802 protein-coding genes, 12 tRNA genes, 1 other RNA gene, 2 pseudogenes and 4 riboswitches (2 of these 821 running past the window's edge) are annotated in these 922,746 nt (G+C 32.5%); of the genes and pseudogenes, 340 read left to right on the forward strand and 477 right to left on the reverse strand.

The annotated features are described in order from the left end of the window. The 19 genes from neuC to ACYX4H_RS00365 form a co-directional block, all read right to left on the reverse strand. A protein-coding gene (gene neuC, locus ACYX4H_RS00275) for a UDP-N-acetylglucosamine 2-epimerase (RefSeq protein WP_476237241.1) crosses the window boundary here: on the reverse strand, positions 1 to 694 show its 5' portion. Its footprint begins 431 nt before the window's first position; only the first 694 of its 1,125 coding nucleotides appear in the window; its start codon is at positions 692 to 694; the stop codon falls past the left edge of the window. Between the two features lie 173 nt (positions 695 to 867). Next, positions 868 to 1,911 carry an N-acetylneuraminate synthase gene (gene neuB, locus ACYX4H_RS00280; protein ID WP_476237243.1) on the reverse strand — a complete coding sequence of 348 codons (1,044 nt, stop codon included), beginning with the start codon at positions 1,909 to 1,911 and terminating at the stop codon, positions 868 to 870. Positions 1,912 to 1,947: 36 nt separating this feature from the next. Beyond that, positions 1,948 to 2,616 (reverse strand): acylneuraminate cytidylyltransferase family protein, encoded by a 669-nt coding sequence (locus ACYX4H_RS00285; RefSeq protein WP_476237245.1) that lies wholly within the window; start codon positions 2,614 to 2,616, stop codon positions 1,948 to 1,950. A gap of 5 nt (positions 2,617 to 2,621) precedes the next feature. Continuing rightward, positions 2,622 to 3,527: an alpha-1,2-fucosyltransferase gene (locus tag ACYX4H_RS00290; protein WP_476237247.1), complete on the reverse strand. Its 906-nt coding sequence runs from the start codon at positions 3,525 to 3,527 to the stop codon at positions 2,622 to 2,624. A 19-nt stretch (positions 3,528 to 3,546) separates the two neighbouring features. Further along, positions 3,547 to 4,416, reverse strand: coding sequence for a glycosyltransferase family 2 protein (locus ACYX4H_RS00295; RefSeq protein WP_476237249.1), 870 nt, complete (start codon positions 4,414 to 4,416; stop codon positions 3,547 to 3,549). A 19-nt stretch (positions 4,417 to 4,435) separates the two neighbouring features. Further along, positions 4,436 to 5,335: a glycosyltransferase family 2 protein gene (locus ACYX4H_RS00300; RefSeq protein ID WP_476237251.1), complete on the reverse strand. Its 900-nt coding sequence runs from the start codon at positions 5,333 to 5,335 to the stop codon at positions 4,436 to 4,438. Between the two features lie 6 nt (positions 5,336 to 5,341). Beyond that, the gene (locus ACYX4H_RS00305) at positions 5,342 to 6,289 is read right to left on the reverse strand and encodes a glycosyltransferase (protein WP_476237253.1); all 948 of its coding nucleotides are present in this window, start codon (positions 6,287 to 6,289) and stop codon (positions 5,342 to 5,344) included. Between the two features lie 73 nt (positions 6,290 to 6,362). After that, positions 6,363 to 7,574, reverse strand: coding sequence for a glycosyltransferase family protein (locus ACYX4H_RS00310; RefSeq protein ID WP_476237255.1), 1,212 nt, complete (start codon positions 7,572 to 7,574; stop codon positions 6,363 to 6,365). Further along, positions 7,571 to 8,464, reverse strand: a complete 894-nt coding sequence (locus tag ACYX4H_RS00315; protein ID WP_476237257.1) for a glycosyltransferase — start codon at positions 8,462 to 8,464, stop codon at positions 7,571 to 7,573. The genes ACYX4H_RS00310 and ACYX4H_RS00315 overlap by 4 nt, the downstream gene beginning before the upstream one ends. A gap of 9 nt (positions 8,465 to 8,473) precedes the next feature. After that, on the reverse strand, positions 8,474 to 9,385 hold the full coding sequence (locus ACYX4H_RS00320; RefSeq protein WP_476237258.1) for a glycosyltransferase family 2 protein: 912 nt from the start codon (positions 9,383 to 9,385) through the stop codon (positions 8,474 to 8,476). Positions 9,386 to 9,388: 3 nt separating this feature from the next. After that, on the reverse strand, positions 9,389 to 10,177 hold the full coding sequence (locus ACYX4H_RS00325) for a glycosyltransferase family 32 protein (protein WP_476237259.1): 789 nt from the start codon (positions 10,175 to 10,177) through the stop codon (positions 9,389 to 9,391). Positions 10,178 to 10,184: 7 nt separating this feature from the next. Further along, positions 10,185 to 11,144 carry a glycosyltransferase family 2 protein gene (locus ACYX4H_RS00330; protein WP_476237260.1) on the reverse strand — a complete coding sequence of 320 codons (960 nt, stop codon included), beginning with the start codon at positions 11,142 to 11,144 and terminating at the stop codon, positions 10,185 to 10,187. Between the two features lie 182 nt (positions 11,145 to 11,326). Beyond that, positions 11,327 to 12,439, reverse strand: coding sequence for a glycosyltransferase family 4 protein (locus ACYX4H_RS00335; protein ID WP_476237261.1), 1,113 nt, complete (start codon positions 12,437 to 12,439; stop codon positions 11,327 to 11,329). Further along, entirely contained in the window at positions 12,436 to 13,137 is a 702-nt protein-coding gene (locus ACYX4H_RS00340; protein ID WP_476237262.1) for a class I SAM-dependent methyltransferase, read from the reverse strand. The genes ACYX4H_RS00335 and ACYX4H_RS00340 overlap by 4 nt, the downstream gene beginning before the upstream one ends. Positions 13,138 to 13,139: 2 nt before the next feature. Further along, entirely contained in the window at positions 13,140 to 13,904 is a 765-nt protein-coding gene (locus ACYX4H_RS00345) for a TylF/MycF/NovP-related O-methyltransferase (protein ID WP_476237263.1), read from the reverse strand. 2 nt (positions 13,905 to 13,906) lie between these two features. Further along, positions 13,907 to 15,175: an ABC transporter ATP-binding protein gene (locus ACYX4H_RS00350; RefSeq protein WP_476237264.1), complete on the reverse strand. Its 1,269-nt coding sequence runs from the start codon at positions 15,173 to 15,175 to the stop codon at positions 13,907 to 13,909. Between the two features lie 87 nt (positions 15,176 to 15,262). Then, complete coding sequence (locus ACYX4H_RS00355) at positions 15,263 to 16,126, reverse strand: ABC transporter permease (protein WP_476237265.1); 864 nt, start codon at positions 16,124 to 16,126, stop codon at positions 15,263 to 15,265. A 22-nt stretch (positions 16,127 to 16,148) separates the two neighbouring features. After that, the gene (locus ACYX4H_RS00360; RefSeq protein WP_476237266.1) at positions 16,149 to 18,620 is read right to left on the reverse strand and encodes an exopolysaccharide transport family protein; all 2,472 of its coding nucleotides are present in this window, start codon (positions 18,618 to 18,620) and stop codon (positions 16,149 to 16,151) included. Between the two features lie 9 nt (positions 18,621 to 18,629). Then, a complete protein-coding gene (locus tag ACYX4H_RS00365; protein ID WP_476237267.1) occupies positions 18,630 to 19,427 on the reverse strand; it encodes a polysaccharide biosynthesis/export family protein in 798 nt (265 codons plus the stop codon). Between the two features lie 105 nt (positions 19,428 to 19,532). Between ACYX4H_RS00365 and ACYX4H_RS00370 the strand changes: the two genes are divergently transcribed. The 7 genes from ACYX4H_RS00370 to ACYX4H_RS00400 all read left to right on the forward strand — a co-directional run bounded on the left by ACYX4H_RS00370 (position 19,533) and on the right by ACYX4H_RS00400 (position 28,090). Further along, the gene (locus tag ACYX4H_RS00370; protein ID WP_476237268.1) at positions 19,533 to 21,395 is read left to right on the forward strand and encodes an ABC-F family ATP-binding cassette domain-containing protein; all 1,863 of its coding nucleotides are present in this window, start codon (positions 19,533 to 19,535) and stop codon (positions 21,393 to 21,395) included. A 19-nt stretch (positions 21,396 to 21,414) separates the two neighbouring features. Further along, complete coding sequence (locus ACYX4H_RS00375) at positions 21,415 to 22,182, forward strand: O-methyltransferase (RefSeq protein WP_476237269.1); 768 nt, start codon at positions 21,415 to 21,417, stop codon at positions 22,180 to 22,182. An 86-nt stretch (positions 22,183 to 22,268) separates the two neighbouring features. Next, complete coding sequence (locus ACYX4H_RS00380) at positions 22,269 to 22,841, forward strand: cob(I)yrinic acid a,c-diamide adenosyltransferase (protein ID WP_476237270.1); 573 nt, start codon at positions 22,269 to 22,271, stop codon at positions 22,839 to 22,841. 161 nt (positions 22,842 to 23,002) lie between these two features. Next, a complete protein-coding gene (locus ACYX4H_RS00385) occupies positions 23,003 to 23,224 on the forward strand; it encodes a DUF2795 domain-containing protein (protein WP_019387375.1) in 222 nt (73 codons plus the stop codon). Between the two features lie 156 nt (positions 23,225 to 23,380). Further along, the gene (gene secA, locus ACYX4H_RS00390) at positions 23,381 to 26,731 is read left to right on the forward strand and encodes a preprotein translocase subunit SecA (RefSeq protein ID WP_476237272.1); all 3,351 of its coding nucleotides are present in this window, start codon (positions 23,381 to 23,383) and stop codon (positions 26,729 to 26,731) included. 113 nt (positions 26,732 to 26,844) lie between these two features. Next, complete coding sequence (locus ACYX4H_RS00395; protein ID WP_476237274.1) at positions 26,845 to 27,693, forward strand: metallophosphoesterase; 849 nt, start codon at positions 26,845 to 26,847, stop codon at positions 27,691 to 27,693. Between the two features lie 196 nt (positions 27,694 to 27,889). Then, on the forward strand, positions 27,890 to 28,090 hold the full coding sequence (locus tag ACYX4H_RS00400) for a YgaP family membrane protein (protein WP_476237275.1): 201 nt from the start codon (positions 27,890 to 27,892) through the stop codon (positions 28,088 to 28,090). Here the strand turns inward: ACYX4H_RS00400 and ACYX4H_RS00405 are convergent, their stop codons facing one another. Together ACYX4H_RS00405 and rimO are read right to left on the reverse strand one after the other, a co-directional pair. Beyond that, the gene (locus ACYX4H_RS00405) at positions 28,091 to 28,768 is read right to left on the reverse strand and encodes a peptidoglycan DD-metalloendopeptidase family protein (RefSeq protein WP_476237276.1); all 678 of its coding nucleotides are present in this window, start codon (positions 28,766 to 28,768) and stop codon (positions 28,091 to 28,093) included. Positions 28,769 to 28,777: 9 nt separating this feature from the next. Continuing rightward, positions 28,778 to 30,082: a 30S ribosomal protein S12 methylthiotransferase RimO gene (rimO, locus tag ACYX4H_RS00410; protein WP_476237278.1), complete on the reverse strand. Its 1,305-nt coding sequence runs from the start codon at positions 30,080 to 30,082 to the stop codon at positions 28,778 to 28,780. Positions 30,083 to 30,198: 116 nt separating this feature from the next. Here rimO and ACYX4H_RS00415 point away from each other — a divergent pair, with 116 nt between their 5' ends. Next, positions 30,199 to 31,281 carry a serine hydrolase domain-containing protein gene (locus ACYX4H_RS00415; protein WP_476237279.1) on the forward strand — a complete coding sequence of 361 codons (1,083 nt, stop codon included), beginning with the start codon at positions 30,199 to 30,201 and terminating at the stop codon, positions 31,279 to 31,281. A 40-nt stretch (positions 31,282 to 31,321) separates the two neighbouring features. Here ACYX4H_RS00415 and ftsY read toward each other — a convergent pair whose 3' ends face one another. The 12 genes from ftsY to recR all read right to left on the reverse strand — a co-directional run bounded on the left by ftsY (position 31,322) and on the right by recR (position 40,323). After that, entirely contained in the window at positions 31,322 to 32,275 is a 954-nt protein-coding gene (ftsY, locus tag ACYX4H_RS00420) for a signal recognition particle-docking protein FtsY (protein WP_475296831.1), read from the reverse strand. 280 nt (positions 32,276 to 32,555) lie between these two features. Then, positions 32,556 to 32,708 carry a DUF4295 domain-containing protein gene (locus ACYX4H_RS00425; protein WP_475296832.1) on the reverse strand — a complete coding sequence of 51 codons (153 nt, stop codon included), beginning with the start codon at positions 32,706 to 32,708 and terminating at the stop codon, positions 32,556 to 32,558. Between the two features lie 7 nt (positions 32,709 to 32,715). Next, positions 32,716 to 32,898, reverse strand: a complete 183-nt coding sequence (rpmG, locus tag ACYX4H_RS00430) for a 50S ribosomal protein L33 (RefSeq protein WP_133354867.1) — start codon at positions 32,896 to 32,898, stop codon at positions 32,716 to 32,718. 26 nt (positions 32,899 to 32,924) lie between these two features. After that, positions 32,925 to 33,161: a 50S ribosomal protein L28 gene (gene rpmB, locus ACYX4H_RS00435; protein WP_147134259.1), complete on the reverse strand. Its 237-nt coding sequence runs from the start codon at positions 33,159 to 33,161 to the stop codon at positions 32,925 to 32,927. A gap of 81 nt (positions 33,162 to 33,242) precedes the next feature. Beyond that, on the reverse strand, positions 33,243 to 34,496 hold the full coding sequence (locus tag ACYX4H_RS00440; protein ID WP_476237280.1) for a competence/damage-inducible protein A: 1,254 nt from the start codon (positions 34,494 to 34,496) through the stop codon (positions 33,243 to 33,245). Then, the gene (locus ACYX4H_RS00445) at positions 34,496 to 34,837 is read right to left on the reverse strand and encodes an Hpt domain-containing protein (protein ID WP_475296834.1); all 342 of its coding nucleotides are present in this window, start codon (positions 34,835 to 34,837) and stop codon (positions 34,496 to 34,498) included. Before ACYX4H_RS00445 ends, ACYX4H_RS00440 begins: the two co-directional genes overlap by 1 nt. Beyond that, positions 34,837 to 35,448, reverse strand: coding sequence for a fumarylacetoacetate hydrolase family protein (locus ACYX4H_RS00450; RefSeq protein ID WP_476237281.1), 612 nt, complete (start codon positions 35,446 to 35,448; stop codon positions 34,837 to 34,839). Before ACYX4H_RS00450 ends, ACYX4H_RS00445 begins: the two co-directional genes overlap by 1 nt. 49 nt (positions 35,449 to 35,497) lie before the next feature. Next, entirely contained in the window at positions 35,498 to 36,274 is a 777-nt protein-coding gene (locus ACYX4H_RS00455; protein WP_476237282.1) for an exonuclease domain-containing protein, read from the reverse strand. 18 nt (positions 36,275 to 36,292) lie between these two features. Continuing rightward, positions 36,293 to 37,099: a hypothetical protein gene (locus ACYX4H_RS00460; RefSeq protein WP_476237283.1), complete on the reverse strand. Its 807-nt coding sequence runs from the start codon at positions 37,097 to 37,099 to the stop codon at positions 36,293 to 36,295. Positions 37,100 to 37,173: 74 nt separating this feature from the next. Continuing rightward, the gene (locus tag ACYX4H_RS00465) at positions 37,174 to 38,511 is read right to left on the reverse strand and encodes a dihydrolipoamide acetyltransferase family protein (protein ID WP_476237284.1); all 1,338 of its coding nucleotides are present in this window, start codon (positions 38,509 to 38,511) and stop codon (positions 37,174 to 37,176) included. Between the two features lie 89 nt (positions 38,512 to 38,600). Next, complete coding sequence (locus ACYX4H_RS00470) at positions 38,601 to 39,695, reverse strand: glycosyltransferase family 2 protein (protein ID WP_476237285.1); 1,095 nt, start codon at positions 39,693 to 39,695, stop codon at positions 38,601 to 38,603. A 10-nt stretch (positions 39,696 to 39,705) separates the two neighbouring features. Beyond that, positions 39,706 to 40,323: a recombination mediator RecR gene (gene recR, locus ACYX4H_RS00475; RefSeq protein ID WP_475296839.1), complete on the reverse strand. Its 618-nt coding sequence runs from the start codon at positions 40,321 to 40,323 to the stop codon at positions 39,706 to 39,708. 75 nt (positions 40,324 to 40,398) lie between these two features. Between recR and ACYX4H_RS00480 the strand changes: the two genes are divergently transcribed. Further along, the gene (locus tag ACYX4H_RS00480; protein ID WP_476237286.1) at positions 40,399 to 41,847 is read left to right on the forward strand and encodes a sodium:solute symporter; all 1,449 of its coding nucleotides are present in this window, start codon (positions 40,399 to 40,401) and stop codon (positions 41,845 to 41,847) included. Here ACYX4H_RS00480 and ACYX4H_RS00485 read toward each other — a convergent pair. Beyond that, entirely contained in the window at positions 41,818 to 42,180 is a 363-nt protein-coding gene (locus tag ACYX4H_RS00485) for a CoA-binding protein (RefSeq protein ID WP_476237287.1), read from the reverse strand. The genes ACYX4H_RS00480 and ACYX4H_RS00485 overlap by 30 nt on opposite strands. Positions 42,181 to 42,313: 133 nt before the next feature. Here ACYX4H_RS00485 and ACYX4H_RS00490 point away from each other — a divergent pair, with 133 nt between their 5' ends. Next, complete coding sequence (locus ACYX4H_RS00490; protein WP_476237288.1) at positions 42,314 to 44,803, forward strand: TonB-dependent receptor; 2,490 nt, start codon at positions 42,314 to 42,316, stop codon at positions 44,801 to 44,803. A gap of 434 nt (positions 44,804 to 45,237) precedes the next feature. Here ACYX4H_RS00490 and ACYX4H_RS00495 read toward each other — a convergent pair whose 3' ends face one another. Beyond that, positions 45,238 to 46,248 carry a 3-oxoacyl-ACP synthase III family protein gene (locus ACYX4H_RS00495; protein ID WP_476237289.1) on the reverse strand — a complete coding sequence of 337 codons (1,011 nt, stop codon included), beginning with the start codon at positions 46,246 to 46,248 and terminating at the stop codon, positions 45,238 to 45,240. A 262-nt stretch (positions 46,249 to 46,510) separates the two neighbouring features. On the opposite strand from ACYX4H_RS00495, the gene htpG reads away from it, so the two are divergent. The 6 genes from htpG (at position 46,511) to ACYX4H_RS00525 (ending at position 51,846) form a co-directional block, all read left to right on the forward strand. Then, a complete protein-coding gene (htpG, locus tag ACYX4H_RS00500; protein WP_476237290.1) occupies positions 46,511 to 48,421 on the forward strand; it encodes a molecular chaperone HtpG in 1,911 nt (636 codons plus the stop codon). Positions 48,422 to 48,529: 108 nt separating this feature from the next. Beyond that, positions 48,530 to 48,754 (forward strand): hypothetical protein, encoded by a 225-nt coding sequence (locus ACYX4H_RS00505; RefSeq protein WP_476237291.1) that lies wholly within the window; start codon positions 48,530 to 48,532, stop codon positions 48,752 to 48,754. A 153-nt stretch (positions 48,755 to 48,907) separates the two neighbouring features. Beyond that, the gene (locus ACYX4H_RS00510; protein WP_476237292.1) at positions 48,908 to 49,282 is read left to right on the forward strand and encodes a VOC family protein; all 375 of its coding nucleotides are present in this window, start codon (positions 48,908 to 48,910) and stop codon (positions 49,280 to 49,282) included. A 148-nt stretch (positions 49,283 to 49,430) separates the two neighbouring features. Beyond that, positions 49,431 to 50,123 carry a helix-turn-helix transcriptional regulator gene (locus ACYX4H_RS00515; RefSeq protein WP_476237293.1) on the forward strand — a complete coding sequence of 231 codons (693 nt, stop codon included), beginning with the start codon at positions 49,431 to 49,433 and terminating at the stop codon, positions 50,121 to 50,123. A 75-nt stretch (positions 50,124 to 50,198) separates the two neighbouring features. After that, positions 50,199 to 50,831: an MOSC domain-containing protein gene (locus ACYX4H_RS00520; RefSeq protein WP_476237295.1), complete on the forward strand. Its 633-nt coding sequence runs from the start codon at positions 50,199 to 50,201 to the stop codon at positions 50,829 to 50,831. Between the two features lie 94 nt (positions 50,832 to 50,925). Continuing rightward, the gene (locus ACYX4H_RS00525; RefSeq protein WP_475296849.1) at positions 50,926 to 51,846 is read left to right on the forward strand and encodes a sterol desaturase family protein; all 921 of its coding nucleotides are present in this window, start codon (positions 50,926 to 50,928) and stop codon (positions 51,844 to 51,846) included. 4 nt (positions 51,847 to 51,850) lie between these two features. Here the strand turns inward: ACYX4H_RS00525 and ACYX4H_RS00530 are convergent, their stop codons facing one another. Then, entirely contained in the window at positions 51,851 to 52,516 is a 666-nt protein-coding gene (locus tag ACYX4H_RS00530; protein ID WP_476237296.1) for a M15 family metallopeptidase, read from the reverse strand. A gap of 539 nt (positions 52,517 to 53,055) precedes the next feature. On the opposite strand from ACYX4H_RS00530, the gene ACYX4H_RS00535 reads away from it, so the two are divergent. Beyond that, on the forward strand, positions 53,056 to 54,318 hold the full coding sequence (locus ACYX4H_RS00535) for a DUF819 family protein (protein ID WP_476237297.1): 1,263 nt from the start codon (positions 53,056 to 53,058) through the stop codon (positions 54,316 to 54,318). 52 nt (positions 54,319 to 54,370) lie between these two features. Next, on the forward strand, positions 54,371 to 55,072 hold the full coding sequence (locus tag ACYX4H_RS00540) for a DUF4369 domain-containing protein (protein ID WP_476237298.1): 702 nt from the start codon (positions 54,371 to 54,373) through the stop codon (positions 55,070 to 55,072). 138 nt (positions 55,073 to 55,210) lie between these two features. On the opposite strand, the gene ACYX4H_RS00545 is transcribed toward ACYX4H_RS00540, so the two are convergent. The 7 genes from ACYX4H_RS00545 to ACYX4H_RS00575 all read right to left on the reverse strand — a co-directional run bounded on the left by ACYX4H_RS00545 (position 55,211) and on the right by ACYX4H_RS00575 (position 73,342). After that, positions 55,211 to 55,284, reverse strand: a tRNA-Thr gene (locus ACYX4H_RS00545). A gap of 58 nt (positions 55,285 to 55,342) precedes the next feature. Next, complete coding sequence (locus ACYX4H_RS00550) at positions 55,343 to 55,609, reverse strand: hypothetical protein (RefSeq protein WP_475296853.1); 267 nt, start codon at positions 55,607 to 55,609, stop codon at positions 55,343 to 55,345. Positions 55,610 to 55,659: 50 nt separating this feature from the next. Further along, complete coding sequence (locus ACYX4H_RS00555) at positions 55,660 to 56,070, reverse strand: 6-pyruvoyl trahydropterin synthase family protein (RefSeq protein ID WP_476237299.1); 411 nt, start codon at positions 56,068 to 56,070, stop codon at positions 55,660 to 55,662. Then, positions 56,054 to 56,590, reverse strand: coding sequence for an isopentenyl-diphosphate Delta-isomerase (idi, locus tag ACYX4H_RS00560; RefSeq protein ID WP_476237300.1), 537 nt, complete (start codon positions 56,588 to 56,590; stop codon positions 56,054 to 56,056). The genes ACYX4H_RS00555 and idi overlap by 17 nt, the downstream gene beginning before the upstream one ends. Before the next feature lie 112 nt (positions 56,591 to 56,702). After that, positions 56,703 to 58,682: an OmpA family protein gene (locus tag ACYX4H_RS00565; RefSeq protein ID WP_476237301.1), complete on the reverse strand. Its 1,980-nt coding sequence runs from the start codon at positions 58,680 to 58,682 to the stop codon at positions 56,703 to 56,705. 12 nt (positions 58,683 to 58,694) lie between these two features. Then, positions 58,695 to 59,615: a PorP/SprF family type IX secretion system membrane protein gene (locus ACYX4H_RS00570; protein ID WP_476237302.1), complete on the reverse strand. Its 921-nt coding sequence runs from the start codon at positions 59,613 to 59,615 to the stop codon at positions 58,695 to 58,697. 53 nt (positions 59,616 to 59,668) lie between these two features. Then, the gene (locus ACYX4H_RS00575) at positions 59,669 to 73,342 is read right to left on the reverse strand and encodes a PKD domain-containing protein (protein ID WP_476237303.1); all 13,674 of its coding nucleotides are present in this window, start codon (positions 73,340 to 73,342) and stop codon (positions 59,669 to 59,671) included. 459 nt (positions 73,343 to 73,801) lie between these two features. Here ACYX4H_RS00575 and ACYX4H_RS00580 point away from each other — a divergent pair, with 459 nt between their 5' ends. Beyond that, a complete protein-coding gene (locus ACYX4H_RS00580) occupies positions 73,802 to 75,391 on the forward strand; it encodes a peptide chain release factor 3 (protein WP_475295247.1) in 1,590 nt (529 codons plus the stop codon). Between the two features lie 57 nt (positions 75,392 to 75,448). After that, complete coding sequence (locus ACYX4H_RS00585; protein WP_476237305.1) at positions 75,449 to 75,682, forward strand: (4Fe-4S)-binding protein; 234 nt, start codon at positions 75,449 to 75,451, stop codon at positions 75,680 to 75,682. 219 nt (positions 75,683 to 75,901) lie between these two features. Here the strand turns inward: ACYX4H_RS00585 and ACYX4H_RS00590 are convergent, their stop codons facing one another. The 24 genes from ACYX4H_RS00590 to ACYX4H_RS00705 form a co-directional block, all read right to left on the reverse strand. Next, on the reverse strand, positions 75,902 to 76,219 hold the full coding sequence (locus tag ACYX4H_RS00590; RefSeq protein ID WP_475295249.1) for a DUF3467 domain-containing protein: 318 nt from the start codon (positions 76,217 to 76,219) through the stop codon (positions 75,902 to 75,904). Between the two features lie 228 nt (positions 76,220 to 76,447). Next, positions 76,448 to 80,749 carry a DNA-directed RNA polymerase subunit beta' gene (gene rpoC, locus ACYX4H_RS00595; protein WP_475295250.1) on the reverse strand — a complete coding sequence of 1,434 codons (4,302 nt, stop codon included), beginning with the start codon at positions 80,747 to 80,749 and terminating at the stop codon, positions 76,448 to 76,450. A 75-nt stretch (positions 80,750 to 80,824) separates the two neighbouring features. Continuing rightward, positions 80,825 to 84,637, reverse strand: coding sequence for a DNA-directed RNA polymerase subunit beta (gene rpoB, locus ACYX4H_RS00600; protein ID WP_476238677.1), 3,813 nt, complete (start codon positions 84,635 to 84,637; stop codon positions 80,825 to 80,827). 125 nt (positions 84,638 to 84,762) lie between these two features. Next, positions 84,763 to 85,143 carry a 50S ribosomal protein L7/L12 gene (gene rplL / locus ACYX4H_RS00605; RefSeq protein ID WP_148540181.1) on the reverse strand — a complete coding sequence of 127 codons (381 nt, stop codon included), beginning with the start codon at positions 85,141 to 85,143 and terminating at the stop codon, positions 84,763 to 84,765. 63 nt (positions 85,144 to 85,206) lie between these two features. Beyond that, entirely contained in the window at positions 85,207 to 85,728 is a 522-nt protein-coding gene (rplJ, locus tag ACYX4H_RS00610) for a 50S ribosomal protein L10 (RefSeq protein ID WP_475295252.1), read from the reverse strand. A 23-nt stretch (positions 85,729 to 85,751) separates the two neighbouring features. Further along, a complete protein-coding gene (gene rplA / locus ACYX4H_RS00615; protein WP_475295253.1) occupies positions 85,752 to 86,441 on the reverse strand; it encodes a 50S ribosomal protein L1 in 690 nt (229 codons plus the stop codon). A gap of 18 nt (positions 86,442 to 86,459) precedes the next feature. Then, positions 86,460 to 86,897, reverse strand: coding sequence for a 50S ribosomal protein L11 (gene rplK, locus ACYX4H_RS00620; protein ID WP_147136403.1), 438 nt, complete (start codon positions 86,895 to 86,897; stop codon positions 86,460 to 86,462). A 76-nt stretch (positions 86,898 to 86,973) separates the two neighbouring features. Then, a complete protein-coding gene (gene nusG / locus ACYX4H_RS00625; RefSeq protein ID WP_475295254.1) occupies positions 86,974 to 87,528 on the reverse strand; it encodes a transcription termination/antitermination protein NusG in 555 nt (184 codons plus the stop codon). A 17-nt stretch (positions 87,529 to 87,545) separates the two neighbouring features. Continuing rightward, entirely contained in the window at positions 87,546 to 87,740 is a 195-nt protein-coding gene (gene secE, locus ACYX4H_RS00630) for a preprotein translocase subunit SecE (protein WP_475295255.1), read from the reverse strand. Between the two features lie 15 nt (positions 87,741 to 87,755). After that, positions 87,756 to 87,828 (reverse strand) — tRNA-Trp (locus ACYX4H_RS00635). 57 nt (positions 87,829 to 87,885) lie between these two features. After that, entirely contained in the window at positions 87,886 to 89,073 is a 1,188-nt protein-coding gene (gene tuf, locus ACYX4H_RS00640) for an elongation factor Tu (RefSeq protein ID WP_475295256.1), read from the reverse strand. Positions 89,074 to 89,139: 66 nt separating this feature from the next. Next, positions 89,140 to 89,211 (reverse strand) — tRNA-Thr (locus ACYX4H_RS00645). Positions 89,212 to 89,277: 66 nt separating this feature from the next. Beyond that, positions 89,278 to 89,350 (reverse strand) — tRNA-Gly (locus ACYX4H_RS00650). Positions 89,351 to 89,495: 145 nt separating this feature from the next. After that, positions 89,496 to 89,578, reverse strand: a tRNA-Tyr gene (locus ACYX4H_RS00655). 37 nt (positions 89,579 to 89,615) lie between these two features. After that, positions 89,616 to 89,689, reverse strand: a tRNA-Thr gene (locus ACYX4H_RS00660). A 114-nt stretch (positions 89,690 to 89,803) separates the two neighbouring features. Continuing rightward, positions 89,804 to 90,106, reverse strand: coding sequence for a ribosome hibernation-promoting factor, HPF/YfiA family (gene hpf / locus ACYX4H_RS00665; RefSeq protein ID WP_475295257.1), 303 nt, complete (start codon positions 90,104 to 90,106; stop codon positions 89,804 to 89,806). A 34-nt stretch (positions 90,107 to 90,140) separates the two neighbouring features. Then, positions 90,141 to 91,031, reverse strand: a complete 891-nt coding sequence (locus ACYX4H_RS00670) for a tyrosine-type recombinase/integrase (protein ID WP_476237306.1) — start codon at positions 91,029 to 91,031, stop codon at positions 90,141 to 90,143. Positions 91,032 to 91,132: 101 nt separating this feature from the next. Next, a complete protein-coding gene (gene rpsU, locus ACYX4H_RS00675) occupies positions 91,133 to 91,327 on the reverse strand; it encodes a 30S ribosomal protein S21 (RefSeq protein ID WP_475295259.1) in 195 nt (64 codons plus the stop codon). Between the two features lie 100 nt (positions 91,328 to 91,427). Further along, positions 91,428 to 92,594 (reverse strand): acyl-CoA dehydrogenase family protein, encoded by a 1,167-nt coding sequence (locus tag ACYX4H_RS00680; protein WP_476238679.1) that lies wholly within the window; start codon positions 92,592 to 92,594, stop codon positions 91,428 to 91,430. Positions 92,595 to 92,605: 11 nt separating this feature from the next. Beyond that, positions 92,606 to 93,472, reverse strand: a complete 867-nt coding sequence (locus ACYX4H_RS00685; protein WP_476237307.1) for a ComEA family DNA-binding protein — start codon at positions 93,470 to 93,472, stop codon at positions 92,606 to 92,608. 21 nt (positions 93,473 to 93,493) lie between these two features. After that, a complete protein-coding gene (locus ACYX4H_RS00690; RefSeq protein ID WP_476237308.1) occupies positions 93,494 to 95,116 on the reverse strand; it encodes an alanine/glycine:cation symporter family protein in 1,623 nt (540 codons plus the stop codon). A gap of 95 nt (positions 95,117 to 95,211) precedes the next feature. Next, entirely contained in the window at positions 95,212 to 96,243 is a 1,032-nt protein-coding gene (locus tag ACYX4H_RS00695; RefSeq protein WP_475295264.1) for a potassium channel family protein, read from the reverse strand. A 4-nt stretch (positions 96,244 to 96,247) separates the two neighbouring features. Next, positions 96,248 to 96,472 (reverse strand): PspC domain-containing protein, encoded by a 225-nt coding sequence (locus ACYX4H_RS00700; RefSeq protein WP_147136433.1) that lies wholly within the window; start codon positions 96,470 to 96,472, stop codon positions 96,248 to 96,250. A 37-nt stretch (positions 96,473 to 96,509) separates the two neighbouring features. Continuing rightward, positions 96,510 to 97,781, reverse strand: a complete 1,272-nt coding sequence (locus ACYX4H_RS00705; RefSeq protein WP_476237309.1) for a DUF2851 family protein — start codon at positions 97,779 to 97,781, stop codon at positions 96,510 to 96,512. Between the two features lie 116 nt (positions 97,782 to 97,897). Here ACYX4H_RS00705 and ACYX4H_RS00710 point away from each other — a divergent pair, with 116 nt between their 5' ends. The 3 genes from ACYX4H_RS00710 (at position 97,898) to ACYX4H_RS00720 (ending at position 102,648) form a co-directional block, all read left to right on the forward strand. Then, entirely contained in the window at positions 97,898 to 98,293 is a 396-nt protein-coding gene (locus ACYX4H_RS00710) for a DUF2721 domain-containing protein (RefSeq protein ID WP_476237310.1), read from the forward strand. 12 nt (positions 98,294 to 98,305) lie between these two features. Further along, entirely contained in the window at positions 98,306 to 98,668 is a 363-nt protein-coding gene (locus ACYX4H_RS00715) for a DUF2200 domain-containing protein (protein ID WP_476237311.1), read from the forward strand. A gap of 110 nt (positions 98,669 to 98,778) precedes the next feature. Then, a complete protein-coding gene (locus tag ACYX4H_RS00720; RefSeq protein WP_476237312.1) occupies positions 98,779 to 102,648 on the forward strand; it encodes a PAS domain-containing hybrid sensor histidine kinase/response regulator in 3,870 nt (1,289 codons plus the stop codon). Here the strand turns inward: ACYX4H_RS00720 and ACYX4H_RS00725 are convergent. After that, positions 102,645 to 103,880 (reverse strand): ABC transporter permease, encoded by a 1,236-nt coding sequence (locus tag ACYX4H_RS00725; protein ID WP_476237313.1) that lies wholly within the window; start codon positions 103,878 to 103,880, stop codon positions 102,645 to 102,647. The genes ACYX4H_RS00720 and ACYX4H_RS00725 overlap by 4 nt on opposite strands. Positions 103,881 to 103,886: 6 nt before the next feature. Between ACYX4H_RS00725 and ACYX4H_RS00730 the strand changes: the two genes are divergently transcribed. Continuing rightward, positions 103,887 to 105,143 carry an exo-beta-N-acetylmuramidase NamZ family protein gene (locus ACYX4H_RS00730; RefSeq protein ID WP_476237314.1) on the forward strand — a complete coding sequence of 419 codons (1,257 nt, stop codon included), beginning with the start codon at positions 103,887 to 103,889 and terminating at the stop codon, positions 105,141 to 105,143. A 43-nt stretch (positions 105,144 to 105,186) separates the two neighbouring features. Here the strand turns inward: ACYX4H_RS00730 and ACYX4H_RS00735 are convergent, their stop codons facing one another. From ACYX4H_RS00735 to ACYX4H_RS00745, 3 genes are read right to left on the reverse strand one after another with little or no spacing between them, the layout of a single operon-like run. Beyond that, entirely contained in the window at positions 105,187 to 106,011 is an 825-nt protein-coding gene (locus ACYX4H_RS00735) for a glycerophosphodiester phosphodiesterase family protein (RefSeq protein WP_476237315.1), read from the reverse strand. A gap of 31 nt (positions 106,012 to 106,042) precedes the next feature. Then, positions 106,043 to 106,876, reverse strand: coding sequence for a sterol desaturase family protein (locus ACYX4H_RS00740; RefSeq protein WP_476237316.1), 834 nt, complete (start codon positions 106,874 to 106,876; stop codon positions 106,043 to 106,045). Between the two features lie 57 nt (positions 106,877 to 106,933). Next, entirely contained in the window at positions 106,934 to 107,425 is a 492-nt protein-coding gene (locus tag ACYX4H_RS00745) for a YkgJ family cysteine cluster protein (RefSeq protein WP_476237317.1), read from the reverse strand. A gap of 167 nt (positions 107,426 to 107,592) precedes the next feature. Between ACYX4H_RS00745 and ACYX4H_RS00750 the strand changes: the two genes are divergently transcribed. Then, positions 107,593 to 108,294 (forward strand): class I SAM-dependent methyltransferase, encoded by a 702-nt coding sequence (locus tag ACYX4H_RS00750; protein WP_476237318.1) that lies wholly within the window; start codon positions 107,593 to 107,595, stop codon positions 108,292 to 108,294. A 66-nt stretch (positions 108,295 to 108,360) separates the two neighbouring features. Here the strand turns inward: ACYX4H_RS00750 and ACYX4H_RS00755 are convergent, their stop codons facing one another. Beyond that, the gene (locus ACYX4H_RS00755; RefSeq protein ID WP_476237319.1) at positions 108,361 to 110,088 is read right to left on the reverse strand and encodes a TonB-dependent receptor; all 1,728 of its coding nucleotides are present in this window, start codon (positions 110,086 to 110,088) and stop codon (positions 108,361 to 108,363) included. 47 nt (positions 110,089 to 110,135) lie between these two features. Beyond that, positions 110,136 to 113,165 (reverse strand): tetratricopeptide repeat protein, encoded by a 3,030-nt coding sequence (locus ACYX4H_RS00760; RefSeq protein WP_476237320.1) that lies wholly within the window; start codon positions 113,163 to 113,165, stop codon positions 110,136 to 110,138. Between the two features lie 267 nt (positions 113,166 to 113,432). Between ACYX4H_RS00760 and ACYX4H_RS00765 the strand changes: the two genes are divergently transcribed. After that, positions 113,433 to 114,116: a cell division ATP-binding protein FtsE gene (locus ACYX4H_RS00765; RefSeq protein WP_476237321.1), complete on the forward strand. Its 684-nt coding sequence runs from the start codon at positions 113,433 to 113,435 to the stop codon at positions 114,114 to 114,116. Between the two features lies 1 nt (position 114,117). On the opposite strand, the gene ACYX4H_RS00770 is transcribed toward ACYX4H_RS00765, so the two are convergent. Beyond that, positions 114,118 to 114,954 carry a 2OG-Fe(II) oxygenase gene (locus tag ACYX4H_RS00770; protein ID WP_476237322.1) on the reverse strand — a complete coding sequence of 279 codons (837 nt, stop codon included), beginning with the start codon at positions 114,952 to 114,954 and terminating at the stop codon, positions 114,118 to 114,120. A gap of 81 nt (positions 114,955 to 115,035) precedes the next feature. On the opposite strand from ACYX4H_RS00770, the gene ACYX4H_RS00775 reads away from it, so the two are divergent. Together ACYX4H_RS00775 and ACYX4H_RS00780 are read left to right on the forward strand one after the other, a co-directional pair. Then, positions 115,036 to 115,890, forward strand: a complete 855-nt coding sequence (locus ACYX4H_RS00775; protein WP_476237323.1) for a glycosyltransferase family 2 protein — start codon at positions 115,036 to 115,038, stop codon at positions 115,888 to 115,890. Then, positions 115,890 to 116,798 (forward strand): glycosyltransferase family 2 protein, encoded by a 909-nt coding sequence (locus ACYX4H_RS00780; protein WP_476237324.1) that lies wholly within the window; start codon positions 115,890 to 115,892, stop codon positions 116,796 to 116,798. Before ACYX4H_RS00775 ends, ACYX4H_RS00780 begins: the two co-directional genes overlap by 1 nt. Here the strand turns inward: ACYX4H_RS00780 and ACYX4H_RS00785 are convergent. The 6 genes from ACYX4H_RS00785 to typA form a co-directional block, all read right to left on the reverse strand. After that, the gene (locus ACYX4H_RS00785) at positions 116,765 to 117,829 is read right to left on the reverse strand and encodes a glycosyltransferase (RefSeq protein WP_476237325.1); all 1,065 of its coding nucleotides are present in this window, start codon (positions 117,827 to 117,829) and stop codon (positions 116,765 to 116,767) included. The genes ACYX4H_RS00780 and ACYX4H_RS00785 overlap by 34 nt on opposite strands. After that, positions 117,822 to 119,375 (reverse strand): phosphoethanolamine transferase, encoded by a 1,554-nt coding sequence (locus ACYX4H_RS00790; RefSeq protein WP_476237326.1) that lies wholly within the window; start codon positions 119,373 to 119,375, stop codon positions 117,822 to 117,824. Before ACYX4H_RS00790 ends, ACYX4H_RS00785 begins: the two co-directional genes overlap by 8 nt. Further along, complete coding sequence (locus tag ACYX4H_RS00795) at positions 119,368 to 120,657, reverse strand: O-antigen translocase (RefSeq protein WP_476237327.1); 1,290 nt, start codon at positions 120,655 to 120,657, stop codon at positions 119,368 to 119,370. Before ACYX4H_RS00795 ends, ACYX4H_RS00790 begins: the two co-directional genes overlap by 8 nt. Beyond that, positions 120,658 to 121,956, reverse strand: coding sequence for an O-antigen translocase (locus ACYX4H_RS00800; RefSeq protein WP_476237328.1), 1,299 nt, complete (start codon positions 121,954 to 121,956; stop codon positions 120,658 to 120,660). Between the two features lie 135 nt (positions 121,957 to 122,091). After that, a complete protein-coding gene (locus ACYX4H_RS00805; protein ID WP_476237329.1) occupies positions 122,092 to 122,325 on the reverse strand; it encodes a uroporphyrinogen decarboxylase in 234 nt (77 codons plus the stop codon). Then, positions 122,325 to 124,124: a translational GTPase TypA gene (gene typA, locus ACYX4H_RS00810; RefSeq protein WP_475295289.1), complete on the reverse strand. Its 1,800-nt coding sequence runs from the start codon at positions 124,122 to 124,124 to the stop codon at positions 122,325 to 122,327. Before typA ends, ACYX4H_RS00805 begins: the two co-directional genes overlap by 1 nt. A gap of 222 nt (positions 124,125 to 124,346) precedes the next feature. Here typA and kdsA point away from each other — a divergent pair, with 222 nt between their 5' ends. Together kdsA and ACYX4H_RS00820 are read left to right on the forward strand one after the other, a co-directional pair. Further along, the gene (gene kdsA, locus ACYX4H_RS00815; RefSeq protein ID WP_476237331.1) at positions 124,347 to 125,165 is read left to right on the forward strand and encodes a 3-deoxy-8-phosphooctulonate synthase; all 819 of its coding nucleotides are present in this window, start codon (positions 124,347 to 124,349) and stop codon (positions 125,163 to 125,165) included. A 94-nt stretch (positions 125,166 to 125,259) separates the two neighbouring features. After that, positions 125,260 to 126,105: a hypothetical protein gene (locus ACYX4H_RS00820; protein ID WP_476237332.1), complete on the forward strand. Its 846-nt coding sequence runs from the start codon at positions 125,260 to 125,262 to the stop codon at positions 126,103 to 126,105. Here the strand turns inward: ACYX4H_RS00820 and ACYX4H_RS00825 are convergent. Continuing rightward, a complete protein-coding gene (locus tag ACYX4H_RS00825) occupies positions 126,094 to 126,477 on the reverse strand; it encodes a DUF1801 domain-containing protein (protein ID WP_476237333.1) in 384 nt (127 codons plus the stop codon). The two genes, ACYX4H_RS00820 and ACYX4H_RS00825, sit on opposite strands and share 12 nt — an antisense overlap. Before the next feature lie 97 nt (positions 126,478 to 126,574). On the opposite strand from ACYX4H_RS00825, the gene ACYX4H_RS00830 reads away from it, so the two are divergent. The 5 genes from ACYX4H_RS00830 (at position 126,575) to ssrA (ending at position 130,139) form a co-directional block, all read left to right on the forward strand. After that, positions 126,575 to 127,180, forward strand: a complete 606-nt coding sequence (locus ACYX4H_RS00830) for a hypothetical protein (RefSeq protein WP_476237334.1) — start codon at positions 126,575 to 126,577, stop codon at positions 127,178 to 127,180. Between the two features lie 278 nt (positions 127,181 to 127,458). Next, positions 127,459 to 127,755, forward strand: coding sequence for a winged helix-turn-helix domain-containing protein (locus ACYX4H_RS00835; RefSeq protein ID WP_476237335.1), 297 nt, complete (start codon positions 127,459 to 127,461; stop codon positions 127,753 to 127,755). Between the two features lie 50 nt (positions 127,756 to 127,805). Further along, positions 127,806 to 129,179: a cell envelope integrity protein CreD gene (gene creD, locus ACYX4H_RS00840; protein WP_476237336.1), complete on the forward strand. Its 1,374-nt coding sequence runs from the start codon at positions 127,806 to 127,808 to the stop codon at positions 129,177 to 129,179. A gap of 28 nt (positions 129,180 to 129,207) precedes the next feature. After that, positions 129,208 to 129,594: a ribosomal maturation YjgA family protein gene (locus ACYX4H_RS00845; RefSeq protein ID WP_475295296.1), complete on the forward strand. Its 387-nt coding sequence runs from the start codon at positions 129,208 to 129,210 to the stop codon at positions 129,592 to 129,594. Between the two features lie 149 nt (positions 129,595 to 129,743). Then, positions 129,744 to 130,139, forward strand: a transfer-messenger RNA (tmRNA) gene (gene ssrA, locus ACYX4H_RS00850). A gap of 209 nt (positions 130,140 to 130,348) precedes the next feature. On the opposite strand, the gene ACYX4H_RS00855 is transcribed toward ssrA, so the two are convergent. From ACYX4H_RS00855 to ACYX4H_RS00890, 8 genes are all read right to left on the reverse strand, one after another. Continuing rightward, positions 130,349 to 131,026: a response regulator gene (locus tag ACYX4H_RS00855; protein ID WP_476237337.1), complete on the reverse strand. Its 678-nt coding sequence runs from the start codon at positions 131,024 to 131,026 to the stop codon at positions 130,349 to 130,351. Between the two features lie 8 nt (positions 131,027 to 131,034). Continuing rightward, entirely contained in the window at positions 131,035 to 133,020 is a 1,986-nt protein-coding gene (locus tag ACYX4H_RS00860; RefSeq protein ID WP_476237338.1) for an ATP-binding protein, read from the reverse strand. Between the two features lie 110 nt (positions 133,021 to 133,130). Next, a complete protein-coding gene (locus tag ACYX4H_RS00865) occupies positions 133,131 to 134,942 on the reverse strand; it encodes a hypothetical protein (RefSeq protein ID WP_476237339.1) in 1,812 nt (603 codons plus the stop codon). Between the two features lie 166 nt (positions 134,943 to 135,108). Next, a complete protein-coding gene (locus ACYX4H_RS00870; RefSeq protein WP_475295300.1) occupies positions 135,109 to 135,384 on the reverse strand; it encodes a hypothetical protein in 276 nt (91 codons plus the stop codon). Positions 135,385 to 135,562: 178 nt separating this feature from the next. Further along, a complete protein-coding gene (locus tag ACYX4H_RS00875) occupies positions 135,563 to 135,958 on the reverse strand; it encodes a rhodanese-like domain-containing protein (RefSeq protein WP_476237340.1) in 396 nt (131 codons plus the stop codon). 3 nt (positions 135,959 to 135,961) lie between these two features. After that, positions 135,962 to 136,279 carry a rhodanese-like domain-containing protein gene (locus ACYX4H_RS00880; protein ID WP_476237341.1) on the reverse strand — a complete coding sequence of 106 codons (318 nt, stop codon included), beginning with the start codon at positions 136,277 to 136,279 and terminating at the stop codon, positions 135,962 to 135,964. 103 nt (positions 136,280 to 136,382) lie between these two features. Continuing rightward, a complete protein-coding gene (locus tag ACYX4H_RS00885) occupies positions 136,383 to 137,003 on the reverse strand; it encodes a thioredoxin family protein (protein WP_476237342.1) in 621 nt (206 codons plus the stop codon). A 10-nt stretch (positions 137,004 to 137,013) separates the two neighbouring features. Beyond that, positions 137,014 to 137,553 carry a TlpA disulfide reductase family protein gene (locus tag ACYX4H_RS00890; protein ID WP_476237343.1) on the reverse strand — a complete coding sequence of 180 codons (540 nt, stop codon included), beginning with the start codon at positions 137,551 to 137,553 and terminating at the stop codon, positions 137,014 to 137,016. A 332-nt stretch (positions 137,554 to 137,885) separates the two neighbouring features. Between ACYX4H_RS00890 and ACYX4H_RS00895 the strand changes: the two genes are divergently transcribed. The 9 genes and pseudogenes from ACYX4H_RS00895 to ACYX4H_RS00935 all read left to right on the forward strand — a co-directional run bounded on the left by ACYX4H_RS00895 (position 137,886) and on the right by ACYX4H_RS00935 (position 146,631). After that, entirely contained in the window at positions 137,886 to 139,292 is a 1,407-nt protein-coding gene (locus tag ACYX4H_RS00895) for an anthranilate synthase component I family protein (protein ID WP_476237344.1), read from the forward strand. 84 nt (positions 139,293 to 139,376) lie between these two features. Further along, entirely contained in the window at positions 139,377 to 139,943 is a 567-nt protein-coding gene (locus ACYX4H_RS00900) for an anthranilate synthase component II (protein WP_476237345.1), read from the forward strand. Between the two features lie 46 nt (positions 139,944 to 139,989). Further along, complete coding sequence (trpD, locus tag ACYX4H_RS00905) at positions 139,990 to 140,982, forward strand: anthranilate phosphoribosyltransferase (protein ID WP_476237346.1); 993 nt, start codon at positions 139,990 to 139,992, stop codon at positions 140,980 to 140,982. A 298-nt stretch (positions 140,983 to 141,280) separates the two neighbouring features. Continuing rightward, complete coding sequence (gene trpC, locus ACYX4H_RS00910) at positions 141,281 to 142,066, forward strand: indole-3-glycerol phosphate synthase TrpC (protein ID WP_476237348.1); 786 nt, start codon at positions 141,281 to 141,283, stop codon at positions 142,064 to 142,066. A gap of 17 nt (positions 142,067 to 142,083) precedes the next feature. Beyond that, positions 142,084 to 142,668, forward strand: a pseudogene (locus tag ACYX4H_RS00915) (phosphoribosylanthranilate isomerase); the annotation flags it as partial. Positions 142,669 to 142,701: 33 nt separating this feature from the next. Beyond that, a complete protein-coding gene (trpB, locus tag ACYX4H_RS00920) occupies positions 142,702 to 143,889 on the forward strand; it encodes a tryptophan synthase subunit beta (protein WP_476238619.1) in 1,188 nt (395 codons plus the stop codon). Positions 143,890 to 144,122: 233 nt separating this feature from the next. Then, positions 144,123 to 144,887 carry a tryptophan synthase subunit alpha gene (gene trpA, locus ACYX4H_RS00925; protein ID WP_476237349.1) on the forward strand — a complete coding sequence of 255 codons (765 nt, stop codon included), beginning with the start codon at positions 144,123 to 144,125 and terminating at the stop codon, positions 144,885 to 144,887. A gap of 11 nt (positions 144,888 to 144,898) precedes the next feature. Continuing rightward, a complete protein-coding gene (locus tag ACYX4H_RS00930; protein WP_476237350.1) occupies positions 144,899 to 146,173 on the forward strand; it encodes an NAD(P)/FAD-dependent oxidoreductase in 1,275 nt (424 codons plus the stop codon). A gap of 2 nt (positions 146,174 to 146,175) precedes the next feature. Then, positions 146,176 to 146,631: a tRNA (cytidine(34)-2'-O)-methyltransferase gene (locus ACYX4H_RS00935; protein WP_476237351.1), complete on the forward strand. Its 456-nt coding sequence runs from the start codon at positions 146,176 to 146,178 to the stop codon at positions 146,629 to 146,631. Here ACYX4H_RS00935 and ACYX4H_RS00940 read toward each other — a convergent pair. The 3 genes from ACYX4H_RS00940 to ACYX4H_RS00950 form a co-directional block, all read right to left on the reverse strand. Then, entirely contained in the window at positions 146,620 to 147,528 is a 909-nt protein-coding gene (locus tag ACYX4H_RS00940; protein ID WP_476237352.1) for a TIGR01777 family oxidoreductase, read from the reverse strand. The genes ACYX4H_RS00935 and ACYX4H_RS00940 overlap by 12 nt on opposite strands. Before the next feature lie 188 nt (positions 147,529 to 147,716). Next, positions 147,717 to 148,400 (reverse strand): tRNA (5-methylaminomethyl-2-thiouridine)(34)-methyltransferase MnmC2, encoded by a 684-nt coding sequence (gene mnmC2, locus ACYX4H_RS00945; protein ID WP_476237354.1) that lies wholly within the window; start codon positions 148,398 to 148,400, stop codon positions 147,717 to 147,719. A gap of 9 nt (positions 148,401 to 148,409) precedes the next feature. After that, complete coding sequence (locus tag ACYX4H_RS00950) at positions 148,410 to 148,913, reverse strand: DUF4920 domain-containing protein (protein ID WP_475295314.1); 504 nt, start codon at positions 148,911 to 148,913, stop codon at positions 148,410 to 148,412. 92 nt (positions 148,914 to 149,005) lie between these two features. On the opposite strand from ACYX4H_RS00950, the gene ACYX4H_RS00955 reads away from it, so the two are divergent. Continuing rightward, positions 149,006 to 150,070: a branched-chain amino acid aminotransferase gene (locus ACYX4H_RS00955; RefSeq protein ID WP_475295315.1), complete on the forward strand. Its 1,065-nt coding sequence runs from the start codon at positions 149,006 to 149,008 to the stop codon at positions 150,068 to 150,070. A gap of 97 nt (positions 150,071 to 150,167) precedes the next feature. Here ACYX4H_RS00955 and ACYX4H_RS00960 read toward each other — a convergent pair whose 3' ends face one another. Then, positions 150,168 to 150,554 (reverse strand): pyrophosphohydrolase domain-containing protein, encoded by a 387-nt coding sequence (locus tag ACYX4H_RS00960; RefSeq protein ID WP_476237355.1) that lies wholly within the window; start codon positions 150,552 to 150,554, stop codon positions 150,168 to 150,170. Between the two features lie 447 nt (positions 150,555 to 151,001). Between ACYX4H_RS00960 and ACYX4H_RS00965 the strand changes: the two genes are divergently transcribed. From ACYX4H_RS00965 to ACYX4H_RS00985, 5 genes are all read left to right on the forward strand, one after another. Further along, a complete protein-coding gene (locus tag ACYX4H_RS00965; RefSeq protein ID WP_476237356.1) occupies positions 151,002 to 152,354 on the forward strand; it encodes a DUF5723 family protein in 1,353 nt (450 codons plus the stop codon). A 35-nt stretch (positions 152,355 to 152,389) separates the two neighbouring features. Beyond that, entirely contained in the window at positions 152,390 to 153,460 is a 1,071-nt protein-coding gene (locus ACYX4H_RS00970; RefSeq protein WP_476237357.1) for a hypothetical protein, read from the forward strand. A gap of 598 nt (positions 153,461 to 154,058) precedes the next feature. Beyond that, on the forward strand, positions 154,059 to 155,081 hold the full coding sequence (locus tag ACYX4H_RS00975; protein ID WP_476237358.1) for an SRPBCC family protein: 1,023 nt from the start codon (positions 154,059 to 154,061) through the stop codon (positions 155,079 to 155,081). A 2-nt stretch (positions 155,082 to 155,083) separates the two neighbouring features. Beyond that, positions 155,084 to 155,449, forward strand: coding sequence for a fluoride efflux transporter CrcB (crcB, locus tag ACYX4H_RS00980; RefSeq protein ID WP_476237359.1), 366 nt, complete (start codon positions 155,084 to 155,086; stop codon positions 155,447 to 155,449). Between the two features lie 129 nt (positions 155,450 to 155,578). Next, a complete protein-coding gene (locus ACYX4H_RS00985) occupies positions 155,579 to 157,045 on the forward strand; it encodes a potassium/proton antiporter (RefSeq protein ID WP_476237361.1) in 1,467 nt (488 codons plus the stop codon). Positions 157,046 to 157,048: 3 nt separating this feature from the next. Here ACYX4H_RS00985 and ACYX4H_RS00990 read toward each other — a convergent pair whose 3' ends face one another. Both ACYX4H_RS00990 and ACYX4H_RS00995 read right to left on the reverse strand, forming a co-directional pair. Next, positions 157,049 to 157,654, reverse strand: a complete 606-nt coding sequence (locus ACYX4H_RS00990) for a DUF1684 domain-containing protein (RefSeq protein ID WP_476237362.1) — start codon at positions 157,652 to 157,654, stop codon at positions 157,049 to 157,051. Next, the gene (locus ACYX4H_RS00995; protein ID WP_476237363.1) at positions 157,654 to 158,181 is read right to left on the reverse strand and encodes a DUF4252 domain-containing protein; all 528 of its coding nucleotides are present in this window, start codon (positions 158,179 to 158,181) and stop codon (positions 157,654 to 157,656) included. The genes ACYX4H_RS00990 and ACYX4H_RS00995 overlap by 1 nt, the downstream gene beginning before the upstream one ends. A 277-nt stretch (positions 158,182 to 158,458) precedes the next feature. Between ACYX4H_RS00995 and ACYX4H_RS01000 the strand changes: the two genes are divergently transcribed. Genes ACYX4H_RS01000 through ACYX4H_RS01010 form a run of 3 tightly spaced genes read left to right on the forward strand, consistent with a single transcriptional unit; the run spans position 158,459 to position 161,086 of the window. Next, positions 158,459 to 159,712, forward strand: coding sequence for an MFS transporter (locus ACYX4H_RS01000; RefSeq protein ID WP_476237364.1), 1,254 nt, complete (start codon positions 158,459 to 158,461; stop codon positions 159,710 to 159,712). Beyond that, positions 159,703 to 160,080, forward strand: coding sequence for a VOC family protein (locus ACYX4H_RS01005; protein ID WP_476237365.1), 378 nt, complete (start codon positions 159,703 to 159,705; stop codon positions 160,078 to 160,080). The genes ACYX4H_RS01000 and ACYX4H_RS01005 overlap by 10 nt, the downstream gene beginning before the upstream one ends. 10 nt (positions 160,081 to 160,090) lie before the next feature. Next, a complete protein-coding gene (locus tag ACYX4H_RS01010; RefSeq protein ID WP_476237366.1) occupies positions 160,091 to 161,086 on the forward strand; it encodes a YpdA family putative bacillithiol disulfide reductase in 996 nt (331 codons plus the stop codon). Between the two features lie 5 nt (positions 161,087 to 161,091). On the opposite strand, the gene ACYX4H_RS01015 is transcribed toward ACYX4H_RS01010, so the two are convergent. Further along, positions 161,092 to 161,532, reverse strand: a complete 441-nt coding sequence (locus ACYX4H_RS01015; RefSeq protein ID WP_147134447.1) for an Lrp/AsnC family transcriptional regulator — start codon at positions 161,530 to 161,532, stop codon at positions 161,092 to 161,094. Positions 161,533 to 161,616: 84 nt separating this feature from the next. Between ACYX4H_RS01015 and ACYX4H_RS01020 the strand changes: the two genes are divergently transcribed. Then, positions 161,617 to 162,051 carry a hypothetical protein gene (locus ACYX4H_RS01020; protein ID WP_476237367.1) on the forward strand — a complete coding sequence of 145 codons (435 nt, stop codon included), beginning with the start codon at positions 161,617 to 161,619 and terminating at the stop codon, positions 162,049 to 162,051. Here the strand turns inward: ACYX4H_RS01020 and ACYX4H_RS01025 are convergent. From ACYX4H_RS01025 to ACYX4H_RS01035, 3 genes are all read right to left on the reverse strand, one after another. Further along, positions 162,048 to 162,593 (reverse strand): sigma-70 family RNA polymerase sigma factor, encoded by a 546-nt coding sequence (locus ACYX4H_RS01025; protein WP_476237368.1) that lies wholly within the window; start codon positions 162,591 to 162,593, stop codon positions 162,048 to 162,050. The two genes, ACYX4H_RS01020 and ACYX4H_RS01025, sit on opposite strands and share 4 nt — an antisense overlap. A gap of 257 nt (positions 162,594 to 162,850) precedes the next feature. After that, the gene (locus tag ACYX4H_RS01030; RefSeq protein ID WP_476237369.1) at positions 162,851 to 163,336 is read right to left on the reverse strand and encodes a hypothetical protein; all 486 of its coding nucleotides are present in this window, start codon (positions 163,334 to 163,336) and stop codon (positions 162,851 to 162,853) included. A gap of 160 nt (positions 163,337 to 163,496) precedes the next feature. Continuing rightward, entirely contained in the window at positions 163,497 to 166,961 is a 3,465-nt protein-coding gene (locus tag ACYX4H_RS01035; protein WP_476237370.1) for a methylmalonyl-CoA mutase family protein, read from the reverse strand. Between the two features lie 148 nt (positions 166,962 to 167,109). Here ACYX4H_RS01035 and purU point away from each other — a divergent pair, with 148 nt between their 5' ends. Then, complete coding sequence (purU, locus tag ACYX4H_RS01040) at positions 167,110 to 167,964, forward strand: formyltetrahydrofolate deformylase (RefSeq protein ID WP_475295331.1); 855 nt, start codon at positions 167,110 to 167,112, stop codon at positions 167,962 to 167,964. 113 nt (positions 167,965 to 168,077) lie between these two features. After that, on the forward strand, positions 168,078 to 169,175 hold the full coding sequence (locus ACYX4H_RS01045; RefSeq protein WP_475295332.1) for an OmpA family protein: 1,098 nt from the start codon (positions 168,078 to 168,080) through the stop codon (positions 169,173 to 169,175). Between the two features lie 37 nt (positions 169,176 to 169,212). Here ACYX4H_RS01045 and ACYX4H_RS01050 read toward each other — a convergent pair whose 3' ends face one another. Next, a complete protein-coding gene (locus ACYX4H_RS01050) occupies positions 169,213 to 170,334 on the reverse strand; it encodes a TlpA family protein disulfide reductase (RefSeq protein WP_476237371.1) in 1,122 nt (373 codons plus the stop codon). A gap of 245 nt (positions 170,335 to 170,579) precedes the next feature. Between ACYX4H_RS01050 and ACYX4H_RS01055 the strand changes: the two genes are divergently transcribed. The 3 genes from ACYX4H_RS01055 (at position 170,580) to ACYX4H_RS01065 (ending at position 171,869) form a co-directional block, all read left to right on the forward strand. Then, positions 170,580 to 171,284: a DUF4197 domain-containing protein gene (locus tag ACYX4H_RS01055; RefSeq protein ID WP_476237372.1), complete on the forward strand. Its 705-nt coding sequence runs from the start codon at positions 170,580 to 170,582 to the stop codon at positions 171,282 to 171,284. Between the two features lie 160 nt (positions 171,285 to 171,444). Continuing rightward, positions 171,445 to 171,639, forward strand: a complete 195-nt coding sequence (locus tag ACYX4H_RS01060) for a Lacal_2735 family protein (RefSeq protein ID WP_475295335.1) — start codon at positions 171,445 to 171,447, stop codon at positions 171,637 to 171,639. A gap of 83 nt (positions 171,640 to 171,722) precedes the next feature. Then, entirely contained in the window at positions 171,723 to 171,869 is a 147-nt protein-coding gene (locus ACYX4H_RS01065) for a hypothetical protein (protein WP_186826888.1), read from the forward strand. Here ACYX4H_RS01065 and ACYX4H_RS01070 read toward each other — a convergent pair. The 7 genes from ACYX4H_RS01070 to ACYX4H_RS01100 all read right to left on the reverse strand — a co-directional run bounded on the left by ACYX4H_RS01070 (position 171,844) and on the right by ACYX4H_RS01100 (position 182,378). Beyond that, the gene (locus tag ACYX4H_RS01070) at positions 171,844 to 172,629 is read right to left on the reverse strand and encodes an ABC transporter substrate-binding protein (protein ID WP_476237373.1); all 786 of its coding nucleotides are present in this window, start codon (positions 172,627 to 172,629) and stop codon (positions 171,844 to 171,846) included. The two genes, ACYX4H_RS01065 and ACYX4H_RS01070, sit on opposite strands and share 26 nt — an antisense overlap. Before the next feature lie 61 nt (positions 172,630 to 172,690). Then, complete coding sequence (pyrF, locus tag ACYX4H_RS01075; protein ID WP_476237374.1) at positions 172,691 to 173,512, reverse strand: orotidine-5'-phosphate decarboxylase; 822 nt, start codon at positions 173,510 to 173,512, stop codon at positions 172,691 to 172,693. A 63-nt stretch (positions 173,513 to 173,575) separates the two neighbouring features. Then, positions 173,576 to 174,652: a peptide chain release factor 1 gene (gene prfA / locus ACYX4H_RS01080; RefSeq protein ID WP_475295338.1), complete on the reverse strand. Its 1,077-nt coding sequence runs from the start codon at positions 174,650 to 174,652 to the stop codon at positions 173,576 to 173,578. A gap of 486 nt (positions 174,653 to 175,138) precedes the next feature. After that, on the reverse strand, positions 175,139 to 177,700 hold the full coding sequence (locus ACYX4H_RS01085; RefSeq protein WP_476237375.1) for an adenosylcobalamin-dependent ribonucleoside-diphosphate reductase: 2,562 nt from the start codon (positions 177,698 to 177,700) through the stop codon (positions 175,139 to 175,141). A gap of 195 nt (positions 177,701 to 177,895) precedes the next feature. Continuing rightward, positions 177,896 to 178,855 carry a DUF3078 domain-containing protein gene (locus ACYX4H_RS01090; protein WP_476237376.1) on the reverse strand — a complete coding sequence of 320 codons (960 nt, stop codon included), beginning with the start codon at positions 178,853 to 178,855 and terminating at the stop codon, positions 177,896 to 177,898. Positions 178,856 to 178,930: 75 nt separating this feature from the next. Further along, the gene (locus tag ACYX4H_RS01095; RefSeq protein ID WP_476237377.1) at positions 178,931 to 180,109 is read right to left on the reverse strand and encodes an AIR synthase related protein; all 1,179 of its coding nucleotides are present in this window, start codon (positions 180,107 to 180,109) and stop codon (positions 178,931 to 178,933) included. Positions 180,110 to 180,191: 82 nt separating this feature from the next. Then, positions 180,192 to 182,378: a glutamine synthetase III family protein gene (locus ACYX4H_RS01100; protein ID WP_476237378.1), complete on the reverse strand. Its 2,187-nt coding sequence runs from the start codon at positions 182,376 to 182,378 to the stop codon at positions 180,192 to 180,194. Between the two features lie 251 nt (positions 182,379 to 182,629). On the opposite strand from ACYX4H_RS01100, the gene ACYX4H_RS01105 reads away from it, so the two are divergent. Continuing rightward, positions 182,630 to 183,652 (forward strand): glutamine synthetase beta-grasp domain-containing protein, encoded by a 1,023-nt coding sequence (locus ACYX4H_RS01105; RefSeq protein ID WP_476237379.1) that lies wholly within the window; start codon positions 182,630 to 182,632, stop codon positions 183,650 to 183,652. A 94-nt stretch (positions 183,653 to 183,746) separates the two neighbouring features. Here the strand turns inward: ACYX4H_RS01105 and ACYX4H_RS01110 are convergent, their stop codons facing one another. After that, a complete protein-coding gene (locus ACYX4H_RS01110) occupies positions 183,747 to 184,691 on the reverse strand; it encodes a calcium/sodium antiporter (RefSeq protein WP_475295344.1) in 945 nt (314 codons plus the stop codon). 517 nt (positions 184,692 to 185,208) lie between these two features. On the opposite strand from ACYX4H_RS01110, the gene ACYX4H_RS01115 reads away from it, so the two are divergent. Beyond that, positions 185,209 to 185,361 carry an SsrA-binding protein gene (locus ACYX4H_RS01115; protein WP_475295345.1) on the forward strand — a complete coding sequence of 51 codons (153 nt, stop codon included), beginning with the start codon at positions 185,209 to 185,211 and terminating at the stop codon, positions 185,359 to 185,361. On the opposite strand, the gene ACYX4H_RS01120 is transcribed toward ACYX4H_RS01115, so the two are convergent. From ACYX4H_RS01120 to ACYX4H_RS01250, 27 genes are all read right to left on the reverse strand, one after another. Next, on the reverse strand, positions 185,358 to 185,972 hold the full coding sequence (locus tag ACYX4H_RS01120; protein WP_476237380.1) for a nucleotidyltransferase family protein: 615 nt from the start codon (positions 185,970 to 185,972) through the stop codon (positions 185,358 to 185,360). The genes ACYX4H_RS01115 and ACYX4H_RS01120 overlap by 4 nt on opposite strands. Beyond that, positions 185,953 to 186,975, reverse strand: coding sequence for an XdhC family protein (locus ACYX4H_RS01125; RefSeq protein ID WP_476237381.1), 1,023 nt, complete (start codon positions 186,973 to 186,975; stop codon positions 185,953 to 185,955). Before ACYX4H_RS01125 ends, ACYX4H_RS01120 begins: the two co-directional genes overlap by 20 nt. A 43-nt stretch (positions 186,976 to 187,018) precedes the next feature. Continuing rightward, the gene (locus ACYX4H_RS01130; protein ID WP_476237382.1) at positions 187,019 to 188,146 is read right to left on the reverse strand and encodes a hypothetical protein; all 1,128 of its coding nucleotides are present in this window, start codon (positions 188,144 to 188,146) and stop codon (positions 187,019 to 187,021) included. Continuing rightward, positions 188,146 to 190,068 (reverse strand): FAD-dependent oxidoreductase, encoded by a 1,923-nt coding sequence (locus ACYX4H_RS01135; RefSeq protein WP_476237383.1) that lies wholly within the window; start codon positions 190,066 to 190,068, stop codon positions 188,146 to 188,148. Before ACYX4H_RS01135 ends, ACYX4H_RS01130 begins: the two co-directional genes overlap by 1 nt. Before the next feature lie 90 nt (positions 190,069 to 190,158). Next, entirely contained in the window at positions 190,159 to 191,793 is a 1,635-nt protein-coding gene (locus ACYX4H_RS01140) for a sulfatase (protein ID WP_476237384.1), read from the reverse strand. A gap of 8 nt (positions 191,794 to 191,801) precedes the next feature. Further along, positions 191,802 to 192,740: a family 16 glycosylhydrolase gene (locus tag ACYX4H_RS01145; protein WP_476237385.1), complete on the reverse strand. Its 939-nt coding sequence runs from the start codon at positions 192,738 to 192,740 to the stop codon at positions 191,802 to 191,804. Between the two features lie 18 nt (positions 192,741 to 192,758). After that, positions 192,759 to 195,140, reverse strand: a complete 2,382-nt coding sequence (locus ACYX4H_RS01150; RefSeq protein WP_476237386.1) for a beta-galactosidase — start codon at positions 195,138 to 195,140, stop codon at positions 192,759 to 192,761. Between the two features lie 48 nt (positions 195,141 to 195,188). Then, positions 195,189 to 196,214 carry an SMP-30/gluconolactonase/LRE family protein gene (locus ACYX4H_RS01155; RefSeq protein WP_476237387.1) on the reverse strand — a complete coding sequence of 342 codons (1,026 nt, stop codon included), beginning with the start codon at positions 196,212 to 196,214 and terminating at the stop codon, positions 195,189 to 195,191. A gap of 11 nt (positions 196,215 to 196,225) precedes the next feature. Next, entirely contained in the window at positions 196,226 to 198,076 is a 1,851-nt protein-coding gene (locus ACYX4H_RS01160) for a CRTAC1 family protein (RefSeq protein ID WP_476237388.1), read from the reverse strand. Positions 198,077 to 198,079: 3 nt separating this feature from the next. Continuing rightward, the gene (locus ACYX4H_RS01165; protein WP_476237389.1) at positions 198,080 to 199,717 is read right to left on the reverse strand and encodes a T9SS type A sorting domain-containing protein; all 1,638 of its coding nucleotides are present in this window, start codon (positions 199,715 to 199,717) and stop codon (positions 198,080 to 198,082) included. Between the two features lie 17 nt (positions 199,718 to 199,734). Then, positions 199,735 to 201,384, reverse strand: coding sequence for a sulfatase (locus tag ACYX4H_RS01170; protein WP_476237390.1), 1,650 nt, complete (start codon positions 201,382 to 201,384; stop codon positions 199,735 to 199,737). 147 nt (positions 201,385 to 201,531) lie between these two features. Continuing rightward, on the reverse strand, positions 201,532 to 204,066 hold the full coding sequence (locus ACYX4H_RS01175) for a glycoside hydrolase family 2 TIM barrel-domain containing protein (RefSeq protein ID WP_476237391.1): 2,535 nt from the start codon (positions 204,064 to 204,066) through the stop codon (positions 201,532 to 201,534). Between the two features lie 137 nt (positions 204,067 to 204,203). Continuing rightward, the gene (locus tag ACYX4H_RS01180) at positions 204,204 to 206,114 is read right to left on the reverse strand and encodes a CRTAC1 family protein (protein WP_476237392.1); all 1,911 of its coding nucleotides are present in this window, start codon (positions 206,112 to 206,114) and stop codon (positions 204,204 to 204,206) included. A gap of 227 nt (positions 206,115 to 206,341) precedes the next feature. Then, entirely contained in the window at positions 206,342 to 208,039 is a 1,698-nt protein-coding gene (locus ACYX4H_RS01185) for a RagB/SusD family nutrient uptake outer membrane protein (RefSeq protein ID WP_476237393.1), read from the reverse strand. A gap of 10 nt (positions 208,040 to 208,049) precedes the next feature. Next, a complete protein-coding gene (locus tag ACYX4H_RS01190) occupies positions 208,050 to 211,244 on the reverse strand; it encodes a SusC/RagA family TonB-linked outer membrane protein (protein WP_476237394.1) in 3,195 nt (1,064 codons plus the stop codon). A gap of 316 nt (positions 211,245 to 211,560) precedes the next feature. Then, positions 211,561 to 213,540, reverse strand: coding sequence for a glycoside hydrolase family 127 protein (locus tag ACYX4H_RS01195; RefSeq protein ID WP_476237395.1), 1,980 nt, complete (start codon positions 213,538 to 213,540; stop codon positions 211,561 to 211,563). Between the two features lie 35 nt (positions 213,541 to 213,575). After that, complete coding sequence (locus tag ACYX4H_RS01200; protein ID WP_476237396.1) at positions 213,576 to 214,997, reverse strand: sulfatase; 1,422 nt, start codon at positions 214,995 to 214,997, stop codon at positions 213,576 to 213,578. A 116-nt stretch (positions 214,998 to 215,113) separates the two neighbouring features. Continuing rightward, positions 215,114 to 216,892: an arylsulfatase gene (locus tag ACYX4H_RS01205; protein ID WP_476237397.1), complete on the reverse strand. Its 1,779-nt coding sequence runs from the start codon at positions 216,890 to 216,892 to the stop codon at positions 215,114 to 215,116. A gap of 24 nt (positions 216,893 to 216,916) precedes the next feature. After that, positions 216,917 to 218,077: a mandelate racemase/muconate lactonizing enzyme family protein gene (locus ACYX4H_RS01210; RefSeq protein WP_476237398.1), complete on the reverse strand. Its 1,161-nt coding sequence runs from the start codon at positions 218,075 to 218,077 to the stop codon at positions 216,917 to 216,919. Between the two features lie 98 nt (positions 218,078 to 218,175). After that, complete coding sequence (locus ACYX4H_RS01215) at positions 218,176 to 219,735, reverse strand: MFS transporter (RefSeq protein WP_476237399.1); 1,560 nt, start codon at positions 219,733 to 219,735, stop codon at positions 218,176 to 218,178. A 56-nt stretch (positions 219,736 to 219,791) separates the two neighbouring features. Further along, positions 219,792 to 220,556 (reverse strand): HpcH/HpaI aldolase family protein, encoded by a 765-nt coding sequence (locus ACYX4H_RS01220; protein ID WP_476237400.1) that lies wholly within the window; start codon positions 220,554 to 220,556, stop codon positions 219,792 to 219,794. A gap of 3 nt (positions 220,557 to 220,559) precedes the next feature. Continuing rightward, positions 220,560 to 222,014: an NAD-dependent succinate-semialdehyde dehydrogenase gene (locus ACYX4H_RS01225; RefSeq protein ID WP_476237401.1), complete on the reverse strand. Its 1,455-nt coding sequence runs from the start codon at positions 222,012 to 222,014 to the stop codon at positions 220,560 to 220,562. A gap of 10 nt (positions 222,015 to 222,024) precedes the next feature. Beyond that, a complete protein-coding gene (locus ACYX4H_RS01230) occupies positions 222,025 to 223,176 on the reverse strand; it encodes a mandelate racemase/muconate lactonizing enzyme family protein (protein ID WP_476237402.1) in 1,152 nt (383 codons plus the stop codon). Positions 223,177 to 223,408: 232 nt separating this feature from the next. Beyond that, complete coding sequence (locus ACYX4H_RS01235) at positions 223,409 to 224,878, reverse strand: sulfatase-like hydrolase/transferase (protein WP_476237403.1); 1,470 nt, start codon at positions 224,876 to 224,878, stop codon at positions 223,409 to 223,411. 16 nt (positions 224,879 to 224,894) lie between these two features. Next, complete coding sequence (locus ACYX4H_RS01240) at positions 224,895 to 225,233, reverse strand: hypothetical protein (protein WP_476237404.1); 339 nt, start codon at positions 225,231 to 225,233, stop codon at positions 224,895 to 224,897. 45 nt (positions 225,234 to 225,278) lie between these two features. Further along, positions 225,279 to 226,283 carry a family 16 glycosylhydrolase gene (locus ACYX4H_RS01245; RefSeq protein WP_476237405.1) on the reverse strand — a complete coding sequence of 335 codons (1,005 nt, stop codon included), beginning with the start codon at positions 226,281 to 226,283 and terminating at the stop codon, positions 225,279 to 225,281. A 124-nt stretch (positions 226,284 to 226,407) separates the two neighbouring features. Continuing rightward, positions 226,408 to 227,265, reverse strand: coding sequence for an AraC family transcriptional regulator (locus ACYX4H_RS01250; protein ID WP_476237406.1), 858 nt, complete (start codon positions 227,263 to 227,265; stop codon positions 226,408 to 226,410). A 264-nt stretch (positions 227,266 to 227,529) separates the two neighbouring features. Here ACYX4H_RS01250 and ACYX4H_RS01255 point away from each other — a divergent pair, with 264 nt between their 5' ends. Beyond that, positions 227,530 to 228,312, forward strand: coding sequence for a T9SS type A sorting domain-containing protein (locus tag ACYX4H_RS01255; RefSeq protein ID WP_476237407.1), 783 nt, complete (start codon positions 227,530 to 227,532; stop codon positions 228,310 to 228,312). A 392-nt stretch (positions 228,313 to 228,704) separates the two neighbouring features. Here the strand turns inward: ACYX4H_RS01255 and ACYX4H_RS01260 are convergent, their stop codons facing one another. From ACYX4H_RS01260 to ACYX4H_RS01280, 5 genes are all read right to left on the reverse strand, one after another. Continuing rightward, positions 228,705 to 229,109 carry a hypothetical protein gene (locus tag ACYX4H_RS01260; protein ID WP_475295375.1) on the reverse strand — a complete coding sequence of 135 codons (405 nt, stop codon included), beginning with the start codon at positions 229,107 to 229,109 and terminating at the stop codon, positions 228,705 to 228,707. A 10-nt stretch (positions 229,110 to 229,119) separates the two neighbouring features. Further along, positions 229,120 to 230,826 (reverse strand): hypothetical protein, encoded by a 1,707-nt coding sequence (locus ACYX4H_RS01265; RefSeq protein ID WP_476237408.1) that lies wholly within the window; start codon positions 230,824 to 230,826, stop codon positions 229,120 to 229,122. Positions 230,827 to 230,836: 10 nt separating this feature from the next. After that, entirely contained in the window at positions 230,837 to 232,606 is a 1,770-nt protein-coding gene (locus tag ACYX4H_RS01270) for a RagB/SusD family nutrient uptake outer membrane protein (protein WP_476237409.1), read from the reverse strand. A gap of 18 nt (positions 232,607 to 232,624) precedes the next feature. Beyond that, positions 232,625 to 235,726 carry a SusC/RagA family TonB-linked outer membrane protein gene (locus tag ACYX4H_RS01275; RefSeq protein ID WP_476237410.1) on the reverse strand — a complete coding sequence of 1,034 codons (3,102 nt, stop codon included), beginning with the start codon at positions 235,724 to 235,726 and terminating at the stop codon, positions 232,625 to 232,627. A 260-nt stretch (positions 235,727 to 235,986) separates the two neighbouring features. Further along, positions 235,987 to 238,950 carry a sulfatase-like hydrolase/transferase gene (locus tag ACYX4H_RS01280; RefSeq protein WP_476237411.1) on the reverse strand — a complete coding sequence of 988 codons (2,964 nt, stop codon included), beginning with the start codon at positions 238,948 to 238,950 and terminating at the stop codon, positions 235,987 to 235,989. 412 nt (positions 238,951 to 239,362) lie between these two features. Here ACYX4H_RS01280 and ACYX4H_RS01285 point away from each other — a divergent pair, with 412 nt between their 5' ends. The 4 genes from ACYX4H_RS01285 to ACYX4H_RS01300 all read left to right on the forward strand — a co-directional run bounded on the left by ACYX4H_RS01285 (position 239,363) and on the right by ACYX4H_RS01300 (position 250,261). Then, entirely contained in the window at positions 239,363 to 242,515 is a 3,153-nt protein-coding gene (locus tag ACYX4H_RS01285; protein WP_476237412.1) for a SusC/RagA family TonB-linked outer membrane protein, read from the forward strand. 68 nt (positions 242,516 to 242,583) lie between these two features. Then, positions 242,584 to 244,476 carry a RagB/SusD family nutrient uptake outer membrane protein gene (locus ACYX4H_RS01290; RefSeq protein WP_476237413.1) on the forward strand — a complete coding sequence of 631 codons (1,893 nt, stop codon included), beginning with the start codon at positions 242,584 to 242,586 and terminating at the stop codon, positions 244,474 to 244,476. Positions 244,477 to 244,510: 34 nt separating this feature from the next. Next, positions 244,511 to 246,160 (forward strand): hypothetical protein, encoded by a 1,650-nt coding sequence (locus ACYX4H_RS01295; protein WP_476237415.1) that lies wholly within the window; start codon positions 244,511 to 244,513, stop codon positions 246,158 to 246,160. Between the two features lie 93 nt (positions 246,161 to 246,253). Continuing rightward, on the forward strand, positions 246,254 to 250,261 hold the full coding sequence (locus tag ACYX4H_RS01300; protein ID WP_476237416.1) for an FG-GAP-like repeat-containing protein: 4,008 nt from the start codon (positions 246,254 to 246,256) through the stop codon (positions 250,259 to 250,261). Between the two features lie 62 nt (positions 250,262 to 250,323). Here the strand turns inward: ACYX4H_RS01300 and ACYX4H_RS01305 are convergent. After that, positions 250,324 to 250,397 (reverse strand) — tRNA-Arg (locus ACYX4H_RS01305). Between the two features lie 298 nt (positions 250,398 to 250,695). Here ACYX4H_RS01305 and ACYX4H_RS01310 point away from each other — a divergent pair. The 8 genes from ACYX4H_RS01310 to ACYX4H_RS01345 all read left to right on the forward strand — a co-directional run bounded on the left by ACYX4H_RS01310 (position 250,696) and on the right by ACYX4H_RS01345 (position 257,454). Beyond that, on the forward strand, positions 250,696 to 252,051 hold the full coding sequence (locus tag ACYX4H_RS01310) for a cytochrome ubiquinol oxidase subunit I (RefSeq protein WP_476237417.1): 1,356 nt from the start codon (positions 250,696 to 250,698) through the stop codon (positions 252,049 to 252,051). A gap of 10 nt (positions 252,052 to 252,061) precedes the next feature. Then, positions 252,062 to 253,099: a cytochrome d ubiquinol oxidase subunit II gene (cydB, locus tag ACYX4H_RS01315; RefSeq protein ID WP_476237418.1), complete on the forward strand. Its 1,038-nt coding sequence runs from the start codon at positions 252,062 to 252,064 to the stop codon at positions 253,097 to 253,099. Between the two features lie 113 nt (positions 253,100 to 253,212). Further along, positions 253,213 to 253,848, forward strand: a complete 636-nt coding sequence (locus ACYX4H_RS01320) for a Crp/Fnr family transcriptional regulator (protein WP_476237419.1) — start codon at positions 253,213 to 253,215, stop codon at positions 253,846 to 253,848. Between the two features lie 63 nt (positions 253,849 to 253,911). Further along, on the forward strand, positions 253,912 to 254,469 hold the full coding sequence (locus tag ACYX4H_RS01325; protein WP_476237420.1) for a YeeE/YedE family protein: 558 nt from the start codon (positions 253,912 to 253,914) through the stop codon (positions 254,467 to 254,469). 19 nt (positions 254,470 to 254,488) lie between these two features. Further along, positions 254,489 to 254,902, forward strand: a complete 414-nt coding sequence (locus tag ACYX4H_RS01330; RefSeq protein ID WP_476237421.1) for a DUF6691 family protein — start codon at positions 254,489 to 254,491, stop codon at positions 254,900 to 254,902. Between the two features lies 1 nt (position 254,903). Continuing rightward, on the forward strand, positions 254,904 to 255,704 hold the full coding sequence (locus ACYX4H_RS01335; protein WP_476237422.1) for a sulfite exporter TauE/SafE family protein: 801 nt from the start codon (positions 254,904 to 254,906) through the stop codon (positions 255,702 to 255,704). A gap of 68 nt (positions 255,705 to 255,772) precedes the next feature. Next, the gene (locus ACYX4H_RS01340) at positions 255,773 to 257,182 is read left to right on the forward strand and encodes an MBL fold metallo-hydrolase (RefSeq protein ID WP_476237423.1); all 1,410 of its coding nucleotides are present in this window, start codon (positions 255,773 to 255,775) and stop codon (positions 257,180 to 257,182) included. A 2-nt stretch (positions 257,183 to 257,184) separates the two neighbouring features. Continuing rightward, entirely contained in the window at positions 257,185 to 257,454 is a 270-nt protein-coding gene (locus tag ACYX4H_RS01345; RefSeq protein WP_476237424.1) for a heavy-metal-associated domain-containing protein, read from the forward strand. Here the strand turns inward: ACYX4H_RS01345 and ACYX4H_RS01350 are convergent, their stop codons facing one another. From ACYX4H_RS01350 to ACYX4H_RS01415, 14 genes are all read right to left on the reverse strand, one after another. After that, the gene (locus ACYX4H_RS01350) at positions 257,455 to 257,730 is read right to left on the reverse strand and encodes an ATP-dependent Clp protease adaptor ClpS (RefSeq protein ID WP_475295392.1); all 276 of its coding nucleotides are present in this window, start codon (positions 257,728 to 257,730) and stop codon (positions 257,455 to 257,457) included. A 27-nt stretch (positions 257,731 to 257,757) separates the two neighbouring features. After that, positions 257,758 to 258,804: a lactonase family protein gene (locus ACYX4H_RS01355; RefSeq protein ID WP_476237425.1), complete on the reverse strand. Its 1,047-nt coding sequence runs from the start codon at positions 258,802 to 258,804 to the stop codon at positions 257,758 to 257,760. 3 nt (positions 258,805 to 258,807) lie between these two features. Then, entirely contained in the window at positions 258,808 to 259,641 is an 834-nt protein-coding gene (gene prmA, locus ACYX4H_RS01360; RefSeq protein ID WP_476237426.1) for a 50S ribosomal protein L11 methyltransferase, read from the reverse strand. Between the two features lie 38 nt (positions 259,642 to 259,679). Then, on the reverse strand, positions 259,680 to 260,312 hold the full coding sequence (locus tag ACYX4H_RS01365; protein ID WP_476237428.1) for a response regulator: 633 nt from the start codon (positions 260,310 to 260,312) through the stop codon (positions 259,680 to 259,682). After that, complete coding sequence (locus tag ACYX4H_RS01370) at positions 260,302 to 262,203, reverse strand: tetratricopeptide repeat-containing sensor histidine kinase (protein ID WP_476237429.1); 1,902 nt, start codon at positions 262,201 to 262,203, stop codon at positions 260,302 to 260,304. Before ACYX4H_RS01370 ends, ACYX4H_RS01365 begins: the two co-directional genes overlap by 11 nt. 108 nt (positions 262,204 to 262,311) lie before the next feature. Next, positions 262,312 to 263,175 carry a hypothetical protein gene (locus ACYX4H_RS01375; RefSeq protein ID WP_476237430.1) on the reverse strand — a complete coding sequence of 288 codons (864 nt, stop codon included), beginning with the start codon at positions 263,173 to 263,175 and terminating at the stop codon, positions 262,312 to 262,314. Next, a complete protein-coding gene (locus tag ACYX4H_RS01380; protein ID WP_476237431.1) occupies positions 263,172 to 264,182 on the reverse strand; it encodes a LamG-like jellyroll fold domain-containing protein in 1,011 nt (336 codons plus the stop codon). Before ACYX4H_RS01380 ends, ACYX4H_RS01375 begins: the two co-directional genes overlap by 4 nt. Before the next feature lie 10 nt (positions 264,183 to 264,192). Beyond that, a complete protein-coding gene (locus ACYX4H_RS01385; protein ID WP_476237432.1) occupies positions 264,193 to 264,819 on the reverse strand; it encodes an outer membrane beta-barrel protein in 627 nt (208 codons plus the stop codon). A gap of 12 nt (positions 264,820 to 264,831) precedes the next feature. Then, a complete protein-coding gene (locus ACYX4H_RS01390; protein WP_476237433.1) occupies positions 264,832 to 266,202 on the reverse strand; it encodes a hypothetical protein in 1,371 nt (456 codons plus the stop codon). A 215-nt stretch (positions 266,203 to 266,417) separates the two neighbouring features. After that, positions 266,418 to 267,167 (reverse strand): triose-phosphate isomerase, encoded by a 750-nt coding sequence (tpiA, locus tag ACYX4H_RS01395; RefSeq protein WP_476237434.1) that lies wholly within the window; start codon positions 267,165 to 267,167, stop codon positions 266,418 to 266,420. Positions 267,168 to 267,249: 82 nt separating this feature from the next. Continuing rightward, a complete protein-coding gene (locus tag ACYX4H_RS01400; protein ID WP_476237435.1) occupies positions 267,250 to 267,741 on the reverse strand; it encodes a TlpA family protein disulfide reductase in 492 nt (163 codons plus the stop codon). Between the two features lie 48 nt (positions 267,742 to 267,789). Next, on the reverse strand, positions 267,790 to 268,866 hold the full coding sequence (locus ACYX4H_RS01405) for an ABC transporter permease (protein ID WP_476238620.1): 1,077 nt from the start codon (positions 268,864 to 268,866) through the stop codon (positions 267,790 to 267,792). Between the two features lie 6 nt (positions 268,867 to 268,872). Further along, entirely contained in the window at positions 268,873 to 270,204 is a 1,332-nt protein-coding gene (locus ACYX4H_RS01410; RefSeq protein WP_476237436.1) for a BT_3928 family protein, read from the reverse strand. Between the two features lie 23 nt (positions 270,205 to 270,227). Continuing rightward, entirely contained in the window at positions 270,228 to 270,764 is a 537-nt protein-coding gene (locus tag ACYX4H_RS01415) for a DUF1599 domain-containing protein (RefSeq protein WP_476237437.1), read from the reverse strand. A gap of 122 nt (positions 270,765 to 270,886) precedes the next feature. On the opposite strand from ACYX4H_RS01415, the gene folP reads away from it, so the two are divergent. From folP to ACYX4H_RS01435, 4 genes are read left to right on the forward strand one after another with little or no spacing between them, the layout of a single operon-like run. Then, positions 270,887 to 271,717, forward strand: coding sequence for a dihydropteroate synthase (gene folP / locus ACYX4H_RS01420; RefSeq protein ID WP_476237438.1), 831 nt, complete (start codon positions 270,887 to 270,889; stop codon positions 271,715 to 271,717). A gap of 5 nt (positions 271,718 to 271,722) precedes the next feature. Continuing rightward, positions 271,723 to 272,379 (forward strand): hypothetical protein, encoded by a 657-nt coding sequence (locus ACYX4H_RS01425; protein WP_476237439.1) that lies wholly within the window; start codon positions 271,723 to 271,725, stop codon positions 272,377 to 272,379. 36 nt (positions 272,380 to 272,415) lie between these two features. Then, complete coding sequence (locus ACYX4H_RS01430; RefSeq protein WP_475295401.1) at positions 272,416 to 273,201, forward strand: diadenylate cyclase; 786 nt, start codon at positions 272,416 to 272,418, stop codon at positions 273,199 to 273,201. Positions 273,202 to 273,207: 6 nt separating this feature from the next. Beyond that, positions 273,208 to 273,993 (forward strand): DUF3667 domain-containing protein, encoded by a 786-nt coding sequence (locus ACYX4H_RS01435; protein ID WP_476237440.1) that lies wholly within the window; start codon positions 273,208 to 273,210, stop codon positions 273,991 to 273,993. Between the two features lie 7 nt (positions 273,994 to 274,000). On the opposite strand, the gene ACYX4H_RS01440 is transcribed toward ACYX4H_RS01435, so the two are convergent. Both ACYX4H_RS01440 and truA read right to left on the reverse strand, forming a co-directional pair. Next, positions 274,001 to 275,767, reverse strand: a complete 1,767-nt coding sequence (locus ACYX4H_RS01440) for an ABC transporter ATP-binding protein (RefSeq protein ID WP_476237441.1) — start codon at positions 275,765 to 275,767, stop codon at positions 274,001 to 274,003. Then, on the reverse strand, positions 275,760 to 276,512 hold the full coding sequence (gene truA / locus ACYX4H_RS01445; RefSeq protein WP_476237442.1) for a tRNA pseudouridine(38-40) synthase TruA: 753 nt from the start codon (positions 276,510 to 276,512) through the stop codon (positions 275,760 to 275,762). The genes ACYX4H_RS01440 and truA overlap by 8 nt, the downstream gene beginning before the upstream one ends. A gap of 107 nt (positions 276,513 to 276,619) precedes the next feature. On the opposite strand from truA, the gene ACYX4H_RS01450 reads away from it, so the two are divergent. Beyond that, positions 276,620 to 277,114, forward strand: coding sequence for a metallophosphoesterase family protein (locus tag ACYX4H_RS01450; RefSeq protein WP_476237443.1), 495 nt, complete (start codon positions 276,620 to 276,622; stop codon positions 277,112 to 277,114). Positions 277,115 to 277,373: 259 nt separating this feature from the next. On the opposite strand, the gene ACYX4H_RS01455 is transcribed toward ACYX4H_RS01450, so the two are convergent. Further along, the gene (locus tag ACYX4H_RS01455) at positions 277,374 to 277,784 is read right to left on the reverse strand and encodes a DUF4293 domain-containing protein (RefSeq protein ID WP_476237444.1); all 411 of its coding nucleotides are present in this window, start codon (positions 277,782 to 277,784) and stop codon (positions 277,374 to 277,376) included. A 207-nt stretch (positions 277,785 to 277,991) separates the two neighbouring features. Here ACYX4H_RS01455 and rho point away from each other — a divergent pair, with 207 nt between their 5' ends. Then, positions 277,992 to 279,602 carry a transcription termination factor Rho gene (gene rho, locus ACYX4H_RS01460; RefSeq protein WP_476237445.1) on the forward strand — a complete coding sequence of 537 codons (1,611 nt, stop codon included), beginning with the start codon at positions 277,992 to 277,994 and terminating at the stop codon, positions 279,600 to 279,602. A 204-nt stretch (positions 279,603 to 279,806) separates the two neighbouring features. Continuing rightward, on the forward strand, positions 279,807 to 281,036 hold the full coding sequence (locus tag ACYX4H_RS01465) for a DUF481 domain-containing protein (protein ID WP_476237446.1): 1,230 nt from the start codon (positions 279,807 to 279,809) through the stop codon (positions 281,034 to 281,036). Positions 281,037 to 281,188: 152 nt separating this feature from the next. Here the strand turns inward: ACYX4H_RS01465 and rpsT are convergent, their stop codons facing one another. The 3 genes from rpsT to proS form a co-directional block, all read right to left on the reverse strand. Then, positions 281,189 to 281,440, reverse strand: coding sequence for a 30S ribosomal protein S20 (gene rpsT / locus ACYX4H_RS01470; protein WP_475295409.1), 252 nt, complete (start codon positions 281,438 to 281,440; stop codon positions 281,189 to 281,191). A 26-nt stretch (positions 281,441 to 281,466) separates the two neighbouring features. Continuing rightward, positions 281,467 to 281,538, reverse strand: a tRNA-Glu gene (locus ACYX4H_RS01475). Positions 281,539 to 281,654: 116 nt separating this feature from the next. Further along, the gene (gene proS, locus ACYX4H_RS01480; RefSeq protein WP_476237447.1) at positions 281,655 to 283,133 is read right to left on the reverse strand and encodes a proline--tRNA ligase; all 1,479 of its coding nucleotides are present in this window, start codon (positions 283,131 to 283,133) and stop codon (positions 281,655 to 281,657) included. A 73-nt stretch (positions 283,134 to 283,206) separates the two neighbouring features. Between proS and ACYX4H_RS01485 the strand changes: the two genes are divergently transcribed. From ACYX4H_RS01485 to arsB, 8 genes and pseudogenes are all read left to right on the forward strand, one after another. After that, entirely contained in the window at positions 283,207 to 284,460 is a 1,254-nt protein-coding gene (locus ACYX4H_RS01485; protein WP_476237448.1) for a hypothetical protein, read from the forward strand. Positions 284,461 to 284,492: 32 nt separating this feature from the next. Continuing rightward, a complete protein-coding gene (locus ACYX4H_RS01490) occupies positions 284,493 to 286,022 on the forward strand; it encodes an OmpP1/FadL family transporter (RefSeq protein WP_476237449.1) in 1,530 nt (509 codons plus the stop codon). A gap of 222 nt (positions 286,023 to 286,244) precedes the next feature. Continuing rightward, positions 286,245 to 286,922 (forward strand): GTP cyclohydrolase I FolE, encoded by a 678-nt coding sequence (gene folE / locus ACYX4H_RS01495; RefSeq protein WP_475295413.1) that lies wholly within the window; start codon positions 286,245 to 286,247, stop codon positions 286,920 to 286,922. A 43-nt stretch (positions 286,923 to 286,965) separates the two neighbouring features. Next, positions 286,966 to 288,447: a cysteine--tRNA ligase gene (gene cysS, locus ACYX4H_RS01500; protein WP_476237450.1), complete on the forward strand. Its 1,482-nt coding sequence runs from the start codon at positions 286,966 to 286,968 to the stop codon at positions 288,445 to 288,447. A 125-nt stretch (positions 288,448 to 288,572) separates the two neighbouring features. Beyond that, a complete protein-coding gene (yidD, locus tag ACYX4H_RS01505; RefSeq protein ID WP_475295415.1) occupies positions 288,573 to 288,797 on the forward strand; it encodes a membrane protein insertion efficiency factor YidD in 225 nt (74 codons plus the stop codon). Between the two features lie 86 nt (positions 288,798 to 288,883). After that, positions 288,884 to 290,419 (forward strand): sulfatase family protein, encoded by a 1,536-nt coding sequence (locus ACYX4H_RS01510; RefSeq protein WP_476237451.1) that lies wholly within the window; start codon positions 288,884 to 288,886, stop codon positions 290,417 to 290,419. Between the two features lie 110 nt (positions 290,420 to 290,529). Further along, positions 290,530 to 290,862 (forward strand): annotated as a pseudogene (locus ACYX4H_RS01515) (ArsR/SmtB family transcription factor). Positions 290,863 to 290,911: 49 nt separating this feature from the next. Further along, on the forward strand, positions 290,912 to 291,952 hold the full coding sequence (gene arsB / locus ACYX4H_RS01520) for an ACR3 family arsenite efflux transporter (RefSeq protein ID WP_476237452.1): 1,041 nt from the start codon (positions 290,912 to 290,914) through the stop codon (positions 291,950 to 291,952). Positions 291,953 to 292,025: 73 nt separating this feature from the next. Here arsB and ACYX4H_RS01525 read toward each other — a convergent pair whose 3' ends face one another. Beyond that, positions 292,026 to 293,486, reverse strand: a complete 1,461-nt coding sequence (locus tag ACYX4H_RS01525; RefSeq protein WP_476237453.1) for an aminoacyl-histidine dipeptidase — start codon at positions 293,484 to 293,486, stop codon at positions 292,026 to 292,028. Positions 293,487 to 293,687: 201 nt separating this feature from the next. Between ACYX4H_RS01525 and ACYX4H_RS01530 the strand changes: the two genes are divergently transcribed. The 3 genes from ACYX4H_RS01530 (at position 293,688) to ACYX4H_RS01540 (ending at position 299,083) form a co-directional block, all read left to right on the forward strand. Then, positions 293,688 to 294,746, forward strand: a complete 1,059-nt coding sequence (locus tag ACYX4H_RS01530; protein WP_476237454.1) for a DUF3810 domain-containing protein — start codon at positions 293,688 to 293,690, stop codon at positions 294,744 to 294,746. An 83-nt stretch (positions 294,747 to 294,829) separates the two neighbouring features. Next, positions 294,830 to 297,805, forward strand: a complete 2,976-nt coding sequence (locus ACYX4H_RS01535; RefSeq protein ID WP_476237456.1) for an amidohydrolase family protein — start codon at positions 294,830 to 294,832, stop codon at positions 297,803 to 297,805. 6 nt (positions 297,806 to 297,811) lie between these two features. Next, a complete protein-coding gene (locus ACYX4H_RS01540) occupies positions 297,812 to 299,083 on the forward strand; it encodes an amidohydrolase family protein (protein ID WP_476237457.1) in 1,272 nt (423 codons plus the stop codon). Positions 299,084 to 299,151: 68 nt separating this feature from the next. Here ACYX4H_RS01540 and ACYX4H_RS01545 read toward each other — a convergent pair whose 3' ends face one another. Continuing rightward, on the reverse strand, positions 299,152 to 299,955 hold the full coding sequence (locus tag ACYX4H_RS01545) for a DUF6503 family protein (RefSeq protein ID WP_476237459.1): 804 nt from the start codon (positions 299,953 to 299,955) through the stop codon (positions 299,152 to 299,154). Between the two features lie 78 nt (positions 299,956 to 300,033). Here ACYX4H_RS01545 and ACYX4H_RS01550 point away from each other — a divergent pair, with 78 nt between their 5' ends. The 4 genes from ACYX4H_RS01550 (at position 300,034) to ACYX4H_RS01565 (ending at position 305,229) form a co-directional block, all read left to right on the forward strand. Next, complete coding sequence (locus ACYX4H_RS01550) at positions 300,034 to 300,828, forward strand: TrmH family RNA methyltransferase (RefSeq protein WP_476237460.1); 795 nt, start codon at positions 300,034 to 300,036, stop codon at positions 300,826 to 300,828. Between the two features lie 85 nt (positions 300,829 to 300,913). Next, complete coding sequence (locus ACYX4H_RS01555) at positions 300,914 to 302,146, forward strand: M48 family metallopeptidase (RefSeq protein ID WP_476237461.1); 1,233 nt, start codon at positions 300,914 to 300,916, stop codon at positions 302,144 to 302,146. Positions 302,147 to 302,508: 362 nt separating this feature from the next. Continuing rightward, entirely contained in the window at positions 302,509 to 304,254 is a 1,746-nt protein-coding gene (locus ACYX4H_RS01560) for a DEAD/DEAH box helicase (RefSeq protein WP_476237462.1), read from the forward strand. A 198-nt stretch (positions 304,255 to 304,452) separates the two neighbouring features. After that, positions 304,453 to 305,229 carry a carboxypeptidase-like regulatory domain-containing protein gene (locus tag ACYX4H_RS01565; protein ID WP_476237463.1) on the forward strand — a complete coding sequence of 259 codons (777 nt, stop codon included), beginning with the start codon at positions 304,453 to 304,455 and terminating at the stop codon, positions 305,227 to 305,229. Positions 305,230 to 305,233: 4 nt separating this feature from the next. On the opposite strand, the gene ACYX4H_RS01570 is transcribed toward ACYX4H_RS01565, so the two are convergent. Together ACYX4H_RS01570 and ACYX4H_RS01575 are read right to left on the reverse strand one after the other, a co-directional pair. After that, entirely contained in the window at positions 305,234 to 305,761 is a 528-nt protein-coding gene (locus ACYX4H_RS01570; protein ID WP_476237464.1) for an SRPBCC family protein, read from the reverse strand. 39 nt (positions 305,762 to 305,800) lie between these two features. Further along, positions 305,801 to 306,457, reverse strand: a complete 657-nt coding sequence (locus ACYX4H_RS01575; protein WP_476237465.1) for a TrmH family RNA methyltransferase — start codon at positions 306,455 to 306,457, stop codon at positions 305,801 to 305,803. A gap of 71 nt (positions 306,458 to 306,528) precedes the next feature. Between ACYX4H_RS01575 and ACYX4H_RS01580 the strand changes: the two genes are divergently transcribed. After that, a complete protein-coding gene (locus tag ACYX4H_RS01580; protein ID WP_476237466.1) occupies positions 306,529 to 307,203 on the forward strand; it encodes an SIR2 family NAD-dependent protein deacylase in 675 nt (224 codons plus the stop codon). Here the strand turns inward: ACYX4H_RS01580 and ACYX4H_RS01585 are convergent. The 4 genes from ACYX4H_RS01585 to ACYX4H_RS01600 all read right to left on the reverse strand — a co-directional run bounded on the left by ACYX4H_RS01585 (position 307,200) and on the right by ACYX4H_RS01600 (position 309,962). Further along, on the reverse strand, positions 307,200 to 307,526 hold the full coding sequence (locus ACYX4H_RS01585) for a DMT family transporter (protein WP_476237467.1): 327 nt from the start codon (positions 307,524 to 307,526) through the stop codon (positions 307,200 to 307,202). The two genes, ACYX4H_RS01580 and ACYX4H_RS01585, sit on opposite strands and share 4 nt — an antisense overlap. Continuing rightward, positions 307,523 to 308,152, reverse strand: coding sequence for an alpha-ketoglutarate-dependent dioxygenase AlkB family protein (locus ACYX4H_RS01590; protein WP_476237468.1), 630 nt, complete (start codon positions 308,150 to 308,152; stop codon positions 307,523 to 307,525). The genes ACYX4H_RS01585 and ACYX4H_RS01590 overlap by 4 nt, the downstream gene beginning before the upstream one ends. Positions 308,153 to 308,156: 4 nt before the next feature. Next, positions 308,157 to 309,392 carry a glycosyltransferase gene (locus ACYX4H_RS01595; RefSeq protein WP_476237469.1) on the reverse strand — a complete coding sequence of 412 codons (1,236 nt, stop codon included), beginning with the start codon at positions 309,390 to 309,392 and terminating at the stop codon, positions 308,157 to 308,159. A 96-nt stretch (positions 309,393 to 309,488) separates the two neighbouring features. Continuing rightward, positions 309,489 to 309,962 carry a heme-binding domain-containing protein gene (locus ACYX4H_RS01600; RefSeq protein WP_476237470.1) on the reverse strand — a complete coding sequence of 158 codons (474 nt, stop codon included), beginning with the start codon at positions 309,960 to 309,962 and terminating at the stop codon, positions 309,489 to 309,491. A 39-nt stretch (positions 309,963 to 310,001) separates the two neighbouring features. Here ACYX4H_RS01600 and ACYX4H_RS01605 point away from each other — a divergent pair, with 39 nt between their 5' ends. The 3 genes from ACYX4H_RS01605 to ACYX4H_RS01615 all read left to right on the forward strand — a co-directional run bounded on the left by ACYX4H_RS01605 (position 310,002) and on the right by ACYX4H_RS01615 (position 312,217). After that, complete coding sequence (locus tag ACYX4H_RS01605; protein WP_476237471.1) at positions 310,002 to 310,559, forward strand: adenylosuccinate lyase; 558 nt, start codon at positions 310,002 to 310,004, stop codon at positions 310,557 to 310,559. Positions 310,560 to 310,662: 103 nt separating this feature from the next. Beyond that, positions 310,663 to 312,006: an adenylosuccinate lyase gene (purB, locus tag ACYX4H_RS01610; RefSeq protein ID WP_476237472.1), complete on the forward strand. Its 1,344-nt coding sequence runs from the start codon at positions 310,663 to 310,665 to the stop codon at positions 312,004 to 312,006. 13 nt (positions 312,007 to 312,019) lie between these two features. After that, entirely contained in the window at positions 312,020 to 312,217 is a 198-nt protein-coding gene (locus tag ACYX4H_RS01615) for a hypothetical protein (protein WP_475295440.1), read from the forward strand. A 51-nt stretch (positions 312,218 to 312,268) separates the two neighbouring features. Here the strand turns inward: ACYX4H_RS01615 and ACYX4H_RS01620 are convergent, their stop codons facing one another. The 4 genes from ACYX4H_RS01620 to ACYX4H_RS01635 are packed head-to-tail and all read right to left on the reverse strand — an operon-like array spanning position 312,269 to position 314,421. Then, positions 312,269 to 312,811, reverse strand: coding sequence for a DUF4252 domain-containing protein (locus ACYX4H_RS01620; RefSeq protein ID WP_476237473.1), 543 nt, complete (start codon positions 312,809 to 312,811; stop codon positions 312,269 to 312,271). Between the two features lie 23 nt (positions 312,812 to 312,834). Continuing rightward, positions 312,835 to 313,425 carry a DUF4252 domain-containing protein gene (locus ACYX4H_RS01625; protein WP_476237474.1) on the reverse strand — a complete coding sequence of 197 codons (591 nt, stop codon included), beginning with the start codon at positions 313,423 to 313,425 and terminating at the stop codon, positions 312,835 to 312,837. 14 nt (positions 313,426 to 313,439) lie between these two features. Further along, entirely contained in the window at positions 313,440 to 313,925 is a 486-nt protein-coding gene (locus ACYX4H_RS01630) for a hypothetical protein (RefSeq protein ID WP_475295443.1), read from the reverse strand. Then, positions 313,912 to 314,421 (reverse strand): RNA polymerase sigma factor, encoded by a 510-nt coding sequence (locus tag ACYX4H_RS01635; protein ID WP_476237475.1) that lies wholly within the window; start codon positions 314,419 to 314,421, stop codon positions 313,912 to 313,914. The genes ACYX4H_RS01630 and ACYX4H_RS01635 overlap by 14 nt, the downstream gene beginning before the upstream one ends. A gap of 239 nt (positions 314,422 to 314,660) precedes the next feature. Between ACYX4H_RS01635 and ACYX4H_RS01640 the strand changes: the two genes are divergently transcribed. Together ACYX4H_RS01640 and ACYX4H_RS01645 are read left to right on the forward strand one after the other, a co-directional pair. After that, complete coding sequence (locus tag ACYX4H_RS01640; RefSeq protein ID WP_476237476.1) at positions 314,661 to 316,100, forward strand: S41 family peptidase; 1,440 nt, start codon at positions 314,661 to 314,663, stop codon at positions 316,098 to 316,100. A gap of 9 nt (positions 316,101 to 316,109) precedes the next feature. Further along, complete coding sequence (locus tag ACYX4H_RS01645; RefSeq protein WP_476237477.1) at positions 316,110 to 316,832, forward strand: Dph6-related ATP pyrophosphatase; 723 nt, start codon at positions 316,110 to 316,112, stop codon at positions 316,830 to 316,832. Between the two features lie 9 nt (positions 316,833 to 316,841). Here the strand turns inward: ACYX4H_RS01645 and ACYX4H_RS01650 are convergent, their stop codons facing one another. Together ACYX4H_RS01650 and ACYX4H_RS01655 are read right to left on the reverse strand one after the other, a co-directional pair. Then, positions 316,842 to 317,414 (reverse strand): PAS domain-containing protein, encoded by a 573-nt coding sequence (locus ACYX4H_RS01650; protein ID WP_476237479.1) that lies wholly within the window; start codon positions 317,412 to 317,414, stop codon positions 316,842 to 316,844. 82 nt (positions 317,415 to 317,496) lie between these two features. Next, positions 317,497 to 319,368 (reverse strand): TonB-dependent receptor plug domain-containing protein, encoded by a 1,872-nt coding sequence (locus ACYX4H_RS01655; RefSeq protein ID WP_476237480.1) that lies wholly within the window; start codon positions 319,366 to 319,368, stop codon positions 317,497 to 317,499. Between the two features lie 69 nt (positions 319,369 to 319,437). Continuing rightward, positions 319,438 to 319,657, reverse strand: a riboswitch (cobalamin riboswitch). A gap of 174 nt (positions 319,658 to 319,831) precedes the next feature. Here ACYX4H_RS01655 and ACYX4H_RS01660 point away from each other — a divergent pair. From ACYX4H_RS01660 to ACYX4H_RS01695, 8 genes are all read left to right on the forward strand, one after another. Beyond that, positions 319,832 to 321,007, forward strand: coding sequence for an ABC transporter substrate-binding protein (locus ACYX4H_RS01660; protein ID WP_476237481.1), 1,176 nt, complete (start codon positions 319,832 to 319,834; stop codon positions 321,005 to 321,007). Then, the gene (locus ACYX4H_RS01665; protein ID WP_476237483.1) at positions 321,008 to 322,039 is read left to right on the forward strand and encodes a FecCD family ABC transporter permease; all 1,032 of its coding nucleotides are present in this window, start codon (positions 321,008 to 321,010) and stop codon (positions 322,037 to 322,039) included. A 23-nt stretch (positions 322,040 to 322,062) separates the two neighbouring features. Continuing rightward, complete coding sequence (locus ACYX4H_RS01670; protein WP_476237484.1) at positions 322,063 to 322,860, forward strand: ABC transporter ATP-binding protein; 798 nt, start codon at positions 322,063 to 322,065, stop codon at positions 322,858 to 322,860. 59 nt (positions 322,861 to 322,919) lie between these two features. Beyond that, a complete protein-coding gene (locus tag ACYX4H_RS01675) occupies positions 322,920 to 324,302 on the forward strand; it encodes a DNA recombination protein RmuC (RefSeq protein WP_476237485.1) in 1,383 nt (460 codons plus the stop codon). A gap of 161 nt (positions 324,303 to 324,463) precedes the next feature. Next, the gene (locus ACYX4H_RS01680; RefSeq protein ID WP_476237486.1) at positions 324,464 to 325,072 is read left to right on the forward strand and encodes a transcriptional regulator; all 609 of its coding nucleotides are present in this window, start codon (positions 324,464 to 324,466) and stop codon (positions 325,070 to 325,072) included. Next, entirely contained in the window at positions 325,069 to 325,773 is a 705-nt protein-coding gene (locus ACYX4H_RS01685) for a DUF3307 domain-containing protein (protein WP_476237488.1), read from the forward strand. Before ACYX4H_RS01680 ends, ACYX4H_RS01685 begins: the two co-directional genes overlap by 4 nt. 2 nt (positions 325,774 to 325,775) lie before the next feature. Next, entirely contained in the window at positions 325,776 to 326,312 is a 537-nt protein-coding gene (locus ACYX4H_RS01690) for an acyl-CoA thioesterase (RefSeq protein WP_475295455.1), read from the forward strand. Positions 326,313 to 326,335: 23 nt separating this feature from the next. Further along, positions 326,336 to 326,779: a hypothetical protein gene (locus tag ACYX4H_RS01695; RefSeq protein ID WP_476237489.1), complete on the forward strand. Its 444-nt coding sequence runs from the start codon at positions 326,336 to 326,338 to the stop codon at positions 326,777 to 326,779. 86 nt (positions 326,780 to 326,865) lie between these two features. Here the strand turns inward: ACYX4H_RS01695 and carB are convergent, their stop codons facing one another. Then, positions 326,866 to 329,718, reverse strand: coding sequence for a carbamoyl-phosphate synthase large subunit (gene carB / locus ACYX4H_RS01700; protein ID WP_475295457.1), 2,853 nt, complete (start codon positions 329,716 to 329,718; stop codon positions 326,866 to 326,868). Between the two features lie 113 nt (positions 329,719 to 329,831). Further along, positions 329,832 to 329,993 carry a 50S ribosomal protein L34 gene (gene rpmH, locus ACYX4H_RS01705; protein WP_129761309.1) on the reverse strand — a complete coding sequence of 54 codons (162 nt, stop codon included), beginning with the start codon at positions 329,991 to 329,993 and terminating at the stop codon, positions 329,832 to 329,834. A 207-nt stretch (positions 329,994 to 330,200) separates the two neighbouring features. Here rpmH and ACYX4H_RS01710 point away from each other — a divergent pair, with 207 nt between their 5' ends. Continuing rightward, complete coding sequence (locus ACYX4H_RS01710) at positions 330,201 to 330,779, forward strand: tetratricopeptide repeat protein (protein ID WP_475295458.1); 579 nt, start codon at positions 330,201 to 330,203, stop codon at positions 330,777 to 330,779. Between the two features lie 172 nt (positions 330,780 to 330,951). Beyond that, positions 330,952 to 332,079: a PepSY-associated TM helix domain-containing protein gene (locus tag ACYX4H_RS01715; protein WP_476237491.1), complete on the forward strand. Its 1,128-nt coding sequence runs from the start codon at positions 330,952 to 330,954 to the stop codon at positions 332,077 to 332,079. Here the strand turns inward: ACYX4H_RS01715 and cls are convergent. From cls to ACYX4H_RS01730, 3 genes are read right to left on the reverse strand one after another with little or no spacing between them, the layout of a single operon-like run. Then, on the reverse strand, positions 332,076 to 333,527 hold the full coding sequence (cls, locus tag ACYX4H_RS01720) for a cardiolipin synthase (protein WP_476237492.1): 1,452 nt from the start codon (positions 333,525 to 333,527) through the stop codon (positions 332,076 to 332,078). The two genes, ACYX4H_RS01715 and cls, sit on opposite strands and share 4 nt — an antisense overlap. Position 333,528: 1 nt before the next feature. Then, positions 333,529 to 334,452, reverse strand: a complete 924-nt coding sequence (locus ACYX4H_RS01725; RefSeq protein ID WP_476237493.1) for a lytic transglycosylase domain-containing protein — start codon at positions 334,450 to 334,452, stop codon at positions 333,529 to 333,531. A gap of 33 nt (positions 334,453 to 334,485) precedes the next feature. After that, positions 334,486 to 335,151 (reverse strand): alpha/beta hydrolase, encoded by a 666-nt coding sequence (locus tag ACYX4H_RS01730; RefSeq protein ID WP_476237494.1) that lies wholly within the window; start codon positions 335,149 to 335,151, stop codon positions 334,486 to 334,488. Positions 335,152 to 335,273: 122 nt separating this feature from the next. Here ACYX4H_RS01730 and ACYX4H_RS01735 point away from each other — a divergent pair, with 122 nt between their 5' ends. Then, complete coding sequence (locus tag ACYX4H_RS01735) at positions 335,274 to 335,570, forward strand: N-acetyltransferase (RefSeq protein ID WP_475295462.1); 297 nt, start codon at positions 335,274 to 335,276, stop codon at positions 335,568 to 335,570. A 61-nt stretch (positions 335,571 to 335,631) separates the two neighbouring features. On the opposite strand, the gene ACYX4H_RS01740 is transcribed toward ACYX4H_RS01735, so the two are convergent. Further along, positions 335,632 to 336,021, reverse strand: coding sequence for a hypothetical protein (locus tag ACYX4H_RS01740; protein WP_476237495.1), 390 nt, complete (start codon positions 336,019 to 336,021; stop codon positions 335,632 to 335,634). Positions 336,022 to 336,119: 98 nt separating this feature from the next. Continuing rightward, on the reverse strand, positions 336,120 to 337,442 hold the full coding sequence (mtaB, locus tag ACYX4H_RS01745; protein WP_476237497.1) for a tRNA (N(6)-L-threonylcarbamoyladenosine(37)-C(2))-methylthiotransferase MtaB: 1,323 nt from the start codon (positions 337,440 to 337,442) through the stop codon (positions 336,120 to 336,122). Positions 337,443 to 337,528: 86 nt separating this feature from the next. Here mtaB and ACYX4H_RS01750 point away from each other — a divergent pair, with 86 nt between their 5' ends. Further along, positions 337,529 to 339,157 (forward strand): ABC transporter substrate-binding protein, encoded by a 1,629-nt coding sequence (locus ACYX4H_RS01750; RefSeq protein WP_476237498.1) that lies wholly within the window; start codon positions 337,529 to 337,531, stop codon positions 339,155 to 339,157. Here the strand turns inward: ACYX4H_RS01750 and ACYX4H_RS01755 are convergent. The 3 genes from ACYX4H_RS01755 to ACYX4H_RS01765 all read right to left on the reverse strand — a co-directional run bounded on the left by ACYX4H_RS01755 (position 339,154) and on the right by ACYX4H_RS01765 (position 341,558). Then, positions 339,154 to 339,873: a lysoplasmalogenase family protein gene (locus tag ACYX4H_RS01755; protein ID WP_476237499.1), complete on the reverse strand. Its 720-nt coding sequence runs from the start codon at positions 339,871 to 339,873 to the stop codon at positions 339,154 to 339,156. The genes ACYX4H_RS01750 and ACYX4H_RS01755 overlap by 4 nt on opposite strands. 124 nt (positions 339,874 to 339,997) lie before the next feature. Next, a complete protein-coding gene (locus ACYX4H_RS01760; RefSeq protein WP_476237501.1) occupies positions 339,998 to 341,173 on the reverse strand; it encodes a GlmU family protein in 1,176 nt (391 codons plus the stop codon). Between the two features lie 133 nt (positions 341,174 to 341,306). Beyond that, a complete protein-coding gene (locus ACYX4H_RS01765) occupies positions 341,307 to 341,558 on the reverse strand; it encodes a type B 50S ribosomal protein L31 (protein ID WP_147135912.1) in 252 nt (83 codons plus the stop codon). Positions 341,559 to 341,719: 161 nt separating this feature from the next. Between ACYX4H_RS01765 and ACYX4H_RS01770 the strand changes: the two genes are divergently transcribed. From ACYX4H_RS01770 to ACYX4H_RS01800, 7 genes are all read left to right on the forward strand, one after another. After that, positions 341,720 to 342,253 (forward strand): DUF4199 domain-containing protein, encoded by a 534-nt coding sequence (locus tag ACYX4H_RS01770; protein WP_476237503.1) that lies wholly within the window; start codon positions 341,720 to 341,722, stop codon positions 342,251 to 342,253. 43 nt (positions 342,254 to 342,296) lie between these two features. Next, positions 342,297 to 343,244 carry a glycosyltransferase family 2 protein gene (locus tag ACYX4H_RS01775; RefSeq protein ID WP_476237505.1) on the forward strand — a complete coding sequence of 316 codons (948 nt, stop codon included), beginning with the start codon at positions 342,297 to 342,299 and terminating at the stop codon, positions 343,242 to 343,244. Positions 343,245 to 343,314: 70 nt separating this feature from the next. Next, a complete protein-coding gene (locus tag ACYX4H_RS01780; RefSeq protein WP_476237507.1) occupies positions 343,315 to 345,045 on the forward strand; it encodes a phospho-sugar mutase in 1,731 nt (576 codons plus the stop codon). Further along, the gene (locus ACYX4H_RS01785) at positions 345,045 to 346,868 is read left to right on the forward strand and encodes an ABC transporter ATP-binding protein (protein WP_476237508.1); all 1,824 of its coding nucleotides are present in this window, start codon (positions 345,045 to 345,047) and stop codon (positions 346,866 to 346,868) included. The genes ACYX4H_RS01780 and ACYX4H_RS01785 overlap by 1 nt, the downstream gene beginning before the upstream one ends. A gap of 291 nt (positions 346,869 to 347,159) precedes the next feature. Beyond that, entirely contained in the window at positions 347,160 to 347,702 is a 543-nt protein-coding gene (locus ACYX4H_RS01790) for an RNA polymerase sigma factor (protein WP_476238622.1), read from the forward strand. Positions 347,703 to 347,735: 33 nt separating this feature from the next. Then, positions 347,736 to 348,230 carry a hypothetical protein gene (locus ACYX4H_RS01795; protein ID WP_476237510.1) on the forward strand — a complete coding sequence of 165 codons (495 nt, stop codon included), beginning with the start codon at positions 347,736 to 347,738 and terminating at the stop codon, positions 348,228 to 348,230. A gap of 10 nt (positions 348,231 to 348,240) precedes the next feature. Continuing rightward, positions 348,241 to 348,684: a sensor of ECF-type sigma factor gene (locus tag ACYX4H_RS01800; RefSeq protein WP_476237511.1), complete on the forward strand. Its 444-nt coding sequence runs from the start codon at positions 348,241 to 348,243 to the stop codon at positions 348,682 to 348,684. Positions 348,685 to 348,718: 34 nt separating this feature from the next. Here ACYX4H_RS01800 and ACYX4H_RS01805 read toward each other — a convergent pair whose 3' ends face one another. Further along, entirely contained in the window at positions 348,719 to 349,765 is a 1,047-nt protein-coding gene (locus tag ACYX4H_RS01805) for a WD40/YVTN/BNR-like repeat-containing protein (RefSeq protein ID WP_476237512.1), read from the reverse strand. A 98-nt stretch (positions 349,766 to 349,863) separates the two neighbouring features. Between ACYX4H_RS01805 and ACYX4H_RS01810 the strand changes: the two genes are divergently transcribed. The 3 genes from ACYX4H_RS01810 to purL all read left to right on the forward strand — a co-directional run bounded on the left by ACYX4H_RS01810 (position 349,864) and on the right by purL (position 356,665). Then, entirely contained in the window at positions 349,864 to 351,075 is a 1,212-nt protein-coding gene (locus ACYX4H_RS01810; protein ID WP_476238623.1) for an RsmB/NOP family class I SAM-dependent RNA methyltransferase, read from the forward strand. Between the two features lie 9 nt (positions 351,076 to 351,084). Then, complete coding sequence (locus ACYX4H_RS01815; protein WP_476237513.1) at positions 351,085 to 352,881, forward strand: endonuclease; 1,797 nt, start codon at positions 351,085 to 351,087, stop codon at positions 352,879 to 352,881. A 121-nt stretch (positions 352,882 to 353,002) separates the two neighbouring features. After that, entirely contained in the window at positions 353,003 to 356,665 is a 3,663-nt protein-coding gene (purL, locus tag ACYX4H_RS01820) for a phosphoribosylformylglycinamidine synthase (RefSeq protein ID WP_476238624.1), read from the forward strand. 165 nt (positions 356,666 to 356,830) lie between these two features. Here the strand turns inward: purL and ACYX4H_RS01825 are convergent, their stop codons facing one another. Genes ACYX4H_RS01825 through pflB form a run of 3 tightly spaced genes read right to left on the reverse strand, consistent with a single transcriptional unit; the run spans position 356,831 to position 361,396 of the window. Beyond that, positions 356,831 to 358,333 (reverse strand): DUF3360 family protein, encoded by a 1,503-nt coding sequence (locus ACYX4H_RS01825; protein WP_476237514.1) that lies wholly within the window; start codon positions 358,331 to 358,333, stop codon positions 356,831 to 356,833. 12 nt (positions 358,334 to 358,345) lie between these two features. Then, on the reverse strand, positions 358,346 to 359,110 hold the full coding sequence (gene pflA, locus ACYX4H_RS01830; protein ID WP_476238625.1) for a pyruvate formate-lyase-activating protein: 765 nt from the start codon (positions 359,108 to 359,110) through the stop codon (positions 358,346 to 358,348). Between the two features lie 60 nt (positions 359,111 to 359,170). Continuing rightward, a complete protein-coding gene (gene pflB / locus ACYX4H_RS01835; RefSeq protein ID WP_476237515.1) occupies positions 359,171 to 361,396 on the reverse strand; it encodes a formate C-acetyltransferase in 2,226 nt (741 codons plus the stop codon). A 265-nt stretch (positions 361,397 to 361,661) separates the two neighbouring features. On the opposite strand from pflB, the gene ACYX4H_RS01840 reads away from it, so the two are divergent. The 5 genes from ACYX4H_RS01840 to ACYX4H_RS01860 all read left to right on the forward strand — a co-directional run bounded on the left by ACYX4H_RS01840 (position 361,662) and on the right by ACYX4H_RS01860 (position 369,500). Beyond that, positions 361,662 to 363,422, forward strand: a complete 1,761-nt coding sequence (locus ACYX4H_RS01840; protein WP_476237516.1) for an AMP-dependent synthetase/ligase — start codon at positions 361,662 to 361,664, stop codon at positions 363,420 to 363,422. 158 nt (positions 363,423 to 363,580) lie between these two features. Next, a complete protein-coding gene (locus tag ACYX4H_RS01845) occupies positions 363,581 to 364,021 on the forward strand; it encodes a MarR family winged helix-turn-helix transcriptional regulator (protein ID WP_475295481.1) in 441 nt (146 codons plus the stop codon). 15 nt (positions 364,022 to 364,036) lie between these two features. Next, positions 364,037 to 366,445, forward strand: a complete 2,409-nt coding sequence (locus ACYX4H_RS01850; RefSeq protein WP_476237517.1) for a 3-hydroxyacyl-CoA dehydrogenase NAD-binding domain-containing protein — start codon at positions 364,037 to 364,039, stop codon at positions 366,443 to 366,445. Between the two features lie 6 nt (positions 366,446 to 366,451). After that, on the forward strand, positions 366,452 to 367,642 hold the full coding sequence (locus ACYX4H_RS01855; protein WP_475295483.1) for an acetyl-CoA C-acyltransferase: 1,191 nt from the start codon (positions 366,452 to 366,454) through the stop codon (positions 367,640 to 367,642). A gap of 52 nt (positions 367,643 to 367,694) precedes the next feature. Continuing rightward, complete coding sequence (locus tag ACYX4H_RS01860; RefSeq protein WP_475295484.1) at positions 367,695 to 369,500, forward strand: acyl-CoA dehydrogenase family protein; 1,806 nt, start codon at positions 367,695 to 367,697, stop codon at positions 369,498 to 369,500. A gap of 87 nt (positions 369,501 to 369,587) precedes the next feature. Here the strand turns inward: ACYX4H_RS01860 and ACYX4H_RS01865 are convergent, their stop codons facing one another. Beyond that, positions 369,588 to 370,436 carry a GIN domain-containing protein gene (locus ACYX4H_RS01865; RefSeq protein ID WP_476237518.1) on the reverse strand — a complete coding sequence of 283 codons (849 nt, stop codon included), beginning with the start codon at positions 370,434 to 370,436 and terminating at the stop codon, positions 369,588 to 369,590. Between the two features lie 123 nt (positions 370,437 to 370,559). Here ACYX4H_RS01865 and ACYX4H_RS01870 point away from each other — a divergent pair, with 123 nt between their 5' ends. The 3 genes from ACYX4H_RS01870 to ACYX4H_RS01880 all read left to right on the forward strand — a co-directional run bounded on the left by ACYX4H_RS01870 (position 370,560) and on the right by ACYX4H_RS01880 (position 374,166). Continuing rightward, positions 370,560 to 371,894, forward strand: a complete 1,335-nt coding sequence (locus ACYX4H_RS01870; RefSeq protein ID WP_476237520.1) for a M28 family peptidase — start codon at positions 370,560 to 370,562, stop codon at positions 371,892 to 371,894. Between the two features lie 61 nt (positions 371,895 to 371,955). Then, complete coding sequence (locus ACYX4H_RS01875) at positions 371,956 to 373,596, forward strand: M1 family metallopeptidase (protein WP_476237521.1); 1,641 nt, start codon at positions 371,956 to 371,958, stop codon at positions 373,594 to 373,596. Between the two features lie 3 nt (positions 373,597 to 373,599). Then, complete coding sequence (locus ACYX4H_RS01880) at positions 373,600 to 374,166, forward strand: YdeI/OmpD-associated family protein (RefSeq protein ID WP_475295488.1); 567 nt, start codon at positions 373,600 to 373,602, stop codon at positions 374,164 to 374,166. Here the strand turns inward: ACYX4H_RS01880 and ACYX4H_RS01885 are convergent, their stop codons facing one another. The 9 genes from ACYX4H_RS01885 to ACYX4H_RS01925 all read right to left on the reverse strand — a co-directional run bounded on the left by ACYX4H_RS01885 (position 374,167) and on the right by ACYX4H_RS01925 (position 385,217). Next, a complete protein-coding gene (locus tag ACYX4H_RS01885; protein ID WP_476237522.1) occupies positions 374,167 to 375,054 on the reverse strand; it encodes a carbohydrate kinase family protein in 888 nt (295 codons plus the stop codon). A gap of 2 nt (positions 375,055 to 375,056) precedes the next feature. Then, entirely contained in the window at positions 375,057 to 376,331 is a 1,275-nt protein-coding gene (locus ACYX4H_RS01890) for a glycosyltransferase (protein ID WP_476237523.1), read from the reverse strand. Positions 376,332 to 376,343: 12 nt separating this feature from the next. Continuing rightward, on the reverse strand, positions 376,344 to 378,428 hold the full coding sequence (locus ACYX4H_RS01895) for an HAD-IIB family hydrolase (RefSeq protein ID WP_476237524.1): 2,085 nt from the start codon (positions 378,426 to 378,428) through the stop codon (positions 376,344 to 376,346). A 177-nt stretch (positions 378,429 to 378,605) separates the two neighbouring features. Continuing rightward, complete coding sequence (locus ACYX4H_RS01900) at positions 378,606 to 380,066, reverse strand: MoxR family ATPase (RefSeq protein ID WP_476237525.1); 1,461 nt, start codon at positions 380,064 to 380,066, stop codon at positions 378,606 to 378,608. Between the two features lie 32 nt (positions 380,067 to 380,098). Next, positions 380,099 to 381,226 carry a vWA domain-containing protein gene (locus ACYX4H_RS01905; protein WP_476237526.1) on the reverse strand — a complete coding sequence of 376 codons (1,128 nt, stop codon included), beginning with the start codon at positions 381,224 to 381,226 and terminating at the stop codon, positions 380,099 to 380,101. An 89-nt stretch (positions 381,227 to 381,315) separates the two neighbouring features. Then, on the reverse strand, positions 381,316 to 381,993 hold the full coding sequence (locus tag ACYX4H_RS01910) for a Crp/Fnr family transcriptional regulator (protein WP_476237527.1): 678 nt from the start codon (positions 381,991 to 381,993) through the stop codon (positions 381,316 to 381,318). A 33-nt stretch (positions 381,994 to 382,026) separates the two neighbouring features. Next, positions 382,027 to 382,830, reverse strand: coding sequence for a universal stress protein (locus ACYX4H_RS01915; RefSeq protein ID WP_476237528.1), 804 nt, complete (start codon positions 382,828 to 382,830; stop codon positions 382,027 to 382,029). A gap of 93 nt (positions 382,831 to 382,923) precedes the next feature. After that, a complete protein-coding gene (locus ACYX4H_RS01920; RefSeq protein WP_476237529.1) occupies positions 382,924 to 383,973 on the reverse strand; it encodes a response regulator in 1,050 nt (349 codons plus the stop codon). Continuing rightward, a complete protein-coding gene (locus tag ACYX4H_RS01925; protein WP_476237531.1) occupies positions 383,973 to 385,217 on the reverse strand; it encodes a PAS domain-containing sensor histidine kinase in 1,245 nt (414 codons plus the stop codon). The genes ACYX4H_RS01920 and ACYX4H_RS01925 overlap by 1 nt, the downstream gene beginning before the upstream one ends. A gap of 119 nt (positions 385,218 to 385,336) precedes the next feature. Here ACYX4H_RS01925 and ACYX4H_RS01930 point away from each other — a divergent pair, with 119 nt between their 5' ends. The 14 genes from ACYX4H_RS01930 to ACYX4H_RS01995 all read left to right on the forward strand — a co-directional run bounded on the left by ACYX4H_RS01930 (position 385,337) and on the right by ACYX4H_RS01995 (position 401,042). After that, complete coding sequence (locus ACYX4H_RS01930) at positions 385,337 to 387,715, forward strand: heavy metal translocating P-type ATPase (RefSeq protein WP_476237532.1); 2,379 nt, start codon at positions 385,337 to 385,339, stop codon at positions 387,713 to 387,715. A gap of 263 nt (positions 387,716 to 387,978) precedes the next feature. Further along, a complete protein-coding gene (gene ccoS, locus ACYX4H_RS01935) occupies positions 387,979 to 388,167 on the forward strand; it encodes a cbb3-type cytochrome oxidase assembly protein CcoS (RefSeq protein ID WP_475295499.1) in 189 nt (62 codons plus the stop codon). Between the two features lie 9 nt (positions 388,168 to 388,176). Next, complete coding sequence (ccoN, locus tag ACYX4H_RS01940; protein WP_476237534.1) at positions 388,177 to 390,375, forward strand: cytochrome-c oxidase, cbb3-type subunit I; 2,199 nt, start codon at positions 388,177 to 388,179, stop codon at positions 390,373 to 390,375. A 64-nt stretch (positions 390,376 to 390,439) separates the two neighbouring features. Then, positions 390,440 to 390,628: a CcoQ/FixQ family Cbb3-type cytochrome c oxidase assembly chaperone gene (locus ACYX4H_RS01945; RefSeq protein WP_475295501.1), complete on the forward strand. Its 189-nt coding sequence runs from the start codon at positions 390,440 to 390,442 to the stop codon at positions 390,626 to 390,628. After that, positions 390,625 to 391,518, forward strand: a complete 894-nt coding sequence (locus tag ACYX4H_RS01950) for a cbb3-type cytochrome c oxidase N-terminal domain-containing protein (RefSeq protein ID WP_475295502.1) — start codon at positions 390,625 to 390,627, stop codon at positions 391,516 to 391,518. Before ACYX4H_RS01945 ends, ACYX4H_RS01950 begins: the two co-directional genes overlap by 4 nt. A gap of 76 nt (positions 391,519 to 391,594) precedes the next feature. Beyond that, positions 391,595 to 393,019 carry a cytochrome c oxidase accessory protein CcoG gene (ccoG, locus tag ACYX4H_RS01955; protein WP_476237535.1) on the forward strand — a complete coding sequence of 475 codons (1,425 nt, stop codon included), beginning with the start codon at positions 391,595 to 391,597 and terminating at the stop codon, positions 393,017 to 393,019. Positions 393,020 to 393,248: 229 nt separating this feature from the next. Beyond that, the gene (locus ACYX4H_RS01960) at positions 393,249 to 393,695 is read left to right on the forward strand and encodes a FixH family protein (protein WP_475295504.1); all 447 of its coding nucleotides are present in this window, start codon (positions 393,249 to 393,251) and stop codon (positions 393,693 to 393,695) included. Between the two features lies 1 nt (position 393,696). Continuing rightward, positions 393,697 to 394,398: a sulfite exporter TauE/SafE family protein gene (locus ACYX4H_RS01965; protein WP_476237537.1), complete on the forward strand. Its 702-nt coding sequence runs from the start codon at positions 393,697 to 393,699 to the stop codon at positions 394,396 to 394,398. Positions 394,399 to 394,461: 63 nt separating this feature from the next. After that, a complete protein-coding gene (locus ACYX4H_RS01970; RefSeq protein WP_476237538.1) occupies positions 394,462 to 394,854 on the forward strand; it encodes a hypothetical protein in 393 nt (130 codons plus the stop codon). Positions 394,855 to 394,914: 60 nt separating this feature from the next. Then, positions 394,915 to 395,769 carry an HAEPLYID family protein gene (locus ACYX4H_RS01975; protein ID WP_476237539.1) on the forward strand — a complete coding sequence of 285 codons (855 nt, stop codon included), beginning with the start codon at positions 394,915 to 394,917 and terminating at the stop codon, positions 395,767 to 395,769. A 187-nt stretch (positions 395,770 to 395,956) separates the two neighbouring features. Then, a complete protein-coding gene (locus tag ACYX4H_RS01980) occupies positions 395,957 to 396,637 on the forward strand; it encodes a TetR/AcrR family transcriptional regulator (RefSeq protein ID WP_476237540.1) in 681 nt (226 codons plus the stop codon). Beyond that, positions 396,634 to 398,289 carry a peptidase domain-containing ABC transporter gene (locus ACYX4H_RS01985; protein ID WP_476237541.1) on the forward strand — a complete coding sequence of 552 codons (1,656 nt, stop codon included), beginning with the start codon at positions 396,634 to 396,636 and terminating at the stop codon, positions 398,287 to 398,289. The genes ACYX4H_RS01980 and ACYX4H_RS01985 overlap by 4 nt, the downstream gene beginning before the upstream one ends. Before the next feature lie 4 nt (positions 398,290 to 398,293). Then, the gene (locus ACYX4H_RS01990) at positions 398,294 to 399,640 is read left to right on the forward strand and encodes an HlyD family secretion protein (RefSeq protein ID WP_476237543.1); all 1,347 of its coding nucleotides are present in this window, start codon (positions 398,294 to 398,296) and stop codon (positions 399,638 to 399,640) included. Between the two features lie 4 nt (positions 399,641 to 399,644). Then, positions 399,645 to 401,042 carry a TolC family protein gene (locus tag ACYX4H_RS01995; protein WP_476237545.1) on the forward strand — a complete coding sequence of 466 codons (1,398 nt, stop codon included), beginning with the start codon at positions 399,645 to 399,647 and terminating at the stop codon, positions 401,040 to 401,042. 78 nt (positions 401,043 to 401,120) lie between these two features. Here the strand turns inward: ACYX4H_RS01995 and ACYX4H_RS02000 are convergent, their stop codons facing one another. Next, complete coding sequence (locus ACYX4H_RS02000) at positions 401,121 to 401,951, reverse strand: universal stress protein (protein WP_475295512.1); 831 nt, start codon at positions 401,949 to 401,951, stop codon at positions 401,121 to 401,123. 24 nt (positions 401,952 to 401,975) lie between these two features. Then, the gene (gene hemN / locus ACYX4H_RS02005) at positions 401,976 to 403,340 is read right to left on the reverse strand and encodes an oxygen-independent coproporphyrinogen III oxidase (protein ID WP_476237546.1); all 1,365 of its coding nucleotides are present in this window, start codon (positions 403,338 to 403,340) and stop codon (positions 401,976 to 401,978) included. A gap of 147 nt (positions 403,341 to 403,487) precedes the next feature. Here hemN and ACYX4H_RS02010 point away from each other — a divergent pair, with 147 nt between their 5' ends. The 4 genes from ACYX4H_RS02010 (at position 403,488) to ACYX4H_RS02025 (ending at position 406,701) form a co-directional block, all read left to right on the forward strand. Further along, a complete protein-coding gene (locus ACYX4H_RS02010) occupies positions 403,488 to 404,117 on the forward strand; it encodes a YceI family protein (RefSeq protein ID WP_476237547.1) in 630 nt (209 codons plus the stop codon). A 15-nt stretch (positions 404,118 to 404,132) separates the two neighbouring features. Further along, positions 404,133 to 405,290, forward strand: coding sequence for an acetylornithine deacetylase (argE, locus tag ACYX4H_RS02015; RefSeq protein ID WP_476237548.1), 1,158 nt, complete (start codon positions 404,133 to 404,135; stop codon positions 405,288 to 405,290). 79 nt (positions 405,291 to 405,369) lie between these two features. Beyond that, positions 405,370 to 405,900 (forward strand): RNA polymerase sigma factor, encoded by a 531-nt coding sequence (locus ACYX4H_RS02020; RefSeq protein ID WP_476237549.1) that lies wholly within the window; start codon positions 405,370 to 405,372, stop codon positions 405,898 to 405,900. Between the two features lie 3 nt (positions 405,901 to 405,903). Beyond that, entirely contained in the window at positions 405,904 to 406,701 is a 798-nt protein-coding gene (locus ACYX4H_RS02025) for an anti-sigma factor (RefSeq protein WP_476237551.1), read from the forward strand. 192 nt (positions 406,702 to 406,893) lie between these two features. Here the strand turns inward: ACYX4H_RS02025 and ACYX4H_RS02030 are convergent, their stop codons facing one another. From ACYX4H_RS02030 to ACYX4H_RS02045, 4 genes are all read right to left on the reverse strand, one after another. Beyond that, entirely contained in the window at positions 406,894 to 409,128 is a 2,235-nt protein-coding gene (locus tag ACYX4H_RS02030) for a TonB-dependent receptor (protein ID WP_476237553.1), read from the reverse strand. A gap of 2 nt (positions 409,129 to 409,130) precedes the next feature. Beyond that, positions 409,131 to 410,423 (reverse strand): tetratricopeptide repeat protein, encoded by a 1,293-nt coding sequence (locus tag ACYX4H_RS02035; RefSeq protein ID WP_476237554.1) that lies wholly within the window; start codon positions 410,421 to 410,423, stop codon positions 409,131 to 409,133. Positions 410,424 to 410,505: 82 nt separating this feature from the next. Further along, a complete protein-coding gene (locus ACYX4H_RS02040) occupies positions 410,506 to 411,060 on the reverse strand; it encodes a DUF4331 family protein (RefSeq protein ID WP_475295520.1) in 555 nt (184 codons plus the stop codon). 25 nt (positions 411,061 to 411,085) lie between these two features. Continuing rightward, positions 411,086 to 411,736 carry a DUF4331 family protein gene (locus tag ACYX4H_RS02045; RefSeq protein ID WP_476237556.1) on the reverse strand — a complete coding sequence of 217 codons (651 nt, stop codon included), beginning with the start codon at positions 411,734 to 411,736 and terminating at the stop codon, positions 411,086 to 411,088. Between the two features lie 148 nt (positions 411,737 to 411,884). On the opposite strand from ACYX4H_RS02045, the gene ACYX4H_RS02050 reads away from it, so the two are divergent. Both ACYX4H_RS02050 and ACYX4H_RS02055 read left to right on the forward strand, forming a co-directional pair. Continuing rightward, positions 411,885 to 413,057 carry an LETM1-related biofilm-associated protein gene (locus ACYX4H_RS02050; RefSeq protein WP_476237558.1) on the forward strand — a complete coding sequence of 391 codons (1,173 nt, stop codon included), beginning with the start codon at positions 411,885 to 411,887 and terminating at the stop codon, positions 413,055 to 413,057. A 49-nt stretch (positions 413,058 to 413,106) separates the two neighbouring features. Then, the gene (locus ACYX4H_RS02055) at positions 413,107 to 413,529 is read left to right on the forward strand and encodes a hypothetical protein (RefSeq protein ID WP_476237559.1); all 423 of its coding nucleotides are present in this window, start codon (positions 413,107 to 413,109) and stop codon (positions 413,527 to 413,529) included. Positions 413,530 to 413,543: 14 nt separating this feature from the next. Here ACYX4H_RS02055 and ACYX4H_RS02060 read toward each other — a convergent pair whose 3' ends face one another. The 6 genes from ACYX4H_RS02060 to ACYX4H_RS02085 form a co-directional block, all read right to left on the reverse strand. Further along, on the reverse strand, positions 413,544 to 414,299 hold the full coding sequence (locus ACYX4H_RS02060) for a LytR/AlgR family response regulator transcription factor (protein ID WP_475295524.1): 756 nt from the start codon (positions 414,297 to 414,299) through the stop codon (positions 413,544 to 413,546). A gap of 46 nt (positions 414,300 to 414,345) precedes the next feature. Next, positions 414,346 to 414,687, reverse strand: a complete 342-nt coding sequence (locus ACYX4H_RS02065) for a 2TM domain-containing protein (protein ID WP_476237560.1) — start codon at positions 414,685 to 414,687, stop codon at positions 414,346 to 414,348. A 1-nt stretch (position 414,688) separates the two neighbouring features. After that, on the reverse strand, positions 414,689 to 415,015 hold the full coding sequence (locus tag ACYX4H_RS02070) for a 2TM domain-containing protein (protein ID WP_476237562.1): 327 nt from the start codon (positions 415,013 to 415,015) through the stop codon (positions 414,689 to 414,691). An 11-nt stretch (positions 415,016 to 415,026) separates the two neighbouring features. After that, complete coding sequence (locus tag ACYX4H_RS02075) at positions 415,027 to 416,370, reverse strand: histidine kinase (RefSeq protein WP_476237563.1); 1,344 nt, start codon at positions 416,368 to 416,370, stop codon at positions 415,027 to 415,029. Positions 416,371 to 416,405: 35 nt separating this feature from the next. After that, a complete protein-coding gene (locus tag ACYX4H_RS02080) occupies positions 416,406 to 417,029 on the reverse strand; it encodes a hypothetical protein (protein ID WP_476237564.1) in 624 nt (207 codons plus the stop codon). A 227-nt stretch (positions 417,030 to 417,256) separates the two neighbouring features. Continuing rightward, a complete protein-coding gene (locus ACYX4H_RS02085; RefSeq protein WP_475295529.1) occupies positions 417,257 to 417,985 on the reverse strand; it encodes an energy transducer TonB in 729 nt (242 codons plus the stop codon). A gap of 123 nt (positions 417,986 to 418,108) precedes the next feature. Between ACYX4H_RS02085 and ACYX4H_RS02090 the strand changes: the two genes are divergently transcribed. Beyond that, a complete protein-coding gene (locus ACYX4H_RS02090) occupies positions 418,109 to 418,861 on the forward strand; it encodes a carbohydrate-binding family 9-like protein (protein WP_476237565.1) in 753 nt (250 codons plus the stop codon). Between the two features lies 1 nt (position 418,862). On the opposite strand, the gene ACYX4H_RS02095 is transcribed toward ACYX4H_RS02090, so the two are convergent. Both ACYX4H_RS02095 and ACYX4H_RS02100 read right to left on the reverse strand, forming a co-directional pair. Next, positions 418,863 to 419,867, reverse strand: a complete 1,005-nt coding sequence (locus tag ACYX4H_RS02095) for a sugar kinase (RefSeq protein ID WP_476237566.1) — start codon at positions 419,865 to 419,867, stop codon at positions 418,863 to 418,865. Between the two features lie 106 nt (positions 419,868 to 419,973). After that, the gene (locus ACYX4H_RS02100; protein ID WP_476237567.1) at positions 419,974 to 422,127 is read right to left on the reverse strand and encodes a TonB-dependent receptor; all 2,154 of its coding nucleotides are present in this window, start codon (positions 422,125 to 422,127) and stop codon (positions 419,974 to 419,976) included. A 187-nt stretch (positions 422,128 to 422,314) separates the two neighbouring features. Here ACYX4H_RS02100 and ACYX4H_RS02105 point away from each other — a divergent pair, with 187 nt between their 5' ends. After that, positions 422,315 to 422,809, forward strand: a complete 495-nt coding sequence (locus ACYX4H_RS02105) for an RNA polymerase sigma factor (protein ID WP_476237568.1) — start codon at positions 422,315 to 422,317, stop codon at positions 422,807 to 422,809. Positions 422,810 to 422,814: 5 nt separating this feature from the next. Beyond that, positions 422,815 to 423,435 carry a hypothetical protein gene (locus tag ACYX4H_RS02110; protein WP_476237569.1) on the forward strand — a complete coding sequence of 207 codons (621 nt, stop codon included), beginning with the start codon at positions 422,815 to 422,817 and terminating at the stop codon, positions 423,433 to 423,435. 54 nt (positions 423,436 to 423,489) lie between these two features. Here ACYX4H_RS02110 and ACYX4H_RS02115 read toward each other — a convergent pair whose 3' ends face one another. The 7 genes from ACYX4H_RS02115 to ACYX4H_RS02145 form a co-directional block, all read right to left on the reverse strand. Further along, the gene (locus tag ACYX4H_RS02115; RefSeq protein WP_476237570.1) at positions 423,490 to 424,071 is read right to left on the reverse strand and encodes a pseudouridine synthase; all 582 of its coding nucleotides are present in this window, start codon (positions 424,069 to 424,071) and stop codon (positions 423,490 to 423,492) included. Then, positions 424,071 to 426,362 carry a type IA DNA topoisomerase gene (locus ACYX4H_RS02120; protein WP_476237571.1) on the reverse strand — a complete coding sequence of 764 codons (2,292 nt, stop codon included), beginning with the start codon at positions 426,360 to 426,362 and terminating at the stop codon, positions 424,071 to 424,073. The genes ACYX4H_RS02115 and ACYX4H_RS02120 overlap by 1 nt, the downstream gene beginning before the upstream one ends. Before the next feature lie 82 nt (positions 426,363 to 426,444). Next, entirely contained in the window at positions 426,445 to 427,020 is a 576-nt protein-coding gene (locus tag ACYX4H_RS02125; protein WP_476237572.1) for a 2OG-Fe(II) oxygenase, read from the reverse strand. 127 nt (positions 427,021 to 427,147) lie between these two features. After that, positions 427,148 to 427,606: a hypothetical protein gene (locus ACYX4H_RS02130; protein WP_476237573.1), complete on the reverse strand. Its 459-nt coding sequence runs from the start codon at positions 427,604 to 427,606 to the stop codon at positions 427,148 to 427,150. A 9-nt stretch (positions 427,607 to 427,615) separates the two neighbouring features. After that, a complete protein-coding gene (locus ACYX4H_RS02135; protein WP_476237574.1) occupies positions 427,616 to 427,852 on the reverse strand; it encodes a hypothetical protein in 237 nt (78 codons plus the stop codon). A gap of 16 nt (positions 427,853 to 427,868) precedes the next feature. Further along, positions 427,869 to 428,666 (reverse strand): lysophospholipid acyltransferase family protein, encoded by a 798-nt coding sequence (locus ACYX4H_RS02140; RefSeq protein ID WP_475295540.1) that lies wholly within the window; start codon positions 428,664 to 428,666, stop codon positions 427,869 to 427,871. 50 nt (positions 428,667 to 428,716) lie between these two features. Then, positions 428,717 to 429,358 (reverse strand): NUDIX hydrolase, encoded by a 642-nt coding sequence (locus tag ACYX4H_RS02145; RefSeq protein ID WP_476237575.1) that lies wholly within the window; start codon positions 429,356 to 429,358, stop codon positions 428,717 to 428,719. A gap of 17 nt (positions 429,359 to 429,375) precedes the next feature. Here ACYX4H_RS02145 and ACYX4H_RS02150 point away from each other — a divergent pair, with 17 nt between their 5' ends. Continuing rightward, on the forward strand, positions 429,376 to 430,071 hold the full coding sequence (locus tag ACYX4H_RS02150; protein ID WP_476237576.1) for a peptidylprolyl isomerase: 696 nt from the start codon (positions 429,376 to 429,378) through the stop codon (positions 430,069 to 430,071). Positions 430,072 to 430,145: 74 nt separating this feature from the next. Here ACYX4H_RS02150 and ACYX4H_RS02155 read toward each other — a convergent pair whose 3' ends face one another. Both ACYX4H_RS02155 and ACYX4H_RS02160 read right to left on the reverse strand, forming a co-directional pair. Continuing rightward, the gene (locus ACYX4H_RS02155; protein ID WP_475295930.1) at positions 430,146 to 430,757 is read right to left on the reverse strand and encodes a trimeric intracellular cation channel family protein; all 612 of its coding nucleotides are present in this window, start codon (positions 430,755 to 430,757) and stop codon (positions 430,146 to 430,148) included. Positions 430,758 to 430,892: 135 nt separating this feature from the next. Beyond that, positions 430,893 to 431,639, reverse strand: a complete 747-nt coding sequence (locus tag ACYX4H_RS02160; protein ID WP_476237577.1) for an RDD family protein — start codon at positions 431,637 to 431,639, stop codon at positions 430,893 to 430,895. Positions 431,640 to 431,729: 90 nt separating this feature from the next. On the opposite strand from ACYX4H_RS02160, the gene ACYX4H_RS02165 reads away from it, so the two are divergent. From ACYX4H_RS02165 to ACYX4H_RS02190, 6 genes are read left to right on the forward strand one after another with little or no spacing between them, the layout of a single operon-like run. Continuing rightward, the gene (locus ACYX4H_RS02165; RefSeq protein WP_476237578.1) at positions 431,730 to 432,707 is read left to right on the forward strand and encodes a stage II sporulation protein M; all 978 of its coding nucleotides are present in this window, start codon (positions 431,730 to 431,732) and stop codon (positions 432,705 to 432,707) included. Next, positions 432,694 to 433,635: a hypothetical protein gene (locus ACYX4H_RS02170; protein ID WP_476237579.1), complete on the forward strand. Its 942-nt coding sequence runs from the start codon at positions 432,694 to 432,696 to the stop codon at positions 433,633 to 433,635. The genes ACYX4H_RS02165 and ACYX4H_RS02170 overlap by 14 nt, the downstream gene beginning before the upstream one ends. Continuing rightward, entirely contained in the window at positions 433,628 to 434,365 is a 738-nt protein-coding gene (locus ACYX4H_RS02175; RefSeq protein ID WP_476237580.1) for a DUF4129 domain-containing protein, read from the forward strand. Before ACYX4H_RS02170 ends, ACYX4H_RS02175 begins: the two co-directional genes overlap by 8 nt. Continuing rightward, on the forward strand, positions 434,362 to 435,561 hold the full coding sequence (locus tag ACYX4H_RS02180) for a DUF4350 domain-containing protein (protein ID WP_476237581.1): 1,200 nt from the start codon (positions 434,362 to 434,364) through the stop codon (positions 435,559 to 435,561). The genes ACYX4H_RS02175 and ACYX4H_RS02180 overlap by 4 nt, the downstream gene beginning before the upstream one ends. A gap of 2 nt (positions 435,562 to 435,563) precedes the next feature. Then, entirely contained in the window at positions 435,564 to 436,628 is a 1,065-nt protein-coding gene (locus ACYX4H_RS02185; RefSeq protein ID WP_476237582.1) for an AAA family ATPase, read from the forward strand. 29 nt (positions 436,629 to 436,657) lie between these two features. Continuing rightward, the gene (locus ACYX4H_RS02190) at positions 436,658 to 437,989 is read left to right on the forward strand and encodes a DUF58 domain-containing protein (RefSeq protein WP_476237583.1); all 1,332 of its coding nucleotides are present in this window, start codon (positions 436,658 to 436,660) and stop codon (positions 437,987 to 437,989) included. 60 nt (positions 437,990 to 438,049) lie between these two features. Here ACYX4H_RS02190 and ACYX4H_RS02195 read toward each other — a convergent pair whose 3' ends face one another. Beyond that, positions 438,050 to 438,529: a Dps family protein gene (locus ACYX4H_RS02195; RefSeq protein WP_476237584.1), complete on the reverse strand. Its 480-nt coding sequence runs from the start codon at positions 438,527 to 438,529 to the stop codon at positions 438,050 to 438,052. A gap of 104 nt (positions 438,530 to 438,633) precedes the next feature. Here ACYX4H_RS02195 and ACYX4H_RS02200 point away from each other — a divergent pair, with 104 nt between their 5' ends. Further along, entirely contained in the window at positions 438,634 to 439,572 is a 939-nt protein-coding gene (locus ACYX4H_RS02200; protein WP_475295550.1) for a LysR substrate-binding domain-containing protein, read from the forward strand. A 46-nt stretch (positions 439,573 to 439,618) separates the two neighbouring features. Here the strand turns inward: ACYX4H_RS02200 and ACYX4H_RS02205 are convergent, their stop codons facing one another. The 5 genes from ACYX4H_RS02205 to ACYX4H_RS02225 form a co-directional block, all read right to left on the reverse strand. After that, the gene (locus tag ACYX4H_RS02205) at positions 439,619 to 440,563 is read right to left on the reverse strand and encodes a transporter family protein (protein ID WP_476237586.1); all 945 of its coding nucleotides are present in this window, start codon (positions 440,561 to 440,563) and stop codon (positions 439,619 to 439,621) included. A 31-nt stretch (positions 440,564 to 440,594) separates the two neighbouring features. Continuing rightward, entirely contained in the window at positions 440,595 to 441,641 is a 1,047-nt protein-coding gene (locus ACYX4H_RS02210) for a cytochrome-c peroxidase (RefSeq protein ID WP_476237587.1), read from the reverse strand. Positions 441,642 to 441,713: 72 nt separating this feature from the next. Continuing rightward, a complete protein-coding gene (locus tag ACYX4H_RS02215) occupies positions 441,714 to 442,505 on the reverse strand; it encodes an MbnP family protein (protein ID WP_476237588.1) in 792 nt (263 codons plus the stop codon). Between the two features lie 125 nt (positions 442,506 to 442,630). After that, positions 442,631 to 442,963: a hypothetical protein gene (locus ACYX4H_RS02220; RefSeq protein WP_476237589.1), complete on the reverse strand. Its 333-nt coding sequence runs from the start codon at positions 442,961 to 442,963 to the stop codon at positions 442,631 to 442,633. Positions 442,964 to 443,104: 141 nt separating this feature from the next. Continuing rightward, positions 443,105 to 443,302 carry a hypothetical protein gene (locus ACYX4H_RS02225; RefSeq protein ID WP_475295555.1) on the reverse strand — a complete coding sequence of 66 codons (198 nt, stop codon included), beginning with the start codon at positions 443,300 to 443,302 and terminating at the stop codon, positions 443,105 to 443,107. Between the two features lie 477 nt (positions 443,303 to 443,779). Here ACYX4H_RS02225 and ACYX4H_RS02230 point away from each other — a divergent pair, with 477 nt between their 5' ends. Then, positions 443,780 to 446,794, forward strand: coding sequence for a T9SS type A sorting domain-containing protein (locus ACYX4H_RS02230; RefSeq protein ID WP_476237590.1), 3,015 nt, complete (start codon positions 443,780 to 443,782; stop codon positions 446,792 to 446,794). Between the two features lie 86 nt (positions 446,795 to 446,880). Here the strand turns inward: ACYX4H_RS02230 and ACYX4H_RS02235 are convergent, their stop codons facing one another. Both ACYX4H_RS02235 and ACYX4H_RS02240 read right to left on the reverse strand, forming a co-directional pair. Next, on the reverse strand, positions 446,881 to 447,681 hold the full coding sequence (locus ACYX4H_RS02235) for a TIGR00266 family protein (RefSeq protein ID WP_475295557.1): 801 nt from the start codon (positions 447,679 to 447,681) through the stop codon (positions 446,881 to 446,883). Positions 447,682 to 447,750: 69 nt separating this feature from the next. Then, positions 447,751 to 448,212, reverse strand: coding sequence for a DUF4442 domain-containing protein (locus ACYX4H_RS02240; RefSeq protein WP_476237591.1), 462 nt, complete (start codon positions 448,210 to 448,212; stop codon positions 447,751 to 447,753). 173 nt (positions 448,213 to 448,385) lie between these two features. On the opposite strand from ACYX4H_RS02240, the gene ACYX4H_RS02245 reads away from it, so the two are divergent. The 5 genes from ACYX4H_RS02245 to ACYX4H_RS02265 all read left to right on the forward strand — a co-directional run bounded on the left by ACYX4H_RS02245 (position 448,386) and on the right by ACYX4H_RS02265 (position 453,005). After that, complete coding sequence (locus tag ACYX4H_RS02245; protein WP_475295559.1) at positions 448,386 to 448,832, forward strand: DUF4870 domain-containing protein; 447 nt, start codon at positions 448,386 to 448,388, stop codon at positions 448,830 to 448,832. 167 nt (positions 448,833 to 448,999) lie between these two features. After that, positions 449,000 to 449,365 carry a PadR family transcriptional regulator gene (locus ACYX4H_RS02250; RefSeq protein ID WP_475295560.1) on the forward strand — a complete coding sequence of 122 codons (366 nt, stop codon included), beginning with the start codon at positions 449,000 to 449,002 and terminating at the stop codon, positions 449,363 to 449,365. Next, positions 449,358 to 451,181 carry a PspC domain-containing protein gene (locus ACYX4H_RS02255; protein WP_476237593.1) on the forward strand — a complete coding sequence of 608 codons (1,824 nt, stop codon included), beginning with the start codon at positions 449,358 to 449,360 and terminating at the stop codon, positions 451,179 to 451,181. Before ACYX4H_RS02250 ends, ACYX4H_RS02255 begins: the two co-directional genes overlap by 8 nt. Before the next feature lie 117 nt (positions 451,182 to 451,298). Then, positions 451,299 to 452,027 carry a head GIN domain-containing protein gene (locus ACYX4H_RS02260; RefSeq protein WP_476237594.1) on the forward strand — a complete coding sequence of 243 codons (729 nt, stop codon included), beginning with the start codon at positions 451,299 to 451,301 and terminating at the stop codon, positions 452,025 to 452,027. 141 nt (positions 452,028 to 452,168) lie between these two features. Next, positions 452,169 to 453,005, forward strand: coding sequence for a GIN domain-containing protein (locus tag ACYX4H_RS02265; protein WP_476237596.1), 837 nt, complete (start codon positions 452,169 to 452,171; stop codon positions 453,003 to 453,005). A 3-nt stretch (positions 453,006 to 453,008) separates the two neighbouring features. On the opposite strand, the gene ACYX4H_RS02270 is transcribed toward ACYX4H_RS02265, so the two are convergent. Together ACYX4H_RS02270 and ACYX4H_RS02275 are read right to left on the reverse strand one after the other, a co-directional pair. Continuing rightward, on the reverse strand, positions 453,009 to 453,980 hold the full coding sequence (locus ACYX4H_RS02270; RefSeq protein WP_476237597.1) for a type I phosphomannose isomerase catalytic subunit: 972 nt from the start codon (positions 453,978 to 453,980) through the stop codon (positions 453,009 to 453,011). A 60-nt stretch (positions 453,981 to 454,040) separates the two neighbouring features. Beyond that, complete coding sequence (locus ACYX4H_RS02275; protein ID WP_476237598.1) at positions 454,041 to 455,858, reverse strand: tetratricopeptide repeat protein; 1,818 nt, start codon at positions 455,856 to 455,858, stop codon at positions 454,041 to 454,043. Between the two features lie 225 nt (positions 455,859 to 456,083). On the opposite strand from ACYX4H_RS02275, the gene ACYX4H_RS02280 reads away from it, so the two are divergent. After that, positions 456,084 to 456,440, forward strand: a complete 357-nt coding sequence (locus tag ACYX4H_RS02280) for a c-type cytochrome (RefSeq protein ID WP_476237599.1) — start codon at positions 456,084 to 456,086, stop codon at positions 456,438 to 456,440. 107 nt (positions 456,441 to 456,547) lie between these two features. Then, entirely contained in the window at positions 456,548 to 457,738 is a 1,191-nt protein-coding gene (locus tag ACYX4H_RS02285; RefSeq protein ID WP_476237600.1) for an FG-GAP repeat domain-containing protein, read from the forward strand. A gap of 118 nt (positions 457,739 to 457,856) precedes the next feature. Here ACYX4H_RS02285 and ACYX4H_RS02290 read toward each other — a convergent pair whose 3' ends face one another. The 11 genes from ACYX4H_RS02290 to ACYX4H_RS02340 form a co-directional block, all read right to left on the reverse strand. Then, positions 457,857 to 458,723, reverse strand: a complete 867-nt coding sequence (locus ACYX4H_RS02290) for a BT_3987 domain-containing protein (RefSeq protein ID WP_476237602.1) — start codon at positions 458,721 to 458,723, stop codon at positions 457,857 to 457,859. Positions 458,724 to 458,763: 40 nt separating this feature from the next. Then, the gene (locus ACYX4H_RS02295) at positions 458,764 to 460,554 is read right to left on the reverse strand and encodes a RagB/SusD family nutrient uptake outer membrane protein (protein WP_476237604.1); all 1,791 of its coding nucleotides are present in this window, start codon (positions 460,552 to 460,554) and stop codon (positions 458,764 to 458,766) included. A gap of 20 nt (positions 460,555 to 460,574) precedes the next feature. Continuing rightward, positions 460,575 to 463,352 carry a SusC/RagA family TonB-linked outer membrane protein gene (locus ACYX4H_RS02300; RefSeq protein WP_476237605.1) on the reverse strand — a complete coding sequence of 926 codons (2,778 nt, stop codon included), beginning with the start codon at positions 463,350 to 463,352 and terminating at the stop codon, positions 460,575 to 460,577. A gap of 17 nt (positions 463,353 to 463,369) precedes the next feature. After that, on the reverse strand, positions 463,370 to 465,211 hold the full coding sequence (locus tag ACYX4H_RS02305) for a RagB/SusD family nutrient uptake outer membrane protein (RefSeq protein ID WP_476237606.1): 1,842 nt from the start codon (positions 465,209 to 465,211) through the stop codon (positions 463,370 to 463,372). Between the two features lie 30 nt (positions 465,212 to 465,241). Further along, a complete protein-coding gene (locus ACYX4H_RS02310; RefSeq protein WP_476237608.1) occupies positions 465,242 to 468,610 on the reverse strand; it encodes a TonB-dependent receptor in 3,369 nt (1,122 codons plus the stop codon). Between the two features lie 233 nt (positions 468,611 to 468,843). Further along, the gene (locus ACYX4H_RS02315) at positions 468,844 to 469,974 is read right to left on the reverse strand and encodes a FecR family protein (protein WP_476237609.1); all 1,131 of its coding nucleotides are present in this window, start codon (positions 469,972 to 469,974) and stop codon (positions 468,844 to 468,846) included. Positions 469,975 to 470,020: 46 nt separating this feature from the next. Beyond that, complete coding sequence (locus ACYX4H_RS02320) at positions 470,021 to 470,617, reverse strand: RNA polymerase sigma-70 factor (protein ID WP_476238626.1); 597 nt, start codon at positions 470,615 to 470,617, stop codon at positions 470,021 to 470,023. Positions 470,618 to 470,898: 281 nt separating this feature from the next. Further along, positions 470,899 to 470,973, reverse strand: a tRNA-Pro gene (locus ACYX4H_RS02325). Between the two features lie 109 nt (positions 470,974 to 471,082). Next, positions 471,083 to 472,063, reverse strand: a complete 981-nt coding sequence (gene trxB, locus ACYX4H_RS02330; RefSeq protein ID WP_476237611.1) for a thioredoxin-disulfide reductase — start codon at positions 472,061 to 472,063, stop codon at positions 471,083 to 471,085. Between the two features lie 176 nt (positions 472,064 to 472,239). Next, a complete protein-coding gene (locus ACYX4H_RS02335) occupies positions 472,240 to 473,562 on the reverse strand; it encodes a dicarboxylate/amino acid:cation symporter (RefSeq protein WP_476237612.1) in 1,323 nt (440 codons plus the stop codon). A 110-nt stretch (positions 473,563 to 473,672) separates the two neighbouring features. Further along, a tRNA-Pro gene (locus ACYX4H_RS02340) sits at positions 473,673 to 473,747 on the reverse strand. A gap of 123 nt (positions 473,748 to 473,870) precedes the next feature. Here ACYX4H_RS02340 and ACYX4H_RS02345 point away from each other — a divergent pair. From ACYX4H_RS02345 to ACYX4H_RS02415, 15 genes are all read left to right on the forward strand, one after another. After that, positions 473,871 to 476,162, forward strand: a complete 2,292-nt coding sequence (locus tag ACYX4H_RS02345) for a TonB-dependent receptor domain-containing protein (protein WP_476237614.1) — start codon at positions 473,871 to 473,873, stop codon at positions 476,160 to 476,162. Between the two features lie 2 nt (positions 476,163 to 476,164). Continuing rightward, positions 476,165 to 477,283: a PQQ-dependent sugar dehydrogenase gene (locus tag ACYX4H_RS02350; RefSeq protein WP_476237615.1), complete on the forward strand. Its 1,119-nt coding sequence runs from the start codon at positions 476,165 to 476,167 to the stop codon at positions 477,281 to 477,283. Between the two features lie 14 nt (positions 477,284 to 477,297). Continuing rightward, positions 477,298 to 477,699 (forward strand): c-type cytochrome, encoded by a 402-nt coding sequence (locus ACYX4H_RS02355; protein WP_476237617.1) that lies wholly within the window; start codon positions 477,298 to 477,300, stop codon positions 477,697 to 477,699. 136 nt (positions 477,700 to 477,835) lie between these two features. Next, positions 477,836 to 478,441: a uridine kinase gene (gene udk, locus ACYX4H_RS02360; protein WP_475295576.1), complete on the forward strand. Its 606-nt coding sequence runs from the start codon at positions 477,836 to 477,838 to the stop codon at positions 478,439 to 478,441. Then, positions 478,441 to 478,764 (forward strand): FtsB family cell division protein, encoded by a 324-nt coding sequence (locus ACYX4H_RS02365; RefSeq protein WP_476237618.1) that lies wholly within the window; start codon positions 478,441 to 478,443, stop codon positions 478,762 to 478,764. Before udk ends, ACYX4H_RS02365 begins: the two co-directional genes overlap by 1 nt. After that, positions 478,757 to 480,109, forward strand: coding sequence for a methylmalonyl-CoA mutase subunit beta (locus ACYX4H_RS02370; protein ID WP_476237620.1), 1,353 nt, complete (start codon positions 478,757 to 478,759; stop codon positions 480,107 to 480,109). Before ACYX4H_RS02365 ends, ACYX4H_RS02370 begins: the two co-directional genes overlap by 8 nt. Positions 480,110 to 480,133: 24 nt before the next feature. Then, positions 480,134 to 480,796 carry a hypothetical protein gene (locus tag ACYX4H_RS02375; RefSeq protein WP_476237621.1) on the forward strand — a complete coding sequence of 221 codons (663 nt, stop codon included), beginning with the start codon at positions 480,134 to 480,136 and terminating at the stop codon, positions 480,794 to 480,796. 14 nt (positions 480,797 to 480,810) lie between these two features. Beyond that, positions 480,811 to 482,928 (forward strand): methylmalonyl-CoA mutase, encoded by a 2,118-nt coding sequence (gene scpA, locus ACYX4H_RS02380; RefSeq protein WP_476237622.1) that lies wholly within the window; start codon positions 480,811 to 480,813, stop codon positions 482,926 to 482,928. 118 nt (positions 482,929 to 483,046) lie between these two features. After that, positions 483,047 to 483,811 carry a ParA family protein gene (locus ACYX4H_RS02385; RefSeq protein WP_475295581.1) on the forward strand — a complete coding sequence of 255 codons (765 nt, stop codon included), beginning with the start codon at positions 483,047 to 483,049 and terminating at the stop codon, positions 483,809 to 483,811. A 3-nt stretch (positions 483,812 to 483,814) separates the two neighbouring features. Then, on the forward strand, positions 483,815 to 484,729 hold the full coding sequence (locus ACYX4H_RS02390; protein WP_475295582.1) for a ParB/RepB/Spo0J family partition protein: 915 nt from the start codon (positions 483,815 to 483,817) through the stop codon (positions 484,727 to 484,729). Further along, entirely contained in the window at positions 484,719 to 485,336 is a 618-nt protein-coding gene (locus ACYX4H_RS02395) for a DUF5683 domain-containing protein (protein WP_476237623.1), read from the forward strand. The genes ACYX4H_RS02390 and ACYX4H_RS02395 overlap by 11 nt, the downstream gene beginning before the upstream one ends. A gap of 55 nt (positions 485,337 to 485,391) precedes the next feature. Beyond that, the gene (dapB, locus tag ACYX4H_RS02400; RefSeq protein ID WP_476237624.1) at positions 485,392 to 486,099 is read left to right on the forward strand and encodes a 4-hydroxy-tetrahydrodipicolinate reductase; all 708 of its coding nucleotides are present in this window, start codon (positions 485,392 to 485,394) and stop codon (positions 486,097 to 486,099) included. 129 nt (positions 486,100 to 486,228) lie between these two features. Next, a complete protein-coding gene (gene lepB, locus ACYX4H_RS02405) occupies positions 486,229 to 487,815 on the forward strand; it encodes a signal peptidase I (RefSeq protein WP_476237625.1) in 1,587 nt (528 codons plus the stop codon). Between the two features lie 17 nt (positions 487,816 to 487,832). After that, positions 487,833 to 488,459: a WbqC family protein gene (locus ACYX4H_RS02410; RefSeq protein ID WP_476237626.1), complete on the forward strand. Its 627-nt coding sequence runs from the start codon at positions 487,833 to 487,835 to the stop codon at positions 488,457 to 488,459. Further along, a complete protein-coding gene (locus ACYX4H_RS02415; RefSeq protein ID WP_476237627.1) occupies positions 488,459 to 488,770 on the forward strand; it encodes a DUF6122 family protein in 312 nt (103 codons plus the stop codon). The genes ACYX4H_RS02410 and ACYX4H_RS02415 overlap by 1 nt, the downstream gene beginning before the upstream one ends. Positions 488,771 to 488,775: 5 nt before the next feature. Here the strand turns inward: ACYX4H_RS02415 and ACYX4H_RS02420 are convergent, their stop codons facing one another. From ACYX4H_RS02420 to ACYX4H_RS02455, 8 genes are all read right to left on the reverse strand, one after another. After that, positions 488,776 to 489,804, reverse strand: coding sequence for an endonuclease/exonuclease/phosphatase family protein (locus ACYX4H_RS02420; protein WP_476237628.1), 1,029 nt, complete (start codon positions 489,802 to 489,804; stop codon positions 488,776 to 488,778). 32 nt (positions 489,805 to 489,836) lie between these two features. Beyond that, positions 489,837 to 490,688 (reverse strand): rhomboid family intramembrane serine protease, encoded by an 852-nt coding sequence (locus ACYX4H_RS02425; protein ID WP_476237629.1) that lies wholly within the window; start codon positions 490,686 to 490,688, stop codon positions 489,837 to 489,839. Beyond that, the gene (locus ACYX4H_RS02430) at positions 490,688 to 491,440 is read right to left on the reverse strand and encodes a rhomboid family intramembrane serine protease (protein WP_475295590.1); all 753 of its coding nucleotides are present in this window, start codon (positions 491,438 to 491,440) and stop codon (positions 490,688 to 490,690) included. Before ACYX4H_RS02430 ends, ACYX4H_RS02425 begins: the two co-directional genes overlap by 1 nt. A 3-nt stretch (positions 491,441 to 491,443) precedes the next feature. Further along, positions 491,444 to 493,312: a DNA mismatch repair endonuclease MutL gene (gene mutL / locus ACYX4H_RS02435; protein WP_476237630.1), complete on the reverse strand. Its 1,869-nt coding sequence runs from the start codon at positions 493,310 to 493,312 to the stop codon at positions 491,444 to 491,446. Positions 493,313 to 493,315: 3 nt separating this feature from the next. Continuing rightward, entirely contained in the window at positions 493,316 to 493,597 is a 282-nt protein-coding gene (locus ACYX4H_RS02440; protein ID WP_476237631.1) for a riboflavin synthase subunit beta, read from the reverse strand. A gap of 19 nt (positions 493,598 to 493,616) precedes the next feature. Next, positions 493,617 to 493,871: a hypothetical protein gene (locus ACYX4H_RS02445; protein ID WP_476237632.1), complete on the reverse strand. Its 255-nt coding sequence runs from the start codon at positions 493,869 to 493,871 to the stop codon at positions 493,617 to 493,619. Between the two features lie 74 nt (positions 493,872 to 493,945). Further along, on the reverse strand, positions 493,946 to 494,431 hold the full coding sequence (gene ribH, locus ACYX4H_RS02450) for a 6,7-dimethyl-8-ribityllumazine synthase (protein ID WP_475295594.1): 486 nt from the start codon (positions 494,429 to 494,431) through the stop codon (positions 493,946 to 493,948). Between the two features lie 54 nt (positions 494,432 to 494,485). Then, positions 494,486 to 495,256 carry a tetratricopeptide repeat protein gene (locus tag ACYX4H_RS02455; RefSeq protein WP_475295595.1) on the reverse strand — a complete coding sequence of 257 codons (771 nt, stop codon included), beginning with the start codon at positions 495,254 to 495,256 and terminating at the stop codon, positions 494,486 to 494,488. Between the two features lie 137 nt (positions 495,257 to 495,393). On the opposite strand from ACYX4H_RS02455, the gene recF reads away from it, so the two are divergent. The 3 genes from recF (at position 495,394) to ACYX4H_RS02470 (ending at position 497,233) form a co-directional block, all read left to right on the forward strand. Next, the gene (gene recF / locus ACYX4H_RS02460) at positions 495,394 to 496,473 is read left to right on the forward strand and encodes a DNA replication/repair protein RecF (protein ID WP_476237633.1); all 1,080 of its coding nucleotides are present in this window, start codon (positions 495,394 to 495,396) and stop codon (positions 496,471 to 496,473) included. A gap of 110 nt (positions 496,474 to 496,583) precedes the next feature. Next, positions 496,584 to 496,880, forward strand: coding sequence for a DciA family protein (locus ACYX4H_RS02465; RefSeq protein WP_476237634.1), 297 nt, complete (start codon positions 496,584 to 496,586; stop codon positions 496,878 to 496,880). Between the two features lie 161 nt (positions 496,881 to 497,041). Continuing rightward, positions 497,042 to 497,233: a cold-shock protein gene (locus ACYX4H_RS02470; RefSeq protein WP_147135520.1), complete on the forward strand. Its 192-nt coding sequence runs from the start codon at positions 497,042 to 497,044 to the stop codon at positions 497,231 to 497,233. A gap of 71 nt (positions 497,234 to 497,304) precedes the next feature. Here ACYX4H_RS02470 and ACYX4H_RS02475 read toward each other — a convergent pair whose 3' ends face one another. Continuing rightward, on the reverse strand, positions 497,305 to 497,724 hold the full coding sequence (locus ACYX4H_RS02475) for a nucleoside-diphosphate kinase (RefSeq protein ID WP_475295598.1): 420 nt from the start codon (positions 497,722 to 497,724) through the stop codon (positions 497,305 to 497,307). Positions 497,725 to 497,858: 134 nt separating this feature from the next. Between ACYX4H_RS02475 and ACYX4H_RS02480 the strand changes: the two genes are divergently transcribed. The 6 genes from ACYX4H_RS02480 to ACYX4H_RS02505 all read left to right on the forward strand — a co-directional run bounded on the left by ACYX4H_RS02480 (position 497,859) and on the right by ACYX4H_RS02505 (position 503,164). Further along, a complete protein-coding gene (locus ACYX4H_RS02480; protein ID WP_476237635.1) occupies positions 497,859 to 498,878 on the forward strand; it encodes a DHH family phosphoesterase in 1,020 nt (339 codons plus the stop codon). Then, positions 498,871 to 499,410, forward strand: coding sequence for a gliding motility-associated peptidyl-prolyl isomerase GldI (gene gldI, locus ACYX4H_RS02485; protein ID WP_476237636.1), 540 nt, complete (start codon positions 498,871 to 498,873; stop codon positions 499,408 to 499,410). Before ACYX4H_RS02480 ends, gldI begins: the two co-directional genes overlap by 8 nt. A 2-nt stretch (positions 499,411 to 499,412) precedes the next feature. Further along, positions 499,413 to 500,534 (forward strand): peptidylprolyl isomerase, encoded by a 1,122-nt coding sequence (locus ACYX4H_RS02490; RefSeq protein ID WP_476237637.1) that lies wholly within the window; start codon positions 499,413 to 499,415, stop codon positions 500,532 to 500,534. Between the two features lie 65 nt (positions 500,535 to 500,599). Next, positions 500,600 to 501,532, forward strand: coding sequence for a prolipoprotein diacylglyceryl transferase (lgt, locus tag ACYX4H_RS02495; protein ID WP_476237639.1), 933 nt, complete (start codon positions 500,600 to 500,602; stop codon positions 501,530 to 501,532). Continuing rightward, positions 501,532 to 502,002 carry a DUF192 domain-containing protein gene (locus tag ACYX4H_RS02500; protein WP_476237640.1) on the forward strand — a complete coding sequence of 157 codons (471 nt, stop codon included), beginning with the start codon at positions 501,532 to 501,534 and terminating at the stop codon, positions 502,000 to 502,002. Before lgt ends, ACYX4H_RS02500 begins: the two co-directional genes overlap by 1 nt. A 49-nt stretch (positions 502,003 to 502,051) precedes the next feature. Then, positions 502,052 to 503,164, forward strand: a complete 1,113-nt coding sequence (locus ACYX4H_RS02505) for an aldose epimerase family protein (RefSeq protein ID WP_476237641.1) — start codon at positions 502,052 to 502,054, stop codon at positions 503,162 to 503,164. An 80-nt stretch (positions 503,165 to 503,244) separates the two neighbouring features. Here ACYX4H_RS02505 and secDF read toward each other — a convergent pair whose 3' ends face one another. The 7 genes from secDF to ACYX4H_RS02540 all read right to left on the reverse strand — a co-directional run bounded on the left by secDF (position 503,245) and on the right by ACYX4H_RS02540 (position 513,420). Further along, entirely contained in the window at positions 503,245 to 506,241 is a 2,997-nt protein-coding gene (gene secDF, locus ACYX4H_RS02510) for a protein translocase subunit SecDF (protein WP_476237643.1), read from the reverse strand. A 160-nt stretch (positions 506,242 to 506,401) separates the two neighbouring features. After that, positions 506,402 to 507,007 carry a hypothetical protein gene (locus tag ACYX4H_RS02515; RefSeq protein ID WP_476237645.1) on the reverse strand — a complete coding sequence of 202 codons (606 nt, stop codon included), beginning with the start codon at positions 507,005 to 507,007 and terminating at the stop codon, positions 506,402 to 506,404. 71 nt (positions 507,008 to 507,078) lie between these two features. Continuing rightward, positions 507,079 to 508,011, reverse strand: a complete 933-nt coding sequence (mdh, locus tag ACYX4H_RS02520) for a malate dehydrogenase (protein WP_475295607.1) — start codon at positions 508,009 to 508,011, stop codon at positions 507,079 to 507,081. A gap of 255 nt (positions 508,012 to 508,266) precedes the next feature. Then, the gene (locus ACYX4H_RS02525) at positions 508,267 to 509,301 is read right to left on the reverse strand and encodes a DUF6588 family protein (RefSeq protein ID WP_476237646.1); all 1,035 of its coding nucleotides are present in this window, start codon (positions 509,299 to 509,301) and stop codon (positions 508,267 to 508,269) included. A gap of 95 nt (positions 509,302 to 509,396) precedes the next feature. Continuing rightward, positions 509,397 to 511,940, reverse strand: a complete 2,544-nt coding sequence (locus tag ACYX4H_RS02530) for a TonB-dependent receptor plug domain-containing protein (RefSeq protein ID WP_476237648.1) — start codon at positions 511,938 to 511,940, stop codon at positions 509,397 to 509,399. Further along, positions 511,927 to 512,838 carry a FecR family protein gene (locus ACYX4H_RS02535; RefSeq protein WP_476237650.1) on the reverse strand — a complete coding sequence of 304 codons (912 nt, stop codon included), beginning with the start codon at positions 512,836 to 512,838 and terminating at the stop codon, positions 511,927 to 511,929. The genes ACYX4H_RS02530 and ACYX4H_RS02535 overlap by 14 nt, the downstream gene beginning before the upstream one ends. Positions 512,839 to 512,898: 60 nt before the next feature. Then, on the reverse strand, positions 512,899 to 513,420 hold the full coding sequence (locus ACYX4H_RS02540; RefSeq protein WP_476237651.1) for an RNA polymerase sigma factor: 522 nt from the start codon (positions 513,418 to 513,420) through the stop codon (positions 512,899 to 512,901). Between the two features lie 281 nt (positions 513,421 to 513,701). On the opposite strand from ACYX4H_RS02540, the gene ACYX4H_RS02545 reads away from it, so the two are divergent. The 4 genes from ACYX4H_RS02545 (at position 513,702) to ACYX4H_RS02560 (ending at position 516,782) form a co-directional block, all read left to right on the forward strand. Continuing rightward, positions 513,702 to 514,754 carry a hypothetical protein gene (locus tag ACYX4H_RS02545; protein WP_476237652.1) on the forward strand — a complete coding sequence of 351 codons (1,053 nt, stop codon included), beginning with the start codon at positions 513,702 to 513,704 and terminating at the stop codon, positions 514,752 to 514,754. An 85-nt stretch (positions 514,755 to 514,839) separates the two neighbouring features. Next, complete coding sequence (locus ACYX4H_RS02550) at positions 514,840 to 515,613, forward strand: membrane metalloprotease (RefSeq protein WP_476237653.1); 774 nt, start codon at positions 514,840 to 514,842, stop codon at positions 515,611 to 515,613. A gap of 27 nt (positions 515,614 to 515,640) precedes the next feature. After that, positions 515,641 to 516,225 carry a porin family protein gene (locus ACYX4H_RS02555; RefSeq protein ID WP_476237655.1) on the forward strand — a complete coding sequence of 195 codons (585 nt, stop codon included), beginning with the start codon at positions 515,641 to 515,643 and terminating at the stop codon, positions 516,223 to 516,225. Positions 516,226 to 516,320: 95 nt separating this feature from the next. After that, a complete protein-coding gene (locus ACYX4H_RS02560; RefSeq protein WP_476237656.1) occupies positions 516,321 to 516,782 on the forward strand; it encodes a hypothetical protein in 462 nt (153 codons plus the stop codon). A gap of 81 nt (positions 516,783 to 516,863) precedes the next feature. On the opposite strand, the gene ACYX4H_RS02565 is transcribed toward ACYX4H_RS02560, so the two are convergent. Next, positions 516,864 to 518,189 carry a Gfo/Idh/MocA family protein gene (locus tag ACYX4H_RS02565; RefSeq protein ID WP_476237657.1) on the reverse strand — a complete coding sequence of 442 codons (1,326 nt, stop codon included), beginning with the start codon at positions 518,187 to 518,189 and terminating at the stop codon, positions 516,864 to 516,866. Between the two features lie 19 nt (positions 518,190 to 518,208). Beyond that, positions 518,209 to 519,612: a 3-keto-disaccharide hydrolase gene (locus tag ACYX4H_RS02570; RefSeq protein WP_476237658.1), complete on the reverse strand. Its 1,404-nt coding sequence runs from the start codon at positions 519,610 to 519,612 to the stop codon at positions 518,209 to 518,211. A gap of 142 nt (positions 519,613 to 519,754) precedes the next feature. On the opposite strand from ACYX4H_RS02570, the gene ACYX4H_RS02575 reads away from it, so the two are divergent. Beyond that, on the forward strand, positions 519,755 to 520,786 hold the full coding sequence (locus ACYX4H_RS02575) for a substrate-binding domain-containing protein (protein ID WP_476237659.1): 1,032 nt from the start codon (positions 519,755 to 519,757) through the stop codon (positions 520,784 to 520,786). 57 nt (positions 520,787 to 520,843) lie between these two features. Here the strand turns inward: ACYX4H_RS02575 and gyrB are convergent, their stop codons facing one another. Then, positions 520,844 to 522,784 carry a DNA topoisomerase (ATP-hydrolyzing) subunit B gene (gene gyrB / locus ACYX4H_RS02580; RefSeq protein WP_476237660.1) on the reverse strand — a complete coding sequence of 647 codons (1,941 nt, stop codon included), beginning with the start codon at positions 522,782 to 522,784 and terminating at the stop codon, positions 520,844 to 520,846. Between the two features lie 679 nt (positions 522,785 to 523,463). Here gyrB and ACYX4H_RS02585 point away from each other — a divergent pair. The 5 genes from ACYX4H_RS02585 (at position 523,464) to ACYX4H_RS02605 (ending at position 530,444) form a co-directional block, all read left to right on the forward strand. After that, positions 523,464 to 523,718 carry a hypothetical protein gene (locus ACYX4H_RS02585; protein WP_475295620.1) on the forward strand — a complete coding sequence of 85 codons (255 nt, stop codon included), beginning with the start codon at positions 523,464 to 523,466 and terminating at the stop codon, positions 523,716 to 523,718. 2 nt (positions 523,719 to 523,720) lie between these two features. Continuing rightward, positions 523,721 to 525,121 (forward strand): amidase family protein, encoded by a 1,401-nt coding sequence (locus tag ACYX4H_RS02590; RefSeq protein WP_476237661.1) that lies wholly within the window; start codon positions 523,721 to 523,723, stop codon positions 525,119 to 525,121. Further along, complete coding sequence (gatB/aspS, locus tag ACYX4H_RS02595) at positions 525,121 to 528,462, forward strand: bifunctional amidotransferase subunit GatB/aspartate--tRNA ligase AspS (protein ID WP_476237662.1); 3,342 nt, start codon at positions 525,121 to 525,123, stop codon at positions 528,460 to 528,462. The genes ACYX4H_RS02590 and gatB/aspS overlap by 1 nt, the downstream gene beginning before the upstream one ends. A 43-nt stretch (positions 528,463 to 528,505) precedes the next feature. Continuing rightward, on the forward strand, positions 528,506 to 529,783 hold the full coding sequence (locus tag ACYX4H_RS02600) for a YCF48-related protein (protein WP_476237664.1): 1,278 nt from the start codon (positions 528,506 to 528,508) through the stop codon (positions 529,781 to 529,783). Positions 529,784 to 529,898: 115 nt separating this feature from the next. Continuing rightward, positions 529,899 to 530,444: a DUF2911 domain-containing protein gene (locus ACYX4H_RS02605; protein ID WP_476237665.1), complete on the forward strand. Its 546-nt coding sequence runs from the start codon at positions 529,899 to 529,901 to the stop codon at positions 530,442 to 530,444. Positions 530,445 to 530,490: 46 nt separating this feature from the next. Here ACYX4H_RS02605 and ACYX4H_RS02610 read toward each other — a convergent pair whose 3' ends face one another. Together ACYX4H_RS02610 and ACYX4H_RS02615 are read right to left on the reverse strand one after the other, a co-directional pair. Continuing rightward, entirely contained in the window at positions 530,491 to 530,814 is a 324-nt protein-coding gene (locus tag ACYX4H_RS02610; protein WP_476237667.1) for a DUF202 domain-containing protein, read from the reverse strand. A gap of 10 nt (positions 530,815 to 530,824) precedes the next feature. Then, positions 530,825 to 531,454: a 7-carboxy-7-deazaguanine synthase QueE gene (locus tag ACYX4H_RS02615; protein WP_476237668.1), complete on the reverse strand. Its 630-nt coding sequence runs from the start codon at positions 531,452 to 531,454 to the stop codon at positions 530,825 to 530,827. A 120-nt stretch (positions 531,455 to 531,574) separates the two neighbouring features. On the opposite strand from ACYX4H_RS02615, the gene ACYX4H_RS02620 reads away from it, so the two are divergent. From ACYX4H_RS02620 to rluF, 6 genes are all read left to right on the forward strand, one after another. Further along, on the forward strand, positions 531,575 to 532,300 hold the full coding sequence (locus ACYX4H_RS02620) for a hypothetical protein (RefSeq protein ID WP_476237669.1): 726 nt from the start codon (positions 531,575 to 531,577) through the stop codon (positions 532,298 to 532,300). Between the two features lie 96 nt (positions 532,301 to 532,396). After that, complete coding sequence (locus ACYX4H_RS02625; RefSeq protein WP_476237670.1) at positions 532,397 to 533,947, forward strand: helicase HerA-like domain-containing protein; 1,551 nt, start codon at positions 532,397 to 532,399, stop codon at positions 533,945 to 533,947. 25 nt (positions 533,948 to 533,972) lie between these two features. Then, positions 533,973 to 534,530 carry a hypothetical protein gene (locus tag ACYX4H_RS02630; RefSeq protein ID WP_476237671.1) on the forward strand — a complete coding sequence of 186 codons (558 nt, stop codon included), beginning with the start codon at positions 533,973 to 533,975 and terminating at the stop codon, positions 534,528 to 534,530. Positions 534,531 to 534,539: 9 nt separating this feature from the next. Then, positions 534,540 to 534,902 carry a cupin domain-containing protein gene (locus ACYX4H_RS02635; RefSeq protein ID WP_476237673.1) on the forward strand — a complete coding sequence of 121 codons (363 nt, stop codon included), beginning with the start codon at positions 534,540 to 534,542 and terminating at the stop codon, positions 534,900 to 534,902. Between the two features lie 3 nt (positions 534,903 to 534,905). Then, entirely contained in the window at positions 534,906 to 535,745 is an 840-nt protein-coding gene (locus ACYX4H_RS02640) for an alpha/beta hydrolase (RefSeq protein ID WP_476237674.1), read from the forward strand. A gap of 3 nt (positions 535,746 to 535,748) precedes the next feature. Next, on the forward strand, positions 535,749 to 536,513 hold the full coding sequence (rluF, locus tag ACYX4H_RS02645; protein WP_476237675.1) for a 23S rRNA pseudouridine(2604) synthase RluF: 765 nt from the start codon (positions 535,749 to 535,751) through the stop codon (positions 536,511 to 536,513). Here rluF and folD read toward each other — a convergent pair. From folD to ACYX4H_RS02660, 3 genes are all read right to left on the reverse strand, one after another. Continuing rightward, the gene (gene folD, locus ACYX4H_RS02650; RefSeq protein WP_476237676.1) at positions 536,510 to 537,391 is read right to left on the reverse strand and encodes a bifunctional methylenetetrahydrofolate dehydrogenase/methenyltetrahydrofolate cyclohydrolase FolD; all 882 of its coding nucleotides are present in this window, start codon (positions 537,389 to 537,391) and stop codon (positions 536,510 to 536,512) included. The two genes, rluF and folD, sit on opposite strands and share 4 nt — an antisense overlap. 106 nt (positions 537,392 to 537,497) lie before the next feature. Further along, a complete protein-coding gene (gene ffh / locus ACYX4H_RS02655; protein WP_476237677.1) occupies positions 537,498 to 538,826 on the reverse strand; it encodes a signal recognition particle protein in 1,329 nt (442 codons plus the stop codon). A 162-nt stretch (positions 538,827 to 538,988) separates the two neighbouring features. After that, entirely contained in the window at positions 538,989 to 540,740 is a 1,752-nt protein-coding gene (locus ACYX4H_RS02660) for a hypothetical protein (protein WP_476237678.1), read from the reverse strand. A 158-nt stretch (positions 540,741 to 540,898) separates the two neighbouring features. Here ACYX4H_RS02660 and ACYX4H_RS02665 point away from each other — a divergent pair, with 158 nt between their 5' ends. From ACYX4H_RS02665 to ACYX4H_RS02690, 6 genes are all read left to right on the forward strand, one after another. Next, on the forward strand, positions 540,899 to 541,417 hold the full coding sequence (locus ACYX4H_RS02665; RefSeq protein ID WP_476237679.1) for an RNA polymerase sigma factor: 519 nt from the start codon (positions 540,899 to 540,901) through the stop codon (positions 541,415 to 541,417). A 93-nt stretch (positions 541,418 to 541,510) separates the two neighbouring features. Then, a complete protein-coding gene (locus ACYX4H_RS02670; RefSeq protein ID WP_476237680.1) occupies positions 541,511 to 542,425 on the forward strand; it encodes a FecR family protein in 915 nt (304 codons plus the stop codon). Positions 542,426 to 542,459: 34 nt separating this feature from the next. Further along, positions 542,460 to 544,730 (forward strand): TonB-dependent receptor plug domain-containing protein, encoded by a 2,271-nt coding sequence (locus tag ACYX4H_RS02675; protein ID WP_476237681.1) that lies wholly within the window; start codon positions 542,460 to 542,462, stop codon positions 544,728 to 544,730. A gap of 104 nt (positions 544,731 to 544,834) precedes the next feature. Next, entirely contained in the window at positions 544,835 to 546,472 is a 1,638-nt protein-coding gene (locus tag ACYX4H_RS02680) for a DUF1800 family protein (protein WP_476237682.1), read from the forward strand. A 6-nt stretch (positions 546,473 to 546,478) separates the two neighbouring features. Then, positions 546,479 to 548,101 (forward strand): DUF1501 domain-containing protein, encoded by a 1,623-nt coding sequence (locus ACYX4H_RS02685; RefSeq protein ID WP_476237683.1) that lies wholly within the window; start codon positions 546,479 to 546,481, stop codon positions 548,099 to 548,101. A gap of 186 nt (positions 548,102 to 548,287) precedes the next feature. Next, complete coding sequence (locus tag ACYX4H_RS02690) at positions 548,288 to 550,822, forward strand: glycoside hydrolase family 2 TIM barrel-domain containing protein (protein WP_476237684.1); 2,535 nt, start codon at positions 548,288 to 548,290, stop codon at positions 550,820 to 550,822. An 89-nt stretch (positions 550,823 to 550,911) separates the two neighbouring features. Here the strand turns inward: ACYX4H_RS02690 and argS are convergent, their stop codons facing one another. Next, a complete protein-coding gene (gene argS / locus ACYX4H_RS02695) occupies positions 550,912 to 552,684 on the reverse strand; it encodes an arginine--tRNA ligase (RefSeq protein ID WP_476237685.1) in 1,773 nt (590 codons plus the stop codon). 479 nt (positions 552,685 to 553,163) lie between these two features. On the opposite strand from argS, the gene ACYX4H_RS02700 reads away from it, so the two are divergent. Both ACYX4H_RS02700 and ACYX4H_RS02705 read left to right on the forward strand, forming a co-directional pair. Then, entirely contained in the window at positions 553,164 to 555,233 is a 2,070-nt protein-coding gene (locus tag ACYX4H_RS02700) for a tetratricopeptide repeat-containing sensor histidine kinase (RefSeq protein ID WP_476237686.1), read from the forward strand. Positions 555,234 to 555,255: 22 nt separating this feature from the next. Then, the gene (locus ACYX4H_RS02705; RefSeq protein WP_476237687.1) at positions 555,256 to 555,876 is read left to right on the forward strand and encodes a chromophore lyase CpcT/CpeT; all 621 of its coding nucleotides are present in this window, start codon (positions 555,256 to 555,258) and stop codon (positions 555,874 to 555,876) included. Here the strand turns inward: ACYX4H_RS02705 and ctlX are convergent, their stop codons facing one another. From ctlX to rpsL, 37 genes are all read right to left on the reverse strand, one after another. Continuing rightward, positions 555,877 to 556,812 carry a citrulline utilization hydrolase CtlX gene (gene ctlX, locus ACYX4H_RS02710; RefSeq protein ID WP_475295644.1) on the reverse strand — a complete coding sequence of 312 codons (936 nt, stop codon included), beginning with the start codon at positions 556,810 to 556,812 and terminating at the stop codon, positions 555,877 to 555,879. Between the two features lies 1 nt (position 556,813). Then, positions 556,814 to 557,725, reverse strand: a complete 912-nt coding sequence (locus ACYX4H_RS02715; protein ID WP_476237688.1) for a dimethylarginine dimethylaminohydrolase family protein — start codon at positions 557,723 to 557,725, stop codon at positions 556,814 to 556,816. A gap of 137 nt (positions 557,726 to 557,862) precedes the next feature. Continuing rightward, positions 557,863 to 559,149, reverse strand: a complete 1,287-nt coding sequence (locus ACYX4H_RS02720) for a citrate synthase (protein ID WP_476237689.1) — start codon at positions 559,147 to 559,149, stop codon at positions 557,863 to 557,865. A 167-nt stretch (positions 559,150 to 559,316) separates the two neighbouring features. Then, positions 559,317 to 560,609 carry a phosphopyruvate hydratase gene (gene eno, locus ACYX4H_RS02725; protein WP_475295647.1) on the reverse strand — a complete coding sequence of 431 codons (1,293 nt, stop codon included), beginning with the start codon at positions 560,607 to 560,609 and terminating at the stop codon, positions 559,317 to 559,319. A 158-nt stretch (positions 560,610 to 560,767) separates the two neighbouring features. After that, positions 560,768 to 561,871, reverse strand: coding sequence for a glutamine-hydrolyzing carbamoyl-phosphate synthase small subunit (gene carA, locus ACYX4H_RS02730; RefSeq protein WP_476237690.1), 1,104 nt, complete (start codon positions 561,869 to 561,871; stop codon positions 560,768 to 560,770). Positions 561,872 to 561,996: 125 nt separating this feature from the next. Then, positions 561,997 to 562,473 carry a 50S ribosomal protein L17 gene (gene rplQ / locus ACYX4H_RS02735; protein WP_475295649.1) on the reverse strand — a complete coding sequence of 159 codons (477 nt, stop codon included), beginning with the start codon at positions 562,471 to 562,473 and terminating at the stop codon, positions 561,997 to 561,999. 76 nt (positions 562,474 to 562,549) lie between these two features. After that, the gene (locus tag ACYX4H_RS02740; protein ID WP_476237691.1) at positions 562,550 to 563,542 is read right to left on the reverse strand and encodes a DNA-directed RNA polymerase subunit alpha; all 993 of its coding nucleotides are present in this window, start codon (positions 563,540 to 563,542) and stop codon (positions 562,550 to 562,552) included. A 99-nt stretch (positions 563,543 to 563,641) separates the two neighbouring features. After that, positions 563,642 to 564,247 (reverse strand): 30S ribosomal protein S4, encoded by a 606-nt coding sequence (gene rpsD, locus ACYX4H_RS02745; RefSeq protein WP_475295651.1) that lies wholly within the window; start codon positions 564,245 to 564,247, stop codon positions 563,642 to 563,644. A gap of 202 nt (positions 564,248 to 564,449) precedes the next feature. Further along, positions 564,450 to 564,833, reverse strand: coding sequence for a 30S ribosomal protein S11 (rpsK, locus tag ACYX4H_RS02750; protein ID WP_475295652.1), 384 nt, complete (start codon positions 564,831 to 564,833; stop codon positions 564,450 to 564,452). Positions 564,834 to 564,940: 107 nt separating this feature from the next. After that, positions 564,941 to 565,309 (reverse strand): 30S ribosomal protein S13, encoded by a 369-nt coding sequence (gene rpsM, locus ACYX4H_RS02755; RefSeq protein ID WP_475295653.1) that lies wholly within the window; start codon positions 565,307 to 565,309, stop codon positions 564,941 to 564,943. A 106-nt stretch (positions 565,310 to 565,415) separates the two neighbouring features. After that, the gene (ykgO, locus tag ACYX4H_RS02760; RefSeq protein ID WP_013305171.1) at positions 565,416 to 565,532 is read right to left on the reverse strand and encodes a type B 50S ribosomal protein L36; all 117 of its coding nucleotides are present in this window, start codon (positions 565,530 to 565,532) and stop codon (positions 565,416 to 565,418) included. A 94-nt stretch (positions 565,533 to 565,626) separates the two neighbouring features. Next, positions 565,627 to 565,842 carry a translation initiation factor IF-1 gene (infA, locus tag ACYX4H_RS02765; RefSeq protein ID WP_028289261.1) on the reverse strand — a complete coding sequence of 72 codons (216 nt, stop codon included), beginning with the start codon at positions 565,840 to 565,842 and terminating at the stop codon, positions 565,627 to 565,629. 13 nt (positions 565,843 to 565,855) lie between these two features. Then, positions 565,856 to 567,202, reverse strand: coding sequence for a preprotein translocase subunit SecY (gene secY / locus ACYX4H_RS02770; RefSeq protein ID WP_475295654.1), 1,347 nt, complete (start codon positions 567,200 to 567,202; stop codon positions 565,856 to 565,858). Between the two features lie 15 nt (positions 567,203 to 567,217). Beyond that, on the reverse strand, positions 567,218 to 567,670 hold the full coding sequence (gene rplO / locus ACYX4H_RS02775) for a 50S ribosomal protein L15 (protein WP_476237692.1): 453 nt from the start codon (positions 567,668 to 567,670) through the stop codon (positions 567,218 to 567,220). Positions 567,671 to 567,687: 17 nt separating this feature from the next. After that, positions 567,688 to 567,867, reverse strand: coding sequence for a 50S ribosomal protein L30 (gene rpmD / locus ACYX4H_RS02780; RefSeq protein WP_475295656.1), 180 nt, complete (start codon positions 567,865 to 567,867; stop codon positions 567,688 to 567,690). An 11-nt stretch (positions 567,868 to 567,878) separates the two neighbouring features. Then, entirely contained in the window at positions 567,879 to 568,403 is a 525-nt protein-coding gene (gene rpsE / locus ACYX4H_RS02785) for a 30S ribosomal protein S5 (RefSeq protein WP_475295657.1), read from the reverse strand. A gap of 6 nt (positions 568,404 to 568,409) precedes the next feature. Beyond that, the gene (rplR, locus tag ACYX4H_RS02790; RefSeq protein ID WP_475295658.1) at positions 568,410 to 568,766 is read right to left on the reverse strand and encodes a 50S ribosomal protein L18; all 357 of its coding nucleotides are present in this window, start codon (positions 568,764 to 568,766) and stop codon (positions 568,410 to 568,412) included. Positions 568,767 to 568,776: 10 nt separating this feature from the next. Beyond that, positions 568,777 to 569,319, reverse strand: coding sequence for a 50S ribosomal protein L6 (gene rplF, locus ACYX4H_RS02795; protein ID WP_475295659.1), 543 nt, complete (start codon positions 569,317 to 569,319; stop codon positions 568,777 to 568,779). Between the two features lie 21 nt (positions 569,320 to 569,340). Further along, positions 569,341 to 569,739 (reverse strand): 30S ribosomal protein S8, encoded by a 399-nt coding sequence (rpsH, locus tag ACYX4H_RS02800; protein ID WP_475295660.1) that lies wholly within the window; start codon positions 569,737 to 569,739, stop codon positions 569,341 to 569,343. A 71-nt stretch (positions 569,740 to 569,810) separates the two neighbouring features. Then, on the reverse strand, positions 569,811 to 570,080 hold the full coding sequence (rpsN, locus tag ACYX4H_RS02805; RefSeq protein WP_136480159.1) for a 30S ribosomal protein S14: 270 nt from the start codon (positions 570,078 to 570,080) through the stop codon (positions 569,811 to 569,813). Positions 570,081 to 570,083: 3 nt separating this feature from the next. Continuing rightward, positions 570,084 to 570,635: a 50S ribosomal protein L5 gene (gene rplE / locus ACYX4H_RS02810; RefSeq protein WP_475295661.1), complete on the reverse strand. Its 552-nt coding sequence runs from the start codon at positions 570,633 to 570,635 to the stop codon at positions 570,084 to 570,086. Between the two features lie 2 nt (positions 570,636 to 570,637). Then, the gene (rplX, locus tag ACYX4H_RS02815; protein ID WP_147135338.1) at positions 570,638 to 570,949 is read right to left on the reverse strand and encodes a 50S ribosomal protein L24; all 312 of its coding nucleotides are present in this window, start codon (positions 570,947 to 570,949) and stop codon (positions 570,638 to 570,640) included. A gap of 12 nt (positions 570,950 to 570,961) precedes the next feature. Beyond that, positions 570,962 to 571,330: a 50S ribosomal protein L14 gene (gene rplN, locus ACYX4H_RS02820; protein WP_147135335.1), complete on the reverse strand. Its 369-nt coding sequence runs from the start codon at positions 571,328 to 571,330 to the stop codon at positions 570,962 to 570,964. A 2-nt stretch (positions 571,331 to 571,332) separates the two neighbouring features. Continuing rightward, positions 571,333 to 571,590 (reverse strand): 30S ribosomal protein S17, encoded by a 258-nt coding sequence (gene rpsQ / locus ACYX4H_RS02825; protein WP_044626931.1) that lies wholly within the window; start codon positions 571,588 to 571,590, stop codon positions 571,333 to 571,335. A 12-nt stretch (positions 571,591 to 571,602) separates the two neighbouring features. Then, positions 571,603 to 571,794, reverse strand: coding sequence for a 50S ribosomal protein L29 (gene rpmC / locus ACYX4H_RS02830; RefSeq protein ID WP_475295662.1), 192 nt, complete (start codon positions 571,792 to 571,794; stop codon positions 571,603 to 571,605). A 13-nt stretch (positions 571,795 to 571,807) separates the two neighbouring features. Further along, positions 571,808 to 572,227, reverse strand: coding sequence for a 50S ribosomal protein L16 (rplP, locus tag ACYX4H_RS02835; RefSeq protein ID WP_147135329.1), 420 nt, complete (start codon positions 572,225 to 572,227; stop codon positions 571,808 to 571,810). 19 nt (positions 572,228 to 572,246) lie between these two features. Then, positions 572,247 to 572,966 carry a 30S ribosomal protein S3 gene (gene rpsC, locus ACYX4H_RS02840; protein WP_147135326.1) on the reverse strand — a complete coding sequence of 240 codons (720 nt, stop codon included), beginning with the start codon at positions 572,964 to 572,966 and terminating at the stop codon, positions 572,247 to 572,249. A 9-nt stretch (positions 572,967 to 572,975) separates the two neighbouring features. Beyond that, positions 572,976 to 573,383 (reverse strand): 50S ribosomal protein L22, encoded by a 408-nt coding sequence (gene rplV, locus ACYX4H_RS02845; protein WP_475295663.1) that lies wholly within the window; start codon positions 573,381 to 573,383, stop codon positions 572,976 to 572,978. A gap of 6 nt (positions 573,384 to 573,389) precedes the next feature. Then, the gene (rpsS, locus tag ACYX4H_RS02850; protein WP_013869040.1) at positions 573,390 to 573,668 is read right to left on the reverse strand and encodes a 30S ribosomal protein S19; all 279 of its coding nucleotides are present in this window, start codon (positions 573,666 to 573,668) and stop codon (positions 573,390 to 573,392) included. A gap of 3 nt (positions 573,669 to 573,671) precedes the next feature. Continuing rightward, the gene (rplB, locus tag ACYX4H_RS02855) at positions 573,672 to 574,499 is read right to left on the reverse strand and encodes a 50S ribosomal protein L2 (RefSeq protein WP_476237693.1); all 828 of its coding nucleotides are present in this window, start codon (positions 574,497 to 574,499) and stop codon (positions 573,672 to 573,674) included. A gap of 10 nt (positions 574,500 to 574,509) precedes the next feature. Further along, positions 574,510 to 574,800: a 50S ribosomal protein L23 gene (gene rplW / locus ACYX4H_RS02860; RefSeq protein WP_147135317.1), complete on the reverse strand. Its 291-nt coding sequence runs from the start codon at positions 574,798 to 574,800 to the stop codon at positions 574,510 to 574,512. 7 nt (positions 574,801 to 574,807) lie between these two features. Then, the gene (rplD, locus tag ACYX4H_RS02865) at positions 574,808 to 575,437 is read right to left on the reverse strand and encodes a 50S ribosomal protein L4 (protein ID WP_476237694.1); all 630 of its coding nucleotides are present in this window, start codon (positions 575,435 to 575,437) and stop codon (positions 574,808 to 574,810) included. Next, positions 575,437 to 576,054: a 50S ribosomal protein L3 gene (rplC, locus tag ACYX4H_RS02870; protein WP_475295666.1), complete on the reverse strand. Its 618-nt coding sequence runs from the start codon at positions 576,052 to 576,054 to the stop codon at positions 575,437 to 575,439. The genes rplD and rplC overlap by 1 nt, the downstream gene beginning before the upstream one ends. Before the next feature lie 144 nt (positions 576,055 to 576,198). Beyond that, the gene (gene rpsJ, locus ACYX4H_RS02875) at positions 576,199 to 576,504 is read right to left on the reverse strand and encodes a 30S ribosomal protein S10 (protein ID WP_007650482.1); all 306 of its coding nucleotides are present in this window, start codon (positions 576,502 to 576,504) and stop codon (positions 576,199 to 576,201) included. Positions 576,505 to 576,516: 12 nt separating this feature from the next. Next, complete coding sequence (gene fusA / locus ACYX4H_RS02880; RefSeq protein ID WP_475295667.1) at positions 576,517 to 578,643, reverse strand: elongation factor G; 2,127 nt, start codon at positions 578,641 to 578,643, stop codon at positions 576,517 to 576,519. Positions 578,644 to 578,648: 5 nt separating this feature from the next. Further along, the gene (rpsG, locus tag ACYX4H_RS02885; protein WP_475295668.1) at positions 578,649 to 579,125 is read right to left on the reverse strand and encodes a 30S ribosomal protein S7; all 477 of its coding nucleotides are present in this window, start codon (positions 579,123 to 579,125) and stop codon (positions 578,649 to 578,651) included. Positions 579,126 to 579,148: 23 nt separating this feature from the next. Then, positions 579,149 to 579,523 (reverse strand): 30S ribosomal protein S12, encoded by a 375-nt coding sequence (gene rpsL / locus ACYX4H_RS02890; protein ID WP_475295669.1) that lies wholly within the window; start codon positions 579,521 to 579,523, stop codon positions 579,149 to 579,151. A gap of 341 nt (positions 579,524 to 579,864) precedes the next feature. Between rpsL and ACYX4H_RS02895 the strand changes: the two genes are divergently transcribed. The 4 genes from ACYX4H_RS02895 to rlmB all read left to right on the forward strand — a co-directional run bounded on the left by ACYX4H_RS02895 (position 579,865) and on the right by rlmB (position 587,207). Continuing rightward, entirely contained in the window at positions 579,865 to 581,481 is a 1,617-nt protein-coding gene (locus tag ACYX4H_RS02895; protein WP_476237695.1) for a POTRA domain-containing protein, read from the forward strand. A 147-nt stretch (positions 581,482 to 581,628) separates the two neighbouring features. Beyond that, positions 581,629 to 584,841 carry a SusC/RagA family TonB-linked outer membrane protein gene (locus ACYX4H_RS02900; RefSeq protein WP_476237697.1) on the forward strand — a complete coding sequence of 1,071 codons (3,213 nt, stop codon included), beginning with the start codon at positions 581,629 to 581,631 and terminating at the stop codon, positions 584,839 to 584,841. A 10-nt stretch (positions 584,842 to 584,851) separates the two neighbouring features. Next, on the forward strand, positions 584,852 to 586,381 hold the full coding sequence (locus tag ACYX4H_RS02905; RefSeq protein ID WP_476237698.1) for a RagB/SusD family nutrient uptake outer membrane protein: 1,530 nt from the start codon (positions 584,852 to 584,854) through the stop codon (positions 586,379 to 586,381). A gap of 79 nt (positions 586,382 to 586,460) precedes the next feature. Further along, a complete protein-coding gene (gene rlmB, locus ACYX4H_RS02910) occupies positions 586,461 to 587,207 on the forward strand; it encodes a 23S rRNA (guanosine(2251)-2'-O)-methyltransferase RlmB (protein WP_476237699.1) in 747 nt (248 codons plus the stop codon). Positions 587,208 to 587,220: 13 nt separating this feature from the next. Here the strand turns inward: rlmB and ACYX4H_RS02915 are convergent, their stop codons facing one another. After that, on the reverse strand, positions 587,221 to 587,946 hold the full coding sequence (locus ACYX4H_RS02915; protein ID WP_476238627.1) for a rhomboid family intramembrane serine protease: 726 nt from the start codon (positions 587,944 to 587,946) through the stop codon (positions 587,221 to 587,223). 174 nt (positions 587,947 to 588,120) lie between these two features. On the opposite strand from ACYX4H_RS02915, the gene ACYX4H_RS02920 reads away from it, so the two are divergent. After that, positions 588,121 to 589,401, forward strand: coding sequence for a replication-associated recombination protein A (locus ACYX4H_RS02920; protein ID WP_476237700.1), 1,281 nt, complete (start codon positions 588,121 to 588,123; stop codon positions 589,399 to 589,401). A gap of 13 nt (positions 589,402 to 589,414) precedes the next feature. On the opposite strand, the gene ACYX4H_RS02925 is transcribed toward ACYX4H_RS02920, so the two are convergent. From ACYX4H_RS02925 to radC, 4 genes are read right to left on the reverse strand one after another with little or no spacing between them, the layout of a single operon-like run. Next, positions 589,415 to 590,272 carry a hypothetical protein gene (locus tag ACYX4H_RS02925; RefSeq protein ID WP_476237701.1) on the reverse strand — a complete coding sequence of 286 codons (858 nt, stop codon included), beginning with the start codon at positions 590,270 to 590,272 and terminating at the stop codon, positions 589,415 to 589,417. 42 nt (positions 590,273 to 590,314) lie between these two features. Continuing rightward, positions 590,315 to 591,001, reverse strand: a complete 687-nt coding sequence (locus ACYX4H_RS02930; protein ID WP_476237702.1) for a YjjG family noncanonical pyrimidine nucleotidase — start codon at positions 590,999 to 591,001, stop codon at positions 590,315 to 590,317. Beyond that, on the reverse strand, positions 590,994 to 592,295 hold the full coding sequence (locus tag ACYX4H_RS02935) for a polysaccharide deacetylase family protein (protein WP_476237703.1): 1,302 nt from the start codon (positions 592,293 to 592,295) through the stop codon (positions 590,994 to 590,996). Before ACYX4H_RS02935 ends, ACYX4H_RS02930 begins: the two co-directional genes overlap by 8 nt. A 26-nt stretch (positions 592,296 to 592,321) precedes the next feature. Beyond that, positions 592,322 to 593,020 carry a RadC family protein gene (radC, locus tag ACYX4H_RS02940; protein ID WP_476237704.1) on the reverse strand — a complete coding sequence of 233 codons (699 nt, stop codon included), beginning with the start codon at positions 593,018 to 593,020 and terminating at the stop codon, positions 592,322 to 592,324. A gap of 53 nt (positions 593,021 to 593,073) precedes the next feature. Here radC and ACYX4H_RS02945 point away from each other — a divergent pair, with 53 nt between their 5' ends. Beyond that, entirely contained in the window at positions 593,074 to 593,526 is a 453-nt protein-coding gene (locus tag ACYX4H_RS02945; RefSeq protein WP_476237706.1) for a DUF1569 domain-containing protein, read from the forward strand. A 9-nt stretch (positions 593,527 to 593,535) separates the two neighbouring features. On the opposite strand, the gene ACYX4H_RS02950 is transcribed toward ACYX4H_RS02945, so the two are convergent. Beyond that, positions 593,536 to 594,690 carry a hypothetical protein gene (locus ACYX4H_RS02950; RefSeq protein ID WP_476237707.1) on the reverse strand — a complete coding sequence of 385 codons (1,155 nt, stop codon included), beginning with the start codon at positions 594,688 to 594,690 and terminating at the stop codon, positions 593,536 to 593,538. 204 nt (positions 594,691 to 594,894) lie between these two features. On the opposite strand from ACYX4H_RS02950, the gene ACYX4H_RS02955 reads away from it, so the two are divergent. Next, a complete protein-coding gene (locus ACYX4H_RS02955) occupies positions 594,895 to 598,500 on the forward strand; it encodes a glycosyl hydrolase 115 family protein (RefSeq protein ID WP_476237708.1) in 3,606 nt (1,201 codons plus the stop codon). Here the strand turns inward: ACYX4H_RS02955 and ACYX4H_RS02960 are convergent. Then, entirely contained in the window at positions 598,497 to 599,852 is a 1,356-nt protein-coding gene (locus tag ACYX4H_RS02960) for a UDP-N-acetylmuramate--L-alanine ligase (protein WP_476237709.1), read from the reverse strand. The genes ACYX4H_RS02955 and ACYX4H_RS02960 overlap by 4 nt on opposite strands. Before the next feature lie 191 nt (positions 599,853 to 600,043). Then, positions 600,044 to 600,997: a tetratricopeptide repeat protein gene (locus ACYX4H_RS02965; protein ID WP_476237711.1), complete on the reverse strand. Its 954-nt coding sequence runs from the start codon at positions 600,995 to 600,997 to the stop codon at positions 600,044 to 600,046. A 169-nt stretch (positions 600,998 to 601,166) separates the two neighbouring features. Between ACYX4H_RS02965 and ACYX4H_RS02970 the strand changes: the two genes are divergently transcribed. From ACYX4H_RS02970 to ACYX4H_RS02980, 3 genes are all read left to right on the forward strand, one after another. Continuing rightward, entirely contained in the window at positions 601,167 to 607,568 is a 6,402-nt protein-coding gene (locus ACYX4H_RS02970; RefSeq protein WP_476237712.1) for an alpha-2-macroglobulin family protein, read from the forward strand. Between the two features lie 140 nt (positions 607,569 to 607,708). Continuing rightward, a complete protein-coding gene (locus tag ACYX4H_RS02975) occupies positions 607,709 to 608,158 on the forward strand; it encodes a hypothetical protein (RefSeq protein WP_476237713.1) in 450 nt (149 codons plus the stop codon). Then, complete coding sequence (locus tag ACYX4H_RS02980; RefSeq protein ID WP_476237714.1) at positions 608,155 to 609,573, forward strand: T9SS type A sorting domain-containing protein; 1,419 nt, start codon at positions 608,155 to 608,157, stop codon at positions 609,571 to 609,573. Before ACYX4H_RS02975 ends, ACYX4H_RS02980 begins: the two co-directional genes overlap by 4 nt. On the opposite strand, the gene ACYX4H_RS02985 is transcribed toward ACYX4H_RS02980, so the two are convergent. The 3 genes from ACYX4H_RS02985 to ACYX4H_RS02995 form a co-directional block, all read right to left on the reverse strand. Further along, the gene (locus ACYX4H_RS02985; protein ID WP_475295689.1) at positions 609,570 to 610,091 is read right to left on the reverse strand and encodes a DUF4136 domain-containing protein; all 522 of its coding nucleotides are present in this window, start codon (positions 610,089 to 610,091) and stop codon (positions 609,570 to 609,572) included. The two genes, ACYX4H_RS02980 and ACYX4H_RS02985, sit on opposite strands and share 4 nt — an antisense overlap. Positions 610,092 to 610,172: 81 nt before the next feature. After that, positions 610,173 to 611,171, reverse strand: a complete 999-nt coding sequence (gene obgE, locus ACYX4H_RS02990; RefSeq protein ID WP_475295690.1) for a GTPase ObgE — start codon at positions 611,169 to 611,171, stop codon at positions 610,173 to 610,175. A gap of 76 nt (positions 611,172 to 611,247) precedes the next feature. Beyond that, positions 611,248 to 612,357 (reverse strand): adenylate kinase, encoded by a 1,110-nt coding sequence (locus tag ACYX4H_RS02995; RefSeq protein WP_476237716.1) that lies wholly within the window; start codon positions 612,355 to 612,357, stop codon positions 611,248 to 611,250. Positions 612,358 to 612,495: 138 nt separating this feature from the next. Between ACYX4H_RS02995 and ACYX4H_RS03000 the strand changes: the two genes are divergently transcribed. The 5 genes from ACYX4H_RS03000 (at position 612,496) to ACYX4H_RS03020 (ending at position 617,303) form a co-directional block, all read left to right on the forward strand. Continuing rightward, positions 612,496 to 613,650, forward strand: a complete 1,155-nt coding sequence (locus ACYX4H_RS03000; RefSeq protein ID WP_476237717.1) for a 5-(carboxyamino)imidazole ribonucleotide synthase — start codon at positions 612,496 to 612,498, stop codon at positions 613,648 to 613,650. A gap of 66 nt (positions 613,651 to 613,716) precedes the next feature. Next, positions 613,717 to 614,196 (forward strand): 5-(carboxyamino)imidazole ribonucleotide mutase, encoded by a 480-nt coding sequence (purE, locus tag ACYX4H_RS03005; protein ID WP_475295693.1) that lies wholly within the window; start codon positions 613,717 to 613,719, stop codon positions 614,194 to 614,196. Positions 614,197 to 614,352: 156 nt separating this feature from the next. Next, positions 614,353 to 616,395: a M3 family metallopeptidase gene (locus ACYX4H_RS03010; RefSeq protein WP_476237719.1), complete on the forward strand. Its 2,043-nt coding sequence runs from the start codon at positions 614,353 to 614,355 to the stop codon at positions 616,393 to 616,395. Between the two features lie 84 nt (positions 616,396 to 616,479). Further along, the gene (locus ACYX4H_RS03015; protein WP_475295695.1) at positions 616,480 to 617,031 is read left to right on the forward strand and encodes a sigma-70 family RNA polymerase sigma factor; all 552 of its coding nucleotides are present in this window, start codon (positions 616,480 to 616,482) and stop codon (positions 617,029 to 617,031) included. Positions 617,032 to 617,042: 11 nt separating this feature from the next. Beyond that, on the forward strand, positions 617,043 to 617,303 hold the full coding sequence (locus ACYX4H_RS03020) for a hypothetical protein (RefSeq protein WP_476237720.1): 261 nt from the start codon (positions 617,043 to 617,045) through the stop codon (positions 617,301 to 617,303). Here the strand turns inward: ACYX4H_RS03020 and ACYX4H_RS03025 are convergent. Then, complete coding sequence (locus ACYX4H_RS03025; RefSeq protein ID WP_476237722.1) at positions 617,300 to 618,136, reverse strand: UbiA prenyltransferase family protein; 837 nt, start codon at positions 618,134 to 618,136, stop codon at positions 617,300 to 617,302. The two genes, ACYX4H_RS03020 and ACYX4H_RS03025, sit on opposite strands and share 4 nt — an antisense overlap. Positions 618,137 to 618,256: 120 nt before the next feature. Between ACYX4H_RS03025 and gcvP the strand changes: the two genes are divergently transcribed. From gcvP to ACYX4H_RS03045, 4 genes are all read left to right on the forward strand, one after another. Continuing rightward, positions 618,257 to 621,106 (forward strand): aminomethyl-transferring glycine dehydrogenase, encoded by a 2,850-nt coding sequence (gene gcvP / locus ACYX4H_RS03030; protein WP_476237723.1) that lies wholly within the window; start codon positions 618,257 to 618,259, stop codon positions 621,104 to 621,106. Positions 621,107 to 621,199: 93 nt separating this feature from the next. Beyond that, complete coding sequence (locus ACYX4H_RS03035; RefSeq protein WP_476237725.1) at positions 621,200 to 622,258, forward strand: 3-oxoacyl-ACP synthase III family protein; 1,059 nt, start codon at positions 621,200 to 621,202, stop codon at positions 622,256 to 622,258. 2 nt (positions 622,259 to 622,260) lie between these two features. Further along, positions 622,261 to 622,788 (forward strand): class I SAM-dependent methyltransferase, encoded by a 528-nt coding sequence (locus tag ACYX4H_RS03040; RefSeq protein ID WP_476237727.1) that lies wholly within the window; start codon positions 622,261 to 622,263, stop codon positions 622,786 to 622,788. A 49-nt stretch (positions 622,789 to 622,837) separates the two neighbouring features. Continuing rightward, a complete protein-coding gene (locus tag ACYX4H_RS03045; protein WP_476237729.1) occupies positions 622,838 to 623,686 on the forward strand; it encodes a glycosyltransferase family 2 protein in 849 nt (282 codons plus the stop codon). A gap of 60 nt (positions 623,687 to 623,746) precedes the next feature. Here the strand turns inward: ACYX4H_RS03045 and ACYX4H_RS03050 are convergent, their stop codons facing one another. After that, positions 623,747 to 624,553 (reverse strand): DNA/RNA non-specific endonuclease, encoded by an 807-nt coding sequence (locus ACYX4H_RS03050; RefSeq protein ID WP_476237731.1) that lies wholly within the window; start codon positions 624,551 to 624,553, stop codon positions 623,747 to 623,749. Position 624,554: 1 nt separating this feature from the next. Beyond that, positions 624,555 to 626,177: an alkaline phosphatase PafA gene (gene pafA / locus ACYX4H_RS03055; RefSeq protein ID WP_476237733.1), complete on the reverse strand. Its 1,623-nt coding sequence runs from the start codon at positions 626,175 to 626,177 to the stop codon at positions 624,555 to 624,557. Positions 626,178 to 626,290: 113 nt separating this feature from the next. Here pafA and ACYX4H_RS03060 point away from each other — a divergent pair, with 113 nt between their 5' ends. Both ACYX4H_RS03060 and ACYX4H_RS03065 read left to right on the forward strand, forming a co-directional pair. Beyond that, positions 626,291 to 627,028 (forward strand): MlaE family ABC transporter permease, encoded by a 738-nt coding sequence (locus ACYX4H_RS03060; RefSeq protein WP_475295704.1) that lies wholly within the window; start codon positions 626,291 to 626,293, stop codon positions 627,026 to 627,028. Further along, a complete protein-coding gene (locus tag ACYX4H_RS03065) occupies positions 627,028 to 627,795 on the forward strand; it encodes an ABC transporter ATP-binding protein (RefSeq protein ID WP_475295705.1) in 768 nt (255 codons plus the stop codon). The genes ACYX4H_RS03060 and ACYX4H_RS03065 overlap by 1 nt, the downstream gene beginning before the upstream one ends. 12 nt (positions 627,796 to 627,807) lie before the next feature. Here ACYX4H_RS03065 and ACYX4H_RS03070 read toward each other — a convergent pair whose 3' ends face one another. The 11 genes from ACYX4H_RS03070 to rsgA all read right to left on the reverse strand — a co-directional run bounded on the left by ACYX4H_RS03070 (position 627,808) and on the right by rsgA (position 640,229). Then, positions 627,808 to 630,219 (reverse strand): glycoside hydrolase family 88 protein, encoded by a 2,412-nt coding sequence (locus ACYX4H_RS03070; RefSeq protein ID WP_476237734.1) that lies wholly within the window; start codon positions 630,217 to 630,219, stop codon positions 627,808 to 627,810. Between the two features lie 102 nt (positions 630,220 to 630,321). Then, a complete protein-coding gene (locus ACYX4H_RS03075; protein WP_476237735.1) occupies positions 630,322 to 631,788 on the reverse strand; it encodes a DUF389 domain-containing protein in 1,467 nt (488 codons plus the stop codon). Between the two features lie 6 nt (positions 631,789 to 631,794). After that, on the reverse strand, positions 631,795 to 632,874 hold the full coding sequence (locus ACYX4H_RS03080) for a mannose-1-phosphate guanylyltransferase (RefSeq protein WP_476237736.1): 1,080 nt from the start codon (positions 632,872 to 632,874) through the stop codon (positions 631,795 to 631,797). Beyond that, positions 632,867 to 633,475, reverse strand: coding sequence for a SprT-like domain-containing protein (locus ACYX4H_RS03085; RefSeq protein ID WP_475295709.1), 609 nt, complete (start codon positions 633,473 to 633,475; stop codon positions 632,867 to 632,869). Before ACYX4H_RS03085 ends, ACYX4H_RS03080 begins: the two co-directional genes overlap by 8 nt. Positions 633,476 to 633,578: 103 nt before the next feature. Next, positions 633,579 to 634,556, reverse strand: coding sequence for a polyprenyl synthetase family protein (locus ACYX4H_RS03090; protein WP_475295710.1), 978 nt, complete (start codon positions 634,554 to 634,556; stop codon positions 633,579 to 633,581). Positions 634,557 to 634,670: 114 nt separating this feature from the next. After that, positions 634,671 to 635,714 (reverse strand): dual-specificity RNA methyltransferase RlmN, encoded by a 1,044-nt coding sequence (gene rlmN, locus ACYX4H_RS03095; RefSeq protein ID WP_475295711.1) that lies wholly within the window; start codon positions 635,712 to 635,714, stop codon positions 634,671 to 634,673. Between the two features lie 246 nt (positions 635,715 to 635,960). Next, a complete protein-coding gene (gene queA / locus ACYX4H_RS03100) occupies positions 635,961 to 637,010 on the reverse strand; it encodes a tRNA preQ1(34) S-adenosylmethionine ribosyltransferase-isomerase QueA (protein WP_475295712.1) in 1,050 nt (349 codons plus the stop codon). Between the two features lie 141 nt (positions 637,011 to 637,151). Then, a complete protein-coding gene (locus tag ACYX4H_RS03105; RefSeq protein ID WP_476237737.1) occupies positions 637,152 to 638,378 on the reverse strand; it encodes a 3-phosphoshikimate 1-carboxyvinyltransferase in 1,227 nt (408 codons plus the stop codon). A gap of 116 nt (positions 638,379 to 638,494) precedes the next feature. Next, positions 638,495 to 638,821 carry a nucleotide pyrophosphohydrolase gene (locus ACYX4H_RS03110; RefSeq protein ID WP_476237738.1) on the reverse strand — a complete coding sequence of 109 codons (327 nt, stop codon included), beginning with the start codon at positions 638,819 to 638,821 and terminating at the stop codon, positions 638,495 to 638,497. 4 nt (positions 638,822 to 638,825) lie between these two features. Further along, complete coding sequence (gene dtd, locus ACYX4H_RS03115) at positions 638,826 to 639,278, reverse strand: D-aminoacyl-tRNA deacylase (RefSeq protein WP_476237739.1); 453 nt, start codon at positions 639,276 to 639,278, stop codon at positions 638,826 to 638,828. Further along, positions 639,279 to 640,229 (reverse strand): ribosome small subunit-dependent GTPase A, encoded by a 951-nt coding sequence (gene rsgA / locus ACYX4H_RS03120; protein WP_476237740.1) that lies wholly within the window; start codon positions 640,227 to 640,229, stop codon positions 639,279 to 639,281. Positions 640,230 to 640,445: 216 nt separating this feature from the next. On the opposite strand from rsgA, the gene ACYX4H_RS03125 reads away from it, so the two are divergent. Next, complete coding sequence (locus ACYX4H_RS03125) at positions 640,446 to 640,898, forward strand: hypothetical protein (protein WP_476237741.1); 453 nt, start codon at positions 640,446 to 640,448, stop codon at positions 640,896 to 640,898. Positions 640,899 to 640,952: 54 nt separating this feature from the next. Here ACYX4H_RS03125 and ACYX4H_RS03130 read toward each other — a convergent pair whose 3' ends face one another. The 4 genes from ACYX4H_RS03130 to ACYX4H_RS03145 form a co-directional block, all read right to left on the reverse strand. Next, positions 640,953 to 642,035: a chorismate mutase gene (locus ACYX4H_RS03130; protein ID WP_475295720.1), complete on the reverse strand. Its 1,083-nt coding sequence runs from the start codon at positions 642,033 to 642,035 to the stop codon at positions 640,953 to 640,955. A 75-nt stretch (positions 642,036 to 642,110) separates the two neighbouring features. Beyond that, a complete protein-coding gene (locus ACYX4H_RS03135) occupies positions 642,111 to 642,962 on the reverse strand; it encodes a prephenate dehydrogenase (RefSeq protein ID WP_476237742.1) in 852 nt (283 codons plus the stop codon). A gap of 2 nt (positions 642,963 to 642,964) precedes the next feature. Further along, positions 642,965 to 644,110: a pyridoxal phosphate-dependent aminotransferase gene (locus ACYX4H_RS03140; protein ID WP_476237743.1), complete on the reverse strand. Its 1,146-nt coding sequence runs from the start codon at positions 644,108 to 644,110 to the stop codon at positions 642,965 to 642,967. Beyond that, a complete protein-coding gene (locus ACYX4H_RS03145; protein ID WP_476237744.1) occupies positions 644,107 to 644,934 on the reverse strand; it encodes a prephenate dehydratase in 828 nt (275 codons plus the stop codon). The genes ACYX4H_RS03140 and ACYX4H_RS03145 overlap by 4 nt, the downstream gene beginning before the upstream one ends. Before the next feature lie 376 nt (positions 644,935 to 645,310). Between ACYX4H_RS03145 and gldA the strand changes: the two genes are divergently transcribed. The 3 genes from gldA (at position 645,311) to ACYX4H_RS03160 (ending at position 649,653) form a co-directional block, all read left to right on the forward strand. Continuing rightward, a complete protein-coding gene (gene gldA / locus ACYX4H_RS03150) occupies positions 645,311 to 646,204 on the forward strand; it encodes a gliding motility-associated ABC transporter ATP-binding subunit GldA (RefSeq protein WP_476237745.1) in 894 nt (297 codons plus the stop codon). Between the two features lie 169 nt (positions 646,205 to 646,373). Further along, the gene (gene pta / locus ACYX4H_RS03155; RefSeq protein WP_476237746.1) at positions 646,374 to 648,461 is read left to right on the forward strand and encodes a phosphate acetyltransferase; all 2,088 of its coding nucleotides are present in this window, start codon (positions 646,374 to 646,376) and stop codon (positions 648,459 to 648,461) included. Between the two features lie 4 nt (positions 648,462 to 648,465). Continuing rightward, a complete protein-coding gene (locus ACYX4H_RS03160; RefSeq protein ID WP_476237747.1) occupies positions 648,466 to 649,653 on the forward strand; it encodes an acetate/propionate family kinase in 1,188 nt (395 codons plus the stop codon). Here ACYX4H_RS03160 and ACYX4H_RS03165 read toward each other — a convergent pair. The 22 genes from ACYX4H_RS03165 to ACYX4H_RS03270 form a co-directional block, all read right to left on the reverse strand. Continuing rightward, positions 649,639 to 650,385 carry a head GIN domain-containing protein gene (locus tag ACYX4H_RS03165; protein WP_476237748.1) on the reverse strand — a complete coding sequence of 249 codons (747 nt, stop codon included), beginning with the start codon at positions 650,383 to 650,385 and terminating at the stop codon, positions 649,639 to 649,641. The two genes, ACYX4H_RS03160 and ACYX4H_RS03165, sit on opposite strands and share 15 nt — an antisense overlap. Positions 650,386 to 650,400: 15 nt before the next feature. Further along, entirely contained in the window at positions 650,401 to 651,501 is a 1,101-nt protein-coding gene (locus ACYX4H_RS03170; RefSeq protein WP_476237749.1) for an acyloxyacyl hydrolase, read from the reverse strand. Between the two features lie 32 nt (positions 651,502 to 651,533). Continuing rightward, on the reverse strand, positions 651,534 to 652,487 hold the full coding sequence (locus ACYX4H_RS03175) for a methylenetetrahydrofolate reductase (protein ID WP_476237750.1): 954 nt from the start codon (positions 652,485 to 652,487) through the stop codon (positions 651,534 to 651,536). 147 nt (positions 652,488 to 652,634) lie between these two features. Further along, complete coding sequence (metH, locus tag ACYX4H_RS03180; protein WP_476237751.1) at positions 652,635 to 655,307, reverse strand: methionine synthase; 2,673 nt, start codon at positions 655,305 to 655,307, stop codon at positions 652,635 to 652,637. A gap of 13 nt (positions 655,308 to 655,320) precedes the next feature. Continuing rightward, on the reverse strand, positions 655,321 to 656,340 hold the full coding sequence (locus ACYX4H_RS03185; protein ID WP_476237752.1) for a homocysteine S-methyltransferase family protein: 1,020 nt from the start codon (positions 656,338 to 656,340) through the stop codon (positions 655,321 to 655,323). A 133-nt stretch (positions 656,341 to 656,473) separates the two neighbouring features. After that, a riboswitch (SAM riboswitch) is annotated at positions 656,474 to 656,579 on the reverse strand. Positions 656,580 to 656,661: 82 nt separating this feature from the next. Beyond that, a complete protein-coding gene (gene cysM, locus ACYX4H_RS03190) occupies positions 656,662 to 657,552 on the reverse strand; it encodes a cysteine synthase CysM (RefSeq protein WP_476237753.1) in 891 nt (296 codons plus the stop codon). Continuing rightward, positions 657,539 to 658,279, reverse strand: a complete 741-nt coding sequence (gene epsC, locus ACYX4H_RS03195; protein ID WP_475295732.1) for a serine O-acetyltransferase EpsC — start codon at positions 658,277 to 658,279, stop codon at positions 657,539 to 657,541. The genes cysM and epsC overlap by 14 nt, the downstream gene beginning before the upstream one ends. 101 nt (positions 658,280 to 658,380) lie before the next feature. Further along, a complete protein-coding gene (locus ACYX4H_RS03200) occupies positions 658,381 to 659,436 on the reverse strand; it encodes an NAD(P)/FAD-dependent oxidoreductase (RefSeq protein ID WP_476237755.1) in 1,056 nt (351 codons plus the stop codon). Next, positions 659,433 to 660,023, reverse strand: coding sequence for a precorrin-2 dehydrogenase/sirohydrochlorin ferrochelatase family protein (locus tag ACYX4H_RS03205; protein ID WP_476237756.1), 591 nt, complete (start codon positions 660,021 to 660,023; stop codon positions 659,433 to 659,435). The genes ACYX4H_RS03200 and ACYX4H_RS03205 overlap by 4 nt, the downstream gene beginning before the upstream one ends. Positions 660,024 to 660,026: 3 nt before the next feature. Next, the gene (gene cobA, locus ACYX4H_RS03210) at positions 660,027 to 660,788 is read right to left on the reverse strand and encodes a uroporphyrinogen-III C-methyltransferase (protein ID WP_476237757.1); all 762 of its coding nucleotides are present in this window, start codon (positions 660,786 to 660,788) and stop codon (positions 660,027 to 660,029) included. 13 nt (positions 660,789 to 660,801) lie between these two features. Continuing rightward, the gene (locus ACYX4H_RS03215; protein ID WP_476237758.1) at positions 660,802 to 662,895 is read right to left on the reverse strand and encodes a HEPN domain-containing protein; all 2,094 of its coding nucleotides are present in this window, start codon (positions 662,893 to 662,895) and stop codon (positions 660,802 to 660,804) included. A gap of 176 nt (positions 662,896 to 663,071) precedes the next feature. After that, on the reverse strand, positions 663,072 to 664,319 hold the full coding sequence (locus ACYX4H_RS03220) for a sulfate adenylyltransferase subunit 1 (protein WP_476237760.1): 1,248 nt from the start codon (positions 664,317 to 664,319) through the stop codon (positions 663,072 to 663,074). A gap of 119 nt (positions 664,320 to 664,438) precedes the next feature. Next, positions 664,439 to 665,344: a sulfate adenylyltransferase subunit CysD gene (cysD, locus tag ACYX4H_RS03225; RefSeq protein WP_475295738.1), complete on the reverse strand. Its 906-nt coding sequence runs from the start codon at positions 665,342 to 665,344 to the stop codon at positions 664,439 to 664,441. 12 nt (positions 665,345 to 665,356) lie between these two features. Next, positions 665,357 to 665,977: a phosphoadenosine phosphosulfate reductase domain-containing protein gene (locus tag ACYX4H_RS03230; protein WP_476237761.1), complete on the reverse strand. Its 621-nt coding sequence runs from the start codon at positions 665,975 to 665,977 to the stop codon at positions 665,357 to 665,359. 11 nt (positions 665,978 to 665,988) lie between these two features. Then, positions 665,989 to 666,246, reverse strand: coding sequence for a DUF2061 domain-containing protein (locus ACYX4H_RS03235; RefSeq protein WP_476237763.1), 258 nt, complete (start codon positions 666,244 to 666,246; stop codon positions 665,989 to 665,991). 166 nt (positions 666,247 to 666,412) lie between these two features. Beyond that, positions 666,413 to 666,826, reverse strand: a complete 414-nt coding sequence (locus ACYX4H_RS03240) for an RrF2 family transcriptional regulator (RefSeq protein WP_476237765.1) — start codon at positions 666,824 to 666,826, stop codon at positions 666,413 to 666,415. Positions 666,827 to 666,920: 94 nt separating this feature from the next. Continuing rightward, the gene (locus ACYX4H_RS03245; protein ID WP_476237766.1) at positions 666,921 to 667,391 is read right to left on the reverse strand and encodes an Hsp20/alpha crystallin family protein; all 471 of its coding nucleotides are present in this window, start codon (positions 667,389 to 667,391) and stop codon (positions 666,921 to 666,923) included. Positions 667,392 to 667,442: 51 nt separating this feature from the next. After that, a complete protein-coding gene (locus tag ACYX4H_RS03250; protein WP_476237767.1) occupies positions 667,443 to 667,829 on the reverse strand; it encodes a hypothetical protein in 387 nt (128 codons plus the stop codon). A 242-nt stretch (positions 667,830 to 668,071) separates the two neighbouring features. Further along, positions 668,072 to 669,244, reverse strand: a complete 1,173-nt coding sequence (locus tag ACYX4H_RS03255; RefSeq protein ID WP_476237768.1) for a trans-sulfuration enzyme family protein — start codon at positions 669,242 to 669,244, stop codon at positions 668,072 to 668,074. A 206-nt stretch (positions 669,245 to 669,450) separates the two neighbouring features. Further along, entirely contained in the window at positions 669,451 to 672,849 is a 3,399-nt protein-coding gene (gene thrA, locus ACYX4H_RS03260) for a bifunctional aspartate kinase/homoserine dehydrogenase I (RefSeq protein WP_476237769.1), read from the reverse strand. Positions 672,850 to 673,059: 210 nt separating this feature from the next. After that, the gene (locus tag ACYX4H_RS03265; protein ID WP_476237770.1) at positions 673,060 to 674,334 is read right to left on the reverse strand and encodes an O-acetylhomoserine aminocarboxypropyltransferase/cysteine synthase family protein; all 1,275 of its coding nucleotides are present in this window, start codon (positions 674,332 to 674,334) and stop codon (positions 673,060 to 673,062) included. Positions 674,335 to 674,453: 119 nt separating this feature from the next. Then, positions 674,454 to 674,579, reverse strand: a riboswitch (SAM riboswitch). Positions 674,580 to 674,664: 85 nt separating this feature from the next. Beyond that, on the reverse strand, positions 674,665 to 676,209 hold the full coding sequence (locus ACYX4H_RS03270) for a hypothetical protein (protein ID WP_476237772.1): 1,545 nt from the start codon (positions 676,207 to 676,209) through the stop codon (positions 674,665 to 674,667). A 149-nt stretch (positions 676,210 to 676,358) separates the two neighbouring features. On the opposite strand from ACYX4H_RS03270, the gene ACYX4H_RS03275 reads away from it, so the two are divergent. The 3 genes from ACYX4H_RS03275 to ACYX4H_RS03285 all read left to right on the forward strand — a co-directional run bounded on the left by ACYX4H_RS03275 (position 676,359) and on the right by ACYX4H_RS03285 (position 680,233). Beyond that, positions 676,359 to 677,534, forward strand: a complete 1,176-nt coding sequence (locus ACYX4H_RS03275) for a 2-isopropylmalate synthase (protein ID WP_475295748.1) — start codon at positions 676,359 to 676,361, stop codon at positions 677,532 to 677,534. 11 nt (positions 677,535 to 677,545) lie between these two features. After that, positions 677,546 to 678,655 (forward strand): 3-isopropylmalate dehydrogenase, encoded by a 1,110-nt coding sequence (gene leuB / locus ACYX4H_RS03280; protein ID WP_476237773.1) that lies wholly within the window; start codon positions 677,546 to 677,548, stop codon positions 678,653 to 678,655. 174 nt (positions 678,656 to 678,829) lie between these two features. Continuing rightward, positions 678,830 to 680,233, forward strand: a complete 1,404-nt coding sequence (locus ACYX4H_RS03285; protein WP_476237774.1) for an MptA/MptB family glycosyltransferase — start codon at positions 678,830 to 678,832, stop codon at positions 680,231 to 680,233. On the opposite strand, the gene ACYX4H_RS03290 is transcribed toward ACYX4H_RS03285, so the two are convergent. From ACYX4H_RS03290 to ACYX4H_RS03325, 8 genes are all read right to left on the reverse strand, one after another. Continuing rightward, a complete protein-coding gene (locus tag ACYX4H_RS03290; RefSeq protein ID WP_475295751.1) occupies positions 680,217 to 680,447 on the reverse strand; it encodes a hypothetical protein in 231 nt (76 codons plus the stop codon). The two genes, ACYX4H_RS03285 and ACYX4H_RS03290, sit on opposite strands and share 17 nt — an antisense overlap. Before the next feature lie 26 nt (positions 680,448 to 680,473). Continuing rightward, entirely contained in the window at positions 680,474 to 680,767 is a 294-nt protein-coding gene (locus tag ACYX4H_RS03295; RefSeq protein WP_475295752.1) for a hypothetical protein, read from the reverse strand. Between the two features lie 198 nt (positions 680,768 to 680,965). Further along, positions 680,966 to 681,778: a pseudouridine synthase gene (locus tag ACYX4H_RS03300; RefSeq protein WP_476237776.1), complete on the reverse strand. Its 813-nt coding sequence runs from the start codon at positions 681,776 to 681,778 to the stop codon at positions 680,966 to 680,968. 114 nt (positions 681,779 to 681,892) lie between these two features. Further along, positions 681,893 to 682,795: a geranylgeranylglycerol-phosphate geranylgeranyltransferase gene (locus ACYX4H_RS03305; RefSeq protein WP_476237778.1), complete on the reverse strand. Its 903-nt coding sequence runs from the start codon at positions 682,793 to 682,795 to the stop codon at positions 681,893 to 681,895. 48 nt (positions 682,796 to 682,843) lie between these two features. Beyond that, positions 682,844 to 683,773 carry a mevalonate kinase family protein gene (locus ACYX4H_RS03310; RefSeq protein ID WP_476237779.1) on the reverse strand — a complete coding sequence of 310 codons (930 nt, stop codon included), beginning with the start codon at positions 683,771 to 683,773 and terminating at the stop codon, positions 682,844 to 682,846. Positions 683,774 to 683,852: 79 nt separating this feature from the next. Further along, a complete protein-coding gene (locus ACYX4H_RS03315; protein WP_476237781.1) occupies positions 683,853 to 684,953 on the reverse strand; it encodes a diphosphomevalonate decarboxylase in 1,101 nt (366 codons plus the stop codon). A gap of 5 nt (positions 684,954 to 684,958) precedes the next feature. Next, positions 684,959 to 685,492 carry a DUF1697 domain-containing protein gene (locus ACYX4H_RS03320; protein WP_476237782.1) on the reverse strand — a complete coding sequence of 178 codons (534 nt, stop codon included), beginning with the start codon at positions 685,490 to 685,492 and terminating at the stop codon, positions 684,959 to 684,961. After that, the gene (locus ACYX4H_RS03325; RefSeq protein ID WP_476237784.1) at positions 685,493 to 686,698 is read right to left on the reverse strand and encodes a BaiN/RdsA family NAD(P)/FAD-dependent oxidoreductase; all 1,206 of its coding nucleotides are present in this window, start codon (positions 686,696 to 686,698) and stop codon (positions 685,493 to 685,495) included. Positions 686,699 to 686,805: 107 nt separating this feature from the next. On the opposite strand from ACYX4H_RS03325, the gene ACYX4H_RS03330 reads away from it, so the two are divergent. Next, on the forward strand, positions 686,806 to 687,615 hold the full coding sequence (locus ACYX4H_RS03330) for a hypothetical protein (RefSeq protein WP_476237785.1): 810 nt from the start codon (positions 686,806 to 686,808) through the stop codon (positions 687,613 to 687,615). Here the strand turns inward: ACYX4H_RS03330 and ACYX4H_RS03335 are convergent. The 4 genes from ACYX4H_RS03335 to msrB are packed head-to-tail and all read right to left on the reverse strand — an operon-like array spanning position 687,612 to position 693,576. Beyond that, positions 687,612 to 691,319 (reverse strand): metallophosphoesterase, encoded by a 3,708-nt coding sequence (locus ACYX4H_RS03335; protein WP_476237787.1) that lies wholly within the window; start codon positions 691,317 to 691,319, stop codon positions 687,612 to 687,614. The genes ACYX4H_RS03330 and ACYX4H_RS03335 overlap by 4 nt on opposite strands. 34 nt (positions 691,320 to 691,353) lie before the next feature. Then, entirely contained in the window at positions 691,354 to 692,577 is a 1,224-nt protein-coding gene (locus tag ACYX4H_RS03340; RefSeq protein WP_476237789.1) for a bifunctional alpha/beta hydrolase/OsmC family protein, read from the reverse strand. 11 nt (positions 692,578 to 692,588) lie between these two features. Beyond that, positions 692,589 to 693,125, reverse strand: coding sequence for a peptide-methionine (S)-S-oxide reductase MsrA (msrA, locus tag ACYX4H_RS03345; protein WP_476237790.1), 537 nt, complete (start codon positions 693,123 to 693,125; stop codon positions 692,589 to 692,591). Between the two features lies 1 nt (position 693,126). Continuing rightward, entirely contained in the window at positions 693,127 to 693,576 is a 450-nt protein-coding gene (gene msrB / locus ACYX4H_RS03350; RefSeq protein ID WP_476237792.1) for a peptide-methionine (R)-S-oxide reductase MsrB, read from the reverse strand. Between the two features lie 141 nt (positions 693,577 to 693,717). Between msrB and ACYX4H_RS03355 the strand changes: the two genes are divergently transcribed. Beyond that, complete coding sequence (locus ACYX4H_RS03355; protein WP_476237793.1) at positions 693,718 to 694,998, forward strand: Pycsar system effector family protein; 1,281 nt, start codon at positions 693,718 to 693,720, stop codon at positions 694,996 to 694,998. Here ACYX4H_RS03355 and ACYX4H_RS03360 read toward each other — a convergent pair. From ACYX4H_RS03360 to ACYX4H_RS03400, 9 genes are all read right to left on the reverse strand, one after another. Further along, entirely contained in the window at positions 694,995 to 697,373 is a 2,379-nt protein-coding gene (locus ACYX4H_RS03360; protein ID WP_476237794.1) for a GAF domain-containing protein, read from the reverse strand. The two genes, ACYX4H_RS03355 and ACYX4H_RS03360, sit on opposite strands and share 4 nt — an antisense overlap. Positions 697,374 to 697,492: 119 nt before the next feature. Next, a complete protein-coding gene (locus tag ACYX4H_RS03365; RefSeq protein ID WP_476237795.1) occupies positions 697,493 to 699,367 on the reverse strand; it encodes an alpha-amylase family protein in 1,875 nt (624 codons plus the stop codon). A 19-nt stretch (positions 699,368 to 699,386) separates the two neighbouring features. Continuing rightward, on the reverse strand, positions 699,387 to 700,343 hold the full coding sequence (locus ACYX4H_RS03370) for an alpha/beta hydrolase (RefSeq protein ID WP_476237796.1): 957 nt from the start codon (positions 700,341 to 700,343) through the stop codon (positions 699,387 to 699,389). 3 nt (positions 700,344 to 700,346) lie between these two features. After that, entirely contained in the window at positions 700,347 to 702,287 is a 1,941-nt protein-coding gene (locus ACYX4H_RS03375; protein WP_476237797.1) for a glycoside hydrolase family 13 protein, read from the reverse strand. Between the two features lie 8 nt (positions 702,288 to 702,295). Beyond that, entirely contained in the window at positions 702,296 to 704,410 is a 2,115-nt protein-coding gene (locus ACYX4H_RS03380) for a glycoside hydrolase family 97 protein (protein WP_476237798.1), read from the reverse strand. Between the two features lie 13 nt (positions 704,411 to 704,423). After that, on the reverse strand, positions 704,424 to 706,733 hold the full coding sequence (locus ACYX4H_RS03385; protein WP_476237799.1) for a glycoside hydrolase family 65 protein: 2,310 nt from the start codon (positions 706,731 to 706,733) through the stop codon (positions 704,424 to 704,426). A gap of 7 nt (positions 706,734 to 706,740) precedes the next feature. Then, the gene (pgmB, locus tag ACYX4H_RS03390) at positions 706,741 to 707,400 is read right to left on the reverse strand and encodes a beta-phosphoglucomutase (protein WP_476237800.1); all 660 of its coding nucleotides are present in this window, start codon (positions 707,398 to 707,400) and stop codon (positions 706,741 to 706,743) included. Continuing rightward, positions 707,393 to 708,769 (reverse strand): MFS transporter, encoded by a 1,377-nt coding sequence (locus ACYX4H_RS03395; protein ID WP_476237802.1) that lies wholly within the window; start codon positions 708,767 to 708,769, stop codon positions 707,393 to 707,395. Before ACYX4H_RS03395 ends, pgmB begins: the two co-directional genes overlap by 8 nt. A 132-nt stretch (positions 708,770 to 708,901) precedes the next feature. After that, complete coding sequence (locus ACYX4H_RS03400; protein WP_476237803.1) at positions 708,902 to 709,975, reverse strand: LacI family DNA-binding transcriptional regulator; 1,074 nt, start codon at positions 709,973 to 709,975, stop codon at positions 708,902 to 708,904. Positions 709,976 to 710,224: 249 nt separating this feature from the next. Here ACYX4H_RS03400 and ACYX4H_RS03405 point away from each other — a divergent pair, with 249 nt between their 5' ends. The 6 genes from ACYX4H_RS03405 (at position 710,225) to ACYX4H_RS03430 (ending at position 721,073) form a co-directional block, all read left to right on the forward strand. Continuing rightward, entirely contained in the window at positions 710,225 to 713,143 is a 2,919-nt protein-coding gene (locus ACYX4H_RS03405) for a SusC/RagA family TonB-linked outer membrane protein (protein ID WP_476237805.1), read from the forward strand. Positions 713,144 to 713,154: 11 nt separating this feature from the next. After that, positions 713,155 to 714,756, forward strand: coding sequence for a RagB/SusD family nutrient uptake outer membrane protein (locus ACYX4H_RS03410; protein WP_476237806.1), 1,602 nt, complete (start codon positions 713,155 to 713,157; stop codon positions 714,754 to 714,756). 15 nt (positions 714,757 to 714,771) lie between these two features. Continuing rightward, positions 714,772 to 715,872 (forward strand): SusE domain-containing protein, encoded by a 1,101-nt coding sequence (locus ACYX4H_RS03415; RefSeq protein ID WP_476237807.1) that lies wholly within the window; start codon positions 714,772 to 714,774, stop codon positions 715,870 to 715,872. Between the two features lie 19 nt (positions 715,873 to 715,891). Continuing rightward, positions 715,892 to 717,355 carry a SusE domain-containing protein gene (locus ACYX4H_RS03420; protein ID WP_476237809.1) on the forward strand — a complete coding sequence of 488 codons (1,464 nt, stop codon included), beginning with the start codon at positions 715,892 to 715,894 and terminating at the stop codon, positions 717,353 to 717,355. A gap of 66 nt (positions 717,356 to 717,421) precedes the next feature. Then, complete coding sequence (locus ACYX4H_RS03425) at positions 717,422 to 720,172, forward strand: alpha-amylase family glycosyl hydrolase (RefSeq protein ID WP_476237811.1); 2,751 nt, start codon at positions 717,422 to 717,424, stop codon at positions 720,170 to 720,172. Positions 720,173 to 720,179: 7 nt separating this feature from the next. Next, entirely contained in the window at positions 720,180 to 721,073 is an 894-nt protein-coding gene (locus ACYX4H_RS03430) for a polysaccharide deacetylase family protein (RefSeq protein ID WP_476237812.1), read from the forward strand. A 125-nt stretch (positions 721,074 to 721,198) separates the two neighbouring features. Here the strand turns inward: ACYX4H_RS03430 and fsa are convergent, their stop codons facing one another. Further along, entirely contained in the window at positions 721,199 to 721,852 is a 654-nt protein-coding gene (gene fsa / locus ACYX4H_RS03435) for a fructose-6-phosphate aldolase (protein ID WP_475295779.1), read from the reverse strand. An 18-nt stretch (positions 721,853 to 721,870) separates the two neighbouring features. After that, the gene (locus ACYX4H_RS03440) at positions 721,871 to 723,910 is read right to left on the reverse strand and encodes a transketolase family protein (RefSeq protein WP_476237814.1); all 2,040 of its coding nucleotides are present in this window, start codon (positions 723,908 to 723,910) and stop codon (positions 721,871 to 721,873) included. Positions 723,911 to 724,159: 249 nt separating this feature from the next. Here ACYX4H_RS03440 and ACYX4H_RS03445 point away from each other — a divergent pair, with 249 nt between their 5' ends. Further along, positions 724,160 to 725,257, forward strand: a complete 1,098-nt coding sequence (locus ACYX4H_RS03445) for an adenylate/guanylate cyclase domain-containing protein (RefSeq protein ID WP_476237815.1) — start codon at positions 724,160 to 724,162, stop codon at positions 725,255 to 725,257. 47 nt (positions 725,258 to 725,304) lie between these two features. Here ACYX4H_RS03445 and ACYX4H_RS03450 read toward each other — a convergent pair. After that, positions 725,305 to 725,386 (reverse strand) — tRNA-Leu (locus ACYX4H_RS03450). A gap of 118 nt (positions 725,387 to 725,504) precedes the next feature. Here ACYX4H_RS03450 and ACYX4H_RS03455 point away from each other — a divergent pair. The 10 genes from ACYX4H_RS03455 (at position 725,505) to ACYX4H_RS03500 (ending at position 739,992) form a co-directional block, all read left to right on the forward strand. Further along, the gene (locus ACYX4H_RS03455) at positions 725,505 to 726,893 is read left to right on the forward strand and encodes a dipeptidase (RefSeq protein WP_476237816.1); all 1,389 of its coding nucleotides are present in this window, start codon (positions 725,505 to 725,507) and stop codon (positions 726,891 to 726,893) included. Positions 726,894 to 727,016: 123 nt separating this feature from the next. Continuing rightward, entirely contained in the window at positions 727,017 to 727,874 is an 858-nt protein-coding gene (locus ACYX4H_RS03460; RefSeq protein WP_476237817.1) for a DMT family transporter, read from the forward strand. A gap of 85 nt (positions 727,875 to 727,959) precedes the next feature. After that, positions 727,960 to 728,547, forward strand: a complete 588-nt coding sequence (locus ACYX4H_RS03465) for an RNA polymerase sigma-70 factor (RefSeq protein ID WP_476237818.1) — start codon at positions 727,960 to 727,962, stop codon at positions 728,545 to 728,547. A gap of 140 nt (positions 728,548 to 728,687) precedes the next feature. After that, positions 728,688 to 729,809 carry a FecR family protein gene (locus tag ACYX4H_RS03470; RefSeq protein WP_476237819.1) on the forward strand — a complete coding sequence of 374 codons (1,122 nt, stop codon included), beginning with the start codon at positions 728,688 to 728,690 and terminating at the stop codon, positions 729,807 to 729,809. Positions 729,810 to 729,822: 13 nt separating this feature from the next. After that, positions 729,823 to 733,182, forward strand: a complete 3,360-nt coding sequence (locus ACYX4H_RS03475; protein ID WP_476237820.1) for a SusC/RagA family TonB-linked outer membrane protein — start codon at positions 729,823 to 729,825, stop codon at positions 733,180 to 733,182. Positions 733,183 to 733,186: 4 nt separating this feature from the next. Next, a complete protein-coding gene (locus ACYX4H_RS03480; RefSeq protein ID WP_476237821.1) occupies positions 733,187 to 734,665 on the forward strand; it encodes a RagB/SusD family nutrient uptake outer membrane protein in 1,479 nt (492 codons plus the stop codon). Beyond that, the gene (locus ACYX4H_RS03485; RefSeq protein ID WP_476237822.1) at positions 734,652 to 736,133 is read left to right on the forward strand and encodes a hypothetical protein; all 1,482 of its coding nucleotides are present in this window, start codon (positions 734,652 to 734,654) and stop codon (positions 736,131 to 736,133) included. The genes ACYX4H_RS03480 and ACYX4H_RS03485 overlap by 14 nt, the downstream gene beginning before the upstream one ends. A 4-nt stretch (positions 736,134 to 736,137) precedes the next feature. Further along, complete coding sequence (locus tag ACYX4H_RS03490; protein ID WP_476237823.1) at positions 736,138 to 737,283, forward strand: cytochrome-c peroxidase; 1,146 nt, start codon at positions 736,138 to 736,140, stop codon at positions 737,281 to 737,283. A 30-nt stretch (positions 737,284 to 737,313) separates the two neighbouring features. Beyond that, a complete protein-coding gene (locus tag ACYX4H_RS03495) occupies positions 737,314 to 738,732 on the forward strand; it encodes a T9SS type A sorting domain-containing protein (RefSeq protein ID WP_476237824.1) in 1,419 nt (472 codons plus the stop codon). Positions 738,733 to 738,891: 159 nt separating this feature from the next. Continuing rightward, the gene (locus ACYX4H_RS03500) at positions 738,892 to 739,992 is read left to right on the forward strand and encodes a DUF4407 domain-containing protein (RefSeq protein ID WP_476237825.1); all 1,101 of its coding nucleotides are present in this window, start codon (positions 738,892 to 738,894) and stop codon (positions 739,990 to 739,992) included. Between the two features lies 1 nt (position 739,993). On the opposite strand, the gene ACYX4H_RS03505 is transcribed toward ACYX4H_RS03500, so the two are convergent. Then, positions 739,994 to 740,272 (reverse strand): STAS domain-containing protein, encoded by a 279-nt coding sequence (locus ACYX4H_RS03505; protein ID WP_476237827.1) that lies wholly within the window; start codon positions 740,270 to 740,272, stop codon positions 739,994 to 739,996. A gap of 155 nt (positions 740,273 to 740,427) precedes the next feature. Further along, positions 740,428 to 740,706 (reverse strand): hypothetical protein, encoded by a 279-nt coding sequence (locus tag ACYX4H_RS03510; RefSeq protein WP_476237828.1) that lies wholly within the window; start codon positions 740,704 to 740,706, stop codon positions 740,428 to 740,430. Positions 740,707 to 740,910: 204 nt separating this feature from the next. Between ACYX4H_RS03510 and ACYX4H_RS03515 the strand changes: the two genes are divergently transcribed. Continuing rightward, entirely contained in the window at positions 740,911 to 741,348 is a 438-nt protein-coding gene (locus tag ACYX4H_RS03515; protein WP_476237829.1) for a YybH family protein, read from the forward strand. 60 nt (positions 741,349 to 741,408) lie between these two features. Here the strand turns inward: ACYX4H_RS03515 and ACYX4H_RS03520 are convergent, their stop codons facing one another. From ACYX4H_RS03520 to ACYX4H_RS03555, 8 genes are all read right to left on the reverse strand, one after another. Beyond that, a complete protein-coding gene (locus ACYX4H_RS03520; RefSeq protein ID WP_476237831.1) occupies positions 741,409 to 741,987 on the reverse strand; it encodes a PhnA domain-containing protein in 579 nt (192 codons plus the stop codon). Positions 741,988 to 742,017: 30 nt separating this feature from the next. Next, the gene (locus ACYX4H_RS03525) at positions 742,018 to 742,377 is read right to left on the reverse strand and encodes an MmcQ/YjbR family DNA-binding protein (RefSeq protein ID WP_476237832.1); all 360 of its coding nucleotides are present in this window, start codon (positions 742,375 to 742,377) and stop codon (positions 742,018 to 742,020) included. 9 nt (positions 742,378 to 742,386) lie between these two features. Beyond that, positions 742,387 to 742,785 (reverse strand): GNAT family N-acetyltransferase, encoded by a 399-nt coding sequence (locus ACYX4H_RS03530; RefSeq protein ID WP_476237833.1) that lies wholly within the window; start codon positions 742,783 to 742,785, stop codon positions 742,387 to 742,389. Beyond that, positions 742,782 to 743,393, reverse strand: a complete 612-nt coding sequence (locus ACYX4H_RS03535; protein ID WP_476237834.1) for a DUF4230 domain-containing protein — start codon at positions 743,391 to 743,393, stop codon at positions 742,782 to 742,784. The genes ACYX4H_RS03530 and ACYX4H_RS03535 overlap by 4 nt, the downstream gene beginning before the upstream one ends. A gap of 4 nt (positions 743,394 to 743,397) precedes the next feature. Then, positions 743,398 to 744,147: a cyclase family protein gene (locus ACYX4H_RS03540; RefSeq protein WP_476237836.1), complete on the reverse strand. Its 750-nt coding sequence runs from the start codon at positions 744,145 to 744,147 to the stop codon at positions 743,398 to 743,400. 61 nt (positions 744,148 to 744,208) lie between these two features. Next, positions 744,209 to 745,408: a radical SAM family heme chaperone HemW gene (hemW, locus tag ACYX4H_RS03545; RefSeq protein ID WP_476237837.1), complete on the reverse strand. Its 1,200-nt coding sequence runs from the start codon at positions 745,406 to 745,408 to the stop codon at positions 744,209 to 744,211. 46 nt (positions 745,409 to 745,454) lie between these two features. Beyond that, the gene (gene ruvC, locus ACYX4H_RS03550; protein ID WP_476237839.1) at positions 745,455 to 746,012 is read right to left on the reverse strand and encodes a crossover junction endodeoxyribonuclease RuvC; all 558 of its coding nucleotides are present in this window, start codon (positions 746,010 to 746,012) and stop codon (positions 745,455 to 745,457) included. Further along, positions 746,013 to 746,654, reverse strand: coding sequence for an outer membrane beta-barrel protein (locus ACYX4H_RS03555; RefSeq protein ID WP_476237840.1), 642 nt, complete (start codon positions 746,652 to 746,654; stop codon positions 746,013 to 746,015). It lies immediately after the preceding gene. 27 nt (positions 746,655 to 746,681) lie between these two features. On the opposite strand from ACYX4H_RS03555, the gene ACYX4H_RS03560 reads away from it, so the two are divergent. Both ACYX4H_RS03560 and ACYX4H_RS03565 read left to right on the forward strand, forming a co-directional pair. Continuing rightward, positions 746,682 to 747,638 carry a hypothetical protein gene (locus tag ACYX4H_RS03560; protein ID WP_476237841.1) on the forward strand — a complete coding sequence of 319 codons (957 nt, stop codon included), beginning with the start codon at positions 746,682 to 746,684 and terminating at the stop codon, positions 747,636 to 747,638. A 1-nt stretch (position 747,639) separates the two neighbouring features. Then, complete coding sequence (locus ACYX4H_RS03565; RefSeq protein ID WP_476237842.1) at positions 747,640 to 748,764, forward strand: glycosyltransferase family 2 protein; 1,125 nt, start codon at positions 747,640 to 747,642, stop codon at positions 748,762 to 748,764. Positions 748,765 to 748,774: 10 nt separating this feature from the next. Here the strand turns inward: ACYX4H_RS03565 and ACYX4H_RS03570 are convergent, their stop codons facing one another. Next, positions 748,775 to 749,251 carry a hypothetical protein gene (locus tag ACYX4H_RS03570; protein WP_476237843.1) on the reverse strand — a complete coding sequence of 159 codons (477 nt, stop codon included), beginning with the start codon at positions 749,249 to 749,251 and terminating at the stop codon, positions 748,775 to 748,777. A 113-nt stretch (positions 749,252 to 749,364) separates the two neighbouring features. Between ACYX4H_RS03570 and ACYX4H_RS03575 the strand changes: the two genes are divergently transcribed. Then, positions 749,365 to 749,865, forward strand: coding sequence for a DUF456 domain-containing protein (locus ACYX4H_RS03575; protein ID WP_476237844.1), 501 nt, complete (start codon positions 749,365 to 749,367; stop codon positions 749,863 to 749,865). A 274-nt stretch (positions 749,866 to 750,139) separates the two neighbouring features. Here the strand turns inward: ACYX4H_RS03575 and ACYX4H_RS03580 are convergent, their stop codons facing one another. The 4 genes from ACYX4H_RS03580 to ACYX4H_RS03595 form a co-directional block, all read right to left on the reverse strand. Further along, a complete protein-coding gene (locus ACYX4H_RS03580; protein WP_475295807.1) occupies positions 750,140 to 750,814 on the reverse strand; it encodes a response regulator in 675 nt (224 codons plus the stop codon). Between the two features lie 13 nt (positions 750,815 to 750,827). Continuing rightward, a complete protein-coding gene (locus ACYX4H_RS03585; protein WP_476237845.1) occupies positions 750,828 to 752,660 on the reverse strand; it encodes a tetratricopeptide repeat-containing sensor histidine kinase in 1,833 nt (610 codons plus the stop codon). Between the two features lie 116 nt (positions 752,661 to 752,776). After that, on the reverse strand, positions 752,777 to 752,923 hold the full coding sequence (locus ACYX4H_RS03590; protein WP_476237846.1) for a hypothetical protein: 147 nt from the start codon (positions 752,921 to 752,923) through the stop codon (positions 752,777 to 752,779). Positions 752,924 to 753,242: 319 nt separating this feature from the next. Then, the gene (locus tag ACYX4H_RS03595; RefSeq protein WP_475295810.1) at positions 753,243 to 754,247 is read right to left on the reverse strand and encodes a LacI family DNA-binding transcriptional regulator; all 1,005 of its coding nucleotides are present in this window, start codon (positions 754,245 to 754,247) and stop codon (positions 753,243 to 753,245) included. Between the two features lie 198 nt (positions 754,248 to 754,445). On the opposite strand from ACYX4H_RS03595, the gene ACYX4H_RS03600 reads away from it, so the two are divergent. Further along, positions 754,446 to 755,261 (forward strand): helix-turn-helix domain-containing protein, encoded by an 816-nt coding sequence (locus ACYX4H_RS03600; RefSeq protein WP_476237847.1) that lies wholly within the window; start codon positions 754,446 to 754,448, stop codon positions 755,259 to 755,261. Here ACYX4H_RS03600 and ACYX4H_RS03605 read toward each other — a convergent pair. After that, positions 755,258 to 755,824, reverse strand: coding sequence for an RNA polymerase sigma factor (locus ACYX4H_RS03605; protein WP_476237848.1), 567 nt, complete (start codon positions 755,822 to 755,824; stop codon positions 755,258 to 755,260). The two genes, ACYX4H_RS03600 and ACYX4H_RS03605, sit on opposite strands and share 4 nt — an antisense overlap. A gap of 137 nt (positions 755,825 to 755,961) precedes the next feature. On the opposite strand from ACYX4H_RS03605, the gene ACYX4H_RS03610 reads away from it, so the two are divergent. From ACYX4H_RS03610 to ACYX4H_RS03650, 9 genes are all read left to right on the forward strand, one after another. Further along, a complete protein-coding gene (locus ACYX4H_RS03610; RefSeq protein WP_476237849.1) occupies positions 755,962 to 757,104 on the forward strand; it encodes a FecR family protein in 1,143 nt (380 codons plus the stop codon). Between the two features lie 158 nt (positions 757,105 to 757,262). Further along, positions 757,263 to 760,901, forward strand: coding sequence for a SusC/RagA family TonB-linked outer membrane protein (locus tag ACYX4H_RS03615; RefSeq protein ID WP_476237850.1), 3,639 nt, complete (start codon positions 757,263 to 757,265; stop codon positions 760,899 to 760,901). A gap of 11 nt (positions 760,902 to 760,912) precedes the next feature. After that, positions 760,913 to 762,448, forward strand: a complete 1,536-nt coding sequence (locus ACYX4H_RS03620) for a RagB/SusD family nutrient uptake outer membrane protein (protein ID WP_476237851.1) — start codon at positions 760,913 to 760,915, stop codon at positions 762,446 to 762,448. A gap of 175 nt (positions 762,449 to 762,623) precedes the next feature. After that, a complete protein-coding gene (locus ACYX4H_RS03625; RefSeq protein ID WP_476237852.1) occupies positions 762,624 to 764,006 on the forward strand; it encodes a TlpA family protein disulfide reductase in 1,383 nt (460 codons plus the stop codon). Positions 764,007 to 764,008: 2 nt separating this feature from the next. After that, positions 764,009 to 765,211, forward strand: a complete 1,203-nt coding sequence (locus ACYX4H_RS03630) for a DUF4369 domain-containing protein (RefSeq protein WP_476237853.1) — start codon at positions 764,009 to 764,011, stop codon at positions 765,209 to 765,211. Positions 765,212 to 765,226: 15 nt separating this feature from the next. Further along, positions 765,227 to 766,429 (forward strand): DUF4369 domain-containing protein, encoded by a 1,203-nt coding sequence (locus ACYX4H_RS03635; RefSeq protein ID WP_476237854.1) that lies wholly within the window; start codon positions 765,227 to 765,229, stop codon positions 766,427 to 766,429. A 19-nt stretch (positions 766,430 to 766,448) separates the two neighbouring features. After that, a complete protein-coding gene (locus tag ACYX4H_RS03640; protein WP_476237855.1) occupies positions 766,449 to 767,633 on the forward strand; it encodes a redoxin family protein in 1,185 nt (394 codons plus the stop codon). 15 nt (positions 767,634 to 767,648) lie between these two features. Beyond that, a complete protein-coding gene (locus ACYX4H_RS03645) occupies positions 767,649 to 768,137 on the forward strand; it encodes a protein-disulfide reductase DsbD domain-containing protein (RefSeq protein ID WP_476237856.1) in 489 nt (162 codons plus the stop codon). Positions 768,138 to 768,140: 3 nt separating this feature from the next. Next, positions 768,141 to 769,628 carry a hypothetical protein gene (locus tag ACYX4H_RS03650; protein ID WP_476237857.1) on the forward strand — a complete coding sequence of 496 codons (1,488 nt, stop codon included), beginning with the start codon at positions 768,141 to 768,143 and terminating at the stop codon, positions 769,626 to 769,628. A gap of 245 nt (positions 769,629 to 769,873) precedes the next feature. Here ACYX4H_RS03650 and ACYX4H_RS03655 read toward each other — a convergent pair. From ACYX4H_RS03655 to ACYX4H_RS03685, 7 genes are all read right to left on the reverse strand, one after another. Then, positions 769,874 to 769,947, reverse strand: a tRNA-Asp gene (locus ACYX4H_RS03655). Between the two features lie 131 nt (positions 769,948 to 770,078). After that, positions 770,079 to 771,008 (reverse strand): DUF58 domain-containing protein, encoded by a 930-nt coding sequence (locus ACYX4H_RS03660; protein ID WP_476237858.1) that lies wholly within the window; start codon positions 771,006 to 771,008, stop codon positions 770,079 to 770,081. An 11-nt stretch (positions 771,009 to 771,019) separates the two neighbouring features. Continuing rightward, positions 771,020 to 771,565: a ClpP family protease gene (locus ACYX4H_RS03665; RefSeq protein WP_476237859.1), complete on the reverse strand. Its 546-nt coding sequence runs from the start codon at positions 771,563 to 771,565 to the stop codon at positions 771,020 to 771,022. Between the two features lie 93 nt (positions 771,566 to 771,658). Continuing rightward, positions 771,659 to 771,976 (reverse strand): thioredoxin, encoded by a 318-nt coding sequence (gene trxA / locus ACYX4H_RS03670; protein WP_475295824.1) that lies wholly within the window; start codon positions 771,974 to 771,976, stop codon positions 771,659 to 771,661. A gap of 136 nt (positions 771,977 to 772,112) precedes the next feature. Beyond that, entirely contained in the window at positions 772,113 to 776,498 is a 4,386-nt protein-coding gene (dnaE, locus tag ACYX4H_RS03675) for a DNA polymerase III subunit alpha (protein ID WP_476237860.1), read from the reverse strand. A 169-nt stretch (positions 776,499 to 776,667) separates the two neighbouring features. Beyond that, positions 776,668 to 777,117 (reverse strand): ferritin-like domain-containing protein, encoded by a 450-nt coding sequence (locus ACYX4H_RS03680; protein ID WP_476237862.1) that lies wholly within the window; start codon positions 777,115 to 777,117, stop codon positions 776,668 to 776,670. Positions 777,118 to 777,265: 148 nt separating this feature from the next. Next, on the reverse strand, positions 777,266 to 777,715 hold the full coding sequence (locus tag ACYX4H_RS03685; RefSeq protein ID WP_476237863.1) for a ferritin-like domain-containing protein: 450 nt from the start codon (positions 777,713 to 777,715) through the stop codon (positions 777,266 to 777,268). Positions 777,716 to 777,918: 203 nt separating this feature from the next. On the opposite strand from ACYX4H_RS03685, the gene ACYX4H_RS03690 reads away from it, so the two are divergent. The 3 genes from ACYX4H_RS03690 (at position 777,919) to rimM (ending at position 780,239) form a co-directional block, all read left to right on the forward strand. Next, on the forward strand, positions 777,919 to 778,989 hold the full coding sequence (locus ACYX4H_RS03690) for a lactonase family protein (protein ID WP_476237864.1): 1,071 nt from the start codon (positions 777,919 to 777,921) through the stop codon (positions 778,987 to 778,989). Between the two features lie 86 nt (positions 778,990 to 779,075). Continuing rightward, on the forward strand, positions 779,076 to 779,594 hold the full coding sequence (locus ACYX4H_RS03695; protein ID WP_475295829.1) for a 30S ribosomal protein S16: 519 nt from the start codon (positions 779,076 to 779,078) through the stop codon (positions 779,592 to 779,594). Positions 779,595 to 779,708: 114 nt separating this feature from the next. Continuing rightward, positions 779,709 to 780,239 carry a ribosome maturation factor RimM gene (gene rimM, locus ACYX4H_RS03700; protein WP_476237865.1) on the forward strand — a complete coding sequence of 177 codons (531 nt, stop codon included), beginning with the start codon at positions 779,709 to 779,711 and terminating at the stop codon, positions 780,237 to 780,239. On the opposite strand, the gene ACYX4H_RS03705 is transcribed toward rimM, so the two are convergent. Continuing rightward, the gene (locus ACYX4H_RS03705; protein WP_475295831.1) at positions 780,236 to 780,691 is read right to left on the reverse strand and encodes a hypothetical protein; all 456 of its coding nucleotides are present in this window, start codon (positions 780,689 to 780,691) and stop codon (positions 780,236 to 780,238) included. The two genes, rimM and ACYX4H_RS03705, sit on opposite strands and share 4 nt — an antisense overlap. Positions 780,692 to 780,824: 133 nt before the next feature. On the opposite strand from ACYX4H_RS03705, the gene ACYX4H_RS03710 reads away from it, so the two are divergent. From ACYX4H_RS03710 to ACYX4H_RS03760, 11 genes are all read left to right on the forward strand, one after another. Next, on the forward strand, positions 780,825 to 781,541 hold the full coding sequence (locus tag ACYX4H_RS03710; RefSeq protein WP_476237866.1) for a tRNA1(Val) (adenine(37)-N6)-methyltransferase: 717 nt from the start codon (positions 780,825 to 780,827) through the stop codon (positions 781,539 to 781,541). A 133-nt stretch (positions 781,542 to 781,674) separates the two neighbouring features. Next, positions 781,675 to 782,853: an acyl-CoA dehydrogenase family protein gene (locus tag ACYX4H_RS03715; RefSeq protein ID WP_476237868.1), complete on the forward strand. Its 1,179-nt coding sequence runs from the start codon at positions 781,675 to 781,677 to the stop codon at positions 782,851 to 782,853. A gap of 153 nt (positions 782,854 to 783,006) precedes the next feature. Continuing rightward, positions 783,007 to 786,459, forward strand: coding sequence for a PPi-type phosphoenolpyruvate carboxykinase family protein (locus tag ACYX4H_RS03720; protein ID WP_476237870.1), 3,453 nt, complete (start codon positions 783,007 to 783,009; stop codon positions 786,457 to 786,459). A gap of 127 nt (positions 786,460 to 786,586) precedes the next feature. Then, a complete protein-coding gene (locus ACYX4H_RS03725) occupies positions 786,587 to 787,159 on the forward strand; it encodes a Crp/Fnr family transcriptional regulator (RefSeq protein WP_476237872.1) in 573 nt (190 codons plus the stop codon). A 124-nt stretch (positions 787,160 to 787,283) separates the two neighbouring features. Next, complete coding sequence (locus ACYX4H_RS03730; RefSeq protein WP_475295836.1) at positions 787,284 to 787,772, forward strand: GlcG/HbpS family heme-binding protein; 489 nt, start codon at positions 787,284 to 787,286, stop codon at positions 787,770 to 787,772. A 26-nt stretch (positions 787,773 to 787,798) separates the two neighbouring features. Continuing rightward, positions 787,799 to 789,331 carry a Dabb family protein gene (locus tag ACYX4H_RS03735; RefSeq protein ID WP_476237874.1) on the forward strand — a complete coding sequence of 511 codons (1,533 nt, stop codon included), beginning with the start codon at positions 787,799 to 787,801 and terminating at the stop codon, positions 789,329 to 789,331. Between the two features lie 108 nt (positions 789,332 to 789,439). Next, a complete protein-coding gene (locus tag ACYX4H_RS03740; protein WP_476237875.1) occupies positions 789,440 to 790,606 on the forward strand; it encodes a carbohydrate porin in 1,167 nt (388 codons plus the stop codon). A gap of 67 nt (positions 790,607 to 790,673) precedes the next feature. Continuing rightward, positions 790,674 to 791,390, forward strand: coding sequence for a 3-ketoacyl-ACP reductase (locus ACYX4H_RS03745; protein WP_476237876.1), 717 nt, complete (start codon positions 790,674 to 790,676; stop codon positions 791,388 to 791,390). A gap of 99 nt (positions 791,391 to 791,489) precedes the next feature. Then, on the forward strand, positions 791,490 to 792,245 hold the full coding sequence (locus ACYX4H_RS03750) for an SGNH/GDSL hydrolase family protein (RefSeq protein WP_476237877.1): 756 nt from the start codon (positions 791,490 to 791,492) through the stop codon (positions 792,243 to 792,245). Positions 792,246 to 792,278: 33 nt separating this feature from the next. Continuing rightward, positions 792,279 to 793,175 carry a metallophosphoesterase gene (locus ACYX4H_RS03755; RefSeq protein ID WP_476237878.1) on the forward strand — a complete coding sequence of 299 codons (897 nt, stop codon included), beginning with the start codon at positions 792,279 to 792,281 and terminating at the stop codon, positions 793,173 to 793,175. Positions 793,176 to 793,177: 2 nt separating this feature from the next. After that, the gene (locus tag ACYX4H_RS03760) at positions 793,178 to 793,972 is read left to right on the forward strand and encodes a DUF1853 family protein (protein WP_476237879.1); all 795 of its coding nucleotides are present in this window, start codon (positions 793,178 to 793,180) and stop codon (positions 793,970 to 793,972) included. A gap of 38 nt (positions 793,973 to 794,010) precedes the next feature. Here ACYX4H_RS03760 and ACYX4H_RS03765 read toward each other — a convergent pair whose 3' ends face one another. From ACYX4H_RS03765 to trmB, 8 genes are all read right to left on the reverse strand, one after another. Then, positions 794,011 to 794,517 carry a ferritin gene (locus ACYX4H_RS03765; protein ID WP_475295843.1) on the reverse strand — a complete coding sequence of 169 codons (507 nt, stop codon included), beginning with the start codon at positions 794,515 to 794,517 and terminating at the stop codon, positions 794,011 to 794,013. 87 nt (positions 794,518 to 794,604) lie between these two features. Further along, complete coding sequence (locus tag ACYX4H_RS03770) at positions 794,605 to 794,901, reverse strand: hypothetical protein (RefSeq protein ID WP_476237880.1); 297 nt, start codon at positions 794,899 to 794,901, stop codon at positions 794,605 to 794,607. Between the two features lie 70 nt (positions 794,902 to 794,971). Further along, positions 794,972 to 795,301: a 2Fe-2S iron-sulfur cluster-binding family protein gene (locus ACYX4H_RS03775; protein ID WP_475295845.1), complete on the reverse strand. Its 330-nt coding sequence runs from the start codon at positions 795,299 to 795,301 to the stop codon at positions 794,972 to 794,974. Between the two features lie 160 nt (positions 795,302 to 795,461). Continuing rightward, complete coding sequence (locus ACYX4H_RS03780; RefSeq protein WP_147134793.1) at positions 795,462 to 795,704, reverse strand: NifU family protein; 243 nt, start codon at positions 795,702 to 795,704, stop codon at positions 795,462 to 795,464. 4 nt (positions 795,705 to 795,708) lie between these two features. After that, positions 795,709 to 796,845, reverse strand: a complete 1,137-nt coding sequence (locus ACYX4H_RS03785) for an Mrp/NBP35 family ATP-binding protein (RefSeq protein WP_476237881.1) — start codon at positions 796,843 to 796,845, stop codon at positions 795,709 to 795,711. A 139-nt stretch (positions 796,846 to 796,984) separates the two neighbouring features. Beyond that, entirely contained in the window at positions 796,985 to 797,314 is a 330-nt protein-coding gene (locus ACYX4H_RS03790; protein WP_476237883.1) for an MGMT family protein, read from the reverse strand. Between the two features lie 6 nt (positions 797,315 to 797,320). Continuing rightward, on the reverse strand, positions 797,321 to 797,950 hold the full coding sequence (locus ACYX4H_RS03795; protein ID WP_476237884.1) for a LysE family transporter: 630 nt from the start codon (positions 797,948 to 797,950) through the stop codon (positions 797,321 to 797,323). Positions 797,951 to 797,952: 2 nt separating this feature from the next. Next, complete coding sequence (trmB, locus tag ACYX4H_RS03800) at positions 797,953 to 798,627, reverse strand: tRNA (guanosine(46)-N7)-methyltransferase TrmB (RefSeq protein ID WP_476237886.1); 675 nt, start codon at positions 798,625 to 798,627, stop codon at positions 797,953 to 797,955. A 190-nt stretch (positions 798,628 to 798,817) separates the two neighbouring features. On the opposite strand from trmB, the gene ACYX4H_RS03805 reads away from it, so the two are divergent. Next, a complete protein-coding gene (locus ACYX4H_RS03805; protein ID WP_476237888.1) occupies positions 798,818 to 799,882 on the forward strand; it encodes a glycosyltransferase in 1,065 nt (354 codons plus the stop codon). Here the strand turns inward: ACYX4H_RS03805 and ACYX4H_RS03810 are convergent. Continuing rightward, complete coding sequence (locus ACYX4H_RS03810) at positions 799,856 to 800,905, reverse strand: sensor histidine kinase (RefSeq protein ID WP_476237889.1); 1,050 nt, start codon at positions 800,903 to 800,905, stop codon at positions 799,856 to 799,858. The two genes, ACYX4H_RS03805 and ACYX4H_RS03810, sit on opposite strands and share 27 nt — an antisense overlap. 10 nt (positions 800,906 to 800,915) lie before the next feature. Then, positions 800,916 to 801,596 carry a response regulator transcription factor gene (locus ACYX4H_RS03815; protein ID WP_147134773.1) on the reverse strand — a complete coding sequence of 227 codons (681 nt, stop codon included), beginning with the start codon at positions 801,594 to 801,596 and terminating at the stop codon, positions 800,916 to 800,918. Between the two features lie 190 nt (positions 801,597 to 801,786). Between ACYX4H_RS03815 and ACYX4H_RS03820 the strand changes: the two genes are divergently transcribed. The 3 genes from ACYX4H_RS03820 to ACYX4H_RS03830 all read left to right on the forward strand — a co-directional run bounded on the left by ACYX4H_RS03820 (position 801,787) and on the right by ACYX4H_RS03830 (position 804,087). Next, positions 801,787 to 802,131, forward strand: coding sequence for a T9SS type A sorting domain-containing protein (locus ACYX4H_RS03820; protein ID WP_476237890.1), 345 nt, complete (start codon positions 801,787 to 801,789; stop codon positions 802,129 to 802,131). A gap of 109 nt (positions 802,132 to 802,240) precedes the next feature. After that, positions 802,241 to 803,005, forward strand: a complete 765-nt coding sequence (locus ACYX4H_RS03825) for a T9SS type A sorting domain-containing protein (RefSeq protein ID WP_476237892.1) — start codon at positions 802,241 to 802,243, stop codon at positions 803,003 to 803,005. Positions 803,006 to 803,106: 101 nt separating this feature from the next. Further along, entirely contained in the window at positions 803,107 to 804,087 is a 981-nt protein-coding gene (locus ACYX4H_RS03830) for a LuxE/PaaK family acyltransferase (protein ID WP_476237893.1), read from the forward strand. A 130-nt stretch (positions 804,088 to 804,217) separates the two neighbouring features. On the opposite strand, the gene tyrS is transcribed toward ACYX4H_RS03830, so the two are convergent. Next, the gene (gene tyrS, locus ACYX4H_RS03835) at positions 804,218 to 805,513 is read right to left on the reverse strand and encodes a tyrosine--tRNA ligase (RefSeq protein ID WP_476237894.1); all 1,296 of its coding nucleotides are present in this window, start codon (positions 805,511 to 805,513) and stop codon (positions 804,218 to 804,220) included. Between the two features lie 120 nt (positions 805,514 to 805,633). On the opposite strand from tyrS, the gene ACYX4H_RS03840 reads away from it, so the two are divergent. Further along, positions 805,634 to 806,641, forward strand: a complete 1,008-nt coding sequence (locus ACYX4H_RS03840; protein WP_476237895.1) for an NAD-dependent epimerase/dehydratase family protein — start codon at positions 805,634 to 805,636, stop codon at positions 806,639 to 806,641. On the opposite strand, the gene ACYX4H_RS03845 is transcribed toward ACYX4H_RS03840, so the two are convergent. The 3 genes from ACYX4H_RS03845 to ACYX4H_RS03855 are packed head-to-tail and all read right to left on the reverse strand — an operon-like array spanning position 806,642 to position 809,238. Next, positions 806,642 to 807,148 carry a DUF4296 domain-containing protein gene (locus tag ACYX4H_RS03845; RefSeq protein WP_476237897.1) on the reverse strand — a complete coding sequence of 169 codons (507 nt, stop codon included), beginning with the start codon at positions 807,146 to 807,148 and terminating at the stop codon, positions 806,642 to 806,644. Then, positions 807,148 to 808,488 carry a dihydroorotase gene (locus ACYX4H_RS03850; RefSeq protein ID WP_476237898.1) on the reverse strand — a complete coding sequence of 447 codons (1,341 nt, stop codon included), beginning with the start codon at positions 808,486 to 808,488 and terminating at the stop codon, positions 807,148 to 807,150. The genes ACYX4H_RS03845 and ACYX4H_RS03850 overlap by 1 nt, the downstream gene beginning before the upstream one ends. Positions 808,489 to 808,515: 27 nt before the next feature. Next, complete coding sequence (locus tag ACYX4H_RS03855; RefSeq protein ID WP_476238629.1) at positions 808,516 to 809,238, reverse strand: polyprenol monophosphomannose synthase; 723 nt, start codon at positions 809,236 to 809,238, stop codon at positions 808,516 to 808,518. Positions 809,239 to 809,354: 116 nt separating this feature from the next. On the opposite strand from ACYX4H_RS03855, the gene ACYX4H_RS03860 reads away from it, so the two are divergent. Next, positions 809,355 to 809,999, forward strand: coding sequence for a DUF4271 domain-containing protein (locus tag ACYX4H_RS03860; RefSeq protein WP_476237899.1), 645 nt, complete (start codon positions 809,355 to 809,357; stop codon positions 809,997 to 809,999). Between the two features lie 23 nt (positions 810,000 to 810,022). Beyond that, positions 810,023 to 810,772, forward strand: coding sequence for a uroporphyrinogen-III synthase (locus tag ACYX4H_RS03865; protein ID WP_475295860.1), 750 nt, complete (start codon positions 810,023 to 810,025; stop codon positions 810,770 to 810,772). A gap of 71 nt (positions 810,773 to 810,843) precedes the next feature. Here the strand turns inward: ACYX4H_RS03865 and pckA are convergent, their stop codons facing one another. Further along, positions 810,844 to 812,460: a phosphoenolpyruvate carboxykinase (ATP) gene (gene pckA / locus ACYX4H_RS03870; protein ID WP_476237900.1), complete on the reverse strand. Its 1,617-nt coding sequence runs from the start codon at positions 812,458 to 812,460 to the stop codon at positions 810,844 to 810,846. A 69-nt stretch (positions 812,461 to 812,529) separates the two neighbouring features. Beyond that, the gene (locus ACYX4H_RS03875; protein WP_476237901.1) at positions 812,530 to 812,919 is read right to left on the reverse strand and encodes a DUF423 domain-containing protein; all 390 of its coding nucleotides are present in this window, start codon (positions 812,917 to 812,919) and stop codon (positions 812,530 to 812,532) included. Between the two features lie 135 nt (positions 812,920 to 813,054). On the opposite strand from ACYX4H_RS03875, the gene ACYX4H_RS03880 reads away from it, so the two are divergent. After that, a complete protein-coding gene (locus ACYX4H_RS03880; protein WP_147134731.1) occupies positions 813,055 to 813,525 on the forward strand; it encodes an Lrp/AsnC family transcriptional regulator in 471 nt (156 codons plus the stop codon). Between the two features lie 70 nt (positions 813,526 to 813,595). On the opposite strand, the gene ACYX4H_RS03885 is transcribed toward ACYX4H_RS03880, so the two are convergent. After that, positions 813,596 to 815,140, reverse strand: a complete 1,545-nt coding sequence (locus ACYX4H_RS03885; RefSeq protein WP_476237902.1) for a glycine--tRNA ligase — start codon at positions 815,138 to 815,140, stop codon at positions 813,596 to 813,598. A 130-nt stretch (positions 815,141 to 815,270) separates the two neighbouring features. Here ACYX4H_RS03885 and ACYX4H_RS03890 point away from each other — a divergent pair, with 130 nt between their 5' ends. Both ACYX4H_RS03890 and ACYX4H_RS03895 read left to right on the forward strand, forming a co-directional pair. Further along, positions 815,271 to 815,951 carry a ComF family protein gene (locus ACYX4H_RS03890; protein ID WP_476237903.1) on the forward strand — a complete coding sequence of 227 codons (681 nt, stop codon included), beginning with the start codon at positions 815,271 to 815,273 and terminating at the stop codon, positions 815,949 to 815,951. A gap of 53 nt (positions 815,952 to 816,004) precedes the next feature. Then, a complete protein-coding gene (locus ACYX4H_RS03895) occupies positions 816,005 to 817,621 on the forward strand; it encodes an Ig-like domain-containing protein (RefSeq protein ID WP_476237904.1) in 1,617 nt (538 codons plus the stop codon). Here the strand turns inward: ACYX4H_RS03895 and ACYX4H_RS03900 are convergent. The 8 genes from ACYX4H_RS03900 to ACYX4H_RS03935 form a co-directional block, all read right to left on the reverse strand. Next, positions 817,605 to 818,387 carry an amidohydrolase gene (locus ACYX4H_RS03900; protein ID WP_476237905.1) on the reverse strand — a complete coding sequence of 261 codons (783 nt, stop codon included), beginning with the start codon at positions 818,385 to 818,387 and terminating at the stop codon, positions 817,605 to 817,607. The two genes, ACYX4H_RS03895 and ACYX4H_RS03900, sit on opposite strands and share 17 nt — an antisense overlap. A gap of 53 nt (positions 818,388 to 818,440) precedes the next feature. Continuing rightward, on the reverse strand, positions 818,441 to 818,920 hold the full coding sequence (locus ACYX4H_RS03905; protein WP_476237906.1) for a hypothetical protein: 480 nt from the start codon (positions 818,918 to 818,920) through the stop codon (positions 818,441 to 818,443). Between the two features lie 120 nt (positions 818,921 to 819,040). Beyond that, on the reverse strand, positions 819,041 to 819,424 hold the full coding sequence (locus ACYX4H_RS03910) for a hypothetical protein (protein ID WP_476237907.1): 384 nt from the start codon (positions 819,422 to 819,424) through the stop codon (positions 819,041 to 819,043). A gap of 399 nt (positions 819,425 to 819,823) precedes the next feature. After that, positions 819,824 to 821,593: a MutS-related protein gene (locus ACYX4H_RS03915; protein ID WP_476237908.1), complete on the reverse strand. Its 1,770-nt coding sequence runs from the start codon at positions 821,591 to 821,593 to the stop codon at positions 819,824 to 819,826. 62 nt (positions 821,594 to 821,655) lie between these two features. Continuing rightward, positions 821,656 to 822,348, reverse strand: coding sequence for a zinc metallopeptidase (locus tag ACYX4H_RS03920; RefSeq protein ID WP_475295870.1), 693 nt, complete (start codon positions 822,346 to 822,348; stop codon positions 821,656 to 821,658). Between the two features lie 145 nt (positions 822,349 to 822,493). Further along, on the reverse strand, positions 822,494 to 823,594 hold the full coding sequence (gene ald / locus ACYX4H_RS03925; protein ID WP_475295871.1) for an alanine dehydrogenase: 1,101 nt from the start codon (positions 823,592 to 823,594) through the stop codon (positions 822,494 to 822,496). A gap of 221 nt (positions 823,595 to 823,815) precedes the next feature. Further along, complete coding sequence (locus ACYX4H_RS03930; RefSeq protein ID WP_476237909.1) at positions 823,816 to 824,091, reverse strand: SemiSWEET family sugar transporter; 276 nt, start codon at positions 824,089 to 824,091, stop codon at positions 823,816 to 823,818. Between the two features lie 26 nt (positions 824,092 to 824,117). Beyond that, positions 824,118 to 827,582, reverse strand: coding sequence for a leucine--tRNA ligase (locus tag ACYX4H_RS03935; RefSeq protein WP_476237910.1), 3,465 nt, complete (start codon positions 827,580 to 827,582; stop codon positions 824,118 to 824,120). 199 nt (positions 827,583 to 827,781) lie between these two features. Between ACYX4H_RS03935 and ACYX4H_RS03940 the strand changes: the two genes are divergently transcribed. Continuing rightward, positions 827,782 to 828,666: a cell division protein FtsX gene (locus ACYX4H_RS03940; protein WP_476237912.1), complete on the forward strand. Its 885-nt coding sequence runs from the start codon at positions 827,782 to 827,784 to the stop codon at positions 828,664 to 828,666. 66 nt (positions 828,667 to 828,732) lie between these two features. Next, positions 828,733 to 828,987 (forward strand): DUF3098 domain-containing protein, encoded by a 255-nt coding sequence (locus tag ACYX4H_RS03945; RefSeq protein ID WP_475295875.1) that lies wholly within the window; start codon positions 828,733 to 828,735, stop codon positions 828,985 to 828,987. Between the two features lie 75 nt (positions 828,988 to 829,062). Here the strand turns inward: ACYX4H_RS03945 and ACYX4H_RS03950 are convergent, their stop codons facing one another. The 4 genes from ACYX4H_RS03950 to ACYX4H_RS03965 form a co-directional block, all read right to left on the reverse strand. Further along, positions 829,063 to 830,202 (reverse strand): glycerate kinase, encoded by a 1,140-nt coding sequence (locus tag ACYX4H_RS03950; protein WP_476237913.1) that lies wholly within the window; start codon positions 830,200 to 830,202, stop codon positions 829,063 to 829,065. A 10-nt stretch (positions 830,203 to 830,212) separates the two neighbouring features. Beyond that, complete coding sequence (locus ACYX4H_RS03955; RefSeq protein WP_476237914.1) at positions 830,213 to 831,820, reverse strand: sodium:solute symporter family protein; 1,608 nt, start codon at positions 831,818 to 831,820, stop codon at positions 830,213 to 830,215. Positions 831,821 to 831,851: 31 nt separating this feature from the next. Next, on the reverse strand, positions 831,852 to 833,162 hold the full coding sequence (locus ACYX4H_RS03960) for an MGH1-like glycoside hydrolase domain-containing protein (RefSeq protein ID WP_476237915.1): 1,311 nt from the start codon (positions 833,160 to 833,162) through the stop codon (positions 831,852 to 831,854). A 131-nt stretch (positions 833,163 to 833,293) separates the two neighbouring features. Then, positions 833,294 to 835,969 carry a TonB-dependent receptor gene (locus ACYX4H_RS03965; RefSeq protein ID WP_476237916.1) on the reverse strand — a complete coding sequence of 892 codons (2,676 nt, stop codon included), beginning with the start codon at positions 835,967 to 835,969 and terminating at the stop codon, positions 833,294 to 833,296. A gap of 123 nt (positions 835,970 to 836,092) precedes the next feature. On the opposite strand from ACYX4H_RS03965, the gene ACYX4H_RS03970 reads away from it, so the two are divergent. The 4 genes from ACYX4H_RS03970 to ACYX4H_RS03985 are packed head-to-tail and all read left to right on the forward strand — an operon-like array spanning position 836,093 to position 839,457. Further along, on the forward strand, positions 836,093 to 837,115 hold the full coding sequence (locus ACYX4H_RS03970) for a LacI family DNA-binding transcriptional regulator (protein ID WP_476237917.1): 1,023 nt from the start codon (positions 836,093 to 836,095) through the stop codon (positions 837,113 to 837,115). 57 nt (positions 837,116 to 837,172) lie between these two features. Next, positions 837,173 to 837,967, forward strand: a complete 795-nt coding sequence (locus tag ACYX4H_RS03975; RefSeq protein WP_476237918.1) for an undecaprenyl-diphosphate phosphatase — start codon at positions 837,173 to 837,175, stop codon at positions 837,965 to 837,967. A gap of 4 nt (positions 837,968 to 837,971) precedes the next feature. Beyond that, positions 837,972 to 838,685, forward strand: coding sequence for a tRNA pseudouridine(55) synthase TruB (gene truB, locus ACYX4H_RS03980; protein WP_476237919.1), 714 nt, complete (start codon positions 837,972 to 837,974; stop codon positions 838,683 to 838,685). Between the two features lie 43 nt (positions 838,686 to 838,728). Beyond that, positions 838,729 to 839,457 carry a hypothetical protein gene (locus ACYX4H_RS03985; protein ID WP_476237920.1) on the forward strand — a complete coding sequence of 243 codons (729 nt, stop codon included), beginning with the start codon at positions 838,729 to 838,731 and terminating at the stop codon, positions 839,455 to 839,457. Here the strand turns inward: ACYX4H_RS03985 and ACYX4H_RS03990 are convergent. Continuing rightward, on the reverse strand, positions 839,441 to 840,058 hold the full coding sequence (locus tag ACYX4H_RS03990) for a thioredoxin family protein (protein WP_476237921.1): 618 nt from the start codon (positions 840,056 to 840,058) through the stop codon (positions 839,441 to 839,443). The two genes, ACYX4H_RS03985 and ACYX4H_RS03990, sit on opposite strands and share 17 nt — an antisense overlap. Positions 840,059 to 840,152: 94 nt before the next feature. Here ACYX4H_RS03990 and ACYX4H_RS03995 point away from each other — a divergent pair, with 94 nt between their 5' ends. Genes ACYX4H_RS03995 through ACYX4H_RS04005 form a run of 3 tightly spaced genes read left to right on the forward strand, consistent with a single transcriptional unit; the run spans position 840,153 to position 841,957 of the window. Then, positions 840,153 to 840,719 carry a DNA-3-methyladenine glycosylase I gene (locus tag ACYX4H_RS03995; protein ID WP_476237922.1) on the forward strand — a complete coding sequence of 189 codons (567 nt, stop codon included), beginning with the start codon at positions 840,153 to 840,155 and terminating at the stop codon, positions 840,717 to 840,719. Then, the gene (locus tag ACYX4H_RS04000) at positions 840,709 to 841,290 is read left to right on the forward strand and encodes a hypothetical protein (RefSeq protein ID WP_476237923.1); all 582 of its coding nucleotides are present in this window, start codon (positions 840,709 to 840,711) and stop codon (positions 841,288 to 841,290) included. Before ACYX4H_RS03995 ends, ACYX4H_RS04000 begins: the two co-directional genes overlap by 11 nt. Continuing rightward, positions 841,223 to 841,957 (forward strand): DUF2490 domain-containing protein, encoded by a 735-nt coding sequence (locus ACYX4H_RS04005; protein WP_476237924.1) that lies wholly within the window; start codon positions 841,223 to 841,225, stop codon positions 841,955 to 841,957. Before ACYX4H_RS04000 ends, ACYX4H_RS04005 begins: the two co-directional genes overlap by 68 nt. Here the strand turns inward: ACYX4H_RS04005 and aat are convergent. From aat to ACYX4H_RS04020, 3 genes are all read right to left on the reverse strand, one after another. Beyond that, the gene (gene aat, locus ACYX4H_RS04010; protein ID WP_476237926.1) at positions 841,947 to 842,582 is read right to left on the reverse strand and encodes a leucyl/phenylalanyl-tRNA--protein transferase; all 636 of its coding nucleotides are present in this window, start codon (positions 842,580 to 842,582) and stop codon (positions 841,947 to 841,949) included. The two genes, ACYX4H_RS04005 and aat, sit on opposite strands and share 11 nt — an antisense overlap. A 79-nt stretch (positions 842,583 to 842,661) precedes the next feature. Next, positions 842,662 to 843,042 (reverse strand): DUF3127 domain-containing protein, encoded by a 381-nt coding sequence (locus ACYX4H_RS04015; protein ID WP_147134641.1) that lies wholly within the window; start codon positions 843,040 to 843,042, stop codon positions 842,662 to 842,664. 19 nt (positions 843,043 to 843,061) lie between these two features. Further along, positions 843,062 to 843,940 (reverse strand): flavin reductase family protein, encoded by an 879-nt coding sequence (locus ACYX4H_RS04020; RefSeq protein WP_476237927.1) that lies wholly within the window; start codon positions 843,938 to 843,940, stop codon positions 843,062 to 843,064. Between the two features lie 120 nt (positions 843,941 to 844,060). Here ACYX4H_RS04020 and ACYX4H_RS04025 point away from each other — a divergent pair, with 120 nt between their 5' ends. Next, the gene (locus ACYX4H_RS04025; protein WP_476237928.1) at positions 844,061 to 845,212 is read left to right on the forward strand and encodes a sensor histidine kinase; all 1,152 of its coding nucleotides are present in this window, start codon (positions 844,061 to 844,063) and stop codon (positions 845,210 to 845,212) included. Positions 845,213 to 845,215: 3 nt separating this feature from the next. After that, the gene (locus ACYX4H_RS04030; RefSeq protein WP_476237929.1) at positions 845,216 to 845,578 is read left to right on the forward strand and encodes a hypothetical protein; all 363 of its coding nucleotides are present in this window, start codon (positions 845,216 to 845,218) and stop codon (positions 845,576 to 845,578) included. On the opposite strand, the gene ACYX4H_RS04035 is transcribed toward ACYX4H_RS04030, so the two are convergent. Together ACYX4H_RS04035 and greA are read right to left on the reverse strand one after the other, a co-directional pair. Beyond that, positions 845,556 to 845,951: an HIT family protein gene (locus ACYX4H_RS04035; protein WP_476237930.1), complete on the reverse strand. Its 396-nt coding sequence runs from the start codon at positions 845,949 to 845,951 to the stop codon at positions 845,556 to 845,558. The two genes, ACYX4H_RS04030 and ACYX4H_RS04035, sit on opposite strands and share 23 nt — an antisense overlap. Before the next feature lie 45 nt (positions 845,952 to 845,996). Beyond that, a complete protein-coding gene (gene greA, locus ACYX4H_RS04040) occupies positions 845,997 to 846,470 on the reverse strand; it encodes a transcription elongation factor GreA (RefSeq protein WP_475295893.1) in 474 nt (157 codons plus the stop codon). Between the two features lie 168 nt (positions 846,471 to 846,638). Here greA and ACYX4H_RS04045 point away from each other — a divergent pair, with 168 nt between their 5' ends. Continuing rightward, a complete protein-coding gene (locus ACYX4H_RS04045; protein WP_475295894.1) occupies positions 846,639 to 847,067 on the forward strand; it encodes a hypothetical protein in 429 nt (142 codons plus the stop codon). Here ACYX4H_RS04045 and ACYX4H_RS04050 read toward each other — a convergent pair. The 16 genes from ACYX4H_RS04050 to ACYX4H_RS04125 all read right to left on the reverse strand — a co-directional run bounded on the left by ACYX4H_RS04050 (position 847,064) and on the right by ACYX4H_RS04125 (position 862,077). Then, entirely contained in the window at positions 847,064 to 848,116 is a 1,053-nt protein-coding gene (locus ACYX4H_RS04050) for a ThiF family adenylyltransferase (RefSeq protein WP_476237931.1), read from the reverse strand. The two genes, ACYX4H_RS04045 and ACYX4H_RS04050, sit on opposite strands and share 4 nt — an antisense overlap. 6 nt (positions 848,117 to 848,122) lie before the next feature. Beyond that, positions 848,123 to 849,232: a 2-iminoacetate synthase ThiH gene (gene thiH / locus ACYX4H_RS04055; RefSeq protein ID WP_476237932.1), complete on the reverse strand. Its 1,110-nt coding sequence runs from the start codon at positions 849,230 to 849,232 to the stop codon at positions 848,123 to 848,125. A 9-nt stretch (positions 849,233 to 849,241) separates the two neighbouring features. Beyond that, on the reverse strand, positions 849,242 to 850,012 hold the full coding sequence (locus ACYX4H_RS04060) for a thiazole synthase (protein ID WP_476237933.1): 771 nt from the start codon (positions 850,010 to 850,012) through the stop codon (positions 849,242 to 849,244). 4 nt (positions 850,013 to 850,016) lie between these two features. Next, positions 850,017 to 850,661, reverse strand: coding sequence for a thiamine phosphate synthase (gene thiE / locus ACYX4H_RS04065; RefSeq protein WP_476237935.1), 645 nt, complete (start codon positions 850,659 to 850,661; stop codon positions 850,017 to 850,019). 19 nt (positions 850,662 to 850,680) lie between these two features. Beyond that, positions 850,681 to 851,436, reverse strand: coding sequence for a hydroxymethylpyrimidine/phosphomethylpyrimidine kinase (locus ACYX4H_RS04070; RefSeq protein WP_476237936.1), 756 nt, complete (start codon positions 851,434 to 851,436; stop codon positions 850,681 to 850,683). A 15-nt stretch (positions 851,437 to 851,451) separates the two neighbouring features. Then, positions 851,452 to 852,084, reverse strand: coding sequence for a beta/alpha barrel domain-containing protein (locus ACYX4H_RS04075; protein ID WP_476237937.1), 633 nt, complete (start codon positions 852,082 to 852,084; stop codon positions 851,452 to 851,454). 105 nt (positions 852,085 to 852,189) lie between these two features. After that, complete coding sequence (thiC, locus tag ACYX4H_RS04080; RefSeq protein WP_476237938.1) at positions 852,190 to 854,052, reverse strand: phosphomethylpyrimidine synthase ThiC; 1,863 nt, start codon at positions 854,050 to 854,052, stop codon at positions 852,190 to 852,192. Between the two features lie 100 nt (positions 854,053 to 854,152). After that, a complete protein-coding gene (gene thiS / locus ACYX4H_RS04085) occupies positions 854,153 to 854,356 on the reverse strand; it encodes a sulfur carrier protein ThiS (protein WP_476237939.1) in 204 nt (67 codons plus the stop codon). A gap of 85 nt (positions 854,357 to 854,441) precedes the next feature. After that, positions 854,442 to 854,554, reverse strand: a riboswitch (TPP riboswitch). Between the two features lie 118 nt (positions 854,555 to 854,672). Continuing rightward, on the reverse strand, positions 854,673 to 856,916 hold the full coding sequence (locus ACYX4H_RS04090; protein WP_476237940.1) for a TonB-dependent receptor: 2,244 nt from the start codon (positions 856,914 to 856,916) through the stop codon (positions 854,673 to 854,675). 339 nt (positions 856,917 to 857,255) lie between these two features. Then, positions 857,256 to 857,663: an alternative ribosome rescue aminoacyl-tRNA hydrolase ArfB gene (gene arfB, locus ACYX4H_RS04095; RefSeq protein WP_476237941.1), complete on the reverse strand. Its 408-nt coding sequence runs from the start codon at positions 857,661 to 857,663 to the stop codon at positions 857,256 to 857,258. Beyond that, a complete protein-coding gene (locus tag ACYX4H_RS04100) occupies positions 857,663 to 859,213 on the reverse strand; it encodes a DUF4301 family protein (protein WP_476237942.1) in 1,551 nt (516 codons plus the stop codon). The genes arfB and ACYX4H_RS04100 overlap by 1 nt, the downstream gene beginning before the upstream one ends. Next, a complete protein-coding gene (locus tag ACYX4H_RS04105; protein WP_476237943.1) occupies positions 859,213 to 859,782 on the reverse strand; it encodes an AAA family ATPase in 570 nt (189 codons plus the stop codon). Before ACYX4H_RS04105 ends, ACYX4H_RS04100 begins: the two co-directional genes overlap by 1 nt. Then, positions 859,743 to 860,375, reverse strand: coding sequence for a nicotinamide riboside transporter PnuC (gene pnuC, locus ACYX4H_RS04110; RefSeq protein WP_476237944.1), 633 nt, complete (start codon positions 860,373 to 860,375; stop codon positions 859,743 to 859,745). Before pnuC ends, ACYX4H_RS04105 begins: the two co-directional genes overlap by 40 nt. Continuing rightward, on the reverse strand, positions 860,359 to 860,619 hold the full coding sequence (locus ACYX4H_RS04115; protein ID WP_475295907.1) for a thiamine-binding protein: 261 nt from the start codon (positions 860,617 to 860,619) through the stop codon (positions 860,359 to 860,361). Before ACYX4H_RS04115 ends, pnuC begins: the two co-directional genes overlap by 17 nt. Before the next feature lie 104 nt (positions 860,620 to 860,723). Further along, positions 860,724 to 861,449: a phosphoglycerol geranylgeranyltransferase gene (locus tag ACYX4H_RS04120; protein WP_476237945.1), complete on the reverse strand. Its 726-nt coding sequence runs from the start codon at positions 861,447 to 861,449 to the stop codon at positions 860,724 to 860,726. Between the two features lies 1 nt (position 861,450). Beyond that, positions 861,451 to 862,077, reverse strand: coding sequence for a 4'-phosphopantetheinyl transferase family protein (locus ACYX4H_RS04125; RefSeq protein WP_476237946.1), 627 nt, complete (start codon positions 862,075 to 862,077; stop codon positions 861,451 to 861,453). Positions 862,078 to 862,143: 66 nt separating this feature from the next. On the opposite strand from ACYX4H_RS04125, the gene ahcY reads away from it, so the two are divergent. After that, a complete protein-coding gene (gene ahcY / locus ACYX4H_RS04130; protein ID WP_476237947.1) occupies positions 862,144 to 863,460 on the forward strand; it encodes an adenosylhomocysteinase in 1,317 nt (438 codons plus the stop codon). A gap of 291 nt (positions 863,461 to 863,751) precedes the next feature. Here ahcY and ACYX4H_RS04135 read toward each other — a convergent pair whose 3' ends face one another. From ACYX4H_RS04135 to ACYX4H_RS04165, 7 genes are all read right to left on the reverse strand, one after another. Then, positions 863,752 to 864,030: a hypothetical protein gene (locus ACYX4H_RS04135; protein WP_475295911.1), complete on the reverse strand. Its 279-nt coding sequence runs from the start codon at positions 864,028 to 864,030 to the stop codon at positions 863,752 to 863,754. A 114-nt stretch (positions 864,031 to 864,144) separates the two neighbouring features. Further along, positions 864,145 to 865,152 carry a phytase gene (locus ACYX4H_RS04140; RefSeq protein WP_476237948.1) on the reverse strand — a complete coding sequence of 336 codons (1,008 nt, stop codon included), beginning with the start codon at positions 865,150 to 865,152 and terminating at the stop codon, positions 864,145 to 864,147. A gap of 9 nt (positions 865,153 to 865,161) precedes the next feature. Further along, positions 865,162 to 867,996 carry a TonB-dependent receptor gene (locus ACYX4H_RS04145; RefSeq protein WP_476237949.1) on the reverse strand — a complete coding sequence of 945 codons (2,835 nt, stop codon included), beginning with the start codon at positions 867,994 to 867,996 and terminating at the stop codon, positions 865,162 to 865,164. 217 nt (positions 867,997 to 868,213) lie between these two features. Continuing rightward, positions 868,214 to 868,474 (reverse strand): 50S ribosomal protein L27, encoded by a 261-nt coding sequence (rpmA, locus tag ACYX4H_RS04150; protein WP_076698461.1) that lies wholly within the window; start codon positions 868,472 to 868,474, stop codon positions 868,214 to 868,216. Between the two features lie 42 nt (positions 868,475 to 868,516). Further along, positions 868,517 to 869,152: a 50S ribosomal protein L21 gene (gene rplU / locus ACYX4H_RS04155; protein WP_476237950.1), complete on the reverse strand. Its 636-nt coding sequence runs from the start codon at positions 869,150 to 869,152 to the stop codon at positions 868,517 to 868,519. Positions 869,153 to 869,251: 99 nt separating this feature from the next. Further along, positions 869,252 to 869,704, reverse strand: a complete 453-nt coding sequence (locus ACYX4H_RS04160) for a DUF4199 domain-containing protein (protein ID WP_475295915.1) — start codon at positions 869,702 to 869,704, stop codon at positions 869,252 to 869,254. A 68-nt stretch (positions 869,705 to 869,772) separates the two neighbouring features. Next, complete coding sequence (locus ACYX4H_RS04165; protein WP_476237952.1) at positions 869,773 to 870,657, reverse strand: DMT family transporter; 885 nt, start codon at positions 870,655 to 870,657, stop codon at positions 869,773 to 869,775. 159 nt (positions 870,658 to 870,816) lie between these two features. On the opposite strand from ACYX4H_RS04165, the gene ACYX4H_RS04170 reads away from it, so the two are divergent. Next, positions 870,817 to 871,203, forward strand: a complete 387-nt coding sequence (locus tag ACYX4H_RS04170; RefSeq protein ID WP_476237953.1) for a heavy-metal-associated domain-containing protein — start codon at positions 870,817 to 870,819, stop codon at positions 871,201 to 871,203. A gap of 46 nt (positions 871,204 to 871,249) precedes the next feature. Here ACYX4H_RS04170 and gldD read toward each other — a convergent pair whose 3' ends face one another. From gldD to mutY, 4 genes are all read right to left on the reverse strand, one after another. Then, positions 871,250 to 871,828 carry a gliding motility lipoprotein GldD gene (gldD, locus tag ACYX4H_RS04175; protein ID WP_476237954.1) on the reverse strand — a complete coding sequence of 193 codons (579 nt, stop codon included), beginning with the start codon at positions 871,826 to 871,828 and terminating at the stop codon, positions 871,250 to 871,252. Then, entirely contained in the window at positions 871,829 to 873,133 is a 1,305-nt protein-coding gene (locus ACYX4H_RS04180; RefSeq protein WP_476237955.1) for a gliding motility-associated protein GldE, read from the reverse strand. A 44-nt stretch (positions 873,134 to 873,177) separates the two neighbouring features. Beyond that, positions 873,178 to 873,633 carry a single-stranded DNA-binding protein gene (locus ACYX4H_RS04185; RefSeq protein WP_476237956.1) on the reverse strand — a complete coding sequence of 152 codons (456 nt, stop codon included), beginning with the start codon at positions 873,631 to 873,633 and terminating at the stop codon, positions 873,178 to 873,180. 80 nt (positions 873,634 to 873,713) lie between these two features. Continuing rightward, positions 873,714 to 874,757 (reverse strand): A/G-specific adenine glycosylase, encoded by a 1,044-nt coding sequence (gene mutY, locus ACYX4H_RS04190; RefSeq protein ID WP_476237957.1) that lies wholly within the window; start codon positions 874,755 to 874,757, stop codon positions 873,714 to 873,716. Between the two features lie 141 nt (positions 874,758 to 874,898). Between mutY and ACYX4H_RS04195 the strand changes: the two genes are divergently transcribed. The 5 genes from ACYX4H_RS04195 (at position 874,899) to ACYX4H_RS04215 (ending at position 887,806) form a co-directional block, all read left to right on the forward strand. Then, positions 874,899 to 875,189 carry an HU family DNA-binding protein gene (locus ACYX4H_RS04195; RefSeq protein WP_076698473.1) on the forward strand — a complete coding sequence of 97 codons (291 nt, stop codon included), beginning with the start codon at positions 874,899 to 874,901 and terminating at the stop codon, positions 875,187 to 875,189. 438 nt (positions 875,190 to 875,627) lie between these two features. Continuing rightward, positions 875,628 to 877,172: an Rne/Rng family ribonuclease gene (locus ACYX4H_RS04200; protein WP_476237958.1), complete on the forward strand. Its 1,545-nt coding sequence runs from the start codon at positions 875,628 to 875,630 to the stop codon at positions 877,170 to 877,172. Positions 877,173 to 877,386: 214 nt separating this feature from the next. Continuing rightward, entirely contained in the window at positions 877,387 to 884,541 is a 7,155-nt protein-coding gene (locus ACYX4H_RS04205; protein WP_476237959.1) for a BspA family leucine-rich repeat surface protein, read from the forward strand. A gap of 3 nt (positions 884,542 to 884,544) precedes the next feature. Beyond that, on the forward strand, positions 884,545 to 885,471 hold the full coding sequence (locus ACYX4H_RS04210; RefSeq protein WP_476237960.1) for a PorP/SprF family type IX secretion system membrane protein: 927 nt from the start codon (positions 884,545 to 884,547) through the stop codon (positions 885,469 to 885,471). Between the two features lie 79 nt (positions 885,472 to 885,550). Next, positions 885,551 to 887,806, forward strand: coding sequence for a response regulator (locus ACYX4H_RS04215; protein WP_476237961.1), 2,256 nt, complete (start codon positions 885,551 to 885,553; stop codon positions 887,804 to 887,806). A 59-nt stretch (positions 887,807 to 887,865) separates the two neighbouring features. On the opposite strand, the gene ACYX4H_RS04220 is transcribed toward ACYX4H_RS04215, so the two are convergent. The 3 genes from ACYX4H_RS04220 to ACYX4H_RS04230 form a co-directional block, all read right to left on the reverse strand. Then, positions 887,866 to 888,903 (reverse strand): aldo/keto reductase, encoded by a 1,038-nt coding sequence (locus ACYX4H_RS04220; RefSeq protein WP_476237962.1) that lies wholly within the window; start codon positions 888,901 to 888,903, stop codon positions 887,866 to 887,868. A gap of 222 nt (positions 888,904 to 889,125) precedes the next feature. Further along, entirely contained in the window at positions 889,126 to 890,085 is a 960-nt protein-coding gene (locus tag ACYX4H_RS04225; protein ID WP_476237963.1) for an OmpA family protein, read from the reverse strand. Positions 890,086 to 890,110: 25 nt separating this feature from the next. Next, positions 890,111 to 890,878: an exodeoxyribonuclease III gene (locus ACYX4H_RS04230; protein WP_476237964.1), complete on the reverse strand. Its 768-nt coding sequence runs from the start codon at positions 890,876 to 890,878 to the stop codon at positions 890,111 to 890,113. A 251-nt stretch (positions 890,879 to 891,129) separates the two neighbouring features. On the opposite strand from ACYX4H_RS04230, the gene ACYX4H_RS04235 reads away from it, so the two are divergent. The 4 genes from ACYX4H_RS04235 (at position 891,130) to ACYX4H_RS04250 (ending at position 900,535) form a co-directional block, all read left to right on the forward strand. Beyond that, positions 891,130 to 894,543, forward strand: a complete 3,414-nt coding sequence (locus ACYX4H_RS04235) for a hypothetical protein (protein ID WP_476237965.1) — start codon at positions 891,130 to 891,132, stop codon at positions 894,541 to 894,543. Between the two features lie 49 nt (positions 894,544 to 894,592). After that, positions 894,593 to 894,985, forward strand: a complete 393-nt coding sequence (locus ACYX4H_RS04240; RefSeq protein WP_476237967.1) for a hypothetical protein — start codon at positions 894,593 to 894,595, stop codon at positions 894,983 to 894,985. Positions 894,986 to 895,067: 82 nt separating this feature from the next. Further along, positions 895,068 to 899,381 (forward strand): CusA/CzcA family heavy metal efflux RND transporter, encoded by a 4,314-nt coding sequence (locus ACYX4H_RS04245; RefSeq protein ID WP_476237969.1) that lies wholly within the window; start codon positions 895,068 to 895,070, stop codon positions 899,379 to 899,381. Positions 899,382 to 899,383: 2 nt separating this feature from the next. Then, a complete protein-coding gene (locus ACYX4H_RS04250) occupies positions 899,384 to 900,535 on the forward strand; it encodes an efflux RND transporter periplasmic adaptor subunit (protein ID WP_476237970.1) in 1,152 nt (383 codons plus the stop codon). Between the two features lie 2 nt (positions 900,536 to 900,537). Here ACYX4H_RS04250 and ACYX4H_RS04255 read toward each other — a convergent pair whose 3' ends face one another. The 5 genes from ACYX4H_RS04255 to ACYX4H_RS04275 all read right to left on the reverse strand — a co-directional run bounded on the left by ACYX4H_RS04255 (position 900,538) and on the right by ACYX4H_RS04275 (position 907,014). Continuing rightward, complete coding sequence (locus ACYX4H_RS04255; RefSeq protein WP_476238630.1) at positions 900,538 to 901,458, reverse strand: M28 family peptidase; 921 nt, start codon at positions 901,456 to 901,458, stop codon at positions 900,538 to 900,540. Between the two features lie 77 nt (positions 901,459 to 901,535). Further along, on the reverse strand, positions 901,536 to 902,276 hold the full coding sequence (locus tag ACYX4H_RS04260) for a succinate dehydrogenase/fumarate reductase iron-sulfur subunit (RefSeq protein ID WP_475296940.1): 741 nt from the start codon (positions 902,274 to 902,276) through the stop codon (positions 901,536 to 901,538). A 22-nt stretch (positions 902,277 to 902,298) separates the two neighbouring features. After that, positions 902,299 to 904,314, reverse strand: coding sequence for a fumarate reductase/succinate dehydrogenase flavoprotein subunit (locus ACYX4H_RS04265; RefSeq protein WP_476237971.1), 2,016 nt, complete (start codon positions 904,312 to 904,314; stop codon positions 902,299 to 902,301). Positions 904,315 to 904,326: 12 nt separating this feature from the next. Further along, a complete protein-coding gene (locus tag ACYX4H_RS04270; protein ID WP_476237972.1) occupies positions 904,327 to 904,998 on the reverse strand; it encodes a succinate dehydrogenase cytochrome b subunit in 672 nt (223 codons plus the stop codon). A 195-nt stretch (positions 904,999 to 905,193) separates the two neighbouring features. Continuing rightward, entirely contained in the window at positions 905,194 to 907,014 is a 1,821-nt protein-coding gene (locus tag ACYX4H_RS04275; protein WP_476237973.1) for a T9SS type A sorting domain-containing protein, read from the reverse strand. Between the two features lie 113 nt (positions 907,015 to 907,127). Between ACYX4H_RS04275 and ACYX4H_RS04280 the strand changes: the two genes are divergently transcribed. Further along, the gene (locus ACYX4H_RS04280; RefSeq protein ID WP_476237974.1) at positions 907,128 to 908,420 is read left to right on the forward strand and encodes an aminopeptidase P family protein; all 1,293 of its coding nucleotides are present in this window, start codon (positions 907,128 to 907,130) and stop codon (positions 908,418 to 908,420) included. Positions 908,421 to 908,498: 78 nt separating this feature from the next. Here the strand turns inward: ACYX4H_RS04280 and ACYX4H_RS04285 are convergent, their stop codons facing one another. Then, complete coding sequence (locus ACYX4H_RS04285) at positions 908,499 to 909,821, reverse strand: aspartate kinase (RefSeq protein WP_476237975.1); 1,323 nt, start codon at positions 909,819 to 909,821, stop codon at positions 908,499 to 908,501. A 146-nt stretch (positions 909,822 to 909,967) separates the two neighbouring features. Between ACYX4H_RS04285 and ACYX4H_RS04290 the strand changes: the two genes are divergently transcribed. Continuing rightward, entirely contained in the window at positions 909,968 to 910,624 is a 657-nt protein-coding gene (locus tag ACYX4H_RS04290) for a hypothetical protein (RefSeq protein WP_475296882.1), read from the forward strand. Positions 910,625 to 910,636: 12 nt separating this feature from the next. Here the strand turns inward: ACYX4H_RS04290 and ACYX4H_RS04295 are convergent, their stop codons facing one another. Beyond that, positions 910,637 to 912,316 (reverse strand): FAD-dependent oxidoreductase, encoded by a 1,680-nt coding sequence (locus tag ACYX4H_RS04295; RefSeq protein WP_476237976.1) that lies wholly within the window; start codon positions 912,314 to 912,316, stop codon positions 910,637 to 910,639. A gap of 172 nt (positions 912,317 to 912,488) precedes the next feature. Between ACYX4H_RS04295 and ACYX4H_RS04300 the strand changes: the two genes are divergently transcribed. From ACYX4H_RS04300 to ACYX4H_RS04310, 3 genes are all read left to right on the forward strand, one after another. Then, on the forward strand, positions 912,489 to 913,268 hold the full coding sequence (locus ACYX4H_RS04300; protein WP_476237978.1) for an alpha/beta fold hydrolase: 780 nt from the start codon (positions 912,489 to 912,491) through the stop codon (positions 913,266 to 913,268). Between the two features lie 56 nt (positions 913,269 to 913,324). Further along, a complete protein-coding gene (locus ACYX4H_RS04305; protein WP_476237979.1) occupies positions 913,325 to 913,591 on the forward strand; it encodes a hypothetical protein in 267 nt (88 codons plus the stop codon). Between the two features lie 81 nt (positions 913,592 to 913,672). Beyond that, the gene (locus ACYX4H_RS04310) at positions 913,673 to 913,915 is read left to right on the forward strand and encodes a hypothetical protein (RefSeq protein WP_475296886.1); all 243 of its coding nucleotides are present in this window, start codon (positions 913,673 to 913,675) and stop codon (positions 913,913 to 913,915) included. On the opposite strand, the gene thiL is transcribed toward ACYX4H_RS04310, so the two are convergent. Then, on the reverse strand, positions 913,905 to 914,951 hold the full coding sequence (thiL, locus tag ACYX4H_RS04315; RefSeq protein ID WP_476237980.1) for a thiamine-phosphate kinase: 1,047 nt from the start codon (positions 914,949 to 914,951) through the stop codon (positions 913,905 to 913,907). The two genes, ACYX4H_RS04310 and thiL, sit on opposite strands and share 11 nt — an antisense overlap. Before the next feature lie 111 nt (positions 914,952 to 915,062). Between thiL and ACYX4H_RS04320 the strand changes: the two genes are divergently transcribed. The 8 genes from ACYX4H_RS04320 to sufD all read left to right on the forward strand — a co-directional run. Further along, positions 915,063 to 916,328 (forward strand): choice-of-anchor B family protein, encoded by a 1,266-nt coding sequence (locus ACYX4H_RS04320; protein WP_476237981.1) that lies wholly within the window; start codon positions 915,063 to 915,065, stop codon positions 916,326 to 916,328. Between the two features lie 6 nt (positions 916,329 to 916,334). After that, the gene (locus ACYX4H_RS04325; RefSeq protein WP_476237982.1) at positions 916,335 to 917,669 is read left to right on the forward strand and encodes a hypothetical protein; all 1,335 of its coding nucleotides are present in this window, start codon (positions 916,335 to 916,337) and stop codon (positions 917,667 to 917,669) included. A gap of 7 nt (positions 917,670 to 917,676) precedes the next feature. Continuing rightward, positions 917,677 to 918,441, forward strand: a complete 765-nt coding sequence (locus tag ACYX4H_RS04330) for an MbnP family protein (RefSeq protein ID WP_476237983.1) — start codon at positions 917,677 to 917,679, stop codon at positions 918,439 to 918,441. Between the two features lie 45 nt (positions 918,442 to 918,486). After that, positions 918,487 to 919,497, forward strand: a complete 1,011-nt coding sequence (locus ACYX4H_RS04335) for a cytochrome-c peroxidase (RefSeq protein ID WP_476237984.1) — start codon at positions 918,487 to 918,489, stop codon at positions 919,495 to 919,497. A gap of 394 nt (positions 919,498 to 919,891) precedes the next feature. Beyond that, positions 919,892 to 920,221, forward strand: coding sequence for a HesB/IscA family protein (locus ACYX4H_RS04340; RefSeq protein WP_475296892.1), 330 nt, complete (start codon positions 919,892 to 919,894; stop codon positions 920,219 to 920,221). Between the two features lie 53 nt (positions 920,222 to 920,274). Further along, positions 920,275 to 921,723 (forward strand): Fe-S cluster assembly protein SufB, encoded by a 1,449-nt coding sequence (sufB, locus tag ACYX4H_RS04345; protein WP_476237985.1) that lies wholly within the window; start codon positions 920,275 to 920,277, stop codon positions 921,721 to 921,723. A gap of 47 nt (positions 921,724 to 921,770) precedes the next feature. Continuing rightward, positions 921,771 to 922,520, forward strand: a complete 750-nt coding sequence (gene sufC / locus ACYX4H_RS04350) for a Fe-S cluster assembly ATPase SufC (protein ID WP_476237986.1) — start codon at positions 921,771 to 921,773, stop codon at positions 922,518 to 922,520. Positions 922,521 to 922,610: 90 nt separating this feature from the next. Beyond that, positions 922,611 to 922,746: the 5' portion of a Fe-S cluster assembly protein SufD gene (gene sufD / locus ACYX4H_RS04355; RefSeq protein WP_476237987.1), read on the forward strand. Its footprint extends 1,178 nt past the window's final position; 136 of the gene's 1,314 nt are visible here — the first part of the coding sequence; its start codon is at positions 922,611 to 922,613; its stop codon lies off the right edge, out of view.

The following is a 922,746-nucleotide window of genomic DNA, read 5'->3' on the forward strand; positions in this document are numbered from 1 at the left end:
TTTTATCACTTCTTAATAAAGCTTCTACAAAATTTTTAGCGTATTGTTCCATTTGCTGACGCTCTGTTGTAACCGGATGAAACATAGCAACAGCATAGTTTTTAAACGAAATATTGTAATATAACTTAACGGTTTCTAAATCTGGTAATGTATTTGAAAACATGATATCTACATCTGGAGACCCAATTACATAAATAGATTCAGGTAATTCTCCCATTTGTTCTAATAAAGTTTTTGCTTTTTCATTAGAAACAAAATGAATATGACTCATTTTACTAGTAGCATGACGTAAAAGTTCATCAATAGTTCCAGACAATTCTCCGCCTTCTACATGAGCTACTAAAACATTATTTAAACTACCAACTATAGCTCCAGCCATTGCTTCAACTCTATCACCGTGAATTACAATTAAATCGGGTTTTGTATTTTTAATAAATTCAGAAAAACCTGTAATGGTTTTAGCTAAAGTTAAATCCATACTGGCTTCGTTAGTATCGTTTCTAAAGGTAGTGATATTCTTAAAACCACAACGTTCTACCTCTATAAGAGTATACCCGTAAGTTTCTAAAAGATGCATTCCTGTAACAAAAATATGAGCTTCAAAACCAGACTGAGCTTCAGTAACTTCTATAAGTGGTTTCATTTTACCAAAGTCGGCTCTCGTACCAGTTAAAAATACTATTTTTTTTCGCATACTCTTCAATAGCTTTGACAAGATCTGTCTAACTAACTTTTATCTTATAATTATTTTATTTCACTTAGTCAGACTAAGCCTGTCTAAGTCCTTTTCAAAATCCTTTTAATTACCCCACTAATTATCGCTATTCATTAAAACCACTTCTCTTCAAACTAATACAGGCATTATTTTTATTCAATATCTTCCCAAGTTAATTGTTCATCATCTACAATATTTCTAGACGCTTTTTTTCCTAAAACACTTTCAAAATGTTCAGCTAAAATACCTCCTGTACCAGGTCGTTTTACCCAAATATTATCTTTTGTAAAAATAGTGCCTTTTTTAATATTAGAAATACTACAAACCGTTGCAAAAGCAAAATCTATAGTAACCTGTTCCTCTTTAGCAGGTGCTTTGGTTCCACCACGCATTAAAGCAATTTCTTTGCTATCTATAATAAGATTTTTACAACTAGCTTCGTCCATACTACAAACAATATCAGGCCCTTGGCGCTGCATTGTATCGGTAAAATGACGTTCTAAAATAGAAGCGCCTAAAGCCACAGCCCCTAAACAAGCATTATTATTGAGTGTATGATCACTTAACCCAAAAACCTTATCTGGAAAAGCTTTATGCAATTCCATCATAGCACCTAAACGAACCAAATGAATTGGTGTGGGATATAAATTGGTGGTATGAAGTAATGCTACAGGCACTTTATTTTTATCAAAAATAGCAACCGCTTTTTTTACACTTTCAATGGTGTTCATTCCCGTACTTAAAATCACTGGCTTTCCATATTGTGCTATATGCTCCAATAAAGGATAGTTATTGCATTCCCCTGAACCTATTTTATATGCAGGTATATCAAATCTTTTTAGTCGTTCCGCTGCGGCCCGCGAAAATGGGGTAGAAATAAAAATCATGCCTTTACGTTCTACATAATTTTTTAATTCCAATTCTTCTGCTTCATTTAAAGCGCAACGTTTCATAATGTCATAAATAGAAATATTGGCATTACCTGGAATAACTTGTTTTGCAACCCCACTCATTTCATCATCTACAATATGTGTTTGATGCTTTATAACCTCTACTCCTGCCCTAAATGCAGCATCAACCATATCTTTAGCTATTTGTAAAGACCCTTCATGGTTAATTCCTATTTCTGCTATAACTAAAGGCGGATAGTCTTGTCCTATTTTTCTACCTGCTATTTCTATAAATGGGTTACTCATTTTGTTTTCTTATTATTATCTACTCTTTTGAACCTGTCAGACTGAGCCTGTCGAAGTCCCCAACAAAAACTCTGCATACACAAAATCCTCCTCTGTATCAATATCAACCGAAGCAAAAGGATGATTTACAATTAATGGGTATACATTTTTTGTTATTATTTCATTTTCTAAAATATATTTTGATTTTGTTATATATAACAATCCATTTTCATAATATAAAGGCTCTAAATCTTGGCTACGTTGCCCTATCTTATAGTTATAGGGTGTAAATATATTTTTGCTTATTGTTCCGAATTTTTGATGATTTCTAGATACTGTAAATAAACTTTCACATGATTTCTCATTAAATATATGGAAGGCTTCTTTTAATAAATGTTTAGGACGTAATGGGTTTGTTGGTTGTAATAAAACCACAGTTTCTACGCTATACGCTACCGTCTCTAAAACATGTTTTAAGGCGGTTACAGTGGGCTCTAAATCACCAGACAACTCATGAGGTCTATCTATTACTGAAGCGCCATTTGCTAATGCTACATTTTTTATCGATTCACTATCAGTAGAAACATATACAGCATAAATAAAATCGTGCCGCTTTGCATAGTTAATACTATGTACTAACAGCGGTAAATTACCCAATAACTTAATGTTTTTATTTGGTAAACGTTTAGAGTTCCCTCGAGCAGGTATGATGGCTATGGTTTTCAATAGTTTTAATTTCTTCCTATAACTTTCTTAATAAATCGCTTAACTTCTTTAACTGAAAATCTATAATAATAAGAAATATTATCAATAACCTTTAATAATTCCCCTTTGCATATAAGCTTCCAATATTTTGGTTCTACCCTTTTACCTTCTGCGGTAAAAGCTATCCATCTGTCAGGAAAATAGTCTTTATCATCATTCTGGTTCTTAAACTTACCTCTAAAATTTTGTATTGGCCTAACAATTTTAGTTTCTTTTTTCTCACCTAACCAAGCTTGCCACCAAGAAAAAGTTGAATTACTGATTACAAAATCATCACATAAAGCCCCTAAAACAAGTTGTTCTATAGCACTTAATTTTTCTACAAATATAGCGTTTGGTAGAAACTTAAAAAGGTTTTTACAATAATCAATATCATCACTTGTAAAAATTAGATTTCTTTCTTTCCAATCTGGAAAATTTTTCATTATTCCTAATAAATAGTAACGATAATCTAGCTGAAAATAATAAGGATGATTTACAAAATCGCCTCGTCTAACTGAAATTAAAATAGTTTTTTTTGATAATGCTTCTTTATATTTCTCTTTAACTTGACTAACTAAATTAGATTGAAACTCAAAACATTGTTTTACAGCTTGTTTATCAAAGTAATTTTCAGACTGAAACCAACCATTTAAATCATAATACCCAGCTTCTATTTTAACTTCTGAATAATGAAAACCTACTTCTTTTAAAACTTGATAATTTTTGTTTGAATCTATGAAAGGAAAATTATAGTTAAAATAGGTAGCGTATTGCCATTTTGGAAAAGCATATTTATGACCATTTTTATTTGCTATACCAATAGTTGATGCTATTTGAAATAGCTGATTTCCTAAATTTCCTTTTTTACCTAATCTGGAATAAATTATCATAAAAATTATCAATTCAAATTTAAAACCAAAAAGCTAACAACTTCTTCTTTACTCTTTCTTTGAAAAAAAATGCTTTCGAATAAAACGACTTTAAAAATAGAAGAAATAATTTTCTAGTGGACAAAAAGCTTAAAGGGTTTTCTACTTTTTTTTTAAAATTATAATTCTCAAAGTATAAGTCGTAAACATTAGTTTCGATATATTTTTTGAAATGCTTATTAAAAATATATAATCTTGAGTTATACCCATAATCATTGTTTATCATTGATTGATTTAAAGAACGCTCTTTCACTCTATAATAAAATTGACATTTCTCTAATTTTTCAACTCTATCATTCCTTTGTAATAGATTAATCCAAAATTCCCAATCCTCTAAACCTGTTTTTAGCTTATTATCAAAACCTCCTATTTCTTCCCAATCTATTTTTCTGAAAACCGCCGAACAGTGTATCATATTCTTGTACATTAAATCTTCATATTTATAAACCCCCAAAGTCCATTGTTTTTTAGGGTTATTTAATAAATAGGAACTGCCATAAACAAGTTTAACATTCGGATTTGAATTAATAACTTTAAAACATTCCTCTAGATAATTTTCACTTATTTTATCATCTGCATCTAATGGCAAAATAAAGTTGCTTCGACTAAGTAATATGCCTTTATTCCTAGCTGAACTAACACCAGAATTTTCTTGATAATAGTATTTAAATCTAGAGTCTCTCTTTATCCAATTATTTATGACAATCTTTGAATCATCAGTACTTCCATCATCTATTATGATACACTCAAAATCTTTTAACGTTTGATATAAAACAGATTCTAATGCTTCAGAAACATATTCAGAATAATTATAACAAGTAACAATAACAGAAACTTTAGGTTTTTTCATATGATATCAAAGTTAATAATTAAGGGCTCCAATATATTTTAGTACTAGGGATGTTATTATACATTTCAAATTCATTATTTGATAATCTATTAACATGTTTTAATAAACGCGGAAAATTTATAACCAAATCGCCTAAAGCTTGTAAAATAGCTAATAAGGCTCTAAAATCGCCTTTAAAAACTTTTGTTTTTATTTGAATCCATAAGGTATATAAAAACCTTTTAGGAATGGTTTTTAAAGGATAAAATAAAACATACAAGTACCAACCAGATCGTAAAGACCGTCTTAAACGGATTCTATAATCTTTGCCTCTTTTTCGTCCTTTAATATCAACGCGGTGGTGTACTAAAATATCGGGAACATAGTGTACCTCCCAACCTGCTTTAAATAGCTGATAGCTAGCAAATTCTTCTTCGCCATAAAACACAAACCATTCGGGGTAATGGGGTATACTTCTCCAAGCCTCCATACGCCAAACATGACCACACCCTACAAAACCTTTAACACGCCTATTGGTTAACTGGTGGTTTAAGTTATTAGGTAAAGACATTCCCCAAAAAATTCTAAAGGCTATAACGGCACATCTTTTATGAGATTCAAAAAACACTTCAATGCTTTCTAATGTATTTTGTGATACTATATACGCATCATCATCTAAAGTAATGGCGTATTGAGCTTTAGTTAAATTAAGCAACTTATTTCTACTGTAAATAAGCCCCTTGCTTTTAGAGTTTTTAATTAATTGAATAGAAGGATACTGTGTTGCTATAAAATTTGAAGTACCATCGGTAGAACCATCATCACATATAATACATTCTACATGCTCTTGTTTTAGTAAATGAGCTATACTACTTAATGTTATTTTTAAATCAGTAAGCCTATTTTTAGTGGTTATTAATATGGAGAATATTGGATTCAAATTTAATTAATAATTTGGTGGTGTTTTTATCCTAAACACATGCTTTAATAACCTTTTTTTTATTTTATATTTAAGCTTACTTTTCTCCATATAATTTAATTTTGGAGTTAATTTTAATTGTGGAATTTTTATATCATTTTGAATACTATTTTTATAAAAATTGAAACTTTCAAATCCTTTTATATTATTACCGATATGCATGGCATGATTATTATAAGTAGATAAGCGTAATCCCCCACTTAAATCTATCGCTAAATCTACATAATTTCGCTCAGAATCGTTACCTACTTTCACAAAAGAGGGTTCTTTAGGTGTGTTGTTAAACAATACATCTCGTCTCAAAGTTAATATTTGATGATCACTCCCCATAATAGCTTTAACACTATTAGATTGAACAACAGGCCAAGGCCTTGAGTTAATAGTTTCTTTTTCCCAGTTAATACTTTCTAAAAAGTAATTATACTGCTTGAAATTCTCCTTTACACTAGTAAAGGTCAATGTTAGTTTCTTTTTTAAAATTGCTTCCTTAGTTGAAAATGTAAAATAGTTAAACCCTTTTCTAACAGGTATTGGAGATACAGATGAAACATTTTTAAATGCGTTAAAAACTTTAATAGTTTCGCTTACCCAAGATGGCTTAAAAAAAATATCACAATCTGTCAAAGTAACAAGCGGTTCTCTTGATGCTCTTGCTGCTCCAATTAAAGCATCTATTTTCCCTATATTTTGATTTAATAACTGCAAAGAATCAATGCTTTTATTTTTTAACAAGGTTATTAAATAATCTTGTACATCTTGACATGAACCATTATCTACAAGTGTTATTTTTGAGGTTTTAGGTATAGTATTTATTAGAGAATCTATAGATAGCTTAATAACATCAAACATTGCAGTATAATAACCCGTAAACTCTGGGATAAATATAACCATAACAATTCTATGGTTAGAATTCATTTTTATCTTAAAATCTTTTTTCTGTGGATTGCTACCTATTCGCATTTTAACTTTTATAAATTATAATTATATTTTATTTCAAAGAGTTTAATATTAAATCTAATTTCTGTTTAAATTTTTCATTACTAAAGTAATCTCCAAAGGGTTTAAATATCTCATCAGTAGTTAACCTATTATTAATTAAAACATTTAGTTTTTCTTTTATGTCTGCTATGTCATTCATATTTGCAATACACCTTTTATCTACTATAATGTTTCTCAATTCACTTTTCTCTGGTGAAATACATAATAAAGGTTTGTTGTAAGCTGCTAAAAATGGAGCTTTCCCCACTAAAATATTGCAATATATTGGACCATTTTCTAATATTATAACAATATCACTTTCATTAATTTGCTCGTTAAAAGCATTAGAGAAATTTAAGGTTTCTAAAATTTTGATATTTTTAGTTTCCTTAAATTTCTGTTTTAAATTTTCTATCCCTTCTCCTTTAACACGTAATACAAACTCTGTATGCTCTTTATAAATAGGGTTCTCATTTACCAAAGCCTTATATGCCATCAGCATGTTATCTGGGTTACGCCCAAACATAAACGCTCCATTATAAGACAATCTAACTTTTTTTGATTTTTTTATCACTTGGCTTGTATCTAAAAGGTCAAAAACATCAGCGTCAAACTGATGAGGTAAAGTATAAAACTTCTTTTTTGAAGCATATAAATGCTGAAGGTCTTGAGACATATAATTAGCTGTAGTAGCACATGTTTTTGCTTGATCTACAACCTCAATCATTTTATTTAGACGAAACAAATCTAATTTTGAAGGTTTTTTATCACTACCAACATACCATGATAATGGATAAGGGTCATGAAATACCAAAATAGCCTTTTTTAGAATTGGCAAGTTATGAGTTGCCAAAATAGTTTCATGTTCTAACCCTGAACTCGTTATAAAAATATGGTCATACACCTTGTAATCTAGTTTTTCTATAACTTTGGCATACTTTTTACGCACATAACGTTCATTTAACGATATATGGAATAACCTCCAATAAAAACGGTTTAAAAATATAATATGCCTGGGTACTTTTGTATTTACAATATGTTTTTTTATTGAGTTTACAGGTAGTAAATCTAATTGGTCTTCTGTATCTCTTTGAATTATATAATGCACATAAATTTTAGCTTCTGGGTAAACCTTGTGTAATTTTGCCAAAAAAGACCTCCTTCCAATACCTGCACTGGTTCCGCTAACGCGTAGGTCTTGAACAATAATTAAAAATTTCATAAAATACTTTGTTTAATCTTTATAAATAATGATAAAAACCTTGAATATTTAAAAAACACAATGTACAACCAAAATAATTTAAGCCACCGTAATGGTGTCTTTTTATTATTTAATTGAACTTTTTCAAGTCTATCAAACAACTTCTCTAATAACTCATTAGAATACTGTTTACCATACTTAGAAAGTAGGTAATTATAAAATTGAAACCAAGCCTTATTTTTTTCAATAGAATCGCCCTGACCTGTTATATTCTTTCCACTTAACCGAAAAAACACTAATGCATTATTTATAGTAAAAATAGGATTATTCCTTGAAAACTCAACAACAGCTAGTGTATCACTAGACCATGCTAAAGGAAAATCTTTAAATTTAATAGTCTGTATTTTATCTTTTTTAAATACATACTCACTTAACGAACTTCTTGTACCTCCTTTAAACTTTCTGAGTAAGAAATTGGTAGCTAATTCTGTTTTTGGATGTTGATATACTTTAGATACAACCTCTCCATGCTGATTAATAACCTGTGTAGCAAAACGCACTACTGTAGATTTTTCTTTCTCAATAAACCTTAAATTTTCATAAAATGACGCTACCACATTGGGGCCTAAAGTATCATCGTCACCCAAAATCATAACCCACACTTCATTTTGTACCATTTCTAAACAACGTTCCCATTGCTTTACAAGCGAAATCCCTCCTAAATTAGTTTCAAACCTAGTATAGTGAAAGTCTAATGTGTCTTTATAAAAATCTAATAGATTTTTAGGGTTTTCTGGACTTGCATCGTCTCCTATATAAACATGAAATCGTTTATCGGTTTGATTTGCTAAAGATTGTAACGTAGCTTTAAAAAAAGTTTGTTTATAATAAGGAATGACTATAGCTAGCATAAGCTCTTTTTAGTGTTTAGTTTTAAACTTTAATAAAATTGGAAATATGCGTCTAGATATTTTTAACAACCCTATTTTTTTAAGTATTTTCTTAATCATTAACCCAGTTTGATATGGTTTTGAAGCCTTAACCTTTCTTAACCTTTTTTTTATCTCTTCTTCAGACTTATAATATCTAGATATTAATGTTGTTGACAGTTTATAAAATTCATCTTCACTTAATAAACCTTTTAAATAAGCATAAGCTTTTATTTGATCATCATGCAAACTTTTAGTTTTTGTCATGCTCGAGTTATTGATTCTATAAAGAGCTAAAGGTTTATCTAAAAACAGCGCTTTATTTTGTTCTTCATAAAATAAACTCACCCACATAACCCAATCTTCTTTGGCTTTCAAATGTTCTGGAAAACGAAAATTTGTAAATAAATTACTTTTAAAAAAACCACAATGAATTGGTATAGAAAACCCCGCATCCCATTGGTATAAAACAGTCTGTAAATTAAATAATTCTTGATTTAAGTTGCTATAAGGAGGCTGCAACTTGTTAAGCGTTATAAAATGGTTGTAATTTGAAATTACAATATCCACACTCTTGTTAGTGATTAAATCTAATGATAGTTTAAGTTTATCTCGATGTAAACAATCATCTGCATCTAAAAACTGAATATAGTTTCCATTAGCCAAATCTAATCCTTTATTTCTAGCACTACTCAATCCTTTGTTGGGTTGATAGGTATATTTAAAACGTACATCTTTTGCTACCCATGTTTTAGCTATAATTTCTGTATTATCAGTACTGCCATCATTTACTATTATACATTCCCAATCTCGATAAGTTTGGTAAAATATAGAACTTAATGTTTCATTAAGGAATTGACCTTGATTATAACAGGGAATGATTATAGATACTAAACTTCTCAATTCTTAATCTTTTAACGATTCTTTTATACAAGAACCTATTTTTTTAATATAACTGAGTTTAAATCCTTTGTTTTTATAAATTACTTGCATCATTTTATTAAAGCCTTTTAGGTATTGTGCAGTTCTAAAATAATGATACTCTGAATATTCAATCCAAGACGCACTCCACAAGTGAATAGCATATGAATCTCTTGTTAAATAGGTTTTATAATTGTTTAAATCGCCTCTATTTTTATAAGGTAAAGCATAAAAATAGGAGGCAGGATATACTTTAATCCCGTCCTGAATAACCAATGAACTAAAATCATTATTAAAATTATAAAACTCATAAAATTTTTGAGTTATTATTTTAGGTATTGTTATTTTTCCACAATCATTTAACTCTTTAGTCTCTATACTCTTATAGGCATCACAACATTTTTTTATAAAAATATGTTTCGGTGTTGCTCCTATTATTCCTGCGCTAATAAAGTCTATACTTTCTGCACCAAAAAAACACTGGTTTTTCAAAAACTTATTAAAGTTTTTAAAGACCATCATATCAGTATCTAAATAAATTCCACCAAACTCATATATCTTTTGTAATCTCACATAATCTGCAACAAATGCCCACTTCTTTTTTTCATAAGCTTCTTTAACAAAGGGCTTCTTTAAATCTGAATTCTTTTCATTCCATTCAATAATTTTATAATCTGGTAAGTACCTCTTCCAAGATTTAATACAATCTCTTACTAGCTTAGGTTTTCTTTTTTTTCCATACCAACAATAATGTAAAATTTTTGGAATTTCCATAATGTTATTACCTGATTTTTTTCCTTATTAAATATTTATATACTCTATAGCTTTCTACATTAGTAATGGTCATAGCATTTAAAAGTAATATAACATCCAATAATCGTGGGTAGTTATAGAAAACTTGAATTATCCGTTTAGAAATATAAATTCTATTTTTTTTATGATTATATTTAAATGATTCAAAATAGAGCTTTATTAACAAATTGAAAAAAAAATCACATAATTGATAATCTTTTAAATTTAAGGCTCTTTCTAAATTAGCTGAATAAGTATATGCTAAAGACTCTTTAAAACTATTTACGTAAAGCTTATTTTTTTCACTTATTGTATTTATATGTTGTCTATATAAAAAAAGAGGGGTATTTACTATTGCATATTTATTACTTTTTAATTTAAAAAACAATCTGGAAAAGAATTCATTTTCTTGACCTCTAGTTAGAAACTCAAAAAATAATTTATTCTTATTTAGGCATTTCTTTCTAAATAAAACAGAATTAGTAATAACTTGAAAATTCCAAAGTACATAATCTTTAAAAAGATTATCGTTTATTTTTAAATCTAATTTTTCATTTCCTATCAACTTATCATCAACAATCAATCCCGAACAAAAAACTACTATTGTACTATCTTTAATTGCAATAACTTTTGTTTTTAAAAAATCTTCCAACATCACATCATCATCATCAAACCAATTCACATATTCGCCTTTACATAATTCAAAACCATAATTTCTGCATGCATTAGCACCTTTAGGCTTTTCTAACGGTCTTTTATGATACTGAAATCGGGCATCTTTAGCACAATACGCAGCCAAAACTTCTGGGGTGTTATCGGTGCTTCCATCATCTACAACAATACATTCCCAATTACTATAAGTTTGTGCTAATACACTATCTAAAGTTTCACCAATAAGGTGCGCACGATTGTAAGTAGGAATAATTATGGAAACTAAAGATTCTTGCATAAGGCAGACATATCACGCTAAAATAAAAATTAATATTAAAAACGTATCCTATAACAAGTAGAATATAAATTTAAATAAGGTAAAACTACTGTTCAAAATATCATTTTAATTATTTTCTATTGATTAGAAGTGAGCTAGTACATAAATTAAAATTAATACTCTAAAAATTACTACACTTTACTTTAAATATCATAACTCAAAACCTTCTGTAGCCTATCAATATGCCGCTTTAAACTAAAATGCGTTTTTATATGAATTTTCCCAGCGTTTCCCAATTGTTTAGCATAATCTAAATTATCTAACACCTTACACATATGAGCCGCCATGGTTTCAACATCGTGTTCCTCACTCAATAACCCTGTTTCTTCATGCTTGACAACATCAGAGATTCCTGCATGATAGGTCGAAATAACTGGCAAACCTGCTACACTAGCTTCTAAAACAGCTAAAGGTGTTCCTTCCATATCGCCGTTAGCCGCTGTAACAGAATGTTGCACAAAAGCTAAAGATTCACCTAACAAATCGGCATAAGCTTCTGGTGTTATAACGCCTAAAAATGTAACATTTTGAGTAATGTTTAAATAGTTTACTAAGTTTTTACAAGTATTGAGAAGCAAACCATCACCTGCCATTAACAGTGTAGCATCAGGATGTTTTTCTAAAACCTTATTAAATGCCATGATAGTATAATAGGGCGCTTTTTTATCGGTAAATCTACCAACTGCCAAAAATTGTTTTTTACTGTAACTGGGTGTAATACTTTCAAACACATCCTGTGGGCCATAAACATTTTTAACTAACTTATTTTCAGGACACCTCATATTCAACAAGACTTGTTTCATTACACTAGAAACGACCACTATGGCTTTTGAAAAACTAAAAACCTCTTTATAATAATTACAAGATTCTATAACACTATTAATACTAGCATCATAGCCATGAAAATGGACAACCGTAGGTAATTTTGAAATTTTTAAAACCTCTTGTAAATGATGCGCATGGGTACCATATTCAACCAACACAACATCAATTTTGTTTTTTTTTAAACTGTAAAGCAAACGCTTGTGCCATAAATACGCTTTTCCTTTTTTAAAAAGTTTTTCATAAATACGATAAAGCTTATAAAGACTAACAGGCATTAAACGCCCACCTCCTTCTAATTGAATATGCACCCCCATGCCGTAATAATAAAAAATACGCCCTTTTAAATGCTTTTTATGCGCTTGAATAAAGGTTTCAGAATAAGGATTCTGACTGGGAGTAAAAATGGCTATGTTTAATTGTTTTTGTTTCATTTTTTTGCAATACCATATAAACCTGTTACCATTTGCCCTTCTTTAAAATTGACTAACTCAGGCTTATCTAACTTAATTAAATAGCACATAAACGGTTTAATTAAAGCAGACAAAATACTTCTTTTAAAACTTGACATATCACTTCTTCTAACCCATAAACCTAACATTTGTGCCATTGAAGCATGCCAGCCACCAGTAGCTTTTATGTCTATATTTTTAAATCCAGCGTTTTTTAAATGACGCTCTAATGAAAACGGTGTATACCGATATTCATCATGTGGTACTTCATGTAAATTCCACAAAAAAGGTACGGTAAAAAAGAAAACTCCTCCTGGTTTTAAAACCCTAAAAACTTCATTTAAAACAGTTTCTGGTTCAGGACAATGCTCTAAAACCTCTGTTCCAAAGGCACAATCAAAACTTTCGTTTTCAAAAGGCATTGTTTTACCATCCCAAGTCTCATCTGGATTTATAGATTTATCGTATTCTAAAGCATTTTCAATATCCAGTCCAATATATGTTTTTACTTCAGAATGTTCTAAAATATAATTTTTATAAGGCATTTTACCACAACCAATATCTAGTAGATTTCCAGATAATTGAGGTATAGCTCTATTTAATGCTTTTAGTATAGAGGTTCTTATGTAATACCTATCTAAATTTTGCGATGTGAAATTTATACTTGTAAAATTTTCCATTATTAATTTTTAACACCCATTCTACAGGTATAATCAATACGGTTTAAAAATAATTTGATGTTATTATTATTTATATACTCTTCAACCGCTTTTCTACACCCTTCCCAATGTCCGTAATCATCAATAATTATAACACCTCCCGATACGAGTTTAGGATATAAATAATTTAACTCATGCAACGTAGACTCATACCAATCTGTATCTAACCTTAATAAAGCTATTTTATCTGGAATAGCTACCGTAGGTATAGTATCTTCTACCTTACCTTTTATGAAATGTAATTTATCTTGAGGGTACTTTACTTCTTGAATATTATTTTTAACTTCATCTAAAGCTGAAAAACATTCAATCCTATTCCATGTTTCATCTTTTTGATGAAAAGCAATTGTAGCAGACTCTCCTCTAACAGATTTATCTACTTCAGTAGGTTCACTCATACCTTCAAAAGTATCATATAAATAAATGTTTCTGTTAAAACTTTTCAAATTTGAAAGAGCTTTTAACACTGCCATTATGCTTCCTCCTTTCCAAACGCCACATTCTACAATACTACCTTCAATCTTGTTCTTTTCTATGTATTTAACAGCTCTAATTAAACTTACAATGCGCTCTTTGCTTGTTAATGTATATGGCATTACTTTTTTTAATATGTCACTTTCTTCTTTAGATATATCTGAATAATTAATATTTACAACAGATTGTTTATTATTAACATGAAACTCTTTAAAAAATTTATTATATATCTTCTTTTTTATTCTTTTAATCATAATCATACTTCTTTAATCACTGACCAAGTAGCTTCTTCTAAATATTTACAGGTTCCTTTGTACCATTTAAAATCTTGTCTTTCGGTTTTCATCATTTGTACTTTAAAACCACAAACAGATTCTAAAAAATGAAATCGCTCTTTAGTTTTAGAATCAGATAAATAAATTCGTAATGAATATTCACCCATATATAATTTAGGATTGCCTATTTCACATTTAAATTCATATAATCCTTCTTCTCTTTTTATATTGTTTTGAGAATCAATAATCCAAACATGAGTAATCGGGTTTTGAAACTCATCAATTATTTGAAAAGAAAGTGCTAAATTATTTACATTAAAAGGTAATGCTATCTTAAAAACAAAACTAATAGGTTTACCAAACTCGTGAACATTATTTGGCAAACTAGTATTTAAATAAACATGCGTCACTGTAGGTTTATTAATTTCTCCTAAAAACGAATAACTAACCTCATTAGATTCGCCTTTTAAGTATTCTTTTATCCCGAAGTCTGTGTCACCATCAAAATGTACCTTTCCATGCTTAAGAACAATTACACGTTGTGTTAGTATGGATATAGCATTCATATCATGACTAACAAAAAGTACCGTTCTACCTTCTCCTTTAGAAATATCTTGCATTTTCCCAATAGCTTTCTTTTGAAATTCGGCATCACCAACAGCCAAAACCTCATCAACAATCAAAATATCAGGTTCTAAAAAAGCGGCTACCGCAAAGGCTAACCTTACTGTCATACCTGATGAATACCGTTTTACTGGCGTATCAATATAACGTTCACAGCCGCTAAACTCTATAATCTCGTCTATTTTAGAGGCTATTTCCTTTTTGGTCATTCCTAAAATGGCTCCGTTAAGGTATATATTTTCTCTTCCCGTAAGCTCTCCGTGAAACCCTGTTCCAACTTCCAATAAAGAAGCTACAGTACCTTTAGATTTTACACAACCTGTTGTTGGACTTGTTATTTTAGAGAGTATTTTTAGCAAAGTAGATTTGCCTGCGCCGTTTTTACCAATAATACCTAATACTTCGCCCTGTTTAACTTCAAAATTAATATCCTTTAAAGCCCATACATAATTAGAATTAGCTTTGGCAGTTCTATCATTTTCTTCCCCTATCTTTTGAAACGGGTCTTGTTTACCTCGCACGCCATACCACCACCGTTTTAAATCATCTTTAACGGTACCCGTACCAATAACCCCTAAACGGTATTGCTTACTTAAATTTTCAACTTTTAATATAATATCACTCATTATTTAGTGAGTTGTATCACTACAAACTTTTTCTTGTTTTTTTATGCTAAACTAGCTTTAAATTTTATAATCCTTCACTTCTCATCATCAAACCGTATCAATAAAATTCTTTTCTGTTTTATTGAATATAATCATTCCTATAAAAAATATTACCAGAGTAACAGACAATGTATAAATAAACATTTCAACATTAAAACTACCCGAACTTAACAACATATACCTAACACTTTCAACAACAAAGGTTAACGGATTGTATTCTACTACCCACGCATAATCAGGAAGTTTTTCTTTGAAAAAAGAAACAGGATACATAACTGCAGAAATGTACATAAGTAATTGTAAACCAAAATTAATTAAAACCTTTAAATCTCTGTATTTAGTTATTAATGAAGAAATTACCATACCTAAACCCAAACCTAACATACCCATAATAATAATGATTACAGGAAATAAAAAGGTATGCTTATTTAATGAAATTTCTGCTCCTTTATTGTAATAATATATATAGAATACCGCAAAAACAAGTAGCTGAATACCAAATTTTAATAAGTTTGAAATAACCACCGATAATGGTACTATTATACGCGGAAAATACACCTTTCCGAAAATGCCTGCATTGGCAGAAAAAGTATTTGAAGTTGACATAAAACACACTTTAAAATAGTTCCAAATGGTAATACCCGCCAAATTAAACAAAAACGAAGGCACTGCTCCCGTTGAAATATTTGCTACATTATTAAAAATTAATGTAAAAATAACTGAGGTAAATAAAGGCTCTATTAAATACCACAAAGGCCCCAAAATGGTTTGCTTGTATACTGTTACAACATCACGCTTAACAAAAAGCATTAGTAAATCTCTGTACCTCCAAACTTCTTTTAAATTTAAATCTATTAATTTTCGTTTAGAAGATATTGTAAATAACCACTCGTTTGTTTGATGCTTGCCCAAAAAAATTAAATTATTAGTAGGTTTATTTTTTAATTATAGATTTTATTTTATCAATTAATCCTGTTTTTGCTTTAGCGGCTTCATGATATCCATTAGCATAGTTACCGTAACCATAGCCATAACCATAGCCGTAACCATAACCATAGCCGTATTTCGCTTTTTGGTCATAACCATTATAAACTATACTAATGTTTTGTATTTGCTTATTTCTATATTTTTCATTTATAAAATTAAGCATGCCTTTTTTTGTGTAATCTTGCCTAACCATGTAAATTGAGGTATCTACAAAATCAAATAACTCTAAAGCATCAGCTACCAAGCCCATAGGTGGTGTATCTAAAACAATGTAATCATACTGCTGTTTTAATTGTGTTATTAATTCATGTAGTTTAGGGCTAATTAATAACTCTGCAGGATTGGGCGGTATTGGTCCTGATGTAATAACATCTAAAAACTCAACCTCAGTTGTTTGTACTATGTCTTTTAAAGTATCTTGCCCTATTAAATAATTAACTACACCAACTTCATTTTTAATATTGAAGTCTCCAAAAATCTTTGGTTTTCTTAAATCTAAACCAACAAGTACCGTTTTTTTTCCGCTTAATGCAAAAACGGTGGCCATGTTTATTGAAGTAAACGTTTTACCTTCTCCACTAACTGATGATGTTACCAAAAGTGTTTTAGCACCTTCTAAATTTTTAGTTTTATAGAAGTATTGAAGATTTGAGCGTATTGCTCTAAAAGATTCTGCTACAGCCGATTTTGGTTTTCTGTGTACTATTAAATTATTATCTAACGGATTTTTCCCTACAACACCTAAAATAGGTATTTGAGATAGCTGTTCAACATCTAATGGGCTATGTATACTATTGTCTAATAGTGTAAAAATAAATGCCAGTATTAACGGAATAATTAATGCTATTAAAAACGCAAAAACATACCTAACATTTAAATTTCTGCCTAAAACTTGTGCGCCTGTATTTTTAGCAGAATCAATTACCAAAATATCAGATACATTTGATGCTTTTATAATTTCTGCTTCACCTCGTTTAGCTAAAAACACATTATATGTTTGCTCACTTAATGTATATTGGCGTTCTATGGTAATTAAACGCTGTTGGTCTTCGGGTAGTTTACTAAATTGAGATTCAACTTTACTTAACCTACTACTAACTAATTTTGATTCGCGTTTTAGCACATTGGTAGCCGCTTTAATATTTTCAAGTAATACATTTTTTAAACCTTCAATTTGCCTATTTAAATCATTAAAAATACTAGCATCATTACGTACTGAATATTGAAGTTTTGATTTTTGAACCGAAAGCTCATTAATTTTAGACACATTATTCAAAATATTAACATCATTTATACCTGCTATTGATGGCGCAGGAATATCAGTAAAAGTGCTACTTGTAGTTAAATACCCTTGTAAATTTGCGTAGTAATTTAGCTGTCTGTTTATACTTTCTTTTTCAGCATCTAAATCTGTAAGTTTTTCATTTAGTATTACGCTTTCATCATCTAAACTAAATATTTTATTCTTTTTTCGGTACTCATTTAAATCTTCAGCATTTTTACTTAACTCGCCTTTTACTCTTGATATTTGCTCATCAATAAACTTAATGGCATTAGTTGCATATTGGTTTTTTCTATTTAGTTGGTCTTCGCTTAAAACAGTTACTATTGTGTTTAAATAATCAACTATTTTACCGGTATTTTTATCTATTAACGATATATCAAGAATTGGTGAATTTGCAGGATTTGATACAGATGTTCTGCCTTTATAACTAGCCACAACACTATCAAAATTACTAAACTGAATATAATAACTTGTTTCTGGGCGCACTATTCTGTCTTCTGCTAAAACTAGGGTTCCTTTTAAAAATGGTAAATTTATAGGTGCACCTATTTTAAATTGTTTTGTAAAAACACCTGGAGTAACATCAATAGTTTTAATGTTTTTGGTAATGTAATTTTGCGCAGCTACGGTTGTTCCAGTAAAATCTACCTCTAACTCAAACGTATCACTGTTTAAAAAGGTAATTTTAACGGGTAAATTAATTAATTGATGTGCATTGTATTCATGATTAAACCTAAAAGGCGCTGCTTTGTAAATATCTTCTTTTCTAAAGCGCCCTTGGGTTAAATAACTTTTGTAAAACTCTAAGCGTTCAACTACTTTTTCATGGTGCGAACGCGATTTTAACGTAACAACCAAGGTTTGAACTTTTGCTGTTACGCCACCCCAATTAAAAGTTAAACTTGCGTTTGATGTGAATAGCGGATTACTATCATCTTCAATAGAAATTTTAGTGCCTAATCTATACGAGAATTCCTCTCTTACGTTTTTATAATGCACATAGTAAAAGCTAATGGCCAAAAGCAGTATAAACCATTTCCAGTAGCTTAAAGCTCTAAACAAAAACTTTTTTATATCAAATGCAGAGGCTGGTGTGGTGCCCGTATTTTCTAATATATCAAATTCATCATCCATAAATACAACTTACAAGTTTTTGGCTAAAAAGTACGTAGAAACTAATACTGAAAAAATTGACGCTACCGTTGTTAAAGTTTGCGTAGCAGTTTCGCCAGCCCCTAAAACCTTACGTTTTAAAGGTTTTACTAAAATCATATCATTAGGCTGAATGTAATAAAAAGGCGATTTCATAGCTGTAACATCTGTTAAATCTATGTGGTGTATTTTTTGTCCGTCTGGGTATTGCCTTATTACCAACACATCGGTTCTGTCTCCAGTGGTTTTAATATCACCCGCATTTGCTAAAGCTTCAATAATATTAACCCTATCTTGGTACAACGTATAAACACCTGTTCCTCCAGTTTCGCCTGTTACAGTGTAACGTAAACCAGCTAATTTTACAGTAACAAAAATTTCAGCAGTTTCTTTAAAATATTGTTTTAAAAGTTCTGTTTTAACTTTGGCTTCAATATCTTTAATTGTATAACCTAACACATTAATTTCGCCTAAAATAGGAAACTTTATATTGCCATGTAAATCAACAGTAAAACCCGTAAAGTATAAATTTGCTCCACCTACGTTTTGCCCAGAGTTTTCTTGAGATGTTGGATTAAAAATACTAACCAACTCTTCATCTAAAGCCTTAACATTTATATACAAAATGTCATTAATTTGAACTCTGTATGGTTTTGAAAGTTCTTTAATTTGAAGCGAATCACTTATTGATGTTCCTTTATCCTGCAAATACACCACATCTTTGTTTGTAATGCATGAGCTAAATAACACAGTAAAAAGCAATATAAGTAACCAATAACAATGTTTCATTAAAAATAGGTTGAGTAAACACAAATATAGGTTTTCAAAGGGAATAATAAAACTTCAATCGGATTTTATAGATATTTGCACGTTATTTGCAAAAAAAGCGGGTTTATGAATTATTTAACTGTTGAAAACATATCAAAATCTTACGGTGAAGTTGTGCTATTTGAAAACCTATCATTTAGCATTCATAAAGACCAAAAAATTGCCTTTGTTGCAAAAAATGGTACGGGTAAAACCTCTATTTTAAATATTCTTTCTGGTGATGACCAAGCCGATGCCGGTAATGTTATTTACCGCAAAGACATTAAAGTAGCCTTTCTTTCGCAAGACCCAAAATTTGATAAAAACCTAACGGTTGAAGAAACTATTTTTGCAAGCGAAAACCCTATTTTAAAGGTAATTCACAACTACGAACAAGCGCTTTTAAATCCTGAAGACACTGAAGCTTACCAAAAAGCTTTTGAAGCTATGGAACAACATAATGCTTGGGATTTTGAAACGCAATACAAACAAATACTTTTTCAATTAAAACTAGATAATTTAAACCAAAAAGTGGCGCTGCTTTCTGGTGGACAAAAAAAACGTCTTTCATTGGCTAATGCCTTAATAAACAAACCAGATTTACTTATTTTAGATGAGCCTACAAACCATTTAGATTTAGAAATGATTGAATGGCTTGAAGCCTTTTTTGCTAAAGAAAACATTACCCTTTTTATGGTAACGCATGATAGGTATTTTCTTGAGCGTGTTTGTAATGAAATTATAGAGTTAGATGGTGGCGAATTATACAATTATAAAGGCAATTATTCGTATTACTTAGAGAAAAAAGAAGCGCGCAAAGAGCGCGAAGCTATTGAGGCCGGTAAAACAAAACAACTATTTAAAAAAGAATTAGAATGGATGCGACGCCAACCTAAAGCGCGCACCACAAAATCTAAATCTAGAATAGACGATTTTTTTGAAATTAAACACAAAGCGCACCAACGCCGTAAAGAACACCAGGTACAATTAGAACTTAACATGGAGCGTTTGGGAAGTAAAATTCTTGAGTTTCATAAAGTTTCAAAAGCCTTTAAAGACAAAGTTATTTTAAAAAGCTTTGATTACACCTTTAAAAAAGGAGAACGCGTTGGTATTATTGGTAAAAACGGCACAGGTAAATCTACATTTCTTAATATTTTAACCCAAACCGCTCAACCCGATGCCGGTAAAATTGTAAAAGGCGAAACTGTAAAATTTGGCTACTACACCCAAAATGGTATTACCGTAAAACCCGAACAAAAAGTTATTGATGTTATTAAAGAGTTTGGTGACTATATACCTCTTAAAAAAGGTAAACAAATTAGCGCCCAACAATTGTTAGAACGTTTTCTTTTCAGCAGAAAAAAGCAATATGATTTTGTTGAAAAACTAAGTGGTGGGGAGCGTAAACGTTTGTATTTGTGCACGGTTTTAATTCAAAATCCAAACTTTTTAATTCTTGATGAGCCTACTAATGATTTAGATATTGTTACCCTAAATGTACTTGAAGAATTTTTATTAGATTTCCCTGGTTGCATTATAGTTGTATCGCATGACAGATATTTTATGGATAAAGTCATTGATCATCTTTTTGTATTTAAAGGAGAAGGCATCATTGAAGATTTCCCAGGAAATTACACTGATTATAGAGTTTATGAAGATAGCCTGCCTTCCATTTCAAAAGCTACGGAAGACAAAAAAGACAAATCTGCTTGGAAAGAAAACAAAGCAAGCAAACTTAGTTACAACGAAGAAAAAGAACTTAAAAACATTGAAAGTAAACTGAAATCTTTGGCATACGATAAAAAACAATTAGAAGACAAATTTTTGAATCCAGATTTAACACAAGAGCAAATAAACAAACTATCAGAAGAACTTCAAGGTATTATTAATACCATTGAAACTAAAGAAGAACGTTGGTTTGAACTATCTGAAAAACTAGAAAACTAGTGTTTTGAAGTTATAAAATATGTTATACCAAACCAAACAGTACATAAAATTTCTGTTAAAATCTACCAATCAACATGGTGTACACTCACCTTTTGTGTACAATTTGGTAACCAAGTGTTTTTATAACAAAACAACCTTTAAAGCTTACAATAGCCTAAAAAACTACCAAAAATCACTTCAAAAAAACAACACACGCATTTCGGTAATAGATTTAGGTCCGGGCTCAAAAAAAACAACTTCAAACCACCGAAAAGTAGCCGAAATAGCCAAAACAAGTGGCACTACATTAAAACGAGCAAAACTACTTTTTAGGCTTTCAAAATATTTAAACCCAAATAATGTTTTAGAGCTTGGTACTTCATTAGGTATTGCTACACACGCTATAGCTCTTGCAAACAACAACACCAACATTTTAAGTATTGAAGGTTGCCCAAATATTTCAGAACTTTCAAAAGAAAACTTAAAATACTTCAAAAATATTCAAATTGAAAATGGCGATTTTTCAACCATACTTCCTAAACTTAAAAATCAAAGTTTTGATCTTGTTTTTTTTGATGGCAATCATCAAAAAGAACCTACTTTACATTATTTTGAAACCCTTTTACCAACAGTAAACAACAACACCGTTTTTATTTTTGATGATATTTATTGGTCTAAACAAATGAGTGAAGCTTGGGAAATTATAAAAACACACCCAAAAGTTACTGTAACCATTAACACCTTTTTTTGGGGCTTTGTCTTTTTTAGAAAAGAGCAAGCTAAAGAACATTTTGTTATTAGAGTTTAATAATTCTACTTTACATACCATTTTAAACAAGCAGTAAAAACTTTTAACTTTTGCCTTTTCAGTTTTTTACTTTTAACTTTGAAAATATGAAAATTTACACAAAAACAGGCGATAAAGGCACTACTGCTCTATTTGGTGGTACACGCGTACCCAAACATCATATTCGTATTGAAAGTTACGGCACCGTTGATGAGTTAAACTCATACATTGGCTTAATTAGAGACCAAAACATACAAGAACAGTATAAAAATACACTCATAAAAATACAACATGAACTTTTTACTGTTGGCGCTATTTTAGCCACAGACCCTGAAAAAGCTGTTTTAAAAAACGGCAAAGAACGTTTGAATATTAATAAAATTTCAGACGAAGAAATAACGCGTTTAGAGCACGAAATGGATACCATGAATGCCGCTTTACCACCCATGACACACTTTGTACTCCCGGGTGGGCACCAAACCGTGTCATTCTGTCACGTTGCCCGTTGTGTGTGCCGTAGAGCCGAACGTTTAGCTACAGCCCTTAATGAAACAGAACCTGTTGAAACCAACGTTTTAAAATATTTAAACCGTCTTTCTGACTACCTTTTTGTATTGGCACGAAAGTTGACACACGATTTACAGGCAAATGAAGTAAAGTGGATTCCAGAAAAACACTAAAACCATTTGGCTAACCAAGTATTAACCTTGCAAAACGTAAAATTTTTACGCATTTGTAACGTAAAGAAAAACGCTCTTTTAATTAATGATTAAATAATGCACTTTTTTCTTGCACGTTTAAACTAAAAATTTATTTTTGCAAAAAATTAAACCTAGAAGAAATGTATTGGACTTTAGAACTAGCATCTTATTTAAGTGATGCCCCTTGGCCGGCTACAAAAGACGAGCTAATTGACTATGCTATTAGAACTGGAGCACCTTTAGAAGTTGTTGAAAATTTACAGTCTATTGAAGACGAAGGTGATTCATATGATTCTATTGAAGAAATCTGGTCTGATTATCCTACAGATGAAGATTATCTGTGGAATGAAGATGAATACTAAATAAAAAGCATAAAAATAGTTAAAAAGTCTCTTTTTTGAGGCTTTTTTTTATTCTTATAGCTACAAAAACATATAACATAATGTATCTTTGAAAGCACATCAAAAATACATTACAAACTACAGGGTAAACACCCTTAGTAAATATAAATACACATTATGAGTTTTTTAAATTCTGTCTTAAAAGTATTTGTAGGAGACAAATCAAAACAAGACGTTAAGGCTATTAAGCCAATTGTTGAAAAAATAAAATCTTTTGAGGCTGCTTTAGAAGCCTTATCACATGACGAATTACGAAATAAAACCGTAGAATTTAAAGCTAAAATAGCCGAAGCTTGTCAAGATTTAAACAACACAATAGCCACACTTACACAACAAGCCGAAAACACCGAAGATATTGATGAACGCGAAGATATTTACCTAGAAATAGATAAAATACATGACGATGTTTACGCAAAAACCGAAACCGTTTTAAATGATATTTTACCCGAAGCTTTTGCGGTAGTAAAAGAAACAGCAAAACGCTTTGTAAATAATACAAGTATTACCGTAAATGCCACTACTTTTGATCGTGAATTATCAGGCTCCAAAGATTATATAACTCTAGATGGCGATAACGCTACTTGGGCAAACTCATGGGACGCCGCAGGAAAACCAATTACTTGGGACATGATTCATTATGATGTGCAGTTAATTGGTGGTATAGCCATGCACCAAGGTAAAATTGCCGAAATGCAAACTGGTGAAGGTAAAACACTTGTTGCAACACTGCCCGTTTATTTAAATGCCTTAGCTGGCAAAGGTGTGCACCTTGTAACGGTTAACGATTATCTTGCAAAACGTGATAGTGCGTGGATGGCACCAATTTTTGAATTTCATGGCCTTAGTGTAGATTGTATTGATTACCATCAACCAAACTCTGACGCCCGAAGAAAAGCCTACAATGCCGATATTACTTACGGTACAAACAACGAATTTGGTTTTGATTACTTGCGCGATAACATGGCGCACGCACCAGAAGATTTAGTGCAACGTCCGCACCACTATGCTATTGTTGATGAGGTTGACTCTGTTTTAATTGACGACGCCCGTACACCATTAATTATTTCTGGCCCCATACCAAAAGGTGATCACCATGAATTTAACGAGCTAAAACCTAAAGTAGATAACATTGTTGGTGTACAGCGAAAATATTTAACAGGTGTTTTAGCCGAAGCCAAAAAACTAATTGCCTCTGGCGATACTAAAGAAGGTGGTTTTCAACTATTACGCGTATACCGCGGTATGCCAAAAAACAAAGCGCTTATTAAATTTTTAAGTGAAGAAGGCATAAAATTACTTTTACAAAAAACCGAAAACTTTTACATGCAAGACAACAACCGCGAAATGCACAAGGTTGATGCTGAATTGTACTATGTAATTGACGAAAAAAATAACCAAGTTGAATTAACCGATAAAGGCGTTGAATTTATTTCTGGTAAAGAAGATCCTAATTTCTTTGTGATGCCAGAAATAGGTATGGAAATTGCCAAAATTGAAAGCCAAGGTTTATCATCTGAAGAAGAAGCTAACTTAAAAGAAGATTTATATAAAGAATTTGGTGTAAAGTCTGAACGCATCCACACGTTAAACCAATTACTAAAAGCATACGCTTTGTTTGAAAAAGACACGCAATACGTGGTAATGGATAACAAAGTAATGATTGTAGATGAGCAAACGGGACGTATCATGGATGGTCGTCGTTATTCCGATGGTTTACACCAAGCTATTGAAGCCAAAGAAAACGTAAAGATTGAAGATGCTACCCAAACATTTGCAACAGTAACACTTCAAAATTACTTCAGAATGTACCGTAAACTTTCAGGTATGACGGGTACTGCCGTTACTGAAGCTGGTGAGTTCTGGGAAATTTACAAACTAGATGTTGTAGAAATTCCTACCAATAGACCCATTGCACGCGATGATCGTGAAGATTTAGTTTACAAAACTAAACGCGAAAAATATAACGCCGTAATTGATGAAGTAACACAATTATCAAAAGCTGGTCGCCCGGTATTAATTGGTACAACTTCCGTTGAAATATCAGAGTTGCTTGGTAAAATGCTTAGCATTCGTAAAATTCCGCATAATGTATTAAACGCAAAACAGCACAAAAAAGAAGCTGAAATTGTAGACCAAGCAGGTAGAAGCGGGCAAGTAACCATTGCTACAAATATGGCGGGTCGTGGTACCGATATTAAATTAAGTGATGAGGTTAAAAAAGCCGGCGGTTTAGCAATTGTTGGTACAGAGCGTCATGATTCACGTCGTGTAGACCGCCAATTACGTGGTCGTGCAGGACGTCAAGGTGATGTTGGTAGCTCACAATTCTACGTATCTTTAGAAGATAATTTAATGCGTCTTTTTGGAAGTGAACGTATAGCCAAAATGATGGATAGAATGGGCTTAAAAGAAGGTGAAGTAATTCAACATTCAATGATATCAAAATCTATTGAACGTGCACAGAAAAAAGTTGAAGAAAACAACTTTGGCGTGCGTAAACGTTTATTAGAATATGATGATGTAATGAATGCACAACGTGAGGTAGTTTACAAACGCCGCAAGCATGCCTTACATGGTGAACGCCTTCGTGTAGATTTAGCAAACATGATTTATGATACCTCTGAAGGTATTGCGCAAACAAACAAAGCGGCTAATGATTATAAAAACTTCGAGTTTGAATTGATTAGATATTTCTCAATGAGTTCTCCTATTTCAGAAACTGAATTTGGTAAACTTTCAGAGCAAGATATCACTTCAAAAATATATAAAGCTGCTTTTGATCATTACCGTGAAAAAATGGAACGCAATGCCGAAATTGCTTTCCCAGTTATTGAAAATGTATACGAAAATCAACGCGATAAATACAAACGCATTGTAGTACCATTTACCGATGGTGTAAAAAGTTTAAACGTTGTTACAGATCTTGAAAAAGCTTACCAAACAAATGGTAAACAACTAATTACAGATTTTGAAAAAAATATTACACTAGCCATAATTGATGATGCATGGAAAACGCATTTACGTAAAATGGATGAGTTAAAACAATCTGTTCAATTAGCTGTACACGAGCAAAAAGATCCGCTTTTAATTTATAAATTTGAAGCTTTTGAATTATTTAAAGACATGATTGACCAAGTAAATAAAGATGTTATTTCATTTTTATTTAAAGGTGAATTGCCGCAAGAAACGCAAGACAACATACAAGAAGCCAGAGCAAGAAAACAAGAAAAAGTACAAACTACTAAAGAAGAAATACCAAATCTTGATGAACGCTCAGCTCAAAATAGAGCTGCGAGCAATACGCAACAGCAGCAAGTTGTTGAAACCATTGTACGCGATAAACCAAAAATTGGCCGTAACGATCGAGTTACCATAAAAAATGTAATGAATGGCGAAAACAAAACCGTAAAATTCAAACAAGCTGAACCTCTATTAGCTAAAGGCGAATGGGTTATTGTTGAAGATTAAAATATTTTATCACTATAAAAAAATAAAATCCTGATAATTTTTATCAGGATTTTTTACTTTTCTATATTCGCTTTTAATCACCAATTATAAGCAAACCTCTAAATTTAGCTTTTTTGAAACGTAGAAAATTTATAAAAAAAAGTATTTATAGTACTATTGGTATTGGAGCAGTTGCGGGCTTATACGCGTGGCAACTTGAACCTTATTGGTTAGAATTTGTAAACCTACAAATGCCTATTAAAAACTTACCAAAACACTTAGTTGGTAAAACTATAATGCAAATAAGCGATATACATATTGGTAATCATGTTGATGATAATTATCTTATTAAAGCATTTAAAAAAGCTCAAGCTTTAAAACCAGACATTGTTGTTTATACAGGCGATTTTGTGCATTATGATAGCCCTGAACAATTCGAACAATTAAAAAAAGTAATGCAACATGCTGTAAAAGGAAACATGGGTACCTTGGGCGTTTTGGGCAACCATGATTACGGTGAAAATTGGGAAGAAAGCCATGTTGCAAATACCATTACTGATATTGTAAATACGTTTGGGATTAATGTACTTAGAAATGAATCTACTAATATTAATGGTTTAAACATTATTGGAATTGACGATTTTTGGGGTACTAATTTTAACCCAGAAAAAGCGCTTGCTAATTTTAATGCCATCAATGCTAACTTAACTTTATGCCATAACCCTGATGTGTGTGATTTAGATGTATGGAATAATTATAATAGTTGGATTTTGTCTGGACATACTCATGGCGGACAAGTAAAACCTCCGTTTTTAAAACCTCCTATTTTACCAGTTAAAAACAAATTATACTCGGCTGGTATTTTTAATTTATCAAACCATAGAACATTGTATATAAATAGAGCTTTAGGGCACCTATACCAAGTGCGTTTAAATGTAAGACCCGAAATAACTTGCTTTCAATTAGAAACTAAAATACTTTAAAAAATAACAATTTAATTAGACAAACGGTTTATAATCACTTATTTATTAAAAAATTGATGTAAAAAATTTGATTTTATAATAATTAAAATTTAATTTTATAAAAACACCTTCTAATACAGGCAATTAACTAATAATAAGTTGCCTATCTAATATTTAATAAAATAATGTTATGGGTTTATTTAAGATAAAAAAAAACATGGATATTATAGATAGATTACTACGAGGTGTTATTGCACTGGTTATTGTTATTTTATCTATAACTGGAGTTTTAACAGGAAATGCTAGCACAATATTGTTAATTTTAGCTGGAATATTTATACTAACAAGTATTACTGGAAATTGTCCTTTATATGTGTTATTTAAGGTTAATACTTGCAGAGTAAAACCAAAGAACTAACTACGTTAACTTTAAGATTATATTAGGATCTGGGCAATTTTCTAAATAAAAATTCAACTCATTTTTTGAACACACTCCTGGATAATCGCCAACACAACCTTGTAAATCTTTTATAATTTGAAAGTGTAAATGTGGTGGGTAATTTCCGTTAACAGTTTCATCTCCTAAAGTTGCTATTGGTTCGCCTTGAACAAATGTTTTACCTACTTCTATTTGTTTAATAGATTGTAAACTTAAATGACCATAGAGTGTATAAAAAGTTTGCTTTTCAACCGTATGTTCTAGTATAATTGTTGGCCCATAATCGCCAAAATTGGTATTATTTCTAAAGCTGTGTACTTTACCGTATAGAGGTGCAAAAATAGGCGTATTCGCATCAATCCATAAATCTATACCCAAATGGATATTACGCTCTTGCTCTGTGTTAAAAAAATGATTACTTCGTCTGTAAATTCCACGTGCTTCTCTATAACCACCAAATGCCACTAAAGCATTATTTTTTGCTTTAATTTGATTAATAAAATTCCCTAAATATTTAGGTGATGATACATCTACCTGTTTTAACGCATCATTATTTTCTGACAGGTTCAATGCAACATATTGAGATTTTAAAATAGCTTCACTTAAAACATCTAATGGCTTTGAACTAATAGAATTTAAAGTAGTGTGCAGCCCCATAAATTATAATTAATTTAAAACATCGGCATACAAATCAAAATCTTCAGCTTCGGTAATTTTAACTGTGGTGTATTCACCAGTTTTTAAATAGGTTTTTGTAGCATCAATTAAAACTTCGTTATCAACATCGGGAGAATCAAACTCGGTTCTTCCTATAAAATAATTACCTTCTTTTCTATCAATTATCACCTTAAACTCCTGCCCTATTTTAGCTTGATTTAGCTCCCAAGAAATTTGTGATTGTATCTCCATAATTTGGTTAGCACGATCTATTTTAACTTTTTCAGGTACGTTATCTTCTAAATTATATGCATGTGTGTTTTCTTCATGTGAATAAGTAAAACAGCCCAAACGCTCAAAACGCATTGTTTTTACCCACGCCTTTAATTCTTCAAAATCAGCTTCGGTTTCACCAGGATAACCAACAATTAAAGTAGTACGGATAGTCATTTCTGGAACAGCTTTCCTAAATTGTTCAATTAGTTTGGTAGTTTTTTCTTTGGTTGTACCACGGCGCATGCTTTTCAAAATACTATCAGAAATATGCTGTAACGGAATATCTAAATAGTTACAAATTTTAGGTTCGCGTTTCATAACATCAAGCACATCCATTGGAAAGCCCGTTGGAAATGCGTAGTGCAGCCTAATCCATTCAATACCTTCAACTTTTACTAAAGCTTCAAGAAGTTCAGCTAAATTTCGTTTTTTATATAAATCTAGTCCGTAATAGGTTAAATCTTGGGCAATAAGTATCAATTCTTTAACACCATTTGCTGCAAGTTTTTCAGCTTCAACAACTAAATCTTCAATAGGTGTACTACGGTGTTTACCACGCATAATAGGTATGGCGCAAAAACTACAAGGCCTATCGCATCCTTCAGCAATTTTTAAATAAGCGTAATTTTTTGGGGTGGTTGTTAAGCGCTCTCCAACAAGTTCGTGCTTATAATCGGCTCCCAAAGCTTTTAACAAACCAGGCAACTCTGTAGTACCAAAATATTGGTCTACATTTGGTATTTCCTTCTGTAAATCTGGTTTATAGCGTTCACTTAAACAGCCTGTTACAAAAACCTTATCAACATCACCTGCTTCCTTTTTTTGCATAAACTCTAAAATAGTATTTACACTTTCTTCTTTGGCATTGTTAATAAAACCACAAGTATTTATAACTACAATATTACCTTCTTCTTCATGAACAACGTCTTTACCACTTGCTTTAAGTTGCCCCATTAACACCTCGCTATCGTAAACATTTTTACTACAGCCTAGGGTTACTACATTTATCTTGTTCTTCTTTAATGTTTTTGTACGCATACTATTTTAAATATGGGTGCAAAGATACGGAATGATTTAAGATTTATAATTTTAAATTAGTTACTATTAAACCTTTAGTATATTTGAATGTCTTATTTATGAAATAACGCCAAATTATGAAAAACCAAACCTACTTATTTCTATTTTTAACAATAGTTTTTTTTAATTGTTCTACGGAAGAAACTACCACTAACACCAATGTTTTTGATGATGGTTCTATTTACTTTCCTGAAGCAAACACAACAACTTGGGAAACTACACCCATTGATAATTTAGGCTGGAACACCAATAAACTTGAGACATTATTACAGTTTTTAGAAACTAATAACACCAAAGGTTTTATAATGCTTCACAACGGAAAAATTGCTGTTGAAGCATATATGAATGGACATGATAGCAACAAGCTTTGGTATTGGGCCAGTGCAGGTAAAACACTTACTTCAACACTTTCTGGTATTGCTCAAAATGAAGGTTTAATTGATTTAAACCACAAAATTTCTGATTATTTAGGTAATGGGTGGACGCAAATGCCCTTTGAAAAAGAACAATTAATTACTTGTAAACATTTATTATCAATGAGTTCTGGTTTAGATGATAGCTTAGGAGACAAAACAAACCCTGAAAACCTGCAATATAAGGCCGATGCTGGCACACGTTGGGCATACCATAATGTTTATAAAAAAATGCAAGATGTTTTAGTTGAAGCTAGTGGCACGCCATTTAAAAACTATTTTAACACCAAATTAAGAGATAAAATTGGTATGAACAGTAACGGAAATTGGTTAGAACTAAACGATTTTAATGTTTATTGGAGTGATACGCGAAGTATGGCCCGTTTTGGATTATTAATTTATGCAAAAGGTAAGTGGAACAACGAGCAAATTGTTTCTGAAGCTTTTTTAAACGAAGCCACAAATACTTCACAAAATATGAATAAATCTTATGGTTATTTATGGTGGTTAAATGGAAAACAACAATACTTATTACCAGGAAGTCAATTACAATTTGCTGGTAGTTTAGTACCCAATGCACCCATTGATATGTTTGCCGCTTTAGGTAAAAATGATCAAAAAATTTATATAGTTCCTAGTAAAAAATTAGTAGTTGTAAGAATGGGAAATGCAGCTGAAAAAGAAACCTTTGCCCTTTCTAGTTTTGATAATGACTTATGGAAAAAAATTAATGATTTAACAAATTGATTGGTAAAAAAAATTACCGTAAAAACAGGAATTAAAGTTTTTATTTAAAGAAGGAATCTACAAATTCAAACTTATTAAACACTTGTAAATCATCAATACCTTCACCAACACCAATATACTTTACAGGAATTTTAAACTGATCTGAAATACCAATTACAACACCTCCTTTGGCTGTTCCATCTAATTTTGTAACAGCTAATGATGTAACCTCTGTAGCTGCTGTAAACTGTTTAGCCTGTTCAAAAGCATTTTGGCCAGTAGAACCATCTAACACCAAAAGCACATCGTTAGGTGTATCTGGTACAACTTTTTGCATAACGCGTTTTACTTTGGTTAACTCATTCATTAAATTAACCTTATTATGCAGTCTACCTGCGGTATCAACAATAACCACATCAGCATCTTGTGTAACAGCACTCTGTAACGTATCAAAAGCAACCGAAGCCGGATCACTACCCATACTTTGCTTTACTATTGGTACATCTACCCTGTCTGCCCATACTTGTAATTGATCTATTGCTGCAGCTCTAAAGGTATCGGCTGCTCCTAATACAACTTTTAAACCTTGCTTTTTAAATTGATTTGCTAACTTACCAATAGTTGTTGTTTTACCAACTCCATTAACACCTACCACCATAATTACATATGGTTTTTTATCTTTTGGAATGGTAAACTCTGTTTCTTCACCAATATTTGTTTCACTTAATAAGCTAGCAATTTCTTCTCTAAGAATAGTATTAAGCTCATCGGTACCAAGATATTTATCTTTGGCTACTCGTGCCTCTATGCGTTCAATAATTTTTAAAGTGGTATTTACACCAACATCACTACTTACAAGTACTTCTTCTAAATTATCTAAAACCTCATCGTCAACTTTAGATTTTCCTGCTACGGCCTTACTTAATTTACCAAAAAAACTGGTTTTAGATTTTTCTAAACCTTTGTCTAATGTTTCCTTTTTTTCAGAAGAAAATATTTTTTTAAAAAAACTCATTCTTTTGAATGTTTATGTGTTTATTGTTAGCTTGTTTACTTAATAGCTAAACATTACTTGTGCACTATTACACATTATTATATAACAAATATTTAGCCACTATTTTTTTCTGCAATAATAGCAGAATATTCTTTTTTTATAATATACCTTTTTAGGAATGTAAAATGAAAAACTACTTTTAACACAGGTTTTTTAGTAGTTTAACACGCCAAATATAAACATAAAAAAACTGCTTTCTTACTAAAAGAAAGCAGTTTAATATTTTGATAAGAAAGGCTTACTAATTTTTATTCAAAAAATCATTAACTTCTTCTGGAGACATAATAGCCTCAACAAAAGTATAAGCGCCTGTTTTAGGTGACTTTACCATTTTAATGGCTTTAGTTAACCTTTTAGATCCTGTTTGTAACGATGCTACTGCTTTTTTTGCCATGACTTAATTATTTTATCTCTTTATGAACTGTCATACGCTTAAGGATAGGGTTGAATTTTTTCAATTCCATTCTATCTGGCGTATTCTTTTTATTTTTTGTAGTAATGTATCTAGAAGTTCCTGGTTGACCAGAAGCTTTATGCTCTGTACATTCTAAAATTACTTGTATTCTGTTGCCTTTCTTTGCCATTTCTTAATACTTTTTAAACGCAGCTATTATTTTAAAAATCCTTTAGATTTAGCTTCTTTAATTGCTGCAGATATACCTATTTTGTTAATAGTTTTTAAAGCAGACGTAGAAACCTTTAAAGTTACCCACTTATCTTCTTCTGGAATATAAAAACGTTTTTTAACTAAGTTAGCATTGAATCTGCGCTTAGTTCTATTTAACGCGTGTGATACGTTGTTTCCAACCATTGCTTTCTTCCCGGTAAGTTCACAAACTCTTGACATTATTATATAACTTTAAATTTTTTTGTTGCTTAAAATCGAGGTGCAAATATACAAAATATTTACATTATGGCAATCTTATTTTTATCTATTTTTAAAAATTTCTTTAAGAAGTAATTCTAAAGCCTTATTTACAGCCCTATCTATAACCTTTATTCTGTGATTTCCTAAGCTAAACATTTGAGAAAAAACAGCGTTTTTTGTAGCTATAGCAATGTAAACGGTGCCAACTTCTGCATCAGAATCGCCTTTTGTTGGGCCTGCATTTCCTGTTGTTGCCACGGCAAAATCTGTATTAAAAAGTTTTAAAGCGTTACTAGCCATGGCTTCGGCTACTTGCGCGCTAACTACAGAATGTGCGTTAATTATATCTTTTGAAACGCCTAAAAGATTTATTTTAGATTGTGTTGAATACGTTACAACACCCCCTTTAAAATACGCTGATGCACCAGAATTTTTGGTAAACTGTTCGGCTAAAGTACCGCCTGTACAACTTTCTGCAATAGCTAATGTTTTACCTATTTTTGTTAATTGTTTGGCAATGATAACCTCGGCAGAACCATCTTCGTCTTCAAAACCAAAAAACTCTTCTTTTATAAGTGGTATTACTTTATCAACTTGGGCATCTACTCGAGCTTTTAAAACGGCTTCATCAAACCCTTTTGATGATAAGCGTAAACGCATTTTTCCTAAACTGGGTAAATATGCTAATTTCATATCGGTTGGTAATGCGTCTTCCCATTGCTCTATTTTTGCTGCCAAAGCACTTTCACCTAAACCATAAACTAAAAGTGTTTTATGAATTATATGTGGGCATTTGTACTTAGCTTGCAATTTTGGCACCACAGCATGTTGTATAAGTGTACTCATTTCATAAGGTACACCGGGTAATGAAATTATTGTTTTGTTTCCTTTATCAAACCACATGCCTGGTGCTGTACCAAGCTTGTTCATTAACACGGTTGATTTTGAAGGCACTAAGGCTTGATCTTTATTTACTTGCAATAGCTTACCGCCAACGTGTTTGCGCCACAATTGTTCTATATTTTGAAGTACCTCGGGACTTCTAACAAGTGTATCATTAAAATACTCGGCTATGGTTTTTTTGGTAATATCGTCTTTTGTAGGCCCTAATCCACCGGTTAAAATGATAATATCTGAATCTTTTTCAGCTTCGTTTAAAGCTTTTAGAATATGGTTTTTATCATCTTGAATAGACGTTATTTGATATACTGAAACTCCTATTTTATTTAGCTGTTTGGCTATAAAAGCAGAATTTGTATCAATTACCTGCCCTATGAGCAGTTCATCTCCAATGGTTATTACGTGGGCTAGCATTACAAATTAAAATCGTTCTTTATTTCTACAAGTGCATTTTCTACGGCAGTAGTTACAATTTGTAATTGCGCTGTGATATCTTCATCTGTTTTTGTGAATTTACCCCAATCTTGTACTTCTATTAAAGTATCTAGCACGCCAAGTTCAAATAAATCTACAGTTGGTTTCATTTTATGAGCCGCTTGGTATGCCTCATGATAATCTTTTTCTGCTACGGCAGTTTGAAGTCTTTCTAAATCTGGCGCTACTTCTTCTAAAAAAGCTTCGGCTAGTGTTTTAATAAAATCTTCATCATTATCAGCTAACTCGCGTACTCTAAATAATTTGTAATGTTGTTCCATTATTTTACTGTTATTGAAAACATTTCAGTGGTTTGTATAAAACCTGTTAATTTATCGTTAGCATTTACTTTTCCAACCCCTGCCGGAGTTCCTGTAAATATAACATCTCCTATCTTTAATGTGAAATATTTTGAAACATATTCAATTATTTCATCAATTTGCCATAACATGTGGCTTGTATTTCCTTTTTGCACAATATTATTGTTCTTTTTTAAAGAAAACTCAATTGTGTTAACATTGGCAAAGTTACTTTTAGGCAGCCACTTACCAATTACCGCAGATCCGTCAAAGGCTTTGGCTTTTTCCCAAGGTAAGCCTTTTTCTTTTAATTTGCTTTGCAAATCGCGTGCTGTGAAATCTATACCAAGCCCAATTTCATCGTAATACTTGTGGGCAAATTTTTTATCTATATATTTTCCTATTCTATTAATTTTAACCAAAACCTCAACTTCATAATGTACATCATTTGAAAAATCTGGTATAAAAAAAGGTTGTTTTTTAAGAAGAATTGCTGAATCTGGTTTTTGAAAAATAACAGGTTCTAGCGGCTTTTCGTTTTGCAATTCTTCAATATGCTCAGTATAATTTCTACCTATACAAATGAGTTTCATTTATGCTTTGTTTCAAAATTAATTAGACAATTAATGTATTAAAAAGTTATTAAAACAACTTATTATTAAAGCCTCTTAACTTTATATTTGTTAATACTTTTTTGGTGTATAATGGAAAATCTGCATTTAATAACCAACCAAAATATCCTGGTTCTTCAGCTAAAACATCTACTACTTTTTTTCCTTTATGTTTACCAAATGAGAAACATTCTTCACCATCTTTATTAAATACTATAAAACCTGCAAAATCTGCAAATTGTTTTCTAGAGCTAAACTCGGCTAAAAATTTGGTGTTATTTTCAACCTCTTGATATCTTTCAATTTGAGCTTTTAATACTTCGTATGTGGCTTTAGTATCAGCTTCGGCACTGTGAGCACCATCTAAGTTTTTATCGCAATAGAATTTGTATGCTGCACTTAATGTACGTTGTTCCATTTTATGAAAAATGGTTTGCACATCAATGGCCAAACGGTTTTTCATATCAAAATCTATATCTGCTCTCAACATTTCTTCGGCAAGTAACGGAATATCAAACCTGTTTGAATTGAATCCGCCTAAATCTGAATCTTTTATAAGGTTATAAATTTCTTTGGCCAATTCTTTAAAGGTTGGTTTATCTGCAACATCTTCATTTGAAATACCATGAATGGCTGTTACCTCTTTTGGTATATTCATTTCTGGGTTTACCAACCATGTTTTGGTGTCTTCTTTTCCGTTAGGAAACACTTTTAATATGGATATTTCAACAATTCTATCTTTTGAAATATTAATTCCTGTGGTTTCTAAATCGAAAAAACAAATGGGTTTTGTTAGGTTTAATTGCATTTTGCTTTATTGAAGTTATTATTTATCAAGGTTGGATAAAAATATTTTTTTATGTTTATTCCAGTTTTTTTTCAAAATTAAATCAGAATAACTAAACATACATTCATATTGATAAGTTGTAGAATAATCAACAAAAAAATCTCCATTTGGATGAATTATAACGTAACTAAATTTTTCGTTATTTCTAAAAAAAATTCTTTTAAAAATTTGACCATAATCTTTATACCACCTGTTTTTTTTTAACACATCTGGATGAGTATCTTTTTTATTGTAAAAATGTAAGACTAACACTTTTCCTTTACCTATTTTATTATGATATCTAGAGCATTTTCGTTGATTAATTAAAAAGCTTTTGTATTTGGTGAAATGTTTATGAGTAACTGCACTTACAGTGTTATATAAACTTTTAACAGTTACTTTATCTCCATGCTTAGGCATTTCAACCTCTTCTTGTTTATCATTATAATAAATTACTTTATTTCTTTTTGAAAAAGCATTCCTATTTCTTAATGAATCTAAATAATGAATAACTAAAGTTTTTGTTGTATCAATAGAATGCCTTTGTGATAGTAGTTTAAAAAGTTGATTCTTAGTTGAATTCTTTAATACTCCAAAGTTATACTTTGATTTTAAAGTATAACATACTAATGTATCTGAATTAAATAAAAAACTATCATATAATCCTTGTTTGAATTTTAATTGAAACTTTTCTTTACTGATTAAATCTTCATTAATGTTCACATAAATAGTGTCTTGTTTAACTTGAGAAAAAACCATCGATGTATAAGTAAAAATTAGACAACCAATTAGTTTAATGTTTCTCATTACAAGTAGTTTTTTACAAAAATAGAAAAACCCAACCACATAAGCAGTTGGGTTTTGTAAGTTTATTTTTATATCTATATTTCTCTGTTAGTGTCCCAAGCTTCTAAATAATCTTTTACAGCTTTTACAAACATACCTCCTAATGCGCCATTTACTACACGATGATCATAAGAATGCGATAAAAACATTTTATAGCGAATACCTATAAAATCGCCTTCAGGCGTTTCAATAACCGCAGGAACTTTTCTAATAGCACCCAATGCTAATATACCAACTTGGGGTTGGTTTATTATTGGTGTTCCCATAATACTTCCAAAAGACCCTACGTTTGTTACTGTGTAGGTGCCGTCTTGAATATCATCAGGACTTAACTTATTTACTCTTGCTTTGTTTGCTAAACTATTTACTTTTTTAGCCATTCCAACAAGGTTTAACTGGTCGGCGTTTTTTATAACTGGTACTATTAAATTACCGTCGGGTAATGCGGTGGCCATACCTAAATTTATATGCTTCTTTTTAATGATTTTACTATCGCCTTGCACAGAAATATTCATCATTGGATACTCCTTAACCGCTTTGGCTACAGCCTCCATAAAAATGGGTGTAAACGTTAATTTTTCGCCTTCACGCTTTTGAAACGCATCTTTATTTTTATTTCGCCAGTTCCAAATGTTTGTTACATCGGCTTCTATAAAACTTTGTACGTGAGCCGATGTTTGTATAGATTCTTTCATGTGATGCGCAATGAGTTTACCCATACGCGTCATTTCTATAATTTCATCTTCACCACTTGAAACAACTATTTCTTTTGAAGATTTTTCAACAGGTTTTTCTTCTTTTTTAGGAGCTACAGCTTTTGTTTCATTAACTACAGGTGCAGATGTTTTGCTTTCTGTATTTCCTTTATTCTCAATATAATTTAAAATATCATTTTTGGTAACTCTACCGTCTTTACCTGTTCCTGCAATAGCGTCTAATTCTTGTTGTGAAATACCTTCTTGCTTTGCTATATTTTTTACTAATGGCGAATAAAATCTATCTGCATTTGATACTACAGGCGCAACAGTTTCTTTAGCAGCAACAATGTTTTGTTCAATTTGAACAGCGGCTTGCTCAGGAGCTACCTCAACGGTTTCATCTGTATTAGCACTTGCTGTTTCAGGCAAACTACCTTCAGTTTCAATTACAGCAATTACTTGCCCAACTTGCACTACATCATCTGCATTAAAAAAGCGTTCAACCAAAACACCATCTACCTCACTTGGTACTTCACTATCTACTTTGTCTGTTGCTATTTCTACTATGGGTTCATCCATCTCAATAGTTTCACCTACTTCTTTTAACCACGATGTAATTGTTGCCTCAGCAACACTTTCTCCCATTTTAGGTAATTTAAGCTCAAACTTTGCCATATGTTTAATGTAATAGTTGTTTTCTATTTTCTGTTTGCAAAATTAATGAAAAATAGCCGATTTATTTAAAAATTCAACAATAAATTAAACTAAAACTGAATAACCTCACCTCTACAAAGCGGACTATTACTCCCCAAAATAAAATTTGATTTTCCTGGTAATATTTTGAACGTTAAGTTTTGGTTATTGTACGCTTCCATGATTGCTATTATTTCCTGGTAACTTAAGTGGTTTGCATCTAACACTATTTCATCGGCCTTTTGAAACTGTGTTATACCTGTCTTTAATATAGTTTTTTTGTTTAATACTTTACTTAATTTAGTATGATTGCAATTTGAAAACAATACGTACCTTTTAACTTTTTTTTGAGTTATTTTAGGGGTTCCTCTTAAAACATAAGCTATTTTAACACCTAACCACACAAAAGTATCAAACAAAATGTTTTGCTTAAAATGCTTCTTATAAAATATTTGCATAGCATCATAAAACCTTTTTGCATATAATTTATCTTTTAAGGTACTTTCTCCTTTAAAATGAACAACACTTACTTTACCATAATAATAATTTTTATAACCTGCGTTTGTAAGCTTGTAAGATAAATCTATGTCTTCGCCATACATAAAGTAATCTTCATCAAAACCACCAATACTATCATAAACACTACGTTTTAAAAACATAAATGCACCAACAAGTACGGGCACTTTACCAATATCATTTTCATTTATATGGTTTGCATAATATTGTTTGGCATTACCAATCATTTTTTTATAAGCTACTTTTACCAAAGGCAAATTACGCTTACTCTCAGGTAAAAAAGTACCAACACCATTAATTAACTTACAGCCAACTGCTCCTAAATTTTTAGTGTTTTCTGCAAAATCTAACAATTTTATAAAAACATTTTCAGGCACCACTGTATCTGGGTTTAACACACACACATACTCTCCCTTTGCTTGTTTAACACCTATATTATTACCTTTTGAAAAACCAAAATTTTTATTATTTTCAATAAGCTTTACGTCAGGAAAAATTGATTTAACCATGTTACAACTGGTATCATCAGAGTTATTATCAACTACTATAATTTCAGCATCAATGGTTTTAGTAGCGGCTTGTACACTTTTCAAACAAAGCTCTAAAAAGTACCTAACATTATAATTCAGTATTACTACAGAAAGTTTCAATATTGAGAGATTACGATTTTAATGAAGTTTCAAAAGGAATTCTATTAACAATACTTCTGCCCAAGGTAATTTCATCGGCATATTCTAATTCATCGCCTACTGAAATTCCTCGTGCTATGGTTGATGTTACCACATTATAATCTTGTATTTGTTTGTATATATAAAAGTTAGTTGTATCTCCTTCCATGGTTGAACTTAACGCAAATATTAATTCTTTTATTTTACCTTCCTTAACTTTATTTACCAACGTTTCAATATTTAAATCATGCGGCCCAATACCATCCATAGGTGAAATTTTTCCTCCTAAAACATGATATAACCCTTTAAAAGAACTGGTATTTTCAATAGCCATAACATCTCTTATATCTTCAACAACACAAACAATTTCAGAATTTCTGTTATTTGCTGAACATATTTCGCACAACGTATTATCACTAATATTATGGCATGATGTGCAAAATTTTATATCATTACGCATAGTTTGCAAAGCCTCAGTTAACGCTTGGGTTTGCTCTTTGGGTTGGCGTAATAAATGTAACACCAAACGCAACGCTGTACGTTTGCCAATACCTGGTAATTGTGATACTTCGTTCACGGCACGTTCAAGTATTTTTGAAGAAAATTCCATGGCTGCGAATTTACAATTTTAGATTTAACTTATGGATTGTTATTTGTATTTTGCCACTTATTTATTTTTAAAAACATGACTGCAGCTCAAATTCTATATCTTATTGCCGGCTATTTTGTAGTACTTATACTTATATCTTATTTTACAGGAAAAGAAGATAGTAATGATGCCTTTTTTAAAGCAAACAAATCTGCACCATGGTATTTAGTGGCTTTTGGCATGATTGGAGCCTCATTATCAGGCGTTACGTTTATATCAGTTCCTGGTGCTGTTGAAACCAAACAATTTGGGTATTTGCAAGTAGTTTTTGGCTATTTATTTGGATACATTGTTATTGCTTATGTACTGCTTCCTATTTATTACAAGCTTAATTTAACATCAATTTACACCTATTTAAAAGATAGGTTTGGTACTGTAAGTTACAAAACAGGTTCTGTAGCCTTTTTAGTTTCTCGGGTTGTTGGCGCATCTTTTAGGTTATTTTTGGTAGCAAAAGTACTTCAGCTTTTAGTTTTTAATCAATTTAATATTCCGTTTGCATTTACAGTAATAATAACCGTTATTTTAATTTGGCTTTACACATTTAAAGGCGGTATTAAAACCATTATTTTTACTGATACTTTACAAACACTTTTCATGTTAATTTCGGTTGTGGTTACTATATTCTTTTTAGCATCGGCCTTAAATTTGAATAGTGTTTCTGAAATTTATACTAGCGTAAAAAACAACGCAATGAGTAAAGTTTTCTTTTTTAATAATGTTAATGATGCCCAATATTTTATAAAAAGTTTTTTATCGGGCATGTTTATTACCATAACCATGACTGGTTTAGACCAAGATATGATGCAAAAAAACCTGACTTGTAAAAACTTAAAAGAAGCTCAAAAAAACATGATTTCTTTTAGTATAGTTTTAATTTTTGTGAATATTTTATTTTTAGTTTTAGGCTTAATGCTTTCTGAATATGCCAATGCTCATGGCATAACGGCTAAGAAAGATGAATTGTTTCCAACCATAGCTATGCTACCTGAAATTGGTATTTTAACATCTTCATTATTTATTCTTGGTTTGGTAGCTGCAGCATATTCTAGCGCAGATTCTGCTTTAACATCACTAACAACATCATTTTGTATTGATATTATTGAAATTGATAAAAAACCTAATAACACCCAGAAAAAAATTAGAAAACGCGTACACATTTTAATTAGCATTGTACTAGTTATTGTAATTATTTGTTTTGATGCAATTTTTAAAGATGTATCGGTTATTTGGGAATTATTTAAAGCTGCAGGTTACACCTATGGGCCACTTTTAGGTTTATTCGCTTTAGGTATTTTTACTAAAATTCAAATAAAAGATAAATATGTATGGGTAGTAGCTATTATTGCTCCGCTTATTTCATACTTTATAAATAAGTATTCTGTAAGTTTATTAAACGGTTATCAAATAGGTTTTGAAATTTTAATTATTAATGGCCTACTTACCTTTTTAGGTTTAATATTGATTGGTAGAAAGCAACACTAAAGTACAAGCAACTTCATAACCAATATTATTTTCTTTTAGAATAGTATAAAACTCCGGATTTTCGGTTCCAGGATTAAAAATGACACGTTCAGGCTTTAAACCCACTATATAATTATAATATTCTTTTTGGCGCATTGGGTTTAAGTACAATGTTACCGTGTGTACATTTTTGTAGTCTTGCAATTCTGTATCAATTTCAACGCCATTAATTTGGCCTTTACGTAAACCAAACGCAAGGGTTTCAAAGTTATTAACAGTTAATTTTTCAACAGCAATATTTGAGTATCTGTTAGGTTTTAATGAGGCTCCTAAAACCAATGTTTTCTTATTCATATAAAGTTTTTTTATTTAAATACATTCTAAATAAATAGTATTTTCTGTTTTTTTTTATAAATGCAGTAACATTATGTGAGTTCTTACGTCTCTTTGGTATCAAATCAATCTAAATCAATCAAAAAACAACAAAATGAAACATGCATTTTTTATGTGCATTTTTTTGCTTTCTCTAATAGCAAATGCACATACAGACCCTACAAAAAGCGCCGATAAAAAAGGTTCTATCATTGGTACTGTATTAGACGCAACTTTAAAACAACCCTTACCTTATGTAAACGTTATTATTAAAAATAGTAATAACCAAACCATTACTGGCGGTATTACTTTAGACGACGGAACATTTAAAATTGATAAAATTGTTGAAGGTAATGTAGTTGTTAGCATTCAATACATTGGCTACAAAACATACACAAAAAACGTTACTATTGGCAAAGGTAATTACAATGTAAATTTAGGTGATATTTTTTTAGAAGAAGAAGCCGAAAGCTTAGAAGCTGTTACCGTTATTGCAGAAAACTCCACCATACAACAAAAAGTAGATAGAAAAGTTATAACTATAGGTAAAGACCTAGCTGCAACCGGTACCGCATCTCAATTAATGGTGGGTATTCCATCGGTAAATGTTGATGCTCAAACAGGCGATATTAGCATGCGTGGTAACCAAAACGTACGCGTAATGGTAGATGGTAAATTATCAAACATACCAACAGCGCAATTGTTAAAACAAATTCCGTCAACAGCCATTAAATCTATTGAGTTAATTACAAATCCTTCAGCTAAATATAATCCTGAAGGCATGAGTGGCATTATTAATATTGTGTTACACAAAAATACCATGGTTGGTTTTAATGGTAATTTAAATGTTGGTGTTACACACGAAAAAGAAGCCAAATTTAACAGTGCTCTAAATATGAATTACCGCAACGGAAAATTCAATGTTTTTGGTAGTTACAGTAATAATATTTCAAAAAACAGAAACCTTGGTGAAGTTATCAGACCAGAAAACAACTCGTTTCAAAACTTTTCATTTTTAGATTCTCGAAAAAATCATCAATTTAAAGTGGGTTTAGATTTTTATTTAAATGAAAAAAATACCATTTCTGTTTTTACAAACCAAAACATTACAGACAATAGTACAATTGGAAAAACACTTGTTAATTTCATTGATAATGAAGCTTTTAATCAAAACCAAATTTTCACAAATATTGGCGAAAACACTTCAGAACAATACAATTTTAACTATAAACTAGATTTAGCTAAAGAAGGTGAAAATATTGAATTAGAAGTAGATTACAACACTTACGATGGCGAAAACCCTGTGTTTTTCAATCAAATTTTAGGTCCGTTAAGAGATTATACAGATTTTAATGAAACAGACAGAAAACGTACTACGGTAAATTTAGATTATGTAAATCCGTTATCTGAAACTGCAAAACTTGAAGTTGGCCTAGAAGCGCGTTTATTTAATACTGATATTAGCTACGCCTCAACAGGCGATTCTTATGACCAAACCGGATCACTAATACCAACACCAAGCACTAATTTTGATTATACACGTGATATTTACTCGGCTTATGTTAATTTCAACAAAAAAATTAATAAATGGACATACCAAATTGGTGTAAGAGCTGAAAATGTAAATGTAGAAACCTTAGCCGTACAACAAGATGTTACAACAAACAACATAACAAACATACCTTTTGATAATGATTATTTTGAATTGTACCCATCGGTTTTTATAACCTATGAAGCTTCAGAAAAAAACTCATATCAATTTAGCTATAGCCGACGTGTAGACAGACCAGGCATTGGGCAAGTTAATCCAATAAAAGAATGGAGTACGCCACTAATTTCATCATTTGGTAATCAGGCATTAGTGCCACAATTTACAAACTCTACTGAAGTTAATTATACACGTAACTTAAACAACCGCAAAGGTAGTGTTACTGCAGGTGTTTTTTACAGAGCTATTTCTAATGAAATTAACCGCGCTTTGTTTATTGATAGAAGTGATGTAACATCTGGTCGTGTTATTTTAACTCACGATAATTTTGATGACACCTCTGCTTTTGGTTTAGAACTTTCAACAAACTACAGAGCAACAAAATGGTGGTTTATTAATAGTAGTTTTGATTTATACTCGCAAACTCAAAAAGGTATTGCCGAAAATATAGTTGATGGCGTGCTTATTGAAAACGCTACCATTGCCGATATTGAAACACAAGTAACCGAAGTAGACAACGTAGCTTGGAATTTTAGAATGTTTAACAATTTTAGTTTAAGTAAAAACTTAACCTTTACAGCGTTTGGCTTTTACCGCGGAAAAAACAAAAACATACAATTTGACGTTAAACCTATGTACTTTGTAAACTTAGGCATGCGTTACAGTTTCTTAGAAAACAACAAAGCTACATTTGCATTTAACTTAAATGATATTTTTGATACCCAACGTTTTGCTTTTGATGGAGAAAGACCTTTTGTACAAAATGGCGAATTTAATTGGGAAAGCAACACATGGAACATAAGTTTAAGCTACCGCTTTGGCGGCGGAAAATACCGTGCTAAAGCGCGTAAAAAAAGAGATGACAATGTTAAATCTGGCGGTGGCGGTTTCCTGTAAAAAATTAAAATATTAATAGCCTGCATAATAAAATTGATGGTTAGTGTTACGTAAGGCTATTAAAAGAAACCCCAAGGTTTTATAAACTTTGGGGTTTTGTTTTATTTTTTTTAACTAACACACAATAAAACACATAGCTTTACGTTAAGTGCTATATACTGTCTAACCAATTACGAAAAAAATATAATTATTTAGAGTTAGTCGTCTTATACAATATTTTATTACTTCGTATAACAGGTGGGTATAAATAGGAAAAACTCGAAATTTAGGTTTCGGGTTTTTTCTCTTTTATGTTAAAAAAAGTTAAATAATATAATGCTATGCAATAAAGCAATAGGTTTTACGTCTAAGGTAATAGATTCTTCAACAGAGTGTTAGTTGAGTTGATTAATAGCTAGTTTAAACCCTGAAACATTAAGTTTCAGGGTTTATTTTTACCATTTTATTATTACACTGCCCCAAGTAAAGCCACTACCAAAGGCAGCTAAAACCACCGTATTACCTTCTTTAATTTTACCTTCTTCCCAAGCTTCGGTTAAAGCAATGGGTATAGATGCTGCAGTTGTGTTACCGTATTTTTGAATATTATTAAATACCTGATTATCATTTAAACCAAACTTCTTTTGTATAAATTGTGCAATACGCAAATTAGCTTGGTGTGGTATAAGCATGTCTATAGCTTCTTTTTGTAAATTATTTTTCATTAAACCTTCCATAATTACTTCGCTAAAACGTACAACGGCGTTTTTAAATACAAACTGCCCATTCATGTGCGGAAAATAACTTTCATCATTAGGGTCGTTATCATCTAAAATATCATTAACCCAACGTTTTCCCATACCTGGAGCTACTAAAACCAATTCTTCGGCATGTTCGCCTTGGCTATGCAAGTGGGTAGATAGAATACCTTTTTGTGTATTTTCCTCGCGTGTTAATACAGCTGCACCAGCACCATCACCAAAAATAACACTAACACTACGTCCGCGGGTAGTTTTATCTAAGCCATAAGAATGTAACTCACTACCTATAACCAGTATGTTTTTATACATGCCCGTTTTTATAAAATTATCGGCTACAGATATGGCATACACAAACCCAGAGCATTGGTTTCTAACATCTAAAGCCCCAACGGTTTTTATATTTAAAGCGTGCTGTACTTGCACACCCGGACCCGGAAAATACATATCAGGACTTAAGGTTGCAAAAATTATAAAATCAATATCGTCTTTATCAATTCCTGCGCGTTCAATAGCTATTTTAGCAGCTTTAACACCCATGGTTGCAGTGGTGTCTCCACTACCCTTTTTTACCCAACGGCGTTCTTTTATTCCTGTGCGTTCTTGTATCCATGCGTCATTGGTATCCATCATTTTAGACAAATCATCATTTGTAACCACATGATTGGGTACATACTTACCAAGACCTATTATTTTTGAATTATACATGTTAATATCTATTTTATTTGGCCTTTTACTTCAACATTAAAAGACTTTGTTTAGTTTTTCTTATTACAAATTACAAAATATAAAATTCAAATTACAACTTTTTAAATTTTAGACTTTGTTTTTCAATTTCTTTAAAGAAAAAATTGTGTCAGTTTGTCACTTTTTATGTCTTGGTATTTTTTTTGTCTACTTCAAACACATAAATAAACTATTAAATTAACTAGGTTTCCGCTACGCGGGAATAATAAATACACAATTTATCATGACAAAAGGAAGTATTAATGTTTCGGTAGAAAATATTTTTCCGTTAATTAAGAAATTCTTGTACAGTGACCACGAAATATTTTTACGTGAGTTAATTAGTAATGCCACTGATGCTACTTTAAAACTTAAACATTTAACAAACATTGGTGAAGCCAAAGTAGAATATGGCAATCCTAAAATTGAAATTAAAGTAGATAAAGACGCTAAAAAACTTCATATTATAGACCAAGGTTTAGGTATGACTGCGGAAGAGGTTGAAAAATACATAAACCAAGTAGCGTTTTCTGGTGCTGAAGAGTTTTTAGACAAATACAAAGATTCTGCTAAAGATTCTGGTATTATTGGTCATTTTGGATTAGGATTCTACTCTGCATTTATGGTTGCTGAAAAGGTTGAAATTATAACCAAATCTTTTAAAGATGAACCTGCTGCTCATTGGACTTGTGATGGATCGCCAGAGTTTACGCTTGAGCCACATGATAAAACCGAAAGAGGTACAGAAATTATTCTTCATATTGCTGAAGATTCTACAGAATTTCTAGAAGAACCACGTATTCGTGAGCTATTAAACAAGTACAACAAGTTTATGCCTGTGCCAATTAAATTTGGAACTAAGGAAATTAATGACCCTGAGCATGAACCTGCAACTATTACTGATAAAGACGGCAAAGAAACCAAAGAGCCACACAGACAAATTACGGTTGATGACATTATTAACAACCCAGACCCAGCGTGGACAAAACAGCCTACAGATTTAAAAGAAGACGATTATAAAAACTTTTACCGCGAATTGTACCCAATGCAATTTGAGGAGCCGTTATTCAACATACATTTAAATGTAGATTATCCTTTTAACTTAACTGGTATTCTGTATTTCCCTAAAATGGGACAAGACATGAATATTCAAAAAGATAGAATTCAGCTGTACCAAAATCAGGTTTTTGTAACCGATAATGTTGAAGGTATTGTACCAGAATTTTTAACCATGTTACGTGGTGTTATTGATTCTCCAGACATTCCATTAAACGTATCACGTTCTTACTTACAAGCCGATGGTGCTGTAAAAAAGATTTCATCATACATTACCAGAAAAGTTGCTGATAAATTAAAATCATTATTCAATAGTAATCGTGAAGATTTTGAAGCAAAATGGAACGATATTAAAGTGGTTATTGAATACGGTATGCTTTCTGAAGAAAAATTCTTTGAAAAAGCTGATGCTTTTGCGCTTTACCCAACCGTTGATGGTACGTATTACACTTACGAAGAATTATTCAACAAAATAAAAGCAAACCAAACTGATAAAGACAACAAGTTAGTTATTCTTTACGCTTCAGATAAAGATGCGCAACACAGCTACATTGAGTCTGCTAAAGCTAAAGGATACGAAGTATTGTTGTTAGATTCTCCTATAGTTTCACATTTAATTCAGAAATTAGAAACTTCAAAAGAAAACATATCTTTTGCGCGTGTTGATGGTGATCATATTGATAATTTAATTAAGAAAGATGACAACACCATTTCTAAATTAGATGAAGACCAAAAGAAAACGCTAGATGAACTTTTAAAAGACGTTATTCCTTCTGAAAAATTCACTATTCAGTTAGAAGCTATGGATAGCAGCGCCAACCCATTTATTATTACACAACCAGAGTTTATGCGCCGCATGAAAGAAATGCAAGCTACCGGCGGTGGCGGCATGAACATGTTTGGTAATATGCCAGAAATGTACAATTTGGTTGTTAATACAAACCACGATTTAATTAGCGATATTTTAAATACCGAAGCTAAAGAAGATAAAGAACGTTTAATAAACCAAAGTTTAGATTTGGCACGTTTATCTCAAGGTTTACTTAAAGGCGAAGCTTTAACAAACTTTATTAAGCGTAGTTATAATATGATTAAATAACCTCTTTATTACAGCACTTAATACAACTTTAAGTGTTAAAGTTTACAAAACCATTTTGCTTTTGCAAAGTGGTTTTTTTATATTAAAAAATCATAAATCATTAAACTAATGAAAAAAATAGCAAAAATTATAGTAGTAATTTGTTTATCATTAACAGTTACAAATTGTGCCACCATTTTAGGCGGCCCCATAAATTCACACCAAAAAACAAAACCAGCTCCTGGGCAACCACAACGTGATGTTAGAGTTGTTGCTTTAATTGCAGATATTGTTCTGTTTTTACCCGGTACAATTGTAGATTTTGCAACTGGTGCCATTTACAAGCCTCATTAAACATTATTTCTATAAACGTATTTTTAAAAACCACTTTGTTATTTCAGGGTGGTTTTTTAATTAAAACTTCAAAACAAAATAAACCCCTGACACATAACGGCATTAAGCCTATTAAATTTGCATGTAAGTTTAATTTAAAAATCAAAAAACAACATGAAACATGCAATTAACTGGTTTGAAATTCCTGTAACAAATTACGAGCGCGCAAAACAATTTTATGCTACGGTAACAAATGCTGAAATTAAAGATCATCACATGCCTGAACAAAACACAAAATATGGTGTATTTTCGCATGGTGATAAAGATAGTGTTGGTGGCGCTATTATTGAAGCTGAAAACCAAACACCATCAAACCAAGGCGCTACAATTTACCTTAACGGTGGTGATGATTTAAGCGTACCGTTAAATAAAGTTGAAAGTGCTGGTGGTAAAATAGTTATGCCTAAAACTGCTATTGGTGAAGATGGATTTATTGCGCAATTTATTGATAGCGAAGGTAACAGAGTAGCTTTCCATTCTTGGAATTAAATTGTTTATGCCTTCAGTAATTTAAAAAAAAGCATCAATCAAGCAAACGAATAGAAGGCGAATTGATTTAACAATTCGCTTTCTTTCATAAATTAAAATTTTAACTTTAATTTGATAAACACCAAACAACCCTATTATTTTTGTTAGCATGTCTCAATTAGCAAGACTCATATCAATTTTAACACTTTTACGGTCTAAACGCTTACTAACCGCGCCAGAATTGGCCAGTAAATACAACGTAAGCGTTCGCACAATTTACAGAGATATGAGAAAACTTGAAGAAGCTGGCGTGCCCGTTACAACTATTGAAGGCCGGGGCTATTCATTAATGGAAGGTTACCAAATTGCGCCCGTACAATTTACTGAAAAAGAAGCCAACGCATTAATTACCGCTCAACATTTAGTGAGCCAAACTAAAGATGCCCAATTTACAAAAGACTTTCAGGAGGCATTAACAAAAATAAAATCGGTTTTTAGATCTTCAATTCAAAAAAAGAGCGAAATTTTAGATCGTAATATTCGTGTTTTTGATTTCGATTTTGAAAACATTTCTAGCAACGCACTTTCTGATTTTCAATTAGCTATTACTAATTTAAATTATGTTGAAATTAACTACCAAAAGGCCAACGATACAAATATTAGCTTCAGAAAAATAGAACCTTACGCCTTTTACTCTTTCAATAATAAATGGATTTTAATTGCTTGGTGTTATTTACGTAATGATTATAGAGCTTTTAGAATTGATAGAATTAAACATTTTAAATTATTGCACGATACCTTTACAGATAGAAATTTCAATCTTCAAAAATATTTTGAAAACTGCCCCTACAAAGAAAATTAGTCTGTTTAAAATACTGTACTTTGTAATGTTTAATACTATTTTCGTCTAAAAGCTAATATCTATTAAATATTCATCATGAAAATTATAGCCACCAACATTGCAAAACCAACAACTATTATTTGGAATGATAAAGAAATAACCACAGGCATTTACAAAAAACCAACTGGTAGTCCTATTTACTTAGGAAAAACTGATGTTGAGAATGATGAAGTAACAGACCGCAAGCACCATGGCGGCACGTTTAAAGCTTGTTATTTGTTTTCTGCTGAAGAATATGATTATTGGAAAAACCTATACCCAAATTTAGATTGGAACTGGGGTATGTTTGGTGAAAACTTAACCGTAGAAGGTTTAAACGAAAAAACACTTATAATAGGCAATATTTATAAAATTGGTAATGCTTTAGTACAAGTAACGCAACCAAGAGAACCTTGTTTTAAATTTGGTGTTAAATTTGGTTCACAAGATGTTTTAATGCAATTTATAAACCGTGGTTTACCAGGAACATATATGCGTGTTTTACAGGAAGGTAGTGTACAAGCTGGAGACACGTTTGAGCTAGTTGAAACATCAAAAAACAGTTTAACAACAGCACAATTTTTCAAACTATTATATCAAAAAAATAAAGATAAAAAATTGGTGAATTTAGCTATAACAAACACTGCTTTACCAGAAAGCAAACGAAATAAAATGGCCAAATTTATATAAAAAGCTAGCATTTGTAGTTATACTTTAAAAAATCTGTTTATATTACCAAACACCCTAATAAAAACAGATTTACTAATATACACTACTTTTTTTAATGGATTTTACAAACCCGCTAGTTTACGGCGTACCTTGTTTTTTAGGCCTTATTTTAGTTGAACTTACATATAGCAAAGCACACAAACATAAACTTTATAATTGGAAAGACTTAGGCTCAAGCCTTTTTATGGGTATTGGCTCTGTTATTTTAGCGCCTTTAATTAAAACCATTTCGGCCATTGTTATTTTTAATTATTTGTATGAACTATGCAACCCCATTGTTAACGGAGTTAGAACCAATATATTAGGTTATGAATCTTTTGGGTATGCTTGGTACGTTTGGATAGCTTGCCAGTTTTTAGATGATTTTACTTATTATTGGTTTCACAGGCAAAACCACATGGTAAGGTTTTTATGGGCTGCTCACATTGTGCATCATTCTTCAGAAAATTTCAACTTAGGTACCGCTGTACGTAATGGTTGGTTTACCATTTTATATAAGCCATTATTTTATATGTGGCTTCCGGCAATAGGTTTTCCACCAGAAATGGTTGTGGTTTGTTTAGGTATTGAAGCTCTATGGCAATTTCAGTTGCACTCTGTATATATTCCAAAACTTGGTATAGTTGAAAAAATTTTTAACACACATACCATGCACCAAGTTCATCATGCAAAAAACTTAGAATATATGGATAAAAACCATGGCGGTTTTTTAAATATTTTTGATAAAATTTTTGGCACTTGGAAAGCGCTTGATGAAAATATAGATATTGAATATGGTGTTACTAAACCGCCAAACTCTTATAATCCGCTTGTAATATTAACACATGAATACAAAGACATTTGGAAAGACACCAAAAAAAGTTCTAATTGGTATCATAAATTCATGTACATATTTGGCCCACCAGGATGGAGCCATGACGGAAGCACCCTTACAATTAAACAAATACGAGCACAGCAATTACAAAAAAGTAAATAAGTTGTTATTCTATTGGAAAACTAAAATACGTTTTAGGAAAAGGCTCATTCCTTAAAGTAAAATGCCACCACTCTTTTGAGTAACCTCTAAAACCAAATTTAGCCATTACGTTTTGTAGTAATTGCCTATTTTCCTTTTGCTTTGGTGTAATATTACTGTAATTAACCCAAGATTGTTTGCCAAAAAAATCAAAGTGACTTCCCATATCTAATGGCACTCCTGTATTTCCATCTGTAATAGTTACATCAACAGTACTACCGCGGCTATGACCAGATTTTGATGCAATATAACCTTCATTAAAAAGATAGCGTTTCTTTACGCTTGGGTAAAATTGTTTTTTATTTAAAGTATCATTTAAATTTCTAGCCCAATTTACAAAATGATTAACAGCTGTTTGTGGTCTATAACCATCAAACACCATTAAACATAAATTTTTACTTTGTAAATAGTCTTGAACCTTTTTTAAAGCATTTGCTGCCTCTTTTGTTAAAATAAGCCTGTTTGTATTATAACCGCTTATAGGTTTACCAATAAAATTGTTTTTTGAAAAATATCTTAATTCAACATCTAAATCTGCTACAACTTCATCTACATACACAAAACCATCTGGTAATTGTGCAAAACAACAATTTAAACTAAAAATTATAATTATGTATTTAATAAGTGTCATTAGCAGCTAATATAATTAAAATTGTAACCAGAAAAGTTTAAAAACAAAAAAACCGAGTTCCCTCAAACCCGGTTCTTTCTTAATTTGCTTTTTTATTACGAAGTAGATTTAGGGAATCTATATCAACGACATAATGCAAATATTAATTAATTAATCCATTGAACTAAAAAGTATGTTATTTAGTACACCTCAAAGATAGTATTAGATTTGAATTACAACGTTTAAAAACATATAAAATCGACAAAACGCTTATTTTTTTAACATTTAAAGTCAAAATCATGCATTTCATCGACAAAAAGCAGCATTAAATATTTTCACAAAAGCCATTAAAAACAAAAAAGCATCTTTTACAAGATGCTTTTTACTAACTAACCAACCAAAAATATGAATTACAATTACTAAGTTTAAAGTACCACTCAATAAACTTTTAATAATTGAATGTATTTACTTTTTATATAACAATGTTCGTGCCAAACTAAAAATCATTCAAATTTTATTTTAATTATATTGTGCTCCTTTATTAAAAACTTCAAATTAATATGAAAAGCTCACCGCTGTTTACTAATGATACCATTGTTTTTGGCCTTTTAATGCTAATGCTAGCCATTGTTTTTTTTACATCATCAAAAAAAACAGGTTTTTGGGCTAAATTTTACAGTATTGTTCCTGCGCTATTAATGTGCTACTTATTACCTGCAATTTTAAATTCTTTACATATTATATCACCTAAAAATTCTGAAATTTACACCATTGCAAAAAATTATTTATTACCCGCAGCTATTGTTTTAATGACACTTAGTTTAGATTTAAAATCTGTATTTAATTTAGGCCCTAAGGCTTTAATAATGTTTTTTACAGGTACCGTAGGCATTATTATTGGTGGCCCAATTGCAATTTTATTAGTATCTATTTTTAGTCCAGAAACAGTTGGTGGTGTAGGTCCAGATGCCGTATGGCGAGGTTTATCAACCGTTGCAGGTAGCTGGATTGGTGGTGGCGCCAACCAAACCGCCATGTATGAAATTTTTAAATTCAACCCTGAAAAATACGGTAGCATGATTTTAATAGACATTGTTGTTGCGCAAATATGGATGGCTGTTTTACTTTTTGGTATTGGTAAAAAAGACAAAATAGACAGGTGGCTTAAAGCCGATAATTCAGCCATTGAGGCTCTTAAACAAAAAGTAATTAATTACGAAAAAAGCGTAATGAAAACACCTAACTTAACAGATTACATTATTATGCTAGGCATAGCTTTTTTTGCTGTAGGTGTTTCGCATTTAGGCGCCAATAATATTTCAACCTATTTATTAAATAATTTTGAAGTTTTTAATGATAAAACTTCAGCATTAGCTTCATTCACTTCTACATTTTTTTGGATGATAACAATTGCTACTATTATAGGTATTGCTCTATCTTTTACAAAAGCAAAAAAATATGAAGGAGCAGGTGCCGGTAAGCTAGGTAGTATTTTCATTTACATATTAGTGGCTAGTATTGGTATGAAAATGAATTTAGCATCAGTTTTTGAAAACCCAGGTCTTATTTTAGTTGGGTTAATTTGGATGTCTATACACGTTATGCTTTTAATAACCGTTGCTAAAATTATAAAAGCACCTTATTTCTTTTTAGCCGTTGGTAGTAAAGCCAACGTTGGCGGTGCAGCCTCGGCACCTGTTGTAGCAGCTGCGTTTCATCCATCATTAGCAACTGTTGGGGTTTTATTAGCTGTTGTTGGGTATGCAATTGGTACATTTTCGGCACTATTTTGTGCCAACTTAATGGAAATAGTGTCTCCGTAATACCACTTAAATAATATTTTAAAATATATTTGCCCACAAAATAAATTTCTGAATGAAAAAAATAGCATTATTATTTATTATTCTTTTTGCAATTGCTTGCGGAAAAGAAAAACATGATTTAGTAGTTAAAACCAATATTAAAGGATTAAAAAAAGGCACTGTTTATTTGAAAAAAGCCGAAGACACGTTAATTGTTACTGTAGATTCTATTGTAGTAAACGGTAATTCTGAATTTGAACTTTATAGTGATTTAGAATCTCCTGAAGTTTTCTATTTGTATTTAGATAAAAATAGTAAAGAAGAAGACAGAATTACATTTTTTGCTGATAAAGGTATTACCGAAATAAATACAACGCTTAAAAATTTTGCTTTTGATGCTAAAATAAATGGTAGCGAGCAACAAAAAACATTAGAAGAATACTTAAAAGTTATAGCTAAATTAAACAATAAAAATTTAGAATTAATTAAAGAAAATTTTGAAGCTCAAAAAACTGGTGATACAGCTAAACTTAATGACATTGAAAAACAATACAAGAACACTATAAAACGCAAATATTTATACACTGTAAATTTTGCTATAAATAATAAAGATAGTGAAGTTGCGCCTTATTTAGCTTTAACCGAAATTTACAATGCTAAACTTAATTTTTTAGATACCATAAACAAATCTTTAACCCCTGAGGTAAAACTTTCAAAATATGGTAAAGCGTTAAATCAATTTATTGAAGATATAAAAGCAAAAGAGACCAAATAGTCACAAAAATTATTTAACATAAAAAATCCTTTCAATTTAAAACTGAAAGGATTTTTTTATTTTATAGCAATAAAAACAATATTACACTAATTACTACATAAAAAAAACGCCTCATTTAAGAAGCGCTTTATTTTTTTGAGCCGATAGAGGGACTCGAACCCACGACCTGCTGATTACAAATCAGCTGCTCTAGCCAGCTGAGCTATATCGGCTTATGCGGGTGCAAATATAATATCAAATTTATAATATGCAACACCTTTTTAAAAAAAATTAAAGTTTATTTATTTTTTCTAATAAAGCGTTTCCTTTTGCCTCTAATTCTGCGTTTATAGATTTAAAATGTGCTTTTACATCATCAACATCTTTAGCGTTTACTTTTTCAATTAAATCATCAAATGTAGCAATGGCTTCATCTATAATTGCTTCACTCTCTTTTGTGTCTTTATCTGTATTATCAATTTCCCAAACGTATACTTCTTCAATAATATCTCCTAATACGTTATTAATATCTTTTTTTAAGTTTTTTACACTTGCCATTTTATACGGGTTTTAGTTTATTATAAATATAAGTAATTATTTCAATAAAATTAATTACCTGCGTAGGTTACAAAATTTCTTGGGGTTTCGTAAAGTGTTATTTCTAGCTCTAAATTTGGTTCTATTTTGGGTTTTATTTTGTTGTAAATAACAACTGCAATATTTTCGGCAGTTGGGTTTAAATCTTCAAACTCTGGCACTTGAAGGTTTAAATTTTTATGATCAAAAGCGTCTTCTACTTCAGCTTTAATAATATCTTTTAAAACTTTCATATCAACTACATAACCTGTTTCTTTATTTATTTCACCTGTAACACTTACAATAAGCTCATAGTTATGGCCATGAAAATATTGGTTGCTGCATTTGTCAAAAACTTGGTTATTTTTTTGGTCACTCCAATCTTTACGGTACAACCTATGGGCTGCGTTAAAATGGGCTTTTCTGCTAACGGTTACTTTCATTGTTTACATTTATGTGTTGGTAAAATTTATCAAAAATAACCTTAAACCATGCTGTATATGTGTCTGGGTTCAATGCTATATCTACTTTTACTGCTTCTAAAGGCATCCATTTCCAATTAGCAACTTCACTTGGGTTTATTGTTGGTGTGTTGTTGTAATTTCCTAATAAAATATGATCGTATTCATGTTCTGTTAGGCCATTATCAAAAGGGGCTTTGTATATAAATGAAATGGATTCTTTAAGCTCTGTAACAAAACCCATTTCTTCCATTAAACGGCGTTTTCCTGCTTCAATATTTGTTTCGCCGTTTCGTTGGTGACTACAGCAGGTGTTTGTCCATAACCCTGGAGAGTGATACTTATCTAAAGCACGTTGTTGCAGCATTAGTTCATTTTTATCATTAAAAACAAATACAGAAAACGCTCTGTGCAACAATGCTTTTTCATGAGCTTCCATTTTTGGCATTAGGCCAATTTGCTCATCGTTTTCATTTACTAAAATCACCTTTTCTTCTTCCATGTAGCAAAAATACAAACAAATTTATACTTGGTTGCTAAACTGTTCAAATAAAAAAAAAGCAGTTAAATTATTTTTAACTGCTTTTTTTTTGGTCTTTTAATAGGAATGCTTGCTACATTTTTATAATGATAAATTCTGACCTTCTATTAAGTTGATGCTCTCCTTCAGAACATTTAACGCCATCTTTACAACGGTTTATTAATTGTGTTTCTCCGTAACCTTTTGCACTTTCTATTCTGTTGCTTTCAATACCGTTACTTATTATATAATCTCTGGTTGATTTTGCTCTTCTATCTGAAAGGCTTAGGTTGTACTCATGTGTGTTTCTAGAATCTGTATGAGATTCTATTTTAATTACCATTTCTGGGTATTGTTTCATTAATAGCACTACTTTGTTAAGCTCTATTGAAGCATCATTTCTAATGAATGATTTATCTAAATCAAAATAAATAATGCCTATTTTAATTTTTAGTAGTCCGTTTTCTTCAACAATTAACTTGCTTAATGTTTCTAAACCTAAAGCAACTATAGTTTCACCTGGTTCATTTAGTGTTTTGGCTAATTTATCTTTTTTAGCATATCCTGTTTTTGTAGCTATTACTTGATATTTTGTATCACAGTTTAATACTTTTTTAAACTTATATGCGCCATTTACATCTGTTGTAGTAGTTTCTAATTCATTGCCATTATCAGATAATAAAACCATTTTTACATCGGGTATGCGCTCTCCGGTTACATTGTTAGACACATAGCCTTTTATGGCTTGGTTACATGTTGGTTCTGGTAATCTTACAAAAGAATAAATATCATCATCACCTTTACCAGATAGCCTATTTGAACAAACAAACCCTTTATTTTCTTCTTCTTTAATAATGAATGCAAAATCATCTAATTCACTATTTAGTGGTGCTCCTAAATTTGTTGGGGCACCAAAACTTTGGTCTGTAATGTTGCTTTTATAAACATCTAAACCACCAAGACCCAAATGACCATCGGAAGCAAAATATAAAGTATTGTTGGTTATAAACGGAAACATTTCTCTTCCGGCTGTATTTACTTTGTCTCCTAAATTTCTTGGTTTAGAATATGATATACTATCTTTTTCACTCAAAATATCAACCACAAAAATATCTGTTGCACCTATTGAACCAGGCATATCTGACACAAAATACAATAACTTACCATCAGCACTTATTGATGGATGCCCTACCGAATAATCTTCACTATTAAATGGTAACTCTTTTACGTTTTGCCACGTTAATTCGTTATCTTCATTATTCAATAAATCTGCACTATACAGTTTTAAATGGTTGGTACCTTTACTGTCTCTACCTAAATCTCCGTTATAGTTATTTCTTGTAAAATACACTTTGGTTTGATCTGGGTTAAAAGCTAATGTAGCTTCATGATACCTGGTATTTAGCTTTTTAGAGAACTCTCCTTCTTTTTTTAAATCAGATTCAATTTCATTTAAATTTCCTACATACATGTTTAAAAAAGGCTGTTCATTCCAGTGATAAATTCTGGTATGAAAGTTTGAAGAGTCTACTGCAGATGAATATATTAATTGGTCCTTGTAATACATTGGTCCAAAATCTGAATACTTTGTGTTTACAGATACGTTTTTAAGCGTAAACCTTGGTTCTATATTTAAAACATCTTCAACCGTAAGTTCTATTTGGTCCAAATGTTCAGCTCTATCATCTTCACTTTCTGTTCTTTTAGAAAACTCTTTCATCCAACGTTTAGCGTCTCTGTATTTACCTATACCTTCAAGCGCATGGGCATATCTAAATATATATTCTGGTTCAACACTTGAGAAAAATTCAGATACTAATTTATCATACCATATATAGGCATTTTCCATATCTGTATTAAAAAAATAGGCATCGCCAGTTCTTTGAAGTAAGGTTTTGTATTTACCCGCATCTTTTAAATCTTTATTCTCTAAAGACCTCGCTTTAGCCTCGTATAAAACAGCCGCTTCTTTGTACCATAATCTTTCAAATAATTTATCTGCTTTTTTTGTTTCACTTTGTGAAAAAACAAAATTAGCCACGCATAAAATTGTTATTAATAATATTTTCTTCATAGTTACTTAGGATTAAAAGAAACGAGGTGATTTTAATTGTTTTTCTTTAGATTTTAATTCGAAACGCAACATAATTTCATGTGTTCCGTTGTTAAAATTTTGAAGTTCGGTAGTAGTAAAATCATAGGCATAACCTACCATTAACTTTGGTCCTAATTGTAGGCCAACTAAACCACTAACAGAATCATCCCAACGGTATGCTACACCTAACCTTAACACTTCGCTAAACAAAAAATTCGCTGATAAATCTGCAATAATTGGGGCTCCTACAACAAACTTACCTAAAAAAGCTGGTTTAAATTTTACTGTTGGACTTAAATCAAACACTTTACCTGCAATTAAAAAATAGTGCAACCTTTCGGCAGCTACAGCATCTTGTACTTCATCATAATGCTCATCTGTTAAAAAATTTGGAACAGATAAACCTATATAACTATTATCACTATGCCAATAAATACCGGCTCCTACTGTTGGTAAAAACCTATTATTTATATTCTCAAAAACACCTTCTTGCTCTTGGTAATCTCCTTTGGTAAAATCTACATTTAACATTCTACCGCCTCCTTTTAAGCCAAATGATAATTTACTATCATTATCTAAATTAATTGTGTATGAAAAATTGGCATCAAAATAAAACTCATCTGATGGTCCCAATTTATCATTAACAATTGAGAAACCTAAACCCACGTTTTTACCTACGGGAGACTCTATACTAAAAGATTGGGTTTCAGGTGCACCATCTAAACCTACCCACTGGGTTCTATGTAACCCCGTGATTGCTAAGTGACCTCTAGACCCAGCATATGCAGAGTTTACTGTTAAAGTATTAAACATATAATCTGTATACTGCGGATCTTGTTGCCCATTACTAACATTAGTTAGCAACAGCGATAAAATTAACGCTACTATTGATAGGCTATGCTTTAGGTTCATATCTAAACTTTTATATTTTGTGAACATTTTAAATTTTAATTTTTTAATGATTTTTACCTAACTATGTATAACCAACCTGCTTTTGCTTTAGAACCATCGCCTAAATCTAGAACATAATAGTACGTACCTACAGGTAATTTTTCGTTTTTGTTTAACACTGATCTTCCGTTAGATATACCATCAAACGTATTATCATAACCTTCTTTTGTGTAAACTAGGTTACCCCATCTGTTGTAAATTTTTAAAGTATTATCTGGATAGTTGTTAATACAATCTATATAAAACACTTCGTTTTTACCATTTCCGTTAGGTGAAAATTCATTGTAAATTTTCAAACATTGAGGGTCAATAGTTGCTGTATCATCATCATTATTTTCATTAGAATCTATTTGATCTAAACCTTGTAATGATGCTGTGTTTAAGTAATCATTAATATCTAAAACAGTTACAGTAATTTCAAGTGTTTCGGTTAAACCAGCAGCTACTGTTGGTATTTGCCATATTCCTGTATTTTCACTGTACATTCCTGATGAAGCTGTTGCAGATTCAAATTGATAACCTTGAGGCAGTACATCTAATATTTCTACTGATGTAGCATCAATATTTCCTAAGTTTGAAGCTGATATTGTAAATGTTATTACATCTGCAATACTTGGGTTAGCATCACTCACAACTTTTACAACCTCAATATCTGCGGTTGGCGTATTAATTTGAGCACTGTCTTCATCATTTTCACTTTGATCACCGTCGTCATTATTTGGTGTACTATTTGGATCGTACTGATCTGCTGCAATAATTTGAGCAATGTTTAAATACTCGCCATCAACCAATGTTGGCATATTAACTGTAGCTTCATAAGTTATTGTTAAACCTGTTAATGGTACAGTTAAATTAGTCCAAATAATTTCATCATCATCTAACAAGCCACCGTTGCTAATGTTAGATATGTTACTGTAACCAATTGGTATTACATCTTCAACAGCAACACCTGTAGCTTCATTAGCACCAGCATTATCTATTTGAATTGTAAAGGTTACAACCTCACCTACGTTAGCATTTTCATTACTTACAGTTTTAGCTAAGCTTAAATCTGCTGTTTCGGTTAAAATTAGTATACCATCTTCATCATCTTCACTTTGATCTCCATCATCATTATTTGGTGCGCTATCTGGATCTAGAACATCACTTCCTGTAATCTCAGCCGTATTGAAATATTCACCATCTGTTCCTGTTGGTTCATTTATTAATACATCTATAAATAAGATTTGTGAACTTCCGCTAGGAACAGTTCCTACACTCCAAACACCTGTGCTTTCAGCATAAACACCTGATGTTGCACTGTAAAGAATAAAATCAAAACCTGATGGTAATACATCTGTTACTTCAACACCTGTTGCGGCATCTGGCCCATCATTGGTAACTGTAATTTGGAATGTAATTTCTTGACCAACATTTGGAGAAATATCATTATCCACCACAGTTTTTGTTAAACTTAAATCGGCCATTGCTTCTACTGGTGTAACAAGCACATTGTCTTCATCATCTTCACTTTGATCTCCATCATCGTTATTTGGTGTAGAATCGTTATCTAACACATCAGAACCTGTAATTTCAGCAACATTTAAATAATCGCCCGTACCATTTACAAGTACATCAATTAATAAAGTTTCTGTTGCGCCATTAGCAATGTTGCCTACATTCCAAACTCCTGTAGATTCATCATAAGTTCCAGATGTAGAACTGAATAATATGAAATCAAATCCTGATGGTAATAAATCTGTTACTTCAACACCTGTTGCATTTTCAGGACCATCGTTTGTAACTGTAATTATGAATGTAATTTCAGTACCTACTAACGGTGATGTATCTCCATCTACTACATCTTTTGTTAAACTTAAGTCTGCTACTGAAGCTACTGGTGTAATTACTTGACTATCTTCATCATCTTCACTTTGGTCTCCATCGTCGTTATTTGGTGTTGAATCATTATCTAAAACATCCGATGCTATTACTTCGGCAACATTTGTGTAGTTTCCTGAAGGATTAACTAATACATCAATTAACAAGGTTTCTGATGCGCCATTTGCAATGTTACCAACATTCCATATACCTGTAGTTTCATCATAAGTTCCAGCTGTAGAACTGAATAGTATGAAGTCAAACCCTGATGGTAATACATCTGCTACTTGAACACCTGTTGCTGCTTGTGGTCCATCATTAGTTACTGTAATTTGGAATGTGATTTCAGTACCAATTAATGGAGAAGTGTCACCATCTACTACTACTTTTTCTAATGAAAGATCTGCAACCGGTGTTACTGGTGTAACTATTGCGTTATCTTCATCATCTTCACTTTGGTCACCATCATCATTATTTGGCGTACTATCTACATCAAATACATCAGAGGCTGTAATTTCAGCAATGTTTAAGTAATCGCCTATTCCGTTTACTAAAACATCAATTAACAATGTTTCAGACTCGCCAGAATTAACAGTTCCTACAGTCCATATTCCAGTAGTTTCATCATATAACCCTGCTGTAGAACTATACAATATGAAGTCGTATCCAGAAGGTAACAAATCTGCAACTACAACACCTGTAGCGCTATTTGAACCGTCATTAGTTACTCTAATTTCAAATGTAATTTCAGAACCTACAAGTGGCGTAATATCACCATCAACAACTACTTTAGTCAATGATAAATCAGCTTGGGCTGGTGCTACTGTTAACACTGTTTCATCGTCATCTGCTATTCCATCTCCATTGTCATCTACGGTTTCATCTGTTGTTGGATCACTGTCTGGATCGTACTGATCTACTGCCGTGATTTGTGCGATATTAGTATACTCGCCTGCGGTTCCTGTTGGCGTATTTACGGTGGCTTCATAACGTAATGTGATTGTGCCATTATTGGCCGCTACTGTTAAACCTGCCCAACTTGCTGTGTTTCCTGTTGGTGTTCCGCCATCGTTTACTGCTGTTAAACTGTAACCTGATGGTAAAACATCTTCTACTGATACGCCCGTGGCTACATCTGGTCCAGCATTAGTAACTGTTAATGTAAATGTTACCGTATCGCCTACATTTGGTACACTGTTGTCTATTGTTTTTACAATACTTAAATCTGATTGTTGGATTACAACTCCTACACTGGCCTCATCATCATCGGCTATTCCATCGCCATTATCATCTACCGTAGCATCGCTGCTTGGATCACTGTCTGGATCATATTGATCGGCAGAGGTGATTTCAACCGTATTTAAATATTCATTGGCTGCTCCCGTCGGGGCTTCTACTACAGCATTAAACGTTAAGCTTACCGTGTCTGTACCTAATGGCACACTTAATCCTGTCCAATCGATTTGGTTGCCTGTGGCTACACCTGTGTTACTTATTGCTGTAATTGTGCTGTAACCTACTGGTAATACATCTTGTACTGATACGCCTGTGGCAGCTACACTACCCGCATTGCTTAAGCTTATCGTGAAGGTTACTACATCGCCTACATTGGGTGTGGCATCACTTACTGTTTTATTAATACTTAAATCTGAGGTTTGAGGTACAACAGTAAAACTGTCTTCGTCATTCTCACTTTGATCGCCATCATCATTATCTGGTGTACTGTTTGGATCGAATTGATCACTTCCCGTTACTTCAGCTACGTTTTGGTATTCGCCTAATGCGCCTGTTGGGGCTTCTACTGTTACTGTATAACTTAAAGTTATACTTGTGCCTGTTCCAATACTTAACCCGGTCCAATCGATTTGGTTGCCTGTGGCTAATCCTGTGTTGCTTATTGCTGTGATTGTACTGTAACCTGATGGTACAGCATCTCGTACTGATACGCCTGTGGCATCATCTGGACCATTGTTTGTTACTACTACTTCAAAAGTTACTGTATCACCTACATTTGGCGTGGCACTACTTCCTGCCGCTATGCCTTTGGATAACTCTAAATCTGCTTGGGTTGGTACTACCGTTGCTGCATCTTCATCGTCTTCACTTTGATCGCCATCATCGTTATCTGGTGTACTGTCTGGATCAAACTGATCGCTTCCTGTTACTTCAGCTACGTTTTGGTATTCATCCACTGCGCCTGTTGGGGCATTTACTGTTACTTGGTACGTTACTGTTAACCCTGTTAATGGCACGGTTAATCCATTCCATGTAATAGTTGTTGCTCCTGCATTGTATACCCCGCCATTATCGATACTTCCCGATACTAAACTGTAACCTATTGGTAAGATATCATTTATACTTACATTGGTTCCTGGGGATGTACCGCCATTGCTTATTGCTATGCTGAAGGTTAATACATCGCCTACGTTTAAATCGCCTCCATTATCATCTACAAAGGTTTTGGCTATGGATAAATCGGCCGTTTGTGGTACTACAGTAAAGTTTGTCTCATCATCATCTTCGCCTCCTGTGGATGGATCATTATCGCCATCGGCATTGTCTTCATCTACTGTATGATCTGTTGTTGGATCACTGTTTGGATCGTACTGATCACTACCTGTAATTTGTGCTCTATTTAAATACTCATCTACCGCGCCTGTTGGGGCGTTTACTGTGGCTTCGTAAGTCACTGTAATACTACTGTTTGATGGTACAAATAACCCTGTCCAACTTGCAGTATTACCTGTTGCTATTCCTGCATTATTTACTACACCTAAGCTATAACCTATTGGTAATACGTCTTCTAAACTTACATTGGTAGCATCATTTGGTCCGGCATTACTAATTACTAACTCAAAGGTTAACACATCGCCTACATTTGGTGTGGCACTGCCATTGGCTAAACCTTTTACTATTGATAAATCAGCTTGGGCTGGTGCTACTGTTAATTCCGTTTCATCGTCATCGGCTATTCCATCACCATTGTCATCTACGGTTTCATCTGTTGTTGGATCACTGTCTGGATCGTACTGATCTACTGCCGTGATTTGTGCGATATTAGTATACTCGCCTGCGGTTCCTGTTGGCGTATTTACGGTGGCTTCATAACGTAATGTGATTGTGCCATTATTGGCCGCTACTGTTAAACCTGCCCAACTTGCTGTGTTTCCTGTTGGTGTTCCGCCATCGTTTACTGCTGTTAAACTGTAACCTGATGGTAAAACATCTTCTACTGATACGCCCGTGGCTACATCTGGTCCAGCATTAGTAACTGTTAATGTAAATGTTACCGTATCGCCTACATTTGGTACACTGTTGTCTATTGTTTTTACAATACTTAAATCTGATTGTTGGATTACAACTCCTACACTGGCCTCATCATCATCGGCTATTCCATCGCCATTATCATCTACCGTAGCATCGCTGCTTGGATCACTGTCTGGATCATATTGATCGGCAGAGGTGATTTCAACCGTATTTAAATATTCATTGGCTGCTCCCGTTGGGGCTTCTACTACAGCATTAAACGTTAAGCTTACCGTGTCTGTGCCTAATGGTACACTTAATCCTGTCCAATCGATTTGGTTACCTGTGGCTACGCCTGAATTGCTTATTGCTGTGATTGTGCTATAGCCTACTGGTAATACATCTTGTACCGATACGCCTGTGGCAGCTACACTGCCCGCATTGCTTAAGCTTATCGTGAACGTTACTACATCGCCTACATTTGGTGTGGCATCACTTACCGTTTTATTAATACTTAAATCTGAAGTCTGGGGTACAACAGTAAAACTGTCTTCGTCATTCTCACTTTGATCGCCATCATCATTATCTGGTATACTGTTTGGATCGAATTGATCACTTCCCGTTACTTCAGCTACGTTTTGGTATTCACCTAATGCGCCTGTTGGGGCTTCTACTGTTACTGTATAACTTAAGGTTATACTAGCTCCATTGGCAATGCTAAGTCCGGTCCAATCGATTTGGTTGCCTGTGGCTAATCCTGTGTTGCTTATTGCTGTGATTGTGCTGTAGCCTGATGGTACAACATCTCGTACTGATACGCCTGTGGCATCATCTGGACCATTGTTTGTTACTACGACTTCAAAAGTTACTGTATCACCTACATTTGGCGTGGCACTACTTCCTGCAGCTATGCCTTTGGCTAACTCTAAATCTGCTTGGGTTGGTACTACCGTTGCTGCATCTTCATCATCTTCACTTTGATCGCCATCATCGTTATCTGGTGTACTGTCTGGATCAAACTGATCGCTTCCTGTTACTTCAGCTACGTTTTGGTATTCATCCACTGCGCCTGTTGGGGCATTTACTGTTACTTGGTACGTTACTGTTAACCCTGTTAATGGCACGGTTAATCCATTCCATGTAATAGTTGTTGCTCCTGCATTGTATACCCCGCCATTATCGATACTTCCCGATACTAAACTGTAACCTATTGGTAAGATATCATTTATACTTACATTGGTTCCTGGGGATGTACCGCCATTGCTTATTGCTATGCTGAAGGTTAATACATCGCCTACGTTTAAATCGCCTCCATTATCATCTACAAAGGTTTTGGCTATGGATAAATCGGCCGTTTGTGGTACTACAGTAAAGTTTGTCTCATCATCATCTTCGCCTCCTGTGGATGGATCATTATCGCCATCGGCATTGTCTTCATCTACTGTATGATCTGTTGTTGGATCACTGTTTGGATCGTACTGATCACTACCTGTAATTTGTGCTCTATTTAAATACTCATCTACCGCGCCTGTTGGGGCGTTTACTGTGGCTTCGTAAGTCACTGTAATACTACTGTTTGATGGTACAAATAACCCTGTCCAACTTGCAGTATTACCTGTTGCTATTCCTGCATTATTTACTACACCTAAGCTATAACCTATTGGTAATACGTCTTCTAAACTTACATTGGTAGCATCATTTGGTCCGGCATTACTAATTACTAACTCAAAGGTTAACACATCGCCTACATTTGGTGTGGCACTGCCATTGGCTAAACCTTTTACTATTGATAAATCAGCTTGGGCTGGTGCTACTGTTAATTCCGTTTCATCGTCATCGGCTATTCCATCACCATTGTCATCTACGGTTTCATCTGTTGTTGGATCACTGTCTGGATCGTACTGATCTACTGCCGTGATTTGTGCGATATTAGTATACTCGCCTGCGGTTCCTGTTGGCGTATTTACGGTGGCTTCATAACGTAATGTGATTGTGCCATTATTGGCCGCTACTGTTAAACCTGCCCAACTTGCTGTGTTTCCTGTTGGTGTTCCGCCATCGTTTACTGCTGTTAAACTGTAACCTGATGGTAAAACATCTTCTACTGATACGCCCGTGGCTACATCTGGTCCAGCATTAGTAACTGTTAATGTAAATGTTACCGTATCGCCTACATTTGGTACACTGTTGTCTATTGTTTTTACAATACTTAAATCTGATTGTTGGATTACAACTCCTACACTGGCCTCATCATCATCGGCTATTCCATCGCCATTATCATCTACCGTAGCATCGCTGCTTGGATCACTGTCTGGATCATATTGATCGGCAGAGGTGATTTCAACCGTATTTAAATATTCATTGGCTGCTCCCGTTGGGGCTTCTACTACAGCATTAAACGTTAAGCTTACCGTGTCTGTGCCTAATGGTACACTTAATCCTGTCCAATCGATTTGGTTACCTGTGGCTACGCCTGAATTGCTTATTGCTGTGATTGTGCTATAGCCTACTGGTAATACATCTTGTACCGATACGCCTGTGGCAGCTACACTGCCCGCATTGCTTAAGCTTATCGTGAAGGTTACTACATCGCCTACATTGGGTGTGGCATCACTTACTGTTTTATTAATACTTAAATCTGAGGTTTGAGGTACAACAGTAAAACTGTCTTCGTCATTCTCACTTTGATCGCCATCATCATTATCTGGTGTACTGTTTGGATCGAATTGATCACTTCCCGTTACTTCAGCTACGTTTTGGTATTCGCCTAATGCGCCTGTTGGGGCTTCTACTGTTACTGTATAACTTAAAGTTATACTTGTGCCTGTTCCAATACTTAACCCGGTCCAATCGATTTGGTTGCCTGTGGCTAATCCTGTGTTGCTTATTGCTGTGATTGTACTGTAACCTGATGGTACAGCATCTCGTACTGATACGCCTGTGGCATCATCTGGACCATTGTTTGTTACTACTACTTCAAAAGTTACTGTATCACCTACATTTGGCGTGGCACTACTTCCTGCCGCTATGCCTTTGGATAACTCTAAATCGGATTGTTGAATTGTAAATGTAGCATTATCTTCATCGTTTTCACTTTGATCTCCATCGTCGTTATCTGGTGTACTATTTGGATCCGCTAAATCACTATCCGTAATTTGAGCAATATTTGTATAATTTCCAGAATCATTAACAATTGCATCATATGTTAAGGTTCTTGACAAACCATTTCCTAAGGTTAAATCACTCCAAACTATAGATTTATTACCAACAATATAAATACCTGAATTAGAAACTGTTCCTGGCACTAAATCAAAACCAGATGGTAATAAATCTTCAATATCAACACCTGTTGCATCACCTGGTCCAAAATTTTCTAATAAAATAGAAAATGTAACTGTGTCTCCAACAGAACCCGACACTGGTGATACAGACTTTGTTATTTGTAAATCTGCTGTTTCTAAAGTTATTGTTGAAATAGCCTCATCGTCTTCACTTTGATCGCCGTCATCATTATTTGGTGTACTATCTGGATCTGCCTGATCCGAACTTGATATTTCGGCAACATTACTATACTCCCCTGCTGCTCCTGTTGGGGCATTTACTGTTACAGTAATATCAATAGATACAGGAGTAGATGTTGTTACTGAACCTACATTCCAAACACCTGTACCTGAATTATAATTTCCTCCAGAATCATCACTTTGATAAGTAAATCCTGTTGGTAATTGATCTTGAACTGTGACATTTGTAGCTGTATCAGGTCCTGCATTAGTTACCGTTAAGGTAAAAACTACAGTATCTCCCACACTAGCATCTGATATTGATGACGTTTTTTGAAGTGATAAATCTGCCGATTGAATTGACACTGTTTCACTATCTTCATCATCTTCACTTTGATCACCATCATCATTATTTGGTTCACTATCAGGATCTAAATTATCTGAAGCAATAATTTCTGCTGTATTTTGATAAGGTCCGGAGGCATTAACAGTTGCGTTAAATGTTAAGCTTAATGTTGAACCACTGGTTATACTTAAATTGGTCCATGTTAATGTTTGGGTTGCTACTTCAAAAGAACCTCCATTAGAAACCGAACCTGGTACTAACGAATAACCTAAAGGCAATACATCTTCTACACTAACGCCTGTTGCATCAGAATTTGTTGTGCTTGCATCATTATTAAAAATATCAATTGTAAATGTAACTACATCTCCTATGTTAACTGAGGAAGAAGAAACCGATTTTGTTAATTCTAAATCTGAAACTGGTGTTATATTTATAATTACTGTATCTGTAGCGTCTGGACAATTCCCGTTAGCTACCGTCCATCTAAACTCATAAGTTCCTACTACTGTATTTGTTACTGCTGTTGTAGGGTTTGTTGCATCAATAAAATTTGCAGTTGATGGGCCGGAAATTTGAGACCAACTTCCGTCTCCTGTACTAGCTGGTGTTGCACCTAAAGTTACAGAAGAAAATTCAGGCAACGTTTGATCTGGACCAGCATCGGCCGTTATAGGATCTGAATAAATTACAACCTGCATTGTATCTGCATTTGAACATCCTCCACCAACGGCAGTCCAAGTAAATTCATAAACACCCTCAGAAAGATCTAACACTAAAGAATTAGGGTTATTAGGAGCTGCTATTGTTGCTGGATTACCCCCTGTTTGTGTCCAAGTTCCTGTTCCAGAACTTAAAGGTGTTGCACTTAAAAATGTTTGCGTAGCATCACAATATTCTTGATCAGGTCCGGCCATGGCTTGTGATGGCGGTGCCCCAGTAAATGTTAATGTTACTGTATCTGTTTGTGGTGCACATGACCCAGAACCAAATGGTCCATTAGAGACCGTCCAGGTTAAAACATAAACATCATCTAAACCATCATTGTTTACATCGTCTGGAATATTTGACAATGTAGTTTGTGGATTATTAGGACTATCTATTACTACAAGCCCCCCCGATGGATCATCAGCAGGATTTGCAAAAGACCATTGTCCAATACCTACAGTTGGTGTAGTTGCATTTAATTGCGTATCTTCTTGACAAGCATTTGGCTGGTCTGGTCCTGCTTCAACAGGTGTTGGTGCTTCAAATACTTCTATTCTTACAATATCTGCATTATTTGTACAGAAATTTGAATCGAAATTTAATTCTATTATATAAAGACCTGCAACCGTTAATCCTGTAACATCAGTTGTTGTACTATTGTTAGGAGTTGTGAAACCAACAGTAGCTCCTCCCGGTTGAGACAGTAGCCTCCATTCTGAAGTAACATCTCCAGGAATTGAAGCGTTGCCAGCTGTTAATGTAGCTACATTGGTATCTGCTAAACAAATATCTTGATCTGCCCCTGCATCTGCATCTTCACTTGGGCCATTACTAACCACAACCTGAACATCATCTGAATTATTACAAGAAGATCCAGCTCCAGTATAATCTGTTGTATATCTAAAAACATATGTATTGCCTGGAACTACAGTAGCGTTAGCTGTATTACTATTACTTGGAGATTGCGTTGGTGTATGAATAGCTAGTTCTCCTGCAGTGGGTGCGTTACCATTAACTTGTACAACACTCCAAGTTCCTGTTGTTCCAGATGTAGCTTCTAAAAACACACTATTAACTTCACACAAATTTTGGTCTGACCCTGCACTTGCAGGTGCAAAAACATCTACACTTATTTCATCTGTAGAGCTAGGACATATTGTTGAAGCACTTGTTGTTGTCCATCTAAACACATAAGTACCAGTAGTTAAACCTGTAACATTTATAGAGTTATTTCCTGGATTGTCTATGTTTGGAGTATTTGGACCTGAAACGACGGTCCAGTTACCTGTTTCTTCATTTGGGTTATTTAAAGGATCTGCAGTAATTACAGTATTTGTAGCTGCACATATTACTTGATCACCCCCTTGTATATTAGCTTCTGTTGGAGGTATACCAACCTCTATAGATACTTGATCTGGTGTTGCTGCAGAGGTACAATTACCATATGTAACTTCCCATTCAAATACATATGTTCCATTCATTAAATCTGTAAAAGTGGCTGTTGGACTATTCACATCATCAACAGTATAACCTCCTAAACCAGAAACTAGCTTCCATTCTCCTACACCACCAGAAGAAGCAGGGTCTGTAGCATTCATTGTAAATGAAAGTGTGCTAGAATCTACACATAAACTTTGGTCTGGACCTGCACTTACAACATTAGATGTATTTGCTATTACAACTTCAACATTATCTGAAGTTGCAGGACATCCGTTTGGTGCTGGAGCAGTATAAGCTATTTCCCAATTAAACTCGTATTGACCATTTGTTAAACCCGTAACTTCGGTAGTTGGATCATTTGGATTTGTAAATGTAACTGTTGTGGGACCTGAAACTTGAGTCCAAGTTCCTGTTTCATCAGTATCTGGAGTATTTCCACTTAAACTAGGTATTGTTGTTGTTCCTGACCCAAGACACAAGTCTGCACCAGCATCTGCTTCAGTTGGAGATTCATCGTTGGTTGTTGTAATAGTTACGGTATCTGTTTCTTCTGCTCCACAATCTGGAAATCCAGGAGCTTCATCAACCGTCCAAGTTATTACATATGCTGTTCCTGGGTTAGAAAATCCTGTTGCAATGGTATTAGGGTCATTAACATCTTCAAATGTAATACCATCTGGAGAAGACCAAGTACCAACTTGACTATCTAAAAGGGCACTAGCTGCCAATTGAACAGGGGCATTAAAACAAACTGTTTGATCGCTACCCGCATCCATTGGTAAGTTACTAACAGGTGTTACAGTTATTTCTGTATCTGAAGTTGCCGGTGGTGTACAGTTAGGGCCCGCAGACACGGTATATCTAAACACATAAACACCAGGCACTAAATCTGCTAATGACGTTGTTTGCGCATAAATATCGTTTATAGTTGCTGTACTTGGTCCTGAAACCTGTGACCAAACAGATGTTTCTCCATCACTTATTGGACTCCCCGCTAGGTTACCATTAACTTGCCCACAAACAAACTGTTGTGGTGCACCTGCATTAGAACCGGAAATAGGGGTTGAAATAAAAATATTTATGGTGCTACTTGCTCTATCACAATCACCAACTAATAAATTACCACCTCGTCTTCTTGTAAATCTAACTGCATATGTTCCTGGCACATCAAAACTATTTATAGTTGCCGTACCATTGTTAGTACCTCCTAAATTAACAACACTTGTTGGAAATGTTAATGCAGAATCTGATGGCCCACTAAGAATTTGATATTCGGTTACATTACCACTTGAAGAGGTATATGGCACATCTATTGAGGTATCGCCACAGTCTCCAACTATATCATTATCTCCATTAGCTGAGATGCTAATGGGGTTTACATTGTATCTTACATTAACTATTGCAGATTCACTACAGCCTGTTACTGTATTTTCAATAGTGTACCTAAATTGATAGGCGTTTGATGCAGACAAACCAGTAACTCTGGTTGTACTACTATTTGGGTTTTCAATTGTTGCTGCTGGACCACTTGTTTGTTCCCAAAGCACTACTTCATTTGTATAATCAGGATCATTACCCACTAGAGTAGTTTCTGTTATAGAAGCATCGCAAAAACGTTGATTATTGTCTTGAACTGAAGCTTGTGTTACATCTTGAGTAGCCTCTGGTACTGTAATTGTAACAGTATCACTTCCTGTAACACAAGGCCCAACAACATCCCATCTTAAAACATACACACCTTCTATTAAACCACTAATACCAGTATTATTATTATTTGGATTACCAATATTTGGGTTAGATGGACCACTAACAAAAGTCCATGTTCCTTGTTGTCCGTTTATATTATTACCACCAAAACTTGCATTTAAATTGGTTGATTGCGTGGTTGTATAGCAATTATCTAAGGTTTGGTCTGGGCCCGCTTCAACAGGTATTTCACCTCCATAATTTGTTACTGTTATTTCATCAAATGTTTCACAAAATTGACCAGGAGCATAATCCTGCCCAGTAATTGTCCATCTTAAAGTAGTCGTTCCCGCACTTATGTCAGATAAACTAATAGTAGATGTTGCTGAATTTGCTTGATTTATGGTAACACCCGCACCATTAGCACCAACCACAGACCACAGCCCTGTTTCTCCTGGGTTGCTTGGAGCATTACCATTAATTATTAACGATCCGGAACTATCTGGACACGATGCAATATCTTCCCCAGCGTCTGCAATAGTAATAGGCTCTACACTAATAGAAACTGTTTGGCTTGGTGTGTCTCCATTAAAACAGACAGCGTAAAGCTCAAACTCATAAGTATTCCCTCCAGAAAAACCAGTTATTATTGGGTTATCTATTGAAGGATCACTAATACTAACAGATGGTCCTGAAATTTGCCTCCAGGTAGGTCCTTCTGCATACGTATCGGGAGTATTTCCATTAAGCTGAAATACTTCATTTTCACAAATTGTTTCGTTTACACCAGCATTTAAAGTACAAGATTGTGCATTTAAAGGGTTAAAACTAAAAAAGAACGAAATAAACAGTAAAAATATAAAAACATTATTTTTTCTGTTTTTTAATAGTTGGTTGTTAGTCATTAAAATAAATAATTGGTTAACTAAAAAACATTAACAAACTCACGTAAAGCAAGTTATAATTTAATTATTGCTAAAAATATACTACAGATTCTATAAAAACTAATTTTTAAGCACGTTTTATACATTAAAAAAAAATTAACAACACCTAAATTACTGGTTATTAACTATTTTATTTTCAAAAAATCCTATAGTTATAAAGTTTAGACCTCAATTTTAAAAAAAGTCACAATATTTAATATTTTTATTAAAAATTGAACCTTAATTTAAGCCAAAATATGTCAAAAAAAATAAATAAATGTGAAGACAAGCACTAAAGGAACATTATGCTTAGATGAGCAGCACTTATGTGTAGACGAATGGAAAACCAGTAAATCCTACATTTTAACAAAAAGTATTTATATTATTTTAAGGTAGCAAGTATGCTACTTATTTATATTTTTGCATACTTTAAGATAGAACATGGAATTTTTAAAAGAAATAAACCGCAGGCGAACATTTGGCATCATATCGCACCCCGATGCTGGTAAAACTACTTTAACAGAAAAACTGTTACTTTTTGGTGGCGCCATACAAGAAGCTGGTGCTGTAAAAAGTAATAAAATAAAAAAAGGAGCCACCAGTGACTTTATGGAAATTGAGCGCCAGCGTGGTATTTCGGTAGCCACATCGGTTTTAGCTTTTGAGTATAATAACATAAAAATTAATATTTTAGATACGCCTGGGCATAAAGATTTTGCCGAAGACACCTTTAGAACTTTAACGGCTGTAGATAGTGTTATCGTAGTTATTGATGTTGCAAAAGGTGTAGAGGAACAAACTGAAAAATTAGTTGAAGTTTGTAGAATGCGCAACATACCCATGATTGTTTTTATTAATAAACTAGATAGAGAAGGTAAAGATGCCTTTGATTTGCTTGATGAAGTAGAACAAAAACTAGGTTTAAAAGTAACACCGCTTAGTTTCCCAATTGGTATGGGTTATGAGTTTAAAGGTATATATAATATTTGGGAAAAAAACATTAACCTTTTTAGTGGTGATAGCCGCAAAAATATTGAAGAAACCATTAAAATATCAGATTTAGAATCTGCCGAATTAGACGAATTGGTTGGTGAAAAAGCTGCAAATACTTTAAGAGAAGAGTTAGAATTAGTTCAAGGTATTTATCCTGATTTTGATAAAGAAGCTTATAAAAAAGGTGAGCTTCAACCTGTATTTTTTGGTTCGGCATTAAATAACTTTGGTGTTAGAGAACTTCTTGATTGTTTTGTAAACATTGCGCCTACACCCAGAGCAAAACAAAGTGATACGCGCTTGGTAAAACCTGATGAAAAAAACTTTACAGGTTTTGTTTTTAAAATTCATGCCAACATGGATCCTAATCATAGAAACAGGTTAGCCTTCGTAAAAATTGTTTCTGGAGAATTTAAACGTAACACCCCTTATTTACATGTTAGAAATAATAAAAAAGTAAAATTTTCTAGTCCTAACGCCTTTTTTGCTGAAAAGAAAGAAATTGTAGATATATCATACCCTGGAGATATTGTTGGTTTACAAGATACAGGAAGCTTTAAAATAGGTGATACACTAACAGAAGGCGAAATTTTAAATTATAAAGGTATTCCTAGTTTTTCACCAGAACATTTTAGATATATAAATAACGCCGACCCTTTGAAATCTAAACAACTTTTTAAAGGCATTGACCAATTAATGGATGAAGGTGTAGCCCAATTATTTACACTAGAATTAAACGGAAGAAAAGTTATTGGAACCGTTGGTGCGCTTCAATATGAAGTTATTCAATATAGATTAGAGCATGAATACGGCGCTAAATGTACCTATGAAAACTTAAATGTTGCTAAAGCATGTTGGGTTGAACCCGAAGATGAAAAAAATGCCGAATTTAAAGAGTTTAAGCAAGTTAAGCAGCGTTTTTTAGCTAAAGACAAACAAGGGCAACTTGTGTTTTTAGCCGATTCTCAATTTTCATTACAAATGACACAACAAAAATACCCAAGTATAAAATTTCATTTTACTTCGGAGTTTGATTAAAACAAGAAACTATCGCATTTAAAAATTTTATAAATAATTACCCTAAAAAATCTACTAATGGAAGTAAATGCTAAAAAATTTAGTAATAAAGATATTACGGTTACTTATAACCCACAAAAGTGCATTCTATCTGGCATTTGTGCTAAAGAACTTTCAGAAGTTTTTAGCGACTCTATAATACCTTGGATTAATTTAGATAATACCGAAAACTCAAAAATTATAGCACAAATTAAACGCTGCCCATCTGGAGCCCTACAATATTTTAAAAAAAAGGAAGAAGCATTGGTTTAATATTAAAAATGCCCTTTATAAATATTTATAAAGGGCATTTTTTTGATAAAACACCAAAAAATTATTTTAAACACTTTTAAGAGTTAAATAAAAATCAAACAATGATTTGTATACTGAATGATTTAAAGTGAATTAAAACGCTTTTAAATAACCTATTCTGTATAAATTATATATATAAATAAATTAATATTCATAATATTAATTTATAGTTTTTATTTTTTAAGCTTCACCTGTAGGGCCAAAATTTAGCGGTATTGGTGGTTGTTCATAATCTTTAATTTCACCATGCGCATTTTCAAATCTGTTTACATTATCAGCCAACGCGTTAAGCAAGCGTTTAGCGTGTTGTGGTGTTAATATAATTCTAGATTTTACTTTATTTTTAGGTACACCAGGCATTATGTTTACAAAGTCTACCACAAATTCAGATACGGAATGGTTTATAATTGCCAAGTTAGAATACGTGCCTTCTGCAACTTTTTCATCTAACTCTATGTTTAATTGCCCTTGCTTAGGCTTGTTATTATCGTCTGCCATAGAAATTTTTATTTTTTAATTTCCACAAAAGTAGAAATATTATTAATAACTCAATTGTTTTACTTATACTTACAAGCTTAAAACCCTTGTATGAAATGCGTAATAAAAAAGCCTTCAAGTATTTTAATACATGAAGGCTTTTTGTTTTTATATTCCCGCCTTACTCATCGATACTTACCTTCATAATAAGGTATTCTTGAATCTTAGATTTCGCGAGGATAACAAATATTAGTTGTAGTTCAACTCTTGTTTTACTTGCATCATTTCATCAAATTCTTCTTTTGACCCCACAATAATGTTAGAGTAGCTTCTCATACCTGTACCTGCTGGTATTCTATGACCAACAATTACATTTTCTTTTAAGCCTTCTAACGTATCAACTTTACCAGCTACAGCTGCTTCGTTAAGTACTTTTGTAGTTTCCTGGAATGAAGCCGCAGAAATGAATGATTTAGTTTGAAGCGAAGCTCTTGTAATACCTTGTAGTATTGGCGTAGCTGTTGCAGGTTGCACATCTCTTGCTACTACAAGTTGTTTGTCTTCTCTTCTTAAAATTGAATTTTCATCTCTTAATTGACGTGGTGATACTATTTGACCTGCTTTAAGGTTTGTAGAATCACCTGCATCTTCAACAACTTTCATTCCGAAGATATCATCGTTTTCTTTAATGAAATCTGCTTTATGAACTAATTGATCTTCTAAGAAAATGGTATCACCAGAATCTATAATTCTAACTTTACGCATCATCTGTCTTACAACAACCTCAAAGTGTTTATCATTAATTTTCACACCCTGTAAACGGTATACTTCTTGTACTTCGTTTACTAAATATTGTTGTACTGCTGAAGGACCTTTAATATTTAAAATATCATTAGGCGTTATAGAACCATCAGATAATGGCATACCTGCTTTTACATAATCATTTTCTTGAACAAGAATTTGATTAGATAGTTTCACCAAGTATTTCTTAACATCACCTGTTTTAGATTCTACAATAATTTCACGGTTACCACGCTTAATTTTACCAAATGATACAACACCATCAATTTCACTTACTACTGCTGGGTTTGATGGGTTACGAGCTTCAAATAACTCGGTAACACGTGGTAAACCACCCGTAATATCACCTGCTTTAGCAGATTTACGAGGTATTTTAACCAACACCTTACCTACATTAATTTTCTCACCATCATCAATCATTAAGTGTGCACCAACTGGTAGGTTGTATGAACGGATTGTTTCACCATTACCATCTTCAATATGAATAGTTGGTATAAGCTTTTTATTTCTAGATTCTGAAATTACTTTTTCTTGGAAACCAGTTTGCTCATCAATTTCAACTTGGTATGTAATACCTTGTTCAATATTTTCATATTTAATTTTACCAGCAAACTCTGAGATGATTACACCGTTGTATGGATCCCAAGAACAAACAACATCTCCTTTACTTAATTTTTGTCCGTTTTTAATCATTAAATGCGAACCGTAAGGGATATTGTTAGTACTTAAAGTAATACCTGTTTTCTCGTCAATTAACTTAATTTCTGATGTTCTTGAAATAACAATATCAACTTCGTTACCATCGTTATCTGATCCTTTAACCGTTTTTAAGTCTTCAATTTCAGCAACACCATCAAATTTAACGGCTAATTTATTTTCTTCAGAAATGTTACCAGCAATACCACCTACGTGGAATGTACGTAATGTTAACTGCGTACCAGGTTCTCCAATTGATTGTGCTGCAACAACACCAACAGCTTCACCACGTTGTACCATTTTACCTGTTGCTAAGTTACGGCCGTAACATTTAGCACAGATACCTTGTAATGCCTCACAAGATAATGGCGAACGTACTTCAACACTTTCTATTGGCGTATCTCCAATAGCTTTTGCTATTTTGTCATCAATTAAATCACCCGCTTTAACTAGTAATTCATCTGTTAATGGGTTATGTACATCGTTTAATGAAACACGTCCAACAATTCTATCTTCAAGTGTTTCAACAATTTCATCATTTTTCTTTAATGGTTCAACTTCAACACCTCTTAAAGTACCACAATCTTCAGTGTTAATAATAACATCTTGTGATACGTCAACTAAACGACGTGTTAAGTAACCTGCATCGGCTGTTTTTAATGCCGTATCTGCAAGACCTTTACGAGCACCGTGTGTTGAGATAAAGTATTCTAAAATTGAAAGACCTTCTTTAAAGTTAGAAAGAATTGGGTTTTCAATAATTTCACCACCACCTGCGTTAGATTTTTTAGGCTTAGCCATTAATCCACGCATACCGGTTAACTGACGAATTTGTTCTTTAGAACCACGCGCACCAGAATCAAGCATCATAAACACCGAGTTGAAACCTTGCTGATCTTCACGAATACGTTTCATAGAAAGCTCGGTTAATTCAGCGTTGGTAGATGTCCAAATATCAATAACCTGGTTATAACGTTCGTTGTTGGTAATAAGTCCCATGTTATAGTTACCCATAATACCATCAACTAAACCATTGGCTTTATCTATCATTGTTTGTTTTTCAGCAGGAATAATAATATCTCCTAAACTGAATGATAAACCACCTTTAAATGCGAAGTTGAAACCTAGAGTTCTAATAGAATCAAGGAAATCTGCCGTTTCAGGTACCGATGTAACTTTAAGAATATTACCAATAATATCTCTTAATGATTTTTTAGTAAGTACCTGATTGATGTAACCTGCTGCTTGTGGTACGTGCTGATTGAATAATACACGCCCAACTGTAGTAGCAAGAACCATAGGTGCTAACTTACCATCTTCATTAATATCAATAACTCTTACCTTAATACCAGCATTTAAGTCTACACGCTTTTCGTTAAAAGCAATTTCTACTTCCTCTGGCGAATAGAATGTTAAACCTTCACCTTTAATAGGCACTTCAGGTGTAGATTTACGCTCTTTGGTCATGTAATAAAGACCAAGAACCATATCTTGAGATGGTACTGTTACTGGCGAACCATTGGCTGGGTTTAAGATGTTATGTGATGCCAACATTAATAATTGACACTCTAAAATGGCTTCTGGCCCTAATGGTAAGTGAACCGCCATTTGGTCACCATCAAAATCGGCATTAAATGCCGTACACACTAATGGGTGTAATTGAATTGCTTTACCCTCAATTAATTTAGGTTGAAAAGCTTGAATACCTAAACGGTGTAATGTAGGAGCACGGTTTAGTAATACTGGATGCCCTTTTAGAACATTTTCCAAGATATCCCAAACTACTGGCTCTCTTTTATCTATAATTTTCTTTGCAGATTTTACAGTTTTTACAATACCTCTTTCAATTAATTTTCTAATTACAAAAGGTTTGTAAAGTTCTGCTGCCATATTCTTTGGCAATCCGCACTCAAATAATTTTAATTCTGGACCTACAACAATTACAGAACGTGCTGAATAATCTACACGTTTACCAAGTAAGTTTTGACGGAAACGCCCTTGCTTACCTTTTAAACTATCTGATAATGATTTTAACGGACGGTTAGAATCTGTTTTTACTGCCGAAGATTTACGCGTGTTATCAAATAAAGAATCTACAGATTCTTGTAACATACGTTTTTCATTACGTAAAATTACCTCTGGTGCTTTTATTTCAACTAACCTTTTTAAACGGTTGTTACGTATAATTACACGACGGTATAAATCATTTAAATCTGAAGTAGCAAAACGGCCACCATCTAATGGTACTAACGGACGTAATTCTGGTGGAATTACTGGTACAACCTTCATAATCATCCATTCTGGACGGTTTTCACGGTTATTGTTAGATTCACGTAATGCTTCAACTACTTGTAAACGTTTTAATGCTTCAGTTTTACGTTGTTTAGATGTTTCTGTATTTGCTTTATGACGTAATTCGTATGATAACGTTTCTAAATCAATTCTGGCTAAAAGTTCAATTAAACATTCGGCCCCCATTTTTGCAATAAACTTTTCTGGGTCTGAATCATCTAAATATTGATTTTCTTGTGGAAGCGATTCTAGAATATTTAAGTATTCTTCTTCTGTTAAGAAATCCATTTTTTGTAATGGTTCACCTTCTTCATTTTTAGCATTACCTGGCTGAATTACTACATAGCGTTCGTAGTAAATAATCATATCTAATTTCTTAGACGGCAACCCTAATAAGTAACCAATTTTGTTTGGTAAAGAACGGAAATACCAAATGTGTGCAACAGGCACAACTAAATTTATGTGACCAACTCTGTCTCTACGAACTTTCTTTTCAGTAACTTCAACACCACAACGATCACAAACTATACCTTTATATCTAATACGCTTATACTTACCACAAGCACATTCATAATCTTTTACAGGACCAAAAATGCGCTCACAAAATAAACCATCGCGTTCTGGTTTATGTGTACGGTAATTAATAGTTTCTGGCTTTAAAACTTCACCTCTAGATTCTGCTAAAATAGATTCTGGAGAAGCTAAACCAATTGAGATTTTATTAAATCTCTTAACTGTATTTTTATCTTGTTTTCTTGCCATGTTTTTTTAAGTCTTCAGTATCCAGTTTTCAGTACGCAGTGTTTACGGCATACTGAAAACTGTGAACTATTAATTTTACTCTTCTAATCTAATGTCTAATCCTAAACCTTTTAATTCATGCATTAATACATTGAATGATTCTGGTAAGCCAGGATCTGGCATTGGTTCACCTTTAACAATACTTTCGTATGTTTTAGCTCTACCAATAACATCATCAGATTTTACAGTTAATATTTCGCGTAAAGTACTTGATGCACCGTATGCTTCAAGTGCCCAAACTTCCATCTCACCAAAACGCTGACCACCAAATTGTGCTTTACCACCAAGTGGTTGTTGCGTAATTAATGAGTAAGGCCCTATAGAACGTGCGTGCATTTTATCATCTACCATGTGGCCTAATTTAAGCATGTAAATTACCCCTACAGTAGCTGGCTGATCAAAACGTTCACCTGTTCCTCCATCATATAAATAGGTATGACCGAAACGTGGAATTCCTGCTTCGTCAGTCAATTCATTAATTTGATCTAATGATGCGCCATCAAAAATTGGTGTTGCAAATTTGCGTTCTAATTTTTGACCAGCCCAACCTAAAACGGTTTCATAAATTTGACCAATATTCATACGCGATGGTACACCTAATGGGTTTAATACAATATCAACTGGTGTTCCATCTTCTAAGAATGGCATATCTTCTTGACGAACAATACGTGCTACAATACCTTTATTACCGTGACGTCCTGCCATTTTATCACCCACTTTAAGTTTACGTTTTTTAGCTATGTAAACTTTAGCAAGTTTAATAATACCTGCTGGTAATTCATCACCAACAGAAATGGTAAACTTCTCACGGCGTAAAGCACCTTGTAAGTCGTTTTCTTTAATTTTATAATTGTGAATTAAATCTGCTACTAACTGGTTAGTGTGGTCATCTGTAGTCCATTTACCAGATACTAAGTGTGCATAATCATCAACAGCATTTAACATTTTTAATGTGAACTTTTTACCTTTTGGTAATACTTCTTCACCTAAATCATTATAAATACCTTGAGCTGTTTTACCATTTACAATAGCAAATAGTTTATCAACTAATACATCTTTTAATTCATCAAATTTTCTATCGTATTGTGCTTCTAAAGCTAAGATATCATCTTTATCTTGGGCACGTTTACGTTTATCTTTAACGGCTCTTGCAAATAATTTTTTATCAATTACCACACCGTTTAATGATGGTGATGCTTTTAATGATGCATCTTTTACATCACCAGCTTTATCACCAAAAATAGCACGTAATAATTTTTCTTCTGGAGTAGGATCAGATTCTCCTTTTGGTGTAATTTTTCCAATTAAAATATCACCTGGTTTTACCTCTGCACCTACACGAATCATTCCGTTTTCATCAAGATCTTTAGTTGCTTCTTCAGATACGTTAGGAATGTCATTAGTTAACTCTTCGTTACCTAATTTTGTATCTCTAACTTCTAATGAATACTCATCAATATGAATAGATGTGAAGATATCTTCACGAACAACTTTTTCAGAAATTACAATAGCATCCTCAAAGTTATAACCTTTCCAAGGCATGAAGGCTACTTTCATGTTTCTACCTAAAGCTAATTCACCTTGTTGGGTTGCATAACCTTCACATAACACTTGCCCTTTAGTTACTTTATCTCCTTTAACCACAATTGGTTTAAGGTTAATAGATGTACCTTGGTTGGTTTTTCTAAACTTAATTAATGGATATGTTTTAACATCAGAATCAAAGCTTACTTTAGCTTCATCTTCTGTTCTATCATATCTAATTTTTATTTCGTTTGCATCAACATATAAAACTTCACCAGTTCCTTCGGCATTAATTAATACCCTAGAATCTTTAGCTACTTGACGTTCTAAACCAGTTCCTACAATTGGAGAATCTACTCTTAATAAAGGTACTGCTTGACGCATCATGTTTGACCCCATTAATGCACGGTTTGCATCATCATGCTCTAGGAATGGGATTAACGATGCTGAAATTGACGAAATTTGGTTTGGTGCAACATCAGTGTAATGTAAATCAGATGGATCAATTACAGGGAAATCGCCTTCCATTCTAGCAATTACCTTATCGTGCAATATTTTACCATCGTCATCTACATTTACAGTAGCTTGTGCAATTAACTTCTCTTCTTCTTCTTCAGCACTTAAATATGTTGGTACATTTTTAATATCTACAACACCTTCTTCAACTTTTCTGTAAGGTGTTTCAATGAAGCCCATTGAGTTAACTTTAGCATATACAGAAAGTGACGAGATAAGACCAATGTTTGGTCCCTCTGGTGTTTCAATAGGACAAAGTCTTCCGTAGTGTGTATAATGAACGTCACGAACCTCAAAACCTGCTCTTTCACGAGAAAGACCACCAGGACCTAAAGCTGATAAACGACGTTTGTGAGTGATCTCAGCTAATGGATTTGTTTGATCCATAAATTGAGATAACTGGTTAGTACCAAAGAATGAATTAATTACAGACGATAATGTCTTTGCGTTAATTAAATCTATTGGTGTAAATACTTCGTTATCACGAACATTCATACGCTCACGAATGGTACGTGCCATACGTGCTAAACCAACACCAAATTGTTGAGATAATTGCTCACCAACTGTACGTACACGACGGTTAGATAAGTGATCAATATCATCAATCTCTGCTTTAGAGTTAATCAGCTCAATTAAATATTTTATAATAGTTATGATATCTTCTTTGGTAAGCACTTGCTTGTCCATACCGATATCTAACTGTAATTTTTTATTCATTCTATAACGACCAACTTCTCCTAAAGAGTAACGTTGATCTGAAAAGAATAACTTGTCAATTATACCACGAGCAGTTTCCTCATCTGGCGGTTCTGCATTACGTAATTGACGGTAAATATGTTCAACAGCTTCTTTTTCAGAGTTTGTTGGATCTTTTTGAAGCGTGTTATGAATGATGGCATAATCACCTTGTTCAGAACTTTCTTTGTGTAAAAGAATAGTTTTAACATCGGCTTCAATAATTTCTTCAATATTATCTTTATCTAAAATAGTATCACGATCAAGCACAATTTCGTTACGCTCAATTGACACTACTTCACCAGTATCTTCATCAACAAAATCTTCGTGCCATGTGTTAAGTACACGTGCCGCAAGTTTTCTACCTAAATACTTTTTTAATCCCGTTTTTGATACTTTTACTTCTTCAGCTAAATCAAAAATTTCTAAAATATCTTTATCGCGCTCAAAACCGATAGCACGGAAAAGCGTTGTAACAGGTAATTTTTTCTTTCTGTCAATGTAAGCATACATTACTTGGTTGATGTCTGTAGCAAACTCAATCCAAGAACCTTTGAAAGGAATTACCCTTGCTGAATATAATTTTGTTCCGTTAGCATGGAATGATTGTCCGAAAAACACACCTGGAGATCTGTGTAACTGAGACACAACAACACGTTCTGCACCGTTGATAACAAATGTACCACTAGGTGTCATGTAAGGAATAGTACCTAAATACACATCTTGAACAATGGTTTCAAAATCTTCATGTTCAGGGTCTGTACAATATAACTTTAACCTTGCTTTTAAAGGAACACTGTATGTTAGTCCTCTTTCAATACACTCATCAATAGCATACCTTGGTGGATCTATAAAGTAATCTAAAAATTCTAAAACAAATTGGTTTCTGGAATCTGTGATTGGAAAATTTTCCATGAAGGTGTTATAAAGGCCTTCATCACCGCGTTCTTCAGACTTTGTTTCTAATTGGAAAAAATCCTGGAAGGATTTGATTTGAATATCCAAGAAATCTGGATATTCTGTTCTATTTACAATAGACGAGAAATTTAATCTTTCAGCTTGTGTTGACAACATCAATGAACGGAATTTTGATTAAAAAAAAATTATAAAAACGTATATACTTTTATATACGCAAAATGGTTTAGGTCTTTGAGAGGCACTCTCAAGACCTAAACCTTTGTTCTGTTTGGTTGTTAAGCTTACTTAAGCTCAACCTCAGCTCCAGCCTCTTCTAAAGAAGATTTTAAGCCTTCAGCTTCATCTTTAGATACACCTTCTTTAATTGCGCTTGGTGCATCATCAACTAATCCTTTAGCTTCTTTTAAGCCTAAACCAGTTAATTCTTTAACTAATTTTACAACTGCTAATTTAGAACCACCAGCTGCTTTAAGGATTACGTCAAATTCAGTTTTTTCTTCAGCAGCTTCACCACCACCAGCAGCACCTCCACCAGCGGCAACAGCTACAGCTGCAGCAGCAGGCTCAATACCGTACTCATCTTTTAATATAGTAGCTAACTCATTAACTTCTTTTACTGTTAAGTTAACTAATTGTTCTGCGAAATCTTTTAAATCTGCCATTTTTCTATCGTTTTAATAATTTTTTAATTTAATATAATTGTAATAAGTGCGTACTGCTTTGAACTATCCTTCTTTTTCAGATAGTGTTTTAATAATACCAGCAAGTTTTCCACCACTTGATTGAAGTGCTGAAACAACGTTTTTAGCAGGTGATTGTAATAATGTAACAATTTCACCAATAAGTTCTTCTCTAGACTTAATATCTACTAATGCGTCTAACTGATTATCGCCAATGTAAATAGCTTCCTCAATAAAAGCACCTTTTAATAAAGGTTTTTCAGATTTTTTACGGAAGGTTTTAATTAACTTTGCTGGTGCATTACCTGTTTCAGAATACATCACAGATGTATTTCCTTTTAAAACAGTAGGAAGGTCTCCAAAATCTTTATCTGAAGCTTCCATTGCTTTTTCAAGTAATGTATTTTTTACTACAGCCATTTTTACGTTTGCTTTAAATGCAGCACGACGTAAATCTGAGGTTGTTCCTGCGTTTAGGCCACTAATATCAGTTAAATAGATATTTGTGTTATTAGCTAATTCACCAGTTAACTCCTCAATTACTTGTGATTTTTCTTCTCTTGTCATAATAAAAGTTTTAACGAGTTTTATTAACCAATTTTAGGATCAACAGCAACACTAGGACTCATTGTTGAAGACATAAAAATGCTTTTTACGTAAGTTCCTTTTGCAGCAGTTGGCTTAAGTTTCATTAATGTTTGTAATAATTCATTTGCATTACCTGCAATTTTATCAGCGCTAAATGATGCTTTACCAATAGCAGCGTGTACAATACCAGTTTTATCAACTTTAAAGTCAATTTTACCAGCTTTTACTTCTGTAACTGCTTTAGCAACATCCATAGTTACTGTTCCTGTTTTTGGGTTTGGCATTAAACCACGAGGACCTAACACACGTCCTAATGGACCTAATTTACCCATAACACTTGGCATAGTGATAATTACATCTACATCAGTCCAGCCACCTTTAATTTTATCAAGGTATTCATCTAAACCAACATAATCTGCACCAGCTTCTTTAGCTTCTGCTTCTTTATCTGGAGTAACTAATGCCAATACTTTCATATCTTTACCAGTACCGTGAGGTAATGAAACCACACCACGTACCATTTGATTTGCTTTTCTAGGATCTACACCTAAACGAACAGCAATATCAACTGATGCGTCAAACTTAGTATTGGTAATTTCTTTTATTAATGCTGAAGCTTCATCTACTGAATAAAGTCTTCCTTTTTCAATTTTCGCTACAGCTTCTTTTTGTTTTTTTGTTAATCTTGCCATTTTTTAATGTTTTAAAGATTAATTAGGGAATTGCCCTGTTACAGTTATTCCCATAGATCTTGCTGTACCAGCAACCATTTTCATAGCAGATTCAATTGTAAATGCATTTAAATCTTGCATTTTATCTTCTGCAATGGTTTTAATTTGATCCCAAGAAACTTTCGCTACTTTTTTTCTGTTTGGTTCACCAGAACCCTTTTTCACCTTGGCCGCTTCTAATAATTGTACTGCAGCTGGAGGGGTTTTAATAACAAAATCAAAAGATTTGTCTTTATAAACCGATATAACAACTGGTAATACTTTACCAGCTTTATCTTGGGTTCTAGCATTAAACTGCTTACAGAACTCCATGATGTTAACACCAGCAGCACCTAGAGCGGGTCCAACCGGTGGCGAAGGATTCGCTGCACCTCCCCTTACTTGTAGCTTAACTACTTTACTTAACTCTTTTGCCATTTTTAATAATTTATTTTGATACTAAATCTTAAATGTTGGAAGCTAAAGATTGTGTATCTATTTAGTGTAACAATTATTATACTTTTTCAACCTGCATATAACTTAACTCTAATGGTGTTTTTCTTCCAAATATTTTAACCATTACTTCAAGTTTACGCTTTTCTTCATTAATTTTTTCAATGGTACCATCAAATCCATTAAATGGACCATCAATAACTTTAACGGTTTCACCTTTTGTGTAAGGTATAGCCACGTTTGTTGTTTCTTCAACAGATAACTCATCGACCTTACCTAACATTCTGTTTACTTCAGATTGCCTTAAAGGCACAGGATCACCACCTTTAGTTTCACCTAAAAAACCTATTACGTTAGTAACAGATCTAATAATATGAGGAACCTCTCCTGATAAATTGGCTTGTATCATTATATAACCAGGAAAATAAACTTTTTCTTTGCTTATTTTTTTTCCGTTACGTATCTGAATAACCTTTTCTGTAGGCACCAATACTTGGTCAACATAATCTTGCATTCCTAATCGAGCAATTTCATTCTCAATATAGGTTTTGATTTTGTTTTCTTGACCACTTACAGCCCTAACTACATACCATTTTTTTTCACTTACTTCAGACATACTCACCTTACATTTAACTAGTTTATCAAATCAAAATAAGCCGAAATAACCTTACTAAAAACTGTATCTACTCCCCATATAGCTAATGAAAAGATTATAGAAAAAACAGCTACTAGAACTGTTAAGTTTTGAGCTTCTGCCCAAGTAGGCCAACTTACGTTAGTTTTAAGTTCGTTAAATGATTCTTTTATATAATTTACAAATCCTGCCATTTATATACTTATTTGCACGGGTTGCGAGACTCGAACTCACGACACCTGGTTTTGGAGACCAGTGCTCTACCAACTGAGCTAAACCCGTAAATATAAATCAAGATATTCCAAACAGGAATATCTTGATTTATTATATTTAACTGTATTAGTCTAAAATTTCTGTTACCTGACCAGCACCTACAGTTCTACCTCCTTCACGGATTGCGAAACGTAAACCTACGTTCATTGCAATTGGTTGAATTAATTCAACAGTAATAGTTAAGTTATCTCCAGGCATTACCATCTCAACACCATCTGGCAAAGAAATATTACCAGTTACGTCAGTTGTACGTACGTAGAACTGTGGACGGTAGTTATTATGGAATGGCGTGTGACGACCACCCTCTTCTTTTTTAAGGATATAAACCTCAGCCTTAAACTTAGAATGTGGAGTTACAGATCCTGGTTTAGTTATAACCATACCTCTTGAGATTTGAGTTTTCTCAATACCTCTTAATAAGATACCGGCGTTATCACCAGCTTCACCTCTATCTAATATTTGACGGAACATTTCAATACCTGTAATAGTAGAAGTTAATTTCTCAGCACCCATACCAATAATCTCTACAGGATCACCAGTTTGAGCAATACCAGTTTCTATTCTACCAGTAGCAACAGTACCACGACCTGTAATAGAGAATACATCTTCAATTGGCATTAAGAAAGGCTTATCCATATCACGAACAGGCTCTTCAATCCACTCATCACAAGCTTCCATTAATTCTAATACTGTATCTACCCATTTTTGCTCACCGTTAAGTGCACCTAAAGCAGAACCAGAAACTACAGGACCATTATCTCCGTCATATTCATAGAAAGATAATAAATCTCTAACTTCCATATCAACAAGCTCTAAAAGCTCTTCATCATCAACCATATCAACTTTGTTTAAGAAAACAACGATACGAGGAATACCTACTTGACGACCTAATAAGATGTGCTCGCGAGTTTGTGGCATTGGACCATCTGTTGCAGCAACAACTAATATAGCACCATCCATTTGAGCAGCACCAGTTACCATGTTCTTTACATAATCGGCGTGACCTGGACAGTCAACGTGTGCGTAGTGACGCTTTGCTGTTTGATACTCTACGTGCGAAGTATTAATAGTAATACCTCTTTCTTTTTCTTCAGGAGCATTATCAATCTGATCGAATGATCTTGCTTCAGAGAAACCTGCATCAGCTAATACTTTAGTAATAGCAGCTGTTAAAGTTGTTTTACCGTGATCTACGTGTCCAATAGTACCTATATTTAAATGTGGTTTTGAACGATCAAAAGTTCCTTTTGCCATGTTAAAATAATTTAATCTTAGTTATATAATAATATTAGTGTATCCTAATTAATTTTTCTTTTTTTGAGCCAATGACGGGATTTGAACCCGTGACCTCTTCCTTACCAAGGAAACGCTCTACCCCTGAGCTACACCGGCCTTTCATTTACGAATACCGATTTTTATTTTACGACTTTGTAATTTTCGTAATTCGTAACTTTTTTGAGCGGGAGACCGGGTTCGAACCGGCGACATTCAGCTTGGAAGGCTGACGCTCTACCAACTGAGCTACTCCCGCATTTTGCAAGCTTTAAAACTTGCTTAGTTTTATTAAGGATTCGCTCACTTTGTTCGCGCATCCTGTTCGGGTAACCCCGACATAAAATTTTATTAAAAAGTCTTACAAAAGCGAGCTTCTGACGACTTCTGAATAAAATTTCAAGTGGGAAGAGCAGGATTCGAACCTGCGAAGGTAAAAACCAACAGATTTACAGTCTGTCCTCGTTGGCCGCTTGAGTATCTTCCCAATTTTCCAATATTTTAAAGAACTTATTTTCTTTTTGAGCCGATAGAGGGACTCGAACCCACGACCTGCTGATTACAAATCAGCTGCTCTAGCCAGCTGAGCTATATCGGCGTTTTTTATACATTTTTTCGCATAAAAAAAGTCCGCTATTTCTAACGGACTGCAAATGTATTGATTTATTTCTTTATTCAAAACATTTTTTGAAAAATTTTACTTAATTATTTGTTATGAATATGCTCTTAATTTTTCTTTTCGTTTTTTTAATTGTCTTTCTAAGGATGATGCTGCCATATCTGCACCTTCTTCAAATGATTTACATTGCTTTTTTACAACGAAACTATCTCCTGGTACGCTTACTCTTGCTTCAAATACTTTGTTGACTTTGTCATTGGTATTTTCTAATTTTAAATAGACATCAGATTTAATGACTTTGTCATAAAACAAATCTAATTTATCCATTCTTTTTTGAATGAAGTCTATTAATTTTTTGTCTGCATTGAAGTTAACAGATTGTGTGTTTACTTTCATACTCTTTATTTTATGGTTAGACAATATTTTACTGTTATTTTTTGCTTCTTGGGTGTGCTTTTATATGTACTTTTTTAAGTTCTGCTATACTGTTATGTGTGTAAACTTGTGTAGCAGCTAAGCTAGAGTGACCCAAAAGTTCTTTTACAGCATTTATATTTGCACCTTGATTAAGTAAATGTGTTGCAAATGAGTGCCGCAGTATGTGAGGACTCTTTTTAACTTTTGAAGATGCCTTACTAAAATAGTTATTTATTATTCTGTAAACAAGTGTTTCGTAAATTTTAACGCCTTTTTTTGTTAAAAAAAAACTATTAACATCTTTTATTTCACTTAATTCATTTCTTAGCGTTATATATTTTTTTGCTGTTTGTTGTACTGTTTTTAATAACGGCACAAAACGCTCCTTATTTCTTTTACCTAATACTTTTACCGTTTTATTATTGAAGTTTATATTTTCTAACTTTAAATTTACTAGCTCTATTCTTCGTATTCCTGTTGAATAAAATAATTCTATTATGAGTTTATCTCTAACACTTTCAAAGTCTGTTTCATCATAAAAATCATCTAAAACTGTAGTTATTTCTTTTTCTGAAAAAGGTATTTGAACTTTTTTAGTTGTTTTTAGAGCTTTATGTTTTGCTAAAGGGTTACTATTAATAAGCCCCGTTTTTAAAAGAAATTTATAATAGGTGTTTAAGGCTGATATTTTCCTATTGACTGTTTGGTTTGATATTCCGTTTTCAACCAACTCAACTATCCAACGTCTAATTTGAGCATAATTTACCGTATCTATGCTAGAGTTTTTATATTCGTTAGACACGAAGGCAGAAAAACTTTCAATATCATTCTCATACGCATTTACTGTTAATTGCGAATAGTTTTTTTCTAATAATAAATAATCTGTAAATGCAGCTAAATTCATTTTAAAAAATAGTTGTTAGCTATGAATATACAAATACTAGTTTAATTTTAGGCAAAAAAAATCCCGCTTAGTTAAGCGGGATTTTTTTTATTAGTGTGCTGTTATACTTCTTCAGCATCTCTTAAGCCTTGTATATATTGCGCTTTTTGTACTTGCGCTCTACGAGCTACAGAAGGTTTTGTAAACTGCTTACGTGTTTGTAATGCGCGTTTTGTACCTGTTCTGTCAAACTTACGCTTGTAACGTTTTAACGCTCTATCTATATTTTCGCCTTCTTTAATAGGTATTATTAACATAGTATCTTAACCTCCTCTCTTTTAAAGATTTCCGTTTTTTTACGTAACGGGCTGCAAATGTAAAAATTATTTAATAAGTAACAACTAAAAAAATATTTTTTTAAGTAGCTGGTTTATAATCTTTACCGTCTATAATTATTTTTGAGAGTATTTCTCTTAAAATTTCTGAGGTTCCGCCACCAATTGGTCCTAATCTACTATCTCTAGAAAGTCTTGCCAACGGGTACTCTTCCATGTAGCCGTAACCACCTAAAAACTGTAAACATTGGTAGATTACATCATCGGCCATTTGTGTTGATTTTAATTTAGACATGGTAGCTTCTTTCACAACATACTCACCTCTATTTAATCTGTAGGTTACTACATAATTAAATTGTTTACACACCTCCATTTCAGTGTATAAATCTGCTAGTTTATGCCTTAATGCTTGAAACTTATCAATGGTTTTACCAAAAGCAGAACGTTCTGCCATATATTTTTGGGCGTATTCTAGTGCAAATTCTGCTCGTGCATGAGCATTTACTCCCATTATTAAGCGTTCTAATGAAAAATGCTGCATTATATATGAGAAGCCTTTATTTTCTTCGCCTAATAAATTAGTTGCTGGTACTTTTACGTTATCAAATGCAATTTCACCAGTATCAGATGCTCTCCAACCTAATTTATCTAGTTTTGTAGCGCTTATTCCGGGAGTATTTCTATCTAAAACAAAAATACTTATGCCTTTATTACCAAGCTCTGGGTTTGTTTTTGCTGCAACTATTAAATAATTACTGTAAACACCATTGGTAATGAATGTTTTTGAACCATTAAGCACGTATACATTGTCTTTTTTAACAGCCGTTGTACGCATGCCTGCTACATCACTTCCGCCAAAAGGTTCTGTTATACAAAGGCAACCAACTTTATCTCCAGAAATACTTGGTACTAAATATTGTTGTTTAATGGCCTCGTTCCCTTCGGCATTTAAATGCGTCATAGCTAGGTATATGTGAGCCCAAACAGCTGCTGCAAACCCTCCTGAATTAACTTTTTGAAGTTCTTCTAAGAGAATAACCATGTAAAACATATCTAAATTTAAACCGCCGTAGGTTTCAGGATAACTTATACCTAAAAAACCCATATCACCAAGTTTCTTCCAAATAGAAGTATCAATTTCCCCTGTTTTTTCCCATGTATTTACATGAGGAACTACTTCTTTTTGTAAAAAATCTTTTAAACTTTCGCGGAAGAGATTATGTTCTTCGCTGAAGTACATATTGTTCATTTGCATTTTTTTTAATAGAACGACAAATATAATTTAATTATATCGATTTTGTTTAACGGAAAGCTCTTAACTTTCAACAATTGTTCAAAATTTTTATAGCCTTCAAGTAAAGTTCGTTGCTCTATAATGTTATGAGCTACTTCATAATCTATATATTGAATAGTAACTAGCTCATTAACAGTGGCGGTATTTATATTTATTTTTTTTATTTGTCTTGGTGTTTTTACAGTAAACTTTTGCTTAATATTATTAATAACTTGGGGTGTTAAGCCATACACCTCTTGCAGTTGAATATCTGCAATAAAACCGCCTGCAAATTTATTTCTGTATTTAATAATACGTTTTGAAAGTACATTGCCTACCCCGTTTACGGTTTGCAATTGAATAGCAGTTGCTTTATTTAAATCTAGCTTTTGATTAGATGTTTTTACTGTTTTTTGTGGATATTTATGTAAATTACTTGAAGTTGCATTACGCTTCCACTCTGGGAATTTAAAATATGGTGAAATAATATTTAAAAGTGAATCTGAAACCAAGGTTACTTTTTGAAATTCTTCTGAAGAATTAACCCATTTATCTTGCTTTCGGTATGCCAATAGCCTGTCTATTTCTTCATTAGTCATTCCTAAAGTTTCCGCTTTAAAATCGGTTATAAAATTAGGATTAAATGGAAATATTTTGGGTTTTCTAGCTGCAAGTTCTGCTTGCTTTAAAGAATCTATTTCTTTTTGAAATGTATTATATAAATTTTTGTCAACCGCTATTGATTTTGCTGTATGCGGTATAAAAAAATAAACTGTTTGTAATGCGGCTATAATTAACAATAATAAAAAAATCCCATTTCGTTGTTTTTTTGTGAACGTGAAATGGGATTTCATAATATTTATAATTTAAATTAATTACATATGCTTTGTAAGATCTTCGGCACCTTCATCTAAAGCTTCTTCCTTTACATTAATGGCTTTCATGTACTTTTTCAATTCTTTACTAATTATTGGTGAAAGTACAATTACACCTATGATGTTTGGAACAACCATAGCGAATATCATGGCATCTGAAAAATCAACCACAGCACCTAAGCTAATTGATGCCCCTAAAACTACAAAAAGTAAGAATAAAATTTTATAAACTAAATCACTAATTTTTCCTTTTCCGAATAAAAATATCCAACCTTGCATGCCGTAATAAGACCATGAAATCATGGTTGAAAAAGCAAACAGTATAACAGCTATAGTTAACACAATTGAAAAATGTGGTATTACGGTATCAAAAGCAGTTGCCGTAAGTTCTACACCTTCTTTAATTGGCACACCGTACTCCATAAACTGACCATCAAAATTGGTAATTACAATAACTAAAGCCGTCATTGTACAAATAACTACAGTATCAACAAATGGCTCTAAAAGCGCTACAATACCTTCACTTGCTGGATATTTTGTTCTTACGGCAGAATGCGCTATAGCTGCACTACCTACACCCGCTTCATTTGAGAAAGCACCACGCCTAATTCCTTGAATCATGACACCAATTAAACCACCAGCAATACCTAAACCAGAAAAAGCACCTTCAAAAATAAGCCCAAAAGCATCATCAATTAAATGCCAATTAGCACCTAAAATTATTAAAGCAGCCAACACATAAATTCCTGCCATAAAAGGCACTACTTTTTCTGTTACTGAAGCAATACGCTTTATACCACCAATAATTACGATGGCCACTAAAAATGCCATTACAATACCAAAGTACATACCAGCATTAGAGTTTTCAAAATTAAAAAGCTTTGTAAACTGAGCAGCAGCTTGGTTGGCCTGAAACATATTACCGCCACCAAAAGAGCCTCCAATAACAAAAATGGCAAATAAAACAGCCAATACTTTACCAAAACCTTTCATACCCTTTTCACCAAAACCTTTGGTTAGGTAATACATTGGGCCTCCGTAAACGGTACCATCTTCACCAACATCTCTATATTTAACACCTAATGTACATTCTGCAAATTTAGAGGCCATACCTAATAAACCGGCAAGTATCATCCAAAAGGTAGCTCCAGGGCCACCAATTGATAATGCTACAGCTACACCAGCAATATTACCTAAGCCAACAGTGGCAGACAATGCTGCTGTTAGTGCTTGAAAGTGAGACACTTCACCATGGGCACTATCATCTCTTAATGTCTCTATTATATTATGATCTTCGTTTGGAGTTTGGTCACCATACAAAGTATCTGCACCATGTTTTTCTATATCTTCATATTTACCTTGAACCACTCTAATAGCGGTTCTAAAACCTGTTATATTAATAAACCTAAAGTATATTGTAAAAAAAAGGGCGCCACCTATTAAAACGATTAGCACCCACGGAATTTTGTATGTTTCAGAAAACGGAATTTCGTAAAAAATGGCTTCAACAAACCAACCTGTATAGTCTTTAAAAGCACTATCAATTTTTTCAGAAGTTGTTTCTTGTGCAAATGTTAATAATGGAAAAATAATTGAAGTTATTGTTAGAAGATATTTCTTCATTTGAGTATTATAATTAGTAAGTTTTTGTTAATAAATTGTTATTAATGGTAGCAAGATGCTAAAAATTATTGAATATTTAAAATAAGTAGCGTTAATTATGGTGCTTCAATGTCAATATCAAATGTTGAATTAAGCTCATTAATTTGTTCTGGGCGGCCTAAAACTATTATTTTAGAATTTGGTTCTAACACCATTTCTGCTTCAGGATTTACAGTATAAACTCCTTTTGAGTTTTTGTAACCTATTATATTACAGCCTGTTCTTTTCCTAATATCTAAATCTTTAATTGTTTTTGGTATTTTAGATTTATAAAGTTTTTCAATACTAACTTCTTCAATATTAATATTGGCTTCGCCTACTATAGATAAATTATCAATAAACTCCATTAAACCTGGTACAACTACTAAAGATGCCATGTGGTCTCCACCAATCATGTCTGGCAAAATAACATTATTTGCACCTGCAAGTTTTAATTTATTATATGATGATTCTTGCGATGCTCTACTTATTATATTAATATTTTTATTCATTTGACGAGCTGACAGAACTACAAATAAATTATCGGCATCATTGGGTAAGGCAGATATAAAGTTTGAAGCTCTATCTACACCTGCGAGCTGCAATATTTCATCTTCATTTGCATTGCCAATAACGTATGGAATATTATCTGCTCTTAATTTTTCTTCAATTTCTTTATCTTTTTCAATAACCACAAAAGATTTATTATGCACCATTAATTTTCTTGCAGCCTGTTTACCATTTCTTCCGTATCCGCAAATAACTACATGGTTTTTAAAACTATCAATTTGTTTTTGCATCTTTTTATGTTTTAGTTCTTCAACATCATTTTTGCTTAAAATATATTCAGTTATAATAGAAATGGCGTAACCAACAATTACTACACTTGCTAAAATTAAAAATATAGTGAATACTTTGGCTTGGTCATCTAATGGCACAACTTCACCAAAACCAACAGTAGTCATGGTAATAACCGTCATGTAAAGTGCATCTACCCATGTATAACCCGAAATAAATTTATAACCCACAACGCCTACCAACATTAAAATTAAAAGTAAAGTTAGTGCTGTGTATATTTTAGATCTGAAAAGTCTTATTAACGGATTCATACAATTATAAATCAAAAACCGATGAGCGTTTGGTATAAATTAAGTCTTTAATGCGCATCCAAAAGGCTAAAAACAAGTATAAAGCAAAACCAAAACCTACTGTTACAAAGGTTAAATACATAAAAGATAACCTTACTACTTTTGCCCTAATGCCTAACCTATCTGCAATACGTTGGCACACATAGTAACCATGTTTTTGAAAAAAATATAGTGGCTTGTACTTATTCATGCCTGCAATTTAAAATTTAGTTTACTAATTTAGAAGTTTATTTATTTAAAATTGAATTACCTATAGCACACTGCAAGCATTTATTTTTATTACAGTACTCTTTTTTAAGTTGTAATAGTGCCTGAGATTGTAGTGCAGATTTTGACACTTTTTTTAAATTATTAAATGCTGTAATAATACTATTCTTTTCTGAAGTTATGGCTAGAGCAATTTCAATAATTTCATCATTAATAACGTTGCCTTTTTGCTTAGCATAGCAAAACTTTATTGGTAAAATAGTATTTATTAATAGTAAGTCTATAAACGATTTTGTTAGTGCTTTTTTAGTTTCTTTTGATGTTTTTTGAAAGGTATAATGTGTTTTCCAAAATTCACTTGTTTCTACTGAAAATAGGTTGTAAAAATCTTCAAGTGTATTAGTTTCAATTACTTTTGAAAACAAATTTTGATGTTTGTTATATAAACTTGCCAATTGTGACAACCTTATGGTAGGAAAATTTAATGGCCGCAGCCTAAAAAACTGCACAGGAAAAACGCCTGTATTGCTTAAACCAAACTTTTGTTTTAAAAACGTATAATCATTTTGCAAATTTAGGTAATAAGGTTCTTGTACAGTATCTTGCAATAACCCTGCTTGCCCAAAAAATAAAGCCTCTAAGTATTGTTTGTTATTTTGCGTTTTTCGTATAACTGAAAAATCTACAGATTGTGCAATGCTAAAAAAAGCATCGGCATTAACTTTGAGTCCAAAATTTTTAGCTAATTGGTTAAATAAAACAGCCTCCCAATTATTTTTTGATGTTTTTAGTAAAGCTTCAATAGCTTCTGTTTTTTGCTGTAAACGCTCAAAAAATAAGCGTTCTAACCAATTATTTAATAAAAATACATCGGATTTTGCAAAATCATGTTGGCAATTAATCCATTTATCTTCTTTACTAAAAAGCGCTCTGTAGTCGTTTAAAATACTTTCACTTATGTACTCTTTTAATTGTAGTGTTGGTATTGTAGTGTTATCACTTCTAAAAATCTCAGTATCATCTTCCCAAACTACATGCAATATAACATTATCATAATTTTTATCGGTTTCATGATTGTGCAAAAACCAATCTGATGCTTTTACATGAATTTCTACATTACCTGCCCATAATTGGTTGTTAATGGTTATTTGTGCATTAAAAAAATCTGGACCTGTATTATTATTATATTGCCCAACACGGTTTATTGTAACAGTTTCTCCTTGGGTTGTTAGCAACTTAGAGCTATTAATTTTTTTATGTTTCCAGAGGTAATGTAAAAAATTTTCTTGCATGCTTCAATATAAATAATTTATACTTTCTGTTTTAATTATACTGAAAACAAATTGTATTTTTAAATTAAAAAATTACAATTTTTAAGTTTGTAACTTTGTTGTAAAGCACAAGTTTAATGGAAGCACTTACACTAACTACACCTGCCCTACTATTTTCGGCAATATCATTAATTATGCTAGCCTACACTAACAGGTTTTTAGCTTACGCTGCCATAATTAGAAGATTACACGATAAATATACTGTAAACAAAAACAGTGTTTTAAAAGCACAAATACAAAATATAAAAAAAAGATTATACTTAACACGGTCTATGCAAATACTAGGCATTACTAGCCTACTTTTATGTGTACTTACCATGTTTTTAATTTACATAAACCAACAAACCATTGCTGTGTGGATTTTTGGTTTAGCACTACTGTTACTTATTGGCTCTTTAGCTCTTTTAATTGTTGAAATTCAAATATCTGTTAAAGCTTTAGAACACCATATAAGTGATATTGAAAAAAATTAAATAGTAAAATTTATGAAAACAACACCAGAACACAATGCCCGTATAGCTAATTTAAAATTTGGATCTGTATACCCTCATTACGTAGATAAAGTTGTAAAAAAAGGACGCACTGTTGAAGAATTACACCAAATAATAGAATGGCTTACAGGTTTTAATAAAAATGATATTGATGCTTTTATTGAAAGTAAATCTACTTTTAAAACATTTTTTGAAAAAGCCACCATACACCCAAATGCTAAATTAATTAAAGGAGTTATTTGCGGTTACAGGGTTGAAGATATTGACAACAAACTAACACAACAAACACGTTACTTAGATAAATTGGTTGATGAATTAGCTAAAGGTAAAAAAATGGAGAAAATTTTACGTAGTTAAACTAAAAACAACCATTACATAAAAATAACCTTACACAAAAAGGTTGTTCATCGGTTATATTTCTTACATAGAAAAAGTTTTTATATATTTAAGTAAGAAATACAATTTTTATGAAATCCAACCATAATAAAAAATTGTATGACTTAATTAAAGAAGACGCCTCCTTTTTTTCAACCATTCAAGAAGGTTTATTAGAAGGTTTACAATCATGGAATATAGATAGCCCTATAGACCAATGGATTACCCCACGCATCTTACTTTTTTTAGGTTATGCCCCATCACAAATGCCCTTTTTATCAAGCGCTATTCTTGATATTATAAATGCCCACGACCTACAGTTAGCCTTACAAAGTTTTAAAACACATTTAGAAAACGAAAACCACCCGTATGATGAAGAAATAAGGTTTACCCATAGCAATGGAAATACTGTTTGGATTAGAAGCAGAGGGTTTGCCTCGCGAGACAGCAAAGGCAAACCAGAAAAAATGTTTGGCTTTCATCAAGATATTACAGAGTTAAAAAAACTTCAGCAAAAATTAGAATTAAAAGAAGACTCCACAAACAAAAAAGAGCAAATATTCATTAATATTTTTGAGCAATCACCCCTAGCTATTCAAATTTATAATAGAGAAGGCAAACTAACTAACGCAAACAAGCAAACACTTACACTTTTTGGTATAAAAAACATAAGTGACATTATTGGTTTTAACCTTTGGGAAGACCCTAACCTTACACCTGAATATCGTGAACAATTAAAAGCCGGTAAAACAATAAAAATTCCGGCTACTTTTAATGCAAACCCGCAAAACCCTTCAAACATTATTTATGTTGAAAATTTGGTGCTTCCTATATATTCTAAAAACAAAATTACAGGCTATTTAGTGCAAGTAACCGATATAACCGAAAACAAATTAGCCCAAGATGAATTAAAACATAACGAAAAGAAATTCAGGAGTATTTTTGATAATTCAAATATTGGTATGATGTTGTGCACACCAGAAGGCATTATTACCGAAATTAATAGTGAATTTTTAAATATTACTGGTTACACTAAAAATGATTTAATAAATACGGCATACAAAAACATACCTTCATTTAAGGTATTTGAAAATGACATTGAAAAGCTAAAACAGCTCATAAAAAAAGAAATAAAAAACTACCGCCTTGAAAAACAATTAATAAAGAAAAATGGCAATCCAATTTGGCTAGACATTGTAATTACTGCCAGACAAAATAAAGAAGGCAGAACAGATATGCTCATTATTATGGCTAGTGATATTTCTAAAAGTAAAAAAACAGAAACATCATTACAAAACATGCTTAATGAGCTTAAAATTATTTATGACCACAACCCTTCTTACACCTACCTTAAAGACACAAAAAATAATATTCTAAAAATAAGTAACACTGCTGCAAATGCTATTGGCTTAAAAAAAGAAGATATTGAAGGTAAGCATGCCTCAGAAATTTATCCAAAAATGGCTGACACCTATTACAAATCTGATTTAGAAGTTATTAATTCTGGCAAACCCAAACTCAATTATTTAAACACATTACACCATAAATCTGGCGAAGTTAGATGGACGATTACCAACAAAATACCTATTAAAGAAAACGGCAAAGACGTAAGTGGCCTTTTAGTTGTATCAACAGATATAACGGAATTAAAACTAAACGAAGAAAAATTAAATGTTGCCATTGAGGGCGCTAACCTTGGAACTTGGGAGCTAAACTTAAAAACAAACGAAATTTACACCAATAAGTATTGGTTAGACCACTTAGGTTATGAGCAAAATGAAATTACCCTAAAACTAGATTGGTGGTATAGCATAATGCACCCTGATGATATTGAATACTGCAAAGATTTAATGATACAACATTTACAAGGAAAAACAGATATTTATAGAGCCGAAATACGCATAAAAAATAAAGCAGGCCAATATATTTGGGTACATGAACGAGGTAAAGTGGTATCAAGAAACGCTAATAATAAACCCATTTTAGTAAGCGGTATACATGCCGATATTACAAAACGTAAGACAAACGAACAAAAACTTATAAAACAAAATTACGATTTAAAAAAAGCCATTGAAAAGGCCGAAAACAGCGAAAAAACATTCAAACAATTATTTTATGAGCACTCTGCAATAAAACTTATAATTTGTAAAGAAACAGGCACTATTTATGACGCTAACCCTGCAGCAGCAAATTTTTATGGTTGGACTGTTGAGCAGCTTAAACAAAAGAAAATTTCAGATTTAAATTTATTATCGCCTTCTGAAGTTAAAGGCGTAATGGCCAAAGTTGCTAATAAAGAAAAACTACATTTTGAATTTAAACACAAAATAGCAGATGGTAGCATTGTAGATATTGAAGTGTACTCAAGCAACATTGTTATTAACAACAAACCTTATTTTTATTCTATTGTTCATGATATTACAGAAAAGAAAAAGCAAGAACAAAAAATTAAGTTATTAGGAAAATCTGTTGAACAAAGTCCGGTAGCTATTTTCATAACAAACAAAAATGGTATTATAAACTATATAAACCCAGCTTTTACTAAAATAACAGGTTACACTTATGATGATGTTAAAAACAGCACACCTAATATTTTAAATTCTGGTTTACACTCACAAGCATTTTATATTAATTTATGGAAAACTATTAAAAACAATAAAAAATGGACTGGTGAAGTACAAAACAAGCGCAAAAACGGTGCGTTTTATTGGTGTAGTTTAGCTATTTCGCCTATTTTGAATGAAAAAAATGAAATAACCAACTTTGTAGCAGCAAGCGAAGATATTACAGACAAGAAAAAGATGGTTGATGATTTAATTTTAGCCAAAGAAAAAGCTGAAGAAGCCAACAAGCTTAAAACAGAATTTTTAAATAATATTTCTCACGAAATTAGAACCCCTGTTAACGGTATAGTAAACTTTTCTGAATTTTTAAATGAACCTAATTTAGAAACCGAAAAACGCATACACTATGCCTCTGTTTTAAAAAATAGTAGCGAGCAGTTATTACATATAATTGATGATATTTTAGAAATTTCTACATTAAAAACTGAAAACATTAAGGTTTTAAACAAGCCTTTTAATTTAAACAGTTTCATGTTAGATATTTATTCTATATACAGTTTAAAATCAAAAGAAACTAACATACCTTTTAACCTAAATAAACCAAAATCTAAAGATGTTATTTTTATTAATTCTGATAAATCTAGAATTCAAAAAATACTCAAACACATATTAAATAACGCCTTTAAATTTACTCATAACGGTTATATAGAATTAAGTTACAATGTTTCTGGTAACAATGTTTCAATTTTAATTAAAGACACAGGTATAGGTATTGAAACCAAACAAATTAATCAAATTTTCAATCGTTTTTCACAAGAAAACAAAAGTATAGCACAAAACTATGGCGGACTTGGTTTGGGGCTTTCAATTGCCAAAGAAAATGCAGAACTTTTAGGAGCTACTATATCAATAAAATCTACCAAAGGCGCTGGTACTACATTTTTTGTAGACTTGCCAACTACCGTTGAAATTAAAAATATTGATGATACTACTTCAAAAAATAGTTTTGAAAAAATTGATAAAAACCCTGTTAATATTTTAATTGTTGAAGATGAAAGTTTAAACTTCATAATTTTAAAAAAGCTTCTTTTAAAGACAGGTCAAAACTTCAATATAATACATGCTTTAAATGGCCAACAGGCTATAGATTATTGCAATAACCAAACTATAGATTTTATTTTTATGGATATGAACATGCCTGTAAAAAATGGCTATATTGCCACCAAAGAAATTAAGGCTGTCTACCCCAAAAAACCAATAGTTGCGCAATCTGCTTACACTTTAGATAACGATGTAAAAAAAGCATTTAATGCTGGTGTTGATGATTTTTTAGCAAAACCTATTGATAAGAAAATACTATACAAAATTTTAAACAAGTATATAAAACTTAAAAGCTAATCAAACCTAATAGCTTTTACTGGCGATATTTTTGTAATTAAATATGATGGTACTAAAAGCATAATTAAGCACAATAGCAAAGTACCTATATTTAAAGCTATTATATAGCCCAAACTTATGTAAACTGGCGCCTCGGTTACATAATAAACGCTTGGGTCTAGTGTTAAAATTTTAAAATATTTTTGGGCAAACAGTAAACCCAAACCTAAAATGTTACCCCAAATTAACCCTAAAATAATTAAGTAAGAAGCGTTATATAAAAACACCTTTCGTATACTCCAATTACTAGAACCTAATGCTTTTAAAATACCTATCATTTGTGTGCGCTCTAAAATTAAAACTAAAAGCGCCGTAATCATATTTATTCCCGCTACTAAAATCATGATACCAATAATACCATAAATATTAGTATCAAAAATATTAATCCATTCAAAAATTGAACTGTATTTATTTGTAATAGTTTGTGTGTTTAATATTGAAGGTGTATTTTCATAAACCTCAACACCTTTTTGGTTCAACTCACTATAATCATCAATAAAAACTTCAAAATTACCAATTTGGTCATCGTCCCACTTGTTTATACGTTGAATGTGCCTAATGTCACCTATTATATAATTTGCATCAAAATCTTGAAAGCCAGAATTATAAATACCAACAATTTTATAAGTAATTATATTGGGTAACTTTTCAGGATCTTCTTTAATAAAAACCATTTGAAATGTATCATGTAATTTCAAATTAAGCCTGTTAGCTAAATATTGAGAAATTAAAACATCTTCATTTCTTTTGTTAGAGAAATCTGGCAATGCTCCTTCAACTAAAAACTCATTGAAATATTGCCAATTATAATCGGCACCCACGCCTTTTAAATAAGCCGCTTCAAAATACGCATCAGTTCTTACAACACCATATTTTGACACCACTGCTTGTATATGTTTTACACCATCTACGGCTTTAAATTCTGGGTAAAAATCTTGATTTTTTGAAATAGGTAAAATACTTTCCTCTGATGTGTTACTATCATAATTAGTAATAACAATATGGCCATTAAAAGCTACCACTTTATCTCTAATTTTTTGTTGCAAGCCAATGCCTGTAGCAATGGTAATCATCATAACCAAAACCCCAATAGCTATTGCAGCAATACCAATTTTTATTATTGGTGCCGAAACACTACTTTTATACGATTTACTGCTAATAATACGTTTAGCTAAAAAATACTCGAAATTCAATATAACATGCACTTTACCTTTGCCAAAAATACAGTTTTATTATTTGTTTTAGCATTAATTTCTTGCGGAAACACAAATAGCAAAAAAAACCAAGATAACAACCAAACTATTACACACAACATAATTAAAGAGCAAGATACATTACCTATAGTTGGTGCCAACCAAACACACTTGTATGTGCCTTTTTTAAAAGAAAAACGTGTTGGTATTGTGGCCAACCAAACTAGTGTTATTTTTAAAAAAAACAACCTTAAAAACGCTAATAATAACTATGTGCATGTAGTTGACTCTTTATTGGCTTTAAACATTAACATTGAAAAAGTATTTGCTCCAGAACATGGTTTTAGAGGAAAAGCTGATGCTGGTGAAATTGTAAAAGATGGTATTGATACCAAAACCAATATACCCATTGTATCATTGTATGGAAACAACAAAAAACCAAAACCCGAGCAATTAACTAATTTAGATGTGGTAGTTTTTGATATTCAAGATGTTGGCGCTCGTTTTTATACATATATTTCAACACTGCATTATGTTATGGAAGCCTGTGCCGAGGCTAATATTCCTGTTGTAATTTTTGATAGACCAAACCCAAACGGACATTATATTGACGGACCTATTTTAGAAACCGAACATAAAAGTTTTGTTGGCATGCACCCAATTCCGGTGGTTCATGGGTTAACCATTGCTGAATATGCTAAAATGATTAATGGCCAAAAATGGCTTGCAAACGGTATAACATGCAAGCTTAAAATTATACCTATAAAACACTACACGCACAAAACACCATACAAATTACCTATTAAACCTAGCCCTAATTTACCAAACCATATGGCCATAAATTTATACCCTAGTTTATGTTTTTTTGAAGGAACAAATGTTAGTGCTGGCCGCGGTACAAACAAACAATTTCAAATATTTGGTAGCCCTTTTTTAAATAAAAACACCTTTAATTTTGAATTTACACCACAACCAAATGAAGGTGCAAAATACCCCAAACATCAAAACAAAATATGCTACGGAAGTAATTTAACTACAACAAAAAAATTAGATGGTTTAAACCTACAATGGCTCATTAAAGCTTATAAAAACACTACAAATAAAGCAGAATTTTTTAATACATTTTTCACAAAACTGGCAGGAACAAAAATACTACAACAACAAATTGAATCTGGCATGCCTGAAACCCAAATTAAAGCCTCATGGCAAAAAGGTTTACATGCTTTTAAAAACGTTAGAAATAAGTACTTAATTTACAACTAACGTGTTAGTTTAACATTTTGTAACCTTCAAAAAAATTTAGCGCTTATTTTAATAAAGCAGTCAACCTATCTGGGTAATCTGTAATAATACCATCAACTCCTAAGGCGATCATATGTTTTAAATCTTCGGTTTCATTAATAGTCCAAGGTATTACTTTAAAATTTTCAGTTTGCAAACTATCAACAACCTTATTATTTAGCAACTCAAAATACGGACTTATAATTTCTGGTTTAAAGCTTAAAAGGGTTCTTTTCTCATTAATAGATTCGTTCTCATCAACCAATAAAGCAACTGGCATTTTAGGAGCTTGTTTTTTTATTTCTTCTAAAATGCGTGTATCAAAACTTTGTAAATTGGTATAATTAAAAGCTTCATTAGTATTTATAACCTTTAAAACTAAATTCACAAACTCTTTGGGCTTTGGTGTAAAAACATCATCATATTTAGGTTTTGCTTTTAGTTCAATATTAAATTTTATTTCAGGGTTTAATTGTTTTGCTGCTTTAAAAACAGCATCTAAAGCAGGTTTATGAGCTTTTATTTTTTTCTGAAAAGGGAAACGTTCATGGTGTTTTAATCCGCAATCAAATTGTTTTATACTATCAAAATGCATGTTGTATAAATTAAATTGCATATCTAAATCTTCAGGAATTTCGGTACCATCGGCGTTTAAACAATAAACTCTACTAATAAATGGTTCATGCGAAACTATTACAACACTATCTTTACTTACTACAACGTCAAGTTCTAAGGTATTAACACCTAAGTTTATAGCTTTTGTAAAAGCTTCAATAGTATTTTCTGGCATTAAGCCACGGCATCCTCTGTGGCCTTGTATGTCTATTGTTTTTTTGTTACTACAGCTCATTATTACCAAGATTATAAAATAATAACAAATTTTATTCTGGTGTAATAGTAGGTTTTTCATAAGGCTGAAACGGTTGTTTTAAAAGCTCTGCAATGCGTCCGTTTTTTTCTTCATCAGGAAACACATCAACACCATAAATTAAATGATCTCTATCATATTCCATGTAGGTACCCAATAACCTATCCCAAATTGAAAAAATATTTCCGTAGTTTGAGTCTGTGTAAGGCAACCTATAATGGTGGTGCACTTTATGCATATCGGGCGACACTAATATATAGCTCAATGCTTTATCTAAGCGTTTTGGTAACTTTATATTTGCATGATTAAATTGTGAACACACCAATGACAGAGATTGGTATAACATTACAATACCTATGGGTGCACCAACCAAAATAACACCAAAAAGCGTAAATGTAAAGCGTATTACACTTTCAATTGGGTGGTGCCTATTGGCTGTGGTAGTATCTACATTATGATCTGTATGATGTACTAAATGAACCATCCAAAGTATGCTTACTTTGTGTTCTACTAAATGAGCTAAGTAAGCTCCAAAAAAATCTAATAATAAAACACCAAGAAATATGTATAAACCTAGAGACATTTTTGGAAGCCAATTTATAATACCAAAGTTATTTGCGGTAACCCAATCGGCAGATTTTAACAATAAAAAAGCCAACACAAAATTAATTACAACCGTTGTTAGTGTGAAAAAAAAGTTTGGCCATGCATGTTTCCATTTTTTGTAGTTGAATTTAAAAAGTGGTACAGCGCTTTCAAGCAACCAAAAAAATGTTAATCCGCCCACTAAAATAAGGCTTCGGTGAGAAGACGGAATGGTATTAAAATAGTTTATAAAGTCTTGCATTTTTCAATTTAGTTTTCACTAAATATACAACACAAAAATAAATTATGCATGCATAGTTTATTTTATACGTTGTTTCATAGCTTCAACAATATTAAAAGCCGCAGGACAAATAGCTACATTTTTTAATGTTAAGTTTGAAATTTGCTGAAACTTTTTCCTGTCTGTATGCGGAAATTCACGGCATGCTTTTGGCCGTACATCATAAATTGAACAGTAATTATCTGCGCCTAAAAATGTACAAGGCACGCTTTGCAAAACGTAATCGTTCTCTTCATCAACACGCAAATATTGTTCAATGAATTGCTGTGGCTTTAACCTAAAAAATTTCGATATTCGCTCAATATCTTTATCTGTAAACAACGGCCCCGTGGTTTTACAACAATTGGCACACTCTAAACAATCGGTTCTTTCAAATTCATCTTCATGCAAATCTTGCATGATATAGTCTAAATTTTTTGGAGCCTTCTTTTTTAATTTCTGAAAGAACTTCTTGTTCTCGTTATGCTTATCTTTGGCCTGTTTTGGAAGATTATCTATGATGTCTTGCATGGAGCAAAAATAGTGGTTTTAGTTATTACGAAAGAAAAATGACTGAAGTAATCTATTAAAAATAAAAAGAAGATTACCACGTCATACATCCTAGTAATGACAAAAAATAGATTCAATACGCATTCAGTTCCTCTCTATGATGAAACGGGAATAACAACAAATAAACTATGAAAGACATTTTTGGAAAAGCATTGCTTGATTTTTTTAACGGACATTATACCGAAGACATCATAACATCAACTAGTATCTCTGCGGAAGACGAGTTACCACTACCCTATTTATTTAGAACATTTTCTGAAATGCCTGCTTTAGAAAAAAAAGCATTAAAATTAGCTAAAGGCACTGTTTTAGATGTTGGCTGTGGTGCTGGCAGTCATGGCTTATATTTACAAGAAAAAGGCTTAAACGTTAAAGCTATTGATATATCAAAAGGTGCTATTGAGGTTACCAAAAAACGCGGTGTTATTAATGCTGAAGTTTTGAATATTTTAGATGAAACCAATACGTTTGATACCATTTTATTATTAATGAATGGCACCGGAATTTTTAAAGAGTTAAAACAGGTTTCAAGGTATTTAAAACACTTGAAAACGCTTTTAAAACCAAACGGACAAATACTTATTGATTCTTCAGATATTAAATATATGTATGAAGATGATGATGGTGGTTTTTGGATGGATACCAACAGTAATTATTACGGTGAATTAGATTATTTTATTAGTTATAAAGGCGAAAAAGAAATACCCATGAAATGGTTATATTTAGATTTTAACACCTTGCAATTAGCTTGCGAAACCGTTAATTTACATTGTGAACTTGTTTTAAAAGGCGAGCATTTTGATTATTTGGCTAGGTTAAGCTCTCTTTAATTTCAATTTCATAAAAATAATTTATTGTTAGATTCCCGCCTTAGCGGGAATGACAAATAAGATTATTTAGAAATCAAACTTAAAAGTAGCTCCTGCTAAAAACTGAATACCTTGCACCGGGAAATTTTGCCAACGCTGGTATTCATTATTAGCTATATTATTGGCTTTTGCAAATACAGATATCTTATCGTTTATATGGTAACCCACATGAGCATTTGCATCAAAAAAACTATCTAAAGTTACTGTAAAAGGTGTGGTTAAAGTTACGCCATCATTTAAAAAATATTGGTCTTTACGTTCGCCAACATAAAAAATATTTGCGCCAGTAAACCAATGTTCATCAACTTGATAATCAAAAAACAAAGAACCCTTTATGTCTGGTAAATTCCAAGCTTCTTCTTCAACATCAGTAGAGTAGTTAAAATATTCAGCCTTAATACCTAATTTAAAATTTCGGCTTACATCAACATTAATTTCGCCCGAAACTCCAAAAGTATCAACATCATCATAAACAATACCATATGAATTTCCGTAGGAATACGGCTGATTTGCCATTAAAGTTATGTCATTATTTTTAAACAAAGCCTTGTTTCTGTCTGCTTTATAAAGTCCGCTAACATTATAACTCATGTTGCTAGAAAGCTTTCCTTTTAAACCAACGTAGGCATTATACTGTTGGTCTGTGGGAGTTATAAACAAGGTTGGAGATACAAACGGATTTTCAGAAGCAAAATCAAAATATGAATTTTGAAGCAGCTCTCCTTCAATACCGCCGTAAGCTATCAAAACATCATTAACCAACCTGTATGTAGCGGTAATATTGGGGTAAATGTAAAGATTACTTTCTTTATTTTCAGAATCTCTTGAAAAAGCCGCCGTTAAACCTAGATTTACCGTTAAATCGTCTTGTTTTAATTGAAATTGAGGTGATGCACTCACAATAAAATTGCCATATCCTAAAGATTCTTCATTGTAAAAACTTCTATCAAAATCGCCTTTTAAATAATCTATTTTAAAACTTGTAGAAATTTCTTCTCTGTTAATAGGAATATCAATTTTTGCATTGGCAATAAAACGGTTTTCGCCAGAGCCTTGGTTATCACCAAAACGCCTAAAAATAAATCCTGCCGAATTTATATACGTATCTTCAAAATTAATATCGCCTCCAAAATATGCGTTATAAAAGGTATGTTTTTCATCAATATCATCATTTATAGCTGTAGTAGTAAATGTTTCTGGCACACCGTACCAATTATACATTTGATGCTCAAAACCACCGTTAACTTTCCATGATAAATCGCGTAACTTGGTAGTGTAATTTACATTTAGTTTTGAAATGGAATAATTATCATCAAAACTTACACCATTAATACCACCTTGCGATGAATTGTGGCTTACGTAACCACCAACACTCTCGGTTCTATTAATGGCATGGTTTAAATATACTTCGCCCAAAATGGTTGTATAAGTACCAAAACCTAATGTGGCGTAATTGTCATACAATTTTATAGGTTTGCGTTTTTCAACAACAGCTGCTTTTCCTTTGGCAGGTGTAAAAGTTGAAGCCACCGGAAAAGAAAAAATATTATATTTTACTTCTTTTTTAGTTTGTGTGGTTTCATCATCTAGTGTTGGCGTTTCTTTAACCTTAAAAGCATCGGAAATTGTAGGTGTGTATGGTTTCACAACATCTATAACCCCTGTATTTATGGTGTCTTTACCTCTAGTTTGCGAAAAACCACAAGTTACACTTAGTGTAAAAATTATACTTAATATATGAATGTGCTTACGCATATGTTTTGTTTTACTATTTACAATTTTTTATTTGCTACTTTACTTTTTTACTCTGGCTGAATTGAAGAATTAGTTTTAGCCTCTTCAATTTTAATTTTGTTTAATGTTTCTTTTGCTTGTGTTACAACATCATCAAACTCGGCAAAATTTTCAATAACACTTTCTAAAATATAAGTGGCTTGAAATGCATCATTTAGCGCATAAAAATTCTTAGCCATTACAACCAAACCTTTGGCACTGTAATATTTATACCCAGAAAAATCTTTGGCTAATTTTTGTACTGTTGTGTTTGATGCTTCATACTTACCTTCTTTATTTTTAAAATATGCATTGTAGTATAAGGCTTCGGCAGCAGTTTCGCCAGTGGCTACTTTTTCAACATTAGCATAAGCCGTTTTTGCTTTAGTTTCATTGCCAGTTTTTATGGCAGAACGGGCAATAATTATATAAGCATCACTTTTAATTTTATTATCAATTGTTGAGCTTGCCAAAACTTTATCGGCATAAATAACAGCAGCTTCATAATTTTCTAATTGATAATTAGCTTTCATTAAGTTTGATTGCGCAAAAACCACATTTTGCGGAAAATTAGCTTCGGTCTCTAAGCGTTTTAAAGTTGGTATGGCTTGTTGCCATTTTTTTCCTTCTAAGTAAAACTGAGATAAACGCAACAAGGCTTCCTCTGTATATTCATTTTGCGAAGTTTCAACAATGTATTTGTAATGTGGTGCCGCATTTGCCATTAAATCTTTTTTATAATACAATTGGCCTAAATAAAAGTGCGCTTGTAAAATATGAAGACCCTTTGGAAACTCATTAACGTAACCATTAAATTGTTTAATGGCACGGTCTGTATTTCCATCTAAATACTGTTTTTCTGCGGCGGTGTAGGTGGCGTTATCTAAATCGGCATCAGTAACTTCAACAAAATCTAGTGTTTTTACCCAAGCAGCATAATCATCAACACGCCCCATATCAATATAAATTAGTTTTGCGGTTGAAACAGCTTGAACCGCCTCTGGAGTTCCTGGGTAATTGCCTGCTACGTTTTTAAATTTATTTAAAGCTTTTTCGTTTTCATTACCATTGTAATACACTAAACCTTGGCGCAATAATGATTTTGGTACAAATGAACTCATTTTATAAGCTTCATTCAACTTATTATACATTGATAACGCCTTGTTTATTTGATTTGCTTTTACGTAAGAATTACCTAATTCATACATAGCATCATCACGAAGTTTAGACGTTTGGTAGTTGTTAATAAACTGCTCTAATTCTTGTATTTTTTGTGAAGATTGCCCCATATAACCGGCACTTATTGCTTTTTGAAACGCCGGATAATCGGCATTTATTTCACCAACTTCTATGGCCTTTTGGTAAGCTTTTATTGCTGCATTATAATTACTGGTTACAAAATAGGCATCGCCCAAACGCAAAAATGCATCATTAAGTCTAACTTTATCATTAGTGGCTGTTTTGGTAAATGTACTAAAGTGCTCTGTGGCGCTATTATAATTTTTTAATTTAAAATAGGTGTAAGCCAAGTTATAATCTAGATTTTCAGATTCTGGAGCAGTTATATTCATTTGTTCAAATTGCTTAAAGCCCACTAAGGCATCATCATAATTTGTTAAATTATAATCTGTTTCAGCTTTCCAAAATGTAGCACGGGCTGTATAATTTTCATCTCTTGGTTCTTTTAATGAAGCATCAAATAATTTTTTGGCTTCTAAATATTTGTTGTCATTATAAAGCTCAATTCCTCTGTAAAAAGCAACTTTTTGGTAAGCCGTTTTATTTTCAAAACTCTTTTTACCTTCTAATAAACTTAATGCTTCTTTGTAGTTTTTTGATGTAATGTAAGAATCTATCAACAACGTTTCAATTTCTTCACGGTAACTTGTTTCGGGGTATTTTTCTAAATATCTGTCCAAAACTTGTGGTGCTGGTTGGTATGGGTTACCTATTTCGTAACTAATTTTGGCATAGTTTAACCAGGCATCTTCTTGAATTTTTAAGTCAAAACTCATTTGAGAAGCATTTCTAAAAGCATTTAAAGCTTCTTGTTTTTTATTTAAGTGCACATAACTTTCACCTAAATGATAATAGGCATTTTGCGCAATGCCATTTTTACCTCCAATTATTTTATTAAATTCTGAAATGGCTTTTTCATAATCTGCTTGTTTGTAATGTGCGTAACCAAGTTGATAAAAATCGGTATTATTCCATTTGGCCGTTTTATCGCGTTTTCCTTTTTTACCTTTATAGGCCGTTAAATATGGAATGGCAGCTTGGTATTCTTCTAAATTAAAATAACTTTCACCAATAATTTTTGAAAGTTCAGATACTTCGTTTTCATCACTATTTGGCAATTGTTGTTTTGCCAGTTCAATGGCTTTTTCAAAATTCCCTAATTTAAAGTTTAAATCGGCTTGATAGTAAGATAGTTTTTCTTTGTAGCGTTCTTGGTCACTAACTTGGTTAAAATACTCGTTAGCTTCATCATAATCATCACCTTCATAAGCCATAAAACCAATATAGTATTTGGCTTGCGAACCGTATTCTTGCGAGCTTTCTACTTTTGAAAGGTATTTTTTTGCTTCTTTATATTGTTTTGTTGTGAAAGCGGTGTAACCGTTATTGAAATAGAATTTTTCTTTATCGGCTCTTCCTAAACCAGCTTCATTTACCTTGCTGTACCATTTTCTTGCATAGGCGTATTTTCCGTTTTCAAAATAGTAATCGGCCACATCAACAAAAGCGGTGTTGCGTTTGGTACTTGTTGGGTATTCTTCAACAAAATCTTCAACCAAATCATCAGCATTTTGCTGGTTTAACCTTACTGCGCAATTGGCAATGTAATAGGCACAATCTGACTTTAAAATGTCTTCTTTTGTTGTTTTTTTTACATTTTCAAATAACGACTGTGCTGCTAAATACTGATTATTATTGTAAAGTGATAAGGCTTTTTGGTAATCTACCATATTGTTTGTGTATGCGGCAGATTGTTGTGCAGAAAACGTTAAGGTAAAACTAACGCTAAGTATAAAGGAGATAAAACTTTTTTTAGTCATTAACTAGTAGTTTTTAATTTTAATCAAAGATAAAAGTTTGGTTTTTAATCCTGCTGTAACAGATATAAATTTCTGTTAAAATAAAGACTAAAAACACGCTTTAATTATGTTTCTTCTATAACGAAATAATCATGCCATAATTATAAAGCTTACATTATTTTGTTGAAAAAGTTTTTATTAATTACAGTAATAACACAACAAAAAACATACTTTTGGGTTTGTAATTTATAACAATACTATTAAACTTGTAATTTAAACGTAGTTAATATGCCAAATACCATTTTACAATTAAAAGATGCAGCCATTTACCAAGGTGATAGCTTGGTTTTATCAAACGTTAATGTTGAAATTAACAAAGGTGAATTTGTATATTTAATTGGAAAAACGGGTACTGGGAAAAGTAGTTTTATGAAAACACTTTATGGCGATTTACCTTTAAAAGAAGGTAATGGCCATATTGTTGATTACAACCTTAAAGCTTTAAAAGAAAGAGATATTCCTTTTTTACGCCGAAAATTAGGCGTTGTTTTTCAAGACTTTAAATTACTTGTTGATAGAACGGTTAATGATAATTTATTGTTTGTTTTAAAAGCTACAGGTTGGAAAGACAAAGATAAAATGAACACCCGTATTGAAGAAGTTTTAACTAAGGTTGATATGAAAACCAAAGGTTTTAAATTTCCGCATGAATTATCGGGTGGAGAGCAACAACGCGTTGCCATTGCTAGAGCTTTACTTAATGACCCTGAGCTTATTTTAGCTGATGAACCTACAGGAAATTTAGATCCGCAAACTAGTGTTGAAGTTATGAAAGTATTGCAAGACATTAATAAAAATGGCAATACTATTTTAATGGCTACACATGATTATGCTTTGCTTTTAAAATACCCAAGTAAAACGCTTAAATGTGATGAAAACCAGGTTTATGAGGTGGTGCAACGTAAAGGTTAATTTATTTGTCTTTTTTGTAAATATGTGGGTTTTTTCGAATGCCTTTCTTAAACATTTTTCTTATTAACATCCTTACACTTGCATCTGCATCTAAAATTAAATTTTTAAATGTATCTTCTGGTCTCCCTCTAAATTTTGTAACGTGAAATTTATCCGATGTTCTTAACGGTAAATCGTTAAAGTAATAGTTGGATATACAGCGCCTACTATTATCTACTTTAACTTTATTTACAGAGTGCCAAGATTTGCAATGTGTAGCCATTACCACCAATCTGTTAAACTTACTTTCAATTTCTATAGGTGTTTTTTTAGGTCCGTCTGGCCATAACTCCAAATGCCCGCCATGTTCTAATTCCCAATTAGGTGTTACATAATAAAGTAAATTTAAAACACGCCAACGCTTTCTTTTTGCGTCATGAGAATTATCTAAATGTGGATGTAAAAAATTACCCTTTACCATTAAAGAAAGACCACCTGCATAAAGAGACTCGTCTGCAGATAGTGTTTTAAAATGACATATTTCACCTATTAAGTTTACAATTTTATAATCTTGAAAAGCATAAATTACATCTTCCAACAATTTGTTATGCTTATCCATTTGAGCAGAAACATATTTATATTCCCTAATACTTTTAAGGCATTTCATTTCTGTTTTATCTGGAAAAACCTCACTCAATTTTATAGCTAAATCTTTAGGTAACAAGTCGTCTATATAAAAATAACCTATACTAGATTTAGTACTGTTGTAGGTTCTAGTTAGCGTATCTCTATTCTCGTTTATTTTATTGTAAATTAATCGTGAAACCTCTTCAGACTCTACCATATCCTTAAAAAACATTTTGCGTGTTAATGTATAACTTTTATATGAAATATTTTATACAGAATTAAAACCTTATTTTTACACCTATAGCAAAAGCACATGATTTCAATTCTTATTCCAACTTTTAACTATAACATTGTACCATTGGTTAATGAGTTATACAAACAAGTTACTAAAGAAAAAATTGATTTTGAAATTTTAGTTTACGATGATGGGTCGCTTTCTAATATTAATAAAAAAAACGAATCCATTAACTCCTTAAACAATTGCTTATTTAAAGCACTACCTAACAATATTGGAAGAAGCGCTATTAGAAACTTACTTGGACAACATGCTAAATATGAGAATCTTTTATTTTTAGACGCCGATGTTATTCCCTTAAATAGAAATTTTATAAAAAATTACATAAATCAACCCAGTAATAATGTTCTTTATGGTGGCATTGTAGAAACAAATAAACCTCCCAACAAGCCCAAAAAATTAAGATGGATTTACACAAAAAAACGAGAACGTTTTTTAGTTAACTCTGCAAATTTTTTAATTACGAAAGATGCTTTTAACTTACATCCGTTTGACGAAAGTTTAAAAAAATATGGTTGCGAAGATGTTTGCTTTTTTGAGGTACTAAGCGATAATAAAATACACTTAAATCATATAAACAATCCTGTAATTCACTACGGAAATGATTGTGCCAAGGTTTTTATACAAAAAACAAATCAAGCCATAGAAAACTTAATACTTTTAATTAACGAGAATAAAATTAATATTAATAAATACAAGGTTTCTAAATTACATAACAAGTTAAGCTCCTTAAAACTAGATTTACTTATATCTATTATTTTTAAATTAACAAAACCTTTGCTTATAATAAACTTTAATTCGTCTTTCCCCTCTCTTGTACTCTATGATTTTTATAAGCTAGGTTATTTTTGCACCATAAAAACAAAACAATAATGCCATTTTTCTCTGTAATAATACCTCTTTACAACAAAGAACTTTATATTAAAGATACTTTAAATAGTGTTATAAATCAGACATTTATTGATTTTGAAGTAATAGTTATAAATGACGGCTCTACAGATAATAGCTTAAATATAATAAAGCAAATTAATGATAGTAGAATTGAAATAATTAACCAAGAAAACAAAGGGCTATCTGCAGCTAGAAATGTAGGCATAAAAAATGCCAAGGCTAATTATATTGCATTTCTTGATGCAGATGATTTGTGGACGACCGATTTTCTGCAAACCATTTTCTCATTAATTAAGCAATATAAAACAGAAAAAATTTTTGCTACTAACTGTTTAATTTGGTCAAAAAAAGACCTCCCAAAATTACAAGTTAAGTCGGCCTCAAATAATTCTTCATTAATAAAAAATTATTTTTCATTATGTAAAAATATTTTTTCATACAGTTCAATAGTATTCGACATAACTATTTTTAAAAAAACTGGTTTTTTCAATGAAAACATAAACTATGGAGAAGAAGATGAGTTTACAATTAAATGTCTTTTAAAATATAATTTGGCTTATCAAGAAAGTTACAAAGCATATTATAGAGTAGGTCTTGAAAACCAATTAACAGCACCTAAAAAAAATAGTAACAGAATTATTCCAGATTATGAAGTTTATTTAAAAGATAATTCAAATAAGGATTTAAAAAAATATATAGACTTTGTTCATTACAAATTGGTTGTGCTTTATAAAATGGAATTAAATTATGAGTTAGTTAATTTTTACAAAATGAAGATTGATTCCTCTAATCTTTCATTTATAAAAAAAATGAAGTTCTATTTACCAACAATACTCTTTTTCTATACTAAAACCATTTATATCTGGTTAAAGAGTTTCTCCCATTCTTGAAGTATTGCTTCTTTTGAAAAAGATTCTAGTGCAACAGAAGTATTCTTCTTAATGTGATCATAGAAGTCTACCTCCATTAATTTGTTTAACGCCTCAATTAGCTTTTCTTGGTTTTGGTCTTCAACAAGAATTCCATTTAAACCATCTTTAATAATTTCATTAGGCCCACTTTTACAATTAAATGAAATTACTGGGGTATTTAATTTTAAAGCTTCTAACAATACCATAGGAAACCCTTCTACTTTACTTGATAAAACTAATGCTCTAGCTTTTTTTATTAAAGGATATGGGTTATCTGTAAAGGGCAAAAGTTTTACATGCTCTTCTAAATTTAGCTTAATTATAAGCTTGTCTAATTGTTTTTTACATGGGCCATTTCCCAAAATTAAAAGTTTAATATTATTATATTTAAGATTAGAAATTCCAAAACTTTCAATTAATACATCAAATTGTTTAATTTCAGTAAGTCTTCCAACTCCAATAATATAATTTTCGTGTATACTATCATTATTACTAAAGCTTTTATTAAGGTTAAAAAAATTGTATATCGTAGTGCTATCTATTTTTAATTTGCTTTTAACTTTATTTTCAATTGCTTTAGAAACAGAAACGAAAGTTCTATATTTTGAATGTGGTAACCTGGCTAATACTGGGTAATTAATAAATGAAAAATAATATTTTAATCTAAAGTTATGAATACAATAAATAACTTTACACTTGTTAAATACAAATTTAGAAAATATTAACTCTTTAAAGTATTTATCTCTAAGCCTATGGTCAATAACATAATCAAAAGTATGCTGTTTAAAAAAATTTCGAAATTTAAAAAAAGATTTAATTTTGCTAAATTTAACTTTATCTAGACCAAAATTATATAGCTCTCCTTTGTACTCGTAATCTACGTTATTTTCCATTATAAATATGGTTACACTATACCCTTTATCTATAAAAGCAACGGACAAGTTAGCGACAAGTTTTTCTGCACCTCCAGAGCTTAGACTAGTAGTTAATAAGCAAATTTTCTTACTCATTTTTCTGCAAAACCTCTTTATCAAAATCAATTCCTCCTAAAACTATTCTTTTTCTCTCTTTATAAAATTTACTAAAAATACTAGAAGTAAAATCCATATTTTTATGCTTTACTCCAAAAATATGACCAATGCTCTCATAAGTATTATCTGAAACAAAACTCCTTTCTGGTTTGTATATAAAATCTTCAGGGAATTGGAAACTTTTTGATGCCCAAAAAATAAATGGAATTTGAAACATAGATGGAGTTAATATTTCCTCAGACCTACCAAAAAATTCTGTTCCATTATCATAAACATTTTCTCCATGATCTGAAGTATAAATCAAAGCACTTTTACTATTTACATCCTTCAACTTTTGAATTAAACTATAAACTATAAAATCATTATATAAAATTGCGTTATCGTATTCATTAATAATTTTAAGGTGTTTCGATTCGGGTTTTTCTTTCTGAACGAACTTATTAAAATTGATAGGATATCTGTTACTATAATCAAAATGGGTTCCTATTAATCTAATGAATATTACTTTTTTCCCTTCTTTTTTTAAAATTCTTTCATAATCAGAAAAAACTACTTCATCTAAAACTTTCGAATCTTTATCTATTAAGTGATTATAGAATTTAAATTCATTTGCTTGAGAAGCTATTCTACTGATAAAATTATCATGATAACTTATTGGCCTTTGATTTGATAGCCAATAAGTATCATAACCTCCAACATTAAATAATTGAACCAAATCTATTAAACCTTTATTATTATTTTTATTATTACTCATTGAGGTAATAATTTTAGGCATAGCTTTTAGAGTAAATACCTCGGTAGAAATTACATTATTGTAAACAAATAAATTTTTTCTTATGGTGTTTAATTTAGGTGTAGTTTCTTTCTTATACCCATAAATTTGCATATGTCCTCTAGTTGTTGATTCTCCTAAAACTATAACTAGTACATCATTATTAAAACTAGATTTAACATCATTTTTTGAAATATTATTTAACCTAGTATTATTTTGAAGATCATAATACCCATAAATTCCTCTTACAATATTATGGTAAGCATTACTTTCTATAAAGCCAGTTACTTTTAAAACTATTGTTATTATAAAAACACTAACTAAAGGTACTACCACATGGTATTTTTTTCTTGGCTTTATATTCTTAATAAGAATAAAATATGAGACTAAAACAGTTATAAAAAATAACACTATTTTAATATTAATGTAAGAGTTTGTAAACTCTGTTAATTCAGCTTTATTTGATTCTATTAACAAATACATGTATGACGATGTGAAATTTGAAGACACTGCCATGTATGATGTTGTTTCTAAAACCACATATATTAAGAATACTACTACTATTGTTTTTGCATAAAATCGTATTTTTAATAGTGGGAAATACACTAAAAAAAATATTATTGCAAGAAAAGCGATATCTTCTATAACATCTTCAAAACTCAAGAGTTCAAATTGTATAGAAAACAACAAAAAAACATATTTAATAAGCATTGGAATACTTAATACTAGTAAAGTTTTTAAAATACTACGCATGTTTTTTTAAAAATTTATTATTACCTCTATGCACAATTATTACTGTTGTTAAAAAATACAAAATTACACTTATAATTTGAGCGTAATATACTCCATACAAACTATAAAGAGGTATTAAATATACACTCATAAAGTAAAATGAAGTGTACAAAACTAAATCTGATATAAAATAATACACTAACATCCTTTTTGCATGAAATTGATATGCTAATGAAAATGCCACTACCTTTATAAAATCACCAATAAATTGATAAACAAAAAATGATTTTATTGTTTCAAATTCATCTGTTAAAATAATTTTTATAACAAAATCTTTTAAAAAATATAAACTTAAAAATAATAAAACCATAAACGGAATTAAGTACTTAAAATAAGTTTTCATTATTGAATTATATCCTTTTAGGGTTTTATTTACTGTTAACTGAGGCAGCAAATAAAGTGTGAAAAGCGATGTAAAAAAAACCATATAAAACATAGATATTTTATTCATAGCTTCCCATAGTCCAGCATTAAAAACATTTGATACTTCTATTATTTTGTTCCTAATTAATAAATATGAAATGCTAATTAAGGCCGAAGAATAAATAGCCATAAACAAATACGCTGATATAGATTTTATAAATAAAACCGATACATGTTTTTTCCAATTAAATGCTTCATAATAAATACGCCTTACATCTTTGAAAAGTAAACTTCCAAAAAAACTAAATACCGGCACAAAGATACTAGCATAAAATGCACCATTTAATTTGTAATAATAAATTAAAACAAAAGACAAAGAAGCGTTTACAATATTTGCCAGTGTTAAAACTATTGTGTAAAGCCTAAGTTTTTCTAATCCATTTATTATGTAAATAGTTAAAAAATTAAGAGATATGATAGGTAGTAATATAGCTAACCATTTAAACACATGAGAAAACGATGTATCTTTAAAAAGATACACACTTAAATTTTCAGATAGTAGGAAAAGAAAAACTGATATAAATAATGATATAATTACAGCTAAAAACGTAACAGTTGACAATACTGTTTTTAACGCCTGCTTATCAATTTTGTTTTCTGCAACATACTTTATGATTCCACTTTGAAAACCTGTTGATGTTACACCTAAAACACCCTGTAAAGCATTTTTTAAATTACCAACTAAAGCATATCCACTTGGCCCCAGAAAAATGGCACTTATTTTAGATACTGTAAAAGACGCCAATAGCTTCCCAATCACAACAATACCATTATGCGAGAATACTTTTACAAAAAAATTACTGAAAAATTTATTAAGCACTTATCTATTTTTTTTATACCCAAAAAGTGAGGTCCAAAAAATACATAAAATTAATATATAATACCCTAAATAGCTTACAAAATGTGCTACTACTGCACCTTTAACGTTATCATAATAGTTTATAAAATAAACACTGGTAAAATATAATGCTATTATTAAAAAAGCTTCGGTTAAAATATAATACCAAAACATTTTTTTTGCAATAAACTGAAAAGCAACAACCATAGATAGTACTTTAATAAAATCTCCTAAAAGTTGCCAAATAAATAGGTTTTCAACAGGTATAAACTCTTCAGTAAAAACTAAAATTACAATTATATGTTTTAACAAATAAATTAGTAATAGCCCAAGAGCCAAAAATGGCATTACAGTTTTATAAAATGCAAATACTTCTTTTTTAAAATCTCTTTTGTTGCTTATTTCGGTAAACCTTGGTAAAATATAAAGCGCCATTAAAGAGGTAATAAACATTAAATAGTATTTAGATATTCGTGTCATAGCCTCCCAAAAACCGGCGTCTTCATACCCTATATTTTCAATTATATAATTACGTATAGCAATAGCTACTAAAGGCAACAACACCGCCGAAAACATAGCCATTATTGAATATGGTGTAAGTTTTCTTAAAAAACGTAAACTTACATTGTTAACCTTAATTAAAGGCATTAAACTTTTTCTATTTATAATACCAACCAAGGTTATTAAAAATATTAAAGATTCTGCTATAGCTACCGATATTAAAGCGCCTTTTAGTTTTTCTTGATAAATTAAAAGCAGTGCAATGGCCACACTTAAAATTTGCCCTATAATGTTTATTATGATTAAGATTTTATATTTTGAAAATCCATTCATAATAGAAAAAGAAAATAAATTTAAAGCATAAAAAGGGAGTACAATAGCAAAAACTTTTATAGCTAGTGTGTAATTATTATAACTAGGAAAAATAACATCTTTTATAAGCTCTGCATTGTAGTAGCAAATTGCGGATAATAAAATGGTACAAATAAAACCACAATAAAAAACAGTTGATACAGTTTTGCTTAACTTAACCGCATCATCCTTAAACTTGCTTATATATTTTACAACCCCTTTGTAAGAACCAACAATAGATAGTGTTTGAAATGAACTAACAAAGTTTTGAAAGTTTCCTATTAATGCTAAACCTTCAGCTCCTATAAAAACAGCTATGGCTTTTGAAGTTAACAAACCCGCTATAATTCTGGTAATTACAGAAACTATTTGCAAAGAAGCAACATTAACTAGTACGTGTTTGTTTATATAATCAATTAACTTTTTCAATTGATATTTTTTATCTCTTAAAATAGTTATCACTATTTTTTTTGAGTGACTTTACCTATTAAACCAAATATACAAAATACATATACGTAAAAACTAGTATACTTGGTTTAATAGATAAAGTGTACCACAATATCTTTATTTTACCTTTTTAAGTAAATAATACAAGTTTATACAAAGTATAGCTGTATTAGTTATTATAATTGGTTTAGATATTGGTGTTAATAATATACCGTAAACCACAAAGAACAAACATCCTACAAGGTTTACAAGCCTTAACTTAACAACAGATTTCATTAAAAATGAAAACAACACTGTTGCCATGGCTAAATAACCTACCCATTCAGTTAAAGGCATTCCTAAAAAATCCATTAAATAGATTTGTTTCGTTTACGATCTACTTCTTTAAGTAAAATTTTTCTAATACGTAAGTGGTTTGGTGTAACCTCAACGTATTCGTCTTTTTGAATATACTCTAAAGCTTCTTCTAATGAAAACTTAATAGCTGGTACAATTTTGGCTTTATCATCGGCTCCAGCAGAACGTACGTTACTTAACTTTTTGGTTTTAGTTACGTTAACTGTCATATCATCACCTCGAGAGTTTTCACCAATAACCTGTCCTTCATAAATATCTTCACCCGGATCTATAAAAAACTTACCACGGTCTTGTAATTTATCAATAGAATAAGGAATTGCTGTACCGTTTTCCATAGATACTAAAGAACCATTTTGTCTTTCAGGAATACCTCCTTTTACTGGTTGGTATTCTTTAAAACGGTGTGCCATAATAGCCTCACCAGCAGTAGCTGTTAATAATTGATTACGTAAACCAATAATACCGCGTGATGGCACAATAAACTCACAAACCATACGCTCTCCTTTGGCTTCCATACTTAACATTTCACCTTTACGCATGGTTACCATTTCTATGGCTTTACCTGAAACTTCTTCAGGTAAATCTATAGTCATTTCTTCAACAGGCTCACACTTAACGCCATCTACTTCTTTAATAATAACTTGTGGCTGACCAATTTGTAGCTCATACCCTTCTCTACGCATAGTTTCAATTAACACAGATAAGTGTAAAACACCACGACCAAATACCATAAATTTATCGGCACTGTCTGTTTCTTGCACACGTAGCGCTAAGTTTTTTTCTAGCTCTTTAGTTAATCTATCTTTAATGTGGCGTGACGTTACGTATTTACCATCTTTACCAAAGAAAGGCGAATCGTTAATGGTAAATAACATGCTCATTGTTGGCTCATCAATAGCTATGGTTTTTAAGCCTTCAGGATTTTCAAAATCGGCCACTGTATCACCAATTTCAAAACCTTCTAAACCAACTATAGCACAAATATCACCAGCTTGTACCTCATCAACTTTTATACGTCCTAAGCCTTCAAAAACATGTAATTCTTTAATTTTAGACTTAACAATACTTCCATCACGTTTTACTAATGATATGTTTTGGCCTGCTTTTAAAGTACCACGCGTTAATCTTCCTATTGCAATACGTCCTGTAAAGCTTGAAAAATCTAACGATGTTATTAACATTTGTGTAGTACCTTCGGCAATTTTTGGCTCTGGTATATGTTCAATAACCATTTCTAAAAGTGGTTCAATATTTTCAGTTGGCTTTTGCCAATCTTCACTCATCCAATTGTTTTTGGCAGATCCGTAAACTGTTGGAAAATCTAATTGCCACTCTTCTGCACCCAATTCAAACATTAAATCAAACACCTTTTCGTGCACTTCTTCTGGTGTACAGTTTTCTTTATCTACTTTATTTACAACCACGCAAGGTTTTAAACCTAAATCTATAGCTTTTTGTAATACAAAACGTGTTTGTGGCATAGGGCCTTCAAAAGCATCAACTAATAAAAGAACACCATCGGCCATGTTTAAAACACGTTCTACTTCTCCACCAAAATCGGCGTGACCAGGTGTATCAATAATATTAATTTTTGTGTCTTTATAAGTAACCGAAACGTTTTTTGAGGTAATTGTAATACCACGTTCACGCTCTAAATCGTTGTTATCTAGTATTAAATCGCCCGTATTTTCGTTTTCACGAAATAACTGACAGTGATACATAATTTTATCTACCAACGTAGTTTTCCCGTGGTCTACGTGAGCAATAATGGCAATATTTTTTATTTTTTTCATTTTAAGCCCTATTTTAAGCGTGCAAAGATACTCATAATTAATGGATATATAACACATTAAATGTATTTTGAATTTTCTTTTTTGTGAAACACGCCAACCACGCTAAATGTTTAAAAACCGCTATCTTTTTACTGTTATAAACAGCGTTTATGCCAAACAAAAAAACATTAAATTATATTACAAAGTAGTATATTTGTGGCCTAAAATTATCAAAAAACGTTTATGAAACTTCAAGATATACCAAAATTAAAACACACCAATTCTAACAACTTTTTCTTGCTATGTGGCCCTTGTGCTATTGAAGGCGAAGATATGGCTTTAAGAATTGCCGAAAAAGTTGTTGAAATAACAAATAAACTTGAAATTCCGTATGTTTTTAAAGGAAGTTTTAAAAAAGCAAACCGAAGCCGCATAGATAGTTTTACAGGTATTGGTAATGAAAAAGCCTTAAAAATACTTAAAAAAGTATCTGATACTTTTGATATTCCTACCGTTACCGATATACATGAAGTTTCTGATGCCAATTTTGCTGCACAATATGTTGATGTTTTACAAATTCCTGCGTTTTTAGTGCGCCAAACAGATTTGGTTGTGGCTGCAGCTAAAACTGGTAAAGTTGTAAACCTTAAAAAGGGTCAATTTATGAGTCCGGAAGCCATGAAACACGCCGTACAAAAGGTTAAAGATTCTGGCAGTAATAAAGCTTGGATAACAGACCGCGGTACTATGTTTGGCTACCAAGACATGATTGTAGATTTTAGAGGCATACCAACAATGCGCCAATTTGCTCCAACAGTTTTAGATGTAACACACTCATTACAACAACCAAACCAAAGCGCTGGCGTTACAGGCGGAAGACCAGATATGATTGAAACTATAGCACGCGCTGGTGTAGTTAATAATGTTGATGGTTTATTTATTGAAACACATTTTAACCCTGCAAACGCAAAAAGTGATGGCGCTAATATGTTGCATTTAGATAATTTAGAAAAATTACTAACAAACCTTGTAGCTATTAGAAAAACCATAGTTAATCTTTAATTGTAGTTTTAATAACCATAACTTAAAAACACAAGTAAACATTTTAAACCAAATTATTGCTTAATTCGTGAATGCTACTTTTACAAGAAAATTCATGAACATTAAGCATATTTGTTTGTTTACAGCATTAGTTTTTACCAGTATAGGTGTTTCACAAAAAACCAATACCAATTTAGAATTTAGCACCTCAAAAAAAGGAAAGTTTTATGTGTATTGGGGTTGGAACAGAGCCAACTACACTAAAAGTGATATTACCTTTGAAGGACCAGACCATAATTTTACTTTAAAAAATGTTGTTGCGCATGATAACCCACAAAATAAATTTGGTTTTAAAGAACATTTAAATCCGGCACGGGTTACTGTACCACAAACAAACTTCAGAATTGGTTATTTTTTTAATGATGTTTACAGCATTTCCTTTGGTTTTGACCACATGAAATACGTGGTTGATAGCCAACAAAACGTTACTATTAATGGCTTTATTGATGATAATAGCAACTTTAAAGGCACTTATAACAATGAAACCATAACTATTAATGACGATTTTTTACAATTTGAATATACTGATGGTTTAAACTACATAAATTTTGAATTAAATAGGTTTGATCATTTGAAGTTTATAAAAACTAATCCTGAAAAAATATATATCAACACAGTTATTGGCGTAGGCACAGGCGTTATGTTTCCAAGAACCAATGCTACATTTTTAGGCAGACCAAAAAATGATAAGTTTTCAATTTCTGGTTTTGGTACTTCTATTAAAACAGGTTTAAATATTACATTTTTAAAGCACTTTTTTGTACAAACCGAAGTTAAGAGTGGTTACGTAAATATGCTAAACTCAAAAACTACTAGCAACTCTAATGATAAAGCAAAGCATCACTTTTTTTATTTACAACGCAATATTGTTTTTGGTGGTAGGTTTACATTATTTAAGTAATATGCCAAGGTTTTTTTGTGATTCAGCTATTTTGGCAGCCGCTAAAAGTAGCTTCTCAAAATGTTCTTGCTTTAAATCTTCAAGGTTTTTTAATTGAATAGATCTTACTTGTTTTCGGTTAGCATCATTCTTTAATTCAGGAAAATCTTTTTCTAATAAAACGCCATGTACAAAAGCAACATCAACATAATCTTTCCCTTTTAATACATTTAAGTAAAGCATTGGTTTTTTACCAATATTATAAAACGGTATTTTATAACTGTAACGCTCAATTACATTTGGCAAGGTTTTTAAAATAACACTTCTAACATATAGCATTATAGATTGAAATGGTTCTTTTTGATTAAAAAAATAAGCATCAACAGGTTTCAATTTTATTAGTTTTTCATAGTTAACTTCAAACTTAACAAAAATTTATGAGCGTTATATCATTTTAATTTATTTACTTTGCAAATCAAAGTACTTTAATATGGAGTCTAAAGATTATTTAAAAGATATTGGTGAAATTAAAGATTTAATGAATAAATCTTCAAGATTTATATCATTAAGCGGTTTATCTGGTATTTTGGCCGGTACGTATGCTTTAATTGGCAGTGCAATAGCATATTGGCTTGTAAATCAGTACAGCAACGGTATTCTAATTTTAAATGGTTGGGTATTTAATTATTGCTTACTAACACTTGCTTTGGTAGCTTTTTTTAGTATTGTTACTGGTATTTTACTAACTACTAAAAAAGCAAAAAAACAACACATTAGCACATGGAATAGTACATCTAAACGATTAGTTTTAAATTTTTTAATACCATTAGTTACTGGCGGACTGTATATTTTAATTATTCTAAGCCAAGGAAAGTACGGGCAAGCGGGTGCTTTAATGCTAATTTTTTATGGTTTAGCCTTAATAAACGCATCAAAATATAGTATTGGAAACATTAGGTTTCTTGGTATTATACAAGTTATTTTAGGCTTAATTGGGGCTATTAAACCTGGGTATGGTTTTTGGCTTTGGGTACTAGGTTTTGGTATAATGCATATTGTTTACGGCACTTGGATGTATTTTAAATATGATAAATAAATTATTAATGGATACTGTTTATTATATATTTTATATTGTTGGTGGTTATAGTATATTATTTTTAACACCTACATTATTATCATACTTTTCATTAATTATAATTAAACAATATAAACCACCATTAAAGTATTACACTATGGCAATAATGCCTGCATTTGTATATTCATTATTTATGGAAGCTAGATTTACATTCTATTTAATTAATGTTCTAATATTCATTCTACTATTTTACTTTTCAAATGTAAAAACAATAAATATTTACTTCCGAAGGAAATAATATGAGCATAATTAATAACATAAATAAATTATTTGACCACAGGATAAGACTTGGCATCATGTCTATTTTAATGGTGAATGAGTATGCCGATTTTAATACGCTAAAAGAACTTTTAGGCGCTACTGATGGTAATTTAGCTAGCCACACAAAAGCACTTGAAAAAGCAGAATACATAACCATTGAAAAGCAATTTATAGGAAGAAAACCTAACACGCGTTATTACACAACTAAATTAGGTAAAGCAGCATTTAAAAAACATATTGAAGCGTTAGAAAAAATAATAAAGAATCAAACATAAATTTTTTTACAACTACACTTTGAAATTCAAAGTACTTTAAATAAACATCTATGAACACATCAAAAAAAGAACCACAAAACAAGTTTGTGCATTGGCTAAAAACATCAATTACAGCACGTATGATAATGATTGGCTTTTTAACCCTTTCATTATTAATTCCGTTGTCTTTTATTCAAAACTTAATACAAGAACGCGCGCACAGACAAAATGAAGCCTTAAGTAAAATAAATAACCAATGGGGAAAAGAAATTTTAATGTACGGTCCCATTTTAAAAATACCTTACAAGGTGTATAAAGAAAAAATAATTACAGATAAAAACACAAAAAAAACATATACAGAAACCTACAGCGAAACTAAAGTTGCTTACTTTTTTCCTGAGCAATTACATGTAAATACAATTATAAACCCTGAACCAAAAAAAAGAGGCATTTACACTACAGCCGTATACAATTCTAATTTAAAAATTGATGGTAATTTTGTGAAACCAGATTTCTCTGAAATAGGTATTGATAATGATAATGTTTTATGGAACAAGGCTAAATTAATTATTAAAACATCAAACGTAAAGGGCATTAATACGGCAAATTTGCAGGTAAACAGCACGTCGCAAAGTTTAACATCAAAATACAATGCCAAAAAAAATTATGGGGCTAATATTTATAACCTACATAGTTTAGAAACTAAAAACATATCTGTAAATACAATAAATACGAAACCTTTACATTTTACTTTAGAATTTAGCATTAAAGGTAGCGAACAAATTAGTTTTGTGCCTGTGGGTAAAACTACACAAGCCAATATAAAATCTAATTGGAAAGACGCCAATTTTGTTGGTGAGTTTTTGCCATACAATAATGATAAAATAACGAATAATGGTTTTGATGCGAAGTGGAAAATTTTAGATATTAACAGACCATTTTCTCAGCATCATTTTAATAATTTACCACAATTAAACGACTTTGCTTTTGGGGTAAACTTTATGATTCCGGTAGATGAATACCAAAAGAGTGAGCGCTCATCTAAATACGGTTTTTTGGTTATTAGCTTAACTTTTTTAATTTTCTTTTTAATACAATCTTTAAGCAAAATACATATTCATCCGTTTCAGTATTTAATGATTGGTTTGGCACTTACCATGTTTTACACATTGCTGGTATCAATATCTGAACACAGTAACTTTTTAAAAGCCTATGTAATTGCTGCAACTTCTGTAATTGTACTTATTAGTTTATACTCTAAAACCATTTTGAAAAAAATAAAATTCCCGCTATTTATTGGCACATCTTTAACTGCTTTGTACACGTTTATTTATGTAATTATACAGTTAGAAAATTATGCTTTATTAGTTGGCAGTATTGGTCTGTTTATAATATTGGCTATTGTAATGTTTGCTTCTAAAAAAATAGATTGGAGTAACGGATAGATAATGAACTGCTTTAAATTGTAACAACATGTATTTAAAACATACTTATATTATTTGGACTTTAATATTATTTGTAACCGAAGTGCTTATAGCTTACTTTTTAAAAACGGGCTTTATTAGGCATACCTTTGGTGACTATTTAGTGGTTATACTGGTTTATTGTTTTGTAAAATGCTTTTACAGCAAGTACAACAACATAATTGCTTTGTGTGTATTAGCCTTTTCGTTTTTTGTTGAATTTCTCCAATTAATACGTATTGTAGATATTTTTGAAATTAAAAATAATATTGTAAAAATTATTATAGGAACTACGTTTCAATTATCAGATTTAGTGGCGTATACTTTGGGTATTTGTACTGTTTTAATTTTAGAAAATAGAAAAGCTATTTGGAATAATTTTTGTTATATTAATTAATGGCTGCGTTTTACCTATTACAAAAGTTTTGGTACATTTGCTGCCCGCGTTAAGGATTGAAACGGCATCCTTTTGCTTTTTTTGCAAAAGATATAGTGGAAAGCCTGACCCGATAGGGTAACGCCCAAAATGAAAATTTACTATTTAATGGGGTCGACTGGTTTTGACAGCGAGATTAATTAAACGGTAAGCACGTGGTGTAAGGACTTTGATACACCTTAAAGGCTAAGTCAAACTTTAAACGGCGAAAATAATTACGCTTTAGCTGCTTAATAACTGAATTATAGTAAGTTCAAGCCACGGCGCACAAGGTGCGCAAGCTAAATGTCTCCGGAAAGCCTTGGTTTATGGCGTTCTTTTTTGAGGCATCGTAAAAATAAACTAAGGTGTTATTTTGCTTTGATGTAACACCAAGATTTAAAAGCTAAGTTTTAAGTGGGTTGTTTTTTGCCAGCTTATTACCTAAAATTAAGTTAAAACTAAACGTGTAGAAAGCCCTTTGGTTACTTGTTTGGACCCGAGTTCGAATCTCGGCGACTCCACAATAAAAAAGAGAACAATTTATTTTTGTTCTCTTTTTTTTGTTTTTACACCAATTAACATTTGTTAATATCCATTGAAAATATAAGGAAAACCCCTTAACATAAATTAAGCTTTGGTTGTACTTTTGTAGGGCTATTAATTATTATCATAAGGGCAAAAAAATGAGCTCTAAACATTGAGAGGTTTAGAGCTTAATTTTGCTCTGTTTTTTTTAGATAAAACCCTGCTCTTCGGCTACTTTAAATAGTACTCTATCACTTTTACCATCTACTCTAAATTTTTCTTTTAGTATGCGTTTTCTGCGTTCTATGGCTGCCATTGATAGGTTTAAAATTTCAGGTAACTCATTCATTCTGGCTCCTTTTGAGAGTTCTAACAGCATAACTCTATCTGTAGTATCAAGCACTATATCATTAGTTGTTTTTTTACGTAAAAACTTTATTACGGTTTTACAATAATACGGCGGGTCTTGTATAACGGTTTCAATGGCTTGAGTTAAAATTTCTGGGGTTAAATCGGTTTTTATTAAAAACCCGTCTGGATTAATATTTTTTAATATACTATTAAGTCTTGTATTTTTTGTGTAGGTTGTGGCCACTATAATTTTGGCATTTGGTATTTGTTTGCGTATTATAATGCCTAAATCTTCACCAGACACTATTTTACCATCTATTGATGGTGGTACGCTAATATCTAAAAACACCAAACTAGCATTAGTACATTTTGCTAGTTGTTGTATTTTTTGGTTGGCTTCATCACAATTATTGGCTGCTTGTGTGTTAAAAATATAATTTACATTTGTTTTTGCTAAATGTTTTATAGCGCTATGATAGGCTTTTACTATTAACGGATGATCATCTATTATTAAAACATTTAATGTTTGTGCCATAATTATATTTATATTGAAACTGTTACTAATATGGTTGTACCTTTACCTGGTTTAGATTTAACGCAAAACGTACCATGCTGCTTTAAAATTCTATTTTCCATGTTTTTAAGCCCTATACCTTGTTTTGTTTTTGTGGTTACAAACCCTTTACCATCATCATTAATACTTAAGCTTAAAACTTTAGAGGCTTCTCTAAATGTAAGAAATATATTGTTAGCTTCAGAATGTTTTACCACATTTAAAATAGCTTCTTGTATTACTCTGTAAAGAGATATTTTAATTTTATCAGAAATATTGCCCCAGTTAATTGTGTCATCAAAATGAATAGAGTAATTAAAACCATGCGCTTTACTTTGATTAGATATGTAGTCTTCTACTATAGATGTAAAATCTTTACTAGATTTTAAAATGTTATTTTGAAGCGCATGCGAAATACCTCTAATTTCCTTTTCAATTTCATGAAGTTCATTTAAATAAAACTTATATTCAGTTTGATCTTCTTCATCACCATTGAGGTTTAAAAACCCCATACCTACTCTAGCACCAAATAACTTGCCTAAAATACCATCATGCAGTTCTTTTGAAATTCTATGGCGCTCTTGTTTTCTAACTTCCTCTAAATTTGAATGTTGTTTTAAAAGTAAATCGTAAATTTCTTGATTTGCTTTTTCTTGGTTTTTATCAAACAACAATTCTTTATTTTTAATACGCTGTTGTCTTATAAAGTATAGCAGTATTAACAAAATAATAGCAATAGCTGAAAATACTGTTATTAATATATTTTGCTTTGTTAATCGTTTGGTTTTTTTAATATACGTATCAGTTTCAAAAGCAATACGGTTAAACTTATTTCTTATGCTACGCTCTTCGGTTTGTAAACTATCATTTAATTGAATATAGGTTTCTAAATACTTAGTGCTTTTTGTTTTATCTAATTTTGAAAGAAGTTTTAATGCTTCTAACCTATCTTCATTATCAAAAATTTTTACAGCCAAATTTTCGGCTTCTGTGGCAAGTTTTATAGCTTTTAAAGTATCGGTTTTATATGAATAAAATTCTGCTAAATGTATTTTACTTAGCACAATACCCGAAATTCTGTTAACACTATCTCTAATTTTTAACGCTTTTAACAAATTAGTTTCAACACCAGTAGTGTCTTTATTTAATAATTTAGTGTAGTACAAATTATCAATAATTCTGGCGTACCTAGTAGGATCATAACTTTGTAATAACGTAGCGTTTAATGCTTGTTTGTAATTATAAATTGCTCTATTATAATTACCCATTTCTCTGTAAACGTTACCCATATTGTTAAAACTTGTAATTTTGTAAAGCTGCTCTCTGTTAGATTTTTTTAAATACTCTAAAGCTTTATTATGGTATGCTAAAGATTTATCAAACTCTTTTAGCTTGTAAAAAATTACGCCAAGTAAATTATAACTTAAATATAAAGAGGTGTATTTATTTTGCTTTTCAAATACTTTTATGGCGTCAAATATTAGCTTTTCGCAACCTGTAAAATCTCTAATATTATTTTTAACAACTGCCATAGAATATAAAGTTTTTGCGGCTTTGTATTCACTATTAGAGGCATCAAAAAACTTTTTAGCTAAATTGAAAGCATAAAACGCACTATCTAGTTGTTCTTTTGAAAAGTAGTAGTTTCCTTTGGCGCAATAATATTCTGCAATACCAAAAGAGTCTTTTATTTTTTTTGAAAGCTGCAACCTTTCAGCATTAACTTGTTTAAAAAACACTGAATCTTTTAGCTTGTAGGCTCTGTAAACAATAGTATCTAAATACTTATTTTTGAGTGCATTATTTTTTTGAAAACGTAAAAGCTTATGTGCTTTTTTTAAGTGTAATATTTTTTGGTTGTAATTTTTTGAAGTATTTCTAGCTAAATCAATATACACAGAAACACTGTCTGTTTTTGATATAATATCTTTTGAAAGTTTATGTTTTTCACAAGTAAAAAGTACAAGTGATAACACACACACAAACCATATTTTTAAGCCAATATTTACCAAATAACAATTCAAACACAACTAATTTAAGGTAATAAGTATTACAAAGTAATTACACATTATGATAGTAGCATGTGTTATTCAACACACTTTAATTTATCAATAAAAAACGCTTTATAATTAATATTTGTAATTTCTTTTGCGCCCTTGGTACCTTTTAAAACAATAGATTTTATAGGAGATTTTTGTAATGTTTCCACATAGTTGTGAGCTAATTTCCCTTTAAACTCAAACCCGCTACAACTGGTACCATATGTGTGATATAACACAACCGAATTACCATTTTCTAATAAAATTTTAACGTAAGTGTTTTTGTTAGAAAAACCACTAACACAACCAATATTGATGTTTGAAGTTAAGAACAAATCAATTCTTTTTCCTTTTTTATAAAGTTCAGCTTTTAAATCGTCGTGAATTTTATAAGCTTTAGTCATGATCACCTTTTCTTGATAAAGATTATCAAATTCATTCATAACATAATGGCAAGCGCTTCTATATTTCTGAAGTTCTAATTCTTTAATATTTATTTTTTTGCTATTATTTTTTTCTTCAGCCTCAGCCTTAGCCATAGCTTCTAAACGTTTTTTTTCTCTTAAAGCTTCTGCTTTTTTTATAGCTCTTTCTCTAATTAAAGCCTGTTTTTTTCTTTCAAACTCTTTTACCCTAGCCACTGAATCTAAACGACGTTTTGTTTTCAATGCTTCTGCTCGTTTTCTTGCTGCTTCTTTTTCTAAAACTATACGTTTGCGTTCGGCGGCTTCTTCTTTGGCTATGGAATCTAAACGGCGTTGTTGTTTTAATGCTTCTAAACGTTTTCTTTCTGCTTCTTGTTCTAATGCTATACGCTTGCGTTCGGCGGCTTCTACTTTGGCTATGGAATCTAAACGACGTTGTTGTTTTAATGCTTCTGCTCGCTTTCTTGCTTCTTCTTGTTCTAATGCTATACGCTTCCGTTCGGCGGCTTCTACTTTAGCTATGGAATCTAAACGGCGTTGTTGTTTTAATGCTTCTAAACGTTTTCTTTCTGCTTCTTGTTCTAATGCTATACGCTTCCGTTCGGCGGCTTCTACTTTGGCTATGGAATCTAAACGACGTTTTGTTTTTAACGCTTCTAAACGTTTTCTTGCTGCTTCTTGTTCCAAAGCTATACGTTTGCGTTCGGCGGCTTCTACTTTAGCTATGGAATCTAAACGGCGTTTTGTTTTTAACGCTTCTAAACGTTTTCTTTCTGCTTCTTGTTCTAATTCTATACGTTTGTGTTCGGCTGCTTCTACTTTAGCTATAGAATCTAAACGGCGTTGTTGTTTTAACGCTTCTGCTCGTTTTCTTGCTGCTTCTTGTTCCAAAGCTATACGTTTGCGTTCGGCGGCTTCTACTTTGGCTATGGAATCTAAGCGCCGTTGTTGTTTTAACGCTTCTGCTTGCTTTCTTGCTTCTTCTTGTTCTAATGCTATACGCTTCCGTTCGGCGGCTTCTACTTTGGCTATGGAATCTAAACGGCGTTGTTGTCCAATCTTATCTTTATTAACTATTTGGTATAACCTCCGTTTACGCGCCTCTTCCTCTTTTAATCTTCGTTGGTGTTCTTTCTCTTGAAATTCAAAATACAAATCATCTATCGCATCATTAACTTCTAAATCTTCAATGGTTACTAAACCCGTCCAATCTTTAAATTGTATTTTATAATTATCATTGCCTAAATAGGCAATTACAGTACATTTTTGTCCTTCTTTAAAACTTGCTATAGGATTTTTTAATTGATTTACGACTTCATCAAGGCTTTTAAATAATTTTCCTTCTTGTGAAAAGCGTGTAGGTATACTCGCTTCTTGTGCAAAAGATATTGCACAAAAAAACAGTAAAATATAAATGTATAAATGCTTTACCATAAATATAAATAAACGCTTATTGCTTTTAACATGCGCTTACAGATTTTACTTTTAATAGATTTAGGGTTGTGAAATTACAAGTTTCATTACAAATAAAGTAAATAAACTTGTAATAAAAAACCCATATGTAATTATATGGGTTTTAATTTATAAAATTGCTAATAAATTAGCTAACTTTTTGACTTTGTTTTAGTTTCATTTTTTCTAATAACATAAGTTCATGCTGAATTTCTTCTTTGCGTTGGTTGAACTTGCGTAATTTTTCATCTCTAATTTTTTGATTAGCTATAAGGCGTTGCTTTTTTAGCTCATCTTTTTCTTCTTGAATTTTTAAATTCCTTTTTTGTTTAATTTTTTCTTGGACTACAGATAAATACGCAAAACCGTACATGCTTAAAAACAGTAGTGCTATTATCCCCAAAATAATATAACCGTTATCCATGATTTAAAATGCTATAATTAATTGTTAAGTGAATTATTTTCTAAGATTTTTAACAAAATCCTAATCACTTATAAATTTATAAAATATAGCTGTTTAAGTAAAATAAAAAAGGTGAATTACCTAAAAAATTGGCTAAAAGTAATTTAAAAATTATGGTGTAATTTTTGTGGTATTATTTTTACTTCACAACATTGTGTTTTTTACCTTTCCAATTTAAAAAACCTCCGTATAAATTATATATTTCATTAAATCCGGCTGCTTTAAAAACGTCTGTACTTTTAGCACTTCGCCTACCAGATTTACAATAAATATAAACAGGTTTTGTTTTATCTAAAACTTCAATATTTTGCTTAAAATTATCTGATAAAAAATCAATATTTTTTGAGTTCGCAATATGCCCTTCATTAAACTCTTTTGGTGTTCTTACGTCAATTAATTGAATAGTTTCAGTGTTTAAAATTTCAACTAATTCTTCGGCAGTTATATTTTCATAACCGTTTTGGGCTTTTATATTTTCACAATTAAAAAATAAAACGCACAAGGTTAAAAAAATTATTTTCTGAAAATGTTTCATAGTTTAATTAGCTTCAACCACATCACCTGTCCATTCTAACATGCCACCTTCTAAATTATAGGCATTTTCAAAGCCCATTTCTTCCATAATAGCACATGCTTGTCCGCTTCTATTTCCAGATCTACAATACACATAGTAATTTTTACTTTTATCTAGTTTATCTAAGGCATCAATAAATGCATCACCTAAATAAAAATCTATATGTTTAGCGTTTTCTATAATACCTTCAGCAACTTCGGCATCAGTTCTTACATCTAAAACAACAGCATTATCATCTTTTGCTAATTGTTCTACCCATTCTTCTTGTGTTAAATCTTCCATTTTTAAATATTTTGTAAACAAAATTAGTATTTATATATTTTATAGACGAAAAAAATCTGAAGCATTACACCTCAGATTTCAAAAAAAAACATTTGTTTTTCTGTTATACTTTTATTGTGCAACCAATGGCTTTTGTTTCTTTTTCTGGCACCTCTTTTGAGTTAATTAAAGCATCAACTGCGTTTTCAACATATTTGGTAGTTACGGCTTCGGCACTTTTGTAATTATCATCAATAGCACCAATATATTTAACTATATTACCAATTCCTGTTTTTTGCAAAACGAAAACATGTGGTGTTTTTGTGGCACCAAATTTTGGGTAAATTTCTTGATTTTCGTCAATTAAATAAGGGAATGTAAACCCTTTTTCTTCAGCACGCTTTTTCATTGCCTGTAAATTATCACCAGGCATTACTTTTGTGTTGTTAGGCATAATGGCAATTACAGGGTAGCCTTTAGCAGCATATTTTTTATCTAAAGCTATTATTCTATCTTCATACATTACTGCGTATGGGCACGTGTTGCAGGTAAAAGTGACAATAAAACCTTTAGCGTCTTTGTAATTTGATAATGACACCTTTTTACCATCAATGTTTTTTAGTGAAAAATCTTCAGCAATATCACCTATTTTATAACCTTCTGTGGCATTATTAGAGGGTAAAGTTAACACTACCGAAATTACTGATACGAAAGCTAACGTTAATAATTTAATTGTTGTACTCATTGTTTTTTGTTTAAAATTTTTGGAGGTTGGTTTCTAATTCTTGGTAAGTAAATGACTGTTCATAAAAACTACGTTTATTGTTTTTATATATAATGGTTGCTGGTATAGAACCAGACCAGTTTTTGCTAATTTTTGGTATCCAACTGTTAGAATTGGCATCATCTAAAACCACAACTTTACTCTTTAAATTATGTGCTTTTATAAATGGTTTTAGTTTGGTTTCATATTGGTGCGGAAAATCTAAACTCACCAAAATTACTTCCACATTTTTATTACTGTAATTGGCTTGTAATGTTTCAAAATAAGGTAACTCTTTTACACATGGTGCACACCAAGTAGCCCAAAAATTTACAACATATGTTTTACCATCATTTTTATGCAAAAGTGGTTTTAAGCCTTCATAATCATAAATTTCTAAATCAATATCTTGAGTTTCCTCAACTGTTTTACTTTGTGTTGCATCATCAATTTTAGCCATAGTTTTTTCTTTCACTTTGTTGTTGCAACTAAATAAAATTACAGCTAATAAAATGGTGGCGCTTATTTTCATTTTTAAAATGCTTTCTATTTTTACATTATCATATTCCTATTTACGCATAAAAATAGCAAATAGATTTTTTAACTATCAACCAATTAACAATCTTTTAATTAAAAATTTAAACAAAGTATTGTTTGTTAATGTTTTCGTTTTTATATTTGAAGCATAAAATAATTTTACAAATGAAAATATCTTTAAATAATACTTGGTGGTGGTGCTTTCGAAACTAACATTCGTGAAGTAACACCTAGTATATTTAAAATTGAAATATAAATAAAGGCTTGTCATTCACGACAGGCCTTTTTTCTTTGCTTATTACCAAATAAGCATTAAAAACATATAAAATGAAAACATTTAACCTTTTTACACATCATAAAAAAATATTAACAGATACTATTACTCCGGTAACCGTATACTATAAAATACGCGATAAATACCCTAATAGTATTTTATTAGAAAGTGGTGATTACCACCGCAACCATAAAAACTTCTCATACATTTGTTTTAACCCAATTGCTTCTATTAAAATTGAAAACGAGGTGATTTCGCAAACATTTCCTGATGGAAGCACTACCGAAACCACTATTAATAACAATGTTAATGTAGTTGATGAAATTTATAAATTCACAAAACGATTTAACACTTCTTGTGATGAAAATTTCAAATTTATAAACAATGGTATTTTTGGTTATACCGCCTATGATGCTGTTAGGTATTTTGAAGATATTAACATTAGCAAAAAGGATGATTCGGTTAATATTCCAGATGTATATTACGCAGTTTACAAAAACATTATAGCTATAAACCATTTTAAAAACGAAGCCTACATTTTTGCACATTGTTATGATGATATGGATAATAACATTCATGATATTGATGCTTTAATTAACGTTCAAAACTTTGCTTCGTATAAATTTACTGCTAAAAACAACATACAATCTAACTTAACTGATGACGATTTTAAAGAACAAGTAAAACTTGCCAAAAAACACTGCCAACGTGGTGATGTGTTTCAATTGGTATTATCGCGCCGTTTTTCGCAAGAATTTACAGGAGACGATTTTAACGTTTACCGCGCCTTACGAAGCATAAACCCATCGCCCTATTTATTTTATTTTGATTACGGCGATTTTAAAATATTTGGCAGCTCACCCGAAGCCCAATTAATTGTAACAGATGGTTTAGCCGAAATTCATCCAATTGCAGGAACCTTTAAGCGTACTGGTGATGAAGCAAAAGATGAGATTTTAGCCGAAAAACTAAAAAATGACGACAAGGAAAATGCCGAACACGTTATGCTTGTAGATTTAGCAAGAAACGATTTAAGCAGACATGGCAATAATGTAAAAGTAGAAACCTATCGCGAAGTTCAATTTTTCTCGCATGTAATTCATTTAGTAAGTAAAGTTACAGGGCATAAGCACAAGCAAACATCTACAATGCAAGTAGTAGCCGATACGTTTCCGGCAGGAACACTAAGCGGCGCACCAAAACACATGGCTATGCAACTTATTGAAAAATATGAAAAAACAAGTCGCGGTTATTACGGTGGCGCTATTGGTTTTATGGATTTTGATGGCAATTTTAACCACGCCATAATGATAAGAACTTTTTTAAGTAAAGATTACAAATTAAACTGGCAAGCCGGAGCAGGTATGGTATCAAAATCTGATGAAGAAAGCGAAACCCAAGAAGTTTACAACAAACTTGGTGCGCTAAAAAAAGCTATTAAAGTAGCCGAAGAAATATAAAATAGATTTTAGATGATGCTAAAATTTCAAATTAAATTAAAAACAATAATTTTTTTCCTAAAACAGGAAAATTAAAAAGTTGATATGAAAAAAGTATTAGTAATAGATAATTACGACAGTTTCACATACAATTTAGTGCATTATTTAGAAGACTTAAACTGTAATGTAACTGTTTACCGAAATGATAAATTACAATTGGAAGATGTTGAACCTTTTGATAAAATTGTATTATCTCCAGGTCCTGGCATTCCTGATGAAGCTGGCCTTTTAAAAGCCATCATTAAAAAATATGCCGCCACCAAAAGTATTTTTGGTGTGTGCTTAGGCCAACAAGCAATAGGCGAAGTTTTTGGTGGTACTTTAGAAAACTTAAACGATGTGTACCACGGTGTAGCCACCAATGTTACACTAAGTGTTGATGACGAATATATTTTTAAAGGATTAAATAAAAACATTGAAGTTGGCCGTTACCACTCTTGGGTTGTAAATGCTAATTTACCCGAAAGTTTAGAAGCTACATCATTTGATGAAAACGGGCAAGTAATGTCTTTACGCCATAAAACTTTTGATGTTCGTGGTGTACAATACCACCCAGAATCGGTTTTAACACCAAATGGCAAGAAAATTTTAGAAAATTGGGTAAATCATTAGTAAACAAAAGTAAACACTCCCTATTGAAGAGAATTTAATAAAGCACATGAAAGACATACTAAACAGACTAATAAACCACGAAACCCTCACCACACAAGAGGCAAAACAAATTATAGTAAACATATCAAATGATATGTACAACCCTAGCCAAATTGCATGTTTCCTATCGGTTTTTATGATGCGAAGCATTACTTTAAATGAGTTGCAAGGCTTTAGAGATGCGCTTTTAGAACTTTGCATAAAAGTAGATCTAAATGATTTTAATGCCATAGACATTGTTGGTACAGGTGGTGATGGTAAAAACACCTTCAACATATCAACATTATCATCATTTATTACCGCTGGTGCCGGTGTTAATGTTTCAAAACATGGTAATTATGGGGTGTCTTCAACCTCTGGTTCTTCAAACGTTATGGAAAATTTAGGGGTTAAATTTTCTAACAATCAAGATTTTTTAAAACGCTGTTTAGATAAAGCAGGCATATGCATTTTACACGCACCGTTATTTCATCCTGCCATGAAAAATGTAGCTCCAATTCGTAAAGAGTTAGGCGTAAAAACCTTTTTTAATATGTTGGGGCCTATGGTGAACCCATCATTTCCTAAAAGCCAATCGTTAGGTGTTTTTAATTTAGAAGTATTGCGTCTTTACAGTTTTATATACCAAAACACAAATATAAACTATAGTATTGTTTATGCTTTAGATGGTTATGATGAAATTTCGCTTACAGGCAAAGCAAAAATAGTATCAAACCATTCTGAAAAACTATTCTCACCAGAAAATTTAGGATTAAATAAAGTAAAACAGCAAGCAATATATGGAGGCAATACTGTTAAAGATGCCGCTAAAATATTTGTTGACATTATAAGCGGTAACGGTACAGAAGCGCAAAATAACGTAGTTTGTGCAAACGCTGGTTTAGCTATTGCCACTTCAAAACAAATAACACATAAAGAAGGGTTTGAATTAGCTAAAGAATCTTTATTCTCTGGTAAAGCAAAACAAAGTTTAGATAAATTAATAGCATTGAGCAAATAATTTAAGTCTAAGTTAGATGTTAGAAAAATTAAAATTTCAGAATAGAACAAGAAATAAAGACAAAAAAAAGCAAGTCTCAAATTTCGACACGGTTGAAAGCTCAATCTATAGAAATATAGAGCAAAAAACAGAATTGCGAAGCGCAGCTTCAAGCATGAAATTTTTAAAGCGAATGTTCCTAAGGAACTTCCTTAAATTGGTTTGATTTTTTGGTTCAGCTTCGCTTGGTACTCACGTTTAAAGAATACTTTAAACTTAGCAATGTATCAAGACAAAATGAACATAACAAAATAAAAAAATGAATATACTAGATAAAATAGTAATAGATAAACGCAAAGAAGTAGATTTAAGAAAAAGCTTAATTCCAACTTCACAATTAGAGCAATCAATATTGTTTTCTAGAAATACAATTTCTTTGGCCAAAAGGTTAAAAAATAGTGCTTCAGGTATTATTGCAGAGCACAAACGTCGTTCACCATCAAAATCAATAATTAATAACAGTTTAAACACACAAGATGTAGCCTTAGGTTATGAAAGCGCAGGTGTTTGCGGTATGTCTGTTTTAACCGATGGTAAATATTTTGGTGGTTCTTTAGATGATTTATTAACAGCCAGAGCAGCTTGTAATTTACCTTTATTGCGTAAAGAATTTATAATTGACACATATCAAATTCTTGAAGCCAAAGCCTATGGTGCCGATGTTATTTTACTCATTGCAGCTATTTTATCTAAAGAAGAAATCAAACAATTTTCAGAACTAGCAAAAAGTTTACACTTAGATGTACTTTTAGAAGTGCATAATTTAGAAGAATTACAAAAATCTATTATGCCTAGTTTAGATATGTTAGGCGTAAATAACCGAAACTTAAAAACCTTTGAGGTAAGTTTAGAAACCAGTAAATTATTAAGCTCTGAAATTCCAAACGATTTTGTAAAAGTATCCGAAAGCGGCATTAGCAACATTAAAGCCATAAAAGAACTACAACCATTTGGTTATCAAGGTTTTTTAATAGGTGAAAATTTTATGAAAACCGATAATCCAGGAGCAAGTGCTACTAAATTTATAAAAGACTTAGAAGAATGAAATTAAAAGTTTGCGGAATGAAATATCAAGATAATATTGAGCAAGTTGCCACATTGCAACCAGATTATCTTGGGTTTATATTTTATGAAAAATCACCCAGACATTTTGATGGCATCATGCCTCAATTACCTGAAACCATAAAAAAAACAGGCGTTTTTGTAAATGAAGATTTAAATACAGTTATAGAAACTGTAAATAAATTTAAACTGCAAGCAGTACAATTACATGGAGAAGAGTCGCCGTTTTACTGCAACATGCTAAATACCACAAAACAGCTACATAAACCCATTGAAGTTATAAAAGTATTCTCAGTAAAAGAAGGTTTTAATTTTGAAGTTTTAAAACAATACGAGAGCGTTTGTAAATATTTTCTTTTTGATACCAAAGGCAAACTACCCGGTGGCAACGGCTATACTTTTAACTGGAGCATTTTAAACAACTACCCTTCAACAAAACCTTTCTTTTTAAGTGGTGGTATAGGTTTAGATCAGGTTGCAGACATTAAAAAATTTAAAGAAAGTAACGCTGCAAAATATTGCTATGCTTTAGATGTAAATAGTAAATTTGAAATAGCACCCGGATTAAAAAATATTAGCATACTAAAAGAGTTTCAAAATAAATTGAATAATAAAACTATGCAACAGAATTTTAATGTAGATGATAAAGGCTACTACGGCAACTTTGGTGGCGCTTTCATACCTGAAATGTTATATCCAAACGTAGAAGAGTTACGCCAAAATTACTTAAAAGTCATGGCAGAACCAGACTTTAAAAATGAATTTGATAAGCTTTTAAAAGATTACGTTGGGCGTCCTTCACCGTTATATTTTGCTAAACGCCTTTCAGAAAAATACAACACCAAAATTTATTTAAAACGCGAAGATTTAAACCACACAGGTGCACACAAAATAAATAATACAATTGGTCAAATTTTAATGGCAAAACGTCTTGGTAAAAAACGCATTATTGCAGAAACTGGCGCAGGCCAACACGGTGTAGCTACAGCTACAGTTTGTGCACTTATGGGCTTAGAGTGTATTGTTTACATGGGCGAAATTGATATTGCAAGACAAGCACCAAATGTTGCACGCATGAAAATGCTTGGCGCAAAAGTTGTGCCTGCGTTGTCTGGCAGCCGTACTTTAAAAGATGCTACAAACGAAGCTATACGCGATTGGATTAACAACCCAGTAAACACCCATTACATTATTGGTTCGGCCATTGGCCCGCATCCATACCCAGATATGGTTACACGTTTTCAATCTGTAATTTCAGAAGAAATAAAATGGCAATTAAAAGAGCAAGAAGGTAGAGAAAACCCAGATTATGTGGCAGCTTGTATTGGTGGTGGCAGTAATGCTGCTGGTACTTACTACCATTATTTACATGAAGAAGACGTAAAAATAATTGCTGTAGAAGCTGCTGGTTTAGGTGTAGATTCTGGTGAAAGTGCAGCCACCTCTGTACTAGGAAAAGAAGGCATTATTCATGGCTGCAAAACATTGTTAATGCAAACAAACGACGGGCAAATTACAGAACCCTACTCCATTTCTGCAGGGTTAGATTATCCTGGTGTTGGCCCAATGCATGCGCACTTAGCCCAAACAGGTCGCGCAGAATTTATATCAATTACAGATGATGAAGCCATGAAAGCTGGTTTAGAACTTTGTAAATTAGAAGGTATAATTCCAGCCATTGAAACATCTCATGCGCTTGCTATTTTTAACCAAAAACAGTTTAAACCAAATGATGTGGTTGTAATGAGCTTATCTGGTCGTGGCGATAAAGATTTACAGAATTATATTGATTATTTTAAGATATAAATGTTGTTGATTTTTCATTTCCGAGAAATCGGAAATCTTAGCAATTATGGATATTCATTATGTGTATACTAACAAATAAAAACCATACTGTTTTATACATAGAACGAACTATGCAACTAAAAAAATGATTAAATCAACATAAAAATAATAGCTTAAACCCAAACTGGAAAGACCTTACTGAATACATTTAAAAAAGATTCCCTCTATGGAGAGAATGAAAAAAGTCATTTAAAATGAACAGAATAAACCAAAAATTACAAGAAAATAAAAAGCTACTGTCTATATATTTTACTGCAGGTTACCCTAATATTGATGATACCGTAAAAATTATTCAAGATTTAGAAAAAAACGGAGTAGACATGATAGAAATTGGACTGCCTTTTAGTGATCCGTTAGCCGATGGACCAACCATTCAAGACAGTTCAACAAAAGCCTTAAAAAACGGTATGACCACTCAAGTGCTTTTCAAACAATTGCAAGATATTAGGCAATCTGTTAGTATACCACTAATAATAATGGGATATTTCAACCCCATGCTGCAATATGGTGTTGAAGATTTCTGTAAAAAATGTCAAGAAATTGGTATTGATGGGTTAATTATTCCAGATTTACCGGTAGATGTTTACCATGAACAATACCAAGCTACTTTTGAAAAATACGGTTTAATAAACGTGTTTTTAATTACACCACAAACAAGTGATGAGCGTATTCGCTTTATAGATTCTGTTTCAAACGGATTCATTTATATGGTAAGTAGCGCCAGTACCACCGGAGCAAAATCTGGTTTTGGAGATGAGCAAACAGCTTATTTTGAGCGTATAAACAACCTAAAATTAAAAAACCCTCAAATTGTTGGTTTTGGTATAAGTAATAACAAAACCTTTACAGCCGCTACAAAATATGCTAAAGGTGCCATTATTGGTAGTGCTTTTGTAAAACACATTACTGCTAATAATGCAAAAAATATTGATGTTTTTGTAAATTCAATTTTAAAATAAAACGCTAAAAAATGGCTAAAAAAGAAAAGGTTGTAATTATAGGTGCTGGTTTTGCAGGTTTGCGTATTGCCCAAGATTTAATAAATCATCCGGCCTATGATGTACTGTTAATAGACAAACATAATTTTCATCAATTTCAGCCATTAATGTATCAAGTAGCTTCGGCGCGTTTAGAGCCTGCAAGTATTTCATTTCCTTTACGCAAAGTTTTTCAACGTGCTAAAAATGTAAAAATTAGAATAGCAAAAGTTGAAAACATCAACACTAAAGAAAACTGTATTTCAACAACAATTGGTAATTTTAATTATGATCATTTAGTAATTGCTATTGGTTGCACTACCAATTATTTCAACAATAAAAACTTAGAAGATTATGCTTACCCAATGAAAACCATTCCGGAAGCCATTCAACTAAGAAACAGAATTTTACAAACGTTTGAAGATGCTTTAAATACGAAAGACGAAAACCACCTGCAAGCATTACTAAATTTTGTTATTGTAGGCGGTGGGCCAACCGGTGTAGAGTTGGCAGGTGCTTTAGCCGAAATGAAAAAAAACATTTTACCTAAAGATTACCCAGACAAAGATTTTTCAAAACTTACCATTTATCTTTTAGAAGGCGCACCAAGTACCCTTAACCCCATGAGCAAAGGGTCTCAAACAAAATCGCAAGAATATTTAGAAGATTTGGGTGTGGTTGTAAAAACAAACACACTTGTAAATGATTATGACGGTAATTTGGTAACCTTAAATACAGGTGAAAAAATAACCTCTAAAAATGTAATTTGGGCTGCTGGTGTTACCGGAAATATTATTGAAGGTATACCCAAAGAAACTATTACACGCGGTAACCGCTTAATTGTAAATAAACAAAATAAAATTATTGGGCTAAACAATGTTTATGCCTTAGGTGATATAGCCTATATGGAAACGCCTAACTACCCAAAAGGACATCCGCAATTAGCAGGTGTAGCATTACAACAAGCTAAACTACTTGCTAAAAATTTAAAAAACAGTTATAAAGATAAACCCCAAAAAGCCTTTGAATATATAGATAAAGGCTCTATGGCAACCATTGGAAAACGTAAGGCTGTGGTAGATTTACCAAAGTTTAGTTTTCAAGGGCGCTTAGCATGGTTTACTTGGATGTTTATTCATCTTATGCTTATTTTAAGTGTGAAAAACAAACTTTTAATTTTTATGAATTGGAGCATAAGCTACTTTAGTAATGATAGTACACTTCGTATTTTAATGAAGCCAGTAAAAAAACGTGTTAAAACCAAATAAAAATGTCTTTAAACATTGTTTTATTTGAGCCTGAAATACCAAACAACACCGGAAATATTGGTAGGTTAGCCTTGGCTTCGGGTTGCAAACTGCATTTGGTTAAACCTTTTGGTTTTGAAATTGATGATGCTAAATTAAAACGTGCCGGTTTAGATTATTGGCCACATTTAAATGTTGTTTATTATGAAAGTATTTCGGAATTTTTCAGCATAAATAGAGCAAAAAAACTTATATTTTTGTCTAGCCATGGTACAAAAAATCATTGGAACATTCCTTTTGAAGATGATATGTTTTTAGTTTTTGGAAAAGAATCTGTAGGTTTACCAAAACACATCATCGAAAGCCATGAATCATCTCTTTACAAAATTCCTATTTACAGTAAAAAAGTGCGTAGTTTAAATTTGGCAAATGCCGTTAGCATAATTGTTTATGAAGGCTTACGCCAATTAAGCATTTAATAAATTTACCAAAGCTGGTTTTAAATGGTGGTACTCAAAATTATAACCACTGTCTTCAATTTTTTTACTGCTTACACGCTGGCTATCAAATAAAATAGTATGCATTTCGCCTAAAACTAATTTCATGAAAAACTTAGGAATATTAGGTAGAAAAAGTGGCTTATGTAAAATACTAGCAATGGTTTTTGTAAGTTCATTATTAGACACCGGATTTGGAGACACGGCATTGTAAACACCAAATAAATTATGCTCTAAAACATGCATGAAAATATTAGCCAAATCATCAATATGAATCCAAGATTGCCACTGTTTTCCTGTTCCAAAGGCAGCACCAACACCGTATTTAATAGGTTTTACCATTTGTTGTAATGCCCCGCCTTGGCTAGCTAAAACCAAACCAATTCTAATTTTAGCTGCAGGTATATTTACTTTTGAAAAATCATCAACCGCCTTTTCCCAAGCGTGTACCACGTTGGCTAAAAAACTGGTGTCTTTTTCTTTAAAATCTTCTTCATAATAATTAGTTTGAGAATCTGGATAAACACTAATTCCGCTAGCCGATATAACCTGTTTTATACTGTGTGTTTCACCTTTAAGTGCGTTAATTAGCACATTAGCAGATTGTGTTCTACTTTGTAAAATTTCCTTTTTATAGCTTTTGGTCCAGCGCTTAGCAACTGTAGCACCCGCTAAATGAATTATAGCATCTACATTTTTAAAGCACTCAATATCAATATCATTTTTAGCAGGATTCCAATAAAAACCTTTGTAAGTTTCAGTATTTTTAATTTTAGATTTACTTGTGGTTAAGTAATTTACAGTAATATTTTTTTCATGACAGCGCTTTACAATCTCTTGTCCAATCATACCCGTAGCGCCTGTAATTAAAACTTTCATTTTTCAATTTTTAATTAAATTTACAAAACGTTTATTGTAATTGCTAGCTATTTAGCTAAGGTTTAACAGTTGTTTATAAAGAAGTAAACGAATACGATATTTAATGTTAAATATTTAAGAAATTTCTTTTCATTTTAAAGGTCAATTAACAATTAAAATACAAAAAACACATATTTATATTTATAATTTTACACAGAAGAAACAATATGTTTTGTGGCTCTTAGCATTTCGCGCTTTCCTGGTGGCCCTGGTAATTTTTCAACCAAAAAACCTACAGCCTGCATAGCTCTACGCACACTACCTTTGGCAGAATACGTAACTAGTACACCTTCATTTTTTAGGGCTTTGTACATTTTTTTAAAAATACTTTCTGTCCATAATTCGGGTTGAACTCTAGCTCCAAAAGCATCAAAATATATAAGATTAAACTGATTTTCGTAATCAATATCATCAAAAAACTTTTCTTGTTTGGTTAATGTAAATGTATTAGAAATTTGATGTGTTTCTTCCCAAGTTGAAGCATGTAATTCATTAAAAAATGATGTTTCAACTTGTAATTCTTCAGCATAATTTAGTTTAGCAACTTCCTCAAGAGAAACAGGGTAACCTTCAACCCCAACATAATTTACTGGTATTTTAAGTTTTTCAGATTCAATATACGTTATTAATGCGTTTAAACCTGTGCCAAAACCAATTTCAAGTATTACATATTCTGTATTAAATTCTGAATGGTAAATATGATGTAAACCATGTTTTATAAAAACATGATATGCCTCTTGTATGGCTCCATGTTTTGAATGATATTGTTCATTCCATTCAGGAATATGAATGGTTGATGAACCATCGGCGGTAATAATAATTTCGCGTTTCAATGTACCAAACTATTGCGCTACCAACACACCATCGGCTTCAAACGAAAATGTTTTTTTAGGCTGGGTAATAGCGGCAATTTCTTCAGCAGATTTTCCTGCATCTTCAGCGTAGTGTTGTAATTCTTCAACAGGTACTTCATTTACAAAAGCTTTACCGTTTACAATAACTTGTTTGCCTGTAATATCTTTTGGCACAAAAAAACCATAGTCTTTAAATTTTACCATAGTTTCATTGCCATTACCCAAATCTAAAGTCATCCAACAACCTTTTGCCTGACATACATTTTTAACTGTGGCTACAATTTTTGAGTTTATACTATCGCCCACATTCATATCTTTAAAATGAGCTAACATAGATTTAGACGCAATGGCATCATCTGCAATAATTTCTTTTCCAAAAGATGTGTAAGCAACTTTTTCTACTGTTTCTTCAGTTTTTTTAGTTTCTTCAACTTTTTTCTTGCAAGAATTTAACATGAACACACTAATAAATGCAACAATAAATAGCCTCATAGTATAAAAATTTCAATTTTAAATGATTTATGTAAAGATACCCTTTTTTTACAAACCTTTTATTTAACTTTGTTCTTTAAAATTACAGGCTTATGAGCACAATAATCAATGATATTGAGGTTATAAAAACAAAGTCTTCTAAAATTAATGAAGTAGACTTTGATAATTTGAAGTTTGGAAGTGTATTTTCAGACCATATGTTGGTGTGTGATTATAAAAATGGTAAATGGCAAGCACCAAAAGTTATGCCTTACCAAGGAATTACATTAGATCCATCTGCAAAAATTTTCCATTACGGGCAATCTGTTTTTGAAGGCATGAAAGCTTACAAAGATGCCGAAGATAATGTTTGGTTATTTCGCCCATTAGATAATTGCAAGCGTTTAAATATTTCATCAAAACGTTTGGCAATACCCGAATTGCCTGAAGATTATTTTATGGAAGGCCTAAAAGCTTTATTAGAAGTTGATAAAGATTGGATTCCAAAAAACGAAGGTAGCTCATTATACATACGCCCGTTTATATTTGCATCGGGCGAAGGCTTTCACGCATCTCCTGCCGATGAATATAAGTTTTTAATATGTACAGCGCCTTCTGGTTCTTATTTTTCTGGCGAAGTAAAAGTATTAATTGAAGAAAAATACTCGCGCTCTGCAAATGGTGGTGTTGGTTTTGCTAAAGCAGGCGGTAATTATGCTGGCCAATTTTACCCAACACAATTAGCCAAAGAAAAAGGTTACCAGCAAGTTATTTGGACAGATGATAACACCCACGAATATATTGAAGAAGCTGGTGCTATGAATATTTTTGTAAGAATTAATGATACATTAATTACTGGCCCAACAAGTGATAGAATTCTTGATGGTATTACCCGTAAAAGTATTATTGAATTAGCAAAAGCCGAAGGCATAAATGTTGAAGTTAGAAAATTAAGAGTTGATGAAGTAGTTGAAGCAGCTAAAAACGGTAATTTAAAAGAAATGTTTGGTGCTGGTACAGCTGCGGTAATTTCACCTATTGCCGGATTTGGATACAAAGGTGAAGATTATGATTTACCTAAATTTGATGATACTTACGCTAGCTTTTTAAAGAAACGCATTACTGATATTCAAACAAATAAAGCTGAAGATCCATTTGGATGGCGTTATAAGGTTTAGCCCATCCCTATCCCTTCCCAAAGGGAAGGTGATACTCATAATTAAATAAAAAAAGGTAGCAATATGCTACCTTTTTTGTCATTCAAAATGACAAATTTTATTTGTCTAAAATAGCTTTTATATTAGGTTTAAAATAATTTGGGCCTTTAAGCACTTTACCATCTTCTCTGTAAATTGGCTCACCATCATCTCCTAATTTACTCATATTACTACGCTGTATTTCTTCAAAAACCTCTTCTATTTTATGTTGTAAACCATGTTCTATAATTGTTCCGCATAAAATGTAAAGCATATCGCCTAGGGCGTCAGCTACTTCAACTAAATCATTATTATTAGCAGCCTCTAAATACTCTTCGTTTTCTTCTCGCATTAATTTATAGCGTAACATATTTTTGTCACTGCCCAAATCTGCTTTAGGTGTTTCTCTATAACCAATTTTAAAGGCTGTATGAAATGCTTTAACAGCGTCTATTTTATCTTTCATAAATTTTATATTTTGAAATTAACGTAAAAGCTAAAATCTCATCATTATTAATTAAATTTGCATAAAAGTAATTATATGTTTAGTAAGGGTCAAATAGTATTTGGTGTTTTATTTTTTATTGTATTCGCTATTATTATAGGTTTTATGTACCGTAAAGATTTGAAACTTCATAAACGTTTTTACAAAGGCAGTAGTTGGATATTGCTAGCATTTATTTCCTTTATTTTATTTATTGCCGCAATTAAATTCTTTTTTAAATAATTTTAAAAGAACGCATACGCTGTTATTTAAGTTTACAAACTAACTTTTCTTATGAAATTAGAAGTAATAGTCTGATTTTCTAATAAATACATTTTAGACAAACTACCATTTAACTCTATAAAACACACACAAGCGCTTTAAATAATTGCTTACTTTTGGGCAGCTATTAACAATTAACCTTAAATAATGAAAACTTTAAAACTGCTAGTATTTTGCTTAGCAAGCGCACTATTTTGTAATTTTTTAAACGCCCAAAGCTTTATTGGCTATACTACAGATAATTATTCGGGCATACATTCTGTAACTGTAAATCCTGCTAACGTAGTTAATGATCACTTTAAACTAGATTTTAATTTAATTTCTTCTAGTGCTTTTGGTGGTAGTGATTATTTTGGTATTAACTTAAGTGATATTATTAAATCTGATGGCGGTTTAGATTTTGATGAAGACACAGAAAGATTTCCCACAAACAACAACAATTTCTTTTTTAATGCTGATGTTTTAGGGCCATCGTTTATGTTTAAACTATCACCAAAAAGTAGCATTGGTCTTACTACAAGGGTTCGCGGATTTTTAAACTTACACAGTATTAACGGTGAACTTTATGAAAATATTACCGATAATTTTAACAGCGAAGAAGACTTTGATTTTGAATCTAATAACTTGGTTGGAAACATACACGCTTGGGCTGAAATTGGCGTAGCTTACGGACGTATTCTTGTTGATAATGATGCTACTAAACTTAAAGCGGGTGTTACTTTAAAATACCTGCAAGGTGCTGGAAGCGTTTTTGTAAACAGTCCTGAATTTAACGGACAATACAGGTACAATGGCGGTAACGGAAACCAAACACTTACAACCACAGGAAGTTTAATTTACGGCTCTAGTAACGATTTTGATAGTGACGATATTGATTTTAAAGACCTAACCGCTGGTTTTGCTACAGATATTGGATTTGTTTTTGAATTGAAAAATAAAAATGTAAACGAAGCATTAGACTCGCTTAACGTAAACGCATCACAATACAAATTAAAATTAGCAGCTTCAATAACAGATCTTGGTAGCATAAATTACAAAGAAACCACCATTACTACCTACGATTTAAACGCAACTGCAGATGCTTCAACCTTTGATGATGATACACAAGAATTTTTAGACAACAATTACACATCTACCGAAACAATTGCTGCACAAAAAACTAAACTACCAACAGCCTTACACCTTTTAGCAGATTATAGTTTTACAAAAAAAATATTTTTAAGCGTACAAGGCGATTTCTCTTTAAATAAAGAAACCGAAATGAACGCCAACAGCATAATTAACCAAGTAACCGTAATGCCAAGGTTAGAAACAAAATTTTTAGGATTATATTCTCCAATAAGCTTTAGGCAATATGATTCTGTTGCTTGGGGAGCAGGCTTAAGAGTTGGTCCTTTAACCATTGGCTCTGGTTCTGTATTGAGTAATTTGTTATCAAGCTCTTCAAAAACTACTGATGTATTTGTAGCCACAAAAATTTCTATAAAGCGTAAAAAATAACAATCTTAACCAAAAATAACTTAACATTTAAAAAAATGAAAACTCTAAAAAAAATAACACTATTCAGTTTTATTTTAACGGCACTATTATTTTCTTGTTCTTCTGAAGACTCTAACAATAATAACAACGGTGGAGACACTAAATTAGCCGAAGAACAAAATGCAACAGAAGAAAGAGCCATTCCGCTTTCAGAAATTGAAGCTGGTGTAAATATTGATGGCGCAACAATTAAAACAGGTTTACCACCAGCACCTACAAATAATATAGATTTTCAAGTAGCATCAAATACTGCAACAGCATTTCAAGACAACGGTTTGGTACTTTCATTTTCTTCAACTGATAATTTTAACGGTGCTTATATTGTACTACAAGATGTAAACGGCAATAAAGCTAACAGCTATATTGAAGTACCACAATCATCAATTGAATTTGGTAAAACTAAAAATCCAAAACATGCTAAATTCTTCAATTTAACTAAAAAAAATGATTCAGATTATGAATTAGCTATTGATTTAAACAATGTTAATCCAGGAAAATTCTGTTATGAAATTTGTCTTTTTGATTCTGAAAATAACATTAGTAGCATTGAAAAAGTTTGTGTTGAAGTTGAAGCTTGGGGTGGTAATGCTTCAATTGTTGATAATTGGGAACTTATTGAACAAATTTATGAAGGTGAAAATGATAATATAACATGTGAAAATGGTGGATCTGTAAGTTATGATGAAGATGATTCTATAGTTAAAAGAGAAGCCAGCATTGATATAAAAAGCAATGGTGATTTTGTTTTAAACTTCTATGAAGAGTATAAAGATTTAGACTGGAACAAAACCTATGAAACCTGTACACTAACGTATTATGAAACCGACATTTATAATGAACGTGAAACAGGAAAATGGGCTTATAACGAAGCTACTAATAAACTTACACTAGTATCTTTTAAATTTGAAGATTTAACAAATGCTGAAAACAATGAAGATTATCCTGACGGCGACCTTGTGGTAGATTCTGCTGATGTTGAAATAGACGGCAATACAATGACATTAACACAAACATACAGTTTTGGCAACATTACTGAAACTTACATAAATATTTTCAAAAGAAAATAAATACTAAAATTTATAAAAAAACAGCCTTTGCTTAATTGTTAAGGCTGTTTTTTTATGCCGTAAAATGTGACATTTATGGTTTTATTGTATCAAAATAAAAAAGCTAACTAGGAAAAACAGTATTATAACTGTTATATAATAAAGCACGATTTTTCACGCAACCTTTTTTTGCCTTATGCATCTAACTAATAACTAAACACCAATAAACAAATGAAAACGCTACTAGTAATTTCTATTCTATTAGTTGTTAATTTACTGCTGCTAATATTTAGTGTTAACAAAAAAACAGAACCTTAATTGCTTAAAGTTCTGTTTTTTTATTTAAAATGAATACCTAATTTACTTCTGGTAAAAAATTATAGTTTGCACTGTAATTTAGCATTTGTTCTTCAAATGTTTCTAGTTGTGTTACTTTAATAATCGGTATTACTCAAAACTATATTTACTTAAACACTAAAAAAAGATTAAAACATCTAGAATAAAGTGTAGACCCAAATATTAAGTAGATTACGACACTTTTAATATTGGTACCTAAACAATTAATTAATCAAATTAAAAAAATAGTATCTTTGGTATACTAATCTCTCAACCAATCAAAATGAAATATTTAAAGTACATATTTTTCCTTTTACTTATAGCTATTATTGGCACTGCTATTTATGTTGCTGTACAGCCAAACGAATATGAATTTTCTAGAAGCAGAGATATTAATGCACCTGCACCTCTACTGTTTAAAAAAGTAAACGACTATAAAAATTGGCCTGAATTTTCACCTTGGATGGAACAAGAACCAAATGCAAGTTTAAGTTACGGTAATAAAACCAGTGGTGTTGGTGGAAGTTACGCCTGGAGTGGCGATATTTTGGGTGAAGGCAATATGGAAACGCTAGCCGTTACACCAAATACAAGCATTGAACAACGTATTGAATTTATTAAACCATTTGAATCTGAATCTGATATAACCTGGAATTTTGAAACTACCCAAACAGGCACAAAAGTTACTTGGGCCATGAAAGGCAAGCAAGATTTTATGACCAAATTATTTACTACTTTTATGGGGTCTATTGAAGAAAACACAGCGCCCGATTTTGATAGAGGTTTATTTAAATTAGACAGCATAGTTACAGCAAATATGAAAGAATTTAGTATAAATATTGATGGCGAAACCGAATACGGTGGTGGTTTTTACATGTACAAAACAACATCGGCCACAGGTGCTAACATTAGCCAAATTATGGGTAAACAATATGGCGAAATTATGAGCTACATGGCAAAAAACAATATTATTGCCAACGGTATGCCATTTACTATTTATAATGAAATGAACCCAGAAACAGGCAATATAATTATGAGTAACGCCATACCAGTTATGAATAAAGTAACTGTTGAAAACGGTAGCGAAATACTTTGTGGTTTTATGCCAAATATTAAAACTTTAAAAACTACACTAAAAGGCAATTACACCAATTTACCAAAAGCTTGGGAAGCATCGTATAAATTTATTGCCGAAAATGGTTTAGAAGCAGCCAATTTTAGTCCGTTTGAAGTTTATACCAATGACCCTGGCGATTTTCCAAATCCAGCAAATTGGGTTACTGAAATATACATTCCTTTAAAATAAAAATGAAACAACTTTTATTGGTTTTTATCGGTGGTGGTTTAGGCAGTGTATTGCGCTACTTAATTGGTAAATATTTAAACAGTACGCAAACAGGCATACCATACGGTACTTTTACAGCCAACATTTTAGGAAGCCTTTTTATAGGTATAATTTTAGGTTTAGCGGCAAAAAACAATGCTATAAGCCAAAATCAAACCTTATTATTAGCCACAGGCTTTTGTGGAGGCTTTACAACCTTTTCAACCTTTGCTTATGAAAATCATGTGTTTTTAAAATCGGGTGATTTTACAACCTTTGCTTTTTATACTATTGCTAGTTTTGTTCTTGGTTTTTTAGCGGTATTTTTAGGGATGTTTTTAGTAAAATAAGCTCGAAAATACTTCACAAAAAAATCATTCATAAAAAATATAATAAACCTTATTTTAACATTTTTTTTTGATGCTTTAACCACCTACAAAGCATAACTTTGCGCCTAATATAATCTTATAGTGTTTGTAATGAATTTAACCATTGAAAACATATTATTAGTTGGCTCATTGCTATTATTTATTAGTCTTGTGGCGGGTAAAACATCCTATAAGTTTGGTGTACCAACCTTAATATTATTTTTAACAATTGGCATGCTTGCAGGCTCTGATGGTATTGGAGGTATTCATTTTGACAATCCGGAAATAGCACAATTTATTGGCATTGTTTCACTAAATTTTATATTGTTTTCTGGCGGATTAGACACTAACTGGAACTACGTAAAACCCATTTTAAAAGAAGGCATAGCGCTTTCAACCCTAGGTGTTTTACTTACAGCAATATCTTTAGGTGTTTTTGTTTGGAGCATTACTAATTTTACAATTTATGAAAGCATGTTATTGGGCTCCATTGTATCATCAACCGATGCTGCTGCTGTATTTTCTATTTTACGCTCAAAAAATTTAGCTTTAAAAACCAATTTAAGACCAACTTTAGAGCTTGAAAGTGGTAGTAACGATCCAATGGCTTATGTTTTAACTATTGCTTTTTTAACATTGGTTATAAATCAAGATCAAAGTTTAGCCTCTGTAATACCACTTTTTTTACAGCAAATGTTTTTAGGTGCTGCTTTAGGTTTTGGCTTTGGTAAACTAAGCAAAATAATTATAAATAAAATTAAATTAGATTTTGAAGGATTATATCCTGTACTGGTAATTGCCCTAATGTTTATAACCTTTTCAGCTACCAATTTTGTTGGTGGCAACGGGTTTCTTGCTATTTACATTTGTGCCGTGTATTTGGGAAATCAAGACTTAATTCACAAAAAAACTATTTTAAAAATGTACGATGGTTTAGCATGGTTAATGCAAATTGTGCTATTTCTTACTTTAGGGCTTTTGGTTTTTCCAATGCAAATAATTCCGTACGTAGGCATTGGTCTTTTAATTTCAATATTTTTAATTTTAGTAGCCAGACCTGTTGGGGTATTTACTAGTTTACTATTTTTTAAAATGCCCACTAGAAGACGCTTTTATATATCATGGGTTGGGTTACGTGGTGCTGTACCTATTGTATTTGCAACGTATCCATTATTAGCAGGTATTGATAAAGCTCACATGATTTTTAATATTGTATTTTTTATATCTGTAACATCGGTTTTAATTCAAGGCACTACCCTATCGGTTGTTGCAAAGTGGTTGGGCGTTGCTTTACCAGAACAAGCTAAAAAATTAACTGCAACCGATTTACTTTTAACAGAAAACCCAAAGGCTGAAATGAAAGAAATTTCAATTACACCTCATTGTTTTGCTGTTGACAAAAAAATTGTTGAATTAGGTTTTCCTAAAAATGCAATTATAGCCATGATTATTAGAAACGACAGCTATATAACGCCCAATGGCGCTACAAAAATTGAAGCCGAAGACACACTTATTGTTTTAGCCGATAAACGCGAAGTTTTCGATGACGTTTACAAAACGCTTCAAATTAATTTATAAAATTTAATGTTTTTTAAAGGCTTTTACACCAGCTTCAACTCTTAATCTTAAATAATTTTCTCTTGGCACAACAGGGCAAGAATACTTTTCATTGTATGCACAATAAGGGTTGTAAGCTTCGTTAAAATTAATAACCATAGTATTACCTTCGGGTATTCTGGCATCAATATATCGGCCACCGCCATAGGTTTCAACACCATTAGTTTCGTCTAAAAAAGGTAAGAATAAATAATCTTCAAATCCTTCGTCTTTCATTAAATCTTTCCCTTGATATATGTTTAGTTGGCATTTAACACCCTTTAATTCAAAATTCAAAATACCATAAACACGTTCTTTTGTAACACGCTCTGTTGTTGTTTTCATATAAAACCATTTAGAGTCTGGAGTTCTATGCAAGGTAGCGGTTACCACGTAACTAGAGTCTACTTTAAAAAAATCTAATCCTGAAAAATGCTTTAAATCTTTTTCTTTTAAAGGCGATTTTGTTACGTCTTTAAACATGGCGTTTTGATCTCTTTGGTAAGCAGTTTCACCTTTTATTGGTTGTTTATCTTGAGCACAACCTACACATATAATTAAACAAAATATGGCTACAAAAAATTGTTTCATTAGTTATTTGAGTTGAATGATGGTGATAAATTAGTATTATAATTTTGTAATAAATTTGATGAAAACGAGTTAAAAGTGTTTTCGTCTGCAAAAGATTTTATTTTCTCAGGATCAAAATTCCCCTGTAAATAATACGCATAAGTACCTGCCTTTGTGCTATTAAAAATAATAGCATCTGTTACTACAGCGCCTAACTCTTTTACTGAAATTATACGGGTTTGATCTATTTCATTTTTTCTAAAAACATCTAAATATCCATTATTGGTAACGGCATTCATTTCAGTAATTAAAAGTTGCCTTTTGGCTTCGTTAACATTGGTAAGTTTTATGTATTTAAAATCATGAATATTACCAATAGCATGTTTAACATCATGAGATAAATTACTTAAAACTGCTTTCATAAAATTAGGAACTTGAAAACTTGTAGCCCCAACATCGGCTTTATGGTTGTTGTAAAACCCCTGAAAACTACTGCCACAAGCACATAGTAAAATGCTTGAAATTAGAATGATAAAAAAACGTTTCATATAAAAAAATTCATTTCAAAAATACAACTTACAAATATTTTATGTAGGTTTGTTATTCAAAATTATTAGATAATGAGATATTTCGTCGCAATTTGTAAAAAGCAATGGATGATTTCCTTAACCAAGGGATCATGTTGGGCTAATTATATATTGTGGTGATGTAACTATAAAATATTGCAATATTAAAAAGCCCGACTTTACAGTCGGGCTTTTTATTTTTAGTTGATAATCAACATTTTAATTAAACATTTTTTTATGACTTAGAAAATTAGAACACATGAAAACACTAATTAACAACTACGTAAACACGTTTAAAGGACTATCAAGAGAAGTATGGTGGTTAGCGCTCATAACCTTAATTAACAGAGCCGGCACCATGGTAATTCCATTTTTATCATTATATCTTACAAAAAGCTTAGGTTTTACCGTAAGTAATGTAGCTTGGATTATGAGTGCCTTTGGTTTAGGTTCTGTAGTGGGTTCATGGTTAGGCGGTAAATTAACAGACCAAATTGGCTACTATAAAGTAATGTGCTACAGTTTAATTAGCACAGGTATTTTATTTATTGCACTGCAATTTTTAAGCACTTTTGTGGCGTTTTGTATTGGTATATTTTTAGTAATGCTGGTGGCAGATACTTTTAGGCCTGCCATGTTTGTTGCTCTTAGTGCATATAGCAAACCCGAAAATAAAACACGATCTGTTACATTAATTCGTTTGGCAATAAATTTAGGTTTTTCTGCAGGTCCTGCGGTTGGTGGCTTAATTATAACTACATTAGGTTACGGTGGTTTATTTTGGGTAGATGGTATTACATGTATTGCCGCTACATTAGTTTTAATTAACGTATTAAACCCTAAAACCACAAAAACTTTAGACAATGTTAAGGTTAACAACCCAAAATCGGCATATGCAGATAAAGCATTTTTAATATTTTTAGTAGCCATGTTGTTTTTTGGCATTGTATTTTTACAATACTTTTCAACCATGCCTATTTACTATAAAGACGTGCATTTTTTAACCGAATTAGAAATTGGTTTTCTTTTAGGTATGAATGGCTTTTTAATATTCATTTTTGAAATGCCACTTATAAAATGGCTAGAAAATACTCGTTTAAAAAAAACAAGTCTCATGCTTTTTGGCGCTATTTTAACGGGTTTAAGTTTTATAATATTAAACCTTACGGGTTGGGTTGGTGTATTAGTAATAGGCATGCTGTTAATGACGTTTGGTGAAATGATAGCCTTTCCGTTTTCAAATGCTTTTGCAATGGAAAGAGCTAAAAAAGGCAACCAAGGTGAGTATATGGCATTATATTCAATTGCATTTTCAATAGCCCATATTTTTGGGCACAACATGGGTTTACAATTAACAGCAAACGTTGGATTTAATAACACCTGGTTTTTTATAACAGCACTAGCAGCGGTTTGTATATTTTTGTTAGTTGGCTTAAAAATATATTTAAAAACTAAAAAGAAATCAAAATCATCATTTATAGCTATTGAAGATGAAGAAATTTTATGGATTTAAATCAAATAACCATACCTTCAATTAATGTTGAAAAAGCAACTAAATTTTACAAAACCTTGGGCTTGCAGCTAATTGTTGATGCACTCCCAAGGTATGTAAGGTTTGAATGCCCAAACGGCCAAAGTACGTTCTCTATTCATAAAGTTGAAAAACTGCCCATAGGCAACGGTATTACACTTTATTTTGAAGATGAAAAATTAGATGCTTTGGTTGAAAACCTACAAAAAAAAGGTGTTAATTTTACACAACTACCCGAAGACAAAACATGGCTTTGGCGCGAAGCCCATTTATACGATTTAGATGGCAACAAAATTATTTTATACCACGCAGGAAAAAACCGAAAAAATCCGCCGTGGCGCATAAATTAATTCTAATTATATGACAAAAGAAACTTTGCAAACAGAAAAAGATATTATAATTATTGGTGGCGGCCCTATTGGCATTGCTTGTGCTTTAGAATGTAAAAAAAGAAACTGGAACTATGTGGTTATTGAAAAAGGCACTTTAGCTAATTCCCTTTTTAATTACCCTAAAAACATGACGTTTTTTTCTACTTCTGAAAAACTAGAAATAGACAACATTCCCTTTATAAGCAACAACCCCAAACCTAACAGAGATGAAGCACTAGAATATTACAGGCGTGTAACAACATCAAACAACTTAAATATAAATTTGTATGAAACTGTTGAAACTATACTAAAAACAGCACATACTTTTAAAGTAAAAACAAGTAAACGCCATTACACAGCTAAACATGTTGTAATATGTACTGGGTTTTATAATATTCCAAAAATGCTAAATGTTCCTGGTGAAAACCTAAATAAAGTGACACATTATTACAAAGAAGCACACAATTACACCTTACAAGATGTTGTGGTGGTAGGAGCAAGTAATTCTGCTGTTGATGCTGCTTTAGAAATATGGCGAAAAGGCGGACGTGTAACCATGGTTGTAAGAGGCGAAAACATTGGCCAACGTGTAAAATATTGGGTTAGACCAGATATTATTAATAGAATTGAAGAAGGGAGTATAAAGGCATATTTTAATTCTGAAATTGAAGAAATAACACCAAATTCAGTTACTGTAAAAACCCCAAAAGGCAAGGTTACTTTACTAAATGATTATGTTATTGCGCTTACAGGTTACTTGCCTGATTTTAATTTGCTAAAAAATAGTGGTATTGCAATAACTGATGATGAAAAGCAAATTCCTGTTTATAATAATGATACAATGGAATCTAACATTAAAAACCTATACTTGGCAGGTGTTATTTGTGGCGGAAAAGAAACACATAAATGGTTTATTGAAAACTCTAGAATACATGCAAAACGTATAGCTAAACATATTGAAACAAAACTAAATTTAACCAATTAACATCTTTAAATAGGTTTAATTTCGCTTTGTTTAACAACTCTAGAAAGTACTATTTGCGTTTTACTTTCACCATAAATTATAAGCTGGTCTATAAATGTTTCTAAGTGTTTTTGATTTTTTAAAACTACTTCCATTACAATATTTTCATCGCCTGTTATACGGTAACAATTAACCACTTCATCAAAAGTTTTTACCTTTTCTAAAAACGGTTTTAATTTTCCCATAAAAGCGCGTAGAGTAATAATAGCTTTAAGTTGATACCCAATTTCAAAAGGAGACACTAAAGCTTTATAGCCTTCAATAATGCCCAAATCTTCCATTTTTTTTATGCGCTCTGAAACCGCGGGCGAACTTATACCCACTTGTCGGCCAATTTCGGCATTAGAAAGTCTGGCATTTTGCTGTAAACACCTCAAAATCTTCTTATTAAGCTCATCTATTTGCATTTAAAGATTTTAAACTATAAAAACATATATTTTAAAGCAAAAATACAAATTTACTTTAAATATTAAAGCAAAAAATAATTACTTGTGAGTAATTTTGATGAAATTGTAGTGAAAAAAGAAGCCATGTTACACAATACCCCACAAAACCTATCGGAATTACCTATTTACAGGAAGGCTCTAGAAATTTTAGCGCTTTCTCAAAGTATTTCAACGTATTTAAATGATGATTTAGCGCCATTGAATGAAAATGGCTTTGAAGATTCAAACATTTACTTTTCTGGTGATATTGTACAACAATCTGTAAACTTAGCGCCAGAAATTGCAAATGCAGAATTGCAACGCCATACTGAAAGAAAACATAAACATGTAGCTTCTTTAAGGCGTTTAACCAATTTGCTTTACAAAAACTCTTACCGTTTAGAAAAATCTAACAGTAATGGTAAAGACTTTTTGCCTATTTTAAGGTATGAGTTAAGAAAATTTAAGAAGTTACAGCGTAATTGGATGTTAACACTTTAGTGGGTATTACATACTTTACAATAGGCTTTTTCTTTTAATTCGCCCACCAAGTAACCGTTTTCATTTAATTTAAAATCACAACAATCTACAAAACCTTGTGCTATTAACTTTCTAGCGCGCTGTATTTGAGATTTTACTGTAGGTAAAGGCAGCTGTAATTGCTCTGAGATTTGAACTTGTTTCATGCCTTTTATATCACTTAAAAATAACGGATCTCTGTATTTTTTTGGTAAATTTTTAATAATACCGTGTAAACAATCTTCTTTTGTATGTTCTAGTTTTTTATCTTCAAAAACAAAATCGTCATCGGTAGTTTCATAAACTATTTTTTTGCTTCTAAAATAATCTAAAACCGTATATCGGGCTATTGAGAATATCCAAGATTTAAGCTTGTCTTCATCTTTTAAAGTATTAAGTTTTGTGTGCACTTTAATAAATGTTTCTTGCAATAAATCATCGGCAACCACAATATCTTTCACTTTACTTAAAATAAAGTGTTTAATAGCATCAGCATAAGTATTCCATACATCTTTAGTATTCATAAATCATCAATAAAATTGCGCTAATTCTAGTTTAAATTTACTAAAATTAGCGCAATTAATTTATATTTTAATAATGATTAACAGTTACAATTTGAGCATGTGCAGTTGGTACATGTACAATTTTTACAGTTTCCAGATTTGCAACCAGTGCAGTTGCAGGTACAGTTATTTTTCATGATATCTATTTTTTAAGTTCATAAAATAGACGTAGATGTTTTTAAAAAGATGCAAAAAATTCATGTTTTTTCTAAATGAATTTATTGCAACATAAATACTTTATCAAATTGTCTGTTTTCATCTCCGTAGAACGTAACATTGAGTGTAATTTTCCATTGATTATCTGATAGTTTTTCACCAGAAATAATTCCTGTTGGTGCTACATTTTTTTCTGGAGTATCATCAAAAAAACAAAAACAAGATTTTGATAAAATAACTTTAGCTTCGGTTAAAGCCTCATTAGTTAACTCAAAATTATTTATGGTATTATCAACTTCAAAATATATAAATTCGGAATATTCGTCATCGGCAATTTGTTCATCATCTTTGGCTTTGTAATGGTATTTAAATACTAAATTATTGCCTTCGGAAACTAAACCATATTTCATGTAAGATCCTTCAATAGTATTTACGGTAAGTTCACTTTCAGAGAAAAAATGATATTCATATTTTTCACCAGATACACCATCATCACTACAAGTAAACATTACAAAACAAATAAGTAAAGTGCCTATTTTTTTTATCATAACTTTTTTGCTTTGTAGACGTTAAAATCTTGTATTGGTTGCGTTATGATGTTTTGTTTTTTTTATTTATGATTTAAATTTCATATCAATTTTATACCGAAAAGACTTCGGGATAAGCCATTCACACACTTTTTGAAAACATCTAAAAGTGGTTCTATGCTTACATATTGCGCCTATACTGCCCGCCAACCTCAAACAGGGCATTTGTTATTTGCCCAAGTGAACATACTTTACATACTTCCATAAGTTCATTAAAAATGTTTTCATTATTTATGGCTGCATTTTGAAGCTTTTTTAACAACGCCTCTGTATCATTTGCTTTATGAAGATTTTCTAATGTTTTAATTTGAAATTGCTTTTCGTCTTCGGTTGCTCTAATAACTTCGGCAGGCAATATAGTTGGAGACCCTTTACTACTTAAAAAAGTGTTTACGCCAATTATTGGGAACTTGCCATTGTGTTTTAGGGTTTCATAATACAAACTTTCTTCTTGAATTTTACTGCGTTGATACATGGTTTCCATGGCGCCTAAAACACCTCCACGCTCAGTAATTCTATCAAATTCTTGTAATACGGCTTCTTCAACCAAATCTGTTAATTCTTCAATTATAAACGCGCCTTGTGTTGGGTTTTCGTTTTTAGCCAACCCTAATTCTTTATTAATTATTAATTGAATAGCCATAGCACGACGTACAGACTCTTCGGTTGGCGTGGTTATGGCTTCATCATAGGCATTGGTATGCAATGAGTTACAATTATCATAAATAGCATAAAGTGCTTGCAATGTGGTTCTAATATCATTAAAATCTATTTCTTGCGCATGTAAACTTCTACCCGATGTTTGAATATGATATTTTAACATTTGTGCTCGCTCATTAGCGCCATATTTATCTTTCATGGCTTTGGCCCAAATACGTCTTGCCACACGCCCAATTACGGCATATTCGGGATCTAATCCGTTAGAAAAGAAAAACGATAAATTAGGTCCAAATTTATTTATATCCATGCCTCTACTTAAGTAATATTCTACATAAGTAAAACCATTAGAAAGCGTTAAAGCCAGTTGCGTTATTGGGTTTGCACCAGCCTCGGCAATATGATACCCAGAAATTGACACCGAATAAAAATTACGTACATTATTATTAATAAAATATTCTTGCACATCGCCCATTAAACGCAATGCAAATTCTGTTGAAAAAATACAGGTGTTTTGCGCTTGGTCTTCTTTTAAAATATCGGCTTGAACAGTGCCACGTACTTGGGAAATAGTTTGTTTTTTTATGTTTTCATAAACATCTTTTGGCAACACTTTATTACCTGTAACGCCCAACAACATTAAACCTAAACCATCATTACCTTCTGGTAAATCTCCATTATATTTAGGTCTTTCTTTACCTTTATACACGGCGGTTATTTTAGCTTCAACTTCAGCTTCTAAATTATTTTCTTTTATATAAATTTCGCATTGTTGGTCTATGGCTGCATTCATAAAAAAACCAAGCAACATAGGTGCAGGCCCATTAATAGTCATACTTACCGAGGTTTTTACATGGGCTAAATTAAAACCAGAATAGAGTTTTTTAGCATCATCTAAACAGCAAATACTTACACCGGCGTTACCTATTTTACCGTAAATATCGGGTCTGAAATCTGGGTCGTTTCCGTAAAGTGTTACACTATCAAAAGCGGTTGATAATCGTTTAGCCGGCATGCCTTTACTTACGTAATGAAATCTTCTGTTTGTGCGCTCAGGCCCACCTTCACCAGCAAACATTCTTGCAGGGTCTTCGCCTACTCTTTTAAACGGATACAACCCCGATGTAAAAGGAAATTGCCCTGGTACGTTTTCTTGTAAAATCCATTGTAACAAATCTCCCCAAGCGGTGTATTTTGGCAATGCAACTTTGGGTATTTGAAGATGCGATAACGACTCAGAATGTGTTTCAATTTTTAATTCTTTATCACGAACCTTAAATGTATAAACTGGCGCTTTGTATTTTTCTACTTTCAATTGCCAATTGATAATTAACTCCCAATTTTGTGGTGTTAAATTCATTTTTATGCGGTCAAACTCTTTAAACAGAAGTTTTAAGAGTTGTAATGTATTGCTGGTTATGTCTTCTTCAGTAGAAATACTATTTTCATTTTTAGTAATGCGAAGAATTTCATCTTGATTTATTCCATTGTTATTTAAAATTGATTTTTCATTGACATTTGAAATTTCGGCAACAGAACAAATTGTTTGGTAAATACCGTACAGCTTTTGGGCAATACCAGCTTGTTCTTTTGCTTTTTTATTGTAGTTGCGATTGTTTTCTGAAATTTCAGAAAGATAACGTGTTCTTGACGGCGGAATGATAAAAAGCTTTTCACTTAAATGATGCGTTAATTTGAAAGACGACTTAAAATTTGCACCTGTTTTTTCAACCAAAGCATCAATAACCGCTTTATATAATCGGTTCATTCCAGGATCATTAAATTGTGATGCAATGGTGCCGTAAACTGGGAGTTCATCTTCTTCAGCATCCCATAAATTATGGTTTCGTACGTATTGCTTTTTCACATCACGCAGGGCATCTAAAGCACCTCGTTTATCAAATTTATTGACAGCTACAATATTGGCAAAATCTAGCATATCAATTTTTTCAAGCTGTGTGGCTGCACCAAACTCAGGCGTCATTACATACATTGGCACATTGCAATGTTCAACAATTTCAGAGCCAGATTGCCCAATGCCCGATGTTTCTAAAATAATGACATCAAAATTTGAAGCTTTTAAAACCTGTATAGCTTCATCAATATGTTTTGATAGTGAAAGGTTAGATTGACGTGTTGCCAAACTACGCATGTACACCCGAGAATTGTTAATGGCATTCATTCTAATTCTATCACCTAAAAGGGCGCCGCCAGTTTTTCTTTTTGAAGGATCAACAGAAATAATACCAATGGTTTTTTTAGGAAAATCAATTAAAAAGCGCCTTACCAACTCATCAACTAATGATGATTTACCAGCACCTCCAGTACCTGTAATACCTAAAACTGGCGTATTTAAGGTAGAAGATTGTATTGTTTTTAAAACGTTTTTGGAAACCTCTGGAAAATTTTCAATAGCTGAAATTATTCTAGCAATAGCGCCGTGGTTTTGTGCCTTAAGCAATTCAACTTCATTTGTTAACACATTACCAATGGCAAAATCTGATGTTTTAACTAAATCATTAATCATACCTTGCAACCCCATAGCTCTACCATCATCAGGCGAATAAATTCTTGCAATGCCGTAATGCATTAAATCTTTAATTTCACTTGGTAGAATAACACCACCGCCGCCGCCAAAAATTTTAATGTGTCCTGCGCCTTTTTCCTGCAATAAATCATACATATATTTAAAATACTCATTATGTCCGCCTTGATATGAGGTTAAACATATAGCATTTACATCTTCTTGAATTGCAGTATTTACAACCTCTTCAACACTTCTATCATGCCCTAAATGAATAACTTCAACGCCTGTAGCCTGAATTATTCTGCGCATTATATTTATAGCAGCATCATGTCCGTCAAATAAAGACGCAGCTGTTACAACTCTAATATTATGTTTTGGCTTGTATATATTGGTTTGACTCATTTTTAAAGAAATATCATTTTTACGCTTGCAATTTACGAAATATTCAAAAATACAACCTAATTATAAATTATTTTCAAAAAATATAATTTTAAATAGCATTAGTTCAATTTTAATATAATTTTACTGGCGTTTATATATTTTATGCCTTATGAATAAGATTACCATTTTAATACACTGTAATGATAAACCTAACATTATAGCATCAGTTACCAATTTTATTGCTCAACAAAACGGAAATATTGTTTATATAGACCAACATGTTGATAGGGAGCAGAATATATTTTTTATGCGCTTGGAAAGTGAATTTGCTTCTGAAGCTTTTTCTACTGATGCTTTTAAGGATGCTTTTAAAGGTGTTTTAGCCGATAATTTTGATATGAAATGGCGCATTTATTCTTCTGAAAAGAAACCAAAAATGGCTCTGTTTATTTCAAAATACGATCATTGTTTATATGATTTATTAGGCAGATACAATGCAGGTGAACTTAATTTAGAAATTCCGTTTATAATTAGTAATCATAATACACTAAAAACCATTGCCGATAATTTTAATATTCCTTTTTACCATATTCCGGTAACTAAAGACACCAAAGCTAAAGCCGAAGATGAACAATTAAAATTATTAGAAGAGCATAAAATAGATTTTATTGTGTTGGCACGCTACATGCAAATAGTTTCACCTAAACTAATTAATAAATACACCAACAAAATTATAAACATACACCACTCTTTTTTACCAGCTTTTGTTGGTGCAAAACCATATCACTCAGCATACAAACGCGGTGTTAAAATTATTGGTGCCACAAGCCATTATGTTACTGAAGAGCTTGATGCTGGCCCAATTATAGAACAAGATGTTACGCGTGTTACACATGCACATTCTATACCAGATTTAATAGCTAAAGGCCGTGATTTAGAAAAAATAGTTTTAGCAAATGCAGTAAAATTACATGCCGACAGGAAAGTAATGGTTTACAATAATAAAACCGTAATTTTTTCTTAACAATAAAATTATTACAAAAATAACCTTAAGATTTAGTTAATGTAATGTGACTTTATTATTTTGTGTGTGTCTAACAAGCAAGAAAATTAAAACCATTAACTAAATTTTTTTTTATGAAATCAAATTTTATTTTATGCCTAACTTTACTTTTAGGTTTCGGATTCTCACAAGCTCAAAACTTACCAGCAAACCCAGAGCCTGGTAAATGTTATGTTAAATGTATTACTAAAGATGAATTTAAAACAATAGAAGAAACTATTGAAGTTTATCCTGCTTACACAACTTTAGAAGTTGTTCCTGCTACATACAAAACTGTTGAAGAGCGTGTTTTAGTAAAAGAAGCTACTAAAAAGTTTGTGTATGTTCCTGCTACTTATGAAACTATTGATGTTTCTTACATTAAAAAAGAAGGTAGAAGTGACATTACAATTAATCCTGCCACTTTTGGTAAAAGCTCTAGAACTTTTGAAACATACCCAAAAACTTCTGGATGGGAATACAAAGAAACTGTTTGTAGCTCTCCAAACAAAGAAGATTGTGTTGTAGCATGTTTTGTTGAATACCCAGCACAATACAGAGATGTAAGCTACACTACTTTAGCTACTGATGCTAATACTAACAATGTACCTGTTTCTGAGATTCCTTCAACTTACAAAAAGCAAGTTATTAAAACACCTGCTAGAATGGAAGAGCAAGTAATTCCTGCACAATATGCTACTATTAAAAAACAAGTTGTTGATAAGCCTGCTTACACAAAAAGCGTAACTGTACCTGCTAAAACACAAACTGTTACAAGAACTGTATTAGCTAAAAAAGGTGGTATTACTACTTGGGAAGAAGTTGATTGTGGTTTATTAGATGCTAACGTATTACCTATTTTTTATGAGTTAGGTAGCGCTAGAATTACACCAGCTTCTAAAAAAGTAATTGATGATACTTTATTACCATTATTAAACAATAAGCCTGTAAGCATTGAGTTAATGTCTCATACAGATTCTAGAGGAAACGATGATTACAACATGTCTTTATCTCAACAAAGAGCTAACTCTGTTGTAAACTACTTAGTTTCTAAAGGTATTTCTAGAAATAGATTAATTGCTAAAGGATATGGTGAAACTAGATTAGTTAACAGATGTTCTAACGGTGTTGATTGTTCTGAAGGCGAACACAAGAAAAACAGACGTACTGAATTTAGAGTAATTAGCAACTAATAATTGCCGCTAAATAATAATAAAAAAAGCACCTTTTTTAAGGTGCTTTTTTTATTATTAAATATTTTTCAAGTGGGGTTTTTGCTTTTTCTAGTTTAATACCATAATTGTCTGATAGGTTAGAAACCATTAAATCATAAAACTTATAATGAATATCCCAATCATGTAAACGTTCATTATTGTTTGCTTTATTATTTTTTACAACCACCGGACTCTCTAAAACTTTACTTAACATATAAACCATATCTTTTACTGATACATTATCGGCTTTAATATCAGAATCGCCAATTAAAAAACGCTCTGGGTTATCTTCCCAATTAATTTGAAACGTATCCCATAAAGTTGATGCATTCATATCTAAAACATAACTATCGGTTAAAACAGTTTGTGTTTTCAATTTCATTTTAAGCTTTTTTAAAAATGTATCAGGAAAATTTCTATAGTGCTTAGAGTCTTTTTTCAAATACAATTTATAATATTTATTATCTGCCGGATCAACGTTTACTTGATTTATATTAACCTTCCAACCATAAGCCAAAATAGCATTTAAACGCCCCTGTAGCTCAACATAAGTATGCTTATTTATTATTTGAAAATCTTCGGTTTCAATAACATCAGTTTCTTCAATTTCAATATCTTGCCTTGGCGAATAACTTTCAGCTACTGTATTTTCTGAAATTACAACTTCAAAAACATCAGAAAAAGCACGTTTATTTACACTATTATTTACAAAACCTTGTAATGTGTGGGCTTTTAAATTTGCTGGATGCCCTTCCCAAAGTTTATTACCATTAGCATCAAACAAAACGCCATAAGGTAAGCTTTGTACGTTATTGTTTTTAAAGGTTTCACCATTAAAATCAATAGCTGTAGTTAATGCTAAATTATGCTTAGTTAAGAAGTTTGAAACTATTGCCGCATTTTCTTGTGATAGAGACACAATATGCAAATCAGTAGGATGTTGCTTTTGTAAAACCGTTAAGTATTTTGAAGCGCTAATACAGGGTGCGCACCAAGTAGCCCAAAAATCTATAAAATATAATTTGCTTTCATTAGTGTTAACAATTTCAGACTGTTTTATAACTTCTGAAATTCTTATTTGCGCATAAGACAAAATGTTAAAAATTAAGAAACAAACTAATAAAAGTATTTTTTTCATTCTCATGTTTAAATTCATTTATACAATTATAACAAATATCATGCTAAAAAATTATAATTCAAGTTAATAAAACTATTAATGTGACAAATTAGAAAAATTAGTGTCTTAATAAATGTTAAGTATTTATGATTTTAAAAGTGATGTTTTTTTTTGAAGTACGGCATCATATCATCTCCCTAAGGCATCATTCTCTCAGATGCCTATTATATTTAATATTTTTTAACTTTACACTTAAAATAGAAAACATGATAAAAAAGTTAATTACCCTATTATTAATTTGTAATCTTACTTCATGCGCAGAGTTGCAACAAGTAGTTAATCAACTGCCGCAAAGTGGTGGTATAACAAACACCGACATTACTGCTGGTTTAAGGCAAGCTTTAGATTTTGGTATAGATAAGCAAGTAACTAAACTTACCCAAAAAGATGGCTTTTATAAAAACGAATTAGTTAAAATACTTTTACCCGAAGAACTACAGAAAGTAGATAAAACCTTAAGAGGCATTGGCTTAAGCAAATTAGCCGATGAAGGTTTAAAAGTATTAAATAGAGCTGCCGAAGATGCAGTTAACGAAGCAACACCTATTTTTATTGATGCTGTTAAAGGCATTACCTTTGCCGATGCCAAAAATATATTATTAGGTAATGATAATGCTGCTACACAATATTTAACAAGCAAAACACAAACGGCGTTATATGATAAATTTAACCCGGTAATAAAAAACTCATTTTCTAAAGTGGGCGCAGATGATATTTGGAAAAATTTAATAACCAAATATAACGCCTTACCGCTAACTAATAATGTAAACCCAGACTTAACAGATTATGTTACAAACGAAGCCTTAAAAGGTGTTTATACCATGATTGCTGTTGAAGAAAAAGAAATTAGAAACAAAGTAAATTCAAGAACTACAGATTTACTAAAAAAAGTATTTGCCTTACAAGATTAATACTTAAATAAACTTATGCTTAATAAAAAATCTGAATGGTTCATCTGTTCAGATTTTTTTCTTTTAAACCCAAGCATTTAAAACCTATAAATTTAAACATAAATAAATTTGAATACTTCAATAAAAAACGTATATTTAATTTCTTCTTATTCAATAAATTATGGATAGATTAATATTAATAACGCACAAAAAAAACGCCCTAAACCGGCGCTATAAAGAACTTGTTGAAGAAGCCTATAATTTTAGGCAAACAGATTCTGCGTTAAGTGATATTTCTGAATACCGCGCCATAAAACTACTTGATAAAATTAACAAGCTTAAATATTTATCTAGAGATATTGCTAAACCAGCTTAAAAACTTTAGTAATTCTTTAACTTTTTTCTTACATCTAAATTACATGTATTATCGTACTTTATGGTATAAAAAAAGAGAACGTTATGAACAAGCATTTTTGTAGAGTTGGTAAAATTAAGCCTAATTTAAACAAAGTTATTAGTTTAAAAGAAATTGAAAGAACCATTGCTAATTTTGTTGATGATATTAGCAAAGTTGAATTTACTAAAGATTTAAACGAAGCGCTTTAAAATAAGCAAATGCTTTTATTAGCCTAGAGCCATACCAAGAAAACATTTCACCGTCTACCAAAATTATTTTTGCGTTAGGAAAAAATGTTTTCAAGTCTTTTTTATGCATTTCTTTAAACGGAAAAGGCTCGCTTGATAGCATAACTAAATCAATTTCCAAATTTACTTGCAACGTAATTTCTGGGTATCTGCTTTGGCTTTTGTAATAATTATTAAAACCATTAATAGCTAATAAATAATTTATAAATGTATTATTTGCAGCTACCATCCAAGGGTTTTTCCAAATATAATAGGCTACATTAAACTGCTTTTTATTTTTAATAAAATGCTCAAAACCTTTTTGTTGTATTTTTATTTCATTACAAATACGTATTGCGTTTTCTTCAACATTAAATAGAATACCGTATTGTTTTATAAGTTGTAAACTGTCTTTTATTGTATAAATATCTGAAACGTGTACGGTACAAATAGCTTTACAAGCTTCAACTATTTCTTTTGTATTTTCTTCTTTATTACAAAGAATAATATTGGGCTTTAATGCTTTTATTTTTTCAATATGTATTTTCTTTGTACCACCAACTACAGCTGCATTAGTTTTTATAAAATGCGGATGCACGCAAAATTTTGTAACCCCAATTATTGAAGATTCTAAACCCAAATCGCACAACAATTCTGTTTGACTTGGCACTAAAGAAATTATACGATTTGGCGTTTCTTCAAAAGCAATAATTCTATTTAGTTGATCTTTAATTTTTAGCATTCCGAAGAAAACATTTTACTTTCAGTACTCTTACAAAGCGATTATAACATCGTTATAATTTTTAAGAAATACGAGTCAACTCAATTTCCATTTGCTGCTGAAGTTCTTTAGCTTTATTTGCTGCTGCTTGAGCAAAATCTTCATTATTTGAAGCATAAATAATACCGCGCGATGAATTTATTAACAAGCCTATGTTAGCACTCATGCCGTATTTACAAACATCTTGCAAGTTTCCGCCTTGTGCACCTACACCTGGTACTAATAAAAAACTGTTAGGAATAATGCTTCTTATATCTGCCAAATACTCTGCTTTAGTAGCACCTACTACATACATAAGGTTTTCAGAATTACTCCATGTTTTTGATGTTTCTAACACTCTCTTATAAAGCTCTTTACCATCAACCGTTTTTGTTTGAAAATCAAAAGCGCCTTGGTTTGATGTTAAAGCCAATAAAATGGTATGTTTGTTTTCAAAAGCTAAAAAAGGTTCTACAGAATCTTTTCCCATATATGGTGCCACGGTTACAGAATCAAAAGCTAAATCTTCAAAAAAAGCGTTGGCATACATGGTACTTGTATTACCAATATCACCTCGTTTAGCATCGGCAATGGTAAATATTTCGGGGTAGTTTTTGTTTAGGTAATTAATTGTTTTTTCTAGCGCTTGCCAACCTTTAATACCATAAGCTTCATAAAACGCCGTATTAGGTTTATAGGCTACGCATAAATGATGTGTAGCATCAATAATAGCTTTATTGAAAGCAAAAATAGGATCGTCTTCTTTTAAAAGATGTTGTGGTATTTTATTTAAATCTACATCTAACCCAATACATAGAAAGGATTGTTTTCTTTTTATTTCTGAAACTAATTGTTGTGTGGTCATTTCTATTTATTTCAAAACAAACATTTATATAAAAAGATTCCCGCTATTGCGGGAATTACAAATTTATATGGTTTCGTCACTAGCTTTTAACTTTTCAGTATTTTCAGCTAGCATAAGTTCATCAATTATTTTTTGAATATCGCCGTTTACAATGTTTTGTAAATCGTAAAGTGTTAAACCAATTCTGTGGTCTGTAACACGCCCTTGCGGATAGTTATATGTTCTAATTTTAGCACTTCTATCACCCGATGTTACCATACTGCCACGTTTAGCCGCATCTGCTTCTTGCTTTTTTGCTAATTCTAAATCATATAACCTAGAGCGTAATACTTTAAAAGCTTTTTCTTTATTTTTGTGCTGAGATTTTTGGTCTTGACACTGTGCCACTAATCCTGTTGGAATATGCGTTAAACGCACTGCCGAATAGGTAGTATTTACAGATTGCCCACCAGGACCTGAAGAACAAAAATAATCTATACGAACATCTTTAGGGTTAATTTCTACATCAAACTCTTCGGCTTCTGGAAACACCATACAGGTTGCTGCACTGGTATGCACGCGCCCTTGGGTTTCCGTTTGTGGTACACGTTGTACACGGTGTACACCAGCTTCAAACTTTAATGTACCATAAACATCTTCACCTGATACTTCAAACTGTATTTCTTTAAATCCGCCATTGGTACCTTCACTAAAATCTACCGTACTAACATTCCAGCCTCTGCCTTCACAATACTTGGTGTACATTCTAAACAAATCTCCAGCAAAAATACTTGCCTCATCGCCACCTGTACCTGCACGTAACTCTACCACCGCATTTTTAGCATCTTCAGGGTCTTTAGGTATAAGCAATACTCTAATTTCTTCTTCTAATTTTGGTATGCCTTCTTTGGCTTCATCATATTGCATTTTGGCCATTTCAACCATTTCTGCATCACTACCATCAGAAATTATTTCTTCAGCTTCAGCCAAATTATTAGTTAATTCAATGTAAGCTTCACGCTTATCCATTAAAATTCTAAGATCTTTATATTCTCGGTTTAATTCTACATAACGTTTTTGATCTGAGATAATATCTGGTTGAATGATTAAATCACTAACCTCATCAAAACGCTGCTTTACTATTTGTAATTTCTCTAACATCTGCCGCTTTTAATTGGTGACCAAAAATACGATAATTTATCAATTTTATATAAAGCCTTTTAAGCTATTACTATTATTTGGCAGAATATTTTTATTGAAAGCACGTTTATCATACAACTATGCAGCAATTATTTTCAATATTTATATTTTATAAACCATACTTTATTTGGTCTTTTGCTATTAATGTATTGTTTTCTTTTATGAAAATTGAACCTGTAGCTATTGTTATAACCAAATTGTTTTTAATAGTTTTTTTGTGGTATTTTATAACCGAAACTAACGCCCGAAGAAAACTAGTTCTTTATAAAAACCTTGGCATTTCAACTTTTAAATTATTTTCATTTATCTACTTAATAGATGTTTTATTAAGCATCCCTTTTTTAATTATACTTAGTGAGTTTGTATGATTTTTGAGACTAAATTTTAGATTATAACCCAAAAAAAAGAAGCCATTTTAGCTTCCTTTTTTATTACTTTATTTTAGTTTTATCCACATTTAGAAGAGCCACAATCTTTACAAGTTAAGCAACCTTCTTGGTAAATTAAATTTTCAGAATTACAGTTTGAACACGTTTGCCCTTGGGCTTTTGTACCATCGGCCACATAACGTTTTAAGGCTCTACCAACGCCATTCTTCCATGTGTTTATAGATTCTGTATCTAGCTGCAAACTATTAATTAAATCTACAATTTTGTCTATTGGCATACCATGACGTAAGGTACTTGAAATTAGTTTAGCGTAGTTCCAATATTCTGGGTTAAATTTATGCGATAAACCTTCAATGGTTATTTTATAACCTCGTTTATCTTTATACTGAAAATCATAACGTTTAGAGCCGTCTTCATTTCTATTTTTAATAATTAGCCCATTATTTACCCAACGCGGAATTAAAATACCGTCTTCATCATCAATTAAACCTGTAAAAATCTCGTATGGCTTCCCTTCAATTAAACCAATAAAGGCAATCCATTTTTCTTTATTATTTTGAAAACGAACAACATCGGCTTCTAAGCTTTGTGGTCTTTTTGTTGGAAAAGCTGTTAAAGTGTTATTATCTGTGGTGTCTTCTTCTTTTTTCTCATCATTTGAGATTAAAACACCTGAGCGTGAACCATCTCGATACACTGTAACGCCTTTACAACCTACTTCCCAAGCTTTTAAATATAGCTCGCCCACCAAATCTTCGTTTACATCATTTGGTAAATTTATAGTTACACTAATAGAGTGGTCTACCCATTTTTGTATTGCACCTTGCATGCTAACCTTACTCAACCAATCTACATCATTTGAGGTTGCTTTATAATAGGGCGATTGCTTTACTAAGGCATCTAACTCTTCTTGTGTAAAGTTTTTATTGGTATCAATACCGTTTACTTCCATCCATTGCTTGAATCTGTGGTGAAATACCACGTATTCTTCCCATGAGTCACCAACTTCATCAACAAAATCTACGCGCACATCTTTATCACCTGGATTTACTTTTCTCCTACGCTTGTAAACAGGTAAAAATACAGGCTCAATACCTGATGTTGTTTGCGTCATTAAACTTGTTGTACCGGTTGGTGCAATGGTTAATAATGCAATATTTCTTCGGCCATATTCTAGCATTTCGTAATATAGTTTGCTATCGGCTTCTTTCAATCTATTAATAAATGGATTTTCTTTTTCTCTTTCAGCATCAAAAACCTTAAAAGCACCACGCTCTTTAGCTAAATAAACCGAAGCTCTATAAGCTTCAATGGCTATAGTTTTGTGTACTTCTAAAGAAAAAGCATTGCCTTTTTCACTACCGTATTGAATACCCAATGCGGCTAACATATCACCTTCTGCAGTTATACCAACACCTGTACGCCTGCCCTCTTCTGCTTTGCGTTTTATATTTAACCAAAGGTTGCGCTCAATAGATTTTACTTCGGCTGTTTCTGGATCTGCATCAATTTTTTCTAGAATATTATCAATTTTTTCTAATTCTAAATCAATAATATCATCCATTATTCTTTGTGCAAACGCTACATGTTTTTTAAATAAATTAAAATTGAAAGATGCCTTTGCTGTAAAAGGGTTTTCAACGTATGAAAACAAATTAATAGCCAACAACCTACAAGAATCATAGGGGCATAATGGAATTTCTCCACATGGGTTTGTTGATACGGTTTTATAGCCTAAATCTGCATAACAATCTGGCACAGATTCATTAATAATGGTATCCCAGAATAAAATACCTGGTTCTGCAGATTTCCATGCGTTATGCACTATTTTCTTCCATAGTTCTTTTGCCTGAATTGTTTTTAATGTTTTGGGGTTACTACTAAACACAGGGTATTTTTGCGTATACTCTGTATCATTTTTTACAGCTTTCATGAAAGCATCATCTATTCTCACAGATACATTGGCTCCTGTTACTTTACCTTGCTCTAGTTTTGCGTTTATAAAATCTTCAGAATCTGGGTGATTAATAGATACTGAAAGCATTAAAGCACCTCGCCTTCCGTCTTGCGCTACCTCTCGGGTTGAGTTTGAATAACGCTCCATAAAAGGTACAATACCTGTTGATGTTAATGCTGAATTTTTAACGCCCGAACCTTTAGGACGAATATGTGAAAGATCATGCCCAACGCCGCCTCTGCGTTTCATTAATTGCACTTGCTCCTGATCTATTTTCATAATACCACCGTAAGAATCTGAATCGCCCGAATTACCTATAACAAAACAGTTTGATAATGAAGCTATTTGATACGGGTTGCCAATTCCTGCCATTGGGCTTCCTTGTGGCACAATGTATTTAAAGTCTTTTATTAAATTAAAAATCTCATCTTCGGTTAACGGATTTTTATATTTTAACTCAATTCTAGCAAGCTCTTTTGCTATACGACGGTGCATATCATTTGGCGTGAGCTCATAAATGTTTCCTTCAGAATCTTTTAAAGCATATTTATTTAGCCACACTCTAGCCGCTAAATCGTCATTTTTAAAATATTTTAATGATGCTTGAAACGCTCGGTCTTGGGTATACGTTTTTGGAGGCGTTTTGGTTAAGTGCTCTTTCATATTTGCTTGAATGTTAAGTAAAGTTTTGTTAAAAAAAGTAGACTGCAAATATAGCTAAACAGCACAACTTAACACATGATAAAAATCATAAAGTTTACAAGAAAAACAACTTAAATATTTGAATATTAGGTGTTTAAAAATTTATCAACACCAAAAAGTTAACAAGTTTTTAAAATTAATTATAGAAAATAGAAATTAAAAATCTACAGCAAAACCAATACCAAGAAACTGTTTCCACTGTACTTTGGCGCCTTCTTCATCAAACTCTCCATCTACATCGGTTTCTTTTAAGGTTTTAACATCATCATCATATCTTAAATGCGATCCAAGTCTGGCGCGTATGTAATTATTCACTTTAAAATCAAAATCTAACCTCCAATCTACATCTACATTTCCAAAGTTGTGAATATAATCTGTATACAAACTAACTTTATGCTGCATAGTAATATTTTGTGCCACTTCCATTTCGTAGCTATTGGTAATTAAAATACCTAGTTCACGCCTAAATTGTTCACCCGGTACAATTACATTTCCATCTGCATCTAACTCTGCTGGTTCTACTCCAAAGGCACCAGAATTAGCCAAATCTTCATCTAAAACAAAGGTTGCTTTAAGCGTTAATGGCGAAAAATAAGCCGATATTTTATCAATATCTTTTCCATACTCCATTCCGCCACCAAAAAACAAATACCCCGGTGCTAAAAATCTAGAAATAGGATTACTTGTATCTGGATATTTGTAACCATTAGCAAACTGCGTTCTAAAATTTAATCTTGCAGAATAATACCAATGCGAAGACACCGTTGGTTTGTACCCAATATTTGAATTTAGCTCAACTAAATCATCGGTTTTTCTTAGCTCTCTAGATTGTTGTTTATTAACCCCATAACGCATAATAATATTGTTACGCCATGAAAAATATTTATCGCTATAGTTTCTAGTGGCCTCAAAACCTACAAGCCCCGAAATTGAATTGGTACCACCAGCATTCCAGTTTACAAAAGCAACCTCATTTAAGTCTACAGTAGCTTTGTTTTTTCTTACCCACTGCGGGCCATCGTATTTTTTTGGTTTTTCTTTTAAGTACAGAGAATCTGGCTGCGCGTTTGAAAATAAAAAAGACAAACAAAATAGCGCTAAAATGGTGTATCTCATGGCTTTATGTTAGGTTGTTATAAAGTGTTGAATTTATCAACAATCGTTCCATTTTAACAAAACGAAGTAAAAATATTAATAATTAAACTCCCCAAACGCACTTTTTATGGTGAGTTTTTTTTCTTTTGAAGCTTCAACCCTTCCTATAATTTGCGCATCAACATTAAAAGATTTTGATATTTCTATAATGCTTTCAGCTATTTCAGGCTTTACATACAATTCCATGCGGTGCCCGCAATTAAACACTTGGTACATTTCTTTCCAATCTGTTTTTGATTGTTCTTGAATAAGCTTGAACAACGGTGGAACTGGAAATAAGTTATCTTTTATAACATGATTTTCATCTATAAAATGAAGTATTTTTGTTTGCGCTCCACCTGAACAATGCACCATACCATGCACAGTATTACTATTATATTTTGATAAGATTTCTTTAATTATTGGCGCATAAGTTCTTGTTGGAGACAACACCAATTTACCAGCATTTATTGGTGAATTTTCAACTGCATCAGTTAATTTAACAGCCCCAGAATACACTAATTCTTCTGGCACTGAAGCATCAAAACTTTCAGGAAATTTTTCAGCTAAATACTTATTAAAAACATCATGACGGGCAGATGTTAAGCCATTACTACCCATACCGCCATTATATTCTTTTTCATAAGTTGCTTGCCCAAAAGATGCCAAACCAACAATAACATCTCCGGGTTGAATGTTAGCATTATCTATTACATTACTACGTTTCATTCTTGCCGTTACGGTAGAATCTACAATTATGGTTCTTACTAAATCTCCAACATCTGCAGTTTCGCCACCTGTTGAATGAATGGTTACACCAAACGTTTTTAATTCTGAAATTAATTCTTCAGTACCATTTATAATTGCTGAAATAACTTCACCGGGAATTAAGTTTTTGTTTCTACCAATAGTTGATGACAACATAATATTATCTGTGGCGCCAACGCAAAGTAAATCGTCTATATTCATAATTAAGGCATCTTGTGCAATACCTTTCCATACTGAAACATCGCCCGTTTCTTTCCAATACATGTATGCTAATGATGATTTTGTACCAGCACCATCAGCGTGCATTATTAGGCAATAATCTTCATTATTGGTTAAATAATCTGGTACTATTTTACAAAATGCTTTAGGAAATAACCCTTTATCAATATTTTTTATAGCATTGTGTACATCTTCTTTTGATGCTGAAACACCACGTTGTGCATAACGTTTAGAAACTTCTTGACTCATAATGTTGTATTGTGCTGCAAATTTACTTTTTTGAATTAAAAAATCCTGCTTTTTTGAGGCAGGATTTTGTAAGTTTTAAACACTAGCGTGTAAATAACAATTCTCTGTACTTAGTTAATGGCCAAATTTCATCATCAACTAAAAGCTCTAATTTATCACAATGGTAGCGAATATTATCAAATAATGGTTTTACACTGTTGCAATAAGCCATGGCTTTGTCTTCCATTTTTTCAATTTTATTGGCTTCTTTTCTGGCATCTACCATTTTGTTTACGTGGGTATTTATACCTTCTATATGTGCTGAAATTTGTTCTATTAAATTTATTTGTTCTTTAGCCACCATTTTAAAGCTTTTCTCAAAAATATCTTTTAAACCTTTTACGTTTTCAATTAAAGTGTTTTGATATTTTACAGCTGTAGGCACAATGTGGTTTAATGCAATATCACCAAGTACGCGTCCTTCAATTTGAATGTGCTTAATGTAAGCTTCCATTTCAATTTCATAGCGTGCTCTGGTTTCAACTTCGCTCATAACGTTCATTTCTTTAAACAAATTAATTGTTTGTTTTGAAATTTTTGCTTTAAGCGCTTCGGGTGTGGTTTTATTGTTACTTAATCCACGTTTTTTTGCCTCGGTTTCCCATGCTTCGCCATAACCATTTCCTTCAAACAAAATGTCTTTGCATGATTTTATGTACTCGCGTAGCACATTAAAAACAGCTTCATCTTTTTTTAAGCCTTTGGTGTCTATAAGTTTATCTACATCAACTTTAAAATCTTTTAATTGTTTTGCTACAATGGTATTTAAAATTGTCATTGGGTTACCACAATTGGCAGTAGATCCTACGGCTCTAAACTCAAATTTATTTCCAGTAAAAGCAAATGGCGATGTCCTGTTTCTATCGGTATTATCTAATAAAACATCGGGTATTTTACCAATTACATTTAGTTTAAGTTCTGTTTTTTCTTCGGGTGATAGTTTTCCTTTTGTAACCCCTTCTAAATCTTCTAAAACCTTAGTTAATTGTTGCCCAATAAACACAGACATTATAGCGGGTGGCGCTTCATTACCGCACAACCTGTGATCATTACTTGCTGAAGCTACAGATGCTCTTAATAATGCCTCATGGGTGTGCACTGCCTTAATAGTGTTTACAAAAAATGTTAAAAACTGAAGGTTGCTCATAGGTGTTTTTCCTGGAGACAATAAATTTACACCCGTATTTGTTGATAAAGACCAATTGTTGTGTTTACCTGAGCCGTTCATACCCACAAATGGCTTTTCATGCAGTAAAACTTTAAAATTATGACGCGATGCCACACGACCAATAACATCAACCAACAGAGAATTGTGGTCTACCGCTAGGTTAGCTTCTTCAAAAATTGGTGCAATTTCAAATTGGTTTGGTGCTACTTCATTATGTCTTGTTTTAGCTGGTATGCCTAAAAGCATGCATTCGTGTTCTAAATCTCTCATAAAATTTAGAGCACGGTTTGGTATGGCTCCAAAATAATGATCATCTAATTGCTGACCTTTAGCCGAAGAATGCCCTAACAAAGTACGCCCAGTTAAAATAATATCTGGCCTACTAGCTGCTAATAATTTATCTACTAAAAAATATTCTTGCTCCCAACCTAATGAAGCGTATACTTTTTTTACGCTTTTATCAAAATATTTACAAACATCGGTTGCCGCACTATCAACGGCATTTAATGCTCTTATTAATGGCGTTTTATAATCTAGCGCTTCACCGGTATAAGCTACAAAAATAGTTGGAATACATAATGTTGTACCGTAAACAAATGCTGGTGAAGAAGGATCCCAAGCGGTATAACCTCTGGCTTCAAAAGTATTTCTAATGCCACCACTTGGAAAACTTGATGCGTCTGGTTCTTGTTGAACTAACTGGCCACCATCAAACTTTTCAATAGCTACACCATCACTAACCGTTTCAAAAAACGCATCGTGCTTTTCAGCGGTAGAACCGGTTAATGGTTGAAACCAATGTGTGTAATGTGTAACACCTTTAGCCAGTGCCCAATCTTTCATAGAAACGGCAACTTGGTCTGCTACATTTCTATTTATTTTTGTTCCATGCTCAACCGCATTCATAACACCTAAAAAGGCATCTTTTGTTAAATATTGACGCATTGTTTGCTCATTAAACACGTTTTCGCCAAAAATTTCAGAACGCTTTTTTTCTTCTTTTACATGAATTGGCTTGCGCGAAAGTGACACTTTTATAGCATGAAATCTTAGTACAGACATTTATTTAGTTTAAGTGGTTTAATTGTTAACGCAAAAATAATGATAGCGAATTAAAGAAAAAAAGAGATTTAATGATTTTGCAATAATTACATAAAATACTTTACATTTTTTAATGTATACCCTAAAAAAATAGGGTATAAATAAAAATAACATAGCCCTTTACTAAAACCACCCTGCAAAATTTAAAGTATCTATATAAAAGTATATATTTGTTGGAAACAATATTAATTACTCATATTAAATAATACATTATGGCAAAAATTAAACTGGAATACATTTGGTTAGATGGCTATAAGCCAACTCAAAATTTGAGAAGTAAAACCAAAGTAGAAGAACATGAAAATTTTCAAGGCACACTTGAAGAATTAAGTAACTGGTCATTTGACGGTTCATCTACAAGACAAGCTGAAGGAGGATCTTCAGATTGTATTTTAAAGCCAGTTGCTATATACCCAGATCCTGAAAGAAGAAATGGTTACTTAGTAATGACTGAAGTATTAAATGCTGATGGTACGCCACACGAATCTAACGGTAGAGCTACTATTGATGATGATGACAACGATTTCTGGTTTGGTTTTGAGCAAGAGTACTTTATCATGGATACGCATACACAATTACCTTTAGGTTTCCCTATTGGTGGTTACCCTGCTCCACAAGGTATGTACTACTGTTCCGTTGGTGGTAAAAATACACACGGTAGAGATTTAGTTGAAGAGCATGCTGATTTATGTATTGATGCTGGCTTAAACTTTGAAGGTATTAACCAAGAGGTTGCTTGCGGGCAGTGGGAATTCCAATTATTTGCTAAAGGCGCTAAAAAAGCCGGTGATGAAATTTGGATTGCTAGATATTTACTAGACCGTTTAACTGAAAAATATGGCTACTACATTGAGTACCACCCTAAACCATTAGGTAAAGATATGGACTGGAATGGTTCTGGTATGCACGCTAACTTCTCTAACACTACATTAAGAACTTGTGGTTCTAAAGAAGTTTATGAGAAAATTTGTGAAGCATTCCGCCCTGTAGTAAAAGAACACATTGCTGTATATGGTGAGTTTAACGACCAACGTTTAACTGGTGAGCACGAAACACAATCTATTGACGAGTTCTCTTATGGTATTTCAGATAGAGGCGCTTCAATTCGTATTCCAATTATCACTGTAGAGAAAGGTTGGAAAGGTTGGTTAGAAGACAGAAGACCAGCTTCAAACGGTGACCCTTACAAAATTGCAGGAAGAATTGTTAAAACTGTAAAATCTGCTGAAGTTTAATTATAAAGATTAAATTTTGTTCATAATAAAAAAGCACTTTCAATTGAAAGTGCTTTTTTAATTTATCTATTCTAATTTATATTATAAAATCCAACTAGTTTCTTGTAAATAATAAAAACATTAGCACACCATAACCAGCTACTAAAAACATACCTTTAAATCTGCTAATTTGCATACGCTTTGGCAAAAATACTAAAGGAATTAATACCGCTGCAAAACCTAACATCCAAAAAATATCATTAGTTAAAATAGTAGGTTCAGTTACAGGTATGGGTTTTATAATTGAAGTTAAACCTAAAACAGAACCAATATTAAATATATTTGAGCCTATTAAATTACCCAAAGAAATAGCTTTTTCTTGTTTAGCTGCTGCAATTACAGAGGCCGCTAATTCTGGCACACTTGTACCAATAGCAATTAAAGATAAACCTATTACACCCTGACTTACCCCTACTGAAACAGCAATTTCCTCTGCACCTTTTACTAACCACTCACTACCAAAATACAGCGCTGCAGCGCCTATTAATAACCAAATTACTATTTTAAAATTTGATACAATAGCTAGGGCATCATCAACCTCTTCTGTAATTGTGTCTTTTTTTGCACTTCGTATTAAAATAAATAGAAATAAAATCAATCCTAAAAATAGCGCACCGCCTTCTATAGCAGACAAAACACTATCGTTTTTTAAAAAAACATACAAAAGCATTGAAAACACCATCATTACAGGCCAATTGAGCTTGTAAAAAGAGGCATCAACAGCAATAGCACCAACCAAAGCCGTTACACCTAATACTAAACCTATGTTAGCTATATTTGATCCTACTACATTATTTATAGCTATGGCTGGAGAACCAGATAATGCTGCATTTAAACTTACAAGTAATTCTGGTGCTGATGTTGCAAATGAAACAACCGTCATACCTATTACCATTTTAGATATACTAAATTTAAAAGACAATGCTACTGATGATCTAACCAAAAACTCACCACCAACAACTAAAAGAATAAAACCTAATATTACATAAAGAATACTCATAAATATCTATTTTCTGCGAATATAAACCAAAGTAAAAAGTGAAAAGTGAAAAGTGAAAAGTTTTTTAACTGTATTAACTCTTAAAAAGCAAAACTTCAAAAAAAACACACTAACAAAATAAAAAGCCCCTTGACTTTATAAAAACACTCAAAAAAAGCCCCTTAAAAGTTATAATTCATAACAAAAAATACATTTAAAACTTTCATTTAACAACAATTATAAAACGAGTCACTTAAACCACAAAAGCAATTTCTCTTTTTTACTTACAACTCTATATGCAATTTCATCGATTTTAAGCAAAACATTTGGAAGACATATTCCCAATTATATATCTTAAAAAAACATTGATATAAATAAACTTTTTACTAACCCTAAAACCTTAAAAAAATGATGACACTTGCCAAATTTGTAGTTGATTTAGTAACCACAATTATCACTTCAATCTAAATCAATTAAAAATGTAAAGCTTAGTTCTAGAATAAGTTTTACTATTTTTAACCTCACAAAAGGCATTAAAATGAAAAAGCAAGTTTTTAAAGTTTTAGCAAAAGTTAATAAAACTATTTTACCAAGTTATTCTAAAAAAAGATTAGACCTTGCAAAAGCAAACAAACTACAAATGGCTATTATTGGCTGGAAATGGTTTGTTACAAAAAATGCTTTAGATTAATTTTTAAGCATAGAATTATAATCTTGTGGTGTATCTATATCTTTTAAAACATTACCTCTATTAGGAGTTACAGAAACCACATTAAAAACACTACCGTTTAATAATTCTTTAGCGCCTTTGTCTCCCTTTAGTTTTAAAAGAGTTTCAAAACTTTCCTTTGGAAAAATAGCCGGAACACCATTTTTTTTACCATAATTTGAACCTATAATGCTTTTAGTGTTTTCAGTGTAAATATTAATGAGATCATTAATATAAATAGTATCTACAAAAGGTTGATCGCAAAGCATAATTAAAATGCCGTCTGGTTGTATTTTTAATGTTTCTATAAAATTAATTCCTGAAACAATACTTGTACTTAAACCTTTCTTCCAGTCTGAATTATAAATAAACTCAACTTGCTGGTTTTTAACTGTATTCTTTATTTCAATTGAATTAGCTCCTAAAACACAATACACTTTATGAGCTTTAGACGCTAATGCCTGCGAAACTGCATGTTCTATAAAGGTTGATTTTTTAAAAGAGAGTAATTGCTTCGTTTTTCCCATGCGAGAAGCGGCTCCGGCGGCAAGTATAATTATAGAAATATTCACTTTAGCAGTGCAATTTACCATTAAGTGTTTTTAAAGAAAAAGGTTCTCTATTTCTATTAACTGCTAAAATTTCAGAAAGAATGGATAACGCAATTTCTTCGGGCGTGATGGCACCTATATTTAAACCGGCAGGACTATGAATACTTTCTAAAAAGCTTTCATCTAAATCTTCAATATATTCAAATAACTCATTTTGAAGCTGCTGTCTGCGTTTCACCGAACCTAAAATGCCAATGTAAGTGAGTTTACAGTCTTTCAGTTTTAAAAGGTATCGTAAATCTTGAGCATAATTATGCGTCATTAAAACAACCGAACATTCAGCATCTATTTTATCAACAACAAAAGCCTCGGGTGTATTTGCTACTACCTCTTTTGCTCCAGGAAAATCCTTTAATTCTTTTGGATCACTCATAGAAGTTACCACATCAACTTCCCAACCTAATAAAGATGCCATTTTACATAGTTTAACAGCATCATGCTCTCCACCAATAATTAAGAGTTTAAAACAAGGTGGTAATTTTTGAGAAAAAACCTTTAATTCTGCTTGTATTTTAGCTACTTTAAAACCTTCAGAAAATGTAAATTCTTTATTATTTTCAAATTTTATTATTGACCCAAAATGACCAATAGCATCATCTTCTTTTTTAAAATAAGATTCAATATTGAATGTTTTTCTGTTTTCTATATTTTGAAAAAATGCGGTTTTGAGTTCTTCTGAAACAAAAAAGGTTTCAATTAAAATATATAGTGAACCTTCGCAACCTAAACGGTAGCGGCCGTCATAAACCATAACCTTAGATTCTCCAGTTGAGAATACAGATTTTGCTCTTCTTAACACCTCCTTTTCAACACAACCACCACTTACTGCGCCCACCATTACACCGTCTTCAGCAATTAGCATTCTAACTCCTGGTTTGCGGTAAGAAGAACCATCTAAATCAACCACCGTTGCCAAAACACTTTGTTTTCCTTTATCCTGATTTTGAAGAGCAGCTTCTATGATTTGCTGTAACTCGTGGGTCATTAATTCTAAATTAAGTACCTAAATATAAAGATTATTTACATGGCTAAAGTCTGTTTCCGTATTTCTTTAGGAAATTTTTAAGCTTTTTTAAGGAATTATCATCAAGATTACTTTGCTCACTTAAATACCAATATACGCGTCTTGCTATAAGAAAATCTGCTTGTAAAAAAGGTAATAAAGCCTTATTAACAACTTCTGAATTCATGTTTTTCACTTCCATTAAACCAAGAAAAACAGAAAACTCTTGAAACGATTTTAAATGATGAATCTCTTCAACAAAACTATCTAAAAAATCTGCTGAAATAACGTTTTTATTATATTGAAGTGATCTTAATATGGCTATTCTTTGAAGTGCATCTGTGTTTTTAAATATTAACTTTAAAGATAACTCGTAAACACTTTGCGGCGCTTTTTCTAAATATTGAATTGAGGGTTTTATTAAATTCTCATTTTTAGAAGCTTTTTGGACTATTACATTAACAAATTCTGGCGTATAATTATTCCGTTTAGCTAATTCATTTAAAGCTACTTGATAATAAATTTTATTTTCACTTTTTATAAACTCTAATAACTGTTGGTTTGAAGCACTTGCTCCTGTTTTGTTTTTTATAATTTCAACAATACCTCCATTGGCCCAATGCCATAGCGTATAACACGTTAATGCAGCTCCAGGAACGGTATCTTTTTCATCTAACTGTAAAGCGGTAGCTCCAGAAACGGCATCAACATCACCATCTTCAACAACAGATAATACTTCTGTAATTAATACTTCTTTAAAAGGAGAATTTTTATTAGCCAAAACACTATGTAACTTCTTGTAATCTTCAGGTTCAAAAACATCGGCTTTGTATTTTTCTAAAGTTTCTCCCTCTTTTAAAGTGTATTTTTGATAAACACCAATATTATTCCAATGTAATTTTACAGGAATTACTTTGCATACCTTTTCTAAACAGATTACAGAAACCACATTCATAGTATAACCAATAGTTACACTATCTTTATTTTTAATTTCTATTAAAACCACTTCGGTAGGCACGTATTCTCCTGGGTGTTTTACAATAACTTTATGTTCTATTTCAATATTATTATTTGAAACAACGTTTGTGTTATTGAAAAAAAACATCCAAAAAGGAATTACAAGTAACGATATGATTTTTAATTTATGAATCATTATGCATAACATCTAACCTCAAAAAGTTTAACATTTTTTGCACCGTAAGTATCTTTTAGTTTTAATTTGACTGCTGTAACTTTAGATGGTTTAAACTTGAATTTTATAAGCCTTGTTTTATTATCATCAATAATTCCTAAATCCTGCCACTTACCATTAATTCGCCCCTGTAAACTAAGAGATTTTAGCATTTCAACAGGTACATGGTTTCCGTATAGTTCATCATTTTTACTATCCTTGCGCATCATGATGTTTCGTTTTACATTAGTATCACATTTAAGTTCTACTGCTGAAATTTCAACTGGGTTTTCCCATTCTAACTGAAGTTCTGCATTTAAACCATCAGATTGCCAATGATTAATTGCACCATCAATATCTCTTGAAACACCATTTAATAAGTTTTCAGCATTACCAGAAGATGTACTTGAAGCAAAAATTAAACTGGCTTTTTTTGCCCAATCATTTGCATCATTTGCAGGCCTATTAGGTATAAACGCATCATCTCTCATTAATTGCTCTTGCAGCTCATTAATATATTTTTTAGCAACGTCTCTTGGCAAAACACCTTTCTTGTTACATATAGTTGCAGCAGTACCAACAGCCTGCCCCATTAATGCACATGTTGCCATGATTCTTGAAGAAGATAATGCAATGTGTGTTTGACTCACATTTCTACCTGCAAACATTAAATTTGATATGTTTTTGGAATATAAACTTCTAAATGGAAATTCATATATTTTTTTAAAATGATAATGAAAGTAACTTGGCGGTTCTGAAATATTTTCAATACCTCCGGGGTTATGTTCATCTAAAGACCAACCGCCATAGGCAACGGCATCATTAAAATGTTTATGTTCTGTCATATCTTTTTCAGAAACAATATAATCTCCAATAAATCGGCGCGACTCCCTTCTAGAAGGTAAAGAACCTACCCAATCTAGAGCTAAATTTTCTGCTTCAGGAAAATTACCTGAGTTTTTTATATAATCCCAAACACCGTGTAAATAGCCCATTAATTTATGTCTATTAACCTCAGCGTCTGCAATAATATCACCTTTACTGCCAACTTCAATCCACCAAATACCATCTTTAAACCATTTAAAATGTCTACGCGGATGCGCACCTTCATGCGTATATTTTATAGCATATGAAGGCGGATTATACTTCATAGGTCTGCCCATATCTTTTGAAGACATTAAAAGCGTTGCTCCCATTTGCCATCCATCTGGTTCATCTGGCGCGTAGGTCTCGTTGAATTCTGCTTTTCCTTCTCTACCCGTTCTATATTCAGCTCCTGCCGAAGCTGCTAACAACCCATCACCAGAGCAATCAATAAAAATAGGTGCATTAATTGTAAACATAGTTTCGGTAGTTGCTTGCCAACATTTTGCTGATTTAATTTTATCACCATCCATTATTGCTTCTACAGCTTGTGTATTCATCATTAATGTTAAATTGGGTTCTCTAACCACAAAATCATACATTACATGATCAAAAACAGGATAGGATTCTTGTTCATTTTCAAACCTATTATGTAAAAGCAATTCTTCTATTATACCTGTTTCACGTTCAGCTTTTCCCTTAATGCTATTAACCCCATTAAGGTGTACGCGCATTTCACTTGAGGCATTTCCTCCTAACACTGGTCTATCTTGAATTAATACCGTTTTAGAACCATTTCTGGCCGAAGCTACTGCAGCACAAATACCTGCAGCGCCACCACCAATAACGGCAACCTCATATTTTTTAGTTTTTTTTCGTTCAGGAATGGCTTTTTTACCAGTTCCTAAATGATACCATTTATCTTTGTTTCTATCATCAATAATACCTTTTGATGTAGCGCAAGATGATGCAATAATTGGCACTACTCCCGCAGCTACAGCTGCTGTTGTTCCTTTTTTAAAAAAATCTCTTCGCTTCATATCTTTTACAATACGCTTATTTCAAAATAAGCTCAATTATATAATGTTTATGTGTTTATGCGTTCAATTAAAGTTGCTTAACGTCAATTTTTAGATGGGTCTATTTCCTTTCCAGCCTCTATCAAATTGTTGGACTAATTTTTCTACCAATTCTGGGTTTTCTTCTGCAATATTCTCTGTTTCATGAGGGTCTACCTTATGATCATATAATTCAACAAAAACAGGTTTTTTAGATTTGTTAGTTCTGTCCTTCCATAAAATCAATCTATATTGTTGCGTTCTCATGGCGTATCCCATTAAATGGTTTTCAAACAGATCTCTATTCCAAGTCGCTTTTTGCTGATTCTTAATTTTTTGCTCTACTTCAGTAAGAAGTGGCCCAAAATATGTTTCTCGCATTGCAGGACGAATAGGAAATGCTCCCCATTCTCTTAAGGCTGGAGATGGAAACTGACTAAACGCAGCACCTTTCCATGATATAGTAGGGTTTTTAATAAGTGGTTTAAAACTTGTTCCCTCAACATGCTTTGGTGTTTCTATTCCTGCTAAATCACAAAGTGTAGGGTACATATCTATTAATTCTACTAAAGCTTCTGTCTTTTTACCTTGTGCTTCTTTGAGCATATCGGGCGTCCATATTAACATAGGAACTCTTGTGGCAATTTCGTAGTTAGTTGCCTTTCCCCAAATACCCATATCTCCCAAATGCCAACCGTGGTCACTCCAAATAATAATAATTGTGTTATCTCTAACACCAGCGGCTTCTAAAGCGGCTATCATCTTTCCTATTTGTGCATCTACATAACTTACACAAGCTAGATATGCATGTTTAAGCGTTATAGCCAATTCATCTTCTATCTCTCCTATTTTCGGAATTCCACTTCTAACGCGTAATTCAAATGAGGGATGCAAACCAACCTGCGCACCATTTTCTGGAGCATGAGTTTGTGAAGTCAATTTTATATCATCACGATTATATAAATCCCAATACTTCTTGGGAGCAACCCAGTTTAAATGTGGCTTGTTAAACCCAAGCCCCAAAAAGAAAGGTTTATCGGGGTTTTTAGCGAGCATATCTTGTATTGTTGCAATAGCCATTTCGGTATTGTACCCATCTGAATATGTATTATCAGGAACATCTGCATTTTCATATGCTTTCCCCATAGCCAAACCATATCGGGCTACTTTTCCATATGTTTTAAACATGGCTTTACGAGTTGCACTACGCTCCTTTAAATTTTCTTCTAGAGCAAAACCAACAGGATCTTTTATACCCTTGGCTTTCATGCTGTCTACAGAAGGCAATCTGCTCCAAGATTTTTCATCATCTAAGTCGCCATGATGGAAAATTTTTCCGCAATAAACTGTTTCATAACCATTATTTTTAAAATGCTGAGGCAGTGTAATTACGTTAGGACTAGTGTCTCTAAATTTTATATAATTATGAAAAACACCATTAGTTTCCGGCCTTATACCCGTTAAAAGACTTGCTCTACTGGGGCCACAAATAGCTTGTTGACAATAGGCTTTATTAAATTGAAGCCCTTGGGTAGAAAATTTATCTAGGTTTGGACTTATTGCAATGTCTGAACCGTAACATCCTAATTCTGGTAGTAAATCATCAATACCAACAAAAAGAATGTTTGGCTGCTTTTTAACCTCACTCTTTCTTTCTTTACAGCTAAACATTATAGCCAAGGATAAGATTATGAACAGGTTTTTCATTTGTGTGCTTATTTCTTAGTCCAAACTCTAATATAATCTACATACATGGTAGTTGGCATTCCTTCTAATTGTTTTTTTGCCTCTTCGTCTTTTAGCGGATTTACAGCTCTATTTGCATTATTTGAAAACTTAACAAAAGGTCGTCTTAAACCTAAAGAGGCTGTAACATTCATTGGTCTGTACCAGTCTGTATTAGGCTTGCTTGCTATTTTAACACCATCTACGTACCAAATAATCTCTTTTTCATTTACTTCACAGCCATAAACATGATAATTTCTACTTGGGTCATCAGGTAAACGGTATTTATTTAATTGCGTTTCAGGGTATTTTTTGGGACGAAACCAAACACCTTTACCGTTAACTTTTTTTACTAAATGTAAATTATGGTCTGAATCTTTAATATCATCTTGGTGGCCATTGTGCCAATCGAATTGCTGTAATTCAACTACATCAATTTCGCAATAAATAGTTTTTCCCTCTTGAGCTTCTTTATCAAAATTACTATACAACCAAAAAGACGGACAAACACCATAGCCATTTTTTGGTCCAGGTACATTAATAACCGCTCCTTTAATTCTTGCTTCTACATAACCTGTTGTAAAGGTTTCTTTTGATTTTAAAATACCAGATTTAAAATAAGTTCCATTATCTGAAACATTATTTTCATTATGGCGCATGGTTAATTCTGCAACACCATTTTCAAGTGTCACATTTTGTGAGTTATTCCATTTCCAACCTGTAGTATTTGGTAAATTTGATGTTTTAAACCATTTGTTCCAGTTAACTTCAGCATCATTAAACTCATCAGACAAATTAGAAACCATTTGCCAATTATTTGAATTAGGCTCAGATAATGGCTTAAAACTATCATTTAAAACCACTTGTTTTGTTTTACAACTTGAAACAATTAAAAACAAAACCAATATGCTTACACATTGTTTTTTCAACAGATATTATTTTTAAAATTATTTTACTTCTAGTAACAATACTTCCTCTGATGCTAGGTTAAATGTAGCCTCAACAGTATTTCCTGTCATTAAATTTTTGATAGAACTTATGGTTCCTGATTTTAATGATAATGTGATTTTTGCTGTATTGTTACCCACGTTTAGTAAATTAACCAAATACGAGCCATCATTTTGTTTAACAACACGCGATACTGTTGTTTTAAATTCTTGTCCATTATCTGAAGTTACAACAACATCGGGCATAGCGTTAGCAACCTCAGCTAAAGCTTTTGATTTTATTTCTGAAATGCTGGCATTTTCTAAAACAATTAATTTACCATTACCAGCTTGTAATTTTTGGTTTCGTTTTTTACCATATTCATCCATTGAAAGGCTTTCTTCTGAATCTAAAATAACAGTACCACCATTACTTAAATACGTTTGTAAAGCAGCAAACTCATTATTAGTTACATACTTTGTATTGTAAACAACTACGGTGTTCCAGGTGTTATTATCTTGCTTTTCAATGATATTTTTAGTTACAAAACCAAGCGACAAGCCTTCAAAAAATAACGACTTATATAATTTTGTAGTTTCCGTCATGTATTTATTGGTGTTTATTGCTGATGTTTCAGAATAAAATAAACGTAATGGGCGTGGTTGCTTACGTAATTCAATAATTTCTTCAGAGAATGAATTTAAATCATACATAACCTGTGTAACCTCATTGGTAATGTGAGGTTGCATGTTATTTGAACCAGCATATGCGCCACCTAAACCAGGATCAAAAAAGTTTAATTCGCCTTCCAACCTATCTTCAGGAGAACCGTCTGGGTCACGCGCCCAAAACCAACCAGTGTTAGCATCCATACCCATTAAAGTTGCTAGCCAATAAACGTTGCGTACGTAACTAGTTCTTGAATCTAGATCTCTCCACATACCTGATGACAGGAAATGTGATTCTGAATTTACATTGATTTTGTTAGGAGCTACAGACTCTAAAAAATCGTGTAAAATGGCCATTCCGTCCCACTTGTAAGCATAATCTTTAGTCCAATCAGAATTTATATGAGGCCTAATACTTGCACTACCTAAAGCTTTAGCATCATGCCCTATCATGGTTGTTAATTCTGTAAGGGCTTCAAAATCCATTCCATGCGAACGAGAATCTTCATAAAACGTTCTTGGGAATAATTTTATATGTGTATCTGCCTCAGGATTTACGGTATGTAATTCATTTTGCATAAATGTAAACCAATCTGTGCTACGCTGCATGTTGTAACGGCACCAATCAAACCAAATTGGTTTTCCTCTTAAAGCTGTATCAATAGGAATTTCAATAGTAATAGCATCAAAACTTTTAAATTTAGATTCCCAATTTGTATTTAGTTTTGCTAAATTGTTGTTGTATTTATTTTTTAACCAAGTTCTAAAATTATTTAAGGTATATTTTGAAATACCATTCATTTCCTTGTATCTGTAAGTCCAATGGTCTTTTTCTGAAAACCAATGAGGCTCATTAGCAAACACATAACCTAACTCCGTTACTTTTTTTCCTTTGGTAAGCTCTCCTGTTTTTCTAATTATTTTACCCCATAAATCTCTTGCTACAGGGTTATCAATATCAAAGCCAGTGAATAACGAACGGCCTTTTCTAATTTCAGGTTCTTTCTTTTCTACCCATTCTGGAATTCCCATAGACCAGTAGTATAAAAAGCCAATATTGGTATCTGGAATGCCTGTTAGTTCTTTCATTAATTCTTCATTAAAAGTTCCATCTTCTTTTAATAAAAATGAATTTATAGCACGATCATGATCTACAGGATATAAATTTTCTCCACCATGATATAAAGCTCCCAAATGATCATTATAAATAGCTTCATTTGTTAAAGGCTGGCCAACTGTTTTAGAAAAATAATCATAAGGAAATGATGGTTTTCCGTTACTTACAAACATATTATCTGCAGCTTTTGCGTTTTGCCAATCTACTTTATTTACTGGGCGACGTTTGGTTTCTCCACTTAACTCTTTATTTAAATCTGCAATACTTTTATCTAAAATTTGAATAACTTTTTTACGCTCAAAATCTGGCAAAGCTTTAGCTAAAGAATCTTTTTTTGGAGCATAGTAACGCTCATAACCAAACAATTTAGCAACGGCTTCTTGGTTATTTTCATCCCAATTAGCAAACTTTAAAAATTCATTTGCAAACCATAGTGTAGTTTCCTCTCGGGTAACATCAATAGATTTACTTCTGGCTTTGTCCATAAGCCCTTCTAGGGTTTCAATTTTAGACATTGCATCTTGTTGTAGTGTTTTTTCAGACTCACAAGACAATATATTAGCCGCTATAAATAAGCCAATAATTAGGTTTAAGAAATTAGATTTTAAAACATCCATGATTAGTGATTTTATGTAGTATAAGTATTTTGAATTTATAATTAGTTTTTATTCATTTAAGTCTAAATATGAAATGGTGTATGGTTTATCATGTTTAGAATTTATCATGCCTTTAGCAACCATTAAATCGAAATTTGAAATAATGAGTTTACCATTAAAAACAATAACATCGGCTGGTTGATCTAATGCACCTTGGGCGCCATCATTATCTGGATATTGCGCTAATAATTGCACCTTTTTATTAGTATCAACTTTAAAAATTTGATTTTGTGCAAACCCAGCTACATAAAGGTTTCCTTTGCTGTCAATATTAATTCCATCGGGTGCTGAATTTACAGGAAGTTTTGCGTAAACCTCTTCATTTTCTACTTTTCCTTCAGCATTTAAAGTTAGTTTATAAATAGTAGCATCTCCTAGATTTCCAACAAATAATTCACCTTTTTCATTAAAAACCAACCCATCTAAACCTACTTGACGTTTTTTATTTTGTGTGGTTGAAGTGTATATTAAACTATCGTCAGAAGTATCGTTATTAACTTTAATATTTCTATCAGACGTTTTAAAACGATACACCCCACTAACTACTTTATCGGTTTTAAGCTTAGGCAAACTGGTTTGTGTAATGTAAACATATCCGTTATTGTACCTTATACCATTTATAGAATTGAAACCAAAAGCAACAACTTTAGCAGAAATCAACTTATTTTCAGCAAAGGTTATTCTTAAAATTCTTCCTTTATTGGTTTGATTATCGCATACATAAAGTGCTCCTTCATCATCATAAGCTATACCCATTGGATTAGAAATTCCAGAAGATTTCAATGCAGGTACATCTATTAATTTTGTTACAGTTCCATTTTTGGTAATGCGCATTAAAACACCTGGTTTAGATTGGTCTGCAAAATTAGGGCAAGATAGAGTTAAACTGCCATCAGGCGCCACATCAAAAGCATCTGGTGTTGGGCATATGTTTGGCAATTCGGCAAATAATTTTGCGGTGTTTAAGTGGTTATCTTGAGCTGTACACACTAAGGTGATACAACATAAAAAATATATGAAATGAATTTTTCTCATTTTAACAAAGCTTATTTTGTTTGGTATGTTTTATTAACGCTATTTATATTTAGTTTTAAAGTTTCGCCATTACTCCAAGTAACTATGGCTTCATCTATTGTTTTATAATCACCCAAACCAACATGTAAATAGGTATCTAAACCTTGAGAATATGATGATGATGTAGCCCCAACAAAACGTTTATAAATGTTACCATTTACCTTTAGCTGCAAAACGGCTCCAATTGCAGATGCTCTACCTGAAGGTGAATTACCTACATTAACCACTACATAATTGTTATTAGATTTTAAATTATTTGTAAACAAATGCCACTTACCACGTTCGTTGGCATAAATAATGTCTAAATCGCCATCTTTATCATAATCAAAAGCTTCGGCACCCATACCTGTGCTACCTCGCTCTTTTCTAATAATGCCATGATTTTTTGATAGTTGAAATGCTTTTCCTTGGTTATTTAAATACAAGAATTGCTCAATAACAGATGCTGATTTTTCATAGCGTACTATAAACATATCTGTCCACCCGTCATTATTAAAATCGGCCACTGCTGTACTTGTTGTTTGCTCATTAATATTAATGCCCAATTGTTTGGTAACATCAACAAATTTTCCGTTTCTATTTTCTAACAATTTAGCAGGAAGCTGCCTAAGTTTAATAGTTTTAGGAGATTCTATTACATTGTGAATAACCGCTGTTGTTGGTGCGTTTGTAAACCCACCAATACGCCAATAACCGTTACCTAAATAGCCTATGTATAATCCTTTTTTTGAAGTATCATCTGGCCAACCTTTAGCCTCTTGCTGGGTTAGTGTTAAGTCATGGTGCCCGTGTTTATCAGCATTACGCTTGTATAAAGTTTTATTTTTTCCAATAAACACATCAAAATGCGGATATGCCATTTGAAGGTTTTCAATTTTAAAATCACCTTTAACTTTTATACTATCATGCTGAAAGGGTTTGCGTCTGGCTAAAAAATAAAAGGTTTTATCTTCGGCATTATAATCAGCTTCAGAATCAAACGGATGTTTTGCTCTGGTGAGGAACAAATCAAAATCGCCATCATTATCAAAATCTATTTCAGAAATACTACTCACCAAGTTGGTGTTAGCTACATTTCCTAATACAGTATCAGTTACATCAGTAAAACCAAAATCTTTATTTCCTTGAACGGCTATTACTTTGCTTCCGCCATAAAACAGAAAATCTTTAATGTTATCATTATTAAAATCTGTTATGCTTGTTCTCATATTAAACCTATCAGCGTATGGTAATAATTTTTCAAAAGCAAAATATTTAGATTCGTCTTTTTTGTATAAAAAATGAGCTCTTTCGTATTTATTTTTAGCAGGAAATGCCGATAAAATTAAATCTAAATCGCTATTATTATTGGCATCAAAAAACTTTACAGCACGCCCACGGCTTGCTTCAAAATGCTTAAATTCAAATTCTTTTGAAATTGTTCTATCTGTATTTATGGTGTATGCTCTTAATTTTCTTGGATTTTTGCCATCACCACCACCTGGTTGCACAAGTACTTCAAGTAAACCATCATTGTTATAATCGCCAACCGTCATGCCGTGTGTATCACCAAAAATGAATGGTTCTCCTTGTTCAAAAGTGCCTTTGTTATTCCAGTACAATTCTACTCTACGAGAATGTTCTATTAACAACATATCTAACCAACCATCTTGATCTAAATCGGCTATAACAGCATTGTCAAACTTTCTTCGTGATCGATCTTCAAAAGATACAACTTTAGAATCTTCAGAAAATGATACATCTTGAATTTGTTGTGCTTTACAGGCAAAAAAAGACAGACCAGACAACAACAAACATAAGTTATATTTTATGTATTTATTCATATTTTAATTAATTACAACTTTTGATGTAGCAGATGTGTTACCCGATTGAATTTTAAACAAATACACCCCTGATGGTAAATTTAAACCATCTATTTTCTTTACTGTTTTTTCTTTTTGAAAACTTTTAAGCAAAACACCCGCCATATTAAACACGCTTACGGTACCGCTTAATGGTGAATTAATATGTAAACTATTTTGCGCAGGGTTTGGGTAAATTGAAAAGTTTTCAGTATTATTTTTTGCAGTACTTAACGTATTAGCAAACGTGATATCATCTACATAAAACAAGGCTTGAGCGCCCGATACATTTGCAGATTGTAACATAAACCTTATCCTATCACCGTTTGTTAAACTTTGATTTGAAGCGGCACTACGGCTAAATGTTTTTGAAACTTCTACCCATTGCCCTTTTTGAACTCCTGAAACATCAACATCAATTACCGTCCATGGGTTTTCTAAAATCATTCGTAATGAACTTATTGTAGTACTTGGATCTATCCAAACCTTAAAATTAACTTGGTTACTACCTGCAGGTAAATTTAATGAGCCGTAGGGTGTAAATGTTGTGTAATTGCCTGAAAATGTTCCTGAATGCTGAAAACGCAAACTAAAATCGCCACTGGCAGATTTTTCATTTTTTATGCGCCATTTTGCTGCTGGACCATTCCACCAATGTTGGCTTCTTCCTTGAAAATAAAAAGGACCTTCAAAACCTAAGGCATTAAAATTTGGTGGTGTTATGTTTTTTTGCCAAATTCTTACATAATCTATTTTAAACTCTGCTGGCGTAGCTAAGTCTGCCTGAGCAGGCAAACCGTACCAATAGAAAACCTCAGAATCTAACCAAAGTTCTTGAGGATAATCATGCCTCCACTGGTTATTAGCTTCTAAAGTTTGACGTGTTACTTCCCTTAATAAATTACCATCAACATAGGTTTTTATATAATCTTTATCCCATTCAAAACCGTAAATATGATAATCTTCGGCTAGTCTAACACCCATATCGTTTTCTACTTTCCAATTTTGATGATTTGAAGGAGCATCGGGGTCCCAATTAATCATATTGGTTCTTTGCTTTCTTTCAATAACCGCATTCGTGTTTTCTGGGTTTCCAATAGGCCTTTTACCATAATTTTCAACCATATCAATTTCAGAATGGTACCCTGTTGTCCAGAAAGCAGAAGTAACAGGTGCATTGGCTATTTTAGCTCGAATTTCCATATAGCCATACCTAAAAAAAGTTTCACTCATTACACAGGCCTGTGTAATTGGTTTACTATTATCTGCACTGGTTGCTGTACCTCCGTAATAAGTACCATCTTGTTTTTCATTGGCAAAGGTATACGTAGGCTCCCATTGACTGGTTAAAACCAATTCGCCACCTTCAACTTTAACATTATGTGGTGCAAACTGCCCTGGTGCTCTACCTTTCCATTTATTTCTATAGTCTCCATTTTCACCTAAAATCCACCATTTAGATGTGTCTAATTGTGGTGCATTAAATTCATCACTAATAGTTGTATTTAAAATCCAACCTTCATTATTGGAAGGATCGGAAAACGGATTTTGAGCAAATAATACATTCGTAAAGCATACTGCTAATGCAAAGTTTAAGTGGTGTTTTAGTTTGTTGGTTTTCATTTTTTCTTTTTCTTTTTTTACTTCGGAAGGTTGCCTTTCCAACCCTTATTAAATTGTACTAATAATTGTTTTACTAACTCTGGATTTTCTTGAGCTATGTTTTTAGTTTCACCAGGATCTGTTTGGTGGTCATACAACTCATAGAACAATGGTTCACTATCTTTATTTGTGTAATCTTTCCATACAATAAATCTGTAATTTTCTGTACGCATAGCATACCCCATTAAATTGTTTTCAAATAAATCTCTATCCCATTTATCACCCATTTGCGCTTTAATTTTAGCTTCAACATCTTCAATTAAAGGCCCAAAATAGGTTTCTCTCATACCTTGTGATAATGGGTTTGCAGCCCACTCACGTAATGCTGGTGTTGGGAACTGACTAAAGGCTGCTTGTTTCCATTCTTTATTGGGGTTTTCAATTAAAGGTGCAAAACTGAAACCTTCTAAATGCTCTGGTTTTTCTAAACCAGCTAACTCGCATAATGTTGGGTACATATCAACCAACTCTACCAAAGCATTAGATTTTACCCCTTGTGTTTCTTTTGGCATATTTGGGGTCCAAATCATTAATGGAACACGGGTAGCAACTTCATAATTGGTGGCTTTACACCAAATACCCATATCGCCTAAATGAAAACCATGATCACTCCAAATAATTATAACAGTATTGTCTCTAATACCAGCTTCATCAAGCGCATTAATCATTTTGCCAATTTGGGCATCTATATAACTTACACAGGCTAAATATGCATGTTTTAAAATTCTAGCTTGCTCATCCTTAATAGGTCCTTTTTTAGGGATACCGTATCTGGCGCGCAGCTCAAAAGACGGGTGTAAGCCCATAGTTGCACCGTTTTCTGGCGCTTCAGTTAATGTGGCTAATGCAATATCATCAGGGTTGTATAAATCCCAATATTTTTTTGGTGCTAACCAGTTTAAATGCGGTTTTTTCATACCCATGCCCAAAAAAAACGGTTTATCAGGATTTTTTTGAAGCATATCTTTCATAGTAGCTATAGCCAATTCAGCATTATATCCATCTTCATAAAAGGTATCTTCAACATCGGCCTTTTCATAAGCAGGTCCTTTACCTAAACCATTTCTTGGTGCATTTGGCCCATATTTAGCAATAACTTCGGCAGTAGCTTTTTTTGAGAATTCTTGATTTTCTGGCAACGCATAACCGCCTGGTGTATTGTTTGGTTTTATAGTCATTTTATCATAGGCTGGTTCTCTGCTCCATGATTTTTCTTTATCTGCCCATGCTTTTTTATGATATATTTTTCCCGTATGAACGGTTTCATAACCATTATTTTTGAAGTGTTGAGATAGGGTTACTATATCTGGATTGACTTCTCTAAAATAGGTGAAGTTTTCAATAACGTTGATGGTTTCAGGTCTTGCACCCGTCATTAAACTAGCGCGCGAAGGACTACAAATAGGCTCTTGGCAGTAGGCATTATTAAATAACAAACCTTGAGATGCAAATTTATCAAAATTTGGCGTTATTGCTATTTCTGAACCGTAGGCGCCAATTTCTGGCCTTAAATCATCAATAGCTAAAAAAAGAATATTTGGTTTTTTAGCAGGTGTTTCTTTAGACGCTTCTTTAGATTTACACCCTACTACAATAGCAAACAAAAGCACTATTTTAAGGAATTTCATAATTAAGGAAATTTATTAAATATACATCCTTCAAATTACGAAAAAATAACCCCTTAAAACAGTGCTTTAGTTACCTTAAGCTTATATTATTTTAACTTGTTTTGTTACAATTTTGGTTTTAATTAAAAGTTATAACAAAACAAACCACTACTTTATTTGTAATATTACTTCTTGTGTTTCAAAACCATCAGATTTAGCTTTTACCTTTATAGTACCTGGTTTTAAATTAGATTGCAAAATCATTAACGCTCTACCTTTTGCACTTGTTAAACTATTAGATTTAAAATCTTGAACATTACTCCTAGCGCCATTATCTACACCTAAAACTCTTGCATCACCCTCAACTTCAAATTCAAATTTTGCATTTTCTGTTTTAACAGGCAAACCATCTTTATCAACCAATTGAACCACAAAATGAGAAACATCGTACCCATCAGCCTTTAACGTAGTTTTATCTGCAGTTAAAGTGAAACCTACTGGTTTTGATGTTGTTTTTAATTGAGCTGTAACTTTTTGTGAACCAAAACCTGCTTTTGCTGTTAACGTGCCAGCTTCAAAAGGAATAGTCCAACGGAATAATCTATCAGGACTTTCAGACATGCTTCTACTACCAAGTGAACGACCATTTAAAAATAACTCTACAATAGAGTAATTAGAACACACTTCTACAACTACCTGTTCACCTTCTTCATAATTCCAATGCATGTTAGAGTCTCTCCATTTGTAAGCGCTACTATTTTCTGGCAGCTGCTGCCCAGAAATTCCTGTTTGTTTAAAGCCTGATTTTGCAACTGGCAAAGTACCTATTGAAATATGAGGTTCATCTACCCAAATGCTTTTAAAATAATTCCAACCTTGGTATTTAAAACCAGCTAAATCTAATAAATCTCCCCAACCGCTTTTTTCAGGCCAATCACCATCGCGCTCACCCATATAATCAATACCTGTCCACATAAAAATACTGAACACGCCTGGGTTTTCAAGTACCTGTTTCCAGTCATCCCAAGTTCCTGGGTTTTCGTTTATGGTTATATGTCTATCTGGCCAGTGTTTATTAGCCCAAGCAATATCTAAATTTCTGTAGCTAAAACCAGAAATATCAACAGCATCGGCATAGCCACTAACCATACTTGTTTGAGGCACTACCATGTTGGTTGTTACAACTCTGGTTGGATCTAAAGCTCTGGTCCATTTAGCTAACTTATGGGCTGTTTCTGTTAAAATATGCTCACCTTTTTTAGCGGCATCATAATTAGCTTTAATTTCTTCGGGTGATAAAATTGGCGCACTACCCCAATAACCACCGGCTGCTTGAGGGTTGTTAGGATCTTTCCAGAAACCGGTATCATACCTGTAGTGTAAATATGTCCATTCAATTTCATTACCAATACTCCATTGAAATACAGAAGGGTGATTTCTATCGCGCAGCATGGTACGAGTTAAATCGCTTTTTGCCCATTTTTGAAAATGTTCAACATAACCGCGTGTAATGTAATCTGTGTTTCTATCGTGATAATTTTTACGCTTATCTTTTGCGTAATCCCATTCATCAAAAAATTCATTTTGAACCAATATTCCCATTTCATCACATAACTCTAAAAATTCTTCAGAATATGGGTTGTGTGCGGTTCTAATGGCATTTACACCACAAGCTTGTAATGCCTCTAAACGACGTTTCCAAACACCTTTAGGAACAGCTGCCCCTACTAAACCAGCTGCATGATGTATGCATACACCTTTAACCAATGTGGGTTCTTCATTTAAATAAAAGCCAGATTTGGCATCAAAACGTAAACTTCTAATACCAAAAGGTGTTGTGTATGTATCTATTATTTCGTTTTTATGAATAATATTTGTTACCGCCTTGTACATGTTTGGGTTTTTTGTGTCCCAAAGTTTTGGATTTAAAACAGTAAAATCTTGAACAAACACTTGTTTATTATTACCTTTTAAAGATAGTTTATCTTCTTTTTTAGCGACTTCGTTTCCTTTATTATCAACAATTTTAGTAACTAAAGTAAATTTGCTTTTTTTAGACGACTGATTATTAACAGTAGTTTCTAAATTAATAGTAGCTTTTTCTTTAGTTGCTATTGGTGTTTTTATAAATGTACCCCAAACAGGTATGTGTAGTTTATTAACCGTAATTAGTTTTACGTTACGATAAATACCACCGCCTGTATACCAACGTGCATCTGCATATCTTGAGTGATCTACGTGTACGGTTAAAATATTCTCTGAATTTTTACTTAAATATGGTGTTAAATCAAAATACACCGGCGAATATCCATACGGGTTTTCACCTAATTTTTTTCCATTTAACCAAAATGTGGCATTATTGTAAACGCCATCAAATAATACGTAAACACTTTTATTTTCTGTACTTCCTGATAGTTTGAAGTGCTTTTGATACAAGCCAACACCACCTGGTAAATATCCTGTACAACCTTCAAATGCTTCACTAAAAGATTGCTCTACACCAAAATCATGTGGTAATCTAATATCACGCCAATTAGCATCGGCTAATGGAACTGTTGTTGGAAGGGTTGTATCATCTTGTAAATGAAATTTCCAATTAAAATTAAAATCTGTTTCTCTGTTATTGACACTTATTGTTTCTTGTGCTGAAACAAAAAGACAAAAACCAAATAAGAAAAATGTGAGTAAAATACGCTTGTTCATTACATAGTTTAGTTTAAGAACATGCAATTTAATTAAGATTTAGCATATTCTACCACTACCTATATAAAAAAAAACATTGTCTAGTTTATGTATAGTGCTTTTAGACAGTTTTGATTTTAATAAACATGTTTAATTTATCATTTGTTACCTAAAAAAAGCGTTTTGTTTGCTGAATTAACTGTTTTGTTTACTATTTCTCCGTTTGTCCAGATGATTTTTACTTTTACAGTTTTACTACATTTAGAAAGACCAAAATGCACTAAGTTATTATGCCCTTGAGAGTATTGTGAATTTGTTGAGCCAACTCTATATGTTTGCTTTACTCCACAAGAAGACAACTCAACTTTTGCACCTAACGGAGATGCATTATTTTTTGGAGATTTACCAACTAAAACATTAATAAAGCTATTGTTTGAATTTTTATTTTTTTGATTTTGAAACAAGTGCCACTTACCACGTTCATTACCAAGTACTACATCTACAAACCCATCTTGGTTATAATCTATAACCTCAACAGCCATACCTAAGGCGCCTAAATCTTTAGTTACAATACCATGTTTTTGTTGTAAATGGAAACCTTCATCTTTTGTATTTACATATAATAGTGCTTCGTTTTTATAAACCAACTCACCCCTTCTAATTATTAAAATATCTTTTAAACCATCATTATTAAAATCTGCTACTGCACTGGCCACTGAGTGATCTTTAGTTAGGTTTTTTAATTTATGTGATGCATCTTTAAAAGTACCTTTTTTATTTTCTAAAAGTATATTTTTAAACCCTTCATTATGCTTGTATTTTTTGTAATTAGATACATTGTGAACAACACCTGTTGAAGGTGCCCATAAATAACCAGCTATACGCCATTTTTTATTTCCAACATAACCAATGTACCAGCCTTTTTTTTGCTTATAATCTTGGTTATCTGGAAAGCCTAACGCATTACTATTTACCAGTTTTATGTTTTTACCAGAATGTGTTTCTCCTTCAAATTCATAACTATAACCTGTTTCTCCTAAAAAGTAGGTATCATTATTTGGCCATTGTGATTGCATGTTTTCAAGTTGTAAAACATCGCCTGTTTGAAAATCATCAAACTTAAATTCTCCGCGTGTTGTAAAAAAGCCTACTGTTTTTTCGGTTTCATTATAAAATGTTTCACCTTTTTCAAATTCATTTTTTCCTCTGGTTATAAACAAATCAAAATCACCATCATTATCAAAATCTATTTCGCTTATACTTGTAGTTTCTTCCACATCAAAAGGAAAAACACTTTTTGTAACTTCGTTATATGTTAAATTGCCATTGCCTTTAAAAGCTTTTGTTTTTCCTTGCCCGTATAAAATAATATCAAAAATATTATCATTATTAAAATCTGTTACCAGTGTTTTTTGTCCGTTACCTTTTGCTGCTGGTAGTTTAGATTTCAAAATTAAATTACCGTCACCATCATTTTCATAAATATAATTTTCGCTTGCTTTAGTTGCCCCCATAATTGACGCATCTAAACTTGGGAATGCGAAGTTTAACAAATCTAAATACCCATTATTATTACCATCAATAAATTTTACGGTGCGCCCACGCATTAAGGCTAATGGTTCTTTAAAATCTGGCAAAGGAACAAATTCACGCCCCACCACGCGGTACATTTTAGAATTTCTTGCGTTGCTGCCGGAGCCACCACCACGAGACATAATAACTTCTAAATGACCGTCTTTATCAAAATCTGCAATTGAAACACCGTGTAAATCGCCCATAATAATATCATATGGTTTGGCAAATTTACCCTTGTTGTTCCATTGTACTTGTATACCAAAGCCATGATCATTTATTAATAAATCTTGGTAACCATCTTGATCTAAATCTGCCACAACAGGCGCGTCCCATTTGCGTAAGTTTTTTTCTTGTCTTGGATAGTTTTTATCTTCTGAAAACACTATTGAATTATTGCTTTCAGAAATATTTTGAGCGGTTGTTTTAGTAGAAACTGCTATTAAAAAAAGTAGAACGGTTAATAGATGAAAAACTGGTTTTTGAATATGACTCATGTTTTAATTTTTGTCTTCTGAAAGTTTTAAAATAAGATGAATTTCAAAATAACTATTTTTTAAAAAAAATCTTGTATAAAAATTTACCTTATGCTTGCGCTATTTTATCAATTTAACATTGCATTAAATAAAAAAACTGAGAACTTTCGTTCTCAGTTTCCTATCTAAACTAAACTAAACTAAACAATATGATTTATGAATTAATTACATGAACCACAGTTTAAATTTTAATACCCATCATTTTGAATAAGGGCAGGTGCTTTATCTATTTCTAATTGTGGTATTGGTAAATAGTAGTGCTTGTTAAACCAAGGCCTGTTTATTACTGTATACTCTTCATGCACCAAGTTACCACTAGCATCTTTGGTCCATTTTAAACCTTTAATATCAAAGCCTAAATTATCAGGATTCATCCAACGTCTTTCATCAAAAAAGTTGTGTCTTTCAAAACATAACTCTATACGTCTTTCTCTTTTTATGGCTTCTTTTAAAGCATCGCCACTAGATGTGATTTCAGGTTGTAATGCTCTAGTTGACACTCTATTTAAATACGTTCTTGCAATACCATCATTACCCAATTCTGCATTAGCTTCGGCATAGTTTAAGTAAACTTCTGCTAACCTGTAAAGTATGTAAGGGCGCGCCGGTGACAAATCTGTTAAACCAACACTTTCATCATGAAACTTACGAATATTATATCCTGTTTTTGATGAGTGCAATACGTTACCTAAACCTCTAGGAGAATCTAAACCATCATTCACTTCGTTTACATCTAAAGCATAATCTACAGCTCTACCTCTAAACATTGCTCCTTGATAATTTAAGTTTGCATAATAACGCATTTCTCTATTATCATTTGGATTTGCAGGGTCATAGGTTGCGCCGCTAGTGGTTGTTCCATCGGCCATATTAAATTCTAATGCAAAATTGTGTGTTGGTGATGATAACGCCCAACCACCGTAACCACTAGGTGCTTGTGTTTGGTTTGGTAAAGAATTTACATCTAAACCAAAATCATAAAACTCACCAAATGGTCTTGCAAAAAGTATATCTTGATTAGCTTGTAGAAATAGTTTCCTGTAATCTTCTGCGTTATTAACAGCAATTAAATCTCTATCACCAACCATATCAATTACTTCTTTAGCAGCATTGGCAGCGTCTTGCCATTTTGTTGCTTTTGTATAATCATATAATGGGCCACTTGGCTCTGTGTTAGGGTCATGCAACTTACTAGCTGCATATAATAACGTACGTGATTTTACAGCTAAAGCAGCTAGAGCTGTAGCTCTACCAAATCCTGCAGCATCTCTTGTTGTTGGCAAAACTGCTGCGGCTTCATCTAATTCTGCTACAATAAAATCTACACATTCTTCATAGGTGCTTCTTGGTATATTAAAATCATCATTTAATCCTAACGCCTTGTCTAATAAAGGTACACCACCATATAGTGCTATTAATTTTGAATAGATGTTGGCACGAAGAAATTTCATTTCTGCTTTTAAAACATTTACCTTATCAGGATTTTGTTCCATAGCACCACTATTATCTACTCTATCTAAAAATTCATTTATTTCTCTAATAAACTGATAATAGTCTCTCCATTTATTTCTAAAATCGCCATCATTTAAAGAATTCCAACCATTAGCTCTTAGGCGTAACCTATCTAAATCTCTAAAATTAAATTTGGCTTCAAAAGATCCTACTTCTAAATTATACCTTCTTGCCCACCAAATGGTTTTATTTAAGCCCCAACTCTCGGTACTGTTGTAAGCAGAATATACAAGTCTTTCAACCTGATCTGGGTCATTATACACTAAATCTTCTCCAAAGGCATCAAGTGCAGTTGTATCTAAAACATCATCACAACTTGTAAATGTTATACAAGCAGTAATAATACAAACTATAATTAGCTTTATATTTTTCATACTGTTTTTTTTAAAAATTGAAATTAACCCCAAACGTATACATCTTTAATGATGGATAAGTTGCATCTCTAAAATTGTTATAACCTGTAGCCTCTGGATCTAAGCCTAAATCTGCTATATCAGAGAACATTGTTAACAAGTTAAACCCTCTAGCAAATAATTTTATGCTAGCAAACTTAGCTACCTCTTTAGGTATTGTATAACCTATTTCTACTTCTTTTAACCTTAAGAAAGATGCATCATGCAACCATAAATCTGCACCCTGAAAGTTATCTGGATTACCGCTTTGGTTACCGCTATAAGTATCATTTAAACCAAAGGCTCTTGGGTATCTTGAGTTTCGGTTATTAGGCGTCCATCTTTGGTCAAAAACGTATGTTGGTTTTGCTCCATTTTGATCAAAAAACACTAAGGCTTCAGCTTTAGCTTGCCCTTGTAGTAACATGTTAAAGTTCCAGTTTTTGTAGTTAAAGCCACCTGAGATACCGTATTGAATTTCAGGAATATTAGATATTGATTTTCTTACTCTATCTTTATCATCAATAACATCATCACCGTTAGTATCAACATAAATAGGTTCTCCTTCTACAGTTCCTGCTAACTTAACTGGTGTAGCATCAACTTGGGCTTGGTCTCTAAAAATTCCATTAGTTGGGTATACTACATAAGAACCTATTGGGCTGCCTTCAAGTTTTAAAGCATCAGGAACATTATCGGGTTGTGGGAATGTTTTAATTTCGTTTTTAGCCTGTGTAAAATTGAAGCCTAAGTTGTAGCTAAAATTATCATTTACTTGGTCTGCCCAACCTAAAGTAAGCTCTAAACCGTGGCTATCTACACGACCAAGGTTTTCATCTGGAAACCTAATACCTGTAAAATCTGCAACGTTGCCTGTTCTTGGTATTAAGATATCTTCTCTTTTTTGTTTGAAGTAGTTAATATCTCCTGTTAATCTATTATTTAACATAGCAAAGCTTAACGCAAAATTGCTCATGTAAGCGGTTTCCCAAGTTACATTTGGGTTTGGCACGTTATCACTTCTAAAGCCATTAAATGTTACTCCTGTTTCACCAAAAACGTAATAGTTTGGTCTTGCTGTGTTAGGGTTTGTGTTACCATAAGAGTAGCGTGTTAAGAATTGAAATGGTTGAATTCTATCATTACCCATTACAGAGTAGCTTGCTCTTAGGTTTAAAGCATCAATCCATGATACATCTTTTAAAAAGTCTTTATTCAATGCCCATGAACCACCAATGCTGTAAAACGTATCAAACCTTTTACCCGGACCAAAATTACTAGAACCATCGCGTCTAACGGTTAATTCTAAATAATACTTAGAATCGAAATTATAAGCAAAAGACCCCAAATAACTTAATAAAGCACTTTCTGAAGCAGAACCGTTTGCTATAATGCCTTCAGAGCTTCCTGCGAATAAATACGGATGATCTGGTGTTGGGAAATCTATTTTTCTAGCCCAAAAGTTACTAGTTTCAGATGTTTGTTGTTCAAAACCAACAAATGTATTAACAGAATGCTTACCAAAGGTATTGTTGTATCTTAAGGTTGCATTTATTAATGTTTCATCAAATTTCCAGAAGTCTTCTCTTAACGTGCGTTGTTGCCCTCCTTGTTGCGAAAATCCTGTTTCTGGGTTGTAGTTACCTGTAACATCATCAAACCTATAAATAGTCCATGGTGTATACCAAGATTTTGTATTATTGTTCATGCGGCGTATCCCTACATAAGCATTAGCGCTTAAACCTTCGGTAATATCATCTAACTTCCAATCTAAAGCTATTCTTCCTCTTAAATCATTAGTATCTCTATCTAAAAAACCAGATTGACCACTAGACATTACTCTTGGGTTAGCACCGTTTTCACCACCCCAACCGTAAAGTCCGTTTGGATATTGACCAACTTCGGTAGGAAGATTGGTGTAAATGTGTTTATAAATAAAGCCAGCTTCTACACCAGGTTGCTCATCAACAGCAAATCTTCCTGAAAGGTCTACACTAACTTTTATGTCATCGGTTAATTTTACATCAAGATTAGATCTTACTTGTGTTTGTTTGAAATTTAAATCGCCTGATGCAAAAATACCCTGCCTATCAATAAAATCACCACTAACAAAGTAGCTTGTTTTTTCGCTTCCACCAGAAATAGATATAGAACTACGTGTTTCTGGTGATGAATTTGCAAATGTTAAATCTGCCCAATCTGTACTAACCCCAGCGCCCGATGCGAATTCATTAATTTGATTTTGTGTAAAAGGCAAAGTAGTACCGTTTCTTTCGGCTATTTCATTTTCATAAATAGCATACTGCTCTGAGTCCATTAAATCTGGCGTTACAGAAAATGACGACAAACTATAAGAGGTAGATAAGCTTACCTTTGGCTTACCAGATTTACCTCTTTTTGTGGTTACAATAATAACACCATTTGCAGCTCTGTTACCATAAATAGCGGCAGCACCATCTTTTAAAACACTTACAGATGCAATGTCTTGTGGTGCAAGTTGGTTAAATGTACCAAAGCCAGATTGTACACCATCAATTAATATAAGTGGTTGGTTATTATTTAATGTTGAAACACCTCTAATTAATAAAGAAAAATCATTAGAACCAGGATAACCACCTCTATCTGAAACTACTAAACCTGATACTCTACCAGATAATGATTTTGCCACATCTCTATTTGATGTATTTTCAATATCTTTTGATTTTACGGTACTAACAGAGCCTGTTAACTCACCACGTTTACGCGTGGTATAACCTATAACAACTATTTCATCTAAACCAGCTATATCTTCTTCTAAAGTTACATTAAGTGTTGTGTTATTTCCAACAACAACTTCTTTTGATTTAAAACCTAAAAAAGAAAAGACTAATGTTGCGTTTTTATCAACAGAAATTGAATAATTACCATCAAAATCTGTTTGTGTTCCTTGTGTTGTACCTTTAATAACAATATTTACACCCGGAAGTGGCCCTGAAGCATCAGAAACTGTTCCGCTAACTGTAAGTTGTTGTAGTTCTATTTTTGTTTTTGAAGACGCTTTATCTTCTATTGTATTTGCATTTAATTGAAGAACGGCTAAAGCAAATACAAATAGCGTAAGTTTGAGTTTAAAATCAAACCTAGAAAAGCAAGACATTTGATATGCTAAATAAGACATATGAGGCCCTGCATGAGCTTGAATTTTCATATTTTTGAGTTGAATTTGTGGTTAAATTTTTTAATTTAATCATTTAAACTAGCCAGAAGATGCTCCAACATTTTCTGGTTTTTTTATTTAAATGCTTTGTCTGAAAAAAAAGTTGAGAAGTGTTTATGCCATGGTGTTAATAATTTAGTTTGTTTTACTTAGTTTGTTAGTGTAAGAAATTAGGTTACAATAGTATAACCTTAATACAAAGTAAGAAATTATAGAGTGCTATTTATTAAAAAAAATTACCCTTAACTAGTATTATTTTATCAATTAAACACTAATTAAGGGTAAATTTTATTAAGCCATTAAATATTTACCAAACAACGGGCATAAATACAGTCATTTCTGCTTGCCCTCTATTGCTCCAAGCAAAGTATGGTACTAATTGTGTTTTATACGAAGTTAGTACTGGTTTGGTAATAACTTGATACATTTCGTCATTTTTATCTTTTCTTAATTGCAACTCTGTATTAATTACTGTAACTCCACCTAAGAAATCTGGCTTATGTTCTGCAACTAATTCTGCATCTCCTTTAATGTAAACATCTAAAATAGATACATCTTTTGGTAAATCTGGCGTTTCAATACAATATACAATTGGTCCTCGTTTTACAGCTATTTGGTTTCTAGTTTCTTCAATTCTGTTGTGTCCTTCAATTAATTTAATGTCCATTGGCATATCTAACACAATTGAGTCTCCTACTTTCCATTCTCTATTGATAACTGCAAAAGTTCCAGGTACTATTTCAATACCTGTATCTTCTCCATTTACTTTTAAAGTACTACCAACTGCCCATTTAGGAATTCTTACTTTAATATCAAAAGCTTCAGCTTTACATTCGTCTACAGTAATTTTCACAATACCTTTCCAAGGATAATCTGTGTCTTGAGTTAACTTGATAGCAGATCCATCTAATAAATTAGTATTTAAAGTATTACCTCCAAATAACACAACTGCTACCCCATTTTCAGATAAGGTATACGCCCAACCTGAACTTTTACAAATAGTTCTTACTAAGTTAGGAGGACAACAAAAACATTCTAAATATGGTTGTCTTACAGGACTCTCCGTAACGTCTGCATGCGCTTCGTAATCTCTAGATCCATTTACCATTCTTAATGGATTAGAGTAAAAATACTCTTTACCATCAATACTAATTCCTGATAAACCACTATTGAATAATACTAATTCAATAATATCTGCGTAACGTGATTCTTCTTTTAAGGCCATCATTCTGTTACTAAACATGGCATTACAAAGGTTTGCGCACGTTTCATTATAGGCCGTCATATTGGGCATCATGTAGGCATCAATAAATCCTTCTTCTATCATATCTAAGCTTGTAGATGCGCCGTAATGTGCTTGCCCTACTGCTCCGGTAACATACATTTTTTTACCTGTAACGTTTTCCCATAATCTATCTAAAGCTTCAATTAAAGCTTTTTCTCCTGTTTCGGCATAAACGTCGGCAGCTCCTGCGTAGTAATATAATGCTAACACCGCATGCCCCACAGCTTCTTTAGCCTCTCTTAAAGCTGTACGTTCTTGCACCATATCTCCAATAGGATATCCTTCAGTTGTTGAGTCGTGCTTAATTTCATAGGTACCTCTTCGGTTAATAAATTTTTCAGCTAATTTTAAATACTTTTTATCACCAACTGTTCTGTATAGCTCAACTAATCCCATAATTTGGGTTTGGTTAAACCCAAAACGTTGGTAATGTTTAGTATCTGGCATAAAGTAAACACACAACAAATCTGCTTGTTTTATAGCGATATCTAAAAAGTTACGTTGCCCTGTTAAACGGTAATGTACACTTGCTGCTATGAACAGGTGACCATAGTTATACATTTCATGATACTTTCTGTTTGAAAAACGCTCAGCACCTTCTGTTATTTGTATGTGTGTATGAATGTATCCATCTTCTTCTTGTGCTTTCCCTATCCATTCAATATATTCATCTAATTTCTTTAAAAGCTTTTCATCTTTGGTTAAAGCATAAATATACATACAAGACTCCATGTACTTGAAAAAGTCTCCATCATGCCAATAAAATCCTTTATGTTCTCCTTGTTTTGCTCCCGCCGCAATTTTAAAGTTGTTTAATCCATGACCTATATCTCCACATAAAACGTCTCCCATATACGGAACCATTATTTGAGCAGCTGCTTTTTCTTTATCTGCCCAAAACCCGTCTTTCCATCTACAGTCACCAAAATCAATGCTCTTTAATTTTACGTAGGGACTATTTACTGTATTAGTTATAGCTCTTGTATGCTTTTTATTATCCATTTCTATTATGAATTTAGATGTATTTAAAATTTGTTTTAATCGTATTTCTTCATGTATTCTTTAACTAACTCTGGGTTTCTAAACCAGTCCATTCTGTTAGTATCGTATTTTTCAAACTCTTGTTTTAGAGTCCACAAAGGACGCTCTAAAGTGAGCTCCCACTCCCATAATTTTTTAAACATGCTTTTTAAACGTTCTGGTTCTTGAGATGCTAGGTTGTTTTGTTCTGTTAAGTCTTTAGTTAAATCGTATAATTCGGCAGGTCTATCTGCAAAGCGAATTAATTTCCAATCGTTTTGTCTGTAAACGGCACGAACATCTTTTTTCCAGAATAAATCTTCGTGAGGTCTTGCTTTATTTTTTCCTGTAACATAAGGCAATAAGTTTACACCATCAATATCTATCAAATCATTTACATTACCACCAGCTGCCGCGTAAAATGTGGGCAATAAATCAAAAGTACTTACAGGATAATTGTATACCGTACCTGCTTTAAGTGTTTTTGGCCATTTTATTAAGTATGGCACTCTAAAACCTCCTTCAAGATGGTTAGATTTTGTACCACTTAATGGTAAATTAATTGATGCATTTTTATCTGTTGGACCACCATTATCGTTAGAAAATACAATAATTGTATTATCATCTAAACCTAATTCTTTTAATTTATTCATTACATTTCCACAAGCTCTATCAAGTGCCAAAGTCATAGCTGCAACTTCTTTACGCTTTCCGTTTAAATGTGGAAATTTATCAAGATCTTCTTGTGTGGCTTCCATTGGTGTATGGACTGCGTTAAATGCTAAATAAATAAAGAAAGGTTTATCTTTATGTCTTTCTATAAAAGAAATGGCTTCGTTTGCAAAAGCATCAGTTGCGTATGTTGTGGGCTCTTCAAAATTACCAAAATTACGTTCCATTTTATTGTCATGGTGTACGCCTTTAAAATCTTTTATTGGAAAATAGCTTCTTCCACCACCTCTAAAACCATAAAACTCATCGAAACCTCTATTTAAAGGATGAAAACGATCTGCATTTCCTAAATGCCATTTCCCGAACATTGCGTTGGTATAACCAAGTTTTTTTAAATAATCTGCCATGGTTACTTGGTCTGTTGGTAAGCCCATATCATCACCTAAAAGCTTAGAGTTTTTGCTCATGTAACCTGGCACATTTATTTCCTGATAACCAAACCGTTGTTGATATTTTCCTGTCATTAAACCTGCTCTTGAAGGGCCACATACAGCATCAGTAACATAGCCTTGTGTAAAACGCACGCCTTGATTAGCAAGTTTATCTAGATTAGGCGTTTTCATGATTTTACTACCGTGAAAACCGAAATCTCCATAACCGGCATCATCAGCAAACAAAAAGATAATATTAGGTTTTTCTTGAGCTTTTACTGGAGATTTACACGACACCAATAAGGTTAATACTAAAAGAAGCTTGAATGTTTTCATAAATAAAAAATTAGCTTAAAACAATTAAAAAGATTAGTTCTATTAAAATATAAAATTAATTGCTTTTAAGTTGAAAAATCTAGTGTTAAGTATCCTAAACTAAAACTTTTTTATCTTTATTTTACACGATTTACATCAACAAAGTGTGGCCCCACCGCTAACCTTTCTACTTTCACATATGCATGTAAATTCCCTATAGCCTCAGGAAATTCAACATTTTTAAATATAATTTGTTTCTGTCCTTTTTTAATTGGTAATTTTAAATGAAGCTTATTGTATTTTAAATGCGCAAAACCATCTTTGTTTATTTCGGGCAAATCTAAAGATACATTATAAACTCCTTTTAAAGTTTTAACCCTCCAATATCCTAGTTGATTGTCTTCTATAACTCTAGGACCGCCATAATCAAAACGAGAGATAACACGAGGCCCACCCCAATCAAATCTTGATAAATTAACATTTGGTTGTTCTTTTGTTCCTAAGAATATGCGCTGAATGCCTTTAGCATCTCTTTCTTCTGTTACTTCATCAAACCAATTTTCATAGCGTTCTAACATAGCATCAACAACTTCGGGATGCTTTTTAGCTATATTTATTCTTTCGCTAGGGTCATTTTCAACATCGTATAATTCTAAATTCTTTAAAACATTTTTTAAAACAAAATCTGTTGGTTGATGTACAATTCCATGAGGAAAATCATGCGGACTAACCAATTTGTATTTATCTGTTCTTACAGCAAAATGCATGTATTTAAATGGTGTTGGCCCATAATGCATTTGCACATAAAAGTCTCTATTAATTAAAGCCTCTGAATTTCCATTTAACCAAAGTGATAATAGCGACTTCCCATCAACCTTTAAGTCTTTGGGTAATTTTGATTTTGTAGCTTCTATGATAGTTGGAAAAATATCAATGATAGCCCCCATGTTAGATAAGCTATTTGATGGTTTAATTTTATTGGGCCATCTTACATAAAAAGGCACTCTAATACCTGCATCATAAACACTGGTTTTGGTTCCTCTTAAATTGGCAACCCAACGCCCAGGGTACGAATCATTTTTAGTTCTTCTGTGTCTTGGTCCATTATCTGATAAGAAAATGACAATGGTATTTTCTTCAATACCTAATTCTTTAAGTTTATTTAGTACTCTTCCAACATTATAATCTATACTAGCAAGCATTCCATAGGTAAGTGCATTGTCTTCATGTAACCCCATTTTCCTGTATGGTTCGGCTAACCTATCTGGAACTTGTAAAGGAAAATGAGGTAGATTGGTTGCTAAATAAGCGAAAAACGGCGTTTCTCTGTTCTTTTCTATAAAGTTTAAAGTTGCTTCGGTAAAGATGTCGTCGCAATATCCATTATATGTTTTGGGCGTACCGTTATGCTCCAAAACAGGATCAAAATACGTGTTCCCTTTGGGACCTGCAGCTTGACCAATACCGCCTCCTCTATGAACTAAGGTTTCTTGAAATCCTTGATCTATTGGTCTCATAGGCATATTATCTCCCAAATGCCACTTTCCGAAAATCCCTGTTTTATATCCATTTTCTTCAAGCACTTCTGCAATAGTTACTTCTGATGTATTCATAAAATGATCTACCTGAGTTACAGCCGTTACTCCAGCTCTATACGGGTATCTTCCGGTTAATAAAGCCGCTCTTGAAGCAGAGCAGTTAGGATATGAAAAAAAATGAGACATTTCTATACCTTGTTCACCTAGAGTTTCTATTTGCGGTGTTTTAATATAAGGATTACCATGAGCACCAATATCTCCATAGCCTTGATCATCCGTCATCATAATAATGATATTAGGTTTTTCTTGTGCAGATATACTTTGAAATTGAGCAACAAATAGCGCAACTAATACAATTAAATAAAGTTGTGTTTTCATGTTAAAAATTTTATTTTATTGTGATTACCAATTGGTAAAAGACCCATCTTTTCTTATTAGGCGTGGTGTTTCAACAGGCTTAAATCCTTCCTTCAATGCTAATTCTTCATTAAACTCTATGCCCAATCCAGGTACGTTAGAAACTTTGTATCTATTTCCCTCTAATTTTGGTTGTTTTGTATAATAGTTAGCATCATCTAAACCAGGATTTTCAACTGGGGTATTCATTTCTTCTAACCAAGTAAAATTTGGAGAGGCAGCCGCCAAATGTATTGTTGCTGCAGTACAAATTGGCCCTATTGGATTATGAGGAAGTAAATCTATATAATGTGCTTCGGCCATATTTGCAACTTTTACAGCTTCTGTAATGCCGCCTACGTTGCACACATCAATTCTAGCAAATTGGGTAATATTTTTTTCTATGTATGGTAAAAACTGCCATTTACTTGCAAATTCTTCGCCTATTGCAAAGGGTACATTTACCATTTTTCTTAATTCTTGGTATACTTCTGGAGATTCATCTCTTATTGGTTCTTCAATAAAATCTAAAGTTCCTTCGGGCATCCTTTGTAAAAAGGAAACTGTTTCTTGAACTGATAATCTATGATGATAATCTAAACCAATGGTTGGTTTAAACCCAACTTCCTTTCTCAATTCTGTAATCCAATCTGCTATTATAGCAATAGATTCTCTAGGTTCAAAAGTAGAATTGTATTTTCCTTCTTCGTATTCTGCTGGGGCTAACCTTAGCATTTGCCAACCTTCCTTTATTAAAACTTTGGCACGTTCAATTAATTCTTCTTTAGAGCTAAAGCGAAGGGATGCAAAACACTCTACATAATCTCGTTGCTTTCCTCCTAGTAACTCATATACTGGCACCTCTAGAGCTTTTCCTTTAATATCATAAAGTGCAATATCAATGGCTGATATAGCAGCAGTTAAAACTCTACCTCCTTCAAAATATTGTCCTCTATATAAATCTTGCCAAATAGCACCAATTTGCATTGGATTTCTCCCAACTAACAAGGGTTTAAAATGATTAATAGCTCCAATAACGGCATATTCTCTTCCTGTAATACCAGAAGCCCCCCAACCATAAACCCCTATGTTGGTTTCAATTTTTATATTAAGCTGGCTTCTTCCTGCTATGTTTACTGGAAATACTTTAACGTCTGTTATTTTCATTTTAAACATTAATTAAATACATAACAAAATCTGTCAAAAAAACTTTTTTTGATTAATAGCAATACCTAAAACAGCTTATAGCTTATAAGTTTAGGTTTTTATTTTTGAAGTTTAGCTTGAATTTCTTCAATACTCAAACCTTTAGTTTCAATTAAGTATTTTGATAAAATAATCATACCCAAAAATACAGTTACAGCATAAAAAAGAAGTGTATTACTAATGCCAAAACTTGCCAATTGGGAAGGAAAAAACGCCTGAATTAACCAACTTGTAGTACTTGTTATAAATGTAAAAAACGGTATTGCAATACCCCTTATAGCATTGGGGAAAATTTCAGAAAACAACACCCACATTACTGGCCCTATAGAAAAATGGAAAGCAGCAATAAAACTTAAAATACCTATTAAAATTAATATGGCATTAATTTTAGCTGATTTTTGTATTAACAATCCTGAATATTGGCGTGCTTCATCTTCACCAATAGCATCAAAAAGGGCTTTTTTAAGTTCAATATCACTGCTGTATTGTATACCAATCATGCTTTGTAGCCTTTCAGGATTTTTAAATTCAGTCATTTCAGCCACGGCTTCTTCAGTAAGTGTGTAACTAGCTGTTTTAAATCCGTAATATGCTATTCCTAAACTTAAAACCACCCAAAGCATTCCGCCTAAAATCATGGGTTTTCTTCCTAATTTATCAACACAAACTAACCCTAAAATGGTAAACAACAAACCTGTTAAACCTGTCCAGATAGCTTGCATAAAAGCCGCATCTTTACCAAGGCCTATTTGCTCAAAAACTGTTGGTGCATAAAATAAAATAGCGTTTATACCAGAAGTTTGTTGGGCTATAGCAAGTGTAAAAGCTATTATAAAAACAACTCTATATTCTTTACTGAATATGCCTTTAAATTGCGCCCATACAGATCTATTATCTGTTTCTTGTAAACTTTTATCCATTTCAGCAATATGTCCATCAATTTCAGAAGCAGGCATTAATTTTACTAATGTTTTTTTAGCCTCATTAATTTTGCCTTTGAAAAATAACCACGATGGACTTTTTGGTACTACAAACAACAATACAAACCATATGATTGCTGGTATAATTTCAGAACCCAACATCCAACGCCATGTATTTTCATTTAAACCTAAATCTGTTGCCCAATTATTACCAGTTGTTGACCATTGTAATATTAAATAATTGATGAAATAAGCTCCAGATAAACCAATTACTATATTAATTTGTATCATGGTTACCAACTTACCTCTTAACTTTGGAGGTGCTATTTCACCAATATACATTGATGCTAATGATATTGATGTAAAGGCTAAACCACCTAAAAACCTGAATGATAAAAGCGTCCAGTAATCTGGTGCTAATGTTGAACCTATAGCAGATACTACATATAAAGCCGCCACAATTTGCAGGGTAGTTTTTCTTCCTAATTTATCACATGAATAGCCCGCAAAAAGCAATGCTAAAATTACACCTAAAGCAGGTGCGCCAACTACCATACCTAGTTCAAATTCATTTAGACTAAATTCTTGCGAAATAAAATCCACCGTTCCAGATATTAATGCCGCATCTAACCCAAAAACGAAGCCGCCCATGGCTACAATAGTTGAATATATATAAGCTTTTCTTTTATACGAACCCATAATAATTAGTTTAAATAGTTTAGTTTAAGTTGAAGTGTGTTTAGTTTTTTAGTTTTTTAATTTTTTAATTTTGAAGTAATATCTTTAAAAGTATTCATTACAAGCCCAACATCAACTGAATAAGATATATATTGAACTCCAATATCTTTCCACATTTTTGCTTTCTCCGGAGATTCTGTAAATGTACCTAAAGCCTTTCCATGTTTTTTAGCAATTTCAACAGCATCTTTCATAGCGTTCACTACTTTAGGATTATTTACATCACCTGGAACACCACAAGACTGTGATAAATCATAAGGTCCTAAGAAAATAACATCAATACCATCTACCTTCACAATTTCAGTAAGGTTTTCAATACCTTCCATTCCTTCAATATGTACAATTGAAATAACCCAATCATTTGCTTTTCCAAAATGATCTTGCGGACCAATATTTGTATATTCTGCAGCTCTTACATACCTGCACATACCACGCTCACCTTTTGGATAAAACTTAATAGCTTTTACTACCTTATCGGCATCTGCTTTAGTACAAACCTGTGGCACTTGAATACACTTAACACCAATATCTAAAACTCTAAGAATTAATGTTTCAGAGTTTTCTGTAACTCTTACTACCGGTGTAATACCCTGTGCTTCTGCTGCTCTTACCATATTTTGAGCAGACTCTACACTAAAAGGGCCATGTTCCATATCAATAATAACAAAATCAAAGCCACTATGAGCTGCTATTTCTACTATTGCCGGATCTTGTAGTTTACAAAAAGGGCCAAATACAGTTTGACCCTCTTGTAGTTTATTTTGTAATAAATTTTGTTTCATGTTTTAGATTGCTGTTGTAACTCGTTTTTTAACTAAATAATCTTCTAAAGCTAAATGCGAACAATCATGACCAATGCCACTGTTTTTATATCCACCATGTGGCAAATAAATAGCGTACTTAACACCGTTAATTTGTACTTCTCCAAACTCTAACTCTTCAGTGAATTTCTCAATTCTCTTATGATCGTTTGTAAAAATATATGATGCTAAACCAAACTCAGTATCATTTGCCAATTCTAAAACTTCTTCGTCTGTTTCAAAAGGCATTATACCTGCAACGGGACCAAAAGTTTCTTGAGTAAATAATTTCATATCTGTTGTTATACCAGAAACTACTGTTGGCTCAATCCAGTTTCCTCCTTCAGGGAATCCTTCAGGAATTTTTCCTCCGTATTCTAAGGTTGCCCCTTTACTTACGGCATCATCAACAAGATCAAACATTCTATCTCTATCCTTTTTGCTCACCACAGGCCCCATGAAAACTTCAGGATTTTCCTTAATACCAAATCCTAATTTAATTTCAGAAGCTTTTTTCACATAAGCTTTTACAAATTTATCATAGATATTTTTATGTACAAATATTCTGTTAGCTGCGACACAAACTTGACCTGAATTTCCGAATCTTAAAGCTATTGCAAGTTCTAAAGCATTGTCAAAATCAGCATCTTCAAATACTATAAACGGTGCATTACCGCCTAATTCCATTCCAAACTTTTTTATAGATGTTGTACTATCTGCAATAACCTTTAAACCTGTTTGTGTAGATCCAATCATTGTTAAAACAGCGGGTATATGACTAGTGGTCATTGTTGTTGCTACCTCACTACTAGGTCCTGATAAAATATTTACAACACCTGCCGGAAAATTAATAGAATGCATTATCTCTCCAATCATATAAGCAGATAATGGCGATAAAGCTGAAGGCTTAATGATTAATGAACATCCTGCTGCTAAAGCCGGCCCTATTTTGTACCCTACATTTAACAATGGAAAATTCCAAGCTAAATACGCCACAGCAACACCTGCAGGTTTAGATATCATTTTATGAGCATGTGTATTGTCATGATCTGGTATCTGCTCTTCTCTTAAGTTTTGCATAGCATTAGGATACCACTCTAAAGCTTCTGTTAACCTATCTATATCTTCTTGTGATCCGGCATAGGTTTTACCCATTTCATGTACCATAGCTGTTCTTAAATCATGCTCCTTTTCTAGAATAGCATTTTTAAGTTTTAACATCCAATTAGTACGTTCTGCTAAAGACAGTTTAGACCAATACTTGAATCCTTTTTGAGCAGTTTCTAAAGCTTTTAACGCATCTTCCTTTCCTGCTCTTGCAACTTGAGCGATAACCTCCCCTGTGGCAGGACAAATAACATCATCTCTTTCTCCACTTGCGGCGTCAATTAATTCTCCGCCTATATATAATTTTTTGTATCCGAAATTTTGGGTTTTCATTGTTCCTTTTTTATACAATAATTTTTTTTGATTTTTTTTCTGAAAAACTTTCTAAAACATCTTCATCAACATCAATACCTAAACCTGGTCTTTTTGGTACTTCTATATATCCATCTTTCATTTCTATTGAAGGAAAGGTTAACTTTTCTCTAAGTCCGTTTTCAGTTTGATCGTATTCCATTAAGAAATCTGGTTGATACATTCTACCAGGAACAGATTCTATATTTGAAATAAAATGAAGCGCCACATGAATACCAATAGAAGTACCCCAAGTATGTGGAATTATGTCTACACCATTAGCACTTGCTAAAGCAGAAATTCGTTTAGCTTCGGTTAAGCCTCCACTTGCGCAAATATCTGGCTGAATAATATCAACTGATTTATTTTGAATTAACTGTTGAAATCCGAATCTTAAATATTCACACTCACCACCAGAAATTGGTATGGTTGTTTTTTGTCTTAATTCACTATACTGTTCATAAAACTCTGGAGATAAGGGCTCTTCAAACCAACCAATGTCATATTGTTCTATTTTTCGGGCCAACTCAGTAGCTTCACGTAATGTGTAAGCGTGATTAGAGTCTACCATTAATTTTATATCTGGCCCAATAACGCTTCGCATTTTAGCAACATTTTCAACATCGGCTTTAATACCTAAACCAACTTTCATTTTCATGGCTTTAAAACCTTGTGATATATATAGTCTAGCTTCTTCTTCAAAATCTCTTGAAGGGTTATTATGATCTGTAAAATAAAGCCCCGTAGCGTATGGCTGCACCCTATTTCTGTGTGCACCACCTAATAAGGTTGACACTGGTAAGCCTAGAATTTTACCTTTTAAATCCCATATTGCAATATCAATTGCACTCATTGAAGCAACTAAAATACCACGTCTGGCAAAGTCTAATGTTTTGCGGTACATTTTATTCCAGATTACTTCATTTTCAAGCGGGTTTTCTCCAACTACAAAAGGTTCCAACAGCTTTATTCCAGCTTCTAAAACTGGTGCAGGCCCGTAACCTTCTCCCCAACCATATGTACCATCGGTAGCTGTAACTTTAACTACACAAATACAACGCTCTGAATACTCCCACTGAGAAAAGAAAAAACTTTTAGATAGTTTATCCTTTAGTATAAAAGTTTCAATTTTTTCTATCACCATCTTAATAATTATTTACGTTTTGGGCTTTTGTAAATTATTATGCCCTTGTTTTAGTTGTTACTAAATTAAATTATATGTTAGTTTTAACAGCTCATTAATTTACCCTACAAGTAATCAATATTACCTCTTTTAATAGCATTTATTATATTATCTTGATGAAGATAGCAAAAAAACTATCCATTTTAAGCTTTAAAATACTTTTTAAAAGGTTTGAGTAAATTATACAATAACTTTAATTTAGCTTAAATGTTTCATTAAATCTAGGCATATTATCTGCTTGCCATTGTTGCCCTTCTTTTTCAATATGAAACCATAACGGTTGCTTGTGGCTTTGGCTCCAGGTTTTCCCTTCTTCTACTAAAGTTTTTAAAATTTCAGGATGTGTTTTGCTTACATCATTATTTTCACTTATATCTTTTTCAATATTGAAAAGCTGCCATGGCTTTTGGTATACCTTTAATGCTTTCCATTGGTTTTTTCTAATTGCTACATCACTAAAACCTTTTCTGTGGCGCATTATAAATAGCGGTTGATTTTTTCTTGGGTTTTCGTCTTTTAAAAAGTGACTCCAAAAGTTTACTCCATCTAAAGCTTTATCTTCGGGTATTTTGGCATTAGCTAAATGTGCAAATGTTGGATAAAAATCTAAAGCTGAAATTGGGTAACTGTATGTTTTTCCTTCAGGCACCACGTTTGGCCAGTGTAAAAACATTGGTACACGGAAACCGCCTTCAAAAGCACTACCTTTACCTTCTTTTAAAGGATAATTATTGGCTCCAGCCACTGTTTTACCTCCATTATCACTCAAAAACACTATAAGTGTGTTTTCAAATTGATTAGTTTGTTTTAATTTTTCAACAATTTTACCCACACCTCTATCTACAGCATAAACCATAGCTGCATAAGTACGTCTTTTTTTATCTTTTATATTTTGAAACAATTTTAAATCTTCTTCTTTAGCTTCTAAAGGCGTGTGAGGCGCGTTGTAAGATAAATACATAAAAAACGGCTTATCTTTTTTTGTAGCATCATCAATAAAACGGATGGTTTCTCTTGATAAAGCATCGGTAACATACGCTGTTTCATCAACCTCATTTCCGTTATGTTCTAACGGACGAAGGTAATCCCAAATAAAGTCTTGTCCATTAGCTTTTTGCCTATTGTAGGCCTCTTTAAATTGCTTAGGAAAATACTTGTGGCCTCCACCAAGAAAACCGTAAAAATCATCAAAACCTCTAGTGTTTGGGTGATACTCTGTTTGAAAACCTAAATGCCATTTACCCATTACTCCCGTGTAATAGCCGGCTTGTTGCAATACCTTACTTATATAGGTTTCACTAACATCAACACCTTTAGTTTCATCACCTTCAGTAGGTAAATTAAACTGTGCGCCAATTTTATGTGCGTATCTACCTGTTAACAAACTAGCTCTACTAGGTCCGCAAAATGGATGTGCCACATAGGCATCATTAAAAATAGTTCCTTTAGCTGCTAGGGCATCTATATTTGGGGTTTTAATGTCTTTTGAGCCATTAAAACCAACATCAGCATATCCTAAATCATCACATAAAACTAATAATATATTAGGCTTTTTTGGTGTTGATGTTTCAGTTTTTTCTGCATTGGTTTGCGCTTTACAATTAAACACAAACACCAACATTGACAATGCTGTAAGTTTTACAAAAACGGACACTTTTTTCATTTTTGAAATATGTTTTTTATTTAAGATTTTTTAATTCTTCGCGCATTTTTGTTAAAAAAGGCTGTAACTCTTTATAAGGTTTACCTGTTATATTTATCATTTTGCTGTGAAAATCTTTATTAAGCTGCTTTACTTTTTCTTTTTTTTCATCTGCATTTAATGCATTAACTTTTGAGTAACCAACAATAAGTGCTGTTCTGGCATTTAACAATTGTTCTTTCTTATCTGGATTTAAGTTATATATTTGAGCTGATGCTTCAACAAAATGATTTATAAGCTTTTGCTGCCATTTGTTCTGACCAAATGTTACTGTAGCTGTTAGCATAAATAATGCTATTATTAAAATGTTCTTCATAATTTAATTTTTTAAATGTTAATATTTAGTTTTAGTTACTTAACGTTATTGCTTTTGCCAAACTCTAACATATTCAATTTCAAAATCTACAACGCCATCATGTTTTTTATTTTCAGGGCTATGTGCCTCTAGTTCTTCTTTGCTTTTTGGGATGTCATTCCAAGGAAATATTTCCATATCTAACCATAAACTTATTGGCCTTGTAGCTACGTAACCATTATAATTTTCGGGTAAGGTTATTTTTTTTCTATTTTCTTTTACCCAAGCAGTTACCTCTTTGGCTGTAACTTTAGAAAATAGTTTACCGTCTATGTAATACTTAACGCCACTAGCATCCCACTCTATACCCCAAACGTGCCAATTATCTGCAATTTTAAAACCAACGTCTTTCTTTTCTGTATAAGTGGGTTTGCCTGTTACGGGTTTATCCCAATCTCTAATAGACCACCACAATTGGTTATCTAAATGCTTTTTTTTGGGGTTAATAGTACCACCATAGGTTTCAAAAAAATCAAACTCTAACCTATCACCCATAGACCAAAATGCGCTAGATACGGGAGCATCGGCTGCTTTACTTTTAATTTCAATGTAGCCGTATTTAAAAAATTTACGACCTATAAAACACGCTGTTGTTATGTTTTCATAAGGCAAAGCTTCACCAAATACGGGTTTTCTTATTTCATCACTAAACGGAAAATCTGGCTCCCAACGTGCTTCTAACTTAAGCTTACCATTTTCTAAGCGGTAATTTTTACCAGAAAATTGCGAAGGCGCTCTACCTTTCCAAACTTTTTTATTTGGGAAATCTGGGTGTTTATAAAAAGGCTTTCCGTCTTTAAACTTACCAACAATGTACCAACGATTTTCATCTATTTCATCTGCATCAAACTCGTCACTAACATCTGTATTTAAAACCCATTTGCCATTATTTTCTTGATCTGAAAATGGCAAAACTTGTTGTGCTGATAAATTTAATTTATTTACTGATTTACAACTTGTTATTAGTAATAATACGCTTGCTAACAACAGTGTTTTTCTCAAATTAATCATAAAAAAACGTTTTGTTTTAAAGTATACAAAACAACACAAAAAAAGGGTTAAGTTATTTAATTAACTTACCCTTTATATATGATATTTTACCTATGTTTTATTGTGAAGTAGTAGAAGCTATTATCTACAATTTGTACCTATAGGCTTTTGGTGTTTGGCCCATTATTTGCTTAAATTGTTTATTAAAGTTTGGTATTGATTTATACCCTACAAGAAAACATACTTCGGATATTGGATAATTTTCTTGTACCAACATTCGAGCCGCATTTCTTATTCTTATTTCATTAAGAAATTCAGTGAATGATTTATTAGTCATTTTTTTAAAAAATCTACAAAAAGAGTTTGTTGTCATGCAAGCAATATCTGCAATATCACTTAATGAAATGGTGTTCATGTAATTATCTGAAATATACTTTATAACAGTATCTAACCTATCTGGGTTTTCAGTTGAAAATTGTCTCATATCGGTTGATGAAAGTGTTTTTTTGTCTTCAACCTGCGATAATCTATATAGAAAATCTAACAACCTTATTGATTGTTCTCCTTTTGATAATTGAACTATTTCTAAAATTTCATCGTGCATTTTTTTACTTACACTTTTATCAAATAACACTCCAAATTTAGATTCATCTAGAAGTTTAGCAACTTCGGCAAATTCAGGGTTATCAAAAGTTCCTTCACCCATAAAGTTTTTGGTAAACTTCATTACTATGGTTTTCACTTTTAAATCACCTCCTTTTTCATAATAAGCAGGGTCATTTCTATACAAATGGGGTAAGTAACAACCTATTAAAACCAGTTCACCTGATGAGAAATGCGACACATTATCTCCAACAAACCTAATACCGCTACTTTTTGATATGTATAACAACTCAAACTCTGGATGGTAATGCCATGCAGAATCTAAACAAGGTTGCTCTTTTTTTACAATACTTATTCTTTTGTTTACAAAATTGGCGGTATTTTTTAAAACTAGTTTCATATGTGAAATTTTAACACTTATTAATCATTTTTACCCTAATAAACACGAAAAATATGATTTTTGAGATAAAATTGAATACAAAATAAGCTATTTACACCAACAAGATAGTAATTAAAAAGGAAACCTAAAATATTTTAACATTTTAGCTATTACAAAACACTTAACAAGATAAATTAGAGTAGGTTAAAGGTAATTATGAGTAAAAAAAAACTAATAGCATCCATTAATTTGGAGGTATTAACAACAATACACAAAACTAATATTATGAGAAAATTTTACTATTTATTAATTACTACTTTTTTAACATTTGGTATTAACCAAACGCAAGCACAGGCAGATTTAGAATACACCTTTGATGGTGCTACTTGGGAAGGCTGGACACAAGGTGGTGGTGGCACAGGCCCTTGGGCTTCCTTTTTTGGAAATAACCCCAATGGCGAATTAGAAATAACATGGCCAACAACTACTAATAATGCCATAATGTACGCCCCTGCTGCTGTTGAAGCTTTAGATACTAATTACAAACATTTTGAATTAAAAGTAAGTAACAACTCTAGCCAAGTTAATTTATTAAGAATACGTGCTAGAGATGCTGGAGGCAACTGGTTTAATGCTGCCGACATTGCCATTACTACAGATGCTGTTGGTGTTTTTAAAACATATAATTTTGAAATTACAAATGCTAGTTGGACTGGTACTTTACAAAAGTGGCAAGTTATTTTTAGAAGAAGCGATAGTGGAGATATAACAGATGGAGGCACTGTTCATGTTGATAATATTCTGGTTTCTCAATCTGAAATTTTATCAACTAACAGCAAAAATGCTTTTGAATTTAGTGCTTACCCAAATCCTGTTAAAGATGTTTTATATTTAAATACAAAAGAACCAATTAACAAGGTTGAAGTTTTTGATTTATTAGGCAAATCTGTTTTAACAAAAAACAACGTAACTAACCAAATTAACGTTTCTTCATTAAACAAATCTATGTATTTGGTTAAGTTAACATCAAAGAATGGGGTTTCAACTAAAAAATTCTTAAAGCAATAACTTCTTCAGTAGTTTAAAAATACTTTAATTTAAACGCCTCTTTTTAAGGGGCGTTTTTTTTATTCTTTAAGGTTTGTTTATATTAATGGTTGTTAAATAGGAGATTATTCTCTTAGTATCTACATTTAATAAACTTATTATGGTTGTTAATATGAAAAACCAAACCTCTTAAAAAAACACTTTTTAAAAAGAATTTAAATTCAATATTACTTGTTTTAATTATGCATTATGCAAACCTGAAACACATTAACAGCTTGTTTAATTGTTAACAGCCACTCATTTCAATTATTGTTCAAGTTTAAAATTACCTATAAAAAAAAGGGTGAAATTTTAATTTCACCCTTTTCAAACTAACTAAATAACATACTTACTATTGCTTTACAACTTAAGTATTAATTATAAACATCAACTTCGTTTAGTACAATATTGTGTACTTCTGCACCGTCGTTTATTGTTAAAGTACCTTCACCTGTAGCTTTATCGGCTATTATTTCATAGGATTGTGAAGGTGTTTCATCTTCAGAAACTCTAGTAACAACTATATTATAACTGGTTTCTGTTGAATTATCTTGATAATTAGATGTTTTGTAGCTTACAACATTAACTTCAGAAATATATTCTATAATTAAAGCCTTTTCTCTGTAAATATTAATTTTAAAAGGACCATTACTAATGTTTGTTAAACTGTAAACTGGTGTTAAAACAGCATCAAAATCTTTAAAGTTACTTTCTTCATCACAGGCTGCAACTGTTAATATTATTGCAATTACTGTACATATTTTTATAATTTTTTTCATGTTTTTACTTTTAAGGTCTTACTTCTAATTCAACAAATTGAAGATTATCTATATACATTACTTGATTACCTGTAACACCGGGGTTTTCGGCAGCATGTGGTCTAAAGGTAAATCGTAAGTTCATGGCTGGTGTTATCTCATCAGTAGTTACTGCATTTGAAACAGTAATCCACTCTCCTCTTGGTTCATTTTCTACATCCCAAATTTGACGACTAAATGCTGGTTTGTTAAACTCTGTTCTAAAAGTTTTTAAGGTAGTACCTGATTCTATAAACAAATCATAAGACATTAAATATGTTCCGGCTGGTATTGATGCTATTCTGGCTAAACCAAAGCTCCAAAGGTTAACATTAGGGAATGGATTTGATGCTGGCGTGCTCCATTTCATACTAGCCATTCCATCTGAAGCTCTTTCTGTAGTTCTTTCAAAAGCAAAATTACCTCCTCCTAAAATATTATTATTACCTGTAAAATAATTTAATGCAAATGCTCTGTTAGCTGCGCCACTTGGCTCTTCAAAACTAGCATGCGCTTTTTCTGGTATAATGTTGCCTGCAAAATGCATTGCAACTGTTTCTGGCCCAAAGGCTTGCAGAACTCTTTCATCGGCAGATTGAATGGCTCCATTTCCGTTGTATGATACTGTTACAACATCACTATTATAAATAGGTGCCGTTAGTACCAGCTCTAAAAAAATAGCATTTTCTTCACTAACTCTAGCTGATGCTACTGGTATATCTTGATTAAAACCTGTTGCTGCGTTGGTTACATTAACTGTGAAATTAGATTCTTCGCCTGTAAATGGTACAAGTTCTCCATTTACTCTAAAACGAATAACTTCACTTTCATCTTCAGTTAAAGCTCCGTCAAATTGAAATGGTTGAGTAGATTGTACTACTTTTACTTTTAACGGAATTACTTTTTCGGCAGTATAACGCGGTAATTCATTTAACCTTAATGAACGAATGGTACCTGCATTAAAAGTTCCTAACTTAAAGAATTTAATTTCACGTTCTGTGCCTCCTATTTGGTTTGGTACACCGTCAGGAATTATCCAGGTTGTACCATTGGGTCTTCCTATGGTTGTATTATCAATATAAGTTAAACCGGTTGCTGCTTCAATTTCTACTGTTGGCCATGAAGCTTCGTCTTCTAAAGATATTTCTTCATCTCCAGTAATATTTAAAATTTCATTGCCATCTTGTAAAATTGAAAATGCTGGTTTTATTTTAGCATATACATCAAAAGTAAATGTGGTGTCTATTACCCAAAAATCACCTTCTTGGTGTGCCTCAAGAATTCCTTCGCTAGATTTATAGGTTACTTTTTCTTTAAACTTATTTAAAAGTCTTACTTTATTAATTCCGCTATTTTTAAATAACACGAATGCTTTTGGATCTGTTATAGATAAACCTGCATCTTCCATAATAAAAGCATCAAAAATAGAATCTTGAGATTTAAAGCCTGTTTTTAAAAAGTTATTGCCCTCTTCTATAATCCATTCATGGCTTAAAGCACCTTGTGATAAATCTAGAAAAGGTACTTGTGTATCTACATTTATACTAAACGGATCATTAACAAATGGCTGTGTACCTATTAGCCATGAAACATCTGACAACTCATCAGGTGCTGTAAAATCTGCATACTCTTTTTCTTCACAACTTGTAAAGCCTAGTAAAATTATACAGATTATTATGTATATATTAATGTTTTTCATAACGTGTTTTTTAGTTTATGTTTGGGTTTGCATTAGCTTCGGCAAATGGTATTGGATAGTACTTTTGAGTACTTTCATTGTAGTTTAATGCCGAAGTGTTATACTCATAATCTACTACTATGTGTTCTCCTACTGGTTGTTCACTTACTAGCGAAGGATAATTAAACCTTGTTTGAATATTACCTTCTTCGTTTACATAACTAAAGTTAACAGCATATAACACTGTGTTTGCTAATTCATTAAGCCTATCTTTAAAGCTATAGTTATCGGATTTTTCCCATCTTACAAAATCTAACCAACGGATTGCATGTCCTTCAATTGACATTTCTAAAGGTTTTTCTACATACATTAAATGCCTCATTAGCGTGCTTTCATTATAAGAAACATCATCATAAGTTCTGTTGGTATTGCCTCCTTGTTCGCCAAGTAATACAAGCCCCCAACGCTTACGTATATTATTTATAAGCTCTAAAGCCCCATCAACATCTCCTGTTTTAATTTTACATTCTGCTTGCATTAGCATAACTTCAGATAACCTGTTAACTACTACATTTTTTTCTGATAATGTTGAAGCACCTGTTGGTAATTGACCTTCGGAAGCAACTATATCATGATTTGTGTATTTTTTCCACCAAGCAAAACCCCATGCTGTACCATGAAATCTACTGTATGCACTGGTTTGTACTTCATAATATGTGGTTTGTGTATCATCAACAAGGGCTATCATTGATGATGCTCTTAATGGCACATTTCGTAATGTTAAACCAGTGTCTGGATCTATGTAATAATTTCTATTATCAAGCGGATCCATAGGCTCTGTTTTGTATGCGTGTGCTATCCACGCAGGCCCAACAGCTCCTTTTGTGTTAGAGGTTTGTTGGTTTAACCAGTTGGTTCCTGTTTCACCTATCCATCTGCTTTCGTTTGTTAAATCGGCATCTATAATGCTAAAGTTAATTTCAAAAATAGATTCGCTATTAAATTCACCAGCTGTGGTAAACATTTTATCTAAATCGTATTCTAACTGGTAACCATGATTATTAATTACGTCATCAAAATAAGGCATGGCTTTAGCGTACTCTAGGTTTTGTAGGTATGAATGCCCAAGTATTGTTGCTGCTGCGCCAGATGTTACTCTAGTTATATCTCCATTAGGGTATTCTCCTTTTTTGTATAAATTTGAGTAGGCATACTCTAAATCTTCTCTTACAAAGTTTATAACATCTTGAGCAGGTGATAATGCTTTTGCGTAATCTTCATTAGTTACTGGTACTTTATCTCTAATTATGATGCTTCCCTCATTAAAAGTTGTGTATAAATAGTAATGAAATAGCCCTCTAAAAAATCTAGCCTGCGCCATTTGAGAAGTCCATTCTTCTAGGTTATCAGTATTATCTTGTATATTAGTTAGTGCCTCAATTACTTGATTAGCTCTAAATATACCTTGATAACATGTTTGCCATTTATCAATAACTTCATTTGTACCACCGTTGTAGGTGTGTAGATAAAAATCTTCGGTGTTTTGTGGTACTGGCCTGCCGTAACCAGGGTAACCCATATCAGATCTTAATGTTTCGGCAATTACGTTTAATACTGCAGGATGGTACATGGTTTGATAAACGGTGTTTAATCCGGCATTTGTTTCTGATAAGTTTCTCCAAAAACGATCTACCCCAATTATGTTAGGGTTTTGCTCTTGTAAAAACTCATTGTCTGCACATGAGTAGAATGCACTCACTGTAAAGACTAGTATTATTGATTTTATTAATATATGTTTCATAACAAATAAAAGTTTTATCTAAAAGTTTAAGTTGATACCAAATAGGTATTGAATAGATATTGGTCCTGTATCTTTATCTAAACCTCTTGATACAATACCTCCGCCAATTTCTGGGTTGTAACCAGAGTATTTAGTAAATGTTAGCGGGTTTTGAGTTCTTACATAAAATCTCAAATATTTTAAGCCAAGTTTTTCAACTTTACGTTTAGGTATTGCGTAACCTAAAGACACTTGTCTTAGCCTTAAATACGAGCCATCTTCTAACCAAAAATCACTATATCCTAGGTAGTTAGGATGTCTTCTAACATCATTTCTAAACGCTGGAATTGGAGAATCTTGATTTGCTTCAGACCATTGATAGATTAAATCTTTATGTCTTCCAAAACCATAAGCCCAGGCATCAAAACCATTCATAATTTCTTGTCCTAAGGCAGCGTACCAGTTCATTGAAAAATCCCAACTTTTATAATTTAGGTTTAAGGTGTAGCCTAATTCATATTTTGGTAAACCACTACCACTGTAAACGCGGTCGTTATCATCTAAAATACCGTTACCATCTTGGTCTATGTACCTGGTATCACCCATTCTTGCGTTATTGTCAATTAACTGATATTCAGCTAATTTTTCTTCGGTATCAATAATTCCATCAGTTCTCCATAAAAAGAACGCACCGGCTTCATGCCCAGTTGCTAAAGCTGTAACTCTAGATTGTTGAGGTGCTCTTCCCACTAAACCAAAATCATTGGTTAACTGAAAATCTGAATCGCCATTAATTTTAGTGATTTCATTTTCATTGGTTGAGAATGTTCCGTTCATATTAAACCTAACTTTACCAATGTTTCCGCGGTATGCTGCTGAGAGTTCTACCCCTTTATTAATCATGTTACCCACATTTAGGGTTACTTGCGCATTATTACCTCCACCTGCTGATAATGGTAAAAACACAGGAAACAACATGTCCTTTTTATCTGCGTAATAATACTCGGCAGTAAGTGTAACTTTGTTTTTTAAGAACCCTAAATCTATACCAACGTTTGATGTTGTAGTAGATTCCCATTTAAGAGTTTTATTGGCAAAATCTAATTGAGTTGAGCCTAAGTTTACAATATCATTAGACCCAGAGTTTCCTATATAATTAATATTTTGTTCTATACCAGGAATGAATGAATACGGCCTAACACGATCATTACCAATGGTACCATGAGATAACCTTACTTTAAAGTTATTTACAATTCTTTTATATTTACCCCAAAATGCCTCATCTGAAGCGTTCCAAGCAAATGAAACTCCTGGGAAAGTACCCCATTGTTTTTTAGGTGACACTAAATATGACACTAATGATGAGCCATCTCTACGCACACTTGCACTTAATAAATAACGGCCTTTATAACCATAAAGCACACGCCCAATAGAACCAATTCTTGTTGTTGTATAATCAAAACCAGATGATACACTTTGATCTCCTGTAGCTAAATCTAACACTCTTGCATCTGGATTTGTTGCCTCTAAACGTCTAGCTCTAAAAGCTTCGTTTTGATATTTTTCTCTGTCAACAAAAAATGCAAATGTTAACTTGTGGTCATCATTTATAACCTTTTGGTAGGTTAAACCTGCATTAATATTTAATGATCTGTTGTAACTTGTTCTATTATCAATATAACTATTTATAGGTTGCGATTGTAATATGCCTTGGTTATTAAAAATTTCTTGGTAAGGCCTATAATCTTTTCTAAAAGTATTAAAAGCAGATAAGCCTATATTACTTGTAAGTGTTAGGTTTTTAGCGATATCATAATCAATTCTAAAAGAAGCATTTGTTCTTACACTTTTTTGATTTTGCTCAGTTCTTAAACTTTCTAAAACCCATCCTAGCCTATTAACATCATCACCTCCTTGTTCTAACTCATCAAAACTATCTAAATCTAAACCATTTTGCGTTGGCCTATAAACAATAGCTTGTGATAATAAATTTCCTTGAGGAATATCTCTATTATCCTGTATAAAAGCTAAACTAGATTGTATTCTAATTTTATTCTTTTGATATACTGTATTAAAACGCGTATTAAAACGTTGGTATGCAGAATTTACTTGTATACCTTCTTGATCAAAAAAACCAAGCGCTACGTTATATGTAATATCTTCTGTACCTCCAGATATATTTAGGTTGTGTGTTTGCGTTGGCACATCTTGATTAAATATAATATCGTTTAAATTTGTTTCGTTTTGAAACTGAATAGGGTTTTGTAAAAGTTGTAACCTTACTTCATCATCAAAAGCGCCACCTGTATTTCTTTGTGTAACAACATCAAAATATGTTTGCTCAACCGAATTCATTAAAGGTACTGCTGCTTGCCTACGCTGTATAGCATAATTACCATGATATCTTACTTGTAAAGACCCTGGTTTACCTTGCTTTGTTGTAATAATTATAACACCCGTTGCACCTCTTGCCCCATAAATTGCTGTAGATGCGGCATCTTTTAATATATCTATAGTTTCAATATCAGTTGGTGGAATTCTTGGATCTCCTTCTTGAACTATTCCATCTACTACGTACAAAGGTGTGTTGTTATCTAATGATGTAATACCTCTAATAAGTATTTCAGAATCTCCACCAGGTGTTGAAGAAGACACTACATTAACACCAGCAGCCTGCCCTTGTAAAGCCGTACCCAAATCTGCACTAACAATTTTTTCTAAAGCATCACCCTTTACTTGAGTTACAGCACCAGTTAGTTCTTTTTTCTTAACGGCACCATAACCAATTACAACTACTTCTTCAAGTTCATCAACTTGGGCTTTTAAAACAACATTTAGCTCAGTGCCAATAACTTTTAATGTTTGCGCTGTCATACCTAAATAGCTAAACTTTAGGGTATCACCAATAGTAGCTTCAATGGTATAATTGCCATCAAAATCTGTTACCGCTCCTGTTGTTTTGTCATTTTTAACAAGAATTACAGAAGCCCCAGGAATAGGCATTCCGTCTTCACCTGAAACCACACCTTTCACTGTTATTTTTCCAGTTTGCGCAAGTAAAGCACAACTTAAAAATAGAAAAACAACAAGCATGAAATTGCTCAGTAATTTTCTCGTAATAAATACGTTTTTCACTTTCATTTGTTTAAGTTTAATTAGCTTGTTTTAATTAAGTTTAAATTTTTGCTTTCAACAGAAAACACATATAAACTGCTGTTAACAAGATGTTAAATTGAGTTTATCAACGTAAAATTACACCATGAAAAGAGGTTATGAATAACAATATTTACCCATAACCTAACCTAAATTACCTAGCTAAACATTTATATTGCTTACCTCATATTAAAACACAAAAAAAGCTTGCGTAAAATGCAAGCTTTTTTTACCTCTTTATTATAAAATTATATTTTAAGCACTTTTTTTACAGTTACATTATCATCATGATATAACCTTAAAAAATAAATACCTTGTTGAAGATTTGACACATTTATTTCAGCTGAACTAACATTAGTTTTTTGTAGTATTTTAACAACCCTTCCTGTTAAGGAAACAACCTCTGCTTTTAAATGGTTTATTACACTTTTAAATTTGATGTTGAAAACATTTTGTGAAGGGTTTGGGTAAACAGTTAATACTGATGCCTTTTTTGAATTTATACTTAAAGTTCCCGAAGCGCCTATTTGGCCAGAGACAGAACCTGAAGTTTCATTATAAGGCCATAAATTATAGTTTGTTGTTTCTGAAGTTATCCAATTTGAAGGATTATTAATACTTGCCCTTAACTGAGCAGGTGTACCAACCAAAGCTCCTGTATACACGCCGTTATCTTGATCTGTTCCTACTGCATTAGCATTAACACCGTTTGTTAAAGCTGTTGGCAATGCACAAAATGTGTTACCTCCACCTGTAGCCCAACCTCCATTGGTATTTAAGCCAGTTATCCAAACACTAGAGTTTGGGTCTGTAGGCAACATGAAAGGGTCTACTTGAAAAATTAAAATACCGTCTCCAGCAGTAGCCATATCAAAATCACCATCACTACTTTCAGTTTCTTTACCTGTATGATCATGTGATGTTGTTCCAACTACCATTTGCGCTCCTCCTGTTACTTGTTTTACAAGACCATCAGAATCTAACACAAAAATAGCGCCAGTGCTAAAAGCATCACCAGCAGTCCACGTCCAAATATCATCAACACTGTAATTTCCAGTCCATCCATCTTGTGTTCCTGCCCACGACCTGTTTGATATAGATATTTTAGTTGTGGCCGAAATATCTTTAAGCAACATAAAAGCAACAGCCCCGTTATTGGTTCCTTCAGCTTTAAAACCAACTATGCCAATATCTCCAGCTGTTAATGTTGTTGGCACAATAGCATCTAAAACAAAAATACTTGCAGGCGTTGTATTTACTGTACCATAACTTGTTGATTGCAACGTAATTGTTAAGGTTTCAGATGTTTCATCTAAACCATCGGCTGTAGCTTCTACTACTATATCAACGCTGTTTTCACCATTTAAAATAGTTGCAGTGCCTGATAATGTTGTATAATCTGTACCGTTAGTTGTTTCTCCACTAATTGTGTAATTTATGGTTATAGTTTCTGGAGCCAAAACACCTTCGGGTAAGCTTACTGTAAAAATACCATTTACTTCACCTTCAACAGCATCTGTAACTCCTTCAATTGAAATTTGACTTATTTCATTTTCTAATAGTAATTGCTGACTTTCAAATAATCTATTATAACCTGGTAATGTACCATCGTTCCATAAAAAACTATGCGGGTGCCCGCTTCCATCACCATCATTATCATACCAAAGTGGTTTAACATCTTTAAAGTTTACTACTGTGGCCACACCATCATCTAACATATCCTGAATAATTTGTTCTGCATTAGGCTCAGTACTTCTTAAATCTGTAGTTTCACCAGGATCATTCAAAATATCATACAATTTCCACTCACCACTAGCGGTTTTAACAATTTTCCATTTTCCATTTGAAACACCTCCGTTGTGAAATCCGTTTTGTGGTCTCATTATTATAACAGATTCACTTGGTCTTGCATCGGTTCCTGCAATTAAATCATCCATAAAATCTACGCCATCTAGCGTTTTATTTACGGGTACTGTACCTCCTGCTAAATTTACTAGCGTTGGGTATAAATCTAAAGCGCTTAATTGATAATCATATACAGCGTTTGATGCTATTTGAGCTGGCCAATGTACAAACATAGGTACTTTATGACCGCCTTCTTTAACACTACCTTTTAAAGCATCTAACGGCCAATTAACAGCACCTTTACTAAAGGTATAACCGCCGTTATCACTTAAAAAGATGATGACAGTATTATTAAATTCAGTCATATCTTTTTGTAGTTCGGCAACAACTCTACCAATATTTTTATCCATATTGGCTACCATTGTTGCATAGGTTATTCGAGCTTCAGTTAACTCATCAATTTTGGCTTGTTGCTCTGCTGGAGGTAGTTTTGTAACCGGATTAGAATTTTTTATGTAATCACTATTGTTTACTAAAGATTTAAAATTTGGGTTATCGGCTTTAAATTGCGCTATTTCTGCAGCTGGAGCTTGTAACGGGGTATGAGGTGCATTATATGAAAGATATAGAAAGAAGGGATCTGATGAAGGTGCATTGGTTGCTATATAATTTATAGCTTCATCAGTAAGTACATCTGTTAAATAATCTTCTTCAGGAGCATCACTAAATTCACTTTCAGCTACGTAACCTCTATTTCGCCAAAGCGGATCTTGATATTCATTTGTTACAGGATTACTTCCCCCCAACCTATTATAATAGGCGTCTTCATAAATATTTTCAAAATAATTCTTTCCACCACCTAACATACCAAAGAAATAATCGAAACCTCTATCTAAAGGTTGGTAAGCGCCATTTTCATGTCCCAAATGCCACTTACCAATAGCTGCTGTATTGTAATTGGCATCTTGTATAACATTTGTAAAGTATGTTTCATTAGTAGGCACTCCTAAAATTGTAGTATTATCATTGGGTAAATTATACTGTGCTCCTATTCTATGTGGCATTATACCAGTTAACAGCCCCACTCTACTTGGGCCGCAAAATGGATGTGCTACATGAGCATTTCTACAAATAATACCATTATTGGCTAAAGCATCAATATTTGGTGTTGGTATTATACCACGCTCAGCAGGAAATGGGTGTGTATTACTGTAGGCATCTCTATTGAAACCAACATCTCCATAACCTAAATCATCTGCAAGTATAACAATAACATTAGGTCTTGAACCTGCTGTTTGAGCATTAAATTTTGTTGAATTAAATATTATTAAGGAAAAAATAAAAATTAGGTAATAATGTTTCATCATTTTAAAGTTTAGCTTGGTGCCGTAAAATTAAAATGTTTACTACCTTAAATGGTTACTGCAATTACCATATAACTATTATAATTTACCCGTAAAATGTTTAAACGCAAAAAACATCTTTAAAATGCAAAATCATATACTATAATTTAAACTTTAATTAAAATACTTTAATTATTTACTTTTTTAAACTTTAGTAACTCTATTAACTCTCATAAAACAAAAAACAAGTTTAATTTTTCTAAAAGAAACTATAACAAAAAGCACAATTACCTGAAAAACAATAACTTAAATAAACACCAATTTAACATAAATTTAATATTTAGAACTTTTGTGTTACTCAATAGAACATTTGTTTCCCTTAAAACAGGCTATTTTATTCAAATTTGTGTATCAAAACATTTAAAACTAACAAAATATGAAAATCAAATTACTTGAAAGATTGCTATTTAAAGAATGGCAATTCAAGGTTTTTCTCATTACTTGCATTTGTGCAATAGGCATTAACTCAGCTCAAGCGCAAACTAATACAATTAATGGTAAAGTATCAGGCAGTGATGGAGAACCTTTGGTTGGGGCAACAGTTATTGTTGTTGGAACATCTACAGGAGCTGTTACTGACTTTGACGGAAATTACGCAATTAAAGCCGCAAAAGGCAGTACACTTAAATTTAGCTATTTAGGTTTTGTTGAAGAAAACGTAAAAGTTTCAGACAACACTACTATTAACGTAGTTATGGAAGAAGACCAAGCTAGATTAGATGAAGTTGTTGTTGTAGGTTATGGTACCCAGAAAAAGAAAGAAATTACAGGTGCTGTAGGTCAAATTAAATCTGAAGCAATAGTACAAAATGCTACGGTAGATTTGGGTAATGCTATACAAGGGCAAATTGCAGGTGTAAGTGTTACGGCACAAGATGGTGAACCTGGAGCAGAATCAAACATAGTTATTCGTGGTGTAAGTTCATTAACAGGTACCACATCGCCATTATATGTAGTAGATGGTATTCCTTTTGAAGAAGATCCTAGATTAAGTCCTGAGGAAATTGAGTCTGTTGAGGTATTAAAAGATGCTGCTTCGGCTGCAATTTATGGTACTCGTGGTGCTGGTGGTGTTATTTTAATTTCTACCAAAAAATCTAAACCAGGTATCATGAAAATTAGTTTAAATACTTGGTATGGTATACAACGTATAACTTCAGGTACACCTCTATTAAGCACCCAAGAATGGATTTATGCAACAAACATATCTGCTCAAAATGATCCTTCACCTACTTGGTGGGATAATACCTGGACACGTATTAGAAACGGTGTTGGTAGAGCTACTAACAACTCTAACTTAGTTGATTTAGTTGAGCAAGATGAACAACCAATTCAAAACCACAGTTTAAATATTGCTGGTGGTAAAGAAGGTTTAACGTATAACCTAACAGCTTCTTTCTTTAACCAAGAAGGGTCTATAATTAACACAGGGTATGACCGTTTTAACCTTCGTGCAAACTCACAATTTACTAGTGGTAAATGGAATATTCAAACAGGTTTAGGGTTTAGGTTAGAAGATAGAAACCGTCCTGCATACCAATTACTTTATCAAGCATTCCGTCATTTACCATATCAAGATCAAGTAGATGATAGTATGGAAATTGTTGAACAACCTGGAGATATTAATGATACTGAAGGTAATCAAGTATCACAAACACTAACACGTTTAAGACAAACAGACAACGATAAAGTTGACAACTTTAACGCTAACATGACTGCTAAATATAACATCACAAAAAACTTATCTTACTCACTACGTGGTGGTATTAGCATAACTAACAATACAAGAACACAGGTAACACCTTTATTTCAAGTTACAGATGGTGATGGAAATGTAGTACCTTCTTTCCAACGTTCAGGTATTATTAACACAAGTGGAAGAGTTAATAGATGGACTATTGAAAACATACTAAACTATAAGAAAAGTTTTGGAAATCATAATTTTGTTTTAACTGGTGTATACTCTGCTCAGTCAACTCAAAGAGAATCTTTTTTTGCTAGAAGATTTGATTTAAGAAACAATGAACTTTTAACTTTAGATAACACCACCGCTGATCCAGATGCTGGTAACGGTAGTATTTGGCTTAACAACACACAATCTTTAATAGGTTTATTAGGTAGATTACAATACAACTACAGAGGTAAATATCTATTTAGCGCAAGTATTCGTAGAGATGGTTCTACACAATTTACTGAAAATAACCGATGGGGTAATTTCCCATCATTATCAGTAGGATGGAATGTTTCTGATGAAGCTTTTTGGGCACCTATAAAACGTACATTTACGTCATTTAAAACCAGAGCAAGTATTGGTACTGTTGGTAATGATAGATTTACACCATATAGTTTCCAAGCAGTAATTCAACCAGAGCTAGACTATACCTTTGGTCCTACTGAAGACAATGACCTTGTTTTAGGAGCTATTCAAACTGGCTTTGCAAACGGTAATGTAAAATGGGAAACAACCGTATCTAAAAACATTGGTTTTGATTTAGGTATGTTTAAAAACAGATTAACATTTACAGCAGACTTTTATTCTACGGATAAAGAAGACCTTTTAATTCCATTATTAATACCGCCATCAACTGGTGCTGGGGGTAATGGTCAAGTAATTCTTAATGTTGGAGACATGACTAATAAAGGTATGGAGTTTGCCTTAAATTATAAACACAGAGGTAAATTCTCATGGAATGTTGCTGCAACATTTACTAAAAACAGTAATGAAGTAACAAAAATGAGTGGCACAAACAAACTGTTATACTTGGCTAATAGTCAACCATACAGATTTGGGCCAACTACCGATGAAGTAAAAGTAATTGCTGAAGGCTATGAAGCAGGATCATTCTTTTTAGTTAAAACCAATGGTATTATAAGAACACAAGAAGAATTAGATGAATACAGCCAACTTAATACAGGAAGCACACCTCAATTAGGTGATGTACGCTTGGTTGATGCCATTACAGAAGATACCGATGGTGATGGTATTGCAGATGCTGGTGATGGTATTATTGATGTAAAAGATCAGCAATATGCTGGTAGCGCTGTTCCTGATTTTGAAACAGGATTAAACTTTAACGCTAACTACAAAGGTTTTGATTTTTCTATGCAATGGTTTGGTTCATTTGGTGGCGATATTATTAATGGTAACAAAGCCTTTACTTACAGCCAAGGTGTACACAGAGATAGAGTGTACCAATGGTCTCCTCAAAATGTTAATTCTAACATTGCTTTATACCAAGGCTCTAACCATAATAATGTAAGAGGTAGAAATGATTTATGGTTAGAAGACGGCTCTTTTGCAAGGTTAAAAAACGTTGCCGTAGGGTACTCAATTCCAAAAAAATATTTAGAGCCATATAATATCAGTAAAATAAGAATATATCTTTCTGGGCAAAACTTATTAACTATTACAGATTATACTGGTTATGATCCTGAAGTAGGTGGTACAGGCATTGCTAACAGTGGTTTAGATAGAGGTGCATATCCTTTCACTAAGGCATTCAGGTTAGGTGCTCAAATATCATTCTAAATAAAATTTGTAAATTTATAGAAAGATGAAAAACAAAATATTTAATACTAATACAAAAAAAAAAGAAAATGAAAAATTCACTATTTAAAAAAATTGTGTTTGTATTGGTTACAGCCATAACAATCACATCGTGTGATAAAAGCTTTTTAGAAGAAGACAACCCTGTTCAAATATCTACAGGAACTTTTTTCAAAACAGTAACAGATTTAGAATCTGCACTTGTAAGTGTATACAATGCTTTAAAAAATGACAATGTACTATCAATTCAAAACGAAACGCTAAGAAGTGATTTAGCATATCCTGGTTTTGGTAGACCAAACCCACAAAACTCAGGCTCAACATACTATTTCCAAAATTTTGATAGTGGTTCTACAACAACTAATCAAAAATGGGCCGCACTATACACAGGTATATTTAGAGCTAATCAAGTAATTGTGAACACAGAGGCACTAATGCCAGAACTTGTTGATGAAGAACTTACAGCTGCTGAATTAATTCTAGCACAAGCTAGAACTTTAAGAGGTTTATTTTACTTTTACTTACACAGTACGTATAACAAAGGTTCTGTGCCTATTTATGATTTTGTTCCTGTTGATGAATCTGATTTTTATCAAGAAGCACAGCCAGAAGATGTTGTACAACAATTTTATTTAGCAGATTTAGAATATGGTTTGGAAAATTTACCAGAATCTTACACTGCAGAACAAGGTATTGGTAAAATAACAAAAGGTGCTGCAACAGCATTATTGGGTAAAAGTTATTTATATGATGGTGATTATGATATGGCTGCACAATATTTCAAATCTGTCATTGATGATTTTGGTTATGAACTAACGCCAGACATAGGTAGCAATTTCACAACTAGAGATGAGTTTAATTCTGAATCAATTTTAGAAATATCATACTCAACACAATACAAAGACGAAATTTCACCTGCTTCTCAAGAACAAGTTTCAACACGCTTAAATTACAACTTTAGTTCTGTTGGTGGGTGGAGTTCAATTTACCCTTCATGTTGGTTAACAATATTATACCAAGATGAGCAAATTGATACACAAGACCCAAGAAACTATGTAATGAAACCCGTTATTAAAAACGATGGAAACATTCATATTAAAGGTGGCACTTATGAAAGAGATGATGCTGGTGATATTGTTTATGAAGAAGGTATTAGAGATTACTCTATGAGAGCCTCTGCTTCAATTGCAATTGTAGATGATACTGTATTGCCTTATTATCTTAAAACTGCCGCCCAAGCAGCAAACTTTGGGTCTGGAGAAAGATACTCTTGGTTTAGAAAATACACCAACTGGGATATAACTACAAGTGAGGCTTTAGTTGCTACTTCAGTTCAAAGATCGGGCGTAAATGTACGTGTAATTAGATTAGCAGACATCTTCCTTATGTATGCTGAGGCCTTAATTAAAGGCGGTACAGATAACGCTGGTGTTGAAGAAGCATTAACTTACATAAACCGTGTAAGAAGACGTTCAGGAGTTGTTTTATTAGGACTACCTGGTACTGGAGAATTCCCGTTAAACGACCATGACAATGTAAGTTATGATGCAAAAAGTTTAATGGACCACTTAATGTATGTAGAAAGACCATTAGAGTTATCTGCCGAAGGACATGCCATACGTGCTATTGATTTACGCAGATGGGGCATTACAAAAGAACGTTTTGAAGAATTAGCAACAAGAAGGTACTATACAGGCCACTATGAGTTTGAAACTATTAACACAAAAGACCCATCAAAACCTGGTACAAGATCTACAAGATGGCAATCTCGTATTGCTGAAACAGTACTTTTCCCTCAAAATGATTTATATACTAGTCCAAAAGAAGTTTGGAATGAATATGAAGATGCTGCAATTAACTATAATGAAGATGATAATGCTTACTGGCCAATTCCTAATGATGAGTTAATTACAAACCCATTTGTTAACGGATCTAACGATTAATAGCAGTTCAATAAAAATTTAATAATAAAAAGACATGAAAAAAAATATAATATTTATTTGCCTTATAGCATTGGCTTTTATTGGCTGCCAAAGAGATGATAGCTATGATGCTCCTAATTCATTCTCTGACGTAGGTTGGATTTTTAGCGATGTTGAAGGTGTTTTAGATGTAAACATTGGTGATTACATTACATTTACTGATGCATCTCAAGGTTATGAACATCATGAATGGGAAATTGCGCCTGGAAATTATTATTTAGAGCACCCACTTACAAGAGACGATAGAGGAGATTCTATTTTAAGAACAAAAATTTCTGGATCAGGAAAATCTACTGATAAAATTGTAAGTGTGTTTTTTGACAAACCAGGATTACAATCTGTAAGGTTATTTAATATATTTCCAGACAGTGTTACCTTTAGAGGTAAAGATGACTTTAGGTATGCCTCTAAAAAAGTTGGTGATAAATGGGTTATTGATACTACTTTTATGGTTGATGTATATGCTAGAATTTTACCAAAAGTTCAAGTTGACCATGCCAATGGAACAGAAGTTTGGGAAGCACCTGAAAACTTCACTACACAAACAAAATCTACAAGTACTTTTACACAAATAACCGTAGAGGCCGGTGATAAAGTAGATTTCACTGATTTAACTGAAGTTGGTAGATCAGAATCTGTTTCTTGGAGAATTATAAACCAAGCAGACCTAGAGCCTAACACTAACTTTAGCTATGAAGATGGTAGCGGCATAGGAAATTCACAAAACTTATCATATACCTTTTCTTCTTTAGGAACTTATTTTATAGGTATGAGTGCTTCAAGAGAAGCAGATAATAAACCTGGTGCAACCTCTAGCGTTATTATACCTTATACATTTAATGTAATACCATCATCAAAACCTTTTGAAGTATTAGGTGATGTAATTGAATTAGAAGATGAAACCATTAGAGTAAACTTTACAGGAGAATTTCAAAATGAAATTGGTCAAGAATCTCATTTCACAGTTAATGTAAATGGCGCTCCTTTTGATATTGCTACAGTAACAACAAACGGAACTTTTCTTGATATAAAATTAACAGATCCAATTTACAGGCCTGATGTTATTACTGTTTCTTATGATGGAAATTCTGAATTAAAATCTACAGATGAAAGATCTCCAGTAGCTTTTACAGATGTACCAGTTATAATGCATAATGTTAATTTATTAGAAGGTAGCCAAATTAATACTGAAATAGCAATGTTTAGTACTACTTGGTTTGCGGCACAAGTTCAAGCACCTTCAAGCACTGAACTATTCTCTACTGAACAATTTGTATCTGCGCCTTCAAGTGCAAAACATACTGTAACACCAGGAAAAGGTACAGGTATGAGAGCTAACTTAGATCCTGCTATTTCTAAAGATGATACAAAATCATATCTAGTAACTTTCAAAATGTATATAGATCCAGCTTCTACTGTTATGCCTAACAGAGTCGCACTTTTTGATATTCCAAGATGGTCTCCTTCTTCTTACTTATTTACAGGTTCTGAACCTAAAGGAGAATGGATAGATGTTGAAGTAGTTTTTGCTCCTGGTCAATCAAGTGTGTCGGCCATATTATTTAGAACAGATACTACCGCAACTAGTGATGCTACTATTTATTATGACGATGTATTTATGGTTGAATATGAAGAAAGACCATAATCTTTAAAGTATTTACAATAGATATAAAGCCTATTTGAGTTTTTCAAATAGGCTTTTTTCATTATATTAAAAATCAAAATGAATTAATTTGGTATGAAACAAATATTCTCTCTAAGCTTTTTCATAATTATATGTTTGTTTAGTATAAATGCATCATCTCAAACATTTAAACGTTTTGAGCATATAGCCAACTTATCAAACCTAAAAAACAATAATGGTGTAGCTGTGGCCGATTATGATGGTGATTATGATTTAGACCTATTTGTTGTAGCAAAAGCGCAAGACATTGATAGTATTTCAACCTCAAAAAGTAAACTATTTAGAAACAATAATAATGGTACTTTCACAGATGTAACGGCTGACGCAGGATTAACAAATTTATTTCCGAGTGCAGAACCTAGTTCAGATGAAGCTTATCAAGACGGTTTTAAATATGGCGTTTCCTGGGGCGATTATGATAATGATGGATTTCCTGACATTTTCTTCACTCACGCCCAGAAAGTACAACTATTTCGTAATAACGGCAACGGAACGTTTACCGAAACTACAACACAATCTGGCATACAAGGTCGCAATAACTGCAATAATGCTGGTGCTACATGGTTTGATTTAAACAATGATGGCTTTATTGATCTCTATATTTCTGTTTGGGGTGGTTGTAATGGTAACATTTTATATTTAAATAACGGAGATGGCACATTTCAAGATAGGTCTGAATTTTACAACTTAAATAGCTTTAAGCTTTCTTACATGAGTATTCCTTTTGATTTTAATGATGATGGCTTAATGGATCTTTATGTATCAAACGATTTTTTTGAACCTAATGAATTATTCATAAACACTGCTAGTGGTATTTTTACAGACCAAGCTGCTAATTACAATATGGATAAATTAGCAAACTACATGGGGATTTCTATTTCAGACTATAATAATGATAGTAATTTTGACATATATGTAACAGATATTAATAAAAACCTATTGTTTACAAATAATGGAGATAATTCTTTTACTGAACAGGCTGAAGACAAGGGAATTTTAAGTACCGGCTGGAGTTGGGATTGCCCTTTTGCCGATTTTGATTTAGATGGCGACGAGGATTTATTTGTGGTTAATGGTTTTAAACAGTCTTTCCCAGAAGGAGAAGCCAACATGTATTTTGAAAATAATGGTGACCCAAACTATAACTTCACTGAAAAAACCGAAGATGTTGGTTTAAACGCCATAACTATGAGTGTTGGAGCCACACCTTTTGACTATGACAATGATGGAGATTTGGACCTATTTGTTTCGAATAGTAACCAAGCTTCGTTTTTTTACCAAAACACAACAATAAATACCAATTCAACCCAAAACCCACATTGGTTTAAGGTTATATTAGAAGGTACAACATCAAATAGAAACGCCATAGGAGCGAATGTATCTATAACAACCAATAGTGGCAATTTACATAGATATTCGTCTGGTGTGGGCTTCCTATCTCAAAGTATTCAGCCATTGCATTTTGGTTTGGCAAATGCATCAACTATTTCAGAAATAACCATAAAATGGCCTTCAGGTTTAGTAGAAACCTACAACAATTTACCTATTGATTCAACAATACTTGCTCGCGAAGGTGATGGCTACCAAATATTAGATACGGCCCAATCTGAAAAAGTACGTGGTTGTACAGATCCTGCTTCGTGCAACTATAACCCAGAAGCGGTAGAAGATGATGGGTCATGTACTTACATGAATGCCTCTCAAGTTAATGGTCCTAAAGCTTCAGGCTATTTTAATACTGAAACTTATACATACAATAAAGCCGCTAATTCTTCTTTATCATGGCATATTATTGGAGGCGAAATTGTAAGCGGACAAAACACTGAATCTATTACCGTTTTATGGCATTTAGAAGATACTGGTGTGGTTTCAGTAATTGAAACTGGAGACAACTGTAGAACAGAAGAAATAGCTTTAGAAATCAACTTAACCCTATCAGAAATAGATACCAACCGCTCAATAGCTAGAATTTGGAATGAAGCCTTACTACATGCCATAAGAAATGACTATGCCCGCCCTACGGTTCACGCAAGAAACTTGTTTCACACCAGTATTGCTTTATATGATGCTTGGGCCGTTTTTGATAAAAATGCAAGACCTTACATTTTAGGAAATGAAGTTCACGGCACCAATACAACCTTTAATGGTTTTAAAACGGATGAAGCTATAGAACAAGCCAGAACAAAAGCCATTAGTTATGCAGCCTATAGGGTTTTAACGCACAGGTTTAGCAATTCTCCGGGAGCTCAAGAAACCCAAAGAAAATTTGATATTATAATGAATGACCTAGGCTTTGAAACCAATTATACTAACACAGATTATAGCTCAGGTAATGCAGCCGCTCTTGGTAATTACATAGGACAATCTATAATTAACTATGGATTTTCAGATGGTTCAAACGAGTTGAACAGATATGAAAACGAATTTTATACAGTATCTAATACACCTCTGATTCCCGCATTACCTGGAAATGAAAACCTATTAGACCCTAACAAATGGCAGCAACTTACCCTTTATCAGTTTATTGATCAAAGTGGAAATTTAATTGCAGGAAACACACCAGATTTCTTAAGCCCAGAATGGGGTGCAGTTTCTCCGTTTTCTTTAAAAGATGAAGACAAAAGCATTTTTTCTAGAGAAGGAAATCAGTATAAAGTATATCACGATCCTTCTTCACCACCCTATCTAAATTTAAACAATGAAGATACATCAAGTGAAGCCTATAAATGGGGGTTTGGGCTTGTTACTATTTGGGGAGCACATTTAGATCCTACAGACGGTGTACTTTGGGATATTTCACCAAAATCCATAGGGAATTTAGATATTAATGACTTTCCACAATCGTTTTCAGATTATCCAAGCTTTTATAATGAGTTTGAAGGTGGCGATCCAAGTAATGGTCATTCTCTAAATCCACATACAAACGCTCCGTATAACGAACAAATTGTACCAAGAGGAGATTATGCAAGAGTTTTGGCTGAGTTTTGGGCTGATGGTCCAGATTCCGAAACACCACCAGGACATTGGTTTACTTTATTAAACTATGTAAGTGACCATCCTAGTTTAGTTAAAAAGTTAAATGGTGAAGGCGAAACACTTTCACCTCTTGAATGGGATGTAAAGACCTATTTCTTAATGGGTGGAACCATGCATGATGCGGCTATTTCTGCTTGGGGTGTAAAAGGTTGGTATGATTATATTAGACCAATTTCCGCTATTCGCTATATGGCAGAACTTGGACAAAGTACCGATAATACACTGCCTAATTATAACGTTGCAGGTATCCCTTTAAAAGATGGCTATATTGAAATGGTTGAAGAAGGTGATCCTCTAGCAGGAGATATGAATGAACATGTAGGTAAAATAAAAGTATTTACATGGCGTGGTCACGATTATATTGGCAACCCAAGCCATGATATGGCTGGTGTTGGATGGATTTTAGCCGAAAATTGGTGGCCGTACCAACGTCCTAGTTTTGTTACACCTCCTTTTGCAGGTTACGTATCTGGTCACTCTACATACTCTAGAGCTGCAGCCGAATTAATGACCCTAATGACGGGAGATGCATTCTTTCCCGGAGGGATGGGTGAGTTTATTGCCAAGAAAAATGAATTTTTAGTGTTTGAAGAAGGCCCTAGTGTTGATGTTAAATTGCAATGGGCTACTTACCGAGATGCTTCAGATCAATGTAGTTTATCAAGAATTTGGGGTGGCATCCACCCACCTGCTGATGATATACCAGGCAGATTAATAGGTGAAAAAGTAGGAAAAGATGCTTACAATTTTGGAGTTAAATATTTCAACAGCAAACAGACAAATACGGTTTCAGAATATAAAATTTACCCTAACCCAATTAATAACGATTTTGTAATACAAATAACAAATACTTCGGTTAACGATAAATTTCAATTAATTGATTTAAAAGGAAGTATTTTTAATATTTTAGAAAAAAAATATAACGAAGAAACAGGCAAAACACAACTACTACTACCTAATAGTTTAGCATCGGGAGTTTATATTCTTAAAATAAATCAAACTTCCAAACTAATTATAAAACCATAAAATGTTTATAACGTTTATTAATACAAAAAGAGCAAGTTTAAAAACTTGCTCTTTTGTTGTAGTGACCACGGCAGGATTCAAACCTGCAACCTCTTGAGCCGTAATCAAGTGCGCTATTCAGTTGCGCCACGTGGCCTTTTTTTGTGGGTGCAAATATAGCATTTATTAAAACTATACCAAACATTTATTAAAAAAAACGAAATAAAGCGTTCAAACTTCAAATTAAAAAAATAATTAAAATGAAGATTTTTAAAATATCATATAGTTTTTACATGTTACTTTACATTAAAACCAAGTTTTAAAAAAAAGTGAAAGCTATGTATTTCATTATTTTTAAGCAAAGTTAAATATCAAAAAAAATTAATTTTAAGTTATGTAATATTTATTACAAATAAGACTAAACGGAATTGTATTTTTGTTATAAACTTACAATTATGGATACCGAAATTTTAGCCAGAATACAGTTTGCCTTCACTATTGCGTTCCATTACATATATCCGCCTTTAAGTATTGGAATAGGTTTAATCATGGTAATTTTTGAAGGTTTATATCTAAAAACAGGTAAAAAGCAATATGAAATTTTAACCCGTTTTTGGTTAAAAATTTTCGCCATAACCTTTGGTATTGGTGTTGCTACAGGAATTATTATGGAATTTGAATTTGGTACCAATTGGTCTGTATATTCCAGATATGTTGGCGATATTTTTGGTAGTGCTTTAGCAGCAGAAGGTTTGTTTGCTTTTGGGCTTGAAAGTACTTTTTTAGGCATTTTAATTTTCGGTTGGAATCGCGTTTCTCCAAGAGTACATTTCATTTCAACTATAGGTGTATTTCTGGGATCTATGTTTTCAGCAGTTTGGATTGTAGTTGCTAACAGTTGGCAACAAACACCAGCTGGTTATCATATTGTTGGAGAAGGATTTAATGCCAGAGCAGAAGTTACCGATTTTTGGGCTATGGTTTTTAATCCCTCTAGTGTAGACAGAATTATACACGTATGGCAAGGAGCATTTTTAGCTGGTGCATTTATGATATTAAGTGTGCATGCGTATTATTTATTGAAAGGGCGTTACGTAGAAATTTCAAAAAAAGCTTTTAAAATTTCATTGTTGGTGGCAACAATTATTTCGCTAACACAATTAGTTTCAGGACATAGTTCTGCAGATGGTGTAGCAGTAAATCAACCTGCAAAATTAGCAGCAATGGAAGGGCATTATAATGAATCTTCAGCTGCAGATTTATATTTATTTGGTTGGGTAAATAACGAATCGCAAAAAGTTACCGGATTAGGCATTCCAGGTGGTTTATCATTCTTGGTACATCAAGATTTTGAAGCACCCATACAAGGTTTAAATGCATTTCCAAAAGATGAAATTCCAACACAAGTTAATGCGGTATTTCAGTTTTATCATATCATGATTTCTATTGGAATGTTTTTAATAGGATTAACACTATACGCTTCTTATTTATGGTGGCGTGGAAAGTTATTTGATAAAAAATGGTTACTTAAAATATTTGCATTTTCGGTGTTATTACCTCAAATAGCTAATCAAGTTGGTTGGTTTGCTGCCGAAATGGGTAGACAACCTTGGGTGGTTTATGGCCACTTAAAAACAAGTGAAGCTTTTTCACAAGAAGTGTCTTCAAATCAAATATTATTCTCGTTAATATTATTCTTAGTAGTTTATACAATATTATTTTTACTGTTCCTATATTCTTTAAATAAAAAGATAAAACATGGGCCATATAATGAAGCCGAAAAACCAGACGAATTTTTAAAATACACTTAATAGCAGCATTATGGAAACATTTTTAGGTATAGATTATCCAACGTTATGGTATTTAGTTGTAGGACTCTTGTTTTCGGGTTACGCCATTTTAGAAGGTTTTGATTATGGTGCTGGAGCATGGCATTTATTTTTAAGAAAAGACATAAGCAGACGTATAGCCATTAATGCTATTGGTCCGCTTTGGGATGCTAACCAAGTATGGTTAATTATTGGTGGAGGTGCTTTATTTGCAGGGTTTCCAGTAATGTATGCCACCATGCTATCTGCAATGTACATTCCATTCATGCTGTTTTTAATGCTATTGGTGCTACGTTCTGCAGCCATAAAATTTAGAAGTGCAGAAGAAATGACATGGTGGCGCAAAACATGGGATATCACCTATTTTGTATCAAACACCTTAATAGGATTTTTATTGGGTGTTGTTTTGGGTAATGTTTTACAAGGCTTTGAGCTTCATGAGAATTTTGAATATAAAGGCGGTATATTCCTTACTTTTTTAAATCCTTATGCTTTAATGACAGGGTTTACAACCTTGTCTATTTTCATGACACAAGGAGCCATTTTCTTGATGCTTAAAACAGAAGGTAGATTGCACGACAGATTATCGTTTTTACTTAAAAGAGGTATGATATTTTTTATAGTAAGTTTTGCCTTCACTACATTATATACTCTAATTTTCTTGCCAGGTGTAACCGATAAGTTTAAAGAACATCCAGTGTTTTTTGTATTACCTGTTTTGGCGTTTTTAGCAGTTGCAAATGTGCCTAGATTAGTATCTAAGAAAAAATATTCTTACGCTTTAATATTTTCCTCTTTAATCATGGCATTTTTATTAATGTTGGTAGCTTTCCAATTATATCCGGTGTTACTGCCATCAACAATAGATTCTAAGTACAGTGTTACTATTTACAATGCTGCTTCTTCGCAAAAATCTTTAGGTATTATGCTAACTATTGTGCTCATTGGCGCTCCGCTTTTAGCAGGATATTTTTTATTTTTATACAAAACATTTCATGGTAAAGTAAAATTAGATGACACCAGTTACTAGGCATAATTTACTAAATTTTGTAATTAAGTATCATTTAATACTCTTAAAGTAACAAAAACTGAAAATGACATTTTTAAAAAAAGCATTTACTATTAAAATTGTTATTTTTGAATATGAATTATGAATTATTACTTCAAAAATTTGGGCATAACTTAGATGATGAGCTGATTAAAGAAATTTCAGAAAAGGGAATTTTTAAAAGTTTTAATAAAGACGATATTATAATAGATATTAATCAACCCTTAAAGTTCATACCTCTTTTATTAACTGGTGATATCAAAATTATAAGAGAAGATAGTGATGGCCATGAATTACTTATTTATTTTCTAGAGGCTGGAGATACTTGTACAATGTCTCTTACCTGCTGTTTAGGTACTACAAAAAGTAAAATACGTGCCGTTGCCGAAAAAGATTCTTCTTTAATTATGATACCTGTTGAAAATATGCAAAAATGGTTTCACAATAACGAAAGTTGGCGAAACTTTATTTTAGAAAGTTACCAAACCAGGTTTGATGAAATGCTTGATGCCATTGATAGTATTGCATTTTTAAAAATGGATGAGCGTTTGCACAAATATCTACTAAATAAAGCCATACTAAACAGCACTAATATTATTGAAATTAAACATCAAGAAATAGCTGAAGATTTGCACTCATCTAGAGTAGTAATTTCAAGACTATTAAAACAACTTGAACGCGAAGAAAAAATAAGCCTTGGCAGAAACAAAATTGAAATTTTAAAAGCTTAAGTAACCATTGTTACACCTTAACCATTTCTATAACCTTAATTTTGCAATTAAATTAAGTGAAAAATGGAAATTATTTTAAACCCTTGGCCTTGGTATGTTTCTGGCCCTTTAATTGCCTTAATAATGGCTTTACTGCTTTATTTTGGCAAAACTTTTGGCATGTCTTCAAACCTTAGAACCATGTGTTCTGCTTTTGGCGCCGATAAATTTGCAGACTTTTTTAGATTTGACTGGAAAGCTCAAAAATGGAACTTAACCGTTGTTTTAGGTGCTATAATTGGTGGTTATATTGCAGTTAACTTTTTATCAAATAACACACAAACCAATTTAAACCCAACTACAATTGCCGAACTTCAAACTTTAGGTTTTGAAAACGCAGGCGCTACACTTGTGCCAACCGAAATGTATGGTTTAGATGCCTTAACGTCTATTGAAGGTTTACTTATTTTAATTTTAGGCGGCATGCTTGTTGGTTTTGGTACACGTTATGCTGGCGGTTGTACTTCGGGGCATGCTATTACTGGTTTAAGTAGTTTACAAAAACCATCATTAATTGCTGTAATTGGCTTTTTTATTGGTGGTTTAATAATGACAAATGTTATACTACCATTAATTTTCTAACGCATAAATTCTAATCAAAATGAAATTTTTAAAATTTTTAATAGTTGGTATTATCTTCGGAATAATATTAGTAAAATCTGAAGCCGTTTCATGGTACAGAATTTATGAAATGTTTAGGTTTCAATCCTTTCATATGTACGGTATTATTGGTACTGCTATTGCCTCGGGTATCCTATTTCTTCAATTAGCTAAAAAGGGCATTATAAAAAACATTCATGGTGAAAAAATAATGGTTCCTAAAAAAAACAGAAGTTTTGCTCGCTATATTATTGGCGGTACTATTTTTGGTCTTGGTTGGGCTTTAATTGGTGCTTGTCCTGGGCCAATGTACATACTTTTAGGTACGGGCGTAATTAGCATGCTAATTGTAATTGCTGCTGCACTATTAGGTACATTTTTGTATGGGGTTTTAAAAAACAAACTACCTCATTAAAATGGATAACACGCAAATTTTAGGCTATATTGGTGCCTTAATTGTTGGTTTGGTGTTGGGTTTAATAGGTGGCGGCGGTTCTATTTTAACAGTACCTTTGTTGGTATATCTTTTAGGCTACAACCCTATTATTGCTACAGCTTATTCATTATTTGTAGTGGGTACAACATCATTGGTTGGTACATTTCAAAAATATAAAAAAGGGTTAGTTGATGTTAAAACGGGGTTAGCCTTTTCGTTTCCATCATTTGTAGCTGTATATTTATCTAGGCGCTATTTAGTACCAAACATTCCAGATAGCCTTTTTTCAATAGGAAATATTGAAATAACTAAAGAAATGGGTATCATGATTTTCTTTTCAATAATCATGCTTATTTCTTCTATTTCTATGATAAAAAACAAGAAACAAAAAAACAATGTTACCGGTAGCAGTCAGCCTTATTACAAAACCTTTGTACAAGGTGTAACAATAGGTACAATTACAGGAATTATTGGTGCTGGCGGCGGTTTTTTATATGTCCCCGCTTTGGTTCTTTGGGCTAATATACCCATGAAAAAAGCCGTTGGCACATCTTTAATTATAGTTACTATTAATTCTTTAATTGGCTTTACAGGTGATATGCAAACGCTAGCTATAGATTGGTTTTTTCTGCTGTCATTCACCATTACATCTATAATTGGTATCTTATTAGGTGTTTACCTTTCAAAATTTATAAGCAGCAAAAAACTTAAAAAAAGCTTTGGAGTTTTCACCCTAATAATGGCTATTTACATTGTTTATAAAGAAACTATTCTAAAGTAATTTATGTGACTTAAGTCACACTCATAACATACACACTTTAGTAAATTTGAATAAGAAAAAATTAAAAAATGAAAATAGAACAAATATATACAGGATGTTTAGCACAAGGTGCTTATTACATAGAATCTGAAGGCGAAGTTGCCATTATTGACCCATTACGCGAAACACAACAATATATTGATAAAGCAAAAAAAGAAAATGCTACAATTAAGTACATTTTTGAAACGCATTTTCATGCCGATTTTGTGTCTGGCCATATTGATTTAGCAAACAAAACGGGCGCTACCATTATTTTTGGACCCAATGCTAAAACAGATTATGATGCCTACATTGCCAAAGACAATGAAACTTTTAAAATTGGCAACATAACTATAAAAGTGCTTCATACACCCGGGCATACTCTAGAATCTGCTACTTATTTATTAATTGATAAAAACGGTAAAGACCACGCTATTTTTTCGGGTGACACGCTGTTTTTAGGTGATGTTGGCAGACCAGATTTGGCTATAAAATCTGATTTAACAAAAGAAGATTTAGCAAGTATGTTGTATGATTCACTTCGAAATAAAATAATGCCTTTAGCCAATGATGTTATTGTTTACCCTGCCCACGGCGCTGGTTCTGCTTGTGGTAAAAACTTAAGTAAAGAAACTGTTGGTGTTTTAGGAGAGCAAAAGCAAACAAACTACGCCCTTAGAGCAGATATGACAAAAGATGAATTTGTAAAAGAAGTGCTTGATGGTATTTTACCGCCACCACAATATTTTGCAAAAAATGCGCAAATGAACAAATCTGGTTATACCAGTTTTGATACTGTTTTAGAAAAAGGTGACGTAGCGCAAAACCCAGAAACGTTTGAAAATATAGCCAACCAAGAAGGCGCCTTAGTTTTAGATGTAAGAACCGAACAAGAGTTTGTTAAAGCACACATACCTAATTCAATTTTTATTGGTATTCATGGTGGTTTTGCACCATGGGTTGGTGCCTTAATTACAGATTTACAGCAACCTATTTTATTAATAACGCCTGAAGGTAAAGAACAAGAAACTGTTACAAGGCTATCAAGAGTAGGTTATGATAATACCTTAGGCTATTTAAAAGGAGGTATTGAAGCTTGGAAAAACGCAGGAAAAGATATTGAATCTATTGAGTCTATTTCAGCTGAAGAATTAGCGGATAGAAATAAAAAAGATACTATTAAAATTTTAGATGTTAGAAAAGATGGGGAATATAAATCTGAACATTTAAAAGGAGATAACGTACATCATTTTCCGTTAGATTATATTAACAATAATATGAATACTATTGATAAAAAATCTAATTATTACGTACATTGTGCAGGTGGTTATAGGTCTGTAATTGCAGCATCAATTTTAAAAGCTAGAGGTTTTAATGTTATTGATATTGCTGGTGGATACGCTGCCTTAAAAAAAACAGATTTACCAAAAACAGATTACGTATGTCCTTCAACGCTATAAACATGAATACTACAATACAAATACAAAACTTAAAATGTGGTGGTTGTGCAAATACAATCACCACTAAATTATCTGAATTAGAACTTGTTGATAATGTAACTGTTAACAATGAAAATAATAGTGTTTCATTTTCATATGACAATGAAGAAACACTTAATACAGCAAAAAAGCTACTTGTTAAATTAGGATACCCTGAAGTTGGTGCTAATAATGCTATTACTACAAAAGCAAAATCTTTTGTTAGTTGTGCTATTGGCAGAATGCAAAAGTAATTACACTATTTCTGCGCTTAAACCGGCGTTTAACAAGGCTGTACAACGTGGTTTTAAATCATCATAAGCTCCTGTTTTTACTGTGCATTTTCCTTTGTAATGTACAATAATTGAGCATTGTTCAGCTTGTTCAGGCGTATGCTCACAAGCTGTTATTAATGTTTCTATAACGTGATCAAAAGTATTTACGTCATCGTTATATAACACAATTTCGTTTGAATTAGCCTCTTTTTCTAAAACGCTAAATTGTTCTTGTATTTTTTCATGTGTACTCATAGCAAGTCAAATTTATAAAAAAATACGTTACAAAAATTGCAAGCATGATATAGATTTTAATTTTGGTGCAGAAAATACTCTTTTTAGCAGCCCATTTTCAGTATTAATTTTAAAAACTTCAATTGTAAAAGAATCTTGATTAGCCACCAATAACCAATTTCCGCAAGGTGAAATTTCAAAATCTCGCGGCGTTTTACCATAAACATCTTGAACTCCAATACGTTTTAAAACACCTTCCTTTTCAAAAAAACTAAATATTGTAATGGTTTCACTTCCGCGATTAGCGCAATATAAAAATCTACCATTTTTTGATAGTTTTATGGCTGCGCTTGATGGTGTATCATTATAATTTTCTGGTAGAGAATTTACATTATTTATAACTTCAAACCTATGATTGTTTAATTTTAATATGGAAACATCACCGGTTAATTCATTCATTAAAAAACCAAACAAACCGTTAGGATGCATTACTAAATGTCTTGGACCGCCACCTAAAGGTGTATTTATTCTATAAGCCTCTTTAAGCGTGTTTTTAGCTTCAATAGCATATACAACAACCTTATCTAAGCCTAAATCTGGCACAAAAATGTGGTTATTATGTTCATAAACCATGTGAGTATGTGGGGCTTCTTGCCTAGTTTTATTAACACTACTACCTTTATGCTGTAAAATTTGCGAATGTGCATTTATAGAGCCATCATCATTTAATTGATACACATGAACATTCCCTGTCCAATAACAGGCCACCAGTAATGTTTTATCATCATTTATTAAATTGATATGACAAGGTAAACCACCCAAAATGGGTTGTTTATTTATAAGCGTTAAACTTTTATCTTCATTTATTTTATAAGCTAATACCTGCGGATTTTTTTCTGGCATCACCTCTTGAAAACTATATAAATACTGCTTGTTTTTTGAAGTTACTAAATATGCGGTGTTTATATTTTCATGAATATGCAAAGGTGTTAAACTACCTGTAATTTCGTTGAATTTTAATGTTGAAATACCTTTACCAAAACCTTCTAAACCTGGTAAAACTTCGGTTGTGTATGAGCCCGCAAACAAAATCATATGCTATTGATATTTTAATGCTACCCAATTGTTACGCTCAAAAGTTTCTTGTAGTTTAAGGTTGTTTTTTGAAACCTCAGCATCAATAGTTGGAATGTCGTTATTGTAAAATCCGCTTAAAAATAAGGTGCCACCTTTGTTTAAACAAGTTGTGTAGGTGTTCATATCTTGAAGTAAAATATTTCTGTTTATGTTGGCTATAATTACATCGTATTTTTTTCCAAGTAACAATGATGCATCGCCTTCAAACACTGAAATATTTGAACAATTATTCCTTTCAACATTTTCTAAACTGTTTAAATAGCACCAATTATCAATATCAATAGCATCAATAGGTTTGGCGCCTTTCATTTCAGTTAATATAGCTAAAACACCTGTACCACAGCCCATATCTAACACCGATTTATTTTTAAAATCTTCTTTTAAAATATGCTGTATCATCATATGCGTAGTTTCATGATGCCCGGTACCAAAACTCATTTTAGGCTCTATAACAATATCAAATTCAGTATTAAATTTTTCGTGAAACGGTGCACGAACTGCACAAACATCATCTACAATAATTGGGTTAAAATTCTTTTCCCATTCAGCATTCCAATTGGTTTGTTCAATTTCAGAGAAAGTGTATGTAATTTTAAACTCATTTGAATTTAAAATATTAATATCATTTAAAATAGCATTGTGCCATTCATCTTTTTGAATGTAAGCTGTAACGCCTGTTTCGGTTTCAACAAAGCTTTCAAAACCAGCGTAACCTAATTCTGCGATAAGAATTTCGGTAGCTGGTTGCAAAGGTTCTACTTTAAACTCGTAACCAATGTATATGATGTTTGACATAATCTATTTTATTTAGAGCACAAATATAGAAGTTAAAACTACAACAGTTCTTTTTCAATAGCTATTTTAATAATACCAACACTATTTTTTGCACCTAATTTACTCATTATATTCATACGATGGGTTTCAACTGTTTTAGGGCTTATAAATAACTTTTTTGAAATTTCTTGAGTAGTTAACTCTTCAGAAATAGCCACTAACACATCATGTTCTCTTCTAGTTAAATTTGGTTTTAATCCGTTATCTGAAGTTGTTCCTGTCTGACTCAACAGCTTCTTATGGATATCCTTTTGTAGGAAGAGTTCTCCTGAAAGAACAGTAGTTATGGCTGTTAGTAATTCTAACTTATCTGTATTTTTAAGTAAATATCCGTGAACGCCATTTTTAAGCATGCGTTTTACAAAAGAAATGTCTTCAAAATTGGTGAGTCCAATAATTTTTAAATCTGGTTGCTTTTTTAACAATTGCTTACTTAAGTCTATGCCGTTTATATCTGGTAAATTAATATCTAACAATAACACATCTGGTTGGTCTTTAGGGATACTTTCTATGGTTTCATTGGCGTTTTTATAAGTCCCCACAAAAGTAACTTCTGGTGTATTTTCTAACATTGACACTATGCCTTGTAACACCATTTCATGATCGTCTGTTATCGCTATTTTAATTACCATTTATCTTGCTTTTATCAATATCTATTGTATATGAAGTTCCCTGGTTATTCGATATAAAATCGGTTGTAGCATTTAAATAATCTACTCTAGACTGTACATTACTTAAACCAATACCACCACTTTTAACGTTGTTTTTATCAAAACCTTTACCATTATCTTCTACTGTGATTTGTATAGTATTGTCTCTAGAACTTATTTGCACATCTATTTGAGAAGCTTCTGCGTGCCTAATAGCGTTAGTTACCAATTCTTGAATGATTCTAAAGGCGTTTACCTCAGCTTTTTTTGGAATTTCAATAGTCTCTCCTAAGTGTTGAAATGTAATTTCTAAATTTTGAGTAACCTCATTTAAGTTACTACAATATACTTCTGTAGCCTCTAATAAATTGAAACTTTCTAATGAGGGCGGAATTAAATTATGAGAAATAGCTCTTACTTGTTTGCATGAATCATCAATCATTGTAATAGCTTCTTTAATTACATTATTATTCATTTCTAGGAGTGAAGATAATTTATACTTAATAGCTGCTAAATCTCCATTTACGCCATCATGTAATTCTTTAGCAACACGATGACGCTCTTTTTCTTCCCCTTCAATTAAAGATTCTAATGTTTTTATTTGAAACTCTCGTTTAAGTGTTAGTAATTCTTGATTTTTTTGTTTTTGGCGTTGTTTGAATAAAAATACCAATAAAGTTGTAGCTATGACCAAAAACACAATAGCCCCTAACATATAGTTGTTCTGGGTTTTCTTTTTTTGAATTTGAGTTTCTTTTTCTTTAAGTTCTAATTGTTGGGTAGCAATTTCTTTGTCTTTTTTAGCTGTTTGGTATTTTTTATCTAAATCATTAACTTTTTCCTTAAACTCAATACTTTGAATACTATCATTTAGCAACCTACCTTCTTTGAGATATTTGTAAGCATTACCTAAATCTCCTGAGTTTTCATACACTTCTGCAAGAGCCATTAAACAAAGTGCCTCATTACTTTTTGATTTTATTTCTTTGGATAAGATAAGAGCTCTTTTCAAATTCCCTATTGACTCATTAAAGTTACCTTTAGAATCATAAAGACTTCCTAAATCATAATAAGACCCTAACAAAGGAAGTTTTTCCCCCATTTTCTTTCGTATATCTAAGGCTTTTAAAAAATTTATTTCCGCTCCTATATAGTTTTTTTGAGCCTGTTGAATAAGCCCCATATTTCTAAGTTGATAGGATTTTACAGACAAGTTCTCACCATTCTTACTTAAATCATACCCTTTCTCAAAATAATTAAGTGCTATATCTAAACTATCTAAATGCTTATAAACAATTCCTAAATTACTATATATTAAGCCTAAGTTATCCGGATCTTTGGTTTTTAGATAGGATTTCTCTACTTCTTTATAATACTCCAGTGCTTTTTTGTATTGTCCCATCTGGTCATAGATAGCCCCAATAGCATTCATATTCATTAGAGCATTCTCTTCATTACCAGTTAACTCACACAATTCTAAAGATTTTAACAAAAAATCTATAGCGTTGACCTTATCATCAAGAAACATATAACTTACTCCTAATTGATAATATGCCGGAATTAAGTTTACAGTATCCTTTTTCTTTTTAGCATAATCTTCATAATCTAATAGTAGATTTAAGGCTTTTTTAGAATCTCCCAAGACTCGATACACCCTGGCATAATTAAATTGAGATAACATCTCTAACTCCTTATTTTTTATTTCCTTGCTTAAAATAGCAAGTGAATCATTATACTTTAAAGAGGTTTTAGGGGAGCTGTAAATATAGCTTCTTACCAAATCATTGTAAATACTACATTTTTTCACTTCACTCTTTTCTATTAATAATTGTTGTTCTAAACTATCCGTAACAGATAATGTTTGTGCTAACATTAATGAGCTAATGAGACAACAAAAAATGATAAAAACAAAAGTTCTATTTTTCAAAAGGATTAATTTTTAAGTATTTAAATGTAATAAAAATAAGGATACTACTTGAGCTTAATTACAAATGTCACTACCACCAATAACCCATTTGTTATCGTTAATATAGAAGGCACCATCTTCTGTATAACGTTCTATAGGCATATAATTGACTTCGCCTGCATTAGACACCAATCTAATCACCATATAACCTTTGATAATCATGAGGCTCCAAAGTCCTATACCTTTACTATTGCTTGAAGATACTTCACCATCAAAAGCACCACCACCAGCACTTAAATCTGAATAACCATTAAATGCAAACTGGCCGTTAGAACAAAAGTTAATGGTAACTTTACTGTTAGAACCTATACTTATACTTCCTCCATAATTAGAAGCATAATGGGAACTGTATTTTACAAGTTTTCTTCCTTTAAACATATTGGCTTTTTGCTTTGCCAAACTATTCATAAAAGGTAAATATGTTATAGATTTTGAAATTTCAACAGCTAAATCTTGATAGGTATCTTTAAATGCTTGTTTAGGCACCAAAACAAGTGTCATTACTCCACCAATTTGCCAAAGTTTACTTTTAGATACTACTGCCACTAAAATAATTTCTTGCCCATTGCTATAACTGCCTTGGTAAAGTGCTATATAGTTTCCATTATCTAGCTGCATAATATCTGTGGCCAAAGCGGCTTGCATACCATCTTCTTGTATGGTTTCTTGCATGTTTTGTAATATAATGTGTTCGTTTGCCCACCCATGTTCTATTAGCATAATAGCAGCTTGCTCATTAGAATTACTTAACATAATTTGTCCGTAATTTTCTTCTTGTACTTGCCAACCAACAGGCACAGAAGCTTTAATTGCTATGCCTTCAAATTTTGTTTGTGAAAATGCAGACATGCCTAGTAAAATAAAAATTAAGAATCTCATTGTTTTACTATTTTAAACACTTTAGGTTTTGAAGCATCTTTAGCTTGAACAGACACAAAATATAAACCAGTTGCTTTATCCGTCATATCTATTTTCAACTTTGAGGACGCATTGTTGTATATATTTAAGACTTTCCCCTGAATATCTGAAATAGTAATTTTTGTATTCTGTATTGCATCACACTGAATATTTAAAGTTTGAACTACAGGGTTTGGATATGCTTTTATTGTGTTTTTGGCTAACACCTCATTTACAGTACTTAACACACCTGTACATTTTCCATTGGCTCCGGCATTATAAATATTTTGAATTTCTGTTTCAGTCAGTGCTCGATTATAGACACCTACTTCATCTATCTCTCCAGAGAAAAAGTTAGCGTAATCGTTTAAAGCCCCGTTAGGGTTGTGATATTGCCCTCCAATGGTTAAAGGTAAACCTACAGTACTTGACGGACCATTAGTAAATGTTTCCCAACCAAAATGAAAACCATCTGCATAAATAGAATGTTGATTACCTTGTCTCACATAGACATAATGGTGCCATTGAAAGTCTTCGAAACTTGGACCAGTTAAAACAATGTTTGCTCCTGTATTATCTTCAAAAATGCATTGGAAGGTGGCATTTTCAAAACGCATAGAAAATACTGTAGGTACATCGGTAGGTACATAACCTCCTCCTTTGGCAATAACCTGTTGGCTTACTGTTGCGAAACCTGTTTGTTTTGCCCAAAGTTCTACCGTAACATCTCCAGTGATGTCTAAATCTGGGCTATGTGGCACTACAACCACATCATCTACGCCATCAAATAAGAATGATTTACCCACAACACCTGTGGTATATAAAGTGCCGTTGGTAGTACCATGATTATTACCTAATGAATCGTTTGCATTATCTTCTGCTTTCCACCAACTTATTAAATTATTTGGTGGTGCTACACATTGCGAAAAGCTTAAGAAACTAGTGCAGCAAAAAACACATACCAGTAAAACAAAATATTGTTTCTTCATAACAATTGATTTAGTTAAAACTGTAAGACAGTCCTATTTGAATGTTATTAATCTTTAAATAATTATCACTATCACCTCTATCTAATAAATTAGTTTGCCCCCAATCATATCTAGCATCAATTGATATTTTCTCTGAAACATCGTAAGACAATCCAAAGTCAATTGCAAAATTGGTAGATTTCACGCCTTCACCAGTATCTAAAAGAAACCCTAAACTTGGACCTGCTTTGGCTTTGAACTTATCTGAAATATTATAGGAAGCTAAAACCGGAACTTGTATTTGATTAAAATCTTTAACTACCACAAATCTTACTTCTGGTAATAATTCTAATTTATCAGCTAAATTGATGTCTGCTAAAGCTAGTCCTAAATAAAATCCTGTTTCACTAGACGTCTCACTAAAATCTAGTGTTGAATTAATTGAACTATTATATGAGGTGATAGATTTAGAGTTAGTGAATTTTGTACTTAAATCTGTGTCTGTTGGTTGCTCATCTGTGGGAGTTTCTGTATGTATTGTACTTACAGCATAATCAATATACATTATGTTTACCCCTCCTGTTACTTTCAATTTTTGTGCAAAAGTTAACGATGTTACAAAGCACATTAATACTGTTAGTTTGATTATTGTTTTCATTTTTTCTGGTTTTTAATTTGTTGTTATTATTGATTCTGTGTTTATTTGATAATCTTCTATTCTTATGTCTTCTACCTCACCTGTACACAAACAAGTGGTTGTTTCCCATATGGTTTGTACACTAGTATCATTAAAACTGGCACGCTTAAGAATTGATTTCTTATAGTCATCACTTTCTGTAAACCAATAGACATGCTTATTTTTGATATCTAACTTCATTCTATGTGGTAAAAATTGAGAAGTTACAGGATGATTTTGTGCTATTTCTGCAAAATTTAAATTGACATCTAATCCTTTTAAACTTGAAGTACCTACGGTGTAATATCTACTACTTCCTCTATCATAAGACAGTATCATATAAATAATATCATTAGAAATATCTACTGCTATATCATGTATTTCATGACCATCTGTTTTAAAAATGGCACTACTTTCTAAATCGGTAGAACTTTCTGGGTCATAATAATACAAGCTATATCTATCATGCATTATTAAAAATGGTTGTTCACTGTCTTCTACCCATATCTTTTTAATTGCATTAGCTCTGGTAGCATTCTCAACTTGAGCCAACATGGTTTTATTACTACCATCTGCATTCATTTTATAAAGTCTATGATTACCTATTTTGTTTAAATCTGCGCCTTCTAAAAAATAATACACCTCTTGCTTTGTCTGATTTTTTGCTAATGCACTGAAAATGTAATTTGAAGTTGATACATTTTTTATTTCACGTCCTCCTGTTGAAGGATTTACAGATGTAATATTAACATCTAGACCAGATTCTGTAGAACCAACAAGTAATTCATTGTATTCTGGAAAAACTATTAATGATTTACCATCTGTAACATCTTTTGATAATAAGGTTTCTTGGGTTGTTGCATCATTATAAATGTCTACCCGCATAATACTTTCGTACTGTCTATCAGAGTAAAACAATTGATAATTAATTGCTTGTTCTTCTTCGGTTTCTGATGCAATACACTCTATAGTTATTGTAGTAGATGCATTATTATCATTTGCATCTCTAAAAAGAAAATTAATGGAATAAACTCCGGGTGTAGTTGTTGAGAAATTACCTGTTAAATCTAATACTTTGTTGTTATTACTAAAATTGCTTTCTACATCTGCATCAACTAAATTTCCGTTAGCATCTGTTATTGTAAAAACACCAAAAACAACTGCATTATTATCTGTAGCTATGGCATGAATTTCTATAGAATTGGGTGATAAACTAGCGTTTTCAAGATGAAATGTTACATTATCAATTGGTGTGATAATTTTTATAACTGGGGCTTCATCATCACCTTCAAGAGGTTCTGTTTTACAACCAACAAATGAAATAGTTGTAATTGCAAATATTAAAAGAAACTTAAAAATTTTCATAAGGTTAAAATTGTTGATTAATAACTGATTGCAAGTTACTTTCAACCTTATAAAAAAATCTAAGGGCATTCACCCAGATTATAAAAATCAGGGAATATCCTTAGAAATTTGTAAAACAAAAAAAGCGCTCAAATTTTAAATTTTGAACGCTTTTTTATTTAGATGTTATTTGTGAAATGCTGAAACAAGTTCGGCATTACAAGAATATCTTTAATCTAGAATGCATTTACAATAGCAAAGAAATCTTCAGCTTTTAATGATGCTCCACCAATTAAACCACCATCAACATCTGGCTTAGAGAAAATTTCTTGTGCGTTGGCTGGCTTTACACTTCCACCGTAAAGAATTGAAACGCTATCAGCTACTTCTGCTCCGTACTTGTTTTCTAACGTTTTTCTAATAAAAGCGTGCATATCTTGTGCTTGCTCTGGTGATGCAGTTTCACCTGTGCCAATAGCCCAAACTGGTTCATAAGCTAAAACTATTTTATTAAATGCTGATGCTTCTAAGTGAAACAACGCATTTTTAATTTGATTTTCTACTACGGTTTCTTCGTTTCCAGATTTTCTATCGGCTAACTCTTCACCAAAACAGAAAATAACGGTCATATCATTTGCTAAAGCAGCATCAACTTTTTTAGCTAAAAGCTCATCAGTTTCATTAAAATATTCTCTACGCTCACTGTGCCCTAAAATAACAATTTCTGCTCCAACACTTTTAAGCATGCTAGCGCTAATTTCACCAGTATAAGCACCGTTTTCAGCAAAATGCATGTTTTGAGCGGCTACATGAATATCGGTTGATTTTAAAACTTTATAAGCTTGGTATAAGTTTGTAAATGTTGGCGCTACAATTACTTCAGCGTTTGAAGTTTTTGTTTGGTTTGCTAAATCTGCTAATAACGCTTCAGTTTTTGATAAATCGTTATTCATTTTCCAGTTACCGGCAACAATATTTTTTCTCATAATTCCCATCCTAACCTTCCCAAAGGGAAGGAATTTGTTTATTATAGTTAATTATTATTTTGAATTTGAGATGCTAAAGTACTTAATTTTTAACAGCTTTAATAAGATTTTTGTCATCAGCTTCAATAACATTAAATACAACGATTTCGCTGGCTTTATTTACAACCATATATCTGGGTATCCAACTTATATTTACAAAGTTTGCAAACTCACAATCTTTACCATTAGGCATGTAGTAGTGGTCTCCTTGTATATTGTATTTTTCAATACCCTTTTTCCAGGCAGCTTCTCCTCTATCTAATGATAAAAACACATACGCTACATCTTTATAATTTTCTTGTAAAGCTTTAACTTTTGGCATGTTTTTTATACAATCTCCACACCAAGATGCCCAAATATCAACAACAATGGTTTTGCCTTTGTGCTTGTTTAAAATAGATTGAAAAGTTACGCTTTCACCATTTAACGTTACAAACGTATCATTTAAAGCTGCATCGCTAAATGTTTTTGGGTCTGGTGTTTTACAACTTAAAAAAGTTACTATTACTAATAGTATTACATATATTTTTTTCATTATTTGATTTTTTTTAGATGTGATTCCCGCCAAAACGGAGATTAAAAATTACTTCAATTTTACTTTAGGATCTAACCAAGCGTAAATTAAGTCGACAAATATATTAATCATTACAAATAAGGTAGCAATTACTAAAACTGCTCCCATTATTACTGGTAAATCTAGCGTGTTTAGTGCGTTAACAATTTCTTTTCCTAAGCCATTCCAACCAAAAATATATTCTACAAAAACAGCGCCTGCTAGCATTGATGCAAACCAACCCGAAATGGCGGTAACTACTGGATTCATTGCGTTTTTTATGGCGTGTTTTTTTATAATTTGAAACTCAGATAATCCTTTAGCTCTTGCGGTTCTAATATAATCTTGATTAAAAACTTCTAAAAGAGAATTTCGCATTAGTTGAATTACAACGGCTAACGGACGAATACCCAACACCACCGCTGGCAACACTAAATTTTTCCATTTTATGTGCATGGCTTCTCCAAAATCGTCTAACTCATAAAGGCTTCCCGTCATTTCCAAATTCGTGTATTCATGTAAAACGAAGCCAAATAACCAAGCAAATAAAATAGCGCTAAAAAATGATGGCACACTCATACCTAATGTGCTTACCACTTGTATAAATTTATCTAACCATTGGTCTTTATACAACGCTGAAATGATACCCAAAACAACACCTAAAACAATAGCTATAAAAATGGCCGAAACTGCTAGTACAAAAGTATTGGGCAATGTTTCACCTAAAACTTGGGTTACTTTTTTGCCTTGTTTTGTGAAAGATTCTCTTAAATATGGAAACTTTAAAACAGTTGTTGTATTTCCAATGGTAAAAAGTGGCTTAGCAGTGTATTTTCCAGATTGTAAAGCAGTGTAATCTTCTTTATTTTTTGAATGAAATGACAGTGGCGATAAGTCATTTAAATAGTAAACATATTGTATTGAAATAGGCTTATCAAATCCATATTTCTGTTTTACTAATTTAAGCTGTTCTGTGTCTTCATTTTGACCTAACATCATTTGCGCCGGATCACCCGGGAGCACATTAAACAAAAAGAAAATAACAGTTACCACACCAAATAATGTGAGTAAAGCGTAAATGATTTTATTTAGTAAGTAATTTATCAGTTGTTACTATTTATTTGAAACTACAGAATCCTTATTTTTTAATTCCACTTGTATAATATTGTAATAAGATGTATTATTTTTTTTGTTAAATTCCTCAACTGGCTCCATATCCTTGTATAGAGATACACCTTCTACCTCTTCTTTACTTAAGGCTTTGAACTCTTCCTTTGTCGATAATTTTCCATCAATAAAAATTGCAACATTATCTAAATCCTTATCAATATGCTCAACTTGTTTCACCTTAGGTAATTCAAAACCTTCCAAATCATTCCAGTGTACTTTTTGTTTAACAGTACCTTGGTCTAACTCTAAAATACCAGGGTTTGAACGTACTACAGTTTTAAGCGCTTTTTCATCACATAAATACCAAGTAACATCTAAACCAAAAGCTTCATTTATACGTTGCTTAACATCTTCACCCGATGCTGTTAAACCAATAACTTGATAACCTTGTTTTTTAGCGCTTTCAGTAAATGTTTTTAATTTTTTGGCACCTTCCAATTCAATTTTGTCAAGGTTGTATGACACAATAACTACTACATTATCTTGTGTTAAAAAATATTCGGTTAAATCGTCATTTTCACTTTCAATTGAAAAATCATAAATTGGTGGTTCATAACCTTTTTCAATTTCTGTTGTTTCAACGCTAACAAAATCACCTTCAACTGTAGGATAATCGCCTAATGTTTTAATAATTTTTTCTTGGCCATTAACATTAAATTTCCAAGCATATTCAGTAACTGGTTTTGGTGCATCATCTGGTATACTCATGCCTTCAGCTATATTTTTACCAATAGCGTAACCTCTAAAATCTATAGCTGGTAAATGCATTAAAACATGGTAACCAAACCATAAGCTTACTATAAAACTTAACAATGCTAAAATGGTTGTTTGTAGTTTACTAAATACGGTATTTATATGTTTTACGCCAACAAAAAGTATTATAATAAGCACCAGCAATACAACATCTTTTGTAAAGCTTTCCCATGGTGTTAGTTTAAGGGCATCACCAAAGCAGCCGCAGTCTTTTACTTTATCAAAATATGCCGAATAGAAGGTTAAAAATGTGAAGAAAAGTATCATTAAAAGTAAACTCCAAACGGTAAATTTTGGTTTATATCCTATTAAAAGAAATACGCCCAAAACTACTTCAAAAACCACAACAAAAACAGATATTAGTAATGCGTAAGGTTCTAAAAATGGTATATTTAAAACATCGGCGCTAAAATATTCTTGGAGTTTATATGAAAACCCAAGCGGATCATTAAGTTTTATAAATCCTGATATTATAAAAAGTACGCCTACAAATATTCTTGATATACTTACTATTGCTTTCATGTAGTTTTAATTTATTTTGAATTTTATTCACTTAAGTGAATTAGGGCAAATACCGAATAGTTTATCATGTCTTGATAATTGGCATCAATACCTTCGCTAACCAATGTTTTGCCCGCATTATTTTCAATTTGTTTAACGCGTAGTAGTTTTTGCAAAATTAAATCGGTTAGGCTACTAACACGCATATCGCGCCATGCTTCACCATAATCATGATTTTTATTTTCCATTAATTCTTTGGTAATGGCTATGTGTTTTTCGTATAACTTAACGGCTTCTTCGGTGTTTAAATCTGGCTGATCTGCCACACCTTTTTCAATTTGAATTAAAGCCATAACACAGTAATTAATTATGCCAATAAATTCACTTTCTTGCCCTTCGTCTACCTTTTGTTCTTTGTTTTCTTGCAAACCTCTAATACGTTGTGCTTTTATAAAAATTTGATCGGTTAATGATGGTAAACGCAGTATTCTCCATGCGCTTCCGTAATCGGCCATTTTCTTTTTAAATAAACTTTTACAAGTTTCAATTACAGCAGTATATTGTTTTGAGGTGTTTTGCATGAAATTAATTATGTATTTTGCGTAAATTTCGCTTAAATAGTTCAGAGTTCAAAGTTCTTAGTTCGTATTTATGATTTTATTAAAACTTTAAGCCCTAAACAACCCATTTTGAACCCTTTTTTATGACCATAAACTGCAAAGGAAAACTTATTGATTTATCTACCCCAAAAGTAATGGGCGTTTTAAACCTTACACCCGATTCTTTTTTTGATGGTGGTAAATTTAATAATGAAACAAACATTTTAAATCAGGTTGAAAAAATGTTAATTGATGGTGCTACATTTATTGATGTTGGTGCATATAGTTCGCGCCCAGGAGCCAATTTTGTTAGTGAGCAAGAAGAGCTTAACCGTATTGTTCCTGTGGTTAAACTGATTTTAAAACACTTCTCAAAAACCTTAATATCAATAGATACATTTAGAGCCGAAGTTGCTAAACAATGTATTGAAACTGGCGCTGCTTTAATTAACGATATTTCGGCAGGAAAACTTGACAAAAAAATGCTGAAAACCGTTGCTAGTTCACGTGTTCCGTACATAATGATGCACATGCGCGGTACACCACAAACCATGCAACAACTAACCAGTTATGATGATATTGTTAAAGACCTTATTTTTTATTTTTCTGAAAGCATACAAGCTGCCCACAATTTAGGTATTGCAGATATTATTGTTGATCCTGGTTTTGGTTTTGCAAAAACATTAGAGCAAAACTATGAACTTTTAAATGCATTAGAATTATTAAATATACTTGAAAAGCCCATACTTGTAGGAGTTTCAAGAAAATCTATGATTTATAAATTATTAGAAACCACACCACAAAATGCCTTAAATGGCACTACTGTTTTAAACACCATTAGTTTACAAAAAGGCGCTAACATTTTAAGAGTTCATGATGTAAAAGAAGCCATGGAATGTGTTAAGTTAGTTGAAAATTTAAAAGTTAGAAGTTAGAAGTCATGAAATATTATTTTTTAGTAGTTTTAGTAGTTTGTATTTTTTCCTGCGGAAAAGAAAAAGTAGTGCAATTACCAGAAATTAGTCATTCTGAAATAACAGAAATACAAGATGTATCGGCAGCCTATTTATTTTATGATGAAACTAAAGCCGACAGTGTTGAATTAAACCGAAAAAACCTAATTAGTACCACCAATTGGTTGGTTAATGTGGATAAACGTTTAACCCTAAAACAAGTGATTCCGCATATTAAGTTTTTACAAAACAAAAAGGCAAATGCAGGACACAAAAACGAAAAGGCAAAAAACTATTTTACATGCCATGATATTAGTAAAAACAATTTAGGGTTTGTTGAGTTTACTAATGTGGTTTATAACAATGCCATTTCTAACTTAAAAGCATCAAGCAATGAAATAATTCTAAATTTTAATACACCAAATATTATCAAGATTATAAATATAAAATCAGATACCGTTTCAAAAACAATTTCTAAAAATGAGCTTGCAAATACAATAAAACCTTTTGATTTACCTGAAAACATTATTAAACTTCATTTCAATTCAAATGTAATATTTCAAGATTATATTTCGTTTAAAAAACTCATTTCAACAGAAATAAAACAGGCTAAAATCTCTAACAAAGAATCTATTTATAATTAACCTTATTTTATTAAATTTACCAAAACCATTATTCTATTGGACATCTTTAAAGACATTTTAAACCTTCGTTTTATAGATTATCTTGATGTTGTAGTGGTAGCGCTCCTACTCTACTACCTTTACAAATTAGTTAAAGGCACCGTAGCCATTAATATTTTTATTGGTATTATTATAATTTATGGCGCTTTTAAGCTTACGGGGTTTTTAGATATGCAACTTCTTAACGGCCTATTAAAAGGCTTTATTGAAGTTGGTATAATTGCTTTAATTGTTGTGTTTCAACCAGAAATTAGAAAATTTTTACTCATGGTTGGATCTACCAATTTTGGACACAGATTTAAGTTTTTGCAGCGTTTTAAATTTTTAAAAACCGATGCCACAAGTACTACTGATGTTAATGCTATTATTGCAGCTTGTAATAAAATGTCTATGTCTAAAACTGGTGCTTTAATTGTTTTTGAACGTAATAATAACCTAGATTTTTTAACACAATCTGGTGATGAAATGAACATTAAAGTTACCCAACCCATTATAGAAAGTATTTTTTTTAAAAACAGTCCGCTACACGATGGTGCCATAATTGTAAGCAATAATATTGTTAAAGCAACCCGTGTAATTTTACCCGTAAATAACGAAAAAAACATACCACAACGCTTTGGTTTACGCCACAGAGCTGCTATTGGTATTACTGAAAAAACCGATGCGTTAGCACTGGCTGTTAGTGAAGAAACTGGGCATATTTCGTATTTTAAAGATGGTGATTTTATTGCTTTTGAAGATACTAGCCAACTTATTTCTGCCATAAAAAAAGATTTAGCTTAATAACTTATGAAATGTAAAAACTGTAACAGCACCTTAAGAACCGATTATAGTTTTTGTCCAGATTGTGGCGCTAAAGTAATACGAAGCCGTATTACTGCTAAAAGTTTAGTTTTTGATTTTTTTGAACGCTATTTTAATCTAGACAATACATTTTTTACCACACTTTGGCATATGCTAATAAAGCCACAAGCTGTTTGTTGTGGCTATATTACTGGTTTGAGAAAAAAATATTTAAATCCAGTGAGTATGCTTGCTATATCATTAACAGCATCGGGTTTTGTAATGTTTTTAATGAAAAAAGTAGCTTGGGAAAACATAGACTTTTCTAAAATAAGTTATGCCCAAACTAGCGGCCAAAATATGGGCACCGAAAAAATAATGGCCGCAACTATGGAGTACAGCTCATTTATTTATTTCTTATATATTCCTATAATTGCTTTTGCTAGTTACGCCGTTTTTAACAAAAAAAATTACAACTACCCAGAGCATATTATAACTGCTATTTACGCACTTACAAGTTTTAGTATTATTTCTACTATTTACACTACAACTTTACTGCTAACAACACCGCAAGCCTTTATTGACACTGCACTTATTTATACAGCTGTTATGGTTTTATTTTGTTTATATGTAGCTTATAAAAATGCACCCACAAAAAAAACATCACTACTATGGCGTATTCCTTCGTTTTTAATAATAGTTTTTATGGGCTATATTTTTAGCTCAGTTTTTATGTTAGCTATGTTATTTATTACCGGTGAAATTACGGTACAAGATTTTATACCCAAATAATAAATTACTACGCTACATTTTCTTCTTGTAGAAATTGCACTTCGTAAAGATTTTTGTAGTAACCGTTTTCTTTTTTAAGAAGTTCGTGGTGCGTACCTTGCTCAACAATATTACCAGAATCCATTACAATAATTTTATCGGCTTTTTTAACTGTTGCTAAACGGTGCGCAATAACAATAGATGTACGCCCTTTTGTAATTTTTTCAGTTGCATTTTGAATGAGTTGTTCTGAATACGAATCTACTGAAGATGTTGCTTCATCTAACACCAAAATACTTGGGTTTGTAACATAAGCTCTTAAAAACGAAATTAACTGTCTTTGTCCAGAAGATAACATAACACCACGCTCTTTAACGTTATAATTATAACCATTTGGTAAACTCAAAATAAAGTCGTGTATTCCAATATCTTTGGCTGCTTGATGCACCTGTGCTTCAGTAATTTCAGGATAATTTAAGGTTATGTTATTCAAAATAGTATCAGCAAATAAAAACACATCTTGTAAAACAACCGCTATTTGAGTTCTTAACGATGCTAAAGTTACATCTTTAATATTGGTGTTATCTATATAAATATTACCGCCTTTAATTTCGTAAAATCTACTTAACAAATTTATAATAGTAGATTTTCCGGCTCCTGTAGCACCAACAATAGCAACGGTTTCTCCTTCTTTCACACTAAAAGAAATGCCTTTTAAAACATCTTCATCTTCAACATAACTAAAATGTACATCATCAAATTTAATATTACCTTTAAAATGGTTGGCCACAATACTACCGGTATCATCAATTTGCGATGTAGTATCTAGCACTTTAAAAACACGGGTTGCAGCTACCATGCCCATTTGTAGTGTATTAAATTTATCTGCTATTTGGCGTAAAGGCCTAAAAAGCATGGGTATAAACATTATAAATGCCACTAAAACACCTTTAGTTACAGAGCCTTCAACTACATTTAAACCACCATACCACGCAACTAAACCAATGGTAACAGATGACGCCAAATCTGCAATAGGAAAGAAAAATGAATTGTACCATACAGTTTTTAACCAGCCTTTTTTATGGCGTTCGTTAATTTCTTTAAACTTTTTATATTCGGTAGCTTCGCGCGTAAAAAGTTGTAATATTTTCATGCCCGTTATACGCTCTTGCACGAAAGAATTAAGATTTGAAACCTCGGCTCTAACTTCTTCAAAAGCTTTTTTCATATATTTTTGAAATACGCGTGTGGCGTATAGCAAAACTGGCAGCATTAATAGTACTATTAGGCTTAATTTCCAGTTTGTGTAAACCATAACTCCAAATACAACAAGCATGGTTAAAATATCTCTAAAAATCATGAAAAGTCCTTGCCCAAAAATATCGGCAATACGCTCCATATCTGTAACAGACCTTGTAATTAATACACCTACCGAAGAATTATCATAATACTTCATTTTAAATTTTAGTAGGTGATTAAACAGTTTTGTTCTTACATCTTTTACTAAGTTTTGCCCTAACCATGCGGCATAATAAATAAAACCTAACTGAAAAATGGTTTGTAAAATTAAAACCGCAAACATTATTACCACATAAATTAAAAATGTATTGGGTTTGTTTAATGCTATACCTTTATCTATGGCATCTTTGGTTAAATATGGTGTTGCAGCACTTAATCCTGCTAAAAGAATTACTAAAACAAACAGCCCTATAAAAATACTTTTGTAAGGTTTTATATATTGAAAAAGGCGCTTAAAAAGCACAAAATCAAAAATACTTTCTTTCTTTTTAGTCATTATTTAGTGTTATACTTTTTGGGTATTCTACATTAATTAAATATAAAGCATATGCAGGTACAGAATATCCAGCTTCGCTTCGGTTTTTTGATGCTATTATTTTATGCACATCATCTATGGTAATTTTACCTAAACCTACATTTATCATGGTGCCCACTACTGCCCTAACCATATTACGCAAAAACCTATCAGCTTGAATTACAAAATGAAGTTCGTCATCTTTAAAAAACCATTGTGCTTTCATAATATCACAATTATACGTTTTTACATCGGTATTTGTTTTAGAAAAGCATTGAAAATCTTTATAATTAAATAAAACATCTGTGGCTTTTTGCATGTTTTCAACATTTAAATCTTGCTTCATAAACAACGCATTATTATATGAGAACACGTTTTTTTTTAGCGTAATTCTGTACAAATAGGTTCTGCTTAAAGCATCAAAACGTGCGTGTGCATTAGGGTTTACTTCAAAAATACGTTGTATAGCAATATCTTTTGGTAAAAATGCATTGAGCTTGTAAGCTAATTGTGTTTTACTAAAAGTTACATTTGTATCAAAATGTGCAAACATTTGTGAGGCGTGTACACCTGTATCTGTACGGCCTGCACCAACAATTGCTGTAGGTTGCTTTAGTAATGTTGATAATGCTTTTTCTATAACTTCTTGCACCGTAATTGCTGTAGGTTGGTTTTGCCAACCATGATAGGCGCTTCCGTTATAAGATAGTTCTATAAAATACCTCAAATTGTTTTAATACATTTGTTGAAACAGCAAAGATATATAGTTTTAAGATTCTTTGTACTGTTGAAATCTTAATTAAATATTAAAACACACCAAGTGTTTATTGATATATGACCAAAATTCTATTACTTTCTGATACGCATAGTTATATTGATGATGATGTACTTAAATATGTTAAACAAGCTGATGAGGTTTGGCATGCTGGTGATATTGGCAATTTAAAAGTTACCGATGCTATTAAAGCCTTAAAACCTTTAAGAGGTGTTTATGGCAATATTGATGATGCTGGCGTTAGGGTTGAATTTCCGGAGCATAACCGATTTATGTGCGAGAATGTTGATGTTTGGATTACGCATATTGGTGGCTACCCTGGCGCTTACAATATGCGGGTTAGAGAACTCATTAAACAGCAACCACCAAGGTTGTTTATTTGTGGGCACTCGCATATTTTAAAGGTAATGCCAGATAAGAAACTTAATTTAATTCATATGAATCCGGGGGCGGTTGGTAAACATGGTTTTCATAAAACACGTACTATGTTACGTTTTACTATTGATGGTAAAAAAATTGATAATTTGGAGGTTATTGAGTTTAACAAGCGCTAGTTTTTTTATTTTTAATTGAAACTAACTTAATAAATAAGGCTTTTTTTTGTTTTTGAAATTATGTTGGCTGGTGGTTGCGTTAGGGATTGCAGCGGTAGCTTTTGGCGAAGTGCGCTTTGAGCCAAAACTTTAAGCGTAAAGCCCGACCCGATAGGGAAACGCCATATTGACACGTTTATTTTTCTAGATTTTAAATTATAAAAAAGCCCAAAGTCTTCACTTTGGGCTTACGCACTAATACTACTAAGATATTAGGTTTTTATCGTAATCTATCTACTGATTTTACAAGGTCTTCGTCCTTTTTAATGGCTTTATTAGCTAAAGCTAAAAATACGATAGAAATAATAGGAAGAAGCACCCCAATACCTTTCTCAGAAACCGCCGTTTCTCCAGATAAATTTAGTGATTGATATACAAAAAATCCTAGTAAAATAAAGTTTAATATCATGTTTAGGCGGCCCAACATAAATTGAGACTTCCTGTTTTTGTATCTAAAAATTGTTACCAATGAAAAAAATGCCGATGTTATAAAAGCTGCAAACACATAGTTAATATCTTGGGCATAAACTACGCTGCCGTTAGTGGTTTTCCATAGGTTGAATACAAATATTAACCCGCCAGAAACTGCGGCTGCAAGTAAAAGATATATGGTTTGTATACGTTGTAACATACTTATTTCTTGTAATTGGACAGCAAAAATAACAGTTTCTTTAAAATTTTAGTGCAAAAAATTAAAATAAAGTTGTATAATTGCAGTAATAATTCACAACAACCGCTGTTACAAGCGGTTAATTCTCCAGATTAAATCATTTTTTCTCAGAATTACTCAAAAAAAATTATACTCAAAAAAAAAATTTATATTCAATTATAAACATCAATGTTTGAAATTTCACAATTAAAAGCAAAAAAGCTCTCTGAACTACAGGAGATTGCGAAAGAATTAAGTATACCTAAATACCGTTCTTTAAAAAAATTAGATTTAGTTTACCAAATTCTAGATCATCAAGCAGCCAACCCTAAGGCTACAACTGAGGCTAAACCTGAAACTAAAGCCGAAGACAACATACCAAAACCAAAAAGACAGAGACAGCGCGTACAAAAAAAGCCTGCAAACGCAAGCAATACTGCTAAAACTGAAACTACTGCACCTAAAGCTACCGAAGAAAAAGAAAAACCACAAGCACAAGCTAAAAAAGAGGAACAAACTCAAAGTAAACCTCAAAATAATAGCAATAACAACAATAATAACGGTAGTAATAACAATAACCAACAAAAGCATCGCCAACACAAAAACCAACATAAAAATCAAAAAAACAATGTTGATAACGGCAATAAAGACAATAGAAACCGTTATAGAGAACCTGATTTTGAATTTGATGCTATTATTGAAAGTGAAGGTGTTTTAGATATTATGCAGGATGGTTATGGTTTTTTACGTTCATCAGACTATAACTACCTATCATCACCAGATGATATTTATGTATCTCAATCTCAAATTCGATTATTTGGTCTTAAAAAAGGCGATACTGTTTTAGGAAATGTACGCCCTCCAAAAGAAGGCGAAAAATATTTTCCATTAATTAAAGTAAACAGAATTAATGGGCAAAAGCCCGAGGTTGTTAGAGACCGCGTGTCCTTTGAGCATTTAACACCGCTTTTTCCTAGAGAAAAATTTAATATAGCTGAAAAACAGAGCACCATTTCTACAAGAATAATGGATTTATTTGCACCTATTGGTAAAGGGCAACGTGGTATGATAGTATCACAACCTAAAACAGGTAAAACCATGTTACTTAAAGATGTGGCTAATGCCATTGCAGCCAACCACCCTGAGGTATATCAAATGATTTTATTAATTGATGAACGCCCAGAGGAAGTTACAGATATGCAGCGTAATGTACGTGGCGAGGTTATTGCATCTACCTTTGATAAAGAAGCACATGAACACGTAAAAATTGCCGACATTGTTTTAGAAAAAGCAAAACGCTTGGTTGAATGTGGCCATGATGTTGTAATACTTTTAGATTCTATTACGCGTTTAGCAAGAGCATATAATACCGTACAACCAGCATCTGGTAAAATTTTAAGTGGTGGTGTAGATGCCAATGCTTTACACAGGCCAAAACGCTTTTTTGGTGCTGCCAGAAATATTGAAAACGGCGGTTCTTTAACAATTATTGCTACTGCACTTACCGAAACAGGCTCAAAAATGGATGAAGTAATTTTTGAAGAATTTAAAGGTACTGGTAATATGGAACTACAGTTAGATAGAAAAATATCTAACAGACGTATTTTCCCTGCTATTGATCTTACATCGTCAAGCACAAGAAGAGATGATTTATTACTAGATGAAAACACCATTCAACGCATGTGGGTATTACGTAAATATCTAGCAGACATGAACCCAGTTGAAGCCATGGAATTTACAAACGATCGTTTCAAACAAACTAAAAACAACGAAGAGTTTTTAATATCTATGAATGGATAGAACTGAACACAATTAATATAAAAAGCCTTAACAAAAATTTGTTAAGGCTTTTTTATTTTTCAATTATGCAAAACTTATACAAAGCTTATGCAAACAATACAAATATTGTACAAAGTCAATAAACTACCATAATCATAGTTAGCAATTCATTCTTATTGTTTCAATAAAACTTATATTTGAAACTTTCATATTACCAAAAACTAAATGCTATTATCATTAAAAAAATTTTCAGCTTTTCTATTTGTTCTTCCAACATTTTTAGTTGCACAAGAAAAAGAAAAAGAGGGTATAAAATTATTTGTAGAATGTAATTGCGATAAAAATTATATTAGGCAAGAAGTTAAACACATAAACCATGTAAGAGATCAAAGTTTAGCAAATGTGGCTCTTTTTATTTACGATTTACCTAACGGAAGCGGAGGCAAAACTTATAAGCTAGAATTTACAGGAAAATCTTCTTTTGAAGGAATTAATAAAACTTTGACATTTGACTCAAACGCAAACATGACTACCGATGATGTTAGAAAACGGTTAACATGGCGCATTGGACGTGGGTTACTTAGATATGTAATTGAATCTGATTTAGAAAATAGGGTTGTTTACAAAATAAAAGGACAACCAAAAAACAAAGAAATTATAGTAAGAGACCCTTGGAGAAATTGGATTTTTGAAGTTTACGGCCAAGGTAAATTTAGTAAAGAGTCTAGTAGAAAAAAGTTTGATTATAAAGTTGGACTTGAAAGTGATAAAGTAACTGAAAAATGGCGTGTTAGAGCTGATGCCCAACTAAGTCATGCAAATAGTAAATTTATTAGAAACGATGAAGAATTTACTAGTTCAAGAGACAGATATTGGGGTGCAGCCAGTATTGTACGAAGTATATCAGACCATTGGTCTACAGGTATATTTGGTAATTTAAGCCATGACACTTACACAAACATAGATTTGGCCTTGGGGTTTACTCCTGCAATTGAATATAACATTTTTCCTTACAGCGAAGTTTTAAAAAGAGAAATAGTATTTGCTTATAAAATTGGGTACAAATACAACAATTATATTGAAAAAACGATATTCAATAAAAATGAAGAGTCTATATGGAATCACTCTTTCGATATTCAAGTACGTTACAGGCAACCATGGGGAAATATATACTCTAGAATTGTTGCGTCAAGTTTTTTACAAGATTTATCAAAAAACAGAATACAAAACAATAATACCGTTTCTGTAAGAGTTATAAAAGGATTCTCGGTTAGATTTACCAGCAACTTACAGTATATTCAAGACCAAATAAACCTGCCTGCGGGAGACGCTTCACTAGAAGATGTGTTATTACAACAAAAACAAATAGCTACAAATTTTAATTTAGGTTTTTCTGTTGGCGTATCATACACTTTTGGTTCTGCTTTTAACAATATTATTAATACAAGGTTATAAAGTATTACAGAAGAAAGCATAAAAAATTAATTAGTTTCTACTAATTAAAAAAGAATAATTATTGTGAACGCATTTATTATTTGTGAAATAATTTCGGCCACAAAAAAAGCCTTTCTTTTCAGAAAGGCTTTTATTATAAAATTGTTATAATACTATAATGCAGCAACATGCTTAGCTAAACCAGATTTAAGGTTAGCAGCTTTATTATTGTGTATAATATTTTTCTTAGCTAATTTATCTAACATAGAAACAACTTGAGGAAATAAAGCCTCAGCTTCTTTCTTATCAGTAAGCTCACGTAATTTTTTAATAGCATTACGTGTAGTTTTGTGTTGATATCTATTTAACACGCGTTTAGCTTCGTTACTTCTTATTCTTTTTAATGCTGACTTGTGATTTGCCATTTTGTTTTTTCTTTAGTAAAAAATTGTAGCCCGTAGGGGAATCGAACCCCTCTTACCAGGATGAAAACCTGGCGTCCTAGCCGATAGACGAACGGGCCATTTAGGTTATTTCAGTGTTTTTATGAACTGAGCAATTCGTGATTGCGGATGCAAAGATACTACTAATTTTGAATGCTGCAACACTTATTTAATTTTTTTTCAAAAAAAATTTAAATTAATATGCTTTTGCAAATAAAACCCTACCTTTTGAAGGCGCTCCCGAATATACACAACTACCTGATTCTTCAGTGTTTTCTAAAGGAACACATCTAATTGTTGCTTTTGTTAATTCTTTTATTTTGTCTTCAGTTTCAGGTGTCCCATCCCAATGTGCAGAAATAAATCCGCCTTTGTTTTCTAAAACATCCTTAAATTCATCAAAAGTTTCGACCTTGGTTATATGCTCGTTTCGGTATGCTAAGGCTTTATTAAACAAACTTTGTTGTATCTCTTCTAATAAATCTTCAATTACAACATTTATTCTGTCTAAAATAACGGTTTGTTTGGTTAAAGTATCTCTACGCGCTACTTCAACTGTACCTTCTTCTAAATCTTTTGGACCAATAGCTATTCTTAAAGGTACACCTTGTAACTCATGCTGCGCAAATTTAGCGCCTGGTCTTAAAGTATCACGTTTATCAAACTTAACAGATATATTGCGTTCTCTTAAATCACTAATTATATCTTCTGCTACTTTACTAATGGCTTCAAATTGCTCTTCATTTTTATATATAGGAACAATTACAACTTGATAAGGTGCTAAATTTGGTGGTAAAACCAAACCATTATCATCACTATGTGTCATAATTAGTGCGCCCATTAAGCGTGTTGAAACACCCCAAGAAGTTGCCCATACGTAATCTTGCTTACCTTCTTTGTTTGCATATTTAACATCAAAAGCTTTGGCAAAATTTTGACCTAAAAAGTGCGATGTTCCTGCTTGAAGTGCTTTACCATCTTGCATTAATGCTTCAATACAATATGTTTCATCAGCACCAGCAAAACGTTCGCTTTCAGTTTTCACACCCTGAATAACTGGTATAGCCATGAAATTTTCAACAAAATTGGCGTAAACGTTATTCATTTGCTTAGTTTCATCTAAGGCTTCCTGTTTTGTTGCATGTGCTGTGTGGCCTTCTTGCCATAAAAACTCTGCTGTACGCAAAAATAAGCGTGTACGCATTTCCCAACGTACTACGTTTGCCCATTGGTTTACTAAAATTGGTAAATCTCGGTAAGATTGAATCCAATTTCTGTATGTATTCCAAATTATGGCTTCACTGGTTGGCCTTACAACTAATTCTTCTTCTAACTTTGCTTCAGGATCTACTCGTAACTTACCTGGTTTATCTGGGTCATTTTGTAATCTATAATGTGTAACTACAGCACATTCTTTTGCAAACCCTTCGGCATTTTTTTCTTCAGCTTCAAATAAACTTTTAGGAACAAAAAGTGGAAAATATGCGTTTTGATGCCCTGTTTCTTTAAACATTCTATCTAATTCTGCCTGCATTTTTTCCCAAATAGCGTAACCGTATGGTTTTATAACCATACAACCTCTAACTGCCGAATTCTCAGCTAAATCTGCTTTTACAACCAATTCGTTATACCATTTGGAATAATCTTCTGCTCTACTGGTAAGTTTTTTACTCATATAAATGTTTTGGCACAAATATTGTGATTATGTTAAATAAAAAAATAGTTCAGCAAAACTAACTATTTTTGTTATGTTCAACAATAAAAATTCTAGAGATATGCACTTTTATAACTACACAAAACAAAATGTATCATTCTTAGCCTTAATTGGTTTAATGTTTGGTATTGTATCATGTGGGTCTTATCAATACGTTGGTGCTGACGATGATGGTATTTACGGCACATCTACTGTACAAGTAGCCAATACCCCTACACAAGCAGTTAACGAAGTGCCCGATGATAACAGAAGTAATTATTATAAAAACTACTTTAGAAACAAATCTTTAGAATACGAAAACACATTACAAAACGACGCTATTTTTACTGATATTGATGGTTATTATACTGATGATTACGCGGTAAACGACACTATTTACAATGATTACCAAGGACATGCAGGTTGGGGGCAAAACCCTAACAATGTAACCATAAACTATATTGACAACGGTTGGAATAACTGGGGTTGGAATGCTGGTTTTGGTTGGGGTTGGAACAGACCTTACTCTAGATGGGGATGGAACAATTGGGGTTGGAACACCTATTGGGGATGGAACGATTGGAATTGGGGTTGGAATAACTGGGGCTACTATGATCCTTTCTGGGGAGGTGGCTTTTATGGTGGTTTTTACGGTGGTTGGGCATACAACTCATGGAGAAACTACCCGAACAGATATTATGGCGGTTATTATGGTAATAATAGATATTACAGCAACCGTGGTTACGCATACAATTCTAGCCGCAGAGGCAGCTACTACAATAAAAGCTCAAGAAGTGGTTTAAGTAGTAGAAACTACACTTCTAGACGTGCAACAAGTACAACATCAAAATATAATACAGCTCGCCGTAGCAGTGTTTCTAGCACCTCTAGCAGAGCTTCAACGTATAACAGACGAGGTACAACATCTAGAATTAGTAGCAGTAATAATAGAAGTGCTACAAACAATTACAATTCTGCTAGAAGATACAGTGGAACTAATAGATATTCTAGCACACAAAGTAGAGGTACTACGGTAAATAGAACACCATCATCAAACTCTACTACTAGGTCATCATCACCATATAATAGAAGAAGTTCTAGTTACCAACAACCTACTAGAAACTACAACAATAATTCATCTAGAAGTTCATATCCTACAAGAAATTATGGTAATTCATCTTCAAGCGGAAGAAGTTCTTCTTACGGTTCGTCTAGCCGAAGTTCAAGCTCAAGATCAACAACGTCTAGATCATCATCTAGTAGCAGAAGTGGTGGTAGAAGCTCATCTAGTGGAGGAAGAAGACGATAAAATTTCAGTTTAAAAAAAAATAAATATCACATATGAAAAAGTTACAATTACTTTGCATAGGCTTGCTATCTATGTCTGCAGTTTACGGTCAAGATTTAACCGATGCGCTTCGATATTCTCAAGACGAAATTCAAGGAACAGCGCGTTTTAGAGCCTTAAGTGGCGCTTTTGGCGCCTTAGGTGGAGACATGAGTGCGGTAAGTATAAACCCAGCAAGTTCTGCTGTTTTTAGCCGAAGTCATGCTTCCATTACAGGAGCAAGCCTTAACACTAAAAATAAAACAGATTATTTTGGTGGCACTGGTAGAACTGATGATACAAACTTTGATATTAACCAAGCAGGTGCTGCATTTGTGTTTGCCAGCAACAATAACTCGCCATGGCGTAAATTTTCATTAGCCGTGGCTTATGAACGTACAGCAAATCATGAAAATAATTGGTATGCGCAAGGTTTAAATACTGTTGTTGACCCTGATTTTAGTAATTCTATTGCTAGTTATTTTTATGATTTTGCCCAAGGTTTAAGATTAGATGAAATTTCAGCTTTTGAAGGCGAATCTTTAGCAGATGCCTATTTAGATATTGGTAGTTCATTTGGTTTCCCCCATCAACAAGCTTTTTTGGGTTATGAAAGTTTTATATTAGAACCTGAAGAAAACGGCGATGCAAATACTAATTACACCTCAAATATAGCTGCCGGTGATTTTCAACATGACTACACGTATGCTGCCACTGGTTACAACGGCAAAGTCTCTTTTAACGTAGCTACACAGTATGAAGACAACTTGTATTTAGGTTTAAATTTAAATTCTCACTTTATAGATTATCAACGTTCTACATTACTTTTTGAAGAAAATAATAATGTAGGTTCAACAGTTAATTTTGTTGAATTTGAAAATAATTTAACCACAAGAGGTAATGGTTTTTCATTTCAACTTGGTGGTATCATGAAAGTTACTAATGAATTTAGAGTTGGTTTAACTTATGATTCTCCTACTTGGTATACTATTGAAGAAGAAACTTCACAATATTTAGGTACCGATGGTGCTAATGATTTTGTTGGTATAAATCCGCAAATAATAAATATTTACCCCCAATATAAACTAAAAACACCTTCAAAAGTTACAGGAAGTTTAGCCTATGTATTTGGTAACAAAGGTTTAATTAGTTTTGATTACTCTAGAAAAGATTTTAGCAACACCGAATTTAGACCTGAAAATGATGATTTCTACCAGGTTTTAAATGAAAATATAAGTAATACATTTACTGATGCTTCTACTTACAGATTTGGTGGCGAATACAAACACAAACAATTTAGCTTTAGAGGTGGTTACCGTTTTGAAGAAAGCCCATATAAAGATGGTTTTACAGTAGGCGATTTAAATGGTTACTCACTTGGTTTAGGTTATAATTTTGGCAATACAAAACTAGATGTAACCTATGATTATTTTGAAAGATCTTACATGAACACACTGTATAATTTAGATTTTGGTAACGCCCCAATAGCAACACGAGACAGAAAAGATTCTAACGTAACAATATCATTAAGTTTTAACATATAACCACTTAATAACTTTTTTTGAGTGTTAAAAGCTTGAGGAGAATAGCCCCCTCAGGCTTTTCTTTTTTGTAATGATTCCCTAATTAAACAGACCAAAACAAGCATTAGCAATAAATTACAATTAATTGTTAATAATATTAGTTAAATAACCGAAAAACGTATCTTTGCACTCCAAAGTTTATTTTTTACGTTTTTCAACCGTAAAAACAAAAGTTTTAGACACATGAAATTGGAAAGTAATTTAGATGATTTTGATGCTTTAGGAGATGAGCACATTGGCACATCGCAAGACACACCTATGCGTAGTGATGCCTTCAAATTAACTAATGAAGAAAAAATAGACATCATAAAAGATGATGTTCGCCATATAATGGAAACCTTAGGTTTAGACCTTACAGATGATAGCCTTAGAGGCACACCAAACCGTGTGGCTAAAATGTTTGTAAACGAAATTTTTGGAGGGCTAAACCCTAGTAAAAAACCAAGCGCATCAACTTTTGATAATAAATACAAATACGGTGAAATGCTAGTTGAAAAAAACATTACCGTTTACTCAACCTGCGAGCACCATTTATTACCAATAGTTGGTAGAGCACACGTAGCATACATTTCTAACGGTACGGTTGTAGGTTTATCAAAAATGAATCGTATTGTAGACTACTACGCAAAACGCCCTCAAGTACAAGAGCGTTTAACCATTCAAATAGTAAAAGAATTACAACAAGTATTAAACACCAAAGATGTAGCTTGTGTTATTGATGCTAAACACCTATGTGTAAACTCTAGAGGTATTAGAGATATTGAAAGTAGCACTGTAACATCAGAGTTTGGTGGTAAATTTAAAGACATGGCTACCAGAAAAGAATTTTTAGATTATATAAAATTAGATACTAAGTTTTAAGGGGTAATTTCTAGCAATCAACAACCAAAGCACATCAGCAACCATGCAACTTTACAAAAATCAGGAGATAAAAATTTATAATTCAATTACTGGACAAAAAGAAGTTTTTAAACCTATAAATGAAGGACACGTAGGCATGTACGTTTGTGGCCCTACAGTGTATAGCAATGTACACTTGGGTAATGTTAGAACTTTTATGTCTTTTGATGTGATTTTTAGATATCTAAAGCATTTAGGTTACAAAGTACGCTATGTAAGAAACATAACTGATGCAGGACATTTAGAAAATGATGCCGATGTTGGTGAAGATAAAATAACAAAAAAAGCACGTTTAGAACAAATTGAACCTATGGAAGTAGTGCAACGCTACACCGTAGATTTTCATAACGTTTTAAGCACACTAAATTTTTTACCACCAAGCATTGAACCTACTGCAACAGGCCATATTATTGAGCAGATTGAGTTAATTTCTAAAATAATAGACAACGGTTTTGCTTATGTAATAAATGGCTCAGTCTATTTTGATGTGCATAAATTTGATGAATCTAACGAATACGGAAAACTAAGTAAACGTAAGTTAGAAGACTTAATTCACAACACCCGCGAACTTGACGGACAATCAGATAAAAAGAACCCACAAGATTTTGCGCTTTGGAAAAAAGCCGAACCACAACATATAATGCGTTGGCCTTCTCCATGGGGTGATGGTTTCCCGGGTTGGCACTTAGAGTGTACTGCAATGAGTACAAAATATTTAGGTGAAACATTTGACATTCATGGTGGTGGTATGGATTTAAAATTTCCGCACCACGAGTGTGAAATAGCTCAAAATGAAGCAGCTTTGGGTAAATCGCCTGTAAATTATTGGATGCACGCTAATATGCTTGAATTAAACGGGCAACGCATGTCTAAAACCACAGGTAACACCATAAATCCGCATGAATTGCTTTCGGGTAATAATGATAAAATGAGTAAAGCCTACTCACCTAGCGTTATTCGGTTTTTTATGGCGCAATCGTCATACCGAAGTGTGTTAGATTTAACCGATGCAGGTTTACTAGCCAGCGAAAAAGGTTATAACAGACTTATGGAAGCTATGGCATTAATACCATCGCTAAAAGCTTCTGCTTCATCATCATTAAATATAAATGAATGGCTTCAAAAATGTTATGATGCCATGAATGACGATTTCAACACACCAATTTTAATAGCCAATTTATTTGAAGCTGTTAAATATATAAACCAAGTTAAAGATGGTAGTGCCACCCTAACAGCTGATGATATTGCACTATTATCAAACAGTTTGAACACTTTTGCTTTTGATGTTTTAGGGCTTTTAAAAGATGCCCAAACAGCCGCAGGTGGCGATAAATTAGCTGGCGCTGTAGATGTTTTAATAAAACTAAGGCAAGAAGCTAGAGCAAATAAAGATTTTGCCCTTTCTGATAAAATTAGAGATGAATTAGCAAACGTTGGTATTGTACTTAAAGATGGTAAAGACGGCACAACATTTTCAGTTAACTAATTTTTAATATTTTGTTATTCTGAAAGGTATAAAACAATAAATTTTCTAAAATTCAGAAAAATATTAGCCTTCTTACATGCGCTTTTAATGATGTTAAATAAGTATTTACATATCAGAAATATAAAATGATAAAAAAAATACTCATAGCACCATTTCTGTTTTTAATAAAAATATATCAAACATTTATTTCTCCTTTAACACCTGCAACGTGCAGGTATCACCCAACCTGTTCACAATACAGTAAAGAAGCCTTAAAAAAACACGGGCTATTAAAAGGAGGTTGGCTTGCAATAAAACGTATTTTTAGTTGCCACCCATGGGGCGGATCAGGCCATGATCCTGTACCTTAATTTTTTAGTTTTAAATATAAATTTATATTCATATTCAAACTTCATAAATTCAAAATTCTTTAGATTTGTGTATCTAAACTATTCTTATGAAAAAACTATTCTTTTTTGCTATTTTGGCAATTACGTTTTCGTGTAAAAACAATACAAAAACACCCGAAAAAGAAGCTTTAAATCAAACTTCAAACAAAAACCCAAACATTATTATTTTTTATGTTGATGATTTAGGGTATGGCGATTTAAGTTGCTACGGTGCCACAGGTGTTAATACACCAAACATTGATAAATTAGCCACTAATGGTGTAAAATTTACTGATGCCCACAGTGCCACAGCTACTTGTACACCATCACGTTATGCAATGCTTACCGGTAATTATGCTTTTAGAAGAAAAGCGGCCGTTTTAAAAGGTGATGCACCGCTAATTATAAGTACTGAGCAGCCTACGTTACCTAAAATGCTAAAAAAAGCAGGCTACAAAACAGCCGTTATTGGTAAATGGCACCTTGGCTTAGGTAATGGCAATGTAAATTGGAATACTACCGTTAAACCTGGCCCCAATGACATTGGTTTTGATTACAGTTTTCTTTTACCTTCAACCGGTGATAGAGTGCCTTCGGTTTATATGGAAAATGGAAATATTGTGAATTTAAATGAAAACGATCCGTTAGAGGTAAGCTACACTGAAAAAATTGGTGACAGACCAACAGGCTATGAAAACCCTGATTTAAGACGACAAGTAGCCGACGACCAACATAACAAAACCATTATAAATGGTATAAGTAGAATTGGTTGGATGAAAGGCGGAAAATCTGCAGAATGGATTGATGAAGATTTCCCATACAAATTAACCGATAAAGCCAATAACTTTATAAAAAACAACAAGCAACAACCCTTCTTTTTATACTATGCATTTCATGATATTCATGTGCCACGTTTACCTCATAAAAACTTCCAAGGAAAAACAAATATGGGCCCAAGAGGTGATGCTATTGTACAGGTAGATTATGTTGTTGGTGAAATTGTAAAATCTTTAGAAGCAGAAGGTATTGCTAATAATACCATGATTATTTTCACTAGTGATAATGGCCCTGTATTAAATGATGGCTATGAAGATGATGCTGTTGAAAAATTAGGAAACCATAAACCCGCAGGTATTTATAGAGGAGGTAAATACAGTGTTTATGAAGCCGGCACAAGGGTACCCACAATTGTACATTGGCCAGAAAAAGTAACACCAAAAGTTTCGAACGCTTTAATGAATCAAGTAGATTTTTACAGCTCTTTTGCAGCCTTAACAAACCAAACACCTGAAGCTTCAATTTTAGATTCTAAAAATTATTTAGATGCACTACTAGGTAAAACAGACTCTGGAAGACAAGAGGTCATTTTAGAAGGCTATACATTAGCTCTTAGGCAAGGAAACTGGAAATACATTAAACCATCAAAAAACAAAGGCACATGGATTACCGAAGAGAAAAAGATTGAAAGTGGTTTAACAACACAAGAACAACTTTTTGATTTAAGTAAAGACCCAAGTGAACAAAATAACCTTGCTGAACAGCATCCTGAAAAAGTTGAAGAATTAAAAAACAAACTTCAAAACATAGAAAATTTATCTAAATAAAGTAATCAAAAGCAACACATTAAAAACGCCTATAAAAAAATAGGCGTTTTTTTTATAAAAATTTTGAAGCAAGCTTTATTAATCGTAATATTGCAATATAAAAATAAATAATGGGTTTAACTAAGTCTGAAATATTTACCAACTCTCAAAATGACATTGCACTTTTAGCCAAGGCCTTTGCGCATCCGGCACGTGTGGCTATTTTAGAGCATCTATTCAAAATAAATAGTTGTTATTGCGGAGATTTAGTAAACTAAATTGGTTTAGCACAACCCACTATTTCACAACATTTAAAAGAGCTAAAAAATCTTGGTTTAATAAAAGGCAGCATTGTAGGTACAAGCGTTTGTTATTGTATTAATGAAGATACTTGGAAGACTATGAAAACTGTTTTAGGTACATTTTTAAATCAAGATATAAATAATAGCAACCAATGTTGCTAAAAAAAATTTGAAACCATTAATCGCATTATTACGATAAAACAATAGAAGCATGAAAAAATTAAGTTTTTTAGATAGAAATTTAACCCTTTGGATATTTTTAGCCATGGCCATAGGTGTGGCGCTTGGGTATTTTATACCATCACTACCAAACGTTATAAACTCCATGAGTTCTGGCTCAACAAATATTCCTATAGCAATTGGTTTAATTGTTATGATGTATCCGCCGCTAGCAAAAGTTAATTACAGCCTTTTACCTAAAGTGTTTAAAAATGTAAAAATACTATTAACCTCATTAATATTAAACTGGATTATTGGTCCCATATTAATGTTTGTATTAGCCATTACCTTTTTACAAGATCATCCAGAATATATGGTTGGCCTTATTTTAATTGGTTTAGCCAGATGTATTGCCATGGTTTTAGTATGGAATGATTTAGCTGAAGGCAGCAGCGAATATGGTGCTGGTTTAGTTGCTTTAAACAGTATTTTTCAGGTGTTTGGTTATAGTTTTTATGCGTGGTTATTCATAACAAAACTGCCGCCTATTTTTGGTTTTGAAGGTGCCATAGTTGATATTTCAATAGCTACCATTGCAGAAAGCGTATTGATATATTTAGGCTTACCTTTTTTAATGGGCATTTTAAGTCGTGTGTTTTTAGTTAAACTGAAAGGTGAAACTTGGTATAACAACACATTTATACCTACCATTTCACCGCTAACGCTTATAGCATTACTATTTACCATAGTAGTAATGTTTTCGTTAAAAGGCGAACTTATTGTTGAAATACCAATGGATGTTTTAATTATAGCAGTTCCGCTACTAATATACTTTATAATAATGTTTATTGTGGGCTTCTTTTTTACCAAAGGTGTGGGCGCAAATTATACAAAAACTGCGGCTGTTGCTTTTACCGCTGCTGGTAATAATTTTGAATTGGCCATTGCTGTTGCAATTGCTGTATTTGGTTTAAATTCCGGACAAGCATTTACTGGTGTTATTGGCCCTTTAGTTGAAGTACCCGCTTTAATTTTACTTGTAAAAGTGTCTTTTTGGTTAAAACGAAAATATTTTAAATCATCAGAAGTTTAATAAAAAAACTGCCACTATAATTGTTATTGTGAATTTAGCGTGGCAGTTTTTATAATTTATTAAGCTAGCTATTTTAAGCTTCTGGAATGTTTTTCAAAATTTCTAAAACAAACTTCCAGTATTTTTTAACCGAAGATATTTGCGCACGTTCATCGGGTGAGTGTGCGCCTTTAATGTTTGGGCCAAAACTAATCATATCCATTTCAGGATAATTTTGCCCTAAAATACCACACTCTAAACCGGCATGACAAGCCGCTACGTGTGGTTTTTCGCCATTTAAATCTTCATACAACTTAGTCATTACTTTTAAAATTGCAGAATCCATATTAGGTGTCCAACCCGGATAATCACCTGATAATTCAACTTCACAACCTGTAAGTTCAAAAGTGGCACGTAGTGTATTTGCCAAATCTAATTTTGCGCTTTCAACTGAGCTACGTGTTAAACAGGCAATTTTTATATTACCATCTTTAATATGCACACGCGCTAAATTATTAGAGGTTTCAACCAAATCTGGAATATCGGTACTCATACGGTACACACCGTTTAAAGCAGCATATAAAGCTCTTGTTACGCCCTCTTGCACGCCTAAATCCATTATTAATTTGGGTGTTTCAGTTTTTGAAATAACAATATCTAAATCGGGATCTGTAGTTTTAAATTCTTTTTTTATGGTGTTTGAAAGCATTGCCATTTCAAGTAAAAAAGCATCTTCATGAATAGCATCAATAGCTACAATAGCTTTACTTTCTCGTGGTATAGCGTTACGTAAACCACCACCATTAATTTCAGAAATACGTAAACCAAAGTTTTCAAAACCATCAAAAAGTAAGCGATTCATAATTTTGTTGGCATTACCTAAACCTTCATGAATTTGCATACCAGAATGCCCACCTTGAAGCCCTTTTACTTCAATAGAAAATCCTATTTTAAATTCTGGTGTTTCTTCTTCTTTGTATGTTCTTGTGGCTGTTACATCTACACCACCTGCACAACCCACACCAATTTCATCATCTTCTTCGGTATCTAAATTCAAAAGAATTCCGCCTTTTAAAAGTCCGCCTTCAAGCCCCATGGCACCTGTCATTCCAGTTTCTTCATCTATGGTAAAAAGGGCCTCTATTGCTGGGTGTGCTATATCTGTACTTTCTAAAATTGCCATTATAGTGGCAACGCCTAAACCATTATCTGCGCCTAAGGTTGTGCCTTTTGCTTTTACCCAATCGCCTTCAATAAACATGTCTATACCTTGGGTATCAAAATCAAAAACAGTATTGTTGTTTTTTTGATGTACCATATCTAAATGAGACTGCATAACTACGGTTGTTCTTTGCTCCATTCCAGTTGTTGCTGGTTTTTTAATAATAACGTTACCAACTTTATCAACTTGGGTTTTTAAACCTAAATTTTCTCCAAATTGTTTCATAAAGGCAATAACGCGTTCTTCTTTTTTTGAAGGGCGAGGTACTGCGTTTAAATCGGCAAATTTATTCCAGAGTTGTTTGGGTTCTAATTGTCTTATTTCTGCGTTCATAATATTTAATTCAAGTTTCACAAAGATACTGTTTAGTAGTAAATGTAGCCTTTACAAGTAGGCACTTTTTTTTGCAGCTACTCCTGATTGTAGTGGCATCCTTTTTTTAAGGCACGTGAAAAAAGATATAACGGAAAGCAGGTAGAAACCTTTATTAATTTGCACTATGCTGCCGTACTAAATTTTATTATTTTTGAAACTATGCTGAAAAATAAAAAATTACTGCTTGCACTTAGTTTAATACCGCAATATTTACTGGTGTTATGGGCTTCTAAAAACCCTGTTTTTATTGAAAATTTTTACAGCAATGGCCTGTATATTTATATTGCTAAACTATTTAGGTTTGTGTTGGGTTGGTTACCGTTTTCGTTTGGCGATTTTGTTTACGGCTTGGGTATTTTATATGTTTTAAGGTGGGTTATAATTAACCGGAAACGCATTTTTAAGGATACCAAAAATTGGATTATTGATGTTGCTGCGGCTTGTGCCCTACTGTATTTTGCGTTTCACTTATTTTGGGGCTTAAATTATTACCGTTTACCACTGCATAAAAACTTAAATTTAAGTAGTGAATATTCTACTGAACAGTTAATAGCGGTTACACATAAACTGATTGCTAAGTCTAACGAATTGCATTTAGAAATTACCACAAATGACACTGTTAAAGTAAAGATGCCTTATAGTAAAAGTGATATTTTTAAAATGGTGCCTAATGGATATGATAATTTAAAAAACACATTTCCCCATTTGGAATACCACCCAAAGAGTATAAAAAAATCGCTTTTTAGTTACCCGTTAACTTATATGGGTTTTAGTGGTTATTTAAACCCTTTAACCAATGAAGCGCAGGTTGATGGGTTAATACCTAGTATAAAATTCCCTACAACTTCTGCCCATGAAATGGCGCATCAATTGGGCTATGCTGCCGAAAATGAAGCTAATTTTATTGGTTGTTTGACTTCTATTTATAATGATGACGTGTATTTTAAATACTGTGGTTACGCCTTTGGCTTACGCTATTGCTTAAACGAAATTTACAAACGCGATGAAATACTTTTTAAAGATATTACTAAAACTGTTAATAAAGGTATTTTAAAACATTACGAAGAGGTAAGACTTTTTTGGGAAGCGCATGAAAACCCTATAGAACCTTTTTTTAAAACCTTTTACAGTGGTTTCTTAAAGGCCAATAACCAAAGCAAAGGCATGCAAAGTTATAGCTATGTTGTGGCGCTTTTGGTTAATTATTTTAATGAATAATTATTACTACAAGTTAAAATGTGTTAAGAATTTTTTAATAAATTCTTAAATTAACTAATTTAACGCAAAAATAAATATTATTTATGCTTAAAAACTACCTTTGGTTTATTGCCATACTTTTTGTGTGTACAATAAACGCTCAAGACTATTTCCCTAAAAATGATGGTGTAAAAACCCAAAACACTAACTACACAGCATTAACCAATGCTAAAATTTACGTAACGCCTACTCAAATTATAGAAAAGGGCACGCTTTTAATTAAAGATGGTAAAATTGTAAACGCTAGTAAATTGGTTAACATTCCAAAAAATTCAATTGTTATAGATTTAAATGGCAAAAGTATTTACCCGTCTTTTATTGATATTTATTCTGATTTTGGTATTGAAAAACCTCAAGCCTCTGCATCAAAATCACGTTCAGCACAGTATAACCCATCGCGTACTGGCTATTACTGGAATGACCACGTTATGCCCGAAAACAATGCCATAAACAATTTTAATTACAACAAAAAAAAAGCTACCCAATTACTTAAAGCTGGTTTTGGTGTTGTAAACACACATATACATGATGGTATTGTGCGTGGTACCGGAGCATTAATTGCCCTAAACAACGCAAATGGTAATGAACAACGTATTATAAATGAAACATCTGGACACTATTTATCGTTTAAAAAAAGTGTAACTTCATCACAATATTACCCTGGCTCTATAATGGGCAGTATAGCACTATTAAAACAATTATACATTGATGCAGATTGGTATGCTAAAGGTAATATTAGCACCAAAGATTTATCACTTGAAGCTTTAAATACAAACAAAAATTTAATTCAGTTTTTTGAAGCAGGTAGTAGAGCAAATATAATGCGTGCAGACAAAATTGGCGATGCTTACGGCATACAATATGTTATGCTTGGTGGTGGCGATGAATATGAGCGTATTAACGATATTAAAGCCACAAACGCTAAAATTATTTTACCATTAAACTTTCCTGATGCGTATGATGTGGAAGACCCATTTGCAACCGCTTCATTATCATTAGAAGATATGCGCGCATGGAACCAAAAGCCACATAACCCAAAAATTTTAGCAGATAATAACATTGATTTTGCTTTTACGGCTTTCAAACTAAAATCTGTAAAAGAACTAAAATCTAAAATAATAAAAGCTATAGAAGCTGGCCTTCCTAAAGAAAAAGCTTTAGCAGCTTTAACCACTATTCCTGCTCAAATATTAAATAAAAACACCAGTATTGGTTCTTTAAAAAACGGATGTTTAGCTAACTTTTTAATTACTTCTGGTGATATTTTTGATAAAGAAACCACCCTTTATGAAAACTGGGTACAAGGCCAAAAAACAGTTTTTGAAAGTTTAAACACCAAAAACATTTCAGGAACCTATGCCTTTAATATTAATAATCAGCCTTATAAAATGGTTGTTTCTGGTAAATTAAGTAAACCTAAAACCAAAATAACAACGGGTTCGCATACGTTAGGTTCAAAAATAAATTATAAAGATGATTGGGTAAATATTTCGTTTAAAACCATTGATACTACAAAACAAGAATTTATTAGAATTGTTGCTAAAGTTGATGACACCAATACGCTAACAGGAAAATCTATTCTTCCAAACGGAGACATATTACCTTTTAATGTAAAATCATCAAAGGTTGATGATGATGATGATGCAAAAAAAGAAACCGATAATGAAGAAAATAATAACACATTTTTTTCTGTTACTTATCCTAATAAAGCCTTTGGTTTTACTAAGTTACCTGAAGCTGAAACGCTACTATTTAAAAATGCTACCGTTTGGACGGGAGAAGCCGAAGGTATTTTACAAAACACCGATGTTTTAATTAAAGACGGTAAAATTGCAAAAATTGGTAAAGATTTGCCTAGTGGCAAAGCCAAAGTTATTAATGCTACTGGCAAACATTTAACTGCTGGAATTATTGACGAACATTCGCATATTGCAACAGCATCAGTTAATGAGGGCGGACAAAACTCATCAGCCGAAGTAACAATTGAAGATGTAATTGATGAAACCGATACTAATATTTACCGCAATCTTGCTGGCGGTGTAACATCTATTCAAATTTTACATGGTTCAGCAAACCCTATTGGTGGCCGTTCTGCAATTATTAAATTAAAATGGGGTGAATCTGCCGATAATTTAATTTACAGCAATACGCCTAAATTTATCAAATTTGCATTAGGTGAAAACGTAAAACAATCAAATTGGAGCAGTTACTCACGCTTCCCTCAATCGCGTATGGGTGTTGAGCAATTGTATATTGATTATTTTACAAGAGCCAAAGCTTATGATGATTTGAAGAAAAGCGGAAAGCCATACAAAAAGGATATTGAACTTGACGTTATTGCTGAAATTTTAAATAAAGAACGTTTTATTTCATGTCATTCATATGTACAAAGCGAAATTAATATGCTCATGAAGGTTGCCGAAAAATTTAACTTCAACATTAACACATTCACACATATTTTAGAAGGTTATAAAGTAGCCGATAAAATGGCAGAACACGGTGTTGGCGGCTCTACATTTAGTGATTGGTGGGCCTATAAATACGAAGTAAACGATGCTATACCGTACAATGCAAGCATTATGCACAATGCAGGAGTAACGGTAGCTATTAACAGTGATGATGCTGAAATGTCGCGTCGCTTAAACCAAGAAGCCGCTAAAAGCATAAAATATGGCAACGTAAGTGATGAAGATGCTTGGAAATTTGTAACCTTAAACCCTGCCAAATTACTACATATTGATGACCGCGTAGGGAGTATAAAAATTGGTAAAGATGCCGATGTAGTTTTGTGGTCTCACAACCCTTTATCTGTGTACGCTAAAGCCGAAAAAACTATAATTGAAGGTGTTACTTATTTTGATATTGAGCACGATAAAAAAATGCAAGAAGCCATAAAATTAGAAAAAAACACACTTATCAACTTAATGCTAAAAGCTAAAAACAAAGGCTTAAAAACACAAGCTATTAAAAAGAAAACCAAAGAGCTTTTACACTGCGATTCTATTGATAAAGAAATATAATTTACTATGAAAAAAATAATAACATACATATTTATACTCAGCCTATTTATTGGTTTTGCTCAACAAACACCAGCACCAAAACAAAACAAAGCCATAACTATTGAAGGTGCAACTGCTCATTTAGGCAACGGTAAGGTTATTGAAAACGCCTTAATTATGTTTGAAAAAGGCAAAATAACATACGTTGGCAGTGCTTTAACCAAAATTGCACGAAAAGGCGAAATTATAAACGCCAAAGGCAAACATGTTTACCCAGGCTTTATAGTTCCTAATTCAACTCTTGGTTTAGTTGAAATTGATGCCGTAAGAGCTTCTGATGACGATGCAGAAATAGGTAATTGGAACCCCAACATTAGAAGCTTAATTGCTTATAACGCCGAATCTAGAGTTGTAGAATCTATGAGACCTAACGGTGTACTTTTAGGGCAAATAACACCTCGTGGAGCACGACTTACAGGTACATCTTCTGTTGTTCAATTTGATGCTTGGAACTGGGAAGATGCTGCTGTTAAAGTTGATGATGCCGTACATTTAAACTGGCCGCAAAACTTTAAACAACGCCGTGGTGTTGTTTCACAAAACAAAGAATACAAAACGCAAATTTTAAAAATTCATGAATATTTTAGCAACGCTAAAGCTTATTTAAACGGCAGCAAAGCCACTACGCATTTACCTTTTGAAGCTTTAAGTGATGTTTTTAATGGTTCAAAAAAACTATTTATTCATGTTGATGAAGAAAAAGGTATTATTGATGCTATAAATTTCACCCAAAAGCACAAACTACAAAACATAGTTATTGTTGGTGGTTATCAGGCTGAAAACACAATAGATTTACTAAAAAAACATAACGTTCCTGTAGTTTTAAGGCGTGTGCACTCTTTACCTAATTTAGATGATAATGATTACGATTTACCTTTTAAATTAGCCAAAATTTTAACTGATGCTGGCTTAACTGTTGCTTTAGAAACCAGCGGAGATATGGAACGTATGAACACCCGAAACCTGCCATTTTATGCAGGAACAACAGTAGCTCATGGTTTAACCAAAGCACTAGCACTACAACTCATAACACTTAACGCTGCTAAAATTTTAGGTATTGATGATAATTATGGGTCTTTAGAAAACGGAAAAAGCGCTACGCTTTTTATATCAGAAGGTGACGCCCTAGATATGAAAACAAATAAAATTTCACACGCTTTTATTGATGGACGTGGTATTAGTTTAAAAACCCACCAAACTAAACTCTGGAAACGTTACTCAAAAAAACTTCAAAAATAGATAAAAAGAAAGCGGTTAATCAAATGTGTTGATTAACCGCTTTTTTATTTAAAACCATTTAGTATTAATTATTCTGTAACTATTTCAGCATTAGCTGATTTTTCAAATAACGCATCTGCCGGTTTTTTTCTTGAAACTTTTACATTTATAAACTTATTTTCACTGTGTATAGTTGTTGGTAAATTATTTTCATAATTATAACGAATGCTGTTTGCTGGCAATAATAAACCATTTACCGTTTGCCACTCACTGTAACGTCTAAAATGTAATTGTTGTTCTTTTTCTTGTGTAAAAAATGTTACGGTGTAACCTAACCATTCCATCTTATAAGTTTCAGGGTTGTAGTATAGTACATATTCATCTTCTGGAGACTCACCCACGCCAGAATTATACGAAATACTTATTCCTGGATAGGTTTTACCTTCAAACTCTAAAGGTTTTGCTTCACCATACACAATACCATCATCAGCTAAAACAAAAGGCATTGCATAAAAATAAAACATTAAGTTGTAATAAAATTTTGGACTATATCCTTTAAATTCTGTTTCTTCTTTTTTTTGTAACCATACATTTTCACCATCAAAACCAATAGCATGATTTGGGGTTTTAATTAAAGATTTTCTTGTATACAAATTGGTTGTAGTAACTTCATCACCGTCTGGTTTTGGCATTGTAAACTCTAAAAACTGCATTTGTTTCCAGTTGTTTAATCCTCCATGAGCGTCAAACACATTTACAAGATTTTCAGGATATTTTTTTTCTACTACTGTAGTTTCTTGTTTAGGTTCAGTTTCAGTAACACTAACCTCTTTTTTTTGCTCTTTACATGATGCAAATAATACTGCTATGGCTATTAAAAAAAATTTGTTCATTTTATCAGTAATTTTATTTTTTGTTAAATGTTTTACGGTGCATAATTACACAAAAAGAACTACTTTAGTCGAGACTTTATGAAAGAAATAACAAGTACCCAAAATAGTTTTATAAAAAACCTTATTCAGTTAAAAGAAAAGTCTAGAAAAAGAAAAAATTCTGGCACGTTTTTAATTGAAGGACAACGCGAAATTACCCTTGCCATAAAAGGAAATTACAAAATTGAAACTATTTTGTTTTATCCGGAATTGTTTGATAAAACTACACTTAATGATTTTTCCACTAAGGAAACAACTGTAATAGAAATATCAAAAGAAGTATACCAAAAACTTGCTTATAGAGATACTACCGAAGGTGTTTTAGCCGTTGCAAAATGGAAAGAAAATAACTTAAATGATTTAAAATTTAATACACAAAACCCTTTAATTTTAGTTGCAGAAGCACCCGAAAAACCAGGAAATATTGGTGCACTTTTACGTACTGCCGATGCCGCTAATGTAGATGCCGTAATTATTGCTAACCCAAAAACCGATTTGTACAACCCAAACATTATACGCTCTAGCGTTGGTTGTTTATTTACAAATAACGTTGCTACAGGAAACACACAAGAAATTATTGATTTTTTGAAGTTAAAAAACATTAATATTTACGCTGCTATTTTGCAAGAATCGGTTGCTTATAATACACAAAACTTTACCAAACCAACCGCTATAGTTGTTGGTACAGAGGCCACAGGTTTAAGTGAGCAATGGCGCATTAATGCTACACAAAATATTATTATACCTATGCAAGGCGAAATAGATTCTATGAACGTATCAGTTGCTGCAGGAATTCTTATTTTTGAAGCGAAAAGACAACGGAATTTTGAATAACATTTTCATGCTAAACTTTAAAAGCATTTTACAAAATTTATGTCTAGATAAAAAAATTCAAAATTCAAATAGAACAACATAGTAAATGACCTCTACCACCCTTTTTTACATCATCATAGCCATAATAATCATCAATTTTATAATTGACAAAATACTTGATGCACTAAACGCTAAACATTTTAATGACGCTTTACCACCCGAATTACAAGACGTTTATGATACCGCAGCTTATAAAAAATCGCAAAATTATAAAGCTACCAAATACAAATTTGGTTTTTTAACCTCTACATTCTCAATTATTTTAACCTTAAGCTTTTTATTTTTTGATGGTTTTGAGTTTGTTGATAATATTGCCAGAAGTTATACTACAAACCCTATTATAATTGCCCTTATTTTTTTTGGTATTATAATGATTGTAAGTGATATTTTAACCACACCTTTTGAATATTATAGTACATTTGTAATTGAAGAAAAATTTGGTTTCAACAAAACCACCAAAAAAACCTTTGTTTTAGATAAAATAAAAGGTTGGTTAATGAGTGCTTTTTTAGGTGGTGGCATATTAGCCGTAATTATATGGTTCTACAATGCCACAGGCAAACACTTTTGGTTATATGCTTGGGCATTGGTTACTTTTTTTACGGTGTTTATGAATATGTTTTACTCTAAACTTATTGTACCGCTGTTTAACAAACAAACCCCTTTAGAAGCAGGTGAATTACGAGATAAAATTTCGGCATATGCTAATACCGTTGGTTTTAAGCTTGATAAAATTTTTGTAATTGATGGCTCTAAACGTAGCACAAAAGCTAATGCTTATTTTTCGGGCTTTGGTAGTGAAAAACGTGTAACACTTTATGATACTTTAATTAATGATTTAGATGATGATGAAATTGTAGCGGTTTTAGCCCACGAGGTTGGTCATTACAAAAGGAAACACATTATTTTTAATTTAGTAACGTCCATTTTGCTAACTGGTTTAACGCTTTATATTTTATCTTTATTTATTGCAAACCCGCTACTATCACAAGCTTTGGGTGTTGAAACGGCTAGTTTTCATGTGGGTTTAATTGCGTTTATGATGCTCTACACGCCTATTTCAGAAATTACAGGTTTAATTATGAATGTATTTTCTAGAAAATTTGAATATCAAGCTGATGATTATGCTAAAAACACTTTTAAAGCCAAACCTTTAATTAGTAGTTTAAAAAAACTTTCTAAAAATAGTTTGAGTAATTTAACGCCACACCCGGCGTATGTGTTTATGCACTACTCGCACCCTACTTTGTTGGAGCGTATAAAAAACTTAAAAAAGTAATAATTATTAATGTTTAAAAATTAAGATTGCTGGTACGTGCGTTAACGATTGAACGGCTTGTTTGAAATCCTTTTTGCCTAAGCAAAAAGATTGAGTAGTGAAAGCGTGTTAAAACGCCAAAAAAAATATTAATATTTATAAAACATGCTATTTACACGTAAATGATAAATAAATATGTATCTTTGCCGGCTGAAACTTGTTTATAATAAGATGTAAAATAGACGTTTACATTAGCTTAGAGTTTCATTTTTAAAATGCCTCAGGGTGAGGCTGTGTTACAAGAAGGTTTAGTTTTTTAAGTATGTCGGTTCACTTCTTTATGTAACACTACATAACATAACCACATTACTTAAACTCAAACAATGAGCACATTCTCAAACTTAGGTTTGCAAGATAATCTATTGCAAGCCATTACAGATTTAGGCTTTGAAACACCAAGTGAGGTGCAACAAAAAGCCATTCCTATTTTATTAGAAGAAGAAACAGATTTAGTGGCATTAGCCCAAACAGGAACTGGTAAAACGGCTGCTTTTGGTTTTCCTATGTTACAAAAAATTAATGTAGATAGCCGTACCACACAAGGTTTAATTTTATCACCAACGCGCGAGCTTTGTCTACAAATTGCTAATGAACTTAAACTTTACGGTAAATATTGCAAAGGTTTAAATGTTACAGCTATTTATGGTGGTGCAAGCATTACAGACCAAGCTAAACAGGTAAAACGTGGTGCGCAAATTATTGTAGCTACACCGGGTAGAATGAAAGACATGATTAACCGCAGAATGGTTGATATTTCTAAAATTGAATACAGCGTTTTAGATGAAGCCGATGAAATGTTAAATATGGGCTTTTATGAAGATATTACAAACATTTTATCACACACGCCAAATGATAAAAGTACCTGGTTATTTTCGGCAACAATGCCTAAAGAGGTGGCTACTATTGCTAAAGAATTTATGCATAACCCAAAAGAAATTACGGTTGGCCATAAAAATGAAGGTAGTAAAAATGTATCGCATGAGTATTATTTAGTAAACTCGCGCGATCGTTACCAAGCTTTAAAACGTTTAGCCGATGCTAACCCTGATATATTTTCGGTTGTATTTTGTAGAACTAAACGCGATACACAAAAGGTTGCAGAACAACTTATTGAAGATGGTTACAACGCAGGCGCTTTACACGGCGATTTAAGCCAAAACCAGCGCGATTTAGTAATGAAAGCCTTTAGAAACAACCAAATACAAATGTTAGTGGCTACCGATGTTGCTGCACGTGGTATTGATGTTGATGATGTTACTCACGTTATAAATTACCAATTGCCCGATGAAATTGAAACCTATACCCACCGCTCTGGTAGAACAGGACGCGCCGGAAAAACAGGTGTTTCAATGGTAATTATTTCTAAAAGTGAAGTTAGAAAAATTAAAAGCATTGAGCGCATTATAAAAAAGCAGTTTGAAAAGAAAAACATACCTGATGGGTCTGTTATTTGCGAAATTCAGCTTATGGCACTTGCCAATAAAATTCACAACACAGAGGTTAACCATGCTATAGACAAGCATCTTGATAATATTAACCAGTTGTTTGAAGACACTAGTAAAGATGAATTAATTAAAAAATTCTTCTCTGTAGAATTTACACGTTTTTACAACTATTACCAAAAATCTAGAGATTTAAACGTAGCAGATAATGGTAGAGCCGAAAGTAGTGGTGGCAATTCTACACGTTATTTTATTAACGTTGGAAGAAAAGATGGCTTTGACTGGATGAGTTTAAAAGACTTTTTAAAAGAAGTTTTAGAACTTGGTAGAGATGATGTTTTTAAAGTTGAAACCAAAGACAGTTTTTCATTTTTTAATACCGAAAATGAACACCAACAAAAAGTTTTAGACTTTTTTACAGATTACAAACACAACGGACGTTATGTAAATGTTGAAGTTTCTGAAAACCGAAGTCGTGGAAGAAAACGCGATCGGAAAGGCGGTGGCGGAAAAAAACGTAATTTTTCAGGTAGTAAAAACAACGACGGTAAACGCTCAGGTGGTAAACGCAACAACTCTAACAGCGGAAACTTTGGTGCATCTCGCCCAAGACGCTCAAGAAGATAAGCACCCATAAATTTAAAAAAAAAAAGCAAAGCATTTTAAATATCATCCATTTAAGCGCTTTGCTTTTTTTATAAAATTTCATTAAAAAACCTGTATAATACAGTTTGTTTTGTTAATTTTTAGTCAAAAAACCAAACAAAACCATATGTTAATATTTTGTTTAGTACTTTTATACTAAAATTGTTATATTTCAATAAAATGCAAAAATACTTACTCCTTACTATTTGCCTATTTTTTTCATTGGCTACTTTGCACGCCCAAGATGGAAAACGCGCTATTGGGGTAGTTTTAAGCGCTTCAAAAAACAAACCTTTAGAAAGTGTAAACATTGTAAACCTTAACCAAGTTACAGGAACAATTACAAATGATAAAGGAGAATTTAGTATTGCTGCAGAAGTTAATGATACTTTACATTTTTCGTACTTAGGCTATAAATCTATAAAAGTTAGAGTAACAAACGATTGGTTGAAGTTTGGAAGCTCTGAAATTAAACTTACTGAATTAGCCGAAGCTTTAGAAGAAGTTGTTGTAAACCAATTAAGGCTTACAGGTTATTTAGAGGTTGATATTAAACAAGTACCAGAACCTAACAGCAATTACCGCTACCAAATATCTGGTTTACATACAGGCTATGAAGCTTCTAAACCAACAGCAATAAACAAAATAATTGGCTCTATTTTTAATCCGGCAGATTTTTTACACCGCATGTTTGGTAAAAAACCTAATGAGTTACGTAAGCTTAAAAAAATGAAGCAAGATGATGAAATTAGAAACTTATTAGCTTCAAAATTTGACAGAGAAATGCTTACTGCTTTACTTAAAGTTGAAAAGATTGATTTAGACGAAATTGTAACCCAATGCAACTACTCAAAGGGTTTTATACAAACTGCCAACGATTTACAAATACTTGATGCTATTAGTGAGTGCTACGAAGAATACAAAGTACTTAGTAGAGGCAGAAATAATCGTTTGTAATTTTTTATGATTCTAAAATAGCTTTTAAAGCCGTTAAACCTTCATCAAAATCTTTTCCTACGGCTTTATCCATGTTAAAAAACAACATAAAAATACTGAATGGAAATTTGTTTTTCCCTGAAAACCCCCACACAACCTTAGTTTTATTATCACTTAAATATTCAACTTTTAAATAAGCATCAGATTCTGATTTCCATGGCCTAAAAAAACGCAATTCAGACTCTACAACATTATCTTTAACAATACGCTTTATTTCCTGTTCACCTGAGCCTACATCTTTATTACCATTCCATCTAGATATAAAACCAACTTCGCCATCAACACCTTCAAAATCTTGATCCATATCAGGATCTTTTTTCTTCCACGGAGACCACGCATCTTGGTTTTTTATAAACTTTAAATAATTAAAAACATCGGTTAGCGGTTTTTCTATTTCAACACTTCTAAAAACATGATATTTTTTTGGTGCTATTAACGCTAAAATTGCAAAAACAACAACCAGCGCCAATATAACGTAAAGGAGAGTATACATAATTTTTGGTTTTAGTTAGTTTACTAAATTTACAAAAATTTATGATTTATTATAAAAACGTGCTACAATTTCATCATAACTCTTAACAGTTTTAGCTATCCAATCTATTTTTTTTGCATTTATTTCATTTTGCGTTAGCTGCCAATTTACATTGGTTTTTCGCAACTTTGTGGTAACATGTTGCAAAATAATTGCTGCTGAAACCGATATATTTAAACTTTCTGTAAAGCCAAACATGGGTATTTTTAAGTAACTATCTGCTGCTTCAATAACAGCTTCAGATAAACCTTCGGTTTCTCTTCCAAAGAAAAAACAAGACTTTTTTGTTACATCAAAATCATGCAATTCGCAATCATTGGTGTGTGGTGTAGTTGCTACAATTTGATAGCCTTCTGCTTTTAAATTTTCAATACAACTTTTAACAGAATTATAACGCTGCAAGTCTATCCATTTTTGTGCACCCATAGCAATTTCTCTATCAATGCGTTTGGTATTTTGTTCTTCAACAATATGCACTTCTTGTATGCCAAAAACATCACAACTTCTTATAACAGCACTGGTATTGTGTAGCTGATAAACATCTTCGGTAGCTACCGTAAAATGTTTGGTACGCTGTGGTAAAACTTGGTTAAACCTTTGGCGCCTATTTTCAGTTAAAAAAGTTTCTAAATGTTTTAAAAGTTCTAAATCTATCATAATTCAAATGTAATAAACTTAAAAAGATTGATGGCTTTGTTTACAAAAACAGATTACTTATTTTTATATCTATGAAACAACATTTAGTAGTGCTTACTGGTGCTGGTATTAGTGCCGAAAGTGGTGTAAAAACGTTTAGAGATGCTGGCGGACTTTGGGAAGGGCATGATGTTATGGAAGTAGCATCTCCACAAGGTTATGCCGCCAACCCCAAACTAGTTTTAGATTTTTACAACCAAAGACGCAAACAATTATTTGAGGTTGAACCTAACAGCGCGCATAAAGATTTAGCAGCGCTTGAAAACAATTATAAAGTAACCATTATAACCCAAAATGTTGATGATTTACATGAGCGTGGTGGCAGTACAAACGTTATTCATTTACATGGCGAACTTTTAAAAGTAAGAAGCACCGTTGATGAAACCGATATACAAGAATGGAAAACCGATTTAGTTTTAGGCGATTTATGTAAAAAAGGGCATCAACTGCGGCCACATATAGTTTGGTTTGGTGAAGATGTACCCATGATTGAAAAAGCCATTACAATTTGCGAAACCGCCGATATTTTGGTAATTATTGGCACATCAATGCAAGTATACCCTGCTGCCGGTTTAATTAACTATGTAAAAAATAATGTACCCATTTATTTTATAGACCCCAACCCTGCTATAACACAAAATAAAAACTTAACGGTTATTGCAGAACCTGCCACAACGGGCGTAAAAACACTTATTACAAAACTTTAATTTGCCACAAATTTTAGCCCAATAATTGATATTATTAAAGTTGTTATAAAAAACAAACGCCAAAATGTAGCGGGCTCTTTAAATACAAAAATGCCCACTAGCACGGTTCCAACAGCACCTATACCCGTCCAAACGGCATAAGCGGTTCCAATGGGTAAGGTTTTTGTAACTTTTACCAATAACAACATGCTAATAGCTAAACACACTAAAAACCCTATAAACCAATAGGTTGCTTGGTTTCCTGTTGTTTCTTTTACTTTTCCCAAACACGCAGCAAAAGCCACCTCAAATAAGCCTGCAATAATTAACAAAATCCAGTTCACTTGTATTGGTTTTTAATAATTCTAAAAGTAAGATTTATTCTTGAATTAATTTGTTTTTTGGTTTTAGGTATTTTGTGTTTCCAGAAATGCTGGGTTTTACCTTGCATTAATAAAAAATTACCGTGTTTTAAAGGAATATCAACCCGCTTTAAATTTGTTTTAGTTAAGTGTTTTAGCTGAAATGTGCGTGTTTCTCCAAAAGTTACCGATGCAATAACGGGATTTTCACCCAACTCTTTTTCATTGTCTTGATGCCAATCCATACTATCATTACCGTTTCTGTAGTAGTTTAACAAACAACTAGTAAACTTTACATTTGCCACAGTTTCTACACGTTTTTTTATAAACTGTAAATCGTTTGTCCATGCATGCGGATAAAATGTTAATCCGGAATATTTATAAACATCATTTGTTTCTCCATATAGTGCTGTAAGCCTTGGTACATCAATTATTTTACCATAAAACTTAACTTGATCTTGCTGCCATTTAATGGATGTTTTTAAACTATTTAATAATTTATTTGATTCTTCCGAAGTAAAAAAATTATCATACAACACTACATTAGCATCAGGTAAATTGAAGTCTATTATTTCAGGCTGTTCATTAAATAAACTGTTTTGTAACATGTTGTTATTTAGTGTTTTTAGCTTCAATCCATTTACTCATAAACTTAGTGCTTTGTAGTGTGTGATGCTGAAGCATTTGCCCTGTAAAGTTATTAAGTCTGTGTGATTGTAAATTTTGCAATAAAAAATCAATCTTTTCAATACATTTAGTTTGAAAGTTATTTTTATTAAATCTGTTATTTACTACCTCAAACCCGTTATGTTGTTTTTCTTTCCAAAGGGTTTCATTTGTATATAATTCAACCGCTTTTTGGGCAAACTGTTTTACTGAGTTTTCTACAAAACCATTAGGTGGTAAATTTTCAAACATCCCTTCTGCCCCAATATGTGTGGTTACACATGGCGTACCATTTTGCATAGCATCAACAAGCTTGCCTTTTAAACCAGCACCAAACTGCAAAGGCGCTAAACACACTTTGGCTTGTTGCATAACTTTGGCAACACCTTCAGCAAACCCTTTTATTAAAAAACCTTCTTTTTTATTATGTAATTGATTTACTTTTTCGCTAGCATAGGCGCCATAAATATGCATTTCGGCATTTGGTAATTGTTTTTTTATAAGTGGCCATATATTTTGTTTTAAATACAAAACACCGTTATAATTGGGTTCATGCAAAAAATTACCAATGGTTATAAAATGTGATCTTTCTGAAAATGATTTTAATTGTTTTATGTCATTTTCAGGAATTTGTTCTAATAAAAATGGTAAATAGCACAATAGAGATTGGTTTACATTAAAATTTGTTTTAAGTATATCTATTTCAGCTTCAGAAATCATAATACTTAAATCGCAACGGTAAATACTTGCTATTTCGCGCTTAGCAATGGTATTAAACAAATATGCTTTGTTAAAAACAGCCCCATCTTTAAAAGCTTGGTGTCTTCCTTTGCGTAAACAATGTAAATCTTCAGTGTCTAAAATTTTAAGTGCTTCAGGACATTGTTCAGTAACGCGCCACCCAAACTGTTCTTCGGTCATAAACCTATCAAACATAACTATTTTGGGGTTTAGTTGCTTTATAAAAGCATCAAAACTACTATTGTTTAATTGAATTGAAACTTGCGTAACCCCAATGCTTTCTAGGTTAAACGCATTACTGGTTTTTGCACAAGCACTGGCAAAAGTTATTTTGTAATTAGCTAATTGAAACGTTTCAATAAGTTGCAACATTCTGCTACCTGCTGCCGAACTTTTGGGCTCGGGCCAAACAAAACCAATAATTAGCAAGGTATTACTCATAAGGCTATATTCACAATATAAAAAATTAAATTCCAAAACCCAAAGCGCTTCTATACTTGGGTTTTGGAATTTTTAGTTTTTGAAAATTTTAAAGATTTACTCTGGTTTTTGTTTCAAATCGTACGATGTACGCACTTGTTTTGCCCAGGTAATTAAAGCATTAACTTGCTCTGGCGTTAGTTTAGCATCGGCATGCGTCCATGTATAAGAATCTAAAGGCATTTTACCTTCTTCAACCTCTTCAATAAGTTCTTCAAATTTATGGTCTTTTCGTTTTAAAGAATTGCCTTCCCAATTTGAAACATTAAAATGCTCTTTACCTTCTTCAACATGATGATTTAACCAATAATTAAGTGGTGTTATACTGTTGTACCATGGGTAGCGTGTAACATTACTATGGCAATCAAAACAGGCGTTTTTCAAAATTAATTTCACATCTTCTGGTGGGTTAGTCTCAGCATAAAATGCATCTATAGACGCTGCATTTCCATTGTTTTTTTCTGGACCAAAAAATTGGGCAATTATTAATAAAACAACAAGTGCTAATAATACCTTTTTTATAATTTTCATTTTTAATACTTTTAGGTTATAAAAATATGAAATTAGATTTTGACAGCCACCGAACTTTATAACGAATTAAATTACGTAAATCACTCGCGCGAAAAACGTAACTACTACGCTAATTTAATAATTAATACCCCTAATTTAATACCAAAACTACTTGATATTTTATTTATGGTTGACGATAAAATTTCGCCAAGAGCCGCTTGGGTTTTTGAGTTTATGTGCAGTAAAAACATTGATTTTGTAGTACCACACTTAAGCACATTTACCCAAAATATTAAGCATGTACACATTGATGCTGCCGTAAGACCCGTTGCAAAAGTTTGCGAACTTATTGCTATAGCCTACAAAAACAACCATAAAAAAATAACAAACGCCTTAACCCAAACCCACAAAGAGCTAATAATTGAAACGTGTTTTGATTATTTAATTAATGATGAAAAAGTAGCCCCAAAAGCATACAGCATGACAACGCTTTATATTTTTGGAAAAGAGTTTGATTGGGTTTACCCCGAACTTATTACCATTTTAGAGCGTGATTTTAACCAACAAAGTGCTGCCTTTAAAGCAAGGGCAAAACAAATACTTAAAAAGTTGAAATAATTTTGAAACAGTTTCTACTTTTTTAAGTTTTGAAAATTTATATTTCAACTGCTAATTCATTAAAAAAACTATCTTTGCAACTTGTTAAAAATCAAATTACACTATGTCATTATCTGTATTAAATGCCATTTCACCAATTGATGGTCGTTATAGAAACAAAGCAAACGCCTTAGCCCCTTTTTTTTCTGAAGAAGCACTTATTAAATACCGCGTTTTAGTTGAAATTGAATATTTTATTGCCTTATGCGAAATTCCGTTACCGCAATTAAAAGACGTTGATACCGCTGTTTTTAACGATTTAAGAGCCATTTACAAAACATTTTCTGCGGAAGATGCCTTGGCCATAAAAGATATTGAAAGTGTAACAAACCACGATGTTAAAGCTGTTGAATATTTTATAAAAGAAAAATTTGATGCCTTAGGATTATCACAATACAAAGAATTTATTCATTTTGGATTAACATCACAAGACATAAACAACACCGCAATACCATTAAGTATTAAGGAAGCTATGAATGATGTTTATGTGCCTGAATATTTTGAAGTTTTAAAAAGATTAAAAGAACTATCTGAAGAATGGAAAGCTGTACCAATGTTAGCAAGAACACATGGTCAACCAGCTTCTCCAACACGTTTAGGTAAAGAAATTCAGGTTTTTGTAACCCGCTTAGAAGAACAATTTAATTTGTTAAATGATATACCAAGTGCCGCTAAATTTGGTGGTGCTACTGGTAATTTTAATGCACACAATGTTGCATACCCCGAAATAGATTGGAAAGCTTTTGGATCTAGTTTTGTTCAAGAAAAATTAGGGTTACACCACTCATTTCCAACTACGCAAATTGAACACTATGACCATATGGCTGCGTTATTTGATTGCCTAAAACGCATTAACACTATTTTAATTGATTTAGACAGAGATGTGTGGACGTATGTTTCAATGGACTATTTCAAACAAAAAATTAAAAAAGGTGAAGTTGGTAGCTCTGCAATGCCACATAAAGTAAACCCTATTGATTTTGAAAATAGTGAAGGAAATTTAGGTATTGCTAATGCTATTTTTGAACATTTATCAGCTAAACTTCCAATTTCCAGATTACAACGTGATTTAACTGATAGTACAGTTTTACGTAATGTTGGTGTACCATTTGGGCACACTATAATTGGTTTTAAATCTACTTTAAAAGGCTTAAACAAATTACTTTTAAACGAAGGTAAATTTGCCCAAGACCTTGAAAATAATTGGGCTGTAGTAGCTGAAGCTATTCAAACTATTTTACGAAGAGAAGGCTACCCAAACCCTTATGAAGCTTTAAAAGGCTTAACAAGAACAAATGAAGCTATAAATAAAGACTCTATTTCAAATTTTATTGATACTTTAGAGGTAAACAATACAATAAAAGACGAATTAAAACGTATTACACCTAGCAACTATACAGGAATTTAATATTTAACAATTTATGCTAAGCGACAAACAATCTATACTACTTTGCGGATTTATAGCTGTAGTTTTTTTTGTTGCTGGTATGTTAGATGCGCTTAATAATTTTATTGTTTTAACTTTATTAACATTAGCATTTTTAGCTATTGTACTTAATTTAATTACCGCAAAAAATTTTGTTAAAAAAGACAATGAAGAATTAAATAAAAAGAAATAAAAAAGGTTTACCATTTGGTAAACCTTTTTTTTATTTAGAATGAGTGTTTTATTATTTAAAAAAATTCATAATACGCTCAATTTGTGCACCATCAACATCGGCATTTTGTAAACTATTAATTAATACACCAATTTTTTCAGGATTCATATCATTACCTAAAACGCGTACAATACCAAACCCCATATTTTTGTCTGTTGCAAAAACAACTACTTCATCGGCTGTATCATCTTCACCAATATATTTAACCATTATTTTTCGGCCTTTATCACTAACTTCCATAAGGTCGTTGTACTTTTCATGGCTTAAAATATTTTTTACTTTGGTAATTTCTGCAGTATAATTTTCAATATTATCTTCAGAAGCATTAAAACCTAAAAAATTAAGTTTTTGCACAGAATTATAGGCTTCTTCTTGAGCATCTGTAAAGTTCGATTTATCAATATTTAACATTGATATTGGAAAATCTTGCGATATAAAATTTGAATTCTCTTGGTTATCAACGTAATAACGCTGTAGGCTTTCACCATTACCACAGCTTATTAATAAAACTGCGGTTAAAATGGTTAAGCATAAATATTTAAAAGTTCGTTGCATGATTGATGATGATGTATTTGTTATTATTTATCGTTAAGGTGTTGGCCTCCAGGAATGTTCATTTTATTTGTAAGTTTTGATATTTCATTTAAATTAATATCACCAGTAAGAGACACCACTACGGTTTCAATTTTACGTTCTTTACCGTTAATTTCAATTTTATCATCCATTACTTTATCAATACCGTTTACAAAAATTAAAAGTTCTTTAACGTGGTCTGCATCTTTACCTTCTTTTACATAAAACTTAACTTCGGTGCCATCATCTTTTACTTCCATTAACTCATCTAAAGCGCTTGAGCGTGATTTTACCCATTTTGAAATATCACCAGATATAGCTTTATTATCTGTTACTATGGTTTTAAAACTGGTTATACTTTTAACCATATCAATGTATGCTTTAGCTTCAGGATCTTCTACATCAATTCCCATTTTTGCTATCATTTGAAACATTTTTGGTTTTATTGATACATAAGTTACATCGGCATTATCGCTATATTTTTCAAAAATATTGCTTTGTGCTACGGCTGTTAATGGCAACAACATTATGGCCATTATTGCTATTATTATTCTCTTTTTCATTGCTATTGTTCTTAAATTTATTGTTGATTTCATTTTTTTTTAATTTTTTACTTTTTAAAAATAATACTGGTTGTGTTCTCTACTTCGTTTAAGTACCCAAGGGTTGCTGCGCCTTTTTCAAACGTATTTAAATAATTTACACTTTGTGTGCCTTTATTAAAGTGGTTTGAAATCATTGCTAATTGCTTTGATACTTCGTTTAGAGCTTGTTCGGGTTCGCAATAAGTACCTAACTCATTACAATCATTTGTATTAAATACATTTGAATTTAAATAAAACCCTAGCATAAGAACCGCCACTGCTGCAACAGAAATCCATTTATAATTAAATGTTTTTTTAGTTTTTAATGGAACGTTTTTAGTAAACTGCTCTTGCTTATTTAACAAAAAATAGTTGAACATGGGTTTGTACATTTCTAAATGTGGTGCTACAGTTTCTTGCGAAAAATAGTGTTTTAACTGCGCTTCTTCATTTAGGGTGGTTTCACCGTTCTCGTACTTTTCTATTAATTTTTCTATATTATTTAATACCATAATTATGTGTATTAGTTAATTTTTCTCTTATTGCTTTTCTGGCTCTAGATAAGGCTACACGTACTGCCGTGTTATTCATATCTAGCATTTTTGCTATTTCATCAAGATCATATTCTTCAATATCTCTTAATTGAATAATCATTCGTTGTTGTTCTGGTAAATCTTCTATAATTTTTTCTACCCAATTTACGCTATCATTAAGTTCAACCTGTTTTTGTAATGATGTGTTTCCGTCTTCATAATTACTATGCACAATTTTTAAATTTTGTGCTTGTTTAGATTTCAACTTATCAAAACAAAAGTTTTTTGTCATGGTCATTGAAAACGCTTCAACATTTTTGTACTCTTGCATTTTGGTTTTGTTATTCCAAAGTTTTAAAAGTACTTCTTGTGTGGCATCTTCGGCCTCTTCTGTAGATATTAGTAAACGTTTTGCTAAACGAAATACTTTATCTTTAAAAGGCATTACAATATTTAAAAACTCACTTTGAGTCATTTTTTGGTGGTTTGGTTTGTTAGCTTTTTGGGCTATTTGTAATTACGACGAGCCATTTACTTTTTTGTTACACAGCTTTTATTTTTTTTCAAAAAAACAATTTTAACATCCCTTTAAACTAATATTTAAGCCCATTAAACACTTATATTTTAGTTGTAATACAAGCTTTTATTTTTAGTTACACAATTTTGTGTGTAATTTTAGGTTTTTAAATACTACTAAATGTAGAAAATTGCACTATGAAAAACATAAAACTATACCTTATATGCTTATTGGCTATAACTTTTGTAAGCTGCTTTGAAGATAACGATGATGACACTGTAAGCGCCAGCCAAATAAACGATTTTGTTTACAAAGGCATGCACAGGTATTATTTATATAAAGACAATGTTTCTGATTTAGATAATGACAGATTTACAGGTAATGCTGAATATGCCAACTACTTAAACAGTTTTGAAACACCCGAAACATTATTTGAAAGCTTAATTTTTGATAGACAAAACGTAGATAGATTTAGTTGGATTGTTGATGATTATTTTGAATTAGAACGACAGTTTCAAGGCATAAGAGGTACAAATGGCATGGAATTCAGGTTATTTTTTCAACCTAATAGCAACTCAAAACTTTATGGTGTTGTGAGGTTGGTTTTACCTAATAGTGATGCCGATAACAAAGGTTTAAAACGTGGTGATATTTTTAATGCTGTTAATGGTGAAGCTCTTTTTTACAATTCTGAAACAGATAATAATTTAAACCTATTTAACCCCGAAACGTACACCTTAAATTTTGCCAATTATAATAATAATGGCACAACAGAAACTACTGATGATACTGTTGAAAGCAGCAACCAAAGCATTACGCTTACCAAGGCTGAATATGTTGAAAACCCTATTTACAACACCAACATTTTTGAAGTAAACGGACAAAACGTTGGATATTTAATGTTTAACGGTTTTACTTCAAATTATGAAAACGAATTAAATAATGTTTTTGGTAATTTTAAAGCTAACAACGTACAACATTTAGTGGTAGATTTACGCTACAACCCTGGCGGAAGCGTTTTAATAGAAACTTATTTAGCCAGTTTAATAACTGGGCAATTTACAAACCAATTGTTCACAAAACTTATTTATAACAGCAATTTTAACGATAGTAATTTTAATTTTACTGATAAAATTGATAACGGCAATGCTTTAAACAGCCTAGGTTTAAATCAAGTTTATGTATTAACAACAAGCACATCTGCATCGGCAAGTGAGGGTTTAATTAATGGTTTAAACCCATATATTGATGTAGTGCAAATAGGCACTAACACTACCGGAAAAACACAAGCTTCAAGAACAGTTTATGATTCTCCTAACAATGATTACAGGCGCGAAGGCGCTAACCCAAATCACACCTATGCAATGCAACCATTAATTGCCGATGGTGTAAATAAAAACGGTATTAAAGTACCACAAACAGGTTTAACGCCAGATATTGAGTTTGAAGAAAACAACTTAAATTACGGTATTATTGGTGATGAAAACGAACCTTTTTTAGCGTTTGCATTAGCCCAAATTGAAGGTTCTACAACTAAAATAAATATACTTAAAAAACAATCTGAAAGTTTTAGTTTTAAACTTGTAAAAGATAGCAATGATTTTTCGTCACGTGAAGGTGGCATGATTGCTGAATAATTTTTTTCCTTGAAAAAACACAAAACCTATTTTAACTGGAGCACTGGAAAAGATTCTGCTTTGGCGCTATATTACATGTTGAAAGATGAAAAATTCATAGTTGATGAATTAATCACAACCGTAAATAGCCATTACAACCGGGTTTCTATGCACGGACTTAGAAATGAGTTACTTGAAGCTCAAACCAATGCTATTGGTATAAAAGCCAACCGTATTGAATTACCCGAAATGCCAGATATGGAAACCTATGAAACCATAATGAATAAAACGGTTTATAGACTAAAAAATGAAGGTTATACACACAGTACTTTTGGTGATATTTTTTTAGAAGATTTACGCAAATACCGTGAAGACCAATTAGCAAAACAAGGCTTTAAAGCTGTTTTCCCAATATGGAAACGTGATACTAAAGAACTACTCAATGAATTTTTACAATTAGGTTTTGAAACCATTGTTGTCTGTGCCAATTCTAAATTTTTTAATGCCGATTTTGTAGGCACAATAATAGATGACAGTTTTATTGATAACTTACCCGAAGATGTTGACCCTTGTGGTGAAAACGGAGAATTCCACACCTTTTGTTTTGACGGACCCATTTTTAAAAAACCGGTAACTTTTTCTATTGGTGAAAAAATATATCGCGAATATAAAAACCCAAAAACAGATGATTCTGTATGTAACAGTAATACCAATACATATGGCGTTTGGTATTGTGATTTAGTACCAAAGTAATTTTTACACTTAACAACTAATTTGTTTTTCAAGCGCCATAAAGTGTGTTTTGTTATTATAGCCAAACAACGGAAAAATGTTTACTTCACAATTATAAATTTCACCACTTTTTTTATAATTAACAACAAGCTCATGAAATGGTTTATTTTCCTTTAGTAACTTCTTAATATTTTCTTTTGCCTTTAAACTTGTTTTTGGTCCTTGTAAAAACCTTGGTGTTTTGTTTAGTGCTTCAACTTTAGCATAACCTGTCATTTTTGTAAAACCTTTATTTACCCAAATAATATTTTGGTAAACATCTGTAACTATAATAGCCTCAAAATTGGTATTACTAAAAATAGCATCAATATTGTTTTTCCAATGTAGTTTTTGGGCTAATGTTTTAACGCTATTAATATCGCGTTGGCGTTCGGCTTTTTCAAATAAATTTAATCTATTCTCATTAATTACATCCCAACTTTGCAATGGCATTCTGCTTTTAATGTTATACTCTAACTTACCAGAAACAGCTTTATATTCATCATTATTTAAAGCAGATAAATACACATCTAGCGCCATCATTTTGTTCAAATTGTACTTCATAATACCATGTGTTTTTCAAAACAAAAAACACCACACACTAGCAGATAATGTGTGATGCTTTTATACAAAACCTTACCTCTCACTATAAGGTTATATTTAAACCAAGGTTTACGTTTCGGCCTCTTGTTGTGTAATCTAGAATTTCAAAATAATCTTCATTTAAAATATTAGTTACGTTTAAAAAAAGCTTCACTTTATTTTTTATTAATTTTTGGCTGAAATACACATCTATTAAAGAAAATGCATCTAAATCAACATTAGAAAATGTTGCAAAATCTGTATCTAATCGCGTACCTACATACTGATAGTTAATTGAGGCAAACGTTTTTTCATTAAAGCTATACCCTAAAACTGCATTTGCTTTGTGTTTTGGCACTCTTAAACGTTGGCCGTCTTTCAATTCAGTAAACGTATAATTTGCATTAAAGCTTAAGTTTTCAATAAGCTTAACATTTGCTTCTACCTCTAACCCATGCACAGTAGCATTAGCACTTGCGTTTTCATAAGCACTTGTGTAAATAATGGTGTTTTCTTCTTTTCTGTTAAAATATAAAGCGCTAAGTAGCAATCCTTTTTTGGTGTTATACTCTAAACCACCTTCAATAGTTGCGTTTTCTTCGGGCTCTAAATCTGGATTTGCTCCAAAAAAGCCAAATAATTGCGATAGATTTGGTGCTATAAATGATGTTGCATAAGACCCAAAAAACTTAGCATAACCGTTATTCACATTTATTTTGTAAGATGGATTTATACTATAAACAAAGTGAGAACCATACTCACTGTGGTTGTTTAATCTACCTCCAAGGTTTAAGTTAAATCCGTAATCTGATACATAAACCACATTTAAATATGGATCTGAAGTGGTGTAATCTTCTTCATCAGTAAAAACGGTTTGAAATTTACCGTAATTAAAGCCTACAATGGTATAAAATTTATCACTAAAATTATACTTATTAAAAGCATCAACCACGTAACTTTCTGCTTCAAAAGCAGCACTAAATTCAGAAATAGTTTCTCGGTCAATTTTTGTGTAAGCTGCATTTACGTTAAAACTACCGTTTTGGTAAGTAAATTTAGGCGCTACTCCTACCCTAGTTTGTTCAGATTTATAGGCATCATTAGTATCTGCAAAGGTGTATGTTGGCGCCGGAAAACCATCAATATCGGTTTTAAAATTATCATGTGTAGCATATGCTTTAATTTCAAAACTATCAGAAAATTGATACCCCAAATTCACATTCATATTATATCTTGAAAAGGCATCTTTTTCAGCATTTTCAGACTTTGCAGCCGATAAACCATCGGCATAACTATTACCAAAACCTGCAACATAACTAAATTTATTTGCAGTACCGTTAATGCTTACATTATTTGAAAAGTTAGCAGCATTATAATTTTGGTTGTCTTGGTTTTGGTTAGTACCAACCACCGTTAAAAAACTACCCGAAATAGTGTTTTTTGATGCTTTTTTAGTAGTAATATTTATTACGGCCGTAGCAGCTGCATTACCGTATAGTGTACTAGCTGCACCTTTAATAATTTCAATAGATTCAATGGTGTTTAAATCTAAAAATCTTAAATCAAAATCATTAGCAACGCCAGATGGGTCATTAACTTGTACACCGTCAATTAACACTAAAACTTGGCGGTTATTGCCACCACGCACAAAAGTGCTTATGTTTTGTCCGGCAACACTGCGGCTACCATTTACCTCAATACCACTTTTGGTATTTATAAGCTGTGCAATGGTTTTTCCTTGATTTTTTTCAATCTCTGCTCTAGAAATTTTAATAACAGTTTTACCTGAGTTTTCACGTTTTAACGCAAATCTAGAATCTGTAACTACCACTTCATCTAATTGTTCAACATTAGTTGAATTTTCATTTTGTTGTGCAAAGCCAACCCATGATATGCCTAAGCATAACAATGCAAAAACATGTGTTTTTTTGTTCATTTTAATAACTAATTAATCGAGAATCGCATGGATTATCATACGCAAACTTTTATCCCGAAAGTTTAACTTATTTTTTTTGTGAAATTGGCAGGTCTCCTGACTTGTTTTACATTATTTATACCTTCCCAGAAAAAACCAGTGGTATTGCAGTAAATAATGTCCTTAATTTGAGGTACTAGAATTATCTAGCGTAAACTTTACAGTTGCGGGAACAGTTCTGGAATTTCACCAGATTCCCTTTTAATCTACCCAGCAGAAACTGAGCAAAACCAAATTTCGGCTCAAAAATACTTTTAAAAATTGTTTTAACTCTAATAAAACTCACTTTTTCTTATTCATTTTATAAATAAGAAAAATAAAACCAATAAGAAAATGAGCAATAATTACTCCAGCTACTATATATATTGTTAAATTTGAACCGTCTCTCATGGTTATATTTTTTTCAAAATTAGAAATCATCTACATGAAAAAACGTGATAAAAATCACATAAAAGCAATAAAATACAGCTTAATACTAGTTTTTATTTGTACTTGTTTAAGCTGTAAAAACAAGCCTAAAACCCAACTTAAAAAAACACCAACAGGTACAAAAATTGAACTAAAATATGCTACAGGTTTTTCTTGTGAAAATTATGGTTCTTATAAGATTTTACAAATAAACAAACCTTGGCCAAACGCCTCAAAAACATATAAATACGCAATAATTAGTAAAGAAAACGCTGCAAAAACCAGCTTTTTAAAAGATGAATTTGATGCTATAATACTTACACCCATTGAAAAGCTAGTAGCTACATCTACAACACATATACCAGCTTTAGAACTTTTAAATGTTGAAAATACACTTGTTGGTTTTCCGCAAACAGATTTTATTTCTTCTAAAAAAATAAGAAAAAGAATTGATGAAGGTTTTGTTAAAGACATTGGTAAAAACGAAAGTATAAATACCGAAATTCTTTTAAATATCAACCCTAACTTAGTAATTAGTTTTGGTATTGAAGGCGGCAACAAAACCATTGAAACTATTAAAAAAACTGGTATTCCTGTAATTTATAATGGAGATTGGGTTGAAAATTCGCCATTGGCAAAAGCAGAATGGCTTAAGTTTTTTGGCATCCTTTTTAATAAAGAAGTCAAAGCAGATTCTATTTTTAACACCATTGAAACCAATTATAACACAGCAAAAAAAATAGCTGCTAAAGTTGAAAACAAACCAACCATTTTAAGTGGAGCCATGCATGGTGATGTTTGGTATTTACCAAATGGCACAAGTACTGAAGCACAACTTTTAAAAGATGCCAATGTAAACTATTTATGGGCAAACACAAGTGGTGTTGGTAGTTTAAAACTTAATTTTGAAACTGTTTTTAACAAAGCACAACAAGCCGATATTTGGTTAAACCCATCAAACTACTCAAGTTTAGAAAACCTTGAAAACGGTAGTTTACACCATACTAAGTTTAAAGCCTTCCAAAGTAAAAGTATTTACACTACAGCTAATACAACAGGAACTAGTGGTGGTGTTTTATATTATGAATTAGGCTTTGCAAGACCAGATTGGGTTTTAAAAGATATTATTAAAATTTGCCACCCAAAATTATTAACAAACTACACACCTCATTTTTTTAAAAAACTACAATAATTGCCTAATAGTAAAAAACATAGCTTATTATTTATAGCACTTTTTTTAGTGTTGCTTATTTGTTTTTTGGCAAACATAAGTTTTGGTTCTGTAGCCATACCGCTAAAATCTGTTTTTAAAAGTTTAATAGGTAATATGCCTAATAACACTGCTTGGAACCATATTATATTACAATACAGGCTGCCAAAAGCTGTAACAGCCATAATAGTTGGGTCTGGTTTAGGTATTTCTGGCTTGTTAATGCAAACACTTTTTAGAAACCCATTGGCGGGTCCATTTGTTTTAGGCATTAGTTCTGGGGCAAGCTTAGGTGTTGCACTTGTAATATTGGGGGCTTCTATTTTTGGTGGATTTTTCGCTATGGTTTTTGCTTCAAAATGGGGTATAGTTTTAGCCGCTAGTTTAGGCAGTTTTTTAGTGCTTTTAGCAGTTACTTTGGTTTCTACTAGAGTAAGAGATACTATGGCCATACTTGTTATTGGACTTATGTTTTCTAGCATAACTTCTGCAATTGTTGGCGTGCTTTCATATTTTAGTTCTGCCCAACAATTACAGCAATATATTTTTTGGGGCTTTGGTAGTTTAGGTAATTTATCATGGCAAGAAATTTTTATTTTAAGCATAGTTTACCTATTTGGTTTACTAATTAGTATAACAACCATAAAACCTTTAAATAGCTTATTATTAGGTGAAAACTATGCCAAAAGCTTAGGTGTTAACATAAAAAAAAGTAGGTTATTATTAATAATAGCCACCAGTTTACTTGCCGGAACAATTACAGCGTTTGCAGGCCCAATTGCATTTATTGGTTTAGCAATTCCGCATATAACAAGGCAAGTTTTTAATACTACAAACCATAAAATATTGGTGCCAGCTGTATTTTTAATGGGCGCCATAGTTATGTTAATTTGCGATAGTATAGCCCAATTACCAAGCGCCGAATTTACATTACCAATAAACGCTATTACATCATTAGTTGGAGCACCCGTAGTTATTTGGCTTTTGGTTAGAAAACGAAACATACTATTTTAAAACGTTTAAATTCTGAATTTAAAATGCTAACTAAACAAGCACACAACGTCATTTTAAAAACCAAAAACCTATCCATTGGTTATACTTCTAAAAAAGCGAAAACCGTTGTGGCTTCAAATATTAATGTAACCCTAAAAAAAGGTGCACTTATTGGTTTAATTGGCACTAATGGCATTGGTAAATCTACATTGCTACGTACACTAACCAAAGTGCAACCGCCTATTAGCGGACAAATTTTTATAAACAATAAATTACTAAACACATACTCTAGTTTAGATTTAGCAAAAACATTAAGTTTAGTACTAACAGAACCCTTAGCCTCAAAAAACTTTACCGTTTTTGAATTGGTAGCTTTGGGTAGGCAGCCATACACTAATTGGATTGGTAATTTAACCCAAACCGATACTCAAATAGTAAATAATGCGCTTAAAGAAATTAATATTGAACACTTAAAAAACAAAAAGTGTTTTGAACTTAGTGATGGGCAATTACAAAAAGTATTAATTGCCCGCGCACTAGCACAAGATACAGACATTATAATACTAGATGAACCCACCACGCATTTAGATATGTATCATAAAGCACGCACATTAAAACTTTTAAAAGACCTAGCTAAAAACACCAATAAATCCATCCTTTTTTCATCACATGAAATAGATTTAGCCATTCAGCTTTGTGATGAAATGATTGTAATGACAAAAAATGAAGTTGTTATAAACACACCTTGCAACCTTATTTCTAGTGGTATTTTTAACGCTCTTTTCCCTGAAGATTTAATTGCCTTTGATGAAAAAACAGGTAGTTTTAAAGTGAAGAAATAATAATTTACTTAGCAACTTTTCTACATAAAAATTATCTTTGATAAAATCTAAAATTTCAAATGAACGACAGCCTAATTCTCATCATTTCAATACTCGTTTCTGCCTGCATTGGCGGTTACATTGGTTTAACCATTGCTAAACTAAAAAGCAAAACCGAAAAAAGCACGCTAGAAGAACGCAACAATAATTTACAACAACAAATAACAGCGCTTAAAACCTTTCACAATACTGAAAACGAAAAACAAAATGAACGTTTTAACAGTCAGTTAAACGATTTAAAAGAAGCTATTTCAAAAATTGAAACTGAACGCGAAACTGTTAGAAGAGAAAAAGAGTTTTTAAATGCCGAATTAACCAGAAAAAACACTGAGTTTGAAAACCTTCAACTTAAAAATAACGAACAAAAAGAAGAAGTTGAAAAACTACAAGAAAAATTCACTAAAGAGTTTGAAAATTTAGCCAATAAAATTCTTGATGAAAAGTCAAATAAATTTACAGAGCAGAATAAAGAAAACATCAAAAATATTTTAAATCCGTTACAGGAGAAAATAAAAACCTTTGAAGAGAAGGTAGATTTAACACAAAAAGAAAGCATTAGCATGCATTCGGCTTTAAAAGAGCAATTACTAGGTTTAAAAGATTTAAATCAACAAATGACTAAAGAAGCCACAAACCTAACACGTGCCCTAAAAGGCGACAGCAAAATGCAAGGTAATTGGGGCGAATTAGTTTTAGAACGTGTGTTAGAAAAATCGGGGTTAGAAAAAGATCGTGAGTATTTTGTACAGCAAAGTTTCACTAGAGATGACAACTCGCGTGTAATGCCCGATGTGGTTTTACATTTACCAGACGGTAAAAAAATGATTATTGACAGTAAAGTATCTTTAACCGATTATGAACGCTTTGTTAATGCCGATGATGAGCAAAAAGATTTGTTTTTAAAAGCACACGTAAATTCGGTTAAACGTCATGTAGATCAGCTTTCAGAAAAAAACTATCAAGACTTATATGATATTGAATCGCCCGATTTTGTATTAATGTTTATTCCTATTGAACCTGCATTTGCCGTTGTTGTAAACCAAGATAACACCATATACAACAAAGCGTTTGAAAAAAATATTGTTATTGTTACACCGTCTACCCTTTTAGCTACATTACGCACCATTGATAGCATGTGGACCAATGAAAAGCAACAACAAAACGCCTTAGAAATTGCAAGACAAGCCGGTGCACTTTATGATAAGTTTGAAGGTTTAGTAAAAGATTTAACTGGTGTTGGCAAAAAAATAGACGCTGCTAAAACCGATTATTCTGCAGCTATGAATAAATTGGTTGAAGGCAGAGGAAACCTGATAACTAGTGTAGAAAAACTCAAAAAAATGGGAGCTAAAGCAAAAAAATCGCTACCGGAAGCCATTATTAAACGTGCAGATGAAGAGTAAAAGCAGCACAACATTATCACATAAAAACATGATTTTGTTGAATATCACAAAAAAATACAATATATTTAAAATTCCTTAAATATGGAATATATTTAATTATTCCTTAAATACGGAATATTTTCAATTATTCCTTAAATATGGAATTAAAACAGCTGTTGTTTATGACAAGTGTAATTACAGGTGATATTATAAAATCTAGAGGCACAACCCCTGATGTTTGGATGAGTGTTTTAAAAGACGCATTAGTAAAATTAAATTCAAATAACGCACAGTGGGATATTTACCGCGGTGATAGTTTTCAGATTGAAATTCCTAAAATAGAAGACAGTTTTTTAGCTGCTATATATATAAAAGCCTGTATAAAAACCTTAAAAAATCTTGATGTTAGAATTGCCATTGGTATTGGCAAAAAAACATTTAATGGCAAAATGGTAACAGAATCTAACGGCGAAGCTTTTATTTTTTCTGGTGAAACATTAGAACTTTTAAAGAAGGAAAAACAAAACCTTCAAATTAAAACTAGTAACAAAACCTTAAATGCAGAGCTAAATCTATATTTTAAATTGGCTTTAACCACCATGGATAATTGGACTACTAATTCTGCCGAAATAGTAAAACTTTCCATTGAAAACCCTAATGCGCTACAAAAAGAACTCGCCGAAAAAATAGGCACCAAACAAGATGCTATAAGCAAACGCCAAAAAAGAGCTGCTTTAGATAATATTTTAGAATTAAACCAAATGTTTAAACAAAAAATTGCCACACTATGATGCTTTTAATAAAACTAATTTTAGCACACATTATTGCCGATTTTTTTCTGCAACCATCAAAATGGGTAGCCGAAAAAAAACAAAAAAAACTAAAATCTGGCAAGCTTTACATACATGTTTTAATTCATATTATAATAACAGCAATACTATTATGGAATATTAATTTATGGCATATATTACTTTTAATTGGAATATCACATTTTATAATTGATGCGTTAAAACTCATACTTCAAAATGAAAAAAACAAACGCATTTTATTTTTTTTAGATCAATTGTGCCATATAATAGTTATTGTTTTTGCATATATAATAGCTACAAAAAAAGTTATAAATACCGCTATTTTATTTAATGAAACTAATATTTTGTTGGTAACCTGTTTGTTATTTTTAACAATTCCGGCATCAGTAATTATGAAAACTATTTTTTTAAAGTGGAATATTTCAGAACTTTTTAAAAGTGAAGATTCTTTAGAAGATGCTGGTAAATATATTGGTATTTTAGAACGCTTGTTGGTGTTTATTTTTATAATATCAAACCATTGGGAAGCTGTTGGCTTTTTAATTACGGCCAAATCTGTTTTCAGGTTTAAAGATTTAAGAGATTCAAAAGACAGACAATTAACAGAGTACATTTTAATAGGCACACTAATAAGCTTTGGCATAGCCATAATAACAGGAATACTTTTCAATTTAACAGCTTAAACATGTTTAAACACCCAAAAGAATCGCAAGTAACAATTACAGAACTTATGCTACCATCACACTCAAATTTTAGTGGAAAAATTCACGGTGGGCATATTTTAAATTTAATGGATCAAATTGCATTTGCATGCGCATCAAAACATTCAAGACATTATTGTGTTACAGCATCTGTTAACAGAGTAGATTTTTTAAATCCTATTGAAGTAGGCGAACTAGTAACCTTAAAAGCATCTGTAAATTACACCGGAAGAACATCAATGGTTGTGGGTTTAAGGGTTGAAGCAGAAAACATTCAAACAGGCGTAGTAAAACATTGTAACTCATCATATTTTACAATGGTTGCAAAAGATGAAAATGGAAACAACGCCAAAGTACCTGGACTTATTATTGATAGTGTTGAAAGCGTAAGACGTTTTGCACGAAGCATTGCCAGACAAGAACAGGCTAAAAAGAGAAGTTCAAAATTTAAAGCTTCAGAGTTTGAACTTGATGATTATTTAGACATTTTGAAACAACATAACGTAATGATGAATTTATAAATTATAACTTTAAATAGACTAAAATGATTTTTAATACATACAAAAAAATATTTCTACTTACTACATTAGCTTTGTTGTTATTTTCTTGCTCTTCTGACGACTCTGAGAATAAACTTGAAGATGAAATTCTTATTGGCTCGTGGGAGTTTCAAAGACACGGAGAAACATGTTCAAACGGTTTTGACTTAGAAGAAGGCCCTTCTTTCGATTTTATATTTCATGATAATAACACTGTTGAATTTACAGAACCAGGATATCTAACAAGTTCGTATTACGAATTAATTGACAACGAATTGACTCTAGAAACCGTATACACTTTACCATCTGGAAACACACGCGAATTTGTAGGCACTTACACATATTCTGAAGACACAAATAGCTTTACAGGCACCAATACTTTCTCTGCTTTTGACAATGGGGAAACGCTATGGACATGCAATGGTACAACAAGCATTTTTAGAGAATAATATAATAATATACCTATAAATTATCTTATAAAAAAAGCCGCTAAATTTTAATTTTAGCGGCTTTTTATAATTAAATTATTTTATTATTACTTACTTAAATACATTTTTCGTCTTGAGTATAAATCGTAAAACGCATCATCTTTTAAGCTATCAATAAATAATATGCTTTCACCCGTACTTTTCATTTCAGGGCCTAAAGTTTTATCTACATTAGGGAACTTATTAAATGAGAAAACTGGTTGCTTTATAGCATAACCTTCTAATTGAGGATTAAACGTAAAGTCTTTTACTTTCTTTTCTCCTAGCATCAATTTAGTAGCATAGTTTACATAAGGCTCTCCGTATGCTTTTGCTATAAATGGTACTGTTCTAGAAGCTCTAGGGTTTGCTTCAATAATATAAACTTTATCATCTTTAATTGCAAACTGTATGTTTATTAAACCTACTGTATTTAGTGCTAATGCAATTTTTTTAGTATGATCTTTTATTTGTTGCATTACATATTCACCAAGGTTAAATGGTGGCAATGTAGAATTACTATCACCTGAATGCACTCCACAAGGTTCAATATGTTCCATTATACCAATAATATAAACATCTTCTCCATCACAAATGGCATCTGCTTCAGCTTCTATTGCTCCTTCTAAATAATGATCTAATAACAACTTATTATTAGGAATTTTATTTAAAAGACTTACTACGTGCTCTTCTAATTCTTTTTCATTAATTACAATTTTCATTCCCTGACCTCCTAAAACGTAAGATGGTCTAACAAGAATTGGGAAATCTAATTCTTTAGCAACGGCTAAGGCTTCATCGGCAGTTTCTGCCGTATCAAATTGCGGGTAAGGAATATTATTCTCTTTTAATAATGTAGAGAAACTTCCTCTATCTTCGGCTAAATCTAAAGCTTTATAACTTGTACCTATTATTTTAATACCGTAACGATCTAATTTCTCAGCGAGTTTTAAAGCTGTTTGCCCACCTAACTGTACAATTACACCTTCTGGTTTTTCATGCTTAATTATGTCATAAATATGTTCCCAGAAAACAGGTTCAAAATATAACTTATCGGCTGTATCAAAATCGGTTGAAACTGTTTCAGGGTTACAGTTAATCATAATAGTTTCATAACCACATTCTGCAGCAGCTAAAACTCCATGTACACAACAATAATCAAACTCAATACCTTGCCCAATACGGTTTGGCCCTGAGCCTAAAACAATTATTTTCTTTTTATCTGTTACAACACTTTCGTTATGTGAAAAACGCTCGCCATTAGCTGTTTGCATATCACTTTCAAATGTTGAATAGTAATATGGTGTTTTGGCTTCAAACTCTGCCGCACAAGTATCAACAAGTTTGTAAACTCTGTTTATATTTAACGCTTCACGCTTGCTATAAACTTCGCTTTCTAAACACCCAAGCATATGGGCTATTTGCCTATCTCCGTAACCTTTTTGCTTCGCTTCTAATAAAAGTGGTTTTTCAATGGTGTTAATATTGAAGGTTGAAATTTCTTTTTCTAAGAAATACAATTCTTCATATTGTTTTAAGAACCACATGTCAATTCTGGTAATTTCGTGAATTCTACTTAACGGAATACCCATTTTAATGGCATCGTAAATGATGAAAACACGATCCCAGGAGGCATGTGTTAATTTTTCAATTATTTGTTCGTAATTGGTATTTTCTTTACCATCGGCACCTAAACCATTACGTTTAATTTCTAAAGATTGTGTTGCTTTATGAAGCGCTTCTTGGAAAGAGCGCCCAATACCCATAACTTCACCTACGGCTTTCATTTGAAGTCCTAATGTACGGTCTGATCCTTCAAACTTATCAAAATTCCAACGTGGTATTTTCACAATGACATAATCTAAAGTAGGCTCAAATAACGCCGACGTTGATTTTGTAATTTGGTTGCTCAATTCATCTAAACTATACCCTAGCGCTAATTTAGCCGCAATTTTTGCAATTGGATAACCGGTTGCTTTACTTGCTAAGGCTGATGAACGTGATACTCGCGGATTAATTTCAATAGCAATAATATCTTCGTTTTCATCTGGTGAAACCGCAAATTGTACGTTACAACCACCTGCAAAATCGCCAATACTACGCATCATATGTATAGCCATATCGCGCATTTTTTGGTAGGTTCTATCGCTTAAAGTCATGGCTGGTGCTACTGTTATAGAATCACCTGTATGAATACCCATTGGGTCCATGTTTTCAATAGAACAAATAATAACTACGTTACCATTTGAATCTCTTAGCAACTCAAGCTCGTATTCTTTCCAGCCTAATAAGGCTTTATCAATCATTACTTCGTGAATTGGCGAAATTTCTAAGCCATTACGTAGTAATTTATCAAAGTCTTTTTCTTCATAAACTATAGCTGCACCTGCGCCACCTAATGTAAATGATGAGCGTATACATAAAGGAAATCCAAATTCTTGCGCTATTTCTTTTCCTTTTAAAAATGATGTTGCTGTAGCTTGTGGTGCCATTGGAATTCCAATTTTACCCATAAGCTCTCTAAACTGCTCTCTGTCTTCAGTTATATTAATAGCATCAATATTAACACCTATTAATTCTACACCAAAGTCTTCCCAAATACCTTTTTCATCGGCTTCAATGGCAAGGTTTAATGCAGTTTGCCCGCCCATAGTTGGCAAAACGGCATCAATTTGAGGGTGTTCTTTTAGAATCTTAATTATAGATTTGGTGTTAAGCGGCAACAAATACACATGATCTGCCATTGAAGGGTCTGTCATTATTGTTGCTGGGTTTGAATTAATTAAAATGGTTTCAATACCGTCTTCTCTTAAAGACCTTAATGCCTGTGAACCAGAATAATCAAACTCACACGCTTGCCCAATAATAATAGGACCCGAACCAATAATTAGAATAGATTTTAAATTTGGATTTTTTGGCATTTTTATAAAGTATTCTTGTTAAAAAAAGTTAGTTACAAAATTAGTAATTAGAAAACATAAAAAAAGGCGTTACACTTAAGCAACACCTTTAATTTATAAACAATTGTTAATCATTATTTTTTATGTCTAGACTCAGATGAAACAGACAATTTCTTTCTACCCTTAGCTCTTCTACGGGCAAGTACTTTTCTACCATTAGCAGTAGCCATTCTTTCTCTGAAACCGTGTTTGTTTCTTCTCTTTCTTTTTGATGGTTGAAACGTTCTTTTACTCATTGTCTTATATCTTTAAATATCTGAAATGTAATTTTAATATATGGCTTTGACCTTTCCGCAAAACCGAGTGCAAATATACAACAGTTTTTTATTTCACAAACTTATTTTAAAAATATTTTTTATAGAAAATTTTAGTTTCTTTGCATTTTAAAACAAAACCCTAGTAAATATGGGCAAATTTACCCATAATAAATATTTAAAATAAATATGTACAACAAAATTATAAAGCTAATTATAGCAGCAGGAATTATAGCTTACGCCATTTATCAATTTATTGAAGGTTACATAGGTAACGGTATAGCACTTATATTACTATCGGGTATTTTTATTTTTCTGTACTTTAAAAATGAATTTATTTTACTTTCTTTTTTAAGATTGCGTAAGCAAGATTTTGACGGCGCAAAAAAATGGCTTGATAAAATTAAAAATCCAGAAGCCGCTTTAGTAAAAAAACAACAAGGCTACTATAATTATTTACATGGTTTAATGACTATGCAGGATAATATGAACGACTCTGAAAAATATTTTAAAAAAGCAGTGTCTTTAGGCCTATCAATGAAACATGATTTAGCCATGGCTAAATTAAACCTTGCTGGTATTGCTTTTTCTAAACGTAGAAAACAAGAAGCTCAAAAATTATTAAGTGAAGCTCAAACACTTGATAAACACGGTATGTTAACAGATCAAATTAAAATGATGAAACAAAACATGAAACGTGCAGTTGGCCCTAACCAACATTATGGTGCGGGCGGATCTTTAAGATCACAAAAAAGACGTAGCAGATAATACCTCATTACATAACAACATTAAAAGTGAAGCTTTAAGCTTTGCTTTTTTTTTGGTTTAAACTTGAACTTTAATTAGTAAAAATATATTTATTTATAATTAGTCTAAATAAATTTTGTGAATTTATTTTTTAAAATTAGATTTGCCAACAAATAAAAGCACACTAATACATATGAAAAAAAACACCTATACTTTTAGAAAACTAATAAATGATATACACCTTTGGTTGGGTATTGGTAGTGGCATTATTATATTTTTAGTTTGCTTTAGCGGTACTATTTTAGCTTTTGAACACGAAATAAAACATTTGTTTTCTAATGAAATTGAAATTAATGAAGCCGAAAACAAAAAAACTGTAACAGAACTAATTAACATTGTAAAAAATAGTAATAACGGTTTTGTAACAGGCTTGAGTATACCCAACAACACTCATGAAGCATATATATTTTCAGTAAAAAAAAGCATGAAAGAAAGACGCGGTAGCTCTATGATTGTAAACCCCTACTCTGGCGAGCTACAAACGGCTGAAAAAACAAGCGCCGACGCCTTTTTATTTAGCATGTTTAAGCTACACCGCTGGTTGTTATTAGACTCAAAAATAGGAAGACCCATTGTAGGTATTGCTACCATAATATTTTTAATACTATCTATTTCTGGTATTATTTTATGGTTTCCAAGGAAATTAAAATGGAAAAATTTTAAACCCGGATTTAAAATTAAAACCAATGCAAATTGGAAACGCATTAACCACGATTTGCATAACACATTAGGTTTTTACGCTTGCATTTTTATTGTTATAATGGGAATTACTGGTTTATGCTGGTCTTTTGAAGGTTACCGTAACGGTTTAGGCAATTTAATTGGCACTAAAATTTTTAATAGATCTACACCCAAAATAGAGCTAAACAATACAACTAAAAATATTATTTCTGTTGATAAAGCCATAAACATTGCCAATAAAACACTTAACTATAACGGAAAGCTTAGTGTTTCATTTCCAAACAAGAAAAATAATTATTATGCATTTAGAAAAACTAATGCTAATAATTGGTCTCCTGTAACAACCGATAAGGTTTACATAGACCAATCTGGAAATGTTTTAGCTGTTGATATTTTTAAAAACAAACCTTTAAATGTAAAAATAGCATCGCTAATTAAACCAATTCATACAGGTGAAATTTTTGGAACAACTACAAAAATAATATACTTTTTAGCCTGCTTAATTGGAACAAGTTTACCCGTTACAGGCACAATTATTTGGATAAATAAACTTAAGAAAAAGAAGAAAAAAACTAATTAAATTAAGGGCGACCATAGCCTGCAATACGATTCTTTTAATTTCTCAAATTTAGAACGATTTGAATGTGCTTTGTAATCTACCTGGTTGCTATGTTTTAAATCTTCTAAAAAGTGTGATTTTAGTTCTTTACTTTTTTCAATATTATAAATAAGAGAATTTATTTCGAAATTAATATTGAAACTTCTGTAATCCATATTTGATGTGCCTACCATAGCAAAAATATCATCAATAACAATAGTTTTAGCATGCACAAAACCTTTATGATACTTAAAAACTTTTACATTGGCTTTTAACAAAGCTTCTAAAAATGAATTTGAGGCATGCTTAACTACCCAAGAATCTGACTTTTCTGGAATTATTAACCGCACATCAACACCACTTTTAGCCGCTATTTGTATGGCAGCAATCATTTCGTCATTAGGCACAAAATAAGGTGTTGTAATGTACACATATTGTTTAGCTGTAATTATAGCAGTAATTGCTAATTCCATAATATTTGCCCAGTCTGTATCTGGGCCACTACCTGCAATTTGTAATGCTATTTTGGTGTTTAATGCTTTTGTTTCAGGAAAAAAAGGTTTGTAATGTGTTATAATTTCGTTTGAAACAAATTTCCAGGTAGATAAAAAATGTATTTGTAGTGATTTTACAGCATCACCAATAATTCTTAAATGGGTATCGCGCCAAAATTTATTGCCGTTATTTATGTATTCATCACCTACATTAATACCACCAACATAACCTATTTCACCATCAATAATGGCTATTTTTCTATGATTTCTGTAATTCATTTTACCTGTTAACGCAGAAAATAAAACAGGCATAAAAGGAAAATGATTAACACCAGCATTTGTTAACTGTTGCTTCATTTTTTTTGAAATTTTGCTCCCTACATCATCATAACTTAATCTTACAGTGGTTCCTGTTTTTGCTTTTTCACATAATAAATTAAGCAATTCACTACCAATAGCATCATCTTTAACAATGTAATACTCTAGATGCACATGATCTTTTGCTTGCTTAATATCGTTTAATAACTTTTTAAACTTATCATTACCATTTATTAAAATTTCAACATCATTATTTAGGGTTAAAAGTTCATTTTCATTGTTATGCAACAGCTTTACTAATTTTACTTTTTCATCTAAATAATTTTCAATTTTATTAAATTGATTTCGGCTTAATTCTAATTCTTTATTAACTGTTTTTATTACATTTTTATTTACTATTCCTTTTTTGCTGAAGATTTTGTTTTTTCGGTATTCTTGTCCAAATAAATAGTAAACAATAAGTCCTAAAAACGGAAAAAACACTAAAACTACAATGTAGGATAGTGTTTTTGTTGGGTTTAAATTTTTAAGTATAATTGTTATTACTGCCGATGCTGCAATTACATAATTAACAATAATTAGAATACTCCACCAATTGTGTTTTAGGTATTCTAACATATTATTGGTAATAGCCTTCTTTAGGAATATCTATGTGATAAAGTTTTCTAGATTTATTATTTAAATGTTTTTCGCGAAGCCAAGGGTTGTGCAACTTTAAAATTTTATAGTTTATACCAAATTTTTCGGCAAACTTTGAAAAATCTGTTACAGCAGTATCAACTTCTACTTTATAAGTTGGAATATTAGTGTATAAATCTTTTTCTCTAAAATTAAAACCGTATTTACCTGGGTTTGATAAAATTTCTTTTAAAGCTACTATTCTAAATAAATATCGGCCAGTTTCTTCACCAAGTAACAAATCATAATAATCTGTTACATTTTGTTCTCTTAATCTTCGAGAAACACCTGCGGTACCAGCGTTGTATGCAGCTGCAGCTAGTGTCCATGAGCCTAAATTTTCTTTAGCTCTAATTAAATATTTACAAGCTACTTCGGTAGCTTTTTCTAAATGGTATCGTTCATCAACATTGGTGTTAACTTCTAAACCATTTTCTCTACCGGTAGCTTTCATAATTTGCCAAACACCTCTTGCGCCTGCTGGTGACACGGCGTTTGTTAATCCGCTTTCAATAACGGCTAAATATTTAAAATCATCTGGCACTCCATGTTTAGCTAAAATAGGTTCAATTATTGGAAAGTATTTTTTTGCACGTTTAAACATTAATAACCCGTTAGATTGCCAATAGGTGTTAACTAAAAGCTCTCTGTCCATTCGTTCTAAAATATCTGGATTGCTTAAAGGCATTTGTTCACCTGCAAAATTTAAGTTTTCAGGCACTTGTAATGCATAAACATTATAATCGTTTATTAATTTTTTTTCAAAATTTTCATCGGTAGGTGCGTCTTGTAGGGCATAAATAAATATAAAACATAAACTTAACAATCCTACACACGCTAAAATGCGTTCTGCTGTCTTTATCATTTAAAAGTTTTGCCTAAAATTACTAAAAAAGCATTAATCTTTTAAAATAATATTGGGTAAATGTGTGTTAAACCATCGGTATTTATTTATAATCATAATATGTGTTCCTTTGGGTATTGTAATACAATGGTTTATGCTTTTAATAGGAAAAACGGCATCATTATCTCCATGAATATGAATTATATTTTCTTGAGGTTTTTCTTGGTTCCAACTTACCATTTCTTTTATTGCCCAATCTAAATATGTATTATCACTAACCGCTAAGTATTTTTTGTACAGTTTTAAACGTTTAGTAAAGCCTTTGCCAAAAGCGTATTTTTCTAAAACATCAATTTTACTTGCTAAATGTGTTGGTAGCAACTTGTAAACACCTGTGGTTTTGGCTAATTGCATGTGTATTGGTATTTCTTGCCTACTTTTAACACTAGAAACTATAATTACTTTTTTTACCTTAATGTGTTTGCTCATTTCTTGCACAAGCACACCACCAAAGGAAACACCTAATAAAACTGGGTTTTGGTGTTCTATTTTTTTAGTCATTCTTAAAGCATAACTACCTAAGGATTCATTAGTTAAGGGTATTTCCCATTCTAAATAATGCAATTTAAAAGTATCTTGAGGCAAATCTATATATTCAAAAATTAATGAACTAGCGGCCATACCCGGCATTAAGTATATGTGTATTAACTCTTGACTCATAGGCTATTAACTTTACTAAATATTTAATATATGGTTTTTTTTTCGTACTTTTGCACTTTAAAGTAAACGTAGTAAATCGTTTACGTATTTTATTCCTCGCTTAAATTAAAACAAATATACAAATGGTTGATGCTGCTGAATTAATAGACAATGATTTTTTACGCCAATTTGAATTAAAAGTTGATGACAAGTTAGCTAAAATTGAATATTCTTTACAAGAGCGTAAAATATTTTTAACAAAACTTATTATTCCTGAAACAATTAGTGATGACGATTTTAAAAAAGAGTTTTTAGAAGCTGTTTTTGAGTTAATTCAGGAAAGAAACTTAAGCATTGTACCAACAAGTCCGGAAATTGCAAAATTTGTAAGAAGTAACCGAAAATACAAGCGTATGTTACCTGTTGGTGTTAGAATTTAAGTTTCATTTAAAAAAAATTAAAACCGCTACATTGAGTATTCACTTAGTTTTAGCGGTTTTTTTAATTATTTTCTAAAAGCGAATAATCATTTGAAATTTTATTTAATATGATATTAGTTTGATTATTAGCCACTAATTGGTTTTGTGTGTTTACAGTATATACTTCAGTTTCTCCGCTTGCCAGAACAATTTCAATAATACCATTAGTGTTTTTCCAGCTTTTATTGCCTTGAAAGTTTGAAATAACATGTCCTTCAGCATCTTCAACAACATTTATTTTTGCCGATGCACCATGTGTTCCAAAAATTAATTTTAAGGTGTGTGTATTCTGGTTTATGGTTGATATATTTTGCCAAGTACCATAGATAGTAGTGTTTTCATCTACATTATCTTTAGAACACGATAATGTTAAAACAAAACCAATTAATACTATTTTAGACCAATATGTCATTTTTTTTTGAAACTTAATATTTTCAATTCAAATGTAACATTAAGCATGTAATGAAAACAAACAAATCTGTTTAAGCGTTATAAATTTAAGTTTAAAATTTAGGCTAATACTTTAGTAAAATTAAAACGCACCAAACCATCTGCATCTATTTCGGTTAACTCAACTTGATGCAACGTATTAACCAAAGCAGGATTCCACGGTGTTTTTACCTTCACGTAATTTTCTGTAAAGCCATGAATATAACCTTCTTTATTTTCGCTTTCAAAAAGCACTGTTCTGGTAGTTCCTATTTGGCTTTCGTAAAAAGCACGACGTTTTTTAACTGATAAGCCACGTAGCATTTTACTGCGTTTACTGCGTATGTTTTTTGGCACTACACCGCCCATAGCTGCTGCTTCAGTATTATCTCGTTCAGAATACGTAAACACATGTAAATATGAAATATCTAATTCATTTAAAAAGTTATATGTTTCAAAAAAATGAGCATCAGTTTCACCAGGAAAACCAACAATAACATCAACACCAATACAGGCATGTGGCATAACTTCTTTTATTTTAGCTACCCTATCAACATACAATTCACGCATGTAACGGCGCTTCATTTTTTTTAAAATTTCATTATTTCCACTTTGTAAAGGCACATGAAAATGTGGTACAAATGCTCTAGATTTTGAAACCAAATCTATAGTTTCATTTTTAAGCAAATTAGGTTCAATAGATGAAATACGTAAACGCTCAATACCTTCAACTTTATCAAGCTCTGTAACTAAATCTAGAAATGTGTGCTCATGTTTTTTATTGCCAAATTCACCTTTACCATAATCGCCTATATTAACACCCGTTAAAACAATTTCTTTTATGTTTTTAGCAGAAATTTCTCGGGCATTTTTTAGTACATTTTCCATGGTATCACTTCGTGAAATACCACGTGCTAAAGGAATTGTACAATAGGTACATTTATAATCGCAGCCATCTTGCACCTTTAAAAAAGCACGTGTTCTGTCTCCAATAGAGTATGAGCCCACGTAAAAATCTGCCTCTTCAATTTCGCAAGAGTGTACTTCGCCAAAATCGTTTTTACTTAAATCGTTCAGATAATCTGTAATTTTAAATTTCTCGGTAGCACCAAGCACCAAATCTACGCCATTTACATCGGCTAATTCTTGTGGTTTTAATTGGGCATAACAGCCAACAGCAGCTATAAATGCTTTTTCATTAGTTTTTTGTGCTTGTTTTACAATGGTTTTAAAGCGTTTATCGGCATTTTCAGTAACAGAACATGTGTTAATTACATAAATATCTGCTTTTTCAGAAAAATCTACCCTTTCAAAACCTTCATTATTAAAATTTCTTGCAATGGTTGATGTTTCAGAAAAATTAAGCTTACAGCCTAATGTGTAAAATGCCACTTTTTTGTTCATTATATTTGTGCCCTTAACTTGTATCAGGTTCTATTTAAAATTATCTTTACAACTAAAAGATTGCAAATTTACAACTAATAAGTTATATGATAAAACCTATAACAAACCAATTAACAAACTATTTTTCAATTAGTTGTATTATTATTTTTTTATTTTCTTGTGCTAATAATGAAAAAACAAACAAAGATCATCTTGTTTTTAGGTACAATGAATATGCTAATATTAACACGCTAGACCCTGCTTTTTCTAGAACGTTACAAGATAACTCTATAAACAATCAGTTATACAATGGCTTGGTTCAGCTAGATGATGAACTTAATATAAAACCTTGTATTGCAAAAAGTTGGGCCATTTCTAAAAATGCAAAAACCTATACATTTTATTTAAGAAACGATGTTTATTTTCATAAACATTTGCTATTTGGCAAAGATTCAACCAGGACCGTAAAAGCTTCAGATTTTGAATACAGCTTAAACCGCCTAAGAGATGAAAAAATAGCGGCTCCCGGCAGTTGGGTATTAAATAAAGTAGATGATTTTAAAGCCATAAACGACACCGTTTTTCAAATACAACTAAAACAACCTTTTCCTGCATTTATTGGTTTGCTTACCATGAAATACTGCTCTGTAGTGCCAAAAGAAATTGTTGAACATTATGGCAACAATTTTAGAGCAAACCCCATTGGTACAGGCCCTTTTAAATTTAAACGTTGGGAAGAAAACATAAAATTGGTGCTACGAAAAAACAATTTATATTTTGAAAAAGATAGTCTTGGAAATAATTTACCATATTTAGAAGCTGTTGCGCTTACGTTTTTACCTGATAAGCAAAGCGAATTTTTACAATTTGCGCAAGGTAATATAGATTTTATATCGGGCTTGGATGCATCATACAAAGATGAGCTTTTAACCAGCAATGGTACTTTAAGAACAAAATATGAAACAACGGTGAATATGATTCGTGGCCCCTATTTAAACACAGAATACTTGGGTTTTTATTTAGATTCTGAAACACCTGAAATTCAATCTAAACTCATAAGAAAGGCCATTAATTATGGTTTTGACAGAAAAAAAATGATGCTTTACTTAAACAACGGTGTTGGAAACCCTGCAAATGGTGGTTTTATTCCTTTAGGTTTAGCTGGCCACAGTAAACAATCTGGTTATAACTACAACCCTAAAAAAGCCAAACAATTAATTACACAGTTTAAAAAAGAAACAGGTATTGAAAACCCTGAAATTACATTAGTAACAACAAGTAATTATTTAAGCTTTTGTGAATTTATTCAACGCGAACTTGAAAAAGCTGGTTTAAAAATTAATGTTGATGTTATGCCAGAAGCTGCATTACGTAGTGCACGCTCAAACGGTAAAGTAGATATGTTTAGAAGCTCTTGGATTGCCGATTATTTAGATGCCGAAAACTATCTATCTATTTTCTACAGCAAAAATTTTGCGCCTAACGGTTCAAATTATTTTCACTTTAAAAACAAAACTGTTGATAGCCTATACAACAAAGCCTTTACAATTAGTAATATTAGTGAACGTAAACATATTTACAAAACTATAGATTCTATAGCTATGGATAATGCTATTATGGTGCCGCTATATTATGATGAAGTCATACGTTTTACAAGAAAAAATGTTGAAGGTTTAGGCATAAACCCCATTAACATGATAGATTTACGATTTGTAAAAAAAGCCGCAAGCAATTAAAATTTACTTTCAAAAAGTGGTTTTACATGTTGTTTTTTACCTTCTTCAACTAAACCTATAATAATTAATAATTGCGAAACGCCATAAAAAAGCATCATAAGCAATGGGTTAAAAGGAATAATTAATGACGAAAAAGAAGATAAAGATACTAGGCTATCTGAAACAATAGAAGCTAGAACACCATATAAAACCCACAAATAACTAGACCTGTTAACGGCATTTTTTCTTAATAGCGTAAATAAAAATACATTTACACCTACAAACAAATAAGTCATAGCTAAATAAAACCATTGGTCATTAAAGTTAGTGTACATTAATGAAAAAATAAGCACCATGTAAAGAAACAAAATTGATAAATAAGGTAAAATTTTAGAAAACCTAAAGTCGGTATTTGTAATTAACCTTAATATATAGCATATTTTGGCTAGTGTAAAACATATTACCGCTGCATCGTATAAATGTGGTATTTTATAAAATAACATTAAAATATCTCCAGCCCAAAAAAATAATAACGCTATTGTAACATATATAAAATGACGTTTTTTTTGGTATTTGGTATTAGCAAAACAATAAAGAAATAAAGCTATTACTAGACCCGATTTGGTTATAACCCTAAACAATGAAGTTTCTTCAATAGATTTTATAATAAGATCTATTAAAAGTAAACTGCAATATATTAAAAAAAAATATTTCCTGTTTTTAAAGAGAGACAGCATTAATTAGTTATTGTATAGTATACTAAAGTAAATAATATTATAAATTATAAAAAGCAAAACTAAAACTATTCGTTTAAATACATACAAATCAATGGTTAACAACTAAGAAACATGTTATTTAGTGTTATGTTCTACGATATTTTTTAGTTTCTTCAAAAACATGTTCTAGTATTTTTTTATCTAATTCTGTAAAGTCTATTTTACGTCTTGCCATAACTACTTTAGCAACTTCAAAAGCTTTTTTGGTTAAATAGGTTGTAAAACCACTACTTCCACCCCAGCTAAAACTTGGTACAAAATTTCTAGGGAAACCGCTACCAAAAATATTAGCACTAACACCAACTACAGTACCTGTGTTAAACATGGTGTTAATACCACATTTACTATGATCTCCCATCATTAAACCACAAAATTGCAAGCCTGTTTTTGCAAAACCTTCTGTTTTATAATCCCATAGTCTAACTTCGGCGTAATTATTTTTAAGGTTAGAGTTATTGGTATCTGCACCTAAATTACACCATTCACCCAAAACAGAGTTTCCTAAAAACCCATCATGCCCCTTGTTTGAATATCCAAAAATAACGGAATTATTAACTTCACCACCAACTTTACTATGTGGCCCAACCGTAGTTGCCCCATAAATTTTCGTAGCTAATTTCAATGTAGCATTTTCGCACAAAGCTAATGACCCACGTACTACTGTTCCTTCCATAATTTCGGCATTTTTACCTATGTATATTGGGCCAGAACTAGCATTTAGGGTCGCAAAATTTAATTTTGCTCCTTTTTCAATAAAAATATTTTCGGCATTTAGTGTATTAACAGTGGCAGGAATTGGCTGCGATTTTCTATTCTTTGTAATAAGATTAAAATCTTCTTGTATTGCTTCTCCATTTTTTGAAAAAATATCCCAAGTATTTTCAATTTTCAAGCAATCATCTTCAAAATCAATGGCTTCAAATGTATTAAAATCTATATTTTCTTGAGCTTCTTTTGTATAAAATGCAATTACATCTTCATCTTTAAAAATAGCCTGATTTTCTTGTAAGTTTAACACCATTTCAACCAACTCTAAATTTGGCAAATAGGATGCATTAATCATTATATTTTCATCCATTTCTACCATTGGATATTTTTCAGACAAATAATCTTCAGTAACTGTTGTTGTGGTAGTATTTAAAAACGTTTCCCATTTTTCTCTAATGGTTAAAATACCAACTCTAATATCGGCTACAGGGCGCGTGTAGGTAAATGGTAGTAAATTATTTCTAAAAGGCCCATCAAAAAGAATATAGTTCATTTTTATAGTTTGAAGTTTAATATTAAACGTTTTGTTTTAACAACGTTTTCAATATCAAATGTAATTTAAAAGTATAAAACAAAAAAGCCTTTCTTATTCAGAAAGGCTCACAAATATTATTATATAGTTAAGTTTATTTTTTAAACTTAGCGTATTTAGTTTTAAATTTATCAATACGTCCTGCTGTATCTACTAATTTAGATTTACCAGTGTAGTAAGGATGCGATGTTCTTGAAATTTCCATTTTTATTAGTGGATACTCAACACCATCAACCTCTAGAGTTTCATTAGTATCAGCAGTAGATTTTGTTAAAAAAACATCATCATTAGACATATCTTTAAACGCTACTATTCTATAATTTTCTGGATGTATACCTTTTTTCATCGCTTTAAACTTTTAAAGTCCTTAATTTTTCGAGGTGCAAATTTAATCATTTTTTATAATTGAACAACACTTTTTTTAAATTTTATTTAAACTTTTTTTGTAACTATTCATTACTTTTATGCACTAACGCTTTAAATCAACTTTAAAATTACAAAAATATAATGGAAAAATCATTCAAATCTGTAGCGGTAAATTTTGGGCTTTATTTGGGTATTGCCTTAACAATGCTTACTCTTGGCGCCTACATAATTAACGTTGAGCTGTTTTTAAACACACTATTTGGTGTATCATTTTACATAATTGCCATTGCTTTAGCCATTGTTGCTATTATTAACGTAAAAAAACTTTTAAACGGTTTTATTAGTTTTAAAGAAGCTTTTACAACGTATTTTATAACAATACTAATAGGTTTTGGCATTGTTACCTTAGTATCATTTATACTATTTAATTTTGTTGATGTTGAAGCTGCTGCTTTATTAAAAGAAAAATCGCTTGAAAAAATTGCGCGTGTTTATAAAAGTATGAATTTTGCCCCTGATAAAATTGCAGAAATGGTTGAGAAAATAGAATCAGACAACATGTATTCTTTAAAAAACTCAATAATATCATTATTTGTAAATTACTTACTACCTTTAAGTATTATTGGGCTGCTAGTTGCTGCAGTTATGAAAAAAAATAATCCAGAGGCCAGATAATTTCACTATTTTTGAGGCTATCTTAAGTTTTCAAATTTTTTAAATGAATATATCTGTAGTTATACCACTACTTAACGAACAAGAATCTTTAAAAGAATTACATGATTGGATTGCGCAAGTTATGCAATCCAATCGTTTTTCATATGAAATCATTTTTATTGATGATGGTAGCACAGACAATTCTTGGCAAGTAATTAAAAGTTTATCTTTAGAAAACACCAATGTTAAAGGTATTAGGTTTTTAAAAAACTTTGGAAAATCACAGGCATTACACGCTGGTTTTGAAAAAAGCCAAGGAGATGTTGTGATAACCATGGATGCCGATTTACAAGATAGCCCAGACGAAATACCCGGACTTTACAATATGATTATTAATGATGGATACGATTTAGTATCTGGCTGGAAAAAGAAACGTTTTGATTCTATTTTAGCAAAAAATCTACCATCAAAACTATTTAATTGGGCTGCCAGAAAAACATCGGGTGTAAAACTAAACGATTTTAACTGCGGCCTTAAAGCCTACAAACAAACTGTTGTAAAAAATATTGATGTTAACGGCGAAATGCATCGCTATATACCCGTACTATCAAAAAACGCTGGTTTTGCCAACATAGGTGAAAAAATAGTAATTCACCAAGCTAGAAAATATGGCGAAACCAAATTTGGCATGAACCGTTTTATAAATGGCTTTTTAGATTTAATAACCATTTGGTTTATTTCAAGGTTTGGCAAACAACCCATGCATTTATTTGGCGCCTTAGGTGTTATTATGTTTATAATTGGCTTAGGTTTTTCAATGTATTTGGGTATAGATAAATTGTTTTTAAACCCCACAGGCCGTTTAATAACAGATCGTCCACAATTTTACATAGCCCTTTCAACCATGATAATTGGTACTCAATTTTTTGTTGCTGGCTTTTTAGGCGAAATTGTACTACGCTCAACCCAAGACAAAAAACGCTACTTAATAAAAGACAAACTAAATTTATAACAACCTTGCATTTATAGCCGTATTTTTTAATCATTTAACTATTTTTGTACCATAAAAATTTATCCACGCCATGATTCAAATTGAACCAAAAATTTTAGACAGAATAAACACTTGGTTAACATCAACTTTTGATGAAGAAACCCAACAATTTATTAAAGATAGTATTGCCAACAACCCTAAAGATATTCAAGAAAGCTTTTACAAAGATTTAGAATTTGGTACCGGTGGCATGCGTGGTGTTATGGGCATTGGCACAAATAGAATAAACAAATACACCTTAGGCAAAAGCACACAGGGTTTAAGTAATTATTTAAAAGAATCTTTTCCTGGTGAAAACATAAAAACTGTTATTGCTTATGATTGTAGAAATAACAGTAAAACATTAGCTAAAGTTGTAGCCGATGTATTTTCGGCAAATGGTATTGAAGTATATTTATTTGAAGATTTACGCCCTACCCCAGAACTTTCATTTGCTGTAAAACACTTAAACTGCCATTGTGGTATTGTTTTAACAGCATCTCACAATCCGCCAGAATATAACGGATATAAAGTGTACTGGCAAGATGGTGGACAATTAGTACCACCACAAGATGGCGCTGTAATAAATGAAATAAATGCTTTAAAATACGAAGACATAAAATTTGAAGCCAATGAAAACCTCATTAATTATATAGGTAAAGATATTGATGATGTATTTATTGATGCTTCAGTAAAAAACGGTAGTTTAAACCTAACACAGCAAGCAAAAGATAATTTAAGCATTGTTTTTACTTCACTTCACGGTACATCCATTACCGCTGTTCCTGAAACTTTAAAACGTGCAGGTTATAAAAATGTACATATTGTTGAAGAACAAAGAGAACCTAACGGAAACTTTCCAACGGTAAAATCGCCAAACCCAGAAGAACCTGCTGCTTTAAAAATGGCTTTAGAATTAGCCGATAAAGTAAATGCAGATATTGTAATTGGTACAGACCCAGATTGTGACAGGCTTGGTGTAGCCGTAAGAAATACCGATAATGAATTGGTGCTTTTAAACGGAAACCAAACCATGGTAATGATGACCGATTTCCTTTTAAAACTCTGGAAAAACGAAAACAAAATTAATGGCAACGAGTTTATTGCAACCACCATTGTATCTACCCCAATGCTTTCAACAATTGCCAAAAGCTATAACGTTGAAAACAAAATAGTTTTAACGGGCTTTAAATGGATTGCTAAACTTATAAAAGATTTCCCTGAGTTAGATTTTATTGGCGGTGGCGAAGAAAGTTTTGGCTTTATGGTGGGTGATTTTGTACGCGATAAAGATGCCGTAACCTCTACCCTTTTAGCTGTTGAAATTGCAGCACACGCTAAAGCAAATGGCAGCTCATTTTTTGAAGATTTATTAAAACTTTATGTAGAACACGGTTTTTACAAAGAAAAGCTAGTATCATTAACAAAAAAAGGTATTGAAGGCGCTGAAGAAATTAAACAAATGATGGTTGATGCCAGAAACAACCCTTTAAAAGAAATAAACGGCGAAAAAGTAGTGCTTATTGAAGATTACCAAACATCAAAAGCAAAACACACGCTAACTGGTGAAGAAACAGATATTGACGTACCAAAATCTAACGTATTAATTTACTACACAGAAAATGGTACACAAATAGCATTAAGACCAAGTGGTACAGAGCCTAAAATTAAATTTTATGTAAGTGCCAACACCTCTCTAAAATCTATTTCAGAATTTAAAAATATTGAAAATACTTTAGACGATAAATTAGATGCTATTTTAAAAGACATGAAGCTTATTTAATGCACTATTTTAAACAGATAATTGCTTTTGCTAAGCCCTACAAAGCTTATGCAATACTAAACATTATATCAAACATATTCTACGCCCTTTTTGGCACTTTAGCAATGGTTTCGTTATTTCCAATGCTAAATGTTTTATTTGACAAAACCAAGCGGTTAGAAACTAAACCTATTTGGAGTGGCATTGCAAATGCTAAAGAATATGCAGAGAGTTATTTAAATTATTTTGTTACTCAAAAAGCAAATCAAGGTAATGATGATGTTTTAATTTTTATGGTAATACTAGTAATTAGTATGTTTTTACTAAAAAACATTTTTAATTACTTAGCCATGTATTTTATTACATTTTTACGCAATGGTGTTTTAAAAGATTTAAGAAACGCACTTTACAATAAAATAATTAACCTTCCTCTTTCATATTTTTCAGAAAAGAGAAAAGGTGATACAATGGCAAGAATTTCTAATGATGTTCAAGAAATTCAGCATTCATTTTTATCAATTTTAGAACTTATTATTAGAGAACCTCTAATGATAATTTTTACCATTATCACTATGTTTATAATTAGTGCAAAACTCACACTATTTGTATTTATATTCATTCCTGTTTCTGGTTTTTTAATTTCATTAGTTGGTAAAAGTTTAAAAAGAAAATCAGACAAAGTTCAAAAAGAACAAGGTAAGTTCTTATCTATTATTGAAGAAACACTAGGCGGTTTAAAAGTTATAAAAGGCTTTAATGCAGAAGAACAATTTAGTAACAGTTTTAAAAACTCTACTACCAGGTTTTTCAATTTTTCAAACAAGCTATTAAATCGTCAAAATTTAGCGTCGCCAACAAGTGAATTTTTAGGTATTTCCGTAATATCTGTATTACTTTGGTACGGTGGCCAAATGGTTTTAATAGATAAAACTTTAGACGCTGGTTTATTTATAGTTTATATGGGTTTGGCCTATAATATTTTAACACCTGCAAAAGCTATAAGTAAAGCAAGCTATAGTGTTAAAAAAGGAAATGCCGCAGCAGAACGTGTGCTAGATGTTTTAAACACAAAATCACCTTTAGAAGACAAACCTAAAACTACTAAAAAAGATAACTTTCAAAACACTATTAGCTTCAAAAATATATCTTTTAAATACGAAGACGAATACGTTTTAAAAGACTTTTCATTATCTATTGAAAAAGGTAAAACTGTTGCGTTAGTTGGGCAATCTGGTAGCGGAAAAAGTACCATTGCAAATTTGGTTACTAGGTTTTATGATGTTAATAAAGGCAGCATAAGTATTGATGGTGTTGATATTAAAGACATGCCAAAAAAATCATTACGCAGTTTAATTGGTTTGGTAACACAAGAATCTATTTTATTTAATGATACCATTAAAAACAACCTCTTAATAGGAAAAAAAACAGCTACTGATGCTGAGATTATTGAGGCCTTAAAAGTGGCAAACGCTTGGGAATTTGTTAGCGATTTACCCAATGACATTGAAACCAATATTGGCGACTCTGGCAACAAGCTTTCTGGCGGACAAAAACAACGTTTAAGCATAGCGCGAGCCGTTTTAAAAAGTCCTCCAATAATGGTTTTAGATGAAGCAACATCTGCCTTAGATACCGAAAGTGAACGCTTAGTGCAAGTAGCCTTAGAAAACATGATGAAAAACAGAACATCAATTGTAATAGCACACAGGCTTTCTACTATTCAAAACGCCGATGAAATTATAGTGCTTAAAAAAGGTAAAATTGTTGAACAAGGCAAACACAATGAACTCATTGAAAAAAATGGCACCTACAAAAACCTTGTTGAAATGCAAAGTTTAGCTTAAATACAAAATACATAAAAAGTAAAAAGGATAGACATTTGGGGCATCTATCCTTTTTTTAGTTAGTTGATAGACATTTGGGGCATCTATCAACACAAGTAGGTTCTGGTACAAACATATTACAAAAAGAAATATTTCACAAGAAAAAAATGCGTTTAATCGATTTTAAATGTATTTCGTCGATTAAAATTATTATAAATAATTGAATATCAATAAATTAATTTTGTTTAAAATTTTTCTACAAACCAATTAAACTTTTGTAATTTTAAAACGTCTTATAACTAAACTTTGCTGGTGATAAACGAAGACGAATTAATACAACAACTAAAATCTAACACGCACAAAGAACAAGCTTTTAAAGCACTTGTAACGCTTTACAAAGAACGTTTGTATTGGCATATTAGAAACATTGTGAAGATTCATGATGATGCTGATGATGCTTTACAAAACACCTTTATAAAAGTGTATAAAAACATACATAATTTTAAAGGTGACAGCAAACTATACTCATGGTTATATAGAATAGCAACCAATGAATCTATAACTTTGTTAAATAAAAAAGCCAAACAACATCAAATTACTAGTGAAGAAATACAACAATTAGCTATAAATAATTTAACATCCGATGTGTATTTTGAAGGTGATACCATTCAATTAAAATTACAAGAAGCTATTGCCAAATTACCAAGTAAACAGCAAATGGTTTTCAATATGAAATATTTTCAAGATTTAAAATATAAAGAAATAGCCGAAATTTTAGAAACTAGCGAAGGCGCCCTAAAAGCATCATACCATATAGCCGTTAAAAAAATAGAAAGCTATTTAACTAACAATTAAACCTTTAAAAAAAATAACAGTCTTAGTATTAAGATGAAAAAAGATAAATTACATAATATTAAAAATACGGGTTTTAAAACACCAAAAAACTACTTTAATAGTTTTGATGATAACGTAATTAACAACATCAAACTTAAAGCGCAAGTAGAAAACCCAGGCTTTAAAACTCCAAATGATTATTTTAATAAGCTAGAAGATGACATAATTAACAAAGTTTCGGCTTCAAAAAAACAACCTAAAATTATTAAGCTGTTCACCAAAAAACAATTAATATATATTTCTGGCGTTGCTGCAGCCATTGTTTTATTGTTCACTTTAAATATTAAAACTACTGAAAAAACTACAGATTTAGATTACACTACGGTTGAAAACTATATTATTGAAGAAGATATAAGCTCTTATGAAATAGCTGCTTTATTAGAAGATACAGATTTAAACGAAACAAATTTTATTGAGTATAACACCATTGAAGAAGATGCTGTTGAAGATTACATTTTAAATAATTTAAATGTTGAAGATTTATATTAAAAAAACTACTATGAAAAAATACATAATAACCATAATAATTTGCTTAGTTACACTAACAATAAACGCGCAGCATAACCGCGAAAAAATACAATCATTAAAAGTAGCGTTTATTACAGAGCAGTTAGATTTAACTAAAAAAGAAGCTCAAGATTTTTGGCCAGTTTACAATGCTTTTGATAAAAAAAGTGCCACTATTAAATATCATGAAATGCGCACACTAAGGCAAGAAATTAAAGAGAACGTAAACACGCTTACAGATGAAAAAGCTTTAGAGCTAATGACTAAAATAGAAAGTATTGAATCTAGATTATGTACACTTAGAATCAATTTTTCTGAAAAAATAAAAACCATTTTACCACCAAAAAAAGTTATAAAACTTAAGGTGGCCGAAGAAGATTTTAAACGAAAAATGCTAGACCGTTACAGAAAACACAGAGGCCCAGATAAACGATAAAACTAAAAGAGACGCACAACAATCGTCTCTTTTTTTATTCAATAAATGTAAGCTTACAAATTCTGCCACTACCAGCAGCGTATGCAACAGTATCATTTAAAAATCTAATGGTATAAAACGCTTCATCACTTAAATGTTTCCAAGTATTTCCAGCATCATTACTATAATCAATACCTTTAAAACCAACAGCAACTAATGCTTTTGCGTTACTATTAGGCACATATTGCACACAACTTCTATAACCAGGATTTATATTTTGTGCTACTAACTTCCAAGTTTTTCCACCATCGTTAGTTCTAATTTTATTAGCTGCATTACTATTAGGCGCTGTGTAATCTCCACCAATGGCAAAACCGTTATTTTCATCGTAAAAATCAATAGAGTAAATACCTTCAGTGTCTTTACCGCTAATAATTGGTGTGTTGTAAACACGCCATGTTTTTCCTTTATCCTCTGAAAAATAAATTCTACCTGCCGTAGTAGCTATCCACGCTTTATTACCTACAATAGCAATATTTGTATTACTGGCAGCAAAAGCACCTTCGTTTTCAAGAGCTTCAGGCAAATTATTGCACGCTATTTTTTGCCATGTATTACCACCATCTCTGGTAATAATTATACTTAAACAGCCATCAATTTGGTCGCCAATAGCAATGCCTTCTTGTGTATTCCAAAATGCCATGGCATCATAAAACACTTGTTTATGGGTTTCTTTGAAAACCAATTCCATTTCACCAGAATTTCCAGTTTTAAACAACAATGCCGGATTTGCAATACTTAACATAAAAAAATCTGCATTATTATTTGCTACAGCTCTAAACTCTAAATTCAAACTATCATAATTTTGTTTTGAAATAAGCCATTTTCCCGTTTTTGCATCGTACAAACCGTAAGTATTGTTATTAGCTGCAAAAGACAAACTGTTTTTATCTAAAACATCAATAGCTCTAATACTTAAAAGTGTATCATTTAAAATAGTTTCAATATTAATTTCATTAAAAATTATTGGTTTTTCAGCTTTATTGTTTCCGCAAGAAGCTAAAATTAAAACTAGAATTAAATAGGCTAAAAAATGTTTCATTAATTATTTTTTTTGAAAGATAACTTAATATGCTAAATATTAAAAACATTGGCTAAATGTTTACAATTAGTGTAACTTTGCATCCTTATTTATATACAATGCGATTACACCGAAATTTATGCTTTGCCGTTATTGATGGCTTACACCAAATATTTAATGAAGATGAATATGCCGATAAGGTTATACAAGCCCTCTTAAAAAGAGATAAACGCTGGGGCAGCAGAGACCGCGCTTTTGTGGCAGAAACAACCTATGATATTGTTAGGTGGAAACGCTTGTATGCAGAAATTGCTGAAGTTAAAGAACCTTTTAACCGAGACAATCTATGGCGTTTATTTGCAGTTTGGGCAACACTGAAAGGCATTAAATTACCCGATTGGAAATATTTTACAAACACACCAACTAGAAAAATAAAAGGCAAATTTGATGAACTCTCAAAAATTAGAAAATTTAGAGAATCTGTACCAGATTGGATTGACGAAATTGGCGCTAAAGAACTTGGTGAAGACACCTGGACCAAAGAGCTTGCAATACAAAACAAACAAGCCGATGTTATTTTACGCACCAACATTTTAAAAACTACTAAGGAGCAATTACAAAACATATTGTTTGACCAAGGTATTGAAACCGAATTCATTAAAGGCTACCCATTGGCTTTAAAACTTAAAGAGCGCGCCAATGTTTTTGTTACTGATGCTTTTAAAAAAGGATTGTTTGAAGTGCAAGATGCCTCATCTCAATTAGTTGCCGAAATGCTTGATGTAAAACCAGGCATGAAAGTAGTTGACACCTGTGCAGGAGCCGGTGGCAAAACATTGCACATGGCCTCTTTAATGGAAAATAAAGGGCAAATTATTGCTATGGACATTTACGAAAGTAAATTAAAAAAATTAAAAATTAGAGCCAGACGCAATGGTGTACATAACATTGATTTAAAGGTTATAGACTCTACAAAACCTATAAAAAAACTATATAATAAAGCCGATCGTGTTTTAATTGATGCCCCATGTTCTGGTTTAGGTGTTTTACGTAGAAACCCAGACTCAAAATGGAAATTAGAACCGCAATTTTTAGATCAAATTAGAAGTATTCAACAAGATATTTTACAACAATACTCTAAAATGGTTAAATCTGGCGGAAAATTAGTGTATGCTACCTGCTCTGTTTTACCTTCTGAAAACGAAAATCAAGTTAATGATTTTTTAACATCAGAAGCAGGTAAAGCGTTTACCTTTGTAAACGACAAAAAAGTGCTAGCCCACAAGTTTGGATATGATGGGTTTTACATGGCGCTTTTAGAAAAGCACTAACGTAATAAAATGAAACACATACACCTACTGTTGTTTGTAACCACCTTTTTGGGTTACACGCAAGTTACACCGCCTGCAAACTTACAAAGCTATTATAACGGTGTAGATTTTAACAAAACAGGTTTAAATTTATTTAATGATTTAGCTAACAAAACCTCTAGTAAACACACCAACTTTTTAAGTTACACTCCTGGAATTTGGGAAGCCAGTAAATTTACAGATGAAGACCCAAACAATAGTAATAATGTTCTACTCATTTACGGCTACAATGATAGCGGTAGCACCACAGTACATCGCTCTCGCAGCAAGAACAGTAACGGTGGTAACTCTGGAGATTGGAATAGAGAACACACCTATCCAAAATCTTTAGGAAATCCAAATCTAGGTACAGTAGGCCCTGGTGCCGATGCCCATCATTTACGTCCTTCTGATGTGCAAATGAATGCAAACAGAGGAAACAAAAAATACATTGACGGTTCTGGTTTTGCAGGTAGTACTTCAGGAGGTTGGTACCCTGGAGATGAATGGAAAGGTGATGTTGCACGAATGATGATGTATATGTACTTACGCTATGGTTCACGGTGTTTACCTTCAAATGTTACAATTGGTGCAACAAATAATATAGACACCAATATGATTGATTTATTATTAGAATGGAATGCCCAAGACCCTGTTTCTGCTTTTGAAGATAACCGAAATACATACCACAGTAAAACAAGTAACACATACGCCCAAGGCAACCGAAATCCGTTTATAGATAACCCATATTTAGCTACCATAATTTGGGGTGGCACACCTGCCGAGAACCGTTGGGAAAACCCAACAACTCCAGATAATGAAGCGCCCACTACCCCAACAAATTTAACAGCTTCAAACCCTACAGCCACAACGGTTAACTTAAACTGGACGGCTTCTTCCGATAATCTAGCAGTTACAACCTATAACGTATATGTTAACAACAATTTTTATGCATCTACAAATAGTTCTTCAACCTCATACATTGTAACAGGCTTAGCTCCAGAAACCTTATACAGTTTTGCTGTTTTAGCTAAAGATGCTGCCAATAACACATCTACACTAAGCAATATTGTTAACCAAACAACATTAGCAAGTGGCAGTAATAATAATGGTAATAACTGTATTAATGAAACTTTTGAAAACATTCCTGCCAATGCTTCAAACTACACTACAAGAACATGGGCTGGTAATGATGGTGGTACTTGGACAGCTACAGACGCCAGAACAGATCAAAATTTAAACAACCGAAGTATTTGCATTAGAAATGGATCATTAACATCTCCAACAATATCTGGTGGTATTGGTAACTTAACCGTTACTATGCAATCTACATTTAGCTCAGATTCGTCAGGAAATTTCACATTACTTGTAAATGGAAACGCTGTTGGAAATATTCCTTACAACAAAAATTCGTCAACAACTACCACAATTTCTAACATTAATATTTCAGGAAATGTTACGGTGGTTTTAGAAAATCAATCATCATCAAACAGAGTTAGAATAGATGATGTATCATGGACATGCCACCCAAGTTTAAGCACAAAAAAAACACAATTAAACAACGTAAAAATTCACCCAAACCCTATTAAAATGGGCTCTTATTTAAATATTGAAACCTCAACAAACATTACAGTAAATGTTTTCAATGTAATGGGAACTCTAATAGTTTCAAACAATGTAAACCCAAAACACAATAAAATACAGCTTAAAAAATTACATGCTGGTATTTATATTTTGCAACTTTTTGATGGTTTAAACGCATCAACTAAAAAACTAATTATTGAATAAACCTTTGTGTTTTTGTTAAAACTTTTGTTAATAATCAAATTGTGTTTCTAAAAAAAAGAGGTTATGAATAGCTAAAAAAATGTATTTTTGCATTTTTAAAAGCAATCGTAATACACTACAAATGATTCATTTCTTCGGAAACCAAAACAGTAAAGTTTTTGCTGTTCAAGCAACAAAAGAATTTACTGCAGAAACTATTTCAAAATTAACATGGTTATTTGGCAACCAGCCTAAAATAGAGCAAGCATCAATTGATGCTTTTTTTGTTGGCCCGCGTGCAGCTATGATAACACCTTGGAGTACAAATGCTGTTGAAATAACCCAAAATATGGGTATTGAAGGCATTATTCGCATTGAAGAATTCACTACTGTTACTGAAGATTTTAAAGGCTATGACCCTATGATTTCTGAGAAATTTAAGGGGTTAAACCAAGAATCATTCACAATAAATATTCAACCAGAACCTATTTTGAACATTGAAGATATTGCCGCTTATAACCAACAAGAAGGTTTATCTTTAAGTGATGAAGAAGTGGCATATTTACAAGATGTTTCTAAAAAAATTGGAAGACCGCTAACAGATTCTGAAGTTTTTGGTTTTTCACAAGTAAACAGTGAGCACTGTCGCCACAAAATATTTAACGGTACGTTTGTTATTGATGGTGAAGAAAAACCAACATCGTTATTTAAATTAATTAGAAAAACATCGGAGGCAAACCCTAACGATATTGTTTCTGCCTATAAAGATAACGTAGCGTTTATAAAAGGCCCAAAAGTGGAACAATTTGCACCAAAACGTGCCGATGTGCCTGATTTTTATGAAACTAAAGATTTTGATTCGGTAATATCAATAAAGGCTGAAACGCACAATTTCCCAACTACCGTAGAGCCTTTTAATGGTGCAGCAACAGGTTCGGGTGGTGAAATTCGCGACCGTTTAGCTGGCGGAAAAGGCTCACTTCCCTTAGCTGGAACTGCGGTTTACATGACCTCTTATTCCCGTTTAGAAGAAAATCGTCCTTGGGAACAAGCCGTTAAAGAGCGCAATTGGTTATACCAAACGCCAATGGATATTTTAATAAAAGCCAGTAATGGTGCTTCAGATTTTGGTAACAAATTCGGGCAACCACTTATTACAGGTTCGGTATTAACGTTTGAACATGAAGAGGAAGCACGCAAACTTGGGTTTGACAAAGTAATTATGCTTGCTGGTGGTATTGGTTATGGTAAAGCAGATCAAGCCCTTAAAGACACTCCAAAAAAAGACGACAAAGTTGTTATTCTTGGTGGTGAAAACTACCGTATTGGTATGGGCGGCGCAGCAGTTTCTAGTGCTGACACCGGTGAATTTGAATCTGGCATTGAGCTTAATGCTGTACAACGATCTAACCCAGAAATGCAAAAACGTGCTGCAAATGCAGTTCGTGGCATGGTAGAAAGTGACGAAAATTTTATTGTTTCTATTCACGATCATGGTGCTGGTGGCCACTTAAACTGTTTAAGTGAATTGGTTGAAGATACTGGCGGGCATATAGATTTAGATGAATTACCTGTTGGAGACCCAACATTATCTGATAAAGAAATTATTGGTAACGAGTCTCAAGAGCGTATGGGATTGGTGATTGCTGAAAAGCATTTGGAAACCTTACAAAAAATTGCTGATAGAGAACGTTCGCCAATGTACACCGTTGGTACCGTTACAGGTGATCATAGATTCACATTCCAATCTAAAACCAAAGGCAACAAACCTATGGATTTAGCTATGGAAGACATGTTTGGGAGCTCGCCAAAAACAATAATGACAGACAATACGGTTACACGAAATTATACCGATGTAGCTTACAATAAAGATAAATTTTACGATTATTTAGATCAACTTTTACAACTAGAAGCCGTAGCTTGTAAAGATTGGTTAACAAATAAAGTAGACCGCTGCGTTGGTGGTAAAGTAGCCAAACAACAATGTGTGGGCCCATTACAAATACCACTAAACAACGTAGGCGTCATGGCTCTAGATTTTAAAGGAAAAGAAGGTATTGCTACATCTATTGGGCACTCGCCTATTTCTGGGTTAATAGATCCGGTTGCTGGTAGTAAAAATTCTATTACCGAAGCCTTAACCAACATTATTTGGGCGCCTTTAAAAGACGGTTTAAAAAATGTGTCGCTTTCTGCAAACTGGATGTGGCCTTGTAAAAACGAAGGCGAAGATGCGCGTTTGTATGAAGCTGTTCAAGCAGTATCAGAATTTGCAATAGATTTAGGTGTGAATGTTCCAACAGGAAAAGATTCACTATCTATGAAGCAAAAATATGCTAACGAAGAAGTAATTTCTCCGGGAACAGTCATTATTTCGGCTGGTGCAAACTGTACGGATATTACCAAAATAGTTGAACCTGTTTTACAAAAAAATGCTGGTGATATTTATTACATCAACTTATCACAAGACAATTTTAAATTAGGTGGTAGCTCGTTTGCACAAATTGTAAATAAAATTGGAAATGAAGCGCCAACAGTAAAAAGTGCCCATTATGTAAAAACAGTATTTAATACCATTCAACAATTAATTTTAGATGAAAAAATTGTTGCAGGGCACGATGTAGCTTCGGGTGGATTAATAACGACACTTCTTGAATTATGTTTTGCTGATAATAATTTAGGTGCCGAATTAGATTTATCTGTTTTAGCTGAAAATGATTCGTTTAAATTATTATTTGCTGAAAATGCAGGATTGGTTATTCAAGCTGCCGATGCTTCTATTGAAACAGTTTTAGCTGAAGCAAATATTGAATTTTTCAACATAGGAAGCGTTACTGATGCTGATGTTTTAAGCATTATTAATGGTACTGATGTTTTTACTATGACTATTTCGCGTTTGCGTGATATGTGGTATAAAACATCGTTTTTACTAGACCAAAAACAAACAGCAAACGGTTTAGCAAAAGATCGTTTTGATAATTACAAAAACCAACCATTACAGTTTGAATTTCCAAAACACTTTACAGGAAAACTTCCTGAACTAAATAACCAAAATTCTAGACCTAAAGCAGCTATACTTCGTGAAAAAGGGAGTAACTCTGAACGCGAAATGGCAAACGCTATGTATTTAGCTGGTTTTGATGTAAAAGATGTACACATGACCGATTTAATTTCGGGCCGTGAAACTTTAGAAGATATTCAGTTTTTAGGTGCTGTTGGAGGTTTCTCAAACTCTGATGTTTTAGGCTCTGCAAAAGGTTGGGCAGGAGCCATTAAGTATAACGAAAAAGCAAATGAAGTTATTAAAAACTTCTTTGAAAGAGAAGATACACTTTCTGTTGGAATTTGTAATGGATGCCAATTATGGATGGAATTAGACCTCATAAACCCAGAACACGAGGTTCATGGAAAAATGGTTCATAACAATTCTCATAAACACGAAAGTTCTTTTACTTCAGTTAAAATACAAGAGAATAATTCTGTGATGCTATCAACTTTAGCGGGCAGTACTTTAGGTGTTTGGATTTCGCATGGTGAAGGAAAATTTAATTTACCTTATTCTGAAGACCAATATCACATTGTGGCAAAATATGGTTATGAAGGCTATCCGCACAATCCAAATGGCTCCGATTTTAACACCGCTATGATGACTGATAAAACAGGCCGTCATTTGGTAACTATGCCGCATATTGAGCGCTCAACATTCCAATGGAACTGGGCTAATTACCCAAATGGACGTAAAGATGAAGTGTCTCCTTGGTTAGAAGCCTTTGTGAATGCTAGACTTTGGATTGAAAAACAATAAGCCTACTTTCTTTCTGAAAAAACAAAAAACATTTTTATTAATTTCAGAATATAAAGAAAAAACAAAAACCCCGGAGCTTAAAATTTATAGCTTCGGGGTTTTCAATAAAAAAAGAAAAAATGGAAGTTTTAGAAGTTTGAATTAAACAAACTTCAAATATTTATTTTATAATAGAGCCTGTATACCATAAGTACCCTTTAACATACCTACCGTTAAAATTGCTGAAATACAAACAATTAAAATACTTAAAGGTATTACTAACTTATCTACAATTGATAAACTTTTAGCTCTATCCTTATCGCCTATTAAACCATTATTATCTAAAAACATAGCTAAAGCCCATGCCAATACTGGGTTTGTTACCATAGCAGTAAAAACACAAATACCTGCAGCTTGAGCACAGGCACTTCGTTTTACCATTTGTATACCCGCTTCAATCATTGGCAAAAATACACCTACCAACAAAGCTATGCATCTTACTGGTGGCCATACAGCTACATCCATTGGGCTACCTAATATAGCCACAGCTATAACCATTAACCCTAATAGAATAGCACCACCAGGAATGGGTCTTTTTGCAATAGCTGCGGGTATCATATACGTACCCCATGAAGATGTTATGTTACCACCACCAACAGCAGTACCCACCATTTGGCGTATGGAACACATTGTCATGGTATCATCAACATCCATTAAAACCTTTTCTGTTTTTTTAGGGTAATTCATTTCCTGAAAAATTCTATGTCCTAAAAAATCTGGAGACCACATAGCCACTGCCAAAATTGCAAATGGTAAAGAGGCAATGAAATGTTGTGTGTTTGGCAACCCAAGCATCCAACCTTCTTCTGTACTGCCCCACCAATGAACTGGATTAAGATTAGGCAAACCCATTTGTGTTGTAAATTGCAAATCAAAACTAGCACCACCAATTAAAGCAATTACTAATGCTGTAATGGCACATGCAGGAATAGCTAACCAACGTTTATCTATTCGAGCTAAATAACTATATAAAAATACTGTTACCCCTAAAATTACTAACCCTAAAAAGCCCATGGAGCCGGCTTGAACTGTTGAAGACTCTAAACCCATACCCCATGCCTGCATGGTTTGTATTTGACTTAATGCACCTGTAAAGCCTAAAAATATTAATAAACCACCTGCTACCCCTTTACTTGTTAAATTAACAAGACGAGAGCCGCCTTTAAAAACGCTTAGCAACAACCCTAACACACCTATTAAAATGGCTAATGCTAACGGGTGAGCACCTGCTAAAGCAATACTTGCAATTAACGGTATCATGGGCCCGTGGTTTCCTGCTAAATTAGCCCTTGGGTTAATGAAACCTGATGCCAAAACAACAAACAACAAAGCAGGAATAAGCATTTCTACTCTAGAAACTTCTATGGCAAATTCTTTACCTAAAGTTACATGATCCCAAGCTTCGGTTAATCCTTTGGCCCAAGCCATCATAACTGATGAATACATGGCAATTATACCTAAAGTTCCAGCTAATGCGGGTACTAAATCTTCAAATTCAAATCTAAAATCTCTACCCGGTAAATTTATTCTATAACGCTTGGGTTTCATAATTTGTAACTCATGATCTAAATACTCAGACCTGGTTTCAAATTCTGATGCTGGTTTATGTAATTCTTTGTATGATTTCATATTACATACTGTTTAATTCACTTTTACCTCTTTGAAATAAAGTTGTAAAATATTTGTAGCGCTTTCAATTTCGGCCTCTGTATTCTCTCTAGCATCGTGCAATTGATATTGCCACCCTAACTTTTCCCATTTATGAATACCGAGTTTATGATATGGCTGTAACTCAATTTTTTCTATGGTTTTATAATCTTTAAAATGCTTACCCATTGCATGCAACAGTTCTGGGGTGTTTGTTAATTCTGGAATTAACACATAGCGCAACCACATGGGTTTACCGGAAGCCTCTCTATGCTTAGCAAAATTAAAGGTTGTTGTGTTATTTTTTTGACCTGTAATCATTTGATAGCCATCTTCATGCATGTGCTTAATATCTAGCATTACCAAGTCTGCATAATCATCTAACAACTGTTCTGTAAAATGATTTAACACCCTACCATTAGTATCAATATTTGTATGAATTCCTTCTTCTTTTAACCGCTGAAAAAAATGAATTAATTCTTTAGACTGAAGAAGTGGTTCTCCACCCGACACTGTTACACCACCCTCTTTTCCAAAATAAGGTTTCATGTTAACTGCGCGTTTTACTAAATCTTGAATGGGCATTTCTGTACCGCCGTGCGTATCAATAGTATCTGGATTATGGCAATACAAACATTTTAATTTGCAGCCTTGTAAAAATACAACCATACGAATACCAGGGCCATCATGAGTACCAAAAGATTCTACAGAATGAACTCTTAATGTGTTTTCTAAAGTTTTAATAACATGTGCTTTTATGAGAACTTCCGATGGGTATTTTCACCTTCGGAAGTTCTTGTTTTTGACTAATTCTAAAAACTACATAGATTCGTGGAACGATCTTGTAATAACTTCTAACTGCTGTTCTTTAGTTAATCTTATAAAATTTACAGCATAGCCTGAAACACGTATTGTTAGTTGCGGATATGCTTCTGGGTTTTCCATGGCATCCATTAGTGTTTCTTTATTAAGCACGTTAACATTTAAATGTTGCGCATTTTTTTCAAAATAACCATCTAACATAGCGGTTAAATTGTCTATTCTATCTTCTTGTGAAGCACCTAATGATTTTGGTACTATAGAGAAGGTATTTGAAATACCGTCTTGAGAATCTTCATAATCTATTTTAGCTACAGAGTTTAATGATGCTATGGCTCCGTTAGAATCTCGCCCATGCATTGGGTTGGCACCTGGTGCAAATGGTACACCTTTAGCTCTACCATCTGGTGTAGCGCCTGTTTTTTTACCATACACCACGTTTGATGTTATGGTTAGTACAGATAGTGTTGGTTCTGCATTTTTATAAACAGACAACTGTTTTAGCTCGTTATTAAAATCTCTTACTGCATCATGAGCAAATACATCTACTCTATCATCATCATTTCCGTATTTAGGGAAATCGCCTTCAATTTTAAAATCTACCGTTAAACCTTCTTCATTTCTAATAGGTTTTACTTTTGCGTATTTAATAGCCGATAATGAATCTGCCACAATTGATAAACCAGCAATACCGTATGCAATATTAATATCTGGATTTGTATCAATTAAAGCCATTTGTGCTTTTTCATAATAATATTTATCGTGCATGTAGTGAATAATATTCATAGAATCATTGTACACACGTGCAACTTCTTTCATGGCTATTTTAAAGTTAGCCATTACTTTATCAAAATCTAAATACTCACAGTTACAAGGTGCTATACCTTCAACCATTTGTGTTCCAGAGTTTTCACAACGTCCGCCATTTATAGCTAATAATAATGTTTTAGCTAAATTAGTACGTGCTCCAAAAAACTGAATTTGTTTACCTAAAGCTTGGTATGATACGCAGCATGCAATACCATAATCATCAGAGCCTCTTAAAGTACGCATCATATCATCATTTTCAAATTGAATTGATGATGTATCAATTGCTACTTTAGCACAGAATTTTTTAAAGTTTTCTGGCAAATTACTAGACCAAAGAATGGTAATATTTGGTTCTGGTGAAGGTCCTAAATTGTAAAGTGTGTTTAGAAAACGGAATGATGTTTTGGTTACTTTGGTGCGACCATCTTCAAACATACCGCCAATAGCTTCGGTTACCCAAGTAGGGTCGCCAGCAAAAATTTCATCATAAGCCGCCATACGCAAGTGGCGTACCATACGTAGTTTCATTACAAACTGGTCTATGTATTCTTGGGCTTCGTTTTCAGTAATTATACCTTCTTGTAAATCGTTTTCAATATAAATATCTAAAAATGTAGAAACATTACCTAAAGACATGGCTGCTCCATCTTGCTCTTTAACTGCTGCAAGGTAAGCCATGTAGGTCCATTGTACAGCTTCACGTGCATTTTCAGCAGGACGCGATAAATCTAGGTTATATTTTGCACCCATTTCTATCATGTCTTTTAGAGCCTTAATTTGGTCTGACACTTCTTCTCGAAGACGAATAACAGCATCAGTCATAGGGCCTTTAATTGCTTTTAAATCGATTTTTTTAGCTTCAATTAAAGCATCAATACCGTAAAGCGCCACACGACGGTAGTCTCCAATAATTCTACCTCGGGCATAATTATCAGGTAAACCAGTTAAAAGTCCGTTTGAACGAAATTTTCTTATTTCGGCATTGTAAGCTGCAAAAACACCATCGTTATGAGATTTTACGTATTTACTAAATAATTCAGACACGGTATCACTAGCTACTAAACCATGTTCACTTAGTGCTTTTTGCACTACTTTAAAACCTCCAAATGGTTTCATGGCCCGTTTTAAAAGCATATCGGTTTGTAAACCAACAATTACTTCGTTTTCTTTATCTATGTAACCCGCTTCAAAGTTATTTACACCAGAAATTGTTTCTGTATCAACAGCTCTAACGCCGTTATTTTGTCTTTCCTCTTTGGCGGCTTCTAAACAAATGTCCCAAAGTTTTTTTGTGCGTTGTGTAGGACCAACTAAAAAAGTGGCATCTCCATAATATGATGTAATATTGTTTGTAACAAAATTTCTAACATCAATTTTATCATTCCAAACACCCGCTCTAAATGCTTTAACTTCCATAATATTTCTTTTTAAAATGAGTAACTAGTATTTAACAAGTTCAAATTTATGACTGAATATTAAGCATTTAGATGACATTTGTCATAAACACATTAATTATCATAATCCTAACAAAACAACCTATTAAATTATCATTTTATTAAAATTAAAGCCTCTTTACTCCTATTTTAATAATACAAAATCACGTACTTTAACACATTATTATTAAAACAACTATTGTAATTTTTATTTATTTTCATATTTTGGTGCACCACATTGAAAAAAGATGAAAGAGATTAATAGAATTTTTGATTTTCCTCACTACCAATTAGAGAATTTCAATTTAGAAAAAGCATTCACTTCTAAATACAACGGAAAATGGGAAAGCATATCTACCCAAGAGTATATAAACCAATACAATAAATTAAGTAGAGGTTTACTAAGGTTAGGCGTACAACCCAATGATAAAATTGCCGTTATTTCTACCACCAACAGAACTGAGTGGAATATTTTAGACATGGCTGTTTTACAAATTGGCGCCCAAAATGTGCCTATTTACCCAACTATTTCTAAAGAAGAATATGAATATGTACTTTCACACTCTGAAGCCACTTATTGTTTTGTATCTGATGTATCGGTTTTAGAAAAATTAAACCCAGTTAAAGGCAACACTAAACTTAAAGCTGTTTATACTTTTGATGACATTGCAGGTGAAAACAACTGGAAAGAGGTTTTAAATTTAGGTGAAGATGATAGCAACCAAACTGATGTTGAAACCAGAAAAAGCAACGTTAAAAGTGACGATTTAGCCACTTTAATTTACACATCGGGTACCACCGGAACTCCAAAAGGTGTTATGCTATCTCATAAAAACTTGGTTTCAAATGTTATTGATAGTTCACCTCGCGTACCCATGGAAAACGGTAAAGCAAAAGCACTGAGCTTTTTACCCGTATGCCATGTTTTTGAGCGCATGATACTATATCTATATCAATATTGTGGTATTGAAATTTATTTTGCTGAAAGCATTGAAGCCATTAGCGATAATTTAAAAGAAATTAAACCAAATGTAATGACTGCCGTTCCTAGGCTTTATGAAAAAGTTTACGATAAAATTATTGCAAAAGGCGCTGAACTAACTGGCATTAAAAAAGCCCTGTTTTTTTGGGCTGTAGATTTAGGCTTAAAATTTGAACCATACGGCGCCAACGGGTGGTGGTACGAATTTAAACTTAAAATTGCCCGCAAACTTATTTTTAGCAAATGGAAAGAAGGCTTAGGTGGTAACCTTGGTACATTAGTATCTGGTAGTGCTGCTTTACAACCACGATTAATTAGAATTTTTTCGGCTGCCGAAATGCCAATTCTAGAAGGTTATGGCCTTACCGAAACATCACCCGTAATATCTGTTAACTGTCCTTTTAATAAAGGTATAAAAATAGGTACCGTTGGAAGAGTTATTGATAATGTTGAAGTTAAAATTGCCGATGATGGCGAAATTTTAGTAAAAGGCAACAATGTAATGATGGGCTATTATAAAGACCCAGAACGTACAGCTCAAGTTATTTCAAACGGTTATTTCCACACCGGAGACATTGGTGAGTTAAGCAATGACAATTTCTTAAAAATAACAGACCGTAAAAAAGATATGTTTAAAACCTCTGGCGGTAAATACGTAATACCTGCCCTATTAGAAAATGAGTTTAAACAGTCTCGCTTTATAGAACAAATTATGGTTATAGGTGAAGGCGAAAAAATGCCAGCAGCCCTTATTCAAATAAATTTTGAATTTGTTGAAGAATGGGCGCGTCGTCATAATATATCAAACCAAAACCTAATTGAAAACCTGCAACTAAAAGAACGTATTCAAGAAGAAATTGACCAAGCCAACACAAAATTTGGTAAATGGGAACAAATAAAAAAGTTTGAAATTACACCCGATGTTTGGACTATTGATGATGGCTTACTTACCCCAACCATGAAAATGAAACGTAAAGCCATTAAAGAAAAATATAAAAATTTAATTGAAAAAATTTATAGAGGCTAACACATAGTTAATACTTAAATAATACATAATCAAACAATTAAATATAACAACTAAATGCTTTACAAAACAGTAAAGCATTTTTTATTTTATAAGGTAATTTAAAAAAATATTATGCATGCATAGTATTTTTTTATATATTTGGAATATAAGAACTAACCATGAGGGATAAAACAATTGATTATGTACTAAGAACAACATGGCTAACTGTTCAAAAAATGTACAACGAAGAAGCCGCAAAGTTTGATAGTACAATGGCAACAGGATTTACATTGTTAAGTATAGACCCAGAAAATGGCACACCATCAACCGCTTTAGGTCCTAAAATGGGAATGGAAGCCACAAGCCTCTCAAGAATACTTAAAACAATGGAAAAAAAAGGGCTAATTGAAAGACACCCAAACCCAGATGATGGCAGAGGTGTATTAATTCACCTAACAGACTTTGGTAAAGAAAAAAGAACGTATTCAAAAGACCGCGTTTTAACCTTTAACAATACTATAAAAGAGTGTATTGATAAAGATAAACTAAACAACTTTTATGAAGTTGCAGAATTAATTTTAGATATGGTTTCAAACAAAAAAATTTACACTAAAACGTAATTAGACTAAACAAGAATGAGCAAACGAATTATTAAAAAAGTTGCAGTTATTGGTTCTGGTATTATGGGTAGCGGTATTGCATGCCATTTTGCCAATATTGGTGTTGAAGTATTACTACTAGACATTGTACCAAGAGAACTAAATGACACTGAAAAAGCTAAAGGTTTAACTTTAGAACACAAAACTGTTAGAAACAGGCTTGTAAATGATGCATTAACGAAGGCCTTAAAATCTAAACCATCACCAATTTATCATCAAAAATTTGCCAATAGAATTACAACAGGTAATTTAGAAGATGACATAGCAAAAGTAAACGATGTAGATTGGATTATTGAGGTAGTTGTTGAACGTTTAGACATCAAGAAAAAAGTATTTGAAAACCTTGAAAAACACCGCAAACCAGGTACTTTAATTACCTCAAACACATCGGGTATTCCTATAAAATTTATGAGCGAAGGCCGTAGTGACGATTTTCAAAAGCACTTCTGTGGCACACACTTTTTCAACCCAGCTAGATATTTAAAACTTTTTGAAATTATTCCTGGACCCAAAACCAGTCAATCTGTTTTAGATTTCTTAAATAATTATGGCGAACAGTATTTAGGAAAAACATCGGTAGTTGCTAAAGACACACCTGCTTTTATTGGAAACCGTATTGGTATTTTTGGTATTCAATCACTATTTCACCAAGTAAAAGCATTAGATTTAACCATTGAAGAAGTTGATAAACTTACTGGCCCTGTAATTGGCAGGCCAAAATCGGCAACCTTTAGAACTGTTGATGTTGTTGGCTTAGACACCCTTGTGCATGTTGCAAACGGCATTTATGATAATTGCCCTAATGATGAAGCGCATGAGCTTTTTAAACTTCCAGATTTCATAAACACCATGATGGAAAACAAATGGTTAGGAAGCAAAACAGGACAAGGTTTCTACAAAAAAGTTAAAGGAGAAAATGGTAAAAGCGATATTTTATCATTAGACTTAAACACCTTAGAATATCGTTCTAAAAAAAGAGCAAAATTTTCAACTTTAGAACTTACTAAATCGATTGAAAAAGTAATCGATAGATTTAAAATATTAGTATCAGGTAAAGATAAAGCAGGCGAATTTTACAGAAAAAACTTTGCAGCTATGTTTGCCTATGTATCAAACAGAATCCCCGAAATTACCAATGAATTATATAAAATAGATGATGCCATGAAAGCCGGTTTTGGCTGGGAACATGGCCCATTTCAAATCTGGGACGCCATTGGCGTTGAAAAAGGTTTAGAAATTATGAAAGCCGAAGGTGTTACATCTGCTGCTTGGGTAAATGATATGATAGCCTCTGGTTGTAAATCATTTTACACAGTACAAAACGGTGCAACATATTTCTACGATATTACTTCAAAAAAACAAGTAAAAAAACCAGGACAAGATGCTTTCATAATATTAGACAACATCCGTAAATCAAATGAAGTATTTAAAAACTCTGGAGTTGTAATTGAAGATTTAGGCGATGGTATTTTAAACTGCGAATTCCAAAGCAAAATGAATACCATTGGTGGCGATGTTTTAACAGGGTTAAACAAAGCCATTGATTTAGCTGAAAAAGATTTTGAAGGCTTAGTAATAGGCAACCAAGGTGCTAATTTTTCAGTAGGTGCTAATATTGGTATGATTTTTATGATGGCTGTTGAACAGGAATATGATGAATTAAACGGCGCCATAAAGTATTTTCAAGATACCATGATGCGCATGCGCTACTCAGCCATTCCAACAATATCTGCGCCTCACGGCATGACGCTTGGTGGTGGTTGTGAATTATCATTGCATGCCGATAAAGTAGTGGCTGCAGCCGAAAGTTACATTGGTTTAGTTGAATTTGGAGTTGGCGTAATTCCTGGAGGTGGCGGCTCTAAAGAAATGGCTCTTCGTGCTTCAGATTCCTTTAGTAAAGGTGATGTAGAATTAAATGTACTTCAAGAACACTTTTTAACAATTGGTATGGCAAAAGTTTCCACATCTGCTTATGAAGCTTTTGATTTAGGAATTCTTCAAAAAGGAAAAGATGTAGTTGTTGTTAATAAAGACCGCCAAATTGCTACAGCAAAAGCACACGCCAAATTAATGGCTAATGCAGGCTACACACAACCTATTAAACGTAAAGATGTAAAAGTACTTGGTAAACAAGCTTTAGGTATGTTTTTAGTTGGAACAGATTCTATGGAAGCTTCAAATTACATTAGTGAACATGATCAAAAAATAGCTAACAAACTAGCTTATGTAATGGCAGGTGGTGATTTATCTGAGCCAACCCTAGTTACAGAGCAATACTTGTTAGATTTAGAAAGAGAAGCTTTTTTAAGCTTATGTACAGAACGCAAAACATTAGAACGTATTCAGCACATGCTTAAAACAGGAAAACCTTTAAGAAACTAAGAAAAAATGAAAACAGCATATATAGTAAAAGCATACAGAACAGCCGTAGGTAAAGCTCCTAAAGGTTTGTTTAGGTTCAAAAGAACCGATGAACTTGCTGCCGAAACCATTCAGCATATGATGAATGAACTTCCGCAGTTAGACAAATCAAGAATTGATGATGTTATTGTTGGTAACGCAATGCCCGAAGGTTCTCAAGGATTAAACATGGCGCGTTTAATTTCTTTAATGGGATTAAACAGTGTTGATGTACCTGGGGTTACCGTAAATAGGTTTTGCTCTTCAGGCGTTGAAACCATTGCCATTGCAACAGCTAAAATACAATCTGGAATGGCCGATTGTATTATTGCCGGTGGTGCAGAAAGCATGAGTGCAGTACCAATGACAGGTTTTAAACCTGAACTTAATTATGACGTTGTAAAAGCCGGACACGAAGATTATTATTGGGGCATGGGAAATACTGCCGAAGCTGTAGCTAATCAATTTAAAGTATCACGTCAAGATCAAGATGAGTTTGCATACAACTCACACATGAAAGCATTAAAAGCTCAAGCTGAAGACAGGTTTCAAGACCAAATTGTGCCTATTGAAGTTGAACAAACCTATATTGATGAAAACGGAAAAAAGGCTACCAAAACCTATACTGTAAATAAAGATGAAGGCCCAAGAAAAGGTACAAGTATTGAAGTTTTAGGAAAATTACGCCCTGTTTTTGCTCAAGGCGGTAGTGTAACAGCGGGTAACTCATCACAAATGAGTGATGGCGCAGCTTTTGTAATGGTTATGAGCGAAGATATGGTGAAAGAATTAAATCTTGAACCTATTGCAAGAATGGTTAATTATGCCGCAGCCGGCGTAGAACCTCGCATTATGGGTATTGGCCCCGTTAAAGCAATTCCTAAAGCTTTAAAATTAGCAGGTTTAAAACAAAACGATTTAGAATTAATTGAATTAAACGAAGCTTTTGCATCTCAATCTATAGCTGTTATTAGAGAATTAGGTTTAAACCCAGACATTATTAACGTTAACGGTGGCGCCATAGCCCTTGGCCATCCACTAGGCTGTACAGGTGCTAAACTATCAGTACAACTATTTGACGAAATGCGTAAACGAGATATGAAAGGTAAATACGGCGCAGTAACCATGTGTGTTGGAACCGGACAAGGGGCTTGTGGCATTTTTGAATTTCTTAAGTAAAAAACACAACATAAACTAAGTATAAACTGATTTATAAAATCTACTATAAAAAATGGAAGAAAAAGATATATTAAGAGGTGGACAATTTCTTGTAAAAGAAACTAATTGTGAAGATGTATTTACACCTGAAGATTTTAATGAAGACCAGCTAATGATGAAAGAGGCTGTAACCGAATTTGTTGATAGAGAAATTTGGTCTAAAAAAGCACAATTTGAAAAGAAAGACTATGCTTTAACCGAATCTTGCATGCGTAAAGCAGGTGAACTTGGGTTTTTAAGCGTTGCTGTACCTGCCGAATATGGCGGTATGGGCATGGGCTTTGTAGATACCATGTTGGTGTGCGATTATATTTCAGGAGCAACAGGATCTTTTAGTACCGCTTTTGGAGCACACACAGGTATTGGCACAATGCCAATTACACTTTACGGAACCGAAGAGCAAAAACAAAAATACGTACCTAAATTAGCAAGTGGCGAGTGGTTTGGCTCTTACTGTTTAACTGAACCTAGTGCTGGTAGTGATGCCAACTCTGGCAAAACAAAAGCAGTACTTTCTGAAGATGGAAAAAGCTATAAAATTACAGGACAAAAAATGTGGATTTCAAACGCTGGTTTCTGTAATTTAATGATTGTTTTTGCTAGAATTGAAGACGATAAATACATTACCGGATTTATAGTAGAATATGACCCAGAAAACCCAAACGGTATAACTATGGGTGAAGAAGAGCATAAACTTGGTATTCGTGCTTCTTCTACACGTCAGGTATTTTTTAATGATACAGTTGTACCCGCAGAAAACATGCTATCAACCAGAGGCAATGGCTTTAAAATTGCTATGAATGCATTAAACGTTGGTAGAATAAAATTAGCTGCCGCTTGTTTAGATGCACAACGCAGAACTATTACAGAGTCTATTAAATATGCCAATGAGCGTATTCAGTTTAAAACGCCAATTTCAAGTTTTGGTGCTATTCGTCAAAAAATAGCTGAAATGGCCACTAACTGTTGGGTAGGAGAAGCCGCAAGTTACAGAGCTGCTAAAAAAATTGAAGACCGTATTGAACTAAGAAGAAACAATGGTAAAGACACACACCAGGAAGCAGAATTAAAAGGTGTTGAAGAATATGCTATTGAATGTTCAATTTTAAAAGTTTCGGTTTCAGAATTTGTACAAAATTGTACAGATGAAGGTATTCAAATTTTAGGTGGTATGGGCTTTTCTGAAGAAACCCCAATGGAATCTGCTTGGAGAGATGCGCGTATTGCTAGAATTTATGAAGGCACCAATGAAATTAACCGTATGTTAAGTGTTGGTATGCTTATTAAAAAAGCCATGAAAGGCCATGTTGACGTGTTAACACCTGCTATGGCTGTAAAAGATGAATTAATGGGTATTCCTTCTTTTGATACACCTGATTTTTCAGAATTATTTTCAGAAGAAAAAAGTATCATCAAAAACTTAAAAAAGTTATTTTTAATGGTAGCTGGTGCTGCACTTGAAAAATATGGTGAAAAAATTGAAGAGCAACAACAATTAATGTTAGCTTCTTCAGATATATTGATTCAAATTTACTTAGCAGAATCGGCTATTTTACGTGCCGAAAAAATGGCTAAAAAAGAAGGCGAAGACAATGTAAAAGAGCAAATAGCTATGGCCAAACTTAACCTTTTCCATGCTATTGATGTTATTGAAACTGCAGGTAAGCATTCAATAATTTCATTTTCTAGTGGTGATGAGCAACGTATGATGTTAATGGGCTTAAAACGTTATATTAAATACGTTAACATGCCAAACATAATTGAATTAAGAAACATAATTGCCAACAAGGTTATTAATGAAAATAAATATTGCTTTTAATTGTTAAAAGTATATTGTGACTAACTCAAAAACAAAAAAGTCTTTACGTAACTGTAAAGACTTTTTTAATTAGCAGTTTTCTGTTAATTATTCTTCTTGTTGTTTATTTTCTTTTTTTCTAAGTACAGCATTATTTTTAAAAGCTATTAAATTTATATCTGGCGTACCATAAATTACGGTTTCAGAATCGCCATAAGCCTCTATGGCTAGTGTTTTTGCTGCATTCACAACAGCATCACATTTATCTTTTGTTACTAAAGTTATATCATCTAACAACAAATTTTCAGCATTTAACTTACTAGTTTCTTTTAAATTAGCAGTTAATTTAGCACATCCGCCATCAATTAAAACATTGGCGTGTTGGCTTAAATTTGTTGTAATTACAGATCCTGTAATGTGTGCATTTAGTCTTGCATTGTCTTTAAGTGATAATGCTATGGTGTTAGACGTTATACCCAAATCGGCTTTAGCTTTACCTTTACTTACATATTCAAAATCTTTAGAAATTACATTAAAATTGGCTTTTGTAAAATCATTAGCCAGCACTTTTAATGTATCTAACTTTAAAGTGGTGAGCGATGTTAACTCTGCGTTACCAGCTAATGCTATGGTGTTAAGCGCTTCGGTATAAATAACTCTAACATCTAACATTTTACTAGATGTTATTTTATGAGTTGTTTGAAATTTAAGTTCACCTTCAAAAACATTAAAAGCAATAACATCATGTAAATTACTATCAGTAATAATTTCAACCGAAGGATCACAACCTTGTACCAACGTTACTTTAAAATTATCGGCAAAAGCTAATTTTGTAAAATACGCTACTTCACTCAACTGGTTAGTTACAACCCTATTTCCTTTTATCTTTTCTTTATTTTGTGAACTGCATAGTATACAAAAAAGAAAAAAGGCAGAAAGCAAAACTTGTTTAGTCATTATTTTGAGGGATATTTTTTAAAATTCAAATATATAAAACTGTTTTTGTATCAAGAGCCTCTTACAGTTAAGTTTTTGATGCGCTTCTTATTTTCAGTATTTTTGATATAAAAACTCATTAAAATGACATTTAAAACACTGGTACTTTTTCTTTTTACTATAAGTATAACTTACGGCCAACAAAAACCTGAAATTTACAATATTATTGAAGCTGTTTCGGCTGAAAGAATTCAAAAAGACATTCAAACTTTAGTAAACTTTGGCACGCGTAACACCTTTAGTGACACGCTTTCTAACACACGCGGAATTGGCGCTGCTAGACGATGGATTAAAAAAGAATTTGAAAATATTTCAAAAGAATGTAACAACTGTTTAGAAGTGTTTTACCAAAAAGATTTTGTAAAAAAAGAAGGCAACCGCAGAGTACCTCATGATGCGTGGGTTGTAAATGTAGTTGCAATTCAACGTGGCACAAAATACCCAAACCGCTTTGTAATTATGAGTGGCGATATAGATTCTAGAGCCAGTGATACTATGGATTTTACTACTGATGCTCCTGGAGCAAATGATAATGCCTCTGGTATGGCAGGAACTATTGAGGCTGCAAGGGTTTTAAGTAAATACACTTTTGAAAGCAGCATTGTTTATGTAGGCTTATCGGGTGAAGAACAAGGGCTTTTTGGAGGCGCTGGTTTAGCTAAATATGCAAAAGATAATAATTGGGATATTATTGGAGTTTTAAACAATGATATGATTGGAAACATAAAAGGAGTTGACGGTGTTATTGATAATAGAACTTTTAGAATTTTTTCTGAACCTGTGCCACCCACAGAAACCGAACGCCAACGTAAACTACGCCGTTTTTATGGTGGCGAAGTTGATGGAATTTCGAGGCAATTGGCACGCTACATTCATAAAAACACAAAAACATACATGCCTGAAATGAACCCTATGATGGTTTATAGGTTAGACAGGTTTGGTCGTGGCGGTCACCATCGTCCGTTTAACGACTTAGGTTTTGCGGGTATTCGTATAATGGAAGCCCACGAAAATTACACACAACAACACCAAGATATTCGTAAAGAAAATGGTATCAAATACGGTGATGTTATTGAACACGTAAATTTTAATTACGCTAAAAAGCTAACAGCTGTAAACGCAATTAATTTAGCAAGTTTAGCTTGGGCGCCACCACAACCAAAAAATGTAGCTATTGGTGGTATTGTTGAAGCTTCGGTAAAATTTAAATGGACTAAAGTTGAAGATGTTAAAGGCTACAAAATTTATTGGCGAGATACCACATCACCAACCTGGGATCATAGCCGATATGTAGGCAATGTTTCAGAATTTACACTAAATGGTATTGTTATTGATAATTTTTTCTTCGGAATTTCATCTATTAACGAAAATGGTTTTGAAAGCGTTATAACATTTCCAAATGAAATTTTTCAAAATTAAATTATACAATCTTTAACAAAAACCTATTGATAAATAAATATTTTTAAGAAAAATTAAAAATATGAAACATTTTTACATAAAATTCATTTTAATATGTATTTCAGTAAATAATATACAAGCACAATTACTAACTGAAAAACACCACTTTACCAAACAAGATACACTTCGTGGCAGCATAACACCAGAGCGCGCTTGGTGGGATTTAACGTATTACCATTTAGATATTAAGGTAAACCCCGAAAAAAAAATTATTTCTGGTAAAAACACCATAACCTATAAAGTTTTAAAACCACATACGGTAATGCAAATAGATTTGCAAACACCCATGAAACTTTTAAAAGCAACACAAAACGGTAAAAAACTTAGTATAAAACATGAAGGTAATGCGCACTTTATTACGCTTATAGACACGCAAGAAATTAACGCTATTAATACCATTGATGTTTTTTATGAAGGCCACCCGCGCGAAGCGGTTAATGCCCCTTGGGATGGTGGTATTTCTTGGAAAAAAGACACCAACGGAAATCATTTTATAGCCTCTTCTTGCCAAGGCTTAGGCGCAAGTGTTTGGTGGCCTTGTAAAGACCATATGTATGATGAAGTTGAAGGCATGAAAATTAGTGTTAATGTACCCGATAATTTAATGAATGTATCTAACGGAGTACTTGTAAGTGAAGAACAATATGGTAATACAAAAACATACCGTTGGCTTGTAAAAAACCCTATTAACAACTACGGTGTTAATATTAATATTGGTGATTATGTTAGTTTTTCTGAAGTTTATGATGGCAAAGGCGGAAACCTTAAAATGAGTTATTATGTACTTAGAGACAATTTAGAAAAGGCCAAAGAACAATTTAAACAAGCACCAAAAACCATTGAAGCTTTTGAGCATTGGTTTGGGCAATATCCTTTTTATGCCGATGGTTATAAACTTGTTGAAGTACCGTATTTAGGTATGGAACACCAAAGCAGTGTTACCTACGGAAATAAATATAAAAATGGCTATTTAGGCAATGATTTATCGGGTTCTGGTTGGGGTTTAAAATTCGATTTTATTATTGTTCACGAAACCGGCCATGAATGGTTTGCAAACAATATAACCAATAAAGATATTGCCGATATGTGGATACATGAAAGTTTTACAGCATATTCTGAAAGTTTATACGTTGAGTACTTTTTTGGTAAGCAGGCAGGCGCAGAATATGTTGTTGGCACAAAACGCGCTGTAGCTAATGATAGGCCTATGATAGGCAATTACAATGTAAACCACGAAGGCTCTGCCGATATTTATTATAAAGGCGCTAACATGCTGCACACCTTACGCCAACTAATTGAAAATGATGAGAAATGGCGTGAAATTTTAACTGGTTTAAACACCACATTTTATCATCAAACAGTTACAACTAAACAAATTGAAGATTATTTAAGTCAACAAACAGGTATAGATTTAACCGCTTTTTTTAATCAGTATTTAAGAACCATAAAAATTCCAACTTTAGAATATACTATTAATGGTAAAAACTTAAAATACCGTTACACTAATATTGTTGACGGTTTTGATATGCCTATTAAAGTTATATTGAATAATGAAATACAATGGCTATTTCCAAAAGCCGATTGGAATACATTGAAAACCGATAAAAAAGTCACTAATTTTAAAGCAGATGCTAATTTTTATATTGAAGTGAAAAACAATTAACTCTTGAAAGCATTACCCGAGCTTTATTTTGAACGAGATACCGATTGGTATGATTGGCTTTTAAAAAACCACCACACCAACGATGCCGTTTATCTTATATTTTATAAATTAGAAATGAACATTCCTACAATGCGATGGGAAGAAGCTGTTAAAGTAGCACTCTGCTTTGGTTGGATAGATTCTACTGTAAAAAGTTTAGGCAACGGTAAAAGGCGTCAATATTTTAGCAAACGTAACCCTAAAAGTACATGGAGTGCGCTTAACAAGCGCTACATAGCAGAATTAGAACAATCTGGTTTAATACAAAAACCGGGTTATAAAATGATTGAGTTAGCAAAACAAACCGGTACTTGGACGGCAATGGATGCTGTTGAAAATGGTATTATTCCAAATGAACTTCAAAAAGCTTTTAATAAAAACCCTGAAGCATTTAAAAACTATAAAAACTTTGCCAAAGGTTACCAAAAGCAATATTTATCTTGGTTAAATAGTGCTAAACGGCAAGAAACCCAACAAAAACGAATTACAGAAATTATTAAACTTTGTGAAGCAAATATTAAAACGCGCTAATTAATTTGCATTCATAAACTTTTCTACCTCACTTAGGTTTATTTTGGGGTTTGCCCCTTCTTTACTGGCTACCAAAGCACCTACAGCACTTGCAAAATCTAGTGCTTTTTGTTTATCATTACCTTGTAATAATTGACTAATTAATGATGCTAAAAAAGAATCGCCTGCACCTACGGTATCTTCAACCTTTATTTTATAGGTTTTACTAAAAAAAATTTCGTTATTATAAAATAAAAGCGCCCCTTTTGCACCTAATGTAACGCATATATGCTTTGTGTTTGTTTGTTTAGAAATAAACTTTACTGCAGGCTGCACCTCACTAAAATTGCTTCCTAGTAGTTCACAAATTTCAAAAAGTTCGTCATCATTAAACTTTATAAAATTAGCTTTTTCCATTAATGTTATTAACGTACGTTTTGTGTAATGAGGCGCTCGTAAATTAACATCAAAAACGTTATAAGGTGATACGTCTAACAACTCAAATAAGGTTTTTCTAGACACGTCATCTCTAGTAATTAAGCTACCGTAAATAAAAGCATTGGCGTAATTAACAGCATCTGTCATGGCGCTTAATTTTACTATTTTATCCCATGCTTTCGGATAGGTTATGGTGTAACTTGCGCTTCCATTAGCATCTAAAGAAATGGCTACTTCACCTGTACCATAATCTTTTTTTTCTTGAATTAAATCGGTGTTTAATTTGTACGTTTTTAGGTGTTTTAAAAGTTCAACACCTAAATCGTCTTTTCCAATAGCACTAATCATTTTCACGTCATGATTAAAAGAAGCTAACCTTAGTGCTACATTTAATGGTGCTCCGCCAATTTTTTTGGTGTTGTTTGGAAACACATCCCATAATACTTCACCAAAACAAACAACTTTATACATAATTAATAAATGTTTGTTTCCATGGTTTGTTGGTTTATTGAATTTCTAAACACTTGTAACATGCGTTTAGCAATACCTGTCCAACCAAAATTTCTTCTAGCAAAACGAGCACCCTCAACAGATAATTCGTTTCTTAAATTTGGATATAATAAAGGCATTGAAAGCATTGCACCAAATTCTATTGGCCTATGCGGATCTGCAAAAAGTGCTTGATTTCCAAAATCAATTAAATCATACAAACCACCATGCACTGTTACTACACTTGGTGTACCACAAGCCATAGCTTCAATAGCTACCATACCAAATGGCTCGTAACGCGATGGCATTGCAAATATATTTGCAGAGCGATATACATTGGCTAAATCTTCATCGGCTATATAATTTTTCCATTTAATTTTATCTGTTACGCCTAACTCTGCAGCCAATGTTTTCAGCTTTTTAATACCTAATTTATCTTGTGTAGAATCTCCACCAACGGCTGCCACCAATCGTGCTTCTGGGCAAAGTTCAAAAACAGTAGGTAATGCTTTAATTAACAAATCATAACCTTTGTTATGTGCCATTCTTCCTAAGGCTAAAATATCAGTTGGATTAATATCATACTTCACCCTTATTTTATCGTTTTCTTTGGTTGGCACCGGAAAAAATCTATTTTCATCAATTCCTGGTGGAATCATAGTACAATTTCTTGGTAACACATCATATTGTTGCGTTAATAAATCTACCTGCGGAAGTGTTGTTGCTACAATATGGTTACACATTTGGTATACAAAATATTCTTTTCTTATACGCTCTTTAAAACGATAGGTTTTCTCCATTTCTTTTTCGTCCATATCGCTTCCCATAGTGTGTTGTTTCCACCACCCTAAAGAATGCGGTGTATGCACATGCGAAATACCTAATTCTTCGGCTATTTTTTGTCCTGCCCAACCTGCATCCCAGTAATGAGAATATACTATATCATACTTTTTTCGTTCTTTTTTTATGGCCGCCAAGGTATTAGTTACAAACTTTTTTAGGTGGTCATGCATATCTTCTTTCCTAATGAATTCTTTACCACCAAATGGAATACGCCATACGCTAAAGTTTTCATCTACATGATCATATTCTGGTTGGTCTTCAAACTGGCGTGTAACTAAATCTACATTTCTGCCTAAACGGCTAAATCTATCAGCTAATTCAAGCACATAAACTACTTGTCCGCCTGTATCAGGTTTTCCAAGTTCTGGTGTTGCTGATACGTATCCGTGTAAAGAGATCATTAAAATTGATTTCATAATTCTGTAGTTTTATTTTTTAATTAATTTTAAATCATGGCAAGCCGATATATATTGTGCGGCAGACCATGCTTGGTATGCTTTACCCATTGGTTTTCCTGTGGTTCCGTGTGCCCACTCTGTAAATTCCCATTCGTTATTTATACCTTCTTTATTTATTAAGGCTAGTTTGTATAATTCTGAAATTGCTACGTCTTTTAGTCCTAATTTATTAACAAACTTTACCCAAAAACCGCCTACAAATGGCCATATACCCCCATTGTGATAATGGTTTGGAAGGTTTAGTAAATTAACCGTGTAGTATGGTCTCCAATCAGGGTCGCCTGGACTTACTACAGGGTATACATTAGCAACAGGATAAGGGTCATTAACACCAACACCTAACATAAATTTAAACGTTTGATGTGCTTTTTCGGCATCAATAGTACCATGTAAAAAGGCTAAAACATTTCCTAAAACATCACAACGCCAACTAAAATCAAAAGGTGTGGTTTGAGCAATTAAATAGGAAGTATCACCTAGTGTGAATTGTTTTTCGGCAAAAGAAACAGATTGAAATAATTGTTGCTGTGTTGATGGCCAAAAGTTTTGTACAATTTCTTTTTTAATAACTTGAGACCAACGAATATATTCGCCTGCTTGCTCATGATCACCTAACATTTCAAGCATACGCCCGTAGCAAACATTGGCCCTGTACCATAAAATTTCATCGTATAAAATATTGTAGCTTCTACCAAAAAGGTCTGTCCAATCACCTGCTTCAGGAATTTCTAAAAGTGCATCATTATTACTATCATGCGCACTTAACCAACGCATGGTTTCTTTAATTCCATCAATATGTTCGCGCAGAAAAACAATATCTTTAGTTACGTTTACATATTCATAAAAAGCAATTATTACCCAAATACCGCTATCTATTGAGCATATGCCACCAACACCAGAATAATCTGGAACGTTGTCTTTTATGCGTACATTTGAAGGTATTTGTCCGTTTCTTGAAATATGCTCAAAAAGTGTTAATAATGTTTGCCTTTGGCATTGGTGTATTTCTTTATCATGAATTAATGGTAACGAGCCTATTACAGTAATAGCACCATCTCTTGCCCACACACTATAATAATTTTCATCTGTACCATGCGCTACGTTATCTTCTATTGAACAGGCTGAAAAACCTAAAGGTGTAATGTTTTTTTTCAAGGCTTCAACCGCTTTTACATAACCTTCTTTAATTAGTGCTACTTTTTCATCTTCATCTTCTAAAGCAATACTATCTAACTCTTTTTTTATAAAAAAATCATCGCTATGATCAATGGTTGTAGCTACTTTTGCTTCTTCTGGAAGGACTTCAAAATATATCAACCCTTCAATAACACCATTACTTTTTTCTTGTTCTGTATGGTATACTTGTTTGTGCTTTGTGTATTTGTAAAGTTCTTCATGGGCATTTGAAACCACAATACCTTTCACATTTTTTAAATCGAACATGGCCGAATCATTTCCACTATCGCCCGCCACAACAGTTTCAACTGTACTAATATTCAACTTTTTAAGCAACCATTGTAGTGCGTTACCTTTATTGGCAAATTTTGGAAGAATATCTAAATATTTTTCTTGTGAATACACCACATTTACATGCATATCTGCACTGTAAAATTGTGCCTCTATGTTTTCTATTAAATTTGCTGATGCGTTATGAAAAAAATAGCTGCGTTTGTAAGCATGTTGAAACCTTGAAGGCTGCTCACTTATTGGATGATTTATATTGTTTATAATAGTTTCAACAGATTGCAAATCCCACCCATCATCTAAAACATCATTAAATTCTTTTAGAACAGCATTATTTTTAAAATCGAAAATATGTGTGCCAACACCAGATATTATGTAATCTGGTTCTGGTAAAACGCCATTTTCTATTAAGTTTAAAACATCATCAATTAAACGCCCAGTGTTGTATGTTAAAAGAATACTTTCGGGCTTATGCTTTTTCCAAACATTTTTAAAACTACTTTTATAGGTATGAAAATCTATTAAAGTATTATCAATATCAAAGGACAACAACTTTATGTTATCTTGATTTTTAATGCCTTTTTCGCTCATAGAAAAATTTTAATTTTTATGCGTTTTTACCTGATTTTTGATTAAATTAAGGCTAAAAACACACAAAAACAAGCAAAAAAGGACTGTTTTAATACATTTTCAGAATGTGCTAAACTGATAGTTTTATGATTGCTGATATGTGAAACTATGTAGTATTTTGTTGCTGATTTAACAATACTAAATACCGCTAATAAAACTTCCGTAAGGATCTTTAAACTGTAAGCCTTTTGAGAAACGTTTTTTGCTAAGTTGTTTATTTTCGGCAAGCGCCCAAAGCACAAATTCTTTCATAAAGTACGTGTCTTCTGGTTTTAAATTGGGTGTGTATTTAGCCAACAAATCGTTTAAAGGAGACACGGCATCTAAAATGCTTTGGTATTCCTTATTTCTTAAATCGTCATATAACTCAAAACCTTCGGTTTGGTTAAAAAACCAAGACACAATATCATCATAAGGAGTTTCTTCGTTTTGCTTTTTCAACTTCTCAATAGGCGGAAACATTGTTTCAAATAAACTTTTTACAGCAGCACCTATTAAACTGTAAGCAACCACTGCAGCTCCTTCTTGCTCGCCTTCATACACCAACTCTACTTTGCCTGTAATAGATGGAATAACGCCTAAAAAATCGGTTAATCTAAGCATGGTGTTTTCATCATTAGCTAATAAAGCACGTCTTTCGGCAGTGCTTAATAAGTTTTCAAAAGCGGTAATACTTAAGCGCGCACTTACACCAGATTTGGCATCAATGTACTCGCTATTTCGGGCCTCAAACACTATTTGTTCTAATAAATCTTTGGCTAATTCGGGCACATACACATTATTTTTTTGGCTTTCAACCAAATTAGCTTCTTGTGCTGTAATGGTGCGTGCTGTTTTAATATCTTGCGGATAATGTGTTAAAATTTGTGAACCAATTCTATCTTTTAAAGGTGTTACAATACTACCTCTGTTGGTATAATCTTCTGGGTTTGCTGTAAATAAAAATTGTACATCTAAAGGCAAACGCACTTTAAAACCTCTAATTTGGATATCACCTTCTTGTAAAATATTGAACAACGCTACTTGAATTCTGGCTTGTAAATCTGGCAACTCATTAATTACAAAAATGCAACGGTTGGCTCTTGGAATCATGCCATAGTGAATAACACGATCATCAGCATAACTTAATTTTAAATTAGCCGCTTTAATGGGGTCTACATCGCCAATAATATCGGCCACAGTTACATCAGGTGTGGCTAATTTTTCAGCAAAACGTGCACTTCTGTGCAACCATTTAATTGGAGTATCATCTGCTTTTTCTTTAATTAATTCAATGGCATATCTTGAAATTGGATTTAAAGGGTCGTCATTAATTTCAGAACCTTCAACTACTGGTATATATTCATCTAAAAGATTGAGCATTAAACGTGCTAAACGTGTTTTTGCTTGCCCACGCAACCCTAATAGGTTGATATTATGACGTGATAAAATGGCACGCTCTAACTCTGGAATTACGGTATTTTCATAACCATGAACGCCTGTAAATGCCGTTTCTTTATTTTTAATTTTTTCAATTAAATTATCTCGAAGTTCATCTTTTATTGATTTAGGTTGGTATCCTGTTTTTTTTAGTGCTCCTAATGTTTTAATATTTTCCATTTCTTTAGCTTTTGCTATTAACGTTTAATTAATTAGCCTTTTATTCTTTTTTTTCTGTTGGTTTCATAATCTTCAAAAATCATTTCACCTAAACCTTTAAGGCCTGTGTAAAATGCTTTTCCTTGGTTTGCATAAGTAAACTCACGCACAAATTGCATGAGGTAATTGTCTTGAGCAATCATGAATGTTGTTATTGGAATGTGAAGCTTTCTGGCTTGCTGCGCCATCATATAACATTTGTTTACAATATGCTCATCTAACCCCATACTGTTTTTATAATATTGACCATCTGGCAAGCGTAAGCAGCTTGGTTTACCATCGGTAATCATAAAAATTTGTTTATTGGTATTTCGTTTTCTTCTTAATAAATCCATTGCTAATTCTAAACCAGCAACGGTATTGGTATGATATGGACCAACTTTTAAATAAGGTAAATCTTTAATTTCTATTTGCCACGCATCATTACCAAATACTAAAATATCTAGAGTATCTTTAGGGTATCTGGTAGTTATTAATTCTGCTAAGGCCATGGCTACTTTTTTGGCGGGTGTTATGCGGTCTTCGCCATATAAAATCATGCTGTGGCTAATATCAATCATGAGTACGGTACTCATTTGAGATTTATGCAAGGTGTCTTCAACAACCAAATCGTTTTCCGAAAGGGTAAAATCTGAAATACCATGATTTATTTGTGCGTTTTTTAAGCTTTCTGTTATAGATACTTTATCTAAAGCATCACCAAATTGATAGGCTCTAAAATCTCCGGTGTGTTCATCTCCAATTCCTGGTGCTTTACTTTTGTGATTGCCTTGGCCACTGCGTTTAATTTTACCAAAAATTTGGTTTAAGGCTTGTTGCCTAATGGCGCGTTCGGTTTTTGCAGTTATTGCTAAACTACCATTGCCGTTAGGGTCTATTTCTTCTTTTAAATAGCCTTTTTTCTTGAGGTCTTCAATAAAATCATCAACGGTATAATCTGGTGTGGTAAGTTTGTATTCTTTATCTAGCTCTCTTAACCAATCTATGGCCTCATCAAAATCACCAGAAGTATGTGTTATTAACTCTTTAAATATTTCAAAAAGCTTATCAAAAGGCGATTGGTATGGTGCTTCATATGTTTTAAATACAAAGCCCTTTTTTACGGTTTTAGTGTGTTTCATAGCCCTATAAAAATACTACATTTTGATGTAACCTTTTATAGGGTGATATTATATTTATCTATAGTTTAACACAATTTTATTATTGTGAGCTATTCAATACGTTTTAACCCTTCAATATTTTCAATTTTAATGTATTTGCCTTTAGTTGAGATTAAACCTTCTTTTTTAAATTGAGATAATACACGTATGGCAGATTCTGTTGCAGTACCAACAATATTGGCATAATCTTCGCGAGATAAAAGTACGCTGAGAGTACCATCATTGTTTTCGCCAAAACTATCATGAATATAAATTAAGGTTTCAGCTAAACGCTGTTTTACCGATTTTTGTGCCATGTTTACTATAACCTCATCGGCTTCCTTTAAATCATTAGCCATATTTTTTAAAACATCTAAAGTAAATTTTGGATTTTTTTGTAAATCGGCTAGAATTTCTCTTTTAGGAATAAAACATAGTTGCATATCATTTAAAGCTATGGCTTTTAGGTTAGAGCGCTCTTCACTTACTACAGAACGTTGCCCAAGCAAATCTCCTTGCACCACCATTTTTACTATTTGATCTTTACCGTTTTCGCTTAATTTGGTGAGTTTACAAATACCATCGCGTATACAATATACGCCATTTAGCATATCGCCTTCTTCAAAAATAACATCGCCTTTTTTTACTGTTTTTGAAGTTTTGCATGCTGAAATTCTAATTAACTCACTTTTTGTTAATGATTTAAGCGAATTAAATTGTTTGATGATACATTGTTCACATTTGCCCATAATACGTTGTTTTAATAAACTACCTGACGTTTTTTAGTGTAATACCAAGAAAGGAATATCTGTGTAATATTTTATTTTTGGCATTTTTGGATGAAACAAGATTTTTTCAAAATAGCTTAAGTTTTTGGCAAGCATAGTTATTAGGTTAATTTGCTGTTTTTCAACAAAGTCTTGCACCTGATTTTCTATGTGATTGTTTGATAAGAAATGAAAACTATGTTCATTGGTTCCTAAATAAGCATCTAGTAATTCTTTATTTCGTTTTTGGTCTTCGTTTAAAACTGTAGTTTCATTTTTAATGTGTAAAACCCTTGCCGATGCTTTGTTAGACTCTATAATTCCTGTAATAGCATCTAATGTTTTTGAAGAATACACCGAGAGAAAATCTGTTGGAAACGCTATTTCTGTTAATTGTGAATATTTTGCATTTTCTGGCACCACAATAGTGGCACACCTAACCTTGGTAATTACGTTTGATGCATTACTGCCAATGGGTGTATTTTTAATACCAGAACTTCCTCTGGTACCCATTACTATAAAATCTATTTGATTTTGCTCAACTTGTTTACGTACTGAGCTCACCAAATAGCCTGCATCTACAACACTAAAAAACTTATGTTTTGAGCTGTTTGGTAATTGCTTTTTAATTTTACTTAAAAGTAATTGCAACTGCTTTTTGCATGTTTCCTGTTCATTAAAAGACGCCTTTGCATTAGGCCCATGGCAAACATGTAACACGTAAAAGTTGCAGGTTGATTTTTTAAAAAAATGAACCGCATACTCAACTGCATTCCAAGCATTATCAGAAAAATCTGTTGGTATTAAAATATTAGCCATTGCTTCTTCTTCCTTAATTTACAAGGACAAAGGTAGTGCTAAGGCTAAAATTGAAATATGACCAATATCAGAATTTAAGCTGGCTAAAACCGGTTATTCTATTCTTTTAAGCTCTTGTAGGTTTAATACTTTTATATTACGACCTTCAATTTCAATAATACCAGCATCTTTAAAACGCGACAATGTTCTAATTAAACTTTCGGTTGCAACACCGGCAACACTGGCTAAATCGTTTCTAGAAATTCTAATAAAATCGGTTGGTTTACTGCCTAATTTATCCGCAAACTTTAAAATAGTAGTAGCAGTTCTCTTTTTAACAGAGCTGTAAGCCATTTCTAACAATTGATCTTTTACATTTACTAAATCGTCATTTAAAAGCTGAATTAAATCTAAAGTAACATTATGGTTGCTACTAATAATTTCCATAAATTCATTTTTTGTAATACCTAGTAAAACAGATTCTTTAATGGCTGCAGCTGTTTCTTTATAAGTAGTATTATCTGTAAAAGAGGTATAACCAAACAAATCATCTTCTTTGTGTAATGCTGTGGTTAAATCTTTTCCTTGATCATCTAATTTATGGCATTTTACTAAGCCTTTTTCTATTAAATAAATGTAGTTTGAATGCTGACCTTCTTCATAAATTATTTCGCCTTGTTTAAAGGTGAAGGTTTTACCATTATCATCAAAAAAGTTTTTTAAATCGTTTAAATTTCTAATGCTTTGGTCATCATCATCGCTATTTACAGCATTTTCTCTGTTATCTTTTAAAATAGCTGCTTTGGCTAGCCTACTTTCAATGGCGCTAATTAGCTCATCTTCTTCAAAGGGTTTTGTTATGTAATCATCGGCACCTAAATCCATACCCTTTCGCACATCTTTTCGTTCAGTTTTAGCTGATAAAAATATAAACGGAATGTGTTTGGTTTCTTCTGTTTCTGATAATCCTTGCAACACACCGTAACCATCTAATTCGGGCATCATAATATCACATACAATAATATCTGGCTGTATATTTAATGCCGTGTTTAAGCCTATTTTACCATTTGGTGCTGTGGTTACGTTGTAGTTTGATAGCTCTAATAATTCGGCTGTGTTTTCTCTTAAAATAACGTCGTCTTCTATTAAAAGTATGTGTTTCATTAATTAGCTTTATTTGGTAATTTTATGGTGAATGTGCTTCCTTTGTTTTCTGTACTTATAAAATTTATAGTGCCGCCTAAATTGTTTAAATGACTTTTTACAATATTTAAGCCTATGCCGGTGCCCTGAATTAACAATGCGTTTTCAGACCTAAAGTAACGATTAAAAATTTGTTTTTGGTCTTTTTCTGGTATGCCAATACCGTTGTCTGTTACAGTAAAAGTTGTAGTGCTTTCATCTTGTTGTATTTGTAAAACAATTTCTGAGTGTTCTGGCGAATATTTAATAGCATTATGCACCAAATTACTCAAAGCTAATTCTACTATTTTCTCATCTTGATGGAGAGATAAACCATCAATATTTTCAGGGTATTTAATAGTTTGTCCTTCTTTTAAAAGCATATTGGCATTATATATAACCTCATCAACCACTTTTGTAAGCATAAAGTTTACATATTTGTATGATACTTTACCGGTTTCTAGCTTTTCAATTGATAAAAAATCGTTTAAAATATTGTTTAAATAATGTACTTTATCTGTAATAGTTTTTATGTGTTTGTCTCGCCTTTCCTGCTGCTCTGTTAATTTATATTTACTTAACAACATAGCCGATGTTAAAATGCCACTTAATGGTGTTTTAAACTCATGCGACACTAATGACAAGAATTTGGTTTTCAACTCATTAAGTTCTTTTTCTTTTTTAAGCGCATTACTTATTTTATTTTGAGCTTCAATACGTTTTTGTATTTCAATATCACGTTTTTGGTTGGCTATTTTAAGCTCTGTAACGGTAGTGCTTAACTGTGCTGTTCTTTCGGCTACTTTTTGCTCTAATTTATTATTTAACGCTTGTAATTCTTGCTCTTGTTTTTTTCTAACAGAAATATCAATAACCAGCGCCATTATGTAATCTTCGCCATTAATGTGCAACGGGTTTAAACCTGCTTCAACCGGAAACGTTGTGCCGTTTTTACAAGCGCCATACAAATCTCGCCCCTGCCCCATTTGGCGCTTTTTTTGTTTTTTCATAAACCCTTCAACATGCGCACTATGGCCTGCTTTGTACTTTTTGGGTATTAACGTATCTAAATGTTTATTAATTAATTCTTTGTGGTTATAGCCAAACATACTTTCGGCAGATTTGTTTGCTGCCACAATATGCTGTGTTTTATCTACTACAATTACGCCTTCTGAAACAGCTTCAAAAAGCACATTAAAAACATTTGTATCGTTTTGAAAAATCATTAAAACATTAGTTGGTTACATAAAACTGTAAAAGGTAAAAATATATAATTCATGACAGAAATCATATTTTAATTTTAAGCATCTGCACAATTTTGCAAAAGGTAAAATGAGCAAAAATTATGGAACATAAAACATGTTTCCACTGTGGATTAGATGCTACAAAAGCAAATATAACTTTTGACAACAAACCCTTTTGTTGCAATGGCTGTAAAACGGTTTACGAAATTTTTACAGTAAACGATTTAACGTGTTATTACGATTTGCAAGCGGCTCCTGGCGCAACACCCAAAGAAGTAGCTGGTAAATACAACTTTTTAGAAAACCCTAAAATAACAGAAAAACTTTTAGAGTTTAACAGTGATGATGTGCATATTGTAAACCTTTACATTCCGCATATACATTGCAGTTCTTGTATTTGGATTTTAGAAAACTTAAATAAACTAAACAAAGCCGTATGCACATCAACGGTAAATTTTGGTAAAAAAACGGTACGAATTTCATTCAACCCACAAAAAACCACCCTTAAAGAACTGGTAATTTTACTAAGCAGTATTGGTTATGAACCCTATATTAGTTTAGAAGATTACAGTGTTGGAAAAAAGAAAACCAACCGTTCTTTAATTTACAAATTAGGCGTAGCGGGGTTTGCATTTGGCAACGTTATGTTTTTATCGTTTCCTGAGTATTTTGAAGTTGGTGAATACTGGCTAGAACAGTACAAACACCTGTTCCGTTGGCTTATGTTTTGCTATAGTTTACCTGTAGTTTTTTATTCGGCGCAAGATTATTTTATATCAGCATACAAAGGCTTACGCTCAAAAATTTTAAATATTGATGTACCCATTGCCCTTGGCGCCGCTGTATTATTTATTAGAAGTAGTGCCGAAATTATTTTAGATATTGGCTCTGGTTTTTTTGATAGTTTAACTGGCCTTATTTTTTTCTTGCTTGTTGGTAAATTTTTTCAGCAAAAAACCTATACATTTTTATCGTTTGAACGTGATTATAAATCGTATTTCCCCATAGGAATAACAAAAATTACTGCTGAAGGAAATGAAACTTCTATTCAGGTGTATGATATTAAAAAAGGAGACCGATTACTTATTAGAAACGAAGAACTAATACCAGTAGACTGTATTTTAATTAAAGGAAAAGCACGCATTGATTATAGTTTTGTAACTGGAGAATCTAAGGCGGTAACCAAAGCATCGGGCGATAAGTTATTTGCCGGCGGAAAACAACTTAACGGCACTATCGAAGTTGATGTTTTAAAAACTGTTGAACAAAGTTACTTAACCCAATTATGGAGTAATGATGTGTTTAAAAAAGACAAAGAATCTGCTTTTACTACCCTTACCAACAGCATAAGTAAAAATTTCACTATTGCTATTTTATGTATTGCCTTTGTTGCCACTAGCTATTGGCTTTTTGTTGATGCTAGCAAAGCCATAAATGTATTTACAGCTGTTTTAATAATTGCATGCCCATGCGCCATTGCTTTATCTGCGCCATTTACTTTTGGTAACATTTTACGCATTTTAGGTAAAAAGAAATTTTACCTAAAAAACGCTAGTGTTATAGAGCAACTAGCTAAAATTAACACCGTTATTTTTGATAAAACAGGTACTATAACCTCAAATAAAAGCACCACTATTACTTATGAAGGCGATACACTTACTGCTGATGAAGAAAATTTACTTAAAAGTACTTTACGCGGCTCAAACCACCCTTTAAGTCGTTCTTTATATGATATTTTAGACAATGAAAACATTTTAACTTTAGATGATTATAAAGAACACACCGGCAAAGGTATTGAAGCGCACTACAAAACCCAATCTATAAAAGTTGGTGCTGCTAATTTTGTGGGTTTGCAACCCCAAAATAATAACGCCTTAAACACAGCAGTGCATATAAGCACCAATAATATTTACAAAGGTAAATTCACTTTTTACAATGCGTATAGAAAAGGGATGTCTAAACTTTTTAACAAGCTGAAAAAAGAGTATGATTTAGCTATTTTATCGGGTGATAATGCAGGTGAAAAAGATAATTTAAAAAAGCTATTACCATCTAAAACCAAGTTACTATTTAACCAAAAACCCGAAGATAAACTAGAATATATTAAATACCACCAAAGTGAAGGCGCCAATGTTTTAATGATTGGTGATGGCTTAAATGATGCTGGGGCGCTGGCACAAAGTAATGTTGGTATTGCAATTTCAGAAAATGTGAACATTTTTTCGCCTGCATGCGATGCTATTTTAGATGCTTCAAAATTCAATCAGTTATCAAATTATTTAAAAATTGCAAAATCGGCCATTAGTATTATTAAATGGAGTTTTGTGCTTTCTTTTATATACAATTTCATTGGGCTTTACTTTGCGGTTACAGGGCAATTAGCGCCCGTAGTTGCTGCTATTTTAATGCCCTTAAGTTCTATTAGTATTGTGGTTTTTACAACCATTTGTACAAACATTATTGGTAAGAAATTGCAATAGAAACAGTGCTAATTTTGGCAAATTATTGCGTTAGGGATTGAAGTGGCATCCTTTTTTGCTTTTAAAAATACTCTGCTATTTTGAGGCATAACAACGGCGTAAGGTTATTTACTTACAGGTTGCTTAAACACGCAAAAAAGATATAACGAAAAGCCCGACCCGATAGGGAAACGCCAAAAAAAAAGATACTGCAAGAAACATGACAAATGTCATTTTATAAAATAAAGGTTGAAAGTACTTTTGACCCATAACTTCAAATAGGTATGAGTGTTATATATGTTTTATTAGCTATAAGCGTAATTGTAGCTGTTGGTTTTTTTATAGCTTTCATTTTAGCCGTTAAAAGCGGACAATATGATGATAGTTACACGCCTTCTGTACGCATGCTTTTTGAAGATGAACTTATTAAAAAAAACATTGAAGAAAACTGTACTAACCAAAAAAAAGATTAAGAATTAAATATGGAACTGCAACAATTTCATTACGATAACAAAATAGTTACAAAGTTTATTTATGCCACCATAGCTTTTGGTGTTGTAGGTATGCTAGTTGGTTTACTACTGGCATTTATGTTTTTGTTTCCAAACTTAACAGATGGTATTTCATGGCTTAGTTTTGGGCGCTTAAGGCCACTACACACTAATGCTGTAATTTTTGCCTTTGTGGGTAACGCCATGTTTGCAGGTATTTACTACTCATTACAACGTTTACTTAAAACCCGTATGGCTAGTGATTTGTTAAGCAACATTAACTTTTGGGGTTGGCAACTTATTATTTTAGCAGCCGCTATATCATTACCTTTAGGTTACAGCACATCAAAAGAATACGCCGAGTTAGAGTGGCCAATTGATATTGCCATTGCCCTTGTTTGGGTGGTTTTTGGTGTGAATATGATTTGGACTATTTTAAAGCGTAGACAACGCCATTTATATGTAGCTATTTGGTTTTACATTGCCACATTTGTTACGGTTGCTGTGCTGCACATTTTTAATAGTTTAGAGCTTCCTGTTGCTTTTTCAAGCATGAAAAGTTACTCGGTTTACGCTGGCGTACAAGATGCCTTAGTACAATGGTGGTACGGGCATAATGCGGTAGCTTTCTTTTTAACTACGCCGTTTTTAGGTTTAATGTACTATTTTGTACCCAAAGCTGCTAACAGGCCTGTTTATTCATATAGGCTATCTATTGTTCACTTTTGGTCGTTAATATTTATTTACATTTGGGCTGGCCCTCACCACTTGTTATACACTGCTTTACCAGAATGGGCCCAAAATTTAGGGGTTACATTTTCAGTAATGCTTTTAATGCCATCTTGGGGTGGTATGATAAATGGTTTACTTACACTGCGTGGTGCTTGGGATAAAGTTAGAACAGATCCTGTTTTAAAATTTATGGTAGTAGCTATTACTGGTTACGGTATGGCAACGTTTGAAGGCCCTACTTTATCTCTTAAAAACGTAAATGCCATTGCCCACTTTACAGACTGGATTATTGCCCACGTACACGTTGGTGCTTTAGCTTGGAATGGCTTTATGGCTTTTGGTATTATTTACTATTTAATACCACGTTTATTTAAAACCAAATTACACTCTTTAGCATTAGCTAATCTACACTTTTGGTTAGGTACTTTAGGTATTATAATGTATGCATTACCCATGTATGTTGCTGGTTTTACCCAAGCTAGTATGTGGAAACAATTTAATCCAGATGGCACCTTAGTTTATGGTAACTTTTTAGAAACAGTTACCGAAATTATACCAATGTACTGGATGCGTGCCATTGGCGGCAGTATGTACGTTATTGGCTTACTAATTTTGGTATACAATATTGCTGTTACCATTAAAAAAGGAAGTAAAGTTGAAGATGAGTTAGCCGAGGCTCCTGCGCTTGAGCGTGTTACAAAAAGACGTACTGCTGGCGAAGGTTTCCATACGTGGTTAGAACGCAGACCAATACAATTAACCATTTTAGCAACTGTAGCTATTTTAATTGGTGGAATTATTCAAATTGTGCCAACCATAATGGTAAAATCTAACATACCAACTATTGCAAGTGTAAAACCTTATACACCTTTAGAATTAGAAGGAAGAGATATTTATATACGCGAAGGTTGTGTGGGTTGTCACTCACAAATGATTCGTCCGTTTAGAAGTGAAGTTGAACGCTATGGCGAATACAGTAAAGCAGGAGAATTTGTGTATGATCATCCTTTTTTATGGGGAAGTAAACGTACTGGACCAGATTTACACCGTATTGGCGGTAAATACTCTGACAACTGGCACTTTAACCACATGTATGACCCACAAAGTACCTCATCTGGTTCCATTATGCCGCGTTACCCATGGCTAATTACAGGGTCTTCAAGTACACTAGATAAATCTGATACTGAATCTAAAATGAAAACCATGATTGCTTTAGGCGTACCATATACAGATGAAGATATTGCCAACGCACAACAAAGTATGCTAGAACAAGGTAAACAAATAGAAGAAAATTTATATTCTGATCCCGATTTTGCTAAAAACTATGAAGCCAATAAAAAATATGCAGCTGAAAACGGCGAAAATTTTGTTGAAATGCATAACAGAGAAATTGTAGCACTTATTGCCTATTTACAACGCTTAGGAACAGATATTAATGTTGAAACAGCACAAAAATAGCTAATAGTACTAACCTGTTGGTTATTAGAAAAAACCAACAAACAATAACAAAACACAGAATACTATGTTAAAATTTGTAAAAAATCATATGGAGAGCATTACAGGTATAGAAATATACCCAATAATCTCTTTACTTATATTTTTCATTTTTTTTGTAGCACTTTTTTGGTGGGTTGTAACCGCAAAAAAAGACTATATAAAAACCGTTAGCAACTTACCCTTAGACAACCAAAATAACAACAAAATATCATGAGAAAATTAATGCCATCTTGGGTAAGAGTACCCGTTGTATTCTTCATCATCTTTGGTGTTGTAGAATTTTTTATTGACTCTGGCGAGAAACCTGCATTTATAAAATTTCCAGTAGTATTACTGTTTCTATTTTTAGTGCTTTTAATTTTAATTGCTATTGAAGCTATAGTTGGTGCCTTAGAAAATGTAATGCTTCAAAAAATGGACGAAGCTGCCAAAGCACGCTTTCTAGCCGATAAAGAAAAAACAGTTCAATTTACATGGTTTAAGAAAATTTACAACAAATTATTAGACCAAAAACCTATTGAACAAGAAGGCGAAATAGTTTTAGACCATAATTATGATGGTATTAGAGAGCTTGATAACAACCTACCGCCTTGGTGGCTCTATGGCTTTTATATTTCTATTGTATTTGCCGCTATTTATTTAGTAAGATTTCACATGTTTGATGGCCCAGGGCAAATTGATGAACTTGAAACTGAACTAGCGCAAGCTAAAATAGCCATTGAAGAATACAAAAAAACAGCTAAAGATTTAGTTGATATTAATACTGTGACTTTATTAACCGATGCATCAGATTTAAACGCTGGCAAAGAAGTATTCAATACCAACTGTGTGGCTTGTCACATGGTAGATGGCGGCGGAGGCATTGGCCCTAATTTAACCGATGCACACTGGATTTTAGGCGGCGGCATTAAAAATGTTTTTAAAACAATTTCTGAAGGCGGACGCTCTGGCAAAGGTATGATTGCTTGGAAAGCTCAATTAAAACCATCGCAAATAGCACAAGTTGCCAGCTACGTTTTAAGTTTACAAGGTACAACACCCGCCAACCCTAAACCTGCCGAAGGCGATGTATGGGTTGAAGAAAACACAAATATTGAAAACTAACATTATTACATAAACTAACTAATGTTAACTAAAACCTGCAAGTAACCATGCTTGCAGGTTTACAAAAATTCAAAAATTGGAAACACCCGAAAACGAAATATTTAGAGATTCTATTAGCACAATTACCAACGAAGGTAAACGCGCTTGGGTGTACCCTAAAAAACCAAGCGGCAAATACTATGATAAAAGAAAACTTGTAAGCTACGGTTTGCTGGCTTTTTTATTTGCAGCACCTTTTATTAAAATAAACGGTAACCAGTTTTTGCTTTTTAATGTTTTAGAACGTCGTTTTAACATTTTTGGCTTTCCGTTTTGGCCACAAGATTTTCACTTGTTTGTTATTTCAATGATAATTGGCGTTGTATTTATTACGCTATTTACAGTGGCTTTTGGTAGAATTTTTTGCGGTTGGATTTGTCCGCAAACCATTTTTATGGAAATGGTTTTTAGACGCATTGAATATTGGATTGAAGGTGACAGAGGCAAACAAATACGCCTAAACAAACAACCTTGGAATGCTGAAAAAATAAGAAAAAAAGGACTTAAATTTTTCATTTTTTTAATCATTTCATTTTTAATTGCAAATATATTTTTAGCGTATTTAATTGGTAGTGATAAACTTTTACAGTACATAGGTGATGGCCCTTTTAGCCACGTGAGCACACTTATTCCATTAACTATTTTTACGGCCGTTTTTTACTTTATTTTTGCTTGGTTTAGAGAGCAGGTTTGTGTTATTGCATGCCCTTACGGAAGATTACAAGGTGTGCTTTTAGACACAAAATCTGTGGTGGTTGCTTATGATTATAAACGTGGTGAAGGCTCTAACGGCAGAAAAAAATTTAGAAAAAACGAAGATAGAAATGCTTTAGGCCACGGTGATTGTATTGATTGTTTACAGTGCGTAAACGTGTGCCCAACAGGAATTGATATTAGAAACGGCACACAATTAGAATGTGTTAACTGTACCGCTTGTATTGATGAGTGCGACCATATTATGGAAAGCATTAATTTACCAAAAGGGCTGATAAGATACGCAAGCGAAGAAAACATTAAAACCAACAAACCGTTTAAGCTAACTGCCAGAATGAAAGGCTATGTTGCGGTACTCACCATTTTAATTGGCATTTTAACGGGCATGCTGTTTTTAAGAAACGAGGTTGAAGCCAATGTGTTAAGGCTACCTGGGCAACTTTATGAGCACAAAGACAACAACATTATTAGTAATGTTTTCACCTATAAATTGGTTAATAAAACCACCAAGGCTATTAATAATGTTTCGCTTAAGTTATTATCGCATAAAGGTGATTTAAAATTAGTATCAACCACTAATGTGTTTACAGTACCAAAACAAGGTATTGCTGAAGGTACGCTGTTTATTGAAATTAATAATGCTGCTTTAAGTGGCGATAGAAATAAAATTAAAATTGGTGTTTACGCCAATGATACGCTTATTGAAACTTGTACGGCTAATTTTTTAGGTCCTAGAAGTTATAAGTAAATAAATTTTTAGTTTTTGATTGAATGTTGAATGTAAGAACAGACCACCAAAAACTAATAATATAATTTGAAGTTTTAAAACAACTTTGGCTAATTAGCGCATTAGGGATTGAGGCATTTGTTGGAGCTCTCTTGTAAAGAAGCGACTGCCGAAAGCCCGACCCTAAAGGGTAATGCCCAAAAAATTAAATATCTTAATTGTAAATTAAGAGTATAAAAATATAATTATTATGAAACTAAATTGGGGAACCGGTATTGTTATTGCTTTTGTAGGCTTTATTGCTTTTATAATGTACTTTATTATTACAATGAGCGTAAATACTAATTATGATCATGATTTGGTGGTTGAAAATTATTATGCTGAAGAATTAGCTTACCAAACGGATATTAATAAGCTAAAAAATGCCGAAAAATTAAGCACCAATATTATAGTTAAACACACTACCGAAGGTTTGGTTGTTGTGTTTCCTGATGATTTAGATTTTAAAAATATTACTGGAAAAGTGTTCCTATACAGGCCATCTAACAAACAACTAGATTATGAAAGTACCATTTCATTATCTAATACACATTTGCTCATACCTGACTCACGTTTGGTAGATGGCCGTTGGAACATTAAAATTGATTGGCAATATAACGGAATTTCTTATTTATTTAAAAAATCTATTACTTATTAACATGTTAACAGCTGCATTTGTATTGGGTATTTTGGGTAGTTTTCACTGCATTGGTATGTGCGGGCCCATTGCCTTTATGCTTCCTGTTGATAGAACTAATATTTTAAAAAAAACGCTTCAAATTACAGTATATCACTTTGGCCGGTTGCTTGCTTATAGCATAATTGGTTTAGTATTTGGCCTTGTTGGTAAAAGCTTTTACTTATTTGGTTTTCAGCAACAAATTTCTATAATTATTGGTGTTGTTATGATTGTTATTGTTTTAATACCACAACAAAAACTTAATAATTTTGGCCTTACAAAACCTATTTATAAAGTAATTAGTAAAATAAAAGTTGCTTTGGGTGCTTCGCTTAAAAAAAAATCGGCCGATACGTTTTTAACCATTGGTTTTTTAAACGGTTTTTTACCGTGTGGTTTAGTTTACATGGCGGTTTTTGGAGCAGTATCTGCTGGAAATGCTTTTAATGGTGGTTTGTACATGCTACTTTTTGGTCTTGGTACTGTACCTTTAATGACTACTGCTATTTACGCAAGCCACTTTTTAAAAGGAAATGCTAGACAAAAAATACAAAAAGCTATTCCTGTTTTTGTTGTATTAATAGGCGTGTTATTTATTTTAAGAGGCTTAGGTCTTGGTATTCCTTACATATCTCCTGCCCCTGTGCAAAATATAGTTAATAGCAGTATAGAGTGTCATTAATTTATTTTCTTAAATTAATCTTAAAGTTATAAATAGCTTTAAAAAGTGTTTTATTTTTGAAAAATGCTTTCAAAATTAAAAAATAGCACTTTAACAAAGTTTATTTGGGGTTTTATGGGCTTGTATTTATTAAACATTTGTGTTGATACTGCAGACCCTAATCCGCAATATATTGCTGAAGATCTTACTTTTAACGACCAAGAAAGTATTATTGAAATTATTATTGAAAAAGTTTTGGGTTTTGAAGATGCCATTGATGAATACGATGATTGCGATTCCGAAGATTACAACAATAAAAAACAGGTAAAAATTAATTTATTAATTAATTATTTGCCAACAAAAAACACCACTACATTAATTACTTTATCTAAAAAAGAACAGTTTGTAAACCACAGTGCTGCGGTTTTAAACGGTTTCATAGAAATTGATAGTCCGCCTCCAAAAGTTTATTGTTAACACAAATTACTCCAAGAATAAATGCTTGGTTTCCTTTTTTAACAATTAACTTTATTAACAATGAATATAAAAAAATCATTGATGATTGGCTTTGTATTGCTATCATCATCACAATATATACTTTCACAAAACACAAATACTGTAAAAGATAGTTTATATATTTCAGAAATAGAAGACACAAAAAAACCTGACAAAGTTTTACATGCCGAACCTTTATATATAGACCTAATTAGAGATTTAGGCGCTAGAAAAGGAGAGAGAGAATGGAACTTAGGATTTGGCATTACAGACAACTTAAATTTTGATGCTTACGAAGCCCTAGTTGAATATGAATGGGCACCTGCAGATAGGTTAGGTTTAGAAGTTGAACTGCCTTTTACATTTTATACACCAGTTAATGGTAGCGGACCAACACCTTCAAACCAATTGAACAGTATAAAAATAGCTGCCCAATGGTCTTTTTTTGTGAATAAAAAAATAGCCACCTCTATGGCAATTGGCTATATAAATGAATTTGAACTATCTGATTTTAAAAATTTTGGAGACCCTTTTATTAAAGGTAATGTTTACAACCCATTTTTTGTTATTGCTAAACGTTGGGGAAGCAACTTTCATTCATTAGTTTACACAGGACCCATGATTGAACAAAATTTTAACACACATAAATTTCACACAACTTATGATATTAATACTAGTTTTCACTATATGATACCTGGTACCAGAAATTTGGTTGGCATTGAATTTAACAAATCTTTTGACAAAAATGATTTTGATATGACAATGCGCCCACAAATGCGAGTTGGTATTGCAGAAAATTTGCTAGTTGGTATTATAGCTGGTGTACCTGTTAATAGAGAAAACCAGAGATTTAGTTCTTTTTTAAGACTAATTTGGGAACCTAAACATAAAAGCTAAAAAATAATATAAGCGTAATGTACTTTCTATTGGCATTACGCTTATTTTAGTTTTATTTACACTATGCTTCACACAGTAATAAAAAGTATACTATAAAATTTTATTATTTAACCCATAAACACAATTGATAGTTTATATTTCAAAAATAAAAGTATTACTATTATTTTTGTTAGCAAATATATTAATAATGGATAGACTGCTTTCAAATTTAAAAATAACAGTTCCTGAAAAAATTTATATAAAAGACCCTGAATCTTCAAACTTAGGGAAACGCATAGTTGAACATAGTATTTTACTAATTAATGAAATAGGCTTTGAAGCCTTTAACTTTAAAAAACTAGGCGCTTTAATAGAATCTAATGAAAGTTCTATTTACAGGTATTTTGAAAGCAAACACAAACTTCTTTTATACCTATCATCATGGTATTGGTGTTGGGTAGAATACCAATTAGTGCTTGAAACTCATAATTTAAACACCAAAGAAAAGCTAACCAAAGCCATTGAAATTGTTTCAAGGCCCACCCAACAAGATGCTAACTTTATGCATATAAATGAAGTTATTTTAAATAAGATTATTATTAGTGAAAACTCAAAATCTTATTTAACAAAAGAAGTTGACCAAGAAAATAAAGAAGGTTATTTTATTATTTACAAACGTATTGTATATAGGTTAAGAGATATGATTACTGCGCTTAACCCCAATTACCAATATGCATCTAGTCTTGCAAGTACCATTATTGAAAGCAGCTTACACCAACACTATTTAAAAGACCACTTTAAATCTATTACTGATTGTGATGAAAATGTTTCGCCAGCGGCGTTCATAAAAAATTTAGTTTTCAACACTATTAACAATCAAATTGTATGAAAAAACAAAAAACGCCTTGGCTTAGGCTTATTGGCTTACTAGAACTGGAGAAAAAAGATATTTTTCAAATTTTTTATTATGCCATTTTTTCGGGTTTAGTAGCGCTTTCGCTACCACTTGGTATACAAGCTATTATTAACTTAATTCAAGGTGCACAAATATCTACATCGTGGGTTATTTTGGTTATTTTAGTTACTATTGGTGTAGCATTTTCAGGAGCGCTACAACTTATGCAACTACGCATTATTGAAACCATACAGCAGCGTATTTTTACAAAATCGTCTTTTGAATTGGCTTACAGATTTCCAAAAATTAAAATGGCTGAATTACGTAATTATTATCCGCCAGAATTAGCCAATAGGTTTTTTGATACCATTACCATTCAAAAAAGCTTATCAAAAATTTTAATTGATGTTCCAACTGCAGTTTTACAAATTATTTTTGCACTCATACTACTTTCTTTTTACCATCCGTTTTTTATCATTTTTGGTTTACTGTTATTGGTTCTTGTTTTAGTTGTTATAAAATTTACAGCTAAAAAAGGTTTAGATACCAGTTTAAAAGAATCTAAAAGTAAATACAAAGTAGCCCACTGGATTCAAGAAATAGCACGCTCTATTCATAGTTTCAAACTATCAGGGAGTACTAATTTAGGTTTAAGTAAAAATGATGTTTTAGTAGGTAACTATTTAAAAGCACGCGAAAGTCATTTTAAAATACTAATGCTTCAGTTCATTCAACTTATAAGTTTTAAAGTTATAGTTACAGCTAGTTTGCTACTCATTGGTGGTGCTTTGGTATTAAACCAAGAAATGAATATTGGCCAATTTGTTGCCGCCGAAATTATTATTATTTTAATTATAGCATCGGTTGAAAAACTAATTTTAGGTTTAGAACCATTTTATGACACCTTAACATCATTAGAAAAAATAGGCCAAATTGTAGACAAAGAACTTGAAAGTCAAGAAGGAGACACACCAGAATACTCAAAAAATATAAACATTGAGTTAGAAAACATAACATACAGTGTTTCAGACAGAAACAAACCTATACTTCAAAATATTTCTTTAAATATTGAACCTAAAAGTAGAATATTAATTAAAGGCGAAAGTGGCTCGGGTAAATCTACTTTACTTAGGTTAATTTCGGGTGTAATTACAGCAACAGCGGGCAATGTTTACGTAAACAACATGTCTATAAACAGCTTAAAATTAAACCATTACAGATCTCAATTAGGTTTATCACTGTCTGATGAATCTCCTTTTGAAGGCACTATAAAAGAAAACTTAACATTTGGCAATGAAAATATTACTACCGAAGCTATTTACAATGTTTTAGAAACAGTTGGCTTAAAATCATTTTTAAGAGAACAACCCGAAGGACTAAACACCGTACTTTACCCAGACGGAAAACGACTTTCATACACTATTTCAAAAAAAATAGTATTGGCAAGAGCCATTTTAAAAGCACCAAAAGTTTTAATTCTTGAAGATGCCCTTGATAGATTTAACAAACAAGAAACTCAAACCATAATAGAATATTTAACGCATAAAGACAGGCCTTGGGGTTTAGTTGTTGTAAGTAGTAGCAGCGCATGGATAAACAAATGCACGCAAATAATAACTCTAGAACAAGGTAAAATAAAAAACTAATAGCATGCTAAATATATCTAACAATACACTAAAAAAAGTAGATATTACAGAGTACAAATCTGCTAACTACATTATAAAAAAAAGCTACTTTAAATACTTTAATAAGTTTTTATTAGCTGCAGCCATTATTTTATTAATAGTGCTGTTTTTACCCTGGACACAAAATATTACTGGCCAAGGCATTGTAACAACACTAAAACCCAATCAGCGTCCGCAAACCATACAATCACCTATTCCTGGCAGAATAGAACAATGGTTTATACAAGAGGGCGCATACGTTAAAAAAGGAGATACTATTTTAAGAATTTCTGAAATAAAAACAGATTATTTTGATGACAAACTTGTTGAAAGAACCAACAATCAATTAAAAGCAAAAGCGTCATCTGTAACAGCATATTCAAGCAAAGTACAAGCTTTAAAAAATCAAATAAACGCTTTACAAAATGAGCAAGTTTTAAAACTTCAGCAAGCAAAAAACAAATTATTACAATCGCAATTAAAAGTAAAAAGTGATAGTATAGATTTACAAGCTGCACAAACTAATTTAAACATAGCACAAACCCAATTTAACCGTACACAAACGCTTCAAAATGAAGGTTTAAAAGCCGTAAAAGATGTTGAAGAAAAGCAACTTAAGTTACAAGAAAATCAAGCCAAGTACATTTCACAACAAAACAAATTTTTAGCTGCTAAAAACGAAGTAATTAACGCCAATTTAGAACTCTCTAGACTTAAAAGTTACTACATTGATAAAATATCTAAAGCGCAAAGTGATATGTACACGGCAGAGTCTAGCAAATTTGATACCGAAGCGCAGGTTAACAAACTTGAAAACGCATTTTCAAACTACAAAAAACGTAACAGTTTACTATATGTTACAGCACCACAAAACGGCTACATAAACAAGGCATTAACGGGCGGTATTGGTGTTACCTTTAAAGAAGGTGAAGCATTGGTTAACATAATGCCTTCAGATTATGATTTGGCGGTAGAAACCTATGTAAAACCAATAGATTTACCTCTGGTTCACATTGGTGAAAAAGTACGCATTCAGTTTGATGGTTGGCCTGCCATTGTTTTTAACGGTTGGCCCAACGTATCATACGGTACTTACGGTGCTAAAATTGTAGCTATAGAAACCTATATTAGCGCCAATGGTAAATACCGTGTTTTATTGGCGCCAGATGAAACCGATCATCAATGGCCAGAGGCCTTAAGAGTTGGCTCTGGTGCACAAACCATTGCTTTGCTAGACGATGTGCCTATTTGGTTTGAATTATGGAGACAACTAAACAGTTTCCCACCAAACTATTACCAGCCACAAACTACCAGCAAAAAACAAAAAAAGTAACACCATGAGATACTTACTTTTAAGCATTTTATTAACCATAACCTCAAGCTATTTAAATGCCCAAGATAGCACATCGGTTATATCGCTTTCAGAGTATTTAGGCTACGTAAAATCATTTCACCCCATTGTAAAACAAGCCAATATAGCTTTAAGCGAAAGCGAAGCAAAACTTATGAAAGCCCGTGGTGCTTTTGACCCCAAACTTGAGGTTGATTACAACCGAAAGAAGTTTAAAAACACTGAATATTACGACAAATTAAACACTACATTTAAAATACCAACATGGTTTGGCATTGAATTAAAAGGTAATCTTGAAGAAAATACTGGCGAATATTTAAACCCAGAAAACAATGTGCCGTTAGATGGCTTATACAGTGTTGGCGTATCTGTACCAGTGGCCAGAGGGTTATTAACCAATGAGCGTATGGCTACCCTAAAACAGTCTAAATTATACGTAAAACAAGCCCAGGCCAAAAGGCAATTGGCCATAAACAATATTTTGTACAAAGCCACAGAAACGTATTTTAATTGGTTAAAACATTACAATGAAAAAACAGTGTACGAAACCTTTTTGGCTAACGCCCAAATACGCTTTAAAAACACCAAAACTAGTTTTGAAGCTGGCGATAAACCCGCCATTGACACACTTGAAGCACATATAACATTAACCAGTAGAAAGCTTAATTTAGAAAAGGCTCGTATAAACTTTATTAAATCTTCTTTAGAAATTTCAAACTATTTATGGCTAGACAACAATACACCAATTGAGCTTGAAGCTGGTGTTATACCTGATATTGATACTAAAACAACTGTAGATTTAACCCTAAACACTTTAAATTTTAATATTGAAAATTTTGAAATAAATAACCACCCCAAATTGCAAGCTCTAGATTTAAAATACCAAAGTTTAAATATTGAAAAACGCCTAAAACTCAATGAACTTCTACCACAAATAGATTTGCAATACAATTTTTTATCTGAAACACCCGATGTTGTACGATCTTTTAGTACATCGGCTTACAAAAGCGGATTAAACATAAGTTTTCCATTGTTTTTAAGAAAAGAACGCAGCAACCTAAAACTTGCTAAACTAAAATTACAAGATACCAAGTTAGAAATTTTAAACACTGAAGTAGCATTAAAAAATAAGGTAAATGCATTAAGCAATCAATTAGACTCTTACACGCAACAAACTAATTACACCACTACTATTGTTAAAGATTATGAAACCTTATTATCTGCTGAAGAACGTAAATTCTTTTTAGGCGAAAGTTCTTTATTTCTAGTAAATTACAGAGAAGCTAAGCTAATAGAATCAAAATTAAAAGCTATTGATATTGAAAACTTATTTTTAAAAACTAAAGCTAGTTTATTTAACATTTTAGTTTTACCTAATAATTAAACATGAAAAAAGCGCCGAAATCACACACAGTTTCGGCGCTTTTTAACAAAAACTAATTATCTAAAAAATCACACTATTCTATAATTTAAAGGTCATAACTGGTAGTGTTGAGTGGTTTGCAACATCTTCACTTATGCTACCTTGAAAAAAGTGAGCTAATCCTTTTCTGCCATGTGTTGGCATAATTATTAAATCTGCTCCCAATTTATTGGCACTATTAATAATACCATCTTCAACGGTATAATCGTTAACGTAATAAACATCTTCCATTTTATCTAAATTCTTTTCAGCTTTAGTAAAAAAGTTTACTACTTGTTTTTCAATTTCAACAGAACTTTTAAAACCATCATTTGGTAAGTTTACGTGTACCAAATACAGTTTAGAATTCATTTCATTACATATTTTTGAGGCCTTTATGTAAGAAGCCAAACATTCTTCAGAAAAATTGCAAGCCAAAACAACTACATCAAAATTAACATCGGCTATATCGTTTTTTATCACCAAAACTGGCACATCGGCATTACGTACAACGCGCTCTGTATTTGAACCTACAAAAAATTCTTTAGCACCACTTACACCGTGCGATCCCATTACAATTAAATCTGCGCCTTGTTCTTTTGCAACTTCATTAACTTCGCTAAACACTTTAAAATGTTTTACTATGGGCGTAACTTTAATATTTTGCAGATAGTTTTTATTTAAAAAGCTTTGAAACTTTTGTTCGGCTAATTTTAAGAAGTAAATTACTCTTTGAGGTTCTTCACCACTACTAGTAAGCATTATTTCTGGCATTTCTAGCATGTGTAATGCTAAAACTTCGGCATTATTTTTTTCTGCTAATTTTGCAGCAGCTTTTAATGCATATTCAGAATACTCTGAAAAATCTACGGGTACAATTATTTTTTCCATGTTCTTTCTTTTTTTTAGTTTAAACTAAACAGTCATTGAAAACAATTGCGTGTTGGGTTGTTTACGTTTCAATAGCAAATCAAACGCCATACACACATTTCTAACAAATGGCTGTCCTTTTTTAGTTACCTCAATACTTTTTGAATTTATATTGATTAATCCGTCGGTTTCCATTTCCTTCAATCGTATTAACGTTTCTGGAAGCTCGTTAAAATACAAGTTATTTTTACTCCAAGAGGTTTTAAACCTGCACATTAAGTTAAGAATATGCTTTCTTATTATCAAATCTTCCTCGTTCAAAATATGTCCACGATAAACAGGAATGACATCTTTTTCTAAAAGTTGATAATACGTTTCAATACCTTTTACATTTTGCGAAAAACCATACCAACTATCACTTATTGATGATACACCTAAACCAATCATTGCCTGCGTTTTAGAGGCTGTATAACCCATAAAATTACGGTGTAAATCTCCGTTTTGCATTGATTTGTATAAACTATCAGAAGTTAGCGCAAAGTGATCCATTCCTATTTCATGATAGCCTACCTGTGCTAACAGCTGTTTTCCTAACTCATATTGGCTTCGTTTTAAAGCTGCCGATGGCAAATCTTCATCACTAAAACCTCGTTGGCCATTTCCTTTTATCCACGGCACATGTGCGTAGCTGTAAAAAGCTAATCTGTCTGGTAATAATGCCTTGGTTTTTAAAATAGTTTCTTTTACATGTTGTAATGTTTGAAACGGTAAACCAAAAATAATATCATGCCCTACAGATGTGTAACCAATATTTCTTGCAGCTTCTGTAACGCGTTTTACGTTTTCAAAAGGCTGTATTCTATGTATAGCTTTTTGTACTGTTTCATTATAATCTTGCACACCAAAACTAACGCGTTTAAAACCTAAATTAAATAAGGTTTGTAAGTGTTCTTTGGTGGTGTTATTTGGGTGTCCTTCAAAACTAAACTCATAATTATTGGCTAAAACAGCATCATTTAAAATACCTTTTATGAGTAATTTTAAATTTTCAGCACTAAAAAATGTTGGTGTACCACCACCTAAATGCAACTCTTTAATTACTGGTTTTTCATTAAACAATAGTAAATACAAACGCCATTCTTTTAGTACGGCGTTTATGTACGGGTTTTCTACGCTGTGTTGTTTTGTAATACGCTTGTTACATCCGCAAAATGTGCATAAACTTTCGCAAAATGGTAAATGAATATACAGACTTATACCTTCTTTTAAATTACTTTCATTTAAAGATTTAGCCATTGATGCCTGCCAATTTTTTAAAGAAAACGTATTAGCATTCCAATAAGGCACCGTTGGGTAACTTGTATAACGCGGCCCCGCAATATTATATTTATTTATTAACGCTTTTAACATACCTAACTGTTATGCTACAAAACTACAGGCAATGGCGTTATTAAAATATGACATATATCATGTCTTTAATTTGATGTTAGCCTAATAATGATTACCTTCACACTATAAAATTTCACAATAAAAAACCTTTAAAAACTTACAATCCACATGAAAAAGATTAGTTTTTTATTATTAGTTTTTACATTAAGTATTGTTGCTTGTAAAAACGAAAAAAAAGACACAAAAATTACTGAAACAGAAGCTACAGAAAAAACAACGCAGTTTGTTGTAAAACCTGAAGCAACATCAGTTAAATGGACCGCTTATAAAACAACTGAGAAATTAGGTGTTGGTGGCGAATTTACAGTATTAAATTTTGATGAGAAATCGGGCGCATCTCCACAAGAAGCCTTAAATAACCTAACATTTTCAATTCCTATTAGTAGCGTATTTACAAATGATGCTACTAACACCCGCGATGCTAAAATTAAAGAATCGTTTTTTGGCACTATGTTAGACACTGAATTTATTAAAGGCACCATTAAAGTTGCAGACAATAAATATGTAGCATCTTTAACAATGAATGGCGTTACCAACAATTTACCTTTAGATGTTAAAATTACTGATGAAAGACGCGTTACTTTAAGCGGTGTTATGAATTTAAAAGACTGGAATGCGCTTGACGCTTTAGCTGCTTTAAACAAAGTATGTTTTGATTTACATAAAGGGCCAGACGGTGTTAGTAAGACTTGGGAAGATGTTGCTATTGAGGTGAATACTTACCTTAGAGAAAACTAATAAATCTCAATTTTAATGACAACCCAACAAATTCTAGAAAAATTAGTATCATTTTCTGTTTTAGGAGGCGATTCTAATTTAGATATTATTAATTGGATTAAAAATTATATTGAAAGCTTTGGTGTAACCACTTTTTTAGTTCCTAATGAAGATTACACCAAAGCTTCACTACATTGCCGTATTGGGCCAGCTGTTGATGGCGGTGTTATACTTTCTGGCCACACCGATGTTGTGCCTGTAAGTGGCCAACCTTGGGAAACTAACCCCTTTGAACTAATTGATAAAGGTGACGGTAATTTATACGCCCGCGGTAGTTGCGATATGAAAGGGTTTTTAGCCTGTTGCCTATCTGTGTTGCCTAAAATGGTAAAAGCACCACTACAAAAACCCATTTATTTTGCATTTACTTATGATGAAGAAATTGGATGTTTAGCTGCCAAATCACTAATAAATCATTTAAAAAAAAGCTATACCGAAACACCCCAATATGCCATTATTGGAGAACCATCAATGCTACAACCTATTATTGGGCAAAAAAGTATTCATATTTTAGATATTACTATTAACGGTTCTCAAGGCCATAGTAGCCGTATTAAACAAGAAGTAAGTGCTGTACACGAAGCTGCTAAAATTGTACTTTGGGCCGAAGAAAAAATGAACAGCCTCATACAAATTAGTAAAGATGAGCGTTTTAATCCGCCACATTCATCATTACATGTTGGTACTATTAATGGTGGCATTGCGGCCAATATAATAGCAAACAAAGCTACACTATCATTAGATATTCGATGTTTACCAAAAGACAATGCTAACCAATTACACTTAGATTTATTAAACTTTTGTGCTGGCAGAGAAAAACTACAGCAAGCATTGTTTCCTGGTTTTAAAATTAGTGTTGTTGAAAACCATCCTGTTGTACCCGCTTTAAACACACACCAAACATCTAGCGCTGTTAATTTAATTGGCAAAATAACAGGCAATTACAAATGGAGTACGGTTTCATATGCATCAGAAGCTGGCCATTTTGCCAATGCTGGTTTTGAAAGTATTATTTGTGGCCCAGGCTCTATAAAACAAGCACACAGAGCCAATGAGTTTATATCAAAAGAGCAATTACGAAAAGGCACAACCATGATTGAAAACTTAGTAAATGTATTAGAAAATGCTATTTAATGCCTTTGCTTTTGGTTTCAACTAAATTATAACCTAAATTCACCAAAAATTTCTTAAAAAAAGAAACACGCAGTATTGCATGCAACTAGACACTCTTGTAAAAAATTTTCAGAATAAAGACGAACAAGCTTTTGAGGCTTTATACACTATGTATAGCCAAAGCATTCACGGTGTTGTTTTTAATATTTTGAAAAACAGTGATTTAGCTGATGAAATTACACAAGATGTGTTTATTAAAGCTTGGGATAAAGCGCACACATACAACAGTAGCAAAGGTAGATTTTTTACGTGGATTTTAAATATTGCCCGAAACGCAGCCATTGATAAAACACGCTCAAAAAATTTTAAGAAAAATAAACAAAACCTTAATGCCGATTTTTTCGTAAACATTATAGAAGCCTCTGATAATTTAGATAATAAAACCGATGCTATTGGTATAAAAACGTTTGTTAACAAACTAGCCGATAACTGTAAAAAACTAATTAACCTACTATATTTTAAAGGTTATACACAAAGCGAAGCTTCAGAAACATTAAACATGCCAATTGGCACTATAAAAACAAGAAACCGAAATTGCATTAAAGCATTACGAGAATTAGTGCTTAATTAAAAAATGGATATAAAAGCATACATAGAATCTGGAATTTTAGAGCTATACGTAGCCGGCACCCTTTCTGAAAAAGAAAACAAAGAGGTGTACGCGCTTATGCAAAAACATCCTGAAATTTTGCAAGAGGTTTTAGAAATAGAAAGCGCTGTAGTTAAACTTACAGCAGCAACCTCAACACACAATCCTAAAAAAACGGTTCAACATTTAAAAGAAAAATTAGGTTTTAAAAACACCAAAATAGTTTCAATAAAACCTAAATATAATTGGCTAACATATTCTGGTTGGGCAGCTGCTATAATTTTAGGAGCTGGTTTATTGTGGACTGTAAATAAAAATAATGTGTTACAATCTGAAATTAATGTTGCAACTGTAAATGAGCAATTATTAGAATTTGAAATTGAAAAAGCTAATAACAGCTTAAAAGATGCCAAACATCTTATTTCGGTTTTAAGAGACCGAGATATTATTGCGGTACCACTTGCAGGACAAACCGTTTACCCCGATGCTTACGCAAAAGTTTATTGGGATAAAAAAACCAATAATATTTATTTAGATGTGCAAGGTTTACCAACACCTCCAGATGGTAAAGTGTATCAAGTTTGGTCTTTAACTTTAAATCCGTTAAGTCCAACTAGTTTAGGCACATTAGATGATTTTAACACAGACGAAAATAAAATATTCACTATAGAAAACGCCAACCAATCTCAGGCATTTGGTATTACTTTAGAGCCCGCCGGCGGCAGTATAACACCTACTCTAGAACAACTTTACACTTTAGGTGTTGTTGAAAACAATTCATAAGGAAACTCCTGTTTTTTTTAATACTTCAATTATTATTTTTTTGTTTTAAAATAATAACAACTTGCTCTCTCTATTTTATTGACTTGCTAACAAAAAAGAAAGGAAAGCACCTAATTATTTCTAATTAAGTAACTTTCCTTGCAAACCAACCAAAAAATTAGCAATCCCTTGCCAATAGTTCTTAGAGAATTTTTAAAATTTATAGCTTATAACCCCTTTTATAAAAAATGGTGTACCTGGTGTAAAATGAATTTCTTCAACCGGAGCGGTTTCATTTTGTAATCTAGATTCTGTAGCAAATTGTGTTTCGTTCCACTCAGTATCAAAAAGATTTTCAATAACAACACCAAAGGTTATATTTTTAACAGTATAGTTAGCATTTATATCGGTTACAAAATAACCATCGGCTACAATACTGTTATCTTCATTAGCAGGTCTATCATCTAAATATCTGTAGTTAATACTTCCTGAAAAGCCTTTATAATCTTGCAGAGACAAACCACCAGTTACAGTAAAATCTGGTGCCAACGGAATGTAATCATTACCTTCATCTTCTTCAATACTTCTGGCTTTGGTATATGTAGCATCGGTATTAAAATATAAATAATCTGAAAACTGATAGCGCACACCAAAATCTACGCCATAGCGCTCTGTTTTTCCGCTAGGTTCAACCACACCAGCATCACCAACATACACAAACTCTTGTTGTAAATACAAGTACCAAAGTGCTGTATTAATGAAAAGGTTTTTTGTGGGTTTCCAAATATTACCAAAATCTACACCATACGCTTTTGGTAGTATATTCTCTTCAGCATTGGTAACAACCACACGCGTATCGTTGGAATGAAAACCAATACCCGATTTTAAAAACCATTTTAAATTGTTATTTGCCGTGTAAAACAAGTTTAATTTAGGACTGAAAATAGTTTTGCTTTCAGACTGTGTTCTGCCTGTATTATTAAGTTTGTCTTTGTAAATAAACTTGTAATTATCTAACCTAATACCAGGTGCAAACGTAAATTTACCTTTTGTGAAAGCGGTATTAAAAAACGCCGATGTGTTGGTTTGATTGATATCTCCTAACTGAACAGCTTCGTTTAGCGTTGTTTTATTTATAGTTTTTGATAATTCATTGTTGTTTGAAATATCATGTCTAAAAGACAACCCGTAATTTAAATTTACTTCGGTTTCATTTAAAAATGTTTCGGTTGTAAAAGCAGTGTTTAAGCCAAAAATATTTCTGTTTTCCTTTTGTTTAATTTGGTCTCCGTTGTCTTCATCATCTAAAAAGAAGGTGAAATTTGAAAACAATTCAAAATTATAATTACTGTAAAAAGCGTTGGTTTTAAACGTAGTATTATCACTAACTTGTTTTGTGAAGCTTACATTGAAATTGGTTCTATCTGTTGTGCCACCTTCAGTATCATCAATAGCGCCAAATCTTGAAATTAATCCGCTATTAACAGCTCTTACAGGAATTTGGCCCGAAGCATCCCAAGTACTTGTAAAATGTGATGCCGTTAGCGTTATTTTATCGTTTGAAGGTGTTAAAAACACATATTTTCCAAACATATTAAGTCTGTTGAAATTTTGTGGAGACTCAAAAGGGCCATCGCTTTGTAAATTTTCAATGGCTAAATACGCATGTTGATTATTCACGTTATCAAGCAAATTAAACATACCTAACACGCGAGATGTATTAAATTGCCCTAAACCAAATGAAATTTCGCTGTTATTTAAGTAATCTTTAGTTGAAAAATCTACATAACCCGCAGTGTTAAAATCGCCTTTATTGGCATAATACGGCCCTTTACCAAAATCTATTTTATTTACGGTTTCAGGTATAATAAAGTGTAAATCACTGTAGCCTTGTCCGTGCGCGTGAGATACCATATTTACGGGCATACCATCAACAGACAGTGCAATATCAGTACCATGATCAATATCAAAACCGCGTAAAAATATTTGTTCGGCTTTACCGCCACCAGCATGCTGACCAATAATTAAACCTGGTACTTTGCGTAATATTTCTTGTGATGATTTTACGGGGTTTGTATTCAAATCTAAATCAGTAATAGTGCTTAACGCATTTAACTGTTCAGAAATCACCAATTCATCTAAACTATATATTTTTTCAGATAATTGAATAGCCATATGCTCTTGCAAATTCTCTACAGCTATTATTTTAGTATTGTAACCTAAGAGTCCAATTTTAATAGAATCGCCCGCCTTTGTATCATTTAAAATAAACGCGCCAGTTTCCAATGAGTGTGCATGACTTTTTGAGTTTAAATTGTAAATATATGCGGCTTCTAAAGGTTGCTTTTTAGTATTTTTTACGTGTCCTTTAAGTTGTTGAGCATTACTATTTGAGAAAATAAACAACATTAGCAAGCTAAAGAGTAGTGTGGTTAGTTTTTTAGTCATAATTAAATATTTTGTATTTTTTTGGTTGTAATAGGGCCAAGTTCAAAGCTACTTTCTAGCAACTCTTGTTTTAGTTTTTTGGCTTCATCAAGCATACCATTTGCTTTGTAAATTTGGGCTAAATGATATAATGCTTCTGGCTCAAACGTTTTGCCTACTACATGGTTTTGCATTATTGTTAATGCATTTTCTTTTTGGTTATTATTGAAGTAAACCCACGCAAGCAAGCTGTAAGTTTGTGGTGTAGCTCTATTTTCTATTTCAGAAAAAGCTGCACTTAAAACCTCATCAAAACGCCCTGATTCTTCGGCATGCAAAAGTACATTATGTGTATTATACATGTGGCCATACTGCGGGTTTTTAACACTTTTTTTGTATAATTCTAACTGTGTTTGCTCAAGCTCACTATCTCCTTTGTAGGCTGCTATTTCAGCTTTTAACAAGTAATAATCTGGCGCTTTGTAAGTTGTAGTTATGGTTTCTAAAATTTTTAAGGCTTCATCTGGCTTTTTTTCATAAGAATACACTATCCAAGCAATGCCTTTTTTGGCATACGCATCATTGGGGTTTAACGCTAAGGCTTTTAAATAGTGATTATATGATGTTTTTATGTTTCCGGCATGCCCGTAATAATCGGCTAAATTGGTGTAAACCCATTGTTTCATGCCTTTTAAGTTAGAAGACTCTGCAATGTCTTTAGCGCGTTCCATGTAATTAATGGTAGCATCTAAATTTCCTTTGTGGTCTGACCATTTGGCAATTCTTATTAAAAAATCGAAATCTTTAAAATCTTCAATCTTTTTTAAATAATTTTCTGCTAATTTATAATTACCCAATTCTAAATGTACATCAAATAACATGCACTGTGTGCCTCTTAAATTTTCCCCAATGGTTTCGGCTTTTTCAACTAATTCAAGTGCTTCTTTAAAACGGTGCTGCGATATGTAATTTCTTGCCAAACTTCTTAAATAACCCGCTTTTTTATAATGCGTGCTTTTGTTGGCTTCTATTAAATATTTTTCGGCATTTTTTAAATATTCAATATTAGCTGTTTCATTAAATAAAACAGTTTGAGATGCTGCTAGTTTTGCTAAATAAGGAAATTGATTTGGTTCTTTTTCAAGCTTTTTTTCCCAAAATGTTACATCTTCTTTTGCTAAACGCAACATCTCATTATCTGTAGTATTTAAAAATGCTGAGTATTCTGATTTTTTGGTTACTTTTTGCGATGTTTTATTACAACTACTCAGGGTTATAACAAGTGCAAAAAGTGCTATTATGGTTTTGGTTTGCATATTCTTTTATTTTTGGGTTTAACTATAGTAGGTTTGGGGCATAGTTAAAAACCCAAGACTTTAAAAGCCTTGGGATTTTATGTTACCATGGCGATGCCAAGTAAGGGAATGAGGCTAAAAAAGGTTTGTCGTTTGCATCAACATTGTCATTTGATAATCCTGGATTTTCAGAAAAATCTTCGCCACCAAAAATAAGTAGTAGTTCAACAGTAATAACATCATCAGCCAAGGCTCTTCCTGTTAAAACGTTTGTTCCGTCGTAAAACGTAGTAGTTCCGTCTAATGATACATTTAAAACATCGGTAGCTAAAAGGCCTGTAAAAGTTGCTGCATCTTGTCCAAGAGCATTGGTGTCTCCATCATTTGCAAAAGCAGGACTTAAAGCTGTTAAATTAGTTTGAAACATGTTTTGAAATGCTGCATTTTGAGCCGATGGCACTGTTACATTAAACATATCTTTACTATCTGAAGACACAAAAACGGTGTTAACAGCAGGTCTTCCCATTTGATCTTTTTGGGCGTAGGTTCCCGAAAAATCTATAGGATCTGGTTTCATAATATCATTATTATCATCATCTGAACAATTAAAGGCTACAAATGCTACAGCAAGTGCTGCTAATATTTTTATATTTTTCATAATTTTAAATTTTAAATAGTGTTAGTTATTTTCTTTTAGCTTCAACCCAAGTATTAATGGTACCACTACCACCAATCATAGATTTTGGTACTTCAACTATAACAGACATTACGTTGGTACCCGCAAAAGTATCGGCTCCAGGATTGTTAAAACTTGTGGCATTACCTGCAATAATTTCAGAATATTGAGCAAAATCCATAAAGAAAGGATCATCTCTTGGGCCAGCAAAAAATGTCATACCTCCATTGGTAGCAATAATTTCTGTGGCATCATACGGCGTAATATCTACAACACCACCTGAAGTTGCATTAATTTGCACAGTACTATTTAAACCTGTTGATGACGGCGCTACGGGACCAAAGAAATACATTTTACCATCTCTTGGAATAGCTTGAATTACTAGGTCTTCAACATTATCGCCTGTATTATCAATATTAAATTCAATAAGTACGTTTTCATCAAAAGCAGCTGCTCCTGTTGCTGATGGGCTTAACAAACCTTGTACATTAGCTACAAATACCATATTATCTGTATTGGCACCTTGGAAGGCATAAAAATCGGTGATATCACTTGTACCACCCTGTACATCGGGCGCATCAATATGATCTGCTGCCACCATAAAGAAACCTGCTATTGCTATAATAGCTATTCCTATAACATTTCTAACTTTTTTCATAATTTTTGACATTTAGTTAATTAAAAATTCATTTATGCCCATACCTACGAAAAAACAGTTTTAGCGGTTTTGTTAAAATTTTGTTAACGAAAAAATTTTTAGTTTATACGCTTTAAATACTACATTTACATAAGCAAAAAAACACCCCATGAACCCATCTGCACAAGGTTGGATTAAAAAATTATTGAAAGAAGTAGAACAAACGCCTGCTTTTTTAAGTTTGAATACCACCCAATTTTATGATGGTTTAAGAAACTGTGGTTTTATTTACGGCAGCAACCTAAATGTGGTTGCTGGTGTTATTACAAATGAAGACCTAACGGAAGAAGAGCGCTCTAAAACCAACCTGTTACTTGCTCTATTTTATACCCATAGCAAAGCTGAAACAAGCATACCGTTTATTGATAGTACCATTGATTTTTATACGGCTATTGATGAGTTAAAAACCTCATTTTTTCAAGGGTTGTTAGGTGGTAAAAAAAACAACGAACAACTAGAAAAACTTATACACAAACGCACACAAATTGATGCCAATGTGCTTACAAAAAACTTTAAATATTTTATTATAAATGCCCTATTGTATATTGATGTTTTAGCTTACCAACAATATTTAAAAAACAATACCATTACTATTGATTATTTAAAACAAATTGAAGCCTCAATTGAAGCTATTACACTTTCGGTTTTAAATTTAAAATCACATAAAAACCAGTATGATGAAAGTTTAATAAAACTTTTTGAATCATCTTTACGCTACCACAACAGTGAGCCACTGCAATATGATACTGCCATAAACTACATTACTACAAACCAAGAAAAAAATTACATTTTAGACTTGGCGTGTATGGCTACTTGGACTGATAAAAAAATTGATAAAAACGAACAACGCTTTTTAGTAAAACTTGGTGCAGACTTAAACATACCTAAAGAACGCACCAAAGAAGCTATTACAACCATTAATAAGTTTTACACAGAAAACAAAGACAACATTGCGCTTTTAAGCTCTAAAAATTTAGTGCAAAGTTTTTATAATAATTCTAGTAAAATGGTTACTAAACTTATTTCTAGAAACCGCAAACGCCTGTACCAAGAGTTAAAAGACAGTAAAGAACTTATGGTGTTGCTTACACAATCTACAGTGCGCGATTTAACACAAGAAGAACAAAAAAAAGTACAAGACCAACTGCTTGATGTTTTTAAAAGCATACCAAGTTTAGCCATTTTTATGTTGCCTGGTGGCGCTATTTTATTACCACTTGTTGTTAAGTTTATACCTAAACTTTTACCTTCGGCTTTTGATGAAAATCGTATAGAAGAATGATTTTATTTATTTAAGCCATGCTTAACTTAATTCTAAAACACCTAAAACCATGAAAAAAATAATTTTACTACTTTTCACCGCTTTAATGCTAACTGCATTTAACACTTCTGAAAATTCTGATTTTAGTATTGTAGGAAAATGGGAAGGAGAAGATAAAGGTGATATTGGATATTTTATTTTTGATGCTGAAGGTTATGCGTATATGAAGGTGAAAAAATTTGAATTAGGCGGAAAAGACTTCGAGTTCCAAGGAAAAAGAGGTAAAATGGAATATGAGGTTGACTACTCTAAATCGCCAATAGAAGTTGATTTTGTTGTTACTATTTTTGACGATAATGTAACTAAACGATTATTATGTATTGCTAAAAAAATTGATAATGACAATATGTTATTTTCAATAGGCTTTAAAGGCGATAGACCTTTAGAATTTACAGAAAACAATCAGATGATTTTTAAAAGAATTAAAGAATAGTTTCTTAAAACTAACTACTCTAACCAAGCTTTAAAATCTTTTACACGCTCTCTAGCCACAATAACCTCTTGCTCATTATAGATATTTAATTTTATTTGTAAACGTGAGTTGGTATAGCTTACCATATCTTTTATGGCGTTAATATTTACATAAAACTTTCGGTTAATGCGGTAAAAGGTTTGTGGTTCTAAATCTTCTTCAAGTTGATCTAAAGTTTTATCTAACAAATAGTTTCTGCCATCAGTTGTAAACAAATAAGTGCCTTTGTTTTCAGAATAAATACATTCAATGTCATCAACATTTATAAGCTTTAAATGCTGACCAACTTTTACTGAAAATCGTTTTTTGTATTCTCTATCTAAAGGATTCACTAACAGATTTTTAATATCGGTAAAATCTAAAGTTACAGCTTGTTTTTTAGGCGCATTTTCTTGATATTTTACTACTGCATTTTCTAATTCATCAGTATCAATTGGTTTAAGTAAATAATCTATACTGTTTAATTTGAATGCTTGTAGTGCGTACTCATCATAAGCTGTTGTAAAAATTATAGCCGATTTTATTTTAATGGTTTCAAAAATTTCAAATGATAAACCATCACTTAACTGTATGTCTAAAAAAATTAAATCTGGATGCGTGTTTTCCTGAAACCATTGTATAGATTCTTCCACAGAGTGTAACATGGTTTCAGCTTCAACACCTAATTTACTTAACATACGTTGCAAACGGCGTGCCGATGGTTTTTCGTCTTCAATAATAATAACATTCATAATAACTACAGTAAATTTTTAAATATTTTGAATTGTGATATTTATACTATTCCCACATTGTGGTTTCTTCCTTTGTGGTTTGTTTTTCAATATAATCTTTGGCTTTTTTTGCTTCCCAACCTTTACTAAAAAAGGTTTTTCCTTTTATGGCCCAACGCCAGTGTAGCACAATAAAAACCGTCCACGTTACAATAAATATACTATTAAACCACGTAAAAAAGTTAGTGTATTTACTTGTATAAATATGAATGTAATAAATATTGTACCCCATAAGCCCAACAGCTATTAAATAGCCCACCAAATGCAAGTAAAATATTTTTACATGTCTTACTTTTTCTTTGGCTTTAAAATAGGCTTGTTTGTTTTTATTATTGGTTGGTTTGCTCATGTTACTCATATTTTTCAGTTTCCTCTTTACGCATGTATTCTTGTATTTTGCGTTCTTCCCAGTTTTTACTAAAAAATATGTTTTTACCAAACACCCCCAAAGCATGAAATGCTAAACCTATGCCCCAAAAAAATGCTGTTGCAAATGTGCCAAAGTGCCAAATATTTCCGTTTGAATTTGCACCAATTAATACAATAAGTATTATGTTAATTACCAAATACCACAAGGCGTGAGCGTAAAATCCTTTTAAATCTTTTACACGTTTTTGCGCGCGTAAATAAGCCTCTTCTTTTTTATAGTCTGTATTAAAATCTTTTAATTGTTCCATGTTTTTTTTAATTAGTTCCAACGATCTTTTTGTTCCTCTTGTTTCATGTATTCTTGTATTTTGCGCTGTTCCCAGTTTCTACCAAAAGCACCGTTGTGTACAAAAACCCTAAATGCTTGTATAACCAAACCTATAGCCCAACCAAACATTGGAAACCAAAACCATTGGAAGTGCCATGAAGTTCTATAATTTACAAAAATTAAAAAAGGAATTACAAAAATATATGCCACTAGACTGTAGTAAAAGCCTTTAAGCTCTTCAACATGATTGCGTGCACGTAAATAACTATCGTCTATTTGGTTTGATGATTTTGTTCTCATAATTGATATTTGTTTTGTAAGCATTGGTATTGCTACCAAAAACTTAGTTGTTTGTTTGTTAATATCTACCTTGCGGGTAGTTAGCAAATTGTAACGTTGCATAATGTTGCTTAAACCAACACCGCTGCTTTTTTTTACAATTTGCTTGGGTTGTAAATTGTTTTCTACTACTAGGTAACCATTATCTTCAAAAATGGTAATGTGTAAAGGTTTACTTGGGGTTACCATGTTGTGTTTTACTGCGTTTTCTAAAAGTAGTTGTAATGACAATGGAACTACTTTACTTTCTGGGTTAGAAGCTTTTGCTGGCATTGTAAAAATTATACTATCTTCAAAACGCATTTTTATTAAAGACATGTACGTTTTTGCAAATTGCAACTCTTCATCTACAGATACTAATTCTTTGTTTTTTTGCTCTAAAACATACCTGTATACTTTTGAAAGTGATGTTGTAAAATCTTGAGCTTTATCTGGGTTTTCATCAATTAAACTGGTTAACACATTTAAACTATTGAATAGAAAATGCGGATCTAATTGATTTTTTAAAGCATCAAACTTTGCACTTGCTGTACCTGCTATTACTTTTTGCTCTTTTATTTTATTTTGCTGATACCTATTGTAAAAATAAATTACATGAAAAAAGGTAACAATGGTAAGTGTAATCCATAAACCAAAGCTATAATGCCTGTAAGATTGGTTTGCTATAAAATGGCTTACTGTTTCACCACGTAATGTTATAGCCATTATTAAGTTTAGTACAAAAAGACACACAAGTGTAAGTACGGTTGCACCAATAATACCTATAATTATACGTTTAATTTTATCGGTTGGTCTCCAGGTTAATTTTTCTAAATAATCAAAAAAATACATGTTTGAAAACCCAATTACAAATGAGTACAACTGATAAATTACAAAGGTTACAAGAAAATCTTCAGTAGATTGATATTTAAATCCGTTTGATAAAAAACTTCCAACAACAAACACAACAATGCCTATTATAAATGATGTAATTATATTTTTTAAAAGATGTTTCATTGTAACGTTTTTGTATTTGTACGGTATTTACCTTATTATTCTTTACAAGCTTTTAAAGCCATTTCAGCACGATCTTGCCCCCAATTAGGGTGAAAAGGTGTTTCTGGTTTAAAATTAGCAAAAAGATCTAAAGCTTTTTCTAAATCTTTGCAAAACGGTGTGGTATCTTGCCCAAAAAACTTAGCACCGCCAATATTCCATTCGGCATGGCAATACACAACTCTTGGGTTATTTGGGGCAATGGCCTTAGCTTTAGTGTAAATTTCAACTACTTTTGGAGACAATGTCATGCCATATGTTGCGCCATCAAAAGCTACCCAAGCGGTGTGCAGCATTGCTTGCATTACTAAAATTTCAGCATTGTTTTTAGATATTGCAGTGGCATCATTTAATAAATCTTGTGCCTTTTTTAATTGAGCGGTTAGTTTTTCTTTGTCTTTTAAACCAAAACTATACACAATGTTAATTTGGGCTGCGTAATATGGCGGCAACCAATTATCTTGTTCTGCATTTGCAATACGTTCAAATAAATTAGCTGCTTCAACAGGTTTGCCGTTACTCCACAAATCAAAAGCTTTTTTCATGCCTTTTTCATAATTTCCTTGTGCATTTACTAAACCTGTAATTAATAATACGGTAATGATGATTAGTTTTTTCATGTGTTTTAAATTTAGATTAATAACTGTTTGTTTTTTAATTATGACACAAATATGCAACACACATGAAGGTTATAAAAAAGTGAATTACCCAACTGTAATTTTTATATGATGAATTGTAAATACTTTAAATAGCACATAATTTAGCGGTAGCTAAAAACAAAAAAACCAAGAGCTAATTAATTAACTCTTGGTTTCCCCCACATTGAAATAAAGAACTTTTTACAGACCTATCCTTCTTGATACTTGAAGAATATTGGCACAGCATAAGAAACTTTAACTGGTTTACCGCGTTGTTTACCGGGTTGCATTTTTGGCAACATTCCAATAATACGCTCTGCTTCTTTTTCTAATATTTTATCGGGTCCTCTAGAACGTACACCTGTTACGTGCCCTTTAGTATCTATCATAAATATTACTGATACACGACCTTGTATTCCCATATCTAGTGCAGCCTGCGGATATGTAAAGTGTTTTACAACGTGTTCTTGCATTTTTTGCTGAAAACAAGCTTTTGTTTTTGCCTTACTTAGTTTTTCACAACCTGGAAATACCGGTACGTCTTCAATAATAGCAAAAGCCACCTCTACGTCTTCATACACCTCTTCAACCACAATATCGCTCACTTCAACTACCTCTGCAATAGCGTCGTTTTGATCGGTTTCAGAACTTTCTATAAAGGTTTCTTCAACCTCTTCAGTATCTTCAACAATTTGCACATTTTCTTGAAGAGCAACCGGTGGTGGTGGCGGTGGCGGTGGCGCCATTTGATTTACTATTGGTATTTCTTCTTCAAATTCACTCTCAACTTCTACAATATCAATTGAAACTTCATCTTTCTCGTAAGTTTTGTATTCTAACATACGCCAAGAAAGAAGCAGCATCAAATTAAGACCTATAGCAAAATACAATGTGCTATTGCGTCCTATTTCTAAATTTGGATTCTTTTTTGGTTTCATGACTCTAAAATTTTATACCATAAAAGTAGTTTCAAAGTACATGATAAACTATGACAAAAATCATATCTAAAACTGCAAGTATCATTCAAAAGCCTTACATTAGTTTTATGTAACAACACTATTATGAAACTTTATTTCTACATTATAATTTTATTATTATCAAGCACACTAGCTAATTGCCAACAACAAGAAAGGCCCATTTATAAGGTTATAAAAACCAAAAAAAACATGGTTATTGATGGTAAAATGAACGAAACCAATTGGCATAAAGCAGAAGCCCGCAAGTTGACACATTTTTACCCACTAAAAAGCAACAACACCTACCAAAACACAACCTATAGAATGCTTTGGGATACTGAAAATTTGTATTTATTTTTTGAATGTGAAGACACCAATATTGTTGCCCGAGAAACCCAAAGAGACGGTAAACCATTTTTTGATGATTGTGCTGAATTATTTTTAATACCAGCCCCCAAACCATTAAACGCACATATTGCACTTGAGGTTAATTTAAACAAAGCCAAAAACGATGTTTTGTTTATTAATGATTTTGAAAAAGATAAAAATATTGTAGCAAAATGGTATAACCCCGAATATGAAGTTGCCGTAACTATTGATGGCTCTGTAAATGATAATTCTGACACTGATAAGGGTTGGACTATGGAGTTTAAAATACCTTTTAATGTACTTTGGGGGTTAGACAGAGCTTACCCCGTAAAACCCGGTGCAGAATATATGTTTTTAGCCATTAGGCAAGATAGAAATGAGCTTGAAGGAGAAAACCGCTCTATCACCACTATTTTTCCGGTTGAAAATATTAATACTAAAGATGTACACCAACCTACTATGTTTGGCTTATTACAATTAACCGAGTAATTTACCTTTGCAATCTACCCGAAGTATTACCATTTAAAATAGCGGTAACCTCATCAACTGTGGCTAAATTTACATCGCCTTCATAGGTGTGCTTTAACGCACAAGCAGCACTAGCAAATTTCATGGCTTTACAATCATCAAAACGTTGTAAACCATAAATTAATCCTGCCGCAAAAGCATCGCCCGTGCCTATTCTATCAACAATATGTGTAATATCTAAATCTATAGTTTCTTTAAACTCTTTACCATTATACATTCTGGCGCGTATTTTATGCCATGATGAATTTAATGACGTTCTAATTTTATCAAATACTTTTTCAATACTAGGAAATGTTTGCATTAATGCTTTTGAAGCTTCAATAAAATCATCATTTGAATACCCATAATTTGTACCCAAAACTTCGTTTATTTCATTTATACCACCAATAAAAACGGTTGATAACTCTAATAATTCAATTAAAGCATCTTTTGCATCAATACCGTAATTCCATAGTCCGTTTCTGTAAGTTGGGTCTGCAGATACGGTCATACCTTTTTCTTTTGCTAATAACAAACCTTCTTTTAAAATATGAAACGCATGTTTTGAGAGAGCAGGTGTTATACCCGTCCAGTGTAACCACTCACCATTAGTTAATGCTTTATCCCAATTAACCATATTGGGTTGTATTTCAGAAAAAGACGAATGTGAACGATTATACGAAATGGTACTTGGGCGCATTACGGCTCCTACTTCTAAGAAATAAACCCCTAACGGACGTTTTGAACGCACAATTGATGATGTATCTACCCCAAATTTATTAATGTAAGAAATGGCTGTTTCACCAATAAAATCATTTGAAACTGCACTAATGTGTTTTACATGGCCGCCAAAACGTGCAATAGAAATACCAACATTTAACTCTGTGCCACCAAAAAAAAATTCGGCCACGTTAGATTGTATAAACTTTTTATTTCCCCAAGGTGAAATACGCATTAAAACCTCACCAAACGTAATAACTTGCCCCATATTTATTTTTTTAAAGTTTTAAATTATTGCAAGATAACCAATTATTTAAAACTGGTTAACCAATTTAACAGGTTATTTTTTAGAAGATAAAAAACAAAATTTAGTTCTACAAATTATCTAGCTGGTTGCTTTTTTTATCTTCACTAATTGTCCAGAAAAAACCAATAAAAAAGAACTGATCTGCAGCTGGTGTTAAAGCACGCCTATTAAATTGCCCATTCATGTTTGGTGTGCTTGCGTATTGGTAACCGTTTATATTTTTAAAGCCTAAAACATTATTAACAGAGGCGTATAATATTTTTTGAGGTGATATTAAATACGCCCAGTTTAAACTTAGGTTATTAAATGCTTTTGTTTTTTGGTTTAAAAAACCAGGCTCATTGGGGTTTGTATAAGTTCTTCCTGAGGCCAAACCATAACTAAACCCAACTTGACTGCGCCATTTATTTATAAAATACTTACCTACTACAGATACGTTATGCTTGTTGGCAAAATTAGGCTGCGCCTTTGTTGGGTAATTTCTGTAATCTCTTTTAGTATCTAAGTAGGAATAACTTAACCAATAGTCAAAGTTTTTAATAAAGTTATTGTCTCTCCAGAATAAATCTAAGCCTTTTGCAAAACCATTTCCGTTGTTGTTAAAATCACTTTCAAAACTTGTAAAAGCGGTATTATATTTTACTAGGTTATTATATTTTTTGTAGTAAGCTTCAGCCCTAAAAATACGTCTATCTGCGTTGTATTGATAGTTCATAATATAATGCGTGGTATTTTCGGCTTTCAAATTTTGTTCAAATTTTAAAACATCACTGGTTGGATTTTGGTAAAAATTACCATAAGCTAAAGACAACTGACTTTTATTTGATGTTTTATAAGCTAGAGACACTCTTGGAGCTACGTTTACATCTTTAAAAATTTCACTATACTCTGCTCTAACACCTGTTTTAAAAGCTAAATTTTTAGAGATAAATATATCTGCTTCGGCAAATGCAGCAGCTATATTATTATTGTAACCATAATTTACTTCATCAATAGTTACATCTTTATAAGTTTCATCATAATCTGTGGCAAAATATTCTGCTCCATAGTAAAATTTGAATCTATTACTAAAACGATTTTTAAACTTCAATTTAGCATGAAAAGAATTTTCAATATTATTAATATCACTATCAATTACCCCCAATTTATTATTAGCTCTTGTAAAACTTAAACCGCCAAACATAGACCAAGTATTAGATAAAACAGAGCTATACGAGCCATTCATGTATAAATTTTTATTATTTAATTTGAAGTTTGCACCTTCAGAAAAATCAATATGTGTTTGTGTTAATTCAAAATTACTGGTATCAAAAGCGCCGTAAAACTTAAATAAACCAGAATCTGTTTTATGCCTGTAAACGGCTTCACCTGCAAAGGTTTCAAAAGGTTTTTTCCAATCGTTTCTATCTGGAAACAAAGCAATGTAAGGCGCTAAATTTACATAAGATGCATTTACACTTAAAGAATTAGCACCCCATTTTTGAGTATTTCCTAAGGTTGCTCCAACACTCATAATACCAATATCTGTTTTTTCTTGGTCTGGTTCATCTATAGTATTTAACAATAAAACACTTGATAAAGCTTGCCCATATTCTGCAGAATAACCGCCTGTTGAAAAGGTAATGCCATCAAACAAAAAAGGAGAATAACGCCCGCGTGTTGGTGTGTTATTTGCTGTTGGTGTGTATGGTGTAAATACACGAATACCATCAATAAAAATTTGTGTTTCATTAGCATCGCCACCACGTACAAATAAACGACCATCTTCTGCCACAGTTGATGTTCCTGGAAGCGTTTGCAATGCCCCAACAAAATCTCCTAAAGCACTTGCTGTAGTTACAACATCTAAAGGTTTTAGCACGCTTACTTTACTATTATCACCGGCCGAAAATGTACCTGCCGATAGCACTACTGCATCTAAAGTGCTTACATCTTCTTTTAGTGTAATAGTTAAGTCTTTCATATAAGTTAAATCTCCTACCATTGTAAAGGTTTCATAAGCCAAATACGATACTTTTAAACTTTGAGTGCCGGTTTCTGTGGTTGTAAATGAAAACTCGCCTTTTTCATTTGAAGTGCTTCCATCATAAGTGCCTTCTAAATAAATATTGGCACCCATAATTGGTTCTTTTTTTGAATTAACTACTTTACCTTTAATTAATGTTTGGCCCTGTAATTGAATACTAAATAATGTAATTAAAATGATGATTAGTTGTTTCATGATTATTTAAATACTATTTGTTATTATTGATTGACATTGCAAATTTGAAATAGAATTAAGAGTTTCTAAACTTTAAATAACCGAACTGTAAAATCTAATAGATGAATTGAAATTTTAATAGTATTTTCATCTTTTTTGTAACATTTTTAATTTTTAAGCTACCTATTGGTATAACCAAACCATCACATTGAAAAACGAACTAGAACAAAATTTTGTGGAACTGCTTGAAAAGCATCAAAACATCATACATAAAGTATGTAGGTTGTATACCAACAACTATGATGCTCATAATGATTTGTTCCAAGAAATAACCATTCAACTTTGGAAAGCCTACCCAAAGTTTCGTGGCGATGCAAAATTTAGTACCTGGATGTATAGAGTTGGCTTAAATACTGCCATTACCCTATACCGAAAGTCTAAAAGAACCATTAACACCCAAGATTTTGATGGTGTTGCTTTTAAAATAAAATCTGAAGATTATGATGATACCGAAGAACAACAATTAAAAGTACTTTACAAAGCAGTACACCAGCTTAACGATATTGAAAAAGCATTAGTTTTCTTGTATTTAGAAGACAAAGATTATAGAGAAATTAGCGAGACAATGGGAATTAGCGAGGTAAATGCCCGCGTGAAAATGAACAGAATTAAAAACAAGTTAAGAACCATTTTAAATCCGTAATAGCCATGGATGGATTAGATTTACTAAAAAAAGATTGGAATAAACAAGATACCCAAGCTACATTAAAAGCTAAAGATATCTTGCCAATGCTACATAAAAAATCATCTTCAATAGTAAAAACACTTTTTTACATTAGTATTGCAGAGTTAGTTTTCTGGATATTAGTTAACACTATACCTTATTTCACATCAGACACCTACAGATCTCAACTTGATAAAGTATATTCTGACGGTATCATGACAGGATTAAGCATTTTTAGCTATGCCGTAATTTTAGTTTTTATTTTTCTACTGTACAAAGCATACAAATCTATTTCTGTTACAGATAATGCCAGACGTTTAATGAAAAGCATTATAAATACCAGAAAAATTATAAAGTATTATGTTTTATATAACTTAATAATGGTTGCCGTTTCCTTTATTATAGGCTTTTATTATTCATCACATTATGATCCTAACGTTATGAAAGCCATTGAAAGCGCAGGTATGACGGTATATATTATTATAAGCGTTCTGGTTTCTGTTGTGTTTATAGTAATTATTTGGTTGTTTTACAGGCTTATTTATGGGCTACTTTTAAAACGCCTAAACAAAAATTATAACGAACTTAAAAAATTAGAAGTTTAATAATTTGGGCGTTCCCCTATCGGGTCGGGCTTTCCGCACTACACGGTAGTTGCTTCAATCCCTAACGCAAAGCTTAGGCAGTTCAATAACATCACCAACTTGCATGTTATTTAAGTGCATATTACCAACACGCACACGCACCAAACGCAAGGTTGGAAAACCCACCGCCGATGTCATTTTTCGTACTTGCCTAAACTTGCCTTCATTTAAAGTAACCGAAACCCAAGTAGTTGGCCCATGCCTAGCATCGCGTATTTTTTTTGAGCGCGTTGGTAAATTAGGCGTTTCATTTAAAACATAAACATCACAAGGTTTGGTTTTATATTTTTTACCGTTAAAACCAATTTCAATACCCTGTTTTAATTGCGCTATGGCTTCATTTGTTATGGCGCCATCAACTAAGGCATAATATTGCTTATCTACTTTTTGGCTGTTAATGTAATCACTCATTTTACCATTGGTAGTAAGAAGTAGCAAACCTTCAGATTTTTCATCTAACCTACCAATGGCCATGATTCCTTCAGGAAAATTATATAATTCACCTAAAAATTTCTTTTTTTGCTGCTTAGAGTCGTTACTCATAAACTGACTTAAAAATCCGTAGGGCTTATAAATAATAAAATGGCGGTGAGACATTAAAAATTCTCCTTTAAAATATTATAAACAAGTGCCTTTGTTGGTGTTTGCCCGTTAATTTTAGCTTTAACGGTTTCAAAAGTTACCTTAAAATTGCAACCTGTTTTATAGTTACTACAACCATAAGCTGTTTTACCTTTTATAATGGTACCCTTATTACACTTTGGGCAAATGTTATCTGCTTGTTTTATTTTAACCGTAGCGTTTTTTGGTTCTAACTTCACATTAAAATTATCATCAAAACGCAATAAACCTTCAACAGTTCCTGTTTCAGTTTTAAAACCTTTTAAATTAACAGTGCATCCTTTTTCTAAGAGCCTTATAAATTGTTTTTCAGATATTTTTTTATTGTGAATTTTAAACGGCAATGTAAAACTACAACCGTTTTTATAGTTACTGCAACCGTAAGCTGTTTTGCCTTTTAACAAATTGCCTTGTTTACATTTTGGACAGGCAATAGCGGTTATTCCTGCATCTTTTTTAGCTTCGGCTTTAGCTTTATTTTTTTTAACGTTAGCCTCATATGATATATTAGCACGCTTGGTTTCAGTTCTAACCTCATACACCAAAGCATCAACCATACGCTTCATATTATTTATAAATGCGCCCGCACTAAAATGGCCTTTTTCAATATCTTTTAATTGCTTTTCCCAACGCCCTGTTAATTCAGCCGATTTTAATAAATCATTTTGAATAGTATCAATAAGTTGAATACCCGTTTGTGTGGGCAAAACCTGTTTTTTGTTGCGCTTTATATACTTTCTTTTAAAAAGTGTTTCAATAATATTTGCCCGCGTTGATGGGCGCCCAATACCGTTTTCTTTCATTAAATCGCGCATTTCATCATCATCAACTTGTTTACCCGCGGTTTCCATGGCGCGTAACAATGATGCTTCAGTAAATTGGTTTGGTGGTTTGGTTTCTTTTTCTAAAAAACTTGGTTCATGCGGTCCTTTTTCGCCTTTTGTAAATGTTGGCAACACGCCTGTTTCTTTTTCTTTAGCATTTGGGTTTATAAATACTTCGCGCCAACCTTTACTTAAAATTTCTTTACCTGTAGTTTTAAACAAAACATCGGCCGCTTTACCAGTAACGGTGGTATTTGCCACATTACAATCTGGATAAAAAACTGCAATAAAACGTTTAGTAATAATATCATACACTTGCTGCTGTGCAGGTTGCAACCTACCTTGAATACCTGTTGGAATTATAGCGTGGTGATCTGTTACTTTTTTGTCATTAAAAACCCTGCTAGACTTTTTAATTTTTTTTCCTAACAAAGGTGCTACTAATGCAGCGTAATTAGTAAGTTTTTTTAGAATACCTTCAACTTTTGGATAAATGTCTGTTGGTAAAAAAGTGGTATCAACCCTTGGGTATGTAACTACTTTTTGCTCATATAAACTTTGCGCTATTTTTAAAGTTTCCTCTGCCGAAAATCCAAATTTAGTATTACAATATACTTGTAAGCCTGTTAAATCAAACAATTTTGGTGCATACTCTTTTCCTTTCTTTTTAGCAATTGAAACAATTTCAAAATCGCTTTCTTTTACTTTATCGGCTAAAACTTGGCCAGCTTCTTTTTTAAAAAAACGACCTTCTTCATAACTAAAAAGCGTATCTCTATATTTGGTTTGAAGCTCCCAATATGGTTGTGGTTTAAAATTTTCAATATCTCTAAACCTATTTACAACCATGGCTAGTGTTGGTGTTTGAACACGCCCAACCGAAAGTACTTGTTTATAACCACCATGTTTTACGGTGTACAATCTGGTGGCGTTTATGCCCAAAAGCCAATCTCCAATAGCACGCGAAAAACCAGCATAGTATAAATTATCATAATTTGTGGCTGGTTTAAGGTTTTCAAAACCTTCTTTTATAGCCTCGGTGGTTAATGATGAAATCCATAAACGTTTTACTTCACCTTGGTAATTAGCCTCATTCATTACCCAACGTTGAATGAGTTCTCCTTCTTGCCCTGCATCGCCACAGTTTATAACAACATTGGCCTTTTCAAATAAACTTTTTACAATTTTAAATTGCTTTTGAATGCCAGAGTTTGCTACAACTTTAACTTCAAATTTATCGGGAAGCATTGGTAAATTATTCAAATCCCAGCTTTTCCAGTAAGGTTTATAATCTACAGGTTCTTTTAAAGTACATAAATGCCCAAACGTATAAGTTACCGCATAGCCATTACCTTCAAAATAGCCATCGTGCTTAGTTTTAGCTCCTAAAACAGCCGCTATTTCTCTGGCAACACTTGGTTTTTCTGCTATACAAACTGTCATTTACGTTTATTAAATTTTAACAACGCAAAATAGGCATTTATGTGTTTTTAATAAAACAGTTTTGTTATGATTTATTAACCGCTTATACTCTATTTTTTAACCAACCTGTTACACTTAATCTAGTAATGTTACTTGTTAGCACCTCGTGTGGCAGTGTACTTTTAAAAAAAACAAGCCTACCAGGTAATGGCTGCACTTTGGTAGCTGTATTATTGTTAGCGTATAGCAGTAGCTCGCCACCATCGCCTTCACTCCACGTTTCTGTTAAATATAAAACTACTGAAAATTGCCTGCTGTCATCATTAACAAACTGATCTACGTGTTTTTTATAAAACGAACCTTGTTGATAAACCGCATGATGAAACTCAAATGATTTTAAGCCCGCCATACAGGTTTTATTTAAATATTGCACAAAATGTTCAATTTGATTTAAAAATGCTTTTTCATTGTCATCGGCTTTTGAAGTTTCTAACCAATGAATTTGATCATTTCTAATTCTTTTTGCAGTTTGAACATTATCTTTATTACCAATACCCGCTACACGAAAATTATCATTTTGATAACGTGTTAGAAGTGATTTTCGGAGACCATTTAGTTGTTCTGCTGTCAACCAATTGTCTACGGATTCAAAACCTTTATCCAAAAGGCCTTGAATCAATGTTTCATATGTACTAAACACAATTTACCCTTGCGTAAACCATGAATTTTTCAAAGGCGCGCAAAAGTAAATTATTTTACAATTACTTGTGTTTTTTTAGATTATTTTTTTGAAGAATTTTTAAAACCTATAAAGTTTCTTTCCAAGGTTTTACAAAAAAGCCAGCCAGTTTACCTTTTAAATTGAAAACAGCTCTAACTTCTATATCAGAATTTGAAGTAAAAACGCCTTTAAACCTGTATATTTTATAAGGGTTTGCTACATTGCCTTCAAACATTGATTCAAAATTTAAACCAACATAATCGCCTACCGAAGCTTTGATACGCTGGTAGGTTGTTTTTTGAAGACTTTCATTTAAACCACTAACCATATCTGGAGTTGCTTCGCTTTCATGTAAGCTATAAAAACTGCCTGTTTTTTGTGCAGTAAGTATTTTATTTGATAATTCTTTGGCATACAAAACATCAATAATATCAACTTTTGATGTTTCAACTTTTGTGAAGTTAGAATGTTCACCAAGTTTATTTTGGCAATTAACCAACATAACAAATGTTAGCAGAAATAAAAGGCGTGAAATTTGTTTCATGCCTACAAGTTAGGCATTATAAACTTGACCTCTATGTGGTTTTAACGCATTTCTTACCTGTGGCATATTAGTTTCTGAAACTACTAAAAATGCCAGCGTATGCATGTCATTTATGGTTTCAACACCAGTAATTTTATATTCTAAATTTTCGGCAATAGCATATTCTTTCAAATGAATTTCATGATGGCGAGCTGTATTTTCAGCAGCAGGCCCTCTAAAATCCCAAATAAGCTTAAGTGTTTTCATCTTCAAATATTAAAAATTACCATTCTCTAAGTTTATTTAACTCTTCTTGTTCTTTAATTTGTTGCGGTGTTAACACTTTTAAAAATGATGGATGCTGCTCAATGGCATACTCAATTTTACTAACAATATCTTGGGTTGTTTCGTTATCGTAATCAATTTCCAATGGTGCTTTAATTTCCATTGTTTGTAAAATATTTTTCTTTTTAATTCTTAAGCCTTTTTTATCAAATGACCGCCTAAAACCATCAATAACTATAGGTACAACAATAGGTTTATAGCGCTTTATAATATGTGCAGTACCTTTTCTAATAGGCTTAAAAGGTGTGGTTGTACCTTGAGGAAATGTTATTACCCAACCATCATCTAAAGCTTTTCCTATATTTGAAATATCACTCATGCGTACTTGCCTGTTTACGTTTTGTCCTGCAGAACGCCATGTACGTTCAATGCTAACAGAACCTACGTATGCTAAAATTTTAGGTAGTAAACCAGCTTTCATGGTTTCTTTAGCTGCCACATAATAAATATTAAGTTTGGGATTCCAAAGATATCCTACATTTTTTATAGAATCTACCCTACCGCTTAAACTGGCGTTAAACACATGAAACATAGCTACAACATCAGCAAAATATGTTTGGTGGTTTGATATAAACAGTACGTTTTTATCGGGTAAATTTTTAATAATTTCAGACCCTTCAATTTGTAATTCATTAAACCCACGAAAACGCCTGTGAGTTATGGTGCCCAAAATTCTTATGAGCCATTTTTTTAAAAATAATATATGTCCGAAAGGATTTTTTTTGAATAATCCCATGAAATTTAGTTTCTGCTTGGTTTTGCTACAAATGTAATAAAACTAAGCTATTAGAGTAGCGCCTTTAATATATCTTTAATTTCGCTAAGCATCATTGCTGTAGCACCCCAAACGGTATAACCATTTAATTTAAATGCAGGCACCTCAACCTCAACACTATATGATGTTTTAACTTTTTTTACAACTTGAACTGTTTCATCTAAAAAATGGTTAACATCAACCTCTATAATGCGTTCAACTTCAGCTTCTTCTTTAATAAAAACAGGTGTTTTTTTTGTAATTGCTATAAAAGGTTGTACGTTAAAATTACTTGGAGGAATGTAAACTTGCGAGATTTTTTTAACTATTTCAACTTGGTTTGTGGGCACACCAATTTCTTCAAACGTTTCTCTTAGTGCTGTATCTTTTAAGGATGTGTCTTGTGGCTCTAATTTACCACCAGGAAAAGCCACTTGGGCAGAATGAACACCTTTATAGGTTTTTCTTAAAATTAAAACGAATTTAGTTTGGTTTGAAAAATCTGGATAAAACAAAGCCAAAACACCTGCCTTTTTAGGGTTTTTCATGGCTTTTTTTTGTGCCTGCATTAATTGCTTTCTAAAAGGAGGCACCATTTTAAGTTGCGATGTTTCGGCTGGCAATGGTATATTTTCTATTTTTGAAATAGATTTTAAAAACTCATCATAATTCATATTCTATGCGCTATGTAATGCTTTTTTTTGCGTTTATTCTTTTTTTTAATTGTGAAGATAAACAAAAGAAAACTACAACTAAAACATTAAAAACAGTTAACACAGAGAAAACAGACATTAATACTGATACAGTTACAGAAACTGAACCTAACAGACCGTTTCCTAAATTAAACTCTAAAAGCGCTATGGAGTTTTTTTTAAAGTACAACGACATTCACAAAGAAAATAAGGTGCGCATTTTTACAGATTTTGGCACTATTGATATTTTACTTTTTGATGAAACCCGTTTTCACCGTTCAAATTTCATTTTTTTAACAAAACAGCAGTATTTTACAAACACACAATTTTATCGTGTAGTGCCCAATTTTATAATTCAAGGTGGTAATAGTGATGATGTTAAAACTTCAAAAAAACGTGCTTATATTGGTAAATATTTGTTACCACCAGATACTAAAAGAGGTTTTAAACATCACCGTGGTGTTGTATCAATGCCTAGTAGCGAAATTGAAAATCCGCATAAATTGGCATCTCCTTACGAATTTTTTATTGTACAACAACAAGGCGGCGCTTACCATTTAGATGGTGATTATACCGTTTTTGGAAAAGTAATTAACGGCATGGATGTAGTTGATAAAATAGCCAATGTTGAAACAGATGATGGTGAATGGCCTATGAAAAATGTTTACATAAGAAAAGTAGAAATTATTGATTAGTTGTTGGTTTAAACTACGCTTTTAAAAGGCTTTCTTTTTGTAAAACTTCAACTTTCAACTTTAAAATCATCAAACTAAAACTCTGTTTTATAAATATTTGGCAGTGAAATTTTAAACCTAACAGCTAATAACCTAGTTACAATAATTACGGCTGCTGAAACCATGTAAACTATGTTATTATCAATATTAAAATTATCTAATAGAAAATACACAAAACCTCCTAAAATACAGGTAGTAGCGTAAATGGTTTCGCGCCTAAAAATAATAGGTATTTCGTTACACAAAATATCTCTAATTACGCCGCCAAAACTAGCTGTCATGGTACCTAAAGCTACACAAATTAACGGGTGTAAACCTTCTTGTAAACCCTTTTCAATACCAATTAAGGTATACAAACCAATACCAATGGTATCAAACAAAAACAATGATTTACGTAAATAATTTAAGCGTTTTCTAAAAATAATTGCAAAAATAGTTGAGAAGATAATAACGTAAGCATAGCTTATATCTACCATCCAAAAAACAGGTGTACTTCCTATTAAAACATCGCGCAAGGTACCGCCACCAACAGCTGTTACAAAGGCAATAATTAAAATACCAAAAGCATCCATTCGTTTTTCAAAAGCTATTAAAACTCCAGAAATTGCAAATGCAATGGTACCCAAAATATTTATAATGTAAAACATGCTCATTTTTTCAATATTTAAATTGTGATTTTGTCTTTTTAACTGGCTGTGTTATACGAAATACCAAAGACTTTTAGACGTGCCACGAGTATGCAAAACAACATAATTTTACACACTTTTTCAAATAATGATGGTTTACATATTTTGTGTGTAGTAATTGTAATCTTTCAAAATAACATCAATAAACTCAATATCGGTTTTTTGTTTCACCTCTTTAATATCTACAACCTCAATAAGTTTGTTTCGTAGTTTTATTAACGTTGGATAATCTTTTGATGCTTTTGCGGTAGTAAATGTATCTTTAATTATACGCGCATCATTGTCCGATAATTTAATTACGTTGGGGTATGATGGTGTATAATTTTCTTTTAAATCTTCTAAAATAGTATGACTAATATTTACATTGTTTTTTAAGGCTATAACGGCAGTTCCTGCAGTTATATCACCCAAACGCTGATTTTTTTTACTTGTTACAATAGCAATTAATGCTACTATACCGCTGGCTATGTTTAAATCTATAATTCTGAAAAACCATCTTACAACAAAATCGGCTAATGAGGCTTGGTAACCATCAATTTTAACTACTTTAATTTTAAGCACACGTTTTCCTGGTGTTTGTCCGTCTAATAAAGTTTCAAATATTAACGAATAAAAAATTACAGGCAAGTAAAAAGACACGTAAATAGCGGCTTGAGACCACCTGTCCATACCAAAAACTAAATCTTCTACTCTAAGTAAATTAAACACTATTTGGTAGGTAACAATTATGTACGCTATTTTAATTACCCAATCAACTAAATAAGCCAAAAGGCGTTCACCAACACTAGCAGCAGTAAAATTAATATTTACATTTTGTGTGGTATTTATTTGTAATTGAGCCATTAAAAAGTATTATTTTTCTTTTACAAATCTATTGTAAATTATTGTAAGATATGAAGTACTTTAATAAAATTTTATGTAGCTTTGATTTTAATGAGAGAAGTTGCCTTTATTAAACAAAATAAAGAAAAATGGCTGAATTTTGAAAAAGCTATTTTTGGAAAAAACCTAAAAAACCCTGACGAACTTGCTTCACTTTACATACATTTAGTAAATGATCTCTCGTATGCGCAAACCTATTACCCTAAAAGTAAAACAATACTTTACCTTAACAACTTAGCCGCTAAGGCGTTTCAAAAAATTTATAAAACAAAACGGCAAGATACCAACCGTTTTGTGCATTTTTGGAAAATTGAAGCACCTTTAATTGTATATGAATACAGACGTTATGTACTTTATGCCTTTATTATATTTTTTAGTTTTGCTGCTATTGGTGCACTTTCTGCAGCTTATGATGATACGTTTGTTAGACTCATTTTGGGTGACCACTATGTAAACATGACGTTAGAAAATATTGAAAAAGGAGACCCCGTAGCGGTTTATAAAAGTGGCAGCAACTGGGGTAGCGCCTTTGGTATTACTTTAAACAATTTATATGTTGGCATTTGCTCTTTTGTATTTGGTGCCGCTGGCGGTTTAGGCACTGGTTATTACATGCTTAACAATGGTATTATGTTAGGCGCTTTTCAGTTTATGTTTTACAAACATGGCGTACTTTGGGAAAGCGTTAGAGGTATTTGGATTCATGGAGCCATGGAAATTTTTGCTATAGTTATTGAAGCTGCCGCTGGTTTAGCGTTGGGTGCTAGTATACTTTTTCCTAAAACATATTCTAGAATAACATCATTTAAAATGGGCGTAAAAGATGGGGTTAAAATATTAATTAGCACATTTCCTTTTACCATTGCAGCAGGCATTTTAGAAGGGTATGTTACCCGCTATTCTAACACCATGCCTAATTGGTTATCGGTTGGTATTATATTAACATCCTTAAGTATTATTTCATTTTACTACTTAATTTACCCATTCATTTTACATAAAAAACTAAAAAACAAACATGCAATTATATAAATCTAGAGGATTTAGTGATTTTTTTCAAGATACCTTTAGTTTTTTAAAACTAAACGGGAAACATTTTTTTAAACACTATTTTATTACAAACGGTATTTTTTTAATTCTGCTGCTAATAATTGGCTATTTTTTTACGCAGTTTTATTCAGATTTTATTTTTAGCGGTTTATCAAACCAACAAAACCCGGGCGCTTTAGATGGTTATATGAATGAGAACTTACCCATGTTTGTTATTTTAGTAATATTATTTTGCATTGTTGGTTTAATTTCGGCCATTATTTCATATTCTTATACACCAATTTACCTGCAACTTTACAATACGCATGGTAGTAATAACTTTGATACCAAAGCTATAATTACTAGCTATAAAAAAAATATTGGCAAACTATTAACCTTTATAGTTTGTGGTATTTTAATGGGTATTCCGTTACTAATTGTATTTTTCATTTGTGCTCTTGTACTTATAATAACAATTATAGGTTTTTTAGCATTACCCTTACTAATAGGCGCTTTTGCTTTGTTTTATTATATGGCGTTATCTGAATATTTAGAAAACAAAAAAGGCATTTGGGATTGCTTTGGGTATGCGTGGTCTTTATTAACATCAAAATTTTGGGCGGCCGTTGGTTGTGTTGGTATTTTTTACTTAATAAGCTATGCTTTGCAGTATATTATTCAATTAATAACGTCAATATTTACTATGGGTGGTTTGTTTATAAATCCAACATCGGCAACTGTAAACCCTACTGATGTTTCCAATAGTATGTCTGTTTTCATGATTGTAACATTCTTTTTATCATTTGCATTAAGCACTATTTTAGGTAGCATTTTACTGCTTAATCAAGGTATTGTTTTTTATAGTTTGAAAGAAGACAAAGAACATATAAACACAAAAGATATTATAGATCAAATTGGTGCAGGTGCATAAAAAGCTTTTTTTACATATTATTTTATTTTTTATAGGAATAACAGCATTTGCTAATAATAACTTACCGGCAAACGACAGTTTAAACGTTGATACTTCAACAGTTATAAAACCTAAAAGTTTAGATAATTTAACCGAAACCTATAACACCGAAGATTTTATTTATGAACATGATATTGATAAAGCTGGCTGGTGGATGCGTTTTAAACAATGGTTGAATGATTTCTTTTCAGATCTTTTCAACCTAACAAATCAAGGGCAAGCATCAAAAGCCACAGATATTGCTATAAATATTGCCGGTGTAATTATATTTTTACTAGTAATTTACTTCATTTTTAAAGCTATTATAAACAAAGAAGGTACTTGGGTTTTTGGTAAATCGTCTGATAAAAGCATTATTCCTGTTACTGATGTTGAAACCAACATTCATGTAACCGATTTTAATGCACTTATTAATGAAGCCGAAACCAATAACAATTACCGTTTAGCCATTAGGTATTACTATTTATGGCTTTTAAAACAACTTACTGAAGCTGCTATTATTGAATATGATGTTGAAAAAACAAACAGCGATTACCAAAACGAAATTACTAAAGCCAACATAAAAAAAGAGTTTGCCTACACATCATACTTATACAACTACATTTGGTACGGCGAGTTTAATGTAACCGCTACAGAATTTGACCAAGCCAAACATGCTTTTTCTAACTTTTTAAATAGTTTAAAAGCATGAATAAAACTATAAAAATATACCTTGTTGTTTTAATTGTGCTTTTTGCTGGTGTTATTTTTATTGACATCACAAAGCCAAAACCTGTAGATTGGAGTGCTACTTATAACGAAGAAGACAAAATACCTTATGGCACATATATTTTACACAATGAATTAAAAACGCTATTTCCAAATAGTGCATTAAAAAACATAAAAACCACGCCTTACCAGTACTTCAACCCCAGTTTCAATACCACAGACAGTGTTTACACTAAAACTGGCACCTATATTCAAATAAAAAACTTTTCGCAAGTAGATGATATATCTGCACAAGAACTTTTAGATTTTGCATTACATGGCAACACAGTTTTTATTTCATCAAACTATCCACCACAAAAAATATTAGATTCACTATCTATTAAAGTAAAAAACCATTACAATTTTAAAGGTAAAGCCACTTTAAGTTTCTCAAACAAATACTTAAAAAACGATTCTATTACCATTAAAAAAGGCCTTAGCAACTACTATTTTTCAAAATTGGACAAAGAAAATACCACGGTTTTGGGCTACCAAAAATTTGATAGTATTAATAGAATTAACTACGTTAAAATAGCACACGGTAAAGGCCAAGTTTTTATTCATTTACAACCTGTTGTATTTACAAACTATCATTTACTAAAAAATAATAATAGTAAATATGCCGCGGGTATTTTAAGTTATTTGCAAACACCTAAAACTTTGTTTTATGATTCGCCTAATAAAGTTGGCGCTAATTTAAGCAGTTCGCCCATGCGTTTTATTTTAAGCAAACCAGCATTAAGAAGCGCTTGGTATTTAGCATTAATTACACTTATTTTATTCATGATTTTTAATGCAAAACGCAGGCAACGCATTGTAAAAGTTATAAAACCTTTAGAAAATTCTACCGTTGAATTCACCAAAACAATTGGTAATTTATATTATGAAACTAAAGACCATAACACCATAATTGATAAAAAAACAACGTATTTTTTTGAACATATAAGACGAAAATATTTATTAAGCACCGAAGTTTTAGACGATAAATTTGTTAAAAACCTAAGCTTAAAAACCAATAAGCCAAAAGATAAAATTGCGCCGCTTATTACATTAATTTTAAATTTAAAAGCCAAGAACCTTTGTAACGAAGCCGATTTATTAGCGCTTAACAAAGCTATTGAAGATTTTTATACCGCATAATTATGGAGGACACTAACAACCCAGAAAACCAAGATTTACAATCAAACAACAAACAAGAAGCGTTTGAACAAACACCTTCAAACAACACCAATGGCGATTTGGCCTTTAAAAACCGTATAGATTTAACAGAGTTACAAGAAGGCATAAACCTTATAAAAGCTGAAATTAGCAAAGTAATTGTAGGGCAAAAAGGCATGATAGATCTTTTAATTGCTTCAATTTTAGCCAATGGTCACTCGTTAATAGAAGGCGTTCCTGGTGTTGCCAAAACAATTTCAGCTAAATTATTGGCAAAATCGTTAGACATTGGTTTTAGTCGTATTCAATTCACACCAGATTTAATGCCAAGTGATATTTTAGGTACATCGGTATTCAATGTAAAATCTTCAGAATTTGAATTTAAAAAAGGGCCTATTTTTTCAAACATGATTTTAATTGATGAAATAAACCGTGCGCCCGCAAAAACTCAAGCTGCACTTTTTGAGGTTATGGAAGAACGCCAAATAACTATTGATGGCAACAAATTTATAATGGATTTACCTTTTATTGTGTTAGCAACCCAAAACCCAGTTGAACAAGAAGGCACATACCGCCTACCCGAAGCTCAACTAGACCGTTTTTTGTTTAAAATTGATATTGATTACCCTAATTTAGATGAAGAAATTGAAATTATTAACAGAGAACAAAACTTGCAAGGTAGCACTAAAACCGATAAAGTAACAGCACATTTAAACCAAACACAAATAGCAAAATTTCAAGATTTAGTAAACCAAATTATAATAGAATCACATTTAGTAAAATACATTGCAAACATAATTGTAAACACCAGAAACAATGCCTTTTTATATTTGGGTGCCTCACCAAGAGCATCTATTGCTATTTTGAAAGCAAGTAAAGCCTTTGCAGCTATGAATGGTAGAGATTTTGTAACACCCGAAGACATTAAACAAGCTGCCATACCCGTTTTACAACACCGCGTTATTGTAACACCTGAACGCGAAATGGAAGGCGTTACAACCAAACAAATTATAAAACAAATTATTGAAACGGTTGAAATACCCAGATAACTTTTAACTTTTAACTTTTAACAAGATTAGTGAAACGCCTAAAATCATTTTACATACAAAACCGTTTATTTTATGCCTGTATTGGTATTATGATACTATTTATAATAAGTTTTGTATTTCCTGTTTGGTTTAACACTGTTAGGCTTTTACTACTTATTTTAGTTGCTTTAGCGCTACTAGACACCTTGTTTTTATACACCACTAAAAAAGGCGTTTTTGGTGAAAGAATAGTGCCCGAAAAATTATCAAACGGTGATGAAAACCCCATTCAATTAAACATACAAAACTTTTATACGGTTCCTGTTTTTGTTAGGATTATTGATGAAGTGCCCGAACAATTTCAACTTAGAAATTTTAAAATAGACCGAAAATTAGCGCCCACTAGCAGGACAACTTTAGAATACCAATTACGCCCTACTGAACGTGGTGAATACCACTTTGGCAAGCTTAATATTTATGTAAACTCGGTTTTTGGCTTGGTTGCACGTCGTTTTACTTTTAACGATGGCGTAATGGTACCAAATTACCCCAGTTTTATACAGTTACGCAAGTATAATTTACTGGCTATAAGCAATAACCTATCACAATATGGTATAAAAAAAGTGCGCAAACTTGGGCACACCATGGAGTTTGAACAAATAAAAGAATACGTTTTAGGTGATGATTTACGCACCATAAACTGGAAAGCAACAGCTAAAAAAAATCAGTTAATGGTAAATCAATTTCAAGATGAAAAATCGCAACCTATTTATTCGGTTATTGATAAAGGTAGGGTTATGAAAATGCCTTTTAATGGCTTATCGCTTTTAGATTATGCTGTTAACGCAGCTTTAGTTATATCAAACGTAGCATTAAAAAAACAAGATAAAGCTGGTATTTTTTCGTTTTCAAAAAAAGTTGAAAACAGAGTTGTTGCAGAGCGAAGAACCTCACAAATGAATTTAATTTTAGAAGCGCTATATAACGTAAACACTAATTTTTTTGAAAGTGATTTTGGGCGTTTATATGCAGATATTAAACGCAATATAACACACCGTAGCTTAATTTTATTATACACAAATTTTGAAACCTTAGATGGACTACATAGGCAACTACCGTATTTAAAAGGTATTGCAAAAAGTCATTTATTAGTAGTTATATTTTTTAAAAACACAGAACTTAATAGATTAATACACAACAAAGCCGAAACTGTTCAACAAGCTTATGACAAAGTAATTGCTGAAAAGTTTGCCTTTGAAAAACGTCTTATTGTAAACGAATTAAAAAAATACGGCATTTACTCAATTCTTACTACTCCCGAAAATTTAACTATTGATACTATAAACAAATACTTAGAAATAAAAGCTAGAGGTTTATTATAAAAAAAGGCTTTTTTAACTAATAGGTTAAAAAAGCCTTTGCTATTAATCAAACCAAACTAACTATACATCTTCGTTTAACCATGCTTTCATCATCCACACGGTTTTTTCTTGTTCGGTAATAAAATCACTCATCATACTATTTGTTCCTTCATCATTAGCATCACCAGCTTTTTCTAGTATGTTTCTTTCTAATTCTAATAATTCTTTTAAAGAATCTACAATTAATCTAACAGCTTTAACATCTTCAGATATATTTTTACCAACCGGTACTTTTGCTGCTGCCGTATAATCTTCAAAAGTATGCAAAGGTGTTTCACCTAAAGTTAAAATACGTTCTGCAATTTCATCAACTTTAGCGTTTGCATCGGTATAAAGCTCTTCAAATTTCTCATGTAAATTAAAAAAAGCTTTCCCTTTAATATTCCAATGAATACCTCTTAAATTTTGATAATAAATTTGAAAATTAGCTAATAAACCATTTAAATCGTTTGCTAATTCTACTGTTTTTTTGCTGTCTAATCCTATACTATTTGTTTTCATTGTAATATCGTTTTTTTGTTACAACAAATTTAATTTATAATTAACGTAATTTATTATAAATAATATTGATAGTTTTTATATTTTTATAATCTAAATTGATTAAAATGACTATCACACAACTATATTACGTTTTGGCGGTTGCCGAACATCAAAACTTTACAAAAGCAGCAGAAAAATGTTTTGTAACACAACCAACATTAAGTATGCAAATTCAAAAGTTAGAAGATGAACTTGATATTCAAATTTTTGATAGAAGTAAAAAACCTATTGAGCTTACTGAAGTTGGTAAAAAAATAGTAACACAAGCCAGAAACATAGTAAACGAATCTTACAGAATACAAGATATTGTAGACCAACAAAAAGGATTTATTGGTGGCGAATTTAAATTAGGCATAATACCAACTATAATGCCTACTTTACTGCCCATGTTTTTAAAAACTTTTATAAAAAAACACCCAAAAGTAAAGCTTAAAATTGAAGAGTTAACTACTGAAGAAATAATGAGCCGCATTAAAGATGGCCATTTAGATGCTGCCATTGCCGCAACACCTTTAGAAGATGAAAACATAAAAGAACGCCCACTTTACTACGAACCTTTTGTAAGTTACATACCAAAAAACCACAGGCTATACGGACAAAAAACCATTGCTACTAGCGATTTAGAAATTGAAGACATGCTACTACTTGAAGACGGGCATTGTTTTAGAGATGGTGTTATAAACCTATGCAAAATATTTAAAAACCATGAAGATGATAAATTTCAATTAGAAAGTGGTAGTATTGAAACACTTATAAAATTATCAAACGAAGGTTTAGGCATGACACTTTTGCCCTATTTACATACCTTAGATATAAACGACAAAGAAAAAAACAACTTACACTATTTTAATGAACCACCACCAGCTAGAGAGGTGAGTTTAATTTACCATAAAAGCGAACTTAAAATGCAAATTATTGAAGCCCTACAAGATGTAATTGCAGGTATAGTTAGAGGCGCTATAGCGTTTCAGGATGTAAAAATTATTAGTCCGTTACCTAAATAACAAAATAGCTGCTTAACAATAAGTGTATTTGCTAAGCAGCTATTTTTTATAAACTATAATTTAAATATAATGCTAGCCTGTTTTTAGATTGTACGTTGCCCCCAAATAAATCTTGATGTATTGGCGCCGTAAAATTAACACCTAAAACTAAAGCTTTTAAGTTAAATTCAGTACCAATTGAAGCGTTAACAATAGTACCATTGGTATCATTTAGTGTTTCATTGTACTGCTTAATTTTGCTGTAACTATCTCCTGAAAGCCCTAAAAAAGGCATAACATTTATTTTTTCGGTTTTAAAAACTGTATAAACATTGGTTGAAAAACTAATTTGATCTCCAAACTTATATTCGTTTTTGTTTTCACCTTTTAAATAATAAGAAAACAGTGTATTTACACCTATTTTATTACCCGCATAATTATATCCTGCAGAAAAAATACCATCAAAACTACCTGTGCCAACTTGAAAACCCGGATTAACATTATCTGCTAAAGCCTCTTCAAATTTCCCTGTAGGTAATTTTACACCAAAACCAAATAATAGTGTATGTGCAGTTGTTTGGTTGGTATTATTAAAATCTACTTTATCATCTTTGTCTTTCTTTTTTAAAAGCGGTAGTTTGTACCATGCAATTATGTTTGCATCACCAATTCCATTAATATTTTGAGTTGTTTCGTTTAATGTTCTTGTTAAATCTTGGTAAGGCACATTAGCAGTTATATAATAACTTTTATTTATTGGAATTTGGGCCCAAAGCTGGTAGGCATTAAAGTTTTCTTTGCTTTTAGGTGAATTTTGAAACACACCGTTTTGAGATTCAAACCTTTGATAAATATAACGCAAGCCTACAAAATTAGCATTATTTAAGGTACCAAAGCCCATGCTACCACTACTGGTTGAACAGCTACACAAATCACACAAAACACCAAAGTCTGTATGTGATTTACATGGCCATTCAAAATCTTCGTGAGCATTAATTTTTGTAAAAATCAATACAAAAAAAATAGTAACTAAATGTATTTTATTAAAACTCGGCAAATCTTTCATCATTTAAAAATTCATAATCTGTTAGTGTTTTTAAAAAAGCAATGATGCTTTCCTTTTCGTACGCCGATAAATCAATACCCAAACTACCATCTTCTTTAACCAAAACAGCATCTACGTTGCCTCCATTTTCTGTAACACCATTGCTGTAAAAATCTAAAACAGCTTCTAAAGTTGATAATCTACCATCATGCATGTATGGATTAGATTTTTCAATATTTCGTAAACTGGGAACTTTAAACTTGTATAAATCGTTAGTGTTTTCAAAAATATTAAATCGGCCTTTATCATTTAATCTTGGGTTTACGGGCAAGCCGGTGTTTCGGTAGCTTTGGTCTGTAAACAAATCGGTTGCATGACACGTGGCACATTTATTTTTGAAGGTATTTAAACCATCCATTTCAATGGTTGAAAGCGTTACGCCATCTTCATTTCTAACATATTTATCGTATTTAGAATTTGATGAAATCATCATAACCATAAATTGCGATAAAGCTTTAAGCATATTTTCACTATTAATTTCACCATCTTCAAAAGCTTTTGCAAACTGGTTTTGGTAGTAAGCATCGGCTTTAAGTTTAGTTATTACATTACCAATAGTTTCGCCCATTTCAACATCACTTGTTAATGGAATTATAGGTTGTAAATCTAGGTGTGTTGCGGCACCATCCCACATAAATTCAGACTGAAATGCTAGATTTTGCATAGGTTGCGCATTGCGTTTTCCAACACCGCCATTTAAACCGTGGCTAACCGTGTGTTCATGGTGCGTAAAGGCAAATGCTTGCTCATGGCAAAAGGCACACGGAATGGCATTATTTGCTGATAATTTACCTTCGTAAAATAATTTTTTACCTAGCTGAAAGCCTTCTTCTGTAACAGGGTTGTTTTCTAAGTTATAAACTATATCTGGAAAGTTTGAAGGTATTTCAACATTTAAAGGCACAGGCACATAATCATCAACATCATTAGATTTGGAACAAGAAAAGGCTACTAAAACTAGTAATATTACTATTAGTTTTTTCATAACTTTAATTGTTTTATAAGAAGTTGTGCAAAATCTACTTTTAAAAATTTCACACAACTTCAATATTATTTTTTAGTGATTGTGTACGTGGTGTACCATAAACATAGCTGCTACATTTGCTGCTATAATAGGAGTTTCAACTTCATCTACATGAACTTGATCATACCCATCAGAAAAATTCACAGATTCTACGCCATCAAAAGCTTTCATTAAATCTGCTACAATATGAACCTCAGGTGTTTTATCATTTCTTACAACTATATTGTTTGGAAAAGTAAGTGTGGTTTCTTTGTAATTATCTAAACTTGTGCCCACGCTACCCATATGCATATTTAATGCTTCATTGGTTACAGTATCATTAGAATACGTACCGTCAAACCTAATAAATTTGTAGCCAGTAGCCCAACTCCACATCATGCCTTCAGCCTCAGCTTGTTCTAAAAAATCTCCTTGACCTTCGGCTCCTAAAGCAAAACGTGCTTGATCTATACCAATACCAAACGTAATTTCGGTATAGTTTGCTGCATCAACACCTGTTAATTCTACCCAAATTTCGCCAGCATTATTGGCATTTGCTTCATTTATAATAAAGGCATTATTTTCTGTAGGATACATAAAAGTATTTCCGTTAGCATCTTTAAATCTAACGTTGCTAATTATGTATTTTACGGTTTCTAGTTTGAATGATTCGTTGTTTGATTTACTATATTCAGTATTGAAAATAAAATCATTACCATCAACACCGTTATCAAATTTTAATACGATGTTTCCTGTTTGTCCTGTTAAATCTTCAGAATCATCTGATGAACATGAAGCCATTATTGCACACATTAAAAGTGCTATTGAAAGTTTTACAATTTTCATTTCTTAATTTTATTATAGGGTAGCAAAACACTGCTATAAGTAATGCTACAATAGTTGATTTTTGTTTGATTTGTTTAAAAAAGAGAAATAGGATAACATTTTTTATCCTAATGAATTTATAAAAATTACGCTATAAACCGTGGTGGTTTAAATTGAAATGATTGAAAATTGAAAGTGTATAGTTTAGTATAACTATTTAAAATGTTTTTATTTGTAAATTCTGAAGGGTTTGATATTGTTAATTGTTGTGCTGCTTGGTAAAATACTACCGAAACAACATCTAAAAAATGTAAAATTGCTGTATCTTCTTCTGAGTTATTTTCTGTAGTTTGAAGTTGTTTAGCTAAATGACATTTACCATTACATGCCATTTCTACTTTTTCTTTATTTACACAAAAAACATCTGTTATATAATCTATATTTATTTGGTAATATGCCAAATAACATAAATTATACATAGGCTTTACTAAAAAAGCAACTAGTAATATGACAAGAAATAGCTTTTTCAAAATTTAGCTGCAAATATAAATAACTTTACAAGTATTTTAAGAAAAAACGTAATAGAAATTAAAAAGCGACCTCATTTTGGTCGCTTTTCTTTATGGTTTTAAATAAATTAAACACTGATTAAGTTCTGGGTTTTGCAGTACAAGTGAATTGATAAATATTTTAAGCTCTTCAATTTCATACGGTAATAATCTAGTAACCGCTTTTTGTACTTCTCTGCAAAACAACGTAGCATCAAAACTCACTTTATTAAGTACAGTTTTAGTGTACTCTAGCATTGCTCTTGCCATAATTATGTTAAGGTTTAGGTTTTTAAAAATTTATAAAAGTAGATTTGTTTATAGGCGAATATATTAAAATTTTGCAGAACTAAAATTAATAAAAAATAATTCTCAAAATTATTTTTAGTCAAAATTTAACATTTTAACCGTATGTTTTTACAGTTCATCGATACAAAAATAGCTTTTCATCGAAAAAAAAGCTTGTTTCATCTATAAAATTTACTATATTAGCCACTGAATAACCCCAAACTATTCAAATTGCTAAAATAATAAACCAAATCTCTCGTATTATGAATGTAATATACCTACGTTTTCTCTCAGTTCAGTTAAAAACCTTTTTTAAGAAAAGTAATTAAACTCAGTTAATTTTATTAAAACACATGCCTCTCATTAATCTGTAAAGATTAAAGCAATGTGACCAATCGTAAATTATTGTTTCTAAACAATATAGCGCAATATGCCTATATTATTTAAATGTAAATTGCTATGAACTCTCAAAACCTACTATTAGCTTTATGCTATCTGCTATTTTTATGTACCCATGCTCAAACTGGGCCTGGTGGTGTTGGTAATGCTTCAAACAATGGTTTGTGGCTTAGAGCAGACGGTATTTCACAAACAAACAACACACCAGTTGTTACTTGGAACGATGCATCTGGCAACAACAACCACGCCAATGCCATTATTACTGAACAGCCCTTGTTTATCTCTAACAGTAGTTTTAATAATATGCCCGCTGTAAGACTTGATGGGTTAAACGACCAAATGCTAGTTAGTGACGCTGATATTCTTGATGGCTCTGAAGGATTAACTTTTTTTGCTGTAGTAAGGCCTAATAACTTAAATGGAAGTACTCCAAGAGGTATTTTAGGAAAAAGAATAACTTATACCGTTTCATCAAACTATGCTTACACTTGGTTTTTTTGGGGAAGTAATTATTTAACTACCGATATAAATACACAAAATAACAGGTTTGGCACAAGCCCTACTAGTTTTACCAATAATACAAACTATATTTTAAAACTTGGTTTTAACGGTAGCTTACCATCTAACCAAAGAACACACATTAGTAGCGCTGGCAATTTGGTTAAAACCAGCTCAGAATCTAGTACAAGTGTAATTAATAGTAATGCAGATTTAGTTATTGGAGCTTTAAACCATAATTACAGTTCTTATTTAGGAGCAGATTATGCCGAGGTTATTCATTTTAATAAAGATTTAAATCTTGCTGAAGAAACAATTATAAACAACTACCTATCTGCAAAATACAATATAAACTTATCTTCAAACAATTTATACACGCATGACAATAGTGGATCAGGCGACTTTGATTTTAATGTTGCGGGTATTGGTCAAGCTTCAGATGGCTCTAACCATACAGATTCTAAAGGTTCTGGTATTGTTAGAATAAACAATCCTACAAACTTAAACAATAACGAATACTTATTTTGGGGTGAAAAAACGGCAAATCCAACTTACACGTTTAGCACAAATAACCTAACACATACTGAACAATTAAACTCTGTTTGGCGCGTACAAAAAATTGGTAATGTTGGTAGAGTTGACATTTCTTTTGATATAAGTGCTCTAGACTTATCTGGAAAACAAAGCTGCAAACCTTTACAACTTGTTTTTGATAATGATGCAGATTTTTCAATGACAGATTCTAATGACGAAGTTTACAACCTAACCATTACTGGTACAACAGCAACCGCTACAAATGTAAGAGTTAGAAACAACCGCTATTTTACTTTAAGATATACTGATGAAATAGTTTGGAACGGAAGTTCTTTTTGCAATGGTTCAGGAAGCTCTCAAGCACCAAGTGATACTGATGAGTGTTTAAAATTAACGGTTAAACCTGGAACTGATGCCGTAATCACATCACACGCACATGTTAGAGAAATTGAAATTGAACCTGGCGCTACACTAATAGTTAATGATGGTGTTTTACTTGAAGTTGAAAATTTTATAAATACCAATGGTACTATTGATTTACAGGGCGAAGCTCAATTAATTCAAAATCATAATTACCCAAGTAGCAACAGTGGTAGCGGTGTGCTTATAAAAAAGCAACAAGGCGCTACCAATTTATATAATTATAACTTTTGGAGCTCACCAGTTAACAACGCAGGCCACTGGAAAATTGGCGCTATTGAAGATACCAATGGTGTTATAAACTTTCATAGCAACCCAAATGCCGATGCTTCTACCACACCAATTACACTAAGTTCTACATGGCTTTACAGTTACAATGGCTTATCAAACAACTATGCTTCTTGGAATAAATTAACAACCTCTAGTACATTAACACCAGGATACGGTTATACAATGAAAGGTTCTGGTGCTGTTTCAGCTGAACAAGAATATATTTTTAAAGGCATACCTAATGATGGCAACTACATAATACCAATAGCCGCTGGCGATGATATTTTAATAGGAAACCCTTACCCTTCTGCTATAGATGCCGAAGAATTTATAAATGACAATTTACATGTAATTAATGGTTCACTATATTTTTGGGAGCATTTTTCAACAAATAGCAGTCATAATTTATCAGATTATGAAGGTGGTTACGCTATTAGAAACTTAATGATGGGTACTGCAGCGGTTTCTGACGCCTCTGGCTTAACAAGCGGTAATGGTTCTACCTCAAAACCCGCACCGCCACAATACATTTCTGTTGGCCAAGGCTTTTTTGTAAGAGCAAGTAGTGCTGGTGGTAATATTCAATTTAATAATGGGCAACGTGCTTTTGCAAAAGAATCATTAAGTGAATCTGTATTTTTTAAAGGAAAAAATAAAAAAGCTACAGTTAAGAAAGACGAACGCACTAAAGTTTGGTTATCATTCACAAAGCCCAATAAAATGACAAAACAACTTGGGCTTGGTTTTGATAAAAACGCCACAGTGGGTTACGATAAAGGTTATGATGCTATTAGTTATGACGATTTAAGAAATGATGCTAATTGGTTGCTAAATGAAGAAACTTTAGCAATACAAGCATTGCCTGAAATAGAAATTGAAAAAGAACTCCCTTTAAAAATTAAAGTTACTGATGCCGGTATTTTTAAATTTGGCATTGATAAAACTGAAAACTTATCAGGAAACATTGATGTTTTCTTAAAAGATAACTCTAGCAATTCTTTCTATAATTTAACCAGCGATAATACTGAAATTCATATAGAAAAAGGTGATTATAACGATAGGTTTTCTATAGTATTTAAAGAAACACAAAGTTTAAACGTTGAAAATAATAATGAAGATGAAAAACTATCTGTTTTTTATGATAAAACCTCAGGAAGTATAGTTATAAATAATTTTAATAATCTTTCAGAAATTAAAAATGCAAAAGTATATAACAGCATTGGGCAAGAAGTTAAATCTATTAATAACTTAACCTCCAATTCTATTAACTTTTCAAACAATGCTAACGGCGTTTACATTATAAGTATTACAGCCAACAATGAGGTAAAAACAGGTAAAATTATAAAATACTAACATATTAAAAATCCCCCAAATCACTACACAGAAACAGCCCTTATTCATAATTTGAATAAGGGCTGTTTCTTTATTTAGTATCTATTTTAGAATCTATTATCGCCATCAAGCAAATCACCTAAACCACCAAGAATACTGCCTTCTCCTTTACTATTTCCGCCACTTCTTGGAGCCGATGCTAAAACACGTCCGGCTAAACGGCTAAACGGTAAAGACTGTACAAATACGGTACCTGGGCCTTTTAAAGTTGCAAAAAACAAACCTTCGCCACCAAAAACAGTATTTTTTATACCACCAACAAACTCAATATCATAATCTACAGTATGATCAAAACCTACAATACAGCCTGTATCTACTTTTAGCACTTCGCCTGCCATTAATTCTTTTTTTGCCATAGTACCACCAGCATGAACAAAAGCCATTCCATCACCTTCAAGTTTTTGCATAATGAATCCTTCACCACCAAAAAGTCCGCGACCTAATTTTTTAGAAAACTCAATACCAACACTCACACCTTTGGCAGCACATAAAAAGGCATCTTTTTGGCAAATAAATTTGCCTCCAAACTGCGTTAAATCTATGGGAATAATTTTTCCTGGGTATGGTGATGCAAATGACACACGACGTTTACCAATTATTTCATTGTAAAAAGCTGTCATAAACAAACTTTCGCCAGTTAAAATGCGCTTTCCAGCGCCTAGTATTTTACCTAAAAACCCAGTGTCTTTTTGTGAACCATCGCCAAAAATAGTTTCCATTTTAATCCCTTCGTCCATCATCATAAAGCTTCCGGCTTCAGCAATTACACCTTCTTGCGGGTCTAGTTCTATTTCTACGTATTGCATTTCTTCGCCGTAGATTACGTAATCTATTTCGTGTGCTGTCATTTTTTAATTGATGTTTTTAATTAATGTTGATTTACATATATGTTGATTTGTTTTGTGTTTTGTTACAATTTACTGTTTGCTTTTAACCTTCACACTCCATTCAAAATTAAAGGTAGAAACCTCAACGCCATCATTATTAACGCCAACTGCTTTTACCCAAACGGTTTGCCCCTCACCGGTTTCAATAGTTTTTTTTATGGCATCATCAATTAAGGCGCCATCATTACAGGTAAAGGTTATTTTACCTGTTGCTTTTTTGGTAAAAGTAGCATTGTTAGTGGTTACTAGCATTGATATTTTTTTGCCTGACTCTTGTATTTTTTTAATCATTAACGCTCCTGATGCTAATTCGGCCGCCATACCTTGTACTGCCCAAAACATAGATTTAAATGGGTTTTGATTAATCCATTTATGTTTTACTGTTATTATGCATTTAGTATCATCTAAATACTTTGCTCTTACACCACATAAATACGCCGAAGGCAGCTTAAACATTGTAAAACTATTTAATTTACTGGGAGTTACATTCATACTATTTGCTTTTAATTTTTCTCTAATTTATGAAATAAAAACACAATACAAAATGTTAAAAAAATGTTAATTTTAAGTACTATGCGTAACAAAGTACCTGATTTTAAACATATATTTGCATAAGAAACTATTATATGTTTTAAAAATCAATCAAAAAAAAGACAATAATCATCATGTTAACTAATCACGTAAAAAACATTGCCACCTTTATTCACCTCTCTACTTTTAGCAGGTTTATAATACCGTTTGGCAATTTTATTGGCCCCATAATTTTATGGATTACGAATAAAGAAAAATCGGAATTTATAGATATGCACGGTAAACAAGCTATAAATTTTCAAATTAGTATTTTGTTGTACGCTATTATTATTGGCACTTTAACTATTCCGTTTTTTATTTTTAAAATTTTTAGCGGTATAGACTTTATAGATTTTAATGGTTTTAGCAATTTTCATGTGAATGTGGGCAAACCGTCGCCACTTTTATACATTGGTGGTGCATTGGGTTTTTTAGCGGTTATTGGTTTTATTATTGAACTTGTTTTAATTGTTATTGCCAGCTTAAAAGCTAGAGATGGCGAGTATTACCAATACCCTTTTACTATTAATTTTTTAAAATAATGAGTGGCGCGTTAGGGATTGCAGTGGAAAGCCCACAGTGAGGTACGAACGAGGACTTGAAACGTAAAGCCCGACCCGATAGGGTAACGCCAAAAAAATAAACTTTCATCAACACAATCAATCAATCAAAAAATGAACAGTATTAAAATATTAAACGAATTGAAACTATGAAGATAGAAAACACAAAAGCACAAATGCGTAAAGGCGTTTTAGAATTCTGTATACTATCTGTTTTAAAAAATAACGATGCATACGTTGCAGAAATTTTAAGCACGCTTAAAGATGCAAAGTTGCTGGTGGTTGAAGGTACTATTTACCCTTTACTAACACGACTTAAAAATGCGGGATTATTAAATTACAGATGGGAAGAATCTACCTCTGGACCGCCACGTAAATATTACGGTTTAACTGAAACCGGTAAACTTTTTTTAAAAGAATTAGACACCACTTGGAACGAGCTACAAAACGCCGTTAACATAGTAACAAACCATACAGAAACAAGTACAGCACAAAAAACAACAACCAATGAATAAAACAGTTAACATAAATTTGGCGGGTATATTTTTTCATGTAGATGAAGATGCGTACCTTAAATTACAACGCTATCTGGAGGCCATAAAACGGTCTTTTACAGACTCTCAAGGGCGCTCTGAAATTATTGCAGATATTGAAGCTAGAATTGCAGAGTTATTTAATGAGCGTGTACAAAACACAAAGCAAGTTATTGGCATTAGCCAAGTAGATGAAGTTATTTCTATAATGGGGCAACCTGAAGATTATTTGGTTGATGACGAAATTTTTGAAGACGAACCAAATACTAATTATAAAACAAAATCTGCGCCCAGTAAGAAGCTTTTTAGAGATACTGATAACTCATACATTGGCGGTGTATCAGCCGGTTTAGCCCACTATTTTGGTGTTGATGCTATTTGGATTCGTTTAGCTTGGATACTTTTAATTTTTGGTGCTGGCACCGGTGTTTTACTTTATATTTTACTTTGGATTTTGGTACCCGAAGCTAAAACTACTGCCGAAAAAATAATGATGGCAGGTGAGCCTGTTAATATTAGTAATATTGAAAAGAAAATTAAAGATGGCTTTGAAAATGTTACTGATACCGTAAGCGATGTTGCTAAAAATGTTAGCCACTCTGTATCTGGTGCTGCTAAAAACGTGAGTGATGCTGCAAAAAAAGTTGATTTTAAAAAGCAAACTAATAAAGTAAAATCTTCATCAAGTGCTTTTTTTGATACCATTGGAGAAATTTTTATGTTCTTCTTTAAAGTTTTTGCAAAATTTATTGGCTTACTGCTTGTTTTTATTGGTGCTGTAACACTTATATCGTTAGTAATTGCATTCTTTTCAGTGGGTGTTTTAGATATGATTCCGGGTAATTTTTCTCATTTTATAAATGCAGGTAACACGCCTATTTGGTTAGTATCATTGCTAGGTTTATTTGCAGTTGGTGTACCGTTTTTCTTTCTATTTTATTTAGGTTTAAAAATTTTAATAAACAACTTAAAATCTATTGGTAAAGTAGCCAAATTTACACTACTTGGTGTTTGGCTAATTAGTGTTATTGGGCTTACAGTTATAGGTATTAATGAGGCTAGAGAACATGCTTTTACTGAAACCTACACCGTAAAACATACGCTTAACGTTAAAAGTAACGATACTTTAAAAATTAAAATGACATCTAACGATGTTATTGATAATAGGTTTAACCGAAATGGTTCGTTTAAAATTATAAACAACAAAAACGGCTCTAAAACCATGTATAACTCTGATGTTAAACTTATTGTGAGATCTACCACAGACTCTACAGCCTTTATAAACCTAAAAAAACGTGCCGATGGTAGTGATTATGATAAAGCCATTAACCGTGCTAAAAACATACATTACAATTATAACCTTAACAACAACACGCTTTTACTTGATGCGTTTTTAACTACCGAAATTGACAATAAATTTAGTGACCAAGAGGTTGACATCATTTTATATTTACCTGAAGGAAGCTTTGCTAAATTTCATACCAACACAGAATCGTTTTTGGGGTATTATAAAAACAGTAGTGACATTGTTTCGGCAAACAACACCAACCATTTATTAGAAATTATTGAAGATGATATAATATGTTTAGATTGCCCAAATAATGATGAAGATAATTTTGATGTTAACATTGATGTTGACAATGATCATTCTAAAGTAAAAATCAACAAAAAAGGTATTGAAATTAAAGACGACGATGTTAATATTAAAGTTAACAACAACGGTATTTTATCTGAAGATAACGATGTTAAGGTGAAAATTGATGCCAATGGTATTGAAGTAAAATCAAAAGACAATTAAATAACAATTCATCATTAAAAAATAACATTTCAGAAATTGAAATTTTAAACACACAGCAAAACTTGTAATATTTGCTTCATCAAACAAAAAATCAAACAAATCAAAAAACGAACAATTATGACAACCTTAGTAAAAATTATTGTAGCCACCGTGCTAAGTTTTACACTTTTTTCGTGTAATTTTAATATGAACTTTGATGCCGGCGTTAAAGGCAACGGTAATGTAATTACTAAAAAACGTAATATAGATTACAGCTTTAACACCATTAAAGCCACCGAAGGTTTAGATGTTTATTTAACACAAGGCAATAGCACAAACATAACTGTTGAAGCCGATGAAAACATACATGACCTTATTTTAACTGATGTTGAAGATGGTGTTTTAAAAATTCACACCAAACAAAGTATTGGGCGTGCAGCATCAAAAAAAGTACATGTAAGCTTTAAAGATATTAGCGCCATTATTTCTACTAGCGGAAGTGATGTGTATACCGAAAACACTATTACTGTTAATGAGTTAGATGTAAAATCTACCAGCGGAAGTGATATGACGCTTAGCGTAAATACCCAAATTTTAAACTGTAAATCTACCAGCGGAAGTGATTTAAAAATATCAGGAAGCACCAACAAATTAATTGCCGAAGCCACTAGTGGTAGTGATATTAAGGCGGCCAATTTACAAGCCCAATCTAGCACAGTAAAAGCCAGCAGTGGCGCAGATATTACCGTTAACACTGCTAAAGAACTTATTGCAAAAGCCTCTAGCGGTGGCGATATTAAATACTACGGAAACCCGGAAAAAGTTGACAAAACCGATAGCGCTTCGGGTAGTATTAAACAAAAATAATCAACGCAAACCAAACTATAATCAACCAATGTAAGCCACAGTAAATTTTTGTTACTGTGGTTTTTCTTTGAATAAAATGTTGTGACTTCACCATGTTTTTTGGGTCTAAAACTTACTTAAGTAACATTTAACCCATTACAAATGAAAACATTACTACCTGCAATTATACTTTGTATAACTAGCATTTTTAATATATATGCACAAAACACCGAAAAAATTAAAGGTGATAGAACCATAACTACTCTTGAAACTGAGGTTGACGCTTTTCACACTATTGCATTAGATGAAGATTTTGACATTGAAATTATGCATAGCAACAAACCATTAGTAATTATTGAAACAGATAGTAACCTGCATGATGTTATTAAATTTAGTGTTAATGATAGTGTTTTGACTTTTGACTTTTTGAAAAAAATAACATCAAAAAAAAGACTATTAATTAAAGTAAATTACACAAATAAGCTCAAAGAAATTATTACTAATGATAACGCTGAAATTAAAACCACTTCACCTATAAAATCAGATATTTTTAAAATTAATTCTAATGATGCTTCAAAAGTAAACATGCACGTAAACAGCACTAAATTTGAGTTAACTGGCAAAGGAAAATGTAAAATAGCATTAAACTTAAATAGCGAAAACATGACGGCAAGTTTGCAAGATTTTGCTAAACTTAATACACAAATAAATAGTAATACTTCACAATTTATTTTACATGAAAAAGCAAGCGTTGACATTGATGGTTATACTGATACTGCCAATATTGAAGCAAATAATAACACTAATTTTTCAGGAAAAAATTTAACAGTAAAACAAGTAATGGTAATTGCAGAAATTTCTAGCAATATTACTGTAGAAGCTATAGATAACATTAATATTGAGGCCTCTGGCAATAGTGCTATAAATATTTACGGCAACCCTGAGATTGCCGTAAATAGATTAGTTGATACATCAAAAATTCAGAAGAAATTGAGGTGATTTTTAGTAATACACTTCTAATATTTTAGCCGAATTTGACGCTATACTTATATTTTTTATTGCTGCCGGAAGCAGTAAAGTTTCACCCATTTTAATACTATAATCTTTGTTATTATGGGTTAATGTTACTTCACCTTCAACACACATAAAAATTATAAAAGAGTCTATGTTTGAATAATCTTTATCTATGCTATTTTTTAAATCTATTATATTGGTTTTAAAATAAGGCGAGTGCACTAGTGTGTTTGAAACATTAGGCGTTAAATTGTAGGTTGCTTTATAACTATCTTGTGGTTTAAAATCTAAAACATCTAAAGCCAAATCGTTATGTAATTCACGTTTTTGGCCCGTTTTGGCATCTACTCTATCATAATCATAAATTCTATATGTAACATCTGATGTTTGCTGGATTTCAGCCAATAAAACACCAGCACCTATGGCATGCACACGGCCTGTTGGAATGTAAAATGTATCACCAGCAGTAACATTTTCATGATGCATAACATCTAAAACAGTGCCTGCTTCTAAATGTTTTAAATAGGTTTCTTTACTTATTTCTTTTTCAAAACCAACAATTAATTCGGCTTCATCATCGGCTTGCATTACATACCACATTTCATTTTTCCCAAATGAATTATGACGTTGTTTAGCAACTTCATTACTTGGATGTACTTGTATTGATAGCGGGGTTTTAGCATCAATATATTTAATTAGTAACGGAAATTCTTCTCCAAACTTTTCATAAACAGTATTGCCAACAAAGTTGCCTTTGTATTCACTAATAAGTTCTTTTAAAGTTTTTCCTTGTAAGCTACCATTACTAACTAATGTTTCATCATTTTTTACATCAGATATTTCCCAAGATTCTCCAATATTTTCTTCGGTATAATCTTTATTAAATAAATCTTTTAGTTTTTCGCCTCCCCAAATTCTATATTTAAATAAAGGGGTGAATTTTAAAGGGTATAGTGTCATCTTGTTAGGTGTTTTATGTGTACTGTAAAAATATAATTAAAAAAATAATTGAAAACATTTTTAATTAGACATTCTTCTAAAATCCTTCATAATACTTTCAAGCTCAAATATGTATTGTTTATTGACCCTAGCTCTTTTCGCTATCTCTATAGTTTTATTCATATAATAAATTGCCTTCCCATGGTTATTAAGTTCAAATAATGCTATTGCATATGACCTTCCTGCAGCCACCCTAACTGGTAATTTGTATCTAACATTTATAAAAGCACGCTCAGAAAATTCTTTGGCTAGCCCTAAATCTCTTAAACTCTCATCAGGACAAGTTAATAAAAGTGTTCCATAGGCTTCTTGAATTTCAGAATCGTTAGGTGTATTTTCTAAAACCGTTTGGTATAATTCTAAAACTTTTTCCCATTGTTTATTTTTATTATAATACTCTCTAAGATAATTGGTTATAAACTTTTTTTCTGGGTAGACTTTTAATGCTTTTTCATAATATTTAACTGAATTAACTTCGTCTCCTTTTGTTTGATTAATTATTCCATTAAACACATTAATGTCCTTATGAAAAGGATCTTGTTTTTTAAGTTTATTTAAATACTTTTTAGCGTTTGTCATATCTTGGGACTGTAAAAACAAAAATATGGCTGCGCTAATCACATCTGTATCATTTGAATTTTTTTTAAGTAAAATATTTATCAATTCTATAGCTTTATCTTTCATACCCAATTTCTCAAAATACATACCAGCTAATGTAGCTTTTGCTGAAACATCAATACCATTAATTTTTTCTGCAATTCTGAAATAACTAAGTGCCTCCTTTTTAAATCCTTTATGTGATAAACCTACACCTACCTCAATAATCTCTTGATAATTGTCTTTAAAAAGGTGCAAATGTTTTTCTAACAAAGGTAATGCTCTATTAGTAGCATTCATATCAATATAATGCTTTATACCTTTTGAAATTAAATATTTACTATTTGGAAGATTTTTTAAAGCCAAATTTATCAGTTCTAAAGCCCAATGCGAATTACTACTTCTAATAGCATCATCAATTTGTTTTAGCAAATAAGTTTCAGATTTTGAGTTTAAGCTTAGTTTATCTAATAATGTATCTACTGGAGAAATGTAGATATTAAGATCATTAGCGCGCTCTGAATAATGCTTGCTTAAACCTTTATCCCCCATTTGAGCATAAAGATTACTTAATTGTCTATAGGCTGGACCAAAAGTAATATTGTTTTCTATTAACAACTTTAATTCGTTTTCTGCTAATTCAGTTTTAGAGTTGTTTACATAAAGTTTTGCTAGTTGTAATTTTGCATAAAGCGGCAGGGGGAAATAAGATGTTCGTTTGGTTTGGGGGTAAACAAATACCGATTTATTCATTTTTGATATTCGCTTTAATAATTGTTCTGCTAAATATATTGAATCTAACTGTTGATAAGCTTCTCCCAAATAATACAGTGCCATATAAGATTTAGGATTAACTTTTAAAACTTCTTTGAAATGAGTTACGGCATCTTCAGAATTACCTTGTTCACGCTTTATACAACCTAAATAATAACTCCATTCCCAATCTTCTCTATCTTTTCCTATAGCCAATTGATAACTCTCCTCAGCTTCTTTAAAATAATTATTGGCATGATAAACCATTCCCAAAGCACCAATATTTTTAGAGGAGGGATTACTCTTAACATTTCTAAAAGCTTCTAAAAAACTTTCATTAAGAGCTATTTCGGCTTTACCTAACTGGGGGAGTTCTGGCAACTCTGAAATTAATTGCTTTTTCTCATAAAAACTCAACCCAAAATAGATCAAGACAGCGATTAAAATAAGCGTTAAAGAAATAAAAATAGATTTGTTTTTAACCGCCATTTGTCTTAAAAGTTTTATTCATTAATAATGAGCAACTAAAATAGCAAAAATAGCAAAAACAAAAGCTAAAATAGACGTAAAAAAACAGCGTAAGACCCTAGTAAATCTCGTTATTTTCGTAATTTTACATTAACCATTCTGTTAACTAAAATTATCCAACTTTTGATTCGAAATAAAACAGCCTTTAAATTCATAATTTTCTTTATTACCTGTAGTTTCTGCTTATTGCAGAATTGCAAAAATAGCAATGAAACTTTAGCTATAGAAAACATAAAAAAAGGCCAAGAATTATTTAACACTGTTGGTTGTGTTAATTGTCATTCTTTAGACAATAAAAAACTGTATGGCCCTACATTAAAATACACTTTAGGAAAGCAAGTTACCGTACTAAGAGATAGTACCGAATTTATTGTAACTGTTAATAGAGATTACATAAAAAGAGCCATTTCTAATCCTAACTTTGAAAAACGTATTCCCTTTAAAAACAGTACAATGGCTAAAACCACATTAACAGCATTAGAAATTGATTTAATTACCGAATATTTAATAGCAACATGTGATAAAAACGCACTAACCAATTAATTATGAACATCATAAAGCAAAACCTTGAACATAAACAGACATATGTAATTCCATTCTTCTTAATTTGTATTCTATGCTATACTTGTAAGTCTGATAAAAAAGAGACAATGCCTACAATTACAACAGAAATTAAAAATAAAACCTCTGAGCTATTTTCTAAAGTATCAATTGGTAAAAGCTTTAACGAACCTCCTCAAATTTCTCATTTAGCTGCTAATGATATTGATGATGATGGGTATCTTGATGTTATAATTTGTGATATAAAAAACAACAACATTTCTTTAATAAAACAAAGCTCTAGTAATCAATTTACGGAAACCATTTTATCTGAAGACACTAACACCCCAGCGCATGTACAAGTCTTGGATTTTGATAAAGATGGTGATAAAGATTTAATTGTTGCCGGATTAGGTATGCTATTTCCAAATAATGATAACATTGGATCCGTAATAATTCTAGAAAATGATGGCCACTTAAATTTTACTAAACATATAATTGCAGAAAAATTAGCTAGAGTTGCTGATGTAAGAGCAGGAGATATTGATGATGACGGTGACATGGATTTGGTTACAGCTCAATTTGGATATGATGATGGTCAAACCTCTTGGATTGAAAACTTAGGTAACTGGAGTTTTAAAAATCATATTTTGCAAAGTGTCTCAGGACCGATAAATGTTGAAATTGTTGATATAGACAAAGACAATGATTTAGACATTATTTCTCTTGTTAGCCAAGAATGGGAAGAAATTTATTGTTTTATAAACGATGGAAAGGGGACTTTTGAATCTAAATTATTATGGGGCTCTAGTAATGAGGACTTTGGTTCTAGTGGTATTTCAATTTCAGATATCAATAAAGATGGTAAACCCGATGTACTTTACACTAATGGTGATGCTTTTGATTATATTCCACCATTGCCTAGGCCGTGGCATGGTATACAATGGTTAGAAAACCAAGGCAATTTAAAATTTAAGTATCATAGAATTTGCGACCTACCTGGAGCTTTTAGTGCTAGAGTTATTGATTTTGACCAAGATAATGATGATGATATTTTTGCTGTAAGCGGATTTAACTATTGGGAAAAACCGCAAGCAGAAAGTCTTATCTGGTTAGAAAACTCTGGAAGTAACTCCTTTAAAAAACACACCATTGCAAAAAGCCCAACACATTTGATTACTATGGAAATTGGAGATTTTAATAATGATGGATTTAAAGATCTTGTAACAGCAGGTGTTTATGTATATCCACCTTTTGAAAATATGAATAGAGTTACACTTTGGCTTAATAAAGGTAAATAAACTAAAAGAGCCCTAATAATAATTAGGGCTCCAAAACTAAACAAAACTAACTAAATAATTATAAATCTTTAGACCAAAATACATTAGCTAAAAATTTACTTTTCATCTAGAAAAATTTTTATTGCCATTCTTCAACAATTAATTCGGTATTTCTATAAATAAGCTCTTCTGAAACATTGTGTACTTCACCGTTATTATCGGTATAACTATATTGAAATGTAAAACCTCTTGTTTGATCATTGTAAGTTCCTGTACCGCTAAGGTTGGTTATATCACCTGTTCCATCAGACAATGTTACATTACCAGAATCATCTATTTCTACATTCATACCTCTTCCAGAAACATCAGGATTTCCAGCATAAGGTGCATTTAACGAGCTTTTATCTAAGGTTGTTAATAACATATCTTCATTGCTTACTAAGTCTTGTTCTGAATATGTTACTACTGAATTATCAACTGTATTAGTATCTGTTCCTTTTACATAATACCAACCATGGTATTTGTTATAGTAACGTACCACAAATATTGAATAATGCTTTCCGTCTAGTATAGAATCTGTGGTTGAGCTTACTAATTGCAAGGGTAAGGCATAATTTTTACCAACAGCTAAAGGATCATTCATAAATAAATCTTTATTTAAAGTAATTGGTAAACTACCTTTAAACTTCCCCTTTGGAATAGTTATACTTGTACCATTCATACTATAATAATTATCAGGTAACTTTGTTAAGTCTGGGTATGCATTTAATAGTGTGTCTTCTATAATAAAGCCTACTTCTTCGTTAACATCGTTGGTATATTTACCGCCTAAAACAACACCTGCTTCAAATTTTAAATCTTGTCCGTCTGCATCAACTAATGTTCTTAAAGGAAATTGCCTTGGAAAATATGTAGCTGAATACGTGAAGTCCGTTTTATAATCGTCATAACATGCTTGGAATAAAAACAATGTTGCTAACAAAACAATTAATGATATTTTTTTCATCTTCTTTATTTTTCTATTCATTTATAACTTTGGCAAATAATTACCAACCTTGATTTTGGGTAATGTCTCCTCCTGTTTTTAACAATTCATTAAAAGGCAGTGGCCCATAAATCATGTAATCTTTAAAGTTTGGAGTTACCAACACGTTTCTTTGGTAATTTAGTGTACCATTATCATTAGTAATTGTTACCCCAGATATTGGCTCATTTAAATTATCATCCCATCTTCTAAGATCAAAAAATCTATGTCCTTCAAAACATAATTCAATTCTACGTTCATTTTTAATTAAAGTTCTCATAGCCTCTTTAGATGTTATTGAAGCTAAATAATCATCAGTTCCGCCTAATGCTATTCCTGCTCTTCTTCTCACTTCGGCTATTGCTTCTCTTGCTGTTAATCCTAGACCACCTCCATCTGGCCCATAGGCTTCATTAGCAGCTTCAGCAAAATTTAAAAACATTTCTACATTTCTAAATATGGCATTATAATGCTGGTCTCTAGTAATATTACCTGGCACTAAACTAGCATTACTACTTACCCACTTACGTAAATAATAACCTGTACGTGTTGCGTTTTCAACGGTTACTCCTGGTGCTCCTGGTGTGTTGTTTCCTCCTTCAAAAGTTTCAATGGTTTGCCCCTTAAAATTTTGTCCGTTATAAATAACAGTCATATAAAACCTAGGGTCTCTGCCATCATACATATTACTTTCATCGTATCCACTCATTGCATCACTAATAGGGTAACCGTTTGCCATAGGAAATGCATCTACCAAATTTTGCGAGGGGTTACATCTGCCTCCACCAAGATGTGATGGTGGAAAGTTTCTATTTTCCACAGCATTATCTCCGATATTACCTCCACTAACTCTACGAAGTATTAATTCGTTATTAATATCATTATTATAAAAGCTATTAGATATATTATTTACATTGTAAATATCTGGCAATGCAACACCTATTTGATCAATAACATCTTTAGCTGCTTGGGCAGCAACCTCATAACTTGAGGTACCAAAAGCAGGACTTGCTGCATATAATAATACTCTAGATTTAAGAGCTCTACAAGCTACTGTTGTTGGGCGCCCTAAGTTATTATCTCCCAACACCTCATCATTTCCTACATATTCATCTTGTAAACCAGCTGCAAGAGCTTCATCCAAATCGTCTATGATTTGTTGTACACATTCTGCATAAGTATTTCTGGTTAAGTTTAAATCTCCATTAATATCTAATGTTGATGTAATTAAAGGTATGCCCATTAATTGACCACTTTCATCAAGACCTGCAAAGCGGCGTAGTAAATCAAAATGAATCCAAGCTCTTAAAAAATAGGCTTCGCCTCTTAAACGGTTTCTAAAAGTATCATCTAAATCTGAATTAGATTTTATATAAACCACATTACCATCTAAACCAACTTCAATAAATTGATTGATAGTTTTTAGCTCATCATACCTTGATGTCCATGCATTTAATGGGTTTGTTACTGATGTGTAATATCCGTCTACAGCTACCATTCTACTTAATGCACTTGATAAATTATTTGAAAGCGCATTGTCTGTACCTATATCTAAAAAATCACCTCCAAACTCCTCATATGATGATGGTAATGCTCTATAACCAAAGGTTAATAACCCTTCAACAAAATTGGCATTTGCTAGTAATTGTTCTTCAGTTCTTTCATTTGTTAACTTTGGTTCAAAATAATCTTCACAAGAGAAAAATAATACTGTAACCAATAAGGCTAAGACTGCATTTTTTAAAGTATTAACTTTAAAAAAATTACCTTTATAGTGCCCTTTAAAGTTTTCTTTTTTATATGTTTTTTGCATAATTTTAAACTTATTTTTTGTTAGTAAGTTAATTTTAAACCTAATGAAACAGTTGTATACATAGGATAGTTTGTTACACCTGCGTTTAAGTTTTCTGGATCTGAATTTTTAATTTTTGAGAATGTAAATAAATCATTCCCTCTTAAAAATATTTTAAAAGCACTTGCTCCTAATTTTTTACTTACATTTTCTTTAAAAGCATAGTTTAACTCTGCTGTTCTTATTTTAAAGAAAGATCCATCTGTTAACCAGTACGAAGACCCACGGTAACTGTGCGATTGTGTTAATGACGTTAACCTTGGTGATTGCGCGCCAGCTACTGCTCCTGGTACTGCTGCACCTAATGCTTGTACAGAGTATTTATTTTCGCCTACATTCCAATAATAACTATTAGTTAAATACCTATCAAAACCTGTTATACCTTGCCCTAAAACAAATAACTCAAAACCTTTATACTCTAGGTTTAAATGTAGTGAGTAATTGATTCTTGGTGTTGAATTTCCTATTACTTGCCTATCAAACTGATCTATAAGATTATCATCTCTATCGTTAACAACATCTAATAATTTAATATCGCCAGGTATAATATCTCCATATGATGACGTTACACCATGATTTGTTATTTCTGCTTGGTCTTGGTATAATCCATCTGCAACCCAACCAAAAATGGCATCTGAAGCTTGCCCCGTTCTGTTTAAATTACTATACTCATTTATTTCATCAAAAACTTCATTAACTGCTTTAGAATAAATTAAATTACCCCCTATTGAGTATTTAAAGTTATTTATAGCATTACTATAGTCTACACTTAAATCTATACCTTTATTAGAAACTTCATTAAAATTACCTATTGGTTTTAAAGCCCCTGTGTAATCTGGCACAGCATTATTAAGTACTACCGGAATGTCATATCTTAACTCATTGAAATAATTCACTTCTAAATTTAACTTTTCATTAAAAAGTTTAGTTTCAATACCAATATTAAATTCTCTTGATTTTTCAAATGTTAAATCTGGATTTCCAATTTGTCCTGCTCTCCAAGCGTATTCAATTACGGCATTTTCAGGTCCAAACCTGAAGCCTCCACCGCCTTGGTAGAAATCACGATATAATAAATAGTCTATTGAAGAATCATAGCCCATTACACCAAAAGACCCTTTTAATTTTAAATAGTTTATGGTGTTATTATTTTTTAAGAAATCTTCATTAGACATAATCCAGCCAAAACCACCAGCTCCAAATAAACCCCAACGGTTTTCTTTTGTAAACTTATCAGACCCCATGTAAGATGCGTTACCTTCAATTGTATATTTATTATTGAAGGTATAGTTTACTCGAGCTCCTATATTTATGTTTTTATCATCTTGCTGAGTTGTTGGACCATCTAAGGTAGATTTCCTGGTTAATGTTTGCCTAAAGCCTGCTATGTTTATTTGTAAGTCATTTTTCCCCCAAGACTTAACATAATCTATATTACCTACTAATCCTAAGTTTTGGGTTGAGTTATCACCTTGACGAGATTCAGATGATTGAAGTACATCTGTACCTATTCTTGTACCGTCAGACGGGTCTATCCTAGAGTAGGATAGGTTTTTCCCTATAGATATATTATTGAAAAAATCAAAAGTAACATAACCTCCAACTGTTAAACCGTCAATAAGTTTACCTAAATCAAAATTTAACCCAAAATTGGTTTGTGCATAATAGTTTTTAGTATTAACGTAACCAGACCTAGTTAATTCTCCCATTAAGTTGGTTCCTACTCTTGGGCTCCACCCTAAGTTATCTGTATCACCAATATCTCCTGCCCATAATGGGTAATCATTTGGTCTGTGAGATGATAATGTATTAAAAAAGCTACCATTATCAATATTAGCTCTGTCCCAAATATCCATTCTTCCTGCTATATCTAAAAAAGCAGAAACAGTATTATTAACTTGATAATCTAAATTACTTCTAACGTTAATTCTGTTAAATTTTTGCTGTTTACCAACTTTTTCTAAACCATCTTCACCTATAAAACCTACATTTAAAAAGTATTTAGTTTTGTCATCACCTCCTCTTAACTGCGCATTTAATCTTTGGAAAGTGGTACTTTTTCTTAAAAAAGTATCATAAAAATCTACATCAGGAAAAAGTGTTGACGGATTATTAGCGTAATTATCAATTGCTTCATCTGTATAAAGCGGCTCTAAACCATCATTAATTCTGGCTTGATTGTAAAGTCTTGCGTACTGTGCAGAGTTTAGATATTCTGGCAACTCTGTTGGTCTTTTTAAACCAGACTCTACAAAAAACTCAACTTTCTTTTTTCCATCATACCCTCGTTTTGTTGTTACCATTACTACACCATTGGCAGCTTTACTACCAAAAAGCATTTTGGCAGTAATATCTTTTAATACCTGAATACTTTCAACCTCATCTATAGAAATACTTGAAAGTGACCTATTAGCAATACCATCAATAACTATTAAAGGTGCATCACTATTACCTCCACGTGATATACCTCTAATACGCATCCATGTGGTATCAAAACCAGGAGCTCCTGATGCTTTATTTACAATTAAACCAGGCGCTAAACCTACAAGTGCAGATTCCACGTTATAATCTGAAGTGTGCGATATATCATCTGCTTTAATAACATCAACAGCGCCTACTAATTTATCTTTATCAACTTCTCCAAAAGGTAAAATAACTTTATTATTTATTTCAACTTTTGTTATAGAGTCATTATTATTCTGCTGTGCAGATATAACACCCGTTATGGCTGTTAAAACTAGTAATATATAATATTTCATATTTATCATTTTATTATTTACCACCCAGGATTTTGTTCAAACTGAGTCATAATATTCATAACCTGTGTTGGAAAAGGATACCAGTAATGCTTATCTTCAAATACTCTTAATGCACCATCCATAAGCTTTTTATCATAAACAACCTCACCGTTTATTTCTTTGATATCGGCTCCCCAAATACCATTTGCAAAAACTTCTTTTGCAATTTTCCATCTTCTTATATCAAACCATCTGTGTTGTTCATGGTATAACTCAACGGCTCTTTCGTTATAAATACGTTGTTTAAATGTTTCTTTATCTGTAGTATACTTAGCTAAAACTGGTGGCATATTTGCTCTAGCTCTAACTATGTTTATTGCTTCTACGGCTGTTAAAGAAGCTCCTGGAACTGCACCATTTGGCCCATAGGCTTCATTGGCGGCTTCAGCAAAATCTAAGTACAGTTGGGGCACTCTTATATGCGGAAACATTCTAAACCAACCTCTTGCTCTGTGCCACTTATTACAACCAGGCCATTTGTGTTTTTTACTATAGTAACCTGCCCAAAATTTGTTTCGGCTGTTTTCATATTTATAGTGCCAACCGTTAGGTAGTGCATCAAGCGTTCTTGCTTTTCCTGGGTTAGGATTTGGTAAACCAGGATACAAATCGTCTCCATGTACTGATACACTTGCACGCAACCTTGGGTCTCTATTACTATAAGGGTCTGATGGATTAAAGCTACCACTTGAAATGGCTTCAGGGTCATTAACATCATAACCATCAATGGTTTCAAACCAATCAACAGCATTTTGTGTTGGCTGATTTTCAGCTAACCACCCACCAGCAAATTGTGGTAAAAACCATCCTTGACCTGCTCTTCCAGAGCCATTAGGGTCTGTGCCTTGAGATAATGGTGCTTGAATGATAGCCTCTTTTGGAAAGCCACTTGTTCTACTGCGCCAGTTCTCTGTATACTCTTCCATAGTAAACATTTCATAACCACCGGCAGCATATCCATTAATAGCTTCTGCTGCTGCAGCTGCTGCTTTTTCAGCATAGGTGATATTGTATGTTTTTGAAGATGAACCATATGGATTTAAATCTGGGTTCATTAAAGGGCTTGAAGCATATAATAAAACCATGGCTTTTAATGCTCTTGCTGATGTTTTAGTAACTCTACCTAGGTTTTGGCTATTCCATTTCACAGGTAATAAACTTATGGCTTTATCTAAATCTTCAACCATCCAATCTGCACCTTCTAACCATGTTGGCCTTGGAACATCAAAATTTGCTGATGGATCAAAAACTTCATCCATAATAGGAAAACTGCCGTATCTCTTAACAATTGTAAAATAATGAAATGCTCTTAAAAAATGAGCTTGACCTACAATTTGGTCTTTTAACTCTTGTGGTGTATATCCTAATTCAGTAGGAAATTCAACCAACTTATCAATATTTTTTAGCACATTATTAACGGCACGAATGGCAACAAATGCTTTTGATACTGGTTCTGCTGGTATATCATTTCCGTTAAACTCTGCCCCTACGTTGTCATATGTCATACCGCCTAAATCTCTAAAATTTGAGTCCATCCAGTTTCCTGTATTTATTACATAATGTACTGGAAATTGCGTTTTAGATATTTGCATTTCATCAGACATACAACCTACTTCACCAGACCAATCTGTATCATTGTATACATAATTATGAATCAAACGAGTAGCTCTATCTAATGCTCCTCTTGTTGAAAAATAATCTGTAAACACCTCGTCTTCACTTACTCCTAATTCAGGACTAACATCTAAATACTCTTCACATGAAAGAGAAACTACTGATACTGAAACTACTAATAGCAGCGTTTTTATATATTTTTTCATAATGTTATGTTTTTTTAGATTATTTATTTACTAAAATGACAACCTAACACCTAGGTTATAGCGTTTTGTAATTGGGTATACAATTAATTGATTTTGCTCTGGATCAAATTGACTTGGCAAATCTGTCCAGGTAGCTAAATTGTTACCATTTATAAATACCTCAAAAGAATCAAAAAGCCCAATAGCATCTCTAGCCTTTTGTCCTAATTTGTATTTAACCTCTAGTGTTTTAAATCTTAAAAATGCACTAGATCTATTTGTGTAAGTACTCAATTGATTATCATGCCCCGTGTTTTGTGTACGTAATGCAGGGTGCCTACCGTTAGGATTATCAAAAGACCAAGCATCTTGTTGCTCATTATTTAATAACTGGAAACCTAACATACCTGCTCCAGCCCACTCATATAAATAACTTTGGTCTATATTTTTTGATAAATCCCACATACCGTTAAATAATGCTGTTACAGAAAAACCTTTGTATGCAAAACCTAAATTAAAGGCATAAGTTTTTGTTGCAAATCTTGGGTTATTAATTGGCACTCTATCTAATTGGCTAATTACCCCATCAGCATTATAATCTACATAGCTTAAATTTCCTGGAATAAGTTGAGCATCTGGAGAAAAACCAGAAGTTGTACTATTATATACCTCATCCCATGATTGGTATATACCATCATTTAACAAACCTGGTTGCCAACCTATTGGTTTACCTTCATTACGTTGCTGTGGTGATGTAGAAGGAGCATCATCTTGTGCTACTATGCGACTCTCACTAAGTGATGCGTTTGCACGAAGAAAATACTCAAAATTCTCATTTACTTTATGATTCCATTTTAATTCTATATCAATACCATGATTTTTTGTTTCACCAATATTTGCAAATGGTGTTACTGCACCAAACCAGGGTGCTACTGTATTTCTTTGTATTAATATATCTTCACGATTTTCTTGAAACAGTTCTATTGTAGTTCTCAATTTATTATTAAGAAAGCCCATTTCTACAGCTAAATCTTGTTTAATAGCAGTTTCCCATGTATTACCCGGAACTGCTGGTCTTCCTTCTAGGAAAAGTTGCCCATAGTTTATTAAAGGGTCTCCAAAAAACAATTGTGCAGTACCTCCTGAACGGCTATCATATTGTGATTGGTATAAGAAACGGTTATTTCCAATACCTTTATCTGAACCTATTTCACCATAAGAATATCTAAACTTTAAAAAGTTCATAAACTTAACTTTGTCTTTAAACCAATCTTCTCTAGATACAACCCAGCCACCTGCTAATGATGGGAAGAAACCGTAACGTAAACCAGGTGCCCAGTTTTCGTTACCATTATAAGCCCCATTAAACTCTAATAAATATTTTGATTTATAAGCATATGTTGCTCTACCAACCCAACTTTCTTCAAAACGCGGAAAATTTGTACCGCTTTGAGCTCTTCTTCTACTAAAAAGCCCCATTACTCCTACTTGGTGGTTATCTCCAAAGCTTTTATCATAATTTACTCTAAATTCATAGTACAAACTATTGCTTGAACCTGTAACATTTTCTGGGTTTACAGTTGGTGGCCCAACAATTTCATCAGGGTCTCCATCTTGTATAAAGCCTGTTAAATCAGCATTAGGATAATAAAACAAAACGTTTTGCCTTATAATACCGCTGTTATTTCCATATTCTTGAAAAAAGTTATACGATAATCTTCCTTGAACTTTTAAATCTTTGGTTATATTTTGAATTAAAGTAAAATCTGTATACAATGTATTAGAGCGATCTCTCCATTGGCCTTCTCGTTCACCTTTATAAAAGTTAGGGTTAACAACAGCGCCTTCTTCAGTAGTTAATCTACCATCTGGTAAAATAGGCTGTGGCCCTACCAATGGCGTTTGCCAAATACGTGCAAATGTATTACCTCCACCAGTTGTTATACCATTATTTGTTAACCTAGTTAACGAGTTTTTATTAATAGTTTTAAAGTTACCTGATAGGCCTACTTTAAATTTTGTAGTTTTACTAAAGTTGAAATCTAAATTTGAACGCCATGTAAATTTTCTTTGATAGGTACGCGGATCAAAATCTTTTTGTTTTTCAAAATCAAAAATATCGCCATCAAATTGATATCCAAGAGACGAGAAATAAGTTACAAAATCATTACCACCAGTTACATTAACATTATACTGAGAATTTACACCTGTTGTTAATAGTTCCTCAATCCAAGTTGTATAACTATAAAAATCTCGGTCTCTATTCGGGTCTCTCCATAAATCTATTTCACTTTGTGGAAACATTACACTGTATGCCCTATCGTTCATGGCAGCTTCGTTAAAAGCTTCAAGTGTAGAAGCATAATCTGCATAGTAATTTGTATCCATTGTTGGTTCTTTTAAACCCCAACTACTAAATACGTTTACTTTTGTTTCGCCCGCTTTACCTCTTTTTGTAGTAACTACAACTACACCATTTGCTGCTTTTACACCAAATACCGCAGTTGCTGAAGCATCCTTTAATACAGATATGGATTCAATTTCATTAGGGTCTAAATCATTAAAATCACGTTCAACACCGTCAACAATATATAGTGGTACATTTCCTGCTCCTCCAAAGGTAGACTGACCTCTAATTAAAATTGTAGATGCTGTAGAACCCGGTTGTCCTGCGGCTTGTTGTGTTGACACACCTGGCATAATACCAGAAAGTGCTTCAGATACTGTTGCTACAGATCCTGCTCTTAAAATTTCTTCACCCTTAGCTTGTGTTACAGAACCTACAACGGTTTCTTTCTTTTGGCTACCATAACCTACAACCACAACCTCATCTAGTTCTGATAGGTTTTCTTTTAATACTATTTTAATTTGTGATTGATTGTTAACAGGTACTTCTTTGGTATCAAACCCCAAAAAAGATACAGTTAATATGGCATTTTCACTAGCTACCTTGAGGGCAAAATTACCATCAAAATCTGCAGTAGCACCATTTGTTGTGCCTTTTTCAATAACATTTGCACCTGGTAGTGGCTGCCCATTTTCGTCTAAAATTGTTCCGCTAACCAAAAACTTTGTTTGTTTTGGAGTTTGCTTAACTGGTATTAATTTTTTAGGTGCTTTTTTAGGCTTTAGTACAATTTGTTTTCTGGAAACTTTGTACTGAATTTTGGTATTGAAAAATAAATTATCTAATACTTCTAAAAGCGGTTTTTTTGTTGCGTTAATTGAAACGCGCTTTAGATAGTTAACATCTTCATCTTTATAGATGAATTTGTAATCGGTTATTGTTTCTATCCGATTTAACACCTTTTCCAAACGCACGTTTTCTAAATTAATAGTAACCGTAGTATTTTTTTTAGATACGGGGTTTGCATGTGTTTGAAACAAGGCAACAACTAAAAAGATTGTGGTAAGTTTCATTTTTAAATTGCTTTGTAACAGAAAGAGAATAGTTTCCCTTTGAATAACAAGGTTTTTCATTACTTTTATAGTTCTTTACGTTGGTTATTAATTTAATCACACCTTTAACCGGTTAAATGTTCCCGCATTTTCCGGTTTTTTTTGCCATGTATTGGCATACAAGTGATTAAGTAGAATAATAAATTAGTTTGTTGTGTAGTGTTTTTTCTATGTCATATGTGGTATCATTTAGTTTAGTTGATTATTATAGTTGGTTTATTTGTTTGTTTGTTTATAGTATAGTTAATACTATAATTCTCTTTAAATGTTTGCAAAATATAATCAATACTTACATTATTAAAACTAGCAGTAAATGCTGTGTTATTTAAGGTTGTATTTTTGCATTGTATTGATACATCATAATACCTTTCTAACTTTTTAAGAATATTGATAAATGGTTCGTGCTTAAAACTTACAACACCATTTATCCAAGAGGTATACAATGAAACATCTACATTTTCTACAATTAAATTAGTGCTTTCCCTGTTTAAAACAGCTATTTCTCCAGGTTTTAATGTTGCTTGAGTTTCATCAATGTTTTCCCCAAATAAACTTACAGCGCCTTCTACTAATACTGTTTCGGTTTCTAAATCTTCAGGATATGAAGACACATTAAATTGTGTACCTAAAACCTTAACATTTATACCTTTTGCCTTTACTATAAAAGGGTGAACTTTATCTTTAGCAACATTAAAAAACGCCTCTCCAGTAATAAAAACCTCTCTATTAAACCCTTTTAAAAATTTAACTGGATATTTTAGCGAGCTACCAGCGTTTAGTGTTACTTTTGTACTATCAGACAACACAACATTAAACCTTTTACCATAAGGCACCTTTAAGGTATTATATATCAATTCTTCAGTTTTGCTATTGTTATTATAATGCAAAACATTTCCTTTTTGCTGCCCGTAATTATTTCCTTTTGAATCTGCTATATCAGCTTCATTATTCTCTGTAATTATTTTTGTTTCACCAGTTTCTAGCTCTAATACAATAGCATTTTCTGGAATTACAGTTTCATTAGTACTTTTTAATAAAAAACAAGAATAACCTACACTTAAGCTAACAACTAATATAGCTGCGTATTTTAAAATTACTGAAAAATTATTTGTTTTTTTATTTAAACGCTTTTTGTAAGCAGCATAAGCTTTTTCTGTGCTCGTCTTTTTTAATGTGTCTTCAAAACTAGAAGACACATACTTTGCTTTTAAAGTATTGAATATATGGGAGTTTTCTTCTGAAGAATTTATCCAATTTTCTATCAACATGGCTTCTTCAGAAGTAACTAATCCTTTAATATAATTTAAGAGTACAGTAGTTTTCATAGTTAGTTGGTATTATATAGACGACTAACTTTAGTACTATACCTAGTCATAATTTAAAAAAAATAATAATTAATGTTAAATATTCTTTTAAATGAAGCCTCATATGCTGTAAAGCCGTTGATATATGGGCATCTACAGTTCTTTTTGAAATTTGAAGTTTTTCGGCAATTTCAGCATGCTTTAATTCTTCAAATCTACTTTTTATGAATACTTTTTTACATTTTTCAGGCAATGCTTCTATGGCACTGTTTATTCGTTCTTGTAATTCAGATTCAATAATTAATGAAACAGCCTCATTTTTAATGAATTTTTTTTGAATTGAAACTTTTTGTTGATAGGATATCGAAAAATTATTTTTAACCTTATGATGCTTTAACAAATCTAAACAAGCATTTTTTGTTATGGTATGAAGATAATTATTCAAGTTTTTAACGGTAGATAAACCATAACTTCTTTCCCATATTTTGATAAATACATTTTGCACTACACCTTCGGCATCTTCATAATTATCAAGATATCCTTTGGCTATGTGCAATAATTTACCGTAATATAGACGAAAAAGAACCTCATGAGCATTAGGATCTTTTTTTTCTAATAAACTGGTAAACTTTTTAGAACCTATATCTAAATGTAGTTTTTTCAGTTTGTTGTAGTTAGTTTGTTTAGTTCCATAAAATTAGTAAATTAAAAAAACTATACAAGATTACAAATGTTTGAAACATTGCAACAAATGATTATTTTACTAAGTTTTGAACAGTATTTACCTTAAAATGCGGGTAAAAGACTACTTTGTATAGAAAAAGAAAAACTATATAATGTTTTATTTTAGTAAGAAAATTAAAATAATTAAGATAAAAACAGTTAACACAAAATAAATGCTGATTATTATATTCTTAAAACATTATAACATGCAAGAAAAAAAAGTCGGGATGACAGGATTTGAACCTGCGACCACACGGCCCCCAGCCGTGTACGCTAACCGGACTGCGCCACATCCCGAATTTTAAATAGTTTCCAAAGAAAACATATTTTTAAATAATTACAAAACACAAAATAGCCAAAGTTTTTCCTTTGGCTATTTTGTGTTTCTTTAAGTAGCTATTTGCTATTAATTATATGTTGATGTAGATACTTCAAAAGAAGCATCTTTAGCTGCTAAATAACGCTCAGCATCTAAAGCTGCCATACAACCTGTACCTGCAGCAGTAATTGCTTGTCTGTAAACATGGTCTGCCGCATCTCCAGATACAAATACACCATCTACATTTGTTTTTGCTGTACCTGGTGTATTAATTATGTAACCTGTTTCATCTAAATTTAAATAATCTTTAAAAATATCTGTATTAGGTTTATGCCCTATGGCTACAAAAAACCCAGTTGCTGGTATTACGTGTTTTTCTTGTGTTTGGTTATTAAAAACGCGCACGCCGTTTACTAGTTGACCATCACCTAAAACCTCATCGGTTTCTGTATTAAATAAAATTTCAATATTTTCTGTGTTTTTAACACGTTCTGCCATAATTTTTGATGCTCTAAACTCATCACGTCTTACTAACATGGTTACTTTTTTACAAAGTTTAGAAAGATAATGAGCTTCTTCACAAGCAGAATCTCCTGCCCCAACAATCACAACTTCTTGATTTCTATAGAAAAAACCATCACAAACCGCACATGCTGAAACACCGCCACCTAACTTTAAATATTTTTGTTCAGATTCTAAACCTAGATATTTTGCTGATGCTCCTGTTGAAACAATAATTGTATCGGCATGAATTTCTTTTTCGTCATTAATCCAAACTTTATGTACATCTCCCGAAAAATCAACCTTAGTAGCCCAACCATCACGAATATCGGCTTCAAAACGTCTAGCTTGCGCTTGTAATTGCAACATCATTTCTGGCCCTGTAACACCTTCTGGGTAACCTGGGAAATTTTCAACCTCGTTAGTAGTTGTTAATTGACCACCTGGTTGCGTACCTTGATATAAAACAGGGTTCATATTGGCTCTTGCAGCATATATTGCTGCTGTGTAGCCTGCTGGCCCGGAACCAATTATTAAACACTTTACTCTTTCAATTGTATTAGACATAATTTTAAAATCTTTTAGGTTAAAACAAAAGTAGAATTTTTAAACTAATCCTTACTTAGAATGTATCAACAGTTTTTATAAAAAAATAAGTAATTGCTATGGTAAGCAAAAAAACTTTTACTGTATATTTTTAGACGTCATTTAAAAGCAATACCCTTATTAGTTTTTTTGTAATATTAATTTTTAGGATAATTATCATCCCAATTTTTAATTTTAGGATTACCCAATTTACCAAGAGATTTGGCTACTAAGGTAGAAACTGTAGCATCTCCAGTTACGTTTATTGTTGTTCTGCACATATCTAACGGCCTGTCTACTGCAAAAATTAAGGCTAAGGCTATTGGTAAAATATCAGACGGAAAACCTATAGCTTCTAAAACAATTACTAACATTACCATACCTGCCCCTGGTACGGCAGCGCTTCCTATTGATGCTAAAAGCGCTGTTAAAATTATCATTAACTGATTACTAAACACTAAACCTTCTGGCCATAAAACCTGCATAATAAATACTGCAGCAACACCTTGATAAAGGCTTGTACCATCCATATTTATTGTAGCTCCAACGGGTAAAACAAAACTAGAGACTTCTTTGTCTACTCCAATATGCTCTTCAACACGTTCCATAGTTACCGGTAATGCTGCAGCACTACTACTTGTTGAAAACGCTAATAATTGTGCTGGACTAATTTGGCTTAAAAACCAAATAGGCGATTTTTTTGCGTATAATGCTATTAAAAGTAAATAAAAACATATCATTAATACGAGACCTAAAACCACTACACCAGCGTATTTTAATAGGGCTATGAGTATTTCAGGATCATCGGCAGATACTACAACGGTTGCCAAAAGCGCAAATACTGCATAGGGTGCAGATAGCATAATTAAATCTACCAATTTCAAAATAACTTCATTTAAAGAATCAAAAAAGTCTTTTAAAGGTTTTGCTTTTTCTTCAGGAACTAACAAAATACAAATACCTAATAGTATTGAAAACACAATAACTTGAAGCATTAATTTATTATCGCTCATGGCTGTAACAGCATTATCAGGCACCATATCAACCACAAAATCTAACGGACCAGCTTCAGCTTGTTTTTTAGCATTATTTAAAATGGTTTGTGCTTTTCCGCTACTAGCATATTTTTCTTTTAGCATTGTAACAGTTTCAGGTGTAATGCCAGCTCCTGGCTTTAAAAAATTTACCAACCCTAAACCTATAGTAATTGCTATTACGGTAGTTAAAATGTACACAAAAATAGTGCGTACACCCATATTTTTAAATTTTGAAATATCTTTTAAATCTGACACGCCTTTTATTAACGAAGCTAAAATTAAAGGCACTGCAATGAGTTTTAACAACTTAACAAATATTTTACCAATAGGCTCTATCCAATCTAAAACAAATTGTTGGAGGTTAAATGATGCCATTGTGAAACCAAAAACAACACCAAGCACCATGCCTATTAGTATTTTCCAGTGTAATGCCAATTTCTTCATATAATAAAAGTGAGAATTTAAAAGGTATAAACTTACGGAATTTGCAGCAATTTTTACGAAGTACAAATATTACGGCATAAAAAAAGCATTGCAAAATGCAATGCTTTTTGTCGGGGTGGCAGGATTCGAACCTGCGACCTCCGCGTCCCAAACGCGGCGCGATAACCGGGCTACGCTACACCCCGAAATTGTAACGGGCTGCAAATATACTTTTTTTATTTATTTCAATACCTATTTTTCAAAAAAAATATTAAAATCTAAATCTTTTTAAACTTATTACATAACTTGCTTGCTCTTAACAACACCTTGTGAACAAAAAAAACATTTATTTTATTGTTGTGTTGCTTACTAGCGCACTAAGTTTTAGTCAAAAAATAATTTTAGGAAAAGTTACCGATTCTAATAACAATATTTTAAATCTTGTTGAGATTAAAAATACTAAAACACAAGATGTTTTTTTTACCAATGCCAACGGAAATTTCGGAATAAAAGCAGAAGGTGTTTATTCTTTTAAAAAAGAAGGCTATACTACAGAATACATACAGTTAATTTTTGGAGAAAATTATAATATTCAACTTCAACTAAATCCTTCACAATTAAATGAGGTTATTGTTACCAGTAGTATAATACCTCAAACGTTAAAAACACTACCTACAACCACAAATATTATTTTAAAAAAAGATATTGATTTAGGCAACAACATTAATATTAACAATACTTTAAACACAATACCTGGTATTTTCATGCAATCTGGTGCACTAAACACTAACCGTATTACAATAAGAGGCATTGGTGCTAGAAATTTGTTTGGCACATCAAAAATTAGAGCTTATTTTAAAGATATTCCATTAACCAATGGTAGTGGCGAAACAAACATTGAAGATTTTGAACTTGGCGCCATTAGCCGCATTGAAATCACAAAAGGCAATGCTTCTAGTGTTTATGGGGCTGGTTTAGGTGGTACAATAACTTTATTTCCTGAAACTTCAAATTTCAATTCTCAAGTCATAAATAACCAATTTACAATAGGGTCTTTTGAGCTTATTAAAAACTTAACCAATATAAATTTTCACACTAAAAAACATAGTTTTAATACTATTTACAGCAATACGCATAGTAATGGTTTTAGAGCTAATAATACATATAATAGACAAACATTTTTACTATATACAAATCATTTTATAAACAGTAAAAACCAAGTATCTTTTTTGGCAAGTTATGTTAATTTAAAAGCTTTTATACCAAGTTCTTTAAACAAAAGTAATTTTGAAAACAACCCCGAAATTGCAGATATTAACTGGAATAACGCCAAGGGTTTTGAAGATTCTAAACGAGGTATTTTTGGCATATCATGGGAGCATAACTACGGCCAAAAACTAAAACAAACCACAAGTATTTTTACATCTTTTAGAAATGCTTTTGAACCTAGACCATTTAATATTTTAGAAGAAAACACCGTGACTTATGGCGCCCGAACCCGATTAACTAACAACTTAAAATTATTTACCCAACCATTAAATTGGACCTTAGGTGGTGAGTATTTTAAAGATATCTATTCATACAAAACTTTTGAAAATTTATATGAAGATTTTCCGCCTAACACAGGTAGTGTTCAAGGTGATTTACTTTCAAACTTTGAAGAAAACAGAAGCTATTTCAATATTTTTTTTGAAGCTAATTACAGCCTAACAAAAAATACAACGGTTATAATTGGTTCAAACCTAAATAAAACATCATATACACTATATGATAATTTTACAGCAAGTACCGATAATCCAGATCAATCAGGCAAATTCAAATACAAAACCATAATATCACCAAAATTTGGTGTATCGTATCAAGCCACAAAAAACTTAAATATTTACAGCAATGTAAGTCACGGATTTTCACCACTTTCTCTAAATGAAACACTTCTACCAAACGGATTAATAAATCCAGATTTAAACCCTGAAACTGGTTGGAATTTTGAAACAGGCTTAAGAGCAACATCAACAAACCATAAATTACATTTTAATATGGCTGTTTACAGGTTAAGCCTAAAAAATTTATTAGTAGCCCGAAGAACTTCCGAAGATGAATTTATTGGCATAAATGCTGGCAAAACACAACACAACGGTTTAGAAACCAGCATGAGTCACCAAATTATTTCAAACAAAAAAATAGATTTATACGCAAGCATTAGCGCATCATTCACAAACTACAAATTCAAACAATTTATTGATGCTACTAACAACTACTCTGGCAATAAAGTTACAGGCGTTCCTTTAAACACCGTAAACATTATTTCTAAATTTAATACAGCTTTAGGTTTTTATGGCAACATCAACTTTTTACACGTTGGGAAAATGCCAATTACAGATGCCAACAACTTATTTTCAAACGCTTACAACCTTACTAACACCAAAATAGGTTTCAAGAAAAACATAAATAAAAACATAAAAACAAACCTTTTTATTGGTATAAATAATATATTTGATGTAAAGTATGCATCGCAAATTTTAATAAACGCCTCTAGTTTTGGCGGTAATGCACCCCGATATTACTATCCGGGAAATCCTGTAAATTATTACTGCGGCATTAACTTAAATTACGCATTTTAACAATGAAAAAACTAAGTTTAATACTTATTACATTTATAACTTTTGCTGCTTGTGCGCAACAAACAGAATCTGTTGTAAAAGCTGAAACACCCACAGAAATAAACTATACAACCGAAATGGTTGTACCAGGTTTAACAATACCTTGGGGCATGACTTTTTTACCCGATGGTAGCATGCTTATTACTGAAAAAAGTGGCGATTTAATTCATTTTAAAAACAATAAAAAAACTGTTATTGAAGGTGCGCCTGCTGTTTACGTTCGTGGGCAAGGTGGCTTTTTAGATATTAAACTGCACCCCAATTATATAAACAACGGGTGGATTTACATGACGCACGCCTCTAGCCAAGGCAACGGTGACGGCGGAAACACCGCGTTAGTTAGAGCAAAACTTAATGGCAACAAACTTGAAAATTTAGAAACCCTGTATAAAGCTGAACCTAACACAAAAAAAGGGCAGCATTTTGGCTCTAGAATTGCTTTTGATAATGAGGGCTACTTATATTTTTCGGTTGGAGACCGTGGCAATAGAGATGAAAACCCTCAAGATATCACCAAAGATTGTGGTAAAATTTACAGATTACATGATGATGGTACCGTGCCAGAAAGTAATCCGTTTACAAACACCAAAAATGCTAAAACCGCCATTTATAGTTACGGGCACCGTAACCCACAAGGCATGGTAAAACACCCTGTAACTGGCAAAATTTGGACACATGAACATGGTCCGCAAGGCGGTGATGAAATAAATATTATTGAAAAAGGTAAAAACTACGGTTGGCCCGTAATTTCATACGGTATAAATTATAGCGGCACTACTTTTACTGATATTACTGAAAAAGAAGGCATGGAGCAACCTTTATTTTATTGGGTGCCATCCATTGCTCCAAGCGGTTTAGCTATTGTATCTTCAAATAAATACCCTAACTGGAAAGGTAATGTTTTAGTGGGCTCTTTAAAATTTCAATATTTAGAGCGTTTAATTTTAGAAAATAATAAAGTTATTAAACGCGAAAAACTTTTTGAAAATATTGGTAGAGTTAGAAACGTTATACAAGCACCAGATGGTTTTATATATGTAGCCGTTGAAAACCAAGGCATTGTTAAAATTGTTCCAAATTAAATTTTAAAAAAAAGATGAAAAATTATTACCTACTTACACTAGCTTGCTTGTCATTTGCATTTGCACAGGCGCAGAATAACCTAAAACAAAGTATTGAAAACGGTAAAGAAATTTACAATGATTTTTGCGTAACGTGCCACATGGCAAAAGGCGAAGGCGTTAAAGGCACCTATCCGCCATTGGCAAAATCTGATTATTTAATGAACAACCGAAAAGCTGGCATAAGAGCCATTAAATTTGGCATTTCGGGTGAAATTATTGTAAACGGAGAAACCTACAACAACACCATGGCCACACTAGGCTTAAGTGATGATGAAATTGCCGATGTTATGAACTACATAACCAACGCTTGGGGCAATAAAAACAACAAAATGTTTACAAAAACCGAAGTTGAAAACACCCAAAACCAAAATTAAACACAAAATACTGTTTATGCATTTAAACAATTTTTAACAGGTTTTTATTTAATTATTCGTAACAAAAACATTAAATACACTAAAATAATACAATAAATAATTTTAAATTTGCCTGTATAATTTTAGGCAAAAACACATGTTAATAATAGGCATTGCAGGCGGTACAGGTTGCGGAAAAACAACAGTAGTAAACCAGCTTCTTAAAGAATTACCCGAAGGTGAAGTGGGTGTTATTTCGCAAGACTCGTATTACAAAGACACGTCACACCTGTCTTATAATGAGCGCGTAAATATTAATTTTGATCACCCAAGATCTATAGATTTTGAACTTATAGAAGCTCATTTAAAACAATTAAAAAAGAATAAACCCATACATCAACCCGTTTATTCTTTTGTAAAACATAACCGCACGGGCGATACTATTTTAACGCACCCAAGAAAAGTTATGATTGTTGAAGGTATTTTAATTTTAACAAACCCAGAGTTAAGGGATATGTTTGATATTAAAATATTTGTTCACACAGATTCTGACGAGCGCTTAATTAGACGTTTAAAACGTGACATTTCTGAACGCGGCAGAGATTTAGATGAAGTTTTATCGCGCTACCAAAACACGCTTAAACCTATGCACGAGCAATTTATTGAACCTATGAAAGAATATGCCGATATTATAATACCAAATAACAGGTACAATACCGTTGCTATTGATATTGTTAAAACAATTATAAACGAAAAGCTATAATGGCATTTTTTAAACATCCTTTTTTTAAACCATTTAAAAACATTTTTATATTAATACTAGTGGCTTTTGGTATTTGGATGCTTTTTTTTGATGCTAATTCACTACTTATTCATCATGAATTAAATTCTGAAATAAATGATTTAGAAGATGAAAAAGAATACTATAAAAAGGAAATAGAAAAAGACAATAAAGCACTAAAAGAACTTAGCACAGACGAAGGTTTAGAAAAATTTGCTAGAGAAGAATATTACATGAAACGCAATAATGAAGAAATTTTTATTATTGAATATGAAGATAGCCTAAAAACAAAAAATAATGAATAAAAAGTTGTTTAATGGTTTTGATGCGGTTTCGGCTAAACAGTGGAAACAAAAAATTCAGTTTGATTTAAAAGGTGCAGATTATAACACCACATTAAACTGGAACACAAATCATGACATTACAGTTAAACCTTTTTATCATGCCGATGATTTTGAAGCACTTCCAAACACATCCAAAACGCAAGCCACACAATGGCGTATTTGTGAAACTATTTATGTTGCTAATGAAAAAACAGCCAACAAAAATGCTGTAAATGCTATAAAAAAAGGTGCTGATAGTATAAAATTCATTATCCCTTCACAAAACATTTCAATTGAAACTTTAATAGAATCTATAAATACTGAAAACATTTCAATGCATTTTGAATGTGATTTTTTATCAGAATCATTCACTAAAAACACACATTCAAAATTCATAAAAAAGCCTATTTTTCAAAATGACATTATTCACAATTTAGCAAAAACAGGTAACTGGTATTCTAATTTAAATTCAGATTTTAATACATTAAAAAATATTGTTTCGGCAACAAATAGTATAAGTATAAATACTGCCTTATACCAAAACGCAGGTGCTAACATAGTGCAGCAATTAGCATATGCTTTAGCCCATGCTAATGAGTATTTAAACGCTTTAATATTGCCACAAAACGCCATAATAAATTTTAATGTAGCAGTAAGTTCTAATTATTTTTTTGAAGTTGCTAAACTTAAAGCCCTAAGGCTTTTATGGGAAACTTTAGCCCATGAATACCAAACAAATACAGAGTGCCATATTTTTGCAACTCCTAGCAAACGCAACAAAACTATTTACGATTATAATACCAACATGCTGCGTACAACCACCGAATGTATGAGCGCTATTTTAGGAGGCGCTAACACCATTAGTAATTTAGCCTATGATAGTGTTTATAATAAAACCAATGCATTTGGTAGTAGAATAGCCCGAAATCAACTATTAATTTTAAAACACGAAAGTTATTTTAATAAGGTTAACAATCCTACTGATGGCGCTTATTATATTGAAAGCTTAACCCAACAATTAGCTGAAAAAGCTTTAGAATTATTCAAAAATATTGAAAGTAATGGCGGATTTTTAAAACAGCTAAAACTGGGCATTATTCAACGTAAAATAAAAGAAAGTGCCGCTAAAGAAATTGAACAATTTAACAACGGAACACTAGTACTTTTAGGCACAAACAAACACCCAAATAGTTTAGATAAAATGAAAAACAATTTAGAGTTATATCCGTTTGTTAAAACCAATAAAAGAAAAACACTCATTGAACCCATAATTGAAAAACGATTAGCCGAAACTTTAGAACAAAACCGTTTAAAAACTGAAGCATAAAACCTTTTACAATTAATTTAACCCATGAAATCAATTTTAAAAACCTTCATTTTAGCACTTACTTTTGTGTTGTTTAATTGCAAAAACACTAGCAATAATTTAGAGTACAAATACACTAACAAACCCGCTACTGTTGCTTGTAAAAACACTAATAGTAAACTTTATGCAGAAGCTTTATATGCTTTTGAAGAAGACATTTTAAATTACTACGGAAAAAATAGCCGAAACAACAACGCACAACCTAATTTAACTTATGCTTATAGCCAATTTGTTAGAAATGCTGTTTATAGCAAACCACCTTTTGAAAGTGTTATTTCACAACACACTATAAATGTATTTCAAGCTTTAAAAAACGATAACACACTGTGGGATGCCAATAACACAAAAAGCCATTTAAATTACAACAGCCCACTCATAAAATGTGTTGCTGAAAACTTAAAAAATGATAATTTAAAAACAACATTTAAATCATTACTTTCAATAAATGATTTGAACCCAAAACTAATTGGGCCTCCAATTGTTTCAAACTACCGAAGCGCTTTAAGCGATAAGCATTTAGCAACTTATATTGCTTTTGATTTCTTTTACGCTAAACTTTTTGAAGTAGATTTAACAAAAGTAAATCCGCATAAAGTAGATTCAAAAGTAGATTTCAACAAAACACCAACTACACCAAAGCAACAATAAAACACAAATAGCTTTTGAGAAAAAACCTTGAACATATTACCCTAAAAAATAGCCAAAGCAATACAACAGAAGAGAAAGATACTTTTGAAACTTCCGAAGGTATTTTAATACAATCAACATATTCTAAAAACGATATAAAAAATTTAGAACATCTTGATTTTGCTGCTGGTATTGCACCCAATTTACGTGGCCCATACAGTACCATGTATGTACGCAGACCGTGGACTATTAGGCAATATGCAGGTTTTAGTACTGCTGAAGAAAGCAATGCCTTTTACCGCAGAAATTTAGCAGCAGGACAAAAAGGCTTATCTGTAGCGTTTGATTTAGCTACACATCGTGGTTACGATAGTGATCACGAACGTGTGGTGGGCGATGTAGGTAAAGCAGGTGTAGCCATAGATTCGGTTGAAGACATGAAAATGCTTTTCAACCAAATTCCACTAGATAAAATGTCGGTTTCCATGACCATGAATGGTGCTGTTTTGCCAATTATGGCATTTTATATTGTGGCTGCTGAAGAACAAGGTGTAAAGCCAGCATTACTATCAGGCACTATTCAAAATGATATTTTAAAAGAATTCATGGTGCGTAATACCTATATTTATCCGCCAACACCATCAATGAATATAATATCCGATATTTTTGAATTCACCAGCAAAAACATGCCTAAATTCAACAGTATTAGTATTTCTGGCTACCACATGCAAGAAGCGGGTGCAACTTGTGATATTGAATTAGCCTACACCCTAGCCAATGGTTTAGAGTACATAAGAAAAGGCCTTGAAGCAGGTATGGATATTGATACCTTTGCACCACGTTTATCATTTTTTTGGGCTATAGGCATGAATCATTTCATGGAAATAGCCAAAATGCGTGCCGCACGAATGTTATGGGCAAAAATTGTAAAACAATTCAATCCTAAAAACCCAAAATCATTAGCATTACGTACACATTGCCAAACTAGCGGTTGGAGTTTAACTGAGCAAGACCCATTTAACAATGTTGCCCGCACTACTATTGAGGCGGCGGCCGCAGCCTTTGGTGGCACACAAAGTTTACATACTAATGCTTTAGATGAAGCCATTGCACTACCAACAGATTTTTCTGCCAGAATTGCTCGTAACACACAAATATTTTTACAAGAAGAAACACATATTACCAAAACCGTAGACCCATGGGCAGGCAGCTATTACGTTGAAAAGCTAACACATGATATTGCCCAAAAAGCATGGAGTTTAATTGAAGAAGTTGAAGCCCTTGGCGGTATGACAAAGGCTATTGAAACTGGCATACCAAAAATGCGCATTGAAGAGGCTGCCGCAAAAAAACAAGCAAAAATAGATTCTGAGCAAGATATTATTATAGGTGTTAACAAGTACGTTCTCAAAGAAGAAGATCCAATTGCTACACTTGAAGTTGATAACCATACCGTAAGAAACCAACAAATTGAAGGTTTAAAAAAACTGAAAGCTACCCGAAACACTGAAAAAGTTAAACAAACGCTTTTAAAATTAACCAAGGCTGCTAAAACAGGTGAAGAAAATTTGTTAGCTTTAGCCATTGAAGCCGCAAGAGCACGTGCAACTTTAGGTGAAATAAGCAACGCTTTAGAAACTGTTTTTGGACGTTACAAAGCACAAGTAAAATCGTTCTCTGGTGTATACAGTAAAGAAGTGAAAAACGATAAATCATTCATAAAAGCACAAGAATTAGCCAATACTTTTACCGAACAAGACGGCAGACGCCCGCGTATTATGATTGCTAAAATGGGACAAGATGGTCATGACCGTGGTGCCAAAGTTGTGGCCACCGGTTATGCAGATATTGGTTTTGATGTTGATATTGGCCCTTTATTTCAAACACCACAAGAAGCCGCAAAACAAGCCGTTGAAAATGATGTACATATTTTGGGGGTTTCATCATTAGCGGCAGGCCACAAAACCCTTGTTCCGCAAGTTATTGAAGCTTTAAAAAATTATAGCAGAGATGATATTATGGTTATTGTTGGCGGTGTTATACCAAAACAAGATTACCAATATCTTTTTGATGCTGGTGCAATTGCCGTTTTTGGTCCTGGTACAAAAATTAGCGATGCAGCTATTAAAATTTTAGAAATTTTATTGGATTAAAATTGATAATAACCAACTAAAAACTGCATTCTATTTTTATTTAATCATTGTTAACAAAATGGGTTTTTATTCCTCATAAATAATTGTATTTTTACCGTTAATAAAACCAAACTATTTAATGGGTAAAATCATTGCAATTGCTAATCAGAAAGGTGGTGTAGGAAAAACAACTACATCTATTAATTTAGCAGCTTCACTAGGTGTTCTTGAGAAAAAAGTATTACTAATAGATGCAGATCCTCAAGCAAATGCAACTTCAGGTATTGGAATTGATGTAGAATCTGTTGAAATTGGCACATACCAATTATTGGAACATTCACATACTGCCAAAGAAGCTATAGTAAAAACAGAAACTCCTAATCTTGATATTATACCTGCTCATATTGATTTGGTTGCTATTGAGATTGAATTGGTTGACAAAGAATCTAGAGAATATATGCTTAAAACAGCTTTAAGCGATATTAAAGATGAATACGACTATATTTTAATAGACTGCGCACCATCATTAGGCTTATTAACACTAAACGCCTTAACTGCTGCAGATGCCGTAATAATACCTATTCAATGCGAATATTTTGCTTTAGAAGGTTTAGGCAAACTATTAAACACCATTAAAAGTGTACAAAAAATACACAATAAAAATTTAGATATTGAAGGTTTACTATTAACCATGTATGATTCGCGTTTACGCTTATCTAACCAAGTTGTTGAAGAAGTTCAAAAGCATTTTAACGATATGGTTTTCCAAACCATTATTCAACGAAACATACGCTTAAGTGAAGCACCAAGTTACGGCGAAAGTATTATAAACTATGATGCTAGCAGTAAAGGCGCCAATAACTACTTAAGTTTGGCAAACGAAATTATAAATAAAAACTCCTAAAAAATGGCCAAGGCAAATAAGAAGCAAGCTTTAGGAAGAGGTTTATCGGCCTTATTAAAAGACCCTGAAAACAACATACAATCTGCTCAAGATGAAGGAGCAGATAAAGTAGTTGGCAATATTATTGAATTAGATTTAGATTATATTGAAGTAAATCCGTTTCAACCTAGAAGCAATTTTAACGAAGAAACCCTTCAAGAATTAGCCACTTCTATTAAAGAATTAGGCGTTATTCAACCTATAACAGTTAGAAAACTAGATTTCAATAAATACCAATTAGTATCTGGTGAAAGACGTTTTAGAGCTTCTAAATTACTTGGATTAGAAACAATACCTGCTTACGTACGAATAGCAAACGACCAAGAATCATTAGAGATGGCCTTGGTTGAAAACATTCAACGTCAAGACTTAGACCCTATTGAAATTGCGCTTTCCTACCAACGTTTAATTGATGAAATTAACCTAACTCAAGAACAAATGAGCGAGCGTGTTGGTAAAAAACGCTCTACAATTACAAACTATTTACGCTTATTAAAACTAGACCCAATTATACAAACGGGCATGCGTGATGGTTTTATTTCTATGGGCCACGGGCGCGCTTTAATTTCTGTAGAAGACACATCTACACAGCTAGATATTTATGGCAAAGTATTAGAAAATGAACTTTCAGTAAGAGCTACAGAAACCTTAATTAAAAATTACAACGCCACTAAAAAAGTTACCGTACCTACCAAAGAAAGTGATAATGATGAAAGCACACCTAAATTCATAAAAAAAGGTATTAACGTGTTTTCAGAATACTTTGGACACAAAATAGACGTTAAAGTTTCTAAAAATGGTAAAGGAAAAATAAGCATTCCTTTTCATTCAGAAGAAGACTTTAATCGTATTAAAAAATTAATTGAAGGTGCTAAATAAATCCTTAATAGTAAGCGTACTAGCCTTTTTGTTTTGTTTTTCGTTGGTAGCCCAAGAGGAAAAAGAAAAAAAATCAAAACGAAAAAAAATTTCAAAAGAAATAGTAGTAGATTCTGTAATACCAAGAGAACCTATAGACCCTTTATCTCCTTCAAAAGCAGCTTTTTACTCTGCTATATTACCTGGTTTAGGGCAAATTTATAACAAAAGATATTGGAAAGCACCCATAGTTTGGGGCGCTTTGGGCACAGGTATTTACTTTTACACCAACAATAATAAAGAATATAACAGATACCGTGATGCCTACAAAAGAAGGCTTGCTGGTTTTACTGATGATGAATTTTTAACCGTTGAACCAGATGGTTCTATAACCGAACGTGTTACTACCGAAGGTTTGGAGCGCGCTCAAAAATTTTACAGAAGAAATAAAGAAATATCATTACTTGTTACCATTGGCATTTATGCTTTAAATATTATTGATGCCAACGTTGATGCGCATTTACTGCAATACAATGTAGATGAAAACTTATCTTTGGCACCGCATTACAAGTTCAATGAATTTGACGGCAAAAGTAATGCTGGTTTAACTCTAAACTTTAAATTTTAGTTCAGTTTTACTTGAACTTTAGCTAAAAACACATAACCTTTCAAAAATTAAACACATGAAAATTGCTTTATTAGGATACGGACGTATGGGGCAAACCATTGAGAAAATAGCAATTAGCCGCGGACACGATGTGGTTTTAAAAATTGATAAAGATGATGTAGATTATGATATAACACAAGCCGATGTTGCTATAGATTTTAGCTTACCTACAGCTGCTTTTGGAAACATAACAAACTGCATAAACAATCGTGTTCCTGTAGTTTCTGGCACAACCGGTTGGTTAGAAAATCACGAAAAAGCAGTAACCCTTTGTAATGATAAAAAAGGTGCTTTTATTTATGCTTCAAATTTTAGTTTGGGTGTAAATATCTTTTTTGAGCTAAATAAAACCTTAGCAAAAATGATGAGTAACTTAAAACAGTATAAAGTTACTATGGAAGAAATTCATCATACAAAAAAATTAGATGCTCCTAGCGGAACAGCCATTACTTTGGCCGAAGGAGTTATTGAAAACAACACAAATTATAATGCTTGGGAGTTAAACGAAACTAAAAACAATAACGCTATACCAATTGTAGCAAAGCGTATTGGCGATGTACCTGGTACACATACAGTTAATTATGCTAGTGAGGTTGACACTATTAACATTGAGCATGTAGCACACAACAGGCAAGGCTTTGCTTTAGGTGCTGTTGTTGCTGCAGAATGGTTAGTGGGAAAAACGGGGGTTTTTTCAATGAATGATGTTTTAGGCATTAAATAAATTTGTAAATCTTTGTTAAATGGGTATAAATGCGCACTCATAATTTTTATTTCACCCAGAAAAACTGCAAATTTGAAGCGCTAAAAAATTAACCTAATTGTTTTCAAGCAATTACAATAACATAAAATTATGTCATTATCTCAATGGTTCATATTAATTTTAATAATTCAAGTGATACATGCATTAGGCACTTGGAAATTATACATTAAAGCCGGCAGACAAGCATGGGAAGCCTTTATTCCTGTTTATAACGGTGTTATTTTAATGAAAATAATTAATAGACCATGGTGGTGGGTAATTTTATTATTTCTGCCTATAGTAAACCTTTTTATGTTTGCTATTATTTGGGTTGAAACAGCTAGAAGTTTTGGTAAAAACCAATATTTAGATACTTTTTTAGCTGTAGTTACACTTGGCTTTTATAACTATTATTTAAACTATGTTGCAGATGTTAGCTATGTAGAAAATAGAGATTTAAACCCTAAATCATCGTCAGGTGAATGGACTAGCTCTATACTTTTTGCAATTGTAGCCGCTACTATTGTACATACATATTTTATGCAACCGTTTACAATTCCGTCTTCATCATTAGAAAAATCATTATTAGTAGGCGATTTTTTATTTGTAAGTAAGTTTCATTATGGGGCCAGAGTGCCAATGACAACCGTTGCTGCTCCTATGGTGCATGATACCATTCCTGTTTTAAAAACAAAATCGTATGTTTTTGACGATGATTTTTCAAAACGAAACACCTCGTGGTTAAACAAACTACAACTTCCCTATTTAAGAATTCCTGGTTTTCAAAAAATAAAAAGAAATGACATTGTAGTATTTAATCAACCTGCGGATACACTTCGTGATATGAATGATTTTCATCCAGACAGGAATTACTATAAACCTATTGACAAAAAAACAAACTTAGTTAAGCGTTGTGTTGCTATTGCTGGTGACACCTTTGAAATAAAAGACGGCTACGTATACATAAACGGCAAAAAAAATGAATTACCAGACAGAGCTAAACTTCAATTTAGTTATTATGTACAAACAAAAGGCCGCTTAAACCCCGATTATTTAAAAAAACGCTACGACATTACCGATAACATTTACGCCATGGATGCCAAAGGCACAAGCTATTTACTATCGGCGGTGAGTGATGAGGCCTTAGCCAAATTTAAAAACCACCCCAATGTTGTAAACATTGTGCCTAATAAACAAAAAGAAGGTGAAGGCACACCTGAAGAAACCTTTCCTCACGACCCAAATTACCAATGGAATCGTGATTTTTTTGGTCCGCTTTACGTGCCTGAAAAAGGAAAAACTATTGATATAAACCTTGAAGTTTTACCACTTTACAAACGTGTAATTACAGAATATGAGCACAACAAACTGCAAGTAAAAGGCAATCAAATATTTATTAATGATGCCTTAGCTACTACCTATACTTTTAAACAAAATTATTATTGGATGATGGGTGATAACCGCCACAACTCTATTGATGCGCGCGCTTGGGGCTTTGTACCTTTTGATCATGTTGTAGGTAAACCTGTGTTTATTTGGATGAGTTGGGATGGTTTCCCTAATGCACGTTGGGAGCGCTTTTTCACAACCGTTGGTGGTAGTGGTAAAGCAACATCATTCTTCATTCCGTTTGTAATAGCTCTTTTAGGTTGGATAGGTTTTAATAAATGGCGAAAACGCAAACAAGCCAATGCCTAAATTTATAGGGTTAAACCATGAATAACATACTTATTCACCCAACATATTTTCCTAATGTAGCTCATTTTGTTGCTATAGTTAGTGCTAAAAATGTGCATTTTGAAGTTGCTGATAATTTTGTTAAGCAAACTTACAGAAACCGTACTTACATTTATGGTGCCAATGGCAAACAAGCCCTAAACATCCCTGTAGTTTACACACAAAAAAACAGACAATTATACAGTGAAGTACAAATTTTTAATGACGAAAACTGGCAAGCCAACCACTGGAAATCTTTACTTTCAGCCTACAGAACATCGCCTTTTTTTGAGTATTATGAAGATGAACTTCAACCTTTATTTGAAGAAAGAGAAGACAGCATTTTAAACTTTAACCTAAAATGTTTTAGTATTATTTGTGATTGTTTACAATTAGATATCACACCTTTACAAACTACTATTTTTGAAAAAAAACCTATTAACAAAACAGATTTTAGGCATTTAGTGAACGCAAAAAAAGAACCGATTTATAATTTTGAAAAATACACCCAAGTATTTAGTTCAAAGCACGGTTTTATTGAAAATTTAAGCATTTTAGATGTATTGTTCAACGAAGGCCCAAATGCACTAAATTATTTGGAAAACCAAACCTTAATTACCCTTTAATGCTTCAACCTATAGCACATTACGGTTGCCATTTTTTATTACCATTGGCCGTTGCTTTAATTGCTTTTAAACAACACTGGCAAAAAGCCTATTTAATTATGATTGCTGGTATGTTAATAGACTTAGATCATCTTTTAGCAACACCAATTTTTAGCCCAAACCGGTGCAGTATTAATTTTCATCCGTTGCATACTTATTATGCTATTGCTGTTTATATTTTATTATTAATTCCGAAGAAAACCAGACTGATAGCCTTAGGTTTGGTAATACATATAATTTCTGATGTTGTTGATTGTAGTTTTATGACATAAAAAAATCAGTCTTTTTCAAGTGATAAGTTAGCCGTAATAGGAAAATGATCAGAAAAATGCTGATTGTAGGCTTTAAAACTGTTCACGCTAAAAGCTTCATCAGCAAAAATAAAATCTATACGCATAGGAAAAAACTTAAAATCGTGCGTTCGCCCAAAACCAGTACCAGCTTCATCATAAGTATCTTGTAAATTACCTTTAATTTTTCGGTACACATACGAAAATGCTGTATTATTAAAATCGCCACAAATAACCATTTTATATGGGCATTGTTTTTTATGCATTAAAAATAATTCGGTTTGAAATTGCTGCATTTTAAATGTTGAAATTACGCGCTTAAATAAACGCTCAGAATCTTCGTTTTTTAAATGTTCAACACTGGTATTAATTTTTAAAGATTCTAGGTGAATGTTATAAATTCTAATAGTATCTGCACCATTAACAACATCAGCAAAAATGGCATTATTGGCTGTATTAGGAAACTCAATAGAACCCGAATTAACAATAGGAAATTGCGAAAAAATAGCCTGACCATATTTATCTTTTTTACCCGATAATTTTTCAAACTTATATTTAAAAAAAGACAGGTTTATATTTTTATGCGGATGATACTCTTGAATGCTTAAAACCTGAGGATTTTCGGTGGTTAAAAAATCTACAATTTGAGTTTCAATGCTATCTTTATCAATCCATTTATATAAATTAAACAACCTAACATTGTAATTCATCACCTTAAAATTGTTAGGACTTTCGATGTTTTTTGATGCTGAAAACTTAAATAACGAACCGTAAAAAACATATCCAATTAATAAAATAACAATTGAAAGCAAACTTTGCCTTTTAAACTTTAACAACCAATAAACAGCAAATAAAATATTTAGAAGAATGAGTAAAGACACCCCTAAATTTAAAACTGATAATACCGAAAAAGTTTTAGGCGGCAAATAAGGCAGCACGTATGAAAACAAAAGTGCCAGCGCTACAATAACGTTGATGAAGTAAATAATTTTATTTAAAAAACTAAGGTGCTTCATCTTTCATTTAAATTATTGGTGTGTTTTAAGTATTATTGTTTTCCGGCTCTGAACAAGAAATCTTTTTCTTCTGAAGTTAAACTATCGTAACCGCTTTTACTAATTTTATCTAGAATTACATCTACTTTTTTCTGGTTATTAAACTCGTTAAATTCACTTTTAGTATAACCACCAACTTTACTTTTATTTTTATGAACTGTTTTTAACGGACTCTTTTTTGAAGGCTTAAAAACATTAACCAACCCATCCATAAACCTCTCAAAACCTTTACCAATATCATTGCCTTTAGTAAGCTGTGTTGCGTACAAATACCCCAACAAAGCACCGCCTAAATGGGCTAAATTTCCGCCAGCGTTTACTGAGCCTAAACCTATTACGTCTAAAGCCACTATTGCTACAGCTATGTACCAAAGCTTAATTCTAAAACTTAAAAGTGCAACTTCTTGGTTGGGCATATATGCACAAATAAATATGAGCAAGGCCCTTACTGATGCTGATGCACCAACTAGTGTAGATGTTCCGCCAAAAATTCCAGGGAATATTTCATACCCCAACATAAACAGTAAACCACCAAAAATGGCTCCTAAAAAATATACGTTTAACGCCAATTTTGGATTAAACAAATTCAAAACACTTTTACCAATAAAGTAAAGCCAAAGCATATTGAAAAGGATATGAAAAAAATCATGATGCAAAAACGCATAAGTTACCAAGCTCCATGGTTTTAAAATAAAACTAGAAAAACTACTTGGTAGCATAAACCATGATAAATTTAAGCGTAATAATACTTGCACTAAATAAATAATAACATTTATAGCTATTATTTTTTCTAGAACATTGAGTCTGCTAAATTTATATTTTATGTTATTTATAAACGTTGCCATTAATACCAACGGTTTTTATTAAACTGATTTTTTTTCCAGTACCACATAATTAAAAATCCCGTTAAAGCACCACCAACATGCGCAAAATGGGCCACATTACCGTAACCAAAAATAGATTGACCGCTAATACCTGAAATTAAATCTATTAAAATAATACCCGGAATAAAGTACTTTGCCTTAATAGGAATTGGTAGAAATATCATCATAAGTTCTGCATTAGGATTCATCATTGCAAAAGCAACCATTATACCCATTAAACAACCAGATGCACCAACCATTGATGCGTTAAAAGCCGAAAATATGCTTTGTAATTGCGAAAATTGCAGCTCTGTTATACCTGTATCTAACACTTTGTTGGTTGATAACATTTGCAAAATTTCACTTGGCGTTAAACCCGATGAAACTAAGGTGTTATAGGTTGGCACAAACTCATAATAATGGTAACCAACTTGTAAAGCCACAGCACCTAGACCAGCCGAAAAGTATATAAACAAAAACCGTTTACTGCCTAAAACTTGCTCTACTGGTGTACCAAACATCCAAAGGGCAAACATGTTAAAAAACAAATGCGCAACACCACCATGCATAAACATATGGGTCACTATTTGCCATGGTTTAAACGCATCATTTTTAGGAAAATGCATTGCAAACCAATCATAAAACAATATGCCGTTACCTACAGCCAAAGTACCAATAAACATAATAACATTAATGATTATTAAATGTTTAACGGTTTCTGAAATTCGCATCATATTTTAAATAAATTTTTTATCTAACTCATCAACACTCATGGTTATAAATGTTGTTTTATTAGTTGGTGTAACATTAGGCTCTTTACAAGCAAAAAGCTTATTTACCAAATGTTCTTGTTCGTCTTTTTTTAAGCTTTGCCCTGTTTTAATAGCTAAGCTTTTTGCCATAGATTTTGCCAACAAGTCTGTAGCGCTAAAATGCGCATTAGGCACTTCATTTTCAACATCGCTAATAAGCTGTTCTAAAATAATTGACACTTCACTTTCTGGTACACTAACAGGCACGCCAGTGATTTCTACAGATTCGTTTAAAACATTAGAAAACACAAAGCCTGTATGCTCTAAATCTTCTTTTAATTGTTTTAAAATTTCAATTTCTTGAACTGAGAAATGTAATTCTAAAGGAAATAGTAATTGCTGACTTACGGCTTCTTTTATTGTCATATTTTTCAAGAAATCTTCATATAATATACGTTGGTGTGCACGGTGTTGGTCTATTAACAACATGCCAGATTTTATAGTACTTACTATATATTTATTGTGAAGCTGATAAGTTGTATGTGTATGCTCTACTTCTTTTTCATCATTAAAAATAGAAGTTGTAGTTTGTTCACTTTCAAAATGAACCTCGCTAAATTCTTGTGGTTCATTATTACTTTTAGACTCTAAACCTACGTACAAACCTTCCCAATTACTCGTTTTTTCTTTTTTATAAGAATAATTGGTTGAAGTTGATGATGGTGTTTTTATGGGCGTATTATCTGCAATAAACGGATTAAAACTTCTATCTACCTCAATAGTAGGAGAATTGGTTTGTTTACGCTCAAAATTATACGGCGTATCTAAAGTTGCATCACGTTCAAAATCTAAAACAGGCGCTATATTAAATTGCCCCAAACTGTGTTTTACTGCAGAGCGCAATAAGGCATAAAGCGTGTGCTCATCATCAAATTTAATTTCGGTTTTTGTTGGGTGAATGTTAATATCAATAGTTTGCGGGTCTACTGTTAGGTTTAAAAAGTAGCTTGCATGTGTACCAGATTTTAACAAACCATCAAAAGCCGATGCTATGGCATGGTTTAAATAGGCACTTTTTATAAATCTGTTATTCACAAAAAAGTACTGTTCGCCTCTTGTTTTTTTAGCATATTCGGGTTTTCCTACAAAACCTGATATTTTTAAAACTTCGGTATCTTCTTCAACAGGCACTAATTTTTCATTGGTTTTTGTACCAAAAATATTTACAATACGTTGCCTGTAATTGCTAACGGGTAAATTAAAGGTTTCACTTCCATTGTTGTAAAGTGCAAAATTAATATTACAATGCACTAAAGCAACTCGGTGAAATTCATCAATAATATGGCGTAACTCTACCGCATTTGATTTTAAAAAATTACGACGTGCCGGAATATTAAAAAATAAGTTTTTAACTGAAACTGAAGTGCCTTGGGGTGTAACAACAACCTCTTGAGATGTTACTGTGCTTCCTTCAATAACAATAGCGGTACCAACATCATCACCGGTTTGTTTGGTTTTTAATTCTATATGTGCAATGGCCGCAATACTAGCCAAGGCTTCGCCTCTAAAACCTTTGGTATTGAGTTGAAATAAATCATCGGCAGATTTAATTTTTGAAGTAGCATGACGTTCAAAACACAAACGGGCATCTGTAACACTCATACCTTTGCCATCATCAATAACCTGAATTAAGGTTTTGCCTGCATCTTTTATAATTAATTTTATGGTTGTAGCACCTGCATCAATAGCGTTTTCTAATAACTCTTTAACAACTGATGCTGGCCTTTGTACAACTTCGCCAGCAGCTATTTGGTTTGCAACATGATCAGGTAATAGCTGTATAATGTCTGCCATTTATTATTTTGAAAAGAAAATAGATAAATCAAACCCAATAATAAACAAGAAAATTAATACTAGTATACCAATAATTATTAGCACCCGTTTATCTGCTTCTTTATCTGGGTTATGTTTGTAATCGTTTAATGCATTATTAAATTTTGCTTTTATACCGTTATTGTTTCCAATGGTGGTTCTATGCTCATCAAATTTATGTTTAATTTCATAAGGGTTGCCTTCACCTTTATAATAACGTGGCGAATAACTAAATTTTTTGTTTTTTCGCGTTTTTAAAAGTCCCATAATGTGTTGTTTTTGTGAGTTACATGTATTTTTTTTCTAATACATACATGAGAATCAATAATAATACCAAAGCTAGAATTAGGGTTCTTACGGGCAATACACCTTTAACTTTGCGTTTGCCATCTTTGGCAGCTTTCCATTTAGAAATAAAATCGGGCTTAGATTCAATGTTTATTGAATCTTCAGGCTCATGTTCTTTTGAAAACCTTGGCTTGTAATTAAACGTTCTATGTTTACGCTGCTTAAACAAAATAAGTAATGCTTGTACTTTCAAAAATACAAACTATAGTTTGAAGTTAAAAGTAGAAGCTTATTAACTTAACAGAAAGTTATGAAATAACATTAATATTAGCTGTTTTTTCTTAATTCTGCCATTTTAATAGCAGCAACAGCAGCTTCGGTTCCTTTATTACCATGTTTACCTCCAGCGCGGTCTATGGCTTGTTGCATAGTATTATCTGTTAACACACAAAAAATAACAGGTGTTTCTCTGTTTACATTTAAATCTTTTATGCCTTGTGAAACTGCTTCACAAACAAAATCAAAATGTTTAGTTTCACCTTGTATAACGCTACCTATTGCTATAACAACGTTTACCATTTGCTCTTGCATTTTTTTTGAGCCGTAAATAAGCTCAAAACTTCCAGGAACATCCCAACGTATAATGTTGCTTGGTAAAGCGCCATTTTCAATTAAAGCATCATGCGCACCTTGGTAAAGTGCTTCGGTGATGTTGTTGTTCCATTCTGAAACAACAATCCCAAACCGGAATTTACTCGCGTTTGGGATTGTTGTTTTATCGTAATCTGATAGATTTTTGTTTACCGTTGCCATAAAAATTTCAAAATTAATTTTGAATTAGCTTATAAACTACAAAGTTAGGCAATATTATTTACTTGCCAATACTTGGGCTTTACCAATAAATGCATCAATATTGGCAGCTTCTGTAGCATTTGGGTAATCTGTTTTTATTTTTTCAAAGTATGATAATGCTTTGCTTGCCTTTCCTAAATCTAAAGCAATGTTACCTGCTTTAAACAAATACATAGGTGTTGTAAATTCATTATCTCTCATATTAGCTGCTTTTTCATAATACCCTAAAGCATCTTCTGGTTGGTTTAACTGCACAAAAGCATCACCAATGTTTCCTTTTGCTAGAGGCGCTAAAACTTCATCGTCACTTTCAAAATCACTTAAATATTCTACAGCTTTCTCATAATCTTTCAATCTTAAATACGCTGTTCCTGCATAGTAGCTTGCTAAATTAGCAGCATCGGTTCCGCTATATTCACTAATAATATCTAGCATACCATATTTACCTTCACCTCCATTTAATGCTAAATTATAAAGTGAATCTTTTTCAACGGCTGTAGTGGCTTGGTCAAAATATTTTTGTGCTTGAAACATATCATTCATAGCTGTAGTTTGCTTTGGGCCAGCTATAAACTCTCTATAACCAATGGTTCCTAAAACAACAGCAGCTACTACGCCAATAATTATGAAAATGTATTTTTGGTTTTTTTCAACAAAAGCTTCTGTTTTTGAAGCACCTTCATCTAAAGTATTAAAAACCTCTGCAGTTGTAGAGCTTTCTTCAATATCATGTTGTTTTTCAACTTTAGTTGTAGGTTTGTATCCTCTCTTCTTGTACGTTGCCATATATTTTAAATTAATGCGCCGCAAAAATATAATTTTTCTTCATAACTAAAAGGCTATTTATTTGATATTTTTCAATAATTTGCACATCTTTTTGAAGGTTTTTACATAAAAACCATTAAAAAACTGCTTTTGGTTATATGATTTTAAAATCCATTTCATTACTTAACTATAAAAATTTTGATAGTAAAACGTTTACTTTCAATGAAAAAATAAACTGCATTGTTGGCAACAATGGCATAGGTAAAACCAATGTTTTAGATGCTATTTACCACCTTTCTTTTGGTAAAAGTTATTTTAACCCAATAGCTTCTCAAAATATAAAACATGGCGAAGATTTTTTTGTTATTAATGGTGAATACACAAAAAATGATAAACCAGAAAAAATTGTTGTTAGCCTAAAACGCGGACAAAAAAAAGTAATAAAACGAAATGGTAAAGCCTACGATAAATTTAGTGAGCATATTGGTTTTTTACCGCTTGTAATTATATCTCCCGCAGATAGAAACTTAATTATTGAAGGTAGTGATACCAGAAGAAAATTTATTGATAGCGTAATTTCACAAAGCGATAAAACATACTTAAACCACCTTATTAATTACAACAAAACCTTAGTACAACGTAACGCCTTACTTAAATACTTTGCATTAAACCATACATTTAACGCCGATACTTTAGACGTTTACAACACTCAACTCACAGAATTTGGCACGCATATTTTTGAAAAAAGACAAGCTTTTTTAAATGCCTTTATTCCTATTTTTAAAGAACGTTACAAAGCAATAAGCAACGGTAATGAAACCGTAGATTTGGTTTACAACAGCCATTTATTTAATAATGATTTAAACACCTTATTAAAACAAGTAATAAATAAAGACAAGGCATTACAATACACCAGTGTAGGTATACATAAAGACGATTTAAGTTTTGATATTGAAACCCACCCTATTAAAAAATTTGGTAGTCAAGGTCAACAAAAATCCTTTTTAATAGCACTAAAAATGGCTCAGTTTGATTTTATTAAAGAACAAAGCGGCGTTAACCCTATTTTATTGTTAGATGACGTTTTTGATAAATTAGATGAACAACGTGTAGCGCAAATAATTAAATTAGTTGATGATGAAAATTTTGGGCAATTATTCATTAGCGATACCCACGCCGATAGAACTGAAAATGCTGTAAAACAAGTGCATCAATCTTTTGAAATTTTTAAATTATAGTTTAACATGTTACCATTTAAAATTTTGGTACTTTTGAAAATTATGAACCTAAGCTTGTTTTTTTTATTAAATCTTAGGTTAAAACTACACACACTTAAGCTTTAAAAACCATGCCCAAACGCCATAGCGAACATATAAGCATAAAAGACGCTTTAAAAGAATTTGTTGAAAGTAACAAGCTAGACAAAGGTTTAGATAAAGTTAACGTTGCCGATGCTTGGGCAAAATTAATGGGTAATGGCGTAAACAATTACACAAACACTATAACGCTACAAAACGGCACACTGTATGTACAACTAAGTTCTAGTGTTTTAAGAGAAGAACTTAGCTACGGAAAACAAAAAATTATATCGTTAATTAACGAAGAGCTAGGTAAAGAAATTGTTAAAAAATTAATTTTGCGTTAAAAAGCGCACAACCTCAACAAATAAAAAACCTCTTACAACCCCCTGTTTTAAAGGCTATAAGCAAAGCTTAAAAAAAAATATTAAAAAATAACGTAAATTAATGATTTACAATTGTTTTAAACACTACCTTAGCAGCAGTATTAATTTAATTTTTATTTAAAATGAGTAAAGGAACAGTTAAATTCTTCAATGACACTAAAGGATTTGGTTTTATTGTAGAAGAAGGTTCACAAAAAGAACATTTTGTTCACATTTCTGGATTGGTTGACGAGATTAAGCAAGGAGATGAAGTAGAGTTTGACCTACAGGAAGGTAGAAAAGGCTTAAACGCAGTAAACGTAAAGGTAATTTAACATATAGTATTACTTATTATTTACAAAAAAAGCCCGCAATTGCGGGCTTAGTTTTTTTATAACATGTTATATTAAAACTGCTCTCTACCTGAAAAATGAAAAGCACCTTCAATAGCTGCGTTTTCATCACTATCGCTTCCATGAATAGCATTTTCACTTATAGATTCTGCATATAATTTTCTAATAGTACCTTCAGCAGCATCAACAGGGTTTGTTGCTCCTATTAAAGTTCTAAAATCTTCAACGGCATTATCTTTTTCTAAAATAGCTGCTACTATTGGACCACGCGTCATGTATTCAACTAAATCTGCAAAAAACGGGCGCTCATTATGTATAGCGTAAAACGTTTCAGCATCACCTTTAGTCATTTGTGTTAATTTCATTGCTACAATTTTAAAACCTGAAGCTGAAATTTTTTCTAATATTGCGCCAATGTGCCCTTTTTCTACAGCATCTGGCTTAAGCATTGTAAATGTTCTATTTGTTGCCATTTGTTTTTTAAAATTTTGCGCAAAAATACTGTTTTATATTTATTTACGCTATTTATTTAATGTTCATTAATTTTAATGCAAAAGTAAAACTATTGCTTTAAAGCATATGTTATTAAATTGTATATTCGCTAATTATGATAAAACAAGATATTCCTAACATAAAACAATTACTTTCTACACCAAAAAAAATTGTAATTGTACCGCATAAAAACCCAGATGGAGATGCTATTGGCTCTACCCTTGGCTTATTTCATTATTTAAATAAATTCAACCATAACGTTAGCGTAATTACACCTAATGATTATCCTACTTTTTTAAAGTGGATTCCTGGTGAATCAACCATTTTAAAGCATGATAGCCAAACAAAACAATGCGATGCTTTAATTAATGAAGCCGAAATAATTTTCACCTTAGATTTTAATGCCTTTCATAGAACAGGCAATATGCAAACCATTTTGGCTAATAGTAACGCTTTAAAAATAATGATAGATCACCACCAGGCTCCCGATGATTATGCCACTTACACCTATAGTGATGTTAGCATGAGTTCTACCTGCGAAATGGTTTACCATTTTATTGATATGCTTGGTGATTTAGAAACCATTAATGCCGATATAGCCACTTGTTTATATACAGGAATTATGACAGATACGGGTTCTTTTAGGTTTTCATCAACAACCAGCACAACTCACAAAGTTGTAGCTACACTTATTGAAAAAGGCGCAAACAACAGCCAAATACACAATAATATTTATGACACTAATAGCTACAACAGGTTGCAATTATTAGGTTGTGCTTTAAATAACTTAAAAATAATACCAGAATTAAAAACTGCTTACATTGTACTTTCTCAAGAAGACTTAAACACATATAATTATACAAAAGGTGACACAGAAGGTGTTGTAAACTATGGATTATCACTTAATGGAATTGTATTAGCTGCTATTTTTATAGAAGATAAACAAGAAGGTATTATTAAAATATCATTACGCTCAAAAGGTGAGTTTTCGGTCAATGAAATGTCTAGAGCCCACTTTGATGGTGGCGGACATACTAATGCTGCCGGCGGAAAAAGCTATTTAACGTTAAAAGATACTGTTGAAAAATTTATTAGTATCTTACCAACATATAACAAAGCCCTAAACAATGCATAAATACATTACCTACTTTATAGTATTACTAATTTTTGGCTGTAAAACACCCGAGGCTCGTAGGCCTATTGCTTCAAAATCAGGATCATTCATTAATGCATCTATTGCCAGAAATAAAGCCTTAAACGCTAAAGAAACTGCCATTATTGAAAAAATAATGCAAGAAAGCAACAAAAATTATATAGCTTCAGAAAGTGGTTTTTGGTACTATTACAATACAAAAACTGAAGCAGATACACTTTTTACAGCCCAATTTGGAGACATTGTAAACTACAATTATAATGTTAAAGCCTTAAATGGCAATGTAATTTACAGTAAAACCGATACTAAAACTCAAAATTACGCCATGGATAAAGAAGAATTATTCACAGGCTTACGCGAAGGTTTAAAACTTATGAAAACAGGAGAAACTGTTACCTTCTTATTTCCATCTCAAAAAGCATACGGTTATTATGGTGATGAAAATAAAATTGGCACTAATGTACCTTTAATTTGTGAAGTAACTGTAAACTCTATTACCAAAAGCCAAAACTAAACATGCAATTAAGCCCCCAATTTAAGCTGTTTTTACTGGTGTTAACCATAGTTTTCATTTCATGCAAATCTTCTTATGAAAATTTAGACGAAGGTATTTATGCCGAAATTAAAACAACCAAAGGCACCATGTTAACTAAATTAGCCTACAAGAAAGCCCCTGTTTTGGTAGCTAATTTTGTGTCTTTAGCCGAAGGCACAAATACACTTGTAGATAGCGTTTATTTGGGTAAAAAGTTTTATAACGGACTCATTTTTCACCGTGTTATAGACTCATTCATGATTCAAGGAGGAGACCCATTAGCAAACGGCTTAGGCAACCCAGGCTACAGGTTTAATGATCAGTTTCACCCAGATTTAAACCACAATAAACCTGGTGTTATTGCCATGGCCAATGCTGGCCCAAACACCAATGGTAGTCAATTTTACATTACTGAAGTTGCAAGACCAGACCTTAATAGCGGTTATTGCGTATTTGGCCATTTAATTGAAGGCACAGAAATACAAGATAGCATATCTAACGTAAAAACCGATGCTAATAATAAACCACTTGAAACCATTAGTATTGAAACTGTAAATATTATTAGAAAAGGTAAAGACGCTAAAACGTTTGATGCTCCAACAATATTTAAAAACCATTTTATTGCTGAAGCTAAAAAAGAAAAGAAAGCCAAAGAAAAAGCCTTAGCCTTATTAAAAGAAACCAAAAAACATTTTGAAAAACAAAAAGCAAAAGCAATAACATTACCATCTGGCTTAAAATACTACATTACTAAAAAAGGCAGTGGCCCAAAATTACCTCCAGACGCTGATGTTAAAACACATTACGCTGTATATTTTGAAAATGGCCAATTACTACAAACAAGTAGTTTAGAAATTGCTACAAAACAAAACGCCGTAAACCAAAAACGAAAAAAAGCCAACGGATACCAACCAATTATTGCTAGCATAAGTGCAGATGCGCAAATGATTCCGGGCTTTAAAGAAGGCTTAAAGCAACTTAACGTTGGAGATAAAGCAACCCTTTTTATACCATACCATTTAGCTTATGGTGAAGAAGGCAACAGAGGTATTCCGCCAAAATCAAACTTAATTTTTGAAGTAGAAGTTTTAAGTATTAATTAACCCAACATTTTTTTAACACTTAAGTTACAGCAAACACGTATATTTACAGCGCAAAAAACACAAGCATGCAAGCATTAAAATTTGATTGGAACCCTATTACAGGAATAGATATTGTTGGTAATTTTAAACTTCATTTTTACAGTCTTATGTGGGTAATTGCCTTTATACTTGGCTGGTATATAATGAAACGTATTTTCACTAAAGAAAAAGTATCATTAACTTATCTAGATCCTTTATTTATTTACACCGTTTTAGCCACCATGATTGGTGCGCGCTTAGGGCATGTATTATTTTACCAATCTGAACTTATTGATGATGATTTTTTTAGTATTTTCTTACCGTTTAAATTTAAAGGCGGCATAGAATTTACCGGATTTCAAGGGCTTGCAAGTCATGGTGCTGCTATTGGTATTATTATTGGCATGTATTTATACCGCAGAAAATACAAGTATAAATCAATGCTTTGGATTTTAGATAGAATTGTAATTTCGGTAGCAAGTGGTGCTGTTTTTATACGAATAGGAAACTTTATAAACTCTGAAATAATAGGAAAAGTTTCAGGCAATTTTCCGTTAGGTGTTCGTTTTATTCAAGATGAATATTATAAAAGCCAAATTGTTAAATTAACAGGTATAAATGATGTTCAAAAGGCATACAACGCCGTAACCGAAAATCCGCAATTTGCCGAATTATTAAACAAAGTGCCTTACCGCCACCCAGCACAATTATATGAATCTGCTTGTTATATAATTGTATTTTTAATACTATGGTTTTTCTACACCAAAACAACTAAAAAAGACCAAACCGGCTTTTTATTTGGCCTATTTTTAATTTTATTATGGACGGTTAGATTTATTGTTGAATTCTTTAAAGAACCACAAGGAGACGAGTACATAAATTGGTTTGGCTTTAACACCGGCCAATGGTTAAGCATTCCGTTTATTTTAATTGGACTTTATTTTATGTTTGGTTTCAAACAAAAAAACACCGTAAAATAATGCACATAAAACAGCTTGTTTTCTGTTTAGTTTTTATAGCATTATCCGCATGTAAAAACGATAATAAAATAGTTTCGCAAACTAAGGTTGCTTTTACCAAAGAAGGTGAACTTACAATACATAAAAAAACACCTGATACTTCAAAAATTAATTTTGATATTGAAATAGCTGATACTGATTTTGATATTCAAACAGGATTAATGTATCGTACCTCAATGGCACAAAACCAAGGTATGCTATTTGTTTTTAATGATGAAACCGAACGGTATTTCTACATGAAAAACACTAAAATACCCTTAGATATTATTTATGTAAATGCAGCTAAAACCATTGTAAGCATTCAAAAAAATGCTAAACCTTTTGATGAAACTTCGTTACCATCAAAGGCACCTGCAAAATATGTACTAGAAATAAATGCAGGATTGTCTAAATCTCTTAACATAAATGTTGGTGATAGCTTAAGTTTTTAAAAACAAGTTTTAAGTTTAGTATATTTATTACATAAAACAACTAAACTTTATGATTTTAAAAACATTTAAACTAATTTCTTGCGTACTTTTAATAGTATGCGTAAGCTGTTCAACACCTCAAAAAAAAGGTATAAAAACTGAAAACTGGGGCACTTTTAATAATGAACCAATACAACTTTACACCTTAACCAATAAAAATGGCACAGAAGCAAAACTCACTAATTTTGGTGCCATACTTACAGCGCTTTCGGTTCCTGATAAAAACAACACCTTTACCGATATTGTTTTAGGTTTTGATAATTTACAACAATATGTTGATGATAATCCTTGTTTTGGCGCCACTATTGGTAGGTTTGCAAACCGTATTAAAAAAGCGCAATTCACAATAGATTCCACTTTATACCATGTTGAAAAAAATGATGGTAATAATCATATTCATGGCGGGCAAGAATTTAATAAAGCTGTTTGGAAAGGTAATACTTTTAAAAACGATGATGCTGTAGGTGTAACCTTTAGTTACCTATCTAAAGATGGTGCTATGGGTTTTCCTGGAAATTTAAACAGTACTGTAACGTATACATTAACAAATTCAAACGATTTAAGGATTGACTACACAGCCACAACCGACAAAACCACACATGTAAATTTAACGCATCACAGCTACTTTAATTTAGCTGGTACAGATAAACTTATTTATGATCATAAAATAAAAATTGCTGCTGACAATATTACTGCTATTGATGAAGACATAATACCTACTGGTACTCTAGAAAATGTTGTAAACACACCAAAAGACTTAACTAAACTTACAAGAATTGGTGATAATATTGGCACATTTAATAAAAACGGATACCACTTTTGCTATGTTTTTAATAAGAATTTAAATGAAGGCAAAACGGTTATTGAAGTTGTTGAACCTATTTCTGGCAGAACAATGACGGTTACAACAACACAACCTAGTGTACAGTTTTACAGTGGTAATGCTATTAGTAATAAAATTATTGGAAAATATGGGGTTACCTACAAACCACATTCGGCATTTTGTTTAGAAACACAACATTTACCAAACACGCCAAATTTACCTAATTTTCCTAGTACATTGCTAAAGCCCAATGACACTTATAAAGAATATGTTACATATAGTTTTGGTGTTATTAAATAAATATAAATCTTTACTAATTAAAATAAAAAAGCCTATCAACAAAATGTTGATAGGCTAAAACATAATAGTTAGTTTTTGTTTTAGTTTTTCTTCTTTTTATCTTCTAATCTTTGAACAGTATCATACATTATTGGCGTTGCAATAAATAACGATGAATATGTACCTACAATTACACCTACTATTAAAGCAAACATAAAGCCTCTAATAGAATCGCCACCAAATATAAAGATAGCTAATAATACTACCAATGTAGTTAATGAGGTGTTTAATGTTCTACTTAACGTACTACTTAATGATTGGTTTACAACACGGTCAAACTTCCAACCTGTATGCGCATTGAAAAATTCACGAATTCTATCAAACACAACCACGGTATCATTTAATGAGTAACCAATTACTGTTAGAATTGCTGCTATAAATGCTTGGTTTATTTCCATGTTAAAAGGCATAAACTTATATGTTAATGAAAATATACCTAATACAATTAATACATCATGGAAAACTGCTACAACAGCACCAAGTGAATATTGCCAACGTTTAAAACGGAATAAAATGTACAGGAATACAACTATTAAAGATCCTAATACAGCCCAAACAGATGCTTGTTTAATATCATCGGCAATTGTAGGACTTACTTTATCTGACTGCATTAAACCTGTTTGTTTAGTATCATCACTTAAATCTACAAACGCATCATAAGTCATGCCATCTAAATAAGGCTGTAAACCATTAAATAATTTTTGTTTAATTTCTTCATCAACCTCTGCTCCACTTTCGTTTACTTTATATTTAGTTGTAATTTTTAACTGATTTTCTGCACCAAACGTTTTAGCTTCAGCACTACCAAAAACAGACTCTTGAGATAAAGCGTTTGTAATTTCAGAAGGACTAACATCATTAGCAAAACGTACTTGATATGTTCTACCACCAACAAAATCTACCCCTTGATCTAAACCTGTTGTAATTAATGACCCTAAACTTACCGCTATTAAAATTCCTGAAATTATAAACGCAACTTTACGTTTCTTTAAGAATTCAATATTTATATTTCTGAATAAGTTTTTAGTTACAGGTGTAGAGAAGTTTAAGTTTCCGCCTTTGTTTACGTACCAATCTATTAATAATCTAGTAATAAAAATAGCAGTAAATAATGATGTACCAATACCTATTAATAAAGTAGTTGCAAACCCTTTAATTGGGCCTGTACCAAAAATAAATAATATTAAAGCTGTTAAACCTGTGGTAATATTAGCATCTAAAATTGAAGATAATGCGTTACCAAAACCATCGGCAATAGAGTCTTTCAACCCTTTTCCTTTAGCAAGTTCTTCTCTTACACGCTCAAAAATAAGCACGTTAGCATCTACAGACATACCAATTGTTAATACAATACCAGCAATACCAGGTAATGTTAAAACAGCTCCTAAGCCAGATAACACACCAAATATTAAAAGAATATTGAAAGCCATAGCAACATCAGCAAATGCACCTGCTTTACCATAGTAAACAATCATCCAAAGTAATACTACAATTAATGCAATAATAAAAGACATTGTACCACTATCAATAGCTTCTTGCCCTAATGATGGCCCTACAACTTCACTTGAAATAATATCTGCCGATGCTGGTAATTTACCTGCACGTAAAACGTTTGCTAAATCATCTGCTTCTGCCACAGAAAAATCACCAGATATAGAAGAATTACCACCAGCAATTGGCCCAGTAGTAACACCTGGCGCAGAGTACACAACGTCATCTAAAACAATAGCTATTTGGCTTCTGTTGTTAAATGCATCGCCTGTCATTTTTTCCCAAAGTTTAGCACCTTTAGCGTTCATTTGCATTGATACTTCTGGCTTACCTGTTGGCCCAAAATTAACACGAGCATCTGTTACTACGGCACCACTTAATTGCGGTACATTTTCTCTGTTTCCAACTAAGGCATATAAACCAACAAGCTCAGAATCTTTACTTGGTTTGCCAAAAGCAAATTTTGCAAAACGTTGTTCTGCTGGTAAAAGTGCTCTTACTTCTTTTTTGTTTAAATACTCAAGAATTGTTTCTTTATCTTTTAACTCAAACTGTGCAATAACTGGTCCGCCTTGGTAACCAGGACCTCTAACTAAATCTAGTAACGGATTAACTGTTGCAACCGTTGTAGAATCGGTTGTTGCTTCACCTAAAAGCTCATCAACAGCGTCTTGTGCGGTAGCATCTTCAGCATCATTCCCTTTTACTTCTTCTTGTGGCTTAGTACTTTCAACCAATGGTTTTAAAACCTCATTAGCTTGCGCTAAAAAATTAAAGAATTGCTCACCTTTGTAAGCATCCCAAAATTGTAATTGTGCCATTGTTGTAAAATTGCGTTCTGCACGCTCAATATCTTTTACACCTGGTAACTCAATTAAAATTCTACCTGAATTTCCTAAACGCTGAATGTTTGGTGATGTTACACCTAAACCATCAATACGCTTACGTAATACTTCAAAAGCAGATACTACAGACTCATCAATTTTAGTTGAAATTATTGATTTAACCTCATCATCTGTCATGCTTCCATTAATTTCACCATCTAAATCTTTTGTATAAAAAATATCTGGTGAAGCTAATTTTGTATCGCCCTTAATTTTATCAAATTCAATGAAGAAATCTTCTAAAAAAGTATTCTGACTGTTTTTTTGTACTTCAGAAGCGTTTTCTAAAGCTGTATTAAAAACAGGATCTTTTGTATTATTTGCTAATCCTTTTAAAATGTCTTTTACAGATACTTGAAGAATTACGTTAATACCACCTTTTAAATCTAAACCTAAATTCATGGCTTTAGATTTTACATCGTCATATGTGTATTTTGCTACACCAATATTAAAAACGGTATCTTTTGCAATAGACTCTAAATAACTAGCTTCTTCTTGACTTCTTTTTGCGCGATAATCTTCTTCTGTTTCGGCTATTTTTTCAATAGCTAAAGCCTCGGCATTGCTTTCAACTTGATTTGCTTTAAATGTGAATGATAATTGATAAATACTTACCAAACCAAACAACAAAGCAAATATTTTTACTAATCCTTTGTTTTGCATTCTTATATTATTTTGGTCAAAAATTTTATAGTCCTAAATTTTAGAACGCGCAAATGTATAATTTACGGGAAAATTTGACAATTATTTTTATGATATTGTTTGAAATATAAGCGCTTAGAACGCTTTTATTTTTTAATGATAGTGGGGTTGTGAAGATTTTTTAACAGATAGGGCCTGCCCTTACCTCTGGAACTTTATGAGGTACGTTTTTCACAGTAAATTGAACCTGCTTGTTTACTTTGTAAGCAGTTTTTACTAGATGATTGGTTTTGTTTATTGCTACGCTTATTAGCGGAAAATATACGTTTGGGTTGGTAAACCTATCGGAATCATATTTTATTTGTATGATGTGTTTACCGTTTAAACTTGAAGGGTCTGAGCCTTTTTCAATTTCGTAAACATTTACATTATATGATGATTTTGATGAAGAAGAGCCATCATTTTCTTGCTCAAAAGGTAGTTGTTCTAATACTAAACCATGTTTTTTGGCTAGTATTTGTTTTACATGATTTACATTAATTACACTGAAGTAACAAATTTTTAAGGTGCCGTTTTTTCCTTCTTGAACCTTAATATTAGTAGCACCAACGCTTTGCAACTGTTTTTTAACATTATTTATAGCTGCTTGTACCGTTTGTTTGGTAACGTTTGCATTATTAACAAACTCTAAAACAACTTCCTGATTGGGTACAGTAACCTGCTTTTGGGTTAATCCAAAAAAAGCAAATGCTAATAAAAATGTACTAAAGAACCATTTTGCGTTCATGCGCCAAATATATAAAAATAAAGACTGTATTGCTACAGTCTTTATTTAAATGTTATTTTAGTGTTAAAGCATTAAGCTTCAACATTTAATAAACCGTTAGTTTTTCTAACACCTTCGGCACTAGCTTTCATGTGCTCTTTTTCGGCATCACTTAAAGGAATATCAACTATTTTTTCAATACCGTTTTTTCCTAAAACTACTGGTACACCAATGCAAATATCGTTTAAGCCATATTCACCTTCTAACAAGGTTGAACAAGGATAAATTTTCTTTTGATCGCAAGCAATAGCTTGTACTAAACCACTAACTGCAGCACCTGGTGCGTACCAAGCAGATGTACCTAATAATTTAGTTAATGTTGCACCTCCAACTTTAGTATCGGCGGCTACTTGTGCTAAACGTTCTTCGCTTAAAAACTCAGATACTTTAATACTGTTTCTAGTAGCATGACTTGTTAATGGCACCATACCAGTATCACTGTGACCGCCAATTACCATACCATCTACATCAGAAATAGGAGCTTCTAAAGCTTCTGCTAATCTGTATTTAAAACGTGCAGAATCTAAAGCGCCACCCATACCAATAATTCTATTTTTTGGTAAGTTAGTAGATTGGTGTACCAAATAAGTCATAGTATCCATTGGGTTACTAACTACAATAATTATGGTGTTTGGTGAATGCTCAATTAAGCTAGAAGACACAGATTTTACAATGCCAGCGTTAATACCAATTAACTCTTCGCGAGTCATACCTGGTTTTCTAGGAATACCAGAGGTAATAACACAAATATCACTATTAGCTGTTTTACTATAGTCATTTGTAACACCAGTTATTTTAGTGTCAAATCCGTTTAATGATGCTGTTTGCATTAAATCCATAGCTTTACCTTCAGCATAGCCTTCTTTAATGTCTAACAAAACTACTTCTGAAGCAAAATTTTTAATAGCAATGTATTCAGCGCAACTTGCACCTACTGCTCCTGCTCCTACTACTGTTACTTTCATGTTTTTATTATTTGTTATATTATTTGAAAATATTTTAACGTTCTATTTTATTGGGTTTGCTTAGCAAATTTCAACAAATAAAAAGAAAAAACTCTTGATTAAAGTCATACAAAATTAAGAATTAATATGCTCTAAATAAAAAAAGTACAAGATTAAATCTTGTACTTTTTTAAACAAAAAATTAAATATAAACTAACTAAAATTAAAACATCCTGTTTTTGATGAACTATCGTTAAAATTGATAGTTGTGTTTTATTATCTGAATCCGAAATTAACACCTACAGAAAAGGCGTTAAAATCTGATAAATGATATTCTGCATTAAGTCTAAAAAAACCTAATTTTAATTTTGTACCTATTGTTCCTCTTACGGCTGATACTTCACTTGATACAGAAAATGGATCTTGAATGGTTTCAGAAATGAATGGGCCACTTTGCACTGTATAAGTTCCTAACAAATCAGATTCTGATGTGCCTTTAATGTAACCAACACCGCCGTAAAAGTTAATTACTGGCAATTTGGTTGAGGCAATTAATTGAAACAACCAAGTGCTTGTATTATTTTCTAAACGTTGGTTTTCTCCATCGATATTTGAAGACTCGGTTAAATCATAACTTCCGTTTAAGTTTGTGTAAGCCACTAAACCAGATATAGCTACTGGCAATAATTTATCTGCAGGTAACCATTTGGTAAACTCAACCTGCAAACCAGCACCATACATACCTAATTCTACATCATCAGTTTCAATATTAGGCACAAAACGCGCTTTCAATTCAATACCTTTACTTAAACCTATTGCACCTTGTAAAAAGGCTGTTGGTAATAAATTTGCCGTAGCAGAACCTATACCACTTGGCAGCGTTATTGTTTCTTGTTGTTCACCTAAAATAGCATCTTCATAAGTAATAATAACATCTACATCTGGGTTATTTTCACCTAAAGCCGTTGCTACGCTTTTAGAAGTAGCTTGGTCTGCAAATTCTATGGTAAAATCTTGATCTGGATTGCTGTTATAATCAGCAATATTCATTAAAAAAGATTTGTTTTCATCATCAACCATGGCTGCATTTGCAATTATAGAAATTTCAAAACCACCAAGGGGTTTAGCATCGGCAGTATTAAACCAGTTGGCATTCATGCTGTGCATTAAACCATTTGTTCCTGGTTTTAAATAATCATTAGCAAATAATTCTGCATTGTCTACTCCTGCAGCTAGTAAAGCATCAATATCTTGAGCTTTGGTTGTAATTGTAGCTAAACATAACACTAGTAGTAACGTTAACTTTTTCATAGGTAATTTTGAGATTTTGGTTTAACAAATGTATAAAAAAAACGACACAAAACAATTTTTTGTCGATATTTTTTGCTTTTAATCGATGATTTCAACTAAAACTGACATCTAAAACTAACATTAGGCGTTAAGCCAAGTGATGTGTTTTCAATTTTAATAGTTGTATTGGTATCATTGGGGTTTACTTCGTAATAAGTGTTTATAATGTTCTGTTTATCTAAAATATTAATTACACCTATTTTTAATGATGATTTTAGGCTGTTTGTTATTTTAAAACTATAGTTTAAAGAAGCATCAAATCGTATAAAATCATTTAAATTCTGGTTATTTGGGGTATCATAATTCACAAAAACATTATTACCGCTTTGTACGGTTTCATTACCTTCAACAGGTTTTGTAAACGGTTGCCCAGTACGCCAAATGCCACCAACTGCAACATTTATTTTTTTTAAAACATCATAATTAAATGCCACTGAAACAGAATGCCTTATATCTACATTATTAGGAAATACCGATGGTGTTAGGGTTTTAAATTCATAATCATTTAAACTATACGTATAACTCAACCAAGCACTGTAATTATTTGCCGTTTTGTTAATTAAAACCTCTGTACCTTTTGCAGTATAATTACCTATGGCATTTATACTTTGAAAATTGTTATAAAACCCTTGATTTGATGTAGTAATTCCGTTTACATATTTGTAAAATCCTTCAACATCAAAAAGCCAATTGTTTTTATTATACTGAAACCCACTTGAAATTTGTTTACTTTCTGAAATTGGTATGCTTTGTTCATTAGCTAAAATCCAGCGCCTTTTTTCAACACCTAAAAAATCATCTTGAAAATCTATAATTTGAGTAGCCGACTGGTTTTTAAATTCGCCTTGTAATTTAAACGCAAAATTAGGCCACAATTTTTGCCTGAAGTTTAACCTTGGCTCTATTAAAAACTTACTAAACTTTTGAAAATAATTCCACCTTACGCCAACGCGCGCATACGTTTTGTTATTATTAAATTCTAATTGGTTAAAAGCGGCATGATTTAGCAACACGTCTTTTTTTGTTTTATCATAAGCTGGAGCGCTTACATTTGTTGCATTTAAAATACCAATTTCGCTAAACTGATAACCGTTTAATAGGTTTATAAAATTGTTAAGTTTATAATTAACTTTAAGTTTTAAACCGGTTTCTAAAACCTCGTTAGTTTGTGTAAGTTCTTGATCTGTTTCAACTCTGTAATCTTTTGAAAATACATTATATTTTGAGTAAAACCCGCTAAAATTGGTTGTTAATTTTGTATTCCAAACAGCATTCCAATTACCACCAAAACCTAAATTTTCTTGTTTTAAATTACTGGTTTTAGATTGTGTTTTATTGTTAGTATCTGTAAATACTTCGGTATAATCTAAATTATTATTTATACCAATAACATGCGCTCTAAATGTTTGATTTTTATTTAAATTGAAAAGCAATTTTGCGGTATAATCATAAAAGAAAAAATTAGACGAGCGATTACTCTCACTTATATTATCACTATTTGTGGTTAATTCACTATCTTGAAAACTCCGGTTAAAATACTTATTATAGGTTGGAGAACTTAAATAGTCTGTAAATGAACGCCTACCGGAAACATGAAATGCTAATTTTTTGGTTATTGGTATTTCAAAAAAAGCATCGGCGTGCATTAAATTAGCGCCAAAACCACCAGAAAATTCTTTATTAATGGTGTTTTTAGTTCGCATGTTTATAGTGCTTGAAACACCATCACTAAACTCACTGGATGTACCATTTTTAGTTACTGAAACCTTATTTGTTAAATACGGATTATACGCCGAAATTAAACCAAAAAAATGCCCCGAATGATACATTTTTATACCATCCCAAAGTATTAAATTTTGGTCGTTAGTACCACCACGTACATTAATGTTAGCAATGCTTTCATTTACACTTTCTACACCAGGTAATGTTTGAATAGACTGTAAAATATCTGGTTCTGTAAGTCCTGGTAAAATGCCAAATAACTTGGTGTTTAAAACCGTACTTCCATCGGTTTGTTTTTGGAAACCTGTGGTTAAAAACTTATAAACCAACACTTTATTTAGGCTTTCTTTTTGCTCATTTAATATGATGGTTTTACAACTATTATCGGTTTTCAATAAATCTTTAGCAATAAAACTAGCAGTTTCAAAACCTAAATACGATATTTCAATAACATCATTTACTTTCAAATTAGTTAACGTAAACAAGCCTGTTTCATTGGTAATTACACCTTTTGATGTATTTTTTACTGCTACCGAAGCTCCAAAAAGTGGTTCTTCGCTATTACTTCCAACCAAAATAGCACACACCGTAATGGTTTTATGTAATGTTGACACTGTAATATAACGCTCATTTAAAAATTGAAAATTTAGTAACGTAACGTCATTTAAGTAATTTACTATGCCTTTTAATGTTTTTAATTGCTTGGGTATAGAAACCTCAACATCTGCAACATCATTTACTGAATATGAAAACTTTACATTAAAAGTGTTTTCTAAATTAGAAATAACTGTTTTTAAAGCTAGCTGTTCTTGTGCCTGTAGTTGTATTGTGAAAAAGACAAAAATTACCGAGCATATAAGGGCTTTATTTAGCTTCATAATTATATAACTCAACATTTTTACCATTTATTTTGTAGCTAAGTTTTAAAGGAATAGTTATGGCTTGCAGCGCAATATTTTTATTGGTATGCGTAAAACTACCTGTAAAAGGCACTGATACATCAATATTTTTGGCTGTAATTACAATATCATATTGTACTTGTAATTCATTTATAACTTGCCATAGCGGCACATTGTTAAACGTAGATTCTTTTAATAACCATGAAGGTGCTTTTGTGTTTAAGTCTTCAACATTTACAACATTACCATTTACAACTCTAAAGGTTTTTCCGGGTGTTAAAATAGTTTTATTGGAGTTTTGTGTAACACTTACTGAACCTTCATAACAAGTTACTTCAAAAAAATTATCGCGCTCTTTCACGTTAAACTGTGTACCTAAAACTTGTACTAAGCCTGCACTTGTTTGTACGGTAAATTTTTCACCTTTTGTTACTTTAAAAAATGCTTCACCATCTAAATTTAAAGTTCTATTATTTTTCCATGTTTTTTTGTTGAATGATAAGTTAGATTGTGCATTTAATATAACTTCAGATGCATCAGGAAGCTGCAATGTTTCGGTTTGAGCCACAGCTGTTGAAAATAATTTTGTATTATTAAAAAACGTAAAATATGATGCTGTTAAAAGCACAACTAATACTGCTGCAACACGTAAAAACGTTTTTATTTGAAGCGAAATTACCTTTGGCTCTTTTTTAGTTTGTTTGTTTTTAAATGCCTGTAGTGCTTGGTGCTTATCAAGTTTTGGTGTTTGTAAATGCTTTGAATAAAACCCAATTTTTCGCAAAGTTGCAAAGTCTTCGTTTGGGTATAAACGTTGTATTTCTTCTGAAGAAATTTCACCATCAAACCATTTTAATATGTCATTTTCTTTTTGCATTTTTTTGGCTTTATATCTTTAAGACACCTTTATTGTTTTTTACCCTACACTAATTAAAAATTAAATTTTCACACCATCCATTTTTTCTCTTAAAATTTTTAAAGCGGCAGACATACGCTTTTCTACTGTTTTTTGCGAAATATTTAAAAGACTTGCTATTTCTCTATATTTTTTATCTTCTATTCTGTTTAATAAAAAAACTTCGCGCTGCTCATCACTTAAATTAGCTATAACATTTTGCAGTTTTTGTTTAAACTCATCTTCTTCTAAAATATATTCAGGGTTTAAATTTGTTTTATCAATATAAGGCGTTTCTTTTGCGTAATTTAACACCACTTTAGCATGCCTAACAGTATTTAAAAACAAATTATTTACGGTTGTAAACAAATAGGTTTTAGATTTTGAAACATCAATTTTTGAGCAATTTTCCCAAATTTTAGCAAAGGCATCTTGCACCAAATCTAATGCTGCAGCTTGGTCTCCACATTTATAAAATGCAAAATTATTTACAGCTTCAACATGCTCTAAATAAAAGGTATTAAAGTAATTTTCTTCACAAAGATTAGACTTAGGGTTGCTCATAAATTTATATTAACTCATGTATTCAGCAAAAATATAAATAAAAAAATAAAGTTTTATTTGTCTAAAAATCAATATAATACACTCTTTTTGATAAGAAAAACAAAAAAATGGTAGGGTATTTTTTTATGTTGGTGTCTTATTACTGTAAACACAAAATACTATTTTGCCGTTATAAAAAAACAAAACATGTGTAGGGTAAAATAAATATGGAGTGTCTTAACAACAGAAAGCAAAATTGCTATGAAAAAGAAACATTTAAAAACCCAAAAAACATTGAAATCATGAAAAATTTAAAATTTTTATTCGCTATTTTATGTATGTCGTTATTAACGTTTACCTCATGTCAAGATGAAATTGACAGTGAAAACGGAGACAGAACAAACACCAATTCAGCCACGTCACCTACTGCAAATAATTTAGAACGCTCATCAATGTATGATGGTAGTTTTGATGATTTTCTAGACGGCATGTCTTGTTCATCAATATTACTTCCTGTTACTGCCACAATAAACAACCAGGAGGTTACATTAATTTCGCAAGCAGATTATGCATTAGTTTTAAATATTTTAGGTGAAATTGTTGGTGATGATGATAGTATTGAATTTCAATTCCCTTTATCTGTAAGACTAAGTAATTATACCGAAGTACAAGTAACAAACCAAGCTGAATATGATGCTTTAATGAATGCTTGTGAAGATGCCGAAGACAAAGCCGAAAATGCTATTAACTGCTTAAATATTGATTTTCCTGTAACCATTTTAACATACAGTTTAAATCTTGAACAAACCGGCAGCATAGTTATTGAAAGTGAACAAGCTCTTTATACTTACATGAATAATTTTGGTGATAACGAATTATTTTCTGTTAACTACCCAATAACTGCAACATTAAACAATGAAACCGTTGTTGAAATTTCAAGTGATATGGATTTAAACGCAAGAATTAACGAGTGTTTAAATATTGATGAAGATATGGATGAAGCTGAAGATAATGCAAACCAAGTTGAAGGCATTTTAATTGAGGGTGCTTACAAAATTGAATCGTTTATTAATACTGGTGTTAACACCGCTAATGATTTTGCAGACTATAGCATAAACTTTGCTAACAATTTAACTTGTACTGCAACAAATACCGTAAACACAACTGCCGAAACTGTTGAAGGCACATACACTGTAACATCTGAACTTGAAGTTTATTTATCATTAACCTTTTCAGGTAACACTACCTTTAATGTATTAAACAAAACATGGGAAGTAACCAGTTATTCTGAAAACTCAATCTCTCTGCAAAGTACTACAAATGCAGCCGCAACACTTGTTTTAACTAAAATTTAAACTAGTTTAGCATTTGTAACATATGTTATGGTAAAACAGCTGTCATGAATTTGGCAGCTGTTTTTAAAAATAAAAACTATAAAAAATGAAACTTAAAATTATAACCTTACTAGCTTTTTCACTTTTATTTTTTGGCTGTACAAAAGATGATGACAGTGCTAACACAAATACCAGTGTAAATAAAAATATAAACAGGCAAGAAACAGGCAGTTCTGCCAATGACATTTTATCTAGCAACACTTTTAAAAGCTTGGTTATAGAATTAGTGTATGTTGAAGGTTTTGAGCCTACACAAACTGCCATTAATAATTTAATTTCATTTATAAACAACACCTCTAATAAACCAAACGGTATAACAGTACAAAAACGCGCTATACCAGCTACAGGAAAAGATACGTATACAATTAACGAAATTGCTGATATTGAACGTGAACAACGCCAACTTTACAATACAGATACGCAAATAGCTATTTGGGCATTGTTTGTTAACGGAAAATCTAGTAACAACTCCAACAACACCGTTACGCTTGGAAGTGCTTATTGGAATACATCATTTGTAATTTACCAAGAAACTATTGAAAACCTAAGTAATGGGCCTTTTGAACCAGAAAGAACATTACTTGAAACCACAGTAATAACCCATGAGTTTGGGCATTTATTAGGTTTAACAAATGCAGGTACAGATATGCTAAATGATCATGAAGATGAAGAACACCCCAGGCATTGTAATGAACAAGATTGTTTAATGTATTGGGCCGCAGAGTCTGGTGCTTCAATTAGCAACATGTCTAACATGAATACGGCCCCACAATTAGATGCACAGTGTTTAGACGATTTAAAAGCCAATGGCGGAAAATAAAAAATATTAATCCCTAAATTATATATTATGAAAACTAATTTTTTAACAATTATTACTATTTTAAGTTTTGTGTTTAGCCTACATGCTCAAGACAAACCCACTTCAAACGCAGGTATTAAATTTGGTTACAATTTAGCCGCTGTAAGTTTTGATGGTGAAACTGAAACTAACCAACGTCACGGTTTTCATGCCGGGTTTTATGGTGAATCATTCTTATCTGAAGCATTAGCACTTCAAATTGAAGTTTTATATTCACAACAAGGTTATGAGCTTAATGATGGTAGTGGCACTTTTACCCAAAAGCTAGATTATATTAACATGCCGCTACTTTTAAAAATTTATCCTGATAATAATTTTTATCTAGAAGCTGGCCCACAAGTTGGTTTAGCCATAAATCATAAAGAAGAGTTTGATAGTAACTTTAGCTTATTCAGCACATCACAAGAGTTTGATCCTAATAATTTTGATTGGGGCGTAAACCTTGGCGCTGGCTTTAAAACAAATTCTGGCGTAAGCTTAGGTATAAGATATCATTTAGGCATGGGTAGCGTTTATGATGAAGGCGACCCACAAAATAGAGTGTGGCAATTCTCATTGGGCTTCGATTTTTAAAAAAAATTAAAAAAAGCGTAGGGTAAACACAACTGTAAGTGTCTTATTAATGAAAAGCGTTTAAAACGCCTTTGTTAAACTAAAAATGTAATATTATGAAAACACTAAAAACAGTTATAACAGCTTTACTTTTTACAATGTCATTTTCAATATATGCTCAAAATAATGAAGATACAACTAAAAATGCTTCAGTCGATAAAATGAGTTATTATGAAAAACGCGCTAAAGAAGACGCTAAATTTGAACAAACATTTAAAGCTGAAAACACCACCGAAGAAGAAAGCTTTTGGGAAGAACAAAAAGCGTATGAAAAAGAGCTAAAAAAGCGCGACAAAAAAGCTTATAGAGCATATATGCGAGGAAAAAAAGATGCGTATGCTGAACATTATGAGCATTGTGATAATCATTGTCATCATGGGCAACATTACTACAGTCATGCATCATTTTATTACTACAGATATGACAACCATTATTATGAAAGATACCCAAACCGAGGCACAAGTATAAATACCAGTATTCGGTTAAGAACACCACGTGTTAGTGTTGGTTTATTTTAAATCATAAAAAAAGCTTCCTAAAATTGGAAGCTTTTTTTATAAATATTAACCTAGAATAATTTCAAGATGTTTTAAAAAAAATTACAGTGTTGGTTCCCAACCTTTTTCGTACTCACGTTTCCAATGCTTCATGGCTTTTTTATTACCTTTAACTTTACCTGTTTGTGTATCAATATTAATTGTTTCACCTACAAATTGGGCCATATTTCCGTAGTGGCATAACGCTGTACTTATAGCTGCATCGGCAATTGGTGAGTTTTGTTTTTCGCCTACTCTAATAGCATTAAAAAAGTTACCAATATGCTTAACATCTAAACTACCAGCTCCTGCTGTGTTTAACGTTGCACTCTTTTCTTTTTCATCAACTTGTTTAATTAATTTTCCGTCTAAACCAAATAATTGATAACTATTTCGGCTCAAAGTAATTGTGCCTTTACTACCATAAATAGTAGCGCCTCTACCTGGTCTTTCTGGTTTTACTTTACCACGGCTATGGCCAACCCATTTTATGTACTTATCATTATCAAACTCATAAAAAACTTCTTGGTTATCGGTAAATTCCCAATCATCATCATACGTATATTTACCGCCAAAAGAGGTTACTTTGTTGGGTAAATTTAAACCAAGTGCCCAACGGCAAATATCAATTTCATGTGTTCCGTTATTGTGTACTTCTCCTGTTCCCCAAGTTTTAAACCAGTGCCAATTGTAAGGGTGAATATTATCTCTATATTCCTCTCTTGGTGCTGGCCCTTGCCATAAATCCCAATCTAAAGTACTTGGTACTGCAACAACTTTACCTTTGCCAATTGAGCCACGATTATTTGAATAATAAGCTTCACCTTTATAAGCTTCGCCTATGATACCTTCTTTTATTTCTTGAACCGCTTGCTGACTGGTTATAGCTGAACGTTGTTGGTTACCCATTTGCACTACTTTATTGTACTTTTTTTGTGCTTTTACCAATAACTCATTTTCAAAAAGATTGTGGCTACACGGTTTTTCAACATACACGTGTTTACCTGCTTGCAATGACGAAATAGCCATAGGTGCATGCCAATGTTCTGGTGTTGCAATAAAAACGGCATCAACATCTTTATCTTCTAAAACCTTTCTAAAATCTTTTTCAACCTTAGCTTTATAACCTAGCTTTTCAAGCATCCATTCATTGTTCTTAGCTATTATATTATCATCAACATCACAGGTATAAATAATTTTAGCATTAGGATATTTATGAATAGCTTGCATTAAAGATTTTGCTCTACTACGCACACCTATAACAGCTACATTTACACGCTCATTAGAGCCTAAAATGCTACTATTTGCAAAACTCATACTTGGTAAAACCGTAGCGGCCAAAGTGCCGGTAGCTGCCTTTTTTATGAACTGTCGTCTTGTTGGATTCATATTGTTTAATATTATTAGTTTAGTTGAATTCTCTAATTTTTATACTTCTGAAATGTACCGTATCACCATGATCTTGTAACAAGATATGACCTGCTGGCCACTGACCAAAATTATCCCATTTTTTATATTTACTGTAAGCAACAAGCGCTCTAAACATATGCGAAAAACGATCGTATTCAATTACTTTTTCGTTGTTTAACCAATGCTCTACTTTGCCGCCGTTTACAATAATTCTGGCTTTATTCCAGTTACCAATACCTTTAAATTGTTTACTTCTACCTTCAACTGTATAACCTTCAGCAGTCATTAAATCGTATAAAGAGCCAACAGTTCTGTTGCCGTTTGTACCTTTTTTAGCATCTGGGTGCTTTTTATCATCTAAAATTTGAAATTCACAACCAATTGCAGAACCTGCGCCTTTATTCAAATTAGGATCAACAAAATATTTAATACCACTGTTAGCCCCTTCGGTTATTTTAAATTCTAATTCTAATTCAAAATTGCTAAAAATATCAGTTGTAACAATATCACCAGGACCTGTAGACTCGCCTCCATCGGTAGCCAAAACGGTTAAAACACCATCATTCATTTCCCATCCTGAAGGCGGAAAATCATCACGTTTAGCACCACGCCAACCGTTACTTGTTTTGCCATCCCAAAGTAAACGCCAACCATTTCTAAGTTCAGTATTAGTTAAAGTGTTAACCAAATAGCTCATTTCTTTAACCTCAGGATCTTGTGGTGTTTTACTGTTTTCTAAATTATTGGTTTTAATTCTTAAATTGCGCCATTTTATTTGCTTACCATCTTTTTGGTTGTTACCACCAATTGCATGTACTTGCAGGCCAATAAAACCTGAATCCGTAATATCATCTACCAAATTGGCACATTGAACGCCATTTATAAATGTTTTAATTGAATTACCAATAGCTTCAATTCGGCAAGAATTCCACTGCCCATTTTTGAAAGCTTTTCTACCTTTTTCATTTAAAGAAAGTGGGTATAACCAACCGCGTCTGGCTTCATCAAAAATACCTCCACTAAAACCACGGCTACTAGGGTCTAATTCAAATTGATACCCATGAACGCGTCCGTTATTATAATCTTTAAAACTATTAGACCTAAATTGAACACCAGAATTTAGAATAGGATCTACCATAACTTCAAACTCTAAAATAAAGTCTGAATACATGTCTTTTGTACATAAAAAACTATTGGGCGTTCCTTTTATTGATGTACCTACAATGGCGCCGTTTTCTACTTTATAATCTGCTTTGCCATTTAACTGTTTCCAACCTTTTAAATCTTTTCCATTAAAAAGTGATTTCCACTCGCTATTATTAGCTTGCGCATTAATTTTAACAGATATTACTAACGCTAAAGCTAGCGTAAACAGTATTCTGTAATTTTGTTTTACATTCATTTTAAATTAATTAATAATTATATTATTTAGTTTTCGTGTGCGTGCACGTAAAATTATAAATTTAGTTTTACTATATCAAATAAATACAGTTTTTTATGTTAATTTGTAGCGTTAAAATATGCGTTTATAATAGTTTAGAATATTGACAACAATAAAAGACATAGCAAAAAAAGCAAACGTTTCTACAGGAACGGTAGATAGAGTAATACATAACAGACCTGGCGTATCAAAAAAAACAAAAGCACATATAGAGAAAATTATTAAGGAACATAATTTTCAAATAAATACAATTGCCAGTACTTTGGCATTGAATAAAACCTACAAAATTGCTGCATTAATACCTGAAGCTAGCACTGAAAATGAATTTTGGAGCGCCCCAAAAAAAGGTATAGAAAACGCTACTGAAGATGTTAAAAACTTTAGAGTAAGCACCTCTTTTTTTATGTATAGTCAATTTGATAGCGCTTCATATATAAGTGCTTTTAATGCTATTATAAATAATGATTTTGATGCTGTGTTAATAGCGCCTATTTTTCAAAAGGAAACTATTGATATTGTTAAATTGCTTGACAAAAAAAACATACCATACGTTTTTATAAACTCTCAAATAAATGGTTTGAAACCATTGGCTTTTATTGGGCAAGATTCTTTTAAAAGTGGTTATTTAGGGGCTAAACTTATGCAAGTAATGGTACCTAAAAGCAGTAATATTTTAATTCCTGTATTTAGACTAAATAAAGGAAACCATACTTCAATAAACGAACGCATTAATGGTTTTAAACAATATTTTGAAGAAAAAAAACATGCTGTAAATATTATTGAAGTAAACATACCTAGTTTTACAGATTTTAATAGTATTACTGAAAAACTAAACCTTGCGTTTAATAGTACACTATTTAATGGAGTTTTTGTGCCATCAAGTAATACGTTTTTAATTTCGAAGTATTTAGAAGCTTCAAACATTAAAAATATGAGAGTTATTGGTTATGACACGAGCAAAAAAAACATAGCTTATTTAAAAAATGATACAATTGATTTTTTAATATCTCAGAATCCATTTTCTCAAGGCTATGATGGCATTAAGCTTTTAAGTGATTATTTGGTTATGAATAAATTACCAGAATCTCATTATTATGCTCCTATTACTATAATTACTAAAGAAAATTTAGATTAAACAAAAAGCCTCGTTTTAAAACGAGGCTTTTCAAAAAAACTGTCTTATTTAGTGGTATTACGCATCAATATTAGCGTAAATAGCATTTTTCTCAATAAAATCTCTACGTGGTGGCACCTCATCACCCATTAACATAGAAAAAATTCTATCAGCTTCAGAGCCATTATCAATTTGTACTTGCCTCATGGTTCTAAACTCTGGGTTCATAGTTGTATCCCAAAGTTGCTCAGCATTCATTTCACCAAGACCTTTGTAACGTTGTATTTTGCTGCCATCACCAAACTCTGCAACAACTTCATCTCGTTCTTTATCACTCCAAGCGTAACGTTTTTTGGCTCCTCGTTTTACTAAATATAATGGCGGTGTAGCAATGTAAACATGCCCACTTTCAATCAATTCTTTCATATATCTGAAAAAGAATGTTAAAATTAAAGTTGCAATATGGCTACCATCAATATCGGCATCACACATAATTACAATTTTATGGTAACGTAGTTTTGAAAGATTTAAGGCTTTACTATCTTCTTCTGTACCAATGGTAACACCAAGAGCTGTAAATATGTTTTTAATTTCCTCATTTTCAAACACTTTATGTTGCATTGCTTTTTCAACATTAAGAATTTTACCTCTTAACGGTAAAATAGCTTGAAAATTTCTATCTCTACCTTGTTTGGCTGTTCCGCCCGCGGAATCACCCTCAACTAAAAACACCTCACATTTTTCTGGATCTTGTTCTGAACAATCACTTAATTTACCAGGTAAACCGCCAATACTCATAACGGTTTTACGCTGTACCATTTCGCGTGCTTTTTGTGCGGCATGACGTGCTTGTGCTGCTAAAATAACTTTTTGTACTATTGTTTTAGCATCATCAGGATGTTCTTCTAAATAATCGGTTAACATTTCAGATACGGCCTGACTTACTGAAGCAGACACCTCTCTGTTTCCTAATTTAGTTTTTGTTTGTCCTTCAAATTGAGGTTCTGCTACTTTAACAGAAACAATAGCTGTTAAACCTTCACGAAAATCATCACCAGAAATATCAAACTTTAACTTATCTGTTAAACCAGATGAATCTGCGTATTTTTTTAATGTGTGTGTTAACCCACGACGAAAACCAGATAAGTGCGTACCTCCTTCGTGTGTGTTAATATTGTTTACGTATGAGTGTAAATTTTCAGCGTATGAAGTATTGTAAATCATGGCAACCTCAACAGGAATGCCATTTTTTTCACCTTCAAAAGCAATAACATCTTTCATTAAAGGCTCTCGTGTAGCATCTAAATATTGAACAAACTCTGTTAAACCAGCTTCAGAATGAAACGTTTCAGTTATAAATTCACCTTTTTCATCTTTATGCCTTAAATCTGTTAGTACTACGGTAATACCTTTATTTAAGTAGGCTAACTCACGCAAGCGGCTAGCTAAAGTATCATAGTTATACTCTAAAGTTTGTTGAAATATTTGCGGATCTGGTTTAAAAGTTACCACAGTTCCTGTTAGATCTGATTCGCCTACAGTTTTTACAGGGTAAAGTGTTTTACCACGCTCATACTCTTGTTCCCAAATTTTACCTTCTCTGTAAACGGTTGCCTTTAAACTTTCTGAAAGTGCATTAACACAACTTACACCAACACCGTGTAAACCACCCGATACTTTATATGAATCTTTATCAAACTTACCACCGGCACCAATTTTAGTCATTACAACCTCAAGTGCAGATACGCCTTCTTTTTTATGTAAACCTACTGGAATACCACGTCCGTTATCTTCAGTAGTAATAGAGTTATCTTCGTTTATTGTTACTTTTATGGTATCACAATGTCCTGCTAATGCTTCATCAATAGAGTTATCAACCACCTCATAAACCAAATGGTGTAAACCGCGTACACCAACATCACCAATATACATTGAAGGGCGCATGCGTACATGCTCCATACCTTCTAATGCTTGAATACTATCAGCCGAATAATTATGCTTTTTAGCTTCTTCGCTCATACTTTTTTATTTATTTTATTTTTTTGCTTTTGTTACTGCGCCAAGGCAAGTTAAATTTATGTTGCAGCTATTTTGCTTATTACTGCAGTTAGAGTTTTGTTTAAACAAAAAATGACGCATCATTTCATCGTCATTAAAAACAAATATACGAAATAAAAAAGCGATTTTAACGCTTTTAAAAGAGTTTATACAAAAATTATTAACAATTACTGCAAATTAAAAAAGCTGCTTAAACGCGCTAAAAAACACCTTAAAACAAATTTTCAATATAACGCATCAAAACTTATTTCAACAAAAAACATAAAAACGCCTTACAACGCATGTTTTATGAACAAACTTTTATAAATTAAGTTTACATTGTATTGGTTTGTATTAAACTATTACAATATACACTCTAAAAACACTTATTATTTTCACAATTAACTTAAACAGATTACAATTTAAAATCATTTTTTTTAGCAATTCTTTAATTATGAAATACGCCTTAAAAAAAATTTAGTTACTATGCATATTCTAACTATCTTTGGAGCAATAAAAAATGAGACATATTAATAACAACAACAATAATTTCAATAATCCTAATTGTTAGGATTGGAAGGTTATTGTTTAAAAATATATAAAAGCCTTCCAATAACGGAAGGCTTTTTTTAATCTAAAAAAGTTAGTAATGAGCAAAATCATGACAGTCGACATTCTGTCGAGTATTAAAGACGCTAAACCTTCTGAAGCCGTTAGCAAATTGTTTGATGTTATAAAAAATGCACACGCCACAAACAATACATTTAATACCAATAAAAGTAATGCTGTTTCTGTTAGCAGTTTAAGAGATGATGTTGTTATTGAAAGCTCTGAAACAGAAAAACAAATTATAAAAGACAATTTCCCTAAGCAGAAAAAAGGATATTTAGTTGTTTCTAAAGTTATAGAAGAATAAGTATGGATTCTCAAATACGCTCATTACACAATAAACTTACAAGCAAAGAAATTTCTTGTGTAAGTTTAGTTAAAGAAAAATTAGCACTTTTAAAAGCAAACACACACAATACCGTTAATAGCTTACTTGATGATATAGCTATTAATTTAGCTGAAAAAGTAGACCGAAAAATAGCAAATGGCGAACCTATTGGCTTGCTAGAAGGCATACCTTTTGGTATTAAAGATGTGTATATGGTTGAAGGCACATACACTACAGCTAGTTCAAATTTGTTAAAAAAATACAAATCGGCCTATACTGCAACAGCCATAAAAAAATTATTAGATGCCGGCGCTATACCTTTAGTAAAAGAAAACTGCGATAGTTTTGGTCACGGCTCATCTAGTGAAAACACCATTTTTGGCGCAGTAAAAAACGCCAAAAACCCAGAACTTGTTGGTGGCGGCTCTAGTGGCGGTTCTGCTGTAAATGTTGCTAAAGATTTTACCGTATTCTCAATAGGTGGTGATACCGGCGGCTCTGTACGTCAACCTGCTGGTTACAATAACATTTATGGTTTAAAACCAACGTATGGTCGTATTTCTCGCTACGGTTTAATGGCTTATGCCTCATCAACAGATTGCGTTGGGCCAATTGCAAAATCTATTGAAGATATCCGTATTGTATTAAATGCTATGAGTGGTAAAGATGTAAAAGATCAAACTACTTACGCTTCTGTAGAAATTGAGCAAAATGCAGTTTTAAATACTGAAAATATAAAAACCGTTGGCTATTTTAAAAACTTTGTTGACAGTAAGGCTATTGATGAAAATATCAAAAAAGATTTCCTTTCAACTATTGAAAAAATAAAAGAAAAAGGTATTGAAGTAAAAGCTTTAGATTTTTTTGAAGCAGATACTTTAGTTTCTACCTATTACACATTGGCAATGGCCGAAACTGCCTCTAACCTTTCACGTTTAGATGGCACAAATTACGGCAACCGTATTGACGCCGATAATTTAAAAGAAAGCTATTCTATTACACGATCTGAAAACCTTTCGGAAGAAACAAAACGCAGAATTGTTGGTGGTAATCAAGTACTATCACAAGGATTTAGTGATGAAATTTACTTAAAAGGTTTGGCTTTAAGAGACCAAATTTCTCAAAATTTTGAAAACGATTTTAATGAAGTTGATGTTATTGTTTCACCTGTAACACCAATGGCGCCACCAAAAATTGGCGACAGTTTAAAAGACCCACTAGCCATGTATTTATCTGATGCTTATACCGTTGGTTTTAGCTTAGGGCAATTACCAACTTTAACAGTTCCACAAGGTACTGAAACAGGCTTACAAATTACGGCTGCAAAAAATAATGATGAACTTGTTTTGAAGTTTGCTAACTTCTTAAAAGACATACTATAATGGATTTAGAGCAATTAAATAACGCACTAAAAGCGCACGAACTTGAATTGGTTATTGGGCTAGAAACACACATTAGATTAAATACAAAAACCAAATTATTCTGCTCGTGTCCTAATGAGGAAACAGATATACCTAACCATCATATTTGCTCTGTTTGTACTGGGCAAATGGGTGTTTTACCTGCTGTAAACAAAGAAGCCATTACTAAAGCTATTTACTTTGGAAAAGCAGTAAAATCTACTTTTAGCAATGAGGTTATTTCTTGGGATAGAAAGCATTATGAGTACCCTGATAACCCAAAAAACATTCAAATTACACAATTTCATAATCCGGTAATTCCAGACGGACAAGTAGCGTGTTTTAGAAACGATGGTAGTGAATTTACCGTAAATTTAACACAAGTACATATTGAAGAAGATGCCGCTAAATTAATGCACGAAAAAAACGTGTCTTTAGTAGATTTTAATAAAGCCGGCGTACCTTTAATTGAAATTGTTACAGAACCATGTATTAGAAATATTGAAGATGCTTCAACCTACGCGCAATACTTACAACGTATTGTTCAAAACTTAAAAATTTCTGAAGCTAATCTTGAAAAAGGTGAGTTCAAATCTGATGTTTCGGTATCTTTAAGAAAAAAGCATAGTTATGAACTTAACCCAAGAACCGAGATTAAAAACCTCAATTCTTTTAAATTCATGACCGAAGCTTTAATTGAAGAAGTTGGTAAACAACTCAACTACTTTTTAGAGCATAAAAAATTTAGACCAGACCAAACTACGGTTTTATTTGATGCAGATTTAAAGCAAACCAAAACCATGCGTAAAAAAGAGTTTGAAGCAGATTACCGCTTTATCTCTGAGCCAGATTTACCTTTTGTAAATATAAAAGACGTTGTTAATGCTATTAATGTTGATACTAGCGCACTACCCCACGCCGTTGAGCGTATTTTAATTAAAGGAGGCGTGCTACCACAAGATGCTAAGTTTTTTACCGCAGATGCCTTACGTTCTCAAACATTTGTTACCATAAACAATGTAATTAAAGAACCGTCATTTGTTGCTAAAACGCTAACCAACAATTTAAAACCAGAAGATTACGCCAACATTAAAAACATCAATGATTTTATTGAAGTTTTCAGTTTATTTAAAGAAGATAAAGTTACACCTGTTTTAGCACAAAATGCTATTTCAAAACTTATTGAAAATCCAAACTTCAACTATAAAACCTATTTTGAAGAAAACACCATTTCAGAAACCACTATAAACAATGCTATTGCTAAAGTAATTTCTGAAAACGAAACCGTTGCTAACGATATTAAAGCCGGAAACCAAGGAAAAGCTGGTATTTTAGTTGGTAAAGTTATTGGTATTATTGGTAAAGGCGCTTCGGGTAAAGTTATTCGCGAAAGTATTTTAAAGGCACTTTCGGGTAAAAATGATGAAAAACAAAATACCGAAATTCACAGTAAAAAAACATCAATAGCCAACAATCAGCAACCAACAACCACACAAAAGGAAGAGGTTTTACCAGAAATTCCGTTAGTTATTAAAGATGAATACAGAACCCATATTGCATCGCAACTATCAGAAGATGCCATATCACAAACTGTAACATTAGCAGGTTGGGTTTCTAGTGTTAGAGACCACGGTGAATTAATGTTTATAGATTTACGAGATTCTAGTAACGAAATTTTCCAAGTGCGTTTAAGCAGAGAAACCTATGGTAATATTGACGATTTAGTAAAACTAAAACCAGAATCTGTTATTATGGTTACGGGTGTTATTGTAAAACGAAAAGAGGACGATTTTAACCCAAGCTTAAGAACAGGTACTATAGAATTAGAAACATCTGCTTTAGAAATTCTAAACCTTTCAAAAACCTTACCTTTTGAGATAAAACGCGCATTAAAAACTAATGAAACCACACGTTTTCAGTATAAATTTCTAGACCACAGAAACCAAGATGTACACCGCGTTATTAGAAACCGCCACAAGGTTATAAAATTAATACGCGATGTTTTAGATGAACAAGATTTTCTTGAAATTGAAACACCAATTTTAAGTGCTGGTACAGATGAAGGTGCACGCGAATTTATTGTACCTTCACGTAAAGAACCCGGAGCGTTTTACACCTTACCACAAGCACCTCAGCAATTTAAACAAATGCTTATGGTGAGTGGTTATGAAAAATATTTCCAAATTGCACGTTGTTTTAGAGACGAAGATTCTCGTGGTGACCGTCAACCAGAATTCACCCAATTAGATATTGAAATGGCTTATGCCAGCATGCAACAAATTATAGATTTGAACACCAAAATGTTCAATGATATTGTTACCAAAATTTATGGTAAAAAATGGATTTTAAAACCTTTTGAAGTTTTAACCTACAAAGAAGCCATGGACAAGTATGGTTGTGATAGACCAGATCTTCGTTTTGGATTAGAAATGCAAGACATTACAGCTATTGTAAAAGATACTACTTTCCAAGTATTTAGCAAACCTATTGATGAAGGCGGTATTGTAAAATGCATAAAAGTATCAGCTAAAGAGCAAGGTAAAAAACGCATGTCTAAAGGGCAAATTGAAAAGCTTACTAGTATTGCCCAAGAACATGGCTTAGGCGGACTTGCTTACATTATTATGAATGAAGACGATTTACAATCACCTATCATTAAGTTTTTAGGTGAAACTATTGCAGCCAACATTATTAAAGCAACAAATGCTAAAGTTGGAGACATTGTATTTTTCTCAGCTGCAGATTATGCCACAGCAAACAAAGCCTTAGATGCTGTTAGGCAAGAAATGGGGCGCATGCTAAACCTAATAAACGCTAAAGAATTAAGACCTGCTTGGGTGGTAGATTTTCCTATGTTTGAAAAAACCGACGAAGGCAACTGGACGTTTACCCACAATCCCTTTTCAATGCCAGCAACCTATGATATTGAAAAACATATAAACGGTAAAGAAGAAGAAATTGGCAAAATTATAGCTCAACAATATGATTTAATTTTGAATGGTTACGAAATTGGAGGCGGCTCTGTGCGTGCACATAAACCTGAAATTTTAGAAGCCACATACCGTAACATGGGGTACAACAAAGAAGATATGATGAAAAGTGTTGGCACCATGTACAAGGCATTCCATTATGGTGCGCCACCACACGGTGGTATTGCTTGGGGTGTAGACCGATTAATGATGATTTTAGAAAAGAAAGCATCAATTAGAGAAGTTATGGCTTTCCCAAAAACAGGAACCAGTGAAGATTTACTTTTTGGCGCACCATCACTTTTATCTGATAAAAAGGTAGAAGAAATGAATGTAAAAGTGATGAAAAAATAATATTTCAAACTTAGCTTATCGCTTTTTTAGCTAAGTTTGTTATATGAAATTCATAAAATTATTACCTTTTTTTATAGGTGTAATTACCTTTGCACAAGCAAATTGGCAAGCAGTGCCCAACTTAGTCTCAAACGGAGACGGAACACGTTTTGATGATGTTTTCTTTTTAAACGAATCCATAGGTTGGGCAGCAAATGGTTGGCATGCGGCTGTTTATAAAACTACTGATGGCGGTTTAACCTGGACAGAACAGCTTAATGAAACCAATTTAATTGGCGATTATTATTTTAGAAACATCATTTTCTTAAATGAAAACATTGGGTTTTTAGGCACCCTTAACAATACGTTTTTTAAAACTACAGATGGCGGACAAACTTGGAGCGAAGTAACAAATATTACACCAAACCCCAATGCTATTTGCGGTCTCGATACCGCTGGATCATCAACAGTTTATGGTTGTGGCGCTTACTTTGAACCTGCCCACATTATAAAATCTACAGATAGCGGCGCTACTTGGCAATACATTGATATGTCTGCATACGCCACAGCATTAGTTGAAATAAAATTTACTTCAGAAACTACAGGTTATGCCGCAGGAAAAAGTGCAACTGGCGCTATTATTTTAAAAACTACTAATGGCGGCTTAACTTGGACAGAGATTTACAACTCTAACATTGCTGGTGAATATGTATGGAAACTTCAAATTTTAAACAGCAACCCTAATATTTTTTTTGGAGCAATTTATAGCACTGCTCCTAACCCAGGGAAGTTAATTTCTTCATCAAATGCTGGTAATACTTGGAATAGTTTTAATGCACCAGAAAGTGATATTCAAGCTGTAGGCTTTATTAATGAAAACACCGGCTATATGGGTGGCCACAACACTGGTTTTTATGAAACCACCAACGGAGGACAAACCTGGACAAATTTAAACATAGGTGGAAATTTAAACCGCATTTTTGTTATAAACAATACCTTAGCTTATGCAAGTGGCACTAGTATTTATAAGTTTAGTAATGCGTCTTTAAACACTGAAAACACCAATATAAATCATTCTAAAAACCCGTTAAACATAGCCATAACCAAAAACCCAATAAAAGACATTTTAGCTTTTAAAATAGATTTTAAGTCACCAGACAATCTTCTTATAAACTTATATGACAGCAATGGTAAATTAATAAAAAAACTACAGCGTGATATAATAACAGCTTCAACAGAAAAAACATATAATTTTAAATTAAACAACTTAAATAGCGGTATTTATATTGTTGAATTTCATAATAACTTAGGTAGAGTTTCAAAACAAATAATTAAATTATAACTTGTGGGTTTAAGCTTTTAGGCTTTAACATATTTTATGTAAAATTTAACGTTTACAAGGTAAGTTTCACACTAACTTGCGGACAACATTAATTGAATTACATAAAACAAAAAACATGAAAAAATTATCTTTTTTAGGTGCTATTACATTAGCTTTAACCTTATTTTTAACTACCAATGTTACCGCTCAAGAATTTAGAGATTTAGACAAAAGCCCAATGGATGCTGCTGCATTTCCTACAAGCTACAAAAATTCAGACAAATTAATTAAAATAGTATACAGCCGTCCGCAATTAAAAGGAAGAGATATTGCTACTTTAGCTCCTAACGGAAAAGTTTGGAGAACGGGCGCTAACGAAGCTGCAGAACTTACCTTATTTACAGATATGAAATTGGGTAATACTACCGTTAAAGCTGGCACATACTCATTTTACACTATTCCTGGAGATAATGAATGGACTGCCATTATTAGTAAAGATGTTAATGTTTGGGGTTCTTATTTTTATAAAGAAGCTAATGATGTTGCAAGACTTACCGTGCCTGTAACTAATGCAAGTGATTCTTTAGAAGCATTTTCTATAGCATTTACTGAAGCTAGCAACGGTGTTACAATGCATTTAGGATGGGGAACAACAAGAGTAGCTGTACCTTTCACTAAATAACAAAACAAATTATGAAACAAAAAAGCGCTGTAATTCAGCGCTTTTTTTATGCTTTATCATCTAAACTATCTAAAGCTTCAGACATGTAGTAAAGTTTTTTCAAACTTCGTTTTAACGTTGTAAACCGGTACACACCAATTATTAAAAACAAACCACTAAATACTAATGATGCGCCTGCTAAATATTTAAAATTAGGAAAATCTTTTAATTGGTAAAATGCAATACTACCAAGTAATAAATATAGTGAAGACCTTATGTATGACAGCAATGTGCGCTCATTTGCTAACCGTGTGCGTTCAATGGCTAAATAATCTCTTAAAATTACTTTTTCATCGGGTTTAAAATGTCTTCCAAAGCTTGGTAACTTCATAACCTTTTGTTTATGGAATATTTAAATACTTATGCGTTTGTAATGATACTTTCCATTTGGGGTTTTGCATAACATAATCTACAATTAACGGCACAACTTTATCGCGTTTACTCCATTCTGGCTGTAAATATAAAATACAATTATTACTTACTTTAGCGGCTTGTTCTTCCGCGAAGCGAAAATCGTCTTTATTATAAACTATAACCTTAAGTTCGTTGGCTTTTTTGCTAACTTCTTCGGTTGGTAATTTCATTTTTTTAGGTGATAAACAAATCCAATCCCATTCACCTGTTAATTTATATGCACCCGAGGTTTCAATATGTGTTTTTAAACCTTCGGCTTTTAATTTGGTTGTTAGCAACGTCATATCCCACGTTAAAGGTTCTCCTCCTGTAACAACTATGGTATCACTATACTTTTTAGCGTTTTCAACAATTTTAGTGGTTTTTGTTGGTGGGTGCAAATTAGCATTCCAACTTTCTTTCACATCACACCAATGGCAACCCACATCGCATCCACCAACCCTAATAAAATAAGCGGCAGTACCCTTGTAATAGCCTTCACCTTGTATGGTGTAAAACTCTTCCATTAAAGGCAACATTTCACCTTTGTTTACCAATGTTTGTATCTCTTTATTCATAAGGGCACAAAGATACGTATTAGTATGGTTTTATATTATAAATTTTGAAATTACGTTAAAAACCTTTATATTTGATTTATATAAATTGCTGATTTACCCAAATCTCTCAATTCTCTCAAAATGAAAAAAACAGCCTACCTACTAGCGCTAGCGCTACTATGCTTTAATGTTTACTTTAGTTTTTCACAAGTTGGTATTGGTACCACAACCCCTGATGCTTCTTCCATTTTACATGTTGAAAGCACAGATAAAGGTATTTTAATACCCCGATTAACTGATGCGCAAATTACTGCCATTACAAACCCAGCTATTGGCCTAATGGTATTTAACACAACTACTAATAAGTTTCAGTACAATAGTGGCTCACCATCTATACCTATTTGGGACGATATACAAACAGCCTCATCGTCTTCTGCGTATTTTGGCAGTTTTATAATTAGCAGTACGGGCGCAACCACAATTACGGGTTTGCCATTTATGCCTTCTCAAATAAAATTCACAGCTTGTGCCAATGTTGAAACCAATAACTTAAACGCTGATAATGGCGTTGGTAATAACCATGGCGGATTAGCTAATGCTTTTGGCATGATGAGTGGTTATGCCAGCAACTTTGGCGGCTCAATTACCCAGCAAGTTATGTATATTGGTGGTAGCGGAAACTCTATTAATGACATTTCGCGTTACGCCTCAAGCAGTCATGCTATTGGGCTCAGGTACTCTAACCAAAACGGTGATTCTTTAGGCTTAACAAATGCTTCATTAACTAGTTTTAACGCTGATGGTTTCACTCTTAATGTGGCAAACCACTCTGATGATATTTTAGTTATTTATGAAGCTTATAGATAGCTAACTTTCAACACTATTCAAATTAAAATATTAAAGCATTAGCTTCTATTTTTTTTCTTTTTGCTTTTAGTGTATTTTTATGCAAAATTATACGGCATGAATACTAAAGAAACGTTTTTTAATTATATAACTGAAGGCAACAAAACCAAAGGTGATTTTATACCAGTTGGTGCTGCTATGTTAAATGGCGAAACTGTTACAGGAGCGCATGTAAAAATACCGTTAAAAACTTTAAATCGCCACGGTTTAATTGCTGGTGCAACAGGTACAGGAAAAACAAAATCGTTACAAGTATTAGCCGAAAATTTAAGTGAAAAAGGCATTCCTGTTTTACTTATGGATATTAAAGGCGATTTAAGTGGTATTGCCCAAGCCAGTGAAGGACACCCTAAAATTGATGAACGCCACGAAAAAATAGGCTTACCTTTTGAATCCAAAGCGTTTCCTGTTGAAGTTTTAACGCTATCTGAACAAGATGGCGTTAGGCTTAGAGCTACCATTAGTGAGTTTGGCCCCGTTTTATTATCTAGAATTTTAGATTTAACCGAAACACAAAGTGGCATTGTATCGGTTATTTTTCAATATTGTGATGACAATAAATTACCGCTTTTAGATTTAAAAGACTTTAAAAAAATATTACAATACGCCACTCAAGAAGGTAAAGCCGAATTTACCGAGGCTTATGGGCGCATTTCTACCGCATCAACAGGTGCAATTCTTAGAAAAATTATAGAGTTAGAACAACAAGGTGCCGATTTGTTTTTTGGTGAAACCTCTTTTGAAGTTGATGATTTACTGCGCGTTGATGAAAACGGACGAGGTTACATAAATATTATTAGACTAACCGATATACAAGATAGACCAAAACTATTTTCAACATTTATGCTTAGCCTTTTGGCAGAAATTTACTCAACCTTCCCTGAGCAAGGTGATAGTGATAGGCCTGAACTTGTCATGTTCATTGATGAAGCGCATTTAATTTTCAATCAAGCTTCAAAAGCACTACTAAATCAAATAGAAAGCATTGTAAAACTTATACGTAGTAAAGGGGTTGGTTTATATTTTGTAACCCAAAACCCAACCGATGTACCCGAAGAAGTACTTGGGCAATTAGGTTTAAAAATTCAGCATGCCTTAAGAGCTTTTACTGCCAAAGACAGAAAAGCTATAAAACTTACTGCGCAAAATTACCCCGAATCTGATTATTATGATACTACCGAAGTTTTAACATCATTAGGTATTGGCGAAGCCTTAGTATCTGCTCTTGATGAAAAAGGCCGCCCAACACCATTAGCCGCTACCATGATGCGCGCTCCAATGAGCCGTATGGATGTTTTAACCGACAATGAGCTTAGTAACCTTGTAGCCAACTCTAAACTAGCCAAAAAATACAACAAAACAATAGATAGAGAAAGTGCTTACGAAATGCTTAACGAAAAAATTAAAAAAGCCGAAGCAGACGAAGCTAAAGAAAAAGCAAAACAAGAACAAGAAGCTTTAAAAAAAGCTGAAGCAAAAAGAAAATCTAGAAGCACCTCAACCAGACGCCGAAGCACCAGAATGAATCCTGTAGTTAAAGTACTAACAAGCGCCACGTTTATTAGAAGCGTTTTTGGTATACTAACCAAAGTAATGAAAAACAGATAAGCTGTATTATTTAAAACAAAAACCTATGCGTAAATTAATTTTTAGCCTTTTGGCGCTTACCCTATTTTTAACTAGTTGTAAAAAAGAACAAAACCCGTTTGAAGTTACCAAACAACATGTTGGTTTACTAACAGACTCTACCCAAATTAAAGATTTAAAAACAATTTTTATAAATGATTCAGTAACAAAATATACCGCAGGCGATGAGTTTGCTGGAGGCATAAGTAATATTGAAATTTTTAAAAAAACTGGCGAAAAACTATTAGTGCTAACCCCTGAAAACGCTTTAGATTCTACCTCAACCATTCAAAGTATTCAAATTATTGATCCTTTATACAAAACTGCTAAAGGCATTTCTACAGCTAGCACTTTTAAAGATATTGCCGCTGCGTATAAAATTTCTAAAATTGATAATTTAATAAATTCTGTAGCACTATCTGTAAATGAAATCAATGCTAGTTTTGTTATTGACAAAAAAGAATTACCCGCAAATTTACGTTTTGATTTAAATTTAGATTTTGAAGAAACACACATTCCAGACAATGCTAAAATTAAATACTTTTTCTTAATGTGGAATGATTAAATATATACTATGAAAAAGTACACCATACAAAATAACCCATTTATAGTACCAACAACCGATGGCAAAACCATAAAAGAGCATTTTGGCAATGCCACAAATGGTAATTCACAAATTAGTATTGCCCACATGGTTGCACCAGCAGGCTGGAGCGAACCGTTTCAAACACCCGAGTTTGATGAGTATACATTTATTATTAAAGGAAAAAAACAATTTATAATTGAAGACGAGGTTGTAACTTTGCAAGCAGGACAATCTATTAAAATTGAAAAAAACACGCGCGTTCAGTATTCAAATCCGTTTAAAGAACCTTGTGAATACTTAGCCATTTGTTTACCAGCTTTTTCAATGGATTTAGTTTATAGAGAAGATTAACTCATGAAAAAGATTATAAAAAAAAGCATCCCTAAAATTATAGGAACCTCATTAAATACCTTAAGCTTTATTGCTCCAAAATATGCAACATCAAAAGCTTTAGATATTTTTATGACACCGCGTAAAGGCCGTTTAACCGAAAAACAAAGTGCGTTTTTTGATACAGCGCAGCAGCTAGAATTAAAATACCAAAGCCACCGTATACAAACTTATAATTGGGCTAACAATGGCAAAACAATTTTATTAGCGCACGGTTGGGAAAGCAATAGCTACCGCTGGAAAACTTTAATTAAAAAATTACAAGCATTTAATTACAACATTGTAGCACTTGATGGTCCTGCACACGGAAAATCTAGCGGCACAAAATTCAATGCTATTTTATATTCTGAATTTATAAATGTGGTTGCAAACCACTATAAACCTCATATTATTATTGGTCATTCGGTTGGCGGAATGGCTTCTGTATTTTTTCAGCATAATTATCAATTTAAAACCTTAGAAAAATTGGTTTTACTTGGCGCACCTTCAGAATTTACTAAAATTTTCAAAGGTTATGTTCGTATGCTAAATTTCAACAGTAAAATAGAAAATGGCCTTAATAAAATGGTTGAAGAACGTTTTGATAAAGATACAGCGTACTTTTCGTCGGCTAATTTCACAAAAAAAATAAAAACCGAAGGGTTAATAATTCATGATAAACAAGATAAAATTATTGGTTATGATGAAGCTGAACTTATTGCTAGAAATTATAAAAATTCAACGTTAAAAACTACCGAAGGTTTTGGGCATGGTTTAAAAGATGCAAGTATTGATGATGCCATAATTAACTTTATAAACACCTAACTTTTGAGCGATAATTTAACACGATTAAACAAATATTTAAGTGAAGTTGGCTATTGCTCTAGACGAGAAGCTGATAAACTTATTGATGCTGGCAGAGTAACTATTAATGGCATTGTACCCGAAATGGGCACTAAAGTGGCACCAAACGATGTGGTTGCTGTTGACGGTGAAATTATTGAAAACACAAAAAAAAGCTTTGTTTATTTGGCTTTTAACAAACCTGTTGGCATTGTTTGTACAACTGACACGCGTGTTGAAAAAGATAACATTATAGATTTTATTGGGTACCACAAACGTATTTTCCCCATTGGAAGATTAGATAAACCTAGCGAAGGTTTAATTTTATTAACCGATGATGGCGATATTGTAAATAAAATTTTACGGGCTAGTAACAACCATGAAAAAGAATATGTAGTTACGGTTGATAAGCCTATTTCGCAAACCTTTATAGAACGCATGCAAAAAGGCATTTATCTTGAAGAATTAAAACAAACAACTAAACCTTGCAAAGTTAAAAAGATAAATACTTCTACCTTTAAAATAATTTTAACCCAAGGTTTAAATAGGCAAATTAGGCGTATGTGCGCTCATTTAAATTACGAAGTACAAACACTTAAACGGGTAAGAATTATGAATATAAAACTAGATTTACCCCTTGGAAAATATAGAGAATTGACTAAAGATGAATTTAGTGAATTAAGTAAACTTATTAGTAACTCTTCTAAAGAATTTAAACCTAAAAACTTAAGCAGAAGAAAACGTGCTTAACTTTTTAAATGCCTTTCTCTAGCAAGTAGCGTATTTTTTAACAACATAGCAATAGTCATTGGGCCAACACCGCCAGGAACTGGAGTAATATAGCTTGCTTTTTTGCTTACAGTTTCAAAATGCACATCGCCAGCTAAACGGTAACCATTCTTTTTAGTTTGATCTGGCACGCGTGTAATACCAACATCAATAACAACAACATCTTCTTTAACCATATCTCCGGTTAAAAATTCTGATATACCTATAGCAGCCACAATAATATCGGCAGCTAAAGTAATTTCTTTTAAGTTTTTAGAACGACTATGTACCACTGTTACCGTAGCATCACCAGCTTTACGTTTCTGGCTCATTAAAATACTCATTGGGCGCCCTACAATATGGCTACGCCCCATAACCACTACATTTTTACCTGATGTTTCAACTTGGTAACGCTCTAGCAACTCCATAATTCCGTATGGTGTTGCTGGTAAAAAGGTTGGCAAATCTAGAGCCATACGGCCTACGTTTGTTGGATGAAAACCATCAACATCCTTATCAGGATCTATAGCCATTAATACTTTTTGCTCATCAATTTGTTCTGGTAATGGCAATTGTACTATAAAACCATCAATATCATTGTTGTTATTTAACTCGTGTATTTTTGCTAACAATGCTTCTTCAGAAGTATATTCAGGTAATTCAATTAGTGTAGAGTTAAAACCTATTTTTTCACAAGCTTTAACTTTAGCATTTACATAGGTCATACTTGCACCATCACTACCAACTAATATGGCTGCTAAATGAGGCACTTTTTCACCTTTAGAAACCATAGCAGCTACATGTTCTGCTATTTCTTCTTTAATATCATTACTAACTTTTTTACCGTCTAAAATTGTCATGTTATTATTTCTCGCAAAGGCGCAAAAAACGCCAAGTTTATATTTAAATATTTTAAAGATGTTTTGTGTGCATATAGCAACACTTAACTTTTAACTTTTAACAAGATTAACGCATATTTTGCATCATTTGCATCATTTTACGGCCACCGCCACCTTGCATCATCTTCATCATTTTACTCATTTGGTTAAATTGCTTTAACAACTGGTTTACTTCTTGTACTGAAGTACCTGAGCCTTTGCCAATACGTTTTTTTCTACTTGCGTTTATTATTGATGGGTTTTCTCTTTCTTTTGGAGTCATTGAGTGAATAATAGCTTCAATACCTTTAAAAGCATCATCATCAATATCTACATCTTTCATCATTTTTCCAGCGCCAGGTATCATACCAATAAGGTCTTTCATGTTACCCATTTTCTTTATTTGCTGAATTTGTTTTAAGAAATCATCAAAGCCAAATTTGTTTTTAGCAATTTTCTTTTGAAGTTTTCTAGCTTCTTCTTCATCAAATTGTTCTTGAGCTCTTTCAACAAGCGAGACAACGTCTCCCATACCCAATATTCTATCGGCCATACGCGATGGATGGAATACATCAATAGCTTCCATTTTTTCGCCTGTACCAATAAATTTAATAGGTTTATTTACAACAGATTTTATTGAAATGGCTGCACCACCACGTGTATCACCATCTAATTTTGTTAGTATTACACCATCAAAATTTAATACATCGTTAAATGCTTTTGCTGTGTTAACGGCGTCTTGCCCCGTCATAGAATCTACCACAAATAAGGTTTCTTGTGGTTTGATAGCTTTGTGAATGTTTGATATTTCGGTCATCATAGCTTCATCTACAGCTAAACGACCTGCGGTATCTATAATTACTACATTATGCCCGTTAGATTTTGCATGTGCTATTGCTGCTTGCGAAATGGCTACAGGATCATTATTTCCTCTATCACTAAAAACCTCAACACCAATTTGATCTCCAACAACATGCAATTGATCTATTGCTGCAGGACGATACACATCACATGCAACTAAAAGCGGTTTTTTAGTTTTTTTATTTTTAAGATAGTTTGCTAGTTTACCAGAAAAGGTAGTTTTACCAGAACCCTGTAAACCAGACATTAAAATTACGCTTGGTGTGTCTGATAAATTAACACCTGCAGCATCACCACCCATAAGTTGTGTTAACTCATCTTTTACAATTTTAACCATTAATTGCCCTGGTTGTAATGTAGTTAATACATCTTGCCCAAGTGCTTTTTCTTTTACTCTATTGGTAAAATCTTTGGCTATTTTAAAGTTAACATCGGCATCTAATAAAGCGCGTCTTACTTCTTTTAGGGTTTCAGCAACATTTACTTCGGTTATACTTCCGTGCCCCTTTAAAACGTGTAAAGCTTTATCTAATTTATCACTTAAATTATTAAACATAATTTTTTTAAATTTTAAGAATTGCAAATTTAGTGAATTGCCCTGTATTTATAAAGTTTGTTTTTTGTAAAAACAAAAAAAGGCTACCATAATTGGCAGCCTTTTATAGGAAACTTAGCTAATTAACCTAAAAACCGAAAATCCAAGTTTCTATATTTATAATTATTGTGTACTCTCTAACACAAGTATGCGTTCTATTTCGCCTGTAGATGAATAGTCTTTTAACTCTACTCTGTTAGGTGATATTTCTTTAATTTTCCAACGGTGTGTAAACTCACTAAAAGGTTCATCTTGTGTTTTAAAGTTTAAGCCCAAGTATAAGCCTTCATTTCTGTATGATAACCATGAACCGTAAAAGTTGTTGCCATCACCTTCAGCAAATACTTTTCCATTTTCATTAAAACCAATTACATAAGCTGCGTAGTTTTGAGTTTCATCTGCTCCAATATCATTATAATTGGCAACTTTCCATTCACTAGAAACTAATACATCTAAAATGTAGTTTACATCTTGGTCTTCTTCAGGGCAATATCTTGCTAAAACCATTTTATTATTTACGTTTTCTAGTTTTATTATGTTTTCTGAAAGGAACGTAATTAACCACTTTAATTTTAAGTTTGGCCTGCCTTCTAAATTAATTTCTAAGCCAATACCGGCATTTCTAACTAACACTTCATAAGTACCTTCAATTAATTGTCCGTCAACTCTAATTTTAACTACGTTATCATCGTAAAATTTTAAAGGTGTTCCTATGTATTGTTTGTCGTTGTCAGTTCCTTCAACATTAATTTTTGTAATACGCCATAAACATTCTTTTAGATAGTTTTGCACGCGTTCTTTTGTGTGCTCAATTACAACATCACAATTACGTTTTAAAATAATGCGGTTACCGCCTTCTTGATAAATTTTAACTTTACCTTCTTCAATTTCGTATACAAACCAATCTAAGGTAAAATCTGCTAAATTTTCAAAAGCCATTTTAATTCTAGCACCTCTATCTGTAATTCTAGTTTCCCAACTTCCTGTTAAAATATCACCTTCTCTATCTCTCATAATTACCACGCCATCTTCTTTAAAGTTAATGGCATATTCAAAGAAACCTTCAGTATTATCTTGGTTATCTCTTTTAAATTCATAAACTAACCATGGACATTTTTTTAAGTATTCATCTAAACGTTCTTTAGTAAAATCGTCATCATTATGGTCATTATCATCATCTTCATCGCAAGCATTTTTAGCATCTTTAATGGTATTGTGAAGTTCTTGATTGTTGTTAACCTCAATTTGAGTACCATCGGCAAGTACTAAACTAACAGGGTAATTAATGCTTGCAATTACTTCTTTATTTTTTATGCGTTTCATGAAACGAAACAATTGCTTATCGTTTTCAATTTTAACGGTATCAATTATTTGAAACTCGGCATTAAAAATTGAGAATGATATTGGGTAATTAAAATCTATACATTCAATATCATCATCTTCTTCATTTTCGCCAGCACAGGCCTCAACATATGCTTCAAGTTCATCTTCATTGTTAACAGTAATTTCATCATGTTCAGCATTAATTACTGTAATTGGAAAAATCATATCTAAATCATCTTCATCATCATCAAATTCATCAAAAATGGCTTCAATAACATCAAAATCTTCTTCAGAATCTACAATTATTTCTAAGCCATTCACAATAACTGTAAGTGGTAATTTAACCGATATGCAGCTTGCTTGGTCTATAATATTGTCTTTAGAGCCATCCATTTTAGCGGTAGCGCTAACAAAGGCTGTTAATTCTGCATCAGCAACTAAAGCTTCAGATTCAGATGGTTCTGTAATTTCAACTACTTCTTCTTGGCATGCTGTAAATAACATGAGGGCAAAAAAAGGTAGCATTAGTAAAATTCTCCATTTAGTTTTCATAGTATTTAATTTTGGGTTACACATAGCTTTTGGTTATAAAACAATTTAACTTTAAAAACTCCTACCCTAATTGTTAAAAAAAATCAAAAAAAATAATTTTATAAACCCACAACAAATTGCTAAAACCTTTATTTTAGTGGCATTAACTAAACTTTAAAATGAGTAAACAACTACGTGATAATATTTGTGAAGAGCGTATTTTTTCGTCTATTTTTAAAAAACACGCCACAGATTTACACAATTTTCTATACTACAAGTTTGGCAATCTTTTAAATCCGCAAGACAAAACGCAAGAAGCCTTTGTTAAACTTTGGGAAAATTGCAGCAAAATAACACCAGACAAAGCTAAAAGCTTTTTGTTTACCACAGCTAATAATTTAATGTTAAATGAAGCTGCTCACCAAAAAGTTGTTTTAAAACACCAACAAATAGCCAAACCAAAACTTAGCACCAATGAAAGCCCCGAGTTTTTAATGCAAGAAGACGAATACAATAAAAAACTACAAAAGGCTTTAGCTAATTTAACTGAACCACAACGTGTAGCCTTTTTAATGAACCGCATTGAAGGAAAGCGTTTTAAAGAAATTGCCGAAATTTTAGGTATTTCAACAAAAGCAGTAGAAAAACGTATTTATGGCGCTTTGGAAAAATTACGAAAAGACATTAAAGAGTTGTAATAATAGTTTCTAGTAAACTAAAGACTGAAAATTTAAATTTCAAAAAAAATTAAATACAAGGGTAGGAAAAAATAAAAGTAACTTGTTTTATAATTGAATAAAGATAAAATGGATAGAGAAGCTTTAATATTAAAATGGTTAAATAATGATTTGAATGATCATGAACTTCAGGCGTTTAAAAAACTTGAAGATTATGATGATTTAATACAATTAGACACCAATATTAAATCATTTAAAGCACCAAAATTTAATGATACAGACGCTTTAAACAATGTACTCAACACAATAAAAACAACTAAAAAACCGCAGAAAAGCTATATAAAACCGTTAATGCGTGTTGCCGCTATTTTAGCTATTTGTTTTGGACTTTATTATTACACAACTACACTAAACACCACTATTACAACAGATTTAGCGCAAAAAACCGAAGTAACTTTACCCGATGCTTCTAATGTATTTTTAAATGCAAAATCTGTTCTAATTTATAATAAAAATACTTGGAAAAATAACCGAGACGTTGAATTACAGGGCGAAGCTTTTTTTAAAGTGGCCAAAGGCTCAACTTTCAACGTAAAAACAAAAGCCGGCACCGTAACGGTTTACGGCACCCAATTTAACGTAAAACAAAGAGCCAATTATTTTGAAGTTATATGCTATGAAGGGTTAGTTGGCGTTACTTTTAATTCTATTGAAACTAAATTAAAACCTGGCAACAGTTTTTTAATTATTGATGGGAAAAAAATTGCTAAACAAAAAGAAAGTAACACAACGCCTTCGTGGTTAAATAACGAAAGCCAGTTTAAAAGCCTACCATACAAACAAGTTATTGCAGAGTTTGAAAGACAATACAATGTTACTATTACCCTTGTTGGTGTAAATTCTAGCGAGCTTTTTACAGGTAATTTTACCCACAACAACATTGATGTTGCTTTAAAATCTATTACTTTACCTTTACAATTAACGTACAGCAATAATAACGGTAATATAATTTTAAAGCGTGCGCAATAAACAGCTATTATTTTTTACTTTTTTCTTACTTTTTTTGAATGTTTTAACACTAAAAGCACAAAGCTTTCAAAAAGAAAAACAACCACTTGGCGTAATTTTAAATACTTTAGAAAAAAGATATAACATTAGCTTTTCTTACGCCGATAAAACCATAAAAAACAAACAAGCCACATTACCCAATAAAAACACTAAGTTAAAAGACGCTATAAATACACTAAAAAAAGAAACGCATTTAGATTTTGAACTTTTAGATAATAGGTTTGTTGTTATAAAACCTTCAAAAAAAAAGCGCTCTAGCTTTAAAATTCAAAATTTAAATGAAGTTATAATTAACAATTATCTTACTACTGGTTTAACCAAATTAAATGATGGATCGGTTACTATAAAACCTGATGATTTTGGCATTTTACCTGGCTTAATTGAACCAGATGTTTTACAAACCATACAAGCGCTTCCTGGTATTTTAAGTACAGACGAAACTGTATCTAACATAAACATTAGAGGTGGCACACACGACCAAAACTTAATACTTTGGGATGGTATAAAAATGTATCAATCTGGGCACTTTTTTGGGCTTATTTCGGCATTTAATCCGCATATCACAAAAAAAATAAATATTTATAAAAATGGGTCAAGTGCTAAGTATGGCGATGGTATTTCTAGTGTTATAGATATACAATTGCCCAACACTGTAGATAATGAGTTTAAGGCTGGTGGTGGTATTAATTTTATAAATGCCGATGTTTTTGCAAAAATTCCACTTTCAAAAAAAACAGAGTTACAACTTTCTACACGTCGTTCAGTAACTGATATTATTGAAACAAGTACGTACAACCAGTATTTTAAGCGTATTTTTCAAGATTCAGATTTTACAAACAATAATAAAGGTTCAAACACAATTTCACAAAATGAATCGTTCTATTTTTATGATGTTTCTGCTAAATTTTTATTTGATATTTCAAAAACAGATAAACTTCGGTTTCATGTATTAAACGTAAATAACAGGTTGAATTACGAAGAACAATCTACCATAAACAACCAACCCGAAGCTTTAAACAGTAAACTATGGCAACAAAATACCGCTGCGGGTGTAACTTATATAAAAGATTGGAATAACCAACTACAAACCACTGCTTTACTATATGTATCAAATTACGATTTAGATGCTACTAACCATGATATTTTAAACAACCAACGCTTAGTGCAAGAAAACGAGGTGTATGATGGCGCAGCAAAAATTGATATAAACTACACGCACAACTATCAATTAAAAATTAATGGTGGCTACCAATTTACCGAGGTGGGCATTAGTAATTTAGAAGATGTAAACAACCCAAATTTTAGAAGTTACATAAAAGAAGTTATAAGAAGTCATGCTGTGTATGCCCAAACTAATTTACTATCATACGGGGCAAACACAAAACTAATATTTGGCACACGTTTAAACTACATTAAAAAGTTTGATATGCTGTTTGCTGAACCTCGCATAAACTTTAGCCAGCGGTTTTTAGGCAATTTTAGATTTGAAATTTTGGGCGAATTTAAAAGTCAAACCACATCACAAATTATAGATTTACAAAACGATTTTTTAGGTATTGAAAAACGCCGTTGGGTACTTTCAAACAACCAAAACATTCCTGTTTTAAAAAGCAAACAAGCATCTATTGGTATACATTACAAAAAGAATGATTTTTTGGCAAGTGCCGAAACTTATATAAAAAAGGTTGATGGTATAACCACGCGTAGTCAAGGTTTTCAAAATCAATATCAATTTATAAATAGCACAGGTAGTTATGAAATTAAAGGCATTGACATTTTATTTAATAAACAGTTTAATGAGGCGGTAAGTACTTGGGTTTCGTATTCATTTAGTGATAATAATTATATATTTTCAAACTTAAATAATGGTAAAAAGTTCCCTAACAACACCAATATTAGGCACGCCATAACGTTTGCTGGCACGTATGCTTTTAATGATTTTAAATTAGCATTAGGTATTAACTGGAACTCTGGAAAACCCACAACACTTCCTGCTGTAAACCAAAACCAAAACAATACCATTGTTTACCAAAACCCCAATAGTAGCAACCTAGAAAATTATTTAAGAACAGATTGCTCTGCTACCTATAAATTTAACCTATCAAGAACGTCTTACGCCACTATTGGCGCATCTGTTTGGAATGTTTTAAACCGAAAAAACATTATAAACACATACTACACTCGTGATGATAACGACAATATTAACACCGTTGAAAACAAATCTTTGGGCATTACACCTAACGTAAGTTTTAGAATTCATTTTTAAGCAGAATTACACTTAATCGATTTTACTAATTGAATTTCGACGAATTACCACCCAACCTTCTGGAATTAAGCCAATTATTATATACTTTAACAAAAAAATAAAGGATGGCTTCATTATCACCTCTTAATTCAAGTTTAGATTTAAGAAAAGCTAAGCATTTGCTTAGGCGCGCTACTTTTAACTACACCAAAGAGCAATTAGATACTTTTGTAGGCATGTCTGCAACAGATGCTGTTAACAGCTTAACTACAAATGTACCTTATATATTATCTGAACCTTACGATCCACTTCCAATGGAAGCCCCAGATGGTTATTGGACCTCATCTACCGAGCACCCTAATACTTTTGACGGACAAGGCAGAAAACGCGCCTATATAGCTGCTTGGTGGTGGCACAATGCGTTTAACCAAGTTAGTTTAAAATATAAACTATCATTCTTTTTTCATACTTGTTTTACTGTGGCCAAAGATGATGGCGCTGGTTTATCTCCTTTTTTTTATGACTATTTAAGGTTACTAGATTTTTATGCCTTAGGCAACATTAAAACCTTAGCAAAAAAAATAAATTTAGATAATGCCATGTTAGATTATCTAGACAACACACAGAACAATAAAAACAACCCTAACGAAAATTATTCTAGAGAATACCTAGAACTATTTACCATTTTAAAAGGCGAACAAATTGGTGATGGTGATTATACTAATTACACAGAATTAGATATACAGCAGGCAGCCAAAGTATTATCGGGTTTTAAAAAAACATACGATAGAAGCGGTGAAATTGATACAGACACCAATTTACCAATGGGCTACGCAAATCTTAACCAACACGACACTAATGATAAAACATTTTCAAAAGCCTTTAACAATCATGTAATTACTGGAAGAGATACCACGGAAACTATGTTTGATGAGCTAGATGATTTTGTAGAAATGGTATTTGCACAAGAAGAAACCGCCAAAGCTTATTGCCGAAGATTATACAAATACTTTGTTAAAAGTAAAATTTCTGCCGAAGTTGAAACAGATATTATAGAACCTTTAGCTCAAATTTTAATAAACAATGATTATGAGGTGCTACCAGTGGTTACCACACTATTAGCTAGCCAGCACTTTTATGATGCAGATGATAGTGACCCAACAGACCATACTATTGGTGCTATTATAAAAAGCCCATTACAATTGCTTTGTGAAGTATTTTCGTTGTTTAACATTAAATACCCAAACCCAGAAACCGAGCAGTTGTTTTTCTACAGAAATTTTTTCCATTGGTATATTACAGGTGGCTTTTTTCAACCTGCTGGTATGGATTTCTTTAACCCAGATTCTGTAGCAGGCTACCCAGCCTATTACCAAGAACCTGGTTTTGATAGAAATTGGTTTTCATCAAACACCATAATTGGTAGATACATTTTAGTGGCTGGTATTTTAACGCAGAATAATAATAAAGCAGAATTAGATACGGTTTTATTTGTTGAAAATAAAATTGACCCTAATAATGCAAAAGACCCTAATTTACTTATTACTGCCTTAACAGATTTAATGTTTCCTGAAAGCATAGATACAGATAGAACTAATTACTTTAAAACCTTTTTAATAGAAGATTCAAATGATTTTTACTGGACACGTGCTTGGTCTCAATACATAAGCACACACAGCGAAAGCAACAAAAATACGGTTAAAACAAGGTTAGATGCTTTAATTATTGCGTTGGTAAATGCCGCAGAATTCCAATTAATGTAAAACGTTATGAAAAGAAGAAATTTTATAAAATTATCGGCAACAGCTTCAGTAATTGGATTAACCCCTTTTCAAGTTCAAGCTGCATTAAAATCGTTTATTCCTTTTGAATGCTCAAATATTTCAGGCAGAAAATTAGTGCTAATTAATTTAGCAGGTGCCAACGACGGCTTAAACACTATTGTACCTCTAAATCAATATGATACATATAGCAACTTAAGGCCCACCATAAAAGTTCCAGAAACTGGCATAAATAAATACATTACTTTAGATGGAACCTTACCTAACGAACAACAAATTGGACTAAACCCAGCACTTTCTGGTTTTAAATCTTTATATGACAAAGGATTACTTAGAATAGTAAATGGCGTAGGTTATCCATCACAAAATAAAAGTCATTTTAAATCAACCGATTTATATTTTACAGGAAACGACGGCAATAGTGTTTTAAATGGTTCTGAAACCGGTTGGATGGGACGTTTTATGGAACAATACTACGAAGATTTAATAGTTGAAAATTATCCACTAGCAGTAGAAATTGGTTCAAACAAAACCTCGTTAGGGTTTCATGCCGAAGAAGCTCATGGTTTATCATTAAATATTACGGGGCAAGACCCTGCAGGTTTTTATAATGTGGTTAGTGGCCTTGGGGGCGAACCACCTTTAAACATCCCAAATTCAGATTACGGAGATCAGCTTGAGTTTATAACCAATACAAGCGCATTAACAAACACCTATGCAGAAGCTATTTCAATAGCCTTCAGTAAAGGTAAAAATGATATTGCATACCCTGATACAGATTTGTCAGACCAATTAAAAACTGTTGCAAGATTAATTAGTGGCAATTTAGGTTCAAAAATCTATATGGTGAGAATCTCAGGTTTTGATACTCATAACGCCCAAGTGCAAGGTGCAGGAGATGTACTTGGTAAACACCATGAATTACTTACAGAACTCTCTGAAAGTATGGAAGCTTTTGTATTAGATTTAGAAAGCCAGAATTTAAGTGGTGATGTTGTTGGTGTAACCTTCTCTGAATTTGGTAGAAAAGCAGCTGAAAACGGCAACTTTGGCACAGACCATGGCGAAATTGCGCCCATGTTTGTATTTGGCAGACCCATAGAAGGTGGTATCACTGGTATTAATCCTAATTTATCTGAAGCTTCAGAAGCAAACAACTGGCAAATTCAAAGTGTACAGTATGATTACAGGCAAACTTTTGCCTCTTTATTACAAGATTTCTTAGGAGCAGATAAAACTATTATAGATAAAACGTTCTTTAATCACACCTCTAATGATAGTTTTACAAATTTAAAAATTGCTGATATTTTAAAATCAGAGTTTGACATCTCAAAAGGCTGTGTCGCTTCAACTAATAACACAATTGATGATGCTAAAAACTGGTTGCTATACCCTAACCCATGCCGAAATGTAACACATTTAACTGGTATTAAAACTTCTGAAACCGTTAGTTATAGAATTTACAATGCCTCCGGACTATATATTTCTGAAAACACCGTTGCCATAGTAGATGGTAAAGCCGATATAAACTTTACAACCCTTAGAAGTGGTCTTTATTTAGTAGAAATTCTAGGAGATAAAAAAGAAATTCACAAAGTTGTAAAATTATAAATAAGTAATTTTTACAATGCTTAAAAAAAGCATTCTTTATTATAAGCACCTGATGAACTGATTTCAACCTTAATTTTTAACTAAACACTACATTTTTACAATTTGTTTAGTAAAAATATAGATGCAATATCTTTGAATTTAGTTTAAAACTCCCAACTTTGTAGTAAACAACTAAATATTTATAACATGAGTAAAAAGCATATATTAGTTGGCTTAATAGCCTTCTTAATGTTATCCTGCGCTAAAGAAGAAACTACAAAAACACAAGAAAATTTTAATTTAGGTTGGAACTTTTTTTTAAGTGATAAAGAAGTTAATTTCAATACCATTCAAAACAACCAATACAGAAAAGTAAACCTTCCTCATGATTGGGTTATTGAAGGTGAATTTGATGAATCTTTAGGAAAAGACGCATGGGCAACAGGCTATATTAGAGGTGAAGGTTATGGGTACTACACCAAAACATTTGATAAGACAGTTTTAGACGATGAACTAGTTTACGTGCTATTTGATGGCGTTTATAACAATGCCACAATTTTTATAAATGGTCATAAATTAGGGTTTCACCCATACGGATATTCTCCGTTTTACTTTGAAATTTCAAAACACCTAAACAAAAACGGAAAAAACAATGTACTTGCAGTACAAATAGACCATTCTAGATATGCAGATAGCCGCTGGTACTCTGGCGCTGGTATTTATAGAGAAGTAGATTTAATAACCAATAAAAAATTACACATACCTGTTTGGGGTACTTTTGTAACCACGCCACAAGTAGCTAAAGACAAGGCTAAAGTTAATATTCAAATTTCTGTTGAAAATGCTTTTTTACAAGATGAAGACGTTGAAATTACCACTAAATTCTTAGATGAAACTAAAAAAGAAGTTGCAAGTATTTCAAAAACTATTACGGTAGAAAAAACAAGTACTAAAAACATTTCTCAAAACGTTGAAATTAATAATCCAAATTTATGGGGTGTAGATAACCCTTCTTTATATACAGCAGTTACAACCATTAAAAAAGGTGGGCATATTTTTGATACTTATGAAACGCGTTTTGGTATTAGAAGCATAAAATTTGATGCCAATAAAGGCTTCTTCTTAAATGGTGAGAACATGAAAATTAAAGGAGTTTGTTTACATCATGATGTTGGCTTAGTTGGTGCTGCAGTACCTAAAGGTGTTTGGAAAAGAAGATTACAAGTACTTAAAGATGGCGGTTGTAATGCTATTAGAAGTTCACACAACCCTGCATCAAAAGTACTATTAGAACTTTGTGATGAAATGGGACTTTTAATGCAAGATGAATTTTTTGATGAATGGGACAACCCCAAAGACAAAAGGTACAACCGTTGGGAAGAAAAAAGTACGGATTACATCACTAGAGGTTATGGCGAGCATTTTCAAGAATGGGCTAAAAAAGATTTAACCAATGTGATGCTTAGCCACCGTAACCACCCTTCTATTTTTCAATGGAGTATAGGAAATGAAGTAGAATGGACTTACCCTAGAAATGCGGCATCTACAGGGTTCTTTGATAAAATGACATGGCAAGGAAATTATTTTTGGTCTGAGCCTCCTCATTCTATCGAAAAGATTAGAGAACTCATGAAAACACTACCAAGGGGCAAATATGATATTGGTAAAACTGCTCAAAAATTATCTAAATGGACCAAAGCAATAGATACCACAAGACCTGTAATTGCCAACTGTATTTTACCTTCGTCTAGCTATGAATCGGGTTATGCAGATGCGTTAGACATTATTGGTTATAGCTACAGAAGAGTAATTTACGATTATGGCCATAAAAACTATCCAGACTTACCAATTATGGGAACCGAAAACGTAGCGCAATACCACGAATGGAAAGCCATTATGGAACGCCCTTTTATTTCTGGAACTTTTTTATGGACAGGTGCAGATTATATGGGTGAAATAAGACAAAAATGGCCAACAAGAGTACAACCTTCGGGTATGATAAACACAGCCAGTTTCCCTAAAGGGTCGTATTACATGATGAAGTCTTTATGGACAGATGAACCCATGATTCATATGGCTACACAAACGCTAGAAAAATCGTTATATAAGTTAGAAGGTGACAATTTAGTTGAAAAGAAAAAAGACGGATGGAAGCACTATTTATGGCGTTGGCAAGATGTAAATGAACACTGGAATTATAATGATGGCGAAACCGTTGTAACAGAAATTTACTCTAACTGCGATGAAATTGAGTTATTCCTTAATGGCACATCTTTAGGTAAACAAAAATTATCTGAAACTGTTGGTAATATTTATAAATGGGCTATTCCTTATAAAGAAGGTTCTTTAGTTGCTAAAGGTGTAAAAAATGGACAACCCATAGAATCTCAATTAATAACAGCTAAAAAAGCAACTAACATTAAGTTAAATACCGATACAACAACAATAAAAGCGAATAATGAAGATGTTGTGCATATAGTAGCTGAATTATTTGATGATAATGGTAACCCAGCCAGAAGTGATAATAAGCTAATAACATTTACAATTAATGGTAAAGCAAAATTACTGGGAGTTGATAGCGGTTGGAAAAATAGTGTTGAGAAATTCCAATCTAACAAAGGAACAACGCATAATGGAAAGATTTTATTAATTATTCAAGCAAAAGATAAAACAGGTACTGTTGAGGTTATTGCAAATGCTGAGGGTTGCAAAAGTGATTCTGTAACTATCTCAATAAATTAGCGTAATTCAAAACCATAAAATAAAAAACCAGAGAAAATTCTCTGGTTTTTTTATTTCTTATTTTTTATAGATATACTTTTTAAAAGTAATTACATTCTTTCTGGCACATTAATCCCTAAAAGGCTAAACGCATTTTTTATTGTATTTGCTACTAATTTAGATAATTGCACTCTAAATATTTTTTCATCTTCATTATCTGCACCTAAAATAGATACGTTTTGGTAAAAGGAGTTAAATTCTTTAACCAAATCATAGGTGTAATTGGCTACTAATGCAGGACTGTGGTGTACAGCTGCATTTTGTATAACCTCTGGAAATAACTGTATTTGTTTAAGCAATTCCTTTTCTTTTTCATGTAAACGTACTTGAACGTTTAAATTTTCAGCTGTAGCTTTTCTCAATATAGATTGAATTCTAGCGTAAGTATATTGAATAAAAGGCCCTGTATTTCCTTGAAAATCTATAGATTCTTTCGGGTCAAATAAAATACGTTTTTTGGGGTCTACTTTTAAAATGTAATATTTTAACGCTCCTAAACCTATTGTTTTATAAAGGTTTTTCTTTTCGTCTTTAGAATAGCCATCAAGTTTTCCTAACTCTTCCGAAATTTCTTCGGCAGTAGTTGCCATATCTACAATTAAATCATCGGCATCAACTACGGTTCCTTCACGGCTTTTCATTTTTCCGCTAGGTAAATCTACCATACCATAACTTAAATGGTATAAATTTTCGGCCCAAGAAAATCCTAATTTCTTCAGAATTAAAAATAGCACTTGAAAGTGATAATCTTGCTCGTTTCCAACGGTATAAACCATACCACCAACATCAGGAAAATCTTTAACACGTTGTATAGCTGTACCAATATCTTGCGTCATGTAAACAGCTGTTCCATCGGCACGTTGTACAATTTTTTCATCAAGTCCGTCTTCAGTTAAATCACACCAAACTGAGCCATCTTCTTTTTTGTAAAATACGCCTGTTTTTAAACCTTCGGCTACAAATTCTTTTCCTAATAAATAGGTATTACTTTCGTAATAAAGCGTATCAAAATCTACACCTAAATTTTTATAAGTTTGGTTAAAGCCATTATAAACCCAACCATTCATGGTTTCCCATAAAGCCACTACATCTGCATCGCCAGCTTCCCATTTTCGTAACATTTCTTGAGCTTCTAACAAAATAGGAGCATTTTTTTTAGCCTCCTCTTCGCTTTTACCACTGTCTATTAAAGCTTGAATATCTTTTTTATATTCCTGATCAAATTTCACGTAGTAATTACCAACTAGCTTATCGCCTTTTAAACCGGTACTTTCTGGTGTTTCGCCATTACCAAAACGTTTCCATGCCAACATACTTTTACAAATATGAATGCCTCTATCATTTATAATTTGGGTTTTATAAACTTTGTTTCCTGCTGCTTTTAATATTTCGGCAACACTATAGCCTAAAAGGTTATTTCTAATATGCCCTAAATGTAAAGGTTTGTTGGTATTAGGCGAAGAATACTCTACCATAACAGCTTTTTTACTAGCTTGTGGCTCTACAAAACCATAGGTTGTATTGTTTTTTATGCTGTTGAAAAAGTTTAAGTAAAAAGAATCGTTAATTTCAATATTTAAAAAACCTTTAACTACGTTAAACGCTTTAACATCTTCAACATTATCAACCAAATAATTGCCAATAGTTTCACCTATTTGTACAGGATTGCCTTTTACAAATTTTAACATAGGAAAAACAACCACTGTAATATCACCTGCAAATTCTTTACGAGTTGCCTGAAACTCTACAAATTCAATTTCTACATTATATGAAGCTAAAACAGCTTGTTTTACTTGATTAGATAAGGTTTCTTGTAAATTCATTTACGCTACTTTTTAGGTGGCAAAGATAAAACTTTTATGAAACCTTGGTTAATAAAAATTATTCCAATTACAACTTCTTAATTGAAGAAAAAACATTACCTAAAATAATAATTATACTACAAATATTACAATTTAGAAAATTGGGCGAACACCTTGTTTTTTAAGGTGTTCGATAATGTATTTTATCGACAAAAGTGTATTTTTTCTATGTTTTTTACCGTTTATCTATTCGTCGATTTTTTCATGATTTTTTCCCCGTCATTTTAACTGATTTATTGGTATTAAAACTTAAAAATTAGATTTTAATGGTTGATTTTTCAATTTTTGTTTCTGTAAAAAAGCTATTATTAGTTACAAGTTTAAGCTTGTACATTGTTGGTAACACATACTACTATCACTATTTTATAAAGTAATCTTAATTTTCCCTCAAAATAAGGCTTCTTTTGTGGTTGTTTTATTGTGTTCTATTTTAAACGTTTATGAGGAGAATTTTTACTTTATTAACTCTTTTATTTGTGGGCATTAGTTATAGCCAAACTAATGACATAGATAGCCTTACCATACAATTAGCTTACCAAAACCAAGACTCAACAAAAGTAGACACCTCATTAAGTTTAATAAAATCTCTATACCAAATTGGTGAATACGACAGAGCATTAAAATATATTGTGCAAAGTGAGCGCTTATCTAGTGACATAAAGTATGAAAAAGGTATTGCGCAAATAACATTTTACAAGGCACTAATTTATGCCCAAAAAGATGATTATATAAATGCCTTGAGCGGCTATAAAAGGGCTAAAGAGCTTTTTTTCAATTTGAATGATACACTACAAATTGCTAAAGTAAACAACAGCATTGCTAGTATTGAAATTAAACGCGGTAACTATAGCCAAGGTTTACAGTACACATTGGCTTCATTAAAATCTCTTGAAACACACAACGAACCGTTTGATTTAAAAGTAGCCTACAATAATTTAGCAACTGCTTACATTAAAAATAATAATTTTGATGAAGCGGTTAAGTATTATGAAAAAGCACTTGCTTTACAAGAACAACTTAAAGATTATAAAGGCGCTAATATATCTTATAGTAATTTAGCTGAACTGTATTCGCAAAAGAAAGAACACAGAAAAGCTATTAATTATTATGAAAAAATACTTAAACGTGTTAAAACAGATTCTGCCAAAGCCCAAATTTACCCAAAACTTGGTGGTGAATATTTAAAATTTAACGATTACTCAAAAGCAACATTATACCTAGTAAGAGGCTACAATGTTACAAAACGAATTAATGATAAACCTAATTTATTAATTACTTTAAACAACCTTGCTAACTTAAATATTCAGCAAGATAGGTTGGTTGTTGCTGAAAAACAACTATTGCTAGCACGAGAAATTGCTATTGAATTAGATAACAAGCAAGAATTGCTAAAGCATTATAAACTTCGAAAATCTTTAGATTCTATTAAAAACAAGTTTGATAAAGCTTTTATCTGGCAAAAAGAATACTATGATTTAAAGCATGCGCTAAATCAAGAAAAAATTGATGCTTTAGAAACTAAGACCAACACTAATAATAATTTAACTGCTGTTAAAGACTTAGATACACCTGAAATTAACATTAGAAAAACAAAAAACCAAAACATAAAGAACACACCTATAAATAATGAAAATACGCAATTAGACAAGTTCAAACTTATTTTTTACGGTTTACTTGCGGCTTTAGCTATAGTTACAACCTTTTTAGTTTTAATTTATTTAAAACGAAATAGTAACATAAAATACACCCAAGAATTAGAAGAAAAAAACATTAAAATTGAATTACAAAATCAGGCTTTTTTAGAGCAAACTAAACACCTTGAAAATGTAAACAATGTAAAAGACAAGTTATTTTCTATAGTCTCTCATGATTTAAAAGACTCATTATCATCAATTAACGGGTTTATTGAATTACTAAAAGATGGCTCATTATCTAGAGAAGAATTTGACAATTTAATTCCAGAATTAAGTGAAAATGCCAATAACGCATCTTTACTACTTTTCAATTTATTAAACTGGTCTAAATCACAAATGCAATCTTTAGATCCTAAACCAAGTTTGTTTGATATTCAAGAAGTTTTTGAAGACAAAATTAAACTTGTTGAACAACGTATTGAAAGTAAAGGCATAAACTTAGTTGACCACTCTTTACGTGATTTTGCTTATGCTGATAGAAGTATGTTTGAAATTGTGGTACAAAATCTTTTAGCTAATGCTATAAAATTCTCTAAAAAAGGTGATACAATTACCATTTCAAATCACATAAGTAACGGTAGTTGTATTATTAGCATTGCCGATACGGGCATTGGTATTTCAAAACAAAATTTGGAAAAGTTATTTAAAAATACGTCATTTACTACTATGGGAACCAGTAATGAAAAAGGTACTGGTTTAGGCCTCTCAATTTGTAAAGAATTAGTTGAGCTTAACCACGGTAAAATTTGGGTTGAAAGTACACTAAATGTAGGTAGTACATTTTATGTGCAGTTACCAAAATCTAAACCAAGTTAAATAACTTATTAACATACGTATTTTGAAAAAAACCTTCTTGCTGCTACTTATTATAGCTATTTCTGCTTGTAAACAAAAAACTGAAACCCCAAAAATAGATAAAGAACTTGATGAATTATTTGTATTAATGCAAGGTTCTTACAATTCTGAAGCTCAAGCCAAGGCAGACTCTACGTATTACAATATTTCACTTCATATGTACCCAATTTGGGAAGATAAAGGAAATTACCTGTATGTAGAACAGGCTTTAAACAGCATGCAAAACAAACCATACAGACAGCGTATTTATGAAGTTACAAGAGATAGTGATAGTACATTCAAATCGGCTATTTATACTTTAAAAACTGATTCTTTATGGGTTGGAAAATGGAAGAATCCTAAAGTTTTTGATTCTATATCTCCGCAAGACATTGCTTTAAAACAAGGCTGTGAAGTTATTTTAAAGCGCTTAGGTGACAAGCATTATAAAGGTTCAACCATTTTCAAATCTTGTGAAAGCTCACTTAGAGGCGCTAGTTTTGCTACTAGCAAGGTTGAAATAACATCAGAACGTGTTTTATCATGGGATCGAGGTTTTGACTCTTTAGGCAATCACGTTTGGGGTGCTACCAAAGGTGCTTATGTTTTTGATAAGCTGAAGTAATTAAGCCTTAGGTAAAAACACTTCGGCCATCATACAACGTGCACTACCGCCTCCACAAGCTTCAATAGTATCTAGCGAGCTTGAAATAATTGGACAATGTTTTTCAATTTGTGCAACTTGGTTTGGTGTTAAACAATTGTATGCCGCTTGACTCATAACTAAATACAGTTGATTATTTTCGCCTTTTACTTGCAGCATATTACCAGCAAAATTATTTACTTGTGCTTCAGTTATAGTAATAACCTCTTTGTTAGTTTCTTGTAATTTTTTTACTAAATGTTTACGCTCTTTTTTATCATCAATAGCATCTAAACAAATAACCGCAAAAGTTTCAGCTAAACACATCATTACATTTGTGTGGTATATGGCTTTACGCTGTCCGTTTACAGTTTGATTTGCTGTAAATACAACAGGTGTATACTCAAAATCTTCACAAAATTCAATAAACAAACTCTCATCAGCTCTAGCAGACAGTGCACAATAGGCTATTTGATTTTCCCTATCTAAAAGAATACTGCCTGTGCCTTCTAAAAACACATTTTCATCTTCCGCCGATGTGTAATCAACTATATTTTCAATAACAAATCCGTTTGCTTCTAAAGTATCTAAAACATCTTCTCTGCGTTCATGCCTTCTGTTTACAGCAAACATAGGATATAATGCTACCGTTCCGTTTTCATGAAAAGAAATCCAGTTGTTAGGAAAAATAGAATCGGGCGTATCAAAATCATCGGTATCAGACACTACAATTACATTAACTCCATGTGCTTTTAGCTTTTCAACATAAGCATCAAACTCATCTTGTGCTTTTTTATTAACGGTTGCAGGTAACAAATTATCAACTACTTTTTGATAGTAATTATTAACCGCTGTTTGTTCATTCATCCTAAAATTTATAGGACGAATCATTAATATTGTGTTTGTAGTTTGTTGCATTTTAATCTCTAATTAATGGCATTGTAGTACAACGCAGTAATCCTTCTTGTTTACTAATTTCGGCATATGGCACCTCTTCAACTGTGAAACCTTGGGTTCTTAACCAATTATTTAATCGTGTAAAGCTTTTTTCAGAAATTATAACATCTTCAGAAATTGAAAACACGTTACTGTACATTTGGTACATTTCATCTTTTGTTATTTCAAATATGTTTTCGTTTCCAAAGAAATTAACCAACCATTCATATTCACTTTCAACTAAAAATCCGTTTTTATGAATTATGGCTTTATTTTTTCCTATGGGTTGAAAACAACAATCTAAATGCAATGCGTTTTCTTTGGCATTGGTGTTAGATTTTCTAAGCTCAAATGCTTTAACTTTTTTATGAGGAAATAACTCCTGAATAGCGTTTACCGCTTGTATATTAGTTCTGGCCGTAATTATATCTGGATAATCTTTACCAGTGTAAGTTCCTATAAAAACATAGTCGTTCCAGGGCATAACATCGCCACCTTCAACATGGCATTCTTCGGGTAAAATGATTCTATCTTTTTCATCAATTTTATTCCAAACATACCTAATAGCTTCAATTTCTTTATCTCTATCTGGTAAAATATTTGCTCTAACAATTTTGTTATCAATCACAAAAGCAATGTCTCTAGAAAAAATTTGGTTGCAATCTTTTAAAACATCGGGTCTGTAAACAGTAACGTTATACTTTTCAAGTACCTTAGCTACAGCATCCATTTCAAGAATCATATCTTCTTCTGTTGGATAAGTGCCTGCTAAAACGTGTTCAACACTTTTAGGGTCATAACAATCTTCTACCTTTGGTGTTGGACCACAACTTTTAGCTGTACCCAAAATAACAGCTCTTAATCTAGACGTTTCATTTTGAATATTTAACTTCACTTGCTTTAGAATTTTAAAGTTTCAAAACTAGTGATAAAAAAGTAATTTTTGAATAATTCTTAAAAATAAGTATTTATACAAAAAAAGCTTCACGGTTTTTACGTGAAGCTTAACAATTATTTAAAACAAATTTATTTTTATCTATCTGAAATTGATTTGAATTTTCTTTCAGTTTCGCCAATATAAAGTTGTCTTGGTCTTCCAATTGGTTCTTTGCGTAAACGCATTTCTCTCCATTGAGCAATCCAACCTGGTAAACGCCCAAGTGCAAACATTACAGTAAACATTTCAACAGGAATACCCATTGCACGATAGATTATACCTGAATAAAAATCTACGTTTGGATATAATTTCCTATCAACAAAATATTGATCTTCTAAAGCTTCTTTTTCTAAACCTTTGGCTATATCTAAAATTGGGTCTTTAATACCTAAATCGTTTAAAACTTCATCGGCAGCCACCTTTATAATTCTAGCTCTAGGGTCGAAGTTTTTGTAAACTCTATGCCCAAAGCCCATTAAACGGAAAGGATCTGATTTGTCTTTAGCTTTAGCCATGTATTTTTTAGTGTCTCCACCATCTGCTTTTATAGCTTCTAACATTTCCAGTACAGCTTGGTTTGCACCACCGTGAAGTGGACCCCAAAGCGCAGAAATACCAGCAGATAAAGATGCAAATAAACCAGCATGTGATGAACCTACGATTCTTACAGTTGATGTTGAACAGTTTTGCTCATGATCTGCATGTAATATTAATAATTTATCTAATGCATCTCTTACAATATGGTTCATTTTATATTCTTCAATTGGTACTTCAAACATCATTTTCATCATGTTATCAACGTAGCCAAGTTTTTTAGAACCGTAGTTTAGTGGTAAACCTTTCTTTTTACGCATTACCCATGCAACTAATACAGGGAATTGTCCTAATATTTTAACAATAGCTCTGTACATTTCTTCTTCAGAATCTACATTTACTGATGAAGGATTAAATGCAATTAAGCCACTAGTTAAAGAGGTTAAAACACCCATTGGATGTGCATTTTTAGGGAAGGCATCTAGAATTTTGTGAACATCTTCATCAACCATTGAATTGTTCATAATATCTGTATGAAACTTGTTCAATTGATCTGAAGTTGGTAGTTCTCCAAAAATTAACAAATAAGCTACCTCTAAGAAATCTGCTTTTTCAGCTAATTCTTCAATTGAATATCCTCGGTAACGTAATATACCTTTTTCACCATCTAAAAAAGTAATAGCACTTTCACAAGACCCTGTATTTTTATAGCCAGAATCTAAAGTTATTAAACCATTTGTTGCTGCTCTTAGGCTTTTAATATCTATTGCAACTTCTTTTTCAGTTCCTTCAATTAGAGGAAATTCATACTTTTTACCATCTATTTCTATGGTTGCGTTATTTGCCATAAGTTTAAGTAAATTTATTTTATTTAAGCGGAGTGCTAATTTACAAAATATCTAAGGATTTTTAAAGTACTTTAACCATAGGTTTACTAAATTAAAATATTGATAGCAAAAAAAAGCGATTATTAAAAATAATCGCTTTTTAAGTATTTATTATAAAATAAGTATTACTACTTAATTTTAAATGCTTTTTCTTGAGGAAAATATGCAACATCTGCAAGCTCTTCTTCAATTCTTAATAACTGATTGTATTTAGCCATACGATCTGAACGTGAGGCAGATCCTGTTTTTATTTGACCACAGTTTAAAGCTACTGCTAAATCTGCTATTGTGTTATCTTCAGTTTCACCAGATCTATGTGACATTACAGAAGTATATCCTGCATTTTTAGCCATATTTACTGCTGCAATAGTTTCAGTTAAAGAACCTATTTGGTTTACTTTAATTAAAATTGAGTTTGCAATACCGTTTTCAATACCTCTAGATAAACGCTCAACGTTAGTTACAAATAAATCATCACCAACTAATTGTACTTTATCACCAACTTTCTCGGTTAAAGATTTCCAACCGTCCCAGTCGTTTTCATCCATACCATCTTCAATAGAAATGATTGGATATTTTTCACATAATTCAGCTAAATAAGTAGCTTGCTCTTCAGAAGTTCTTACTTCACCTTTATCGCCTTCAAATTTTGTGTAATCGTATTTTCCATCAACATAAAACTCAGCCGATGCACAATCTAAAGCAATCATAACTTCATCTCCAAATTTATAACCTGCGTTTTCAACAGCCTTTGCTATAGTATCTAAAGCATCTTCAGTTCCACCTGCTAAGTTAGGGGCAAAACCACCTTCATCACCAACTGCAGTGCTTAAACCTCTATCATGTAACACTTTCTTTAAATGGTGAAAAATTTCAGTTCCCATTTGCATAGCGTGTGTAAAAGTTTGAGCTTTTACAGGCATAATCATAAATTCTTGAAATGCAATAGGTGCATCACTATGAGAACCACCATTAATAATATTCATCATTGGTACAGGAAGCGTATTTGCAGATACTCCACCTACGTAACGGTATAATGGTAAACCTAACTCTGAAGCTGCTGCTTTAGCAACGGCTAAAGACACACCTAAAATGGCATTGGCTCCTAATTTAGATTTATTTGCTGTACCATCTAAATCAATCATTAATTGATCTATTAAGTTTTGTTCAAAAACAGAAACACCTAAAAGTTCTTCAGCTATAACAGTGTTTACATTTTCAACAGCTTTTAAAACGCCTTTACCCATGTAAGTATCACCTCCATCACGTAACTCAACAGCTTCGTGTTCTCCTGTTGAAGCTCCTGAAGGAACCGCTGCTCTTCCTAAAACATTATTTTCTGTAATAACATCTACCTCTACTGTTGGGTTTCCTCTAGAGTCTAGAATTTGTCTAGCATGAATATTTATTATTGAACTCATAATTGGTTTGTTTTTTTACTTTAATTAATATTTCAAATTTAAGGTTTAATCTTGTTTTTTTACCGATGTTTGATAATATTTTTTTAAAAACATCGCTATAACGTTTTAGTAAAATATAAGCCTTAAAAACAGGTGTTTATAAGGCTTATATTAAATATTTATTTTTTTATATTTTCAATAAATTGATCGAATAAATACGATGAATCGTGTGGCCCAGGGCTTGCCTCTGGGTGATATTGTACTGAAAATACATTTTTGTTTTTCATAGCTAATCCTGCTACTGTATTGTCATTTAAATGTACGTGTGTTACTTCTAAATTTGTATTAGCCTCAGCTTCTTCTCTATTTACAGCAAAACCGTGATTTTGTGATGTAATTTCACCTTTACCAGTTTTTAAGTTTTTTACTGGGTGATTTATACCTCTGTGCCCATTGTGCATTTTATAGGTTGAAACACCGTTTGCTAAAGCTATTACTTGATGTCCTAAACAAATACCAAATAACGGTAAATCTCTTTTTATAATTTCTTTAGCTACTTCTTGAGCTTCAACTAATGGTTCTGGATCTCCTGGACCGTTTGACAAGAAATATCCATCAGGATTAAATGCTTCTAAATCTTCAAATTTAGAATTGTATGGAAACACTTTTATGTAGCAATCTCTACTAGCTATGTTTCTTAATATATTTTTTTTAATACCAATATCAAGCACCGCCACTTTATAAGTTGCGTTTTCATCACCAAAATAGTAAGGTTCTTTGGTTGATACTTTTGATGCTAGCTCTAAACCGTTCATGTTTGGCACATCGGCTAGTTGTTTTTTAAGTCCTTCAATATTATCAACATCGGTACTTATAACCGCATTCATTGCGCCATTTTCTCTAATGTAACTTACAAGTGCTCTTGTATCAACATCAGAAATAGCTAAAAGGTTATTCTTCTCAAGAAAATTTTCAAGTGAATCATCGGCAGCATCTCGTGAATATTCATAACTAAAGTTTTTCACAATAAGACCTGCAATTTTAATAGAATCAGATTCTACTTCATCAGCATTTGTACCGTAGTTACCAATATGTGCATTTGTAGCAACCATTAATTGCCCAAAGTACGAAGGATCGGTAAATATTTCTTGGTAACCAGTCATACCTGTGTTAAAACAAACCTCGCCAAAGGCTGTACCTTGTTTGTTTCCTACTGCTTTACCGTAAAAAATTGTTCCATCAGCTAAAAGTACTACGGCATCTTGTTTTTTTTGATATTTCATTTAATTAGTGTTGTTTTATGTGCTTTTACATGTTTTGTTGCACACTAAAAAGTTTTACAAAAATTCAAAAAAAAAGGATAAACTAAAAATAGTTTATCCTTTATATATTAAATGCTTATTAACATTTATTCTTCCTCTTCGTTAGTTGCTGTATTTTCTACCGGAGCTGCAGCTGCTGGTTTAGCACTACCTCTTCTACTTCTTCTAGTAGATTTCTTTTTAGGCTTATCTGCATTATAAATTTCGTTGTAATCTACAAGCTCTATCATAGCCATATCAGCGTTATCACCTAAACGGTTTCCTAACTTAATGATTCTTGTGTAACCACCTGGTCTGTCTCCAACTTTTACAGCTACTTCTCTAAACAATTCTGTAACAGCTTCTTTTTGTCTTAATTTTGAAAAAACAAGACGTCTGTTATGTGTTGTATCTTCTTTAGATTTTGTTACTAAAGGCTCTACAAATTGTTTTAAAGCTTTTGCTTTTGCAACAGTAGTATTAATACGTTTGTGCTCAATTAAAGAACAAGCCATATTAGCTAACATTGCTTTTCTGTGGGCAGTTTTTCTACCTAAGTGATTAATTTTTTTTCCGTGTCTCATGACATTTGTTTTATCATCTTGCTTCCAAACCACATTGCTGTGGGAGCAAAATATGATTAATAATTATGACTAAAAATTAGTCTTTATCTAATTTATATTTACTTAAATCCATTCCGAAGTTTAAACCTTTAACATTTACAAGCTCTTCAAGCTCGGTTAAAGACTTCTTACCGAAGTTTCTAAATTTCATTAAGTCATTTTTATTGAAAGATACTAAGTCTCCTAAAGTATCAACTTCTGCAGCTTTTAAACAGTTAAGAGCACGCACAGATAAATCCATGTCAATTAACTTCGTTTTAAGTAATTGACGCATGTGTAATGATTCCTCATCATACGTTTCAGTTTGTGCAATTTCATCAGCTTCTAAAGTTATACGCTCATCAGAGAATAACATAAAGTGGTGAATTAACGTTTTTGCTGCTTCAGTTAAAGCATCTTGTGGTGTAATTGAGCCATCAGTAATAATTTCAAAAACTAATTTTTCATAATCAGTTTTTTGTTCTACACGATAGTTCTCAATACTATACTTAACATTTTTTATTGGTGTGTAAACAGAATCTGTAAATATAGTTCCTACTGGTGCTGCAGCTTTTTTATTCTCTTCTGCAGGCACATAACCTCTACCTTTTTCAATTGTAATTTCAAGGTTTAAGTTTACTTTAGGATCTAAATTACATATTACTAACTCTGTGTTTAAAACTTGAAAACCAGATATAAATTTCTGGAAATCGCCAGCTGTAATTCTTTCTTGGCCAGAAATTGAAATTGAAACAGATTCGTTATCAATATCATCAATTTGCTTTTTAAAACGTACTTGTTTTAAATTTAAGATGATTTCTGTAACATCTTCAACCACACCCGCAATTGCAGAAAACTCATGATCTACACTTTCAATTCTTACTGAAGTTATTGCATAACCTTCTAATGAAGATAGCAACACTCTTCTAAGTGCATTACCAACTGTTAAACCGTAACCAGGTTCTAAAGGACGAAATTCGAATTTCCCTTCGTAATCAGTTGAATCAATCATGATTACTTTGTCGGGCTTCTGAAAATTAAATACTGCCATATGTTTGTTTCTTCGTTTTAATTGTTATTTGGTTGCGCGGTTTATAAGTTTGAAGAAGAACAAATAAACCCTTTGGCCAAATACCAATGTTGTTAATTATTATTTAGAGTATAATTCGACGATGAATTGCTCATTGATATTCTCTGGAATTTGAATTCTTGCAGGAACTGAAACGTATGTTCCTTGTTTAGTATCGTTATTCCAAGTAATCCACTCATATACTTGAGATGAGTTAGATAAAGAATTAGCTATAACTTCTAATGATTTTGATTTCTCTCTTACTGCTACAACATCACCTGCTTTTAATTGATAAGAAGGAATATTTACTAAGTTACCGTTTACAGTAATGTGTCTGTGAGAAACTAATTGTCTTGCGCCACTTCTTGATGGTGAAATTCCCATACGGTAAACAACGTTATCTAGTCTAGATTCACATAATTGTAATAAAACTTCACCTGTAATTCCTTGAGAAGCTCTTGCTTTTTTAAATAATCCTCTAAATTGACGCTCTAAAATACCGTAAGTGTATTTAGCTTTTTGCTTTTCAGCTAATTGAATTGCGTATTCAGATTTTTTTCCACGGCGTCTGTTATTTCCGTGTTGACCTGGAGGATAATTTCTTTTTTCAAATGATTTATCTTCTCCAAAAATAGCTTCACCAAATTTTCTAGCTATTTTAGTTTTAGGACCAGTATATCTTGCCATTTTTAATTGTTTTTAAGAGTGGTTATGAATTAAGGTCTTAATCTTATCCTTCGATAACCGTTTGATCTCTTGTTGATACTTGTTGTTATTTTTCAGTTTGCAAATGTACATAAAAAATTAATATCATCTGATTATCAGATGATATTAATTTTATTTATACTTTTTCTAACTAATTAAATGTAGTTAAAAATCTTGCTTTTAATTAAACTCTTCTACGTTTAGGAGGTCTACATCCGTTGTGTGGTAATGGTGTTACATCAATAATTTCTGTAACTTCAATACCAGCGTTGTGAATTGAACGTATAGCAGATTCTCTACCGTTACCTGGTCCTTTTACATAAACCTTTACCTTTTTTAAACCTGCTTCTTGTGCAACACCAGCAGCATCTTCTGCAGCCAATTGCGCAGCATAAGGTGTGTTTTTCTTAGAACCTCTAAATCCCATTTTACCAGCTGATGACCATGAAATTACATCACCTTTTTTGTTGGTAAGTGAAATAATAATGTTATTGAAAGAAGCTGTAATATGAGCTTCGCCTATAGACTCTACAATAACTTTACGTTTTTTTGTACTTGTTTTTGCCATATTCTTTTAGTTTCTAGCTGTTAGCTTTTAGTTGTTAGAATCCTAAACATTTCTATTTCAAGCAGATTCATCTAACGTCTAAATACTAATGACTAATATCTTATTAATTATGCTTTTTTCTTGTTAGCAACAGTTTTTCTTCTACCTTTTCTAGTTCTAGAATTGTTTTTGGTACGTTGCCCTCTTAATGGTAAACCAGCTCTGTGACGAATACCTCTAAAACAACCTATATCCATTAAACGTTTAATGTTTAATTGTGTTTCAGAACGTAATTCACCTTCTATAGTGTACGCAGCAATAGCTTCACGAATACCACTAATTTGGTCATCATTCCAATCTTGAACTTTAATGTTTTCATCTACCTTAGCAGTAGCTAAAATTTCTGCTGCTCTACTTTTACCTACTCCGTAAATATAAGTTAAAGCAATTACTCCTCTTTTTTGTTTTGGTATGTCTACACCTGCAATTCTTGCCATATTCTTTTAGTTTCTAGCGTTAGCTTTTAGTTGTTAGAATCCTAAACATTTCTATTTCAAGCAGATTCATTCTAACCACTAAAAAACTAATGACTTGTTTTCTAATTTAACCTTGTCTTTGTTTAAATCTAGGGTTCTTTTTGTTAATTACGTAAAGTCTTCCTTTTCTACGCACTATTTTACAGTCTGCGCTTCTTTTCTTTACTGATGCTCTTACTTTCATCTTTATATAGTTTAAAAGTTTAAAGTTCAAAGTTTAAAAGTTGAACAACTCTACTTTGCAACTTTTAACTTTATTACTTTATAACTTGATATAATTAATATCTATAAGTTATACGAGCCTTCGATAAATCGTAAGGACTCATTTCTAATTTTACTTTATCTCCTGGTAATAATTTAATGTAATGCATACGCATTTTACCAGAAATGTGAGCTGTCACAATGTGACCATTTTCTAACTCTACACGAAACATAGCGTTTGATAATGCTTCTATAATTGTTCCGTCTTGTTCTATTGCTGCTTGTTTTGCCATAGTACTTTATATATTAAGCTACTGCTTTTCTATTTTTACCAGTTTTCATCAAGCCATCATAATGTCTATTCAACAAGTATGAATTAACTTGTTGCACAGTATCAATTGCTACACCTACCATAATTAGTAATGAGGTACCTCCAAAAAATAATGCCCATCCTTGTTGTACATCCATAAGCTTAACAATAAAAGCAGGAAATATTGCAATTAGAGCTAAAAATATTGAACCTGGTAAGGTTATTTGAGACATTATTTTATCTAAATACTCAGCAGTATCAGAGCCTGGACGAATACCAGGAATAAAACCACCACTACGTTTTAAATCATCAGCCATTTTGTTAGTTGGTACCGTAATTGCTGTATAGAAATAAGTAAATATTATAATTAATAAAGCAAATAATAAATTGTACCAGAATCCAAAAATATCTGAAAAATTTGTTTGTAACCATGCGCCAGCAGTTGTTTCTTTCATAAATGAAGATCCTCCAATTAAACCTGGCACAAACATAATTGCTTGGGCAAATATAATTGGCATTACACCCGAGGCATTTAATTTTAATGGTATGTATTGTCTGGAACCTCCTGCAGCTGCTTTTTCATAACCTCCGCTAGCGGTTCTTCTTGCATACTGTACAGCTATTTTTCTAACAGCCATTACAAGCATTATAGATGCTAAAATGATAACAAACCATATTACAAGTTCAAAAAGAATTAACATTACATTATTACCTTCCATTCTTGTTGCTGCATTTTGAACAAAAGATTGAGGTAATGTGGCAATAATACCTACCATAATTAATAATGAAATACCATTGCCAATACCTTTATCTGTTATTTTTTCACCTAACCACATGGCAAAAATACACCCTGTAACTAATATACTTATTGATGAAAAATAGAATAAAGGCCCAGTACCAAGTAAAAATGCACTTTGAGGCACACCTAAACTAGGTAAACTTGCTAAGTAAGCCGGCGATTGGAATAAACAAATTGCTATTGTTAACCAACGCGTAATTTGTGTTATTTTCTTTTGGCCGCTTGCTCCTTCTTTTTGAAGTTTTTGTAAATAAGGAATTGCAATACCCATTAATTGTACAACAATAGAAGCAGAAATGTATGGCATAATACCTAAGGCAAATACCGATGCTCTTGATAAAGCACCGCCTGTAAATGCACTAAGAATTCCCAAGATACCAGAATCTGTATTATCCGCTAAATTTTGTAATTGTTCAGCATCAATACCTGGTAGTGTAACTTGTGTACCAAATCGATAAACTAATAGCAAACCTAGTGTTAACACTATTCTGTTTCTTAGTTCTTCAATTTTCCAAACATTTTTTATTGTTTCTATAAATTTCATACGTTATAATGGGTCTTATAATGTTACAGCTTCACCTCCAGCAGCTTCAATAGCAGCTTTAGCTGAGGCAGTAAATTTATGAGCAGATACTTTTAATTTAGCTTTTAATTCACCTCTACCTAAAATTTTAACTAGATTATTTTTTCCAGCTAAATTATTAGATAAGATAATATCTAAATCTACAGTATCACTAATTTTTTTATCATCAACCAATTGCTGTAAAGTATCAAGGTTTATACCTTGATATTCTACGCGGTTAATATTTTTAAAACCAAATTTAGGAACACGTCTTTGAAGTGGCATTTGACCACCTTCAAATCCTAGTTTCTTTGAGTATCCTGAACGTGATTTAGCTCCTTTGTGACCACGTGTAGCAGTACCACCTTTACCAGAACCTTGACCACGTCCTACTCTTTTACCTTGATTTTTTACTGAACCTTCTGCAGGTTTTAAATTACTTAAATCCATTTTCAGTTTTGTATTATTTAAGCTTCTTCAACAGAAACTAAATGTGAAACTTTAGCAATCATACCAATGATATTTGGTGTTGCTTCGTGTTCTTTAACTTGTCCAATTCTTTTAAGACCTAGAGCTTCTAAAGTTCTTTTTTGTCTTTGCGTACGATTGATAGCGCTTTTAACCTTTGTTACTTTAATCTTTCCCATTATTAATGTTATTAAGCGTTAAAAACTTTTGCAAGTGAAATACCTCTATCTTTTGCAATAGTATTAGCATCTCTTAATTGTAATAAAGCATCAAAAGTTGCCTTTACTACGTTATGAGGGTTTGATGAGCCTTGAGATTTTGATAATACATCATGTACACCAACGGCCTCTAAAACGGTTCTAACAGCACCACCTGCAATTACACCTGTACCAGGAGCCGCAGGAATAATATTTACTCTTGCGCCACCGTATTTCCCTTTTTGCTCATGTGGTAAAGTACCTTTTCTTATAGGAATACGTACTAGGTTTTTCTTAGCATCTTCAACTGCTTTTGCAATTGCACTAGCTACATCTTTAGATTTTCCTAAACCTTGACCTACAACACCAGCTTCATCACCAACTACAACTATAGCTGAAAAACCAAATGCTCTACCACCTTTAGTTACTTTTGTAACTCTTTGTACACCAACTAAACGATCTTTAAGATCTAATCCACCTGGTTTTACTAATTCTGCACTTTTATATTTTTGATACATAATTTCTTAAAATTTTAGTCCAGCTTCTCTAGCTCCTTCTGCTAATGATTTAATTCTTCCGTGGTATAAATATCCACCTCTATCAAAAGCAATAGTTTCAATACCTGCTTTTAAAGCTTTTTCGGCTACGGCCTTACCAACTAATTTGGCAGCTTCACTTTTATTCACTTTAGCAGTATCAATATCTTTATCTCTAGAAGATGCAGCGCTAATAGTTTCACCAGAAACGTCATCTATAATTTGAGCGTAAATTTCTTTATTACTTCTGTAAACAGCTAATCTAGGTCTTGCTTCTGTACCAGAAACTACCTTACGTATTCTGTTTTTTATTCTTAACCTTCTTTCGTTCTTTGTTAATGCCATAACTTACTTATTAAGCTGATTTACCTGCTTTTCTTCTTATTTCTTCACCAACAAACTTGATACCTTTACCTTTGTAAGGTTCTGGTTTTCTGAAACCACGAATTTTTGCAGCTACCTGACCTACAAGTTGTTTGTCATGAGAAGTTAATTTTACTATTGGGTTTTTACCTTTTTCACTTACTGTTTCAACTTTAACTTCAGGAGCTAAATTTAAAACTATGTTGTGTGAAAAACCTAAAGCTAAATCAAGTTTTTGACCTTGATTACTTGCTCTGTAACCTACACCAACAAGCTCTAACTCTTTTGTAAATCCTTTTGATACACCTTCAATCATATTGTTAATTAAAGCTCTGTAAAGACCATGTTTAGCCTTTTGTGCTTTAGCATCAGATGAACGTGAAACTTGTACGTTTCCTTCTTCAACTTTAATATCAACTGTATCAAATTCTTGTGTTAACTCTCCTAATTTACCTTTTACAGTAATTACGTTATCTTTTACATCTACAGTAACGCCTTCTGGAATTGAAACTGGGTTATTTCCTACTCTACTCATTGCTTTCTTCCTTTTTATAGATTAGTAAACATAACATAATACCTCACCACCTACGTTGTCTCTTTTAGCTTGCTTTCCTGTCATTACTCCATGAGAAGTTGAAACTATAGCAATACCAAGACCATTAAGGATTCTAGGTAATTCTTTAGCACCAGCATACTTACGTAAACCTGGTTTACTTATTCTTTGAATTTTCTTAATAACAGGCTCTTTAGTAACACTATTGTATTTAAGTGCTATTTTGATAGTACCTTGTGTTGTAGAATCATCAAACTTGTAACTTAAAATATATCCTTGTTCGAATAATATTTTAGTTATGTCTTTCTTTAAATTAGATGCAGGAATCTCTACCACTCTGTGGTTAGCACGCACTGCATTTCTAATTCTTGTTAAAAAATCCGCAATTGGATCTGTGTACATAATTAATTGATTTTGCGATTTTGGTTTTCAGTGTTGGTAACTGAACCTTAAATCTGATTATATAAATAATATTACCAACTAGCTTTCTTAACTCCAGGGATTAGGCCTTGATTAGCCATTTCTCTAAATGTTACACGAGATATACCAAAAGTTCTCATATACCCTTTAGGTCTTCCTGTTAGTTTACATCTATTATGCTGACGAATAGGAGAAGCATTTTTTGGTAACTTTTGTAATGCTTCATAATCTCCAGCTTCTTTTAAAGCTTTACGTTTAGCTGCATATTTAGCTACTGTTTTAGCTCTTTTTACCTCACGGGCTTTCATTGATTCTTTAGCCATATCTTAGTTCTTTTTAAAAGGTAACCCTAATTCAGTTAATAATGATTTTGCTTCTTTATCAGTTTCAGCAGAAGTTACAAATGTAATATCCATACCAGAAATTTTATTCACTTTGTCAATATTTATTTCTGGAAATATTATTTGCTCAGTAATTCCTAAGTTGTAATTACCTCTTCCGTCAAAACCTGTTGCTTTAATTCCGTTAAAATCTCTTACACGTGGTAAAGCTGATGTAACTAATCTATCTAAAAACTCGTACATTCTTTCGCCACGTAACGTAACTTTAGCTCCAATTGGCATACCTTTACGTAATTTAAACGATGCAACATCTTTTTTAGACATTGTTGCTATTGCTTTTTGTCCTGAAATTGTTGTTAACTCTTCTAACGCGTAGTCTATTAACTTTTTATCAGCAACTGCAGCACCTACACCTTTTGATATTACTATCTTTTCAAGTTTAGGAACTTGCATTACGTTTTTATATCCAAATTCTTCGGTAAGAGCTGCAATTACTCTGCTTTTATACTCTTCTTTAAGTCTTGGTGAATATGCCATAACTATATTACTTCATTAGATTTTACTGAAAATCTCACTTTCTTATCGCCTTCCATTCTGTAACCTACTCTTGTTGTTTCTCCTTTTGAAGTTAACAATGATAAGTTTGAAATGTGTATTGGCGCTTCTTTTTCTACAATGCCTCCTTGTGGGTTTTGTGCACTTGGTTTAGTATGTTTCTTAACCATGTTTACACCCTCAACGATTGCTTTATTCTTATCTATTAATACCTTTTGTACTTTACCTTCAGCCCCTTTGTGGTCTCCAGCAATTACTTTTACGGTATCTCCTGATTTTATTTTAAGCTTTGTCATTTTAATAATGTATTAAAGCACTTCAGGTGCTAATGATACAATCTTCATGAATTGCTTATCACGAAGTTCTCTTGCAACAGGACCAAATACACGTGTACCTCTCATTTCACCTTGTGGGTTTAACAGAACACATGCGTTATCATCAAATCTAATATAAGATCCGTCTGGTCTTCTTACTTCCTTTACGGTACGTACAACTACTGCTGTAGAGACTGCTTTTTTCTTAACGTTTCCGTTAGGTGTAGCATCTTTTACAGATACAACTATTTTGTCTCCAACAGAAGCATATCTTCTTTTTGTACCTCCTAAAACACGAATTACTAAAACTTCTTTAGCTCCTGTGTTATCAGCTACTTTTAATCTTGATTCTTGTTGTACCATAATTACTTAGCTCTTTCAATTATTTCAACTAATCTCCAACACTTAGATTTACTTAAAGGACGAGTTTCCATAATCCTTACTGTATCACCTTCGTTGCAGTCGTTTTTTTCATCGTGTGCAACGTACTTCTTCGTTTTTAATACGAATTTTCCATACATAGGGTGTTTTACTTTTTTCACCTCAGAAACCACAATTGATTTCTGCATTTTGTTACTTGTAACAACTCCTATACGTTCTTTTCTTAAATTTCTTGTTTCCATCTTTCAGCAGAATTATTGTAATTCTCTTTTAGTTAATTCGGTTGCAATTCTAGCTACAGTTCTTCTTGCAGAACGTAATTGAATTGGATTTTCTAAAGGAGATATTGCATGAGCCAGTTTAAGGTCTGAATAACTTTTTTTTGTCTCACCAAGTTTTTCTTGTAACTCAGCTGTAGATAATTCTTTAATTTCTGATTGTTTCATAATATCAAATAAATTATGCTTCGTAATCGCGAGCAATTAAAAACTTAGTTTTTACTGGTAATTTTTGAGCTGCTAAACGTAATGCTTCTTTAGCTACTTCTAAAGGTACACCACCAACTTCAAACATTACGCGTCCTGGTTTTACAACAGCAACGTATAATTCTACGGCACCTTTACCTTTACCCATACGTACTTCAAGAGGCTTTTTTGTAATAGGCTTGTCTGGAAATATTTTAATCCATAACTGGCCTTCTCTTTTCATATAACGAGTAGCGGCAATACGTGCAGCTTCAATTTGACGAGCTGTAATAAACGTAGCATCTAATGCTTTTATTCCAAAAGTTCCGTTTGAAAGTTGATGTCCTCTTTGAGACAGACCTTTCATACGTCCTTTTTGTTGCTTACGAAATTTTGTTCTTTTAGGCTGTAACATGTTTCTTTACTTTAAAAAATTACTTTCTACGACGAGGGTTTTTGTTATTATTACCTCTACCGCCACCTTTTCCTTGCTTCTTAGATAATCCAACAAGCGGAGAAAGCTCTCTTTTACCATATACTTCACCTTTCATTATCCATACTTTAACACCTAATCTACCGTAAGTAGTATGTGCTTCAACTAAAGCATAGTCAATATCGGCTCTAAATGTTGATAAAGGAATACGACCTTCTTTGTAATGTTCGCTACGTGCCATTTCAGCACCGTTTAAACGACCACTAATTTGAATTTTTATTCCTTCAGCATTCATACGCATAGTAGCAGCAATAGCCATTTTGATTGCACGACGATATGAAATACGGTTTTCAATTTGTCTTGCAATGCTTGAAGCTACTAAAAACGCATCAAGTTCAGGTCTTTTGATTTCAAAGATGTTAATCTGAACTTCTTTTCCTGTAATTTTTTTAAGCTCTTCTTTTAACTTGTCTACCTCTTGGCCACCTTTACCAATAATGATACCTGGTCTAGCCGTAGTGATAGTAACGGTTACAAGTTTAAGAGTTCTTTCAATAATTACTCTACTCACACTAGCTTTAGATAAACGTGCGTGAACGTATTTTCTAATCTTATCGTCTTCGGCTAATTTATCACCATAATCATTTCCTCCATACCAGTTAGATTCCCATCCTCTGATAATTCCTAAGCGATTCCCGATTGGATTTGTCTTTTGTCCCATATCTCTATCTTAGCTTTGTGTGTTATTGTTAGAACCAACCACTAACGTAACGTGGTTAGAACGTTTTCTAATTCTGTGTGCACGACCTTGAGGTGCTGGACGTAATCTTTTTAACATTGATCCGCCATCAACTCTAATTTCTTGTACAAATAATTCAGCCGACTCAACATCTGCATCTTCGTTTTTAGCTTGCCAGTTGGCAATTGCAGAAAGTAATAACTTTTCTAAACGGTTTGATGCTTCCTTTTGGCTAAACTTTAAGATATTAAGTGCTTTTTCAACGCTTTCACCTCTTACTAAATCAGCTACTAAACGCATTTTTCTTGGTGATGTAGGACAATTATTAAGTTTTGCAAAAGCAATTTGCTTCTTTTGCTCCTTAATAGCGTCTGCCATTTGTTTTTTACGACTTCCCATAGCTTACTACTTTTTACCTTTGTTTTTAGCACCTGCATGTCCACGGAATGAACGTGTTGGTGAAAATTCTCCTAATTTATGACCTACCATGTTTTCTGTTACATAAACAGGCACAAATTGGCGGCCGTTGTGTACTGCTATTGTTTGTCCTACAAAATCAGGAGTAATCATACTAGCTCTAGACCAAGTTTTGATTACTGTTTTTTTGTTAGCCTCAACATTTGCAGCTACTTTTCTTTCTAATTTATAATGAACGTAAGGTCCTTTTTTTAATGATCTTGCCATGTCTTATTTCTTTCTACGTTCTACAATATATTTATTACTAGATTTTGTTTTAGAACGTGTTCTAAATCCTTTTGCAGGAATACCGTTTCTAGAACGAGGGTGACCTCCTGAAGCACGACCTTCACCACCACCCATTGGGTGATCTACTGGGTTCATTCTAACAGGGTTTGTTCTAGGTCTTCTACCTAACCATCTTGTTCTACCTGCTTTACCTGACACTAATAACTGATGATCTGAATTAGACACAACACCTATTGTAGCCATACAAGTAGTTAATATTAAACGTGTTTCTCCTGAAGGTAATTTAATGGTAGCAAATTTACCATCTCTTGCCATTAATTGAGCAAAAGCTCCTGCACTACGAGCCATAACAGCACCTTGACCAGGACGTAATTCTACACATGATATAATAGTACCTAAAGGAATTTGGCTTAATGGCATTGCATTACCTATTTCTGGAGCAATACCTTCATTACCTGACACTACGTTTTGCCCTACTTGCAAACCATTTTGAGCAATAATATATCTTTTCTCACCGTCTTGATAATTCAATAAAGCAATAAAAGCAGATCTGTTTGGATCGTATTCTATGGTTTTAACTTCTGCAGGAACTCCTACTTTGTTTCGTTTAAAATCAATGATACGATACTTTTTCTTATGACCTCCACCTTTGTAGCGCATGGTCATTCTTCCTTGACTGTTTCTACCACCAGAACGTTTTTTCGGAGCTAATAAACTTTTCTCCGGCTTATCAGTAGTAATGGCGTCAAATCCATTTACCACTCTAAATCGCTGTCCTGGTGTGATTGGTTTTAATTTTCTTACTGACATTGTTGTCTAATTACATATTAGCGTATAAATCAATCATTTCACCTTCCGCCAGTTGTACAATTGCCTTTTTAACAGCATTTGTTTTACCATGTTGAATACCTGTTTTTGTGTAACGGGTTCTTCTATCTGGACGGACATTTATAGTACGAACTTTTTCAACAGAAACACCATAAGTAGCCTCTACAGCTTTTTTTATTTCCACCTTGTTCGCCTTTGTATTCACTGCGAATGTATAGCAGTTTCTTAACTCGCTATCAGCAGTCGCTTTTTCTGTGATTATAGGTTTAATTAAGATACTCATTTGTTTCTTATTTACTTAAGTTAGATTCAATTCCTTCTAAAGCGCCTTCTAAAAGCACAATTTGATTTGCATTTAAAATCTTATAAGTGCTTAATTCTGAATTAGTTACGACTTCAGAACCTTTTAAATTACGCGATGACAAATATACGTTATTATTTGACCCACCCAACACAAACAATGATTTTTTATCTTCTAAGCTTAAAGCCTTTAAAATAGCCGTAAAGTTTTTAGTTTTTGGAGCTTCAAAATTGAAGTCTTCTAAAACTGTTATAGCCTTTTCGTTTGCTTTTATACTTAATGCAGATTTACGTGCTAAACGCTTTAAGTTTTTATTTAATTTAAAACTGTAGTTTCTTGGTCTTGGACCGAACATACGACCACCGCCTTTAAAAACACCAGATTTAATACTACCTGCTCTGGCTGTACCAGTTCCTTTTTGCTTCTTGATTTTACGAGTACTTCCGGCAATTTCTCCTCTTTCTTTAGATTTGTGAGTACCTTGACGTTGGTTAGCTAAAAATTGCTTAACGTCTAAATATACCGCATGATCATTTGGCTCAATAGCAAACACATCTTTAGAAAGCTCTGCTTTTCTACCTGTGTCTTTTCCGTTTATATCTAAAACTGCTACTTTCATTACTTCTCAATAATTACATAAGCGTTTTTGTGACCAGGAACACATCCTTTTACAACAAGTAAATTCTTTTCAGAAACTACTTTTAACACTTTTAAGTTTTGTACTTTTACTTTATCTCCACCCATTCTTCCGGCCATTTTCATGCCTTTGAATACTCTTGCAGGATAAGATGCTGCACCAATAGAACCTGGAGCTCTTAAACGGTTGTGCTGTCCGTGAGTAGCTTGACCTACACCACCAAAACCATGACGTTTAACTACACCTTGAAATCCTTTACCTTTTGATGTACCAGAGATATCAACAAACTCTCCTTCGTTGAATAAATCTACATTGATAGCATCACCTAATTTGTACTCCGCATCAAAACCTTTGAACTCAACAACTTTGCGTTTTACAGAAGTACCTGCTTTTTTTGCATGACCTAAGTCTGCTTTAGTAGCACCTTTTTCTGTCGCGTCATCGAAACCAAGTTGTACAGCTTCATAACCGTCAACTTCTTCAGTTCTGACTTGGGTAACGATACATGGACCTGCTTCAATTACTGTACAAGGAATATTTTTCCCGTTTTCATCGAAAATGCTGGTCATACCGATTTTTTTTCCAATTAACCCAGACATAATTTAATTATTAATTTATTTATTATTTATTTAAAAAAAAATTCAGGGACAAATACGTTTCGTCCCTGAAATGTATTTTTCCGTTTTTCCCGCGACCGCATCGGTGGGACATGTTATAGATTCCCACTTTCGTGGGAATGAAAACTATACTTTTATCTCTACTTCAACACCACTTGGTAACTCAAGTTTCATTAACGCATCAATAGTTTTTGATGACGAAGAGTAGATGTCTAATAATCTTTTATAAGAAGATAATTGAAACTGCTCTCTTGATTTTTTGTTAACGTGTGGAGAACGTAATACAGTAAAAATCTTTTTGTGTGTTGGTAATGGAATTGGCCCAGTTACAACAGCACCAGTACTCTTTACTGTTTTTACAATCTTATCAGCAGATTTATCTACTAAATTGTGATCGTAAGATTTTAATTTTATTCTGATTTTTTGACTCATTTTCTTTTAGATTTAAGCTTCAACGCCTTTAGCTGCTTTAATTACTTCTTCAGAAATGTTTGAAGGAGTTTCAGCATAGTGTGAAAATTCCATTGTAGAAGTTGCTCTACCTGATGATAATGTACGTAAAGAAGTAACATATCCGAACATTTCAGATAATGGTACATTAGCCTTTACAACTTTGGCACCAGCTCTATCTCCCATATCATTTACTTGACCACGACGACGGTTTAAGTCACCTACTATATCACCCATATTTTCTTCAGGAGTAATAACTTCAAGCTTCATTATTGGCTCCATGATTACAGCTTTTGCTGCTTTTGATGCTGCTTTAAAACCTAATTTTGCAGCTAATTCGAATGATAATTGATCCGAATCCACATCATGGTAAGATCCATCAGTTAAAGTAACTTTTAAAGCATCAACTTCATAACCCGCTAACGGACCATTAGTCATAGCCATTTTGAATCCTTTCTCAATTGAAGGGATAAATTCTTTAGGAACGTTACCACCTTTAATTTCTGAAATAAACTCAAGACCTTGTTTACCTTCTTCAGCAGGCTCTACAGTAAATACAATATCTGCAAACTTACCACGTCCACCAGATTGTTTTTTGTAAACTTCTCTGTGTTCAGCACGTTGTGTAATAGCTTCTTTGTACTCTACTTGTGGTTGACCTTGGCTAACTTCAACTTTAAATTCACGCTTTAAACGATCAACAATAATATCTAAGTGAAGCTCACCCATACCAGATATAATTGTTTGACCTGAAGCTTCATCTGTTCTAACAGTAAATGTTGGATCTTCTTCAGCTAATTTACCTAAAGCAATACCTAACTTATCTACATCAGCTTTAGTTTTAGGCTCAACAGCAATACCAATTACTGGATCTGGAAAATCCATAGATTCTAAAACAATTGGTGATTTTTCATCAGATAATGTATCACCTGTTTTAATATCTTTAAATCCTACAGCTGCTCCAATGTCTCCCGCTTCAATATATTCAATAGCATTTTGCTTGTTAGAATGCATTTGGTAAATACGTGAGATACGCTCTTTTTTACCAGAACGGTTATTTAACACATATGAACCAGCATCTAAACGACCTGAATATGCTCTAAAGAAAGCTAAACGACCTACAAAAGGATCGGTTGCAATTTTAAATGCTAATGCAGCAAAAGGATCACTCGCTTTTGGCTTACGCACTTCTTCTTTATCAGTATCAGGGTTTGTACCTACAATATTATCTCTATCTAATGGAGACGGTAAGTAACGACATACAGCATCTAATAAAAACTGTACACCTTTATTTTTAAATGAAGAACCACATACCATTGGTATGATAGCCATATCCATTACAGCAGCTCTTAATGCAGCGTGCACTTCTTCTTCTGTAATAGAATCTTCATCTTCCATGAATTTTTCTAAAAGATTCTCATCATACGTTGCTACTTCTTCAATAAGTAATGCTCTGTATTTTCTAGCTTCTTCTTTTAAATCTTCTGGTATATCAACTACATCAAACGTAGCACCTTGTGTTTCATCATGCCATACAATAGCACGGTTTTTTACTAAGTCTACAATACCTTTAAAATCTGCCTCATCACCAATATTTAGTACAATTGGTACAGCGTTAGATTTTAACATATCTTTTACCTGTTGGCAAACAGCTAAGAAGTTAGATCCCTGACGGTCCATTTTATTAACAAAACCAATTCTAGGAACTTTATAGTTATCTGCTAAACGCCAGTTAGTTTCAGATTGAGGCTCAACACCATCAACTGCAGAAAACAAAAATACTAAACCATCTAAAACACGTAAAGAACGATTTACTTCAACCGTAAAATCTACGTGACCTGGAGTATCAATAATATTGAAGTGATAATCTTTAGTTTCAGGCAATGGTTGCGCATTTTCCATTGGGAATTTCCAAGTACAAGTTGTAGCGGCAGACGTAATTGTAATACCTCTTTCTTGTTCTTGTTCCATCCAGTCCATGGTTGCAGCACCATCGTGCACTTCTCCAATTTTGTGAGATACACCTGTATAATAAAGTATACGCTCTGTAGTTGTTGTTTTACCTGCGTCAATATGAGCAGCAATACCAATGTTTCTTGTGTATTTTAAATCTCTAGCCATTATTTTTAAAATCTAAAGTGTGAGAATGCTTTGTTTGCTTCTGCCATTTTATGGGTATCAACTCTTTTCTTAACCGCAGCACCTTCTTCTTTTGAAGCAGCTAAAATTTCTGAAGCCAATCTTTGAGCCATTGATTTCTCATTACGTTTACGCGCATAACCAATTAACCATTTCATTGCTGTAGAAATTTTTCTATCTGGACGAATTTGCATAGGAATTTGGAATGTTGCACCACCAACACGACGACTACGCACTTCTACGTGAGGCATAACGTTAGATAAAGCATCTTTCCAGATTTCTAAAGCAGATTTTTCATCATCTGTTTTTTTAGCATCTACAATATCAATGGCATCATAGAATACTTTGAACGCTACAGACTTTTTACCATCCCACATTAAGTTATTCACAAAACGTGTTACCAACTGATCATTAAATCTTGGATCTGGTAAAAGAGGTCTTTTTTTAGCTTGTCTTTTTCTCATGTCTTCTTGTTACAAAGTTTTAATTACTTTTTAGGGCGTTTAGCACCATACTTAGATCTACGTTGCGTTCTACCGTTAACACCTGCTGTGTCTAAAGCACCACGAACAACGTGATATCTAACTCCTGGTAAATCTTTTACCCTTCCACCTCTAACCAATACTATCGAGTGTTCTTGTAGATTGTGTCCTTCTCCACCAATGTATGCATTAACCTCGTTACCGTTTGTTAAACGCACCCTTGCTACCTTACGCATTGCTGAGTTAGGTTTTTTTGGTGTTGTTGTATAAACACGAGTACACACACCGCGTCTCTGCGGACAAGAATCTAAAGCAGCCGATTTACTCTTCTTGGTTATTTTGGCTCTTCCTGTTCTTACTAATTGTGAAATTGTTGGCATATAAATTCTTATATAAATTTAAAATCCTCTTCTTAGAGGGCTGCAAAGGTAGTAATTAAATTGAATTATTCAAACCCTAATTCATTAATTTTCAAAGTAGATAGATTTTTTTTTATTTTTAAAAAGTTGGCATTAAAAATTTCCAATACAATAAACTACCAATTAACACTTTAAAAACATACAAATAAATAGGTGTTAATTTTACAACCAAACTATAATATGGTTGCTAAATAATTTTACGTTAGTTTTACATAATAAAACCTCAAAACACTACTGTGAAAAAACACTATTTGCTTTTCCTTTTATTATTTAGCTGTTTTTTTTATGCGGTTAGTCAAAATTTGAATTTGAAAATCTACGGAAATTCACAATATGAAACATCTATTATTGATTCATTAAACTACACCAAGCAACACAAAGATTTATCAGCTATTGAAACCGAAATAAATACAACATTAAAAACACTATACAAAATAGGCTATTTAGAAAGTAACCCTGAGCCTATAACCAAAATTAATGACAGCACATTTAAGTGTAAAATACATTTAAATAATTTATATAAAAACTTAACAGTTTATAGTACTGAAGGGACAGACATCATTAAACAAGCTTTAGGCAACAAATACAAACCCCCGTTTAAGTTGAAATTTTCTGAAATAGAACCTACTTTAAACAATTTAAATAAAAAAATAATAGAAAAGGGATTTCCCTTCACAATGCTAAAACTTGATAATTTAAGAATTACAAATAAAAAAACGGTAGTTGCCAATTTAGTGGTTGAAAAAAAAACAAAAAAACGAACTACAGACGCTATTATTGTTAAAGGCTATGAGAAGTTTCCAAAATCATTCTTGAAACATTATTTAAAAATTAAAACAAAACAACCTTTCAACATAAACAAGATAAAAAAACAAGCGCAAGCATTACAAATGCTCACATTTGCTTCTGAAATAAAAACACCCGAAGTTTTATTTACTAAAGATTCCACCACTCTTTATCTGTATCTAAAAAAAATACAAAGTAATACTTTTGACGGCTTTTTAGGGTTTGGAACTAACGAAGAAACTAATAAAATTGAATTTGACGGCTATTTAAACCTTAACCTCACTAATAATTTAAATTTTGGAGAATCATTTAAATTTTTATACAAAAGCGATGAAAACGACCAAAAAACATTTAACGCAAACCTATCATTACCATACATATTTAAACTACCCATTGGAATAGATTTAGCTTTAAATATTTTTAAAAAAGACTCTACCTTCTCAACAGCCACACAAAGTGCTAAATTACACTACCAAATAAACCCTAAACAAAAGTTTTACGCTGGCATAGTTAACGAAACATCTAGCAACTTATTAAACTCTAATACGCAAACAACTATTTTTGATTACAAAAAAAACTACTTAAGCTTAGCCTATCAATACACAAAACCACAAAGCAACGATGTTCTTTTTCCAACAAATGCTTTTTTTTATATTGAAAGTAATTTTGGCAACCGTAAAGAAGCAAACAGCGCAGAAAAACAAAATTCACAAAACATAAATGCATTTAAAATTTTCAACTTAAACACCCAAAACAGTTTATATATTGGAGTGAACGGTTCTACAATTAACTCAAATACATTTTTTGAAAATGAATTATTAAGATTTGGTGGCATTAACTCAATTAGAGGTTTTGAAGAAAACAGTCTTTTCGCAACACTTTTTGGTGTTATAAATACAGAATACAGATTAAAACTAAATAACAGCATTTACTTACACAGTGTAATTGATGCAGCCTATTATGAAAATGACATCATAAATAGTAAAGAAAAACTTTTTGGATATGGTTTTGGGTTTGGCATTTTAACTAAATCTGGTTTATTCAAACTAAATTACGCCAATGGTAAAACCGAAAACCAACAATTCAAATTCTCCAACTCAAAAGTTCACATTAGTTTAACTACAATTTTTTAACAAATAACTATCATTTCCTTAAAATTTCAATTATTTATTTGATTTTAGTTTTTTTTTTACCCAAAAAAGCAAATTTTAACCATTATTTATTGTTTTATTAACTTTTTATTTTGATTTTTGACGTTGACTAATTCAAATAATTATAAAATGAAAACAAAGTTTAGTGGAATTCTAACGCTATTGCTGGCGTTAGTTGTGCATATTTCTTTTGCACAAGAAAAGACTATTTCTGGTACGGTAACAGATGAATCTGGCCTACCATTACCAGGAACAACCGTCTTAGTTAAAGGTACCACATCTGGTACATCAACAGATTTTGATGGTAAATACTCTATAAAAGCAAGTCAAGGCTCTGTACTTGTGTTTAGTTTTGTAGGTTATACCACCAAAGAAGCAACAGTTGGAGCTTCAAATACTATTAATTTAACAATGCAAGAAGATGCCGCTTCTTTAGAAGAGGTTGTTGTAACAGCTTATGGAACTCAAAAGAAAGAATCTCTTACAGGTTCAATTACCGAAATTAAATCAGAGGAATTTACTAAAGTTGCTTCTGGTAATGCCATCACAGGATTAACAGGTAAAGTGGCTGGTGTTCAAATTTTTTCTAACTCTGGTCAACCTGGTACAGCTCCAATAATAAGATTTAGAGGAATTGGATCTTTAAATGGTTCTTCAGCTCCACTTTTTGTAGTTGATGGAGTTCCTTTTAATGAATCTATTACATCTATAAACCCAAACGATATTGAATCTATCTCGTTCTTAAAAGATGCAGCAGCAGCAGCTCTTTATGGTAACAGAGGAGCAAACGGTGTTGTAATCGTTACAACAAAAAAAGGTAAAGCCGGTAAATTACAAGTCAACATAGATGTTAAAACCAGTTTCACTAGCAGAGCAGTTAAAGATTATGATGTAATGACGGGTGTAGACGAATATTTAGAATCATACCACAAAATGCTAAAAACATCAGAAATACTTGCTAATGGTACTGCTCCAAACGATGCCGGAGTTATAGCTTCTAACAATTTGTTTGATGGCCCAACTGGATTAGTATATAATCCTTACGGTGGAGACAGAACAACTGTTGTAGATCCTGTAACAGGACAATCAAGAGGAGGTTCTTTACTTTGGACATCTGATTGGGAAGATGTTTTATTCAACAACTCTAGTGGTATTCAAAGTAGCTATATAAGTGTAAATGGAGGCACGGATAAATCTAATTACCTTTTATCTCTTGGTCACGAAGAAAATGATGGGTACAATGTTAATACAGGTTTTGAAAGATACACCCTTAGATTAAACTTAAATTCACAAGTTACAGAAAATTTAAAAATAGGATTATCTACAAACTACTCTAACAGAAAAATTGAAGGCACACTTACAAATAATATAACAGGTAATTTTGCATGGGTAAGAAACATTGCTCCTATTTATCCAGTTTATGCTGTTGACCATGCAACTGGTGAAGTAGTTAGGGATAATAAAGGTAGAGCTTTATGGGATTGGGCTGATGTTATATCACCTAACGCTGTTGGAGGAAGACCTTTTAATGGGTTCTCAAATCCACATGCACTGCAAACTCTTAACGTTAATGAGCAAATAAGAGACAACTTTACAGCTAGAGCCTATGGATCTTTAGACTTTTTAAGTGACTTTAATTTCACATATAATTTTGGTGTTGATTTAGAATTCTTTAACGATACAGACTATACTAATAATTTCGTTGGTAGTTCTACTGGAGATATAAACGGACGTTTAACTAAAGTTAGCAGAAGAAGACAAACATTCACAAATCAACAACTATTAAGTTGGAAAAAAACCTTAAATGATGTTCATAATTTAGAAGTGTTATTAGGTCATGAATCTTCAAGATTTAAATCTGATAGGTTAAGAGCAGATAAAAGAAATCAGTTAATTTCAACAGATATATCTCCAGATTTATTTGCAGAAAATGATGGCGCCCCTTCTGTTTTTGGTGGCCCTGAAGAATATAACTTAGAAGGATTTTTTGGTAGAGTTTTATATGATTTAGACAACAAGTATTATATTAATGCTAGTTACCGTAGAGACGGATCTTCTGTATTCCACCCAGATAACAGATGGGGTGATTTTTATGGTGCAGGTGTAGCTTGGAGAATATCACAGGAATCATTTATGGATGGTGCTGATTGGCTTTCTGAGTTGAAATTAAAATCAAGTATTGGCCAACAAGGTAATGATGTTGTATATTATCCTGGAGCAGTAGATAGAGATGGATTCTTAATTAGAAACTACGCTCCTTACCTAGACCAATGGGGTGTTACAACTAATGGAGAATCTTTTGAACTAGGTTTAGATTACCTTGGTAATAAGGATTTAAAATGGGAAACTACAACAAACTTTAATATTGGATTTGAGTTAGGTATGTTTAACAACAGATTAAGGTTAGAATCTGAATATTTTGTTAGAAACATAACAGATTTAATTTTTAACAGACCACTACCGAACTCATCTGGTTTACCATCTGTTCCTGAAAACGTTATGGATATGGAGAACAAAGGTATAGAAGCAAGTATTTCTTATGATATTATAAACAATGAAAACTTAACTTGGTCTGCAACTTTAAATGCAACTCATTACAAAAATGAAATAACAAAGTTAGCTCCTGGTAGAGAATTCATTGAGCCAGATGCAAATTTTGGAACATTATATAGATGGGAAGTAGGGAAAAGTGCTTACGATTTTTTCATAAGAAAATTTGCAGGGGTTAATCCTGAAAATGGTAATGCAAGATGGTTTACTGCAAAAGAATTTGAAGCAGACGGAACAACTCCTATCGTTGACAATCAAACAGAAGATTATTCACATGCAGATGAAGTATACCTAGACAAAGCTGCTTTACCAAAAGTTAACGGTGGTTTTTCTACAGCTATAACTTACAAAAACTTTGATTTTTCAGTAGATTTATCTTACCAATTTGGCGGTTATGCTTATGACGCTATTTACAACGATGGATTCTCAGGAGACATTGGAGGTAATTTCCATAGAGATTTCTCTAAAACTTGGACATTTGACAACACTAATGCTTCATTACCTCGCGTAGTTGATGGTTCAAGAAACTATAGTGTTTCGGATTTATTTGTTGTAAAATCAGACTTTATTAGCTTGAATGATGTTGCTATAGGTTACACTATCCCCGCTTCTACCACACAAAAAATAGGTATTGAAAAGGTGAGAATTTATGCATTAGGAAACAACTTGGCTATGTGGACTAAATCTGATATTCAAGGTTTTGACCCTAGACAAAGAGTTACTGGTGGGAATAATTCTGTAAGATATTCTACTCTTAAAACTATTAGTTTAGGATTAAACGTTAATTTTTAAAAAAAAAAGCATGAAAAAATTTAGTTTATTAATATTTGCACTTGTTTTTATAACAAGTTGTGAAGAGAGTTTTTTAGACTCTGATCTAGAAAACATAGTTACTGATGATACAATTGCTGCTTTAGCTGAAGAATCACCTGAAGCGTTATTAAATGTTGCTAATTCTTTTGATATTGGAACCATTAATAACATGCGAACATTTGATGTCGCTAAAAGTGGTGGTGATCATAATGACTATGGGCAAAAATCAATTGATATTATGATGGACTTAACATCTAATGATATGATTGATTCTGGCAATGGCTGGTGGTATGATGATGTGTACAAGTTCATAGGAAGAACTCAAGAAGCAGGTACAGAAACAAATACTATTTGGAATTATTATTATGAAATAATTAAAGGAGCAAACCAAACAATATTATTAATTGGTGGTTTAGACCCTTCTGTTTTGACAGATGATTTATCATATGTATTAGCTAGATCAAAAGTAGTTAGAGGCTTATGTTATTTACAATTAATTCAAATTTATCAAAAAGGACAACCATCTATGACAGATGCTGGTGTTCCAATTATTGACCCAACTGCTGATGTTGTAAACGGGCCTGGTTTTGGTAGAATGACAGTTCAAGATGTTTATAATCAAATTGAAAGTGATTTAACAGAAGGCTATGAAGAACTTGAAGGTTATTCTAGAGCAGATAAAACTTCAGTCAATCAAAATGTAGCTGCTGGTTTATTGGCAAGATTCTACCTTTTGTCAATGGACTACACAAAAGCTGTTGAATATGCAGAAATTGCTAAAGCTGGTGGTTCTTTGGCTGCCGATCAACTTACAGACGGATTTCAATTTATCAGCAACCCAGAATGGATATGGGGAGCTGACCTAAATGGAGACACTTCAACTTACTATGCTTCATTTTTTGCTCAAATGCAATCATACTCTCCTAAATATCAAGCTGCAAATGGTATAACACCTGGTTATACTGGCCAATTAGGACACCATAGAACAGTTGACGTTAGACTATATGAAGAGGTTTCTGATACAGATATAAGAAAAAATTGGTTTGGACCAGATAATGGGGAAATTTTTAGACCTAAGGCAGAACAAATTTATAACTACAAGTTTTATGACGATACTTTCTTTGAAGCTGATTATGTATACATGCGCGTAGCTGAAATGTACTTAATAATTGCCGAGGCTAAAGCTGCTAGCGGAGATGATGCTGGTGCAGCTCAAGCACTTTATGATCTTATAAGCACTAGAGACAGTGCCTACACTCTTTCTTCTAACACAGGTACAGCTTTACTTGATGAAATTAAAATTCATAGAAGAATAGAATTATGGGGTGAAGGATTTGGTCTTTTAGATATGAAAAGATGGGGTGTTGGTTTAACTAGAGTTTTCGATGGAAGTACACATCCTAATGATCCTACATCATATTTTAATATCCCTGCAGGAGATCCTAGGTTTACTTTTCAAATTCCTGAAAGTGAAATTAATTTAAATGATGCAATTACTCAAGGAGATCAAAATCCATAATACTATTACTTACTTTAAAGAGTAGAATAAATTAATTAGAACCACCTCAATAGAGGTGGTTTTTTTATACCTTTACCCCATGCAAAACCAAACACAAATATTCGGTATTAGAGCCATTATTGAAGCCATAAACGCTGGAAAAACCTTAGATAAAGTTTTTTTACAAAAAGGGTTAAAAGGCGATTTGTATTCTGAATTAGAAACTCTTATTAGAAAACAAAGCATCAACATGGCTTACGTGCCTGTAGAAAAACTAAACAGGCTCACTAAAAAAAATCATCAAGGTGCGGTTGCCAATATTTCACCCGTAGATTTTCTTGATATTGAAGATTTGGTTTTAAACACTATTGAAGCTGGTAAAACACCACTATTTTTACTATTAGATCAGTTGAGCGATGTTAGAAATTTTGGTGCTATTATAAGAACTGCAGAATGTACTGGTGTTAACGGTATTATTTTTCAGAAAAAAGGTGGTGCTCCTGTTAACGGAGATACTATTAAAACAAGTGCTGGTGCCGTTTTTAAAATGCCTTTATGCAAAGTTGACCATATTAAAGATGCTGTTTTTTACATGCAAGCATCGGGTATAAAAGTTATTGCTGCAACTGAAAAAACAGACAACACATTATATGATGTTTCTTTTAATGAAGCATGTGCTATTATTATGGGCTCTGAAGATAGAGGTATAAATCCATCTACATTAAAAGTGGTTGATGAAAAGGCTAAACTACCGTTGTTGGGCGATATTGAATCATTAAACGTATCTGTGGCTTGTGGTGCTTTTTTATATGAAGCAGTGCGCCAAAGAATTTTAAACGATAATTAATATTTTTTTTAAGTTACTCGTTTTCCTTTTTATAAATGTAATTTATTGTTGTATTTTCATCAGTTTCTTCTGGTGGTTTTGTTTCAATAAAATTACCATCTTCATCAAAATGCTTTAAAAAAGGGTCGTCGTTTTCATTATAATTCTCATTTTCCCAATCGTACTTTTTTGGTTTTGCTATATTACTTTTAAACAGTAAGGCAAATATAAAACCTGTTATTAATCCTGCTAAATGGCCTTCCCAAGACACACCTTCTTTAATAGGCATTACATACCAAACCATACTACCATACAAAAACACAACCAATAAACTTAGGGCTATTAAACGGTAATGTTTTGCAAAAATACCTTTAAAAAAAGTAAAACTTACAAGTACATAAATAAGTCCACTTGCACCTATATGATATGATGGCCTGCCAATACACCAGGTTATAAAACCAGAAACTAAAATACCATAAATTAAAATTTTCCAAGCTAAAGCTCTGTAGAAATAAAATAAAGCCATGCTTAACACAAAAAGCGGTACTGTATTATGATATAAATGCTCTATACTACCATGAATAAACGGGCTAAATATAACACCACGTAGGCCTTTTAAGCTTAGCGGATAGATGCCATATTTATTAAAATTTGTATGAAATTGCACCTCAAAAGACATAACCGACCATATTATTAATACAAAAAATATTGGGTATGCTATTACGCCGGTACTAAATGTAAAATGCTTGCTGCTCATAATACTAAAATAGCAAATAATAAACCATTTATAGTAAAGGTGTTATTTTGGCAGATATGCGCGTGAGGGATTGCAGCGGTATCCTTTTTTGAGGTACGATAAAAAAGATTTAGCGGAAAGCCCGACCCAAATGTATTTGGGGCACGCTATAACAAAAAAATAGATTAATTTTACTGTATGAATGAACCTTTAGCTGAAAGATTACGCCCAAAAACTTTACAAGATTATGTGAGCCAGAAGCATTTGGTTGGTGAAAATGGTGCTTTAACCAAAAGTTTAGAGCATGGTTTAATTCCGTCTATGATTTTTTGGGGGCCACCTGGTACCGGAAAAACTACTTTGGCTAATATTATTGCTACAGAATCTGGCAGACCATTTTACACTTTAAGCGCCATTAGTTCTGGCGTTAAAGAGGTGCGTGAAGTTATTGAAAAGGCTAAACAAAGTGGCGGACTTTTTACTACTAAAAACCCTATTTTGTTTATTGATGAAATTCATAGATTTAGCAAATCGCAACAAGATTCCTTATTGCAAGCTGTTGAGAAAGGTTGGGTTACTTTAATTGGCGCTACTACAGAAAACCCTAGTTTTGAGGTTATTTCGGCTCTGTTATCACGCTGCCAAGTGTATATTTTAAATGCTTTTGAAAAAAAAGATTTAGAAACTTTACTTAACCGTGCTATTAAACATGATGAATTTTTAGCTAAAAAAAATATTACATTACAAGAAACTGCTGCGCTTTTAAGGCTTTCTGGCGGTGACGGACGCAAACTTTTAAATGTTTTTGAGCTTATTGTAAGTTCTTTTGAAAATGATAAAGATATTGTAATTACTGATGCTATTGTGCTTGAAAAAGTGCAAAATAACACGGTGCGTTATGATAAAACAGGTGAACAGCATTATGATATAATTTCGGCTTTTATAAAATCTATTAGAGGTAGTGACCCCAACGGTGCTGTATATTGGCTAGCAAGAATGATTGAAGGTGGTGAAGACATAAAGTTTATTGCCCGCCGTTTGCTAATTTCGGCAAGTGAAGATATTGGTAATGCCAACCCAACAGCTTTGGTTATTGCTAACAATGCGTTTCAGGCAGTTGCTACTATTGGTTACCCAGAATCTCGTATAATTTTAAGTCAATGCGCCACGTATTTAGCCTGCTCGCCTAAAAGCAATGCTGCTTATATGGCTATAAATGAAGCGCAACAAAAAGTGCGTGAAACAGGCGATTTAAGTGTGCCCTTGCATATTAGAAATGCGCCAACAAAACTTATGAAAGAGCTTGGTTATGGTGAAAATTACAAGTATGCCCATAATTATGAAAATAACTTTGCCGAACAAGAGTTTTTACCCAATGAAATTAAGAACACTACGTTTTATAAACCAGGAAATAACGCACGTGAAAACGCACACCGTGAATTTTTAAAACAACGCTGGAAAAATAAATACAACTACTAAACTTTAATTATTATTAAAATTTTATGTTTAGTGTTTCCTGTTTTAACTGTCCGTTTTGGTAATACTCTAAAAACCAAGTAGTGTCTTTTTTGTACAAAATAGCCGAAGTATCTTCAACTAAATACACATTATTTAAACCTGTTGTTTTAATTTTATAGACCACTTTAGGCGAACTATCAACTAACTGAAATCCGTTTTCAATAGCTTGGGCATATAAAACATTGCTAGTTGATGGTTGTACTACTTTTGTTGTTACTTTTTGAGTTTGTACTGTGGTTTGAGCGGGCGTATTAACTTCAACTACTTGCTTTTTTGAAGTTTTTAAGCTTTCAATTTCTGCTTTTAAAGCTTCAATTTCTTTTGAAACTTCATTTTTTTCAGCTGAACTTTGCGATTGTGCTTTTGCTACTGTAGAAATAGATGTAATAGCATCACTTGGTTGGTAGGAGTAATTTAAGTTTGCTATGTGGTTAAACGCTGCTCTTAAGGCTAAATTATAAGCTTTATCATATTCTTTTTCTCTACTTTCACCAACAGGCGAGGTATACACTACCCTATCATTACAATCTTTTAATTCTACTTGTAGTTTGGTTTTAAACATTCCGGAATCTTTTAAAACATCAGATTTTAAACCTAAACATCTGTTAAATTTTAAATCGTCTGGATATTCTTCGCCTTCCATAATAGCCTTAAAGCCATATTTATTGAATAAAAATTGCGCTAACCCATTTAACTGATACTGATTTTTTTCTTTTAAGAAATCAAATTTGTTAGGTACAATAACGTATTTGTAGTTGTTTAAATTTTGCTGCGCATAAACCGATGTAAAAAGTAAACAAGTAATTATTAAAGATATAAACTTAAATTTCATTGTATTTTTTATTATTAGTGGTATTTGTAAATATACGTTTTATTATAAATATTCTTTTAGCTGAATTAGATTATCTATTGTTTTAACGCCATTAGCCTGCGCTGTATTATTTACTTTTAAATAAATTACATCCATACCTATATTTTGAGCGCCTACAATATCGGCTTCATAGCTATCACCTATCATAACACTACTTTCAGCATTAGCCTGTGCTTTATTTAATGCGAAATTGAAAATTTTAGGGTTTGGTTTTTTTACACCAACCATTTCAGAATTTGTTATGGTTTTAAAATAATGCAAAATATTAGATTTTGTTAATTTTTTATGCTGAACCTCATCAAAACCATTAGTTATTATATGTAATTTATATTGATTTTGTAAATAATTCAAAACATTTACCGTGTTATCTAACAAATAATTATAGCTTGTTAAATATTTGATATAATCATCAGATAGTTTTAATATTACTTCTTTTTCAACATATGTATTTAATGCTGAAAAAGCATCATGAAGCCTACCAAAACGTAATGATTCTTTATCAATTTTTTCTTCCCTGTAAAGCTTCCAATAATTAAGATTTATAGGCTGGTAAACTTTCAAAAACTCATCAATATTAATGTCAATATTATTTAGTGTGAATATTTTATTAAAGGTAAGTGCAGAGTTTTTATCAAAATCCCACAATGTGTGGTCTAAATCAAAAAAAACATCGGTTATATTTTTAGTCATTTTGAGCAGATTCTATTATTATATTAAATAATTCTTTAAATCCTTTCCACCTGTAAACATCAGAAAAGGTATAGTTATGAAAAACAGGCACAAACTGCCCATTTACTTGCTTTACTTGGTTAATAATTTTGTAAAGCGTTTGCTTTTTATCTAACAATGAGCGGTTTTTTAATAGTACAAAATCCATGATATGGTACGGGTGAACCATTAAAGGTGTTTGCACCTCATAATCTAAATCATAAAACAGAAAAGGTGTGCAAGAACCTGCCCTAAATCCGGTATGGTTTACATAGCCCATACTGTAATCTTCATTAATTTCTAAATCAACTAAATTTCTGTAAGATTCGGGTAAATTTAACCTAGAAAACGAATGTCTAGATGCTTGCAGAGACATGTTTACTATAGATTCTATTTTGTTTTTTTCTTTTTTTAGAATTTCAACATCGTCAATAGCAAAATAAGATGCTTTAAGCCCTACATTACAATAATCGGCTACATGTTTAATTAAAGATATAAAGCTTTTTTTGTTTGGGTTTATACCTTTATCAAAGGTTGAATAATCGCCTAGTAAAAAGAAAAACAAAAACTTATAATCACTAGATTTTTGCCTATTTATTATATACTTAAATGTATCATACGGATCATGTTTTAAGCCTAAAAGCACTGCAAACCTTAAGTATAAACTTTTAAACCTAAACCTTAACATATCTTTTATAACGCCACCCATTGTACGTACAATACCTTTTAGCTTGTAATTATAAGCACAAGGTACATCTATAATAGGTTTTATGCTGTATGCTCTTTCTGGAAATACAAAATCTGGAAACTGTAGCTGTAATGCAGCTTTAAATTTATATGCCCAAATATCTACAACCGGCTGATGCAAAAACCCATGTTTAAACGCTAAACTTTGTATTGCTGTAAAACGGCCATATTCATCTTTTACATGTGGCAAATACTCTTCATAACGAGATAGCATATAAAATGTAGCCGAAAATATATCAAAAGGTATAGCGCCCTTTTCGCCTATATAAAAAAAGCATTTGGTGTTTTCCCAATCGTGCACGTTTATACTGATGTCTGACAAACCCTGCTCAAACATTATTTCATGACTTTTTATAAAAAACTCATTGCCTAATTGTTGTTTGGTGTATGACATTTTAAGGCTATCATGCGCTATAAATTTTTCAATGGTTGTTGTAAAATCTACTTCTATACCCAAAACACGCGTGCAAATATGCTTAAAAGCATACTTAACTCTTGGTGATATTTTATGTGTATAAACTAGTAACATTAAGGCTTCAAAATTTATTTAGTTAGCTATAAAACGGCTTCATCGGCAAAACTAAAATAGGCTTTTTCAGTAATAATTAAGTGGTCTAGCACTTTAATATCTAAACTTTGGGCGGCAATTTTAAGTTTATTGGTAATTTGTTTATCGGCTTCACTTGGTTTTAAAGTTCCTGACGGATGATTATGTGCTAAAATTAAAGCCGTAGCACCAAGTTCTAAAGCTTGTTTAAACACTAAACGCACATCAACCAAGGTACCAGTTATACCACCTTTACTTAACTGATTTTTTTGCAGCACTTTATTTGAATTATTTAGATAGATTATCCAGAATTCTTCATGTTGAAGTTCTCCAATTATAGGTTGCATTAATTCAAAAACCGAAGTGCTTGAGGTTATTTGCTTTTTTTGTAGAGCCTCTTCTCCTCGCCTTCTTCTTCCTAATTCTAAGGCAGCAGCAATGGTTATGGCTTTAGCTTCGCCAATACCTTTAAATGCCATAAGTTGTTTAATAGATAATTTACCTAATGCACTCAAATTATTATCTACACTGGCTAAAATACGCTTACAAAGGGCTACAGCACTTTCGTTTCTGTTACCAGAACCTATTAAAATGGCTACCAATTCGGCATCACTTAAAGCGGTTTTACCTTTGTAAAGTAGTTTTTCTCGAGGCTGATCATCTTGCGACCAATTTTTTATTGAAAACGATGAGCTTTTTTCTGGCATTTGATAAAGATAATTATTGTAAATTACTGCTGCAATAATAAATTTACTAACCCATGAAATCTTTATTTGAATCTGAAACTAAATTTGAAATACTTAATAGGCTCAATAAATTATCTCCTAAATCACAGGCAAAATGGGGTAAAATGAATGTTAATCAAATGCTTGTACATTGCCAAAGACCCATTGCATTAGCACTTGATGAAATTACAATAAAAAAGCCCAACTTTTTGGTAGGTTTAATGATGAAAATGGTTGCGCCAAGTTTATACAATGACAAACCATGGAAACAAGGCTTACCAACCGCTAACGAATTTATTATTGCTGGCCAAAAAGATTTTGTTTATGAAAAAGACATTCTTATTGAAAAGATTGAAAAAATGAGCAGCTCAAAAGGGTATTTTGAACCTAAAAAGAAACATCCTATTTTTGGAAGTTTTACTGCAGACCAATGGGGAAAAGCGCAATACAAACATTTAGACCACCATTTTAAACAGTTTGGTGTTTAAAAAATTTAATTACTTTTTATCTAATAATACAAACTCCATATCATAAGATTTACGTTGCCATCCGGTTACTTTAAAAAGCGCAATAAAATCTTCATCTTTTTTAATTTGATGCCTTTTGTAAAAGGTTTTAACAGAATCATTATGAGTAAAATAATCTAAAGCACTTATGGCGCCACAATCTTGATCTGAAAGAAAAAAACGCATTTCATTACCTGTTGGCATAGAAATTTTTGCCACTAAAGTATAATCTGTAATTTTATTATTGTGAGAAACAACATCATTATAAACTGTTTTAATTTTTGTATTAGGGTCTATTCGTTCAATTATTTGACTTTTATAACTGTATTGCGGGAACGTTTCAATTAAAATATTTTTTAAAATTCCCATAGATTTAGTCTGCCCAAAATACACTAAATTCTCCTTTTCTAACTGCGTTACACTCCACTCAGAAACCTGTGTAATATCAAACGGATAATCATAATCACCCCAAAAATCGGTTATAGTTCTACTGCAATACGGCGCCATCCAGTTAAAATAGTGGTGCTTACTTGCTATTAATTTCCCTTGTTGTTCTGGGTGGTGTTCAATATACTTTTGTAATTCTTCTTCAGAATTTATTTCATAATCGCGTATTATTCCCTTTTTACTAGTTGTAATAGGGCCTTCAATAGTAAAATAATCTCCAAAAATTACCGTGGTAGAAAGTTCATTTTGCATTAAACGTTTCCAAAATGCATTAACCGGCTTTTTATAAGCGTATAAAGCTATAACTAAAAAAACAACAATTGCTGCCAATACATAACTCCATTTTAATGAAGTCTTTTTTTTTGTTATTGGCGCACTATATTCTTCAAATCTTACTCTATACTGCCCTTTATCTATTGAAAAAACAATATCTTTAGAACTAGCGGAATTACGATAGTAGTCTTCTAATTTCTTTCTTAAATGATATATATAAACCCTAACCTTGTTGTCAGATTTTATGGGATCATATTTCTTACCAAAAAATTCAGTTCCAATTACCGTTTCTTTTATGTCTTTATCATCTAAAGTAGATTGCACTAAAAACTTTAAAAGCCTTACGTTAATTTTAGAACGAGAAAATGCCTTGTCTGATACAATTTTATCAAGTTGATATTCTATTTGGTCTCTTGTAAACTTCATTTAACAGTTAAATCTTTCAAAATTAATAAAGAATTTACAATTTTCCGAATTAAGAAACTCGCACCAAAAACACAACCACAACAACCTAAAAAACAATTAATTACACATAATTTTAAACGGTTAAAAAACGTAATTAAACAAATTTAAATCTCTTAAAACATAAACTATCTTTAAATTTGAGTTAACCAGAAAACTAAACTAAACATGAAAAAGCTTTTATTAGTAATTACTGTAATGCTATTTGCTGTAACCAGTTGTTCTACGTCATCTGAAAAAGATGGTTTCGCACTGTTTAAAAATGGCAATGTAGCATCTATATATGTTTCTAAAACCGAAAAACCTCAAATAATTCGTGCCGTAAAAGATTTACAAAATGATATTTTAATGGTTACCGGTGTGAAAGCTGAAATTATTCATTCTTTAGAAAATGCAAGTGATAATGTAATTATTATTGGGACTTCAAAAAACCCTGACATTCAAAAACTTCAAAAAAGTGAAGCGTTAAATGAATTTAAAGGGAATGAATCTTTAACCGAAGCTTTTCTACTCAAAACTGTTAAAAACCCAACCGAAAACATAAAAAACGCCTTAGTTATTGCGGGTAGTGATGCTATGGGAACAGTTTACGGAATTTACGATATTTCAGAAAGAATAGGCGTTTCGCCTTTATATTGGTGGTGCGATGTGGTTCCTAAAAAACAAGATAAAATTGTATTGAACAATGTTTTAACCTTACCAAAATCGCCTTCGGTTAAACATCGTGGTATTTTTATTAACGATGAAGAGGCATTAATACAATGGAGTGAAAAAACATTACCCAACAAACACAACTCACACATAAGCCCTGAAGCTTACAAACGTATTTTTGAACTTTTGCTTCGTTTAAAAGCAAATTCAATCTGGCCAGGAATGATGCAAGCTGGGAGTTACTTCTTTGAGGCAAAAGACGAAAACGGCGTGCCTATTAACCCTAAAAACGCCAAAGAATATGGCATTTATGTAGGTTCATCTCATTGCGAGCAAATGGCAAGAAATAATTATGCAGAGTGGTATGATTGGGCAGAAGCGCATAAAGATATGTACGATGCCAAGGGCGTTCCTGTTTGGGATTACACGGTAAATCCGCTCACCATTGAAGCCTATTGGCAAGAGCGTTTAAATGAGTCTAAAGATTTTAATATGATTTACACACTAGGTATTCGTGGTGTACACGATTCGCCTTTTGAATATGCAAATCTTAAAAATCCAACCCTTGAGAATAAAGTTAAATTATTGCAGAAAGTTATTGACCGCCAGCGTGAAATGATTAAAGAAACCTTTGGTTCAGAAGATGCGGTAACTCAAATATTTGTGCCTTATGAAGAAACGGGTGAGCTTTACAATGGCGAGAGTAAAGATGGAAAAGAGCAATGCGAAGGTTTAAAACTTCCTGAAGATGTTATTATGGTTTGGACGGAAGACAACTTTGGTTATGCACGCCAGTTGCCACGTCCTCACGAGCAAAAACGTGCAGGAGGAAATGGTTTATACTATCATTTAGCTTATCAGGGTGGCGCTACTTACGATTGGTTGTACACCACACCGCTACCACTGGTTCAAGAGGAATTGAAAAAAGTATACAACGAAAACGTACGCGACTTCTGGATTGTAAATGTGGGTGACATAAAACCTGCTGAATTAGGACTTCAATTTTATATGGCTTTGGCTTATGATATTGATTCGTACCCTAAAAACACAACTAAAGATTTTCTTCAAAAAAGTGCAAAACAGCAATTTGGTGTTAACGATGCCAATGCCAAAGAAATAGCCAATTTAATTACCGATTTCCATAACCTTTGTCGCCCTAAAAAACCAGAGCATTTAATACCGTTCTGGGACTGGAAATTAGAAAACAATTGGAGATACAATTTTTACAGTCTTTTTGATTATGGTGATGAGTCGCTTCGTCAAATTCAAACAGCAAATGAGCTGGAGCAAAAAGCAAAAGCTATTTATGATAACCTAGACGCATCTGCTAAAACGCCTTTTTGGCACCTTGCGTATTATCCTATTCGTTCAACCCGATTAATGCTAGAAAAAGTTAACTATTACAGACGAAATGTTGCCTATGCAAAACAAGGGCGTTATGCCAGTTTAAATGCTTATAAAACCTTATCTGAAAACGCAGAAAAAGCTATTCAAGCCGATTTAGAAACCTACAAACAACTTGAAGATGGAAAATGGAATGGCATCATGGACCCTTATGCACTTTACAACTTCAAAGAGCGCATATTCGATGTGGCCAATATACCCAACAACCTTGTTTATGACGAGCGTTTTATTGAAGAGGCTACCAAAGGCATTGGTTCGGTTTGCGAAAGTCAAGCCATTGGAAACGAAAACATAGAACTTCGTTTTTCTTCTTTTGAAGACAACACACGATTTATTGATATTTTCAACAAAGAAATTGACGCTAACCATTGGACTATTGAAAGTGATGTTGATTGGATAAAATTCTCAAAAACATCTGGAAGCGTAACCATTGAAGAACGCTTATTCGTTAACATTGATTGGGACAAAGCAGAAACCGGAGACAACAAAGCAACAATAACAGTTAAAGACGAACATGGTAATTCTAAATCTTATCCTGTAAAAGCAACAAAATATGATTTAAAACTTAAAGAGAAATCATATGTTGAAGGTAATAACATAATAGCTATTGAAGCAGAGAATTACACCTCAAAACAAGATGGTAAAGCTTCTAAATGGCAAAAACATGACAACTTTGGTTACTTCGGGGCTTCTATGTTTATTAAAGGCGGTACTAAAGTTGAAAAAGACATTAAAACCAATGCTGCTCGTTTAGAGTATTCTGTATATTTTGCCAACACAGGTACTTTTTACGGTCAGTTATACCGCATACCAACACTTAACGAAGGAAAAGGTAAAACTTCTGAAATTGCTATAGGATTAGATAATGAAAAACCTCAAATTTTAAGCGGTATAAGACACAAAGGACAAAGAATATCGGCTAAACTACCAAGCGGTACCACAGAAAAATGGAGTTGGGAAAACAACATTTTATCTGGTATGGAAAAAATACCTTTTGAAATAACGGTTGATAAGGCAGGTTACCACACCATAAAACTATATCAAGTTAATACCGGAATTGGTATTGACAGAATGGTTATTTGTACTGATGCCCAAGCAAAATTAATTCAAAAACGAGCTTTAATTGGGGCTCCAGAAAGTTACAATACTATTGCTCAATACGTTTCAACAAAACAAGCTGAAACTCCAAAAATCACAAAAGATATTGCCGAAGTTAGAAACTACCCTAAACCAGAAGCTTTAACTGAGGTGAAACTTAATTTTGCCTTGTATTCCATGATTGATGCTTTAGGCTTTACACCTGTAAATCAGCGTCATGTTTACGATGCAAATAAAAATCAATTTGGTTGGCGAGCAGAAGATGTTGATAACATTTGGTATCATCACAATGAAGCCTCAGAACGTGTTATATTTTGGCAAAGAGACGGACTTACAGGTAAAAAAGAAGCGAAGTTTTATGTTAGACTAAAAAAAGGAAAGTACAACATAAAATACTATATGGGTGACGCCAGAATTAAGGCTGAAATGATTTACTTTAAAGGTGCAACTTTTGATATGTCTTTTGCCATAAACGGAAAAACACTTATGAAAAATGAAAAAGTGTATTCTGGAAAACAAAAGATAGAAACTGTTGAAGTTACTATTGGTGACGACGAATTATTAGAATTAACCCTTGACGGCAAATGGATTATTAATGCTTTGGAGATTAATCCAATTTAATTAATTAACGTTTTAACCTCATCAAAATCTAAACCACCATAATTACCAGAGCTCATAAGCAATAACGATTTATTTGTAAAGTTTTGAGAAAAGAGATAATTCTTAAAATCTTCAGGATTGGTATAAATTATTAAATCTTCTCTCTGAAAAGCATCAGCTATTTGCTTATGAGTAATGGTATCTAATTTTTTAATTTCAACAGCATGTGGTGAATAGAAAACCACAGCAACATCGGCTGCATTTAAAGCGCCTTTGTATTCTTTTAAAAATTTGGCATTTAAGCTGCTGTACGTATGTAATTCTAAACAAGCTACTAAGGTTCTGTTTTGGTATTGCTCTTTTACCGCATTGGTAGTGGCTTCAACCTTACTTGGTGAGTGCGCAAAGTCTTTGTAAGCAACACTATTTGGGCTTTCAGCAATTTTTTCAAGGCGTTTACTAGCCCCTTTAAACGTAGCTATGGCTTCGTAAAACTCATCTTCTTGAATACCCATATGCTGACAAATCCATTTAGCACCTGCTAAATTATTTAGATTATGTTTTCCAAAGATTTCAATTGGTAATGCACCTTCTGACGTTTCTAAAAGCGTTTCGCCATCTTCAACAGTATATTCTGGAGTTTTATACGGTATTTTTCTAATGGTATTGTCACTAGCTTCAACCACACGTTTTACCTCAGCATCTTCTTCGTTGTAGTTAATACTTCCGCCATTAACAATAGAATCTACAAATATGCTGAATTGTTCAACGTAGTTTTCATAAGTTGGAAACACATTTATATGATCCCAAGCAATACCACTTAACAACGCAATATTGGGTTTGTATAAATGGAATTTTGGTCGTCTATCAATTGGTGAGCTTAAATACTCATCGCCTTCAAGTACTATAAAATCGTTTTCCTCAGTAAGTTTCACCATTACATCAAAACCTTCTAACTGCGCGCCTACCATAAAATCTACATCTCTATCATGGTAATGCATAACGTGTAAAATCATTGAAGTAATAGTTGTTTTACCATGACTACCACCAATAACTACGCGGGTTTTGTGTTTACTTTGTTCGTATAAAAATTCAGGATAACTATAGATTTTTAAACCCAATTCTTGGGCTTTCAATAATTCAGGGTTATCTTCTTTAGCGTGCATTCCTAAAACAATAGCATCTAAATTAGAAGTGATTTTCTCAGGAAACCAACCAAAAGCGTCTGGCAACAATCCTTTTGCTTTTAATCTTGATTTTGAAGGTTCAAAAATAGTATCATCGCTTCCTGTTACCTTGTATCCTTTGTTGTGCAATGCTAAAGCTAAATTGTGCATTGCAGCACCTCCTATGGCTATAAAATGTACGTTCATATAACAAATATCTACTTATAAGCTTAAAGTTCAAAGTTTAATTTTGAAAAGTTTAATACCCTAACAGTAATAAATGATTATAGACGGTTTTGATATGCGTTAGGGATTGAGGCATTTGTTGGAGCTCTTTTGTGAGGCACGAGCAAAAAGCGACTGCCGAAAGCCCGACCCCTTGTGGGTAACGCCCTAATTTATAGTCTTAAAATTTTAATTTTTTCTTCTTTGGCTTGTTTAAAGTTGCTGCGAGTTGCCAAGGCTTTGTCTATCCATTTTAAAGCGGCGGTTTTGTCTTGTTTATTTTTGTGAATTTGGGCTAACCTAAAATAGGCCCATTCAATAGGTACACCATCTTTAACCGAGTGGTTTTTTATATAAGCATGTAGGCATTTTTCGCCTTTTTCTAATTGAATATTATAGTCTGCGCATACTTTTCCTATTTGATAATGCATGGCATTACGGTTGTGTTTTTGGTAAGCTTGCTCAATATTTTGAATGGCTTGCTCTGGTTTGTTTTGCTTTTCGTAAAAATTGGTTAATTTTTCAAAACAGGTTACAGAACCGCCTGTGTTTAAAGCTAATTTATAATATTTTTCGGCTTGTTCTGGTTCTTTATCGTATTCATAAATGTAGCCTTTGGCCAAATAACCATCTACTTTTGAAAGGTTTTGCAGCTCATTAGCATAGTGTAATGCTTTGCTTTTACTACCGCCAATTATACCGGGTAGTTGCATGTATAATTCTACCAATGCCCAACGGGCATCAACGTGTTGTTTATCTAATTTGGCAGCTTTTAAAAAGGCAGCTTTTACATCATCAATAATAGTTAATGCTTTAATTTTACTTACCGATAGCGCTTTCATACCCAAAGCACCACCGTATTTATATTGGTAATTGGCATTTTTAGCATTGGCGTTAACCAATATTTTGTACTTATTTATGGCTTTATCCCATTTTTTTTGGTGGCCATAGGCATCGCCCAACAACTCTATACCCAATAAATTATTAGGGTTTTCTTCAACAAATTTTACTAAAACAGGTTCTGCTTTGGCATACTGTTTTTTTGCTAACATGGTTTGCGCTTGCTCAATATTTAACTGTCCATAAGTTAAAACAGGCAACAACAGTAGGTATATTAATTTGTTCATAAGTTTTTTGTCGGTTTCACAAAGTTAAACATTACAAGTTTCTTTTAAAATGAGTAAATTAACTCACCCAAAATAGAGGTTTACTCATTGGCTATTTTTTGGTACAGCTTTTGAATTTAGCTTAGCAAAACAAGCCAATTAAAAAGTAACCTTATACAACGCACAGTTTATGAAAAACTCACTATTAGCATTAATGATTATACTTTTTGCAAACATAACCAATGCCCAACACAACAATTACGAAGCGCTTTGGCAAAAGGTTGAAAAACTTGAAATTGAGGGTTTACCTAAATCTGCACTTAAAATTGTTAATAATATTGCCCTTAAAGCTAAAAAAGATAACAACGCCCCACAACTTATTAAAACACTTTTATTTAAAAGTAAGTTTGCTTTAATTTTAGAGGAAGATGCGCAACTTAATATAATTAATGATTTTAAAACTACTATTGAAACTAGCAGTTTCCCAATAAAAAATGTTTTAGAAAATCAACTAGCTAATTTGTATTGGCAATATTTTAAACAACATAGATGGCAATTTTACAACCGCACCAAAACTGATGAAAAAGTAAATAAAACCGATTTTAGAACCTGGGATTTACAAACATTATTCAACCAAATTAATGTGCATTACCAAAACTCACTACAAAACGGCTTAATGCTTCAATTAGAAGATTTAGCCAATTATAATGCCATTTTAAACACCCAAAAAGATTCCAAGGTTTACAGGCCAACACTTTTTGATTTTTTAAACCATAATGCTTTAGAATTTTACAAAACCAACGAAACACACATTACAAAACCGGCATATAAATTTGAAATTGATAACCCAGATTTTTTAGCTAACGCTGAAACCTTTTCGGCATTAAACATTACATCAAAAGACAGTACTTCTTTGCAATTACAGGCTTTAAAAATTTATCAAAACTTAATGCATTTTCATTTAAAAAGCAAAAACGCAAAAGCTTTAGCCAATGTTAATATTGAACGCTTAAAATTTGTTGAAACGCATGCTACTTTCAGCAAAAAACAATCACTGCTATTAAACGCTTTAAAAACTGAAGTCGATAAAAATAAAACGAATGAAACTGCGGCTTTATACCATTTTGAAATAGCCTCAATTTATCTTGAATTAAGCAAAACCTACAACGGAAACACCAATAAAGAACACCGCTTTAAAGCCAAAGAGGCGCTAGAAATTTGCAATACTACCATAGCTTATTTTCCTGAAAGCTTGGGTGCCGAAAAATGTAAAATTCTAAAAAAGCAAATATTAGAACCAGCTTTAAACATTACTACCGAAAATTATTTACCAATACAACAGCATGCTAGAGTTTTGGTAAACTACAAAAATATTAATACACTGCACTTTAAAGCTTTCAAGTTAAACGAAAAACAGTTTGAAAAATTTGCTAAAATTTATAATCAAGTTGATAAATGGGAATTTTTAAACACATTAAAACCTACTAAAACTTGGGAAAACTTACTACGCAATGAAAACGATTATCAGCGCCATAGTACCGAAATATTACTGCCTAAACTAAACAATGGGCGCTATGTTGTTTTAGCCACAACTAACAAAAATAGCAATGCCTTTTTTGCTCAAACCACGTTACAAATTACCGATTTAGCTCTGGTTGATGCTGAAAATAACACGCATCAAATTTTTCAATTAATTAACAGAAACAATGGCGAGCCTATACCTAATGCAGCCATTAAAATGTCATACAGTTCCAGATACAACGGCAATAGAAAAACCCAAAACCACACCACCAATAGCCAAGGAAAAATAATCATTAAAAAAACAAATAATTACTACCGCAACATAGCTATTAAAGTAAACCATAAAGATGAAACGGCTTATTTTGGAAATTACTGGATGGGTTCACGCCAAAACAAGCAACAACAAAAAACACAGTACAAAGCTTTTATTTTTACTGATAGAAGTATTTACAGACCTGGACAAACCGTATTTTTTAAAGCCATTGCGCTTAAAACTAAAAACAACACTTCTGAAGTTTTAGCTAATGAAAATTTATATGCGGTTTTATACAATACCAATGGTGAAGAAATAAAAGAATTAGAACTAAAAACCAATGCATTTGGCTCTGTTAGCGGCGAGTTTATTTTACCAAACACAGGTTTAAACGGCCAGTATTACATTGAAATTGATGCTGACAGAAGTGATTTGTATTCAAATCATTATTTCTCTGTTGAAGAATACAAGCGCCCAAAATTTGAAACCATCTTTAACCCCGTTAAAGAAACTTTTAAAATTAACGATTCTGTTACCGTAAAAGGTAATGCTATTGCTTTTGCTGGAAGTAACATTACAAATGCTAAAGTTGTATATCGTGTACACCGTAAAGTGCAATATCCGCATTGGTTTTATTGGTACAGGCCAAATTTTAACAGCGAGCCTCAAGAAATAACTCACGGCGAAACCGTTACCAATGCCAATGGTGAATTCAGCATTACCTTTAAAGCGCTGCCAGACACGAGTGTAGATAAAAAAAGTCTGCCTATTTTTAAATACGAAATCACTGCCGATGTTACCGATGTAAACGGCGAAACCCGAAGTGCAACAACCCTTGTAAATGTTGGTTATCATGCTTTAACTGCCAAAATTATTATTAATGATGCGCTCAATAAAAACAATAAAAACCACACACTAACTATTGATACAAAAAACTTAAATGGCGAATTCACACCCGCTAAAGGCAGCATAAAAATTTACAAACTTAAAGCTCCAAATACTGTTGTAAGACCACGCCCTTGGCCTGCGCCAGATTATCAAGATTTTTCAAAAGAAAAATTTAAAAACTTATTTCCAAATGAGGCTTTTACAAACGAACATTTACCTAATGAATGGAAAAAAGGCTCTCTTGTTTTAAACAAAACTTTTAATACCGAAATTTCAAAAAAACTTGATTTAGGAAAAATTAAAAAATGGGAATCAGGGCAATACATCGTCATTTTAGAAACTAAAGATACGTTTAATCAAAAGGTTAAAGACGAATCAAAAATATCTTTATTTAGTGATAAAGATGATAGTTTAGCCGACAATCAATTATTTAATATAACAACAAACAAAACTACATACAACGCAGGCGAAACGGCTTATATAACCTTAGCTTCGGCTGCAAAAAACATAGTAGTTACAGTATCTGTTGAAAAAAATCATGATATTATTGATACGCAAATAATTCGTTTAAATAACAATAAAAAAACATTAAGCATTCCCGTTACACAAAATGATGTTGGTGGTTTTGCTATTCATTACAGTTTTGCTGCTTTTAACAGTGCTCAACAAGGTACATTGCCAATTTTGGTACCATACCCAGAAACCGATTTGCAAATTGAAACCAACACCTTTAGAGACCGTTTGCAACCCGGAACAGATGAAACTTGGAATTTCAACATTAAAGGTCCAAAAGGCGACAAAGTTAGTGCCGAACTTTTAGCAAGTATGTATGATGCCTCTTTAAACCAGTTTAAAAACCATTATTGGTACTTCAACCCTATTAACAAACCCGTATATTACAGTGCTTTTAGAACTAATATGCTCCAAAGTTTTGGCACCACAAACTTTAAAGTTTACAATTCATTAAGTTATAATTACCATTATCCAAAGCAATATTATGACACATGGAATTGGTTTGGGTTTTCAATGAACTTTAATAAATGGACGTATAACAGATATTTAAATGCATTAAGACCAAAATTCACATCAAAACATAAAGAAACTTTTGATAAAAATTTAAAAACAGGTGTTATTAGCGGTACTGTTTATGATGAAACTGGAGAGCCTTTACCAGGAGCAAACATTATAATTATAGGAACAGAAAACAAAGCAATCACAGATTTTGATGGTAATTTTACTATTGAAGCAAAAAAAGGAAACACTCTTAAAATTAGCTTTTTAGGCTTTTTAGATTATGAAGTTAAAATTGGCAATAATAATGTTTTAAAAATAGCCTTAGTTGAAGATAGCGCCCAATTAGATGAAGTTGTGGTGGTTGGTTATGGCACACAAAAAAGAAAAGAATTAACAGGAGCAGTATCTAAAGTTATGGCTGAAGAAGCTGAAGTTTCTGAAGGACAAGCAATGATAAAAGGACAGGCAAATGACAATGAACTAAATATTCCTCCGCCTCCTAAACCTGAGAGTCCAACTAAAACAGATTTTAGCGAAATCAAAATTCGAAAAAACCTAAAAGAAACCGCCTTTTTCTTTCCGCATTTAAAAACAGACCATGAAGGCAATGTAAGTTTTAGTTTTACAACTCCCGAAGCGTTAACACAATGGAAATTGCAATTATTAGCGCATACCAAAAACTTAAAAAGTGCCACAAAAACATTAACTACAGTTACTCAAAAAGAACTCATGGTTATACCAAATGCACCACGTTTTTTACGCGAAGGTGACAGTATTAATATAAGTACTAAAATTTCAAATTTAACCGTAAAACCACTTTCAGGACAAGCACTACTTATTTTAACAGATGCTATTTCAGGAAAAGATATTACATCAAAATTACTTGTGAATAATAATAGTACTTTAACACTTAAAAGTGTGCAAAATTTTTCAGTATCATCAAAAGGTAACACTCAAGTATCGTGGCGTTTATCAATACCTGATGATGTTCAAGCTATTCAATATAAAATAGTTGCAAAATCTGAAAGTTTTAGTGATGGCGAGCAAAATGCATTACCTGTACTTTCAAACCGCATGTTGGTTACAGAAACTTTACCTATGTGGATAAAAAGCAACGAAACTAAAACCTTTACATTAAATAAACTAAAAAACAACACCTCTTCTACATTAAAACACCACAAATTAAGCTTAGAAATAACGTCTAATCCGGCGTGGTATGCGGTACAAGCATTACCTTATTTAATGGAATACCCTTATGAATGTAATGAGCAAACATTTAGCAGGTATTACGCCAATGCGTTAGCTAGCCATATTGTAAATTCTAACCCTAGAATAAAAGATGTTTTTAATCAGTGGGCATCAGAAGACGTGCTCATTTCAAACCTTGAAAAAAATGAAACATTAAAATCTATTTTAATTCAAGAAACGCCATGGTTACGCGATGCACAAAGTGAAACCGAACAGAAAAAGCGTATTGCTTTGTTGTTCAATTTAAATAAAATGAATAACGCATTACAATTGGCTTTAAATAAACTAAAAGGCAATCAAATGTCATCAGGCGCATGGCCTTGGTTTAATGGCGGTTATGAAAGCCGATGGATTACACAACATATTATTACTGGTTTTGGGCACTTGCATAAACTTAAAGTAACCAATAACGCTAGCAATACATCTCAAATGATTAAAAAGGCCATTAAATATTTAGATGAAGCTTTTATAAAAGAATACAAAGACCTAAAAAAGTACAATAAGAATATTGATTTAAACAAAGACCATTTAAGCCATAATCAATTGCATTATTTATACATGCGTAGTTTCTTTCCGCAGGTAAAAAAATCTAAAGAAGTTGAAAATGTTATTGCATATTACCAATCGCAAATTCAAAAATACTGGTTAAACCGTTCATTGTACGCCAAAGGTTTAATGGCTTTAATTTCACATAGAGCCAATGATGTAAAAACAGCTTCAAAAATTATAAAATCTTTAAAAGAAAATAGCATTACCAATGAAGAATTAGGCATGTACTGGAAAGAAAACACAAACTCTTGGTTTTGGTATCAAGCACCAATTGAAACGCAAGCACTACTAATTGAAGCGTTTTCTGAAACTGGCACACGCATTCAAAATGAAACTAAAAATTTAGAAACTATAGACAACCTTAAAATTTGGCTACTTAAAAATAAACAAACTAACCGTTGGAAAACTACCAAAGCAACTACCGAAGCGGTGTATGCCTTACTACTTCAAGGCAGCAATTGGTTGGATGTTACAGATATGGTTGATGTTTCTGTTGGTGAAGAAACTGTAAATCCTTCAAAATTAGAAAACACCAAAATTGAAGCTGGCACTGGGTATTTTAAAACCTCTTGGAATGCCCAAGAAATTAAACCAAATATGGGCAATGTTACACTAACAAAAAAAGGTAATGGTATTGCTTGGGGTGGTTTATATTGGCAATATTTTGAAGATTTAGATAAAATTACATCAGCTAAAACCTCATTAAAAATCTCTAAAAAATTATTTTTAAAACAAAACACCAATACAGGTGAAGCTCTTAGTGAAATAACTTCAAAAAGCAATTTAGAAGTTGGTGACCTGATACGCGTTAGAATTGAAATTAAAAACGACAGACCTATGGAATTTGTACATATGAAAGATATGCGTGCCGCTGGTTTAGAGCCTGTAAACGTTTTATCTAACTACAAATGGCAAGACGGGTTAGGCTACTATGAAAGTACAAAAGACGCCAGTACAAACTTCTTTTTTGATTATTTACCAAAAGGTATTTTTGTTTTTGAATATGATTTACGTGTAAACAATACCGGAAACATGAGCAACGGTATCACTACCATACAAAGCATGTATGCGCCCGAGTTTAGTAGCCACAGTAAAGGCGTAAGAATTCAGGTTAAGTAATTATATTAAAATAACAAATTTACAGAAGCTCCAAAAAAATGGGGCTTCTGTAGTTTTAAGCAACAACACTAAACAGTTTTTAGTAACTTTGTGTTATGCAACGCCCCACAATATTATGTCTTCTTTTTTTAACCGTATGCTTGTTATTAAACTTAACGGCATGTGCAAGTAAAAATATAGAACCACCAACCCTTACCAAAAGCGGCAAACCCAAATTGCTTTTTATAAATTTTAATATAACACAAAGCAAAAACAGAAAACATATTACTTTAATTAATAAAATTGAAACCGAAGGTACACTTAAACAAAATAGCCTTTTAAAAAATGGTAAACAAGGCGATTTACTTTGCAGTTTACTAAACAAACAAGGGCGCATGCTTGAACAATTCAGCATAAAAAATCCGCTTGAAAAGCACATGGAATATATTAACCATGATAAACAACTGCAAACAAAACATGTTCAGTTAAAAAAATCTTCGTTTACTATTCGCATTCCTGCTTATGCTAACGTGTATTATTTAAGTGTTTCTGAAATTGATGCTTCAAACAAGAAAACAAAACCATTAATTAAAACTAAAATTAACCAGTGAAATATCTGCTACATATCATTGTAATATTGGTGAGTTTTGCATCTGCTTTTGCTCAAACTTTTGATGTTGAAGCCATAAAAATAACTGGTGATAATAACAAACGTATAAACTTAGTTATTTTAAGTGACGGCTACCAAACTACCGAGTTAAACACTTTTATTACAGATGCTACAAACTTTAGTGATTACCTTTTTAGCCAATCGCCTTATTTAGAATATGCTAATTATTTTAATGTATATGCTATAAAAGTACCTTCAAATGAAAGTGGTGCAGACCACCCAGGAACAGGTAGCGCTAATCATGAATCTGGTTGGCCCGTGCCCACACAAATGGTAGACACATATTTTAATGCAACTTATGATGCCTTTGGAAATCATTTTTTATTGTATTATGAAATTGATGGATTTAGCGCTAATAATACCCAAGCCAAAATAGAAACTGTTTTAGCTAACAACTTCCCAACTTATGATCAAGCACTTATACTTGTAAACTCGCCCTATTATGGCGGTAGTGGTGGTAAATTTCCAATGGCTTCAACCGGTACAAGTTCATTAGAAATTGCTGTTCATGAATTAGGGCATTCACTTTTTGATTTAAAAGACGAATATTATCCTGGAGATATATTGGCTGCTGAGGCCATAAATATGACACAAGAAACCAACCCTAATACCGTAAAATGGAAAAACTGGATGGGTACAAACAATATTGGCATACACCAGCATACAGGCAGTGGCAATGCTTCAATGTGGTACAAACCAAGACATGCCGAATGTAAAATGGAAGTTTTAAACAAACCTTTTTGTGCTGTTTGTAAAGAAGGTATGATTGAAAAAATTCATAGCCTCATCTCTCCTATTGATTCTTTCAACCCAGAAACAACAACTCTTGAGGCTTTAAATTTTCCGCTTAATTTTCAGCTTAATTTAATAAAACCTATACCTAACACTTTAGAAAGTGTATGGACACTTAACAACGTTAATTATGCCAACAATGTTGATGATGTTTCTATTACTGAAACTAATTTAAATGAAGGCAGCAACACCCTTTCTGTAACCGTTACAGATAATTCTAATATGCTAAAGGTAGATAACCACGAAACATTTCATATTTACAATGTAAACTGGACTATTAATTACAGTGCTTTGGGTACTGAAACTATTACTAGCAACAAAAACACCTTTAAAATAAGCATGTTTCCTAACCCAACTAATAATTTTTTAAATTTTACAATTGAAAGTATTAACAGCCAAAAATTACGCATAGTTTTAAACACAATTGATGGCAAACAAATTACATCTAAAAAGCTAAATACCTCAACACAAATCAACACAAGTCATTTACAAACAGGAATTTACATTGCTAATATTTATGCAAATAATATACTTATTGCAAGTAAAAAAGTAGTAAAACATTAAGGTTTTGGCGGATAACCAGCTAAAATTTTATCGGTAATAGCTTTTAAGCGCGTTTCTCTGTTTTCAGGTGTTGCATTAGGATTAAAACTAGATTCGCTAACAGCTTGCCAAAACAAACCAATGCCTTTTTCATCAACAAAATCAACTGTAATTTGTCGGTTTACATTAGGTTGCCCAATAGGTATACCAATTGAAACGCCACCACCAACATTACGGCCGCCGCCACCTAAACCTACGCCTACACGTTGCCTTGGGGCGCCTTGAAATTCAGCACTTTTTATATCAATTAAAAAATCGGGGTTTTCAGAAATTGAAAAACCTAATGTGGTCATTTTAGCATCAAAAGCATCTAAAAAACGTTTAGTGTCTAACGCACTTAAACCGGTTTTCATATCTCCAAAATACTGATAGGTTTTGTATTTTGAAAAATTAGTAGTGCGTTCATAATCATAATTCACCTTAATGGGTGCGCAACCTACTATTAAAAATATAAACAGAAGTAATTGTAAATGTTTCATTGTTAGCTAATTTTTAATTTAAAGATAATCAAAAATTATTCCAATGAGTTTTTGTTTTAAATTGAAATGAATTCTTGCCCACTAATCATTCAACATTTTCCAAAGTGTATCTTTTAACTCGGTGATGCCCTTTTGCGCTACCGATGAGATAAACATGTATGGAATTGGCAAATTATTATCAAGCTCTTGCTTCATTTCAGCTTTAAGTTCATCATCTAACATATCACTTTTAGAAATAGCAATAAAACGCTCTTTATCTAACATTTCGGGGTTGTAGCGCCTTAATTCATCTAATAAAATATCATATTGTTTTTTAATATCATCGGCATCGGCCGGAATTAAAAACAATAATACCGAGTTGCGTTCAATATGACGAAGAAAATAATGCCCAAGCCCTTTACCTTCAGCAGCACCTTCAATAATACCCGGAATATCGGCCATTACAAAGGTTTGATAGTCTCGGTATTTTACAATGCCTAAATTAGGTTTTAGGGTTGTAAACTCATAATCGGCTATTTTAGGTTTAGCAGATGTTATTACAGATAATAATGTAGATTTTCCGGCATTTGGGAAACCTACTAAACCAACATCGGCTAAAACCTTAAGCTCAATAGTAACATACTTTTCTTGCGTAGGCATACCTGGTTGCGCATAGCGTGGTGTTTGGTTTGTAGACGATTTAAAATGCCAATTACCTAAACCACCTTTACCGCCTTCTACAATAATTTTTTCTTGCGCATGTTCTGTAATTTCAAAAAGGATGTTATTGGTTTCGGTATCTCTAACAACGGTTCCTAAAGGTACATCAATATACACATCTTCACCATCGGCACCTGTGCTTCTACTTTTACTACCGTGTTCTCCATGGCCAGCACGTATGTGTTTTTTAAATTTTAAGTGTAATAATGTCCATAAGTTTTCATTACCACGAATAATTACGTGCCCACCACGGCCACCATCGCCACCATCTGGCCCGCCTTTTTCAATATATTTTTCTCTGTGTAAGTGCGCAGAACCTTGTCCGCCTTTACCAGAGCATACATACATTTTTACATAATCTACAAAATTTCCTTCTGTCATTTGTCTAGTTTATTTGTTTTGCGTTAAGTCGTTTAGTCGTATATTCACTTTAAACAACTAAACAAATAAACGTTTACTATAAGGCGTCTATTACCGTACTTAAACGTTTTGTAATATCTTCTATACTGCCAACACCATCAACGCCGTAATATTTATTTTGTGCAGAGTAATAATCTTTTAAAATGGCTGTTTTATTGTAATATTCTTTAATTCTATTTCTAATAATAGACTCATCGGCATCATCTGCTCTTCCGCTAGTTTTACCTCTTTCAAGTAAACGTTTTACTAAAACTTCGTCATCAACTTCAAGCGCTATCATGGCATTTATTGCAGAATCTTTAGAATCCATTAAGTTATCTAAAGCTTGCGCTTGAGCATTTGTACGCGGAAAACCGTCAAAAATAAAACCATTTGCATCGGCATTTTTTTCAACTTCAGCATTTAACATGTCTATAGTTACTTGATCTGGCACTAACGCTCCTTTATCAATGTATGATTTTGCAAGCATTCCAAGAGCTGTTTCGTTTTTAATATTAAACCTAAAAACATCGCCTGTTGAAATATGAACTAAGTTATATTTTTCTTTTAAGAAGTTTGCTTGTGTTCCTTTACCTGCACCTGGAGGGCCAAATAGCACTAAATTTGTCATGTGTTGTGTTTCTTTTATTTGATATATTTCTGGTAAATCTCTACCTAAGTTATCGTAGTCTAAGCCATAGCCAACAATAAATTTATTAGGTATTTCTATACCAACATAATGTAATTTAAAATCTTTTTTATAAGCTTCGGGTTTGTAAAAAAGCGTTGCAATTTTTAATGCTTTAACCTTTTCATTTTGAAAAATACGGTGTACTTCGGCTAAGGTATTTCCTGTATCAATAATATCTTCTAAAATTACTACAGTACGCCCTGTTAAATCTTGCGTTAAACCTATTAAACGCTGTATATCTTCGGTAGATTTTACACCTTCATAAGATGCTAATTTAATAAACGTAACCTCGCAAGCCTTTGGGTATTTTTTCACAAAATCACTTGTAAACATAAAAGAACCATTCAAAATTCCAATAAAAACAGGTATTTCGTCTCCTAAATCGTTTGCTACTTCTTTAACCAGTCTATCAATTGCTGTATCAATTTGATTTGCAGTAATAAACGGTTTAAAATATTTGTTATGTAATTTTACCACCTTAAACGTATTTTTAAAGCTGCAAAGATAATTAAATGATTTACGTTTTTAGGCTTTTGAATTACGTTTTAGAATCCTTTTTTTAATATTTAAGTGTATTTTTGCATAACTTTAATACGTTTCATAAAAAAAACATGAATGAACTACTTCTCTTCTAACTTTAAACTAGGTATTTTAGGTGGCGGTCAATTAGGTAAAATGCTACTTTACAACACAAGAAAGTTTGATATACAAACCAATGTAATGGATGCTAGCCCTGAAGCACCAAGCAAACTAGCTTGTAACAATTTTACACTTGGTGATTTAATGGATTATGATGCCGTTTTTAACTTTGGAAAACACGTTGATGTATTAACTATTGAAATTGAAAATGTAAATGTTGATGCTTTAGAAGCTTTAGAAAAAACAGGTATAAAAGTTTACCCAGCAGCAAAAACACTGCGCACCATACAAAATAAAGCAAAGCAAAAATTGTTTTACGTTGATAACAACATACCAACAGCCCCATTTACACGTTTTGCTTATACTTCTGAAATAGAAGAAGCTATTAATCATGGCGGATTAACATTACCTTTTGTTTGGAAAAGTGCCCAATTTGGGTATGATGGCCAAGGCGTAAAAATTGTTAAAACGCTTAATGATTTACAAAACCTACCAAACGTAGAATGTATTGCCGAAACATTGGTGCCATTTAAAAACGAATTAGCTGTTATTGTTGCTCGTAGTGCTAACGGTGAGGTTAAAACTTACCCAGTGGTTGAAATGGAATTTCACCCAGAAGCCAACCAAGTTGAGTACGTAATTTGTCCGGCTAGAATTGATGATAATGTAGCAAAAAAAGCTAAAGATGTGGCTTTAAAAGTATCTAAAGCATTCAATCACGTAGGCCTTTTAGCGGTTGAAATGTTTCAAACTGAAAATGATGACATTTTGGTAAATGAAGTTGCCCCAAGACCACACAACTCTGGGCACCAAACCATTGAGGCTAGTTACACATCGCAATTTGAACAGCATATACGTGCCATTTTAAATTTACCGCTTGGTAGAACCGACAGTAAAGTTGGTGGCGTTATGGTAAACCTTGTTGGTGCCGAAGGTTATACTGGTAATGTAATTTACCAAAACATTGAAACTATCATGAAAATGGATGGTGTAACACCACACATTTACGGTAAAAAAGAAACCAGACCATTTAGAAAAATGGGCCATGTTACTATTGTAAATGAAGATTTAAATGAAGCCAGACGTATTGCTGAAGACGTAAAAAAATCTATTAAAGTAATAAGCGAATAAATAATATTTAAAACTAAATATAAACTTTAAAATTTGGTTTTTTCAAAATTATAAATTTCAAAATTTATGAGTAAAATAGGCGTAATTATGGGAAGTAAAAGTGATCTTCCTGTTATGCAAGATGCCATAGACATCTTAAAAGGGTTTGATATTGAAGTTGAAGTAGATATAGTATCTGCACACCGCACACCCGAAAAATTATTTGACTACGGAAAAAATGCCCACACACGCGGCTTTTCAGTAATAATAGCAGGTGCTGGTGGTGCTGCTCATTTACCAGGTATGATAGCCTCATTATCGCCTTTACCTGTAATTGGCGTGCCTGTAAAAAGCAGTAATTCAATTGATGGTTGGGATTCTGTTTTATCTATTTTACAAATGCCAGGTGGTGTACCTGTGGCTACAGTTGCATTAAACGGTGCTAAAAATGCTGGTATTCTAGCTGCACAAATTATTGGAGCGCATGATACTTGTGTTTTAGATAAAATTATAGCCTATAAAGAAGGCTTAAAAATTAAAGTAAACGAATCTGCTAAAGATTTATAGCCATAAAAAAACCTCGAATAAAAATTCGAGGTTTTCAAGCTATTAACATATAATCCTTATGAGTTAGTCACTCGCAAAAATCTGTCGGGTGCAAATATAAAACTTTTTTTTATTATGCATGCATAATAATTAAACTTTAACATTTCATTATAAATTATGTCATACAAAATATTACTTGAAACGTTTAATACGCCATACAATACAGCACCTTTTTCTAAAATTGAAGACAGTTATTACCTTCCTGCCTTTAAAGAAGCTATAGAAAATGCTAAAGCCGAAATTGATGCCATAATTAATAATACTGAAGCGCCATCTTTTAAAAATACCATTGAAGCTTTAGATTTTTCAGGTGAACAATTAGATAGAATTTCAAGTATATTTTTCAATTTAAATTCTGCAGAAACTAATGAGGCTATTCAAAAAATAGCTCAAGAAGTTTCACCTTTACTTTCAGAATTTAGTAACGATATCACGTTAAACCAAGCTCTATTTCAACGTGTAAAAACCGTTTATAACGCCAAAAACACCTCAAACTTAACTATTGAACAGCAAACGCTGCTTGACAAAAAATACAAAAGTTTTTCTAGAAATGGCGCTAATCTTTCAGATGATAAAAAAGAAACTTTAAGAGCTATTGACAAAGAGCTTAGTAAATTAAAACTTAAATTTGGTGAAAATGTATTGGCAGAAACCAATGCCTTTGAAATGTTAATTACAAATGAAAAAGACTTAAGTGGTTTACCCGATGGCACAATTGAAGCTGCAAAACAGTTAGCCGAAAGTAAACAAAAAGAAGGCTGGCTTTTCACTTTAGATTACCCTAGCTACATACCTTTTGTAACCTATGCAGATAACCGAGAACTGCGTAAAAAAATAAGTTTAGCCGCCGGTAGCAAAGGTTTTAAAAATAATGATTTAAACAATCAAGATATTGTTTTAAACCTTGTAAAACTTAGGCACCAACGCGCAAACCTTTTAGGTTACAAAACCCACGCCCATTTTGTTTTAGAAGAACGTATGGCACAAACACCCGAAAATGTCACTAATTTTCTTAATGAATTATTAGAAAAAGCAAAACCTGCCGCCACTAACGAGTTTGAAAACCTTCAAAATTTTGCTAAAAATATAGATGGCATTGAGCAACTTCAAAAATGGGACGGTGCTTATTATGCTGAAAAATTAAAACAAAAACTTTTTAGTTTAGATGACGAAAAACTAAAACCTTATTTTAAATTAGAAAATGTAATTGAAGGCGCATTTACAATTGCCAAAAAATTATTCAACTTACATTTTGAAGAAATAAATAGTATTGATAAATATCATAAAGACGTTTTAACATACAAAGTAAGCAACACTAATGGCGATTATATTGCCATACTTTACGCCGATTTTTTCCCAAGATCAGGAAAAAGAAACGGTGCGTGGATGACAGTTTACAAACCACAGTACATTAAAAATAATGAAAACTCTAGGCCACATATATCTATAGTTTGCAACTTTACAAAACCAACAAAAAGCAAACCATCACTCCTTACTTTTAACGAAGTAACCACGTTGTTTCATGAATTTGGTCATGCGCTACACGGTATGTTAGCCAACACAACTTACCAAAGTTTATCGGGCACAAGTGTATTTTGGGATTTTGTTGAATTACCAAGCCAAATAATGGAAAATTGGTGTTTTGAAAAAGAAGCTTTAGAGTTATTTGCAACTCATTATGAAACTGGCGAGGTTATTCCAATGGATTTAGTAGAAAAAATTAAAGCCTCGGCTACATTTCATGAAGGCATGCAAACCTTACGCCAGTTAAGTTTTAGCCTATTAGATATGAGTTGGCACGGTGGTGATTCTCCAGAATCAATAACATCTGTAAAAGCGCATGAAAATAAGGCATTTAGCAACACAAAACTATATCCTGATGTTGAAGAAAATTGTATGAGCACAGCCTTTGCACACATTTTTCAAGGCGGCTATTCTTCGGGCTACTACAGTTATAAATGGGCCGAAGTTTTAGATGCTGATGCTTTTGAATATTTTAAACAAGAAGGTATTTTTAACACAAAAGTAGCCAACAAATTCAAAGACCATGTTTTAAGCAAAGGTGGTACCGAAAACCCAATGACGCTATACAAACGCTTTAGAGGGCAAGAGCCTAAACCTGAAGCTTTATTAAAGCGTGCAGGATTAATTAAAAAATAAATGTTTTTATTGAATGTATTAATATTTACAACTTAAAACGGTTTCATTTTTTTATTTTACTTTTGATAAAAGAAAACATGCAATATGCCCAACCATCAAATTAATCCGAATAATTGGATCGATTTATATTCCGACTATCTCTACAATTACACCATTACCCGTGTAAATGATAAAGACATAGCGAAAGACCTTGTGCAAGATACTTTTCTGGCGGGCTTAAAATCAATGAAAAACTTTAAAGGCGAAGCCAGTGAACGCACTTGGCTTATTAGTATTCTTAAAAGAAAAATAATTGACTATTACCGAAAAATTAATTCTAACAAAGGTAAAGCCGAAGTTAGAATGAATTATAACGACGCTGAAAGTGAAGGCGATTGGTTAGAAGAACGCGTAGCAGATCCGTTTGACAAAACAGCCGAAGATGATATGCAAAACAATGAACTTGGTGAAGCCATACATAATTGCTTAGGCAAATTACCCAGTAAGCAAGCCAATGTTTTTAAAATGAAAACCATTTTAGGCTATGAAACCGAAACCATTTGTAATGAATTAAACATAACACCGTCTAATTTATGGGTAATTATTCACAGAGCACGTACTGCTATGGCCGATTGCCTAGAAAAAAACTGGTTTTAACAATGGAAAATATGAAGAAGAGCTTTTTATTTGTAAGCTGTGATAAAGCGCAACATTTATGCGACAAAGCACAATATAATGAGGCTAGTTTATTTGATAAAATAAAACTTAACCTAAGACTTACATGGTGCCACGTTACAAGAGCCTATTACAAACGCAACACAAAACTAACCCAAAAAATAAACGAAGCTAATGTTGATTGCTTAACTCCAGAAAGCAAAGAAAACATGAAAAAAGAGCTTGAAAATGCTATAAAAAAACAGGCCAATTAACTTGATAATATAACTAATATTATAACCCATAAAACAGGTATTCCTTCAACCCAAAACGCACTGTAATATTTTGTTTGCTCCTTTTTTGAAAACAACAAAAAAAGCAACGTAATCAATAAAACAACACATAAAGTAAGTGTATGCATTAATTGTTTTTCGGTTTTAAAAACCTCTAAAACAGCTATAAAAAACAACAGGAATACGCCTATTATTTTGGTGCGCTTTACTCCTATTCTCTGTGGTATTGTAGATAGCTTAACACTATCAAACTGTAAATCTCTAATTTCAAAAGGAAACATTAAAACTATAATGTAAATAAAGCGTTGTGCAACTATTAAAATAACATTTATAGTAACATCAAAAGAGGTATTAACAACGGGTAAAAAAACCGTAACTCCTGCCCAAACCAAGGCTATTAAATAAATTTTTAAGCCACCAATACTTCGTAAATTTTGTTGCTTATCAATAAACAAATGTTTTGGTAAAAATGGTATAGCATAAAAAAAAGTAACAACACCAAAACAAGCAATACACACAAGAGTTTCTGGTTGTAACTTACCGCCGTAATAACACATAGAAACAAAACAGAAAAACGAAAACACCTGTATAGCCTTTAACCAACTTGCTAAACGCCTATGATGGAATTTTGCCATACCAAAAAACTTCACAAAATTATAACCTGTAATAGTAGCAAAAAATAAAAACAACAATAACACAACATCAATAGAAAAACCCAACTCAATTTGTGTTACAACAGACAAAGCACACACAGACAAAGCCACATGAATACTACTATTTATATAAAAATTTAAAAGCTGTTTAAAATATTGCATCAAACAAAAATAATTAAACTGTTAACAACAGCTTCAAATAGTTAAAAACTTTCCGTTTTCTGCAACAAAACCCTTTAAATTTTACTTATTTTTGCGAATTATTTAACAATTTGAAATTAAATGAACACAAACGCTTTTGCTTTACGTCATATTGGTCCGAGTGAAACAGACCAACAAGAAATGCTTAACGCCCTTGGCTTAGAGTCTTTAGATCAGTTAATTTACGAAACGCTTCCAGACGATATTCGTTTAAAAAAACCTCTAAATTTAGACGAGCCAATGACCGAGCATGAGTATTTACTTCATATTCATGATGTTTCAAAAAAGAATAAAGCTTACAAAACATACATTGGTTTAGGTTACCACCCAACCGTTATGCCTGCTGTAATTCAGCGTAACGTTTTAGAAAATCCGGGTTGGTACACCGCCTATACGCCCTATCAAGCAGAAATTGCCCAAGGCCGTTTAGAGGCACTTTTAAATTTTCAAACCATGGTCATTGAGCTTACTGGTATGGAAATTGCCAATGCCTCATTATTAGATGAAAGTACTGCAGCTGCCGAAGCTATGAGCCTACTTTTTGCCGTTAGAGAACGCTCTCAAAAAAAAGCAGGTATCAACAAATTTTTTGTTTCTGAAAATATTTTACCTCAAACACTTTCATTGTTAGAAACAAGGGCAAACCCCATTGGTATAGAATTGGTTGTAGGTAATGAAGATACTTTTGATTTTTCTTCTGAATTTTTTGGTGCTATTTTACAATATCCGGGAAGAGACGGCCAAATAACCAACATTAAATCGTTTATTGAAAAAGCAAAAAGCACACAAATTAAAGTAGCTGTAGCTGCCGATATTTTAAGCTTAGTAAAACTAGAAGCGCCCGGTCATTTTGGTGCCGATGTTGTTGTAGGTACTACACAGCGTTTTGGTATTCCCATGGGTTATGGTGGTCCACACGCAGCTTATTTTGCTACAAAAGAGGCGTTTAAACGTGATATTCCTGGGCGTATTATTGGTGTAACTAAAGACGCCAATGGAAACAGAGCGCTAAGAATGGCTTTACAAACCCGCGAACAGCATATTAAAAGAGACAGAGCTACATCAAACATTTGTACTGCACAAGTTTTACTAGCTGTAATGGCCGGTATGTATGCCGTTTTTCACGGGCCAAAAGGCTTAAAATTTATAGCCAACAAAGTGCATAATAAAGCATCTAAATTAGCCGAAGTTTTAGAAACACTTGGTTACAATCAGGTAAATTCATCGTTTTTTGATACGCTTCAAATAAAAACGAAAGCTATCAAAATAAAAAAGATTGCTACAAAGAAAAAAGTAAACCTTTGTTACCCAGATAAAAATACGGTTACCATTTCTATAAATGAAACCACATCAATTCGAGATATAAACTATTTAATTAGTGTTTTTGCCGAGGCTGCAAACAAAAAACCTATTATAATTTCTGAAGTAGCACAAGCTAATAACATTGAAACTTCGGTTAAAAGAACAACGCCATTTTTAGAATTAGAAGTGTTTAACAAACACCATTCTGAAACACAATTGATGCGTTACATAAAAACATTAGAGCGTAAAGATTTATCATTAAACCACTCTATGATTTCATTAGGTTCTTGTACAATGAAATTAAATGCTGCAGCCGAAATGCTACCATTAAGTTGGTTTAAATGGGGCAATATACACCCTTTTGCTCCTAAAAAACAGGCACGCGGCTACAGAAAAGTGTTAAAAGCGCTAGAAAATCAGCTTACTGAAATTACAGGTTTTGCAGCCACATCATTACAGCCAAACTCTGGTGCTCAAGGTGAATTTGCAGGTTTAATGGTAATAAAAGCATACCATGAATCTCGTAATGATCATCATAGAAATATTTGCTTAATTCCATCATCTGCACACGGAACAAATCCTGCAAGTGCCGTTATGGCAGGCATGAAAGTTGTAGTAACAAAAGCTACTGAAGAAGGTAATATTGATGTTGAAGATTTAAGAGAAAAAGCCATTAAGCATAAAGATAATTTGGCAGCTTTAATGGTTACATATCCTTCTACACATGGTGTGTTTGAATCTGCTATTAAAGAAATAACGCAAATAATTCATGATAATGGCGGACAGGTTTATATGGACGGTGCCAACATGAATGCCCAAGTAGGACTTACAAATCCGGGTAGCATAGGTGCCGATGTTTGTCACCTTAACCTTCATAAAACATTTGCAATACCGCATGGTGGTGGTGGCCCAGGTGTTGGCCCTATTTGTGTTGCCAAACAGTTAGTGCCGTTTTTACCGGGTAACCCTTTATTTAAAACCGGTGGAGAAAAGGCTATTTCTGCTATTTCGGCTGCGCCTTTTGGTTCTGCTTTAGCTTGTTTAATATCATACGGTTACATAAAAATGTTAGGTACTGAAGGTTTAACACAATCTACCAAAGTAGCTATTTTAAATGCCAACTACATTAAACACAGGTTAGATGGCAATTTTAACACATTATATTCTGGTGAACGCGGTAGAGCCGCCCATGAAATGATTGTAGATTGTAGACCTTTTAAAGCTAATGGTATTGAAGTTACAGATATTGCAAAACGCTTAATGGATTACGGTTTTCATGCACCAACAGTATCATTCCCTGTAGCGGGCACATTAATGATTGAACCTACAGAAAGTGAAAGTAAAGCCGAAATTGATAGATTTTGTGATGCCATGATTTCTATTAAAAACGAAATTGACAATGCCACAAAAGATGACGCCAACAACGTATTAAAAAACGCACCACATACTTTAGATGCAATTACCGCCAATGAGTGGTATTACCCTTACTCTAGAGAAACGGCTGCATTTCCGTTAGATTATCTTAGAGATAATAAATTTTGGCCAACTGTAAGACGTGTTGATGATGCCTACGGAGATAGGAATTTAATATGCTCTTGCGCCCCTATAGAAGACTATATTGAGGCTTAATTTTGCCTGTTGAACGTCGTAATAAAAAAGTAATTAAAATTGCTTTTTTGTTTTTACAAGGTAAATTAGCTTTTTAGTAAACTAAATAGCATTATGAATATTAAAATAACCGGTACAGGCAGCTATATACCTGACACTATTGAAAAAAATGAACGTTTTCATAACCATGAATTTTTAAATACTGATGGCTCTGTTATTAATGCCCCTAATGAGGTTATTGTTGAAAAATTTAAAGCTATCACAGGCATTTCTGAACGTAGGTATGCAAAAAAACATCACACCTCATCAGATTTAGGTTTTTTTGCTGCTGAAAAAGCCATAAAAGATGCCAACATAGACCCTGAAACTATAGATTATATTATTGTAGCACATAACTTTGGCGATGTAAAACACAACACCATTCAAGCTGATATAATTCCATCTTTAGCAACCAGAATTAAACACAGTTTACGTATTAAAAACCCAAAATGCATAGCTTATGATATACTTTTTGGTTGCCCGGGTTGGGTTGAAGGTGTTATACAAGCACAAGCATTTATTAAAGCTGGTATGGCTAAACGATGCTTGGTAATTGGTACAGAAACCTTATCTAGAGTTGTTGATAAACACGATAGAGATGCCATGATTTTTTCAGATGGTGCAGGCGCTACAATTGTTGAAACTACAAATGAAGAAGGCGGTATTTTAGCTCATGAATCAGCAAGTTTCACTTATGATGAAGCCTATTATTTATACTTTGGAAATTCAAACAATCCAGAATTAGATAAAGATACCCGCTACATAAAAATGGAGGGACGCAAAATTTATGAATTTGCACTTTTAAACGTGCCAAAAGCTATGAAAACGTGCTTAGATAATAGCGGTGTTGATATTTCTGAAGTTAAAAAAATATTCATTCACCAAGCCAATGAAAAAATGGATGAAGCTATTTTAAAACGTTTTTACAGACTTTACAGAACCGATATTCCTGATAACGTTATGCCTATGAGCATTCAAAAATTAGGAAACAGTTCGGTAGCAACCGTTCCAACTTTATTTGATTTGGTAAAAAACAACCAACTAGAAAACCATAACATCAACAAAGGCGATGTGGTTATTTTTGCAAGCGTAGGTGCTGGTATGCATATTAATGCCATTGTTTACAAATACTAATAATGTACGAAAAAAGCTTCCCAAACAAACGCTTTAAACACACGTTAACGTTTTTACAAAAACACATAAAAAGCAGCGAAACTATTTTAGATTTAGGTGTTGAAAATCCGTTTTCTGAAATAATGAAAGACAAGGGTTTTTCGGTTACAAATACTAACGGCGAAGATTTAGACGAAGATACAAGGACCCTTATTAACACAAAAACAGACGTAGTTACGGCCTTTGAAATTTTTGAACACTTACTATCACCATACACCGTTTTAAAAAATATAAAAGCAGAAAAACTAGTAGCTAGCGTACCTCTAAAATTATGGTTTTCTTCTGCTTACCGAAGTAAAACAGACATTTGGGATAGACACTACCATGAGTTTGAAGATTGGCAATTTGATTGGTTACTTGAAAAAACTGGCTGGAAAATTATTGATAGCCAAAAATGGACCAATCCAACAAAAAAAATTGGTATTCGCCCCTTGTTACGCTGGTTTACACCTAGATATTACATTGTGTACGCTGAAAGAATACACAAATAAGCTACTTAAAAAACTTGCTGTTTGATTTTTTTATATTGAAATTTATCAAATGAAATTTTATGTTGTAATACCAGCACATAACGAAGAAAGCTCAATTGGTTTAACCTTAAACTCGCTTATTAATCAAACGCTTCAACCCAAGCAAGTTGTTGTTGTAAATGATAATTCTACCGATAAAACTGAAAGTATTGTTGAGGCTTTTGCCAACAAACATCCTTTTATAAAACTTGTCAATTCAAAATCTACCAATCAGCATTTACCTGGAGCAAAAATTATAAACGCTTTTTACAAAGGCTTTAATGTTTTAGATGATGATTATGATGCTATTTGTAAGTTTGATGCAGATTTAATTTTTCCAAATAATTATCTTGAAACTATAGCTTATCATTTTCGTAAAAACCCCAAATTAGGTATGGCAGCGGGCTTTTGTTATATTGAAAAGAATAACGATTGGGTTTTAGAAAACCTTACTAGAAAGGACCACATTCGTGGCGCTCTTAAAACCTATAAAAAAGACTGTTTTTTAGATATAGGAAAACTTAAACCATCAATGGGTTGGGATACTGTTGATGAACTTTTAGCTAAATACTACAATTGGGATATTTTAACTGACGCTTCTTTACATGTAAAACACTTAAAACCAACTGGTATTAGCTACAATAAAGCTTCTAAATACATGCAAGGTGAAGCTATGTACAAAATGCGCTATGGCTTTACAATAACTTGTATTTCTGCATTAAAACTAGCTTACAAAAAGAAAAGTTTCAAATTATTTAAAGATTATATGAGTGGTTTTTTTAAAGCTGCCAAAGAAAAACCAAAACAACTTGTAACGAAACAACAAGGTAAATTTATTAGAAATTTGCGTTGGAACGGTATGCTTGGTAAATTATTTTAAGCCCTTTGCTTTTGACATGCTGAAACAAGTTTATGAAGACAAATAATACCGCTAAGTAAACTAAAAACTCCACCCTTTATAACTTTTAGAGGCTTCTAATTTGTTTTCAATAGTATCGTCTAATTCAGGAAAAAAATTAATGCCTGTTAAATTTTCAATAGTATCAACTGGCACAACAAATTCATATAAAGGTTTGTTAGAATCTTTATGCGGGAATAAAAACGCTATCATTTTAGGGTTACCCGAATCAGCATCAATAAGCACCTTATAAAACTGGTTTGGTACAGACACGTTTTCAGTACCAATAGTTTTCATATTTCCTTTTAAAACACCACCTGTTACCACATAAACACCGTTGTATTTACGTGCCCAATAGCGAACTTTTTGCTCTAGCCTGTTCCAAATTCCAGAATTAAAATCGTGGTTTTGCGGAGTTATATTACTTGTTAAAAAGGTTTCATCATGGGCTTCTTTACTAAAACGCCTATCGGCTGCAGGACATAAGTGTCCGCGATCATATCCTGAATTTTTATAATTACGCCAATGAGCTGCATCGGTTTTTACAGCTTGGTCAATTTCAAAATAAGGTCTTTTAAAATTTGTATTTGAAAGGTGTGATTTTTTCAATTCGTACGCCACCCATTCGGCCTGTTCATGTGTTTCATTATAAGACAAAGAATAATTATTGTGATGAATTATTTGCCCTGTAGTTGATGTTGGTAAAAAATAAGTATTAGTTTCTTTTTTTACTTCGGCTCCTTTATTAACCGTTTTAGTTTTTTCTTCGTCATTTAAAAGGTTTTCATAAGTAAAAACCGCTAAAAGAATAAGTACCGCTAGTATTGAAAAAAATGTTTTTTTACGCATATTATTTTAAAACAAACTGTAATGGTTGCCCTGTTGCACCGTTAGGAAAACTTATACCTAAAAGTGCCGAAACCGTAGGAGCAATATCTGGAATTACTGTTTTTTGTAAAGTTTCTCCATGTTTTATACCATTGCCAAAAAATAATAAAGGCACATGGGTATCATAATTAAAACCACTGCCGTGTGATGTACCTGTGGCTCTGTAATTAATATACCCTGGATAAGGTATTATTAAAACATCTCCAGATTGTTTTTGGTTATAGCCGTTTTGCAAGGTATTTTCAATGCCTTTATCAAATGATGTGGTACTCATGGTAGTTGCCGAAAATACTTTATAAACGTTTTTATATGTAATAAGTTCATTAACCAAGGCTTCCTGAACTTCAGATAATTTTAAACCTAAACTATCAATTTTTTTTCTGTTTAAAAAAACCTGATGATTGCTCACATTTTTAATTAAACCATCAGTTTTAAACTTATGAGCTATAAATGCTTCTAGTTTTGCCTTGGTTTCAGTGTAAGTTAGATAACCCGCGGGAATTTTTACAGATTTTAAATAATTTGGCACATCAACCACTCCATGATCGGCAGTTAAAAATACGGTGTAATTACCCGTTCCTACTTCTTCATCTAAAACTTTAAAAAGGCGATCTAAATCTTTATCTAAACGCAAATATGTGTCTTCAACTTCTTTTGAATTTACCCCAAACCTATGCCCAATATAATCTGTACTTGAAAAACTCACTGTAAGCACATCTGTATCATTATCTTTTCCTAAGGCTTCATTTTTAATAGCTTCAATAGCAAAATCTGCTACTATACTATTGCCGTATGGTGAGTCTTTAAGTATATCATACCCGCCATTTATTAAAAACATTGACTTTAAATCATATGGAAAAGTAGCTTCTTTTTTACCGTTAAATTTACCTTCAAAAGAATTTAAATCGGTACCACTTTCAGTATAAGTATCAATATCATATAGAGTATTCCATTCTTTTAAATATGATTTTACTATACCCGATTTATTAAATTTTTGCACCCATTTTGGTAATGTTTCCATGTAATATGTACTGCTAACAAAATTACCTTCTTTTTTGCCTCTAAACCAATATGCTGCATTAGCTGTATGTCCTGCTGGTAAAATAGCACCTCTGTCTTTAATTGATATGCCTATACTTTTTCCTCGCATTTGAGTAAACAATCTATTTTCATCAGCAAAGGTGGTGGTTTTCATTCTATGCGGAGACATGCGCTCTTTTAAAGAAGTTGTTCCAACAGGCATAACGCTATCATCTTGTGCGCAATATACCATAGCATCAATATATTTATCATACCAATCGTTAGCTATAATACCATGATGTTTTGGTGTTGTTCCTGTATAAATTGAGGCGTGCCCTGGCCCTGTGTAAGTAGGCATGTAATTATAGTGATGGTTTTTACAATTAAAGCCTTCATTAATCATACGCTTAAAACCGCCATTGCCATATTTACTTTCATAACGTGTTAAATAATCATAGCGCATTTGGTCTACAACAATGCCTACTACTAATTTTGTTTTATTGTTTTGAGCCTGCATAAACAAGCTAACAAATACAAGAATTATGATTACTATGCTTCTTTTCATTTTTAATTTAAATATTTTAAGGCATCAAAAATAGTGCTTTTAAAATAGCATTATTTAAAATTAAAGTTAAATACCACTAAGTTTTTTTTACTTTAGCAGTAACAAAATTTTCTATGAAATATCTTCATAACATTGGTTTATATTTTTTAATGATTGCAGAAATGTTTAAAAAGCCTACTAAATGGCCTGTTATGCGCTCATTAATACTTAAAGACATAGACGATTTGATAATAAACTCTCTGGGTATTATTGCTTTCATTTCGTTTTTTGTTGGCGGTGTAGTAACCATACAAACAGCTTTAAATATAGACAACCCTTTAATACCAAAATATTTGGTTGGTTTTGCCACAAGGCAATCGGTTATTTTAGAGTTTGCACCAACATTTACTTCTATAATTATGGCTGGTAAAGTAGGTTCTTTTATAACTTCCAGCATTGGCACTATGCGTGTTACAGAACAAATTGATGCCCTTGAAGTTATGGGTATAAACTCATTAAACTACTTAGTTTTCCCAAAAACAATTGCATTATTACTTTACCCTTTTGCCATTGCCATTGGTATGTTTTTAGGTATTTTAGGTGGTATGGCTGCCTGTGTTTTTGGTGGATATTCTACCTTAACAGATTATATAACCGGTATACAAACAGATTTTGAAACATTTCATGTAACCTATGCTTTTATAAAAACCTTTATGTTTGCATTTATTTTAGCAACAGTTCCTTCGTTTTACGGTTATTACATGAAAGGTGGCGCTTTAGAAGTTGGTAAAGCAAGTACTACGGCTTTTGTATGGACATCGGTAGTAATTATTCTTTTAAATTATATAATAACCGGAATGCTTTTAGGATAATGATAGAGGTAAAAAATTTACATAAATCGTTTGGTAACACCAAAATTTTAAAGGGTATTAACACCACTTTTGAAAAAGGAAAAACCAATCTTATAATTGGGCAAAGTGGCTCTGGTAAAACGGTATTTTTAAAGTGTTTATTAGGTTTATTTACTTATGAAGAAGGAAGCATTGCTTATGATGGTAAGATTTTTTCTAGTTTAACCGAAGACCAAAAACGCGATTTACGTGCCGAAATTGGTATGGTATTTCAAGGAAGTGCACTTTTTGATTCTATGACCATTGTTGAAAACGTCATGTTTCCGCTACAAATGTTTACCAAAATGAGCAAAAGCGAAATGGAAGACAGAGCAAATATTGTTTTAAAACGTGTTAACTTACCAGACGCCCATTATAAAATGCCAAGTGAAGCCTCTGGTGGAATGCAAAAGCGTGTTGCCATTGCACGTGCCATAGTTAACAACCCTAAGTATTTATTTTGTGATGAACCAAACTCTGGATTAGACCCAAAAACAGCCATTGTAATTGACAATTTAATACAAGAAATAACCGACGAGTACCAAATTGTAACAGTAATTAACTCACACGATATGAACTCGGTTATGGAAATTGGCGAAAAAATTGTGTTTTTAAGAAATGGATTAAAAGCCTGGGAAGGCTCCAATAAAACCATTTTTAAAACCGATAATGAATCTGTTACAGACTTTGTTTATTCTTCAAATTTATTTAAAAAAGTGCGTCAAATGTACTTAGAAGAAAATGCATAAATTAATTTATGTTTACTCTGGCTTTTCTAAAATTACACCTTGAACATTGGAGTTGTAATTCTCATAATCATACCACGGCCCATTAAGCCATAACAACACTTTATACCCTTGATTGCCAACTACTATGGGGCGAATATTTCTGTAATTAGAATTTGATGTTACTGCTTTCCATGAAATGGTATTAATATCGTCGTTTATACCAATATTTGCTTCATAAATTTCATGAACACCACCTAAATCTTTTCCTGTTGTAGGGTTTACATCTGTTGAAATATATACTTTTGAAGGGTTTTCTGGATCAAAAGCCATTAATCCGGTATAGCTACTTTCAACTTTATATAAATATTTACCGGCATAGGCTATTTCTCGATCATGCCATTTCTCACCGTCCCATGAAGCAATTCTATATCTATGGTCATCATCTTTTAAATACAAAGAGTATCCTATATGCGGATTATTTTTAGCATCGGTAGCCATAGCACATGTCCATGCACTATTGGGCACACTTTCTGTTACTATAGATTTCTTAAAGGTGTCACTTCCTTGATATAATTTTTCTCCTTCAGAAGTTCTTAAAGGTCCTTCTTTTAAATCTTTAATTTTAGAGCCATCAGCTTTATAAAATGCGCCGTTAGAATATTCGGCATAAAACAAATTATTACCATATTGCCTTGGGTGACCATCTGTATAAGAAATACCAATAGTATTTTCATCAACCTGAAAATATCGCGCATATGGACGTTGGTATCCTTTAATATCATTAGCTATAAAATGTGTGTATTCCCCCCATGTTTCTCCATGATTTTTAGACGTTACAAACGACGGATTAAACGTTTCTCCACTTCTAAAGAAATTATATAGCTTATCTTCATTCTTCAAGTAATATAAGTTCATGTAAGTAACACCATTTTTATGGTTATACTCATGTTGTATAGTACTTGTTTCTTCCCATTTTAAATAATTTGGAGCAGATGCTGTACTGTAATAATGTACCTTTTCATTACCGTGTTTTGCCCATACTGCAAGAACGCTGTTATCTGGTTTAATATATAATGCAGGTACGTTGTGGTCATCTCTTTGTAATTTTTCATGTAATACCAAGGTACTATCATTTTTTTCAGATTTTAAATCATACACACCTAATCTAACATCACCACTCTGCCCGCTTAAACCACCAATAAGCAATTTTCCGTTACTTATAACGGCTCTAGGATCTTGGTACCAGCACCAACCTCCATCTTCCATAAAGGTTTGGTATTGCGTATCTCTGGCTAAAGGGTGAAATTTATTAAGGTACTTATATAATTCTGAACCAGCCGCTAAAAAAGCGCCTATACCGTAAACCTCTGTATAATCTTTAAAACTTTCTCCTGGTGCAGCTCCAATAGGTTGCACATAACCAAGCATGCCTTCTTCATTTACACATTTAGCTAAAGCATTCCACGCCTTGAACAAAACGGGTTCATAAGTTGCTTTATCTAGTAAACCGTTGTTTATACCCCAAGCGATTCCGAATGCAAAGAATGATGTTCCGCTAGTTTCAACATTTTTATAAACATCTAAACCACCTAGCATTCCTGCAGACCATGTACCATCTTCTCGTTGGGTTTTAACTAATGTTTTGGCTATTTTTTTAAAAACATCTTCATAGAACGCTTTTCCTTCCCAGTTTTTTGGAAAATCGGGTATCATTAATGCTAAACCGCCAAAAACCCATCCGTTACCGCGCGACCAAAATATCTTGTTGCCATTCTTTTCTCTTTTATCAAAATAAGATTTATCTCTAAAAAACAATTGCTCTTCGGCATCCCAAAGTTCATTATACGTTTTATGGTATTGCTTATCCATGTATTGAAGATATGTGCTGTCTTTAGTTACTTTAGCCAATCTTGCCCAAACTGGTGGTGCCATAAAAAGAGCGTCACACCAATTCCAATGATAATTATTAGCTTTTTCACTTTTTAATATAGAATCAAATTGCTTTTTTATTGGTGCTATTTTTGCTGTTTTTCTAAACCTTAAATGTTGATGAAGGTTAAGATACATTTGCCCAACGGCATGATCATCTGCATGATACAAACGCTTGTAAAGTTGCCAATTATTTCTTTCTCCTAATTCTGCCAACCAGTTTATGTAATTTGGATAATTAGACACTTTGGTAAGCTCAAACATACCAGAATAAAGCGCAGCATTTGTCCAATCTAATTCATGATGTTTGTTTCTATTATGCCATTTCTTTCTATTTTCTGGTGAAGGAAGAGCTCTGTACTTGCCCATTTCTTCAAAAGTTTCAATTTGCCAATTGGCTACTTTTTCGGTAAGTTTTAAAACTTCTTTTTGATTGGGCGTTTTAATAGTTTCATGTTTCTTTTCGCAATTAAAACATAAAAAAAATGCCAATAAGTAAAATAGAAATTGTTTCATTGAGTAGTTTAGTTATAGTTGAAATAAAAATACAATCGATTGTATTTTTCAAAAATAAACATATAATTTATATCTAAAAAATATTTTTACCGTAGTATAGTTTTAATTAACCCTTTTGACCACTAAAGAATCTAAGTTTAATTTTTGTTTAAACCATTTTTCAAGCTTTGCTCTTTCGGCTTTTCGGGTAGCATCATTAGTGAGTGAATCAATCCATTTAACTTCAAAAACTGATATAGTATCAATTTTTTTAAAGTTAGATTTAATAACATTTGAAAATGAAATGCTCTCTATTTTTTCGTAGTTAATTTGTACTTCTTTAGTTAAATCATTAAAAGGAATACTATTTTTTTCAAATCTAGAAAGTTGTTTAACGCGCTCTTCAAGAAAGTTAATTTTTTCGTTTTGTGTAAGTAAATCTAAAGAATCTCTTGTGCGCAATTCTTCCATATACTCTAAATTATTAATATGTCTGTTTTTAACCTGATTTATATAGAGTTTTGTGTTACTAAGCGCGCTGTAATTAGATAACCTTTGTACTAAAATATCCTTTGTTCCATCTGGAATTTCATCTGTTCCAAAAGGAATTAATTCAATTATAGATTCTCCTTCAGGATCATAAGTAAAGGAAGCATTTTTTTGAATATAATTGGCGTTTGGCAGTGTTTTAAGTTCTGTATTTATATACTTATCTGCATCAATATTAAACATGCTTTCTTTATAAACACTCCAAAAGGTGAACGATGCCGGAATCATTACAATTATGGCAATTAATGAGGCTAATTGTGCTATACGTTTACGTTTTTTAGAGTTAGCATACTTAAGCATTGGAAAACGTAAAATTTTAAGCACTAAAAAGGTTGCAAGGGCAATAAAAATGGTATTTATTGTGAATAAATACATGGCTTGCCCAAAATACTCCCAGTTAGCTTTTGCCAAACCGTAACCTGCTGTACACAATGGTGGCATTAAAGCCGTTGCAATAGCAACACCAAAAATTACTGATGCAATTGTGCCTTTTTTGGTACGAGCAATTATTAATGCTGAACCACCAAAAAACGCAATTAAAACATCACGAATATCTGGTTTTACACGTCCTAAAAGTTCTGAAGTATCTTCACTTAAAGGAAAAAATCTAAAAAACAAAAACGCCGTTAGTAAACTTAAAACTATCATAATAGCTAAGTTTATTAACGAGCGTTTTAAAGTATCAATATCATTAATAGCAATAGAAAGCCCAACACCTAAAATTGGCCCCATAAGTGGCGAAATTAACATGGCACCAATTACCACTGCTGTTGAGTTGGCATTTAAACCAATAGAAGCCACAAAAATAGAACAGATTAAAATCCATGCTGTTGCTCCTTTAAAGGGTATATCTCCTTTTATGGCTGCAATGGTAGCATCTCTATCGGTATCATCTCTAAAATCCAATAGTTCACTAAAAAAGGTTTTTATACTTTTAAATAAACCTTGAGCATCTTTTTTTACAGCTTGTTTAGATTGCTCTACATTTTTTTGTGATTTCACCTCATCTTCAGTGAAATTGAATTTACTTTCTTCGCTCATAAAATTTTATCCGTATTGTTCTCCAAATGTGTCTTTTACCTTTTTAAGTACCTTTTTAATATCCTGTTCTTTTGCTTTTGGATAAATAAGTAACACATCTTCTTTATCTACAACAATATAATCATTTAAACCATCTACAACTACAATTTTATTGTTTTTGGTTCTAATCATATTTCCTTTAGCGTCTTCGGTTAAAGTTCGGGCATTTACAACGGCATTACCATTGTTGTTGGCGCCTAATTTATCGTATAAACTACCCCAAGTTCCTAAATCATTCCAATCAAATTCTGCGGCAATAACAAACACATTTTTAGATTTTTCCATGATGGCATAATCTACCGAAATGTTTTCTGCTAACGGATAATTTTCTTTAATAAAAGCCGCTTCATCGTTTGTATTATAAACCGGTATTCCTGTTTCAAAATGTTTATATAATTCAGGTTGATTTGTTTCAAAAGCCTTTACAACACTTTTTGCACTCCACATAAAAATACCAGCATTCCACAAGAAATTTCCTTGAGAAATAAACGATTTTGCAGTTTCATAATCTGGTTTTTCTCTAAATTGATTTACAGATTTTATGTCTTCGGAAGCATTTTTATCAAATTCAATATAACCATAGCCTGTATTTGGAAATGTTGGTTGTATACCAAGCGTCATTAACGCATCATTATTGGTACAATAATCAAATGCAGTTTGTACATTTTTGGCAAATGTAGTTTCATCTTCAATCCAATGGTCACTTGGTGCAACTATCATTACCGCATCAGGATTTTCTTTTTGAATTTTTAGTGATGCATATAAAATACATGGCGCAGTATTACGCATTGCGGGTTCTAAAACTACTTGGCGTTGTTTAACTTCGGGCAATTGCTGTAAAACCAAATCGTTATAACGCTCATTGGTTAAAATAAAAATGTTTTCTTTAGGGATTAAGCGCGATAACCTTTGAAATGTTTTTTGAATTAAGGTATCACCTGTACCTAACATATCGTGAAACTGCTTAGGGAATTCTTGTGTGCTTACCGGCCAAAACCTTGAGCCTACACCACCTGCCATTAATATGGCGTAATAATTTTTATTCATGGTTGTTTTGTATGAGTTCAACTTCTGTATTTGGGTTAAAAAGATACAACTTTCCTGTATTAATTTCTATACATTCATAACGTTTTGTACGTTTTTTCACTTTTTTAAAAATACGGCCATTGTATATTTTAAAAATACTATTTAAAGGTAACTCAAATACATATACTTTATCATTAGGCTCATTAAACTGTTTTAAAGCTAAGGCCAATTGCGTATCTGTATCGCTAGATGCTTTTGGATTTTTAAAATGATTAGCCAATAATGGCAATAAATTATTTGGAAATACTTGAGGGTTTAAAAATGGCAACATTAAATGCTTAAAAGTGTATTTCCATTCTTTACCGTGAGGTTTTATACGTGTTCCGTAGGCTTTATAGGCTTCAAAATGGGCTATTTCGTGTATTAGTGTAATTAAAAAACGATACTCGTTTAAGTTAGAATTTACGGTTATTTGATGTTTTCCATTAGGTAAAGACCTATAGTCTCCGTGGCGTGTTTTACGTTCGTTTTTAATTTTTACCACTAAATTATCATGAGCTAGCAATTGTTGTACTTGTGCCCATGCAGCCTGTGGGATAAAATTTTGTATAGAGGTTTGCATTGGTGTAAATTTAAAAGAAATATTACATGCAAAAAACAATTGGTTTTATGAATATTCTGGTTTTTGAAATATTAAAGAAGAAAATAAAAACGCTTTTGTTTTTTTACTTCTTCCTATCTATTACATAATTAACCATTAGTTTTAAAGAAGTTTTAAACTCTGAATCTGGATACTCATTTAACATAGATAAGGCCTCTTCTTGAAACGCTTTCATTTTATTAATGGCATACTCTAAACCGCCGTTATTTTTAACAAAATCAATTACTTGTTTAACACGTTTTGTGTCTTTGTTATGATTTTTTATAGAGTTAATTAACCAACGTTTATCTTTTTTTTCAGCATTATTAAGGGCGTAAATTAATGGTAAAGTCATTTTTTGCTCTTTAATATCAATGCCTGTTGGTTTACCTATGGCGGTATCACCATAATCAAATAAATCATCTTTAATTTGAAAAGCCATACCTATAAGCTCTCCAAACTTGCGCATTTTTTCAACATGCAGAGAATCTGGTTTTACTGAGGCCGCCCCCAAGCTACAACAAGCAGCAATTAAAGTGGCTGTTTTTTGCCTAATAATTTCATAATATACCTCTTCAGTAATATCTAATTTTCTGGCTTTTTCTATTTGAAGTAACTCACCTTCACTCATTTCTCGTACAGCCACCGAAATTATTTTAAGCAAATCAAAATCGTTATTATCAATAGAAAGTAATAACCCTTTTGACAATAGAAAATCGCCTATTAAAACCGCTATTTTATTTTTCCAAAGCGCATTTACTGAGAAGAATCCGCGTCTTTGATTACTATCATCAACAACATCATCATGCACCAAAGTTGCTGTATGAATAAGCTCTATAACCGATGCACCACGATAGGTGCGCTCTCTAACATCGCCACCAGATACCATTTTAGCCACCAAAAACACAAACATTGGGCGCATTTGTTTACCTTTTCGGTTAACAATATAATGTGTAATTCTGTTTAACAACGCCACCTTACTAGACATTGAAAGCTGAAACTTTTGTTCAAAAAGTTCCATTTCAAAAGCTATGGGTTGTTTAATTTGCTCTACTATTTTCAATGTGTGGTTTTTGAGAGTTTACAAAGATAGCACTTCAATTGTACTTATAATTATTTTTAATAGCATTTTATAAATGTGGCTTTTCATATTTATTTTAACTTAATAAATAAAAAACTATTTGCTTTTATTTGCTAATTGCCCGCAAGCAGCATCAATATCTTTACCACGGCTACGGCGTACAGTTACCGTTATATTATTGGCCTCTAATACATTTTGGTACATATTTAATGCTTCTGGATTTGCTTGTTGAAATGCGCCATCATCTATAGGGTTGTATTCTATTAAATTTACTTTACTTGGTGCAAACTTACAGAAGTTAACTAGTGCATCAACATCTTTTTGTTTATCATTAATACCGCGCCAAACCACATACTCATAGGTTATGCGGTTTTTTGTTTTTGCGTACCAATATTCTAAAGCCTCTCTTAAATCTTTTAAAGGAAAATTTTCATTAAATGGCATTATTGAAGAGCGTACCTCATCTATTGCAGAGTGTAGTGATACGGCTAGTTTAAATTTAACATCGTCATCGGCCATTTTTTTTATCATTTTTGGCACGCCCGATGTTGATACTACAATACGCTTTGGAGACATGGCCAACCCTTCGGGTGATGTTATTTTATCTATGGCTTTTAATACGTTATTGTAGTTCATTAGTGGCTCGCCCATACCCATAAACACAATATTACTTAATGGCCTGTTGTGGTATAACCTGCTTTCTTTGTCTATGGCTACTACTTGATCATAAATTTCATCGGGGTTTAAATTACGCATGCGTTTTAGGCGTGCGGTGGCGCAGAATTTACAGTCTAAACTACAGCCTACCTGACTTGATACGCAGGCGGTTGTTCTGGTTTTTGTGGGTATTAAAACAGATTCAACCACCAAACCATCGTGCAGGCGTATGGCATTTTTTATGGTACCATCATTGCTGCGCTGCATGGTATCTACCTCTACATGGTTTATTACAAAGTTACTTTCTAGCATTTGGCGTGTTTGTAGTGATATGTTTGTCATATCATCAAAAGTATGTGCGGCTTTTTGCCACAACCACTCATATACTTGATTGCCACGAAATGCTTTATCACCTTGTTTTACAAAAAAATCTCTTAATTGTTCTTTTGTTAGCGCGCGTATGTCTGTTTTTTTTTCTGCCATAAGTTTTGCAAAAATAGTGAAAGGAATGTGTAAATGCGAGTTTTGGTTTTAGAATTACGTTGGGTTTGCATTAGGGATTGAGGCATTTGTTGAAGCTCTTTTTGTGTTGTTGCGCCTATGCAACACAAAAAAGCGACTGCCGAAAGCCCGACCTTTATACTGAACTCTTTTCAGGATAAAGGTAATGCCCAAATAAAAAGCCCCGATAAAACGAGGCTTTTAATATATGTTTTTTAGTATGCTAGACTAGATGATTAACATAGCATCACCGTAACTGTAGAATTTGTATTTTTCTTTTACGGCTTCTTCATAGGCTTTCATTACAAAATCATGACCTGCAAAGGCAGACACCATCATTAATAATGTTGATTTTGGTGTGTGAAAATTGGTAATCATTGAATCTGCAATACTGAAATCATAGGGTGGAAAAATGAATTTATTTGTCCAACCGTCCATTTCGTTTAATAAACCGTTTGAAGATACTGAGCTTTCAATGGTTCTCATGGCTGTTGTACCAACTGCACATACACGTTTTTTGTTTTTAATGGCTGTATTAACTGTATCTGCTGCTATTTTATCAATGATAATTTCTTCGCTATCCATTTTGTGTTTAGATAAATCTTCAACTTCAACTGGGTTAAAGGTTCCTAAACCTACGTGTAATGTTACTTCGGCAAAGTTTACGCCTTTTATTTCTAAACGTTTTAATAGGTGTTTTGAAAAGTGCAACCCTGCTGTTGGTGCTGCTACAGCGCCTTCGTTTTTGGCGTAAATGGTTTGGTAACGGTCTTCATCTTCTGGTTCTACCTCTCGTTTTATGTACTTTGGCAGTGGTGTTTCTCCTAATTCTTGTAGTTTTCTGCGGAACTCTGAGTATGACCCGTCATATAAAAAACGTAGTGTTCTACCGCGTGATGTTGTGTTATCTATAACCTCGGCAACTAAGGTATCATCATCACCAAAATATAGTTTATTACCTATTCTAATTTTACGTGCTGGATCTACTAAAACATCCCAAAGGCGTTGTTCTTCGTTTAATTCTCTTAATAAGAATACTTCAATTCTTGCCCCGGTTTTTTCTTTATTTCCGTATAGTCTTGCAGGAAATACTTTGGTGTTGTTTAGTATTAGTACATCATCTTCATCAAAATAATCTATAATATCTTTAAACAGTTTGTGTTCTATGGTTTGTTCTTTTCTGTTTAAAACCATTAAACGTGCTTCATCTCTGTTTTCTGATGGGTACTCTGCTAAAAGTTCATTTGGCAAGTCAAAACCGAAGTTAGATAATTTCATTTACTCTTATTTTAGTTATTTTACTTTAGTTTCTTAAAAAAAAAGAAACCAGCACAAAGCAACGTATTACTTTATGTTATTATTTTTCACAAAGTTGCAAATATACAATCTGCGAATAGGGGTTGTCAAGTATTTAGGTAATTATTTAGTATCTATTTTAAAACCAATAGTTTTTAGGTCTTCCCAAAAGGTTGGATAACTTTTTGAAACCACCATGGCATCTTCAATTATAACGGGCGCTTTTAAAGCCACAGGTGCAAATGCCATTGCCATTCTATGATCATTATATGTAGCTATTGATACCATTTCATTTATTGCTGTAGCTGCTTTTAAATGCAATGATTTGTTGGTTATTTCAACATTGCCTCCTAATTTTTCAATCTCTGTTTTTAAAGCAACTAACCTATCGGTTTCTTTAATTTTTAGGGTATGAAGCCCTGTTAAATTACATGAAACACCCAAAACAAAACAGGTTACTGCAATGGTTTGTGCAATATCTGGAGCATTTTTTAAATCTAAATCTAATGGCGCTACATTTAATCTTACTTTTTTGAGTGTTATTGTGTTTTCACCAAAGGTAGTTTCTACTCCAAAATGTTTATAAATTTTCACTAATGCAGAGTCTCCTTGTAATGATGTTTCTTTATATGCTGAAAGCGTAATTTCTGTACCAATTGCGCTTATTGCAACTATACTGAAGTAGTATGATGCCGAGGACCAATCTGACTCTACTGTTAAGGTTGCTTCCTTTTGATTGTTTGCTGAAGGTTTAACCGTTATAACGTTTTCATTAAATGAGGTTTCAATACCAATTTGATCTAACAGGCTCAATGTCATTTTAATGTAAGGTACTGATGTAATTTCGCCTTGTAAGGTAAGCTCTAAACCATTTTCTAATTTTGAAGCTATTAGTAATAATGCAGAAATATATTGGCTGCTAACATTTGCTGCTAATGATACTTTGCTTTTGGTTATTTTTTTTCCGGTTATTTTTAATGGCGGAAACCCTTCATTCTCAACATAAGTTATATCTGCACCTAAAGTTTTTAAAGCTTCAACTAATACTTTTATTGGGCGTTCTTTCATACGTTTAGAGCCCGTAAGTTTTACTTCTCTGCCTTCTTGAATTGAAAAATAAGCTGTTAAAAAACGCATAGCAGTACCTGCATGATGAATATCTACTATGTTTGATGATGTAGTTAATGCGTTAGTCATTAAATTACTATCATCAGAATTTGAAACATTTTCTAAATTAAAAACCGGATATAAAGCTTTTAATAATAGTAACCTGTTTGATTCACTTTTAGACCCTGTTATTTTTACTGAAGATTTTTGAAGTACTTCAGATTTTTGAAGCGTAATTTGCATGCTAATTGTGGTTTGTTATAACAAGCGTCAAATTTACTTTTTAATACAGATTAATACTATGAATTTACGTGTTTTTTTTAGAAGTTTTTATGTTGAAATGTGTATTTATTGAGGCTTTATTTCAATTTTTGGTTGTTGTGATGCCTATCATGGTCTCGTTTGGCTTTTTTATCCATACGTTTATCAAAAGCAGCCTGCAAATCTGTATCTGTTTGGTTTGCTAAGCATAGTAACACGAATAACACATCGGCTAATTCTTCACCTAAATCTTTATTTTTATCGCTTTCTTTTTCGCTTTGTTCACCATAGCGGCGTGCTATAATACGAGCAACTTCACCAACTTCTTCGGTTAATTGCGCCATATTTGTTAGTTCATTAAAATAGCGCACACCGTGTTCTTTAATCCAGATATCTACTTCTTTTTGAGCGTTTTTTATGTTCATTATGTTATGCTTTATTTTTAGAATCTATAATTATAGTTACAGGGCCATCATTTACTAATGCAACTTTCATATCTGCACCAAATTGCCCTGTTTGTATGGTTTTACCAAAATCTGCTTGCAATTGTTTTATAAAGTCTTCATACAAAGGTATGGCAATATCTGGTTTTGCAGCTTCAATGTAACTTGGCCTATTTCCTTTTTTGGTTAATGCGTGCAACGTAAACTGGCTTACAACTATAATGTTACCGTTTATATTTTTTACACTGTTGTTCATCACGCCATTTGCGTCTTCAAAAATACGAAGGTTTACTATTTTATTACTTAACCATTTTATATCCTCTTGAGTATCATTATTAACAATACCTAGCAGAATTAATAACCCGGTTTCAATATTTGCAACGTTTTCGTTATTTATGGTAACACTTGCTTGCGAGACTCTTTGTATTACTATTTTCATTTAATCTTTATCCCAATTATCAGTTCGGTAATGTTCATCTTCGCCTTCAAGAATTTGCAAATAACTTCTGTATCTAGAAAAGGCTATTTCATCATTATCTAAAGCGTCTTTTACGGCGCATTTAGGCTCTTTAACATGTAAACAATTATTGAATTTGCAATCTTGTTTTAGTGCAAAAATTTCCGGAAAGTAATCGCCAACTTCTTCTTTATCCATATCAACTACACCAAAACCTTTTATACCTGGTGTATCAATAATTTTTCCTCCAAAATCTGTATCATACATTTCGGCAAACGTAGTTGTGTGTTGCCCCTGCATGTGCAAATTTGAAATTTCTTTGGTTTTTAAATTTAAATCTGGCTGAATAGCATTTACTAGTGTAGATTTACCAACACCTGAGTGCCCCGAAAACATACTAACCTTATCTTTCATTAAGGCTTTAATTTTATCTACATTTTTACCAGTTTTGGCTGAAACCCCTATGCACTCATAACCAATTTTTCGGTATATGTGTGCTAAATATTTAACTTCAAGTAATGTATCATCATCATACGCATCAATTTTATTAAATATTAAAACGGTTTTTATTGAATAAGCTTCGGCAGTTACCAAAAAACGATCTATAAAACTTGTTAAAGTTGGCGGATTATTAATGGTTATAAGAAGAAAAACCTGATCTAAATTAGCCGCAATAATATGTGTTTGCTTTGATAGGTTAACAGATTTTCTAACAATATAATTAGCCCTGTCATGAATATTAAATATAACACCAGATTCTAAATTATTAGCTTCTTCTAGCTCAAAATCTACCATATCACCAACAGCAATAGGGTTTGTACTTTTTATACCTTTAATGCGAAATTTGCCCTTAATTCTGCATTGATAGGTTTCACCTAATTGATTTTTTACGGTGTACCAACTTCCGGTAGATTTATAAACGCGTCCTGTCATTAATTTAATTGTTTTACAAAACTAACAATATTTAAATTGATTAATGCTACAGTTAAATTGCTTTTTTATAATTGAAAAAAATAATTAATTTATGCAACCTTTAAAAAAATGATTTGTCTTTATAAGAAAGCTATTAAATTATTTAAGTTAAAATAACATTTAACTTGATTGTATTTTTTTATTTAGCTTTATTGTTTAATAACAAACATCAACAACATGAAAAAATTAATTTTAAGTATTGCTATTGCCGTTTTAGGCTTAGCCGAAATGAATGCTCAAGTAGAGTACAAAGTAGTTACAAGTGTAGAGTCTATTGTACCTAACGGATTGGGGCGTTCTAGAATTATTAGTGCCAATGACACTAAAGATTACAAAGAGTTCACCTCTACACAAACCGAAGAAGATAACACCCGTAACAAATCTAAACGTGGTGATATTAGGGTAAAAGGCTTTGATGAAACTAAGCTTTTAAATTTTTACAACTTAGGTGGTATTAGGTTTCAAAACATTGCTGCAAATGATGCTATTATAGAATCTAAAATAAATACAATGATAGAAGAAGGCTGGGAACTTGCTTTTGTAACAAGTGCTGTTGAAAGTGAAGGTGGTAAAGGCGATGGCCAAGGTATTTTTATAACCAGATATCTTTTTAAAAGACCAAAACAATAAAACATAAAAAGCCTCACAAATGTGAGGCTTTTTTATATTTAATAAACTATAAAATTAACCATTAATAATTTTCTCTTGGTGATTAATAGATTCTTGATGAACAGCTTTAAACATTTTTAAAATAAACTCTTCACTTAAACCGTGTTGTTCACCTTCTAAAACCATTCTACCTAAAATCTCGTTCCAACGTTTGCTTTGTAATACAGCTACGTTTCTATCTTTTTTAAGTTGCCCAATACCATCTGATGCTTGCATACGTTTGCCTAACATATCAATAATTTGATTATCAATAACATCAATTTGTGCTCTTAAATTATCTAATTTACTGTTGTACTCTGCTTCAGGATCACCTTCTTTTTTCACTTTTAAATCACGCATAATTTGTACTAAAGTAGATGGTGTTACTTGTTGTGCTGCGTCACTCCAAGCATTATCAGGGTCAAAATGTGTTTCAACCATTAAACCATCAAAATTTAAATCTAAGGCTGTTTGACAAACATCAAAAACCATATCGCGCTTTCCTGTAATATGCGAAGGATCGTTAATTAAAGGAATATCTGGGAATTTATTTTGAAACTCAATAGCCATTTGCCACTCTGGGTTGTTTCTATATTTTGTTTTTTCATATGTTGAAAACCCTCTATGAATAGCGCCAATATTTTTTACACCCGATGCGTAAATACGCTCTATACCACCTAACCACAATGCTAAATCTGGGTTTACTGGGTTTTTAATTAATACTGGCTTATCTGTACCTTCAAGAGCATCTGCAATTTCTTGCATGATAAACGGACTAACAGTAGAACGAGCACCAATCCAAAGCATATCAATATCATGCTCTAAAGCTAATTTTACATGTGCTGCATTTGCAACTTCCGTACAAACTTTCATACCAGTTTCTGCTTTAACTTTTTGTAACCACTTTAAACCTAAAGCGCCTACACCTTCAAAGTTTCCTGGTCTGGTTCTTGGTTTCCAAATACCGGCTCTAAAGTAGCTAACATCAGTATCTTTTAAATCGTTTGCAATTTTAAGTACTTGCTCTTCGGTTTCAGCACTACAAGGTCCTGCAATTACTAACGGATGATTTAAGTTTAAATCATCTAACCAAGCTCTCATTTCTTTGTTGTTTTCCATAATCTTCAATAAAATTTCAATTTCCAAATTCCAAATATGTTTTGAAATATGGGGTTTACTAGTTGTATTCTTGTTTTAATTTATTCCGTTTAAAATATCTTTTATATGATTGGTGTTTTGCATTTCTTTAAAAATGGCATCAAAATCATCTTGTTCCATAAACTCTTTAAACTGTGTTAAGTTGTTTATGTATTCATTTAAAGTTTCAATAACGTTTACTTTGTTTTGTTTGAAAATAGGTGTCCACATTTCTGGCGAACTTTTAGCTAAACGAACCGTTGATGCAAATCCGCTGCCTGCCATATCAAAAATATCGCGTTCATTTTTTTCTTTTTCAATAACCGTTTTACCTAACATAAAAGAGCTTATGTGCGATAAATGCGATACATAGGCTATATGTTTATCATGCGCTTCCGGATTCATATAACGAATGCGCATACCTATAGCTTTAAAAATTTCTAACGCTTGCTCTTGTAATTTAAAGGCTGTTTTTTCAACCTCACATATTATATTGGTTTTACCTTCAAACAAGCCGCTAATTGCTGCATTGGGTCCTGAATATTCTGTACCAGCAATTGGGTGCGCCGCTAAAAAATTACGGCGTTTTGGGTGATTTTCAACCACTTTACAAATAGCTTCTTTTGTTGAACCCGCATCTATTACCAAACCTGTATCTGGTATTTTATCTAATATTGTTGGCAATAGTTTTACGGTAGCATCAACTGGTATTGATACTATAACCAAATCGGCATACTGCACATCATCTAAAGTGGCTTTTTTATCTATTAAACCTAATGATAATGCTTGTTCTAGCGTAGCATCTTTTCTGCTAATACCGTGTATAACCACATTGGGGTTGTGTTGCTTAATATCTTTTGCTAAGCTACCACCAATTAAACCAACGCCTATTACGTATATATTTTTCATTTTTAACTTACTCTTGCTATACATTCTTCAATAGCTTCTGTTGAAGCGCATAAAGAAAACCTTATGTAACCTTCGCCTTGGCTACCAAAAATGGTTCCTGGTGTTATAAAAATGTTGTTTTCTATTAACACCTTATCTATAAATTCTTCGGCTTTTATACCTTGGGGTAATTTTGCCCACACAAACATGCCTGTGGCATTTTCATCATAGGTGCAGTTTAATGCTTTGGCTAACTTCCAAATTAACTCTCGGCGTTTTTTATACACACTATTTAAAGTAACATACCACATTTTAGAGCATTTTAGCGCCTCTATGGCACCTTTTTGAATGCCATAAAACATACCAGAATCCATATTACTTTTTACTTTTAATATATTTTGAATATGTGTACTGCTACCCAACACCATACCTACTCGCCAACCGGCCATATTAAATGTTTTACTTAATGAATTAAGCTCTAAACAAACATCTTTAGCGCCTTCAACATTTAAAATACTTGTTGGGTTTTCATTAAGCACAAAGCTGTACGGGTTATCATTTACAATTAAAATATTATTACGCTTTGCGAAATCTACTAATCCTCTAAAAGCTATTTTTGAAGGTTGTGCACCTGTTGGCATATGCGGATAATTAACCCACATTAATTTTACTTTACTTAAATCTAACTTTTGAAGCGCATCAACATCTGGCAACCAATTATTTTCGGCTTTTAAATTGTAAAAAACAGGTTTAGCGCCAACCAATTTAGTAACCGATTGATAGGTTGGATATCCTGGATTTGGTATTAACACCTCATCACCTTCATTTAGGTATGCCATTGATATGTGCATGATACCTTCTTTACTACCCATTAATGGTAACACATTGGTATTTGCATTTAAGTTAACCAAAAAGTGTTCTTTATAAAACGCCGCCATAGCTTCGCGTAACTCTGGCAACCCTTGATAGCTTTGATATTTATGCGCCGTAGCATCTTGTAAACTTGTAACAATAGCCTCTACAACCTTTTTTGGAGGTTGTAAATCTGGGCTACCAATACCTAAATTTATTACTGGTTTACCGCTAGCCACCATTTGGCCAACTTCACGTAATTTTCTTGAGAAGTAGTATTCTTCTACGGTATGCAACCTATTAGCTACTTGTATCATAACTTGGCATTTTTATATTCACCTAAAACTTTAAAGCCTTCGGCCATAATTTTTATTAATGATTTTGCTTTATCAAAATCGGCATATGTTTCAAAAGTAACATCAACAAAAAAGGCGTACTTCCAAGGTGTATCAATAATTGGTAACGATTGTATTTTTGTTAAACTCAATTTACAGTCGCTCATTACATTTAAAATGGCTGCTAAACTGCCTCGTTTGTGGTTAGCTTCAAACTTAACTGATGCTTTATTAATAGCTTTTTTCTCAACTTCAGAATTTGTTCGTTTTACAATAGCAAAACGTGTTTCATTGTGCTTAATAGTTTGAATACTGTGTGCCAACACATCTAAATTAAATATGTTTGCCGCCAAAACACTAGCAATGGCTCCAACACCTTTTAATTGGTTTTTATTAATTCTATCAGCAACTTCAGCAGTGTCTTTATCTTCTACCAATTTAATGTGCGGATGGTTTTTAAAAAACTCTTTACACTGTAGCAATGCCATTGGGTGTGAGTAAACTTCTTTAATATCACTTATAGTTTGCGCTGGTAATGCCATTAAATTATGCTGAATATCTAAATAATGTTCACCAACAACATGCAAATTATAATTATCAATTAATGCATAGTTGGGTATTATAGAACCTGCTATAGAGTTTTCTAAAGCCATTATAGCTGCATCACATTCTTTGCTAATTAACGCTTCAACAACTCTATCAAACGTTAAGCACTCTATAAGGCTTATGTTTTCATCAAAATATTGTTGTGAAACAATGTGATGAAAAGACCCTTTTACTCCTTGTATTGCTACTGATTTTATCATAAAAAAAAGTCTCGATTTTCACCGAGACTTATACTTTAATTTATACTTTAAATTTATACATACATTGTCTCGTTCCTTTTGTTAAAAAAGAAATAATAAAAACCAAAATATGTATAAACTGCTGTTGTTCTCATAACTATGTGGCTAAAGTAAATAATATTTTAAGAAATCAAAATTGTGAAAATACTTTTTTGTGCTTTTTAAAACAGTTTTATAAATTTTTCAGTAAATAACACTTTACGTTGAGTTATCGTTTGTTTTTACAGTACAAAAAATTAAATTTTTCATTGATTAAGCGTTAATAACCGTTTACTTGTACCTTATTTTACTTCAAACAAAAAAAATCATGTACTTTTGGTATAAATAATATAGTATCATGTCTATTACGGTTAAAGATATTTCAAAACATTACGGCAACCAAAAAGCACTAAATAATGTGTCTTTTGAAGTTAACCAACCCGAAATTGTTGGTTTTTTGGGGCCTAATGGTGCTGGTAAATCTACCATGATGAAAATTTTAACCACCTATTTACAGCCAACTAATGGCAGCGCAAGTGTTAACAACCATAATATAACCAATAGTAAAAATGTACAATTAAGTGTTGGCTATTTACCAGAACACAATCCGTTATATTTAGATTTATACGTAAAAGAATATCTTGCTTTTAATGCTGGTGTTTACAAAGTTGAAAAAACACGTATTAATGAGGTTATAGAACTTACAGGCTTAACACCCGAAGCGCACAAAAAAATCGGGCAACTATCAAAAGGTTACAGGCAACGCGTTGGGTTAGCCACGGCTCTTTTACACAACCCTGATGTTTTAATTTTAGATGAACCTACTACAGGCCTAGACCCCAACCAGTTAATTGATATTAGAAACCTTATTAAAACCATTGGCAAAACCAAAACGGTATTTCTTTCAACACACATAATGCAAGAGGTTGAAGCCATGTGTAACCGTGTAATTATAATTAATAAAGGTGAAATTGTTGCCGATAAAAAGCTTACAGAATTACGAAACAATAAAGAACAAACTGTTATTGTAGAGTTTGATTACCGTGTTGAAGATGCCTTTTTAAAACAACTACCAAAAGTTAGTAAGGTTACCAACACACATGATTTTGTTTACGAAATTACGTTTAACACCACAGAAGATATGCGCGCTCATGTTTTTGATTTTGCTCATGATAATAAGTTAAAAATTCTTCAACTAAATCAAAAAAACGCAAGCTTAGAAAATTTATTTACAGAATTAACTACATCATAAAACCACATATTGGTTAACCAATTTTCATGTTTCTGTGAATTTATGATAATTGTCATCTTAAAAAAAATACACCTACATTACATTTGTTTCATAATATAAAATTAAACTAGTAAAGGTGCGTGTTTAGCTAAGCTACAAAACGTATCTTTATAACATAAATCAGGTATAAATGAGCAAAGGAATTTATGTAGCAACCATAGAGCCTAATAGCGGTAAATCTGTTGTGGTTTTAGGGCTTATGCGTATGCTTTTAGGTAAAACAGCTAAAGTTGGATATTTTAGACCAATTATTGAAGATGTTGCTGCCGGCGAAATGGATAACCACATTAACACTGTTATTTCGCATTTTGAAATTGATATAAACTACAAAAAAACATACGCCTTTACGCGCAGTGAAGTTTTAGATTTGTACAACCAAGGCAAATCGGGTTATGTTATTGATGAAGTAATAAAAAAATACAAACGCCTTGAAGAACACTTTGATTTAGTGTTGGTTGAAGGCACAGATTTTTCTCATGAAAACTCAAGCTTAGAGCTTGATATTAACATGCTAATCTCTAAAAACCTTGGCTTACCTGTTATTATTGTAATTCATGGTGATGGCAAAAAAAACAGAGACATTTTAGACAGCGTTCAGTTAGCACATGATACCTTTAAAGAGGAGGTTGATGTACTTTCAATAATGGTTAATAAAGTAAATATTGAAGCTATTACTACTTTAAAAACCGAAATTAACGCACGTATTAATAATACTGACTTTGCTATAATTCCTAAAATTGAAAGTTTAGCAAACCCAACCATTAAAGAAATTGTTAAAGCCCTTGATGCTAAAGTACTTTTTGGCAAAGATATGCTTAACAACCAAGTACAAAACTCTGGCGTTGGTGTTATGCAATTAAGAAACTATATTACAAAATTAAAAGAAGGCTCGTTGGTAATAACCTCGGGTGATAGAGCCGATATTATACTTGGTGCCTTACAAGCACACACATCAAAAAATTACCCACAAATTTCAGGCATTGTTTTAACTGGTGGCTTACTACCCGAAGAACCTATTTTAAAACTCATTGAAGGTCTCTCAAGCGTTGTACCAATTATTAGTGTGAACAAAGGTACCTTTAACACTACTAACGCCATTGGAAAAGTAAAATCTAGAATTTATGCTGAAAATACCGATAAAATAAACACCTCTATAGCTACTTTTGAAAAACATGTAGATACTGATAAATTAGCAGATAAACTTGTAACATTTCAATCTGAAATATTCACTCCAAGAATGTTTCAATATAATTTATTACAAACAGCACTTAAAAACAAAAAACACATTGTTTTACCCGAAGGTTATGATGAACGCGTACTAAGAGCCACCGCTAAATTAGTTGGCGCTCAAGTTGTTGATATAACATTAATTGGCGAAAAAGATAAAATACAAGAACGTATTGTACGTTATGATATTCCTTTAGATATCAATAAAGTAAATGTTGTTTTCCCAACACAATCACCTCATTTTGATGATTATGTAAATACGTTTTATGAATTAAGAAAACATAAAGGTGTAAACCTTGATATGGCAAAAGATGCCATGTCTGATGTGTCATACTACGGCACAATGATGATTCATAAAGGACATGCAGATGGTATGGTATCTGGTGCTGTACACACTACGCAACATACGCTTAGGCCAGCACTTCAATTTATAAAAACTAAACCTGGCGCAAACATTGTTTCATCAGTATTTTTCATGTGTTTAGAAGATAGAGTTTCTATTTTTGGTGACTGTGCTATTAACCCAAACCCAAATGCAGAACAACTAGCTGAAATTGCAATTTCATCGGCAGAAACGGCTAAAAAGTTTGGTGTTGAGCCTAAAGTTGCCATGTTATCATACTCATCGGGTTCTTCTGGTAAAGGTGAAGAGGTTGATAAAGTTAGAAAAGCTACCGAAATTGCTAAAAACTTAGCGCCTCATTTAAAAATTGAAGGCCCAATTCAATATGATGCTGCTGTAGATATGCGCATTGGAAAAAGCAAATTACCAGAATCTGAAGTTGCAGGACAAGCCAGTGTTTTAATTTTCCCAGATTTAAATACCGGAAACAACACCTACAAAGCTGTACAACGCGAAACCGGCGCTTTAGCCATTGGCCCTATGTTACAAGGCCTTAACAAACCTGTAAACGATTTAAGTAGAGGCTGCACATCTGATGATATTTACAGCACCGTTATAATTACTGCCATTCAAGCCCAAGACCAATAAAATTATGCAAGTATTAGTATTAAACTCCGGAAGCTCATCATTAAAATACCAATTATTTTCAATGCCTAATGAACGTATTATTTGTTCTGGCCAAATTGAGCGTGTTGGCTTTAAAGATGCTATTTTCAAATTTAAATCTGAAAAAGAAACTTTTGAAAAAACAACACCTATAGCCAACCATAAAGAAGGACTAAACTTAGTAGCGCAACAACTTTTAAATAAAGAAACTGGTGTTATTTCATGTGCTAATGATATTGCTGTTGTTGGGCATAGAGTTGTTCATGGCGGCAAGCATTTTAGCAAAACCACGCTTATTGATGCTGAAGTAAAACGAAAAATTAAAACCTTGTTTTCTTTAGCACCTTTGCACAATCCGCATAATTTAGAAGGTATTGAAGTTGCCGAAAGCATTTTCCCAAACGCAAAACAAGTGGCTGTTTTTGATACGGCTTTTCATCAAACCATTCCTGAAATTGCTCATAAATATGCTATTCCTCAAAAATATTTAGATGAATATAATATTCGTGTATACGGATTTCACGGTACTAGCCACAAATACGTTTCAGAAAAAGCTATTGCACATTTAGGTAAAGAAAACTCAAAAATCATTACTATTCACTTAGGAAATGGTTGTAGTATGACCGCTGTTGAAAACGGCAAAAGTATAGACCATAGTTTAGGGTTTTCGCCTGTTGGTGGTTTAATTATGGGTACACGCTCTGGCGATGTTGACTATTCGGTAATTTTCCATTTAGCGCAACGCCATAGTTTCGATTTAAATAACATAAATACTTTGCTCCAAAAACAAAGCGGCATGTTAGGCCTTACAGGTTTTAGTGATTTACGCGACATACAAGAACACGCTGAAAAAGGCAATAGAGATTGCCAATTAGCTTTAGATATGAATGCGTACCGCATTAAAAAATACATTGGAAGCTATGCAGCAATTATGAATGGGCTAGATGCTATTGTTTTTACAGCAGGCATAGGAGAAAACTCTGCAATAATAAGACGTTTAGCTTGTGAAAATTTAGACTATTTAGGTATTAATTTAGATACTGAAAAGAACAGCGTACGTTCTGGTGATATTAGAGCTATAAACACTGAAGAATCTAAAGTAAAAATACTTATTGTACCAACTAACGAAGAATTAGAAATTGCAAAACAAGCGGTTAACTTACTTGAAAATTAAGCGGCCTTTGTAAAGCTCTTCAACACTAACTTCTGCTGGTTTATTTAAAGAAATCACATCTCCAGTTCCTGAAATTTTACCAGTTAAACGTTGTTGTGGGTTTACAATAATATCATTTGAACTTCGGTTACTAACAAATACGTTTTGCGCAATTAAATTTTGCCCTTCAAAACGCGAAGTTCCTGCTGCAAAGGTAATATTTAGGTTGTTTGTTTTTCCTGAAATAAAGCAGTTTGACAGATTATTAAATACAACTCTAAACGTATCGGTATTAATTTCTAAATAAAAATTGGCACTGGTAAACGTATCTGGGCTTCCAAAATCTTCAGATAAAATGGTTAAATTAGGGTAACTTAACACACCTTTTGATTTTATATCAAATTGTGTTGAACTTCTAATTTCAGTAATATTTGGTGCTGTTACGTACACTTTTGTTATACCATAATCTCGCACATAATTACAGCTATTATTATCGGTTAATATTAATCTGTTTTCAACTACTTTAGCTTCAACATCATTTATTAAATTTTCGCCTGTTTCAATAATAACTTTTTGCGTAGGTCCTTCTTCAATAATTAATTCTATATCTCTATTTACAAGTATTTTTGTAAATACATCAACTAAAATTTCTTCTTGAATAATATTACCTGTTTTCTGGAAACAATCGCCTGCATTTTCACTATCACAAGCAAAAATTAAAGCAACAATAATTATGTAAACTAGTTTTTTCATTTTAATAATATCAATCTAAAACCTAGCGCCCACTCCAAACTCTACAGCTTCAGCTTTAGCTCCATGCGATTTTAATGTTAAAGCACCAAAAAACGTACTACCAAAATAGCGTTTTAACCCAATGCGTAAATAGGTGCGTCCTTCAAAATCAAAAGGATAATAAACATAATACCCAAATTGGGTTACTAATGATGTTTTATTTACAAAAAGTTCATGGCCAGCAAATACACCAACGCGTTTATAATCATCATCTTTTGAAACATTTTCTTCGGGAAACGACACGCTTTTGTAATAAATCAATTCTTTTAAAAATTTTGAAAAAAACACATCGGTTCCAAATTGTAAGGCACTTTTTCTATTAATACGCTTATCTGCATACACTGACGCTATATAAAACGGAAATTGCCCACTGCCAACAACATCACTTTCATTTATACCAAACCTAAAAGCGATATTGTACTTAATTGGTTCAGTAAATTTTCTATCTGTGGCATCTAGATCATTTTGATATTCTGGTTCTACCTTATTCAAATTATAGTTAACACCAATATTAAAAGCAAGGGTATTTGTGCTGGTATTTGGCGCCTTTACATTAGCATTAGAGTAATGTATTAAAGTAACACCTGCCTGCAAACCAAACCTGTTAAAAATACGCTCTTTTTTAAAACCTAACATAGCAAAGGTACTACTCATTATATGGGTACCGTAGGCTACATTTCTAAAATTATTTTCTTTTTGATAAATATTATCAGCGTATGCTAATCCTTGTCCTACTTTAAACATTAATTGTCTATTAAAAAAGTAGAAATTATAGTGTGCATAAAGTGATGCTACTGTACCCAAAACATCAGGATTTTTCATGTTTTGGTATGCATAAGTTACCCCATAATCTGGGTAATTATAGCGTTGTTCCCAATTTTTAAATCCGTAAGTTTTTTTATTCCAACTTATAATATAACCTTCGGGGTGCCCTTTAATTAAGTGCAAAATATCACCGTTATGTTCAGCTATATTTCCTCTAAAATAATTAACATCTATGTATGATGTATACTGTTTATTCTGAGCAAAACAAAAACTACAAAACGCAGTTAAAATACAAGTTAAATAAAACCTCATAAATTTGGGAAAACTACCGCAAAAGTAGCTATTTAAAATAAAGCTTCGGCTATAGACTGCACATTATCACTTTTACCCATAGAATAATAATGTAAAACAGGAACACCAGCAGCTTTTAACTCTTTAGATTGTTGTATAGCCCACTCAATACCAACTTGTCTCACAGCCTTATTATCTTTACAAGCATCAACAGCATTAATTAAATCTTCAGGTAAATCAATACTAAACACATGTGGCAATAATTGTAAATGCCTATTAACCGCTAGTGGTTTAATACCAGGAATAATAGGAATATCAATTCCGTTATCTTTAGCCAATTTTACAAAATCGAAGTATTTTTGGTTATCAAAAAACATTTGAGTAACCACATAATCTGCACCGGCATCAACCTTAGCTTTAAGGCGTTTTAAATCGGTTTGTAACGATGGTGCTTCCATGTGCTTCTCTGGATAACCCGCCACACCAATACAAAAATCGGTTTTAAACTCGGTTAAATTTTCTTCGTGTAAAAACTTTCCTTTATTTAAATCAGAAATTTGATGCACCAATTCGCATGCATACGTATGCCCACCTTTAGTAGGCTCAAAATATTTTTGATGTTTCATAGCATCACCACGAAGCGCCACAACATTATCAATTTCCAGATAATGGCAATCTACCAACATATACTCGGTTTCCTCTTTGGTAAAACCACCACATAAAATATGTGGTACCGGATCTATATTATATTTATGCTTAAGCGATACCGAAATACCTAAAGTTCCCGGGCGTTTTCTTACCGTTTTCCTATCTAAAAGCCCGTTTTTTTCAACATAAACATACTCTTCTCTCGAAGTTGTTACATCAATAAACGGCGGATTAAACTCCATTAACGGATCTATATTATTATACAAATCCTGAATATTTTTTCCCTTTACCGGCGTTACAATTTCAAACGAAAACAACGTTTTTCCGTTGGCCTTTTTTATATGTTCTGTTACCTTCATAACTCGCTTTTGTCATTTCCGCACAGGCGAAAATCTCTTCAATAATTATTATTTATTTTTTTGGGCGTTACCCTATCGGGTCGCGCTTTCCGTTATATCTTTTTCTCGTTCCTCAAAAAAGGATGCCACTACAATCGCTAACGCGGGTTAATCAGCCAAATTTGGGTGCAACCACTTTCTTGCGTGTTCTTTTGCAATCCCTTTTCTTTTGGCGTAATCAGTTACTTGGTCGTCGGTAATTTTACCAAGCCCAAAATACTTCGCTTCCGGGTTTGCAAAATAATATCCCGAAACTGCCGATGCTGGCCACATAGCTAAACTTTCTGTAAGCGTTACGCCAATAATTTTTTCAACATCAAGCAACTCCCAAATGGTTTCCTTTTCTAAATGGTCTGGACACGCAGGATATCCTGGTGCCGGACGAATACCTTTGTAGCTTTCTTTAATTAAATCGTCGTTGGTTAAATCTTCATTTTCGGCATAACCCCAATGTTTTGTTCTTACTTGTTTATGCAAATATTCGGCAAAAGCTTCAGCAAATCTATCGGCAATAGCTTGTGCCATAATAGCACTATAATCATCATCTTTTGCTTTATAACTTTCGGCCAATTCTTGAGCACCAAAAATAGCGACACAAAATGCACCAACATAATCGGTTTTACCTGTACTTTCTGGGGCAATAAAATCGGCCAAAGCATGATTTGGAATACCCTCACGCTTTTTTAATTGTTGTCTTAATGTTCTAAAAACAGCTATTTCTTCACCTTTCTTTTTAACCGAAATATCATCATCGTTTATCGCGTTGGCTTCAAATAAACCAAAAACAGCTTTAGGCTTTAATAGTTGTTTAGCTATAATTTCATCAATCATTTCTTGCGCTTCATTAAAAAGCACTGTAGCTTGCTCGCCAACAACGTCGTCTTTTAAAATATTTGGATATTTACCGTGCAAATCCCAGCTTCTAAAAAACGGACTCCAATCTATGTAAGGCAACAATTCTTTTAAGCTTAATTGCTTAAGCATTTGCACACCCATTTCTTTTGGTTTTACAATTTCGGAAGTTTCCCAATCAATGCTGTATTTACGAGCTCTAGCTTCGTTTATAGTGATATACGATTTCTCTTTACCTCGTTTTAAAAACTTGGTTCTAAATTCGTCGTAATCTTTTTTAAGATTAGACACATATTCGTGTGCTGTTTGCTTATTTAACAAGTCGCCCACAACGGTAACCGCTCTAGAGGCATCGTTTACATGAACTACTGCATTTTTGTACTGCGTATCAATTTTTACCGCCGTATGTGCTTTAGATGTTGTTGCACCACCAATTAACAACGGAATGTCGAAATTTTCGCGTTGCATTTCTTTAGCTAAATACACCATTTCATCTAACGATGGTGTAATTAAACCCGAAAGTCCAATAGCATCAACACGCTCTTTAATGGCGGTTTCAATAATTTTTTCAGGCGGCACCATTACGCCTAAATCTACAATTTCGTAGTTGTTACACGCCAATACTACGCTAACAATATTTTTACCAATATCGTGTACATCGCCTTTTACTGTTGCCATTAAAATTTTACCAACAGGTTCGGCATCTTCGGTTTTTTCGGCTTCAATAAACGGATTTAAATACGCTACGGCTTTTTTCATTACACGTGCCGATTTTACTACTTGTGGCAAGAACATTTTTCCTTCACCAAACAAATCGCCAACTACATTCATACCAATCATTAAATGGCCTTCAATAACATCAATTGGTTTTTCGGCTTCTTGTCGTGCTTGCTCAATATCTTCAATAATAAAAGCGTCTAACCCTTTTACTAAAGCGTGCGTAATTCTATCTTGTAATGGGTTTTCACGCCAAGACAAATCCACTGTTTTTTCTGCTTTTGAACCTTTTACAGTTTCGGCAAATTCCAATAAACGCTCGGTAGCATCGTCTCTTCTATCTAAAATAACATCTTCAACATGCTCTAATAAATCTTTAGGAATATCGTCGTAAACCTCCAACATGGTTGGGTTTACAATACCCATATTCATACCTGCTTGAATAGCGTAATACAGAAACACCGAATGCATTGCTTCGCGAACCGCATTGTTTCCTCTAAACGAAAACGACACGTTACTTACACCACCACTTACACTTACATTTTCAAGGTTTTGACGTACCCAACGCGTTGCTTCAATAAAATCGATAGCGTTTTTTCGATGCTCTTCCATTCCGGTTGCGACTGGAAAAATATTTAAATCGAAAATAATATCTTCTGATGGAAAACCTACTTTGTTAACCAAAACATCGTAAGATCGTTTGGCTATTTCAATGCGTCGTTCATAATTATCGGCTTGCCCAACTTCATCAAAAGCCATCACAATTACTGCGGCACCGTAACGTTTTATTTGTTTGGCTTCCCAAATAAATTTTTCTTCACCTTCTTTTAACGAAATGGAATTTACCACACATTTACCTTGCACCACTTGAAGACCAGCTTCGATAATGTCCCACTTAGAGCTATCAATCATTATTGGCACACGACAAATATCTGGCTCTGCGGCAATAAGGTTTAAAAAACGCACCATAGACTCTTTACCGTCTATAAGTCCGTCGTCCATATTAATATCGATAATTTGCGCACCGCCATCTACTTGATGACGCGCAATATCTAAAGCTTCATCAAATTTTTCTTCTTTAATTAAGCGTAAAAATTTACGCGAACCCGCTACGTTTGTTCGTTCACCTACATTTATAAAGTTGCTGTTTTCGTTTAAAACCAAAGGCTCTAAACCAGATAACTTCATGTATTTTGTTTGTTTCACTTTCATTAATCTATTCGGTTTAATGAGACTCTTCGACTGCGCTCAGAGTAACAGCTTCACGCGGTTTATATTTAGCAGCAATATTTGCAATAACGCGAATATGTTCTGGACTTGTACCACAACAGCCACCAATAATATTTATTAAATTCTTTTTTAAATAGGCTTCAATTTGCTCGCCCATTTCTTCTGGAGATTCATCGTACTCACCAAAAGCATTAGGTAAACCGGCATTTGGATGTGCCGAAATTGCAAATTCGGTTTTATTAGCAATGGCCTCTAAATGCGGTTGCAATAAGTTAGCCCCAAGAGCGCAATTAAAACCAACAGATAATAATGGCACGTGCGACACCGAAATTAAAAAAGCTTCGGCAGTTTGCCCCGATAAAGTTCGTCCAGACGCATCGGTTATGGTACCGCTAAGCATAACAGGAATATCTAAATCTCTTTCGTCCTTTACTTCTTCAATAGCAAACAAAGCCGCTTTAGCGTTTAAGGTGTCAAAAACCGTTTCAACTAATAAAATATCGGAACCACCATCCATTAAAGCTTCTACTTGTTGTTTGTAGGCTATACGTAATTCATCGAAAGTTACAGCCCTGTAACCTGGGTCGTTTACATCGGGCGACATACTTGCCGTACGGTTTGTTGGCCCGATTGAACCCGCCACAAAACGCGGTTTATGTGGTTCTTTTTTTGTGAACTCTACCGCAACTTCTTTTGCTATTTTTGCCGACTCGTAGTTAAGTTCGTAAACCAAATCTTCCATTTGATAATCGGCCATAGCAATAGTTGTTCCCGAAAAGGTATTGGTTTCAATAATATCGGCTCCTGCCTCGAAATATTTTGCGTGAATGGTTTTTATGGCTTCTGGTTGTGTAATAGACAGCAAATCGTTGTTTCCTTGCAACGGTGTTGGATAATCTTTAAAACGCTCGCCACGAAAATCTTCTTCGGTAAACTTATAGGCTTGTAGCATGGTTCCCATGGCACCATCTAACACCAAAATGCGTTCTTTTAAAGCCTTTCTTATATCTGACATTTTATATATATTTTTTATACAGAACATGTTATGAACTGTACAAATGTTTATTGTGAAACTGAAACATGTTCAGCTTAACAAAATTTTATTATATGTTTAGTTTGTTATCTAGAAAAGCTTTTTTTAAAAACCTTCGTTATCTTCCTAATTTTTATTAGTAGAATTTAGCACCTTCTTTACAAGTTAAAGGGTTGCCAAGGTTTCATTGGGTCTATTCCCTCTACCTTTCTTGATAACATTGTTAAGTTTAAGAACTCACACCTAATTTGGAGGACAAAAGTACTAACTATATTTTTGTTTTCCTATTTAATTAAATTGCTATTATTCAAACAAATTTGATGATAGATACCTATCTCCTCTATCGCAAATAATTGCTACAATAACACCTTTTTCAATAGATTCAGCTACTTTTAATGCACAATATACAGAGCCACCACTGCTCATTCCTGCAAATATACCTGCTTCTTTAGCTATACGTTGGGTTGTTGCCTTGGCATTTGCTTGGGTTACCTCAATAACTTGATCTACTTTACTTCTATTAAAAAATTTAGGCACATATTCTTCTGGCCATTTACGTATACCTGGTATTCTTGAATGGTCATCGGGTTGTGCACCAACAATGGTTATATTTTTATTATGCTCTTTTAAGTATGTTGAAACACCCATAATGGTTCCTGTGGTTCCCATGGCAGACACAAAATGCGTAACTTCTCCGTTGGTGTCTCTCCAAATTTCAGGCCCTGTGGTTTTGTAATGCCCTTTCCAATTGTCGTCATTTTCAAACTGATTTAAAAGCGTATAACCTTTTTCATCTCTTAGTTTGAAAGCTAAATCTCGTGAACCTTCAATACCAACATCTGATGAAGTTAAAATAACCTCGGCGCCATAAGCTTTCATTGTTTTAACGCGTTCTTCGGTAGAATTCTCGGGCATAATAAGTACCATATTTAAACCTAAAACTTGCGCAAATAATGCAAGAGCTATACCTGTATTTCCGCTTGTAGCTTCCACTAAGGTATCGCCTTTTTTAATATCACCACGCTTTAACGCTTCATTAATCATATTAAAAGCCGGACGATCTTTAACACTACCTCCAGGATTGTTTCCTTCTAACTTAAGTAATAATTTCACACCTTTTTTAGATACTAAATGACTAGCATCAACAAGTGGTGTGTTACCTATATAATCTATAATTGTTTTATTTGATGCCATTTTTTTTAGGTCTTATTTTTATTTCGGTTTGATAGGTTACTAATGAGTTTTCTGGAACAGATTGAGTAATCCAAACATTGGCACCAATAATACTATTGGCTCCTATAACAATATCGCCACCTAAAACGGTTGCATTTGCGTATATGCAAACATTGTCTTCAATAGTAGGGTGACGTTTTGTTTTAGCTAAACTTTTAGCTACAGAAATACCTCCTAATGTTACACCTTGATAAATTTTTACATTTTTACCAATTATTGAAGTTTCTCCTATTACAATACCTGTTCCATGATCTATGTAAAAAGAATCATTAATGGTTGCCCCAGGGTGAATATCTATACCTGTAATACCATGAATGTATTCACTCATCATACGTGGTAAAATTGGCACTTTCAATTTGTAAAGTGCATGACTTAAACGGTAAATTGAAATGGCATGAAAACCTGGATATGCTAAATATATTTCTTCTAAACTGTGTGAAGCGGGGTCGTTATTTTCAAAAGCAACAGCATCTAAATCTAACCGCCTTCTAATATCGGGCAAATTGGTTTTAAAGGTTTTCCAGATTTGTTCGGCGTTTTCAACGTTCAATTTTTTTAGAACTTTTAAAAACGTTTTTTCTAAATATTTACCGTGTTCTTCTTCCTGTTCACAATCAAACAGTGAATAAAACAGTTTTTTAGTAAATGTTTTAACGGTGTCTTTTAAACAAACGTTGTAACTTTTCATTAGCTTATTATTTATAAGGAAACGTATGTTTCAAAAATATTAAATCCTACAAGGTAAATGAAGCCTTGCAGGATTTAATTTTATAGTATGTTTTTGAACGTTTAATCTATAGCTTGCACAACTGCTTTTGGGGCTTCTTTACGTGTACCATCAAAACCATCAACACCTGAAACTGTTGTATATTTTAATACGAATTTTTTACCAGGATTGATAATTTTATAAGCTGCTTGACACATAATTGTTGCTTCATGAAAACCACAAAGTATTAACTTTAATTTACCTGGGTAATAATTACCATCGCCTATGGCGAAAATACCAGGAATGTTGGTTTGATAATCTAAAGCATTGTTTACTTTTATAGCATTTTTTTCAATTTCTAAGCCCCAGTTTGCTATTGGACCTAATTTTGGCGACAACCCAAATAGAGGGATAAAATGGTCTGTTTCTAAATTAAAAGGCTCTTCATCTTTCTTAGTAATTTCAATAGCTTCAACTTTATCGTTACCTAAAATATTTGTTACTTCGGCAGGTGTGATTAGGTTTATTTTTCCTTCTCTTTTTAATTCTCCAACTTTCTCAACAGAATCTAAATGACCTCTAAACTCGTTACGGCGGTGTACTAATGTTACACTTTTTGCTACATCGGCTAAAAAGATAGACCAATCTAAAGCAGAGTCACCTCCACCAGCAATTACCACATTTTTATCGCGGTACATTTCTGGTTCTTTTATCATGTATTCTACACCTTTATCTTCAAAATCGGCAAGGTTTTCAAGCTGTGGTTTACGTGGCTCAAAACTACCTAAACCACTAGCAATAGCCACTACTGGTGCTTGGTGTTGCGTACCTTTATTTGTGGTAACAATAAACGAACCGTCTTCTTGTTTATCAATAGTATCAGCGCGTTCACCTAATGTAAAACCAGGTTCAAATTGCTTACCTTGTTCAAGTAGGTTTTTTGTTAAATCGCCTGCTAAAATTTCAGGAAACCCTGGAATATCATAAATAGGCTTTTTTGGATATAACTCAGAGCATTGTCCGCCTGGTTGTGGCAATGCATCAATTAAATGGCATTTTAATTTTAATAATCCAGCTTCGAATACTGTGAATAACCCTGTTGGGCCTGCTCCAATTATTATTATATCTGTTTTAATCATTTCTCTGAATCTTTGTTTTCAATTATTCCTTTGGTGAATTCATTTAGTTTTTCAACTTTTTCTTCAAAATCACCTTTTATTGTTTTTCTATATTCATTTAAATTTTTAACGAGGTCGTCAATATTTTCTGGAATGACTTCCTCAAAAAACTGTCGTAAACGTTTTGCCATTGTTGGCGATTTTCCGTTAGTACTTATAGCCACTTTCACATTACCTTTGGTAACAATACCGCCCATGTAAAAATCGCAATACGGCGGATTATCTGCTACATTTACTAGTTTAGCTTCTGCCCTACAATCTTTATAAACCTGTACATTTACCTCAGGCACATCAGTAGTTGCTACTACCATGTGTTGCCCTTGCAAATAGTCTTTTTTATAAACATCATTAATTAGTGTAACATCACCTTTTTTTGCTAAAGATACTGTAGCATCTCTAAACATTGGTGACACCATTGTTACACAAGCATCTGGACTAGATTTTAATAAGAACGTTAATTTTTCTTCGGCAACGTTACCACCTCCTATTATGAGTACTTTAAGCTGTTTTACCTTTAAAAAAATAGGATATAAATTATTGCGTTCCATAACTTAATTTCCTGTTACTTCTTGGTAAACTTTACTTAAAATAGCTCTTTCTTTTACAACATCACCAATAACAATAATTGCTGGGTTTGCTAATTGTTTTTCTTCAACAATTTTTTCTATAGTTTGAATAGTGCCAATCCCTACATTTTCATTATTGCGAGTACCATTTTGAATAATAGCAATGGGTGTATCTTGTTTATTTTCTTTTGAAAATATATTTACAATTTCACCAAGTTTGCCCATGCCCATTAAAATAACAATGGTAGCTGTAGATTTTGCTGCCAAAGCAACATCATTTGACAATTTATGTTGTTTGGTTGTGCCTGTAATTACCCAAAAACTTTCGGCTGCACCACGTTTTGTTAAAGGAATACCTTGGTATGCTGGTACTGCAATTGATGAGGAAATACCTGGAACCACAAAGGTTTCTAATCCAAACTGACGCACATAATCAATTTCTTCGGCACCGCGACCAAAAATAAAAGGATCGCCACCTTTTAAACGCACAACATGGCCTTTTTCTTTAGCTTTTGCTACTATGAGTTCATTTATTTGCTCTTGCTGAAATGCATAACAACCCCTACGTTTACCTACAAAAATAAGTTCTGCATTAGCTGAAGCATATTTTAGCAAACTTTCGTTTATAAGCGCATCATACAGGATAACATTAGCAGATTCAATAGCCTTAATTGCTTTAAGCGTTATTAAATCTTCGTCTCCTGGTCCTGCACCTACAACGGTTAATGTTGGGATTTTTAAACTCATTTTTATTTATTTACTAAGCAGTTTTAGTTTGTTCAGCTTCTCTAAAAGCTCTTACTGCAGCTAAGAATTTTTCGGCACTTGAAATGTAATTTACCGCAAAATCTTTAGACGGTGCATTTTTATTAATTTGATAAATTATATCTGAAAAAGAAGCACCTAAATTAATTTTTCCGCTTTCAACAAAAACCTCATCAAATTGCGAAATAATACCTGCATGTGTGTTTGTTTTTTTGTTTTCAGCTAATAGTAATGCTTTAGCTGAATTTACAAACGACTGATATGCTAAATAGATTGCCCCCGAATATACTTCATTTTCAAAAGATTCTTTAGCATTTTCTATTTTCTCTTCGCTTTCAAAAAACAAAGTAGCAATTAAATCTATAACAACACCAGCACATTCACCTACACCAATAGCTTTAACATATTTTTCTTCTTCACCCCAATCTATAAAATCAAGTTCTGTTAAATTGGTAGCATCTTGTAAATCTTGTAAAAAGTCGTAAAAATATTTCTGACCTTTCTCTAAATAATACTCAACAAACTGCTTACCGTTAGCGTTAGCTTCATAATCATTTAAAATTCTACGTAATGCTTCAGGGCCTCTTCTACTTGGTACTTTTACTACTTTATCAGCAAAAGTTGCATTTCCATCGCCTTGGTTTCCGCCACCTAAAAGCACTTGTAAAGCAGGCGCCACTAATTTATCTGGCGTGCGTACTGTCATGCCTTGAAAACCAATATTTGCCATATTGTGTTGCCCACAGGCATTCATACAGCCACTAATTTTTATAACTAAATCTTCGTTTTTTAAATATTGAGGATATTCGGTTTTAATAACACGCTCTAATTCTTCGGCAATTCCTGTACTACTTGCAATACCTAAATTACATGTATCTGTACCTGGGCATGCTGTAATATCTACTGCTTTATTATAACCGGCTTCAACAAAACCTAATTTTTCTAATTCTTGATAGAAAAATGGCACTAACTCTTCTTTAACAAAAGGAATTACAATGTTTTGGCGTAATGTTAAACGTACTTCGCCAGCTGCATAATTATCAACTAAATTTGCTAATAAACGTGCTTTATCTGTGTAGAAATCACCTAACAACACTTTAATTCCAATAGCCACATAACCTGCTTGCTTTTGCGGAATTAAGTTTGTTGATTTCCATAAATTGAAAGCTTCTTCGTTTTTAATTTCAACTTGAGGCGCTTCAACTTGAACTGGTTTTGAAGCTACATAAGTATCAGCATCAATGGCTACAGATTTAAACTCAATGGCTTTTTGTTCGTTATCAATTAGTTCTCTAAACGCTTCTAAACCTATATCTTTTACTAAGAATTTCATTCTTGCTTTGGCGCGACTTTTACGCTCACCATAACGATCAAAAACTCTTAATATACCTTCCATTATTGGAATGATTTTATCGGTTTCAACAAAATCATATAACACATCGGCATGACGTGGTTGAGACCCAAGTCCGCCAGCTACCATTACTTTAAACCCACGAACGCCATCTTTTTCTTTAGCAATGTACCCTATATCATGTAAGTATGATAATCCCGTATCTTCATCTGAAGATGAGAAAGATACTTTAAATTTACGCCCCATTTCTTGACAAATTGGGTTTCGTAAAAAGAATTTATACAAAGCATCTGCATATGGTGATACATCAAAAGGCTCATTAACATCAATACCTGCAGTTTCAGAAGCGGTTACGTTTCTTACCACGTTACCACAAGCTTCACGCACTGTAACTTCATCTTTTTCTAGTTCTGCCCAAAGTTCTGGTGTTCTATTTAAATCTACATAGTGAATTTGAATATCTTGACGTGTTGTTATGTGCAAACGCCCGCGAGAATATTCATCAGAAACCGCAGAAATTCTTCGTAATTGATTGCTTTTTAACTTTCCGTAAGGCACTTTAATACGAATCATTTGAACGCCTTCTTGTCTTTGCCCGTAAACACCACGAGCTAAACGAAGACTTCTAAATTTTTCTTCATCAATTTTCCCGTTGTGAAATAATTCAATTTTTTTAGCTAATTCAATTATATCTTTTTGAACAACCGGATTTTCTATTTCTGTTTCAAAACTTTGCATTTGTATAAGTTTTCAAGTTTAAAGTTTAAAGTTTAAAGTTGAGCGCAGTAAAATTGTTGCACTTCATCTAAATAACTTTATTCTTTTAACTCATTATTCTTGTTTTTAATATCTTTTTTAAAAATTAAAAAAAGCGGACTAACTATTAACTTGCTACTTTTAATTTTTAACTATAATTATTGTATGAAACCAGCACCAACAGTACTGTTAGACTGCGGATCGATTATAATGAAGGACCCGTTTGTTCTGTGATCTTTAAATTTATCGTAAAAAATAGGTTTGTTTAATTTAAAGCTAACCTCGGCAATATCATTCATACCTATACCAGCCACACCTTCTTCAACACCCGAATAGTCTGGATTTATTTTATGATGAATAGCATTTACTTTAGCCAACACTTTGTTTACCCCGTGCTGCACTGTGTATTTTGCGCCAGGGGTTAATTGCTTAGAATCCATCCAACATACGTTTGCCGTAAACTGTTTTTCAATAGTTGGTATATCATCAGCTTTAACAATCATATCACCTCTACTTACATTTACATCATCCTCTAAAGTAATGGTAACTGATGAACGTCTTGAAGCTGTTTCAAACTTTTCATCATAAAAATAAATGTCTTTTATTTTAGATTTTGTTTGCGATGGCAATACCACAACCTCATCACCAACACTTAAATTACCACCATACACTTTACCTGCGTACCCTCTGTAATCATGGTAATCTTCGGTTTTTGGACGAATTACGTATTGCACAGGAAAACGCGGTGTACCTGTGTTAAAAATATCGGCTTTATCTAATTTTTCTAAGTGTTCTAATAACGCTTCACCTTTGTACCAAGGCATGTTTTCAGATTTATTTACAACATTATCACCTTTTAAAGCGCTTACAGGAATAAATGAAATGTTTTGCCCTTGATAATCTCGTTTACTCATTAAGCCTTCAAAATCTGCTTTAATTTTATTGTAAACTTCTTCAGAATAATCAACTAAATCCATTTTATTAATAGCAACTACAACATCTTTAATACGTAGTAAATTATTAATGAAAAAATGACGATTTGTTTGCTCTATTACACCTTTTCTAGCATCAATTAAAATAATTGAAGCCTGTGATGTTGATGCACCAGTTACCATGTTACGTGTATACTCAACATGACCAGGTGTATCTGCTATTATGTAACTTTTCTTTTTTGTTGAGAAGTAAATATGAGCCACATCAATGGTAATACCCTGTTCTCTTTCTGCTACTAAACCATCGGTAGCTAAAGAAAAATCTAAATAGTCATAACCACGTTGTTTACTTGTTTTTTCTATAGCCTCTAACTTATCTGTAGTTAGTGATTTTGTATCGTAAAGTATACGACCAATTAATGTACTTTTTCCGTCGTCTACACTTCCTGCTGTTGCAATTTTTAATACGTCCATATTATAGCTGTTAGCCTCTAGCTTTTAGCTCTTGGCTTATTAATTATTTATATATTGTTTTAATTTTCTGCTAATAGCTAATAGCTAATAGCGAACGGCTAAATTTTCTAAAGAAAATTTTAAAAATACCCTTGTTGTTTACGTTTTTCCATAGCGGCTTCAGAGCGTTTATCATCAATTCTGGCCCCACGTTCTGAAATTGAAGAATCTCTAATTTCTTCAACTACTTTTGAAATTGAAACGGCATCAGATAATACTGCGGCCGTACAACTCATGTCTCCAACAGTTCTAAAACGCACCATTTCTTCAATTACTTCTTCATCTTCATCTCTGTAAACAACACCGTCTTCAGCAGACCAAATCATACCGTCTCTTAAGAATACTTTACGTTTGTGTGCGAAATAAATTGATGGAATTTCAATATTTTCTTTTTCAATGTAAGACCAAACATCTAATTCTGTCCAGTTTGAAATTGGGAACACACGCACGTTTTGTCCTAATTCAATTTCACCGTTTAACATATCAAATAATTCGGGCCTTTGGTTTTTCTCATCCCATTGTCCAAAATCATCACGAACAGAAAAAATACGTTCTTTTGCTCTGGCTTTTTCTTCATCTCTGCGCGCACCACCTATACAAGCATCAAATTTAAATTCTTCAATAGCATCTAAAAGTGTGGTAGTTTGTAGCATATTTCTACTTGCGTAACGACCAGATTCTTCTTTTACTTTTCCTTGATCAATAGAATCTTGTACATTTCTAACAATAAGTTCTAAGCCTAATTCTTCAACTAATCTATCTCTAAACTCTATAGTTTCAGGGAAGTTATGCCCTGTATCTATATGCATTAAAGGAAACGGAATTTTTGCTGGATAAAATGCCTTTTGAGCTAACCTAACAAGTGTAATAGAATCTTTTCCTCCTGAGAATAATAAAACTGGTCTTTCAAACTGAGCTGCTACTTCTCTAATAATGTAAATAGCTTCGTTTTCTAAAGCGTTAATATATGATGTGTCTTTCTTCATAATCTCATGTTGTTAAGCATGTAAACCACATTCTCTGTTGGCTAATGCTTTGGTTGGATCGAAATATTTAAATTCGTTTGGTAAATTATTTTCTTCTAAATAGGCATCTAATTTCTCATCAGACCAATAGTAAAACGGACTTACTTTAAGAACACCATCGGCACTTAAACTAAAAACATCAATACTATTTCTAAAAGCTGTTTGCCCTTGGCGCAAGTTTGTAAACCATACTTTTGGCTTATGTTCTGCCATAGCTCTTCTAAACGGCTCTAACTTAACCTGCTCAGTAAACTCTGCATGTTTTGGATCATCTACACTTGGTATGCCCATAACCACATCTCTATGTGAAGCTGTTTGCTTTGGCACATATAAAAATATATTTAAACTTAAGTTTTTAATAACCTGTTCTGCGTGTTTGTATGTTTGTGGTGTATTGTAACCAGTATCGCACCAAACCACAGGAACTTTTTTAACCTCTTTGCTTACTGCATGTAAAATTGCAGCTTCGTAAGGCCTAAAATTTGTTGTTACTACAGCATTACTATTAAGCTCAAAAGCTTTTTTAATAATTTCTGAAGGCGTAGCGTTTTTAAATTCCTTGTTTAAACCTTGTATTTGTTCTTCTGTAAACATGTTTTTATATATTATTTTCCCCACTTAATAGCGTTCCACGCACGTTCATGAAAAAAGTATAAAATTAATTTTGTAATAAAATCTACCGATGCAATAGATGCTGCAACCGCTATTTTTCCTGTTAAAAAATAAGAAACAACCAGTGTATCTAAAGTTCCAACTACTCTCCAACTTAATGCTTTAGCCACACTTCTAATTGGTTTTTCACCAGCAGTATCTTCTTTATAAGTAGATTTCTCTTTACTTTTTAATAACATTTGCGCTATCATTTGTCGTTTATTATATTAATCCTATCAATTTAATAGGGATTACAAAAGTAAAACTTTTTTTGAGATAAAAAACCTAATTAACAACTTTTTAGAATAATGGAACTATTTTAGCCTAAACAGGCTAAAATGCACAATGATTTTTTTAAATTTTAAGAATTTGGCAATACTAAACGCCAGACAAATCGGCTAAAGTTTTGTTTTTAAACACATTAAGTGTACTGTCTCTAACTTCAATCATTAATTTGTGTACGCTACATTGGTGTTCGTCTGGGCAGTCATCGCACTTTTCATAAAAGTTTAAACTTACACAAGGCACCATGGCTATTGGGCCTTCAAGCACGCGCATAACATCGGTCATTAAAATTTCGGCAGGTTCTTTTCGTAAATAGTAACCACCGTGTTTTCCTTTTTTAGAGCCTAAAAGTCCGGCTTTACGCAAGGTTAGAAGAATGCTTTCTAAAAATTTTTGTGGTATGTTTTCGCTTTCAGCAATTTCACCAACTCTAACAGGATTTTCTCCATCGCTTCTAGCAATAAAAGTTAATGCCTTTAGTCCGTATTTAGTTTTTTTAGATAGCATGTTGCTAATATAGATAAAATAAAAAAACTAAATACAAATTAGATTAAACATAAAAAAGCCTCAACAAACGAGGCTTTTCATTATCATTTTTAAACTAAGATATTGTTATTGTACGCGGCGGTTTTTGTTTGGCTTCTTCTTTTTTAGGCAAGTCTACACTCAAAATACCATCATTATAAGTTGCTTTTATTTTGGACTCTTCAATGTATTCTGGTAATGAAAATGTTCTTTTAAAAGAAGCATAACCAAATTCTTGACGAATATAGTTCTCTTCAACCTCAGCCTTATTAGTTTGAGAGGCTATAGACAATACTTGATTATCTAAATCAATAGAAAAATCTTCTTTTTTCATTCCTGGCACTGCCATATCAACATAAAAAGCATCAGCCGTTTCTTTAATATTAACTTTAGGCAGGGTTATACCCGTATTAAAGTTTGACATCATAATTGAAGGTAAATCAGATGAAAACATTCTATCAATCCAATTTGACCAAGCCGGAAAATCAGCAAACCCATCTGCTTTCGCTAAACTTCCATTTTTTTGAGTTGTTACTAAGTTGCTCATAATTAAAAAATTTAGTTAAACAAATAAAATTAAACATATATTATTTTCAGATTATGCCACGCCTGCTACGTTTGTGCTTGAAACAAAAGGCATGTCATTATTTTTGGCTATTGTTATAGTTAATTGATTATTATGGAATTTTGTATTCAAAAGCTTACAAAACTCTGAATTGGGCAAAACCAAAAAGCTTTCTATAAAAACTGGCTTCTTTTTAATAACACCAAAATTACTTTCAATTTTTGCAATCATTACTTTTAATGTTAAAATTCCATTAGAAATATCAACTTTGTAATTACCAGAATTTAACAAAGGGGCCTTTAATTGAATTTTGAGCAAATTATCATTTTCAAAATCCATTTTTAATTGCGTAAGCTTAAAGTTATTTATTCGCTGCGATTTTAAGCTTTTCACATACTTATTAAAATCATTTATTTCCATAATAAAAAATTATAATAATTAAACAAAAAACTAATAACTCATTGTGGGTGAAATTAACAGTATGAACTAATTTCAACAAAAAAAATACCAAAACTAATTACACCTGTTTTTTTTAACAAAATGTAAAATGAAAAATGAAAAATTGTCAGTTTTTTTAAACAAAAAAAACAGTAATTATTTAAAATTACTGTTCAATATTACATTTAAATAGCTGAAAAAATTTCAGGCTGACATTTTTTCAATTATTTCAAAGCCTGTTCAAAATCTGCTATAATATCATCAATATGTTCTAAACCTAATGAGCAACGCACCATACCATCAGTAATACCAACAGCTGCTTTAACCTCGGGTTCTACCTTAGCATGTGTAGTGCTTGCCGGATGTGTTACAATGGTACGCGTATCTCCTAAATTTGCAGAGAGTGAACACATTTTAATATTATCAAAAAAGTTGCGCCCACCTTCAATACCGCCTTCAACTTCAAAAGCTACAATATTACCACCTAAACGCATTTGTTTTTTGGCAATATCATATTTTGGATGCGATTTTAAAAACGGATACTTAACCCACTTTACTTTAGGGTGTGCCTCTAAAAACGTTGCCAATTTTAAGGCATTTTCGCAATGTTTTTCTACACGAACCGCCAAGGTTTCTAAAGATTTTGATAACACCCAAGCATTAAACGGACTCATAGAAGGCCCTGTTAAACGCGAAAACAGATATATTTCTCTAATAAGCTCTTTTTTTCCAACAGTTACACCTCCTAAAACTCTACCCTGACCATCCATTAATTTAGTGGCAGAATGCACTACCAAATCTGCACCATGTTTTATAGGGTTTTGCAAATAAGGCGTTGCAAAGCAATTATCAATAATTAATAACAAATTGTGCTTTTTACAAAGCGCACTTAAAAACTCTAAATCTAACACATCAACACCAGGGTTTGTTGGTGTTTCGGCATAAATAAACTTTGTATTTGGTTTAATTAAACCTTCAATAGTTTCGGGTTCATTAATATTGAAATACGAAAAATCTATATGCCATTTTGGTAAGTATTTAGTAAATAACCCGTGCGTAGCACCAAAAACCGAGCTGCAAGACACCACATGATCTCCTGCGCTTAACAATGCCGCAAACGTTGAAAACACAGCAGCCATACCACTTGCAAAAGCAAAACCAGCCTCAGCACCTTCCATTTTGCATACTTTTTCAATAAACTCATTAGTATTTGGGTTACTGTAACGGCTATACAAATCACGTTGTTTTTCTTCAGCAAATGATGCACGCATTTCTTCAGCATCATCAAACACAAAACCAGAGGTTAAGTATAATGGCACCGAATGTTCTGAAAACTGCGTGGTTTCACTCTGCGTTCGTATTGCTTCTGTTTCAAACTGTTTTTTTTCTTTGCTCATTTTATCAATCTGCTTTATAATGTCATTACAACCTTAAAACTTTAATTATTATTTTTTGGCATTCCCTTTCAGGTCGGGCTTTACGCTATATCTTTTTTGAGAAAAACAAAAAAGGATGCCGCTTCAATCCCTAATGCGCCAAGTGCTAAGTATATTTTAAACCTCAGCGTTTGGCATATTTACAACTTTTTAAATTGCTTTTTTCACTAATTTATATACTTACTCAACCTTAAAATATCACCAAAAACACCACGTGCAGTAACTTCTGCACCTGCTCCTGCTCCTTGAATTACTATAGGTTGTTCACCATAACTTTCGGTAAAAATTTCAAAAATAGCATCGCTACCTTTTACGTGGCCCAACGTACTATCTTCGGGTATAGATACTAATTTCACTTCTAAATTTCCTTTATCTTGAGATAAATCACCCGATAAATCGCCCACATAACGCAACACATGCCTAGGTTTTTGGTTATCTTTTATTTGTTGGTATTGCGCATCTAAAACATTTAACTGACTTAAAAATTCTGCAACCGATATGTTTTGATAAGCTTCTGGAATTAAATTCTGCACAGCAACATCTTCAAACTCATTTTGCAAATCTAACTCTCTGGCTAAAATCAATAATTTTCTAGCCACATCATTTCCAGAGAAATCTTCACGCGGATCGGGTTCTGTAAAACCTTTATCAATTGTTTGCTGTATAATTTCACTAAACGGCTTATTTTCAACCGAAAAATTATTGAATAAATAACTTAAAGTTCCTGAAAACACACCGCGTATTCTGGTTATATTTTCACCAGACTCATGTAATAATTTAATAGTATCAATTAACGGCAAACCTGCACCAACAGTTGTTTCATAAAGGTATTGCTTTTTGTTTTCTTTTAAATGCACACGCAAATCTTTATAAAATGCATGGGAAATGGTATTGGCAATTTTGTTTGACGACACTAAATCAAAACCCGCCTCAACTAAAGGTTTATAATTATCATGAAATGTGCCGCTAGCAGTATTATCTACAGCTATTAAATTTTCTAAATGATTATTTTTAGCAAACGCTATAACATCATTAACACTACTTGCTGCATCACTCTCAATTATAGCTTGCTCCCAATTGGCATTTACGCCTTGTTTATTTAGCAATAGCTTTTTTGAATTGGCAATAGCAAAAACATTTAAATTAATGCCTTTACGTTTTTCAATATCATTTTTAGACTTTAATATTTGATTAATTAATGCACCACCAACGCCACCATGGCCAAAAACAGCAATGTTTATTTTTTTAGAAACTCCAAAAACTTCGCCATGTATAACATTTAATGCTTTGTGTAATTGCGCTTTTTTAACAACTAAACTTACGTTTTTACCTGTTACTGTATTATTAAATAACAATGGCGTAATTTGGTTTTTTATTAATGCATTAAATGGTTTATGAAACGATGCTAACTCAATACCTACAATAGATATAACAGCCACATCATTATTTACAGCAATGTTGTTTACATCTTGCGACTGAAAATCGGTTGCAAACTCACGCTCTAGAGCGGTTACCGCTTGTGCTGCCTGATTAGCATCTATAATTAAGCCAATACCTCTTTCCGAAGAGCCTTGAGACACAATACTTACACTAATACCCGAACTACCTAAAGCCCCAAAAATTCTAGCATCAACACCAATTTTACCCAATAAACCACGACCTTCTAAATTTAAAAGCGCCACATTATCTAACACAGATAATGATGTGACTTCTTTTGCGCTAGGTTTAGCCGTAATTAAAGTGCCTTCATCATTAGCATTAAACGTATTTAATATTCTTAAATTAATATTTTTTTCAACTAACGGAATAATGGTTTTGGCGTGCAACACCGAAGCGCCAAAGTTTGCCAACTCATTTGCTTCGCTAAAAGAAAGTTCTCTAATTTGTTTAGCATCGGGCACCAAATTGGGATCGGCTGTATAAATACCGTTTACATGTGTGTAATTTTGAAGTTCTTCGGCATCTAAAAAATTTGCTAATAAAGCTGCTGTATAATTACTGCCGTTTCTACCTAAAGTAGTAGTTTCATTATTTAAATTTGAAGCAATAAAACCCGTTACAATATTAACAACACCTGTATTTTGCTTAAAATAATTTCTAGTATTTTCTTTTGAAAGTTTTGATAGCGGTTGTGCATTACCAAAAGCAGCATCGGTTTTTATTAAGTTTCGCGCATCGGTAGCTATGGCTTTTATACCACGGGCATTTAATAAATTAGCAATAAGTTTAACCGATAATAATTCGCCTTGCGCCAAAATATTATCTTTTGTTTTTTTACTGTAATCTCCTAATAAACTAACACCTTCAAACAATTTATCTAACAGTAAAAACTCTTCTGAAAAATCTACGCTTTTAGCTGGCAATTGTTGGTATTTTTTAAAAGCTTCTAAAGCTTCTTTATATGGTTTACCCTTAATGGCTTTGTTTAAAATAGCCTCTAAATCATCAGTAGCTGAACCTCTTGCCGATACCACCACACTTATTTGTTCACCAGCGTTTACTTTAGCTTCAATAATGGACAATACAGTTTCTAACCCTTTGCCGTTGGCTAAAGATTTGCCTCCAAATTTCAACACTTTTATGCGTTTACTTTTAGAGTTTGGCACAAAAATACTTTCAATAATATGCTCTAACTGCTCATATTCCATTAAAAAAGCATCGTGCCCGTGTACAGAATGAATTTCGTTGTAGGTAACATTGGGGTGTGTTAAAGCTAACTGTTTGTGAGTTTCACGATTCTCTTCGGCAGTAAAAAACAAATCAGAATCTACGCCAACAATATGTATGTTTGCCTTAATGTTATCTAACACATTAAAATCTTCTTCTCTACCTTTGGTAACATCAATAGTTTTTAACAATTGATTCATTAATTTATAAGCCGATAATTGAAAACGCTCTTGCAATTTTTTACCATGGTGCAACAACCAACTCTCTACATTAAAAATCTCTAAATCTTCATTTTTGGTACGTTTAAAACGCTCTTTAAAAGATTCTGGCGTGCGGTAACACAACATAGCATGCATACGCGCATCATGCACTGGGTTTTTAGAATTTAGTAAAAACTGTTCTTGTATTTGGCAATTGGCAATTAACCAATCGGTAGATTTCCAATCGGTTGCCACAACTACTAAATTTGCTGTAAAATCAGGTTTCAAAACAGCCATTTCCCAAGCAATTCCGCCACCTAAAGAACCTCCAATGGTTGCAAAAACTTTTCCTGTGTTTAACACCTGTAAACCTTGTAAAAAAAGTTTAGCAACATCGCGTGCCACAAAATCTTTATAGTTTTCAATTATAAAACCATCAAACCCGTTACCCGGAATATTAAAAGCTAAAATTGAATATGTATTGGTATCAATTACCTTATTTTCACCAATTAAATCTTTCCACCAACCATCTTCACCCGCCACGTTACTATTGCCCGTTAAAGCGTGGTTTACCAACACTATTGGTGCTGTACCTAAAGCTTTACCAAACACTTGGTAACTAAGTTTAATTTTGGGGTTAGTAGCACCACTTTCGGTAGTGTAATTAGTAATTGTTATATGCTGTAATTCGTTTTTCAAAGTATTATAAATTTTGGGCGTTACCTTATCAGGTCGGGCTATACACTATATCTTTTTTGTTTTTATAGCTCATCACGTCATTCTTAATACGGCGAAGTAATCTTTAAATTGCAACAGATTACTTCGTCTTACCTCCTTGTAACAATAGTATACTTGCAAACACAAAAAAGGATGCCGTTTCTATCCCTAACGCTTGTGTTTGCAAAGTATTTAAATTTTAGCAAATGCCTGTTTTAAATCTGCTTTTAAATCTTCAATATCTTCAATACCCACAGATAATCTAATTAAATCTGGAGACACGCCTGCACTTGCTTGTTGTGCTTCATCTAACTGTTGGTGCGTGGTGCTTGATGGGTGAATAATTAATGATTTTGTATCACCAATATTGGCTAATAATGAAAAAATTTGAGTTTCATCTGCAATAGTTTTAGCTGCATCAAAACCGCCTTTATGCCCAAAAGTTACAATACCACTTTGTCCTTTTGGTAAGTATTTTTTAGCCAAAGCGTTGTATTTACTACTTTCTAAACCAGGGTAATTTACCCATGCAACCTCGTCTTGTGCTTCTAACCATTTAGCCAATTCTAAAGCATTTTCACTATGTTGCTTAATTCTAACTGGCAGAGTTTCTAAACCTTGTAAAATATTAAACGCATTGGTAGGACTAATAGCGCCACCAAAATCACGTAACCCTTCTAAAATAAGTTTAAAAGTATATGAAGCCGCACCAAGTGTTTCATGGTATTTTAAACCGTGGTAACCTGCCGAAGGCTCTGTAAATTCAGGAAATTTACCGTTTGCCCAATCAAAAGTTCCAGCATCAATAATAGCACCACCAAGCGATGTTCCTTGTCCACCAATATACTTTGTTAATGAGTGAATTACTATGTTAGCCCCATGTTTAATTGGATTTAATAGTGCTGGTGTAGCTACTGTATTATCTACAATAAAAGGCACTCCAGCAGCCTTTGAGTGTACTGAAATAGCTTCTAAATCTAAAACATCTAATTTTGGGTTACCCAAAGACTCTACAAAAAAGGCTCTGGTATTATCTTGCACTGCTTCTTTAAAATTATCTGGGTTAGAGGCATCAACAAATGTGGTTGTAATACCTAAACGTGGTAACGTTACATTTAATAAATTATAGGTACCACCATATAAACTACTTGATGCTACAATATGATCGCCCGCTTTTAAAAGTGTTAATAAACCTGTTGAAATAGCTGCTGTACCCGATGCAAACACTACTGCACCAACACCACCTTCTACAGCTGCTAAACGTTCTTGTAAAATTTGATTTGTTGGGTTGTTTAAACGGGTGTAAATAAAGCCTAATTCTTGTAATGAAAATAGGTTTGCTGCGTGGTCTGAGTCATTAAAAACATATGATGTAGTTTGATAAATAGGCACTGCCCTTGTACCTCCGTTTGCTTTTACATCATGACCTGCGTGTAATGCGTTTGTTGCTAATTTTTGATTGCTCATTTTTCTAGTTTTTTCTTTGAGTTAATAACTTAATTCAAAAGTCAAAATAATGCTTACATAGCATGTTTGATATAGAAAAATGTTAAAAAGAAATTTAAAATTACAGGAAGTAATTTGTTACGTTATCTATCCAAACGCCAATAAATGAATTGGTTGTTTAAGTAGAATTTAGCACCTTCTTTAATAAGTTTAAAGGGTTGCTAAGGTTTCAAAGGGTCTAATCCCTCCACCTTTCTTGATAACATTTCAATATGTTTGTTGAACTTTTGTGGTGCAAATATTCAAATAGTAAAGTGTAATTTCCAAATTTTTAACAAGAAATTTTAAAAATCAGTTTAAATTCATTTCAAACTTATCTCTAATTATTTGCCTTATAGGTTTATTTTCAATTTTAGATTCTAACCATGAAATAATGTCTAAATAAAGGAAAGCTCTACTTTGGTAAGGGTCTTCTTCAAACTCTTTTAGTTTTTTATGCAGCTTTATGAATTCATTTTTAACCTCGTGCGGGTAAATATCACCCAATCTTCGTAAAAACTTAATAAACTCTTTTTGTACTTCGTATAAATCTTCCATTTTAATTAAAAATTTATATGTACTTTTTATTAAGGCATCTAAATTATAATCTAAACCGGCTTCATAATGTGCTACCAAATTTAAAATACGAGAAAAACACAACAAATCTTCACGCATTTGCAGTGATTTATTCTCTATTATTTTTTCTAAATATAGAATACAACCTTTGTTGTTTCCGGCACCAAAATACATGCTAGCTATTTTATAGTAAAATACCATAATATGGTGTTCATCAATTCTATTTTGGTACTTTTTTAATTGCTCTAAAACCTCATCAATTAAGGGTAATCCCTCATTAAAGCTCCCCTGTATAAAATGTAAATTAAAACGGTTTGCGTATAAATACAGAAAAGTTAAGCCTTCAATATTATCATCTGAAGGAAACCATTTTTCTTGGGTAATACTTTCTAATTTATTTAAGTATTCTTTAAATTTTTCGTGCTGGCGCAAGTAAAAAAGTGCTTCTAATAAATAATGATTACCGCGTAAAAAGAATACGGGGTTTAGCGTAATCATATCTTTATTATCGTAAAATAAACTAACCCATTTTGATGCATATTTGTAACATGCTAAAAAATCTTGCGTTAAAAAACTATACCATAAATGGGCTTTGTAAAGCCATAACTTTTCTCTAAAACCAAGCTCATTAATATCATATTCAGGCATTCTAGCGTTAAAATACTCTGTAATACGTTTAGTTTCGGCATCATTTTTTACATAACCTGTTTTTAAAAATAGCCCGTACAATTGTAGTGATAAGTTTGACAGTTTACTTGCCACAACGTTTTGCTGGCTTAAAGCTTTGGCTTGTATGGTTAGCTCATCGGCTCTGTTACTTAAACTGCGTGTTATATATTGTGATTCTATTATTTTTTCAAGTTCAACAATTTCATAAGCTATATTTTTTTCTTCGTTAGCTATAGCCATGTTTTTGGCTTTTTCTAATATTTTCAAACTCTGTTTGTAAAGTCCTTTGTGATATAAAATAGTAGCAAAATCAAGTTGTTCGCGTATTTGTATGCGCGCATCTTGGTGCGATGGGTTTAACCTTAAACTTATAAGTATTTGTTTGTAAAGGTGCGCTTTTAGGTTTGATAGTTGCTGTTTTTTTACAATACCTTTTTTTAGTATAGCTGCTTCGTCATATTTTGCTAGCTTATCTAAAATATTAAATAACAGCAAGAATTTAGAGTCTTCATTCACCCCTAATCTGCCAACATAAAGTTTAAATTGTCTTTTTTCTGACTTAGACAATGATTTTACCAAAACAAACAAATTATCTTTTTGCTCTCTTGTCATAGGCTTAAAAACATAGTTAAAATATTGTAAAACAGATATTTAACACTAAAGCATATTGGTTAAACATCGTAAAAAAAGCAATTAAAGATCTGTGTTTTACGAAACCAAAATATACATTCGTAAATGAATAAGAAAATATATTTTAATAAATGTCTGATAATAAGGTACAAATTTTTGACACAACGCTAAGAGATGGCGAGCAAGTTCCTGGTTGTAAACTAAATACTGAACAAAAATTAGTTATTGCTGAACAGCTTGATCTTTTAGGTGTAGATATTATTGAAGCTGGTTTCCCTGTTTCTAGTCCTGGCGACTTCAAATCTGTTGAAGCCATTTCAAAAATAGTTAAAAACGCAACTGTTTGCGGACTTACACGCTCAGTTGAAAACGATATAAAAGTTGCTGCAGAGGCATTAAAACATGCTAAAAAACCAAGAATACATACTGGTATTGGTACTTCTGAATCTCATATAAAATTCAAATTTAAATCTACTCAAGAAGCTATTATTGAACGTGCAGTAAAGGCTGTAAGTTACGCAAAATCGTTTGTTGAAGATGTTGAGTTTTATGCTGAAGATGCTGGTAGAACTGATAATGAATATTTAGCTCGTGTTTGTGAAGCCGTTATTAAAGCTGGCGCTACGGTTTTAAACATTCCTGACACTACAGGCTACTGTTTACCACATGAATACGGTGCAAAAATTAAATATTTAAAAGAAAATGTAAAAGGTATTGATAAAGCTATCTTATCTTGTCACTGCCACAATGATTTAGGTTTAGCAACCGCTAATTCAATAGAAGGTGTAATTAACGGCGCCAGACAAATTGAGTGTACAATAAACGGTATTGGTGAACGCGCCGGAAACACTGCTTTAGAGGAAGTTGTTATGATTTTAAGACAACACCCTTACTTAAATTTAGACACCAATATAAAGTCTGAAATGCTTTATGGGCTAAGTCAATTAGTTTCAGATAGTATGGGTATTTACACACAGCCAAATAAAGCTATTGTTGGTGCCAATGCTTTTGCTCACAGTTCTGGTATACACCAAGACGGTGTGATTAAAAATCGTGAAACTTATGAAATTATAGACCCTAAAGCTGTTGGTGTAACAGAATCTGCTATTGTGCTTACAGCAAGAAGCGGTAGAGCAGCATTAGCTTACAGAGCTAAAAATGTAGGTTATGAGCTTACAAAGCTTCAATTAGACGAAGTTTACACTAAATTTTTAGAGTTTGCTGACAAGAAAAAAGAAATAGATGATAATGATATACATCAAATAGTAGAGTCTAGCTCTGTTTATAAAGATATCATTTCAGCATAAAAACAAAAGGTATGAAACTAAATATAGCTGTTTTACCAGGCGATGGTATAGGACCCGAAGTTACAGCACAAGCCGTTAAGGTTTTAAAAGCTATTGCTATGGAGTTTAACCACGTGTTTACTTTTAAAACAGCTTTAGTTGGTGCCAGTGCCATTGAAAAAACCGGTTTACCACTACCCGAAGAAACTATTAGCATTTGTGATAAAGCAGATGCTATTTTATTTGGCGCTATTGGCAACCCTAAGTATGATGATCCTGCTATTGATGTGCGCCCAGAACAAGGGCTTTTAGGCTTACGTAAAACCTTTGATTTACACACCAATATTAGACCCGTAATTGCTTATGAAGATTTACTAAACAAATCATCATTAAAAGTAAAACAAATACGAGGTACAAATATTTTAATTTATAGAGAGCTTACTAGCGGCATATATTTTGGCAAAAAAAAATATAATGATACCGAAGCTTCTGATGTATGTAAATATACCCGTAAGGAAATTGAACGTATAGCCCACCAAGCATTTAAAGCTGCACAAGGACGCCAAAAAAAATTAACATTAGTTGATAAAGCTAACGTACTTGCAAGCTCAAGACTTTGGCGTAAAGTAGTTAAAGATATTGCCACAGAATACCCTGATGTAACTTTAGAGTGCCGCTATATTGATAATGTAGCCATGGCGCTCATTATTAACCCCAGACAGTTTGATGTTATTTTAACAGAAAACATGTTTGGTGATATTTTATCTGAAGAAGCAAGTGTAATTGTTGGTTCTATTGGTTTATTAGCTTCGGCATCAATAGGCGATAAGCATGTAATGTTTGAACCCATACACGGTGCTTACTCAAAAGCTACTAATAAAGGTATTGCTAACCCAATTGCATCCATTTTATCGGCAGCAATGTTGTTAGATTATTTCGGATTATATGACGAAGCCACTTTGGTTAGAGAAGGAGTTGATAAAGCTTTAAAACTTCACATTACAACACCAGATTTAAACACCAAATACGATAATATTAGCACCACTAAAGTAGGAGATTTTATTGAAGATTTTATTCATAACCCAGACGAGACCAATCTAAACTTTACTAATATACATTTAGGACAGTCAACTATCATTTAATTATTTGAGTTAGTCGCCAAAAAACAATTAAAACTACAGACGTCCGAAACAAAAAGAGCACTTTACGTGCTCTTTTTTAATAGCTTTATTTTATAATATTCAATCTCTATTAATAAATATTTAGGTAAGTTTTGTAAACTACACACTACAAACAAATAGTATTATATTTAACCTATGCAAATACACCTATCTATTTTAAAAATTTTTAAAACACCCATGCTGTTGTGTGTGTTATGTTTATTTCTGTATTTTAATTTTGCTTATAATCTAGAACGAACAGAATACATAAAACTTACGGGATTATACACCTGCCTTTTTGCTATTTTTTATTGGCTTGTTAGCACCTATAAAACCAATACTAAACTATTAACAACGTTTGCTTTTGTATTTAGAGCGGTGTTTTTAGTGGCAATACCAAACCTATCACAAGATTTTTACCGTTTTATTTGGGATGGTAATATGATTTTAGAAGGATACAACCCTTACTTGCACACTGTATCAAGTTTTATTGACTCCAATAATTATCCTTTTAAAAATGCTTTAGAACTTTTTTACGGTATGGGTAATTTAAATGCTAGTCATTTTACAAATTACCCGCCAGTAAATCAATTATGTTTTGTTATGGCAAATCTATTTCCTGGCAGTAGCATTTTAAGTTCTGTAATCGGATTAAGACTCATTATTATTGCTGCAGATATTGGCTCTTTTTACTTCGGAAAAAAATTATTAAAACTTCTAAATATTCCCATTCATAATATATTTTGGTTTATATTAAATCCTTTTATTATTATTGAATTAACTGGAAATTTACACTTTGAAGGTGTTATGGTTTTCTTTTTAATTTGGAGTTTATACTTATTACACAAAGGAAAATGGCTAGGTAGCGCTGTTGTTTTAGCGCTATCTATTTCAACTAAATTAATACCATTACTATTTTTACCTTTGTTTTTTCAATGGTTTGTTTCGGCTAGGTTTCATAAAAATAAAACACAAAACCTAACATTTTCATTTTGGAAATCTTTAAAAAAACTCAGTATATTTTATGTCTTTGTTGGCATTACAACTATTTTATTATTTGCACCATTTTTTTCAATGCAATTTGTTTCAAACTACACACAAACAGTAGGCTTATGGTTTAAAAATTTTGAATTTAATGCTAGTATTTACTATATAGCCCGTGCTATTGGTTATACTTTTAGAGGATATAATGAAATAGCTATTATTGGCAAAGCCATACCTGTTTTGGTAATTTTATTTGTGCTAATAAATACTTTTTTAAAAAAACGTATTGGTATGCAACAACTTATTATTGCTATGCTTATGGTTTTAAGTTTTTATTACTTTATATCAACAACAGTGCACCCGTGGTATGTAGTTACAATATTAGGTTTATCAGTTTTTACAAACTATAAATTCCCTTTAGTTTGGAGCTACATGATTATTTTAAGCTATTTAGCTTACATGCAAATAGGCAATGCCAACAAACAAGAAAACCTTATTATTATTGGCATTGAATACCTCATTGTTTATAGCGTATTTTTTTGGGAAATGTTTAATAAACCTAAGCAACTAACGTAAGCGAGTCTATCCTGTAAATAACAGAACTATCTAAATCATCAAATATTTCAGAATAAGTTAATTTAAAAGTTTGGTCTATTAGCGCTTTATCTTCTTTTAAATTGTATTTGTATAAAGCTTTGGGATGCACTTCTTCAAAAGCTAATTCATCTCCATTATCAAACCAAAACGTAAAATATCCGTTTTGATAAGATTTAAAAACTGCGGTTTTCATGCGTTGTAAAAAAGAATCGTAATATGTTAATCGTCATCGTTATTAAAGTCGTCTTCAGGAGCAAGGGCTGGTGTGTCTTCACTTGAATCATCATCGTTATCGTCATCACCAAAATCTTGCATTGCTTGCACTAAACGCTTACCAACTTTCACTAAATAAATGGTGTCTTCTGTTTTAACTTCAACAGCTTCTATAACTTCATTTTTTGCATTTCTAAAAGATATGATGTCATCATCATCATATCCATCTGGAAATTTTTCAACAAGAAGATTTAATATATCTTGATTCAGTTTTTGGTAATCTACAATTTTACGTATCATTTTATTTTTGTGGTTACTTGGTAAAATGGTTACTTAAATAATAGTGTTAAATTAAAAATTATTTTTTAAACCTTTAAAAAAATAATTTGATTTTTTTGTTTTAATGCCACTACAAATGAAAGATAAAAAATGAAACAACGGCATTATGTAATTGTTAACTTTAAAAAAACCACACCGTAAATTAGTGTGGTTTGAGTTTTATAACATTTTTAACATGGTAAGTTCTTCTTTAGAGAGGTGTTTCCAATGCCCCCGCGGAATGTCTTTTTTTGTTAAATGCGCAATAGCAACACAATCTATACTTAAAATATCATAATTAAAGTGCTCAAAAATTGTACGAATTATTGTGTTTCCTGTATTTTTTATTTTTAAACCAACTTCTTTTTTTGAAGTGCCATCAACATAACTTATTTCTTCAACAGTTATTAGTTTATCTTGAATTTTAAAGCCATTTTGAATTTTCTTTAAATCTTCTAACTTCAGATTTTTATCTAGTTCTATATGAAATAATCGCGCCACTCCCTTTTTGGAGTTTTTAAACTTATCTTCAATGTCTTTATCGTTTGTAAAAAGCAGCAATCCTTTTGAGTTTCGGCCTAAACGCCCAATAGGTTTTATACGTGAGGATGTGGCGTTAGCAACCAAATCCATAACCGTTCTGCCTTTGCCTTCGCTTGTAGTTGTTGCAAAACCTTTTGGTTTATTTAAAAGTACATACGCTTTTTGCTCTGGGCTAATTCTAGAGCCATCATACCTTACCTCATCAGTAGGTTTTACTTTATAACCCATTTCGGTTACAACTTTGCCATTAACCGTAACTAAACCTGTAGCTATATGAACATCGGCTTCTCTACGCGAGCAAATACCGGCATTAGCAATGTATTTATTCAACCTTATATCTGTACTGCTATTGGTGTTACTGGTTTTGGGTTTGGGTTTTGGCGCTCTATTTTGTGCATTTTTATTAAATGCTTTTCCGCCTTGTGGTTTTCCTCCGCGTTGCCTGTTCATTCGTTAAATTTTTTGACAAAGATATGCTTTAAATTGTGATTTTTAATTTTTTGTTTACTGATTTATATCTAATCACAAAGAAAAAATAAGTTGTTTTTTATGTAAAAACCTTGGCTAAATTCTATTCAAAATAACGCTTACATCAATTAGTAAAATGCTAAAAACACCAAGCAATAATATAAATTTTAAAATATTGTGAAGTATTAAATAATGTGTTTTAGTTTGTGATTTCCAAAGAACTATTAAAAACAAAAACAATAAAAAGGCACTTAAATAAAAAAATAAATACATATGCCCAACATGATACTTAAAAAGCAGCAAGTATGTTGGTAATAGCGTTAAAACCGATAATATTGTTAACATGGCCTTTGATGCCTTTTCACCGTAAGCTATTGGTATTGTTTTGTAGTTTTGGGCCAAATCTCCAGTAATATTTTCTAAATCTTTTGTGAGTTCACGCATTGAAATTATTAAAAACAAATAGGTAGCATGTACAAAAATAACCGTATCAAAATTTTTGTAATACATAAAAATGGCAAAAAAAGGCAAAATGGTTAATACCGCCGATGTTACATTACCAACCATTGGCAGTTTTTTTAGTTTATGAGAATAAAACCAAATACCAAAAATATATACCGAAAAAAACAAAACCGCATTAAACGCAACATAACTTGCAAATATTACTGCCAAAAAATTGAGCACGAAATAAAAAGACAACTTAGTGTTTTGGCTTATTAACCTATCTAGTTTAGACTTTATTGGCCTGTTAATTAAATCTTTTTCAGAATCGTAAAAATTATTAATTATGTAACCACCTGCAATTGCTGCAGCTGATGCTAACACAAGCATAAGTAAATTAACATCAAAAACAACTGTTTTTAAAGGTGCATTTGGTGCTAAAATGTAAATTGAAGTTAAGTATTGAGCTACTACAACCACTAAAATGTTGTAACCTCTAACCACAGAAAACATGCTAAAAAACTTTAACAAAATATATTTCTGTTTTCTTGAAAGCATAAAGAAACGTAATGAAATCCTGAAATAATTTTTAGGATAACAAAGGTATTAAAAGTTGTAAACTACTTCTAATTTATAGTCTGAAAGTGCTTGTTTTGCTTTGTGAATATCTTCGGTAAACCCTAAAATATAACCGCCACCGCCAGAGCCACAAAGTTTTAAATAGTAATCATTGGTTTCTAAACCTTTTTTCCAAAGCTCATGAAACTGAGCAGGAATCATAGGTTTAAAATGACTTAATACTACTTTTGATAGTTGTTTTGTGTTGCTGAATAATGATTTTATATCACCTTTTAAAAAGTCGTCTACACAAGCATCAGTATGTTTTATAAACTGATTTTTAATCATTTTACGAAAACCTTCTTGCTTCATGTTTTCCATAAAAATGCTAATCATTGGTGCAGTTTCACCAATAATACCACTATCTAATAAAAACACAGCACCTTTTCCATCTACTTTTTGCGAAGGAATTCCTGTGGCTTCAATATTATCTTTAGAATTTATTAAAATAGGAATACTTAAATAACTATTTAAAGGGTCTAAACCTGATGATTTTCCGTGGAAAAAAGATTCCATTGCCGAAAAAATGGTTTTCAACTTTAAAAGCTTTTCTCTAGTTAAGTTTTCTAGAACGGTAATTTTTTCATTGGCATATTTATCATAAATAGCAGCCACTAAAGCACCACTGCTACCAACGCCATAACCTTGCGGAATTGAAGAATCAAAATACATACCCGCATTTACATGACTTTTTAAAGTATCAATATCAAAAGATACCAAATTGGCGTCAATTGTAGCCAAATAGTCTGTAAACTTTTTTAAACTTTGATTAGATTTTATAGCAGTTTCCGATGGGTTTTCATCAGTTTTTAAAGCACCATTATAAAAGCTATATGGTATTGATAACCCTTTGGAATCTTTTATAATTCCGTACTCACCAAAGAGTAAAATTTTAGAATAAAATAATGGTCCTTTCATAATTTCTAGTAAGATTAAGGGGCGTTACCTTAATTTTTGTTTAATAAAATTACAATGTTTTTAAACAAAAAGCAAGTTTTTAATCTATTTTATTGGCGCCAAGTCCAATTTGGTCGCAAATATAATGTCCGTTTTGGCAATATGCAACTAATTCATTCTTAATGAATTCTAATACGTTTTGTTTTTCGTTAACCGGATACAAAAGATGAACATTGGCACCGGCATCTAGCGTAAAACATAACTTAGAATCAGTTTTTTCTCTATATGCCCAAATTTTATTAATAATTTCTAACGTATTTGGTTTCATTAAAATAAAATAAGGCAAGCTAGTCATCATCATGGCATGCAGTGTTAAAGCTTCACTTTCAACAATTTTTATAAAAGCATCTAAATCGCCTGTTTTAAAAACTGTAATTAAAGCCGAAAGATTTTTATGCGCTTGGTTGAAACGTTGTTCTGCAAACGGGTGGTTATGCATTAAACCATGGCCAACTGTACTGCTTACTTGTTTTTCGCCTTTATCAACCAATAGAATAGTATCTTGGTAATCTTTAAAATTGGCATGTACTTCAAACGGATATTTTACACCAAATACATCAGAACTTCCAGTAATTTCACTGTGTTCTCCCCAAGCCACCAAGTTCCCTTCAATACTTCGGCACGCACTACCAGAGCCTAAACGCGCTAAAAAAGAGGCTTTTTGGTTAAAGTAGTTTTTAAATTCTTCATTTTCGCTTTCAACCACACCCATTAACGCCATTTCAACACTCATTAAACATAATGCTAAAGCACTCATACCAGAAGCCGATGATGCTATACCCGAACTGTGCGGAAATGTATTTTGGGTTTCTATTTCAAAATGAAATTTTTTTAAAAACGGCATGTAAACTTCAATACGCTTAAAAAAAGTTTCAATTTTTGGTTTAAAACTGTCTTTTTGTTCTCCATTTAAAAATACTTTAAACGAAAAATTATCTGTAGTTTCTTTTTTAGAATAACGCAAAGTAGTTTTTGTTTTACAGCCACTTAACGTAAAACTTATAGATGGGTTTGCAGGAATTTGATTTTCCTTTTTGCCCCAATATTTAACCAAGGCAATATTACTAGGAGACTCCCAAGTTACACTACCGTTTTCAACTGTTTTTGGATAAGGTTTTGGTATAAATTGTTGTGCTGTCATATTTTTTATTGAGCAGACAAAGATAACAACTTTAACATTGTTTTGTAATTTCTTGCCGTTGCTGTTACTTTTAATTTTTGTTCAAAAAAATTATTATTGCATTTTGCTTTTCCGTAACCGGTAGCACTGTAAAAATACACACAATTTTGTGTTATTTTGAATGTTTCATTTGGGTAATTATATTGAGCAGCGCTATCTATTAATGCCTCATTAGGTTTTGTAAAAAGGAGCATAAAATAACTGTTTTCTTTTTCGCTTTGCGGAAACGGACACTTGCTAAATATTATATTCAAAGTACTTGGTTGCAAAACTAAAACCGGCACATGAAACCCAAAATACGTGTGAATAGCTTTTTGAATGTTAACTTCTAAATTTTTACAATCTTCTTGTAACGTTTGAAAAACCACATTGCCTGTTTGAATATATATTTGAACATTTTGAAACCCTAAATTCTTCAACACAGCCCTTAATTCTGCCATAGGAATCTTGTTTTTTCCGCTAACATTTATACCTCTTAAAAGTGCAATGTATGTTTTCATTTAACTTACTATGTTTTTTGCTACAATATAAGCACTTGTCCAAGCATTTTGAAAGTTGAAACCACCCGTAACCGCATCAATATTTAAAACTTCACCTGCAAAATATAGGTTTTTATGCTGCTTACTTTCAAAAGTTTTAAAGTTTACTTCTTTTAAATCTACACCGCCTGCGGTAACAAACTCTTCTTTAAAAGTACTTTTGCCATCAACATTAAAAACAGCTTTAGTAAGTTGTTCTGCTAAAGCTTCTAATTTATTTTTATTTAAATCGGCCCAAGTAATACCATCATTAATATTTGCGGCCAAAACCAATTGTTGCCATAAACGCTTTGGCACATCAAACTGAGCAAATTTTACCACCGTTTTTTTAGCTAATGCTTGTTTTAAATCTTTTAAATTATCTAAACATGTATAAAAATCTTGCTGAATAAAATTTATTTCAATTTGAAATTTATAAAGCATTTTAGCAAGTTCAACAGCACCAAAAGCCGAAAGTTTTAAAATAGCCGGCGCACTAAAACCAACGTGTGTTACCAACAATGGCCCGTGAGATTCTAAATTAGAATTAACCACTTTTACTGTAACGTTTTGCGCCACCACACCCGGTATATTTTTAATACGCGCATCTTTAACATTAAATGTAAACAATGACGGCACAGGGTTTACAACAGTATGATTTAAGGTTTGTAAAATTTGCCACATTTTTAAACTACTACCGGTTGCAACAACAAGTTTTTGTGCTGTAAACACACCTTTACTGGTTTCAATTTGCCAAACAGCAGCTTCTTTTTTTATAGATTTTACACCACAATTGTAATTAATATTAACGCCTAATTTTTTAGCTTCATTTAAAAAACAATCTATTATAGTTTGTGAAGAATTAGACTCTGGAAACATGCGGCCATCTTCTTCAATTTTAAGGCTAACACCTCGGTTCTCAAACCATTCAATAGTATCGCCCGTCATAAACTGATGAAATGGCCCAAGTAATTCTTTTTTACCACGCGGGTAGTTATTTACTAATTCTTTGGGTGCAAATTCGGCATGGGTAACATTACAGCGCCCGCCACCAGAAATTTTCACTTTTTGTAAGCCTTCTTTGGCTTTTTCTAAAATAGTAACTTTGGCTTGCGGGTGTTGTTCTGCAATGTTAATAGCGGCAAAAAAACCAGCTGCACCACCACCAATTACAATAATGTCATTCATAATTTATAGTTTATTTTGCCTCTTAAATTTTAGCACTAATTTAAGTGTTATATTTTTTTTAAGCATTGTAAAATACTTATATTTTCTGCGGAAGAAAACACCATATTATGAACATATTTCACAAAACTATTATATTTTCAGCATTACTTTTAAGCGCCTGCAAAACAGGAAATTTAAACCTTGTAGCTAGCATAGATTCTGAACTAAAAGAGGCTTCGGCTATTGAAGTTGTTGAAGGTTCAGATTTACTTTGGACCATTGAAGATGCCGGAAATAAAAACAATATTTACGGTTTAGATTTAAAAGGAAACATTATTAAAGATATTGATGTTGATAATGCTAAAAATGATGATTGGGAAGATTTAACATCGGATGCCTTAGGCAATATTTACATTGGCGATTTTGGTAATAACAATAAAAAACGAAAAACTTTTACCATATACAAAATAAGCAATATTACCAACAAAGCAGATGAAACAAACGCCGATATTATTGAATTTAAAATGCCCAAGGGTGTAAAATCTGAAGATTTTGAAGCCTTCTTTTTACTAAACAACACCTTTTATATTTTTAGTAAAGACAACAAGAAAAATGTGTTACTAAAAGTACCCAATAGTGTTGGTAAACACACGGCCAAACTTGTTACAGCGTTTAAACTTGATGGTAAAGATACCAAAGTAACATCGGCAGCTATAAGCCCAGATAAAAAAACTGTTGTGTTATTAAACCATGATAAACTTTGGAAATTAACAAACTTTAAAAGTGATAACTTTTTTAATGGCGATATTTCTGCTCACAGCTTTAAACATAATTCGCAAAAAGAAGGTATTTGTTTTTCCGATAATGACACAGTGGTTATTACAGACGAGCAAAACAAAAGCACCGGTGGCAATATTTACACGTTTAGTTTAAACTAGAAATTTAAACCAAAGCCAAACGAAAACCGTATACCTTCGGTACTGTTAAAAAAGTTAAATGTACCCGATAAACTTTCGGCTGCGGTTACCCAAAAACCGCCACCATAATCATTATGCCATTTATCTGAAAAATCACCTTTTAGCCATACTCTACCAACATCAAAACCACCAAAAACACCAATTTGCATTGGCATAAAGCTTGTTTTAAATGAGTTGAAACTGTAACGCAAATCTGCACTACCAACAAAAGCATTTTTTCCAGTAAAACGTTCGGTTCTAAAACCTCTTAAACCATTATTACCGCCAATATTTGCCGCTTGGTAAAAAATTAAATCGTCTCCAACACGTATTTGTGTGCGGGCATCGGTTTTTAAAACTAGCTTCTTGTTTGTTGTTAATGCATTGTAAAAACCTAAGTTTGTATTTAAATAGCCATAAGTATTTTTTGTTTCTTTAAATTCTGTTTTCCCGCCAACTTGCAACATGAAAGACATGCCTTTTTTAGGGTTTATTTTATCATCAAAACTTTCGTAGTTAAACTGTGCTTCTAAACCTCCAAAAAATCTGGTTTTGTAAAAATCTTCATTTGTAGCGGGCATAAAATCTGTAATAAAACGGTTTGGAGAGTTTTCAATTTCAATACCTTCTAAAATAGCTCTAAAACCGTAATCGCTTCCAAAGTTTCCTTTTTTCAAAATACCAACCTTAACACCATAAATGCCTGTTTTTACACGGTTATAATCAAGATCTAAATCGTCATCATTATTTACAGTTTCATTACCGTAGCCAAAAAAGTTATTTGTAAAGTTTTCACTGGTAAATTTAGCACCAACGTGTAAATTCCAATCGTTCATAATATTAGCAATTTCCCCATCATAGTTTAAAGAAAAACCGCTGGTTGCAAAGTAGTAACCACCTCTAAATTTATGTTGTTGTGAAAATGGGTTACGCTGAAAACCTTTTTTAGTTTTTACATATTGAAGCCCTAGTAAAAAACCATCATCTGGATTAAAGCCAATAGCTGGTGTTATAACACTTGTATTTACAATGTTTTTATTGAAATTGAATAAATTAAGATTATAAACATCGGTTAATCTTACGGTTGCGCCTTTATTTTCTTTAATGGTATTTGGTTTGCTTTCGTGGTCATACACCTTTATTCGTCTTCCATTTTTAATAATGTAAGTATCGTTTTCTTGTCCGCCAATTAAACGTATAAAAATGGGATTATTTGCTTTTCCTGAAGTTTCAAAAACATCTTTATCATCTAAACCGTAAATCCAAATTTCTTTTGTAATATCTTTGTTAAACGTTCTATCAACAATAACTTCACCTTTTTTACCATCAATAATTCTAGAAATAACTACACGTGTTTCTTTATTAGCTTTTCTAGTAACTTCAATATAATCATCTTTATCTGTTCCTGTTAAAATAACCAACTCATTTAAATAATTATAATAGCGGCTTGCAATGTTTTTTAAATTGTTACGCCTACCTTTTAGTTTTGTTTTTATATCTGCTAGGGTTTTATCTTGTGCTTCTTTTGGCACTTTGGTAAATGCAACATTTATAACAGAATCTGTTATATGTTTTTGAAGAAACTCGGCCTGTTTTAGCCAAACCTCTTTATTGGCTTGCTGAATGAGTACACGATCTAGCTTTATGCCAGCGCTATTCATCCATTTAATACCTTTTATGTCTTCATCATAAACCTGAAGTTGTTTTGTTGAGCCCGAAATAAATTTCATGACATCTAACAATGCGCCATCAAAATTTGAAAACACTTGGTCTCTATCTCTGGGTATTGGGTGGTAAAATTTATCACCGTTAGGCTGATTAAATTGTGCCCAACGCCATTGGTCTTGGTGCCTATCCCAATCGCCAATTAGCATATCAAACAAGCGTGCTCTTACAAACTCGTTTTCGGCAATTTTATATTTTTCGTCTTTTCTAACTTTTTCAATAATATCGTGCGTACTTTCAATATCATCGGCATAACCAAAGTTGCGTTCGTCTTCGTAATTATCTTCTGGTCTTTCTTCAATCATATACAACTCACCACCGTATTCTGCGTTGTATTTACCTAAATGTTTATGCTTTGGCACAAAATACAATTTGGGGTTTGTATGAAATATTTTAGCTGCATTTGACAAATCTGGCACCACTGTAAAAGCATACGGATGCGCTGCTGTGTAAAAATCAAAAATAAGCTCTTCAATGGCTGTTTTTTCAAATTCTTCCTGTATATAATTATCTTTAAAGAGTACAGTTTGTAAATATTGTGTTGCACTTTTTCTAAGCGCACGCATATTTAATTCTCTACCATCTTTAGTTTTTAAGCGTAACGACCGTGTTTGGTGCCCGCCACCTTTTCTAACAACTTCTAAGCCACCATAAAGGGTATCTAAAGTTACAACTTTTGCTTTTATTTTGGTACTGTAAACATCTCGATAATGTGCACCCCAAACAGACTCAAAAAATCCTGAAACATCGGTTTCTTCTTTTTTATAAATTGAAACCTCAACCTCTTGTGGAAATGCATCTGGTAGTTTTGAAACATCAAATTCTTGTTTTGCCGGAAATATTTCTTTTTCAAAAAGTAATGAAGGCACTCCGTTTTCGGCGCCGTAATATTTCACCCAACTACTACCATTTTTAAAAATATTAAGCTCTACAAAACCTTGTTTGCCATATGAAAACAACCCATCTTTACCTAAAGCTACTGGCAATTCTTTTGCCCCTGAACCTGATACTATTTGTTTTATACTACCTTTTTCAATGTATTGCAGTGTATGTTCGTGCCCCGATACAAACACAACATTTTCAGCACCTAAGGTTAAAGTTTCTAAACGACTCATTAGTTCGTGGTAGCGCTCATTATATCTATCTTGAATAGATACGCCTCCTTGAGTACGCAACTGTGTTATAAATGACCCTAAAACTGGTAATGGTATTTTTTGTTGAAATGGAAATATATGCTTTGACAGCGGATATTTTCCACCATGCGTTCCATTGGTGTACATAGGATGATGCATGGCAAAAACCGTTGTTTTATTTTGGGCTTTTTTTAGCTCGCCTTCTATTTCTTCAAAAAAACGATCTCTGGTTTTAATTTCACATTTATCATTTATGGTTGGGTGCGAGTTCCAATTCTCTAAATACCATTGTGTGTCAATTATTATTAATTGAATGGTTTCACTAACATCAATACTTTCTAGTGGGCAACCATTTTCTGGTTGAAATGTATTTTTACCTAAAGCATCTTCAATGTATTTTTCTTGGCGTTTTAGGCCTTTTAATCCGTTTGCATACCAATCATGATTTCCTGGTATAAAAATAGTTTCACCTTTAAAATTATTTACAGATTTTGCTTGAGCGTTTAGTGCATTTTCGGCAGTTGCTCTATATTTATCATCTTTTTTGGGTAAACCTGCAGGGTAAATATTATCGCCTAAAAACAAGGTATAATCGCCTTTAGTTTTCTTACCTTCAATATGTTTATTAAAAGCAGTTAAGGCTTTAGACATTCCGTTTTGAGGAGATATACCTGCATCTCCAATTAAATAAAACGTTTTATCTATGCTTTGTGATGGTGTTTTAGGTTGGTTTTTATTTGGTGTTGCGTATTGCGGACTGTAAGTTGAACATGCGCTTAAAAATAAGAGTATAACTACAGTTAAAATGTATTGTGACCTGACTACCATTAATGAGGGATTTTATGAAGCAAAAATAGGCAATTTAATCTGGAATGTGCTCTGTTTTGAACACAACTCCGTTACTTAAGGTTTTATGCACTGGGCATTTTGATGCTATTTCTATTAGCCGTTCTTTTTGTTGTTGGGTTAAATTACCCATTAACTTTATGCGCTTTGTAATAAAATCTAAATACTTTGGTGCATCTGTTTCAATATTTAAATCGTTGCTATGTTTTTTAGAATGATTAGTATACACAAACACCTCTTGTAAATCCCACTGTTTTCTTTCGGCATACATTTTAAGTGTCATGGCTGTACAAGCAATTAAACTAGCGCTTAGCAATTCATAAGGCGATGGGCCAAAATTATTACCGCCAACATCTTCAGGTTCATCGGCAATTAAACTATGTTTTTTTGTTTGAATATTAGTAGTAAAATTATTTTCTAAAATATTTAAATGCCCAACAACTTGCTCACCGTTTACATCAAGCATTTCATTATCTTCAGATGGAAAATAACGTTTTACCCAACTGCCAATAACATCACCTACGTAAATACTATCATTATTATTACTCAATAAATGGTCTGCCCCATCTAAACTTATAAAACTTTTAGGGTGGTGTGCATATTCATAAAGCGCTTGTGCATTTTTTACACCCACAATACCATCAAAAGGGGCATGCATTATTAAAAGGGGTTTTCTTAAATTTTCAACTATTTCTGGCAAGTTAGTTTTATCAAAATCTTCAATAAATTCATTATTTATTTCGAAAGGTCTGCCACCAATATTCACCATAACTTCACCTTTTTGTTTTACATCATCAATACCATGAGAAAACAAGTGTTTTACATGCGACACAGATGAAGGCGCGCCAATAGTTGCAACTGCTTTTACATTTTCTAGTTTTGAAGCTGCAACCAAAACAGCTGCTCCGCCTAAAGAATGCCCAACAAAAAGCGATGGTGCTTTGTAATGTGTTTTTAGGTAATTATTAACTGAAATTAAATCTTTAACATTTCCTGAAAAATGACTATCGGCAAACGCGCCTTCACTTCGGCCAAGACCTGTAAAATCAAACCTTAAAACAGCAAAACCATGTGTTGTTAAGGCTCTACTAATATTTTTTACAGCATTTAAAGAACTTGAACAAGTAAAACAGTGTGCAAATACAGCATAATTATTTGGTTTTTGGTTAGCGGGCAGCTCTAAATACGCCCGTAGTTTTTTACCGTCACTATTATTTATTTCAAGTTTTGTGCTTTTCATTTTGAAAGTTTTTATTTGAGCTTATCAGCGTACAACTGTTTTAATTTTGTAAGTTTCGGAGTTATTACAAAACTACAATACCCTTGATTTGGATTATTTTTGTAATAGTTTTGATGATAATTTTCAGCTTCATAAAACGTATCTAAAGCAGTAATTTCTGTTACAATAGGTTCTTGGTAATACGGCGCTACTTGCTTTATTACGTTTTGCGCAATTTCTTCTTGCTCATCATTATGATAAAAAATAACAGAGCGGTATTGCGTACCAACATCGGCCCCTTGTTTATTTAAAGTTGTAGGGTTATGGGTTGTCATGAATATTAATAAAATATCTTCAAAAGATATAACATCAGCATTAAAAGTTATTTGCACAACTTCGGCATGCCCTGTTAAACCTGAACATATTTCTCTGTAAGTTGGATGCCCTGGCACAGTACCACCAGAGTAACCAGACACTACTTTTATTACGCCTTTAACTTCTTGAAAAACGGCTTCTGTACACCAAAAGCAGCCACCACCAACAGTGGCAATTTGTATGTTTTCATTCATTTTAAATAGCTTTTTCTAATTGCATAGATTCTGAATTTATACAGTAACGCAAGCCACTTGGCTCTGGCCCATCAGGAAAAACATGGCCTAAATGCGCATTGCAAGTATTACACATAACCTCAACACGTACCATACCGTATGATGTGTCTTTTTCATATTTAATAGCGTTTTCGGCTATTGGCTGCGTAAAACTTGGCCATCCTGTACCCGAACTAAATTTTATAGTAGAATCAAACAAAGGTTCATTGCAACAAACGCAGTTATATTTTCCGGCATCATGAGCGGAACAAAGTGCTCCACTATGCGGGCGTTCTGTACCTTTTAAGCGTGTAATTCGGTATTGCTCTGGTGTTAATTGCTGTTGCCATTCTGCATCAGTTTTTTCAACACGTTTGTTTGGTTTGGGGTTTCCGTTTACGCTAAAACTTATAATATCTTTCCAAGTAAGCATTTAAAATAATTTTTCTTTAACAATTTGGTTTAACAATAGTCGTTATTTACATGTAATTCTTACAAACAAAATCTTTATTCATAAAGTTGAAAAATTACACATAAATTTTAGTACTTTGTGGTTAAAATTCAACTTATTTTTATGTCGAAATTAATTGAAAACACTGAAAAATTTGTATTTGATTTGTTAAAAAACGAATTAGATCAAAGTTTTTTATATCATAATTATACGCATACAGAACGTGTTTTAAGAAGCACTAGAGAAATTATTGAAAACACCGATGTAAGCAAAAAAGATGCTGAAATACTTGAGCTTGCCGCCTTATTACATGACACAGGCTACACAAAAACAAGAGATGACCACGAAGAAGAAAGCGTTAAAATAGCTACTGATTTTTTAAAAGAACAAGGTGCTGATGAAAAAGTAGTAACAGCAGTTAATGCCTGTATAATGGCTACCAAGTTTAAAGATTCTCCAAAAACGGAATTAGACAAAATTATACGTGATGCTGATGCTTCTCACTTTGGAAAAAAGTATTTTGATGAGGCTAGTGAGTTTTTACGCAAAGAATTAGAATTACAAGGTATTGCCGATTATTCTCCTATTGAATGGGAAAATGAAAACATAAAAGTACTTACAGAAAAACATGAATTTTATACCGATTACGCTTTAAAAAACTGGCAACCTAGAAAAGAAAAAAACTTAGCTAACCTTATAAAATCTAAGAAAAAACGTAAAACGAAATTAAAAACCGAAGAAATAAAAGCCAAATACAAGGCACAGTACAAAAATGAAAGTCCGGAACGCGGTATTCAAACATTTTATCGTGTTGCGTTACGAAACCATATAAAACTTAGTGATATTGCAGATACTAAAGCCAACATTTTACTATCTGTTAATGCCATTATTATTTCATTGGTTTTGGCTAATTTAATTTCAAAATTAGATACCAACCCGTATTTGGTTTGGCCTACTGCTATTTTTACGTTATCATGTGTTATTTCTATGGTTTTATCAATTATAGCTACAAGGCCAAATATTACTAGTGGCGAGTTTACAAAAGAAGATGTAGCCAACAAAAATGTAAACCTTACGTTTTTTGGAAATTTCCATAAAATGAGTTTAGAGGAATATGATTGGGCCGTAAAAGAACTTATAAAAGATAAAGATTATGTTTACAGCTCATTAACAAAAGACCTGTACTTTTTAGGAAAAGTTTTAGAGCGTAAATACCGTATTTTACGTATTACTTACACTATTTTTATGATAGGTATGATTGTATCTGTACTATCATTTGGTTTAGCTTTGAAAAAAAATAATAAAGATCTTGAGGATGTTTTACCAGAAGGCACTACAGAGACTTTAATAAACTCTAATTATAAAGAAAAATTGAATGAAATTAAGACTTATAAACTAGTTTAAGCCTTAATTTCATTCATTAAATCATCATATGAATAAAACGTATTTTCGTTTTCACGTTTTTGGTAATTCATACTAACTCTAATAGCTTTTAAACCTGTTACACCTTGTAAATCTTCTAACTCTACTATTTCAACATCATTTGAAAATAGGTTTTTAGATTGCATAAAGCTAATGTATTTTAAATACTCTATTTCATCTTCTTTTTGTGAATAGATAATAGTCATTTTACCTTTAGCTGTAACGCGCTCTTCTGTACCTTTAATAAAGGCTTTATCAACACGCTTTTTTACTACTTCATAACGTGCGTTGTAAGTACCATCTACATCAAATTGTTTTTCATCCATTCTAAATCTAATAGATAATGGCTGATTAAACACCAAAATCATTGAGGCAACATCTAAACCAATTGGATATTCGTTTTGGTTTTGGTAAAAACTATTTTCCATTTCGTACATTACTTGCAATTGCCAAAGCCTTAAGTTGTACAAATAAATAGTATTAAAACTATCTTCTTTTGTAATAGACTCACCAATATACATGTTGTGCTCTACACCATCAGTTTTAAAACGCTCAAAAAAGTGCGGATACATGTTTTGCGCTTCTACTTGTTTTTCATCAAGTAATGCAGACATGTTTTTGTTTATTAAAGCAATGGTATCATCGTAATTTTTTCTGTAGTAATAAATAACACCAAGGTTGGTATCAACTTTACTAAAATAATCTTCAATTTCTTCTTTAGCAAAATGCTTTTTTTCTAAAAAGAAAATAAATAAAGGCTCTATTTCTTCTTTGAAGAAACGTGTTAATTGTTGTTCTGTATCAACTTTAAAATCGGTTTTAATAGCAGCATCAAAACTTGCTATTTGAAACTTAAGCTGCTCGTATACCGGTAATTTTTCATTAGCCGGAATCACATCCAAAATCTTATCTACAAGCGTTAATTGTAGTGCTAAATCTTTTTGTGTAGCATGGTTTCTGGCATCTGATGATCCTTTAACATCTATTTGTCCGTAAAGCGGATACACGCCATCAAAAGCAATTTTTTTAAACCTTGCTTGCTGACCTAACATGTCTTTTTTAATAAACTCTTTGGCTTCTTTTGCAAAACGCCAATGTACACTTGGGTGAATAGATGTACATTCTTTTTGTATTACAGCTTCTATTAAATTTTCTTCTTCAGCTTTTGATCGTTCTACTGCAGATACAATGTAAGGCATAATATCAACCAATTTATTGGCATTAATACTGTTTAACACCTTTGCTTTGTTTGATACAATTTCAATAACACCCATAAGACCGCTTTCATTGGCTATAGGCGCAAAAATGGCGCTTTTTATTCCTTGGTCATATAGTTTTTTTATGTGCGGTAATTTACCTTCTTCTTTTGTATAAAGCTTCTCAATATTTGATATTGAAACATTTTTATGTTCGTTAATTATGCGGTTATAAGACCAATTACACAGTGCCGTTTTGCAGTTTTCTTTTTCAATATTACCCAATAAATAACTACTAGCTTTAACACCGTAAACATGCTCAAAACTATTTTCCTCTTGGTTATAAATTGAAAAGCCTACTTTTATGTCATTTATACCTAATAATGAACGGAAAATTTCATAAAAGCTTTCCATGAAACTTTCATCTTTATTACCGTCATCTCTAATAAGTGTAGATTTTATATTTGATATAGATTGATCATCTGTAACATCAAATATGTTTGAAATTACAAAACCTTCAAATAGATAGCTATTTGGCGGAAATTTTTCTTTCCAAAGTTCTAAATTATCAAAGTTATCAAGTAATTCTTCGTAGTCTTCTTTAGTAATTTTAGGCCCTGTTCCTGTGGGTTTAATTTCACAAAAATCGGCATTATACATTATTTTATAATAACGGGTTATACCGTTTGCATCTGGAATTTCATAGTATAATGGCCGCTTAAAGTTTATATCATAACCATAACAAAAGTTTAAAATTATGGTACATGCTATAATATACCTGTAATCTTCAGGCATATTTTTTATTTGAAGCTCAAAACTATTACCTGCAGTTTTTATGATATTTTTAAACCTTTCAGATTTATTAAAAATTAAATCATGAAATGGTACTGACGCTGTTTTAATTTCGTTTTTAGTTAGAATAGGGCTAAAGGAATCTTGTAAAATAATGCCAATTTCCTTTTTTCTTTCTTCTAAAATTTTTGTTTCAGTAAAGCCTTCACGTAATACAGGATAAGCTTTTGCTGTGTTTAAAACGCGTTTAGCTTTGGCCACAATAAACTCATCGTCATGCTTTAGCAAGTCTTCATAATACTGAAGTAACTTGTTAAAACTCACCTTTAGAATTAAGGGAGATTCTATGTTGTCATTTATATCTATCATGTTAAGCGTCTTGTGCTGCAAATTTACAAATATTTAACTTAGTCGTTAAACACAAGACATCATAACATAAAAAAAGTTACACTTTTTAGGCAATATTTTATTTCGGAGTACGTTTAACTCTATTTTTCCACTTTTAAAATAAAGGATTCTAAGGGATTAAGTTTTACATGTAATTCACCATTTAAATTTTCAACTTTTAAAGTTGTTTCAAATTTATTGTATAATACATCATGCATTTTATAACTTCCATTTTTAAGTTGCAATGTTTTTACAATGTTCTGCGAAATTTTTAAGTTAAATTCTGAAGTATTTTCAGCATCAAAATTTGTTACTATCAATAATGTTTCATCATTACTCCATCGTAAATACGATAGTACTTTATCTGAATAATTTTCGGTATATTTTCTGTTATAAATATGAAGATCTTGATAATTACCTGCCAAAGCAACATTAGAAATGGTGATGTTTAATAAACGTTTATAAAAATCTCTGAGGCTTTTTTCTTCTTTAGTAAGTTGACCGCCATCAAATTGTTTATTATTTACCCAACGTTGGTGGGCTGGCACGCCTATATAATCGAAAATTGAAGTTCGTGATGGCTGCCCAAAACCTGCGTGTTCACTACCATCTTCACCAACTTCTTGCCCAAAATACACCATAGTTGGCGCTGTACTTATGGTTGCAGAAACCACCATAGCTGGTTTACCTTTTTCTGCATTTCCTGCAAATTCAGGGCTTGCAATACGTTGCTCATCATGGTTCTCTAGAAAATGAAGCATGTGGTGTTCAATATCCTTTAAACTATCTTGTATTGGCGGTATATTGTCTGTTTTCCCATGGCCTTGCATAATATGTTTAATGGTATCATATAATTGCACCTTATCATACAAATAGTCCATTTTTCCTTTTTTAATGTAATCTCTGTACAATTTGGGGTTGTATACTTCTGCCAAAAGAAAAGCATCAGGATTTTCGGTTTTTATATGTGAATTCATATAACTCCAAAACTCAACAGGTACCATTTCTGCCATATCAAATCTAAAGCCATCAACCCCTAAGTGTGTCCAATACAGGGCAATATCTTTAAATTTTATCCATGAATTTGGCACCGTTTTATCTTGCCAAAATTCGAAATGCGCTTTATAATCTTTATTTTCAAATCCACTGGGAAGTGTACCGAAATCTTTACTTCCATCGGGTTTTATACCGTAATTCACTTTTACAGTTTCGTACCAATCGTTCATGTTAGGTTGTGATAAACGCGACCCGTTACCAGTCCATTTTGCAGGTTGCTCGTCAAACAAACCATCTTCTAACGGATGAGAATAATCACCTAAAGGCGAATAACCGTTTTCCCAAGTTGGCACTTTAAATGATTCATCTGGATTATAGTAAAAGTTATTATTTACGTGATATGTTACCGTTTTATCATCATTGGCTCCAAAGTCTTCTACACCTTTTGGGTTTGTTAGGCTTTTATAATTTCTAGCAACATGGTTTGGCACAATATCAATTATTGCTTTTAACCCAGATTTGTGTGTGCGTTCTAGTAAAGCTTTAAATTCTTCTAATCTATTTTCAACATTCACCGCCAAATCAGGGTTTACGTTGTAATAATCTTTCACCGCATAAGGTGAACCTGCTCTACCTTTAACCACATCAGGATCATCGTTTTCTATACCAAATGCTGTATAATCTGTAATAACATTATGATGCGGCACTCCGGTATACCAAATATGAGTAACACCTAAGTTTTTTATTTCTGTTAAGGCCTTTTCTGTAAAGTCGTTAAACTTGCCAACACCGTTTTCCTCAATGGTTCCCCAAGGTTTATTGGTGGTGTTTGTGTTACCAAAAAGCCTACTAAAGACCTGATAAACAACATATTTTTCTTTCAATACTATGTTTTTTTTTGATAATTCTGCTTTATCATTTTTGCAGCAAAACACACACAAAAACGACAATAAACATACTAAAAATACTACTTTTTTCATAAGTATTTATTATTGAAATTTATTTTTTTAGCAGAAATGTAAGCGGCTCGTTTAAGCGTTTATTCCAAGAATTTTCACTATGGTCTGTGCCTTCAAATTTTAAATTTTTATAGTTTGAAGATGTATAGCCGTTATTAAAAAAAATACTATCTACGGTTAAAGCGTATTGTGGATAGTGTGCATCTAAAGTTTCTGTACCATAATCAAAATACACTTTATGATTTTTAGCATTGGGCACATGCTTTTTTAAATATGAAAAAATAGCTTTTGGTAACGGATTTTCTTCTATTGGGGCAGCACCTGGCCAATGTGTAGACATACATGCAGCACCACCAAAAACTTCAGGATATTCGCAAATAGCATACATACTCATTAATCCACCCATGCTTGATCCTGCTACAAAAGTATGCTCCGTAGTTTTTAATGTTGCGTATTGGCTATCAATAAAAGGCTTTAATTCATTAACTAAAAACTTCAGATAATTATCACCCGATAAATCACTTGTTTGTTTAATTTCATTTCTTTGATTAGAAATCAATGTTTTTTCTTCATCATTTAAATTAGAAAAAGCTTTTTCAGGAAATAAATCTTGCCAACGTATTTCAGGAATATTGTAAATGGCAACAACAATAAAATCTTGAGTTACGCCCTCATTTTGAAGTTTACTTGCCCACTCATCAACCATCCATTCTTGCTTATTCCAGGTAGTTGAGGCATCAAATAACATTTGCCCATCGTGCATGTAAAGCACCTCATATGTTTTATTTGAAGAATAACTATTAGGTAACCAAACATCAACTGTTCTTGGTTTAATCAAATTGGTTTTAAAATTGGTGTAACGCTCTAAATATCCACCAGTAATATTTTTGGTTATTATAACTGGTTTCATATGCTTTTTTTCTGTTGCTTGCTTCGGTTCGTTTTTACAAGTGGTAAAAAGTAAAAGGAAGCTAAGTAATGCTATTAATTTTTTCATAAGTTATAATTTTGAACTGAAAATAAAGCTTCCTTTTTCGTTTAATTCTAAAACATCATTCCACATAAAAGTTTGGTTTGATATAATATTTTTAAGTGTTTTACCTTGCAAACCTATTTCTTTAAACCTTTGTAAATCAAGAATTGTTTTACCTTCATTTTTATTTATTACATGCATTACAACCTCGCTTTCAAAAATTCTAAAAAGTACGTAAACTCCATTTTGAGGTGCAAAATGAATGGTTTTACCCTTATGAATAGCTTTACTATTTTTTCTGAAATTTAAAAGTGTTTTAAGGTAGTTTTGCATGTCTTTTTGAGCATTGGTTAAACCTTCACCAGTAAATGCATTAACAGTATCGGTATCCCATCCACCAGGGAAATCTCCTCGAAGTAAACCGTGGTCTCCTGGTTTATCAAAATCATTCATTAAAATTTCGGTACCATAGTAAATTTGTGGGGTACGAGGTACTATTAAAATGGTACTTAGCGCCATTTTTGTATTGATTATATCACCATTTAACTGGGTAAAAATACGACTCATATCATGGTTGTCATTAAAAATCATGATATCATTGGGTCTTGTATAAGCAAAATCATTTGCTAAACCTTCGTAAATTTTAACCAAACCACGATCCCAAGACTCTTCTTCTTTTAAAGCTTCAGTAATTTTGGCTTGCATTGCAAAATCCATGGTTGATTTTAGGTTAGAATCATAACCATCGTTATTTTCATGTCCGTCTTGCCAATATGCAATTAGCAATGGGTTGTAGCTCCACTCTTCGCCTACAATATTAAAATTAGGATACTCTGCCATTATAGCGCCTGCCCAATCACTCATAAATTCTTTATCAGGATATGGGTATGTGTCTTGACGAATACCACCAAGTTCTAAAGTTTCTACCCACCAAATACTATTTTGAATTAAATAGGTTGCTAAAAATGGATTTTTCTGATTTAAATCGGGCATTGTTGGCACAAACCAGCCTTCATTCATAGCTGCTTTATCGCTTTTAGAGGCATATATATCTTGATTAGCTGTTCTGCGGTGATTTGAATTGAATAGACTTTCTTTGTTATTAAGAAATGTTTCTTGCTGATTCACCCAATTATTAAAAGGCAAATCTTTCATCCACCAGTGTTCAGATCCGCAATGATTTGCCACTTGATCCATGATTAATTTCATGCCACGTTCTTGCGCCTTTTTTGATAGATTGATGTATTCATCTAAAGTACCAAAACGCGGATCTACCTGATAAAAATTAGTCATTGCATACCCATGATATGATGAGCTTTGCATATCATTAGTTAACAACGGGCAAGGCCAAATGGCTGTAAAACCCATTTTCTCAATATAATCTAAATGTTTAGTTATGCCAGCAATATCGCCACCATGCCTACCATAATCATTGGTTCTATCAACAGTTTTTTCTAATAATTGTGAATTTACATCATTGGCTGTGTTACCGTTGGCAAACCTATCGGGCGTAATTAAATACACCGCATCGCTACTGCTAAAACCTACAAAATCTTCGGCTGCCTTGGTGCGCTCTTTTAACTCGTAAGTGTAAACCAAATCGGTTTTATTTTCTTCGGTAAAAACTAAATTGAATTTACCAGCAGGTGTGTTTTCTTCAATAATTAAGTCTATAAATAGATAATTTGGACTATCTGCTTTGTGTGTTTTTTTTATGGAAACACCCGGATATGAAATATGAGGTGTTGTTTTTGAAATATTTGGATGTTTTACCAACAACTGTAATGCATTGTTTTTAAAACCAACCCACCAATTTAAAGGCTCTACACGTTCAATATCGTGTTTTTCAACATCTATTACAGGTGCTTTTTTAACAGCTATACTACTTTCATTTTTGCATGAAACAGCAAACACCGTTAAAAATAATATGACCCATTGCATTTTATTTTTACTGAATATAAGACTCATAATTTTATTTATTTTATTTCGGAAATACTAATAGCGTAACCGCCTCCAGGAACCGATAACAACGATAGTTTAGTTTTACTAGTTACCTTTTTTGTTGAAATTTTATAGGCTTGCGGATTGGTTTTATAATGGGCATCTTTAGCATCGGCATAAATAGTAGCCATGTACTTTTTGCCTTTTTCTAAAAAATCTAACTTAATGGAAGATGTTCTAGCTTTTTCACCATTTACATTACCCACAAACCAGTTATTACTTCCTTTTTCTTTTCGTGCTACGGTAATGTATTGCCCAGGTTCTGCCTCTAAATACTTACTTTCATCCCAATCTACAGCAACGTCTTTTATAAACTGAAAAGCATCCATAAAACGTTGGTAGTTTTCGGGTAAATCGGCTGCCATTTGTAATGGGCTATACATGGTAACATACAAGGCTAATTGATTAGCAATGGTGCTATTTACATGCGAATTATTGTTGGGATTTAATTTGCTAATATCCATTTCAAAAATGCCCGGTGTATAATCCATTGGTCCGCCAATTAAACGTGTAAAAGGCAATACCGTAACATGGTTTGGTTTAGAACCACCAAAGGCTTGGAACTCGGTTCCTCTTGCCGATTCGTTACCAATTAAATTGGGGTATGTTCTGCAAATTCCTGTTGGCCTAACAGCTTCATGAGCATTTATCATTATTTGATAATCGGCTGCTTTTTCAAGTGCGTATTGATAATGGTTAACAACCCACTGGCTGTAATGACGCTCTCCACGAGGTAAAATATTACCAACGTAGCCGCTTTTTACAGCATTGTATCCGTTATCTTTCATAAATTGATATGCTTTGTCCATGTGGCGCTCATAATTTCTTGTAGAACCAGAAGTTTCATGATGCATAATCATTTTAACATTTTTAGATTTTGCATACGCGTGAATTTCTTCAACATCAAAATCTGGGTAGGGTGTTACAAAATCAAACACGTAATCTTTAGATTTACCAAACCAATCTTCCCAACCTTCATTCCATCCTTCAACTAACAAACCATCAAAACCATGTTCTGAAGCAAAATCTATATAACGTTTCACATTCTCGTTATTGGCTGCATGTTTTCCGTTGGGTTTAACCTTACTGTAATCTGTAATTCCTAATTGTACCGCAGGCAAATCATCTGTATAAGCCCAACTGCTTTTTCCGGTAATCATTTCCCACCAAACACCCATATATTTTACAGGTTTTATCCATGATGTATCTTCTATAGCGCAAGGTTCATTTAAATTTAGGGTTAATTTTGATGCTAAAATATTGCGAGCATCATCACTAACCATAACGGTTCGCCATGGCGAGGTACATGGTGCTTGTAAATAACCTTTATTGCCTTGCGCATCTGGTGTTAAATGTGATTCAAAAACTAAATTTTCATCATCTAATTCTAAATGCATGCATGAATAATTGATTAACGCTGCTTCATGTAAGTTGATGTATAAACCATCACTTGACTTCATCATTAACGATGTTTGAACACCTGTTTTAGAGAATTGTTCTTGTGATGCATTATGTGTTACTGCAGTATCAAAAAGTTCGCGAATTTCAGATAATTTACTTTCGGTATAATCATACTCCTGAGAATCATAATCTCCGGGTAGCCAAAATGCGGTATGATTACCTGCCATAGCAAATTGCGTACGCTCTTCTTTTATAACAAAATACACCAATTCGGTTTGTTCAGGAAACTCATAACGAAAGCCTAAACCATCATTAAACAACCTAAAACGTAAGGTCATTTTTCTGTTGGTTTCGTTTTGTTTTAAAGCTACTGCTAACTCGTTATAATTATTTTGAATTTCGTTTTGTTCACCCCAAACTGGCTGCCAAGTATTATTAAATGTAGCTTGTTCTGTTGTAACAACCACAAAATCGTTTAACAAAGATTTTTCGTCATCTTTCAGCTCTAACCCTAATGTACTTTGCTTAATAACCACTTTGTTTTTAAAGCTTAATTTGTACGTTGGCACACCGTTACCTTGCATGCTAAAAGTCATAATTAACTCTCCGTTAGGCGATTTTAACTCTTGTGCATTTAAGGTTATGGTAGCTACAAAAAAGAGTGTTAATAAAATTGCAATTTGTTTCATTACCTGTATTTTTTTAATTTGATGTTTGAAGCGCCTTTGGTTTAACCGTTTGTGGTTTGCCATCTACACAAATATTAAGTGCGTTACCGCTTACCATTTCAAAGGTTGTTTGAGTTTGCGTTACATTTACTTTTATTATATGATTTCTAAAATTAACTTTAAACGAAAATGCTTCCCATTGCTTTGGAATTTTAGGCTCAAAATGAAGGGTGTTATTTTTAACACGCATACCACCAAAACCTTCAACAATACTCATCCAAGTACCCGCCATACTTGTAATATGTAAGCCTTCATGAACTTCTTTATTATAATCATCTAAATCTAAACGCGAGGTTCTTAAATAGAAGGTGTAAGCCTGCTCCATTCTACCTAATTTTGCGGCTTGAATACTGTGTACACATGGTGATAATGAACTTTCGTGTACTGTAAAAGGCTCATAAAAATCGAAATGACGTTGTAAATCTTCGGTAGAAAATTGATCTTCAAAAAAGTAGAAACCTTGTAATACATCGGCTTGTTTAATGTAAGGTGAACGTAAAATTCTGTCCCAAGACCAATATTGGTTTAATGGACGTTCTTCTTTAGGTAAATTAGCCACTGTAATTAATGCTTTATCTAAAAAACCATCTTGTTGTAAAAATACATTGTGTTTTTCAGAATAAGGAAAATACATGTTATCTGCAACGGCTTTCCAAAGGGCAATTTCAGATTTAGTAAGTTTTACTTTTTCGGCAATTCTAACAAAATCATTATTATATTTTGAATCTACAATTTCTAAATTTTCAAGCGCATAATTAATACACCATTGCGCTAAATAGTTAGTGTACCAATTGTTATTTACGTTGTTTTCGTATTCGTTTGGTCCTGTAACGCCAAGAATAACGTATTTGTTTTTTTCAGTTGAAAAGTTAGCGCGTTGATGCCAAAAACGGGCAATACCAATTAAAACTTCCAATCCTTTTTCTGGAATGTAGCTATAATCTCCTGTGTAACGATGGTAATTATAAATAGCAAAAGCTATGGCGCCGTTACGATGAATTTCTTCAAAAGTAATTTCCCATTCGTTGTGGCACTCTTCACCATTCATGGTTACCATTGGATATAATGCTGCGCCATTTTTAAAGCCTAATTTTTCAGCATTTTCAATGGCTCTACCTAAGTGGTTATAACGATATTCTAATAAAGTTTTAGCAACACTTTGGTCTTTTGTTGCCATGTAAAACGGTATGCAATAGGCCTCGGTATCCCAGTAGGTACTACCACCATATTTTTCGCCTGTAAATCCTTTTGGCCCAATATTTAACCTAGAATCTGTACCTAAATACGTTTGGTTTAATTGAAAAATATTAAAACGAATACCTTGTTGCGCTTTAACATCGCCCTCAATAGTAATATCGGCACGTTCCCAAATGTTTGCCCAAGCTTCTTTTTGGTTATTTAAAAGCGCATTGAAACCTAAAGTTTGCGCTTTTTCTAAAACTTGTTTAGCGGCGGTAACTAAAGTATTTTTATCGTGGTTTCTATCAACAGTATAGCCTGCATATTTATTAATAGTACAAGTTTCGCCCTGTTTTACATTGGCTTTATATGAAAAGATAATTTTATTATTTTCAGTTTCAAGTGAAGGTTCTAAATTTAGCTCTTTTTCATTTACGCTAATTTGAGATTGCATAAAAGTACACACATGAAAATCGGTTTTCATGGTTCTTGCCTCAATAAATGCCTGCTCACCTTGATTGCTTACGTTTAAAACATCCCAAAACTTATCGTCCCAGTTTGTATCTTTATTAGTAATACCATTATCTAAATACGGTTTAAAAACTACCTCTGCATCTGCATTTAAAGGTGTTACGTTGTATTTAATAGCACCTAATTCATCTAATGTTAAACTTAAAAAACGTAGGCTTTCAACTTTTACCTTTATATTATTAGGTAAGGTTGCGGTAAACGTTCTTGCTAACCACCCTTCTTTCATGTTAAGCTCACGCTTAAAATCTTCAACCTTTGTACAAGTATTCAAATCTAAAGTTTCGCCGTTAATTTCAACGCCTATTCCAATCCAATTTGGTGCATTTAAAACTTTAGCAAAGTACTCTGGATAGCCATTTTTCCACCAACCTACGCGGGTTTTATCGGGATAATAAACACCCGCAATATAGCTACCTTGAAAGGTTTGCCCTGAATAGCTTTCTTCAAAATTAGCACGTTGCCCCATAGCACCATTACCAATACTAAACAAACTCTCTGAGGCCTCTACTCTACTGGCATCAAAACCTTCTTCTATGATAGACCAGCTATTTGGTTTTATATAATCTTGATTCATTTTTCTTTCAATTTAATGTCATTAACGTTTCAAAAAAACGTTCTGAAATTTCGGTTAAGTTGTTTACGTTATAATCTGCCTGGTTTAGTGTTTTTTTATCTCCAACACCAACTGCAAACATGCCTGCATTTTTAGCTGCTTCAATACCTGCAATGGCATCTTCAAAAACCACACAGTGTTCTGGTTTTATATTGAGTTTTTCGGCCCCTATTAAAAACACCTCAGGATCTGGTTTTGCTTTACTAACACTGTTACCATCTACAATGGCTGCAAACCTATTGTACAAACCTATTTGCTTTAAAATTAATGGCGCGTTTTTACTTGCAGAACCTAACACGTATTTTATTCCTTTTTCATCTAAATAATTTAAAAGTTTATTTACACCTGGTAGAATTTCATCTGCAGTCATTTTTGTAATAAACTCTAAATAATCTTCATTTTTACTTACCAAATACGCTTGTTTTTGTGCTTCGGAAATGGTTTTGTTTCCAACTTCTAAAAGAATTTCTAAAGAACGCACTCTACTTACGCCCTTTAAAAGCTCATTATGTGTTTCGGTAAACTCAAAGCCTAAACTATCGGCTAATTTTTTCCAAGCTAAAAAATGGTATTTGGCAGTATCTACTATAACGCCGTCTAAATCGAATATTACACCTATATTATTCATTTTCTGTTTGATATGATATGGCAGATTTGTTGGTTATTAAAAAGTTACATAAACCTGCTACAATTAAACTCATTCCTGCAACTAGCATTGCATTTATTGCTTCTTCACCTAGTAATCCTGAAATAAAATTAATACCGCCTAAAGCTGCTATTATTTGTGGTATTACAATAAACATGTTAAAAATACCCATAAACATGCCCATTTTTTTGGGGTCTACAGAGCTTGATAACATGGCGTAAGGCATAGATAATATACTACCCCACGAAACACCAATAAGTACAAAGCAATATTTTAAGTAATCTGGATTATTAATAAAGTACATTAAGATGAACCCTAAACCACCCAACATGAGTGATATCATGTGAACGTATTTACGATTTATGGTTCGTTTTGATGTGTAAAAGGTTAACAACAAGGCAAAAGCCATAGATGACAACCCATAAATACCCATGGCAGACCCCACTAAATTTGATGCTTTTTGAAACGCCGTATTAGCAATGTTAAAAGCTTCTTTTTCTGCTGAAATTTCCATGTTAAAATTAGCTTCAACTGGTGCCGGCGCATTAAACACATGCTCTGTTAGTGCAGGGTTAGCTAAACTCCACATGGTAAAAAAAGCAAACCATGAAAAAAACTGAATAACTCCAAGACGTTTCATTGTTTTGGGCATTTTCCCTATGTTTTCAGTAATATCTTTTATAAATCTGCTTTTTTGTTCTTTTTCCTTTTGAAATGCCTCTAGGTCTTCTGGCGGATATTCGCTTGTAGTAAAAATGGTGTACAATACGCTTAATAGAAAAACAAAGCCACCAATTGCAAAGGCTACTTTAACAGACATAGGAACAACACCTTGTGGAGCCGCATCACTATAACCAAGTTGCGATACCATCCAAGGTAAATTACTTGCCACCCAAGTGCCAATACCAATAATTAAAGTTTGCACAACAAAACCGTATGACCTTTGCGACTCGGGTAACTTATCGGCTACCAAGGCTCTAAATGGCTCCATAGAGATGTTTATAGATGCATCTAACACCCATAGAAAACCAGCGGCTACCCACAATGCAGGTGAATGCGGTACAAAAAATAAAGCTATTGAGCTTAAAATAGCCCCAATTAAAAAATAAGGCCTACGCCTACCAAGCTTAGAATGCCACGTTCTATCACTTAAATAACCTACTATGGGTTGTACCAACAAACCTGTTAAAGGTGCAGCAATCCATAGTAATGGAATATCATCATGATTAGCTCCTAATGTTTGAAAAATGCGAGACATAAAGCCTCCTTGCAGTGCAAAACCGAATTGAATTCCTAAGAAACCGAAACTCATGTTCCAAATTTCCCAGAAACTTAACTTACGCTTTTCCATTAAATAGTATGTTAAAATTAATACTATTTGATAAGCGATATGTACTTATCAAAACTTATGTGAGAAGTGAAAATATAAGTTTTGAATTTGGGTCAAAGATAAATAAAAGTTTTTAAATTACTATAAAAAAATTTATTTAGTAGATTCTCTTTCAATGATTTCTGTTTCAATTACTAGTTTTATAAAATCTTTTTTGGGCTCATTACTAGCCAAATACGATGGCTGATCATAATCCATTGCCTCTAATCTATCTATTAATAAATTGGCGGATTGTTCACCAATTTTTTGCCCATGTTGGCTCACTGTAGATAAACTTGGTGTTGCGTGTTTAGACAAAACACCATCGGTAAAGCCAATGACTTGCATATCTTCAGGAATAGTTAATCCTAATTTTCGAGCCACTTTCATAGCTGTAACTGCATACAGCTCATTTACAGCAAACAAACCATCAATTTTAGGATTTGTTTTAAAAAATTGTTCAATTTCATTTTCTAAAACTTCAATATGATTTTCAACATCTAGTTTATCATCAATTTTTAAAATCAAGTTAGGGTTTGCTTCAATATTATTATTTTTTAAAGCCTCTAAATACCCCTGCGTTCTTAATCTTCCAACGCTTATATAATCCATAGTAGTAATAAGCGCTATATTTTTGCATTTATTTGCAATAAGTTTCTCTACAGCTTTTATAGCGCCTTTAAAATCGTCTACAATAACTTTATCACAATCTACCTCATCTACAACCCTATCAAACATAACAATTGGTATTCCTTGATCTATGGTAGCATTAAAATGATGGTAATCTTGCTTAAGCATTGTTTCCTTAGATATTGATAAAATAAAACCATCTATACTGCCTCCGGCAAGCATTTCCATATTTATAATTTCTTTAGTAAACGACTCGTTAGATAGCCCCACAATTACGTTATAACCACGCCTATTGGCCACACGCTCAATACCTCGAATTACCGTAGAAAAAAAATGATGAACAATTTCTGGAATTAAAATACCAATGGTTTTAGTTTTTCGGTTTTTTAAACTTAAAGCAATATTATTGGGCCTGTAGTTGTATAATTTTGCAAAGGCTTGAATTTTTTGCTTAGTATCTTCACTAATTTCTTTGCTATCACTTAAGGCTTTTGAAACTGTAGAGACCGATACATCTAACTCTTTTGCTATTTGTTTTAGGGTAATTTTTCTTTTCATTTAGTTTAAAAACACTATTTAGTTGTTATAGTAAAGGTACACAAAAACACCTTGTTAGCAATATTTAAAATATGCGAAATAACCAAAATATAGCTTTTAAAATTAAAAGTTATCAACACGAAAACGTTTTCGATGAATATTTCGTAATTTGAAATTATTTGTTTACAATTTCTTTACATAGTTTTATTCTCTGAGAAGTGAAAATATACTCAAGACTAACTAAAAAGACATTAATTTAAAAATTATTGTATGAAAACAACAATGAATGGGTTACTCCTTTTTTTGTTTTTTGTGCCAATAAGCTTATTTGCACAAAATATTGTAAAAGGAACAGTAACTGAAAAATCAACAGCCATTCCGCTTCCTGGAGTAAATGTTGTAATTAAAAATACTACAACAGGCACATCAACAGATTTTGACGGGCAATACCAAATACAAGCCAACAAAGGTGACGTTTTAGTGTTTACTTATGTAGGCTATTTGCCCATAGAAGTTCCGTTTACAGGGCAATCAACAATAAATGTTGAAATGGCCGAAGACGCCGCATTACTAGATGAGATAGTAGTTATTGGTTATGGTTCTACAACCAAAAAAGATGCCACAGGTTCGGTTGAAGCCATAACTTCTAAAGATTTTACCAGAGGTAACATTGTTACACCCGAAAACCTTTTAAGTGGTAGAATTTCTGGTGTTAGTATTAATACTAGTGGTGCTCCTGGTTCAGGGTCTCAAATTAGAATTCGTGGTGGCTCTTCTATTAACGCATCAAATGATCCGTTAATTATTATTGATGGTTTACCAATTACAAACGACTCTAACCGAGGATCGCGTGGTATTTTGGCTAGTATTAACCCTAATGATATTGATTCATTTTCAGTATTAAAAGATGCTTCTGCAACGGCTATTTATGGTTCTAGAGCAGCAAATGGTGTTATTATTATTGTAACTAAAAAAGGTAAATCTACCTTTAGCGCTACTTTAGATTCTCAATATAGCTTTGGCGAATTAACTGACAGAGTTAACGTGTTTAGCGCTAACGATTTTAGAAACTTAGTAGCATCGCAACCTATTAACGGTTCTAATTTAGATGAAACTTTATTAGGAAACGCAAATACAGATTGGCAAGATGAAATTTTTAGAAACACTGTTTCATCGCAACACAATTTATCTTTACAAGGCTCATTATTTAAAGCCATTCCTACTAGATTTTCTTTCGGAATAACAAATCAAGAAGGTGCAATTATGACTTCAGAATTTGAGCGCAGAAACCTAGGATTAGCCTTAAACCCAAGTCTTTTTGATGATCATTTAAAAATTAATTTAAATGCAAACTTATCATTTGAAGATAATCGTTTTGCAGATTCAGGACAAATTGGCGCTGCTTTACGCTATGACCCAACACAACCTGTATATGATGCAACATCGCCTTTTGGTGGTTTCTATCAGCACCGTAACGGTAGCACACTTTTAAATGGTACTACAAACCCAGTAGCATCTTTACTTCAAACAAATAATATAGGTGACTCTAACAGAGCTTACGGTAACTTAAACTTAGATTACAAATTTCATTTCTTACCAGAATTAAAAGCTGTTTTAAATATTGGTTATGATGAAACTGAAACTAAAGAAATACAAAGAACATCTGCTCTTGTAGCTACAAATGACGATGTTAGAGGTAATGTTTTTGACAGGTTTGAAAAAAGAACCAACGAGTTATTTGATGGTTATTTAAACTACTCAAAAGAGTTTAACAACGTACGCTCTGAGTTTACTGCTGGTTACTCATACCAAAAATTCACTTTTAAAGGTGATAACACAGGTAACAGATTAGACCCAAATAGCGCACCAGATATTTATGCAGATCCTGACGTGGTTTTAATAGGCTTTTTTGGTAGAGCTAATTTAACTTTTGCTGATAAGTATTTATTAACACTTACTTACAGACGTGATGGTTCTTCAAGATTTAGCGAAGAAAACCGCTGGGGTAATTTCCCTGCAGCTGCTTTAGCTTGGAATATTAGCGACGAAGATTTCTTAAAAAATTCAAAAGTTATTTCAAACTTAAAATTAAGAGCTGGTTACGGTATTACAGGGCAACAAGAGGTTACCCAAAAAGACATCTTTTTAAATCGCTACCGCGGTGGTAACCCAAACTCGCAATACCAATTTGGTAATACTATTATCCAATCTTTAATAGCTTCTGAAATTAACCCAGATTTAAAATGGGAAGAAACAACTACCATTGAATTTGGTGTAGATTATGGGCTATTTGACAACAAATTATCTGGATCTTTAAACGTTTTCCAAAAAAATTCAAAAGATTTATTATTTGAAGCCTCAGTGGCCGATGGTGCCAACTTTTCAAACAACGTGATTCAAAACATTGGAGAGTTACGCATACAAGGTTTAGAATTTTCTTTAAATGCCGATGTTGTTAAACAAGAAGATTTTAATGTAAACCTGAACTTTAATGCTACATTTTTAGATAGAGAAATTACAGATTTAGCCCTAGGACAAGATGTAAGAACTGGTGGTATTGCTGGTGGTACTGGTAATAACATTCAAATGCACAGAATTGGCGAAGCACCTAACTCATTTAGTGTTTACAAACAACTTTATGATACTGCAGGAAACCCAATTGAAGGCGCTTACGCAGATTTAAACGGTGATAATGTTATTAATGATGACGACCGTTATATTAAAGAAAATCCGGGTGCCGATGTTATTTTAGGTTTCCAATCTAACATTAACTATAAAAACTTCGATTTATCTTTTAACATGCGTGCAAACCTAGGTAACTACGTTTACAACAACGTAAATTCATCTAGAGCACAATTAGGCCAATTACAAGATAATGCTGTTTTAGGCAACGTTCCAACATCAGTACTTAACACTAATTTCCAACGTACTTCAGATGTTATTACTTCAGATTTATATTTAGAAGATGCTTCATTCTTAAAAATGGACAACATTACATTAGGTTACACATTTAACAACATTTCTAAAAAACTAAAAAGTATTAGACTTTGGGGTGGTGTTCAAAATGTATTTGTTATTACAAACTACTCTGGTTTAGATCCTGAAGTTACAGGAACAGACCCTGGTATAGACAACTTAATTTACCCAAGACCAAGAACTATTTTGGCTGGAGCTAATTTTAAATTTTAAAAAAATTAACTATGAAAACAAGATTTAAAATACATAAAGCACTTGGTTTAATTTGCTTATTTGTTGTTACACTAACAGCTTGTACAGACGATTTAGATATAACACCAAATGACGACCAAACAACACTTAGTGACGATTTGTACGCCAACGAAAGCGCATACAAACAAGTACTTGCCGGCATATATGCTAACTTAGCATTAACCGGAACAGACGGACCAGAAAGTTCTAACTTAGATGGTATTGATGCTGGTACTAGCCAATTTGGCCGTGTACTTTTATACACACAAACCTTGGCAGCAGACCAAATGATTTGGTCTTATGAAAACGACCCTGGAACCAGAGAAATTCAAAGAAACATCTGGACAGCGCAAAACCCATTATTACTTGGTATGTTTAGTAGAGCGCACCTATCAGTTGCCTTGGCTAACGATTTTTTAAGAGAAACTACCGATGCTAAATTAGATGGCAGAAATGTTTCAACAGCAGTAAGAAATCAAATACCTGCTTACAGAGCCGAAGCCAGATTAATGCGTGCTATGGCCTACTATTACTTAATGGATTTATTTGGTCAAGCCAATTTTAGCACTGAAAATGATGCTTTAAACACACAGCCTCCTGCATATGGAAGAACCGAGTTATTCAATTTTATTGAATCTGAATTATTAGATATTGAAGCAGATTTAATTGATGCTAAACAAAATGAATACGGGCGCGCAGATAAAGCCGTTGCCTATATGCTTTTAGCTAAACTTTATTTAAATGCCGAAGTTTACATAAACGAAAACAGATATAGTGATTGTGTAACATATTGTGAAAAAGTAATAAACGGTGGCTACACTTTAGCTACAAACTATTTACACAACTTTATGGCAGATAACAATACAAACTCTGCTATAAACGAAATTATTTTCCCAATAATTTCAGATGGTCTTACAACACAAAACTATGGCCCAACAACCGTTATGGTTAATGGTTCTGTTGGAAGCATTGAACAAAACGGTGCCGAAGTTGGTGTTACTGAAGGCGGCTGGGGTGGCGCTTTTAGAATTCGCAAGCAGCTTGCACAATTATTTGAAGGTCCATTTGCTGTTGATGACAGAAATACTATAATTTCTGAAGGCAGACCTATAGATATCACTGATATTTCAGACAGAGACAGTGGTTATATCATCCAAAAATACTCAAACGCAACATCAACAGGTAGTTTTGGTGTAGACTTAACTTTTGTTGATACAGATTTCCCATTATTTAGATTAGCCGATGTATACCTAATGTACGCCGAAGCTCATTTAAGAGGTGGAGGCGGTAGCGCATCAACTGCATTAGAGTATTTAAATGCTTTAAGAATAAGAGCAAACAATCCTGCTGTATTAACCGCTGGAGAAATGACTTTAGATTATATTTTAGATGAAAGAGCAAGAGAACTACACTGGGAAGCTCACAGAAGACAAGACTTAATTAGATACGGCAGATTTACTGGCGGAAATTACAATTGGGCTTGGAAAGGTAATGGTAGTAACGGTATTTCATTATCATCACACTTAAACCTTTACCCAATACCAACAGCAAGTTTAGCTTCAAACCCTAACCTTACTCAAAATCCAGGATATTAATATTAAAAATTTAAAATGATGAAAAATTTAAAACAATTTTCAGCAGTTAGTATCATTGGTTTGGTTATGCTATTTTTTGCAACCTCTTGTGATGATACTACTGATACATTTAACATAACAGACCCTTCTGCACCAATTTTAGCAGATTTAAACTTTACAGAATTAGAGCTAGACCCTGTTAACACAGGAAACCCAGCTGTAACGCTTAATTGGTCTGAGTCTGATTACGGACAACAAACAGCCGTAAACTATGCCATAGAGTTTTCAAATGACGAAGCTTTTACAACAACCGAAGTTGCAGCAACAATTACTGGCCAAACAGCTTTAACATTATCTGTTGGCGAAATAAACACAGCTGCAGGTAACGCTGGTTTAAATCCGTTTACTTGGGCTACATTATATGCAAGAGTAGTAGCTTCACTTGGTACTCAACAAAGAGAGCCTATTACATCAAACACTATTAGCTTTGAAGTATATCCGTATTTCAATTATACATTTAATGATTACATTTTAGTAGGAGACGCTACCGCACCAGGTTGGAATAACAACAACAATAACCCACCACTTTTTAGAGATGAAAGTAACAGTAGCGTATATTACTACACTGGTAGATTTGCTGAAAACGGACACTTCAAAGTGTTACAAGAAAAAGGCTTATGGCAACCACAATGGGGAACAGATGATGGCAGTACTGTTGGCGCTAACTTAGGGAGCGGCGATGACCCAGAAAGATTTCCTTACGGCGGTGGCGATGGTATTCCTGAAGGCTTTTACACCTTCACAATCAATTTTTCTAGTAACACATTTACTTTTGAACCTTTTGACGCCTCTAGCAGTACAAGTCCTGCTGCGTTAGCTATTGAAGGATCTAGTGTTGCTAACACAGCTTTAACGCCTTTGAGTTTTGATGGTCATATTTGGTATGCTAACGGTGTACGTTTAACACCTGGCGAAGTGTCTTTTATGGCAGATGGTAACGCTTGGGGAAGCACAACATCTTTCTCTGGTGTAGCAACAAACGGTGGTGGTGCAATACCAGTACCGGTAGAAGATGATTATGATATTTGGTTTAATGATTTAACAGGTCGTTACATTCTTATTCCTTTAAACCTATAATTAATTTAAACTAAAAGACATGAAATATTTTATTAATAAAATAAGCTTTCTTTTGCTGTTTTCTGCATTAATTTTTACTGCCTGCGAAACTGAAGAAAGTCTAACTATAATAGAACCAGAACCACAGTTTGTATTAAACACACCAGGTATAAGTAGTGTATTTTTAAATTACAGCTTACCAGATAACCCTGCGTTTACAATTACTTGGAGTGACGACATATACGGCGGAAATTACACTGTAGAAATGGCTACTGATGCAGATTTTACAACACCTGTAACACTAGGCACTACAGACAAAAATAATTTCTCAATGACCGTTACAGCATTAAATGATGCTATTAGAAATGCGGGAATTTCTACCTTTAGAGATATTCCTGTGTACATGCGTGTTTTGGCGGGCAGTGTAGCATCTAACAATGTTTTATTACTTGTTACTAGCTACCCTACTGATGCACCTGAAATTACAAGTCCTACAGCAGGTGACGCTATCGTTTTATCAATAGACAGTGTTAATGACACTGCACTTACCGTTAATTGGGATGATGCTGTATTAAATTCAACTTTAGGATTAGAAATTACTTACACAGTAGAAGCTGCTGTTGCTAATACAAATTTTGCAGCACCTGTTATTGTAGGATCTGTAGTTAATAACGCTACGGTTACATCAACGCATGCCGATTTAAATGCTGCAGCTTTAGGCATTGGCTTAACACCTGCTGAAGCAAACGATATGGAAATTAGAGTTATTGCCAGAAACACAAACGAAAATGGCAATACTTTAGAAAGAATTTCAGAATCTGTAATATTTTCAGTTACACCATACAGCGTTTCATTCCCTAACTTATATTTTGTGGGAGATGCTACTAACCCAGGCTGGAATCCTGATAATAACAACACACCTGTTTTTAGAGATCAAGACACACCAAACGCTTACATTTATACAGGTTACTTTAACGCTGGTGCTTTTAAATTAATTGAAGTTATTGGCCAATGGCAACCACAATGGGGCACAAATGATGGCTCAACATTAGCCGTTAACCCTGGTGGCGGATCAGACCCTGGAACTTTTAACGTTGCAACAGCTGGTTACTACACGTATACATTTACAACTGTTGGTGAATCTGGTAGTTTTAGTGTTGAAACTTATGATGCTTCTGGCGCTACAACATACACCGCAATGGGCATTATTGGTAACGCTATTGGCGGATGGGGTGATGCTGATGAAGTAAACTTTACACAACCAGATATGAACAATCCGCATATTTGGAATGCACAAAATGTAACATTTACTGAAGGTGAAGAATTCTTAATTAGAGCAAATGATGCTTGGAGCGAAGTTTGGAGATATACAGGCTCTACAGAATTACACGGAACTGCACTTTTAGCAGGCAGCGGTAACAACTTTGTATTTAATGCACCAACCGGAAGTTATAACGTTTGGTTTAATGATTTAGACGGAAGCTACATCATCATACCTAACTAATAACATTACAAACAAATAATAAAAAGGCTGATTAACTCAGCCTTTTTATGTCTTAAACTATACATTATGAAGAAGCTTTTTGGCATTATGTTACTGTTACTATCAGTAACGGTAAACGCCCAAGTATCTACCGCTCCAACAATACCTACTGCTTCAAATACAATTACTATAAATTTTAATGCCGTTGGCACTGGTTTAGAAGGTTACACCGGCGATGTTTATGCACACACAGGTGTTTTAACAACAAACTCCACAAGTCAATCAGACTGGAAACATGTTATTGGCTCATGGGGGAATAATGCCACACAACCCAAACTTACCCGCCTAGGCACTAATAGTTATGAGTTAGTTATAACACCAAGCATAGCCTCATTTTATGGTTCCGGATCTGATGTTGTTACAGATATTGCTTTGGTTTTTAGAAATAGCGCTGGCAATGCACAAACAAGTCCTGATATTTTTATCAAAATTTATGCTAACGGTTTAAATGTAGCTATTACTAACCCGTTAAATGAAGCCGTTTTTAATATAAACGACAATGTTAGCATAAGTGCCGAATCTAGTATAAATGCCAATTTAAATTTAAAGGTTAATAATAACACAATACAAACTGCAACAAACACTACAACTATTTCATCTAATTATACGTTTACATCAACTGGAAATTATACAATTGAAGCTGTTGCTACTGAAAATTCTGAAACAAAAACCGATGTTATTTCAGTATTTGTAAAAACACCAACACAAAATGAAGCACTTCCCTCTAATTTAGAAAATGGAGTGAATATTCACAGTGATGGTTCAGTAACATTTGTTTTACAGGCACCTTTAAAAAACGATGTTTTCTTAATTGGAGATTTCAATAATTGGTCGTTAAATGCTGCCTATCAAATGAAGAAAGACAATGATACGTTTTGGTTAAATGTTCCTGGTTTAGACGCCAACACAGAGTATTCTTATCAATACTACATTGATTATAATTTGAAAGTTGCCGATCCGTACGCAAAAAAAATTCTAGACCCAGATGACGACCCTTATATTCCTAATACAACATACCCAAACTTAAAAACATACCCAACAGGCTTAGCCACGGGTAATGTGTCTACCTTCAAAATAAATGAAACACCTTATACATGGCAAAACACTACATTTTCTAAACCCAATAAAGAAAACCTAATAGTTTATGAAATGCTTATAAGAGACTTCACTGAAAACGATTCATTCATTGAAGCCATGACGCATTTAGATTATCTTGAAACACTTGGTGTTAATGCCATAGAATTAATGCCTGTAAGTGAGTTTGAAGGCAACAATAGCTGGGGTTACAACCCATCATTTCATGGCGCTTTAGATAAAGCTTATGGTACCCAAAATCATTTTAAATCGTTTGTTGATGCCTGCCATAGCCGAGGTATTGCCGTAATTTTAGATGTAGTTTACAACCATGCCTTTGGGCAAAGTCCATTAGCTCAAATGTATTGGGATAGTGCCAATAACAAACCAGCCACTAATAACCCATGGTTAAATCCTGATGCTAAACATCCCTTTAACGTAGGTTACGATTTTAATCATGAAAGCCAATACACTAAAACCTTTGTAAAACAAACTTTAAAATATTGGATTGAAGAGTTTAAAGTAGATGGTTTTAGGTTTGATTTATCTAAAGGCTTCACACAAACAAACAACCCAAGTAATGTGGGCGCGTGGAGCAGTCAAGACAATTCTAGAATTGCAATTCTTCAAGATTACGCCAATTATATTTGGAATAATGTATCATCTGACGCCTATTTAATTTTAGAACATTTTGCTGATAATACAGAAGAAACCATTCTTGCCAATTTCGGGTTTATGCTTTGGGGCAATTTAAACCATAGCTTTAGCCAAAACACCATGGGCTTTAGTACTGATGCTGATATATCTTGGCTATCATACCAAAACAGAGGTTGGAGTAATCCGCACATTGTTGGTTATATGGAAAGCCATGACGAAGAACGTTTAATGGTAAGAAACGTAGCCTATGGCAATTCAAACGGCAGCTACAATATAAAACAACTTGGTACTGCATTAGATAGAATTGAAGCTGCTACAGCTATTTTTTACAGTATTCCTGGTCCAAAAATGCTGTGGCAATTTGGAGAACTGGGTTATGATAAAAGTATAAATTGTGAAAGTAATATTAACGATGGCACTTGCAGGTTAGACAGAAAACCCGTTGCGTGGACCTTAGGTTATGATACCAATACAAACAGAACGGATGTGTACAATGTTACCGCTAAAATGATTAACCTAAAAAAACAATATCCATCTACATTTAATACAGATAATTTTAGCATGAGTGTTAGCGGATTATTAAAACGCGTAAACCTGTATGATAACGTTGGTAATTTAGACGCTGTAGTTATTGCAAACTTTAATGTAACTACGCAAACTATAAACCCTAATTTCCCCAATACGGGTACTTGGTATGATGCGTTTACTGAAACATCAATAAATGTAACTAGTCCAACAGCAGGCATTACGCTTCAACCCGGTGAGTATAGATTGTACACCCAAACCGCTAGTTTAAATAATGAAAATTTTGAATTATCACAAACTGTAAAGGTTTACCCAAACCCAACTCAAAATACATTTTCAATAAATAAAAATATAAATGAATTACATATTTACACAACCACAGGTAAGTTGGTAAAATCGTTTAAAGGCAACTTTTCTAAAGGATATGCTTTTGATATTTCAACACTACCACAAAGTATATATGTAGTAAAAACCAACAGTTTTTTGGAAACACCACAAGCGTTTAAAATTGTTAAACAATAAATTAAAAATGAACAAATTAATTGTTTTTTGTAGCTACTTAATTTTACTTTCATCATGTAAAGAAACACCCCAATTTGTAAGCTTTACATATCCAGAAGGTAAATACAAAGCTCTAGTTTTAAGTTATGATGACGGTTCTATTCAAGATATAGAATTAACAAATTTATTTAACCAAAATAACTTAGTTGGAACCTTTAATTTAAATTCTAAATTTTTGGGTATTACAAAAGGTTGGCCTCAAAAAAACGGAGATACTATTTATCAAAAATATGTACCCAAAGACTCACTTCTTTATATCTATAAAAACCATGAAATTGCTGCTCATGGCGCTTTCCATAAAAATTTTACAGATATAACACTAAAAGAAGTAGAAGAAGAAATAAGTACTGATTTAAAGATTTTAACTGAACTAACAAAACGAAAGATTGTTAGTATGGCCTATCCGTTTGGAAATACTAACGATAGTATTGCTAATTTAATTTCTACTTTAGGAATTATTAACGGTAGAACAGTTAATGACACCCATAATTTTAAATTACCAAAAAATGATATGATTTGGAATCCAACTTGTCATGACAGCAAAGCTTTAGATTACCTTGACTCATACTTGCAGTTAAACAAAAAAAAATTAAGCCTATTTTATGTATGGGGACATTCTTGGGAATTTGGAAATAAAAAACGTTGGCATAACATGGTTACTTTTTGTAAAAAAATAAGTGAACCAAAAGATATTTGGTCAGTTGGTAATGGCGAATTAACACACTACTTAAATGCAATAAAAAATATAGAATTTAATACTAATTCCATTAAAAACCCTATTAATAATCAAACTATTTGGGTTGAATTAACAAATGGAATTACACCTATTAAACCAGGTGAAACTATTAACATAAAACATTAAAAAAACAAGAGTTTTAATCTCTTAAAAAGTAAAACTATAGTTTAGTTTTTCATAGTTGTTTAGTTGTAAAAAAAAGCTTCTCAAAATAGAGAAGCTTTTTTAATTCTATAATATTTGAAAACTGTTTAGTTTCCTTTTTTATAATCTTCTAAAAATTTAGCTAAACCAATATCAGTTAATGGGTGTTTTAACAAACCTGTAATTGATTTTAATGGACCTGTCATTACATCACTTCCTAATTTAGCACAATCAATAACGTGCATTGTGTGACGAATTGATGCTGCTAAAATTTGCGTATTAAATTGGTAGTTATCATAAATTTGACGAATTTCAGCAATAAGGTTTAAACCATCGGTTGAAATATCATCTAATCTTCCTAAGAAAGGCGACACATAAGTAGCACCAGCTTTAGCAGCTAATAATGCTTGTCCTGCAGAAAACACCAATGTTACATTAGTTCTAATACCTTTATCTGAAAAATATTTACAAGCCTTAATACCATCGGCAATTAAAGGTAATTTTACCACAATTTGTGGGTGTAAAGCAGCCAATGCTTCACCTTCTTTTACCATACCTTCAAAATCTGTTGCTATTACTTCGGCACTTACATCACCATCAACAATTTCACAAATCTTCACATAATGGTTTAAGATGTTTTGTTCACCTGTAATACCTTCTTTAGCCATTAATGATGGGTTTGTAGTTACACCATCTAAAATACCTAATGCTTGCGCTTCAGCAATATCATCAAGGTTGGCAGTGTCTATAAAAAATTTCATAGTTTTTAGTTTTGTTTATTATTGAATAGTGTTTAAATACGCTAATACATTTTTGCTAACTTGCGCGCCAGTGAAACCAAATTTTTCATCTAGCACGCCTGCTGGTGCAGAATACCCAAAATGATCTAAACCAAACACCTGGCCATTGGCACCTACTAAAGCCTCTAAGTTTACAGGTAAACCAGCTGTTAAACCAAATTTAGGTTTATTAGAAGGTATTACAAGCTCTTGGTATGCTTTAGGTTGGTTTCTAAATACACCTTCAGAAATTACTGAAGCAATACTTACTTTTAAATTATTTTCAGTTTCTAAAATTTCGGCAGCAGCAATTAATGTTGAAACTTCAGACCCGTTTGCAACAAGTACAACATCTGGATTTTCAACTTCTTTCACTAAATATCCACCTTTTTCAGCAGCTAAAGCCTCTTCATATCTAGATGTTTCATTTGCTGGCACATCTTTTATGCCTTGTCTTGATAAAATTAAGCCTGTTGGTGTACCTGTGTTTTCCATAGCCATTTTCCAAGCAACTGATGTTTCAGCAGAATCTGCAGGACGTAAGGCTAAGAAACTCATGTTTCCTTTATGGTTTTTAAGTTTTTCTAACAATCTAATTTGTGCTTCTTGTTCTATTGGCTGGTGCGTTGGGCCATCTTCACCTACTCTAAAGGCATCATGCGTCCATACATATTTTACTGGTAATTCTTGTAAAGCACTTAATCTTATTGCTGGTTTCATGTAATCTGAAAACACAAAAAATGTTGCTACTACTGGAATAACGCCTCCGTGTAAGGCAATACCATTTGCAATACATGCCATAGTTAATTCGGCTACACCTACTTGTAAAAATGATCCGCTAAAATCACCTTTTTGAAGTGCTGATGTTTTCTTTAAAAAACCATCTGTTTTATCTGAGTTTGATAAATCTGCTGAAGATACAATCATGTTTTCAACATTTTCAGCTAAATACGCTAACACGTTTGATGATGCAGCTCTTGTAGCTAAACCATCTTTGTGTGCAATAGATTCAAAATCCAGAGTTGGTAATTCACCTGAAAGGAAAAAATCTAATTTTTCAGCTAATACTGTATTATCATTTTTCCAAGCATTTATTTCTTCTTTTTTCTTAGCTGCAGCAGCTGTTTTGTTTGCAATTACATCTTTGTAAAAAGATGCAACATCACCATAAATATCAAACGGATTATCTAAATCTGCACCTAAATTTAATAGCGTTTTTGCATAATCTGCACCTGTTGCCCCAATTGGCTTACCGTGTAGCTCACAGTGTCCTTCAAACATAGTTCCATCGGCAGCAACGCAACCTTTCCCCATTATTGTTTTTCCAACAATTAAAGTAGGTTTTTCGGTTTCGTTATTAGCATCGGTTAATGCTTTTCTTATTTCATCGTGGTTATGCGCATCAATAGTAACAACTTTCCATCCCCAAGCTTCGTATTTCATGGCCGTGTCTTCGGTTGTAACCTCATCAGTAGATGTTGACAACTGTATATCATTAGAATCGAAGAACATAATAAAATTACTTAATCCTAAATGGCCTGCAATTCTACCAGCACCTTGCGATATTTCTTCTTGAATACCTCCATCTGATATAAATCCATAAACTTTATGGTTCATCCAATCACCAAAGCGTGCTTGTAAAAACTTTGCTGCAATAGCAGCTCCTACACCCATTGTATGTCCTTGCCCTAATGGACCCGATGTGTTTTCAATACCTCTTTCAAAATCTACCTCTGGGTGCCCTGGTGTAATAGAACCCCATTGTCTGAAATTAGCAATATCTTCTTTTTTATAATTACCTAAAAGGTAATATTGCGCATACATTAAAGTAGATAAATGACCCGCATCCATAAAAAATCGGTCTCTAAATGGCCAAGTCATATCTGTTGGATCATAGTTAAAAAACTCAGAGTACAGTATGTGCATAAAATCTGCACCGCCCATTGGGCCTCCTGGGTGTCCTGAATTTGCTTTTTCTACCATTGCTACAGCTAAAGCTCTTATATTATCGGCCGCTTGCTGGTCTATTTGTTTATTCATTTTAATGTATGGTTAATTTACTATTTACTAACTCTTGTTAATTATTTCTGACTTAAAACTCTAAAAAGGGTGAAGCTTTTTTAGCCAAAAAAATATTTTTTGCAAATATATAATCTTTAATTAGTTGAGGTGGTAAAAACACAATAATTTCATTAAAAAACACGAAACTGTTTACGTTAGGTTTTTTTACATAAAAAAGCATTCCAAAAATATAAAATAGGCTTATTTAAGCTATATTTACTAATACTTATGATGTTATCTGCTAAATATAAATATAAAATAAAACGGGTTTTACCTTTTGGTTTTATATGGCTAACTCTTGGTTTATTAATTATGTGGAGTGAACACGCAGCTTTGGGCGGTGTAAAAAACACACCAAACGCAGCAATAGCATTAAGCCCGCGGATATTAGTATTTTCAAGCACAAGTGTATTTTTTGTTGGCTGTTTTATTGGTTTTCTAGAAGTTTTTTATATAAATAAACTCTTTACTAAGTTTAGTTTCCCCAAAAAAATAATTGGAAAACTCATACTATATTCAATTATATTATTTGTAGTAGTTTTTATACTGTATTTAATTGCTGCAAGCATAGAACTTAAAACACCCTTATTTAGCGAAAAAGCGTGGAATAAATACAAACTTTTCTTTTTTAGTATTTCACATTTAAGCACATGGATTCAGTTATTCTTTTCACTTTCAATATCTATACTTTATACTGAAATTAGCGAAAACATTGGGCATAACGTACTTATAAATTTCTTTACGGGCAAATATCATAAGCCTAAATTAGAAGATAGAATATTCATGTTTGTTGATATGAAAAACTCAACCACTATAGCAGAGTCTTTAGAAAACAAACAGTACTTTAAACTGCTTCAAAACTTTTATGACGATTTCACTAATGCTATAATTGAAACCCAAGGTGAAATTTACCAATATGTAGGTGATGAAATAGTAATAACTTGGAAAACCAAAAACGGCTTAAAAAACAACAACTGCTTAAATTGTTATTACAGCATGAAAAATGCTTTAAAAAACAATGCTTCATTTTATAAAAAAACGTTTGGAGTTATACCCGACTTTAAAGCTTCACTTCATAGTGGCATGGTTACAACAGGCGAAATTGGCGCTTTAAAAAAAGACATTTTTTTTACGGGTGATATTTTAAATACTTCTGCAAGAATTTTAAGCTTATGCACACAATTTGGTAAAGATTTACTTATATCAAAAACATTAAGCAACGCATTAAATCTGAATAAAAATTACCAAGTCACATCATTTGGTATTGTAAACTTAAAAGGCAAAAAACAAGACACAGAAATTGTAAGTATAACCAAACACAGTTAAAAACTTACCAAATAAAAAAAGCTTCTCAAAAAAAGAGAAGCTTTAAGTACAGGCGGAGAGACTCGAACTCTCACACCTCGCGGCACTAGATCCTAAGTCTAGCGTGTCTACCAATTCCACCACGCCTGCAAAATTTCCTATTTACTATCGTAAAATCGGGATGCAAATATAATCAATAGTTTTAAATTCCAAACTTCTTAAGTAAAAAAACATTCTTTTTTATACATTTGATTACTAAAATCATTTTATGGACACTATAAAAACATATATAAAAGACAATAAACAACGTTTTTTAGATGAACTTTTTCAACTTATTAAAATACCATCAATAAGCGCAGATTCTGCCTATAAAAATGATGTTTTAAAAACTGCCCAAGTTATAAAAACAAGTTTAGAACACGCTGGTTGTGACAACGTTGAAGTTTGCCAAACCGAAGGCTACCCCATTGTTTATGGCGAAAAAATAATAGACAAAAACCTACCAACTGTGTTAGTGTACGGCCATTACGATGTACAACCGCCAGACCCTATTGAACTTTGGGATTCACCACCCTTTGAGCCTGTTATAAAAACAACAGCAAAACACCCCGAAGGCGCTATTTTTGCCCGAGGTGCCTGCGATGATAAAGGCCAAATGTTTATGCACGTAAAAGCCTTAGAGTACATGACAAAAACCAACCAACTACCATGCAATGTTAAGTTTATGATTGAAGGTGAAGAAGAAGTTGGTAGTAAAAGCCTTGGCACCTTTGTAAAAAACAACAAAGAAAAACTGGCAAACGATGTTATTTTAATTTCAGATACCGGTATGATAGCCAACAACACGCCATCAATAACCACTGGTATTAGAGGTTTAAGTTATGTTGAAGTTGAAGTAACAGGCCCAAACCGCGATTTACACTCGGGCCTTTACGGTGGCGCCGTTGCAAACCCAATCAATATTTTAACAAAAATGATTGCCTCTTTGCACGATGAAAACAACCATATAACCATTCCTGGTTTTTATGATAACGTTGAAGAATTATCAAAAGAAGAGCGTGCAGAAATGGCCAAAGCACCATTTTCTTTAGAAAACTACCAAAACGCCTTAGATATTGACGCTGTTTACGGCGAAAAAGGCTACACCACAAACGAACGCAATTCTATACGTCCAACTTTAGATGTTAATGGTATTTGGGGCGGTTACATTGGCGAAGGTGCAAAAACCGTAATACCAAGCAAAGCCTATGCAAAAATTTCTATGCGTTTAGTACCAAACCAAGATTGGGCAAATATTACAAAACTTTTTAAAACTCATTTTGAAAACATTGCGCCAAAAGGCGTAAAAGTAGAAGTAAAACCACACCACGGAGGCAACGGCTACGTAACACCACTAAACAGTATTGGCTACCAAGCAGCAAGTAAAGCCTATGCAGAAACCTTTGGAAAAACTCCAATTCCACAACGCAGCGGTGGAAGTATACCAATTGTAGCGCTTTTTGAAGAAGAGCTAAAAAGCAAAACAATACTTATGGGCTTTGGGCTAGATAGTGATGCTATCCATTCGCCAAACGAGCATTTTGGAGTTTGGAATTACTTAAAAGGTATTGAAACAATACCATATTTTTACAAACATTTTACTGAATTGTCTAAATAAATATTTGGGTGTTCCCAATAAGGTGTTTTTACATGGTAACACCTTATTGGGCGCGCTTTCCGTTATATCTTTTTTTGCCACTTATTAAAGCAAAAAAAGGATGCCACTACAATCGCTAACACAATGAAAAGCACACATTTAAAAAACGTTTTAGAACTTAGTTTTGCTACATTTTTAATAAGTACCGCAGCCGTTTTAGGCAAATACATTCAAATGCCTGCTGTAGTTATAATTTGGTGGCGTGCCTTTATTGCACTGTTAGTACTCTATATATTTTGCAGATATAAAAAAATATCATTTAAATTCAGTTCATTTACAGATAAAGCTGTTATAATATTAAGCGCTTTATTTTTGGCCGCACACTGGATTACCTATTTCCATTCAATAAAAGTATCAAACGTATCAATAGGCATGTTATCACTTTATACGTTTCCTGCCATTACTTCTATTTTAGAACCTATTTTTACCGATACTAAATTTGACAAAGCACACATACCACTGGCCATTTTAGTGTTAATAGGCATTTATATTTTAGCTCCAGAATTCAACCTTCAAAACTCCGATTTTATGGGTATTATTTGGGGGCTTATTTCAGCTGTATTATTCACTTTAAGAAATATTCTTCTAAAAAAAAGAGCCCAAAAATATAATGGCACTATGCTAATGACGTTTCAATTGGTGGTTGTAACCCTTGTTTTATCACCAGTACTATACTTTTTTGATACTTCGGGCATTAAATCACAATACCCGTATATAATTCTATTAGCACTTTTTGCCACTGCCATTGGGCATTCACTTTTTCTAAAAAGCCTGAAGCATTTTTCTGCAAGTACTGCCAGTATTATTTTAAGTACCCAACCTATATTTGGTATAATTTTAGCCTTTTTCTTTTTAAATGAAATACCTTCACCAAACACTTATATTGGTGGTAGCCTAATTCTTGCCACTGTTATTATTGAAAGCATAAGAAGTAGAAAATAATTATCAAGTCATCAAAAAAACACTATTATTTTTAACAATTCTAAATAACAAATTTCATTACTTTTGCATACTAACTGTGTAAATAATGAAAAGAGAATATGAAGAAGACATACAACAACGCCTGTTTAAACAATTTAAATTAGGTAACGAAAAAGCGTTTGAATTTTTTTTCAATAAACACTATAGCCATATTTTAGGTTTTTGCATACAGTTTATATACAATGAAAGTGATGCCAAAAATATTACACAAGAAGCCTTTTTAAACCTTTGGGAACACCGTAAAAACATAAAAAAACCTAAAGGCATTGAAACCTACCTATATACTTACGCTAAATCTAAATGCTTAAATGCTATTAGGCATAATAAGGTAAAAGAAAAATACAAAAGCAACACCTTAAACAAAAAGGAGCAAACCATTAATTTAGAGGTTTTAAAATCTATGGAGTTTGATACTTTATCACTGTATGAATTACAAACACTTATAGACAAATCTTTAAACGAATTACCTAAAAAAACCAAAACTATTTTTATTAAAAAGCGTTTTGATAATAAAAAAAACAGTGAAATTGCTGAAGAACTTGGTATTAGTATAAAAACTGTTGAATCTCACATGACAAAAGCGCTTAAAGTGCTTAGGGTAAAGCTAGCTTCATACCTATCTTCTTTATTTTAAACTTCATTTAACACACGTTTTACAAAAAAATCAAAATTTTTTATAGGGTTACTTTAACCTTAAGGGTACTTATTATAACAAGCCATTTAGAATGATGCATTCATTTTCTAATAAAACCAACACTACTAAGCTTATTTAACATGAATAAAGATTTAATTTACAAATACTTAAACAACAAAGCATCAGAAACTGAAATCCAAAAAGTTTTTAATTGGATTGAAACTTCCGAAGATAATAAGCAAGAATTTATTGCTCTTAAAAAAGCATGGGCAATGGCACCTACCCAAAACCCAATTAACAAAACCATTGCTTTAAAACAAATACAATCACAAATTAAAAGAAAACCCGTATTTACAACACAAACAATACTTAAATATGCAGCTGCTGTTGTGTTATTAATTTCAGTAAGTTTTTATTTAAAAAACTACTACAACAACACCCCTATTGAAAATGAAGTAGTACTAGAACTTGGCAATGGCAACACCCAAAAACTTACAAACACCACTCCAAACAAAGTAATAACCGATACAGAAGGACATGTTTTGGGCAAACAACAAGCAAACCAAATTGTTTACACTAATACAGAGCCCATAACAAATAATGCAACATACAACACCCTTAAAGTTCCTTACGGAAAAACATTTAGAGTAGTTCTGTCTGACAGTACTATTGTTCACCTAAACGCTGGTAGCACACTTAAATACCCTGTGCAATTTGCCGGTTTAAACAACCGAAAAGTAACACTTACTGGCGAAGCTTTTTTTGAAGTAACCAAAGATAAAGCACACCCATTTATAGTTGAAACAAACAATATAAACATTGAAGTTTTAGGTACAAAATTTAACCTAAGCACATATAATAATGATGATTTTGCTCACTGCGAACTCATGGAAGGAGCCGTATTAGTTTCACAAAGCAGCAATCCTGAAAACACCATGCATTTAGCGCCTAACCAACAAGCTAAATGGAGCAAAACAACAAAAACTTTTAACCTTAATACTATTAAAATAGACGACCACATTTCATGGATTCATGGAGAACTTATTTTTAATAACATGCCATTTCCTGAAATGCTAAAAAAACTTGAACGTGCTTATAACGTTACCATAAATAACAATAGTAAAACATTAGCGCAACAACAATTTACAGGCTCTGTATATGTAAAAGATGACATAACTAATATTTTAAACCTTTTAAAAATTGACACACCTTTTAATTACAACCTAAACAACAACACTATAAATATAACACAACCTCATTAATTCATTAATGTATATGACAATAACTAAAACTAACCACTTAATTAAAAAAATAATAACAGTTACGCTCTTTTTATGTTGCTTAAACGGGTTTTCGCAAAACAAAAAACTTAGCCTTAATTTCAACAAAACACCCTTAAGCAACATTATAAAGCATATTGAAGAAGAAACCAGCTACCGCTTTATTTATAACACAAAAAAAATTGATGTTAGTAAAAAAACAAGTGTTTCAACAGAAAATAAAACACTAACCGAAACATTAACTACGCTCTTTAAAAACACAAACATTGCGTTTATAATAAACAACAACCAAGTTTTACTTACCCCAAAAAACACACAAACTAGCACCAAAACCTCTCAGCAAATACAAGAACGCCTAGTAAAAGGCACTGTATTAAGTGCCACAGACAACTTTCCTTTACCTGGCGCCACTATAAAAATTAAAGGTACAGCCAAAGGCGCCATTACCAATTTAGATGGCCAATTTACATACTTACTAAAAGGGATAAATATTAATAATACAGTTTTTGAAGTATCATATTTAGGTATGAAAACCCAAGATATTTTAGTAGGAAACCAATCAAACTTCACTGTTTATTTAAAAGAAAACTCAAATAAATTAGATGAAGTAGTAATTACAACATCATATGGCACTGAGAAATTAAGAGAAGAAGTTGTTGGCAGTATATCTACAATAAATGCCAATGATATACCAAAGGAACAAGCTGTTGAAAGTATTGATAAAATGATTGAAGGGCAAGTAGCTGGTGTTTTGGTTGAAAACACATCTGGTGTAGGCACGCCGGTTAAAATTAACATTCGTGGCCAAGGAAGTTTAAGTCCTTTGGGAAACGCAGTTTTAGGCACCTCAACACAGCCGTTAATTATAATTGATGGCATTATATTAACTGAAGAATCTGGAATAGACCGCTTACTTTTTGATGGCAGCGGTAGTTTTGCAGAAGACTTATCAAATCCGCTTGCTCAAATATCACCAGAAAACATTGAAAGCATTTCTATTTTAAAAGATGCTGCCGCAGTAAGTATTTATGGTGCAGATGGTGCCAACGGTGTTATTATAATAACCACCAAAAAAGGTAAATTAGGAAGCCCTAAATTTGAATTTTCAACGCAACTAGGAATTTCATCAGCTATTAATCAAATAGAATATTTAAGCGGTGAACAATATAATGAACTAAGAAACGAATATTTAAAAAACACAACTACGGGCTTCACCCCCACACCTCACAATGGTGTTAATACAAACTGGTTCAACCTGTTAAATAATACAGGCGTTTTTAAAAACTACAACTTTAATGTGTCTGGGGCCACAAAAACATTTTCTTACAGAACAAGTATAAGCTTCAAAGATATTGAAGAACCTCAACTAGGTAACAGCACAAAACAACTCAACGGAAGCATAAATTTAGGATATCGCAAAAATAAGTTTGATGTAAGCTTAGCACTAAACCCTAGCTACATTAATAAAGATGCTCCTAATATTTATTACAGTTACGCTTTTGCCCCTACGTTATCTCCTTTTAATGAAGATGGCACGTATGCAAATGTTGGTGTAGCAGGTTTGGGTAATCCGCTTGCAGCCATTGAGCAAAACAAAAACGTATCAAAAACCTATAGTATGCTTGGTAGCTTAAGGGCTTCTTATCAAATATCAAATGCTATAAAAATATCTTCTTTATTTGGTTTGTCATACTCAAACAAAGATCAAGACCGTTACTTTTCTGGCGCCAATGAAAGCGGAAGATTTAGCGGAACATTCACCCTTAACGGAACAACATACCCTAACTGGGGCATGCGTTTGTTAAACGAAAGAAACACTACAAAATGGAACTGGCAAGGGCAAGCATCTTTCAACAAACAAATAAACAATCATCATACTATTGATGGTATTATAGGTATTGAATTAGCTGAAGATAAAGTAGATTTTAATTACACTAGTGGCCGTGGTTTTACCAACCCTAATATTTTAAATGATATATCTAATGCCGTTAGAGATGACAACCCTTTAACATCTTCTGATGAAACTTTTGATAGTCAAAATTTCAGTGAAGATATTAGCTACAACTCAAGAGTTTCATACTTTTCTCAAATAAATTACAACTATAAAAAACGCTACTTCTTTTTAGGAAATTTTAGAAGAGATGAGAGTTCAGTTTTTGGTGACGACACTAATATTGCCTACAACGGTGGTGCCGGTTTAAGCTGGATAGCAAGTAACGAAAACTTTTTAAGTAACAGCAACTGGATAGACTTCTTAAAATTTAAGCTAAGTTACGGTACAACCGGAAACTCTAGAATTGGGTCATACCGCTCTAAGGGACTTTACAACACTTTTGATTTTGGTTATAATGGCACGCCATATGCAATACCTTCAACTGCACCAAACGGCAACTTAAGTTGGGAAAAAAACACCAAATTTAATGCTGGCATAGATTTTAATGTATTTAAAAGCATAAACCTATCTATTGAATATTACTACGATGATATTACAGATTTAATTACTAGCCGAAACATACCTTCTGAAACTGGCTATACCTCTGTACAACTTAACGCAGCAAGCATGTACAACAAAGGTTTAGAGGTTTCAACACGTATAAAATGGATAGATTCTGAAAAATTTAAATGGTCAACTTCTTTTAATGTTTCAACCTTAAATAGCGAAGTAACTGATCTTGTGGGTTTAGGTGATGCCTTTTCTACTTCAGAGCGTGCATTGGCTCAAAAAATTGGTCATAGTACATCTACCATTTGGGGTATTAACTGGGTTGGTATAGATCCGGCAACTGGAAGAGATTTACTTGAAAAAGATGGCCAAATTTATGATGCTGTAACCTATAACTCACTTTTTGATGCCGATGATTGGATACCTATTGGCGATAGCCAACCCGATGCGTTTGGTGGTTTTAGCAATACTATTTCAATTAACAATAACATAGACTTTTCGGTAAGGGCTTCGTTTCAAATTGGCGGCGATTTTTTAGTACAAGATGAGCTTATTTCAAAATACAACATAACCTCTAACAGAAACTTATCTGTCAATGCTTATGATTATTGGCGCCAACAAGGTGATATTGCATTACAACCTGCAGTAACTAGCAACAATCCGCCTCTTTCAAATTTAAGCAAGCATTTATATGATGCTACATACTTAAAAATTAACAACATTAATTTACGCTACCGCTTTCCGCATAATAGTGTTCCTTTTTTAAAAACCTTAAGTGCATTTATTGATGTATCAAATGTTGCGTATTGGTATAAAGATAAGAGCCCAAGTAACAGAAACGGTATTAGAGAATTTAGGTTTACGTATCCACAAGCCAGAACCATTTCACTTGGTATTAACGGAAAATTTTAAAAGCATGAAAAACATAATAAAAACCATAAAAAACACTCATTTTAAAGCACTTTTATTAACGGTTTTAATGTTTGGTTGTAGTGATTTTTTAGAACAAGAACCCGGATCTCAAACCTCAATAGCACAACAGTTAAGCACAAAACAAGGTGTTTTAGAAGCTTTAAATGGCGCTTATGTTAGTTTAGAGGCCCATGTTAGAGGCGAACGCTTCGCTGTGTATGCAGATTTGCAAGGAGGCAACTTAACGTTTTCACCAACAATTAACGGCAGTAATACTGGCAAAATAACTACTCCTGTAAATATTGAAAATGTATACGCATTTCAAGATTTAGCAATTGAAAGTAATTTTGATTCGTTTTACAATGAAAGTTACGATATTATAAACCAGGCTAATTTAATATTAGAATATATTGACACTTTACCTGATGCCACTACCGAAGAAAAAAATCAAATTAGCGCAGAGTGCTTAACTATAAGAGGTTACATGCACTACATACTGGCACTGTTATATGCTCAAAACTATACATTCACAGCAGATGCAAGTCACCCTGGTATTGTTTACAAAACCTCAACTTTAAGCAACGGTATTACATACCCTAAACGCGAAACCGCCAAAAGTACCTATAATTTTATTATTGATGATATTTTAAACGCGCTAACTCTATACACCAATAATACTGCCTTAACCGGTATAAACTATTCGTTTTTTAATAAAATAAATACTGAAGCTCTTTTAGCCAGAATTTATTTAACCACGAACAATTGGGATAATGCTTTTATTGCAGCAAATAATGTTATTAATAATTCTGGCATAAACCTTACAACAACCGAAAACTACATTACAGAATGGGAAGACCCTAACAATGCCATTAGTGAAATTCTTTTAGAGTTTTCTATTCCTAGAGATGAAGAAGATACCATAGGTGGCTCATTAGCGCAACACTTTGGTTTTTTATCTGCATCAGATTATGAAAAATATGTAGCCTCGGCCGATTTACTTGCCCTTTTTGATGATACCGATATTCGTAAAAACCTATTCTTAGAGCAGCAGTTGCCTACATTTGTTGTTAATGATTTAGAAGATGCACCGTATTATTTCACTAAAAAATTTCAAGACAACCCAGGATACCCTGTTTTAAGACTAAGCGAAATGTATTTAGTACGTGCCGAGGCTTCATTAAACCTTAACAATTTAGATGACGCAAAAAACAACATAAATGTTATTAAGCAGCGTGCTAATATAGAACTACTTACAACCACAAATAATTTAGAAGACCACCTTTTACAAGAACGCCGCAAAGAATTTTGTTTTGAAGGACATTTGTTTTTTGACTTGGCAAGACTACATAAAGATGTTGTTAGAAACAATGGCTGTATATCAAACACATGTAATTTAAACTATCCGTCAGGAAAATATATTTTACCAATTCCGCAAGACAACATCAACCTTAACTCAAACTTACAACAAAATGAATCATACTAAAAAAATACCATTTTTAGCTCTAATATTATTAGCTTTAGTATTGGGTTGCTCAAATGACGATGATACTAATATTTCAGAAAACACATCGTTTGTAAGGTTTAACTTTTTAGCAAATTCTAATAATGAACCCTTAGTATATCCGCTTATTAACAGTGGGCTTTTACCTAAAGAATCGTTCACAAATAATGTGCTTAAAACCTTAAAAATTCCTGTTACACTTTCATCTAAAACATTAAATGAAACGGTAACAGTTAATTACAGCATTTCAACCAGTGCAAATAGTAATTTGTTCAGCGTAATGCCTAATAACCAAGTATCTTTTCAAAATACACAACTTACAGATACTATTTATATAAACTTTAATGAACGTTGGGAAAACACCCAAAATATTACCTTAAAACTAGAAAGTGTTTCAAATCCATCAATAACCATTGGAAATCTTAACAATATTTACAAAAATGATGTGTTTACTGTTAATTTAGAAACACCAAGCACAACATACACCTTTCCAAAAAACCGAATTGAAATAGCCGGTAATGCTGGTGAAGAAATTGATTTTACAGTGAATTTCCCAAACGGTTTTATTCCTTCAGAAATTGAAAACATAAACATGTTTGAGTTTTTAAATGGCTTTGATTACTCGCTTACTTTAAAGGAGCTAGCTGAAGACAGAACCTTTGTTAAATATACCATTACTTTAAACGAAAGCATAAATAATGATAATGTATACTACCAAACCATTATAACATTACAAGATACTGAGCTTTATAGTACTGTTGGTAACAACACACTTCAAATTGTAAAACCAATAAAAACTGATAGAGATGTAAACGTTAACACTGCTTCAAATTTTTATAATTTATCTGATCAATTTCACAGAACTTACGGCGAACACTGGAACGACTTTAACAATGATGGCATTTGTGAATGGCAACGCTTTTTTGCTTTCACCTATCCGGTGCTTGTAGATGAGAGTGATGAAAATGCGGTGCTTTTTAGTGATAATGGCACACCAAATACTGATGATGATATTTACCATCACGCTTTTAAAATAGGTTTTAATGCAACTATTAACCCAACGGCCACTACAAACTCTTTCAATTTTAAGAGATGGTTTAATGGCGAATCAATTTCATCAGCAAATTCTCCTGGTTTTAATGTACAAGATGCTATTGAGTTCTTTCCTGAAAACGGCAATAATAACACAAAAGGCAATGTAATTATTACACCGCAATTTATAACCATTTCTAGTAGTAGTGGCACAAGCTACAGCATTGCAATTTCTGGCGAAGGTACTTATGAAGAAATTGAAAATGGCTTATTTGAAATAGCTTTTACACTAAACACCACCAACGAGGCTCTTTTTGGAGGCACCGTAAGCTCTGAATATAGAATATACAACAACAACTCGTATACAGACCCTGAACCATTAACCAACACCAATTGTATAACTGATTACGATTTATAGAAAAATGAAAAAATCCTTAACAACTATCTTTTCGTTAATTGTATTGTGTGTATCATGCAAACAAGAAACTAAAGAACAATACACTGATATTGCTTATTTAAAAAACGTTTATTCTAGCGGAAACCCCAACAAATGGCCAACACCAAATTTAGATAGCCTAATAGATAAAACTACCTTTAAAGATATTGGTGCATTACCAAAAGTAAAACACCCAGAATACAACCCGTATTCTGCTGAAAAAGCCAAACTTGGTAAAACCCTTTTTTTTGACCCAAGGCTATCTGTAAGCGGACAAATTGCTTGTGCTTCTTGCCATAACCCAGAACTTGCATGGACAGATAATTCTACCCGCTCTTTTGGTCATGATAGACAAACAGGCAAAAGAAACTCTATGACTATTTTAAATAGTGGTTTTGCACATACCTTGTTTTGGGATGGGCGTGCAAACAGTCTTGAAGACCAAGCGAGATTTCCTGTTGCAGACCCTTTAGAAATGAATGAAAAGTTAAATATTGCTGTTGATAAAATTGCTAATATTGAAGGCTATAAACCGCTTTTTAAAGCCGCTTTTGGTAACGATTCTGTATCTTTAAAACGCATACAATATGCTATAGCTACTTTTGAAAGAACTGTTAACAGCTACAAAAGTAACTTTGATAAATTTGTTGAAGGAGACTCTACAAAACTTACAAATCAAGAAGTACTTGGCTTGCACTTATTTAGAACCAAAGCGCGCTGCATAAACTGCCACAACACACCATACTTTAGTGATAACAATTTCCATAATGACGGGCAAACCCTTTTTGGCACAAAAGATGAAGATTTTGGCAGATACCATGTTACAAACAACATGGAAGATATTGGAAAATTTAAAACACCAACCTTAAGAGAAGTATCAAGAACGGGCCCTTGGATGCACCACGGCAACTTCCCTAGCCTTTTAGATGTTATTGAATACTACAATCTTGGTAACCCAGCTCCAATACAAAAAAAATATTTAGGCGTTGGTAGAGACTCTTTAATACCAACTACATCGCCTATTTTAAAAAAACTACACTTAGAAAAAACAGAAATTACGGCCCTAATTGCCTTTTTAGAGAGCTTAAAATCTAGTAAAGGCAGAACCATAATTCCTAAACTTCCTATGTAATAATTAATAACTCCTTAAAACTCAAAATTTATGAAAAAATTACTACTTCTTTTTATAACATTACTAACTGTTGTTAGTTTAAACGCACAAATAACACAAGTAAAAGAAATTAATGACAACGGTACTTCTAGCTCTCTACCAGCAAACTTATTTACCTACAACGGAAAAATTTATTTTGCTGCTGATGATTCTAACGGCTCTAACACCCCAGGTGGTTCAGACCTTGGAAAAGAACTTTGGGTAACTGATGGAACCGAGGCAGGTACAACCTTTGTAAAAGATTTAAGAACCGGCTCTAGTAGTTCTTCTCCTTCAGGTTTTTTTGAATACAACAATACACTATATTTTTCTGCAAATACTGGTGGTGGCAACGTATTATTTTCAACAGATGGCTCTGAAAGTGGCACCAATGCTACTGGCACCCCTTTTGTATTTAACCCAATAGAAACTGGCGGATTAATATACTTTGTATTAACCACAGATAGTAATAAACTCTATCAATTTGACGGCTCTAACATTTCACCAGTAACCAATAATGGCACAGGTACAGAAGCAGTTATTGGAGCTACATTTACTGTTTTTAACAACAAACTATTGTGTTACATGGATTATTCTGAAGACGAGCCAACTATTGGACGTGAACTTTATGAATACGACCCAAGTACCGGATTATTTACTTTAATTAAGGATATTGACACTGGCACAGGAGATTCTAGTATCAGTTTCTTTACAGTTTTAAATAATGAAGTATACTTTGAGGCAGATAATGCCCTTTGGAAAACCGATGGCACTGAAGCAGGCACAGTAGCCGTGGCGCAAGCAAGTACTTTATCTGGCATAACAAACCTTTTTGCATGGAATAATGTTTTATATTTTGAAGGTGATGACAGTGCAAACGGAGATCAATTATACGCATATAATCCTGCTACAGATACCGTAACTCAAATTAGCAATATTTCAGGAACAAATATTAACCATGACCCTGCTGAATTTGTAGTAAACAATGGATTATTATACTACAAAGGTAAAGATGGTAATGACAGTAGCTACCATCTTTTTAGAACCGATGGAACTTCAATTCTTCAAATAGATAGCACTATTAAAGACGTAGATGATCTAGCTGTTTTAAACGGAAAAATATATTTTGAAGGTGATAATGGCACAACAGGCAATGAACTTTATAGTTTTGACCCTTCAACACTTTCTACTACAAACAATATTGCTGAAATAGTATCTATTTATCCAAATCCCGCTTCAGATTTTGTAAAAGTTTCTAAAACATTAGTAAACCAAAAATACAGCATTTACAATACCACCGGCAATTTAATAAAGCAAGGTGTTATTAAAACTGAAAGCATTCCGCTAAACCTAAACAGCGGTATTTACATTTTTAAAATTGAAACTCAATTAAGTAGTATCAGCAAAAAAATTGTAATTAAACAGCATTAATTATCTGATTAATAGCGCTTCTTGAATTCTCCCTAATAGAATTCTTGAAAAAAGAGAGCCCCGAAATTTCGGGGTTTTTTTGTAACATTTCATCAGTTTTAACGTTCTAATAGTCAATCATCAATCTGCTAAGGCAGTCAATCAAAAAACAATCATATTATGTTAAAGCCATTTTTCATCCTCTGTTCTGGGGCAGATACTGATATTCTAGAGCAATGTTCAAAAGGTGAACAAAATAAATATACAGGTATAGGCGCAACGGTATTTTTCACAGCACTAATGGCTACAATAGCTGCAAGTTATGCACTTTACACTGTTTTTGATAATCTCTACACTGCTATATTTTTCGGTTGTATTTGGGGAATGTTAATTTTTAATTTAGACAGGTATATAGTTTCTACCATTAAAAAAACTGACAATATTATAGATGAAATTATACAAGCTTCACCTAGAATAATATTAGCTGTTATAATAGCCATAGTTATATCGAAACCTTTAGAGTTGAAAATTTTTGAAAAAGAAATCAATCAAGTATTATTAGAAGAAAAAAATCAATTGACACTTAATAATAAAACTAAAATAGCAGAACAATACAACCCAAGTATTGATGCCTTAAAAAGTAGCATTACTAAACTTGAACAAGAAATAAATAATAAAGAAACCGAAGTTAATAAGCTTTACAACACATATATAGCCGAAGCTGAAGGAACCGCAGGCACAAAACGCGTTGGAAAAGGCCCTGTTTACAAAGAAAAACGCGATAAACATGATGCGCTTTTCGCAGAATTACAACTTCTAAAAAAAGAACATAAAGAAAAAATAAAAACAGCTGAATTAAAAATTGAGCAATTACAAGAAAACTACCAAACACAAGTAGATAGTACACAACCTATAATTAATAATTTTGATGGTTTAATGGCACGTGTAAACTCCTTGAATAAGTTACCTTGGCTACCTTCTTTATTTATTTTCCTGTTATTTTTGGCCATAGAAACATCGCCCATTTTAGCAAAATTATTAGCACCTAAAGGCGCTTATGACTTAAAGCTTGAAGACCAAGAAGACATGATTAAAACAAATGTAACGCAAAACAAAAAACAAAGAGCGCTTATGTTACAGACTGATAACAGTATTAATGATCGTGTTTACGCTGATATTGAAAATGATGATGCACTTTACAAACACAAACACCAAACTACAAAAGAACTTATGCAATTACAAGCCAATGCATTTTTAAAAAATCAGAAAAAAGTACTGTAAATTAAGCAGCGGTATTGGTATTTATATGGTTATACAAATCTTTGCAACCATAACCAACTATAGCTAAACTTTTATTAGTTTTTAAAGCAGTTTGGTGCAAAGTAGCAATAACATTAACGCCATGCCTATCAATAGCACTTACTTCTTCAATGTTTATAATAACCTTATTAAACTTTTTAAAGCCTTTGGTTAAAATTTTTTCTAATTCTTTAGCATTAGTTTGTGTTAACTCACCAATTAAATGGTAGTTATTTTCAACAGTATTAATTATTAAACTCATAACTTACAGTTTAAATTTTACAATAAATTTAGGGACTAGCCACAAAAAAGGCTAGAATATAAAAATAATGTAAAAAAACTTAAGTTATTATAACAAAACAACAAAATGCTATTTTGCTACGTTCAATAACCAAAAGGTATAGACCAAATGCTATATTAAGCCGCCGCTGTTGCTTTAAAATGATTGTATAAATCTTTACAACCGTAACCTATAATAGACAAACTTTTGTTTTTCATTAAAGCTTCTCTGTGTAGTTTTGTAATAGCATTTACACCGTGTCTGTCCATACTTTCAACACCTTCAATGCTAACTTTTAGGTTGTCCATTTTTTCAAAAATATTTTTAAACTCTTGATCAAAAAGAATGATACTTTCTTTGTTTAAAACACCTCTAATTTTAAAAAAATTGTTGCAGTTAGTAATTCTTAAATCCATAATAGCATTTTTATAAGTTAATATTAAATTTGAGGGAGACATTTAATTTTGATATAAATATATACCTGAAGTATTCAAAATCATTATTAAATCGATGAATAAAGAAGAACATTAGATAAACAAAAAAAGCATGCTAAAAACTCCGATGAATAACCATTATATATTTTGTTTTATTTATTTTTACCGCGCTCATAAATATTTATAATGAAGAAACTTACACTTATTTTAACACTTTTTTTAGCTGCCACCTTTATTGGTTATGCTCAAAATTCTGAAGAAAAAGATATAAAAGACATACAAGCTGTTTTAAAAGCGCAAAGGCTTGCATGGTCTAAAGATAATATTGAAGAATACATGGAAGGTTACTGGAAAAGCGATTCGCTATCGTTTTACAGCGCTAATGGTATCACTCAAGGTTGGGAAAACACTTTAGAAAGATATTTAAAAGCCTACCCAACAAAAGAGCATACGGGCAAGCTAAATTTTAGAATTAATGCTATTACTAAAATTACTGAAGGCGCTTACTATGTTTTAGGTGAGTACCATATTAAACGTGATGTTGGTAATGCCGATGGCATTTTTATGCTTGTATTTAAAAAGATTGATGGTGAATGGAAAATTATTGCAGACACATCAACTTAAAAAAATTAATAGTTATTACATTTTAAGTTTAAATTAGTTTAAAAAGAAGAATGAAAACAATTAAATCTTTTTAACATAATCTGTTATTATAACTATTAATTGCGCCCCTACTTTGCCTTCAATATATTTGGCATTCTCATGGTCTAGTCTAATATTTCTAACGGCTGTACCCTGTTTTGCCACCATGCTAGACCCTTTTACTTTTAAGTCTTTTATTAAAACTACAGCATCTCCAGCCTGTAATTGAACGCCATTGGCATCTCTGTGAATAATTTTTTCACTGGGGTCTTTATCTTCACCAGTAGCTCTTGCAAGTGCTAAAGCTTCATCTGTTAAATACATCATATCTAACAAATCTTTTGGCCAACCCTCATTACGTAACCTTTGCAGCATTCTCCACGCCATTATTTGCACTGCTACATGCTCGCTCCACATACTGTCATTTAAACAACGCCAATGGTTTACATCCATTTCAACATCACCATTAATTTGACTTTTACAAGTTGAACAAACTAATATATCATTATCTACATTTTCATTTAATGACGGCGGAATGGTGTATTGAGATAAGTTATTTGATGCACCACAAAGCTCACAAGTGTTATTGCTTCTTTCTTTTAAAGTCTGTATTACGCTCATGTATGAAATTTTGTGCAATAATACTATAATTTACAAACTTTCTCTAAGTTTTTTAGGCAAGCCTTTAATAACCATTTCGTATGAATGGTCTATAAGTTGTTTTATAAATTGAAAAGATAATTCGCCTTCATGAATATATATTGTATTCCAATGTTTTTTACTCATATGATATCCGGGACGAATACTACTATATTCAGCGCGTAATTCTTCGGCATAATCAGGATTGCATTTTAAGTTGATTGCTGCTTCACCACGCTCCCACCACTGCAATGATACTAATGCGAACATTTTACCATGCACTTTAAAAACCAAAGTATGCTCATCAAAAGGAAAATCTTCTGTGGTGCTTTTTTTACTTAAACAGTATGTTCTAATGTGTTCAATATCCATGTGTTAAAATTACAGTAAACGTTCCATTAGCTTTTCAGGCGATTGTAATTCTACATATCCAAATTGTTTGTAAAGCTCATGAGCATCGGCTGTTTTAAGCATCCAAACGGTACAAGATTTCAGTTCTTCGTCTGAAATAATTTTAGCTATTAATTGTTTTGAGTATCCTTTACCTCTGTAATCTTCTAAAATAAACACATCCATTAAATATGCAAAAACCGTATAATCTGTAGCTATTCTGGCAAATCCTATTTGCTTTTCGTTTAAATACACTCCAAAACACAAACAATGATGTATGCTTTTTTCAACCTCTTGAATAGTTCTTCCTTTTGCCCAATAGGTGTTTTTTAAAAAACCATGAATAACATTAATTTGAAGTTTACTTTTGTCTTTTGATATTTCAATCATTTTTCTAGTTTTTTAATATCGTTCTGCGAAAGTTTTAAAGTTGAATAATCTAACTGCCAACCAATGGTTTCTACAATAGTTTCAATTAATTGAATGGTTTCTTTTACCTCGGCTTGTGCAATTTGTATTAGTCCGCTTTCTGGTATTTTAGCCTGTATGTGATGTTTTGCTTCTTGGTGCAAATCTGTCAAGTCTGTTGCTTCAAACTTATTAAAAAACCCATCAGATTTATCGTAATAATTCAAATTTGTTTCTATTGATAGTACTTCGGGCTCAGGAAAATGTTCTAAAACAATGGTTTTATTTGTAGTATTACTTGTTAGCTGAATTTTAGACAAATCATACCCAACATGTGCTTTGGCATTAATAACAACCAATGCCTTTTTTTTGCTACTTATTAGCTTTAAAAACTTCTGTTTTACATCTTCATAATGGTAAATTTCGGCAAAATCACCTTCAACAGTTATAAATTTACATACCTTTTTTATTTTATCTAAAAGTATTACAGACTGGGCGTTTACCAACTGTTTTTTCTTTATGCTTTTAAAAACAGTTACACCTCCTAAAGTTACTAATGCTGTAATTATAATGGCTAAAAATGTTTCCATAGTGTTATTCTAAAATATTATATAAAATAGGCTTACTTGGTGTTGCATCATTTTCAAAAGGCGCTATTTGAAGGTTTAAAATATACATGCCATCATTTACTTTATTAGGCACATAAATGAGCTCTGTTATGGTAGCGTTTTTTCTAATGTTGCCTTTAGTATTCCAAAAAGCATTGTGTGCTAAAAGTTGGCATTCATCTTTTTCTTTATCAATACTTGGCAAATCTATAAGTAAATGTTTTACTCCTTTTTGCCTTAAATATACAGCGGCTTCTTCTAACAAATAAGGCGGATTGGTATGTGAATATTGTCGTGTTAATTTTTCTTTAGTATTTGGTAATGTTCTAATAATTATAGCATCGCGTTTTTTGTTGCCAATGGCAAATTGCAGTTGTTTTTTTGAAATTACGGCATCGTTATTAAAGTTTTCGGGCGCAACGGTTATTACTTCAGCTAAAAAAAAATATGTTTTTAAGTGTGTATTTATAGACTGAACCTCTTCAGTTATATGGCCAACACACTCGGTGTGCGTACCGTGTGCATGAGGGTTAAAAGCTATGTTATTAAAGTTTATACAGGCACCATTTTTTACACTTGCAACCCAATCATTATCTACCACAGGTGTAATTTTTGGTGGCGCAACATACCATGCATTCACATTGTTTTTACTAGCATTAATACCTATTGAAATATCAATGGGTTGTGTTAAATCTATTTTGAGTTTTTTTGATTTATATTGAATTGTAGCAATCATATAATTTTATGAAATTTTCAGGATTTTACGCATTAATACGCTTTTTTCAAATATAAGTTTTTTAACTCAAGATAAATAGTTCAGCAGCAATTCCGTCTGCCAAAAATTTTCCTTTTTCTGTTGTTTTAAGTACGTTGTTTTTGTTTTTGTTTTTGTTTTTGTTTTCTAAAAAAACATCTTTTTTTGATGCTGAAATTGGCTGCGCTTCATTCACAATAACAAGCAAATTTTCATTAATAAATTTTTCTGCTGCTTTTTTTAAATGCTGAAGTGTTTTACTTCCAAATTCTGTTTCAACGCTGTTAAAAGACACACCCCAAATGGTTCGTAAACCTGTCATAACATACTCATTAAACCTATCTGTGTTTGATAAATTTTCAACCGTTATTGGTAGTTCTTTTTTTTCAATTGCATTAATGTATTTTGTATTATTAGACACATTCCAAGCACGTTGGTCACCAAAAAACGAATGTGCCGATGGCCCTATGCCTAAATACCATTTACCTTTCCAATAGCTTGTATTGTGTTTTGAAAAAAACTGAGGTTTACTAAAGTTTGAAATTTCATAATGCACAAAATCATTTTGCGCTGTTGTTTCAACTAAATGGTTAAAATGTTGAAGCGCTAAAGCCTCATCTAATGGTGGATATTTACCCGAATTTATAAAGCTGTGTAAAGCCGTTTTGGGCTCAACGGTTAGTGCGTAGCTTGAAATATGATTAACTGAAAAACTAAAGGCTATTTCTAAATTTTTATGCCATTTTTGAAGCGACATCTTAGGAATGCCGTAAATTAAATCTATGGTAATATTATTGAAATATTGTGTTGCTATGGCTAAACATTTTTTAGATTCGGAAGCATTGTGTGCCCTGTTCATCATTTTTAAATCGTCATCAAAAAACGATTGTACGCCAATACTTAGCCTATTTATTGGGGTTTTTGATAATGCAATAATCTTTTCTGAGGTTAAATCATCAGGATTTGCTTCTAGAGTAATTTCGGGGTTTTCAATTACTTCAAAATTATTATATACAGCTTCTATTAACAACTGTAACTCTTTAATATTTAATAATGAAGGTGTGCCACCACCAAAATAAATAGTTTCAATTATTTTATTTTGAAATGTGTGTTTGCGTAATTTAATTTCTTCAACAAGTGCATTAATTAAAGCATCTTTTTTCTTAAAGGATGTTGAAAAATGAAAATCGCAATAATAACATGCTTGTTTGCAAAATGGTATGTGAATGTAGATGCCAGCCATTTAGTGAGGTATTCAGCCTAAGTTTATAATTTCTTTATTGGTGATATTATTTCTTACCGCCTACTTTATCAGGGTTTTGTTTTACAAAACTTGCCCAACCCGAATAACTTTTACCAACTTGAACACGACCAGAATTATAAAAATGGCACACCGCCGCAGCCAAACCATCTGTAGCATCTAGATTTTTAGGCAGTGTTTTAATACCTAATAAACTTTGCAACATTTTTGCTACCTGCTCTTTACTTGCATTTCCATTGCCTGTTATGGCCATTTTAATTTTTTTTGGTAAATATTCTGTAATAGGAATTTCTCTACTTAAACCCGCAGCCATAGCAACACCTTGCGCCCTACCTAACTTTAACATACTTTGTACGTTTTTGCCAAAAAAAGGTGCTTCAATAGCAATTTCATCGGGGTTGTGTGTTTCTATGAGCTCAATGGTACGTTCAAAAATGAGCTTTAGTTTTAGGTAATGGTCATTGTATTTTTTTAAATCTAACTCATTTAATTGTAAAAATTGCATGCGTTTACCAACCACTTTTATGAGTCCGAAACCCATAATGGTTGTTCCTGGGTCTATGCCTAAAATAATACGTTCTTCCATTTACTGATTACAAAAATAACATCCGCTAAGCGAAATAGAGGCGCCAAAAGTTAGTGTTAACATATTACCATTAAAAGCGCCAAAGCCTTCTTGAATTGGCTCAAAATCTTTTGAAAATCCTTTAATATATGACACATCAGTGTACACAGACAATTTATCTGAAATACCATAATGTACCTCTACCCCAGCCATTATGTTTAAAAATGACGTTTTATTATTGGTATAATTACCCAAAGGCTTCACCATAGAATATCCCGGGCCTGCGTGTAAAAACACACCTAATCTTGGAGGTAAAAAGTTTAGTGTTTCATTAACATCTAAAACAGCTTGAGCATTAACTCTTGAGTAGTTTAACTTGAATTCTTGTGCGTTGTCCTGATTTTTAACACGATTAAATCCATAATCTAACTTGGCTCCTAATTTTGGTGTAAACATATATTGCAAACCTAAATTCACTGATGGAAAGTTATATGTTTGCCCTTCAAAACCTTGAACAAAACCATTACTTGACGGACTATTAACACCCAAAGCAAATTGTGCTTTCAACCTACTTTTACTATCTTGAGATTGCATGGTTTTTACACCAAAAAATAAAAACAACAAACAAAAGGTTGCTGTATATTTTTTAAAAGCTGTTATCATACTTAAAATATGGTTTAATTTGCACAAATGAATACTGCGCTTTCATACAAAACTAAGCATTTCTTTTTTGTACTTATTAAGATAAGCATTGTAATTGGTGCATTTTATTTTATAGTTGAAAAACTATTAAGTAATCCAGATTTTAACCTTGCCGTTTTTAAGTCTTTTTTAAACACAACAGTTTTATTTTCTATAAAAACCATACTATTTTTACTTGTTTTAAGTGTCCTTAATTGGTTTTTAGAAATTTTAAAATGGCAACAGCTTGTTTCAACATTAAAAAAAATTAGTGTTACAGAAGCCTTAAAACAATGTTTAGGTAGTTTAACGGCCTCTTTAATTACACCAAACCGCATTGGCGAATATGGTGCAAAAGCACTATTTTACCCCAAAAACTTACGTAAAAAAATAATGTTATTAAACCTTATAGGCAACACCTCTTTAATGTTTATAACATCAATATTTGGTGTTATTGGTTTGTTGTTTTTTGTTACTAAAAACAACTTACAATTAAACCACTTTAAACTAATTAATATTATTTTAATTGTTTCTTTTTTGTTGACTTTAGCGTTTTTTATCTTGAAAAAATTTTATGCATTTTCTTTTAGTAAACTGATTGCTTTCTTTAAATTATTACCAAATGATATACTTTTTTCAACCTTTGTTTTATCATTACTACGTTATTTTATTTTTTCATTTCAATTTTATCTATTGCTTATTATTTTTAAAGTTGACATTGATTATTTCCATGCCATGATTTACATTACATCTATGTATTTTCTAGCATCGGTTATACCTTCAATATTTATTTTTGATATAGCAATAAAAGGCAGCGTAGCCTTGTATTTATTTGATTTCTTAAGCATTAATGCCTCTATAATTTTAAGTATTACAACAATTATGTGGCTTTTAAATTTTGTGCTACCAAGTATTATTGGCAGCTATTTTGTTCTTATATTTAAATTACCAAACACTAAAAATTAACATGCTACTAATAACTTGTTGCATCATATTTTTATACCTTTTTTTAATAGGAAGTTTTATTTACGGGTTTAGAAAAGTTGATGTTTTTGAAATTACCGAAACATCAAAACACACTTCATTTTCTATTATTATTCCTTTTAGAAATGAAGCAGAAAACTTACCCAATTTACTTCAAACTATAGCATTTTTAAATTACCCCAAATCGTGTTTTGAATGTTTGTTTGTTAATGATGATACAAAAGATGCATCTGTTGAAATTATAGAAAATTTCTTTAGTAATAGCAACGTGAATTTTAAAATAATCAACAATAAACGTGTATCAAATTCACCAAAAAAAGATGCTATTTCAACGGCAATAAAACAAATAAAAAACCCTTGGATTATAACCACTGATGCCGATTGCGAATTACCTGTAAATTGGCTTAATAGCTTTAATAGCTTTATTAAAAACTATAATACAGCATGTATTGTAGCGCCCGTAACATATAGTAACACCACTGGTTTTTTTGAACAGTTTCAACTTTTAGACTTTTTAAGTTTACAAGGTTCCACCATGGGTAGTTTTGGTATTAACAGACCGTTTATGTGTAACGGAGCTAATTTTGCGTATACAAAAAAGCTATTTAACAAACTTAATGGTTTTAATGGTAATGAAACTATTGCCAGTGGAGATGATGTATTTTTTTTAGAAAAGGTAGTAAAACACCAACCAGATAAATTACACTATTTAAAAAATAAAGATGCCATAGTTACTACTAAAGCTCAAGCTTCATTTAAAAGTTTAATTAATCAACGGTTACGGTGGGCATCAAAAGCTAGCGCATATAAACATTGGTTTGGTAAATTTACAGGGCTAACAGTTTTATTAACAAATAGTTTATTTTTAGTACTCATGCTACTTGCTATTTTAAAACTAACTACTTTTAATCTGTTAGTATTTTTTGCGGGTATAAAATTTAGTATTGATTTTATTTTACTTTACAAAACAGCGTCTTTTTTTAACCAAAAACAAATCTTAAAATATTATATTTTTGCGTTTTTGTGTTACCCTTTTTTTAGTGTATATGTTGTTTTTATTTCGGTGTTTAAAACCTATAAGTGGAAAGACAGACGTTTTAAAAAATAACACATATTAATTATTCTACCCCAATAATTACTGGCAATGTAAATGTTGTTTTTACATACTGATCGCGCTTTATAGCAGCATACACATTAGGCAAAGTTTGTAAACTAGCTTCTATCAACTCTTTTAAATTAGGTATTTCATGCAGCGTTAAACTATCAATATTTGTTTGATGCAATGTAACAACACCGTTTTCTGAAACTTTAAAGTTAAGCTTAATGGTGTCGTTAACATCCTGCGTTACTACAATCATTTCATCTTGCAAATAATTTAAAATATGTGTAGACAACGTATGCTCAAAACATACTTTTTTACTGGCTTTAGTTGCCAGAGAATCACATATTGAAAACGATGGATACACATCAACCTCATCCCAATTAAAGGTTTTAAGTTCTTCGTTTAAAATGGCTTCAGAAGTTGTTTTTTTAGCCTCAAAATACTGGCACGAAGTAAAAAAAGTTAACAATATAAAACCAAAGGCCTGCTTCATAGATTAAAAACTATGTGCGTAAAGTACGATTTTTTTGGTTTTTAATTTTAACATTTATACAAATTTGTAACATTTACATACAAATTGGGTCTATATATTATATATACATTTTTATGGACATTTTATTAATTATTATAGCATTATTATTTATGGTTTTAGGTATCATTGGTAGTTTTTTACCTATTTTACCTGGACCAATAACTAGTTGGGTAGGTCTTTTAATTTTACACCTAACCAAAACCATACCTGCTAACAAAGCTTTTTTAATAGTAACATTTTTAATAGCCATTTTAATATGGGTTCTAGATTATATTATACCTGCAATTGGCACAAAAAAATATGGCGGTAGCAAATATGGCGTTATTGGCACATCTGTAGGGCTTATTATTGGACTAATTACACCAATACCGTTTGGTATCATTATAGGACCTTTTTTAGGTGCGTATTTTGGTGAAATTTTAAATGAAAACAATAGTAAAAAAGCATTAAAAGCTGCTTTTGGTTCCTTTATTGGCTTTTTAACTTCTACTTTTATAAAATTTATTGTTGCTATGGTTTATTTAGGTTTATTTATTGCAACCCTTTGGGAATACAAAAACCTAATAATCAATTAGAAAAAGAAGAGCCCTGTGGGTCTCTCACCTCCACAGGGCTGTAAATTGCTATTATCAACAAAAAAAATTGAGGGATTAATTAATTTTTGAAGTGTTGACACTACAAAGATACAAAAACAAGCCCAATTAGGGTTGTGGAAAAACCGTAAATTAAGTATGGAATTGAGTATTTTTTGAGTAGTACGCGCGTAATTTCAATATAAAACCCTTTAAAACACAGACGTTTGCTATACTTTTAACACTAATTGCCTTTCATCGAATAAATTAAAAAAAACTAAACAAAACCTTTTTTTCTGGCTTCATTTAATAGAGTTTCATCTTGTCCGTCTTCAACATTAAAAAGTTCTTTTAACTGTTTTTTCCGTTTTTCAACAGCACTTAAAGAAATATCTAAATGCGATGCTAAATTTTTTGTTTTAATGCCTTGCGATAGCAAAAATAATATTTTTCTATTCTTTTCATCAATCACAATATCACTTGCTATAACTTTTTTAATATAACTATTAACAGTACCGCTATAAAATGGCGGATTATTTAATACCGCTTGAAATGCACTTGCAAGCTCACTAGAAGTTAAATCGCTTTTAATTAAGAAACCTTCAGGTTCAATATTTTTTATAATGTTGTGAATTCTAAATGATTCATTGAACATTGTTAAAACAATAATTTTTGCTTTGGGTAGAATAGCTCTTGCGTATTCTGCTAAATCTTCTCCAGAACTCATTGTGCCATCTGTAGAAGGCGGCAGGCTTATATCAACAAATAATAAATCATATGGGTAATTTTCTTTTATTGATTTATCGATGCGTTTTATAGCTTCATCACAATTATTTGCTATGTGTATTTGTAAATCTTGAGAATCTTTTTTTGTGAATAACAGAGTGTTTTGATAACCTTCAATAATCATTGGATGGTCATCAATCATTAAAATTTTAATTTTTTCAGTCATAAAAACTAGGGTTCTATGCTATAGGAACTTCAATGGTTACAATGGTTCCTTTGTTTTTTGTTGATGTTATGTTTAGTTTGCCTTTAATGTCGTTTATTCTTGATGTAATATTTTTTAAACCTATACCAGATTTAGCTTTATCTACATCAAAGCCTTTTCCATTATCTTCAAGCGATAAGCAAATTACATTATTTTTTAGTTTAAAACTAATTTTAACAAATAAAGCATTAGCATGTTTATGAATATTATGCAATGCTTCTTGAATGATTCTATAAATATGAATTTTGTTTTTATTAGTTATAGCATCCCAATTAATGATATCATCATGCTGAAACTTATATTCTAAGTTATATACCGATGTTTGGGTATCTACAAGGGTTTTGATTATATCTATAAAACCGGCACCAGCAACAAAATCTGTATTCAGTTCATGTGATACTTTTCTAATATCTTCTTCTATGGTTTTTAACTCGCTTATGTACAGACTACGGTTTTTTACAGCTTGTTCTGTATTATTCATATTCAAACTATCTAAACTTAAGCGAGTGCCAAATAAGCGCCCCAAAACACCATCATGTAATTCTTCTGAAATACGCTTTTTTTCTAAAGCTCTAGCCTCTTCAATGCGCTCGTTTTGTGATAGCATTAAATTATAAATTTCTTCATTGGCTGCTTGTTGTTTTTGTATAAACTGTAGTTCTTTATTTTTATTACGTTGCAATATTATTAAGTATAGTAAAAATGAAGTTATAATTATAACAATAGTTATTATTAGCAACCACATACGTTCTTTATTTATACGAATATTTTCTTGCTCTATTTGCTTAGTCTCAAACCTAATTCTTGCAAATTTGTCTCTTCTGGCACGTTCTATTTTTTGTAAACTATCATTTAAAACCACATAGTTTCTTAAATGATTTGCAGCAACTTCACCTTCTTCTATTTTTGAAAGAATAAGTAACGATTTTAATAAATCATCATTATTAAATTCTTCTGAAAGCGCTTTGGCTTTATAGCCATAATATTTAGCTGAGTCTTTTTTATTTAGATGATTATAAAATTCGGCTAAATGCTGATGTAGTATTATAGAGTTATACCTACCACCTATACTATCACTAATTTTTAATGCTTTTAAATACAACCCTGGTAACTGCTGATACTTTTTAGATTGATATAATGTATTTGCATAATTGCCTAATGCTAATACATACACATCAGGATAATTTTTAATAAGGCTTTTATTTGCAACTATTTCATTAAATTTTTCAATAGCTAAATTATAGTGTCCAGCTCGTCTGTAAACTTTTAATAAATTATTTAAGGTTAAGCCTATACTTCTCTCAAAATCACCATCTAAGCCGCGTTTTAATTGTAATGATTTTTCATAATAATTAATAGATTCATCAAACTGTTCTAACTCATCATAAACAATTCCTAAATTATTAAAAATGTATGCTTTATACTTATTAACATTATTTGTTGGTGGTAGCTCATTTAAAATAGCTCTAGCTTCGGTAGATGTTAGCTCACTTCCGGTATAATCCTTATCGTAAGTCTGGCTTACTGCTATACCATAAAGCGCCATAGCACTTTCGTATTTACTATTATAGGTTTTGAATAGTTTTTCGGCTTTTCTTAAATAATGATATGCGCTATCGCCTAACAAAGACTTCCTGTAAATTTCGCCAATTTGAAAATACTTGCCGGCTATTTCTAAAGAATCGTTTGTTTTTAACAACTTTAGTTGCTTTTGAATAGAATCTATAGACTCTAAATTTTTAGTTATTTGTGCATTTGTTGTTAAAAACACACACATTAAAACTATATGCAGTAAGTTAAACTTCAAGAAAATAATAATTTTTTATTCTCAAATTTATAGTAATAATTTAAAACTAAAAGTGCTTAAACAAAAAAATCCTATACGAAAGCATAGGATTTAATAAATATGATAGAACTTTAAAACTAGTCTTGTCCGTTACCACCAGTATAAGGTGCTTCTTTAGTATTAGGAGATTCTAATACATCGTCTTCATTTAAATCTTGCTTAGTACAAGACGTTAAAGTTGCTAATAAAACTGCAATTGCTAAAGTAATTTTTAGGGCTTTCATAATTTTTAGGTTTTAAGGTTTAATTATTTATTTAAATTTTAAAAAATACGCGTGTTTGAGATTTTGAAATACATCAAAACCAAACTGTTGAGGGTAAAATGGAATAATTAACCTTAAATTATCGTAGAAAACCACGCAATTTAATTATGAGGGAATTTGTGATAAAATATCACTTAAATAAAATGGATTAATAAAACTTAACATTGAGGGGGTTAATTCTGTTAAGCGTTGCTAAACTAGGTTAAAGTGTTCGATTAAAAAACAAAAAATCGACAAAAAGCAAATAAAAACGTTGAAAAGATATTTTGATGTTTTTTTCTTACAAAACAGACTTGGTTTTTACTAAGCTGGTTTTCACTATTTTAGTTTTAACATCTTCATTTAAATGCATATTCTGAAGTCTATGAATTAGCATTTGGGCTGCATTTGCACCAATCACTTTAGCGTGTTGTCTTACAGTGGTAAGTTTTGGTAATGTATGATAAGAATCTGCTTTACTAGCGTAACCTATAACAGACATATCTCTAGGTACTTTTTTACCTTGATTTACAGCAGTATTAATGGCTATAATACCTGATGAGCTATCGGCGGCAATAACGCCATCAACATCTTTATTTTTCTTTAAAAACGATTTTATTTTCTTTTGATGATCGTCTTTCTTTTTAATTATTAGTGAAACAGGCTCCATATCGTGGTTTTCTAAAATAGCTTTTGTATAACCACGTTCTCTAAGTTTTCCAACACTTATTTGGTCTATATTACTAATAAAAGCAATACGTTTTCTGCCTTCTTCTAAAAGGCCTTTTGTTGCATTGTAAGTTGCATCAAAATCATCAACTATAACTTTATCACACATTACATCATGTGCAACTCTGTCAAACATTACAATTGGAAGCCCTTGACTAATGGTTTTTTTAAAATGATCTACTTCATTTTTAATTTGAGTTTCTTCAGCTACACTTAGTATAAACCCATCTACACTACCATTTGCTAAAATTTGCAAACTTTCTTTTTCTTTATCTAATGATTCGTTTGAAATACACGTTATTATATTGTAACCAAGCTTTGTTGCTTCTCTTTCTATACCAAATAATACTTTAGCTAAAAAATGATTTAAAATATTTGGAATAATAACCCCTATAGTTTTGGTTTTATTTTGCTTTAAACTTAAAGCTACTTTATTGGGTTTGTAATTATACAGTTCTGCAAGTTCTTTAACACGCCTAACGGTTTCTTCGCCAATTTCCTCACTATTATTAAGTGCTTTTGAAACTGTAGATATTGAAACATTCAACTCTTTTGCTAACTGCTTTAATGTTACCATATATAATGTATTAGTATGCGGTGCAATTTACAAAATAACTTTAAGCAAAAAAGTATGAATTTATTACAAACTAAAACTATATAAAAATTATATATTAGTTAATAAAACCCTTTTGCTACCTAATTTGAACTTAAATTTTAAGTATTAACTAAAAGTAAGCACTAAATTTGTGTTTTTTGTAAATTGACATTTTATACAATGAAAGACACTGCTGTTTTAAAAATAAAAGACAAAACCCAATCTATAGACACCATTAAAATTGAACCTTTTAAAAAAAGCGTTAGAAAAACAGCACCGCATAAACACAATAAATATTTAGAATTTGTTTACTTTACAAACGCATCAGGGTTTCATGCCATAGACAACTTAAAAATTACTATTAAACCGCCTATTTTTTTTGTTATAAGAAAAGAGCAAGTCCATTTTTGGGATATCACTTCAGAACCTGAAGGCTTTGTAATTATTATAAAAAAAGACTTTATTGATGATTGTGCTGATATTGAATTACACCAATTATTACTTAAAATAAGTGCCTTTACACATTTTACACCAAAAGATAACACCTCTATTATAACCATTTTTGAATTATTAACTTCTGAATACAAAAGTGAAACTAAAAATAGAAGTATTATTGAAGGCTTACTAAAAGCTTTATTAGGTAAACTTTTACAATTTAACAGTAACGACCAACAGTTAAACAACAGTTTATATCATAAATTTACAGATTTATTAACTAATGAAAACAAACTATCAAATAGTGTTGAGTATTATGCTGAATTGCTAAACACCAGTCCGCAAAATTTAAATACCAGTTGCAGAAATGAATGCGGGAAATCTGCTTCAGAAGTAATTTCAGATTATATTTTAAGTGAAGCAAAACGATTACTACTGTACACAGACAAAACTATTACCGAAATTGCATATACACTATCTTTTAAAGACAACTCACACTTTACAAAATATTTTAAAAGGCATATTGGCTTTACACCTAGCGCTTATAAACTACATTATTAATTAAACAAACCTGAAATAAACACTAACACTGTAGAGTCATTATCAAAACCTTCTCTTATACGTTGGTATGCAATTCGCATTTGTGACTCAACAGTTTTAACAGAAATTTGTAGTTTATCCGCAATTTCCTGGTATTTGAGCCCTTGCAATTTATTAAGCTCTAAAATTTCTTTACACTTAGGTGGCAACGCTTCAACAATTTGTTGTAATTTTTTTACACGTTGTTTAACAATGTGTTTATTTTCTTTAATAGCATCTCTTAAAGCTTTTTCTTTTAATTCATCAAAAAAAGCATTTCTGCGTTTAGTACTTCGGTAAAAATCAATATAAGCTCTATGCGCTACCGTGTATAAATATCCTTTAACAGATTTTGTTACATTAAGCTCATTACGCTTTACCCAAATATTTACAAACATTTGTTGCACAATGTCTTCCGCTGTAGGCTTATGCTGTGTGTATACCAAAACATAATTCACAAGGTTTTCATAATACTTTTGAAACAATACCTCAAAAGCATTCTTATCATCTAATTTTATAGCATGTATAAGATCTAAATCTTGCATTAATTACCCCATTGTTAACCACAAATGTGAAAATATATATTGTAAAAAAAAAATTTAAAAAAAATGTTAAATTCTTTTAAGGGTTTTTATAAAACAAAACCGACACTTAAATATAACACCACATAATTTCTAAAAAATTGAAAAAGATAATTATTAAATACTTAACCAATTCTATTGATAATATAGAACTAAATAAGCTAAGAGACTGGTTAAAAAAACCTAAAAATCAAAAAATCTTTAAAGATTTCATAATAGATGATTTTAACCTAAATAACGCTTACAATAGCGTAAATGTAGATGAAGCTTTGAGCAACGTTTGGAAACATATTAACAAAAAACCTAAAGTAATTCCGTTTTACAAAAAGGCTATATTTAAATATGCCGTTGCAGCTTCAGTTACTATTTTAATAGCTACTTCAATTTTACTAAATAATAAAAACCAAACCAACAACACACCTGTTATTGTAAATAACAATATTGAAACAGGTACAGATAAAGCCATTTTAACTTTAGATGATGGTACAAACATAACATTAACTAAAGGGAAAGATTACATAACTAGTAGTATTTCTAGTAATGGCGAAGAAATAATATATAACAAGCCCAATAAAGCAAACAATGAAATTGCATATAATTATTTAACTATTCCAAGAGGCGGACAATATTATTTAAAATTAGATGACGGCACCCAAGTTTGGCTAAACTCAGAATCTAAACTTAAATATCCTGCAAGTTTTTCAAACACAGAAAAAAGACAAGTTGAATTGGTATATGGCGAAGCTTATTTTGATGTTTCTCCTAGCCATAAAAACAACGGTACCAAATTTAGTGTAACCACCAACAACCAAGAAATTGAAGTTTTAGGAACACAATTTAATATTAAAGCTTACAATAATGAAAATGAAATTTACTCTACACTTATTGAAGGTAAAATAAACCTAAAATCGGCCGCTAGTATTGTTGCTGTAAAACCAAACCAGCAAACAATTTTAAACAAAGAAACTAACAACTTAACCATAAATAATGTTACTGATATTTACAGTGTAATATCTTGGAAAAATGGCGTGTTTAGTTTTAAAGATATGCCACTTAACAAAATAATGAAAGTGCTTACAAGATGGTATGACTCTGATGTTGTTTTTGTAAATAAGGAAGTAGAAAACATTGAGTTTACAGGAATACTAGATAAAAATCAAACTATTGAAGAAATATTAAATACAATATATAACACTAACAATGTACCTTATGAAATAAATAATAAAACTATAATATTTAGGTAAAAAAGAAAGGGAAAAGAGGTTAGGAATTCTCACAACACAAACCTCAACTTCCCCTAATTCAATTAATTAATGTTTAACTAATTAACGCTAACAAATTTATGGAATTTAAATTAACAAAAGGTTTTTTCCTTTTAAGAAAAAATCTCCCTAAAATCATTATGAGAACATTCATATTCTTATTATGCACAACAGTTTTTGGGTTTTCGTCCACAAACATTATGTCTCAAAATGCTAAGGTTAAAATTGAAACAGATCAAACCCTTTCAGTTGATCAAGTTTTTGATCTAATTAAAGCACAAACAGACTACAGGTTTATTTACAGATCTGATATGTTTAAAAACTACCCAAAAGTAGATGTGAAAAAAGGCACTGTAAAAGCTAATAAACTACTAGAAAAAAGTCTTTCTAAAGGCAATTTTAAGTTTAACATTTCAGCTAATAATACCATAACTATAAAAAAAGCTGCAGATGTACAAGAATTAGTTTTAACAGGAGTTATAACTGATAAAAACGGCATGCCTTTACCTGGTATTACTGTTTATGTGTCTAGCAGAGAACCTGGTTCTGGTAAAATATCTAGTGATTTTATAGTTAGAGGTACCGCTACCAATATTGATGGTGAATTCTCCTTAAAAGCCGAAGTTGGTTATTATTTAGTAGCCTCTGGGTTAGGGTATGAATATTATAAAACTAAAATTACACCAAACAAAACAATTTATAATATCGAATTAAAAGAACAGTTAAGTTCTCTAGATGAAGTTGTAGTTGTATCATCTGGTTACCGAGAAATTTCTAAAGAACGTGCCACGGGCTCTTATGTAGGTGTTTCAAAAAATCAAATTGAAAAACCTTCAACTAGTATTGCAGAAAGATTAACAGGTGTTGTGGCTGGTTTACAAACAACAACCAATGCAGATGGTTCCATAGCTATACAAATTAGGGGGCAATCATCATTAAGCGCTAATGCGCAACCGCTTATTGTTGTTGACGGTTTCCCAATAGATTCTGGCTTAAATATATTTGGAGATTTAGGAATTGCTAACAGCAGCAGCCCCGATATTAACGGAGGTTTTGGTACTATTAATCCAAATGACGTAGAAAGTGTAACTGTATTAAAAGATGCCGCAGCAGCTTCTATTTGGGGGGCTAAAGCAGCAAATGGTGTTATTGTTATTACAACTAAAAAAGGAAAAAAAGGAAGAACAAACGTTTCTGTGTCATCTTTTGTGAGAGCTTCTAGTAAAATAGATTTAGATTATGCTTTAGCTAGAGCTAACAGCCAAGAAACATTAGCTTATGAGCAAGCTGCTTTTGATACTAACTTTTTTGGCAGTGTTTTAGGCAACCCTCCAGGAAATAGCCCAAGCACCAGAGATTTTGGTTCATATTCACAAGCTATTGTAGCTATGAATGAGGCACGCTTAGGTAGAATTACCACAGCCGAAAGAGACGCTACACTTAGCTATCTTTCTTCTTTAGATAATAAAAAGCAAATTAGAGACAACTTATTAAACGCACCTTTAGTTACGCAACACAATATTGCTATTAATGGCGGTACAGAAAAAATGTCTAATAGTTTATCTTTAATGTATGAAGATAGCAAAACCTATTTTCAAGGAGATAAACAAACAAAATATCTTATCAATTTTAGAAACAACACAAAATTAAGTAACAGGCTTAATTTTGAGTTTAGCGCCATGTTACAACATAATGATATTGATACTAATTCTGGTCAGGCAGATCCGTTATTTGGTACTGGAGGTATGTTAAACACTATAAAATCTTTAGCACCATGGGATATGCTTAAAAATGAAGATGGCAGTTTAACAGATATGTCTTATTTACATTATTACAGACCAAATGTAGATGCTTATGTACCTTTTAATAATTTTCCTTACTCAGATTGGTCTTACAACCCCATTACCGAAATTAACAATAGAGACTTAAACACTAAGCAATTAAACGCAAGAATAAATGCAGGCTTAACTCTAGATTTAATAAAGGGGATGAAATTATCTTCTAGAATTCAATATGAAATTTTTAATTCTGAAGCAGAAAATTATTATAGCGACAAAACATTTGATGTTCGCCAATTTATTAACGAAACATCGGGTCCTGAATGGAATTTTGGTGGTGTACCAACACAATTAGTTCCTAAAGGCGGTATTTTAGAACAAGGTAGCAGCGAAATTAGATCGTATAATTTTAGAAATCAGTTAAGCTACAATCGTACTTTTTGTGATAAGCATAATATAGATTTTATTGCAGGAACAGAAGTGTCAAACAGAGTGTTTTCTACAACATCAAACCCAGCTGCTTTTGGTTATGACCCAGAAAGATTAACGACTTCACGTTTATTAGTTGATGTAGACACCCACTCACTATGGAATTTTTTCCCAGCACGTTTCAGTAGCTTTTTTTACAACTTTGATTTAGCTCCAGAACACTCATTTACAGAAAGAACAAATAGATTCTTTTCTATGTATGGCAATTTAGCTTATACATACAATAACAAATATACCGTTTCGGGTAGCTACAGAACAGATGCCGCAAATATAGTGGCTCCAGATCCTAAATTACGTTATGATCCTTTTTGGTCTGTTGGCTTGGGTTGGCATGTAGATAAAGAAGAATTTATGAATAATGTTAATTGGGTAGACAGGTTATCACTAAGAGCAACATACGGTGCAGGAGGTAACATAATACCAAGTGCATCATTCACACCACTAATTAATTTAAGCAATTCCTTAAATGATGTTACAAACCAAATAACAGCTAGTGTTACAGACCTTGGTAACCCACAACTAAGATGGGAAAAAACCTATAGCTGGAATTTAGGGGCAGATTTTTCTTTATTTAACAGCAAATTAAATGGTGCTATAGATGTTTATAACAAGCAAGGTAAAGACTTAATAGTTAATCAAGGTTTAACATCTGTGTATGGTACAACTAGCCAGTTATTAAACAGAGGTGAAATGGTGAATAAAGGGGTTGAAGTAAGTTTAGGTACCACACTACCAATAAATGGCAATAACATTGTTTGGTCTGGTAATTTAACCTTTTCTCATAATAAAAACGAAATTACAACTTTTGAAAGAGGTGTTTATACAGCATCTGATTTAACTGCTGGCCCAACAACTTCATACAGAGAAGGTTTTGATGCTAATACCTTATGGTCTTACCAATACGGCGGCATGTTTGATTTTGGTACTGGCACACCAGAACCAACTGTAATAGGTGTAGATGGTGAATTAGCACCATTAACCACATTTGTTAATGGAGATGCCAGAACTTTTATGGAGGCGCAAGGTACAACCAACGCACCAACTATAGTAGGTTTTAGAAACTCATTTAAAATTCACGACTTTAACCTATCCTTTATTGTTACAGGTAAATTTGGCCATGTTTTTAGAAGACAAGGCTTTAATTACAATGCTGTTACTGGTGGTAATACTAGTGTAAACGAAAAGTACAATGAAGTTGCAAACGGAGACCCAAATAGCATTATACCTATACCAGAAATCTCATCTAGATATTTTTTCTATGATAGGTTTTACCCTTATATGAATTATTTAACTGAAAGTGCAGACCACATAAGGTTTCAAGAAGTTAACTTAACTTATAATTTACCTAATAAAGTAATATCTAAATTAGGCTTAAATAGTTTAAGTTTTTATGCGCAAGCAAATAATGTTGGTGTGGTTTTATTTAATGATTTTGATGAAGACCCAGAGTTTCCAAAAGGCACTTTAAGGCCACAGGCTACTTTTACATTTGGTATGAATTTAAACTTTTAAACTAAAACACTATGAAAAAAACATATAAATATATAGCAATATTACTACTAATAACAGCTTTTAGTAGCTGTGATGATTTTTTAGAAGAAAATCCTTCTAAAAACGACTCGGTAACACCAGAATCTTTAGAAGATTTTGAAGCGTTATTAAATAACTATAATGAATTTTCAGATGAAGCTATTTTTCCTTTACTCTACGGTTCTGATGATTTTGAGTTAAGCACAAATATGCATGATAATTTTAATAGAGCATATACTCCTGCTAGTGCTATATTTGGTACTTGGAACACAGAGTTAGCAGCCAATGAATCTGGCAGATTTTCTGGTTGGCCAGCAGAGTGGGAAAAAATATTTACAGCCAATTATATTTTAGAACAAATTGACGCTGTGGCAGCATCTGAAGAAGAAAAAGCCAATATAAAAGCCGAATGTTATTTTATTAGAGCTTACAGTTATTTTGTTTTGGCAAATGTTTATTGTTTACCTTATTCTACTACTAATTTAGATGAACTAGGCTTACCTATAAAACAAACAACAAGTTTTAGTGAAAGTACAGCCAGAGTTAGTTTAGGCGAAACTTATAATTTTATAGAGTCAAACTTAATGAATGCTTTAAAAATCACAAGAGAATTTAGTCAAGTTAATGGTTTAAATAACTCTTGGCGTGCAAGCACTGCTGCAGTTAATGGGTTTGCAGCTAGGTATTATTTAGCATTACATGATTATGCCTTGGCACAAGATTATGCACAAAAGGCATTAGATGAATATAGTAATTTAAGAAACTATAATACAGATATGCGTTTTTCTGATATACCAGCTTTTGCAACTATATTTAATCCTGCCCCAGAGCGCGTTGAGTTGTTATATCCTTATACACACGATCAACAAAATGTAGCAGAAGATAGGCTTGAATTTGGAGAAACCTATTATTTCAGATTTTTGTCAAACCCTAATTGGGCAAACTGGCCATCACAAGAATTACTTAATCTTTATGATGATCAGTATGATTTAAGATATAAATTTCACGTAGTTGAAGACTATTCATATGCTCGTGGTGCCTTTGCACCGCCATTTAGTTATCCTGGTTATATTTTCTTTTTTAAAGATGATATTCCAAGTGGGCCTTCTGTACCAGAAATGCTATTAATTAAAGCAGAATGCCAAATTAGGCAAGGTGCTTGGGCAGACGGGTTACAAACAGCAAACATACTAAGAGCTGCTAGAATGGATGCCACTGCACCTGTAGATGCAATAGAACTTAGCGCGTTAAATCAAAACGAAGCCTTAACAAAAGTTTTAGAAGAGCGCAGAAGAGAAATGCCTTTTGTGCATAGGTGGTATGATATTAGACGTTACAATAATAATGATGATGCATCTGATGATGTAATCTTGTCTAGAACATTCTACCCTTTTAACTCAAGTGCTATTAATGGTGGCGAAGCGCCAATAACAACAACACTTGATGTAAAATCTAGAAAATTCGCTTTTCCAATTCCAAATGAAGAAATTTTAATTTCAAACGGAGAGCTAGAACAAAATCAGTATTAATTATTTTGTTAGTTATTTTTTTAAACAAGGCTTATAGATTATAAGCCTTGTTTTCCCTATAAACTATTCTTAAACCATTAGTTAATTAACAAATCATTAACTAAAAAAATTAAGGGTTACATAGTTTAAAAATCTTCATATATAAAAACACAAAACACTATTTAAAAATTACAGTATGGGCAAATTAAAATTTATTACCATAGCTTTTTCAATTGCTATGCTTTGGGCTTGTAAAAAAGAAACTCCTGTTAACTATGCGTTATTTTCTGGAAATATTAGCAATACTAAAGGTGGCGAACTTAAAGTGAGCTCGTTAAATGGTTTTTCAAAAACAATTAACGTGAAAGACACAGGCATGTTTTCTGATACTCTTTTTATAGAAGAAAACGGTGTATACAATGTACGCTTTGGCAATTTAAGATTTGCTGCATATATAAAACAAGGCGCTAATATTAATATTGAAGCCAATGAAAAAGAGGCTTTAAAAAGCCTGAAACTAAAAGGAAGTAACGCAGAATTAAACAACTACTACGTAAACAAAGCCATTAAGAATTTTGATTTTATGATGGATAGAGAAAGTAATTTTAATGTGGATGAAACTACTTTTGAAGCTAATGTTTCCAATTTTCAAAAAGATTTAGAAAACCATCTTACCTCACTTAAAGATATTCCAGAAAACATTAAAGAAAAAGAGTTAAGAGCACTTAACTATGGAAGATTAGCTAAAAAATCTAGTTATGAAAGAATGCATGGCTATTTAACAAAAAACCGAGAATTTAAAGCTTCTGAAGCCTTTAAAAAAGAATTGGAAGAAATTACGCTTGACAACGGGGAAGATTATTTATACTCATCAGATTATCAAAGCATGGTTTCAAATAGTATTCGCAGTGCTGCTATGAAATATTACAGTAAAGATTCTTTGCCCTATCCAGAGGCGAATGCAAAAGCAATGGCTGATATCGCTAACCCAATCATTAAAAACGCCGAGTTATATAAAGCTATTTCAAGGCGTTTACCAATGTCAAAAGATAAAGACAAAGATCTTCAAGACTTTTTAAATGCATCAACAAACAGAAAACACATTAAAAAAATAAAAGAATTACACGAGTCTCTAAAAGCTTTAGATAAAGGGCAACCATCTCCTAAATTTCATAATTATGAGAATTATGCAGGTGGCACAACTTCTTTAGATGATTTAAAAGGCAAATACGTTTACATTGATGTTTGGGCAACTTGGTGCGGGCCATGTAAATACGAAATTCCATTCTTAAAAAAAATAGAAGAGCAATACCTTGGTAAAAACATTCATTTTGTAAGCATTTCTACAGATAAACAAAAAGACAAAGATAAATGGAAAGCTATGATTGCCGATAAAGAAATGGGTGGTATACAGTTAATTACAGATAACGATTTTAACACTTCTTTTGTATCTGATTATAAAATTATGGGTATTCCTCAATTTATACTATTAGACCCTAATGGTAATATTGTACAAGCCAATGCTCCAAGACCTTCAGATGAAAAACTAGTAGAATTATTTAATTCTCTAAATATATAATTATGAAAAAAAGTATTTTAATATGCTTAGTGGCTGCTATATTTTTTGCATGTAAAAACAAGCCAAATGCACAAGAAACTATTACTGGTTACACTATTACAGGTACCATTAAAGGCTTAAGTTCTGGTACAGTAAAAATTGTAGAAGAAGGAAATAGAGACCGCTCTAAGTTAAAAACAATAAATAGTACAGAAATAGCTAATGGTGAATTTAAACTTACAGGAAAAGTAGAACACCCAGATATGGTTAGCTTAGTTATTAATGATAAAAGTAGTAGTTTCTTTTTAGAAAATAGTCCAATAGAAATAACTATAAATTGGTCTGATGTAAAAGAAAACGATTGGCGATTCACTTCTACAGTATCCGGTTCAAAAACACATGATGAGTACACAAAAATAGATCAGGAAGCAAAAGCTGTTTTTAAAGACCCTAAGTATAAGGTTTTAGACTCTCTTAGAAATTTGGTTATTGCAGCTAAAAAAAGCAAAAATCAAAAAGATATGGATAAAGTATCGGCGCTTCAAAAAGAACTAAGACCATTAATGTTAGAACAAAGTGAAAGATATACCAGCACTAAGTTTAATTATGTAAAAGCAAATCCTAGTTCTCCTGTTGCTGTACATATTTTAGGGTTTCAGTATTCTGAAGGCAGAATGAGTAAAGATCAACTAAAAGAATATTACAATTTATTTACAGGTGATGCCCGTAAAACATCATTTTTTAAAAACTATATTACAAAGGTTTATAAAGATAATTTTGAAAACTTAGGTGTTGGTAATACAGCACCAGATTTTACACTTAAAAATTTAGAAAACAATAACCTTACGTTATCTAAAATAAATGCCAAATATAAATTGGTAGATTTTTGGGCAAGCTGGTGTGTGCCATGTAGAAATTCTTTTCCTCATTTAAAAGAATTAAGAAAAGAATATAAAAATGATGGTTTTGAAATTATTGGTATAGGTACTGCAGATGTTGAAGATAAATGGCGTAAAGCTATTAAAGAAGACCAAACGCCGTGGTTGCATGTATTTGATACTTCACCTGTAAAAAATGGAAGAGCATCCTATGGAGCAATAGCAAAAGCTTATGGCGTTCCTCATTTACCAACTACATTTTTAGTAGATGCTAATAACACTATTGTATTAAGAAACCCAACCAAAGAAGAGTTAGATGCTAAACTTAAAGCGCTATTTGGTCATTAATAAAGTAGTAGAATTATGAAAAGCACTATGTTAAAATTATCGGGATTACTGCTTATTAGTTGTCTGTTTTGTATGAGTTGTAAAACCAATAATGCACTAAACGGATATACAATTACAGGTAATGTTAAAGGAGCAGAAGATGGTACTTGGGTAAAACTTAAAAGCACACCATCATTATTTACAGACCCTTTAATTACTATTGATAGTACTACCATTACTAATGGCAAATTTAAGTTTACAGGTAAAGTGGCTAATGTAGATATGGTAGGTGTACATATTGGCACAAAAACTAGCGCATATTTTTATTTAGAAAACAGTAAAATAACCATTGATATAGATGTATTAAGTTCTGAAGCAACAAGTGGATACAATGCTGCCAAAGTAACAGGATCTAAAACTCAAGATTTTTACAAGCTACAATTACAAAAAATGGATAGCATTAAAAATCAAGATAAATACGGTGCTTTTAAAGGGTTTAGAGAAATGGTTATGGCCGCAAAACAGTCTAAAGACGCTGCTTTAATGGATAAAGTAAAGCAAAAAATGGAAGCTTTAGAGCCCTTAGAAAAACAGCAACAGGAAGAGCTTAAGACGTTTAAAACAAACTTTGTAAAAAACAACCCTACATCACCAATTGGACCTAAAATAATGGGAGTTTCATTTAGTGAAATTATGATGTCTAGAGAAGAAATGAAAACAGTATATAACCTTTTTAAAGGTGATGCTGTAAAGTCTAGTGCTTTTAATTTCATTAAAAAAACCTATGAAGATTATGTAGAAAAGTTTGTTGCAGGTGCTACGGCTCCAGATTTTACTCTAAAAACAGTATCTGGAGATGACTTAACCCTATCTAATGTTAAGGCTAAATATATATTATTAGATTTTTGGGCTAGCTGGTGTGTACCTTGCAGAGCTTCTTTTCCTAAGTTAAAAAAGGTTTATAACACCTATAAAAGTGAAGGTTTTGAGGTTGTAGGTGTAGCTACTGGTGATAAAGATAAAAATTGGAGAGATGCTATACAAAAAGACCAAACGCCTTGGTTGCATGTTTTTGATGTTAATAAAAAATCTATAGGAAGAAATGGAGATGTAGCTGATGCCTATGGCGTTCCTTTTTTACCAACTACTTATTTACTAGATAGTAACCTAAAAATTATACTTAGAAACCCTACAAAGGAAGAATTAGATACAAAACTTAAAGAATTATTTAAGTCTTAAAAATTTAACAATATACACTATGAAAAACACACACAAAATACTATTTGTTTGCTTTATAGCGCTTATAAGCTTTAATAAAAACAACGCTCAAAATAAAGATAATACTTTTACAATTACAGGTGAGATTAAGGGCTTAAAAGGAAATTTATATTTTAGACATCCAGATAAAGAGTATTCTAGAACCACACCTTCAGATTCTATTATAGTTACTAATGGTAAATTTAAATTAACAACAAACGTTTCTAAAGTTGCTTTAATAAGGGTGTTTCCTAAGTTTAGTGGTCCAGATAAAAAACTATCAAAAATACCAAAAGGCGGTAGAGGTTATTTTCCTGTTAAATGTGCTTCTATAATGGTATATGCATCGCCAGGTGCAAATATCACAATTAAAGGCGAAGCAAAAGATTATTTTGATGCCTACCCAAGCGGTGATGCTTTTAATGATGGTTTAGCTAAAGTTAACAAACTTACGTACCCAATGTATAATGAGATGGGTAATTTAGCAGTAGAAAGCACCTATACTGATGATAAAGCTAAAAAAGAAGAGATTAATAAAAAGTCAGAAGCTATTTCTAAAAAATCTATAGATGCTCTAGTTAATCATATAAAAAATAACCCTAATGCTTTAGCTTCTGCTTGGTATTTAAACGATTTAATGTTGCGTACCCAAGTTACTAATGAGCAAGCAGAAGAACTATTTAGCGTATTATCTACAGATTTAGCTACTTATAAAGATTATAAAGATGTTGCAACAAGAGTACAGGGTATTAAAGAAACTGCAGATGGTTCTCCTGTACCAAGCATAAAAACCAATGCAACTTTAAATGGTGAAATTTTTGACATTAACAGCCTAAAAGGTAAGTATGTTCTTATAGATTTTTGGGGTATATGGTGTGGTCCTTGCGTTGCAGAAATGCCTGAAGTAAAAGAGTTTCAAGAAAAACATAAAGATAATTTAGTAGTTGTTGGTATTAACTCTGGAGATACAAAAGAAAAAATAGAAGCCTTTGTAAATAAAAATAATTACGGTTGGATGCAATTAATGAGTGATAAGAAAAATACACCAGACAATTTTGTAAACAGGTTTAACGTACAAGGGTTTCCTACGAAGTTTATAATAGACAGAAGAGGAAAAATAATTAAAAGATTTGTTGGTAGCGGAGAAGAAGCCTTTAAAATGCTTGAAGAGTTACTTAAAAGCTAATTAATAACAAAAATTATGCGTATAAAACATTTTATGGTATTTATAGCTTTTGTTGCTATTAACTGCACAATTGTTGCACAAACTAGAGGTAATGAGTTTGATGCGCCTACACCTGTAGATCCTGTGAAAGTTAATGCAAGTATTGTTTCTACAGAAGATCCTACGGTTAAAACTTTAATTTTTAATGCAACAATTTTAGAGGGCTACCATATTTATGCCTATGTATCTCCAAAAGATCCATACATACAATCTAAAATAGAATTAAAACTTCCTGAGGGTGTTACTAGTATAGGTGAACTTCAAACCCCAACTATTAAGGCTTATCCAGGAAAAGGAGAGTTATATGTGTATACTGGTAAAATACAGTTTAAGCAATCAATAAAAATAGAGGCTAATTACTACAACAATAATGTTATAAAGTGTGGTTTGTTTTACCAAACCTGTAATGCCAATATTTGTTTACCACCTACACAAAAAGACGTTTTATTAACTATAAAAAATTAAGGAATGAAAAATTCACTACATAAAATTTTGCTTATCATTATTATGATAGCTTTAGTACCTACAGGCTATAGTCAAACACAAAAGTCTAATTTAAAAATATTGTATGTAGGTACAAACCCAGACAAACCATTAACAGATAGAGAAAAAAGAATAACAAATAATCTAGAGCGCAAAGTTGCATTACGAAAATCTAGAACTAACGATTTTAAAAATTTTATTGGCCAATATTTTAATTCTGTTACAGTAGTATATGGTGATGAATTTAAAGAAGAAATGGCATCTGATTATGATGTTACCATTATTGATGCGTACTTAAAGCATTTTGCAGGAGGCTATACAAAAGATGAAAATGGAGAAATAACAGGCTATACAACCAGAAAGTTTTTAACAGAAAACTATAATGCTGCGACAATAATGATTGGGGAACCATCTGCATATATTGGAGAAGGAAGAGATTTAAAAATTGACCATTTATGTTTATGTTTAGATGCTCATGCACATGGTATGAAATTAGATCACCCTATTTTTAACACACCTAACAAAGTAAGTGTAGCCTATGAAACCATAGAAACACCTGCTAACTACAAGGCAAGATATGGAGGCAGAAATTTAGAAGAAACAATGCAAATGTGGCGTATACAAACCGAAGGATATACCGAAGGAAAAGGAATGCCTGTAGGTTTAGTTTCTACAGGTTACGCTTTTGACAATGGTATAGATGCCGAATGGATTTCTGGAGGTAACAACTCTAAAGGTGTAGAAGCTACTGCTATTGGGCGTCATGCAAATTTTTTACATTGGGGGTTTGCTGCAGCACCAGAATATTTAACAGAGAGTGCTAAACTAGCTTTTATAAATGCTGTACACTACATAGCACCTTTTAAAGGAACAAAGCAGATTACTAAAAAAATAAAAAGAATGCCTTTAAGAGAATATCTTAGAGAAAGCCAATGGACGGTTTCTGATGAAGGTTCTGCTGCATGGTTGCATTATGTTAACAAAGACCTAGATAAAAGAAGGGAAAACAAAGCAAAACTAAAAGAAAAGAAAGATGCTGGTGAAGAACTCTCGCAACTAGAAAATATGATGTTAAGAATGCCTATAGAAAAACATACAAGAATTTGGACTATTAGGCATGAGCCACAAAAGTTAAAGGACAAGTTTGGAGAAAATTGGGCTATGTATGAGAATTATTATATTGAAAATATGGATTATTTTTACCCAATTCCTAATGAAAGATACACATATTGGAGTGATGTAGATGAAGATGCTAAAGCTTTAGGAATAGCGAATAACAATATTAAAATTTTAGAAACCGCTATTACTATGCTTGTTAATAAAGACCGCACAGAAATGGCTAAACGTATCTTAAAAAGGTACACTAATGAATCATTTGAATCGGCTAAAGAATGGAAAAAATGGTTTAAGAAAAACCATAAAAGCCTTTACTTTTCTGAAGGTGATGGTTTTAAATATATTGTAATTCCTTAATATTCCCCAACAATATTAGGTATTCAAAATGAGCTTTAATTAGCTCATTTTTTTCATGTAGTGTTTAAACAAAAAAGCATCCCAATTTTCAATAATGAAAAAAGGAAAGCTTTCCATTGGTAAAATACTGAACCGCTCCAGTACCTCAACCTTTTTACCTCAACTTATATTGAGATAAAACAACACAACATCTTTAAAATGCCAAAAAAAGCCTTAAGTGTCTTAAGGCTTTTGAGCAATTTTTGCGGTCTGGACGGGACTCGAACCCGCGACCCCCTGCGTGACAGGCAGATATTCTAACCAGCTGAACTACCAGACCGTTGCATGATTGCGGATGCAAATATACAAGGCTTTTTCAATATCGCAAATCTTTTTTTATGTTTTTTTAAAAAAAAAATTCTAACGCATATACATTACACAAAAACGCACTGTTTATAAGGCTTTTAACTACTATATGAATTTTTGCCGCTCTACCATATAAGTTGTTAATATGTGGTTGAAACTATCGTTAATATCGGCTTCTACATATTTTATTTTGTATTGCGCGCATTTTAATTTTAATGCTGTAAAATATGCTTTTACCTTTTTTGAATAGTTTTCTTTTACATTATCGGCATACAAATTTATATATTCGCCTGTTTCAACATCTATAAAACGCTTTGGTGTGTTATCAAAATTAAAGGCAAATTCTTTTTCTTTATCAAACACGTGAAACAATATTACTTCGTGCTTATTATATTTTAAATGCCTTAGCGCCTCAAACAGTTTAGTTTCATCTTCATTTGTTTGAAACATATCTGTAAATAAAAAAATCATAGAGCGCCTATGAATTTTCTCTGCTATTTCATGTAAATAAGTGTATGTTTCGGTGTGCTTATTTAACGGTTTTTTAATGACGGTTTCGCTTAAAGCATTTAATAGCATTTGATGATGACGCTCGCTACCTTTTTCTTGGGCATAAAAATTATAAGCATCACTATAAATACTTAAACCAACGGCATCACGTTGTTTTTTTAGCATTTGCATTAATGCGGCTGAGGCAAGTGCTGAAAACGCTATTTTGTTCAACTTGTTTATTGAAAATTGCGTCATTTCAGGATAATGCATTGAGCTACTATTATCTAAAATAATGTGGCAACGTAAATTGGTTTCATCATCATAACGCTTGGTATAAAGCTTATCGGTTTTTGCAAATAGCTTCCAATCTATATGGCGCGTACTTTCTCCCCTATTATAGATTTTATGTTCGGCAAACTCTGATGAAAAGCCATGAAACGGACTTTTATGCATACCCGCAACAAAGCCTTCAACTACTTGTTTTGCAAGTAGACCAATATGCTTAAAACCTTCGGCTTTATTTAACTCTTTGCGAATATCCATTTAGTAAAATACTACTTTAAAACAGCATCAACTATTCCGTATTCAACAGATTCATTGGCACCCATCCAATGGTCTCTATTAAAGTCTTTCATTACTTTTTCAAATGCTTGCCCACAATTATCGGCTAGTATTTGGGCACTTAACTCTTTAGTTAAAATAATTTCTTTGGCAGTAATTTCAATATCACTAGCTTGCCCACGAGCACCACCACTTGGTTGATGAATCATTACACGGGCATGCTGTTGTATAAAACGTTTACCTTTTTCACCTGCCGATAAAATTATTGAACCCATTGACGCTGCAAAACCAGTGCATATAGTAGATACGCTACTTTTCAGGGATTTTATACAATCATAAATAGCAAAACCAGACGTTACGTAACCTCCTGGACTATTAATATATAAATGAATGGTAGCTGTTTCTAAAGCATCTAAATACATTAAACGATCTATAACATGTTTGGCTGAATCATCATCAACCTGCCCCCATAAAAATACTTTTCGTTCTTCTATTAATTTGGCATCTATAGCATCTTGTACTTTACCTTTTTTGCTCATTGTTTATAATGTTTCTTGATTTAAAAATTACTCTAAAATAAAAAAAGGTTTGCCATTACAGCAAACCTTAACCATTTTCTTTTTCTATATTTATTATAATGCTGCTTCTATAGCCTCAGTGTATGAGTTTTTAGGAGCTACACCTACTTTTCTATCTACAACCTCACCGTTTTTAAATACTAAAACCGTAGGTATGTTACGCACACCGTATTTAGCAGCAAACTCTTGGTTAGCATCTACATCAACTTTACCAACAACTGCTTTACCTTCGTACTCACCGCTTATTTCTTCAATAATTGGCCCTACCATTCTACATGGCCCGCACCAAGCAGCCCAAAAATCTACTAATACAGGTTTGTCACTTTTTAATACTGTTTCTTCAAATGTTGCATCTGTTATTTCTAATGCCATAATATATATTTTTAAATGTTATCTAATTATTTAATTACAAAATTAGTCAAAAAAAACGCCGAAGCTTACAAACTAACAATTTGTTTTGTTTATATCGTTATTATTTGGGTTTATTAAAAAAATTTCTGCAATTTACTTAATTCAATTTATAATGAATATGTTGAGATTCTAGTTCTGAAATTAATTCTTGGCAAACACGTACTTTTTGTTTTCTACTGGGCATATTCAGCTTAATCTTATCTTTAGCATCATACACTATAAAATTTAAAGCATGATTACCAGGATGCATGCTTAATAAATCTTGAATTTTAGTAATAGTATCTTCTTTTAAATCGTTTATATTAAGTTGAAGCGATAGTTTTTTAGCATACTGCTCCATAACATCATGCAACAACTGAAAACTATTAAACTGTATACGCGGGTCACTTTTTTTACCAGTATCTTTATTAGTCCAACCTTCACGAACAAAGGCTTTAACAAACACAAAACTATTTACCATTAAAAAATGCCTAAACTTTAAATAATCTTCGCCAAAAATTCTGAATTCGAAACTATCGGTATAATCTTCAATAGTAAACATACCCCAACCTTTACCCTGTTTACTTACACGATGTTGTACATCGGTAACAACACCACCAAACACCAATTCTCTATTAACGTAGGGTTCTAAATTATTAAACATGCCAACGGTAGCATTACAGAAGGTTTTCATTTCGGTTTTAAAATCATCCAACGGATGCCCAGAAATATAAATACCAACCACTTCGCGCTCTTTAGAAAGCTTTTCCATGGTTCCCCAATCTTCACAAGGCGGAATTGTGGGTTCTGCAATTTGCACATCGCTAGCTTCACCAAACAAACTTACTTGTGCTGAGTTTTCATTTTCTTTATGTTTTTGAGCGTATTTTATAACCATTTCTAAAAAGGTTAAATCACTTTCTTTATGAAAATACTGTGCGCGGTGTGTATCTGTAAAACAATCAAAACCGCCTGCATAGGCTAAATTCTCGAAAGCTTTTTTGTTTGCTGCTCGTAAATCGATGCGTTTTGCCAAATCGAAAATAGATTTATACGGGCCATCTTCTTTTCTGTTATCAACAATCGTCATTACCGCACCATGGCCAACACCTTTTATAGCGCCCATACCAAAACGCACTGCACCATCATTATTTACCGAGAATTTATAATAACTTTCGTTTACACTGGGCCCAAGAACATCTAGCTTCATTCGTTTACATTCTTCCATAAAAAATGTAATGGTTTTAATGTCGTTCATGTTGTTAGACAGTACTGCCGCCATATATTCGGCTGGATAATGTGCTTTTAGGTAAGCAGTTTGGTAAGCAATCCACGCATAACATGTGGAGTGCGATTTGTTGAAAGCGTAACTAGCAAAGGCTTCCCAATCTTTCCAAACTTTTTCTAATATTTTAGCATCGTGCCCATTTGCAGTAGCTTGCTCAATAAACTTAGGTTTCATTTTATCGAGTACCGCAATTTGCTTTTTACCCATGGCTTTACGTAAAATATCGGCTTCACCTTTGGTAAAATCGGCTAGTTTTTGCGATAGTAACATTACCTGCTCTTGGTATACCGTAATACCGTAAGTTTCCTTTAGGTATTCTTCCATGGCTGGTAAATCGTACTCAATTTCTTCGTCGCCATGTTTTCTTCGAACAAAACTTGGAATATATTCCATTGGCCCGGGGCGATACAAGGCGTTCATGGCTATTAAATCTTCAAACACCGTAGGTTTTAAATCACGTAAATGTTTCTGCATACCAGGGGATTCGTACTGGAACACGCCAACGGTTTCACCTCGCTGGAATAACTCGTATGTTTTTTCATCATCTAAAGGAAAACTTTCTGGGTCTAATTGAACATTGTGTCTTGCCTTTACAATTTTAACGGTGTCTTTAATTAAGGTTAATGTTTTTAACCCTAAGAAATCCATTTTTAGTAATCCTGCCGATTCTACTACAGAGTTATCAAACTGAGTAACATATAAATCGGAATCTTTTGCAAGCGAAACAGGCACGAACTTAGTAATATCGTCTGGAGTAATAATTACACCACAGGCATGAATACCGGTGTTACGCACCGAACCTTCCAACATTCTAGCAGTATTTACTGTTTCGGCTTCAAGACCACTTCCTTCAGAAATATTTAAAAGTTCGTTTACTTTTTCTAGTTCTTCGGCTCTAAATTTACCTGCCAAAGCTTTTTCATCTAAACCAAAAATTTTATTTAGTTTAGACATGTTTGGAATTAGTTTAGCAATTCTATCGGCATCAAACAACGGCAAATCGAGTACACGTGCGGTATCACGAATACTAGATTTTGCTGCCATAGTACCGTAGGTAATAATTTGCGCCACTTGGTTGGCGCCGTATTTTTCAATAACATAGTCCATTACCCTGCTTCGGCCTTCGTCATCAAAATCAATATCAATATCGGGCATACTAATACGATCTGGATTTAAGAAACGCTCAAAAAGCAAATCGTACTTCATGGGGTCTATGTTGGTTATCCATAAACAATATGCTGCTACAGAACCTGCAGCTGAACCACGCCCTGGCCCTACAGATACATCCATATTTCGGGCTTCGCGAATAAAATCTTCAACAATTAAGAAATATCCTGGATAGCCTGTGTTTTCTATAACACTTAACTCAAAATCGAGGCGTTCGGTAACGTCTTCGGTTAGCGGTTCGCCGTAACGTTTTTTTGCGCCTTCGTAAACTAAATGACGTAAATACGCATTTTCACCACGTTTCCCTCCATCTACTAAATCTTCATCGTATTTAAATTCGTCTGGTATATCAAATGCAGGTAATAATACATCGCGTGCTAACTGGAAAGCTTCAATTTTATTTACAATGTCTTCGGTATTGGCAATGGCATCAGGCAAATCTTTAAATAGCGCCTTCATCTCATCAGAAGACTTAAAATAATACTCCTGATTTGGTAAGCCATAACGATACCCGCGTCCGCGACCAATTGGTGTGGCTTGTTTTTCACCATCTTTTACACACAATAAAATATCGTGTGCATTAGCATCGGTTTGTTTTTGATAATACGTGTTATTGGTGGCTACTAATTTTACATTGTGTTTTCTGGCTAGCTTTACTAAAGTGTCGTTTACACGATTTTCATCTTCTTGATTATGGCGCATAATTTCAACATACAAATCGTCGCCAAATTGTTGTTTCCACCAAATAAGGGCTTCTTCGGCTTGATTTTCACCAATATTTAATACTTTACTTGGCACTTCTCCGTAAAGGTTACCTGTTAAAACAATAATGTCTTCTTTGTATAGTTCAATAAGTTTTTTATCAATTCGCGGTACGTAATAAAATCCATCAACAAAAGCATGCGAAGATAGTTTTGCTAAATTGTGATAACCGTTTTTATTTTTAGCTATTAAAACAATTTGGTAACCGTTATCTTTTCGGGTTTTATCTTTATGGTCTTCACAAACAAAAAACTCGCAACCAATTATGGGTTTTATTAATTTTTTATCTGTGATTTCTCCTTTTTCTTCCGCAGCCTCAATAGCTTCTTTTATGCTCTTATTTTTATTATTTATTGCATTTATAAAATGAAATGCACCCATCATGTTTCCGTGATCGGTTAAGGCTACTGCTGGCATATTGTGTGATGCTGCAGCCGAAACTAAATCTGGAATACTTATGGTTGACTGTAATACCGAGAATTGTGAGTGGTTATGAAGATGCACAAAATCGACTTCCTTTAATTCGGAAATGTTTTGTTTTATTTCTTCGGAAGATATTTGAGGTTCTTCGTTTTTTTGAAGCTTAGCTGTAATTTTAGCACTTTCCTTTTTTAGGTTTATGTGTTTTAAACCTATAAGCTGAATTTCTTGCGGATTGGCTTCTTTGAAATTTTTAAAATAATCGGGCTCTACATCAAGTTGCTCCTTGGTGTATTCTTGCAAACGTACAAGCTCTAAAAAACAACGTGTTGTTGCCTCTACATCGGCTGTGGCATTATGCGCTTCGGCAAAAGGCTCGTTAAATAAAAACTCGTGCAACTCGGTTAAGGTTGGTAATTTAAATTTACCGCCACGGCCACCCGGAATTTTACATAGTTGTGCCGTATGTTCGGTACAGGTATCTAAAACCGGTAATTCTTGTAATGGGTTAGCAACGTTTTCACGTACAAATTCTGCACCCATAATGTTTAAATCGAACTTTACATTTTGCCCAACTACAAATTTGGTTTTACTTAAAGCTATGTTGAATTTTTCTAAAACTTCAGATAGTGGCACACCTTGTTCCGCTGCTAATTCGGTAGAAATACCGTGAATTTTTTCGGCATCGTACGGGATGTTAAATCCATCGGGTTGTACTAAATAGTCTTGACTTTCAATACAATTGCCCATAGCATCGTGTAATTGCCATGCAATTTGTATACACCTTGGCCAGTTATCAACATCGGTAATAGGTGCATCCCAACGTTTTGGTAATCCGGTAGTTTCAGTATCAAAAATTAAGTACATACGTTTAAATTTATAATATATTTGAGCAGCTAATGTTTAAAAAAACGAGTTTATAAAAATACGTAGAATTTCGGCTTTTTCAACAGGAACTTGTTATGAGTTTTAAACAAATAAAAAACGCAACCTACATTGCGTAGATTGCGCTTTTCAAACTAACTAACCAACTAATTTATGAAACTAACTCTTCATGCACCTTTTCGGTATTGATTGCTGCCTGTATGGCATTTTTTTGATTAAATAACATAGCATCAATACTTGGTGGTAATGTTCTATCTTTTATTATTTCGTTATACTCTTTTAAACTGGCTTCTTCACCACGAATTGCTTCTTGTAAAATAGCTTCTTCGTCGTTTGATGAAAATAACGATTTTAAGCTCATCCAATTTCTATGCATTGTGCCTTTAAAACTTCCTGTTTCTTTAGGCTCTTCACCATAATTTAAAATTTCTGTTCTTATTTGTTTAGCAAACTCGCTGCGCTCTGTAGCTCTTCGTTTAAAAAAGATTCTCAAATTGGTACTTTCTACATTTTTAGCTGCATTTAAATACCCTTTTTCGGCGTCGTAATTTTTTACTAAAAGTTCATTTAACTTATTTGAAATTTCTTCAGTGTACTTCATAATTCTAATCTTATCATTTTAAATTTCAATAATTTTTTTTGAGATGCTTATTGTTTCACATCTATTGTAAATATAAGGCTTTACTAAGCTTATGTCAAGCTATTTAACAAGGTTTAAAATACCTTTAAGAACGTATTAACAGTTTAGTTTAAATCATAATTTTAAGGTAAGACCGTTCTGTATCAATAACATTTTTAATTGATGTTTTGTGTTCTTGTAAAACATTGTTAGTGCTATTGGGTAATTTGGTGTTTTTTAAAAAATCTTCGTACTTATTAAGGTTGGCTTTCTCTTCTTTAATAGCCTCTTCTAAAACTAAAAGCTCTGTGTTGTTACTAAAAATGGTTTTTAAATTTAACCAATTCCTATTAAGAGTTTCAGCAAAACTACCCGTGTTTTCAGGTTGTTTACCAAAATTTTTAATTTCATTTTTTAGTTGCTCATCAAATTTATTTTTATCATCTACACAACGCTTAAAAAACAACTTAAGTCTGCTGTCTTCAACATTTTCAATAGCATTTAAATAGCCTTTTTGCGTGTGATGATTTTTTAATAATAATTCGTTTAATCCGTTAGAAACTTTATCAACATACTCCATAATTCAATTACATTTTAAATTTCAATAATTTCTTTTATGATGCGTATTGTTTCACATCAAACTTATTTAAAATTACAAAGTAAAATAGCCAATAAAAAACGTTTAACACTGTTTAGCAGAATTTTAATACAATTTAACAACCCAAAATATTGCTTTAACAACTATTAATAGCGTATTTTTGGACACCAGCAACTAAAAAAACAATGAAATTTAATTACTTAACATTCATATTAATGTTAGCCAGCTTGCAATTACTTGCGCAAGAAACACCTTTGTATATAGGCACATTTACAAATGATGGCAGCCAAGGTATTTACCACACAACATTTAATGAAGAAACAGGAAAAATGGGCGTAATTAATTTAGCTATTGCTACAGACGACCCATCATTTTTAGCGTTATCACCAAATAAAACCCACCTTTATGCTGCTCATAAAAACGGTTTTGTTTCTTCGTACAAAATAGAACCCAATTACAAATTATCATTATTAACCCGCGTAAAAAGCGAAGGTAAAGGCGCTTGCCATATTGCTGTAAACACTGCAGGTAATAAGGCCGTTGTTTCTAATTATGGTAATGGCACTGCGGCTATTTTTCCAATAGATTCTGATGGTATGTTAGGTGAAGCCTCTCAGGTTTTTAATAAGAATTCTGAAAATAAAACCTCAAGAGCGCATTCAGCTTTTTTTAATGAAGATGAACTTTACGTTGCCTATTTAGGCAAAAACGCTGTATCTCAATATAAATTACAAAAAGGTGATAACAATAATATTATTTACAAACTGAAAGAAAACGCCATTGTTAACGTAACCAGAAACCCAGGACCAAGACATTTCACCTTTACAAAAAACGGAAAATTTGTTTACATTATAAATGAGCTAGCAAGCTCAATAACCGTAGCAAAAAAAACTAAAAAAGGCTTTAAACTTGTTGAAACCGTTTCTACACTTCCAAAAGATTTTAATGAAAAAAACAACTGTGCAGATATTCACTTATCTAACAACGAACGTTTTTTATATGGCTCAAACCGTGGACAAAATACTATAGCTATTTTTGAAAGAAACCCAAAAAATGGCAAAATAAAACATATTAAAAATGTGCCTGTTCATGGTAACTGGCCAAGAAACTTCACTTTAAGTCCTAATGGCAATTATGTTTTAGTAGCAAACCAAAAAAGTCATAATATTTCGGTTTTTAAAGTAAACAAAACCAATGGCAACCTCAACTTTTTATACGATGTTAAAACACCATCGCCAGTTTGCTTAATATTTTAGCTAAATGCTTGAAAATTAAAAATATTAGAGTATCTTTGCGCCCTCATTAATAACCCGAGGTCGGGAACCTCAAATAATTAATAATTATGCCAGTTAAAATTAGATTACAAAGACACGGTAAAAAAGGAAAACCTTTTTACTGGATTGTTGCTGCAGATTCGCGCGCAAAAAGAGATGGTAGATACTTAGAGAAATTAGGTGTTTACAACCCTAACACAAACCCTGCAACTGTTGATTTAGATGTTGATGGTGCAGTAAAATGGCTACAAAACGGTGCACAACCAACAGATACCGCAAAAGGATTATTATCTTACAAAGGTGCATTATTAAAAAATCATTTAGCAGGTGGTGTAAAAAAAGGTGCTTTAACTGAAGAGCAAGCTGAAGCAAAATTCAATGCCTGGTTAGAAGAAAAAGCTGCTAAAATTCAAGCAAAAGCTGATGGTTTATCTGAAGCTGAAGCAAAAGCGAAAGCTGATGCACTAGCTGCTGAAAAAGCTGTTAACGAAGCAAGAATTGCTGCTGCTGCACCAGTAGTTGAAGAAACTGAGGAAGCTACTGAAGAGGCTGCTACCGAAGCTGAAGCTACAAACGAAGAAGAATAAAAATTAATTTTTTATACTTTTAAACTCCGGTACAACGTATCGGAGTTTTTTTATTCCCACGAAAGTGAGAATCTAAACCAATAATAAATTTTTCAAAAAAAGATTACCTTTTCTATGAAAAAAGACAACTGTTTTTACTTAGGAAAAATTGTAAAGAAATATAGCTTTAAAGGCGAAGTATTGGCAAAACTTGATACAGACCAACCAGATATTTACGAAAACTTAGATGCTATTTTTATAGACCTAAAAAATAATCTTGTCCCTTTTTTTATAGAGAAATCCCAATTACACAAATCTGATTTACTACGCATTAAATTTGAAGATGTAGATACTGAGGCCGATGCGGACGCCATAATGAAAACCAACCTGTTTTTACCTCTAGAAATGTTACCAAAATTAGAAGGTAATAAATTTTATTTTCATGAAGTTATTGGTTTTACTATAACCGATAAAAACTTTGGAAATGTTGGCACATTAAAAGCAATAAATGACGCTACAGCGCAAGCCCTTTTTGAAATAGACCGCAATGGCACCGAGGTATTAATACCAATGAATGATGAATTTATTATAGAGGTAAACAGAACCAATAAAACTATTATTGTAGAAACCCCCGAAGGTTTAATAGATTTATACTTAAATAACTAAAGCGCCGCCATTATAGGCTCTCCTCTTTCAATTAAATGTATTCTTGCCTGTACAATATCACGCTGTTTTAGTAAAGCTCTACAAAGTGATAGTGGTAAATTTATTTGAGACAACAATTCATCATATTTAGCAACACACAACAACTCATTTGCATAAACTTTAGATAAAAAATCTAAGTCACTACCCATTTTAACTTGTTGCTTAAAATTAGTTCTAATTAAATGAAAACGTCTTTTTAAAACAATTTGCATCTCGTTGTTTTCATCAAAACGTTTTAATTCCTTCTTTAATGCTTGAATAAACTTATTGCGTTGTGCAGCACTTTTTTTACTAAAGGCTATATTATCTGTAAATTTTAGGTCTTTACTAGCCTTATTATAAGCATTTTCAATTTCTTCATTTAAAATAACTAAGTCGTTTAGCTTCTCTACAATGTAATCTGTCTGTTTCAAATCCCAAAAAATTTTTCGTTTTTAAATATACGTATTAACAACTCTGTTTCGATTTTTAAAGTATAAAGTTTTAACAAATGTTTTCAACAATCAACAATAATTCTTTACTATTGTGCTTACAAAAAACACAAAAATGGCTCAAAAACCCTTTAGTTTCAAACAGTTTACAATAAATCAAAACAAATGCGCCATGAAAATTGGCACAGATGGAGTTTTACTTGGTGCTTGGGCTAGTATAAAAAAACAACCTTTTGCCGTGTTAGATATTGGTGCTGGCACTGGTATTATTGCGCTTATGCTAGCACAACGAAGCAATGCTGAAGTTATTGATGCTATTGAAATTGATGCCGATGCTTACGAGCAATGTGTTGATAATTTTGAGCAATCTCCATGGGGTGATCGTTTATTTTGCTACCACGCCTCATTAGAGGAATTTGCTGAAGAAATTGATGATGAATATGAGCTCATTATATCAAATCCGCCTTTTTATTCTGAAGACTTTAAAACCGAAAACACCTCAAGAGACATTGCTCGTTTTCAAGACGCTTTGCCATTTAAACATTTGCTTGAATGTAGTGTTAAATTACTAGCAAAAAATGGCAGTTTCTGTGTAGTTATTCCATCTAAAGAAGAAGAAAAATTCATAGCATTAGCACAACATTTTTCTCTATATCCAAACCATATTTTACACGTTAAAGGCAACCCAACAACTGAGGTAAAACGCAGTTTAATTGAATGTTCTTTTACAAAAAGCAATGTTTCAATAAATGAATTAATTATTGAAACAGAAAGACACCAATACACAGCAGAATACATTGAATTAACAAAAGAATTTTATCTTAAAATGTGATTTATTAAAGCTAACTCACTAATACGTCATTAGCCTTCATGCTTTAGTTTCAAAATTAAATACTTCACAAATAAACCTGTTTTCTTTAAATTATTTTCAATAAATTTGATTTTAAACTGAATAATATCAAATTATGAAGCCAGATTTATTCGAAGCTCCAGATTATTACAATTTAGACGAGCTCCTTTCCGAAGAACATAAATTAGTACGTAATGCTGCCAGAGATTGGGTAAAACGTGATGTATCTCCAATAATTGAAGATTATGCCCAAAAAGCAAAATTTCCCACGCAAATTATTAATGGCTTAGCCAGTATTGGCGCTTTTGGCCCATACATTCCAATGGAATATGGTGGCGCCGGTTTAGATCAAATTAGTTATGGCCTCATCATGCAAGAAATTGAACGTGGTGACTCTGGTGTGCGTAGTACGGCTTCAGTACAATCATCATTAGTTATGTATCCCATTTGGAAATACGGTAACGAAACACAACGTAAAAAATATTTACCCAAACTTGCTAGTGGTGAATGGATGGGATGCTTTGGTTTAACAGAACCCGACCATGGTAGCAACCCTGGTGGTATGGTTACTAATTTTAAAGATATGGGCAACCATTATTTACTTAACGGCGCAAAAATGTGGATTAGCAACGCGCCTTTTGCACAAGTAGCTGTAGTATGGGCGAAAAATGAAAAAGGCAGAATTCATGGCCTTATTGTAGAACGCGGTATGGAAGGCTTTTCTACACCAGAAACACACAACAAATGGTCTTTACGCGCAAGTGCTACTGGCGAACTTATTTTTGATAATGTAAAAGTACCTAAAGAAAATTTATTACCTAATAAATCAGGGTTAGGCGCACCATTAGGTTGCTTAGATTCTGCCCGTTACGGTATTGCTTGGGGTGCTATTGGCGCTGCTATGGATTGCTACAATACTGCTTTACGCTACAGCAAAGAGCGCGTACAATTTGGCAAGCCTATTGGGCAATTTCAGTTGCAACAAAAAAAACTAGCTGAAATGATTACAGAAATTACTAAAGCGCAGCTTTTAGCATGGCGTTTGGGTGTTTTAAAAAATAACGGCAAAGCAACTTCCGCTCAAATTTCTATGTCAAAACGCAACAATGTTGCCATGGCTTTAAATATTGCTAGAGAAGCCCGCCAAATGTTAGGTGGCATGGGTATTTCGGGTGAATTTTCTATTATGCGACATATGATGAACCTTGAAAGTGTTATTACTTATGAAGGCACACACGATATTCATTTATTAATTACTGGGCTAGATGTTACTGGTTTAAATGCCTTTAAATAAACACGTATTTCATTTAGAAATCAACAAACTCACTACATCGTTTTAGTAAAAAATCTCTGGTGAATATGACTTTTGACAGTTTTTTTCAGAAGTTCTAAATCTAACTTTGTTAACACAATAACCAACTGCATACAGTTAGTAAAGTTAGAACTTATGGAAAAATTACGAAAAGACATTGTTCAATCTATAAATTTAAAGTTAGCTGCTATTGGGCAACCAACTTTTAAAGATGACGAAGGTAGTAAAGAAACGTTTAGCGACCCTAAATTTGATGAGTTAACTACCGGATTAATAATGAGTATAAGAGAGAAGTCCAGACTTCTAGCAAACCATCTTTCTCCTGCTGATGCAAGAATTCAAAACTTTATAGATGATTATTTAAAAGACATCCCTTTTAATAAAACATACAAGTTACCAAATGATACGCTTATACTTTCTAAAAAAGGACAAGCAAGAGAAGCTAGTTTACCTGCAAACGGCGACTCTTTTGTAAGTGATTTAGTAACATCTAAAAGGCTTAAACAAGGTATTTTAAATAATCCTTTACATGATAAGCGAACAACAAAAGGCACATTCCACATTGTTGAAGGCCCATTACCTGTACCTTTAGACAAAAAAGAAGTTCCAAAAATTGTTTTTGCTCACTTTATTAATGCGGCATTTAATGCACCCGATAATTTAAAAGCTCTACCATTTACATCATTACAAAAAGAACAAGCTAAAGTCATGGTGTCTATGTTATTAAGACCCGTTGTTTGCCCAGAAGTAAAAGGTGTTATTGAAGAAAAATCATTAGAAGTACGCTTTTTTGCTCCAGGTAACTTAGTAAGTAATTTAGATTTTGTTGAAAACATTTTTGGTAATGCCGGAGACCCAAGTTTAGCGCACAATGATGCAGCTTTAGATACAGAACATTGGACAGGCCACACAGGATGTATAATTTTAGCACCACATTTAAAATCTTTAAAAAAGAAAGACGTTGGGCTACCACATTACAATGATGCTACCGAGCGCCAACGTAAAGACGGTATGTGCTACAAAGATGAAAATGAACTTTATAATGATGGCGGCGCCTTTAAATTAACCTGTAGAGATGAACGCGGTGTAGTAGTTACACTTATTGCTGATAATTACTACGGCTACTCTAAAAAAGAAATAAAAACCCAAATAAGCTACTCTGCCAATCTTTATGGTTTAGTTGAAGAAGAGCACGCTGGTGGTGCTATTGCTTATGCAAGACGTATTATGGGCGATACCGTTAACGGACAAGATTATATTGATAACTATGGATTAGACCACACCTTTGAAGATGTTAAATCTCTTTTAGCTGATAAAATTGAGGTAAAACCAGGAAATTATGCCATAGATAAAAAATACCCAAACGTTATTTATGTACCTGAAACGGCTTACTTCAACATTAATAAAAATAATATTAGCTGGAAACATAATGGTAAAAAACAAAAATTAACATTATCGCCTTTTAAAACCTACGTGCACCCATCGGGTAATAAATTACGTTTAGAAAAACACCCGTCAATAAATTTATGGCGTATGGTTGAAACATACCCTGAAGGTGTATTTTGCCACAAACCCTGTACAGTATCTGGTGGTGGTAAATCAGAGATTTCAAAATCTATGCAAAACGCCATTACGTATAGCTCTTTCAACATTCATGACATTGAAGAAGACTTTAAAAAAGCCGATGAAATTATAGAGTTTGATTATTCAACTAGATGGAAAGTAAAAGATCCTAACCGCCCAAAATCACGTTCATTCTTAAGTGAAAAACGCACATTAGGTTCAGTGGTTAAATTACTAACACCTTCTGAAGAAAACTCTGATGAATTTAATGAGTGGTTAAAAAATATACCTGTTCACGTACGCTCTTTAGTGCTTTTTGTTAAACGTTTATTTAGGCAAGCACATGGTGCCGATTTAAATTGGAAAGACATGATGACTGTTGAAATTATAAACGGCGTAAAAGGCACCAAATTAATTTACAACAACACACCTGTAGTTGGTAGTTACGTACGTATTGGTTTTAATCAACAAGGCAATTGGATGTTAAATAAACTACGATCTGATTTTTCAGCAAGTGAAAAAATTCAAACTGAAGATGATATTTCAGCATCAATAACGCTTCCTAGAAATCAGTTTAAAAACTTAAATCCGGAGTATAACAATCAAAGCTTTAAAGTGCTTACTAACTGTGAAGCACACCTTTTCCAAAGACCAGATGAGGCCATTGTAAGAGGTTATGATAAAGGTGCTGAATTAGATATTATTTCAAATGGCAGATTTTTAACCAACTATGAAATGTTAACTAAAAAAGATGCCATTGCCATTTATGAAGACACAATAAATTATGATAAATACACACAACCTGTTAAAGATTTCATTTTAGAAATTGTTAATAGTGAAGATGAGAATATACAGTTTGTACTACCATCGCACCCAAGAATTATTGAAGATGGTTTACCAACAAAAAACCCTCGTTACCTAGAGCCTAACAGGTTTTTTAACGAAACTGAAGCATCATACATTGCAGATGTTGGCGTGCGCTTACACCGTAAAGTTAAGCCACAAGACCCTGTAATACATGTTGTAAATGCGGTGTTACCGGGTAGAAGAAACAATCCGGTTGATAAAGAAGCTGGTATTAGACCACTAGCTGTTTACAACCCTATTCACTACCAAGAAACACCAGAATTGTTTATGGATTTTGTTTGTAGTTTAACAGGTAAGTCTCCTTCAACAACCGGAGCGGGTTCTGAAGGAGCGCTTACTAAAGCACCTTTTAACATGCTTACACCAACTACAGATTTAAATAACGCGCTTCTATCACATATTTTAACAGAATCTAACGGCTTTAGTACTGCTGCAGGATATGTGGGTGCCGAAAATAAAATAGACCACGATGTGAGTTTATTAATACCCGAAATTTGGGCAAGAATGACACCTGCAGATAGAGATCCTAAAAACTTAATTGCCAATGGTTCTTTAGAAAAACTTGAAGATTTTGAATATCAAGGCAAAAAGGTATTAGCAAGCAGACTAGGTTACAGAATAACAAGAAAATTCGATTTATTATGCTTAAATAGAATTTTTGATGAACCTACCGCTGTATTTAGTGAACGTATGTTAAAACCAGAATTACAAGGTATGGAAGACTACGTTGATGGTATTAATAACATAGTTGAAGCACAACAAAAAGTAGCCTTAAATTATTTTGAAGATGGTAGCGTTGAAGCAGCTATACCGCCACTAAAAATACTATTACACATTATGGCTTACGGCAATTATGAAGGTAAAGATATTAGCAACCCAGAATTACGAAAATACTTTACAAGAGATTATGTTTTAAATAGTAGTTGGTATAAAGAGCGCTTAAAAATTAAACAACAAAAAGATTTAGCGTACTACCAATCTCAAATTACATACTTAGAAACCTTTATATCTGAACCTAATAATAGCAAATTAGTAGAAGAAATGAACATTAATAACAAATTAGAAACCACTAAAAAGTTATATGAAAACGCAAAAACTAATGCATATTTAGAAAGCTTAGTGGGTACTATTGGAACAGACCCACTATTTAAAAAGTAGTTTATTTCATTTTAAGCGTAAAAGCGTTTCGCATTTATAAATTATAAATGTTGAAACGCTTTTTTTATTAAATTTTAGTTTGTCATTTTAAAACAATATTTTAGGCTTTTGTTTTACAATGGTTAAAATGGTTTTAAACGCACTAAAAGAACATATTAAAAAAAATATTGAAATTTCTAATGAAGATTTAGAAACTATTTGCAGTTATTTCAAACCAAAATCTATTAAAAAAAAAGATTTTCTACTTACACAAGGTAATATTTACAAATACGAAGGCTTTGTAATTAATGGGTGCTTTAGGGTTTTCTCTATTGATAAAAAGGGTAATGAAAACACGCTATATTTTGCCGCTAAAGATTGGTGGTTAATGGATATTGATAGTTTTATGAACCAAAAACCTTCAAACTTAAATATGCAAGCTCTTGAAGATAGTGAAGTGTTATTAATAAACCGAACAGATAAATTAACACTCTATAAAACACTTCCGGTAGTTGAAAAATTATTCCGTATCATGTCACAAAAAGCGCTTGTAGCATGGCAACGCAGGTTAATTCGCAACCAATGCGAAACGGCAAAAGAACGCTATCTATATTTTTCTAACACCTACCCTAACATTGCTTCTAAACTAACCGACAAACAAATTGCTAGTTATTTGGGCATTACCCACGAATTTTTAAGTAAAATAAAAAAACAATCATAGTTTTAAAAAAATTATCTAAAATTCAACCTAACAAATTCAACGCTATTTTTTCTACTATTGAACTTGTTCAACAATTTTCACCTAATAGTTTTTAATTTTTGTGTTTTCAAACAAAACAACAATTATGAACACACTAAAAAAACTAAACTTTTGTATAATTACACTTGTAATTACATTATTTTCTTGCGCATTAGAAGCACAAATAACCAATGATATTACTGATGACGAAGCTTTAAAAGCACTTTTAGCTGCCAAAGCCAAAGCCGAAGCAGATAACGTACTTGTTAACATAGCTGTTGTAGACGCCGGAGCAAACCTAAAATCATTTATAAGAATGGATGAATCTTACCTAGGTAGTATTGATGTAGCTATAAAAAAAGCTAAAACTGCGCGTTATTTTAATATAGACACTGGTAAATTGGGTGAACTTACCCAACCTGGTGGTATTATTTATAATATTGAATTAACTAATAATGGTTTGGTATCTTTTCCCGGAGGTATTCCTATAAAAAATAAAAATGGCAAAATTATTGGGGCCATTGGTGTAAGCGGCGGCACTATAGAACAAGACAGAGAAATAGCAACCGTAGGCGCTCAAGCTATTTTAAATTAATTACTTTTGATAAACAACTAGACATTATGATGAATACCATAAAAAACCTTGCATTACTATTTACGCTTTTAATAGCCCAATTAAGCTTAGGTCAAAACAGCGACAACCTAATGCTTTACAGACAAGATTTTAAAAATATAGCTGGTAAAAATACCGTTTCTGTAACCAGCTACGAAAAAAACGGCAAACACCTTGTATTTGTTGGTGGTGCAGGAGATGTAGATGTATTTAGCCTAGATAAAGAAGGCGTACTTACACCTGTTAGCAACCACAAGCTTTACAAAGAAAAAGGTCCTGCAAGAGGCATGGTAGCTGATAATATTGGAGGTAATGATTTCCTATTTGTAGCCAATAAATTTGGTAACGTTGTTGAAACCTTCAAGATTTTAGATAATGGTTCTTTAGAACGTGCTGCTATGGTAGAAGATACTGAAGATACACACCTTGCTGTTGGTATTACTTTGCAAGTAGTACATATGAAAAAGGCATCTTATTTATTTGTTGGCGGACTTGAAAGAACAACTCCTGGTCTTACTTGCTTTAAAATTAATAACGACGGAAGCTTAACACATGTACAGTCCATGAAAGATACTGATGAGTTACACACTGATGGAATTATTGGCATGTATACCGTTAAAATTAAAGGAAAAACCTATTTATATACCAGCGGTTTTCAAGATAGTGGGGTAAGTAGCTTTAGAGTCTATGAAAGCGGTAAATTCAAAAACGTAAATAATATTCATGACAACACAACAGATAGATATCTAACAGGAGCATATCCTGTAACCGGCGTTACATTAGGTAACAACAATTATGTTCTTGTGGGGCACCGACACCATAAGTACTATGATTATGCACCTAAATTCATTAAAAACAAAGACTTCGTATACCATGGAGATGGCGTAAGTGTATTTAAATTAAATAATAAAGGTGCACTTGTACCACACTTTGTTTTAAAAGACGATGAAACTAATAAATTACAAGGGCAAACAAGAATAGAATTAGTGTCTAGCAACGGAAAAGAAGCCATTTTTGCTGTTGGAACCAGAGATGATGAAGCCATACAACTATGTAAATTAAACGAAGATGGTATTTTAAGTTCAATTAACTATTTAGAAACTGGCTTTTCAATTTACTATGGTTTAAGATCTCATAAAATTGGTGATGATAATTTCCTAATTGCAGGATCTAACAGGTTTGATTTTGGTAAAGCAGTATCTTATAAAATTGCTCCTAAAATAAATAGAGGTAATAAGGTTATTAAACACATTGTACACTTAAAATATAAAGATGAAGCCTCAGAAAAAGAAGTAAATGCTGCCGTACAAGCTTTTGTAAATCTTCAAAATGAAATACCTTCTATTTCTGCTTTTGAATGGGGAGAAAACGATAGTACCGAAAAACACGACAAAGGCTTAACACACTCCTTTGTTATTACCTTTAAAAATGAACACGCAAGAGAACAGTATTTATTTCATAAAGCACATCTTAATTTAATTAATAAATACGCACACCTTTTTGCTGATGCTGTAGTGATGGATTATTGGACAGAACAGTAATAATTCCAAAAGAAAAAATAAAAATGTTTAATTGTTGGCATTAAACGTCAAGAATACTTCAATAATTCTTGGCGTTTAAGGTCTTCAAATAAAATATTCATGGGTAAAATGAAGAAGTTTATTTTACTATGCTTTCTAATTTCATCATTTTCAGTAATACCACAAGAAAATAATGAAAACACCAAACAAGTTAAGCTAAGTTTAACCGATGGTGTTTATCCTTTTTTGCATTACGCATCTACCGCTGCTGCAAATATTTATGGAGGCATAGAACAAGAAGCAAGTTACTCTGGGCAATTGTATACCGGTGTTGCTTTAGATTTTGAAAAATTACTAAAATGGAAGGGTACTCGCGGAAAAATTTCTATGATAAACCGCCATGGCAAAGGGCTTGCAAATGAAGTAGGCTCAGTATTTGAACCTTTAAATCTTGTGGGCGGGCAAAACACATTTTTATATGATTTAAGTATTGAAAAAGATTTTGGAGATAAATTCTCTTGGAAAATAGGGCGCACAACAACTGTTGACGATTTTTCTGTTTCAAAATGGTATTTTTATTCTATAAGTAATACCATAAATGGTGTTATTAGAGCGCTTTTATTAGATGGGCAAACAACAACCTTTCCTTTTGCTACTTGGGGTACAAGGTTTAAATACAAACCAAACACCAAACATCAATTTCAACTAGGGGTTTACCAGTTAAGCAAAACTGTTTTTGATGATACTAAAAATGGTTTAGATTTTGCGTTTAGAGCAACAGATGATACATCGGTATTTTTACAATATGATTGGTTTGGGGAAATTTCAAACCGTAAAACTAGAGCTTACATTGGTGCTAATCAGGTTTTTGGAAGCTTATCAAATTTAGATTCCAACAGTATCACTAAATATTTTCTACGCTTATATGGGCACATTGATGTAAATTTAACCAACAATATAAACGCATTTTTAACAATGGCTTATACACCACATGGTGCTGTTGCAAAATTACCTTTTCAATCTAGTTTTGGTTTAAATTGTAAAGGGCCAATAAAGTCTAGAATTAATGATAGAATACTATTCTTTGCTACCTTTGGGGCATTTAGCAATGAATGGGCAGCTGTACAAAACCATAATTCACTTTCACCTGAAATGGTTTTAGAGTTGGGTTATCGTTTTCAAATTACCAACTATTTTGTATTACAACCTGCCATACAATACAGTATTTGCCCTGGTGGTACTGGCACAATTAATAACGCCGTTATTCCAGGTATTTGGATAGAGGCTAGCTTTTAAATATTTTGATATTGCTAACTTTGTACACATAAGTAAAGCATTAAAACATAACTATAAACACAAAAAAATGAGTGATTTAAAAAATAAAAAAGCCATTATAACTGGAGGCGGAAGAGGTTTAGGCAAAGCAACAGCCATAGCCTTTGCTAAAGAAGGAATAGATGTTGCCATTACCGGCAGAAACGAATCTGTTTTAAAAGAAACAGTAAACGAGCTAGAAAGCTTTGGCATTAAGGCCATTTATTCAGTTTTTGATGTTAGTAATTATAACGCTGTTAAAACCAGCATTAAAGATATAATTACGCGTTTAGGCGGTGTAAATATTCTGGTTAATAACGCAGGTATTGCCGCCATTGGTTCGTTTATTGAAATGCCTGTTGAACAATGGGAACAAACTATTCAAACAAACGTAATGGGCATGTATTATGTTACCAAAGAGGTTTTACCTCATTTAATAGATAATAATGAAGGTGATATTTTTAATGTAGCCTCTACAGCTGGTTTAAATGGCAACCCTAATATTTCGGCATATTCTGCATCAAAATTTGCGGTAATTGGCATGTCTGAATCTTTAATGAAAGAAGTAAGAAAAAACAATATTAGAGTTATTACTTTAACACCAAGCACCATAGAATCAGACATGACTATTGGTTTAGGCATGTTAGAAAAAGGTTCTGAAAATGTGCTACAACCAGAAGATTTTGCGCAACTCATAGTATCGGGTTTAAAGTTACCACGAAGAGCCATGTTAAAAACAGCTGCTTTATGGACAACCAATCCATAATAAATAACTAAATTTTAATGTATTAAGAAGCGCTTCAACATTGAAGCGCTTTTTTTAATTACAAACATCAATTTCAAAAATTGTATCTTTAAAAGAAAAATGATTTTGAAAAAACTACTCAAATACGTTATATTTTCTGGCGTATTTTACCTTGGCTGTTCTTCTTCTGATGTTAAAAATGAAAACACACCTCAAGTTGAAAAAGAAGAAATAATTGAAACTACACCAGAAAACACACCCGAAAGCGTTATAAAAATACTATCATTAGGCGATAGTTATACCATAGGTGAAAGTGTTTGCAAAACCTGCCGTTTTCCAGAACAGCTAAAAGATAGTATTATTAAAAAAATTGGTAATAATGATGTTAATTTAAAAGTAATAGCCCAAACCGGCTGGACTACTTCTGATTTAAAAAATGCTATTGCTAATGAAAATTTAGAAGAAAACTACAACTTGGTTACCCTTTTAATTGGCGTTAACAACCAATACCAATTGCAGCCTTTTAGTGTTTTTGAAAAAGAATTTCCAGAGCTTGTAAGCAACGCTATAACTTTGGCGCAACTAAAAAAAGATAAAGTAATTGTAGTTTCAATACCAGATTATGCTTATACACCCTTTGGTAATGGAAATTCAAGTATAAGTGAAGAAATAAATATGTACAATAATTTTATAGAACGTTACTGTAACCAATACGGTATAACTTATGTGTACATTACAGATATAACACGCAAAGGGCTTGAAAAACCAGAACTTGTTGCTAATGATGGTTTACATCCATCTACACTAGCATACAGCCAATTTGTTAGTATTATTTTACCCGAAGCATTAGAAAAAATTGGATACACTACAAACTAATTATAGCTATATTAGCTTAAAGTTTTAACTAGTATGTTTTCATCAAAAAAACGTTTAAACCACGCCTACAAAAACGCCAAAGTTGTAACGTTTAATAATACCAGTAAATACATTTTATTTAGTGATTGCCACCGTGGCGACAATAGTTTTGCTGATGATTTTGCTAACAACCGCAATATTTACTTTCACGCGTTAAAACATTATTATAAAGAAGGTTTTAATTATTGTGAATTAGGTGATGGTGATGAACTTTGGGAAAACCTATCGTTCTCATCAATTTTAAATGCGCATAAAAATGTGTATATGCTTTTAAAGCAGTTTCACAAAGAAAACAGGCTGCACATGATTTGGGGAAATCACGATATGGTATACCGAAACCCCAACTACGTTAAAAAACATTTATCTACATATTTTGACCCAAAAATTGGCGAAAATGTTGAGCTATTTAAAAATATAACCTACAACGAAGCCATTGTTTTAAAACATGAAACCACCAAACAAGAATTATTTTTAACCCACGGGCATCAAGCCGATTGGTGGAACTTTTTATTTTGGAAATGGAGTCGTTTTTTAGTAAGAATACTTTGGAAACCCCTTAATGTTATGGGTATTGCAGACCCCACAAGTCCTGCTAAAAATTACACCGAATTAATTAAAGTTGAAAGGCGTGCAAAAAAATGGATAGCCCAAAACAACAATTTACTAACTATTTTTGGCCATACTCACCGCCCAAGATTTCCTGAACCCGGAGATATTGCTTTTTTTAATGACGGCAGCTGCGTTCACCCACGTAGCATTACAGGTTTAGAAATAGAAAATGGTGCTATTTCGTTAATTAAATGGCATATTGCAACTAAAGACGACGGTACTCTACAAATAGTTAGAACACTATTAGAAGGTCCTGTAAATTTAATTGATTACAGAACGTAAGTATGCTTCAAAAACGTTACGAAGGGTTTTTACAAACACCCGTTTTATGGAAAAATAAATCGGTTTTTAATTTAAAACAGTTTGACATTGAAACCCAATTTTCAAAAATTAATATTGAGGTAGATGAAACACTTCGTTTAGGCAAATATATTGAACGTTTTGTTTCTTTTGAAGTATTGCAACAACCTGATATTTCAATAATAGCAGAAAACATTCAAATACAAAAAGATAAAATTACTTTAGGGGAAATAGATTGCTTGTTACTAAAAAAACAGCAACCCATTCATTTAGAAATTATTTATAAATTCTATTTATATGACGAAACCGTTGGACAAAATGAAATTGAGCACTTTATTGGCCCAAACAGAAAAGATACTTTAGTTGAAAAACTATTAAAACTTGAAAAAAAACAACTTCCGCTACTCTATTCAGATACTTGTAAACCGTATTTAGAAAACTTAGATTTAAATATTAATACTATTTTACAGTATGTTTATTTTAAAGCACAATTATTTTTACCGTATAACAACCAAAACATACAACTTAAAACGTTAAACAATAATTGTATTGCGGGCTATTATATTAATACTAAAGATTTAGAAATTCTTTCAAATTGTAAATTCTATATACCAACAAAAAAAGATTGGTTAATAACACCTCACCCAAATGTAAACTGGAAAAACCACACTACTTTTAAAACAATTGCTGAAAATTATTTTAACACTAAATTCTCTGCCCTTTGTTGGGTAAAATTTAAAAATGGAAGCATAAAAAAAATGTTTCTAGTTTGGTGGTAAACTAGAAACATTTTTATGGTATTTTAATGTAAAGCCTGTTATTCTTTAGGCAGTCTTTCGTCAATCATTTTTAGTGGCATACCTTCCATTAAATCAAATACATCAATAATGCTTCTAAAGGTATCTTCTTCTTCAGATTGTTCGGTAATAAACCATTGTAAAAATACTTCTGTTATAAAATCATCAGCTTTTCTTGCTGCTTTAAATATTTTATAAATAGATTCTGTAACGGCTATTTCTTGCTCTAAACCAGTTTCATAAATAGCTCTTAAACTTTCAAAATCATTATTTACGTTGGTTACATTTGGTGAAATTGCTGCTCCGCCGTTATCATTAATAAATGTAAATATTTTCATGGCGTGTTCACGCTCTTCTTCAGCTTGCTTGTAAAAAAACGCTTTGCTATTTAATAGCTCACGTTGGTCACACCAAGAGGCCATGGCTAAATATGAAGCTGATGCTTTCATTTCCATAGCAATTTGATTATTTAGCATGTCCATAACATCTGTGTTAATAGACATTTGTTTTCTAACTATTGTATTCATACCTAATGTGCTTTTACACAAATTTACAATAAAAATACGGTGTAAAAGAATGCAAACAAAATTTAAACAAAGTCTAAATAAATAAAATTAAGCTAGCACTGGCGCTTGAAAAAATGCTGAGATTTGATCTTTTAGTTTTAATAACTGCGGGATTTCTAAAAAAAGTAAATGTTGCTTATCGGCTACAAAAAGTAAAACGAAATTTTCGTTGTCAATAATATTATTTAATGCATTATAAGTAGTTAATGCATTTATTTTACGCCTTAACTCAAGCATTTGCGGAAAGCTTAAGTGTATTAACTTATTAGGTGTAATTAAAGCATATTTACAAAAAGTAATATGCTGTATTTGATAACTGGTATGGGTGTTAACTACATTTTTCACAGGTGCAAATATAGCCTTTATTTAGAATAAATAAAAACAAAAATTATTTAAGTTTAAGCTTTGCCCTTATTTAACTTTCTGGAGCAAGTTCAACAGCTAAACCATCCATTTCGGGTGTTATTTGTATTTGGCATCCTAAACGGCTATTATCTTTAACATCAAAAGCTTCAGATAACATAGCCTCTTCATCATCACTCATTGGAGGTAAATCGTTATCAGTTAGCACATAACATTGGCAAGATGCGCACATAGCCATACCACCACAAACACCAATGGTACCTTCGGGAGCTAACTCATATGAGCGAACAACTTCCATTAAATTCATGGCCATATCTGTTGGTGCAACTATATCATGCGTTACACCATCTCTGTCTGTAATTTTTAAATTTACGTCTTGCATTATAAAGTGTTTACTGCCAAAGGCATATCATAATTTATGCCACAAATTTAGGTTAAGAAAATCATTTATCTAAATGTTTTCTCTACTAATTTAATAGGAATTAAAAAAATTGAAGATTTTATAAAAATAACATCACATTATTACAACATTTGCAGTAATGCTATGCACTTATATTAATTACTTGCTCTATTTGAGGTGCATACTTTTTTATAGTCATTTCTACACCCGATTTTAATGTCATTTGGTTAACACTACAACCAACGCAAGCTCCTTGCAATTGTACTTTTACAAGTTTATCATCTTCTATTGATAAAAGCGAAATATCGCCACCATCACTTTGTAAAAATGGGCGAATTTCATCTAATGCCTTTTCAACATTTAGTTTTAGTTCTTCTGAAGTCATTCTATTACTTTTTAACTGCCGAACAACCTGCCATGGTTGTTATTTTAATGGCTTCGGTTGGTGGTAAATTTTCGTTACGTGCTACTACTTCTTGCACTACATTTTGAGTTAATTTTTCAAAAGCTTGCTCTAAAACAGTAGCTGTTTGTAATGCTGCTGGCCTACCAACATCTCCAGCTTCTCTTATGCTTTGTACCAATGGTAATTGCCCTAGAAATGGTACTTTTAAATCTTCAGCTAAATTTTTAGCACCTTCTTTTCCAAAGATATAATATTTATTATCTGGCAATTCTTCTGGTGTAAAGTACGCCATATTTTCAATAATTCCTAAAACAGGCACCTGTATGCTATCTTGCTGAAACATTGCTACGCCTTTTTTAGCATCGGCTAGGGCAATATTTTGTGGTGTACTAACTACTACAGCTCCTGTAATTGGTAATGATTGCATGATGCTTAAATGTATATCACCTGTTCCTGGAGGTAAATCTAAAAGTAAGAAATCTAATTCTCCCCAATGCGCATCAAATATCATTTGATTTAATGCTTTGGCTGCCATTGGCCCACGCCATACAACAGCTTGATTTGGTTGTGTAAAAAACCCAATTGACAATACTTTTACTCCGTAATTTTCAATAGGTTTCATTTTAGATTTTCCTTCAACATTAACCGCTAGAGGTTTTTCAGCTTCAACATCAAACATAATAGGTATTGATGGCCCATAAATATCGGCATCTAAAACACCAACGTTAAAACCCATTTTTGCCAATGATACTGCAAGATTAGCTGTAACGGTAGATTTACCTACGCCGCCTTTACCTGAAGCTACTGCTACAATATTTTTAATACCAGGTATTGGCTTTCCTTTTATTACATTGGGTTTGGGTGTTGCAGGCGCATCAACTTTTACATTTACTTTTATTTTGGCTTTTTGGTAAACATGTTCATGTATTGCTTTTAAAATATCAACTTCAACACGTTTTTTTGCTTGTAAACTTGGGTTGTTAATTGTAATATCTACAACCACTTCATCACCAAAAGTTACCACGTTTTTTACGGCGCCACTTTCAACCATGTTTTGTCCTTCACCAGGTACCGTAATGCTCTCTAATGCTTTGTATATATCTTGCTTATTAAGCTTCATGTAATTATAATTTATTCTAATGTACAAAGGTAGTGATTATAGGCTGAAGAAATGTTACCTTAACACAAGTTTTGTTTATTATGCTATTTAATTTAGTTATTGCACTTTAAAAATGATTTTAAATAAGAATTAGCAAATATTACAGAGCTTCTGAAGGATCCCAAAACACGTTTTCAAAATTTTGAATTTGATTATCAACTACCTCAACTCCTTCGCTTTCTAAAAGTTGTTGCATAAGGTTTGTGCCATCAAAATGATGTTTTCCGGTTAGCAATCCATTTCTGTTTACAACCCTGTGTGCGGGCACATCTTTTCCGCCAGATCCGTTCATGGCATACCCAACCATTCGAGCGCTTTTGGCAGCTCCAAGATATTTTGCAATGGCTCCGTAACTTGTAACCCGCCCGTATGGTATTAAACGTGCTACTTTATAAACTTTTTCAAAAAAACTTAAGGTTTCGGGTTTCAAGGTATTTTAGAGTTCTTTTACAATATTTATTAATGTTACTATTGAAATTATTCCGGTGATACCGCCAATAATATAGTTCATATTTTTTTGTGATGTAAATGCCTTGTTTTTCACTTTATCAAAAAAGAAAATATACATATAAAGCATCACAAAGGTACCTGAAACTGCACCAGCTACATACGCTATTACATTTATTTGCTCAAAATTAAGCCACCCAAATGATGCTAAAGTAATAGTCATGTAAGCTTGATATGGTATTGGAAACACATTTATTGATGACAAAAACAAACCTTGAAAAAATCTACTATGCTTACTTTTTGTTTTGGTTTTTATTTGCTGTTTGGTGGTTGCTTTGGCTACAAATAAAAAGTACACTGTTATAAGCACAAAAATTACAAAGGCTACGCGTTGTAATACATCAACCACTTCTGGATGCTTGCTTAAATACCTTGCAAAAACGGATGCCACATAGGTTTGTACTGCTACAATTACACAAACACCAATAGAAAACATGATACCACGATTATGCCCTTCTTTTAAGCTAATTTTTGCAGCCGTCATGTTTAACAGCCCCGGTGGTATTACCCCAACTAGTGCAATAATTAAACCTAAAAAAAAGATGATGGTAATATTCAAAACTAGTTAATTTGAAATTTAATATACGTAATTGGTTTATTTTGCTCTAGGTATTGCGACTCATAAAATGTTTGAATAGCGGTAACTTCTTCTGGGCTTCCTTCTTGTTTATAAACATCATTATTGGCATATAGCACATTATGACCAGCACCATGAAGTAAACCTAATGTATAACCATGCATAAATTCACTGTCGGTTTTTAAATTCATAATACCATCAGGTTTAAGCACTGTTTTATATTTAGCTAAAAAATCGGCATTGGTTAAACGGTGTTTAGTACGCTTATATTTTATTTGCGGGTCTGGGAAAGTAATCCAAATTTCATCAACTTCATTAGCTTCAAAAGCAAAAGTTATCAACTCAATTTGAGTACGTAAAAAAGCAACATTGGGTATGTTTTCATCAATAGCTGTTTTAGCACCACGCCAAAAACGTGCGCCCTTAATATCTATACCTACAAAATTTTTATTGGGGTATTTTTTAGCTAAGGCTACAGAATATTCGCCTTTACCGCAACCAAGCTCTAAAACTACAGGGTTATTATTTTTAAAAACTTTTGAGCGCCAGTTACCTTTTAACTCATAAGTAGCATTAACCAACGCTTCTCTTTTGGGTTGAAATACGTTTGAAAATGTTTCGTTTTCTTTAAATCGTTTTAGTTTATTTTTACTTCCCACTGTGTTTTTAACTATTTCTTATTATTTGAAAATATTTGGTAAAATTAAGGAAATATACACAAGCCTTTATATGCTTACCTTTGTTTTTCTTATTTTTTGTGTTTGTGAAACTTTTTTAAGCACTTTCACACAAAAAATATTAAATAAAACCAACATTTTGGTTTTGCAAAAAACACCCAAATATACATTTGTGAAACACAATAAAAAACGAATTTTAGTAGCTCCTCTAAATTGGGGTTTAGGGCACGCTACCCGATGCATACCTATTGTAAAAGCCTTATTAGATCATGGTTTTGAGCCCATTATAGCCAGTGATGGTGTTGCCTTAAAACTTTTGCAAAAAGAGTTTCCTATGCTGTCATCTATTGAATTACCCGGATACAACGTAACCTACGCAAAAAATGGAAAAAACTTTAAAATGAAACTTATTAAAGATTCTCCTAAAGTTTTAAAAGCAGTTAAAAACGAAAAAAAAGCAATTAAAGATATTGTAGAAACGCATCAAATTTCGGGTGTTATTTCTGATAACAGATTGGGTGTTTACAGCAAAAAGGTGCCTTCGGTTTTTATAACGCATCAACTTAACGTACTAAGCGGAAGTACTACTTGGTTTAGTACTAAAATGCACCAAAAAATTATAAAAAAATTTAGCGCATGTTGGGTGCCTGATACTGATGGCGACATTAATTTAAGTGGAAAACTTGGACATACAAACACCTTTGACATCCCTTTAACTTACATTGGTCCGTTAAGTAGATTTGAAAAGAAAACTACAACAAAAAACAATAAATTATTAGCTTTAATTTCTGGCCCCGAACCACAACGCGGTTTGTTAGTTGATAAATTACTTAATGAACTTAAAGATTACCCTGAAAAAACAATATTAGTTAAAGGCTTGATGGAAGATGAACAAACCATACAAGTTATGGGCAATATTACGGTTTACAATTTTATGACATCTGATCTTTTGGAAAAAACCATTAACGAAAGTGATATTGTTATTTCGCGTTCTGGTTACACTACGGTAATGGATTTAGCAAAATTAAATAAAAAGGCTTTTTTTATACCAACACCTGGGCAATTTGAGCAAGAGTATTTAGCAAAACGCTTAACCGAAATGCGCCTTGTACCAAGTTGTAAACAAGATGATTTTAAAATTGAAAAAATTGAAGACGTTAAAAACTTTGAAGGTTTAAAAGCTTTTGATTTTGATGTAGATTACAAAAATTTATTCAGCCTTTTCCAAGGTGAATGAAAACTCACTACCAACACCATATTCACTTTCAACATAAATTTTTTCGTTGTGTGCTTCAATAATATGCTTTACTATTGATAAGCCTAAGCCAGAACCACCCTCTTTTCTTGAGCCACTTTTATCAACTCTAAAAAAGCGCTCAAACAAACGTTTAATATGCTCTTTTTCAATACCTTCACCGTTATCTGTAACACGTATAATTACTTTGTTCTTTATTAAGTTTTCAATACTAACTTCAGTGGTTCCTTTAATTCTACCATATTTTAAAGAATTTACAACTAGGTTTGCCAACACTTGTTGTATACGTTCTTTATCTGCCCTAACCATTATTGGTTCGGTGTAATCCATATCAAAGGTTAAGGTAATTTTCTTTTTTGCGGCTTTCATTTCAAACATATCAAATACGTTTTCAACAAGCTCAACAATATCAAAAGCTTCGGTTTTCAAACTTAAATCGCCTACCTCAAGTTTGGTAATCATATCTAAGTCTTTAATAATATACCCTAACCTTTCAATGCCTTTACTTGCTCTTTCAAGATATTTAAGTCTAATGTTTTCATCATCCATACCACCATCAAGCAGCGTTAAAATATAGCCTTGTACTGTAAACAATGGTGTTTTAAGCTCATGTGACACATTGCCTAAAAATTCTTTACGGTATTGTTCTCTTACTTTTAAGGTTTCAATTTCTATTTTTTTGTCTTTTGCAAATTTATCAATCTCACGGGTAAGTGTTTTCATGTCTGTTGTAATGGCCGTTTTATTTAAACTAGCCGATTCTAACAACGTTAAATCATCATAAATTCTTTTTACACGTTTGTAAATAAATCTTTCAATTCTAAATTGAATAATTATAAAGCAAAATATATATACACAAGTAGCAAAAACAGGTATATAATACCACTGTGGTGGATGAAAATAATATAAAAAAACGCTTATTAAAAGCGTTATAAATGCGGTTATGTATAAAGACGTGTTTATAGCAAACCTATATGTTTTTTTAAACTTTGCTTGCGCTTGCATGTGGTACTAACTAATCTACAAATTTATACCCAACGCCTTTAATGGTTTTAAAACTATCATCACCTAATTTTTCGCGTAGTTTTCTAATGTGAACATCAATGGTTCTACCACCAACAACTACTTCATTACCCCAAACGGTGTCTAATATTTCATCTCGTTTAAAAACCTTACCTGGCTTTGAGGCTAACAAAGATAATAATTCAAATTCTTTTCTAGGTAATATTATTTCTTTGCCTTTTGAGGTTACTTTATATTCGTCTCTGTTTATTACAAGGCTACCTATTTTAACGGTATCAGAAACATCTTCTTCTTTGTAACGTCGTAGTAATGCTTTAACCTTGCTTACCAATACTTTTGGTTTTATTGGTTTGGTTATGTAATCATCGGCACCAGCATCAAAACCTGCTACTTGCGAGTAATCTTCACCTCTTGCAGTTAAAAAAGTTATAATTGTGTTTTTTAAGTCTGGATTTTTACGCAATAATTCACATGCTTCAATACCGTCCATTTCAGGCATCATTACATCTAAAATAATGAGTTGAGGCAATTCTTTTTTTGCTTTTTTAACGCCTTCACTTCCGTTTTCGGCAGTTATTACTTGGTAGCCTTCACTTGTTAAATTGTAGCCTACAATTTCTAAAATGTCTGGCTCATCATCAACTAACAATATTTTAATGTCCTTTTTTTTCATTTTTAATAATTTCAAAAGGTAAAGATAAAACTAAAAGCATAATATACTCATTATTGACTAATTAATAACATTAAGGTAACAAAGTACTTACGCAAAGTTAACCTTTCGATGTATTGCGCAAATGTTTAACACTTTTTTGGTATAAATTTTGTTGTGTTTTCTTAAATTTACACTACCTAAACGGTACTTTATGGAAAAAAATTACTTTTTATCTGTTTTTTTTATGCTAGTTTTTTTGTTTTGTACCCAAAACGGTATTTCTCAAAATTATGCTACAAATACGCCTGCTAAAAACAATATTGAAGGCTTATCTATTTACCCCAACCCTGTAAAAAGCAGCCATACCTTTATATACATATCTTCGAAAAAAAATTTAACAAAGCATGTTGAGTTTTTTAATGTAATAGGAAAATTAATTTACAAAACTAAGCTAATTGGCAAAGAGTTAAACATAGCCAATTTAAGCAAAGGCGTATATATTTTAAAAATATCTGAAAATAACGTTAGTGAAACCAGAAAATTAGTGATAAAGTAAAGATAACGTTATTTACATGTAAAAAAAACATCAATTTACACATAACACTTAAAATACCTTAAAGTTTATACATAATTTAGGAGCTTAATTAATTTAAACTCTCATCCTTATGAAAAAACTTTACTTCTTTCTATTTACTATTTTATTAGCAAATGCTTCTTTTGGGCAAATTATTAGTGAATTTGATGCTGACCAAACAGGCACCGATAGCGCCGAATTTATTGAAATTAAATGGACTCCAAACACATCATTAAACGGTTATATTATTGTTCTTTTTAATGGCAGTAATGACTCAAGCTACAATACGGTTGATTTGACAGGTGAAACAACTGATGCTAATGGCTTTTTTGTTATTAATTTCCCATCAAACGGTATACAAAATGGTGCAGATGCTATTGCATTGTATATGGATAGTGCTTCAAACTTCCCTAATGGTACGGCTCCAACAACTATAAACATTGTAGACGCTGTAGTATACGGAACTAATGATAGTGATGACACAGCACTTATGAATGCCTTAGGTGAAACTGTACAATATAATGATGACACTTCTAACTCTTTAAATCAATCTGGAGATGGAACTTTTTATCTTGCTGCTCCAACTTCAGGCGCAGCTAACAATACCCTTTCATCTAATCAAAACCAAATAAAAGGGTTTGCTTTGTATCCAAATCCGGTAAAAGGCTTTGTTAATATTACTAGCCAAAGCAATGCAAAAATTTCAGTATCAGTTTTTGATGTGTTAGGCAAGCAAGTAATTAACGCCGTTACAAACAATAACACCCTAAACGTTTCAAGTTTAAAAGCTGGTGTTTATGTTTTAAAAGCTACGCAAAACAATGCTGTAACTACACAAAGATTAGTTATTAAATAATGAATTGAATACACATACATTTAAAAGCGTTGCAATAGCAACGCTTTTTTATTTTAACTACTTTTGTGTTTTGTTTTTATTTGAACAAAATTGCTTGATAAATGACAGATTACCATAGTATTTTTAACATTAAAACCAACGAAGCTTTTGAAAAAAAGGCTCTTGAAATTTTCAAATTTCAGTTTGAAAACAATCGGGTTTATAGGTCTTTTTGCGATTTACTCTATAAAACACCCAGCGATGTTAAAACCTTAACAGATATTCCGTTTTTACCCATTCAGTTTTTTAAATCGCATACTGTTTTAAGCTCAGAAAACACCATTGAAACTACTTTTACAAGCTCTGGCACCACAGGGAAAAATACTAGCAAACACCATGTAACCAATCTTAAAATTTATGAAGACAGCTTTAATTTTGGGTTTACAGAGTTTTATGGTAACATTGAAGATTATGTGGTTTTAGCACTACTACCGTCATATTTAGAGCGCCAAGGCTCTTCACTAATTTATATGGTTGATGCGCTTATAAAACAATCAAAACAGCCCGAAAGCGGTTTTTATTTAAATAACTTATCAGAATTAAAAAACACCCTATTAAGGTTAAATTCAGAAGGAAAAAAAACACTACTAATTGGTGTGTCTTTTGCACTTTTAGATTTAGTTGAAACCTATAAATTCAATTTAAAAAACACTATAATAATGGAAACTGGCGGCATGAAAGGCCGCAGAAAAGAGTTGATACGTGATGAGCTTCATACGCTATTAAAAAAAGGTTTTGGCGTTGATAAAATACATAGTGAATATGGTATGACCGAACTTTTAAGTCAGGCTTATTCAAAAGGCAACGGCGTTTTTAATTGCCCAAGTTGGATGCGTGTTTTAACCCGCGACACCGAAGACCCATTAACTATTCAAAAAACAGGAAAAACAGGCGGATTAAACATTATAGATTTGGCTAATATTAATTCTTGCGCCTTTATTGCCACACAAGATTTGGGCCGTTTAAATACTGATGGCTCTTTTGAAATTATTGGCAGATTTGACCATTCTGATATTCGCGGTTGCAATTTAATGGTGCTTTAAAAAAATTAAAATATGCCTGTAAGGTTTTTAACTTTTAACAGACTAAATAAAAGAGCTAAGAAAAAGAAAGATTAGTTTTTATTTAATTGGTTAGTGATAAGGCTTGGTTTTTACACCAAGCCTTATTTTTTTATACTATTCTTAAAATGAAGTAATTTTTTTTACCACGCTGTAATAACACAAACTTATTGTTTATTAAATCTGAAGCAGTAATACTATAATCTTCTTTTACTTTTTCTTTATTTACAGAAATTGAATTTTCTTTTAAAGCGCGTCTTGCTTCTCCGTTAGATTTTAAAAACCCACCTTTTTCGGCCAACGCAGCCACCATATCTAACCCGTTTTCAATATCACTTTTTGAAATTTCGGTTAACGGCACACCATCAAACACATCTAAAAATGTTTGTTCATTTAACGCTTTTAAATCTTCACTGGTTGATTTTCCAAATAAAATACCACTGGCTTTTATGGCGTTATCTAAATCTTCTTTAGAGTGTACCATCGTAGTAATTTCTTCAGCTAAACGTTTCTGTAAAGCACGTAAATGCGGTGCTTCTTTGTGTTCTGCTACTAAAGCTTCTATAGTCTCTTTAGTTAAAAAAGTAAATATTTTAATGTACTTTTCAGCATCTTCATCACTGGTATTTAACCAATATTGGTAAAATTTATATGGTGATGTTCTGTTAGCATCTAACCACACATTTCCACCTTCGGTTTTACCAAATTTAGTACCATCGGCTTTTGTTATTAATGGGCAAGTTAATGCGTAACCTTTACCTCCGCCAATACGCCTAATAAGCTCTGTACCTGTGGTAATGTTTCCCCATTGGTCACTTCCGCCCATTTGTAAGGTGCAGTTTTTTTCTTTGTATAAGTGAAGAAAATCATACCCTTGCACTAATTGATAGGTAAACTCTGTGAAAGACATGCCTTCTTTAGCTTCAGAAGACAAACGTTTTTTTACAGAATCTTTAGCCATCATGTAATTTACGGTAATGTGCTTACCTACGTCTCTAATAAATTCTAGAAACGAAAAATCTTTCATCCAATCGTAATTATTTACTAAAACGGCAGCATTGGCTTCGCTACTTTCAAAATCTAAAAAACGTGCTAATTGGCTTTTAATAGCATTTTGATTGTGGCGTAGTGTTTTTTCATCTAACAAATTACGTTCGGCAGATTTTCCTGAAGGATCACCAATCATACCTGTAGCACCACCAACAAGCGCATAAGGTTTGTGGCCTGCTAATTGAAAATGACGCAACATCATAACACTTACCAAGTGCCCAATATGTAAAGAATCGGCCGTTGGGTCAATACCTACATAGGCGCTTTGCATACCAGACATTAAATGTTCATCGGTTCCTGGCATGGCATCATGTAACATACCTCTCCATGTTAATTCTTCAACAAAATTCATTTTCATCTTTAATATAATTTATTGTGCTGCAAATATAAAAATACCATACAATTAGTAGGTTATAATTAGTATTCTTTCTGAAGCTTTTTAGCTTAGGCTAATTAAAATATTCATTATTTTAGCCACATGATTTTAGTTACAGGCGGTACAGGTTTAGTTGGATCTCATTTGCTTTACAAACTTATAAGTAATGGCGAAAAAGTAAGGGCTATTTACCGAAACCAAAAAAAACTTGAAAATATTAAAAACGTATTTTCATGCTACACTAATAATTACCTTGAGCTTTACAATAAAATTGAATTTGTTGAAGCTGATATTTTAAACATTCCGTTGTTAACTGATGCTTTTAAGGGTGTTTCATACGTATATCATTGCGCAGCATTTGTATCTTTTGAACCTGATAAATACCAACTTTCTAGAAAAACTAATATTGAAGGCACAGCCAATGTTGTAAACCTATGCTTAGCAAATAGTATTAAAAAACTATGCCATGTAAGCTCTATTGCTACTTTAGGAGACAGTACAAATAATGCGTTAATTGATGAAGATGCTATTTGGAACCCTGAAGCCGATAACAGTATTTATAGCATTACAAAATACGGTGCCGAAATGGAAGTTTGGCGCGGTACCCAAGAAGGTTTAAATGCTGTTATTGTAAATCCTGGGGTTATTTTAGGCGCTGGTATTTGGCGCTATGGCACCGGAAATTTATTTAAACGTGCACACAAAGGTTTTACCTACTACACTAATGGAACTGTTGGCTTGGTAGCAGTTAATGATGTTGTAAATATTATGATAGCGCTTGTAAAAAGCACTATTACTAAAAAGCGCTTTGTTTTAGTTGCAGAAAACTGGACTTACAAACAATTTTTACAAGCATTAGCAAAATCTGTAAACAAAAAAGAACCCAAAAAACAAGCACCTATTTTTCTTTTAAAAATAGCTTGGAAGTTAGATTGGTTAAAAACAAAACTTACAGGTAAAAGACGTGTACTTACTAAACATGTGGCATCTGCATTAACCACCGAAAAAAACTATAGCAGCAAGCATGTTGAAACTGCAATAAACTATACGTTTACACCTATTAATAAAACAATAGAAAATATTGGTGCTTGTTTTTTAAAGCAACACTAATTACAACTCAATATCTAAATTTTCTAATTCTTGAATTGTTTTGTCATCAATTGACGGTGCTGGTTTTACAGTGTTTTTACCTTTTTTAAATTTAATAGAATCGCGGGTTTTTAAAACGTCATTTAAAGAATCTTCACTTTGTTTAACGCGCTTTTTTTGTTCTTCTTTTTGTATTTTTTGGTAATGCTCTTTAAGTTTTACTAAACTATCATTTACCATTTGGTAAATTTCTTCATAGTCTTTCATTTTGTATGTATAATACACATTACTTTCGGCAAATTGTAAACTATCAATATTATACTTATTGTAAATATAAGTATTTGGGAAAATACCTTTGTCTTCTAAAGTTTTTCTGTTTACAGCATTTGCAGACCCTACTAATTTGGCATCTATTAAAATATTAACCATTTGTTTTTTAGAAATTAAATTCTTTGGCTTTTTAGGGCTATTATTACACCCAATAAAACTCAAAATGGTTAAAAAAACTATAAAAAAACGTTTCAACATTACCTATTAAAAGTTAATCGTTTAGCATATTTTGCATTACTAAATTTAGCATTTTGGTAAGCAATATTACCATTTACAAAGGTATGCGTTATTCTAGATTTAAAGGTTGTGCCCTCAAAAGGAGACCAGCCACATTTGTACAATATATTTTCTTTAGTTACTGTCCATGGGTTGTTTAAATCTACCAACACTAAATCTGCATAATAACCTTCTTTAATATAGCCGCGACTTTCAACATCAAATAAAATAGCCGGGTTATGGCACATTTTTTCAACTATTTTTTCAATAGAAATTTTATCTCTATGATACATTTCTAACATAGCCGGTAAAGCATGCTGCACTAATGGCCCACCAGAAGGTGCTTTAGTATAAACGTTTTTTTTCTCTTCTAAAGTATGTGGTGCGTGGTCTGTTGCAATAACATCAATTCTGTCATCTAGTAAAGCTTCCCAAAGTTGCTCTCTATCTTCAGCTGTTTTCACTGCCGGATTCCATTTTATTAATGTACCTTTCTTTTCATAATCTTCATCAGAAAACCATAAGTGATGTATGCAAACTTCGGCTGTTATTTTTTTATCTTTTAAAGGTGTTTTGTTTTCAAATAGACTAGTTTCTTTTCCTGTAGATAAATGAAAAACATGTAACCTTGCACCGGTTTCTTTTGCTAATTCTATAGCTTTTGAAGATGATAAATAGCAAGCATCTTCACTTCTAATTATGGGGTGTTGTGAAATAGGAATATCATCACCATACTTTTCAATATGTGCTTGTAAATTGTTTTTTATTGTGGTTTCATCTTCACAATGTACTGATATTCTTAAATTGGTATTTTTAAAGATATTTTTTAAAACCTCAGGATCATCTACCAACATATTTCCTGTTGAAGACCCCAAAAACAATTTTAAACCTGCTGCTTGATTAGCATCTAATTTTAAAATTTCGTTTAAATTATCGTTTGTGCCGCCAAACATAAAAGAGTAATTAGCCGATGATGTTTTTGCTGCAATGGCAAATTTTTCTTCTAATTTTTCAACAGTTGTAGTTTGTGGTTTGGTATTGGGCATTTCAATAAATGATGTAATACCACCCGCTATTGCTGCTTTAGACTCGGTTTCAATGTTTGCTTTTTGTGTAAGTCCTGGCTCTCTAAAATGTACTTGATCATCAATAACACCAGGTAAGAGATATTTGCCTTCTGCATCTAAAACTAATACATCGGCAGATTTTGGTGTTAAAGATTCTCCTATTTTCTTTATGTACTCGCCTTCTATTAATATATCGCCATTAAAAATAGCCCCCTCATTAACTATATTGGCATTTTTAATTAGTGTTTTTTTCATTTATTTATATTTAAATAGAATTACGTTTTACTTTTTAAATAAGCTTTTAATTTTCATTGAGATAACACCAAAAATAGCTTCAGATATTATGCCACGGTGTAATTTAGATTCGCCTTTAGTTCTATCAGTAAAGATAACTGGCACTTCAACAATTGTAAAGTTTTTTAAATAGGCTTTAAATTTCATTTCAATTTGAAATGCATACCCAATAAACTTTACAGCATCTAAATTTATAGCTTTAAGCACATGGTTTTTATAGCACACAAAACCCGCTGTGGTATCTGTAATATTCATACCCGTTATAAAACGCACGTACTTTGATGCAAAGTACGACATAAGTACTCTTCCCATAGGCCAATTTACCACATTTACACCTGTTTTGTAACGCGATCCTATTGATACATCGGCACCATCAGTGGCACATGCATTGTATAGTTTAGGTAAATCGTTTGGGTTGTGTGAAAAATCGGCATCCATTTCAAAAATATAATCATAACCTTTACTTAAAGCCCATTTAAACCCATGTATGTAGGCCGTACCAAGTCCAGATTTTTCTTTTCTTATTTCTAAAAACAATCTGTTACTGTAACTTTTTTGAAGCTCTTTAACTTTTATAGCTGTTAAATCTGGTGAATTATCATCAACAATAAGCACATGAACATCATTAGATTGCCCTAAAACTGCCTTTATTATAGCTTCAATATTCTCAATTTCATTATACGTTGGAATAATAACTACAGCTCCTACCATTCTAATACTCTTGAACATTTAATTTTGGCAAATGTACATTATTAAGCCCGTATTTTTTTTAAATTTTCCTTAATAATTTTAAGCTTCTTCTTAATAAAATATAATAATTTTAAGGCATGCTTAGAGAAATTATACATAATGAACTTTTTACCATTTTACTAGTTATTGGTATTGCTTTAGTTGCTATTGCTAAATTAGCTGACCCAAAGCGGTTTAACGACTTTATTTATGTAATAGGAAACTCTAAATATTTAAAAATTTACTCTAGAGAACAAAAGTTTTTTGATAAGTTTGATGCTCTTTTATTTTGCAACTTAATAATTTGTGCCGCTACTTTTACATATACTGTTTACAGGCATTTTACAAATACTAAGAGTACCAACATTAATCTATTATTTAAAATGGCTGTTGGTATTGGCGCTTTTATACTTATAAAAGTACTTTTAGAAAGACTCATAGCCAGCCTTTTTGAAATTGACAAATTAGTTGACAACTATATATTTCAAAAAATAAGCTACAAAAATTACATTGGTATTTTATTACTGCCTATAAATGCTATTTTACTATACAAAATTCAAGTTTCTTTAACGGTAATTTACATAATGGTTATTATTTTATTAATTGCAAATATTATAGGAATAATAACATCATTTAAAATGCATCAAAGTTTTATAAAAAACTATTTATTCTATTTTATTTTGTATCTTTGCGCACTTGAAATAACACCCTATCTTATATTATACAAGGTGTTTATGAGTTAATACAGAACAAACTACTTGTGCCTATGAAAGTGAAAACAATTTTAGTATCTCAACCAGAACCTAAAATAGAGAACTCACCATACTTTGATTTACAAGAAAAACGAAAAGTAAAAATTGATTTCAGACCGTTTATTCATGTTGAAGGTGTACCTGCAAAAGAAGTAAGACACCAAAAGGTTGATTTAAATAATTACACAGCCATAATTTTAACTAGTAGAAATGCTGTAGATCACTTTTTTAGAGTAGCTGAAGAAATGCGCTTTAAAGTACCAGATACATTGAAATATTTCTGTCAATCTGAAGCTGTTGCTTATTACCTTCAAAAATATGTTGTGTATAGAAAACGTAAAATTTATGTTGGTAAACGTACATTTTCTGAGCTTTCACCATTAATAAAAAAGTATAAAGACGAAAAGTTTTTATTACCAAATACCGATAAAGTTAAACAAGAAGTGCCAGACACTTTAGATGCCTTAGGTGTAGACTGGAAACAGGCCACTTTTTACAAAACTGTAGTGAGTGATTTATCAGATTTAGCTAATGTTTATTATGATGTTTTAGTATTTTTTAGTCCGTCTGGAATTGAATCTTTGTTTCAAAATTTCCCAGATTTCAAACAAAACGATACAAGAATAGCTGTTTTTGGAAACACAACTATAAAAGCGGTTGAAGCTAAAGGTTTGCGTGTAGATATTGCTGCACCAACACCCGAAACACCTTCAATGACAATGGCTTTAGAAAAATACATTGACAAAGTTAATAAAGGGAAATAATTACCTTAAAATACTATTAAAAAAGGCTGATTTTTTAAAAAAATCAGCTTTTTTCTTTAACTAATAAACACTTAAAATGCGTAGCGCTGCGGTCCGCCACGTCTTATCTCTTCACTACAGTGCGCTTCAAACTTTTTAAAATTTTCTCTAAAAGCATTTGTTAATTTAAAGGCTGTAGTGTAATATGCTTTATCATCATTCCAAGTAGCTCTTGGGCTTAATACACTTGTTGGCACGCCAGGGCAACTTCTTGGTTGGGCTACTCCAAATACAGAGTGAATATGGTAATCGTCATAATTATACAAACCTAAATCACCATTTAAAACGGCATTTATCATGGCCCGTGTATATTTAAGTTCCATACGCTTTCCTACACCATAAGGACCACCCGTCCACCCAGTATTTACCAACCAAACATTAACACCAGATTTAACCATTTTTTCACTTAGCATTTCAGCATATTTTGCTGGATGTAAAGGCATAAAAGGCGCACCAAAACATGCTGAAAAAGAAGGTACAGGCTCAACAACACCTGCTTCAGTTCCTGCTACTTTTGCTGTATAACCCGATATAAAATGATATGCAGCCTGACTTGGGGTTAATTTTGAAATTGGCGGAATTACACCAAAAGCATCAGCCGTTAAAAAGAAAATATTTTTTGGGTTTTTGCCTATTGAAGGCACTTTAATATTTTCAATATGATGAATTGGATAACTAACCCTTGTATTTTGTGTAATGGAAGTGTTAGTAAAATCTACCACACCACTATCATCTAATATAACATTTTCTAATATGGCGCATTTTTTAATGGCATCATAAATTTCAGGTTCTTTATCTCTTGAAAGGTTTATAACCTTAGCGTAACAACCACCTTCAAAATTAAAAACGGTGTTTTCATTTGTCCAACCGTGTTCATCATCACCTATTAAACTTCTTTTTGGGTCTGTTGATAGTGTGGTTTTTCCCGTACCCGATAACCCAAAGAAAATAGCAGTATCGCCCTTTTCACCAACATTGGCACTACAGTGCATTGGCAATGTGTTTTTAAAAACTGGTAGTATAAAATTTAAAGCTGAAAATATGCCTTTTTTAATTTCGCCTGTATAACCTGTACCGCCAATAAGTGCTATTTTTTTTGAAAAATCTAAAATTGCAAAATTATGCTGTCTTGTACCATCAACTTCAGGATTTGCCATAAAACCTGGGGCATTTACAACCGTCCATTGAGGATTAAAATTATCTAACTCTTCATCAGTAGGTCTTAAAAACATGTTGTAAGCAAATTGATTGCTCCAAGGATATTCATTTATTACGCGTATGCTCAGTTTATAATTTTCATCGGCGCATGCGTATGAATCGCGTACAAATATTTCTTTGTTAGACAGGTAATTAACAACTTTACTATAAAGTTTATCAAATTTATCCGCATCAAAAGGAATATTAATATCGCCCCACCAAACGCGGTCTTTAGTAATATCATCTTTAACAATAAACCTGTCTTTAGGTGAGCGCCCTGTAAATTCACCAGTATTAACTGCCAAAGCACCAGACGAGGCCTGAACACCTAAGCCCTTTTTAATTGATATTTCATGAAGTGCTTCTGCCGAAAGCTGGTAATGTAATGTAGCATTTTTTATGCCGTAACGCTCTAACGAAATCGTTTTCGTAGTTTGGGTGTTTTTATCCATAAATTCGCAAAAATTTAAGTTTTACGCAAAATTAATAGTTTTATTTTGATAATTACACTTTTTAAACAGCTATTTCTGTTTAATTTTTAAAAATTTCACAATTAAAATACTCCAAGCAAGTACAAGTAACAAACCTCCTATTGGAGTTATAAAACCAATAGTTTTGAAGTTAAAAGCAGACAGATTATTAGTTGCTAAACCATAAATAGACCCAGAAAAGAACAAGACTCCACAAACTATTAAATAGAAAATAATAGCCTTGGTTTTTTCAGTTAAAAAAGAAGTACCTCCTACAAAAAGCAAAAATAATGCATGATACATTTGATAGCGCACGCCTGTTTCAAAAGTTTTTTGAGCCTCTATTGAAATTAATGATTTTAAACCGTGTGCGCCAAAAGCACCTAAAATAATGGCAATTACACCTAATATAGCACCTGCTAATAATATTTTTTTGGTCATTATTTATTGTATTAATATTGCAAAATTAGTAAACTAAAACTAGTAATTTATTTACCAGGTTAATCAATTTTAATATTTTAGTTTTAAATTGAAATCAAATTATTAAATTAGCCTTTTAAACAGAAATCATTTTAAATGAAATCAAAAGACAAAGCTTTAACAATAGACGGAATAGACAAAAAAATATTGCGTGCCCTTATGGTAGATGCTAGAACGCCCATTTTAGAAATAGCCCGAAACGTTGGTATTTCTGGGGCTGCCATACACCAGCGTTTACGTAAACTTGAAAAATCTGGTTTAATAACTGGTTCAAAATTTGTAATAAACCCAAGAGTTTTAGGCTACACAACTGTAGCTTTTATTGGTGTTTATTTAGATAAAGCCATACACAACCCAGAAGCTATTAAACAACTTAAAAAAGTGCCCGAAGTACTAGAATGCCATTATACAACTGGCAATTGGAATGTACTTATTAAAATTATTTGCAAAAATAATGCACATTTAATGCACTTGTTAAATGATGAAATACAAACTATTTCGGGAGTTTCTAGAACTGAAACATTTATTTCACTAGATCAACAAATTGATCGCCAAATGAAGATATAAATAAAAACCCCGAACTAACACTCGGGGTTTTTTATTGATAATTATAATAGTTTTTTACTAAAAGTTTTTACTACTTCATTTTCATTAACCAATTACGTACATCAACTTCTTGTTTAATGATGTTTCTTAATTCATCAATTTTAACGCGTTGTTGCTCCATAGTATCTCTATGCCTAATGGTAACAGTATTATCTTCAATGGTATCATGATCTACTGTAATACAAAATGGTGTTCCGTTAGCATCTTGCCTACGGTAACGGCGTCCTACAGCGTCTTTTTCATCATAAATAACATTAAAATCCCATTTTAATTCATCAACAATTTTACGTGCTATTTCTGGCAAACCATCTTTTTTAACTAGTGGCAAAATAGCTGCTTTTACAGGTGCTAAAACACTTGGCAATTTTAAAACAGTTCTGGTAGTACCATTTTCTAATTCTTCTTCTTGTAATGCATTAGAGAAAACTGCTAAAAACATTCTATCTAAACCAATTGATGTTTCTAATACATACGGCACATAGCTTTTGTTCTCTTCAGGATCAAAATATTGTAATTTTTTACTTGAAAATTTTTCATGCTGACTTAAATCGAAATCAGTTCTAGAATGTATACCTTCTAATTCTTTAAAACCAAACGGAAATTTAAACTCAATATCGGCAGCAGCATCAGCATAATGTGCTAATTTTTCGTGGTCATGAAAACGATATAAATCTTCACCCATACCTAAACTTAAGTGCCATTTTAGGCGGGTTTCTTTCCAGTGTTCATACCATTCTTTTTGTGTGCCTGGTTTAATAAAAAATTGCATTTCCATTTGTTCAAACTCACGCATTCTAAATATAAATTGTCTGGCAACAATTTCGTTTCTAAATGCTTTACCTGTTTGCGCTATACCAAACGGAATTTTCATTCTTCCTGTTTTCTGTACATTCAAAAAGTTTACAAAAATACCTTGTGCTGTTTCTGGGCGCAGGTATAAATCCATAGCACTTTCTGCACTTGCGCCTAGTTTTGTACCAAACATAAGGTTAAACTGTTTAACGTCTGTCCAGTTTTTACTTCCGGTTAGCGGGTCTGCAATTTCTAATTCTTCAATTAGGGCTTTAACATCGGCTAAATCTTCGTTTTCTAAAGATTTTGCCATTCTAGATAGAATTGTATTTATCTTTTCTTGATAACCAAGCACTCTACCATTGGTAGTTACAAATTCTTCTTTGTTAAAAGCATCACCAAAACGTTTAGCTGCTTTTTTTACTTCTTTATCAATTTTAGCTTCTATTTTAGCACAATAATCTTCAATTAAAACATCGGCTCTGTAGCGTTTTTTAGAATCTTTATTATCAATTAAAGGGTCATTAAACGCATCTACGTGTCCTGATGCTTTCCAAGTGGTTGGGTGCATAAAAATAGCGGCATCTATACCTACAATATTTTCATGCATTTGTACCATGGCTTTCCACCAATAATCTCGTATGTTTTTCTTTAGTTCGGCTCCGTTTTGTGCATAGTCATAAACAGCGCTTAAACCATCATAAATTTCGCTACTTTGAAATACATACCCGTATTCCTTTGCATGCGATATAACCTTCTTAAATTTATCGTCTTGATTTGCCATAGCTGCAAAAATATAAAACGCCCTGAAACTAAAAGCGTTCAACATTAAAATTTATTGAAAATTGTGGTATTTTTATGTAAGTTTACTCATCTATTTTCTAAATTAAATAAACTTCACAATACCAAAATAAATGATAGCTGATGTAGTAAACTTATTTTTTCCTAAGGTTTGTTATGCCTGCCATAGTTTACTACAAGATAATGAACACGATATTTGTATTGATTGCCGGCATGATTTACCTGTTACAAACTTTCATTTTGATGATAATAATAGCGTTAAAAAAGTACTTTATGGCCGTGTAAAAATTGAATTAGGCACCGCTCTTTTTAGGTTTGAAAAAAAGAGCAACGTACAAAGGCTCATACATGGCTTAAAATATAAAGGCTATGAAAAAATTGGGTTTACACTTGGCAATTGGCTTGGTGGTGAGCTTAAAAATATTGATGCCTACAAAAATATTGATTGTGTAATACCCGTACCTTTACACAAAAAGAAATTACAAAAACGTGGTTATAACCAAGTAACTAAATTTGGACAACAATTGGCACTTGCATTAAATGCCCAATTTATTGATAATGTATTGGTAAAAATTACAAATACCACTTCACAAACCAACAAAACACGTGTTGCACGCTGGAAAAACACCAACGAACTTTTTGCATTAAAAAATATGCAACACATTGAAAACAAACATATTTTATTAGTTGATGATATTATAACAACTGGCGCTACCTTAGAAGCGTGTGCCACGGTGTTACAACAAGCTAAAAACATAAAAATTAGCATTGCTACCATGGCAATAGTACCGTAATTTGCACGTTATATTTCTAATTTTATGTAGGTTTGTGCAAAATTAAGTTGGTAATGAATAAAACCCTTTCAAACGTTGTTTTATTAGTTTTTTTTGGAACGCTTTTAATTAATTGCGCTAACCGTGGCACACCCGATGGCGGCCCAAAAGATGAAGAACCTCCAAAAATTGAAAAATCGTCTCCAGAGAACTATTCTACCAATTTTAAAGGCAATGAAATTGAGGTTGAATTTGATGAGTATATAAAAATTAAAAACATTGAAAAACAACTCATTATTTCGCCACCAATGAAATACCAACCTGAAATTAGGCCTATGAGTGGCGCTAGTAAAACAATAAAAATTAAAATTATTGACACACTTTTACCAAACACCACCTATGCTTTTAACTTTGGAAATAGTATTGTAGATAATAACGAAGGAAACCCATACCCGTACTACAGATATGTATTTTCTACCGGAGATTACATAGATTCTTTAAAAGTACAAGGCCAAATTATTGATGCTTATAACAGAGCACCAGAAACCTTTGTAAATGTAGCTTTATATGAAGTAGATTCTACCTTTACAGATTCTATTGTTTATAAAGAAGTACCTAAATACATCACCAACACACTTGATAGTCTTACCACATTTTCTATTGAAAATATTAAAGCCGGCAAATACATGCTTATGGCTTTAAAAGATAATAATGGCGATAATAAATTTCAGCAAAAAACAGATCAAATTGCGTTTCACAAAACATTTATTAACATACCTACAGACACCACATACACATTAAAACTTTTTAAAGAAGCGTTAGATTTTAAAGCTGTAAACCCAAAGCTTATTTCTGGTGAAAAAATTGCTTTTGGTTATGAAGGAGATTATAAAAACATGCAAATAAAAATACAGTCTGAAACCCCCAAAGATTTCAAGTATAAAATCACTAAAGATAAAGAAACAGACACACTATACTACTGGTACAAACCAAGATTAGAGGTAGATTCGCTGTTATTTAAAGTAACAAACACCAATTACGAAAAAACTTTTACAGCTAGAATTAGCGTGCAAGAACGTGATTCTTTAATGCTTAATGCCAACCCTACAAGTTCTATTTCTTTAAATGAAGATTTTAAAATTTCAGGCACTACACCACTTACTTTTTTTGATGCTGAAAAAGTAACTTTAATAGACAAAGATTCTACCAAAGTAAACTTTACCACAGCCTTTGATACTATTAACAACACCTATGTTTTCAAATTTAAAAAAGCGTATGAAAACAATTATAATTTTGAAATAAAACCCGAAGCTTTTGAAGATTTTTACGGCACTTTTAATACAGATACACTAAACTATAGTGTTAGCACCAGAAAAGAATCTGATTATGGTTACGCGCGTTTTACATTAGTTAATGCCAAATACCCACTTATACTTCAATTAACCAATGATAAAGGCGATGTTAAATTTGAAACTTATGTTGAAAAACAACAAGAAGTAGACGTTTTAAATGTTACACCCGGAAAATATTTTGTAAGAGCTATACATGATGCAAACGGTAACAAAAAATATGATTCTGGTAATTATTTAAAAAAGATACAGCCAGAACACGTAAGCCACTTTATTTTTGACAATGACGAAGAAATAAGAGCCAATTGGGGTTTAATACAAACGCTTAAATTTTTAGACTAAAATTATCTTTATCATCTAGAAAGCGTAGCGCATTTCTATATTTTAAAACATGTTGTTTTTGCAAGGTTACAACTTCAACCTGTGTTTTATTTGGTTGTATATTTGTAATTTTAGTTCCTAAAACATCGTAAGTTGCAGAGTTGCCCGAGTATTCAATACCTAAACCATCTACACCAACTCTGTTAACTCCAATGCAATAACTCATATTCTCAATAGCTCTTGCTTTTAAAAGCGCATCCCAAGCATTTATACGTTTTTTGGGCCAGTTGGCAACGTATAACAACACATCATAATCTGTTGTGTTTCTTGCCCAAACAGGAAACCGCAAATCATAACAAACTAAAGGGCAAAATTTCCAACCTTTATAATTAACAATAAGCTGCTTAATTCCTTTGGTGTATACTTTATCTTCACCGGCTAATGTAAATGTATGTCGTTTATTGTAACTGTATATTTTTCCGTTAGGTTCAACAAAAATTAAGCGGTTGTAATAATTATTATTTTCAGTTATTACAACACTACCCACAATTGCAAGCTGGTGTTTTTTGGCGGTATCTAACATCCAATTAACTGTTTTTCCTTGCATGGTCTCAGCAACAGTTTGGGCATTCATTGTAAAACCTGTTGTAAACATTTCTGGCAACACAACAACATCTACATTTTGTGGTAGTGTTTGTATTTTATTGTAAAAATTAAACCGATTTTGTTCAGGGTTTTCCCAAACTAAATCGGTTTGAATTAGTGCTATATTTAGTTCGTTTTGCATATTGAAAATTACTTATTTAAAACAGCAAAACCAAACTTAAACTACGTTTAAACTTAAATAGATTTCAGTTTTTTTTCGGCTTTAATAAACTTTTCATTAAGCTTTTCTAGCTTTTGCTCGTATTGTATTTCTTTAATTGGAGATAGCTTTCCTTTTTCTTTTAAGCGTTTAAACTTAGCTTGTGTTTTTTCTAAATTATTTTTTGCTTTATTGTAGTTGGCCTGTATAGTTTCTTTTCGTTTTAATGCTTTGGTTGCTTTTTTACGTTTTTGCGCTTCTTTTTTTCTTTCTTTTTCGGCTTTCTTTAAATCTTTCTCTTGCTTTAGTTTTGTTTTCGCATCAGCTTTTTCTTTTTTTAATGTATCTTTAATAGCCTCTTGTTCAGCTTCGGTTAAGGTGGCCGTTACATCTTCACCATTTTTATAAATTTTACTGCCTTTTAGCTTGTAATTAACTGTATTTACTTTACTATTTTGAGCGTTACATGTTATACTAAAAAACCCAAAGCTTAGTACTAAAATTAAAAGTTTCATATGTAATATTAAGTTTATTTTTTATTAAGACACACTGCATTAAAAAAAGTTACATACAAAAAAAAGTAACGTTTAGGTTGGATTTTTAAACGTTACTTTTATAAATGGCTTAACCTTGAGTTAAACCAGTTTTCGCTTTCCTCTCAAAAGCTTAACTATTCTTCTTTTCATTTTACATTTAATTTTTTGCATTTCTTTTAAATTATTTTCAACCTGTTCATTACAAGGTTTATGCTCGCAATCGTAAAAATTTTCCATAGCTTGTATAAAATCTATTGTTTTTATACATTGCATTAAATTAAAGTGTTCTTTAGGTTTTTTTATTTGAGAAATAATGTTTTTGTGTAGTTCTTGTTTTTTAATAAAACTATTATAAATAATAGCACTTTGGTTGTTATTTAAACTATCTGTTTCTTTTTGTATGTTATATGATTGAACTAAAAAATATAGCGTTATAATAATGTATAAAACAACCACTACAGCAAGTATTTTTATTATTAACATGTTTAAGTTTTTTTAGGTTAGATTTAGGTAAAACAATAGTGTAATAATTCTTTTTTACTAGAATTATGTATTGTTAAAAATTAGAATTAAATAAGCTGTTTGTGTTTCATTTTATATTCTGAAGATTCTTCTAAATAAAATTTAGCATTATTAATTACCCTAGATAAATCTTTATCTAACTTGTAAGAAACTATTAAAATGTGACATGATAAGGCACCGAAAACGATGACAAAAACTAGTAAAATAAGTAATATGTTGAAGATTGACATACTTTTGATTTTTAATGGATTAAACAATTTACTACAGCAAATTTATAGATTGTTTTAATCCATTTTTCCGTTTATCGATAAAACGCCTTAACTGTTTCGGTTAATGGTTTTATTTTTAAGATTAGATATATTAAACAATATCCATTTTCTTCAATAAAAAGGATGCATTCATGTTTTGACAAACACCTTGCTTTAGCATGTAATCAAAATAAAGTTCGTTATTAATAATTTCGGCATCAAAATAATAATTCTTCACATGTTTAAGTTCATTTTCAATAGCACATAAACTCAAATCGTGCGTTGCAATAATGCCTGTAGCGTGTAATGCCACTAATTTTTCAACAAATTTTTTAGATCCAATAGCTTTATCTGTACTATTGGTACCTTTTAAAATTTCATCTAAAATTATAAAATAAGAATCGTTTTTAATTGTATCTACAATAAACTTTAACCTTGTTAATTCTGAAAAGAAATACGAACTATCATCTGTCAAAGAATCTGTAGTACGCATGCTTGTTATTAATTTTACCGGATTGTATTTACTAGATGTTGCACAAACTGGCAAACCAACATTGGCCATAACTATATGTAAAGATACTGTGCGCAAAAAGGTACTTTTGCCTGCCATATTTGCACCGGTTACAATAAAAAACTGTTCATTATCAATTTGTAAATTACTATCAACACGCTTTGAGGCGTTTAATAGCGGATGCCCCAACTTTTCAGCTTTAATAACTTCAGGAGAATTTGTTATTTCAGGATACACAAAATGCCTGTGGTTAAACGCATAATTACCTAGTGAAATGTAAGCATCAAAAAACTGTACTACTTCAAACCAATCATTAACTTTATGACCGTAATTTTTAATCCATTGTTCAATTTTGTAACTATTTTTTAAATCGGTTAAAAAGTATCCATTTCCAAAAAAAGCACCAATAATGTTGTTTCTATTATCTAAAGCATCTAAAGCTTTTGAAAGCTCTTTAAAAATTACTGAAGCTTTTTTATTTTCAGAAGTTATAAGCGCTTGTTTTTCTTTTAAAAGTTTAGATTGAAATTTGGCCTCTTCAATTTGCTTTAGTAATACACTGTATTGCCTAAATGTATCCTTTAATTTATCTGTTTTAAATGATAATTCGTTTATTTTTTTCACATAAACACCCGTAATACCCAAACCAACAAACAACCAATACCCAATAATAGACGGTGCTATAAAACCACCCAAAGTTGCAAGTAATAAAACGCCTGTAATTATTGAAAAAACCAAAGGTAACCAGCGCATAGTTTTAGGCAAAAACAACGTGTAACTTTTAAGCCAAGTAATAATAGATTTTGCTGAAGTTTCAATGGTTACCAAACTAGACGCTGCTAAATAAAACTGGCGCCACTTTGGCATTTCACTCAATTCTTTTATGGCTTTTTGCCTCACCGGGATATCATCAATATTATTAGCTTTTAATAGGTTTGAAAGTGTTTCTGTACCCTCATTTATTGTAGTTCTGTTAATGAATTGAAAGAATGAACCACGACCAAACAAATCTATATCTAAACTATAAAAATGTGAAGGGTCTTGATATTGGCTGCCACTATCTCTGTCATGAAATTTACCCAATGCAATGGCAATTTCATCATTATTAATAGTTACCAATGCTTCAAAAAAAGCCTTATTATTTTTAACATCGGTGTATTTTGATAATAATTTCACAAAAACAACCACACCAATTAACGCTATTAAAACAGCAATTTGCCAAGTATTAATTGTAAAATAAACACCCAAACCTGTTAATAAAAACACTGTTAACCTCACCAGGCTAAGCGATATCATTTTTTTATGACAAGCTTTGGCTTTTGCTTTATATAATGTAACGTTTTCTTTGTAAAAGTTGTTTGTATCTATCATTTTTAAATAAAGAAAAGCCCTGAAAAAACTTCAGAGCTTTTATAATGTATTGTTTTTAAATTTTAGTCTCTTCCAAATACTTGTAGCGCCCAGTATAATAAGTTAGCAAGCGCACCAATAGCCGCTACTAAGTATGTTCTTGCAGCCCACTTTAAAGCATCTTCAGAGCCTTTATATTCATCTGGAGTTACAACATTTTTATTTTTTAACCATGCCAATGCGCGGTTACTAGCATCATACTCTACAGGTAATGTTATAAAGCTAAACAAGGTTGCAAACCCCATTAATACAACACCTGCCACAGCTACCCACCAGCCTAAACCTAAACCAGCGGCACCACCTAACACTAAACCACCAATGATTAACCATTGAGACATGCCTGAACTAACACTTACAATAGGCACCAATGTTGAACGCATTTGCAACCAATTATATGCCTGGGCGTGTTGTACAGCATGCCCAACTTCATGAGCTGCTACTGCAGCCGCAGCAGCGTTACGTTGGTTGTAAACAGCCTCACTTAAATTAACGGTTTTGTTTTTTGGGTTATAATGATCTGTTAACCTTCCTGCTGTTGAAATAACTTCAACATCATAAATACCATGATCTGCCAACATTTTTTGTGCAATTTCTGCACCACTCATGCCATTACGTAATGGTGTTTTAGAGTATTTATCAAACTTGCGTTTTAGCGTGTTACTAACAGCCCAACTTACAAGTGTTATAGCACCAATTAATATATAATATCCTATCATTTTGTTTTTTTCTTTTTAATTATAAAGTAAATATAACAATAATTACACCATAAATATAAAAATGAAAGTTTGTCATATAAAAAAAAGAAAACCCTAACAAACAAATGTTTATTAGGGTTTCTGCTATTAACCTAATCAACTTAAATTATGCAGTTTCAAACGCTAAATCAAACGCTTCTGCAATTTCTTTATAAACTATTTTACCGTTTACTATGTTGAGTCCTTTTGCAAGTGATTTATTTTTCTTAGTTGCTTTTTTCCAACCCATGTCTGCTAACTTAATAACGTACGGTAATGTAACATTAGTTAAGCCCACTGTTGATGTATAAGGCACTGCACCAGGCATGTTTGCCACTGAGTAATGCACAACCTCATCTATAATATACGTTGGGTCTTGGTGTGTAGTTGGTTTTGTAGTTTCAAAACAACCACCTTGATCTACAGCCACATCAACCATTACGGTACCGGGTTGCATATCTTTAAGCATATCTCTTGTTATAAGTTTTGGAGCTTTGGCACCTTTTATAAGTACACCACCAATAATTAAATCGGCGTCTTTAATGTGCTTTCTAATGTTATATTCACTAGAAAACTCGCTAATTACGTTATTTGGCATAGTTTCGCTAACATGCCTTAAGGCTTTCATATTTATATCTAAAATAAATACGTTTGCGCCTAAACCAGAAGCCATACGTGCTGCTTGCACACCTACTACGCCTGCACCTAAAATTAAAACCTTTGCTGGTGGTACTCCTGGAATTCCGCCAAGTAAAATACCGCGTCCCATAATAGGTTTTTCTAAATATTTAGCCCCTTGTTGAATAGACATTCTTCCGGCTACTTCAGACATAGGAATTAACAACGGTAATGAACCATCTTTATCTTCAACAGTTTCATAAGCAATACAAACAGCCTTACTTTCAATCATAGCTTTTGTTAACGGCTCACTAGATGCAAAATGAAAATACGTAAACACGGTGTGGTGTGGTTTAATTAACGTATATTCTTGTTCAATAGGTTCTTTAACCTTTACAATCATTTCGGCAGTTGCGTAAACATCTTCAATAGTATCAAGAATTGTTGCGCCTGCTTCAACATAATCTTCATCTAAAAAACCACTGTTAAAACCAGCATTTTTTTGCACATAAACTGTGTGATTTCTTTTAGCAAGTTCAAAAACCCCAGATGGCGTCATACCAACACGGTTTTCATTATTTTTAATTTCAATAGGAACACCAATTTTCATAAGCGGTGATAATTTTTAAGTTATTTGTTAAAAACGGTTACAAATTTAAAACATTAGATTGAAAAAAAATTCAAAAATCATGTTTTTATTAAAAAATAATTAAGGAAATGAACATATATTTATGAATTAACTAAAATAGATATTCACAATATATCTTTTTTAACTATTTTGTAATTAAGACGTATAAAAATTAAAAAACCCCTAATTTTTTTGAAATAGTACTAACGTTTAGAGTATTTAATTTTGAAGTAAACTAGTAAGAAAGACGATATAATGGTGATAGAGTTTGCCAAAATCATTGATAAACTATTCATTAAAATGCCATACACTAGCCAAAATAAAATACCAATGAAAAAGATGAGCAGCATGGGAAGTGATAGTGCCGATACATCTTTAGTTTTCCAAGTTTGATAAACTTGCGGTAAAAAAGCCGATGTTGTTAAAACAGCGGCTGTTAAACCTATTATTTCTATATAATCTATATTAAAAACTTGCATAATGGTTAAAAAAACATTGCACAATTTTAACCTACAATGTTTACAATTTTACCGGGCACTACAATAACTTTTTTAGGCGTTCTGCCAGCTAATTGCTCTTGTGTTTTTTGGTGAGCCATAACTGTTTTTTCAATATCTTCTTTACTCATATCTAATGGCAACTCCATAGTAAAACGCATTTTACCGTTAAATGAAATTGGGTAGTTTTTACTGCTTTCAACTAAATGACTTTCATCAAACTTAGGAAATGCAACTGCGCTAATACCTTTATAATCATTTGGTAATTCATCTGGTTGAATGTATTTACCAAACTCAACACAAGCGTAAAGCTGTTCTGCTACATGTGGCGCATACGGTGAAATTAACACCAATAACGGTTGTAAAATAGCTTTACTTGTACATTTTTGAGATAATAACTCGTTTACCGCAATCATGAAGGTTGATACTGATGTATTGAATGAGAAATTCTCAATATCTTCTTCAACCTTTTTAATGGTTTTATGTAATGTTTTAAGGTTGTCTTTGGTTGGCTCCGTATCAGTTACTTTTAGTCCGTTGTCATCAAAATACAGTTTCCAAAGTTTTTTTAAGAAACCGTGCACACCGGTAATACCAGCTGTATTCCAAGGTTTGTATTGCTCTAACGGGCCTAAAAACATTTCGTATAAACGTAAACTATCAGCCCCGTAATCTTTACAAATATTATCTGGATTGACTACGTTGTATTTTGACTTTGACATTTTTTCAACGTCGCGAAACACTTTTATAACTCCCGATTCTTCAACAGGAATTACATTTTTATAGTCTGCTCGCCAATTTCTGAATAGCTCTAAATCTAATTCATCAGAAGCATTTACGAAAGATACATCAACATGCGTTTTATATATCTCATCAACACCATACTTTATTGAATCAACTATTCTTGCTCCATTCTCATCTAGAGAAAAATGTTTTTGCACTACAACCATCAATACTTCATGAAATTCTAATAATTTGCTATTATATTCTTCTACCGAAATAGATCTAGCACCAGAAAGTTCAATAATCCAGTCATTAGTTATAGCCAATAAATATCTACTCTCAACTCCATTACTGTCTTTGATAAAGACATTTAACAAACTAACAAAAGCACTAGTTCCCAAAATCATACCTTGGTTAATTAGTTTTTTAGCAAACTCATCATGACCAACATAACCTTTATCAAACATAAATTTTTGCCAAAAGCGCGAGTATAGTAAATGCCCTGTGGCGTGCTCACTACCACCAATGTATAAATCTACTTGTTGCCAATAATTAATGGCTTCTTTTGAAAAGATAGCCTCATCATTTTGTGGGTCCATGTAACGGTTAAAATATTGCGAGCTTCCTGCCCACCCTGGCATGGTGTTTAACTCTAAAGGAAAAACTGTTTTGTTATCAATTTTTTGGTTTTCTACAACTTCGTTTTTCTCGGTATCCCAAGCCCATTTGGTGGCGTTTCCTAATGGTGGCTCACCGGTTTCAGTTGGTAAATATTTTTCAACTTCGGGTAACTCAATAGGCAAATATTTAGCATCAATCATTTGTGGCATGCCATTAACATAATACACAGGAAATGGTTCTCCCCAATAACGCTGGCGGCTAAATACGGCATCGCGCAGGCGGTAATTGGTTTTTCCTTCGCCTTGGCCAATTTGCTCTAACTCATAAATTACACGTTTGGTAGCTTTTTTATAATTCATGCCATTAATAAAATCACTATTGGCAATAACGGTTTTGTCTTTATCGGCAAAGGCTTGTTCAGAAATATCTACACCTTCAAAAATATTTGGTATTTCAATTCCGAAGTGTTTTGCAAAATCATAATCGCGCTGGTCTCCACAAGGTACCGCCATAACAGCTCCTGTGCCGTAGCTAGCAAGTACGTAATCGCCAATCCAAATAGGAATAGGCTCTTTAGTAAACGGATGTTCTGCATAGGCCCCTGTAAACACGCCAGAAATGGTTTTAACATCGGCCATTCTATCGCGCTCGCTACGTTTTGCTGTAGCTTCAACATAGGCATTTACCGCAGCTTTTTGCTCTGGTGTTGTAATTTTTGACACCAAATCATGTTCTGGTGCTAAGGTCATGAAACTTACCCCGAAAATGGTATCAGGACGGGTGGTGAAAACCTCAATTTCCCATCCTAAATCCTTCCCTGAGGGAAGGACTTGCGTACTCTTCACAGATTCTCTTTGTGATAATTCTGCTGTTATTTTTTCTAAAACAGTACCTATATCCCCTAAAACTTCTTCATTTGAGAATCTTATTACTTTGTAATTATCATTCTCTAAAATTTCAGTTCGTTTTGCATCTTCTTCAACTTGAGATTCATGGATTTTACCATCAACCTCAACAATTAACTTTTTATCTAAACAAACAAAATCTACTATAAAATCTCCAATTAAATGTTGTTGTCTAAATTTAGCATCTAGCTTTTTTCCTTTTAAATTTTGCCAAAGAGCAGCTTCAGCTTCAGTAGGATTAGCTCTCATTTCTTTGGCTCTTTCAATGAGTAAATGAGAATTATTTCCACCAGTCATATAACCGGGCATTTTAGAATCTATTTTCTCTTCCCCTTTGGGGAAGGATAGGATGGGGAATCTTACAGAAGCCCCAACCGATTTTCCAATCCAGTTACGCTGGCTTTCTTTTAAAGAGTCTGTCCAATCTATAGTTTCTAAACCTTGAAGTAAACGTTCAGCATAAGCAGAAATACGCATACTCCACTGTGTCATTTTTTTACGCACAACCGGATGCCCTCCGCGTTCAGATACGCCGTTTACAATTTCATCGTTTGCTAAAACAGTTCCTAAAGCCGGACACCAGTTTACTTCAGTTTCGGCTAAATAAGTTAAACGGTATTGTAGTAATATTTGCTCTTGTTTTTCTTTTGAAAAGGTTTTCCAATTGTTAGCTGAAAATATTTCAACATCGTCATCACAAGCAGCGTTTACATTGGCATTTCCTTCGTTATTAAAAATATCTATTAACGCTGAAATATCTTCAGCTTTATTAGTATTGTAATTAAACCATGAATTAAATAATTGAATAAAAATCCACTGCGTCCATTTATAATATTTTGGGTCTGATGTTCTTACTTCACGAGACCAATCGAACGAAAAGCCAATTTGATCTAGTTGGCGGCGGTATGTTGCAATGTTTTCTTTGGTTGTAATTGCAGGGTGCTGCCCCGTTTGAATGGCATATTGTTCTGCCGGAAGCCCAAAAGAATCATACCCTTGCGGATGCAATACATTAAATCCTTTATGGCGTTTGTAGCGTGCATAAATATCAGATGCAATATACCCTAACGGATGGCCAACATGTAAACCTGCACCACTTGGGTACGGAAACATATCTAACACATAATATTTGGGTTTTTCACTTTGGTTTTCGGCTTTAAAGGTTTTATTTTCTGCCCAATATTTTTGCCACTTGGCTTCTATTTCGTTGAAATTGTAATTCATGACTCTTTTAAAGATATTTAACGTCATTGCCAATAAAGTGAAGCTATCTGCTAATTAAAAAGATTACTTCGTGGTTGCTACCCTAGTAATGACGGCTGCAAATTTAAACTTATTATAACACTATTAAAAGTTAAACGTTGTATTAGTTAAGGAATACAGAATTCTTTTATATTTTTACTGCATTAATGAAATAGATTTTATGAGCTCATATTTTGAAAAACAACAAAAACGCCGACTTATTTCTTCATACTTTTCAGTGGTATTAAGCATTGCGTTAGTATTGTTTTTACTTGGCTTGTTAGGTATTATACTTTTGAATGCAAAAAAAGTATCAGACCATTTTAAAGAACAGGTAGTTGTTACTATTTATTTGAAAGAAAATGCCAAAGAAGTTGAAGTTAAACAACTTGAAAAAAGTTTAGCTATGAGCGATTATGTAAAATCTATTGAATACGTTAGCAAAGAGCAGGCTGCCCAATTTATGAAAGCTGAAACAGGCGAAGATTTTATGGATTTTGTAGGCTACAACCCTCTACAGAATTCTATTGATGTGCATTTAAAAGCAGATTATGTAACCTCTGAACATTTAGAAACCGTATCTGCCGAGGCTTTAAATAAAAAGTTTGTTGATGAAGTAAGCTATGATAATGACTTAGTAAACCTTATGAATGATAACGTTAAAAAAATTAGTTTTTGGGTACTCATTATAAGTGCACTTTTTACTGTAATTGCGGTGCTTTTAATAAATAGTTCATTACGTTTATCTGTATACTCAAAACGGTTTACCATTAAAACAATGCAAATGGTTGGGGCAACCAAACACTTTATACGCAAACCTTTTATTTGGAAAAGCATACGTTTAGGCATTATTGGTGCTACATTGGCTTTAATTGGTATGGCCATTGTGCTTTATTATTTAAACCAAACATTTCCTGAATTACAATTACTTGCTAAACCTGTTTTAGTTGTTTTACTTTTTGCTTTTGTTTTTGCCTTAGGTATTATTATTACTTGGATAAGCACCCATTTTGCAACCCAACGTTTTTTAAATTTAAAAACCGATGAGTTGTATTATATAGTATAAATTACATTTAGATTAACACTTTGGCACCAAATAAATGCTTTAATTTGCAATATTGATTTTAAAACCATGGGAGAAAAAAAACGAAAAGAAGACACAAAAGCCATGTTTGTTTTTGGTAAAAAAAACTATAAATTCATGTTTATTGGTTTAGCTATTATAGCTATAGGCTTTATTTTAATGTCTGGTGGCGGTAGTGATGACCCCAATGTTTTTAATCCTGAAATTTTTTCTTGGAGACGTATTCGCTTAGCTCCTGCTTTGGTTTTAGCAGGGTTTGGTATTCAAATTTATGCTATTCTTTTAAATCCGGATAAAGAGTAGTTTTACACAAAAAAACAGTAAGAAATCTATTTTAAAAGTATTTATTATAACAATCTCTTGTTTTAGAAAGAAAGGCTAAGCCGTTTTATTTCCTAACAGCAAAAACCCAAAGTTTTCAGCCATTTGCTTCACATATGTGTAACTATTTCGCATAGCATCTTGTAAAGATTTTGCTTTGCTAATAACAGCGTTGGCATAGCTAATTCCCATAGCATCTATATCATTTTCTGATAATTCTACAGCGCCACAAAAAGCAGCAACCTTTATGTTTTTAGCTTTCGCGGAAGTTAACACACCCTGAATGGTTTTACCAGACATGGTTTGCGAATCTAGCTTTCCTTCACCTGTAATAATCCAATCTGCATGCGTTATTTTTTCATCAAAATTTGCTAAGTTTTTAATAAGTTCTATACCCGGAATTAATTCGCCTTTTAAAAACAATTTTGAAGCAATACCCATACCTCCAGCAGCACCAGCACCTTTTACATTTTGCACATTAACTTTAAAGGTTGCTTTTAAATGTTTTGCAAAATCTTGCAAGCCTTTATCTAGCATTTTAATATCTCTTTTGGTTGCACCCTTTTGGGCAGCATATACAAAGGCTGCGCCGTTGGGTCCGTATAACGGGTTAGTAACATCGCAAGCTACACTAAACTTTGTGGTTTGTAATTTTGGGTGCGCTTTTAAAACACATATTTTTTTAATTTCTGAAAGATGAGCGCCAATAGGTTCAACTTCTTGGTTGTTGTCATTAAAAAAACGATATCCTAAAGCTGTTGCCATACCCACACCACAATCGTTAGTTGCGCTTCCGCCAATACCTAAAATAATGTGTTTAGCACCTTTATTTAAAGCGTCTTCAATTAATTCACCTGTGCCAAAGGTAGATGCGTTTTTACAATCAAACTCTTTAGCTTTTAACAATTTAACACCAGAAGCTTCGGCCATTTCAATAAATGCGGTTTTAGAATCTTCAGCATATAAATAAGATGCTTCAACAGCTTTAAAAAATGGATTATTAACTACTAATTTCACTCTATCACCTTTTAAATAATAATTCACAACGTCAATAGTGCCATCGCCACCATCGGCTAATGGTAATTTTAAAATTTCAATCCCAGGGTTTTTGGCTAACAAACCTTCCTCTACTGCATTACAAAACGCTTCACCTGTTAGTGAATTCTTAAATTTATCTGGAGCAATTACTACTTTCATTGTTAAAAATTTAATTTAAAATTTGTGATAATGACATAGCTAACAAGGCTATTACTACAAAATATGATAGTAAAATAAGCACTTCCTTTTTTCCTGCTTTATAAAACACAACCTCTAAGCCTTGCTTAGTTTCTTTCTTAATAATTAAACTAATTGTGTATGCCACAATAATAGTTACAAGACAGCCAATGGCATTCCACCAAAACCAAAATACTTCTGGCACATACAGCCACAAATACATGTTAAATAACACACCTGCCACAATACCAATATTTGCACCTAACGCATGCGTTTTCTTTGTTAAAATTGCCAATATAAATGCAGCTAAAATAGGCCCGTAAAATACTGAGCTTATTTTATTAATTACTTCTATAACTGTGCCCTCAATACTGCCAGCAAAAAATGCAAAAAACAGGCATACTAAACCCCAAAAAAGCGATAACAACCTAGAGTTCATTACATATTGCTTATCAGACATGTTTGGTTTGAAGCGTTTAACAAAATCTTCTAAAGATACGGCAGACAATGAGTTTACTGTTGAACTTAATGAAGACATTGCTGCTGACATTATTGCTACTATTAAAATGCCTATAATACCATTTGGTAAATATTTTATAATGAAAACTGGCACCATTAAATCGGCTTTTTTACCTTCTAAACTTGTGATGTTAGATTGGTAAACGCTATCCATCATACTTTGAAAACTAGCATCTTGTAAAAGCAATGTACCCAACACTAAACCCATAATACAGTAAGTTAATGTTATTGGAAAACGAAACAAGCCATTTGCTAACAACAACTTTTTTATTGTTGGCATGCCTTTGGCAGATAACAACCTTTGTGATTGTGTTTGGTCTGTACCGTAATACGAAGCATACAAGAAAAAACCACCAATTACCATGGGCCAAAAGCCAAATTCGTCATTTTTATCGGCGTTATTAAATCCCCATTTAGAGAAATCTACCGCCGTTAATCTATCTTTATCAACGTTGGTTAAAAAGTTTTCAAAACCACCCAATTCACTTAAACCATAAATTAAACAGATAATAATACCAAAAAATAAGATGAGCATTTGAATAACGTCTCCCCAAATAACAGCTTTCATTCCTCCCTGAAACGAGTAAACCATTGTTATGGCTCCTATAATTAAAATAGAAACCCAGAATTCAATACCAATGGTAGCTTGTAAAATTAAGGCCATAGTGTAAACCATAACACCTGTTGCTACTGAACGACTAATTTGAAACACAAAACTTATTAACAAACGTGATGAGGCATCAAAACGTTTTTCTAAATACTCATAAACACTAACAATTCCAGATTTATATAATGATGGAATAATAGCTATTAGTAAAAAAGCCATAGCTAGCGGCACGCCAAATTCATAAGTTAACCACTGTAAACCACCACCTTCTTTTAAACCTACAAATGCCGGCGCCGATATAAAACTTATGGCCGATAATTGCGTAGCCATGGTTGACAAACTTAATGGAAACCAACCCATTGATTGACCACCCAAAAAATAATCTTTAGAGTCGTTATTTTCTTTAAAAAAATAGCCAATTCCTAAAAAACCTAGCAAATACACTACTATAATGATATAATCTATGTAATTCATAATGACTTATTTTTTTAAATGTTTATTCTATTTATTTTTTGTTTAATAAATCTACCAATAAAGCTGCACTCCATGAAAAATTATTGCCGCCGTAACCTGCATTTACCGTACCGTGAATTTCTTTTCTAGAATCAAAATACTCATAAAAACCGTTATGTTCAATAATACTTACAGTATCATTTTTTACGCGTTCAGCAATAGCATTGTATCCGTAATCAATCAAACCATTAAACAACATCCAGTTTAAGTTTACCCAAACAGGACCACGCCAATATTTTTTAGGGTTGAAACGCTCACTTGTAGGATCAAAAGACGCACACAAGTATTGGTTATCGCCTCCAAATCTTTCCATCATAACGTTAACCATAGTTCCTGCTCTTTCTTTACTAGGAATATTTGCAAATAATGGTGCAAATGATGATGATGACAAAAAGTTTAATTGTTTTTCGTTTCTTAAATCGTAATGTACATAAGCGCCTAAATTTTCATCGTATAATTTAGTATTAAATGATGCTATAGCTTTTTCTTGCCATTGTTTTAGTTGCTTAATTTTAGCATCATTATTTCCTAAAAGCTCATATAAGTTAATTAAACTTTGATTAGATTTTATTAAAACGGCATTAAATAATGGGTCTTGTACTAAAAACGGCGATAATTCAGCTATTTTTTCATCGCTGTAATTATGTGCTTTTGCTATTTCAATAATGTGCAAATAGTGGTCGTACTCACGTTTTGATGGTCTTTCAGAAGCATCAACATGTGTAGTATCTCTACGTTCAAAGGTGTATTCTGGCGGATTCATTGTTTTCCAAATGTCATCCCAAATTGGCGAATTATCGGTACCAGATTCCCAGTTATGGTAAATATAAACTAAGCCTTCGTTATTAACATCTCTGTTATTATAAAAGTACTCATGGTTAAAGTACACTTTATCAATTGTTTCTTGAATAAACTTTAAAGTTGCCTGTTTATCTTTACTAATTTTATAAATTTCTTCTAACACAAAACCTGTTACAGGTGGCTGTGTCATACCTGTAGATTTGTATTTTTTTGATGATAATGGGTGTAAATCTGATCTATGAAAATCTGGACCAGGAAAATACGTATCGCTTTCTGTATGAAATATAATGTGCGGTATAAAACCGTTGCCCCATTGGGCGTCTAGTAAGGTTCTAATTTCTTGTTCGGCTTTTGGCATATCAAAATGTGCAAAACCAATAGCAATTAAGCCAGAATCCCAAAACCATTGGAATGGATATAACTTAGCACATGGTACACTAAAACCATCTTTCCAGTTATTATTTAAAACCTCTTGAGCTGTTTTGTACAAAGCGTTTTTCATGTTATTTTTTTTTGTGAATTAAAACAGTGCATGTGCTAGTTTGCAATAAAAAGCTCACCACCAATAACCTTAGCTAAAAGGTGGTGAGCACAAACTAAACAACTAATCTATTAATCTATATTGTGAATGAATTAAAAATTGAATGTAGCAGTTAAGAAGAAACGTCTTGGTAAAATTGGTCTTCCGAAGAAAAACTCAGCATCACCCGCTTGATTAATGTTTCTTGGATCTCCTTCGGTTACGCCTTCATCATCAAATAAGTTGAATACTGAAAAACCAAGCCTTAACGTATCTGTACTATCTTCGCCTCCCATAGGAAACTCATAACCGGCACCAATACGTGCAATTGTTATAGCATCTAACTCAACTGTGTTAGTATCTGAAGTAAACTTACTTCCAGTATGATTTAATGAGAATAAAGCATCCCATCCATTATTATCATAATACACACCTGCAGAACCTAAGAAATTTGGTTGTCTTGCAAGTTCGTTACCTTCATCGGCAGTAGTAGTGGTATTTGCCACTAAATCTGTTCTTTCGTTTTTGCTAATTTCATGTGCTTGATAGGTTGCAGAACCTCTTAAGCTTAAGTTGTTTGCAAATGCCCAATCAAAAGTAGTTTCTAAACCAAAGGTTCTTGTGCTTTGTTCAGAGCGGAATAAATCTACTAAAGTACCACCGCTAAAACCTTGATCTATTTTAATTCTGTCACTTAAACCAACGTAATATCCAGCAAATGATCCTTTAAATTTTTGAGTACCTAATTTTGCACCAGCTTCAAACTGAATAATTTTTTCTGAGTCATACTTACTACCCGTTACACCAGTTGCAATAGGTGCAAAACCTCTAATTTGTGGAAAGAAAAATCCTTTTGAAAAGTTAGCGTAAAGGTTAACAGTTTCGTTTAATTTGTATAGAGCTGCTAAAGATACTGCCCAATCTGTAGCATCAACTTCTGCTCTAATAAAACTACCATCGGCGTAATTTACGTTTGCCAATTCTGGTGTTAATTCTGGGTTATTGTATACTTGTGTTGATACTATGTTACCATCATTAAATGTTCCTTTTGTGTTTTCTATTCTAAAACCAACATCAAAACGCCATTTATCAAACACCATTTCATCAGTAATATAGAAAGCTGTTTTGTTTTGTGATAAAAACCTATTTGATGTCATACCAATTCTGTTGTATAATCCACCTTCAGAAAACACAACATTATTTCCGCCAGCATCAGTATAGCTTAAGTTTACAAGTTTTGGATTGTTATTAAACTCTGATAAAACTCTGTATTGGTAGTTTACATCCTCAGCTTCAGTACGTGCTAAAAACACACCTGCTGTAATGTTATGTGTGCCGTTTTCAGCTTCTAAAGTTTTTGTTAATGATGCCTCACCAGAGTAATCTGTCATTGGTCTTAATCTATCAATATGTAAGTTATCAATAACTAAATCGTTGCCATTAATACTAGCTGCTGTTCCTTGATATTGGGCAACGTAACCTAAATTACCTGGCGCTACATTGTTTACATAATCATTTAATGTAATTGGGTTGTTATTATCACCATTACCACCAACATATAAAGCAAAATTATGTTTATAGTTTGCGTATCTTACTTTTGATTTAAATTTTAAATCATCAGCAAAGCTATAATTAAAATCGCCCATTAAATAACCGCCTTGTGTATGAACACCATCTTCAATTGGACTTTTGTAAGCACCGCCAGCAGTTAAAAATGACGTATGTGCTAATTCACCTGATAATAATTGAGAAACTTCTTCACCATCATTACCTGTTAAGCGTGTTCTGCTGGCACCATCTAAAGGTAACGGCATAAAAAATTGCGCTCTATCATTTATAAACTGACCGTGGATGGTAAATGATCCGTTTTCAAATTTTTGCTTAATGTTAGCTCTAAACTGCACACCTTTTGTTGGTAACCCCGTTTCTATTGGACCATCATCTTTTCTTACAAAGCCTGTAAATGCGTAATATGTGTTAGAGTCTTCACTGCCTAATTTTCCGCCAGAATAGAAATCTGTTTTAATACGTCCTTTATCTGCCCATTCAACATTAATAATGTTTTCATCATTAGAATCGCCCGTTTTACTTGTATAGTTAATAATACCAGCTACAGAACCAGCACCGTACAAAACTGCGGCACCACCACGTACAAACTCAACACCTTTAAAACCTATGTCTGGTCTTGCATACACATCATGCGCCGATGAGTTTAAACCAAACGTACTCATAAGCGGCATACCATCATACTGTAACGGATTGAATACATATTGCCCGCCAGATGGCAAACCTCTAACAAATATATTTGAAGCTGTTTCACCACCACCACCTTCTGCAGTAATACCTGGTATACTTCTTAAAACATCAGCTTGCGAGTTTACAGAAAGCTTGGTTATTTCTTTCTGTTTTAGTGAGCTTATGGACATTGGTGTGTCTTTTTGTGATCTAAACGTTGCAGAGGCTGTTAGCACAACCTCATCTAAACTATTGCCGCCTTCTTGCAATACTATTTGTAATGCAATTGGGGAACCATTCAATGTTATGTCTTTAATAAAGGTTTCATAACCTATAAAAGATACTTGTAATTTTTGGGTACCGCTTAAACTTGTGTTAAAGCTAAACTTGCCATCAAAATCTGTTGTAGCACCAGTTGAACTGTTTAAAATAAGCACATTAGCACCAGTTACTGGTACGCCACTTTGATCTTTTACTGTTCCAGAAACGTCTGTTTGCGCAAACATTATAGAAACACTAAAAAAGCATAGTAAAGTTAAAATAGTATTTTTCATCTTATTTAGAATTAGTTAATTATACCTCAAATTTATAATCAATACCATAAAAAAAGTACTAAAAAATTAGCATATTTGTACGCAAACGTTACCGCAAACGTTTGCAATTTAAAATTTGTTGTTATGAAGAAAGAAAACGTATCATTAAAAAAGCTCGCAGAAACTCTAAATTTATCAATTTCAACCGTTTCTAGAGCCTTAAATGATCATCCTGACATTAGCGAAGCTACAAAACAAAAAGTAAAAACCTTAGCCAAAAAATTAAATTACACACCTAATTTGTTTGCTAAAGGTTTTAGGCAAAAAAAAACCAATATAATAGGTGTAGTTGTACCAAATATTACGCATTATTTTACTAGTACCATTTTAAAAGGCATTTTAGAAGAAGCTTCATTAAAGGGTTATAAAGTTATTATTTCTGAATCTGATAACGATGCCGAAAAGCAAATTGAAATGCTTAACACCATGTTGCAGTTTAATGTTGATGGTATTTTAATGTCAATATCAAAAGTTACAAGAAAAGTAGACCGTATTTTAAAAGTTATAGACAGAGTTCCGGTTATTTTATTTGATAAAGCTTCAAACAAAATACCGTGCTCGCAGGTAGTTATAAATGAAGAAGAAGCTGCTTATAATGCTATTGAACACTTAATTAACATAGGAAAAACACGTATTGCTATTATTAAAGAAAATGAATACTCATATAATTCTGAGCGTAGATTTGCAGGTTATTTACGAGCATTAAAAGAACACAACATTGAAGTAGACGAAAAAATTATTATTAGTGTTGATGATATTTCGCTACGCCAAGGTAAACGTATGGCCAACTTACTTTTAAGCTTAAAACAAAGACCCGATGCTATTTTTGCTATAACTGATAGTGCTGCTATTGGCGTTATTCAAACCTTAAAAAAGTTTAATATTAAAATTCCTGAAGACATTGCTGTAATTGGTTTTAGTAATTCAATAAGCTCTACAATTATTGAGCCTATGCTAACAACTATAGATCAACCTGGTGAAAAAATAGGTGCTACAGCCGTTAAATATTTAGTTGATGATATTGAAAACCCAAATGAACTAACCAATAAAACCATAGAAATTAAAGGCAACCTTATTATAAGAGATTCAACTTTTAAAGCGGTTTAAAAATAAATTCACAAACTAAATAGCTGTAAAAAAGTCTATTTTAATACTTTTGCTGCCATGGATACAATAGATGCAATTATTTTAGGTATTATTCAAGGCCTTACAGAATTTTTACCAGTGTCTTCTAGCGGACATTTAGAGTTAGGAAAAGCCATTTTAGGTAATAATTCTGTGCCCGAAGAAAGCTTACTTTTCACCGTAGTGTTACATTTTGCCACTGCTTTAAGTACTTTAGTTATTTTTAGAAAAGATATTTTAGATATTTTAAAAGGCATTTTAAAATTCCAATGGAATGAAGACATGCAGTTTTTAGCAAAAATTGTAATATCTATGTTGCCTGCTGTAGTTGTTGGTTTGTTTTTTGAAGAACAATTAGAAGCGCTTTTTAGTGGCAACATTATACTAGTTGGTGCTATGTTAATTGTAACAGCTGCCCTATTATTTTTGGCAGATAAAGCTAAAGACACCAACAAAAAAGTTAGTTTTAGTAACGCTTTTGTAATTGGTATTTCGCAAGCCATTGCTATGTTGCCAGGCATTTCGCGCTCTGGCGCTACCATTTCAACCTCTGTTTTATTGGGTAATGATAAAACTAAAGCTGCTCGCTTTTCGTTTTTAATGGTTGTACCTTTAATTTTTGGTAAAATTGCTAAAGATGTTTTAAGTGGCGATATTTCTATGGAAAGTCAAAATTTCACAGCACTTTCCATTGGTTTTATGGCAGCTTTTGTTGCCGGCCTTTTTGCATGTACTTGGATGATTGCCTTAGTTAAAAAAAGTAAGTTATCATATTTTGCTATTTACTGTGCCATTGTTGGTATTATAGCTATTGTTGTTTCATTTTTAAACTAGTTTAATGACTGCAGAAGATTATTTAACCGGACAGGTTTTACTTATTGACAAACCTTTGCAGTGGACCTCTTTTCAGGCAGTTAATAAACTACGCTGGGAAATTAGACGTGCCTTCAACATAAAAAAAATAAAAGTTGGGCATGCAGGCACCTTAGACCCTTTAGCCACAGGACTTCTGGTTATTTGTACAGGAAAAAAAACGAAAGAAATAAACACATTTCAGGCTCAAATTAAAGAGTACACTGGCACATTTGTTATTGGCAGCACTACACCTTCTTTTGATTTAGAAACCGATATAAACGAAACGTTCTCTACTGAGCATATTTCCGAAGAAATAATACACCAAACCACTAAACAGTTTATTGGTGACATTGAACAATATCCGCCTGTTTTTTCTGCTATTAAGAAAGATGGAAAACGCCTTTACGAATTTGCTAGGGAAGGAAAAGACGTTGAAATAAAACCAAGAACAGTATCTATTTCTACATTTGAAATTACAAATATTACGCATGCAAACACACCAAAAACCAACAGCATTCATGTTGAATTTAAGGTGGTTTGTAGCAAGGGTACTTACATACGCTCTTTGGCTAACGATTTTGGAAAAGCATTAAACAGTGGCGCGCATCTTTCAGTTTTAAGACGCACAAAAATTGGCGATTTCAATGTTGAAAATGCGGTATCTATTGAAAACTTCATAAAAAACCTTAACAACTAATTATTTCTATTTTACGTATATTGTAATACATAAACTTTAATTATTGCACTTAACAGATAAACATAAAGCCCTATTATTAACGTTTTTTGTTGCTGCATCAGTTATTCTTACTGTTTTTAGCTTCAGCTTAAAAAAACATAACGAACGTATGGCCGAAAGTTATTATAAATTAGAGCCTGAAGATCCGCTTTCTAAAGAAGAAACTGAAGTTTTAAAAGCTTTAGATAAATTAAACAACACCAAAGCCGAAACTAACAGCGCTTTTAATGAAACACAAAACGCCAACCGTTTTGCACAGGCATACAAAACCATTGCACCACCCGAAGATTATGAACCACAAACAAGCGATATAAATGCTGCAGACACCTATACTGGTGGCTACAAAGAAAAATATAAAAACATGCAAAAGGCAGAAGAGTTGAATGAAGATTTACTTTCAAAATTCAACAAAGCAAATGCAGTTTTAAAAAAGCAAACAGGAGCTCATAATAATGCCAATAGCACCATTGGTTTTTCTTTAAAAAACAGAACCAAACAGCACATACCAATACCCGTTTACCTTTGCGAAGAAAATGGTAAAATAGTAGTAACCATTACTGTAAATGCTGCAGGCAATGTTATTGATGCTTATGTAAACAACGCATCAACATCAAATAACGCGTGTTTAATTGAACATGCTTTAGATTATGCAAAACAGTCTACCTTTAGTGTAGATGCTGCAAAACCATCACAAATTGGCACTATCACATTTAATTTTATTGGCAAAAACTAGGCTGAAATTTGCACAATAATTGTGTAATATCTTTTACTATTGTTTGGCCCTTATCATTATTATACCAATGTTGTAAATCTTCTTTAAATTCTGGTGTTAACGCACCATTTTCAGCTTTAAACCTATTTACAAAATTAGTAGCCTCACTTGGTCTTGGCCCATAGGTTGCAAGCACCTCTTCGGTACTATTATCAATCATTATTAATTTTGGTATAGATTTGCTTCCGTTAGTTAAAAACATATCCATTAAAGCTTCGTTTTCATCTCTTAAAACTACTTTTAAAGTAATATTAGGGTTTACTTCAGCAATTTTATTTAGCGCGGGCATTACATGGGCCGCATCTCCACACCAACTTTCTGTAATTACTAACCAGGTTACAGGCACATCAAAATCAGCCAATACAGTTTTTTGTTTTGGGTCAATTTTTAAAGTTTTATCCCAACGTTTCATTCGGCGTGCACTTAATTTAGTATAGTTAATACGCGCTTCACTTTTGTCTTCGCCTGTTGTGTTGTTATTTGCTGCCAATGTATCAATTACCTCGCGGTAGGTATTGTAACTAATACTTTTATCTAAACTAGTCTTTATAGTTGTATTCATAGTAATAATATTTTTGCAACGTTGTAAAATTAGTATCTTGCCATTGCTTATTGCATGATATTTGTCATAAACACACTTTAAAACTTACAAATTTATGAATGCTAAAAATAGATGCGCTTGGTGTAAAGATGATGCGCTCTACCAAAAATACCATGATGAAGAATGGGGCGTTCCTGTTTATGATGATGACACATTATTTGAATTTTTAATTTTAGAAACATTTCAAGCTGGTTTAAGTTGGATAACTATATTACGAAAACGTGAAAATTTCAGAAAAGCTTTTGATAATTTCGATTATAAAAAAATTGCCAATTACAAGCAGGCTAAAATTGACGATTTGCTTCAAGATGCAGGCATCATTAGAAATAAGCTAAAGGTAAACGCTACAGTAACTAACGCTCAAGCTTTTATTAAAATTCAAGAAGAATTTGGAAGTTTCAGCAAATATATTTGGGGCTTTGTTGATGGTAAACCCATTAAAAACAACTTTAAAACACTTGCCGAAGTTCCTGCAAACACGCCTTTAAGTGATACAATTAGTAAAGATTTAAAGAAACGCGGATTTAAATTTGTAGGCACAACAGTTGTTTATGCGCATATGCAAGCAACAGGTATGGTTAATGATCACGTTACTAACTGTTTTAGGTATAATGAAGTTTAAAAACTATATTTTTTTGGCGCTACTTTGTAATGCATTTTGTTTTTCGCAGGTGAAAAATGAAAAAGAAGAACGCATAAAACAAGCTGATTTTCCTGAATTAGCAAGCTCCTATTTTAACTTTTTAGCAAATAATGTTAACTACTTAAAATTTTATAAAGAAACCGATGGTGAAAAAGTTAGTTTTGAAACCAAATTTAAATTTAAAAAACTACACTACAGCGTTGAATTTGATAGCATTGGCACTTTAGAAGATATAGAAATATTAATAAAACAAAAACATATACCAAAGGCATCATTACATAACATTAAGCGTCATTTTTCTGATACATTTGAAAAAATAAGATTTATTAAAATTCAAAAGCAGTTTATAAACAATAGCAATAAAACAGACAAACAGTTTATTGAACACGTTGTAAATAACCCCAACCAAAAACCTACACATTTTGAAATTATTGCAGAAATTAAAACCAAAGAGCGCCACGAATTAAGAGAACTTACTTTTAATGAAAATGGTACTTTTAAAAAATCTAGAAGAGTTACATCCGCTTCATACGAGCATGCATTATATTAAAAATACACTACACATATTACTTTTTTTAATAATACACACAGCTGCTTCAGCACAAAATAACTTTAGTAGTTTGGGTGAAACCATGGCATCTGTAAACCATAATTTCAGTAAAGAATACAGTGCTAATTTTGCTGTTAGAAGTCGGTATTTTTTATACCAAAACAACTTAAACTACAAACAACAACAAGTAGATTTTTACCATTTTTCAACTTTTAAACTAAACTTTATTCACAAGTTAAGCTTAGGCATTTATTTCCGTAACCGAGATTGGTTTAACACGGGTAGTGATGAGTGGCGTTTTACACAACAGTTTAATATAACCAAACAAAAACTAGGCATACGATACGGCCATAGAATACGGTTTGAACAACGAATATTTAACGCCTTTACTGATTTTAGACAACGGTATAGATTTGCTGTAGATTTTCCGTTGAACGGCGAAAAACTAAACATTGGAGAAACGTATTTAGTAGCCAGTACCGAAGCTTTAGTTAGTTTAAGCGATGCTCATGAACCTTTATTTGACCAAAGATTTACAACTTTAATTGGCTGGCAAATTGACCAGAACTTGAAACTACAAAGCGGCTTAGAATTTAGGTGGGAAAGTTATAATGTAAACGCTAAAAACAATCTTTATTTATTAACGGCTGCAGTACTTAAAATTTAACCTCTAAATACTGTAAAAATAAATCTCTAGATATATCTTCGGCACCTAAACTTTGTAAATGATCTGTGTGTACTTGGCAATCTATAAGTTTATAATTACTGTTTTGTATAAAGGTTATAAACCCCACTTTACTTGCATTGCTTACTTTGGCAAACATACTTTCGCCACAAAACACGCCATTTTTTAAATCTACACCATACAAACCGCCAACAAGTTGGTTGTTTTGCCAAACCTCAACCGATATTGCCAAACCTACTTTATGTAAGTTTACGTAGGCGTCAATCATGCTATCAGTTATCCAAGTACCTTGTTGCCCAAAACGTTTAATTTTTGAACATTCTTGCATTACTTGTTTAAATGCGGTGTTGGTAGTTACTGTAAAGCGCTTACTACGCAATACTTGTTTCATGCTTTTTGAAACCTTTAATTTATTAGGAAATAACACAAACCTAGGGTCTGGGCTCCACCAAAGTATAGGCTCTTCAGCATCAAACCAAGGAAAAATACCCGATTTATAAGCAAGTACTAAACGGTTTACAGATAAATCGCCTCCAACAGCTAATAAACCTTCGGGTGTAGCTTCATTCACACTAGGAAACCATAAATTTTTACTTATATAATGCATATTGTAAAATTAAAAAACCTCAACATAAAATGCTGAGGTTTTTTTAATATTCCTGTGTAAACAGAATTATTTAATATCATTAAAACGGTAAATCATCATGATCTTCTTCGTTTAAATTTCCTGCTGGTTCAAACGCATCAGTTGGTGGTACTGGTGGTAAATTACTATCGCCTGCTGCTTGTTGTTGCACTGCTTCAATTCTCCAACCTTGTATAGAGTTAAAGTATTTTGTTTCACCTTGTGGGTTTACCCATTCTCTTCCTCTTAAATTAATATTTATTTTTACTTGTTGCCCTACTTGGTAATTGCTTAATAAATCGGTTTTATCTTGCACAAACTCTACCATAATATGTTGTGGGTACTGCTCTTCTGTAGTAACAACAATTTCTCTTTTTCTAAAACCATTAGCCCCAAAAGTTTGTGTTTCTCCTATTACTTTTATTCTTCCTTGAACTTCCATTACTTAAAATATGTATTTATTATTTACTCTTACTTAATAAAATTTTCCAAGCACTTTGCACATCGCCATAACTTAAATAGTTACTGGCTAGTTTATGCTTTTCTCTATGCGATGCGGTTTTTATATTAGGATACCTGCTTGCTAACTTTTTAATAAACGCATCAACTTCATCGTTACTTGGTAATGCTTCAACATTGCCTAACATTCCTAAATCATTCCCTGTTAAAATCATTGAGTTTTTTACATGCTCAGGAAAACTATCAACGCCAATGCCTAAGGTTGATAATGGTTTAGGTATTTCAAAAAAGCCTCTTCTGGCTCTACTATAAAAACTACCGCCTGCTCTGGCAACTAAATCTAATCGTTTTTGATTAATGGTGTTATCTTCATTTATAACTTCATCATCAATATGAAGTTTTAAAACTTCACAAATAACCAAATTACCTGCACCACCCTCGGTGCCTAAAGCTATAACTTGGTTTACTTTACACTCTAGCTGCACTGGTGATTCTGCAACTCTAAACGGCTTAACCACATCAGATTTTAACATAGTTAAACCTGCTTTTTCAAATTCATTTACGCCTTCAGGGTACTCTGTACTTGATAATGACATTTGTTGCACCAAATCATAATTAACCACATTTATTACCACTTCCTTAATACTTTCAACATTATGCAATGTGTGTTTTGTAGTGTTATCTCTTACCCTTCGCGCAGGCGAAAAAATTAATATAGGCGGATTTGCACTAAAAACATTAAAAAAGCTAAACGGCGATAAATTGGCTTCTCCCTTATCATTAATTGTACTTGCAAAAGCTATAGGTCTTGGTGCAACAGCACTTAACAAATAACTATGTAATACGCTGGTTGAGAGGTTTTTTGGATTAAATGACGCCATTAACAAATTTAGTTTTAACAAAGGTAACTATTATGTGTTGTTTGAAAAAACAGAATTACTAACAACTAGCACAATAATATTAACAGAATTGCATTATATTACATTGTAAATGTATAGTTAATGCTTTTTACTAAAAACCAAAACACATTTAGGTGGATAATTATTGCCACTTCTTTTATAATTGTTTCTGTTATTTTATGGAAAACCTATGAGTTTTTTCAGCATTTTAAGCATGAAGAACGCGTGAAAATGGAAAATTGGTCGTTTGCTCAATCTGATTTAATTAAAACAGACAACCTAAACGAAAACATGGGCGATTTACCATTACAGGTAATTACTAGTAACAAAACCACACCCATGATTATGGTTAACAGAGATGGCAGCATAGATTTTAACAACATAGACCCAAAAAAAGCACAAGACACCGCCTATATTAACAAACTTATTTTAAAATTTGAACAAGAAAACACCCCTATAAAAGTAAAGTTTGATGGTAAACTTTACAACACCATTTATTACGGCAACTCACCTTTATTAAACAAACTAAAATACTACCCATTAGCATTAATACTAATTGTAGTTTTATTTGGCGCGGTTATTTTCTTCTTTTATAGTAGCAATAAAAATGCTACCCAAAACAAACTCTGGAGTGGTATGGCAAAAGAAACTGCCCACCAAATTGGTACACCATTATCTTCTTTAATTGGTTGGACCGAAATTTTAAAAACCGAAAATGTAAACCCAGATTATATTATTGAAATTGAAAAAGATATTGACAGACTACAAATTATTGCCGAACGTTTTAGCAAAATAGGCTCTTTACCTACACTAGAAACCGCTAATATTGTTGAAGAAACCATTACTGCTTACGATTATTTAAAAGCAAGATCATCAAACCTTATAAATTTTAATTTAATAACATCTGAAAAAATAATACCTGTTAAACTTAATAAACAGCTTTACAGTTGGACTATTGAAAACTTAGTAAAAAACGCCATTGACGCCATGAAAGGCCGCGGTAGTTTAACTATTGAGATTTTACAACTTGAAAATCTTGTTAAAATACAAGTAACCGATACCGGAAAAGGCATTGCAAAAAAAGATTTTAATAAAATTTTTGAACCCGGTTTTACAACCAAAAAACGTGGTTGGGGTTTAGGTTTATCGCTTACCAAACGTATTATTGAAGATTTTCATAATGGAAAAATAAAAGTACTTTATTCTGAAAAAAATAAAGGCACCACAATACAAATTACCTTAAAATATGCTTAAAACATGAAGGAATCATTTATTAATTTAAAAGAGGTTACTTTAAAAAATAATTGCCCTGAGTGCTACAATAATGAAGGCTTACGTTTAACCTTTACACAAAAATTTGTAGAAACTATGTTTTATAAATCTATTACAAACCAAATTGACCATGTTTTAGAGTGTAAAGTTTGTAAAACAACTATTTACCCTGTGCAATGGACTGATGATATTGATCGTGTTTTTGAATATCAGCAAAAAACTGTTACGCCAAAAAAAGCTTCAAAATATTTTAAGAACACTTTTTGGGCTACCATTTTATTAGGAATTTTGTTAGTTATAACAATTACGGTGATGCTAGTAAATCCTAATATTCTAGGTGTTTTTTAATAGCAGTGGCTACACTTTCAAATGCTTCAGGTGTTAAGGTTTCCTTTTTTATAAAACGTGCATCATCCATACTATTCAGTGGTATTAAGTGAACATGCGCATGTGGCACCTCTAAACCTATAACGGTTATACCTACGCGCTTACACGGTATAGCTTTTTCTATAGCTAAAGCAACTGTTCTTGAAAAGCGCATAAGCCCATTGTAAGTAGCTTCATCTAAATCAAAAATTTTATCAACCTCTTTTTTAGGAATACAAAGTGTATGCCCTTTACTATTTGGGTTTATATCTAAAAAAGCTAGAAATTCATCGGTTTCTGCTATTTTATAACAAGGTATTTCGCCATTAATTATTTTGGTAAATATTGAAGCCATAATTATATTTTAAACCTGCCAGATAATACTAGCAGGTTTTAGTTTTTATCTAGAAATTTCTACAATATCAAATTTCATTACACCACTTGGCACTTTAATTTCGGCAACATCACCAACAGATTTACCTAATAAACCTTTACCAATTGGCGAGTTTACTGAAATTTTACCGCTTTTTAAATCGGCTTCACTTTCAGCCACCAACGTATAAGTCATTTCCATACCATTGGTTTGGTTTTTTATTTTCACTTTTGAAAGCACTAAAACTTTTGATGTATCTAACTGAGATTCATCAATTAATCTTGCTGTTGAAAGTGTTTCTTCTAATTTAGAAATTTTCATTTCAAGTAATCCTTGTGCTTCTTTAGCGGCATCGTACTCTGCATTCTCACTTAAATCACCTTTATCTCTAGCTTCAGCAATAGCTTGAGATGCTTTTGGGCGTTCAATATCTTTAAGCTGTTTTAGCTCATCTCTTAATTTTTTTAATCCTTCAGCTGTGTAATAAGATACTTTACTCATAACTTCATCGTTTATTTAATAACTTGAAATGCTGAAATACAAATAGTTTAAAATCTGTAAGTTCAGCATAAAAAAAATCCCGTTCTCACGAGATTGTAATGCAAATATACAAAATATTTAAGTTGGTTTACTTTTTGTTGTAAATTGCAATCCATTTTTTTACTGATTATGAAAATAATTTATAGCATACTTATTTTACTGGTTTTAAGCGCTTGTAGCAGTAATTCTGCCACAGATGAAAACTGTAAATTTTTAATAGATATTAATGTTTATGAAACCATAAACCTAAGCTTACCACAATACAGCCAATTACCTTTTGCAGGTAACCCCGTTTATTTGCCAAATGCTGGAAATGCAGGTATAATTGTTGTTAGTACAGGAGCCGATTATTATGCTTGGGATGCGGCAGACCCTAATGTTATACCTAATGAGTGTTCGGTGCTAACACCTTCGGGTTTAAATGCTACTTCAAACTGTGCTACAAAAAACAAATACAGCCTTGTAACTGGCGAACCTTTGGAAAACCCAGAATTACGTTGCTCATTAAAATTTTACCGCGTAGAAAAAAGCGGAAATATTTTGACCATTTTTAATTAGCCAATACCATTTTTTAAATTTATTAAAGTTGCATTAGGTAGCTGCTCTTGTAAAAAAGCAATAGCTTTTTGGCTTCTAACACCAGATTTACAATACACAACCAAAGGTTTTTCAGTAGAAATATTTTTAAACTTTGTAGCTAATTCACCTAAAGGAATGTGTTGGCCACCAATACTATGTTGTGCGCGTTCCCAAGGTTCTCTTACATCTAATAAATTATAGGCTGCTTTGTTAGTGTTTAAGGTTTCTATTGAAATGCTTTCTGAAGGTTTTTCAACACCACAAAACACGTTATAATCAGCTTCTAAAGTTGTAATTTTTAACGCTTCATTTTTACTAAAATCAAACATCATTTGTTCCATATTAAGCACATTAAACGTTAATAGCTTACCTGATAAAACAGTACCTTTTTCTAAAATAATCTTTAAAACTTCATTGGCCTGATAACAGCCAACAATACCTGGTAAAACACCTAAAACACCAACATCTGAGCATGATGGCACTGAACCTGCACTTGGTGGTGTTGGGTATAAGCACCTGTATGTTGGTCCGTTTTTATAATTAAATACTGATAGTTGCGCTTCAAACTTAAAAATAGAACCAAAAACTAAAGGCTTGTTGGTAATTACAGCAGCATCATTACATAAATAACGTGTTTGGAAATTATCAGAACCATCAACAATAATATCATATTCTGAAAATAAATTGACGGCATTTTTTGTTGATAAAAACGTTTCAAAAACATTAAAATTAACGTGCGGATTGAGTTGTTTTAACCGTTTTGAAGCCGTTAATGCTTTGGGTTTACCAACATCATCAACAGTATATAAAATTTGACGGTGTAGATTACTAACATCAACCACATCACCATCAATAATACCAATTGTGCCAACACCTGCCGCGGTTAAGTATTGTAAAATAGGGCAACCTAATCCGCCAGCACCAATAACTAATACTTTTGCTTGTTTTAGTTTTTCTTGTCCTTTAAGGCCTATTTCATCAAGAATAATATGTCTGCTATATATTTTTTTTTCGTTATCCGTTAGCATTTTTTACTATTTAAAATGTTGCCAATCTTTCCAAACGGGTTCTAAACCTTGGTTTTTAAGCATTTGTGCAATGATTTCGGTGGGGCGCTCATCAGATATTTCAAACTGTTCTAAAGTTTGAGGATCTACGGTGTAACCTCCAGGATTTGTTTTACTTTCTGCACTTACCGATGTAATACCTAAATGCACCATGTGATTTCTAAATGTTTCACTTTCTCTGGTAGACAAAGATAATTCAACATCTTCATCTAACAACCTAAAAGCACAAATGGTTTGTACCAAATCTTTATCTGTCATTTCAACTTTAGGCTCTAAACCACCACTGTGTGGGCGCAAACGCGGAAAAGAAATAGAGTACTTTGTTTTCCAATAGGTTTTTTGCAAATATTTAAGGTGTAATGCCGTGAAAAAACTATCGGCACGCCAATCTTCTAAACCAAATAATGCCCCTAAACCAATTTTGTGAACACCTGCACGCCCCAATCTATCAGGTGTTTCTAAACGATAATTAAAGTTCGATTTTTTTCCTTTGGGATGATGCTTTTTATATTCGGCTTCATGATACGTTTCTTGATATACCAAAACAGCATACAAACCAGCATCAATTAAAGTTTCGTATTCATTTTGGTTTAATGGCTGCACTTCAATTGTGATATTTGAAAACTTGCCTTTTATAAGCTCAATAGCATGTTTAATATAAGGCACTCCCACGGTTTTATTTGCTTCGCCTGTAACTAGTAAAATATGGTCATACCCTTTATTTTTTATAAAGGCGACTTCTTTTAAAATTTCGGCATCTGTTAACGTTCGTCGCGGAATTTTATTAGTCATACTAAAACCACAATAAGTACAGATATTTTGACATTCATTAGACAAATACATTGGAATGTACATTTGAATAGTGTTGCCAAAACGCTTTTTAGTAATAGCCTTACTTTGTATTGCCATTTGTTCTAAATACGGTGCTGCAGCTGGCGATAATAGGGCTTTAAAATCTTCTAAATTGCGTTTTTGTTTGGCTAAAGCAATTTCTACATCGGTTGTTGTTTTGTTATGAATATTTGCCAATACATCATTCCAAGCATATGAATTAAATACATTTTTAAAAGATTGCATAACTACTATTTAGTTTAAAAATGAGGTTAACGGGCTACTAGCCTCGGCGTGTTGCTTAACACTTGCTAATTTTGCATTGTAAGCCATTCGGCCAGCTTCAACAGCCATTTTAAAAGCAACAGCCATTTCAACAGGGTTTTGTGATACGGCTATGGCTGTATTTACCAAAACAGCATCGGCACCCAACTCCATAGCATAAGCCGCGTGCGATGGCGCGCCAATACCAGCATCTACAATTACAGGCACATTACTTTGCTCAATAATAATGTCTAAAAACTCCATAGTTTTCAAACCTTTATTGGTGCCAATTGGTGCACCCAAAGGCATAACACATTGTGCACCAACCTCTTCTAAACGCTTGCACAACACGGGGTCTGCATGAATGTACGGCATAACCACAAAGCCCTGTTTTACAAGTGCTTCAGCAGCTTTTAAAGTTTCAATAGGATCGGGCAATAAATATTTAGGATCTGGATGAATTTCTAACTTAATCCAATTAGTTTCTAAGGCTTCACGTGCTAATTGTGCTGCAAAAACAGCTTCTTTGGCATCTCTTACACCCGATGTATTTGGTAGTAAATTAACATGTGGTTGTTGTATACTTTTTAGCATTTCATCATTTTGATTATGCGCTTCCACACGTTTTAATGCCACGGTTACCAACTCACTTTTTGAAGCTAAAATAGCTTCTGCCATTACGTTGTTTGCACTAAATTTTCCCGTGCCTGTAAAGAGTCTTGATGTAAATTCTTTATCGGCTATTTTTAATGTATCGTTCATTATTTTATTTTTTAAAGCTGTAGCGTTGTTCTTGTGCACTACCAGCATTTAACAGCGTATGAAACGCTTTAATTTTATTGAAATCGCGTGTTATTTCTCCTGAAATTGCAACACCATGAATACCTGTTTTTAATAATTCTGGCACATCATTTATTGTTATGCCTCCAATAGCTATAATGGGCATACTAGCATTTAAAGCATCAATAATTGACAAATAACCGTTTGCACCTAAAATAGGGCTTAACTGCTTTTTTGTTGTAGTAAACCTAAACGGCCCTAAACCAATATAATCTACCTTTTCATTAATACGTTGTTGGCAATCATCTAGCGTATTGGCTGTACCTCCAATTATTTGCCAGCTTTTCAAAGTTTTTCTTGCTACTATTGGGCTAACATCTGTTTTTCCTAGGTGTACACCGTCGGCATTTACAGCTTCAGCAATTTTATAATAGTCATTAATTATTAATCTAGTTTGAAAATGACTGGTAATATCTCTAGCTTCTTCGGCTGTTTTTAAGATTTTTTTTTCAGAAACATCTTTTAAGCGCAATTGCACTAATTCTGCACCGTATTGGCAAGCTTTTTGGATGTTTTCTAAATGCGCTTTTGGTGTGTTTCCTTGTGAAATATAATGGAGTTTATTTATCATTTTTTTTCTAGTTGTTTTATTATATCTTATTGTGAATACCTAAAAGCGATTGATTAGAATTTAAAAACCGCTCTATGTATATTTTTGATGCAACAGCCGCCTCCTCAAGTGGTAAATCCAAACAAATTTGAGATGCCAATGCCGATGACAATACACAACCACTACCATGTTTTTGAAACACCGTTTTAGCATTAGGTAATATGTTTACCATTACAATACCGCTGTGGTACAACTCATCAGTCCCTTTTTTATCGGTTCGGTGCCCGCCTTTTAAGTAAACATTGGTTTTACTTGCCATATGCGCTATGGTATCTTCAATGTTTTTATCTGGATACAGCATTTGTATTTCATCATAATTAGGTGTAATTAAATAGCATTTTTTCCAGATTTCATCTAAAATATCTTGGTTTTCGGTAGTATGAAAATCGAAACCTGCGGTTGCTTTTATTATTGGGTCTAAAATTATTTTAACGTTAGTATTTAATGTATGCAACACATCAATTAAAACAGCTAGTGTTTTCCAGTTTTTAACAATGCCTATTTTAACTACATTAATTGTAAACCTATCAAACAAAGTTTTTATTTGAGCAATAATTAAATCTTTTTCAACCCAAATACATTCTTTAAAATTGGTATCATTTTGAATTGTAATAGCAGTACATACTGATAAACCGTATAACCCATGCGCCTCAAAGGTTTTAATATCTGAAGTTAAACCTGCACCACCTGACGGATCATGACCTGCAATGGTTAGTATATATTTATGTGTTTCCATGTTATTATATTAAAACTAATTAAAATGACATTTCATTGTTTTGAACACCTCAACAGGCGTATTACTTTGCCAAATACCACCCAATACGCCCACGCCTTTAAAACCAAGTTTATCAAATGATGTTAAATTATTTGCTGTAACACCGCCCATACCTACAATTGTTTTATTAATGTGATTAACGTTAAAACCACGACCATTATACCCTTTTTTTGAAATAGATGAAAACACCGGACTTAGCAAATGATAGTTAAAAACAACCGGACAATTTTCTAATTCATCAGGTTCATGAAACGAAGAGCTTATGGTTTTTGTTTCTAACAAATTACATGTTACATTTAATAATTTAGCGTACTGCGTAATAAATTGTTTTTTATTTATTGATGATGGCATTGTACTTAAAACCTGACGCCTTTTGGCTTCTTGAAAATGAATACCTTTTAAATTAAAATTGTTTAATAGCTCATGAAAACGATGCGTTACTATACAATTGTGATATTTTGAATCTATTTGGTTTAAGTAATCACAATGTTGCTGATAACTCATATGAGGTTTCCTAAGATGAAAATACTGCAGCCCGTTTTGAAACAATTGTTGAAGTATATCAATTTCATTTGTAACGTTATATTCTGGCGCTATTAAAACTATCATTTTTTTTGAGTTAGGGATTGTAGTGGAAATCCTTTTGCTTTTTTTGCAAAAGATTGCAACGGAAAGCCCGCCCACGCTTTTTCAGCGTGGGAACTCCCTTATTATTTACAAATAAATTTCAGATCCTTTTTCTTTAAATTCTTCAGATTTTTCATTCATGCCTTTTTGAAAAATTTCGTTGTTTTCATCAATATCATTTTCGGCAGCAAAATCTCTTACCTCTTGTGATATTTTCATTGAACAGAATTTTGGTCCGCACATTGAACAGAAGTGGGCAATTTTAGCACCATCGGCAGGTAAGGTTTCATCATGAAATTCACGTGCTTTTTCGGGGTCTAAACCTAAGTTAAATTGGTCTTCCCAACGAAACTCAAAACGTGCTTTACTTAAGGCGTTATCACGGTGTTGCGCCCCTGGATGCCCTTTGGCTAAATCTGCTGCATGAGCTGCTAGTTTGTAAGTAACTACGCCTTCACGCACATCGTCTCTGTTTGGCAAGCCTAAATGTTCTTTTGGTGTTACGTAACATAAAACGGCGCAACCGTACCACGCTATCATTGCAGCACCAATACCTGATGTAATGTGGTCATAACCTGGCGCAATGTCTGTGGTTAAAGGGCCTAAGGTGTAAAATGGTGCTTCATCGCAAGCCGCTAATTGCTTATCCATGTTTTCTTTTATCATGTGCATTGGTACATGCCCTGGACCTTCAATAAAACATTGTACTTCATGTTTACGCGCTAATTTTGTTAGTTCACCTAAAGTTTCTAATTCGGCAAATTGCGCTTGGTCATTGGCATCGGCAATAGAGCCTGGACGTAAACCATCGCCTAAAGAAAAGGCAACGTCATACTGTTTTAAAATTTCGCAAATGTCTTCAAAATGGGTATATAAAAAGTTTTCTTTGTGATGTGCCAAACACCATTTTGCCATAATGGAACCACCACGAGATACTATACCTGTAACGCGTTTAGCCGTCATGGGTACGTAACGCAACAAAACACCTGCGTGAATGGTAAAGTAATCTACACCTTGTTCTGCCTGTTCAATTAGGGTGTCTTTAAAAATTTCCCAAGTTAAATCTTCTGCAACGCCATTTACTTTTTCTAATGCTTGGTAAATGGGCACTGTACCTACTGGTACTGGTGAATTACGGATAATCCACTCGCGTGTTTCATGAATATTTTTTCCGGTAGATAAATCCATAATAGTATCTGCACCCCAACGACATGCCCACACTGCTTTTTCAACTTCTTCTTCAATAGATGATGTTGTGGCCGAATTACCGATATTGGCGTTTACCTTAACCAAAAAATTTCTACCTAAAATCATAGGTTCACTTTCTGGGTGGTTTATGTTATTTGGAATAACTGCACGACCACGAGCAACCTCTGAACGCACAAATTCTGGGGTTATTTTTTTAGGAATTGAGGCTCCAAAATCTTGCCCCGGGTGTTGTTTAGCTAATTCGGTCATTTCATCAATTTTTTGATTTTCGCGAATAGCAATGTATTCCATTTCTGGGGTTATAATGCCTTTTTTAGCATAATGTAATTGTGTTACGTTTTCGCCCTTTTTAGCTTTTAATGGCTTTTTTAAGTGCGAAAAACGCATATGATTTAAACTAGTATCGTTTAAGCGTTCATTACAATATTGTGAAGAAAACTGGCTTAATTGTTCTACATCATTTCTATTTAAAACCCATGGCTCGCGTATTCTTTCAATTCCGTTGTGTACATTAATGTCTTTTTCAGGATCAGTGTACGGGCCAGATGTGTCATATACCGTTACGGGCTCATTGGGTGTTACTTTACCCGTCATAGAATCTTTAGTATCGCTTAGCGTTATTTGACGCATAGCTACTTTAATTTCAGGGTACATTTGCCCTTTTACATAGATTTTTTTTGAATTTGGAAATGGATTTCTTGTAATTAATTGCGCTGTTGGTGCCGTGTCCTTTTTTTTCATTTTTTATTGCTTTTGACCGTTGTAATGAGCCTTTGGTATTTATATTATTTAAATTTATTTTGAAGCTAATGGCTACTTAAAACCCAATATCTTTTAGTTTTTATCCGCCTTGAGTTGCTTGAATAATTAAAATAGTATCGCCGTTAAAAAGCACTTTGTTTTCCCAGTTAGCTTTTGCTATTATTTCTTGGTTAATAGCTACAGCAATGCCTTGGGTTGATGATACCGTGTTTGTTAAAAACTGTTGTAATGAAATGTTTTTGGGTACGCTTTGGGGTTTGTTGTTTACTGTTATTGTTATCATTTACACATGTTTTAAAATGACAACTTTAGGTAGAACGCCCCGTTTTTACGAAGTGTAGGTTTTAAAAAACCTCTGTATTATTATAAATAAAACATTCACTTTTCCCTACGTAAGTACTAACTTCATCAGGTTCAAAGGGTAAATCTCAGTTTCAAAAAAATTGATTTTCAATTTCAGGAAACACCCCTAAAGTTTATCTTTAACAAAGATACTACTAATTTTATTTAAAATGAAAAAAGCATCTCTGTAATGAGATGCTTCTTCTTTTAGCAATTATAAGTTAATTGTTGCTTTCGCAGAAAAATTTAAATCTATTTTAAAACTTTAAAGTTACGCCTAATAGAAAGTTAGTGGTGGCTTGTGGGTAGTAACCAGCGCCTTCAATTGTAGTAACTTCACCGGGTACAGACCAATCATCATCAAATGTGAAGAAAAATCCATTTGAAATATATTTTTCACCAAAAATATTATTTACTAAACCTGTAAGCGTTATAGATTTAAAAATTGATTTAGTTTTAATTTCATAAACAACATTTAAATCGTTTACAAAATAACTATCAAGCTTAGAAAATTCTGAATCTATATTACCCATGTATTGTTCACCTACAAACTTGCTTAACAATGTAGCTTGAAAATTAGGCATAAAACTATACGTTAAAGCATTACCAACTACAACATCTGGTGAAAAGGCAATGTTAGTTTCACCTAAGTTTTGCAAAACACCGTCGCGTTTAAAAAATGTTTCTTTATTTTTATTTGAACTTATTGTAAAGTTAGGTTGTAGTGTTAATTTATTTAGAGCAACAGTAGCTTCAACCTCTAAACCAACTCTATAACTTTTACCTGTATTGGCTCTTATTTGAGCCCCAGAATTATCTAAAGCGCCTGTTGCCACCAACTGCTCATTGTAAGCCATGTAATAAGCGTTTGCATTAAAGCCTACATTTTTGTTTTTGTAACGCCAACCTAATTCAAAATCGTTTAACTCTTCTGGTTTTACTTCTGGGTTGTTTTCAAAATCGCCTCTATTTGGTTCTCTATTTGCTCTTGCATAAGAAAAATACAAATCGCTTTTTTCATTTAAACTATAATTGAAACCTAATTTAGGGTTAAAGAAATTAAACGTTTTATCTATTTTAAAAACTTCTAAATCTGAATTAATACCGCTTGTATCATAGTTAATACCTCTGTACTGCACATCGGCATAAAGGCTTAAATTATCATTAAGCTTGTAAGTTAATTTTGAGAACGCGTTGAAGTCATATTTATCACCATCACCTTGATAATAACGATCTCCAAAATTGTTGGTGTTTGCATATTGTTCCCAAATTAACTCTCCGAAATGATCGCCATGATAGGTACTGTAAGACAAACCAGTAATGATGTTTACCTTATCATTTTTATAATTTACATTGGCATTTAACACATAAAAATTGTTATCTAACCATCTTCTGCGTACATAATCTTGAGAGGTTACTTCTTCGCCATTAACTGTTATTGGATCTTTGCCCAAAAATTGGAAACTAGCATCGTTTGCAAAAAACACATTTGAGTAGTAGTAATCATCAACAAATTCTTCAAAAAAGCCTCGGCCGTCTGTATAATTTAAACCTAAGTTTGTAGACCAATTGTTGTTCCATTTTTGATTCCAATGTAATTGATAATGGTCTTGTTTGTAATCATCTACTTGGTTATCATAATACCCTTCAAAAACGCCATTTTCATCTAACTGAATACCACTAATATTGTAACGTCTGTTGTCATTTATATTTGGGTTTGCACCCACTGCAGCCACATCTACAGGATTAAAACCGTACCAAGACTGGTATGTAATTTCATGCCCACCAAAAACCACAGCTTTAAGCAAAGTTCCGTTATTTACATAACTACCTTGTACAAAGTAACTTTTTAGGTTTGAAGCGGCTCTATCAATATAACCATCTGATTTTATTTGTGATAATCTACCAGCTAATTCAAAATGATTGTTTAGCAAACCTGTACTAAATTTAACATTATGGCGTCTTGTATTATAACTACCAAAACTATGCGATGTTTCGCCTTGTGTTTCCTTTGAAACGGCATCAGTTAAAATATTTACACTAGCCCCAAAAGCACCAGCGCCATTTGTTGAAGTACCTACACCACGTTGCACTTGTAAACTTTCTACCGATGATGAAAAGTCTTGTAAATTTACCCAAAAGGTTCCTAAACTTTCAGCATCATTATAAGGTATACCATTAATAGTTACGTTGGTTGAACTACCACTTACACCACGCACTCTAACACCTGTGTAACCTATACCAGCACCGGCATCACTGGTTGTTACAACCGATGGTAAATAGTTTAATAAAACAGGAATATCTTGCCCTAAATTGCGCTTTGCAATTTCTTCTTTGCTTACATTTGAATGTGTAATGGGCGAATCTACATCTACACGTACTGCTTTTACTAAAACCTCGTCTAGTTTTTGGGTTGAAGTAGAATCTGTTGTTTTGTTGTTTTCTTGTGCATTAATTGTGGTAAAACATATTAATGCGAATAAAAGAATTAAGTTTTTCATGTCGATTACATAAAACGTTATAATCGAATAAAAAGAGGTAATTATTCTTCAGTTTATATTAAATTGATTTTTAGAAAATGTGATACTTATTTAATATTTAAACTGCTTTAAATTTAACAGTTTAGTATAACATAATCTTTAATTCCTAAACAGCATTACCTGTTCTAGGTTCAATGGGTATGATCTCAGCCTGATTCCAATTGTCAATCATATTTAGCGGTTAACAGTTTTACTGCTTACTGAAAATTTGGACTGATTACTGGATGTAGCACCCCTTTTTGAGAACGCTGCAAATGTACTAACCAAATAGTAATTATTAACTATTTGTTTACTAATTTTTTAGTTTAAATTAGGTTTTTGCCTATTAGCTTTTTTTAAAGCTTGTTTCTTTTTAGTGTCTAATCTTTTTTTAACTACGGCTTTTGGCACTTTGGTTGCAATACGTTTTTTAGGTTTACTTAACGCTGTTTTTATTAGCTGCAAAAACCTACGTATTGCCAATTCTTTATTTTTAAATTGACTTCGGGTGGTGGCACATTGTAATATTAACACGCCGTTGTTGGTAAGCTTATTTTTTAGTTTTAAAAATATACGTTGTTTTTGCTCTTGGGTTAAAACATTTGATTGAGACACGTTAAAACTAAGCTCAATTTTTGTAGCTACCTTATTTACATGCTGCCCACCACTGCCCGAGCTTCTTACAGCTTTAAAATTAAGTTCGTTTATTAAATTATTTTGGTTAAACATTAATTTGTTTGGTGTGCTGGTTTTAGTAAATCGTTTACTGTTTTTACGGGGTTAAAGGTTTCTAAAGGTACTTCAACAAATACGGTAATCCAGTCTGCCATACTACCATTCCAAAGTCCAGGTAACTCTAAAGCTTTAATATCTGTACCGTTTTGTGTTTTCATGGTAATAAAAGCGGCATCATAATCTACATAATCTTTCAAATTAAATTTTTCACCTTTATAATTTTTAACGGCACACACTAAATCTGTTGGGTTAAAATGTGTGGCTTTGTAAACAATACTTTGTTGTTCTTTACTACTAAAATTTATTTGAGCAAACTCTACAATTTGTAATGATACATTACCATTAGCTTCTTTAACCCAAAATGGTCCGCCACCTGGTTGTCCTTCATTTTTAACCATACCGCAAACACGCATTGGCCTATTTAATTTTTTCTTTAAATAGACTTTTTTCTCTTCAAGCGAAAGTGTGTCAAACTGTTTGGTTACAACAACATTTAACCTGTGAATTAAAAAAAGTGCCATTATTTTTAGGTCTTCTTCATTACAAGTATTTGTGTCTAATTTATTTAGAAATTCAAACACTTTGTTTTGAATGCTAAGTAAAACACCTGCCAATAGTTTTTTGTATTCAGAAATGGCAATATTTTTACTTTCAACAGTTATGTTATCAATATTTTTTATGAAAATAAAATCATAATTTAAAGTATCTAAATTCTCTAAAAGCGCACCGTGACCTGCGGGTCTGAACAAAATAGAATCATCTTCATTTCTAAAAACTTTGTTGTTTGATTTTAAAGCAACTGTTTCTGTTTCTTGTTTTTGATACGAATAACTTACATGAAAATTAACACCTGTTTTATCTGTAATTGATTTGTTAACTTTATCAAATTCTGCTTCAAAATATTTATGATGCTTTTCAGAAACTGTAAAATGAAGATGTGCTTTATTATTTGATGAAGCGTAGATTGTTGACTCTAACAAATGCTCTGTAAAAGCCGAAACATATTCATTTTTATATTTATGAAACGGCAACAGCCCTTTTGGGTAAAAACTGTAGTTTAAAGCGCCTTCGCTTAACATGGTTTTTACAAAAACAACACGCTGCTCATCTTCAGGTAAAGCGTTGTAATTTAAAGTGGTTTTTTCTATTTTTTTTATAACATCATTATAAAACGGAAATGCCTGTAAATTTGAAAAAAATGTATCTACTAAGTCATTACTCTGCGCTTTAATGTATGCTTTTAAGGTTTCTTTTTTAGGATTGAAAGTTTTTAAAAACTGAAACAAAAATTTAAACATTCTTGTAGCAGCACCCGAAGCCGGCACAAATTTAACAATAGACAATGCGTCTTTTTGTTTTTCATAAAGGTTAATATACTCTTTGGTTTCAGTATCATTAAAACTTTCAATACCTTTATTTATAGTTGCTGCAGCCAATAATTTTGAATAAGACATGCCATTTTTTAAGCGTTCTATTTGACTATTAACTTGATCTATTGTTATGCCTTTGTTATGTATTTGCTGTATATCTTTTTCGGTAAACATTATTTATTGTTTTTTAATAGCTTATCTATATGTTTTACGGCCTCATTTAAGCGTTCTGTTTTACTTCCTTTTAACAACACAAATGGCCTGTTTTGCATAATTAATTCGTTTTTAAAGGCTTTAAACATTTGTTTTCTTTCGTTGGGTTTATCGCGTAAATCATCGGCTTCCCAAGGGACATCAATATAAGTTAAAAAATATAAATCGTAAGTATTTTCAATGGCAAATTTATGTAAAGTTTCATTGCAAATACCTCCGTAATACACTTCAGAATATACTTTAGTTTCTAATAAATCTGTATCACAAATTAAAACGGTATCTGTTTTTTGTGCTAGTGCATTTTCTAACCGCATTTGGCCAATGGCTATGGGTAACAAATCGTGTGGTTCGCAAGTTTTTCGTTCGTTATTCCATTTATCTTGTAAATATTCACGAGCGTATTCTGGCACCCAAACCGAATTGTAATAGCGTGCTAATTGTCTAGACAAGGTAGTTTTTCCGGTAGATTCTGGCCCAAATAAAACTACTTTTACGCAGTTTGCGGGTTGTTGTTTAAGCTGTTTTTCCATGCTTTGTAACCGTATATTGCAATAACGGTAAATATTAAATATTGAAGTGATGTAAAAACCAAGCCTTTATACAAATATAAGGGCACAGAAATAACATCGCCAATAATCCAGTACACCCAATTTTCTAATTTCTTTTTAGCCATAAGCCACATGCCAACAAAAAATATAGCCGTTGTAGTGGTATCAACATAAGCTGTCCAGTTATTAAACTTATTATTAGCCAAATAAATAACAGCTACAAAAATTAGTGTTAACACAAATATAACAACAGTATATTTTTGCTCTTTTTTAGTGGTTTTGGTAACAGGCACTTGGCTGTTATTGGCATCTTTTCTTGTCCAGTAATACCAACCATAAATACTCATTGTAAAATAATACGCATTAATTAGCATATCACCCAAAAGACCGTAAACTAACAAAATATAAACAAAAATAGCGGTACTAATTATACCCGTTGGGTACACTAAAATATTTTCTTTTTTTGAATACCAAACTGATAAAAAACCAAAAAACACACCAATAAACTCCAACACAATTAAATGCGTTGGTATGCCTTGATATTGTGAAAATAACCAATTAAAAATGTGGCTCATAATCGTGTCTGTTTGATTTTACAATTTTCATATAAAGTAAGCCTTTATCAATAAGCTCAAAAGCTTCTTTTATTTCTGTAGTTAATACATGCATCACTTCGTCATAATTACCAAAAACCTGAGTGCTCAATGGGTTTTCTATTACTTTTAAGTTTGAAGCTCTTAACTTTTTTATAAAATGAATTATAGCTGGCTCAAAATTATCTTGTAATGGCGTTAATGTTAATTCTACTGATATTTCCATTTAATATTTCTTTTTTTCATTTCCACGAAGGTGGAAATCTTAGTGTTTCTAATTTTATTGAAATACTTAAACAAGCTCTTTACAACCAGGTTTAGTACAACAATTTATTTCCTTAAATCATCAAAAAAAGATGCATCATTTTCAAAAGCAGTGCCAATAACAACTAAGTCTGCTCCATTTTTAAATACATTTTCTAATTGTAATTTGGTTTTAATGCCACCACCAACTATTAATGGCACATTAAGTTCTTTTTTTACGTTGTTAATTACTTTTAAAGGAACATGCTTTTTGGCACCGCTACCGGCTTCTAAATACATTAATTGCATTCCTAAAAGTTCTCCTGCCTTTGCCGTATCAACAATATATTGAGCGTTATTTTTATCTAGTGGTTTTGTTCCTGTTACACGCTGTACCGCTGTTTCATTGCCGCCATTAACCAGTAAATAGCCCGTTGGTATTACCTCTAAATTTGTTGCTCTTAATTTAGAAACTGCTTTTACATGTTTACCAATAAGATATTCTGAATTTCTGCCAGAAATAAGAGATAAAAACAAAATACCATCGGCTTTATTTGTAATTTGGTTGGTATCTCCTGGAAATAAAATAATGGGTAAATTAGTGTGTTTTTTTATTTCGTTTACCAAAACATCCGTTATATTTTCATGTACTGTACTGCCGCCAACAAAAATATGAGTTGTTATAGATGCATTTAACTTCAACATAAAATTGGCTACTTGTGCCACTTCCATTTTATCCGGATCAATTAAAACAGCTAATAATTTATTACCGTTTAAAGCTGCTGCCTGTATGTTTTTATAAATAGTGTTCATACTAAGCAATGGCAAAAGCGCAGGTAAAACCTTCAAACGCTAAAAATGTTATGTTATAACGGCACTTTTTGTTATTATAATCAATCCATGCTAGAGTGTTTTCATCTTCAATATTAAAAGGAATTACTAAACAATGATTTTTAAAACTTAAACCAGGTGTAGCATATAGTTTGTATAACGATTCTTTTACACACCAAATTACGGTGAGTTTTTTTATGTAATCATTAGCGTTTTTATCTAAATACAAATTTTCATAATCAATAAACTTATGCGCAATTAAAGCTATTTTATTGCGTTGTTTTTCAACATCAATACCAACTTTACAACTGCTTACAATCATTGCCGAAAAATTAAACGAGTGTGTTATTGAAATTTGCCTACCATCTTTTAAATAAGGTTTTCCAAAATCGTCATAAAATAAATCGGCATCAGTGTACCCAAACGCTCTAAGCAAATGGCGTACACTTAAAAATCCGCGTTGGTGCATTTCACTTTTCATACTGTTAACTCTATTAAGGCTATTTTCAGTAAGTTGTAAAGGCGCCATTAATGCGTTAAAAGATTCTGTAATCTTCCAAATTTTAACACAAGTTTGTAAATTAGGTGTAAGGGTTTTGTAAAGAGGCATTTAGTTTTATGAAAGTTATTGGTTATCTTTGCACTTTAAATTAAAAAGACCCACAAATATAATAATATGAGTACAAAAACAGTTGCTTACGTTCCTAATAAGGTTAAAGATATTTCATTAGCCGCTTGGGGAAGAAAAGAAATTGAATTAGCCGAAGCTGAAATGCCAGGTTTAATGAGCTTACGCGAAGAGTATAAAAACTCGCAACCACTTAAAGGTGCGCGTATTGCAGGTTGCTTACACATGACTATACAAACAGCCGTTTTAATTGAAACATTACAAGCCTTAGGTGCCGAAGTAACTTGGAGTTCTTGTAACATTTTCTCTACACAAGACCACGCAGCCGCTGCCATTGCCGATGCCGGAACCGCTGTTTACGCATGGAAAAACATGAACGAAGAAGAATTTGATTGGTGTATTGAACAAACACTTTTCTTTGGTGAAGACAGAAAACCTTTAAACATGATTCTTGATGATGGTGGCGATTTAACAAACATGGTTTTAGATAAATACCCAGAATTAGTATCTGGTATAAAAGGTTTAAGTGAAGAAACCACAACAGGTGTACACCGTTTATACGAGCGCGTTAAAAACGGTACATTACCAATGCCAGCAATTAACGTAAACGATTCTGTTACAAAAAGTAAATTTGACAACAAATACGGTTGTAAAGAAAGTGCTGTTGATGCCATACGTCGTGCAACCGATGTAATGTTAGCCGGAAAACGCGTTGTAGTTTGTGGTTATGGTGATGTTGGTAAAGGTACAGCAGCTTCTTTTAGAGGTGCAGGAAGTATAGTTACCGTTACAGAAATAGACCCAATTTGTGCTTTACAAGCTGCCATGGATGGTTTTGAAGTTAAAAAACTAGAAACCGTTGTTGGTAATGCCGATGTTGTAATTACAACTACAGGAAACAAAGACATTGTAAGAAGCGAGCATTTTGAAGCTATGAAAGACAAAACCATAGTTTGTAACATTGGCCACTTTGATAACGAAATAGACATGGCTTGGTTAAACACAAACCACGGAAACACAAAGGTTGAAATTAAGCCACAAGTTGATAAATATACCGTTAACGGAAAAGATATTATTGTTTTAGCCGAAGGCCGTTTAGTAAACTTAGGCTGTGCAACAGGGCACCCAAGTTTTGTAATGAGTAACTCATTCACAAACCAAACCTTGGCACAAATTGAACTTTGGAACAACGCCGAAGCCTACAACAATGATGTTTACATGCTACCAAAACATTTAGATGAAAAAGTAGCAAAATTACACTTAGCTAAAATTGGTGTTGAGTTAACCGAGCTACGCGAAGACCAAGCAACATACATTGGCGTAACCGTAGAAGGACCTTACAAACCTGAACATTATAGATATTAATCTAGACTTCTTAGATTGTTAGAAAATTAAAAATCCCAAACAGTGATGTTTGGGATTTTTTAATACTTCTTTCATACTTCAGAATCACTCAAAGTGGCGTTTTATAAAATTCATTAAACAAAATTTATTTTGGCATTTTGGCAATTGCTAAAGCACCGTGCTTTCCGCTATATCTTTGTTGTGCTAAACCTGTTTCAGCAGCTATAATTGTATAAAAATCTAATTTTTAGTTTTCACAGCAATATTCTGTACTTATAAGCACAAAAAAGGATGCCGCATCAATCACTATTGCTACACGTCTTTCGGTTCATATTCGCCCTCAAAATACCACCACAAACTAGAATCTATAGAAGATTTCATTTTATTAATATCTACATCATCTTTTAAAAAAACCGTTAAATTTTCATCAACACGATTACACTCCACACTATTTCTAATTTCAATAGCGTCAATTTCATTAAAATGTTCAAGGTGTGTTTTAATTCTGTGATCTAGAGACACATCACCTAAAAAAATTTTAATGGTAGGCTGCATTGGGGAATTCCTAATTTCTGATCTAAATGGAAGCATATCTGTAATTTTTTAAAGTGAATTATATAAAGTTAGTAATTTTTTAAAAAAAAGTCAATAAAAAAAGCCCTTCTCCTAAAAAGGAAAAGAGCTCTTTTATAAAACAAATAATAATTACTCTTCTAAATTAAGCTTTTTTAAATCATGAAAAAAGAACGTTTTGTCATTATTCATGCTTACAAATAATCCGTTTGGAAACGCAGTACCTAAAGCCATTGTTGTAACATCACAACCATCAGTTTCTGTGGTACCTAAATTTACTTCTTTTACAAAAGCATTGGTTTTAACATCAAAAACATTAAATGTACCTGCTTGTTGGTTTGATACTATTAAAAACGATTTATTAGGGTAATGCGCTATGGCAATACCTTCAATATCTTCTTTAAAATATTCGCCACCAAAACAGAAAATTTCTTTATTCCCATTACTTGGTTCTGCATGGTATTTTCTAATACAATGTCCTTCATCAGAATAATAAACAACACCTTCTTTGTTGTTTACAGCAATAGCTTCTATTTCTTTTTTCCCACTAAATTGGCCAAATTTTCTAACTAAATTAGCGTGTGCACCTAAACTATCAGCAGTTAATTCATACTGGTATAAATAATTTTCTTTAGGGCCTGTTTTACGGCCTACAATGGCGTATAATTTGTTAGTTTTTTCAGATTTATAAAGCGCAATACCCATTGGCAAGTTAGCTTCGGGTTGTGTAGCATCTGTAAACACTTTAAAACCGCCATTATCTAAAGGTTTCATATCTGGCACAGAAAATAATCGTATTTGTTGGCGCTCTCTTTCGGTAAATGCCACAACATCAACTTGTGTTGAGTCGTTTATTTTAAAGCCATAAGCAACATCAACGTTATTTGGGCGTTTTAAACCTCTAATTGTTTTATTCTCTATTACTTTTCCTTGAAGGTTAAATGCGTAAATAGCTCCTTCGGTTTCTTTATCTGTACCAAAAACAATACTTTTTGATGCATCGTTTTTGTTTATCCAAATTGCGGGGTCATCAGTATCATGCAACGTCTTTTCTGTAACAACACTAGGCGCTATTACAGGCAACTTTTTCCCGCATGATACAATTAGTAACCCTACAATTAATATTATAAATTTATGCATTTAAAATGGTTAGTTTTTTGGTTTGAAAATATCATATTTTAAACCAAACGTTAGGCGTCTTCCGTAGTACTCTGCTTGCATAGTTCTATTTTTAACACCTTGAAAATAACGCAATGGTTGGTCTGTAATATTATTTACATCAACATACAAACGCAAGTTGTCACTAAATGCGTATGAAGCGTTAAAATCTAATAAAAACTGCTCATCATAATGTCTGTCTTCAAAAGCACTACCGCCAATTTCATCAATATAAGAATCTGAATAATTAGCCGATAAACGTATGTTTAATTTTTTGCTATTGTAAGCTAAAGAGCCATTAAACATATTTGGTGCTGTACCTGGTAAATCTAAATCGGTTCTTTCATCGCCATCTTCATTTCTAACACCATCGGCACTAGAGGTTAAATACGTGTAATTGGCCATTAGGCTTAAGTTTTTAAGAAACCCTGGAAGGAAATCTAACTGACGTTGAAAAGATACTTCTGCACCTAGTATGCTTGCATCATCACCGTTTTGTGGTTGAAAGGCATCATAACCTGTAGCAGCATCTTCAAATTGGTACACGTAAATAAAGTCACTAATATCTTTATAAAATGCACCACCTGAAAGAATACCAACACCTTTAAAGTAATGCTCTGCCATTATATCAAAATTCATAGATTCTGTAGCACTTAACTCTGGGTTACCTAAAAATATTTCTTCGTCATCGTTTACAACATCAACCGTTGGAACAACATCGGCATAATTTGGTCTAGCCAAGGTGTTTGTCCATGCAAAACGTAAAATAGTATTGTTGCTTAAGTTATATTTAAAATGTACACCGGGTAAAATATGTACATAATTTTTTTCATCGGTAATTGTTCCTACTAAATCTTCTTCATCTTCAATTTGGTTACCAGTAGCTTCGGTTTTTGTGCTTTCAACACGAACACCCACCATTACGTTTAATTTGTCAGATAATTTTTGCTCTGTCATGGCGTAAGCCGCGTATACTTTTTCTTCAACATTGTAGTTTGCTCTAAGGTATTCATCTGGCACATCAGATTTTTCAAAAGCATCTTCATTGTTTAAATTTAATTGCCCTAAATATTCAGGATCTGCAAAAAAGCCTGCTGCGTATTGGCTACCAGCTAAATAATCTTTATCGGTTTGATCTACTAATGGTAAACCAGATAAGGTATCAAAAAATGGCGATAATGGTTCAAACTCAAAGAAATTATTATCTCTTTGTTTTTCTTTTAATTTAATTCTACCTCCAAATTTTAAGAATCCGTTAGCGCTATTTAAAATGTTTAATGGTAGTTTGAAGTTTGCAAAGATGTTAAAATCTTCTTCATCAGTATATTGATTTTCTTCAGTTATTTCACCAAACTCAAAATTACTTGGTGTGTTATCAGTGTTATTTACAGGTGTAAATAATGGAAATTCAGAATCTGCTACATGGTTATTAATAATGTATTTAGATTCGTATTCCATGTAACGTTCGTTTAAGCGTTCTTCGGAAGCTTTAGCGTATGACGCCATCCAGTCAAACTCTACTTTACCAAATAAATGCTCGCCACCTAAACTGTAGTTTTGCATGCGTTGATCTTCTAATCTAGCATTTTTATTTCTATCGTTATCAATACCACCTTTTGATTGTCTTTTTACTTCAACAGGAAACATGGTTGGCACGTTATCGGTAATTGTAAAATCACCTACTTCAATATCTTCAGCATCTAAAATTTCGTGTTCTAACCTGTAACGATTTTCTCTATCGTCTCTCCAGTTGTACATAGATTTTAAGTACACTTTATTATTTGCGTTAAAAGCATAATCTAAATTTACAGAAAAGCTTCTACGAACGCGTTGTACTATATATGTTCTTTGCTCAAAAACGTTAGCATATGGGTTTACTTCCATTTCAACTTCTTCATCTGTATTGGCATCATAATAAGCAAACTCATCAGTCCATTCAGCTTCAATATTATCAGAACCAAAATCTGAATCGTTAAAAGAGGCAGAAGCCATCCAGCCAAACTTACCGTTTTTAGATTTATCGCCTATTAAAAAAGAAGTGTTAACAATACGTCTGTCTGTTATAAAATTAACACCAGAACCTAAAGTTGCAGCAGCTCTAAATCCATTTGGCGATGTTCTAGTAACCAAGTTTACAGAACCACCAAGCGCATCTGCATCCATATCTGGTGTAACAGCTTTATTAACTTCAATAAGCTGAATCATATCTGAAGGAATAAGATCCATTTGAATATTTCTGTTATCACCTTCAGCCGATGGTATTCTGCTACCATTTAAAGTAACAGAGTTTAATTGAGGTGCCAAACCACGAACTATAACATTACGTGCTTCACCTTGGTCTACTTGCATGGTTATACCTGGAATACGCTTAACAGCATCACCAATATTGGCATCAGGAAATTTACCAATTTGGTCTGTAGATACAACATTTGTTATGTTTTGTTTATTTTTTTGTGCGTTTAAAGCTTTTGCTTGCCCGTTATTATAACTGTTAATAACTACATCTTCTAGTTCTAAAGCTTTTTCTCTAATAAAAATAGTAACGCTCACAGTTTTTCCTGCTTGCACCTCTACTTGTGTTTCAGTATCAGCATAACCTAAATACTTTACTTTAAGAGTTTTGTTTCCTTCTGATACGTTTACGAAAAGGAATTTTCCATCGGCATCAGAAATAACGCCTTTATTATCGGCCTCTATTAAAATATTTGCAAAAGGTACTGGTAAACCTTTTTCATCAATAATTGCACCTTGAATATTTCCATTTTGAGAGAATCCTAAAAACGAAAACAACAAAGCAAAAAGCAAAATTACGTGTTGTTTTTTCATTATAAATTTAATTGTTAGTTATGACTGCGAAATAACAAAACAACTAAACCAAGTTTATTAAATAAGATTTAAGTTAAGGTTATAAACACTTAAGGAAGTTCTTTATTTTTAAACTAATTTAACATTGTGTAAAAGTTTAGTAAACATTAAAATTTAAAACAAAAAAAGCTCTTTCTAAAAATAGAAAGAGCTTTTATATTTTAACAAAAAGGTTTAATTAAGCTTCAAAAGGCTCAATAGAAACATATGATTTGTTATCTTTTTTCTTAGTAAATTTTACAATACCATCTACTTTGGCATGTAATGTATGATCTTTTGAAGAGTACACATTCTCACCTGGGTGATGCGTGTTACCTCTTTGTCTTACGATAATGTTACCAGCAATTGCTGCTTGACCACCAAAAATTTTAACACCTAAGCGTTTCGATTCTGATTCTCTACCGTTTTTCGAACTTCCGACTCCTTTTTTATGTGCCATTTTATTTCGATTTTAAGTTTTTATGAATATAAGAACTAAAGCTTAAGCCTTACCTCCGTCTAATTCGTCTTGCCATTTTTTAAGTTCATCCCACTTACCTTCAGCAGCTAATTTAGCTTGTGCAGGCCAAGTATCTGTAACATGGTTACCTCTAACATCAGCAATAATTTCAGAAATTTTTTCTGGAGTAGAAGCTGCTAAATCTGCAAATGTTGCAATACCAGCCTCAACTAATGTTGATGCAATTTTAGGACCTATACCTTCAACTTTCTTTAAGTCATCAGCTTTTGCTGTTGCTTTTTTAGCTGCAGGTTTTGCCGCTGCCTTTGGAGCTTCTTTTTTTGCTGGAGCAGCTTTTTTAGCTCCTGAAGCCGCAATACTTTCAATTACTATTTCAGTTAAAGATTGACGGTGACCATTTTTTACACGGTAACCTTTACGTCTTTTCTTTTTGAAAACAATAACTTTATCACCTTTAAGGTGCTTAACAACTTTTGCTCCTACTTGAGCTCCGTTTATAGCCGGGGCGCCTACAGTTACATTGTCTCCATCTGCAATTAAAAGAACATTATCAAAAGCAACACTGCTTCCTTCTTCTCCTTGTAAACGGTTAACAAAAACTTTTTGGTCTTTTTCAACTTTAAATTGATGCCCTGCTATCTCTACAATTGCGTACATAGCGTAACGTTTTTATTAATTAATTTTGATATAAATTACACTTTTGATTCTTCAAAAGCGGATGCAAATATACTGCTAATTAATTAATCTACAAACGTTTTATTGATTTTGAAGAATATTTCTACTACTTTTAAACAGTTGCATTACAGTTAACGATGCAACTACAGTAGTTGCAAACCCCATTACCGCAACTATAAAAGTTACCATACCAATATCTATATTAAAGGTGCCACTTAATGTTTGCATTAATGAAGACAAAAAACCAGGACTAATTTCTGTTGAATAAAACAAAAAGAAAACTGTAAAAAACAACGTAGCTACAAAACCAGTTGTTAAACCGGTTTCAAAACCTTCTTTGTACGAAAAATTACTTGATAAATACATTTTTCTGTATTTAATTGCTTCATATATACCAATACCAGTAATTACCGCATTAAAAAAACTAAATGCTGGATTTATGTGTTTATTAAATAATGATAAAATTAAAAAGTATGCTATTAAAACGGCACTTGTAACAAGGCCAAACCTAACCGAAAGTGATAATTTTTTCATGATATTTTTTTTTAGTTTCTCTTAATTTACTAAAAAATTACCACTATTAATAATTAACACGCTTTAAATTAGCTATTTATATTCATTCTTTTATGTGAAAGATACACACCTATTAAAATTATAATAGTAGCTACACCTTGTATAAAACTAAACTGTTCGCCATCAATTAAACCCCAAAACACTGCTATAATAGGCATAACATATGTTACTGAAGATGCAAATACAGGTGATGATATTTGTACAAGCTTATTAAATATTACTTTAGCTATTGCCGTGCCAAACAAAGCCAACACTAGCATGTATAAAAGTGCGGGTTTTATTTCGGGGCTTGATAAAGTTTCTTCTTTAAAAAAACCGGTAGATACCAGTACCACTATTGCTGGCACAACTATAGCTACAAAATTACCTACCGTTATTGTTAAAGCATTCATAGTTTGTAAATAGCGCTTTATTATATTAACATTTGCAGCATACATTATAGTAGCTATTATTACTAATAAAGCGTACGAGTAGTTTTGGTTTGGGTTTAAAGCTGCACCGTTAAATATTAACATTAACGTACCAACTAAGCCTACTAAAACACCTATAACCTGACGCTTTGTTGAGGCTACTTTAAAAACTAAAGCCCCTAAAATAATGGTGTTTAATGGCACTAATGAATTTAAAATAGAGGCAACAGAACTGTCAATTTCTGTTTCAGCAAAAGCAAAAAGGAAAGACGGAAAAAATGTACCAAAAAAACCTGCTAAAGCCACCCATTTCCATTCTGCCAGTTTTATAGTTTTTACTTTATTAAAACCTATAATTAATAAAATAATGGTTGTAAATATTGTTCTTACAGCACCAACTTGCAATGGTGTTAAGCCCACCAAGGCTTTTTTTATTAAAATGAATGAACTGCCCCAAATTAATGAAAGTACAAATAAATAAAACCATTTAATATTTTTCTTCATGCCTTATTATAGATATGCAAAATTGCAACTTTTAACACAATTAAACGTTATTTATTTAGTAATTTTGCATTAACCTACATGTTAATTTATAAGTACTTAATTAACGTGATTATTAATTTGTAATTAAACAAGATTTAAATTTTATAAATTTATAGTAAAATGAACATTTTAAAAACATTTACAGCTATGGCTATTTTAGTTATTACGCTTACAAGCTGTAAAAACGAAGCTAAAGCCGAAGTTAAAACCATTGAAGTTACCACTGAAACGGCACAAAAAACTGACCCTAATGCTACTTATGTAAAAGCAGAATTTACAATTGATGGTATGACATGCGAAATTGGTTGCGCTAAAACTATTGAAAAAAAATTAGGTAAAATGGACGGTGTAAAATCGGCTAAAGTTAATTTTGAAAAAAAATTAGCAATGGTAGAGTTTAACGAAGCCAAAGTAACCACTACATCATTAGAAAAAACTGTAACACATGTTGCCGACGTTTATAAAGTTAGCAACATGAAAACTGTTGATGCTTTTTCGGCTCAATAATACAACACACAACGTTTAAAAAAGCTTCTTTAAAAAGAGGCTTTTTTTATTTCCATTTTATACTTTCCATTAAGCGCATAATATCTTTTTGCAAATAATTGGCTGCTGGTAAAATAGAATCATAATTTGGTTTTGCATAAAAATATAACGAACCTGTTAAAAAGTGGTTTACACTATCTGTTACATAAAATTGCGCTGGCGATGCCACATTACCTTTAACTTCAGACAATAAACCATACACCTTTTCAGCTTTATTTTCAAAAGGTGTTACAGGAATTTCATCGGCTTTTTTTGTATGCTCTAAGGTGAATTTTTGTGCGTCTTTTAAAAAATCATTTAAATAATTTTTATTGCCTTCAACCGCTTTATAAGTTAAAAAGATAGTTCCTTTTAGCTTTGGGTATTTAATGTTTATAGCATAACTTTTTGTAGGCGCTGGCATTACTTTAGCTTCTGCTTTGGTTGTTATTATATTTTTTTCAAATGAAAAAGGCAGATTTAAATTAACTTTTACATATTTAGCTTCAGGATAATCTAAGCGTAAAAAAGCTTTGGGTTTTGGCTTATAATCTTCATTACAGCTTGCTAGCATTATAATTAAAAACAGACTTATTATTAACCTCATTTAAAGTATGGTGAATTTTACTAGTTTAATTCTTTTTTTATCTAAAGCTTCAATAGTGAAAACGTAATTTTCAAAATTTATTTTACTATTTAATTTAGGGAAACTCCCTGAGATTTCTAAAACAAAACCCGCAATAGTTTCGGCTTCGCCTTTATTATTTTCAAAAATAGTTTCGTCTTCAATTTTTACAATTTTATAAATATCTTTTAAGGTTGTTTTACCTTCAAAAACAAAATTATTATCATCTAGTTTAGAGTATTGTAAATCTTCATCGTCAAATTCATCACTAATATCACCTACTATTTCTTCAATAATATCTTCTAAAGAAATTAATCCTGAAGTACCGCCATACTCATCAACAACCACTGCTAAATGCACTTTTTTCTCTTGAAATTCAGTCATTAAATCGTCTAACTTTTTATTTTCAGGCACAAAAAACGGTTCTCTAATTAAGTTTACCCAATTAAACTGTTTTTTGTTTATGTGTGGCAGCAAATCTTTAACGTATAGTATGCCTTTTATTTGGTCTATATTATCTTCGTAAACCGGTATTCTAGAGTAGCCATTAGCTATTATTTCTGGCATTATTTCAGTGTACTTTTGCTCTATATTTAGCGCAAAAATATCCATGCGTGGGCGCATAACCTGTTTGGTATCTGTATTACCAAAAGATACAATGCCTTGCAGTATTTTATGTTCTTCGGTGGTGGTATCTTCTTCACTTGTCAACTCTAAGGCTTGTGATAATTGATCTACACTTAAATTAGATTTTTGTTTTCCTAATTTATTGTGAATAGCCAAAGTTACGCTTTCCATGGGCGAACTTAACGGTGAAAATAACACATTTAAAACACGTAGTGGCAACGCCATAAACATAGCGAATTTCACATTGTTTCTGCTAGCATAAATTTTAGGCAGTATTTCGCCAAAAAGCAATATTAAAAAGGTAATTACTATAACTTCTAATACAAATTTTATAGTGGAATCTGTTACGTTTTTAAACATAAAATCTCCTAAATAAGCAAACAAAATAACTGTTGCAATATTTATAAAATTATTGGCTACAAGAATAGTTGCTAGTAATTTTTTAGGCTGCTCTAACAACATTGAAACAACCTGCATGTGCTTTGGGTTAGTTTCTAAACCGTTTTCAATATCATTTTTTGAGAGTGAAAACATAGCTACTTCTGCACCAGATATAAGTGCAGAACATGCTAAAAGCACAAATAGCAATACAAAACTTGAAACTAATGAAACGTTTATTGCAATTATTAAACTTAAAAAACTGGTGGGATCAGGATCCAAATGTTAGGGTTTTAGTTAAACATAAGTTATAACCTGTAGTGGTTTTAAAACGGAAGATCATCTTCATCTTGCGCCGGAGTTTCACTTACCGTATTTTGAGTTGGGCTTGATGTTTTTGGTTGAGATTGTGCTGCACTGTTAGCTGCATTGTTTTCACTTTCTTTTTTTGTGCTTAAAAACGTAAAATCTGTACACTGTACTTCAGTACTGTAACGCTCTGTTCCTTTGTCATCTTGCCATTTACGGGTTTTTAAACGTCCTTCTATATAAACTTTATCGCCTTTACTTAGGTATTTTTCACAAATTTCGGCACCTTTATTTCTAACAACAACATTATGCCACTCTGTGTTTGTAACACGCTCATTAGTTTGTTTGTTTGTGTAGGTTTCATTGGTTGCTAACGGAAATCTTCCAACGCATCCGCCTCCTTCAAAATAATGCATTTTCACCTCATCTCCTAAATGCCCAATTAGCATTACTTTATTTAATGTTCCTGACATAGCTTTGTTTATTTTGTTGCAAAATTACTTAATTGTATGTGCATTTTTTAAAATTAATAAAAAAATATGGTTTTGTAACTTTAATTAAACCTAAAAACCTCTATAAAATTACCTATTAAAACAGGTACTGCATAGGTTTTTACATCTTCAAAAAACACACCTTTTTTTGGTAATTTATCTACATTTACTATCCAGAATTTAGTATATAAATGTTGGTGCGATAGCTTATGAACTAAACTTTCATTATTATACAAGGTTAGTTTAAATGATTGTTTTTTTAAAAGATCTTCAGTTTTTAACTGCTTCTTAAAAACATCAAAATCAACATCTTTTTTTGTTTCAACTAAAGGAAACTGATACAAGTTTTGCCAAATACCTTTGCCTGTACGTTTTTCTAAAATAGTTTTGCCGTCTTCAGAAATAAAAACTAAAAAATTAAAATACCGCTTTTTTACTTTGTTGGCCTTTAACTTTACTGGTAATACTTTTACCTTGTTTTTTTCCAAGGCTTCGCAAGAATTATTTAATGGACAAACACTACAATCTGGATTTTGTGGCTTACACTGTATGGCACCAAACTCCATAATAGCCTGATTGTAATTGGCAGGATTTTTTTTATCAATTAACGTTTGTGCTAATGTTTTAAAATATTTTATGCCTTTTGTTGTGTTAATAGGTATATCTATATTAAAATAGCGTGCTAAAACCCGGTAAACATTACCATCAACCACTGCTGTGTTTTCGTTATAACAAAATGATGCAATGGCACTTGCTGTATAATCTCCTACGCCTTTTAGTTTTAATAAATCTTTGTAATTATTAGGAAATACACCATTTAAATTGTTTACAACATATTTTGCAGCCGCATGTAAATTTCTGGCTCTAGAATAATAACCAAGACCTTGCCATAATTTTAACACATCACTTTCTTTAGCTTTAGCTAAATGAAAAACAGACGGAAATGCCTTTAAAAAAGCATAATAATAAGGTAAACCTTGTTTAACTTGGGTTTGTTGCAAAATAATTTCAGACAACCAGATGTTATAAGGATTATTAGTATCTCGCCAAGGAAGACTTCTTTTATTAACTGAATACCAGTTAGTTATTGTTTTATTAAATTGCATTTATAAAAATTACTCAAAGCGCTAAAATAATAGTTTATAATATTAAATTTTAATGAATTAGGTTTGAAATATTGAATATTAAATTCCTATATTTGCAACCCTTAAAAAAATTATATAGTAATCTAAAATAAATTAATTAAAATGACGAAGGCTGATTTAGTAGCAAAAATCTCTGAGAAATTAGGTATTGAAAAAGGAGATGTACAAGCAACGGTGGAATCTTTCATGGAAGAGGTAAAAACATCTTTAGAAAGTGGTGATAATGTTTACTTAAGAGGTTTTGGTAGCTTTATTATAAAAACAAGAGCAGAAAAAACAGGTAGAAATATTTCAAAAAATACAACTATTAAAATTCCTGCACACAATATTCCTGCTTTTAAGCCGGCAAAAGTTTTTGTGGAAGGCGTTAAAACAAACGTTGACGTAAAATAATACATGTGCTGAATTTGTTTTCAGCATTTAAAATAAATCATTAATTTAAACACTCTATTTATGCCAAGTGGTAAAAAACGTAAAAGACATAAGGTAGCTACGCATAAACGTAAAAAGCGTAGACGCGCAAACCGTCACAAAAAGAAAAAATAAATCAAAAAAGTAGTTAGATTAACTACTTTTTTGGTTATTACAACAAAACGTTCTTTGAAATGAGTTCTTTTAAAAAGAACTCCACGGTAACCCCGACAACCATATCGGGACCTGTGAAATTATACCCTGCAAACATGCATTGTATAATTAAAAAATATTGTTTAATCCATCTGTACAACTACTAGTTATTAGTTACTTGTTATTGGTTTTTAGTTGTTTTCCAACACTTTTCACCTATAACTTTTTAACTTTTATACTAAAAACGTATGGATAAAAATTAACTACATGGATAAAGAATTGATTATTCGTTCTAGTTCAGAAACGGTTGATTTTGCCTTATTAAAAGATGGAAAACTAATTGAATTACAAAAAGACGAAGATGATAACAATTTTTCTGTTGGTGATGTGTTTATAGCCAAAATACGAAAAACTGTTCCGGGTTTAAATGCTGCATTTGTAAATGTAGGTTATGAAAAAGATGCGTTTTTGCATTATCATGATTTAGGCCCAAAACTTCCTTCGCTTTTAAAATTCATTAAACGTGTAAGCACAGGTAAACTAAAAGATTACTTTTTAAAAAATTTCCCATTTGAAAAAGATATTGATAAAGACGGCAAGATTGTCGACGCATTAAAATCTAATCAATCGCTATTAGTACAAATAGTAAAAGAACCAATATCTACCAAAGGCCCAAGAATAAGCTCAGAGCTTTCAATTGCCGGCAGATATATTGTTTTAGTACCTTTTTCTAACAGAATTTCTATATCACAAAAAATAGAAGACAGAGAAGAAAAAGACCGCCTAAAACGTTTGGTTAAAAGTATTACACCACAAGGATTTGGCGTAATAGTACGTACAGTAGCACAAGGCAAAAAAGTAGCCGAACTAGATAAAGATTTACAGCATCTGCTTAGTCGATGGACTAACATGTGCAAAAAGTTACATAAAGCCCATTTTCCAAGTAAAGTGTTAGGTGAAATGAACAAAGCCTCGTCTATATTACGAGACATTTTTAATGACACCTTTACAGCTATTCATGTTGATGATGAAGAGCTTTATTATCAAGTAAAAGATTATTTGCAAGAAATTGCACCAAAAAAAGAATCCATAGTTAAATTGTATCAGTCAAAAATTCCAATTTTTGAAAAATTTGGAATAGAAAGACAAATTAAAACCTCATTTGGTAGAACCGTATCTATGGCAAAAGGCGCCTATTTAGTGGTAGAACACACTGAAGCCCTTCATGTTATTGATGTTAATAGCGGTAATAGATCAAACAAATCTAACAACCAAGAGGATACAGCCTTAGAAGTAAATTTAATTGCAGCTACAGAAATTGCACGCCAATTACGCCTACGCGATATGGGTGGCATTATTGTGGTAGATTTTATTGATATGACTAATGCTGAAAACAGGCAAAAGCTCTTTAATCATTTAAGAGATGAAATGAAAGATGATAGAGCAAAACATAAAATATTGCCCCCAAGTAAATTTGGATTGATACAAATAACAAGGCAACGTGTACGCCCAGAACTAGATATTAAAACCCGTGAAGAAAATCCTAACGGAGTTAATGGTGCCGAAGTTGAAGCACCTATTGGGCTAGTACAAAAAATAACGCATGACCTTGAACAACTATACAGAAAAGACTATAAAAAGCTGACCTTAAACACACATCCTTTTATAGCAGCCTTTTTAACAAAAGGTTTTCCATCTATTCGTTCAAAATGGTTTTTTGAACACAAAAAATGGGTTAAAATTTTACCAAGAGATGCTTACACATACCTAGAATATCACTTTTTTGATAAAAAAGGTAATCAGTTAAAATAAAATTAAACCCGCAACTTTATGCAAGTTAGCGGGTTTTTTTGTTTTTTATCGGTGTTTTTAAATTATTTATTTACATTTGTTAACACCAAACTATTAATTATGAATGCAATATACCTTCTCTCAGTTTTTAAAATTAAGCTAAATCTACACAGGCTGTTTTAAACATTTCAAAGCTATATTTCATATTTTCAACATGCAACCAAAACCTCAAAAGATGCAAAAAAAAGTCCTTATTTATTTTGCTTTATTTATTAGTGTTAATTTATTTTCACAAAATTTCAGATCAATTTGGAATACTAATAACACAGAATCTGGTTCTTCAGCAAATAACCAAATAACCATACCCACAAACCCAAATTACTCAACTTATAATTATGATGTTAATTGGGGCGATGGAAATATAGACACCGGAGTTATTGGAAACATAACACATACTTATGCAGCTCCTGGCACGTATACTATAGAAATTAGCGGCACTTTTCCATCTATCTTTTTTAACGATGAAAACACCAGTGATAAGCTAAAAATCATAGAGATATTGGCATGGGGCACCATCCAATGGCAAACCATGGAAAATGCGTTTTTTGGTTGCGAAAACCTAAATTTTGATTTAATTGATGCCCCAAACCTTTCACAAACAACAACACTAGAAAACATGTTTCGTAATTGCGAAACTTTTAACGGTATAGTTAATAATTGGAATGTTAGCACCATTCAAAACTTAAATAGCACCTTTGATGGTTGTAATAATTTTAACAGGCCATTAGATAACTGGAATACTGGTGCCGTTACCACAATGGCAAGAACTTTTAGAAACTGTTATGCATTTAATGAACCTTTAGATAATTGGAATACCGGTGCTGTTGAAGATATGAGCCAGCTATTTAGTGGTGCAACTCAATTTAATCAAAACATTAATAATTGGAATGTAAGTAGGGTTACCAATATGTATGGTACTTTTCAAACGGCTTTATCATACACACACCCTTTAAATAACTGGGTGGTTGATAATGTTACAAACATGGCTTACATGTTTTATAGATGTAGAGAATTTAATCATCCTTTAAACAATTGGAATGTTTATAATGTTACAGATATGTCTTACATGTTTTATGGCTTTTTAGATATGCCTTTTAACCAAGACATTAGTAACTGGAATGTAAGCAATGTTACAAATATGGCTTTTATGTTTAGAAGATGTGCCGATTTTAACCAACCACTAAATGGGTGGAATGTAAGTAACGTTACTGATATGAATCACATGTTTGAAGGAGCTGAAAACTTCAATCAACCACTAAACAACTGGAATGTAAGTAATGTAACAAACATGGAAGCAATGTTTAATGGAGAAAACCAAAATATGGCATTTAACCAACCATTAAATAATTGGGTTGTAAGCAATGTAACTAATATGAGTGAAATGTTTAGTAGTTCAACGTCATTTGCTCAACCGCTTAACACATGGGATGTTAGTAATGTAACTGATATGTCTCAAATGTTTAGAAACGCCGATAGTTTTAATCAGCCTTTAAATAGTTGGGTTACTACTAGCCTTACCAATATTCAAGGCATGTTTCAGCAAAACGACATATTTAACCAACCTTTAGATAATTGGAATATTAGTAATGTTACAAATTTAGCTTCAGTTTTTGCTGGAGCAACAAGTTTTAATCAGTCTTTAAATACTTGGAATGTTAGTAATGTTACCAATATGGGCAGTGCATTTAGTAATGCTTCATCTTTTAATCAAAATCTAGGAAATTGGAATATCTCTTCGGCTACAAACCTTAATAACATGCTTTCCAACAGTGGTATTTCACAAGAAAACTACGATAATATTTTAATAGCATGGTCTGCACAAACCGTAAATTCCGGATTAACTTTAGGCGCTACTAACCTTCAATATTGCGATGCTTTAAACCAAAGACAAAGTTTAATAGATGATGATGGTTGGACTATTACGGGCGATGCTGTAAACTGCTCTTATGTACTTTGTACCGAAATAACAATGCCTGCAGCAGGAGACACCATGACACCTGCTAACAGTGACATTAGATGGAACCCAACACCAAATGCTGATGGGTACAGAGTTACTTTAGAAATTGAACGTGGCGGTTCTAGAAACTATGCAACTATTAGTGGCAATCCTGCAAATAATTATGATGTAGGTAATGTTGTTGGTTTAAGCTTTACAAATGAATTTTTACCCGGAGACACGGTTTATGTTACCGTTGTGCCTTATAATGCCGAAGGACCAGCAACAGGTTGCCAAGAACTATCGTTTACAGTTGTTGAAAGTTGGGTAAATAGCCCCGATGCTTTTAAAATTAAAATTGACACAAGAAATTTAGACACCAATTCTACTGCCGCAAATCAGTACAGAATAGAATTAAATGATGGCTACCCAGACTATTTAACCTATAATTTTAGTATTGATTGGGGCGATGGGCAATACAACAATAATGTTAGTAATGATATTACACACACGTACCTAAACCCTGGTATTTATACCATAGCTATAATAGGAGATTTCCCGTCTTACCGTCAAACTTCAAGTAATAGAGATAATTTAAAACTTATCTCTATGGACCAATGGGGCACGCAAATTTGGGGAAGCATGAATCAAGCCTTTTATTTCTGTGAAAACATGGAGTATAACGCTACTGATATTCCTAATCTTTCACAGGTTACCAACACGTCTAGAATGTTTAGAAGGACCTACTTATTTAATGCAAATATTAATAACTGGAATGTTAGCAATGTTACAAACATGGATAATATGTTCTATCAAGCAAGAATATACAACCAACCCATGGATAATTGGGATGTTAGTAACGTTACTTCAATGAATAATATGTTTAATGCCGCTGAGGCCTTTAATCAAAATATAGACTCTTGGAATGTAAGCAATGTAACATCTTTAGAATATATATTTGCTAACACCGATAACTTTAATCAACCTTTAAACTCTTGGGATGTTAGCAATGTAACCTCAATGAGGTCTGTATTTCAAAGGGCATTAGTTTTTAACCAACCACTAAACAATTGGGTTGTAGACAATGTAACTTCTATGGAAGAAATGTTTAATTATGCTGAAGCTTTTAATCAAAATATAGACAACTGGAATGTTTCTAATGTAACAAACATGAGAGGTATGTTTAATGGTGCTAGAGCTTTTAATCAACCCTTAAACTCTTGGAATGTAAGTAATGTTACAACCATGGATTCTATGTTTAGTACAACACCTGTATTTAACCAACCGCTAAACAACTGGAACGTAACATCGGTTACTAATATGAGATCTATGTTTAGTGGTTCTACATTATTCAATCAAAATATAAACTCTTGGAATGTTACCAACGTAATTAACATGAGCGGCATGTTTAGTTATGCACGAAGTTTTAATGAACCCTTAAATAACTGGGATGTAAACTCTGTTGTAAACATGTCGGCAATGTTTCGGGGAACAACCGTTTTTAATCAACCTTTAAACAACTGGGAAGTAAGTGCAGTGGCCAATATGAGTAATATGTTTGAATATGCCGAAGCTTTCAATCAACCACTAAATAATTGGAATGTAAGTTCAGTTACTTTAATGCCTTCAATGTTTAAAGGTGCATCTGTATTTAATCAAAACATAAATTCTTGGAACGTTGGTGTAGTTACAAATTTTGAATCTATGTTTGAAGAAGCAACTTCATTTAATCAACCTTTAAACAATTGGAATACAGGAGAAGCTCAAAATATGGAAGCCATGTTCTATGAAGCTTCAGTTTTTAATCAACCTCTAGATAATTGGAATACAGCTTTTGTTACCTCTATGAAAGACATGTTTAGGGAAGCACGTGCATTTAATCAACCTTTAAACTCATGGAATGTGGCTTCGGTTACCACCATGGAAGCTATGTTTCAAAACGCCATAACCTTTAATGGCGATATTGATAGTTGGAATGTAAGAGCTGTAACCACCATGGCCGATATGTTTAATGGTGCATCAGCCTTTAACAAACCCTTAAATAATTGGCGTACTACTAACGTAACAAGTATGTATAGAATGTTTCAAAATGCTATTGCTTTTAATCAACCGTTAAATCAATGGTTATTTGGCAATGTTACAATGCGCGCTATGTTTAATAATGCAACGGCATTTAATCAATATTTAGGTGATTGGGATGTTAGTGGCGTTACCGATATGAGAAACATGCTAGACGACACCGCCTTAACGCGTGAAAATTACGACAATACATTAATAGCTTGGTCAAATCAAACCTTAACTCCAGGAATTACTTTAGGCGCTGCATCACTTTTATATTGTGATGCTCAAGACGAACGTCAATCTATAATTGACACTTTTGGATGGACAATAAATTCAGATATTCTCGATTGTCCAATTCCAGAATGTACACAATTAACCTCGCCTTTAAACGGAAACACTAATGTACCCGTTAATACTAATATTACTTGGGAACACGCACTTTATGCCGAAGGTTATTATCTAACGGTTGGCACAAGCCCTGGTGGTAATGATATATTAGATAATGAAAATGTAATTAATGATACTTCATACGAGTTTACAACAAATTTTAATAACGGAGACATTATTTATGTTACTATTGTGCCTTATAATTATGCTGGAAATGCCGTTGGGCCATGTACAGAAGAAAGTTTTACAATCTCAAACAATCCAGCAACGGCACCAGATTGCACAACCTTAATTGAACCTTTAAATGGAGCAACAGGTGTAGCAGTATCAACCAATTTAATTTGGAATGCCATCTCCAACGCCGATGGCTATAAGCTATCTGTTGGTTCTACTTCTGGTGGAACAGATATAGTAAACAATGAAGATATAGGTAATGTAACCGAGTATGATTTTACTGCAGATTTACCAGAAGACACCAATATTTTTATAACCATTATTCCCTATAATGAAGAGGGCGATGCTACAAGTTGTTCTGAAGAATCATTCAGAACAGAGTTTATTCCTGTGCCGCCTGCATGTACAACTTTAACTAATCCTGTTAATGGCACCACTAATATTCCTGTTTCTACCAACTTAACATGGAATCCAATTGCAGATGCTACTGGTTATTTACTTAGTGTTGGCACAACATCTGGAGGTGTAGAACTTATAAATAGTATTGATGTTGGTAATGTAACTACCTATAATTTTTCAAGTGATTTACAAGATAATAGAATTTATTTTGTAAGAATAACGCCTTACAACAACGTTGGAGACGCTAGTGGTTGTACCGAGGAATCTTTCACTACCGCTGCCGCACCAACAGCACCAACCTGTACAAGTTTAACAAGCCCGCTTAATGGTGCTACCAATGTTTCAATAACTACAGATTTAACATGGAATGCCATTGCAGATGCCACAGGTTACAGGCTAACGGTAGGCACAACTTCAAACGGAACAGATATTATTAACAACCAAGATGTAGGCAATGTAACTACTTTTGATTTACCTACAGATTTACCAGAAAACACCCAAATATTTGTGAGCATTGTGCCATACAACGCAGTTGGTGATGCTACAGGTTGCAGCGAAGAATCTTTTACTACTGAAACGGTTCCAACAGCACCAACTTGTACAAGTTTAACAAGTCCGCTTAATGGCGATACCAATGTTTCAATAACCACAGATTTAACGTGGAATGCCATTGCTGATGCTACAGGTTACAGACTAACGGTAGGCACAACTTCAAACGGAACTGATATTATAAACAACCAAGATGTTGGCAATGTAACTACGTTTGATTTACCTACAGATTTACCAGAAAACACCCAAATATTTGTGAGCATTGTGCCATACAACGCAGTTGGTGATGCTACAGGTTGCAGCGAAGAATCTTTCACTACTGAAACACTTCCAACAGCACCAACTTGTACAAGTTTAACAAGTCCGCTTAATGGCGATACCAATGTTTCAATAACCACAGATTTAACGTGGAATGCCATTGCTGATGCTACAGGTTACAGGCTAACGGTAGGCACAACTTCAAACGGAACTGATATTATAAACAACCAAGATGTTGGCAATGTAACTACTTTTGATTTACCTACAGATTTACCTGAAAACACCCAAATATTTGTGAGCATTGTGCCGTACAACGCAGTTGGTGATGCTACAGGTTGCAGCGAAGAATCTTTTACTAGTGAAACGGTTCCAACAGCACCAACCTGTACAAGTTTAACAAGTCCACTTAATGGTGCTACCAATGTTTCAGTAACCACAGATTTAACATGGAATGCCATTGCAGATGCCACAGGTTACAGATTAACGGTAGGCACAACTTCTGGTGGAACTAATATTATAAACAACCAAGATGTAGGCAATGTAACTACGTTTGATTTACCTACAGATTTACCTGAAAACACCCAAATATTCGTGAACATTGTGCCATACAACGCGGTTGGCGATGCTACAGGTTGCAGCGAAGAATCTTTCACTACCGAAACTCTAGCAACAGCACCAACTTGTACAAGTTTAACAAGTCCGCTAGATGGTGCTACCAATGTTTCAATAACCACAGATTTAATATGGAATGCCATTGCAGATGCTACAGGTTACAGACTAACGGTAGGCACAACTTCAAACGGAACTGATATTATAAACAACCAAGATGTTGGCAATGTAACTACGTTTGATTTACCTACAGATTTACCAGAAAACACCCAAATATTTGTGAGCCTTGTGCCATACAACGCAGTAGGCGATGCTACAGGTTGCAGCGAAGAATCTTTCACAACAGAAACACTTCCAACAGCACCAACCTGTACAAGTTTAACAAGTCCGCTTAATGGTGCTAGCAATGTTTCAGTAACCACAGATTTAACATGGAATGCCATTGCAGATGCTACAGGTTACAGATTAACGGTAGGTACAACTTCTGGTGGAACAGATATTGTAAACAACCAAGATGTAGGCAATGTAACTACGTTTGATTTACCTACAGATTTACCTGAAAACACCCAAATATTTGTGAGCCTTATGCCATACAACGCAGTTGGTGATGCTACAAGTTGTACCGAGGAATCTTTCACTACCGAAACATTAACTATTCCGTTAGTAGAATCGAAATACGGGTTCTCTCCAAACAACGATGGCATAAACGATTTTTGGGAAATTGTTGGTATTGAAAATAGCCCTAATAATACGGTAAACATTTATAACCGCTGGGGCGATTTAGTTTTTAGTATTACTAATTACAATAACACTTCAAACGTTTTTAGAGGAATAGCCAACCGCATGAGTAAATCTGGTGCTGGCAAATTACCTGATGGCACTTACTTTTTTGATATAAAAATATCTGGCACACATAATTTGAAAAAACTAAAAGGATTTGTAGTTATAAAACGCTAAAAAATGATGAAATTAAATACTTTAACCTACCTTTTTACAGCAGCATTTCTTTTAGTTATTATGCATGTAAACGCACAACAAAGTCCGCTATTTGCAGAATATAATTACAATCCGTTTATTATAAATAGCGCTTATGCTGGACTTAGCGGAAATACTGAATTTACGCTAAGTAATAACGGTTATTTTAACGATTTTGATGGCAGCCCGCGTACACTTTCGTTTAGTGGTCATGGTAATTTAAACAACGAAAAAATAGCCTTAGGTGGAGGCATTGTTAGAGATGAAATTGGCGTAACCAATTCTACAAGTGTGTTCGCCGCGTTTTCATATAAAATATTTTTTGATTTTAATGGAGACCGTCCATATTGGCAACACTATTCACCAAATGTTTTATCGTTTGGTTTAACAGCTGGATTGCAGCAATTTCAGGATAATTTAACCGAATTAAATATACCTAACGACCCTAGTTTTGCACAAGATGTTAATGCAAGTATACCAACCATTGGTTTGAGTTTTTTATATAATCACGCATCATTTTATGTGGGTGTTTCGGCACCAAATATTGCTGGCGATAAACTAGCTACTGAGCAAAATATTAGACTTTCTAGTCCGGTGTACGCCTATTTAGGCTATCGTTTTTTTAGCAATAAGTTTGATAATATCATGATTAAACCCAATATGCTAATTAAACATGAAGAAGGCGCACCTATGCAAGCCGATTTTAATATTGCTGTTAGTTTTAAAAATAAATTTGAAGTAGGTACTGGCTATAGAACATCGTCTAGTTTTAATGTATTAGCTGGAATTTATCTTATTAAAAATTTAAGAGTTATTTACAACTACAATGTGGCTACAAATAATTCACCTTTAGGTAATAGCCATGGTTTGTCATTAAGCATAAAATTTAATGAAGGGTACACGCAATTATAAACTTCACAATATTTAACATAAGCATAACTTTTTAGCATTAAATATTAAATAAATTTGAGGCCAATTCCCTAAGGCCCTAATGAAATTTAATTTTTACAATTCTTACAGATTCAGGATTGTCCTGTCTTTTTTATTAATAATAGCTCCTACTATTTTAATATTTATTGGTTATAATTATTTTAAATCTAAGAGTAAAAATCTTCAAAATATAACTAATAGAATATATAATTTAGAAGCTGATTTTTCTAACAACGAAAAACATTTACAATCATTTTTATTATACGGTTATAAATCTGATAGTTTTTATCTAAATGAAAAAGAAGAAACAATAGACATTTTTATAAGCAATACTAATACACTTAAAAATGAATTTAACGCCATAGTTAAAGAACTTCAAATTAACAATATTAGTACACACAGCCTTTTTACTAATGATGTAACGGCTGGTTTTAGTGCTTTAGATTCAATTTCAAAAAACTTAAAAGAACAACGCTTTTTGTTAGGTTATAAAGATTTTGGCGGCATTGGTAATATGCGAAAAATTGCCCATAAAATTGAAGATGACAACATTATAAAAAACGAAAGCATACTGCAATTAAGGCGTCATGAAAAAGATTTTCTGCTTCGTACAGAACAACATTACATAAATGCTTTTAACACACTAGCCAATAGTATTATTGAAGATAAAAAAAATAGTGCTACTGTTAAAAATACACTAAAAACGTATAAAAAAGCTTTTAACAATGTAGCTCAATTAACTTTAAACATTGGAAACGGTACTAATAGTGGTTTATACGGACAAATTTTTGAGCTCAACAAAACCATAAAAAATCAGCTTTATGAACTTGAAGCTATTGCGCAAAGAGGTATCCTAAGAAAAAATACAGATATAGATCAATATGTAAAAATATCATTTACATTAATGGTGCTATTTATAATTTTGGTAATTCTATACCTATCAAGAATGTTGACTAGAGATATTTTAAAACTCCAACTATCAATGCATCAGTTTATAAAATCTGGTTTCAAAGAAAAGATAGACCCCAATGCCGATAAATCTAAAATTCTTGAAATTAATTTTTTATACAAAGCCTACGGTTTACTTAAAAAAAACCTATTAAAAAACATTGATGGCTTAAAATTAACTATTGAAGAATTAGAACGCACCACCGCCTATAAATCTAGTTTTTTAGCCAATATGAGTCATGAAATTAGAACACCTTTAAATGGTATTATTGGCGTATTAAACCTTTTAAACCAATCTAATTTAAATAAAGAACAAGTAAAACTTTTAGAAATAGCCAATTACTCATCAAGCCATTTACTAGGCCTAATTAATTTAATACTAGATTATTCTAAAATTACGGCAGGAAAAATGGAACTTGAAATTAGGCCAGTAAACCTTAAAAAAGATTTAAGCAATCTTATTAAAATATTTCAATTTCAGGCCAATGAAAAAGGCATAGACTTACTTTATTCATTTAATAAAACAACTGAAGCATCAGAACTTGTTTATGGTGATGCTATACGCATAAATCAAATTATAATAAACCTTTTAAATAACGCCATAAAATTTACAGATTCTGGTTGGGTAAAGTTTAATATTATTCAAAAGAAGTATAACCAATTTGAAGATGAATTTTTATTTACGGTAGAAGACACAGGTGTTGGTATTGAAAAAAATAAGGTTTCTAAAATATTTGCAGCCTTTGAACAAGAGGATATTTCTACAACCAGAAAATACGGCGGTACAGGTTTAGGTTTAACCATATCAAATGATTTGGCTAAATTAATGAACACCGAATTAAAATATAAACCATCAGACACTGATGGCTCTTGTTTTTATTTTACAGTAAAACTTAAAAGGGCTGATACCAAAATTTATAATAACAATAGTGCTAATTTATTTAAAAACCTTCCTAAAATTGGAAATGAAATAAGCGTACTAATTGTTGATGACAATATAATGAACCAAAAAGTACTGGGTTTAATGCTTAAAAAATTCAATTTGAATATAGATTATGCTAACAATGGTTTAGAAGCGGTTGAAAGTGCAAAAAACAAAGCTTATGATATTATTTTCATGGATATTCAAATGCCTATAATGGATGGCTTAGAAGCTACTAAAAAAATTAAAGCTTCTAAAAAGTTTAAAGAAAACCCGTACCCTATAATTGCGGTATCTGCTAGTGCTTACACAGACGACAGAAAAAAAGCGAGCCAATGTGGTATTGATGATTTTATATCAAAACCAATTGAAGTAAAAAAACTACACGATTTACTTATTAAGTATTCTTTAAACCCTGAAACACGAGAAAAACCAACAATAGCTTAAAAGAAAAATTCCTGCTTTAAAAAAACAGGAATTCTTAATATTTATTGTTATTTTATAAACTATGGCGCCGGATTTGGCATAGCATTGTGTACGCTGTTTATGGCCTCTAAAACTTCACTGCTAAGGGTAACGTTTATACTACCAATATTTTCTTTTAATTGCTGCATTGTAGTTGCTCCAATAATAGTACTTGTAACAAATGGCTGTTGGTTAATAAACGCTAAACTCATTTGCGCCAAAGTTAATCCGTTATCTTCAGCTATTTTTAAATAACGCTTTGTAGCCTCTGTACTTTGCTCACTACTGTAACGTGCAAAACGCGGGTGCAATGTTAAGCGGGAATTTTCGGCTGCTGTACCTTTTATATATTTACCAGAAAGCACGCCAAATGCCATTGGAGAATATGCTAATAAACCAACCTTTTCTCGCATAGCAACCTCAACCAACTCATACTCAAATAATCTATTAAGTAATGAATACGCATTTTGAATAGTTACTGGTCTTTGCAAGTTTTTATTTTTGGCCTCTTGTAAATAACGCATGGTGCCCCAAGAGTTTTCATTTGATAAACCAAACTGCCTTATTTTACCTGCTTTTACTTGGTTATTAAGTTCTTCAATAACTTCAGCAAAATTTTCGTGCCATTGTAAACTCGTTTCGTGCGGAAAATTTCTTAATCCAAATTTATTTGTATCGCGTTCTGGCCAATGTAGTTGGTATAAATCAATATAATCTGTTTGAAGTCTTTTTAGCTCTAATTCTATAGCTTCTTGAATAGATTTTGGGCTAAAACCTGTTGTTCTAATATGTGCTGTGTAATCTCCTGGGCCTGCTATTTTTGATGCTATTACTACATCATTTCTTTTTCCTGATTTTTTCACCCAAGACCCTATAATTTCACTGGTTCTACCACTGGTTTCAGCGGTTGCTGGCACCGGGTATAATTCGGCTGTATCAATAAAATTAACGCCTTGTTCTAGGGCGTAATCTATTTGCTCATGTCCTTCGGCTTCAGTATTTTGGTTTCCCCAAGTCATGGAACCTAAACATATTTTACTAACTTTTATGTTGGTATTGGGTAGTGTTGTGTATTTCATTTGAGATTGTTTGGACTAACTTAGAATTGTTAGACTTTTTAGATTTATAGCTTATTTGCTAATTAGTGTTTGTAAATATTAAAACCTTTCAGAGTTATTTTTGTTTTCTGAAAGGTTTTTATTGCGTTAGCGATTGAGGCTTTGTTGAAGCTCCCCGACGCAGGAGGGAGCGACTGCCGAAAGCGCGACACCAAATTTTTCTTTTGGTGTAACGCCCGCATTTTAATTATCGTTTAAAAGCTTTGAAAGCTCATCTAACTTAGGTGTTAAAATAACTTCAATACGTCTGTTTTTTGCTTTACCTTCGGCGGTGTCGTTAGTGGCCACTGGCGCATACTCTCCTCTACCGGCAGCTGTTAAATTTTCGGGGTTTATTTTGGCATTTTCTCTTAAAATATTAACTATTGATGTGGCGCGTTTTGTTGATAAATCCCAGTTGTTTGTTAGCACGCTGTTTCCGCCGTAAGGTACATTATCGGTATGGCCTTCAATTAAAACGGCAATGTCTGGGTTTTCGGCTAATACGCTACCTAGTTGTTGTACGGCTCTACGACCTTCAGAGCCTACTGCCCAACTTCCTGAACTGAAAAGGAGTTTATTTTCCATTGAAACGTAAACTTTTCCGTCTCTTTGTTCTACAGTTAAACCTTTGCCTTCAAAATCTGTTAATGCTCTAGAAATGGCATCTTTTAAAGCGCCCATAGCGGCATCTTTATCGGCAATAACTTTTTCTAATTCTGCAACTCTGTTTGAGCGGTCTTCAAGTTCTTTTTTAAGTTTTTCTAAACGAGCATTTTCAGCAGCTAAGGCTTGTTCTTTAGCTTCTAACTCTGCTAATAATTCTCTGTTTTTTTGTGAATTTTTGGCAATTGCAGCCGAACTATTTTTCTCTAAAGCATCATATGAGGCCTTTAATGCATCATTATTTGCTTTGGTTGCGGTATAATCTGCTTGAAGTTTATCGCGTTCAGCAACAGCTTCATCATAAGCTGTTTTAAGCTGTTTTAACTCGTTTTTTGCTTGATTTTTTTCATACAGAAGTTCTTCGTTTTCATCATAAAGCTTTCTGTTTTCTTTTTTCAAGTTATTGTATTTAGCTTCTAATTCCTTATAAACTTTTGGAGATACGCACGATGCTAAAACGGATACTGTTACAACTGATAGAACGATTTTTTTAATCATTACGCTTGGTTTTGTTTTTGTTTGTTTATTGGTTATTTATTTCTACTAAAATAGGGCAGTGATCACTGTGCACTGCTTCAGTGAGTATAACGGCTCTTTTTATATTTTCTTGTAATGGTTTTGCTACCATGGCATAATCTAACCGCCAACCTTTATTGTTGGCACGTGCATTGGCCCTGTAGCTCCACCAGCTATATTGCTGTTTTTCAGGATTTATATACCTAAAAGAATCTATAAAACCACTGTTTATAAAACTACCTATCCACTCACGTTCAACTGGTAAGAATCCTGAAACGTTTTTTAATCCTTTTGGGTTGTGAATATCAATTTCTTCGTGGCAAATATTATAATCGCCACAAATAACAAGATTTGGTAGTTCTTTTTTTAAGTTATCAATGTAGTTTTGAAACATATCCATGTACTCTAACTTATGCTCCAACCTATCAATATTTGTGCCAGAAGGTAAATATAAACTCATAATTGACACACCATCAAAATCTGCTCTAATATTTCTTCCTTCAAAATCCATAGATTCAATACCTGTACCGTATTCAACATGGTTTGGTTCTGTTTTACTTAAAATAGCAACACCGCTGTAGCCTTTTTTTTGGGCGCTAAACCAATATTGGTATTTATATCCGGCTTCATCAAAAACGCTTAAATCTAATTGTTCTTTTAATGCTTTAATTTCTTGTAAGCAAATTACGTCTGGGTTTGCTGCTTTTAACCAATCTATAAACCCTTTGTTTATTGCTGCTCTTATGCCATTTACGTTGTATGATATAATTTTCATGTCTTCAATTTGTTATTCTGAATACATTTTAGAATAACATCAATTTATTTATTAATATTTTAATAAAACCAAAACAACACTTTTACTGTATAAAGGCAAATGCCTAGTTTAACACAAAACTATTTAAGAATATGTTTTTGGTCGTTTCAGCTAAAATAAATAATACATTACTTTTACGCTATTACTTGTATATGCATTTTATACAAATCTATTAACAAAATATTTTAAGCGTATTACAGTTTAAATATCAAATGAAATATTTTTTACTAACACTTTTATTACTTATTGGCTTGTTTGGGTTTTCGCAACAACCTAAATCTAACTACAAGCGCATAAAAGTAGCGGTAACAGATAGTATTAAAATAGATAGTGTTAGTATTAACTCTAGTTGGTTTAAGGTAGAAACAAAGCATGGTGTTTTACTAGATAGCACTTTTTACGCAGTAAACTTCTCTGAAGCTTTAATAACGTTTAAAAAGCCTATTGACACTGATACTTTAGTTATAAATTACCTGAAATTTCCAGAGTTTTTAACTAAAACCTACCAGCAACTCAATGAGTCTGCTATTGTAAATAATAGTAATACCCAAACACTTTACAAGCTTACCCAACCTAATACACAAAATACGTTTACACCTTTTGATGGTTTAACAACATCAGGCAGTATTTCTAGAGGTGTAACTATTGGAAACAACCAAAACGCTGTAGTTAATAGTGAATTAGATTTACAAATTACAGGAAAGTTAAACGAAAAAGTATCACTAAGAGCATCTATACAAGATGCTAACATACCTTTACAAGAAAGCGGTTATAGCCAACGTTTAGATGAGTTTGACCAAGTGTTTATTGAGTTATTTAGTGATAGTTGGAACATAAGAGCGGGCGATATTGATTTGCAAAACAGTAATTCTACTTTTGCAAGTTTTTCTAAACGTGTACAAGGACTATCAGTAAATGCCAACATAGGAAACCAAAATACCAAAACCAACCTGTTTGCTGCTGGCGCAATAGTTCGCGGGCAATTTACCCGTAGTCAGTTTACCGCACAAGAGGGCAACCAAGGCCCTTATAAATTACAAGGACCTAACGGCGAGCTTTTTGTGCTTATTGTTTCCGGTAGTGAAACCGTTTACGTTAATGGTGTAGCTGTAAAACGTGGCGAAGACCAAGATTATATTATTGATTACAATGCTGGCGAAATTATTTTTAATGCTACGTTTCCTATTACTTCTGAAATGCGTATTACTGTTGATTATCAGTATAGCGAACGTAATTACTCACGCTTTGTAGCCTTTGGAGGTGGCCGTATTGAAAACGAAAAATTGAATATTGGTGTTTCTGTATATTCTGAAAACGATGCTAAAAACCAACCGCTACAACAAAACCTATCCGAAGAACAAGTACAAATTTTATCAGGAGCAGGCGATGATAGAACGCTTATGGTTGCGCCTTCAGAAATTGAAGAATCGGCTAACGAAAACCGTATTCTTTATAAAAAAGAACTCATTAGTGGTGTTGAGGCTTTTGTGTTTTCAAACAACCCCGATGATGTATTATACCGCGTTACATTTACACAGGTTGGTAACAATTTAGGCAGCTATGTTATAAGCAATAGCAACGCCATTAATAATATTTACGAATATGTTGGCATTGGCCAAGGCAATTATGAGCCTATTGTACAGCTTGTAGCGCCCACAAAGTTACAATTAGCTGTTATTAATGGCAGTTACAAACCTAGCAATAACACCTTAATGAATTTTGAATTGGCTGGCAGTAAAAACGATTTGAACTTGTTTTCAAATTTAGATGATAATGATAATAATGGGTTTGCTGGCCAATTTAACATTAACCACAAATTAACTAAAAACGATAGCGTTTGGAATGTGAGCGTTTTTGCAAATACAGATTATATTCAAGAAAACTTTAAAACTATTGAGCGTTTGTATAATGCAGAGTTTTCACGCGATTGGAACTTATCATCTAACAACAATACAACTATTAATGTTACGGGCAACCAAACCCTTTTGTTTTCGGGTGTGCAATTTAATCATCATAAAAAAGGCATCATAAACTACCAATTTGAACATTTAAACTTTTCAAATGGCTTTAACGGTAACAGGCATGTTACTAATGCTAATGTTACTTTAAATAAGTTATCAATAACTTCAAACAGTAGTTATTTAAAGGCAACTTCAAACATAAACACATCTACTTTTTTACGGTCATACAACACTATAAACTACAGCTTAAAAAAAGGTTGGATTGGTACAAAAATAGCTATTGAAGACAATAAACAACGTGATAGCACAAACACATTAACCGCTTTAAGCCAAAAATTCACATCATACCAAACGTATATTGGCGTTGGAGATAGCAGTAAGGTGTTTGTAGAAGTTGGCTACAAAAACAGGGTTAATGATAGTATTAGAAACAACCAATTACAAAAAGTGAACACATCGCATACCTACTACTTAAACTCTAAACTTATTCATAATAAAAACACCAACTTATCACTATATGCTAATTACCGCCATTTAAAAAATGAAGAAGTTGGCATTGAAAATGAGCAATCTATAAACTCCAGACTACAATTCAATCAAAAATTATTTAAAAATATTGTGCAATGGAACACTATTTTTGAAACCAATTCGGGCACTTTACCTCAACAAGATTTTACGTATGTTGAGGTTGAAGCTGGCCAAGGTAATTATACTTGGATAGATTATAATGAAAACGGCATACAGGAATTAGAAGAGTTTGAAACAGCACAATTTCAAGATCAAGGTAAATATATTAGAGTACTTTTACCAAACCGTATTTTTATAAAAACACACCAAAACCGTTTAAGCCAAACTTTAACTATTAACCCGCAACAGTGGCGTGTTAGTAAAAATAAATCACAACAATTTTGGTCTCATTTTTACAATCAAACCAGTTATTTAATAGATAGAAAAATTAAGCGTGAAGGTAATGCTTTTAATATTAATCCGTTTGAAAACGATACTAACAATCAATTAGGCTTGCAATTAAACTTTAGAAACGTACTATTTTTTAACCGCGGGCAACAACATTACACAACATCATATACCTATTTAAACAATCAAACCAGAAACATACTATCTGTTGGCTTTATTGAAAATAATTTAAAAAGTCACCAAATAAACTTCAACCATAAAATAACAAATAATTGGTTGTTTAGTACGCTAACCACTTTTGCTAATAATGAAAGTATAAGCCAAAACTTTTCAAGCAAAAATTATAATTTTAAAGAAGAAAGTTTAAACCCAAAATTATCGTATTTATTTAATGATAATTCTAGTTTTGATGTGTTTTATGAATACGCAAAAAAAGAAAATACTATTAGTAGTTTTGAAACGCTCAAACAGCACAAATACGGTATTTCTTTCATGTTTTCAAAAAATGTTAAAAGTGCTATAAATGGTGAATTTAATTATTTTTTAAACACATACAATGGCAATGCAAACACACCTGTAGCCTACCAAATGCTAGAAGGTTTACAACCTGGTAAAAATTTTACATGGACATTGCTTGCTCAAAAAAAACTAACTAAGTTTTTAGATTTGAATTTAAGCTACTTTGGCCGAAAAACACCCACAAGTAATACCATACACACAGGTGCTGTACAGCTAAAAGCTTATTTTTAAGTTTTCTTTAAACATTTACAGTATTTATTTTTTGTAATTTTGTAAAAGTATGAGCAAAACGGCAGCCATAGTATATTCTATTTTAATGCTTTTTCAAAGTTTAAATATAAACATTGGAGAGCTGTCTAAACTAGGTGTTTTAATAGAGCACGCTCAGTATCATCAAGAAATGTATGGCGATACGTTTTTAGAGTTTTTGTATGAACATTACGGTGAACAAGCCGTTTCAACACAAAATAATCATAAAGAACATGATGACTTACCCTTTAAAAGTCATCAACATATTTTTTGCCAAGTTAACTTTGCATGTATTTTAGTTACAAGTTTAGAGTTTTCGCTACAAAACCAAATGCATCAAAATACGCAACTAAACTTTTTTTATAAAGAGCCTATTTCTTCTTTTGAGAAACCCTCAGTTTTTCAACCACCTAAATTAGCATAATTCACCGTCTAAATACATTTACTAACAATTCAAATTCAACAATTTGAATATGTTACTTTTTAATTATTCAGCAAAATGAATTATGTTAGAAAACATTATAAAATTTAGCTTAAAAAATAAGCTATTCATATTCCTTTTTACAGGTTCAGTTATAGGTTTTGGTATATACTCACTAACCCAAATTTCAATTGGCGCCGTACCTGATATAACCAATAATCAAGTACAAATAATTACTACATCAAAAAATTTATCTACCCAAGATGTTGAACAGTTTATAACATATCCGGTAGAATTAGAAATGGCCAACTTACCGGGTGTAAAAGAAATACGTTCTGTTTCAAAATTTGGGCTATCAGTAGTTACTATTGTTTTTGAAGACAACCTTGGCACCTATTTACCAAGACAATTAATTTCAGAAAAAATAAAATCGGCTAGTGAAAAAATACCCGAAGGTTTCGGCACACCAGAAATGGGCCCAATTACAACAGGTTTAGGCGAAATTTACCAATACATTTTAGATGTAAAACCAGCATATAAAAACCAATATTCTACTACTCAACTACGCACTATTCAAGACTGGATTGTAAAGCGCCAACTTTCTGGTATTCCGGGTGTAGTAGAAGTAAACACGTGGGGCGGTTATTTAAAACAATATGAAGTTTCTTTAAATCCGCAAAAATTAAACGCCATGAATATTAGTTACATTGATATTTTTGATGCTTTAGAAAAAAATAATAGTGTTGCAGGTGGTGGTTATATTGAAAAAAACAACAAAGCTTTCTTTATTCGTGGTGAAGGCTTAGTAAACTCAAAAGCCGATATTGAAAATATTGTTGTTAAAAACAATGGCATTCCTATTTTTATAAAAGACGTTGCAAAAGTACACTTTGGAAGCGCCACACGCTTTGGTGCTATTACCGGTAATGGCGAGGGCGAAAAAGTACTTGGGCAAGTTATGATGTTAAAAGATGGCAACTCTAAAAAAGTTATTAATGCTGTAAAAAAACGCGTAGCTTCTGTACAAAAATCATTACCCCAAGGCATTTACATTAACAGTTTTTTAGAGCGTAGTGAGTTAATTGATAAAACAACCTTTACAGTTGCTGAAAACCTAATTTTAGGTTCACTTATTGTTATTTTTGTTGTTGTACTACTATTAGGAAACATAAGGTCTGGGCTTGTTGTAGCATCTGTAATTCCGTTAAGTTTATTATTTGCCATTTCGTTAATGAATATTTTTGGTATTGATGCTAACCTTATGAGCATGGGTGCTATTGATTTTGGAATTATTATAGATGGCGCTGTAATTATTGTAGAATTCATTGCTTTTAAAATAACAACACAAAGCACCTCTGCAAATGCGCTTTCTAAAAACAAACAACAACAAGTCATTGACTCTATTACTTTAAAAAGTGCTTCAAAAATGATGAATTCGGCAATTTTTGGTCAAATCATCATTCTTATAGTTTTTATACCTATTCTCTCATTAAGTAGTGTTGAAGGTAAAATGTTTAAGCCAATGGCACTAACCTTTAGTTTTGCGCTTATTGGTGCCATAATTTTCTGTTTAACATATATTCCAGTAGTTTCTTCAATATTTTTAAAACCTAGCAAACAATCTAAAAAGAACATAGCTAATAGGCTCATGAATTTTTTAAACAAACTTTATAAGCCTACCATCAATTGGTCTTTAAAAAACAAAAAAATAGTACTATCATTTGCAGGCACATTATTAGCAATAACCATATGGGTTTTTACAACCATGGGCGGTGAGTTTGTACCAACTTTAGATGAAGGTGACTTTGTAATTCAGCCAGTACTAAAAACAGGCACTTCATTAGGAAAAACTATTGAAATTACAACAAAAATAGAACAGGTGTTATTAGAAAACTTCCCTGAAGTTGTACAAGTAGTAAGCCGTATTGGTGCAGCCGAAGTACCAACAGACCCTATGAGTATGGAAGAAAGTGATGTAATTATAAAACTAAAACCTAAAAGCGAATGGGTTTCTGCTGATAGTAAAGATGAACTAGCCGATAAATTTAAAGAAGCACTTACCATAATTCCTGGAATGGAAGTAGAATTTACACAACCTATTGAAATGCGCTTTAACGAACTAATTACTGGCGTGCGTGCCGATGTAGCTGTTAAAATTTTTGGCGAAGATTTATCAGTTTTAGCTAGTAAAGCCAATGAAATTAAAACACACATTCAACATATTGAAGGTGCTTCAGATATTATAATTGAAAAGGTTGAAGGCTTGCCTCAAATGAGTGTAAACTATAACAGAAATAAAATTGCACGTTATGGTTTAAACATTGCAGAAGTAAACCAACTTATTTCAATGGGGTTTGCAGGTAAAATAGTAGGTAATGTATTTGAAGGCGAAAAACGTTTTGATATGGTGGTAAGGTTAGATGCTTACCACAGAACAAATATTGAAAACCTTCAAAATTTATATGTAGACACGCCTAGTGGTGCAAAAATTCCTTTAAGTGAGTTAGCCGAAATAAAATACACCACAGGTCCTGCTAAAATTTCTAGAGATGATACACGCAGACGTATTGTAGTTGGAATTAATGTACGAAACAGAGATTTACAATCGGTTGTTAATGATGTTAAAACCATTATTAATAAACAGGTAAAACTACCAGCAGGTTATAATATTACCTATGGCGGCCAATTTGAAAATCTTGAAAGCGCCAAAAACAGATTAATGGTAGCTGTACCTATTGTACTTGTACTCATATTCATTTTACTATATTTTGCTTTTGGCTCTATAAAAGAAGCCGTCATGGTATACACCGCTATTCCACTTTCGGCTGTTGGCGGCGTGCTCCTTTTATGGTTTAGAGGTATGCCTTTTAGTATTTCGGCAGGTGTTGGTTTTATAGCGCTTTTTGGTATAGCTGTACTTAATGGCATTATACTTATTGAGCATTTTAAAGAACTTAAAAAAATTGGTATTTCAAACATTGAAGAACGCGTAAAATGCGGAACAGCAGAACGCCTGCGCCCTGTTTTATTAACAGCATCGGCAGCTACACTTGGGTTTCTCCCCATGGCAATTTCAACCAACGCCGGTGCCGAAGTTCAGCGGCCATTAGCAACCGTAGTTATTGGCGGCTTGGTTACAGCAACTATTTTAACACTAATAGTTTTACCCGTTTTATACGCATGGTTTGAGAAAAAAACCGAATTAAAAATGAACAAAAAAATAGGTGCCTTAGTAATTATAACATTACTTTCATTACAAATACACGCACAACAAAAAAACTTAACTGTTGATGAAGCCATACATTTAGCCATTAAAAACAACGCTGCATTAAAAGCTTCCGCATTAAAAAGTAAAGAATCAAAATCATTAATTGGTAGCGCTTTTAACTTTGACAAAACATCAATTTATTACAGTTATGATGAAAATAATTTAGCCATAAACAATGAGCCTTTAAATGTTTTTGGTATTTCTCAAGAGTTTAAATTTCCAACAATTTATTTTGCTGATAAAAAAGTAAAACAAGCCGAATTTAATCTTCAACAAACAGAATACAACATAGCTTTAAAAAACCTTAAACGTAATGTTCATACTGCATATTCCAACCTTATTTATGCTAAAAACAAAGCTAAAACCTACAAGTTTTTAGATAGCCTTTACAATCAGTTTGAAAAAGCTTCACAAAGGCGTTTTGAATTAGGTGAAACTAATTATTTAGAAATGATTAGTGCTAAATCAAAACAAAAACAACTGGAAATGCTTTATAAACAAGTACAACAAGATATTGTGCTAGCCAAAGAAGATTTGAAAAAACTAGTTCAATTAGATTCTATTACAATTATTGACAATACATTACAAAAAGCAGAATTACAACCTATTTCAATTGAAAACAATATCGGCCTGTCCTTGTACAACACCGCTACTTCTTATTACAAAGCTTTAAATAATAAAGAAAAACAAAATTTACTACCAGATATAACCGCCGAATATTTTCAAGGTACCAACAGTACTTTAAACACAAATATTAAAGGATATCAATTAGGATTAAAAATTCCCATTTTCTTTAGCGGAAATGCTTCAAAAATTAAAGCAAGTAAACTAGCTATAGAAGCTGCAGAGGCTGAAAAAAAAGAGTATAAAATAAAGCTAAACACAGCATATAAATCATTATTAGCAAAACTCAAACAACATGAAGCTGCTGTAAATTATTATAATACGCAAGGTAAAAAGCTTTCTGAAGAAATTATAAAAACAGCCCAACGCTCATTTAAAGAAGGTGAAATTGACTTTTTTCAATACATACAAAGCATTGAAACTGCTACGGAAATTGAACTCACCTACCTTGAAAACCTAAATAAATACAACCTAACAATTATAGCTATAAATCATTTAATTTTATAATAATGAAACTTATATATACCTTTTTATTCGCGCTTATTCTAATAGCTTGCGAAAACACTAAAAAAAACAATAGTAATGTTTCAAATGAAAACACTCACACTAATAATTTAGTTATAACCCAACATCAATTTAACAGTAACAATATGCAATTGGGTAAATTAACTAATTATACATTTACCAAAGGCATTAAAGTAAATGGTACTATTGATGTACCTCCAAAAAATAAAGCTGTTATAAGCACTTATATGGGTGGTTATATAACAAAAACACCACTTTTAGTAGGCGATAAAGTAAAAAAAGGACAAGTTTTAGCTACCATTGAAAATCCTGATTTTATAGAATTACAGCAAGATTATTTAGAAATTTCAGAACAACTCAATTATTTAAAATCTGAATTTAATAGACAAAAAACACTTTTTGATGAAAATATTACATCACAAAAAAATTACTTAAAAGCTGAAAGCACATACAAAAGTAACTTAGCCCATTATAACGGCTTACGCAAAAAACTATTAATGCTTCATATAAATCCTTTAGGTGTTGAAAAAGGTTATATATCTTCAAGTGTCAATATATATTCTCCTATTGAGGGTTACATAACAAAGGTTAATATTAGTAACGGTATGCACGTAGCGGCTGATGATGTAATAATGGAAATTATTGATACAGATCATATTCACTTAGAACTTTCAGTGTTTGAAAAAGATATTTTGCACATTAAAAAGGGGCAAGATATACGCTTTAAAATTCCTGAAGCCTCTAATGAAACTTTTTATGCCAATGTACACCTTGTAGGTACAACCATTAATGAAAAAACTAGGGTTGTAAAAGTGCATGGGCACATTTTAAATGAAGCAAACACCAATTTTATTGTAGGTATGTTTGTTGAAGCCACAATTTTAACCACTACCACCACAAATTTAGCACTAGAAAATGACGCTATTAATGAAGATGACGAAGGTGCTTTTACTTTAGTTTTAAAAGAAAAGAAAAACAACCAATATTATTTTGAAAAAATAGCTTTAAAACTTGGTACTCAAACCGAAACTCACACAGAAATAATTAACGCAAATGAATTTGCTGATAAAGATATTTTAATAGCTGGTGGCTTTATGCTTGGAGATAATTTAGAAGGTGGTGGTCATGCACACTAATACTAGCTTTCATCAATTTTATTAAATACTGAAATTATTGTTTTTACAGCTTCAATGTAAAACGTTGGGTGAATGTTTTCAAAATCATCAGTAGGTTCATGGTAATCATCATGATCATCTACTCCAAAATATAAAAACGGAATATCTTTTTTATGAAAATTAGCATGATCTGAAGCGTACACCCAACTATCGTTTTCATCAAAACCATCGTGCCCGCTTTGAAGTTTAAAGCTATCATTTGAGACACAACAAACTGCTTGTGTAAATTGTTTATAAATGTTTGCCCCAGCTACGTGCAAAGTATTGGTATTACTTCTACTAATCATATCCATGTTAATATTTAGTAGAATTTTATGGTATGGAATATTTAAATTATTTACAAAGTAACTAGACCCTTTAAGTCCTAATTCCTCAGCATCAAAAGCTGCTAAAATAACGGAGTGTTTTGGCGGGTGCTTTTTAAAATATTCGGCAAAACTGAATAATGCACTCAAGCCCGAAGCATTATCATCAGCACCATTGTAAATTTTTCCGTTTTTAATACCTTCATGATCATAGTGAGCAGTAATTACAATATACTTGTTTGGTAGGCATGTTCCTTTAACATAGCCAATAACATTTACACCACTGTACTGTTTTTTTCCTTTGTAAAATAAAAAAGATTGCTGATATGATTTTTTAAAAGGCTTTACACCTAAAGAATGAAACTGATTAATAATATATTTTTTTGCTTTTATTGCACCGCGTGATCCTGTTTGCCTGCCTTCAAAAGCATCAGAAGATAATGCTTTTATATGCCTTAATAAATTTTCGTTATTAAAATAGGCATTCTTTTCAACTTGCGAATAGCCAGAAAGTGTAGCAAAAAAAACAGTAACAGCCAGCGATATTAGTTTAATAACAGTAAAAATTTTTAAAAACATCAAAAACAAAGTATTGTAAACAAAAAACCACACCTAATACAAGGTATGGTTTTTTTCAAAATATTTATATTTTTTTCTTAAATAGAAGCCTTAATTAGCTCTCTATTCATTCTTGCAATATTATCTAATGAAATTCCTTTAGGGCATTCAACCTCACAAGCACCTGTATTTGTACAGTTACCAAAACCTTCTAAATCCATTTGCGCTACCATATTTTTAACACGGTCTGCAGCTTCAACTTGCCCTTGTGGTAATAAAGCATATTGTGAAACTTTAGCTCCAACAAATAACATGGCAGATGAGTTTTTACATGTTGCTACACATGCACCACAGCCAATACATGTTGCGGCATCCATAGCCTCATCAGCAGCATGTTTTGAAATTGGAAGTGCATTAGCATCTTGTGTATTACCAGATGTGTTAACAGAAATATAACCACCTGCTTGTTGTATACGCTCAAAAGAGGTTCTATCAACAACTAAATCTTTAATTACAGGAAATGCAGCTGCTCTAAACGGTTCTATTGTAATAGTATCGCCATCTTTAAACATACGCATGTGCAATTGGCATGTAGTTACACCTCTATCTGGGCCATGGGCTTCTCCATTAATATACATAGAACACATACCACAAATACCTTCTCTACAATCATGATCAAAAGCAACTGGCTCTTGCCCTTCAGCAATTAATTGCTCATTCAAAACATCCATCATTTCTAAAAAAGACATATGTTCTGAAATATCATTCACCTTGTAAGTTTCCATCTTACCTTTTGATTTAGCATCTTTTTGGCGCCAAATCTTTAATGTTAAATTCATTCCTTTTCCTGACATATCTTTATTATTTATATGAACGTTGTTTTAATTCAATATCCTTAAATTCTAATTCTTCTTTATGAAGTACAGCATCGGCTGGTTCTCCTTTATATTCCCAAGCAGATACAAACGCAAAGTCTTTATCATTACGTTTTGCTTCACCTTTTTGAGGTCCAGACTCTTCAGCAGATTCTTCTCTAAAATGTCCACCACAAGACTCTTCTCTTGTTAAAGCATCTTTAGCAAATAGCTCTCCCAATTCTAAAAAGTCTGCAACGCGTCCTGCTTTTTCCAATTCAGGATTCATTTCATTAGCAGCTCCAGGTACTGATACTTCTTTCCAAAATTCTTCGCGTATGGCTTTTATTTCAACCATAGCTTCTTTTAGGCCTTGTTCGTTTCTAGACATTCCGCATTTATCCCACATCACTTTACCAAGTTTCTTATGGAAATAGTCAACAGATTTTGTTCCTTTATTATTAATAAAGAAATCTATTCTATCTTTCACTTCTTTTTCAGCAGCGTCAAATTCAGGTGTATCTGTTGGTATTTTGCCTGTTCTAATATCATCAGACAAATAATCTCCAATAGTGTAAGGCAACACAAAATACCCATCGGCTAACCCTTGCATTAGTGCTGAAGCTCCTAGCCTGTTAGCACCGTGATCTGAGAAATTGGCCTCACCAATACAATATAAACCAGGTACTGTTGTCATTAGGTTATAATCTACCCAAACACCACCCATTGTGTAGTGAACTGCTGGATAAATCATCATTGGTGTTTCGTATGGATTTTCATCTACAATTTTCTCATACATTTGGAATAAGTTTCCATACTTGGCCTCTACTATTTTTTGTCCAAGCTCATATATTTTAGCTTCTGAAGGATTTGCAATACCATGAATTTTAGCCTGCTCTTTTCCGTAACGTTGAATTGCCGAAGCAAAATCTAAATACACTGCTTCTCCTGTTGCATTTACACCGTAACCAGCATCGCAACGTTCTTTAGCTGCACGAGATGCAACATCGCGAGGTACTAAGTTACCAAATGCAGGGTAACGACGCTCTAGGTAGTAATCTCTTTCTTCTTCAGATAAATCTGTAGGTTTCTTGCGCCCTTCTCTAATAGCCAACACATCTTCCATGTTTTTAGGCACCCAAATACGGCCATCATTACGTAAAGACTCAGACATTAATGTTAGTTTAGACTGATAATCTCCTGAACGCGGAATACATGTTGGGTGAATTTGCGTATAACATGGGTTTGCAAAAAACGCTCCTTTTTTATGAATTTTCCAACCAGCCGATACGTTAGAGCCCATGGCGTTTGTTGATAAGAAAAACACATTACCATAACCACCAGAAGCTACCACAACAGCATGTCCTGAATGGCGTTCAATTTCACCAGTAATTAAGTTTCTGGAAATAATACCTCTTGCTTTACCATCAACAATCACAACATCAAGCATTTCATGACGGTTGTACATTTGAATTTTACCACGCGCTATTTGGCGGTTCATTGCCGAATATGCACCTAATAATAATTGCTGCCCAGTTTGCCCTTTAGCGTAAAACGTTCTAGAAACTAATACGCCACCAAACGAACGGTTATCTAATAACCCACCATAATCTCGTGCAAAAGGTACACCTTGTGCAACGCATTGGTCTATTATATTTGCAGACACCTCAGCTAAACGGTATACGTTGGCCTCACGCGAACGGTAATCGCCACCTTTTACGGTATCATAAAACAATCTGTATGTTGAATCGCCATCACCTTGATAATTTTTGGCGGCGTTTATACCTCCTTGTGCTGCAATTGAATGCGCACGACGCGGAGAATCTTGATAAGCAAATGCTTTTACGTTGTAGCCCAACTCTGCAAGTGTAGCAGCAGCTGAACCACCAGCTAATCCTGTTCCAACTACAATAACATCAATTGAACGTTTATTGGCTGGATTTACTAGGTTAATTTTATCTTTATAAGAAGTCCACTTATCTTTAAGAGGCCCCTTTGGTACTTTTGAATCTAAAACACTCATACTTGTATATTATTAGTGATTAAAATGGTGATAAACGGCTACAATAATGAATCCTAAAGGAATAACAATAGAATACGCCTTGCCTATGGTTTGCAATGTTTTTTTTCTACCTGCCGTAGAACCCATAGATTGGAATGCCGATGTAAAGCCGTGCATTAAATGTAATGCCAATAAAACAAAAGATAGCACATATGCCCCAACTCTTAAAGGGCTAACAAATTTTTGGGCCATTTCATGGAAATACCTAAACTCGCCATTGTGCATTCCTGTCATATCACCTTGAATATATTTAACATTCATTTCAGGAATCCAGAAATCAATAAAATGCAATACTAAAAAAGCTAGTATTACCAATCCGCTGTAAATCATGTTTGTACTCATCCAGGTAGAATTTGCTGCTCCGTTGTTTTTAACATAAGAAACACCAATTGCTTTTCGGTTTTTTAATTCTAAAACAAAGCCCATAACAAAATGAAAAACAACTCCAAAAATTAGTACAGGTTGCAAAGCAAATTGTACCAGTGGATTGGTTCCCATAAAATGAGATAATTGGTTGAACAAATCTTCACTAAAAATGGAAGTGATATTAACCGCTAAGTGAATGATAAGGAAAAACATTAGGAAGAATGCTGAAAGCGCCATGGCTATTTTCCTCCCTATTGAAGATTTTAAAAATCCGCTCATTATTTTTATAATTTAGTAGTGTTTTACAAAGGTAAATTACTAATACTTGATAGACAATAAGTAATTTGCTTATTTTCTAATTTAGAATTATTTTAAGTAATAATACTTAGTTTTTAAACTATGATATTTATCATTAAAACAAAAAAGAGATACATAGCACATCTCTTTTTATAATTTCTTCTAAAAAATATGTTTTTATTCTATAATGAGTTTTTTAGTAATAGTAGCAAAATTTGAATGAATATTAACAAAATAAACACCTGAAGAAGCCTTTAACATATTAACTTCTATTGTATGTTTATTATTTAATTTATGAGTTGATATTTTACGCCCACTTAAATCATAAATAATTGCTTTGGTTAAATTAACATGCGAATCATTGTGTATTTGAAATGTGCCTTTTGAAGGATTAGGATATAGTGATATACCCTCTTGCAATTGGTTTTCTTCAGTGCTTAATGGACAAGAAGTGTTATCAACCAAAGCTACTCTATTACAAACGCTAGATAAACTTCTGTCTTGTATAACATTAGCTGCAGTGCTGTTAATTGGATCTATAACTCTTTGGTCTTCGGAAAAAGATAATGCATAGTTCATTAAATCATTAGTATCATTTACATGCCCTAGTTGGTGCCCATGTCCTAATTCATGCAGCGCCACACTTTGAAAATCAAATTCTCCTAAATCTGGCAAACCTAAACCCGTATTCCAAGGTTCATCGGCATCAAACTCAATATCATGCCCTCTAACATACCAGTTTATAACACCCCCATCAACACAACCTGCATAATACGTGTAACAAACACCTAATGTAGGTTCATCTAACTCGCCATTATCAAAACGTATTATATTTACACCATCATCAGCAATAACATCGGTAGTGGTACTTAAACCAATAGTCCAATTTAACTGTGTATCACATATCCAGGTATCAAAAGCCCTTTGAAAAGCTGCTTTAGCACCTGAAACTTGAGCATCATTATTAAAATCTGTTTCCATGCGCCAAGTTATGTTATTATCATTGCCAGAGGAAGAAGAATGTTGTACTTGATAAGCTATTAATGGCTCTGGCCCGTTTGTTCCTGGCGGGTTGTTTTGCGTAGCATCGTCAACATCATATTCTACATTTAGCTCCGCATAACTTACAGTGATAGTTGTTTGGGGTGAAGGATCTCCAGCCGCATCTTCAACATACATATTACCAGTTCCTGCAAATGATGGTACTTCAACAGTAATTTGCGTATCATTCCAACTTAAAACCTGAGAATCTAAAGCTCTAATAAAAGTAGCGCCGCCATCATTAGCATTACTAAACCAAACAATACCTTGGGTGCTTCCAAAGTCTGATCCAGAAATTGTTAAAACATCTTTATTACCTGCGGTTACAACAGTTTTATTTAAAACCAAACTACTTGGCGCTAATAGACTATTTTTTGCAGCTTTGTTTTTTGCCAAAATAGCTTCAACATTAAAAGATTTTACTTCGGTATAAGGTTTTTTAGTGTAATTGGTAATTTCACTGTATAGAGATTTAGTTATATTCTTTTTTTTAGTTAATGTGTTTGCTGCTACATTATCTATTAAGTTATACTTATAAAACCCTTGATTTAATGCATTTGGCTTAAATTTAGTGTTATTTCCTTTTTTTGAAAACGTAGCATTGTTAGCATTTAAAATAAACATACCTACATCTCCCGTTTGTAATTTTAAACCAGGGTTTGCAACCACAGCACTTAAACCAACAACACCTCCTACAGTTACAACATCAACATATTCTGCCGCATTTCCTTTAAACACTTTATAAATTTCAACTGTATTTATTGTGTAAATTAAACTATTGCTAGCATTCCAAGTGGCGTACTTATTTATAACTTTACCCTCTACTACCAAATCACTTGTTTGTAACTGGTTTTCTAAAGAGGCTTTTTTTATGTGAGTTTGCGCCTCTAATTTCTTACATATAATGATTGTAAAAAACAAAATCCCCAAAAGAAGTTTCTTACTTATATTTTTCATAACAACTTAATTAATTATAAATCAAATATTTAAAATAGCTGCAAATATAACCAATAATTATTCTACTTTTTCTTTTTACTTTTACATAATTAAAAACTTAATATGTATTTAACATGAAATATTCACCTATAAATAGCAACCTTTTTGTTAAAAACCGTAAAAACTTTGCTTCAAAAATGAAAGCCAATAGTTTAGCCGTTTTTAATTCAAATGATATATACCCAATAAGTGCAGACAGCACACTTCCTTTTCAGCAACACAGAGATATTTTTTATTTAAGTGGCGTTGACCAAGAAGAAAGTATTTTAGTTATTTTTCCTGATTGCCCTAAAGAAAAACACAGAGAAATTCTTTTTCTTAAAGAAACCAATGACCACATTGCCGTTTGGGAAGGCGAAAAACTAACTAAAGAAAAAGCTTTTGAAGTTAGTGGCATTAAAACTGTTTATTGGCTACAAGACATGGAACGTGTTATGTTTGAAATTATGACACAGTGCGACACCGTTTACATTAACACCAATGAGCATTACCGCGCCAATGTTGAAGTTGAAACCCGCGAAGACAGATATACTAAATGGCTAAAGCAAAAATACCCAGCGCATAGTGTTGCCAAAAGTGCACCAATATTACAACGTTTACGCTCTGTTAAAGACAGCATTGAAATAGATTTAATACAACACGCTTGTAACATTACTGAAAAAGGATTTAAACGTATTTTAAACTTTGTAAAACCAGGTGTTTGGGAATATGAAATTGAAGCAGAATATATTCATGAGTTTATTAAAAACAAATCTAAAGGGTTTGCTTACACACCAATAGTTGCCAGCGGAAACAATGCCAATGTATTACACTACATTGAAAACAACAAACAATGTAAAGCAGGCGATTTACTTTTAATGGATGTTGGCGCTGAATATGCCAACTACTCTAGTGACATGACACGAACAATTCCTGTTTCTGGTAAATTTTCTGAAAGACAAAAAGCCGTTTACAACGCCGTTTTAAGAGTAAAAAACGAAGCCACAAAAATGTTAGTTCCGGGAACACTTTGGGAACAATACCACATTGAAATTGGTAAAATAATGACTTCAGAATTACTTAGTCTAGGATTACTTGACAAAGCCGATGTACAAAACGAAAACCCTGATTGGCCTACTTATAAAAAATACTTTATGCACGGTACTAGCCACCACATGGGACTAGACACCCATGATTATGGTATTTTAACAGAACCTATGCAAGAAAACATGGTGTTTACTGTAGAACCCGCAATTTATAATCCTGCGGAAGGTTTTGGCATTAGAATTGAAGATGATGTAGTTATTCAAAAAAGCGGAGCGCCAATAAACTTAATGAAAAACATACCTATTGAAGCTGATGAAATTGAAGATTTAATGAATCAATAAATTATAAAAAGCAAAAGAGGGATTTTTAAAAAATCCCTCTTTCTATTTTGCAAAAACTGTGTTTAACATTTATGTTTTTTAAATGGCGACTAACTCAAATAAATATGCATTTAGTTTTTGCAAGGTTTCTACTTTATTTTTAGTATCAATTAACAACGAAATATTATTTCGGCTTCCGCCATAAGAAATCATTCTAATTTTTACATCTTGCAAAATTTGAAATAACTTAAAGGTATCTTGGTGGTCTGCAATTGAATGCCCTACCAAACATACAATACTTTGGTTTTTATCAATTTCAATAGATGCAAAAGTTTCTAATTCTGCTATAATTTTATCTAAATTTCTATCATCATCAATAGTTAAAGACACCGCAACTTCTGATGTTGTAATCATGTCTATTGATGTTTCATAAGTTTCAAATATTTCAAACACTTTTCTTAAAAAACCATGTGCTAAAAGCATTCTTCCAGACTTAATTCTAATAGCAGTAATATTATCTTTTGCAGCCACAGCTTTAATACCGTTTTCTACATGATTTCCACTAATTAAAGTACCAAAAGCAGCAGGATCCATAGTGTTTTTCAATCGTACAGGTATACCATCTTCTCGTACTGGTAAAACGGTTTGTGGGTGTAATATTTTAGCACCAAAATAGGCCAACTCCGCAGCTTCATCAAAAGATAAGTTAGAAATTGGTTTTGTGCCTTCAACAAATCTAGGATCGTTGTTATGCATGCCATCAATATCAGTCCAAATTTGTACTTCTTCAGCTTTAATAGCTGCTCCAATTATAGTAGCTGTATAATCACTACCGCCACGTTGTAGGTTAGATACTTGGCCTTCGTCATTTAAACAAATAAAACCTTGCGTAATATAAATATTGGCAGCTGGTGTATTGTTCATTACACTTTGCAAAGCTTCATTTATAGCTTCAATAGCAGGTTCTTTTACAGCGTTAGTTTTCATAAACTGTAAGGCTGGCAATAATTGAGCATTTACACCTTCTTGTTGTAAAAATTTAGTAAACATAAAAGTTGAAAGTAGCTCACCTTGTGCAAGAATTTCGTTTTCTAAGGTTTTAGTAAACGAATTTTCAACACATAACCTTAAGAAATCAAAACGCTCTTTAACATAAGCTTCAACATCACTTTTAAAGGTTTTTTCTATTATTAATTCATTTACAACATCAACATATTTTGCGTGTAAATTATTAATTTCTGAAATGGCTTCTGCCCCATTTGATGCAGCTAATTTATCTGCTATACTCACTAATACATTGGTAGTGCCAGACATAGCAGATAACACTACTATTTTCTTCTCACCATCAGTAATTATAGATTTTACATTATTCATGTTTTTAACCGAACCAACTGATGTACCACCAAACTTTAAAACTTTCATATTTATAATATTATAAATTACAATAGATGCATCATCTATTTATTTCATTTTCATTATTTTGAAGTACAAAACTAAAATAGAAACCCGCTAAAAACTTATTTTTATAAAAAAATGTTTACTTTTACACAAATTGTTAAATAATTAACATGAAAACTGTATCAAACTGTGTTGAAGATATTTTAATTACACAACCTTATTTAGAAGAAGCTTTATCTAGAAATATAATTAATTACAGCGCCTTAGCTGTAGAGTTAACTGAACCCATAAGCAAAATGCTTAAAAAGGATGTAAAACCGGGTGCTATAATGATGGCTTTAAGACGTTACAGCCCACCGCCAGCATTAAGTAATTCGGTTAAAATGAAACGTGTAATTAAAAACTTGGGCGATATTACTGTACGCTCAAATTTAACCGATTTTACAGTAAAAAACTCTGACACTTTAATTGATAACCACTCAAAAATTTTAGAACGTATTAATGCAGAAAACAAGCTTTTTTATACGTTTACAAGAGGTATTCATGAAAGTAACATTATAATTTCAAGTAGTTTAAAAGATTTTGTAGAAACCAATCTTAACAACGAAACCTTTTTAGCTGTACAAAGCGGCTTGTCTGCCATTAGTATCAACCTACCGCAAGACAACTCTAAAATTGCCGGTTTGTATTATCATTTTTTCAAACGTTTAGCTTGGGAAGGCATTGTACTTTATGAGGTACTATCAACCACAAACGAGTTTACCATTTTGGTAGAAGATGAATACGTAGACAAAGCATTTGCCGCCATAAAAAGGGTGAAAACTTAATTTTTTCTTTTACTATTTTACAACTGCTTTAGGTATTTCAATATTTTTACTAAACATTTCCCACAATTTGAAGCCACCAGCAACATTTGAAATATTACTAATACCGTTATTTCTTAAAATTAATTCAGCTAAATAACCCCTTAAACCTTTTTGACAAAACACAACAACTTTTTTATTAGCACCTTTTATTTCTTCAACATTATTCCTTAACAAGTCTAATGAATAATTTATGGCTCCAGGAATAGTTCCTTTTTGAAATTCCATTGGTGTTCTAGCATCAATTAACAAAAATTTTTGCTTACTATTTATAAGTGTTTGTAAATCTTCAACCGAAATCTGCACACTTTTTTTATTTAAAATATTTTCAGCTATATATCCAGATACAACAATGGGATCTTTTGCCGGTGAAAATGGTGGTGCATACGCCAAATCTAACTGTGCCAAATCTGTGATTTTTAATTTTGCATAAATAGCAGTACTTAAAACATCTATACGCTTATCAACTCCTACTTCTCCAAATAATTCTGCACCATATATTTCTTCTGTTGTTGGATTATAATAAATCTCTGTAATTAAATCTTTTTGCCCAGGATAATACCCTGGCGTTGAACCCGCAACAGATAAAACAGTTTTAAACGGCATTCCTTTTTGAACTAAAGTTGTAGCATTCATTCCTGTTCTGGCTAGTGTATAATCAAACACCTTAACTATAGCTGTTTTGTAGGCTCCTTTAAATGACAAATTACACCCAACAGCATTAGCACCGGCAGTTCTTCCTCCTTTATTAGAGTGTGTTCCTAAAGGAAAGTAATTATAATTATTTGTTTGTAAATTTCTTATAGAAACATTATCTCCTGCAGCATAAACATCTTTTATAGAGGTTTCCATGGCAGTGTTTACTTTTAAAGCCCCATTTTTAATAGCCTCTGCTCCTTCATCAATTAATAAATTGGTGTTCGGCTTAATTCCTGCACTTAGTATTACAAAATCTGTTTCAATTGTTTTTCCATCATTTGTAGAGACAGATAAAATCTTGCCTTCTTTATTAATATTAAATCTTGTTACCAAAGTGTTAGTAAAAACTTCAACACCTTCAGACTCTAAAATATTTGCTGCAAAATCTCCAAATTTCTTTTGCCACATATTTAATACATGCGTAGACCCTTCTATTAAAGTTACTTTTTTACCAACATGTTTTAAATTTTCTGCAACTTCAACACCAATTAATCCTGCCCCTATAACTGTTATATGTTCTGAAGAAGTGGTAAGTCCTTCTTTAGTTATTTTATCAAAATCTGGCATAGATCTACAACTAGACCAATTATTTGCTAATTTTATATTTTCAATTGGAGGCACAATAGATCTGGCGCCAGTGGCAAAAATTAAAACATCATATTGGTAACTTCTTAAATTAGAATATACCGTTTTGCTTTTAGTATCTATTCTAACAATCTCTTCATTTAAATGTACATCTATATTAAATCTAGTTTCAAGTAGTTCTGGCTTTACAACCATTAATCTATCTCTTGTTTCAATTATTCCAGAAAAAGCATAAGGCATTCCACAAGTAGCATAACTAATATTCGCCCCTTTTTCAAACAAAATAATATTTGCTTGTTCATTTTCGCGTCTGGCTTTTGCAGCTGCCGATGGTCCTGCAGATAAGCCTCCAATTACTATAATTTTTTTCATCTAAAACTTAATTTATATTCAAATTTCAATGAAACTTTTAAAGTAGAATGTAATATTTGTCACTTAAACGATTTCGTACTTACATTAAACTATTTTAATTAACTACCAGTTAAATTATAATATGATATTTAATTTTGTTTAACATTGAATTGTTTGCTAAAAAATATTGGTAATGATTTTAAAACACAAGGGCATAAACATTTTTTATACTGAAAAAGGCAAAGGTAGCACCATTGTTTTACTTCATGGTTTTTTAGAAAGCTCAAAAATTTGGAGCACATTTGTACCTATACTAGCTAAAAAAAACAGAGTTGTTTGTATAGATTTATTAGGCCATGGCAAAACGGAATGCTTAGGTTACATTCATCCCATGGAACTCATGGCAGAAGCTGTTGAAGTTGTACTAAAACATTTAAGAATTAGAAAATCTACATTCATTGGGCATTCCATGGGTGGCTATGTAGCTTTAGCGTTTGCCGAAAAAAACCCAGACAACGTAAAAGGGCTGTGTTTACTAAACTCTACTACGAGTGCAGATACTCCCGAAAAAAAACAAAATAGAGAACGCGGTATTGTTGCTGTTAAACAAAACCATAAAACATTTATTAGGCTAGCTGTTTCAAATTTATTTGTACCAGAAAATCATAAAAAGTTTGCTAGCCAAATAAAACAACTTATTAAAGATTGCCAAAAAACACCTTTACAGGGTATTGTTGCCGCTTTAGAAGGTATGAAAATTCGTGAAGACCGTGAAGTTTTACTCCATTTTTCACCATATAAAAAAATGATGATTATTGGTAAAAACGACCCTATTTTGAATTACAAAAACCTAATTTATCAAACTAAAGGAACAAATGTAAGCGTTGTGGTTTTAGATGGTGGACACATGAGTTTTATTGAAAATGAAAACGAATGTTTGGAAAATATAATACATTTCATCGAAAATAAATAACAATTTGTCGATGTTTAATATTTTTTTTGTAAGTTTATATTCATAACCCCAATACCATGAATGAAAATATTAAAAAAACAGCTTTACTTCCCAAGGTGTACTGCTCTATTTTTGGTCATGATTACCAAATAACAAAACATGTAACCTACCATGTTAAAGAGTACACATGTTCGCATTGTAAAAAACAGTTAACCACTAACAGTAATGGCAATTTAATTGAATTAACACCTAAGTTTAAAGAAATTAACTCAATTTTAGAAAAAGTGCACCTCTCAAAAACAGAACGTTTAAAGAGAAAAAACACCCTTTCATCGATTTATTAACATTTCATTAATATTTTTTATTGTGATTTTTTACTTTTAAGAAGTCTCCCCCAGAACAGATTTTTTAATAGCTAAAATTTTATGAAACAACTTCATTGCAAAGTATTTGGACACGATTTAAGAGTAAGTAAAAACGTAACATTTCACGTGAAAGAATACACCTGCAAAAACTGCGGAAAAGAATTCACCACAAGTGGTAATGGTAATTTAACAGAGCTAACACCTAAGTTTAAAGAAATAAACCGTGTTTTAGAAAACATACATTACCGCCGCCAACTTAGATATCAAAAACTTAATCCGGAATTACTTGTGTTTAGGCATTAAAATTCTTCCAACCCTGTGCTTTAATTTCAACTTTTGTTTCAGCTCTTGTAACAAGGTGTGTACCTGCTTCTTTTTCTCTCATAAAACCAATAACCGATAAACTTGGATTTCCCTTTATTTTTGGGTAGTCTTCTTGCGAGATTGTAAAAAGTAATTCGTAATCCTCGCCTCCATTTAAGGCTACCGTTGTGCTATCAATATTAAATTCTTCACAAGTAGAAATAACTTGTGGGTCTAGAGGAATTTTGTTCTCATACAAATCGCAACCAACATTACTTTGTTTACATAAATGTAAAATTTCAGAAGACAAACCGTCGCTTACATCAATCATTGCTGTTGGTTTTACACCTAAATCTTTTAAAAGTTGTACAACATCTTTTCGGGCTTCGGGTTTTAATTGACGCTCAACAATGTAAGTGTAGGGTTCTAAATCTGGCTGGTTGTTAGGGTTTACTTTATACACTTCTTTTTCTCTTTCAAGCACCTGTAAGCCCATGTAAGCACCACCAACATCACCCGAAACAACTAGCAAATCATTAGGTTTTGCGCCATTTCTGTAAACTTCATTTTTTGGTTCAACTTCACCAATAGCGGTTACAGATATTAATAAACCTGTTTTACTAGAGGTAGTGTCTCCACCAACAACATCAACATTATAAATTTTGGCAGCTGTTTCAATACCGGCGTAAATTGCTTCTAAAGCTTCTAAAGGAAATCTGTTTGACACAGCAATTGAAACCGTTACTTGGGTAGCCGTTGCATTCATTGCGTAAATATCAGACAAATTAACAATTACTGCCTTGTACCCCAAATGTTTAAGCGGCATATAACTTAAATCAAAATGCACACCTTCAACTAGTAAATCTGTAGAAACTACAACATTATTATTTTTAAAATTTAACACTGCAGCATCATCACCAATACTTTTAATGGTTGATGTTTGCTTAACTTTAAAATTTTTGGTTAAATGGTCAATAAGCCCAAATTCTCCTAAATCACTTAATTGTGTTCGCTGTTGGTTTTTATCCTCTATCATAATGCAAAAATAATAGTTTTATTAGGTTAAATTTGTTACTTTACAAATAGTTTTAATAGTTGCAAAAATAATAACAACCTTTAAAACGTTTTCAAAATAAAAATGCTTAGTATGTTTAACTTCACAAAAAAAAATAATTTTAATTGTTTTATAGTTATCGCATGTGCTTTTGGTCTTTTATTTTCTTGTGAAAGAGATAATAATTTACCCATAAATAATGATACTAGTTCAAACACCGAAGTTTTGGCTGCTTGCACCAATGGCTTTGCTGATATTTATCCTTGCAATGATTATGATTTAATGGCTAATTTACCATTAAGCATTTTTAACGCCAATGCAGGAAATGATTCTTGGGGATGGGTTGACACACAAACAAACAAAGAATACGCGCTTATGTGCACAGATAACGGTGTTGGTTTTGTAGACATTACTGATGCTTTAAACCCTATTTATTTAGGAAAACTACCAACAGCAACTATAGCTAGCCCATGGCGCGATGTTAAAGTATATAATAACCATGCCTTTATTGTAGCCGATAATAATGTAGGCGAAGACAGCCATGGCATGCAAGTTTTTGATTTAACTAGATTACGAAACGTAACCAACCCACCCGAAACTTTTACTGCCGATACCCGTTTTACAGGTTTTGGTAGAGCCCACAATATTGTTATAAACGAAATAAGCGGATATGCCTATATTGTTGGCGGCAACAGAAGTAACACTTTTGCAGGCGGGCCTATTTTTATAAATATTCAAGACCCTAAAAACCCTGTTATGGAAGGTGGTTTTGGCGCCGGTGGCTACTCGCATGATGCTCAAGTTGTAACTTATAACGGGCCAGATGCAGATTATTTTGATGACGAAATTTTAATTGGCAGTAACGAAAACGAGGTGGTTATTGCTAATGTAACCAATAAAAACAACCCCACTATTATTTCTAGAATTACTTATAATAACGTAAGGTATGCGCACCAAGGTTGGTTTACTTCAGATATGACATATTTTATTTTAGGCGATGAACTTGATGAGCTAAGACTAGGCATTGACACCAAAACTATTGTTTTTGATTTCACAGATTTAGACAACCCATTGGTGCACTTTGATTATTTTGGCCCCACAACTGCCATTGACCATAACGGGTATGTTTTAAACAACAAATTCTATCTTGCCAACTACAACGCCGGTATGCGCGTTTTAGATATTTCGGCAGTAGAAAACAAATCATTTACTGAAATTGGTTTTTTTGATACATATCCTTATGACGACAACACTGGTTTTGATGGCGCTTGGACTGTTTACCCATATTTACCAAGCGGCAATATAATTATTAGCGATGGCGCTAACGGCCTTTTTATAGTTAGAAAATCTGGTACTTAATTACAAATGTTGCACACTGCAAAAACATATTTTGTTTATATTTTTTTTCTAATCTTTGTTTTCAACTGTTCAGAAAACAACCAAGAAAACAACCTAAATACTCCAACAGAAACCAGAGTAATTACAACATTAGGTGGCTCTAAAAACGAAAGTGCACGCTCCATTACGCAAACTCAAGATGGCGGATATGCTATTTTAGGCTATACACAAAGCACCAATGGCAATGTTACTTTAAAAACAAACGAATCGTTTGATTATTGGTTACTAAAATTTAACAACAAACATGAATTACAATGGCAAAAAACCTATGGCGGCACAAATGACGACCGTGGAAATTGCATTATTGAAACCCACGATGGTGGTTTTGCTATTTTAGGCGCTAGCAAAAGCAATGATTTTGATGTTACAGAAAACAATGGTTTTGATGATTTTTGGATGATTAAAACCAATAACTCTGGTGATATTATTTGGGAAAAATCTTTTGGGTTTGATGGTGCAGATACTGGTACTGCGCTAATTCAAACCAATGATAATGGCTTTTTAATTACCGGTGTTTTAGATGTTTCGGCATCAAATGGCCAAGGCAACACAAAAATTACTACAAAAAGACATGCCGGTGGCGATTATTGGGCCATAAAACTTGATGCTAACGGCAACATACAATGGAGTAAATATTTTGGCGGTACGTTTACTGATACACCCTACGGCATTGCCCAAACTAACAACAATGATTTTATACTTGTTGGCTCATCTGATAGTTTTGATTTTGATGTAAAAAACAACAAAGGCACTTATGATTTTTGGGTGGTTAAAATATCTAAAAATGGTGATTTTTTATGGGAAAAATCTTTTGGTGGCTCACAAATTGACGAAGCCAGAGGCATCACCAAAACTAACGACGGTAATTTTATTATTATAGGCGATACACGTAGTAACAATATTGATATTACAAAAAACAACGGCGCAGCAGATATTTGGGCAATTAAAATTAACACTAATGGCGATTTACTTTGGGAAAAAACCATAGGCGGCACAAACTTTGATGCAGCACGCTCCATAACTAAAACAGCAGACAATGGTTTTTTAATTGCAGGAAACACCAGAAGCAGCAACATTGATGTTTCAAAAAACAACGGACAAAATGATGCCTGGGTTGTAAAACTAAATAGCAACGGCAATATAATTTGGCAACAAACCGTTGGCGGTAGTAATGTAGATTTAGCCTACAGCAGTATTGAATTAATTAATGGTGAGGTAGTTGTTGTTGGAGAATCTAGCAGTTCAGACTTCAATATAACAAACCAAGGTTTTACAGATCTTTTAATTTTCAGATTAAAATAATTTCAAAATGAAAAACATACTTTTTACATTACTCATAACATTAACATTAATGTCTTGTAACAGTTCTGAAGACACAATAGAAAGCACAACCATTGCTCTTAATTTCTCACACACTTGGAATGGAGCACCCGTTACAAACGCAGATTTTAACACCTTTAAATTCACCACCGAAAACGGTGAACAATTAAAGATTGAACGCTTGCGTTATGTAATATCAGATGTGACTTTAGAAACATCAAACGGCGAATTCATAGTAATAAACGCGCATAATTTAGTTGATGTAACCAATAACAAAAACTTAACTTTTGCACCAACGGCACCAATATTAACAGGCAATTACACGAACTTATCATTTATATTCGGCTTTAAAAACGAAAAAAATATAAGTGCTGCTTATGAAGATTTAAACACCGCAATTTTTGATGTTCCACAAATGCTTGGTGGCGGCTACCACTACATGCAATTAGACGGGAAATTTAAAAATGAAAGTAATGAAACTATTGGTTATAACTTTCATGCCATTAGAGCTGTTGATGCTTCTAGCGGCACACCAACCTTTCCTCAAGACACTTTTATAAAAGTAAATTTAGGCCCTGTTTCAATTACAAATAATACAACTTTTAATATTGAAATGAATATTGCCGAGTGGTTTAAAAATCCGCATACCTGGAATTTAAATCAGCTACACCAAATGCTAATGCCAAATGCAAACGCACAAATTATGATGTATGACAACGGACAAAATGTTTTTAGTTTAAAATCTACTAACTAATTTACTTTGAAAAGAGGGCTAAAACATATTATCCTGTTATTAATTTTGGCTTTACAAGCATGTAACACAGAAACCGTTGATAATTTTAAACCAACACCAATCCCTTTACAAATTCCTCAATTGTTTGAAACCCGCATACTAAACCCTATAGCATCCATAAACAACCCACAAACTAAAGAAGGTATTGCATTAGGTGAAAAACTATTTTTTGATCCTATTCTGTCAATTAACAACACCATAGCTTGTGCCAATTGTCATGCGCCCAAAAATGCATTTACAGATAATAACCGCTTTAGCAGTGGCGTAAACCAAAATTTAGGCCAACGCAATGCTATGCCACTTTTTAACCTTGCCTGGAATTATGATGAAAAATTCTTTTGGGATGGTAGTGTTTTCAGCTTAGAGCATCAAGCATTTAAACCCGTTATTGACGCCAATGAAATGGGTAACACATGGCAAAATGTTGAACAAAATTTAAACAATCATCCAGAATATCCAGCGTTGTTCAAACAAGCCTTCGGAACTTCAAAAATAGACTCTACTTTAGTTACAAAAGCTATTGCACAATTTGAGCGCACTTTAATTTCGGCTAATTCAAAATTTGATAAATTTCTTTTAGGTGAAACTACTTTAACACCCCAAGAACAAAACGGGTTTAATGTATTTATGGATGAAAACAAAGGCGATTGTTTTCATTGTCATGGCAGTGAAAACAATCCGCTCTGGACCGATAATCTATTTCACAATAATGGTTTAGATACTGAATTTACAGATTTAGGTTTGGGCGCAGTAACAGGTGACCCTGCTGATAACGGAAAATTTAAAACCCCTTCACTTAGAAATCTATCATTTACAGCACCCTACATGCATGATGGCCGGTTTACCACCCTTGAAGAGGTAATTAATCACTACAGCGAAGGTTTAAAAAACTCACCAACCATAGACCCACTTATGAAAAAAATTGCCCAAGGAGGCGTACAACTTACCAACGAAGACAAAGCCAATTTAAAAGCTTTTTTACTCACATTAAATGATTATAGCTTTATAAACAATTGATTTTCTTTCATAAAAACCACATTTTTTTAATAAACTACGGTTTTTACGCAGCAAAATTTTCATTCTATTTTATATTTTGGTGGTATAATCCCTCAGAATGAAAAATAAATCTACAGCAAACTTGTATTGTTATGCCTATGGGCATAATTTTTTTCGTGTAGATGATTCGCCTCACCTTATCTGTAAAAATTGTAAACAACATTTCACATATAACTCTAATGATGAAATTGTTCCTGTTGCGAAAACTTCAGAAAAAGTTATAAAAAAACATCATTTTACTTATATAAGAAAAACTTATTAAAACATTTATTAATATAATGTTAGGTAACATGGTTATCGCTGACTTATATTGTATATTTGCAGTCAATTTAGAGCAAATCTAAACACAAAAGGTATGATTAAAGTTTCAGAAACAGCAAAGAAAAAAGTGATAGAGCTTATGACTGAAGACGGTTATAACGCTACTACAGATTTTGTTCGCGTTGGTGTTAAAAGTGGTGGTTGTTCAGGGTTGTCATATGATTTAAAGTTTGATAAACAACAACAAGATGATGATAAAGTTTTTGAAGACAACGGTGTAAAAATTATTGTAGATAAAAAAAGCTTTTTGTACTTAATTGGTACAACACTAGAATACTCGGGCGGTTTAAACGGCACTGGGTTTGTTTTTAACAACCCTAATGCAAACAGAACCTGTGGTTGTGGTGAATCATTTTCGCTGTAATCCTATATAAATCTTCACAAAAGGAAGACTTTTAAAAAAATTAAACTCGAACAATGAGCAAATATACAGAGGACGATTTAAGAGAAGAATTAAAAACCAAAGAATACGAATATGGTTTCTACACAGACATAGAATCTGAAACGTTTCCTAATGGTTTAAACGAAGACATTGTACGTGCTATTTCTAAAAAGAAAGAAGAACCAGAATGGATGACTGAATGGCGCTTAGAAGCATTTCGTGTTTGGGAAAGCATGACTGAACCTGAATGGGCAAATGTAAACTATGAAAAACCAAATTTTCAAGCCATTTCATATTATTCTGCACCAAACAGCAAGCCAAAATATGATAGTTTAGATGAGGTTGACCCTGAGTTATTGGCAACTTTTGATAAACTTGGTATTTCATTAGACGAGCAAAAAAAATTAGCCGGTGTAGCCATGGATGTTGTTGTTGATTCTGTTTCGGTAGCAACAACCTTTAAAGAAACACTTGCTGAACAAGGTATTATTTTTATGAGTATTTCTGAAGCCATAAAAAAGCATCCAGATCTTGTAAAAAAATATATTGGTACCGTAGTGCCACAAAAAGATAATTTTTATGCCGCTTTAAACAGCGCTGTGTTTAGTGATGGTAGTTTTTGCTACATACCAAAAGGCGTAAGATGCCCTATGGAATTATCAACATATTTCCGTATAAACCAAGCCGGAACAGGCCAATTTGAGCGCACATTAGTAATTGCTGATGAGGGTAGCTACGTAAGCTATCTAGAAGGTTGTACAGCACCAAGTAGAGATGAAAACCAACTACACGCAGCTGTTGTTGAGCTAATTGCACTTGATGATGCCGAAATAAAATACTCTACAGTACAAAACTGGTTTCCAGGAAATGCCGAAGGAAAAGGTGGTGTTTACAACTTTGTAACCAAAAGAGGCTTATGCGAAACCAATGCAAAAATTTCTTGGACACAGGTAGAAACCGGTAGTGCTGTTACTTGGAAATACCCATCATGCGTGTTAAAAGGGGATAATTCTGTGGGCGAATTTTATTCAATAGCTGTAACCAATAATTACCAACAGGCTGATACCGGAACAAAAATGATTCACCTTGGAAAAAACACCAAGTCAACCATCATATCAAAAGGTATTTCAGCAGGAAAATCGCAAAACTCATACCGAGGATTGGTACAAATTCATTCTAGAGCTGAAAACGCACGTAACTTTTCGCAATGTGATAGTTTATTAATGGGTAACGAGTGTGGTGCACACACCTTCCCTTACATTGAAGCTAAAAACAAAACAGCACAAATAGAGCACGAAGCAACTACCAGTAAAATTGGTGAAGACCAAATTTTTTACTGTAACCAACGTGGGATAGATACTGAAAAAGCCATTGCACTAATAGTAAACGGTTTTAGTAAAGAAGTATTAAATAAATTACCAATGGAGTTTGCTGTTGAAGCACAAAAATTATTAGAAATTAGTTTAGAAGGAAGCGTTGGTTAAACCAATAATTTCATATTAAAATATTACAAAAAACGAAGCCAATACATATGTTAAAGATAGAAAACCTACACGCAAGTGTTGAAGATAAAAGCATTTTAAAAGGTATAAATCTAGAAGTAAAACCAGGCGAAGTACATGCTATTATGGGACCAAATGGTTCTGGTAAAAGTACACTTTCATCGGTAATTGCAGGAAAAGAAGAATACGAAGTATCTGAAGGAAGCATCATATTTGACGGTGAAGATATTGAAGAGTTAGCAGCCGAAGAACGCGCACACAAAGGTATATTTTTATCATTTCAATACCCTGTAGAAATTCCTGGAGTTTCTGTAACAAACTTTATAAAAACAGCTATTAACGAAACACGCAAAGCTAAAGGTTTAGTAGACATGCCTGCAAAAGACATGCTAAAACTTATACGCGAAAAATCTGACTTATTAGAAATAGACCGTAAATTTTTATCGCGTTCACTAAACGAAGGCTTCTCTGGTGGTGAAAAAAAACGTAACGAAATTTTTCAAATGGCCATGTTAGAGCCTAAACTAGCTATTCTTGATGAAACAGACTCTGGTTTAGATATTGATGCGCTTCGTATTGTAGCAAACGGTGTAAACAAACTAAAAAGCAAAGACAATGCTGTTATTGTAATTACACACTACCAGCGTTTATTAGATTATATTGTTCCTGATTTTGTACACGTTTTACATAATGGTAAAATAGTAAAATCGGGCACCAAAGAACTAGCTCACGAGCTTGAAGAAAAAGGATACGATTGGATTAAACAAGAGTTGGCATAACCAATTCTAAGTTAAAAGTAAAAGTTTGCAAGGTTTAAAGTTAACATCAACTTTTTGCTTTTAAACGTTTAAACATTTCAACTTAAAAGAATGGATTTAAAAGACAAATTATTATCATCTTTCATAGTTTTTGAAAACCAAACTGAAGGTAATGCCTACGTTAACGATGTACGTAACGAAGCCATAAAAACCTTTGAAACAAAAGGCTTTCCTACAAAAAAAGATG

The organism is Seonamhaeicola sp. ABD4_340 (assembly GCF_056312135.1).

Excerpts from the sequence above, each read along its gene's own strand:
- ACYX4H_RS01725 (WP_476237493.1), bottom strand. The coding sequence starts at position 334,452 with ATGATAAAGACAGCAGAACGCATTTTAGCGTGTGTAGGATTGTTAAGT.
- ACYX4H_RS04115 (WP_475295907.1), bottom strand. The coding sequence starts at position 860,619 with ATGGAAATATCAGTAGAATTAACATTAACGCCATTACAAGATAATTTT.
- ACYX4H_RS03745 (WP_476237876.1), top strand. The coding sequence starts at position 790,674 with ATGAGTGATTTAAAAAATAAAAAAGCCATTATAACTGGAGGCGGAAGA.
- ACYX4H_RS01310 (WP_476237417.1), top strand. The coding sequence starts at position 250,696 with ATGGATACCGAAATTTTAGCCAGAATACAGTTTGCCTTCACTATTGCG.
- ACYX4H_RS04060 (WP_476237933.1), bottom strand. The coding sequence starts at position 850,012 with ATGAACGATACATTAAAAATAGCCGATAAAGAATTTACATCAAGACTC.
- ACYX4H_RS03600 (WP_476237847.1), top strand. The coding sequence starts at position 754,446 with ATGAAAGACACTGCTGTTTTAAAAATAAAAGACAAAACCCAATCTATA.
- ACYX4H_RS04195 (WP_076698473.1), top strand. The coding sequence starts at position 874,899 with ATGACGAAGGCTGATTTAGTAGCAAAAATCTCTGAGAAATTAGGTATT.
- ACYX4H_RS03020 (WP_476237720.1), top strand. The coding sequence starts at position 617,043 with ATGAAGAAGAGCTTTTTATTTGTAAGCTGTGATAAAGCGCAACATTTA.
- folP (WP_476237438.1), top strand. The coding sequence starts at position 270,887 with ATGACCATAAACTGCAAAGGAAAACTTATTGATTTATCTACCCCAAAA.
- ACYX4H_RS03945 (WP_475295875.1), top strand. The coding sequence starts at position 828,733 with ATGGGAGAAAAAAAACGAAAAGAAGACACAAAAGCCATGTTTGTTTTT.
- ACYX4H_RS00885 (WP_476237342.1), bottom strand. The coding sequence starts at position 137,003 with ATGAGTACAACAATTAAATTATTAACGTTAGCTTTCGTATCAGTAATT.
- ACYX4H_RS00510 (WP_476237292.1), top strand. The coding sequence starts at position 48,908 with ATGAAACATGCAATTAACTGGTTTGAAATTCCTGTAACAAATTACGAG.
- rplJ (WP_475295252.1), bottom strand. The coding sequence starts at position 85,728 with ATGACAAGAGAAGAAAAATCACAAGTAATTGAGGAGTTAACTGGTGAA.
- ACYX4H_RS02300 (WP_476237605.1), bottom strand. The coding sequence starts at position 463,352 with ATGAAATATTATATATTACTAGTTTTAACAGCCATAACGGGTGTTATA.
- ACYX4H_RS02260 (WP_476237594.1), top strand. The coding sequence starts at position 451,299 with ATGACAACCTTAGTAAAAATTATTGTAGCCACCGTGCTAAGTTTTACA.
- ACYX4H_RS01275 (WP_476237410.1), bottom strand. The coding sequence starts at position 235,726 with ATGAAAGTGAAAAACGTATTTATTACGAGAAAATTACTGAGCAATTTC.
- ACYX4H_RS04275 (WP_476237973.1), bottom strand. The coding sequence starts at position 907,014 with ATGAAAAATATAAGTAAGAAACTTCTTTTGGGGATTTTGTTTTTTACA.
- ACYX4H_RS02265 (WP_476237596.1), top strand. The coding sequence starts at position 452,169 with ATGAAAACATTACTACCTGCAATTATACTTTGTATAACTAGCATTTTT.
- ACYX4H_RS03140 (WP_476237743.1), bottom strand. The coding sequence starts at position 644,110 with ATGATACAAGTAGCTAATAGGTTGCATACCGTAGAAGAATACTACTTC.
- ACYX4H_RS02090 (WP_476237565.1), top strand. The coding sequence starts at position 418,109 with ATGAAACTTTATTTCTACATTATAATTTTATTATTATCAAGCACACTA.
- ACYX4H_RS04255 (WP_476238630.1), bottom strand. The coding sequence starts at position 901,458 with ATGTTTTTAAAAATTTTTACTGTTATTAAACTAATATCGCTGGCTGTT.
- msrA (WP_476237790.1), bottom strand. The coding sequence starts at position 693,125 with ATGAATGAAAACATACAAATTGCCACTGTTGGTGGTGGCTGCTTTTGG.
- obgE (WP_475295690.1), bottom strand. The coding sequence starts at position 611,171 with ATGACAGAAGGAAATTTTGTAGATTATGTAAAAATGTATGTATGCTCT.
- ACYX4H_RS00580 (WP_475295247.1), top strand. The coding sequence starts at position 73,802 with ATGGAATTTTTAAAAGAAATAAACCGCAGGCGAACATTTGGCATCATA.
- ACYX4H_RS03680 (WP_476237862.1), bottom strand. The coding sequence starts at position 777,117 with ATGAAGTACACTGAAGAAATTTCAAATAAGTTAAATGAACTTTTAGTA.
- ACYX4H_RS01335 (WP_476237422.1), top strand. The coding sequence starts at position 254,904 with ATGGATAACACGCAAATTTTAGGCTATATTGGTGCCTTAATTGTTGGT.
- ACYX4H_RS01530 (WP_476237454.1), top strand. The coding sequence starts at position 293,688 with ATGCTGAAAAATAAAAAATTACTGCTTGCACTTAGTTTAATACCGCAA.
- ACYX4H_RS00305 (WP_476237253.1), bottom strand. The coding sequence starts at position 6,289 with ATGAATTCTAACCATAGAATTGTTATGGTTATATTTATCCCAGAGTTT.
- ACYX4H_RS02720 (WP_476237689.1), bottom strand. The coding sequence starts at position 559,149 with ATGGCAAATAACGCAACCATAGAAATAGATGGTAAAAAGTATGAATTT.
- ACYX4H_RS02440 (WP_476237631.1), bottom strand. The coding sequence starts at position 493,597 with ATGGGACTTTTAAAAACGCGAAAAAACAAAAAATTTAGTTATTCGCCA.
- ACYX4H_RS02100 (WP_476237567.1), bottom strand. The coding sequence starts at position 422,127 with ATGAAACAACTAATCATCATTTTAATTACATTATTTAGTATTCAATTA.
- ACYX4H_RS03440 (WP_476237814.1), bottom strand. The coding sequence starts at position 723,910 with ATGAATAAACAAATAGACCAGCAAGCGGCCGATAATATAAGAGCTTTA.
- ACYX4H_RS00855 (WP_476237337.1), bottom strand. The coding sequence starts at position 131,026 with ATGGCACAAACATTAAATGTTTTAATAATAGATGATCATCCGTTAATA.
- lgt (WP_476237639.1), top strand. The coding sequence starts at position 500,600 with ATGCAAGCATTAAAATTTGATTGGAACCCTATTACAGGAATAGATATT.
- ACYX4H_RS01300 (WP_476237416.1), top strand. The coding sequence starts at position 246,254 with ATGAAACAAATATTCTCTCTAAGCTTTTTCATAATTATATGTTTGTTT.
- trpB (WP_476238619.1), top strand. The coding sequence starts at position 142,702 with ATGCAACAGAATTTTAATGTAGATGATAAAGGCTACTACGGCAACTTT.
- ACYX4H_RS02525 (WP_476237646.1), bottom strand. The coding sequence starts at position 509,301 with ATGAAAAAGTTAACGTTACTACTAGTGTTATGTTTAGCTACAATTACA.
- ACYX4H_RS03895 (WP_476237904.1), top strand. The coding sequence starts at position 816,005 with ATGAATAAAACCCTTTCAAACGTTGTTTTATTAGTTTTTTTTGGAACG.
- ACYX4H_RS02070 (WP_476237562.1), bottom strand. The coding sequence starts at position 415,015 with ATGGAACAATTAAAAGATTTTAATACAGACTATAAAAAAGAAGAGGCT.
- lepB (WP_476237625.1), top strand. The coding sequence starts at position 486,229 with ATGTCATTATCTCAATGGTTCATATTAATTTTAATAATTCAAGTGATA.
- ACYX4H_RS00890 (WP_476237343.1), bottom strand. The coding sequence starts at position 137,553 with ATGAAAATAAGCGCCACCATTTTATTAGCTGTAATTTTATTTAGTTGC.
- ACYX4H_RS00995 (WP_476237363.1), bottom strand. The coding sequence starts at position 158,181 with ATGAAACGTTTTTTTATCATTCTAATTTCAAGCATTTTACTATGTGCT.
- ACYX4H_RS00870 (WP_475295300.1), bottom strand. The coding sequence starts at position 135,384 with ATGGATAACGGTTATATTATTTTGGGGATAATAGCACTACTGTTTTTA.
- rpsH (WP_475295660.1), bottom strand. The coding sequence starts at position 569,739 with ATGTACACAGATCCAATTGCGGATTTTTTAACAAGAATTAGAAATGCA.
- ACYX4H_RS01365 (WP_476237428.1), bottom strand. The coding sequence starts at position 260,312 with ATGGTAATTAAAATAGCGATAACAGACGATCATGAAATGGTGTTACAA.
- ACYX4H_RS01710 (WP_475295458.1), top strand. The coding sequence starts at position 330,201 with ATGTACAACAAAATTATAAAGCTAATTATAGCAGCAGGAATTATAGCT.
- rimO (WP_476237278.1), bottom strand. The coding sequence starts at position 30,082 with ATGCGTACAAAAACATTAAAGAAGAACAAGATAAATGTAGTAACCCTA.
- ACYX4H_RS02120 (WP_476237571.1), bottom strand. The coding sequence starts at position 426,362 with ATGACAGTTTGTATAGCAGAAAAACCAAGTGTTGCCAGAGAAATAGCG.
- ACYX4H_RS01770 (WP_476237503.1), top strand. The coding sequence starts at position 341,720 with ATGGAAAAATCATTCAAATCTGTAGCGGTAAATTTTGGGCTTTATTTG.
- ACYX4H_RS00460 (WP_476237283.1), bottom strand. The coding sequence starts at position 37,099 with ATGAGAAACATTAAACTAATTGGTTGTCTAATTTTTACTTATACATCG.
- ACYX4H_RS02305 (WP_476237606.1), bottom strand. The coding sequence starts at position 465,211 with ATGAAAAAATATATAAAAACGCTGCTATTAGTAGTTTCAGTATCAGTA.
- ACYX4H_RS00865 (WP_476237339.1), bottom strand. The coding sequence starts at position 134,942 with ATGGTAAAGCATTTATACATTTATATTTTACTGTTTTTTTGTGCAATA.
- ACYX4H_RS03880 (WP_147134731.1), top strand. The coding sequence starts at position 813,055 with ATGAAATCAAAAGACAAAGCTTTAACAATAGACGGAATAGACAAAAAA.
- ACYX4H_RS03465 (WP_476237818.1), top strand. The coding sequence starts at position 727,960 with ATGAAAAGAGAATATGAAGAAGACATACAACAACGCCTGTTTAAACAA.
- ACYX4H_RS03755 (WP_476237878.1), top strand. The coding sequence starts at position 792,279 with ATGTTTTCATCAAAAAAACGTTTAAACCACGCCTACAAAAACGCCAAA.
- ACYX4H_RS02085 (WP_475295529.1), bottom strand. The coding sequence starts at position 417,985 with ATGAAACCAAAAAAGAATCCAAATTTAGAAATAGGACGCAATAGCACA.
- ACYX4H_RS01850 (WP_476237517.1), top strand. The coding sequence starts at position 364,037 with ATGAGCAAACGAATTATTAAAAAAGTTGCAGTTATTGGTTCTGGTATT.
- ACYX4H_RS03555 (WP_476237840.1), bottom strand. The coding sequence starts at position 746,654 with ATGATAACAGCTTTTAAAAAATATACAGCAACCTTTTGTTTGTTGTTT.
- ACYX4H_RS03470 (WP_476237819.1), top strand. The coding sequence starts at position 728,688 with ATGAATAAAGATTTAATTTACAAATACTTAAACAACAAAGCATCAGAA.
- ACYX4H_RS02285 (WP_476237600.1), top strand. The coding sequence starts at position 456,548 with ATGCCTACAATTACAACAGAAATTAAAAATAAAACCTCTGAGCTATTT.
- ACYX4H_RS01320 (WP_476237419.1), top strand. The coding sequence starts at position 253,213 with ATGAATTATGAATTATTACTTCAAAAATTTGGGCATAACTTAGATGAT.
- cydB (WP_476237418.1), top strand. The coding sequence starts at position 252,062 with ATGGAAACATTTTTAGGTATAGATTATCCAACGTTATGGTATTTAGTT.
- ACYX4H_RS00455 (WP_476237282.1), bottom strand. The coding sequence starts at position 36,274 with ATGCAATTAAACCTAACAAAACCCATTTGTTTTTTCGATTTAGAAACC.
- argE (WP_476237548.1), top strand. The coding sequence starts at position 404,133 with ATGACAACCCAACAAATTCTAGAAAAATTAGTATCATTTTCTGTTTTA.
- typA (WP_475295289.1), bottom strand. The coding sequence starts at position 124,124 with ATGAAAAAAATAAAAAATATTGCCATTATTGCTCACGTAGACCACGGG.
- ACYX4H_RS04205 (WP_476237959.1), top strand. The coding sequence starts at position 877,387 with ATGCAAAAAAAAGTCCTTATTTATTTTGCTTTATTTATTAGTGTTAAT.
- ACYX4H_RS00705 (WP_476237309.1), bottom strand. The coding sequence starts at position 97,781 with ATGCAAGAAAATTTTTTACATTACCTCTGGAAACATAAAAAAATTAAT.
- ACYX4H_RS00770 (WP_476237322.1), bottom strand. The coding sequence starts at position 114,954 with ATGTTTTTTAAGGATATGGTAGAGTCTGAAGAGGTTTCACGATTAATT.
- ACYX4H_RS00445 (WP_475296834.1), bottom strand. The coding sequence starts at position 34,837 with ATGGAACAACATTACAAATTATTTAGAGTACGCGAGTTAGCTGATAAT.
- ACYX4H_RS01895 (WP_476237524.1), bottom strand. The coding sequence starts at position 378,428 with ATGAGCGAAAAAGGCATTAAAAATCAAGATAACATAAAGTTGTTGTCC.
- ACYX4H_RS02355 (WP_476237617.1), top strand. The coding sequence starts at position 477,298 with ATGAAAAATTATTACCTACTTACACTAGCTTGCTTGTCATTTGCATTT.
- ACYX4H_RS00955 (WP_475295315.1), top strand. The coding sequence starts at position 149,006 with ATGAGCACAATAATCAATGATATTGAGGTTATAAAAACAAAGTCTTCT.
- ACYX4H_RS03975 (WP_476237918.1), top strand. The coding sequence starts at position 837,173 with ATGGATACAATAGATGCAATTATTTTAGGTATTATTCAAGGCCTTACA.
- rlmN (WP_475295711.1), bottom strand. The coding sequence starts at position 635,714 with ATGGCAGAAAAAAAAACAGACATACGCGCGCTAACAAAAGAACAATTA.
- ACYX4H_RS03270 (WP_476237772.1), bottom strand. The coding sequence starts at position 676,209 with ATGACAAGAGAGCAAAAAGATAATTTGTTTGTTTTGGTAAAATCATTG.
- ACYX4H_RS04210 (WP_476237960.1), top strand. The coding sequence starts at position 884,545 with ATGATGAAATTAAATACTTTAACCTACCTTTTTACAGCAGCATTTCTT.
- arfB (WP_476237941.1), bottom strand. The coding sequence starts at position 857,663 with ATGTTTAACCAAAATAATTTAATAAACGAACTTAATTTTAAAGCTGTA.
- rplF (WP_475295659.1), bottom strand. The coding sequence starts at position 569,319 with ATGAGTAGAGTAGGAAATAACCCAGTTTCAATTCCAGAAGGCGTTACT.
- ACYX4H_RS03520 (WP_476237831.1), bottom strand. The coding sequence starts at position 741,987 with ATGAGCGTAATACAGACTTTAAAAGAAAGAAGCAATAACACTTGTGAG.
- ACYX4H_RS00700 (WP_147136433.1), bottom strand. The coding sequence starts at position 96,472 with ATGAATAAGTACAAGCCACTATATTTTTTTCAAAAACATGGTTACTAT.
- rplU (WP_476237950.1), bottom strand. The coding sequence starts at position 869,152 with ATGTACGCAATTGTAGAGATAGCAGGGCATCAATTTAAAGTTGAAAAA.
- nusG (WP_475295254.1), bottom strand. The coding sequence starts at position 87,528 with ATGTCTGAAGTAAGTGAAAAAAAATGGTATGTAGTTAGGGCTGTAAGT.
- ACYX4H_RS01210 (WP_476237398.1), bottom strand. The coding sequence starts at position 218,077 with ATGAAAATAACAGACGTTAAAGTATTTCCAGTAAACATAGCAGGAAGA.
- ACYX4H_RS00930 (WP_476237350.1), top strand. The coding sequence starts at position 144,899 with ATGGCTAAAAAAGAAAAGGTTGTAATTATAGGTGCTGGTTTTGCAGGT.
- arsB (WP_476237452.1), top strand. The coding sequence starts at position 290,912 with ATGAAAAAATTAAGTTTTTTAGATAGAAATTTAACCCTTTGGATATTT.
- ACYX4H_RS01545 (WP_476237459.1), bottom strand. The coding sequence starts at position 299,955 with ATGAACAAATTTTTTTTAATAGCCATAGCAGTATTATTTGCATCATGT.
- ACYX4H_RS00425 (WP_475296832.1), bottom strand. The coding sequence starts at position 32,708 with ATGGCAAAAAAAGCAGTAGCATCGTTACAAACAGGATCTAAAAGGTTA.
- ACYX4H_RS02545 (WP_476237652.1), top strand. The coding sequence starts at position 513,702 with ATGAAAAATTTAAAATTTTTATTCGCTATTTTATGTATGTCGTTATTA.
- ACYX4H_RS01845 (WP_475295481.1), top strand. The coding sequence starts at position 363,581 with ATGAGGGATAAAACAATTGATTATGTACTAAGAACAACATGGCTAACT.
- ACYX4H_RS03915 (WP_476237908.1), bottom strand. The coding sequence starts at position 821,593 with ATGATAGATACAAACAACTTTTACAAAGAAAACGTTACATTATATAAA.
- ACYX4H_RS02950 (WP_476237707.1), bottom strand. The coding sequence starts at position 594,690 with ATGAAGTTTACAAGAGACCAAATAGAATATCAACTTGATAAAATTGTA.
- ACYX4H_RS01000 (WP_476237364.1), top strand. The coding sequence starts at position 158,459 with ATGAAAACACTAATTAACAACTACGTAAACACGTTTAAAGGACTATCA.
- ACYX4H_RS02195 (WP_476237584.1), bottom strand. The coding sequence starts at position 438,529 with ATGAAAACAAATAGTATAGGATTAGACAGCAAAAAAACAGTAGAATTA.
- ACYX4H_RS01455 (WP_476237444.1), bottom strand. The coding sequence starts at position 277,784 with ATGTTACAACGTATACAAACCATATATCTTTTACTTGCAGCCGCAGTT.
- ACYX4H_RS04025 (WP_476237928.1), top strand. The coding sequence starts at position 844,061 with ATGCTTTTTACTAAAAACCAAAACACATTTAGGTGGATAATTATTGCC.
- ACYX4H_RS04265 (WP_476237971.1), bottom strand. The coding sequence starts at position 904,314 with ATGAGTGTTTTAGATTCAAAAGTACCAAAGGGGCCTCTTAAAGATAAG.
- ACYX4H_RS01660 (WP_476237481.1), top strand. The coding sequence starts at position 319,832 with ATGAAAAAACGTGATAAAAATCACATAAAAGCAATAAAATACAGCTTA.
- ACYX4H_RS01345 (WP_476237424.1), top strand. The coding sequence starts at position 257,185 with ATGAATACTACAATACAAATACAAAACTTAAAATGTGGTGGTTGTGCA.
- ACYX4H_RS01655 (WP_476237480.1), bottom strand. The coding sequence starts at position 319,368 with ATGAACAAAAAAACACATGTTTTTGCATTGTTATGCTTAGGCATATCA.
- ACYX4H_RS01195 (WP_476237395.1), bottom strand. The coding sequence starts at position 213,540 with ATGGATAATAAAAAGCATACAAGAGCTATAACTAATACAGTAAATAGT.
- rpsJ (WP_007650482.1), bottom strand. The coding sequence starts at position 576,504 with ATGAGTCAAAAAATCAGAATAAAATTAAAATCTTACGATCACAATTTA.
- ACYX4H_RS03920 (WP_475295870.1), bottom strand. The coding sequence starts at position 822,348 with ATGATAGGATATTATATATTAATTGGTGCTATAACACTTGTAAGTTGG.
- ACYX4H_RS00940 (WP_476237352.1), bottom strand. The coding sequence starts at position 147,528 with ATGAAAGTTTTAATTACAGGCGCTACGGGTATGATTGGACAAGAGATT.
- ACYX4H_RS01760 (WP_476237501.1), bottom strand. The coding sequence starts at position 341,173 with ATGAACTATATTCTTTTTGATGGGCCTTTTAGAAATAATTTACTACCA.
- ACYX4H_RS01985 (WP_476237541.1), top strand. The coding sequence starts at position 396,634 with ATGAAAAAACAAAAAACGCCTTGGCTTAGGCTTATTGGCTTACTAGAA.
- ACYX4H_RS04320 (WP_476237981.1), top strand. The coding sequence starts at position 915,063 with ATGTTTAACTTCACAAAAAAAAATAATTTTAATTGTTTTATAGTTATC.
- ACYX4H_RS00710 (WP_476237310.1), top strand. The coding sequence starts at position 97,898 with ATGGAAGCACTTACACTAACTACACCTGCCCTACTATTTTCGGCAATA.
- infA (WP_028289261.1), bottom strand. The coding sequence starts at position 565,842 with ATGGCAAAACAAGCAGCAATAGAACAAGACGGAACAATTATAGAAGCA.
- ACYX4H_RS00875 (WP_476237340.1), bottom strand. The coding sequence starts at position 135,958 with ATGAAACATTTTCAGAAAATAATTTTTTTAACCTTGTGCGTTTTATTT.
- ACYX4H_RS02150 (WP_476237576.1), top strand. The coding sequence starts at position 429,376 with ATGCTTTTTTTTGCGTTTATTCTTTTTTTTAATTGTGAAGATAAACAA.
- ACYX4H_RS03955 (WP_476237914.1), bottom strand. The coding sequence starts at position 831,820 with ATGAATTACATAGATTATATCATTATAGTAGTGTATTTGCTAGGTTTT.
- ACYX4H_RS03910 (WP_476237907.1), bottom strand. The coding sequence starts at position 819,424 with ATGTTAATAATAAAAATACTTGCTGTAGTGGTTGTTTTATACATTATT.
- hemW (WP_476237837.1), bottom strand. The coding sequence starts at position 745,408 with ATGGCTGGCATCTACATTCACATACCATTTTGCAAACAAGCATGTTAT.
- ACYX4H_RS04100 (WP_476237942.1), bottom strand. The coding sequence starts at position 859,213 with ATGTTTACCGAAAAAGATATACAGCAAATACATAACAAAGGCATAACA.
- ACYX4H_RS02930 (WP_476237702.1), bottom strand. The coding sequence starts at position 591,001 with ATGACTAAAAATATAACCGATGTTTTTTTTGATTTAGACCACACATTG.
- recR (WP_475296839.1), bottom strand. The coding sequence starts at position 40,323 with ATGGAATTTTCTTCAAAAATACTTGAACGTGCCGTGAACGAAGTATCA.
- ACYX4H_RS00575 (WP_476237303.1), bottom strand. The coding sequence starts at position 73,342 with ATGACTAACAACCAACTATTAAAAAACAGAAAAAATAATGTTTTTATA.
- ACYX4H_RS01380 (WP_476237431.1), bottom strand. The coding sequence starts at position 264,182 with ATGAAGAAACAATATTTTGTTTTACTGGTATGTGTTTTTTGCTGCACT.
- ACYX4H_RS02290 (WP_476237602.1), bottom strand. The coding sequence starts at position 458,723 with ATGAAAAAAATATCATTAATTGTTTTGTTAGCAACATTGTTTTTATTC.
- ACYX4H_RS02570 (WP_476237658.1), bottom strand. The coding sequence starts at position 519,612 with ATGAATGTAAAACAAAATTACAGAATACTGTTTACGCTAGCTTTAGCG.
- ACYX4H_RS02680 (WP_476237682.1), top strand. The coding sequence starts at position 544,835 with ATGGCTTCATTATCACCTCTTAATTCAAGTTTAGATTTAAGAAAAGCT.
- ACYX4H_RS04160 (WP_475295915.1), bottom strand. The coding sequence starts at position 869,704 with ATGAAAAAATTATCACTTTCGGTTAGGTTTGGCCTTGTTACAAGTGCC.
- ACYX4H_RS02335 (WP_476237612.1), bottom strand. The coding sequence starts at position 473,562 with ATGAAGAAATTGGCATTACACTGGAAAATACTAATAGGCATGGTGCTT.
- rplR (WP_475295658.1), bottom strand. The coding sequence starts at position 568,766 with ATGGCATTAACAAAGAACGAAAGAAGGTTAAGAATAAAAAACAGAATA.
- ACYX4H_RS01715 (WP_476237491.1), top strand. The coding sequence starts at position 330,952 with ATGAAAAAAAACACCTATACTTTTAGAAAACTAATAAATGATATACAC.
- cysM (WP_476237753.1), bottom strand. The coding sequence starts at position 657,552 with ATGGCATCAAATAAAACAATTATAGATTATATAGGTAACACACCACTT.
- rpsS (WP_013869040.1), bottom strand. The coding sequence starts at position 573,668 with ATGGCAAGATCATTAAAAAAAGGACCTTACGTTCATTATAAATTAGAA.
- ACYX4H_RS02200 (WP_475295550.1), top strand. The coding sequence starts at position 438,634 with ATGACTATCACACAACTATATTACGTTTTGGCGGTTGCCGAACATCAA.
- ACYX4H_RS03590 (WP_476237846.1), bottom strand. The coding sequence starts at position 752,923 with ATGAAAGCCCTAAAAATTACTTTAGCAATTGCAGTTTTATTAGCAACT.
- gldI (WP_476237636.1), top strand. The coding sequence starts at position 498,871 with ATGCATAAATACATTACCTACTTTATAGTATTACTAATTTTTGGCTGT.
- ACYX4H_RS01220 (WP_476237400.1), bottom strand. The coding sequence starts at position 220,556 with ATGAAACAAAATTTATTACAAAATAAACTACAAGAGGGTCAAACTGTA.
- ACYX4H_RS03230 (WP_476237761.1), bottom strand. The coding sequence starts at position 665,977 with ATGTTTACAGAAGAACAAATACAAGGTTTAAACAAGGAATTTAAAAAC.
- ACYX4H_RS03305 (WP_476237778.1), bottom strand. The coding sequence starts at position 682,795 with ATGCTTTCAAGAAAACAGAAATATATTTTGTTAAAGTTTTTTAGCATG.
- ACYX4H_RS03560 (WP_476237841.1), top strand. The coding sequence starts at position 746,682 with ATGAATACTGCGCTTTCATACAAAACTAAGCATTTCTTTTTTGTACTT.
- argS (WP_476237685.1), bottom strand. The coding sequence starts at position 552,684 with ATGAATTTACAAGAAACCTTATCTAATCAAGTAAAACAAGCTGTTTTA.
- ACYX4H_RS04230 (WP_476237964.1), bottom strand. The coding sequence starts at position 890,878 with ATGAAAATTATATCATACAACGTAAATGGCATAAGAGCAGCAATAAAC.
- folE (WP_475295413.1), top strand. The coding sequence starts at position 286,245 with ATGAAATTGGAAAGTAATTTAGATGATTTTGATGCTTTAGGAGATGAG.
- ACYX4H_RS02740 (WP_476237691.1), bottom strand. The coding sequence starts at position 563,542 with ATGGCAGTATTTAATTTTCAGAAGCCCGACAAAGTAATCATGATTGAT.
- ACYX4H_RS01570 (WP_476237464.1), bottom strand. The coding sequence starts at position 305,761 with ATGTATACTCTCCTTTACGTTATATTGGCGCTGGTTGTTGTTTTTGCA.
- ACYX4H_RS01945 (WP_475295501.1), top strand. The coding sequence starts at position 390,440 with ATGTTAAAATTTGTAAAAAATCATATGGAGAGCATTACAGGTATAGAA.
- ACYX4H_RS02470 (WP_147135520.1), top strand. The coding sequence starts at position 497,042 with ATGAGTAAAGGAACAGTTAAATTCTTCAATGACACTAAAGGATTTGGT.
- ACYX4H_RS02010 (WP_476237547.1), top strand. The coding sequence starts at position 403,488 with ATGAAAAAGATTAGTTTTTTATTATTAGTTTTTACATTAAGTATTGTT.
- ACYX4H_RS01525 (WP_476237453.1), bottom strand. The coding sequence starts at position 293,486 with ATGAACGCAGAAATAAGACAATTAGAACCCAAACAACTCTGGAATAAA.
- hpf (WP_475295257.1), bottom strand. The coding sequence starts at position 90,106 with ATGAAAGTAAACACACAATCTGTTAACTTCAATGCAGACAAAAAATTA.
- ACYX4H_RS03075 (WP_476237735.1), bottom strand. The coding sequence starts at position 631,788 with ATGAGCGAAGAAAGTAAATTCAATTTCACTGAAGATGAGGTGAAATCA.
- ACYX4H_RS01250 (WP_476237406.1), bottom strand. The coding sequence starts at position 227,265 with ATGAAACTAGTTTTAAAAAATACCGCCAATTTTGTAAACAAAAGAATA.
- ACYX4H_RS04225 (WP_476237963.1), bottom strand. The coding sequence starts at position 890,085 with ATGATTAAAAAAATCGTTCTATCAGTTGTAACAGTATCCGTTTTAGCA.
- ACYX4H_RS01425 (WP_476237439.1), top strand. The coding sequence starts at position 271,723 with ATGAAATATTATTTTTTAGTAGTTTTAGTAGTTTGTATTTTTTCCTGC.
- ACYX4H_RS01870 (WP_476237520.1), top strand. The coding sequence starts at position 370,560 with ATGACATTTAAAACACTGGTACTTTTTCTTTTTACTATAAGTATAACT.
- ACYX4H_RS01755 (WP_476237499.1), bottom strand. The coding sequence starts at position 339,873 with ATGCTGTCTCTCTTTAAAAACAGGAAATATTTTTTTTTAATATATTGC.
- ACYX4H_RS01865 (WP_476237518.1), bottom strand. The coding sequence starts at position 370,436 with ATGACTAAACAAGTTTTGCTTTCTGCCTTTTTTCTTTTTTGTATACTA.
- ACYX4H_RS01255 (WP_476237407.1), top strand. The coding sequence starts at position 227,530 with ATGAGAAAATTTTACTATTTATTAATTACTACTTTTTTAACATTTGGT.
- ACYX4H_RS02165 (WP_476237578.1), top strand. The coding sequence starts at position 431,730 with ATGAGAGAAGTTGCCTTTATTAAACAAAATAAAGAAAAATGGCTGAAT.
- ACYX4H_RS01160 (WP_476237388.1), bottom strand. The coding sequence starts at position 198,076 with ATGAATAAATACATAAAATATAACTTATGTTTGTTGTTGTCTGGTCTG.
- ACYX4H_RS00895 (WP_476237344.1), top strand. The coding sequence starts at position 137,886 with ATGAAAACATTTAACCTTTTTACACATCATAAAAAAATATTAACAGAT.
- ACYX4H_RS00520 (WP_476237295.1), top strand. The coding sequence starts at position 50,199 with ATGAAAATTATAGCCACCAACATTGCAAAACCAACAACTATTATTTGG.
- ACYX4H_RS00550 (WP_475296853.1), bottom strand. The coding sequence starts at position 55,609 with ATGGCAAGTGTAAAAAACTTAAAAAAAGATATTAATAACGTATTAGGA.
- ACYX4H_RS02620 (WP_476237669.1), top strand. The coding sequence starts at position 531,575 with ATGAAAAAAACAGCCTACCTACTAGCGCTAGCGCTACTATGCTTTAAT.
- ACYX4H_RS01180 (WP_476237392.1), bottom strand. The coding sequence starts at position 206,114 with ATGAGTCATATTCAAAAACCAGTTTTTCATCTATTAACCGTTCTACTT.
- ACYX4H_RS01200 (WP_476237396.1), bottom strand. The coding sequence starts at position 214,997 with ATGAAAACATTCAAGCTTCTTTTAGTATTAACCTTATTGGTGTCGTGT.
- ACYX4H_RS04000 (WP_476237923.1), top strand. The coding sequence starts at position 840,709 with ATGAAGTTTAAAAACTATATTTTTTTGGCGCTACTTTGTAATGCATTT.
- ACYX4H_RS02970 (WP_476237712.1), top strand. The coding sequence starts at position 601,167 with ATGAAAAACTCACTATTAGCATTAATGATTATACTTTTTGCAAACATA.
- msrB (WP_476237792.1), bottom strand. The coding sequence starts at position 693,576 with ATGCTTACTTGGAAAGATATTATAAGTTTTAGCGTAAACGGAAACCCC.
- ACYX4H_RS03625 (WP_476237852.1), top strand. The coding sequence starts at position 762,624 with ATGGGCAAATTAAAATTTATTACCATAGCTTTTTCAATTGCTATGCTT.
- ACYX4H_RS00960 (WP_476237355.1), bottom strand. The coding sequence starts at position 150,554 with ATGAAAGATAAAATAGACGCTGTTAAAGCATTTCATACAGCCTTTAAA.
- ACYX4H_RS01900 (WP_476237525.1), bottom strand. The coding sequence starts at position 380,066 with ATGGAAAATATTAAAACATTAGGAGCACTAAAAAAAACAGGATACCAA.
- ACYX4H_RS03355 (WP_476237793.1), top strand. The coding sequence starts at position 693,718 with ATGTCGAAATTAATTGAAAACACTGAAAAATTTGTATTTGATTTGTTA.
- ACYX4H_RS02625 (WP_476237670.1), top strand. The coding sequence starts at position 532,397 with ATGAATACTAAAGAAACGTTTTTTAATTATATAACTGAAGGCAACAAA.
- ACYX4H_RS02075 (WP_476237563.1), bottom strand. The coding sequence starts at position 416,370 with ATGAAACATCTTTTAAAAAATATAATTACATCATTTATAATAGGCATT.
- gcvP (WP_476237723.1), top strand. The coding sequence starts at position 618,257 with ATGAACACAAACGCTTTTGCTTTACGTCATATTGGTCCGAGTGAAACA.
- ACYX4H_RS02600 (WP_476237664.1), top strand. The coding sequence starts at position 528,506 with ATGAAATTCATAAAATTATTACCTTTTTTTATAGGTGTAATTACCTTT.
- ACYX4H_RS02960 (WP_476237709.1), bottom strand. The coding sequence starts at position 599,852 with ATGAACGTACATTTTATAGCCATAGGAGGTGCTGCAATGCACAATTTA.
- yidD (WP_475295415.1), top strand. The coding sequence starts at position 288,573 with ATGATAAAAAAAATACTCATAGCACCATTTCTGTTTTTAATAAAAATA.
- ACYX4H_RS04015 (WP_147134641.1), bottom strand. The coding sequence starts at position 843,042 with ATGGAAGTTCAAGGAAGAATAAAAGTAATAGGAGAAACACAAACTTTT.
- rpsK (WP_475295652.1), bottom strand. The coding sequence starts at position 564,833 with ATGGCAAAAACAAGTACAAAAAAACGTAAAGTTATTGTAGAGTCTATA.
- pflB (WP_476237515.1), bottom strand. The coding sequence starts at position 361,396 with ATGGAAGTTAAAGCATTTAGAGCGGGTGTTTGGAATGATAAAATTGAT.
- ACYX4H_RS02420 (WP_476237628.1), bottom strand. The coding sequence starts at position 489,804 with ATGAAGCACCTTAGTTTTTTAAATAAAATTATTTACTTCATCAACGTT.
- ACYX4H_RS02900 (WP_476237697.1), top strand. The coding sequence starts at position 581,629 with ATGAAAACAAAGTTTAGTGGAATTCTAACGCTATTGCTGGCGTTAGTT.
- ACYX4H_RS01730 (WP_476237494.1), bottom strand. The coding sequence starts at position 335,151 with ATGAGTCAAGAGTTAATACACATATACTTAATGCCGGGTATGGCCGCT.
- ACYX4H_RS02025 (WP_476237551.1), top strand. The coding sequence starts at position 405,904 with ATGGATATAAAAGCATACATAGAATCTGGAATTTTAGAGCTATACGTA.
- ACYX4H_RS03330 (WP_476237785.1), top strand. The coding sequence starts at position 686,806 with ATGAACATATTTCACAAAACTATTATATTTTCAGCATTACTTTTAAGC.
- mutY (WP_476237957.1), bottom strand. The coding sequence starts at position 874,757 with ATGCAATTTAATAAAACAATAACTAACTGGTATTCAGTTAATAAAAGA.
- ACYX4H_RS04220 (WP_476237962.1), bottom strand. The coding sequence starts at position 888,903 with ATGAAATACACAACACTACCCAATACCAACATAAAAGTTAGTAAAATA.
- ACYX4H_RS02115 (WP_476237570.1), bottom strand. The coding sequence starts at position 424,071 with ATGTCTCACCGCCATTTTATTATTTATAAGCCCTACGGATTTTTAAGT.
- ACYX4H_RS02530 (WP_476237648.1), bottom strand. The coding sequence starts at position 511,940 with ATGAAGCTAAATAAAGCCCTTATATGCTCGGTAATTTTTGTCTTTTTC.
- ACYX4H_RS01095 (WP_476237377.1), bottom strand. The coding sequence starts at position 180,109 with ATGAGTCAAGAAGTTTCTAAACGTTATGCACAACGTGGTGTTTCAGCA.
- ACYX4H_RS03045 (WP_476237729.1), top strand. The coding sequence starts at position 622,838 with ATGAAATTTTATGTTGTAATACCAGCACATAACGAAGAAAGCTCAATT.
- secY (WP_475295654.1), bottom strand. The coding sequence starts at position 567,202 with ATGAAATTTATAGAAACAATAAAAAATGTTTGGAAAATTGAAGAACTA.
- ACYX4H_RS02945 (WP_476237706.1), top strand. The coding sequence starts at position 593,074 with ATGAAATCTTTATTTGAATCTGAAACTAAATTTGAAATACTTAATAGG.
- ACYX4H_RS02230 (WP_476237590.1), top strand. The coding sequence starts at position 443,780 with ATGAACTCTCAAAACCTACTATTAGCTTTATGCTATCTGCTATTTTTA.
- pta (WP_476237746.1), top strand. The coding sequence starts at position 646,374 with ATGAGCAAAGGAATTTATGTAGCAACCATAGAGCCTAATAGCGGTAAA.
- ACYX4H_RS01675 (WP_476237485.1), top strand. The coding sequence starts at position 322,920 with ATGAACGACAGCCTAATTCTCATCATTTCAATACTCGTTTCTGCCTGC.
- ACYX4H_RS00585 (WP_476237305.1), top strand. The coding sequence starts at position 75,449 with ATGGAAGTAAATGCTAAAAAATTTAGTAATAAAGATATTACGGTTACT.
- ACYX4H_RS01295 (WP_476237415.1), top strand. The coding sequence starts at position 244,511 with ATGAAAAAAAATATAATATTTATTTGCCTTATAGCATTGGCTTTTATT.
- ACYX4H_RS01560 (WP_476237462.1), top strand. The coding sequence starts at position 302,509 with ATGAGCACATTCTCAAACTTAGGTTTGCAAGATAATCTATTGCAAGCC.
- ACYX4H_RS02605 (WP_476237665.1), top strand. The coding sequence starts at position 529,899 with ATGAAAAAATTATCTTTTTTAGGTGCTATTACATTAGCTTTAACCTTA.
- ACYX4H_RS02215 (WP_476237588.1), bottom strand. The coding sequence starts at position 442,505 with ATGAAAATTGTAAAACTTTCAATAGCACTTTTAATGTGTGCAATAATG.
- ACYX4H_RS03475 (WP_476237820.1), top strand. The coding sequence starts at position 729,823 with ATGACAATAACTAAAACTAACCACTTAATTAAAAAAATAATAACAGTT.
- ACYX4H_RS02905 (WP_476237698.1), top strand. The coding sequence starts at position 584,852 with ATGAAAAAATTTAGTTTATTAATATTTGCACTTGTTTTTATAACAAGT.
- ACYX4H_RS02255 (WP_476237593.1), top strand. The coding sequence starts at position 449,358 with ATGAATAAAACAGTTAACATAAATTTGGCGGGTATATTTTTTCATGTA.
- ACYX4H_RS00750 (WP_476237318.1), top strand. The coding sequence starts at position 107,593 with ATGAAAGACATTTTTGGAAAAGCATTGCTTGATTTTTTTAACGGACAT.
- ACYX4H_RS03380 (WP_476237798.1), bottom strand. The coding sequence starts at position 704,410 with ATGAAACAAATTGCAATTTTATTAACACTCTTTTTTGTAGCTACCATA.
- ACYX4H_RS02040 (WP_475295520.1), bottom strand. The coding sequence starts at position 411,060 with ATGAAAAATATAAAAATATTAGCAGCACTTGCTGTAGCATTTGTAGCC.
- ACYX4H_RS00830 (WP_476237334.1), top strand. The coding sequence starts at position 126,575 with ATGGAGTCTAAAGATTATTTAAAAGATATTGGTGAAATTAAAGATTTA.
- ykgO (WP_013305171.1), bottom strand. The coding sequence starts at position 565,532 with ATGAAAGTAAGAGCATCAGTAAAGAAAAGAAGCGCAGACTGTAAAATA.
- ACYX4H_RS04145 (WP_476237949.1), bottom strand. The coding sequence starts at position 867,996 with ATGAAAAAACAACACGTAATTTTGCTTTTTGCTTTGTTGTTTTCGTTT.
- rpsT (WP_475295409.1), bottom strand. The coding sequence starts at position 281,440 with ATGGCAAATCACAAGTCAGCATTAAAAAGAATAAGAAGTAACGAAGCT.
- ACYX4H_RS02455 (WP_475295595.1), bottom strand. The coding sequence starts at position 495,256 with ATGGCAACGTACAAGAAGAGAGGATACAAACCTACAACTAAAGTTGAA.
- ACYX4H_RS01775 (WP_476237505.1), top strand. The coding sequence starts at position 342,297 with ATGAATATATCTGTAGTTATACCACTACTTAACGAACAAGAATCTTTA.
- ACYX4H_RS03710 (WP_476237866.1), top strand. The coding sequence starts at position 780,825 with ATGGCTCAAAAACCCTTTAGTTTCAAACAGTTTACAATAAATCAAAAC.
- ACYX4H_RS02270 (WP_476237597.1), bottom strand. The coding sequence starts at position 453,980 with ATGACACTATACCCTTTAAAATTCACCCCTTTATTTAAATATAGAATT.
- neuB (WP_476237243.1), bottom strand. The coding sequence starts at position 1,911 with ATGAGTAACCCATTTATAGAAATAGCAGGTAGAAAAATAGGACAAGAC.
- ACYX4H_RS02030 (WP_476237553.1), bottom strand. The coding sequence starts at position 409,128 with ATGACTAAAAAACTAACCACACTACTCTTTAGCTTGCTAATGTTGTTT.
- aat (WP_476237926.1), bottom strand. The coding sequence starts at position 842,582 with ATGCATTATATAAGTAAAAATTTATGGTTTCCTAGTGTGAATGAAGCT.
- ACYX4H_RS04185 (WP_476237956.1), bottom strand. The coding sequence starts at position 873,633 with ATGTCAGGAACATTAAATAAAGTAATGCTAATTGGGCATTTAGGAGAT.
- ACYX4H_RS02155 (WP_475295930.1), bottom strand. The coding sequence starts at position 430,757 with ATGTTTTACATTATAAATATTTTGGGTACCATTGCATTTGCAATTTCT.
- ACYX4H_RS03285 (WP_476237774.1), top strand. The coding sequence starts at position 678,830 with ATGCAAATACACCTATCTATTTTAAAAATTTTTAAAACACCCATGCTG.
- ACYX4H_RS01065 (WP_186826888.1), top strand. The coding sequence starts at position 171,723 with ATGAACAAGCATTTTTGTAGAGTTGGTAAAATTAAGCCTAATTTAAAC.
- ACYX4H_RS03960 (WP_476237915.1), bottom strand. The coding sequence starts at position 833,162 with ATGAAAAACGCTTTGTACAAAACAGCTCAAGAGGTTTTAAATAATAAC.
- ACYX4H_RS01370 (WP_476237429.1), bottom strand. The coding sequence starts at position 262,203 with ATGTTAGCACAAACATTATCTGTTACGGATAGTTTAGAACAACAATTA.
- ACYX4H_RS03015 (WP_475295695.1), top strand. The coding sequence starts at position 616,480 with ATGCCCAACCATCAAATTAATCCGAATAATTGGATCGATTTATATTCC.
- ACYX4H_RS01950 (WP_475295502.1), top strand. The coding sequence starts at position 390,625 with ATGAGAAAATTAATGCCATCTTGGGTAAGAGTACCCGTTGTATTCTTC.
- ACYX4H_RS01750 (WP_476237498.1), top strand. The coding sequence starts at position 337,529 with ATGATAAAACCTATAACAAACCAATTAACAAACTATTTTTCAATTAGT.
- fusA (WP_475295667.1), bottom strand. The coding sequence starts at position 578,643 with ATGGCTAGAGATTTAAAATACACAAGAAACATTGGTATTGCTGCTCAT.
- ACYX4H_RS00670 (WP_476237306.1), bottom strand. The coding sequence starts at position 91,031 with ATGAATTTAGCTGCATTTACAGATTATTTATTATTAGAAAAAAACTAT.
- ACYX4H_RS02180 (WP_476237581.1), top strand. The coding sequence starts at position 434,362 with ATGAATAAAACTATAAAAATATACCTTGTTGTTTTAATTGTGCTTTTT.
- ACYX4H_RS00680 (WP_476238679.1), bottom strand. The coding sequence starts at position 92,594 with ATGAACAATATGTACTTCAGCGAAGAACATAATCTCTTCCGCGAAAGT.
- ACYX4H_RS00880 (WP_476237341.1), bottom strand. The coding sequence starts at position 136,279 with ATGGAAGATTTAACACAAGAAGAATGGGTAGAACAATTAGCAAAAGAT.
- ACYX4H_RS04340 (WP_475296892.1), top strand. The coding sequence starts at position 919,892 with ATGATTAAAGTTTCAGAAACAGCAAAGAAAAAAGTGATAGAGCTTATG.
- ACYX4H_RS02700 (WP_476237686.1), top strand. The coding sequence starts at position 553,164 with ATGAGGAGAATTTTTACTTTATTAACTCTTTTATTTGTGGGCATTAGT.
- ACYX4H_RS01105 (WP_476237379.1), top strand. The coding sequence starts at position 182,630 with ATGGCAAAAATTAAACTGGAATACATTTGGTTAGATGGCTATAAGCCA.
- rpsN (WP_136480159.1), bottom strand. The coding sequence starts at position 570,080 with ATGGCTAAAGAATCAATGAAAGCCCGTGAGGTAAAAAGAGCTAAAACA.
- rplE (WP_475295661.1), bottom strand. The coding sequence starts at position 570,635 with ATGGCATATTCACCAAGACTTAAAGAAGAGTATAAAAGCAGAGTAATT.
- ACYX4H_RS04120 (WP_476237945.1), bottom strand. The coding sequence starts at position 861,449 with ATGAACACTATTTATAAAAACATACAGGCAGCAGCTTTAAACGGTAAT.
- ACYX4H_RS01110 (WP_475295344.1), bottom strand. The coding sequence starts at position 184,691 with ATGAGTATTCTTTATGTAATATTAGGTTTTATTCTTTTAGTTGTTGGT.
- recF (WP_476237633.1), top strand. The coding sequence starts at position 495,394 with ATGATTTTAAAATCCATTTCATTACTTAACTATAAAAATTTTGATAGT.
- ACYX4H_RS00690 (WP_476237308.1), bottom strand. The coding sequence starts at position 95,116 with ATGAAGAAATATCTTCTAACAATAACTTCAATTATTTTTCCATTATTA.
- ACYX4H_RS03400 (WP_476237803.1), bottom strand. The coding sequence starts at position 709,975 with ATGAAAAGAAAAATTACCCTAAAACAAATAGCAAAAGAGTTAGATGTA.
- ACYX4H_RS03935 (WP_476237910.1), bottom strand. The coding sequence starts at position 827,582 with ATGAATTACAATTTCAACGAAATAGAAGCCAAGTGGCAAAAATATTGG.
- ACYX4H_RS00450 (WP_476237281.1), bottom strand. The coding sequence starts at position 35,448 with ATGAAACTCATTTGTATAGGTAGAAATTATACTGAGCATATTGAAGAA.
- rplK (WP_147136403.1), bottom strand. The coding sequence starts at position 86,897 with ATGGCAAAAGAGTTAAGTAAAGTAGTTAAGCTACAAGTAAGGGGAGGT.
- thiH (WP_476237932.1), bottom strand. The coding sequence starts at position 849,232 with ATGCAATCTTTTAAAAATGTATTTAATTCATATGCTTGGAATGATGTA.
- ACYX4H_RS02385 (WP_475295581.1), top strand. The coding sequence starts at position 483,047 with ATGGGTAAAATCATTGCAATTGCTAATCAGAAAGGTGGTGTAGGAAAA.
- ACYX4H_RS01325 (WP_476237420.1), top strand. The coding sequence starts at position 253,912 with ATGGAAATTATTTTAAACCCTTGGCCTTGGTATGTTTCTGGCCCTTTA.
- ACYX4H_RS03890 (WP_476237903.1), top strand. The coding sequence starts at position 815,271 with ATGATAGCTGATGTAGTAAACTTATTTTTTCCTAAGGTTTGTTATGCC.
- ACYX4H_RS04020 (WP_476237927.1), bottom strand. The coding sequence starts at position 843,940 with ATGGCGTCATTTAATCCAAAAAACCTCTCAACCAGCGTATTACATAGT.
- ACYX4H_RS01150 (WP_476237386.1), bottom strand. The coding sequence starts at position 195,140 with ATGGATGTTTTAAAATCTAATTTCTTAAACCTAATTATTGGCTTATTT.
- ACYX4H_RS02365 (WP_476237618.1), top strand. The coding sequence starts at position 478,441 with ATGGCATTTTTTAAACATCCTTTTTTTAAACCATTTAAAAACATTTTT.
- ACYX4H_RS00780 (WP_476237324.1), top strand. The coding sequence starts at position 115,890 with ATGCCATTTTTCTCTGTAATAATACCTCTTTACAACAAAGAACTTTAT.
- ACYX4H_RS03575 (WP_476237844.1), top strand. The coding sequence starts at position 749,365 with ATGGACATTTTATTAATTATTATAGCATTATTATTTATGGTTTTAGGT.
- pckA (WP_476237900.1), bottom strand. The coding sequence starts at position 812,460 with ATGGATAAAAACACCCAAACTACGAAAACGATTTCGTTAGAGCGTTAC.
- ACYX4H_RS02045 (WP_476237556.1), bottom strand. The coding sequence starts at position 411,736 with ATGAAAAAAGTTAGAAATGTTATAGGAATAGCTATTATAGCAATAGCA.
- ACYX4H_RS01090 (WP_476237376.1), bottom strand. The coding sequence starts at position 178,855 with ATGAGATACACCATTTTAGCGCTATTTTGTTTGTCTTTTTTATTTTCA.
- ACYX4H_RS01485 (WP_476237448.1), top strand. The coding sequence starts at position 283,207 with ATGTTCAACAATAAAAATTCTAGAGATATGCACTTTTATAACTACACA.
- ACYX4H_RS00515 (WP_476237293.1), top strand. The coding sequence starts at position 49,431 with ATGTCTCAATTAGCAAGACTCATATCAATTTTAACACTTTTACGGTCT.
- ACYX4H_RS03025 (WP_476237722.1), bottom strand. The coding sequence starts at position 618,136 with ATGCAATATTTTAAACAGCTTTTAAATTTTTATATAAATAGTAGTATT.
- cysS (WP_476237450.1), top strand. The coding sequence starts at position 286,966 with ATGCAACTTTACAAAAATCAGGAGATAAAAATTTATAATTCAATTACT.
- ACYX4H_RS03295 (WP_475295752.1), bottom strand. The coding sequence starts at position 680,767 with ATGATACGTAAAATTGTAGATTACCAAAAACTGAATCAAGATATATTA.
- ACYX4H_RS01120 (WP_476237380.1), bottom strand. The coding sequence starts at position 185,972 with ATGGTAAATTGCACTGCTAAAGTGAATATTTCTATAATTATACTTGCC.
- ACYX4H_RS03165 (WP_476237748.1), bottom strand. The coding sequence starts at position 650,385 with ATGAAAAAACTAGTTTACATAATTATTGTTGCTTTAATTTTTGCTTGT.
- ACYX4H_RS01510 (WP_476237451.1), top strand. The coding sequence starts at position 288,884 with ATGAAAAAACTATTCTTTTTTGCTATTTTGGCAATTACGTTTTCGTGT.
- ACYX4H_RS03130 (WP_475295720.1), bottom strand. The coding sequence starts at position 642,035 with ATGGAAAACAACAAAGAAATGAGAGCTTGGTTAGATGATTTAAACTTA.
- ACYX4H_RS00975 (WP_476237358.1), top strand. The coding sequence starts at position 154,059 with ATGAAATATTTAAAGTACATATTTTTCCTTTTACTTATAGCTATTATT.
- ACYX4H_RS04235 (WP_476237965.1), top strand. The coding sequence starts at position 891,130 with ATGAAATATTTTTTACTAACACTTTTATTACTTATTGGCTTGTTTGGG.
- rpmH (WP_129761309.1), bottom strand. The coding sequence starts at position 329,993 with ATGAGTAAAAGAACGTTTCAACCATCAAAAAGAAAGAGAAGAAACAAA.
- ACYX4H_RS01135 (WP_476237383.1), bottom strand. The coding sequence starts at position 190,068 with ATGAAGCGAAGAGATTTTTTTAAAAAAGGAACAACAGCAGCTGTAGCT.
- ACYX4H_RS00465 (WP_476237284.1), bottom strand. The coding sequence starts at position 38,511 with ATGGCAAAGTTTGAGCTTAAATTACCTAAAATGGGAGAAAGTGTTGCT.
- ACYX4H_RS02140 (WP_475295540.1), bottom strand. The coding sequence starts at position 428,666 with ATGGGATTATTCAAAAAAAATCCTTTCGGACATATATTATTTTTAAAA.
- ACYX4H_RS01810 (WP_476238623.1), top strand. The coding sequence starts at position 349,864 with ATGCGATTACACCGAAATTTATGCTTTGCCGTTATTGATGGCTTACAC.
- ACYX4H_RS03235 (WP_476237763.1), bottom strand. The coding sequence starts at position 666,246 with ATGATAGCGCAAATGTTATTAAAAAGTAAAGAGAAATCTACTTATAAA.
- ACYX4H_RS01630 (WP_475295443.1), bottom strand. The coding sequence starts at position 313,925 with ATGGTATTAAATAATATAGAAAAATTAATAGAAAAGTACGAGAACGGT.
- ACYX4H_RS03105 (WP_476237737.1), bottom strand. The coding sequence starts at position 638,378 with ATGCAAATTACGCTTCAAAAATCTGAAGTACTTCAAAAATCTTCAGTA.
- trxB (WP_476237611.1), bottom strand. The coding sequence starts at position 472,063 with ATGTCTAATACAATTGAAAGAGTAAAGTGTTTAATAATTGGTTCCGGG.
- dapB (WP_476237624.1), top strand. The coding sequence starts at position 485,392 with ATGAAAATTGCTTTATTAGGATACGGACGTATGGGGCAAACCATTGAG.
- secE (WP_475295255.1), bottom strand. The coding sequence starts at position 87,740 with ATGGCAGGATTTGTAAATTATATAAAAGAATCATTTAACGAACTTAAA.
- ACYX4H_RS03620 (WP_476237851.1), top strand. The coding sequence starts at position 760,913 with ATGAAAAAAACATATAAATATATAGCAATATTACTACTAATAACAGCT.
- ACYX4H_RS03065 (WP_475295705.1), top strand. The coding sequence starts at position 627,028 with ATGATAGAGGTAAAAAATTTACATAAATCGTTTGGTAACACCAAAATT.
- ACYX4H_RS01980 (WP_476237540.1), top strand. The coding sequence starts at position 395,957 with ATGGATAGACTGCTTTCAAATTTAAAAATAACAGTTCCTGAAAAAATT.
- ACYX4H_RS01265 (WP_476237408.1), bottom strand. The coding sequence starts at position 230,826 with ATGAAAAACATTAATATATACATAATAATCTGTATAATTTTACTAGGC.
- ACYX4H_RS01600 (WP_476237470.1), bottom strand. The coding sequence starts at position 309,962 with ATGAAAATTATAAAAAAGGTATTATTAGCACTTGTTGTTTTATTAATA.
- purU (WP_475295331.1), top strand. The coding sequence starts at position 167,110 with ATGAATAAGATTACCATTTTAATACACTGTAATGATAAACCTAACATT.
- ACYX4H_RS03010 (WP_476237719.1), top strand. The coding sequence starts at position 614,353 with ATGTCATACAAAATATTACTTGAAACGTTTAATACGCCATACAATACA.
- ACYX4H_RS03815 (WP_147134773.1), bottom strand. The coding sequence starts at position 801,596 with ATGAAAAAAAAGGACATTAAAATATTGTTAGTTGATGATGAGCCAGAC.
- ACYX4H_RS03900 (WP_476237905.1), bottom strand. The coding sequence starts at position 818,387 with ATGCAAAACGAACTAAATATAGCACTAATTCAAACCGATTTAGTTTGG.
- ACYX4H_RS00295 (WP_476237249.1), bottom strand. The coding sequence starts at position 4,416 with ATGAAAAAACCTAAAGTTTCTGTTATTGTTACTTGTTATAATTATTCT.
- ACYX4H_RS01355 (WP_476237425.1), bottom strand. The coding sequence starts at position 258,804 with ATGATTTTGTTTGCGGGCTCATACACAACCGAAGTTTTACCAGGTTTA.
- ACYX4H_RS01385 (WP_476237432.1), bottom strand. The coding sequence starts at position 264,819 with ATGAAAACAATAATCAAACTAACAGTATTAATGTGCTTTGTAACATCG.
- ACYX4H_RS01640 (WP_476237476.1), top strand. The coding sequence starts at position 314,661 with ATGAAAAACATAAAACTATACCTTATATGCTTATTGGCTATAACTTTT.
- ACYX4H_RS04050 (WP_476237931.1), bottom strand. The coding sequence starts at position 848,116 with ATGCTAACGGATAACGAAAAAAAAATATATAGCAGACATATTATTCTT.
- ACYX4H_RS02630 (WP_476237671.1), top strand. The coding sequence starts at position 533,973 with ATGCGTAAATTAATTTTTAGCCTTTTGGCGCTTACCCTATTTTTAACT.
- mutL (WP_476237630.1), bottom strand. The coding sequence starts at position 493,312 with ATGGCAGACATTATACAGCTATTACCTGATCATGTTGCAAACCAAATA.
- epsC (WP_475295732.1), bottom strand. The coding sequence starts at position 658,279 with ATGAAAAGTTACAACGTTTGTTTAAAAGACACCGTTAAAACATTTACT.
- ACYX4H_RS01440 (WP_476237441.1), bottom strand. The coding sequence starts at position 275,767 with ATGACTAAAAAGAAAGAAAGTATTTTTGATTTTGTGCTTTTTAAGCGC.
- ACYX4H_RS01490 (WP_476237449.1), top strand. The coding sequence starts at position 284,493 with ATGAAAAAGTTACAATTACTTTGCATAGGCTTGCTATCTATGTCTGCA.
- ACYX4H_RS01450 (WP_476237443.1), top strand. The coding sequence starts at position 276,620 with ATGACCAAAATTCTATTACTTTCTGATACGCATAGTTATATTGATGAT.
- ACYX4H_RS03875 (WP_476237901.1), bottom strand. The coding sequence starts at position 812,919 with ATGACCAAAAAAATATTATTAGCAGGTGCTATATTAGGTGTAATTGCC.
- ACYX4H_RS02560 (WP_476237656.1), top strand. The coding sequence starts at position 516,321 with ATGAAAACACTAAAAACAGTTATAACAGCTTTACTTTTTACAATGTCA.
- trpD (WP_476237346.1), top strand. The coding sequence starts at position 139,990 with ATGAAAGACATACTAAACAGACTAATAAACCACGAAACCCTCACCACA.
- ACYX4H_RS04090 (WP_476237940.1), bottom strand. The coding sequence starts at position 856,916 with ATGAAAAACTTAATTCTTTTATTCGCATTAATATGTTTTACCACAATT.
- ACYX4H_RS04135 (WP_475295911.1), bottom strand. The coding sequence starts at position 864,030 with ATGCTTCCATTTAGATCAGAAATTAGGAATTCCCCAATGCAGCCTACC.
- ACYX4H_RS00505 (WP_476237291.1), top strand. The coding sequence starts at position 48,530 with ATGAAAAAAATAGCAAAAATTATAGTAGTAATTTGTTTATCATTAACA.
- rplX (WP_147135338.1), bottom strand. The coding sequence starts at position 570,949 with ATGACAAAGCTTAAAATAAAATCAGGAGATACCGTAAAAGTAATTGCT.
- ACYX4H_RS03125 (WP_476237741.1), top strand. The coding sequence starts at position 640,446 with ATGAAAAAATTAATTTTAAGTATTGCTATTGCCGTTTTAGGCTTAGCC.
- ACYX4H_RS02955 (WP_476237708.1), top strand. The coding sequence starts at position 594,895 with ATGAAAAAGCTTTTATTAGTAATTACTGTAATGCTATTTGCTGTAACC.
- ACYX4H_RS03080 (WP_476237736.1), bottom strand. The coding sequence starts at position 632,874 with ATGAATAAAAATTATTACGCCATATTAATGGCAGGTGGTGTAGGCTCA.
- ACYX4H_RS00490 (WP_476237288.1), top strand. The coding sequence starts at position 42,314 with ATGAAACATGCATTTTTTATGTGCATTTTTTTGCTTTCTCTAATAGCA.
- ACYX4H_RS03690 (WP_476237864.1), top strand. The coding sequence starts at position 777,919 with ATGAAATTTAATTACTTAACATTCATATTAATGTTAGCCAGCTTGCAA.
- creD (WP_476237336.1), top strand. The coding sequence starts at position 127,806 with ATGAACACATCAAAAAAAGAACCACAAAACAAGTTTGTGCATTGGCTA.
- ACYX4H_RS01815 (WP_476237513.1), top strand. The coding sequence starts at position 351,085 with ATGAAACACATACACCTACTGTTGTTTGTAACCACCTTTTTGGGTTAC.
- folD (WP_476237676.1), bottom strand. The coding sequence starts at position 537,391 with ATGACAATTTTAGACGGTAAAAAAGTTAGTAATGATATTAAAGAAGAA.
- ACYX4H_RS02430 (WP_475295590.1), bottom strand. The coding sequence starts at position 491,440 with ATGATGCGAATTTCAGAAACCGTTAAACATTTAATAATCATTAATGTT.
- ACYX4H_RS03840 (WP_476237895.1), top strand. The coding sequence starts at position 805,634 with ATGATTTTAGTTACAGGCGGTACAGGTTTAGTTGGATCTCATTTGCTT.
- ACYX4H_RS03320 (WP_476237782.1), bottom strand. The coding sequence starts at position 685,492 with ATGAAAACATACATTGCACTTTTAAGAGGTATAAATGTTAGCGGAAAA.
- ACYX4H_RS02610 (WP_476237667.1), bottom strand. The coding sequence starts at position 530,814 with ATGAAGTTACCAAGCTTTGGAAGACATTTTAAACCCGATGAAAAAGTA.
- rpmG (WP_133354867.1), bottom strand. The coding sequence starts at position 32,898 with ATGGCAAAGAAAGGCAACAGAATACAAGTAATTTTAGAATGTACAGAG.
- ACYX4H_RS01970 (WP_476237538.1), top strand. The coding sequence starts at position 394,462 with ATGCTTTCAAAATTAAAAAATAGCACTTTAACAAAGTTTATTTGGGGT.
- ACYX4H_RS01175 (WP_476237391.1), bottom strand. The coding sequence starts at position 204,066 with ATGAACAAGCGTATTTTACTCACATTTTTCTTATTTGGTTTTTGTCTT.
- ccoN (WP_476237534.1), top strand. The coding sequence starts at position 388,177 with ATGGAACTGCAACAATTTCATTACGATAACAAAATAGTTACAAAGTTT.
- ACYX4H_RS03695 (WP_475295829.1), top strand. The coding sequence starts at position 779,076 with ATGCCAGTTAAAATTAGATTACAAAGACACGGTAAAAAAGGAAAACCT.
- pgmB (WP_476237800.1), bottom strand. The coding sequence starts at position 707,400 with ATGAATAATATAGGTGTAATATTCGATTTAGACGGCGTTATAGTAGAT.
- ACYX4H_RS03595 (WP_475295810.1), bottom strand. The coding sequence starts at position 754,247 with ATGGTAACATTAAAGCAGTTAGCAAAAGAGTTGAATGTTTCAATATCT.
- ACYX4H_RS01960 (WP_475295504.1), top strand. The coding sequence starts at position 393,249 with ATGAAACTAAATTGGGGAACCGGTATTGTTATTGCTTTTGTAGGCTTT.
- carA (WP_476237690.1), bottom strand. The coding sequence starts at position 561,871 with ATGAAATATCAAAAAAAACAAGATGCCGTAGTACTTTTAGCTGATGGA.
- crcB (WP_476237359.1), top strand. The coding sequence starts at position 155,084 with ATGAAACAACTTTTATTGGTTTTTATCGGTGGTGGTTTAGGCAGTGTA.
- gatB/aspS (WP_476237662.1), top strand. The coding sequence starts at position 525,121 with ATGGATTTAGAGCAATTAAATAACGCACTAAAAGCGCACGAACTTGAA.
- purE (WP_475295693.1), top strand. The coding sequence starts at position 613,717 with ATGAGTAAAATAGGCGTAATTATGGGAAGTAAAAGTGATCTTCCTGTT.
- ACYX4H_RS01885 (WP_476237522.1), bottom strand. The coding sequence starts at position 375,054 with ATGTATAAAGTTGTTTGTTTTGGTGAAGTATTATGGGATGTGTTTCCA.
- ACYX4H_RS03085 (WP_475295709.1), bottom strand. The coding sequence starts at position 633,475 with ATGCAAACCTCTATACAAAATTTTATCCCACAGGCTGCATGGGCACAA.
- ACYX4H_RS01740 (WP_476237495.1), bottom strand. The coding sequence starts at position 336,021 with ATGACATATTGGTCTAAAATAGTATTAATTGGTTTTGTTTTAACATTA.
- ACYX4H_RS01340 (WP_476237423.1), top strand. The coding sequence starts at position 255,773 with ATGAAAATAGAACAAATATATACAGGATGTTTAGCACAAGGTGCTTAT.
- ACYX4H_RS04105 (WP_476237943.1), bottom strand. The coding sequence starts at position 859,782 with ATGGAAAAACAGCTTAAACAACAACCCGCAAACTGCGTAAAAGTAGTT.
- ACYX4H_RS02690 (WP_476237684.1), top strand. The coding sequence starts at position 548,288 with ATGAGTAAAAAGCATATATTAGTTGGCTTAATAGCCTTCTTAATGTTA.
- ACYX4H_RS03370 (WP_476237796.1), bottom strand. The coding sequence starts at position 700,343 with ATGAAAAAATTAATAGCATTACTTAGCTTCCTTTTACTTTTTACCACT.
- ACYX4H_RS02490 (WP_476237637.1), top strand. The coding sequence starts at position 499,413 with ATGCAATTAAGCCCCCAATTTAAGCTGTTTTTACTGGTGTTAACCATA.
- ACYX4H_RS03060 (WP_475295704.1), top strand. The coding sequence starts at position 626,291 with ATGAAATATCTTCATAACATTGGTTTATATTTTTTAATGATTGCAGAA.
- ACYX4H_RS02415 (WP_476237627.1), top strand. The coding sequence starts at position 488,459 with ATGCTTCAACCTATAGCACATTACGGTTGCCATTTTTTATTACCATTG.
- ACYX4H_RS03995 (WP_476237922.1), top strand. The coding sequence starts at position 840,153 with ATGAATGCTAAAAATAGATGCGCTTGGTGTAAAGATGATGCGCTCTAC.
- ACYX4H_RS03665 (WP_476237859.1), bottom strand. The coding sequence starts at position 771,565 with ATGAGCAAAAAAGGTAAAGTACAAGATGCTATAGATGCCAAATTAATA.
- rpsG (WP_475295668.1), bottom strand. The coding sequence starts at position 579,125 with ATGAGAAAAAGACAAGCTAAAAAAAGACCTCTTTTACCAGATCCAAGA.
- ACYX4H_RS01190 (WP_476237394.1), bottom strand. The coding sequence starts at position 211,244 with ATGAAAATTCAAGCTCATGCAGGGCCTCATATGTCTTATTTAGCATAT.
- ACYX4H_RS03200 (WP_476237755.1), bottom strand. The coding sequence starts at position 659,436 with ATGATTAAAACAGATATAATAATAATTGGAGCAGGCCCAACAGGGTTA.
- ACYX4H_RS03730 (WP_475295836.1), top strand. The coding sequence starts at position 787,284 with ATGAACACACTAAAAAAACTAAACTTTTGTATAATTACACTTGTAATT.
- ACYX4H_RS03265 (WP_476237770.1), bottom strand. The coding sequence starts at position 674,334 with ATGAGCAATCAAAAATTAGCAACAAACGCATTACACGCAGGTCATGAT.
- ACYX4H_RS00990 (WP_476237362.1), bottom strand. The coding sequence starts at position 157,654 with ATGAAACAATTTTTTGTAGCCATATTTTGTTTAATTATATGTGTAGGT.
- ACYX4H_RS02410 (WP_476237626.1), top strand. The coding sequence starts at position 487,833 with ATGAATAACATACTTATTCACCCAACATATTTTCCTAATGTAGCTCAT.
- rpsM (WP_475295653.1), bottom strand. The coding sequence starts at position 565,309 with ATGGCAAGAATTGCAGGTGTAGACATACCAAAACAAAAAAGAGGAGTA.
- ACYX4H_RS00820 (WP_476237332.1), top strand. The coding sequence starts at position 125,260 with ATGAACATTAAGCATATTTGTTTGTTTACAGCATTAGTTTTTACCAGT.
- ACYX4H_RS01995 (WP_476237545.1), top strand. The coding sequence starts at position 399,645 with ATGAGATACTTACTTTTAAGCATTTTATTAACCATAACCTCAAGCTAT.
- ACYX4H_RS02390 (WP_475295582.1), top strand. The coding sequence starts at position 483,815 with ATGGCCAAGGCAAATAAGAAGCAAGCTTTAGGAAGAGGTTTATCGGCC.
- ACYX4H_RS02095 (WP_476237566.1), bottom strand. The coding sequence starts at position 419,867 with ATGGGGCAAGTTATTACGTTTGGTGAGGTTTTAATGCGTATTTCACCT.
- ACYX4H_RS02350 (WP_476237615.1), top strand. The coding sequence starts at position 476,165 with ATGAAAAAACTAAGTTTAATACTTATTACATTTATAACTTTTGCTGCT.
- pafA (WP_476237733.1), bottom strand. The coding sequence starts at position 626,177 with ATGAAAAGAAGCATAGTAATCATAATTCTTGTATTTGTTAGCTTGTTT.
- ACYX4H_RS00315 (WP_476237257.1), bottom strand. The coding sequence starts at position 8,464 with ATGCTAGCTATAGTCATTCCTTATTATAAACAAACTTTTTTTAAAGCT.
- ACYX4H_RS00970 (WP_476237357.1), top strand. The coding sequence starts at position 152,390 with ATGAAAACTCTAAAAAAAATAACACTATTCAGTTTTATTTTAACGGCA.
- ACYX4H_RS00715 (WP_476237311.1), top strand. The coding sequence starts at position 98,306 with ATGAAAACAACACCAGAACACAATGCCCGTATAGCTAATTTAAAATTT.
- ACYX4H_RS01595 (WP_476237469.1), bottom strand. The coding sequence starts at position 309,392 with ATGAGTAATACCTTGCTAATTATTGGTTTTGTTTGGCCCGAGCCCAAA.
- ACYX4H_RS04125 (WP_476237946.1), bottom strand. The coding sequence starts at position 862,077 with ATGCCTCTTTACAAAACCCTTACACCTAATTTACAAACTTGTGTTAAA.
- ACYX4H_RS01240 (WP_476237404.1), bottom strand. The coding sequence starts at position 225,233 with ATGAAGAACATTTTAATAATAGCATTATTTATGCTAACAGCTACAGTA.
- ACYX4H_RS00555 (WP_476237299.1), bottom strand. The coding sequence starts at position 56,070 with ATGAAAGTAACCGTTAGCAGAAAAGCCCATTTTAACGCAGCCCATAGG.
- ftsY (WP_475296831.1), bottom strand. The coding sequence starts at position 32,275 with ATGAGTTTTTTTAAAAAAATATTTTCTTCTGAAAAAAAGGAAACATTA.
- ACYX4H_RS02235 (WP_475295557.1), bottom strand. The coding sequence starts at position 447,681 with ATGACAGCACACGAAATAGATTACGTAATCTACGGCGAAGAAATGCAA.
- ACYX4H_RS01965 (WP_476237537.1), top strand. The coding sequence starts at position 393,697 with ATGTTAACAGCTGCATTTGTATTGGGTATTTTGGGTAGTTTTCACTGC.
- ACYX4H_RS01695 (WP_476237489.1), top strand. The coding sequence starts at position 326,336 with ATGATTTTTAATACATACAAAAAAATATTTCTACTTACTACATTAGCT.
- rho (WP_476237445.1), top strand. The coding sequence starts at position 277,992 with ATGTTTGAAATTTCACAATTAAAAGCAAAAAAGCTCTCTGAACTACAG.
- rsgA (WP_476237740.1), bottom strand. The coding sequence starts at position 640,229 with ATGACAGGACGCGTTTATAAATCTACCGGAAGTTGGTACACCGTAAAA.
- cysD (WP_475295738.1), bottom strand. The coding sequence starts at position 665,344 with ATGAAGAAAGACACATCATATATTAACGCTTTAGAAAACGAAGCTATT.
- ACYX4H_RS01565 (WP_476237463.1), top strand. The coding sequence starts at position 304,453 with ATGCAAAAATACTTACTCCTTACTATTTGCCTATTTTTTTCATTGGCT.
- ACYX4H_RS02275 (WP_476237598.1), bottom strand. The coding sequence starts at position 455,858 with ATGGCGGTTAAAAACAAATCTATTTTTATTTCTTTAACGCTTATTTTA.
- ACYX4H_RS01060 (WP_475295335.1), top strand. The coding sequence starts at position 171,445 with ATGGATAGATTAATATTAATAACGCACAAAAAAAACGCCCTAAACCGG.
- ACYX4H_RS01170 (WP_476237390.1), bottom strand. The coding sequence starts at position 201,384 with ATGAAATTCCTTAAAATAGTGCTTTTGTTTGCTATTGTAGTAGGGTGT.
- ACYX4H_RS02050 (WP_476237558.1), top strand. The coding sequence starts at position 411,885 with ATGAACCCATCTGCACAAGGTTGGATTAAAAAATTATTGAAAGAAGTA.
- ACYX4H_RS03360 (WP_476237794.1), bottom strand. The coding sequence starts at position 697,373 with ATGATAGATATAAATGACAACATAGAATCTCCCTTAATTCTAAAGGTG.
- ACYX4H_RS03905 (WP_476237906.1), bottom strand. The coding sequence starts at position 818,920 with ATGAAACTTTTAATTTTAGTACTAAGCTTTGGGTTTTTTAGTATAACA.
- ACYX4H_RS01915 (WP_476237528.1), bottom strand. The coding sequence starts at position 382,830 with ATGGCTAATATTTTAATACCAACAGATTTTTCTGATAATGCTTGGAAT.
- ACYX4H_RS00790 (WP_476237326.1), bottom strand. The coding sequence starts at position 119,375 with ATGCGTAGTATTTTAAAAACTTTACTAGTATTAAGTATTCCAATGCTT.
- ACYX4H_RS01185 (WP_476237393.1), bottom strand. The coding sequence starts at position 208,039 with ATGAAAAATATAAAGCTAATTATAGTTTGTATTATTACTGCTTGTATA.
- ACYX4H_RS01890 (WP_476237523.1), bottom strand. The coding sequence starts at position 376,331 with ATGAAATCAATTTTAATGATCTCTTTACACGGATACGTATCAGCAACA.
- ACYX4H_RS03855 (WP_476238629.1), bottom strand. The coding sequence starts at position 809,238 with ATGGTAGGAGCTGTAGTTATTATTCCAACGTATAATGAAATTGAGAAT.
- ACYX4H_RS01115 (WP_475295345.1), top strand. The coding sequence starts at position 185,209 with ATGAAAAAGCAAGTTTTTAAAGTTTTAGCAAAAGTTAATAAAACTATT.
- ACYX4H_RS01390 (WP_476237433.1), bottom strand. The coding sequence starts at position 266,202 with ATGAAAATTTTTAAGTTTCTTTTAATATTTGCAATTACAACTATTTCA.
- ACYX4H_RS01590 (WP_476237468.1), bottom strand. The coding sequence starts at position 308,152 with ATGTTACAAAACAGTTTATTTAATGAACAGCCTGAAATAATAGACTTC.
- ACYX4H_RS03460 (WP_476237817.1), top strand. The coding sequence starts at position 727,017 with ATGAAAAGCACACATTTAAAAAACGTTTTAGAACTTAGTTTTGCTACA.
- ACYX4H_RS01285 (WP_476237412.1), top strand. The coding sequence starts at position 239,363 with ATGAAAATCAAATTACTTGAAAGATTGCTATTTAAAGAATGGCAATTC.
- ACYX4H_RS02080 (WP_476237564.1), bottom strand. The coding sequence starts at position 417,029 with ATGAAAAAACTAATCATCATTACCGTATTATTAATTACAGGTTTAGTA.
- ACYX4H_RS01765 (WP_147135912.1), bottom strand. The coding sequence starts at position 341,558 with ATGAAAAAAGGTATACATCCAGAAAATTATAGAATAGTAGCGTTTAAA.
- mdh (WP_475295607.1), bottom strand. The coding sequence starts at position 508,011 with ATGAAAGTAACAGTAGTAGGAGCAGGAGCAGTAGGTGCAAGTTGCGCT.
- ACYX4H_RS01805 (WP_476237512.1), bottom strand. The coding sequence starts at position 349,765 with ATGAAACATTTTTTAGCCTATTTAATTCTAGTTTTAATTTTAGCTTCT.
- idi (WP_476237300.1), bottom strand. The coding sequence starts at position 56,590 with ATGGAAGAAGAAAAGGTGATTTTAGTAAATGAAAACGATGAGCAAATT.
- ACYX4H_RS01650 (WP_476237479.1), bottom strand. The coding sequence starts at position 317,414 with ATGAAGTACAATTTGAACAAAATGATGGCGCTAGATGTGTATTTATCT.
- ACYX4H_RS03525 (WP_476237832.1), bottom strand. The coding sequence starts at position 742,377 with ATGGATATTGAACACATTAGAACATACTGTTTAAGTAAAAAAAGCACC.
- rpoB (WP_476238677.1), bottom strand. The coding sequence starts at position 84,637 with ATGTTGTCAACACAAGCTGAAAGATTAAATTTCTCGTCTATTGTAAAT.
- ACYX4H_RS00400 (WP_476237275.1), top strand. The coding sequence starts at position 27,890 with ATGGATATTATAGATAGATTACTACGAGGTGTTATTGCACTGGTTATT.
- ACYX4H_RS03780 (WP_147134793.1), bottom strand. The coding sequence starts at position 795,704 with ATGACTTCAGAAGAACTAAAACTAAATGTTGAAAAGGCATTAGATGAA.
- ACYX4H_RS04165 (WP_476237952.1), bottom strand. The coding sequence starts at position 870,657 with ATGAAGAAAAATATTAAATGGTTTTATTTATTTGTACTTTCATTAATT.
- trxA (WP_475295824.1), bottom strand. The coding sequence starts at position 771,976 with ATGGCATTAGAAATAACAGATGCAACATTTGAAGAAACAGTATTAAAA.
- ACYX4H_RS01130 (WP_476237382.1), bottom strand. The coding sequence starts at position 188,146 with ATGATTCATAAATTAAAAATCATATCGTTACTTGTAATTCCTTTTTGG.
- ACYX4H_RS02060 (WP_475295524.1), bottom strand. The coding sequence starts at position 414,299 with ATGAATGTTATTATTATTGAAGACGAAAAACCATCGGCACGCCGTTTG.
- ACYX4H_RS03720 (WP_476237870.1), top strand. The coding sequence starts at position 783,007 with ATGGAAAAATTACGAAAAGACATTGTTCAATCTATAAATTTAAAGTTA.
- ACYX4H_RS03990 (WP_476237921.1), bottom strand. The coding sequence starts at position 840,058 with ATGAATACAACTATAAAGACTAGTTTAGATAAAAGTATTAGTTACAAT.
- ACYX4H_RS04290 (WP_475296882.1), top strand. The coding sequence starts at position 909,968 with ATGAAAACTGTATCAAACTGTGTTGAAGATATTTTAATTACACAACCT.
- ACYX4H_RS00345 (WP_476237263.1), bottom strand. The coding sequence starts at position 13,904 with ATGATTAAAAGAATAAAAAAGAAGATATATAATAAATTTTTTAAAGAG.
- ACYX4H_RS01270 (WP_476237409.1), bottom strand. The coding sequence starts at position 232,606 with ATGAAACATATATTAATAAAATCAATAATACTAGTCTTTACAGTGAGT.
- ACYX4H_RS04280 (WP_476237974.1), top strand. The coding sequence starts at position 907,128 with ATGAAATATTCACCTATAAATAGCAACCTTTTTGTTAAAAACCGTAAA.
- ACYX4H_RS03810 (WP_476237889.1), bottom strand. The coding sequence starts at position 800,905 with ATGCAAGCGCAAGCAAAGTTTAAAAAAACATATAGGTTTGCTATAAAC.
- tuf (WP_475295256.1), bottom strand. The coding sequence starts at position 89,073 with ATGGCAAAAGGAACTTTTGATCGTTCAAAACCACATTTAAATATAGGT.
- trpC (WP_476237348.1), top strand. The coding sequence starts at position 141,281 with ATGAATATACTAGATAAAATAGTAATAGATAAACGCAAAGAAGTAGAT.
- ACYX4H_RS02985 (WP_475295689.1), bottom strand. The coding sequence starts at position 610,091 with ATGAAACATTTACAATTACTTCTGTTTATATTTTTAATAGTAGGTTGC.
- ACYX4H_RS01215 (WP_476237399.1), bottom strand. The coding sequence starts at position 219,735 with ATGGGTTCGTATAAAAGAAAAGCTTATATATATTCAACTATTGTAGCC.
- ACYX4H_RS01035 (WP_476237370.1), bottom strand. The coding sequence starts at position 166,961 with ATGAGTCAAACCAATATATACAAGCCAAAACATAATATTAGAGTTGTA.
- htpG (WP_476237290.1), top strand. The coding sequence starts at position 46,511 with ATGACAAAAGGAAGTATTAATGTTTCGGTAGAAAATATTTTTCCGTTA.
- ACYX4H_RS03170 (WP_476237749.1), bottom strand. The coding sequence starts at position 651,501 with ATGAGGTTTTATTTAACTTGTATTTTAACTGCGTTTTGTAGTTTTTGT.
- rlmB (WP_476237699.1), top strand. The coding sequence starts at position 586,461 with ATGCAAAACCAAACACAAATATTCGGTATTAGAGCCATTATTGAAGCC.
- ACYX4H_RS00785 (WP_476237325.1), bottom strand. The coding sequence starts at position 117,829 with ATGAGTAAGAAAATTTGCTTATTAACTACTAGTCTAAGCTCTGGAGGT.
- ACYX4H_RS00340 (WP_476237262.1), bottom strand. The coding sequence starts at position 13,137 with ATGGAAAATTTTACAAGTATAAATTTCACATCGCAAAATTTAGATAGG.
- ACYX4H_RS03375 (WP_476237797.1), bottom strand. The coding sequence starts at position 702,287 with ATGAGTCTTATATTCAGTAAAAATAAAATGCAATGGGTCATATTATTT.
- ACYX4H_RS02250 (WP_475295560.1), top strand. The coding sequence starts at position 449,000 with ATGAAGATAGAAAACACAAAAGCACAAATGCGTAAAGGCGTTTTAGAA.
- thiS (WP_476237939.1), bottom strand. The coding sequence starts at position 854,356 with ATGATAACAATAACAGTAAACAACAAACCCCAAAGCGTACCCAAAAAC.
- ACYX4H_RS00745 (WP_476237317.1), bottom strand. The coding sequence starts at position 107,425 with ATGCAAGACATCATAGATAATCTTCCAAAACAGGCCAAAGATAAGCAT.
- ACYX4H_RS00360 (WP_476237266.1), bottom strand. The coding sequence starts at position 18,620 with ATGGATGATGAATTTGATATATTAGAAAATACGGGCACCACACCAGCC.
- ACYX4H_RS03335 (WP_476237787.1), bottom strand. The coding sequence starts at position 691,319 with ATGGTAGTCAGGTCACAATACATTTTAACTGTAGTTATACTCTTATTT.
- ACYX4H_RS01005 (WP_476237365.1), top strand. The coding sequence starts at position 159,703 with ATGGATTTAAATCAAATAACCATACCTTCAATTAATGTTGAAAAAGCA.
- ACYX4H_RS03050 (WP_476237731.1), bottom strand. The coding sequence starts at position 624,553 with ATGCGTAAAAAAACATTTTTTTCAATACTAGCGGTACTTATTCTTTTA.
- ACYX4H_RS01030 (WP_476237369.1), bottom strand. The coding sequence starts at position 163,336 with ATGATAAAAAAAATAGGCACTTTACTTATTTGTTTTGTAATGTTTACT.
- ACYX4H_RS00350 (WP_476237264.1), bottom strand. The coding sequence starts at position 15,175 with ATGAGTGATATTATATTAAAAGTTGAAAATTTAAGTAAGCAATACCGT.
- ACYX4H_RS03310 (WP_476237779.1), bottom strand. The coding sequence starts at position 683,773 with ATGAAAGGACCATTATTTTATTCTAAAATTTTACTCTTTGGTGAGTAC.
- ACYX4H_RS01875 (WP_476237521.1), top strand. The coding sequence starts at position 371,956 with ATGAAACATTTTTACATAAAATTCATTTTAATATGTATTTCAGTAAAT.
- ACYX4H_RS01055 (WP_476237372.1), top strand. The coding sequence starts at position 170,580 with ATGATAAAAAAGTTAATTACCCTATTATTAATTTGTAATCTTACTTCA.
- ACYX4H_RS03515 (WP_476237829.1), top strand. The coding sequence starts at position 740,911 with ATGAAGAAACTTACACTTATTTTAACACTTTTTTTAGCTGCCACCTTT.
- ACYX4H_RS03930 (WP_476237909.1), bottom strand. The coding sequence starts at position 824,091 with ATGCAAGTTTTTAATATAGATTATATAGAAATAATAGGTTTAACAGCC.
- ACYX4H_RS03485 (WP_476237822.1), top strand. The coding sequence starts at position 734,652 with ATGAATCATACTAAAAAAATACCATTTTTAGCTCTAATATTATTAGCT.
- ACYX4H_RS03415 (WP_476237807.1), top strand. The coding sequence starts at position 714,772 with ATGATGAAAAATTTAAAACAATTTTCAGCAGTTAGTATCATTGGTTTG.
- ACYX4H_RS02020 (WP_476237549.1), top strand. The coding sequence starts at position 405,370 with ATGCAACTAGACACTCTTGTAAAAAATTTTCAGAATAAAGACGAACAA.
- tyrS (WP_476237894.1), bottom strand. The coding sequence starts at position 805,513 with ATGAAAATGAATTTTGTTGAAGAATTAACATGGAGAGGTATGTTACAT.
- ACYX4H_RS01375 (WP_476237430.1), bottom strand. The coding sequence starts at position 263,175 with ATGAGATTCTTAATTTTTATTTTACTAGGCATGTCTGCATTTTCACAA.
- ACYX4H_RS03510 (WP_476237828.1), bottom strand. The coding sequence starts at position 740,706 with ATGGATTTAAGAATTACTAACTGCAACAATTTTTTTAAAATTAGAGGT.
- ACYX4H_RS02565 (WP_476237657.1), bottom strand. The coding sequence starts at position 518,189 with ATGAATCCAACAAGACGACAGTTCATAAAAAAGGCAGCTACCGGCACT.
- ACYX4H_RS01230 (WP_476237402.1), bottom strand. The coding sequence starts at position 223,176 with ATGGTGATAGAAAAAATTGAAACTTTTATACTAAAGGATAAACTATCT.
- rplV (WP_475295663.1), bottom strand. The coding sequence starts at position 573,383 with ATGGGAAGTCGTAAAAAACAAATGGCAGACGCTATTAAGGAGCAAAAG.
- ACYX4H_RS03325 (WP_476237784.1), bottom strand. The coding sequence starts at position 686,698 with ATGAATGACATTATTGTAATTGGTGGTGGTGCAGCTGGTTTTTTTGCC.
- ACYX4H_RS00760 (WP_476237320.1), bottom strand. The coding sequence starts at position 113,165 with ATGACTAAAAAAAGTTTTATCTCCTTTATACTTAGCGTTAGTTTTACC.
- rimM (WP_476237865.1), top strand. The coding sequence starts at position 779,709 with ATGAAAAAAGACAACTGTTTTTACTTAGGAAAAATTGTAAAGAAATAT.
- ACYX4H_RS04075 (WP_476237937.1), bottom strand. The coding sequence starts at position 852,084 with ATGATAGTTTTAATAGCGCCAGAATATAACGTTACAAATGAAATTGAT.
- ACYX4H_RS02035 (WP_476237554.1), bottom strand. The coding sequence starts at position 410,423 with ATGCAAACCAAAACCATAATAGCACTTTTTGCACTTGTTATAACCCTG.
- ACYX4H_RS04305 (WP_476237979.1), top strand. The coding sequence starts at position 913,325 with ATGAATGAAAATATTAAAAAAACAGCTTTACTTCCCAAGGTGTACTGC.
- ACYX4H_RS01410 (WP_476237436.1), bottom strand. The coding sequence starts at position 270,204 with ATGAAAGCAATAGTAAGTATATCAAGAATATTTGTAGGCGTACTTTTT.
- ACYX4H_RS02475 (WP_475295598.1), bottom strand. The coding sequence starts at position 497,724 with ATGGCAACAAATAGAACATTTACAATGCTTAAGCCAGATGCTGTAGAA.
- ACYX4H_RS02590 (WP_476237661.1), top strand. The coding sequence starts at position 523,721 with ATGGATTCTCAAATACGCTCATTACACAATAAACTTACAAGCAAAGAA.
- ACYX4H_RS03950 (WP_476237913.1), bottom strand. The coding sequence starts at position 830,202 with ATGAAAGTAGTAATTGCTCCAGATAAATTTAAGAATTCACTAACAGGT.
- radC (WP_476237704.1), bottom strand. The coding sequence starts at position 593,020 with ATGCCAGAAAAAAGCTCATCGTTTTCAATAAAAAATTGGTCGCAAGAT.
- ACYX4H_RS02500 (WP_476237640.1), top strand. The coding sequence starts at position 501,532 with ATGCACATAAAACAGCTTGTTTTCTGTTTAGTTTTTATAGCATTATCC.
- rplO (WP_476237692.1), bottom strand. The coding sequence starts at position 567,670 with ATGGATTTAAGTAATTTAAAACCTGCAGAAGGTTCAGTAAAAAATCAA.
- ACYX4H_RS03275 (WP_475295748.1), top strand. The coding sequence starts at position 676,359 with ATGTCTGATAATAAGGTACAAATTTTTGACACAACGCTAAGAGATGGC.
- purL (WP_476238624.1), top strand. The coding sequence starts at position 353,003 with ATGATTCATTTCTTCGGAAACCAAAACAGTAAAGTTTTTGCTGTTCAA.
- ACYX4H_RS03715 (WP_476237868.1), top strand. The coding sequence starts at position 781,675 with ATGAAGCCAGATTTATTCGAAGCTCCAGATTATTACAATTTAGACGAG.
- ACYX4H_RS00335 (WP_476237261.1), bottom strand. The coding sequence starts at position 12,439 with ATGAAACAAAAACAATTAAACATAGCCATTTTTACTCCCAGTCAGAAT.
- ACYX4H_RS02110 (WP_476237569.1), top strand. The coding sequence starts at position 422,815 with ATGGATGGATTAGATTTACTAAAAAAAGATTGGAATAAACAAGATACC.
- ACYX4H_RS02375 (WP_476237621.1), top strand. The coding sequence starts at position 480,134 with ATGAAATCAATTTTAAAAACCTTCATTTTAGCACTTACTTTTGTGTTG.
- ACYX4H_RS04260 (WP_475296940.1), bottom strand. The coding sequence starts at position 902,276 with ATGAATTTAACATTAAAGATTTGGCGCCAAAAAGATGCTAAATCAAAA.
- rpsL (WP_475295669.1), bottom strand. The coding sequence starts at position 579,523 with ATGCCAACAATTTCACAATTAGTAAGAACAGGAAGAGCCAAAATAACC.
- ACYX4H_RS03740 (WP_476237875.1), top strand. The coding sequence starts at position 789,440 with ATGAAGAAGTTTATTTTACTATGCTTTCTAATTTCATCATTTTCAGTA.
- ACYX4H_RS03175 (WP_476237750.1), bottom strand. The coding sequence starts at position 652,487 with ATGAAGGTAACAGAACATATAAAAAAGGCCAACGGAAAAACGTTGTTT.
- ACYX4H_RS03505 (WP_476237827.1), bottom strand. The coding sequence starts at position 740,272 with ATGAGTTTAATAATTAATACTGTTGAAAATAACTACCATTTAATTGGT.
- ACYX4H_RS01685 (WP_476237488.1), top strand. The coding sequence starts at position 325,069 with ATGATGCTTTTAATAAAACTAATTTTAGCACACATTATTGCCGATTTT.
- ACYX4H_RS03480 (WP_476237821.1), top strand. The coding sequence starts at position 733,187 with ATGAAAAACATAATAAAAACCATAAAAAACACTCATTTTAAAGCACTT.
- ACYX4H_RS00495 (WP_476237289.1), bottom strand. The coding sequence starts at position 46,248 with ATGTATAATTCAAAAATAATAGGTCTTGGTAAGTATGTACCCAATCAT.
- ACYX4H_RS01100 (WP_476237378.1), bottom strand. The coding sequence starts at position 182,378 with ATGTCTGTACTAAGATTTCATGCTATAAAAGTGTCACTTTCGCGCAAG.
- mtaB (WP_476237497.1), bottom strand. The coding sequence starts at position 337,442 with ATGAACAAAAAAGTGGCATTTTACACATTAGGCTGTAAGCTTAATTTT.
- ACYX4H_RS00950 (WP_475295314.1), bottom strand. The coding sequence starts at position 148,913 with ATGAGGCTATTTATTGTTGCATTTATTAGTGTGTTCATGTTAAATTCT.
- ACYX4H_RS03410 (WP_476237806.1), top strand. The coding sequence starts at position 713,155 with ATGAAAACAAGATTTAAAATACATAAAGCACTTGGTTTAATTTGCTTA.
- ACYX4H_RS03535 (WP_476237834.1), bottom strand. The coding sequence starts at position 743,393 with ATGGAAACATTTTTAGCCATTATAATTACAGCATTAGTAACTTTAGGA.
- ACYX4H_RS03760 (WP_476237879.1), top strand. The coding sequence starts at position 793,178 with ATGCTTCAAAAACGTTACGAAGGGTTTTTACAAACACCCGTTTTATGG.
- ACYX4H_RS01540 (WP_476237457.1), top strand. The coding sequence starts at position 297,812 with ATGAAAAAAATAATAACATACATATTTATACTCAGCCTATTTATTGGT.
- ACYX4H_RS03340 (WP_476237789.1), bottom strand. The coding sequence starts at position 692,577 with ATGAAAAGCACAAAACTTGAAATAAATAATAGTGACGGTAAAAAACTA.
- pnuC (WP_476237944.1), bottom strand. The coding sequence starts at position 860,375 with ATGAGCCACATTTTTAATTGGTTATTTTCACAATATCAAGGCATACCA.
- ACYX4H_RS00775 (WP_476237323.1), top strand. The coding sequence starts at position 115,036 with ATGATTTCAATTCTTATTCCAACTTTTAACTATAACATTGTACCATTG.
- ACYX4H_RS03630 (WP_476237853.1), top strand. The coding sequence starts at position 764,009 with ATGAAAAAAAGTATTTTAATATGCTTAGTGGCTGCTATATTTTTTGCA.
- ACYX4H_RS00765 (WP_476237321.1), top strand. The coding sequence starts at position 113,433 with ATGCCAAATACCATTTTACAATTAAAAGATGCAGCCATTTACCAAGGT.
- ACYX4H_RS01245 (WP_476237405.1), bottom strand. The coding sequence starts at position 226,283 with ATGATTAATTTGAGAAAAACACTGTTGTTAGCAAGCGTATTATTACTA.
- ACYX4H_RS00415 (WP_476237279.1), top strand. The coding sequence starts at position 30,199 with ATGAAAAACCAAACCTACTTATTTCTATTTTTAACAATAGTTTTTTTT.
- ACYX4H_RS01905 (WP_476237526.1), bottom strand. The coding sequence starts at position 381,226 with ATGAAACACACTAAAACCGTAAAAAAGGGCTTTGTATTTAAAACATAT.
- ACYX4H_RS02965 (WP_476237711.1), bottom strand. The coding sequence starts at position 600,997 with ATGAACAAATTAATATACCTACTGTTGTTGCCTGTTTTAACTTATGGA.
- ACYX4H_RS01795 (WP_476237510.1), top strand. The coding sequence starts at position 347,736 with ATGAAAAAAGATAAATTACATAATATTAAAAATACGGGTTTTAAAACA.
- ACYX4H_RS01910 (WP_476237527.1), bottom strand. The coding sequence starts at position 381,993 with ATGGGCAAATGTGAACAATGTATCATCAAACAATTTAATTCGCTTAAA.
- ACYX4H_RS03570 (WP_476237843.1), bottom strand. The coding sequence starts at position 749,251 with ATGAAGCAGGCCTTTGGTTTTATATTGTTAACTTTTTTTACTTCGTGC.
- ACYX4H_RS00485 (WP_476237287.1), bottom strand. The coding sequence starts at position 42,180 with ATGAATAAGAAAACATTGGTTTTAGGAGCCTCATTAAAACCTAACAGA.
- ald (WP_475295871.1), bottom strand. The coding sequence starts at position 823,594 with ATGAAAATTGGTGTTCCTATTGAAATTAAAAATAATGAAAACCGTGTT.
- truB (WP_476237919.1), top strand. The coding sequence starts at position 837,972 with ATGACTGCAGAAGATTATTTAACCGGACAGGTTTTACTTATTGACAAA.
- ACYX4H_RS03185 (WP_476237752.1), bottom strand. The coding sequence starts at position 656,340 with ATGTCAGATATAAGAAAGGCTTTAAAAGAACGCATTTTGGTGTTAGAT.
- ACYX4H_RS01920 (WP_476237529.1), bottom strand. The coding sequence starts at position 383,973 with ATGAAACACATACTTTTAATAGAAGACGACGTTATTTTAAGAGAAAAC.
- ACYX4H_RS03775 (WP_475295845.1), bottom strand. The coding sequence starts at position 795,301 with ATGCAAGACGTAAATTTAAAAATTACAGACAGAGATGGTGTAACGCAT.
- ACYX4H_RS03035 (WP_476237725.1), top strand. The coding sequence starts at position 621,200 with ATGAATATTAAAATAACCGGTACAGGCAGCTATATACCTGACACTATT.
- ACYX4H_RS01735 (WP_475295462.1), top strand. The coding sequence starts at position 335,274 with ATGGTTGATGCTGCTGAATTAATAGACAATGATTTTTTACGCCAATTT.
- ACYX4H_RS02640 (WP_476237674.1), top strand. The coding sequence starts at position 534,906 with ATGAAAAAGATTATAAAAAAAAGCATCCCTAAAATTATAGGAACCTCA.
- rplP (WP_147135329.1), bottom strand. The coding sequence starts at position 572,227 with ATGTTACAGCCTAAAAGAACAAAATTTCGTAAGCAACAAAAAGGACGT.
- ACYX4H_RS00900 (WP_476237345.1), top strand. The coding sequence starts at position 139,377 with ATGAAAAAAGTATTAGTAATAGATAATTACGACAGTTTCACATACAAT.
- ACYX4H_RS02425 (WP_476237629.1), bottom strand. The coding sequence starts at position 490,688 with ATGGCAACGTTTATAAATAACATAAAATATAAATTTAGCAGACTCAAT.
- ACYX4H_RS01140 (WP_476237384.1), bottom strand. The coding sequence starts at position 191,793 with ATGAAAAACCTGTTCATAATCTTATCCTTGGCTATAATGTTTAGCTGT.
- ACYX4H_RS03215 (WP_476237758.1), bottom strand. The coding sequence starts at position 662,895 with ATGCAAAGTTTTGAAACAGAAATAGAAAATCCGGTTGTTCAAAAAGAT.
- ACYX4H_RS02210 (WP_476237587.1), bottom strand. The coding sequence starts at position 441,641 with ATGAAAAAACTAATAGTAATATTACTAGTTTTAGTAGCCTTTTCTTGT.
- ACYX4H_RS00565 (WP_476237301.1), bottom strand. The coding sequence starts at position 58,682 with ATGAAGAAAATATTATTAATAACAATTTTATGCGTGGCTAATTTTGTT.
- ACYX4H_RS03650 (WP_476237857.1), top strand. The coding sequence starts at position 768,141 with ATGAAAAATTCACTACATAAAATTTTGCTTATCATTATTATGATAGCT.
- ACYX4H_RS01125 (WP_476237381.1), bottom strand. The coding sequence starts at position 186,975 with ATGACCCACGAGTTACAGCAAATCATAGAAGCTGCTCTTCAAAATCAG.
- rpmC (WP_475295662.1), bottom strand. The coding sequence starts at position 571,794 with ATGAAACAATCAGAAATTAAAGAATTATCTACAGCTGAGTTACAAGAA.
- ACYX4H_RS03315 (WP_476237781.1), bottom strand. The coding sequence starts at position 684,953 with ATGACAGCACAACAATTTATACCAAAACCTTATCCAAAAACAGTTGAA.
- ACYX4H_RS00365 (WP_476237267.1), bottom strand. The coding sequence starts at position 19,427 with ATGAAACATTGTTATTGGTTACTTATATTGCTTTTTACTGTGTTATTT.
- ACYX4H_RS03220 (WP_476237760.1), bottom strand. The coding sequence starts at position 664,319 with ATGGACGTATTAAAAATTGCAACAGCAGGAAGTGTAGACGACGGAAAA.
- gldD (WP_476237954.1), bottom strand. The coding sequence starts at position 871,828 with ATGAGGTTAATAATAAGTCTGTTTTTAATTATAATGCTAGCAAGCTGT.
- ACYX4H_RS01635 (WP_476237475.1), bottom strand. The coding sequence starts at position 314,421 with ATGACTCAAAGTGAGTTTTTAAATATTGTAATGCCTTTTAAAGATAAA.
- metH (WP_476237751.1), bottom strand. The coding sequence starts at position 655,307 with ATGAAAGTGAAACAAACAAAATACATGAAGTTATCTGGTTTAGAGCCT.
- ACYX4H_RS00735 (WP_476237315.1), bottom strand. The coding sequence starts at position 106,011 with ATGAGCTGTAGTAACAAAAAAACAATAGACATACAAGGCCACAGAGGA.
- ACYX4H_RS01555 (WP_476237461.1), top strand. The coding sequence starts at position 300,914 with ATGACCTCTACCACCCTTTTTTACATCATCATAGCCATAATAATCATC.
- ACYX4H_RS00525 (WP_475296849.1), top strand. The coding sequence starts at position 50,926 with ATGGATTTTACAAACCCGCTAGTTTACGGCGTACCTTGTTTTTTAGGC.
- rplN (WP_147135335.1), bottom strand. The coding sequence starts at position 571,330 with ATGGTACAACAAGAATCAAGATTAAAAGTAGCTGATAACACAGGAGCT.
- ACYX4H_RS01010 (WP_476237366.1), top strand. The coding sequence starts at position 160,091 with ATGACAAAAGAAACTTTGCAAACAGAAAAAGATATTATAATTATTGGT.
- ACYX4H_RS03255 (WP_476237768.1), bottom strand. The coding sequence starts at position 669,244 with ATGAGCAAAGAAAAAAAACAGTTTGAAACAGAAGCAATACGAACGCAG.
- ACYX4H_RS02465 (WP_476237634.1), top strand. The coding sequence starts at position 496,584 with ATGCCCAAACGCCATAGCGAACATATAAGCATAAAAGACGCTTTAAAA.
- kdsA (WP_476237331.1), top strand. The coding sequence starts at position 124,347 with ATGAAACTTCAAGATATACCAAAATTAAAACACACCAATTCTAACAAC.
- ACYX4H_RS00755 (WP_476237319.1), bottom strand. The coding sequence starts at position 110,088 with ATGCGTAAGCACATTCATATATTAAGTATAATTTTTACACTAAGTGTA.
- ffh (WP_476237677.1), bottom strand. The coding sequence starts at position 538,826 with ATGTTTAATAATTTAAGTGATAAATTAGATAAAGCTTTACACGTTTTA.
- secDF (WP_476237643.1), bottom strand. The coding sequence starts at position 506,241 with ATGCAAAACAAAGGATTAGTAAAAATATTTGCTTTGTTGTTTGGTTTG.
- ACYX4H_RS01930 (WP_476237532.1), top strand. The coding sequence starts at position 385,337 with ATGGAACATAAAACATGTTTCCACTGTGGATTAGATGCTACAAAAGCA.
- ACYX4H_RS04215 (WP_476237961.1), top strand. The coding sequence starts at position 885,551 with ATGAAATTTAATTTTTACAATTCTTACAGATTCAGGATTGTCCTGTCT.
- ACYX4H_RS00720 (WP_476237312.1), top strand. The coding sequence starts at position 98,779 with ATGAAATCCAACCATAATAAAAAATTGTATGACTTAATTAAAGAAGAC.
- ACYX4H_RS02055 (WP_476237559.1), top strand. The coding sequence starts at position 413,107 with ATGAAAAAAATAATTTTACTACTTTTCACCGCTTTAATGCTAACTGCA.
- ACYX4H_RS04030 (WP_476237929.1), top strand. The coding sequence starts at position 845,216 with ATGAAGGAATCATTTATTAATTTAAAAGAGGTTACTTTAAAAAATAAT.
- ACYX4H_RS03540 (WP_476237836.1), bottom strand. The coding sequence starts at position 744,147 with ATGATTGCTACAATTCAATATAAATCAAAAAAACTCAAAATAGATTTA.
- ACYX4H_RS04170 (WP_476237953.1), top strand. The coding sequence starts at position 870,817 with ATGAACATTTTAAAAACATTTACAGCTATGGCTATTTTAGTTATTACG.
- ACYX4H_RS02660 (WP_476237678.1), bottom strand. The coding sequence starts at position 540,740 with ATGAAAACTAAATGGAGAATTTTACTAATGCTACCTTTTTTTGCCCTC.
- pyrF (WP_476237374.1), bottom strand. The coding sequence starts at position 173,512 with ATGACCACACAACAATTAGTTTCAGAAATAAAAAGAAAACAATCCTTT.
- ACYX4H_RS02665 (WP_476237679.1), top strand. The coding sequence starts at position 540,899 with ATGAGTAAACAACTACGTGATAATATTTGTGAAGAGCGTATTTTTTCG.
- ACYX4H_RS01015 (WP_147134447.1), bottom strand. The coding sequence starts at position 161,532 with ATGCAAATAGATGAGCTTAATAAGAAGATTTTGAGGTGTTTACAGCAA.
- rpsE (WP_475295657.1), bottom strand. The coding sequence starts at position 568,403 with ATGTATCAAAAATATAAAAGTGCAGAATTAGTAAAACCAGGTGGATTA.
- ACYX4H_RS03660 (WP_476237858.1), bottom strand. The coding sequence starts at position 771,008 with ATGGATATTCGCAAAGAGTTAAATAAAGCCGAAGGTTTTAAGCATATT.
- ACYX4H_RS01680 (WP_476237486.1), top strand. The coding sequence starts at position 324,464 with ATGACAAGTGTAATTACAGGTGATATTATAAAATCTAGAGGCACAACC.
- ACYX4H_RS04285 (WP_476237975.1), bottom strand. The coding sequence starts at position 909,821 with ATGAAAGTTTTAAAGTTTGGTGGTACATCAGTTGGTTCGGTTAAAAAC.
- ACYX4H_RS00845 (WP_475295296.1), top strand. The coding sequence starts at position 129,208 with ATGTATTTAAAACATACTTATATTATTTGGACTTTAATATTATTTGTA.
- ACYX4H_RS01400 (WP_476237435.1), bottom strand. The coding sequence starts at position 267,741 with ATGAAAAAAATATATGTAATACTATTAGTAATAGTAACTTTTTTAAGT.
- sufC (WP_476237986.1), top strand. The coding sequence starts at position 921,771 with ATGTTAAAGATAGAAAACCTACACGCAAGTGTTGAAGATAAAAGCATT.
- dnaE (WP_476237860.1), bottom strand. The coding sequence starts at position 776,498 with ATGTACTTAATTTTTGATACTGAAACTACCGGATTACCAAAACGTTGG.
- ribH (WP_475295594.1), bottom strand. The coding sequence starts at position 494,431 with ATGGCAACGGTAAACAAAAATCTATCAGATTACGATAAAACAACAATC.
- trpA (WP_476237349.1), top strand. The coding sequence starts at position 144,123 with ATGAACAGAATAAACCAAAAATTACAAGAAAATAAAAAGCTACTGTCT.
- ACYX4H_RS03365 (WP_476237795.1), bottom strand. The coding sequence starts at position 699,367 with ATGAAAAAAGTAGTATTTTTAGTATGTTTATTGTCGTTTTTGTGTGTG.
- ACYX4H_RS01350 (WP_475295392.1), bottom strand. The coding sequence starts at position 257,730 with ATGAGTACACATGAAAAAATACAAGAACAATTTAGCGTTTTAGAAAAA.
- ACYX4H_RS01800 (WP_476237511.1), top strand. The coding sequence starts at position 348,241 with ATGAAAAAATACATAATAACCATAATAATTTGCTTAGTTACACTAACA.
- rplA (WP_475295253.1), bottom strand. The coding sequence starts at position 86,441 with ATGGCAAGATTAACAAAAAAACAAAAAGAAGCTGTAGCGAAAATTGAA.
- ACYX4H_RS00730 (WP_476237314.1), top strand. The coding sequence starts at position 103,887 with ATGCACTTTACCTTTGCCAAAAATACAGTTTTATTATTTGTTTTAGCA.
- ACYX4H_RS00370 (WP_476237268.1), top strand. The coding sequence starts at position 19,533 with ATGAATTATTTAACTGTTGAAAACATATCAAAATCTTACGGTGAAGTT.
- ACYX4H_RS03500 (WP_476237825.1), top strand. The coding sequence starts at position 738,892 with ATGTTAAAGCCATTTTTCATCCTCTGTTCTGGGGCAGATACTGATATT.
- ACYX4H_RS01205 (WP_476237397.1), bottom strand. The coding sequence starts at position 216,892 with ATGAAAACACAACTTTATTTAATTGTATTAGTTGCGCTATTTGTTGCT.
- ACYX4H_RS04200 (WP_476237958.1), top strand. The coding sequence starts at position 875,628 with ATGGATAAAGAATTGATTATTCGTTCTAGTTCAGAAACGGTTGATTTT.
- ACYX4H_RS04250 (WP_476237970.1), top strand. The coding sequence starts at position 899,384 with ATGAAACTTATATATACCTTTTTATTCGCGCTTATTCTAATAGCTTGC.
- ACYX4H_RS03000 (WP_476237717.1), top strand. The coding sequence starts at position 612,496 with ATGAACTACTTCTCTTCTAACTTTAAACTAGGTATTTTAGGTGGCGGT.
- proS (WP_476237447.1), bottom strand. The coding sequence starts at position 283,133 with ATGAGTAAAAAACTTACCAGTAGAGCAGAAGATTATTCCAAATGGTAT.
- ACYX4H_RS03425 (WP_476237811.1), top strand. The coding sequence starts at position 717,422 with ATGAAGAAGCTTTTTGGCATTATGTTACTGTTACTATCAGTAACGGTA.
- ACYX4H_RS01620 (WP_476237473.1), bottom strand. The coding sequence starts at position 312,811 with ATGCAACGAACTTTTAAATATTTATGCTTAACCATTTTAACCGCAGTT.
- gyrB (WP_476237660.1), bottom strand. The coding sequence starts at position 522,784 with ATGAGCGAAGAAGCTAAAAAGCATAATTATTCGGCTGATAGTATTCAA.
- ACYX4H_RS03965 (WP_476237916.1), bottom strand. The coding sequence starts at position 835,969 with ATGAAAAATACTATTTTAACTTTACTATGCTTTTTTAGTGTTTCTATA.
- rpmD (WP_475295656.1), bottom strand. The coding sequence starts at position 567,867 with ATGGGAAAGATTAAAGTAACAAAGGTTAAAAGCGCTATCAATCGTACG.
- ACYX4H_RS03405 (WP_476237805.1), top strand. The coding sequence starts at position 710,225 with ATGAAAACAACAATGAATGGGTTACTCCTTTTTTTGTTTTTTGTGCCA.
- ACYX4H_RS00530 (WP_476237296.1), bottom strand. The coding sequence starts at position 52,516 with ATGACACTTATTAAATACATAATTATAATTTTTAGTTTAAATTGTTGT.
- ACYX4H_RS01070 (WP_476237373.1), bottom strand. The coding sequence starts at position 172,629 with ATGCTAAAAATTAAAGATCAACTAAATAGAATTATTGCTTTTGAAGAA.
- ACYX4H_RS00330 (WP_476237260.1), bottom strand. The coding sequence starts at position 11,144 with ATGCAAGAATCTTTAGTTTCCATAATTATTCCTACTTACAATCGTGCG.
- ACYX4H_RS02220 (WP_476237589.1), bottom strand. The coding sequence starts at position 442,963 with ATGTATAATTTATGTTATTTGGCATATTACCAAATAAATATAGATTAT.
- ACYX4H_RS04035 (WP_476237930.1), bottom strand. The coding sequence starts at position 845,951 with ATGGCTTCAATATTTACCAAAATAATTAATGGCGAAATACCTTGTTAT.
- ACYX4H_RS00375 (WP_476237269.1), top strand. The coding sequence starts at position 21,415 with ATGTTATACCAAACCAAACAGTACATAAAATTTCTGTTAAAATCTACC.
- ACYX4H_RS02920 (WP_476237700.1), top strand. The coding sequence starts at position 588,121 with ATGAATGAACCTTTAGCTGAAAGATTACGCCCAAAAACTTTACAAGAT.
- ACYX4H_RS03290 (WP_475295751.1), bottom strand. The coding sequence starts at position 680,447 with ATGAAAACCGCAGTTTTTAAATCTTATCAAAACGGATATTTTACGTTT.
- ACYX4H_RS04295 (WP_476237976.1), bottom strand. The coding sequence starts at position 912,316 with ATGAAAAAAATTATAGTAATTGGAGGCTTATCTGCAGGACCATCGGCA.
- ruvC (WP_476237839.1), bottom strand. The coding sequence starts at position 746,012 with ATGGAAGAACGTATTATTTTAGGCATAGACCCAGGAACAACCATTATG.
- ACYX4H_RS01670 (WP_476237484.1), top strand. The coding sequence starts at position 322,063 with ATGCTAACTAAACAAGCACACAACGTCATTTTAAAAACCAAAAACCTA.
- ACYX4H_RS03725 (WP_476237872.1), top strand. The coding sequence starts at position 786,587 with ATGGTTTTAAACGCACTAAAAGAACATATTAAAAAAAATATTGAAATT.
- fsa (WP_475295779.1), bottom strand. The coding sequence starts at position 721,852 with ATGAAATTTTTTATAGACACTGCCAACCTTGATGATATTGCTGAAGCG.
- ACYX4H_RS02065 (WP_476237560.1), bottom strand. The coding sequence starts at position 414,687 with ATGAGCAAACCAACCAATAATAAAAACAAACAAGCCTATTTTAAAGCC.
- ACYX4H_RS03580 (WP_475295807.1), bottom strand. The coding sequence starts at position 750,814 with ATGACTGAAAAAATTAAAATTTTAATGATTGATGACCATCCAATGATT.
- purB (WP_476237472.1), top strand. The coding sequence starts at position 310,663 with ATGTCATTATCTGTATTAAATGCCATTTCACCAATTGATGGTCGTTAT.
- secA (WP_476237272.1), top strand. The coding sequence starts at position 23,381 with ATGAGTTTTTTAAATTCTGTCTTAAAAGTATTTGTAGGAGACAAATCA.
- ACYX4H_RS02585 (WP_475295620.1), top strand. The coding sequence starts at position 523,464 with ATGACAGTCGACATTCTGTCGAGTATTAAAGACGCTAAACCTTCTGAA.
- ACYX4H_RS00805 (WP_476237329.1), bottom strand. The coding sequence starts at position 122,325 with ATGGATTTTTTAGGAATGCCTTTAACTGAATGGGTAGGTTATTTAGCC.
- rpmA (WP_076698461.1), bottom strand. The coding sequence starts at position 868,474 with ATGGCACATAAAAAAGGAGTCGGAAGTTCGAAAAACGGTAGAGAATCA.
- ACYX4H_RS00695 (WP_475295264.1), bottom strand. The coding sequence starts at position 96,243 with ATGAATCCGTTAATAAGACTTTTCAGATCTAAAATATACACAGCACTA.
- cls (WP_476237492.1), bottom strand. The coding sequence starts at position 333,527 with ATGTTAGAATACCTAAAACACAATTGGTGGAGTATTCTAATTATTGTT.
- ACYX4H_RS04310 (WP_475296886.1), top strand. The coding sequence starts at position 913,673 with ATGAAACAACTTCATTGCAAAGTATTTGGACACGATTTAAGAGTAAGT.
- ACYX4H_RS04140 (WP_476237948.1), bottom strand. The coding sequence starts at position 865,152 with ATGCATAAATTTATAATATTAATTGTAGGGTTACTAATTGTATCATGC.
- ACYX4H_RS03645 (WP_476237856.1), top strand. The coding sequence starts at position 767,649 with ATGCGTATAAAACATTTTATGGTATTTATAGCTTTTGTTGCTATTAAC.
- ACYX4H_RS03605 (WP_476237848.1), bottom strand. The coding sequence starts at position 755,824 with ATGCAAGATTTAGATCTTATACATGCTATAAAATTAGATGATAAGAAT.
- ACYX4H_RS04300 (WP_476237978.1), top strand. The coding sequence starts at position 912,489 with ATGATTTTAAAACACAAGGGCATAAACATTTTTTATACTGAAAAAGGC.
- eno (WP_475295647.1), bottom strand. The coding sequence starts at position 560,609 with ATGAGTTCAATAATAAATATTCATGCTAGACAAATTCTAGACTCTAGA.
- ACYX4H_RS03685 (WP_476237863.1), bottom strand. The coding sequence starts at position 777,715 with ATGGAGTATGTTGATAAAGTTTCTAACGGATTAAACGAATTATTATTA.
- udk (WP_475295576.1), top strand. The coding sequence starts at position 477,836 with ATGTTAATAATAGGCATTGCAGGCGGTACAGGTTGCGGAAAAACAACA.
- ACYX4H_RS03970 (WP_476237917.1), top strand. The coding sequence starts at position 836,093 with ATGAAGAAAGAAAACGTATCATTAAAAAAGCTCGCAGAAACTCTAAAT.
- rpsC (WP_147135326.1), bottom strand. The coding sequence starts at position 572,966 with ATGGGACAAAAGACAAATCCAATCGGGAATCGCTTAGGAATTATCAGA.
- ACYX4H_RS03885 (WP_476237902.1), bottom strand. The coding sequence starts at position 815,140 with ATGGCAAATCAAGACGATAAATTTAAGAAGGTTATATCGCATGCAAAG.
- ACYX4H_RS02225 (WP_475295555.1), bottom strand. The coding sequence starts at position 443,302 with ATGGCAAGAGCAATGCTAGAGTACACTAAAACTGTACTTAATAAAGTG.
- ACYX4H_RS02370 (WP_476237620.1), top strand. The coding sequence starts at position 478,757 with ATGAATAAAAAGTTGTTTAATGGTTTTGATGCGGTTTCGGCTAAACAG.
- ACYX4H_RS00570 (WP_476237302.1), bottom strand. The coding sequence starts at position 59,615 with ATGAACCTAAAGCATAGCCTATCAATAGTAGCGTTAATTTTATCGCTG.
- ACYX4H_RS03160 (WP_476237747.1), top strand. The coding sequence starts at position 648,466 with ATGCAAGTATTAGTATTAAACTCCGGAAGCTCATCATTAAAATACCAA.
- rpoC (WP_475295250.1), bottom strand. The coding sequence starts at position 80,749 with ATGGCAAGAAAACAAGATAAAAATACAGTTAAGAGATTTAATAAAATC.
- ACYX4H_RS03825 (WP_476237892.1), top strand. The coding sequence starts at position 802,241 with ATGAAAAAACTTTACTTCTTTCTATTTACTATTTTATTAGCAAATGCT.
- ACYX4H_RS02635 (WP_476237673.1), top strand. The coding sequence starts at position 534,540 with ATGAAAAAGTACACCATACAAAATAACCCATTTATAGTACCAACAACC.
- ACYX4H_RS00535 (WP_476237297.1), top strand. The coding sequence starts at position 53,056 with ATGAAAAGCTCACCGCTGTTTACTAATGATACCATTGTTTTTGGCCTT.
- ACYX4H_RS03565 (WP_476237842.1), top strand. The coding sequence starts at position 747,640 with ATGCTACTAATAACTTGTTGCATCATATTTTTATACCTTTTTTTAATA.
- ACYX4H_RS02535 (WP_476237650.1), bottom strand. The coding sequence starts at position 512,838 with ATGCAAAAAGAAAATGACATATTAAAATGGTTTGATGGTGAAATTTCT.
- ACYX4H_RS03860 (WP_476237899.1), top strand. The coding sequence starts at position 809,355 with ATGCTTAGAGAAATTATACATAATGAACTTTTTACCATTTTACTAGTT.
- ACYX4H_RS03530 (WP_476237833.1), bottom strand. The coding sequence starts at position 742,785 with ATGATTGAAATATCAAAAGACAAAAGTAAACTTCAAATTAATGTTATT.
- ACYX4H_RS03445 (WP_476237815.1), top strand. The coding sequence starts at position 724,160 with ATGATGTTATCTGCTAAATATAAATATAAAATAAAACGGGTTTTACCT.
- ACYX4H_RS02540 (WP_476237651.1), bottom strand. The coding sequence starts at position 513,420 with ATGAGCAACCCTAAGTCTAATCTTTGTGAAGAAAATTACTTTAATACC.
- ACYX4H_RS01625 (WP_476237474.1), bottom strand. The coding sequence starts at position 313,425 with ATGAAATCAACAATAAATTTAAGAACAATAGCAATGAAAAAGAGAATA.
- ACYX4H_RS01785 (WP_476237508.1), top strand. The coding sequence starts at position 345,045 with ATGCACTATTTTAAACAGATAATTGCTTTTGCTAAGCCCTACAAAGCT.
- ACYX4H_RS03420 (WP_476237809.1), top strand. The coding sequence starts at position 715,892 with ATGAAATATTTTATTAATAAAATAAGCTTTCTTTTGCTGTTTTCTGCA.
- leuB (WP_476237773.1), top strand. The coding sequence starts at position 677,546 with ATGAAACTAAATATAGCTGTTTTACCAGGCGATGGTATAGGACCCGAA.
- ACYX4H_RS01235 (WP_476237403.1), bottom strand. The coding sequence starts at position 224,878 with ATGAAAAAAGTGTCCGTTTTTGTAAAACTTACAGCATTGTCAATGTTG.
- ACYX4H_RS04005 (WP_476237924.1), top strand. The coding sequence starts at position 841,223 with ATGAAAATGGTACTTTTAAAAAATCTAGAAGAGTTACATCCGCTTCAT.
- gldA (WP_476237745.1), top strand. The coding sequence starts at position 645,311 with ATGTCTATTACGGTTAAAGATATTTCAAAACATTACGGCAACCAAAAA.
- carB (WP_475295457.1), bottom strand. The coding sequence starts at position 329,718 with ATGCCAAAAAATCCAAATTTAAAATCTATTCTAATTATTGGTTCGGGT.
- ACYX4H_RS00590 (WP_475295249.1), bottom strand. The coding sequence starts at position 76,219 with ATGGCAGACGATAATAACAAGCCTAAGCAAGGGCAATTAAACATAGAG.
- rplW (WP_147135317.1), bottom strand. The coding sequence starts at position 574,800 with ATGAGTATCTTAATTAAACCTATAATCACAGAAAAAGCGACTGCTGAT.
- ACYX4H_RS02130 (WP_476237573.1), bottom strand. The coding sequence starts at position 427,606 with ATGAAACAAATTTCACGCCTTTTATTTCTGCTAACATTTGTTATGTTG.
- ACYX4H_RS00385 (WP_019387375.1), top strand. The coding sequence starts at position 23,003 with ATGTATTGGACTTTAGAACTAGCATCTTATTTAAGTGATGCCCCTTGG.
- ACYX4H_RS03385 (WP_476237799.1), bottom strand. The coding sequence starts at position 706,733 with ATGAATCAAGATTATATAAAACCAAATAGCTGGTCTATCATAGAAGAA.
- rplQ (WP_475295649.1), bottom strand. The coding sequence starts at position 562,473 with ATGAGACACGGAAAAAAAATTAATCACTTAGGTAGAAAAACTGCCCAC.
- ACYX4H_RS00935 (WP_476237351.1), top strand. The coding sequence starts at position 146,176 with ATGTCTTTAAACATTGTTTTATTTGAGCCTGAAATACCAAACAACACC.
- ACYX4H_RS04330 (WP_476237983.1), top strand. The coding sequence starts at position 917,677 with ATGAAAAACATACTTTTTACATTACTCATAACATTAACATTAATGTCT.
- ACYX4H_RS03395 (WP_476237802.1), bottom strand. The coding sequence starts at position 708,769 with ATGGAAAAGCGTAAGTTAAGTTTCTGGGAAATTTGGAACATGAGTTTC.
- ACYX4H_RS02310 (WP_476237608.1), bottom strand. The coding sequence starts at position 468,610 with ATGAAACTTACCACAATCTTTTTAGTTGTTGCCTTGTTTCAAACACAT.
- ACYX4H_RS02615 (WP_476237668.1), bottom strand. The coding sequence starts at position 531,454 with ATGAATAAAGAGATACAAACATTGGTAAACAAAGGTGAAATGTTGCCT.
- ACYX4H_RS02000 (WP_475295512.1), bottom strand. The coding sequence starts at position 401,951 with ATGGAAAAAATAATTGTACCCGTAGATTTTTCAGAGTATTCTGAATAT.
- rplC (WP_475295666.1), bottom strand. The coding sequence starts at position 576,054 with ATGTCTGGGTTAATTGGAAAAAAAATCGGTATGACCAGCATTTTCGAT.
- rplD (WP_476237694.1), bottom strand. The coding sequence starts at position 575,437 with ATGAAAGTAGCAGTTTTAGATATAAACGGAAAAGACACAGGTAGAAAA.
- ACYX4H_RS01990 (WP_476237543.1), top strand. The coding sequence starts at position 398,294 with ATGCTAAATATATCTAACAATACACTAAAAAAAGTAGATATTACAGAG.
- ACYX4H_RS02925 (WP_476237701.1), bottom strand. The coding sequence starts at position 590,272 with ATGAAATTTAAGTTTATATCTTTAATAATTACTTGTTTACTTTTTACA.
- ACYX4H_RS00310 (WP_476237255.1), bottom strand. The coding sequence starts at position 7,574 with ATGAAATTTTTAATTATTGTTCAAGACCTACGCGTTAGCGGAACCAGT.
- hemN (WP_476237546.1), bottom strand. The coding sequence starts at position 403,340 with ATGTTAAAAGCGTTAATAAATAAATATAATATTGCGGGGCCGCGTTAT.
- ACYX4H_RS01860 (WP_475295484.1), top strand. The coding sequence starts at position 367,695 with ATGGAAGAAAAAGATATATTAAGAGGTGGACAATTTCTTGTAAAAGAA.
- ACYX4H_RS03455 (WP_476237816.1), top strand. The coding sequence starts at position 725,505 with ATGGACACTATAAAAACATATATAAAAGACAATAAACAACGTTTTTTA.
- ACYX4H_RS01415 (WP_476237437.1), bottom strand. The coding sequence starts at position 270,764 with ATGCAAAACACCTCAAAACAATATACTGCTGTAATTGAAACTTGTAAA.
- ACYX4H_RS01575 (WP_476237465.1), bottom strand. The coding sequence starts at position 306,457 with ATGATAGATTTAGAACTTTTAAAACATTTAGAAACTTTTTTAACTGAA.
- ACYX4H_RS00380 (WP_476237270.1), top strand. The coding sequence starts at position 22,269 with ATGAAAATTTACACAAAAACAGGCGATAAAGGCACTACTGCTCTATTT.
- ACYX4H_RS04270 (WP_476237972.1), bottom strand. The coding sequence starts at position 904,998 with ATGAGCGGATTTTTAAAATCTTCAATAGGGAGGAAAATAGCCATGGCG.
- ACYX4H_RS00540 (WP_476237298.1), top strand. The coding sequence starts at position 54,371 with ATGAAAAAAATAGCATTATTATTTATTATTCTTTTTGCAATTGCTTGC.
- ACYX4H_RS01435 (WP_476237440.1), top strand. The coding sequence starts at position 273,208 with ATGAAATGTAAAAACTGTAACAGCACCTTAAGAACCGATTATAGTTTT.
- ACYX4H_RS04045 (WP_475295894.1), top strand. The coding sequence starts at position 846,639 with ATGAAAATAATTTATAGCATACTTATTTTACTGGTTTTAAGCGCTTGT.
- ACYX4H_RS03640 (WP_476237855.1), top strand. The coding sequence starts at position 766,449 with ATGAAAAACACACACAAAATACTATTTGTTTGCTTTATAGCGCTTATA.
- ACYX4H_RS02170 (WP_476237579.1), top strand. The coding sequence starts at position 432,694 with ATGCAATTATATAAATCTAGAGGATTTAGTGATTTTTTTCAAGATACC.
- ACYX4H_RS01290 (WP_476237413.1), top strand. The coding sequence starts at position 242,584 with ATGAAAAATTCACTATTTAAAAAAATTGTGTTTGTATTGGTTACAGCC.
- ACYX4H_RS00835 (WP_476237335.1), top strand. The coding sequence starts at position 127,459 with ATGAGCATAATTAATAACATAAATAAATTATTTGACCACAGGATAAGA.
- ACYX4H_RS01165 (WP_476237389.1), bottom strand. The coding sequence starts at position 199,717 with ATGAAAACCAACAAACTAAAACACCACTTAAACTTTGCATTAGCAGTA.
- ACYX4H_RS03820 (WP_476237890.1), top strand. The coding sequence starts at position 801,787 with ATGGAAAAAAATTACTTTTTATCTGTTTTTTTTATGCTAGTTTTTTTG.
- ACYX4H_RS03865 (WP_475295860.1), top strand. The coding sequence starts at position 810,023 with ATGAAAGTGAAAACAATTTTAGTATCTCAACCAGAACCTAAAATAGAG.
- ACYX4H_RS00965 (WP_476237356.1), top strand. The coding sequence starts at position 151,002 with ATGAAAACTTTAAAACTGCTAGTATTTTGCTTAGCAAGCGCACTATTT.
- ACYX4H_RS03205 (WP_476237756.1), bottom strand. The coding sequence starts at position 660,023 with ATGGAACGCAATAATTTATATCCTATTTTTTTAAAGGTAAAACAGCTT.
- ACYX4H_RS03635 (WP_476237854.1), top strand. The coding sequence starts at position 765,227 with ATGAAAAGCACTATGTTAAAATTATCGGGATTACTGCTTATTAGTTGT.
- ACYX4H_RS03245 (WP_476237766.1), bottom strand. The coding sequence starts at position 667,391 with ATGAGCAACTTAGTAACAACTCAAAAAAATGGAAGTTTAGCGAAAGCA.
- ACYX4H_RS03250 (WP_476237767.1), bottom strand. The coding sequence starts at position 667,829 with ATGGAAATAAATGATTTTAATAAGTATGTGAAAAGCTTAAAATCGCAG.
- rpmB (WP_147134259.1), bottom strand. The coding sequence starts at position 33,161 with ATGTCAAGAGTTTGTGAACTTACCGGGAAGAAAGCAATGGTTGGAAAC.
- ACYX4H_RS01535 (WP_476237456.1), top strand. The coding sequence starts at position 294,830 with ATGCTTAAAAACTACCTTTGGTTTATTGCCATACTTTTTGTGTGTACA.
- ACYX4H_RS02245 (WP_475295559.1), top strand. The coding sequence starts at position 448,386 with ATGTTAACTAATCACGTAAAAAACATTGCCACCTTTATTCACCTCTCT.
- ACYX4H_RS04240 (WP_476237967.1), top strand. The coding sequence starts at position 894,593 with ATGAGCAAAACGGCAGCCATAGTATATTCTATTTTAATGCTTTTTCAA.
- ACYX4H_RS03300 (WP_476237776.1), bottom strand. The coding sequence starts at position 681,778 with ATGAACAGGCAACGCGGAGGAAAACCACAAGGCGGAAAAGCATTTAAT.
- ACYX4H_RS02185 (WP_476237582.1), top strand. The coding sequence starts at position 435,564 with ATGGAGGACACTAACAACCCAGAAAACCAAGATTTACAATCAAACAAC.
- ACYX4H_RS02685 (WP_476237683.1), top strand. The coding sequence starts at position 546,479 with ATGAAAAGAAGAAATTTTATAAAATTATCGGCAACAGCTTCAGTAATT.
- ACYX4H_RS03110 (WP_476237738.1), bottom strand. The coding sequence starts at position 638,821 with ATGAACATAAAAAACGCTCAAAAAGAAGTAGATATCTGGATTAAAGAA.
- ACYX4H_RS01550 (WP_476237460.1), top strand. The coding sequence starts at position 300,034 with ATGAAAGAAATAACAAGTACCCAAAATAGTTTTATAAAAAACCTTATT.
- ACYX4H_RS00290 (WP_476237247.1), bottom strand. The coding sequence starts at position 3,527 with ATGATAATTTATTCCAGATTAGGTAAAAAAGGAAATTTAGGAAATCAG.
- ACYX4H_RS02315 (WP_476237609.1), bottom strand. The coding sequence starts at position 469,974 with ATGAAAACTACTGTACTCTTAAATTATATTAAAGGATTAGTTACTTCT.
- ACYX4H_RS00480 (WP_476237286.1), top strand. The coding sequence starts at position 40,399 with ATGACTGCAGCTCAAATTCTATATCTTATTGCCGGCTATTTTGTAGTA.
- ACYX4H_RS03940 (WP_476237912.1), top strand. The coding sequence starts at position 827,782 with ATGAGCTCATATTTTGAAAAACAACAAAAACGCCGACTTATTTCTTCA.
- rplB (WP_476237693.1), bottom strand. The coding sequence starts at position 574,499 with ATGTCAGTAAGAAAATTAAAACCAATCACACCAGGACAGCGATTTAGA.
- ACYX4H_RS01085 (WP_476237375.1), bottom strand. The coding sequence starts at position 177,700 with ATGAAAGAGCACTTAACCAAAACGCCTCCAAAAACGTATACCCAAGAC.
- ACYX4H_RS02145 (WP_476237575.1), bottom strand. The coding sequence starts at position 429,358 with ATGAATTATGATGAGTTTTTAAAATCTATTTCAAAAATAGAAAATATA.
- ACYX4H_RS01780 (WP_476237507.1), top strand. The coding sequence starts at position 343,315 with ATGATTCAAATTGAACCAAAAATTTTAGACAGAATAAACACTTGGTTA.
- ACYX4H_RS01580 (WP_476237466.1), top strand. The coding sequence starts at position 306,529 with ATGAAACAACATTTAGTAGTGCTTACTGGTGCTGGTATTAGTGCCGAA.
- ACYX4H_RS03135 (WP_476237742.1), bottom strand. The coding sequence starts at position 642,962 with ATGAAAAATATATACGTAATAGGCGTTGGTTTAATTGGTGGTAGCTTA.
- rpsQ (WP_044626931.1), bottom strand. The coding sequence starts at position 571,590 with ATGGAAACAAGAAATTTAAGAAAAGAACGTATAGGAGTTGTTACAAGT.
- cobA (WP_476237757.1), bottom strand. The coding sequence starts at position 660,788 with ATGAGTTTAAAAATCCCAACATTAACCGTTGTAGGTGCAGGACCAGGA.
- ACYX4H_RS01690 (WP_475295455.1), top strand. The coding sequence starts at position 325,776 with ATGTTTAAACACCCAAAAGAATCGCAAGTAACAATTACAGAACTTATG.
- ACYX4H_RS01050 (WP_476237371.1), bottom strand. The coding sequence starts at position 170,334 with ATGAAAAAAATACTTTTATTAGTTTGTTTCTTAATTTTTAACATTTTG.
- ACYX4H_RS03040 (WP_476237727.1), top strand. The coding sequence starts at position 622,261 with ATGTACGAAAAAAGCTTCCCAAACAAACGCTTTAAACACACGTTAACG.
- ACYX4H_RS03750 (WP_476237877.1), top strand. The coding sequence starts at position 791,490 with ATGATTTTGAAAAAACTACTCAAATACGTTATATTTTCTGGCGTATTT.
- ACYX4H_RS02935 (WP_476237703.1), bottom strand. The coding sequence starts at position 592,295 with ATGTTACTAGTTTATACACATAAAATATCACCAAGAGTTAAGTATGCT.
- ACYX4H_RS01155 (WP_476237387.1), bottom strand. The coding sequence starts at position 196,214 with ATGAGAAAAATTCATTTCATATATTTTTTATGTTGTATCACCTTAGTG.
- ACYX4H_RS03240 (WP_476237765.1), bottom strand. The coding sequence starts at position 666,826 with ATGCTATCTAAAAAAACTAAATACGGACTAAAGGCATTAACTTTTATT.
- ACYX4H_RS01825 (WP_476237514.1), bottom strand. The coding sequence starts at position 358,333 with ATGAAATCATACAAAGAATTACATAAACCAGCATCAGAATTTGAAACC.
- ACYX4H_RS03145 (WP_476237744.1), bottom strand. The coding sequence starts at position 644,934 with ATGATAAAATCAGTAGCAATACAAGGAGTAAAAGGGTCTTTTCATCAC.
- dtd (WP_476237739.1), bottom strand. The coding sequence starts at position 639,278 with ATGAAAATAGTAATACAAAGAGTCTCGCAAGCAAGTGTTACCATAAAT.
- ACYX4H_RS03765 (WP_475295843.1), bottom strand. The coding sequence starts at position 794,517 with ATGAATACAATAGTTAGAAAACAAATGTCTATTAACACAGATGTTATG.
- ACYX4H_RS03830 (WP_476237893.1), top strand. The coding sequence starts at position 803,107 with ATGACAGATTACCATAGTATTTTTAACATTAAAACCAACGAAGCTTTT.
- ACYX4H_RS02240 (WP_476237591.1), bottom strand. The coding sequence starts at position 448,212 with ATGAATGTAACTCCCAGTAAATTAAATAGTTTTACAATGTTTAAGCTG.
- sufB (WP_476237985.1), top strand. The coding sequence starts at position 920,275 with ATGAGCAAATATACAGAGGACGATTTAAGAGAAGAATTAAAAACCAAA.
- ACYX4H_RS01280 (WP_476237411.1), bottom strand. The coding sequence starts at position 238,950 with ATGATGAAACATTATTACCTAATTTTTATTTTTTCCTTAATAATATTT.
- ccoS (WP_475295499.1), top strand. The coding sequence starts at position 387,979 with ATGAGTGTTATATATGTTTTATTAGCTATAAGCGTAATTGTAGCTGTT.
- prfA (WP_475295338.1), bottom strand. The coding sequence starts at position 174,652 with ATGTTAGAGAAATTACAAATAGTAAAGCAGCGTTTTGATGAGGTTAGT.
- ACYX4H_RS02550 (WP_476237653.1), top strand. The coding sequence starts at position 514,840 with ATGAAACTTAAAATTATAACCTTACTAGCTTTTTCACTTTTATTTTTT.
- ACYX4H_RS01615 (WP_475295440.1), top strand. The coding sequence starts at position 312,020 with ATGCTAAGCGACAAACAATCTATACTACTTTGCGGATTTATAGCTGTA.
- ACYX4H_RS02555 (WP_476237655.1), top strand. The coding sequence starts at position 515,641 with ATGAAAACTAATTTTTTAACAATTATTACTATTTTAAGTTTTGTGTTT.
- ACYX4H_RS02505 (WP_476237641.1), top strand. The coding sequence starts at position 502,052 with ATGATTTTAAAAACATTTAAACTAATTTCTTGCGTACTTTTAATAGTA.
- ACYX4H_RS03490 (WP_476237823.1), top strand. The coding sequence starts at position 736,138 with ATGAAAAAATCCTTAACAACTATCTTTTCGTTAATTGTATTGTGTGTA.
- ACYX4H_RS03850 (WP_476237898.1), bottom strand. The coding sequence starts at position 808,488 with ATGAAAAAAACACTAATTAAAAATGCCAATATAGTTAATGAGGGGGCT.
- ACYX4H_RS00740 (WP_476237316.1), bottom strand. The coding sequence starts at position 106,876 with ATGCAAGACTTTATAAACTATTTTAATACCATTCCGTCTTCTCACCGA.
- ACYX4H_RS00440 (WP_476237280.1), bottom strand. The coding sequence starts at position 34,496 with ATGCTAGCCCACGTAATAACCATTGGAGATGAACTGCTCATAGGGCAG.
- ACYX4H_RS01975 (WP_476237539.1), top strand. The coding sequence starts at position 394,915 with ATGAATATAAAAAAATCATTGATGATTGGCTTTGTATTGCTATCATCA.
- ACYX4H_RS04245 (WP_476237969.1), top strand. The coding sequence starts at position 895,068 with ATGTTAGAAAACATTATAAAATTTAGCTTAAAAAATAAGCTATTCATA.
- ACYX4H_RS01330 (WP_476237421.1), top strand. The coding sequence starts at position 254,489 with ATGAAATTTTTAAAATTTTTAATAGTTGGTATTATCTTCGGAATAATA.
- thiE (WP_476237935.1), bottom strand. The coding sequence starts at position 850,661 with ATGATAAATAAACTCCATTATATTTCACAAGGAAACACACCAAAAGCG.
- ACYX4H_RS03430 (WP_476237812.1), top strand. The coding sequence starts at position 720,180 with ATGAACAAATTAATTGTTTTTTGTAGCTACTTAATTTTACTTTCATCA.
- ACYX4H_RS00325 (WP_476237259.1), bottom strand. The coding sequence starts at position 10,177 with ATGGAAATTCCAAAAATTTTACATTATTGTTGGTATGGAAAAAAAAGA.
- thiL (WP_476237980.1), bottom strand. The coding sequence starts at position 914,951 with ATGATAGAGGATAAAAACCAACAGCGAACACAATTAAGTGATTTAGGA.
- rpsU (WP_475295259.1), bottom strand. The coding sequence starts at position 91,327 with ATGTTAATAATACCTATTAAAGAAGGCGAAAATATAGATAGAGCGTTA.
- queA (WP_475295712.1), bottom strand. The coding sequence starts at position 637,010 with ATGAAATTATCTAACTTCGGTTTTGACTTGCCAAATGAACTTTTAGCA.
- ACYX4H_RS00985 (WP_476237361.1), top strand. The coding sequence starts at position 155,579 with ATGAATTTAACCATTGAAAACATATTATTAGTTGGCTCATTGCTATTA.
- ACYX4H_RS01025 (WP_476237368.1), bottom strand. The coding sequence starts at position 162,593 with ATGAATACTAAAGATGTATGGAATACTTATGCTGATGCTATTAAACAC.
- ACYX4H_RS02480 (WP_476237635.1), top strand. The coding sequence starts at position 497,859 with ATGATAAAACAAGATATTCCTAACATAAAACAATTACTTTCTACACCA.
- ACYX4H_RS03070 (WP_476237734.1), bottom strand. The coding sequence starts at position 630,219 with ATGAAACAATTTCTATTTTACTTATTGGCATTTTTTTTATGTTTTAAT.
- ACYX4H_RS01260 (WP_475295375.1), bottom strand. The coding sequence starts at position 229,109 with ATGAAAAAAATTATAAAAATATGTACAGTAATTGCAATAATATTAACA.
- ACYX4H_RS01045 (WP_475295332.1), top strand. The coding sequence starts at position 168,078 with ATGAAATCAAATTTTATTTTATGCCTAACTTTACTTTTAGGTTTCGGA.
- ACYX4H_RS01225 (WP_476237401.1), bottom strand. The coding sequence starts at position 222,014 with ATGAAAACCCAAAATTTCGGATACAAAAAATTATATATAGGCGGAGAA.
- ACYX4H_RS01925 (WP_476237531.1), bottom strand. The coding sequence starts at position 385,217 with ATGATTTTTCAAAACGATACAAATGTTTTTAATGTGCTTTTTGAAGCT.
- ACYX4H_RS02135 (WP_476237574.1), bottom strand. The coding sequence starts at position 427,852 with ATGAAAACACTTAAGCTTATTTGGGATTTTAGAGGGCCTGCTGCTGAA.
- prmA (WP_476237426.1), bottom strand. The coding sequence starts at position 259,641 with ATGTCAAACATCATATACATTGGTTACGAGTTTAAAGTAGAACCTTTG.
- ACYX4H_RS02515 (WP_476237645.1), bottom strand. The coding sequence starts at position 507,007 with ATGAACGCAAAATGGTTCTTTAGTACATTTTTATTAGCATTTGCTTTT.
- ahcY (WP_476237947.1), top strand. The coding sequence starts at position 862,144 with ATGAGTACAAAAACAGTTGCTTACGTTCCTAATAAGGTTAAAGATATT.
- ACYX4H_RS00405 (WP_476237276.1), bottom strand. The coding sequence starts at position 28,768 with ATGGGGCTGCACACTACTTTAAATTCTATTAGTTCAAAGCCATTAGAT.
- ACYX4H_RS04325 (WP_476237982.1), top strand. The coding sequence starts at position 916,335 with ATGTTGCACACTGCAAAAACATATTTTGTTTATATTTTTTTTCTAATC.
- ACYX4H_RS00685 (WP_476237307.1), bottom strand. The coding sequence starts at position 93,472 with ATGAAATCCCATTTCACGTTCACAAAAAAACAACGAAATGGGATTTTT.
- thiC (WP_476237938.1), bottom strand. The coding sequence starts at position 854,052 with ATGAAAAAAAAGGACACGGCACCAACAGCGCAATTAATTACAAGAAAT.
- ACYX4H_RS01855 (WP_475295483.1), top strand. The coding sequence starts at position 366,452 with ATGAAAACAGCATATATAGTAAAAGCATACAGAACAGCCGTAGGTAAA.
- ACYX4H_RS03495 (WP_476237824.1), top strand. The coding sequence starts at position 737,314 with ATGAAAAAATTACTACTTCTTTTTATAACATTACTAACTGTTGTTAGT.
- ACYX4H_RS02295 (WP_476237604.1), bottom strand. The coding sequence starts at position 460,554 with ATGCAAAAAACATATAAAAAAGAAAACTTTAAAGGGCACTATAAAGGT.
- ACYX4H_RS03735 (WP_476237874.1), top strand. The coding sequence starts at position 787,799 with ATGATGAATACCATAAAAAACCTTGCATTACTATTTACGCTTTTAATA.
- ctlX (WP_475295644.1), bottom strand. The coding sequence starts at position 556,812 with ATGCAACAAACTACAAACACAATATTAATGATTCGTCCTATAAATTTT.
- ACYX4H_RS01465 (WP_476237446.1), top strand. The coding sequence starts at position 279,807 with ATGCTATTATCATTAAAAAAATTTTCAGCTTTTCTATTTGTTCTTCCA.
- ACYX4H_RS02160 (WP_476237577.1), bottom strand. The coding sequence starts at position 431,639 with ATGGCTCAATTACAAATAAATACCACACAAAATGTAAATATTAATTTT.
- rpsD (WP_475295651.1), bottom strand. The coding sequence starts at position 564,247 with ATGGCAAGATATACTGGTCCTAAAACTAAAATAGCTAGAAAATTTGGT.
- greA (WP_475295893.1), bottom strand. The coding sequence starts at position 846,470 with ATGAGTAAAGTATCTTATTACACAGCTGAAGGATTAAAAAAATTAAGA.
- ACYX4H_RS03785 (WP_476237881.1), bottom strand. The coding sequence starts at position 796,845 with ATGAAGCTTAATAAGCAAGATATATACAAAGCATTAGAGAGCATTACG.
- ACYX4H_RS03615 (WP_476237850.1), top strand. The coding sequence starts at position 757,263 with ATGAGAACATTCATATTCTTATTATGCACAACAGTTTTTGGGTTTTCG.
- ACYX4H_RS03845 (WP_476237897.1), bottom strand. The coding sequence starts at position 807,148 with ATGTTGAAACGTTTTTTTATAGTTTTTTTAACCATTTTGAGTTTTATT.
- tpiA (WP_476237434.1), bottom strand. The coding sequence starts at position 267,167 with ATGAGAAAAAATATTGTTGCCGGTAACTGGAAAATGAATAACGATTTA.
- rplL (WP_148540181.1), bottom strand. The coding sequence starts at position 85,143 with ATGGCAGATTTAAAAGATTTCGCAGAACAATTAGTTAACTTAACAGTA.
- ACYX4H_RS04070 (WP_476237936.1), bottom strand. The coding sequence starts at position 851,436 with ATGGAAACACATAAATATATACTAACCATTGCAGGTCATGATCCGTCA.
- ACYX4H_RS01840 (WP_476237516.1), top strand. The coding sequence starts at position 361,662 with ATGAAAGAGATTAATAGAATTTTTGATTTTCCTCACTACCAATTAGAG.